The 922,746-nt window shown below is 58.3% G+C and carries 639 protein-coding genes, 5 tRNA genes, 2 rRNA genes, 4 pseudogenes and 2 riboswitches (2 of these 652 running past the window's edge); of the genes and pseudogenes, 324 read left to right on the forward strand and 326 right to left on the reverse strand.

Features of this window, described 5'->3' with window-relative positions; all coding sequences use genetic code 11:
* Positions 1–360 carry the 5' end (the start) of a PSD1 and planctomycete cytochrome C domain-containing protein gene (locus TBK1r_RS09800; RefSeq protein WP_145209512.1) on the reverse strand. The gene continues 2,679 nt to the left of window position 1, outside the view, so only the first 360 of its 3,039 coding nucleotides appear in the window; the start codon lies at positions 358–360; its stop codon lies beyond the left edge, outside the window.
* A gap of 208 nt (positions 361–568) precedes the next feature.
* Here TBK1r_RS09800 and TBK1r_RS09805 point away from each other — a divergent pair, with 208 nt between their 5' ends.
* The 4 genes from TBK1r_RS09805 to TBK1r_RS09820 all read left to right on the forward strand — a co-directional run bounded on the left by TBK1r_RS09805 (position 569) and on the right by TBK1r_RS09820 (position 5,436).
* A complete protein-coding gene (locus TBK1r_RS09805) occupies positions 569–1,672 on the forward strand; it encodes a D-TA family PLP-dependent enzyme (protein ID WP_145209515.1) in 1,104 nt (367 codons plus the stop codon).
* A gap of 73 nt (positions 1,673–1,745) precedes the next feature.
* Positions 1,746–3,107 carry an MFS transporter gene (locus TBK1r_RS09810; protein ID WP_419581178.1) on the forward strand — a complete coding sequence of 454 codons (1,362 nt, stop codon included), beginning with the start codon at positions 1,746–1,748 and terminating at the stop codon, positions 3,105–3,107.
* Between the two features lie 146 nt (positions 3,108–3,253).
* The gene (locus TBK1r_RS09815; RefSeq protein WP_145209521.1) at positions 3,254–4,336 is read left to right on the forward strand and encodes a dipeptidase; all 1,083 of its coding nucleotides are present in this window, start codon (positions 3,254–3,256) and stop codon (positions 4,334–4,336) included.
* A 245-nt stretch (positions 4,337–4,581) separates the two neighbouring features.
* Positions 4,582–5,436, forward strand: a complete 855-nt coding sequence (locus TBK1r_RS09820; RefSeq protein WP_145209524.1) for a hypothetical protein — start codon at positions 4,582–4,584, stop codon at positions 5,434–5,436.
* A gap of 145 nt (positions 5,437–5,581) precedes the next feature.
* Here the strand turns inward: TBK1r_RS09820 and TBK1r_RS38460 are convergent, their stop codons facing one another.
* Entirely contained in the window at positions 5,582–6,397 is an 816-nt protein-coding gene (locus TBK1r_RS38460; RefSeq protein WP_419581179.1) for a hypothetical protein, read from the reverse strand.
* Between the two features lie 764 nt (positions 6,398–7,161).
* Entirely contained in the window at positions 7,162–8,265 is a 1,104-nt protein-coding gene (locus TBK1r_RS09830) for a hypothetical protein (RefSeq protein ID WP_145209530.1), read from the reverse strand.
* 493 nt (positions 8,266–8,758) lie between these two features.
* Between TBK1r_RS09830 and TBK1r_RS09835 the strand changes: the two genes are divergently transcribed.
* A complete protein-coding gene (locus TBK1r_RS09835; protein ID WP_419581180.1) occupies positions 8,759–10,051 on the forward strand; it encodes a hypothetical protein in 1,293 nt (430 codons plus the stop codon).
* Positions 10,052–10,840: 789 nt separating this feature from the next.
* On the opposite strand, the gene TBK1r_RS09840 is transcribed toward TBK1r_RS09835, so the two are convergent.
* Positions 10,841–11,812 (reverse strand): threonine ammonia-lyase, encoded by a 972-nt coding sequence (locus TBK1r_RS09840; protein ID WP_145209533.1) that lies wholly within the window; start codon positions 11,810–11,812, stop codon positions 10,841–10,843.
* 81 nt (positions 11,813–11,893) lie between these two features.
* Positions 11,894–13,270 (reverse strand): Trx7/PDZ domain-containing (seleno)protein, encoded by a 1,377-nt coding sequence (locus TBK1r_RS09845; protein ID WP_145209536.1) that lies wholly within the window; start codon positions 13,268–13,270, stop codon positions 11,894–11,896.
* Positions 13,271–13,489: 219 nt separating this feature from the next.
* Between TBK1r_RS09845 and TBK1r_RS09850 the strand changes: the two genes are divergently transcribed.
* From TBK1r_RS09850 to TBK1r_RS09875, 6 genes are all read left to right on the forward strand, one after another.
* Complete coding sequence (locus TBK1r_RS09850; RefSeq protein WP_259633908.1) at positions 13,490–14,524, forward strand: AAA family ATPase; 1,035 nt, start codon at positions 13,490–13,492, stop codon at positions 14,522–14,524.
* Positions 14,525–14,617: 93 nt separating this feature from the next.
* Positions 14,618–15,577, forward strand: coding sequence for a DUF58 domain-containing protein (locus TBK1r_RS09855; protein WP_419581181.1), 960 nt, complete (start codon positions 14,618–14,620; stop codon positions 15,575–15,577).
* Between the two features lie 3 nt (positions 15,578–15,580).
* The gene (locus TBK1r_RS09860; RefSeq protein ID WP_145209539.1) at positions 15,581–17,590 is read left to right on the forward strand and encodes a vWA domain-containing protein; all 2,010 of its coding nucleotides are present in this window, start codon (positions 15,581–15,583) and stop codon (positions 17,588–17,590) included.
* A gap of 367 nt (positions 17,591–17,957) precedes the next feature.
* Positions 17,958–18,617 (forward strand): hypothetical protein, encoded by a 660-nt coding sequence (locus tag TBK1r_RS09865; protein WP_145209542.1) that lies wholly within the window; start codon positions 17,958–17,960, stop codon positions 18,615–18,617.
* A 152-nt stretch (positions 18,618–18,769) separates the two neighbouring features.
* The gene (locus tag TBK1r_RS09870; protein ID WP_145209545.1) at positions 18,770–20,119 is read left to right on the forward strand and encodes a polysaccharide biosynthesis/export family protein; all 1,350 of its coding nucleotides are present in this window, start codon (positions 18,770–18,772) and stop codon (positions 20,117–20,119) included.
* A 69-nt stretch (positions 20,120–20,188) separates the two neighbouring features.
* Positions 20,189–22,891, forward strand: a complete 2,703-nt coding sequence (locus TBK1r_RS09875) for a VWA domain-containing protein (RefSeq protein WP_419581182.1) — start codon at positions 20,189–20,191, stop codon at positions 22,889–22,891.
* A 64-nt stretch (positions 22,892–22,955) separates the two neighbouring features.
* Here TBK1r_RS09875 and TBK1r_RS09880 read toward each other — a convergent pair whose 3' ends face one another.
* The 3 genes from TBK1r_RS09880 to TBK1r_RS09890 all read right to left on the reverse strand — a co-directional run bounded on the left by TBK1r_RS09880 (position 22,956) and on the right by TBK1r_RS09890 (position 26,148).
* A complete protein-coding gene (locus TBK1r_RS09880; protein ID WP_419581183.1) occupies positions 22,956–23,819 on the reverse strand; it encodes a DUF2092 domain-containing protein in 864 nt (287 codons plus the stop codon).
* A 142-nt stretch (positions 23,820–23,961) separates the two neighbouring features.
* Positions 23,962–25,062 (reverse strand): tRNA dihydrouridine synthase DusB, encoded by a 1,101-nt coding sequence (dusB, locus tag TBK1r_RS09885; protein WP_145209554.1) that lies wholly within the window; start codon positions 25,060–25,062, stop codon positions 23,962–23,964.
* Between the two features lie 36 nt (positions 25,063–25,098).
* Positions 25,099–26,148: a transporter gene (locus TBK1r_RS09890; RefSeq protein ID WP_145209557.1), complete on the reverse strand. Its 1,050-nt coding sequence runs from the start codon at positions 26,146–26,148 to the stop codon at positions 25,099–25,101.
* A gap of 349 nt (positions 26,149–26,497) precedes the next feature.
* Between TBK1r_RS09890 and TBK1r_RS09895 the strand changes: the two genes are divergently transcribed.
* From TBK1r_RS09895 to TBK1r_RS09920, 6 genes are all read left to right on the forward strand, one after another.
* Entirely contained in the window at positions 26,498–29,893 is a 3,396-nt protein-coding gene (locus TBK1r_RS09895; RefSeq protein WP_145209560.1) for a hypothetical protein, read from the forward strand.
* Between the two features lie 156 nt (positions 29,894–30,049).
* A complete protein-coding gene (locus TBK1r_RS09900; protein WP_372897009.1) occupies positions 30,050–30,310 on the forward strand; it encodes an RNA-binding S4 domain-containing protein in 261 nt (86 codons plus the stop codon).
* Positions 30,311–30,590: 280 nt separating this feature from the next.
* Positions 30,591–31,121, forward strand: coding sequence for a translation initiation factor IF-3 (gene infC, locus TBK1r_RS09905; protein WP_145209563.1), 531 nt, complete (start codon positions 30,591–30,593; stop codon positions 31,119–31,121).
* A gap of 91 nt (positions 31,122–31,212) precedes the next feature.
* A complete protein-coding gene (locus TBK1r_RS09910; protein ID WP_145209565.1) occupies positions 31,213–32,010 on the forward strand; it encodes a Nif3-like dinuclear metal center hexameric protein in 798 nt (265 codons plus the stop codon).
* 733 nt (positions 32,011–32,743) lie between these two features.
* Entirely contained in the window at positions 32,744–33,511 is a 768-nt protein-coding gene (locus TBK1r_RS09915) for a glycosyltransferase family 2 protein (protein WP_145209568.1), read from the forward strand.
* A 2-nt stretch (positions 33,512–33,513) separates the two neighbouring features.
* Positions 33,514–35,103: a hypothetical protein gene (locus tag TBK1r_RS09920; RefSeq protein WP_145209571.1), complete on the forward strand. Its 1,590-nt coding sequence runs from the start codon at positions 33,514–33,516 to the stop codon at positions 35,101–35,103.
* Positions 35,104–35,410: 307 nt separating this feature from the next.
* Here the strand turns inward: TBK1r_RS09920 and TBK1r_RS09925 are convergent, their stop codons facing one another.
* The gene (locus TBK1r_RS09925; RefSeq protein ID WP_419581184.1) at positions 35,411–36,553 is read right to left on the reverse strand and encodes a leucine-rich repeat domain-containing protein; all 1,143 of its coding nucleotides are present in this window, start codon (positions 36,551–36,553) and stop codon (positions 35,411–35,413) included.
* 143 nt (positions 36,554–36,696) lie between these two features.
* Here TBK1r_RS09925 and TBK1r_RS09930 point away from each other — a divergent pair, with 143 nt between their 5' ends.
* From TBK1r_RS09930 to TBK1r_RS10010, 17 genes are all read left to right on the forward strand, one after another.
* Positions 36,697–38,013 carry a hypothetical protein gene (locus TBK1r_RS09930; RefSeq protein WP_145209574.1) on the forward strand — a complete coding sequence of 439 codons (1,317 nt, stop codon included), beginning with the start codon at positions 36,697–36,699 and terminating at the stop codon, positions 38,011–38,013.
* 121 nt (positions 38,014–38,134) lie between these two features.
* Positions 38,135–39,748, forward strand: coding sequence for an ABC transporter permease (locus tag TBK1r_RS09935; RefSeq protein ID WP_419581185.1), 1,614 nt, complete (start codon positions 38,135–38,137; stop codon positions 39,746–39,748).
* A 209-nt stretch (positions 39,749–39,957) separates the two neighbouring features.
* Positions 39,958–41,751 carry an arylsulfatase gene (locus tag TBK1r_RS09940; protein WP_145209577.1) on the forward strand — a complete coding sequence of 598 codons (1,794 nt, stop codon included), beginning with the start codon at positions 39,958–39,960 and terminating at the stop codon, positions 41,749–41,751.
* Between the two features lie 61 nt (positions 41,752–41,812).
* Positions 41,813–42,820: a 2-amino-4-hydroxy-6-hydroxymethyldihydropteridine diphosphokinase gene (folK, locus tag TBK1r_RS09945; protein WP_145209580.1), complete on the forward strand. Its 1,008-nt coding sequence runs from the start codon at positions 41,813–41,815 to the stop codon at positions 42,818–42,820.
* A gap of 187 nt (positions 42,821–43,007) precedes the next feature.
* The gene (locus TBK1r_RS09950) at positions 43,008–43,697 is read left to right on the forward strand and encodes a cytochrome c3 family protein (protein WP_145209583.1); all 690 of its coding nucleotides are present in this window, start codon (positions 43,008–43,010) and stop codon (positions 43,695–43,697) included.
* Positions 43,698–43,765: 68 nt separating this feature from the next.
* Positions 43,766–47,089: a TAT-variant-translocated molybdopterin oxidoreductase gene (locus tag TBK1r_RS09955; protein ID WP_145209586.1), complete on the forward strand. Its 3,324-nt coding sequence runs from the start codon at positions 43,766–43,768 to the stop codon at positions 47,087–47,089.
* A 122-nt stretch (positions 47,090–47,211) separates the two neighbouring features.
* Positions 47,212–48,642, forward strand: coding sequence for an NrfD/PsrC family molybdoenzyme membrane anchor subunit (gene nrfD, locus TBK1r_RS09960; RefSeq protein ID WP_095737555.1), 1,431 nt, complete (start codon positions 47,212–47,214; stop codon positions 48,640–48,642).
* Between the two features lie 44 nt (positions 48,643–48,686).
* Positions 48,687–50,138 (forward strand): quinol:electron acceptor oxidoreductase subunit ActD, encoded by a 1,452-nt coding sequence (locus TBK1r_RS09965; protein WP_419581186.1) that lies wholly within the window; start codon positions 48,687–48,689, stop codon positions 50,136–50,138.
* A gap of 106 nt (positions 50,139–50,244) precedes the next feature.
* Positions 50,245–51,522: a hypothetical protein gene (locus TBK1r_RS09970; protein ID WP_145209589.1), complete on the forward strand. Its 1,278-nt coding sequence runs from the start codon at positions 50,245–50,247 to the stop codon at positions 51,520–51,522.
* A gap of 83 nt (positions 51,523–51,605) precedes the next feature.
* On the forward strand, positions 51,606–51,935 hold the full coding sequence (locus TBK1r_RS09975) for a hypothetical protein (protein WP_145209592.1): 330 nt from the start codon (positions 51,606–51,608) through the stop codon (positions 51,933–51,935).
* Positions 51,910–52,893, forward strand: coding sequence for an SCO family protein (locus tag TBK1r_RS09980; protein WP_145209595.1), 984 nt, complete (start codon positions 51,910–51,912; stop codon positions 52,891–52,893). The genes TBK1r_RS09975 and TBK1r_RS09980 overlap by 26 nt, the downstream gene beginning before the upstream one ends.
* An 81-nt stretch (positions 52,894–52,974) precedes the next feature.
* Complete coding sequence (locus tag TBK1r_RS09985) at positions 52,975–54,111, forward strand: cytochrome c oxidase subunit II (RefSeq protein ID WP_419581187.1); 1,137 nt, start codon at positions 52,975–52,977, stop codon at positions 54,109–54,111.
* Positions 54,112–54,378: 267 nt separating this feature from the next.
* On the forward strand, positions 54,379–56,148 hold the full coding sequence (locus tag TBK1r_RS09990; protein WP_145209600.1) for a cytochrome c oxidase subunit I: 1,770 nt from the start codon (positions 54,379–54,381) through the stop codon (positions 56,146–56,148).
* Positions 56,149–56,249: 101 nt separating this feature from the next.
* On the forward strand, positions 56,250–57,512 hold the full coding sequence (locus TBK1r_RS09995; protein ID WP_145209603.1) for a cytochrome c oxidase subunit 3: 1,263 nt from the start codon (positions 56,250–56,252) through the stop codon (positions 57,510–57,512).
* A gap of 106 nt (positions 57,513–57,618) precedes the next feature.
* On the forward strand, positions 57,619–57,984 hold the full coding sequence (locus TBK1r_RS10000; RefSeq protein ID WP_095737547.1) for a cytochrome C oxidase subunit IV family protein: 366 nt from the start codon (positions 57,619–57,621) through the stop codon (positions 57,982–57,984).
* A 490-nt stretch (positions 57,985–58,474) separates the two neighbouring features.
* Positions 58,475–60,190 (forward strand): prenyltransferase/squalene oxidase repeat-containing protein, encoded by a 1,716-nt coding sequence (locus TBK1r_RS10005; RefSeq protein ID WP_145209605.1) that lies wholly within the window; start codon positions 58,475–58,477, stop codon positions 60,188–60,190.
* A gap of 111 nt (positions 60,191–60,301) precedes the next feature.
* Positions 60,302–61,705: a multiheme c-type cytochrome gene (locus tag TBK1r_RS10010; RefSeq protein WP_145209608.1), complete on the forward strand. Its 1,404-nt coding sequence runs from the start codon at positions 60,302–60,304 to the stop codon at positions 61,703–61,705.
* A gap of 103 nt (positions 61,706–61,808) precedes the next feature.
* Here TBK1r_RS10010 and TBK1r_RS10015 read toward each other — a convergent pair whose 3' ends face one another.
* Positions 61,809–62,525: a YqjF family protein gene (locus TBK1r_RS10015; protein WP_419581188.1), complete on the reverse strand. Its 717-nt coding sequence runs from the start codon at positions 62,523–62,525 to the stop codon at positions 61,809–61,811.
* Between the two features lie 359 nt (positions 62,526–62,884).
* Here TBK1r_RS10015 and TBK1r_RS10020 point away from each other — a divergent pair, with 359 nt between their 5' ends.
* Positions 62,885–63,340, forward strand: a complete 456-nt coding sequence (locus tag TBK1r_RS10020) for a DUF3859 domain-containing protein (RefSeq protein WP_145209614.1) — start codon at positions 62,885–62,887, stop codon at positions 63,338–63,340.
* 170 nt (positions 63,341–63,510) lie between these two features.
* On the opposite strand, the gene TBK1r_RS10025 is transcribed toward TBK1r_RS10020, so the two are convergent.
* From TBK1r_RS10025 to TBK1r_RS10045, 5 genes are all read right to left on the reverse strand, one after another.
* Positions 63,511–64,503 (reverse strand): ThuA domain-containing protein, encoded by a 993-nt coding sequence (locus TBK1r_RS10025; protein WP_145209617.1) that lies wholly within the window; start codon positions 64,501–64,503, stop codon positions 63,511–63,513.
* Between the two features lie 244 nt (positions 64,504–64,747).
* Complete coding sequence (locus TBK1r_RS10030) at positions 64,748–64,939, reverse strand: hypothetical protein (protein ID WP_145209620.1); 192 nt, start codon at positions 64,937–64,939, stop codon at positions 64,748–64,750.
* A 29-nt stretch (positions 64,940–64,968) separates the two neighbouring features.
* Positions 64,969–66,222, reverse strand: a complete 1,254-nt coding sequence (locus TBK1r_RS10035) for a DUF1559 domain-containing protein (RefSeq protein ID WP_145209622.1) — start codon at positions 66,220–66,222, stop codon at positions 64,969–64,971.
* A 395-nt stretch (positions 66,223–66,617) separates the two neighbouring features.
* Positions 66,618–67,397, reverse strand: a complete 780-nt coding sequence (locus TBK1r_RS10040; protein WP_095741852.1) for a metallophosphoesterase family protein — start codon at positions 67,395–67,397, stop codon at positions 66,618–66,620.
* Complete coding sequence (locus TBK1r_RS10045) at positions 67,398–68,165, reverse strand: metallophosphoesterase family protein (protein ID WP_145209625.1); 768 nt, start codon at positions 68,163–68,165, stop codon at positions 67,398–67,400.
* Positions 68,166–68,339: 174 nt separating this feature from the next.
* Between TBK1r_RS10045 and tsaB the strand changes: the two genes are divergently transcribed.
* Entirely contained in the window at positions 68,340–69,068 is a 729-nt protein-coding gene (gene tsaB, locus TBK1r_RS10050; RefSeq protein WP_145209627.1) for a tRNA (adenosine(37)-N6)-threonylcarbamoyltransferase complex dimerization subunit type 1 TsaB, read from the forward strand.
* A 397-nt stretch (positions 69,069–69,465) separates the two neighbouring features.
* On the opposite strand, the gene TBK1r_RS10060 is transcribed toward tsaB, so the two are convergent.
* Together TBK1r_RS10060 and TBK1r_RS10065 are read right to left on the reverse strand one after the other, a co-directional pair.
* Positions 69,466–70,107: a hypothetical protein gene (locus TBK1r_RS10060; protein ID WP_372898057.1), complete on the reverse strand. Its 642-nt coding sequence runs from the start codon at positions 70,105–70,107 to the stop codon at positions 69,466–69,468.
* Between the two features lie 57 nt (positions 70,108–70,164).
* Positions 70,165–71,328, reverse strand: a complete 1,164-nt coding sequence (locus tag TBK1r_RS10065) for a peptidylprolyl isomerase (protein WP_419581189.1) — start codon at positions 71,326–71,328, stop codon at positions 70,165–70,167.
* 1,315 nt (positions 71,329–72,643) lie between these two features.
* On the opposite strand from TBK1r_RS10065, the gene TBK1r_RS10070 reads away from it, so the two are divergent.
* Positions 72,644–74,791 carry a dockerin type I domain-containing protein gene (locus TBK1r_RS10070; RefSeq protein ID WP_145209633.1) on the forward strand — a complete coding sequence of 716 codons (2,148 nt, stop codon included), beginning with the start codon at positions 72,644–72,646 and terminating at the stop codon, positions 74,789–74,791.
* 43 nt (positions 74,792–74,834) lie between these two features.
* Here the strand turns inward: TBK1r_RS10070 and TBK1r_RS10075 are convergent, their stop codons facing one another.
* The 4 genes from TBK1r_RS10075 to TBK1r_RS10090 all read right to left on the reverse strand — a co-directional run bounded on the left by TBK1r_RS10075 (position 74,835) and on the right by TBK1r_RS10090 (position 78,297).
* Positions 74,835–76,340 (reverse strand): B12-binding domain-containing radical SAM protein, encoded by a 1,506-nt coding sequence (locus TBK1r_RS10075; RefSeq protein ID WP_145209636.1) that lies wholly within the window; start codon positions 76,338–76,340, stop codon positions 74,835–74,837.
* The gene (gene ispH, locus TBK1r_RS10080) at positions 76,337–77,206 is read right to left on the reverse strand and encodes a 4-hydroxy-3-methylbut-2-enyl diphosphate reductase (RefSeq protein ID WP_145209639.1); all 870 of its coding nucleotides are present in this window, start codon (positions 77,204–77,206) and stop codon (positions 76,337–76,339) included. Before ispH ends, TBK1r_RS10075 begins: the two co-directional genes overlap by 4 nt.
* A gap of 61 nt (positions 77,207–77,267) precedes the next feature.
* Entirely contained in the window at positions 77,268–77,696 is a 429-nt protein-coding gene (locus TBK1r_RS10085) for a transcriptional regulator (protein ID WP_145209642.1), read from the reverse strand.
* Entirely contained in the window at positions 77,686–78,297 is a 612-nt protein-coding gene (locus TBK1r_RS10090; protein WP_145209645.1) for a hypothetical protein, read from the reverse strand. The genes TBK1r_RS10085 and TBK1r_RS10090 overlap by 11 nt, the downstream gene beginning before the upstream one ends.
* A 264-nt stretch (positions 78,298–78,561) precedes the next feature.
* On the opposite strand from TBK1r_RS10090, the gene TBK1r_RS10095 reads away from it, so the two are divergent.
* Complete coding sequence (locus TBK1r_RS10095; protein ID WP_145209648.1) at positions 78,562–80,061, forward strand: type IV pilus twitching motility protein PilT; 1,500 nt, start codon at positions 78,562–78,564, stop codon at positions 80,059–80,061.
* A 65-nt stretch (positions 80,062–80,126) separates the two neighbouring features.
* The gene (locus TBK1r_RS10100) at positions 80,127–81,629 is read left to right on the forward strand and encodes a TAXI family TRAP transporter solute-binding subunit (protein WP_145209651.1); all 1,503 of its coding nucleotides are present in this window, start codon (positions 80,127–80,129) and stop codon (positions 81,627–81,629) included.
* Between the two features lie 167 nt (positions 81,630–81,796).
* On the opposite strand, the gene TBK1r_RS10105 is transcribed toward TBK1r_RS10100, so the two are convergent.
* Positions 81,797–82,030, reverse strand: coding sequence for a hypothetical protein (locus TBK1r_RS10105; RefSeq protein WP_145209655.1), 234 nt, complete (start codon positions 82,028–82,030; stop codon positions 81,797–81,799).
* A 439-nt stretch (positions 82,031–82,469) separates the two neighbouring features.
* Here TBK1r_RS10105 and TBK1r_RS10110 point away from each other — a divergent pair, with 439 nt between their 5' ends.
* The gene (locus tag TBK1r_RS10110) at positions 82,470–83,798 is read left to right on the forward strand and encodes an IS4 family transposase (protein ID WP_419580149.1); all 1,329 of its coding nucleotides are present in this window, start codon (positions 82,470–82,472) and stop codon (positions 83,796–83,798) included.
* Positions 83,799–84,255: 457 nt separating this feature from the next.
* Here the strand turns inward: TBK1r_RS10110 and TBK1r_RS10115 are convergent, their stop codons facing one another.
* Positions 84,256–85,611, reverse strand: coding sequence for a TlpA family protein disulfide reductase (locus tag TBK1r_RS10115; RefSeq protein ID WP_419581190.1), 1,356 nt, complete (start codon positions 85,609–85,611; stop codon positions 84,256–84,258).
* A 253-nt stretch (positions 85,612–85,864) separates the two neighbouring features.
* Entirely contained in the window at positions 85,865–86,458 is a 594-nt protein-coding gene (locus tag TBK1r_RS10120; protein WP_145209659.1) for a hypothetical protein, read from the reverse strand.
* 357 nt (positions 86,459–86,815) lie between these two features.
* Here TBK1r_RS10120 and TBK1r_RS10125 point away from each other — a divergent pair, with 357 nt between their 5' ends.
* Entirely contained in the window at positions 86,816–88,288 is a 1,473-nt protein-coding gene (locus TBK1r_RS10125; RefSeq protein ID WP_145209661.1) for an AAA family ATPase, read from the forward strand.
* On the opposite strand, the gene TBK1r_RS10130 is transcribed toward TBK1r_RS10125, so the two are convergent.
* Entirely contained in the window at positions 88,242–89,063 is an 822-nt protein-coding gene (locus TBK1r_RS10130) for a class I SAM-dependent methyltransferase (protein ID WP_145209664.1), read from the reverse strand. The genes TBK1r_RS10125 and TBK1r_RS10130 overlap by 47 nt on opposite strands.
* 541 nt (positions 89,064–89,604) lie before the next feature.
* Between TBK1r_RS10130 and TBK1r_RS10135 the strand changes: the two genes are divergently transcribed.
* From TBK1r_RS10135 to TBK1r_RS10155, 4 genes are all read left to right on the forward strand, one after another.
* The gene (locus TBK1r_RS10135) at positions 89,605–90,279 is read left to right on the forward strand and encodes a sigma-70 family RNA polymerase sigma factor (protein ID WP_145209667.1); all 675 of its coding nucleotides are present in this window, start codon (positions 89,605–89,607) and stop codon (positions 90,277–90,279) included.
* 87 nt (positions 90,280–90,366) lie between these two features.
* A complete protein-coding gene (locus TBK1r_RS10140) occupies positions 90,367–90,615 on the forward strand; it encodes a hypothetical protein (protein ID WP_145209670.1) in 249 nt (82 codons plus the stop codon).
* Between the two features lie 46 nt (positions 90,616–90,661).
* Positions 90,662–91,833 (forward strand): IS3 family transposase gene (locus TBK1r_RS10150; protein WP_145207523.1). Its coding sequence is split into 2 segments (ribosomal slippage): positions 90,662–90,911 and positions 90,911–91,833, totalling 1,173 coding nucleotides; the frame shifts between segments, so codons are not numbered across the junction.
* Positions 91,834–91,889: 56 nt separating this feature from the next.
* Positions 91,890–93,605 (forward strand): serine/threonine-protein kinase, encoded by a 1,716-nt coding sequence (locus TBK1r_RS10155; RefSeq protein WP_419581191.1) that lies wholly within the window; start codon positions 91,890–91,892, stop codon positions 93,603–93,605.
* Here TBK1r_RS10155 and TBK1r_RS10160 read toward each other — a convergent pair.
* The gene (locus TBK1r_RS10160; RefSeq protein ID WP_145207413.1) at positions 93,602–94,852 is read right to left on the reverse strand and encodes an IS256 family transposase; all 1,251 of its coding nucleotides are present in this window, start codon (positions 94,850–94,852) and stop codon (positions 93,602–93,604) included. The genes TBK1r_RS10155 and TBK1r_RS10160 overlap by 4 nt on opposite strands.
* Positions 94,853–94,899: 47 nt before the next feature.
* On the opposite strand from TBK1r_RS10160, the gene TBK1r_RS10165 reads away from it, so the two are divergent.
* From TBK1r_RS10165 to TBK1r_RS10180, 3 genes are all read left to right on the forward strand, one after another.
* Entirely contained in the window at positions 94,900–96,387 is a 1,488-nt protein-coding gene (locus TBK1r_RS10165; protein WP_419581192.1) for a WD40 repeat domain-containing protein, read from the forward strand.
* Positions 96,388–96,634: 247 nt separating this feature from the next.
* Positions 96,635–97,312 carry a discoidin domain-containing protein gene (locus TBK1r_RS10170; RefSeq protein WP_145209679.1) on the forward strand — a complete coding sequence of 226 codons (678 nt, stop codon included), beginning with the start codon at positions 96,635–96,637 and terminating at the stop codon, positions 97,310–97,312.
* An 810-nt stretch (positions 97,313–98,122) separates the two neighbouring features.
* Positions 98,123–99,940 carry a LamG domain-containing protein gene (locus TBK1r_RS10180; protein ID WP_145209682.1) on the forward strand — a complete coding sequence of 606 codons (1,818 nt, stop codon included), beginning with the start codon at positions 98,123–98,125 and terminating at the stop codon, positions 99,938–99,940.
* A 256-nt stretch (positions 99,941–100,196) separates the two neighbouring features.
* On the opposite strand, the gene TBK1r_RS10185 is transcribed toward TBK1r_RS10180, so the two are convergent.
* Positions 100,197–102,821 carry a PVC-type heme-binding CxxCH protein gene (locus TBK1r_RS10185; RefSeq protein ID WP_145209685.1) on the reverse strand — a complete coding sequence of 875 codons (2,625 nt, stop codon included), beginning with the start codon at positions 102,819–102,821 and terminating at the stop codon, positions 100,197–100,199.
* Between the two features lie 364 nt (positions 102,822–103,185).
* On the opposite strand from TBK1r_RS10185, the gene TBK1r_RS10190 reads away from it, so the two are divergent.
* On the forward strand, positions 103,186–103,650 hold the full coding sequence (locus tag TBK1r_RS10190) for a hypothetical protein (protein ID WP_145209688.1): 465 nt from the start codon (positions 103,186–103,188) through the stop codon (positions 103,648–103,650).
* A 156-nt stretch (positions 103,651–103,806) separates the two neighbouring features.
* Here the strand turns inward: TBK1r_RS10190 and TBK1r_RS10195 are convergent, their stop codons facing one another.
* Positions 103,807–104,445: a DsbA family oxidoreductase gene (locus tag TBK1r_RS10195; RefSeq protein ID WP_145209690.1), complete on the reverse strand. Its 639-nt coding sequence runs from the start codon at positions 104,443–104,445 to the stop codon at positions 103,807–103,809.
* A gap of 295 nt (positions 104,446–104,740) precedes the next feature.
* Between TBK1r_RS10195 and TBK1r_RS10200 the strand changes: the two genes are divergently transcribed.
* Positions 104,741–105,592, forward strand: coding sequence for an aldo/keto reductase family protein (locus TBK1r_RS10200; protein WP_145209693.1), 852 nt, complete (start codon positions 104,741–104,743; stop codon positions 105,590–105,592).
* A 698-nt stretch (positions 105,593–106,290) separates the two neighbouring features.
* Positions 106,291–106,794, forward strand: coding sequence for a hypothetical protein (locus tag TBK1r_RS10205; protein WP_419581193.1), 504 nt, complete (start codon positions 106,291–106,293; stop codon positions 106,792–106,794).
* 769 nt (positions 106,795–107,563) lie between these two features.
* Here TBK1r_RS10205 and TBK1r_RS10210 read toward each other — a convergent pair.
* The 6 genes and pseudogenes from TBK1r_RS10210 to TBK1r_RS38470 all read right to left on the reverse strand — a co-directional run.
* Positions 107,564–107,806 (reverse strand): 3-keto-disaccharide hydrolase, encoded by a 243-nt coding sequence (locus TBK1r_RS10210; protein WP_419581194.1) that lies wholly within the window; start codon positions 107,804–107,806, stop codon positions 107,564–107,566.
* A complete protein-coding gene (locus tag TBK1r_RS10215; RefSeq protein ID WP_145209699.1) occupies positions 107,803–108,321 on the reverse strand; it encodes a DUF1579 family protein in 519 nt (172 codons plus the stop codon). Before TBK1r_RS10215 ends, TBK1r_RS10210 begins: the two co-directional genes overlap by 4 nt.
* Positions 108,322–108,960: 639 nt before the next feature.
* Complete coding sequence (locus TBK1r_RS10220; RefSeq protein WP_145209702.1) at positions 108,961–109,251, reverse strand: hypothetical protein; 291 nt, start codon at positions 109,249–109,251, stop codon at positions 108,961–108,963.
* Positions 109,251–110,879, reverse strand: a complete 1,629-nt coding sequence (gene tnpC / locus TBK1r_RS10225; protein ID WP_145209704.1) for an IS66 family transposase — start codon at positions 110,877–110,879, stop codon at positions 109,251–109,253. The genes TBK1r_RS10220 and tnpC overlap by 1 nt, the downstream gene beginning before the upstream one ends.
* Positions 110,880–111,192: 313 nt before the next feature.
* Positions 111,193–112,725, reverse strand: coding sequence for a recombinase family protein (locus TBK1r_RS10230; RefSeq protein WP_419581551.1), 1,533 nt, complete (start codon positions 112,723–112,725; stop codon positions 111,193–111,195).
* Positions 112,726–112,818: 93 nt separating this feature from the next.
* Positions 112,819–113,196: pseudogene (locus tag TBK1r_RS38470) on the reverse strand (recombinase family protein); the annotation flags it as partial.
* Positions 113,197–113,316: 120 nt separating this feature from the next.
* On the opposite strand from TBK1r_RS38470, the gene tnpA (TBK1r_RS10235) reads away from it, so the two are divergent.
* The 3 genes from tnpA (TBK1r_RS10235) to TBK1r_RS10245 all read left to right on the forward strand — a co-directional run bounded on the left by tnpA (TBK1r_RS10235) (position 113,317) and on the right by TBK1r_RS10245 (position 115,914).
* Positions 113,317–113,673 (forward strand): IS66 family insertion sequence element accessory protein TnpA, encoded by a 357-nt coding sequence (gene tnpA / locus TBK1r_RS10235; RefSeq protein ID WP_145207197.1) that lies wholly within the window; start codon positions 113,317–113,319, stop codon positions 113,671–113,673.
* The gene (gene tnpB / locus TBK1r_RS10240; protein ID WP_145207196.1) at positions 113,670–114,020 is read left to right on the forward strand and encodes an IS66 family insertion sequence element accessory protein TnpB; all 351 of its coding nucleotides are present in this window, start codon (positions 113,670–113,672) and stop codon (positions 114,018–114,020) included. Before tnpA (TBK1r_RS10235) ends, tnpB (TBK1r_RS10240) begins: the two co-directional genes overlap by 4 nt.
* A gap of 112 nt (positions 114,021–114,132) precedes the next feature.
* Positions 114,133–115,914 (forward strand): IS66 family transposase, encoded by a 1,782-nt coding sequence (locus tag TBK1r_RS10245; protein ID WP_145209709.1) that lies wholly within the window; start codon positions 114,133–114,135, stop codon positions 115,912–115,914.
* Here TBK1r_RS10245 and TBK1r_RS10250 read toward each other — a convergent pair.
* The 5 genes from TBK1r_RS10250 to TBK1r_RS10270 all read right to left on the reverse strand — a co-directional run bounded on the left by TBK1r_RS10250 (position 115,815) and on the right by TBK1r_RS10270 (position 123,845).
* Positions 115,815–117,209, reverse strand: coding sequence for an IS4 family transposase (locus tag TBK1r_RS10250; protein ID WP_145207138.1), 1,395 nt, complete (start codon positions 117,207–117,209; stop codon positions 115,815–115,817). The two genes, TBK1r_RS10245 and TBK1r_RS10250, sit on opposite strands and share 100 nt — an antisense overlap.
* Before the next feature lie 563 nt (positions 117,210–117,772).
* Positions 117,773–118,186, reverse strand: coding sequence for an IS66 family insertion sequence element accessory protein TnpB (tnpB, locus tag TBK1r_RS10255; protein WP_145207907.1), 414 nt, complete (start codon positions 118,184–118,186; stop codon positions 117,773–117,775).
* Positions 118,183–118,548: an IS66 family insertion sequence element accessory protein TnpA gene (tnpA, locus tag TBK1r_RS10260; RefSeq protein ID WP_145209712.1), complete on the reverse strand. Its 366-nt coding sequence runs from the start codon at positions 118,546–118,548 to the stop codon at positions 118,183–118,185. Before tnpA (TBK1r_RS10260) ends, tnpB (TBK1r_RS10255) begins: the two co-directional genes overlap by 4 nt.
* A gap of 865 nt (positions 118,549–119,413) precedes the next feature.
* Positions 119,414–123,214 carry a dockerin type I domain-containing protein gene (locus TBK1r_RS10265; protein WP_145209715.1) on the reverse strand — a complete coding sequence of 1,267 codons (3,801 nt, stop codon included), beginning with the start codon at positions 123,212–123,214 and terminating at the stop codon, positions 119,414–119,416.
* Between the two features lie 557 nt (positions 123,215–123,771).
* A tRNA-Val gene (locus TBK1r_RS10270) sits at positions 123,772–123,845 on the reverse strand.
* A gap of 284 nt (positions 123,846–124,129) precedes the next feature.
* On the opposite strand from TBK1r_RS10270, the gene TBK1r_RS10275 reads away from it, so the two are divergent.
* From TBK1r_RS10275 to TBK1r_RS10285, 3 genes are all read left to right on the forward strand, one after another.
* Entirely contained in the window at positions 124,130–124,420 is a 291-nt protein-coding gene (locus TBK1r_RS10275; RefSeq protein ID WP_145209718.1) for a hypothetical protein, read from the forward strand.
* Positions 124,421–124,588: 168 nt separating this feature from the next.
* Positions 124,589–124,885, forward strand: a complete 297-nt coding sequence (locus tag TBK1r_RS10280) for a hypothetical protein (protein ID WP_095741834.1) — start codon at positions 124,589–124,591, stop codon at positions 124,883–124,885.
* A 384-nt stretch (positions 124,886–125,269) separates the two neighbouring features.
* Entirely contained in the window at positions 125,270–125,686 is a 417-nt protein-coding gene (locus tag TBK1r_RS10285; RefSeq protein WP_145209721.1) for an STAS domain-containing protein, read from the forward strand.
* 406 nt (positions 125,687–126,092) lie between these two features.
* Here the strand turns inward: TBK1r_RS10285 and TBK1r_RS10290 are convergent, their stop codons facing one another.
* Entirely contained in the window at positions 126,093–127,823 is a 1,731-nt protein-coding gene (locus tag TBK1r_RS10290; RefSeq protein ID WP_145209723.1) for an alpha/beta hydrolase, read from the reverse strand.
* A 334-nt stretch (positions 127,824–128,157) separates the two neighbouring features.
* On the opposite strand from TBK1r_RS10290, the gene TBK1r_RS10295 reads away from it, so the two are divergent.
* Positions 128,158–128,964, forward strand: coding sequence for a glycosyltransferase (locus TBK1r_RS10295; RefSeq protein WP_419581195.1), 807 nt, complete (start codon positions 128,158–128,160; stop codon positions 128,962–128,964).
* 116 nt (positions 128,965–129,080) lie between these two features.
* On the forward strand, positions 129,081–129,695 hold the full coding sequence (locus tag TBK1r_RS10300) for a GNAT family N-acetyltransferase (RefSeq protein WP_145209726.1): 615 nt from the start codon (positions 129,081–129,083) through the stop codon (positions 129,693–129,695).
* 253 nt (positions 129,696–129,948) lie between these two features.
* On the opposite strand, the gene TBK1r_RS10305 is transcribed toward TBK1r_RS10300, so the two are convergent.
* Positions 129,949–132,939, reverse strand: a complete 2,991-nt coding sequence (locus tag TBK1r_RS10305) for a zinc-dependent metalloprotease (RefSeq protein WP_145209729.1) — start codon at positions 132,937–132,939, stop codon at positions 129,949–129,951.
* Between the two features lie 552 nt (positions 132,940–133,491).
* Between TBK1r_RS10305 and TBK1r_RS10310 the strand changes: the two genes are divergently transcribed.
* Both TBK1r_RS10310 and TBK1r_RS10315 read left to right on the forward strand, forming a co-directional pair.
* On the forward strand, positions 133,492–134,754 hold the full coding sequence (locus TBK1r_RS10310) for a serine hydroxymethyltransferase (RefSeq protein ID WP_145209731.1): 1,263 nt from the start codon (positions 133,492–133,494) through the stop codon (positions 134,752–134,754).
* A gap of 74 nt (positions 134,755–134,828) precedes the next feature.
* Complete coding sequence (locus tag TBK1r_RS10315; protein ID WP_145209734.1) at positions 134,829–135,293, forward strand: response regulator; 465 nt, start codon at positions 134,829–134,831, stop codon at positions 135,291–135,293.
* Between the two features lie 49 nt (positions 135,294–135,342).
* Here the strand turns inward: TBK1r_RS10315 and cmoB are convergent, their stop codons facing one another.
* Genes cmoB through TBK1r_RS10330 form a run of 3 tightly spaced genes read right to left on the reverse strand, consistent with a single transcriptional unit; the run spans position 135,343 to position 138,058 of the window.
* Positions 135,343–136,344: a tRNA 5-methoxyuridine(34)/uridine 5-oxyacetic acid(34) synthase CmoB gene (gene cmoB, locus TBK1r_RS10320; RefSeq protein ID WP_145209737.1), complete on the reverse strand. Its 1,002-nt coding sequence runs from the start codon at positions 136,342–136,344 to the stop codon at positions 135,343–135,345.
* Between the two features lie 14 nt (positions 136,345–136,358).
* On the reverse strand, positions 136,359–137,108 hold the full coding sequence (gene cmoA / locus TBK1r_RS10325) for a carboxy-S-adenosyl-L-methionine synthase CmoA (protein WP_473772499.1): 750 nt from the start codon (positions 137,106–137,108) through the stop codon (positions 136,359–136,361).
* The gene (locus tag TBK1r_RS10330) at positions 137,108–138,058 is read right to left on the reverse strand and encodes a DNA integrity scanning protein DisA nucleotide-binding domain protein (RefSeq protein ID WP_145209743.1); all 951 of its coding nucleotides are present in this window, start codon (positions 138,056–138,058) and stop codon (positions 137,108–137,110) included. The genes cmoA and TBK1r_RS10330 overlap by 1 nt, the downstream gene beginning before the upstream one ends.
* A gap of 199 nt (positions 138,059–138,257) precedes the next feature.
* Here TBK1r_RS10330 and TBK1r_RS10335 point away from each other — a divergent pair, with 199 nt between their 5' ends.
* The 10 genes from TBK1r_RS10335 (at position 138,258) to TBK1r_RS10380 (ending at position 151,813) form a co-directional block, all read left to right on the forward strand.
* Positions 138,258–138,866 carry a Uma2 family endonuclease gene (locus tag TBK1r_RS10335; protein WP_145209746.1) on the forward strand — a complete coding sequence of 203 codons (609 nt, stop codon included), beginning with the start codon at positions 138,258–138,260 and terminating at the stop codon, positions 138,864–138,866.
* Positions 138,863–139,639 carry a leucine-rich repeat domain-containing protein gene (locus TBK1r_RS10340; RefSeq protein WP_145209749.1) on the forward strand — a complete coding sequence of 259 codons (777 nt, stop codon included), beginning with the start codon at positions 138,863–138,865 and terminating at the stop codon, positions 139,637–139,639. Before TBK1r_RS10335 ends, TBK1r_RS10340 begins: the two co-directional genes overlap by 4 nt.
* Positions 139,639–140,724 carry a M24 family metallopeptidase gene (locus TBK1r_RS10345; protein WP_145209752.1) on the forward strand — a complete coding sequence of 362 codons (1,086 nt, stop codon included), beginning with the start codon at positions 139,639–139,641 and terminating at the stop codon, positions 140,722–140,724. The genes TBK1r_RS10340 and TBK1r_RS10345 overlap by 1 nt, the downstream gene beginning before the upstream one ends.
* A 39-nt stretch (positions 140,725–140,763) precedes the next feature.
* Complete coding sequence (gene accB / locus TBK1r_RS10350) at positions 140,764–141,234, forward strand: acetyl-CoA carboxylase biotin carboxyl carrier protein (protein WP_145209755.1); 471 nt, start codon at positions 140,764–140,766, stop codon at positions 141,232–141,234.
* 135 nt (positions 141,235–141,369) lie between these two features.
* A complete protein-coding gene (accC, locus tag TBK1r_RS10355) occupies positions 141,370–142,716 on the forward strand; it encodes an acetyl-CoA carboxylase biotin carboxylase subunit (protein ID WP_145209758.1) in 1,347 nt (448 codons plus the stop codon).
* A 55-nt stretch (positions 142,717–142,771) separates the two neighbouring features.
* The gene (locus TBK1r_RS10360; RefSeq protein ID WP_145222396.1) at positions 142,772–143,851 is read left to right on the forward strand and encodes an MraY family glycosyltransferase; all 1,080 of its coding nucleotides are present in this window, start codon (positions 142,772–142,774) and stop codon (positions 143,849–143,851) included.
* Positions 143,827–146,460 carry an O-antigen ligase family protein gene (locus TBK1r_RS10365; protein WP_145209761.1) on the forward strand — a complete coding sequence of 878 codons (2,634 nt, stop codon included), beginning with the start codon at positions 143,827–143,829 and terminating at the stop codon, positions 146,458–146,460. Before TBK1r_RS10360 ends, TBK1r_RS10365 begins: the two co-directional genes overlap by 25 nt.
* 25 nt (positions 146,461–146,485) lie before the next feature.
* On the forward strand, positions 146,486–147,757 hold the full coding sequence (locus tag TBK1r_RS10370) for a DUF1573 domain-containing protein (protein ID WP_145209764.1): 1,272 nt from the start codon (positions 146,486–146,488) through the stop codon (positions 147,755–147,757).
* 42 nt (positions 147,758–147,799) lie between these two features.
* Positions 147,800–149,977, forward strand: a complete 2,178-nt coding sequence (locus TBK1r_RS10375) for a multiheme c-type cytochrome (RefSeq protein ID WP_145209768.1) — start codon at positions 147,800–147,802, stop codon at positions 149,975–149,977.
* Positions 149,978–150,283: 306 nt separating this feature from the next.
* Positions 150,284–151,813 (forward strand): sialate O-acetylesterase, encoded by a 1,530-nt coding sequence (locus TBK1r_RS10380; RefSeq protein ID WP_145209771.1) that lies wholly within the window; start codon positions 150,284–150,286, stop codon positions 151,811–151,813.
* A 78-nt stretch (positions 151,814–151,891) separates the two neighbouring features.
* Here TBK1r_RS10380 and TBK1r_RS10385 read toward each other — a convergent pair whose 3' ends face one another.
* Both TBK1r_RS10385 and bioB read right to left on the reverse strand, forming a co-directional pair.
* Positions 151,892–153,340 (reverse strand): IS4 family transposase, encoded by a 1,449-nt coding sequence (locus TBK1r_RS10385; protein ID WP_145208234.1) that lies wholly within the window; start codon positions 153,338–153,340, stop codon positions 151,892–151,894.
* A gap of 593 nt (positions 153,341–153,933) precedes the next feature.
* On the reverse strand, positions 153,934–154,968 hold the full coding sequence (bioB, locus tag TBK1r_RS10390; protein ID WP_145209774.1) for a biotin synthase BioB: 1,035 nt from the start codon (positions 154,966–154,968) through the stop codon (positions 153,934–153,936).
* 121 nt (positions 154,969–155,089) lie between these two features.
* On the opposite strand from bioB, the gene TBK1r_RS10395 reads away from it, so the two are divergent.
* A complete protein-coding gene (locus TBK1r_RS10395; RefSeq protein WP_145209777.1) occupies positions 155,090–155,644 on the forward strand; it encodes a hypothetical protein in 555 nt (184 codons plus the stop codon).
* A gap of 40 nt (positions 155,645–155,684) precedes the next feature.
* Here the strand turns inward: TBK1r_RS10395 and TBK1r_RS10400 are convergent, their stop codons facing one another.
* The 6 genes from TBK1r_RS10400 to purH all read right to left on the reverse strand — a co-directional run bounded on the left by TBK1r_RS10400 (position 155,685) and on the right by purH (position 162,655).
* A complete protein-coding gene (locus tag TBK1r_RS10400) occupies positions 155,685–156,410 on the reverse strand; it encodes a BamJ family beta-barrel-assembly machinery protein (protein WP_372898006.1) in 726 nt (241 codons plus the stop codon).
* A gap of 123 nt (positions 156,411–156,533) precedes the next feature.
* Positions 156,534–157,937 carry an NAD(P)/FAD-dependent oxidoreductase gene (locus TBK1r_RS10405; protein WP_419581196.1) on the reverse strand — a complete coding sequence of 468 codons (1,404 nt, stop codon included), beginning with the start codon at positions 157,935–157,937 and terminating at the stop codon, positions 156,534–156,536.
* Between the two features lie 2 nt (positions 157,938–157,939).
* Positions 157,940–158,782, reverse strand: coding sequence for a glycosyltransferase (locus tag TBK1r_RS10410; RefSeq protein WP_145209780.1), 843 nt, complete (start codon positions 158,780–158,782; stop codon positions 157,940–157,942).
* Positions 158,783–158,942: 160 nt separating this feature from the next.
* Positions 158,943–160,274, reverse strand: a complete 1,332-nt coding sequence (locus TBK1r_RS10415) for a glycosyltransferase 87 family protein (protein ID WP_145209783.1) — start codon at positions 160,272–160,274, stop codon at positions 158,943–158,945.
* Entirely contained in the window at positions 160,271–161,047 is a 777-nt protein-coding gene (trpC, locus tag TBK1r_RS10420) for an indole-3-glycerol phosphate synthase TrpC (RefSeq protein WP_145209786.1), read from the reverse strand. Before trpC ends, TBK1r_RS10415 begins: the two co-directional genes overlap by 4 nt.
* Before the next feature lie 39 nt (positions 161,048–161,086).
* On the reverse strand, positions 161,087–162,655 hold the full coding sequence (purH, locus tag TBK1r_RS10425; protein ID WP_145209789.1) for a bifunctional phosphoribosylaminoimidazolecarboxamide formyltransferase/IMP cyclohydrolase: 1,569 nt from the start codon (positions 162,653–162,655) through the stop codon (positions 161,087–161,089).
* A 213-nt stretch (positions 162,656–162,868) separates the two neighbouring features.
* On the opposite strand from purH, the gene hisF reads away from it, so the two are divergent.
* A complete protein-coding gene (gene hisF / locus TBK1r_RS10430; protein WP_145209792.1) occupies positions 162,869–163,636 on the forward strand; it encodes an imidazole glycerol phosphate synthase subunit HisF in 768 nt (255 codons plus the stop codon).
* A 789-nt stretch (positions 163,637–164,425) separates the two neighbouring features.
* On the opposite strand, the gene TBK1r_RS10435 is transcribed toward hisF, so the two are convergent.
* Both TBK1r_RS10435 and TBK1r_RS10440 read right to left on the reverse strand, forming a co-directional pair.
* On the reverse strand, positions 164,426–164,917 hold the full coding sequence (locus TBK1r_RS10435) for a DinB family protein (RefSeq protein ID WP_145209795.1): 492 nt from the start codon (positions 164,915–164,917) through the stop codon (positions 164,426–164,428).
* A gap of 86 nt (positions 164,918–165,003) precedes the next feature.
* Positions 165,004–166,047 carry a ThiF family adenylyltransferase gene (locus TBK1r_RS10440; RefSeq protein ID WP_419581197.1) on the reverse strand — a complete coding sequence of 348 codons (1,044 nt, stop codon included), beginning with the start codon at positions 166,045–166,047 and terminating at the stop codon, positions 165,004–165,006.
* A 57-nt stretch (positions 166,048–166,104) separates the two neighbouring features.
* On the opposite strand from TBK1r_RS10440, the gene epmA reads away from it, so the two are divergent.
* Positions 166,105–167,064, forward strand: a complete 960-nt coding sequence (gene epmA, locus TBK1r_RS10445; protein ID WP_419581198.1) for an EF-P lysine aminoacylase EpmA — start codon at positions 166,105–166,107, stop codon at positions 167,062–167,064.
* Between the two features lie 139 nt (positions 167,065–167,203).
* On the forward strand, positions 167,204–167,737 hold the full coding sequence (locus TBK1r_RS10450) for a hemerythrin domain-containing protein (protein ID WP_145209805.1): 534 nt from the start codon (positions 167,204–167,206) through the stop codon (positions 167,735–167,737).
* Positions 167,738–167,784: 47 nt separating this feature from the next.
* On the opposite strand, the gene TBK1r_RS10455 is transcribed toward TBK1r_RS10450, so the two are convergent.
* Both TBK1r_RS10455 and TBK1r_RS10460 read right to left on the reverse strand, forming a co-directional pair.
* Complete coding sequence (locus tag TBK1r_RS10455) at positions 167,785–168,771, reverse strand: GGDEF domain-containing protein (RefSeq protein ID WP_145209808.1); 987 nt, start codon at positions 168,769–168,771, stop codon at positions 167,785–167,787.
* Positions 168,772–168,974: 203 nt separating this feature from the next.
* Positions 168,975–171,962 carry a serine/threonine-protein kinase gene (locus tag TBK1r_RS10460; protein WP_145209810.1) on the reverse strand — a complete coding sequence of 996 codons (2,988 nt, stop codon included), beginning with the start codon at positions 171,960–171,962 and terminating at the stop codon, positions 168,975–168,977.
* A gap of 182 nt (positions 171,963–172,144) precedes the next feature.
* Between TBK1r_RS10460 and TBK1r_RS10465 the strand changes: the two genes are divergently transcribed.
* Positions 172,145–172,645, forward strand: coding sequence for a GNAT family N-acetyltransferase (locus TBK1r_RS10465; protein WP_145209812.1), 501 nt, complete (start codon positions 172,145–172,147; stop codon positions 172,643–172,645).
* A gap of 160 nt (positions 172,646–172,805) precedes the next feature.
* On the opposite strand, the gene hemB is transcribed toward TBK1r_RS10465, so the two are convergent.
* From hemB to pilM, 4 genes are all read right to left on the reverse strand, one after another.
* On the reverse strand, positions 172,806–173,810 hold the full coding sequence (gene hemB, locus TBK1r_RS10470; RefSeq protein ID WP_145209815.1) for a porphobilinogen synthase: 1,005 nt from the start codon (positions 173,808–173,810) through the stop codon (positions 172,806–172,808).
* Positions 173,811–173,829: 19 nt separating this feature from the next.
* Positions 173,830–175,950 carry a hypothetical protein gene (locus TBK1r_RS38475; protein WP_419581199.1) on the reverse strand — a complete coding sequence of 707 codons (2,121 nt, stop codon included), beginning with the start codon at positions 175,948–175,950 and terminating at the stop codon, positions 173,830–173,832.
* Positions 175,951–176,048: 98 nt separating this feature from the next.
* Positions 176,049–177,812, reverse strand: coding sequence for a hypothetical protein (locus tag TBK1r_RS38480; RefSeq protein ID WP_419581200.1), 1,764 nt, complete (start codon positions 177,810–177,812; stop codon positions 176,049–176,051).
* Positions 177,813–177,876: 64 nt separating this feature from the next.
* Positions 177,877–180,048, reverse strand: a complete 2,172-nt coding sequence (gene pilM, locus TBK1r_RS10485; RefSeq protein WP_145209818.1) for a type IV pilus assembly protein PilM — start codon at positions 180,046–180,048, stop codon at positions 177,877–177,879.
* An 823-nt stretch (positions 180,049–180,871) separates the two neighbouring features.
* On the opposite strand from pilM, the gene TBK1r_RS10490 reads away from it, so the two are divergent.
* A complete protein-coding gene (locus TBK1r_RS10490; RefSeq protein WP_145209820.1) occupies positions 180,872–183,814 on the forward strand; it encodes a hypothetical protein in 2,943 nt (980 codons plus the stop codon).
* Here TBK1r_RS10490 and TBK1r_RS10495 read toward each other — a convergent pair.
* The 7 genes from TBK1r_RS10495 to TBK1r_RS10525 all read right to left on the reverse strand — a co-directional run bounded on the left by TBK1r_RS10495 (position 183,811) and on the right by TBK1r_RS10525 (position 195,110).
* Positions 183,811–184,431, reverse strand: coding sequence for a response regulator transcription factor (locus TBK1r_RS10495; protein WP_145209823.1), 621 nt, complete (start codon positions 184,429–184,431; stop codon positions 183,811–183,813). The two genes, TBK1r_RS10490 and TBK1r_RS10495, sit on opposite strands and share 4 nt — an antisense overlap.
* A 193-nt stretch (positions 184,432–184,624) precedes the next feature.
* Positions 184,625–186,916, reverse strand: coding sequence for a glutamine amidotransferase (locus tag TBK1r_RS10500; RefSeq protein WP_145209826.1), 2,292 nt, complete (start codon positions 186,914–186,916; stop codon positions 184,625–184,627).
* 45 nt (positions 186,917–186,961) lie between these two features.
* The gene (locus tag TBK1r_RS10505; protein ID WP_145209828.1) at positions 186,962–190,138 is read right to left on the reverse strand and encodes a DUF4175 family protein; all 3,177 of its coding nucleotides are present in this window, start codon (positions 190,136–190,138) and stop codon (positions 186,962–186,964) included.
* A 68-nt stretch (positions 190,139–190,206) separates the two neighbouring features.
* On the reverse strand, positions 190,207–192,156 hold the full coding sequence (locus tag TBK1r_RS10510) for a vWA domain-containing protein (protein ID WP_145209831.1): 1,950 nt from the start codon (positions 192,154–192,156) through the stop codon (positions 190,207–190,209).
* A gap of 28 nt (positions 192,157–192,184) precedes the next feature.
* Positions 192,185–193,078: a DUF58 domain-containing protein gene (locus TBK1r_RS10515; protein WP_145209834.1), complete on the reverse strand. Its 894-nt coding sequence runs from the start codon at positions 193,076–193,078 to the stop codon at positions 192,185–192,187.
* Positions 193,075–194,160: an AAA family ATPase gene (locus tag TBK1r_RS10520; RefSeq protein ID WP_145209837.1), complete on the reverse strand. Its 1,086-nt coding sequence runs from the start codon at positions 194,158–194,160 to the stop codon at positions 193,075–193,077. The genes TBK1r_RS10515 and TBK1r_RS10520 overlap by 4 nt, the downstream gene beginning before the upstream one ends.
* The gene (locus TBK1r_RS10525; protein ID WP_419581201.1) at positions 194,157–195,110 is read right to left on the reverse strand and encodes a hypothetical protein; all 954 of its coding nucleotides are present in this window, start codon (positions 195,108–195,110) and stop codon (positions 194,157–194,159) included. The genes TBK1r_RS10520 and TBK1r_RS10525 overlap by 4 nt, the downstream gene beginning before the upstream one ends.
* 419 nt (positions 195,111–195,529) lie before the next feature.
* On the opposite strand from TBK1r_RS10525, the gene TBK1r_RS10530 reads away from it, so the two are divergent.
* Entirely contained in the window at positions 195,530–197,020 is a 1,491-nt protein-coding gene (locus TBK1r_RS10530) for a neutral/alkaline non-lysosomal ceramidase N-terminal domain-containing protein (protein WP_145209843.1), read from the forward strand.
* A gap of 159 nt (positions 197,021–197,179) precedes the next feature.
* Here TBK1r_RS10530 and TBK1r_RS10535 read toward each other — a convergent pair whose 3' ends face one another.
* The gene (locus TBK1r_RS10535) at positions 197,180–198,070 is read right to left on the reverse strand and encodes a WecB/TagA/CpsF family glycosyltransferase (RefSeq protein ID WP_145209846.1); all 891 of its coding nucleotides are present in this window, start codon (positions 198,068–198,070) and stop codon (positions 197,180–197,182) included.
* Between the two features lie 1,011 nt (positions 198,071–199,081).
* Here TBK1r_RS10535 and TBK1r_RS10540 point away from each other — a divergent pair.
* From TBK1r_RS10540 to TBK1r_RS10550, 3 genes are all read left to right on the forward strand, one after another.
* Complete coding sequence (locus TBK1r_RS10540) at positions 199,082–200,242, forward strand: alkaline phosphatase family protein (RefSeq protein ID WP_145209850.1); 1,161 nt, start codon at positions 199,082–199,084, stop codon at positions 200,240–200,242.
* 26 nt (positions 200,243–200,268) lie between these two features.
* Positions 200,269–201,330 carry a TIGR03032 family protein gene (locus TBK1r_RS10545; protein WP_145209853.1) on the forward strand — a complete coding sequence of 354 codons (1,062 nt, stop codon included), beginning with the start codon at positions 200,269–200,271 and terminating at the stop codon, positions 201,328–201,330.
* 197 nt (positions 201,331–201,527) lie between these two features.
* On the forward strand, positions 201,528–207,014 hold the full coding sequence (locus TBK1r_RS10550; RefSeq protein WP_419581202.1) for an FG-GAP-like repeat-containing protein: 5,487 nt from the start codon (positions 201,528–201,530) through the stop codon (positions 207,012–207,014).
* Between the two features lie 117 nt (positions 207,015–207,131).
* On the opposite strand, the gene TBK1r_RS10555 is transcribed toward TBK1r_RS10550, so the two are convergent.
* From TBK1r_RS10555 to panB, 7 genes are all read right to left on the reverse strand, one after another.
* Positions 207,132–207,908, reverse strand: coding sequence for a hypothetical protein (locus tag TBK1r_RS10555; RefSeq protein WP_145209859.1), 777 nt, complete (start codon positions 207,906–207,908; stop codon positions 207,132–207,134).
* Positions 207,909–207,922: 14 nt separating this feature from the next.
* The gene (locus TBK1r_RS10560; protein ID WP_145209862.1) at positions 207,923–211,384 is read right to left on the reverse strand and encodes a pyruvate carboxylase; all 3,462 of its coding nucleotides are present in this window, start codon (positions 211,382–211,384) and stop codon (positions 207,923–207,925) included.
* 560 nt (positions 211,385–211,944) lie between these two features.
* The gene (locus tag TBK1r_RS10565) at positions 211,945–212,910 is read right to left on the reverse strand and encodes a deoxyhypusine synthase family protein (RefSeq protein WP_145209865.1); all 966 of its coding nucleotides are present in this window, start codon (positions 212,908–212,910) and stop codon (positions 211,945–211,947) included.
* Between the two features lie 125 nt (positions 212,911–213,035).
* The gene (locus tag TBK1r_RS10570; protein WP_145209869.1) at positions 213,036–214,622 is read right to left on the reverse strand and encodes an MBL fold metallo-hydrolase; all 1,587 of its coding nucleotides are present in this window, start codon (positions 214,620–214,622) and stop codon (positions 213,036–213,038) included.
* Positions 214,623–214,680: 58 nt separating this feature from the next.
* Positions 214,681–215,337 (reverse strand): DNA-3-methyladenine glycosylase family protein, encoded by a 657-nt coding sequence (locus tag TBK1r_RS10575; RefSeq protein WP_419581203.1) that lies wholly within the window; start codon positions 215,335–215,337, stop codon positions 214,681–214,683.
* The gene (gene pepF, locus TBK1r_RS10580; RefSeq protein ID WP_145209876.1) at positions 215,334–217,154 is read right to left on the reverse strand and encodes an oligoendopeptidase F; all 1,821 of its coding nucleotides are present in this window, start codon (positions 217,152–217,154) and stop codon (positions 215,334–215,336) included. The genes TBK1r_RS10575 and pepF overlap by 4 nt, the downstream gene beginning before the upstream one ends.
* 105 nt (positions 217,155–217,259) lie before the next feature.
* Complete coding sequence (gene panB, locus TBK1r_RS10585) at positions 217,260–218,081, reverse strand: 3-methyl-2-oxobutanoate hydroxymethyltransferase (RefSeq protein WP_419581204.1); 822 nt, start codon at positions 218,079–218,081, stop codon at positions 217,260–217,262.
* Between panB and TBK1r_RS38485 the strand changes: the two genes are divergently transcribed.
* The 5 genes from TBK1r_RS38485 (at position 218,065) to TBK1r_RS10605 (ending at position 223,207) form a co-directional block, all read left to right on the forward strand.
* Complete coding sequence (locus tag TBK1r_RS38485; RefSeq protein WP_419581205.1) at positions 218,065–218,208, forward strand: hypothetical protein; 144 nt, start codon at positions 218,065–218,067, stop codon at positions 218,206–218,208. The two genes, panB and TBK1r_RS38485, sit on opposite strands and share 17 nt — an antisense overlap.
* 625 nt (positions 218,209–218,833) lie before the next feature.
* On the forward strand, positions 218,834–219,715 hold the full coding sequence (locus TBK1r_RS10590; RefSeq protein ID WP_145209879.1) for a hypothetical protein: 882 nt from the start codon (positions 218,834–218,836) through the stop codon (positions 219,713–219,715).
* On the forward strand, positions 219,712–221,394 hold the full coding sequence (locus TBK1r_RS10595; protein WP_145209882.1) for a formylmethanofuran dehydrogenase subunit A: 1,683 nt from the start codon (positions 219,712–219,714) through the stop codon (positions 221,392–221,394). Before TBK1r_RS10590 ends, TBK1r_RS10595 begins: the two co-directional genes overlap by 4 nt.
* On the forward strand, positions 221,391–222,347 hold the full coding sequence (fhcD, locus tag TBK1r_RS10600) for a formylmethanofuran--tetrahydromethanopterin N-formyltransferase (protein WP_419581206.1): 957 nt from the start codon (positions 221,391–221,393) through the stop codon (positions 222,345–222,347). Before TBK1r_RS10595 ends, fhcD begins: the two co-directional genes overlap by 4 nt.
* Positions 222,344–223,207, forward strand: a complete 864-nt coding sequence (locus TBK1r_RS10605) for a hypothetical protein (protein ID WP_145209884.1) — start codon at positions 222,344–222,346, stop codon at positions 223,205–223,207. Before fhcD ends, TBK1r_RS10605 begins: the two co-directional genes overlap by 4 nt.
* A gap of 64 nt (positions 223,208–223,271) precedes the next feature.
* Here TBK1r_RS10605 and TBK1r_RS10610 read toward each other — a convergent pair whose 3' ends face one another.
* Positions 223,272–223,610, reverse strand: coding sequence for a hypothetical protein (locus TBK1r_RS10610; protein ID WP_372896710.1), 339 nt, complete (start codon positions 223,608–223,610; stop codon positions 223,272–223,274).
* A 564-nt stretch (positions 223,611–224,174) separates the two neighbouring features.
* On the opposite strand from TBK1r_RS10610, the gene floA reads away from it, so the two are divergent.
* The 4 genes from floA (at position 224,175) to TBK1r_RS10630 (ending at position 227,503) form a co-directional block, all read left to right on the forward strand.
* A complete protein-coding gene (gene floA / locus TBK1r_RS10615; RefSeq protein ID WP_145222410.1) occupies positions 224,175–225,155 on the forward strand; it encodes a flotillin-like protein FloA in 981 nt (326 codons plus the stop codon).
* Positions 225,156–225,163: 8 nt separating this feature from the next.
* Positions 225,164–226,066 carry an alpha/beta hydrolase family protein gene (locus TBK1r_RS10620; protein WP_419581207.1) on the forward strand — a complete coding sequence of 301 codons (903 nt, stop codon included), beginning with the start codon at positions 225,164–225,166 and terminating at the stop codon, positions 226,064–226,066.
* Positions 226,067–226,546: 480 nt separating this feature from the next.
* Positions 226,547–227,017 carry a CBS domain-containing protein gene (locus TBK1r_RS10625; RefSeq protein ID WP_145209890.1) on the forward strand — a complete coding sequence of 157 codons (471 nt, stop codon included), beginning with the start codon at positions 226,547–226,549 and terminating at the stop codon, positions 227,015–227,017.
* A 3-nt stretch (positions 227,018–227,020) separates the two neighbouring features.
* The gene (locus tag TBK1r_RS10630) at positions 227,021–227,503 is read left to right on the forward strand and encodes a CBS domain-containing protein (protein WP_145209893.1); all 483 of its coding nucleotides are present in this window, start codon (positions 227,021–227,023) and stop codon (positions 227,501–227,503) included.
* 593 nt (positions 227,504–228,096) lie between these two features.
* Here the strand turns inward: TBK1r_RS10630 and TBK1r_RS38490 are convergent.
* On the reverse strand, positions 228,097–229,062 hold the full coding sequence (locus tag TBK1r_RS38490; RefSeq protein WP_419581516.1) for a transposase: 966 nt from the start codon (positions 229,060–229,062) through the stop codon (positions 228,097–228,099).
* Between the two features lie 54 nt (positions 229,063–229,116).
* Positions 229,117–229,662, reverse strand: a pseudogene (locus TBK1r_RS38495) (IS110 family transposase); the annotation flags it as partial.
* A gap of 681 nt (positions 229,663–230,343) precedes the next feature.
* On the opposite strand from TBK1r_RS38495, the gene TBK1r_RS10640 reads away from it, so the two are divergent.
* The 10 genes from TBK1r_RS10640 to TBK1r_RS10685 all read left to right on the forward strand — a co-directional run bounded on the left by TBK1r_RS10640 (position 230,344) and on the right by TBK1r_RS10685 (position 238,905).
* Positions 230,344–230,787: a type IV pilin protein gene (locus TBK1r_RS10640; protein WP_197455997.1), complete on the forward strand. Its 444-nt coding sequence runs from the start codon at positions 230,344–230,346 to the stop codon at positions 230,785–230,787.
* Positions 230,788–231,009: 222 nt separating this feature from the next.
* Positions 231,010–232,482, forward strand: coding sequence for a hypothetical protein (locus tag TBK1r_RS10645; RefSeq protein WP_145209896.1), 1,473 nt, complete (start codon positions 231,010–231,012; stop codon positions 232,480–232,482).
* Between the two features lie 22 nt (positions 232,483–232,504).
* Positions 232,505–233,056, forward strand: a complete 552-nt coding sequence (locus tag TBK1r_RS10650; protein WP_145209899.1) for a GspMb/PilO family protein — start codon at positions 232,505–232,507, stop codon at positions 233,054–233,056.
* Complete coding sequence (locus tag TBK1r_RS10655; RefSeq protein ID WP_145209902.1) at positions 233,053–233,742, forward strand: hypothetical protein; 690 nt, start codon at positions 233,053–233,055, stop codon at positions 233,740–233,742. Before TBK1r_RS10650 ends, TBK1r_RS10655 begins: the two co-directional genes overlap by 4 nt.
* Before the next feature lie 67 nt (positions 233,743–233,809).
* Positions 233,810–235,564 carry a GspE/PulE family protein gene (locus TBK1r_RS10660; protein ID WP_145209905.1) on the forward strand — a complete coding sequence of 585 codons (1,755 nt, stop codon included), beginning with the start codon at positions 233,810–233,812 and terminating at the stop codon, positions 235,562–235,564.
* 14 nt (positions 235,565–235,578) lie between these two features.
* Positions 235,579–236,673: a type II secretion system F family protein gene (locus tag TBK1r_RS10665; RefSeq protein WP_145209908.1), complete on the forward strand. Its 1,095-nt coding sequence runs from the start codon at positions 235,579–235,581 to the stop codon at positions 236,671–236,673.
* Entirely contained in the window at positions 236,670–237,149 is a 480-nt protein-coding gene (locus tag TBK1r_RS10670; RefSeq protein ID WP_145209911.1) for a type IV pilin protein, read from the forward strand. Before TBK1r_RS10665 ends, TBK1r_RS10670 begins: the two co-directional genes overlap by 4 nt.
* An 11-nt stretch (positions 237,150–237,160) precedes the next feature.
* The gene (locus TBK1r_RS10675; protein WP_145209914.1) at positions 237,161–237,988 is read left to right on the forward strand and encodes a carbohydrate-binding protein; all 828 of its coding nucleotides are present in this window, start codon (positions 237,161–237,163) and stop codon (positions 237,986–237,988) included.
* Positions 237,988–238,527 carry a hypothetical protein gene (locus TBK1r_RS10680; protein ID WP_145209917.1) on the forward strand — a complete coding sequence of 180 codons (540 nt, stop codon included), beginning with the start codon at positions 237,988–237,990 and terminating at the stop codon, positions 238,525–238,527. The genes TBK1r_RS10675 and TBK1r_RS10680 overlap by 1 nt, the downstream gene beginning before the upstream one ends.
* Positions 238,528–238,530: 3 nt before the next feature.
* Complete coding sequence (locus TBK1r_RS10685; protein WP_145209920.1) at positions 238,531–238,905, forward strand: hypothetical protein; 375 nt, start codon at positions 238,531–238,533, stop codon at positions 238,903–238,905.
* Between the two features lie 19 nt (positions 238,906–238,924).
* Here TBK1r_RS10685 and TBK1r_RS10690 read toward each other — a convergent pair whose 3' ends face one another.
* The 7 genes from TBK1r_RS10690 to pyrF form a co-directional block, all read right to left on the reverse strand.
* Positions 238,925–239,857, reverse strand: coding sequence for a CDP-alcohol phosphatidyltransferase family protein (locus TBK1r_RS10690; RefSeq protein ID WP_145209924.1), 933 nt, complete (start codon positions 239,855–239,857; stop codon positions 238,925–238,927).
* A gap of 942 nt (positions 239,858–240,799) precedes the next feature.
* Entirely contained in the window at positions 240,800–241,831 is a 1,032-nt protein-coding gene (locus TBK1r_RS10695; protein ID WP_419581208.1) for a DUF4272 domain-containing protein, read from the reverse strand.
* Position 241,832: 1 nt separating this feature from the next.
* On the reverse strand, positions 241,833–243,878 hold the full coding sequence (gene pheT / locus TBK1r_RS10700; RefSeq protein WP_145209931.1) for a phenylalanine--tRNA ligase subunit beta: 2,046 nt from the start codon (positions 243,876–243,878) through the stop codon (positions 241,833–241,835).
* A gap of 85 nt (positions 243,879–243,963) precedes the next feature.
* Positions 243,964–244,995 (reverse strand): phenylalanine--tRNA ligase subunit alpha, encoded by a 1,032-nt coding sequence (pheS, locus tag TBK1r_RS10705; protein ID WP_145209934.1) that lies wholly within the window; start codon positions 244,993–244,995, stop codon positions 243,964–243,966.
* 34 nt (positions 244,996–245,029) lie between these two features.
* Positions 245,030–245,386, reverse strand: coding sequence for a 50S ribosomal protein L20 (gene rplT, locus TBK1r_RS10710; RefSeq protein WP_145209939.1), 357 nt, complete (start codon positions 245,384–245,386; stop codon positions 245,030–245,032).
* 92 nt (positions 245,387–245,478) lie between these two features.
* Positions 245,479–245,685: a 50S ribosomal protein L35 gene (gene rpmI / locus TBK1r_RS10715; RefSeq protein WP_095742399.1), complete on the reverse strand. Its 207-nt coding sequence runs from the start codon at positions 245,683–245,685 to the stop codon at positions 245,479–245,481.
* 147 nt (positions 245,686–245,832) lie between these two features.
* The gene (pyrF, locus tag TBK1r_RS10720) at positions 245,833–246,732 is read right to left on the reverse strand and encodes an orotidine-5'-phosphate decarboxylase (protein ID WP_145209942.1); all 900 of its coding nucleotides are present in this window, start codon (positions 246,730–246,732) and stop codon (positions 245,833–245,835) included.
* Positions 246,733–247,304: 572 nt separating this feature from the next.
* On the opposite strand from pyrF, the gene TBK1r_RS10725 reads away from it, so the two are divergent.
* A tRNA-Pro gene (locus TBK1r_RS10725) sits at positions 247,305–247,379 on the forward strand.
* A 272-nt stretch (positions 247,380–247,651) separates the two neighbouring features.
* Here the strand turns inward: TBK1r_RS10725 and TBK1r_RS10730 are convergent.
* The 10 genes and pseudogenes from TBK1r_RS10730 to TBK1r_RS10770 all read right to left on the reverse strand — a co-directional run.
* Positions 247,652–248,881, reverse strand: a pseudogene (locus TBK1r_RS10730) (tyrosine-type recombinase/integrase); the annotation flags it as partial.
* Between the two features lie 119 nt (positions 248,882–249,000).
* Positions 249,001–249,342, reverse strand: a complete 342-nt coding sequence (locus tag TBK1r_RS38500; RefSeq protein WP_419581632.1) for a hypothetical protein — start codon at positions 249,340–249,342, stop codon at positions 249,001–249,003.
* 87 nt (positions 249,343–249,429) lie between these two features.
* Positions 249,430–249,786, reverse strand: a pseudogene (locus TBK1r_RS38505) (HIRAN domain-containing protein); the annotation flags it as partial.
* A 329-nt stretch (positions 249,787–250,115) separates the two neighbouring features.
* A complete protein-coding gene (locus TBK1r_RS10740; RefSeq protein ID WP_145209948.1) occupies positions 250,116–252,878 on the reverse strand; it encodes a primase-helicase zinc-binding domain-containing protein in 2,763 nt (920 codons plus the stop codon).
* On the reverse strand, positions 252,871–253,155 hold the full coding sequence (locus tag TBK1r_RS10745) for a hypothetical protein (RefSeq protein ID WP_145209951.1): 285 nt from the start codon (positions 253,153–253,155) through the stop codon (positions 252,871–252,873). The genes TBK1r_RS10740 and TBK1r_RS10745 overlap by 8 nt, the downstream gene beginning before the upstream one ends.
* Positions 253,152–253,403: a helix-turn-helix transcriptional regulator gene (locus TBK1r_RS10750; RefSeq protein WP_145209954.1), complete on the reverse strand. Its 252-nt coding sequence runs from the start codon at positions 253,401–253,403 to the stop codon at positions 253,152–253,154. The genes TBK1r_RS10745 and TBK1r_RS10750 overlap by 4 nt, the downstream gene beginning before the upstream one ends.
* 180 nt (positions 253,404–253,583) lie before the next feature.
* On the reverse strand, positions 253,584–254,486 hold the full coding sequence (locus TBK1r_RS10755) for a hypothetical protein (RefSeq protein ID WP_145209957.1): 903 nt from the start codon (positions 254,484–254,486) through the stop codon (positions 253,584–253,586).
* A gap of 348 nt (positions 254,487–254,834) precedes the next feature.
* A complete protein-coding gene (locus TBK1r_RS10760) occupies positions 254,835–255,227 on the reverse strand; it encodes a hypothetical protein (RefSeq protein WP_145209960.1) in 393 nt (130 codons plus the stop codon).
* A gap of 144 nt (positions 255,228–255,371) precedes the next feature.
* Positions 255,372–256,052: a hypothetical protein gene (locus tag TBK1r_RS10765; RefSeq protein ID WP_145209964.1), complete on the reverse strand. Its 681-nt coding sequence runs from the start codon at positions 256,050–256,052 to the stop codon at positions 255,372–255,374.
* Between the two features lie 612 nt (positions 256,053–256,664).
* Positions 256,665–258,164 carry a glycoside hydrolase family protein gene (locus TBK1r_RS10770; protein WP_145209967.1) on the reverse strand — a complete coding sequence of 500 codons (1,500 nt, stop codon included), beginning with the start codon at positions 258,162–258,164 and terminating at the stop codon, positions 256,665–256,667.
* A gap of 739 nt (positions 258,165–258,903) precedes the next feature.
* On the opposite strand from TBK1r_RS10770, the gene TBK1r_RS10775 reads away from it, so the two are divergent.
* From TBK1r_RS10775 to TBK1r_RS10795, 5 genes are all read left to right on the forward strand, one after another.
* Positions 258,904–260,352: an IS4 family transposase gene (locus TBK1r_RS10775; RefSeq protein WP_145209970.1), complete on the forward strand. Its 1,449-nt coding sequence runs from the start codon at positions 258,904–258,906 to the stop codon at positions 260,350–260,352.
* An 812-nt stretch (positions 260,353–261,164) separates the two neighbouring features.
* On the forward strand, positions 261,165–262,043 hold the full coding sequence (locus tag TBK1r_RS10780) for a TIGR01459 family HAD-type hydrolase (protein ID WP_145209973.1): 879 nt from the start codon (positions 261,165–261,167) through the stop codon (positions 262,041–262,043).
* Between the two features lie 149 nt (positions 262,044–262,192).
* Positions 262,193–263,506, forward strand: coding sequence for an FGGY-family carbohydrate kinase (locus tag TBK1r_RS10785; RefSeq protein ID WP_145209976.1), 1,314 nt, complete (start codon positions 262,193–262,195; stop codon positions 263,504–263,506).
* Between the two features lie 242 nt (positions 263,507–263,748).
* On the forward strand, positions 263,749–264,900 hold the full coding sequence (locus tag TBK1r_RS10790; RefSeq protein ID WP_419581209.1) for a hypothetical protein: 1,152 nt from the start codon (positions 263,749–263,751) through the stop codon (positions 264,898–264,900).
* Positions 264,901–265,559: 659 nt separating this feature from the next.
* Complete coding sequence (locus tag TBK1r_RS10795) at positions 265,560–266,117, forward strand: peroxidase-related enzyme (RefSeq protein WP_145209982.1); 558 nt, start codon at positions 265,560–265,562, stop codon at positions 266,115–266,117.
* Between the two features lie 15 nt (positions 266,118–266,132).
* Here the strand turns inward: TBK1r_RS10795 and TBK1r_RS10800 are convergent, their stop codons facing one another.
* The 4 genes from TBK1r_RS10800 to TBK1r_RS10815 all read right to left on the reverse strand — a co-directional run bounded on the left by TBK1r_RS10800 (position 266,133) and on the right by TBK1r_RS10815 (position 271,854).
* Positions 266,133–266,705: an FKBP-type peptidyl-prolyl cis-trans isomerase gene (locus TBK1r_RS10800; protein WP_145209985.1), complete on the reverse strand. Its 573-nt coding sequence runs from the start codon at positions 266,703–266,705 to the stop codon at positions 266,133–266,135.
* Between the two features lie 437 nt (positions 266,706–267,142).
* Positions 267,143–268,063 (reverse strand): RluA family pseudouridine synthase, encoded by a 921-nt coding sequence (locus tag TBK1r_RS10805; RefSeq protein ID WP_145209988.1) that lies wholly within the window; start codon positions 268,061–268,063, stop codon positions 267,143–267,145.
* A gap of 997 nt (positions 268,064–269,060) precedes the next feature.
* Complete coding sequence (locus TBK1r_RS10810) at positions 269,061–271,523, reverse strand: hypothetical protein (protein ID WP_145209991.1); 2,463 nt, start codon at positions 271,521–271,523, stop codon at positions 269,061–269,063.
* Positions 271,510–271,854 (reverse strand): hypothetical protein, encoded by a 345-nt coding sequence (locus TBK1r_RS10815; protein ID WP_145209994.1) that lies wholly within the window; start codon positions 271,852–271,854, stop codon positions 271,510–271,512. The genes TBK1r_RS10810 and TBK1r_RS10815 overlap by 14 nt, the downstream gene beginning before the upstream one ends.
* A 224-nt stretch (positions 271,855–272,078) precedes the next feature.
* Here TBK1r_RS10815 and TBK1r_RS10820 point away from each other — a divergent pair, with 224 nt between their 5' ends.
* Positions 272,079–273,464: an IS4 family transposase gene (locus tag TBK1r_RS10820; protein ID WP_145208338.1), complete on the forward strand. Its 1,386-nt coding sequence runs from the start codon at positions 272,079–272,081 to the stop codon at positions 273,462–273,464.
* On the opposite strand, the gene TBK1r_RS10825 is transcribed toward TBK1r_RS10820, so the two are convergent.
* Positions 273,412–274,605, reverse strand: a complete 1,194-nt coding sequence (locus tag TBK1r_RS10825; RefSeq protein ID WP_145209998.1) for a vWA domain-containing protein — start codon at positions 274,603–274,605, stop codon at positions 273,412–273,414. The genes TBK1r_RS10820 and TBK1r_RS10825 overlap by 53 nt on opposite strands.
* Before the next feature lie 726 nt (positions 274,606–275,331).
* Positions 275,332–275,405, reverse strand: a tRNA-Val gene (locus tag TBK1r_RS10835).
* A 393-nt stretch (positions 275,406–275,798) separates the two neighbouring features.
* Between TBK1r_RS10835 and TBK1r_RS10840 the strand changes: the two genes are divergently transcribed.
* A complete protein-coding gene (locus tag TBK1r_RS10840) occupies positions 275,799–276,251 on the forward strand; it encodes an imm11 family protein (RefSeq protein WP_419581210.1) in 453 nt (150 codons plus the stop codon).
* Between the two features lie 662 nt (positions 276,252–276,913).
* Here TBK1r_RS10840 and TBK1r_RS10845 read toward each other — a convergent pair.
* A complete protein-coding gene (locus TBK1r_RS10845) occupies positions 276,914–277,390 on the reverse strand; it encodes a carbohydrate-binding protein (RefSeq protein WP_145210007.1) in 477 nt (158 codons plus the stop codon).
* A gap of 691 nt (positions 277,391–278,081) precedes the next feature.
* On the opposite strand from TBK1r_RS10845, the gene TBK1r_RS10850 reads away from it, so the two are divergent.
* The 5 genes from TBK1r_RS10850 (at position 278,082) to TBK1r_RS10870 (ending at position 283,253) form a co-directional block, all read left to right on the forward strand.
* Positions 278,082–278,966: an ABC transporter permease gene (locus tag TBK1r_RS10850; protein ID WP_419581211.1), complete on the forward strand. Its 885-nt coding sequence runs from the start codon at positions 278,082–278,084 to the stop codon at positions 278,964–278,966.
* A gap of 4 nt (positions 278,967–278,970) precedes the next feature.
* Positions 278,971–279,732, forward strand: a complete 762-nt coding sequence (locus tag TBK1r_RS10855; protein ID WP_145210013.1) for an ATP-binding cassette domain-containing protein — start codon at positions 278,971–278,973, stop codon at positions 279,730–279,732.
* On the forward strand, positions 279,729–280,814 hold the full coding sequence (locus tag TBK1r_RS10860; RefSeq protein ID WP_145210016.1) for an MlaD family protein: 1,086 nt from the start codon (positions 279,729–279,731) through the stop codon (positions 280,812–280,814). Before TBK1r_RS10855 ends, TBK1r_RS10860 begins: the two co-directional genes overlap by 4 nt.
* Positions 280,815–280,828: 14 nt before the next feature.
* Positions 280,829–282,088, forward strand: a complete 1,260-nt coding sequence (locus tag TBK1r_RS10865) for a hypothetical protein (RefSeq protein WP_145210018.1) — start codon at positions 280,829–280,831, stop codon at positions 282,086–282,088.
* 592 nt (positions 282,089–282,680) lie between these two features.
* On the forward strand, positions 282,681–283,253 hold the full coding sequence (locus TBK1r_RS10870; protein ID WP_145210020.1) for a hypothetical protein: 573 nt from the start codon (positions 282,681–282,683) through the stop codon (positions 283,251–283,253).
* Here the strand turns inward: TBK1r_RS10870 and TBK1r_RS10875 are convergent.
* The 14 genes from TBK1r_RS10875 to TBK1r_RS10940 all read right to left on the reverse strand — a co-directional run bounded on the left by TBK1r_RS10875 (position 283,250) and on the right by TBK1r_RS10940 (position 298,748).
* Positions 283,250–284,257: a dihydroorotate dehydrogenase-like protein gene (locus TBK1r_RS10875; protein WP_145210023.1), complete on the reverse strand. Its 1,008-nt coding sequence runs from the start codon at positions 284,255–284,257 to the stop codon at positions 283,250–283,252. The two genes, TBK1r_RS10870 and TBK1r_RS10875, sit on opposite strands and share 4 nt — an antisense overlap.
* A gap of 164 nt (positions 284,258–284,421) precedes the next feature.
* Entirely contained in the window at positions 284,422–287,991 is a 3,570-nt protein-coding gene (gene nifJ / locus TBK1r_RS10880) for a pyruvate:ferredoxin (flavodoxin) oxidoreductase (RefSeq protein WP_145210025.1), read from the reverse strand.
* Between the two features lie 421 nt (positions 287,992–288,412).
* Positions 288,413–288,847 (reverse strand): CBS domain-containing protein, encoded by a 435-nt coding sequence (locus TBK1r_RS10885; RefSeq protein WP_145210028.1) that lies wholly within the window; start codon positions 288,845–288,847, stop codon positions 288,413–288,415.
* Between the two features lie 226 nt (positions 288,848–289,073).
* Positions 289,074–290,600: an RNA polymerase sigma factor RpoD/SigA gene (locus tag TBK1r_RS10890; protein WP_419581212.1), complete on the reverse strand. Its 1,527-nt coding sequence runs from the start codon at positions 290,598–290,600 to the stop codon at positions 289,074–289,076.
* Positions 290,601–290,839: 239 nt separating this feature from the next.
* Positions 290,840–291,775 carry a F0F1 ATP synthase subunit gamma gene (locus TBK1r_RS10895; protein WP_145210034.1) on the reverse strand — a complete coding sequence of 312 codons (936 nt, stop codon included), beginning with the start codon at positions 291,773–291,775 and terminating at the stop codon, positions 290,840–290,842.
* Complete coding sequence (locus TBK1r_RS10900) at positions 291,772–293,331, reverse strand: alternate F1F0 ATPase, F1 subunit alpha (RefSeq protein ID WP_473772500.1); 1,560 nt, start codon at positions 293,329–293,331, stop codon at positions 291,772–291,774. Before TBK1r_RS10900 ends, TBK1r_RS10895 begins: the two co-directional genes overlap by 4 nt.
* A gap of 247 nt (positions 293,332–293,578) precedes the next feature.
* On the reverse strand, positions 293,579–294,340 hold the full coding sequence (locus tag TBK1r_RS10905) for a F0F1 ATP synthase subunit B family protein (RefSeq protein ID WP_145210037.1): 762 nt from the start codon (positions 294,338–294,340) through the stop codon (positions 293,579–293,581).
* Positions 294,341–294,346: 6 nt separating this feature from the next.
* Positions 294,347–294,787 carry a F0F1 ATP synthase subunit C gene (locus tag TBK1r_RS39435; protein ID WP_473772501.1) on the reverse strand — a complete coding sequence of 147 codons (441 nt, stop codon included), beginning with the start codon at positions 294,785–294,787 and terminating at the stop codon, positions 294,347–294,349.
* Entirely contained in the window at positions 294,780–295,550 is a 771-nt protein-coding gene (locus tag TBK1r_RS10915) for a F0F1 ATP synthase subunit A (RefSeq protein ID WP_145210040.1), read from the reverse strand. Before TBK1r_RS10915 ends, TBK1r_RS39435 begins: the two co-directional genes overlap by 8 nt.
* Positions 295,547–295,891: an ATP synthase subunit I gene (locus TBK1r_RS10920; RefSeq protein ID WP_145210043.1), complete on the reverse strand. Its 345-nt coding sequence runs from the start codon at positions 295,889–295,891 to the stop codon at positions 295,547–295,549. The genes TBK1r_RS10915 and TBK1r_RS10920 overlap by 4 nt, the downstream gene beginning before the upstream one ends.
* A 12-nt stretch (positions 295,892–295,903) precedes the next feature.
* Positions 295,904–296,314: an AtpZ/AtpI family protein gene (locus TBK1r_RS10925; protein ID WP_145210046.1), complete on the reverse strand. Its 411-nt coding sequence runs from the start codon at positions 296,312–296,314 to the stop codon at positions 295,904–295,906.
* On the reverse strand, positions 296,311–296,706 hold the full coding sequence (locus tag TBK1r_RS10930) for a F0F1 ATP synthase subunit epsilon (RefSeq protein WP_419581213.1): 396 nt from the start codon (positions 296,704–296,706) through the stop codon (positions 296,311–296,313). Before TBK1r_RS10930 ends, TBK1r_RS10925 begins: the two co-directional genes overlap by 4 nt.
* Positions 296,703–298,118, reverse strand: a complete 1,416-nt coding sequence (gene atpD / locus TBK1r_RS10935) for a F0F1 ATP synthase subunit beta (RefSeq protein WP_145210049.1) — start codon at positions 298,116–298,118, stop codon at positions 296,703–296,705. Before atpD ends, TBK1r_RS10930 begins: the two co-directional genes overlap by 4 nt.
* 126 nt (positions 298,119–298,244) lie before the next feature.
* Complete coding sequence (locus TBK1r_RS10940) at positions 298,245–298,748, reverse strand: CBS domain-containing protein (protein WP_145210052.1); 504 nt, start codon at positions 298,746–298,748, stop codon at positions 298,245–298,247.
* Positions 298,749–299,533: 785 nt separating this feature from the next.
* Here TBK1r_RS10940 and TBK1r_RS10945 point away from each other — a divergent pair.
* Positions 299,534–300,463, forward strand: a complete 930-nt coding sequence (locus TBK1r_RS10945) for a PAC2 family protein (RefSeq protein WP_145210055.1) — start codon at positions 299,534–299,536, stop codon at positions 300,461–300,463.
* A gap of 278 nt (positions 300,464–300,741) precedes the next feature.
* Here TBK1r_RS10945 and TBK1r_RS10950 read toward each other — a convergent pair whose 3' ends face one another.
* Both TBK1r_RS10950 and tatA read right to left on the reverse strand, forming a co-directional pair.
* Positions 300,742–301,008, reverse strand: coding sequence for a Sec-independent protein translocase subunit TatA/TatB (locus tag TBK1r_RS10950; protein WP_145210059.1), 267 nt, complete (start codon positions 301,006–301,008; stop codon positions 300,742–300,744).
* A 2-nt stretch (positions 301,009–301,010) separates the two neighbouring features.
* On the reverse strand, positions 301,011–301,241 hold the full coding sequence (gene tatA, locus TBK1r_RS10955) for a twin-arginine translocase TatA/TatE family subunit (RefSeq protein ID WP_145210063.1): 231 nt from the start codon (positions 301,239–301,241) through the stop codon (positions 301,011–301,013).
* A gap of 433 nt (positions 301,242–301,674) precedes the next feature.
* On the opposite strand from tatA, the gene TBK1r_RS10960 reads away from it, so the two are divergent.
* The gene (locus TBK1r_RS10960) at positions 301,675–302,103 is read left to right on the forward strand and encodes a TIGR03067 domain-containing protein (RefSeq protein WP_145210066.1); all 429 of its coding nucleotides are present in this window, start codon (positions 301,675–301,677) and stop codon (positions 302,101–302,103) included.
* A 313-nt stretch (positions 302,104–302,416) separates the two neighbouring features.
* Here the strand turns inward: TBK1r_RS10960 and TBK1r_RS10965 are convergent, their stop codons facing one another.
* The 3 genes from TBK1r_RS10965 to TBK1r_RS10975 all read right to left on the reverse strand — a co-directional run bounded on the left by TBK1r_RS10965 (position 302,417) and on the right by TBK1r_RS10975 (position 308,595).
* On the reverse strand, positions 302,417–306,079 hold the full coding sequence (locus tag TBK1r_RS10965) for a serine/threonine protein kinase (RefSeq protein ID WP_419581214.1): 3,663 nt from the start codon (positions 306,077–306,079) through the stop codon (positions 302,417–302,419).
* Positions 306,080–306,336: 257 nt separating this feature from the next.
* Positions 306,337–306,945 (reverse strand): RNA polymerase sigma factor, encoded by a 609-nt coding sequence (locus TBK1r_RS10970; RefSeq protein WP_145210072.1) that lies wholly within the window; start codon positions 306,943–306,945, stop codon positions 306,337–306,339.
* 552 nt (positions 306,946–307,497) lie between these two features.
* Positions 307,498–308,595 carry a hypothetical protein gene (locus tag TBK1r_RS10975; RefSeq protein WP_145210075.1) on the reverse strand — a complete coding sequence of 366 codons (1,098 nt, stop codon included), beginning with the start codon at positions 308,593–308,595 and terminating at the stop codon, positions 307,498–307,500.
* A gap of 98 nt (positions 308,596–308,693) precedes the next feature.
* Here TBK1r_RS10975 and TBK1r_RS10980 point away from each other — a divergent pair, with 98 nt between their 5' ends.
* Entirely contained in the window at positions 308,694–309,743 is a 1,050-nt protein-coding gene (locus TBK1r_RS10980) for a sugar phosphate isomerase/epimerase family protein (protein ID WP_419581215.1), read from the forward strand.
* 317 nt (positions 309,744–310,060) lie between these two features.
* On the opposite strand, the gene TBK1r_RS10985 is transcribed toward TBK1r_RS10980, so the two are convergent.
* From TBK1r_RS10985 to TBK1r_RS11005, 5 genes are all read right to left on the reverse strand, one after another.
* On the reverse strand, positions 310,061–311,293 hold the full coding sequence (locus TBK1r_RS10985) for a DUF1501 domain-containing protein (protein ID WP_145210078.1): 1,233 nt from the start codon (positions 311,291–311,293) through the stop codon (positions 310,061–310,063).
* Positions 311,294–311,319: 26 nt separating this feature from the next.
* The gene (locus TBK1r_RS10990; protein ID WP_145210081.1) at positions 311,320–312,711 is read right to left on the reverse strand and encodes a DUF1549 domain-containing protein; all 1,392 of its coding nucleotides are present in this window, start codon (positions 312,709–312,711) and stop codon (positions 311,320–311,322) included.
* A gap of 133 nt (positions 312,712–312,844) precedes the next feature.
* The gene (locus TBK1r_RS10995) at positions 312,845–315,412 is read right to left on the reverse strand and encodes a M56 family metallopeptidase (protein WP_419581552.1); all 2,568 of its coding nucleotides are present in this window, start codon (positions 315,410–315,412) and stop codon (positions 312,845–312,847) included.
* Positions 315,412–315,840: a BlaI/MecI/CopY family transcriptional regulator gene (locus tag TBK1r_RS11000; protein ID WP_145210087.1), complete on the reverse strand. Its 429-nt coding sequence runs from the start codon at positions 315,838–315,840 to the stop codon at positions 315,412–315,414. Before TBK1r_RS11000 ends, TBK1r_RS10995 begins: the two co-directional genes overlap by 1 nt.
* Positions 315,841–316,321: 481 nt before the next feature.
* Positions 316,322–317,287, reverse strand: a complete 966-nt coding sequence (locus tag TBK1r_RS11005) for an SPFH domain-containing protein (RefSeq protein WP_145210090.1) — start codon at positions 317,285–317,287, stop codon at positions 316,322–316,324.
* Positions 317,288–317,513: 226 nt separating this feature from the next.
* Here TBK1r_RS11005 and TBK1r_RS11010 point away from each other — a divergent pair, with 226 nt between their 5' ends.
* Positions 317,514–317,891, forward strand: a complete 378-nt coding sequence (locus TBK1r_RS11010) for a hypothetical protein (RefSeq protein ID WP_145210093.1) — start codon at positions 317,514–317,516, stop codon at positions 317,889–317,891.
* A 44-nt stretch (positions 317,892–317,935) separates the two neighbouring features.
* Here TBK1r_RS11010 and TBK1r_RS11015 read toward each other — a convergent pair whose 3' ends face one another.
* The 3 genes from TBK1r_RS11015 to TBK1r_RS11025 form a co-directional block, all read right to left on the reverse strand.
* The gene (locus TBK1r_RS11015; RefSeq protein WP_145210096.1) at positions 317,936–318,901 is read right to left on the reverse strand and encodes a dihydrodipicolinate synthase family protein; all 966 of its coding nucleotides are present in this window, start codon (positions 318,899–318,901) and stop codon (positions 317,936–317,938) included.
* A 106-nt stretch (positions 318,902–319,007) separates the two neighbouring features.
* Positions 319,008–320,261: an NAD(P)/FAD-dependent oxidoreductase gene (locus tag TBK1r_RS11020; RefSeq protein WP_145210099.1), complete on the reverse strand. Its 1,254-nt coding sequence runs from the start codon at positions 320,259–320,261 to the stop codon at positions 319,008–319,010.
* Positions 320,258–321,241: a proline racemase family protein gene (locus TBK1r_RS11025; protein ID WP_419581216.1), complete on the reverse strand. Its 984-nt coding sequence runs from the start codon at positions 321,239–321,241 to the stop codon at positions 320,258–320,260. The genes TBK1r_RS11020 and TBK1r_RS11025 overlap by 4 nt, the downstream gene beginning before the upstream one ends.
* Positions 321,242–321,368: 127 nt before the next feature.
* On the opposite strand from TBK1r_RS11025, the gene TBK1r_RS11030 reads away from it, so the two are divergent.
* Both TBK1r_RS11030 and TBK1r_RS11035 read left to right on the forward strand, forming a co-directional pair.
* Complete coding sequence (locus TBK1r_RS11030; RefSeq protein WP_419581217.1) at positions 321,369–322,130, forward strand: AraC family transcriptional regulator; 762 nt, start codon at positions 321,369–321,371, stop codon at positions 322,128–322,130.
* Entirely contained in the window at positions 322,130–323,914 is a 1,785-nt protein-coding gene (locus tag TBK1r_RS11035; protein WP_145210102.1) for a DUF885 domain-containing protein, read from the forward strand. Before TBK1r_RS11030 ends, TBK1r_RS11035 begins: the two co-directional genes overlap by 1 nt.
* Positions 323,915–323,953: 39 nt before the next feature.
* Here TBK1r_RS11035 and TBK1r_RS11040 read toward each other — a convergent pair whose 3' ends face one another.
* The 5 genes from TBK1r_RS11040 to TBK1r_RS11060 form a co-directional block, all read right to left on the reverse strand.
* A complete protein-coding gene (locus tag TBK1r_RS11040) occupies positions 323,954–324,901 on the reverse strand; it encodes a DMT family transporter (protein WP_145210105.1) in 948 nt (315 codons plus the stop codon).
* Positions 324,902–325,044: 143 nt separating this feature from the next.
* Positions 325,045–326,367, reverse strand: a complete 1,323-nt coding sequence (locus TBK1r_RS11045) for a DUF1501 domain-containing protein (protein ID WP_372895566.1) — start codon at positions 326,365–326,367, stop codon at positions 325,045–325,047.
* A 65-nt stretch (positions 326,368–326,432) separates the two neighbouring features.
* The gene (locus TBK1r_RS11050) at positions 326,433–328,856 is read right to left on the reverse strand and encodes a PSD1 and planctomycete cytochrome C domain-containing protein (protein WP_145210108.1); all 2,424 of its coding nucleotides are present in this window, start codon (positions 328,854–328,856) and stop codon (positions 326,433–326,435) included.
* Positions 328,857–328,935: 79 nt separating this feature from the next.
* Entirely contained in the window at positions 328,936–330,444 is a 1,509-nt protein-coding gene (hemG, locus tag TBK1r_RS11055; protein ID WP_145210111.1) for a protoporphyrinogen oxidase, read from the reverse strand.
* Between the two features lie 150 nt (positions 330,445–330,594).
* A complete protein-coding gene (locus TBK1r_RS11060; RefSeq protein WP_419581218.1) occupies positions 330,595–331,947 on the reverse strand; it encodes a hypothetical protein in 1,353 nt (450 codons plus the stop codon).
* Positions 331,948–332,108: 161 nt separating this feature from the next.
* Here TBK1r_RS11060 and TBK1r_RS11065 point away from each other — a divergent pair, with 161 nt between their 5' ends.
* Both TBK1r_RS11065 and TBK1r_RS11070 read left to right on the forward strand, forming a co-directional pair.
* Complete coding sequence (locus TBK1r_RS11065; protein WP_419581219.1) at positions 332,109–333,068, forward strand: ferredoxin--NADP reductase; 960 nt, start codon at positions 332,109–332,111, stop codon at positions 333,066–333,068.
* A gap of 96 nt (positions 333,069–333,164) precedes the next feature.
* Complete coding sequence (locus TBK1r_RS11070) at positions 333,165–334,478, forward strand: glucose-1-phosphate adenylyltransferase (RefSeq protein ID WP_419581220.1); 1,314 nt, start codon at positions 333,165–333,167, stop codon at positions 334,476–334,478.
* A 68-nt stretch (positions 334,479–334,546) separates the two neighbouring features.
* Here the strand turns inward: TBK1r_RS11070 and TBK1r_RS11075 are convergent, their stop codons facing one another.
* The 15 genes from TBK1r_RS11075 to TBK1r_RS11145 form a co-directional block, all read right to left on the reverse strand.
* Entirely contained in the window at positions 334,547–335,989 is a 1,443-nt protein-coding gene (locus TBK1r_RS11075) for an NADH-quinone oxidoreductase subunit N (RefSeq protein WP_419581221.1), read from the reverse strand.
* A 31-nt stretch (positions 335,990–336,020) separates the two neighbouring features.
* On the reverse strand, positions 336,021–337,535 hold the full coding sequence (locus TBK1r_RS11080; RefSeq protein WP_145210120.1) for a complex I subunit 4 family protein: 1,515 nt from the start codon (positions 337,533–337,535) through the stop codon (positions 336,021–336,023).
* Positions 337,536–337,562: 27 nt separating this feature from the next.
* Positions 337,563–339,527 carry an NADH-quinone oxidoreductase subunit L gene (gene nuoL, locus TBK1r_RS11085; protein ID WP_419581222.1) on the reverse strand — a complete coding sequence of 655 codons (1,965 nt, stop codon included), beginning with the start codon at positions 339,525–339,527 and terminating at the stop codon, positions 337,563–337,565.
* Positions 339,524–339,859 carry an NADH-quinone oxidoreductase subunit NuoK gene (gene nuoK, locus TBK1r_RS11090; protein WP_145210123.1) on the reverse strand — a complete coding sequence of 112 codons (336 nt, stop codon included), beginning with the start codon at positions 339,857–339,859 and terminating at the stop codon, positions 339,524–339,526. Before nuoK ends, nuoL begins: the two co-directional genes overlap by 4 nt.
* Positions 339,860–339,901: 42 nt before the next feature.
* Positions 339,902–340,438 carry an NADH-quinone oxidoreductase subunit J family protein gene (locus TBK1r_RS11095; RefSeq protein WP_145210125.1) on the reverse strand — a complete coding sequence of 179 codons (537 nt, stop codon included), beginning with the start codon at positions 340,436–340,438 and terminating at the stop codon, positions 339,902–339,904.
* On the reverse strand, positions 340,431–341,129 hold the full coding sequence (locus tag TBK1r_RS11100; RefSeq protein WP_145210127.1) for a 4Fe-4S binding protein: 699 nt from the start codon (positions 341,127–341,129) through the stop codon (positions 340,431–340,433). Before TBK1r_RS11100 ends, TBK1r_RS11095 begins: the two co-directional genes overlap by 8 nt.
* A gap of 13 nt (positions 341,130–341,142) precedes the next feature.
* Positions 341,143–342,300, reverse strand: coding sequence for an NADH-quinone oxidoreductase subunit NuoH (gene nuoH / locus TBK1r_RS11105; RefSeq protein WP_419581223.1), 1,158 nt, complete (start codon positions 342,298–342,300; stop codon positions 341,143–341,145).
* Positions 342,301–342,316: 16 nt separating this feature from the next.
* Positions 342,317–343,477 (reverse strand): NADH-quinone oxidoreductase subunit D, encoded by a 1,161-nt coding sequence (locus TBK1r_RS11110; protein ID WP_145210130.1) that lies wholly within the window; start codon positions 343,475–343,477, stop codon positions 342,317–342,319.
* Complete coding sequence (locus tag TBK1r_RS11115) at positions 343,474–343,941, reverse strand: NADH-quinone oxidoreductase subunit C (RefSeq protein ID WP_145210133.1); 468 nt, start codon at positions 343,939–343,941, stop codon at positions 343,474–343,476. The genes TBK1r_RS11110 and TBK1r_RS11115 overlap by 4 nt, the downstream gene beginning before the upstream one ends.
* A complete protein-coding gene (locus TBK1r_RS11120; RefSeq protein ID WP_145210136.1) occupies positions 343,931–344,650 on the reverse strand; it encodes an NADH-quinone oxidoreductase subunit B in 720 nt (239 codons plus the stop codon). Before TBK1r_RS11120 ends, TBK1r_RS11115 begins: the two co-directional genes overlap by 11 nt.
* Positions 344,638–344,991: an NADH-quinone oxidoreductase subunit A gene (locus tag TBK1r_RS11125; protein ID WP_145210140.1), complete on the reverse strand. Its 354-nt coding sequence runs from the start codon at positions 344,989–344,991 to the stop codon at positions 344,638–344,640. The genes TBK1r_RS11120 and TBK1r_RS11125 overlap by 13 nt, the downstream gene beginning before the upstream one ends.
* A 179-nt stretch (positions 344,992–345,170) precedes the next feature.
* A complete protein-coding gene (gltA, locus tag TBK1r_RS11130) occupies positions 345,171–346,601 on the reverse strand; it encodes an NADPH-dependent glutamate synthase (protein ID WP_145210143.1) in 1,431 nt (476 codons plus the stop codon).
* A gap of 53 nt (positions 346,602–346,654) precedes the next feature.
* Positions 346,655–347,554, reverse strand: a complete 900-nt coding sequence (locus TBK1r_RS11135) for a sulfide/dihydroorotate dehydrogenase-like FAD/NAD-binding protein (RefSeq protein WP_145210146.1) — start codon at positions 347,552–347,554, stop codon at positions 346,655–346,657.
* Between the two features lie 378 nt (positions 347,555–347,932).
* Positions 347,933–348,340, reverse strand: coding sequence for a TadE/TadG family type IV pilus assembly protein (locus TBK1r_RS11140; protein WP_145210149.1), 408 nt, complete (start codon positions 348,338–348,340; stop codon positions 347,933–347,935).
* A gap of 11 nt (positions 348,341–348,351) precedes the next feature.
* On the reverse strand, positions 348,352–349,491 hold the full coding sequence (locus tag TBK1r_RS11145) for a TadG family pilus assembly protein (protein ID WP_419581224.1): 1,140 nt from the start codon (positions 349,489–349,491) through the stop codon (positions 348,352–348,354).
* Positions 349,492–349,525: 34 nt separating this feature from the next.
* Positions 349,526–349,606, reverse strand: a riboswitch (cyclic di-GMP riboswitch).
* A 281-nt stretch (positions 349,607–349,887) separates the two neighbouring features.
* Between TBK1r_RS11145 and TBK1r_RS11150 the strand changes: the two genes are divergently transcribed.
* Positions 349,888–350,220: a hypothetical protein gene (locus TBK1r_RS11150; protein WP_145210155.1), complete on the forward strand. Its 333-nt coding sequence runs from the start codon at positions 349,888–349,890 to the stop codon at positions 350,218–350,220.
* A 72-nt stretch (positions 350,221–350,292) separates the two neighbouring features.
* On the opposite strand, the gene TBK1r_RS11155 is transcribed toward TBK1r_RS11150, so the two are convergent.
* Together TBK1r_RS11155 and prfB are read right to left on the reverse strand one after the other, a co-directional pair.
* Positions 350,293–351,186, reverse strand: coding sequence for a hypothetical protein (locus TBK1r_RS11155; protein ID WP_145210158.1), 894 nt, complete (start codon positions 351,184–351,186; stop codon positions 350,293–350,295).
* 326 nt (positions 351,187–351,512) lie between these two features.
* On the reverse strand, positions 351,513–352,637 hold the full coding sequence (prfB, locus tag TBK1r_RS11160) for a peptide chain release factor 2 (RefSeq protein ID WP_372895154.1): 1,125 nt from the start codon (positions 352,635–352,637) through the stop codon (positions 351,513–351,515).
* Between the two features lie 78 nt (positions 352,638–352,715).
* On the opposite strand from prfB, the gene mnmA reads away from it, so the two are divergent.
* From mnmA to TBK1r_RS11190, 6 genes are all read left to right on the forward strand, one after another.
* On the forward strand, positions 352,716–353,894 hold the full coding sequence (mnmA, locus tag TBK1r_RS11165) for a tRNA 2-thiouridine(34) synthase MnmA (protein WP_145210163.1): 1,179 nt from the start codon (positions 352,716–352,718) through the stop codon (positions 353,892–353,894).
* 18 nt (positions 353,895–353,912) lie between these two features.
* Positions 353,913–354,404 (forward strand): exodeoxyribonuclease VII small subunit, encoded by a 492-nt coding sequence (xseB, locus tag TBK1r_RS11170; protein WP_419581225.1) that lies wholly within the window; start codon positions 353,913–353,915, stop codon positions 354,402–354,404.
* 45 nt (positions 354,405–354,449) lie between these two features.
* The gene (locus tag TBK1r_RS11175; RefSeq protein ID WP_473772502.1) at positions 354,450–355,487 is read left to right on the forward strand and encodes a polyprenyl synthetase family protein; all 1,038 of its coding nucleotides are present in this window, start codon (positions 354,450–354,452) and stop codon (positions 355,485–355,487) included.
* 71 nt (positions 355,488–355,558) lie between these two features.
* Positions 355,559–357,460, forward strand: a complete 1,902-nt coding sequence (gene dxs, locus TBK1r_RS11180) for a 1-deoxy-D-xylulose-5-phosphate synthase (protein WP_145210166.1) — start codon at positions 355,559–355,561, stop codon at positions 357,458–357,460.
* A gap of 105 nt (positions 357,461–357,565) precedes the next feature.
* Entirely contained in the window at positions 357,566–358,456 is an 891-nt protein-coding gene (locus tag TBK1r_RS11185; RefSeq protein ID WP_145210169.1) for an NAD(+)/NADH kinase, read from the forward strand.
* Positions 358,457–358,844: 388 nt separating this feature from the next.
* Positions 358,845–359,384 (forward strand): Uma2 family endonuclease, encoded by a 540-nt coding sequence (locus TBK1r_RS11190; protein ID WP_419581226.1) that lies wholly within the window; start codon positions 358,845–358,847, stop codon positions 359,382–359,384.
* A 408-nt stretch (positions 359,385–359,792) separates the two neighbouring features.
* On the opposite strand, the gene rrf is transcribed toward TBK1r_RS11190, so the two are convergent.
* From rrf to TBK1r_RS11205, 3 genes are all read right to left on the reverse strand, one after another.
* Positions 359,793–359,901, reverse strand: a 5S ribosomal RNA gene (gene rrf / locus TBK1r_RS11195).
* Positions 359,902–360,017: 116 nt separating this feature from the next.
* A 23S ribosomal RNA gene (locus TBK1r_RS11200) occupies positions 360,018–362,865 on the reverse strand.
* 672 nt (positions 362,866–363,537) lie between these two features.
* A complete protein-coding gene (locus tag TBK1r_RS11205) occupies positions 363,538–363,882 on the reverse strand; it encodes a hypothetical protein (RefSeq protein ID WP_145210175.1) in 345 nt (114 codons plus the stop codon).
* A 270-nt stretch (positions 363,883–364,152) separates the two neighbouring features.
* On the opposite strand from TBK1r_RS11205, the gene TBK1r_RS11210 reads away from it, so the two are divergent.
* The 5 genes from TBK1r_RS11210 (at position 364,153) to TBK1r_RS11230 (ending at position 367,052) form a co-directional block, all read left to right on the forward strand.
* The gene (locus TBK1r_RS11210; protein ID WP_145210178.1) at positions 364,153–364,587 is read left to right on the forward strand and encodes a YciI family protein; all 435 of its coding nucleotides are present in this window, start codon (positions 364,153–364,155) and stop codon (positions 364,585–364,587) included.
* Positions 364,588–364,626: 39 nt separating this feature from the next.
* On the forward strand, positions 364,627–365,034 hold the full coding sequence (locus TBK1r_RS11215; RefSeq protein ID WP_145210181.1) for a YciI family protein: 408 nt from the start codon (positions 364,627–364,629) through the stop codon (positions 365,032–365,034).
* Positions 365,035–365,055: 21 nt separating this feature from the next.
* The gene (locus TBK1r_RS11220) at positions 365,056–365,433 is read left to right on the forward strand and encodes a VOC family protein (RefSeq protein WP_145210184.1); all 378 of its coding nucleotides are present in this window, start codon (positions 365,056–365,058) and stop codon (positions 365,431–365,433) included.
* 9 nt (positions 365,434–365,442) lie between these two features.
* Entirely contained in the window at positions 365,443–365,922 is a 480-nt protein-coding gene (locus TBK1r_RS11225) for a VOC family protein (RefSeq protein WP_145210187.1), read from the forward strand.
* A gap of 80 nt (positions 365,923–366,002) precedes the next feature.
* Entirely contained in the window at positions 366,003–367,052 is a 1,050-nt protein-coding gene (locus TBK1r_RS11230) for an RNA polymerase sigma factor (protein WP_145222473.1), read from the forward strand.
* Positions 367,053–367,207: 155 nt separating this feature from the next.
* Here TBK1r_RS11230 and TBK1r_RS11235 read toward each other — a convergent pair whose 3' ends face one another.
* Complete coding sequence (locus TBK1r_RS11235; protein WP_145210190.1) at positions 367,208–375,367, reverse strand: DUF4347 domain-containing protein; 8,160 nt, start codon at positions 375,365–375,367, stop codon at positions 367,208–367,210.
* A 386-nt stretch (positions 375,368–375,753) separates the two neighbouring features.
* The gene (gdhA, locus tag TBK1r_RS11240; protein ID WP_473772503.1) at positions 375,754–377,148 is read right to left on the reverse strand and encodes an NADP-specific glutamate dehydrogenase; all 1,395 of its coding nucleotides are present in this window, start codon (positions 377,146–377,148) and stop codon (positions 375,754–375,756) included.
* A gap of 350 nt (positions 377,149–377,498) precedes the next feature.
* On the opposite strand from gdhA, the gene TBK1r_RS11245 reads away from it, so the two are divergent.
* Positions 377,499–377,969 carry a hypothetical protein gene (locus TBK1r_RS11245; protein WP_145210193.1) on the forward strand — a complete coding sequence of 157 codons (471 nt, stop codon included), beginning with the start codon at positions 377,499–377,501 and terminating at the stop codon, positions 377,967–377,969.
* A gap of 142 nt (positions 377,970–378,111) precedes the next feature.
* Positions 378,112–378,867, forward strand: coding sequence for a hypothetical protein (locus tag TBK1r_RS11250; protein WP_145210196.1), 756 nt, complete (start codon positions 378,112–378,114; stop codon positions 378,865–378,867).
* Between the two features lie 213 nt (positions 378,868–379,080).
* Here the strand turns inward: TBK1r_RS11250 and TBK1r_RS11255 are convergent, their stop codons facing one another.
* The 6 genes from TBK1r_RS11255 to TBK1r_RS11285 all read right to left on the reverse strand — a co-directional run bounded on the left by TBK1r_RS11255 (position 379,081) and on the right by TBK1r_RS11285 (position 390,840).
* Positions 379,081–383,523: a dockerin type I domain-containing protein gene (locus TBK1r_RS11255; RefSeq protein WP_145210199.1), complete on the reverse strand. Its 4,443-nt coding sequence runs from the start codon at positions 383,521–383,523 to the stop codon at positions 379,081–379,083.
* Positions 383,524–383,809: 286 nt separating this feature from the next.
* Complete coding sequence (locus TBK1r_RS11260) at positions 383,810–385,756, reverse strand: outer membrane protein assembly factor BamB family protein (protein WP_145210202.1); 1,947 nt, start codon at positions 385,754–385,756, stop codon at positions 383,810–383,812.
* A gap of 110 nt (positions 385,757–385,866) precedes the next feature.
* Positions 385,867–386,826 (reverse strand): hypothetical protein, encoded by a 960-nt coding sequence (locus TBK1r_RS38510; protein ID WP_419581227.1) that lies wholly within the window; start codon positions 386,824–386,826, stop codon positions 385,867–385,869.
* Between the two features lie 255 nt (positions 386,827–387,081).
* Entirely contained in the window at positions 387,082–389,364 is a 2,283-nt protein-coding gene (locus tag TBK1r_RS11275) for a serine/threonine-protein kinase (RefSeq protein WP_145210211.1), read from the reverse strand.
* Between the two features lie 131 nt (positions 389,365–389,495).
* On the reverse strand, positions 389,496–390,065 hold the full coding sequence (locus TBK1r_RS11280) for an ECF-type sigma factor (RefSeq protein WP_145210214.1): 570 nt from the start codon (positions 390,063–390,065) through the stop codon (positions 389,496–389,498).
* Between the two features lie 154 nt (positions 390,066–390,219).
* The gene (locus TBK1r_RS11285; protein WP_145210217.1) at positions 390,220–390,840 is read right to left on the reverse strand and encodes a class I SAM-dependent methyltransferase; all 621 of its coding nucleotides are present in this window, start codon (positions 390,838–390,840) and stop codon (positions 390,220–390,222) included.
* 272 nt (positions 390,841–391,112) lie between these two features.
* Here TBK1r_RS11285 and TBK1r_RS11290 point away from each other — a divergent pair, with 272 nt between their 5' ends.
* A complete protein-coding gene (locus TBK1r_RS11290) occupies positions 391,113–392,003 on the forward strand; it encodes a hypothetical protein (protein WP_419581228.1) in 891 nt (296 codons plus the stop codon).
* A 32-nt stretch (positions 392,004–392,035) separates the two neighbouring features.
* Positions 392,036–393,886: a hypothetical protein gene (locus tag TBK1r_RS11295; RefSeq protein ID WP_419581229.1), complete on the forward strand. Its 1,851-nt coding sequence runs from the start codon at positions 392,036–392,038 to the stop codon at positions 393,884–393,886.
* A 159-nt stretch (positions 393,887–394,045) separates the two neighbouring features.
* Here TBK1r_RS11295 and TBK1r_RS11300 read toward each other — a convergent pair whose 3' ends face one another.
* Positions 394,046–395,059 carry a hypothetical protein gene (locus TBK1r_RS11300; RefSeq protein ID WP_145210222.1) on the reverse strand — a complete coding sequence of 338 codons (1,014 nt, stop codon included), beginning with the start codon at positions 395,057–395,059 and terminating at the stop codon, positions 394,046–394,048.
* Positions 395,060–395,366: 307 nt separating this feature from the next.
* Between TBK1r_RS11300 and coxB the strand changes: the two genes are divergently transcribed.
* The 18 genes from coxB to TBK1r_RS11390 all read left to right on the forward strand — a co-directional run bounded on the left by coxB (position 395,367) and on the right by TBK1r_RS11390 (position 419,652).
* Positions 395,367–396,314 (forward strand): cytochrome c oxidase subunit II, encoded by a 948-nt coding sequence (gene coxB / locus TBK1r_RS11305; protein ID WP_145210225.1) that lies wholly within the window; start codon positions 395,367–395,369, stop codon positions 396,312–396,314.
* Positions 396,311–398,851 carry a cytochrome c oxidase subunit I gene (gene ctaD / locus TBK1r_RS11310; RefSeq protein ID WP_145210228.1) on the forward strand — a complete coding sequence of 847 codons (2,541 nt, stop codon included), beginning with the start codon at positions 396,311–396,313 and terminating at the stop codon, positions 398,849–398,851. Before coxB ends, ctaD begins: the two co-directional genes overlap by 4 nt.
* On the forward strand, positions 398,812–399,258 hold the full coding sequence (locus TBK1r_RS11315) for a transmembrane prediction (RefSeq protein ID WP_419581230.1): 447 nt from the start codon (positions 398,812–398,814) through the stop codon (positions 399,256–399,258). The genes ctaD and TBK1r_RS11315 overlap by 40 nt, the downstream gene beginning before the upstream one ends.
* Positions 399,258–399,932, forward strand: a complete 675-nt coding sequence (locus TBK1r_RS11320; protein WP_419581231.1) for a cytochrome c oxidase assembly protein — start codon at positions 399,258–399,260, stop codon at positions 399,930–399,932. Before TBK1r_RS11315 ends, TBK1r_RS11320 begins: the two co-directional genes overlap by 1 nt.
* Positions 399,929–400,999, forward strand: coding sequence for a c-type cytochrome (locus TBK1r_RS11325; protein ID WP_145210234.1), 1,071 nt, complete (start codon positions 399,929–399,931; stop codon positions 400,997–400,999). The genes TBK1r_RS11320 and TBK1r_RS11325 overlap by 4 nt, the downstream gene beginning before the upstream one ends.
* A gap of 135 nt (positions 401,000–401,134) precedes the next feature.
* Complete coding sequence (locus tag TBK1r_RS11330; RefSeq protein WP_145210237.1) at positions 401,135–401,440, forward strand: hypothetical protein; 306 nt, start codon at positions 401,135–401,137, stop codon at positions 401,438–401,440.
* Positions 401,441–401,807: 367 nt separating this feature from the next.
* Positions 401,808–403,565, forward strand: coding sequence for a sensor histidine kinase (locus tag TBK1r_RS11335; RefSeq protein ID WP_419581232.1), 1,758 nt, complete (start codon positions 401,808–401,810; stop codon positions 403,563–403,565).
* Positions 403,531–403,938 (forward strand): response regulator transcription factor, encoded by a 408-nt coding sequence (locus tag TBK1r_RS11340; protein WP_145210243.1) that lies wholly within the window; start codon positions 403,531–403,533, stop codon positions 403,936–403,938. The genes TBK1r_RS11335 and TBK1r_RS11340 overlap by 35 nt, the downstream gene beginning before the upstream one ends.
* 226 nt (positions 403,939–404,164) lie before the next feature.
* A complete protein-coding gene (locus tag TBK1r_RS11345; RefSeq protein ID WP_419581555.1) occupies positions 404,165–406,234 on the forward strand; it encodes a S9 family peptidase in 2,070 nt (689 codons plus the stop codon).
* A gap of 248 nt (positions 406,235–406,482) precedes the next feature.
* Complete coding sequence (locus TBK1r_RS11350) at positions 406,483–409,599, forward strand: hypothetical protein (protein ID WP_145210249.1); 3,117 nt, start codon at positions 406,483–406,485, stop codon at positions 409,597–409,599.
* The gene (locus tag TBK1r_RS11355) at positions 409,596–411,986 is read left to right on the forward strand and encodes a hypothetical protein (protein WP_145210252.1); all 2,391 of its coding nucleotides are present in this window, start codon (positions 409,596–409,598) and stop codon (positions 411,984–411,986) included. Before TBK1r_RS11350 ends, TBK1r_RS11355 begins: the two co-directional genes overlap by 4 nt.
* A 562-nt stretch (positions 411,987–412,548) precedes the next feature.
* Positions 412,549–413,802, forward strand: coding sequence for a DUF1559 domain-containing protein (locus TBK1r_RS11360; protein ID WP_145210255.1), 1,254 nt, complete (start codon positions 412,549–412,551; stop codon positions 413,800–413,802).
* A gap of 390 nt (positions 413,803–414,192) precedes the next feature.
* Positions 414,193–414,645: a VOC family protein gene (locus TBK1r_RS11365; protein WP_145210258.1), complete on the forward strand. Its 453-nt coding sequence runs from the start codon at positions 414,193–414,195 to the stop codon at positions 414,643–414,645.
* Positions 414,646–414,710: 65 nt separating this feature from the next.
* Positions 414,711–415,478: an RraA family protein gene (locus TBK1r_RS11370; protein WP_145210261.1), complete on the forward strand. Its 768-nt coding sequence runs from the start codon at positions 414,711–414,713 to the stop codon at positions 415,476–415,478.
* Positions 415,475–416,275 (forward strand): polysaccharide deacetylase family protein, encoded by an 801-nt coding sequence (locus TBK1r_RS11375; protein ID WP_419581233.1) that lies wholly within the window; start codon positions 415,475–415,477, stop codon positions 416,273–416,275. The genes TBK1r_RS11370 and TBK1r_RS11375 overlap by 4 nt, the downstream gene beginning before the upstream one ends.
* A 235-nt stretch (positions 416,276–416,510) precedes the next feature.
* Positions 416,511–417,263 carry an HpcH/HpaI aldolase family protein gene (locus TBK1r_RS11380; RefSeq protein WP_419581234.1) on the forward strand — a complete coding sequence of 251 codons (753 nt, stop codon included), beginning with the start codon at positions 416,511–416,513 and terminating at the stop codon, positions 417,261–417,263.
* Between the two features lie 154 nt (positions 417,264–417,417).
* Entirely contained in the window at positions 417,418–418,389 is a 972-nt protein-coding gene (locus TBK1r_RS11385) for an alpha/beta hydrolase (protein WP_145210269.1), read from the forward strand.
* A gap of 393 nt (positions 418,390–418,782) precedes the next feature.
* On the forward strand, positions 418,783–419,652 hold the full coding sequence (locus tag TBK1r_RS11390) for a LysM peptidoglycan-binding domain-containing protein (RefSeq protein ID WP_145210272.1): 870 nt from the start codon (positions 418,783–418,785) through the stop codon (positions 419,650–419,652).
* A 146-nt stretch (positions 419,653–419,798) separates the two neighbouring features.
* On the opposite strand, the gene TBK1r_RS11395 is transcribed toward TBK1r_RS11390, so the two are convergent.
* The 6 genes from TBK1r_RS11395 to TBK1r_RS11420 form a co-directional block, all read right to left on the reverse strand.
* Positions 419,799–438,137 (reverse strand): Calx-beta domain-containing protein, encoded by an 18,339-nt coding sequence (locus TBK1r_RS11395; RefSeq protein ID WP_145210275.1) that lies wholly within the window; start codon positions 438,135–438,137, stop codon positions 419,799–419,801.
* A 529-nt stretch (positions 438,138–438,666) separates the two neighbouring features.
* Complete coding sequence (locus tag TBK1r_RS11400; protein WP_419581235.1) at positions 438,667–443,268, reverse strand: serine/threonine-protein kinase; 4,602 nt, start codon at positions 443,266–443,268, stop codon at positions 438,667–438,669.
* 192 nt (positions 443,269–443,460) lie between these two features.
* A complete protein-coding gene (locus tag TBK1r_RS11405) occupies positions 443,461–444,096 on the reverse strand; it encodes an RNA polymerase sigma factor (protein ID WP_145210281.1) in 636 nt (211 codons plus the stop codon).
* Between the two features lie 196 nt (positions 444,097–444,292).
* Complete coding sequence (locus TBK1r_RS11410) at positions 444,293–445,129, reverse strand: hypothetical protein (protein ID WP_145210284.1); 837 nt, start codon at positions 445,127–445,129, stop codon at positions 444,293–444,295.
* Positions 445,130–445,305: 176 nt separating this feature from the next.
* Positions 445,306–445,857, reverse strand: a complete 552-nt coding sequence (locus TBK1r_RS11415; RefSeq protein ID WP_145210286.1) for a hypothetical protein — start codon at positions 445,855–445,857, stop codon at positions 445,306–445,308.
* Positions 445,847–446,401, reverse strand: a complete 555-nt coding sequence (locus TBK1r_RS11420; protein WP_145210289.1) for an RNA polymerase sigma factor — start codon at positions 446,399–446,401, stop codon at positions 445,847–445,849. Before TBK1r_RS11420 ends, TBK1r_RS11415 begins: the two co-directional genes overlap by 11 nt.
* A gap of 417 nt (positions 446,402–446,818) precedes the next feature.
* Here TBK1r_RS11420 and TBK1r_RS11425 point away from each other — a divergent pair, with 417 nt between their 5' ends.
* Both TBK1r_RS11425 and TBK1r_RS11430 read left to right on the forward strand, forming a co-directional pair.
* Positions 446,819–447,205, forward strand: coding sequence for a hypothetical protein (locus tag TBK1r_RS11425; protein ID WP_145210292.1), 387 nt, complete (start codon positions 446,819–446,821; stop codon positions 447,203–447,205).
* A 408-nt stretch (positions 447,206–447,613) separates the two neighbouring features.
* Positions 447,614–448,594: a universal stress protein gene (locus TBK1r_RS11430; RefSeq protein WP_145210295.1), complete on the forward strand. Its 981-nt coding sequence runs from the start codon at positions 447,614–447,616 to the stop codon at positions 448,592–448,594.
* Between the two features lie 283 nt (positions 448,595–448,877).
* On the opposite strand, the gene TBK1r_RS11435 is transcribed toward TBK1r_RS11430, so the two are convergent.
* Complete coding sequence (locus tag TBK1r_RS11435; RefSeq protein WP_419581236.1) at positions 448,878–449,351, reverse strand: CBS domain-containing protein; 474 nt, start codon at positions 449,349–449,351, stop codon at positions 448,878–448,880.
* Positions 449,352–449,581: 230 nt separating this feature from the next.
* Here TBK1r_RS11435 and TBK1r_RS11440 point away from each other — a divergent pair, with 230 nt between their 5' ends.
* Complete coding sequence (locus TBK1r_RS11440; protein ID WP_145210298.1) at positions 449,582–450,133, forward strand: FKBP-type peptidyl-prolyl cis-trans isomerase; 552 nt, start codon at positions 449,582–449,584, stop codon at positions 450,131–450,133.
* Positions 450,134–450,407: 274 nt separating this feature from the next.
* Here the strand turns inward: TBK1r_RS11440 and TBK1r_RS11445 are convergent, their stop codons facing one another.
* Positions 450,408–452,429 carry a dipeptidyl-peptidase 3 family protein gene (locus TBK1r_RS11445; RefSeq protein WP_145210301.1) on the reverse strand — a complete coding sequence of 674 codons (2,022 nt, stop codon included), beginning with the start codon at positions 452,427–452,429 and terminating at the stop codon, positions 450,408–450,410.
* Positions 452,430–453,067: 638 nt separating this feature from the next.
* Between TBK1r_RS11445 and TBK1r_RS11450 the strand changes: the two genes are divergently transcribed.
* On the forward strand, positions 453,068–457,177 hold the full coding sequence (locus TBK1r_RS11450; RefSeq protein ID WP_419581237.1) for a reprolysin-like metallopeptidase: 4,110 nt from the start codon (positions 453,068–453,070) through the stop codon (positions 457,175–457,177).
* Positions 457,178–457,227: 50 nt separating this feature from the next.
* Here the strand turns inward: TBK1r_RS11450 and TBK1r_RS11455 are convergent, their stop codons facing one another.
* Positions 457,228–457,692: a RidA family protein gene (locus tag TBK1r_RS11455; RefSeq protein WP_145210307.1), complete on the reverse strand. Its 465-nt coding sequence runs from the start codon at positions 457,690–457,692 to the stop codon at positions 457,228–457,230.
* A gap of 137 nt (positions 457,693–457,829) precedes the next feature.
* On the opposite strand from TBK1r_RS11455, the gene TBK1r_RS11460 reads away from it, so the two are divergent.
* Positions 457,830–458,615 (forward strand): SDR family NAD(P)-dependent oxidoreductase, encoded by a 786-nt coding sequence (locus TBK1r_RS11460; protein ID WP_145210309.1) that lies wholly within the window; start codon positions 457,830–457,832, stop codon positions 458,613–458,615.
* A 177-nt stretch (positions 458,616–458,792) separates the two neighbouring features.
* Positions 458,793–460,034 (forward strand): EAL and HDOD domain-containing protein, encoded by a 1,242-nt coding sequence (locus tag TBK1r_RS11465; RefSeq protein ID WP_145210312.1) that lies wholly within the window; start codon positions 458,793–458,795, stop codon positions 460,032–460,034.
* A 21-nt stretch (positions 460,035–460,055) separates the two neighbouring features.
* Here TBK1r_RS11465 and TBK1r_RS38515 read toward each other — a convergent pair whose 3' ends face one another.
* From TBK1r_RS38515 to TBK1r_RS11490, 6 genes are all read right to left on the reverse strand, one after another.
* Positions 460,056–460,196: a hypothetical protein gene (locus tag TBK1r_RS38515; RefSeq protein ID WP_419581238.1), complete on the reverse strand. Its 141-nt coding sequence runs from the start codon at positions 460,194–460,196 to the stop codon at positions 460,056–460,058.
* Between the two features lie 324 nt (positions 460,197–460,520).
* The gene (locus TBK1r_RS11470) at positions 460,521–461,222 is read right to left on the reverse strand and encodes a DNA alkylation repair protein (protein ID WP_145210315.1); all 702 of its coding nucleotides are present in this window, start codon (positions 461,220–461,222) and stop codon (positions 460,521–460,523) included.
* 4 nt (positions 461,223–461,226) lie between these two features.
* Positions 461,227–462,591, reverse strand: a complete 1,365-nt coding sequence (locus tag TBK1r_RS11475) for a GDSL-type esterase/lipase family protein (RefSeq protein WP_145210318.1) — start codon at positions 462,589–462,591, stop codon at positions 461,227–461,229.
* A gap of 53 nt (positions 462,592–462,644) precedes the next feature.
* Complete coding sequence (locus TBK1r_RS11480) at positions 462,645–463,379, reverse strand: SDR family oxidoreductase (protein WP_145210321.1); 735 nt, start codon at positions 463,377–463,379, stop codon at positions 462,645–462,647.
* A gap of 136 nt (positions 463,380–463,515) precedes the next feature.
* Positions 463,516–464,517: a hypothetical protein gene (locus tag TBK1r_RS11485; protein ID WP_145210324.1), complete on the reverse strand. Its 1,002-nt coding sequence runs from the start codon at positions 464,515–464,517 to the stop codon at positions 463,516–463,518.
* Complete coding sequence (locus tag TBK1r_RS11490; RefSeq protein ID WP_145210327.1) at positions 464,514–465,308, reverse strand: hypothetical protein; 795 nt, start codon at positions 465,306–465,308, stop codon at positions 464,514–464,516. Before TBK1r_RS11490 ends, TBK1r_RS11485 begins: the two co-directional genes overlap by 4 nt.
* A 319-nt stretch (positions 465,309–465,627) precedes the next feature.
* Here TBK1r_RS11490 and TBK1r_RS11495 point away from each other — a divergent pair.
* A tRNA-His gene (locus TBK1r_RS11495) sits at positions 465,628–465,701 on the forward strand.
* Between the two features lie 138 nt (positions 465,702–465,839).
* Here the strand turns inward: TBK1r_RS11495 and TBK1r_RS11500 are convergent.
* Both TBK1r_RS11500 and TBK1r_RS11505 read right to left on the reverse strand, forming a co-directional pair.
* A complete protein-coding gene (locus tag TBK1r_RS11500; protein ID WP_145210330.1) occupies positions 465,840–466,547 on the reverse strand; it encodes a hypothetical protein in 708 nt (235 codons plus the stop codon).
* A 346-nt stretch (positions 466,548–466,893) separates the two neighbouring features.
* Complete coding sequence (locus TBK1r_RS11505) at positions 466,894–468,438, reverse strand: sensor histidine kinase (protein ID WP_145210333.1); 1,545 nt, start codon at positions 468,436–468,438, stop codon at positions 466,894–466,896.
* A 303-nt stretch (positions 468,439–468,741) separates the two neighbouring features.
* On the opposite strand from TBK1r_RS11505, the gene TBK1r_RS11510 reads away from it, so the two are divergent.
* The 3 genes from TBK1r_RS11510 to TBK1r_RS11520 are packed head-to-tail and all read left to right on the forward strand — an operon-like array spanning position 468,742 to position 473,068.
* Positions 468,742–469,857, forward strand: coding sequence for a sugar-binding protein (locus TBK1r_RS11510; RefSeq protein WP_145210336.1), 1,116 nt, complete (start codon positions 468,742–468,744; stop codon positions 469,855–469,857).
* Positions 469,854–471,401, forward strand: coding sequence for a sugar ABC transporter ATP-binding protein (locus tag TBK1r_RS11515; RefSeq protein WP_419581239.1), 1,548 nt, complete (start codon positions 469,854–469,856; stop codon positions 471,399–471,401). The genes TBK1r_RS11510 and TBK1r_RS11515 overlap by 4 nt, the downstream gene beginning before the upstream one ends.
* Complete coding sequence (locus TBK1r_RS11520) at positions 471,398–473,068, forward strand: ABC transporter permease subunit (RefSeq protein ID WP_145210339.1); 1,671 nt, start codon at positions 471,398–471,400, stop codon at positions 473,066–473,068. The genes TBK1r_RS11515 and TBK1r_RS11520 overlap by 4 nt, the downstream gene beginning before the upstream one ends.
* A gap of 76 nt (positions 473,069–473,144) precedes the next feature.
* Here the strand turns inward: TBK1r_RS11520 and TBK1r_RS11525 are convergent, their stop codons facing one another.
* Positions 473,145–473,561 (reverse strand): acyl-CoA thioesterase, encoded by a 417-nt coding sequence (locus tag TBK1r_RS11525; RefSeq protein WP_419581240.1) that lies wholly within the window; start codon positions 473,559–473,561, stop codon positions 473,145–473,147.
* 88 nt (positions 473,562–473,649) lie between these two features.
* Between TBK1r_RS11525 and TBK1r_RS38525 the strand changes: the two genes are divergently transcribed.
* Positions 473,650–474,654 carry a peroxiredoxin-like family protein gene (locus TBK1r_RS38525; protein ID WP_419581241.1) on the forward strand — a complete coding sequence of 335 codons (1,005 nt, stop codon included), beginning with the start codon at positions 473,650–473,652 and terminating at the stop codon, positions 474,652–474,654.
* 529 nt (positions 474,655–475,183) lie between these two features.
* On the opposite strand, the gene rnpA is transcribed toward TBK1r_RS38525, so the two are convergent.
* Positions 475,184–475,579, reverse strand: a complete 396-nt coding sequence (gene rnpA / locus TBK1r_RS11535; RefSeq protein WP_145210342.1) for a ribonuclease P protein component — start codon at positions 475,577–475,579, stop codon at positions 475,184–475,186.
* Positions 475,580–475,588: 9 nt separating this feature from the next.
* On the reverse strand, positions 475,589–476,566 hold the full coding sequence (locus TBK1r_RS11540) for a DnaJ C-terminal domain-containing protein (RefSeq protein WP_145210346.1): 978 nt from the start codon (positions 476,564–476,566) through the stop codon (positions 475,589–475,591).
* A gap of 133 nt (positions 476,567–476,699) precedes the next feature.
* On the opposite strand from TBK1r_RS11540, the gene TBK1r_RS11545 reads away from it, so the two are divergent.
* Positions 476,700–478,247, forward strand: coding sequence for a CehA/McbA family metallohydrolase domain-containing protein (locus TBK1r_RS11545; protein ID WP_419581242.1), 1,548 nt, complete (start codon positions 476,700–476,702; stop codon positions 478,245–478,247).
* A gap of 253 nt (positions 478,248–478,500) precedes the next feature.
* Here TBK1r_RS11545 and TBK1r_RS11550 read toward each other — a convergent pair whose 3' ends face one another.
* Entirely contained in the window at positions 478,501–479,544 is a 1,044-nt protein-coding gene (locus TBK1r_RS11550) for a Gfo/Idh/MocA family protein (RefSeq protein ID WP_145210349.1), read from the reverse strand.
* 714 nt (positions 479,545–480,258) lie between these two features.
* Here TBK1r_RS11550 and mfd point away from each other — a divergent pair.
* Positions 480,259–483,576, forward strand: a complete 3,318-nt coding sequence (gene mfd, locus TBK1r_RS11555) for a transcription-repair coupling factor (RefSeq protein WP_419581243.1) — start codon at positions 480,259–480,261, stop codon at positions 483,574–483,576.
* Between the two features lie 122 nt (positions 483,577–483,698).
* On the opposite strand, the gene TBK1r_RS11560 is transcribed toward mfd, so the two are convergent.
* A complete protein-coding gene (locus TBK1r_RS11560) occupies positions 483,699–484,178 on the reverse strand; it encodes a hypothetical protein (RefSeq protein WP_145210352.1) in 480 nt (159 codons plus the stop codon).
* A gap of 299 nt (positions 484,179–484,477) precedes the next feature.
* On the opposite strand from TBK1r_RS11560, the gene TBK1r_RS11565 reads away from it, so the two are divergent.
* Together TBK1r_RS11565 and TBK1r_RS11570 are read left to right on the forward strand one after the other, a co-directional pair.
* Complete coding sequence (locus tag TBK1r_RS11565) at positions 484,478–484,963, forward strand: CBS domain-containing protein (RefSeq protein ID WP_145210355.1); 486 nt, start codon at positions 484,478–484,480, stop codon at positions 484,961–484,963.
* 474 nt (positions 484,964–485,437) lie between these two features.
* Positions 485,438–486,886 carry an IS4 family transposase gene (locus TBK1r_RS11570; RefSeq protein WP_145208234.1) on the forward strand — a complete coding sequence of 483 codons (1,449 nt, stop codon included), beginning with the start codon at positions 485,438–485,440 and terminating at the stop codon, positions 486,884–486,886.
* 47 nt (positions 486,887–486,933) lie between these two features.
* Here the strand turns inward: TBK1r_RS11570 and TBK1r_RS11575 are convergent, their stop codons facing one another.
* Positions 486,934–488,367 carry a hypothetical protein gene (locus tag TBK1r_RS11575; RefSeq protein ID WP_145210358.1) on the reverse strand — a complete coding sequence of 478 codons (1,434 nt, stop codon included), beginning with the start codon at positions 488,365–488,367 and terminating at the stop codon, positions 486,934–486,936.
* Positions 488,368–488,905: 538 nt separating this feature from the next.
* On the opposite strand from TBK1r_RS11575, the gene TBK1r_RS11580 reads away from it, so the two are divergent.
* Entirely contained in the window at positions 488,906–491,731 is a 2,826-nt protein-coding gene (locus tag TBK1r_RS11580) for a hypothetical protein (RefSeq protein ID WP_419581244.1), read from the forward strand.
* A 33-nt stretch (positions 491,732–491,764) separates the two neighbouring features.
* Here TBK1r_RS11580 and TBK1r_RS11585 read toward each other — a convergent pair whose 3' ends face one another.
* A complete protein-coding gene (locus TBK1r_RS11585) occupies positions 491,765–492,880 on the reverse strand; it encodes a cysteine desulfurase family protein (RefSeq protein ID WP_145210361.1) in 1,116 nt (371 codons plus the stop codon).
* A gap of 330 nt (positions 492,881–493,210) precedes the next feature.
* On the reverse strand, positions 493,211–494,605 hold the full coding sequence (locus TBK1r_RS11590; protein WP_145207138.1) for an IS4 family transposase: 1,395 nt from the start codon (positions 494,603–494,605) through the stop codon (positions 493,211–493,213).
* Positions 494,606–495,075: 470 nt separating this feature from the next.
* Between TBK1r_RS11590 and TBK1r_RS11595 the strand changes: the two genes are divergently transcribed.
* A complete protein-coding gene (locus tag TBK1r_RS11595) occupies positions 495,076–496,293 on the forward strand; it encodes a DUF1559 family PulG-like putative transporter (protein WP_145222493.1) in 1,218 nt (405 codons plus the stop codon).
* On the opposite strand, the gene TBK1r_RS11600 is transcribed toward TBK1r_RS11595, so the two are convergent.
* Complete coding sequence (locus TBK1r_RS11600) at positions 496,294–497,262, reverse strand: type I phosphomannose isomerase catalytic subunit (protein WP_145210364.1); 969 nt, start codon at positions 497,260–497,262, stop codon at positions 496,294–496,296. It abuts the gene before it with no gap.
* A 278-nt stretch (positions 497,263–497,540) separates the two neighbouring features.
* Between TBK1r_RS11600 and tatC the strand changes: the two genes are divergently transcribed.
* Positions 497,541–498,851, forward strand: a complete 1,311-nt coding sequence (gene tatC / locus TBK1r_RS11605) for a twin-arginine translocase subunit TatC (protein WP_419581245.1) — start codon at positions 497,541–497,543, stop codon at positions 498,849–498,851.
* Positions 498,852–498,913: 62 nt separating this feature from the next.
* Here tatC and TBK1r_RS11610 read toward each other — a convergent pair whose 3' ends face one another.
* The 3 genes from TBK1r_RS11610 to TBK1r_RS11620 all read right to left on the reverse strand — a co-directional run bounded on the left by TBK1r_RS11610 (position 498,914) and on the right by TBK1r_RS11620 (position 507,681).
* Positions 498,914–500,452, reverse strand: coding sequence for a hypothetical protein (locus tag TBK1r_RS11610; protein ID WP_145210367.1), 1,539 nt, complete (start codon positions 500,450–500,452; stop codon positions 498,914–498,916).
* Positions 500,453–501,113: 661 nt separating this feature from the next.
* Positions 501,114–502,583 carry a DUF1501 domain-containing protein gene (locus TBK1r_RS11615; RefSeq protein WP_145210370.1) on the reverse strand — a complete coding sequence of 490 codons (1,470 nt, stop codon included), beginning with the start codon at positions 502,581–502,583 and terminating at the stop codon, positions 501,114–501,116.
* 76 nt (positions 502,584–502,659) lie between these two features.
* The gene (locus TBK1r_RS11620) at positions 502,660–507,681 is read right to left on the reverse strand and encodes a DUF1549 domain-containing protein (RefSeq protein ID WP_419581246.1); all 5,022 of its coding nucleotides are present in this window, start codon (positions 507,679–507,681) and stop codon (positions 502,660–502,662) included.
* A gap of 33 nt (positions 507,682–507,714) precedes the next feature.
* On the opposite strand from TBK1r_RS11620, the gene TBK1r_RS38530 reads away from it, so the two are divergent.
* Positions 507,715–507,867 carry a hypothetical protein gene (locus TBK1r_RS38530; RefSeq protein ID WP_372898446.1) on the forward strand — a complete coding sequence of 51 codons (153 nt, stop codon included), beginning with the start codon at positions 507,715–507,717 and terminating at the stop codon, positions 507,865–507,867.
* A gap of 466 nt (positions 507,868–508,333) precedes the next feature.
* On the opposite strand, the gene TBK1r_RS11625 is transcribed toward TBK1r_RS38530, so the two are convergent.
* Together TBK1r_RS11625 and TBK1r_RS11630 are read right to left on the reverse strand one after the other, a co-directional pair.
* Positions 508,334–509,155: a phytanoyl-CoA dioxygenase family protein gene (locus TBK1r_RS11625; protein ID WP_145210376.1), complete on the reverse strand. Its 822-nt coding sequence runs from the start codon at positions 509,153–509,155 to the stop codon at positions 508,334–508,336.
* A 60-nt stretch (positions 509,156–509,215) separates the two neighbouring features.
* Positions 509,216–511,636 (reverse strand): ATP-binding protein, encoded by a 2,421-nt coding sequence (locus TBK1r_RS11630; protein ID WP_145210379.1) that lies wholly within the window; start codon positions 511,634–511,636, stop codon positions 509,216–509,218.
* Positions 511,637–511,643: 7 nt separating this feature from the next.
* On the opposite strand from TBK1r_RS11630, the gene TBK1r_RS38535 reads away from it, so the two are divergent.
* The 6 genes from TBK1r_RS38535 (at position 511,644) to TBK1r_RS11655 (ending at position 516,859) form a co-directional block, all read left to right on the forward strand.
* Positions 511,644–511,772, forward strand: coding sequence for a hypothetical protein (locus tag TBK1r_RS38535; RefSeq protein WP_419581247.1), 129 nt, complete (start codon positions 511,644–511,646; stop codon positions 511,770–511,772).
* An 18-nt stretch (positions 511,773–511,790) separates the two neighbouring features.
* Positions 511,791–512,630, forward strand: a complete 840-nt coding sequence (locus TBK1r_RS11635) for a purine-nucleoside phosphorylase (RefSeq protein ID WP_145210382.1) — start codon at positions 511,791–511,793, stop codon at positions 512,628–512,630.
* Positions 512,627–513,703, forward strand: a complete 1,077-nt coding sequence (locus TBK1r_RS11640) for a purine-nucleoside phosphorylase (protein WP_145210385.1) — start codon at positions 512,627–512,629, stop codon at positions 513,701–513,703. Before TBK1r_RS11635 ends, TBK1r_RS11640 begins: the two co-directional genes overlap by 4 nt.
* Before the next feature lie 11 nt (positions 513,704–513,714).
* A complete protein-coding gene (locus TBK1r_RS11645) occupies positions 513,715–514,719 on the forward strand; it encodes a tributyrin esterase (protein WP_419581248.1) in 1,005 nt (334 codons plus the stop codon).
* An 18-nt stretch (positions 514,720–514,737) separates the two neighbouring features.
* The gene (locus tag TBK1r_RS11650; protein ID WP_145210388.1) at positions 514,738–515,841 is read left to right on the forward strand and encodes a hypothetical protein; all 1,104 of its coding nucleotides are present in this window, start codon (positions 514,738–514,740) and stop codon (positions 515,839–515,841) included.
* A 181-nt stretch (positions 515,842–516,022) separates the two neighbouring features.
* A complete protein-coding gene (locus TBK1r_RS11655) occupies positions 516,023–516,859 on the forward strand; it encodes a hypothetical protein (RefSeq protein WP_145210391.1) in 837 nt (278 codons plus the stop codon).
* A gap of 80 nt (positions 516,860–516,939) precedes the next feature.
* Here TBK1r_RS11655 and TBK1r_RS11660 read toward each other — a convergent pair whose 3' ends face one another.
* Positions 516,940–518,892, reverse strand: coding sequence for an alpha/beta hydrolase family protein (locus tag TBK1r_RS11660; RefSeq protein WP_145210394.1), 1,953 nt, complete (start codon positions 518,890–518,892; stop codon positions 516,940–516,942).
* 175 nt (positions 518,893–519,067) lie between these two features.
* Between TBK1r_RS11660 and TBK1r_RS11665 the strand changes: the two genes are divergently transcribed.
* Positions 519,068–520,195 (forward strand): lactonase family protein, encoded by a 1,128-nt coding sequence (locus tag TBK1r_RS11665; protein ID WP_419581249.1) that lies wholly within the window; start codon positions 519,068–519,070, stop codon positions 520,193–520,195.
* A 90-nt stretch (positions 520,196–520,285) separates the two neighbouring features.
* Complete coding sequence (locus TBK1r_RS11670; protein ID WP_145210396.1) at positions 520,286–521,878, forward strand: hypothetical protein; 1,593 nt, start codon at positions 520,286–520,288, stop codon at positions 521,876–521,878.
* Positions 521,879–521,926: 48 nt separating this feature from the next.
* On the opposite strand, the gene TBK1r_RS11675 is transcribed toward TBK1r_RS11670, so the two are convergent.
* A complete protein-coding gene (locus tag TBK1r_RS11675; protein ID WP_419581250.1) occupies positions 521,927–524,974 on the reverse strand; it encodes a PVC-type heme-binding CxxCH protein in 3,048 nt (1,015 codons plus the stop codon).
* A gap of 550 nt (positions 524,975–525,524) precedes the next feature.
* Here TBK1r_RS11675 and TBK1r_RS11680 point away from each other — a divergent pair.
* Complete coding sequence (locus TBK1r_RS11680) at positions 525,525–527,738, forward strand: coiled-coil domain-containing protein (protein WP_145210397.1); 2,214 nt, start codon at positions 525,525–525,527, stop codon at positions 527,736–527,738.
* 278 nt (positions 527,739–528,016) lie between these two features.
* Here TBK1r_RS11680 and TBK1r_RS11685 read toward each other — a convergent pair whose 3' ends face one another.
* Together TBK1r_RS11685 and TBK1r_RS11690 are read right to left on the reverse strand one after the other, a co-directional pair.
* Positions 528,017–546,670, reverse strand: a complete 18,654-nt coding sequence (locus TBK1r_RS11685; RefSeq protein WP_145210398.1) for a tandem-95 repeat protein — start codon at positions 546,668–546,670, stop codon at positions 528,017–528,019.
* Positions 546,671–547,049: 379 nt separating this feature from the next.
* A complete protein-coding gene (locus TBK1r_RS11690) occupies positions 547,050–564,746 on the reverse strand; it encodes a tandem-95 repeat protein (protein ID WP_145210399.1) in 17,697 nt (5,898 codons plus the stop codon).
* Positions 564,747–565,522: 776 nt separating this feature from the next.
* Here TBK1r_RS11690 and TBK1r_RS11695 point away from each other — a divergent pair.
* Positions 565,523–567,076: a hypothetical protein gene (locus tag TBK1r_RS11695; protein WP_419581251.1), complete on the forward strand. Its 1,554-nt coding sequence runs from the start codon at positions 565,523–565,525 to the stop codon at positions 567,074–567,076.
* A gap of 269 nt (positions 567,077–567,345) precedes the next feature.
* Here the strand turns inward: TBK1r_RS11695 and TBK1r_RS11700 are convergent, their stop codons facing one another.
* Positions 567,346–568,188 (reverse strand): hypothetical protein, encoded by an 843-nt coding sequence (locus tag TBK1r_RS11700; protein WP_145210400.1) that lies wholly within the window; start codon positions 568,186–568,188, stop codon positions 567,346–567,348.
* Between the two features lie 28 nt (positions 568,189–568,216).
* Here TBK1r_RS11700 and TBK1r_RS11705 point away from each other — a divergent pair, with 28 nt between their 5' ends.
* On the forward strand, positions 568,217–568,858 hold the full coding sequence (locus TBK1r_RS11705) for a hypothetical protein (protein WP_145210402.1): 642 nt from the start codon (positions 568,217–568,219) through the stop codon (positions 568,856–568,858).
* A gap of 117 nt (positions 568,859–568,975) precedes the next feature.
* Here the strand turns inward: TBK1r_RS11705 and TBK1r_RS11710 are convergent, their stop codons facing one another.
* The 5 genes from TBK1r_RS11710 to TBK1r_RS11730 form a co-directional block, all read right to left on the reverse strand.
* Positions 568,976–570,130, reverse strand: a complete 1,155-nt coding sequence (locus TBK1r_RS11710; RefSeq protein ID WP_419581252.1) for a DUF4347 domain-containing protein — start codon at positions 570,128–570,130, stop codon at positions 568,976–568,978.
* A gap of 325 nt (positions 570,131–570,455) precedes the next feature.
* Positions 570,456–570,541: transfer RNA gene (locus tag TBK1r_RS11715), tRNA-Leu, on the reverse strand.
* Positions 570,542–570,646: 105 nt separating this feature from the next.
* Positions 570,647–573,184 (reverse strand): ATP-dependent helicase HrpB, encoded by a 2,538-nt coding sequence (gene hrpB / locus TBK1r_RS11720; protein WP_145210406.1) that lies wholly within the window; start codon positions 573,182–573,184, stop codon positions 570,647–570,649.
* 212 nt (positions 573,185–573,396) lie between these two features.
* Positions 573,397–574,512: a hypothetical protein gene (locus TBK1r_RS11725; protein WP_145210408.1), complete on the reverse strand. Its 1,116-nt coding sequence runs from the start codon at positions 574,510–574,512 to the stop codon at positions 573,397–573,399.
* A 221-nt stretch (positions 574,513–574,733) separates the two neighbouring features.
* Positions 574,734–575,711, reverse strand: a complete 978-nt coding sequence (locus tag TBK1r_RS11730) for a GDSL-type esterase/lipase family protein (RefSeq protein WP_419581253.1) — start codon at positions 575,709–575,711, stop codon at positions 574,734–574,736.
* Between the two features lie 123 nt (positions 575,712–575,834).
* Here TBK1r_RS11730 and TBK1r_RS11735 point away from each other — a divergent pair, with 123 nt between their 5' ends.
* Both TBK1r_RS11735 and TBK1r_RS11740 read left to right on the forward strand, forming a co-directional pair.
* Positions 575,835–578,867, forward strand: coding sequence for a DUF1553 domain-containing protein (locus TBK1r_RS11735; protein ID WP_145210412.1), 3,033 nt, complete (start codon positions 575,835–575,837; stop codon positions 578,865–578,867).
* Positions 578,868–578,874: 7 nt separating this feature from the next.
* The gene (locus TBK1r_RS11740; RefSeq protein ID WP_145210415.1) at positions 578,875–580,320 is read left to right on the forward strand and encodes a DUF1501 domain-containing protein; all 1,446 of its coding nucleotides are present in this window, start codon (positions 578,875–578,877) and stop codon (positions 580,318–580,320) included.
* Positions 580,321–580,469: 149 nt separating this feature from the next.
* Here TBK1r_RS11740 and TBK1r_RS11745 read toward each other — a convergent pair whose 3' ends face one another.
* Positions 580,470–580,964, reverse strand: a complete 495-nt coding sequence (locus TBK1r_RS11745; RefSeq protein ID WP_145210418.1) for a hypothetical protein — start codon at positions 580,962–580,964, stop codon at positions 580,470–580,472.
* 191 nt (positions 580,965–581,155) lie between these two features.
* On the opposite strand from TBK1r_RS11745, the gene TBK1r_RS11750 reads away from it, so the two are divergent.
* Positions 581,156–584,611, forward strand: coding sequence for a PVC-type heme-binding CxxCH protein (locus TBK1r_RS11750; protein WP_145210421.1), 3,456 nt, complete (start codon positions 581,156–581,158; stop codon positions 584,609–584,611).
* A 129-nt stretch (positions 584,612–584,740) separates the two neighbouring features.
* Here TBK1r_RS11750 and TBK1r_RS11755 read toward each other — a convergent pair whose 3' ends face one another.
* From TBK1r_RS11755 to TBK1r_RS11770, 4 genes are all read right to left on the reverse strand, one after another.
* Entirely contained in the window at positions 584,741–588,640 is a 3,900-nt protein-coding gene (locus TBK1r_RS11755; protein WP_145210424.1) for a WD40 repeat domain-containing serine/threonine protein kinase, read from the reverse strand.
* Positions 588,621–589,499, reverse strand: coding sequence for a sigma-70 family RNA polymerase sigma factor (locus TBK1r_RS11760; RefSeq protein ID WP_419581254.1), 879 nt, complete (start codon positions 589,497–589,499; stop codon positions 588,621–588,623). Before TBK1r_RS11760 ends, TBK1r_RS11755 begins: the two co-directional genes overlap by 20 nt.
* Positions 589,500–589,596: 97 nt before the next feature.
* On the reverse strand, positions 589,597–590,385 hold the full coding sequence (locus tag TBK1r_RS11765; RefSeq protein ID WP_145210430.1) for a 4'-phosphopantetheinyl transferase family protein: 789 nt from the start codon (positions 590,383–590,385) through the stop codon (positions 589,597–589,599).
* 5 nt (positions 590,386–590,390) lie between these two features.
* Positions 590,391–592,076, reverse strand: a complete 1,686-nt coding sequence (locus TBK1r_RS11770) for a bifunctional folylpolyglutamate synthase/dihydrofolate synthase (RefSeq protein ID WP_419581255.1) — start codon at positions 592,074–592,076, stop codon at positions 590,391–590,393.
* A gap of 411 nt (positions 592,077–592,487) precedes the next feature.
* Between TBK1r_RS11770 and TBK1r_RS11775 the strand changes: the two genes are divergently transcribed.
* From TBK1r_RS11775 to TBK1r_RS11785, 3 genes are read left to right on the forward strand one after another with little or no spacing between them, the layout of a single operon-like run.
* Positions 592,488–593,585, forward strand: a complete 1,098-nt coding sequence (locus TBK1r_RS11775) for an ABC transporter ATP-binding protein (RefSeq protein WP_145210436.1) — start codon at positions 592,488–592,490, stop codon at positions 593,583–593,585.
* Positions 593,582–595,477, forward strand: a complete 1,896-nt coding sequence (locus tag TBK1r_RS11780) for an ABC transporter permease (RefSeq protein WP_145210439.1) — start codon at positions 593,582–593,584, stop codon at positions 595,475–595,477. The genes TBK1r_RS11775 and TBK1r_RS11780 overlap by 4 nt, the downstream gene beginning before the upstream one ends.
* Positions 595,474–597,297, forward strand: a complete 1,824-nt coding sequence (locus tag TBK1r_RS11785; protein WP_145210442.1) for an IRE (iron responsive element) — start codon at positions 595,474–595,476, stop codon at positions 597,295–597,297. The genes TBK1r_RS11780 and TBK1r_RS11785 overlap by 4 nt, the downstream gene beginning before the upstream one ends.
* A 76-nt stretch (positions 597,298–597,373) precedes the next feature.
* Here the strand turns inward: TBK1r_RS11785 and TBK1r_RS11790 are convergent, their stop codons facing one another.
* Entirely contained in the window at positions 597,374–597,967 is a 594-nt protein-coding gene (locus tag TBK1r_RS11790; protein WP_145210445.1) for a histidine phosphatase family protein, read from the reverse strand.
* Positions 597,964–598,653 (reverse strand): ribulose-phosphate 3-epimerase, encoded by a 690-nt coding sequence (rpe, locus tag TBK1r_RS11795; RefSeq protein WP_145210448.1) that lies wholly within the window; start codon positions 598,651–598,653, stop codon positions 597,964–597,966. Before rpe ends, TBK1r_RS11790 begins: the two co-directional genes overlap by 4 nt.
* Positions 598,654–599,110: 457 nt before the next feature.
* On the opposite strand from rpe, the gene TBK1r_RS11800 reads away from it, so the two are divergent.
* From TBK1r_RS11800 to TBK1r_RS11810, 3 genes are read left to right on the forward strand one after another with little or no spacing between them, the layout of a single operon-like run.
* Positions 599,111–600,196, forward strand: coding sequence for an SDR family oxidoreductase (locus TBK1r_RS11800; protein WP_145210450.1), 1,086 nt, complete (start codon positions 599,111–599,113; stop codon positions 600,194–600,196).
* Between the two features lie 45 nt (positions 600,197–600,241).
* Entirely contained in the window at positions 600,242–603,310 is a 3,069-nt protein-coding gene (locus TBK1r_RS11805; RefSeq protein WP_145210453.1) for a hypothetical protein, read from the forward strand.
* A 15-nt stretch (positions 603,311–603,325) separates the two neighbouring features.
* Entirely contained in the window at positions 603,326–604,114 is a 789-nt protein-coding gene (locus TBK1r_RS11810) for a hypothetical protein (protein ID WP_145210456.1), read from the forward strand.
* Between the two features lie 81 nt (positions 604,115–604,195).
* Here the strand turns inward: TBK1r_RS11810 and TBK1r_RS11815 are convergent, their stop codons facing one another.
* Both TBK1r_RS11815 and TBK1r_RS11820 read right to left on the reverse strand, forming a co-directional pair.
* On the reverse strand, positions 604,196–604,786 hold the full coding sequence (locus TBK1r_RS11815; RefSeq protein WP_145210459.1) for a hypothetical protein: 591 nt from the start codon (positions 604,784–604,786) through the stop codon (positions 604,196–604,198).
* Positions 604,786–605,178, reverse strand: a complete 393-nt coding sequence (locus TBK1r_RS11820) for a DUF4112 domain-containing protein (RefSeq protein WP_419581256.1) — start codon at positions 605,176–605,178, stop codon at positions 604,786–604,788. Before TBK1r_RS11820 ends, TBK1r_RS11815 begins: the two co-directional genes overlap by 1 nt.
* A 111-nt stretch (positions 605,179–605,289) precedes the next feature.
* Here TBK1r_RS11820 and TBK1r_RS11825 point away from each other — a divergent pair, with 111 nt between their 5' ends.
* From TBK1r_RS11825 to TBK1r_RS11840, 4 genes are all read left to right on the forward strand, one after another.
* Positions 605,290–606,387, forward strand: a complete 1,098-nt coding sequence (locus tag TBK1r_RS11825) for an exonuclease/endonuclease/phosphatase family protein (RefSeq protein ID WP_145210462.1) — start codon at positions 605,290–605,292, stop codon at positions 606,385–606,387.
* A gap of 427 nt (positions 606,388–606,814) precedes the next feature.
* Positions 606,815–606,907: riboswitch (cyclic di-GMP riboswitch) on the forward strand.
* A 58-nt stretch (positions 606,908–606,965) separates the two neighbouring features.
* Entirely contained in the window at positions 606,966–607,610 is a 645-nt protein-coding gene (locus TBK1r_RS11830; protein WP_145210465.1) for a hypothetical protein, read from the forward strand.
* A 63-nt stretch (positions 607,611–607,673) separates the two neighbouring features.
* Positions 607,674–608,867, forward strand: coding sequence for a TadG family pilus assembly protein (locus TBK1r_RS11835; RefSeq protein ID WP_145210468.1), 1,194 nt, complete (start codon positions 607,674–607,676; stop codon positions 608,865–608,867).
* A 132-nt stretch (positions 608,868–608,999) separates the two neighbouring features.
* Positions 609,000–609,416, forward strand: coding sequence for a TadE/TadG family type IV pilus assembly protein (locus TBK1r_RS11840; RefSeq protein ID WP_419581257.1), 417 nt, complete (start codon positions 609,000–609,002; stop codon positions 609,414–609,416).
* 207 nt (positions 609,417–609,623) lie between these two features.
* Here the strand turns inward: TBK1r_RS11840 and TBK1r_RS11845 are convergent, their stop codons facing one another.
* Entirely contained in the window at positions 609,624–611,063 is a 1,440-nt protein-coding gene (locus TBK1r_RS11845) for a RecQ family ATP-dependent DNA helicase (RefSeq protein WP_145210474.1), read from the reverse strand.
* Positions 611,064–611,199: 136 nt separating this feature from the next.
* Between TBK1r_RS11845 and TBK1r_RS11850 the strand changes: the two genes are divergently transcribed.
* Positions 611,200–612,468 carry a GspE/PulE family protein gene (locus tag TBK1r_RS11850; protein WP_419581258.1) on the forward strand — a complete coding sequence of 423 codons (1,269 nt, stop codon included), beginning with the start codon at positions 611,200–611,202 and terminating at the stop codon, positions 612,466–612,468.
* Positions 612,469–612,687: 219 nt separating this feature from the next.
* On the opposite strand, the gene TBK1r_RS11855 is transcribed toward TBK1r_RS11850, so the two are convergent.
* The 3 genes from TBK1r_RS11855 to TBK1r_RS11865 all read right to left on the reverse strand — a co-directional run bounded on the left by TBK1r_RS11855 (position 612,688) and on the right by TBK1r_RS11865 (position 614,001).
* On the reverse strand, positions 612,688–613,350 hold the full coding sequence (locus tag TBK1r_RS11855; RefSeq protein ID WP_145210480.1) for a hypothetical protein: 663 nt from the start codon (positions 613,348–613,350) through the stop codon (positions 612,688–612,690).
* Between the two features lie 196 nt (positions 613,351–613,546).
* On the reverse strand, positions 613,547–613,723 hold the full coding sequence (locus tag TBK1r_RS11860) for a hypothetical protein (protein ID WP_419581259.1): 177 nt from the start codon (positions 613,721–613,723) through the stop codon (positions 613,547–613,549).
* A complete protein-coding gene (locus tag TBK1r_RS11865; protein WP_145210486.1) occupies positions 613,720–614,001 on the reverse strand; it encodes a hypothetical protein in 282 nt (93 codons plus the stop codon). Before TBK1r_RS11865 ends, TBK1r_RS11860 begins: the two co-directional genes overlap by 4 nt.
* Before the next feature lie 299 nt (positions 614,002–614,300).
* Here TBK1r_RS11865 and TBK1r_RS11870 point away from each other — a divergent pair, with 299 nt between their 5' ends.
* Positions 614,301–614,705 (forward strand): hypothetical protein, encoded by a 405-nt coding sequence (locus TBK1r_RS11870; protein WP_145210489.1) that lies wholly within the window; start codon positions 614,301–614,303, stop codon positions 614,703–614,705.
* Positions 614,706–614,795: 90 nt separating this feature from the next.
* Here TBK1r_RS11870 and TBK1r_RS11875 read toward each other — a convergent pair whose 3' ends face one another.
* Positions 614,796–615,416 carry a response regulator transcription factor gene (locus tag TBK1r_RS11875; protein ID WP_145210492.1) on the reverse strand — a complete coding sequence of 207 codons (621 nt, stop codon included), beginning with the start codon at positions 615,414–615,416 and terminating at the stop codon, positions 614,796–614,798.
* 598 nt (positions 615,417–616,014) lie between these two features.
* Between TBK1r_RS11875 and TBK1r_RS11880 the strand changes: the two genes are divergently transcribed.
* Positions 616,015–617,466, forward strand: coding sequence for a TonB-dependent receptor (locus TBK1r_RS11880; protein WP_145210494.1), 1,452 nt, complete (start codon positions 616,015–616,017; stop codon positions 617,464–617,466).
* A gap of 268 nt (positions 617,467–617,734) precedes the next feature.
* On the opposite strand, the gene TBK1r_RS11885 is transcribed toward TBK1r_RS11880, so the two are convergent.
* From TBK1r_RS11885 to TBK1r_RS38540, 9 genes are all read right to left on the reverse strand, one after another.
* Positions 617,735–618,511: a class I SAM-dependent methyltransferase gene (locus TBK1r_RS11885; RefSeq protein WP_419581260.1), complete on the reverse strand. Its 777-nt coding sequence runs from the start codon at positions 618,509–618,511 to the stop codon at positions 617,735–617,737.
* A gap of 37 nt (positions 618,512–618,548) precedes the next feature.
* Positions 618,549–619,850 carry a serine/threonine-protein kinase gene (locus TBK1r_RS11890; protein ID WP_145210497.1) on the reverse strand — a complete coding sequence of 434 codons (1,302 nt, stop codon included), beginning with the start codon at positions 619,848–619,850 and terminating at the stop codon, positions 618,549–618,551.
* Positions 619,850–620,428: a sigma-70 RNA polymerase sigma factor region 4 domain-containing protein gene (locus TBK1r_RS11895; RefSeq protein WP_145210500.1), complete on the reverse strand. Its 579-nt coding sequence runs from the start codon at positions 620,426–620,428 to the stop codon at positions 619,850–619,852. The genes TBK1r_RS11890 and TBK1r_RS11895 overlap by 1 nt, the downstream gene beginning before the upstream one ends.
* Before the next feature lie 129 nt (positions 620,429–620,557).
* Positions 620,558–621,076, reverse strand: a complete 519-nt coding sequence (locus tag TBK1r_RS11900) for a DMT family transporter (protein WP_145210506.1) — start codon at positions 621,074–621,076, stop codon at positions 620,558–620,560.
* On the reverse strand, positions 621,073–621,450 hold the full coding sequence (locus TBK1r_RS11905; protein ID WP_095739526.1) for a response regulator: 378 nt from the start codon (positions 621,448–621,450) through the stop codon (positions 621,073–621,075). Before TBK1r_RS11905 ends, TBK1r_RS11900 begins: the two co-directional genes overlap by 4 nt.
* Complete coding sequence (locus tag TBK1r_RS11910) at positions 621,447–623,804, reverse strand: outer membrane protein assembly factor BamB family protein (protein ID WP_145210509.1); 2,358 nt, start codon at positions 623,802–623,804, stop codon at positions 621,447–621,449. Before TBK1r_RS11910 ends, TBK1r_RS11905 begins: the two co-directional genes overlap by 4 nt.
* 121 nt (positions 623,805–623,925) lie before the next feature.
* Positions 623,926–626,190, reverse strand: coding sequence for an outer membrane protein assembly factor BamB family protein (locus tag TBK1r_RS11915; RefSeq protein ID WP_419581261.1), 2,265 nt, complete (start codon positions 626,188–626,190; stop codon positions 623,926–623,928).
* Between the two features lie 104 nt (positions 626,191–626,294).
* Positions 626,295–626,648, reverse strand: a complete 354-nt coding sequence (locus TBK1r_RS11920) for a cupin domain-containing protein (protein ID WP_145210513.1) — start codon at positions 626,646–626,648, stop codon at positions 626,295–626,297.
* Between the two features lie 809 nt (positions 626,649–627,457).
* Entirely contained in the window at positions 627,458–627,889 is a 432-nt protein-coding gene (locus tag TBK1r_RS38540) for a hypothetical protein (RefSeq protein WP_419581262.1), read from the reverse strand.
* Between the two features lie 575 nt (positions 627,890–628,464).
* Between TBK1r_RS38540 and TBK1r_RS11930 the strand changes: the two genes are divergently transcribed.
* Entirely contained in the window at positions 628,465–629,559 is a 1,095-nt protein-coding gene (locus tag TBK1r_RS11930) for an Mrp/NBP35 family ATP-binding protein (protein WP_145210519.1), read from the forward strand.
* 256 nt (positions 629,560–629,815) lie between these two features.
* On the opposite strand, the gene TBK1r_RS11935 is transcribed toward TBK1r_RS11930, so the two are convergent.
* Both TBK1r_RS11935 and TBK1r_RS11940 read right to left on the reverse strand, forming a co-directional pair.
* Positions 629,816–630,016: a hypothetical protein gene (locus tag TBK1r_RS11935; RefSeq protein WP_419581633.1), complete on the reverse strand. Its 201-nt coding sequence runs from the start codon at positions 630,014–630,016 to the stop codon at positions 629,816–629,818.
* Between the two features lie 695 nt (positions 630,017–630,711).
* Positions 630,712–631,497, reverse strand: coding sequence for a site-2 protease family protein (locus TBK1r_RS11940; protein WP_145210522.1), 786 nt, complete (start codon positions 631,495–631,497; stop codon positions 630,712–630,714).
* A gap of 312 nt (positions 631,498–631,809) precedes the next feature.
* Between TBK1r_RS11940 and TBK1r_RS11945 the strand changes: the two genes are divergently transcribed.
* The 4 genes from TBK1r_RS11945 (at position 631,810) to TBK1r_RS11960 (ending at position 638,839) form a co-directional block, all read left to right on the forward strand.
* Entirely contained in the window at positions 631,810–634,374 is a 2,565-nt protein-coding gene (locus TBK1r_RS11945; RefSeq protein ID WP_419581263.1) for a DUF1588 domain-containing protein, read from the forward strand.
* A gap of 4 nt (positions 634,375–634,378) precedes the next feature.
* Entirely contained in the window at positions 634,379–635,701 is a 1,323-nt protein-coding gene (locus TBK1r_RS11950) for a DUF1552 domain-containing protein (RefSeq protein WP_145210525.1), read from the forward strand.
* Between the two features lie 28 nt (positions 635,702–635,729).
* The gene (locus tag TBK1r_RS11955; protein WP_145210528.1) at positions 635,730–636,785 is read left to right on the forward strand and encodes an NAD-dependent epimerase/dehydratase family protein; all 1,056 of its coding nucleotides are present in this window, start codon (positions 635,730–635,732) and stop codon (positions 636,783–636,785) included.
* 344 nt (positions 636,786–637,129) lie between these two features.
* Positions 637,130–638,839 carry an IS1182 family transposase gene (locus TBK1r_RS11960; protein WP_419580133.1) on the forward strand — a complete coding sequence of 570 codons (1,710 nt, stop codon included), beginning with the start codon at positions 637,130–637,132 and terminating at the stop codon, positions 638,837–638,839.
* Positions 638,840–638,966: 127 nt separating this feature from the next.
* Here TBK1r_RS11960 and TBK1r_RS11965 read toward each other — a convergent pair whose 3' ends face one another.
* Positions 638,967–641,228: a heavy metal translocating P-type ATPase gene (locus tag TBK1r_RS11965; RefSeq protein WP_145210533.1), complete on the reverse strand. Its 2,262-nt coding sequence runs from the start codon at positions 641,226–641,228 to the stop codon at positions 638,967–638,969.
* Positions 641,229–641,907: 679 nt separating this feature from the next.
* Here TBK1r_RS11965 and TBK1r_RS11970 point away from each other — a divergent pair.
* Both TBK1r_RS11970 and TBK1r_RS11975 read left to right on the forward strand, forming a co-directional pair.
* The gene (locus tag TBK1r_RS11970) at positions 641,908–642,870 is read left to right on the forward strand and encodes an IS110 family RNA-guided transposase (protein WP_145210537.1); all 963 of its coding nucleotides are present in this window, start codon (positions 641,908–641,910) and stop codon (positions 642,868–642,870) included.
* Positions 642,871–643,519: 649 nt separating this feature from the next.
* Entirely contained in the window at positions 643,520–644,056 is a 537-nt protein-coding gene (locus TBK1r_RS11975; protein WP_145210540.1) for a hypothetical protein, read from the forward strand.
* Positions 644,057–644,413: 357 nt separating this feature from the next.
* Here the strand turns inward: TBK1r_RS11975 and TBK1r_RS11980 are convergent, their stop codons facing one another.
* The 9 genes from TBK1r_RS11980 to ccoN all read right to left on the reverse strand — a co-directional run bounded on the left by TBK1r_RS11980 (position 644,414) and on the right by ccoN (position 654,666).
* The gene (locus TBK1r_RS11980; protein WP_145210543.1) at positions 644,414–645,376 is read right to left on the reverse strand and encodes an IS110 family RNA-guided transposase; all 963 of its coding nucleotides are present in this window, start codon (positions 645,374–645,376) and stop codon (positions 644,414–644,416) included.
* Positions 645,377–645,636: 260 nt separating this feature from the next.
* Entirely contained in the window at positions 645,637–645,864 is a 228-nt protein-coding gene (gene ccoS / locus TBK1r_RS11985) for a cbb3-type cytochrome oxidase assembly protein CcoS (protein ID WP_145210546.1), read from the reverse strand.
* 187 nt (positions 645,865–646,051) lie between these two features.
* Positions 646,052–648,538 carry a heavy metal translocating P-type ATPase gene (locus TBK1r_RS11990; RefSeq protein ID WP_145210549.1) on the reverse strand — a complete coding sequence of 829 codons (2,487 nt, stop codon included), beginning with the start codon at positions 648,536–648,538 and terminating at the stop codon, positions 646,052–646,054.
* 153 nt (positions 648,539–648,691) lie between these two features.
* Positions 648,692–649,492 (reverse strand): sulfite exporter TauE/SafE family protein, encoded by an 801-nt coding sequence (locus TBK1r_RS11995; RefSeq protein WP_419581264.1) that lies wholly within the window; start codon positions 649,490–649,492, stop codon positions 648,692–648,694.
* Complete coding sequence (locus TBK1r_RS12000) at positions 649,492–650,016, reverse strand: FixH family protein (protein WP_145210552.1); 525 nt, start codon at positions 650,014–650,016, stop codon at positions 649,492–649,494. The genes TBK1r_RS11995 and TBK1r_RS12000 overlap by 1 nt, the downstream gene beginning before the upstream one ends.
* Complete coding sequence (ccoG, locus tag TBK1r_RS12005) at positions 650,016–651,419, reverse strand: cytochrome c oxidase accessory protein CcoG (protein WP_145210555.1); 1,404 nt, start codon at positions 651,417–651,419, stop codon at positions 650,016–650,018. The genes TBK1r_RS12000 and ccoG overlap by 1 nt, the downstream gene beginning before the upstream one ends.
* 22 nt (positions 651,420–651,441) lie before the next feature.
* On the reverse strand, positions 651,442–652,071 hold the full coding sequence (locus TBK1r_RS12010; protein ID WP_145210558.1) for a cbb3-type cytochrome c oxidase N-terminal domain-containing protein: 630 nt from the start codon (positions 652,069–652,071) through the stop codon (positions 651,442–651,444).
* Positions 652,064–652,243, reverse strand: a complete 180-nt coding sequence (locus TBK1r_RS12015) for a hypothetical protein (RefSeq protein WP_095739512.1) — start codon at positions 652,241–652,243, stop codon at positions 652,064–652,066. Before TBK1r_RS12015 ends, TBK1r_RS12010 begins: the two co-directional genes overlap by 8 nt.
* 23 nt (positions 652,244–652,266) lie before the next feature.
* Entirely contained in the window at positions 652,267–654,666 is a 2,400-nt protein-coding gene (gene ccoN / locus TBK1r_RS12020) for a cytochrome-c oxidase, cbb3-type subunit I (protein WP_145210561.1), read from the reverse strand.
* A gap of 430 nt (positions 654,667–655,096) precedes the next feature.
* Here ccoN and TBK1r_RS12025 point away from each other — a divergent pair, with 430 nt between their 5' ends.
* Both TBK1r_RS12025 and TBK1r_RS12030 read left to right on the forward strand, forming a co-directional pair.
* Positions 655,097–655,678: a hypothetical protein gene (locus TBK1r_RS12025; RefSeq protein ID WP_145210564.1), complete on the forward strand. Its 582-nt coding sequence runs from the start codon at positions 655,097–655,099 to the stop codon at positions 655,676–655,678.
* Between the two features lie 30 nt (positions 655,679–655,708).
* Positions 655,709–656,173, forward strand: coding sequence for a hypothetical protein (locus TBK1r_RS12030; protein ID WP_419581265.1), 465 nt, complete (start codon positions 655,709–655,711; stop codon positions 656,171–656,173).
* A gap of 283 nt (positions 656,174–656,456) precedes the next feature.
* Here the strand turns inward: TBK1r_RS12030 and TBK1r_RS12035 are convergent, their stop codons facing one another.
* The 3 genes from TBK1r_RS12035 to TBK1r_RS12045 all read right to left on the reverse strand — a co-directional run bounded on the left by TBK1r_RS12035 (position 656,457) and on the right by TBK1r_RS12045 (position 658,227).
* Positions 656,457–656,912: a CBS domain-containing protein gene (locus TBK1r_RS12035; protein ID WP_372897521.1), complete on the reverse strand. Its 456-nt coding sequence runs from the start codon at positions 656,910–656,912 to the stop codon at positions 656,457–656,459.
* 164 nt (positions 656,913–657,076) lie between these two features.
* Positions 657,077–657,535 carry a hemerythrin domain-containing protein gene (locus tag TBK1r_RS12040; RefSeq protein ID WP_145210570.1) on the reverse strand — a complete coding sequence of 153 codons (459 nt, stop codon included), beginning with the start codon at positions 657,533–657,535 and terminating at the stop codon, positions 657,077–657,079.
* A 206-nt stretch (positions 657,536–657,741) separates the two neighbouring features.
* The gene (locus tag TBK1r_RS12045) at positions 657,742–658,227 is read right to left on the reverse strand and encodes a hypothetical protein (protein ID WP_419581266.1); all 486 of its coding nucleotides are present in this window, start codon (positions 658,225–658,227) and stop codon (positions 657,742–657,744) included.
* A 319-nt stretch (positions 658,228–658,546) separates the two neighbouring features.
* Here TBK1r_RS12045 and TBK1r_RS12050 point away from each other — a divergent pair, with 319 nt between their 5' ends.
* The 8 genes from TBK1r_RS12050 (at position 658,547) to TBK1r_RS39440 (ending at position 672,123) form a co-directional block, all read left to right on the forward strand.
* Positions 658,547–661,594 (forward strand): AsmA-like C-terminal region-containing protein, encoded by a 3,048-nt coding sequence (locus TBK1r_RS12050; RefSeq protein WP_419581267.1) that lies wholly within the window; start codon positions 658,547–658,549, stop codon positions 661,592–661,594.
* Positions 661,595–661,846: 252 nt separating this feature from the next.
* Positions 661,847–662,866, forward strand: coding sequence for a polysaccharide biosynthesis/export family protein (locus TBK1r_RS12055; protein ID WP_145210576.1), 1,020 nt, complete (start codon positions 661,847–661,849; stop codon positions 662,864–662,866).
* Between the two features lie 655 nt (positions 662,867–663,521).
* Complete coding sequence (locus TBK1r_RS12060) at positions 663,522–664,016, forward strand: ATP-dependent zinc protease family protein (protein ID WP_236649452.1); 495 nt, start codon at positions 663,522–663,524, stop codon at positions 664,014–664,016.
* Between the two features lie 148 nt (positions 664,017–664,164).
* On the forward strand, positions 664,165–665,412 hold the full coding sequence (locus tag TBK1r_RS12065) for a RimK family alpha-L-glutamate ligase (RefSeq protein ID WP_145210579.1): 1,248 nt from the start codon (positions 664,165–664,167) through the stop codon (positions 665,410–665,412).
* 70 nt (positions 665,413–665,482) lie between these two features.
* Positions 665,483–667,330 (forward strand): cation:proton antiporter, encoded by a 1,848-nt coding sequence (locus TBK1r_RS12070; RefSeq protein WP_145210582.1) that lies wholly within the window; start codon positions 665,483–665,485, stop codon positions 667,328–667,330.
* Positions 667,331–667,532: 202 nt separating this feature from the next.
* The gene (locus TBK1r_RS12075) at positions 667,533–669,992 is read left to right on the forward strand and encodes a chemotaxis protein CheA (RefSeq protein ID WP_145210585.1); all 2,460 of its coding nucleotides are present in this window, start codon (positions 667,533–667,535) and stop codon (positions 669,990–669,992) included.
* A gap of 39 nt (positions 669,993–670,031) precedes the next feature.
* Positions 670,032–670,484 carry a chemotaxis protein CheW gene (locus TBK1r_RS12080; RefSeq protein ID WP_145210588.1) on the forward strand — a complete coding sequence of 151 codons (453 nt, stop codon included), beginning with the start codon at positions 670,032–670,034 and terminating at the stop codon, positions 670,482–670,484.
* A gap of 64 nt (positions 670,485–670,548) precedes the next feature.
* Positions 670,549–672,123, forward strand: coding sequence for a methyl-accepting chemotaxis protein (locus TBK1r_RS39440; RefSeq protein WP_473772504.1), 1,575 nt, complete (start codon positions 670,549–670,551; stop codon positions 672,121–672,123).
* A gap of 248 nt (positions 672,124–672,371) precedes the next feature.
* Here TBK1r_RS39440 and TBK1r_RS12090 read toward each other — a convergent pair whose 3' ends face one another.
* Positions 672,372–673,535, reverse strand: coding sequence for a transposase (locus TBK1r_RS12090; protein WP_145210591.1), 1,164 nt, complete (start codon positions 673,533–673,535; stop codon positions 672,372–672,374).
* A 228-nt stretch (positions 673,536–673,763) separates the two neighbouring features.
* On the opposite strand from TBK1r_RS12090, the gene TBK1r_RS12095 reads away from it, so the two are divergent.
* The 6 genes from TBK1r_RS12095 to TBK1r_RS12120 are packed head-to-tail and all read left to right on the forward strand — an operon-like array spanning position 673,764 to position 678,010.
* On the forward strand, positions 673,764–674,657 hold the full coding sequence (locus TBK1r_RS12095; RefSeq protein WP_419581268.1) for an HDOD domain-containing protein: 894 nt from the start codon (positions 673,764–673,766) through the stop codon (positions 674,655–674,657).
* A 19-nt stretch (positions 674,658–674,676) separates the two neighbouring features.
* Positions 674,677–675,777 (forward strand): protein-glutamate methylesterase/protein-glutamine glutaminase, encoded by a 1,101-nt coding sequence (locus TBK1r_RS12100; RefSeq protein WP_145210597.1) that lies wholly within the window; start codon positions 674,677–674,679, stop codon positions 675,775–675,777.
* Positions 675,778–675,806: 29 nt separating this feature from the next.
* Positions 675,807–676,631, forward strand: coding sequence for a CheR family methyltransferase (locus tag TBK1r_RS12105; protein WP_145210600.1), 825 nt, complete (start codon positions 675,807–675,809; stop codon positions 676,629–676,631).
* A complete protein-coding gene (locus TBK1r_RS12110; protein ID WP_145210603.1) occupies positions 676,597–677,073 on the forward strand; it encodes a chemotaxis protein CheX in 477 nt (158 codons plus the stop codon). The genes TBK1r_RS12105 and TBK1r_RS12110 overlap by 35 nt, the downstream gene beginning before the upstream one ends.
* Before the next feature lie 43 nt (positions 677,074–677,116).
* On the forward strand, positions 677,117–677,479 hold the full coding sequence (locus TBK1r_RS12115; RefSeq protein ID WP_145210606.1) for a response regulator: 363 nt from the start codon (positions 677,117–677,119) through the stop codon (positions 677,477–677,479).
* A 57-nt stretch (positions 677,480–677,536) separates the two neighbouring features.
* On the forward strand, positions 677,537–678,010 hold the full coding sequence (locus TBK1r_RS12120) for a hypothetical protein (RefSeq protein WP_145210609.1): 474 nt from the start codon (positions 677,537–677,539) through the stop codon (positions 678,008–678,010).
* Here the strand turns inward: TBK1r_RS12120 and TBK1r_RS12125 are convergent.
* The 4 genes from TBK1r_RS12125 to TBK1r_RS12140 form a co-directional block, all read right to left on the reverse strand.
* Entirely contained in the window at positions 677,994–679,388 is a 1,395-nt protein-coding gene (locus TBK1r_RS12125; protein WP_145210612.1) for a tetratricopeptide repeat protein, read from the reverse strand. The genes TBK1r_RS12120 and TBK1r_RS12125 overlap by 17 nt on opposite strands.
* Before the next feature lie 112 nt (positions 679,389–679,500).
* Positions 679,501–681,765, reverse strand: coding sequence for a hypothetical protein (locus TBK1r_RS12130; RefSeq protein WP_145210614.1), 2,265 nt, complete (start codon positions 681,763–681,765; stop codon positions 679,501–679,503).
* Between the two features lie 340 nt (positions 681,766–682,105).
* Positions 682,106–683,020: a polysaccharide deacetylase family protein gene (locus TBK1r_RS12135; RefSeq protein ID WP_372895632.1), complete on the reverse strand. Its 915-nt coding sequence runs from the start codon at positions 683,018–683,020 to the stop codon at positions 682,106–682,108.
* A gap of 73 nt (positions 683,021–683,093) precedes the next feature.
* The gene (locus tag TBK1r_RS12140) at positions 683,094–684,230 is read right to left on the reverse strand and encodes a GNAT family N-acetyltransferase (protein WP_419581269.1); all 1,137 of its coding nucleotides are present in this window, start codon (positions 684,228–684,230) and stop codon (positions 683,094–683,096) included.
* A 477-nt stretch (positions 684,231–684,707) separates the two neighbouring features.
* On the opposite strand from TBK1r_RS12140, the gene TBK1r_RS12145 reads away from it, so the two are divergent.
* From TBK1r_RS12145 to moeB, 5 genes are read left to right on the forward strand one after another with little or no spacing between them, the layout of a single operon-like run.
* Complete coding sequence (locus TBK1r_RS12145; protein ID WP_145210623.1) at positions 684,708–686,234, forward strand: lipopolysaccharide biosynthesis protein; 1,527 nt, start codon at positions 684,708–684,710, stop codon at positions 686,232–686,234.
* A complete protein-coding gene (locus TBK1r_RS12150; RefSeq protein ID WP_419581270.1) occupies positions 686,231–687,511 on the forward strand; it encodes a carboxylate--amine ligase in 1,281 nt (426 codons plus the stop codon). Before TBK1r_RS12145 ends, TBK1r_RS12150 begins: the two co-directional genes overlap by 4 nt.
* A gap of 47 nt (positions 687,512–687,558) precedes the next feature.
* Positions 687,559–688,338, forward strand: coding sequence for a TOMM precursor leader peptide-binding protein (locus TBK1r_RS12155; protein ID WP_145210630.1), 780 nt, complete (start codon positions 687,559–687,561; stop codon positions 688,336–688,338).
* Positions 688,335–688,604, forward strand: coding sequence for a MoaD/ThiS family protein (locus tag TBK1r_RS12160; RefSeq protein WP_145210633.1), 270 nt, complete (start codon positions 688,335–688,337; stop codon positions 688,602–688,604). The genes TBK1r_RS12155 and TBK1r_RS12160 overlap by 4 nt, the downstream gene beginning before the upstream one ends.
* Before the next feature lie 4 nt (positions 688,605–688,608).
* Positions 688,609–689,754 (forward strand): molybdopterin-synthase adenylyltransferase MoeB, encoded by a 1,146-nt coding sequence (gene moeB, locus TBK1r_RS12165; protein ID WP_145210636.1) that lies wholly within the window; start codon positions 688,609–688,611, stop codon positions 689,752–689,754.
* Between the two features lie 226 nt (positions 689,755–689,980).
* Here the strand turns inward: moeB and TBK1r_RS12170 are convergent, their stop codons facing one another.
* From TBK1r_RS12170 to TBK1r_RS12190, 5 genes are all read right to left on the reverse strand, one after another.
* Positions 689,981–690,619, reverse strand: coding sequence for an ABC transporter ATP-binding protein (locus TBK1r_RS12170; RefSeq protein ID WP_145210640.1), 639 nt, complete (start codon positions 690,617–690,619; stop codon positions 689,981–689,983).
* The gene (locus tag TBK1r_RS12175; RefSeq protein ID WP_473772505.1) at positions 690,616–691,449 is read right to left on the reverse strand and encodes an ABC transporter permease; all 834 of its coding nucleotides are present in this window, start codon (positions 691,447–691,449) and stop codon (positions 690,616–690,618) included. Before TBK1r_RS12175 ends, TBK1r_RS12170 begins: the two co-directional genes overlap by 4 nt.
* 4 nt (positions 691,450–691,453) lie before the next feature.
* On the reverse strand, positions 691,454–692,953 hold the full coding sequence (gene modA / locus TBK1r_RS12180) for a molybdate ABC transporter substrate-binding protein (RefSeq protein ID WP_145210645.1): 1,500 nt from the start codon (positions 692,951–692,953) through the stop codon (positions 691,454–691,456).
* 9 nt (positions 692,954–692,962) lie between these two features.
* Positions 692,963–693,997, reverse strand: a complete 1,035-nt coding sequence (locus TBK1r_RS12185; RefSeq protein WP_145210648.1) for a hypothetical protein — start codon at positions 693,995–693,997, stop codon at positions 692,963–692,965.
* A 79-nt stretch (positions 693,998–694,076) separates the two neighbouring features.
* Positions 694,077–697,994: an outer membrane protein assembly factor BamB family protein gene (locus TBK1r_RS12190; RefSeq protein WP_145210652.1), complete on the reverse strand. Its 3,918-nt coding sequence runs from the start codon at positions 697,992–697,994 to the stop codon at positions 694,077–694,079.
* A 415-nt stretch (positions 697,995–698,409) separates the two neighbouring features.
* Here TBK1r_RS12190 and TBK1r_RS12195 point away from each other — a divergent pair, with 415 nt between their 5' ends.
* From TBK1r_RS12195 to TBK1r_RS12215, 5 genes are all read left to right on the forward strand, one after another.
* On the forward strand, positions 698,410–699,831 hold the full coding sequence (locus tag TBK1r_RS12195; protein WP_145210655.1) for an efflux RND transporter periplasmic adaptor subunit: 1,422 nt from the start codon (positions 698,410–698,412) through the stop codon (positions 699,829–699,831).
* Between the two features lie 235 nt (positions 699,832–700,066).
* On the forward strand, positions 700,067–703,204 hold the full coding sequence (locus TBK1r_RS12200; RefSeq protein ID WP_145210657.1) for an efflux RND transporter permease subunit: 3,138 nt from the start codon (positions 700,067–700,069) through the stop codon (positions 703,202–703,204).
* A 141-nt stretch (positions 703,205–703,345) separates the two neighbouring features.
* Positions 703,346–704,503 carry a polyphosphate kinase 2 gene (gene ppk2, locus TBK1r_RS12205; RefSeq protein WP_145210660.1) on the forward strand — a complete coding sequence of 386 codons (1,158 nt, stop codon included), beginning with the start codon at positions 703,346–703,348 and terminating at the stop codon, positions 704,501–704,503.
* Positions 704,504–704,678: 175 nt separating this feature from the next.
* The gene (locus TBK1r_RS12210; RefSeq protein WP_145210663.1) at positions 704,679–705,026 is read left to right on the forward strand and encodes a hypothetical protein; all 348 of its coding nucleotides are present in this window, start codon (positions 704,679–704,681) and stop codon (positions 705,024–705,026) included.
* A gap of 834 nt (positions 705,027–705,860) precedes the next feature.
* Positions 705,861–707,285 (forward strand): sigma-54-dependent transcriptional regulator, encoded by a 1,425-nt coding sequence (locus TBK1r_RS12215; RefSeq protein ID WP_145210666.1) that lies wholly within the window; start codon positions 705,861–705,863, stop codon positions 707,283–707,285.
* 212 nt (positions 707,286–707,497) lie between these two features.
* Here the strand turns inward: TBK1r_RS12215 and TBK1r_RS12220 are convergent, their stop codons facing one another.
* Positions 707,498–707,881, reverse strand: coding sequence for a group I truncated hemoglobin (locus TBK1r_RS12220; RefSeq protein WP_095737295.1), 384 nt, complete (start codon positions 707,879–707,881; stop codon positions 707,498–707,500).
* A gap of 59 nt (positions 707,882–707,940) precedes the next feature.
* Positions 707,941–710,355 carry a phosphoenolpyruvate synthase gene (gene ppsA, locus TBK1r_RS12225; RefSeq protein ID WP_145210670.1) on the reverse strand — a complete coding sequence of 805 codons (2,415 nt, stop codon included), beginning with the start codon at positions 710,353–710,355 and terminating at the stop codon, positions 707,941–707,943.
* A 359-nt stretch (positions 710,356–710,714) separates the two neighbouring features.
* Between ppsA and TBK1r_RS12230 the strand changes: the two genes are divergently transcribed.
* From TBK1r_RS12230 to TBK1r_RS12250, 5 genes are all read left to right on the forward strand, one after another.
* Complete coding sequence (locus TBK1r_RS12230) at positions 710,715–711,689, forward strand: universal stress protein (RefSeq protein WP_145210673.1); 975 nt, start codon at positions 710,715–710,717, stop codon at positions 711,687–711,689.
* A gap of 77 nt (positions 711,690–711,766) precedes the next feature.
* Positions 711,767–713,323 carry a bifunctional aminoglycoside phosphotransferase/ATP-binding protein gene (locus TBK1r_RS12235; protein WP_145210676.1) on the forward strand — a complete coding sequence of 519 codons (1,557 nt, stop codon included), beginning with the start codon at positions 711,767–711,769 and terminating at the stop codon, positions 713,321–713,323.
* Between the two features lie 420 nt (positions 713,324–713,743).
* A complete protein-coding gene (gene trxC / locus TBK1r_RS12240) occupies positions 713,744–714,181 on the forward strand; it encodes a thioredoxin TrxC (RefSeq protein ID WP_145210679.1) in 438 nt (145 codons plus the stop codon).
* Positions 714,182–714,480: 299 nt separating this feature from the next.
* Entirely contained in the window at positions 714,481–715,320 is an 840-nt protein-coding gene (locus TBK1r_RS12245) for a phytanoyl-CoA dioxygenase family protein (protein WP_145210682.1), read from the forward strand.
* A 7-nt stretch (positions 715,321–715,327) separates the two neighbouring features.
* Positions 715,328–716,437, forward strand: a complete 1,110-nt coding sequence (locus tag TBK1r_RS12250; RefSeq protein ID WP_145210685.1) for a Gfo/Idh/MocA family protein — start codon at positions 715,328–715,330, stop codon at positions 716,435–716,437.
* Between the two features lie 150 nt (positions 716,438–716,587).
* On the opposite strand, the gene TBK1r_RS12255 is transcribed toward TBK1r_RS12250, so the two are convergent.
* Together TBK1r_RS12255 and TBK1r_RS12260 are read right to left on the reverse strand one after the other, a co-directional pair.
* Positions 716,588–717,754 (reverse strand): prenyltransferase/squalene oxidase repeat-containing protein, encoded by a 1,167-nt coding sequence (locus TBK1r_RS12255; protein WP_419581557.1) that lies wholly within the window; start codon positions 717,752–717,754, stop codon positions 716,588–716,590.
* A gap of 41 nt (positions 717,755–717,795) precedes the next feature.
* Entirely contained in the window at positions 717,796–719,088 is a 1,293-nt protein-coding gene (locus tag TBK1r_RS12260; RefSeq protein ID WP_419581271.1) for an HlyD family secretion protein, read from the reverse strand.
* Between the two features lie 187 nt (positions 719,089–719,275).
* On the opposite strand from TBK1r_RS12260, the gene TBK1r_RS12265 reads away from it, so the two are divergent.
* Positions 719,276–722,950, forward strand: coding sequence for a PAS domain-containing protein (locus TBK1r_RS12265; protein WP_145210691.1), 3,675 nt, complete (start codon positions 719,276–719,278; stop codon positions 722,948–722,950).
* A gap of 163 nt (positions 722,951–723,113) precedes the next feature.
* Here TBK1r_RS12265 and TBK1r_RS12270 read toward each other — a convergent pair whose 3' ends face one another.
* From TBK1r_RS12270 to TBK1r_RS12315, 11 genes are all read right to left on the reverse strand, one after another.
* A complete protein-coding gene (locus TBK1r_RS12270; protein WP_145210694.1) occupies positions 723,114–724,439 on the reverse strand; it encodes a TlpA family protein disulfide reductase in 1,326 nt (441 codons plus the stop codon).
* A 65-nt stretch (positions 724,440–724,504) separates the two neighbouring features.
* Positions 724,505–725,980, reverse strand: coding sequence for a sulfatase family protein (locus TBK1r_RS12275; protein WP_419581272.1), 1,476 nt, complete (start codon positions 725,978–725,980; stop codon positions 724,505–724,507).
* Between the two features lie 209 nt (positions 725,981–726,189).
* A complete protein-coding gene (locus TBK1r_RS12280; RefSeq protein WP_145210696.1) occupies positions 726,190–726,930 on the reverse strand; it encodes a cysteine hydrolase family protein in 741 nt (246 codons plus the stop codon).
* 86 nt (positions 726,931–727,016) lie between these two features.
* Positions 727,017–728,249 carry a Zn-dependent hydrolase gene (locus TBK1r_RS12285; protein ID WP_145222523.1) on the reverse strand — a complete coding sequence of 411 codons (1,233 nt, stop codon included), beginning with the start codon at positions 728,247–728,249 and terminating at the stop codon, positions 727,017–727,019.
* A gap of 19 nt (positions 728,250–728,268) precedes the next feature.
* On the reverse strand, positions 728,269–730,191 hold the full coding sequence (gene asnB, locus TBK1r_RS12290) for an asparagine synthase (glutamine-hydrolyzing) (protein WP_145210699.1): 1,923 nt from the start codon (positions 730,189–730,191) through the stop codon (positions 728,269–728,271).
* 35 nt (positions 730,192–730,226) lie between these two features.
* Positions 730,227–731,306, reverse strand: a complete 1,080-nt coding sequence (locus TBK1r_RS12295) for an aspartate/ornithine carbamoyltransferase family protein (protein ID WP_419581273.1) — start codon at positions 731,304–731,306, stop codon at positions 730,227–730,229.
* Between the two features lie 10 nt (positions 731,307–731,316).
* Complete coding sequence (locus tag TBK1r_RS38550) at positions 731,317–731,439, reverse strand: hypothetical protein (protein WP_261344177.1); 123 nt, start codon at positions 731,437–731,439, stop codon at positions 731,317–731,319.
* Positions 731,436–732,926 (reverse strand): sodium:solute symporter family protein, encoded by a 1,491-nt coding sequence (locus TBK1r_RS12300; protein WP_473772519.1) that lies wholly within the window; start codon positions 732,924–732,926, stop codon positions 731,436–731,438. Before TBK1r_RS12300 ends, TBK1r_RS38550 begins: the two co-directional genes overlap by 4 nt.
* A 98-nt stretch (positions 732,927–733,024) precedes the next feature.
* A complete protein-coding gene (locus tag TBK1r_RS12305; RefSeq protein WP_145210702.1) occupies positions 733,025–733,612 on the reverse strand; it encodes a hypothetical protein in 588 nt (195 codons plus the stop codon).
* Between the two features lie 35 nt (positions 733,613–733,647).
* Positions 733,648–733,872 carry a hypothetical protein gene (locus tag TBK1r_RS12310; RefSeq protein ID WP_145210705.1) on the reverse strand — a complete coding sequence of 75 codons (225 nt, stop codon included), beginning with the start codon at positions 733,870–733,872 and terminating at the stop codon, positions 733,648–733,650.
* A gap of 12 nt (positions 733,873–733,884) precedes the next feature.
* Entirely contained in the window at positions 733,885–734,259 is a 375-nt protein-coding gene (locus TBK1r_RS12315) for a BCCT family transporter (protein ID WP_419581274.1), read from the reverse strand.
* 720 nt (positions 734,260–734,979) lie between these two features.
* Here TBK1r_RS12315 and TBK1r_RS12320 point away from each other — a divergent pair.
* Positions 734,980–735,507: a MarR family winged helix-turn-helix transcriptional regulator gene (locus tag TBK1r_RS12320; protein ID WP_419581275.1), complete on the forward strand. Its 528-nt coding sequence runs from the start codon at positions 734,980–734,982 to the stop codon at positions 735,505–735,507.
* Here the strand turns inward: TBK1r_RS12320 and TBK1r_RS12325 are convergent.
* Positions 735,482–736,183 (reverse strand): transposase, encoded by a 702-nt coding sequence (locus TBK1r_RS12325; RefSeq protein WP_145210711.1) that lies wholly within the window; start codon positions 736,181–736,183, stop codon positions 735,482–735,484. The two genes, TBK1r_RS12320 and TBK1r_RS12325, sit on opposite strands and share 26 nt — an antisense overlap.
* Before the next feature lie 79 nt (positions 736,184–736,262).
* Positions 736,263–738,431: a sulfatase family protein gene (locus TBK1r_RS12330; RefSeq protein ID WP_145210714.1), complete on the reverse strand. Its 2,169-nt coding sequence runs from the start codon at positions 738,429–738,431 to the stop codon at positions 736,263–736,265.
* A 306-nt stretch (positions 738,432–738,737) separates the two neighbouring features.
* Here TBK1r_RS12330 and TBK1r_RS12335 point away from each other — a divergent pair, with 306 nt between their 5' ends.
* Positions 738,738–739,499: an HpcH/HpaI aldolase family protein gene (locus TBK1r_RS12335; RefSeq protein WP_145210717.1), complete on the forward strand. Its 762-nt coding sequence runs from the start codon at positions 738,738–738,740 to the stop codon at positions 739,497–739,499.
* Positions 739,500–739,841: 342 nt separating this feature from the next.
* Positions 739,842–741,818: an SdrD B-like domain-containing protein gene (locus TBK1r_RS12340; protein ID WP_145210720.1), complete on the forward strand. Its 1,977-nt coding sequence runs from the start codon at positions 739,842–739,844 to the stop codon at positions 741,816–741,818.
* A gap of 211 nt (positions 741,819–742,029) precedes the next feature.
* Here TBK1r_RS12340 and TBK1r_RS12345 read toward each other — a convergent pair whose 3' ends face one another.
* The 4 genes from TBK1r_RS12345 to TBK1r_RS12360 form a co-directional block, all read right to left on the reverse strand.
* A complete protein-coding gene (locus tag TBK1r_RS12345; RefSeq protein ID WP_145210722.1) occupies positions 742,030–742,755 on the reverse strand; it encodes an N-formylglutamate amidohydrolase in 726 nt (241 codons plus the stop codon).
* A 213-nt stretch (positions 742,756–742,968) separates the two neighbouring features.
* Positions 742,969–744,207: a carboxylate-amine ligase gene (locus TBK1r_RS12350; RefSeq protein WP_145210725.1), complete on the reverse strand. Its 1,239-nt coding sequence runs from the start codon at positions 744,205–744,207 to the stop codon at positions 742,969–742,971.
* A gap of 2 nt (positions 744,208–744,209) precedes the next feature.
* Entirely contained in the window at positions 744,210–745,676 is a 1,467-nt protein-coding gene (locus TBK1r_RS12355; protein ID WP_419581558.1) for a RimK family protein, read from the reverse strand.
* Positions 745,677–745,681: 5 nt separating this feature from the next.
* Complete coding sequence (locus TBK1r_RS12360) at positions 745,682–746,461, reverse strand: cysteine peptidase family C39 domain-containing protein (protein WP_145210731.1); 780 nt, start codon at positions 746,459–746,461, stop codon at positions 745,682–745,684.
* A gap of 709 nt (positions 746,462–747,170) precedes the next feature.
* On the opposite strand from TBK1r_RS12360, the gene TBK1r_RS12365 reads away from it, so the two are divergent.
* From TBK1r_RS12365 to TBK1r_RS12380, 4 genes are all read left to right on the forward strand, one after another.
* Positions 747,171–749,429, forward strand: a complete 2,259-nt coding sequence (locus TBK1r_RS12365) for a PQQ-like beta-propeller repeat protein (protein WP_145210733.1) — start codon at positions 747,171–747,173, stop codon at positions 749,427–749,429.
* Between the two features lie 125 nt (positions 749,430–749,554).
* Positions 749,555–749,794, forward strand: a complete 240-nt coding sequence (locus tag TBK1r_RS12370) for a DUF3311 domain-containing protein (protein WP_145210736.1) — start codon at positions 749,555–749,557, stop codon at positions 749,792–749,794.
* 8 nt (positions 749,795–749,802) lie between these two features.
* Positions 749,803–751,500 carry a sodium:solute symporter family protein gene (locus TBK1r_RS12375; protein WP_473772506.1) on the forward strand — a complete coding sequence of 566 codons (1,698 nt, stop codon included), beginning with the start codon at positions 749,803–749,805 and terminating at the stop codon, positions 751,498–751,500.
* Between the two features lie 108 nt (positions 751,501–751,608).
* Positions 751,609–752,106 carry a hypothetical protein gene (locus TBK1r_RS12380; protein WP_372895881.1) on the forward strand — a complete coding sequence of 166 codons (498 nt, stop codon included), beginning with the start codon at positions 751,609–751,611 and terminating at the stop codon, positions 752,104–752,106.
* 12 nt (positions 752,107–752,118) lie between these two features.
* Here the strand turns inward: TBK1r_RS12380 and thiD are convergent, their stop codons facing one another.
* Positions 752,119–753,000 (reverse strand): bifunctional hydroxymethylpyrimidine kinase/phosphomethylpyrimidine kinase, encoded by an 882-nt coding sequence (gene thiD, locus TBK1r_RS12385; RefSeq protein WP_145210741.1) that lies wholly within the window; start codon positions 752,998–753,000, stop codon positions 752,119–752,121.
* 672 nt (positions 753,001–753,672) lie between these two features.
* On the opposite strand from thiD, the gene TBK1r_RS12390 reads away from it, so the two are divergent.
* From TBK1r_RS12390 to TBK1r_RS12410, 5 genes are all read left to right on the forward strand, one after another.
* Positions 753,673–754,752: an efflux RND transporter periplasmic adaptor subunit gene (locus TBK1r_RS12390; RefSeq protein WP_145210744.1), complete on the forward strand. Its 1,080-nt coding sequence runs from the start codon at positions 753,673–753,675 to the stop codon at positions 754,750–754,752.
* Complete coding sequence (locus tag TBK1r_RS12395; protein WP_145210747.1) at positions 754,749–757,886, forward strand: efflux RND transporter permease subunit; 3,138 nt, start codon at positions 754,749–754,751, stop codon at positions 757,884–757,886. The genes TBK1r_RS12390 and TBK1r_RS12395 overlap by 4 nt, the downstream gene beginning before the upstream one ends.
* A gap of 163 nt (positions 757,887–758,049) precedes the next feature.
* Entirely contained in the window at positions 758,050–759,096 is a 1,047-nt protein-coding gene (locus TBK1r_RS12400; protein ID WP_145210750.1) for a dienelactone hydrolase family protein, read from the forward strand.
* 74 nt (positions 759,097–759,170) lie between these two features.
* Positions 759,171–759,695, forward strand: coding sequence for a carboxylesterase family protein (locus TBK1r_RS12405; RefSeq protein ID WP_145210753.1), 525 nt, complete (start codon positions 759,171–759,173; stop codon positions 759,693–759,695).
* Between the two features lie 292 nt (positions 759,696–759,987).
* Positions 759,988–760,335 carry a winged helix-turn-helix domain-containing protein gene (locus TBK1r_RS12410; RefSeq protein WP_145210756.1) on the forward strand — a complete coding sequence of 116 codons (348 nt, stop codon included), beginning with the start codon at positions 759,988–759,990 and terminating at the stop codon, positions 760,333–760,335.
* 122 nt (positions 760,336–760,457) lie between these two features.
* On the opposite strand, the gene TBK1r_RS12415 is transcribed toward TBK1r_RS12410, so the two are convergent.
* The 4 genes from TBK1r_RS12415 to TBK1r_RS12430 all read right to left on the reverse strand — a co-directional run bounded on the left by TBK1r_RS12415 (position 760,458) and on the right by TBK1r_RS12430 (position 767,525).
* Positions 760,458–762,050, reverse strand: coding sequence for a hypothetical protein (locus TBK1r_RS12415; protein WP_145210760.1), 1,593 nt, complete (start codon positions 762,048–762,050; stop codon positions 760,458–760,460).
* 63 nt (positions 762,051–762,113) lie between these two features.
* A complete protein-coding gene (locus TBK1r_RS12420) occupies positions 762,114–762,983 on the reverse strand; it encodes a CARDB domain-containing protein (RefSeq protein WP_145210763.1) in 870 nt (289 codons plus the stop codon).
* Positions 762,984–763,300: 317 nt separating this feature from the next.
* Positions 763,301–764,704: a DUF1552 domain-containing protein gene (locus tag TBK1r_RS12425; protein ID WP_145210766.1), complete on the reverse strand. Its 1,404-nt coding sequence runs from the start codon at positions 764,702–764,704 to the stop codon at positions 763,301–763,303.
* A 55-nt stretch (positions 764,705–764,759) separates the two neighbouring features.
* Positions 764,760–767,525 (reverse strand): DUF1592 domain-containing protein, encoded by a 2,766-nt coding sequence (locus tag TBK1r_RS12430; RefSeq protein WP_145210769.1) that lies wholly within the window; start codon positions 767,523–767,525, stop codon positions 764,760–764,762.
* 506 nt (positions 767,526–768,031) lie between these two features.
* Here TBK1r_RS12430 and TBK1r_RS12435 point away from each other — a divergent pair.
* Positions 768,032–769,489, forward strand: coding sequence for an IS1380 family transposase (locus TBK1r_RS12435; RefSeq protein ID WP_145208447.1), 1,458 nt, complete (start codon positions 768,032–768,034; stop codon positions 769,487–769,489).
* Positions 769,490–770,148: 659 nt separating this feature from the next.
* Here TBK1r_RS12435 and TBK1r_RS12440 read toward each other — a convergent pair.
* A complete protein-coding gene (locus TBK1r_RS12440) occupies positions 770,149–771,606 on the reverse strand; it encodes an IS1380 family transposase (RefSeq protein ID WP_145208447.1) in 1,458 nt (485 codons plus the stop codon).
* Positions 771,607–772,252: 646 nt separating this feature from the next.
* Here TBK1r_RS12440 and TBK1r_RS12445 point away from each other — a divergent pair.
* Positions 772,253–773,599 carry a dipeptidase gene (locus TBK1r_RS12445; protein WP_419581276.1) on the forward strand — a complete coding sequence of 449 codons (1,347 nt, stop codon included), beginning with the start codon at positions 772,253–772,255 and terminating at the stop codon, positions 773,597–773,599.
* An 86-nt stretch (positions 773,600–773,685) separates the two neighbouring features.
* Here the strand turns inward: TBK1r_RS12445 and TBK1r_RS12450 are convergent, their stop codons facing one another.
* The 5 genes from TBK1r_RS12450 to TBK1r_RS12470 all read right to left on the reverse strand — a co-directional run bounded on the left by TBK1r_RS12450 (position 773,686) and on the right by TBK1r_RS12470 (position 780,675).
* Positions 773,686–775,209 (reverse strand): tripartite tricarboxylate transporter permease, encoded by a 1,524-nt coding sequence (locus tag TBK1r_RS12450; protein WP_145210771.1) that lies wholly within the window; start codon positions 775,207–775,209, stop codon positions 773,686–773,688.
* Between the two features lies 1 nt (position 775,210).
* Complete coding sequence (locus tag TBK1r_RS12455) at positions 775,211–776,545, reverse strand: tripartite tricarboxylate transporter substrate-binding protein (protein ID WP_145210775.1); 1,335 nt, start codon at positions 776,543–776,545, stop codon at positions 775,211–775,213.
* Positions 776,542–777,666 carry a sialidase family protein gene (locus tag TBK1r_RS12460; protein ID WP_419581277.1) on the reverse strand — a complete coding sequence of 375 codons (1,125 nt, stop codon included), beginning with the start codon at positions 777,664–777,666 and terminating at the stop codon, positions 776,542–776,544. Before TBK1r_RS12460 ends, TBK1r_RS12455 begins: the two co-directional genes overlap by 4 nt.
* Positions 777,667–777,820: 154 nt before the next feature.
* Positions 777,821–778,099 (reverse strand): metal-sensitive transcriptional regulator, encoded by a 279-nt coding sequence (locus TBK1r_RS12465; protein ID WP_145210781.1) that lies wholly within the window; start codon positions 778,097–778,099, stop codon positions 777,821–777,823.
* A gap of 125 nt (positions 778,100–778,224) precedes the next feature.
* On the reverse strand, positions 778,225–780,675 hold the full coding sequence (locus TBK1r_RS12470) for a heavy metal translocating P-type ATPase (RefSeq protein WP_145210785.1): 2,451 nt from the start codon (positions 780,673–780,675) through the stop codon (positions 778,225–778,227).
* A gap of 338 nt (positions 780,676–781,013) precedes the next feature.
* Here TBK1r_RS12470 and TBK1r_RS12475 point away from each other — a divergent pair, with 338 nt between their 5' ends.
* Positions 781,014–781,865: an EF-hand domain-containing protein gene (locus TBK1r_RS12475; protein ID WP_419581278.1), complete on the forward strand. Its 852-nt coding sequence runs from the start codon at positions 781,014–781,016 to the stop codon at positions 781,863–781,865.
* A 429-nt stretch (positions 781,866–782,294) separates the two neighbouring features.
* On the opposite strand, the gene TBK1r_RS12480 is transcribed toward TBK1r_RS12475, so the two are convergent.
* A complete protein-coding gene (locus TBK1r_RS12480; RefSeq protein WP_145210790.1) occupies positions 782,295–783,257 on the reverse strand; it encodes an IS110 family RNA-guided transposase in 963 nt (320 codons plus the stop codon).
* Between the two features lie 432 nt (positions 783,258–783,689).
* On the opposite strand from TBK1r_RS12480, the gene TBK1r_RS12485 reads away from it, so the two are divergent.
* The 7 genes from TBK1r_RS12485 to TBK1r_RS12515 all read left to right on the forward strand — a co-directional run bounded on the left by TBK1r_RS12485 (position 783,690) and on the right by TBK1r_RS12515 (position 792,276).
* Positions 783,690–783,887, forward strand: coding sequence for a helix-turn-helix transcriptional regulator (locus tag TBK1r_RS12485; RefSeq protein ID WP_145210793.1), 198 nt, complete (start codon positions 783,690–783,692; stop codon positions 783,885–783,887).
* A gap of 379 nt (positions 783,888–784,266) precedes the next feature.
* Positions 784,267–785,508 carry a DUF1559 domain-containing protein gene (locus TBK1r_RS12490; RefSeq protein WP_145210796.1) on the forward strand — a complete coding sequence of 414 codons (1,242 nt, stop codon included), beginning with the start codon at positions 784,267–784,269 and terminating at the stop codon, positions 785,506–785,508.
* A gap of 200 nt (positions 785,509–785,708) precedes the next feature.
* A complete protein-coding gene (locus tag TBK1r_RS12495) occupies positions 785,709–785,888 on the forward strand; it encodes a hypothetical protein (RefSeq protein WP_145210799.1) in 180 nt (59 codons plus the stop codon).
* 349 nt (positions 785,889–786,237) lie between these two features.
* Positions 786,238–787,593: a sulfatase family protein gene (locus TBK1r_RS12500; protein ID WP_145210804.1), complete on the forward strand. Its 1,356-nt coding sequence runs from the start codon at positions 786,238–786,240 to the stop codon at positions 787,591–787,593.
* Complete coding sequence (locus tag TBK1r_RS12505; RefSeq protein WP_145210807.1) at positions 787,590–789,026, forward strand: sulfatase; 1,437 nt, start codon at positions 787,590–787,592, stop codon at positions 789,024–789,026. The genes TBK1r_RS12500 and TBK1r_RS12505 overlap by 4 nt, the downstream gene beginning before the upstream one ends.
* Positions 789,027–789,085: 59 nt before the next feature.
* Positions 789,086–790,573: a sulfatase family protein gene (locus TBK1r_RS12510; protein ID WP_145210810.1), complete on the forward strand. Its 1,488-nt coding sequence runs from the start codon at positions 789,086–789,088 to the stop codon at positions 790,571–790,573.
* Positions 790,574–790,710: 137 nt separating this feature from the next.
* Entirely contained in the window at positions 790,711–792,276 is a 1,566-nt protein-coding gene (locus TBK1r_RS12515) for a sulfatase (RefSeq protein WP_419581279.1), read from the forward strand.
* 298 nt (positions 792,277–792,574) lie between these two features.
* Here TBK1r_RS12515 and TBK1r_RS12520 read toward each other — a convergent pair whose 3' ends face one another.
* The 3 genes from TBK1r_RS12520 to TBK1r_RS12530 all read right to left on the reverse strand — a co-directional run bounded on the left by TBK1r_RS12520 (position 792,575) and on the right by TBK1r_RS12530 (position 796,194).
* The gene (locus tag TBK1r_RS12520) at positions 792,575–793,537 is read right to left on the reverse strand and encodes an IS110 family RNA-guided transposase (RefSeq protein ID WP_145210537.1); all 963 of its coding nucleotides are present in this window, start codon (positions 793,535–793,537) and stop codon (positions 792,575–792,577) included.
* 352 nt (positions 793,538–793,889) lie between these two features.
* Positions 793,890–794,141, reverse strand: a complete 252-nt coding sequence (locus tag TBK1r_RS12525) for a hypothetical protein (RefSeq protein ID WP_145210813.1) — start codon at positions 794,139–794,141, stop codon at positions 793,890–793,892.
* A 91-nt stretch (positions 794,142–794,232) separates the two neighbouring features.
* Positions 794,233–796,194: a hypothetical protein gene (locus TBK1r_RS12530; RefSeq protein WP_145210815.1), complete on the reverse strand. Its 1,962-nt coding sequence runs from the start codon at positions 796,192–796,194 to the stop codon at positions 794,233–794,235.
* A 788-nt stretch (positions 796,195–796,982) separates the two neighbouring features.
* Between TBK1r_RS12530 and TBK1r_RS12535 the strand changes: the two genes are divergently transcribed.
* The 4 genes from TBK1r_RS12535 (at position 796,983) to TBK1r_RS12550 (ending at position 804,749) form a co-directional block, all read left to right on the forward strand.
* A complete protein-coding gene (locus tag TBK1r_RS12535; protein WP_419580133.1) occupies positions 796,983–798,692 on the forward strand; it encodes an IS1182 family transposase in 1,710 nt (569 codons plus the stop codon).
* A gap of 357 nt (positions 798,693–799,049) precedes the next feature.
* Positions 799,050–799,880, forward strand: coding sequence for a hypothetical protein (locus tag TBK1r_RS12540; protein WP_145210821.1), 831 nt, complete (start codon positions 799,050–799,052; stop codon positions 799,878–799,880).
* Positions 799,881–800,092: 212 nt separating this feature from the next.
* Positions 800,093–802,480 carry a DUF3160 domain-containing protein gene (locus tag TBK1r_RS12545; RefSeq protein ID WP_145210824.1) on the forward strand — a complete coding sequence of 796 codons (2,388 nt, stop codon included), beginning with the start codon at positions 800,093–800,095 and terminating at the stop codon, positions 802,478–802,480.
* Between the two features lie 157 nt (positions 802,481–802,637).
* Complete coding sequence (locus TBK1r_RS12550; RefSeq protein WP_145210827.1) at positions 802,638–804,749, forward strand: FAD-dependent oxidoreductase; 2,112 nt, start codon at positions 802,638–802,640, stop codon at positions 804,747–804,749.
* A gap of 71 nt (positions 804,750–804,820) precedes the next feature.
* On the opposite strand, the gene TBK1r_RS12555 is transcribed toward TBK1r_RS12550, so the two are convergent.
* Complete coding sequence (locus TBK1r_RS12555; RefSeq protein WP_145210830.1) at positions 804,821–805,678, reverse strand: pirin family protein; 858 nt, start codon at positions 805,676–805,678, stop codon at positions 804,821–804,823.
* Positions 805,679–806,028: 350 nt separating this feature from the next.
* Entirely contained in the window at positions 806,029–806,469 is a 441-nt protein-coding gene (locus tag TBK1r_RS12560) for a RidA family protein (RefSeq protein WP_145210832.1), read from the reverse strand.
* 155 nt (positions 806,470–806,624) lie between these two features.
* Between TBK1r_RS12560 and TBK1r_RS12565 the strand changes: the two genes are divergently transcribed.
* From TBK1r_RS12565 to TBK1r_RS12585, 5 genes are read left to right on the forward strand one after another with little or no spacing between them, the layout of a single operon-like run.
* Positions 806,625–808,112, forward strand: a complete 1,488-nt coding sequence (locus TBK1r_RS12565) for a sodium:solute symporter family transporter (protein ID WP_145210835.1) — start codon at positions 806,625–806,627, stop codon at positions 808,110–808,112.
* A gap of 24 nt (positions 808,113–808,136) precedes the next feature.
* A complete protein-coding gene (locus tag TBK1r_RS12570) occupies positions 808,137–809,036 on the forward strand; it encodes a HEAT repeat domain-containing protein (protein WP_145210837.1) in 900 nt (299 codons plus the stop codon).
* A complete protein-coding gene (locus tag TBK1r_RS12575; protein WP_419581280.1) occupies positions 809,033–809,845 on the forward strand; it encodes an SDR family NAD(P)-dependent oxidoreductase in 813 nt (270 codons plus the stop codon). The genes TBK1r_RS12570 and TBK1r_RS12575 overlap by 4 nt, the downstream gene beginning before the upstream one ends.
* A gap of 2 nt (positions 809,846–809,847) precedes the next feature.
* Positions 809,848–810,804 carry a succinylglutamate desuccinylase/aspartoacylase family protein gene (locus TBK1r_RS12580; protein WP_419581281.1) on the forward strand — a complete coding sequence of 319 codons (957 nt, stop codon included), beginning with the start codon at positions 809,848–809,850 and terminating at the stop codon, positions 810,802–810,804.
* Complete coding sequence (locus TBK1r_RS12585) at positions 810,801–811,865, forward strand: pyridoxal-phosphate dependent enzyme (protein WP_419581282.1); 1,065 nt, start codon at positions 810,801–810,803, stop codon at positions 811,863–811,865. Before TBK1r_RS12580 ends, TBK1r_RS12585 begins: the two co-directional genes overlap by 4 nt.
* An 8-nt stretch (positions 811,866–811,873) precedes the next feature.
* Here the strand turns inward: TBK1r_RS12585 and TBK1r_RS12590 are convergent, their stop codons facing one another.
* Complete coding sequence (locus TBK1r_RS12590) at positions 811,874–812,719, reverse strand: amidohydrolase family protein (protein WP_145210843.1); 846 nt, start codon at positions 812,717–812,719, stop codon at positions 811,874–811,876.
* A gap of 109 nt (positions 812,720–812,828) precedes the next feature.
* Between TBK1r_RS12590 and TBK1r_RS12595 the strand changes: the two genes are divergently transcribed.
* From TBK1r_RS12595 to TBK1r_RS12615, 5 genes are all read left to right on the forward strand, one after another.
* Positions 812,829–813,827, forward strand: coding sequence for a Gfo/Idh/MocA family protein (locus TBK1r_RS12595; RefSeq protein ID WP_145210846.1), 999 nt, complete (start codon positions 812,829–812,831; stop codon positions 813,825–813,827).
* A gap of 410 nt (positions 813,828–814,237) precedes the next feature.
* A complete protein-coding gene (locus TBK1r_RS12600) occupies positions 814,238–814,537 on the forward strand; it encodes a transposase (protein ID WP_419580593.1) in 300 nt (99 codons plus the stop codon).
* A 29-nt stretch (positions 814,538–814,566) separates the two neighbouring features.
* Complete coding sequence (locus TBK1r_RS12605; protein WP_419581532.1) at positions 814,567–815,412, forward strand: IS3 family transposase; 846 nt, start codon at positions 814,567–814,569, stop codon at positions 815,410–815,412.
* A gap of 299 nt (positions 815,413–815,711) precedes the next feature.
* On the forward strand, positions 815,712–816,506 hold the full coding sequence (locus tag TBK1r_RS12610) for an SDR family oxidoreductase (protein WP_145210849.1): 795 nt from the start codon (positions 815,712–815,714) through the stop codon (positions 816,504–816,506).
* Between the two features lie 10 nt (positions 816,507–816,516).
* On the forward strand, positions 816,517–817,608 hold the full coding sequence (locus TBK1r_RS12615; protein ID WP_145210852.1) for a M24 family metallopeptidase: 1,092 nt from the start codon (positions 816,517–816,519) through the stop codon (positions 817,606–817,608).
* Positions 817,609–817,633: 25 nt separating this feature from the next.
* Here the strand turns inward: TBK1r_RS12615 and TBK1r_RS12620 are convergent, their stop codons facing one another.
* Entirely contained in the window at positions 817,634–818,299 is a 666-nt protein-coding gene (locus tag TBK1r_RS12620; RefSeq protein WP_145210855.1) for an RraA family protein, read from the reverse strand.
* A gap of 101 nt (positions 818,300–818,400) precedes the next feature.
* On the opposite strand from TBK1r_RS12620, the gene TBK1r_RS12625 reads away from it, so the two are divergent.
* Entirely contained in the window at positions 818,401–819,900 is a 1,500-nt protein-coding gene (locus tag TBK1r_RS12625) for a M81 family metallopeptidase (protein WP_145210858.1), read from the forward strand.
* 12 nt (positions 819,901–819,912) lie between these two features.
* Entirely contained in the window at positions 819,913–820,836 is a 924-nt protein-coding gene (locus TBK1r_RS12630; protein WP_145210860.1) for a dihydrodipicolinate synthase family protein, read from the forward strand.
* Positions 820,837–821,156: 320 nt separating this feature from the next.
* On the opposite strand, the gene TBK1r_RS12635 is transcribed toward TBK1r_RS12630, so the two are convergent.
* Positions 821,157–822,119 (reverse strand): IS110 family RNA-guided transposase, encoded by a 963-nt coding sequence (locus TBK1r_RS12635; protein WP_145210537.1) that lies wholly within the window; start codon positions 822,117–822,119, stop codon positions 821,157–821,159.
* A 579-nt stretch (positions 822,120–822,698) separates the two neighbouring features.
* Between TBK1r_RS12635 and TBK1r_RS38555 the strand changes: the two genes are divergently transcribed.
* From TBK1r_RS38555 to TBK1r_RS12655, 5 genes are all read left to right on the forward strand, one after another.
* A complete protein-coding gene (locus tag TBK1r_RS38555; protein WP_419581283.1) occupies positions 822,699–822,851 on the forward strand; it encodes a hypothetical protein in 153 nt (50 codons plus the stop codon).
* Between the two features lie 26 nt (positions 822,852–822,877).
* The gene (locus tag TBK1r_RS12640; protein WP_145210867.1) at positions 822,878–824,719 is read left to right on the forward strand and encodes a hypothetical protein; all 1,842 of its coding nucleotides are present in this window, start codon (positions 822,878–822,880) and stop codon (positions 824,717–824,719) included.
* Between the two features lie 420 nt (positions 824,720–825,139).
* Positions 825,140–825,949: an AraC family transcriptional regulator gene (locus TBK1r_RS12645; RefSeq protein WP_145210870.1), complete on the forward strand. Its 810-nt coding sequence runs from the start codon at positions 825,140–825,142 to the stop codon at positions 825,947–825,949.
* A 379-nt stretch (positions 825,950–826,328) separates the two neighbouring features.
* A complete protein-coding gene (locus tag TBK1r_RS12650) occupies positions 826,329–827,117 on the forward strand; it encodes an SDR family NAD(P)-dependent oxidoreductase (protein ID WP_145210873.1) in 789 nt (262 codons plus the stop codon).
* Positions 827,118–827,485: 368 nt separating this feature from the next.
* Positions 827,486–828,448 carry an IS110 family RNA-guided transposase gene (locus tag TBK1r_RS12655; protein ID WP_145207412.1) on the forward strand — a complete coding sequence of 321 codons (963 nt, stop codon included), beginning with the start codon at positions 827,486–827,488 and terminating at the stop codon, positions 828,446–828,448.
* Positions 828,449–828,800: 352 nt separating this feature from the next.
* Here TBK1r_RS12655 and TBK1r_RS12660 read toward each other — a convergent pair whose 3' ends face one another.
* From TBK1r_RS12660 to TBK1r_RS12685, 6 genes are all read right to left on the reverse strand, one after another.
* A complete protein-coding gene (locus TBK1r_RS12660; RefSeq protein ID WP_145210876.1) occupies positions 828,801–829,247 on the reverse strand; it encodes a hypothetical protein in 447 nt (148 codons plus the stop codon).
* Positions 829,248–829,537: 290 nt separating this feature from the next.
* Positions 829,538–830,650: a hypothetical protein gene (locus TBK1r_RS12665; protein WP_145210879.1), complete on the reverse strand. Its 1,113-nt coding sequence runs from the start codon at positions 830,648–830,650 to the stop codon at positions 829,538–829,540.
* Positions 830,650–831,078, reverse strand: coding sequence for a hypothetical protein (locus tag TBK1r_RS12670; protein WP_145210881.1), 429 nt, complete (start codon positions 831,076–831,078; stop codon positions 830,650–830,652). The genes TBK1r_RS12665 and TBK1r_RS12670 overlap by 1 nt, the downstream gene beginning before the upstream one ends.
* A gap of 25 nt (positions 831,079–831,103) precedes the next feature.
* Complete coding sequence (locus tag TBK1r_RS12675) at positions 831,104–833,482, reverse strand: argonaute/piwi family protein (protein ID WP_145210884.1); 2,379 nt, start codon at positions 833,480–833,482, stop codon at positions 831,104–831,106.
* Positions 833,457–834,479: a PD-(D/E)XK nuclease family protein gene (locus TBK1r_RS12680; protein ID WP_145210887.1), complete on the reverse strand. Its 1,023-nt coding sequence runs from the start codon at positions 834,477–834,479 to the stop codon at positions 833,457–833,459. Before TBK1r_RS12680 ends, TBK1r_RS12675 begins: the two co-directional genes overlap by 26 nt.
* Positions 834,476–834,835, reverse strand: coding sequence for a helix-turn-helix domain-containing protein (locus TBK1r_RS12685; RefSeq protein ID WP_145210890.1), 360 nt, complete (start codon positions 834,833–834,835; stop codon positions 834,476–834,478). Before TBK1r_RS12685 ends, TBK1r_RS12680 begins: the two co-directional genes overlap by 4 nt.
* Before the next feature lie 63 nt (positions 834,836–834,898).
* On the opposite strand from TBK1r_RS12685, the gene TBK1r_RS12690 reads away from it, so the two are divergent.
* The 10 genes from TBK1r_RS12690 to TBK1r_RS12740 all read left to right on the forward strand — a co-directional run bounded on the left by TBK1r_RS12690 (position 834,899) and on the right by TBK1r_RS12740 (position 848,445).
* A complete protein-coding gene (locus TBK1r_RS12690; protein ID WP_145210893.1) occupies positions 834,899–836,515 on the forward strand; it encodes a hypothetical protein in 1,617 nt (538 codons plus the stop codon).
* Entirely contained in the window at positions 836,505–837,788 is a 1,284-nt protein-coding gene (locus tag TBK1r_RS12695; protein ID WP_145210895.1) for a hypothetical protein, read from the forward strand. The genes TBK1r_RS12690 and TBK1r_RS12695 overlap by 11 nt, the downstream gene beginning before the upstream one ends.
* A gap of 7 nt (positions 837,789–837,795) precedes the next feature.
* Positions 837,796–838,848 (forward strand): GumC domain-containing protein, encoded by a 1,053-nt coding sequence (locus tag TBK1r_RS12700; protein WP_145210897.1) that lies wholly within the window; start codon positions 837,796–837,798, stop codon positions 838,846–838,848.
* A 19-nt stretch (positions 838,849–838,867) separates the two neighbouring features.
* Positions 838,868–841,762, forward strand: a complete 2,895-nt coding sequence (locus tag TBK1r_RS12705) for a tetratricopeptide repeat protein (RefSeq protein ID WP_145210900.1) — start codon at positions 838,868–838,870, stop codon at positions 841,760–841,762.
* 890 nt (positions 841,763–842,652) lie between these two features.
* Positions 842,653–843,672 (forward strand): DUF932 domain-containing protein, encoded by a 1,020-nt coding sequence (locus tag TBK1r_RS12715; RefSeq protein WP_145210903.1) that lies wholly within the window; start codon positions 842,653–842,655, stop codon positions 843,670–843,672.
* A 2-nt stretch (positions 843,673–843,674) separates the two neighbouring features.
* A complete protein-coding gene (locus TBK1r_RS12720) occupies positions 843,675–844,082 on the forward strand; it encodes a hypothetical protein (protein WP_145210906.1) in 408 nt (135 codons plus the stop codon).
* A gap of 136 nt (positions 844,083–844,218) precedes the next feature.
* A complete protein-coding gene (locus tag TBK1r_RS12725) occupies positions 844,219–844,458 on the forward strand; it encodes a hypothetical protein (RefSeq protein ID WP_419581284.1) in 240 nt (79 codons plus the stop codon).
* Positions 844,459–845,010: 552 nt separating this feature from the next.
* A complete protein-coding gene (locus tag TBK1r_RS12730; protein ID WP_145210912.1) occupies positions 845,011–845,907 on the forward strand; it encodes a hypothetical protein in 897 nt (298 codons plus the stop codon).
* Positions 845,908–845,939: 32 nt separating this feature from the next.
* Positions 845,940–847,154: a hypothetical protein gene (locus TBK1r_RS12735; RefSeq protein ID WP_145210915.1), complete on the forward strand. Its 1,215-nt coding sequence runs from the start codon at positions 845,940–845,942 to the stop codon at positions 847,152–847,154.
* Positions 847,155–847,431: 277 nt separating this feature from the next.
* Positions 847,432–848,445: a tyrosine-type recombinase/integrase gene (locus tag TBK1r_RS12740; protein ID WP_145210918.1), complete on the forward strand. Its 1,014-nt coding sequence runs from the start codon at positions 847,432–847,434 to the stop codon at positions 848,443–848,445.
* Between the two features lie 412 nt (positions 848,446–848,857).
* Here the strand turns inward: TBK1r_RS12740 and TBK1r_RS12745 are convergent, their stop codons facing one another.
* Positions 848,858–849,310: a hypothetical protein gene (locus tag TBK1r_RS12745; protein WP_145210922.1), complete on the reverse strand. Its 453-nt coding sequence runs from the start codon at positions 849,308–849,310 to the stop codon at positions 848,858–848,860.
* A 277-nt stretch (positions 849,311–849,587) separates the two neighbouring features.
* Here TBK1r_RS12745 and TBK1r_RS12750 point away from each other — a divergent pair, with 277 nt between their 5' ends.
* The 11 genes from TBK1r_RS12750 to TBK1r_RS12805 all read left to right on the forward strand — a co-directional run bounded on the left by TBK1r_RS12750 (position 849,588) and on the right by TBK1r_RS12805 (position 865,434).
* Positions 849,588–850,454 (forward strand): anti-sigma factor family protein, encoded by an 867-nt coding sequence (locus TBK1r_RS12750; protein ID WP_145210925.1) that lies wholly within the window; start codon positions 849,588–849,590, stop codon positions 850,452–850,454.
* Between the two features lie 127 nt (positions 850,455–850,581).
* Positions 850,582–852,945 (forward strand): heavy metal-binding domain-containing protein, encoded by a 2,364-nt coding sequence (locus TBK1r_RS12755; RefSeq protein WP_145210929.1) that lies wholly within the window; start codon positions 850,582–850,584, stop codon positions 852,943–852,945.
* A gap of 53 nt (positions 852,946–852,998) precedes the next feature.
* Positions 852,999–856,985, forward strand: coding sequence for an efflux RND transporter permease subunit (locus TBK1r_RS12760; protein ID WP_145210932.1), 3,987 nt, complete (start codon positions 852,999–853,001; stop codon positions 856,983–856,985).
* Between the two features lie 368 nt (positions 856,986–857,353).
* A complete protein-coding gene (locus TBK1r_RS12770) occupies positions 857,354–858,109 on the forward strand; it encodes an SLOG cluster 4 domain-containing protein (RefSeq protein ID WP_145210935.1) in 756 nt (251 codons plus the stop codon).
* Positions 858,106–859,428 (forward strand): V-type ATP synthase subunit B, encoded by a 1,323-nt coding sequence (locus TBK1r_RS12775; protein WP_145210939.1) that lies wholly within the window; start codon positions 858,106–858,108, stop codon positions 859,426–859,428. Before TBK1r_RS12770 ends, TBK1r_RS12775 begins: the two co-directional genes overlap by 4 nt.
* Before the next feature lie 3 nt (positions 859,429–859,431).
* Positions 859,432–860,046, forward strand: coding sequence for a V-type ATP synthase subunit D (locus TBK1r_RS12780; protein WP_145210942.1), 615 nt, complete (start codon positions 859,432–859,434; stop codon positions 860,044–860,046).
* Positions 860,047–861,843: a V-type ATP synthase subunit I gene (locus TBK1r_RS12785; RefSeq protein ID WP_145210945.1), complete on the forward strand. Its 1,797-nt coding sequence runs from the start codon at positions 860,047–860,049 to the stop codon at positions 861,841–861,843. It abuts the gene before it with no gap.
* A gap of 2 nt (positions 861,844–861,845) precedes the next feature.
* Positions 861,846–862,304 carry an ATP synthase subunit C gene (locus TBK1r_RS12790; protein ID WP_145210948.1) on the forward strand — a complete coding sequence of 153 codons (459 nt, stop codon included), beginning with the start codon at positions 861,846–861,848 and terminating at the stop codon, positions 862,302–862,304.
* Positions 862,305–862,364: 60 nt separating this feature from the next.
* A complete protein-coding gene (locus TBK1r_RS12795; protein WP_145210951.1) occupies positions 862,365–862,985 on the forward strand; it encodes a hypothetical protein in 621 nt (206 codons plus the stop codon).
* On the forward strand, positions 862,982–863,647 hold the full coding sequence (locus tag TBK1r_RS12800; RefSeq protein ID WP_419581285.1) for a DUF2764 family protein: 666 nt from the start codon (positions 862,982–862,984) through the stop codon (positions 863,645–863,647). The genes TBK1r_RS12795 and TBK1r_RS12800 overlap by 4 nt, the downstream gene beginning before the upstream one ends.
* A complete protein-coding gene (locus TBK1r_RS12805) occupies positions 863,644–865,434 on the forward strand; it encodes a V-type ATP synthase subunit A (RefSeq protein ID WP_145210954.1) in 1,791 nt (596 codons plus the stop codon). The genes TBK1r_RS12800 and TBK1r_RS12805 overlap by 4 nt, the downstream gene beginning before the upstream one ends.
* Positions 865,435–865,491: 57 nt before the next feature.
* Here TBK1r_RS12805 and TBK1r_RS12810 read toward each other — a convergent pair whose 3' ends face one another.
* Positions 865,492–866,277 carry an anti-sigma factor family protein gene (locus tag TBK1r_RS12810; protein WP_419581286.1) on the reverse strand — a complete coding sequence of 262 codons (786 nt, stop codon included), beginning with the start codon at positions 866,275–866,277 and terminating at the stop codon, positions 865,492–865,494.
* Between the two features lie 648 nt (positions 866,278–866,925).
* On the opposite strand from TBK1r_RS12810, the gene TBK1r_RS12815 reads away from it, so the two are divergent.
* The 7 genes from TBK1r_RS12815 (at position 866,926) to TBK1r_RS12845 (ending at position 874,120) form a co-directional block, all read left to right on the forward strand.
* Positions 866,926–867,327 (forward strand): BON domain-containing protein, encoded by a 402-nt coding sequence (locus tag TBK1r_RS12815; protein WP_145210959.1) that lies wholly within the window; start codon positions 866,926–866,928, stop codon positions 867,325–867,327.
* A gap of 27 nt (positions 867,328–867,354) precedes the next feature.
* Entirely contained in the window at positions 867,355–869,091 is a 1,737-nt protein-coding gene (glgP, locus tag TBK1r_RS12820) for an alpha-glucan family phosphorylase (RefSeq protein WP_145210962.1), read from the forward strand.
* A gap of 79 nt (positions 869,092–869,170) precedes the next feature.
* Positions 869,171–869,467: a glycogen-binding domain-containing protein gene (locus TBK1r_RS12825; RefSeq protein WP_145210967.1), complete on the forward strand. Its 297-nt coding sequence runs from the start codon at positions 869,171–869,173 to the stop codon at positions 869,465–869,467.
* Positions 869,468–869,481: 14 nt separating this feature from the next.
* Positions 869,482–870,381, forward strand: a complete 900-nt coding sequence (locus TBK1r_RS12830; RefSeq protein WP_145210970.1) for a universal stress protein — start codon at positions 869,482–869,484, stop codon at positions 870,379–870,381.
* 1 nt (position 870,382) lies between these two features.
* A complete protein-coding gene (locus TBK1r_RS12835) occupies positions 870,383–871,003 on the forward strand; it encodes a hypothetical protein (RefSeq protein WP_419581287.1) in 621 nt (206 codons plus the stop codon).
* Positions 871,004–871,017: 14 nt separating this feature from the next.
* Positions 871,018–873,177, forward strand: a complete 2,160-nt coding sequence (locus TBK1r_RS12840; RefSeq protein ID WP_145210973.1) for a glycogen debranching protein — start codon at positions 871,018–871,020, stop codon at positions 873,175–873,177.
* 22 nt (positions 873,178–873,199) lie between these two features.
* Positions 873,200–874,120 carry an SHD1 domain-containing protein gene (locus TBK1r_RS12845; RefSeq protein WP_419581288.1) on the forward strand — a complete coding sequence of 307 codons (921 nt, stop codon included), beginning with the start codon at positions 873,200–873,202 and terminating at the stop codon, positions 874,118–874,120.
* Between the two features lie 121 nt (positions 874,121–874,241).
* Here the strand turns inward: TBK1r_RS12845 and TBK1r_RS12850 are convergent, their stop codons facing one another.
* Complete coding sequence (locus TBK1r_RS12850) at positions 874,242–874,784, reverse strand: protein kinase family protein (protein WP_145210975.1); 543 nt, start codon at positions 874,782–874,784, stop codon at positions 874,242–874,244.
* A 150-nt stretch (positions 874,785–874,934) separates the two neighbouring features.
* Positions 874,935–875,279, reverse strand: a complete 345-nt coding sequence (locus tag TBK1r_RS12855) for a hypothetical protein (RefSeq protein WP_419581289.1) — start codon at positions 875,277–875,279, stop codon at positions 874,935–874,937.
* Positions 875,280–875,802: 523 nt separating this feature from the next.
* Between TBK1r_RS12855 and TBK1r_RS12865 the strand changes: the two genes are divergently transcribed.
* Complete coding sequence (locus tag TBK1r_RS12865; protein WP_419581290.1) at positions 875,803–876,972, forward strand: acyltransferase family protein; 1,170 nt, start codon at positions 875,803–875,805, stop codon at positions 876,970–876,972.
* Positions 876,973–877,155: 183 nt separating this feature from the next.
* Here TBK1r_RS12865 and TBK1r_RS12870 read toward each other — a convergent pair whose 3' ends face one another.
* The 3 genes from TBK1r_RS12870 to TBK1r_RS12880 form a co-directional block, all read right to left on the reverse strand.
* The gene (locus tag TBK1r_RS12870; RefSeq protein WP_145210984.1) at positions 877,156–877,401 is read right to left on the reverse strand and encodes a BBP7 family outer membrane beta-barrel protein; all 246 of its coding nucleotides are present in this window, start codon (positions 877,399–877,401) and stop codon (positions 877,156–877,158) included.
* A 239-nt stretch (positions 877,402–877,640) separates the two neighbouring features.
* Positions 877,641–878,372, reverse strand: coding sequence for a DNRLRE domain-containing protein (locus TBK1r_RS12875; RefSeq protein WP_145222541.1), 732 nt, complete (start codon positions 878,370–878,372; stop codon positions 877,641–877,643).
* Positions 878,373–878,860: 488 nt separating this feature from the next.
* The gene (locus TBK1r_RS12880; RefSeq protein WP_145210987.1) at positions 878,861–880,435 is read right to left on the reverse strand and encodes a BBP7 family outer membrane beta-barrel protein; all 1,575 of its coding nucleotides are present in this window, start codon (positions 880,433–880,435) and stop codon (positions 878,861–878,863) included.
* A gap of 373 nt (positions 880,436–880,808) precedes the next feature.
* Between TBK1r_RS12880 and TBK1r_RS12885 the strand changes: the two genes are divergently transcribed.
* Together TBK1r_RS12885 and TBK1r_RS12890 are read left to right on the forward strand one after the other, a co-directional pair.
* A complete protein-coding gene (locus tag TBK1r_RS12885) occupies positions 880,809–890,030 on the forward strand; it encodes an Ig-like domain-containing protein (protein ID WP_145210991.1) in 9,222 nt (3,073 codons plus the stop codon).
* A 191-nt stretch (positions 890,031–890,221) separates the two neighbouring features.
* Positions 890,222–891,259, forward strand: coding sequence for a methionyl-tRNA formyltransferase (locus TBK1r_RS12890; protein ID WP_145210994.1), 1,038 nt, complete (start codon positions 890,222–890,224; stop codon positions 891,257–891,259).
* Positions 891,260–891,279: 20 nt separating this feature from the next.
* Here the strand turns inward: TBK1r_RS12890 and TBK1r_RS12895 are convergent, their stop codons facing one another.
* Positions 891,280–893,064 (reverse strand): TonB-dependent receptor, encoded by a 1,785-nt coding sequence (locus TBK1r_RS12895; RefSeq protein ID WP_145210997.1) that lies wholly within the window; start codon positions 893,062–893,064, stop codon positions 891,280–891,282.
* 338 nt (positions 893,065–893,402) lie between these two features.
* Here TBK1r_RS12895 and TBK1r_RS12900 point away from each other — a divergent pair, with 338 nt between their 5' ends.
* A complete protein-coding gene (locus TBK1r_RS12900) occupies positions 893,403–893,765 on the forward strand; it encodes a hypothetical protein (protein WP_145211000.1) in 363 nt (120 codons plus the stop codon).
* A 249-nt stretch (positions 893,766–894,014) separates the two neighbouring features.
* Here TBK1r_RS12900 and TBK1r_RS12905 read toward each other — a convergent pair whose 3' ends face one another.
* Positions 894,015–894,545, reverse strand: a complete 531-nt coding sequence (locus TBK1r_RS12905; protein ID WP_145211003.1) for a hypothetical protein — start codon at positions 894,543–894,545, stop codon at positions 894,015–894,017.
* Positions 894,546–894,910: 365 nt separating this feature from the next.
* On the opposite strand from TBK1r_RS12905, the gene TBK1r_RS12910 reads away from it, so the two are divergent.
* Entirely contained in the window at positions 894,911–895,384 is a 474-nt protein-coding gene (locus TBK1r_RS12910; RefSeq protein ID WP_473772507.1) for a DUF305 domain-containing protein, read from the forward strand.
* 333 nt (positions 895,385–895,717) lie between these two features.
* Positions 895,718–896,041, forward strand: a complete 324-nt coding sequence (locus TBK1r_RS39445; protein WP_145211006.1) for a four-helix bundle copper-binding protein — start codon at positions 895,718–895,720, stop codon at positions 896,039–896,041.
* A 139-nt stretch (positions 896,042–896,180) separates the two neighbouring features.
* On the opposite strand, the gene TBK1r_RS12920 is transcribed toward TBK1r_RS39445, so the two are convergent.
* The 5 genes from TBK1r_RS12920 to TBK1r_RS12940 form a co-directional block, all read right to left on the reverse strand.
* Complete coding sequence (locus TBK1r_RS12920) at positions 896,181–896,672, reverse strand: hypothetical protein (protein WP_145211009.1); 492 nt, start codon at positions 896,670–896,672, stop codon at positions 896,181–896,183.
* A gap of 33 nt (positions 896,673–896,705) precedes the next feature.
* Complete coding sequence (locus TBK1r_RS12925) at positions 896,706–898,058, reverse strand: site-2 protease family protein (protein WP_145211011.1); 1,353 nt, start codon at positions 898,056–898,058, stop codon at positions 896,706–896,708.
* A gap of 59 nt (positions 898,059–898,117) precedes the next feature.
* Complete coding sequence (locus TBK1r_RS12930) at positions 898,118–899,455, reverse strand: APC family permease (RefSeq protein WP_473772508.1); 1,338 nt, start codon at positions 899,453–899,455, stop codon at positions 898,118–898,120.
* 174 nt (positions 899,456–899,629) lie between these two features.
* Positions 899,630–899,932, reverse strand: coding sequence for a DUF5676 family membrane protein (locus TBK1r_RS12935; protein WP_145211014.1), 303 nt, complete (start codon positions 899,930–899,932; stop codon positions 899,630–899,632).
* 416 nt (positions 899,933–900,348) lie between these two features.
* Positions 900,349–900,975 carry a hypothetical protein gene (locus tag TBK1r_RS12940; protein ID WP_419581291.1) on the reverse strand — a complete coding sequence of 209 codons (627 nt, stop codon included), beginning with the start codon at positions 900,973–900,975 and terminating at the stop codon, positions 900,349–900,351.
* Between the two features lie 1,029 nt (positions 900,976–902,004).
* Here TBK1r_RS12940 and TBK1r_RS12945 point away from each other — a divergent pair.
* Positions 902,005–903,189 (forward strand): acyltransferase family protein, encoded by a 1,185-nt coding sequence (locus tag TBK1r_RS12945; RefSeq protein ID WP_145211017.1) that lies wholly within the window; start codon positions 902,005–902,007, stop codon positions 903,187–903,189.
* 89 nt (positions 903,190–903,278) lie between these two features.
* Here TBK1r_RS12945 and TBK1r_RS12950 read toward each other — a convergent pair whose 3' ends face one another.
* From TBK1r_RS12950 to TBK1r_RS12980, 8 genes are all read right to left on the reverse strand, one after another.
* On the reverse strand, positions 903,279–904,307 hold the full coding sequence (locus TBK1r_RS12950) for an anti-sigma factor family protein (protein ID WP_145211020.1): 1,029 nt from the start codon (positions 904,305–904,307) through the stop codon (positions 903,279–903,281).
* Between the two features lie 335 nt (positions 904,308–904,642).
* Positions 904,643–904,771, reverse strand: coding sequence for a hypothetical protein (locus tag TBK1r_RS38570; protein WP_339943181.1), 129 nt, complete (start codon positions 904,769–904,771; stop codon positions 904,643–904,645).
* Between the two features lie 131 nt (positions 904,772–904,902).
* On the reverse strand, positions 904,903–905,352 hold the full coding sequence (locus TBK1r_RS12955; RefSeq protein WP_145211023.1) for a hypothetical protein: 450 nt from the start codon (positions 905,350–905,352) through the stop codon (positions 904,903–904,905).
* A 207-nt stretch (positions 905,353–905,559) separates the two neighbouring features.
* Positions 905,560–906,816, reverse strand: coding sequence for a cation:proton antiporter (locus TBK1r_RS12960; RefSeq protein ID WP_145211026.1), 1,257 nt, complete (start codon positions 906,814–906,816; stop codon positions 905,560–905,562).
* 125 nt (positions 906,817–906,941) lie between these two features.
* On the reverse strand, positions 906,942–908,417 hold the full coding sequence (locus TBK1r_RS12965) for a ferredoxin reductase family protein (protein WP_145211029.1): 1,476 nt from the start codon (positions 908,415–908,417) through the stop codon (positions 906,942–906,944).
* Between the two features lie 102 nt (positions 908,418–908,519).
* Positions 908,520–909,305: a cytochrome c3 family protein gene (locus tag TBK1r_RS12970; protein ID WP_145211032.1), complete on the reverse strand. Its 786-nt coding sequence runs from the start codon at positions 909,303–909,305 to the stop codon at positions 908,520–908,522.
* A 12-nt stretch (positions 909,306–909,317) separates the two neighbouring features.
* Positions 909,318–910,082, reverse strand: coding sequence for a hypothetical protein (locus TBK1r_RS12975; protein WP_145211035.1), 765 nt, complete (start codon positions 910,080–910,082; stop codon positions 909,318–909,320).
* 63 nt (positions 910,083–910,145) lie between these two features.
* Positions 910,146–912,194 carry a 2Fe-2S iron-sulfur cluster-binding protein gene (locus TBK1r_RS12980; protein WP_419581292.1) on the reverse strand — a complete coding sequence of 683 codons (2,049 nt, stop codon included), beginning with the start codon at positions 912,192–912,194 and terminating at the stop codon, positions 910,146–910,148.
* Positions 912,195–913,040: 846 nt separating this feature from the next.
* Here TBK1r_RS12980 and TBK1r_RS12985 point away from each other — a divergent pair.
* Positions 913,041–913,598: a response regulator gene (locus TBK1r_RS12985; RefSeq protein WP_145211039.1), complete on the forward strand. Its 558-nt coding sequence runs from the start codon at positions 913,041–913,043 to the stop codon at positions 913,596–913,598.
* Between the two features lie 52 nt (positions 913,599–913,650).
* The gene (locus TBK1r_RS12990; protein WP_145211042.1) at positions 913,651–913,869 is read left to right on the forward strand and encodes a carbon storage regulator; all 219 of its coding nucleotides are present in this window, start codon (positions 913,651–913,653) and stop codon (positions 913,867–913,869) included.
* Positions 913,870–913,982: 113 nt separating this feature from the next.
* On the opposite strand, the gene TBK1r_RS12995 is transcribed toward TBK1r_RS12990, so the two are convergent.
* The 4 genes from TBK1r_RS12995 to TBK1r_RS13010 all read right to left on the reverse strand — a co-directional run bounded on the left by TBK1r_RS12995 (position 913,983) and on the right by TBK1r_RS13010 (position 918,047).
* The gene (locus tag TBK1r_RS12995; protein WP_419581293.1) at positions 913,983–914,396 is read right to left on the reverse strand and encodes a hypothetical protein; all 414 of its coding nucleotides are present in this window, start codon (positions 914,394–914,396) and stop codon (positions 913,983–913,985) included.
* A gap of 387 nt (positions 914,397–914,783) precedes the next feature.
* Entirely contained in the window at positions 914,784–916,145 is a 1,362-nt protein-coding gene (locus TBK1r_RS13000) for a Glu/Leu/Phe/Val family dehydrogenase (protein ID WP_145211045.1), read from the reverse strand.
* 55 nt (positions 916,146–916,200) lie between these two features.
* Positions 916,201–917,163: a Spy/CpxP family protein refolding chaperone gene (locus tag TBK1r_RS13005; RefSeq protein ID WP_145211048.1), complete on the reverse strand. Its 963-nt coding sequence runs from the start codon at positions 917,161–917,163 to the stop codon at positions 916,201–916,203.
* A 314-nt stretch (positions 917,164–917,477) separates the two neighbouring features.
* Entirely contained in the window at positions 917,478–918,047 is a 570-nt protein-coding gene (locus TBK1r_RS13010) for a hypothetical protein (RefSeq protein ID WP_145211050.1), read from the reverse strand.
* A 149-nt stretch (positions 918,048–918,196) separates the two neighbouring features.
* Here TBK1r_RS13010 and TBK1r_RS13015 point away from each other — a divergent pair, with 149 nt between their 5' ends.
* Positions 918,197–918,778, forward strand: a complete 582-nt coding sequence (locus TBK1r_RS13015) for an RNA polymerase sigma factor (RefSeq protein WP_419581294.1) — start codon at positions 918,197–918,199, stop codon at positions 918,776–918,778.
* A gap of 6 nt (positions 918,779–918,784) precedes the next feature.
* Positions 918,785–919,366, forward strand: a complete 582-nt coding sequence (locus TBK1r_RS13020; protein WP_145211053.1) for a four helix bundle protein — start codon at positions 918,785–918,787, stop codon at positions 919,364–919,366.
* On the opposite strand, the gene TBK1r_RS13025 is transcribed toward TBK1r_RS13020, so the two are convergent.
* On the reverse strand, positions 919,291–920,754 hold the full coding sequence (locus TBK1r_RS13025) for a TolC family protein (protein WP_419581295.1): 1,464 nt from the start codon (positions 920,752–920,754) through the stop codon (positions 919,291–919,293). The two genes, TBK1r_RS13020 and TBK1r_RS13025, sit on opposite strands and share 76 nt — an antisense overlap.
* Positions 920,755–921,213: 459 nt before the next feature.
* On the opposite strand from TBK1r_RS13025, the gene TBK1r_RS13030 reads away from it, so the two are divergent.
* Both TBK1r_RS13030 and TBK1r_RS13035 read left to right on the forward strand, forming a co-directional pair.
* Entirely contained in the window at positions 921,214–921,753 is a 540-nt protein-coding gene (locus TBK1r_RS13030) for a membrane or secreted protein (protein ID WP_145222558.1), read from the forward strand.
* A gap of 300 nt (positions 921,754–922,053) precedes the next feature.
* A protein-coding gene (locus tag TBK1r_RS13035; RefSeq protein WP_419581296.1) for a heavy metal-binding domain-containing protein crosses the window boundary here: on the forward strand, positions 922,054–922,746 show its start. The gene runs 1,548 nt beyond the window's last position; 693 of the gene's 2,241 nt are visible here — the first part of the coding sequence; the start codon lies at positions 922,054–922,056; its stop codon lies beyond the right edge, outside the window.

Genomic DNA, 922,746 nt, shown 5'->3' on the forward strand with positions numbered 1-922,746 from the left:
GCCCGCGATCCAGCGACGCAGCGCATCGACCTGTGATGCGGACAACGGATCGCCGATCGCCGGCATGATTTCGTCGTGCCCGCGCGGCAAGACTACACGTCGCAGCAGTTCGCTCTCTTGGGGATTCCCCGGCTCCACCGAACCCGACTCGAGAAGATCATTGCGGCGATCCAAACGCAAACCGGCTTCCTGCTTTTCCGCTCCATGGCATTCAAAGCAAGACCGCTGCAAGATCGGGTAGACGTCCTTGGCAAATTCGACCGTGCGCGTCGACGCGGGCTCGGCAGCAACCAGCGATGCAAACGAAGTCGTGATCAAGAATCCGACCAGAACGACATGCAGGAGCTTGAGGAGACTCATGGCGGGGTGGGGAAGGGCGTGCTGTTTCAACGGGATCGGAAGCGGCGGGATGCATGGTGAGGGAGGATGATCCGCGGTCCATTGTAAATCATTACAACCCCCGACGCGTCGTCGTCGTTATACTCCGGGCTCCCGCCGCCAAAGTTCCACTTCACTGCGAATGACGGCCCCCCCACCCCACCCTCCGGTTATCCCTGAAAACGAATTGATGCCGTCCTGGTACGAACTCGACAACGCCGACGAAATCCCGTCCCCAACCCTGCTGATCTACCCCCATCGTGTGCGGGCCAACCTTCAACGCATGATCGCCTGGGCAGGCGTCGATCGTTTGCGACCACACGTCAAGACGCACAAGTTGCCGCAGATCATTCAGATGAAGCTGGAGGCCGGGATCGGTAAGTTCAAAACCTCCACGATCGCGGAGGCGGAGATGACAGCGGCGGCCGGCGGACGCGACGTGCTCCTCGCCTATCAGCCCGTCGGGCCCAACATCCGGCGGCTGGTGGAACTCGTCAGGGCGTTTCCCCAAACCCAGTTTTCGACGATCGTCGACGACACCCGAATCGCCCAGTCGCTCTCCGAGGCCGCCCAGCGCCGGCAAGTCAACGTGGACGTGTTGATCGATTTGAACATCGGGATGAATCGGACCGGCATTCGACCCAACGCCGATGCCGTTGCGTTGTACCGATTCCTTGCCGCCGCCAAGGGGCTTCGTCCGGCGGGGCTGCACGCCTACGACGGGCACATCCATGACACCGACGAGGCGTTGGTTCGGCGACAGGTTGCCGCCGCGTTTGAGCCGGTGTGGGACTTGCGACGGGAACTTGTGGCCGAAGGCTTGGCGGTCCCCAAAGTCGTCGGCTGCGGCACGGTCTCGTCCAGAATTTTAGCCGCCGAGCACGACATCGAAGTCAGCGCGGGAACGTCGGTGCTCTGGGACGCCGGTCAGCCGACCTTCACGCCACCGATGGAAGTCGATCAGGCCGCCGTGCTGCTGGCCCGCGTGATCAGCCGGCCCGCCCCAGGACTGCTTTGCATCGACCTGGGCTACAAAGCGGTCGCGTCGGAAATGCAGCCTCCGCGGGTTGCGTTTTTTGGACTCGACGACGCCGAAGCCGTGGGGCACAGCGAAGAACACTTGGTGCTGAAGACCGATCGTGCGGACGATTATCCCGTCGGCGCCGTGTTGTATGGCGTTCCCACCCACATCTGCCCGACGGTCGCCTTGCACGCGGAAGTCTGGTGCGTCGACAACGGACGCGCCGTCGAGCCCTGGCCCGTCGTGGCCAGGGCCAGACGGATCACCATTTGAACAACGCCCGTGGGAGAAGCGTCCAGCCGATCCCGCCAGCTTCCTCGCACGATGCTCTCTCAGGCAGAAACACATGGATTCCCCCCCCGATTCAACGCAAGTCGAGATTCAGCCCACGTCGGTGCGAAAACGGATCATCGCCGTCAGCGTGTTGATGGCGTTCATGCTGTATCTGGACCGTGTCTGCCTTGGCGAAATCGTCAAGAGCGATTCCTTCCTGAACGATTTCAAGGGAGCCTCACGAGAACAAATCGGCGAGGTGTTGGGCGCGTTCTTTTTTGCCTACGCGCTCTTTCAAGTGCCTTCGGGTTGGGCCAGCGATCGGTTCGGCGGACGGATCATGTTGACGTTTTACATCCTCGCGTGGTCGCTGTTGACCGGATGGTCGGGCATGGGAGCGACGCTGGGCGCCTTGCTGGTCGCACGACTGGCCTTCGGTGTCGCCCAAGCGGGCGCGTACGCGACCAGCAGTGGCGTGATCCGCAATTGGTTTCACTTTCGCGCCCGCGCCCAGGCCAGTTCCTTCGTCTCGATCGGCGGGCGACTCGGCGGAACGCTGGCACCATTCCTGACCACGTTTCTGGTTTATCAACTCAGCAGCTGGCGCTACGTGCTGTATCTGTATTGCGTCGTCGGGTTGATCGTCGCAGTCGCCTATTACGTGATCGTTCGAAACCGGCCGGAGGAGCATGCGGGGGTCAATGATGCGGAACTGGAACTGATCGGCCGCGCGGATCAAACGGCCGCCGAAACGGCCGCGGCGACAACAAACCTACGTGACATCGGACCGATGATGCTGGCGATCATCCGAAGTCGCTCGCTGTGGCTCAATTCGCTGGCCCAGTTCTGTTTGGTGTTCGGTTGGGCGTTCTTGATCACCTGGCTGCCGACGTTCTTGAAAGAAGAACGCGGCGTCGAAGCGTTGCTCGGTTCGCTGATGGTCACCGGGGTGCTGGCGATCGCCATTCCCGGCCAGTTGATCGGCGGTTGGCTGGGCAATCACGCCGTCGTGCGTTTGGGTCACCGTTGGGGCCGAATCGTACCGCTGGCGGTAACGTGTTGCCTGGCCGGATTTGCCTACCTCGGCTGTTTGAGCTACCAATCGGTCTGGTGGGTGGTGGCGTGCTGTGCGATGGTGTCGCTGATGACCGATATCGGCAACCCGACGGTCTGGGCGTTCATGCAAGATGTGGGCGGACGAAACACCGCCGCCGTGTTCGGCTGGGGGAACATGTGGGGCAACTTCGGCGCCGCGGCCAGTTCGATCGTGGTGCCGCGGTTGATGACACTCGGCGAAGCGTCCGGCAGCGGCGAAACCTACGTGTTCGTGACCTGCGCCGGCATGTACTTCCTGGCCGCGATCGCCGTGCTCGGGACCGATGCGACCCGGCAGGTCCGCCGATCGGATTCCGAAGCGACCCCATCGGAACCTTAGCCACAGCGGTTTTGTCACTCAGCGGTTTTGTCACTCAGCGGTTTTGTCACTCAGCGGTTTTGTCACTCAGCGGTTTTGTAATTTCCGCGTTGAACCTTCGAACCTCCCTTTCAGCTCTCCCCTCCCCTGCTCTGCCCGGACGAACGATGAACTTGATCTTTGACGCCCACCTCGATCTCAGCATGAACGCGATCGAATGGAATCGGGACCTGCGGCGACCGGTGTCTGAAATCCGAGACGCCGAACGGAACTTGCCGCCGCTGATGAAGGGGCAAGGGGCCGGCGTGGTTTCGCTCAGCGACATGCGCCGCGGCGGAATCGGACTCTGTGTCGCCACCCAGATCGCCGGCTGCATGAAACCTCGCTCGTTCGTCGCCAACTGGGAATCACCGTCGCAAGCTTGGGCGATGACTCAGGGGCAACTCGCCTGGTACCGGGAGATGGAAGAACAGAACGAGATGTTTCAAATCCGGGATCTTCAAGGTTTGGAAAGCCATCTCCGACGCTGGGCCGATCCGACCGCCGCGGCCAAAGCCAACGCCCCGATCGGGTACATCTTGTCCCTGGAAGGCGCCGATTCGATCGTCACACTGGATCATTTGGACCGTGCTTGGGAGTACGGTTTGCGGGCGCTGGGGCCATCGCACTACGGGATCGGCCGCTATTCGATGGGGCACGACGTCGAAGGAGGTCTGCCGCACGAGGGCCGCGAATTGATTCGCCGAATGGACCAGCTGGGCATCATCCTCGACGCCACGCACCTCAACGACGCCTGTTTTTGGGAAGCCCTGGATCTGTTCGGCGGGTCGATTTGGGCCAGCCATCAGATGTGCCGCGCCTTGGTCGACGATCCGCGGCAGTTCAGCGACGATCAAATCAAAGCGGTGATCGATCGCGGCGGCGTGCTGGGGGCAGCGTTTGACGTCTGGATGGTCGTGCCCGGATTCGTTCGGGGCCAATCTCATCCCAAGGACATGAACATCACACTCGAAGACATCGCCAACCACATCGACCACATTTGCCAATTGGCCGGCAACGCCAATCACTGTGGGTTGGGCAGTGACTTGGACGGGGGCTTTGGAAACGAACAATGCCCCCGCGATGTCGATACGATTGCCGACCTGCAGAAACTCGAAAGCCTGCTGGCCGGCCGAGGCTACAGCGAATCGGATCGTGCCGCGATCTTCCACGGCAACTTTGTCCGCGTGCTTCGCCAAGCCTGGGGCTAGGCACACCTGCACAGGCCGTTTCGGAAAGATGTTTTAGACGCACTGGAAAATCTTTTTCCAGAGCATTGCGAGGACCATGACTGATTGTCGGGTGTGTTCCGGCATTCGACTCCAAAAGATGCCTTTTCTTGCATTTTCTATCACGCCCCATCGAATTGGCCCAATGCTTGCGTTAGTGGAGAGAGCAATGAGCTGAGTTGTTCGAAGCTCAATCCCCTTCTCCCCTTCCCATGAGACGTTGAGCAATGAAGATGACCCTTGCGTTCGCTGCTTTGGTGGCTGGTTTTGGTGTTTTGGCAGGCAATTCCGGTGCCGACGAACCGGCTGTCAAGCAAGCCGATCGACCGACGATTCGAGACGAACGTCCCGAAAACTTGCGTGGCTGGGTGATCGTGTCCAACAGTGCCTACTGGCCGCTCTGCTACGAGGCATTGGAGAATCTGACGGAGGTGCGCAATCAAGCCGCTTCGACAGACAGCGCGGCGCTGGCCGAGTCGCTCGACAAGTGCTCCGCATGGCTCAATCTGGCCGCGTCCGCTGCCATGGTCCGTGAGGAATCGAGAATCATGACGATCGCCGACACGATCGACGAAGTGTCGGTCTGTCTGCAAGAAAACGAAACGCCGCCGACCCCGCGAGAGATTGAAGTGCTCGCAACGATGGGCGAACTGGCAGTCGCCAAGTCGCACCTGATTCGTGCCACCAGCGACCACGCACAGCGTAAAACGTCACAGTACCAGCCCAACAGGAAACCGGTTTCCGCCGAACTGGCCGCAGACGAAAAAGAGATTCGATCGGCCCGGGTCGAACGCGACCGTGACCAGTACCGCTACGACGTCGGACAATCACTCCGGCACCTGACCGTCGCCCAAGTCTACCTGCGTGCCGTCGCCGAACAAGGCGAAATCGAACTCGGTGAACTCGCATCCGAAACGGTGGCCCCGCTCCAAGGTCAGGAAACTGGCGGAGCGTTGGTGACCAAAGACATGGAGATCAACCTGCTGGCCGAGAAACTGATGAAAGCCATCGACGCCGCACAGACTCGCCTGGCAACGGAACTGAAATGGCAATCCAAGGCCGTCGCATCGAGCGAAAACTGAGCGGACGTCGTGAAGTAGTGCTCAACGAAAGGACTCCGTGGCAGTCTTGACTGCCTCGAACAAACGATCGGATTGCGTCGCGATTGATTTCCGACGCAATCCGATCGTGTTTTATTGATCGACCAACGGATTCGTTTCAAACGGCTTAGAATGGGGCGACGTCATCGTCGCGGTCACCGGCTGTTGGCACTCCGGCAAGTTGGGCCAGTTCTTCAAACATCTGACTCACCGCTTCGCTCGACGGCTCGTCGGCGGTGGCGATGAAGTAATCCGGTTGGATCCCGAGCTGCGTTTTGATGACCGTCGCGATTTCGGGATCGGCATCCATCAACGTCGCCGCCATCTCAAAGTCTCGGTCGTCCAACATCTGGTCGGCGAGACTTTCCAACAAGCTGAACCAGTGCTGCAGATCACCATCGCCGTCGGGGGTGTATCGCAAGTACGCTTCAATCTCCTCGGGTGTCAGCCCCTCCCGGAGACACTTTTCCTGGTAGGCCGCGGTGATCAGTTCCTGCCAACTCTGTTCGTCCTCCTCCCCTTCGTCACCGCCGTCATCGTATTCGTCGTACTCGTCGTCATCATCCTCCAAATCCAGCTCGTCCTCGTCGAGCGTGTACTCCATCTCCGACGCGTCCATCCGTTCCAGGTCGCGTTCGATTTCGAGATAGGAAAGGACGTTTCGATAGACGGCGTAGAACGATGCTTTTTCCAGCGCGCTCCATTTCTCGGGATCGCCGGATCCGTTCAAGGCACAGCGGGAAACCGAAAGCAATAAACTCAGTTGCTGTTGCCAATGCAATTCATCAAACAAGGTGACGCCGAAGGACCAGATCGACACGTAGTCCTCGCTCCCGTCAAACAGCGCCTCGCGGAAAACATCCAGCATCACTCCGAGCGACTCGCGGTACAACGCCGCATGCGTGCCGGTCAACTGATGCGATTCATTGGGGTCAAAGATCACCTTGTCTCTCCATGGGGAGGCGATGGGGACGCGACATGCACGCCACGTGAACGCAACGACGACGAACCATTCATTGCATCGTTTCGCGACCATTTCCCCCATTCAGTACACGCCTAATCTGGCGTTCACGCCAACGGCCGTCTACACGACACCCACCAATTTATCCCATTCTCCCCTCCTTGCCGCCCCACCACCCAGGGTCTGTCCCCATTCACCAGGGTCTGTCCCCATTCACCAGGGTCTGTCCCCATTCACCAGGGTCTGTCCCCATTCACCAGGGTCTGTCCCCATTCACCAGGGTCTGTCCCCATTCACCAGGGTCTGTCCCCATTCACCAGGGTCTGTCCCCATTCACCAGGGTCTGTCCCCATTCACCAGGGTCTGTCCCCATTCACCAGGGTCTGTCCCCGATGGTTGCTACCAGGGTCTGTCCCCGATGGTTGCTAGCGACGGCCGGAGAAAGCTAAAAGCTGGTGGTTGCTACCAGGGTCTGTCCCCGATGGTTGCTAGCGACGGCCGGAGAAAGCTAAAAGCTGGCGTCAGCGCTGAGATTGTAAGCGCTACGTGATCGCGACCGACTGAGACAGCACGGCAAACTGCGACGCAGGATGCAACGCGAAGTTGCTCAGCGACGGAAAAGAACAAGTCATTTGGTGACTCACCACATTCGCGTCGCCCTCCGCGGTCACCGTGTGCAAATCCCGAGCGACTCGCAGCAGCGTGGTTTCGATTCCCTGGAAGGGATCGTTGAGAGGAGGGGTTCCCTAAGCGGCTTGGCCGAATAGGTCGCGGGCTTGCTTGGGCACGTAGAAACGACGCCCTGTCTGCTTGGTCCGCTTGGTATCGAGATGATCCGGCCGACCCGCGATAGTGGAAAACAGGCTGCCGAAGTTTGCGACGAGCGACAACCAAAGCGTCGGCGATAAACCAAGACGCTCCAAGATTGGCGGATATCCTTTCGGGGTGCAGCCTCGTTTGCCCGCAGCCAAATGACGAGCGCTCCAGTCCAACACCTCCAAGTAGTTCTCTTCGCTCATTGTGAGGAAGCCTTTATCGCTACAACGCGCGTTCGTTTTGCTCGGCTGCGGTCCAACTGGAGCATTTGCCTCGTGAAGATTCACGGGTGACAGAAAGGCGTCCGCACGGCGAGCTTGCGGAACGGCGGTTGGTGTATTGTCAACAACCGACGCGTTCGATTCGTCCGGTGGAGCCTGCTGTGAAGCCTGGACCGATTCGACCCGCCGTTGTGCCGACGTATGGTCACTCAGCTCAATCGTCTCCGCGAGGCACGCTCGGATTAGATTCAGATCGACATAGACAGAACAGGCCAAAACAGCCTCTTCATCGACCAGCGGAACCGCCTTGAAGCGTCCTTCGAAAAAGTGCCCCCTCGTGTCGTCTTCCATGTGGGCGCGTTGAGCGATTCGCTGATTCAACAGACGCATCCACCAGGAAATGTTGCTCAGCCGCTCGCGGATCTCGGCAAGCTTCTTGGGGCATTTCCGAATGCGATCCAGTTCCGACGCTGATGGCGCCATCGGATTGCCCTGGTCGTCTCGTCGCTCGGGGCAAATCATCAGCCAGCGCCGGGCCACTTCGGTGTCGTCCCACGTCTTTACGATGTCAGCGCGGGATCGCAGCACGAGGTGGAAGTGGTTGGAAAGAATGGCAAAGGACAGTAAGTCGATCGCGAAGCACGCTGCAAAACGTTGGAGGTACTCTTCGATCCAGACTTTACGGTGGTCGTAGTTCTTGCCTGAGATCGCATCCTCGCCGAAGAGCCAGCAAGCACGCGTGGTTCGGCTGATGACGTGAAAGACTTGAACTTCGCTCGGATCCACCACTTCGCAACGATTGGATCTTGCCATCGCAGAGTCTCCCCAACTCGTTTCAGGAAACTGCTGCGGGATTGAGGATCTTTCTCAACCATTCGCAGCGAAACTAACGAGTAATCGTGATACTCTGCCTAACTACACCCATTCCACCCGAATGGTCCTTGGAAGTCAAGTAAAAAATTTTCGCCGAACTGTGGTTTCAGTAGTCCAACAACAGCACCAGCGCGAAGGAATTCAAACTGGGGTCTGTCCCCGGCCAGGCGATTTGGGGACAGTCCCCACCAAAAGAGCCGCCCCACCAAAGGGCTGTCGCGGCTGGGTCCGAACGGAGACGCGGAAGATCCACATTGTGCGGGGCAGCCGAACAAACTAGATTCTATACATCCCGGTGCATTTCTATTATAAAGGCGATCACGACCTCGTGACTCAATCGTCGGGGCAGCGATTGAGAGGGGGCCGGCGAGCTGACGACTGATTGTGGCGGGGTTGTCTCACCACCGATTCTCAACACTTTGATGGCATCCCCATGTCCAGCGGCGACTTTCGTTTGTGTCCTGCCCTTCGCTGGCTCTCCATGGCCGTATGCAGCATCGGTCTGTTCATCGCACCTGCCGGAGCCCAGATTAATCTGAGCATCGATATCGAAAAGTCACCGTTTGAATACTCCCAAACGGCCGCCGACAACCGGGTCAGCCGGCTAGTCGACAAGTTGAATGCGAAAACGATTCAGGTGGAATACTCACGCGAAACGGGCTATCTACGGTCTCTCCTGCGTGCACTTGAGATCCCCGAATCTTCGCAAACACTGGTGTTTTCCAAGACAAGCATGCAGGTGCGTTACATCTCACGCCGTAACCCGCGTGCGATTTATTTCAACGACGACACCTACGTGGGATGGGTCCGGGGCAGTTCCCTGATGGAGATCTCAACGGCGGATCCGAAACTGGGCACCGCGTTCTACACTGTTGACATGATGCCATGGCGCGCCAAGGTCGAGCAGGCCTACTACGACTGCCTGGCTTGCCATGCGACGTCAATGACACAGGGCGTGCCAGGACACACCGTTCGCAGCGTCTATCCGGAGGTCGACGGCAGCGTGGCTTCGCAGCGCGAGTCATTCATCACCGACCACTCCAGCCCATTCTCGCAGCGGTGGGGAGGATGGTATGTGACCGGGAGACACGGGGAGATGCGCCACATGGGCAACGCGTTTCTTCGTGGCGGACAATTAGACACGCGCGAAAATGGAAACCGTTTGAGCCTGTGGGATGACTTCGAGACACACGATTATCTATCTCCCTACAGTGACATCGTTGCGTTGATGGTGTTGGAACACCAGACGCAAATGCACAACGCGATCACGCAAGCAGATTTTTCGCTGCGTCAGCTGCTGTACCAAGGTGATGGAACCGTCGAACGTAGCAACGAGGCGGCGGAATGGGATGCCCAGCTTCGATTGATCGCCAAGCCGGTCGTCGATTATGCGTTGTTTTGTAACGAGGCGGTACTCACCGACCCGGTCAACGGTTCGATCATTTTTGCTGAGGAGTTTAGCAATCGCGGGCCGGTGGACAGTCGTGGCCGATCGCTCCGAGACTTTGATTTGAAGACCCGAATGTTCAAGTACCCCTGCAGCTACTTGATCTATTCGCCAACCTTCGATTCCATGCAGAAGCCTCTCAAAGACGAAGTCACGCGTCAGTTGCTGGCAGTCTTGACGGGCGAAAATCAAGACGAAGCGTACCGTCACCTGGATGCCCAAACACGGGCGGACACGCTGGCGATTCTGCGTGAAACGAAGCCGGATCTGTTTCGCTGAAACGCTGCCGATCCACCCGAAGATCGGTGTTCAGCCAAATCATTCCGCGTCGTTGAACTAAATCAAATTAATTTCCGCTGCGACGTTTGACGTGCGGGGTTGGCGGGTCGGGGTTGGCGGGTCGGGGTTCAGTCGGACACGCTACTGTACAGCTGGCGCGAGCGTCGTGAATCCACCGGCCTAAGGTCGTCAGCGTTTTCGTGCGATAGCTGGCTTGATCTCCCGTCGCCCCTGGATTGAACCACAGACGCATGACTCCCTCGCAACTCGCCTCGTGTGGTCCGAGGGTGTTTTTCTTTTGTCAAAATATGAATCCCTCGCTGCCCACGACGCGCAGACCCTCCGCTGTGTCCGAACAATCCTCGCCCCCTCCCCACCCAAGCGATGCACATACCCCAATAACTCCATTCACCCTATTTCCACACGGGACTGTCCCCATGAATTTGATTCGGGGTCTGTCCCCACTGGGTTCGGGGACTGTCCCTATGAATTTGATTCGGGGGTCAATTTAATTCGGGGCCTGCCCTCTCTGCGTAGAGGGCTTCGCGGCACCAATCCGGGGCCTGTCCCCGGTGGGTTGATGGGTCCCGGGGTCTGTCCCCAGTGGGTTCGGGGTCTGTCCCCAGTGAGTTCGGGGTCTGTCCCCGGTGGGTTCGGGGTCTGTCCCCGGTCGGTTGTCCGGGGTCTGTCCCCGGTCGGTTGTCTGTCCCCGGTCGGTTGTCCCCGGTCGGTTGTCCCCGGTGGGTTGGGGGCGTTGATGAGGTGCCTGTTTGTGGCAGGGCAAGGGGTTTAGTTGCGTCCCAGCTGGCAATCGCCGAAGTTCAGGTTGCCGCCGCTGATGATCACGGCCGTCGATCGACCGGCGAAACGATCGGCGTTGTCGATCAGCCCGGCGAACGCCACCGCGCCGGACGGTTCGGCGACCAAGTGGGCGTCCTCGGCGATCGTCCGCATCGCCGATAGAATGGATGCCTCCGAGACAAGGAACAGATCGTCGACCAAGCTCTCAATGATCGGAAACGTGTGGTCACCGATTTGCGTGCGCAGACCGTCGGCGACGGTGTCATAACGGGTCGGCGGTTGTGGCGACCCGGCCTTCAAACTTCGCGCGGTGTCGTCGGCGAGTGCCGGTTCCACGGCATAGACTTTCACCTCCGGCCGAATCGTTTTGACGGCGACCAGAACTCCCGCCAACAGGCCTCCGCCGCCGACTGGCACCAGGATGGCTTCGAGCCCGCTGACCTGCTCGAGCAATTCCAACCCGACCGTTCCCTGCCCCGCCATCACCGCCGGCGTTTCGAAGGGATGCACCAGGATCGCACCGGTCCGCTGTTGCAGCTCGGCGGCAGCCTGTTCACGCTGCTGCGTCGACGGACCGCATAAGACCGGCGAGACGCCATAGGATTCGACCGCCGCAATTTTCTTCGGCGACGCGTTTTCGGGCATCACGATGAATGCCGGAATGCCTCGCAAACCAGCCGCGCGGGCGATCGCGGCGGCATGATTGCCGGACGAATGAGTCACGACGCCGCGGCGGGCATCCTCCTCGCTCAGACTCATCACCGCATTGACGGCACCACGCGCCTTGAACGCACCGACATGCTGCAAGTTTTCCGCCTTGAAGGATACGCCGCAGCCGAGCCGCTTGGAGATCACTTCGCAGTTGATCACGGGTGTGCGGACGACGTAGTCGGCGATCCGTTGCTGGGCCGATCGAATGTCGTCGAGGGTGATCACGGGAGGTCCGGTGGGAGATGACATGCGCGGTCCTTTTGCGATGGAGACGATCCTGCCTGCAATCGATCGGTTCACCGTTGATGCGGGCTGGAAGCCTAGCCGATGTTACTTCTGAATCGGCAACTTATAGGACAGCTCTTTTCCATCGCGCAACACCGTAACGTCGACTTGATCACCGGGCTGCTTTGACGTGACCACGTACGTCAACAAGTCTTGTTCGCTGGACAGGTCGGTTCGCCCGTCGAACGACGTGATCACATCACCCTCCAGAAATCCGGTTCGCTTGGCGGTTCCGTGGGGCCCGTATTTCCCGACTCGCTTGACGTGCAACGCCATGGTTTCGTTTCCAACGCCGACCGGTGTGGCATCGGAACGGGTCGACGGTTCCAACACCATGCCACCGGCAGCGATGCGACGCAGTCCCCACGTCGTCACGCGCCAGGACAAGTCACTGGCGCGGCGCCAGTCCTTGGGGAATCGCACCTGAGCCGCAACCGCTGAACCGTCGCGATTGATTTCAACCGGCACCGCGCCACCATCGGGATCGACGTTGTGCAACACCCACTGAATGTCGGCGATCGAGAGCATCGGTTGGCCGTCGAGCGTTGCGATCACGTCGCCGCTGCGTAGCCCTGCTTGAGCCGCGACCGAATCCTCCTGGACTTCTTTGACCGTCGCCCGCTCATTGGGATCCATGATCAGTCCGACGGTCTTCGGATGCGGGTACGGCCACAGCACCTTGTCGGGAATCGGTTTTCTGTCGTGCCAGTAGTACTCGCGTTGGGCGTCGCCGATCTGGTGACAGTGAATGCAGCTTTTCACGACGTCGCCATCGTAATTCAGACTGTCGGTAAATTTGTCTTTCAACGACGGGTAGCGTTCCGGCGACGAGACTTCCATCGGCCGGCCGCGTTTGCCCGCCAACGCCTCTTTGACCTTCGCGTGATCGGCATGCAAGTCCAGCGCCCCTTGCAGCGCCTTGGCGAGCCCTTTCAACGAGACGTCCCCCATCCATTCGGTACGGTGCGAACGCGTGCCGAATCGTCCATAGATCGTCTTGTCGGCGGCCAGAAAGAAGACGGCGAAGGATTGATCGGTGTCGTACTGGAACAGGTCCAAATCCAAACCGTTGGTTGCGACCTGACGCACACAGACGAATTGTTCCAACAGCGGGCGGATCACCGGATCGGTATCGACCAGCTCGTCGTCCAGCTTGACGCACTCGTGACATGGCAAACACCGCAGCACGACGACGATCGGCTTGCCCGTCCTTTTGGCTTCCTCGAAAGCCCCCGGAATGTCGTTGTACATCCAGAAACCTTCCCGTTCGACTTTCTCTTTGTCGCTACGAACGATTTCGTCGCGGGTCTGGGCGGTCAACGCCGTGCCGAGGGCAAACAACAGTAAAATCAGTGACGAGAATGCTCGCATGGAAATCTGCCTGAGCGGTGAGTTGGCGATCGGTCGGAATACATCTGCCATCAGTGTACCGCAACTGCCACGCGCCAACTTCCACACGCCGGTTGTGACATTGCGTAGTGCTCGGAAACCCGGCCCCGCCGCGGCGAAGGTGCACCCTACTTTCCAGACAATCTGTCTACCGAAAATCACCAATTCCTTTGCATCTGGTGGCGGGAACGGTTATCACTAGGTACCGGGGTGATGGCGGAGTTGCCATCGGTCCGACGAATCGACGAATCAATGCGAGACGGAACAATCAAGATGCAGTTGTCCGAGGGTGAGTTTCGAGCCGAGCTCAGCAAATTCCGTGACGAGTTCGAACTGTTACGGACCGAAGTGGCCAAACGAATCGTCGGCCAGGAGCCGATCGTCGATGGCGTGTTGATCTCGATGATCGCCGGCGGGCATGTGTTGCTCGAGGGCGTCCCGGGATTGGGAAAAACGCTGCTGGTACGGACGCTCAGCGAAGTTCTGGAGGCACCGTTTAGCCGGATCCAATTCACGCCCGATTTGATGCCGGCCGATTTGATCGGGACCAACATTTTGGTCGAAGGCGACCACGGGAAAAAGGAGTTCCAATTTCAGCGTGGGCCCCTCTTCGCCAACGTGGTCTTGGCGGATGAAATCAACCGCGCGACGCCGAAGACCCAGTCCGCGTTGTTGGAAGCGATGCAGGAACACAGCGTGACGGTCGCGGGGACGTCGCACCAGCTCGAAGGCGTGTTCTTTGTGTTGGCGACCCAGAACCCGTTGGAGATGGAAGGCACGTATCCGCTACCGGAAGCCCAGCTGGACCGATTCCTGATGAAGCTGTTGGTTCCGTTTCCGACGACCGAGGAAATGGAAACAATCATGGATCGCACGACCGCCGGCGAGATCCCACCGCCGGGCAAAGTCGTTTCAGGAGAACGCGTGTTACAGCTTCGTGATTTGTCGCGACAGATTCCGATCGCCGATGAAGTGCGCCGTTATGCGATCTTGCTGGTGATGGGGACACACCCCGAACACGAAGCGGCGACGGCGATGGTGCGACAGTTTGTGCGTTACGGCAGCAGCCCGCGGGGTGCACAAGCATTGATCTTGTGCGCCAAAATCAAAGCCGTCCTGGATGGACGTTTCCATGTTTGCAAGGACGATTTGAAATCGGTGGCCCACGGCGTGTTGAGGCACCGGGTGATGCTGAATTTTGAAGGCCAGGCCGAAGGGATCGTCGTTGACAAGATCATCGATGATCTGCTGGAAAAAATCGGCCAGGAAGCGGCGTTGGCGGGATAACCGCCGCGCAAATTTCAACACCTTGCCAGGCGGCCGCAGCTGCAAACCGCCGACGATCAGGCGGAGCCTTGCGGACACCGAGTTCCCAGCCGGATGCCTGTCGAACGATCAGCAGAACACGCCAACGTCGCCGATTCAGCCGCCCGACCCACATTCATGTTCGACTCCGATTTTTTAAAGCAACTCGAATACCTGTCGCTGCTGAGCAAGCGGATGTTTCAGGGTCAACTGCTCGCGCAGCGGCGGACGATGCAGACCGGTGGTGGGATCGAGTTCTCCGATCACCGCGAGTACATGCACGGCGATGACCTGCGTTACTTGGATTGGAATGTTTACGCCCGTCACGGCGATCTGTTGTTGAAACGATTCCAAGAAGAAGAGGACTTGCACGTCTATTTGTTGCTCGACGTGTCACAGAGCATGGAAGTCGACGAGACGTTCGCGACGGCGGAAGCTGCCGACCCGCCGAAATTTAAACTCGCCCGACAGATCGCCGCCGCGCTGGCCTACATTGCGTTGGCCGATCTGGATCGTGTTTCGATCGTCGCCTATGCGGACGGGGTCAAGGTGGTGATGCCGCTGGTGCGAGGCAAGGACCAAATCTTGAGCGTGCTTCGATTTCTAGAAGGATTGAAATGTCACGGTGAGCGAACGGATCTGCGTCGAACGGTGGGCGAATTCGTCGGCCGCGCTCCACGCACCGGTCTGGCGATCATCATCAGTGACCTGTTCGACCAAGACGGGTTCCGCGAAGGCGTCGACCGGCTGCGATACGCGCAGTTCGAACCACACGTGATCCAAATCCATACACGCCAGGAGGCAGACCCCAAGTTGTTGGGCGATGTGCAACTGGTCGATTGCGAAACGGGGACGGAGAAAAAAGTGACGGTCACCGAACGAAAACTTCGCCACTACAAACAGCTGTTTGAAACGTTTGTGCAAGAGGTCGAAACGTATTGCCGAACCCACGGATTGGCCCACACCCGCACGACAACGGACGTTCCGTTCGATGCGGTGCTGTTGAAAATGATGCGTGCCGCGGCGGTGGGGTAAAGCATGTCATTCGCTTCACCGGACAAATTGATCTGGCTGTTGGCCGCGTTGCCGATCATCGCCTTCTACATCTTAAAAACCCGGCTCCGACGACGGCCGGTGTCGACGTTGCTGTTTTGGGACCAGGTCTTTGAACAGAAACGTCAACGTTCGCTCTGGCAAAACCTGCGGCACTGGATTTCACTGCTGCTGCAACTGGCTTTTGTCGGCCTGCTGGGGTTCGCCCTTGCCGATCCGCTTTGGAATTCTCAGGAAGACACGGGGCAGGACCTGATTTTGGTGGTCGACAATTCCGCCAGCATGCGGGCGGTCGATCCGGCCACGGGCAACACTCGATTACAGGAAGCGATCGAACAGGCGTCGGACGTCGCCGGAACCCTCCGCTCGGGCGACAACATTGCCTTGATCACCGCCGGCGGCAGCGTCCGCGTGGTGGTGGGGATGTCGGATTTCGCGCCGACGGTTCAAGAAGCGTTGTTGGAAATTCAGCCGACCGATGGTCCGACTCGGATCGGCGAAGCGATCACGGCGGCGAGACGACTGGCGGCCGACGACCTAAAACGCAGGATCGTGGTGTTCAGCGATGGCGGCGTTGCCAACCGTGACCTGCTGACCGACGCCCCGGCACAGCCCACACCCGAACCCAACGATGCGACCGCCGCAGCGGCGGCCGAGCAACGACGCTCACTGACCGGCGACGACGTTCGCTGGATGCAAGTCGGAACCTCGCAAGACAACCTCGCCATCACGACATTCCAGGTCAGGCGTTCGACCGTCGATCCGATCGGCTATTCGCTGTTGGTGGAAGTCCATAACTTTTCCTCCCAGCCGGCCGAAACTCGGTTGACGCTGAAACTGGATGACGCACTGGTGGATGTGATTCCGCTGGAAATCGAAGCCGAGGGTTCGTTTCGGAAACAGATCGACAGCACCTCCCGCGCCGGCGGCGTGCTGACCGGTGAATTGAAATCAGACGACGCGTTGCAGGTAGACAACGTCGCCCGCGCGATCCTGCCCAACCGCCCCGAAATCCCGGTCAAGCTGGTCGCCGGTGAAGACTCCGAGTCGTACTACTTGCGACGTGTTCTGGAATCGATTCCGTTGGTCAAGATCCTGGCGGCTGATGCGGTCGATTCGGAACCCGCGGCGCGGTTGACGGTGTTTGCCGGCGTGGTTCCCGAGACGATTCCGGAAGGGCCGGTGCTGTTGGTCGACATCCCGGAATCGGGCCCCGCTATCGGAACAGACGGGCAGCCCGCCTGGCGACTCGGTGAACAGGTCGACAATCCGATCATTGCCAAACAAGAAAAACAGTCCCCGTTGCTACGTCACGTTCAATTGCAAAACGTGATCCTCGCCGGCGGCCGCGACCTGGAGGTCAGCGAATCGCTGGGCACGCCAACGACGTTACTGGAAACTGCTGGCGGTGACCGTGTGTGTGTCTCGATCGAACGTAGCGAGGGGCGGATCTTGTTGCTCGCGTCGGATTTGGACACCAGCGATCTGCCGCTGCGGATTGCGTTTCCGGTGCTGATGACCAACGCGATGAATTGGTTCTTTCGCGAAACCGGTGAAATCCGTCCCGCGTTGGCGACGGGGCTGACCACGGATGTTCCCTGGGACGTGGCCGAGGATTCCGAAACAGGCACCGCCAACCTGATCGCCCCCTCCGGTGAACGCACGCTGGTCACGGTGCAACGAAACAAAGTCAAGTTGGGGCCGCTGCCGTCGGTCGGCGTGTACCGATTGACGACCGAAGACGTCTCCGAAACCGGCGATGTCGAAACCGGCGAGGGCGAAACCGATCCGACGGCCGCCACCGACGACGCGAATCTGGTCGCCGTCAATCTCTCCGACGCGAACGAAAGTGATCTGCGTTTACCGGAGTTGCCCGAAACAACGGCCGGCGAGTTGCCACCGGCCGGGCGTTCTCCCTGGTTTTATCTGATCCTTGCCGCCACCGGTTTGGTGATCACCGAGTGGGCACTGTTTCAACGCAGAGTCGTCGCGTAGTGGCGTGACCTGGAGAGCCAAGTGACGGATGTGACGATTCGGTAGAGGATTGCGGTCGTCTCGATTGAAGGCGTTGAAGAACGAGGCGCGAACGGATCCGGAGTCGGCTTGTATCGGCTGTCATGGTTAGTGTGGGCTGCAACGAAATCAGGTGGATCACCGACAGAATCGGCCGATCAAAAACCGTAGCTTTCCGCGCGCCGGCAAGCGTGCACATGCAGCGTCGCAATACCATGGCGATGAATGCAACGTGCCAAGCGGCGATGCGGCGAAGGCGATGGGATGAACAAGGAAGTGAGTCCCTGGACGTGGTGACGTGGGTCGGAGATCCCCGTCACAGTGAAGTGCGCGACAATGGAGTGACGCAATGCACGAGAAGCATCATCAGATTCCGGTCAGCCCGAAACGGTTCGGTTCGCGCTCTGTGGCGATCGCCTGTGGTGGCATGATCGCAATGGTCGCGATCCTGTGCAGCGCCGGTTGCGTGGCCGATGCGATTCGATCCACGTGGCAGCCCTACGGGGCGATGACCAAACGCACGACGATCAAATTGCGGGCGGGCAAACTCGCCCGTCAAGTCTGGGAACAGAGCTACCAAAGCCAATACGCGTCGTCTCCCTGTGTTGACGATGTCAAAGCGGGATACATCACGGCGTTTGTGGAAACAGCCATGGGGATGGCAGAGTGCCCGCCACCGATTCCCACTCGGCGGATGTTGAGCGGGGATGCGATTCATCAGACCTACCCGGCGGCCGTGCCTTGGTACCAGGGTTACAGTTTCGGTCACGCCGACGCGGTCGCGCGGGGTGTCGATCGCTGGCGACTTGCACCGTTGAATCCCGAATTGGTGATGGCGATGTGTCCGTGCACCCCTGCCGTCCACGACATCCCGTTCGAAGCTCTGGAGTCGAGTGAAGTGATTCCCCAGGGCGACGCCGAAACGGTTCCAGGATGGGCTGATGAACATGAGGTTCAGCCGCTTCCTGTACCGGAAGAACTCCCGTTGGAAAGCACGGAGTTCCAGTGACCGCGCGGCCGTCGAGTTTGGAGCGGAACGGATTCCATTTCCAGGCGAAACGACGGCGACAACGTTTGACAGCGACGCCACATCCGAGCGGATGTCGTGTCGTTCCCGACCCAGCATTTTTTCAGAATCCCGTTTCGGCAAGGATGCCAACAATGGACCGCAACATTCGTCAATCCGTGGCTCTTTGGTCGCTTTCCCTTTGCGCACTGCTGGCCATCATCAACACGGGGTGCACGTCGGTTCTGTCACCGGTCACCGGGATCCCCGTTTTTGATTTGCCCGATGAATTGTTGGGTGTGCCGAAGAGCGATCAGATACCGGTTCCGGTGGTCTTGCTCGCCCGTCCTCATGAAGAGCAATATTTGTTGGGAGAAGGCGACATTTTGAGCGTCTACATCGACGGCGTGCTTCCGTTTTCGGCCCCCAACAGCCCGCCGACGCCTCCGCCGGTCAACATGCCTTCGGACCAATCGTTCCTGAAACCTTCGATCGGGTACCCGATTCCGGTGCAGGAAGGTGGGCTGGTCACGTTGCCATTGCTGGCCCCGTTCAACGTCAGCGGCTTGACGCTCGAACAGGCACGTGACGAAATCTCACGTCGCTATCGGGAAGAAGAGATTTTGCCGCCGGGCGTGAACTATCCCGTCGTGTCGTTGATGCAGCGCCGGTCCCACACCGTGACCGTGATTCGTTTCAACGCACAGACCGCGGTCGGATCCGATGGCACGGCAGCCGGTTACACCCTTGATTTGCCCGAGCGACGCAATGACGTGCTCAATGCGCTGATGGGATCCGGCGGGTTGCCCGGGTTTAATGAACGCAACGAAGTCGTGATCTACAAGACGTCTCAAATTCCCGCCGATCGACGCAACGAACTGATGAGCCAACTGTTGGCACAACCTTGCGGCGCGGGAACGCATCACCAGGGACAGCACTTGGATCACGAAGTGTTTGCGACCGATGCAAACTGTATCGCGTACGACAACCAGCTACTGGAAACGCAATTCATCATCCGGATCCCGCTGCGTTATTACCCCGGACAGATGCCCCACATCCGGCCCTCGGACGTGACGCTGCAAACCGGCGATATCGTGATGGTCGAATCCAGAGAAACCGAATTGTTTTACACCGGCGGGTTGCTCGGCGGCGGCCAGTATCCGTTGCCGCGAGATTACGATCTGGACGTGCTAGGCGCGATGGCATTGTCCGGCCAGGGAATCGCGTCGTCCAATGCTCGCGGCGGTGGAGGTGGAGGAGGCGGGATGATCCAAGGCATGGGCGGCACCAGCCCGACACAGTTGTACATCATTCGCAAGCTGCCTTGCGGACGAACCTACAACATCTCCGTCGACTTACAAGTGGCGATGAACAATTCACGAGAGAACATTCTGGTCCAACCCGGCGACACCCTGATCCTGCGTTACAAACCCCAAGAAGAGCTAGCGAATTTCGGAATCGGAACTTTCTTTACCTTCGGGATTCGCGAGCTGTTCCGCGACTAACCCGGGGTCAGAAAACTGCTATAGTTGACACGGTCGCGACCTCCTCCTTCGCTCCGGGGAAACGTTTCCGTGCAGTGGTCTGATTTCACTTGGTTGTACCTGTTGATTCCGGCAGTGCCGTTTTTGATTTGGTATCACCTCCGCTCCTTGAGCGACTTTCCGATTTGGCAAAAGCGCGTCTCCTTGGCGTTGCGAATTGTCGTGCTGGGACTGTTGGCCGCGGCGCTGGCCGGGCCGGTGCTGATGCGGCAAACCGACCGGCAAATGGTCGTGTTTGCGATCGACCGCAGCGAGAGCATCGACGAGGCGGCTCGTGAGAAAACCGACACGTTTCTCGCCCAGGCGATCAAGGCCGCCGAGCAGGCCGATGTCGACGTTCGGTTCTTGGAATTTGATCGCGAACCAAAGAGTTTGCGAGACGAGTGGGCGGTCGGCGACGGGCAAACCGAGGACAGCGGGCAAACCGACAAAAACAAATCCACCGACCAAGTTGGCGACGAGTCCGATGACGTCTCTGTGACCGGAGATGACACCGCAAACACGGACGACTCGCCCGGCGAAGCTGCTTCAGCGGAACAAGACGCTGACGATTCTCCGAGCGACGATGCCGACCACGATCCGGCTCGCCGTGGGACCGACTTGGAGGCGGCCGTGCGCACCGCGATCGCCTCGATGCCGCCGTCTCGGGTTCGCCGCGTCGTGTTGCTGTCCGATGGAAACGCGACCGGTGGAGGCGACGTGATCGCCGCAGCGGCCGAGGGCGGCGTGCCCGTCTGGACCATCCCCTTGCCATCGCGCAGTGACCCCGAAGTCCAATTGACACGCGTCGACGCACCGACCCAAGTCCGCCAAGGGCAACCGTTTTTTGTCGAAGTGATCGTCAGCAGCAACCGTGACACCGAGGGCTACATCGATCTGTATCGCGGCGACATTCAGATCGGCGACGAAGAACCCAAGCCGGTGAAGATCAAGAAGGGCGAGAACACGTTTCGATTCCGACAAACCGTGCTGGGCAAGCGACAAGAATCCTTCGCCGCCCGACTGCGTGGATTTGACGACACGTTGCTGGACAACAACGCGGCCGAAACAGTCGTGTATGCCCAGGGTCGCCCGCGTGTCTTGTTGGTCGATCCCGATCTGGACCAAACCGATTCACTGCGCTGGGCGCTCGATGAACAATCGATCGACGTGGAAGTTCGACCGCCCGAGGGAATCCCCAGTGATCTGACAGAAATCCAAGGCTACGAATGTCTGGTGCTGTCCAACGTTCCCGCGACGGCGATGTCGATGCGGCAAATGGACTTGATCCGCATCTACGTGAAAGAACTTGGCGGCGGACTGGTCATGCTCGGCGGCGACCAATCGTTCGGCTTGGGAGGTTACTATCGAACGCAGGTCGAAGAGATTCTGCCGGTCCGCAGCAATTTCGAAAAGGAACGCGAAAAGCCATCGCTGGCGATGATGCTGGTGATCGATAAAAGCGGATCGATGGGCGGCCAGAAAATCGAACTCGCCAAAGATGCGGCGCGGGCGGCCGTCGAATTACTCGGGCCCCGCGATTCGATCGGCGTGATCGCGTTCGACGGATCAGCCTACACGGTTTCCGAACTCCGCTCGACCTCCGACAAGGGTCAAATCATCGACGCGATCAGCACCATCGAAGCGTCCGGCGGCACGAACATGTACCCCGGCATGGTCGATGCCCTCGACGCACTGCGTGGGGCGACGGCGAAATTGAAGCACGTGATCTTGATGACCGACGGAGTTTCTTCGCCGGGCGATTTCCAGGGCGCCGCCTCGGACATGTCCGCCAATCGAATCACGCTGTCCACCGTCGCACTCGGCCAAGGTGCCAGTGAAGATCTGTTGGAGGAACTCTCACAGATCGGGGGCGGGCGTTATTACTTTTGTGATTCGCCCGACGCGGTGCCGCAGGTGTTTGCCAAGGAAACCGTCGAGGCCAGCAAGTCGGCGATCAACGAGTTGCCCTTCACGGCTCAACTGGTCCGGCCGACCGCAGTGCTGGAGGGAATCGATCTGGAGTTGTCGCCGCTATTGCTCGGCTATGTCGTGACGCGCCCAAAACCGACCGCTGAATTTATCCTCGCCAGCGAGGCGGGCGATCCCTTGCTGGCGTGGTGGCGTTACGGATTGGGCATGTCGGTGGCGTTCACCAGCGATGCCAAGAACCGTTGGGCGGGCGAATGGTTGGCGTGGCCGGATTTCGGTCCGTTTTGGGCCCAAGTCATCCGCCATGCGATGCGCAAGGATGACAACCGCGGCGTATTTGTCGATGTCCGTCGCGAAGGCGAAACGACGTTCGTGTCACTCGATTCGGTGGACCAAAACGGCGCGTTCATTGAGAACGCGACGACGGAGTTGACGATGATCGATCCCGGTCTGGGGCGACAGAAGTTGGCGATGCGTCAAACCGCGCCGGGACGTTTCGAAGCCGAAATCAAGACCGACCGCCGTGGCGCGTATCATTTGGACCTGGCACAGACGCGGCAATCCGGTTCGACGCAACGGTCCTCGCGAGGCATCTCGGTCGGCTACAGCGATGAATTGAGGTTGTTGCCCACCGCGACGTCGACGCTGCAGCGGATTGCAACGGTCAGCGGCGGACGCTTTGACCCGCCGCCGGAATCGATTGCCGAACGGATCGACGCGACGGCCCGCGAACCGATGCCGTTGTGGCCTTGGTTGTTGATGGTCGCGATGTCCATTTTCGTAGCCGATGTCGCGCTGCGACGGATCGAATTGGCCAGGTAAGAATAGAACCATCGCCCCAGCACGTGGCGTCAGCCAGTGGCGCGTGCCCCATCCGCCACGCCGATCACTTGGCTTCATTGAAATACGCTTCGATCGATTCGTACTCCTTGGCGCCCTCGATCTTGTTGTAGCGAAACAGTGTTGCCGCATTGGGATGATCGATCCGCCAGACTTTAAAATCGAAACGCAACGCGTATTGATAGCCTTGCGGCAATTCCAATCCGCCGTTAGCGCGAAGCATCTCCGTCAGATCGACACGCAACCGCAACGGTTTGGGCCGCTCGTCTTGGGTGATCCAGAGATCCCAACGGACATTGTCCTCTTGGATGCCTTGGAAATGAATCGCCGGCGTTTGCCCGCGAAACTTGTTGCGATCGAGCAAGCGGACCGACTTCATGCCGGTCATCAACGACAGCGCGGGGTCGATGCCGGCCATGGTCAGGGCGAGAATGGGTTCCGGGTACGGCCCCATCGGCAACGGCAACTCGAAAACCGCTTGCTGCATCGCCAACGGTTTCTCCAGCACGGTGAATGCCTGTTCGGAAAGGGCGATCGTCGTCGTTTCACCGTCACAAAAGATTCGGGCTCGCTGCTGCTCGTCTTTCAAGTAGATGGTGAACTGATCGGGAATTTGGGACGCGATTTGGTAGACCGACGTTTGGGTGTTGACCACCGCTCCGTCGACGATCGTATCGGCGGACAATTCGACGGTCGCCCGAGTTGATTTGGCGCCGATGAGCTGATCGAACAGGGGCTGGAGCGCTGCGACCGCATCGGCATCCGCGACCGAATCGGTATCCTCCGCCGCGACTTTCGCCGGTTCCGCATCGGGCGTTTTCTGCTCCTGGGCCCCCGCCGGTCGGGCCGGCATCAGGAACACCATCAAACTGATAAACGCCAGGACACACAACCGTTTCGAGCGCGACATGATCGATCCGAGGAAATTAGGAAAAGAACAAGGGACGTGAAGTTGCCTTAGCATCCCACTCCGCCACTGTCGGCGACTGTCACGCAACCACTGCGTGACATGAACGTCAACAGCCCGTAGCGATTGCCGTTACTCGCCGCGGTCAACTGAGTTCGGCATTGAGCGTTTCTGCGGCTCGTGTTTCTGCGGCCTGTTCCGCTTCACGCTCGGCTCGGATTTCTTCTTTCGTCTTCATCGGGAAGTACTCTTCGACGATGCGATAAAACTCGTCGGCGCTGGACACGTTTGCGACGTGCGTGCGGAAATGCCGAGCGCCGTATTTACCTTGGGCGTAACAGCAAGCGTATTTCCGCATCAGGATCGTGCCTTTTTCTTCGCCGAAGCGTTCTTTGACCAGATCGTAGTGATGCATCATGCATTGACGTTGTTCTGGCAGACTGGGTTCCGGCGGGATCGGTTGGCCGCGGAGTGCGGCGGCGGCTTGCGAGAACAGCCACGGGCGGCCGAGGCAAGCGCGGGCGATCATGACGCCATCGACGTCATAGGTCTTGAAGGCGTGAACGACTTTTTCGGGCGAGTCCAGGTCACCGTTTCCGATCAGCGGAATGTTTCGAAGGTGGGCCTTGATTTCGCTGATGCGATCCCAGTCGGCATGTCCACGAAACATGTCTTTGGCGGTGCGGCCATGAACGGTCAGCGCCGCCGCACCGGCCTCTTCGACCACCCGAGCGACTTCGTTGCAATTGACCGAATCAGGGCTGCAGCCGAGTCTGATCTTTGCGGTCACGGGCGTCGGCGCGCACGCTTTAACCAGTTGCGAAATGATCTCGAACATCCGGCCCGGCGTTCGCAACAGGTAGCTGCCGCTGTGTGCTTTCTCGGTGACCTGGCGGACAGGGCAGCCGAAATTAATATCCACGACACTGACCTGGTACTCCTCGACCAACCGCCGTCCGACCTTGGCCATCGTTTCCGGATCGTTGTCCCAGATCTGGACCGCCAGTGGGCGAGGTTCTTCTGCCACACCCCACAAGCGTTCGGGATGTTCGGCTTCGTTTTCGTCCATCCAGACAAAGCCGCGGGCGTTGACCATTTCGGTCGCGATCAGTCCGGCGCCGCCATATTCGCGGACCATTTGACGGAAGGCGGCGTTGGTAAAGCCCGCCATCGGGGCTTGCAGGATCGGCGGATCGACGACCAGATCGCCGATCCGAAACGCGGGTGGGGGGAAGGGACGTGACATGGCTAAAGCTTTCGCGGGAGGTGATTCCCCGTCACTCTAAAACGCACGCGACCAACTGGCAATGATCGAATAGTCCGTCTCCAACTGGATTCCCCCCAGGTCTTGCGCCAACGTGGGCACAATTTCCAGGTTCAAATAATTTCCTTTCCAGTTCAACTGGCCACCGATCCCCAGGTTGTACCAGTATCCGCCGCGAAAGCTTTCGACGTTGGTGCTGATCCCCGCGTCGGGCGTCTGCGGATCGGCGCCATCAATGTTGTCACGCCAAACGTGTTCCCCGCGCAGTGACAGGGCGAACGCGTCGCAGACCAGGTATTGGGTCCACGTGTTGAGGCGGACTTCGGCACCGAGACGGTAATCGCGATAGTTCTTGCCCATCGGCAGATCGGACTGGACCTGCCCCCCCCAGCCCCATTGGTCGGCGAAATACCGCACGGTCATGCCGGGGCGTGCGTTAAAGGTCCCGCTGCCCAGTCGCATCGGGTAGGGCAGCGGTTGAGACATCATCCCGCCGGTCGGCGTCGACGTGGTCCGAAAGATGTCGCCGGTCGGAACAGACCCGCCCAGGTTCAAAATCCAATCGCAACGCTCGGTGCTGTACAGCCGGAGCAGCGCGCCCAGGGCCGTGTCACCGAAACCGCTGTTATGGGTCGTGAATTCGGTCCCCGCCCCGGCCGGGTTCATCGGGCCGCGGATGTGATCCATCGTCAGACTCGGCAACATGAACATCGTGTACAGCGTCACATTGTCGGTGGCACCGTACATCACGTGGGTCATGTGCATCTCCATCGTCATTTGCGTGGGAGCGGCCATGCGATTGGTCATCGGCGAGCTCGTCGCGCCGAAAGCGATCGCTTCGGAATCGCTGACGGTCCGATCGCCGATCCGATTGTCTTCCATGTACATGTTCATGTACTTGTACTCGACCATCCACTCGCCCTTTTCATGCACATGATCGCCCGCGATTCCGGCCGGGCCGTGTTTGTCGGCCAGCGATTTGCGTCCGGGATGGTCGGCGATCGAGGCGGACGTGGTCAAAAACAGCGACGCAACAGCGGCGAGAAGATGAAAGGGTTTCACCGTCATGAAAAAGCATCCGTGCTGGGAAATCCGTGCTGGGAAAATCGAGTGACGAAGGTCTTCGCTAGATCGACCTCCCGGACGGCAAGTTTCAGCTGCCGCCATTGGAGCGTTGACAACCGGCATGATCTGACCAAACCGACTGCCCGCCCGGGCGAACTTGAATCTTGCCAAACTCGGGTCGACTCGCCGGTCGCGCCTTTGCTATAGCCGCTAGGGTGGTGCCAAAATCAGGCACCGGGCTGCCACGGATTGGACAGCCAAACTTCGCAAAACACCGTATCTTTCCGAGTTTGTCGAAATTGAGACAGCCCGGTCGCAACGGTTGGCCATTGACGCAGGACGGATTCGACTGATGGTTGTGATCTTCGGTTTACCGGTTGTTTCGATTTTCATCTTCATCGTCGCAGGGCTGCTGATCGGGCATCTGCTCTGGTACCGAGACACCAGTGGCTTGGACGGTAGGATCCGCGAATTGGAAGACGAGCTTGCAACGGCGGGCGGCGACTCATCCAGCCAACACGGCGAGCTGCTTTCGCTCCAGCGGTCCTTCGACGAGCAACGCGACGATCTGGAACGCGCCCGCGAGGAAGCCGCGTCGTTGCGCCAGGAAAACGCGACACTGGAAGCATCGATCGAACTGACCCGCGACAACGCGGCCCTCGAAAACAGTGACTTGCAGCGCACCGAAGAGCAATTGCAAGCGTTGCAAGACGAATACGATGCCTTGAAAGCCGAGCACGAACAGACGCTCGCGGACAGGCATGCCGCGGAGCTGCGCATCACCGCCAATGAAACCGCGGCACTGGAAGCCGGCGATGAACTCGGGCGACAATCCGCGCTGATCGAATCGCTGTCCAAAACCAATGAAGCGCAGCTCGCCGAAATCCAGCACTTGAAAGAACAAGTCGAACGGCTGGGGGAAACCAGTGAGTCGGATGTCGCCGACCGCGAGGCCCTGATCACTCGACTGAAAAACGAGCTAGCCGAAAGCGAAATGTATCGCCAGGCGACCCAAGACAAATTGGACGCGGTGCAGGCCCAGATCGAAGAACACGAATCGTCCACCCAGCAGCGCGATGAAACGATCGAATCCCTGCAGCGTCAGCGCGACGAACTGCAACAGCAGCGGGACGAATCGTCGCACAAATACGCGTCGGTCGTGACCAGCATCGAGACGATGCAGCAACAGCTCGCCAGCGCCCTGGACCAGGCCGAACGGACCGCCGATCAAAACGAGCGTCTGGCCGACCTGATCGAAGAAAAACAAAACCGGATCGCCGAACTGGAATCCCGTGCCGCCGAGGCCGAGGCGGCTTGTGAAGGACTGGAAACCCTGCACGCCGAACTCTCCACCGCAACCGCGGCACTGACCAAGGTCGAATGCCAACTGGAAGACCGGACGGCTGAACTGCAGGACCGAGACCGCTTGGTGGAAACCCTTCGCGGCGAAATCGACCAATTGAAAGTCGCACGACAAGAGGGCGCCGACGCCCAAGAAGAAGTCCGTGAATTGCTCGACGAGTTGCACGAACTGAAACAGATCAAACTGAAACTGGAAGACAAGCTGGCGATGCAAGCCGGCCAACTCGAACAGATCGCGGAGCTGCAAGAACGCATCGAAGAGCAAGACGCGGAATTGGAGTTCATCGCTAGCGAGGTCGACGACGAACGCGGCATTCGCAGCGAATTGGAAAACAAACTGAGCGAAAAGACGAGCACCATCGCGGATCTGTCCCGGCGCTGCGAATTGATCCAGCCGCTGGAAAACGAAACCAAATCGCTGACTGCGAAAATCGCCACGGGCCGCGCAACCATCGAGCAACTGACTTCCAAGCTGAACGAAAACGAACACATCGTCACGCAGTTGCAAGACCGTCTGCAGGTGATCGACACCCTGGAAAGCGAACAACAGTCGCTGCGTCAAAGCTTGGATCAATCGGCCGCAACGATCGACCGGCTGACCGCCAAGCTGCAAGAGAGCGAGCGAACCGTTGCTCGTCAGACCGAACAATTGCAGGCAATGGAGGCGTTGCAGAACGAAAACCAGTCGCTCGCCGCCGAACTGATGTCGTCTCAGGCATCGGTCGAAGAGACTTCGGTACAGCTCCGCGAACACGAACGGATGGTCGCCGAACAATCGGCCCAGCTGGAAATCTTGGGAGATCTGGAAACCGAAAAGGGATCGCTCTCTGAAAAACTGCTCGCCTCGCTCGCGTCGATCGATCAGCTGACGGCCCAATTGCACGACAGCGATCAAACGCTGGCACAGCAATCCGAAAAGCTTCTGCAGATGGAGCAGCTCGAAAGCGAAAAACAGACACTCGCTGAACGATTGGAATCCTCGCTCGCGTCGATCGAACAACTGACCGCCCAACTGCACGAAAGTGAATCGAGCGTGGCCGATCACGCCAAACAGCTGGAGGTGCTGGAGAACGACAACCAATCGCTCGCCGGCAAGCTGCAATCAAACCTCGAGAAGCTCGACCACCTGGCGACGAACTTGCGTGACCGTGACACAGAAATTGTCGAGCTGACCGAGCAGTGCGAACGCCTCAGCGGCCTGGAAGATCAAATCGAAACGCTGGGCCAGGATCTACAGGCCAGTCGAGCGACGATCGATGACTTGACCGAACAACTGAGCGACCGCGATGCCCGAATCAACGAGCTGACCGAGCAGTGTCAGGCCCTCACGCCGCTTACCGAAGAAACGCAAACGCTGACCAAGCGGTTGGCCGAACTCGAGCGGACCGAGGCCGGGCTGAGGGAGAGCTTGAGCGATCAAGATCGCGAGATCGAAACCCTGCGTGACAAGGAACGTGAACTCAACACGCTGCAGGACCGCTTTGCCGAGACGCAATCGGTGCTTCAAGAAACCGACGCCCAACGGGCCGCGTTGGTCGAAACCACCGGCGAACAGCAATCCGAAATCGAATCGCTGCAGAAACAACTACAACAGATCAAAACGCTGCAAGGTGAGCTGGAAGTCAAAGACGAACAGCTTGCCAAGTCGGTCCGCGAAGTCGAGACGTTGGCGATGCAAATCAGTGAGCGTGAAGCGGTGATCGAGGACTTGAATCGACGCATCGGTTCGGTGGTCGATCTCGAAAAACAACTGCACATGCGAGAACGCGATGTCATCGAGTTGAAAGAGCAAAGCGATCTGCAAACGCGGGCCTTTTCCGAACAACGCGACGAGTTGCTTCGTCTGCGGCACGGCGTGGCCGATCTGGAAGCGACCAACAAACAGCTCGCGATCACGCGCGATCGACTGTCCAAGGCCGACCTGCAGTGCGACGAACTGGTCGCCGCCAATCAGGTACTGGAAAGCCACGTCACCAAGCTGGGCAAAGAATTGGAAATCCAAGCCGTCTCGGTCGAGGACTTGAATCGGCGGCTGGAGACGAAGTCGAATCAGCACGAAGCGGCGATCGCGGAACTGCGTCAGGCCTCAACCGATTTGAAGCAGCAAACCGCGGTGGTCAAGCAGTTGCAAACGCAGCTCGCCGAACTGGACGAATTGCGGGCGGCCAACAAAATGCTTGCCGCCAAGAGCGCGGATCTGATCAGCCATCTCAAACGCGTCAGCGCCGAACACGAGGACAGCTTGAAAGCCAACGAGCATGCTCAGACCACGATTCGCGAGCTGCAAAACGAGATCCACGCCCAGACGGCCACGATCCGCACGCTGCGTCGCGAGCGTGGTTCGATCGCAGACCTGGACGGCGACGACGGTCGCAAGGCAGCGTAGAATGCCGGACCAGCGTCATTCTCGCGGAGTGCATCTTGTGAAAAATCGTTCCGCTTGGGATCTTGAACAAGCCCCACGACGCCCGACTGGAAAACTAAATTGCCGGCCGATGAAGGTGAAGTGACCGTTCCCCGTCCTGGCAACGTTCCCAATCCGATGACTGACGCACCGCGTGACCCCGAAAAACAGCAACCGTCCCAAGAACCGGCGGCGCGTCCGATGATGCGGCTGGATGATGTGCTCAAACGGGCCGGCTGCGTGGGGACCGGCGGCCAGGCCAAAATCTGGATCCAAGACGGCCAGGTCACCGTGAACGGGGAAATCGAGACACGACGCCGCAAACAGCTGTTTTTGGGCGATGTGGTCGAAACCATGGGTCAAAGCATCACGCTGGACGAAACCTTTTTCGATTGTTAGCTGAAAAGTTCGGTGAAACCGGCAGTTTCACTGTTGACGGTCGCCGATCCGTCGCTGGATACTGCGCAACGCTGAGAAAGCTGGCGGCGGCGAATTTTCCGCCCTTCTCGGTGTAGACCACTTCGGTGACCTACTGTTGAGAACCCGTTTTCCCTGGACGTTTCAGGGATCCGTGGTTCAACCCCAAGACTGGCACTTCGGCTGATTCAACGCCGATCCGGTCTCGAGGCCATTTCCATTTGATGTCCGGAATGCCCACCGGCAGGAGCAGAAACTTTTAGTGGCGTTGGCACGACGAAACCCCCAACCAGAAAATCGCGACACCGTTCGCATCAATTCCAGTATCCGAATCAGTCCGATTCGAGTCGTCAGCGAGACTGGCGAACAGCTCGGAGTGATCTCGACCGAAGACGCCCTGGAGCGTGCACGCGATGTCGGACTGGACCTGGTTGAAGTCGCTCCCAATGAGCGACCCCCGGTTTGCCGAATCATGGATTACGGCAAATACAAATACGACAAGAACAAGAAAACGAACCGCAATCAAAGTCACACCAAGACGAAAGAAATTCGCTTGCGGCCGAAAACCGGCGACGAAGACATTCGTACGAAAATTCGACGCGCCGAAAAGTTCTTGAAGCACAAGGACAAGGTTCAAGTCAGTGTGCTGTTCCGTGGACGCGAGATGGCTCACATCGAAGAAGGCCGCAAGGTGATGGAGCAGGTCATCGAATTGCTCGACGAAGTCGGCAAGGTCGAAACCGCGCCCCAGCAACACGGCCGTCGGATGATCTGCATGATCGCCCCACGTTAAACAACGGGCCACTCGTCATCCTCGTCGCGACGCTTGCTTTGTAACCCTGGGCAAGCGTCGACGAGCCGTTCCACCACGTGATGCGAGAGCCATGTCCGCTGTCACTGTCGATGCCGTTTGCCAAACGCTCTCCCAATGGGCTCCGCTGGAATTGGCGGAGTCCTGGGACAACGTTGGCCTGTTGATCGGAGATCGCCACCGCGAGATCGGCAAGGTCATGACCTGCCTGACCGTGACCCCCGGCGTGGTCGCCGAAGCGATCGAGCAGCAGGCCGGCTTGATTGTCACCCATCACCCGATCCCCTTTCGCCCGCTGCCACGCATCACCAGTGATTCGATCACCGGCGAAATCCTGTGGCGACTGATCGGGGCCAAGATCGCCGTCTACAGCGCCCACACCGCCTTCGACTCCGCCGCCGAAGGCATCAACCAGAGTTGGGCACAATCGCTGGGCTTGTCCTCGATTGAACCGATCAACGATCCCACGACGGAGAACCCGCTGGGCAGCGGACGGCACGGGACGCTGCCGACCGAAACACCGACGCGCGATGTGATTCGGCGGTGTGCCGAATGGGTCGATTGCCGGCAAGCTCCCCGCGGTGTCGGCCCGCTCGATCGCCCGATCACGAGAGTCGGATTCGCGTGCGGCAGCGGAGGCTCGTTCGTCGCCCAAGCAGCCCGCTGCGGTTGCCAGCTGTTGATCACCGGCGAAGCCAGCTTTCACGATTGCCTGGAAGCCGAGTCACGAGGCATGGCACTGGGCCTGCTCGGGCACTATCACAGCGAACGCTTTGCGATGGAGCAGTTGGCCAAACGACTCGCCGGCACCTTCCCGACGCTGACCCTGTGGCCCAGCGCCGCCGAATCCGACCCGATCCAAACGGTTTGAGAGGAACGCGTCACGGCAGTTTTAGCGGCAGGGCGCAAGCCCTCCGGTCCGTCATCGTTCCCGAAACACCGGAGGGCTCGCGCCCTACCGCTAAAAAATGCTTCACAGCTTTGCCCGGAGGGTGTCGAAGCAAATGCCGCCCGAACCCTCAGACCCGGCGGGCCGCCCCGAGTGGAAAACGCCCCCATCAACTCGTTCGCAATGGCGGTCTGCGGCACAGCCGGCAGATCGATTCGCTACGACCCCGTCCGGGGTCGACGGGAGTCGGCAACGGGCCTCCCGGAGGTGGCGCTACACTGACCTCCGGCGACTCGCTGGCATCCCTCCGGGATACTCGGTTCGCTGACGCGAACCGTTGACCACAGATGCATCACGCGCCACTGGCTCACGCCACGTGCTGGGATTGCATGGCGGGGATTGCCTTGCGGGGATGATGTCAGCGAGCGCGTGGGGCTGGGACAACTCGCCCGACAGCCACAATGGGGGGCTCCGGCGGGCGGAGCTGCCAAAATGTCATTGAGTGCAGGCGGCATGGCGTTTGCGGAGTGGTGTGCGAGCCCACGAATTCATGAGAGAATAGCGCAGAGCGAGTTTCCTCCACGACGCTGATTCCCGTGCTCAGCTGTAAGACCCGGTCGCTCGAACGAGTATTCCCCTAGGGAGCCGGCAGCACCGCAGCCCGCCCAACGCTGGTCACACCACGAAGTTTTCCGACCTAGATGATGGAGTCGAAATGACGAGACAAGAGAAATGGCTTGCCGCCCTGCCGGTGTACAACGAAGTCGACTACGTGAACGAGATTTTGGACCAGGTCGTTCAATATGCGTCCAACGTGCTCGTCGTTGATGACGGTTCGACCGACGGGACCGACAAACTTCTCAGCCAGCGTGACGACGTGACCGTGATTCGTCATGAGCAAAATCGTGGCTATGGAGCGGCGTTGCAAACCGCGTTCGACTACACCCTGGCAAACGGCTTCGATGGCGTCGTCACACTCGACTGCGACGGCCAGCACCAGCCGAAACGGATCCCCGCCTTCATCGACATGGCCCGTTCGGCGGACATCGTTTCGGGCAGCCGCTACCTGCATCACTTCGATGGTGACGACGCGCCACCGGAGGAGCGGATGTTTATCAACCGCCGCATCACGGCCGATCTGAATCGGCGACTGGGGCTGCAGCTGACCGACGCGTTTTGCGGATTCAAAGCCTATCGTAGCGAAGCGCTGCGGCATTTTTCCATCACCGATACCGGCTACGCAATGCCGCTTCAACTGTGGGTCCAGGCAGCCGAAGCCGGATTGCGGATCGCCGAGATGGCGGTGCCGTTGATCTATCTGGATCTGGAGCGATCGTTCGGCGGTGCGCTCGACCACGCAGAAACACGGTTGAAACATTACAATCAGGTGATCGACGACGAGATCGCGCGGCTGTGTGCCAGCGGTCGTCATGTCACCCACGCGGCCAGCGGAGATTTGGTCTGCGTACACGAGGCCGGTTGAACGTGGAATCCGATTCGAATTTCGAGGCGTTCCACGCGCCGCGTGGTCACTGCGAAAGCTTGATCCATCCGCCGATCGATGGTGCTGCGGCGATGATGGTCGAGAACCAGTCGCGGGCTGCGGCGTACCCGGTTGAGATCTCTTCGCTGCGGCGATCGGCGCGCGAACAATTGTTGCGTGATGCCCGCCGCTACACTTCGGCCTATCGCGACATCGATTTCGCCGGCTCTGCCGAACAAACGATCGTGATGGCCGGTCACCAGCCGACACTGTTCCATCCCGGCGTCTGGTTCAAGAACTTCGCGCTCGATCGAGTCGGCAAAACCTCCGGCTCAGTCGCCGTCAATCTGGTCGTCGATAGCGACGTCGCGGGCCCGAGCAGTGTGCGAGTCCCGTACCTCTACGGCGACGCGGGCACGGTCGGATTCAAAGCCATCGCGTTCGACCGTCGCGGCGGCGGCGTTCCCTATGAACAATCGCTGGTCGAGGATCGCGAGCTGTTTGACGTGTTTGATCACAACGTGGCCGAGACGGTCGCCGGGATCGTCGAGAACCCGCTGATCCCAGCGCTGTGGCAGCATTCTCGCGACGCGATCAACCGCTGCGGCTACGCCGGGTGCGCACTGGCCCAAGGACGCCATCGGTTGGAAGCCGATCTTGGATTGCAGACCCTGGAGATTCCGCAAAGCGTCGTTTGTCGCGGCGATGCGTTTGCCTCGTTTGCGATGCAGATTCTCAGTGACTTGCCCCGCTTCCACGAGTGCTACAACGCAGCGACGGAGTACTATCGGGCCGCCCATGGCATTCGCAGCAAGGCCCACCCGGTGCCCAACTTGGGACGCGACGGTGAATGGCTGGAAGCCCCGTTTTGGGTCTACGGCAACCAATCGCCGAAACGACGGAGTGTCTGGGTGCGAATTTCCGCCGCCGGCTCGGTGATGGAGATCAGCGACCGCGACAAGCGACATCGAAAAATCGACGCCTCCAATCAGTCTGCAGCGGCGGACGCGTTTCTGGCGCTCGCGAGTCCCGAATTCAAGATTCGCAGCCGGGCGTTGATCACGACGATGTATGCACGCTTGGTACTCAGCGATCTGTTCCTGCACGGCATCGGCGGCGGCAAGTACGATCAGCTCGGTGACTTGATCAGTCGAGCGTTCTGGAACGTGGAACCGCCGCGTTTTATGGTGATGTCGTCGACGGTGCTGCTGCCGGGACATCAACGCTTTCCCAGCGCGGAAGTCGACGCGGAGATCCGCAAACGGAATCGGCAGCTCCGTGATTTAGACTTCCAGCCGGAACGTTACGCCGGGAGCGGCGAGATCGATCCGCAATGGATCGCCGCCAAACGGGAACTGCTGGCCGCGAGCCCCGCCAAGGGACGGCGGCGGAATTGGCACGAGCAGATTACATCGCTAAATCAGAAGATGGCGTCGCGGCTCGACCCGTTGCGAAAGACACTGGAAGCGGAAAAGGCCGAGCTGCAACAACGCCGACGCGAGGCGGCGATTTGGAACAGCCGCGAACATTCGTTCTGCATCTACCCGCTGGACTATCTGATGGAAGCCTACGAGCAGATGCTCAAACCGTAGGGCATGCTGTGCATGCCAATGGCCGCAAACCGTAGGGCATGCTGTGCATGCCAGTGGCCGCAAGCCGTAGGGCATGCTGTGCATACCAATGGTCGCAAAACGTAGGGCATGCTGTGCATGCCAATGGCCGCAAAACGTAGGGCATGCTGTGCATGCCAATGGTCGCAAACCGTAGGGCATGCTGTGCATGCCAATAGCCGCAAATCGTAGGGCATGCTGTGCATGCCAATGGCCCGAAACCAAAGGGCATGCACCGCATGCCCTTCGTCACGCTCAGCGTGACCTTCTGCGTGACCTACTGCGTGACCTACTGCTTGACCTTCACGCCGCAAGCCTGGAGGGCTTCGATGGCGGCGACTTTCTCTTTTTCGGGAATCTCGTTGCCGCCCAAGAACAATCGCAGATACGGCGCGAAGCGGTTCTCCCCAGCCTTGTCCGCTTCGCAGGCTTGGACCAACGGCGAGAGATCTTTGATCGGATTGTTGTTCAGCTGCAGAATATTGAGCGCCGGCAACTGGGCGATTGGCGCCAGGTCTTCGATGTAGTTGTTGCGCAAATCGAGTGAAGTGATCCACTTCAACCCGGCGACCGGCTCGACCGTTTTCAACTCATTGCCGGACGCATCGAGCGACCAGATTTTTGAAAGCGGCGCGATCGGATCCAACGACGCGACGCGGTTCTCGGCCAGATACAGCGTCCGCAGATTGGACATCTTTCCCAGCGGACTCAAGTCCTGGATCTCGTTCCGCGAGACATCCAAGTACTGCATCCCGGTCAGTTCCTTGATCGGATCGAGGGTCTTGATGCGGTTGCCGGCCAAGGTGACCGATTGCAGGCGTTTCAGATTGGCGATCGGGGTGAGATCCGAGATCTGGTTGTCCGCCAAGTCGATCAACATCAAGGCGTGGCAATGCTCCAGCCCCGACAGATCTTTGATCTGCTTGCCGACGCCGACGACGCGTGAGATGTTGGCGACGTCTTCTTTGGTGATCGGTTCGTCGTTGAACCGCTTGGCGAACACTTCGGCCCGCACCGCCTCTTCGAGCGCCTTGTCCTTGAAAGCGGACACGACGGGCTTGGGAGCCTCTTTCTTGGGCTCCGCCTTCTTTTCCTCTTTCTTCGCCTCAGGCTTTTTCTCGGCAGGCTTCTTTTCGTCAGCCTTCTTCTCTTCAGGCTTCTTTTCAGCCGGCTTCTTTTCTTCAGGCTTCTCTTCTGCGGGCTTTTCAGCCGGCTTCACGTCTTCAGGCTTGGCCTCGGCCGGTTTTTCCGCAGGTTTTTCGGCAGATTTTCCGGCTTCCGCGTCCTGTTTTTCGGCCTCCACTTTTTCCGCTTTCGCGGCCTCCGGCTTGTCGTCGGAGACGGCGGGCCGGACCGAAACGGCTAGAAACGCGGCGAACAGAACTGGTACAAGGAGACGCGAAGGGGCGACGAATTGTTGCATGGCAGACATCGGACGCACGTAGAATGGAATCGGAAGGGGGTAAGGTAGGAAGCCGCCATTCTAATTGGTTTGCCAAGCTTTGGTGAGTGCGGACGAAAAACGAACCACTCCCGCTTCCCGATTATTGTTTTTTCACCACGGAAACCCGCAATTTGAAACGGACGAACAAACGAATCGTCGGCTTGGGATTCTGGCTGATCACGCTGGTTTCGACAGGCGTCGCCGCGTCGCGCTGGATGCAGACGACCGAGCAAAACGACCAATCGCAACAGACGCTCGAATCGATCGCACGCTACGTCGCACGGCAGGAGACGCAGATCGTGGCCATCGATCCGACCGGGCGACTGCAGCCGGGCGATCCGGTTTTTCTGGCCGGCGAGCAGGGTGACTATCATCAGGTCGGTCGCGTTGCGTCGATCATCACCCCCGACAGCGAGCGGCCCGATGACCTTCCCGCAGAACCTCTCACCAGAGGCCGCCGCGTTTCGATCACGTGGTACAGCTGGGACGTCCCGGCCGACGAGTGCCAGCTGTTTCAGCACCACAGCACCGGGCGGTTGAGCGAGGTGGTGGAAACGCTCTTTCCGCCGGCGAAGCAGAAAGTCATTCGCGACCAGTTGTCCGCCGCGATGGCTCGTCACGGCGAGGATCTGTCACAAGCCTTCATTCCGCTGGTCGAAGACAGCTTTCGAAAATCGCTGCCGGTGATCGAAGACGAGTTCCGCCTGGCCGTCGCCCGGCACCGCGATGAACTGGACGCGGCTGCTCATCGCTGGCACGACGAGTTAGTCCAGGAGCGATTGATCCCGATGGCCCGCCGCGAAATCTTGCCGATCGTTAAGAAGCACGGGCAACCGCCGGCCGAAGAAATCGGTCGCGAGATGTGGGACCGCGCCTCCCTGTTCCGTTTCGGTTGGCGTGCGATCTACGACAAGACGCCGTTGCCGCAAAAAGACTTGGTGCGCGAAGAATGGCAGCGGTTTGTGGAAGAGGAAGCGGTTCCGGTATTGGAAAAACACATGGACGATGTCGTCGTCGCGATCCAACGCAGCGTCCGCGACATTTCGGCCAGCCCGGCGATCCGCAAGGAACTGGCCGGCGTGGCCGAGGAGATCGCGGAAGATCCCCAGAGCCGCCAATTGGTCCAAACCATCTTGAAAGAAACCTTTGTCGATAACGAACGCCTGCACAAAGTCTGGCGCGAGGTTTGGAGCAGCCCCGAAGCCGAAGCGGCCTTTGAAATCGCCGGCCAGCGTTTGGAACCGGTGATCCGCCAGATCGGTGACGAGATTTTTGGTTCCGAACAAGACGGCATCAATCCCGATTTTGCCCGCGTGCTCCGCAGCCAGATCCTGCGCAAGGACCGCCGCTGGATCGTCGCCTGGCACACCGGCGCCGGCAACGGCACCATCGAAGTCGCCCGGACCCGGATGCCCTACCCGATCGTTTATCTGGCGGCAGAACGGTAGTGCGGTGGCGACTTGCAAGCTGAGGGGCCACGGAGCGATGAAGTCGCCACTGAGCCCACCGACAGCCCGCTTGCCATCGGTGGGCATTCATTTCGACGGCTAGCCCGGTAAGATTGAGCCTATGCCCCCTGAACCCGAATCAACCGCCGACGCTGCACTGGAAGACATGCCGGTCAGTCCGCTGTGCCTGAAGGACTTGTGCGTCGTCGCGGGTGACCGTTGTTTGCTGGATCAGGTCGATGCGAGATTCCCCGAAGCCAAGATCACGGTCGTCGTCGGCGGCAGCGGCGCGGGGAAAAGCGTCTTGTTGCGGATCTTGGCGGGACTGTTGCCCCAACAGGGCGAATCGATCCGCTGGTCCGGGACGATCGGACGCAGCGAGACCGAATCGGAACGTCCCCGAGTCGGGATCGTGTTTCAACAATTCGCGCTCTTTGATGAGCTGTCCGCCACCGCGAACGTTCAATTCGCGATCGACCATCGCCCCAAACGCGGCGCCGGCAATCCGAAAAGCGAACCGGTCTCGTGGAACGCTCGACAGTGGCTGGAACATTTGGGGGTCCCGCTGAAGACCTCGGTGGCCGACCTGAGCGGCGGCCAGAAACAGCGCCTGGCGATCGCCCGCACACTTGCCGCTTCACCCGATGTCCTGCTGTATGACGAACCGACCAGCGGGCTCGATTCGGCCAGCGGACGGTTGGTCGCAGAATTGATTCGCGAAACCCAATCGACGTACCACCGAACCAGCATCGTGGTCACGCACGACTATGAGACCTTGCTGCCGATCGCTGACAAGGTGTTGTTGCTCGATCCACAACAAAAGGACCTGATCGAAATCGACCGCGATCAGTGGGGCGAAATTCCCGAACGCATGGTGCCGGTTTCCACTTTGGAAGCCGACGCGACGTCTGGCCCGGCGCAACGCAAGTCGATGATCGGGCGTGTCATCAACCCCGTGTTGGAAACGACCGGTGGCGCCGTATCGGCCGCGTTTTGGTTGCCGCTGGATCTGCTGCCGATCGTCCCACGCGTTCGTTGGGCCGTCCGATTCACGCTGCACTACTTGCGGTTGGTCGCCGGCCCATCGGCCTGGATCTATCTGATCATCGCCGGCCTGATCGTCGGATTCACGTCCACCTACTTCACGTTTCGGTTCCTGCCCTTTCGGTTGTACACCCAACCGTTGCTGATCGATGAGCTGTTGGCATCGATCGGATTCGCGCTGTACCGAGTGTTGGTACCGATCCTGGCAACCATCTTGGTCGCGGCACGCTGCGGTGCGGCGGTTTCGGCAGACGTCGGCGTCAAGCAATACGGCGGTCAAGTCGACGCGATGCGAACACTGGGCGTTGCCCCGCGCGCGTACTTGTTGCTGCCGATCGTGATTGCGTTTGTGATCGGCACTCCGATTCTGGAGTCGCTCGCGTTTTATGCCGCCCGCTTCATCAGTATGGTCGCGTTCACGGCATCTTATCCCGACGTCGGCCCTTATTTCTGGGAACAGCACTTCGGCCGTAACCTGGCCGGCGAATCCCCCTGGCTGCACGTCGGATGGAAATGGGTGCTCTTGAAGAACGTCGTCTGCGGGTTGGGAACCGCGACGATCGCCTATTATCAGGGACTAGCGCCGAAGCGTTCGGCGAGCGACGTCAGCCGATCAATCACATCGACCGTGCTATGGACAACGCTGTTCGTGCTGACCGTCCACTTTGCCGTTGCGCTGATGGAATTTTGATCGAGCTGATCGAGCAGGTGATTCGGTACAGTGTGCTCCCCGGAGGTGGCGCTGCGCCGACCTCCGGCTACTCGCTGAAATCCCTCCGGGATATTCGCTTCGCTGGCGCTCTCCGTTGACACCAAACGAATTGTTCTTGTTAGCGGTAGCCCGCGAGTGAGTTACACTGGAACTGGTCCCGATCCGCCCTCCCCAAGTCCCCGCACGCCATGCTTTGCCGCACACGTTTCCTCTCGCTTGTTGTCGCACTCCTTGCCGTCACCATCACGACTCGTGCGTGGTGTCAGTCGGCTCGCCCGAATGTGATTGTCGTGTTGGCCGATGACCAGGGCTGGGGCGATTTGAGTCTGCACGGCAACCCGAATCTGTCGACGCCACATATCGATTCGATCGCGAGGCAGGGCGCTCAGGTCGAAAACTTTTATGTCTGCGCGGTTTGCTCACCGACGCGCGCCGAATTTCTGACCGGTCGTTACCACACTCGCATGGGCGTCTACAGCACGTCCGCCGGCGGCGAACGATTTGACGCCGGCGAACAAACCATCGCCGAGGTCTTTCGCGACGCCGGTTACGCCACCGCGGCCTACGGAAAATGGCACAGTGGGATGCAGTGGCCGTACCATCCCAACGCGCGGGGCTTTGACGATTACTACGGATTCTGCAGCGGGCACTGGGGCAACTACTTCGACCCGATGCTGGAACACAACGGTCGGATCGTCCAAGGCAAAGGGTTCATCGTCGACGACTTGACCGATCACGCGATGGACTTCGTCAGCCGATCCGGCGACCAGCCTTTCTTTGTCTACTTGGCGCTCAACACGCCGCACTCGCCGATGCAAGTGCCACAGAAGTACTGGGACAAGTTCGCGGACAAGACCATGGTTCCTGATCCGGAACCGGAAAACAGCCGACGACAAAACATCCCGCACACGCGGGCGGCGATGGCGATGTGCGAAAACATCGATGACAACGTCGGCCGATTGCTGGAGCATCTTAAGACGACCGGGAAAGACCAGGACACGATCGTGGTTTACTTCAGCGACAACGGCCCCAACGGAGCACGGTTCAACGGAGGGTTGCGCGGACGCAAGGGATCCACCCACGAAGGCGGGCTGCGATCTCCCTGCGTGATCCGCTATCCCCAAAAGATCAAACCCGGAACGGTCGTCCGATCAATCAGCGGCGCGATCGATTTGCTGCCCACACTGGCGGATTTCGCCGGCATCGATTGGCAATCCAAACAACTCGATGAAAAACCACTCGACGGCGTTTCCATCGCCGGCGAACTCTCCGGTGCCGGCCCCGACCCGAGCCAACGCGACCGCGTGATCTTTAGCCGCTGGCGCAACGGCGCAACGGCCAGGACACAGCAGTACCGGATGCAGGACAACGGCGAATTGTATGACATCGTTGCCGACCGCCGCGAGAAAACGAATCTGGCCGGGCAACAGCCCGAGGTCGCCAAACGACTGGGCGCGGCGATCGAATCGTGGAAACAGAGCTATGCCGATGCGATGGTCGAAGGCACCCGGCCGTTCCCGCTGGGGCATCCCGAGGCCGAGTGGACGCAACTGCCCGCCCGCGATGCCACGTTCAGCGGAGCGATCCGCCGCAGCAATCGATTCCCCAATTGCACGTACCTGTTGAACTGGACGGACACCGAGAGTGAAATCCACTGGGACGTCGACGTGCTCGGCAGCGGGCGCTACGAGGTTCAGATGTATTACGCCTGCCCGCGGCAAGACGTGGGGGCGACGATCGAGCTGTCGCTCGGAGACGCGGCGCTGTCGGCCAAGATCGAGACGGCGGTGGAAAGCCCGCTGGTCGGTGCCGAGGAAGACCGGGTGCCGCGGCAGGAAGGTTACGTGCGGCGGTGGCAGCCGATGACGCTGGGGACGATCGAATTGAGTCCCGGTCGAAAAACGCTGCGTTTGAAAGCCAGCGAGATTCCCGGCGGGCAAGTCGCCGAGATGCGATTGCTGATGTTCCGCAAGCTCCAATAGCAGAATTCACCGCACCGACAGCGTACTGCTGATCTGCGACAAACGGGCTACAATCCGCGGCATGAATCAACCCGGTCACCCCCTGTCGCGCCCCTTGCCCGGTCAACGGGCCGCCAAACACCGACACATCTCTCAGTGCGTGATCAGCTTCGGCAGCAATCTTGGCGACCGTCGCGACTTGATCGCTTCGGCGGCACAACGGGTTGCGGCGTGCGATCTGATCCTTGACGGCGACGCGCTGCAGACGAGTCGGCTGTTCGAAACGCCGCCGATCGGAGGCCCGGGGGGACAGGAACCCTTTCTCAATGCGATCGGCGTGTTCCAAACCGAAGCCCCGGCGCGGGCGGTGCTGGGACTGCTGCAAGAACTCGAACAGGCACTCGGCCGTGAGCGGCGACAGCGCTGGGACGCGCGTTCGATCGACTTGGACGTCGTCCTGCATGGGAACCTGGTCGGCGGGACGACTGGCTTGGTCGTGCCCCATCCACGCTACACCGCGCGGCAATTTGTGCTGCAACCGGCCTGCGATGTGGCGGCCCATTTCCGCGATCCGCGATTCGGCTGGTCGTTGCAAGAGATCTCCGATCACTTATCCGCGGCAGCACCCTCGCTGGCGTTGGTGACCGGTCGCCAAGAAACGCGTGACTTGTTGTGCCGACGCTTGGCCGACGAGCATGGGGTGATGGTTTACACCAGTGAGACGGCCAAGCTTTCGGCGATCGACGACGACTCAAACAAAGACACCGCGAATGGCGACGAGGATTGTCGCTGGGTCTCCAGCTTTCTGCCCAAGTTGCCTAGTCGGAGTAAATTACTCGACGAGACCAGCCGATCCACGATGTCAGGAGAGGCGGCGCACGGGTTGCCACGTCTACTGGTTCGCATTCAAAAGACGAGCAGCGAGAACGGCTGGCCGGCGCCACACCAAATGTGGCCGGGCGGTTGGCAATGGCCTGAATACCGTCTTGAAATCGACGACTTAGACTGGGCGGTGTCGGAGCTCGCTTCGGCGCTCGATTCGATGCGCTGTTCGGCTCGACCGGTGACTGCGGACGGTCACTGGTGGTGAAAACAGGCGTCTGTGCGCCTGGTGCGACGATGCGCCTCACGCTGTTCGGCAAAAACTTCGCGGCACAATGTCGCTCGCTTGTCGGGTGGCCTTGCCAATTTGCTAGTGGCCGACCGATACTTCCGCTCCGAACTGTCTTCCGTTCTTTTCTGCACCAACGCGTCCGGATTTGACCCGGCCGATGATCATGCAACGTTTTTTGTTTCCACGCTGGTCCAACCCGTTTTTGCTGGTTTTAGGCGCTGCTTTGGGCGGCGGTGGTTTATTTGCCGCTGCTGTTGGAGGCTTGGTGACCGATCCGGTGACCTTGAACATTGGCTACGAACCGGAGCAGCCGGTTCCGTTTAGCCATGCAATTCACGCCGGCCAACTGAAATTGGACTGTCGCTATTGCCACAACACGGTTTTTGACGCCGCCCACGCCGCGGTCCCCCCGACGGCGACCTGCATCAACTGCCACAGCCCGGCCAACGACCAGGGTCAATCGGCATTGGCGGCCGTGCGAGCGGACAGCGTGAATCTGAAACCGATTCACGAGAGCTGGAAAACGGGCAAGAGCATGCAGTGGAAACGCGTCCACAACCTGCCCGAATACGTCTACTTCAATCACGCCGCACACGTGAACTCCGGCGTCAGTTGCGTCAGTTGCCACGGGCGGATCGATCAAATGGAAGTCGTCTACCAGCACGAGCAGCTTTCCATGGCGTGGTGCATCCAGTGCCACGAAAACCCGAACGAGCACCTGCGGCCGAAAGAGTTTGTCACCAAGCTTGACTGGGAACCGCCGGCGGACTGGGACCAGGAAGCGTTTGCCAAACAGCAGCGTGCCGAGCACAACATCCATCCCCAGCGTCACTGTGCCGTTTGTCACCGATAGTGCCGATCCTTTCCGCTTGACCGTCCGCGCCAGTAAACACCGTTTACGAACGATCCATCCGAACGAATATGACTCACAACGAATCCAACGCGAAAAGCAACGCCCCGACTTACTGGCGTAGTATTTCGGAACTGCACGGCAGCGAGGAATTCCAGAACAATTATCTGCATCGCGAGTTCCCGGTCGCCGCTTCGGAGTTCCCCGAAGGCGTCTCGCGGCGTCGCTGGATGCAATTGATGGGCGCCTCGCTGGCGATGGCCGGCGTTTCGGGATGCCGTTATCCCGAAGAAATCATCGCCCCGTTCGTGATCCGCCCCGAAGGCCGTGTGCCCGGCGAGTTTTACGAGCGTGCGACGAACTTTGAGCTTGCCGGATCGGTCCATAACTTGCTGGTCCGTTGCTTTGACGGTCGCCCGCAGCACATCGAACCGAACAAGAGCCACCCGTCGGCGGCCGGCACCAACGCCTACGTCCAGGCGTCGATCTTGTCGCTGTATGACCCCGATCGCTCGCGTGGCGACGACGGCCCGGTCTTGATGCGTGGCGGCGAGCGGAAGCAGGAATCGCAATGGGACGATTTCTTGCCGGTAGGACGCGCGGCGATTCAAAAAGCCGCCAGCAACGACAACGGAAAAGGCTTCGCCGTGCTGATGTCGCCGACCAGTTCGCCGACGACCGTGCGGATGCTCGGCAAACTGAAAGAAAAACTGCCGGCGGCGACGATCGCCCAATTCGACGGCGTCCATGACGGCGTCATGCGAAAAGCGACCAAGCAAATGCTTGGCACCGAATCCAACCAAGTGCTCGATCTGAGCGAAGCCAAGGTCATCTTCTCGCTCGGTGCCGATTTCCTCGGCAACGACCCCGGTTCGCTGGCCGCCGCCCGAACGTTTGCCGAGCGGCGTGACCCGATCGCCGGCGAAATGAGTCGCTTGTACATGGTCGAAGGCGGCTACACGACGACGGGAACCATGGCCGATACGCGTCTGGCGATTCGCCCGAGCCAAATGCCGGCATTCCTGGCCGCGTTGGATCGCATGGTCGAGGCGCTCAAGAACGGCGAGACGCACAATCACGACGGCAAAGAGCTGGCGTTCAATGATCCGGAAATCACCGCCGCGGAACGCCAATCGCGATTCCTGGATTGCCTGGCCCACGACATCGTCGAAGCCGGCGAAGATGCAGTCGTCGTTGTCGGCCCCTCGCTCGGGCCCGATCTGGTCGCGGCCGGAATCGCAATGAACCAGAAACTCGGCTCGCTGGGCAAAGCCCAATCCTTCACGCCCTGCGTGGACGAGAGCCTGGAGCGAAAATCACTGGCCGACCTGGTCGCTGCGGTCAACAAGGGCGACATCGAGTCGTTGCTGATTCTGGGCGACAACCCCGTCTTCACCTCGCCCAGTGACATCGACGTCGCGGGCATGATCGAAAAGGTGCGACAAGACGGGAAAGTGTTCTACCTGGGCGAATATGACGACGAAACCGCCGTCTTGTGCGATTGGTCACTGCCGCTGGCACATCCGCTGGAATCCTGGAGCGACTGCATCAACGACGACGGACTGTACGGCGTCTGCCAGCCACAGATTCTGCCGCTGATGGGCGGACGCACGGTCGCCGAAGTCCTGGCGCTGATGATGGAAGAGGACGTCGTCGACCCGATGCTGATCGTGCGTCAAACCGCTGACCAGATCGCTGGAGAAACGCTCAGCGAAGGAAAGTGGCGAAAGCTGCTCCATGACGGTTACGCCGACGACATCAAAACGGCCGCCCGCACCGCCGACGTGACCGGCACCGCACCGGAACTGCCGAGCAACGACCCCGAAGTCGCGTCGCCCAAGACCATCGACCAAGACAACATCGAAGTGGTCTTCACCCCCGCCGACGGCCTGTACGACGGGCGGTTCGCCAACAACGGCTGGCTGCAGGAACTGCCGCAGTCGATCACCAAGGTCACTTGGGGCAACGCCGCGATGATGAGCCCCGCGACCGCCAAGGCGCTGGGCTTGCACCACGGGCTGTACATCACCCTTCGCAAGGGCGGCAGCAAGATCGAATTGCCGGTCTTCGAAACACCTGGTGTGGCTCCCGGCGTCGTGATGACCTCGATCGGATACGGTCGCTCGCGAGTCGGCAAGGTCGGTGGCTTCATCGCCGAAGGCCTCGAGGCGGTCGGATTTGACGTCTCGCCGCTGCGGACCAGCGATCAAATGCTGGTCGCCTACCAAGTCGAAGGACGCCCGAACTACAACGAATTCGACTTCGCCACGACGCAGAATCACTGGGCGATCGATGACATCGGACGCAAAGAAACCGAGCGTCGCAGTTACAACCTGGTTCGCGAAGGCACCACCAAGTTGCTCGAAGACGTGCCCACGTTTGCCACCGAGCAACCCAAATCGCCGCACGTGCCCAAGGTCGGCAAGTACGGTTCGCTGGGCACCGAACCGATGCAAGAGATCCAAGCCGATCCGGCCAAGGATTATCTGCCGCAGTGGGGCATGTCGATCGATTTGACCAAGTGCACCGGGTGCAACGCCTGTGTCGTCGCTTGCCAAAGCGAAAACAACATCCCGATCGTCGGTGCCGAACAGGTCCGAAACAGCCGCGAAATGCACTGGCTGCGAATCGACCGCTATTTCCAAGGCAATGCCGAAGACGCCCAGATCGTTCACATGCCGGTCGCCTGTGTGCACTGCGAAACGGCTCCTTGCGAACAGGTTTGCCCGGTTGCCGCGACAGTGCACACCGACGAGGGCATCAACGCGATGGCCTACAACCGCTGTATCGGAACGCGGTACTGTGCCAACAACTGCCCGTTGAAAGTCCGTCGATTCAACTACTTCAATTACAACGAAGAGGTCGGTGTCGGCTATGGGGTCAAGGCGTTCCCCGGTGCGATCGAATCGGCCAACCGAAAACTGCAAGCCCTGGTGCTCAACCCCGACGTCACCGTGCGTGGCCGCGGTGTGATGGAAAAGTGCACCTACTGCGTCCAGCGCGTGGAAAAGGCCAAGATCGAAGCTCGCAAGGACGGCGGCCGCCAGATCCAAGACGGCGATGTCATCACCGCCTGCCAGGCCGCCTGCGGAACCAACGCCATTGAGTTCGGCAACATCGCCAACCCCGACTCGATCGTGGCCAAAAAACGCAAGGATGTGCGAGCCTACGGCGTGCTGGAGCAACTCAACATCAAACCGCGGACGGAGTACTTGGCCCGGGTGCGAAACCCCCACCCGCGGCTGATGACCACCCAGCAGCTGGAAGACCTGGCAACGATCACTTCGCATCACGGCCACGACGACCATGACGATCACGGTGATCATGAAGCCCACGGCGACGATCATGCCGGCGAACACAAAGAAGCCGAGCACAAAAAAGAAAAGGCTAACTGACGTCAGTTCGCTGACAGAGAGTTTGCTGAATTGATTCGGCGAACGACAAACTGCACGCGGTGCCGCAGGCCCGCATCGACCAAGCCAAACAAACCGATTCCACTTTCTAGCTAACACTGACCATGTCACTTGCCATTCCAAACGGATTGGATAACACCGTCGAACGTCCAGGTGAGCGAGCTCCGCTGGTCCTTGGCGAAACGACGTACCACGACATCACCGAAGCGGTTTGCAAAGTTGCCGAACGCCCACCGAGCAAGGGTTGGATCGGCGGCTTCCTGGTTGCGTTTGCGTTGCTGCAGATGCTCGGATTGCTGATCGTGTATCTGATCTACACCGGGGTCGGAGTTTGGGGCAACCGGGCACCGATTTTCTGGGGTTGGCCGATTGTGAACTTCGTGTTCTGGGTCGGGATCGGTCACGCGGGAACGCTGATTAGTGCGATTTTGTTTCTGTTCCGTCAGGAATGGCGGACCAGCATCAACCGTGCGGCCGAGGCGATGACGATTTTTGCGGTCGCCTGTGCGGGGACGTTCCCGGGGATTCACGTCGGCCGTGCCTGGTTGGCATTCTGGTTGGCACCCTACCCCAGTTTGAATCTTTGGATGTGGCCTCAATTCCGCAGCCCGCTGTTGTGGGACGTGTTCGCCGTTTCCACCTACGGCACGGTGTCGCTGTTGTTCTGGTACATGGGGATGGTTCCGGATTTGGCCACGTTCCGCGACCGATCCAAGAACAAGTACCGCCGGATGGCCTATGGGATTTTGTGCCTGGGCTGGAGCGGGTCGTCGCGTCACTGGATGCGTTATGAAAAGGCGTACGCGATCCTGGCCGCGCTGGCCGCACCGCTGGTTTTGTCGGTCCATACGATCGTTTCGTTCGACTTCGCGGTCTCGCAGGTGCCCGGTTGGCACACCACGATTTTCCCGCCGTACTTCGTCGCCGGGGCAATCTTCAGCGGGTTTGCGATGGTGCTGACGCTGATGGTGCCGGCGCGAAAGATGTTGAACCTGGAAAAACTGATCACGATCCGGCACTTGGAAAACATGTGCAAGATCATTTTGGCGACCGGCTCGATCGTCGGTCTGGCCTATGGAACGGAATTCTTCATCGCCTGGTATGGCCAAGTGCCCGCGGAACAATTTGCGTTCCTCAATCGAGCCTTCGGGCCGTACGCCTGGGCCTACTGGACGATGGTTTCGTGTAACGTCATCAGCCCGCAAATCTTCTGGTTCAAGAAAGCTCGCACGACGCCCTGGATCATCGTCGTCGTGTCGATCTTCGTGAACATCGGCATGTGGTTCGAACGGTTTGTGATTGTCATCAGCAGTTTGTCACGGGACTATCTGCCGAGTGCCTGGGCCTACTTCACGCCGACTTGGGTCGACTGGGGCATGCTGATCGGATCCTTCGGATTGTTCTTCACGTTGTTCTTGCTGTTCTGCCGCACCTTGCCGGTGATCAACATGGCAGAAGTCAAGGCGACGTTGGCCAAGCAGGAGCACATGGCTCACCTGCACGGCCATGGTGAAGAAGCTGCGGAAGGTCACTGAGAAACTGAATCATTCATTCTTTTAAGCATTTACGATCTGTTTCGATGGATCAGAAAACTATGTCGGAAACGAAAATAGAAACGACCGTTCACGGAATGATGGCCGAATTCACAACGGTCGATTCATTGCTGAGCGCCTGTCGCAGGATTCGCGATGCCGGTTACACCAAAACCGACGCCTACACGCCGTTCCCGGTTCACGGGATCGACAAGGCACTGGGCATCAAACCGACCGCGCTGCCGTGGATCTGTCTGATCGCCGGTGCAACGGGTACTTGCATCGCATTGGTGATGCAGATCTGGATGAACAGTATCGATTACAAATACATCATTTCCGGCAAGCCTTACATCTCGTTGCCCGCGTTCATCCCCGTGGCATTCGAGTTGACGATCTTGCTGGCGTCCTTCGGCGCGTTCTTCGGCATGTGGGCACTCAACGGTTTGCCGAAGTTCAGCAACCCGATGTTCACCGACCCGCGATTCGACCGCGCGACCGATGACCGTTTCTTCCTCTACGTCGATGCCAGCGACGAACGCTACGACGCCAACGGAGTGCGGAATCTACTGGCCGACACCGGCAGCGATTACATCAACGAGGTGGTCGAAGACGATTCACCCAAAGAAGTGCCCAAGCCGGTGTTCTTGATTTGGGGATTGGCCGTCGCCGCGTCGCTGGTGCCGTTGATCTGCATCTTGACCATGCGGGTGACCAACAGCTCCAAGCCGCGATTCCACGTCTTTTTTGATATGGATTTCTCGCCCGCCAAAGACGCTCAACAGGTGACCAGCCTGTTCGCCGACAACCGTTCGATGCGTTCGGATGTCCCCGGCACCGTCGCCCGCGGGCAGATGGAAGAGTCGCTCGACATGCTGACCGGAATCGATGTCGAAGCCTTGACGATGTCCGATCCGCCGCGAGTGCAGCGATTGGTCCGGGCCTACATGCTGGCCGACGACGAAGCCAAGGCGGAAGAAAAGGAAGCGGTCGAAGCAGCCGAAGCGGCACCGGCCAGCGTGATGGACACCACGCCCTGGGTGGAGAAAAACCCGCTGACCGTCGACGCCGAACTGCTGGCCCAAGGCCAACAACAGTTCGCGATCTACTGCAGCGTTTGTCACGGGATGGATGGCTATGGAAACGGCCTGGTCAACCAGCGTGCCCAATCGATCAATGCCCCAACCTGGGTCCCGCCGGCATCGATGCACCAGGAAACCCTGTACGCGGACAAGTATCCCGACGGCAAACTGTTTTCAACGATCAGCAACGGGATTCGCAAGATGCCCGGCTATGCGGGCCAGATCAAGCTGAAGGATCGCTGGGCGATCGTCGCTTACGTGCGAGCGTTGCAGAAGAGCCAGAACGCCTCGATGGACCTGGTGCCGGAATCCGAAAAGGCCGCCGTGGAAGCAGCGGTCGCAGACGCGAAAGCCGAATTGAAGCGTCAAGCCGAAGAAGCGGAGAAGGCTGCGGCCGCTCGCAAACAAACTCAATCCTAACGACTCGGCGTTGCGGCCGCTTGCGGTCACGCCGATCACGAAATTCCCATATCACTCGACCACGCGGTCACCACCGTCACCGCACTTTACGACAACCGATTTGACCATGTCAGAACACGCCGCTCCCGCTGTCAAACCGGCCGATGACCCGGCCTTCCAGCTGCCTGCATCACTTCGCGGCTTGCAGATGCCGCTGCTCGGCGGTGGCCTCGTCGCCCTGCTGATCGGCATGGGCATGGCATTCGCCGTCAGCGATGCTGACATGCCGCGGTTCGGGATGTCCGCCTACCTGACGGCGTTCCTGTACGTCCTGACGATCGTGCTGGGTTGCCTGTTCTTCGTCTTGATCCAACACCTGGTCCGAGCCGGCTGGAGTGTCGTCGTCCGCCGGGTCGCCGAGTGCATGATGATCATGATCGTGCCGATGGCGTTCCTGTTCTTGCCGATCCTGTTTTCGGTCTTCAGCGAAGGCGCCTTGTTCGTCTGGACCGATCCGGAGTTCGCCTCCAAGCTGCATCTGGACGACAAGATGTGGGAGAACAAGAAACTGTTTCTCAACGCTCCGTTCTTCGTGATCCGCGCCTTGATTTACTTCGGCATCTGGGGCGCCCTGGCGGTTTATTACTGGCGTGGCAGCGTGAACCAGGACGAAACGGGCGAGCGAGCAGCGACCGACCGCATGCAATACTGGTCCGGGCCCGCGGTGATGGCATTTTCGCTTTCACTGACGTTTGCCGCCTTCGATTGGGGCATGAGCCTGGCACCGATGTGGTTCTCGACCATGTTCGGCGTTTACATCTTCGCCGGCGGTATCTTGGCGGCACATTGCGTGATCACGCTGCTGACGTATCTGCTGCAACGTGCCGGGGCGTTGAAGGAAGAAGTCACGCCGGAGCATTACCATGACTTGGGCAAGTACATCTTCGGGTTCATCGTGTTTTGGACCTACATCTCGTTCAGCCAATACATGCTGATTTGGTACGGCAACATTCCCGAAGAGACCGAATGGTTCTACAGCCGTCAGGATGGCGGATTCGGATACCTGTCGATCGGATTGATCATTTTCCACTGGTTGATTCCGTTCTTCGGCACGATGAGTCGTCACGTGCGTCGTCGTCCCGGGATGATGGCGTTTTGGGCGGCCTACATCCTGGTCGTGCACTTCATCGATATCTACTGGATCGTGATGCCAGAAGCTCGCGTGGTCGAGACCCACACCGTGCCCGGATTCGGCGGCCCGCTGGGCATTTTGGCCAGTCTGCTGTGTGTCGTCGGCATGTCGACACTGGTGATCGGGTTGGTGCTCCGCGTGGCGGGGGGCAATCGTGTGGTTCCCGTTCGCGATCCACGGCTGCGTGAATCGATCATTTTCGAAAATATTTAGCGTTTCCGGGGGACACCACGTCGCACGTCCCTGTTTTTTAGCACTCCAGACTCCCTCCGCTCGATAAACTTCGAAGTAGAGCCATGGCAAAATACGACGATCTGAACACCAGACAGATTTTCATCATCGGAATTGCTTCCGTCGTTGTGACGGCGGTGACCATTTTAGCGGTTCAGTACGTGTACTTCCTGCTCGTCGATGCTCACAAAGAGACCCTCCAGGCTCAGAGCAGCTACAAGCGGCAGAACGCAGTTTTGAACGACCAAGTTGGCTCGATTTCCAAGTACGGGGCGGACCCGTTGACCGGAAACGTCACCATTCCGATTTCCAAAGCGATGGAATTGGTGGCACAGGAAAGCCAATCGGAATCCGACAACCACTCAGACAATGCTGAAACCAAAGACGCAACCTGAACCGCGGACACCATCGAGCAACGGGGGCATCGTGTGGCTTGCCGCAGTCGCTGCGCTGACGTTGTTCGCGGCACTTTTTCCACGGACCGAGTCTCTGGCTCAGGATGCGGTCCGACTCGGCGCGAAAGTCGACCTGAACGACAACCTGCCTCCCGAAGCACGGGGGATCACGGTCGTTCAAAATCTGGGTGATGTGATTCCGACCAACTTGCCGCTGACGGATTCCGAAGACAACGCGATCAAAACCGGATACATCTTCAACGGAAACCTGCCCACGATCGTCACGCTCAACTACAGCGATTGTCCGATGCTGTGCAGCGTTCAGTTGAACAAGCTGACCGAATCGCTGAACCAGTTGGACCTACAGCTGAACAAAGACTTCAAGATATTGACCGTCAGTATCGACCCCAACGAAACCAGTCGACGCGCGGCGGAAACGAAAGAAAAATACGTGTCGGTGTTGTCCAATCAACCCGGCGCGGAGCAGGGTTGGACGTTCGCGACGGCGAAGCAACCGATCATCACCAAGTTGGCCGAGACGCTGGGTTTCCAATACCGATACGACGCGGCCAACAAACAATACAACCACCCGGCAATGCTGGCATTTGTTTCGCCCACGGGAGTGATCACGCGGTATTCGCTGTCGATCGACTTTCCGCCGGAGCAATTGAAGTTGGCGTTGGTCGAGGCGGGCGAAGGAACCGTGGGCAACGCGGTCGACCAATTCATTTTGTGGTGTTACAGCTACGACCCGGATTCCAATTCCTACACCCCGCACGCCTGGCGAATCATGCGGTTGTGCGGACTGGGGTTCATCGGTGTCTTGCTGACGGCATTGGTTCCCTACTGGGTCGGTCGCAAGGGGAATCCCGCGGCGCGGCTCGAGGCTGATTTTGTGCCGACGTTCCCCGGCAATGAATCACCCAGCGATGGGCAAGCCCCGTCGCAGAACGAGTAACAAGATAGGCAGGGACTGCTCACCGGGCAGTCGTTTTTACGAATCGATTTTTCCAATTCAATGACACAAATAGCCCCCGCGATGATGTCTCTGTTAGGCGATTACACCAGCAGCAAGCTCTCGGTTTTCCCCAAATCCGCGTCGTCCTTTTCGGGCGAGTCCGATTGGGTGTTCCACTTCATCAGCATCGTCTGTGTCATTTTCTTCATCCCGATCGCTGTCGCCCTGTTCGGCTTTGCGTGGAAGTACCGCAAAGCCAAAGGGCAACCGGCGGACAGCCAAGTCGACCACAACACCACTTTGGAATTGGTCTGGTCCATCGGGCCGTCGTTTCTGCTGGTGGTGATGTTCTACTTCGGCGCCCGCGGCTTCCTCGACATGCGATCGATCCCCGAGGGGGCCTACAACGTCGGCGTGGACGCTTACAAATGGGGCTGGGGGATGAACTATGGAAACGGCGTGATTCACCCCGAACTGCACGTCGTCGCCGGTGAACCGACCAAGTTGACGATGACCAGCAAAGACGTCATCCACAGCCTGTACATCCCCTCGTTCCGAGTGAAAAAGGACATCGTGCCCGGCCGCTACAACTACATCTGGTTCAAGGCGATGGAGCCGAGCGAGAAGGTGATGACCGACGAGGAGTGCAAACAACTCGCCGACAAGGACAAAGAAGATAACCTGTCCTGGGATTACGACGCACGCCAGTGCACCCCCGACGGCTACAACTTCTACGACCTGTACTGTGCCGAATATTGCGGGACCAACCACTCGGAGATGCAAACCGTCGTGGTCGTCCATGAAACCCAAGAAGAGCTGGACGCCTGGATCAAAAAATACAGCTCCCGCGGCGATGAACCACCGGCGGCTTACGGTGCCAAATTGTACGAGCGTCGCGGATGCAAGAGCTGTCACTCGATCGACGGCTCGCGATTGGTCGGCCCGTCCTACAAGGGCAGCTATGGCACGATGCGAAACATTGTCGGTGGCGACCAGGTCAAGGTGGATGAAAACTACATCCGCGAATCGATTTTGAATCCGAAGGCGAAAGTGGCCATCGAGCAAGGCGTTGCCTACCAGCCGGTAATGCCCAGCTACAAGGGGCAACTGTCCGAGGACGACATTTACAGTTTGATCGAATTCATCAAGAGCTTGGGCGATCCGTCGGCGACGGAACCGGAAGCGCCGGCGGACGCCGAACCCGTGTCGGTCGAATGAGCAAACGGCGGTCACGCCAAGACAGAATCAAGAAGAAGCCGGAGTGATCTCCGCATTTTGACTCCCGAACCGTCGGGAATTTTGGGACAATCACAACGGTGATTGACCTTGAAACCAATACCAACCCATTTGTGAATAAACGAGATAACGTTCATTAACAGGCCGTGCCGTAAGGTCGGGCTTCGATCGGATCGCCGGGATCGCATCTCGCGGATGCCGAAGCCGGTCACCAGCTCTGGTCGAATGAAGTTTCCATCGAGGTGAGAGATGTCTGCAGGATCTGTGCCGTCGGGCTACGAAGTCAATGACCCTGGCTATCCGACTCCGCAAGAGAACTACCTGACCAACTCAAAAGGAATTTTGAGCTGGGCCTTCACGCTGGATCACAAACGCATCGGCATGATGTATTTGATCGGTGTTACCAGCGCGTTCCTGTTGGGCGGGCTGTTGGCACTGGGAATCCGGCTGCACCTGTTTGCCCCCGATGGCATCCTGTTCAACAACGCGTTGTTCCAGTGGCTCGCCCCGGACAAGGCCCCCAACGACATCTATAACCAGGTGTTCACGTTGCACGGGGCGATCATGGTGTTCCTGTTCATCATCCCGAGCGTCCCGGCCGCCCTGGGAAATTTCCTGGTGCCGGTGATGTTGGGTGCCAAGGACGTCGCGTTCCCACGATTGAACCTGAGTAGTTTTTATCTGTGGGTCGGCGGTGCGTTGTTCTTTGTCATGGCGCTGTTGGCCAGCGGGTTGGACACGGGCTGGACGTTTTACACCCCCTACAGTACCACGACCGACTCATCGGTGATCCTGGCGACCACCGGGGCATTCGTCCTGGGATTCAGTTCGATCTTCACCGGGTTGAACTTCATCGTCACGATCAACACGATGCGGCCGCCGGGAATGACCTGGTTCCGCATGCCGTTGTTCTTGTGGGCGACGTACTCGACCAGCATCATTCAGGTGCTCGCGACCCCGGTGTTGGGGATCACGTTGCTGTTGCTGATCGCCGAGCGAACGTTGCACATCGGGATTTTCGACCCGGAATACAACGGCGACCCGGTCACGTTTCAGCACTTTTTCTGGTTCTACAGCCACCCGGCCGTGTACATCATGATTTTGCCGGCCTTCGGCATCATCAGTGAACTGATCAGCGTGCACAGTCACAAACGGATCTTCGGTTACCGCTTCATCGCCTACTCGTCGATCGCGATCGCCCTGCTCAGCTTCATCGTTTGGGGACACCACATGTTCACCAGCGGAATGAGCCCGATCACGACGATCATTTTCAGTGCGTTGACCTTCACCGTGTCGGTGCCTTCGGCGATCAAGGTGTTCAACTGGGTTGCGACGATGTTCAAGGGGTCGATCAGTCTGACGACGCCGATGGTGTACGCGATCGCATTCATCTTCTTGTTCACCATCGGCGGTTTGACTGGGTTGCACCTCGGCACGCTGGCGACCGACATGCACTTGCACGACACGTACTTCGTTGTCGCACACTTCCACTATGTGATGGTCGGCGGCACGGTCGTCGCGTTCTTGGGCGGCGTGTTCCACTGGTGGCCTAAGATGGTCGGCAAGATGTACAGCGAAGCCGGCGGGTTGCTTTCGGCGGCATTGGTGTTCATCGGATTCAACTTGACCTTCCTGCCGCAATTCATCTTGGGCAGCCGAGGCATGCCGCGTCGCTATGCGACGTATGACCCGGAATTCGCACCGCTGCACCAGATGAGCACCTACGGAGCACTGATCCTGGGTGTCGGTTTGTTTGTGGCGTTGTTCGTGTTGCTGATGTCGCTGGTCAACGGCAAGAAAGCCCCGGCGAACCCGTGGGGCGGTGCAACGCTGGAGTGGAATTGCACGTCACCGCCGCCGTTTTACAATTTCGAGCGTCCGCCGGTGGTGGGTGATCCCTATGAGTTCGGCGACATCCGCTGGGACACCGAATTGGATCGCTATGTGAAGGTGGAACCGCAGCGTGAACGGGTGCCCTCGGAGACTCCTGCCGAGACGCCGGCTCACGCGAGTGAGTAGTGGTGCATCGGATCGTCGCATCCGGATGACGGGCGATCCGACCAGTTGATATTGTCAGAGTTATATTTGTTTTTCATTCCTTCGCTTGCTTGATTCAATCCATGGCTACTACCGACGCTGGGCTCGCGTCCGACGCGCATGAACAACCCGGTCACGGGCATTCCGACCACGGCCACGGTGATCACGATCACCCGTCGTACCTGGCGCACCACTTCGACACGCCCGAGCAGCAGTTTGACAGCGGCAAGCTGGGCATGTGGCTGTTCCTGGTGACGGAAGTCCTGTTCTTTAGCGGGATGTTTTGTGCCTATGCGATCTTTCGTGCTTGGCGGCCGGAAGTCTTCGAAGGTTGCAGCCAGTTTTTGAACACCAAGCTCGGTGCGATCAACACCGGCGTTCTGCTGTTCAGTTCCTTCACGATGGCCTGGGGCGTTCGCTGTGCCCAAAAGGAACAGCACAAGTTGCTGACCGTGATGCTGGCCACGACGCTGTCGTGTGCGACCGTCTTCTTGGGCGTCAAAGCGATCGAATACTCCCACAAATGGCACCTGGGACTGTTGCCCGCTGGCCTGTTCAGCTACGACCCCAGCAATCCGCACCCGGTCGGTGGCCCCAATTACCTGGCCTACATTTGTGCCCCGTTCGTGGCGATCACGATCGGCGTGGCCATCTGGTTGGTCGTCAGCTTCCTTCGCGGGGCAAAGTTTCAATTGGAATGTGCCAAGCCGTTGCTGGTCGTGTGCCTCTGCTTTTTCGTCGGCGTCGGTCTGGGAACGATCCTGGAAAGCGGTGGCGAGGAAGGGCATCATGAAGACGACCACGCGGTTGTGGCGTCCACCGATGGCACGGCGGCCGAGCACGGTAAAGAGCATGCCCACGCCGACGGTGACCAGCACGTCGATCACGAAGAACCAGCCGCCGCAGCGGTCGCCAGCTTGCCCGCCGCCGGCGCGATGAGCAACGACAGCGCCGATCTGGCCGTGCTGGAGCGTTTGGCGTCCGATGCGACCAACACCGGGTTGCAAGACGAACTGGCCGCTCGCAAAGCACAGTCGGAGCGATCCGGCGGTGGCATCCTTTACGACGTCAGCGACGACGCCTCGGCAACAGTGGCTTCCGCTCCCGAAAACGTGCTGCGTCCCAGTCGAGCCGGTGTGTTCTTCAGCATCTACTATTGCATGACCGGGATTCACGCCATCCACATTCTGGCCGGGATCGGTGTCTTGGTGTGGCTGCTGGTTCGTTCGATTCGCATGGATTTCAATCGCAACTACTTCGGTCCGGTCGATTACGTCGGGTTGTACTGGCACATCGTCGACATGATTTGGATCTACCTGTTCCCTTTGATGTATCTGATTCGATAACGTCGTTTCCGCGTAGGGTCGCCGACGATCGCCGGCGACCAATGACTATCCATGCCCGCCGACGGGCCCAACCATCAACGAAACACCCTCTGAAGATCCTTTTGTCATGTCTGCTCACGAAAACGCTCAGGAAGGATACGACTTTGCACACCCGCTTCCGCTCCCGCTGTTGGCCGGCACCTTCCTGGTGTTGACACTGCTGACGGTGCTCACGGTCGCTCAGGCAAGCTTCAATTTCGGCAGCCTTGACGTGTTGATCGTGATGGTGATCGCGACGATCAAAGCGGTGCTGGTCGGTGCGATCTTCATGCACTTGGCCTGGGACAAACCGTTCAACATCATCTGCTTCATCGGCTCATTCGTCTTCGTCGGACTGTTCATCATGGCGACGTTGTTCGACAGCCGCCAAACGGCCAAGGACGACATCCCCGTGACGGACGACGCGGTCGTGTCCGCTCCCGCCGAGCTGTAGCGGACTCCCGCCGGCACCAGCGGGCAACGCTGTGAAGCATCTTTTAGCGGTAGGGCGCGAGCCCTCCGGTATTTCGGGAACGATGAGGAACCGGAGGGCTTGCGCCCTGCCGCTAACACCTCGAAAAACGCAGGGAATAAATGCTTCACAGCGTTGCCCTCCGGGGTCGCGTCGTGCGGGTCGCCGGATATCCGGAGGTGACGCTGCGCTCACCTCCCGCTACGGGATTTGACACCCTTCGGGGTCATGCAAGTGATTTCCGAGGCCCGTAGGCTCGCGCCAAACGGCTAATAATCGTTTGACATCAGCCGGTTCGCGCTAGCGTCCGGGCAACACCACGGCAGCGCTTCATCGACACTCCGCAACTGGGTCGACCACGGCGAGGGGAGCTCGAACGGGGACTCACGGGCCTGTTTTAGCGGCGAGCTATAATGGAGCGCGGCCGCTGTTCGTTCCTTGCGGCCAACTCCATCAGCCAGTTCGGCCCGTCGTGACCCGCAAAACCGCTCTGACCGATCCCACTGCACGATGGCGTGATGCCCCGATTGCTCCGATCGGCGGCGAGCGGTCATCGGATCGGTGTGCTGCGCCTGCGGCTGAATCACCAGCGGCTGAATCACCAGCGGCTGAATCACCTGCGGCTGTACCACCGGCGACAGCGGCCCCTCCGCTCGAGTCGCTCCAAGAAACGGATACCGTCGGGCCGGCGATCGATCCGAATGCGCCCGGCGATGAGGGTCCCCGCGGAATCGTAGCGCGGCTGGCGACGGTTCGCAACTCGTCCTGGCTGGCCAGCGCGGCATTGCACTTGTTGTTCTTGATCGTTCTGGCCCTGTTGACGTACCGGCTTGGTGGTACCGAGCGTGGTCTGCTGATCGAAGGCGTCTGGTCTGGGCCCGATTCCGCGACGCCACTGGAAAGCATCACACTGGCCGAGGCGACCGCGGACCATCAGAGTGAACAACAAGATTTGCCGGTGGAAGTCGATCTGTCCATCGTCAGCAAGCACATCGCCGACGCGTCGATCATCGCGCCCCAGCAAGCGTCTGCGATAGAGGACAATGCGTTGGTGGGCCTGCAGACCGGAGGCGCCACCACGGCAGCCGAGCGAGTCGTCTTTTTGGGCGGGGGTGGGCTGTCGGCGCGAACGCCGGAGGGCAGGAAAAAGTACGGCGATCAATACGGCGCGACACGACAGAGCGAGATGGCCGTCGAGAACGCGTTGCGTTGGTTGGCGGAACATCAGCGTGATGACGGGTCGTGGTCCTTCGATCTGCGTCTGTCGCCGTGCGACGGGCGCTGTCGAAACGGCAAAAAAGCGAACGACGATACGCCGACACCGTCCACCGCCGCGACGGGCCTGGCACTGCTGGCATTCTTAGGCGCCGGGTACACCCCCGATGTCGGACCGTATCAGGAGGTGGTCCAGCGGGGTCTGTACTATTTGCGAAGCACCGCAGCGGAATCCGAGTTCGGATACGACTGGCAACAAGGTGGCAGCATGTATGGTCAGGGCATTGCGCTGATGGCCATTTCCGAGGCGCTCGGGATGACCAAACACGAGGACCGTTTCGATTCCGACTTGTATCACTACGCCGAGCGGGGCACCCGGTTTACCGTCATCGCACAACATGACAGCGGATCCTGGGGATACACCCCGGGAAGCCCTGGCGACACGACCCTCACCGGCTGGCAGATTCTGTCGCTGATCGGGGCCCGCAAGGCCGGCATTGAAACTCGCAGTGATACATTCACCCGCGCAAAAGAGTTTTTGATGAGTGTTCGCGAGGGGCCGGAGTTTCAATTCGGTTATCGCACGCCGAAAGCGGAGAAGACAACGACGGCGATTGCCTTGACTCTGTTGATCTATCTGGGACAAACGCCCGGACACACCCTGTTCGACGAAGCGATCGACAAGCTGGCCGAGCAGGGCCCGACGCTGACCAACGTTTACCACGACTACTACGCGACGCTGGCACTGCACCATTTTCGGCATCGCGATTGGGAATCTTGGAACAACCAATTGCGCGATCACCTGGTGCGTACCCAGGCGACCGAAGGACATGAAGCCGGCAGTTGGCACTTCCGCGATCAATGGGGAGACGTCGGGGGACGCGTCTACACGACCGCGATGTGTGCGTTGACACTGGAGGTCTACTACCGGTTCTTGCCTCTGTACGACGCGCCGCCGGACTTCCCGCTCTGACCGCCGGTGCCCACCGCCGTTTTGCGACGCGCAGTTGCGATCCGGCCGATACAATGGACAGACACATCGCCTGTCCCCGCCACGAATGATTCACCGGACGCCTCAATCAACATGCGAAAAAGCCTGCTGCTCGGATTGTCGCTTCTGCTGATCGGAGGGATCGTTTACGTCAATGTGCGGAACGACGCCGAACAAGACGCCGCGCGATTGTTGGACAAAATGGACCGGTCTGGCGGATGGGAAAACGAACCGATCCTGGATCCATCAACGGAAACCTCCCGAACTCAAAACAAGCCCCCTCCGGGAGACTTCATCGTCGACCTGGAACCGGGCGGCACGTGGTTTGTCGGAAAACGAGGCGCCGAAAGCGAATTGCTGCTGCCCTATCGACCGGTCCAGATTCCAAGCCCCAGCAACGACTTGGAACCGGTCAACGAGAACCCCGGTTTTCTGGGTGCCGATGCGTGCCAGTCCTGCCATCAAGACCGCCACGCCTCGTTTGTCCACACCGCGCACCACCGGACCAGCGCGGCGGCCAACCCGACCTCGATTGCCGGATCGTTTCAGCCGGGGCAAAACGTGTTGAAAACGAACAGCCAAGGATTGTGGTTCAGGATGGTGGAGCGTGATCAACGGTTGTTTCAACAGGTCTCGTTTTATGGTTGGAAGTGCGACGTCCCGTTCGACGTGGTGACCGGATCGTCAAAGCTCGGGCAGTCGTACCTGTATTGGCACGACGACGGCCTGTACCAAATGAATGTGTCGTACATCACCGGCACCGACGATTGGGTCAACAGCCCGGGGTATCCGGACGGTCAAGCGATCTACAACAGGCCGGTCACCAACCGCTGCTTGGAATGCCACACCACATGGGCGGACGTGCGCCGACCACCGAACCACTACACCCCCGATTCCCTGATCCTGGGAATCTCCTGTGAACGTTGCCACGGACCGGGCCGCGATCACGTCCAGTACCATCAATCCAATCCCGATCAGAAGACATCGCGCTTCATCACACACCCCGCGTCACTCTCGCGGCAGCAACAATTGGACATCTGCGGCCAATGCCATTTCGGCAACCCCAAACTCAAGGGCGCCCCGTATCAGTTTCGACCCGGTGACGATTTGATAGATCATTATCACCCTCCGCAAGCGAACCTTCCCGGGGGAGTCCACTCCAGCAACCAATTGGTTCGATTGTCGAAGAGTCCGTGCTTCAACGAAACCGAAATGACGTGCACCACGTGCCACAATCCCCATCAAAGTGAACGGGGAAACCGCAAACTGTTTTCGCAGCGTTGTCTCCAATGTCACCAGTCATCCGACTGCGGCATGGAACCCACGCTCGGGCAACAATTGAGTGACAATTGCATCGATTGTCATATGCCGGCCGGCGCGACCGAGAACATGTTCATGAACACCGCACAAGGCAAAGTCTTTCCGTCCCTACGAGACCACCACATCCGCGTGGACCGGGATTTGACGGCGGCGTACCTGAAATCGATCGGCAAGTAACAGGTGTCCGCCGCTTCGACGGAGCGCCCCCGGACGTCGTGCGTGTTCTCCGGGCGTTACCCACGCTCTGGCGAGTGTCGCGACTGCAAAGGGGCACCGAGCGTTAACGCATCACGCCGGTGTCCCGAATCGCGAAAACTTCCACGTCGACGCCGGGAGAGTAGTGCGCCAGTGCTGGGCGCTGACCAAGTTCTGGCAAACCGGCCGCGGTGATCAGCTGATCGGCCATCTCCGTGACCTCCGCGGTCCAGACGTCATAGGGTTCATGATGGACTTGACCACAAAACACACGTCCTTTCTTTTCGACAAACAATAGGTAGCGTTCGAACAAAAAGTGTTCCAGCGATTCGGGAGCGGAGGGCCCCAGCTGTTCTGCCACCCGAAACGACACCCGGTGCTCGGCCGCTCCACCACGCCGAACGCTCTGGTAGCGGGACGTGTCATCGGAGTCATCAACCGACATCCGAGCGTAATAGTAGGGCAGAGCCCAACCGATGCGTGCGGCGATCACCGCCAATCGGGAACTCGCATCGAGCGAAAAAAAGTAAACGCCCGGACGATCGTTGTGCGTCACATAAGTTCGGACGTTGGTCTCCAAAAAGTTAAACGCGAGCCGACGGGGCAGCCAGGATGGTCGGATGTCCCGCATCTTGAAGGGAACGATGCCGACATACGCTCGGCCCTGGAACGTGTCCAAGTCCATCGCTGCAGGGACATGCGGGCGAAGCGTTTCGGGGTCGATCTCCCAATGGCAAAACAACAGCGATTCCCAACGCTGCGTTCCCGCATTCGCTCCGCCAGGTCGTCTCGAAGGTGTCATTCGATCGATCATCATCCGCTCTTCGGTTGGCTCGGGAAACACACGGCGATCATTGTTTATTGGCGGTAGCGCGCGAGGCCAATACGGCTAAATCGAGATCAATGGGCGCCGCTCGCGCTGGCGCGAACCGGCTGATGTCAATCGATCATCAGCCGTTTGGCGCGAGCCTACGGGGCTGCCCTGGTCAAAACCTTGTCGATTCAGCGGTATTGGGCGCGAGCCCACCGGTGTTTCGGTGTCGATGCTGAACCGGGCCGCTCGCGGCCTACCGCTAATCTTAGCTTCACAGCGATGCCTACCGCCCCAATGTAGCGACGGCTGCTTGTTGAGCGTGAACCGTGATCGGCTAAGATGGTTCGATGGCCAAACAAAGACCCGAAGTCAGCGTCCGAACGCATGGACTGTATTCGAAATGGGATTCCGGATCGAAGGAGTTGCCCGCGTTTCTGGAATCCACCACACGCATCCCTGCCAAAGTCGACGTCGAATTTGGTTTGGTGATCAACGTGGTCGGTGGCAAGAATCTACAACTTCATTACTGTATCGATCACCCCGGCATTCGGGACGCCAAGGGCAAGCGACGTCCACCCTTCGAAGACGTGGTCTATGTGAAGACCAACGACTGGGATTTCTACTTGGGCGACACCATCTGGGAACCTATCGAGGACAAGCTGGGCACATGGCGGATGACGTTAACGCTGGAGGGCCAAATCGTGGCCGACCAACGTTTTGAAGTCTATCGCCCGGCGAACAAACGACGCGTCGCCAGGCCCTTGCGTCATCAATATCGCCTGGTCTGGATCCCCGGACTCTAGATTCGGTCGGACCCGCGACAAGAAAATGGCTGCTGAGAAAATGTCGGAACCCCACCGCCGCTTTCCAGGCGTTCCATTTTCTTGTCACCCATTTTCTTGTCGATCGAATCAGCGGCATCACAATCTTTCTGCCGCCTTCGCAAGCTGGAAGCTTACGCCACCGGGATCGCTCAAAACTCGCGGGCGCTGCTTTCGGTCGGTGAAGGAAAATCCTCTGGCACGTCGGTCAAGGTCACGTCGCCGGTCGCCGCCCATTCGCATCCGCGAACCAGGGTGGTGATGAATCCGACGCCGCTGAAGGACACCGCATCGTGGCCCATCGTCGTGTGAAAGATCCGTCCCTCGCCGTAATCGATCGTCATCAGCTTCGGTTCGTGACGACCGGTCCCTTTGTATTTGGGGTCGGCGTAGGCGGTCGCCAGGATCGTCATGTTGACGGCCGGTCCGCGAAGCTTTTGATAGAGTTCATCCTTGGTGTGCATCCAGGCGCTCGGCAAACCTTTGACGATGGGGTGGTCGGGGGTTCGCACGATCACTTGGTACTCGTGTGCCGGTCCGTGGTTGCCGCCCGGCCCGGCGCTGGTGTCACGAACGACTTCACCATCCAGATTGATGTACACATACGGGCCCGACTGTTCGTTTCGGCCTCCCCATCCACCGATGCCGATCATCTTGTTGAATTCATTCCACTCAGCGAACGAGTTGTCGGCGGCGTGAATCACGACCAAGCCGCCACCGCCGTCGACAAAGTTCTCCAGTGCCTTTTGAGTTTCTTGCGGCCACGGTGCGGCGTTCCAACCGAAGTTGCTGATCACGACGTCATAGTCGGAAAACGTTGGACTGAAGTCGGGATCCGTTTTCGGCTGGGGCAGATCCTGGTAGGTCTTGCCGTCCTTGAGCGGGAATTGTTCGAGCAGTTTGCCGCCTTTCCAGGTGAACTGCGTCCGCTCAATCTCGACGGTGAAGCGTCCCGAATCTTCCAAGTACTTCTTGGTCATCATCGTCGTCTGGGGCCAAGCGGTGTGATTGTTCTGGCCGTCGATGATCAGCGCCCGCAGTTTTGCATCGGCTGCGCCCGCCTGGCTGAGGAATCCCGGAAGGGCGGCGATGACAAAGACGGGCAACAGTGCAACGCTGATCGCGCGGCGAGTGACTCGATTCATGATGGTGATGGCGTACGTAAAAGGTTAGACGGTGAGAAAAAGAGTGGACGGATCAAACGTGAGAGGTGCGACGATCACCAGCGGATTCGCGCCGGCATCGATGATTGCCGCGCGACCATTGTAGCTTGGCGCGATCCCAGACGTTGCCGGCGAACGATGGCTCCGGCAAAGAAAAAAGCCCCTCGCGATCGCTCGCGAAGGGCTTTGCTGGTCAGCAACGGGTGCTGTCTCGGTCGACACCGATCTATTCGGCCGCATCCTCGTCCGGCTCGGCGTCGTTTTGAACGTTTGCGTCTTCGGCGATCATTCGTTCGTAATCCGCAAACGCTTGCTCGTCGGCGTTCTGCATCACATTGGACGGTTGTGGATCACCACATCCGGCCAACGGCAACGTCAAGCCGACGAAGCAAACGAGCCATGAAAACCGCTTTCTCATTGCAATCATCCTGTGGTTGATCGGGAACGTTACTGATTGAGTTGTTCTTCAATCGTTTCGTTGCTCGCCCGGGTTCCCAGTGCACCCCACAATCCGTAGGGGCTGATGTTGCCGGGCGATTGCCCACCGTTACCGTTTCGCCAAACCATTCCGGCGCGACTGTTTCCGGCTTCGACCGAATCGGTCATGAACACCACCGCTCCGTCTCCCATCAGGATGTGAGCCCCGCCCTGGTGGCGACTGCTCGGAGGCGCGAGGAACGTGCCCCCAGGATTCCGTTGGGCGCAGATTTCTGAGTTCGGCGGCAGAATGGTATGCATCGACGTCATCTCGACGCGGTGATCGGCCCAGCGGAATCCGCGCCCGTTGGTGCGGTTCATCATCCGCAGGTTGGGCTCCCAGAATCGTGGACGATCGGGATCGATGTAGCCCTGATCTTCGCACCATTTCGGATTGTCACGAATGAACGCCCAGGCTTGAGTCGGTTCGTGGTCGGCCAAGGTCCGTTTGTCCCGGTCGCCCAAATCGGTCGCGATTTCGCCCATCGCGATGGTGTTGGACAAGCCGTCGATCACGTCACGGAACTTGGCCCGTTTGTGTTGGACAAACATGCCGCGGTCGGCGGCCTGAGAGTGTCGCATCCAGCCACTGGTTTCGGGGTACGATCCGTCCTCGGGCCTGGGGAATTGTCGCCCACCGCGAATCGACCAATAGCAGGAATCACCAAGATTGACGGCATAGTTGGTCCGTCCCAACGCCGGCAAGCCGACGCCCGGGTCACTCGGGCAACGCAAGGTCGGAACCTCCGTCGACCAAGGGATGTACCTCGCCTGACTGGGCACGGGACCCATCGCCGGCCAAGGCGGATTGTAAACCACCGTCGAGTCGATGGCGTCTTTGTTGTTGGGATTGGAGATTTGGTCCCAGATCCCTTGTTGTTCCATGAAGGGCGTCAAACCGACCAGGGCACTCAACCGCCAGGAGTTGGAGTGGGAATAGTTTCGCCACCAGTCGTGGGTGGGACCGGACTGGCCGAACGATGGGGCAAAGGATGTCCCACCACTGGTCGTTCCCACGCCATGCATCGGCAATTCTTTGTAAGCCGCGTGGTAATTGTGCACGGCAATGCCGATTTGCCGAAAGTTGTTGCTGCAGCTCATTCGCCGAGCTGCTTCGCGGGCTGCTTGAACCGCTGGCAGCAGCAGTCCGACCAAAATGCCAATGATGGCGATAACCACCAAAAGCTCCACAAGTGTGAAGCCAGATCTCACATGCCGTTTCATGTGAACCTCCAAAAAGAACAAGGGAAAAGAGAACGGGTACGTCTCCAATCTATTCCTTTTAGGGGCGGTTCTACCGTCTAAAAGTCTGGGTTAATGCGAAAGAGTCCCGCGCTTATGGAAAATCGGTCATGATTTGGCAATAGTCCCGCGACAGGTTGCAGATCTCGTGAGCAACTGCCAAGCGGGGATTCCTGTGCGTTGAAATCCTTCAGCGACGGTGTGAAGCACTTTTTAGCGGTAGGGCGCGAGCCCTCCGGTGTTTCGGGAACGATGAGGGACCGGAGGGCTTGCGCCCTGCCGCGAACAACACGAAAAACGCAGGGAATAAATGCTTCACAGCATTGCCTGGCCGGGTGGGTCAAGGAGCGTCAGCGACGATGGCCCACCAAAAAAGCTTAGCGACCGTCGCGGAGTCGATAGCCGAGGAAATTGTCGAGTTCCGTTTCGGCTTCGATCTTGGCGATCGTGTCTTCGATGTCGTATTCGACCCGGTGGAAGAAGACTTGCTGCTGGTCGTAGATGACATAGCAGCTGCGCGGGTCCAGATCCCGTGGCTGGCCGACGCTGCCGACATTGATCATCAGCCGGGCCGACGGATCACTGACGTCGTAGCCTTCGGGCACCTCGCCCGGCCGAATGAAATTCAGGTCGGTGGTAAAAATCCCGGGGACGTGGGTGTGGCCTTGGAAGCACAAATGGGGGACCAGCGAAAACAGCTTTTCCATTTTCTTGCTGTTCTGGATGTCTTCGGGCATCACGTATTCGTTGGTCGGCCCGCGTGGTGACCCGTGCACGAACAGGACGTTTTCTTCGCGGATCGTTCGTGGCAGACCACACAAGAAATCCAGCCGACGTCGTGACGCGGAGGGCTGTTGATCGTCTCCTGCGGCAGCCCCGGCATGGTTTTCCAGTTTGCTGCGCGTCCAAAAGATGGCCTGTTCGGCCGCGGCATTGAAGCCTTCGGGATCGAACAGGGCGCTGCTGTCGTGGTTGCCGAGCACACAGAACCCGAACTCCATCACGACATCGAGGCACTCGCAGGGCTGGGGGCCGTAACCGACGACGTCGCCCAAGCACACGATGCGATCGACCTGTTGGGTTTGAACATGCGCCAACACGGCCTGGAGCGCAGTCAGGTTGCCGTGAATATCGCTTAGAATCGCGGTTCGGGTCACTTAACGTCCGTGTTTGATGCGGTCGCCGAGTTGATCAGACAAGTCGGCTTCGGCGTAGATCTTGTTGGCTGTCGTCTCAATGTCGTATTCGACTCTGCGGTAGGTCACTGTGGGGCCACCGGCGGCGTCTTTGTCCAAGATGACATAGCACGCCCGATTGTCTTCGTCCCGCGGTTGGCCGACGCTGCCGACGTTGATCATCGCTTTTTCGCTGGTCAGCTGATAATGGTAGTCGCATTCATCGGGCTGGATGAATTCGCAGTTCGTCGTGAAGATCCCCGGCAGATGGGTGTGTCCCATGAAGCAGTATTGCTTGACTTTGCCGAACAGGATTTCCATTTTTCGCTGATCGAAGATGTACTCCGGAAAAACGTACTCGTTGGTCGGGTCCCGTGGCGAGCCGTGGACGAACTTGAATTGATCGTCGTCGTGGTAGCGTGGCAATTCGCCGAGGAAGTCCCAGCGTCCGTTGACCTGGGCGGCGCTACCGGGGCCGTTATCCAATTGGTCACGTGTCCAGTAGATCGCCTGCAGCGCCATCGGGTTGAAGCCGTCGGGATCGAACAAGGCCGCCTGATCGTGGTTTCCCAGGATCGTGACCGTGCAGTTCTTCATCACCTGGTCCAAGCATTCGCAGGGATTGGGCCCATAGCCAATGATGTCCCCCAAGCAGTAAATTTCATCTACCGATTGGGAACGGATATCGGCCAGAACCGCGAGCAGCGCTTCAAGGTTGCCGTGAATGTCGCTGATCAGGGCTCGCTTCACTGTGTTGGTCCTGGCGGGGAAATAAGGGCTGACGTTTTAAAATGGCGTTCTACTAAACGAATCCATCGGGTCAGCGAATTGTAAAGGTAATCAAATTTTCGCGACAATCCCACGGCAGAGACGCGAATCGGAGCATCGGACGCCGCATTATTTCTAGTTTCGTTACGACCATTGATGATTCAGCTCGCCCTCGAAACCACCGGAACCAACGGATCGCTTGCGGTATTGGACGGCAAATCCGTGCTGTGGGATTGCCGATTCGGTGTCCTGCGACGGACCGCCGCAGACATCGCCTGCCAATTGGACACCTCGCTTCGCTGGTGCGAGGACCGCGGCTTGAGCCTGGACGCGATCTCGGTGGCGGTGGGCCCGGGATCGTTCACCGGCCTGCGAATCGCAATCACCACGGCCAAAACGCTCGCCTACGCGCTCGCTCTGCCCGTGATCCCGGTCGGATCGTTGGCGGCCATCGCTGCGGTGAACCTGCCGGACCGCCAACTGGGGGAAAGCAGCGCCGCGAACGTCCTGGTCGGACTCAACGCCTACCGTCGCCAAGTCTTCGCGGCCGAATTCTCCCGCGAGGAACTGTGCCGCGACAATTTGATCCACCACTGTCATGATCGCGCCGAGGTGGTTTCCAGGCAAGACTGGGACCTGCGGGTGGCCGACAAACTCGACCGTTCCGATTGGGCGATCGCGGGGGATCGCTCCATTGTTTCCGATCAGGTCGCCGAAACGTTGCACCCGGTCGAACCTTGCGACGCGGTTGGCGTCGGGTGGGTCGCGGCCGGTCTGGTCGCCGGATCGACTAGCCAGCCGCCGGCCTGCTACGCCGATCCGTTTTCTTTGGCCGCCCGCTATCTCAAGCTGAGTGCGGCTGAGGAGAAGGCAGCTTCACGCTGATCGATTCCTGACTGCGACGCACGCCGTCGGTGCCGTAATAGATCGTCGTTTTTTTGCGATGATCGTAAACGGCGGTCAATTTCACACTCCGCGGACCGTGCACGCAAAAATAAAGCCCACACGATTCTCCGCCCCGCAGCACTTGGCGACGGGTCATCGGGAACTGCCCCGGTTCCAATTGACCGATCCGGCACAAGTAAGCTTCGACGTGTCGGCAGAATCTGTCGAATGAGACGGTTTGCGAAGAGAACCCGATCATATAGGCAAAATCACTTGGAAGTGGACGGATGTGGGGCGACAAATGGCCCGGCCGCGAGCCAACGCTCGGTGTCGACTCGACCGCTTAGCAGCGTTGGTATCGGCGGCGGCGGTACGGAAAATTAGTTTCCAAGAAAAGCTATAGGTGGGCGCGTCGAGCGTCTTGTTCGGTCACCCGCTGGAAAATGTCCCGCAAAATCCGTTGTTCCAGTGAAGTGTCGCGGCCCAGCGAAATCCAACCCAATGTCTGAGGGGAATCACCCGCCCCGCCGACCTGCCGCACGATCGTGCCGTCGTGACGCCGCGTCGCCGTCGTTTCGGTTGCGTATTGCGTCCGATCGGTGTCTTCGAGATCTTTCTGCACGATCACTTCGACGCTGTAGCCCGCACCGCGCGGCCGGACGATGACGGTCGCCTTGCGACGGATCGATTGCAGCGTGCTCTGCAACGCTTCGAACCCTGCCGTGCTGTCCTTCCGCCACGGTTCCAACACCGACGCCCCGACGCGATACGATGTCTCCACTCGCCCGTCCAACAAAAAGTTGTTGGAGTTTTGAACGGGTTGCTCTCGCGAGATGCGAAAGTAGTCGTCCACCGTGTCGACCACCTGGGACCAAACAAATTGGTCGTCCAGCGGCGGCAACTCCAACGGGTTGGGAATGAATTGCTCCGGCGCGCGGCGATCCAATCGATAAGCCAACTGTCCGCATCCCTGGGACACCAGCAACACGCTCAACACCAACAGGACGGACGCTGTGTTCGGTAGTCGTGGGGTAAGCATCCTGCTTGCCATGGATGGAGTGGAGCGTAGCCAAAACCGCGAGCGGTTCGTCGATGGTTATCGAAAATCCGAATCGGATGCCGGCCGTGTCGCCGTGCTGGTCGGCCGCAACGGTTTCGCCCCGGGCACGTCGTCGGGATAGATCGACCAGACGGGAACCTTCTTGCGCATCTCTTGCATCATCTTGGTTTGGGACGCCGCGACCTTTTCTTTTTTGATCTGCTCGCGAATGTCTTCCTGCACCTCAGCCAGCGGTGTCACGCCCGCTTCCTTCCGCTCCTGCACGCGAATGATGTGCAGCCCCTGCTCGTCTTCGATGATTTCACTCATCCTGTTGAGCGGAATCGAAAACACCTGTTCTTCGATCGGCTTGGACGCCAACGAACCCTTGCTCGTCCAGTCATGTTGCCCGCCATCAGCGGCAAAGGGTTCTTCGCTCTTTTTTCGAGCGGTCTCTTTCCAGCCTTCATTGAAGTGGACTTCACGACCAATTTCGATGATCAATTTCCGCACTTCCTCGCGTGAGGAATGGTTGGCGAACAGCACCGAGAGTTGTTCCCAGCGTGCTTTGGCAGGGTGTCGATAGGTATCGATGTCTTGTTGGTAGGACGCATTGATTTCGGCGATCGTCACGGTGGGATCTTTTTCGATCTTGCTGCGCATGTACATGTGACCGAGCATCATGTCGGTGAATTCACGCTGACGTGCCCGCAAGGACGTTCCGGTTTCACGCAGCTTGGCATCGAGTTCCGTCAGGTCTTCGGTCCCGTATTTTTCTTTCAGTCCTTCCAGCTCGTTTTCGAAGAACATCTGCCGCGCCCGGCTGGTCATCATCTCGCTGACTTCGCGTCGTTTCGAAGCTGCTTGGGTGCCGACTTGTTCCAGCAAGAACGATTCGCTCATCATCTTGGTCTGGATCGCCTGGGTCAGCGCACCGCGGGCCAGATTCATTCTCGCCGGGGCAAGTTGCTCCGGGGGTAACTTCAGGTTTTGTTCCTTAAGCACTTGCTGGATTCGGCCGTCGACTTTCGGCTGGATGTCACCCCACAAGATCGGCGATTGGCCCACGACGGCCATGATGGTGGCCGGGTCATCGGGCAGCGGCGCGAGATCCGCCGGCGGCGGCGCGGGGATTTGACCGTGCACCGCGCAGGTCGATGGAATGGAAACGCAGGTCAACACGGCAACGGCCAACAGTCGCAGCGCTGACTGGGCGGTCACCGATCGTGGTGGCGAAGAGGGTTGGTTGGAAAGCATCATCCGCCCGCAGCGAAATGGTGGTGGTGAACGGGTTGAAGTGCCTTGTAAGCTGCACCAACGGCTGAAAACAAGGTCAGTCGCGGGTGCTGGTCCAGAGCCTGGGCACGCGTCGTCGGGAATGAAATCCAGATCGCCATTGACAGCACCACCGGTGGGCGACTATTTCGGCGTTCATGGCTTGGACCTGACGGCCGCCGACGCGACCGAACCAGGCCAAAACCCGATGAAAACACCAACACACAGGCGGATATTCGAACGTAGGCAAACGTTTTGCGGGAATCGTTTCCTGTCCTTTCATTTGAAAGGTCGGAGCGTTCAATGCGACTGACGACGGTTTCTGGGTCAACCGTCTTCGGTAGCTGCTCCACTTCGGACATCCGCCCGCATCGGGGCGCTGCACCGCAGCGCCCCGATGCTCGATACACCATCGTCTTGAATGGCAAGACTTCTGAAGCGACCTTGGTGCAGAGGTCCGCGACCCACGCCTCATCGAGCACCTTTGCAAACGCAAGAAGATCTCGTTCCTTCTGAACAATCGGCATGCCCCCCCCGCTTCGTCAGCTCGCGGTGATCGTGGCATTGCAACCGAAGCCGTTTGCCAACCAAAGTCTGCCCCCTCTCGTTTGTTCTGACGTTTCCAAGATTCCGTTTTCGTCGGGGCCGCATTGGCTTCGAAGAATGGTCAAAAAATGGGGTGGTCAAAACATGTTGGTCCCGGAAAGGTGGCTGCTGCTCATTGACTCCATTTTTTGACCAATCAATTTTTTGACCAATCAATCGTTTGACCAATCAATCGTTTGCCCCCAGCCCATCCGCCGGGCATAAAAGGTGCGACACACCCGTCGATTGGGTGGGCAGCCTAAAAAAATACCCTTCCCGGCTGAATTGACGGGCACCTCCAAGCACAATGGCGCGTCAAAACAGTCTCACCGAGCAGTTTGGAATGCCTGAAAATGACACTCTGGGCGGGGTTTTGGTGCACGTTACGCCTTCTGCAGTGGTCGTTTGGCTGCGTCCGAACCTGTTCCCCCTTGCGCGGTGAAGCATTAATTTCCCGTGTTTTTCGAGGTTTTAGCGGCAGGGCGCAAGCCCTCCGGTTCACCAGCGTTACCCGAACACCGGAGGGCTCCCGCCCTACCGCTAATAAATGCTTCATAGCGTTGCATCCCCTCCTCCCGCAGCAAGCTCCATGTGGCCCCGTAGCCTGACTGGCAAACGCAGACGACCGCTTAGAAATCGGTCCACGACGCCATCGATTCGGTCGCGACGTCACCGCGTGGAAACCTTGGAGGACCGTCGGTTGTTGGTCGCGACGATTTCGGTCACCGCCGAATCGCCGGTCGCGATCGCCGAAGACCCGCTCAAACGCATCGTCTATTCGATGACGCGTGATGAGACCGAGGACTTTCTGACGGTCAAGTTTGAACTCTCCGGTGACGCCCTCTACGACGTCGACTATACCGCTCGCGAGATCACGAACGACACGATTTTCTTCCCCGACGAACCTCCGGCGACCGGACCGGTGACCGCGACGGCGACGTTCTATCCGGGCGAGTCGACCGTCAAGCTGTCGGTCAAGCCGATCCGGGACAACCTGATCGAACGTGACGAAAACATCGTCGTGACGATCGTCGCGGCGGACGAGTTTGGACCGGTCTACGGCGCCGCCGCTCATTTCGTCACCCGACGGCAAACTGATTATTATGTCGTCGATGATGAAAATCGGTTGGCCACCGTGGACGTCGACACCGGTTGTGTGCACGTCCTCGGCACGATTGCCGCCCCCCAAACGATCACCGACATCGCGTTCACCGACGACGGTGACCTGATCGCGCTCACGGCGGATCGCTTGTACGAAGTGCACCCAGACCAAATCAACGCCGGCGTGATCGCATCGACCTTCATCAACTTCCACGGCATCCCCCGCGCCAATGCCCTGATCGACAGTCGCAACGGCGACTTCGGCAGCGAATCGGGTGACCTGTTTGCCGTCGGCGCCAACTTCCTCGATCTCAAACTTTTGGATCTGGAAAAGTCCGGCAATCTGCTCGTCCTTCACAACGTGACCACGGTCTTCGATATCGACGGTGCACTGGCGGCCCGTCTACTGGCAAGCGATTACAAATCCAGCGGTGATCTCGATTACCTTTCGGCGGGGCACTTGGTGCTTTCGGCACGACGCCCCAGTGAGAGCTTTGATTCCCTGATCGAAATCCAGACGCCGGGGACCGGTGGCACGATCGAGAATGCCCCTAAACCCGCGCAAGATCCGGGCGAGAACTTTATCGACGTTTACGGGCTCGCGTTGGACGGCAACGACAGCTTCGCGTTTGCCGGACACACGCTTCTGTCGGTCAACCAGTTCACCCGTGACGCGTCGCGTGAATTGGAAATGACCGGACGCCCCTACCTGGTCGGCACAATGGCGTCGGCGGTCGGAACCATCATCGGCGACCCGGCCGATCCCCCAGTCGTCAGGCTCAACACGCTTCGTAGCGACCCCGGCAACCTGCCGCATGGGACGCAACCCACATCTTGGATCCGGCAACGCAGTCAGTTGCGTGACATCGTGATCGAACTTGGAGCCAGCATCCCAAGCATTCCCTCCGGCGGGATGGTGTTGACCAATTTGGGAGTGACGGGGTTCGAAACGCCCGTCGAGATCACGCTGCGGAACGATCAAGTCACCTTTGTACCGGGTAGTACGACGATCACGATCCAGTTGGACCAGGGACAGCTACCCGATGGCCGCTACCGATTGGTGCTTTCACCGGCCGTCACCTCCGGCCCCCAATTCACATGGACCGGCGATCGGATCAACCGGTTCTTCGTCTTGAAGGGGGATTGGAACGGCAATGCCCGCGTCGACCTGTTGGACTTTGCGACGTTCGCCTACTGGTTCGGCAACTCGACCAGCGTGGCGCCACCGTACGTGGATTTGAATCATTCCGGCATCGTGGATGTCGGCGATTTTGCCCCCTTTGAAAACCAATATGCCGACCTAGTGGCACTGCCGGGTGCGCCCGATCCGGTGACTCCGGACCTGGTCAGCAAAGCGGAACTCGATCGGGCGCTCACCTCGGTGCTCAATCCGCTGAATGTCAACGGTCGCGATCAGGTTTCTCCGCTCGATGCCTTGAACGTGATCAATCGACTCGCATCGGGTTTTCCGACGGCGACCGATTGGCGTTTCGATGTCAACCGCGATGGGGACATCACGCCACGCGATGCGCTCCACGTCCTGAATTTCTTGGCCCTGCAACCGCCACCGCCAGCCGGGCAAGCGACGTCGCAGCCGCCGACACGTTCGTCGGTCGCTGTGCCGAGTCCATTGATTGATCCCGATGATGACGATGATCGTCTGCGACCGGAAAGGGTGGATCAATGGTTCGCTGCCTGGGACGGCATCGGATCGTTCCAGTGACATCTTGATCGCACACACCCGTCACGCCCAGCGTGAACTATTCCTACACCCCGGCCGAAACGACGGTGCTGCCGCGGCGGGACGTCTCGGGCTTGGCCTCCAAACGGCGACGAAATCTAACGTGTCGCCGCCGCGTCCATTCCACCAGCGGTCGCCAAACCGCCGCGGTCAATCGATACTTGATCAGCAGGTGCCACATCCAGTTGGAGCGTTTGTACAAATACGACATCGCCAAATAGGCGGGGACCGCACGCCAGTCTTTTGGACGCCGACGCCAAATCGACGTGTGGGAAAACAGCCGGTCGTAACAGAGTTCATAACCGGCCGCCAACTGTTCGGGACTCATGTGCTTGGGCCGAAACACGACGTTGGCCGTGTCATACTTGCTCCAATCGCGATGCAGCAACCGCCCCTCGGATTCCAACTGTCGAAAGAGCGGTGTTTCCGGATAGGGCGTCATGATGTGAAACGTCGCACACTCCAGACGGTTCTCTTCGACCCAGCGAATCGTGTTTTCAAAAACGTCTTCGCGGTCGTGGTCGAACCCCAACACAAAACTTCCGTTGACCTGAATGCCGTTGTCGTGCAACAGGGCGACGCGACGCGCGTAGTCTTCGGTGTTCGGGCTTTTCTTCTTCGCGTCGGTGATGTTGTCGTTTTGCAACGATTCAAACCCGATGAACACGCCGGTGCATCCCGCCAGCGCCATCTCACGCACCAAGCTGGGATCGTCGGTCACATCGATGCTGACCGCGGCACTCCAGATTTTCTCCAGTGGTCGCAGCGCGCGACACAGCTGTCTCAAATACTCGGGTTTTGATCCCAGGTTGTTATCGGTGAACACGGCATATGGTTGCCCGTCGCGTTGGAACTCTTCGGCGATCTGCTCGACATCCCGCATCAGGTAGGGCATGTGCAAGCCCTTGGTCGAGAGGTAGCAGAACCCGCAGCGATTGTGGCAGCCGCGAGTCGCGATCAGACTGGATGTCGTCAAGAAATTTTTGCGGGGCAACAGATCACGGCGGGGCGGCGGATCGTCTCGATAGGGTCGACGAAAGTCAGCGCGATAGATCGCTTGCAAACAGCCGTTTTCAACGTCACGCAGAATCTGCCCCCACAGGGCAACCCCGTCACCGATCGCCAGTGCGTCGGCGTGCGGTGCGGCCTCGTCGGGGCAAGAGATCACGTGCAACCCGCCCAGGATGACGACGGATCCGCGTTGGCGATACCAGCGGGCAAGTTCATAAGCACGCCGGGCAAACGTCAGATGGACCGTGATGCCGACGACCGCCGGCATCGGGTCGCTCGGCGGCGGACCCTGCAGCAGGTTCTCATCCCAATACCGGACATCCCAATCGGCCGGGGTGCTGGCGGCGACACTGGTCAGCGCCAGCGTCGGCGTCAACACATGTTTGCCAAAACTGGCGTGCGGATCCTTAGGATAGAACGGGTTGATCAACAACGCCTGACGTTCGCGGACCGGAGCAGTGGGCGTGTGCGGATCAAGTTCAGGAGCGATCCGCATCGCGCGGGGGACCCAACGTTTCATTTCATCCGTCCTGTTTCTTCGGGGCAATGTCCCAGCCGCAGCAGCGTGCGGTGCACCTGATCAATGGTTTCGTCCAGCGTTGACGTGCCGGCGGTTAATCCCACGTTTTCATAGGCATCAAACCATTCCGGCCGGAGGTCGTCGGCCGATTGGACATGAAAGGCCGGCTTGTCATGTTGCCGGCAAAGTTCGACCAGCCGCCGCGTGTTGTTGGAGTTTGCTCCGCCGACCACAACCACGGCGTCGACGCGATCGAGCAAGGTCAACATCGCCGCTTGCCGACGCTTGGTCGGGTGGCAAACCGTGTCGACGAAGCGAATGTCCGCGCCACGGTTCTGCTGATGAATCTCTCGGGTGACCGATTCGACCACGTCGCTCGGCATCGTCGTCTGGCTCAAAACGCCAAGCCGATTCGACGGGTAAACCCGAACGTCCTCGACGCCGGCGACCACGTCGTAGGCATCCAGATCGTCGACAATCCCCCGGACCTCGACATGCCCCTTCTTTCCGATCACGATGACGTGCCGACCCTCGGCCCGAAGTTCAGCTGCCGCGTCATGAACGCGTCGAACGAGCGGACAAGTGGTGTCGATCAATTGCTTGCCGGCGGACCGCAAACGTTCGCGTTCGGCATCGCTGACGCCGTGTGCCGTGATCAAGACCAACGGGGTTTCGGCGCGGCAGTCACGATGCTGTTCATCGGATTGCCGAAACCCCGCATCGGCGAGCCGCTCGTTGATGATCCGGTTATGCACCAGTTCACCGTGAATCGTCACCTCAGTCGGATCCTCGACTTCCGCGGCGATCTGCAACGCGTCGCGTACACCAAAACACATCCCCATCTCGTCGGCGCGAATCACGTTCATGGAAGGTCCTGCTGTCTTGGCTTTGCAATACAAAGTGAATAAGTAAAAAAAGAGACGTCGCTCAGGCCGAAGACCAGCCACGAGCATCCCGCTGGCGGCGACTGGAGGATTCGGCCCGCGGCGCGGCATCGAGTTGCGCGTCGGCGATCACGCGTTCCAGTTCGTTGATGTAGTCGGCAAAACGGGAGCGTCCCACGTCGGTCAGGCGATACATGGTTTGGGGCCGTGTCCCGCCGGTGCCCTTCCAGATTTCGACCAGCCCCGCGTCGCTCAAGACGCCCAGATGACGACTCAGGTTTCCGTCGGTGAGTGAGCAGAGTTGTTTGAGATCGTTGAACAGCAAACCACCGTCGTGCGCGGCCAGAGAGGCCAGGATGCCCAGTCGAGCCTTTTCATGCATGACGCGATCGAGTCCGCCGTAGGCGAATCGTCCCGATCCGGCAGGGGCAGGCTGCGAGCTTGTCGATTTCGAGTTTCGTTTAGCGGGCATCGGCTCGCTCCAGATACCAGTACAGAATCGCGGCGCTGAGCAGTTGGCCGCCGCCGAAGGTGATGAACATCAGCCACGGAGAAAATGCGTTCTCGCCCTGTCCCCATTGCAGGCACCCACAACCGCAGGCGATGTAATAGGCCCCGACCCAAAACACCTGACGTGGCATCAGACGATAGGAGGCAAACACGCCGAGGCCGAAGATCAATGCCCACAGCCCCGGCAACATCCAGCCGACCTGGGGGGCGTAACGATAAATCGACAGCGTCATCAACGCCCCGACGACGATACATGGCGCGAATTGTTCGACCGCCAGACGCGTCATCTGGCGCGATCGCCCCGCGCCGTTGATCTCGCTGCGCCAGATGAATTCGGCGGCCACCACGACCACGCTGACCGCGGCGACAGAAACCCAGCCGACCAAATAACGTCCCAAATCCGTCGCCGGTGTTGCGACCCATTGCGATTGAAACGCCGCGGCGATCATCCCGATCACTGCGGAAAAGCCAACGGTTGCCGATCGATAGCCGCGAAACATTTCGCTCCGCGCGACACACGCCCGTATTTCGGAAATCTGGCGAAGCGCCTCGCGAAGTTCCATCACAGTGGTCCGGATCGGAGAGAATCGACTTACTTTGCATTGCAAAGTATACGAGCCTGTGCCGGTCCGTCAACCACATTTTATCCGCCTGCGGCGGTCGACGACGCATCACGCGGCGACCGCGGTGACGCCATGTCGCCAGGGATCGAATTGTGGTTTCGCCATCGCCACAGCAGGCCTGACGATTGACCGGGGCGATCGTCAGGTCGAGAATCAGGGAGTCACGCAGACGGACAGGATGGCCAACCGAACAGGGGACAAGCCATGGCAGAGAAGATTATCGGCGTCGGACAGCAATCTGATTTGGCGGTGATTGCCGAGATCATCGAAGCCGAGATTCGCCGGACGTACGGTGGGGCGAAAAAGATCGTCGCACACGCCAGCGGGATCGAACTGCAAGCGCTGCGTAAGGGTTTCGATGGCCCCTTCGACTCCTACAAGATTCGCATCGGCGCCGATGCCGAGACGCTCATGGCACTCGGGGAATCCGCCCAATCATTTCCCCCCAACGCCGCGGTGACTGAAGAAGAAGGCGTTTTCTGTGTTGAGTTTCTCAAGGTGGCGCATCACAGCGCCGCTTCCATGGATGCGATCAAGGAGATCTCCGGAAAGCTGCTGTTGCCGGACGTTTGGCGTTTTCAAGGCGAGCGGTTTCGCCGCGAGACGCTTCGCCCGCATCGTTTGATGGAGGCGATGGTGAAGTTCCGCGCCAGCGATCTTCATCTGTACCCCGACGCCGATCCCGTGTTCCGCGTCGACAATGCGATTCGTCGATCCGACTTACGGCATCCCCTGACGGCCGAGCAGATCACGGCGTTGATCAAGGAGATCGCGCCGGAAAAGGACTGGAAAGAGTACCAGGAACATTCGCAATGCAGTTTTCGTTACCATCAGGTCGGTGTCGGATTCGCCAGGGTCTCGGCATTCATTCGTGGCGGAGTTCCCCATTGCACGTTACGTTTTTTGCCCGAGGCGATCCCGTCCTTTGATGATCTTCAGATTCCCAACGATGTGATGAAAAAGTTGGGCGGCCTGCACTTCGGGTTGGTCTTGGTCACCGGGATGACCGGCAGCGGGAAATCGACCACGGTCGCTTCGTTGATCGATTGGATCAACCAAAATCAAGCCCGGCACATTCTGACAATCGAAGATCCCGTCGAGTACGCTCAGGTGAACAAGAAGTCGATCATTTCTCAGCGTCAGGTGGGCGAAGACGTCGAATCGTTCAACGAAGCCGTCCGTGCGGCGCTGCGTCAGGACCCGGATGTCATCTTTGTCGGCGAGATGCGTGACAGCGATACCATCCGCTCGGCGATCAGTGCCGCGGCGACGGGACACCTGGTCATCAGCACGCTGCACGCCAACACGGCATCCGAGGTCGTCACTCGGATCGTCAGTTTCTTTGACCCGATCGAACGTGACCTGGTGCGGCTTCAACTCCGCGATTGCGTCAAATGCATCATTTGCCAGCGTCTGGTTGCCAAGGTCAAGGGCGGACGGATTCCCGCGTTGGAGTTTCTGTTCAACGACACCAAACAAATCGCCGACTGCATCATGTCCGGCGATGCCCAGGGAATTCGCGCCGGCATGCAGCAAGTGATGTCGGAATCGTTTATCGTTGAGAAGTATTTGGTCGATCTGGCGAAACAGGATGTGATCACTCATGATGAGGCGGTGGCGCATGCCGCCAACCATGACACGTTCGAACAGATGTGGCACGGCAATTACGCCCCACCGACCATCGATTCGATCAAGCAACACTGAACGCGCGCTGCTCGGTCGTCTCCGAATGGCCCAATGGACCAACGAAGTGATTCGGGAACGAGCATTTGACTGAGAACACGAACCATCACCGTGAAAGTTTGCTGACCGAGCACTTTCGCGAAACGCGGCGCCAATTGCGAGGCTTGCTGCTCAAAGTCTGGGGCGGTGGATTTTTGGTCGTCTTGTTCGGATTTGCCCTGGCCTGGTTTTTTATCCAACCGGCTCCGCCACGCACCATCGTCATGGCGACCGGGTCCGACGATGGGGCGTACCACCGATTCGCGATGCAATACCGCGACTACCTGGGACGCCAGGGCGTGACGCTGGAGCTGCGTCCGACGGCCGGTTCGATCGAAAATTATCGGCTGTTGGAATCCGATCCGGAAGTCAACTTGGCGATCGTTCAAGGCGGCACGGCGCCGAAATCATTCAGCGGCGTGGTCGAAATCGAAGCCTTGGCCAGCCTCTACTTCGAACCGCTCTGGGTGTTTTATCGCGGCGACGAAACGCTAGCCGATCTGCGCGACCTGAGAGGGAAGACGATCGCGATCGGCCGCAGCGACAGCGGAACCGAATCGATCGCGACGTTGTTGTTGGACGAAAATGGGATTGATGCCGACGCCGGCTCGACTCGGGTGCAAGTCGGAGGCCGCGCAGCGGCCGAGCGTCTGAAGAACGGTCAGGTCGATGTCGCCATGTTCGTCCTGTCGCCGCAATCGACGTTGGTCCGCGAGATGATCGCTTCGCCCGACATCCAGCTGCTGAGCTTTCAACGGGACGATGCATACGTCCGGCGTCACCCGTTTTTGACCGCCGTCACACTGCAACGCGGCGTGATTGATTTGGAACATGACTACCCCCACCAAGACGTTCAACTGATCGCGCCGGCGGCGAACTTGATCGCCACCCGATCGCTGCACGACGCGCTGATTCCCCTGCTGTTGCGGGCGGCGTCGCAAACCCATCGCGGGCGTGAGAGCTTGTTGCAACCGGGCCGCCTGCCATCGACCGAGTTCATCGAGTTTCCGCTGAACCAATCGGCCCGCGTGTACTTTGAAGATGGGCCTCCGTTCCTGCAAAAGTACCTGCCGTTTTGGGTCGCATCGGCTATCAGTCGGGGAAAGATCTTGCTGTTGCCGGCGTTGACGTTACTGCTGCCGTTGTTCCGCATGGCACCGCCGCTGTATCGCTGGCGGATCCGCTCGAGAATCTATCGATGGTACGAGATCTTGCGGGGGATCGAGTCCGAATTGCGCAACGAATCGGATCTCCAGCGGCTGCAGAAAAATGTCACGACGCTGGTTCAAATGCAAGGCGAACTGGATGACTTGAAATCCGTTCCACTTTCTTACATGGAAGAGTTCTACAATCTGCGTTTGCACGTCGAATTCGTTCAGCGGCGTGTCCAATATGCGATTGCCGAACTCGATCAAACCGCTGCGGCCGACGACGAGGCTCCTTCCGAACCGGCCGATCCATCTGCCCCGAATCATTTTGCCGCCGAAGATTCTGCCGCGGCCGCGCCGCCCCGCCCCGACCAAGCGCCCGACGGGATCGCAGACTCATAAGTGCGAAACACACCGACGTCGAGCGATCTCGTAGCGACAGCGTCGGTGCGAGTTGAGCCAGATGTCACGCATCGCGCGACCGGCGATTTTGACTCGCTCCCAGGTAGAACCTGGGAACGAGCATCGTCTCGGGGCAAGTTCCCCGGGCATGTTCCCCGGGCATCGCGCTAGACGGCTGCTCGGGAAATCAACCGTTTAAAGAACCCGCCGAGACCCTTGGGACGAACCGTTGCCGGGGCGGACTCGGCAGTGGCGGCCTGTGGCCCAAAGTGTTCACGCCAATCCTGTTCGGCGTGTTCCCAGCCGACGTCATAGCCGGCCTTTTCGCTTAAGAAATACTTGTGTTGCTCGATTTGAGCGATTTCACTTTCGGAGAGTGTCGACGGAGCGTGAGGCATCATTTGCTTCCTTGACTTGATCGGATGGAACGGATTCCCCGCTGGAGCGATGGCAACCAACAGTTGCGAACTGGTGACGACCACGACTCGACGGAAACGGACTTCCAGATTGTTCGCTTCCCACCCCGCCCGTCAATCTCATCTCGGCAAGGATCACCATCCACCCCGATAGCGGCATCCAGTTTCACCCTAAGGGGCGTGTAGGGCACCGCTGAAACGGGCGTACAGGTCTGCTATTTTCGCGTCTTCCGCTTACCGAGTTTTCCGCCGCTACGCGCTCTTCGGGTCGGAGGACGTGCGGTTGAAAAAGTCACCCTCCTGGCAGGAGGATCGAGCGAAGCGAGGGGCATACGCACCAAGTTAAGGAATTGAGGTAGAAAAAAAGCGGAAAAACCTTCATGAGGTAGTTATCACCACAACCTCGGAAGAAGGAGTTTCCGCCGTGAAGACCATAGATCGATTGGCCACTTTGTTACAGACCAGTTTCGGAGAACTTGCCGAGCAATCTGCCGCCGAATCCAAGGTCATCAAACGACGACGAAAGTTTGATGCCTCAACGCTCGCGAAGTCGTTCATTTTGGCCATGCTAGCCAAACCGACCGCCAACGAGGAGGACATTGCCAGCATGGCTGCTTCTGTGGGGCTGACGATTTCTCCCCAGGCCGTTGAGCAACGATATAGCGATCAATTGGTCGCCTTCTTTCGTTCGCTGTTTGCCAAGATGAGTATGCAGGTCATGCACTCCGAGTCGAAGCTCGCCCCGCTTTTGGAACGATTTACGTCGGTCAAGCTGATCGACAGTTCGGTGATCAGCTTGCCGCCGAGTTTGGCAGCAGAATTTGCAGGTTGTGGCGGTGTAGGGGAGCACAATACCGCTGCAGTGAAGCTTCAAACCGAACTTGACCTGGCCAATGGGGAGTTGCAGTGCATTCAACTCGAACCAGGGAAGTCGCCCGATCAGGCAACAAACCGTCAAGTCGTGCCACTCCAGAAAGGCTCACTTCGAATCGCTGACCTCGGCTATTTCTCATCCGCCGTCCTTTCGTGTTATGCAGCGTGGGGAGCCTTTTTCCTGACGCGATTGCTTTACAACGTGAAAATCAAGGTGGACGATCACTCCGAAGGGCTAGTTGCTTGGCTGAGCCGACAAAATGACTCACTGATCGACTGCGACGTCACAGTCGGCCAAGGCACTCCGCTGGACTGCCGATTGATCGCATGGCGAATCCCCAAGGCAATCGCCGCGAAACGTCGCAGGGAAGTTCGCAAACGGGCGAAAAAGAAGGGCCGTACACCGAGTCAGGACCGCTTGGCGGCTTGCGACTGGAACTTTTTAGCCACCAATCTTGCAGTAGAGCAATTGAGCGTCCAAGAGGCGATCGTTTTGTACCGCAGCCGCTGGCAAATTGAATTGCTCTTCAAGCGATGGAAAACGTACTGCCAGATCGATCTGATGGATGGGCGCACGGACACCATTTCGATGGCCCGGTTTTGGGTCCGCCTCTGTGGTGCACTTCTCCAGCAGTGGTTGGTCATACTGGCGGGCTGGTTCGAGAATTCATCGCTAAGCTTCGCAAAGATAGCTAAGCGGCTTGCAAATTGGATGGATGAATTGGCCAGTTGCCTCGTATCGCATTCAAGACTTTGCGAATATCTCGCAAAAATCCGAAACCGAGTCCTACCGATCTGCAAGCGAACAAAAAGGCGGAAAAAGCCGGGAACTGCGGAATTGCTCCGCGATCCCAACTTGCTCGAATATTCCTTAACTTGATGCCTATGGGATCGAGCGAAGCGAGGGGAGGTCGAACGGTCAATCGCGGTGTTCACTTCGCCGGTCAGGGTTGCGTCCCGAGCAGCAACAAAAACCCTCGCCACACTACGCTCGACTCTCCCAGGGGGCATTGGTATCTACACCAGACGCTTTTTGCCCAAAGGGCATGCATATCCATAGCCTGGGGCAAGCAAACCGAGCCTTTGCGAGGGTTGCGCCGCCCCAGGAACCTCTATGGATGTAAACGGCCGTTGGCCGAAGCCATCCACTCAGAACCGATCTGACATGCAAAAGAGGTGTCGATACCAATGCCCCCGGGGAGAGTGACGAAAACCCATTTTGATCAACGACCTAAAAACGGCACGACCTCATAGGGCGTGGGGGAGCTTTCGCAAGATCCACGCCCCAAAAGCAAAGCGCGCCTACGGCGAGACGGCTACGCCGACGTCATGCCCCTTTAGGCTTCGTCGGCTTCCGCTTCCTTCGCTTCCGCTTCCTTCGCTTCCGCTTCCTTCGCTTTTGCTTCCTTAGCTTCTGCTTCCTTAGCTTCTGCTTCCTTAGCTTCTGCTTCCTTCGCTTCCGCTTCCTCAGCCTTCATTTCCTCTGACTTTTCAGCCGAATCCGCCTTTTCGGCTTCGGCCTTTTCGTCCAGGTAACCCTTGAGCGTTGCTTCGATTTGCCGTTGTCCGTTGGCATGCTCGACAGCCATCCGCTGGTACTTGATGGCTTCATCGAGCTGTCCGAGCTCGTAGTAGCATCGCGCCAACGTATCGAGGATCGGCCCGTTTTCGTTTTGTTGCAACTCGGACGCCCGCTTGGCAGCTTTGAGCGCGAGTTCCAGATCCGAGGGGTCGCCATTGGTCGCGGTGGTCCAAGCGATTTGCCCCAGCAGCATCGCATCATCCCAGGCCAATTCGACCAACGCTTCACGAGCCACCGCCGCCTCGCCGGTTCGTCCGGCGATTTCCAGAACCCTCACGCGATAGTTGAGCAGCGTCTTGGACGATCCGAATTCCTTTTCGAATTGATTGAGTCGCTCCAACGCAGCATCCCAATCTTGGGCTCGCAGCAGTTTGCCGACTTCTGCGGACAGCTGCTGCAACTGTTCTTGCTGTTTGTATTCGGCGATCGCGGCTTCGCGGTCCCAGGTTCCGTCGACAATCTTCTTGAGCGGTTCATCAATGGTCCCGGGGTGCCCGATCCATTCGACGACTCCATCACGTCCGACGATGAAGGCGCACGGGATTCCGCCTTGGCCGGCGGCCTTCATGTACGCCAAGTTCATCCAGTCGTTCTCGTCGATCGCCAGTCGATAGCCGATGATGTCGTCCCAGGTTTTTTCGCCTGTTGCGTTGTCAGCAAGAAAGCCTTCGACCGTCGCTTCGTCTTCGCGAGTCACACCGATGAAGGTGACGTCGTCGGCGAACTCGGATTGCAGCTCGGTGATGTGCGGCATACCGGCACGACAGGGGCCGCACCAGGTCGCCCAGAATTCAACCACGTGGACACGATCACGAAGTGGTTCTTCGACCGGTTCGCCACGAACCCATTTCGCAATTGCCAGACCAGGACTCTTGTCCCCGACGGCCAGTTTCTCCGGCAGCGGCTTGCCCGGCAGATCCGATTCAGAATCATCCGAGGTGCTGGGGACCGTCGCCGGCGAGTCGTCGGAATCCGCGGCCATGGAATCGTGGACCACCGGCGGTTCCAAGCCATCGGTCGCCTCATCCCGACTCGATTCTTTGCAGCCGCCGGAGACGGCAAACAGCGTGAGCAACATGAAGGTCCAGACGGATGGCTTCGATTGAATCAATCGTCGACAGAAAGTAAGACTGCAAGATCCCATAACACCGTGACTCCCGTAAAGCATGTGGATCGGGAGAGCGACCCCCGGAAGAATCGATGCTATCGCGTCGGCACCCCAATGGCAACGGTTCGCCACCGCCATTGACCAAGTTCGCGGCCTTGGGAGAGCGTTGAGCTGGTTCGGGGCGGACCGGCCGGGTGGGTGGGTAGGAGCCTGCAGAACCGGGCAACGGCACAACGATACCGGCCACGCGATCACACTACTGAAAAAACGGATTCGCCTTCGTTCCCGGCACCGCACGGCGTTGAGACGGGGAATCGTGCCCCGAAACCGGTTGGACAGGCGGCAGTCCGACCGGATTGGCTGCCGTCGAGGCGTCGACCGGTTGCAACATCACCGGGGTCGCAGTTGCTGACGACGTGACGGGTTGCTCGGTCGTGACCACCAAGTATTGGAACACCACCGCGGCCCAAAAAATCAACACCGTCCCGAGACCCGAAAAGATCGAGTGCGCAAACAGAATAAAGATCGACTGCATCAGTCCACATTTGGCGGCACAAGACGTCCAGTACACCGCCAAAAAACAGGCGAACACCAGCAGCACTCGTCCGCCGGCGGGCCCCATCAGGGCTGAGAAGGCGAAGACCAAAATAAAATTGGAGACGGAGATGCCCAAGATCCACCCAAAGCAGGCGACATAGCCTGGCGTTGCGTCACCAAACCACAGGATACATCTCTGGTAAGAAGCAATCGTGACGAGCACCGCCCCGACGATCACGACGAGACCCAGCGTGGAGTTGAACGAGATCGATTGGCTAAACGCGGCGAACGGTTGTGCCGAAAAGTCGGTCATTGTGGTTCGATGGAGCAGAGTATGGATGCGGGTTTTCAGACATCGCTTAATGCATAGCTTGCCCTTTGCAACGGGTGGGCTAACGCTGATCCGCACCGGCCAAATCCCCCCTCCGCAGAACAACATCACCCGCAACAACGGCCTGACCGGTCTATCCCTCGATCCCTTAGCACTTTCCCCAGCTCGCGGGGCCCGCGATGAGCGCGCGTCGGATCATGCCCCAGGCGACCGGGTGGGCAGGACCGCGGGTGCAACAGAGACAGAAAACCCAGCGACGGCGAACCCAATACAATTGCCGATTGTCGTTTCCATCAACAATCAATCAAACGCTCGAGGCGGGGTGAATTTATCGTGGTCATGGCATACCTAGGTTGGCTATTTGCCGGCTTGCTGGTCGGCGCGCTGGTCGGAATCGGCTTGGCGTTCGCTTGGCGATCCAATTCGTTCACGATGATGGAGTCCTGCGAGGAGGACGACGAAGACTCGGCGCGATTGGTCGCACCGCTGTTGAAGGCGCATTTCAAGCCGACCGCGGTGTCGGCGATCACCATCACCGAGCGGCGGTTTCCGTTTCGGATGCGAGCCGATTTGCAACGCACGATCGATCGGGTCTTCGCCGGAGACATCACTATCAAGCATTTCTTCGGCGTCAGAAATGAGTATTCGCATTGCGCCCCGACGTTGACCGATTGCATTTTGGAAACGATGAACAACCCCGCGTATGCGATCCCGCCAGAGTACGAAGAACTCGATCTCGGTGAAGACCGTCCGCTTCAAGTACTCAAAAATGCGCTTTGGTTGCTGGAATCGGACGGCGTTCGCTTTGCCGTCATGCTCAGCCCCTGCGGGCAATACGGGCAGGTCACCGGGATGCAGTTTCAAGTCGGCATCCCCAACACTGCCGACGGCAACCAACTCGCTCAGTCGTTCTTCAAACAACTCGAAGATGCGGTGGCGCGTGGCGAATCCTATCGGGGAAAAATCCTTTCGCTCGAACAAGCCGAGCACTCGTTCACGGGTGAATCCAGTGGGATCACCGTCCACCAACTGCGAACGGTCGCCCGTGACGAAGTCATCTTGCCAGCGGAAACGTTGACGCTTCTGGAACGCAACGTCATCGATTTTGCTCGCAGCCGCGAGCGATTGTGTCAACTCGGTCTGTCCAAGAAAAAGGGGATCCTCTTTTACGGGCCGCCCGGAACGGGCAAGACGCACACCATCCACCACCTCGCCGGATCACTCCGCGGACATACCACCATTTTGATCTCGGCAGAACAGGTCGGGATGCTCGGCGAATACATGACGCTGGCACGGTTGCTTCAACCCAGCATCGTCGTGATGGAGGATGTCGACCTGATCGCCCGAGACCGAACCAGCATGGACAGCGTCTGCGAAGAAGTGTTGCTGAACAAACTGCTCAACGAGATGGACGGCTTGAAGGAGGACGCCGAAATCTTTTTCCTGCTGACGACCAACCGACCCGAAGCACTGGAAGCCGCTTTGGCCTCACGGCCGGGGCGAATTGATCAAGCGATCGAGTTTCCCCTGCCCGATGGCGAAGGGCGGCGAAAACTGGTGTCGCTCTATGCGCCGCGGCAATCGCTCGAACCGTCGTTGATCGACGAGATCGTGCGTCGCACTGATGGCGTCAGCGCAGCGTTCATCAAAGAGCTGATGCGCCGCGCGACCCAGTTCTGCGTCGAACGGTCGGATGCAACGTCCGACCTGATCCACGCCGACGTCGAAGCCGCCTTGGACGAGATGCTCTTCAAGGGTGGATCACTCAACCGCAAGTTGCTCGGCGCCGGGCACGAGTGTCTGGAATCCTGATCGCGCGGGTCGCGATGAAGGTATCGAGAAATCTTGAGAGTGGATCTTGGTCCGAGATGGGAAATCGGTCCTCGTAGAATCCTGTCAACAGGAAGCCCGCGGCGAGTTGCCCTCCGATCTGGTCCTCCAGGGTGTGCCCGAATTCGAGGGGCGCGCCCGATTCGATCGCGGATTGAATGTGGGGTTCGTGGCGGTGATCCAAGTCGGAATAGGGGATCGAGTAGCGGACTTCCAGATTCCCATTTTCTTTGCGTTCGTCGTCAAAGACATATCGTATCGGGTTGGTGAATCCGGCCATGAGAACTCCGCCGCGTCGCAGCACTCGATAGCATTCGTTCCAGACCGGAATCACATTGGCGACAAACAGGTTGGAGCAGGGATGAACGATCAAGTCGAAAGACTGGTCGGAGAACCTGGACAGGTCCGCCATCTCGCCCTGCACGAATTTCATCTCAAGTCCATCCCGCTCGGCGACATAGCGGTCTTGGTCCAACTGGCGTGGCGAGTTGTCCAATACAGTCACGTCGGCCCCGGCGGCGGCAAGGAGGGGAGCCTGCTGCCCGCCCGCCGCGGCGAGGCAGAGCGTTGCCGTCCCGCTCAACGGAGGAAACCATTCGGCGGGGACCGGTTTGGTGGGCGTCAAGACGATGGCGAATTCGCCGGCCCTTGCCTTTTCAATCGCTGACTCGCTGATCGGCCGCGTCCAGCGATCTCCCGAATCGACCAGCTTGTCCCAGGCCCGTCGGTTGTGTTCCAGAACATCAGCTTCATTCATGCCGAACCTCTCTTTGTTTTCCTATCAGATCGAACGCGGCACGTTTCCACCGCTCGGGCAGTTCGACCAGTCCAGGAATCCCTGATAGTCGTCGGTCTCCGACACCGACCGCAATTGGCGGACTCTATGACTGCAGGAGGTTAGTCCACCCGCCACGCCGGAGGGTGTCGCGATCGATAGGACCGATCGGACAGATGGGACCCATCTGTCCTATCTGTCCCGTTGCACGATCGTTGCCTTATCCTCGAACGAACGGCGAAACATTTGGGGGCAAAACAATCGGGGCAAAACAATTTCAGGCTGTGATCGTTTTGCCCCCATCGTCTTGCCCGATCGAGCAACACGCACTGAAAACCGAGCGTGCTGTCGTTTGCATCGACCGAACACGGCCGGCAAAAATGCTTCAGCGCACGTTCCTTGAAAGCCCGGACCAGATTCTCGGAAACGTCCACCGAAGCCTGTGATCCGCGTTTGGAAGCTGGATTAGGCCGCGTTGGCGAGATGCGATCGAACGACGGATGAGAAAAGGTATCAGGACCGGATGGCACCTTTTCTCGCGCAGCCAGAGAAATCCGCGACACGTATTCTTGAAAAATGCGTCTCTGGAAACAAAAATGCTAGCATGGCCGAGCAGAAAACATTGGGACAAAGCGCCGCATCGTTGGAAGCGAAGATCGAAAATCTTTCAAATTGGCAAGAGCTCGTGAGCAGCTGGATTGCCGAATCGTGTCGGCACTCTTTCTCGCGTTTTCCGCAACTTCGCCGGTGGGAAATGACTGGTGATGTTGCTCAGCAGGCGACTTTATCGTTGCTTGACGCCATCAATTCGAAGAAGGTGAACCCGACTTCTGAGGAGCATTTGCGCCGCATTGCGATTCTTCATGTGAAGTGGACTTTTCTGAGGCTGGCTCGGCAGCATCGGCGGTCTATTCGCACAGCTTACGCTACACCGATCGCTGAAAACGGAGGGCTCAGAGTGGAGGAGGTCCATGCGTCTGAATTCACTCCAATGAAGCGCAGAGTCGATTGGCTGCAGTTTCACTGCACGGTCGACAATCTACCTGAATTGCAACGGGAGATATTTCATAAGTGCTGGTACGACGAGATGAAGAAGTCGGAGATTGCTGAACAACTGGGTGTCAGTATCCGAACCGTCCAGCGAAACTACCGACTCGCTTGCGAGCGACTGATTTGTGCATTGGGTGATTTCAACTGATCGGCGATTTCATCCCGGCCTACGTTTTGTGGCCAAGAGGCAAATGGTGACTTGCAACGCGAATGGCGTTTGGGTTCAAATCTTTGCATGAATCAGCCCGACGAAAAGAATCCGGAAGAGCTTCTGAACCCGAAAGTGGGTGAATTGCTAGACGAGTTCTTAATTGCGGAAGACTTAGGTTCACCGGTATCGGCTGAAGAGCTTTGTAAGGAAAACAGTGGTTTACTGACGGCGCTCCAAGATGCGATCGCTCGTCAGCGTCGCTTCGAATCACTCAAGGAGGACTTGGATTCGCAACTTCCGTTAGTCTACGTGGAATTGCCCACGAAAAGTTGACAGTGGATTGGCAGATGTCAGACTTCTCTGACAGGAGAACCGATTCATGGACAAGCGTCGAAAATTCAGCCGAGAATTCAAACTGGCCGCCGTCAAGAAAGTGATGGAACAAGGACTGTCGTATACCGTTGTCGCCCGAGACCTTGGCGTTGGCGATAACCTGATCCGCAATTGGAAGAAGTCTTTCGAGGAAGATGGGACTCTCGCAGACGGGGTCGCTGGTAATCAGTCGGTTGAAGCTGAACTCAAACGACTGCGTGAAGAGAACCGGCAGCTCAAAATGGAGCGAGACATTTTAAAAAAAGCGACGGCGTTCTTTGCGAAAGAAAGCAACTGAGGCTGCAGTTTATCGGCGAACATCGCGATCGATGGCCGATCGCGGTCCTCTGTCGAGTCCTGGAAGTGACGCGTGCGGCATACTACCGGTTTGTCGCCCGTGATCCTAGCGAAACCAAAGTCAAAGAAATGCAGGTCACTCAGGCCATCCACGAAATCCGGTTGGGGAATCACTTCGATTCCTACGGAAGTCCGCGGATGCATCGTGAGGTCATTAAGCAAGGCATCCAGTGCTGCCGAAACACCGTAGCCAAATACATGCAGAAGGCCGGAATCCAGGCGAATCGGCGGACTAAGTTCCGAATATCGACAACCGATTCCAATCACGATCAGCCGATCGCCCCCAATCGACTCAACCAAGATTTCTCGACAGAAGACATCAATCAAGTCTGGCTTACCGACATCACCTACATCCCTACAAAAGAAGGATTCACCTACCTGTGCGCGTTTGTCGACCTGCATTCACGAAAGATCATCGGATGGAAAACCAGTCGTAAGATCGATTCCGAGCTGGTGATTGAATCGCTCGATCAAGCGATTGCGTTTCGTTCCCCAAGTGCGGGGTTGATCGTCCACAGCGATCGCGGTTCTCAGTATGCGAGCGCAGCGTTTCGACGCCGGTTGGCCGAACGTGAACTTGTTCAGAGCATGAGTCGCCGCGGGAACTGCTACGACAACGCACCGATGGAATCTTTCTTCAAGAGCTACAAGACCGAGGAAGTCCAAGAAGTCTACGGCACCCATGAACACGCCACACGCGGCGTGTCAGATTACATCGAACAATTTTACAACCCTCGCCGCTTGCACTCGTCACTGGACTACCGAAGTCCAATCGACTTTGAGCAAGCGATTACCAGAACGTCACTCGTTGGTGAAACCTGATCCATCAGGGCTCGCTATTTACCTTCCCGTTAAGATCGGTCCACTGTCAACTTTTCGTGGGCAATTCCAACGGTTCCTACGAAGTCGTTGAAGTTCTTGGCAAAGGAGGATGCGGCACAGTATTCAAGTGCAGGCACAAGCACCTTCAGCGTGAAGCAGCCGTGAAAGTGGTTGTGTTATCCGATGGCAATCCTTTCGCCGAAGCTCACTTCGTTCGCGAGATTGAGGTTGTGCGAGAGTTCGGTCACGACCGGATTGCCACCATCTTTGACAGTGGCGTTCTCAACCATGGGTCAAGCATTGTCGGCTGGTTGGCAATGGAATACCTGTCTGGCGGCCGCATTGACGATTTCGTGTCGAATACAAACGCATCAGAATTCGCGATCCTTTCACTAATCAGAAGCGTCGTGTCGACGTTGTCAGACGCTCATCAATCAGGAATCCTGCATCACGACATCAAACCCGGTAATATCCTGATGTCCGAACGTGGGGAACCGCACCTAACGGACTTTGGATTGGCAAGGATTGCGGGAAGCCATGACTTGGAAGGCCCCCACGGTCCGATCGGAACGCCCGGCTACATCGCCCCAGAACTCAAAGACAGGACCGGGCGCCCCGGCGTGACTTCCGAGATATACAGTTTGGGAGTCGTACTTAGAAAACTGTTGGGTCGAATGTCTGACGTTCCGGCAAGTGCGCCAGGCACGCGAACACCCAAACGACGCCACGATTTCGTGGGATGGCGATCACGCGATCTGGATGCCGTCTTGGCGCGGATGACAGCGGACAATCCAAAGGATCGGTATTCGTCGCTTCCGCTACTATCTGCGGACATCGACTGCCTCATTGAGGGAGATTTGGTTGCGGTTCGACCAGTTTCGCTGGTCGAAAAAGGCGCCCGATGGATACGCCGAAACCCTACGCTGGCGATTCTTTGGAGCGTCATCGCAGCGACATTGCTGATGGCTTTTGTTCTCCTGACAGTGAACGTCACTTCAAGATACAGGCATGCACGAAAAGTCGACCAGCAGAATCAAGAACTCCTCGCCAGAGAACAGCAACTGAGGAGGGCAACGGTAAGTTCGCGTCTTAGATCGATTCAGTCGCTCCTGGGACGCAATCGGATTGTGGCGAAGCAGCAGCTTGAAGATGAATCGCTCTTTCCACTTGGAGATCGCGGTTTCGCATGGAAGTTCCTACATTCGGAGGCGACCGACGTTGCGTATGACTTGTCCGAATTAGACGGTGGATTTGGTGGGATCTATCAGGTCAGGTTCTCGCCTGACAACAGAAAACTTGTCGTATGCAGCAAGCCAAGAAGTCTTTCGCTCGTCGACGTGGTTCATCGAACTAGGATTGTCGTGCCTTGTGATTTGCGGCTTGCCGGAACCCTGCTTTCTCACCCGGCGATGACATCTTTTTACTGCCAGGAGTCCAGTGGCAACTTGTTGGAAATCTCCTGGGAGTCCGGTGCGATCCTGCGCCGCATCGATCTGCCAGTGCCAACGCGAGCAAAGATGGCTTTAACATCACGAGGCCACCAAAGCTATGGGCTCACCAAAGAAGGGTCCCCATTTCGAATCGATTTGGCGTCGGAAACTGCTCTGACTGGGAGCAATCCAATTGACGCCGTCCCCGCCGGCTTGTGGCTCACTCCAGATGACCAGGTCCTGCATTGTGTGACCCGAAAAGGTATTTGGCATCGCTGGGATACGGGTACGCTTGAAGAGCGGGCCTGTCCAAAACTTTGTGTCACCGGTTCAGTTGTTTAGTATCGGTGGCTCGGCGGCAGGCGGTCCTCAAAGAGGATTGCAAAGTGGTTGAGTGCTTGCTTCCAATACTTGATCGGGCGGGTCCAGCGTTTGGATGCCTCCATGATCGCCATATAGATCAACTTGGTTGCTGAGTCCTGGCTCGGGTAGATCTTGCGGTTCTTAGTAAACTTGCGAATCGTGCTGTTGACCGACTCGATTGCGTTGGTCGTGTAGATCACCTTACGAATCTCGGGCGGGAAGTCAAACAGTGTGATGATGTCCGTCCACTTATTTCGCCACTGCCGCGAGATCGTCGGATACTTCTTGTCCCATTTCTCCGAGAACCGCTCCAGTTCGCTTTCAGCCTCTTCGGTTGTCGATGCGCGGTAGATTGATTTTAGATCACCTGCGACTGCCTTGCTGTCTTCATGCGAGACGTAGCGAAGGGCGGCGCGAACCAGGTGCACCAAGCAAAGCTGAATTCGAGCTTGTGGAAAGGCGGCTCGAATGGCTTCGGGGAACCCGGCAAGGCCGTCGACACAGCATACGAAGATGTCGGAAAGTCCGCGGTTTTTCAGGTCGGTTAAGCAGTTCAACCAGAATTTCGCCCCCTCGGTTTCAGCGATCCAGAGGCCCAAGAGCTCTTTCTTACCATCCAGATTGATTCCCAAAGCAACGTAAATCGTGTGGGGGCTGACCTTGGCCGATGCACCCCGAACGTTGACGACGATCCCATCGAAATAGACGATCGGACACACCGGATCGAGACGCCTCGACTGCCAAGTCTTTAGCTCGGCTTCCAGGTCCTCGGTGACGCTAGCGATCAGCGTTGGTGAAACATCCACGCCGTAGAGGTCTTTGACGATCTGCTGGATGTCGCGGGTGGTCAATCCTTTTGCGTAGAGGGCCAGGATTTTGTCATCGAATCCATCAATGCGACGCCGGTGCTTTTCAATGATCTTCGGCTCAAACGTCGAGTCTCGATCCCGAGGTGTTTCGATCTCCAGTTCCCCAAAGTCACCCTTGAGCTTCTTTGAAGAATGTCCGTTGCGACAGTTGTTTCGTTTTTCTTTGGAAGGCGTGCTGCCGGAGGCCGGTTCGGATTGTTCTTGATCGAGATGGTGATCGAGTTCGGAGTTGAGCATCGTTTCGATGCCCGACTTCATCATTGTTTTGACCAATGCATTCAATTCACCGATGCTCGAAGCATTGCGAGCAAATTCAGCAGCAAGTTGTTCGACTTGCTCTTTCGTCTTGGAATCCATGGGAAGGGGCTCCTGCAGGAGAAGGTGTTTGGGTCAGCTTACAGTTATTGCTGGCAAACACAAAATTCCTGACAGGCCCTGAAGAGCTGCAGCAAAGCAACATTTTTGATGCTCTCGATCCAGAGGCTATCCTTCTCGATTCAACCAAACGCACGCTGAGAGCAGCGGAAGCGAATTATGAAATGGATTTCGGCCTCTGTATCGTTCTCGGGCTCGACAATGGAATAGCAATAGTCGCTTGGCCCGGCTCGCCTCGAAGTTATTCTTTGATCGCTCGATCCTCGCCGCTGACAAGCCATTTCGCATTTAGGCCCAGGTCACAATGCGTCATACCGGACGGACGAGGCGGGCTCCTCTTCTCAGTATTCGATCCGGCAAATCAAGAAACGATCGGCGCAGTCACGGATAGCGTTCTTGCCGCAGCCGTTTCTTCTGATAACAGATGGACTGCTACCGGTGGGAGCAAGGGCAAGCTCTTCGTAAGGCGAATCCGAGATCCAAGTGAAAGGACTCGGCGATTGCAAACGTTTACTGGAGAAGATCGTGGGTACGGTCCCCCAGTGCGTACCGTCCAATTGACGGCATCCGGTGAAACGCTCGTTTGCCATCGAGAGGGCTGGTGCGCGGTGGTCGATGTGGAAACAGACCGAGTCCTCGAGGGCTTTCAAATCAACAACTCCCAATTTTCGACGATCGCCTATTCTCGAAAGAACCAATTGGCCGTGCTGGGCTTTCGAACTCCCGGGAGCAAGGTTGTCGCAATGCGGAGACGCGAGGATGGGGGCTTCTGCGATCAGGAACTGTCATCGGCGGGAATATCGGAATCCTCAGGCCCTTTTTGTCCACCTCCAAAGCCTGCTTTTGAAATCGAATGCGATGCAAATGTCACGTCGTTGTGCTTTTCACAGGATGAAGACGTACTACTCGTGGCGCTGCGAAACGGGGAGTTGTTCACGGCTGATGCTTTGACAGGAAAGATTCTTACGCACTGTAGCCTTCTCGAAGGGAAATCGGCTTGTCTTTCAATGTCAGCGGTAGCGGGTGGAATCTTGTGCGGTGGAGCGGATGGTAGAATCCACCTCGTCAACGTCGGAGATGGAACGATCGAGGCGTCGTGGCGAGCCGGCGAAAGTCGCATCTACTCATTGACGGTCAACAGCGACGAATCCCTGATCTACAGCGGGATGGCAACCGGTGTGATTCGGGTTTTCGACCCCGAGGGAAAGCTTCGCCGCCAAATGTCGGGACATCAAGGCCGAGTTCTATCGCTAGCGTTAAGCAACGATGGTGAAACATTGGCCAGCGGAAGTGCGGACCACAGGATCGTGCTCTGGGACACGCGCAGCGGAGAAATGCAACTGCTGCTGAATCGGCACACCGACTCCGTGACGGACCTGTGTTTTTCAAAGGACGATTCAGAGCTCTGGTCCACATCGGCTGAAGGGACCGTCTACAGATGGAACTCGCAGGACAGCGACGGCTCCATTTCAAGAACTCCCGATCATTCTGAAACTCCCAAGAGCCCCCCCGAGTGATGGACTCCTGGCGAAGTGCAATGCATTGAACGCAATGCGCTCGTTTTCGATCCGTATTCTTGTCGCTTGACCCGTTGCAGTTTCGTCCGAGGCGGGACGTCCAAATCGAGCATCTGGAACGTGAGTTCTCACGGCGATTCCTGTCTCTCGTCCGATTTTTCGAGATTTCCTGACGCTTCGCACGCAAATCGGTTCAGGGGTAGCCGTGGAGATCTCATTTCAACCAATCGGCAGGACTTCAAGCACCATGATTCGCGCTTTTCTATTTCTGGCATCATTCATTGCCCCAGCCACCTGCAGTGCAGGACTACACGCAGGGGCAATGAAGTGTGGCCTGGCCATACTGTTCTCAATTTCAATGCTCTCGATCGGCCAAGCAGGTCTTATGCTCCCTTCTGGAATCTCATCGCAGGGGAATTTCAGCAATTCTACAAAATTAATTTTCGACGGCGAAATTCCCGCCGAAGTTTCTTTCTGGTCAAGCCCGACAACCGTCTACTGGTCGCAGCAAACTGGTGCTAGCGGTGTTTCATTTACAATTGATTATGGCGAACTCTTCAATCTAGACGATCTTCTAATTTCCGTCGATAACAACGACTCTTATAAAATCGATTACTCAGCGAATGGCGTTGACTTCTTGTCATTGACAGAGATTCAGATTGGTGACGGCGACGTAGGTTTCGGCATGGATACGATGAGTACCGATTCGAGTAGTGGTGAATACGTCGCAAATATTGACTTCGCTCCAGTCAATGCACGACACATCAGGATCTATGCATCAGGAGGCGACGGAAGATATTCAATCGGAGAGTTGCAGGCCTTTGGAACCACACTCGGAAGCGTAAATGCTGTGCCAGAGCCTTCTAGTCTAGCTCTGTTCTCGCTCGTCGGTCTATGCGCAGTGGTCAGACGCAGACGGACTTAGCATTTGCCATTGCGGAAATCTCCACACGAGCGTTGACTTCGTTTGCGGCCTCTTTGTGCAAATTGCGCCGTCCGTGATGCCTGGCTGTGCAATTGCCAAATGTTGACGGGCCAGCAAAAAGTCAGCGATATTGGCCGGGTTTGATTTTGAACCTAGGGTCAACGTTCGGTAACTCGAAAGTCTTCCGGGCTGGGAACTGGGCACGACGATGGTTGATTGTGGGACAAAAGAACGGCGGACTAGCCCTCAACCACCGCTGCCTTGAAAACTTCTCGAGGATGGACAAGCGATACATCAAGAGCGCCAACCGTTACAACGACCGCGCATTGCACACGATGTTTGCATATTCTCCTCCATGTGTTCAGTTAGCCGACGCAAGCGTAAGCAGCCTACCGGCACAACTGGTAGTTTCTGAGCGATGCTTGTGGTTCCATTGGGAGAGTCGAAAGAAAAGGTGTCTTATCGGCCGAAGCAACCATCTACGGAAAGAATTCGCAGGACAGCGACGCTTCCATTTCAAGAACTCCCGAACGTTCTGAAATTCGCAAGAGTCCCCCGAGTGATGGACTTCTGGCGAAGTGCAATGCGCTGATCGCAATGCGCTCGTTTTCAATCCGTATTCTTGTCGCTTGACCCGTTGCAGTTTCGTCCGAGGCGGGACGCCTAAATCGAGCATCTGGAACGTGAGTTCTCACGGCGATTCTTGTCGTTCGTCCGATTTTTCGAGATTCCCTGACGCATCTCTCGCAAATCGGTTCAGGGGTAGCCGTGGAGATCTCATTTCAACTAATCGGCAGGATTTCAAGCACCATGATTCCCCAATTCTTCAGTTGTGCTCGAGCAATTTTGATGTTCGCAGCCTTTCTGCCTGCCGTCGCCATCGGACAAGTGCCCACGCTGGACGCACTGAAGCAGTTTCCGTCAGCGGAAAGTGCGTTTCAGGTTCGCATGAAACGCGCAGTCGCGGAACGCGATCGTTATCGCGAGGCAAACCGTGACGCTCACCTGATTGTTGGTCGGGTACAGCTCCAGGGAAACGATGATCCGGAATCGGTCAGATCGCAGATGATCATTGTTCAAGAAGGCTTCTTTGTGGATGTGATCCGCGATCTAAAAATGCCGATTGGTTTCCGGCACGCGGACTACAAACCTCTCGATTTCACGCTTCCGGAAGCTGCCGTGCCGGAGGAAAACGGCATCATCGATGTTGGCATCGTAAAAATGTCCAAGGCCTCGTTGGCCGACAAGGGGCGCATTACCGGAAAACTGATGCTGGAAGCAACGGACGATGCTGGCGCCGCCAGAGTGAGCGTCACACTCAGCACTCCTCGGGCGAATACGCCGTCCAATGGTACCGAAGGCGTCGGCCGCAAACATAGGAGTATGACACTGAAAGTCGGTCGGGACGGAACCGTACAGTCCGAGCCTGTGAGCGAAGGCGATTATTACATTGGTCTGAGTGCCGATGGCCATGTCAGTACAAGTCGGCGGGTGACGGTGAATGCCGGTGAAGACACCGATTTCGGACATGTCGGACTGGAGTTGCCCCGAAAAATCAAGATCACGTATCGGGTACTCGAGACAGGCGATAGCAACTTCGCCGAAAGCCCGGAAATGGTGAAGGCCTTTCCCGCTGGTCATCGCTGGAAAGCCACGCCGGACATCTACGGCTGGGATCTCGAATTCGAACAATCGGGAGGCAAAATTGCGTTTTCTTATTCCTATGGGCCGTGCCAAATCAAGGATCTTGGTCCCGGAACGCTGGACGATCACCTTGATGCCTTGCCGGAAGCAGCAACGGACTCCCCGCGAGGCATGGAAGTCACATCGGGCCACGTTTACTTGCTCAACCAAAAGCATTGGAAGCACGCCGTGCTGTTTCGTGCGGAGATCGACGGGAAGGTCGAACCGAGTGAGAAGATGTCGTCCGATGTTGGCATCACGGCGGGCAGCCCTCAGCTTCCAAACGTGATCGCTCATTACGAGTTCGAAGGCAACGCCAACGATCTAAACGGCACCGGATCCGCATTCGACCTGAGGAATACCCAGTTCAACAACGGATCGCTAGTGCTGAACGGGCAGTACGAGCATTCTGGCAGTGCTTTGGGGTACCGGGCCATTGCCAGTACGCCGGACCAAAGCTACGACTCGTTCACCGTGGCTGTTCGATTTAAGGCCCAATCGTTCGATGGTCGCAACAAAACGATTCTCTGTGGCGGCAGGTCTTACCGTTGGTTTCAAATTTGTGCCGGCCAAGGCAATGCCGTCAGCGTAACGCTCAATAATCAACGCATCAGTCACACGTTTGAGAACCTCAAGTTACGCCCGGGACGCTGGCATCAGATTGCCTGTGCCGTCGATATCCCCAAGGGAATTGTGGCGGTGGTTCTCGACCGCAATCGCGCGGAAGTGTTTCGGCTTCCGCCGGGCTTCAAGCTCGACGTGGTCGGCTCAAGTGGCGAAGAAAGCGATAAAAACTGGATGTTCACCAACTATTCTTTTGGCGACGCGTTTTACGGTCTGATTGATGAGTTGACAATCCTGAAGGGCACGATGTCAGCGGCTGCGTTCAGAGAGACGATTGCGAAGTTGAAGGAAAATACTTCCGCTTCGACAAGTAGCAACTGACCACTAGCGCTCAATCAATCGTTCCCCTGATTCAGATCCATTTTGAAAAACTCAAAAGCCCTTTGAGTATTGCCATTACAAGTTGAGGGGTATATGGCCGACGTGAAGCCAGGTGAAAGTGGTGTGAACGGACGTGCAAAAACGCAGCGGCCGGAGGAGACCGATCGGCGATTGGAAAACGTAGCGCCCAACCGATTTTGCGATACATAGCATTGATACATTTCGACGAGGCTTCGCCCAATGCCTTGCCACCGGATCAGGGATCAAGAATCTGAGTGGTCAGCCGTTCTTTGCGTTGCCCGGATGTATCCAAAAAGGCAATCAGATCACGGATTTCGCGATCGGTCATCGCGTCGATCAAGCCATCGGGCATCATGGAAGTGTGAAGCTCTTTCCGCTCGGCGATGTCCGACGTGTTAAAGCGTTGCTCGCGGCCGGCGCTGTCGCGATAAATCTCACGTCCGCCGCCGCCATCGCGTAATAGCAGGCCGGTGAAGACGTGACCGTCCTGTGTGATGAGCATGCGAGGAAAATACTGCGGATCAATCTCGCGGCTAGGCTCGAGCAAGGCTTGCAGCAAGCGATCGGGATTCCCGTCGTTGGAAACAGCGGACAGATCGGGACCGACGACATTCCCCCGTCCGTCATGACGATGACACTTCGAGCAGGCCCCGACTGTGGCATGATGAAAAATGCGTCGGCCTGCCGCCAAGTCGACGGGCCTGGCAATCGCACCAAGCCGCGATTGCCATGCCCCGGTGTCGGTCACGTCCGGCCGGCCCAACTTCAAGGTCGACGGTTCGATCGCCGCCTCAACGAGATCAGCCGATTCGGGAAAGCGGACGGCGACGCGTCGAAGTCTCTCCAGCGCATCCGAATCTAGCTGCCCGAACCGCAAACTACGCAGTGCTTCCTCTCGCAACGTTGCTTCGTTTGACTCGGCTAGGTCGATGAGCCAAATCGTGTTCGACTCGGACGTTCCCGCTATGCCGGCGATCGCATCCGATCTGATCGATGGGTCGAGTTGTTCGTTGTTGGCGATTTGCCGAAGAAACGAGATTGCTGATGGAGACCCGGTGGAAGCCAGCGCGCGAGTCAATTCCCCAATCAATGCGGGGTCACCGGTGTCGTAGAGCTCTTTCCACAAAGCCGGACCAAATACCTTCTCGTTGACATCCAACAAACGGAGCGAGAAGGCTCGGATTTTCGACGATGCCTTGGAATCGGTGACTCGGTTGATCGTCATCTTCTTATCGGTAATCCCATCGATTGCGTTGCCCGAAAGCACATTGTGAGTCGCCAACGCAGCCTCGAAGATTCGGTACGTCATTTCGGGTTGATTGAGCAATGCGTCCACATCCCCTTGGAACGCAACCAGCTGTTCATCGGCGATCCATCGAAGCGTTTCGAAGCGAATCTCGTCACCCGATTGATTCCAAAAATAGCGTACCCACGCCATGCTCTTCGGCTGCGATCGACGAAGGGCCAACAGCAACGTGATCTGATCCTTCGTGTCCAAGGCATTGACGTTCTTTTCAGTGAAAGCGTCAATTCGCTTCGAGATTGCAAAAATCGCCGCATGCCGCATGAAAGAATCGGACGATCTCGCCAACCTCAAGAGCTGAGTCTCAGAATACGAGTCGCCGCCGGCCATCAGGTCAGCAGCCTGTATCGCGTCTTCATTTGGCGGATCGAGTTTCAGGTCACCAAGCCAGATCGTGTTCGGTTCGACCTCAAGCTTCCAAACTCTGCCGCGCCCGTGCAGTTCGTATGATCCGTAGACCCAGTCGGTCAGATAAAAAACCGTTGGCGAAGCCTGCGTGATGCAGGTCGGTCGGAAATTTGGCCCGCCCCGAACCAGGGTCACGCGTTCGGTCTTGAAACTGGCGCCATCGGCTGACAACGGATAAAAGTCGATTCGATGTTCGGCCCATGAGGGGACGACCAGTCCATTTGCTAACGGCGCGATGCCACAAGGTGCTTCTCCAACGGCGTGCAGCATCGGCAACGTTCCTCGCAACTCACCGTTCCAGCAAACGAATGGGTGGTAGGGAGCACTACCATAAAGACGCTGGTATCCGTAATCGCCTCCTTCGACGATTTGCAACAGTCGACACGGCGGCATCGCGCCCGGATCGTTCTCGGCGGCGAACATCGCCCCATCCTCGCGGACACAGAGACCAAACGGATTCCAAAAACCGCGAGCAATTCGGCGCAGCTGTGATCCGTCTGGACGACAACGGAACACACCGCCTTCACCAGTTCCCGTGATGCTCCGCTTGTCCGTCGAAGTCAACGTCCAGTCCCGCCAATAGTTTTCGCCGAGTGCGAAAACAAGATCGCCATTTGGATCCCATGCTAGGCCACTCAGTCCGTTGTGTGGGTAGTCCGCCTCGGTCGTGAGCACGGCCAGATCCTCTTGTTGATCCGCGTGACCATCTCCATCGCTATCGCGCACCCTCAAGATTCGATCCCGCTCCGCCAAGTAGACCCATCCGTCGGGTCCAAGTTCTAAGTCCATTGTCGAGTCGGTTTCGTTGTAGAAGACCCGGCGACTGGCGGCCCGCCCCGAAGTTCCGCGGTCAATCACAATGACCTCGTCATGCGCAGGCCCTCGGTAATCTTTGGGTCTAAAATGAGTGTGGCTGGCAACGGCCCAAATCTTTCCGTCGTCATCCACATCGATGCCCGTCGGAGTGACGATCGCCGGATGCTCGGTCACCAATGACAAGGTGACGCCTGGCTGAACGAGTTCGATTTGCGGTTCGAGAGCATCCTCTTCTGGCGGCTGCCCCCAACTGGAGAGTGGGAACAGCAGACAACACAGAAATGCCAAGCTCACAAAGTGGGAAACGCGAACATTGAAGTGCAGATTGTTCAAGACACATTCGGGGGAAAGGGGAAATGCATAACGCAGCCTGACTCACGTCGTTTAAAGTTCACGCTTGAAGTACACGCAACAAAGTCCAAACGTAGATGTAACAGTGTATCCTGTGCCGCGGCTCGTCACCTCACCATCAGCGACTCATGGCATCCCACCCTATCGATTCCCTGACCGCCCCCAATCCGAAATCGAGCAGTCGCGAATCGTCAACTTGTCGAGCCCCGAGCATTTGATACCGTCATGGTTACCACGGGGACCAATATCGCTGATTTCAAGCAAATCGACAGAGACGCCAGTGACCGGTTGGTCGAAAATCGAGCTTCCTGTTGACGGGCTTTGACAACTTCACGGTAATCACGTCATGAATGGCAGCTACCGACAGACGCAGCGTGCGCCGCTCTGCCTGCTCGTTTACGCGACAGCCGCAATGTTCCTTGGATTGGGTTGGGTCCTGCGCAACGAGCCGGTGATTCAGTGGGTGTTCCCGGCCACCGGCCTGCTGATGATCATTCTTGCCACGTCGTTCCATCATCTCACGGTCGAAGACGAGGGAGATCGACTGTCGATCCGATTCGGGCCAATGCCCTTGTTTCATCGATCCATCAAGTACGAGGAGATTGTCAGCGCCGAAGTTGGACGGACGACGATCCTCGATGGTTGGGGCATCCACATGAGCCTTCGGGGAGGCTGGGTTTGGAATCTCTGGGGGCGGGATTGTGTCGTGCTGCGGCTGCGAAAGGGGATCCTCCGAGTCGGAACAGATGACGCCGAACAGCTTGTGGAGTTCCTGAATCGCCGCTTGTCGGAGCGAGTCCCCACTTCATGAGCAAAAAGAACAGGCGTTCCACGAAAGCTGCTGCTGACCGGTCTGCTTTGGCGGTGCGACACCTGCCAACTCGGCAGCCAGTTTTTGCAACGCGAAAGGAAAATCCAAATCCAGCATTTGTTAGGAAAGCTGCCGTGGCATGAATGAATCGTCCCGCTACGACTTACCGATCGTCTGCCTCAATGCCTCCACGAAAGCATCGGTCGGCTGCGCGCCGGACAAGGCGGACTGGTGGTCGATGATAAAAAAGGGTACTCCGTTGACCCCATAACGTTGAGACAACTCTTTGGCGTTTGCGATCGCGTCCATCCCATCATCACTGTCCAGCATGCCCTCAGCAGCTGGTCGTGCCAAGCCGGCTTCGACAACCACGTCGATCAACGTCTGACGATTACCGATGTCCAAGGCATCACTGAAATAGGCCCGGAACAGTGCCTCGACGACGGCATCCTGACAGCCATTTTGACCGGCCAGCCCAATCAGTCGGTGGGCATCAACCGTGTTCGGCGTTCGCTGAATCTGATCAAAGGCAAAACGAATTCCTTCGGATGCTCCGACAGCGATGACATTGGCGTCCAACTCAAGTGATCGTTCCCAACTGCCAAACTTGCGTGTCCGATACTCCTTACGGCTGATGCCTCCTTTCGGCATCGTCGGATTGAGCTGGAAGGGATGCCATCGGATCTGGACATCACACTGGCCGTCGAGGGCAGCGATAGCCTTCTCAAGCCGTCGCTTGCCAATGTAGCACCACGGGCAAATCACATCAGAGATCACATCAACGGGAATGCTCACGGCAACTCAATCTCGGGAAATCGGGGTTCCTGGGCTGTCAGACCAAAAGCTGACGCACCATTCGTCGTGGTATTTGCTGAGCGAAAACTCCGCGCCTTTCACCTGGTCCGTGTTCTGACGCCACGCGTTCCAGATCAGCGTCAATCATCAACAACGGCGCAGATGCTATATTGCCGCTACCGAGATTTCCCCGAGGTCGGTCGCGTGAGCGAACCACAGCATGTGTGCTCGACGTCTGGTTGCTTTAGTAGACAACACCGGCGTGTCTGATGCCTGACCGTAGATATAAAATTTGATGAATCAGCCAAGCTTGACAATCGATGGTGTTCACGTACCGCGATTCATTTACGGAACGGCCTGGAAGGAAGACGACACACAGCGTCTTGTCGAGCTTGCCATTGAACAGGGATTTCGTGGCATCGACACGGCCAATCAGCGGCGGCACTACCATGAGGCTGCGGTCGGAAAGGCGATTTCGGCGTCGATTGACAGGGAACGGGTGGGTCGCGACGAACTGTTCCTGCAGTCCAAATACACTTTCGAACGCGGACAGGACCATCGCCTGCCCTACGATCCAGAGGCGCCGATTCCGATTCAGGTCGAGCAATCGCTGGCCAGTTCGCTCGAGCATCTCAGCACGGACCATCTGGATTCCTTTCTGTTGCATGGGCCTCAACACTCCCAGGGGCTGACATCCGAAGATTGGGCCGCCTGGCGTGCGATGGAGGCGATCCATGACAGTGGCCGAGCACGAATCATCGGTGTCAGTAACGTGACGCTGGACCAACTCCGTTGTCTAGTCGAAGAATCTCGTATCCGGCCGCGGGTTGTTCAGAACCGCTGCTACGCGGTCCTGGGTTGGGATCGGCACGTTCGGGAATTCTGTGCGGCCAACGGGATCGTGTACCAGGCATTTTCACTGCTGACAGCCAACCGAAACACGCTGGCGTCTCCGGAATTAGCACAGATCGCCAAACACAAGGACCGAACGGCTTCGCAAATCGTGTTTCGATTCGCGATCGACATTGGCATGGTTCCATTGACCGGGACGACCAACACAGACCACATGCGGCAAGACCTTGACGTCTTCGATTTCAAATTGGGCGAAGAGGAAGTCGAACGGATCGAAGGACTTGAATTGTCTTGAAGCGAGCTGCTGACCAGGTCAGAACCAGAACACATTCGTACTTTGACGCAACGGGAGTTGGACCGCAACAACCGTCCCGACGACGAACAGGACCGCTCACGCAAATCCCGCCGGATCGCGTTTGCCCCGCCCCCGACACCCGGATTCGGTACTTCGATGTCGAGGACCGACGCGCAGCACCGATGCGTCCAATCCGCTGAGGTCGATGCATCCGCCGCGCGCCAGTGAGCGGATCCAAGAACTGCTAGCGGCCCACTGCTAGCGGCCCGTTGCCCACCCTTCCAAGAAGCGTTCCCTCTAACTCATGCGATTGGAAACAGCTCACGTTCGTGGGAGAACTCAGCCAAAACGACAACGCAGTGGCGTCGACGCCGCAATCGATAAAATGTTGTTACACTTGGTTTGCGATCCATCCTGGTGAGCTCACCGGGTTCGCGGATCAAAACACTTCAGTTTATCCGCATGGCGACGCCAACTTCGAGTCTTGACTAATGCATTTCATGACTGACCGAGCGAGAATCGTCCGACGGGATTTCGGAAAGCTCTGCACAGGGATCGCCGCGGAGCTGGAAGTCTGGGGGCTCCTAAGTCGCTCGGCGGACGCCGATGAACTATCGGTCCAGACGGGTAGTCCGCTAGGCGATTCCTACCTTTAGAAAGGGCTCAATGCGCTGGCGCGTGCCCACAACATGAGTTCCATGGCAGGGCATCTTGGGGCATCGCTCATTGCCGGATACTTCATCGGAAAGCAACGTCCCAATCTCGAACCCGAGGTCTTCAACGGGATCAAAGATGACCTGGGACGCGTCATTGGCGGCAAGTCAGTCTTTGGTAAGAAGATGTCGAAGCGATCGAAGCTTACCGACGCAGAGTTGTTCGATGCATTTCCAAAGCAGAAACCGGACGAATCTCTGATCGACGGTATCGCCGAGGGTCTCGAAAAAAGCATCGATCAACCTCGCCAATCTGGGCACAACGTGATCTTTGCATCCCTCGCGATCCGCGCGCTTAGGGAACAGCCCAAATTTGCCACGCCCGCCGTGGTCGATGGAATCTTGAAGTTAATGGCCCTATTCGAGAACCAGACACCAGGCAACGGTTACTACGGCAAGGAAAAGGGCCGTTGCAGGTTTCCAAGTTTACACCTCATACCGCCGACTATTGGACTTCCGGAAGCATTCCCTACGATCGTGCCCTCCTGACTCATCGCGTCAAGACCATGTTCGGTTTTGATGAATTGGCCGCTGCGGTTGACGAGGACGCAAAAGGGAACGCGGCTTATGACAAGTTGCGCTATATGATGTAGCCTCACAACTGGTTCGTTAACAAGACGAAACCATGGCGAGAGGCGACTTAACAGATTTTCTATGGCGCGGAAGCTGGACCAGCCAAAGTCACGAATCAAATCCGCTCCGCCGCATCGCTGCGACCAACGATGCGAGTTAGCCGTTTCATCGCAATTTCCCCGGATTCTGGTCCCAAATTATGAGAAGTGTGCGCCAAGGCGATTTCGCTAACTCCACGAAGCCGATGCAACCGCTGCTCCGGCGTGCTGATTCTGAATTCGGGCGTCGATTTGTCCGACGGAGTGAAAATCGAGAACGAGCAGGGGGCAAAACGATGCGGGGCAAGACGATTACTATCTGGAATTGTTTTGCCCCTATTGTTTTGCCACTCATTCCCGAATCGGCCGCTGGAAAAAGGCAAGAAGATTTCGGAGGTAAGAAAATGAATTCCGGCTGCGATCCTTGATCGTCGGCAATTTTCTTACCTCCCAAATTTTCCTACCCCCGCTTCTTCGGCGTCCGAAGCAACGAAACAACTCTCTCAAACTCGCAGAGATTGGACCAACCTCTGCATTTTTGGCGATCCTCAAATTGCAGAAGGTGCGTGACAGCGAAGCGAGTGACGGGTACCTGTCAAGAGCGTCTGGCGGCCGCGAACCGACAAACCACCACTCGCTCAGTACGATCAGTCGGTAAGCTTCGTGATCGGAGTCAGCTCCAGCTTCCGGAACTTGACGACCGAGCCTTCGGCTTGCAACGCGAGTTGACCTTTGGTTGCGGTGCAGCCGGTGCCATGGTTGACCAGGTCACCGTTGACCCACACTTTGACGGCATCGCCAACGCACTCGATGTCCATCGCATTCCACTGGCCCACCGGTTTTTCCGAGCCATCGGTCATCAAATGGTCGTTTGGTTCAGCAGTCGTCATTCGTCGTTCTTTCTGGTCAAACTGCGGCGCACCTTCGTGACCAGTTTTCCATCGGCGTCGAAGAGGTTGGCAGTCAACTCGATCGAATTCGCATCCAAAAAGATCCATTTCGATTCCGCGGTGCCTCCGTTCGCATCCTTCATGGTCCAGCGAATCTCTTTTCCATCTTCGCTCGCCGTGCCGATCCAATGGTCGGCTTGTCGATTGGAGGAAAAGAACCAGTGGTCGTAACGCCCTGAGCGAGGGTCGAAGGTGGCAAGCATTCTCGAATCAAAGGCGCGGCCCTGATTCGTCACTTCGATGAAGCGTCCACGGAGTTGGAGGCTGCCCGACTGAAGCGACGACAACTTCACGCCGTTCGGATGGGTGGCAGTGACCACTGTCATCACTTCGTCCCACGTACCGAGCCGGTTTGTCAGCAAGCCGAGATCGGGTTGGCTGACCGATTGGGCCGAACAAACGTCGCCCCCTGCGAAATAACATAGACACAACAACAAGAGTGAAAAACGCAGCACGATGTAGTCTCCGAAAGTGGAAAGGGTCTGGAAGATGGCAATCCGCCGGCTGGGGTCTCCGACATGGGGTCTGTCGGACTCCGGCGTGTAACCAATTGCGACTGATCCGGGTGTAGGATTCAGCGGGATAGATGATGGCAATGCGCACGTCGCTTGCGGGGTGACGACCTCACTGCACCTTGCGATTTCTTTCCTTGGCAGCGTAAGCGTTCTATCTGCCCAGGGTGAGGGTGGCCTTGCTGTCGGGGGAAGTTGCCGGCGGCCAATCGCCGGCACGTAAATTCCGTGACAGCCGCTTCCTACGTCTCTAGCACGCAGTTCATCGACGCTGCCGTTGATGCTGCGTTTTGATCTCACTGGGGTGTCTCTGAGCTCTACTTCCGCTCGACTCCCAAGGGGCGGCGCGAAGTGCGGTCAAGGGATTCGGTCTTTTGCTAAAGAAAGACCCACTGGATCACGCATCGCACGTCACGAGGGAGTCAGGCGTCTATCGATCCACCACGGGCCACGGAGATCAAAACGCTTTCGCGGTCTCATCGCTGGTAACCTACGGCCAGAAGACCCCAGAAGCTGGCGATAGCCTTATTCGCCATCACGCCTGATTTCGGGCGCGCCCTGACGGAAGCGACCTGATGCATTTCACCACATCATGTCCAGGTCCCCATCCCCGGTTTGCTGGGCGTATTCGAGGTGGTCGCACAGGTCAGCAACCGCTTCGACATCGGAACCCGCTTTGCCTTTGACGCACGAGTGACTCAGGTCGCCGATGAGCCACTGCAACTCTACCCGAGTCATTCCCACTCGGCGAATCGCTTGTTCTTTCGGCCAGCGTAGCAGCGACGTCTCTAAGCGGCCCGATACATAGCCGTACTTCAGGATCAAGTCACGATGTTCGCGCGTCAGTTGAATTCGCTCGGTCAGGTTCGCCATCACGCCACCCTCGCCTCGCGGCGACGCACTCGACGTTGCTGTGTGGTCAAGCGTCGCGCCTTCTGCTCGGCGTCGCGGTACGGACGGATCGACTCCGGGTGTTCCTTTCGCCACACGTCGGGAAGCAGGCGTTCGTAATCTGTGCTGCCACTTGCCAACTGACGGAGGCAATCGTCTACGTAGGCCCAAACATCCAAGTGATGCCGTGCCGCCGAAGACACCAGGCTATACATCGTCGCCGCCACTCGGCCTCCTCGGTTGGATCCAACGAACAACCAGTTCTTTCGACCGATCGTCAAGTGGCGAAGTTCGTTTTCAGTCGCGTTGTTGTCAATCGGGATCGCGCCGTCGCCGAGGAACACCGACAGCTCATCCCACTGGTTCAACGCATAACGCACTGCCTTGCCGATCGAGCTCTTCGGAAGGACTCGCTGATCACCGTTCATCTGCAGCAACCAGTCATGCAGATCGTTCATGATCGGCACTGACTCGTTCTGACGCAGTTCCAGACGCTCGGCCGCCGAAGCTTTTCGCACGCGGTCTTCAACCTTGTACAGGCCACGGTAAAACGCCAGTGCCCGCGCAGCGGCGACCGGGTCGTTCGGCTTGGCTTCGACGAACTTTCGACGTGCGTGCGCATTGCAGCACGCGGCAAAGATTTGATCCTGTGCTCCCAGATAGACTCCGTCGTTGACTCCATAAGCATCGACCACCGCGTGGCCGTGAAAATCACGAAGGAATTTTGCCGGACCGTCGCGCCCGCGGCTTTCCGTGAAGTCGAACACGTTATACGGATGATCTTCACGGCCTCGATACAGCCAGAATCGTGCAGTCCGCATCTTGCCCGGCAAGCTGGGGTCCTGCAGACGAACCGACGTATCATCCACACCCAGCACGTCGCCCGAAACGATTCGCGACTTCATCAGCTCCACCAACACACCGGCCAATGCCGCGATGTTCGCCAGCATCCCAAACTGTGTGTTGCGAGGGATCAGCATCCCGGCGCGGGCGAAGATGTCTTCTCCGCGATAGAGCGGTAGATGATCGGCAAACTTGTTGACGATCAGTTGTGTGTAAACGCCGAAGCCATAATCGCTGCCGGGGATCGGCGTTGTCAGGCCGCAGGGCTCCTCACCGGCGGGCACCCGAGCGATCGATTCTTTGCACTTGCAGCACGCTCGTTTGTGGCGATGGATCTCCCAAATGAAAAACTCTGCCGGGATGAAATCCAATCGATTGCTGATGTCGGTGCCCACAATCGGCATCTCTTCACCACAGCACGGACAGATTCGCTGTTCGGCCGGAACGTCTGCCTCAATGACTTTGCGTTTGAGATGGTCCGGTAGCTTCTCGGACTTCTTCTTGCGACGACGCCGACGTGGCTGGGCTTCCTCAACGTCTTCGGTGTCGTCGTCCTCGACCTGCTGCTCACCCCAGTCGAACAGATGCAACTGTGAGTCATCTTCGACGTGCCGCTCGGAAGATCTGCCAAACAATTTGCAGCGATAGAGATTCAGTTCTTCGCGGAGTTGTTCGTTGGCTTTCTGCAGTCGCTCAACCGTTTCGATCAGCTCAGCGTTGAGCCTCAACACGCTCTGCAAGTCGTCTTTGTTTTCCGAAGCAGCCATGCAGTTGTTATCGCCATCGAAACAAAAAACGCAAGGCTTCCTTGGGCCTTGCGTTGATGCTTTTCAAAAAGACTTGCTCGACTAACTCACGCCGCTTCGGGAAGGTCGATCGAGTAGCGTTTGCGTCGTTGCGAACCTTCGATCTGCACACCGCGGAGCATCATAACCAGGCCGGCCGAGTCGATCTCGAAGCTGCCATGCTCTTCGGAGACAATCTTTTCGAAGCTTCCACTTTCGAGTCGCTTGATTCAGACATCAGGATATCCCTGTTTTGGTTCCATAAAAGAAGTTGGCGAGAATGAATTCGAAGTGCTTATGAATCAGGATCGGACGGTCGGTCTTTCGGCGTGACCAAGACTGGATGATTTTTGGCGATGTACGACCCATGCAGCTTCTTGAGTTTCCGAAGTCTGCGCAGTTCTTCTCGATCGGCCCAGACAATCCAGTGCTTCCCTGTGGGCGTCCGCCGCGAGTGAACCCAGCCTTGCCTGGCCCAGTAGTGGACCTTCTGCTGAATGACGCCAAGCTTGTCAGCCAGATCTGGAATCCACCATTCATCTTTGCCGAGCATGCCATCGCGAAACAATTCTCCACGTAGGTTCAAACGCCGTATCAAGTCTCCCACATTTTGCGTCGTGAACTTCCCGCGCCTGCGAGCTGTGCGAAATCCTTCTTCATTAAGTTGAGCTGCAATCTCTCGATGGTGAAGCCCTTGCCGGTGAAGTTCCTCAATTCGTTTGCAGAGCTGTTCGTAGTCACTTAGTTGTGAGTATGATCCAACCGCTTTGCAGATCGCATGTTGACTCCGAAAACCACCTTGCCAGAGAATGGTTACATCAACATTTTCAGTGCCATCCTCGATCGTCAAGATGACTTGATCGACGAGACAGCGAATGATGATTTTGCGATGTTCGTTCGTTGTGCTTTCCGCCCTCCAGACTTCAGGGACAGATGATGACAGAGACTTGATCCGCAGTTTCTCTTGATCGCTGAGTTGAATTGGAGAAGTCGACTTGAACCGCTCGTAGTCATCCTCAATGTTTTGAAGGTCGATCAGTAGGGCCTCCCAGTCTGACTCCAAAGTCCGTGCGACAAGTCGATTCTCGGGTTCGACAGCTTCATATCGACGTCTTGCCCGATCGCATTCTTGCTGAGCGCGTTCGATCTTCAAGTTCCACTGTCGATGTAGATGTTGTCTCTCGATTTCGATTTCTTTCGTCGCTGCTTCGCTCAGTTCGATCGCTGCGGGCGCAACAGCTCGAAGCACTTGTGATGAAACAAGCTCGTCGATCCACTTCGCAGCGAGGCGACCACAGTATCCTTCAAGAGTCTGGTTTCGCACGAACTCATCGCAGCAATACGACGGCAATTTATCGGTCTTATAAGACGTGATCATTTGCCTGTGACAACGTCCGCATCTCACCAACCCAGCAAGCAACGCGTCCCCACGCCTCGGAATTCCCTTGCTTTTCCGCGTCGAACGATTTTCTTGAAGCTTCGCTTGGTTAGCGAGATATTGGTCCCACGTGATATACGCGGGCATTCTGTCTCTGAGGCAGACGCCCATGTCTTCCGGCGATAAGAACCAACCCTTCTCATTGAGATTGTCGACGTTCCGATGCATCTTGCAATTGCGTCGCATTGCGTAGCCATAGGCACCGGCATAGATGGGGTGCTTCAAAATGTTGAGCACGCGAGCTGATGTTGGCAAACGAAACTCAAGTTCGCCTCGACGGGGCCCCTTGTGGAGGCGAAATCCCATTTTTAATTGATTATCGGCAAGATATCGAAATACGCCGTAAGCCGAACCCGTTTCTTCAAACTTCTCGAAAACAAGTTCAACCATCGATCGAGCTTGTTCATCAGGGTCTTTCACAACTTCGCCACCAGACAATTTGACGTATCCGATTGGCACTGAAAGAATCAGTTCGCCGCGCGCAGCTTTATTCTGCACACCACGTGTCAGCCGGTTCTTGATAGTCACCAATTCGAACTCGCTCATCGCACCCTTCATTCCCAGGAGGAGCCGATCGTTTGAATCGAGAGGATCGTAAATACTGTCTTCATCTCCAAGCAGCGCACCAAACACCCCGCAGACTTCGATGAGATGATGCCAGTCTTTACAAGACCGCGATAGGCGACTGAGTTCCAGCCCCAACACGATTCCAACATGCTTGAGGGAAACTTCCGTCATCAGTCGTTGAAACCCAGGTCGATTATCCGCCGAGCTGCCACTGATCCCTTGGTCGTCGTCAATGACGAGGATTCTCTCTTGAGCCCACCCGAGTTGTTCGGCGCGATTAACTAGGCCGTATTGACGCTCACGCGATTCCCGGTTTTCGACAACTTGGCGCTGCGTAACCGTACTCCAGAACCGTTGTAGGCGCGGGGTTTACCGTGGTGGGTTTTGTTTCGTTTCACCAAACGGAGAAAACTCATGCCCCGATCCAAAACTGCCAAGGTTTGGCAGGAACGGTTGCGTCGATTTGATCGCTCGCGAATGACCGTCGCCCAGTTCTGTCGAAATGAAGGCGTCTCGCAGCCGTCCTTCTATCAATGGAAGAAAAAGCTGCGCCAGTCGCCAGCACTCCTCGAGCCAGAGCCAGGCGAGCCGAACGTCCAGTTCGTGCCGCTTCGCCTACCTGGCCTGCCCGGCGATCAGGCTGGCGAGCCTGATCGGGTCGTCGGCCCGGCGACTGCCTGCACCACCATCGAACTTCCCGGCGGCATTCGAATCCGCGTGGAGGTCCCGACGGATCGGCAACCAAGCCAACAGCCGGAGGCCCGGCCATGATCGGGTTGCCCTCCGGTGTGCCGATTTATCTTTGCACCGAACCGGTCGATTTTCGCAAAGGCTTCGACGGACTGACCGGCATCGTCACCACTGCGATGAATCACAGCGTGACCGATGGTTCGTTGTTCCTGTTCGTCAATCGCAGACGCGATCGCATCAAAGCCCTGTGGTGGGAAACCGGCGGACTGACGCTCTGGTATCGAAGGCTCGAACAAGGCACCGTCGAAATACCAAAGGCAGAGGACGGCAGCTCGCACATCGTGATCGATAACGTCGAACTGGCCATGTGGATCGCAGGAGTGTCACTGAAAGCGGCCAAGACCCGACGCAAACGAATGGCAGCTTAGCCCATCGCCAATCGACTCGAAACGAACCGGCTCCACGAAATTTGTTTCGCGGAGTCGGTTTTTTTGCGCCTTGCTTTGCGCGATTTGGAGTGAAATTTATAATGTCGCCATCATGAATTCGAAGCCTCTTCCAAACGACATCGACGCTTGCCATCAACTGATTGCAGAGCTGCAATCGCAGGTCGGCGAACATCAACAGATCATTGGCAAGCAGGCCACCGAGCTATCGCTCAAAGACAAGCTGATCGAGGAGCAAGCTCATAGCGTCCTGGAACTCAAAGCCGATCACGACAAGCTCGACGAGAAGGTCATCGAGCTAAACCTGAAGATCGAAAAACTGCTCAAACAACTCTACGGGCGCAAGAGTGAACGACGCGTCGATGGCGAAGGCCAGTTGTTTTTGGATCTCGGAGAAGAGCCCACGCCCGAGGTGGTCAGCGCGCTGGAAGAAGCCATTCGCGAGGCCGAACAGATTGTCGATGACGCCGAAGAGGCAAACAAGAAACGCAGAAAGAAACGTCCGGAACCAAGCGACCGCAAGTTCCCCGAACACTTGCCGCGATACGAAAAGATCGTCGACCTGCCCGAAGCCCAACGCAAAGGCCTCATCCTGATCGGCTATGACGAAGTCGAGACGCTCGAAAGCACCGCCGGTGAACTGAAAGTCCGGGTGACCAAGTATGCCAAGTACGCTCACCCGACCGACAAATCACAAGGAATCGTCACTCCCGAGCGTCCCACCGGTCTGGTCGAAGGCGATCGCTTTGACGCCTCGATTGGAGTCGAAGTTGTGGCCTGGAAATACTTCTATCACCTGCCGTTTTATCGTCAGCAAGATCTGTTCGCCGGCAGTGGCTGGACGCCCAGTCGCAGCACATTGGGGAACATCGAAACGGCCGTCGAGTTCGCGCTTCGTCCGCTTGCTGATTACTTGCGAAGCGTTTTGAAGCACGATCGCACGGTCGGCTGCGACGACACCGGTGTGTTGTTGATCACACCGAAGGCCATGCCTGACCTATCGGAACATCCCCGCGGCAAGCGGATCGGCGAAGTGCTTGGAAATGCGATCGAGTCCGGCAAGCCAAGCATCAACGCAAACATGTGGGGCTACTACGCCTCACGTCTTCCGGTGGTGGTGTTCGATTTTACGGTGAGTCGTCACCGCGATGGACCGGATGATGTACTGAGTGATTTTAAAGGCAACGTCCTAGGAGACTGCTGGTCGGGTTTTCAAAAGATCGATCTACGAAGTGACTCGCGAATCACGTTCGCGGCATGCTGGGCGCATGCGCGTCGCAAGATCGATGAGTGTCGCGGTGCGTTCCCTCTGCAAGTGGCGAAGTTGGAGTCGCTGATTCGGATGCTTTACGACGTAGAAGACCAGATCAAGGAGCTTGACGATGCAGCGCGTCTTGCGCGACGTCAAAGCTTATCGCGTCATGTTCTCGACCAGATCGCGGAGTACCTCGACAGCGAAGCGATGCAGTCACCGTCGGTTCTTCCCAAGAGCAATCTCGGTGTGGCGGCTGGCTATGTGCGACGTCACTGGGAAGCACTGTGCCGCTTCACCGAGGACGCGACGATTCCGCTGGACAATAACGATTGCGAGCAGTTGATGAAACGCGTCGCCACGGGAAGGAAGAACTGGCTCTTTAAGGGCTCGGTGGCTTCAGGAGAGCGAGCAGCAAACCTGCTAACGATCATCGGCAGCGCGATCCGCAACGACTTGGACGTGCGAGCGTACTTGGACGATGTCTTACGGAGGGCGCTCGCCCAATGCCACCTACTTTGTGGTCATTCGGGTGGTATATCATCGGGCTGCTGTTTTTTTCTTCGAAGTGACTTCTGGAATTTCGTTGTCTTTTGGCGCCGCGGGTGGGCTATGCGTGGGTAGCTGCGAGGCAATTTTCGATTGGGAAGTTTGCGGCCCGCTGCGCTCACCAAAGCGCCGTGATAAGCCAGCCTCCATTCCTCCAGGGTCGTAAGCTTTTCACGTAGCAGATGATGCTTGAACGTCGTCCAAACTCCCGTGAAGCTGAGCTCGCGAGGGTCAACTCGAATCAATTTCGCTGCTTGTTTGCGTAGCTGAGCGACAAGATTATAAGCGATGATCGATCCCATTAGCTCCTTCATCACCGTGTCGACACTCTTGGCGCGAATGTTTTCTGTGTCCATCGTCACTTTGACATCGCGGATATCGAACTCCACATCGTAGCGACGAACGTACAGGGCAGCGGCCGAGTGAGCGTCCGTCTCAAGGCTCGTCACGATCTCCAGCGTGTCTCCATTTTCAAGTTCAATTTGGTGGAGAAAGACTTCGATAGACGTGTCTTTACTAAGATCGAGATTGGTTCGGCGGTCCTTCGGTGTCGGCCGCCAAATCAAGTGAAACGTCTTGTACCCGTCCCCTTGGTCGACCAACGTAGCCGACTTGCGGTACGACCTGAATCGCTGTTTGGTCAGCCGCAGCACGAAGTCTTGATGATGTAATTGGCAGTGGTGGGCGACATTAAAAATCCCAAAACCGCTATCAGCCAGAACGATCGAGCGTTTCGGGAGTCGTTCAATAATCGGCTTGGCTTGCTCAAGTTCACTTTTGTTGTCCGCTCCGTACATCGGATCGACTTGCGGCAACAACGCGCACCCGGTCTGCATTTCATTTGCGACCAGCAATCTCGCAATAGGCCAAACCGTCTCTCCGTGTTGGTTGGACGCCGGCGGGAACGCTTTCTGAAGTGCTTCGGTCGGAGGAAGCGTGATCGTCGTCCCATCGATAATGAATACACGTCGATCGAGAAAGGCTTTGGGAGCGCGGGAAGCAAGGTGATCGCAGATTCGATGGGAAAACTCTTCCACGACAGCGAGCGGAATCCTTTTTCTGGCGGCGTTGTAGGCCGAATTGTTTTCGGAAAGGCGATTCTCTTGAACCCTTCGATTGTCAGGCAAAATATCCGTATGATTTTTGAGCAAATCTGCGACGGCATCGGTTAGTGAGATGCCTCCTTCGAGCCGTTGTAAAACGAGTAGCCAGAGGGTCGGGGCCTGCGTATAGACCATCCGCGCGTTGGCACAATCGTGATCTTCAAAGACCCGTTGTAGTTTGGGTAATTCAAGAAGCTCAGCCAGCAACGCTTTGGCTTTGCCAAAGCGAGACTCTTCATCGGCACCGAGTGTCGTCGGGTCGACCATGGCGATTCCCAGTCAGAAAGGCAGTAAGTGTAAACTTACCTGCCAGGCGCAAAAATCGTGCCAAAACCGGGTTTTTGGGACCGCGCCACCCGATAGGGTCCAGAATAGGTGGCATTGGGCGCTCGCCGGCGAGACAGACTGGTCCGTACTGACTCCCCACGCATGGAAAGCGGAGCACCCTGAATCGATTCGCGAGTACAGGCAGGACGAACGCCGCCAAGCCGCCGACCGCAAACGCACCCGCCGAGCCCGCCGCCGCCTCCTCAACAAGTCAACCAGACGTCGCTAACTGGTTCTGGTGTACGGTTACGGCGCTGCGTGGACTGTCGAACGTAGACAACTGCAAGTTTGCAGAGATGTCGATCTTGCACCTTTGAAGAAAACTTTCCAAGCAGCGACACACTCTGCTTGTCATCGTTGTAATCGCAAATTGCTGTGGTCTTAATCGCGTTCATGATCGGCCTCCTTTTCCGGTAGAGCCGCTAACGCGTTGTCCACGATTTGCACGAGTGCCCGTGCTGCCTTTCTCTTCTGTTCGTCTGGAAGAGCTTCCCAAAGCTCCGTCAGACGCAATGTTGTTTGCGGCCGCCGGGCTGCTGTGGTGGGCGCGCTGTCCCCCTTTTTTGTTTTGCTGGCATTTCGTTCCTCCGTGTTCTTCTGGAAAGGTCTTTTCGATCCATGTCGCAAGCTGAAGTAGCGAAAACGCTGAAACTATTGGTTCTTGCGACTTTTGTAAAGACTTTGAAACGGGGGTGTTCTGGCTCGTGGGCCTTAGACCAGAGAGCCAAGCCATCGCAGTCCCACATCAGAATCTTGACATAGTCGCGCCGGCGGTTGAAAAAGACGAACAGGTGGCCGGAGAACAAGTCGACCTGGAAATGCTCTTTGACGAGTCCGGACAAGCCATTGAAGCTCTTCCTCATATCGGTCGCCTCGGTGTAGACGAAGATCCGCGTGGTGGGGGCAAGTGCGATCACGATGCCACCTCGCTGAGTGCCTCGACGATGTTCTTGATCAGCCGGCGTTGCTGCTCCTCGGTGGCGTTCCCGTCGAGGCAAGCAACAGCCCCGCCAGGCAATTCGATCTTCAGGTCGTTCAGCTGCGACGCTTCCATCGCGTTGGGCTGAAGCTCAACCGCGACGAAGGACGCCGGCTGATCGCCGGGGCCCGTTGGACGATCGGGAACAGAGGATCGCAACTTCCGTCGCCACTGATAAAAGGAGGCGACCGAATAGCCTTCACGATCACAGAAATCTGCGACTGTCAGACCGGACTGGGCGAACCGTTCAATGCGGTCACGCCACTGCTGAGCGAGTTGTGGGTTGGGGAACTGCGGCATGGGTTTCTCCTGAAAGTGGAAGGAAACCCCTCACGCTAACCAGCCGGTCAACATGGGCAGATAGAACGCTTACGGCGATGTATTGCAGGCGATTGCTGAATCGACAGTGTGCAGGTCGCTCCAGATCGACGATGGAGAATAAAAATGGGGCAGGAGCAGTAAAGTGAGACTGGGCAAGGCAAGACACCCCAACCTGCCATTCGCTCCTGACCCTTTTTCATGACCTGAACCTTTTTCATGACCCAATGAATCTTTTGTAAACTGTCGTCATCGTTTGGTCCCTGGATAGTAGTGCGAGCTCACACTTGTCGGTGGCTCCCTCGACTGTTGGGGCTGAAAACGAATTCAATCGTGGACAGCGAGGTCGACCCGCCGTTTCCAAGACACTACCCAACAACCCGGCCGGCGATTAACGCGATGTGTGTTCGCTAGCCAATCAGTCGGTTCGTTCTAGACGCCCCGATGGGAGAGTGGCACGATGCGTCTTTGGCAGCGTGCGGCAGGGAACCGAGAGGAAAGTAAGAAAATGAGGGGTAGGAAAACTTCAAACGCGAGAACTGCCCCGTTTATCGCGACTCATTCACCGATGTCGACAAGACTGGCGGCCATCGGGGCCGAGATCAGCGAACATCCTGTCCGCCAGCTTTAACACTTCACTCTTCAAACTCCCAAACGCCATGGCCCACATTGGCGGCATCGTGCCGTAGACGGCGGGCTTCCTGCCGCCAACTGCACTTTCGCCATAGACGCCCCGTCTTAATGAGTCCTGACACCTTTTCTCTCGAGTCGCCCCGTCTTAATGAGTCCTGACACCTTTTCTCTCGAGTCGCACCGTTCGCTCACTGGACACGAGGATCAATGCGTCTCATTCGCTTGCAACTGACGATGGGTACGCAACGTCATAAAAGAATTGAAGATCGAAGTCGACTCCATTGCGACGCTTTCGATCCGGCGAAACGAATAGCCGTACGGGAGTTGACAGCGTTTGCTCACTGGTACTCTTGGTATGAGGCTGTGGAATCGGTTCTGCTTCGATGCCATTGACACGTATGGCCAAAGCATTGATCACCAGTAGCGCGTCCAACGGAGTCGCTTTTTGATCGGCATTGACATCGACAAACTGACTTCCGGGATAGACGACCTCAGGCAACCTTGCGTTCCCAGACCTTCCAATCCAATTGATCACGTTTAAAGCATCAAGAGGCGTCACATCACCGTCACGGTTAACGTCATGAACGAGATCCCAATTGTGAGACGGGTAGGGGTTGTGGACCACCGAGACCGTGACCGATAAGATAGGAATTCGTGTCATTGCATCGATCAACAGCAGATGCGAGTCCGGTTCCCCGCTGACGAGATGACTGAAATATCCCAAACGAAGCACCTGCTTGTCCATCTCGAAACGCGCATCCAATGAATGGATCAGTGGACGCGTCGTCCCAATCCATGGCGAGAGATCCGCAATTTCAAGCCATGCGACGTTTGAACGCACTGAAAAAACGACTTCCTCTACGTTCACTGATGCCGAGTAAGAGACGGATTGAACCAGTCGATGAACGGTGCCTTCGACGTCCGAAAACTCCAACTGAGCTTGAATCTGGTGGTCGCCGTCCGCAGCACGACCAAGCAATTGGAACAGCCACGTTTCACCGGGGTCGAGCAAACCATTGTGATTGACATCGCCGTCGAGCAATCCGTTTGCCGGGCGTGAGGTGCTCACCGCAACCAGTTTTCCCTCGCGGACGCCGTAGATCAATCCGTGCGAGTCATCCGGAACGATCTCCGTTTCTGTGCGGAAACGTTCGTCTTCAAAGAAGCGAGCCCAAACGCCAACGGTCGGTTCGTCAAGGAGTGTCGCTGTGTTGCCACCCACGATTGCTCCACGAACGTTACCGTATATGTATCGTTGATCATGGCTGACGAACGGAACCATTAACCGCGTCGACCGAGACGGGTGTGTCGCATTTGCGCCGACCAAGTGCCCGTCGCGAAGCCGCACCTTCGAACCTGTCAGCCAATCGTGTCCGACCCGCCCGGAGAAGTGGATAAACGCGACGCCATCGGCATCTTCGGTGAACACCAGTTCCCCGGAGTATCTCAACTCGGCAACTCCGGATCGAGCTCCTCGTTTTTCCCACAAAGGCACAATCGCGTCAGCAGAGATGTCAAACGCAAACGCCTCCCGGAAATACGACAAAAAGACGAGCGTGTCACCAAAAACACCAAGCGTGCCACCGGGCCATCCACTATCAACTCGGATCGATGCGACAACTTCCAGGGAGTTCCGGTCGAGTCTTTCAATCGAATCCTTCTTTAAAAGGTACACATCACTGGAGTGATCGAACCCGATTGCTCTCGCACCGTGCAACTCGTCTCCGGCCATTACATGAGTGACCGACCGTGAATCGAGATCAACGAAGATGACCGGTCCATAAGCAGTCACCGCAATCAGACGATGGTCATCGAGGGGATGTAACCGTTCGATACGGTTGCAACAGCCATCCTGATTCAAGCTAACATCGATTTCCCCGATCTTGGAACGATGGTCTAAGTCGTAAATGTCAATCGTTGGTGCATAGCCCGCGACATACAGGAGCGGTCGTACAGGATCTTTGGCGATGGCACGTACCTCACCCTCTGAATCGGAGCGACCGAAAATGTACTCTTCTCGCTCATCGTACTCACGCCAAGGGACATCGGTATGAAGTGAAGAAAACCCTCCAGCAACGATCGATAAATCATTCTCGATCGAACGATTGTCGGTGATCGAAATCGCGGGAATCGAGTAGTTGCTGTTGTTGGTGACACGGTAGTCCCATCGAATCGGCGCTCCCGCATCAAGCTCTTCGATATGGTTCGTCCGCTCTTCGGACAGGAAATTGGTTGTCGAATCGATAGCAAAATCAAAATCCAACGCTGTCACAGGAGTTTCCTTGCCCGTGTCCGAATGATTTTTGGTGATGACCAAGTTGTGAGTTCGTGAGGATGCGGTTGCGGTCACATCCATCGTTTGAACCCCGCGTGTGGCCGTGCTTTCGAAAACGAACGTCCAAGTTTTCCCTGGCGCAAACGATTCAAATGGGTCAAATCCACTATCGCCATCGCGCAATCGCTGTCCAACGAGCACTTCACCCGTACCATTGATCACCCCAGTGACGACAAGATCGGTCATTAGGACGCCTGAGTTGTTTTTCACATAGACTGTCCACGTGATGGTCTCCCCTTCGACAACAACCTGATAGTCGGAGTCCCGCAGTCCTTGGCTCGTGTGACCCACGCGTACAGCAAGTTTGTCGACAGGAGTCGATGCGTCATAAATCTCCGTACCGAGGGTGTGCGGATATTCTCCGTGCTGTGCCCCCTCCACTTCAACGAGCATTTTGGAACTTGCACGATTTTCCAGGTTCGATCTCGCTTGGTATGAATAATTAGCCGTGAACTGCCAAGTTTCCCCCGGATCGATGCTCTTGTTCCAACTGGCGTGCGCGATCGCTTCATCACCATAGCTGCGTCCCGTTGTGTAAACAGAGTACCCAGAGAGGGATTTCACATAGAGGTATTCATCACTGGGATCGACCACCATTTCATACGCGTCGACCGGCAGATCAAACGAGGTGACAAATCGCATCGATTCGACATGCCACAGGTGCACTTCGTTGCTGTACGCACCGTACAGAAAGCGACCGTCATTACTGAATGCCCAGGCCGAATCGCAGCCTCCTTGAAGAGGGAACTTGAATCCAGATTTCCAGCGAACGATGCCGCGGCTGCATCCACCCTCGGTCTGCTCGACCAGCATCCATTCGGAATCGTTCGGAAATTGAAAACGGGTCGGTACGACAGTTCCTGTGGTCGCGAAACTTGTTTCGATCAGCGTGATCACTGGCCCAGTCACATCGTACATCCTGATTTTCCCGTCTTCTCCAACGGCCACCATTTCATCGCCGCCGCTACGCAATGAGGCAGACGAAAAACCGTTCAGCTGCATTCCTAGGGTAGCACCCGTCACGGAATCGAATCGGTGGAGTCGATTGTCGCGGACGATCAAGAGATCGCCATGGGCGGTCGGCATCACATCCGTCGCAACGAAGGGCAATTCTAACGTTCGGTCGAGTAACCACGTCGTGGTATCAATGACACTCAAACGTTCTGCTGATGCTAAGACAACAAACAGTTCTTTGCCATCCGCGGAAAATGCCAGCCCGGACGGATCCGTTCCGACGGCAATTCTTGTCAATTCATTATAACCATCCGTCTCAACGACGACGACCGAGTCCTCATACTGCTTTACACCAACGAGAATCTTCCGCGTCGGATGCGGCAGCAAATTGCTCATGTCAGGTCTGCTAGCTATGTTCATGGCATAAGAAGGAAGTCCACGATGGACGACTTTCGCATACTTTGCTCCTTGGGTCACAGCAGCATTGTTGTCGTCGGGATAAGAGCTGTCGCTGAGCGTGATTTGCGTTAGTTGGCGGTCCGAAACGTTTGTAACGTCGTATGTCGTTTTGATTGCGCCGGCGCGGTCCCAGTAGTCAAGCCCATCGCTCGACGAAACGCGATCACCCAACAACTCTTCCGTGACACTGATTTCTACCATCGACGCAAGTGCGATGCGAGAATCCAGACGCTCCAGACTGAGAGGTCGTGTCTTTCGTCGTTTCAAGTCGATTTGTCGGTGGCTGGTGACTCGATTTCCCGCCTGCTAACACACGTGTGCGGATTGGGGGCCAGTCTAATTGCGGATTGCGCCGATAATAGTTCTTGCCCCGTTTGTCGCGACTCATTTCAGCGTCCGATTTTCTTACCCCTCATTTTCCTACCTTTCAAATTCCCCTCGGCTCATCAGACCACTTCGACACGCGGTCGTGGTGCCACCGGCGCGATGGTGCCACCCGAGATCGAGACACCGTGTTCGACATAGACATGATTTGTGAGTGGCACCATCTACACCTGTCAAGTCGAAGCTCGTTTTCACCGTCTGACGCAGTGGCTACTTGCCAACGAGTCAACACGCAGTGAACCTGCACGTGGCAAAACGATGGGGGCAGAACGATCGGTGGGGAGGTAATGGCGGAATGAGCGAGGGGGCTGGAGGTCACATCCGGTCTGCGCCGTTGGCAGTTGAGATGTCTCGCTCCCATCGTCGGATTCCGTCGTCGTCCACGCCAGGACCAAAAAAAAAACCCAGACAGACGGTGGGTCTGCCGGGGTTTATTCGAGTGGGCGATACAGAATTCGAATCTGTGACCTCTACGATGTCAACGTAGCGCTCTAACCAACTGAGCTAATCGCCCGCGTGTTTTTTCAGGCAGACGGCACGGTCGCCGAGGCGGGGTGTCGTGCGGCGGTCTGCTGCGGTACCGAGTGGGATCGGACGTCGGAAGCTGAAACTTCAGCTTTCTCCGTCGATCGGTCGGTTGCGTAGTCTGTAGCGATCGCGACGCGTCGTCAAGACGCCTTGGCGAAGGATCGAAAAAACTTCGGACTTGCCCCGGAAGTGGTGCAGGCCTAAAAATGGAACCGCGGAATTCGAGGGTTCCGCCTCCGACCCCGCTTTCGTCTTCCCCTGGCCGCCGAGATGTCTCGATTTTTTGCCGGAATGTTCTGCGGCGCGCTGCTGCTGTTCGTCGTCATGCACTATCACATCGTGCGTGGCAACAACGGCGTCGTCTTGGTGCCCAAGATCAGCAACAACCTGGCGGGAATCTACACCGACATCCGCGCCTTTGATCTGCAGGACTGGCAGAGCCACAAGGCCTTGGCGGCGGCGATCATGCGCAGCAATCAATCCGATCTGCTGGAAGATTCTGCCCACCGCAGTTTCGGCGATGCGATGCGTCGCGTCGTCGACGACGTCTTCGGCGGGTAACGGCAACGCCAAGCCGCGCGGTCGGCACGATTGGCACGTTCGCTCTGATCTTGGCGACCCGTCGTTGGGCGGCGTCATTGATGGCATGCCAGACGCAATGCCGATGGATCTATCACGGTTTGCCGCTTGCTGGACGACCCCCAAGGCGATTTACACAGAGCTCGATCCATGTCTTTCTATCGAAATCGATATTTCCTCAGTGGAATCCTGCTGATTCTGCTCGGGTTGCAGTTTCGTCGCGTCGAATCCTTCGTGCTCAACGAACGCTCCACCCGGTTCGTCGCGCGGATGACCAATACCCCATTGGTCGACAATTCCACGACGCTGGGTTCGATTTTCGAGCCCGTCACTCCGGTGCCACGAAAACGTGTCACCCCCCCGCGTTGGCTGGGGCTGTCCATGATCGCGTTCGGTTGCGTGATCACGTTTCACTCCTTCGTGATCCCCCGCCACCGCGAGGGCTAAGCAACCGGCAGCGGACGTGAAAACGACGTCTCGGCAAGAACGGGGCGACACCGCCGCCGGCTGACCGGGCGTCGCCCCCTGATCGAGACGTCTTGTGATCCTTGCTCACCCCGCCCCCGATAGGGGATGGGTGATGGACGCCCCTGTGAGGCGTTGCCGTTGCCCATCGACGCGTCCATCGCAGGCGTTGCGCGGCACGTGATTGTTTGCCCTGCGTGTCCTTTTTTGATATGCTTTCATGAAGTTGAGTGCAGAAAACACTGAGTTTTCGCAACAACGTCGTGTGGAATGAAGCAGTCGAAAATGGCTGTGGGTGCCAATGGCACCACAGTTCTGGCACTTGGTCCAGTTCCTTGCCCTAACACCTGAGAACGCATCGCACCGATGACTCAAGCAACGGCAGTTGAGATCCATTTCCACGACTGTTCCCTGGTCGTGTCGCCTTCGCTGAAGGTGATCAACCGTCGAAAATCGGCCCGAAAAATTTCCTCCAAGGTGAACGATGCGCTGGATCAACCGCGCGAGCACATGGTGACCGACGTGATCGTTGATCTCGGACAGGTGACCTGGATCAGTAGCGCGGGGCTGAACGAATTGATTCGGTTGCGGGCCCAATCGCGAGCCTCAGGCATTCACCTGCGTCTGCGTTCACTCAATGAAGCCGTTCGGGATGTCTTTCGCATCACACGACTGGAACGGATCTTTGAATACGAAGGGAATCCGGAGAACGAACCGGTGGCCGTGGCTGCCGCAATCGAATCCGATCTGGACCACTCGGTGCAGGCACCGATCTCTGTCTGACGTCGGCCCCACGCTGAACTCCTCTGCCGGGGGGGGGGATGGTCCCCGAGGGCACTGACGCCGTTCGCCGAAGGGCGCGCGAGCCGTCGTCGTAAGCCCAAGACCGCGAAGTAAAGCATTGCCTCCTTGTGCTGGGGCCCGTAGGCTCGCGCCAAACGGCTAATATTCGTTTGAGATCAGCCGGTTCGCGTCTGCGCGAGCGGCCTGTCCGTTTGTCTTCACTTAGCGGGAGCGGTTTCAAGCCATCACGCGTTAGCCAGAGCCCACCCGGCGCCCCTCGCTCACGTGTCGCGTCTGAGATGATCGACTGTAGGAAGACGATCAGCCGTTTGGCGGGGGTCCTGTGGACCTGCTCTGCTCCGAATCCGCGCTGACGGCTCAGTCACGGGACACCAACGCGATGTTGCTATTTGATCGAAGAGGGCTCGGCGGAGAAGCGTTGCTGCACGGTCGGTTGACCGATCAATTGCCAGTAGGTCAGCGCGCCGAGGGGCCGCGGAATGAGCTGGGGCCGCTGGGTCGCCGGCAGTCGGTTGCGGACGAGCTGGTACAAATCCTGCAGCATCGACGGCGCGTCGCCGTAGTAGCTGTGTCCGAGCAGGCTGAGGTCGATGCCACTGACATCGATGGTTTCAACGCCCGGGACCACCACGATGTCGTCACCACTCTCACCGGCGCGGGGGTACCCGTGGACTTGCTTGGATGCGATCAGTGCTTGATCGTCGGAGGAGGCATAAAGGGTGACGTGCTCCGCGATGGACGTCAGCGCGGGTGCCAAGTCGCGGCGGAACCGATCGGCGTCCACGTCGGGCGCGGCTAGCACGACGCGGTCAAACAGGGGAGACGGTTCGGTGTCGAATTGCTGCTGCCATCCGATTTCGACCAGCGCCCCGGCCGTCGGCCGATTCCCCATGCTGTGGGCGACGACGTTGATCGAACGCGCACCGCTTTGATGAGCCAGATCGAGCAGGAATTGTTTGAGATGCGTTTGAGTCCAGGCGGCATTGTTCTCATCGACGGTGTAGCCCAGCAGCGTGCCTTGGCTGGGCCAGCTGTAACACACCGGAACACCCTCGAAGGGAAGGTCGACTGCGATCTGGGCGGTCCGCCGGATCGCTGATTGGAAGTCAACGTTGTAGCCGTGAATGAAGACCAGCAAGTCTTGGCTGGGCGACAATGCGACGGTCTCGGCGAGCCGTCGCTCAAAATCAGAATCGGAAAGTTCGACCGCACTGGTCAGGACAATGTGTTCCTGCTGGTCTTCGCGAATTTCAAATCTCAGCAAGCTGGGTCGCTCGACCATGCCGCGTTGGTGCGTGTCCGGCACCGTCACTTCGGCGATCCCTTTGACCAGCGTTCCCCGGTCTGCGTTGTACGTCACCCCGTGTTTTTCGATGCTGGCGGTGCCGGAGAGCAAGACGGCCGATGCGGCCAAGGCGGAAACGACGCCGAATGTCGAGAACCCTAGGGCGGCTGGGGAACGGCGTCGCAGCGCGCTGAATCCGGCGAGGGCGAGAAAGACGATGGAAGAACCGCCCAACAACACCAGGGCGTCGCGGTTGCCGGTGACGTTGTAGGCGGACAAGGCAACCGAATCTCGCTGGCGATCGGTGGCATAGTAAACGGCCACGGTCGCGAACGCGCGGTCGGCGTCGTGGGTCGCGCCGGCGGGAAGCGTTGCAAAGGGGCCCGTCGGCGTTGACTCGGCAACCCGGGCGGCCATCGGCGGGGGCGGCGGAAGTGCAAGTGAGCGGGGTGCCATCTCGGACGAAAACGCCATCGACGGCTCGGGTTCTGACTCAAACGCCGAATCGGCGAACTGCGGATCTCCCTGTTCGATCGCGGGGGGCAGGACGCTGATTTCCGGTGTGGCTTCCGGGACGACTGCGACGTCGGGATCGACCTCCGGAGCCGGCTGAATCGCTTCGGCCTGGGCGTCCGGTTGCTCCATCGCCTGACCGCCCCGCTCGCCGGAGCAGCCGGCAAAGGTCAGCAATGCCAGCAAGACGACGCCCAACGGGAAGAATCGCTGTAACAGGAGGCCTTGCGAGACCACCTTTCGGGCGATGCGGTGGCTGGAATCAACCTTCAGTCGGGCGGAATCGGCTGGGGCAGGATCGATCGGGTCAGAGAGCATGATGGAGTGACCTTGGGGCAGGGATTGGTCATTTCACGGTTTGCCCGTAGGCTCGGGCAGAAGCAGCGCTCGGGCGCTTCGGGCGACATGCCTTCGATACTCTGCCGAAACGGTCCAGGTCGATGGCAATTGCGGCAGATCAATCTTTACCCGCTCGTAGGTCTTTCTGTTTACTACGCCAAACCGCCTTCTCAGCCCTGCCTAAGAGTGTCGACGAATGGATTCGCACCGTCTGCCAGCCAGCCTGCCAGCCAGCCTGCCAGCCAGCCTGCCAGCCAGTCTGCCCGCCAGCCTTCCAGCTCATCAGCCCGCTTCCGTTTCAGCGTCTGTGATCATGACAACGTTTCGGTCGCCCCATTATCTCCGCCAAGTGCTCCAGGGGTTTGCCAACCAGACCTGTCGAGACTTTGAGATTGTGGTCGGCGAAGATGGCCGGACGGAGGAGACGCGCGGGGTGATCGACGAGTTTGCCACCCGCACGGACTTTCGAGTTCGTTATGTTTCTCAGACCCATCAGGGATTTGGGAAAACGCGGATCCTGAATCGTGCCATCGACGCGGCCCAGGGCGACTACTTGATCTTCACCGACGGCGACTGTGTCCCGCGCCGCGACTTTGTCGCCGAGCACCTGCGGCTTGCCGCGCCGGGCCGATTCCTGTCTGGCGGCTGCTATCGGCTGAAACGTGCGTTGACCGATCGAATCCTGGCCGGCGACGTCGCGTACCACGATTTCACCGACCCCGTGTGGCTGAAACAGAACGGCGACGACGTTCCCGCCAAATGGCTGTGGATTCAAAACCGACCGGTTCTGGCCAAGGTGTTGGACCTCGCCACCACGACACGCCCGACTTTCAACGGCCATAACGCGTCAGCTTGGAAAGCGGATGTCGTCGCGGCCAACGGGTTCAACCATGAAATGCGGTATGGCGGCCTGGATCGTGAACTCGGGGAACGATTGGAGAATGCCGGTGTGTTGGGCATGCAAATCCGCCACCGTGCGGTCTGCTATCACCTGGACCATGACCGCGGCTATGTCAACGACGAAGACTGGCAGCGCAATCGAGACATCCGCCAACGCGTCCGGAAACTCGGCATCACGCGGGCACCGCAGGGGTTGGACCAGATCCAGGCGGCGGCTTGAGGGATCGAGTAACGGGAATCCAAGACGATGGCAGGCCAGATGACAGGGGCAAAACGATAGGGGCAAGACAATAGGGGCAGAACACTGATGGGATGGCAGAATGATGGGAAGGCAGAATGACGGGAGATAGGGCGACGGGGTGGTTGGATGCGGTAACGCTCAGCGGCGATGGGGTTCGACTCGAGTTACTCGATCCACGCCATCACGACGAGCTTGTTGAATCGGCGCGGGACGGTCGTCTGTGGGAACTTTGGTACACGAGCGTCCCTGAGCCCGACGCGATGGCTGGTGAGATCGAGCGTCGGCTTGATTTGTACGCGCGGCGGTCGATGTTGCCGTTTGCGATCGTTGATGAGGCATCGGGCCGGGCGGTCGGAATGACCACATACATGAACGCCGACGATGCGAATCGACGCTTGGAGATCGGGTCGACGTGGTATCGCCAATCTGTTTGGCGCAGCGGACTGAACACTCTGTGCAAGCGACTTCTGCTGACGCAGGCGTTCGAAACGATGAATTGCATCGCCGTCGAGTTTCGCACGCACTTCTTCAACCGCCGCAGCCGTGTCGCGATCGAACGCCTTGGCGCGAAGCTGGACGGGGTTTTACGCAACCACCAGATTTTGTCCGACGGGACGCTTCGAGACACGTGCGTCTATTCGATCCTCGCCAGCGAATGGCCGGCCGTCAAAACGCATTTGACGTTTCTGGTGCAGCAACGCGGCGAATAGTTGCCGCCACTGGATCAACCGAATTCGCGTTTTCGAGCGAATGCTGGGCAGGGCCCGTCGGCTCGCGCCAAACGGCTGATATTCGTTTGACATCAGCCGGTTCGCGCAAGCGTAGGCGCTGCGACTCCGTTTCTTCTGGCTTGTGGCCCGTCGGCTCGCGCCAAACGGCTGATGGTCGTTTGAGCTCGGTACAAACGAAACGACCTCTCCCGAAGGAGAGGTCGCGTGGTGATCAATCGGGGTCGGAAACCGCTTACTCTTGCTCTTGCGTTTCACCAAAAATCAGCATGCCCGAAAAGCTGGGCGCCTTGGCTGAGTTGTAGGTGTAACCGGCTTTGAGCGCTTGCTCGATCCGCATGGAGACTTCATGAAGATGGGCCCGTGAGTAGGCGTCCATTTTCTTTTCGCACTTCTTCAGTCGCATGTCGATCTTCTTCATCAGATCGACCAACTGCATGCGTGCCAGGTCACCGATCGGCTTGTAAGCCGCCGCGCCATCGTTCTTCTCCAGGATCAGATCGATCAACCGTTGGACATGCTCTTGCTGCAGGTTGCGGCGGAGCGAGCTGATCATCGGCTGGCGATTGCTGCGGTTTTCCGGGCAATCGGATTCGAGTTCCGTCCAAGCGGCATTGCTGATCGTGGTGAGCAACTCGGGCAGCGTCAGCGCATCGTCTTCGGCGGGCAGCCGAAGTTCGTTGTCATAGACGCGACGCAGCGTCGTGGGGCTCATCAACCAGGTCAGCGCGGAAGCTTGCAGGCCGAGCACACGGTCGTGGATCGGCCAGGTCGCTTCACCGGACGTCCCGAAGTGGGCACCGCCATCGAGCCATTGATCGGACGTCATTCGTTCGAGCAACTTGGGCGTCAAACCGAAGGCACTGTCGTTGAACGTCTGGTCGATCACAAACTGCATCGCTTCACGTTGCTGTTTTGCCGGGACGACGACGACCGGGGGTCGATCGTTCGGATCCCCTTTCTTGTCTCGGTTGACGAACGCTCCGCCGACCCAATTGGCCATCATGCTTGCCGCACGGGTTTGGATCGATAGCGTCAATTCGTAGCCGCGACGTGCCTTGGCCCAGCTGTCACCGTCTTTGACAAACTTGTCCAAGATCCGCTCGCGATAGAGCTTGACCAGTTTCATCTGCTCTTGAGCGTAGTCGAGCGGATTGGCGGAGAAGTCGTAGCGGCGGGCGAGCGGATCGGGACCGTTGGTGTCTTCGTCGGTTGCGTATTGCAACTCCGGTTCGACGCAACGTTTGAGGATCGTGGGCAACGCCTTTTCGTCAAAGGTGTAACCGTATTCGATCGCCCAATAGTCGTACGGCCCGATGTCGATCATGGTGTAATCGCCTTGGACGTCGCCGCTTTCATAGCGGAAGTTGATCGGGATGTAGTCCATCACCGAAGCGGTGAAGACTTCTTTGCCCTTGAGTTCTTCGCTATTGATTTTGTCGAGCGGGTGCAGCGCCGAGCCTTTGAAGTTGTGACGCAATCCGAGGGTGTGTCCGACTTCGTGAGCCACCAGGTCGGCCAACAGCGGTCCGACGAACCAATCCGGCATGCCGTCGAGCATGTCCACCGAATCGTCTTTCTTCTCGTCGTCCTTTTTCTCGTCGTCGTCTTTCTTCTCAGCGTCGTCGTCCTTCTTGTCGTCCTTGTCGTCGTCTTTTTTGTCGGCGTCGTCGTCCTTGTCGTCGGCGTCATCCGCGTCGTCCTTGTCCGACGCTTCGTCGTCCTTTTCTTTCTCGTCGTCCTTCTTGTCTTTCGCGTCGGCCTTGGGTTTGTCTTCCATCATGGCCAGTGCCCAATCCATTCGCGCGACCGCGAGGTCGAGGCTGCGGGCGTTAGCGGCCATGCACATGCCGTTCTTTTGGCTGAGGTGACCGATCAGCCCGTCAAACTCATCGTCGCCGATCAGTGACGAATCGGCGGCGGCCATCGAGAAACCCGCGTAGGGTTTCTGCGCGTCTTGGGCGATCTGTTGACGAACTTGCGCGACCTTTGAGGGGGAGGTCATTCGGACGCGTGGGTCCCAGGACGGGTGCTCGCTGAGCCAAGCCAACGTTTCCGGGCTGGCCCCTTCCATCGCCAACTTGGGCAGCAGGTCGTCGTAGTTGTAGTTGTAGTAGCGGATCCAGCCGTCGGTCAGAATGATATCGGCGTCGAGGATCTCACCGGTCATCGGGTGGACGCGGCTGGGGCCGATCGCGGTGCCGATGTCATTGTTCAGCCAACGGATGAAGTTGTAGCGAACGTCTTCGGGGTCCTTTTCCATGTGGGCGCCGCTTTGGGCGTCCTGGTAACGGACTTCGATCGCGTCGACGATGCCGACTTTTTCAAAGGCTTTGTTCCAGTAGTCGACACCGGCGCGGATGAACCGGCGATAGCGGACCGGGGCGGTGTGTTCGACGTAGAAAATGATCGGGTCTTTGGGCGGACTGAGCTTCAGTTTCGAATCGCGTTTTTCCAAGTTCCAGCGATTGATGTAGCGAATCCGCGTCTCATCGTCGGTGTACTTGCTGAGGTCGGAGTAGGTGGTGGTGAAGAACCCGACACGTTGGTCCGCCAAACGCGGCTTGAATCCGCTGGACGGATTGGGGACTTCGCTGAAGGAGTAGTGCAGGGTTTGAAAGCGGCCGGCGGCACCGACCGTCTCCAGGGCGACTTCCACGTTGGACGGGAAGACCTTGATCGACTCAATTTTTTTGATTCGCGAATTCGAGATACGGACACTTCGTCCGAAGAAGGTGCTGGCGTTGCCCAACAAGAGCGAGTCCAGATCAATGACCGGACCGCCCGCACTGCCCTTGGCGACGATCGGGATGTCGAGCAGGACTTTGTCGGTGAACAAGCGGGCGACCGATGCCTTGGACTCCGGATCGCCGGTGGCACGGATCGACAGGTTCGGCGCGATCAGGGCAAGCCGATCGTCATACTGCCGCCACTTGACGACCAGTTCCCCGGATTGCAATCCGGCATAGGTGTCACCGCTGCTGACCGTCAGGGCGATGAAGTAGCTTTTGGTCGCGAAATTTTTCGGCAGTTCGGCCAGCAGCTGAGCGTCTTTGGTCCGCTGCCAGACGTTGAAGAAACCCTTGCGATTCTCCTGGTCGGAGACTGGGACTTGTTCGTAGCCCTCGGAAACTTTGTCAAAAGTGGGCAATTCGGCCGCTGAAACGCGACGTTCAGCCGCAGATAGAGTCAGCAAAAAAACAAAACCGGCGACGGCGTATTTCATTCCAGGCACTCGAGCATCAGGTGAAAATGGAAACGAAGCAAGCGTAGGTCACGCTTTGGGCGGGGCTGGGGTCGGCGGGCGCCGGCAGGCCGTTATTCGGGCCAGGATTCACAAGCCAGGGCCATCAGGCACCTGCCGGGGCGCGATCGGGTAGCGGACCGTGAAAAACCCTCTCGGGTCGAACCGGCAAAAGCTGCCCAGACCAAACAATTGATTGTACCGTTTTGAACATGGAACGTGGGATAGTTTTTACGAATCTGCGGCCGAGATCGGTTCTGCCGAGGGCCCGCATTGCGGTCGCAGCCGGAGGGCGTCGTGATCGGTTGGGGGGCCGCTGTGGCTTCCAAACGCTTCGCTGTGGCCTCCAAACGCTTCGCTGTGGCTTCGACACGTCATGCCGGGCCGGCGCGAAAACCGCCCCACGGACCGCGGGTTCCTACCATGCCAAGGATTGACTGGTTTTGGTTCCCCATCAACAATCCTTGAGACGCTCCGGGACAACACGTGGTTCCCGAATTCCAATTACCAGGCATTTCTCACTGCAAGGCCACGATGAATCCGCTCCAACAACAAGACCCCCAAACTTGGGACGCCATCCAGGACGAAGCCCGCCGTCAGCGCGATGGGCTGGAAATGATTGCCAGTGAGAATTACACCAGTTTCGCGGTCATGCAGGCCGCCGGCAGCGTGTTGACCAACAAGTACGCCGAAGGCTACCCCGGTCGCCGCTACTATGGCGGTTGCGAGCACGTCGACGTGGTCGAATCGCTTGCGATCGAGCGGGCCAAGCAGCTGTTCGGTGCCGAGGTGGCCAACGTCCAGCCCCACAGCGGTTCCCAAGCCAACACGGCCGTCTACCTATCCTGCCTGAAACCCGGCGACAAGGTTTTGGGGCTCGATTTGGCCCAAGGCGGTCACTTGACGCACGGCATGAAGCTGAACATCAGCGGCCAGCTGTACGATTTCCACTCCTACGGCGTGACCCAGGACACGAATCGATTGGATTTTGACCAGATCGCCTCGCTGGCCCGCGAACACAAGCCGAAGCTGATCGTTGCCGGTGCGAGTGCCTATCCCCGCGAAATCCCCCACGACAAGTTCGCCGAGATCGCCGAGGAAGTCGGTGCGCGGCTGATGGTGGACATGGCCCACTACGCCGGATTGGTGGCCGCGAAGATTCACAACAGCCCGGTCGGGTTGGCCGACTATGTCACCACGACGACCCACAAGACGCTGCGTGGCCCCCGCGGCGGCTTGATCCTGTGCAAGGAAGAACACGCCAAACTGATCAATCGAAACGTCTTCCCCGGCACCCAGGGCGGTCCGCTGATGCACGTGATCGCGGGCAAGGCGGTGTGCTTCGGCGAAGCGTTGACCGATGAGTATCGGACGTACGCCCAGGCCGTGGTCGACAACGCCAAAGTCTTGGCCGAAACGCTGATCGCGGCCGGATTGCCGCTGGTCAGCGGCGGCACCGACAACCACCTGATGCTGGTCGATGTCACCTCGGTCGGCCTGGGCGGGAAAGTCGCCGAATCCGTCTTGGACAGCTGCGGGATCACGGTCAACATGAACATGATTCCGTTCGACAAACGCAAGCCAATGGATCCGTCTGGGATTCGAATCGGCACGCCCGCGTTGACCACACGGGGCATGGGCGCCAACGAAATGCGTCGCATCGGTGTCTGGATCCATAGCGCCCTGTCCAACGCCGAAGACACCGAGTTGCATGCCCGGATCCGCGGTGAAATTCGCGAAATGTGCGAAAGCTTTCCGGTTCCGGCGGATCAAGAGTCCCATGCGACGATCGCTTAAGCGGTCGTCGCAAGCCCGCCGCAGGGCGCCCCCACCCCGTCACTTCCATCGCCCCGACATCCCGCACGCTGACCATGACTGATCCGACCTTGCCGGAGGGAACTCATCGCATCCTGATCGCCGACGACAACGTCGCCAATCGCGAGTTGCTCGAAGCCTACCTGGCCGAGATTGATTGCGAAATCGAAACCTCCGTCGATGGTCAAGACACGCTCGACAAAATCGCGTCCTTCGAGCCCGACGTGGTGCTGTTGGATGTGATGATGCCCAAGCTGAGCGGTTTCGAGGTCTGTAAACAGATCAAAGACAACCCCGAAACGTCACGTGTCATGGTGCTGATGGTCACGGCGCTCAACGAGTTGGGTGACATCGAACGCGCCGTCGCCGCGGGGACCGATGATTTCATGAGCAAACCGGTGCAAAAGGTCGAGCTGCTCAAGCGTGTCGAGAACATGCTCAAGCTCAAGGGCATGAACGATGAACTGAAGCGATTGCAACAGTACATCCAGGCGATGGAAGACGCCCAGCGGGCTTCGTGAGCTTGGGTTGATTGGGCAAGTCGTTCCGCCCTCATCATTCTGCCCCGAATCATTCTGCCTTCTTTTTCGTCGCGACGACGGTCGCGCGAATTGGCCCCGGGTAGCCTTCGATCGTCTTGGATGCGTCTTCTGGGTCCAGAAAATCGGCGAGCGACTGAAAGGTCATCCAGTCCGTTGAACGTTGTTCATTCGTGTCGGTCGGGGTGATGTCAATCGTTTTGATGTCTTCGAAACCAGTCCGACGCAACCAGCGAAACAGCATCTCCGGCGACGGGATGAACCAGACGTTTCGCATCTGCGCGTAGCGGTCTTCCGGAACCAGCACGCTCGGCTGGTCGTCTTCAATGATCAGCGTCTCAAGCACCAGTTTGCCGCCGGGGACCAGGGCACCGGCCAGACTTCTCAAGTGATCGATCGGACTGGTCCGGTGATAGAGCACGCCGGCGGAAAACACGACGTCGAACGCGCCGAGTTTCTCGGGCAAATCGGTGTCGACCATCGGCAGCACGAAATTGCGACGTGGCCCGGTCTCGTATCGATCGAAGACTTCGAACTGCATCAAGAACCGCAGGATCGGGTCGAGCCCCATCACGATCGAAGCCCCCGCCTCCAGCATCCGCCAGCCGTAGTAGCCGTTGCCGCAGCCCACGTCGAGCACCGATTTCTGCTTCAGATCAACGGCCCGAGCGATGCGATTCCATTTCCAATCGGACCGCCATTCGGTGTCGATCGGCAACCCCAGAAACTCGAACGGGCCCTTGCGCCAGGGATGAAACCGCATCAGGGTTTCGCGTAGCGCGATGGGATCGACGTCCGGCCCGACCACCCGCACCCGAGAGTCGCTGTAGTCCAGGTGGCGACCTTGGGCAGGCGGCAATTCAGCCAGCGCGGCCACCCAACGTTTCAAATCCCCGTTGGTGGGTTGGTTTAATCGCCGCGCACAGATTTCGGCGACGGAATCTGCAAAGGCGTCGTGCCCGCGCTGTCGCAACCATTGGTCCAGAGGCCGGCGATCGAACCAGTCGGGGAGCGTGGGGGTGTCGCGGGGCATCGGGGACGCAAGCGTCAGGTTGAAGCGGTCGTCGATTTCACGGCCAGGATGGATGCAAAATTAAAACATTGGAACCAGGGCGCGACGACGTCGAAGCCGACGTCCTTCAGCCGATCCGTGTGCGTGGGGATCGATTCGGGGATCAGCGTGTTCTCCAGCGAGGTCCGTTTCTGGGCGATCTCCAGTTCGCTGTAACCGCAGGCCCGTTTGAAATCCAAGTGCAGATCGGTCAGCAGGGATTGTTGCCCGGGATCATCGAAGCACACTTTTTCACTGAGCAACAGCCCGCCGCCGGGCACCAGCGCATCGAAGCACGCTTGGAGCAATCGGTGTCGCTTTGTCGCGGGGACAAATTGCAGCGTGAAATTCAGCACGATCATTGAAGCGTCGGACAGGTCGATGCCACAAAGATCGGCCAGATGAAGCTCGACAGCGCAGGCATCCGGGCCGCCGGGTTCCTGGTCCAGCCGTTTCCGCAGTCGGTCGATCATGGCGGACGAGTTGTCGACCGCGTGAATCGTTGCGCTCGACGGGGCCTGGTTGCGAATCAGCAGCGTCGCCGCGCCGAGCGAGCAACCGAGGTCGTAGACGTTGGTATCGGGGCGAACGAATCGGCCAGCCAATTGTTCGATAACGGAAAGGATGGACGCGTATCCGGGGACCGATCGCGAGATCATGTCGGGAAAAACGTCGGCAACATCGGCGTCGAACTGAAACTGCCCGACACGGTCACGCGGCAAGGAGTAGAGATTGTCGCGAGACATCAGTCATCGCCACTGGCGCTCGGAGGCTTGAACGAGATTTCCTGCCATTTGATGCCCTTGTCCATCGGCTCAATCTGCATTTTCAGGAACCCGTTTTGATACAGCCGGACGGTGCCGGTGGACTGGCTGACGACGATCGCGACGGCTTTGGTGCGGCGTGTGATCGCGGCGGCGGCCCAGTGGCGTGACCCCAGACCCTTGGACATGTTCAGATCTTCGTGCAGCACTTCCAGCATTTGACGACTGCGTTCGATCGTGCCATCGGCATTGATCAGAAACGCACCGTCCAACTGGGAGAGTTCTTTGGCGTCTTCCTGAACCCTGGCGTCAAACAGATTGCGTGCTTTTTTGTTGTAGCCGCGGAACGGGTCGACGCCGCTATCGCTGGCATGTTTAAGCACGCTGCGGGTGTCGCCGACGACGAACAACGCCCCGACCGGTTTGCCTTCGCGGCCTTCCACACCGATCTGGACAGCCAGATCGACGACGACCTTCAACGTTTTCAGCGGGACGCTGCTTTCGAGTGATTGCAGGTCGCGTGTCGTCAGCCGACGCATCCGCTCGTCGAGTTTCAGATGGCTGATGGAGTCCAGGCGGCCGGAGGTGAATCCGCCATAAATCGCGACGATTTCGTCGTTGGGTTTGATGAACTCATCGGCAGCCGCTTCCAGCAGGGCGTGCTGCAACCGCTCCAACAGCGGTGCTTTTTCCTTGTTCAGCGCGACCGGTTTCAGTCCGGCTTCGGCGGCCCCGTCCAATTCTTCGATCGAGTCGACGGCGACGATCAGGGGTTTATCAAATCCATTCTTGGCCATCAGCTCGGCCAAACGCTGCCAATCGGTCGCCCCTTCGAGCAGCAAAACGATTGCGTCGACAGAAATCGCATTGACCAACGTCATCGCCGATGTGAGCATCGCCGTGTTGTGTTTGGTCAATCGGAGAGTTGCCATAGCGCCGGAGAGATCAGATGGGAGGGCAAGAAGCGTGGTCCCTAAACTGTAGCTCACCGTTAAAATCCCGCCCAGCCAGCGCGCGTGTTCCGCCCCGTTTTTTTCGGTTTGCCGTAACGTTCAAACACACCATGACGGCATCGGTTCCGGTCACAGAGATGGTTTGCGGCCGACGCACCGAGAGCCTAGACTCGACAGCATGAGTACGGTGCGAAAACACGATTTCATTTCGGTCCAAGACTACCTGGCCGGTGAGGAGCTTGCTGACCAGCGTCACGAATATGTCGCAGGGATCGTCTGCGCGCAGGCCGGCGAGACCAACCGCCACCATGCGATCGCGACGAACGCGACCGTCGCGCTCGCAAACCGACTTCGGGGAACCGCCTGCCGGGCGTTCAATTCGGACACCAAAGTACGAATCCGAAACGCGGCGGGCACACGGTTTTACTATCCCGATGCCATGGTCGTTTGCCGGACCAACCCCCCGGGTGAATCGTATCAAGACGAGCCCGTGCTGATCGTCGAGGTCATCTCGGAGACCACTCGCCGAATCGATGAGGGCGAAAAACGCGAGGCCTACCTGGAGATTCCGTCGTTAGCCGGTTATGTCTTGGTCGAGCAGTCGTCGCATTCAGCAGTCGTCTATCAGCGCGACGGGCAAGCGGGTGGCGATCAAGCGTTTCACCGATCGATCGTCAGCGGGCTTGATGCCGTGATCCGGATTGAGGAGATCCCACTGGAACTTCTGCTTGGGGAACTTTACGACGACGTGGTGCTGGGAGAAACGGACTCTCCGGGTCGATCATGAACGGGACGTTTTTCGCCTCCAGACGACTCGCCTCCAGACAACCGGAACGATGGGTCGTCCCCCTGGTCGCTGTCAGCCTGATCGCGTTGCCGGCGTCGATCGGCTGTCGTGATCAATCGGCAACCCCGGTTCCGGCGGAGCAGACGGGAGTCGCCGCGGCAGCCGAAGTCGACTTTGCCAGCCAACTCGCCCGCGGGCGTTCGGGGCATTCCGATCGAATCGCACTGTCGCATACGCCGATCGACAACAAGTTGCTGAACGCATTCACCAGCGGAGACGATTGGCTGGAGGTGCTGCAACTGGATGCCGGCGTGATCGGCGACGAGGGAATCGAATCGATCGCCGCGTTGCCCCAGCTGTGGCACTTGCGATTGCGAAATTCGCCGGTGACCGACCGGGGGCTGAAGACGATTGCCCGGTGCGCTTCGATTCAGATTCTGAACCTGCCCCACTGCGACGCGACGGCCAGTGGGGTCGCCGAGTTGGCGGCGTTGCCGGATCTACGCAACCTGCGTTTGGGTGGGGCGCGACTGGGATCCGACACGGCCGCCTCGGTCGCGGGGCTCAAAAGTCTGCGAAACGTGCACCTGATCGGTGTGCCGATCGACGACCAGGGATTGCGGCAGATCGCTTCGCTGCCCAAACTCCAGTCGCTCTATTTGGACGATAGCGCGGTGACGCAGTCGGGGTGGGATTGGTTATTCGAGACACACCCGCGGCTGCACGTTCACGTCAACCAACAACATCTCGACCGTGTGAATCAGAATCATTGATGAACGACAGAATCCGGAAACTCAGTGGCCAGCTTTCGACGTTGCAAGCCGACGCGATCTTGGTGACCAACGAGATCAACGTCACGTATTTGACCGGTTTTACCGGCGACAGTTCGTCACTGTTGGTAAAACCGACCGGCCAGACGATGCTCAGTGACGGTCGTTACAAAGAGCAGCTCGAAGAGGAGTGCCCGGGGTTGGCCGTTGAAATCAAATCGCCGGCGGAAAAGCCGATCGATTTCTTCACCCAAGTCGTGGCCGGATCCGGGGCGACTCGCATCGCGGTCGAGGCCGACCAGCTGACCGTTGCGCAGCTGAGTCAGTTCAAAAAGCACCTGCCCGATGTCGAGTGGATCGAGACTTCGGGTGTGATCGTCGGCCATCGCATGATCAAAGATGCCGAAGAGATCGAGATTCTGCGCAGCGCAGTGCGGATCAACGAGCGGGCGCTCGAATCGATTTTGGCCAAGCTGGGCCCAGACTGGACGGAACAGGAGATCGCCTACGAGCTGGAGTCGACGATTCGGCGGTTGGGCGCGACCGGGTTCAGTTTTGAACCGATCATCGGCGCCGGGCCTGGGGGTGCGAAACCGCACTACCGCAGCACCCAGACGGTGATCGGCGATTATTCGACGCTGCTGGTCGACTGGGGCACCAAGCTGGGGGGCTACGCGAGCGACATGACCCGCAGTTTCCATTTCGGAAAACCGCCGGCGCGTTTTTTATCCGCCTACGAAGCCGTCTTGGAATCTCAGCTTGCAGCGATTGATGCGATTGGTCCTGGCGTCGATGCGTCAAAAGTGGACGCGGCGGCACGAAATGTCCTGAAAAACGCGGGACTAGACGAATACTTTGTGCACGGACTCGGCCACGGGGTGGGACTAGAAATCCATGAAATGCCGCGACTTTCGGCGGTCAGCGAGGACGTTCTTGCCCCAGGCATGGTGATCACCGTCGAGCCGGGCGTGTATTTTGGTGGCGAATTCGGAATCCGCATCGAGGATGACGTTTTGGTGACAGAGACTGGGTACGAGGTTCTCAGTCAAATGCCAAAGGGACTCGATGATTGTGGGCTGATCCTGTAAAACCTCGCCCAATCTTTTTTTTTCGCGATCGAGATAGGCATGAGCAAAGGCAAACAACCGGGCGACAACGTCTTCGATTTGGAACGCATCCGTGACATCGTGAAGCTGATGGAAGAGCACGATTTGACGGAGGTGGATTTGCAACAGGGTGACGACCGGATCAAACTCGGTCGCGGTGGTCCGGCGGCGGTTGCCCCGGTGGCGGCTCCGGCACCGGCGGCCCCCGCGGCGGCGGCACCGGTTGCATCGGCAGCAGTCGACGACGGATCCATCACCATCAACGCGCCGATGGTCGGGACGTTTTATTCCAAGGCGAACCCCGAGTCAGAACCGTTCGTCCAAGTGGGACAGATGGTCAGCCCCGATACGATCGTCTGCATCGTCGAGGCGATGAAGGTGTTCAATGAGATCCCCGCCGAATGCAGCGGCAAGGTCCTCGAAGTCTTGGTGGCCGATCAACAAGCGGTCGATTTCGGAAAGCCGATGTTCCGGATTCAACCCAACCCCTAATCACCCCTCGGCCTTTCAGTCATCGCGTCGGCCCGTTGCCAGCGGGTCGCCGGGGTGCCAACCGTCGGATTCAACGCGACCGCGATTCCCCCACGTCGCCGCGCCGCACCACCTCCGGGTACGTCAGAGAAAGCTGTGTTTCAGAAAGTATTGATCGCCAACCGCGGCGAAATTGCGGTTCGAATCATCCGCGCCTGCCGCGAGATGGGTATTAAATCCGTCGCCGTGTATAGCACCGCCGACGCCGATTCGATGCACGTCCAGTTGGCCGACGAAGCGTATTGCGTGGGCGGACCGAAAAGCTCCGAAAGCTACCTCAAGATCGACCAGATCATTGCGGCGGCCGAGGTCAGCAACGTCGATGCGATTCACCCCGGTTATGGCTTTCTGGCCGAGAACGCGCATTTCAATGAAGTCTGCCGCGAGAGCGGATTCGAGTTCATCGGTCCGAGTCCGTCGGCGATGGAGAAGCTGGGCGACAAAAACACCGCCCGCTCGATGGCGATTGCCAGCGAGGTGCCCGTGGTGCCCGGCAGCGATGGACTGATCGAAGACGACAAGGCGGCGATCACGACGGCCAACCAGATCGGGTTTCCGGTGCTGATCAAGGCGACCGCCGGTGGCGGCGGCAAAGGGATGCGGGTCGCTGAAAACGCCGAAGCACTCGAGAAAGCGCTCTCCCAGGCCCGCACCGAAGCGCAAGCGGCGTTCGGCAATGGCGGCGTCTACCTGGAACGCTACATCGGATCCCCGCGTCACGTCGAAGTCCAAGTGATCGCCGACCAACACGGCCATGTTTGTCACTTGTTCGAACGGGATTGCAGTGTCCAGCGTCGTCACCAGAAACTGATCGAAGAAGCCCCCAGCCCGAATCTGCCCGACGAAAAGCGAAAGGCGATTTGTGACGCCGCCGTCCGCATGATTCGCGGCGCCAATTACAGCAACGCCGGGACGGTCGAGTTTATCGTCGACCAGAACGACGACTTCTTCTTCATCGAAGTCAACGCGCGAATCCAGGTCGAGCATCCGGTGACCGAAATGATCACGGGCGTCGATTTGATCAAAGAACAGATCCGCGTCGCCGCCGGTGAGGAACTGTCGTTTACCCAAGATCAGATCGTCGTGACCGGACACGCGCTGGAGTGCCGCATCAATGCGGAGAACCCCGACAAGAACTTCATGCCCAACCCCGGAAAGATCACCAAGTTCTATGCGCCCGGTGGCCTGGGCGTGCGATTCGATTCGCACGTCTATGGCGGCTACACCGTTCCGCCGCACTACGATTCGATGATCGGCAAACTGATCGTGCATCGCCCGACGCGTGAAGAAGCGATCGCGACGATGCGCCGCGCGTTGGCTGAAATCCAAACCGAGGGCATTTCGACGACGGCCAGCTTCCACGAAAAGGTACTTCAGCATCCCGAGTTCGTTTCGGGCAAGCACGACACCAAGTTCGTCGAACGCGAATTCACGGGCAAATAATCTCTTGGAAAACGCACTGATCGGATGGCTGATTGCTTTGGCGGTGATTCCACCGATGGCGATCAGTCTGGTCAGTCTGTATCCGGTGCGTCGTAACGCCGTGCGACTGGGCTTGGTCGCCGAACCGGTCGGCCATAGCACCCACACCCGCACAACGCCGCTGGGCGGCGGGATCGGCATCTGGCTGGGCATCATGATCCCGATGACGCTGGGCACCGCGTTGGTCTTGTTTTCCAATCGCATCCCGGCGGTCGCGGGCACGCTGCCCGAATCGATCGTGGGCTATTTCGACGGCATCTCGTCGCGTCTGGCGCAGCTCTGGTGGCTGCTCGGTTCGGCCACGGTGCTGTTTGCACTAGGGATTTGGGACGATCGACGCGGCGCCCCCGTGCTGTTGCGGTTGGGCGTGGAATTCGCGGTCGCGGCGTTCGTGGTGTATTACTTGGATTTCGGTTTCACGGCGTTCATCGGCGCGGCCTGGCTGACCAAGTTGTTGTCGGTGGTTTGGATCGTGGCGGTGATCAATTCGTTCAACATGCTGGACAACATGGATGCGCTCAGCGGAGGTGTGGCCGCGATCATTGCCACCGCGATGGCTGCGGTGATGCTGACCACGCCGAGCCCTGGTTCGACCGAACCGCAGCTGTTTGTCGCCGGATTGCTGTTGTCGGTTGCCGGATCGTTGTTGGGATTTTTGTGGCACAACCGCCCGCCGGCGAAGATTTTCATGGGCGATGGAGGCAGTTATCTGGTCGGTTTTTTGATCGCCGTTTCGATGTTGATGGCCACCTTTGCCAGCCCGCCGCGTCCGCACGCGGTGCTCGCGCCGCTGTGCGTGATGGCGATCCCGATGTACGACATGACCACCGTGCTTTGGATACGCATCCGCGAAGGCCGCAGTGTGTTCGTGGGAGACCGCAGCCATTTTTCACATCGGCTCGTTGACTTGGGGCTTTCCCGAACCCAAGCCGTTCTGACCATTCATCTGGTCACCGCGACCTGCGGATTGGCGGCGCTGTTGCTGGTGCACGTCAGTGTGCTGCAAGCGGTCGCGGTGCTGGGAATTGTTGCTTGCATGTTGTTGTTGGTCGTGATCTTGGAATCGACCGGATGGCAAAAACAAAGCAACGATTAAAACCGCGAAAACCGACGGCCGCCGGAGTGGTCGCGTCCTCGCCGCCGCCAGCCCCGCCGCCGCCGACGGCTGAGAGCCTGACCGGTGAGACTCCGATGTGGGCGATCTGGTGTCGACGGATTGCCGCCGCCGTGTTGGGCGGGCAAGTGATCTATGTCGCGTACTTTCCCAGCGATAGCGTGCTGGTTGAATCCGGTGATGCGCTGTGGTTTTGCGCGCTGTCGCTGATCGTGTGGACGCTGACGATGGCGACGCAGCCCTACATCAAAGCGTTGCGGCCGCCGGGCGCGGCGAAGGATCCACGTACGGTCTCGGCGCTATTGGGGAACGGATTGACGCTGGATGTTCTGGTCTGGACGTTGGCGGCTTGGATGATGATCGCGGCGCTGGCGTCGTGCCCGCCGGGGAATCTGCGCCAAGCGACCAATGAAGCTTGGGTCTGGATTGCCGCAGCCGCCGTGTTGACCGCGGCGCGACGCTTGTTGGTTGATCGTCCCAACCGGGCTGCCCTGTTTTCGCTGTGCTGTGCCGTCGCGACGGGCATGGCGGTGCATGCGTTGCATCAGCAATGGATCAGTTTGCCCCAGATCCGGGCCGAGTACCTGGCCGACCCCGATGCCGTGCTGCAGGCCGCAGGCGTCGACGCACCGGCCGGATCGGCACAGCGGATGGTGTTTGCCAACCGATTGCTCGACGGCGGCCCGACGGCCACGTTCGCGTTGGCCAATTCGTTGGCAGCAGTGTTGCTGGTCGTCGTGTTGGCTCCGCTGGCCATACTCCGCGGCGGTAGCGCTGTGAATCAATCGGGGGCGGACGTCCGCTCAGGTTGGTCTCGTGCGTTCCTGCTGCTCCTCTCGGTGCTCGGCGTTGCAGCGTTGTTTGCCACCCGCAGCCGCAGCGCGTTGGTCGCTTGCCTGTTGGCCGGCCTGTGGATCTGGATGCGGGGCGGGCGGTCCGGCGAAGTCAAACGCGTCAGGCTGATTGCTGGCGCGGCGCTGTTGGCCCTCTCGATCAGTGGCGTCGTCCTGGTTGCCCTGCTGCTGTGGGGCGACGACGAGTGGATGGCCGCGGCGCCGGCATCACTCGAATTTCGATTGCAGTATTGGAAAGCGACGGCGCGATTGCTGTGGGATCATCCCATCGTGGGAGCTGGCCCGGGCGGGTTCCAGGCGATGTATCTGCGCTATCGACTACCGATCGCCAACGAGTCGATCGCCGACCCGCACAACTTTTTGTTCGAGACGCTGGCAGCCGGCGGTTTCGTCGGCGGCTGGCTGTTGACATTGGCGTCGATCGCCTGCCTGATGACGTGTCGGCGCACCGCGACGGGTGCCGGGACTTCTAGGACAGACGCAAGCGATGATGTGATCGAAGACAGCTTGGCGGGCGAAACGCAGGTGGTTTCGCGCTGGATGATCGGCGGTGCCTGCTCGTCGCTGGGGTTGGTGTGGAGCTTCGCTTTGATTTCCGGTCAGCTGCCGGACCTGCAGGCCAGTGTGTTCGCCGTGCCGGTTGCCGTCGCGGCAGGGTGGCTGACGCATCGATCGTTGCGTGACGCGTCGACCGCGCAGCTGCGTTTGCTGGGCAGTTCGATCCTGTTGGCGATGATGACCCATCTGACCGTCTCCGGCGGCTGGACGGTTCCGGGCGTGGCGATGGTGATCTGGCTGGCCACCGGTTCGCTCTGCACCGTCGGCCGGCTTGGTGATCGTGGCAACCCGACAGGGCAACGCTGTAAAGCATTTTTTAGCGGTAGGGCGCGAGCCCTCCGGTGTTTCGGGAACGATGAGGGACCGGAGGGCTCGCGCCCTGCCGCTAACACCTCGTCAAGCGCAGGGAATAAATGCTTCACAGCGTTGCCGACAGGGGCTTCGACAGCCGTCGACAGCAAACGTCGTGGGAAATCGGCGCTGGTGGCTTGGAGTGTCGGCGCGGTTTTGTTGCTGTGCCTTCGATCTGAATCGATCATCCCCGTCCAGCAGTCACAGCTTGCCCTGTTGCGTGCCGAGGACGCGGCGCGGCGTGGGTTGCTTTCCCGGGTGGAATCGGAGAGTCGCCGTGCGGTGGAAGCCGACGACTGGGGATTTGAGGCCCCGCGTTGGCGTTCGGAATTCTTGCGTGGCCGGCTGGTGGAACTCGGCAACGATCCGGCAGTTCGAGCACAGTGGGTCGCCTCGCTGGAGACCTCCCTGGATCGGGCGGGTGTGAACCCGACGATGCTGCGGGCGGCCGGCGAGCAGTACCTGCACCTGTATCAATGTTTCGGTCAAACAGCCGATTTGGAATCCGCCGAGCGTCTGATTGCGCTGGCGTTGGAAAACAGCCCGACCGATTTGTCGTTGGTCGCCCAAGCCGCGATGATCGCCCACGAACGTTCCGACCTGACGCGGGCGCGTGAATTGGCCGAACAGGCACGGTGGTTGTCGGCGTTGGGCGGCAACGTCGTCCGCGATTTAGGACTGCAGCAGATTCTGGTGGTTGAAAAAATGGGTCTGGCCGCGCGGCGGCGTCCAATCTCGGCATCGATCAAGGATCGATTTCAGCAGCGACTTGGCGGCGGCGGCGAACCAGATTCACAGCCAAACCGTAACAACGAAACCTCGGAATAGAGAATCTCGTCGAATAGGTTTGATCGTGAATAAATTTTGGCTCTTGCTCGGTCTCGCGTTTGTCATCGGAACCACCGGTGCTTGGACGATGAACTACATGGAATACGGCCACCGCGAGGCGTATTTCGGTGAAATCACGATGGACGGCAGCGTGACGGCCGACAACGTGATGGCAAAGCTGAAGGAATATCACAGCGATTCGGCTGCTCGAGCCGAGTTGGCCGGAGAGCCGGTGCACGATTTCGGTGCGATGTCACCGAATTCCAAGGGGTCTCACCAATTCATCGTCAAGAATGTCGGCGATGGCGTGTTACGTTTGGAGCTCGGGGCGTCGACCTGCAAATGTACACTCGGGTCCTTGAAGAACAACGAACTGGCGCCCGGCGAATCCACACCGATCGAGCTGGAGTGGACCGTTTCGGGTGACAAAACGACATTTGAGCAATCGGCGGAGTTGCGGACCAACGACCCGCTGCAGCCCGCGATTCGTCTGGTGGTTCAGGGCTTGGTGATCAGCGACATCGAATTCGATCCGAAACAGATTGCCTTCGGTGAGGTGCCGGCGGCCGAACCGTTTGAATTCTCGACCAAGATGTACAACTATTACGCCACGGACATTGAGCCCCTGTCGGCGAAATTTGGCAGCGAGGAGCTGACGAATCTGTCCGAGGTCGAGTTTGAGCCCTTCGAAGTGACCGAAGCCGATGGCTCTCACCAAAACGCCCGTCAGGGATTTCGCGTCACCGTCCGCGTCCAACCCGGTCTGCGCCAGGGGCCGCTAGTCACCAATCTCCAGGTGAACTTCAAGAAACTCAGCGACGAATCGAGTGACGCCGCCACGGACAGTCAAACGGAACCCGAAGTTTCTGAAGACACCTATGTTGCGGTTGCCGAGTGCGCCGGTCGGGTGATGGGGGCGCTGACGATCATCGAGTCTTCCGCCATGAAGAGCACCGACGGCGGGGGGTACATTTGGAGCCTGGGCCGTTTGGATGCCAACGACGACCTTGAGAAAAAATGTCTTGTGGTTCTCAAGGGTAGCGAGAAAGACTCGACAAACCTTACGATTGGGGAGACTTACCCAAGCGACGTGATTGAGGCAAAGTTTGCCGCGCCCCTGGGCAAAGGCCAAATGAGGCTTTTCCCGCTCGTTCTGACGCTAAAACCCGGCGATCAGACAATCGACTTGCTGGGTAAAAACAAGGACGACTTCGGTTGGCTATGGATAGAGTCCGATAATCCGAAGGTGAGCCGCATGAAAGTGGCGATTAAAGTTTTGATCGAACCGAGACCCTAGCCTCCGTCGCAGCCTGGCTGCGGCAAATCTTCGGATGGTGTTGTGAAACCTATAGTCCACTTCCTGCCGACGTGTTTTCCGCTTCCCAGCCCACGCCGCGGCGTCACCGCATTGAAACGATTCGCTTTTCGTCAGGCCTTGGTTTTATCGGCCGGCGTCCTGACCGCTGGCATCCTCGCGACCAGTGGTTGCAGCGAACCAGATGTCTCGCCGGTGACGGTCTACCCGATCCAGGCGGAAGTCGAGGCCGCCCTGGCGGCTCGCACCCAGGGCACGGTTCGCCCCGATTTGCGAATCGACGCGCCGATCCAGTCACAGACGCCGTCGCGTCGTGTCGGCGGTCAGTCTCGGCTGGCGAGTTTTGCCAACCGCTCGCGCACACCGATCCAATGGGATTTTGGCGGTTTTGATTCGGCGCGAAACCGAAATCAAACCGCTGACCGGACCGCAGGTGGCATTCTGTTGGTCCAGGCCCCCGCCCTACCCGATGTTCCCGCCGGATTCGCCGATGGCGACGGCAGCGACGGAGCGGACAAGGCAGAGGCCGGCAAAAGCGCCTCCGATGCCGGTCCGGTGGAAGTGATCCCGACGCCCCCGGCACGCCCCGAGGTCAAAGCCGAACTGATTCCCACACCCCGAGGAATCCGCGAAGGCTCGGAACGCAGCGACGATCCAAAGTCGGCGCCGGTGGCCCGCATTGCCGCCGAAATCGAAGGCTCCCAGAACACTCAAACGCAGCCCCCCAACGCGGCGATGGAATCCGTCGCCGGGAAAGAGGAAATCGCCGCACGGCCCGCGCTGATCGACCCGGCGACGGAGATCGGGTTGGTCGGAGCAGCAGACGGCCCCGAGGATTTCCGCAAATGGCAGACGCCCGATGCGGTGCTGTTTGTCACCGGCGACCAACACGGCTACATCGAACCGTGTGGCTGCACGGGACTGGATCGCCAGAAAGGCGGCGTCGCCCGTCGCTTCACATTCATCAACCAGCTGCGTGAGATGGGTTGGCCGCTGGTGCCCATCGATGCCGGCAACCAGATCCGCCGGATCGGCCAACAAGCGGCGATCAAGTTCGAAAAATCGTCCAGCGCGTTGACTCAAATGAAGTACCAGGCGGTCGGGTTTGGTCCCGATGACCTGCGGCTGAGCCCGACAGACTTGATCGCGCATACCTATGCCGATTCACCCGAAAACGCGATGTACGTTTCGGCAAATTTAATTTTGCTGGATCCCGAATTGTTGCCCAGCCACAAGATCGTTCGTAGCGGCGAGTGGAACATCGGGCTGACGTCGATCCTGGATCCCGATGCGCTCGAAGCACCGCTGGGATCCGATGTGACGCTGAAGCCGATCAAGGCATCCGCCGAAGCGGTCCTCAAAGAGATGAATGCAGCGGGAGCGAATTTCCGCGTGCTGACATTTTTCGGCGACGAAGACGTCGCCAAACAGTTGATGGTCGACGTTCCAGGGTTCGACTTGATCGTCGCCTCGGGTGGTTATGGCGAGCCGACGTATCAACCGCAATCGATCGAAGGCAGCAAAGCCAAACTGATCGTGACGGGAAACAAGGGCATGTTCGTCGGGCTGGTCGGTTTGTATCAAAATCAACCGATGAAGTACGCCCGTGTTCCGCTGACCGATGAATACAAGGACGCGCCGGAGATGCGAAAGCTGATGGCGGACTATCAACAGCAACTCGAACAACTCGGTCTGTCCGGGCTCGGGATCTCGCCGATTCCACACCCGTCCGGCGGAAAATTTGTCGGATCCGAAGCTTGCGGAAAATGTCACACCACGGCGTTTGAAATCTGGGAAAGCTCGGGCCACGCCGAAGCGACCGCGCACATCGTGGAACCGACCGAAGGACGCGGCGACATCCCACGACACTTCGATCCCGAATGCCTCAGTTGTCACGTCACCGGCTGGAACCCGCAAAACTATTACCCCTATGAAAGCGGCTACCTGTCACTGGAAAAATCCGCCCACCTGACCGGCAACGGCTGTGAAAACTGCCATGGACCAGGTGCGGACCACGTTGCTGCCGAGGCAGAGAACTCGGGTGTCAGCGAAGAACGCAGGAAGAGTCTCCGTCTGGCGATGCAGTTGCCGCTGGAAAAGGCCAGAGAGCATTGCATGGAGTGCCACGACCTGGACAACAGCCCTGATTTCCACGACGACGGTGCATTCGAAGACGAGTACTGGCCCGAGATCGAACACTAGTATTCCGCAGTACCTTGGTTTTCGGGTCGGCGGTAGTGGACGAGGCGACGAGTCCGTGCCAATATGCTGACTACAGAGGACTCGTCGCCTCGTCTACAGAGGACTCGTCGCCTCGTCCACTACCCGCTAATTGAGCGGCGATAGAATACTAGGAGATGGACTGAGGTTCGACGTCACGACACTCGCGGGCATCTCATTGGGGTCGCATCACACGCGGCCCGGGCTTGGGCTATCATGCCGGGCAAGTTTTGAAGGACCAAACGATTCCTTCTCCAACTTCCCACCTTTGATTCCCGGAGCCCCTTGATGAGAAAGTTGTTGTTTGCCTGTTTGATGCTGGTCGCGGCGTCACCGGTCTGTTTGGCCGAAATTCGGACCAGCGCCGTGTTTGGCGATTCGATGGTGTTGCAGCGTGAGAAGCCGATTCACGTTTGGGGCTGGACCACGCCGGATCGTGGCGTCGAAGTCTCCCTGGCCGGAAATGCGGTGACGGTCAAAAGTGATGCCGACGGTCGGTTCGATGCGAAACTGCCTGCGCTCCAGGCCGGCGGTCCGCACACGATGAAAATCTCCAGCAACGGCGAGACGCTGACGTACGACGACGTCTTGATCGGTGAAGTCTGGGTGTGCAGCGGTCAATCCAACATGCAATGGGCGGTCGATCAGGCCAACGACGCCGACCTGGAATCCCTGTCGGCCAATTACCCCAACCTGCGTCTGATCTCCGTTCCGCGCGTCGGGACACAAGAACCCCAGCAGAGTTTTGAAGGCCGCTGGGAAAGCTGCACGCCCGAGACGGTCAAACAATTCTCCGCGGTCGGCTATTTCTTTGGCCGCCAGCTTCACCAGACCCTCGATGTGCCGATCGGATTGATCGACAACGCCTGGGGCGGTTCGGCGGCCGAAGCCTGGGTGAACCGCGACGTGCTCAAGTCATCAGGCAACTTTGACGAGTTGCTCGAACGATGGCGCGAGACCGAATCGACCTACGATTACGAGCAGGAGCTGGCCAAGTACAACAAACAACTGGCCGCGTGGAAGGAATCGGGCAAGGGCCGCAGGCCGTCGGCGCCGCGCAACCCGCTGGTCGGACAGCACCGACCGGCCAACCTGTACAACGGCGTGCTCTACCCGATCATCGGTTACACGATCCGCGGTGTCGTCTGGTACCAGGGCGAGAGCAACGCGGGACGCGCCTATCAGTATCGCGATCTGTTTCCGACCATGATTCAAAACTGGCGTGACGAATGGGGACAAGATGAGTTCTCGTTCTACTGGGTCCAGCTGGCCGATTACTTGAAAGAGCCGTCAGAGCCGGGCAACAGTGCCTGGGCGGAACTCCGCGAAGCTCAGACGATGACGATGTCCAAGTTGCCCAACACCGGCGAAGCGGTGATTTTGAACTTGGGTGAGGCCTCGGACATTCACCCCAAGAACAAACAAGACGTCGGCAAGCGCCTGGCGCGCTGGGCACTGGCCAAAGACTATGGCTATGAGATTCCCTATCGCAGCCCGACGTACAAATCCATGTCGATCAAGGACGGCAAGATTGTCTTGGAATTTGATCACGTCGGTGGCGGATTGGACACGTTCGACGTTCCCACGCCGCTCGGGTTCACGATCGCCGGTGCGGACCAAAAGTTCGTCGCCGCCGACGCCAAGATCACCGGCAAGACGACGATCGAAGTCAGCAGCGACGCCGTCTCCGATCCCGTCGCGGTCCGCTACGCCTGGGCCGACAACCCGGTCTGTAACGTGCAAAGCAAAGAGGGATTGCCGATGACGCCCTTCCGAACCGACGATTGGAAAGGCATCACGGCGGACGTCAAACGGTAATCAGCCGTTTGGCATGCTGTGATCGCTCGCACGACCCCGAATGGGGTCGAAGCCAGTAGCCGGAGGTGAGCGCAGCGCTTAGGTTTGACCACATCTTTTTACAATCTTCATTGCGTCAACGCCGCAGAGCATCGCTTGGAGGTCGTTCCAGCCTCGCCAAATCGTTTGCCATCCCGGTGGGTGATCGGATTTGCGGTTCTGATGACCGCCGAGTCTCGCCAGTGCATAGAAGAAATCGTGAATTGACCAGTCGGGTTTGATTTGGCCATGTCGCCAAGCGCTCAGCACACTCACGTAGTCGCTGCAGATAACTTCGGTCGCTTTGCGTTTCTTTGCGTCCCAACGACGACTGGCATCACGCATTTGCAGCAGAGTCAACGCCACCACTGAAATCAAAGCGATCGCTGGCTGCAGACGTTCTTCGCTAGTGAATTGCGGGCTCTCAATGCTACATCCTGTTTTCATCCCTTTGTGATACTCTTCAATGATCCAGCGACATTCGTACCAACCGACAACCTGATAGGCATCTTCAAAATCAAGTACGGGTTGGTTTGTAATCAAAAACCATTCCAGACGCTCTTCTCCGGCGGGCGGATCTTCTTCCCAGACTCGAACAACCCAGACGGCAAGCGGATCGTTGCCGTGTTCTCCTAGTTTCTTCGCGGGTGGTTTGATTTGAACCGGGGCAAATGAGACAGCCATCTTCGCCTCACGAGCCCGTCGATTGGCTGATTTCTTTTTGCCTTTGCGAACCCGTACTTTCTTGTCGACTTTGCTCGTTACCGATAACGTCCAGTGTCCTGCTGGCGGAAGGCTGGCAGCATAGTTGCGAAGGTAACAGGCTTGATCGCTACTGCCTTGATCGCCATGTCCAGGAATGATCGCCCGATTATGAGAGGCACGAATGACGAACCTACGGCCGCTGGCCAATTCATGTTCGAGGAACTCGAACGTGTCAGCTCCTCGATCACAAACATCAACGAGTTTCTCGCTGTTAGCCAGTGGATCGGCACCGCGCAACCACAATCGACTCTCTCGTGATTCACGCTTGCGTTTCTGAGCGGTCAGTTCGTCTTTGGGAGCATCCTCCCGATGGTGCAAAACCTGATTGTACAATCCAATTACTTGCCGTGTTTTCGGGTTCACGGCCAAGCTGTTTTGCGCGATGTACCCACGGCGATTGCCGTTGCCAATTTGGCCCATGTCATCGGAAAGTGACTTGTGATTGGTAAAATCCAGCTCGGTGGCATCATGAAGAATCAGGACTGGGCCTCTGATTTGCTTGATCTTGAGACAGGTTGCCTCACGATGAGATGCGAGAATTGCCTCATGCGTCACCTGGTCACGGTCCATCAACCGGTAGAAAGCCCTGAGGTCTTTGGGGCTATTGAATTTCTGTGGCAATGTTCCACTTGGTCGTCGAGCCATCGAGTCAGCGAGTTGTACGAGACGATTTGTTCTACGTTTGTCGCCGAGTTGAGCGTTGGCAAAGTTGACTTGTCCAAATGTCTGCAGGGGCAAAACCATGGGGGGCCTTCCGTGATACGAGTGCTGGTAGCCATTCCGTCACCAGCAACCATCTCAACCCGCCGTCGCGAATCAATCGCAGCGTGTGTTCCACGCCACGGTTCCCACAGGGAAAAAACTCCAGGCATCGCCAAATTACCAGATCAACCTTACCAAGCTTGACTCATTTACAAAGATCAACAATTGGTTTCACAGCCGCGCCAACTCGACACATCCGCCGGCAAACAAAAAGATGTGGTCAAACCTAAGGCGCAGCGTCACCTCCGGATATCCGGTCACCCGCCTGATGCGACCCCGGAGGGTGTCGAAGCAAATCACGTGGGAACCCTCGAAGCCCGTCTGCCTCACCGCCGGCGAATCGATTCGCTGCGACCCTGTCCGGGGTCGATGGGAATTTGGGACGTGCTTCCCGGAGGTGGCGCTGCGCTGACCTCCGGCTACTCGCTGGCATCCCCTCCGGGATGCTCGGCTCGCGGGCGCGATCCCGACGACGGGCTCCCCGGAGGAATCGCTCGCTTCCGGCTACGCGCTGGCATCCCTCCGGTTGGCTCGGCTCATCGCCTGAAGGCTAGACACCAACCTTCGAACGCCGGCTATTCGCCGACCGAGGTGGTCACTTCGAACCCGAGGTCCTTGATCATTTGGTAATCCTCGTCCGGCGCCTGGCCTTGGGTGGTCAGGTAGTCACCGACGAAGACGCTGTTGGCGACATACAGCCCGAGCGGTTGCAGCGTGCGGAGGTGGATTTCGCGACCGCCGGAAATCCGTAGTTCGCGACTCGGGTTGACGAACCGGAACATCGCCAGGGCGCGCAAACAATCTTGCGGACTCAAGTCCTTCTTGCCTTCCAATGGCGTTCCGTCGATCGAATTCAAGAAGTTCAGCGGAATCGATTGGACGCCCAACTCCTTCAGGTCAAACGCCATCGAAATGATATCGTCGTACGTTTCGCCCATGCCGATGATGCCGCCGCTGCACATCTCCATGCCAGCGTCGCGCACATGGCGAAGCGTTTGCACGCGGTCGGCGTAGGTGTGTGTGGTGCAGATCTCCGCGTAATACTCTTCACCGGTGTTCAGATTGTGGTTCACCCGGTCGACGCCGCAGGCTTTCAGTCGGTCCGCTTGCTCCTTGGACAGCAACCCCAGACAGGCACAGATATCCAAGCCGTATTGTTTCTTGATTTCGGGAACGATCTCTTCAACCGCTTTCAGTTCGCGTTCATTGGGTCCACGGGCCGAAATCACCAGGCAATAGGTTTTTGCCCCACGCTCGGCGGCGACCTTGGCCGCCTCCATCAATGCGTCTCGCTTGAGAATGTTGTACTTGGGGACCGGAGCCTCGGAGATCTTTGACTGGCTGCAGTAGTGGCAGTCTTCGGGGCACAGACCGCTCTTGGCGTTCATCAAGAAATACAGCTGGACGGTCTTGCCGAAGTATTTCTGGCGCAGTCGGAACCCGGCCGAGAGCAACCGCAGCAGGTCATCGTCGGAGGATTCAAGAATCTGTCGGGCTTCATCCCGTGAGAGTTCGCCGCCGTCGAGAATTCGATCCGCCCAGGCGTCGAACGCAGCGGGCGAAGATGTCGGTGGGGCACTCGTGCCGGGAGCGGTGAGGTCGGTCGCCATAGCGGTTCTGTCAATCGGGTGCGGTTTGCCAAGTAACGTCGAATCGGTCACTATATTCTTATGGATCCGGCTCGTCGGCAAGCCGGGACGATGGAATCACTCTCAATCCCTAGGGATCGCTTTGATCCACTACTTCGTTCGGATCGGTGTTTTAGGCGAAATTCGGCTCGCTTCGGCGTTGGCCCCGGTCCAGCGTGGACGCCGCGTGGTGGTCCGGTCGCCACGCGGAATCGAGGTCGCCGAGGTGATTTCCGAGCGCCGCAGTGACTCTGGACGGGACAGTGACTCCGACGCGAGTGTGGTCGATCCCCCCGGCTATCGAATCGTGCGGCCGACGACGGATTCCGACGAGCTGCTGGTGGCCCGATTGGAACGCTACAAGACCCAAGCCATCGAGGCCTGCCGGACGCGGCTGGACCGATCCGCCAGCGGCGCGATGCTGCTGGACGTGGACCAGCTGTTGGATGGGGGCACGCTGCGGATGCACTTTCTTGGGGACGTAGACACCGACGCCCAACGGATTGCCGACGAGATCGCCGAAGAATACGAGTCGGTGGTCCGCACCAACCACCTGTCTGAACTGCTGACCGACGGCTGTGGCCCCGAGTGTGGGACCACGGCCGGTTGCGGAAGCAGCGGCGGTTCCTGTGCCGGATGCAGCGGCTGCGGCGTGTAGAAGCGGACGGATCATCGATCCGTCCGAGCTGTGACGGCTGTTAGAGGATTTCCAACAGTTCGACTTCGAACACCAACACTTCGTTGGGTCCGATCGCGCCTGGGCTGCCACGATCGCCGTACGCCAATTCTGGCGGGATGTACAGCATCCACTTGTCGCCGACCTTCATCTTTTGCAGGGCCATTTGCCAGCCCTTGATGACGCCGCCAACCACAAACTCGGCCGGTTCGCCGCGTTTGACGCTGCTGTCAAAGACTTCGCCGTCGATCAACGTGCCGGTGTAGTGCACACGAACGGTGTCGCTCGGGCTGGGGCTTCCACCGTCCCCCGATTCGATCACCTTGTACTGCATGCCTCCGGCCAATTCCTTGATTCCTTCCTTTTTCAGGTTGGCCTGCAGCCACTCTGCCCCCTTGGCCTTGTTGGCTTCGGCTTTGGCTTGGATCGCCGCGGCCATTTCCTGGTGACGTTTGTTCAGCATGCCTTGAAGCTGCTGCTGAACGGCCATCAGCTCTTTTTCGGAGAGTTGAAGCTCGTTTTGTGCCAGAGCATCGGTCACCCCGACGGCAAACGCCTGGGGGTCAAAGTCTTCGGATTTCAAACCTTGTTGCCGCATCTGCTGACCCATCGAAAGTCCCAGGAAGTAGCCGATCGGATCCTTCTTGGCGATACCTTCTTTCGAAGCGTCAGGGGCGGTTTGGTCTTGTGCGTCGGTCATCAGCGTCATCATTGAGACGGCGGTGATCACCAGCAAGCAACGATACATTTGGAGTGTCCTTTGAGTGGAAGCAATCGCCGTTCATCACGAGGGAAGAAACGGAATCGGGCCTCAATGCGAAGCCCTTAACGGGAGAAATCATACCAGGAACCGCCGTTTAGGCGAGGTCCGCTATCGGGCGAATTCGGGGACGTCGCTTTTGCTGGAGACAGCCCCGCGAGCCAGGAAATCTGGCCAGACCTCGTCGCGGAGCTTTTGCTCGCCCAAGGCCAGCGTCTCGTTGACGTTCAGATTGCCTTCGAGAATGTGTGCGGAATTCAGCGCGTAGAACCCCGGCACGCTGGTGACGACCGGCGGCAAACGCGTGCTGTAGTCGATCGTCGACAGCGCCGCGACGTACTTCGCCCGCGCAACCTTGAACTCCAACACGTCGTCGCGAGAAAAGTGATCGTACATCCGCTCCAGCGTTTCCAGACAGCGCTGTTTGTAGTCTTCGTCCGGTTCGGCCAAGTCGGGATGATCGTCGGTCATGTACTTGGGCAAATAAACCAAGTGGTTCCCGCCCAACTGGGACTGCGAATCGACGATCGTCGACATCTCGATGATCCCCGTCAGCGGAACCCAGGTGTCGGTGATGTTGGTGACGTAATACGGGCTGATCGGTTTCTTCAACAACATCGACGCACAGACAACGCCCAAGTACTTGATCCCGCGTAGTTTCGATTTCTCCTCATCACGCAGCTGATCACATTGATCAGCGATCAAGGGCGAGGCAATTGTGGAAACCACATTGTCAAAGGTCTCGACACGCCCCTCACCGAAGTCGACTTCCAATCGGCCTGAAGCCGCATCATCGGTCTTGCGAACCGTTTTGACTCCGTGACCGCTCAACAGCCGAACGCCACGCTCGGCCAGGCTGCCCGTCCACACGTCCAGAATCCGCGCGTAACCGCCGGGGACGTAACCGAACATCTCTTTCTTCGCCCCGCTTCGCCGTGCCTTGTACATTCGCTGGGTGTGCGCCCAGATGAATGCGGCGGAGGTCTGGCGATAGGCGTCACCGAGTTTCGCCTTGAGCAGCGGCAGCCAAACTTTTTCAAACGCGCCCTTGCCCGACCAACGCCGCAACCAGGTTTCGACGGACTGTTGTTCCATCTTGCGGAAGTCGCGGATTTTGGACGCCAGAAAAATCGTGCCGCCCAATCGAACCCTTTGGAACAGGGACAGCGGTGGAAAACGCAGGAATTCCAGCGTGTTGCTCATCGACATCAGCTTGCCGCCGGCGAAGAACCCCGTCTTGGTTTCAACCCACCGAAGTTCCTGTTCCAGTCCCAGCGACTGCAGTTGTTTCCGCAGCACCGAATCACTGAGCAACGTGACGTGATAGAAGCGATCCCAAGTGACGTCGCCGAGTTGCCAGGCGCTGGTTAGCCCGCCGAAGCTGGGGGCGGCTTCGGCGATGGTCACGTCTTGGCCCTTGCCGGCTAGTTCGTCGGCGATCTTCAGTCCCATCACGCCGCCGCCGATGACCAACCACCGCTTTTTTGGCGACGCGTGTTCGTCGTTGTCAGGCACGACTACCGACCTCGCAAACGGTGGCGGGTGAGCAGCTTCAGCGTCAACCAGATGGTTTTAAAAACCTGCATCTTGCTCGCGCCGCCTTTGCGGTCATAACGCAGACGCAACGGTGCCTCGCCGAACAAGACGCCTTGTTTGCGCAGTTTCAACAAGATGTCCGCCATGCAAGAGAAGCCTTTTTCACCGACAAACGCATCGCCGTGATCGGCAAAACCCTGACGGATCACCGAAGCTCGATAGGCACGAAACCCGGAGGTGTAATCGCGGACGCCACGGGTGGGAAACAGAACCGTAAACAACAACCGCGCGCCGACGGACAAAAAATGTCGCTCGATCGGGACGCCGACGGCACAGCCGCCGGACTCAAATCGCGAGGCGATCACGACGTCGCAGCCTTCGTGGATCATCCGCACCATCCGATCGATCAAGCCCGGTGGGTGCGTGTTATCGGCGTCCATCGTGACGATGATGTCACGCTCGCCGGCGCGATCCACGGCCTCGCGAAGCGCGTCGCGAATCGTCGTCCCCAAGCCTTGGTTTTGCTGATGCTGGACCAGATGCAACGGCATCTGGAACGACAACTGTGAAACGATTTGTGCGGTATTGTCGGTGCTGCCGTCGTCGACCACGACGACTTCGTAGGACAGACCGGTGTCTGCAAACGATTCGCCGATTCGTTCCAGCAATTCCGGCAACGCTTCCTGTTCGTTGTACGCCGGAAGCGCGAGAAAGACTTTGGCGGGCCGGAATCGAGTGGCACGCGTGTCAACAACGTGAGAGCCCAACGGTCCCGACGACTCGGAAACCTGGGGCTCGGGTTCGGCGCGGAAGAGATCGTCCATCGGGCAATATCGAAGAAGGTTCCTGGTGCGGATTCATGCTGTCTGAGGCAGTCTAGACAGGCCCGTGGCGGCAACAAGCCAGTTGAGGCCATTTGGTCAGGCAAAGGAACGGGGCAATAGCGATTATACGTGCGGCGCCCCCCCTTTTCACGCAAAAGCGTCAGCGAGCGGGCCACCGTCCGATGGAGTAACGCGTAAACAGCACGCAAATCACCGCCCACGCGATCATCAACGCCACTCCGCTGAGGCTGGTGATCACCCCGAATCCGACCTCGCCCAAGTCCAAACGCGTCAGAAAGCTTCGCGTGGATAGGTAATTGAACGCTGGAAACACCATCAGGGCGCCGAGCACCCCGCGGGTCGAAGGCGAAACCGACCTCCAGAAATCGGTACACGCCAGCAGCAAGCCGACCGTCGGAGCAACGACGATCATCGCGTCATAGGATTGGTGGTACAGACTCGTCAGGAGCGTGACGAGCATCAAACAGCCAGTTCCTCCGGCGACACCGTCGTCCAGACCACGCCGCGATCGGTAAAACAGAATCAACATCGGCCACGCCAAAATCAGCATCATCACAGCCAGGTGAACGATTTGTCCGGGATCGCTGCCGGTCCATTTGCAAACCGTAGCCAAGGCGTCCAAACGCGTCCATGAATCGACTGGTGATTCATCCTGGGTTTGCATGTGGACCTGTTGCGCCGATCCGATGTCGTCGACGATCTTGTCAAATCCGGCGGCCATGTCGATCGAACCGGTCGCCCGAATGCCTTCGTGATAGGCCAGGTAGGTCATCGGCAGCCCCGCGCCGAGCAGGCTGATCGTGGCGCCCAACGCCAACGCTTTGTAGTTTCCGCGGGCCAGCATCAGAAAACCCAGCGGCAAGATGAATGTCGGTTTGGCCGACACCAGCGTGAGCGCGACGGCCGCGACCACCGGGCGGTCTTTCGCAAAGTGGATTGCGGCGATCGTCGCCAACGCCAACTCGATCGTGAAGTAACCGTTGTAAAGCGAAATGTGACCGCTGCGGGAAAACATGATCGCCGCGGAGATCGATGCAATCCATGTCAAACGCCCGCCTGCGCCGGCGGCCCCGCCCGTACGACTGCCCACGCCGGCGGCGTTGACGCACAACGTCGCCAACACGATCACAAGCACCACCGAGAGCGCAAAGAACAGAACGTCCGCGACCGGCAGCGGCAAAAACGTCAACGGCGCGTGCAGCACCAGAATGACGGGCGAGAAAAACGGGATCTGACGCGAGACCGGGTACTCGTCGGCATACTGCTGGCCATAGGGACTCTTGCCCGCCAACAGCGCGGTGGCGGGAAAGTACAGCCCGTTGTGAAAGTCGCACATCCCTTGTGTCGCGGGATTGGTAGAACCGGGCGTTTGATAACGCGTGACAGTCCGTACCGCCGCGAACGTCACGCCGATGGCAAACAACAGACAGGCGACCAGGGGCACCACAAAACGTCTGTTGCGAACGTTCATCCCAATAACTCTCGAACTGCAGCGGTGATGTCGTCCTTTCTCATCAGCGATTCGCCCACCAGCACAGCCTTGACGCCGCCGCTGGCCAACCGCAACAGGTCCGCGTGTTCCCGGATGCCGCTTTCCCCGACGATCAAGCGATCCGGTGGAATCGATGGGCAGAGATCCAAGGTGTGCTGCAGCGTCGTCTTGAACGTCCTGAGGTCACGATTGTTGACTCCGACCAACTTGGTCCCGGTGGCCAACACGGCGTCCAAATTCTCAGGGTCAAACAACTCGATCAAGGTCTGCATGCCGAGCTCGCTGGCGAACTCGTGCAGCTGTTTCAATTCATCCGGTGGCAAACATTCGGCGATCAACAACACGCAATCAGCACCGGCGTGACGCGCCTGAAGCAATTGGTAGCGATCGACGATAAAGTCCTTTCGCAAGATCGGAATGTCGACCGCCGCGCGAACGGCTCGCAGATAATCCAGCGACCCTTGAAAAAACGGTTCGTCGGTCAGCACGCTGATGCATGCGGCGCCACCCTCGACGTAACACTTGGCGATTTCAGCGGGGTCAAAGTCTTCACGGATCAGGCCCGCTGAGGGGCTCGCGCGTTTGACTTCCGCGATCAGATTGACGCGCTGGCCGGCCGCCAGGGCACCATGAAAGTCACGGCAGGGCGGCAAGCCATCCAGCTCGGACTCCAATCGATCCGACGAAACGGCGGCACGATCGCGCGCGATCGTCTGGCGGGTTTTGACCAGAATGTCATCAAGGATCGTCATGGTGAAAGCCTACCTGTCCGGCAATCGTTGGTGTCCAGCCTAGTGTTTGAAGTGTCGTCGTCCGGTCAACACCATCGGCAGGTCATATTGGTCACAGGCTTCCACGACTTCGTTATCGCGGCGTGAACCGCCCGGTTGGATGATCGCCACAATGCCGGCCTCGGCAGCCGCCTCGATCGAATCGGGGAAGGGGAAAAACGCATCGGAGGCCAGGATCGCACCCTTGGCGCGATCGCCCGCCTTTTCGATCGCGATTTCCACGCTATCGACGCGACTCATCTGACCGGCTCCGACACCGACCAGGGATGTGTCGTTGGCCAACACGATGGCGTTGCTTTTGACATGCCGGACCATTTCCCAGCCGAAAACCAAGTCATCCCAGAGTTCTTCATCGACCTTGGTTTGCGTGGGCGTCTCCCACTGCACCCGCGGGCTGGTCATGCGGTCGGCGTCTTGCACCAACATCCCGCCGCTGATGAAGCGACGTTGAATCGCCGGTGGCGGATCATCCAGAATGCCGACTTGCATCAGTCGCACGTTCTCGCGCCAACGCGGACGCGTGGTCAACAGTCCCACCGCACCGGCTTCGAAGTCCGGCGCGACGATCGCTTCGATGAACAATCCGGGTTCACAGAGCAATTCGGCCGTGGCCATGTCGACGGTTTTGTTGAAGCCCAACACCGAACCGAACGCGCTCAAGGGATCACCCGCGAGGGCTTTGCGACAGGCGTCGACGAGTTTGATGTCGCTGGCGGCGCCGCAAGGGTTGTTGTGCTTGATCACCGAAACGGCCGGATTGGATAAACCGCGAACGATCTCCAGTGCCGAATCGAGGTCCAGCAAGTTGTTGTAGGAGAGTTCTTTGCCGCTGATCTGACGGGCCGAAACCAGATTGGCACTGCGGATGGTCGGATCGGAATACAACGCCGCACGCTGGTGCGGGTTTTCGCCGTATCGCAATTGGCTCTTGCGGCGAAGTGCCAGGTGCATCGACGAGGGGAACTCGCCGGCGATCGAATCGCCACGCATGTAATCCGCGATCGCTCGGTCGTAGGCCGCGGTATGATCGAAGGCATCGGCGGCCAATTGTTTCCGCAGTTCCAGTGTCGTGCCGCCGGAATCGAGCTGCTCAAGCAACTCGCCATACTGTTCGGGGCTGGTGGCGACCGCGACATCGCGGTGGTTCTTGGCCGCGGCGCGGACCAAACTCGGCCCGCCGATGTCGATTTGCTCGACACACTCTTCAAACGTGACACCGGGCCGCGAGGCGGTGGCGGCAAAGGGATACAAATTGACGACGACCAGGTCGAACGGCACGATGTCGTGCTCTTCGATCGAATCGATGTGATCCTCCCGATCGCGGATCGCCAAAATGCCGCCAAACACTTTGGGATGCAGCGTTTTCACACGACCGTCGAGCATTTCGGGAAAACCGGTGTACTCGGCGACGTCCAGAACGTCGATGCCCGACTGTTCCAAGTGACGACGCGTTCCACCGGTGCTGTAGATCGTCACACCGTCTCGCTGCAATCCGGCCGCTAGATCGGCCAGGCCCAGCTTGTCGCTGACACTGATAAGCGCGTTTCGAACCGGGGTGACGTTTGACACGGGGGGGAAGCCTGAGAGAGGAAGGGGCGACGACGGGGAACGACGTGGTTTTGGATCCGATGCTCAAAACCGCTGTTGCAAATTAAATTCGCGATCCCTCAAGGTCAACCGGACGCACCGTTGCCACCCTTCGAGCCGACCGCTGATTGACCTATAACACGTCGATCACACCCCGTATTTTCTGATTCACCAAACAAAATCCGAACCCGATCGATGTTAGCTGCCCGAGTGATCCCGTGTCTGGACGTGCATGGCGGACGCGTTGTCAAAGGAACCAATTTTGTCAATTTGCGGGATGCGGGTGATCCGGTCCAGGTGGCCAGCCGTTACGAAGCCGAAGGGGCTGACGAACTGGTCTTTCTGGATATCACCGCCAGCCACGAAGAACGCGACATCATTTTGGATGTCGTTCGGCGGACCGCGGACTGCGTTTTCATGCCGCTGACGGTCGGCGGAGGCGTCCGATCGATCGAAGACGTCCGCGATCTGCTCAATGCCGGCTGCGACAAGGTGTCCATCAACTCCGCCGCCTGCAAAGACCCCGAGTTCGTCCGCAAGGCCGCCGACCGCTTCGGAAGCCAATGCATCGTCGTCAACATCGACCCCAAGCGGGTGCTCAAAGACGGCCAGGAGTTCTGGGAGGTCCACATCAATGGTGGACGAAAACCGACGGGGCTGGAGGCTGTCGCTTGGGCCAAAACCGTCCAAGAACTCGGCGCCGGCGAGATCGTGTTGACCAGCATGGACGCCGACGGAACCTGCGACGGTTACGATTTGCCCGTCACCGCCGCGGTCAGCGAGGCGGTGAACATCCCGGTCGTCGCCAGCGGAGGGGCCGGAAACCCGACCCACTTGGCCGAAGCCATCCTGAAAGGCAAAGCCAGCGCGGCACTGGCGGCGAGCATTTTTCACTTCGGCCAATACACCATCGCCGAAACCAAGCAGGTGATGCGCGACGCCGGCATCCCGGTGCGGCTGTAGGTTGCCCGGGGGTGAGACTGCGTTGACCTCCGGCGATTCGCCCGGATGCTGGATTCGCAGGCATGACCCCGAACGGGGTCAAAGCCAGTAGCCGGAGGTGAGCGCAGCGAAACCTCCGGACATCCGGCCCCTGCCGGACGCGACCCCGGAGGGTGTCGAAGCGAATGGCGCCCGCGCTCTCGAATCCGGCCTGCAGCAACGTTCAAGCCTCCCGATCAATCTCTTTCCGCTAGGCGAACTGCGGCACCACCGGCGGATTGATTCGCTGCGACCCCGCCGGGGTCGATGGGACTTTCAGGCGTGCCTCCCGGAGGTGGCCCTGCGCTAACCTCCGGCTACTTGCTGGCATCCCTCGCGACGTCGATTGTATTACTGAGCGACTCTTGGGCAGGCACCGCTCTGCGGTGCACACCGCAGAGCGGTGCCACAACAAAGCCCGGAGTCGCGAAGCGCACTCCGGGTGGGAGCGCAGAGGACAGGGGAACCCCAGCGGGGTTCAACAAACGGCGCCGCACAATCCGGGGTGCGCAAACGGCGGCGTGAATCAGACGAACCGTATTGCTCTGTTCAACCCCGTTGGGGTTGGAGGCCTGTTAGCGACAGGAACTTGGGGTGCGCGGGCGCGACCCCAAGCTTTGATGTGGCACGCCGCTGGCGTGTGGGCCGCAGGAGCGGTGGCCGCTCGCGAGTCGTTCCCACAACGCGGTACGGCGAGTAATTCGTCACTAATACAATCGACGTCCGCCGGGATGCTCGGCCCGCAATTGAATGGCCCCGCTTCGTCCGTGATTAAATCAACACCGGCTTGTCCAGTATTCGCCGCACCGGTACGAATTGGCCGGCGTGCATCATCGGGTGCGTCGCGATCAGAACAAACACGCCTCCCACGTTGGGACAGATCTGGCGCAGATGCTCGGGGGCTTCTTTGGCCAAGTCTTCGTCGGAGAGGGCATCCAACGCGTTGAAGGCCGCTTCTTGCAGCTTGGGGAAGTACGACAAATACTCTTCCTGGCTCGCGAAGTCCGCCGGATCGTCACTCGCCGTGTTTTCTTTGCTGTGTTTCTCGGCAAAGCCTTCGGGCAATTCGATGGCAGCCCCCGGCGCGATCGAATTGAGCAATCCGCACTCCGAGCTGATCAAGTGGCCGAGCTGCCAGGCCAAGTGGTTACAGCCTTTCGCCGGCCGGGTCAGTAGCTCGCTATCGGTCAGATCACTGACATAGGACGTGAGGACCATTCGGCTGAGTTGGTACGCGCTGCGAATCGCATCTTTTCCGTGCATGAGAAGCCTTTCGTGGGATCGAGGGATGGAAGTTGTCCGAAGCGATAAGATGCCTTTATACCGGTCCAGGCCGCCGAGGGGACGTCTCAGTTGCCGACAAACCGATCGAAAAGTGATCGGGCGCGCGCCAGATCATCGGTTCCTTGAACGACGACGCGGCCGTCACGGAACAACGTCAGCTGGGTCGTCTCATCGACCTGCAATCGTGTGAAGAAGCGAGTCGATTGGACCGGACCGATCGCTTCCCAACGTCGCGCTATGGCCTGCAAGTCGATCTGCACGTTGTCGCCCTGTGGATTGAGTTGCACGGCGTCGCGTCCGCACAACGCCCCTTCGCTGCTGCCAAGGGCATCGCCGCGGAGGAATTCAAAGTCGCGCCGTACACAGGCGGTGCACTCGGGCGCGATGGCCCGATCGAGTTTGACTTGGCGGACTCGGTTGTTCCACAGATCGATCGACAACACGTCTTCGGAAACGGCGTGTCGATTGCCCGAAATCCACTTGAGCGCTTCGGCCGCCTGCAAGCTGGCGATCGCGTGGGTCGCCGGTCCGATCACGCCGGCGGTATCGCAGGTGTCAACGACGCCTGCCGGCGGCAGGTTGGGGACCAGACAGCGAAAACACGGGCGGTCGGCTCCATCAAACAGGCGCACCTGTCCGCTCGCCCCGACGCAGCCGCCATGCACCCACGCGGTGCCGGTCGACAGGGCCCAGTCATTCAACAAAAACCGAATGCCGAAATTATCCGTCGCGTCGATCACCAACTCTGCACCGGCTAAAACGGATTCGATGTTACCGGCGTTGATGTCGGTCACGACCGCAGTGGTCTGCACCTGATCGTTGATCTGCCGCAGCCTGCGACACGCGGCTTCGGCCTTGCTGACCCCCAGACGGGCATCTTCGCTGTCAAAGAGTGATTGTCGTTGCAGATTCGTCCACTCGACAACATCACGATCAATGATTCGAATCTGGCCCACGCCGGCGCGACACATTAATTCCGCCGCCACCGTCCCGAGTGCGCCGCACCCCAGGATGGCGACCTGGGCGCGTCCGATCCGGTCTTGTCCCTGGACGCCGATCGGGGCGAATTGGCGTTGGCGTGCGTAACGATCTGGCGAAGAAGAATTCACAAAGGGTGTCGCGTGGAAAAGGACGAACGTGATGCCACGAAGAACATGAGTGTGGTCATGGCCAATGTAAACCATCTAGCGGCGCGTGCCGAGTTGCTTCGCCAGACGCGTCGCTTTTTCGACGAGCACGGCTTCCTGGAAACGCAACCACCATGCCTGTCACGCGATTGTGTGGTCGATGCCTATCTGGATCCGTTGGCCGTTGAAACGGAGTCGCTCGGGATTTCGGATCCGCGTCTTCCCCAGCGGTTTTACTTGCAGACGTCTCCCGAGTCAGCGATGAAACGCATGCTGGCCGGCGGAGCACCCTCGATCTACAGCATCGGTCCGGTGTTCCGTGGCGGCGAATGCGGTGCGTTGCACAACATCGAATTCACGATGCTGGAGTGGTACGAAGTCGGTGGCGATTTTGAATCAGCGATGCGACTGACCGGCCAATTCGTTTCCAAGATGCTGGCCGCCGACGGCTATGATTCGATCCGTTACCGCGATGCCTTTGTCGAACAACTCGGATTCGATCCGATCGATGTTTCCATGGGCGACTTATGCGATCACGTGGCGAAACTGGACGCGTCGCTGGCGGCAACGATCGCCAAGGATCGCGATCAGATGCTCGACTATCTGTTGTCGGCACGGATCGCGCCGAAGCTGGGGCAACAACGGCCGGCGCTGTTGACTGATTACCCACTGTCGCAAGCCGCGTTGGCAAAACCGTCGACGCACGACCCTGAATGTGCCGCCCGATTCGAACTGTATGTCCGCGGGGTTGAATTGGCTAACGGGTATGACGAACTGCTCGATGCCGACGTGCTGTTGGCGCGATACGCCGAAAACAACCGCAAGCGGACGGCATCGGGACGCAGTCGTCTCGCCGCCGAAACGACCCTGGTCGAAGCCATGCGTGCGGGATTCCCCCCATGTAGTGGCGTGGCGTTGGGGGTGGACCGTCTGCTGATGCTACAGGTCGGTGCCGATCGCATTGAAGACGTGATGCCGTTTTCCATCTGGAATGCATGACCAGCTTGGGCAATCGTGCTTACCCGTCGAGGGCGGGCCGCACAGACTGCCAAGATCGATCAAAAAGCATGCAAAAAACTTCGCGAGTTGGAATTGGTGGTTACAATGAAAGTAGCCTCAAAACAAAAGGATCATGCCGATGTCTGACGCGCTCGCGCCAAGTAACCAGCTCGCCGCTGGGAAATCATCTGGAGAAGGCTTAGCCAGCAAACCGGTCGGTCGTTTGACCGTCAACGCTGCTTTTCTGAGAGAGATCAAAGACGACAACCGTCAGTTGAAATCACTCTGGGATCGCCTGATTCCGATGTTTGCGCACCCCGAGACGGCAAAGAATCATTGGCCGGAATTGATCGCCGGACTCGCCGAATTGAGAGACCAATTGGCAATCCACTTCTCGCTCGAAGAGGCTTATGGTTACTTTGATGATGCCGTCGACATCGCGCCACATCTGAGCCTGACCGCCGAAACACTGCGGGCCCAACACTCGACCTTGTTTTCACAAATCCGTGATCTGGCCGATCTGATTTTGGAACTGAATTGCGAAGCCGTCGAACACATCAACAAGCTGACGCGTCGGTTCAAGGCGTTTAAAACGAGTTTCGAAAGCCACGAAGAATCAGAGTTGAAACTGATTCTGGCCAGCTTTGACGATGACCTGGGCGTCGGCGATTGAAAGGTACGCGGCGCGATCCAGCGCCGCGCGATCCAGAGCGACGTGTCTCAGGCGACGCCGTCGCCGCAAACACGGTTTCGCCCGCTGCGTTTGGCGTCGTATAGTTTCTCGTCGGCGCGGTGGATCAGCTCCAATCCCGTTTCACTGTGCTCTTGATTGAGCACCGCAAAACCGAAACTTGCGGTGATCTTGAGCGGTCCAGCAGCGGTCTCGAAGGGTTGGTCGCAGACGGCCTTGCGACACCGCTCGGCGACGTCGAAGGCTTCCTCGGCACCGGTCGCCGAGAGCAACAGACAGAACTCTTCGCCGCCATAACGGGCCAGCAGATCGTCTTCGCGACAGCCGGTGGAGACGCGCCGGCCGAATTCCCGCAGCACTTCGTCGCCGACCAAGTGTCCATAGGTGTCGTTGACGCTCTTGAAATGATCGATGTCTAACATCACCACGGTGACCGGCTGACGCTGGCGGACTGCGGCGGCGATCGAACGACTAAGTGTTTCCAGCAAGTAGCGTTTGTTCATCGTCCCGGTCAACGCATCGCGTGTCAGCGCCGAATAAACCGTTTCGTGATACTGCGATTCGACGCTTCCGGCCGAAAGGAACTTGAATAGAAAACTGCCGAAACGAATCGTGTCGCCGGAATTCAATCGAACACGAGTGACCGGACGGCCGCCGATGAACGTTCCGTTGGTGCTGCCCAAGTCTTCGAGTTCGAAGCCCGCTTCGGTGCGACGAATGACGGCGTGCTGACGCGAAACGCTGGTGTCGCTCAGCATCAAGTCCGAACCGGCTTCGCGGCCGATCGTCAATTCATCTTTCTCGATCAGCAACATCCCATCAACAACGTCGGCAGGATAAATCTGCACCAGACACGATTGATCGTTGCGAGAACCAAACGACTGATCTGGCGAACGCTGCAACGTGGCTTCCGGTTCCAGCTGCACCGGCTGACCACTCCGCGCGCCGGCGACACCCTGGGGGGAACCGAGCAAGCAATCGGGGTTTGTGTCGCCCTTGAGGGGATCTGGATTCATCGCAGCGGGCATCATGTCAATTCGTCAAGTTGGAAAGGCGCTTTGAAGTGTGTCGATGGGGCCCGTAAAGATGGGTCACAATCGGACAATCACCGCACCCGATCTTGCCGTGCATGGAATCTTCAGCCGCGAATCCACGATTCTCAAGATCAGTCATTGCGCTGGTAGTGATTGTATCATTCAACACCGCCACTCTGAACCGATCAACGCAACCTCGCCAATAACGATCGATACTTGCCGCGTTGTGGTCCGGAAAGCGCCTCCAAATCAATCTCTTCCAATAGTGTGCGGATGGTTTTGGGATCGACCGCCTCGGGATCGATCTGGCGTCGATCGACCAACGTGGTGGCCCAGTTGAGTCGGTCGGTGTCCACGAGCAGCTCTTGATCACGCAAGATCTCGTAGGCCAGGTTGGCGTGTTGCAGATGCTCAAGCTGCTTGCCGGCAGAGGTGCCTTCGCTGCCGTCGCTCGATGCATCGATCGCTTCGGCCATGGCGGTGTGGGTTTGTGCCAGCCGCCGCAGGATGTCCGGAGTCGCCGATTCGCTGAGCAGTTGTTGGTAGGTGGCGATCGATCGGGCAAACAATTGCTTCGCTTGTTGGCGTTGCTGGTCGTTCCCATTGACCCACAATCGCCCCAGGTTGTTCTCCGCGGTGGCCAGGTTAACGCGAAAGAACTCGTCGGCGTCGGCCAACAACCAAGTGCGTTCCAGATCCTCGATCGAACTGGCGTAGTCCTCCGCAGCCTCATCCTTGCGTCCCAGCTGGACGGCCACTTCGGCGCGCCGCAATTTGGCGTGGGCGAGTGATTGCATCCAATCGGATCGTTCGCCGGCGGACTGCAGACGCTCACTGAGATGATCGATCAATTGCGTCCACGCTTGGTGCGAGGCGGTGAAATCGCCGCGTCGGCATAAGCGTTGGGCGTGCTCGGTCGCGATCGTCTCGTACAGCTTCATGTCGCAGGGATCGCCCCGATGATCGGCCAGCCAGCGTGCCCAACCGACGGCGTTCTGATAGCGATCCGCAGAAAACACACGTCTTGCAGACGGGGATGTCGATGCCTGGGTGCGTTCAATCACCAATTCCAATCGGACCAAAGCTGAAATCGCACGGGCGACGAACGTGGAGGGCGCGGCGTCGGAAACCGGCGGCGGTTCAAAAGGCAACCAGTGTTGAAGCTGCTCGCGGGCTCCGATCGCATCGGCGAGAGTGGGTGACGACTCGGTCGCCAACGCCCTGCCGATCGTCGTGTTGATCTTTTCCAAGCAAACAAGTTCATGCAGCGAGGGCGCGTGGAGGAACCAACTGTCGCCAAGCGGCGAAGCGGCACCCGACCGGTGCATCGAGACCGGTGTGATGGTATCCACGGCATGCCCCAAGCCGGCCAGAATGGACTCCGCCTTGGCAAAGTGTTCGTACGATTGCTCGGCCTGCCCACGCATCCGATGCAGGTCGCCTAAACGCAAATGGCACTTGACGCGTTCCAACCAGACCAGGGTGTTGGTTTTAAAGGCATCGGCGTCAAGTTCGTTGCTGAATCGATCTGCGATCGGATCGATCGGCTGTTCGATCAACCGCTGGTATTGCTTCAGGGCTTGTCCGATCAGCTCGTTCCTCAGCGGCGTCATCGCCGGATGGAATTGCAAGGAACCGCTCAGATCGACCAGCCATGTGTCCGCGGTGTCGCGTGCATCGACGAGACGTTCAAGGGATTCGTGATGGGCTTCGCGGGCTTCGATTCTCGCTTGACGCTCTGCCTGGTGCGCCGAACGGATCACCAACGCGCTGATCACCGAGACGATCATCAACCCCACGATCGCCAAACCGATGGTGGATGCGAGTGCACGGTGTCGCCCACACCAACGGGAACATCGCTCGACCAGAGTTTCGTCATGGACCGACACTCGCAAACCCGTCATAAAACGTTGCACATCATCGGCCAGGCTTTCGACATCGCAATACCGTCGTTCCGCGGTAGGATCCATCGCAGTGTGGACGATCTCTTCCAACGGTTTCGGGACACAGGGCTGCATCTCTCGTAGCGGCGTGAATTCACCTTCGCGGGCGCGGCGGAGCACCGATTTGAGGTCCAGCCCCTTGTGCGGATGAGTCCCCGCGATGATTTCGTAAAGGATCACGCCGAGCGAATAGATGTCGCTGTGGCTGCCCATGGAGGCGAGTTCCCCCCGGGCCTGTTCGGGCGCCATGTACGTCGGCGTGCCGATCACGCTGCCCTCGGACTCCATCGGCGACGACGAACGATAGCTGCCCGATTGATCGTTTTGTTTTACAGGCCCCTGGACCGTTGTTTCACCGCCGTCGTCCTCGTCGTCGATGTAGCGTGCCAGCCCCCAATCCACGACGATCGTTTCACCGAAGGCACCGGCCATCACATTGGTGGGTTTCAGATCGCGGTGGATGATGCCGCGTCGATGGGCATAGGCCACCGCGTTGCACACATCGATGAATCGAAGCAACAGCGGAGTGATCGCTTCGAGCAATTCGTGCCGGAGCCACTTGCGTTCGGATTGCTTGGCATGTGCGGTGCGAATGTGATGACGCAACGTGTCGCCTTCGAGCAGCTTCATCACGTAGTAGGTGTCGCCCGATTCGTCGGCGACCAACTCGTGAACGGGGACCACGCCAGGGTGCTGAAGCCCGCTCGTGATCCGCGCCTCGTGCAGAAACTGTTCTCGTTCGCTCGGCTGGATCTTTCCCGGATTGCTGATGCGTTTGACAGCGACCTCGCGTTGTAGTTGGCGATCGAGGGCGCGCTGAACCACACCCCAGCCGCCGCGACCGAGCTCACCAAGTTCGACATAGCGATCACAATCACGGCGTTGATCGTCTTCGCCAGATTCCGCTGTTTCGCGGTGCCCGCCGGAAGCGGAACCGAGGGTGCATTCGGCCTCGGACAGGCCGGTTTCCCGCTGGCGAGGTGCGGCACCCGAGCGTCCGGAAGGCTCGCCCGTTGGCCGCTCGGGTTCGGACGACGCGCCCGCTCCCCAAACGGTTGCCAACGAATCAGCCTCCGCAGATTCGTCGGCGAACGGCGTTTGATGGTCGCTTCGATCCGGGTCGGCGTGGTGGGGCGGGTCTGCCGACGGGTCCGACCTGGGCGGGGTGACCGGCGAATGCTGGGGCCCTTCTGAATCGTCTGGCAAGAAGCGGCCGTTGATCGTTTCCATATTCGCTTTGGCTGTCGATCGATCCGGACGTATCGATCAATCGGTTTGGGGGACTTCACGGTTGACTGCGACTGCATCATCGGGATGCTTTACGTAAACGTAGGACGCCCCCAAACGTTTCGACTGACGTTTCTGGTAATCCCCCACCGCTGATTGATTCAACGAACCCGTTTTGTCCCACCATGCCTGAACCTGCCTGCGAAATCCGTGCGGCGCGTCCCAGCGACGTTCCAGAAATCTTCCAGATGCTTCGTGAACTGGCGATCTTTGAAAAGCTGGAGCATCAATTGACCGCCACTGAAGACGACATGCACGATGCGCTGTTCGTCCGCCGTTGCGCCGAAGCCTTGGTGGCCCAGACGGTTCACCAAGACGACTCCGAACGCCAGTTGGTCGGGTACGCGATTTACTTCCAAAACTTCTCGACGTTTCTCTGCAAACCCGGCATCTACTTGGAAGACATCTACGTCCGCCCCAAGTTTCGCCGGTTGGGAATCGGGAAGTCGTTGCTGCGAAAACTGGCCCGCATTGCCATCGAGAGGGATTGCGGGCGGATGGAATGGGCCGTCTTGGATTGGAACCAAAATGCGATCGATGTGTATCAGTCGATCGGCGGAGACGTGCTGCCCGACTGGCGAATTGTTCGCTTGGGGACCGAGACGATCAAAGAATTGGCCGACTGAACCATCGGGCATGCTGTGCATGCCAGTTCGGTAGGGCATGCTGTGCATGCCAGTCCCGTCACGCACAGCGTGACCTACCTCCATCCGTCACGCACGGCGTGACCTCCTCCATCCGTCACGCACGGCGTGACCTACGTCCGGCCGTCACGCACGGCGTGACTTACTCACTCAGCCACTGGGCGGCTTCGGGGGCGAAGTAGGTCAGGATGCCATCGGCACCGGCGCGTTTGAACCCCAACAGGCTTTCCATCGCGACGTCACGGCGGTTGAGCCAGCCGAGTTGTCCGGCTGCCGACAACATCGCGTATTCACCGCTGACCTGGTACACGAAGGTCGGCACGCCAAAGGTTTGTTTGACGTTGGTGACGATATCCAAATAAGGCATGCCGGGTTTGACCATCACCGAATCGGCGCCTTCGGCTAAATCCAGCGCCACTTCGTGCAAGGCTTCGTCGGCTTGCGCGGGGGATTGTTGATAGGTTTTCTTGCTGGCCCCACCCAAGTTGCCCTTGGATCCGACGGCTTCGCGAAACGGGCCGTAGAACGCGCTGGCGTATTTGGCCGCGTAAGACATGATTTGAACGTTGACGTGGCCGGCCGCTTCCAGCGCGTCGCGGATTGCACCGACGCGGCCATCCATCATGTCGCTGGGCGCGATGATGTCGCATCCGGCATCGGCCTGCACCACCGCTTGTTGGGCCAGAATGCTCACGGTTTCGTCGTTGACGACGTCTCCGTCGCGCACGATTCCATCGTGACCGTGGCTGCTGTACGGGTCGAGGGCGACGTCGCAAATGATTCCCAACGTGTCGCCGACCGCCGCTTTGATTTGGCGGACCGTTTGGCAGACCAAGTTCTCGGGGTTGGTCGCCTCGGCGGCGTCGGGGGTTTTCAGTTCCGCGGGCGTCGCCGGAAAAACCGCGATCGCCGGGATCCCCAAATCGCAGGCGCGCTTGGCGGCATCCACGATCTTGTCGGTTCCCAATCGCTCGACTCCCGGCAGGGACTCAATCGCTTGGGCCCCCGTTCCCGGATGGACAAAGATCGGCCAAATCAGGTCGCTCGGGGTGAGCGAGGATTCGGCAACCAGACGTCGGGACCATTCGTGACGGCGTTGCCGTCGCGGGCGTGTTCGCGGGAACGGCCCGCGTGCAAAATCGTACATCCTGTTTCTGTCTAATCCGTTACAGACCACGTTCTTCGGCGAAGGATTGGATCCGATAGACCCGCTGCTCTTCGGTCGCATCCCGGACTTGCAGCTTCCCATTGCTGTCGACCATCAAGAAGATTCCGGGTTCGATGATGGTTTCGTCATCAACGATTTCCAGCGGTGCACCGCCTTCGACGTCGATCACCGTTGCGGACGACTTGATGACCTTCGGCTCGCTGGTCTTCTTGACTTCCAGGGTGATCGGATCGACGACTTCGGCCGATTCGACTTCGGTGCTCAACACGGTGCCTTCGGTTGCCTCCATCCGGGCCGGCACGAAAACGCCGAGACGTGGATCGAAACTCGACGCCACGACTTCTGCCTTGGGCGGATCGGATTCGATCTCGATCCTTCGATTGCCGGCGTTCACGACACGCGGCTTGTAGGGTTTCACACTGCCAAAGGCGACGCGATCGACCGGCGGCAGCGACATCGGGGCACTCGGATCACTCCACTCGCTCCAACGTTTGTAGTTTCGTTTTTGAGTCTGTTCGGCTTCGGCCGACAGCGTCACGTAACGCTTGTAGGCTTCCGGATCCAGATTGCGACTCTTCGGTTGCAGTTCCGGCGACTTGGGGAAGTTGGGATCATTGACGGCGAAACGCACGCGATAAACGTACTGGCGATTCATCCGCGGTGCTCTCGGGTCCATCCCCACGACTTTGCCGCCCACCTTGTAGGTTTTGCCTTGGATGTAGGCAAAGTCATAGAAGCGGAGCAGTTTGTAGTCGACGGGGTTTTCTTCGGCGGGTTTGCCTTCATGGGCGGACCTGCCGGCGCCCCTGCCCCCGCCATATCCCATGTCCATATCCATGTCCATGTCCATGTCCATATCCATGTCCATCCCCATGTCCATATCGTAACCATCGTCCATGCCGCCACCGTAGGATCGCGTCTGGCCGCCGGAGATGTCGATTTCAAATCGTTCCATATCGACCGCTCCGGCATTTGCTTTTTTCTCTGCGGCTTCTTTTTCCATCTGCTCGGCCAGCAGCGCACGTTTGGTCTTCAACGGAATCAACGGATGGTTGGCAAAACTGGCGTAGGGATCCAGCAACACCGGGGGAATCCACATGGTGACGCCGGGAATTCGGTAATCATCGGGAACCAACTCGGGCGCAAAGCCGGACCAGTAACTCGCGGCATTCCGAATCGTGATGTCATTGCTATCGCGGAGGATCCAGTCCGCATCGGTCAATTGATCGACGGATTTGTTGGTGACATCGGCCCGTTGAACCTGGTAGGCGACGTAACGCGGCAGGTCACGTTTGACCGGATCGTATTCGGCCGCGTAGGAGAGTGCTTCTTGGTACGCATCGATCAACTGTTTGTGGGGAATCACCGCCGTCCCGGCAATGAACAGCCCGATGCCGGGGACGGGGGGCTGGTCCGCACCGGTTGTCAGGTGCTGAGTCTTCTTGGCCGTCGTGCCGAGGTTCTTGTCGGCGGCGAGTTTTCGGATCGGCCCCGATGCGCCGGCCGTTGACATTTCATCCATGCCCATCATATCCATGCCCATCATGTCCATTTCCATGTCCATCATGTCCATGTCGCCTTCGCTACCCATCATCATGTCCATGGGGTTCTGACGACGGCTTCGTCGGGAGCGTTTTGGTTTGACTTCCACCACTTCCACTTCGTCGGCGGGCTCAAGATCGACTAACGCATAGGTGCCGTCTTGCGATCGGTAGGCCAGCGACGCGATCACGCCGGTCGTTCGGACCGCTGCCGGTTTGGCAAGCACGGGATCCTTGCGGCGCACCTTTTCTTTGCTCGCCTTGGACAAATCCCATGGATCGGGTTGATAGAGGCTGGATTTGATCGGTTGCTGGAACTTGCTTTGTTCCAGCGCGATGTCGAATTTCGGCTCGCGGGGATTCTCCTCGTTTTTGACGATCGCATCGGTGTGGTCGTCATCGACCTGTCGTTTCACTTCGGTCGCACTCTGGGCCAAACGCTCCGGGTCGTGCTTCTCCGTGATGATCGGCTTGCCAAGTCCGCTGTAGACCAAGAAGGCGGACAGCAGCACCACAATCCCAACGATCAGCTTTTCGAAATTGTAGACGGCAAAGTCTTTCAGTTTATCGGCGTCCATGATGTTCCCCTGTCAGCAGGTACTTTGGTTCATCGGGTAATGGTCGAAAATCAGGCCCGCAATCGTTTCACGGGCCGGGGGAGGAGGGGGTTTTTACGCTAGGGTGACGCGACGGGAATCGCCATTGCGGTCGGCGGCGTCGCGGCCGGTGGCGTGGTCGCCGGCGGTGTTGCTGCCGGTGGCGTGGTCGCCGGTGGTGTTGCAGCCGGCGGTGTTGTTGCTGGCGGCGTTGTCGCTGGCGGTGTCGTCGCCGGCGGTGTGGCGGTCGGCGGTTCGGCCGTTGTCGCCGGCTCGGTGTCGGTCGGACCTGGTAACGCGTCGATCACTTCGGCAGATTCGTCGATCGTGACATCGTCTTTCACCTTATCGATACCGAGCGACTCTTCGCTGGGCGGATTATAGAAGTAGATCAGTCCATAGATCTCTACTTCCATGTCCATCGGGTATTCCTCGGGGGCTCCGACGGTCGCTCCACCGCCCATGCCTCCCATCCCACCCATGCCCATGCCTCCCATGCCCATGTCGCCCATCATTTCGTCTTCCATGCCCATCATGTCGCCACCGCCTCCACCTCCGCTGGCAGAGCCTCCTTTGGGCAGGACGCGGACTTGGCGGACATCGACCATCAGCGGTGCACTACCGCAGGCGGCCAGCAGTCTGGCGACGCTTTGTTGGTTCATTTGCAAGTGCAACATGACGGGAACGCGTTTGGCTACCGCGATCGCGACTTGTCCCGGGTCGTTGCTGCTGAAGGCACTCCGCAGCGATGCGGCATCGATGGGTTCGTTGGCCGTGTTGACATAACGGCTGTCGCCGGGGTCGGAGCCTTCGCTCTCGATGCCACCGCTGCCGTCAGGTCCCATGCTATCCATCTCATACATGTCCATGTCGCCGTAGCCTTCCATGTCATCCATCCCCATCCCGCCAAAGCCGGCGGTGACGCGTGACCCCGGATCGGAGATGTTGCCCTGGTTGAAGGTGACCGACTTTCCGATCGCGAGTTTTTTGATTTCTCGGATTTCGGCTTCGAACGATTGCTGCGCCCCTCCGTTGACGGCGGCGATGATTTGCAGCAACTGTCGCAGGATCCAAAGGTTTTCTTGCGAGTAGTACACATCAAGTTCCGACGGATACTCCTTGACCCCGCGCCAGGGGAACAGATCCTTGAGCACCGTCTCTTGGCTGGACGTACTCCAGATCACGACCGGTTCCTCGATGGCTCCGGTGATGCTGCGTTTGACCTGTCGGGTCGGTCCCGCCCCCATCATCATCATGTCGTCCATCCCGTAGCTTTCCGCCATTCCGCCGGCGCGTTTGGAAAAGTCGGCGGTCCATTTCGCGCCGGCAATTTCCGCGTAACTCGGCAGCGTCTCGCCGATGTACTGCTCGTAGCGACGCAGCAGCTCGGGGTTGACCTGGTCGGGGTCGGACGACGGCGGGAAAGGCTCGTATTTTTCGAACGGCAGTTTGAGTTTGTTGCGATCGACGATTCCGGTTTCGGGGTCTTTGACGTACTTGAATTCGATCAGAAAGTCATCTTTCAACTTGGTGGGCCACGTCAAAATATCCCGCTGTGCGTCGAACACATTTTGCCAGGCCTGAAGGACTTCTTCTTTGCGGATCTCGATTTTTTCGTTCATCCACTGATGAGACAGATCGTTCGGCTGGGTCGGCAGCTCGCTGCGATACTGCGACACTTTCTGAACGTCACCTTCGATCTTGCGGATCTGCGATTCCGTCTTTTCGTTCAGATCACTCGTCGACAGATACCAGACGGTCAAGGCCCCGATCAGGACAATCGAGCTGCCGATCCAGAATCCATGCTTGATAGCGACGGCCAGGTACTCTTTGACTTGGTCCATGATGATTGCGTGGGTTGCGAAAAGTGAAAAAAGTGATTGAACGGATGCGTGGTGTGACGCGGGACTACGGAGTGGCGGCGACGGTATCGTCGAGGGTTTCCTCGACGGGCGGCTCCTCGCCTTGCAACGCCGCCTCTTCCTCGGCCTTCAAACGTTTGGCTTCCATTCGCTGCGAATGGGTCGTCGGGGTCCAAAGGAATTGGAACGAAAAGTCCATCCGCCGGGCCTTGAAGAATTCCGGTTCGGCATCGGGATCGACCTCCGTCGTCGCGACGACCGTGCCGGCAACCGGGGGTTCATAGTCCGGGTTCGGGATCGACGTTTCGATCGCCTTTTCGATGTTCAGCATCAACGGGTAGCTGATGCCGAGTTCGGCGGGGGTGTATTCGATCGGTTCAGCGGAGGGATCGTTCGGATCGGGCAGGCGGATGACGCGGTTGGCGACATCGGGCGGCAATCGGCTGGGATCCAGGAACGCCGTCGTCAGGTACTTGCGGGTGTGGTTGTTACCGTGCAAGCCGACGCGATCGGGATTGTTGAAGTAGTGATAGCCTTGCAATTCGACGACCCAGAACGGCCCCGTCGGCGGTTCCGGTTCGGTGGCCATCGCGCCCGGCTCCTTGGGAATGTTCATCAGTTTCTCCCAGTCAGCCTTTTCGTCGGCGAATCGCTTCTTTCGCTTTTCGTACCAATCGGCGATGTCTTCGAAGTACTTGGTCTCGAAGGACGTGATTTGGAAATCGATCCGATCTTCGTAGGGCACCTGTTTGGGGCTCGGCATCTGACCGGGTTCGACGCCTTCGTAGACCCCGCGTGGGATGATCTGATTGACGCCGCGGATCAGTTCCATCCACAGGACACGGTTTTCCGCATCACCGGTGATCTCTTCGCCGACCGCGTTCAGGTAGGTCAGTTTCTTTTCCAGTTCGCTATCGGTGCCGCGGTGATCTTGGGCATAGCTCTCCATGTTGGTCACCGAGGCATTGGCTTGTTCCCAAAGGTCCTCGTGGCTTTCTTTCCAACTGTTCTGGGTGAAGTAGAAATTGGCCGACATCCCGAACATCAGCACGGCCAACCCGGCGACGGTCCAGGGTTTCTTGGCACGAATCATCCGCTGCGTGATGATTTCCTGCGGGACCAGGCTGGCGTGGATTTGCGAGATGCCCAACCCTTGCAGACACAATCCGTAACAGACGGCAAAGGTCGTCGCGTTGTCGCGGAACGTGGGGATGGCCAGCACGTCGTCGCCACCCAAGCGATTGAAGCGGTCCAGGGTGTGGACTTCGAAGCCCAGATTCTTGCCCAGATAGGCCGCCAGACCCGGCATCTTGACCGTGTTGCCGGTGATCAACAGCTCGGTGATGTCGGCTTTGCGATCGATGCTGCGGAAGAACCCGATCGAACGTTGGACTTCGGTGACCAGGTCGTTAAACACCGGCCGCATCGTTTGGAAAATCAGCTTCGGATCAACCGCCTCGCGGGCGTTGCGTTTGATGTGTTCGGCCTTGGCGAACGTCATCTTCAAGTCTTTGGTCAACTGGCGGGTGAAGTGATTCCCGCCGATCGGCATGCTGCGCTGCCAAATCCGGAACCCGTTGGTGACGATCAAGTCCGAGCTGTCGGTTCCGATCGACAGGATCACGCTGGACGGCGGCGGTTCGTCCGAGTTGAAGATTTCGCCGTCGAGCCGATCGCCCATGCGGTCATAGGCGACCATGTTGTACAACGCGATCGGAGCCAATTGGACGACGTCGACTTCCAAATTGGCGGTGTCGAACGGGGCCAACTGGCGATTGGCTTGTTCACGTTTCATCGCGAACAAACCGACTTCGCTGTCCAGTGCGTAACCGTCTTCGACCATGCTGCCGGGCATCATCTGGTAATCCCAGACCACGTCGGACAGTTCGAACGGGATTTGTTGACGGGCCTCATAGCGGACCAGGTCGGCGATCTTTTTGACTTCGACCGGCGGCGGTTTGAAAAACTTCGACAGACCGCTCTGGCCGGGGACGCTGATGCAGATCTTGTCAGTCATCCCCTCGTTGCGTTCGAGCAGCTGATTGATCGCGTCGGCAATCAATTCTTCGGGAACCGCTTCGGGCTGACTTAAGATTTTGGGGTATTCGATGTAGTCGAACGCGGTGGCGACAACTTCGTCATCCACGAGCGAACAACGCAACGCCTTGAGCGCTGATTGTCCGATTTCGATTCCCCAAACTGAAGAGCTCTTGGCCATGGTTGAACGCTAACGAAAAAGTGATGAGTGAAATCGGCGATTGACTGTGCAGCGGGAGCAGCTCATGCGACATCACGCTGTTGGCTGGTGGCCCGACTGGTGGCCCGTCTCGTGCCCCACCGGTCTCGCTGTCCAATGTGACGACCGCTCGAACCGCTCGCCGACAACCCGCTCTGGCGGGCGACCGGGTCGAACACGAACGTGCCAGCGGCACAATGGAATAAACGATGGATGACGGGAATCCTTGGGCGATCTTTGGCTGAATTGTGACAGATTTTTAGACTCGATTGCGAATCAACGTCGAAAAATGCAATGCATCCCGTCCCGGCAGGGTACTCCGACACTGCCGTCTTCTCCACGCTCGGCCGGGTACGTTGTCGAATTTACACCACCCTGCGCGTTCCGAATGTGCTGATTGCCCCAAAATTGCACCATGAATTTCTACGGCAAACTTTTCCAAGCTGCACCTTCGCGAGAGGGGATAGATCAGGAGATAAGAGAAAAGAATGATTTCAGGAACCCGAACCGTTGACGGCAGGTCGCGTTCCGGCGACCGCCGAGAATACATCGTCGCGGCAGAAAAAATCGCTCCGCCGCTGCCGATCCGGTTCCCGCCACGCTACTAGTCTATCCGTCGACCGTATCCGGCGTCAAATTATTTGTCCGCCGGACACGCCGCTTTTAGCCGCTTCGGCCAGCCCCTGACTGCCTTTCCCTACCGGTTCGGCGTGGCGGCTTTGATCCTACGGAAGTTTCCATCACACTCTGTGACGTCCCCCAACTCCACCGTCCCCTTCCCTTCCCTCATAGTTGCGACCGCGTTATGGCCCCGTTTGACGAGTGTTCCGTTCTGCTCCCTTCGGCCACCCTGGAAGATTTTCCCGTCGGGGGTCCCGATTCGGATGCGCGGAGCTTGTTGGCCGGTTGGACGATCTTGTGGCATCCGCTGTTGTTGGCCCAGACCGAGCAAATGCCGACGTGGTATCGCGCCGACACGCCCCCCAACCCCGACGGACCACGCGTGATCGTGGTCCCGGATCCCTCGTTGAAACAGATTCCCGCTGACTTTCGTCGCAAGTGCGATGCCAATCCCGAGTGCACCTGGGTGACCGGGGCCGACCGCGCGGAGATGCTCGTCGCGCTGGGGCTGGACCCGGCCGACCCCCGCTGCGCGGCGCTGCCCTCGGCCTCGCGATCGCTGGGAGTCGAAGATTTTTACGCCGCCGGATACCTGTCACTGCAGATCCAGATCATGACGCGGCGGTTGCGGTACACCAGCAATTTGGACGAGTTGCACCTACAGAACCGGAGCGTCGCGGCGGCCAAAGCGTTCCTCGATCGAGACGCCGTGGCGACGGCCGAAGCGCTGCACGATGTTTTCGATGCGCTTTCCGAAGAACGCGACCACTACTTCTCCAGCGACCCCCACCTGGTCGACCTGACTCTGCTGACCCCCGGTGTGCTGAAGTCCGCGACCGAGGCCGGCTGGCTGGACCGTTTCGAAGCGAGTGCGACCAAAGACGACGACGGCGATGGCGTGCTGGGAACGCCACGCAATGTCCTGGTCGACGGCACCGTGGCGGCTGAATTGGCTGCGGCCAACGACGCCTCCCAACACCACGAGTCGTTCGATCGCTTTCGCCAAGTGCTTTCCCTGGACACCGTCGGCTGGGCGGGCGGCGGCTGGGCGGGCGGCAGTTTCGCGGGTGATCCGAGCTGCCTCGATGCGATGACGATGGCATCGGCGCGTCACCTGTTTGAATCCGGCACGGCCTTGGCCTCCGCCGCGATCGGCCAAGCCCCGTCGGTTTACGCCCGGCTCTCCGGCATGACACCGGTCGACCTGGTCCCCGCCCTGGCGGCACTCGGATACCGGGGCGTGATCCCGATCGATTTCACCGCCGGCACAGGCTTCGGTGACGAGTCCAAGGTGATCGTCTCGGGCGGCCACAAGGAAGTCGAAGCATTGACGGCCAAGCCGATCGATGCCGCCAGCGATTCCGCCTTCCTGGCCCTGGGTGCCCACTTGGGCGAATCGATCGACACCGGCGAAGTCGCCACGGCACTGCTGGTGCATTGGCCCGATCGCGTCTGCGACAGTTTTCGAGACCTCTGCCGAGCGGCGACGTGGAGTGTCGCGATGGGCCGCTTCTGGACTCTCGAACGCTACTTCAGCGATGGCGAACGTCCCTACCACCAAGGAACGCTCGATGCGATTTCCAAACACGCCGCAGCCGAGATCGCACAGCAACTCATCGATCCAAAATCCGACACCTCGCTCAGCGCGCTGGCCGATGCCTTTTGTCGCACGGTCCGAACCGAAGCCCGCCGAACCCTGCGAGCGATTGCGACGTTGGCCAATCCGAAGTTGCTCGCCGACGAACAACCAGACGAGGAACATTCAGGATCTGCCAGCGAGCAACCGGATGCATACGGCCGCGCCGATGACCGCAAACTGATTGCTCGGGTGGTCGGCGTCGAGCCGTCAACCGATGACACGATCGCCAAGGACGTCTTGTGTTTCAACGCCCAGGGTGTCGCGACCCGACGGCACACGAAACTGCACGGCGGCAGCCCAGCGAACGAAAAATTCGTTTACGCGGCAACCGCTGCCGGCGGGGGCGGTTGTGACGTCACCTTCGACGTGCCCGCGATGGGATTCACGCGTCTGTCGGCCACTCAACCGGTCAAGAAACAGGGGCTGCTGAAACGATTGACCGGCGGCGAAAAGGGGATTGCCGAACAAGCGGTCTTAAAAAACGAATTCATGGCCGTCGCCTTGGACGAAACCGCCGGAAGCCTCTCGGGCGTGTTTAGCGCCTCACGCGGCAACCGGCTGTCGATGCGATTGGTCGCGGCCGCCGATCTGGCGGGCGAAAAAGATGGCGGGACGATGGTTTGCAAACGCATGGAAGTCACCCAGTCCAGCTTGGCGCTCGGCGAAATCACCGCCTCGGGCGAATTGCAGGACCACGCCGGCAACGCGATCGCCGAGTTTTCGATTCACTATCGGCTGCGACGGGGAAGCCGATTGCTGGAGGTCGAGGGGACGTTGCGCCCCAAGACGAACATTTCAATCGAATCCGAAACCGCGTTTTGGAAAAACTATTTTGCCGTACGGACGGCCGTCGCCGGCGAGGCAGCGATCTTGCGCCCCCTGGTCCGCGACAAGGTTCACAGCGTTTCGTCGAAGAAGTTCATCGCACCCCTTGGCGTCTTGATCGACGAAGCGGAAAAGCAAACTCTGGTCGCCGGTTACGGATTGCCGCTGCATCGCAAGGTCGCCGACCGATTCCTGGACACCGTGATCGGGATCCCCACCGGCGCCGATGCGATTCCGTTTCGTGTCACGTTCGCGTTTGATTGCCCGTCCCCGGTCGCGGTGGCACGGTCCTGCATCGCGCCGGCGGAAGTATTCGCGATCGATCCGAAACCCGCCGATCGCGGATCGGCCACGGGAGAAACGTCCCAGGCGTGGCTGGTCCACGTTTCCTCCGCTGACGTCTTGGTCACCGAAATGAAGACCACACGCCGCAGCGACGGGAAACTTGCCGCACGGATGCAGGTGGTTCAGACGCGGCCGAAAACGTCGAAGGTCAAGCTGCAATTCTGCGCCGCCGCCGAAGCCGCGTTCATCGCGGACACTTCGGGGGTTGAACGGTCGCTGGAAGATTTGCCCCAGGACGTCAGCTGCGAAGACGGCGTGGTCACGTTCTCGCTGGGCAATCACCAAGCGATCGACCTGGTCGTCGTGTTTGGCGGTTAATACTGACGGTACAGCTTCATCGCCAGTTCCGTCATGTTATCGACGTTCATTTTTTCGATCACGCGTTTGCGATGACGATCGATCGTTTGGTAGGAGACGTTGAGCTTGCCGGCGAGACGTCGCGATGGTATTCCCAACAGCAGTTGAGGCAGCACCTCGCGTTCTTTCGGGGTCAGTCGTCCAAACCCGCTGCGTAGATTGCACAGCGAATCCGGTCCGGCGGCGTCGGCTTGAAAAGCTTCTTGGACCGCTTCGATCAACAGCCGATTTTCGATCGGATGGGGAACCAAATCAACGAAACCGTGCTTCAGTGCCAGGTGCAGCGTCCGTCGCGAGCGGTCGGCCGTCAGTCCGACGATTGAAAACCGAATGCCTTGGTCGGCAAATTTCCGCACGCGTTTGAGCGTCTCGTCGCGAACGCTGTCAAAGTCGACGAGCAGGCATCCCGGTCGAAATGAGCTCAGCTTCTTGAAGACGGACTCCCAGTTGTCGACTTCCAAGGTTTGAAAGGGAAGCGCATCAGGGAGGGTTGCAATCGAGAGCCGTTCGCTTTGTAGAACGACCGTAAACGGACGGATTCCTGGCGACGGATTACCATCGTGACTAGCCTTGATCATTGTTGCCCCTTGATCGAAGTTAGGTTTCGGAAATGCTGGTTAGCTGCGGTGTGCTAAGGATAAATCCCGTTGGAATGGAAGGGTGGTTGCCAAGTGATGCGCCGTGTTTCAGCTGCCCCTGGCGACGACGTGGGAAGGTTACACAAGGGGGCTTTAGAAAATCTAGACCAATACATGGAAAAACTCAGGTGTGTTATACGCCGCGTCGACGGAGGATCCAGTCGATGGCCAATAAGGACAGCAACAGCGTCCACAACATCCAATGGTCCCAGAGGGGCAACTGATGAATCAGGACCTCTCCCGGCGCGATCTCGACCGACCGCAACAGGGCGTCCAAGTCGTCTTTGGACGAGACCATTCGCCCGCCCCCGGCCTCGACCACCGCTTGCAATCGATCGGGTTTCGCTTGCGGACGAAGCCATTCGTTGGACCGATGCAGCAACTGGATTTGCTGAGAACCGCGGGCGACTTTCTGATCGGCCGACCACGCCTCGACGACCAGATAAGCCGTCTGCATTGGACTGGATCGGTCGTCTGAGTCCCCCGGCAAGACGGCAGGGATCGTTGCGGTGTAGTGTTCCGCGGTCGGCTTGGCATCCAACGCGACCACCGTCGCATCAGAACCGGAAGATTGGTTCACGCCATCGGGCGACGAATCGTCATCGCCCAGGCTGGCGACCAACTGTGCCGTCACACGGTACTCCGTCGTCGGCTTGAACTCCTTGTCAAACGCTTCAACCACCAGCTGAATTGATTCGTCCGGCGAATAGATGACCTGGTCGACACGCAGTGTCAAACGTTTCTGCGAAGCCTGGGAATTCTCCGCCAGCCAACGCACGACGTTTCGCCAGAATTTTTGATAGTAGCGATTGTCGCCCTCGCCCCATTCACGTTCAAATCGACTCCCCCAGCCATAGGTCGTATCGGTCGACATGGCAAAGGTACGCCCGCGTCCAAAACTCTCGCAGGCGAAAACGGGCATGACGCCGACGCGGGACAATGGAGTACGCGTTTGCCCCAACATGGTCGCGGCCGGTTTCACACGCGAGATCAGATTGGTACCACCGAACGGGGGCATCGCAGCCAGCGCCGCACGATTGCGCGCCGGATCGTCCAGCAGATTCCAGATCGGATGCGATTGAGCTTGCTCGGGAACGACGACCTGAAACCCCTGATTCAAAAAGTCTCGGCGACCGGTCATGTCGAACGGGATCAGCCCTTCCCAAGGCGTGCGATCCCAGCCGCCGGCACCAAAGCTGGTGTAGCCACCGATCATCACAAAACCGCCGCCGCGCCGATCCACCAATTCGACGGTCCAATCGATTTGTTCAGGTGTGAACGCTTGGAATGAGATGTCGCTGCAGATCACGACGTCGTATTGAAACAGTTCCGCACGCGTCGTCGGAAAGCCTCGATACGGATCATCGATCCGTTGCAGACTCGGCCGCTGGGCGTATTGATTGTTGACCGTCATGGCGACGCACTTGATGTCCGAATCGACGTGCAATGCGTTTTGCAGCCATCGGCTCTCCTGCGCCGAGGTGCCTTCCATGTACAGCACATTCAGCGTGCGATCCTTCTCCGTCAACTGAAAGGGAACGCGGTTGTTCTTGGCGACCGCTTCGCCAGCATCGACGGGAACATCGATGGCCAATTCGCCCAGTGCCGGATCGGCGGTGACAACCAATTCACAGGACGTCGCCCCTTCGGTCAGCGTGATCGGCAGCGAAGCGAGTGGCTTTGATCGGGGACGATTGGCGGGGCGAATGGAGACGATCGCGCGTTCGTTGTCATACCCACGGCTTTCGATCACCGCCCGGATCGTCGCCTGGTCACCCTTGGCCACACGCGGGGGCACGGACAATTCGGTGATCGCGATGTCACCTCGCAAGTCCTGCTGTGGCGGAAGCATGGCGTGGACGGGAATGCCCAACTCGCGGTAGGCGGTGGCCAATTCAACCAATTGATCCGCCTTGTCGACGGCGCCATCAGAGAACAATACGACGGCCTGCGTTTGATGGTCGGCAACACGCGATGGCAGCTTTTGCAACGCATCGGACAGCAGGGAGGTATCGTCGGTGGCGGACAGTTCCGACAGTCCCGGGACCTTGGCCAGGCGGGCACCGAAACGAAACATCGGGAAACGAATGTCGCGTTCTTTCTGGATCCCCTGTGTCACCGCCCCGATCGTTCGCTTGACTTGATCGATGCGAGATTCCCCCTGACCGAGTCCCATGCTTTGAGAACAATCCACCAGCAGCGCGACAGCCGGCGGACGTGGCGGCAAAACGGTTTCACGGCGATCGATCGGATTCAATAACAGCGATACCAACCCCAGCAGCACGACGGCTCGCAACATCAATAGCAACGGGTTGCCGGTTTTGGGCGCAACCGCAATGCGACGGGCAAACCACAACAGCGCAGCAATCGCGACGACGATCACCGGATACACTACAATTGGATACAGCGGTTCCCAATGCGGCATGTCAGCGTGATCCCAACGTCACGGCGAAAATGCGTCTGGACACGGTCACTCGACGTCCTCGGAAAGCACACGGTAGTAATCGTCCACCATGTCGACATATTCCGGCGGAACGGGGCCGGTGGCTTGCTGAATCACGCCGCTCAAAACGGCTTCTTGAATCCTCCGCTGAAGCACTTCATCGATCGCCCGCAACCCATCGACGAGGGTGGTCGGCGCGGTTGCAAATTCGGGTAACGCGTCAATAGCCTCGGCCAGTTCCGCGTCGTTGGCGGCCAGCGGAGCAAGCGATTGGGCAAAGCGGCTCGTTTCCGCCGCAGCGATCGCTTGCTGTGCCTTGCCGTTCGCTCGTCGCAATTCTTTTAACAAGCTCGCGGCACGTTGTTCCGCTTGCTTGAGCGTTTCAAGCTGTGCCGGCCCCATCGCTTGCTGGACTCGATCGAGCCCCGCAGCGAGACGCTGCAACGACTCCGATGCCCGCAGGCCGTCGGAGGATGCGGCATCGAATTGACGGCGTCCGGCCGCGTCGGCCGCCGACTTCATCGTCGAAGCGGAACGCTGTGGCGGATTCTCGGCGAGCGTTTTGGCAAGCGTGTCCTGGACGTGCCACTCCTGATCGGTCGATTCGGCCAGCAACTGATCGGTCAAATCGGCGAGCTGCTCGGCGCGAGCGGCCAGCTTGTGTTGCTCCGCTTCGGCTGCCGAGGGAGTGCCGCTTTGGGACTGTCCATCGGCCAACGATTCAGTCCATTGTTTTTGGTCATCGGCGAGCCGTTCCGCATCGCGTTTCGCCGCGGCAAGTTTTTCATCAAAATTGGGCCCGTGTCGCTGGGCCAAATGACCAGAAAGCTGTCTCAATTGCTCGGCGGCCGATGCGGCTTGTTTGATCGCGTCGTCGTAGTTTTGTTCGTTCAGCTTTTCATCGGACAGGGACTCGGCGCTGGATTGAATCGACGCGGCGGCCTGGCCGACACGTTGCGGTGCAAGCTCGCCGAATCGGCCTGAGGAGAGCTGTTGCTGGATTTCGCGTGCCTTGGCGTGGTCCTGCTGTTGTTGCTTGGCGAGTTCGTCCGCTGAAGGCGGTGACTCGGTCGAATTCGCTGATGGGGCTGATTGGCCCGACGAGGCGGCTTGTTTGCATGCCCCAGCCGATTGGCAAAAGCTTTCTTGATTCTTGGCCAACTGTTCCAGTTGTTTGCGCACGTCGGCAAGCTGTTGTTCCTGTTTTTCCTTGCGATCCTGTGGCGGCTTGCGCACCTTGTCCTTGAGGTTTTGATCGACCTGGCGAACCATTTTGGATTGCGAACTCCCTTGCTTCAAAATGTTGCGGAGATTCCGTCGCGCCGCGATCAGGTTGGCCAACGCCTTTTCTTCGGCGTTCAGTCCGTACTCGAATGCCTCCGATTGCAGATCTTCGACCGCATCGGTCATCCAGTCGATCGCGGTGGTCAGCGTGGGCATTGGGCCAAGCTTTTGCTCCAATGCAACGGTTAACGTCTCGGTCTGCTCCAACAATGCAGCCTGTTGCGACGACAACTGTTCGGCGACACGACGCGAGTCTGCTGGCGGGCGATCCGAAGTCTGCGTCACGACAAAGGTTTGTCCCAGGATTTGACGCTGTTGCTTGATTAGCTTTTCCAGCGTCAGGCACTCGCCCTGACAATTGCACTGACTCTCGCTGAATTCGTAATCGCGAGAAAACGGTCGGATGTCGATGAAACGCAATTCGCTGGTGGTGCGTTGCGGTTGCGGCATGCGGTTGTCAACGGCGACGGCGTAATAGGTGATCGCCTGGGGGTAAGAAACATTCAGATCCTCCAGTGGCAACGTGACGCTGTGGGCCATTGCGGCAGCCGACTCCTCGACGGAACTCTTCCAGATCGTTTGTTCGGGACCATCGTCCACGCGGTAACGAAGCTCAACGGTTCCGACGGAGTAGTCGTCGAACGCTTCGAGGGTGAATCGTAATTCGCTCGTCGCAATTGCTTCGGCATCCGGTTCCGGACTGAGAAACTTGAGCACCGGGGCGCGGTCGCGGAGCACGTTCAGGTGCATCGACGCATCGTCGGAAACGCCATCGGTCGTTCGGGCATGGATAGCGACATCGATCGGAACCGCAGCGGCTTCGATCGCGAAATTGGCGGTCGAATGGTCGAGGGATGCGACAGGGGCGGACGCGTCGGTTGGGGTCAAGTCAACCTGGACGGACGCGGGCGGTCGGTTGTAGCGGGCGCTCAGCTCAACGCGGGAACCTTCTGGGATCCGCAGCCCATCGGCCGGCCCCTCCTCGACCGGCAACCCGGTGTACGCCGGCGGCGCGATCGAAGCGTTCCATTGTTCCACCGCCAGCGGAAGCCGGACCGCGATTTTCTGGATCTCTGATTCCAGCGGCCGCGCCAAAACCTGCAGTTCCAAATCATCTTGGCAATCCGGCACCACCGCGGTCAATTCACCGAGCAAGAGCGATTCAGTCTCCGGTGTCACCGGGACTTCGGTCCACTGACCGGCGTCGTCACTTCGATATCGAATGACGGCGGATTCGATCGGGCGTCCGGCGACGTGAAGCCGCACCACCAAATCGTCTCCCCGGTCCACATATTCCGGCAACGTTTCAAGTTCAACGTCGGAGTAGTGCAGCGGCAGAAACAGCAGGCGTCCGCTGGCAACGCGCCACGAGGGAGAAATCACAAACAGGGTTAGCCACAAGCATCCCGCGATCAGACAAAATCCGGCCAGCGCTCCGATCGGCCATGAGTTTCCCAGTGGCGCCAGCGGACGACGAAGGATCTGTTCCTGTGTCTGCGTTTCGAGCGCGCCGAGCAACTCGGGATCAGCGGCCGAGACCGAGTCGGGATGATGTTGGTAGTCGTGGCTGGTGCGGAGGCGTTGCCCCAGTTCCGGGCAAGCGTTCTCGGTCTGGCAAACCGCATCGATCGAATCAAAGCTCAGCCAGCCCCGAAACACGACGCATACGGTTGCGATCGCTACAAGGATGCAGCCCCAGAGCAGCAATCGCAGCGACGGGGCGAGTTCCAGGTAAAAGTCCGTCGTTGCGGTCAGGCCGATTAAGACCGCCAGAGACGACATCAACGCCAACACGCTGATGACGAATCGTCGTTGCCGTTCTTGGTTCTTTAGACGATCCAGCTGCTGATGGTGCGCCCCCGGCATCGGAACCGCGACCGGTCGACTGGGAGAGCGGGGGGCGGGTTCGGCAATGCTCATGATCGATCAAACTCGAAAAAGGACGCGATTCTCGGCCCGGCCATCAACAATGGCGTTGGCCCATTTCATCACTCATGCACTCGACTTGCAAGGATTAATTCTGAACTCAAGACACCGATCAGCATCCAAACCACCCAAGGCCACTTTTCATCGGCCCGGGCAACCCCTTCGGGCGTGTACGCTTGGCGGCGATCTGTTTCGGCGGTCGCGACTGAATGCTCCGGCAATCCGAGCGTTTCACGGAAGGCTTCGACGGCGAAACGATTGATCTGAGATTCAGCGGGATCGACGTGACGGACGACCACCGCATCGCCATCGATCTGTATTCCCGGAACCTGATCGGGGTGATCGATGTTTTTCGTTTGCACCGATTGCCGCAGGTCCAATTGGCCGGTCAACCATGCAGCCAACTGGCGAATCAGCGGGACGAACAAACGGTTTTGCGGCCAGTCATTCCAACTCCTGTCGGCCGACGTTGCGACAAACACGAATCGTCCGGCACCGGTCGGGTGGCTGATCACCAACGGCCAACGGCGGCTTCGAATCAGGACATCCGCATCGGGATCGGCAGATTGAATCGGCAACACGCGGCTGGCCGTCAACCGTCGCAGATCGCCATGCTGGGGATCGGCAAAGGGCCGAAGTGCAGGATGATCCACGTCAAATTCCTGCACGCGTGCGACGGTGTCGGTAACACGGCCAAACTTCGTCTTGCCCAGCAAGCCGGCGGCCGTCAACCGCTCGTGCACCGCGTCGGTGGAACGGTCGCCGGGAAACCACAGCACATTGCCGCCACCACGAACGAAGGCGTTTAATCGTCCGGCATCTCGGTCGGTAAAGCGACTGACATTGGCGATGACAATCAATCGAAAACCGGCCAGGTCAGGAAAACCCGCCCCACGATCCCAAACCAAACGTTCCACCTCAAACGTCCTGGCTGGTCCGTCCCCCACCGGCGTTCGCAGTCGCAGTGCGGTTTCGATGAAATAAGTCTCGTTTTCCCAAGCCTTGCTCCCCGCGTCTCCGTCAACCAGCAGCAGGCGGTCGGGATGCCGGGCTTCCAACGCGACCGCACGCTGGTTGTCCCAGGCCAACGGGTCGTCGAAATCCACCGATACCGAGCCGCGATACAGGCCCGCTGTTTCGATCGGTAACTCCAACCGCAAGGAATTCCGTTGCCCCGCGGCCAGCGAAACGGTGCGATCGATGACGATCGGGCTGCGCGGGCCGCTCAGTTCCATCCGCAACGGCGCACCGATCACCGGGAACGCGCCGTGGTTGACCAATTGGATCTCCACCGCAACGGGCACACCGGGACGAAGTTCGACTTGGGTTGCGAGGGCTGATTCGATGGCCAGGTTCTGCGCGATGGCCGGGGCGGGGTTTTCGATTCGCACCGACACCTCTGCTGGAAACGCGGACAGGTTGGCCGGCGAAGGTCCCAGTTGCTGCAAGTCGCTGAGTACCATCAGACTGCGATCGGCGCGCGTCGACGCCGCCAGCAGATCGGCCGCCCAATCAAACGCTTCGTCGTAACGGGTCGCCATAGAGGATGTCTTGGCCGCGTCGAGTTCGTTTAGGGAGAGAGGCTGAACCCCGGCGGCATCGAACAGTCCAAGATGAACGCGAGTTTCCGACCCCAGGGTAGCAAGGTAGGCTTTCGCCCGCTGGATCGCGTTTTGAATTGCCGCGGCGCCGTTTGCTTGCCGTGCACTCATGCTCGCCGAACGATCGATCAGAATCACGACCTCGCGCGTGCTTCCATCGGCGGGCGTTTCAGGAAAAAACGGTCGTGCAAACAGCAATCCCAGCAACAACACCGCCAGCGCCCGCAACGTCAGCAGGATCCAACGTTGAATCCGTTGTCGATTCTTCGTTCGGCGGACGACTTGTTTGACGAACCGTATCGATCCGATCTCCATCGACGTCGCTTTCTGACGCAGCAACAAATGGATCCACAACGGCAACGTCATTGCCGCGGCGCCGGCCGCCAGGAATCCGAGGTGCATCAAGTTCATGGAATGGGAAGATCGAGCGAGAAGGGCGTCAAAACAGTTCGCTGCGACGTTGAAAATACTCACGCAACGCGATCGGCAGCGGCGTTTCTGAATCGATCGCCAGGTAATCGATTTCGTGCATTTGACACAGCGTCTTCAATTCAGTCTGCCACTGTCTGACGGCGCTGACAAACTCGTCGCGAATTGCTTCGGCTTGCGTCACAATTTCTTCGCCGGTTTCCAGATCGCGAAATCGCACCGGCCCAGAGACGGGCATTGCGGTTTCCAACGGCGTCAGAACATGAAACACGATCATTTCGTGTCCATAGTGCCGAAAATGGGCAAAGGCGTCGGCAAGTTCGTCCTGCTGAAAATAGAAATCGCTGATCAACACCTTCAATCCGCGCCGCGGCGATAGCTCGGCCACCTCGTGCAAGACACGCGCGGTTTCACACGCCGGGTGATCTTGAGGCCGAGCGAGTGCATGCAACACCTCCAGCTGGTGATCCGCCGTGGAACGTGGCCGCAGGTGTGTCTGGATCTTGTCAGCGAACAGGGTCAATCCGATCGCGTCGCGCTGGCCAATGGCCAAGTGCCCCAACGCCGCGGCCAGCATCGCGGCACACGACCACTTTCCCGCGGCGATCATCGATCGACTGGCGTCGACGATCAAATGCACTTCGACGTTGGTCTCGGCGTCGTATTCCTTCACAAACAGTTTTTCGTGTCGTCCGAAAAGCCGCCAATTGATGTGCTTGAGATCATCGCCAGGCATGTATTCGCGATGCGACGCAAATTCCACCGAAAACCCGACAAAGGGGCTTTGGTGCAATCCATGCATGAAGCCTTCCACCACCCGTTGGGCGATCAACTCCAAATCATCGGTCGCCCCCAGCAGCTCCGAGGACGTCAATTGTGTCGGTGTTACAAACGCAGTGTTCATGACGGGGTGGGTACCGTTTGGACGAGTTGCCCGATGACGTGATCGACGGTGATGTTCTCCGTGCGGGCTTGAAAGTTCAGCGCCAAGCGATGTCGCATCACCGCAGTCGCGACGGCGCGAATGTCTTCAAAATCGACGTGATACCGCCCCAGCAGAACGGCCCGCGCCTTGCCGCCGAGAACCAAACACTGCGACGCCCGAGGGCTGGCTCCATAGCGGATGTATCGATGCAGCTCGGACGCCGCCGTGCGATTTTGCGCCGTGCCATTTGACACGGCGTCTTGTGACGTCGGGCGAGAGGCGTCGACCAGATCGACGGCGTACCGGATGACATGGTTGGCAACCGGCACACCACGCACCAAGGATTGCAATTGCAAGACTTCATCGAGCGACAGAATCGATTGCAGTTGCACGTCGGCATCCCCGGTGGTCGCCTTGACAATTTCGACTTCCTCCTGCTTGGATGGGTAGACGACCGGAACGTTGAACATGAATCGATCCAGCTGTGCCTCCGGCAGCGGATACGTTCCTTCCTGCTCAACCGGGTTTTGTGTCGCGACGACGAAGAACGGCGGCGGCAGGTGATACGTTTCTCGGCCGACCGAGATCTCACGTTCTTGCATCGCCTGCAACAGGGCGGCTTGCGTTTTCGGCGGTGCCCGATTGATTTCATCGGCGAGCAGAAAGTTGGTGAACAGCGGACCTCGGAAGAATTCGAGCTGGCGGCGGCCCGTTTCGGGGTCTTCTTCGATGATGTCCGATCCGGTGATGTCCGAAGGCATCAGATCGGGCGTGAACTGGATTCGGCTGTACTGCATGTCCAGCATTTTCGCCAGCGATCTGGCGATCAGCGTCTTACCCAGTCCGGGCACGCCGATCATCAACGCATGACCGCGGCACAGCATGGCGATCAACAAACTGTCGATCACTTTTTCCTGGCCGATCACGACGCGACCGATCTCTTGTTTCAATTGCGTGCGCGCCTGCTGCAGTCGCGCCACGATCTCGGGATGGTCACCGGCGGCCGGCTGGCCCGTTGGCTGGCCCGCCGAGTCATTCGTTTCTGGCGTCTGGTGATTCATGGTTGTTGCGTCGCCGCGGGGGCGGCCGAATCGTCGGGTGTCGGTGGAGGTTCAGGCGTCGTGATGATCGTGCGTGCCGCCAACAGTCCGTCGATGACGGCCTGGGCGGCGGTGTTGTGAATCGATTGCGAATCAATCTTGGCCAATTCAGCGACTTCGGTGCCCACGCCGTCACCGTTGTCGTCCAGCAGCGCATGTTCGGTCGGCAACAATTGGTCTTCGTCAAACGAGCGGCCGACTTGGTCCGCGGTGCGTCGAAACAGGTCCAGGACGCTGACGGGCGGATCCTTCGCCGGCGACGTGGGATCTGCGGTGGGTTCGGCTGTCGATTCGGCGTTCGTGCTCGCGGCGAGTTGCTGCGTCATGACGTCGGCGAGTTGGTGGGGAAACCGCGGTTCGTTGATTTCGCCGTCGTCGGTTGCGCTGATCACGATCCGCCCAGGCAGCGAAAAGGGTTTCAAAAAACTGCCCGATGCCGAATGGGTCATCCAAAACACCTGTTCGCCGGCTTTCAACTCGGCGAACATCGCAGCCCATTGTGCCGCGTTCATGTCGGGTCCGGGTAAATGAAACCAACCGTGTCGGCGGTCCTGGCTGCCGTGACCGAGCCAAAAGACCCACAGCGATTCGTCATCGCCAATTCGCTCGACGAGTTGCTCGGCCACCGATCGAATGCTTTCCTGAGTTGCGGGCAATCGGTCTTCGGTCGCGTCACGGCCATCAAGTACTAGGATGTCGGCGGAATCGACAGCTGCGATTTGCACCAACCAATTCCGCCAGATTTGGACAGTCGCGTCGAATCGCTCGCGATGGATTTGATCGCCCGGAAGCCCGACGATGATCAGCGCGTGACGACGATTGGGAAAGGCCGGGGCAACGTCAGCCGGCGCAGCCGCTTGCGATTCATCCGTGGGAACCGCTGATGCGATTTCTTGGGCGGGGACATGCATCGCCATCGCAACTGTGCAGCACAGCGCAAGAGTGAATCGAAATGGAGCGGTGTTGGCAATCAAGGATTCACCTGGACGCAGGCCGGAACACGCCGCGGTGAGACACCCGGACGATCGCGAGCGGTCCGATCTTGAACGCTCGTCTTTGTCACCCGTTCTCACTTGGCATCCCCTCGTTTGTTGCGAGTGGCATCCATCATAACGTCCCGCCAAACGGGCTGCCGTGGTGAAGCGTAAAATGTCGAGGTGGGCGGTCCGCCGGTTGGTAACGTCAGCGACGAAACACCGGACAGTCGTTCATTGTCTCATGGTCCCTTCATCGGCTTCATTAAAAACTGCCCTCGTTGATGAGCAACGCGCTGACCAGACCATTACAATGACCACCCTTCCTGACCGAATCTCCCCACAGGCACCCCATCATGCAATCGATCCTTGCGACTTTCCCCGCCTCCCGTCGTGATTGCTTCCACCAGTTGACTCGTCTTGCCTGCGCCGCGTCCGCCATCGCCGCCCTTTTCCTCACCGCCCTTCCAATCGCCGCGCAAGCTGACGGCAAGACGTTTCGCGCCGGAGCGGCAACGAGCAACATCACACCTCCGCTGGGCGAGATGATCGTCGGCGGCTGGGAACCGATGCCGGCACAACACATTCACGACGAATTGTACGCCCGCTGTCTGGTACTCGATGACGGCACGACGAAACTGGCGATCGTGATCTGCGACAACGTTGGCATTCCCCACGAAGTGTTTGACGCGGCGAAAACAGCGATTCACGAAGCGACCGAGATCCCGATCGCGAACCTGATGATGGCTTCGACACACACGCACTCGGCCACGACCGCGCGTGGGGAAAGCAAGGTCATTGAGCAGAGCGAATTGACCGAGTACCAGAAGTTTCTGGCCAGCCGGATCGCCGACGGTGTCCGCTGTGCGTTGAATCATTTGCAACCTGCGAAGATCGGTTGGGGAAGCGTCGACGAACCGTCTGAAGTCTTCAATCGACGTTGGTTTGTGACCGATCCCCAATTGGCGACCAATCCGTTCGGCGGCATCGATCAAGTCCGCATGAATCCGCCGCGAGGACACGCTGCACTCGATCGCCAAGCCGGCCCCGTGGACCCGGAAGTCAGTTTCGTTTCGGTACAAAGCCTAGACGGCAGCGCGATCGCACTGCTGGCAAACTATTCCCTGCACTACGTCGGCGGCGTCCCCCGCAATGAAGTCTCCGCGGATTATTTCGGCTACTTTGCCCGCGCCATCGAAAAACGATTGGGAGCGACCGAGACGACGCCCGCCTTTGTCGGCATGCTCTCCAACGGAACCAGCGGCGACGTCAACAACATCGACTTTCGCGACAAGACTCCGAAACGCTACGCCAGCTACGAAAAGATGCAGGAAGTCGCCAACAAGATCGCCGACCGAGTCTATGACGCGCACGGCGGAATCGATTTCCATGATTGGGTCAAACTGTCCGCCGCATCGACCCCGCTGACGTTGAAGGTTCGCAAGCCGACGCAAGAGATGCGCGACTACTTTGATGCCCTGGCCAAGAATTCCGAACAATCACCCCGGCATCGTCGTGAAGCCATCTACGCCAATCGGATCGCCAAACTGGACGAAGCACCCGACACCGTGGACATCCAATTGCAAACCTTCGGGATCGGGGACCTGGGCATTGCCGCGATCCCCTTCGAAACCTTCACCGAAACCGGCTTGGAACTGAAGGCCAAGGCGCCGACCAAGCAGATGTTTACGATCGAATTGGCAAACGGATCGTTCGGATACCTGCCGACACCCAGGCAGCACCGTTTCGGCGGCTATGAGACCTGGCTGGGAACGAACTATGTCCAGGAAGACGCTACGGAAAAGATCGTGGAAACGTTGTTGGGTTTGTTTGACACGATGAAGTAGGAAAATGGGGGGCAAGACAATGAAAGGCGGAATGCTCTACCGGTCCATTTTCTTGTCGCCGATTTTCTTGTCGCCCCTCCCCACTCCATTTTTCTGCTCCAACTCTTTCGCCATCCATCGCTCCAATCCGCGCCGCGATCCTGCCGCCACCCAAAACGTTCAGTCGTCCAATGACATGCCCCAGCGTTTGACCGTCTGCTTCCAATCGCCGACCAGAGCTTGCAGTAGAAACCAGGCGTTTCTGCCGTAGCGTGGGACCAGACGTTTCGGATCGCTGAGCATCCGATAGGTCCATTCGGCCCCCAGTTTCTGCCAGATCTTGGGAGCGCGTTTGGCTGTCCCGGCGATGAAATCGAACGAGGCGCCGAGTTGAATGCTGACGGGAACACCAAGGCGTTTGTAGTGCTCGTGGATCCAGCGTTCGCCCTTGGGTTGCCCGAAGGCGACCAGCAAGATTTCGGCGCCGGAGTCTCGAATGCGTTTGTCTTGTTGGGCTTGTTCGTCGGCCGACAGGGCACGAAACGGAGGCGATTCGATTCCAGCGATCCGCATGCCGGGATAATCGCGTGCCAGTCGCTTGGCGCATTTCTCGGCGACCCCCGGTTCTCCGCCCAGAAAGTAGATGCCCCAACGTTTCTGGCCGGCTCGACAAGCGAGTTTGTGAATCATTTCGCTGCCGGCGACGCGTTCGGGCAGTGCGTCGGATCCCAATTGGCTCCGCCATACGATCGGTTGTCCATCGGCCAGAATCAGATCCGCTGCTGCGGTGATTGGGGGAATGTCTGCTTGCCGGTGATGCAGCATCACATAGTTCAAGTTGGCGGTGATCACATAGCTGGGTTCGCCACGCTCGACGAGCTGCTCGATCCGGTCGACCGCCTCGGACATGGTGACGCGGTCAAATGGCACCTCCCAGACGTTGCACCGTTGCAGCGGTGGTAGGGCAGGCGGCTGCTGGCGGTCCGGGTTTGCCGTGTTGTTCGAGGCGGGCGGCAAGATGACCGGGGACACCGGAGCGATCGGATGGGTGGTCGAAAAGTGTGCAGACATCGTTGCAAGTCGCGATCGTGGAGAAGAAACAGAGCCGGCGGACGAGGACTCCTTCCATTCAACCGTAGGACGCCAAGTGAGGAACCCTGGCCTTTGATGCGGCTTGCCCAGCCAGAGCGAGACGGCTTGGTGGAGTTGTGCCGGAGATAGCGAGTCTGCCGACAGTTCGCTCGCGCCGTTCCGCGAACATCTGCTGTTGTTGTTGTTAGCGGCCGGGCGCCAGCCCTCCGGTCCTTCACGGTGTTTCCGCGCCGACACCGGACGGCTCGCGCCGTTCCGCTAACATCTGCTGCTGTTGTTAGCGGTTGGGCGCGAGCCCTCCGGTCTTTCGAGCACGCCCCCGACGGGGTCAACGACCTTCCCGGAGGCGACGCTGCGCTGACGTCCGGCGACTCGCTGAAATCCCTCCGGGATGTGAAAGGAATGACTGACTTGAAAAGCAGCGCGGAGCTCGCGTCTATTCGGTCTATGTCAATCGATTACCCTCGCCGAGAGATACATTTCACGCCAATGGCGCCACACCGCAGCGCGGTGCCACAACAAAGCCCGGGGTCGCGAAGCGCACCCCGGGTGGTGGCACAGAGGGAGAGGAACCCCAGCGGGGTTCAACAATCGACGCCGCGCGATCGGACGGCGCAAATGGCGAGGTGATTCGGGCGAACCGTGTTGTTCTGTTCAACCCCGTTGGGGTTGGCGGCCTGAATGTGACCGGATCTTGGGGTGCGCGGGCGCGACCCCAAGCTTTGATGTGGCACGCCGCTGGCGTGAAACTGCGATGTGGTTGGCGTCCGTGAGTGTTCCAATGGCGCCGTGGGGAGCGAAATGTATCCGCAAGACTTTTCACATCCTCCGGGATAACGGACGGCGCGCGCCGTTCCCCGAACACCTTCGTCGCCAGACTGCACGCTTGCGCGAGCCGGCTGATGTCACCCGCGGGATCCGCCGATTGGCGACGCTCCATGGAGTTGTTACGCTGGACCCGGTCCCTCCCATCGCCCTCGACAGAATCCTGTGCCCAAACTTTCTCTCCGATCACCGATCACTGTTGTCGTCACGCTGGAAGGGCTGGCGACTTCGCCGCTGGGCTGCTACGGATGCTCATGGAACCAGACGCCGGCGATCGATGCGTTGGCGGCGACTGGCGTGGTCTGGGACCGTTGGAGCTCGCCCGTCGACCGGCCCGGAAGCCTGATCACGCAGTGGCTGGACGATTCACGCCAATGGATCGCTCGCCAGGCAGACCACGGCGCGACGGTCTTTTTGACCGACGATCCGAAGCTGACGATTCCGGAAGATCAATTCGGCTTCAGCCAGGCAATCGCCTTACAACCGACGCTGAAACGCCTCCCCGCCGAAACGGTCGAAGCCACCGTTCTGGCGCAAGCCTTTGCGGCGAGCATCCAAGCCATCACGCCTGAGACGCGATTGATTTGGATCCACAGCGGCATGCTTCGCGACCACTGGGACGCGCCCGTCACGCACGACGATGACGAGGAAGAAAGCCAAGAACCGGTCGAGGACGAAACGCAAGACCACGCCGGCGCTGCGCCCGAACCGTTCTTCTTGCCCCCCACCACCGATCCGCCCGCGCAAAAACTCTCCAAGAACGACGATCCCGATTTGCTGTTCACGTGGATGCAGCGTTACGCGGCCCAGGTTCGGTTGCTGGACGAAATGATCGACTTGCTCGGTGAATCCGTGCGCCGACGACGCCCCCGAATCGTCTTGGCCGGGACCAGCGGGTTTTCGCTCGGAGAAAACGGCTGGCTGGGTCACCATGTGGGACCGCTGCGCAGCCAAGACGTTCGGTTGCCGATGCTGGTTTCCTGCGGCGGCCCACTGCGTGTTCCGTCCTTGCAATCCGCCGCGGCGTTGCCCGAGTTGTTGGAACGACTCCTGCATGACAAACCCTTGATCACTCCGGCCGAATGGTGCCGCAGCGACGATGCCCGGTCGCTGTCGGTCCGAACCGATTCGGACCGCGCCGTCCAAGCCGTGACGACACCGAATTGGTTTTACGTTCACGATGCCGACACCGTCGCCGGCGGCAAAGAACGCTTGTTTGTCAAACCCGATGACGTCAACGATGTCAATGACATCGCTCGCTTGCGACGCGAAGTGCTGAATCAATTTGCCGACGCCGCCGATTCCGACGGAACGGAATCGAGCTGAATGGACGGCATTCACCAGAGGTGACCATGTTAAACATCCTCGGATCCCGCAACTTGACCACGTGGTTGACCCAGCACCACATCAGTCTGGCGATCTCGACCTATCAGGCGGGGAAACTGTTGTTGGTCGGAACCAAACCTGACGGCGGTCTGGCCATCTTTGAACGTACCTTCAACCGATGCATGGGGCTTTGGGGAGACGCACAGACGATCTGGATGAGCACCCGGTATCAATTGTGGCGTTTGGAAAACATGCTGACAGGGCAACCGCCCGGCGGCGAGTTCGACCGACTGTTCGTGCCCCAGGTCGGATACACGACCGGCGATATCGACATTCACGATGTCGCAGTCGATGGCGACGGAAATCCGATCTTCATCAGCACGCTGTTCAACTGCATCGCAACGATCAGCCAACGACGCAGTTTCACTCCGCTCTGGCGGCCGAACTTCATATCAAAGCTCGCTGCGGAAGATCGCTGTCACCTCAACGGGATGGCGATGCAAGACGGACGGCCCCGCTATGTCACCGCCTGCAGCCGGTCGGATGTGATCGATGGCTGGCGCGACCGACGCCACCACGGTGGAGTCGTGATCGATGTTCGATCCGACCAGATCATCGCTGATGGCTTGTCGATGCCTCACTCACCCCGGCTGTATCAGAACCGATTGTGGCTGCTCGACTCGGGCAATGGCTTCCTGGGCTTTGTCGATGGCAAAACGGGAACGTTTGAACGCGTCGCGTTCTGCCCCGGATACGCACGCGGGCTCGCCCTGATCGGCGACTATGCCGTCGTCGGGTTGTCCAAGCCGAGAGACGATGAGCAATCGTTCCGAGGGCTGAATCTCGATCGAGCACTGGCCTCACGTGACGCGGCACCACGCTGCGGCGTTCAAGTGATTGACTTGCGCAGCGGCAACGTGGTGCATTGGATCCGGATGGAGGGCGACGTGATCGGCGAACTTTATGACGTGGTCGTCTTGCCCGATACGCGGCGGCCGAAGGCGTTGGGTTTCAAAACCGATGAGATTCAGCGGAATGTGTGGTTCGACGAGGGCGATGGGGTGCAGAGTTGGTCGGCCGGCGAATAAGGGGGGAATGTGGGGAGGCAGAATGATGGAAGGCAGAAAAGCATGGCAGGGGGGGGGCAGGCCATGCTCAATAGCGGGGCACGGATTGTGGGGTAAGGGCTTGATGGGCGATCGAGCGTGACGCGCGGCGAGCGAGTAGAATGTGCGGCTCCCACAAGTGCGATGACTCCCCCCTTCGGTCCCTCCTCTGCAGCTCGATGAAACAAACGATTCTGAGGTCGTGCAAGCGACGGCGAACAAGAACAGCGGACCGACGGGCAAGCGGTCGAATTCGCGGCGAACACTTGGAACAACGCATTCTGCTGGCCTCCGATCTCAATTTCCCTCCCTCGCCGCCGCCGCCCGGTGCGACCTTCGTCGAGCATGCGGTCATCGGGGACACGGTGGACGGGCCGCGGGGCGTTGCCAGCGGAGATATCGATGGCGACGGCGACAACGACATCGTGGTCGCGTCGTATCGAGACGATTCGATTCGCTGGTTCGACAACCAGGGCGGCGGTGTCTTTGCCGAAAAAACGATTTCCACGCTCGCCAACGGGGCACAAAGTGTGGCGATCGCGGATCTCGACGGTGATGGCGACACCGACGTGTTGAGCGCGTCGAAGTACGACCACAGGATTCGCTGGTACGAAAACGACGGCAATGAGCAATTCACCGAGCACGTGATCAGTTCCGTCGAAACCAACGCCAGCAGTGTCGCGGTGGCCGATGTCGATGGTGACGGTGATCTGGATGTGCTCAGCGCCGCCTTTTTCTCCGACACGATCGCCTGGTTCGAAAACGACGGAAACGAATCCTTCAGTCGCCGCGTGATCAGCTCCAGCGCCGATGGTGCCTACGATGTGACCACGGCCGATGTGGACGGCGATGGCGATCTCGATGTACTGAGCGCCTCGGGCAATGACGACACGATCGCGTGGTATGAAAACGACGGCAACGAGACGTTCACCGAGCACGCCATCAGCGTGACGGCGGACAAGGCGATCGCCGTGACCGCGTTCGACGCCGACGGCGATGGCGACGTCGATGTGGTCAGCGCGTCGTTTAGCGACGACACGATCGCCTGGTATGAAAACGACGGCAGCGAGAATTTCAGCGAACGCATTTTGACGACGTCCGCCGACCGAGCCTATGACGTCGCGACCGCGGATCTCGATGCCGACGGCGACATGGATATCTTGGCCTCGTCCCAAAACGATCAGATTCGCGTGTTCCTGGGCGATGGCGCCGGTGGCTTCACCGAGTACGTGATCAGCGATGATTCAGCCAACGGCGCCGACAGCCTGGCGATCGACGATTTCAACGGTGACGGCAAGCTGGATTTCGCCATCGGCGCACAGTACGGCGACAACGTGCTGTGGTTCGAAAACGGCTCGCCCGACTACGGCGACGCCCCCGCACCCTACCCCACACTGGCGGCATCCGGTGGAGCTTCACACCTCGCGGTTGGCCATTGGCTGGGGACAGCACGTGACGGCGAAGTCGACGGATTGCCGTCCGCCTTGGCCGATGGCGACGGAGCCGACGACGACGGCGTGACGTTTGGTCCGCTGCATGTCCGAGCCTTCGACGCCGAAGTCACCGTCAACGTACAAAGCAACTCCAACCAACCCAGTTGGGTCTTTCTGGATGCCTGGATCGACTTCAACCAGGACGGCGACTGGGACGACCCCAACGAACAAATCTTCGACTCCGCCGATGTTCGCATCTTCGACTACGTGCTGACCTTCCCGATCCCACGCGACGCACTCGTCGGCACCACCTATGCACGTTTCCGCCTCAGCAGCGTCGGCGGGCTGGCCCCGACCGGTGAAGCCCCCGATGGCGAGGTGGAAGACTATCAGGTGACGATCCAACCGCCGGCACCCATGTCACCGATGTTCGTCGGCAGCGACATCAGTTCGCCGGGCGCGTTGGGGGTTTCGGCGATCAAGTCGGTGGACCTGGATGGCGATGGAGACCAGGATGTGCTCAGCGCGTCGGCTGGTTCCAATCGGTTCGAGTGGTTTGAAAACGTCGGGAACGAAAACTTTGTTCGTCGTCTGATCAGTGACCAGGGTGACGATCCTGAGGAAATCGAAGTCGAGGACTTCGACAACGACGGAGACTTGGATGTCATCGCCGTTTCCTATTTCGGCCAAAACATTGTGTGGTACGAGAACGACGGCGACGAAAACTTCACGCCCCACATCGTGTCGCCCGACGATCGCGGCGTACTCAGCATCGCGATCGGTGATGTCGACGGAGACGGTGATCGCGATTTTTTGAGTGCCGGATTTAGCTACGAGATCTTGTGGTACGAAAACACGGGAGCCGAACCCTACACCGTCCATGTAATCGACCCTTCGGCGGGCGCGGCAAAGAGCATTGCGGTCAGCGACGTCGATGGCGATGGAGACCTGGATGTCTTCACCGCCCACACCCTCGATGATTCGATCAACTGGTATGAAAACAACGGATCCGGGGCGTTCACCAAACACGTGATCAGCACCAATGCCAATGGCGCGTTGGGGGTTGCGGTCGCGGACGTGGATTCCGACGGCGACATCGATGTGCTGAGCGCGTCTCAGTCGGACGACAAGATCGCCTGGTACGAAAATGACGGCAGCGAAAATTTTACCGAGCACGCGATCACGACGACGCTCGACTATCCGACCGCGATCTCGGTCGCGGATCTTGACCAAGACGGTGATCTGGATGTTCTCGCCACGTCGTATGGAGACGATCTGATCGTCTGGTACGAAAACGACGGTGACGAAAACTTCACCGAAGCCGTGATCGACGCCAACGCGGACGGTGCGATCGACGTCACCGTCGCGGATGTCGACGGCGATGGTGATTTGGATGTGCTCGGCGCGTCCAGCGGAAACGACCAGATCGCCTGGTACGAAAACGACGGCAACGAATCCTTCGTCGAAAACGAAATCGTCTCCTCGCCCTACTTGCCGTATGACGTCGCACTGGCCGATATCGACGGGGATGGCGATGTCGACGTGCTGGGCGCGACCCTCAATGATGACAAAATCACCTGGTATGAGAACGACGGCTCGCAGGCGTTTTTGCCGCGCATCATCACCACGTCTGCTGACGGAGCCACCAGCGTCGAAACCGCGGACATCGACGGCGACGGTGACTTGGACATCATCAGCGGTTCGTACTTCGATAACAAAGTCGCCTGGTACCGCAACGACGGCGGCGGCGCGTTCGTCGAACAGTTCGTTTCGAACGCCGCGGTCGGCGTCAACGATGTCCACGTCGCGGATGTCGACGGCGACGGCGATCCGGATCTGCTCTCGGCCAGTGGCTATGACGACAAACTGGCTTGGTATGACAACGACGGAAGCGGAAACTTTACCGCCAAAACGATCACGACGAATGCCAAGTTGGCCTACAGCGTTGCAACCGGCGACATCGACGGCGACGGTGACTTGGATGTGATCAGCGCCTCGTACAACGATAACAAGATCGCCTGGTACCAAAACGACGGCAGCCAGAACTTCGTCGAGAAAGTCATCACGACCACCGCGTACGGTGCGTCGTCCGTCCGAACGGCCGACATCGACGGTGACGGTGATCTGGACCTCGCCGTCGGCGCCTTCACCGACGACATTGTCTGGTATGAAAACGACGGGGCAGGCAATTTCACCGAGCGTCTGGTCCCGATGGAAGACTCCTACGCGTTTGACGTCACGCCGGGAGACATCGACCTGGATGGTGATGTCGACTTGCTGGTTGCCTCGCGAGACGAGTACGTGTTGTACGTCTTCTTGAACGACGGCAACGAAAAATTCCGGCAGCGTCCGATCGACTACTTCGTCGATGGACCGAGGCGGATTGAATTAGGGGACTTGGATCGGGACGGTGACCTCGACGTCGTCGGCGTTTCGAGTTTTGATTATCGATTCGTCTGGCTGGAAACGGTGCTCGCGGATCTCGGCGATGCCCCCGATTCCTACTCGACATTGCTCGTCAGCGACGGCGCAACGCACCTGGCGGTCGGTCCCCAACTAGGCGCCACGCGAGACAGCGAAACCGATGCGATTCCGTCGCCGGACGCCGACGGTGACGGTAGCGACGAAGACGGCGTGATGTTCGGGACCCTCAAGCTTGGGCAAACCACCGCAGGCGTGAACATCGACCTGCAAGGCGGCGAAACGGCCAAGGTCGATGCCTGGATCGATTTTAATGCTAACGGAACGTGGGACGCCGGCGAACAGATCCTTGACAGCGTGACCGTGGTCGCGGGACTTCAAACGCTCAACTACGCCGTGCCGACCACGATGACGCTCGGGCAAACGTACGCGCGGGTGCGACTGAGCACGGCGGGTGACTTGGAACCGAATGGACTGGCTGACGACGGAGAAGTGGAAGATTACGTGATCACGATCCGCGAGGACGTCACGTACAGTCTGCCCGCGACCTCCACCGACGTCACCGTCCGGCAAAACGGATCGAACGTCGAACTGATCGACAACGGCAATGGCGGTGCGGTCCTGCTCTCTAAACCCGTGTTGACGACGCAATCGCTGCGGATCGCCGGCACCTCCGCCGCCGACACCTTCAACGTCGACTTTACCAGCGGTGGCTACTTTGCCTTTCCCGACGGCATCGTGATCGATGGCGCCGACGATTCCGATTCGGTGGTCGTTCAAGGCACGGGATCCTCCACGGCGTCGATTCGATCGTCCGATGGCACCCTGGCCGGGGCAACCGTCGAAGTGACCCACGACGGATTGGTCACCGCAGTTCAACTCACCTCGGTCGGCCCGGTCAGCGTGCTGGCGATGCAATCGATCCAGATTCAAGGCGACTTGGACCTGGGTGGGGAAACATTGAGCTTGGCCGCGACCGACCCGATCGTGCTGGGCACGATGACTGAATCGGCCGGGGGACAGATCAATTCCGCCGGACCGATCTCCGTCGGCGGCGCAGTGAAATTCCGAGCCCCTGACGGCGTGACTCCCGTCGTCGGCAATTCGTTCGTGCTGATGAGTGGTTCGGCGATCACCGGAACCTTCACAAGCGGTGACTTTCCCACCCCGCCCCTGGGCAGCGACTGGGACCTGTCGGTCGGTCCGACCGAGGTGCGTTTGACATTGGTCGATCTGGGACAGGTCGGCCCGCTGGCGATCGGCGACGGATCCGCCAGCCCCCAACACTCTCGCATCACAAAGATTGATGTCGCATTTGACGGCTTGGTCGACATCGATCCCGGTGCGTTCGAAGTCCGTAAACGCGATCCCGAGGGCGGTGTGGTGGCGACATCGTTTGTCGTCAACACCGACCCGCAAGGCAATTCGGTGGCGACGTTGACATTCAGTGGCGCGCTGACCCGTGGACTGGATGCGGCGTTGGTCGACGGCAACTACCAGTTGACCATTGATCCATCGAAGGTGCGTCGCGCGGGAACGTCAGTGACGCTTGACGGAAACAACGACGGTCTGCAAGGCGGTGATTACAGCTACGGCACGTCGGCCGCGGATGATTTCTTCGCGCTCTACGGAGACAGCGACGGTGACCGCGACGTGGACGGCCAGGACTACGGACGCTTCGGATTGACGTTCCTAAAATCCAGCGGCGATCCCGGATTCAATCCCGCCATGGATAGCGACGGAGACGGTGACGTGGACGGCCAAGACTACGGCCGATTCGGTCAGCGGTTTCTGAAAACGCTGCCGTTCTGATCGCCGGTCTGGCTGGATCGTTCTGGCAAACGCGTGGGGAGGTGTGTGGAAAGGAGGCAGAATGATATGGGGCAGAATGATGTGGTGGGGAGGAAGTTGGTGGGGAGAAAACGCGGGTCAGGGAGCCAGCTGTCCGGGCGCCGTCTCAGCTGCTTCGTCCACCGGAACCAGTCGGACTTTGATTTGGGTGTGCGGGCCGCCGCGCCAAATGCGTTGCGTCACGGCGGGGCGGTAACCGTCGGCAGTCACTCGAAAACGCATCACGGAGAATCCGCTGGTCCGCGGCCAACGCAAGCGTCCGGCTGTCATTTCCCGTTTCAAATTGTCACGCCATCGCACCGTCGACCTGCCCGTCTCGTCCGTCGACAAGGAGCCCGGGGTGACGGTGAAATCGGAGATCGGTTGGGAGCTGACCGAGTCGACGACGACACCGTCAATCAGCCACATCGAACGAGTCGCCGCATCGACCGATTCCACGGGGGGAAGCTCCTCGGCAGTGACTCCGACCGCCCCGAGTGTGCTTAATACAGCGAGCAGCAGGCATCGAGCCCACAGCCCCGACGGGTAACGCGGTGAAGCACTTTTTAGCGGTAGGGCGCAAGCCCTCCGGTGTTTGGGGAACGATGAGGGACCGGAGGGCTTGCGACCTGCCGCTAACACCTCGCAAAACGCCGGGCATAAATGCTTCACAGCGTTGCCCGACGGGGTTCGCGTGCCTTGAGCACCGGCCACCGACCGACGCAAAAACGTTCGACTTTGACGCGTGTTCATTCGGGAAACTTCGACCGTTTCGATGCGTTGGATTCGTCGTCGGAAGCGTCGGATCTTGCGAGTCGGATAGGCTTCCAGGGTCGTCAATCCATTGTCGACAAGCTGGCAGCCTCTCCCACTCATGTTCCGTCGGTAGCCTACTCGATGATCGCCAACAAGTCGCCTGCTTCGACTTGGGTTCCGGGCGGCGCGTGGATGGTTTTGATGACACCCGATTTGGGCGCGTTGACGGTGGTCTCCATCTTCATCGCCTCCAGCACCATCAGCTTCTGCCCTTCCTTGACCTTGCTGCCCTCTTCGACGGCGACGGTGATCACCATCCCCGGCATGCTGGACGCCACCTGGTTTTCGTCGCGGGGATCGGCTTTGACCGCCGCTTTGGTTTCCGGTTCCAGGGACTTGTCGTAAACCGTGATTTCACGCGGCTGGCCGTTGAGTTCGAAAAAGACGGTGCGTGTCCCGTCGGGGTGGGGTTGGCCGACAGTCAGGAAACGGATGATCAACCGTTTTCCCTTTTCAATGTCGACGGCGATTTCTTCACCGGGTTGCTGACCGTACAAGAAGTTCGGCGTGGGCAACTTGGCGACATCACCGTAAGTCTGTTGGTGTGTGGCGAAGTCGGCAAAGACCTTGGGGTACAACAAATGGGTCACCGAGGACTGGTCGCAGGCCGGTTCACCGATCAGCCCGGCGGCTTCTTTTCTGGCGGCTTCGATGTCGGCGTCGGGCATGGATTCACCGGGCCGGTTGGTCACGGCCGGTTCGTCGCCCAGAATCTTTTTCATCACCGCTTCGGGGAATCCGCCCGGCGGTTGCCCCATCCGTCCGCCGATCAGATCGAGCACGCTGGCCGGATACGCCAGTGATTTATCGCTGGTCAGGACTTCCTCGGCCGACATTTCGTTGGCGACCAAGAACAGCGCCATGTCTCCGACGGCCTTGCTGGTCGGCGTCACTTTGACGATGTCCCCGAACAACGCGTTGACTTGGGCGTATGCCTTGCAGACTTCGGCCCATTGGTCGCTCAATCCCAAGGCCCGGGCTTGCTGGTACAGGTTGGTGTACTGCCCGCCGGGCATTTCGTGTTCATACAAATCACCGGTGGCCGGCAACACGGAACTTTCAAACGGCGTGTAGAACTCGCGTGCCGCCTGCCAGTAGGTCGCCAAATTGGTCAGCGCTTCGGTGCGCAAGGGGCTTTCACGCGGGGTGTCTCGCAAGGCTTCGACGAGCGAATTCAAGTTCACTTGGCTGGTGCCGCCGGACAACGGTGCCAGGGCGGCATCGGCGATTTGCAGTCCTTCATCGGCAGCGGCCAGAATGGTCGACGCTTGGATGCCGGCGGTATCGTGCGTGTGCAGGTGGATCGGGATTCCGATCTCCTCGCGCAACGCCCGGATCAGTTTGACAGCCGCTTTGGGTTTCAACAGCCCCGCCATGTCTTTGATGGCCAACAAGTGGGCGCCCATCTTTTCGAGCTGTTTGGCGAGATTGATGTAGTACGCCAAGTCGTACTTGGTGCGTCGGGGGTTTTGCAGATCGCCGGTGTAGCAAATCGACGCTTCGCAAATCCCACCCTCCTCGATCACCGCTTCCATCGCCACGCGCATGTTCTGTTCCCAGTTCAGCGCGTCGAAGACTCGAAAGACATCCATCCCAGCCTGGACAGCTTCACGCACGAACAATCGCACGACGTTGTCGGGATAGTTCGTATAGCCAACGGCGTTACTGGCCCGCAGCAACATCTGGGTCAGGATATTGGGAACCGCTTCGCGCAAGTCCGCCAGTCGTTGCCATGGCGATTCCTTCAAGAATCGCATGCTGGTGTCGAACGTCGCTCCGCCCCACATTTCCAAAGAGAACAGCTGGGACGCGTGGTGCGCATACGCCGGCGCGATGTGCACCATGTCATAGGTGCGGACACGGGTCGCCAGCAACGACTGGTGGGCGTCTCGCATGGTCGTGTCGGTCAGCAGCAGCCCCTTTTGCTCTCCGATCCACTTGACCAGGCCTTCGACACCGGACTCGCGGAAAATGTCTTTGGTCCCCTTGGGAGGATCCGCCAACGGCGGGACTTCGGGTACCGGCGCGGGTGTACGCCGGGTGGCAACCGGACGCCCGGCGACCAACTCATTGCCGTTGACGATTGTGTCCGCCAGGTAGTTCAACAGCTTGGTCGCCCGGTCGCGACGCTTGGGCAGCTCGAACAATTCGGGCGTCGTGTCGATTAATCGCGTCGTTGCTTCACCGGCGAGAAAGATCGGATGATTGATCAACTTGATCAGGAACGGGATGTTGGTTTTGACACCTCGAATCCGGAATTCCTGAAGACAACGATCCATCCGCGAACCGGCGGCGGCCAACGACGGAGCCCGCGCGGTGACCTTGACCAACATCGAGTCGTAAAACGGATTGACCACCGCGCCGCTGAATGCCGTCCCGGCGTCCAAACGGATTCCAAGTCCGGCCGCCGACCGATAGTGCGTGATCCGGCCGTAATCGGGCAGAAACTGATTGGCGGGGTCTTCGGTGGTCACCCGGCACTGCATCGCAAAGCCGGTGGTGCGGATGTTTTCCTGGGCACCAATCCCGACCACTTCATCGGTCAGCTTGTGCCCCTGCGCGATTAGAATCTGGCTGCGAACGATGTCGATTCCGGTGACTTCTTCGGTCACGGTATGCTCGACTTGAATCCGCGGATTGACTTCGATGAAGAAGAATTGGTTGGAATCCACATCCAACAGAAACTCGACCGTTCCGGCGTTCTCATAGCAAGAACCGTCCGCCCCGACCGCCTTTCCGATCTTCAACGCCGCTTCGCACAAACCGTCACGGACTTCCGACGGCAGATTGGGCGCCGGCGCCAATTCGACGACCTTTTGATGCCGGCGTTGGACGCTGCAATCGCGTTCGTACAGGTGCACCAGGTTGGTGCCGTCACCGATGATCTGGACTTCGATGTGTCGAGCGCGTTTGACGAAACGTTCCAAGAACACTTCATCGCTGCCGAAGGCGGTTTTCGACTCACGCATCGCCGCTTCCAACGCGGTCGGCAACTCGTCGGCCGATGCGACGACCCGCATCCCCCGTCCGCCGCCGCCGTGGGCCGCTTTCAGCATCACCGGGTAGCCCAACGTATCCGCAAGCGCGATCGCCGCATCGGGATCACGCAGCGGCTCATTCTTGCCCCCCAAGACCGGGACGCCGGCTTTCTCAGCCAGCTCGCGGGCCGACATTTTGTCACCGAGTTGATTGAGCGATCGGACGCTAGGACCGACAAACACGATCCCCGCTTTGCCGAGCGCCTCGGCGAATCCCGGTCGTTCGGACAAGAATCCGTAGCCCGGGTGCACCGCATCGATGTCATGTTTTTTGCACAGCGCGACGATCGCATCGATGTTCAAATACGATCGAATCGGCTCCCCCGGTTCACCGATCTGGTAGGCCTCGTCGGCTTTGAACCGGTGCAGCGCGTAGCGGTCTTCGTAGGAATAGATTGCGACGGTCCGAATCCCAAGCTCCGTGGCACTTCGGAAGACGCGCGTCGCGATTTCGCTGCGGTTGGCAACCAATAATTTTCGAAAGGGCCGAATCGTCATCAAAAAGCAATCCAACTGGAAGAACAGGTTCTAGTGATGGAACACGAGTGGCATCGGGGCATACGAGGACCGTCGCCGGACCCGCAATTTAACGAATTTGCCGGTGTACGACAGCACAGGCCCACAGGAGCGACGAAACACGAATCGAATCCCCGCCGCCGCCCCACTTCATCCACCCCGCTGCCATGGCCGTCGGTCTCTGCACATCCTGAACAACCCTCCTGGGCTGGGAGGATCGAGTGGAGCGTGGGGAGGGTCAAACGGTCAGGCTGTAACGCGCGGAACAATGAACCGATGATTGGGCCCACGGATGGCAGCGCGAACCCACGGATTTTTTGCACCCTATCATCCGTGGGTTCGCGCTGCCATCCGTGGGTATTGTTTTCGATCGTTCACGCGGTGAAATTGGTGGAGTGCCTCGTCACGATTGGATCTTAAGCTTGAAGCCGCTGCGGAAGCTGCCAAGGCTGTCGGCAGATCGCCATCGGAGCGGAAACGGTGGTGAGTTCCGCAGCCACAAGAATCACTGTAGCCAGAGCACGAGCAGCCGTGACACGACGCTACAGCCCCAGCACGTACGCAAAAATCAACGGTGCGACGATCGAGGCGTCGCTGTGGATCATGAATTTGGGTGTTTCGCGGCTGAGTTTTTCCCAGGTGATTTTTTCGTTCGGCACCGCACCGCTGTACCCGCCATAACTGGTCTCGGCATCGCTGATCTGGCAGAAATAACTCCACAGCGGCACGTCCTCTTTGAGGTCTTGCCGCATCATCGGGACCACACAGATCGAAAAATCACCGGCAATCCCGCCGCCGATTTGAAAGAAACCGATGGGGTGTTGCTGGGAACTTTCGCGATACCACGCGGCCAATTTTTCCAGCTGCGCGGTGCCCGGCTTCATCGCATGGTGTCCGGCGACAGTTCCGTCGATGACACGGGCGGTGAAGATATTGCCCAGCGTGCTGTCCTCGACGCCCGGAACAAAAACAGGGATGCCGGCGTCTTTGGCCGCCGCGACCCAACTGTTTTCGCGCGGGACTTGAAAGTGTTGTGGCAACTCTGGGTCGTCCAGCAATTCAAACATGAACTCCGCCGGCGTGCGGGGCTGGTTCGAATCGGCGGCATGCTGCCATAGCTTGGTCAACCGACCTTCGATGTGCCGCATCACGGTTTCAGGGATGCAGGTGTCGGTGACACGATTGAATCCCTCTTCCAACAGCGCCTCTTCATCGCTCTCGGACAACCCGCGCCAGTTTTCGATCACCCGGTACTCGTCATGTGCGACCAGATTGAAGATGTCTTCTTCTAAATTAGCGGCCGTCGATGTGATCGCGTGCACCTTGCCCTGGCGGATCATTTCGGCCAGCGACAATCCCAGCTCGCCCGTGCTCATCGCGCCGGCGAGCGTGACCATCATCCGGCCGCCACGCTGCTCGATCAGGTCCTTGTACGACCGTGCCGCGGCCAAGGTTTCGCGGGCATTGAAGTGACGGTAATGTCGTTCCAGGAAGTCGCTGACGTTCAAAACGGTTCTCGATGGGGGGGAAGGTTGGCCGATGGACGGTTCGCAGGCGTTTGGAGGCCGGTTTTTTAATTCATTTCGACGAGGACTGAAAGTCGTGACACGCCCTGCGGTCGTTCAACGCGTTTTCAAGCCTCGCCGAGTGTTTCTTTCAGCCGTTTGAGTAACTGATACCGTTGGTCTTCACTCGACTTTTCAATCGTTGTGGTCAATCCGAGCATGAACTCGGCGTAGTCGTTGTGCCAATCGTGGGCCACATGGGCGACGTCTAGACGCGGCTTGGGCGCCCCCTTGGAAAGCGGCTTGGTGCCGGCACTCAATTCGAACGATTCATCGAACTGCGGCATGTAGATCCGGTCGCCGTCCAAGCCTCGCTGTACCAGCAGATCGCGCAGCTCCTGGCGGGAATCGTCTTCGCCATGATTGAGGAACAAACCGCCGGTGATCGGACAACGCTTTTGGATCCAGTCCAACAACTCGCCTTGATCGGCGTGGGCCGAATAATTGCCCAGCTTGCGAATGTCCGCCCGCACCTTGTACGACTTGCCGTGGATCCGGACTTCCTTGGCACCGCTGGAAATGATTTGCCCCAGCGTTCCCGGTGATTGATAGCCGACAAACAAGACCGTGCACTCGGGGCGATAAATGTTGTTGATCAGGTGGTGCTTGATGCGACCGGCGGTGCACATGCCGCTGGCCGAGATGATGATCGCCCCGCCTTTGATCCCGTTGATGGCCTTACTCTCTTGCAGCGAATGCACCAGGTGGAACCGTTCGTGGCGAAACAATCTCGCTTCGTCCACCTCCACGTCCTGCAACGCCCCGGCGTGTTTGATGAACACCTCGGTCGCCTTCTTCGCCAACGGCGAATCCAGATACACGTCGGACTGGGGGATTTCACCGTGCGTCAGCAAATAACCGATGTCGTGCAGCAATTCCTGGCTGCGTTCGACGGCGAACGAAGGGATGACGACGTTGCCACCCCGCTTGAGCGCCTTGGTCAAGACATCGCGGAGTGCCTCGCGCCGATTCTCCAACGTGTAATCGTCACGGTCCCGATTGCCGTAGGTCGATTCGCACACGATGTAGTCGTAACCGACCGGCGCATCGGGCTCGGGATGAAACGCTTTTTCTTCCGGGCCGATGTCACCGGAAAACAACAACGAGAGTTCTTCCTGTGAATCGGGCTCGGTGATTTTTAATTCGACCGAAGCCGAACCGAGCAGGTGGCCCGCATTCCAGAATCGGACTCGGATTCCATCACGCGGCGAAAACCACTCTTCATACCCATGATTTTTCAATAGCCGCAGCGTCGCTTCCGCATCCGGCATCGTGTAGATCGGCTGGACCGCCGGCAAGCCGCGGCGACGCAAGTTCTTGTTGTGACGCTTGACGCCCGATTCCTGGATGTACGCCGAATCGGGAAGCATGAATTTCAACAGGTCACAGGTCGCTTCGGTCGCGTATATCTGGCCGTTGAATCCCTTCTTGACCAGCTTGGGTAGCAACCCCGAATGGTCGATGTGGGCGTGGGTCAGGATCAAAAAGTCGATCGACTCGGGATCAAACGGGAAATCCTGGTAGTTCAACTCCTGGGTCGTTTTGCTGCCTTGGAAAAGACCGCAATCAATCAGAAATCGATGCTTGCCGGTGTCCAACAACGAACACGATCCGGTGACGGTGCCGGCGGCCCCGCAAAAAGTCAATTTCGCCATGAACTTGATTCACAAAGAGTAGGCCAGGACCTGTCCTGGCAGGCATCAACAGGGAGCACTAAAAGATATCGCGTCCGCGTTGATGAACATACCATTGCCAGACCATTCGTGTGGCAATACTGCGAAGCGGCCGCCACGATTCGGCACGCTCGGCAATCTGCTGACTCGATTCGTATTGCGTCTGGTCGATTTCTTGAATGCCTTTGACGAGCGCCAAATCGCCCAGGGGCAGGATGTCGGGCCGCTGCAGTGCCATCATCAAAAACACATCGGCCGACCAATTTCCCAGTCCCAGTTGCGAGACAATTTGCGAGCGAACCGTTTCGTCGTCCCATCGCGTCAACGCGTCGATATCAAAGTCGCCGGCGAGACAGGCGTCGGCCAACGCAAGCGTGTAACGGGCCTTCTGGCGACTGAACCCCAAGTCGCGTAAACGCCGGTCGCCCAAATCACGGACCGCGCGGGGGCTCACTTCATTCTGGCAGCGACCGACCAGCCGGTCGAAGGTCGCCTTGGCCGATTCGACGGAGACCTGTTGTTCGAGAATGATGTGGACGAAGGTGGCGTACGTCGCCGGTCGCCGCAGCAACGGCGGCGGCCCAAACGTGCGATGGATCTTGCCCAGCACCGGATCCGCCTTGGCCAGCCGGACCGCCCCCTCCGCAAGCGTCGTTTTGGTCAGACGAATCGGCTTGCGCTGTGGGGGTCGGCTCAAAGAAGCTGATCCAATTCTTCGGTCAGGGTCTTGAAGCGTGCCAACGTGGTCTTCACCGGCTCGGGGCTGGCCATGTCGACTCCCGCATCACGCAGCAGGTCGAGCGGATCTTTGCTGCATCCCCCCGACAGAAACTTGAGGTAGTCGTCCAATTCGGCCTTGCCACCCTCGAGCACCCGTCGCGAAAGGGCGACCGCCGCACTCAATCCGGTCGCGTACTTGTAGACGTAAAACGCGCGGTAGAAGTGCGGGATCCGGAAACATTCCAGTTCCAGTTCTTTGTCGACGACGAAATCGGGGCCAAAATACGCATCCAACAACTCGCGATACGTGGCCCGAAACGAAGCGACCGTCAGCGGCTCACCGGCTTCGGCCATCTCATGCGTCTTCTTTTCGAACTCCGCGAACATCGTCTGACGCACGACCGTCGCCCGAATGCTGTCCAGTTCGTTGTTGATCAGGTACGCCCGTTCGCTGTCGCTGGCGGCATTCTTGAGCAAGTGCTCGGTCAACAATTGCTCATTGAACGTGCTCGCGACCTCGGCCACAAAAATCGTGTAGTCGTAGTACTGGTACGGCTGGTTCTTGGAGGAATAAAAGCTGTGCATGGAGTGGCCGGCTTCGTGCGTCAGCGTGAACACATCGTTCAAGACGTCGGTCTTGAAATTCATCAAGATGTAGGGTTCGCCATCGAACGACCCGCAGCTGAACGCGCCGCTCTGTTTCCCGCGGTTCGGGTAGCGGTCCGCCCAACGGTTTTTCAGTCCCGCGGCGAGCGTTTCGGTGTATTCGCTGCCCAGCGGAGCGAGTGATTCGACCACGACTTCCACCGCCTGGTCCCACGTGTGTTCCTTCTTCATGTCGCTGAGGATCGGCACATAGGTGTCATAGGCATGGATGTCCGGCAGATCCATCTTGCGGCGGCGGACGTCAAAGTATTGATGCACGCTGGGCAGCGAATCGCGGACCGCAGCGATCAAGTTGTCGTAGACGTCCACGGGGACGTTGTCGGGGAACAACGCGCCGGCGAGAGAGCTTTCATGGTTTCGGGCGCGGGCGTAATAAACGTCGCGATGAATGCTGCCGGCCAGTGTCGCCGCCAAGGTGTTTTCGTGTTCGCCGAACGCCTTGTAGTATTGATGGAATGCGTTGCGACGCACCTTCCTGGACGAGCTGTTGAGGAACTGAACGAACGTCGCATGCGAAAGCTCTTGCTCATTCCCCTCGGCGTCTTCCAGCGACCCGAAACGCAAGTCCACGTCGTTGAGTTGACGGAATGCATTGCCCGCCGCCGATGCCATTTCCCCCTGCATCGCCAACAAACGCTCCTCTTTGTCGCCGAGCGTGTGCGGCCGCTGGCGGAGCAACCGGGTGAGTTGCAATTGAAACGGCTGGAGCAAGGGATCGGCGACCAAGGCGTCCATTTTTTCCGGTTCGATCGCCAGCAATTCCGGGCTGACGTAGCTCGCCGCCTGATTGGCACGCACGGCCAGATTCTGGAACCGCGCCTTCATGCCCTGATAGTCGCTGTTGCCTTGATCTTCGGTCGTCTTCAAGAACGAATAGATCGCCACACGCTCGGCTTGGCGAGAAAAATCCGAATCGAATTGCAGGGCCTCCAGCAACGTCGCAGCTGATTCACCCAGGCGACCGCGATAGGTTTCATAGGTGTCAAGCTTGGATTCCAACTCGGCAAAGGCGGTTTCCCATTCGGCGTCGCTGGCGAACAAACTGGAAAGATCCCAGCAATCCTCCGCGGACACCTCAGAACGTTCCGGGAGCGACTTGGCGGCAGCAGACGTCGAGGTGGCATTCATAGCAATCGTCAAACGAGTGGTTTGTGGAGGAGAGAGCGTCGCGGAATTTGGACGGCGGTGTGGTTTCGGGCGTTTCGGGATCGGGTGCGTCGGGTTTTGGCCGGACTAATCAAACGTTTCCTCGGGTCCCGGGAAACTCCCGTCGCGGACGGCTTGATGAAACGACGACGCGGCGTCACGAATCGTTTGGCCGACCGAGGCGTAGGTTCTAACAAATTTGGGCGTGTAGCCGGATGTCAGTCCGATCAGATCATGGGTGACCAAGACCTGGCCGGTCGTCGCCCGCCCGGCGCCGATTCCGATCGTGGGAACCGTCACCGCCGCGTGGATCGCTTCGGCAACCGACTCGGGGACACATTCGATCAGCACGGCGAACGCGCCGGCTTGCTCGGCCGCGACGGCGTCTTTGACCAGGGCCGCTTCGTCGCGCTGGACCTGATAGCCACCTTGCACAAAGACATTCTGGGGTCGCAGACCGACGTGGGCCATCACGGGAATCCCGGCGGTGACCATCGCTTCGATTCGCGACGCCTGTTCGGCGCCGCCTTCGAGCTTGACCGCATGGCAACGTGTTTCTTTCAACACTCGGGCGCCACAACGGATGCTGCGTTCGATTTCCAGCTGACCATCGGGAAACGGCAAATCGACGATCACCATCGCACGCGAGGTGGCCCGCCCCACCATTTCGGCGTGATAGATCATTTGATCCATCGTCACCGGCAGGGTGGTCTCGTGCCCCTGAACGACCATCGCCAGCGAATCGCCGACCAACAGCACGTCGATGCCGGCTTGATCGAGCAGTTGTGCCGTCGGGAAATCGTACGCCGTCAGCATCGAAATGGAGCCGCCCGTGTCGCGACGCCGCTGCAGCGATCGGGTGGTCACGCGTTTGGGAGCTTTTTCTTCGACCATGAAAGGGTTTGCCATCGACCGGTTGAACGAAATCCGCCTGATTCAGCGGCAGATTAGCAGACGAGCAACCCGACGAAAACCGTGGCCCGAAGCGGTGCTGACTGGGGTGCTGACTGGGGTGCTGACAGTGGAGATCGATTGAATCGTCCCAACGCGCACGAACCCGTCACTCGGGGTAAACTGTGAGCGGAGAAAGCGTCCTGCACGAATGGCACGCAAGGGATTCAGCAACCGTTGGTGTCCAGCCTTCAGGCGTCTCCATTCGCTGCTCCGCAGCGAAACCGGGCGGCTAAAGCCTGCACACCAGCGCACGTTGGTGTCCAGCCTTCAGGCGTCTCCATTCGCTGCTCCGCAGCGAAACCGGGCGGCTAAAGCCTGCACACCGGCGCACGTTGGTGTCCAGCCTTCAGGCGTTTCCATTCGCTGCTCCGCAGCGAAACCAGGCGGCTGAAGCCTGCACACCGGCGCACGTTAGTGTCCAGCCTTGAGGCGTTCCCATTCGCTGCTCCGCAGCGAAACCGGGCGGCTAAAGCCTGCACACCGGCGCATGTTGGTGTCCAGCCTTTAGGCGTTTCCATTCGCTGCTCCGCAGCGAAACCGGGCGGCTGAAGCCTGCACACCAGCGCATGTTGGTGTCCAGCCTTGAGGCGCTTCCCGGTCGCTGCGACGCAGCGACAGTAGGCGGCTGAAGCCTGCACACCAACACGTATTCCCGTTCCTGCCCCTTTTCCGCGACCGTCCCCCCGTCTTTCGCGAGCGAATGCCCTATGCCCCGCCTTTGCCTCCCCCTGCTAGCCGTGGTGATCTTGGCCCCCAACATCCTGCCCTTCGGTGGTTCCGGCGATCACCTGGCCGCCCAGCCGCCCGGGACCGAGGCCGCCGGATTCGGACAGGGACCGTCCACGCTACCGGCCAACGAGATCACTAATTTCAAGGGCGCCCTCAAAGGCATGCGGCGAAACATTGTCGTGGTCGAAAAAGAGGACGGCAGCGAGGCGCTCGTCGCGTTGCCAGACACGATCTCGTCGTTCCAATTCGTCGCCAAAGCGACGCCGGCGTTTTTACAACGCGGCATGCTGGTCCGTTTCTCCGCGAACTTCGGCCCTGGAGGCGTCCCGCTGGCTCCGGTCGAAAAAATCACACTGTTCCAACCGGTCGATCCGCGATCACTGCACGGCCGGACCAAAGAACAATTCACTCCCGGCGTTTACTCCGACGCCAATCGCGGCAATCGAAATCAACCAATGGTCGGCAAGCTGTCGATCGTGGGACGATTGATCGGCTTGACCCCCAACGGTGTCCTGGCCGTCCAGGCGGGGAAAATCCCCGTCCAAGTCCCCGTGGACGCCAACACCACGTTGGAAGTCCGCTACAACAATCTGGCCTTGGCCCAAGAAGGCGATCCCGTCTCGGTCACCGGTTTTTACCAGCCCCCCAATGAAAACCAAGTCAAAGCCGATCGGATCACCATCACCACCGACCGGGTCTACGGAGAATACCAACCCGCCACCGAACGAAAATCCAGACGCAAACGCGGTGACAAGGCGGACGACAACGAATCTGACAAGGCCCTGGGAAGCGAGACGGAAAAAGGAGACAATCCGAAGCCGGACGACGCACAGCCAGAGACTGAGAAAGAGGATTCATGAAAACACTGATTCAAGGAGGACGCCTGATCGACCCGGCCGGCGACGTCGACCAGATCGCCGACCTGTGGCTGCATGACGACGCCATCATCAATGGAGACGCCCTGGCCGCCGAAGACGCCGATCGCGTGATTGACGCTCGGGGATGCGTCGTGATGGCCGGTGGAATTGACATCCACACGCACATCGGTGGCGGAAAACTGGCGATCGCCAGACTGCTGATGCAAGACCGGATCGACGACGACGCCCGCGCGACCGCCCGAAGCGCGGCCGAAAGTGACTACCTGCCCTCGGCCGCCGTCGCTGCCCAGCGGTATTTGGAAATGGGTTACACCGTCGCGCTCGAACCCGCCGTCATCCCCTGCAACGCCCGCGCCGCGCACGCCGAGATGGCGGACATGCCTGACTTGGCGACCGGCGGCTTCTGCTTGCTCGGCAACGACGACCTGTTGTTGACCCTGCTCTCACGCGACGCGCCCCAAGCCGAAATCAACGACTACGTCGCCTGGATGGTCCGCGCCACCCAAAGCATTGCCGTCAAAGCCGTTAACCCCGGCGGCATCTCGGCCTTCAAGTTCGGTCAGCGAGAACTGGACGTCGACACGCCCCATCCCCAATACGGCGTCACACCGGCGCAGATCATCCGCCGGCTCGCCAGGGCGGTCCATGAAATCGGTCTCGTGCACCCGCTGCACATTCACACCAGCAACCTGGGCGTACCGGGAAACATCCGCTCCACCATTGCGACGATGGAGGCGGCCGACGGGTTGCCGATCCATCTCACCCACGCCCAGTTTCATTGCTACGGTGACGAGAGTCAGTACGGGATGTCCTCGGCAGCCGAACAACTCGTCGCCGCGATGGCAAAACACCCTAACGTCACGATCGACGTCGGTCAGATCATGTTCGGACAAACGATGACGATCAGCGCCGATGAACCCCATCAATTTGACAACCGCCATCACGCCTCGCCGCGCAAATCCGCGATCGTCGATATCGAATGCGAAGCCGGTTGTGGTGTCGTGCCCTTTCGATACCGCCGCCGCCAATTCGTGCATTCGCTGCAATGGGCCATCGGGTTGGAACTGTTTCTGATGATCGACGACCCAAAACGCGTTTTCTTGACCACCGACCATCCCAACGGAGCCCCCTTCACCGCGTACCCGCACCTGTTGCGGTTGCTCGGCGATCGCTCCTTTCGCGAAACCGCATTGGCGGAAATTCATGCCGATGCCGCTGCGGCCAGTTCTCTCGGCGGGCTATCGCGACAGTACACGTTACCCGAAATCGCCACGATGACACGCAGCGCCCCGGCGTCGATCATGGGGTTGGCCCGACACGGCCGGCTGACTGCGGGGGCCAGCGCCGACGTCACCGTCTATGAAACAGACGATGACCTGGAGAAAATGTTTCGCTCGCCCCGGCACGTGTTTGCCCAGGGACGACACGTCATCGACCGCGGAACTTACACGCCCAAACAAACGAGACCCGAAACCCAAGTCGGGCACGAAACGCTGACCGCCGACGTCGAATTCGATCCGCAGTCGGTGCAGCGGTTCCGCAGCGAGTACAACGCGTCGTCGACGTTCGACTTGAATCGGCTATGGATCAGTGATGATGAAATGCACTCGGTGCTTCGTTCCCGCCCGGTCAAGCAATCGATGCGGGAGCGCGCCCGATGAGTGAACACGACAACGCCGGCCCGAATGCCGACGCCACCCGCCCGTTGGAACTCAACGGCGTCCGAATCGAAGCCACCTTCGCCGAAGCCTTCGACATGAAAGCGACGCGCGTGATCATCACCGCGCTGGACGAGATCTGGGCCGAGCACGCCGCGATGGCGATGAGCGGATTCGGGACCAGCGTGATCGACTGCAAACTGGAAATCGATATCGAACGTCGGTTGTCGGCGAAAGAGACTCCCGACGGCCGGCCCGGGATCGCCTTGCTGGCCTTCGGGATGTCGGGTGGCGAACTGGAAAAACAGATCACCCGCCGCGCCGGCCAATGCGTGCTCACCTGTCCGACCACCGCATTGTTCGCAGGAATCACCGACGACGTTCCCCGCGACAAACGAATCGCGTTGGGCAAGACGCTGCGATTCTTCGGCGATGGCAACCAGATCAGCAAGGTGATCGACGGAAAGCGATTCTGGCGGATCCCCGTGATGGATGGTGAATTCATCTGCCAGCATGACGCGCCGCGCACGTCGGGGATCGGCGGTGGAAATTTCCTGCTGGTTGCTCGCGACATCCATGCGGCCAGTCGCGCCGCCCGAGCCGCCATCGGTGCGATCGAATCGATGCCCGATGTGATCACGCCGTTCCCAGGTGGCGTCGCACGCAGCGGTTCCAAGATCGGCTCGAAATACAAGTCGCTGATCGCGTCGACCAACGATGCGTTTTGCCCCACGCTGCGCGGCATCACCGACTCGCAATTGGGCGAAGGAGACAATGCGGTGTTGGAAGTGGTGTTGGACGGATTGAGTTTCAATGCGATTGCCGACGCCATGCGGGCCGGTATTCAGGCCGCTTGCACCAGCTGTGGGGAACACGGCTTGGTCGCCGTCACGGCAGGAAACTACGGCGGCAAACTTGGACGCCACCACTTTCACCTGCACGAGATTCTGTCATGACACGCTGGCACCTCCGATACCGTGCCCATGCCGCTGGGGATGCCGCCGACGATGCCGCACCGCACGCGATCGACGCCTCGAACATTCGACGCAGCTCTCTGGCGGGCAAACAAGCGGCCCAGATCAACGAGTTGGCGATCTGCGTCGACGGGCGCCGGGTCCGATTGGCGGATTGGTTCGAGTTGACGATCGCGGAATCAGAAACCGATCAGGTGGTCGTCGAAGGCCCGCTGCAGAACGTTCATGGGCTGGCCGCCATGCACGACCGCGGTGAATTTCAAATCATCGGTTCCGTCGGCGACTACGCAGCGTGTGGCATGACCGGCGGCACGGTCTGTGTCCAAGGCGACGCCGGGGACTTCGTCGCGGCTCCCCACGGTGCCCGCCGATCGGGCATGTCCGGCGGCATGATCAAAATCCACGGATCCGTCGGCAACTACGCCGGCCATCGGATGAGACGCGGCACGTTGTTGATCAGCGGATCGACCGGAACGATGCTCGCCGCATCGATGATCGCGGGAACGATCTGCGTCGGCGGCGAAACAGGCGAGGGCTTGGCTGTGGGGATGAGACGCGGCAGCCTGATCCTGGGCAACGCGTCGGCCATGGTGCGGCACGCCGACCAGCTGGACGACGACGCAACGGGACGCTTTTCCAGCCCCACTCGGTTTGACCCCGCGTTCCTCAATCTTTATTCCGACCGCTTGTTTGGAGAGATCACCCAAACGTTGGAGCGATTGCCCGTGTTTCGGACACGCGCCGATCGGACCGTCGGTGGGCTGGGAGAAGTGATCTTTGCATCGACCGCCGAGATGGCGCTCGGTGAGATGGCGCTCGGTGAGTCCTCGGCCACCACTTGATTCCTGGTAGTGGCACTCGCCGCTGTTTGTCGATTGAGCGAGCCGGCGGCGCTAGCCGCTTCCGCTACGCTCCGACCGCGTTGCTGGGCGTCTGGTCACCGGCGTGCTGACGGCTGGCTTCTACCATCGCAAAACGCTCACGCCATAAGAATCGCTGCAGCAAACTCGGGCGGCGCAGGTTGGGGTCGTCGGCGTCGATCGTGTGGACCTTGCCCTTGGCCGTGACCAACCGCAGTTGACCGTCGGAAAGCACTTCATCGACGACCCAGAACTTGTCAACGACATAGCCGTAGGTTTCACCCTTGGGAGACGCGACGACTTGTGCCGCGCGACGCCCCGGATTGACGCCGCTCTTGCTCTTACGATAAACCGCCCAATCCCCCGCTTTCCAATTTGCCTGCATGACTTGTTCCTCGCTTCGCCTAAAAAATTGCCCGATCCGTTTCCCCTTCGACCAACGCTAGAAACGACCTCCGATCACTCTGAATCGGAAAGGTTCTCGCCGGCCCAACTCAGCCGACTTGCATCCCTTGCATCGCCTCTCTCCCGAAAATACTGCACTTTAAACAGTACGCACATTCTGCGTGGGTGGACAGTTGAAAACATGTTGAGAAGTCAAATTCTTCATCAGATTCACGTTTTTTTCCGGAGAATCACGACGATGGCGATCGATTGTGCCATGACGCGGTGACTTTGCCGTGACACGCAAACGATCGGCAGTCCTCAATTGTGGTGCCGCACAACCTTGCGAGCGGACTCCGCCAAGCTTTAAGATACGCAGTGATGAACCGTCACAATGATGACGTTCTGATTCCGGATGCTGCCCCTCATCCTCCGGAACCGTTCGCCCCGAGAACTTATCACGCTTCAAAGGAATTGCGTCATCATGTTGCTCGTCCCGTCTACCTTGATCGCCGCTGCCTCCGTCCCCGCGGCCACCGCTGCGATCCCACTGCCTCGGGCAGCGATGCTACTGGCAGCCAATGGGGCCTTTTACGCAGCCCTGATCGCCATCGGAACGCTCGTCTTCCTGGTATTCGCCGCCGTGATGGGCTTCTTCGCACTGCGTTACGGCAAGCTGTGGGTCCAGGCCTACATGTCGGTCGCTGATGTCAGCGCCCCCAGCCTGATCCGAATGCACTTCACCAAGGTCAATCCGAATGTGATCGTCCAGGCCAAGGTGATGTCGGCGCAAGCCGGATTGGACATCGGCCGTCAAGCCGGCATCAGCACGCGTCGTCTGGAGGCTCATTATCTGGCCGGCGGCAACGTGATGAACATCATCCACGCGATCATCGCCGCCGCACGGGCGGAAATCCCTCTCGATTTTGACCAGGCCGCCGCGATCGACTTGGCCGGGCGCGACGTGCTGGACGCGGTCCAAACGAGCGTTTACCCCAAAGTCATCGATTGCCCCGACCCGAGCCGCAGCGGCAAAACCACACTCAGTGCGATCACCAAAAACGGAATCGAATTGCGCGTCCGGGCTCGTGTGACCGTTCGCACCAACCTGGAACAACTGATCGGCGGTGCCACCGAAGACACCGTCATCGCCCGAGTCGGCGAGGCGATCATCAGCTCGATCGGCTCGGCCGAAACACACTTCAAGGTGCTCGAAAATCCGGACATGATCACCCGCGTTGTGCTCGATCGCGGCCTCGATGCCCAAACCGCGTTTGAAATCGTTTCGATCGACATCGCCGACATCGACGTCGGCGAAAACATCGGCGCACGACTGCAAAGCGACCAAGCCGAAGCCGACACACGTGTCGCCCAGGCCCAAGCGGAAAGCCGTCGCGCCGAAGCCGTCGCGCAAGAACAACAGATGAGCGCGATGGTCGCCAGCAACAAGGCTCACCTGGTTCTGGCCGAAGCCGAAGTGCCCAAAGCCATGGCCGAAGCGTTCCGCGCCGGCCGCATCGCCGCCCCCAACGGATCGGGCATCTAACGGCTCTCGTGAACGAATTCGAATCGACCTCCTACCGCGTCAGGTTTCCCAGCGGAACCGAACGCGTCAACTTGGCCGGCATCGTCGATCGGCCCAAGGTGTGGCATCCATGGAAGGACGCCGGGCGCACCCGGCTGCGGCCGGTCGTGGTCTATTCGCATTGCTTCACCTGCAACAAGGACTTCAAGGCAACCGTCAAGATCAGCCGCGCCTTGGCCCGTTACGGAATCGCGGTGCTGCGTTATGACATGACGGGACTGGGAGGCAGCGAAGGCGACTTTTCGACAACCAATTTCACCACCAATCTTCGCGATCTTGCCGCGGCGATCCGATTCGCCAACGAAGAACTGGGGCCGGTCACCGCCTTGGTCGGGCACAGTTTTGGCGGCATCGCCTCGTTGGTCACCGCCGCAAAGTCTTTCCAACCCGATCACGACGGCCTGCCCGATCACGACGGTCTGTTGGCCAACCTCCGCTTCGTCGCAACGCTCGCCGCGCCCAGTGACACCCACCACCTCGCCACGCTGCTGTCGCGGATGAACCCCGCGATCGAAACCGAGGGTCAAGGCAAGGTCACGATCGGCGGCATCGAATGGACCATCCGCCGCCAGATGCTGGAGGACTTTCGCCGTCACAACGTCACCGATTTGCTGCCCCAAGTCTCTTGCCCGGTGCTGCTGATGCACTCTCCGGTCGACCAAACCGTCGGGATCGATCACGCGCTGCGGATGATGTCGCTGATCCAAACCGACCGCTCGGCCGATGCATCCACGATCACCCCGGTCAGCCTGATGGCGCTGCCGGATGCGGATCACCTGTTGGCCAAACATCCCCAAGACCTGACCTTCGTGTCGCAAATCCTGGCCGCCTGGTGCCACCGTTTTCTCGCCGACGATCGCACGCCCGGCTGATACCGCGAAGTTGATGTCGATGGCGAGGCCCGGACGCTGGCGCGAGCCGGCTGATCTCGAACGATGATCAGCCGTTTGGCGCGAGCCTACGGGCCCTACTTCGAGGAAACGAGGCTTCACAAAGCGGTCTTGGGTCATCGCCCCGGTCGCGTCGAAGGGCGCCGGTCAGTAGAAGGCCCAACCTGTACGGCCCAATTTCGACAAATTGGCACTGCCTAGAATTGCATCGACTGCCCGCGCTCGATGCAGACGCTGCCCAGAAAAGCCTCAGCCCCGAACGAGCCGGTCAGCTTGCCGTTCTGGAAAGCGCAGTCACACCTCTTTCTGCGGCAGATCCAACGCCCTACGCATCGCACATCGGAGCACCGAATCCCCCTGGCCGTGATCTTCGGCAAACCGCTCGCTGCTCGCTGAAACAGCCACATTTGGCCTCTCGGGTGCAACGCTACCATGGTCCTTCTCTTTCTGGAGACCAAGACCATGAGCTTCAAAGAACAGCTATCGCGTGAGCAGATCCGCACACTTCCGCTGCGTGACGCGATCGCCCTTGATGAGCACACGGTTGCCCGCGCGGCAATCGCACTGATGCGGACCCATTCGTTGGGCTGTGCCGTGATCGTCGACCCGGGCTGCCGCCCGCAGGGAATCTTCAACGAACAGTCGATCATCCGGATGCTGATGGCGGGCGTTTCCTTAGACACGACCGCGATCTCGGCGTTCGCCGACCCCGACGTCGGCATCGTCCGAGCCGACGACCCGATTCTGTTCGCCTGGCAAGCAGTGGTTGACCAGGGGCACCGCTTCTTGTGCGTGACCGATGACGAGGGGTACCTGATCGGTTTGACCGGTCAGCGGGGCTTGGCGGAATACGTTTGTGATTGCTACGCGAAACAAATCGCCGTTCAGCGTCTCGGTAGTGCACCGTGGATGCTGCAGCGCGAAGGAGCTTGACCGATGAGTTCGTTTTTTAGAATGGATCCGGCTGAAACGTGTGACCCACTTTCCAACTTCGAGCCGGCCGAATACGACACCGAACTGGAGCGTGCATTGGCGGAAGACCCGATCGCGGAAATCGACGCCAAACCGTATCTGCAGATCAGTCCGCATGCGTCGGTCCTAGAGGCGGTCGAGATGCTGCACGATTCAGGCGCGGCCAGTTTGTTGGTCGTCGACGGCGAACACCTGGTCGGGATCTTTACCGAGCGCGACGTGCTTGAAAAAGTGGTGGAAAAGTACCCGCGGGTTTGCGGCCAACCGGTCGAGAATTTCATGACCACCAATCCGACGATCGTTTACCAATCCGATCCTTCGGCCGCTGCGGCTGCCGCGATCGCGGTCGCCGGTCATCGACACGTGCCCGTGTTGGACATGGACGAATGCGTTCAGGGCGTGATCAGCCCCAAACGCATGTTCGCGTTCATGCAGAAACACTTTTAAGTCGCAGATCCAAACCGCACGTTCGCCATGGTGTTGCCCAAGGAGGGGCGCCCTGGCTTGCATTCCAACGCCGGCTGCTTCGACAGCACGCAGTGTTCTTGGTTAGCGGAAGGGCGCGAGCCCTCCGGTCTACCAACCTGGTTTCACGCTGAAACCGGACGGCTCGCGGCCTGTCGTTTTAATTTCTGACGGATATGCCCCCCTTCTCCCCCACAAATCGTTAACAAGCTTGCTTGTCGATTTGTGGGGGAGAAGCACTGTCATGGCCGAACTTGATTTAGCTCGCATTGGCGAGGTGCGCGCGAACGCCTAGCGGCATTACCTTACGGTAACTTTTTTTAGTCTTAAAGTCCAATGGCTTGTCGGCTTGCTGAGCACGTCTCAGTCAGCATGAATGGTTCAGTCTCGCCACCCTGGTAGATATCCGAAGCTTAGGAGCCTCACACTGTCTTATCCGGCGTTTGAACCGCTGACAGAGCATCACACTTCTTCCACGGGCTTGTTGACTGCAGCTTCGAGAAGCCGCGTCTGCCCTCGGGCTGTAGACGATGTTATCAGTGTGCAAGTGAAAGCACGACAAGTCAACGCGGGCCCTAAGCTTCGGACGAGTTTGATTCTACCTTAGATGCCTGACGAACTCCAAGTCGAACCAGAAGAGGAATGAGCAGATCGCCGATCGATACGGCTCCGCGGCGTTTTTTATTTGCCAGCTTGGCGAAGGGTTTTGCTTCTTCGCTATAGACCGACTTGGGAAGCCACTTGAGAGCTTCATTCATATCAGCAACCGTTTGATCAAGCGGCGTGCCGTGTTCGATATAAAACTTCCATAGCTTTTTCAGCAGGCACTCCCGGTCGACGTGCTTACCTCGCCACACTTGGCGTCCGCTGACGATCTGGAAAACCATTCGGTTAGCTCGGTTAGCCATTCGACACTGGCGATCGAGCGTGCAGATATCTTTGCTCTTCCACAAAGCAGCCAAGCCACGGTAGTACGGATGGCATTTGATCAAGTTCTTTGCAACGAGAATGCAAGCGGAACGCAGTCGACGATTGCAGTTTTTGGCGACGGAACCGCTTCGGTCAATTTCATCACTTTGGTATCGAGCAGGGTAAAGCCCGGCGCGTCCGTTGATCGCAATGGCAGTTGCATAGTGCTCGATCGGTCCAGCTTCGCCCGCATACTCACCTGCGGAAACAACGTTGATCCCAGTGACAGAGAGAAGCAATATATATGGCGTTTTCACGAGAAAATGCGCCGTTTCTTGTTCAATCTGGCTGATCTGTTCGTTGAGCAATTCGCGTATCTCATTTAGCTGTTTCCATTGCTTGGTCAACAACGGGTACAACGGATCGGGTTGAACTGCCTGAGCACTCCACGCAAAGATCTTGTCGAGTGTTGTTTTTTGAACTCGAGTCTTGTTCTTGCGAAGGTACTTTGCCATGCCGGTTTGCTTCGCTTTTTTGATCGCCTCGTCAGACGGGAATTGTTTCGCGATGATCATCGCAATCGATCCGTTGAAGAGTTTGTCATCATCCCAAAGATCCGCGTAGCCAGGCATGGATTGATGCAATAACGCTCGCAACTGTACTTGCACCCGTGCGCGTTGCTTGACCAAATTGCGACGCTGCCGACAAAGACGTTGCAGTGACAGGTGGGTTTCATCAACGGGCAAGATCGCCAATCCGTATCCGTTGATGGCGGCGTGAAAAATCGCTTCGAGATCGTTAGGGTCAGTCTTATTGTTGGGGTGAAGCGTCTCTCGATAGTGCGAAGACGCGAAGGGGTGAACCGTCCTTGTGTCGTACCCCGCTTTGCGAAACGCTTGCTGCACGGGTTTGTGGTAGACACCGGTCATCTCGACGGCGACAATGGAGTCGAGGATCCCTTCGGCTTGACAAGCTGCATCAACGAGTTGGACCATTGCTGCGAGAGCGCCAGCACTGTGCTCGACCGAAGTTGGTTCGACAATGACACGACCAAAGAAGTCACAGAGCATCCAGATCGACCGTCGCTTGGCACAGTCCACCGAAACGATACCGAATTTCTGAGGGCCTGCCTGTTGGACTCGTTCCTGGATGACACCGGATGGCTTTCCGATGTAGCGTCGCTTGGTAGCCTTGCAGGCGGATTTTCGACTAGATTTTTTCGTAACGGCCATTTGAGTTCTCTACAAATTGGAAGTGTTGAAAAGTTCTTCCAATTGAGCACTCGAATGGTCTTTGTCTAGATTTTTCACGATCTAGGGGCATACCAGGGCTGGGGATGTGGGGGCTGGTATCGATTCTGTAGCCATCTCACCGGGCGCAGAACATACGGTTGGGCGGTTGTACTTGATACCATTGCGGCCCCTATGTGTTGCCCCTCACCCCCAGCCCCTCTCCCCAAAAAACGCTCGACGCTTCGCATCTTTGGCGTTTTTTGGGGAGAGGGGAGCCAGTGTATTCCATAGAGATCCGGCAGTAATCAAATCGACATCCCTCCGCGATCCGTGCGGGATGACCGACAATCCTACCGGTCGCCTCGACCACCATGTCTACCCGGGTCGCCCAAGCAGCGGCATCGCGATCTCGGAGTTGTCGTTTGCCCCGCCGAAAGTGGCGCATCGAGCCCGCCTGCGTCGTCTGATCGGAATGATCGCTACACGCGGCACCGCAACTTGGCTTGCACGACCGCCGGCACTGAATTTCTAACCGGTCAGCCGGCGTGCCCTTGCGCGTGTCCTATCAGTTTCTTTAGTCGCGATCCACACGGCGACAAACCCACCGATTCGGTCGGAGTCTCTCCAGGATCGATCAAACGTTTTAAAAAACAACTACCTGATTTAAGTTGGAGGCCCACCGTGGCTCACGCAATTGCCTTTCGTCCCAGTCGCGCCCGAAAGGGTTTTTCGCTCGTCGAGCTGTCGGTCGTCGTCATCATCATCGGCGTCCTGGCCGCGTTCGGCGTCCCGAGATTGCTGCAAAGTGTTGAACGAAGTAAAGCTTCGGAATCATTCAAGTACCTCGCCAGCGTCCGCGCAGCACAAGAACGCTATCAGGCCCGCCAAGGGACCTATGCGTCGGATTTGACTCAATTGGACATGGAGCAAGCTCCGCCGAAGTACTTTAGCGTTGGTGTTGCCGCCGCCGGCGGATCGGGAAGCCTGGAAGATTCCTGGACCCTGACGCTGACGCGATCCGGATCAAGCTCCGGTTACGGCGCCTACACCGTGACGTTCACCGAAGACGGTTACGACGCGATGAATAGCACCATCGACGCGGAAATTAATCCACAGAGCACCTAGGCTGACGACCTGACCGCTTTCTGGGGGGAAAGCGTGGCATGAACCGTCACCACGACGGCACGATGCCACCACCGATCCAATCAGCTGGGGCGGTCCGTAACCATTCACGGACCGCCCTTTTTTTGTGCCAGCTTGACTGGCGTATCGCATCCAGATGTGACAGCGGGTTCATCACCCTACGGTGAGCCCCGCTGACGCATCACCGGAGGGGACGTTTCCATCATGAACACCGCAAGCGATCGATCCCGCAGCCACGTTGTCGGGATTCTGTTCGGGCGACAACACTTACATGGATGTCACGCGTCGACAACCATGTTTGGCGCGGTGCGTTATGAGTACGCCTCGGTCGCCGTCCAAAGCGACGACCTCGGTCACTCGTTGGCTGAATTGTTTGACGCCTTGGGCGTCCAAGGCGACCCCGTCCCCGTTGCCGCGGCCATCCCGACCAGCGAATGCTACTTCGCCACCCGTCCGATCAACTCCGGCGGCGGCAATGCCAGCCCACGCACGCTGCTTCGCGAATCGCTGCGAAGTTCCACCGCGAAACTCGATCAACTCGCGATCGATGTCCTCAATTGGCAAGCCCATCGCCGACAATTGGTCTCCATCGTGGCCGCGCCACTGGATCGCATCGAATCAATTCGTGAAACTATCGGCAACACCAAACACTCGCTGCAGCGACTCGAACCGGCCGCCAACGCGCTGATCAGCGCGGCGGTTGAAAACGAACGCTCGGAACGACGCGATCGACTGGTCACACGCGTCTTCTTGGGCGACACCAGCTTGCTGGCCGTGATGACCAAGGGCACCCGGGCGATCCATTGGCAGAGCATGCCCTTGCCACAGGGCGACGAAGCAACGGGCATCGTTTCCATCGTCCGCTCGGTCGAAGCCGCCTATGCCGCATGCGGCCTGGAGACCTCCCCGGACGCGGTCAGCATCTACGGCCGACGTGAGTTGCAGTCGCTGATCGATCGCCAGTGGTTGAGCGACAATCTGCCCGACGACTTCCGTTGGCTGGACGCCCCCTCGATGAAACCAGACCACATCGCACGCGCCTGCGCCGATGGGTTTCTGGCCGACGAAGAGGACGAGTTTGATTTCCAGCGGGAATATCGCGAGCCGTTAAGACTCCACCGCGTCGTTCCGTACAAAGAAATCGCCCTCTATCTCGTGGCGGCGTGTGCCCTCGCCCTGGTGCTGTTGGACCGCATGAAAAAAACCGAATCCAACCACGTGGCACTCGTTTCGAGCGCCCCGTCAATGGCCACCGATGGCTCCAACCCACGCCCCGAACGCGATCGATTGAATGCCCGAGCCAGCGCCGTCAGCACCTTCATGGACAAACGCGTTCGCTGGAGCCCGATGCTGGGACAGATCACGTCGATCTTGCCCGACGGCACCCGGCTGACAGGTATCCGCGGCAGTGCGACGATGAGCCAAAAACGAAAACGGGCCGTCAAGACCGCCCCGACCACGTTGATCTTGAACGCCGAGTGCGTGCTCGACGAAGACGGCCAACTCCCCGCCTCGGTGAGCAAACTGACCGAGACCGTCGGCCAACTGGAAACCGTCGCCGAACACTTCCAACGCGTCGAACTGAGCGACCTGCGCCGCACCCTCTCCGCGGAAACCGGAGTCGCCGGTGCCGAGTTCTCCATCATTCTGACCACCAGCAGCAAGGCCAAGGGATAGTGCGTCCTCCGAGCCCGATACCATGAAACATCCTGAAGCGAAAAAAAACTGGAAGCAAGAACTGCAGCAGGTCGCCGAGCAACTCCGCGACCCGTTTCGCATGCGCGTTGCCGTCGCGCTGGTCATGGTCGCCATCATGTTCTTCGCGATCAGCGAGCCCCTGCACGGCAGAACCAAAAAGACACGCCGGGAACTGCAACAGTTACGTGAAAAGGTCAAGACGGCCGAAGAGGTCATGCTGCTGCAGGACGCGCTCGAACACGTTCGGCCGCGGATCCTGCAAGGCGAAGGCAACGATGCGGTGACCGGATTTTTCATCGACCTGTTCCGAGATTCCGGCGCCGACCTTTTGCAGATCAATGCCGAAGCCCCGCAACGCTTGGGGCCGATCTACAACGTCCGCGTCACCCTGGACCTGGCTGGCGATTTCTGCCAACTCAATGAAGCGCTGTTCCTGTTGGAATCACAACCCGAATTGATTCGCGTCGAAACGCTTCAGATCAATCCGGCCGAACGCAGTGCATCACAACCCACGATGCAGTTGTCCGTTCGCATGCTGAAGGAGAAGGAATGAACGTCAACCTCCAAAGGTACGCGCCTCCCTGTGCCGTCCTGTCCATCGCCCTGTATCTCGGCTGGCCCCCCGAGGCTCCGATGGACCTCGGCGAAGATGTCGTGCGGGCCAAATCCGTTCGCTGGAAAGTCGCCGATCTGGAAACACCACCGCTGCCTGCGGTGATCAGCAATGATCCTTTCGCAGCCGTGCTGGTCCAGCGCCCCACAGACGACGCGTCCGAGGGCGAAACATCGGATGCAACTCTCGAAGACCTCGGACCCACCGAGGAAGACCTGCGGAGCGGCTTACGGCTCGGAGGCATCGCCCAAACGGACCATCACCATTGGGCGATCCTTAACGGCAGCGTTTGCAAACTCGGTGACCAAGTCCCAGTCCTCGGGCTCGACGATGTCTCCGCCACGATCCGCGAGATCGCATCCGACCACGTCACCGTCGTCGCTGGCCCCTTGACGATCCGAATCAAACGAAAAGAGCGTCCCAAACGATCCGCCGACCCGTCCGTCCGACCCGCAACCCCCACGGCCGCAAAAGCAAGTGCGACCTCGCGGGCCCCGAACGAAGACGACGACGAAGAAGACGAAGACGAAGACGCTCAAGACACACCCCGCCCCACACCGAACGCGTCGGATCGTCCAGAGAATCAGCCCGATCCGCGCGGGAATATTTTCCAAGCCAACCTTTAACACCGCATTGAATGACGCCTCGCTCTCGATCGAGGCGGAAGACGTCTACCGCACGTGACATCAAACCATGACCAACGCTACCTCCGCTCTGACGGCACAGAATCACCCGCTGATCATTCGGCTGCTTGATTCGATCGACAACCTCGATCCGGAAAAACTCGAGGAACTCTGGCAATCGGTCGGTAAGGATGACGTCACGATCGAAGAGTCGATCATTCGTTGCGGTGTCGCCACGGAATCCCAAATCGCAAGGTCCTACGCGGACCACTACTTGGTGCCGCTGTTTGACCCACCGGCCGACGCGCCGCCGCCGATCGACACGTCGGTCGCTTCCGTGCTGCCCAACCGGCTCTGCCGCGACCACTTGATCGCGCCGCTGAGCGATGACGGCGGCGTGCTGGAAGTCGCCGTTTTCTCGCCCGATTCGTTGTTGCTGGCCGACGAAATCAAACTGCTGACCGGACGTCAAATGCGGCCGATGTTCGCACCGCTTTCGGTGATCGAACGCTTGCTGACCATGCTCTACGAAGAGGGCGGGTGGAACACGTCGATCCCGGTTTCCACCTCGACCAGTTTCCAGGAAGTCGACGACGCCGAAGACCTGGACCAAGAGGAAGCCGCCGAAGCGACCGAGGTGATTCACCTGGATCAATCGCCACCGCCGGGACGAGACGGACGCATCATTCGCTACGTCAACAGCATCTTCGAACAGGCCCTGACCACCGGCGCCAGCGACATTCACATCGAACCCTACGAAGAGGATTGTCGCGTCAGGTTGCGCGTCGATGGCGTCTTGTCCGAGGTTCAACCGCCACCGATGCCGCTGCTCAACTCGGTCATCAGCCGACTGAAAGTGCTCAGCAAAATGGACATCGCCGAACGACGGGTGCCGCAGGACGGCGCGATCGCCCTGCGAACCGGCGAGCACCGCGTGGACATGCGGGTCAACACCTGCCCCACCGTGTTCGGCGAAAAGATCGTGATGCGTGTGTTGGACAAAAACGCACTCCCGCACGACCTGTCGATGCTGGGCATGGACTCGCGGCAATTCAAAGATCTGACCGAATCGATCCGCAGCCCACACGGTTTGATGCTCGTCACCGGGCCGACCGGTAGCGGAAAGAGCACCACGCTGTACTCCTGCCTGAACGCACTCAACGACGAAAAAACGAACCTTTGCACGGTCGAAGACCCGGTCGAGTTCAAGTTCGGCGGCATCAACCAGGTCCAAACGCGCGTCAAAGTCGGGCTGACGTTCGCCAGCGCCTTGCGGGCGTTCCTGCGACAAGACCCCGACGTGATCATGGTCGGTGAGGTTCGCGACGACGAGACGGCGGAGATCTGCATGCGTGCCGCGTTGACCGGACACTTCGTGTTCTCCACGCTGCACACCAACGACGCGCTCAGCAGTATCACACGTTTGCAAGACATGGGCATCGAACCCTTCTTGTTGGCCAGCACCCTCCGCTTGCTCGTCGCCCAACGACTGGTGCGGCGGCTTTGCGACGAATGCAAGGTCCCCTACCAACTGGATCAAGAATCAAGCGAACGTTATGCGATCCCACGAGAGATCCCGGTGTTCCGCGCCGGCGGATGCGATCGCTGTCGCAACATCGGATACAAGGGTCGGCTGGCCGTGTTTGAGGTGATTCGCATCAACCAACAACTCAAGGACATGATCCAAGCCGGCGAGTCGGTCGGCGCCATGAAACGCGCCGCGGTGGAAGACGGCATGAAGCTGCTTTCGCAAAGTGCCGCGGCAAAGGTCGCCGAAGGCCTGACCAGTTTGGAAGAAGCCGTCAGCCTGTGTAACGATCACTAACCCCAGGACTTGCCATGTCTCTCGACGCCTGGTTCTTGTCTCGCGCACGAGTCTCTGCAAAGCAGCACGGACGCGCCAGCCTGGACGACAAGATGACGTTCTTCCAGCAACTCGGATCGCTGCTCGCCTCCGGGACCCCGCTGCTGCGCGCCTTGCACGTGTCCGCCGAACAAAACCAAAGCAAGACGCTGCAAGCGGTGATGGAAGAGGTCGCCGAACGGGTCGCGTCGGGAATGCCGCTTCATACGGCGATCGAAGCGACCACCGACATGTTCCCCATGCACTGGGTCGCGATGATCGCGACCGGTGAAGCGACGGGGAAACTCGATGAGGTCTTGGTGGATTTGAATCGCCAAATCCGCGAAGCCGCCGACACGCGCAGCAAATTCATCGGTTCGATGATCTATCCCTGCGTGTTGATCTTTGTCGCCGTCCTGGTCGTGTTCGCGATGCTCTGGTTCGTCGTCCCGACTTTCGGTGACATGTTCAAAGAGATGGGTGCGGAATTGCCCGGCATCACGGTCTTCGTGTTGGACATCAGCGATCAAGTCGCCGCGTATGGCTTGTACATCGTCGCGGGCTTCTGCGTCGGCGGCTACTTTTTCAAACGTTGGCTCAACACCGAAGCCGGCCGCCGGCGCTCGATCAGTGTCATGGTCGCGATCCCCGTCGTCGGCGATCTGGTCATCCAGTCGTCGATGTATCGGTTCGCGTCCAACCTGGCACTGTTGCTCAAAAGCGGCGTCCCGATGTTGGAAACCATGCAAACCGTGGCCGACGTGTTTGCCGCCCAACCGCCGTACCGCGAAGCCATCGAGTACGCCAAAAACCGGATGGCTGCCGGTCGAAGTCTCGCCGATGGCCTGGAAGAATCAGGGCTGTTCACGTCCATGATGGTCAACGCCGTGCGGGTCGGCGAAGAATCGGCACAACTGGGCCGGGTGATGGAAGAGATCGCGCCGTACTATCGCGAAAAGACACAAGCGTTCATGTCGCGGGTCACCAAGCTGGCCGAACCGGCGATCATCATGGTCATGGGGGCCGTGATCAGCGTCGTGATGCTGGCGATCTACATCCCGATGTTCGAAATGGCGGGGAACGTCAAATGACCCGCAACCGGAAACCCAAACGCCACGCGTTCTCGCTGATCGAAGTTATCGTCACGATGACGATCCTGGCAGTCTTGTTAACTTTCGCCGCCCCCAGCGTCGTCCAAACGATGGAACAGTCGCACGCGGATCTTGCCGGCGCGAGTCTCCGCTCGATCGCTTCGGCACAGCGATTCTATTGGCTAGAAAACCGCACCTACGCCACCACGCTGCAGGAGCTGATCGACGACGAACTGGTCGACAACGAATTGCTCAACGCATCGCCGCGCTATGAGTTTTCGATCACCGCCGCCGATGCCGCCGGATTCACCGCCCAGGCCCGGCGGCGAAGTTTTAACGGCGCCGGCAATCCCGTTTTCAACGGAGCCTGGAGCGGTGATTTTCAGATCGACGAAACCGGTCAGATCACCGGAGACGTCGAGGGCAGATTCAACCCCGTCCTCGGCGAAAGCCCCACCATCTCACCCGGGTTCTGAGGCAGGCAGCGATGAGTCAATTCGGACGCACCCGAGCCAGCCGACGCGGATCAACCTACTTGGAAGTCCAAGTGGCGATGGTGCTGCTGTCGATCGGCATCAGCGGACTGTACAGCCTGTCGGTGATCCAATCACGCCAGACGGCACGGCTGGGACAAATGCTTCCCGCTGACGAAATCGCCTCGATCAATCCCGTCACCGGCGGCAGCCCTTCGGAAGCGGCATGGATGAAAAAATTTGGCGTCTACGCCGACATCACAACCGATGCCGTCGCGGCGCCCGTTCCCAACTACCCGCTCAATGAAGGCTTTCTGGAAATCCGCGACAACGAGGACAGCAGCGGGTTCTACACCTACAGAGCCTCCGGAGGAGACGATTGGGAAGAATACGGCGGACACCCGGGCGATCATCAATCAACCGTCCATGAGATTCAAACCCCCACCTCCGTCGGATCGTACGCTCTGTTCTCCTTTTATGGCGTTCCCCCAGGCGACTACGAAGTGTTCACGTTCGTGCCGGAAAAGAAGAAATCGTACCCCGGACAGTTCGGATCCGCCGTCCCACACTATGTCTTCAATGGCGGGTGGGCGGCACCCGTGTACGTCGACCAACGAGCAATCGAACATGACTTCGACTACGCCGGAAAATGGTGGGAACGGTTGGGTGTCTACACATTTAGCAATAGCACCGTTCACGTACTGCTCTACGGCTGGCCCCGTTCGGGCGATTGGTTGATCGCCGATGCCGTGATGCTGCGATGTCGTCGGTCGGTCGAAGTCATCACGCCCGTCACGACGACGATCGGTGGCGGCGCCACAGTCACGGTGGAGCTGGATTGATGACAAGCAACTCCCCACCACGCTTTCAACGACGCCGCAACGGCATGAGCTTGTTGGAGGTCACGATCGGGTCCGTGATGGCCGCGATGATCGCCATGGTGGCGGCCGGTGTGACGATGGACATGACTCGCAACATGGCCGACAACATCGCCCGGACCAGGATCGCGGGCGAAGCGAGGTTGGCGATCGAAGCGTTCCGACGTGATTTCGGCGGCAATGATCCGGACAGCCCGACCGGCGACCGGAACCGCTGGCGCCTGGTCGACAGCATGATCCCTACCGCCGATGAACTGCGACTTTGTTTCGATTCGGATCTGGACGGATCGGCCGATTGGATTTCACCCGATCGCGTCATCCTCTACTTCGAAACCGACGGACAACTGATTCGCTCAGACTTGGAAAATGGACGGACCAACGTGGTCGCACAACTGGTCGACTCGGTCAATTTCGAAGTGATCGGTAACGAACTGCGAATCACACTTGCGTTCCAACTCGGCGCGATCACCGAAACCTACGTCTTCAACACCCCCAACATCTAGACCATGACGCATCGACGCCCTCCCAGTCGAAGACGCGGATATGCCATGTTGGTGGTGATGCTGCTGATTCTGACAACCACCGGCATGGCGGCGGTGCATGCGCGCCAACTCGCCGCGTCGCTGAGAATTGAACAAGCCAGATTACGCAGCGAAGCCCGGTCACGCGGGCCGACCACCGTGCTCGCAATCGCTTGCCAACGGATCGAAACCGGAAACCCGACCGACAGCAGCGTCTCGTATCAATACTCGCACCACGATGGATTCCAGACGGTGCTCTACCGAATCACCTACCAAGCCGTCGGGTCTGACAAATGGTCCGTCACCGCCGAGCCCGATCCGGCAGCGGGAACACTGCCACCCTTGCCCACGTCGTTTTGATCCGCGTGCCAGACCGCGTTCACTCGCTCGGGCTGACCGCACTCTTACGCGAACGGATCAACGATCGCAGCGGTGCGGCAAACGCGAAGTAACAAAACGCGATCGGCAGCGCCAGCCAGTGCAACAGAAAGACGCCGCCGACGGCAAACATCGCTTGTCCAATCTGGTGCGTCGTGCGACGGCCCTTCATCCACTGGGCAACGAGGTGGGGATACTGGAATCGAGATACCATCAGGTATGCCAAGACGCCGGCAAGCGCCGGGATGAAGTAGTGCGAAGCGACCAGCGCAGCGTTGGCAACGACTTGGATGTATTCGTGGTAGATCTTGTTGCTCGCCAGATCTTTTAAGTCCGGCATGGCGATCGCAAACGCGGCCAACGTTCCCGCAGCCGCCGGGCTGGGCAGCCCTTCGAACGTCTCATGCGAATCGTCTTCGCCCGTCTCCACGTTGAAACGGGCCAGGCGAATCAACACGCACAAGGTGAACAGCACCCCGGCGGCCCAGAGAAACCGCTGAGGCAACGCATCGGTGATCCGCCAGATGATCACCGCCGGAGCGGTTCCGAACGTGACCGCGTCGCACAAACTGTCCAGCTGAGCGCCGAACTCGGTCTCCTGACCCGTCATCCGCGCCGCCGATCCGTCGAGTGCGTCGAACAGCATCCCGCCAAAAATCAACATTCCCGACGCAAACAGTTTCTGTTCCAGCGGCCAATCCAACTCCGGGCCGCTGATAGCCACGGCGATCGCCCCCAAACCGCAGACGCCGTTGCCCAGCGTCAGCATGGTCGGCAAGACGGCCAACATCACCTTGCGGCGACGTTTTCGTTTTTGGCGTCGAAAATCTTTCCGAGAGAGCGGTTTGCCCGAGTCGGGATCCCCTTCCGCATCGATCCCTGCCAAATCGTCGAATTCCTCCGGCGGGTAAAGCTCGCGTTTTAATTCGCTCATGGACATCAAAAGGGGGTTGCTGAAATCGCCGTGCCGCCGGACTGGACCCAACTGGATCGATCATTGTATGGCAAGCCTCCCCAAGAAAGGAGAGCCCGACAAGATCCCAAATCGCAAATCTGCTGACTCGATCGGAATCGAGGTCGGCCCGTCGTCTTTCACGGCGAAACGCTGATTCACCCTCCTGCCGGGCCGTCGATTGTATTACGGCAGCTTTCCGCAACCAGTTTAGATTCTCTCCCTCCGGGAGAGACGGCGTTTGCGCAGCAAGCAAATGCCAGAGAGGGCCCACGCTGTAAAAGTCTGGGCGCCTCGCGCTATAGTCAAACCCGACACTTATACAATCGATGTCCCCTGGGAGGGTCGCGGAGGAGTTTGCGACGACGCGGGACGGGGGCTTCGGCACCGTTGTTGGCATCGGTGGGTGCGGGGCAGCGAAAACCCTCCCCTCCACACGGGCATAGGTATCTACACAAGTCGCTTTTTGCCCAAAGGGCATGCATATCCATAGCCTGGGGCAAGCAAACCGAGCATTTGCGAGGGTTGCGCCGCCCCAGGAACACCATCGCAATGAGGTTTAATTTGGCCAACGGCCATGCACAACCTTCGCGTTTGACGAGGCATTTGTGTATGGCCGTTGGCCAATCGCTCTCGTTCTCGTTTGCGGACCTTGGGCGATGCCCAAGGCTATGGATGTAAACGGCCGTTGGCCGAAGCCATCCACTCAGAACAGATCTGACATGCAAAAGATGTGTAGAGACCAGTGCCCAGGGGAAGAGTGACGAAAACCCTTTGTGATCAGCGACTTAAAAACGGCACGACCTCCACATGGGAGGGTGACACCGAATTCTGAACAACTTCCCAACGGGACGATGAACCGAATCGAAATTCAATCCACCAAAACCACTCGACCCAACAAATCATCAGCCAACAGCTAACCACCTACGAACTCGGAATATCGACCTCATCCCATTCCGCGTTCTCGAAAAACGTCAGCCAATTGAGGGCATGCTGCCGCTCTGCGATCACGCCACCCTCGATCCCGGCAGGCGGTTCGGTTTGTCGCGTCGCCGCGTCTCGGGCTGCCCACAACAAGCGAAAGTTCAGGTCCAAGGCATCGAGAATCTCGCCGGTCGGTCGCAACGTCGCCGATTCGATCATTTGACGCGCCGGCATCGCAATCATTTGACGGGCGACTTCTGGGACATCACAAATCGCATCGGGAAACGGAAGCGTCGGGCTCATCCCCAATGCCCACTGCAGCGTCGCCAGCGCTTCATACCGCCAACCGGCCGCGGAAACGTCGGATTCTGACGGCGATGCGTTTTCCAGAAACGCGGTTTCCCACGGCGACAACGCCTGGAACGCCAACGGTGACTTCTCCCGCAAGGCCGCGATCGGGATCGGTTTGCCGCTGGAGAGTGATTCGGCCCGGACCGCGACGACGAACAGCGCCAACATCCGCCAAACGACTTCATCGGCCGAACGCAGCGTGACTTCCCACTCGCTGATCACCGGCGGCAACGCCTCGGGCGTGTCGATCAATCGGTTTCTCAGCTCGATTTCCGATTGGGCTTTTCGTTGCCGTGCATCGGGCAAAAACGGCAGCTGAGCGTTCGGGTCGGGCTGTTCCGCCGTCGGATCGTGCAACACCGCGCCGTTGGGGTCACGTATCGTGCGATCGGGCAAAAACAAAATCGCATTGGACTGCCAGGCCCACGGCGCGATCGCTTCGACGTGTTCCCCGTCCACTTTGAATGCCACCAGCATGTTGGTTCGTTGCAAGTGCCGGCAGACGGCATACAACGTCTGGCTGATCTGTCCTTGACCGGATTCGAACAGGTCCTGTACCAGTTTCATCAGGTGTTCGACGAACCCCGGTGTCGATTCGTTGCGGACGAAGACCGGCTCGTGGGGAAACTCCGGCTCCGGCGGATCGCGGTGCGTGCAATACGCAAAGATTTCTATGGGCATCTCAACCCAACAACTCTGCGTCGAGTTTCTTCTTGCAAGCGCCGATGACGCTTTGAACCAACGCGTCGGCATCGTCGCCGCTCAGTGTCGTCTCGTCACTTTGCAACTGCACCGACAACAGCACCCGCTTGCGGTCCTTGCCGTCCTTTTCCGGATCCCGATAGGTCTCGCGGTAGGTGACCGATTTGAGTTGCTGGCCGACAGCCGACCGGACCACGTTCTCCAGTTCGTTCCAACGCACCGATTCGGACATCACAAAGTTCAAATCGCGTTCCACCGAAGGGAACATGCTGACGATCTGTTGCTGTGGCACCAATTCGGCGTCCGCAAGCAGCGCGGGGATCGACAGTTCAGCGACAATCACGGGGCCGGGCAACTTCCATTGCTTCAACGTCTTGGGGGCAACCACACCCAAATACCCCAGTGACGTTTCTCCGAGCGACAGGCGGACCAATTGGCCGGCGACAAAACCGGGTGAATCGACCGGCTGGACCGACAGGGTTTGTCGCGCGCCCAATCGTTCACACAACGACTCGATGACGCCTTTGGCAGAAAAGAAATCGCCGCCGCACACCATCGCGACCGCGTACAGTTCTTCCGGCAAGTCCTCGTCCGACTTCCCGGGCAGGTACAGGTGTGCGATTTCAAACAAGTCCGCTTCGATCGATGCCGACGCCCAGTTGTTGGCACGCGCTTCGATCAGACTCGGCAACAGCGTGCGACGGAGCCGTTTGGCGCCTTTCAGCATCGCCGTTTGGGTGCTCAAAGCCGGTCGCTCGGTCCACGGCGAAAGCGCCTTGTCCAGCTTTGACGTCACCACGCTGGGCGTCATGGCTTCGCTTAACCCCGCAGCGGTCAACACGCCGCGAATCTTTTCCGTCGCCGAATCGAACGTCCGTTTACTGCTCGGAGCGACCGGGATCGGACTGTCTTCAGGGATCTTGTCATACCCGTGAATCCGAGCGACCTCTTCGATCAAGTCGGCTTCGCGGGTCAAGTCATGACGCCAGGAAGGTGCGCGGAACGCTCCGGAACCGGTCGAGATTTTTGCATCACTCTGGCAGCCGAGTGCCGTCAGAATTCGCTCGACTTCGATGGAGTCGATGGTGATGCCGAGGATGCGTTCCAGTTGCGACAGACGCAACACGATCGGAGGCCGCTGTTCGATTTCCGGTGCGGTGTCGATAATCCCTTCGGCGACGGTGCCGCCGGCGGATTCGACGATCAACTGACAAACGCGCCGGCTGGCCCATTCCACGCCGACCGGATCGACGCGACGTTCGAAACGGAACGACGAAGGGCTGTGCAGTTTCAGTTTCCGCGCCGTCCGACGGACCGACAGCGGACTAAAAATCGCCGATTCGATCACCACGTCCTTGGTCGACTCGGTCACTTCCGAATCGGCGCCTCCCATCACCCCGGCAACCGCAGAGGCCGCTTGGGCATCGGCGATCACGCACATCGAAGGATCGAGTTCGTATTGTCGGTGATCGATCGCCGTGATGGATTCTTTCGCCCGCGCGGGCCGCACGACGATTTTCTTGTCGGCGATGTTGGCGTAGTCAAACGCATGCAGCGGCTGACCACATTCCATCAGCACGTAATTGGTCGCGTCGACGACGTTGTTGACCACTCCGATCCCGATGCTGGCCAGCGCGGCCTGCATCCAATCCGGGCTGGGGCCGACCTTGACCCCCTGAATCACACGCGCGGTGTATCGTGGACACGCTTCGGTGAATTCATTTTCAACACTCAGCAATGACCGGACGTCCGTCTTGGAAGTTTCGAGCGTCGGTGACGGAACACGCAGTTCGGTGTTGTAGAGCACCGAAATCTCACGCGCGACGCCGAGGTGCCCCAAACAATCACCACGGTTGCTGGTGACTTCCAAGTCGATGCAAACGTCATCGGGCGACAGCGCCGGATTCTCTGACGGCGTTTCGGTCCCCTCGTGATTCAATCCGCTCAGACTGAGCCGCGTTTCCAGCTGTTCACGATCGGCCGGTAGATCGACATAGCGGGAGAGCCATTTCCAGGAAACAAGCATGGTCTGGTTGGGGGTTCCAGGTTTCACGTTCCATGTCACTCAGGAATCGCAACTCGAAACCTGGAACCTGGAACTCGGAACTGAATTAAAACTGTGACAGAAATCGCATGTCGCCGCTGTACAGATCACGGATATCCTTGATCCCGTGACGACGCATGCACAATCGTTCGACGCCCAGGCCGAACGCGAATCCCGAGACCTCTTCGGGATCGTACCCGACGGCCCGAAAGACGTTGGGATCGACCATCCCGGCGCCACCGAATTCGATCCAGTTGCCGTCCCACAAAAAGTCGACTTCGACGCTGGGCTCGGTGAACGGAAAGAACGACGGCCGAAATCGAATCTCGACATCGCCGCCAAGGTAGTTGGTCGCGAAGACGCGCAACACGGTTTTCAAGTTGGCCATCGTCACGTTCGTGTCGACGAGCAACCCTTCCATCTGATGGAACATCGGAAAGTGAGTTGCGTCGGGATCGTCGGGACGGTAGACGCGGCCGAGCGAGATCACGCGAATCGGCGGCTTGCGGTTGGCCATCACGCGAATCTGAACCGTGCTGGTTTGGCTCCGCAGCAATCGTGTGCCTTCGACGTTCCGCTTCTCCGCCCCCGTGGCCGCGGTCGCCAGATAAAAATTATCCAGCGGATCACGTGCCGGGTGGTCTTCAGGAATATTGAGCGCGACGAAGTTATGGTGCGGGTCTTCGACCTCCGGCCCTTCGGCGGCTTCAAAACCCATCCGCCCCATGATCTCGGTCAGGTGGGTGATCGTTTGCGTGATCGGATGGACGTGCCCGATCGTCGGCCGCACTCCGGGCAACGTCGGATCAAACGTCGGGTCGGCCCCGCTCTCGCCGCCGCCGGAAATCCGTGACTGGGCTTCGGCGACCGCTTTTTCGATCGCCTGTTTGACCTCGTTGAGCCGCATGCCGGCCGACTTGCGGTCGTCGGCCGCGACGCTGCCCATTTGCTTTTGAATGTCTTTCAGTGCGCCTTTCTTTTGGCCCACGTACTTGACCCGCGCAGCCTCGAACGCCTCCGCATCGGAGGCAGCATCAAGGGTCGCGATCGCCTCGGATTGCAGAGAATCGAGGGCGGAGAGAAAGTTTTGCAGAGACATAGCTTGAACGCTTGGCGGAAACCGCGGCCGGAGCCTACGCTGCCAACGCTTCTTTGACCTTGTCGACGACGGCCTTGAAACCGGCTTCGTCGTGAATGGCCATTTCCGACAACGTCTTGCGATCCAACTCAATCCCGGCTTTCTTCAGCCCGTGGATGAACTCGCTGTAACGCAGCCCGTGCAGGCGGGTCGCGGCGTTGAGACGGGTGATCCAGAGTCGGCGGAAATCGCGTTTTCGCACGCGGCGATCGCGGAAAGCGTACGCGCCACTGCGGAGCAACGTTTCTTTGACCGAGCGGGTCAACGTTCCGCGTCCACCGACATAGCCTTTGGCGCGTTTGAAGAGACGTTTTTTCGATTGCCGACGGGCGGCACCTTTGGTCGCACGCATGGGTGCATTCCTTTCAGATTGTTTTGAATCAGGCCCCGACGTCAAAAAGTTGCGTCGATGTTTCGCCTATCCAAATGGGTGAAATTCGGTCGTTAGTTGCTGTAGCCGTTGAGCGAAGCCTGGATGGATTTTTCCATGCAGGTGTCCACCGCGGTGGTCCCGCGAAGGTTTCGTCGACGTTTCTTGGTCAAGCCGTTTGCCAAGTGGCTGGTACCACTTTGGCGGTGCATCGCCTTGCCCGTCGCGGACAAGCGAAAGCGTTTTTTGATACCCTTATGGGTCTTCATCTTGTTGCCCATGATTCCATCATTTGCTGGGGGTCATTTTGTTTTCACGCCACTGTTGCTCACGCTGTCAGTCGACGAAGAACCGCGAAAGGTAGCAACTGAGGCTCGGGTTCGGAAGAGGGTTCGAACCGCGAAAACACCAAAATCACCTGGATTTGGCTACTTCACCAGATCCAATTGGGCGTTCATCTGCTCCGTCGCCGCCGCGACAGCGTCATGCCAGCGTGCATCCCCGAACTTATCGGCATATTCAGGCCGGGCATGAGCGAAAATGATGTGCCGCGAGCTGTTGACCACCGCGCCCATCCCCCCCTCGTGAAAGCCGACCTTCACGTCGTCGGCTGCTCCGCCCTGGGCGCCGAAGCCCGGGATCAGAATCCAGCTGTGGGGCAGCGCCGCCCGCATTTCCGCCAGTTCTTGCGGATACGTCGCTCCAACCACGGCCCCCAACGGCCCATATCCCTCCGCGTTTTGGCGGCTCGCGTTCAACTCCGTCAACAACTCGGCGACGCATTGAAACACGGTCTGACCATCCGTTTGGCGGTTCTGCAGCAGCCCGCCGCCGGGATTGGACGTTTTCACGAGCACGAAAATCCCGGCGTCCCGCTGATCACATACGTCGACGAACGGCTCAATGCTATCACGCCCCAGATAGGGGCTGACCGTCAGCGAATCGCTGCCCCAAGGGCTCTCGGCCCCCAGGTAGGCATCGGCATAAGCGGTCGCGGTGCTGCCGATGTCGTTGCGTTTGCCGTCCAGGATGACCAGCAGGTTTTTCGAGCGGGCGTACGCGACGACCTCGCCCAGGGAGATCATTCCGGCCGGACCGAGCTGCTCGAAAAACGCCGCTTGCGGTTTCACGCAGGGCACGCGATCGCCGACGACATCGATGATTTCGCAGCAAAACTGGGTGTAGGCCGCCGCCCATTCCTCGGGCCGGTCGTTGGCAACGGCATCGCGAAGCGGGGCGGGCAGGGAGGCTTTGCGGGGATCCAGTCCGACGCAGGTGACGCTGCGTGTCCGCCGAACCGCGTCGGCCAATCGAGTCGCAAAAGACATGGTGCTGGGGTACTCCGTGGAAAGTGCGGGGGTCGGCCAAGAGTGTGCCCCAAACTCGGCCGAAGCGAAACCACCGCTGGCAGCCGACGCCACCGCCCACCCCAAACGCACCGTGTGAAAGCGTCACCCTCCCGTGTGCGGGAGGGTCGAGCGCAGCGAGAGGAGGGTTTCCGCTCATCACAGCGTGATGCCCCGCCACACCGAACCCTCCATCACCCGGCCCTGCGGCAGCGGAACTCACCAACGGTAGGATGATCCAATCAGCCGTTTGGCGCGAGCCTACGGGCCTCGGTGCGTTCTTGTAGCGAGCAGTGCCTGAGCCCCGCACTCGCTGCAAATTCCCCCGCGTGCCCCGACTCCAACGACACACCGCCAACAGCTTCGATTTCCGCGGCGAATGGCGGAAATCGCCAAACCGCAGCAACGTCTGCGACGCCTCCAACTCCAGCAACTGTCTTGGACGAACCAGCTGCACCGCAGCCCCATGCGACCGCACGAGAAAAAGTGCTCGCGCAGCAGTTCTTTCCGGACTAGAAAACAAAAACAGTCTTCGTTACCCTATCGCACCGAAGCGGGATGTGGCTCAGCCTGGTTAGAGCGCTGCACTGGGGGTGCAGAGGTCGCAAGTTCGAATCTTGTCATCCCGACTACCGACAAACCCCGTCAAACCTAGCGTTTTGCGGGGTTTTGTCGTTTCTTGACCGTCGGCTATCGAACCTGTCGAGCGGTCAGCAATGGACCCCGGTTTACCCTGGTTTCCTGTCTTAGGTGCAACCAGTGGTGCAACCGTTCGCGGCGGGTCTTTCGCGATTGGAAGCGACGGCAAGCGTTCGACCGCCTCAGCCGTGTCCAGCAATCGAGCGTCCGTGTAGGTGTTCATCGTCAGGTTAATGTTGCTGTGACGCATTGCCGCTTGGGCGACCCTGGGGGCAACCCCGGCTTTCGATAGGTGGGTCCCAAACGAATGACGCAATGCGTGAACGTGGACCACAAACCCGTCCGAATCTTTTTTGTCGATGCCGGCCGCTTTCAAATCGCGGTCCAGAATCCGCAGAATGCCTTTCGGGACCGCGAACACCCGGTCGCCCGGTTCGCGTCCCTTAATCCATTCTCGCAAATCAGCGGCCAAGTCCGACCGCAGGGGCACCGTCGAGCCTTTGCGGCTTTTCTCGTTGCTGTGACGCAAGGAGACGAACGGAACATCGCCGAACGAAAGGTCGCGACATTCCAGCGTCCGCAATTCGTTCGCCCGCAGACCGGTCAGGACCAGCGTTTTGTAAATCAGTGCCCTTTCACGCCCGAGTCGTTGCAATTTCGGGATTCGGTGTTCCGAGACTTTCGCGACCGGCAACCCTTTGTCGGGACCAGTGCGAATCGTCATTGCCTCGGTCAATGGTCGTTTGCGTGTCGCGTCCAACAACCGCGTCAATTCCGCCTCGGTCAGTGCCCGAGCCTGTCGCTTGCGGTCGGCTTGTTCGTCCTTCGTCCCGAATCCGTCGAACGGGTTTGACGCAAGCCGCTTTTCACCGGTCATCATCGGCCGGTTGCCGTCAAGCCGTTTGCCGCAAAGCCACCAGCCAAACGCGGTCCACAACTTCGAGTGCCAATTGTAGGTTGCCGCCGACATCGACTTGTCCGCGTTCAGGTGCTTTCGAAGTTTGGCCGCGTCCAAGTCCCGCAACATTTTGAAACGGCAACCCGCCGCGTCGGCGTTCAGGTAGGTTTCGCTTGTCTTGACGCGTTCGGCGTTTAGCTTGCGTTCCTTCAACGATTCGATGTAGTCCGTAATGTGGACAGACAGCGGGACCGCTTGCCAATCCGCAATTTCAACATCCGTCGGCGATAGGATCCCCGCCGCGACTTTATCGGCTTGCGTCGTCAGGTCTTTCAGTACAGCCGCCGCCGCCTGTTTGTCACGGCATCCTGTCGAGACTTCCCGCACCACGCCTTCACCGTCGCGATACTTTGCCGTCCACGTCGCCGCCTCGGTCTTGATCCGCAACGAACCGTCGCGACCCTCGGTCACTTCGGCCGTTCGTTTCTTGCCCGAGCGGTCTTTCCACTGGGCGACCCGCACGCCCTTGCGGGTCACAATCTTTGCGTCCGCCGGCATCGACCGGGTGACGACTTTACGAATCAAAGTTCCCATCGTGTTTCACCTTTTCACGTTCACCAATTGAATTGAAAGAGCGACGGCAACCGGTGGTGATGCCGGGTTTCGGGAGCTACCCTAGCCGCCGCATTCCGCATCATACCAGAGGTTGAAGATCAATCATCGCCCTGATTGCTCGCACTGATTCGAAAACTGCCACCTTCGATTGCCAGCAGACTTCCGGTTAGTGGTTCGTTCAACGCAATACGCCTTCGAATTGTTGGCGCCAAATCGGTCGGCACGTATCCGAGCAGGGAATCGCCATCAACACCGCCCTGCACATAGACATGAATCAGCCAGGGCTGTGATGGTCTTGCCCAAAAGTTGACTGAGGTCCCGACGTTCCGGAATTCGCTTGGCAAAGTACGATTCGGATCCATGACATAGAATTCGAATGGCCAACGCTTAACATAAAAGGGATCTTGAAACAGTAACTGATTTCCAACGTCGACAAACAAGGCACAGCCTCTCGCATCAAATTCAATGAGACATGGGCAATGAATGTCTATCCCGTCGTGCCCCCGCAGTCTCGCTACCTCGGTTATGTGTGCAGCGGTTTTCCGTTTCAAATAACCAATGTGCAGCCCGTGTATCTCGACTCGAATTGCGTTCCTGTCGTGGGCGTTGTGGGGTTCAGATACAAGTCTCGCAGTTTTTTTTGGTGAGTGTTCACGATCTTCACGCCGTTTCCCAACCACTCGACTCGTAATCCGAATGCCGCCTACGTCCGCTACCGTCGATGGGATCGTCCGAACAATTCGCGTTAGGTTGTCTCCGCGATATTCAACTCCCACGACTTCGATATCGAACGCTGTAAAACCCTGTTCGTTCCGATCCCATGGGTTCAGAAACGCACTGCTATCGGCGGGAACGGAAAACAATCTCAATAGTGCCTTGAACATTCTTTGCAACGATTACAGAAGTGTCTTGTCAGAAAACCGGCTGAATCAATTCACTTGGCGATACCCAACAAATCTACCGCAAACACGGCACGTTGAACGAATCCAGCCGGGCCGATTTGATGCGGGCTTGTCGATGTAGTTCGCTGGGTTGTTGTGCGGCCGGCAGTTCGGCCGTAGATATCCAGTCAATGCGGGCTTGTGGTCCCGAGCAAACGCGACCGCTTCGGCCGGCACGTCGCCGGTTTGTACGGTCAATCGGATCCGATCCGGCGGCACGCCGACCACTGAAACGCCCATTGCGGATAATTTCGCGACTATCGCGGCGGCGTTCATAATTCCACCGCCGATCCGGTCGCGGGAATGTCGCCCAAGCCGTCCCCGAAAAGGGCACCGGGTGGGTTTGGTTGGTTAGGTGGGTTTGTTTCCGGTCGCCCTGAATCGTGTTCGGTGTGTCGATCCGGTTTCCCACCATCCCCGGCGGTCGGTTTGTTCGGTGAACACTTCGCGTCCGAATCTTCGCGGGGTGGATTTGACCCTCCAAACCCACCAAACCCACCATCGGCACGCCGAACCCGCCATCGAGCAACCCCGCCACGGGCCGAATCGGCTTCAATAAACCGCCCCTGCCACACTCGCCCCGCGAATCCGCGAACACGCCGGCCAAACTTGCGACCGTTGAACCGTTCGCCGCAAATCTCGAATACCGCTTCGGCCAACGCTTCGTGGTCCGCGTCGTCGGCCTGGGTGCCAAACGTCTTTCGTTCGATTTCTTTCGTCGTCAAACCCACGCCCGAAAAATCGGCCGTTTCGATTCCTACAATCAGCTTACCGAGCAATGCGGCGGTGTCATCGCCCGCAAGAGCCGTAGCCCGCGTCGGTAGCGGATCAGCACCGCCAGCCCAAACAATCGAGCCACGGACCACCGCCGACCAGCGTTCAAACGATCCCCAATCCCCGCCGGCTTGCGACGGGCAGCCCGCAACGAAGTAGGCCCGCAGGATGGTCAAAGCCGCGACCGCCAATCGCGGCCGTTCCGTTTCGATCCACGAAAGCAAATCAGGATGCCGAAAGCCGCTTCGATCTTCCGGCGTTTCGAGTGGCGATTGCAACCGGATCGGAAGAACACGCCGGCCCACGTCCGAGCCGAAAGCCATGTTGTTTCCCGTCGCCGACCAAACCGTCCGCATCGGAAGGTCGCCCGTCATTCGAGATTGACCAAGCACCCTATCGGACCAAGTTGACGAAGTGATCGCAGCATCAAGAGCCGCCCCGCCTAGTTGTATGTCCAAGTTGTCGAATAGAACGCTTGGCATTGCTGCCAACGCAACCGCCGTGATGACTTTCCGCATTTCATCGTCATTACGGGTGAACGCCTTTCGGCCGGCACGATGCCCGTATGCGATCAACGTTGCCGCATCGACCAAAAGCGACTTGCCGGCCCCGCGAATGTTCGCCGTCACCGCGAACAACGGAACATAGCCGTCAATGCAAGATCGGCCAATCATCGAAAGGACCATTGCCAGCCATGCCGAGCGGTCGGCATCTTCAAAGATGGGGAAGTCTGCCAACACTTCCAGCAAATCCGCGATCGCCTTTGCCGCGTCATCCTTCGTCGGATTGTCCGGCACGTTCGGGAATGCGACCGATGGGCGAAAGATCAAACCCGTTTGCAGATCGTATCCCGGCGATTGCACAATCGAACCATCGACGCGAATCGTTGGGGATTGCACAACGCCCGCCAAAGGACGCACTGCACCGCCGTATGTTCCACGCCTGAAAACCGCATCAATCAACCAACCCGGCGGACGAACGGGAACGATGTCGATGTCATCTTCGGATTCCTTTTCAACCATCAACGAACACGCTTGCGTGATACGTTCGCGAATCAAGCACGGCGGCAAATCCCGAACGGTTAAACGCCCGTCCGCGTCGATGTCGTCGCTTTCCACGGCATGAACCAGCACGCCACCGCGAACGAACACCCGCACCCGGTCGCGGCGGTCTGCCTTGATCCACGGGCTATCCCAACCGAGCCGACCAAGCCAACGGACCACTTCGTCAGTCACAGCGGCTTCGTTCATCGTCACAATGACCTCGGGCCGTTCATCGGCTTCGTTGTCGTCCGGCTTTGGTTCCCACGTTGCCGCTTCGCGGATTGCATCGTGAACTAGCGTCTCGCCGTCCGGCTTCCGCAACACGTCGCGAACATCGTCGCCGTGTTTGTCCTTCACGATGCCGGGCAATCGAGCGACCGCGACCGTTGCCGCAATACCCGAGAGACCGCCGGCGGTATAGTCTGCACCGCGAACGCCCGCCAAATCCAAATCAGGAACAACCACAACATCAACGCCCGTAAACAGCCGAGCATACTTCGTCGCAAGTTTGTTCGTCGGCATTCCGGCGGCATTGTACCCGAGTCCAACCAACACGGCGGCATCCTTCACGCCTTCAACCAAAAGCCACGTTTCACCGTCGGCGGGCAAACGACCGGGAAAGAATATGCCGGCGTTGCCCTTGCCGTGTTTGCATTTCCCTTTGCCACCGGGCCATAGGTCGAAATAGGAATGAACCGAGCCGGCTTCGTTGTAAACATCGACCCGAGCCACGGGGTAGCGTTCACGTCCCCGTGTCGCTTCCTTCACGCCGAACAATTTGAACGCATCAATCGGCATTCGCTTGTCGCGGCAAACCGCCGTTATGATGTCCACGGTTTCGGCGGGCTTTGCGTTCCCATCCGCATCGCAAACCAACCCGAGCCGGTCGGCAAGCCATCGCACCGCTTCGCCATTGCCGGAATCCATCAACCAAGCCACGCTTGCGATACCGTCGCCGGGTTTGATCCGTGACGACTTGTTGAAGCAATGCCGGCAGAACACCGCCCCGGTATCGTTCACGTCGCTTGCGGCGTTGTAGCGATCTTCACCGCCACACTTCGGGCAAGGTCGCCCGCGACCGTTCAAACAATCAGCCGACATCCCGGCTGATTGAAGCAAATCGGACCACCGCCCACGGGCAGCGGCTTTCACGTCGCGGACCAATTCACGTCCGCTATACTCGGCTTGACGCTTTCGGGGTTGTTGGTGTTCAGGCATCGGCAGCCCCTTTTTTCTTGGCGGTTGCCAACACCCAAAGCCGCTTCACTCCGCAATGATGCCGAGCGTTCACGCTTTCGCGAAAGCCAGCCGGCACGATTTCACCGTCGCGGTGCATCGCGGCGGGAATCCACCCAAAGCCGCGACGGTCAAACCCGTCCGGCGTTTCAATCGGCCGGATCGCATCTTCAAACGCGACCGGTTTCCCCTTGCGAAGCATTCCTCGAAAGATTGCGAACGCCTGGGCATACCATCGTTGCTCTTCGTCGGCGCTCATCGTCGGCCCCCTTTCGCGACGTTGCGAACATTGGGGCAGCCATCAGCGATCCATTGTTCGATGACCGAACGCGGCCAACGGACCAGCGAGCCAAGTTTGATCGGCCTGGGCATCCGGCCGGCATCGGCGAGCCGGCGAACGTGTCGCGACGAACAACCGAGATAGTCTTTCGCGATGTCGTCAACTGACAACATTGCCCGCCCGCGACCGCCAGCGATCGCATCGGCGTTTGCGGTTTGTTGTGGCATTGTCTGTCCCTGTGGTCAGGTGTCAGGCAAACACCGTCACGCCTTGTGACTGTCAGCGTTCGCCATACCTAGACCACAAAACGGACCACCGGACCGCAGACCAGGATCGCGGAAACACCGTCTTTTGCGGAGCGAAGAAAAAACAAGAAACTTTCGAGGCAGTCCGATTTGGTCCGATTCCTACAAATCGGACCACCGAACAACCGAACCGCCGGCAGCCTTTGGACCGCTTTTCTTCAACCGGATACCGCAGTCATTCAAATACCGGCGGAACGTGTCGGCGTTCGGCGGCAGCATTTGCGCAGCTTCGCCATCGTTCAAAATTGCATCGAACAATTCGGGGGCGGTCATCGTGTTGGCATCGGGTATCCGTTTCATCGCGTAATGATAGGCGGATCTCGCTTTGAGACGAGATGGTTGATTCGCCCGCGTTGACCTCGGCAAATCATCGTCACTTGTGGGTGTCGAAACTTCGGTAGTCTGTTCGGCTTTGCGGTCGGCTAGTTCGAGCGATCCGTCATCGACACCTGTTTCATTGCTGGCCTCGATGATCCCATCACGTTGCGCGAATGCCGCTGTGTAAAATTGATCCGTCAGCCGCTTGATTGCCGCGTAGGTTTCTTGCTTCGCTACGTCGGCCAAGTGTTGCAACTCATCCACTGGCGCAGAAAGCAGCCAATCCGGTGTGCGGTTTTGCCACTTCGCCACCAGGGCTCGCGCTAACTCATCTTCATCGACAGGCAAAGGTTCACCTGCTTCGGCGTCGATTCCCGCCAGCACGGCCAATTGTTGCAGTAATGCGGAAGCACCCAAGCAGGCCGAATCTCGCTCTCCTTCCGCCGCCGGAATCGGCACATACACAGGATTCGTTCGCCCCAACCAGTGTTCTGCACGGTCCAAGCATTCATCCAGGTTCTTGCGTTGCACGACAGTGAGCTTGGCCAGGAACGCAGCAACAGATACCATGTCGCCACCTCGGGCCATCTTCGGAAGTACAGCCGTCGCCATGTAAGCCCGCTGGGCCGCGTGCCCCAAATCATTCAGCGCAGTTATTTGCTCATCCAGATGTGCACGCGGTTCCATTGCCATGTCTCACTTGCCTTTCGTATGGGCCGATCGTTGCCGGCCGTGGTAGGCAAGTGAAAACCAACTCGCCCGCATGAATCGTCTGCCGGGGATCAAACGGCTACCCGATCTTCTGTCCATAAAAACTCGCGTTTTCCATCGCCAAGTATCTGTGTGCTACGGATAGCAGCCGTCGCACTTCGGGCGACTAGATTTCGCCTTCCAACTCGCCTACGATCGCTCGCCGCAGCAATTCCAAATCGGAAGCCGTGATAGGGAGAAATCCGCCCCCAAGGGCTCTAAGGCTCTTGGCGGAAGCCTTGGTCTTTCGCAGTTCTCGGTTCCACTAGCGTCTGCTGGTAGTGGTCATTCTATCGCAGTTTGTTCCGCTCGGACCTCTTTTCCAGCAGCATCAGGCAGTCCTCTCCCATTGTCTGGCAAGTAGATGGCAACTTGGCTGGATAAAGTGTCAGGGGGTTCCTTGGCTCGCGAGTCATAGCCGCGATTCCTCCCTTGCGTGGAAAGGAAGAATTTAATCGCCCACGAGTCACCGGCGTTTACAGCCCCGATCAGCTGACTTTCCGCAGCATCAAGGCTTGATTGACGCTCATCTTCGATAGCATCAGCGACAACCTTGGACCGATCACGCCAACGACCGATTGTCGTTCGGTCACAGCCAAGGTTGGCGGCAATTGACCGCAAGATACCGCCGGTACCTTTGATCGCTGCCAAGACTTCGGATTCATCGAAGTGTCTCATTGGAATACCACTCGGGCGTGCAATTCGTGCAATTCCAAATCGCCTGCTGAGTAGCGAGGCCCCAGAAATCGCTAAACTCTCTTCTTCTTACCAACACGGAAATCTCTCATGTTCAGAACAATCGGTGGTAATATTGCCTCATCGCTAATCGGCTTTGATCCCAAAAAAATCGGCCATTTCTGGATCTATTCTTGGAGCTGGATTTGATACTGCTTTCGCAGTCATGGCTTCATCCACTTCAAATGATCGATTGATCGTTTCGCCTCCCGTTATTGAAACGCGAACAACATGATTGGGGCGTAGCCCACGGTAGCTTACATCGAACACTTCGAGCCAGCGGCAACAGGCTTTCACAGTTCTTGTCTCACCCGGTTCGATTCCGCCTGAAATATCGGCGTATACGATTGACGATTTGTGCGGGACTTCGCGACCAGGCTGGATTTGCTCAATCACGAAAAAACACTCTTTAATTGTTTCTCGTGAACGGTTCGACACATTTACCGTTACACAAATGAAGTCATGGTCGTATGTGTGAGCCTTATGCCAGGTGGCATTACTCATCGCAACTTGGATCGATGAACGTTGTGAGGCATACATCATGCCTAGAAAGACTACCGCCAATAGGGCCACCCCCGTCGATCGCAAGTTCCATTGCATCTGACGAGGTCGCTGTCTGCGAACGACATTTCGCCGACCACTGACGTCAATCACTGGCGTCAAGCGATTATCCATGACGGTCTGCGATTCGGAGATAACCGATGGGGGCTCAACTTCACCGCCGTCCCACTCTACGGGCGGCGGAACAATATTACGTTTTTCAGACATTGGAACGGCTCAACCGTCATCTCGTGTTCACATACTATCCCACGGAAATCGATTGTACGTAACGCGACATCCGTTCGAATACCTGTCTGAACACTTCGTCTGACAATGCCTCTTGCATGATATCAGCGACCAATTTGGACGCATTCCGTTTCTCGGAAATCACTATTTGGTGCAACGTGTGGTGCAACCGTTCGGCATCGTCGTGATTCGCCCCGCAATTTAGCGGATTTTTTCCGGTCGCTCGTTCACTGGGGGTGCAGAGGTCGCAAGTTCGAATCTTGTCATCCCGACTACCGACAAACCCCGTGAAACCTTGTGTTTTGCGGGGTTTTGTCGTTTCTTGACCGTCGGCTCTCGATCCTGTCGAGTGGTCAGCCGTTGGTACTTAGGCTTTCGGCGGCTCACTGAGCCAGCGCCCGCTGATGACAGAAAAACGGGCCGGGACTGTGGCAGGAACGGGCGACAGGAAAATGGGTGACAAGAAAATGTTACCCTCCGGTGATCCTCTCGCGTGCCCCGCATCACCTTCCCAAGGTGATTGAGAGAACTCGAATACTGCGTTCGAAACAGAATGGTACCAACGGCATAATCTGTTGACGGCCATTCACGCAGCTATTGCTGTCGCTGAAACTGAATCGAATACAGATCGCATTCCTGCAACTCGAAGTACAGTCGAACCGGCCGACTTGCGAGTGACTCGAGATCCGGATCCCCTTTCCATCTCACTGGACGATCAATTTCGTCGCCGTAGATCGGCAAGCAGTCATCGAGACGAAAGTTTGGTACCGGACTGCCGTCGACGGTTTGGATCTCAACTCGCACCTGGCCGCCTGCACTCGTGCTGAGATTGAGGTGCAGGCTGTCGCCGGAAAATCGGACCGGACGAGTCAAGAGACTGCCCGGCTGGGCTCCCGCATGAACTGACGCGAATCCATCGGTCCGCAGAACGTAGCGATCGCCACTGCGATGATAGATCGACATCGCCGTCGGCGAAGTCGGCACGACATTCAGCGCGACATAATTGGCACGGTTCAACCATGCGGTTGGATCAAGTCCCGGTCGAATGAATGCTTCCCCAAACATGCGATCGTAGCGGGTGGTGCCGGCTCGTGAAGTCATCAGCAGCACATCGGTCGCGTTGTTGTGATCCTTCGACGCGGCGGAGTCCCCTCTGCCAGGAACGTAACGTGTCGGCATCGCGACATAGATGTGAGGCGCGCGAAAGTAGGGATGCGTCTGATTGGTGTAGAGATGCTCGCCGGGGCGATTCGGGTTCATCTCGACGGGTGCGGTCCACGTCTTGAAGTCTGCCGATGTCGTGCGACTGATGCTGCGAAGCCCCTCGTCGGCAGTCCATGTCCGGAAGTAACAGACATATTGCTGCTCCGCTTCGGACCAGAACGAAACGTTTTGGGAATCGAAAGCGTGACGCCACTCATCGCGATACGGAATGACCTCGCCCTGCTTCGACCAGTGGATGCCGTCGCTTGAATAAAATGCGAACAGTCCGATCCCCGGCTTGGACTTGCCGCGTTTGTTGCCGGGTCCGGGATGACCGGCGAGGGCTTTGTAACGCTCGCTGCCGGGACAGTTGGGACGTGTGTCGAGAAAAGGACTGAAGTTGTGCAGCAGCGAAGGCATCTTGGCCAGGATCACATTGTTCTCACGAGTCCCGTTGACTTCATGAAGACCGGGCTTCGGAAACGCCCACTCGTGGCCGTCGCGGCTCTCGCCGTAGCAAACCAGCTCTCCACCGTCGCCTGATTCCCTTTCACCTTGGAACGCCGGATCGTATCCGCGCCAGTAGGCTCGAAAAAGAACGCCATGTTCGTCGCTGTCCCTAATGACCGTGGCGTAGGCTCCCTTTGGCAGCGGTGATTGGGGCCTCGGGGCTTTCACGGGACGCTGCAGTCTCAAGTCCACGCTGTCTGTGCGATCGATCAGCAAATCGTCCACGAACAGTTCTCTTCGCGAGCCGATGTCGATCGGCTCGTCCGCCACAGACAACGCGGCACCGCTCGACACCACAATCGTCACCGACACAATCAGCCGGTAAAGTAGCAATCGTACTGGATACTCAAGAAAAGAATGGTTCAGTTGTTCGCTGCGCATTTTTCGAGTCTTTCGAATGACAGAAACAAAAAGATTGTGGACCGCAAGGTTGCTTTCCTAACTGCTTGTTGAACGTTTACTACGCCATCGCCCAACCGCGGCGATCACCGAGCTAGCGGAACGAACATCGACCGAATCGGTTTCGTTTCTATTCTGCCCAAGTGAATCGAGACCGCCCGTTCCGCCACGCGGTTTGCTAGATGATACCAAAACACGCGCAATCGCAGGCAGCCCGTGAGCCACAATTGCCGAGGGCCAAAAGGGCGCAGGTCGACTCTAGCCCAATCCCGATCAACGAGCGTGATTCACCCAAGAGTGGAACCCGAACGCCCGCGCCAATGCCACCGACTTTGGCACCAAGCGGGTTGTCCTTTGGTCGCGACAGGGCGCAAGCCGAGCCACTGATATACGATTGACGTCCGCCGGGAACGCGGCAGCGAACGAAGGATCCCGGAGGGATGCCAGCGAGTAGCCGGAGGTCAGCGCAGCGCTTAGGTTTGACCACATCTTTTTGTTTGCCGGCGGATGTGTCGAGTTGGCGCGGCTGTGAAACCAATTGTTGATCTTTGTAAATGAGTCAAGCTTGGTAAGGTTGATCTGGTAATTTGGCGATGCCTGGAGTTTTTTCCCTGTGGGAACCGTGGCGTGGAACACACGCTGCGATTGATTCGCGACGGCGGGTTGAGATGGTTGCTGGTGACGGAATGGCTACCAGCACTCGTATCACGGAAGGCCCCCCATGGTTTTGCCCCTGCAGACATTTGGACAAGTCAACTTTGCCAACGCTCAACTCGGCGACAAACGTAGAACAAATCGTCTCGTACAACTCGCTGACTCGATGGCTCGACGACCAAGTGGAACATTGCCACAGAAATTCAATAGCCCCAAAGACCTCAGGGCTTTCTACCGGTTGATGGACCGTGACCAGGTGACGCATGAGGCAATTCTCGCATCTCATCGTGAGGCAACCTGTCTCAAGATCAAGCAAATCAGAGGCCCAGTCCTGATTCTTCATGATGCCACCGAGCTGGATTTTACCAATCACAAGTCACTTTCCGATGACATGGGCCAAATTGGCAACGGCAATCGCCGTGGGTACATCGCGCAAAACAGCTTGGCCGTGAACCCGAAAACACGGCAAGTAATTGGATTGTGCAATCAGGTTTTGCACCATCGGGAGGATGCTCCCAAAGACGAACTGACCGCTCAGAAACGCAAGCGTGAATCACGAGAGAGTCGATTGTGGTTGCGCGGTGCCGATCCACTGGCTAACAGCGAGAAACTCGTTGATGTTTGTGATCGAGGAGCTGACACGTTCGAGTTCCTCGAACATGAATTGGCCAGCGGCCGTAGGTTCGTCATTCGTGCCTCTCATAATCGGGCGATCATTCCTGGACATGGCGATCAAGGCAGTAGCGATCAAGCCTGTTACCTTCGCAACTATGCTGCCAGCCTTCCGCCAGCAGGACACTGGACGTTATCGGTAACGAGCAAAGTCGACAAGAAAGTACGGGTTCGCAAAGGCAAAAAGAAATCAGCCAATCGACGGGCTCGTGAGGCGAAGATGGCTGTCTCATTTGCCCCGGTTCAAATCAAACCACCCGCGAAGAAACTAGGAGAACACGGCAACGATCCGCTTGCCGTCTGGGTTGTTCGAGTCTGGGAAGAAGATCCGCCCGCCGGAGAAGAGCGTCTGGAATGGTTTTTGATTACAAACCAACCCGTACTTGATTTTGAAGATGCCTATCAGGTTGTCGGTTGGTACGAATGTCGCTGGATCATTGAAGAGTATCACAAAGGGATGAAAACAGGATGTAGCATTGAGAGCCCGCAATTCACTAGCGAAGAACGTTTGCAGCCAGCGATCGCTTTGATTTCAGTGGTGGCGTTGACTCTGCTGCAAATGCGTGATGCCAGTCGTCGTTGGGACGCAAAGAAACGCAAAGCGACCGAAGTTATCTGCAGCGACTACGTGAGTGTGCTGAGCGCTTGGCGACATGGCCAAATCAAACCCGACTGGTCAATTCACGATTTCTTCTATGCACTGGCGAGACTCGGCGGTCATCAGAACCGCAAGTCCGATCACCCACCGGGATGGCAAACGATTTGGCGAGGCTGGAACGACCTCCAAGCGATGCTCTGCGGCGTTGACGCAATGAAGATTGTAAAAAGATGTGGTCAAACCTAAGGCGCAGCGCCACCTCCGGGAAGCACGTCCCACAATCCCCTCGACCCTGGACGGGGTCGCAGCGAATCCATCCGCCGGCGGTGCCGACCACCGCCTTGCGGAAAGACTTGAACGGGTGGCACCGAAACGGAGTATTCTGACCGGGACTTCCGGCTGAATGATCGCCGCAGAAAGATGATTCATGACATGCTTGCACCACGCCGCATTCTCGGCACGAAGATGAATCAACCGAGCTTTACGAAAGAGCCAAACGAAAAGAGGCTCTCGCCGCAGACAGAGGGCGAGAGCCTCGAAGATCTTCGAGCACACCGCGATGTCCACAACCACAAATCACTCTGGTTTGTTCATACCATGCCTTTTCAGGCAGAACTCGCATCACCGCCGCTTCGGGAAGTCGAGCGGGATACAGAGTCACAAGAATGCAGAACGAAGCCGGAGTCGAAATGTTGCCTGGACACCACATGCCTCCTCACGAAATCGGAGGCAGGCGCACTCACAAATATGAATGGATGTTCTGCATTAGCTACCTCATCAGTCGAGGAAGAATCACAGGAAACGAGTACTCTGATGTTCAATTTACGCTGGAGCCCCGCACAGGTCAATTAAATTTTTAGAAACCGCTTTCTGGGTGACGACGAGCATTTGCACATTTGCTGTCACCGGCCATGTTGTCGACACGGTTTCAGGGTGCACTGCATGCTCCGCCCGTTGGTGGGCGGCACCAAATCAAAACCCGCCCTCCGCGGGGGCTTGTGCGCTCAGGCTGGTGAGTTGATCATTGCTCAGAATTCTCCACCTGATTGGCATCGCACATGACGCGATTCATTCGCTCACTCCAGGAAGTCTTGGCCGATTTTGATGTTGCCGTCCTCGATCAATGGGGCGTGCTGCATGATGGCACGACGCCTTATCCACGCACCGTCGAAGCGATCGGGATGCTGGCCGATCACGGCAAACAGATGATCGTCGTCTCCAATTCTGGAAAACGCGCTGAATTGAACCGTGCCCGCATGCGGCGAATCGGCTTGCCGATGAATCGCGTTGGCGAAGTCGCGACGTCCGGCGAAGCGTTGTGGGACGACATCCGACGTGGACGCCTGACCGTGCACGGCTCGGTCCCCAAGACGTGGTTTCCGATTTGCGCGACGTTCCAGGATGCGATCGATTGGAGTGCCGGATGCGACACGATTGAGTTGCGCGACACGTTGGATGACAGCGTCGACGCGATCTTGCTGATGGGGCTCTCCGAGGAAGCCCGAGAAGATGATTATGACGATGTGTTTGACAAAGCGATCGCGAACGGAATCCCCGTGGTCTGCTCCAACCCCGACAAGTCATCGCCGCGCGCCGGTGGATTGATCATTTCGCCCGGTCATCTGGCGGATCGATTCTGCGACAGGGGTGGAGAAGTCATCTGGTATGGGAAGCCATACGTCGCGATCTACAACGCAGTCCAACGGGCGTACCCAGACGTCCAACCCCATCGTTTTTTGATGGTCGGCGATAGCTTGGAACACGATATCGGTGGCGCCCAAAACATTGGATTTGCGTCGGCACTTGTTCGCAGCGGTGTTCACCGAAACGATTTTGGTGAAGCCAACGAAGACCATGAACTGCAGCGAGTCCTCGACCGACTCTCTGCTCGCGCGGGGGTCAACCCACCAACGTTTTGTCTTGAGTGCTTCGCTTGAAGCCCCCCTATCGGACTTCACAGCCTTGCGGCGCATTCTCACGGAGTCTGCATTCGAGCCAATTTGAAAAGACACCGACGCCGAGTCGTTAAACTGGGACGCGAGCAACCTATCGCCCGATGTTGGCGAAGCGACAGCAGGAGATGGCCATGCCAACCAATGATGATCTTTTTCTCGGTATCGACATCGGGACGTCCGGTGTTCGATCGACGGTGATCACCCAACGGGGTGAACCAGTCGCGACGGCGATCGCTGGCCTGCCAATGCCCATCGAAATCGATTCACGTCCCTGCCAGGATCCCGAGCTCTGGTGGAACGCAACCTGTGACTGCCTTTCCGATCTCGCGAAACAATTGAAACAGGGTGACAGAAACCTGGCAGACGTTCGCGCGATGAGCGTCGATGGGACCTCAGGCACCTTGTTGCTTGCTGACGAAAGCCTCACCCCCGTGTCTCCCGGATATCTCTACAACTCCGCCGGATTCAATCGGGAAGCGGAGATGATCGCCGCGCACGCTCCGCCGGACTCGATCGCCAATGGGCCAGGATCGGCGTTGGCACGGCTGATGTTTCTGCTGAAGCACACCACATTCCCGCCCGCCCGGTTCATCTTTCACCAAGCCGACTGGATAGCGGCGAAGTTCTTGGGCGGCAGTCAAGTTGAAGGTGGTGGGCTATCGGATGAAACGAACGTGTTGAAGATGGGTTACGACGTGGTCCGTCGCAGGTGGCCCGATTGGATCGTGGATTGCGGTATCCCCACCCGTTTACTCCCGCACGTCCATCCCGTCGGCGATTGTTTTGGCTCCGTTTCCGATGCGGTGTGCAAACAATTCGGATTTGCATACGACGTAAGCGTTGTCGCTGGCACGACCGACAGCAACGCGGCGTTTTTGGCATCCGGTGCCTCCAAGCGAGGTGAAGGTGTGACATCACTCGGCACGACGCTGGCCATCAAATTGTTGTCGGATCAACCGGTCTTCGATCCAAGTCGCGGCCTTTACAGCCATCGAATCAGGGACATGTGGTTACCGGGCGGCGCCTCCAATACCGGGGGCGGCGTGCTCTTGGACTTCTTCACGCCGGATCAGCTCAGTGAGCTTCAATCCAACCTTGATCCGTCGACGCCAACCGGCTTGGACTACTACCCGCTGTCGAAGCCTGGCGAACGCTTCCCGATCGCCGACCCCAATCTCGCTCCCCGGCTCACACCGCGCCCCCAAGACGATGCCGTCTTTTTGCAAGGAATGCTCGAAAGCATCGCCGAGATCGAGCGTGTCGGCTACGCCGCTTTGCAAGAACGGGGCGCACCGGCGGTGCACCAGGTTTTTACCGCCGGAGGCGGCGCCGCCAACGATGCCTGGACGCAGATCCGCGCGCGCGTCCTGGGTGTGCCCGTGTTAACTGCCGACTCGTCAGATGCCGCCGTGGGTGCGGCACGAATCGCGGCGGGATTGATTTAGTGCGTCGAGTGGATTCGTTGGCGAGCGAGACAGAATCGGCATGCAGAACCAGCGCCCGCAGATGGCAGAAACATGGGATGGGAGAGTGGGCGACAGGAACATGGGTGACAAGAAAATGTGGCGCGCCGGTGATCCTATCCCGCGTTCCGCGCCACCATTTCATTGCGATTGAAACATCTCAAATACTGAGTCAGCGGAGAGCGGTACCAACAGCACGAGGAGCCTCTTGATAGGATAGGGTGGTGGTTGACACCAACATGCCTGTTTTCGTCCGGGCACTTCCGGTTCCCACGGTTCTCTTCTTCGCGTTTTCCTTTCACAACACCGGCGATATGAACGCAGCGAACACGGGTGATCGGAACGTCAATCCTACCGATGACCAGCGTGCAACTGTGGAAATCTCAGATGCCGGTCTCCGCCAACGAGCCCACGGTCTGCCCCAACAAGAAATCTTGCTTGAGCCGAAAAGTCGCTCATGGTTCGAGTATCGGGCGATCGAATCCGACGGGCTGAGTTTGATCGCCGGGATCGTGGGGCTCTCCGCGATTACATTCTTGTTGGGGATCACGTTCCCATTGGAAATCCATCTGCTGAACAAATTCGACATCAGTAAACCGATCTACATCTGGATGATGATGATCATTCAGTCCATGCTACTTCCACCGGTGGTTGGTTTTTCGTTCGCCGCAACCACACCGATGTTTTGGTATGGATCAGTCTTCTTGCGGTTTGCGATGGCGATCGCAGCGGTTTTGCCCGGATGCATTGGATTCGCCATTGCCATGGTCATTGTCGAGGAAACTGCACCGGGTGGATTCTTTCATGCATTTTCCTTGGTGATGTTCACCTGCTTGATGGCGATCGCTTCAGTTGCATTAACAACACAGCTGTGGAGTCGGTGGACGTTGTCACACGCCCGATCCGACATGACCGCGTTGCCGCCAACCGGGATCCGTACGATGATCGAGTTGACGGGTGTCGCCGCGATCGGTTGCGCCGTCTTCATGTCAAATGGCTCGCTCGAGTATCTGGAGGGAATCTACTTGTTCGGCGGCATGGGTTTCATGGCAGCGATCGCGATCATCTGTACGCAGATTGCATTCTTGCGCGAGGGACCTCGCAGTCGCACCGCGACGCTCCCTTACTTCGGCTTGGCCGCGGCCTTCGCTGCGGCTTTTATCCTGAACGGTTTCTTCGGGGTGGTGGAGTACGGATGGGACGTGTTAGCAAGCGAGCTAATATTGATCAGCGCAGCGTCTCTCTACGGAGCGTTGGTGATCTACGGCGTGATGTGGATTTGTCTCAGCTGGCTCCGATTCTGCGGATGGCAATGCACCGACCGGAGGCATATGAGGCAAAGCAGGGTTCAGACGACCGTCGACGGCGAACAGTAAGAAACTGATAAATGCAGGTCGAAGCCGCCAGAGCTGCGAACACGAAGACCGGAAGCAAGCGGCCAATTCGTTTTTGCATCATGGTGCCAGATCCATGTTTTCTCTTTGTCATACGAGGCACCCTGGTTTAAAAATACATCTCCTTCTGGTTCTGCGGTCAGGGTGTTTTGCCAGACCTCCAGTTTTTAACAAAAATGCTGTTCCAATCGATCAAATGAACTGTCCACCGCTCATCCCCTGCTTACTGTCCGTCCTCTGGTTAGCCCCGAACTGATCGACGCGGCATTGAACCGTTGCGATTTTGAGACTCGTGTGCTGGGCAGTCCGGGACAATCGTGCCCCCCCGGCAAACTCTGCCCGACGGAGGTTCGGTGAGTCAGCCCCCATGCGACGCAGACGCAAAAGCACAGGCGACGCAGACGCAAAGGCGACGCAAAAGCACAGGCGACGCAAACGCACAGAGCGAACCACCGTGCTGTCGTCTTTCCGACTGTGGGGGGGACGAATAAAAAATCCTGAACTTGGCGCCCTCCCCCTGGGTCGGTGCAGGCTGTCTGGCTGGAGTGTGGGCGGTACAATGCAGAACCGCGGTTAAGTCCGGCACCTTAGTCGATTGTGAGCCTAAAAACCATTTCCTGTTCGAGCACGGAGAGAGAGCGATGCCACGCTTCCCGCTGATCCACGAGACCGACGCGCCGGACGAGGTGACGGAGATCTATCGCGACTTCCAGCGGGAGATGCGGTTTCCCGACGTCCCCAATTTCGTCCGCACACTGGGCGCGTCACACTCGACGCTGGCCGGCACTTGGGGCCTACTGAAGCACGTTCTTCTGCAGGGTCGCCTTCCGAGGTCCACGAAGGAACTGATTTTTGTGGCCATCGCTGTGAAGCGGGAGTGCGAGTATTGCAAGGAGGCACATGCCGCGTGTTGCCGAGTCTTGGGAGTTGAAGACAACACGATTCGGGCCGTGATGGAGGGGCTCAAGGATGATGCGCCCGAGATCCCCGATCACACGCGCGACATCCTTCGGTTCGCCATCAAATGTGGCGCCACGCCTGAGCAATTAAATAGCGAAGATTTCGCCAGCCTCGCGCAACACGGCCTCGACAACGAGCAGACTTTGGAAGTGATCGCCACCGCAGCGATGGCGGTCTACGCGACCATCATCGCCGACGCAACGATGCTGGACATTGACGCTATGTATGCAGAGATGTAGCAAACGGTGGGGTGCTTATTGGACGTGGATGAGTTCGACGACGAAATGAAGGTGCGAATGAGGAGGGATCGAGCCAGGGGAACCGCCTTTGCCGTAACCTAGCCTGGAAGGAATCCACAGCTCGATCATGCCTCCCTCGCCGACGAGTTGCAGTCCTTCGGTCCAGCCGGCGATAACATTTCGCAACGGAAAAGTCGTGGGTTCCCCTCGTTCGTAAGAGCTGTCGAAGACTTTGCCGCTACTGAGCCACCCGCGATAGTTGACCGTCACGGTGTCGTCAGCGGTGGGTTTCTTGCCGCCGGAATTTCTCAGCACCCGATACCTCAATCCGGAATCGGTCGCGGTGAACTCAGGCACGTCCCCGGCATCGATCGGCCCAGCATCGATCGGCCCTGTCCCCTCTTGGAACTCAGGCCGATGGAAAAACGTAAGGGTTTCCCATGGGGCTGCCGGTACATCGGACACGGAGACATCCGCGGTTGCGAGCTCTGAAGCGATGTCCGAACTGCGATTCGCGGTCGACCGACACCCCAACAGGAGCAACGCACAGCCTAACAAACACCACGACAACCGACTCTTTGTGGTCATACCGACACTCCTGGCTAGCATCCTGCAACGATTCGCTACGCCGCTCAAAGGCATTTCTTGCCTCGATTGGTTGAAACGCAGCCTAGCGAAAATCGGCATCGCCGGAAAGACTTTCTTGATGGAGCGGGGTCATTCGCGACGACGATCGGCCGTCGCTTCGGTCTGGACGCTGGCCGATCCCCGCCGCGCCTTCGGTCCAACTCGTAGAACTCTGTGCAAACTCGTCGACCGCCGATCGTATCGCTTGCAAAATGCCAGAGCTGTAATCGATGGGGTCGACCAGAAGGCCAGCTGTCGAATCGATGTTCCCTGACATGACCACTTTGTTGAAGTATTCCCCTTCCTGAAGGCGGATGGTCTATCCTCTGCGCGTCGGGCGATAGCGATGCGAAGTCTCTACACGGTGCTGCCGGTCAAGCCGTCACACAGTTACCCTCTCAACGGTTTCCTGCGAGAAATTTCAGCATGGCCGACGGCAGGGGTGATTCGAACGCCATCATTTCACCGGACACCGGATGCTCAAAAGCGAGTGATTTCGCATGCAACGCGATTCGGTCGCGAATCCAATGATGATGCGATGCCTGCTTTGTCTTGTAGCGTGGATCAGCGAGAACAGGATGACCGGCGTCCGCAAAGTGGATTCGAATCTGATTTCGTTTGCCAGTCTCCAATTTCACTTCGACATGCGTCGTGTTCGCCATTCGCCGCAGCACTTGATAGTGTGTGATTGCAAGCTCAGTCTGATGCGACGCCGGTGCAACGTATCGGTCGAGATTTTTTCCCGTCGCCAAATGCGAACGAAACGTCCCCTCATCGTCTGCCATCACCCCGGCCACAATCGCCGCATAGACCCGCTCAGGCTTTCGTTGCTTGAACTGTTCGATCAATTTTTTTGCGATGGATTCTTGCTTACCGAATACCAGCAACCCGCTCACCGCTCGGTCCAACCGATGAACGACGAATGCGTCCCGATTCCCACGCGAATGAGTCAGGTAAAGGGTCAAACGTTCGACGAGGGTGTTGCGTTCGTGATTGTCTGTCGGCACGGTCAAGGTTCCCGCAGCCTTATCGACGACGATCAAGTGCTTGTCCTCGTAGACGACCCTGAACGTACGATCGTCCCAGGGCTTCTTTTTCTCTTTATAGCGTTGATGTGGATCGAGACAAATCGAAACAACATCGCCGGCGGCAACCGTTTGCCCTGCGTCTCCACAGATCACTCCGTTGACCGAGACGCAGCCATGATCGACCATGCCGCGGACTTGGCTTCGCGAGGTATCACACAATTCTCGAGCAATCAGATCCACCCGCCCCGCGTGCTCTGGGGTCACGGTCATCGAAACTGTCGTCTGGACCATCGTTGAAAACACCTAATTAGAGATCGCCACGATTCGCGGCACGTCGTCCCGAACCGGTTCATGCCAGAATTCGGCCCACAGGAAAATCGCACGGCACATTGGTCGTTGAGGCTGACGACACACGTCGCGCGTCGAGCATTGATCTGTTGTGAATTGGTTCACGATGTCGTATCAACGCAGAGTCCACAATCCTCCGAGTGGAAGAACTCAGCTGACGCTACAGATTAAGGGGCCTGTAGCTCCCGTTACACCAGAAAAGCGGGGAGCGTGGTTGGCAAGGGTGCAAAGCGACACGCGGACAGGTGGACACGCCACGAGAACGCTGCAATCGCAAGAATCATCACGCGAAGCCGAGCCGGTGCGTCTCACCGATGGATGGATGAAAAGTGCCACCCACCAAAAAAGGGATGAAAAGTGCCACCCACCAAATGCAAATGTCAGCACCCACCTGCTGGCTTGCTAGCACGCGAGTTGCCTGTGCGGGCAGAATATTGGTGGGTGGCACGCAATCGGCAGCACGCAATCGGCAACATTGGCATGACGGCACAGTGGATCGCACAGCTGATCGATGCGGCGACACCAAGAAGGTCTCTCCATGAAGATTGGGCAACTTCGACCAGTGGCGTGTCGACCGTGACTGTCGATATTTCAAGATGGTTTTGTGGCATTTTTATGTTCGTGCAAAAGTTGGAAGCAAGCAGGCGGGACGATGAAATAGGAGCCCCACCGCGCGCCGCACATCCGATGAGGCTTGGTCGGACCGGCGTCCGGCAACACGATTGCGTGGCAGGGCGTGATCGATGTTTCGAGAGCTTTCGATCTTGCTTCACCGGGACTCGCGCACTGCACACTGAACGTGGCAGATGTTCAGCTCGGAATCGCAGATCAGTCAGCTTCTGTCGCGAGAGGAGGTCCACGGGGATGTGGAAAAGCGCCCCAAAGCGCAATCGAGCTTCCAGAAGAGAAGGCGACGAAACGCTCCGGAGTGTCGTGTTCGCTACGAACTGCGGAGGCGGATTTGGTGCAGACAGCGACCGTTGGTCGCGTCACCGCACCAACCGCCTCCGTTAATTCCAGTTCCTCGGCGGCCTTCGCAGAAGTGATCCCGCTTGTGAAGGTCCTCGGGGTAATCGGCCAGAACACCTGCAACGGAGTCAGGAATGCGAAATTTGTCGGCCTGTTGATAACGCATGAAGCAACCTGCATCGCCGCTGTGGTTTCCTCCTTGTACGGCGACCAGCACACGCTGTCCATCGACCTCATCCCAATAATCGCCTTCGCCATGGTGTTTGCATCCCATCACGTGACCGATTTCATGTGCGAGGGTCCGGCTGACATCTTCGTTCATCGAGTGTTGCCGTGCGAACCGTTCGGCGTCGTTACGGGCAGCACCGATGATCGCCGTATTGGCCTGCGGACAAATCCGCTCGCCAAGTGTTGCCTGGCCGCCGACGCGGCTCCAATCGGTTCCGGTATCGCTGCTGACCGAAGCCAACAACGGGTCAGTCGAATCCATGACGATGATGGCGTATTGGTCCCCGCGTTTGAATCGCGAATCCTGCCAATTGACGCGTTCGTCGCGTGTTTCAAAATCTTTTAACTGAATCAGCGACAGATTCTGTTTTTCGTACCACGACTTGACCGAATTCAGTTGAGACGCGAACCCAAGGGAGTAGTCGTGCACAAAGACCTCTCGATGATGCGGGTTCAACCGCGTTGAATAGAACATGCCCCTGGAAAAGACGCTGCGATATTCTTCAAAATTGGTCAGCCCGTCTCCTTGAACGGCCGATCGCAAGGACCCCTCATTGTCCGAGTCGTTGGCCAATCCGTCACCAGCCCATGAATCGCCGATACCATTTCCATTGGTGTCGATCGGAAGCATCAAATAATCGCCCGTTGAATTTGCCGATACACCCTCGGCAATCCCCGGAATCCAGACACCGTTGATCTTGGCTTCGACGGAAAGCTGAGCACTGGCGGCCCCATCAAGAATCCGTACATTGACTTCAAATTCGTTTCGATCAACGTTCTCGCAGATCAAGACGTGACCGATTTTATACTGCAGACCCGTTCCATCGATCGGGTCTTCCAGGTCCCAGTCTTTTTCGTTATCGCCTTCCAATCTGAAAAGCACATCGGGCAGTGTATCGATCGGACACCGGTCGTAGCCGTCATATTGCCGTGACAAGTGCTGGCCGGCGACTTCGCAGGAAACAGAATGGGGCGTCATGGACACGGGTTGCCCGCAATCACGGCAGGATCCCCGCTCGACACCTCGGACGTGGTTGCCTGCGTTGGTCGCGATCCCGACGTGACGCGAAACCTGTTTCAAACGGACACGAATGGCGTCCACATCGCTCGGCGCAATATCCTTCAACTCGACGGTGTACCGGCGTGGGAGATCCCATCCAGGGTCGGGCAGAAACTGCTCTTCATCTTGCTCTTTCGGACGAAGGATCACATCGCCCAGAGGGATGCCGATCCGATAATCCAGTCGAATGCTGTACGCCGAATCGCCATCAATGATCGTGTTCAGGTCGTTGTCCGTTTCCGCTGTAAGCGTTCGGACGCCTTGATACTTCAATTGATCGATGCCGTTAAAAGCGTCGGCTTGGATCGCGCGTCCGTCGACGATGCTCAAGTTGATGCCGTATCCGGTGGCTGTGATTCGGCTGAGCCGGGTTGTCGGGAGCGACAGGATCGACGAACCGCCTAGATTGACGCTGTAGCCGATCGGCAAGTCCTCGACCGTCGTCGATGTATAGACTCCGTCGTTGAAATGTTTGGAAATCCGCTCGTCGGCTCGCCAAAAAAGACTCTTCGGCGGCGGTGTATCGTCTCCGTGCATCGCCTTCGCAAGTAACGCGTTGCGTTTGGCCGTCGCAACCATCCAACGTGTGGACGTCGCATCAAAATGCAAAGTGGTGCCGCGCCCCACGCGACTTCGATCCGCGATCGTGATGCCTGGTCCGTGTCCCTGGTAGAGGGGCGCGACAACGGGCGTTCTTTTCGGCAGCACCGGTAATTGATAGGAATCGGATACCGAAAACTCATTCATCAGCTCCGAGAAGCTGTCTGCACCAGGCGTTCCGCCCTCATGAGAATGAACGCCATGCAGACGCCCATCGACCGACAACGTCGTGAACTTGGGAAACAGATACGTGTAGTCGGCAAGGTCATGGATCTCATCGCTGGAAAGTTGCGAATCCGGTTGCTCGGCCAGGGTCAAGACCGGCTGCGAAAACAGATAGAATCCCTCGAAACGATAGCGAATTTGAAAAGTTGATCCGGTGCGATTGCCCGTCCCGGTGACCAGTAGACTGCCCTCGGTATCTGGGACATCAATCATCTGAAACGGCTCGTGCGCGGGAAGTTGCTGTAAACAAACGAAGCAACTCGATCCCGCGAACGCCCAGGCGACCAACCGACAGAGGAACGCCATCTTAAAGTCCGGCATCGAAATTCAGCAGATCACCAGATTTGATCGCGATGGCCTCACCAACCGGCAATGGCTCGTCCATTCCCTTGATAAAAATGTTCAGGTCGTAGGTTCCCGGGGGCACGACATAGGGAGACCAAAGGCGGTCGTTGTTTCCGACAACCCCGCCATGTTTGACGTTGATCGCCGGGGCAGCTGCTGCGGCACCTTCGCCGTGTCCATCGGCCGCTGTCGTTTGAACGGGAATCAGCTCCCAACCCAAAACATCCGTTCCCGGTTGAAGTTGAAATCCGCTGTCGAGTGTGACGACAGTATCCTTGCCCGGCTGGACGACCACCGTGCGTGCCACGACGGTCGGCGCTGCACGTTTGTTGATACTGTAAAGGAATTGAATGTGAATGGCACGGGCATAAGTGGAATCAACTAGATGTGGTGCGATTGCGTTCGTGCTAGCACAACGGGCAGTGATATCAAATCGCAATCGCACTTTGCGTGCCGTAAATGAATTGAAAACACAGCGAGCCTCCGGTGCAATGGAGTTATCAAGCACATCACTTCACTGGAGGGCTCACCGTGAACGATCAGTCTACCGATGCAGGCTTCGAAGTTCAAAGCAAATTGCGAAAAGCCTCATCACTCGTTTTGGACCTCCTTCTGCCTCAGGTTGAGGTGGCAAGGGTTTGCGCTGAACTGAAGCACAAATACCGCGATTGCCCCTACAACCCGATGATCACCGTTTGGTTGTTCATTTCACAGGTCCTTTCGGCAGACCACAGTTGCCAACAGGCCGTCACCCGCTTCAATGTGTACCGCGTCGCGAAGGGGTTGCTTCGCGTCAGCAGCGAAACAACATCGTATTGCAAGGCACGCGGCAGGCTTCCTGAGCAACTCTTCGAAAGGCTGCTTGCATGGACCGCGAAACGTTGCGAAGAGGCGACCGACCAAGCTTGGCTGTTTCAAGACCGGATTGTCGAAATGGTTGATGGCTGGACCTTGACGATGGCTGACACCGACGAGAACCAAGAAGAATACCCCCAAATGAAAAGTCAAAAGCCTGGCTGCGGTTTTCCGATCGCCAGGATGATTGGCTTGTTTTCCCTTGCGACAGGTGCAATTCAACGCACGGCAGTGGGGCCGTACCGAGGTAAACAGACTGGTGAGACAGCGCTACTGCGGACGTTTTTGGACTGCATTTTACCGGGGCGAATCTTGCTGGCTGACCGCTACTACGCAAACTTCTGGTTGCTTGCCATGGGGCCGATGCGAGGTATCGACTTGGTGGCCAGGGCGCACCAACTTCGCAAAATCGATTTTCGCCGTGGGCTCAAACTTGGCTACCTGGATCAGTTAGTCGCCTACCGCAAACCGCCACGTCCCAAGTGGATGAGCAAGAAAGAATACGATCAGTATCCTTGTTTGGTCATTGTCCGTCACCTGAAGTACAAGGTTGAGCAGCGAGGTTTTCGAACCAGGGAAATTACCCTGGCCACGACGTTGGTGGATGCCGAAATCTATGCCGCGGAAGATTTGGCCGAACTGTTTCGCAAGAGATGGCAGGTGGAGCTTCACATCCGAAGCCTGAAAACTCAAATGCAGATGGAGCACTTGCGATGCAAGAGCCCGCAAATGGTTCGCAAGGAAATCCACTGCCACATGATTGGATTCAATCTAGTCCGCGCTGCGATCATGGCATCTGCGTTGAAGTTCGGGCGATGTCCGACAAGGCTGAGCTTTACCGGCGCGATGCAGGCGATTGAAGAGCTTGCAGCATTTCTCCGACTCCGCTGCGGAAGCCCGGGCGAACAATTCGACAACCTGCTCGAAACGATCTCCGAACTGGTTGTCGGCAATCGACCAGGTCGCCAAGAAAAACGGGAACTCAAACGCAGGCAGAAAAACTACAAGCTCATGAAAACGAGACGCAACCCGAACCGAAACCGTTACGCCACAGCAGCTTAGGCTTATGCCCGTGCCATTCGAATTGAATGTCATAGACGCCCGCGACCATCGGTTTGGGTTTGAAGTGATAGTAGGTATTGCCGTTCTTTCGAACGCGAGCGACGACGTGGTTGGTTCCGGCATCGGTGATCAAGACTTCTTCGACCGCGATCTTCTCTTCCAGCTCTTTCGCGATATTGAACGAAATCGAACCCAGGCTCAATCGGCGTGTTTCGCCTTTGGAAATCGTGACCTCTCCCAAACTCGACTCCGTTGGACGGCCATAACTGGGGGTCGCGAATCCGAGCGAAACGAAATACGTTCCCGACAGCAGCGGGTACGTGCCGTCTGACTTGGGGCCTTCGACGGTCCGCTTGACGTCGCCGGATTCAGGGTTGCCGATCTTTAAATTCTTCAGACTCACTTCAGAACCGATTGGCATCGTGACACGAAGCTTGCCGAGTCCTGAACGGGCTGCTTTCGCACTCACTTTGGCCGGGTCAACCTGCTGTACCTTCTGCAGAACTTCCGCGCTGACTTCCTGTAACGCCTTCAGCAGTTCAGCCGCGTCGGCGGCTGGAAAATATCGACCACGTCCCTGCTCCGCGAGACATTGCAATTGTTGTGCAGCGGACGCATCGACATCAAATCCGACGACATGCAATACGAACTTGACGCCCGTCGCGTTTAATTGTGCGACGACTTGGCAGGGATCGCCGCCACAGGTTTCGATGCCGTCGCTGACCAGAATGATCGTCGTTTCGGCATCCTTCATTTTCAACTGGTTCGCCACCGACAGGATGGCCGACGAGATCGGCGTTCTGCCCTTCGGTTGCAAATGGTCGATCTTGCTCAGAAGTTCCTGCCGGTCGTTGCTTCCCGCAGGTATCAATGTCTCGATGTCGGTGCAGTCGCCCGCCCTGCGATGTCCGTAGGCGGTCAATCCGACTCGAATGTTCTCGTCCAATTGGGGAACCACTTCGTGCATCACCTCTTTGGCGGCGACGATCTTCTGTTTCCCCGCGACGACCTCGGACATGCTCCCCGACGAATCCAGAATCAACATGATTTCGGGGTAAGAATCGGCCGCTGCGTTGGATGCCAAAAGCCCACTTAAAAGCCATCCAACGACCACTGACAGCTTGGAAAATCGTACGAACATTCTTTCACTCGTTTGCGAATCAGGATTCCCGGGTATAACCGCTAAGGGTTCTGTAGCTCCTGCTACACCAGAGGGGCGGCGAACGAGGTTGGCATGGGGGCAAAGCGACACGCGGACAGATGGACACGCCACCAGAACGCTGCAATCGCAAGAATCATCACGACCCAATTCGTCGAAGAATCAAATCGGATCCTGGACAAGCACGATTCCATTGTGCGTTGTCTCCATTGTGCGTTGTCGTCACCGTTGCCCCGGCGACTCAGACACCGGAACTGGCCACGTGCCGCCCTGACGCACTCGATCGAATCCGGCCGACACCTGCGTGAAGGGCAAACACTCATAACAACCGACCAACCTGCGAGCGAATCGGTAGTTCGACTCAATCGTCCCACACTTCGTGTGTGTAGCGTTCGCCGAACAGATGCCTAAAAACACTTGCGGGGCCAAAGGTGCTGTACTGATCAAACAGGTGAGATCCCTTGTAATCCCAGATCGCACAATCGTGTTCGTCGCAGCGGAAATCCCAACGGTCGATGACTTTCCCATCTGCGCTCGCCGCGCCATTCGGCGGAAACCCCAGAGTCTCCGTAATGGACTCCCAATCAGCAGCGATCGAGCCAGTGCGATGAGAGCCCCGGCACCAATCCAATTTCTCAATCTTGAACATGAGAGGAGTCCCCTTAAGGCCAAGTCAAGCGCAGAGAACAAGCTGCAAACGAAAAGCAGTGGGCGATACTGGATTCGAACCAGTGACCTCTGCCGTGTGAAAGCAGCGCTCTAACCAACTGAGCCAATCGCCCGGGCCGTCGTGGACGGTCTGGGGAGAACAATACCCTGCCAATTTGACACCTGCAAGGCCGGCGGGTTCGCAATTCGGCAAGATTTTTTGTCGGCTGTGGATCGAACCAGGCGCCGCTCGAAGAGGTCGTTCCCTGTCGCCCCGACTCGGTACCCGCGGTCGCGAAGTCGGATCGCAATCGGGCACTCGCAATCGTGTAGACTGCGGGGGACGCCGGCCCCGCTAGACGTGCGAGTACCGCGTCTCTTGAAGTGTTGTCGATCTTGCTCGCACGCTTCGTCGACTGTTCCCCAACTTCGCATCCGCTATGCACACGGCACCTTGGAATTCACAACGCACCGGATCGGACGGTGGCTTCACGCGGGAACCATCGAAACCGGACACGCGGATCGTGTTGCACTACGTTTCGGTCGGGAACGGGACTCGCGCCGAGGTCAGCTACTGCTATGAGCCGGACGAGTTGATCGTCCTTGTCGGTGGCACCGCCATTGCCGCACGATTTCTCGCCTCCGGAGACCGCATCTGCCTCGAAGACGGTGCAACGGCTGAGGATGCACTAGTCAAACAGACCAACGAGCAGATGGCAGTCCTCAATGTGCTCGACGAGTTCAATTGTATTGATCACCAGGCTTCAAACATGACCTACGTCGAGAAGGACGATAAATTTTCAAACCGGAAAGCCGGTGATCCCGAAACGGTCTTTTCTCTTCGGATCGATCCGAGCACAGTCCGCGATCAAATGATCTTCAGGATTTCCGGGTATCGGCAGGCACTCGTATTTCACGAGCAACTTGTTCACGCTCTGCGGGACGCGAGCCTTTCCGGCGTCGCGTTCGTCGAGGTCTGATTAGCGCTGTAAGGCCAGAATGAAAAGGTAGGAAGATTAGGGGTAGGAAGACTCACACCAGGATTCGATCCCCATCGTTAGTCACGGAAGAGTCAGCCGACTGTCGAAGCGCGAGCCCACGGCCCCAGCGTGTCGTCATCAGGCCTGAGCCCCGTACGCTCGCGCGAGAAGGCGAATCCCCTGTGGGATCGGATGCAATCAATCATCTGTTGGCGAGTTCGATCACCCTGAAATCGGGCGGACGGACCGTGCACAGAGGCTTCCACTCTCCGATTGAATCGGCACGAAGCACTCCAGCGATGTGGTCGGGCAAACCACGGAAAAGAATACCCACGGATGGCAGCGCGAACCCACGGATGACGGGGTGCCAAAAATCCGTGGGTTCGCGCTGCCATCGGTGGGCCCAGTCATCGTTTCATCGTTCCGCAAGTGACAGCCTGACCTTTTTCCGCCGCACCTACAAATGTTCGGGTAGTGGACGGGGCAACGAGTCCTCTGCAGTCGGCGTATTGGTTTGGACTCGTCGCCTCGTCCACTACCGACTACCTGAAGGGAAGGACTCGTCGCCTCGTCCACTACCTGCTACCTGAAGGGAAGGACTCGTCGCCTCGTCCACTACCTGCTACCTGAAGGGAAGGACTCGTCGCCTCGTCCACTACCGACTAGGCGAGACGCAAGCGAGCGAGCGTGGCTCGAGCTTCTCCACCGCTGACGTCGGGGGTGAGCTTCAGTTCCAGCGTGGTGACGTTGCTCAAGTCCACTCGGTAATCTTCCGTTTCCTGTGTCGCCCCTTGGGGGCTGAAGTTCCATTGTTGGCGGACCAGCTCGCGGTAGGACTGCCCGCCGTCGGAGGACCAGCTTAGGACAAATTGCTGGGTCCGCTCGGTCTGCGGTTCGACGAATTCCAATGCGATCCGCTCGATGCGCTGGGGGCTGGTGAAGACCAGGCGGATGGTCTGTTCGCCAGGTTCTGTGGCGTGCCAGAGCGAACCTTGTCCGGGCAGCAACGCGGACTCAATCGGGTGTGCGGGGTCTTCAGACGTGACTTCGACGTCGGCCAGTTTCGCTAAATCCAGCCAACCGTCCTCGGGAAGTTGAGCGGCTTGTTGCTCGGCGTCGGTGATGATCCGCTTCTTCATGGGACTGGTTCCGCCGTCGAGCACCGTTGCGTTGATTGCACTGCAATGTATTGGGAGGAAGGCAGCATACACCAACGGCATCGGGGCGGGTGGTGGGACGTTGGCACTTGGGCATCGCCCAAGGTCTGCAAACGGGAACGAGAGGGATTGGCCAACGGCCATACACAAATGCCTCGTCAAACGCGAAGGTTGTGCATGGCCGTTGGCCAAATTGAATCTCATTGCGATGAGGTTCCTGGGGCGGCGCAACCCTCGCAAACGCTCGGTTGCTTGCCCCAGGCTATGGATATGCATGCCCTTTGGGCAAAAAGCGACTTGTGTAGATACCAATGCCCTTTGGGAAGGTCGAGCGTAGCGAGGAGAGCGATTGTTGTTGCTGCTCGGGAGGCAACCCTGGCCGGCGAAGTGAACACCGCGATTGACCGTTCGACCTCCCCTCGCTGCGCTCGACCCTGCTGCCAGGAGGGCGACTTTGACGACTGGGCGACCTTTTCCGCTGGGGATCGTCGGTGCGTCGCCGGCTCGTGTGCGGCGCTGCGGAGTGGGACTGTGACGGTTGCGCCGGTTGGAGGGCGGTACGGGGGTGGGATGACAACCGTTGAAACGGTTCGCAGGGGAGTGGAGGTGCGGTTCGGCCGATTGTGAGAATGAATCCAATTTTGTCCGATACAGGGTCTCACCGTCATTCACCGTGTTTCGCTCCTCCGTCCAGACGCTCCATCTCGTTCGCTTGGCCGTGGCTCGCGCCACCGGTTGGGTGTGGCATTGGACCGGCAGCGTGGGCGAACTGTTTTTCGACCGCTTCGGCCGCCTGTCGGCAATCGCATCGGTGTTGTGGGCTTCTCTGGCACTGGCAAGTCATCCCCGATCGTGGACGTACGCGGTCCGCAATGTGTTTTCCAAGCAGGTGTTGTTCACGGCGGTCGACGCGATCCCCGCGGCGCTTCGATTTGGGGGCGCGGTGGGGGTGTTGTTGATCGTCCAGGCAGCGATGTGGATCGATGCCGCAGGCGTCTCCACCGACGTGATCGCACCGATCTTGTGGCGTTCGATTGTTCGCGAGATCGCACCGATGTTAGCGTGTTTGGTAGTGATCGGCCGCAGCGGCATCGCGATCAGCACGGAACTGGCGACGATGCGGGCCAACGGCGAGGTCGAAGTGATCGACTCGTTGGGAATCGACCCGATGACGTTCCTGGTGATGCCACGCGTCTTGGCGGTGATGATCAGTGTCTTTTGCCTGGCGATCATCACGGCGGTGACGATGGTCGTGACGGGCTATGCGGTGGGGTTCATGATGGATGCGATTCACACCAGTTGGAACGAGTTTTATGGCGAGATCGCCAGCAACTTTGAGCTTAGTGACCTGACGTTTTTCCTTTCCAAGACCATGGTCGCCGGAGGGTTCGCCGGAGCGATTTGTTGTTTGGAAGGCATCAATGCACGGGGATCGATGACGGATGTCCCCAGGATCGCCAGCCGCGCGGGGATCCGAGCGCTGACGGCCGTTTTTGCGGTTTCCGCGATTCTGTCGATCCTGTTCTACAATAAGATCCTCGTCTTTCAATTCGGATAGTCCCTTGACCGGCAACGCCCCCACGACCGAGACCCCGCCACCGCAATGGGAGCTGGCTGCGCCGATCCTGGAATTCCATCAGGTGAGTTTCAAGGGAACTGGCGAGACGTCGATTCGCATGAACAAATTCTCGGCGACGATTCGGACGGGCGAGCTGGTCGAAGTGGAACTGGAGCGGCAGCACAATCCCCGCGACCTGGTTTCGATGATGCTGGGATTGAATCCACCGGACGCGGGTGAGGTCTTGTACAGCCAGCAAGATTGGTTGGGGATCGACTACGCGCGACACTTTCAAATGCGAAGCGAAATCGGACGCGTGTTTGCGGGTTCGGCGTGGATCCAAAGTCTGACGCTGCGAGACAACATCCACTTGGCCATGCGGCATCATGGGGTCACCGAAACCGACGCGGAAGAAAAAGTGGAACATTGGATTCAAAGGCTGTCGGGCCATCAGCTCGCCAAGGTGAAATGGGCCTTGAAAAAGCGTCCCTCGGTCGTCGAGCCGTCGGTGCTGGCGTTGTGCCAGTTGATTCGCGCGATGGCCAACCATCCTCGACTATTGATTTTGGAACGCCCACTTCGCTTCATGTTGGAATCGTTGTACGACAACTTTGTCTCGGCGGTCGACGATCTGCGCGCCTCGGGAACCGCGGTCTTGTTCTTCGCCGGTGGCCGAGACGAATACCGACTGGAATTCCGCAGCCCGGTGATCAGCTGGCGGATCATCAACGGGACGATGAACACCAACGGGAGACGTCGGCCATGAACGAACCGTTTCGCCTCAGGTATGTCAATCAAATCGTCGGCGTGTTCTTGATCGTCGTCTTTCTGCTGTCGATCGTGATTTCGGTCCGCTTCACCAGCGATCTGGCGGTCAAAAAGGAGCTGTTCTTTATCCACGTCCCTGAAAACATGGCTGCTCAACTGCGGAACGGCACCGAAGTGATCATCTTGGGTGAAACGGTCGGCCAAGTCGACGGGTTGGAATACATCGTCGATGATGATTTGGTACGCGTGACGCTGGCGATCAATGCCAAATACAGTGATCTGATCACGACCGATAGCGCGGTGACGCTGGACCGCAAGTATGGCGTCGGACCAGCCGTGGTTCGCATTCGACGCAATCGCCCCGAAGGCCAAACGGATCCGCCCCAGCGACTGTTGCCCGGTCAAACGATCACCCGGATCCTAAAACAGGACGACCAGGTTGATCGGATGGCCAGCAATATCGAGGCGGCCGGCAACTCGGTCGACAGCGCCGCCAAGAAATTGCAACAGTCGCTGACCGAAAACATCGATCCGGCTTTTGGAAGCAGCGAGGAAACGTTCGAATCACTCAAGCTGACCAGCGACGCGATTCGTCCGGAAGCTGTCGAGACGTTCGCCCAACTCCGCGAGACGACGGAGAATCTTGAAGCCGAATTGACCCGGCTGGCGCAACGCGTCGATCAATTGGTCGACGGTGACATCCGCCAAACCGTCCTGCGGATCCAGGACTCGGCGACCGCCGCGTCGGACGCCGCTGAGAGCGTCAAAAAGCTGGCGGCCAACATCGATGTCAAAAGCGACCAAACCAACGATGACATTGCGACGACACTGGAGACGCTACGCGAGACGGCACTGCTGATTCAGCGGTTGACCACCGAAACGCGTGACGTGGTGAGAATCGTCCGCAGCGAAGCCGAAGCGTTGCCCGGCACGACCCAACGTGTCAACGACACCGTCGAGGACACACAGGATTTGGTCGGCGACATCCAAGACCACTGGCTGCTGAGACGTTATCGCGAAAACAAAGCGCCGACCAAACAGCTGTCTCCGTCCTCGGTTCGCGGCGGAGGCGTTCGCTGATGCGCGTTCCGGCGATGGTTCCCAGAATTTGGTTCACCCTGGCGTGGCTGTCGATGGCAGTGATCACGGCGGGCTGCGCCGGTGGCCCCCAAGAAATTGTCGGTAAGGATTCCAAACTGCATCGCTACGTCGATGACGGCCGGGAGGCATACAACGAAGGCGACCTGGACGAGGCGGAAAAGAAGTATCGCCAAGCATTGATGCGGGCCTGGGCGATCGATGATCCTTACGAATCAGGCACCGTGGCGTACAACCTGGCCGCTTGTTTGACCAGTCAGGCCGAGTACCTGGAAGCGTCGGACTGGCTGGTCGACGCGCGTGTGGAACTCTGTCGCGCCGGAGCATCGACCGGCAACACCTGGTTGCTGTCGGCGGAAATCGCGATCACGCAATCTCGATTCCAAGATGCCGATCGGTTCGTCAACTACGCCGCAATGACTTGCCCTCCCTGTGACATCGTCGACACATGTTGTCTGTGTGGGCCGGCGGGCGATTGTGCCGATGCCCCCTGCCGCGACTGTTGCGTGGTGCGGCTTCCCGTCGTCGGCGACAAACTGAACGAACGACAGCAAGAAGATCGCTGCCGCAGCGGCTATGAAGCACGCATCGAATTGGCCCGCGCCCGTCTGGCAGCCAAACAATTGGATTTGGGCGGGGCGAAATCGCATTTGGCACGGGCCTGCGCATTGTCGATCGAATCGTGTGACCTGTCGTTGCACGCCGATCGACATGACGTCGCGGCGCTGGTGCATGATTTGGAAGCCAATTTTTTACAGGCCGGGGCGCACCGGGACCGCGAAGTCCAACTGTTACGCTGCATCGGTCACTACCGCGAGATCCCGAATGTGCTCGATGCCGCGGCGCAATCCTATCGCTCGGCCGAACGGCTGGATTTGGCGGTCGACCGAATCATTCGCTCGGCGCGGATTCGTCTGGCCCGTGGCGACATCGAATCGGCTTGGCAGCGAATCCGTCACGCCGGCGAGCTGGCGACGATGTGCGGCTGTGAAGCCGTAGAAATTCGTCTCAGCCTGACCGCGAAACTGATTCGCGAGTTGCTCGCTGACAAGACCGAGTTGCTCGGGAAGGAGGCCGCGGGTGAAGAAACACCGCCTGAAGACGCTCCGGACGAAGAAACACCCGTCGATGAATCAGGAATTCTCCGCGACGGTTCGCCACTGAGCCTGGATCCGCCGCAGCAAGCGGCGAGCCGCCCACTTGATCAACTCAGTGATTGGATCCATGCGAGCGGCATAGGCGATTTGGTCGATTGAAGATCGAGCGTCGAGTTTAGGGAGAGGCGTGCGCTGTTCGGATTCGATCCGTGCGGGTGAGCCGTGCATTTCGCTGCGGAGCAGCGAGTGGGATGCGCCTGAAGGCTGGACACCAACCTGCGCTGGTGTGCAGGATTTATCCGTCCATTTCGCTGCGGAGCAGCGAGCGGGATGCGCCTGAAGGCTGGACACCAACCTGCGCTGGTGTGCAGGATTTATCCGTCCATTTCGCTGCGGAGCAGCGAGTGGGATGCGCCTGAAGTCTGGACACCAACCTGCGCTGGTGTGCAGGCTTTAGCCGTCCATTTCGCTGCGGAGCAGCGAGCGGGATGCGCCTGAAGGCTGGACACCAACGTGCGCTGGTGTGCAGGATTTATCCGTCCATTTCGCTGCGGAGCAGCGAGTGGGATGCGCCTGAAGGCTGGACACCAACCTGCTCCGCTCGCACACTTCGGCGTGCGGAATCGCACTGGTGAGCGTCGAAGAGACGTCTCCCCGCACCGACAGTCCGCCTGCCGCACGTTCGCCTGCCGGCACTACGTTTGCAGTGAATTGCATCGCAAGATGAAACGCCGCAACAGGGGAACAAGCGATGAGATCCCGCCACAGCCGAGAGGCGCCAACGAGACGACTTCAACAACGAAAGTTTTTCAACGATGTGGAGGATGCGATTGTCGATCGTCTTCATGCCGAAGCCCACAGCGAAGGAGCACGCGACGACTTGGCGCGTCAAACGGGAATTTCGGATGCGTCGCTGTTGAGCGAACTGACGGAACTGGGGTTCACCACGCGGACGTTGATCGCCTTGCGGTTGATCCCGCTTGTTCTGGTCGCTTGGGCCGATCACCGCGTCGACAGCGGTGAGCGACAAGCGGTGTTGGAAGCGGCCTCGACGCTCGGGATCCGACCGGAGAGCGAAGCCTACATGATACTGGATCATTGGTTGCGCGAGGTTCCGCCTCGTGAGAGCGTTGACGCGTGGAAACGCTACATGCGTGACGCGATGGGCCGATTGAGTCAACGCGCCCGAGCGAAATTAGCCACGTTCTTTCGAACACAGATGACGGCGATCGCCAAAGCATCCGGCGGTCAGTTCGGATTCGGAAAGGTGTCGGGCAAGGAACGCCAAGTGATTGACGGGTTCATGAACACGCTGTGTCACTAGACCTTCGTCGTGTAGGACGTCAGTGCCTTCATGTAGTTGGCGCGTTTGAGCCCCTCGGGGTTGGAACAATTGTCCATGCTCATGCTGCCCTTGAGTTGTTCGACCGAGAAGTAGCCGTTCTCGTCCATCCACTGAACCAACTCGTTGCGCATGACCGGTAGGTGGTCGATCCCATGCTTGAGCAAGGTCGAGGCGATCATCACGGCGTCGGCCCCGACTAGCAACGCCTTGGCGGCATCGAGTCCCGAGTGCACGCCGCCGGTGGCCGCGATCGACGCTTGGATCCGGTCTCTCAGGATCGCGATCCAACGCAGGGCCAAACGCAATTCTTCGGGCTGGCTAAGTTGTAGTGCCGGCACAAATTCAAGCGTCTCCAAATCGATCTCCGGCGAGAGGAATCGGTTGAACAGCACCAATCCCGCGGCACCGGATTCAACCAGGTCACTGCCAAACGTGGCCGGTGAGGAAAAGAACGGCCCCATTTTGACGGCCAGCGGGATTCGCAATTGTTCGCGGACCGACAGAACCAACTCGCGATAGTGTCGTTCGACATCGGAGGAGGAGACGCTGGGGTCGGTGGGCACCAAATAGATGTTCAATTCCAGCGCATCGGCGCCGGCCTGCTCCATCAATTCGCCGTAGTATTTCCAACCGCCGCTGCTGAATCCGTTCAAACTGGCGATCACGGGGATGCAAAGACTCTCCTTGGCGTCACGGATCAGTTGCAAGTATTCTTCCGGCCCGGTGTTGTAGCGTTCCAAATCAGGAAAGAAACTCAACGACTCAGCCATCGAATCCGATTGATAGGCATTCAACTGTTCGAACTGCTCTCGTTCGTGTTCGATTTGCTCTTCGAATAGTGACGGCAGCACGACCGCCGCGGCGCCGGCTCGCTCCAGATGCAACAGCGATTCGACGCTGCCGGTGAGCGGGCTGGCTGAGGCGATGAAGGGGTTCTTGAGATCAAGCCCCAGATAGCTGGTGGAAAGGTCGATGTTGGTCATGGAAAGAAATCCGTGCGTCGGGTCGGTCTTTGGTTGAGTTGGTTGGTCGTCAAACGGATGAGTCGTGTCGGGCATGCTGTGCATGCCATCAGTCGTCAGGCACCGCCTACGCCGCATCGGCGATGACAGGCTGGAAGCCTCTCCGACTTCAGCACCTCGGGGTTCTAAACATCGGTTTGTTGCAGGTCGGGATTGTCTCGCTCGACGCCGGCCAATTGTTGGTAATAGTGCCAGGTGTCGTCGATGTCTTTCTGAGCAAGTTCCATCAGTTCACGCGCTCGTTCCGGTTTGGATCGGGCGAGCATGGCGAACCGAGCTTCCTGCATCGCAACTTCCTTGAACGGCTTGGAAGGTTTGCGGCTGTCGAGGTGGAAGGGGTGCTCACCGGCATGGGCATCACGGGGGTCGTAGCGATACAACGGCCAGAACCCGCTGCGGACCAAGTCGCGTTGATGGGTCATGGCGGTGGACATGTCGATTCCGTGCGCGATGCAGTGGCTGTAGGCGAGCAGCAGCGACGGGCCGTCGTAGGATTCCGCTTCCTGGACCGCACGAAGCGTTTGGGCGGGGTTAGCCCCCATCGCGATCTGAGCGACATAGACGCTGCCATAGGCGACGGCCATCGCGCCCAAGTCTTTGCGATGCACGTTGCGGCCGTCGGCGGCAAACTTGGCCGTCGCGGCGCGCGGCGTCGCTTTGGACGCCTGCCCGCCGGTGTTGGAATAAACACCGGTATCGAGCACGATGATGTTGACGTTGCGTCCGGAGGCGAGCACATGGTCCAGCCCGCCATAGCCGATGTCGTACGCCCAACCATCACCACCGACGATCCACACACTTCGCTCGACCAGCGAATCGGCGATTGCGGCCAATTCCAACGCCGGTTGAGAACCGAGTGACGCCAATCGTTGTTTCAGTTGATCGATTCGATCGCGTTGATCCTGGATCTCCGCTTCACCGCGTTGCTTGGAATCGAGGATGGCGCCAGCCAGCGTCCCATCGACCTGGTCACGCAATTGGGTCAGCAAGGCGCGGGCGCGTTCACGTTTGCCGTCCAGCCCCAACCGCATCCCGAGTCCGAATTCGGCGTTGTCTTCGAACAGCGAATTGGACCACGCGGGGCCTCGCCCTTGCGCATTGGTCGACCAAGGCGTGGTGGGCAGGTTGCCGCCATAAATCGACGAGCAACCGGTCGCGTTGGCGACAACCATTCGGTCGCCGAACAGCTGCGACAACAATTTCAAGTATGGCGTCTCACCGCAGCCACCGCAGGCACCGGAGTACTCGAACAGGGGCAGCATCAGCTGAGCGTCCTTGACCTTGGTCGTATTCAACGTCGTCCGGTCGGGATCGGGGAGCTGGTCAAAGAACCCGAATCGCTCGCGTTCGCGCTCAAGATGCTCACTCTTGGGCAGCATGTCGATCGCCTTGTGCTTGACAACCTCCTTGCTCTTGGCCGGGCAGACGTCGACGCAGACACCACAACCGGTGCAGTCCTCGGGGGCAACCTGAATGGTCAGTGCCGCCAGTCCGTTGCCGCCGGCCGCGATCCGCACGGGAAACGCCTCCGGTGCCTGGTCGAGCAAGGCTTCGTCGAATCGTTTGGTGCGAATCGCCGCGTGCGGGCAAACCATCGCGCAGAGGCCGCATTCGATGCACAGGTCCGCGTCCCAAATCGGGATCTGGTCGGCAATGTTTCGCTTTTCGTACTGCGCCGTTCCGGTCGGGAAGGTTCCGTCGACGGGCAGGGCACTGACCGGCAACAGATCTCCCTTGCCGGCGATCATCATGCCGGTGACACGCTGGACGAAGTCGGGCGAATCGAGGGGCACCGGCGGCAGCAAGTGCACCGTGCTGGACGGCTTGTCGGGCACCGTGACTTTTTGGATCGATGCGGTCGAAGCGGCGATCGCGGCGAGGTTTCGCTCGACGACGACCGGCCCCCGTTTGCCGTACGTGTTGCGCACCGCTTCCTGCATGTGCTGCATCGCCTCGTCCATCGGCAGGACTCCCGACAAGGCAAAGAAGCACGTCTGCATGACGGTGTTGATTCGCCCGCCCAGTTCGTTTTCTCTGGCAATCGTGCCGGCATCGATGACGTAGAACTGCAGGTTCTTGTCGATGATTTGCCGTTGGATTTCCTCGGGCAGATGATCCCACACGGCTTCGGCATCGTAGGGACAATTCAACAGGAATGTCGCGCCGGGTGCCGCGATTTCCAACACGTCGCGTTGCTGCAAGAAATTGAATTGATGGCAGGCGACAAAGTTGGCTTGACGAATCAGGTACGTCGATTCGATCGGCTCGGGGCTGAAACGCAAATGCGAAACCGTCACCGCACCGGCCTTCTTGGAATCGTAGACGAAGTAGCCTTGCGTGTGCAGCGGAGTGTTTTCGCCGAGGATCTTGACCGTGTTTTTATTCGCCCCTACGGTGCCGTCGCTGCCGAGTCCGTAGAACACGGCGCGGGTGACGTGTTCGGGTTCGTCGTAGTCCGCTTCGTCCCACGCCAGACTTTGCAACGTCACGTCGTCATGGATTCCGATCGTAAAGTGTTGTTTCGGCGCCTCAGCGGCCAATTCTCTCACAACCGCCATCGCCATCGCGGGAGTGAACTCTTTGCTGGACAGTCCATAGCGTCCGCCGATGACTCGGGGGATCGGAACCGAACGACTCCACCAAGCCTGCGTGACCGCCGTGACGACATCTTGGTAGAGCGGTTCCCCGACGGCCCCCGGTTCCTTGGTGCGATCGAGCACCGCAATCTGCTTGACCGAATCGGGCAACGTGTCGATGAACCGATCCACATCGAAGGGACGGAATGCCCGGACCTTCAACAGACCGACTCGACCTCCGTCGCGGTTGAGTGCGTTGACGGCTTCTTCGGCCGCACCGCATCCCGAACCCATCATCACCAGAACGTGTTCGGCGTCGGCCGCACCGACGTAGTCGAACAACTTGTACTGTCGGCCGGTCAGTTCGGCAAAGCGATCCATTTCCTCCTGCAGGATATCCGGCATGGCGTCATAGAACGGATTGACCGCTTCGCGAGCCTGGAAGAAGACATCGGGGTTTTGCGCCGTTCCGCGCAGCACCGGTCGGTCGGGATCGAGGCTACGTTCCCGGTGCTGCAGCACCAAGTCGGTGTCGATCATTTGCTCGACCGTGGCCGGATCGATCAATCGGATCTTGTTGATTTCATGCGAGGTTCGAAAACCATCAAAGAAGTGCAGCAGCGGAACACGAGCGCGGAGGGTGGCCGCTTGGGCAACCAACGCCAAGTCGTGTGCTTCCTGGACCGACGATGAGGCCAACAATCCGTACCCGGTCGTGCGTGCGGCCATCACATCGCTATGGTCGCCGAAGATCGACAAGGCGTGGGTGGCGAGGCTGCGTGCGGCGACATGGATCACCGAGGGAGTCAATTCGCCGGCGATCTTGAACATGTTGGGCAGCATCAACAACAGACCTTGCGATGCCGTGAAGGTGGTCGTCAGCGCGCCGGCTTGGAGTGAACCGTGCAGCGCGCCGGCCGCGCCGCCCTCGCTTTGCATTTCAACGACTTGTGGGATCGTGGACCACGCATTGGGGAGACCGGCTGCCGACCAGCCGTCGGCGAATTCTCCCATCGGCGTCGCCGGCGTGATGGGATAGATGGCGATGACTTCGTTGGTTGCGTAGGCGACTCTTGCAACCGCTTCGTTACCGTCCAGGGTGGCGAACTTGTCTTGCACTTCAAAAGCTCCTGCTGATGCTTAAAATTGAACAGGAGTCCAAGGAGCAAATGCCGGACCGCGAGAAAGGCGCGCGGCTGGGCACACTTGTGACGGACCCGATCATTCATCCAACCGGAAGAACGGTGGGGTTCCCCCGCATCGACGCGACGCAAGGGTTTCCGAAGGAGTGGGCTTCGGTGGCACACATCAGGGCATGAGGGCACGGAACTCACGGCCAACCAACGCGCACGCTGGCGCGAACCGGCTGATGGCGAATGGCGAACAGCCGTTGCCAACAAACGGATTGTTTATTGTTAGCGGTCGGGCGCGAGCCCGCCGGTCTTTCAGGGTGGTACCACGCCGCGACCGGACGGCTCGCGCCGTTCCGCTAGCACCTGCCGTTGCCGACGTCGGGGGCGATGGGCTCGGCAATCTCGCTTCAGAGCGTCGAGGACGTGGGGGCTTCCTTGCGGACCAGTTCACCGATCTCTTCGAACTCCTCGCTGAGCAGACTGAGGACATCGTCCAGCGTGACCAAACCGACCAACTGGCCGGCGTCGTCGACGACGGGAAGCCGGCGGTGGGCGCCGCGGCGCATGATCGCGATCGCCGCCTCGATCGGCGTGTTCTCGGTCACGCTTTCGGGCAACTTGCTCATCACCACCTCCAACTCCGTCATGGTGGGATCGAGCCCCTTGGCAACGACGCAGAGCGCCAAGTCGCGATCGGTCACGATTCCGATCGGGCTTTGGTTTTGATCGAGAACGACCAGCGTTCCGACGTTCCGTGTTTTCATCCGGATCGCGGCGGCTTGTGCACTTTCATCCGGCGCGGCGACATCCACCGAGCGTGTGCAAATACGTCCCACTGACATAGCGATTCCCCTGTGTGTGGTGGCTTCAGCCGGATCAAACGCACAAACAACGTTTCGCTCGCCCTACCAGCCGAGCGATACCAGCACCGGATGGCCGAATGGACTCCGTGCCGGCATGCCCGGTGGGTGCAAGTTGGGGGCCAATCGCTGTGGGGGAAGAAGCCTGCTTGCCAAAGGGCAAAGGCCTGACGGGGGGAATCGCAAGCTGGAAGCTTACGCCACGGGGTCAGTCGACGAAGCCGATCAGTTCGGCGTTGGACTGGCCTTCGCTCAGTTTTTTCAGCGCACGACTTTCGATTTGACGCACGCGTTCTCGCGAGACGTTAAACACCTGAGAGACTTCGGTGAGCGTGTATTCGTGACCATCACCGAGACCGAACCGCATCTTCAAGATCTCTCGCTCGCGCCAACTGAGGCGTTCCTCAAGAATTCGATGCAGGCGTTGGTGCAGCATCCGCAGGTCCGTGTTCCGATCCGGCCGCTCCACGCTACTGGCTTCGACCAGATCACCGAGTTCACCGTTGTCATCCAGACCGATCGGTTGCTGCAGACTGGCCAGATTCTGACTGGCTCGCAGAATCACCTCGGCCTGCTCGGACGAGGTTTCGGCCGCGGCGGCAATTTCGTCCCCCGACGGCACACGCCCCAATTCATGACGCAAATCATTGTCGATCCGTTTCATGCGGGTGATTTCGGGATTCACATGGGCCGGAACCCGAATCGTTCGCCCCTGGTCACAGATCGCGCGGGTGATCGCCTGACGAATCCACCAAGTCGCGTAGGTACAAAACTTGAACCCTCGCTGGTGCTCAAATTTTTCGACCGCCCGGATCAGTCCCGCGTTGCCCTCTTGGATCAAATCCAAGAATGCCAGACCACGATTGCGATACTTTTTGGCGATCGAGACGACGAGCCGAAGATTCGATTCGCACAATTCGTTTTTAGCGGCATTGAATTGCGTCTGGGCGCTGCGAATCTTGGCCACCTGATGCGACAAGCCCTCAGGCGTCTGTTGGACACTTGCAAGGATCTCGGACAATTCCGCCCGCGACTGGGCATCACCACGATCGGCCAATTGCTTCACGCGACGCTCCAGGGCGAACAATTTCCCGGTCTGGCTGCTCAGGAATTCGATCCGCAACCCCAACTCTTCGACCAGTTGAATCGCGCGTCGACGACGGTTGCCGATCTTGGCCCACAACGCATCGCGGCGGCGGCGACTGGAGGTGCTGATCGCCTGTTTGTAGTCGTGCCGATTGAGTCGCATCAGGGCTTCCAGGGTGCGTAAATTGTGAGGCATTCGTCCCTCGATTTGATCTTTCTCCAGGTGATCGCTGACCGCGACCTGGACGAAACGATCGAAGCGAACCTCGCCCCGATGGACTTGGCCCAGCAGTTCGATCGCGTCGCGGAGCACAAAGTCCGCCTCGAGCAATTGGGCACGCAGCCGTTTGCGGTGGTGATCGATCCTGATCGCCACTTCAGCCTCCTGCTCCCTGGACAGCAATCCGACCCGCTGAATTCTCACCAGATAGGACTCGACAGCATCGTCCAACGATTTCGCCGAATCGTCGTCCTTTCCGGCGGCCTGTGACCGCGGGGTCGGTGCAGAGTTACCCCGACGAGTCGTCGCACCGGACTGAGATGGCGACGAATCTTGGCGAAAAACGGCGGTGGTTTGCGAACGTGCAAACGCATCAGAAGGCGTTTCGGAAAACGCACCGAACGTTGCACGACGGTTGTCAATAGACATCGTGCGGTTAGCTGCCGACGGGGAAATCGGTTGGGTGGGCATCACCGCAAAACGGTCGCATTGCGGCGATGGATCGGAAGAGAACCACAGGGGTCCCGAAGCGGGTTGTGGCCGAATGAATAGTAGCGCCCGAGGAGGCGGGGGCAAGTTAGCGTGTCGCGTTTTGTTCGCCACAGACCGTCGCTTGCCTGGCCAACAACGGCTGACACCTGGACATCAACGCTCGTGCTGCGTCTGGGTCAAAAGCCTTTGGCACTGGATAGGGCTTCAAAACCGCTGACGACGTCCAACAATTCTTCGGTGATCGCCGTCTGTCGAATCTGGTTGAACGCGCGTGTCAGATCGTCCAGCCGATCCTGGATACTTCGTTCGGCCACTTGCATGGCCGCGATGCGACTGGCATTTTCGCTGGAGAGGGATTCGGCACACGACCGGTAGAGCGAAACGAACAGATACTGGCGGATGATGCGGGAGAGCAAACGGCGGCGATCCATCGTAAAGGCCGGCAAAGAAGTTGATTGCCAACGCAGGTGACTCCAGCGGCGATACCGCTCGGCCCCGATCGGCAACAACACCAACCGGTTCGGCAGACTCGCGGCCCCCACCGTTCGACGGTTGTAGAACACCAGCAAACGAGAGATCTCCGATTGCTCGCGCCAATGCTGGACCGTCAACAGAAGCTCTTGGACCAGTGGCGTGATCTCGGAAACGGAGGCCGGCACGGTCAGCGTTTGGTCTGGAGCCAGCCCCATCTCCTTCAAATGGCCCTCCACCCTCGTGCCCAACGCCAACACTTTCCACGGTTGCGCAAAAGCCCGTCCGGAATCCGATCCGGTGCGTCTATCCTCGGCGGCGGATTGTCCGTGTTCGGCCAACACGGCCGTCGCGATGCGTTCGTTAAATTGACCACACATGCCCTGATCGGTTCCAAACACGATGGCGGCGGTACGAGTCGATCGGTGCGGATCGGCGGCGAACAGCAGATCGCCGTGTCCGGTGTCTCGCAAGACGATCTGAAAGCCCATTTCGACGGTCTGGTTGTACTGGGACAACGCGTCGGCGGCTCGTTCGTATTGGCGGATACTGACGGCCGCCAGCGTCTTCATCGTTTTGACCACCGACTGCATGTCGGTCGCCGTTTCGATCTTCGTCCGCAGATGTTCCAGCGTGTTCATGGGCCGACCTGCGCGGCTTCGGAGATCGCCCGGTGCACGAACTCCTTGAGCTGTTGAAAATCCTGATCGCCCAGTTTTTGTCCCGCAGATATCCGCTCGCACAGCCCCGGACATTCTTCCCGCAGCGTGCGATGGATCGTCCGTTCCGCTTGGCGGATGTGATCGACGGGCAACGAATCGAACGCACCGGAGGTCAGTGCCACCATCGATCCGATCTGCTGAGGCACCGACAGCAACTCATGCCGTGCTTGTTTGAGGACTTCGCGGACGCGCAAACCACGGTCCAGCGTGGCGCGGGTGTCTTCATCCAGTTGGCTGCTAAAACGGGCGAATTTCTCCAATTCTTCGAATTGTGAATACGCCAGTCGCAGGTCGCCGGCGACGCGACGATATGCCGGAAACTGCGTCTTGCCGCCGACCCGCGAGACCGACCGCCCCACGTCGACCGCGGGCAACACGCCGAGGTGAAACAGTTTCGGAGACAGATAGAGTTGTCCGTCAGTGATCGAAATCAGGTTGGTCGGGATGTAGCCGGACACGTTCTGCGCCTCGGTTTCGATGATCGGCAGCGCGGTCAACGATCCGCCGCCGAATGCTGCGCGCAGGTGTGTCGATCGTTCCAGCAGCCGCGAGTGCACAAAAAAGATGTCACCGGGAAACGCTTCACGCCCCGGGGGGCGACGCAGCAACAACGAAACGTGACGATAGGCCCTGGCGTGGGAGGTCAAATCATCGTAAACGATCAGCACATCGTGACCCTGGTGCATGAAGGATTCGCCGATCGTTGTGGCGGCATAGGGCGCGATGAATTGAACCCCCGGCGGCGCGTCATCGGCACCGATCACCACAATCGAATGCTGCATCGCATCATGGGAGCGGAGGGTCGCGATGACCCGCGCGACGTTCGTGCTTCGTTGTCCGATACTGCAGTAAACACAAATCACGCCGCTGTTTCGCTGATTGATGATCGTGTCCACTGCGATCGACGTCTTTCCCGTCTGACGGTCGCCCAAGACCAGCTGCCGTTGACCGCGACCGATCGGAATCAACCCGTCGATGACCTTCATGCCCGTCTGCAAGGGCACCGAGACGGCCGCGCGGTTCATGATCCCCGGAGCGGGTCGTTCACACGGCATCCGCTGGAGCCCGGTGAGTCGATGGCCGCCATCCAACGGTCGGCCGAGCGGATCGATCACCCGACCGAGCAACTCCTCGCCCACGGGCGTGTCCAGCACGCGGCCGGTGCGCTCGACCGTTGTCCCGGACTGCAACGATTCGCCTTCGTCCAATAACACACATCCGACACGATGACGGTCCAGATTGAATGCGAAACCGTATCGATTGCCGGCAAACCGTAGCAATTCGTCGGATTGAACATTCGGCAACCCGTCGACGGTCGCGATCCCGCGGCTGACTTCGACCACGGTACCCGATTCACGCGCGTCAACCCTGGCGTTGTGCTCGGACACCACGTGCTTGAACGACATCGCGGTCTCGCGAATCAGATCACGAAACGCGGTCGTCGAGGTGGCATCCGTCGAAGTGCTGTCGTTCATCGGTTCATCCGGTGTGGAAAGCCATCGGTCGTTTCGGCCGTGGGCCCGCAGGCTTGATCCAAATGCCACCCTGTTCGACACGAAACGAGGTGCTTTTTGTTAGCGGCAGGGCGCGAGCCCTCCGGTTCTTCGATGTCGTTCCCAGCGGAAACCGGACGGCTCGCGCCGTTCCGCTAACTCCTGAAGTGCCAAACGAACTGGCATCGAGCTTGCGCCAAACGGTCAACGCGCACAGCTGAATCCTCATTTACGTGTCCCTCCCCAAACGCGTGGCGAAATCCGCGTTGATCCCTCGCACGAAGTCGTCCACATTCCACTGGATGCTGTAGCCTCCCGCGTCGAGTTGAATGCCGCAAATCAACTCCGTCGATTGCTGATACGCGATGTCACCTTGATAACCGAGCGTCTCGCGGACGACTGCGCTGAGCCGATCGCGGACGTCGCCGGGCAATTCAAACGCGCTCCGAATGCGAACCTGGGTCGCCTCATCGGTAAGCAGCGTCCTGATTTCATCGCGGCGGGCACCATCGATCTGTTTGATCCGGTTGATGAACTTTTCGACCACGCGCGTTTCCAAATCTGCATCGGCCAATTCCATCAGCGTGTGGCGGGCGGAATGCATGGCCATCTCCCCGAACTGCTCGCGCACCTCATCGGCCGACTCGGCTTGCTCCCGTTTCAATCCATCCAACCACTGGTTGCGTTTCAGTTCAACGTCGTCACGGGCTTCCCTTGTCAAACGCTCTCGGTGTTCATCCGCTTCCCGCCGCGCGTCTTGAAGCATGGCGTCGCGTTGCTGCTGGAACTCGGTCTGTTGCTGCTGGTACAACGCGACGGTCTGTTCGGCTTCGGCGAGTTTGCCTTGCGCCTCGTTCCAGCGTTGGGAGATCTTCGCTTCGCGCTGATTCATCGCGGCGATGATCGGTCCGTACAACAGCCACCGCAACAACCCGACCAGAATCAGGAAGTTGATGATCTGTGCGATAAAGGTAAACCAATCGATGGACATGACCGGCTACTGGGTGAAATGGTTCCAAAACGGATTGGCGAACAACAGAATCATGGCGACGACAAAGCAATAGATCGCGGTGGATTCGATCATGGCCAAACCGACGAACAAGGTGCGGGTGATCGTGTTGGACGAATCCGGTTGCTGTGCGATCGCACTGAGGGCTTGGGAGACCGCGCGGCCTTCGCCGAGCGCCGGCCCGATCGAACCGATGGCGATCGTCAGTCCCGCGATGACAATTGACCCAAGTGCGATCAGCCCCAGGTTGTCGATGCCACCGTGGCCTGTGCCACCGGCAACCGATTCGGACGGTGACACGTCGCGATCGGCCAGTTCGATCGTTTGCTCGGCGTTCCCTTGCGCTTGGGCGGAGTGCTGGCAGAGTCCGGTGACAACGACGATCAGGACCGCCGCCAACAAGAAAACGGGAATGCGATGACTATTCATGGTGCTCTCCGGCGATTCGGTAGCCTTGGGAATTTTCGTTCGGTTCCGCGTCAGCCGCTTTCGAGGTCGGCTCACGCTGGTGATAAACGGTTGTGGCCGAAGCGATGTAAACCATCGCCAAGACCGCAAAGATGTACGCTTGGATCAATCCCGTCAGCAGCCCCAACACTTGCATCAAGATCGGGACGAACAGCGGAACGAAGCCGATCAAGATCGCCGCGATCACGGTGCCGCTCATCATGTTGCCGTACAGTCGAACGGCCAACGCGAGCGTGCGGGAAAACTCGCCGATGATGTTGAAGGGCAACATCAACAGGGTCGGGCGAAGGTAGTGTTGTAAGTACGCGCGGGGTCCCTGAACCGCGATCCCATAGATCGGAACCGCGATGAACACACACGTCGCCAGTGCCGCGGTCGTCGACAACGACGCCGTCGGCGGTTGATACCCCGGCACGATGCTGAGCAGATTGGCGACGCAGATAAACAGAAACAACGTGCCGACAAAGGCCAGGTACTGACCCGGATCGCGACCGCTGACCTCGCGAATTTGATCCCGCATCCCACCGACGATCACTTCCAACACGTTTTGAAATTTGGGGACCGTGGTGTCGGTGGACAATCGACGCGTCACCCACCACGATCCGATCGCCAACAGTGCCATCACACACCAGGTAAAAACGATCGTGGCGTTCAATTTGACCATCGGCCAAACGTCGGATTGCCACAGCACCCATTGGTCGACCGAAATCTGCACCCCGTTCATGGTCTGCTCCGTTGCACGGATGTCTGTGCGGACGTCTGCACGGTCGTCTGGACGGCCGTCGCCACGCTCGGTTCCCGCCCCAAAAATCGCAGCAGCGCGATCCGCGTGATCAGGAACCCCAACAAACACGCCGCGAACGTCTGCCAGACTCCGTAGACGGCGAAACCGGCGAACACCAGCAGCGCGATCACCATCCGGGTCGTCAAACTGGCGAAGTAAATCGCTAGCGGTCGCTGCGAGGCCGACAGACCGCGGAGCGTCCACCACAGGCCGCCGAAGTAAAAGACCGCCAAAATGGCCCCCAAGCCGGCAGCCAAGATGATTTCGATGGATTCAAACATGATTGCCTCTCTTCAATGCCTCACATCGTTTTGACTCTCGCGAGAAATCCAACGCCAAGCGTTCAAACACCCCAGCGCAACCCCCACCACCAATAACATCAAGGTCCATGAGAACCGGCTCGGAAACCTGTGATCGATCCAAATCCCGGTCGCGATTCCGGCCAGCGCGGGCAGCGTCACCGACCAGCCGACCAAGCCGAACGTTCCCAAGCCGAACCAAATCGTTCGATTCACTTCCGCACGCGCCTTCAGCTTTCGTTGTTCCCGGGTCGAGACGTCTCGTTCCAAGTCACTGCGAAATTCTTCCGGCGATGTCTGCTGCAACTCGGCCCCGCACGCAGCGTTGCTGGGCGTGTTGCTCGCAGGCTTGCTCGGCGTGTTGCTGGGCGTGTTGTTCGGCCGGTCGTGATCGGAACCGCTCATCGCACCTCTCCGCTCAGTTCCAAGAAGCCCCGCAAGAAGCTGGCTTCCAACTTGGCCACCGCCGCGTGTGTCGCCCGCTCGCGGTCGTCGATCGATTCGAACTGTTCGCGGACGGTGCGTTGCAGTTTCCCCAAGTCTCCGCCGCGGACCGCTTGGCGAACGGAAACCATCACGGCTTGACCTTTCTTGACCAACAATCCCTCGCCGACGGCGACAAAGTGCTCGTTCCCGTCGCTATCTTCGAAGGCGAGCAATCCGGGCACGAGCGCAGAGAGAAAATCGACATGGCTGGGCAGCAAACAAAAGCATCCGTTTTCCGCTTCGGCGATGACCTTCACCACGGACTGGTCCGTCAACACTTCGTTGGGCGTTTGGATTTTCAGCTGCATCATCGATCAGCGCCCCGGACTTGGTCGATCGTGCCGATCATGTAGAGCGAACGTTCGGGAACGTCGTGAAATTCGTCGTCCAAGATTCGGGTGCATCCTTCCAGGGTGTCCTGAATCGGCACCGTCTTGCCTTTGGCGCCGGTGAATTGCTCGGTGGTGATGAAGGGTTGAGTGAGAAACCGTTCGATCCGCCGGGCGCGATTGACGGTGCGGCGGTCGTCTCGCGAAAGTTCTTCCATGCCGAGCATCGCGATGATGTCTTTCAGTTCCTCGTAGTTGGCCAGCGTTCGGCGGACATCACTGGCGACCTGGTAGTGGTTTTCGCCGACGATTTGCGGCAGCAACATTTCCGAGGTCGATTGCAGCGGATCGATCGCCGGGTACAGTCCCTCGGAGGCGCGTTTACGGCTCAGCACGACCGTCGCGGACAAGTGCGAGAACGCGTGCACGGCCGAGGGATCGGTAAAATCATCGGCCGGCACGTACACCGCTTGCACCGATGTGATCGCCCCGGACGCGGTGGAACATATCCGTTCCTCCAACTCCGCCAGATCGGTCGCCAGCGAGGGTTGGTAGCCGACACGCGACGGCAGCTGCCCCATCAACCCGGAGACTTCCATGCCGGCTTGGATGAACCGGAAAATGTTGTCGATCAACAGCAGGACATCCTGCCGCGCATCGTCACGAAAGTATTCCGCCAGCGTCAGTGCGGCATGACCGACGCGGAACCGCGCCCCCGGTGGTTCGTTCATTTGACCGAACATCATGATCGTGTTGTCACGCACCCCGGCTGCGCCCATTTCCCGGTACAACTCCTCGGCTTCGCGACACCGTTCCCCGATGCCACAAAACAGACTGACGCCGGAGTGTTTGGAGACCACGTTGTGGATCAACTCGGTGATCAAGACGGTTTTGCCGACACCCGCACCACCGAACAAGCCCGCCTTGCCGCCGCGTTCGAGCGGCGAGAGCAGGTCGATCGCCTTGATCCCGGTTTCGAAGACTTCGGATTGCGTCGCGCGGCTGGCGATCGCCGGCGGCGTCTGGTGAATGCTTCGGCGCGGAAGCTCGTCCAGCGGTTCGTCGTCATCGATGGGCTGACCAAACACGTTGAGTGCCCGGCCGAGCAACCTCCTTCCCACCGGCACGTCGAGCGGTTTGCCGAGATCACGGATGGCGATGCCGCGCGACAGGCCCTGGGTGGAATTGAACGCGATGCCGCGGACGGTGTGCGGATCAAGTTGTGCCGCGACTTCCACCACGATTTCGCCCCCGGCACCCGTTCTCAGTTCGTGGTTGATCGCCGGCAGCACGTCGTCAAAGTGTGCGTCTATGACACTGCCTCGCACCGAAACGACACGGCCCAGGTTGACCGGACGGTTCCGTTTCGTCTCGTTAGATGCAGCCGTAAACATGATTCACCGCATGGGGGACAGCGCTGGCGGACGCGGCGTTTTCGGCGCCCCGTCACGACATCATGCTGGTGGCAAATGCTGTGCCGCGTTGAAGTACCAACGCAACCGCTGTGCGTCACCGCGCGATCAACCGGTGACGATGAACCTGTGGTTCATGATCTTGTGGACGTCGACGGGGAACCGCTCTCGGTCGCTGGAGCGATTCCATTGGTGGTAGAAATCGTCGAGGGCGCGAAGGATATCGCGGCGGCTGATGATCCCCAGCAGATGTTGATCTTCATCGACCACGGGCAGATGGCGGAATTGATGACTCATGAAAATCGACGTCAACGCGAACACGTCGGTATCGGGTCCGACGCACGTGGGATGTTTCTTCATGATCGTGGTGGCGGTCTGCGTCGGGCTGGGATTGCCATAGAACATCTCGTTGGCGAGAAATTCCAAACAGTCGCCTTCGGAGATGAAGCCCAGCAGATGCTTCACATTGCCGTCGTGCTTGACCACGGGGGCGTTGGAGATCTTGTGTTTCAATAAGAACGCCACAATGTCCCCCAACATCATCTCGGGCTGAACGCATTGGACATGCGTGTTCATGATATCGCGGGCCGTCGGAGTCGTTTCGGTATGCATCGGAGCTCTCACGGTTGATGAGTCGGTTGGGAACACAGTGAGACACTGAGGCAATTGGTGTGCCAATCGGCCTGCTGTGCGGTTCGAGCAGACCCCGGCAGGGGGCGAGAGACACCGGGTCTCGCGTCACGACATCACCGCCGAGAACAACCCGCTCCCGTTGGCGCGCTGTTTGCTAACGGTGTTTGGCAACGCCAAATTGGCATGCGCGTCCGGCAACGCCTGAAGGCTGGACACCAACGTGCGCTGGTGTGCAGGCTTTAGCCGCCCGGTGTCGCTGCGGAGCAGCGAGTGGAGACGCCTGAAGGCTGGACACCAACGTGTGCTGGTGTGCAGGCAGCCGCCGCCTGGGGTCGCTGCGGAGCAGCGAGCAGGATGCGCCTGAAGGCTGGACACCAACGTGTGCTGGTGTGCAGGCTTTAGCCGCCCGGGGTCGCTGCGGAGCAGCGAGTGGAGGCGCCTGAAGGCTGGACACCAACGTGTGCTGGTGTGCAGGCTTTAGCCGCCCGGGGTCGCTGCGGAGCAGCGAGTAGGATGCGCCTGAAGGCTGGACACCAACGTGCGCTGGTGTGCAGGCTTTAGCCGCCCGGGGTCGCTGCGGAGCAGCGAGTAGGATGCGCCTGAAGGCTGGACACCAACGTGTGCTGGTGTGCAGGCTTTAGCCGCCCGGGGTCGCTGCGGAGCAGCGAGCAGGATGCGCCTGAAGGCTGGACACCAACGTGCGCTGAATCCCTTGTGACTTGAACCTCGCCCCGACGTTGCATTTTCCCCACTGAGCAGAATTGATGCGCGAAGCAACGAAATCGAAACGTCCATGGTTGGTCGCCGTGTGGCCCGGGATGGGGCACGTGGCGATCAGCGCCGGATACTATCTGATGGCCAAATTGGGCATGCAGTATTTGGGCGAATTTGCGTCCAACGGTTTGTTTGATGTCGACTATGCGATCATCAAGTCGGGGATCGTGCAAAAAACGCAACGACCGCGAAGCCGTTTTTTCGTCTGGAAAGCCCCGGAAGGCAAGCGTGACATCATTGTCTTCATCGGCGAAGCCCAGCCGCCGCTCGGCAAATTTGAATTCTGCGAAAAGCTGATCGACTTTGCCCGCGACCAAGGTGTCGAACGCGTGTTTACCTTTGCCGCGATGGCAACCGATATGCATCCCGAACACGAATCACGCCTGTTCGGGGCCGCCACCGACCCACTAACGCTGAAGGAACTCGATCGTCCCGAAGTGCGTTATTTGGAAGAAGGCCACATCGGGGGACTCAACGGCGTGCTGCTTGCCGCCGCCGCCGACAAGGGAATGGAAGGCGTTTGTCTGCTCGGCGAAATGCCACACATGTTCGCCCAACTGCCGTTCCCCAAGGCGTCACTTGCGGTGCTGGAAGTGTTTGCCGAGATGGCAGAAGTCCCGCTGGATTTCACCGAGCTGAACGAACAAGCCCACGCCATCGAACAACAACTCGGTGAATTGCTGGCCAAGTTCAAGGAGAAGATGGAAGCCAACGAGTCCGGCGCGTCCGAATCATTCGAGCCCCCGCAAGACAGTGACGAAGAACTCGCCGAAGCGGACCAGGCGCGGATCGAAATGATGTTCAGCCAGGCTGCCGATGACCGCTCGAAGGCGTATGAATTGAAGAATGAACTCGATCGGCTGGGCGTGTTTGATCGGTTCGAAGATCGTTTTCTGGACCTGTTCAAGCGAACGGAATAGTGTTTGCATCTCAGCACGTGGCGTGAGCCAGTGGCGCGTGATGCAGCAGGCGGGACAACCACGCGCCGCTCGCTGACGGGCCTGTTGATTTAATCGCGATCGCACGTGGGATTAGCCGTTTCCCGCAAGCGTACGGGCATTCATTATGTCGATTACTCACCGGCGCCCGTAGGCTCGCGCCAAACGGCTGATTAAATCAACAGGCCGTGACGCGTCCCGCTGGGGCGTGGCCTCGCTGCGTGGGAACGGCTTCCCACGCAGGGACACGATCTCTCGGCTTAAGATGGCGGTGTGAACTTGGGCGCCGCCGGCTCGGAAGGTTCCTCGTCATCGTCGGGTTCGACCTTCGACGATTCGTAAGGATTGAGCGCCTTGGTCGCTTCGTACTCGGCGGCGCGGAACTCTCGCTGGACCTCATTGAGGCGACTGCGGAATTCACGATAGATGCCGCCCGCTTTGCGAGCCACGTCGGGTAGATTGCCGCCGAACAAGACGACTGCGATCACCCCGATCACCATCATTTCAAAGGGACTGAGCCCGAACATTTCTATTCGTCCGATTTTTTGTCGGACAATTCATCGTCGTCGGCCGACTCGTTCATGCCGCGCTTGAACTCGTTGGCACTCTTGCCCAGGTTTCGCATCAGCCCCGGCAGTTTGGCACCACCGAACAACAACAGCGCCAAGAACAACACGATCAGCATTTCCGGCATGCCGGGAAATCCGATCGCGTACAGTCCGATCGCGTACAGACCGCTTGCAAATCCACATACAGACATCGTTTCGCTCCAATAGAGGCTTGAGAATCAAAAACCCTCACGCACAAGTGCGGCGAAAGCGGGTCGGTCGGTTGGGCTTGTCCGGTTCGCAAAGCGAGCTTTGCCAGAATTCCGGGGCCATCAACCACCTCCAGGACCGTCGTGTCGGGGGCGGGCGTGGGATCCACGGGTCGAATCTCCACTGCCGCATTTTATTAAATCTCGGCCGCGAGTCAAAGCCCGGAAGGCCGGTCGTGGCATTTCCTGCTGGGATAGTGACGTCAGCTCCTGTGCAGAACGCGGACGATCGTTGGGACCGCACGCGTTGGGGGCGAGGCGTCGATGCCGGCACACCGCAATTTGCCGTCTGAAACTCCGCCGCTGCGATTGCGATGCCGCATGATCGGTACAATGCCCCCTGTCACTCCTACTCCCCTTCTCTCCGGTACCCCCCATGCGATTTCAACTCCCTTTGATCGTCCTGTTTCTCATCGCCACTGTGGTCTTCAGCCCTGACGCCCGCGCGGCGGACAAAAACCTGGAAAAACTGCAGGGCGATTGGACAGCCGAAATCGATACCGAAAACGGCAAGAAAAAGGCGACGCTTAGCGTCGACGGAAAGAAGATCCGGTTCGACGGCCCCGAAGGCAAAGAATGGTACGAGGGCACGTTTGAAATCGATGCCAACGCCAAACCGAAACGGATCTCGGTGCGGATCGAGGACTGCCCGATCGAGCAGCTGAAGAAGCAGATCGTCGAAGGCATCTACACGCTGGAGGATGACACCTGGACGATCTGCGCGACGGCCCCCGGCGCCCCCGAAGGCCCGTCCGGGTTCGACGACGAAAACGCGCGGACGATCGAATTCAAGAAGGGGAAATAGGCCCTTCATGTCCGCACGCGGAGTTCGTGAACGAAACCGTGGCGGATTTGGTCAAAAAATGGGTTGGTCAAAAAATAGAGCAGTCGAAGAATGAAAGTCTCTTCGTACGTGTGACCTTCGTTTTCCTCAGTAACGGTGCGTTAGCGACAGTCTCGAAGGCTACCGCCACGACTCGAATGCCCAATCGGGCCTCCCATTTTTTGACCAACTCATTTTTTGACCAACCCGACTTCCGACGGCCACCATCAACACAAACAGCATCGTGGGCCCCGAGACGCGCGTACGCGATTTCAACGTTTCTCTTGAGCGTCTCTCACCGGGTAATCTCCCGTGTTCGAATCGTCTCTTTGGCTTGATCGATCGCGGCGCGCAGTTTCTCCGGCACCTGGGCGGACTGCTCGGTGAGCATCTTGTCAAACTCTGCGATCGTCTCGGACGCTTCCTTGGTCGATTCAAACCGTTCGGCATAATACGGAATCGCCAACGCGAACCAATCCGTGCGTGTGATCCAGCCATCAGTCTGCAGGAGCGAACGGTGGATTTCGTTCAATAAAACGTCTGGCGCGGCTTCTTTGAAACGTTCAAATGCGATCCGTTCCCGCGACGACAATCTCCAGCGGGCCTCATCGTTTTGGGGAGACACGAGTTGCTTGACGAGGAATTCCCAGCACTCCGGCGTGCCGAACGCGTCGTCTTTTTCGGCAACCTCAATTGCAGCGACCAAGAGAACATCGGGCAGTGCGGTTTGAAAAGACGCCGCCATCGCACCTCCGGGTTGGTTGAGTGTTGCTTGGGTAGAATTGACCTGCTCAATGACGTAACGTTTGAGCGTCGGGTTGTCGGCGATCGATTCGCCCAAAGATACGGCTAAGACGAGTGCCGAGTCCTTGGCCAACTCCAACGCGTGGCGATGCACCATCACGTCACGACTCAATTCCCCGCCGTCCTCCGACTGCGCCTCAGAAACCGCAAGAAGCTTTGCTTGAAGTTGTTGCACTAAAGGTTTTAGCGCCTCCAGGCTAGGTGCCTTTGCGATCAACCAATCGTCAGCATTCGTTTCAGCCACCCCCGTCGACCAGTCGACCCCGCGTTGTTGGTTCAGAAAATTGTTGAACGCCCACAGCGAGGCCATTTGGCTGTTGGCGTTCCCGTCGGACAACTCCTGGATGACGACCGTCATGCCCGGATCGGGGAAATAACGCATGAACGTGTTCAGGAACAGGCTCATGAATCGGTGTGAGGGATTCGAATCGTGATCACCGCCGGCAACGATTCCTCCAAGACGCCGGGCCAGACGCATCGTTCGCTCGGCGGCGGCCAACCGCGTTTCGATATCCGCCTCTCGCGAGAGTGTTTCGACGGCCCGCATGGCTTCCCCGAGCGACGCGACATCGCGTTCACGCTCCAACGCCTCCATCCAACTGGCCAGGTCGCGGCCTTGAAACAGCGTCGCGGGCGCAGCGGCCGGAGCCTCATACTCGTCGGCATCGGTACTCGGTATCCCGACGTCTCCATATGCGTGGTCGGACTCATCGAAGCCGTTGGGATCGGTCGTGTTGCCAGGAACAAACTGCTTTTCCCAATCGCTGCGTTCCGTTTCTGGTACCGCCAGGATCACTCCGGTCAATTCATCCACGGCCTCCTGGGACAGTCCCACACCAAGGCTGCGTGGCAGTTGGATCACGACCTCACGTGTCATCCTCGCCGCGGTCTTCTGTTGATCGCCCGACAATTCGGACCAGGCGTCGGGTATCGCCAGGCTGAGGCAACACCGAATCAACTTGCGAGTGGTGAACTTGGAGATGGTTCCGCTGGGACCGTATCCGCCCATGCCGCCCATGCCACCCCCGTACATGCCACCCCCACCGGAAGAAATGACATGTCGGTGCAGGCAGGTGATCACGGCGGCGCGACTGTGCACGTTGCCTTCGACCAATTCTTGGACCGCGTTTTCATACCAAACATCGAGCGAGGGTTCTGCGAAGACTTCGGTCATACACCACATGAAGTGTTCCGAGGGTGTGATCGTTTGGTCCGTCATCCCGGGGAGTGGCGGCAGTTTTCGGCTCAGCCCGCCGAATTCACGAGCGCGTCGGAGCAACGCTTTGATCACGACGTCGCTCTCCGACGTGTTCGCGATGCCTCGACGCGACAAATCTTGCAATCCGCCGATGGACGCATAGATGGCTTCACCGAGCGGCTCGATCTCGGTTTCGGTTCGGACTTGCTCCAACCAGTACGACAGCGGTTTGCCGTCGAACGTCGCGAAATCCATCAACGAGGCGGACGTAATCGCTTCGAGGTCCTTGAGCGATCCACCATCGGAAACGTCGTGCGTGACAGAAGCGTTCGACACAACACCCGGTCCCGGGCCACCGATGCTCGATGACGCGAGACTCGACGTTGCACCCTCCGGGGCATTGTCTGCCGGTTGGGTTCGCTTGACGACGTCGATCGATTGCTGCGCCCCACGACCGATCGTGACGACCTCGTCGCTGAGCGCAAGCGCGTCGCCGCCGCCGATGATTTCAATGTCGTAGGTGCCCTTGTGCAAGGTGGTGCGGTTTTCTTTGTCCGATTCGATCGTCAGTTGATCGACAACGTCGTCTCCTTGCTTGACCAGAACCGTCAACCCGTCGTGCTCGGAATGGATGATCAGATCCCCGCGATCGGTCTGGATCTTGATCACGATCGCGGCGGCAATCAAACACAGCGCCGCGGCAGCCCCCATCAGCCAATGTTTGATTCTGCCACGATCTTTGGAACCGCCAGAATTGACATTCGCCGGTAGCAAGGTGCTGCGCGGCAGATCGTCGGCGGGGTGTTTTCGAATCGCGTCACGCAGCAGACGTTTCAAATGACTCGGTTTCGCCATCGATTCCAATTCCCGAGCCACCTCCGTCGCCGAAGCCGGTCGTTTGGACGGATCACGTGACAACATCCTGGCGACAAAGCTGACGACGTCACGATCGACGTCACTTCGGATGGTGTCGAGCGGCTTCGCATCGCTGCTGGTGATCGCCAGCACCTGCGCCGCCAACCCACGCTCCGAACGGTGTGGTGGGTGGCCGGCGATCAATCGGTACAGCGTCGCGCCGAGTGAATAGATGTCCGATTGCGGACGCACGTCCCGGCTATCGGCCAATTGCTCCGGCGCCATGTAAGGCATCGTTCCCATCACGTGACCGACGGTGGTCAGACGGTCGTCTTTGGAAAGCGGGTCATCTCCGTCGAGCACCAAACCGAGATCCAATAGTTTGATGGTTCCAGAGTGCGTTAACATTAAGTTAGACGGTTTGATATCGCGGTGGACCAATCCGTTGTCGTGGATGTGGGCCAACCCGAGGGCCGCTTGGCGGACGATTTCGCAGGCGTCGGCAACGTCCAGTTGGCCGATCCGTCCCGCCACGCGGCCGATGTCCAGCCCGTCGAGATACTCCATCACCAAATAGTGCCAGCCCGATTCGTGTCCGGCATCGGTGGCGCGCACGATGTGAGAGTGTTCCAGCGACGCGATCGTCGTCATCTCGCGATCAAAGCGGTCCAACCATCCCGCTTGGGTGACGCGTTCGGGCGGCAACAATTTGATCGCACAGCGCCGTTTGAGCCGTTGATGTTCGGCCAAGTAGACGGCCCCCATTCCGCCGCTGCCGATTAATTCCAACAGTCGATAGGGCCCGAGCATTTCAAACGGAGGCGGAGGGGCGACGGTCGCGGGAAGGAGCGCCGATGATTGCTGCAACAGTTGCTGTAGCGCGACCTGGCAGGCGGTTTCGTTCTGCACTCCCGCACGAGCCGCGTCCTCGGAGGACGTTGATTCGCCGATCGCTTGCAGCCCGCCGTCGAACTGCTCCACCGCCGTGCGACAGGTTTCACAGGTGTCCAGATGCGAAATCGCCGAATCAAATTGCTCCTGGGACAATTCCCCTTCAAGCACTTGTCGCAATTCGTCTGGTTCCAAGCAGTTACGTCTCATGGCGATCATCGATGGGCTCCCGATGGATGTGCAATTGTCGGCGAGAACCACCCGCCGCTACACCCTGACAACGGAGCGATTGGACAGTGTTTTGCGAAAAACGTTTTGTTGGTGGGGCGTGTGGGGAAAAGGGGGTCAAAAAATGAAGGCGACGTCGTTGGCATGCACAGCATGCCCTACGTCGCTAACGCTCCCATTTTTTGACCAGTCAATTTTTTGACCAAAATCTTCCCACCTCCAAAATCTTCCTACCCACCTTACTCCAACCCCTTCATCTCCAACTGCAGCCGCTGCAACACCCTCGCCCTAGCTTTATAAACCGCCCATTTCGAGACGCCCATCTCGTCGGCGACGTCCAGCGGCGGGCGTCCGATCACGGCGGTCTCCCAAAACATCTGCCACGTCCGCTGGTCGAAGCATTGCCGCAGCAACTCGATCATCCGGCGACGGGCATCGAGCGAATCGGCTAACGCGGTCGTCGGTGGATCATCCGCGTCGATCGCCTGAGCGTCGGCGATCTGCATCAAGGCCAGATTGGCGGCCGTGCCCCCAGCAGCTTTCTCCTCGGCGGCGATCCGCGCCCGGTCGCGGATCTTGTTGCGCGAGATGGTCCACAGCCAGCCGCGAAAGGTCGCTCCGTCGCGGCCGCCGTCAAACCGAGACAGCGCCTTGGCGACGGACGCAAACGTGTCTTGCATCACATCAGCGGCATCGGCCGCCTGGCAACCACATCGCCTGGCCCAACCATAGACGATCGGGCCATAGACCTGGGCCAATTGTTTCCAACTCTCCGCATCTCCTTCCCGCGCACGGGCCAACAGAGACGCAGAGGTCGACGGTTCATCGCGAAAGTGGGTCGAATGCATGTGCCCATTGTAGCTGCCTCGAATGGGCCGATGCGACGGATCGACGAACCGCTTCTTCACAGCAATGGCGTCGAAAAAGATAAGGAATCTCCCGCGTGGACATCGCGGAGTGTATGACGGAGACCTCCTGCCAGGCATTGGAATCTACACAAGTCGCTTTTTTGCCCAAAGGGCATGCATATCCATAGCCTGGGGCAAGCAAACCGAGCCTTTGCGAGGGTTGCGCCGCCCCAGGAACCTCATCGCAATAAGGTTCAGTTTGGCCAACGGCCATGCACAACCTTCGCGTTTGACGAGGCATTTGTTGATGGCCGTTGGCCAATCCGTCTCGTTCTCGTTTGCGGACCTTGGGCGATGCCCAAGGCTATGGATGTAAACGGCCGTTGGCCGAAACCATTCACTCAGAACAAATCTGACATGCAAAAGATGTGCAGATACCAATGCCTGCCAGGAGGGTGCCCTAAAAAAGCAACCCTCCCGGGTGCGGGAGGGTTACTTGGGATTTTGCACGACCTTCTCGTGGGAGAAGGTCGTTGAAACCGAGCGAACGGGCTACGGCAGCTCGATCGTTTGCAGTGCCAACGTGCCTTTGACGTCGACGATCGCAACGGCATGGCTGGCATCGAACTTGTCCATCTGCTTGACGCCGGAAAGCGACTCGATCGTTTCATACGGTTGGCCCGCAGTCCCGCCGCCCCGAACCGGTTCGGTCAGACCTTGATTTTCCCCGATGCCTTCGGTGCTGATCTTCATCATGCCGCGAGCGGAGTTGTTCATCAGGATCGAAGTCTTGCCGTTCTTTTCGTAGACGACCATGTCCAAGGGTTGGTTGCGATTGCCGAGTTCGGCGACGGTGGTGCCGCGAACCTTCTCCGAGCCGTCAAGTGCATTGACGGGAAAACGGACCAACGGCGTGCAGGTGAAACCGGCCAACAGACTCGGCTCCCCGTCCACGACCATCGGCAAGAAGGTTTGGATCGTGGCATCTTCGACACGACCATGGGCGGCATGGAAAATGTCGACGCTGGTCGTCACGGTGTTTTCCGCGAACGGGAAGGGGAATTCGATCACGCGTGAGGGGGAGTCGCCGGCCGACAGCCCCGTCACCATGACTTTTCCTTCGAAGAACGCGACGTCGGTGATCGATGAATCGCGGGCGTTCCGCGTGCGTCCGCGCCGCGTGACGTCTTTGTCTTCCGGCGGATTGGGCAACGCCTTGGATGCGTGATGGACCTTGTCCAAGTTGACTTTCGTGATCTCGCTTTGACCGTCAACCTTCACCAAGTGAACCTGACCTCCGGCGACGATGCTCAAGAACACGTTTCCCGTGTCCGGGTTCACCGCCAACTCGCCAATTTCGAGATCACCTTCCAATCCCAGTGACGACTTGATCGCGGCTTGCAGGTCCGCGATCGACGGGCCGCTGGTGCGGGCCCCGGCGTCTTCGGTGGCGATGGCGTAGACCGTCGCGGCCTTGGGATCACCGACCAACAACACACCGGAAGTCGCGAAAGTCATCGGGCCCACCGACTGAAGCTCGACGGGACCGAGTGTCATGCCGGTTGGAGCTGCAAAAACAGCGGACGTGGCCAACAAAACCGCGAAACAGCAAGCGGACAACGCTCGTCCGAATGGTAAAACGGTGGGCATGTTAGAATCCTTGTTGAAAAAAAGGGAGGGAGACGGCACCGGAAGCACCCTTACCATAACGGATCCACCAAGACGAATACACAAAGAGGAATGACCAGATGGCAAAGTCAGATCAAAATCGTTGCGTCCCCTTGGGACAGAACCGAACGGTCAGCCGCCGAGATGCCATCGCTGCGGGGCTGGCGACCACCGGAATGGCCTTCGCCGCGTCGACAAATGCACAGGATGCCACCAGTCCTCCGGCCGCGTCGGTCAAAGACGATCGTAAATCGTCACCCAAACGCTATCGGGCCAAAAAATCGATCAACCAGTGGGCGTTCCCCTATCCCGACCGGATGTCGCTTCGCGAATGCATGCAACTTGCCAAAGACGCCGGATTCGACGGGATCGAACTGAACTACGACCTCGACAATGACCTCTCCCCCAAAGCTTCGAACAAGGAACTGGTCGGCATTCGCAACCTGGCAAACGAAATCGGAATCGAAATCAGCGGCCTGTGTTCGTTCTTGTTCTGGCCCTATCCGCTCTCCAGCCTGGACGCGTCCAAGCGAAACCGTGGCATCGAACTGGCCGGGTTGATGGCCGACGCGGCGGCAACAATGAAGGTCGAGAACTTGCTGGTCGTCCCCGGCGCCGTTCACATCCCCTGGCGCGACGACCACACCCCCGTACCCAACGACAAATGCGAAGCGTTGGCGCGGGAGGCCGTCGGTTCACTGGTCAAGGGAGCTGAAAAGAAAGGTGTGTCGCTGAACATGGAGAACATTTTCTTCAACGGCTTTTTGATGACACCGATGGAAATGAACGACTTCGTCGACGGCTTCGGCAGCGAGAACGTGCAAGTCCATTACGACACCGGCAACATCTCCATGTTCCAACACGCCGAGCATTGGGTACCGATCTTGGGTCAGCGGACCAAGAACATCCATTTCAAAGAATTCACCAAGAAAGGAACCGACTACTCGTTGGAAACCTTCCGCCCGCTCTTAGACGGCACCACCAACTGGCCCGCGGTGATGGATGAGCTGGAGAAGATTGATTATGAAGGTTATGTGACGTTCGAGTACTTTCACCCCTACCCGCATTACCCTGAAGCGTTGATCTATCAAACGTCCGATTCACTCGATCGGATCCTGGGCAGAATCTAGGCGGGTATACGCATTCGATCCCAATTCGCTGCGGAGCAGCGAATCACGGCGGCTGAAGCCTGCACACCAGCGCACGTTGGTGTCCAGCCTTTAGGCGCATCCTCACGCGCTGCGAAGCAGCAAGACGGAGCGGCTGAAGCCTGCACACCAGCGCACGTTGGTGTCCAGCCTTTAGGCGCATCCCCACGCGCTGCGAAGCAGCAAGACGGAGCGGCTGAAGCCTGCACACCAGCGCACGTTGGTGTCTAGCCTTGAGGCGATTCCTCACGCGCTGCGAAGCAGCAAGACGGAGCGGCTGAAGCCTGCACACCAGCGCGCTACAAGATCATTTCCCCTCCGTCGGTCGCGGACGTCGGGCTTCCGAACGTGGTCGTGTACTCCCGATCGGCATCGACACCCAACACGTTCATCAGCGTGTACATCAGATCGGCCACGCTGCTGGGGTTCTCGCTGTGCTCCATTCCATCCTTTCCTGTCGATCCGATCACCCGTCCGCCGATGTCTCGCCCGGCCAGTGTCACCGGAATGGATCTCGGGTAGTGGTCCCGTCCGTTCTGCCCGTTGATGATCGGCGTACGTCCGAACTCGCCCATCCATAGGATCAGTGTGTCGTCCCAAAGCCCACTGGACTTCAAATCGTCGATCAGCGCGATCCAAGCCGGTTCGAGTTGTTGGCACAAACGCTTGACCGCGGGGATGTTGCCGACGTGTGTGTCCCACCCGGGCATTTGAACTTCGACGTATCGCACACCGGCTTCCAGCATGCGCCGCGCCGCCAAGACGTTGCGTCCGAAATCGCTTTCGCCGTATCGGCTGAGCGTCGCCGCGTCTTCCGCCGAAACATCGAGCGCATCGGCAAACGACGACTTCAACAACCGTCGCACCGAATCAATTTGCTCCGTCCGTTGCCGCAGCAAGACGCTCCCGCTGCTTTGGTCGGACCGCTGATTCAGTTCCGCGAGCAAATCGAGACGATCGCTACGGCGGTGAACACTGCGGATCGTCTCGATCGTTCGTCCCAAATCGTTCACGACAAAGGGCCCGTGACTGGTCCCCAGAAACGCGGGACCGTAGACCTGGCCACCCAGGGTGACGAAGGCGGGCACGTCCGTTGCCGGGCGACTCGATGAGACGTACGACCCCAGTGCCGGACGCGGGAACGAATCGATTCGCTCGTATCCGGTGTGCAACAGATGGGACGCTCGGTCGTGTTCCCCTTGCGTCGAACCGACCGACCGAATCACACACAAATCGTCGGCATATCGTGCAAGTCCCGAGAGCGTTTCACTGAGCTGCATCCCGGGAACACGTGTCGAAACCGCCCCCAACGGCCCGCCCGTCTCCGTTCCGGGTTTCGGGTCAAACGTTTCCATCTGACTCGGTCCGCCCTGCATCCAAAGTGTGATGCAGCGCTGAAACGGAGCGGGCTTTCCCGAATCCTGCGCCGCGCTGGCGGACCGTGCGACCAGATGGCCCAGCCATGTCGAAATCCCAGCGGCGGATCCGGCCCGCATCCATTGGCGACGATCAAAACGATTCGGAACAAACATGGCTCACCTTGCGATTGACAATCGACTCAATGACTAAAGACAAATTCGTTAGCGTGTAACAGCACATACAGCAGATCGCTGCCGGGCACGTCGGCAAAGCGTTGACGTTCCCAGGCATCCGGACGTCGCGACAGCGTCGAGCGAAAGATGGAATCGACGTCACCGCTCGGCGGCGAAGTCTCGGCGGCGAGTTCTTGCAGCAAGCCCTGGCTGGTACGTTGCAACGCCAGCGGATCGGTCGCTCCCGTTTCGGCTTCGGATCGTCCCATGAACTCCACCGCCATCGTGTTCAGGCGTTGGGGCGAGGGCAGGTCACGATTCATCACCGTCGCATACGACGCAATCAACTGTTCCGGCAACAGTGGCCGGGGCGCTCTGGCGGCAAACAACTCGATCACTTCAGCCGGATCCGTCGCGTCGGCTGTCGGCGCGGTGCGGGCATAGGCCTCACTGGCGGCGATGGTTCGAATCAGATCGCGCAAATCAAACCCGTTGCGGAGTAACTGGTCTGCCAACGCCTGATGAAGTTCGGGGACACTGGGCGGATGAGCCTGGCTGAGCCCATCGACCGGGTCCACCATGCCGCGGCCGATCAGCAATTGCCAAACCCGATTGCCCATCGCTCTGGCAAACGGCTGGCACCGGACGGTCATCAACGCCAGTTCCCGTCGCCACGCCGCGGTCCGCGGTCGCGATCCGGTCAGAAACCGAGGCCCATCCTCGCCAGCCCCCGACTTGGCTCCGGTGTCATCGACACGAATCCCACCAGAAACCTCTCGCACGGAGATGGTTTGAAAGAACCGCCGCATCGCGGTGTAGTCGTCTTGTGTCCAACGATCAAACGGATGGTCGTGGCAACGGGCACAATCCAATTGGACGCCCAAAAAGATCCGCGAAACCGGCGTCACGGGGTCCTCACGATTCCCCACCAAAAAGTTGACGTGACCATCCAGCGTCGTGACCCCTTCGGCGGAAATCAGATCAAACGCGATTTGGTCGAGCGGCTTTTCCTGTTCCAATTGCGTTTGCAACCAGCGCCGCAACGATTCGCGATCGACTTGCCGCGTCTCGCCACGTCCGATCAAAATCGTCGTCCACAGTTGCGACCAGTAGCGTGAGAACTCGTCCGATTGAAGCATGCGGTCGAGCGCCGCGGGGCGGTCGTTCGAAGCCTCCAATCGGGCCAGTTCGCCGACGGTCGGAAGGCGTCCGAGCAGATCCAGACTGATGCGTCGCAAGTAGGTGGCGTCGTCACAGGTTTTGGTCGGCGAGATCCCTGCCTGGCGGTGAGCCCTGGCCAAGATCGCATCGATCGGGGCCTCGGTCGTCGGCGACGTTGCCGTGGCTTGGCTGGCAAGCACCGTCGCAAGCCCGGCGAGGGCCAGCACCGCAATGTTGATGATTCGAGGGACTTTCATGAGGAGTTTCTATCGGCAGAGAATCAGTGGGAGACGACTGGCACCCTCGGCGTGTGACGCGAGCCATACTGGGGGCGCCGGCGGAGCCGGCGAGGAAGGCAAGCAGGATGCTTACCCCACTATGTCTTGTTCCCTAGAAGTCGTCTTTTTTCAGCTCTTGTTCCAACTGCTTCGCTCGCGCGGCCAACTGCCCGACCACTTCGACCCGCTCGGGATGCACGGTCAATTGATTCGTCGATTCATCGACCACGAAGAACTCTTTGGACAGTAGTTCCATCGCATCGAGTTGCGATTGCTCGGCCGAGCGACGGATCTCTGTCAGTAGCAGCATCCGCCCCGGCCCGTCGAGCGATTCGGCCAACTCTCGATCGGCCATCCTTTCGCGGACATCATCGATTCTGCGCAAGTAGCGTCTGATGGTGCGGCAGGCCGCCAGCAGCTCGCCGGCGCGCTGATTGACTTGATCGGCCGCATCGTCACGGACTCGCAAGCGGTCCGCACCGGCCGGCTCCATCACTTGCGAGATCATTCCTTCGACCTGTTTTCCCAGGTCAAATTCTGCGTACGGGACATCGACGGCGACTTGGTAGGCGATCACACCTGTTGCGATCTGCGTGGCGAAGCGTTGGGTCAACGGATCGGAGGTGTCCAGATCGGCGGCGATCCTGGCGAGACGATCTCGCACGGCGTCGATTCGTTTTCCGGCCCGGTCCGCCAACTCCAGCAGTTCCTGCAAACTCCCCCACGCCTCTTCATTGTCAATCACCAGCCCCTTGGCGGTGTCTCGCGAGACCGTTTCCAACTTCGCAAATAGTTCGTCCACCAATGCCGTCGGCGAGGACGTTGAGTCTTTGGTCAGGTGCAAGGCGACGACGGCGGCCATCGCGGAGTCGTTCAGCTTGGCGACGAAAACCTTGTGACGGTCGTCCGGCGTATCAAACTCGCCAGCCCAGTGGGGAAATTCCGTTTTCAGCTTTTCGAACACTTTGGTGGCCAATTCAAATCGTTCGATTTGCCGGCGTGCGTCACCCGAAAGCGTCGGAATGACCACCAACTTATCACCACGACGAACCAGAACCTTTTCGAGTGCTTTGCCAAGGAACAGTTCGATCGGATCGCTGCGTCCGTCAAATTCGTCCAACATGATCGCGTAGGCGACATGCTCGTCGGTCAGCATGCGGCGAGCCATCTGATTGACTTCCCCGGAATCCTCCAGACGATCGGCAACCCCCTTCATGCGCCCGTTCATCGACTCGAGCACGTCCCCCAACTGCTGCGAGCGTTGCACCCACGCATCCGCCGTCACTCGACTGCTCGTCCGCAGGGCCAGCGTTCCATCGGGAGCGACTTCAAAGTGTTTTTCGACAAAACGAGGAATCGCCTCGGCGCGAATCGACTCGCGATACTTGCCTTTCAACAAATCGATCACCCCGGCGAACGCGACTTGTCCGGATTCGCTGGCGAGCAATTGATTTAATTCCGACGACGCCTTGTCATCCGGATTCAAACGCTGTCGCAACGTTTGGATCAAGTCCTTGGAATCCGATGACAGCACTTGCAACGTCATCGACGTATCGGCCGAACCCGATTCGCCCTGACCATCGGCATCCGCCGCGACCAAACGGAATTGCACCGCAGAGAGGGTTAACAGGCCGGCGGCGAGCACCCCCAATACAAGACGTTTCATGACAGACTCTCTAGAGGACGAAGAAGAATTGAGAAGACGGGTGACGCGTTCAGTCAGCGGCGGAGCAGCCATCGACTGCACACCCAATCCGCGAGCGATCGGAGTCGGGTTCGAAGTGACGGTTTCAAGAAACTCGACCAGTTGCACCAAACTGGCGGCGAGCCCCCGGGCGGCAGCCGGATCGGTTCGCGTCAGTGACTCATCGCACGCCCATTCGGCGGATTCTTCATAACGACGCACGCACCACCACGCCGCCGGGTTCCACCAATGCAACACCACGGCAATCCGGGCAACCGCTTGCCGCCAAACGTCACGACGACACAAGTGAGCCAGTTCGTGCAACAGCACCCCACGCCGCTGGTCGGCGGAAAGCGAACGCCAATATTGTTCGGGGACCACCAAGGCGTATCCGCGAGGTCGACGCACCAGCATCGGTCCGGCCGAACCGGAGACGACCATTTGGGGTGCCTGATAGCCGCGACCTGAACAAAGCGTTTGCCACTCGGCTTGCCAAGGTTCCGGCGCTGGTTGCAGTTGATCGACCAATCGACACAGTTGGGCATAGCGGAACAGACTGCGGATCACGATGCAGACGATCCCGAGCATCCAAAACAGACACGCGACCGAAACGCCAAGCTCCGTCCACGAGGTCACCCGTGGGGCCTGATCCGTCTGCCCGGACGACAACACGGTCGATTGCAACGCAAACTCACCTTGCGATCGATCGCGCTGAGGCAACGGCGTGTTTCCGACCACGGCATCACTGCCCGACGGAGTGAATTCAGCAACGTCGTGGACGGCGAGCTGTGTCGCACCGATGGGCGTGCTTTCCAACCACGGCAGCTCGACGGGCACCCGAAACAGCATCAGCCCCTGCAGCAGCACGCAGAACAACAGGCATTGCCGCAAACGCGGCGTCACGACATCCAAGCGTCGCAGCAAGAAGGCTGCCAAACCGCACGCGATCGTTAACATGACCGATGCAGTCACCAGACAATGCAAGAGTGTGATCATCACCGTTTGCCTCCCGACTGGCCCTGGGAACTGCGTTTCGAGTCAGCCTTGCCGGAGCCAGGATTCTGTTCGGCGTCGCGAATCAGACGTTTGAGTTCCTGCAACTCGTCGCGGCTGATTTCACGGTCCTGCATCAACTGGGCGACCAGCGGAACGACACTGCCGCCGGAGAGTTTTGAGATCAGCTGATCCAGATGCCCCGCCTGGGCTTGCTCCCGCTCGATCGCGGCGGCGTACTCCGCCGGCCGCCCCGATTTGGACGCCAAGCCCTTGTCCACCAAACGGTTCAATCGCGTTTGCATGGTGGTGTAACCGACCGTCTCGGCGCCGAAACGCTCGTGGGCCTGGGCCAACGTCAGCGGCCCTTCACGCCACAACAGGTCCATCAAGTCCAGCTCACCGCTGGAAAGACGCGTGGTAGATTTCATCCGCAATACACCGAGCGAAAAGGAAACGTCAGAATCGCGTTTACGACAACGGTCGTATCTTTTACGACGGACGTCGTAAAGTCAAGCGAGAATTGCGAATTTCCCAAAGTGGGGCAAGCATCCTGCTTGCCTCCTCGCAGGCTTCCAGCTTGCCGCACAGCCCTGTAACCGCAAGCTTCCAGCTTGCACCCCGCTCAGGCAACGCTGTGAAGCATTTATTCCCAGCGTTTGACGAGGTGTTCGCGGCAGGGCGCAAGCCTGGACCGCTAAAACGTTGGTGTTGACACTCTGTTCGGTTTACGCGACTTCGCTTCCGTTTGATTTCGTCACCGCTCGGCCTCGCTTCAGCCGAGACAGGATGGGTCGTGAGGAACCTGGACGGACGGAAAATTGCAAATTGAAAAATGCAAAATGCAAATTTGCAATTGGAAGTTTTCATTTTGCAATTTTCAATCGCTTGCTCCGTGTCGTGCAACGCCGTTCAGGCCCCGGTTTGCACGACGGGCTGGGTGTGACGGTCGCTGCAGAGGACGACCAGCAAATTGGAAACGAGTGCCGCCCGCTGGGCGGCATCGAGTTCGACGATGTTGTCTCGCTTGAGATGCTCCAGCGCCATCTCCACCATCCCGACGGCACCATCGACGATTTTGGTACGGGCGGCGACGACGGCGCTTGCTTGTTGACGCTGTAACATCGCTGCGGCGATTTCGGGTGCGTAGGCCAAGTGACTGATGCGGGCTTCCAAGACCTGGACGCCGGCCTTCTCTAATCGATCCTGGATGTCGTCGCGCAACCGGTCACAGATTTCATCGGTGCTGCCTCGCAAGGACTGCTCGTCGTCTCGACTGTCATAGGGATAGCGTGTTGCCAAACTGCGGAGCGCGGCCTCGCTTTGGACTTCGACAAAGTTTTCGAAGTCGTCGACCTCGAACAAGGCTTCCGCCGTATCGACGACTTTCCAAACGACGACCGCGGAGATCTCGATCGGGTTCCCGTCGCGGTCGTTGACCTTGGACGGTTTCCCTGCTGACCGCGTCTTGGGCTGCGTCACGACGCCTTCTTTATTCTTGGTTTCCGGTTTGGTCGACGAACCGGTTTCGAAGTTCCGGATCCGCAAACTGACCTTTTTCTTTGTATAGAACGGGTTGACCCAAACGAAGCCGGATCGCTTGACGGTCCCTTTGTATTGGCCGAACAGCAGCAGCACGCGCGAGTTGTTCGGTGCGATCGCCATCAGCCCGAACATCGCGACAACGCCTGCGACGATCATCAATACGCCTGTTCCGATCAAGGTCGGCCCGTTGGGACCGGCGCTCGCTCCGGCGACGATGCAGAATGGAGCCGAGACGATCAAGAGAATGCTGATTCCCAGCGGCCCCCAGCCAGAAAACGCGTCGATGACCTTTTCATGGTGATGGACGCTGCCGGGCGACGTGGGTTGAGACATGGTCGACGCTCTTTTCTCGGGTAAATGGGTGATCGCACAAGGTCGTTATAGACCAGTACCGAGACGAACGGTTTTGGGGCGCACAGAAACCGCCGGCATGGCGTTTTCCGGCGGGGTTTCCATTCTCACCTCCACGACCGATCTGCACTATGATTGAGGGCGATCCCGGAGGCAGCATTCCGACCCGCTGCCCCGCCCAAGCCTTCTCCAAGAACGGAAAACCGGAATGAGCCAATCGGCCGACGAGACACCCGCCCCCGAAACACCGGCACCGGAAACCCCAGTCCCCGCGAGTCCTACCCGGCCCAACCGGGTGTCCTCCGGCGATCAGCGGAAAGACACGATCGCGCAGTTTGTCACGACCATTCGCAATCCCGAAGCACAAGTCGGCCAGCACATCATCCAGGCGTTACAGCACGATGACACGGTCGCCGTGCTGACCACCGTCGCGCTCGGCGCGGACGGCCAGCAACGCGTGATTTCGGTGGCCCTCGACCCCGATCGCATGGCACAGGTCCAAGAGATCCTGACCTCCGCCGAAGGTGAACGCGAAGACGAAGAACCCTGTGTCGGTTTCCATTGTTTGATCAAGCCGAAACGGTGACGCTCTGAAAGCCTATTCCCACTCAGTTTCGGCTCGTCGACAAGTCACCGCCCCGGCCAGTTTTCCCACCAAGCTTGAAACAGACGTAATTGATTAAGCGCGTACTGTTCTTGTGACGGACTCAACCGATCCGACGGAAGTGCCGGTCGGCGGTAGATCGGATCAATCGTCCCGGCGGCGATCAATCGATAGTAGAGCGTCAGGTCGGGGCCTTCATCGTATTTTGACAACACCGCCAAGGCTTCATCCAACTCCTTGGCGTACCGCCGGGCTTCGCAATCACCGCCCGCGGCGCGACGGCAGAGGTCGACCAGGTGAAGCACCTCGCTCGGCAAACAGTTTCCGATGCCGGTGATCGCGCCCTGTGCACCACACCGCAAAAATCCGAAATAGACTTGCGTGTCGACGCCGACCAACAGCAATCCTCCGTCATCGGACGACGTGATGTGTTCGGCCGCATAGCTGAGCGATTCGGCGCCACCAAACTCTTTGAATCCGACCAAATTCGGATGCGCCTTGCGAAGCTGCCCATAAAGTCCGGCTTTGGTTTGATAACCGTAATAGGGACTGTTGTAGATGACCGCCGGCAATTGGGGTGCGGCGGACAGGACACGGCCGAAATGGTCTTCCTGTGCGGCTTCGGAAATGCCGCGTGAAAGCAGGCGTGGGATCACCATCAAACCGGCCGCGCCGACTTCGGCGGCGTGTGCGGCATGCTCGGCTGCGATGATTGGACTCTGTGCGCCAGTCCCCACAACGACCTTCAATCCGGCGGCGACCAATCGGGCGACACCTTCACGACGTTGCTCGTCCGTCATCAGCGGCCAATCCCCCATCGATCCACAATACACGACCCCGGTCATGCCGGCGGCGACCAGATTGGAAGCGTGCAGGACCATGGCATCGAAGTCGGGCCGACCGTCGTCGCCGATGGGCGTCATGATTGCCGGCAGGCAACCGCGAAACACACTGTCGTCAATGGTGGTGGCCGCTTGAGTTTCTGTCGTCATCTGTTTGGTCTGTTCGTGGTTAGAGGTCGCGGATGGATGGGAACGGTTAAGAACGCGTCGGGGTCAAAAATGGAATTGAATCGGCCGTCTCAGCGGTCGGTTGATATTAGAAACGCTCCAGGCGATAGGGCGTCGGGTCAAGGTGCGGCTCGTTTCCGAGCACCAATTCGGCGGCCAACTGTCCCGTCGCGGGCCCGGACGCCATGCCGATCATACCGTTACCGGCGGCAACAAACGCGTTGGCCGCACGGGGCGAACGACCGATGCACGGCAATCCGTCGGGCATCATCGGTCGCCAGCCTGACCAAGGCGTCTCGGTTGCCCGCGGCAATTCAACCCGCAGGTGTTCTCTCGCCGAGCGTTTGAGCAACTCGATCCGGGACGGCGGAATCGAACGATCAAATCCGGTCAACTGCATTGTCGAACCGATCCGAAAGGAATCTCCCAGCGGGGTGACGGCGACGTGATCATCCTCGAAGATCAATGGCGTTTTGGGCATGCCGGTCGCGTCGTCAAAGGTCACCGAGTAGCCTTTGCCGGGAATCACGGGGATTCGACAACCGAGCGAGCGTCCCCACTTCGACGCTTCGGCGCCGGTCGCCAACACAAAGGCATCGGCCGACAACCGGTCTCCTTGCGTTGTCTGAACCGACGTCAACGCCGCGCCGTCGACGTGCAACGATTCGATTTCCGTCTGCTCGCGAAACACACCGCCGGATGCTTCAATCTCGTCGCGCAACTGATCCAACAAGGCACTCGGGCAAAGATGCGCGTCGTCGGGGAAATGCCAACCACCGGCCAGCGAATCACGCAGTGTCGGTTCCAGCTGCAAAATGGCGTCTCCGTCATAACGATCCAGACGCAATCCGAAATCGCGTCGCAACTGGGACGCCGATTCCTCGTAGGCTTCGAAATCACGGACCGATCGATACACCAACAACAAGCCGCGTTCTTGCCATTGCAATCGCGCTGCGTGGCGAGACGCGAACGATTGGTATTGCGCCCGGGACGATTTCAACAGCGCATGACGGGCGTTGGACGCGCTGCGAAAATCAGCGGCGTTGCAATGCTTGGCGAACCGTAGCAACCACCGCCACAGCGACGGATCCCAGCGCGGCGTGATCGACAACGCCCCACCGAACTTCGCCATCATCCGCAAACCATTCGTGACCGCACCGGGGGCACACAGCGGATGGACATGCCCGGGACAGATGTATCCGCAATTGCCCGACGACGCCCCGCTGCCGATCCGATCCCGTTCCAGCACCGTCACGGCGCAGCCCGCGCGTGCCAGATGCCAGGCCGTCCAGCATCCGATGACGCCTCCGCCGATAATGATCACGTCCGATCGAGCACTCATCGGCCTGGCCCCCCGATGCCCAGACGCAAGGCGTCCTCGGGATCAAAGATCTGACGTGTTTCCGCGATCACGTGAGCCCGCCCTCGAATGGTCACATGGACGCCGTCCGATTCGTTTTCATACGACGCGACGAACCGGCTTCCGGTGATCGACTCCTGAATCCATTCCACACCGGGCTGCAACAATCCGCGTGCCGCCAGACAAGCCAGTTTTGCAGACGTCCCCGTGCCACAGGGCGAACGATCGTAGTGCCCACCGGGGCACAAGACAAAGTTTCGACAACCGACGTCGTCCGCCGCTTGCGGGCCCTCGGCCGCGGTGGAAAGCGGGCAATAGAGTTCAACATGATCAATCACCGCGCCGTCTTCGCCGCGGACGCCGTGTTGGTCCAATGCGTCGCGAATCCGCTGACTGCGGTCCATCAACTCCGAGAGCGTCGCCGAGTGGACCGCTTCGTCATGCGTCAGAAAAAACCAATTCCCACCGTAGGCGATATCCCCCACCACGCGGTCCCCGTCCCGACACGTCAACGCGACGTCCTGGCGGTAACAGCGACTGGGGACGCCGATGAAACGGACGCATCGATTCTGCTCCAGCGTGGCTTGGACCGATCCCGCGGGCGTGGCAAACCGATACGTTCCCGGGCCAATCAAATCACGATAGCGGAGTGCTTCAACGACGCCGATCAATCCGTGCCCGCACATCCCCAGGTATCCGACGTTGTTAAAAAACACGATGCATCCGGGGCAAGCGGCATCCTCTCCCGGCGGCGTCACGACGGCGCCAACGGCGTACTCGGTTCCACGCGGCTCGCTGGTCAACGTTTTTCGGATCCAATCGAACGGTCCACGCAGTTGCTCCAGTTGTTGCGCCGCCGATTGCCCTAACAGCCCGATGTCGGCGGCGAACAGCACTCTGGTGATCTCACCGCCTGTGTGGGTGTCTAGAACGGGAAAGGAATCGGGCATAGGCTGAATCATTGCAGGACCGACGTGGCGGCCACGGGGTGGCAAAAGCCATCGTCTTTCACAGGGCCGTTTGGGTGGCAACCACTATAGTACGTCGCCGGACCGCTAGATTGACATCACCAGTCTGCGAGAATGAAAATTGCGCACACCTGACCTAACACCGTTCAACGATGTCCGGCTGGAACTGGCCGGCCAGCTCGCCGATCCGTTCTTGAGCGAGGCACTTTTCGACCATTTGACAGACATCGTTTACTTCGTGAAAGACCGTCGGGGGCGATATGTGGTCGTCAACGAGACCCTGGTGCAACGCAGTGGTGCCAAGCAAAAAAGCGACTTGATCGGAAAAACGTCCGAAGAAATTTTTCGCGATCCGATCGGCAACCGCTTCTTCGCGCAAGACCTGTCCGTCATCAAAACGGAGCAACCGTTAGTCGACGAACTGGAACGCCACGCCTATCCGTCGGGCAACACGGGCTGGTGTCTGACCACCAAATTGGCGCTCAAGGGAACCGACGGAACCGTTGTCGGATTGGTCGGAATCTCACGCGACCTGCAGTCACCCGGCGAGGACGCGAGTGACCTGAACCGGCTGGCTCGAATCGTGGGGCACATCAAGCAGCATCTGGGCACACCGTTGCGGAACTCGGAACTGGCCGAGCGGGAGAACATGTCGACCTACCAGCTCGATCGACGATGCCGCCAGGTCTACGGAATCCCACCGTCCCAGCTGATCTTGCAGTTGCGAATGGGCGCCGCAGCGACCAAGCTACGTCAGACGGAAGACCCGATCGTTGCCATCGCGCTGGCCGTCGGCTATTCCGACCAAAGCGCCTTCACCCGACAGTTCCGCCGCACCTTCGGTGTCTCGCCCGGCAAGTTTCGCGTCCAACAAGCAAACTGATGAAGTACTTAGTCATCGCCTTCACCGCCACGCTGCTGCTGGCATTTGATGTCCCATCCCACGACACACATGCCGACGACGCGGTTTCGCGTCCGTCAAATGAGACGCTTCGCGCGTTGATGGACCAGGTCTGGGAATTCGAACTCGACGAATACCCGCTGCTGGCCACCGATGTCGGTGACCCGCGCGGACAAGACCGACTGGCCAGCAACACCCCCGCCGACCTCCAACGCCGTCAGCTGGCCCGCGCCGGATTCCTCAAGTCCCTCGACGCCATCGATCTGTCGTCGCTCGACGCGGAAGACCAAGTCGACGTGGACTTGTTGCGTCGCAAGTTGGAAACCGAACAAACGGATTACCGGCTGGGTCTGCACTTGATGCCGATCAACAATCGCGAAGGTTTCCACATCGGCTTGCCCGAGTTGCCGCGACAAATGAATCCCGATTCGCGCCAGGACATGGAAAACTACATCGCGCGGCTCAATCAGTTTCCACGCTACGTTGCCGAACAAATCGCGCTGTTGCGTCAAGGCATCGATGCCGGTTTGACTCAACCGGCCATCATCATGCGAGACAGCGTCCGGCAGGCCCAGGCTCACGTGGTGGACGACCCCGAAGAGTCGCTGTTCCTGACCAACCTGGCCGAGGAATCGATCGCCAAGCTATCCGAGAAAGATTGGAACGAGCTGCGTCCCAAAGTTCTCGATGCGATCCGGCATAGTGTCATTCCCGCCTACCGTGACTTCGCCGAGTTCCTGAAAACGACCTACGTTCCGGCATGCCGAGGAAGCATCGCGGCTCGATCGCTGCCCGGCGGCCAAGCGTTGTACCAGGCACAAATCCGCAAGTTCACGACGCTGGAGATGACACCCGACGAGTTGCATCAGACCGGGATTCGTGAAAATGCCCGAATCCGATCGCAGATGGAAGCGATCAAAGACCGGGTCAAGTTTGACGGTGACCTGCAAGCGTTCTTAAAACACCTCCGCACCGATCCCAAGTTCTATCCCAAGACCAAGGAAGAACTGCTCAAGGAAGTCGCTTACATCTTGAAGCAAGCCGACGGGCGGCTTCCCAATCTGTTCGGCAAACTTCCCCGCACACCGTACGGGATTCGCGAAGTCCCCGACTATGTCGCGCCGCAAACCACGTCGGCGTATTATTGGCCGCCCGCGACCGACGGCACCCGTGGCGGGTTTTACTACGTCAACACGTACAACCTGTCGGCCCGCCCGCTTTATCAACTCGAGGCCCTCTCGTTTCACGAAGCGGTGCCCGGTCACCATTTACAATTGGCCCTTCAAGCGGAATTGGAGGGACTGCATCCGATCCGCAAGCAGAGCAATTTCACCGCGTTCATCGAAGGCTGGGCGCTGTACAGCGAAAAGCTGGGCAGTGAACTCGGATTCTATAAAGATCCCTACCAGGAGTTCGGCCGGCTGAGCATGGAAGCCTGGCGGGCGAGTCGATTGGTCGTCGATACCGGCATCCATGCTAAAGGCTGGACGCGGCAACAGGCGATCACGTACATGCAAGAGAATACGGCGTTGTCGGAGCACAACATCGTTGCCGAAGTCGATCGCTACATCGGCTGGCCGGGACAAGCGTTGGGATACAAGGTCGGCGAGCTGTTCATCACGGAACTACGAGAACGTGCTGAAACGCAGCTCGGCGATGCGTTTGACGTCCGGAAGTTTCACGACGCCGTGCTGAGCTCCGGTTCGATCCCCTTGCCGGTGCTGGAACGCAAGATCGAGCGGTTTATCGAGCAGGGTGCTCAATAACGCAGGGTGCTCAGTAACGCAGGGTGCTCAGTAACATCGTCACCTCTGGGTCACCAAACCGACCCCCACGATCGCAACGCCCATGCCGATGAAGTGCCCCATTGAGGACGGTTCGTGCAAGACACCGATCGCCAAGCACATCGTCAGGACCGGCCCTGCGCTGCCGATGACCGCCGTTCGCGTCGCACCGATTCGCATGATCGCCTCATTGATCATGAAACTGGGGATCAGCGTGCAGACGATTGCCAACACAAATCCATATCCCAAAACGACCGGCCGGGCGGATGTCAGTTGCGCGACGTCGCCTTCGGCCAAAAAATGGATTGCGACGAATACCGTCGATCCGATCATCGCAAGACTGGTGAATTGCCGACTCCCCATCGATTGCATGATGGGTTTAGCCAACAGAATATAGATCGCGTAACTGATCGCGGATCCGCTGACCAAAATCACGCCCCACGTGACGTGCGTGCCGTCGCTGAGCAATCGCTCCTGACTGTACATCATCGCGATACCGCCGTAACACAACAGAATCGACAGGATAATCCGTCGGTTCAGCACTTCGCCCAGAAACATCCAGGCCAGAATCGCGACGATTGCGGGATACACGAACAAGGTCAACCGTTCTAACTGGGCGGTGATGTATTGCAGCCCGCTCAGATCCAGATAGGAAGCAAGGTAGTAGCCGAGGAAGCCTAAGACGATCGCTCGTAAGAAAAGCTGGGGGCGGATCGGTTTGGCGCCGGATGACCTGCGAACCTGCCAGAACACGGCGAGATAAAACGGTAGCGCGAATGCGAGACGGAGCATCAGCAACATTGTCGGCTCCGCCCCCTCGGCGTACGCCAACTTGATAAAGATCGATTTCAACGCGAACAAAAACGTGCCGATGATCGCCAGTAGAATCCCCGTCGTAAATTGGCTCGGCCGGTCGACTGGAGAATCACTTTCGGATCCAACTGGATCGTCGTCATCAGAGGCGTTCAAGGCACAATTCGCATGGCGGGGGTGTTGAGCAAACAAGGTGGGACATCCATGGTCCGCTGGGATCGACAAGCCAGCGACGCCAAAGGTTCACCTCAACACCCGCGAATCGAAACCCGCACCGCTGGCCATCCACCCCACCTCAATCACGCGATCAGGTCCTTCACGATCCGACCGTGGACATCGGTCAAACGGAAATCACGGCCGGCATGACGGAAGGTCAGCTTTTCGTGGTTGATGCCCAACTGGTGCAACATCGTGGCGTGCAAATCGTGGACTTCGACGGGATCTTCGACCGTGTATTTTCCGATCTCGTCGGTCGCACCATGAACGTGACCGCCCTTGAACCCGCCGCCGGCCAGCCACACGCTAAAACAATCGCGATGGTGTCCGCGCCCATTTTTTCCTTCTTTCGTCGGAGTCCGCCCGAACTCGGTCGCCCACAACACGATCGTGTCCTTCAACATGCCCCGCTGACGCAGATCCGTAATCAACGCCGCGGTGGGCTGGTCGACGTTGCGGGCCAAATCCGCATGCTCCTTCATCTCGCCGTGTGAATCCCAATTGGGCCGCGATCCGGTGTCGATCAATTCGATGAAGCGAACACCGCGTTCGGCCAGACGACGGGCGACCAAACACTGCCACGCAAAATCCGCCCCCGGACCTTTGACTTTGCGGTCCAGTCCGTACAGCCGTCGAACGTGTTCCGGTTCCTGCTGGACATCGAACGCCTCGGGTGCCGCTTGCTGCATTTGAAACGCCGTCTCGAACGACTTGATTCGGGCCGCCAACGCGCTATCGTGTGGACGCTGACGGGCATGGCGCTCGTTGAATTGATCCACCAGGTCGAATTCCAAATCTTGCAACTGTCCCGTCTTACCGGGCGGGTTCAGGTTCGCGATCGGATTCTTCCCCGGCAACACGCGCGTGCCCTGATGGAACGCCGGAAGAAAATCACTCGCGTAAACCTGTGTACCGCCATAGGGTAAATGGGGCGCGATCACGATGAAACTGGGTAGGTTCTGATTGACCGTCCCCAGTCCGTAGCTGATCCATGACCCCATGCTCGGCCGGGCAAAGGTCGGCGATCCGGTGTGCATCCCCAGCGTGGCTTCGGAGTGATCAAAGTGCGACGCTTTCATTGACCGGATCAGACAGATTTCGTCCATCACGTCACGAACATGCGGAAAGATATCGCTGACCAGCGTGCCACATTTCTGATTCGGCTTGGCACCGAACAGATTGCCCATCAATCGATCTTTTCCGCTGCCGTCACGACCACCGCTGGTCGGTTTGGGATCGAACGTGTCGATGTGCGAAACGCCGCCGGTGGCATAAATGAAGATCACGTTCTTTGCGGTCGGGCGATGGTGCGTCGCCTTGGGACCGAGCGGATCGGACTGCTCGGCCAACAACTGCGACACGATTCCCGGCATCATCAACGAACCGCCGACCATCGATCGAATCATCGTTCGCCGATTCAGATTTGAATTCAACATCACTGGGGACCCGAGGCAAAGGAAGGTGTGAGACGTTAATCCAGGTACAAGAATTCGTTCAACCGGAACAAGCTGCGGACCAGACTGGCCCACACCTGGCGTTCTTGATCGTCGCCGTCACCGATGCGACCGGCGACCTTTTCCAAATGCGCCTGCAACAGCTGCGTTTCGTCGCTTGTCGGGGGACGAGACAAGACGGTGCGGAAGGCAAATTCGACTCGCGATTTCGTGTCGCCCGGCTGTTTCAGCACCCTGTCGGCAAACCGTGTCGATTGATCGTGCAAAAACTGGTCGTTGGCGAAATACAACGCCTGCAGCGCGGTGATCGACTGGTCACGCCGACTGGTACAGGCATTCGGATCGGGGCCGTCGAAGGTCTGAAAGTACGACCCGGCCGTCAAACGTTTGGTCATCAAATAGACGCTGCGTTTGTTGCTGGGGTAGTCGTCGTTGAAGGGGTGGTGTTGGGTGTATTTCCATTGATCGCGAGGCGGAAACGGGTAGGGCTCGGTTTGCGGCGTCAAATCGAGTGTCCCGGCGATCATCAGCACGGTATCACGAATCGATTCGGCGTCCAAACGCTGTCGATTGAACCGCCAGTGCAGTTGATTGTTGGGATCGTGCGCCAAGTTCTCCGGCACACTGGCACTGGACAGTGCGTAGGTGCGAGACGTCATGATGCGTCGCTGCAGATGCTTGAGCGACCAACCGTTGTTGATGAAATCGGTGGCCAGCCAATCGAGCAACTGGGGATGCGTCGGTGATTCACCACGCAGTCCGAAATCGCTGGTGCTGGGGACAATCCCCGTGCCGAAGTGTCGCTGCCAAACTCGATTGACGATCACACGTGCGGTCAACGGATTCTCCGGATGGGTGATCCACTGTGCCAACTGTTTGCGGCCGCTGGTGGATTGGGCCAGATCGGATTCAAGCTTCCAACCGCCAAGGATTTCAGGAAACCCTCGCGGGACTTCGGCGCCCGGACGTGTGGGCTCTCCCTTGATTTGAATCCGCGCGTCCACCGCATCGGCATCCGCGACGGCGTAGGCACTGGGAATGTCCGGCAACTGTCGCAGGTGTTCGGCAAGCGCTTCGCCGGCCTTGCGAGCCTTGATCAGCATGCCGTCCAACTCGTCGCGCATTTTTCGCTGCTGTTCCAGCGTGCTTTCTTTTTCACGCCGGGCGTTGTCTTCTGCTTTCGCTTCGCAACGATCCAGATGTTTTTGCAGTTCGGCGACCAGCTTGTCCGTTTCGGGTTGAAACTTGCCAAGCCTTGTTTGCGTTTCGGCTTGGTCAAGCAAACTGACAAAGTCGCGTTGTGTTTGAAACAGTTCGATTCCGGGGAACGGATACCGCGTGCTGGCAAAGATTCCATACAACGCGTAGTAGTCGCGGGTACTGACGGGATCGAATTTGTGATCGTGGCAACGGGCACACGCCAGGGTCAGCCCCATCATCGTGCGACCGACGTTGTCAATCGTGTCTTCGATTGTCAAATGCCAAGGATAGCGTTCGACCAAGGATCCGAATCGCCGGGCCATCGCCAAGTAACCGGTCGCAATCGTTTGGCGGTTACGTTCGGCAAGCGACGAGGCGGGTAACAGATCGCCGGCGATCTGCTCGGCGATAAACCGATCGTACGGCAGGTCATCGTTCAGCGAATCGATGATGTAATTGCGATACAGATACGCTTGCGGAATCGGAAAATCGGAATTGTCTCCGGCGGTATCGGCGTAGCGCACCCAATCCATCCAGTGCCTTCCCCATCGCTGACCGTAAGTCGGCCGACTGAGCAACTCGTCGACAAGTTCTGCCATCGCATCGGCTGTGCCGATGGCAGCGACGCGGTCGGCGAACGCATCGACTTCCTCGATCGTCGGCGGCAATCCCGTCAGCCCATACGTCGCCCTGCGGACCAACACGATCGGCGCGGCGTCATCGACGACCGCCAACCCCGCCGCTTCACGCCGTGCTTGGATCAATCGATCCAGATCGCCGCGCGGCCAGCTGGGGTCGGCGACGGGCGGCGGTGAGATTGAACGGATCGGCTGGAACGCCCAGTGGTCACTCTCCAGCGGCGGTTCGTCGGACGGTTCCGTGGCGTCCGTCCAAGCTGCCCCCGATTGAATCCAACGTTCCAGTTGATTGATTTCTGCATCGGACAATCGATCACCTTCGGGAGGCATTCGATCGTCTTCGTCGCTCGACTTCACCCGCGCCAACAGTCCACTTTCCTCTGGCTTTCCGGGAACGATCGCTGCCGTCCCCGAATCCGCTTCGGCAAACGCGTCGCTGGATCGATCCAGTCGCAGCCCGCCGTTTTGCTCCTCCGGCCCATGGCAATCGATGCAGTGCCGCTGAAATAGAGGTTGGATCTGACCCGAAAAATCAACGCCTGGGTCGGCAAATGCCGGTATCACGCTCAGGCCGATCATACCGGCAAGGAAAAGACGAATCATGGATTCACAATCGTCCCAAGAGGCGAGGCGGGGGGGAGGGATGCGGAAGCTCCATTAGTTTAACGCAATCCCGCCGAACTCAACTGGCTCCGCTGATTTTTCTCGCCAATGCTTTCCCCGCCGAGATTACCGGAGCGATCCCGACTCCGCCGAGCGCGTTGCTGACCAGGTGCAGGTTCGGGATCTGGTCCATCGCCCGCCGAATCGTCTCGACACGTTTGAGATGGCCGACATGATACTGGGGCATCGCGTTGTTCCAACGCACGACGCGGGCCAGCGTTTCTGTTCCCGTCATGCCGATCAGTTCGGCAAGCTCACCGCGCACCATTTCGACGATCTCGTCGTCGGATTGCTCCAGCAGTTCCGGCTGCAGTGCGCCGCCGACAAACACTCGAATGATGGTATGATCGCTGGGGCAGCGGATCGGATACTTGTGACTGGCGAAGCTGACCGCCAGGATCTTTCGCTGTTCGATTTTGGGAACCACGAAACCGAACTGATTGGGCAGTCGCGTGATTTGGGACTTCGGCACGCACAGGACGACGATCGCCGTCGACGCCGACTCGATCGATGACAACGCCTCGGCGGCGGTTTCGCTGGCCGCCTGGATGGCTTCCCCAGTCACGGTGCGAAGCAGCCGCGCCGACACGGCCGCGGGCGTGGCCAAGACGACTTCGTCAAAGGATTCGGCGCCCCGCTCGGAACGAATTTCCCAGGTGCCCGCTTGAGAGTGGCTGGTTTGATCGGCGTTCCAGTGCAAGGCGTGGATCGGCGTTTCGGTCTGAATCGACTTTTCACCGATCGCCACCGCAAGCGTGTCGATCAGCTGCTTCATCCCGTTGGGAAAGCCACGGAATTTTTCGTACCTCGCCCCGGCGCTGTTCCGTTCGGTCCGGTCCTTGTCTTCGCGCCGCCGCGCGAGTGTCGCCTGAGCCAATGAGCCGTGCTTTTGGACCATCGCGACCATCGGAGCCATCGTCGCCTTCATGCTCAATTTTTCGATGTCGGCGGTGTAGATCCCGGCGACCAGCGGCCCGACCAGCCGATCGAGCACCTCGGCGCCCATGCGATGGCGGACGAATTCCGCGACGCTGATGTCGTCGGTCGCATCGTCCATGCTCAGCTGACTGTTGACGAACCGTTCGGCCAGAAAACGCAGCTTCCCCGGGACCGACAACAAGGGCGTGGTGACCATTTGCCAAAGCTTGGTCGCCCGCATCAGAACAAAGCCATCGGGGATCGGTACCAGCTTGCCGCGGTGCACGATCATCGCACCGGCTCGCGTGGTGTCGGGAACGATCAACTGATCTTCCACGCCCAGATCCCGACACAGTTCGATGGCGGCCGGCGGCTCGGTAGCAAACATGTCGGCGCCGTGATCGATCACAAAGCAGCCGTGCTGGTCCGTTTCGATCCGCTCGGTGTCGATCACTCCGCCAAGCCGCGACGACGACTCGTACAGCGTGACGGTCGCGGCCGGCGAGAAACGTTTTAAATAATACGCGGTGGCGAGTCCGGACAGGCCACCGCCGATCACCGCAATCCGTTGAGCAGTCGAGCGTGACCTCGGCTCCGACTTATCGTCCATCACCGTCCTGTTCCATCATCAGTTGCGAAGCACACGAGCGAAGTTGCGGTGTCATGGCGTGAGCCGATTGCGTGCTAGTAATCGGGTTCCCACGGTCAGCCGCGGCTTACGCCGACCGCTCGATAGCCGGCCAACCCCTTGATGACGCGTCTAGAATTCGTCCATCTCCATTTCCATGTCCATCTCCATTTCCATCTCCATGTCCATCTCCATCTCCATCTCCATGTCGTAGTCGCTGCCGTACTCGTTGTAGCCGCCACCATAGGGATTCATCCCGCGACGATTTCCGATCCCGAAGGATTGCATCTGGGCGACCAGGGGAGCGGCCATGGCGAACCAGCCATCCATCGCCGAGTGAAACTCACGTGCCGACTGGGCCGCCAGGGCAGGTTGCAGGATCGGGTCCAACATCATCGGCACCATTTGTGCGGGACCGCCGGCCAGCAGCGAACCGTCGGCGGTCCCCGCCAACGCGTCTTCCCACGTCTTCATCGCTTCGGCCCATTTTTCGGCCTCCGAATCGGCCGGCAACCACATGCCATCGACGGTGATGAAGTTCACCGTCTGCTTGTTCTCACCATTGGTGATTTCCACCGTCGCTTTGCCGTCCTTTTCTTCTTTGACTTCATACGAAGACGGCTCGATTCCCAACGTCTGCATCTGTTCGTTCATCGCGGCGATGTGCGGAGCCAGCCGCGTATCCAATCCAACCAGCCAAGTCCGCAAGGGCGTGGTGGCGAGTTCATCGAGTTTCAATTGGTCGGGATCCAGGCCGTCGCGGATCAGCCCGCCGATCGACAGCAGCACCGATTTCAGTGTGTCCCGCGCATCGGCATCGATCGCCTGTAGTCGCGGGTGAGAAAAGAACCAGCGTTGGCGGGTGACCACCAGATCACCGACCGAGTGAACCGAACCGAGGATCTGACGCATGCCTTGCATGTCCAGTTTGGCGACGCTGGCACGCAACAGGCGTTCCAGGTCGTTCTGATAATTCAGCGGCAGGGAGTCGAACGCGGCGAGCAGCCCGTGGCCGTTTTTATTTTGTTGGTCCAACCATTCGAGTTGGGCGAGCAGGCCACCGGAGGAATTGAGTCGCTGGTAGGGCGGCGGGGTCGGGGGGGCGGGCAGCGGAGTCGGCGCCGGTGCGGCGGCCTCTTTCGCGTCGGCCAAAATTTGTTGTCGCATCTCGGCCCGACGACGGTTCTGCTCTTCCCCCAACCGCCGAGCCTGGATGCGGCTGTCGGCGATCAGGTTATCGACGCTGACGGTGACCCGCCTTGGACCGGGCAATTCCAACACGACGTTGTTGCCCCACAGCCCGATGAATTCCGCCTCAACCGTGCTGGAGCCGTCCAAGCTGGTCCAGCGTTCGGCTGCCATCGCGGGGCTGGTGGAGCCGATCAAACCGCTGGTGAAGGTGAAAAGGGCTGCGATTCCGGGCCAAACGATCGCGCGTCGGAGCGCAACCTTGGCGTGGCGGCGAAAATCGATGCTGAGTGGCATTTTGAAAAGTCTCACGACTTTGAGGAGGCGAAACAAGAACGCGGGGCGGTGGGCGACGCAGGGCCCAAGAGTTCAGTATATTGCGAGAGCGGTTTGAATACTGCGGCATTTTTTCAGGGTTTGCGATTTTGCAGCCCTGCATCGTACCCCCGGAGAAACACGTGCCGGACTCGGGAAACTCATCAGAAATGGACTTCGACGCGCTGCGACAGCGGCATTACAACGCGACCATCGTCGATCGAATCGATTGCCACGAGAATCTGACTCGATTTCGAATCCGCCCCGACGATGGCGTCCCGTCTTTCCAAGCCGGTCAATACGTCACGCTCGGGCTCGGCAACTGGGAACCGCGTCTGGAAGGCACCCAGCAGGAAAACCTGCCGGAAAAAAAACTCACCCGTGTGGTCAAACGCGCCTATTCGATCTCCTGCCCGCTGCTCGACGCGGACCATCAGCTGGCACCGATTCATGCGGTCGACTACATGGAATTCTACGTCGTCTTGGTCCGGGAGGCGGACGGCCCCGGCAAAGCCCCACCGGCGCTGACGCCACGACTTTTCTGTCTGGGCAAGGGGGATCGGATCGCGATCGGAAAAAAAATCGTCGGCACGTACACGCTCGGTCAGATTCGACCCGACGCCACCGTCCTGATGCTGTCGACAGGAACCGGAGAGGCCCCACACAACGCCATGACCGCGACGTTGCTCGACGCCGGACACCACGGCCGCATCATCAATGCCTGCTGTGTCCGCTACCGACGCGACTTGGCGTACCACGCTCAACACCGTTTACTGATGGAGCAATTTCCGAATTATCGCTACCTGCCCTGCACCACTCGCGAAGACATTAACCTGGATCCCAGTTTGCCCGGTTATGTCGGCAAGCAATACATCCAAGAATTTTTCACCAGCGGTCAACTTGCCGCGGCCGCCGACGACCCGCTTTCGCCAACCAACACGCATGTCTTTTTGTGTGGCAACCCGGACATGATCGGTTATGTTCCGCCGGGAGCCCCCGCACCCAAAAAGCCGGGCATGTTGCCGTTGCTCGAAGCGGCGGGTTTTCGTCACGAAATCCACGGCCAAGGTCCCGGCAGGATTCATTTCGAAAAATATTGGTAGCCGCTGGAACCTTTCCCGCGTCCCTCGCGTGCGTTAGAACGGTGGAACAATGATCTGCAGTCGAACCCCATCCCCCTTTCCTATTCCCCAATCGTCATGACTTCTCACTCCGACTACCCGATGGACCTGTCAAAAAATACGATCGCACTGATTCTTGGCGGCGGTCGCGGAACGCGACTCTTTCCGCTGACCAAGATTCGTGCCAAGCCCGCGGTCCCGCTGGCGGGCAAGTACCGGCTGATCGACATCCCGATTTCCAACTGCATCAACAGCGGCCTGCGTCGCGTTTTCGTGTTGACCCAATTCCTCTCGGTCAGCCTGCACCGCCACCTCCGTCAAACCTATCGCTTCGATCAATTCACCGGCGGTTTCGTCGAACTGTTGGCCGCACAGCAAACCGTCGATGCCGGAACCGACTGGTACCAGGGAACCGCCGACGCCGTTCGCAAAAATCTGCGTTACATCGACCAACCCGAAATTGAACACATCCTGATTCTGTCCGGTGACCAACTGTATCGGATGGATTTTCGCGACATGATGAAGTCGCACATCGATTCCGGAGCCGATGCGACCATCGCCGGAATCCCGGTCGACCGCAAAGACGCCGCCGCACTGGGAATCATGCAACTCGACGACGACGGCCGTGTGACCGGGTTCGTCGAGAAACCCCAAACGGAAGAAGAACTGGGCAAGGTTCGTATGGATCCCGCTTGGATCGACGCCCGCGGAATCCCCAGCAAGGGACGTGATTGCCTGGCCAGCATGGGCCTGTATATCTTCAAGAAAGAGGTCATGGTGGACCTGCTGCACGGCAACGATCACTCGGACTTCGGCAAAGAAGTCTTTCCCGCGGCGATCGACAAACGCAAAGTCCAAGTGCACCTGTTTGACGGTTACTGGGAAGACATCGGAACGATCCGCGCGTTTTACGAAGCCAACCTTTCGCTGGCCAGCAAGTCGCCGCCGTTCCAACTCGGCAGCGTCGACGCCCCGATCTACAGCCGCCCGCGTTTTCTGCCGCCCACGGTCGTCGGCGACAACGTCACCATCCGTGGCAGCCTGATCGCCGACGGTTGCCACATCGGACACAACGTCACCATCGAACACAGTGTGATCGGCCTTCGCACCAAAATCGGGGACAACGTCACGATCAAAAACAGCGTCGTCATGGGCGCCGATTACATCGAAGACCCTGACACCTTGACCCCGGGCCAAATCCCGGTCGGGATCGGCGACAACAGCGTCATCAGCGGCGCGATCCTGGACAAGAACTCGCGCGTCGGAACCGACGTTACCATCACCAATGCCGAAAACGTCGATTCACTCGGCGAGGACGAACCCTTGCAAGTCCGCGACGGAATCTCGATCGTCATCAAGAACGGATCCGTTCTCAACGGAACCAAGTTCTAGACCGATTGCCACACGTCGACGATTTTTCCCCCACGATGCGGCTTGCCGTGCAAGCGAGCCGCGACGCATCAATGCGAACTGGCAATCCAGTTGTGTGTCTGTTCGTAAATCGTCTCGTAGAAAAACGGCACGATCCCCAACACCACCATCAGCACGGTGGAGACGCCCAGTGCCGTGACGATCGACACCGACGCACGAAGGGGCGGATCGTTCTCAAAGCCCGGCTCGATATACATCTGCCGAACGATCCGCAGATAGTAGTACAGCGAAATGGTGGAATTGACCGCGGCCACGGCGACCAACCAATGAAACCCCGCCTTGGATGCCACGCTGAACAAGAAGAACTTGCCGACGAACCCCGACAGCGGCGGGATCCCCGCCAAGCTGAACAGCCCCAGCATCAGCACCAACGCGATCCATGGATTCGTTCGCGATAGCCCGCGATAATCCTCGATTTCCTCGCGGCCGGTTTCATTCAAATAGAAAACCAGCACGCCAAACACGACCATGTTGGTGACCACGTAGACCAACATGTAATACACCATGCTCGGGGCGCCGTCGGGGGCCAGAAACCCCATGATCAGATAACCCGCCTGCGAAATCGCACTGAACGCCATGAAGCGTTTGACGTTGGTTTGCACCACGGCCACCAGGTTGCCCAAGGTCATCGTCACCGCCGCCAACACCGCAACCGCCATCGAAACGTCCAACAGAACATTCCCCAGCACGCGGTAGAACAACTGGAACATGAACGCCAATCCGGCCGCCTTGGACGCCACCGACAAGTACGCCGCCACCGGAAGCGGCGCACCGCGATACACATCGGCCGCCCACATGTGAAACGGCACGAGCGTCAGCTTGAATCCGACACCGACCACCACCATCGCAATCGCCAGCTTCGTTGCCGGACCAAAACTCAAGTTGTCGCCCATGGTGAACAGGTCTACCGAGCCGGAAAGCCCGTACAGTAGACCGAGTCCGAACAGCACCACGGCAGACAACGTCGCGCCCAAAATGATGTACTTCAACCCCGCTTCGCACGACAACGGGTCATTGCGACGCCAAGCGACCAGCGCGAACAGCGGAATCGTTGCCAGTTCCAGACAGACATACAGATTGATCAGATTGGTCGCCGAAATCAGGAACATCGATCCGACCAGATTGAATAAGACCACCGTGTAAAACTCGCCCCGATGAATCAGCTCACGGTCTTGCCCCGCCACGATCTTGAACCGACCGTTGAGCAGATCGGCCGACAGCAAGACCGTCAACAGACCCGCCAACAAGAACGAGACCTTGAACCATCCGGCCACGCCATCAAAGAGAAACTGGCCGTCGAGGAAATTGCCATCGCCTTGAATCATCAGATAAACGACGGAGGCCAGCGCGGTGCTCAGCCCCAACAAGCACACCGGCGTCTCCAGGACTCGATGCCGCGGCGGCAGAAACATTTCCATGCCGAGCACCGCGAACGCTGTGACGACGACAATGATTTCCGGTTGGATATACATGGGATCAATTGGAGTGGTGTCGCCGGAGGTCCTAAAAACGATTCGCGATCGGAAGGATCGCATGCTCGATCAGATCGATCAGCACGGGCGGGTACATGCCCACGATCGCTAACGTCGCGACCAGAATGCCGGTGCACAGTTTTTCGGGGATCGTCGCATCCTGCATCTGGCTGAACTCTGGCTTGGTCATCGGCCCTTGAAACACACGGCTCAGGCCGCGCAACACATAAACGGCGGTGACGACGATCGAGGACGTGGCGAGCAACGTGCAGATCCGCATCGTTGTCGCATCGACCCAGCGGTTGCCAAAAAAGCCGCCTAGAAAAACGGTCGACTCGGCGACGAAACCGGACAACCCCGGCAGCCCCAGCGACGCCAACCCGGCGATGTAAAAACTGGTCGCCAACCAGGGGATCCGTTTGGAAAGCCCTCCCATCTGCGTCAAATCACGCGTCTTGGAACGGCCATACACCATTCCGATCAGCCCAAAGAACAGCCCCGTCATGATTCCGTGACTAAACATCTGGATCACGGCGCCTTTAAATCCCATCAAGTTCAACGAACACAGGCCGAACAAGACGAAGCCGCAATGGCTGACCGACGAATAGGCCGTGAAATACTTTAAATCGGTTTGCCGGATCGCCGCATACGCCCCGTACACGATGTTGATCGTCGTCAGCACCAGAAAGAAAAGCGCCCACTGTTTCGCCCCCTCGGGCATCAGGTACACGGCGACTCTCAACACGCCGTAACCGCCTAATTTCATCAGTACCCCGGCATGCAACATCGACACTGCCGTCGGCGCCGATGCGTGACCGTCCGGCGACCAGGTGTGAAACGGGAACAGCGCGCCCAGCACTCCGAACCCGACAAACACGCACGGAAACACCCACTGCTGTAAGTCACGCGAATAATCGACCATCGCCAACTTGTTCAAGTCAAACGTCTGCGATCCGGCCGCGTGGTACAGCGCCAGCATCCCAACCAAGACCAACGCCGAGCCGACCATCAGCATCAACGTCAGCTTCATCGCAGAATACTCCTTCCGCCCCGTCCCCCACACGCCGATCAACAGATACATCGGCAACACGGCGACTTCGTAGAACAGGAAGAACAGGAACAGATCGACGCTGATGAACACGCCAAAAACGCCCGTGACCAACACCAACAGAAACGCGTAGAACTCACGCGAGCGTTCCTTGACCTCCCAACTGGCCAGCACGCCGGTGAAAATGATGATCGCCGTCAGCACGATCATTGCCATCGCGATCCCGTCCACGCCGACGTGGTACTCGATCCCCATGCTCTTGAACCAAGGAATCGATTGCTCAAATTCCATTTGCGAAATCGTCAACACCGATGCATCGCCGCCGCGCTGCTGCACCACCTGCATGTACGACACGCTCATCACCAACGACAGCGCAAGGACCACTCCTGTGCCAAACAGCGCAACCCAACGCCGCAGGTACCATTTGGAATCGGGGGTCGCAACAACGGCCAGCGCCGTCGCAAACGGAATCAAGATCAGCAGACTTAACCAACTCATCCGAGCCTTTTTCCTTGCTCAACAGCGCTATCGTTGAACGAGCCACAAAAACAACAGGATCACAATCGTCCCGTTGATCATCCAAATCCCGTATGTCTGAACCTGCCCGGTTTGCAGAACGTTCAACCGAGCCCCGAACCAACGCACCACCGCCGCCGATAAATTCATCGCCGCATCGACCACATGGCGATCGAACCAAGCCGCCGGAGCCGCGATGAATCGAAAAATCATCTTCGTCACCAACAGATAGACTTCATCGATGTAGAACTTGTTCTGAACCAGACGATAAATGCCGCCCATCGAATCAGCCATCGACTGTGCCCGATTCGTCTGCCCCCCGTAAAGCCAAAATGCGGCCCCGATCCCGACCACCGCGGCTGCCACCGATAACCCCATCACCAACAGGTGAGCGTGGAGCTCGACACCGGGCAAAACAAACTGCGAGACGGCAATCCAGCCGCCGCACACGGACATCACCCCGAGCACCACCAACGGGATCGTCATGATCGGCGGGGACTCGTGAGCCTTCGCCGCACCGTCGGACTTGTGTGCCCCCAGAAACGTCAAAATGTAAACACGAAACATGTAAAAAGCGGTCAACGCAGCCACGAACAGCCCCACCCCAAAAATCAGATGGTGCTCCCCGTCCAACGCGGCGCCCAAAATCTCATCCTTTGAAAAGAACCCGGCCAGCGGCGGCACACCGGCAATCGCGATCGTGGCAATCAAGAACGTCGCATGCGTCAACGGCATCTTCTTTCGCAGCCCTCCCATGTCCGCCACGTCATTGCTGTGGACGGCGTGGATCACCGAACCGGCCCCCAGAAACAGCAGCGCCTTAAAGAACGCATGTGTGAACAAATGAAACATCGCAGCACCCAGCCCGGCTGGGTGCTCGGCCGACGCGACGCCCAGCGCCAGCATCATGTAGCCGATCTGGCTGAGCGTTGAGAACGCGAGCACCCGCTTGATGTCCCTCTGCGTGCACGCGATCAACGCGGCAAACAGGCACGTGAAGCAACCGACGGCGGCGACGACGTGGAGCGCGTCTCCCGAAGCCGCGAAACCGGGGAACAGCCTGGCCACCAGATAGACACCGGCGACCACCATCGTGGCCGCATGAATCAGTGCCGACACGGGCGTCGGCCCTGCCATCGCATCGGGCAACCAAACATGGAGCGGAAACATCGCGCTTTTCCCCGCCGCACCGATGAACACCAACAACATCGCAACGGTCAGCAGATCGAGCCCGAAAACCCCCGGCTGAGCTTTCAGATTGGCGAGCACCGGCTCCGAATTGATCGTCGCGAAATCCAATGCCTGCGTCGCGGTCGCCGATTGGAGCGCGGTGGCAGTGACGCCGCCCCATTCCGAATCGACGATCCACTGGTGGACGAAAAAACCGAGCACCAAAATCCCCGCCAAGAAGAACAGATCGGCAAACCGCGTGACGATGAACGCCTTCTTCGACGCCGCGATCGCTTCGGGCAACGTGTAATAAAACCCGATCAGCAGGAACGAACTCACACCGACCAGTTCCCAGAACACGTACATCTGCAACAGGTTCGGCGCCAGCACCAGTCCCAACATGCTGAACGTGAACAAACTGAGGAACACGAAGTACCGTGAATACCCTTCATCGCCCGCCATGTAGCCGATCGAATAAACGTGAACCAGCAAGCTGACGCTCGTCACGACGAACAGCAACAACAGCGAAATCGGATCGATCAGCGTCCCCAATGAAACGACCAAATGATCCTGGTACCGAAGCCATTCGATGCTCCACGTCACCGCGGACGCACCCGCTTCGGCTGAACTCAGGTACGAAAGGCCCAATCCGCACGTCAGCAGAAACGCGGTCCCGATCGCGACCGATCCGATGATCCCGGCGACACGTGCATTCGAGCCGGTGGCAAACAAACCGATCAACAGGATGGAGATCAACGGCAAGGCCGGAATCATCCAGGCATTTTCGAATAGGAATCCGGTCACGACGTGCTGTTCCCCTGATCGCAAATGTGGTTGGCCTGCGTCACATCCAGCGTATGCCGGTGTCGGTAAAAGGACACAAAGATCGCCAACGCGACCACCGCCTCGGCCGCCGCAGCGGCAATGATGAACAACACCAGCACCTGACCATCGACTTCGTCCGACGCGACAAAACGATTGAAAATCAGAATGTTGAGGATTGCCGAATTCAGAGTCATTTCGATCGACAACAAAACACCGACGGCATTACGTCGTGTGAAGATGCCGTACAGACCGATCGAAAACAGCAGCGCCGAAAGCGTCAGCCAATGCGTGATCGTAGGAGTTGGAAACATGTAAAAAGCCCGACGGCGGAGTGTTTTGAGCGGCAATCGTTGTTAGGTATCTTCTGGATCATGTTTGCGAGCGATCACGATGCCGCCGATCAGTGCGGCCAACAGCAACAACGAGATCACTTCGAACGGCACGATGTATCCGTCGCGTTCATTGCTCAATAACTTGCGGCCGATGGCGTGGACGTCTTCATGGGACACGGCCAGGCCTTCCGCGGTCGCGGGCGGAAAGTCCGTGTGCACATAGACCGACAGCGTGACGACAAAAAACGCCGTCGCCACGATTCCTCCCATCACACGGCGGGCAGCGCTGGGCCGTTGTTCAAACGTATGCCCTTCGCTGGTCATCATGATCGCGAACAGCAGCAACACGACGATGCCGCCGATAAAGACCAACACCTGAATCCCGGCGATAAACTCGAATCCCAGCACCAGGATCAGCCCGGCACTCGACCCCAGCACACCGATCAGGCAAACCGCCGATCGCAGCAGACGCCGTCCGAGTACGACACCCAGCGCCAACGCAATCGATGCGACCGCAAACAAGTAGAAGAAAAGGGTCGCGACTGTCCCGTCATGCATCGGTCGGTTTCTCTACGTCCAATTTGGGAATTCCGTCCATTTCGCCGCCGCACATCGGAACCGGGCCCTGATACTTATTCATCGGCTTCATTTGCGCCTTGGCCAGTTCGTCATCCTCGAGCTTGTCAAGTTGACCGGCTGTCGGACCGGCGTATTCGTTCAAGTTGAACACCAGCAGACGCCGGTCGAACACCGACGACTCGAAATCGCCGGTCATTTCCAGCGTGTCGAACGGGCAAACCAGAACACAAATATTACAGAACGTGCACGTGTCCTGGCGCCAGATGAATTGATCCAACGCCGGTTTACCGGTCGCCTCGTTCTTTTTGTCCTTGGTGATGATAATCGAAGCGTTCGGGCAAAGGCGTTCACAGATCTGGCACGCGGTGCATCCGTGTTCGCCTTCCTCGTTGTGAATCAATGACAGCCGGCCACGATACCGCTCGAACATCTCCAGTGTGTCGCGGTTTTCGGGATACTGTTGCGTGACCACCGTTGACGGACGCCGGAAATAACTGAGCGTCGTCAGCAAGCCCCGCACGATGCCCTTGAATGACAACCACAGAATCGAACGCAGGCCGCGTTTCTGCCCCATGATCGACGGGCGCGGCGCGACACAGTTTGATTTCAGTTCGCCGAAATCGATCGGCGGGCATTCGGTTTCCGTCGGGACCGGTGTGGTCGTCGCCATGGCTAGCCGTCATTCATGTCGCGGAAGGAAAAAAATACAATCCGCTCAGCACAACCGTCGCCGCCAAAATGAGATTGGCAAAGCCGATCGGCAACAGCACCTTCCACTCCAGTCGCATCAATTGATCCATCCGAAGTCGTGGAAAGGTCCAGCGGAACCACATCAAAATAAAAATCAGCGTCGCACATTTGCTGCCGAACCAAAAGATCGGGGAGATCACCGGCGGCAACAGGTCCATCACGCTGTTGAAACCTTCGTAGTTCCCGACATGGAACGGCAACCAACCGCCGAAGAAAAAGGTCACCGCCAGCGCCGAGAACACGAACAGGTTGGCGAATTCGGCGAGAAAGAAAAACGAAAATCGCAAGCCGCTGTATTCGGTGTGGTAGCCGCCGGTCAATTCGCTCTCACCCTCGGGTAAATCGAAGGGCGTCCGATTCAGTTCCGCAGTCGACGCGATCACGTACAGGCAAAACGCGACGATCGCGACACCATGCCCTCTCCAAATCCACCATCCTTGCTGTTGACTTTCAATGATCTCTGAAACCTTCAAGGTGCCCGAAAACAGGACCACCACCAACAGCGCGATGGTCAGCGAGACCTCGTAGGAAATCATCTGCGCGCCGGCTCGCATCGCCCCCAACAGCGACCACTTGTTGTTGCTGCTCCAGCCGCCCATCAGAATCCCCATCACGCCCAAACCGCTGACCGCCGCGATGTAGACCACCCCCACATTCATGTCGACGACCTGAATGCCCGGCGCCAGCGGGACGATCGCCAACAATAAAATCGTCGCGGTGATGCTGAAGATCGGTGCGCCGATGAAGATCACCTTGTCGCCGTCGCCGGGCTCGATCCCCTCCTTGAACAACAGCTTGATGCCGTCGGCCAGCGACTGAAGCACGCCGTGCGGACCGACCCGCATCGGCCCCAATCGACACTGAAAGTGACCGGCGACCTTGCGCTCGATGTAGCTCATCACCAATCCCAACACGGAAACCGCGGTGAGCACGGCGACCAAGCCGATCACGATGTACATCACCGCACCCCAGACGCCCGACTCCAACGCCCGACTGGCACGGTCGGCCAACGACATCGCCGGCGCGGCAAACGCCTCGCTCGTTTGAACGGACAGTGTCAGCGAAAGTGGATTCAACAAAGCATCTGCCACGGCAATGGGTTTCTCCTTATCGATCGATGTCTGGGATGACCAGATCCAGAGAGGACATGGCCCCGATCAACGAGGCGATGTAGTCGCCCTTGATCATGGGTTCCAGGCACCACAGGTTGTTGAAGTTCGGAGAGCGATAATGCAACCGATACGGCTCGTCCTTCTTGTCCGACGCGATGAACACGCCCAAGACCCCTCGCGCCGTTTCCAGTTGGCTGTAGTAGCGACCTTCCGGAATCTTGATCTTGGAATTCAGTTTCTTGACCAGGAAATCGCCCGGCGGGATGTTATCGAGCAGCTGCTCGACAATGTTCAGCGACTGACGCATCTCCTCCACCCGCACCCAATAGCGGTCCCAACTGTCACCGATCGTGCCGACGGGAACTTCAAAGTCCGCTTGATCGTAGACGCCGTACGGGTGGTCTTTCCGCAAATCGAACGCGACGCCCGACCCTCGCAGAACCGGCCCGGTGGCCCCGTATTGGACCGCCGTCTGCGGCGACAGAATGCCGACGTTGCGAAGACGTTCTTGGATGATGACGTTGTTGGTCAACAGGTCATCGTATTCGTCCAACTTGGGGCGGAAGTACTTGATGAATTCCTTGACGCGATGGACAAAATTCGGATGAATGTCCGCCATCAACCCGCCGGGCAGCACATAGTTCATCGTCAGCCGGGCACCGACGGTCTCTTCCATCACATCGTTGAGGACCTCGCGATCGCGGATCCCGTACAGGAACGGCGTGAACGCCCCCAAATCCATCCCCAACACGCCCCACCACAATTGATGGCTCTGAATCCGTTCCAGCTCGGCAAAGATCGTGCGAATGTATTGAATGCGTGAATTGACCTCGATCCCCGCCGCTTCTTCTACTGCCTTAGACACCGCCCAGTTGTTCATGATCGACGAAAGGTAATCCATCCGATCGGTCAGATGAACACAATTCATGTAGTTCATGTGCTCGGAGATCTTCTCGATGCTGCGGTGGATGTACCCGAGCACGGGGATACATCGAAGCACCCGTTCGCCGTCCAACTTCAACACCAGCCGTAACACGCCGTGGGTCGACGGGTGCTGGGGGCCCATGTTGACGAAATACTCTTGGGTGTCCGGCGAACGGTCGTCGCCGCTGGCCTGCTCCACGAGTTCCTTCAGTGACGAAACTTCTACGGTCATCTTGGCCTGTCGAGCATAAAGTCGTCTTGGTAGTCCTTCCGCAAGGGAAACCCGACCCAATCGTCTTCCAAGAACAGTCTCCTGAGATCCGGATGATCGTCGTACAACACGCCGAACAGGTCGTAGACTTCCCGTTCCTGCCACTCCGCGACCGGGTGCACACGACAGAGCGTCGGCACGCGAGGGTCGTCCCGCGGGACAAACACGCTGACGGAAAGAAAATGTTTGTGCTTGAAGGAGTAGAGTTGATAGATCAGCTCGAACTGTCCGCGATCGATCCAATCGACCGCCACGTGATCGAGCAATTGGGCAAACGCAAACTGGGGCTCGTCGCGGAGACGGCGAACGATCGCTGGCAGGGCACTCGCCTCGACAACAACTGCCGCTCGGTCGGCGTTGGCGTCCAAGGGGCTGACGGCCGCGTCGAGTTCACAAACGGCCGCTTGCAGGGCTTCACGTTCCATCACCCGCCCCGCTTTCGTTCGCCCCGCTCTTGCCGGAGCTTTGTTCGTTCAATCCGCTCGGCCACTTCAGCTTGTCGACGGCATGCTGGACGTCGACCACGTTCTCCTTGACGAGTAACTCCTTCATCTCCCCTTGGATGTCTTCCAACGTGATCCCCTCGGGCAGCGCGCTGATGACGGGTTTGCGGCGAACACCGGGCTCGCGAATCGTCTCGCCTTCCTTGATCATTTTTTGCAACGTCAACAAGCCATGGAACAACTGCTCGGGACGCGGGGGACAACCGGGAACGTAAACGTCGACGGGAATGATCTCGTCGGCCCCCCGCACGGTCGTGTAGGAATGATAGATGAATGGGCCGCCTGAAATCGTGCAGGCGCCCGTCGCGATCACGTACCTCGGCTCCGCCATCTGCTCGTACAACGTCCGCAACCGCGGAGCCATCCGTTTGACGATCGTGCCCGCCAGAATCAACAGGTCGGCCTGACGCGGCGACGGCCGCGCGACCTCGGCACCGAATCGTGCCAAATCGTGTCGCGGTCCTCCCGTGGCCATCAACATCTCGATCGCACAGCAACTGGTGCCGAACGTCAAGGGCCAAAGACTGCTGGCACGGGCCCAGTTGATGATCTCGTCAAACCGGGTCACCAAGACGTTGCCGCCGGGCACCTTTTCCAATGCACCGGGAAGCTTGTCCGTTACGATTCCCATTCCAGAACCCCCTTTTTCCAGGCATACGCCAGGCCGACGACCAGAACAAGTACAAACATCACGACCTCGACCAGCCCGATCATTCCGAGTTCGCGAAGCACCACGGCCCAGGGAAATAAAAACGCCGCTTCGACATCGAACACCAAAAACAGGATCGCAAACAAATAGTAGGCGACGTTGAAATTGATCGAAGACGATCCGATCGTTTCCTCACCACATTCATACGGTGACTGCTTCACCTTGGTCGGGTTTCGCGGTGCCAACAAGTAAGACGCAAGGATACCGCCAAGTACCATCGCGATCCCCAGCACGACGAACAGAAAGACAAATAGATAGTCCATGTCTGGCAATTGCACTCGGCAACCAAAGTGGAACGACAACAAGACCGACGATGTCCGCATCCAAGCCGTTGGACGGCTCTCAGTGAAGTGACGCCCGCCCTTATCTTACCCGTTCCCGCGTGGAGAATCTACAGACCGCCGAGATCGATCGACGGGACAATCACTCTACCACTGTCACTCTACCACTGTCCCGTTTCCAAAAACTCATGCATCGACCGCGCCGCCACCCGACCGGCGCCCATCGCCAAGATCACCGTGGCGGCACCGCTGACGATGTCGCCGCCGGCGAACACGCCGCGTTTGTTGGTCCGCAACGTCTCTTCATCGGCAACGATGTAGCCCCATTTGTTGGTCGCCATGTCCGGTGTGGTCGACTGCACCAACGGATTGGCACCGGTGCCAATGGCGACGACCGCCATGTCGATCGGCATCACAAATTCAGAGCCTTCGATCGGGACCGGACGCCGACGCCCCGATTCGTCCGCTTCACCGAGTTCCATCTTGACCAACTTGACTCCGGACAAATTGCCTTCTTCGTTGCCGACAAACTCCAGCGGGTTGTGCAGGTTCATGAACTGCACGCCTTCGTCCTTGGCATGATGCACCTCTTCACCCCGGGCCGGCATTTCTTCCTCGCTGCGGCGGTAGATGATGTAGGCGTTCTTGGCGCCCAATCGCAACGCCGACCGAACCGAATCCATCGCCGTATTTCCGCCGCCGACGATCGCCACGTTGCGGCCGCGGCAATCATAAATCGGTGAATCGTATTGATCGGGATCGTAGGCCTTCATCAGGTTCACTCGCGTCAGAAACTCGTTCGCCGAGTAGACGCCGGCCAGCTGCTCACCGGGAATGTTCATGAACTTCGGCAGCCCCGCCCCGGTGGCGATGAACACCGCATCGTAGCCTTCTTCATTGAACAGCTCGTCGATGGTGACCGTCTTGCCGATGACGACGTTGGTTTGAAAGTCGATGCCCATCGCCCGCATGTTCTCGACTTCTTGCCGAACGATTTCTTTGGGCAAACGAAACTCGGGGATGCCATAGATCAACACGCCGCCGATTTCGTGAAGCGCCTCAAACACGGTCACCTCGTGGCCTTTCAACGACAGGTCGCCGGCGCAGCTCAATCCCGCCGGTCCGCTGCCGACGATCGCAACTTTCTTGCCCGTCAGCGGTGCGCGTTCGGGTAGCCCCACCTGGCCCGTCTGGCGTTCGTAATCGGCCACAAATCGTTCGATGTGCCCGATCGCCAACGAATTAAAACGCCGGGCCAACACGCAGGCGCCCTCGCATTGGTTCTCCTGGGGACAAACACGCCCCGTGACCGCCGGCAACACGTTGTCTTCGCGCAGCTTGGCGGCTGCGGACAGGTACTCACCCTCGCGAACCAAATCGACGACTTCACGGATCTGCACACCCACCGGACAGCCGTGCGTGCACTTCGGATCGGCACAGGTCAAACAACGCTGCGACTCGCGCTGCGCGATCGCTTCGGTCAAGCCCAAGTTGACCTCGTCAAAGTTATGCGCCCGCTGGCATGCCTCCTGTTCGGGCATGACCTGGCGGGGAATTTTGGTGCGCTCTTTGGGAGGAAGTTTATCTACCATTGATCAGAATCTGTATGGTGCGTAGATGGCGTCTGACGTGTGACCCTTGACTTTCAAACCGTCCGTGGACCGACTTCCGGAAACTTCTGCTCCATGTGGCAATGGTGAGCTTCCTCCAGGTCGTCAGTCGGATCGACCTCGAATGCTTCCAACGATTCCTGTTCGCGATCACGGTACATCTTGTTGCGCTGGATCAGATTGGTGAAATCGACTTGATGCGCGTCAAACTCCGGTCCATCGACACAGGCGAATTTGCATTCCTTGCCGACGTACACTCGACATCCGCCGCACATGCCGGTGCCATCGACCATGATCGGATTCAAACTGACGATGGTCGGGATCTGATGCGGGCGTGTGACCTCGGCGACCGCCCGCATCATCGGGATCGGACCGATCGCCAACACGTGATCGATGGTTCGCCCCTGATCGATCAACGCTTGCAACTTCTGTGTGACGAAGCCGTGTTCGCCGCAGCTGCCGTCGTCGGTCATCAAATACAGTTCGTCGCTGGTCGCGCGAACCTCGTCTTCCAAAATCAACAACGACTGATTGCGGGCACCAACGATCGTGATCACGTGGTTGCCGGCTTGTTTCATCGCGACCGCGGTTGGGTAGGCGATGGCCGTTCCCACGCCGCCCCCGATGACGACGACCGTGCCGAACTTCTTGATCTCCGACGGCTCGCCCAAGGGGCCGACCACGTCCAAGATCGAATCGCCGGCTTCGAGTTGATTGAGCAGTCGCGTCGTCTTGCCGACACCCTGAACGATGATCGTGATCGTCCCCTCTTCGACGTCCGAGTCGGCAATCGTCAACGGGATTCGCTCGCCGTGCTCGTGGATGCGGACGATCACAAACTGCCCCGCCTGCCGCTTGCGGGCAATCCGAGGCGCTTCGACACGGAACAACTTGACATCGCCAGAGAGAAAGCGAGATTCTTTGATGGGAAACATGGCGGGCGTGGTGTGGAGTGCGACCCCGTACGCTGGGCGGATCGGCCGGCGGCACGTGAGTTGGAAACACCTGATCCGATGAACGGGCGGCCTTTCGTGCAAGCACGACTCGTGCTGCCTGCCGCTCAGCTGCCGCAAATACCATGCCTGCTGCTGACGTTCGTTTCCCGAAACGGTCACGCACGCGGTAAAAGGGACGCGACCGATGTGAAGAATGCCGACAGATCCGGCCAGTCGCCCCATTGTCACCCGCTGCAGAGAATGTGCCCCACCGAAGCGCAATTCAAGATCGCGTGCGCCATATCGCACACACCTGTCGGGCTGACTGCACGAACGAAGCCATGCGGGACCAATCCGACTGGCAACAATCCGGGTTGCTCAATCCAACCGCTCGGACCGCATCTTGGTCGTGGCGCTGAGTGTCACTCCGTTCAAAAACGAGCCGTTGATCCAGCCGATCTCGTTGTAGCCGACCTCCACTTTCACCGTGATCTGTTCATTGTCAAACGCGGCACTGGGGTCTGGATCCACCGTCACATCCGACGGCGAGACGCTGACGGATGCATCGGACAAAAATTCGACGACCTTCTGCTTGACCGAATCGGCGGTCGCATCCGGCAGGGCGGCCTCGCGAGCGCCCTCTCGCGATGCATTGGTCAGTAATTGTTGGACCATCATCCCTCGACCGAACTCGATGATCCCTAACACCAAGAGGATCAAGAATGGCGCTACCAACGCGAACTCCACCGCGGCGGCCCCCTTTCGTCTACGTCGAAGTGCGTTCATTCAATCAAACCTTATTGCACGATCACGGGCGGAGAGTAAATGCTCTGGCTGGTCCCACTGACGCCAGGGGCCGCTTGAACAACGCCTTTGAATGTGACGTTGGCTGGCTGGACGCTGACATATTTGTTTCCGCCGGTCAGATTGACGGCAACGATCCGGACACCGACAAACTTCACGATCACGAACTTCGCATTGTTGCCGTTGCCCGAGACGTCACGATAGATGGGAATGATGACCGGTTTTCCGGCAATGGACTCGAGATCATCCTTCACGCTGGCACTCAAGCCGGGATCACCGCCGAGGATCAATTCTCCGGTATCATCCAGCGCCAGTGAACCGCCGTGATAATCGAGGTCGGACTGTGAAAGTCCGTCACGAATTTGCCCGGCCAGATGCTTGGTGGAATTGGAGGACTGGCCGATATTGACCGTTCCAAAGTTTCCCGAGCTTGAAGTCCTCGTCGGGAACAACACGACTTCAGGAATACCGTCGGGAGTGGCGTCGACCGACTGGCTAATCGCGTCGTATCCCCAATCGTCGGCACCCCGACTTACTTGTTGCTCCCAATAGTCTTCGTCAACCGTGATTGGCAGAAACGGGACATTGGCACCGGACCCAGGGACCTTGAATCCGCCAACGTTCTTGATGATCGCTGCGGTGGCCTCGGCACGCAGCATCATGCTCGAATAGCCGAAGATATTTGCAAAGAATAGACCGACTTCCCCGTTCCGATCCGCCGTTTGGCTCACTTTGACACGCACCGCATTGTATTGTTCAGGCTCATCAAACGTCATCGGCCCGTGTGGATTACTGAAATCGATCCTGCCCACGACGATGTCACCGTCCGAATCGGCGTTGAAGGTATTCCTGTGGACGGTCACCTGTCGATCCAGCACCGGATTGTCTTCGACGTACTGCTTGGCAGTGCGTCGCGTGTCGGTGATGATTCGATACGCATTGCCGTCCTTGCGAAATTCTAAGACGGCTGCGTGCGCGGCCGCGTCGGCCGACCGCTGCAGATCCGATTGCGCCACCATCAGTACGCCTAGGTCAACGGCGCAGGCAACCATCCCCAGTACGACGACGAGCAACACCGCGACAAGCACGGCGACGGCACCACGCCGACGCCCGATTTGATTGGACTTTATCATTTGACACTCGGAGCACACTTGACGCCCCAGCATCACGGGTAGCTTGGCGGTCTCTTCGTTTCAGAGATCCATAGCTTTGCGTCCCGGCCTCACGACCGGTTTGCCTTTATCTGCGACTGGAATTGTGGCGAATTGGACTAGTAAACTGCTCGAACGCTATGTCATTGCCGGACAGACGCAAATTCAGAATTGCCTCTGGGACGCGAAGAGGCTGACTTTAGGGATCTCCCTCGCGCCGGAGCAGTCAGACGGCCGAGAAGCCAGAACCTCTGCTGGTCCGGAAACGCGATGTCGCCGGACGGACCGGAGGTGTCACCCGGCCGGCGATGAGATGTTTAGCCGAGGAAGACCGATTCCTCGGCCGATTTCCACCACCGCCGAACGGGAGACACCGCCATGACCAAGTATTTTGTCCAATCAGGAACGCTTCGCACCACCGTCCAAGCCGAATCGTCTCGCAAGGCGGCGCTGTGGGCGGTCCATCAAGCCATGCAGCAAGTCTTACCGGTCGACGACACCGATGGCAAAACGGCTCAATCGAAAATGGAGTCGGCGGCGACCGGCGGGATTCGCGTGATGGATGAGATCGTCCGCGTCAGTGAACTCGGTTTCGACCGCGAGGACGCGCCGGTGCTCTCCACGATGGACGTCGTCCGCCAATGGAATGAGATGTTTGCGGCGCTGGACCGCTTGCAACGGATGCTGCACGAAGGTGCCGTGGCGGCGTGACCGCACCCTCAGCCATGCGTTCGACGGACCGCCGGAGTCACGCCCGATGGAAGGTGTTAGCGGAACTACTGGTCAGCCGACGCGTTCGGCGATCACGCGCAATTGTGCCGCAGCGTCGGTGAGAGAAGCGTCTGGATAACTTCCTTCAAACGCATCCTCGTCGTCGTCGATCTCATCGACTTCAATGTAGACCTCTTCCTCGGCCGCCTCTTGAATCGGAGCCTTTTGCGGCGCGGGCGCCGGCCTGTCGACGCGCCGCACTTCGCGTCGTTGAGAGGAAGCCATCGGGACGTATTGCGACTCCAGCGCCGCGCAGGCCAAGGACTCGCGCGTCTGACGTCTCACACGATCCCGCCGTTCTTCCTGCGACGCGTCGGGAAACAAACCGCGGCACGGACGGTTCACCAGGGTCGCCACCAGCAACGTCAGTGCAGCCACGATCCCAAGCAACGGGATTTCATAGGTTGCCCCGACAACCACCGTGATCGACAACACGAACGCAAGCAGAGCTTTGAACAAATAGTCCGATGCCGACGCCGCCAGCGCAACCGTCCAGTGCGATGCCGTCGCACGAGACGCTTTGGTCTGCGATGACGCTGTCTGCGCCAATCGGCTGGCCGTGTCGATGAATAGATGAAGCACCTTTGCAACGAAGCGCAGCAAGGCAAACGCGATCACCAACATCGGAAGCGGAAACGTGGCAACACCCGAGTGATCCGGGAAATAGAGAAACAAGAACACCGCCGCGACACACAAGACAGCGATCGTCCCGCGAATGACAAGCCGCAACTGATGCGATGCTTCGAATGCCGCGACTGCAGCCGACACCGCGCGTGATTCGGACACCACCAGCGGTTTACCGTGGACCTCTGTCGATGCCTGTCCACTGATCACTTGGGGGCCGGCTTCAACGCCACGGGACCTGTCGAGGCCACTCGCCCGTTCGGTTTGACTAATCATGCCCATGATAGCCAAGCTCCAGTTGGTACTTGTAAGACTGGGCGGTGGATCCTCTCATCATCAAGCTCCTTGCCATGGCAACCTTCGGTCGCGAGCTGCTTCATGATGCACAAAAGAGTGAGAGGGATCATCCGCTCATTGATTCGATCTGTTCTCCCTGCCGACGATGTCTGCACCTCCGTTATAGCCAGCACGCACAGGCTGTCGAGGAAATTCAGCGGGGAACATCAATCAATTCACAGCCATTATCCGATACGCCATCAATCTGATGAACAGCACCACACCACCATGGTGGGGTCATGTAATGAAGCTGACGGCGCGCGGGCGATCACTCAATCTTCATCGGCGGTGACCGCGGTCTTTCCACCCGCCCGCCAACGCAAAAAGGCGTCCAGAAAACCTTGCAGTTCGCTGCCGTCGATGACACTGTTGAAATTGCCGACGTAGTGTCCGGTCCTGGCATCTTTGACGCGCTGGTCGGGGTGCAAGAAGTAGTTGCGAATCTGGCTGCCGAAACCGGTCCTGGCCTGGGTGCCATACTTCGCCGCCGTTTCCGCTTCGCGTCGCTCCTCTTCCAATCGGGCCATTTTGGCGCGAAGCATCTTCCACGCGTTGGCCTTGTTCTGGTGCTGGCTGCGTTCGCTTTGGCACTGCACCACCGTATTGGTGGGGATGTGAGTGAGACGAATGGCGCTGTCGGTTTTGTTGACGTGCTGGCCACCGGCACCACTGGCGCGAAACGTGTCGGTCCGAACGTCCTTCTCTTCGATTTCGACCTCAATGGAATCATCGATTTCAGGCGCGACGCTGACCGCAGCAAAACTGGTCTGCCGCTTGCCTTCACTGTTGAACGGGCTGATGCGAACCAAGCGGTGCATGCCCTCCTCGCCTTTCAGGTAGCCATAGGCCATCGGCCCACGGATGGCGATCGAGGCACTGTTGATGCCTGCTTCTTCGTTTTCGTGTCGGTCAAGCAATTGGATCTTGTAGTCTTGGTTGACCGCCCAAGCGGAGTACATCCGCAACATGATGTCGGCCCAGTCGTTGGCATCGGTCCCGCCGTCGCGGGCGTTGATGGTCAGAATCGCTCCGGCGCTGTCGTTGGGACCATCGAGCAGGGCTTTCAGCTCCAAATCATCCAGAATGTTTTCCAAGCGTGAAAGTTCCTGGCTGACCTCGGCGGCAACCGATTCGTCCTCGTCCGCCATCTCCATCAAGACACTTAAGTCCTCGACGCTGCTGGACAATTCGTTCATCGGGCCGACAATGGCTTTGAGAGCCTTGAGCTCGCCGACCGTTTTTTGAGCCGACTCGTTGTCGTCCCAAAAGTCCGGCTGGCCCATCTTGGCTTCGATTTTTTTGATCTGCCCCGCCTTGCCGCGATGGTCCAAGGACTCGGCGAGCAGTTTCAGGCGTTTTTCGATTTTTTCACTGCGCTGAACCAGTTCCGCGTCCATCAGTGATCACATCCTTTTCGCCGATCACGACGAATACTTGACATTGAGAAGACTTTCCAGAGAGGTTGAAAACTATACATGGCACGCGTGGTCCTGGCGATGAGTGGGGGAGTCGATTCGAGTGTGGCGGCACATCTGTTGCTCGAGGCCGGACACGAGGTGATCGGCGTGTTCATGCGCCACGGCGAGGAGTCCAGCGAAGTCTGCAAGGTGGATCGCGGTGCGGCCCCATCCGCCCCGGCAGGTCAGGCTTCAGCCCCGTCGCTGCCCGTCCTGGGGGGCCTGGCGAGCGGGCGTGCCGACCACAAACAGGGCTGCTGCACCGCCAGCGATGCCGCCGACGCCAAACGCGTCGCCGCTAAATTCGGCATCCCCTTCTACGCACTGGATCTGCAAGCCGATTTCCGACGCATCGTCGATTACTTTGTCGATGACTACTTGAATGGACGCACACCGAATCCTTGCGTGAAATGCAATCATTGGATCAAGTTCGGCCGCCTGTTCGACTACGCCGCCGGTGTCGAAGCTGACTTTCTCGCCACCGGGCACTACGCCAGGATGATCGACGGCCAGTTGCACCGCGGATTGGACGGCCACAAAGATCAGTCTTACGCGCTGTTCGGAATTGGCAAGAGCCGTTTGCCACGAATGTTGTTGCCGGTCGGCGACTACGAAAAAACCGAAATCCGCAAGATCGCCGAAAGCCTCCAGCTGGGCGTCGCGGGGAAACGCGATAGCCAGGAAATCTGTTTTGTCACCCAAGGCCACCACAGCGATTTCGTCAAAGCTCGCCGCCCCGAACTGGTCGGCACCACGGCCGGCGACTTCGTCACCACCGACGGCCGGGTCGTCGGCTCACACGATGGCTACGAAGCGTTCACCGTCGGCCAACGAAAGGGCCTCGGGATCGCCCTGGGCACGCCCCACTTCGTGATCCGGATCGACCCCGAAACCAATCAAGTGGTGCTCGGGGAGAAAGAATCGCTGGCGTGCGGGCAACTGACGGCCGGGGATGCAAACTGGTTGGTCTCGCCGGAATCGCTCAGCCGCCTGGCCTCGTCCGACGCCGGAACCGGCGGGCTGTCGGTCCAAATCCGCTACAACGGATCCCCCCAACCGGCCTCGGTCGAAGTCGACCCGGGATCGCCGGATCGATTCACCGTTCACTTCGACGCCCCCGTCGACGCCGTCGCGCCCGGCCAAGCCGCCGTCGTCTACCACGGCACCCAAGTCCTCGGAGGCGGCTGGATCGAGTGACGCCGCCGGAACGCTCCCGTGGGCTCTGAGACAACTCGACAAACGCCGCCACATCGCGAGAATTGGCGAATCAGGCGGCACTGCATCGCCCCCTTCAACGACATCAGCACGGCGATCGGCGGAATCATGGCAAAGAAGAAATCAAGTGAATCGGCTTCCTCCAACGGCGAACCGGGACCCCAAGTCGACTTCGAATCGGCGCTCGCGGAAGTCGAAACCGTCGTCGAAATGCTCGAAGGCGGGGAGCTCGGACTGTCCGAATCACTTGTCCAGTACGAACGCGGCATCGAAAAAATCAAGCTTTGCCACCAAGTTCTCCAGCAAGCGGAAAAACGTATCGCGGTGCTGACCAGTGTCGATGAGGACGGGACGGCGTCGGTCGAACCGGTGGACACCGGAGAGGGCAGCCGAACCCCCGCTAGCAGCGGCCGCTCCGCATCAGGCCGAAAGCCGGCCAGAAAGACGCGCGGGCCGGTCAGCGACGTGGACGAAAACGAGGGGCTTTTTTAAGCTGTACAGTGTGGGGATAATTACTGCTCACCCCTTTCCGCCCTAGTGTCAGCCTTGCCCGCCTCTCCGATCGAACAAACCAACCCGCAAGATACCGAGCCTGGAATCCATCAAGCACTCGGTGACCTGCTGCCCTCCATCGAACAATCGCTTCAGGCGGCGTGCCAATTCGGCAGCGGTTGCCCGGATCGGCTGGCCGACGCGATCCGCTATGCCGTGCTGGCTCCCGGCAAACGGCTCCGCCCGGCACTGGTCCTGATGGCCGCCGAGGCCTGTGGGGGGACGATCGACGAGGCGATGCCCGGTGCGGTCGCGGTGGAAATGATCCACGCCTACTCGCTGATCCACGACGATTTGCCCGCGATGGACGACGACGACCTCCGCCGCGGACGGCCGACTGTCCACATCGCCTTCGACGAAGCCACCGCGATTTTGGCCGGCGACGCGTTGCAGCCCCTGGCGATCGCGCACCTGTGCCGCAACGTGACGGATCTGCATCGACGTGCGCTGGCCGTCGAGCTGCTGGCTAGCGCCGCCGGCCCCGAACAGCTCGTCGGCGGCCAAGCCGATGACCTGGCCGCCGAGTCGGGCCAACTACCCGCCGAGGTCGCCGCCGAACTGGAATCGGCCGGCCACAAGCCAGCTGACGAGCAGCCCAATGAACCGAGCGGCAGCCCCCCCCGTAGTCCAGAGGGATGCCCCGGACTCGCGTTCCTGGAATCGATTCACCGCCGCAAAACGGGAGCCCTGTTCACCGCGTCGCTTCAACTGGGAGCCGTCTTGTGCGGCGCCAGCGATCGACAATCCCAGGCCCTGACCGACTTTGCGGCCGATCTCGGATTAGCATTTCAGGTGGTCGACGACTTGCTGGACCACACCGCTGACGAATCCAACCTCGGCAAACGCGTCGGAAAAGACAGCGATCGCGGAAAACTGACGTACCCCGGACTGCTGGGGCTCCCCAACGCACAAGCCTTCGCCAGCGACTTGATCCGATCCGCAAAATCGCACCTGACCGTTTTAGGTCCGCCCGCTTGGCGGTTAGAGTGTCTGGCGGATTATGTCCTCGCTCGCACCCACTGATTTCAAGCAATCACCTTGATGCGGTAACCACGGATTGACCCGCTCGACCGACATCTCAAAAGGAAGCCAAATTGAACGACCCAAAACATCCCCTGCTGGCAAGCTTGAAAGACGCGACAGGGCTGCGAGATTTTTCGCCCCAGCAATTGGAGTCGGCCGCTGACGAAATCCGTGACGTGCTGTGCAACCTGCTGGCAACCCGGACGGCGCACTTTGCGTCCAACCTGGGCGTCGTCGAACTCTGCCTGGCGCTGCATTGTGAGTTCGACTTCCGCACCGACCGCCTGATCTGGGACACCGGCCACCAAATCTACCCGCACAAACTGGTCACCGGCCGCTACCACAGCTTTCCCTCGATTCGCACACAGGGCGGCTTGATGGGATACCCGAACCCACAGGAAAGCGAGTACGACTTGTTCATGACCGGCCACGCCGGCTGCAGCGTCAGCACCGCAGTCGGACTGCGCAGCGGTGACTTGATGGTCGGCCAACCCGACCGCCGGACGGTCGCGGTGATCGGCGACGGGGCCTTCCCCAGCGGCATCGTGTTCGAAGCGCTCAACAACGCCGGCCACCTGGAAGACGATCTGACGATCGTGCTCAACGACAACAAGATGTCGATTTGCCATCGTGTCGGCGCCGTCGCCGGCTACCTGGACCGCCTGCGAAGCAATCCGTATTACACCGGCTTGAAAAGCGAAGTCGGCAAACTGCTGGAACAGATCCCGATGTTCGGCGATCCGGCCGAACGGTTTCTGGCCCAGTTGAAGGAAGGCGTCAAAGCCGGCTTGGTCGGCGGCATGCTGTTCGAAGAATTGAACATCCGCTACGTCGGGCCGATCGACGGGCACGACATCGCGCTGGTCCGCAAGTACTTGGCGATGGTCCGCGAAATGAAAGGCCCGGTCCTGCTGCACGTGGTCACCGAAAAAGGCCATGGATACAAACCCGCCGCCGCCGATCCAGTGTTCTTCCACACCCCGCCGGCGTTCGAAGACCGGGACGGCCAACCGGTGCCCCGGCACAGCGATGGCCTGCCCCCGTTCACCGTGCACGCCCGCGATGCGATCAGCGCCGCGATGGCCGCCGACGAAAAGGTCTCCGTGATCACCGCGGCCATGTGCCAAGGCAACAAACTGGAACCCGTACGCGAAAAATTCCCCAAACAGTTCTTCGATGTCGGCATCTGTGAATCGCACGCGGTCGCCTTCGCCGCCGGTCAATGCAAGGCCGGCGCACGGCCGATCGTCGATATCTACAGCACGTTCTTGCAACGCAGCTACGATCAGATTTTTCAAGAGGTCTCGCTACAAGATCTGCCGGTCGTGTTCATGCTCGATCGCGCCGGGTTGACCGGCCCGGACGGACCGACCCACCACGGCGTCTATGACGTCGGCTACATGCGTCTGTTCCCCAACATCGTCGTGATGGCCCCGGGATACGCCGAAGAACTGGGCATGATGCTTCGCTTCGCACTCGATCACGATCATCCCTGCAGCATTCGCTACCCCAAAGCTTCGGCACTTCAACGCGGACAAGCCGCTCCCGACGTTGAACTCGGCAAAAGCGAAATCATCCGCCACGGCGACGACGGAACGATCGTCGCCTTCGGTGCGATGCTGGAAAACGCACTCGCCGCCGCCGAGATGCTCGAAGGCGAACTGGATCTGTGCGTCGTCAACGCGCGGTTCGCCAAACCGATCGACGAAGAGATGGTCAAGCAAACGATCGAAACCGGAAAATTCGTCCTGACGGTGGAAGAAAACGCGGTGATGGGTGGCTTCGGATCGGCGTTCCTGGAATCCGCCGTCGCCCAACGACTGGACACCCGCGGCGTCCAGACCCTCGGGCTCCCCGATAGCTTTGTCGAGCACGGGGACCGCAACGAATTGCTGCACCAATGCGGACTCAGCCCCGAAGCGATCGCCGAGCGATGCCGACAAGCGGCGCCGGCAACGTCAACCTTCGCCTGAGCATGTCGGTCGGACATGGGACAGGCCTCCAGGTTGTCGGTTCCGAAGCGACAGACTGGAAACCGATCCCACGAAGTCTTCGTCCATTGCTATGCTAGGCAACCCATGACGCTCAACCCCGCAGAACCGCGCTCCAACAGTCGAACCTGGCCCAACGGCGACCGGAACGTGCCCCGCGTGGTGATCATCGGTGCCCCGGATCGCGAGCGTGTCCGCAGCGAAGCCATCCGCTTGCGGCCGCTGATTGCCCAGCACGCCGAGATCGTTGCCGAAGACTTTCACTTCGAATACGGCTTCGATGACCCCGACATCGACCTGGTCATCGTGCTCGGTGGCGACGGTTCGATCTTGCAAACCGCCCGGCAACTCGCCGGCAAGAAAATCCCCGTGCTGGGCATCAATTGCGGAAACCTCGGCTTCCTGGCTGCACTTTCGCCCGACGATTTTTTGGAGGTCTGGCCCCGCGTCTGCTGCGGTGCGTTCCAAGTCATCGACCACTTGATGCTGGAAGTCAGCCTGATTCGAGACGGCCAGACCATCTGCCAGCAACTTGTCTTGAACGAGGTCGCGGTGCTCGGCGGACCGCCGTACCAGATCCTGGGAATCGATCTGTTTGCCGATGGGAATCTGGCGACACGGTATCGCTGCGACGGCCTGATCCTGGCGACACCGGTTGGTTCGACCGCGCACAATCTATCCGCCGGCGGACCGATCCTGCGTCGCAACCTGCACGCCGTGGTGATTTCGCCGATCAGCCCCCACACGCTGACCTATCGGCCGCTGGTCGATTCGGCAGACACCGTGTTCGAGCTGACCGTCAGCGAGCCGAACGCATCGACCAGTGTCGTCGTGGACGGGCGAATCCTCAGCCAGCTCCTGCCGGGCGACCGCGTCCAGGTGCAGCGCTCCGACAGCACGTTTGAAATGCTCTCGGTCCCCGGCCAAAACGACTACCGCACCCTGCGTGAAAAACTCGGCTGGGGCGGCTCGCTGTAGCCGCCCCCCACCAACGCCCGCCGGGGACAGACCCCACGAGTCTTTCTCATTTTTTGACCAGCCCATTTTTTGACCAATCACTCCGCCACTGTTTCCCAAAAGACGTGAAGCGGAGCTGGGGCGTGACCGCAGAACGCTGCGCTTTGCTTGGGGGGATCAGGTCAAAATATTTGTTGGTCAAAAAATAGCAGAGAAAATCGGAGACAAGAGGCCATCAGGGACAGACCCCGAGAGGCATTCCACCGGGGACAGCCCCCGAGAGGCATTCCACCGGGGACAGCCCCCGGGGCGATCGGCTTTGTCGGTGAAATGGTGTGCGACGCTTGGTAACATGAACGCATCAGTTCGTTGGCGCCCCTTGGAATCAACCCGTTTTCGGCAACACAGAATGTCTGCAGCTCAACGTTTTTTGCCACATTACACCGTCGCTGACTACCAAGCCTGGCAGGGTGACTGGGAACTTTGGCAGGGCATCCCGGTGTCGATGACACCCAGCCCGTTCGGCCCTCACCAACGAATCGCCAAGAACTTGGTGTTCGAAATTGAGTCTCAAATCCGCAAGCAGCACTGCCGGGCAAACGTGCTTTACGAAATCGACTGGATCATTTGCGACGATACCGTGGTACGTCCCGACGTGGTTGTCGTCTGTGGCGACGTCCCCGAAAAACACATCGAAGGCCCGCCCGCGCTCATCGCCGAAATTCAATCGGGATCAACCGCGATCCGTGACCGCGAAGCAAAACGCGATCTCTACGAACAAAATGGCGTGCGAATTTATCTCCTGGTCGACCCCGATCAAAATACTGTTGAAGCCTACCAACGGACCCCGACCGGGCAATGGGCTCATGAAGCCATCAACGATCGGATCAACTTCTCAATCTGTGATCATTGCGAACTCCAGATTGAACGTGATTTGCTTTTCCGCTGAGCTTGATCGAAGGAAAGAACTGGACAGCCCCGAAGTCTTTCTCATTTTTTGACCTACAACTCCGCTGCTGTCGCCCAGAGACGTGACGCAGAACAGGGCGTCACCACCGAACGCTGCGCTCTCGTTGGGGTGATCAGGTCAAAAGATTTGTTGGTCAAAAAATCGAAGAGGCTATCGGGGACAGACCCCGGGCTATCGGGGACAGCTGGGGACAGGGGACCCATGCGACGTATGGGGCACATGGGTCCAATCTGTCCCATTGGTCCTATTTCCACTGCCGCCCCGCGACCGGCGACTGGCGCCCCGCGATCTGCGAGCGCCGTTGCCGGCATCGCCGGCATCGCCGGCCGGTTTGTTTGGGCGCATGAAAAAACCCTTCGATGGAAATCCATCGAAGGGTTTTTTAAAAAATGGCGAGACCTACTTTCACGCTGGTGGGCACTATCATCGGCTCGGAAAGCTTAACTGCTGTGTTCGGGATGGGAACAGGTGGGACCTTTCCGATATGGTCGCCAAAGGACCGTGTGAGGGATATTTCGCCCAGCACACGGCCAGTTGTTTGGTAATGGCAGTTCGTTCGGCTCAAGCGTTATCCGAAGCGACGCATGACAGAATCATGAGTGCGGGATATCGATGGCCAACCCTTCGTCCGTTAGTACCGGTTAGCTGAACACCTTACGGCGCTTACACATCCGGCCTATCAACCTGGTCGTCTTCCAGGGGACTTTCGACAGTTGTCTACGAAACCTAATCTTAGAGCGGGCTTCACGCTTAGATGCTTTCAGCGTTTATCCTTTCCGAAGTTAGCTATCCAGCCGTGCCGCTAGCGCGACAACTGGTACACCAGAGCTTCGTCCAACTAAATCCTCTCGTACTAAAGTTGAATCTCTTCAAGTTTCGAACGCCCACGGCAGATAGGGACCGACCTGTCTCACGACGGTCTGAACCCAGCTCACGTACCACTTTCATTGGCGAACAGCCAAACCCTTGGGAGCTTCTACACCCCCAGGATGTGATGAGCCGACATCGAGGTGCCAAACCGCATCGCCGCTGTGGACGCTCGGATGCGATAAGCCTGTTATCCCCGGAGTACCTTTTATCTGATGAGCGATAACCCTTCCATTCGGGATTACCGGATCACTAAGGCCAACTTTCGTTCCTGCTCGAGTGATGGCTCTCGCAGTCAAGCACACTTCTACCTTTACGCTCTACGCCTGATTGCCGACCAGGCTGAGTGTACCTTTGCACTCCTCCGTTACTCTTTGGGAGGAGACCGCCCCAGTCAAACTGCCCGACTGACATTGTCCTTTGCCTGGATTCACAGGATCAAAGTTAGAATTAAAATATGACCAGGCTGGTATTTCAACAACGGCTCCTTCGACACTGGCGTGCCGAGCTCAAAGCCTCCCAGCTATCCTACACAAGACATATCTCAACCCAATATCAGCCTACAGTAAAGGTTCACGGGGTCTTTCCGTCTAACCGCGGGTACGTGGCATCTTCACCACGACTACAATTTCACCGGGTCGGTGGTTGAGACAGTGCTGAAATCGTTACGCCTTTCATGCAGGTCGGAACTTACCCGACAAGGAACTTCGCTACCTTAGGACCCTCATAGTTAGGGCCGCCGTTTACTGGGGCTTCGGTCGCCTGCTTCGCTTACGCTAACAGTCTTCCTTAACCTACCAGCACCGGGCAGGCGTCAGTCTCTATACATCCACTTGCGTGTTAGCAGAGACCTGTGTTTTTGATAAACAGTCGTTACAGCCGATTTTCTGTGGCCTCCAACAGCGTGAACCATCGGAGGCGCCCCTTATCGCGAACTTACGGGGCCATTTTGCAGAGTTCCTTAACCACCGTTCTCCCGAGCGCCTTAGAATACTCATCTCGCCTACCTGTGTCAGTTTTAGTACGGTCAGTTGCTTAACCTAGCAGCTTTTCTTGGACGTCCTTCCAATGACTTCGAGAACTTAAGTGCTCTCGAGCTATGCCTTGTATTATGCGGGTCATTTAACCCCCGCCAACTCGGCCTTCGCTACGGACATTTCTATTCGTACCGCTCACTTTCTGGACGCCGTCCCTGCATCGAATACACAACCGGCGAAGGAATGTTGACCTTCTGTCCATCGTCTACGCCTTTCGGCCTCGACTAAGGTACCGGCTAACCCTGGGCGGAATTGCCTTCCCCAGGAAACCTTAGGCTTTCGGCGAACAGGATTCTCACCTGTTTTATCGTTACTCATTCCGGCATAATCACTCGATGACCCCGACACCACTCGTTACCGTATGGCTCGTATCTGATCATCGACGCTCTCCTACCGCTTGTGCTAAGCACAAGCCCGCTGCTTCGGTGTAATACTTACTCCCGTTCATTATCGGCGCAGAAATGCTCGACTGGTAAGCTGTTACGCACTTTTTAAATGGTGGCTGCTTCTAAGCCAACATCCCAGCTGTCACAGCACTTCAACTTCCTTAGTGACTAAGTATTACTTAGGGACCTTAGCAGGCGATCTGGGTTGTTTCCCTCTCGACCCTGGAGCTTATCCCCCAGGGACTGACTGCCGAGATAATTTTACCGGTATTCGGAGTTTGGTTCGGTGGGGTACCCCGGGAAGGGCCCCCATCCGATTCAGTCTCTCTACCCCCGGTAAATAGTGGCTCGACGCTATCCCTCAAGATATTTCGGAGAGAACGAGCTATCTGCTGGTTTGATTACACTTTCAGTCCTCCCCACAGGTCATCCCCTCAGTTTTCAACCTAAGTGGGTTCGGTCCTCCACGCAGTTTAACCCACGCTTCAACCTGCCCATGGGTAGATCACACAGCTTTCGCGTCTGCAGCATACGACAATTTCGCCCTATTCAGACTCGGTTTCCCTTGGGCTTCGTTCCGGAGGAACTTAACCAAGCCGCATACCACAACTCGCCGGATCATTATGCAAAAGGCACGCCGTCACCCGTTCAAATCGGGCTCCGACCGCTTGTAGGCACATGGTTTCAGGTTCACTTTCCTCCCCTTGCAGGGGTTCTTCTCACCATTCACTCACGCTACTGGTTAGCTATCGGTCATTAAGGAGTATTTAGCCTTGCGGGATGGTCCCCGCGGGTTCAGTCCAGGTTTCACGTGACTGGACCTACTCAGGTGCTCCTACGATGTGTGTTTATTTTCGTGTACGGGACTGTCACCCTCTGTGGCGGAACTTTCCTGAACCTTCCACTAACAACACACAATTCGATATTGGAGTCCTACAACCCCGGAAGGGAAACCCTTCCGGTTTGGGCTGTTCCGATTTCGCTCGCCGCTACTGACGGAATCGATTTTTCTTTCTCTTCCTCTGGTTACTTAGATGTTTCAGTTCACCAGGTTGGATTGGGTATCCCGGGATCATCGCTTGTTTGTCAACTCCCCCAGGCATTTCGCAGACTTCCACGCCCACACTCTTAATGCCAAGGCATCCCCCATGTGCCCTTGGTAGATTGGCCAACGAAATCCCGAACTCAACACTCGAGTCAACCCGGCCGAAGCCAAGCCAATTCAACGCCAAGAATCGCAATTCGTCGTTGATGCTAATCACCATAACGATATCACATGACTGGATTGATCGGTCACAACACTGCATCGCAATGCCACAACGTCTCAACTCAGTATTCGCACAGAATCCTGTCAGATTCGCTTCTATCTGCCAGCACCGATCACACCAGGCTTAAGGAACCCGATGGACGACACTGGCAACGCTTATTCCGAAGAACTTTGTAGTCGCCGATCAATTCAAGGAACTGACCGGCAGATTACTGATGCCAATTACCAAACAACCAAATTGTCAAAAATCAGTTCTCCGACTCCACCCCGAGAGGGTGCAATCGAAGGACGCTGCGTTAGCAGCCGCCCGCCGCAGAACTCTGCGGCGGGCGGTCACTCACGAGCGAGGCGGGAAGATAGAGCCGTCAGCCGTGGCCGTCAACCGTTCTTCACAAGAAAACTGACGAAACCTCCAAGAGCCCCGCCGGCGACCGCCGAGACCAGCGGAAAACCCGCAAAAAACGGCACATTTTACCGCCAAACCGGCCAATTGAGGGACCCGAGACGCTCCAAAAGGACAGCCGCAGCGAGCCTGTGTGCCGACACCTATCAGAAGTTTTCTGACGCCAGGCGATTCACCAAGCGCGGATCTCAGGAGGGTGCGGGGGATCATCGGGCGGTGGCTGAGGCGTGACCATGCCATCGACGACACCGTCCTCCGCATCGATCCGATTCATCACCTCCTGAAATTGCTCCGGCTCGACGAGGCGATTCTCACGCAAGACGGTCAGCAGGGTGCGGCAGAGTAATGCGAGTTCACCGACATGCTGCTCCAGCTGATCGATTCGCTTTGCTTGCTGATCGACTTGCTGAATGTCGTGAGAGCGTGCGGCGCTGCGTCGCCGGACCGAGCGTTTCAGCTTCTCAATGTCCGCACGCCGCTTGTAATCGCTATCGAACAGATGGTCCCAAAAATCCATGTCGTGCCTCCAACTCCGCTGATCAGGAAAAGGAGAGGGCGAGTCGCTGCCAAAACATCAGGGGCCTATTCTAGGCCGTCCGCTCGCCGGCCGGGGGCCATTCTGTTCTGGGCATACTGAATGACTCACCGATTTTTCCAATCCTCGCTCGGCCAGCGAGTGATCGCGGAGTCTTGAGTTTCAGAATTTTCATTTCCGGCTGTCGATTTCCGCATCAGCCATTCGACTCTCTTCCAAAGGCTGATCATCACAACAACATGGAGAAAAAAAATGCGAGTCATGGTCATTGTCAAAGCGACCCCCAGTTCGGAAGCAGGCGAATTGCCCAGCGAACAGCTGCTCACCGAAATGGGAAAATTCAATGAGGAACTGGTCAAAGCCGGCGTCATGCAAGCCGGTGAGGGATTGAAACCCAGCTCAGAAGCCAAACGCGTTCACTTTCGCGGCAGCGATCGCAGCGTGACCGACGGCCCGTTCGCAGAAACAAAGGAACTGATCGCTGGATACTGGCTGTGGGAAGTCGCTTCGATGGACGAAGCCGTCGAGTGGGTCAAACGCTGCCCCAACCCGATGCTGGAAGAATCCGACATCGACATCCGACCGCTGTACGAAATCGAAGACTTTGCCGAAAACGATCCGCAAGGCGAGATACGGGATCAGGAAGACGGATTGCGTCGCCAAACCGCCAAACCGCCAAACCGCTAACCGCTAACCGCTAACCGCTAACCGCTAACCGCTAAACCAATGAAATACATGCTGCTGATCTATGGCGACGAAACGTGCTGGACCGACGACGAACGTCGCGAGTGCATGCTGGAATCGATGGCGATCGCCGATGAACTTCAGCGCCAGGGCAAGCTGATTTCGGCCGACCCGCTGCATTCGGTGACGACCGCCACCAGCCTACGCATCCGCAACGGCCAAAAACAGATCACCGATGGGCCGTTCGCGGAAACGACTGAGCAACTCGGAGGCTATTATCTGATCGACGTCGACGATCTCGATGAAGCGATCGCGATCGCGATCGCTGCTCGGCTGCCGCCGGCGAAACGCGGAACGGTTGAGATCCGACCGCTGTTCCCCAAACCCGATGTCGCCGCGGACGCCAACGCCACAAACAAACGTTCCACAGAAACCTTTTCCCGTCCCTAAATCCAATGCTGGAGTCATCCAATGAGTCGAAATCCTGTCGGCTGGTTCGAAATCTATGTCGAAGACCTCGAACGAGCGAAAGCTTTCTATGAAGCGGTGCTCAACATTGAATTGACACGCCTCGACACGCCCACCCCTGAACTTCAGATGCTTGCGTTCCCCGCCGATCTGGAAGCCGCCGGCGCCGCGGGTGCGATCGTGAAAGCCGAAGGCTGCACGCCCAGTGGAAACGGAACGCTCGTCTACTTTTCATGCCAGGACTGTGCCGACGAAGCCTCCCGGGTCGAAGCGGCGGGCGGCAAAATTCACAAACCCAAATTTTCCATCGGCCCTTACGGCTTCATCGCGCTGGCGGTCGACACCGAAGGCAATGTGATCGGCCTGCATTCACTCAGTTAAAATCCAAACATGCAATTCAAGCAAAAACTCACTCCCTTTCTGTCGTACGTCGACCGCGCCGAAGAAGCGGCGTCGTTTTATGTTTCCCTGCTGCCAGACGGCCAGGTTCTGCGGACCGTCAAGAATCCCCAGAACGATGCCGTTCTGACGGTGGAGTTTGAGATGGCGGGGATGACGTTTGTGGCGCTCAACGCGGGCCAGGACTGGCAATTCAGTCCCGCGTTCTCGTTGGCGGTGGCCTGCGAGTCGCAGGAGGAGATCGATCGCTTGTGGGACGGATTGACGGCCGACGGTGGCAGTGAAGTTGCCTGCGGTTGGCTGCAAGACAAGTTCGGCATGTCGTGGCAAATCGTGCCGTCGCGGCTACAGGAATGGCTCGACAGTGGTGACGCTTCGGCAATCCAGCGGATGTTTCAGTCGCTCTGGCAGATGAAGAAGCTCGAGATAGAGACGCTTCAAAAAGCCTTCGACGGCAATTCTCTTCCATAGCGAACGGGAAATGAGTGAGAGAGGCTTCTATGACTTGACGAGCCTGGAAGCCTCTCCCACTTCGAAGAACCGTGACTGAAATGAACGCTGCCGAGATTGAATCGATTTATCGAACCGAATCACGCAGGGTGTTTGCGACTCTGGTTCGGCTACTTCGAGATTTCGACTCGGCCGAAGAAGCGATGCACGATGCCTTTGCCGCGGCGATGAAGCAGTGGCCCGACTGTCACCCCGCGATTGATCCCAAAGTGCAAGTGCCGCTGACGCTACGGGAAGTGTGCGGCATGACGACGGAAGAAATCGCTCGCGCGTTCCTGGTTCCCCCAGCGACGATGGCTCAGCGCATCGTTCGCGGCAAAGCGAAAATTCGCGATGCCGGAATCCCTTATGTGCTCCCCTCTCTTTCGGACATTCCCCAACGCTTGGAGTCCGTCCTGTCGGTGATCTACCTGGTGTTCAACGAAGGCTATTCCGCATCCAGCGGAGAAAGCCTGACACGGGCCGACCTTTGCGACGAAGCGATTCGTCTGGCCCGCTTGCTGATGGAATTGCTGCCGGATCCGGAAGTGATGGGATTGCTGGCACTGATGCTGCTTCACGAATCGCGTCGGGCCGCGCGATTGAGCGTCCGGGGGGACATCATCGTGCTTGAAGATCAGGATCGTCGCCGCTGGGATCGAGAGCTGATCGACGAGGGGGTCCGCTTGGTCGAACAATCGTTGCGATCGAAGCGTTTCGGCGCATACACGATCCAAGCCGCGATCTCCGCCGTCCACTCCGAAGCCGCGACGGCCGCTGCGACCGACTGGGCGCAGATCGTCGCCTTGTACGACGTCCTGATGCGAGCCGATCCATCGCCCGTGGTGGAACTCAATCGTGCCGTGGCGATCGCGATGCGCGACGACGTGGCGACCGGCCTGGCGATCATCGATGACATTTTAGAACGCGGAGACTTGCAAGCGTATTATCTGGCCCATTCAGCCCGCGGTGAGTTTCTGCGGCGACTGGGCAAACAACGGGAAGCGAGATGCGCCTTTGAGCAAGCGTTGGCACTGACAACCCACGATTCCGAACGACGATTCCTACGTGCAAAGCTGGACTCGCTCGGACAGGCAGCGAGCGGTCAATGACTGTCTAGTGCTGCGCCGTCGCCAGACGCCGGCCTCGGCGAGGCGGGGATGGCAGAATGATGGAGTGGCAGAATGATGGGATGGCAGCAGGGAATCCGATGACCTTGCTCCAATCTGCCTTGTCTCCTTGTCTCCTTGTCTCCCCAACTGATTAATCAGAGAGCCGAAGCTTCCAGCTCCGCTTCGTCCGACTCGACTTTTTCCCGTTCGCTTTCGCTTTTGTCGAGCATCTCTGCGAGCGAGTCGTCGTCGGCATCGTCGTCATCATCCAGCTCGTCGAGCACCAGCAGCGGATCGACGAAGCTCCATGCCGGCAGGTGCGCTAGTAAGCTGGTCGCCAACAGACCGCCGCGGACCGTCCACATGACATAACCGACCGAAAGCGCACTTGAGACGCCGGCGAAGGAACCGGCAAAGATGTAGGGTGTGTTAAAGCCGTCATTGATTTCGCCTTGCATGTCTTCCATGTCGCTCCACAGCAGTTTGCTGTCGAACCGCCCAATCCCAAGCACCGATCCGGTCGAACGGATCGAGTCCGAACGACGCAATCGACCTGAGTTGTCGTTTTGCGTCGGAGACGAACTACGGCTTTCGTCATTTCGCTGCTCAGATTCAGCCTGCTCCGCCAGCCGCTGCGGCACCACGCTGATCGTCAGAATTTCTTCGGCGTTGGTTTGGACCACGCCTCGCCCCAGGTCGACCGACGGCGTGTCCGGTTCTGGAGCAATCGCGGTCACTGGGGTGTACGTTTCATTCTCCGGCTCAGTTTCCTCCTCGCTTTCTTCTTCGGCCGGTGGGTCTTCGGGGACTTTCTCGGGCTCCGGTTCGGCGCTCGCACTGGCGATGTCGGCCGGACTGATCGGCAACAACACTTCGATCACCACCGTCGCGGGCGCGCTCGTCGCCGAGCCATCGGTGACGGCGTAAGAAAACGTGACGAATCCGGAGAACGAGGCAACCGGAGTGAATTGAAAGGATCCATCCGCCCCCAACGTCAACGTTCCAGACGAAGGCCCGCTGACGGGAACGACGCTGATCGCGTTGCCATCGACGTCAAAATCGTTCGCCAACAATCCGCCAGGCCCGACGGTCAACTTGCTGTCCGGATTCATCGTGAATTGATCTTTCACCGCAACCGGTGCATCGTTGACGCCCAGGATGTTGATGTTGACCGTCTCGGTGGTCGAAACGATCAAATCACTCGCGTTGAGTGAAAGCGTGTCGACGCCGTTGACATTCGGGTTGCCCAGGTACGTCAGCCCATTGGCGGCGGCCAGCGTTGTGTTCAATTGGGCCAGCGTCGCGGTGACGGTTACCGACGAACTGCCATTGCCGACGATGCCCGACGCGGTGACGCCACCGGCGACCATAGCGTTCAGGGTCAAGGTCCCGCGAGCGACATTCATCGAGAACTTCATCATCCCGGCACCGATGTCGGAATCGCTGACGCTGATTCCGTTGACCGACCAGGGTGTGTCTTCTGACGGCGTCTGCGTGCCCGGCGCATTGATCGTCGGGGCTGAATTGATCGAGGTGACGTTGATCGTTGCGGTGGCCAAGTTGCTGGCGGAAATGCCATCGTTGGCGACGATGTCGATGACGCGCGCCGTCGTGTTGGGTGCCACCGATGTATTGAGGTAGCGTATCGATCGCAACACTTGTTGATAATTCGCGACCGAATCGGTTCCCGACAGCGTCAGGGTTCCACCGGCGTAGGAGGCGGTGATACTGGTTCCGGACGTGTCGGCGGACAAGGATTCACTACTTCCGTCCAACGGATTCGTCAGGGTCGCCGTCAACGAAGTCAAACTCGCCGAGTCGACGTCGTTGAGATTGGCGTCAGAGAAATCGCTGATTCGAACGGCACCGCCGCCCTCGACGAAGGATGTCTGGAATCCGCCGCCGCCCTTGCCGCTTGAATCGTCGGCGTCCAGGTCCAACGTGGGGGCGTTGTTGGTCGTCGTGATCGACACGCTGGCCGTTGCGATGTTACTGTTGGCCGCGCCGTCATTGGCGACAAACTGAATCAACCGCGTCGTCGGGTTGGGGACCAACGAGACGTTGTCGTACCGCACCGTCCGCAACACCTGTTCATAGTTCGCAACCGAATCAACTCCCGACAACGTCAGCGTTCCGGCCAGGTAGGTCGCGGAGATCGAGGTCCCGCTCGTGTCGGCACTCAGCGATTCGGCGATACCACCGAGCAAGTTGGTGATGGTGATGGTCAGCGACGAAAGGCTGCCGCTGTCCACGTCGACCAGGTCCGCATCCACGCTGTCAGCGATCAGCACGGCGCCGCCACCTTCGATGAACGTCGCGTTATAGTCGGCCCCGGTCGATCCGCTTGAATCGTTGGCATCCAGATCCAGGACAGGGGCGGTGTTGACAGCACTGACGCCCACGATTGCAGTCCCGGTGTTGCTGTTGGCGGATCCATCGTTGGCGACGAACTGAATGACGCGCGTCGAGGGGTTGGGCGCTCCGGATGAATTGTGGTACCGAATGGTACGGAGGACTTGTTGGTAATTGGCGACGCTGTCGGAACCTGAAAGCGACAGGACGCCTCCGGAGTAGCTGGCCCCGATGCCGGTTCCCGACGTGTCGGCGGTCAATGTTTCGGCAACCCCATCGAGCAGGTTGGTGATCGTGACGACCAGCGACGTCAGATTGGCGGAGTCAACATCCGTCAGGGCAGCGTCGGCCGCGTCGGCGATCAAGACAGCTCCACCACCCTCGACGAAGGTTGCCCCATAGTCCGCCCCGCCTTGGCCGCTGGAATCATTCGCGTCCAGGTCCAACGCCGGAGCATCATTGGTTGCCGTCACGGTGACGTTGGAAACGATTCCAGTATTGGCCGTTCCGTCGCCAACCGAAATGCTCAGCACGCGAGTCGTCGTATTAGGAGTTTGTGACAGATTTTCGTAACGAATCGTTCGCAAGACCTGCTGGTAGTTGGCGACCGAGTCGGAGTTGGTCAGTGACAACACGCCGGCGGCATAACTGCCGATGATGCTGGTTCCGGTGGTGTCAAAGGTCAACACCTCGTTGGCACCGTCTTGGATGTTGGTGATGGTGACGGACAACGACGTCAGATTGGTGTTGTCGACATCATCGATGACGGCGTCAGCCAAGTCAGCGATCCGCACCGCCCCAGCCCCTTCGACGAACGCAGCGTTGTAGCCCGAACCGACGGCCCCGCTCGAATCATCGGCATCCAAATCGATGTCGGGTGCATCGTTTTGGGCCGTGACGTTCAGTTGAATCAGCCCATCGGCGGGCCCGGCTGCGACGGAATCTTCGATGTGAACGGCGATCTGCGAGTTGACGTCGTTGTCGTCGGCGGGGGTAAAGGCCACGGCGGCCAGGGCGGCGTTGACGTCGGTGACCGTTCCGCTGACCTGCCAGACGCCCGTTCCCGTGACATAGGTGCTGGTCGAAGCCCCGAACGTCCCCGTCGTGAGCGTCCCCGTGGCGGGCAAGTTCAGCGTCAACGTTGCCGTGATCGTTTCCCCGACGTCGGGATCGGTCACCACGATGTCAGCGATCGCGACGGTCGAATCGTCTTCGGTGTAGCCGATCGTTTGGCCCATGTTGGTCGCCAGCGGAGCCGTGTTGACTGCGAGTACGGTCACCTGATGCGCCGGCGAGAATTCCAGTGCACCAGGCGTCAACAGTCCACTGCTGGCCGGAATGTATTCATCGATAAAGTTCCCAGAGGTATCGTACCGCAGCACGTTGTTACTGGTCTTTCCAGTCACATAAAGAAAACCATCGGGACCAAATTCGATTCCTTGAGGATCATCCAAACCGCCGAGCCCGCTTGTCACGAAGACATCAATGAACGCGCCCGTGGTTCCGTTGTACCGCAAGATCTCGTCGGTAAAGGTCGACGCGAGATAGAAGTTGCCGTCTGGACCGAATCCAAAACCGGCCGCATCGGTCAGTCCACCAAGCCCCGTCGAGATGAATTGATCGATATAGGCGCCCGACGTTCCATTGTAGCGCAAGATGCTATTGGTTTTTTCACTGGCAACGTACAAGTTGCCGTCTTGCCCGAAATCAATGAAGAAAGGATGGTCCAATCCGCCGGACGCAGCCGTCACAAAGACATCGATGAAAGCGCCCGTGGTGCCGTTGTATCGATACACTTCATCGGTGCGGTGACTGGTGACATACAGATGCCCATCAGGGCCAAAGGCCAAACCGTCGGCTTGGTCGATGCCGCCGCTGCCCGCCACGACGAAATCGTCGACGTACGCCCCGGTGACTGGATTAAATCGTTGGACGTTGCTCGAATCGAACCCCGACACGTACAGCAACCCGTCGGCGCCATATCGGATCCCCCGGGCTTTGGTTAACGTCGCGCTGGTTCCAAGGCCATTCTGGAAAACACCCGTCAACGCATCGTATCGAGAGACGGGGGTGGTGTTGTTCGAGGCGACGAACAAGTCTGCGGTGAACCAGGTGCCGTCTTCATCGGTCGCAGAAACCAGCAGATTGTGCGTCAGTCCCGCGACGGAATAGGTATGGGTCACGCTACTGGGACTGCCGCCGTAGGTCACAATCGTGCCATCGCCCCAGTCGACACGCCAGCTGGTGATGGTGTCATTGCCCGGATCGGTTGCGGAAAGATTCAGCGTGTAGCTGCTGCCGGAAAGGGCATTTGCGGCACCGGTCGCCGAAATCACAGGCGCCGCGTTGGTGACCGTCACGGTGGTTGTCGCCGTCGTCACGCCGCCATTTCCATCGTCGACTTGCAGACCGATCGTGTAGGTCCCCTCGTCGTCGATCCCAAAGGCGGCCAGCGTTGCCCACGAAACGCCGGCCGTTTCCGTGGTCGGTTCGTCGGTTTCGCCAAAGTTTCCGTCGTTATCCAGATCCCATGCATAGCTCAACGTGTCGCCGTCTGCATCGCTCGACGCGGATCCGTCCAGTGACAACGTGCCCCCTTCGCTGATCGAATACGGGGCGCCGGCCGAAAGGTCAGCCGTCGGTGCGGTATTCGGCGTCACCACGTTGACCTGATGCGTCGGCGTGAACGCCAAGCCTTCGGCTTTAAAAAAGCCGTTGCCGAATTCGTCGACGAAGTTTCCGTTGAAATCGTATCGGAGTAGTTTTCCGGAACTGTGAGTGGTGACGTACAGCGAATCGTCCGGTCCGAATGCGAGTCCAAATGGATCGGCCAACCCGCCGACGCCCGAAGCGACAAAGATATCGATGAAGGCCCCGCTGGACCCGTTGTAGCGAAGGATCTGGTTGGTCAGAGACGAGGAAACATAGAAATTTCCATCACGCCCAAACGCAAAGGATTTTGGTCCGTCTAACCCGCCGGCACCGCTGGTGACGAAATCGTCAATGTAAGCACCAGTGCTGCCGTTGAACCGCAGAATGCTGTCGGTCAGTTCGCTGGCGACGTAAAGGTATCCGTCAGCTCCGAACAACAATTCCCGTGGTCCATCCAGTCCACCTGCATTCGCACTGACAAACACGTCGATGAACGATCCGGTCGTTCCGTCGTAGCGAAGGACCTGGTCGGTGCCATGACTGCCGACATACAGATTTCCGTCGGGTCCGAACGCAATCCCGGACGCCTTGTCCAATCCGCCACTGCCGCCAATCACAAAATCGCCATCCAGCACTCCGGTGACAGGGTCGAAGCGTTGCACATTGCTTGTCAAGAAAGCACTCGCGTAAAGCATCCCGTCCGGGCCGATCAAGAAGTCTTCGGCACGCTTGAGGTCATTAAAGTTTCCGGTGCCGATTTCAAAGGCGCCGGTCAACGCATCAAATCGTTCCACCGGACTAAAATTCGAACTGGCGACAAACAGATCGCCCGTGTACCACTTGCCGTCTTCGTCAGTGGCGGACACCAGGATGTTATGGGTCAGCCCAGCAACGCTGTAGGTGTGGGTGACCGATGTACTGGAGCCTGCATACAGGTTGATCGTTCCATCGCCCCAATCGACACGCCACTGAGCGAGCGTGTCGTCACCGGGGTCTGTGGCCGAGAGGTTCAAGGTGTACATTGTGCTCGCAACAGCACTCGCGCTACCCGTCGCCGACAAAACCGGCGCGGTGTTTTGCACGGTAACGGTTGTGGTCTGGGTCACGATTCCGCCGCGGCCGTCATCCACTCGCAGACCGATCGTGTGCGTGCCGTTGTCGTCGATTCCGAAACTGGCGAGCGTTGCCCAATTGACCACCGCGGTCGCGGTCAAGGGCTCGTTGGTCTCGCCGAAGATTCCGTCGTTGTCCAAATCCCAGGCATACGTCAACGTATCGCCGTCAGCGTCCGAGGAGTTGGATCCATCCAGTGTAAGCGAGTCGCCTTCGTTGATCGTGTACGGTGCACCGGCGGTCAAGTCAGCCACGGGAGCCACGTTGGCTCCGGTCGTCCCGTACTGGCGAAAAAAAATGCCGGAGCCGTCCTCGTGCCCGACTTGGTCACCTTTGCCACTCCAAGCCACCACGAAATTGTTGAGATCGTGCATCGCCACCGATGCGTTTTCCTGCGTCTGGCCACCCGTCACACTGGCCTGCAACTCGCCGGAGATCGAGACATTGGAGGAATCGTAGGTTCTGTAAAAAACCCCCACGCCATTCTGGTCCGCCGCCGTATAACTGATGATGTAATTTCCGGCCTCATCCATTGCGATCGAGGGCTCGACACTTTGAGTCGTCCAACTCACATCGTCGGGAGTCGACATGACGTCGTCGTCTTGAATCAGACGCTGCCAAATCCCTTCCTCGCCCGCCTTGTTTTCGCGATACGCGATGACGTAATTGTCACTGGGCATCACGGCGACGGTAACTTGGCTCCCGTCCGAGCCGGCAACATTCAGATCCAGTTTACTCGCGACTGCTGTCCCCGAACCGAATTCATACTTGCGACCGTAAAGGTCAGCGCCGTCCTTCCAAACAACTACGAATCGGCCGCCTGCGTTGATATCGATCGCAGCGTCCGTCGCGGTGGCAACCGTATCAACGGTCAGCAAGGTCGTTGCCAGTTGATCGCCGACCGGTGTGGATGTGAAATCAAAGTTCCGCGCATAGATGCCTTCCGATGCTCCGTCACTTTCCCACGAAATCACGATCTGATTCGAACTGTTACTCGCAATCGAGACGTTGGTTTGGTTCCCCGATTCCTGCCCCGCGTTGACCAAGATGTCCGCGCTGTCGATCGCCGTGCCGGATGCATCAAACCGCCGGACGTAAATGCCCGTCCCATCCGCGTCGGAGGAAACAAAGGCGATGGCAAAACGTCCGGTGTCGTCGGCCGTGACAACCGGAAGCGTCTGGTCACCGGGGGTATTGACGTTGACTTGAAACTCAACCCCCAGTTTTGAACCCGAGGGGTCAAATCGCTGTGCCATCACCGCCGTACCGCTTCCGTCATAAGCGGCATCGACCCAGGCGACGATCGTATTGCCGAGACCATCGACCGCAACGGCTTGGTGCGCGTTGTAAAGCGTTTGAACCCCCGTCGTTGTGGAGTTGACGAGCAATTCGCTGGTTGGTGAAATCTCCGGCGTCGTCAGTAATCCCATCCAACGGGATTCGGCGAAGTCACTCAGCAACACACTCGATTCGATGTTGCCTACACGAAATTCCAACTCCCAGTCTCCGCCCAGCGATGCATGTCCGGTGTCGTCAGTGGACGCTGCCACATCCGCGCCGGTCAATGCCGCAAGGGCTTCCAACATCGCCACGCCCGAGTCCGTTTCTGCCAACTCGCATCCGTACAGCAGCAAGTCCGCATCGTCGGTCAGCGACGCCTGCCAATGGGCAAAGTCGCCGGCGTACCCGGCCAGGTTTCCGCCGTCCAGCGTCGAGTTGCCCAGCCGCAGCTTGGCGTCATTTCCGTGAGACAACAGATGGATGGCGTCCACGTTCTGGTAGTCGCCCAAGATCTCGGTGATCTGCTCGACGCCGTCGCGCGACCCGTCGAGTAAGTAGATTTCCAGATCCGCAGTCTCATTGCTCGCCCGCAGGTCATCGATCAGCTGTTGGTGATCCTCGACTCCCGCGTCGACGAAGACCAACTGCAATCGAGATGTCCGTTGTCCGTCATTTGATTCAGACCCGCCGGATGTTGACGTCGAGGTCGATGTCGAGCTGGCGACGTCGACCACCAACGACTCGGCCAGTCCAGAGTCGACTTCCGTTTCGTCGACGACCGGGGGCGCGATCGGAGTCGCACTGAACAGCAGTCGTTTTTCAAGAACCGCAGCATCGAGCAGGTATTTTCCCGTCGCTATCGATGAAGGATCAGCCGACCAGGCGCAATGGAGCCAGTTTGGAATCGACCAGGGCATGGTTTTCGGCTCGACAAAAAGCGGAATTGCGGCGACGACGTTCTTGAAACGTAGGTCCGATTCGCTCTGTCGCTGCAAAATACAGGGGCCGTGGATTCGTCAATCACACCGGTCAGTCCGATTGTCTTGCTTTTGGTTCATTTACCAAGGGGCACCCCACCCGCCCAACGAGGGCGAGAGCCGAGAAGCAAACGAAAGAGGTTCAGGAGTAGATTTCGCGGGAGATGACAGAATGATTCGGGGCAGAATCATGAGAGTACTGACAAGGCCTGACTTTAGCCTCCTACGGGATGTTTCATCGTTTTGCCCCTCATCGTTTTGCCCCCCGCTCTCCCCGCCTTCATCATGCTGCCCCGTCTTAGTCTGCCCCCTTTTCCGCCATCCGCTCACACGACGCCGTAGGCCAACATCGCGTCGGCGACCTTTTTGAAACCGGCGAGATTGGCGCCGCGGACGTAGTTGGTGTAGCCGTCGGCATCTCCGTTGGAGACGCATTTGTCGTGGATTTCGCGCATGATCGTTTTCAGCCGACTATCGACTTCGTCCCGCCCCCACGACATCCGCACCGCGTTTTGGCTTTGTTCCAATCCGGAGACCGCGACGCCGCCGGCATTGGCAGCCTTGGCCGGGCCGAACAAGACGCGTGCATCGAGAAAGGCGTGGACACCGGCCAACTCGGTCGGCATGTTGGCACCTTCGGAAACGGCCTTCACACCGTTGCCGATCAGCGTTTTCGCTTCGTCGACATTCAATTCATTCTGCGTCGCGCAAGGGAACGCCACGTCACAGGGAACACCCCAGGGTCGTTGGCCGGCATAAAAGTTCGCTTCCTTGTACTTTTCCTCGTACTCGGCAATCCGGCCCCGGCGAACCTCTTTCAGGTCCTTGATAAACGCGAGTTTCTCGGCATCGATGCCTGCCGGATCGTGAATGAATCCTGCAGAGTCAGACAGCGTGATCACCTTTCCGCCCAACTCGTGCGCCTTTTCAGCGGCATAGATGGCGACGTTCCCCGAACCCGACACCGCGCACGTTTTCCCTTTGATGCTGTCGCCGGAATGGTTCAGCATGTTCTCGCAGAAATAGACACAGCCGTACCCGGTTGCTTCGGTGCGCACCAGACTTCCGCCGAATGCCAGCCCCTTGCCCGTCAGCACTCCGACGAACCGGTTTTGCAGCCGTTTGTATTGCCCGAACAAGTAGCTGATTTCCCGCGCACCGACACCGATGTCACCGGCAGGGATGTCGGTGTCTTCGCCGATATGCCGATGCAGTTCGATCATCAACGATTGACAGAACCGCATCACTTCGCGATCGCTCTTGCCTTTCGGGTTGAAATTCGCTCCGCCCTTGGCACCTCCCATCGGCAACCCCGTCAAACTGTTTTTGAAGGTCTGCTCGAAGCCCAGGAACTTCAATTCGCCCAAGTTAACGTTGGGATGGAAACGCAGGCCGCCCTTGTAAGGCCCGATGGAATTATTGAACTGAACACGCCAAGCGCGGTTGACGCGAACATTTCCGGCATCGTCTTCCCAAGTCACACGAAAGATAACGATCCGATCCGGTTCGGTCATGCGTTCGAGAATCTGGGCCTTCTGGTATTGCGGGTTCTGCTGCACGAAAGGCATCACCGATTCGATGAACTCACGCACCGCCTGATGAAACAGTTTTTGTCCCGTGTTGCGTTTTTTCAATCCGAGCATGAAGCACTCGGTATCCACGCACGCCTCCGTCCAAGTTGTCTTCCTGTTCTCGGCCGGATCAATGATTCCATCTGCCACGGTTTGACTCTCCCGGTACTTGGTTCACGGTTATATGCCCACCCGCCCAATCGCTCCACCATGGGATCGAGACGCCGAACAGGAATCAACATATCGCAAACGTCTCGCCGCCGTCTTTATCAAGACGAACGAAAAAGGGTCCACAAAGTGAAAAGAGTCAGAACCAGTTTTTGCGAGAGAAATGGCAGAATGATTCGGGGCAGAATAATGGGAGAACCGACCGTACTCGACTCAGCCTCCCATCAGACGTCCCATCGTTTTCCCCCGCATCGTCTTGCCCCCCGCCCCTCGTGCCTTCATCATTCTGCCACGTATTGAGCTGCCTCCACTCGCCCTGCCCCCGATTCATCATGAAACACATCACCCCACTCTGCCTGTTCGCCTGCGTCTGTGTCGGCGGGTCCACTTTCGCCGAAGTCCCTTCGAGTTCTCCCCAGAAAACCGAGACGCTGCAATCCTCTCCTGAAGACTTGGCCGAGGTTCAGGGAACGTGGGTTCGGACCGTGAAAACCGATGCAGGCACGTACACGATTACGAAGCAACATCGCGGCAACGAAACGACGCTGACGATCGCGGGCGCCGATGACCGAGTCGTCGAATCGAAGACCTCGGAGTTCCGCTTGGAGACCACCGGCAAGGTGCGGATCTTCACGTTCTTCAACAACCGGTTCACCGCCGGGGCGAACCGGGGCCGTACGGCGAACGCGCCGCAGTCCTACATCTATCGAGTGACCGGCGACACCTTCATCGAGGTTCGCGGCATGCTGATCGACGACGACAGCGAGCCGGCCGTCGTTACGTGGAAACGCGTGACAAAGTAAGCGTTCGAAGCGGGGCCTATTTTTTCACGTTGGGGGTTTTCCTAGCCCGTCGGCCAGCTTACTAAAGTGGCGAGCTAGGTTTCGGTGCCGAGCGCCGGTTTGGGTGCCCGGGTTCTTCCTCTGCTGCACCAACGCGACATCTATGAATCACCAAACGCCGACCGCCTCCAACCCGACTCCCTATGCCACCCCCATGGCAGTCGACGCGGCGTCCAAACCGCGACGCAATTGGATCCTGATCGCCTTGCTGGTCATCCTCTTGGGCCCCATCGCACTGATGGTCGGGATCGTGTTCTTGTTGGCGATCGTCGCGACTCTGGGCGGACAGGTGGACCATGAGCAAGCGTCGATCCCCGCCGAAGCCACTCTGGTGTCGTCTCGATCGACCGGTGTGGCAGCCAGCGGTCCCGGCCATTCGGACATCCTGCCGACCGCGTTTCAATTCCAAGGACAGACGTTTTCGCTGAAATCTTCCACCGAAAACGAATCAACGGGAACGCTGCATGAATATATCCCCGAAGGTGAAACGTTGGAGCGTTGGAGCAAGTTGATTTCCATCTGCGAACATCCGATCGACGCTGAACCGTCCGCCATGGCATATTCCACCGCAGATTCGCTGTTGCAGATGAACCCGAAGGCTCCGTACGCGATTTGGCACAGCGGGGATGGTTCGACGAGCGGAATCGACTTCGCGATCTGGCAAGGTGACATCGCCGAATTTAATGTCTTCATCTACACGCGATCGCAGAACGGTACCGGGATCGTCAGTCATCAGTACGCCGAGCGGGCGTATGCAGACCAGGTGCAACCCTTTCTGGAGGGCTTGCCCCAGCGTCGAGGCGGTTTGATCGAGCAAGCCACGTCCTTTCGTTTCCCGTCGTTGATCGGGAAACCATAAGTTTGCAGTAAACGTTGAGCCATGATTTCCGTCAGCTTGATCCGTCCGACCGATCGGTGAAGAACCGGCAAACGGATGAAGCCAAACAGAAATTGAAGGCGGAGCACTAGCCCTATCGGCTCAGTCGCCTGACGCGATGAATCGTCGCGTTCAGGTGGCGTCCTGAACCGAGGTGTCAGACGCGCTGAAGGATCGCTTCGTTCGCCGATTGGCTCAGCCGAACGTTTCGCTCAAATCACCGAACAAGTCTGCGATCACCGCATCAACATCGATCGGATTCTCCGCTTGTTCAAACTCCCGTACGTTTACACGACGTGCCGAAACCGTGTCTTGGGCGATGGCCGCGACATCATGTCCTCGGCCTCCCTTCAGATCAGCGACGTCGGCGACCAAGGTATTGAGAATCGAAACCTCGTCGTCGCCCTCGCCCATTCGCAGAATCAAGTCATCTCCGACGTGCACCGAGTCCATGGCCAGGTGGTCGCTTCCATCTCTGCTGTGGATGATCAAATCATCTCCGATCGAGACATTTTGAATCACGATCCAATCGTCGCCTTCGTTCGTCTTGATGATTGCGACATCGCGTATCATCGTCCCGCCATCCAAGACGACACGGTGGCCATAACCGCTGCTTTCATAGTGGAGATCATCGCCAACGGTCACGCCCATCAGCCGGACCGAATTGCCATGACCGTTGACAACCAGATTCAGATCGTCGGGAATGACCGCCCCTTCGAAAAGAAAGACGTTGTTGTTGCCGCTCGCTCTGATGTGCAGTGCATCACGGATCCCCACTTGGATGGTCTGTCCGGCAGCCGAAAACTCCAGAATGCCCGGTGCGACCGTCCTCACCGTCGCGATCAAATCATTGCCGGTGACTTCAATCCGTGGGCTGTTTCCACGATCGAGTTCAAAGCGGGAGAGTGTCCCCCCTGTGACTCCGCCGCCGGGGTCACCGGACCCGCTCGATCCCTCTGCGACGACGAAGAACGCACCGAGCGACGTCAGCAACTCGCCGCCAAGATTGACTGAAAGATCTCGGAATCCGCCGAGGGCGCCCTCCATCGCGGTGACCGTCACGTCAATGGTGGAAGCATCGACGATTAGCACATCGCCGACGGCGACGCCGTTTCCGGCGTCAACCAAGATATCTTCGCCGATCAAGTTGATGCCCGACGTTTTGATCGTCAGGATCGTCGGCGTGCCCACGACGACACTGGATGGGGAGACAGATGTGATCGCGGGACCGCTGGAGGCAGACGCGACAAAGATTCCGTTAGCCAACGTCTCCGTCACGCCGCCGGTCGTCGTGGTGATTGGATTGATACCGATCGAAGCATCCGAATCAATGGTGTAATGAACATTCAGCGTCGTCGGCGAGACAACCTCAACCGTATCAACGGTGATGCCTGATCCAAGCGACACGATCGTGGACGCATCCCAGTTTGTTAGAATTCCCTGCAGCTGAATCTGCCCGGTTGTGCCGGCGGTCAATTCGAAAGGCACCGCGCTGAGCAACGTGTTGGTGGTGGCTGCTCGCCCGACCGAGAGAACGTTTAAACCGCTAGCAAGCTCATCGAATGTCCCAACACTCGTTTCCGTTCCTGCGTTGCGACTACCGTGCGAGGCCGCCGCATCCACCGTGATGGAGGCTGTCAGACGGGTCGGTGAAGCCACGTTGACGTCGTTGACCGTGATCCCTTCACCAAGATCGAGTGTTGTGGAACCCGAAACAAAATTGGTTCGGCTGCCGATCAACTCGATCGTCACACTGCTGCCCGCCGGCACGGTCGCCGGATTGACCGTGACGATGGTCGGCTTCAGCGTACTGTTGAGCAAATTGAAGACCGATGCCTCGAAGTTTGCTGCGTCGCCCAGATTGATTTCATCGCGAAAGAAGAAGCCGCCGCCCGTTTCTCGCGCGATGGTCGAGAAGATCTCCGTCCCCGAGGTCAAACCGGCCAGAGGGCTGGTCGTGACCGAGAACTCATACGATCCAGGCGTGGTCCCGGAGAGGACCAAAGCGTAGGTCCCGTCGATTGCAGTCGGTAAATAGAAATCGTCGGCGCGATCGCCGAAAAATGCGCTGGTGATAGTGTCGCCCGACGGCGAACGAAACTCAAGCGTTACCGGGGCGTCAAATTCACCATTGAGCACGTATCGCCGATCTGCCAACAGGTCGAGCGTGAACCAGTCGGAATCACCATCGCTGTTGATTCGCCCATTGACAAATCCCGATCCCGAAAGTGAGACGGCCTCGGCAAGTGAATTGCCGTGGGCATCAAACTCGAGGATTGGATCCCCAATGATTTCAACACCGTGATCGGGTTCGGCCAGGCCATCGCCTGGTTTGCCGGTCAACGCGGTAACCGCCTCGGTCCGGTCCACCGATATTCCCCCAGAAACATACTCGGACACCGCCATAATGGCTTCCTCCGGCGAGTCGACACCGCGCTTCCCGGACGCCGATTGCAAGTCGTCCGGGTGGATGAATTCGCCCTCAAAACCCGATGGCGTACAGTCGCCGGTCAAGACAAAGCTGACTTGAATACTCTTCGCCTTGGCTTGCTTGAGAGCACGGCTGATGGAGACATCGCTTCTCGGCGCGGCATCTGTCGCGATCAGGATCGACCCGCCGTTGGCCACACTTTGGACTGCCTGCAATAATGCCTGGCCACTGGCTTCGGGACAATCGCCGCCCCCCGAGGCCCGCAGGCCGCCGATCGCGGTGGTGACCGCGGCCGCATCATCTGACACGATGACCTGACGCACCGAATCCTTGAAAGCCAACACCTGGAACACCGGTGACTCCGAACCGCTGGCCGCGCTGCTGGTCACAAATCGCTGCATCGCCGCGATCACACCATTGATTTCTTCGCTCATGCTTCCCGTGTCATCGATCAACAATCCGAATTTGATCGGATCCAGCGAAAGCGTGCCACTCCAGTAATACCCCAGCGCGCCGCCCGGCGTTGCCGGCGCGTCGGTGTCTTGACTTTCGACGACCCACTGGATCGTACCATTGTTTGCCCCCGATATCACCGTGTCCCAATCGCTCTGCATGGGCGTGTACGTGTTGGTCGTCAATTCGGGACTGTTGAACAGCTCCTTGGAAAAGTCGGAGTTGAAGAATTTGACACGAAATTTTTCCGGGTTCACCGTCGTGCCTGTTCCGCGATACTCCCAATCGAAGGTCGGCGGAGTCGAGGAGGTGAGATCGGAACCATCGACCGGCATCATCGGTGTGGTGGAGATCCGGTTCAAACCAAACACTTCGCCATAACGGGCTCGCGTCTGGGAATCGGCCGATGCGGCCAGGGCCTCCCAGAAATCGCCGACATCCAACGGCCCTCCGGAAAGGCCGCGTAACAGGCGATTGACCTGTAGATGTCCCAACGCCACGTTGTCTTGGGGTTCACCGGTGTTCCCCGCGTCGGCCAAATCCCACAGCGTTGCGGCCACGGACATCTCATTGTCCTCCCCGGAAAAACTGCCGGTCTGGTGCCAGGTTTCGATGTTATCGCTGATGGGCGGCGAGACATCGACCGTATCGTCATAGTTGAGATCGCCGGCCAACGGGACACTCAACGAGATCGACTGCTGGGAAGCCAACGAAAAGTACGTCGCGTAGCCTTCTGAAAACGAGATCGCCGTCCCGACGCTTTTCGTATTGGACGGAACATCCGCGTTGTTTGAATTGTGTGAGTGAGCCGCTCCAATGACATTGTTGGTGATCAAGCTCTTGTAAACCGCGTGCCCATACTCATGAATGATCACGTCCCAATCGGAGGCGTCGCCGGACACCAATTCGATGGTCGTGCCGAACTGGTGCGTTCCAAACGTGGCGCCGGGAAACGCCGATACGACCGTTGAGTCGGATGCAGTGTTTGGCGACAGTCGAACGGTTTGTTTGGGAGGATTCGCGCCATTGAGACTGCTGGAAAAGTCCCCGCCGACGACAATCGCATGATGCACACTAAAAGCACGTTCTGCCGCGGTTGTATTGCCAATCGTCAAGTTGACGGGGACCGACGCATTGGCGACCGTTGGGACCGCCGTGGCGGTGCTCGCGGTATAGGGCGCATCAGAGTTGGCGGGGTTGACGACCGTCGCATACACCGACTCCGCGACGACCCGGACGATCACGTTGGGAGCCGGATTGACATTGTCGAAAGAAAGATCCGCCTTGTAATTGCCACCATTGCCGGTCGTCGCGGTCGCGATCAAAGACAGATTTCCACCCGAATCCTGGGACAGAATCTCAACCCGAGCCCGCGGCAGCGCGTGGGTCCCCCCAGCTGTGTCGGTCCAGCGAATCGTGCCACCCACCGACGCAGTCACCACCTCGCCTTCGGCCAATACGTTGATCACGCCCAACGCATCGACCGGTGTGACCCGCGAGTCACCGTTGGTGTCTGGGTACAGGCGGCGAGCGCCGGCGTCTCGTGAGACGGATTCCGACTCGACTCCGGAGGCCATCCGCCCCAGATAGTTGACCACGACCAAGGCGTCGATCGGTGAAACCCGTTGATCGGCGTTGACGTCCATCGGGTTGTCCCAATTCGTCATGTCGGCCGCCAAGAGCTCTCGATCCAATAGACGCTCCAGCAATAGTCTTCGCCGTTTTGACATTCCAATCGCTCGTCGCAGTGCCATCTCATTCTCCTTCTCGTCGAAGTGAAACTACCTAACGCACCACGGCAGTAGACACGACCCCCTCCGAAGGGTCAAGCGAGAGTCCACCACCCTCCCGCGTAAATTTTTGCTCTGCGAAAATGAAACCAATCAGTCCGATCTCAAGAAATGTCCCCCCGAACGCATCGACTTTCTGCTCAGGTCCTGCAATCGAGCGGCCACGTCGCCCATCCTTCGTGGCGCGTCGTCGATCGGGTCAATGGTCCTCGAACTGACGAAGCGTCCTCCGCCTGACGCGATGAATCGACTACTTCGACGCGACGTCGTAGCAAAGCAACAGACCTTGGTCGCGGATGTAGAGCTTGCCATTGGCGACAACCGGATGCGCCCAGGCGGGGACGCTGCTGCGGTCGGGTTGGTCGAAGCGGCCGCGGACGATGAGTTCGTCTCGCGAAGGTTCAATCAGCAAGATCTCTCCCTCTTCGCCACGCAGGTACAGACGCCCATCGGCCAACAGCAACGATCCCTTCGGCCCCTCGCGGTCACGCCACAACGTGTCGCCGGTTTGGAAGTCCAGGCAGGTCATGATGCCGCCACCATTCCCTCCGTTGGCTCCATAGAGACAGCCATCGACGACAATCATCCCGCCGTGATGGTTCTGCATTCTGGTGGTGAAATAGACCTCCTCGGCCGTGATCTTGCCCTCGGAGTCCTTGGTCAACTTCACCGCACCTCCGCCGCTGCCGTAAGCGGACGCCGCGAACACCAAACCGTCTTGATAGATCGGTGTGGAACAGTTGATCCCCATCGCATTGGCCGGTGCATCGTATTGCCAAAGCAGCGTGCCGTCGTCGGCCGAGACACCGATGAGCGACTTGGCGGTCAGTTGAACGTATTGTCGTTGGCCTTCAAAATCGATGGCGATCACCGAGGAGTACGCCGCGCCCGAGCGGGCACCGCCCCTTCCACCGAAACCGCCCCTTCCACCGAAACCGCCTCTTCCACCGAAACCGCCGCGGCCTCCGAAGCCGCCCGGACGTCCGCCGGCAACATTGAAGGTTCCTGGATTGGTTTGGCCATCGGCGAACCCTTGATCGGCCAACCAAACCTGCCCCTTGGCATCGGTCCAAGGCGTTGACCGGCCGGCGTTGATGCGAATGGTCTCGCTCGCCTTCGCCCCGTCCCCTTGCGGAACGATTTCAATCGCTTTGATGGCCGGATTCTCGACCTTTCGCGTGAACGTGATGTTCAGCTCGCCATCGGTCACCTCGACCGGAACCGATTCGACATAGGCCTTTCGCGGTCCGCTAGCCTTCGCCCAAATGTCAAAGTCCTTGAACTCTCGGCCTTCGACGTTGAACGCAAACACCCGTTGACCGGCCTCGGTAATGCCGTTGTACGTCTCGGCAAAATAGAGCTTGGCGAGGTAGTTTCCGTTGGGAACCTTGTAGGCAAAACCGGTCATGCCCCAATGCTCACTCTGAAACAATTCTGCGTTCTCGGTGCCGCTGATTTCCGGTGCGGATCCGCCCGGTCCGCCACGCTGCGGTGCGTCGCGTTGGGGAGCTTGGTCGCGAGCCGGAGTCTCCTGACGCGGGGTTTCCTGACGAGTTGAACGATCCCCCTGTTCCTCAGCGGGTTGATCGGGCATTTGGCTTTTCCAAATCGTCTCTCCCGTCAACTTATCGAGCGCGACGATCATCGCATCGGAGGCCCCCGGTGTGCAGATGACTTGGTCGCCGTCGACGAGTGGTGATTCGCGGTAACTCCACATCGGCAACACACCGCCGAAATCATCGACGAGACTTCGTTGCCAAACGATGCGGCCATCCTCCGCATTCAGACAGGCGACGCGTCCGCTCATGCCGATCACATACAACCGCTCGCCGTCGACGGCGGGAGTACATCCGGGGCCTTCTTTCGACTGCGGCACGCGTTGGTCAACCGCATCACCCAATGACGTGAACCAAATTTCCTTGCCGTCGCTTTCAGAGCGTGCCCAGACGATTTCTTTGCCGTCCCGATTGCTCATCCCTAAAAGCTTGCCGTCGGCGACCGCCGGTGCGCTGTCACCGCCGCCCAGTCCGTCGACTCGCCAAGCCAACGGCGGACCGCCCTCGGGCCATTGCTGCAGCAGTGCTCCTTCTTTCGAGATTGCATTTCGTTCCGGTCCCTGCCACTGCGGCCAATCGGCGGCCAAACCGATGACACCGGAACAAAGGAAGAACAGACTGGCGAGGTACAACTTGAGCATGGATTCAATTTCCAGGGAAGAGAGAAAAAGAGGTCGGGGGAATGGTTCGCTCGGCCCCCCAGGGTTTATCCGAGCAGGGTTTATCCGAGCAGGGTTTATCCGAGCAGGGTTTATCCGAGCAGGGCAGAATCCAAGACGATCCAGCGAAACGTGACGAGCGTGCAAATCAAGCACCCCCACCACGATGCCAGTTGGGCGCCTTTGTATTGACGGAGAAAAAACAACAGCAACAGACTGGCCAGTACGCTGATCAGCTTGAACGCGGTCAGGGAGTCGCCGTTGAGCAAGATTTGATTTCCCAGCGGATTCATCTCATGAAAATGAGTCTCCGTCGATTTAATCGTCGTCCAAAACAAGTCGATCATCGAGAGCAGACTGATCAGCACCAGCGATTCAACGACCGAACGGGTCGCATCGGGCGACGCATCGATTTGAGTCCAGCGATGACGACGTGGCGGTGAAGTGGTCAGCAGATGCCCAAAGCTGAAGGCGGCGATCATCATCGCGGCAACGGTAAACACATAAGATGTCCACGCGGCCCGGTTGGTGGACGCGATCTCGGAGGCGGCACTGGCATCGGACTCGGCATTCTCGGCTAGAAAGGAATCCATCACTTCCTTCAATCGCCGAGTCGTTTGAGTGGACGGTGCGTCATCACTCCAGAGGGAATTTCGCAATTGCAGCCCGTCGAACTGACCGAGGGCAAAGGTTTCGAAACGTCCAATCTCAGAACGGCTCAGTTCTCCGTTGCCGTCTTCGTCGAGTCTCGGGAACAGAAATCGGTGGGTCTGTGGCAACTCCAGCTGCGTCAGCCCGAGGCTGTTGTCCGAGTCGCGATGAATGAACCAATGCATCAGTTCGCCGGCTGGCGGAGCCGATTGGTTTCGGCTCCATTCATCACGCCTCCAACCGAACCGGTCAGCGGAAAAGTCCCGGTCGCGGAGCCACTCGGGGCCGGCCGAATCGCTGGGCCTGATCGATGCGTCGCCGACCGAAATCGATAACGGATGCTGCGCCTGTGCGGTGATGCTGATGAAGGCGAACAGTAGAAACGATTTGCATAAGTTCATGGTCAATTCCCTTTCTAACGTCCCACGGCGTTTGGCGTCAGACGGCAGGACTGCCCACCGAGCATCACCGGCCGATGTGTCCCAAATGTGGCCGAAAACCCTGTGCCGATTTCCATTTCCGCTTTGCCGCGAAAATGGACCTCACATCAGGACTCAAGCCTCTACTTGGTTAATGCGTAAACCACACGAACTCGGGGCCAGGCAAAACGGTGCAGAAAAATCGAGCGTCAACCACTCAGCGGTCGGCGAAGCTGCTCAACCCGAAATGCGTTCATCGGCAAAGCGTTCCATCTGCTGCATTCGGGGGTCGTTGGCCGGTGTATGCCCCTTCACGACGATACTGGCCTCGCGGTGATGTAACAGGAATTCGATCCAGTCGATCCATGGGATCACCGGCGAGCCCTTGGACTGGCTGACGCTTTCATCGAGCAATCGATCCAGCAGTGCCTGTGATTGCTCGAACGAACCAACGGCATCCTCCGCGTTGCCCGTTCTGTGGTGAGCGATCGCGAGCAGCGGATGGGCGATACCGCGTCCGAACCAGCTCGCCTGATTCGATTCCTGGAGCCGCTGGAGCGCGCGTTGATGATTTCCGGCTCGCAAATGCGCCCAACCGGCGACGTAAAGGTTTACCCCGTAGAACATCTCGGCGTATTTCCGTCGTCTGCGATCCGATTCGTGGTTCGGCTCGGAGTCGTCCGGGTTGGGCATGGCAGCGAGCATCTGCTCGACACGATCGGCCAACTCTGCGGCGGCTGATTCGGTGACGTCACCGACCAATTGGCCTCGCATGGTCACGGCCATGGGATCGTCTTTTTCAACGCGTCGTAATTCGTTGCTCAATTTGTCGTAGGCGGCAGATTCTCCGGCAAAGAACAACAATTGTGGCACACCCGACAATTCAGCCTGTTCGATCGGGCAGCCGATTTCGACCGCTTTTGCGAAATCAGCCGCGGCCGCATCCCAGCGGCCGAGTTTTGCATTGAGCCCGCCTCGCTCCAGCCAGACCAAGAAGTATTTCGGCAACACGCCTGTCGCTTCGGTGTAGGCCTGATAAGCCTCTGACCAGCGTTGGGCGTCGGCATTGGCTCGCCCCGACGCCAGCAGAACGGTGGTCGAATTGAGCCGATCGTTGAAGCGTTCCAATTCGAGCCGAGCGGCGTTGGCAACTTGCTCGGCCGCACGTGCTTCTTCCAACGCGATCTCTTTCTCATCGCGTTCATTGATCGCCGTATGGGCTTGCCAGACACTGACTGCGGTTCCCAGAAGCAAGGCACAGGCGACAATCGAAGCGGTCGAGAGGCCGACCTTGTTTCGCCGGGCGAACTTGGAGAATCGGTACCATGTCGAAGGCGGACGTGCTTCGACCGGTTGGTCGTTCAGGAACCGCGAAACGTCCTCGGCCATCGCGCCGGCGGTCGAGTACCTTCGGTTTCGATCTTTGTCCATCGCCTTCATCACGATCCAATCCAGATCGCGTTTCATCGCCGAGGAGAGCGTGGCCGGGTCGAGCCGTCGATTGACGGCGACGGTGCTTGCCAGTTCGTTGTTCAGCGTGCTCAGACGAGTGCTCGGTCGCGGCGGATCCTCGTCGCGAATGATCCGTCGCAGCTCATCAAACCCCGCGCTTTGCAGCCGGTCCGGGGCAAACGGCGTCGAACCGGTCAGCACTTCATAGAGCAACACGCCGAGCGAATAAATGTCGCTCCGCGTGTCAACATCGTCGGTACTCATCGCCGCCTGTTCGGGACTCATGTAGGCCGGCGTGCCGACCATGGACGCGAACCGCGTGTAAATCGTTTTGACAGTCAAGCTCTGGCCGATCGCCTTTGCCACGCCGAAATCGATGACCTTTGCCAGCGGCTGACCATCCTGAAGTGTGACGAGAATATTGGACGGTTTCAGGTCGCGATGGATGATCCCTTTTTGGTGGGCGTGCTGGACGGCATGGCAGATCGTGACAAACAGCTTGAGCCGCTCGGACATGTTCAACTGATGGTGGTCGCAAAACTCATTGAGCGGGACGCCGCGCACCAGCTCCATGACGAAATACGGTTGCGCCGTCTCCGTGACACCGGCTTCAAACACCCGCGCGATGTTGGGATGGTCCATCAAGGCGATCGCCTGGCGTTCGGCCTCGAACCGAGCCAGCACTTCTCGGGACTCCATGCCCGGCTTGATGATTTTGAGCGCAACCCGCCGTCGGACCGGTGCCTGCTGTTGAGCCACAAAGACCAATCCAAATCCGCCTTCGCCGATTCGCTCCATCAACTTGTACGGTCCAACCATCGCCCCGGGGAAAAACCGAGTTGTGGCGACACCGACATCATCACTGACCAGATCCGTTGACATCCAGGCGGCCCCGACCGGACGGTCGACGGGGTTTTCCTCCCGATCGTTCTCACGAAGCAAGGCGCAAACGGCGGTCAATAGTTGCTCGTCGCCGTCACACGCACCCTCGATATACGCGGCCCGCTCGGCCGGCGATTCGATTTCGAGGGCGTGAAAGAAGATCGACTTTTCGGTGGCGACGGCCATGATGTTTGTACAAATCCAGGAAAGATCCGCGAACGCTATCGTGTGGACGCCGACTCGTTGCCTGCCCGGCGGCGAGGAATCGCCCCCACAGAATACAATGCGGATTCCAGCATTAGCCGGGGCCACCCATTTTAGTTCCCCTCGCCCAAATTCAGTTCACGGCCGAGCCATGCCCGGGCGAATGCCCAATTTCGTTTGACCGTTCGCGGGGACATGCCGAGCGTTTTGGCCGACTCCTCGACCGATAGCCCGGCGAAGTATCGCAATTGGACCAGCTTGGCCATTTCCGGTTCACACTCGGCGAGTTTGGTCAGGGCGGCATCCAGATCCAGCAATTCATCGACGTCGGCCGATTCGACGATCGCATCGACTTCCGCGATCTCCAGCCGCTCGCGGTCACCGCCACGTTTATAGCTCTGACGTCGGCGAGCGTTGTCGATCAGAATGCGGCGCATGGCCTCGGCCGCCGCTGCAAAGAAGTGGCCACGATTGTCCCATTGCCGGACATCCTCGTCACCCACCAGACGCACGTACGCTTCGTGAACCAGCGCGGTCGGTTGCAACGTCTGCCCCGCCGCTTCCTTGTCCATCTTGTGCCCCGCCAGTCGCCGCAGTTCGGCATACACCAGTGGCAACAATTCGCCGGCCGCCGCGGCATCGCCGGCTTCGATCTGATGGAGGATTCGGGTAACGTCTGACACAAGAATCGATTTGCAGGAGGCAAGGCGGTCGCACGTCAATCGTTGACGTCCGCGAAGTGTATCGGCAGTTGTTGATTCTAGCCCACTTCGATGTTGCTCGTTGCTGACGCATTGGCCCTCACCAGATCGCGTTGATTTCGGAACGTCGATTCCATCAACCGGCACTCCTGCGAATCACGCAGAACCAGGCCAGCGGTCCGCCCTCGCTGAACGGCGACTGGTGCGGATCACGGCGGGTTTCGAATCGGGCTTGCCGGATCGATTCCACCTGCCAGTCGTCTGCGAAGGCGGCGTGGATTTCGGCTTGTGAAATTCGCCGCGGTCCGTCACCCGGCGGTTCCAGATCGCTGAAACAGATCAGGAACAATCTGCCGCCCGGTTGAACGACCCGCGCCAGAGCGTTGACATAGTGTGCGCGGTCCTCGTCGGAAAAGACGTGGAACAAGCCGCAGTCGATCGCCGAATCGAAAACGTCGCCCAATTGGTCCAAGCGGAGCGCGTCCATCACCCTGAACGCCGCCGGCAGCCCACGCGCCGCTGCTTTTCGCTTTGCCTGGGCGATGGGGTGTTCAAGAAAGTCGATACCGGTGGTCGGGTGGCCCCGCTCGGCAAAGAAGAGCGAGTTCTCTCCGGTTCCGCAGCCGACATCGAGCAGTCTGCCGGTGATCTGTTCGGCAGCCTCGACGAAGACCGGTTGCGGTTTACCGATATCCCACGGAGCACTACCGTCATAGGCTTGCTGAAAGTGCTCTTTGCTGGGAACGTTCTGTGCCATCGACGCATCCTTTTCAGTACATGGTCCAACTCGATCGTATCGGCCGCCACACGGCCTGTCGAATCAAGCCCGCATGCGTCAGCAAGGGGCCACGAGGCGTCCCTTCGCTGACGCGTCGCGTCTAACATCATCGCGTTAACTTTAGAACATCGACTCAATCGACAGACCGTACAGCTGCCGTCCTGAGACATATTCTGGATCAGGGATTACAATCGTCTGCCATCAAGAATTGTAGCGTCACCCACAAGCACCGCGTCTCGCCCAGGTCGAATGTGAACGAATCGAATCCGCACCGATTGCCGATCGCCTGCCTCCGGCTGGGAGCCTTTCTTTGCTTTGCCGGTTGGACTTGGGTGCACTATTATTGGGAAGGTCCTTATGGTGTGCTGCTCTGGCAGGATGCCACGTACGACCTCGCCACACGACTGGGACTCTCCTGGGACGAATTTGTCGGCACGGGGGCCGATGACGGTTTTGTGCAGAAGTGGATCGCTCGGATCTGGTGGCTGTACCTGGCCTGCACGCTCTTGACGATCACGGTTCGCAAAACGTCCTGGGTGCAGATGTCCGGGCTGGTACTCGGTAGCGGGCTGCTGACCTTGCTCAGCTACGCCAGTTACGTCGCCGCACAACGTCAACTGCCGATGTTCATCGAACATGGGGGCCAGATGTTGATCCCGTTGATTCTGGTCATGGCGCTCGCCCTCGGTGCGGGGCATCGGGTCACGGTGACGACGGCGGTGATCGCCTTGATCATGACCTTTGCCGGTCACGGCTGTTATGCGATCGGATTTTGGCCGACGCCGGGAAACTTTTATGCCATGACGACGTTGATCCTGGGCGTCGAGTATTCCACAGCACAAGTTCTGCTGCGAACCGCCGGCGTGCTGGACCTTGCCGTCTGTGTCGGAATCTGCATTCCCTACTTGCGTCGCGCCAGCGCGTTGTACGCGACCGCGTGGGGATTCTTGACCGCCATCGCTCGCCCCGTCGCAGGCATGTCTTGGGGGCTCAACTATTGGGGGGCGGATCAATTCCTGCACGAAAGCGTCCTCCGGGCACCACATTTCGCCATTCCGCTCTTCTTGTTTTTATTGTGGCGAAAACCGGGCGAGAAGAAAGTCTCCCAAGGTCGGCAGGGGGCGTCTGCTGAGTTACACTAGTCCCGCACCACTCTGATACGACAGGCACACGAATGAATCTACAACCATACAAAACAGCCGGGCTCTGCTGCCTGGTGTTGCTCCTGGGTTTGACTCCGGCGATCGCTCAACAAAATGCCCAACGACGACCGCGCCGCGCCGTCCTGGAAATTCCCGAAGTCGAACGCAGCGAGGTGATTTGTTTTGCGCTCTACACGGTCCACGACAACACGCTCAAGTTGACCGCCCAACTCTATCCGCTTCAGTCCGGCGAGAGTCGAACCGTTCGGCTGGAAATCGAAACCGACGGCAACTGGGTGGAAGTCGCACGTACGAACGTCGTGGAACCCGGCTGGACGGCGCCGTTTCGAGTCGAGAATTGGGACGACACCCGAGCATCCAACTATCGGGTCGTGCATGGCGCCGAAGCGACGTACGAAGGCGTCATTCGCAAGAACCCCGTGGACAAGGACGAAATCGTCGTCGCAGGCTTTACCGGCAACTCGATTCAACCGGCCCATGGCGGCGACATCTCACGCCAGGACCTGATCGACAATGTTCGAAAAGTCGACGCCGACGTGCTGTTCTTCTCCGGCGATCAAGTCTACGACCACAACAAACACCTCGCCGCCTGGTTGAAATTCGGGCGCGATTTCGGCGACATCATCAAGGATCGCCCGACGCTTTGTCTGCCCGATGACCACGATGTCGGCCAGCCCAACTTGTGGGGCGAAAGCGGAAAGATTTCCACGCTCAGTGGCAACGCCGACGGCGGCTACCGCCAACCCGGAATCTATGTCCAGGAAGTCGAACGCGCCCAGACCAGCCATTTCCCCGATCCGGTCGACCCGGGAAAAATTGGTCAAGGCATTGGCGTCTACTTCACCAATTTGAATTGGGGCAACATCGACTTCGCCATTCTGGAAGACCGCAAGTTCAAAACCGGTCCGGCAGGCCGCGTGCCCAAGCAAGGACCGCGCCCCGACCACATTCGCAATCCCGATTACGATCCGGACAGCGTCGATGTCGATGGTGCGATCCTGTTGGGGCAGCGACAGTTGGATTTCCTGGACCGCTGGGCCCAGGACTGGCGTGACGCGAGCATGAAAGTTGCCCTGTCGCAAACCATCTTCTGCGGTGGTGCACACATCCACGGCAGCGCCAACGGTCGGTTGCATGCCGACATGGATTCCAACGGCTGGCCTCAAACCGGACGAAACCGTGCGTTGCAGACACTCCGCAAAGCTTTCGCGTTTCACTACGCCGGCGATCAACACTTGGCCACGATCTTTCATCATGGCATCGACGAACATCGCGACGCCATCTGGTCGTTTTGTGTTCCCTCCATCGCCAACCTGTATCTCCGCTGGTGGGAGCCGCTGGAACCGGGACAAAACCGCGAACCGGGCAGCCCGGAATACACGGGAGACCATCTCGACGGCTTTGCCAACAAGGTCACCAATTACGCCGCAGCCAACCCCGAAAAAATGCCGGCTGGCAACGTGCTGAACACACGATCGGCCGGATTCGGCATCGTCCGTCTGAACACCCAAACGCGTCAGATCACGATGGAATGTTGGCCGCGGAATGTTGACGTGACCGATCCGTCGGCAAAGCAGTATCCCGGCTGGCCGCGTACGATTTCGCAATTCGACAACTACAATCCGCCGTCGTGGGGAAAACTCGGTGAGTTGACCTTTGATGTCGATTCCCCCGTCGTACAGCTCGTCGACCGCGACAGCAACGAGATCCTTTACACGGTTCGCATTGCCGGAAAGACGTTTGTCCCGGCGGCTCCCAAGGACAAAACCTTCATCATCAAGGCTGGCAAAGACGCACCCGAAACGATCGTCGTCAAAGACGCCAAGGTGGGTGGTGCCGCGCAGTCGGTGAGCTTGAAGTAGACTTGCCCGGCCCGGTGGGACACTGCGTTGAACCGCTGATCCTCGTTTGAGATCAGCCGGTTCGCGCCGGCGTCCGGGCCTCACCATCATCTCAACCCCGCGGCGGCCCGTAGGCTCGCGCCAAACGGCTGATCGCACTCGTGCCGCCGTCGGACGGCTTCACTTCTCGCTCAGCGGCACGTCCCGAGAGTGCTGGTGACACGCCTTGCAATTGGCAGAGATTTTGGCCAAGAAGCGACGCGCCGTTGCCGGGGGTTGGGCGTCGACCGAGGCGGACTTCGATGCCCAGGTTCGTAACGCCGCTTCCAGACCTTCGGCGGCTTGCTCGGACTCACGCAAGTAGTGCCGAAACAGGTCCGATTCCTTCAACACGTCGTCGCTACGCAGCAGTTCGGTGAAGTGCTCGCGCATCAACAACGCCTGATGAGCGGGATGCAGGTCGGGATGGTTCGCTGGAGAACGCCATCCGGCCTCGGCGATCTGTTTTAAGTGTTCATGGGTGTGCTCCATCGCCACCATTGCTTCCGCCATCGGGGGCAGATCAACGGACTCGGGGAATTCCACCGTCAACTCGTCCAACAAGGCGGTTTCTATCGGTGTGACGACACGCGCCGATTCGTACAGTCCGCGATAGTGATGACTGGTTCCGGCCAGCTGCAGAATCGCAAGACTCTCGGACCGGGGAATCAATCCGGCCGCCACACAAGCGACACTCGCTGCCGCGGGGCTGCGATGCTTTCCGTGGTGGCAGTGAATGTAGATTTTTTCTTCGAACCCTCGAACGGCTTTCGCCAATTCCTTCACACGCTCGTCCGGAATGCCATCGTATCCGTGCGGCAGATGAATGTAGCGCAGTCCGTACTTTCTGGCGGTTTCCACGTCCGGCTTCATCCCATCGACGCTGATCACGGTCTTCACCCCGAGCGACTGCAACTCCTGAAAAGCGTTTTCATCGCCGGGCAACCCACCGGAGATCACGTTGGGATGCACCTGGATCGGATTCGGCAGGTGTTGGGCAGCGATTCGCCGCGGTGTCGTCAGCTGTTCACCATCACTCTGTGCGGTTGCTTCTCCACCGGAGTTGCCGGCGTGAAGCTGGACATTCGATTGCAGACAGCCCAACAGCGACACCAAACCCAATGTCCGGGCGATCCAAGCAGTGATCCTGTCCATCCACAATTCTCTCAAGCGAAAGCGACTCTCATCAAACAGTCTGGATTGTATCTGCACATCGGTCGGGTAGGGCGTGGTGGAGCCTATGAATGACTCCAAGCGACCAGATTCTCGAACCAGACCCCGCTCCTCGCAACCTGCGACTGCGGCGTGCCGACGACCGGGCACACGATTTGCGGTCCAGCCCGATTGAAGCAATCCGGCGAGCGTGTAGACCTCGATCTGCATGGCTCCTTTCCCGGTTCGTCTACGCCAGCGCCTTGGTGGCCGATTTCCTTGCAACTTGGTTCCTTTCCAGCCAGCCCTTATGAGCTTCTTGTTGATCGGCGACCTTTCACAATCGACGCTCGATCCGGCGGGACACGGGGCTGCGCAGATCGCGGATCTGTTCCTTTGGATGCTCGGCGGCGGCGTGTTGATTTGGTTGATCGTCGTCGGATTGGCCGTCTATTCGGTCGTCGTGCCTGGCGGCCACCGTCCACGGCTGACCAAGACATTGGTCATCGGGGGTGGCGCCGTGTTTCCGACGTTGGTGCTGACATCACTGCTGTGTTATGCGCTCGCGATGCTGCCTGAATTGCATCGGCCTCCGCCGGAAGCGAGTTTGACCATCGATGTCAGCGGGGTGCGTTGGTGGTGGCGCGTGGGATACCGAACCGGCGAAAACCAACGCGTCGAGACGGCCAACGAGATTCGTTTGCCGGTCGATCAACCGGTTGAATTTAAATTGACCAGTGAGGACGTGATTCATTCCTTCTGGATTCCGGCTCTGGGGGGAAAAGTTGACATGATCCCCGGCCGAGAGACCCGCTTGAAACTGCATCCGAATCGTGTCGGTACATTTCGTGGCGTGTGCGCCGAGTATTGCGGTACCGCTCATGCACAGATGGCCTTCGATGTGCTGGTGATGTCGCAAGCCGATTTCGAGCAATGGCTTCGCAGCCAAAAACGCGACGCGAGTGAACCGTCCGGCCGGGCCGCCACGGCGGGACGCGAGTTGTTCCACCGCAAGGGCTGCGGCGCCTGTCACACGATTCGGGGCACCGACGCGGGCGGACGAGTCGGCCCCGATTTAACCCACTTCGACAGCCGGCTCAGCTTGGGCGCGGCCATCAAGCCCAATGATGCGGACAACCTGCGGCGTTGGATCAGCCGTACCCACGATGTCAAACCAGGCGTGCAAATGCCCGCGTTCGAAAGGCTCAACCAAGACGAACTGGATTCGATTGTCGCTTACCTGGAGCAACTGAATTGAATACGGACGCACCCGGCGAAGCATCCGACGACGACCGACTCGATGTCCGACTCGATGACCGAGCGAAACGGTTGCTCGACGCATGGCGCACCCCGACAGGTTGGCGGTATTGGACGGCGGTCAACAACTCGGAAGTCGGCTTGTGGTACGTGGTCGCCTCGTTCACGTTCTTTCTGTTCGGCGGAATCCTGGCGCTGTTGATGCGCATCCAACTGGCGCTGCCGGACAATGATTTCTTGACTGCCGATCAGTACAACCAAGTGTTCACGATGCACGGCAGTGTGATGATGTTTCTGTTCGCGGTGCCGATTCTAGAAGCGATCTCCATCCTGCTGTTGCCCGAAATGCTCGGCGCACGCGATCTGCCTTTTCCCCGGCTGTCCGCATACGGGTTTTGGTGTTTTGTGATCGGCGGCGTCTTTGTTTGCGGATCGATCTTTTTCGGCGTCGCGCCGGAAGGCGGTTGGTTCATGTATCCGCCGATGACGACGGAATACCAGACCGGCGTGGGCGTCGACATCTGGCTGCTGGGACTCTCGTTCATCGAAGTGGCGTCGATCGCGGCGGCCGTCGAATTGATTGTGGGCGTGATGAAATGCCGCCCGCCGGGGATGCAGTTGAACCTGATTCCGCTGTACGCGTGGTACATCCTGGTCGTCGCCGTGATGATCCTATTTGCGTTTCCGCCGTTGATCGCTGGCGATTTGTTGATGGAACTTCAGCGGTCGCTCGATTGGCCCTTCTTTGACGCATCGCGTGGCGGCGATCCGCTGTTATGGCAACACCTGTTTTGGATCTTCGGTCACCCCGAAGTCTACATCGTGTTTCTGCCGTCGATCGCGTTGATCGCCATGATCGTCCCGACCTTCGCCCGCACGCCGATGGTCGGTTACGGATGGATCGTGTTGGCTGCGGTCGGGACGGGTTTCCTGAGCTTCGGTTTGTGGGTGCACCACATGTTCACGACGGGGCTGCCGGCGATTTCGATCGGTATTTTTTCGGCCGCTTCCCAGGCGGTGGCGATTCCGACCGGGATCCAGCTGTTCTGTTTCATCGCCACGTTGCTGATCGGACGCGTCACCAAATCGGTGTGTTTGCTGTTCACGTTGGGCGGGTTGGCAACGTTTATCATCGGTGGATTGACGGGCGTCATGGTCGCCGTCGCCCCGTTCGACTACCAAGCCCATGACACGTACTTTATTGTCGGACACCTGCACTACGTCCTGATCGGCGGCACCATCTTTCCGATCGTCGCCGGCGTCTACTACTACTATCCCGCCGTCACCGGAAAACAGCTTTCTGAAAAACTGGGGCGGTATGCGTTTTGGTTGATGTTGGTCGGATTCAACGTCAGCTTCTTCCCCATGCACCTGAGCGGTTTGCTGGGGATGCCACGCCGCGTCTACACCTACCCGGCGGAACTGGGGTTGGGGACGTTGAATCTGATTTCCACGGTGGGTGCGTTCGTGCTGGCGATCGGATTCATCGTCTTTCTCTATGACGTGCTGCGTTCCAAAAAGAACCAGCCCCTCGTACCGCGAAACCTCTGGAATGCTGGCACGCTGGAATGGTTGGGTGAAGTGCCCGATAAACCCTGGGGCGTGCGGAGCATTCCGATCGTCGAAAGTCGATACCCGCTGTGGGATCAGGAGGATTTTGTCGAAGACGTCGATGCCGGGCGGTTTTATCTACCCGATGCGGAAGAGGGGCTGCGGGAAACGTTGGTGACGTCGGTGGTCGATGCCAAGCCGATCCAATGCCTGCGGGTTCCGGGACCGACATTCCTGACACACTTTGCCGCGATCTTTACCGGCGGCGTTTTCATTCTGTCAACCTACCACTGGTACGTTGCCGCAACGATCAGCGGCGTGCTCGCGTTCATCACGATTCTGGTCTGGCTGTGGACGGGCACCGCTCCGATTCCGGAAAAACAGGAAAAGGACGTGGGACGCGGTTTGACGCTGCCGATTTACGTCTCGGGATCCAAAGCAGTCGGCTGGTGGGCGATGTTCATCACCATGCTCGGTGACATGACCGCCTTCATTTCGCTGGTCTTCGGGTACTTCTTTTACTGGACCGCCCACGACGACTTTCCGCCGAATGGATCGAGCGGCCCCGGGTGGATCTGGCCCTCCGTCGCCATGCTGACGATGCTGCTCGCCTACTTGGCGACGTTGGCCGCGCGACGGTGGAACCGACAGGATCACGCGGTGAGGTTCTATGGGGCGATCGTTTGCGGCGTCGTCCTGAGCATCGCCGGCGGCCTGGCTGTGCTCTACGGTCCGTGGACACATCAAATGGATCCGACCGCCCACGTCTATCCGGCAATCGTGTGGGTCTTGGCGATCTGGACGGCGCTGCATGTGGTGCTGGGGGTCGTGATGCACCTGTATTGTGCCGCGAGACGCGCCGCCGGCCGGATGACGGCACGCTGTGACGCCGACATTGTCAATGTGACGCTCTATTGGCATTTCCTGATGTTAACGACGGCGATTACATGCTTGGTGATCGCCGGATTCCCGATGGTGGCGAAGTGATGGCGATGACCGAAACGAGAAATCGCGATGAGATCTACAAAACGGATCATGTCACATCGATCTGGTGGATCGTTGCCGCGCCTGCGGTCTGGGCGGTCCATTTCTTGGCAAGCTATTTGACCGCGGCGATCTTCTGCGCCAAGTTCGCGGACTCCGATCGCTCGGCCGGTGAAGTTCAGTTGGCCGTGATGGCGTACACCGTGGTGGCGATAATGATCATCGCCGGCGTCGGCTGGTCTGGTCGTCGTCGGCATCGCGACGGCCATGATCGCAGCCCGCACGATGGAGCAACTGCCGCCGATCTTCGTCGCATGATCGGACTGTCGACCTTTCTGCTGTCGCTGCTGAGCGCGGTCGCGACGATCTTCACCGCCCTGGTGTTCTACTTCGTGGGGACCTGCCACTGATGCGTTTGTTGATCTGGAATCTCGGTTGGGTCATTTTGACCGCGGCATGGATGGGACCACTTCCCGACATGGCGCGGCACTCGTTTGCTGCGCACATGACATTGCACATGCTGATCGTCGCGATCGTCGCTCCGATGCTTTCGCTCGCGGCTGCCGGACGCCGCTATGACCCTGTTCGCTTTTGCCCCGCGTTCTTCGCGCCGGTCCCCGCATCGGTCGGAGAGCTGATCATCGTATGGGCCTGGCACGGGCCGGGACTTCACCATTGGGCCAGACACGAAACGGTCGGATTCGTCGTGGAACAGTCCATGTTCCTGGCCGCCGGCGTGTGGGTTTGGCTGTCGGCATTCGGAGGCGGGCAGCCACGAACCCGGCAACGCAGTGCCGCCGGAGTCGTCGGTTTGCTGCTCACGTCGATGCACATGACCTTGCTCGGTGCGTTGCTTTCCCTTTCGCCGCGATTGCTGTTTCACCACCCGCACGGGTTAAGCGGATTGTCGCCATTGGAAGACCAACATCTCGGCGGGGCAGTGATGTTGGTTGTCGGCGGCATCGTCTATCTGGCAGGCGGCATGGTGTTGACGGGCGATCTGTTGCGTGGTCGTTCGGCCGAACCGCCATCGATGCAAAATGATACCGCGACGCGTGCGTCGGCTTTGGAGGCATCCATATGAAAGACTTCTTAAAGAAACTTGTGTTGCTCGGCCTGGTCTTGGCGACGATTGGAGTGATCGTCTTGGTTTCCGGCATCGTGCCCGTCAAAGCCAGCAGCGGTCATTGGCCGATCACTCGTTGGATGCTTGGTTTTGCCAGCGATCGTTCGGTTGCGTTTCACAGCACGGGGACGGAGGTTCCATCGCTGGACGAACCCGGCATGTTGACGTTGGGCGTGGGCATTTACCAATCCAATTGCAAATGGTGCCACGGCTCACCAGGCTCACCGATGCCGCCGGTGCCAGCCGCGATGACACCCGCGCCGCCCTACCTGCCCGATGTGCTGCGTGACTTGGATTCCGCTGAGATGTTCTACATCGTCAAACACGGGATCAAGTTTACCGGAATGCCGGCCTGGCCGACCCGTCAGCGAGACGACGAGATCTGGCCGTTGGTCGCGTTTCTGCGGCAGTTCAGCCAAATGAGCGACTCCCAGTACCGGGACTTGGTCGACGTCGATGAAGGCACCGCTGCACCAGAAGTTGTGATCGAACAATGCGCGATTTGTCACGCGTCCGACGGGATGGGACGCGGCAGTGATCGTGTACCGATCCTTGCCGGCCAAAACGAAGTCTACTTGCGGGAATCGCTACAGGCCTTCGCCGAGGGCAAACGATACAGCGGTGTGATGGAACCGATCGCGGCGCGGCTAAGTAAGCGAGAGATGAGCGACGCGTCGAAGTGGTACGCAAGTCAAACCATGACGTCGCAGGGTCGGTTTGACTTAGACGACGAATCCGTTCAGACGGGACGAAGATTGATTTCGCAACACGACGACACGCTGAAAGTAGCCGCCTGTTCGAAGTGTCATGGTCAGGAAAACGATCCGTCCTATCCCGTTCTGGCAGGACAACCCGCCGAGTACTTGAATCGTCAGCTGGCGTTGTTCCGAAACCGATCACGATGCGGAGGCGGCAGCGGCAACCTGATGCACTCCATCGCCGACGCCCTCGACAAAGATCAGTCACAGCAAATCGCCAGCTACTTCGCTTCCCTTCGTCGCGAGCCGATCGAGTCCGACCCATGATCGTCACTCGACGTTGATTTTCGACTGCGCTACTGGCACGACAGTTGCGTAAGTGCCAATCAACTTGGAAACGCCGCGTAAAAGTCTCCGCGGCGGATTGTCGGATGACGTAAAACGCGTAGCAGAGGTGTTGCCGTGTACATAGATCGTGCTTCGATTATCGAGTTTCTCGGTGGCCCTTTGGATGGGCTACGTGCCGACGCTTGCCAAGACCAGCCCGCGATCGTGCTGGTCAAATCGCCGGTCCAAGCCGCTCAGCGTTCCACACTCTCGCACCTCGTGGGGATGTTCCTGCCTCAAAACCCTCCGCAACCGGAAATCACTGCGGTTTACGAGCTGGAACTGGGACAACGACCTGTCTATCGCTATTTGCGATCGATCGCGACGACGAAAGTCACGATCGGCGCGACGACGTATTTGGTCGAAAATCAACCGGAGTGATGGTTGCTGATCGGTCATGCCACGCCCAACGCGTCGATTTCAGCCCCTTGATTCAATCAGCCGGCCCGTGAGGGTGAGAACGACGCAATGCGAGGAGCGCAAGTGTCGTGACCACGCCATCTAGCACCGGGGCGGATGACCGAGGCCGGTACTTTCGTGGTACCGGCAAACCACCCTTGGCGATCGACAGGTCGCAGTCCATAATCGGACAGCGTTTCTCTGTGCCGCCTCAAGCGTTTCGAACTCTAGCGTCCCGCACAAGCGAGTCGCCGATCACGCGCCGAGACAGCCACCTTTTGCGAATCGAACGGCGGCCGGTCGAATGATCAACGAAGCATTAACAGCTCCCCGATCTGCGTATTCTCGATTGCTGATCATTTCCTTTGCGGGACTATTGCTGTTGGCGTCGACCTATTGCGTGCACTTGTTTTTGCGCGTCGACAGCGCGACTCGAACGAACAATCGCCGGGTCCCATCGGTCGGTCGATTGGTGGATCTTCGCAGCAGAACCCATGATGCCGTTCAAGAGTGTTTTGCGTACGTCATCTCCGGCGACGAGGCCGAGAAACGGGATTTCGAAAGTTGGACCGCGGACTATGAACAGATTTCCCAATCGTTCATTCATCAGTCGGCGTTGGATGAAGCTTCACGAATTCAATTCGATCGCGTCCTGAAGCATCAACGGCACATCGCCGAGAGCGGCAAACGCTCGATGGATGGGTACGACCAAACCGGCGCCGTTGATCCGATTGACTTCCACGCCTTGGAACATGACGTTGATCAATTCGGCCAGGCCATCTCGATGCTGCAAAACCAACTTGAGATCGATTTGGCGAAATCGCAATTGGACACCGCGCTGGTGTGGAACCGAACCCGGACGGAGAGCATCGTGCTGGGGGTTGTGTTTGCCGTTCTGTCGTCGACGCTGCTGGGGCTACTGCTCCGTCGCTTTCATGCCTACGATCAGCTGCGTGACGAGGCGATGACCAGCATTTTGGAAAGCAACCGTCGGTTCCGCTTGATTTTTGATTCCGAACCCCAGTGCGTCAAACTGGTCGATCGCGAGGGGCGTCTGGTGGATATCAACCCTGCCGGACTTGGGATGCTGGAAGCGGATCGTGAAGAGGTTTTGGGGAAATGCATCTTCGATGTGATTGTCGACGAAGATCGCGAACGCTTCGTCAAAGCGACGCAAGCGGTCCTGCGCGGCGAACCGAACAGTCTGGAATTTGAGATCGTCGGACTGAAGGGCCAGCATCGCTTCATGACGACTCGCCAGGTCCCCATTCGATACGGATCCGACGAATCCGTCCATGTGCTAAGCATCACCGAAGACATCACCGAGAAACGGCGCATCGAAAAACAGTTGAAGGACCATCGCGACAAGCTGGCTCACGCCAGCCGGGTGAATCTGCTGGGCGAATTGGTTTCCTCCATCGCCCACGAATTGAATCAGCCCCTGTCGGCGGCGACCAACTACGCGTTTGTCCTCGAAAAACTTGCCTCGGAAACCCCCGTCCAGACCGCAGCGATCCGTGAGCATGCCGGACAGGTTCGTGGCCAGGCGCAACGTGCCGCCGAGATCGTGCGCGGTGTCCGACGTCTGCTCAAACCCAGCCCAGGCGACAACCAGCCAACCGACATTCATCAGCTGATCGAAAGTTCATTGGGCATCATGGGTCCAGACCTTCGCGCCCATGGCATTGAGCTGCACACTCGCTTGCACGCCGACTCTCTGACCGTTTTTGGCCATCAAGTGCAGCTCCAACAAGTCCTCATGAATCTGTTGCAAAACGCGATTCAGGCGATGGATCAGGTGGAACACAACCGGCGGACACTGACCATTGCCACCGCGTCGACACCCGACCACATCGAGATCCGCGTGGAAGACACCGGAAACGGAATCGAGTCCGACGACACACAGGATGTTTTTCGCACCTTTTTCACGACGAAGCCGGAAGGCATGGGCATGGGCTTGGCCATTGCACGTTCTATTGTTGAAGCCCATCAGGGATCACTTGTCGTTGAACAATCCACCAGTCGCGGGACGGTCTTTCTCGTGGTGCTGCCACTAAGCGGAGAATCCGCCGATGAATGTTGCGAAAGCAAAAGTTTGCATTGTTGATGATGACCCCGCCGTCCAAGACTCCGTCCGGGCGCTGCTGGCAGCCTTCGGATTTGAAACCCATTGCGTCGCAAGTGCCGAAGAATTCTTGCTGGGGAACTTTAGCGGCACCATCGACGGCATGGTGCTGGATCTGCGACTGCCCAAAATGAGCGGAATTGATCTGCTGACCCAACTCACCGAAGAAGGAACCGCCGTCCCGACCGTTGTGATCAGCGGACATCGTGACGAAGACGTCCTGGCTCAGCTGGCGAGCTTCCAGGCGGTGATCTTCCTGATGAAACCTTTTGCACCGAACCGGCTGGTCGACTTCCTTAGCGAGCACTGCACGAGCAACGGAAACGGCCGATCGGATCATTCGAACCACGGCTAAGCCATCGCCTGGCCCCCCCGTCGATGACGATGTATGACGTCGCGATGTGCGCAAATCACCGATGGACGCGTGCGCACGAACAAGAAGACGCGCCGCCAAGCGACTACGATGTCGGGCGAAGGCAGCCGAGGGACGGGTGAAACGCATCAATCAACTCCGTTTCACTCGCTCGCCGAGGTCCTGCGTCCTATCAGCCATTGGCCCCAACTGCGAGCGATCTCCCATGATGCCGAGACAAGGATTCCCGGTCACGCTTTTCTCACTGATTGCAAGTGCTGCGATCGGACTCGGTCCACTGCCGGCACAAGCCGCCGACGATTCAGCCTGGGTCTCGGAAGCAGAACCACGGCTGAAAGCGATTTACGAGAAGGGGCAATTTCGGGCGAAAGACTTTGAGGGCAAATGGTTGCCCGACAGTTCGGGTTACACCGTTCATCAACAGGATCCGAATTCCGACCAATCGCGGTTGCTGCGGTATGACGTCCGGACGGGCGAACACGCGGAAGTCCAATCGCCGGCCACGTCGCAACCGTCCCGTCGGGGATTGACGTCACCCGATGGCAAGTACCGCCTGGAAATTCGAGATCAGGATCTGTTCGTCCGCGATCTGAAAACGGATCAGCGAACCCGATTGACGCAACGTTCGCCCGATCGAGACATTTCGATTGGAGATCCCCGATGGAGCCCCGACGGGACACGCGTGGTGTTCATCGAGTCAGACGCGACCGACGTCAGAATGCGCCCGATGCTGGTGCCAGACGATCCCTCCTATCCGAGTGTCCGACATCGGCGTTTTGCTCGCGTCGGTGAAAAAATCAACGCGCTCCGCGTCGGCGTTGTCGAAATCGATGGGGGCGAACTGAAATGGTTGCCGATCGAATCCAGCCCAGACGGCTTTTATCTCGGGCAAGTCGATTGGGCAGGAAACTCGGACGAAGTGCTGGTCGAAAAGAAGAGTCGTTTTCGCGACGAACGAGTCTTCTTGTTGGCAAGCGTCGATGGCCCGATGAAAGAGATCTTTCGCGAAACCAATTCCGCATGGGCGGTGGGCAGCCAGGGAAAGAACTCGGGTCTGACATGGGTTCGGGACGGCCAGGCGTTCGTCGTCATCAGCGAAAAAGACGGCTGGCGCCACGCGTTCCTCTATTCACGCGACGGCAAAGCGTTGGCCCTGCTCACACCCGGCGAGTACGACATCATTGATCGGACCGTCGTCGATGAACCGGGCGGTTGGTATTACTTCTACGCCGCACCGGACGATGGGCCGAGAAAGTACTTGTACCGAGTCCCCCTCGACGGCTCGGGAACGCTGGAGCGGATCACACCCGTCGATCAACCGGGGACGCACGACTACGAGTTTTCTCCCGATGCCAAATGGGCCTTTCACACCTATTCCACGATCGACCAACCGCCGGTCGTCGACTTGGTCGAATTGGAAGGACACAAGGTGATGCGCGTGCTGGAAGACAACCGTGAACTGCGCGATCGGGCCGAGACACTGATGACGCCTCCGACTGAATTCATCCGGCTGGAAATCGATGGCGGTGTCTCGATGGATGCCTGGATGATCAAGCCGAAGGACTTTGATGCATCGAAAAAGTACCCTGTCTTTATCTATGTTTACGGTGAGCCGTACGCGCAGACGGTACTGGACCAGTGGGGCGCCGCTCAAAATCACTTTCATCGAGTCGTCGCCGACCTCGGTTACCTCGTCGTCTCGATCGACAATCGCGGCACCCCTGCGCCCAAAGGCGCGGCATGGCGACGATCGATCTTCGGCAGTTTGGGACCACTTTCGACGGAAGACCAGGCGGCGGGGCTGAAAGAACTCGGCCGCACACGACCGTATGTCGATCTGTCGCGGGTCGGAATTTGGGGCTGGAGCGGCGGAGGGTCCAACACCTTGAACGCCATGTTTCGCAAGCCCGACGACTACCACGTCGGAATCGCCGTCGTCCCCAAGCCCCAACCACACTTGTACAACGCATGGTTCCAGGAAATTTACATGCGGACCCGCGAGGTCAACCCGGACGGCTACGAGCGGTCGGCTCCGCTCCATTTCGCCGAAGGCCTCAAGGGCGACCTGCTGATCGTCACGGGCTCCGGCGAAACGAACACGCACATTCAGATCATCGAAGGGCTGGTGGATCGGTTGATCGAACTCGGCAAACGCTTCGACTACATGGTCTATCCCAATCGTGACCACGGCCTTCGCGAAGGCAAGGGATCGGAATTGCATGTCCGAATGCTGATCGCCAGATACCTGGTCGAGCATCTTCCCCGCGGCCCGCGGTAGTGGCTGAACCGACGCATGGCGTGATGCCGGCACTCACCGTCTCAAGACGCCTTCGAACGAATGCTTCGCTTGCGAATGCGTGAGGCCGTTTGGCTGCTTCGTGCACCTGTCAGGCCGCTCGAAAACATCGGTTCACGATTTGAAGCAACCTCTGCAACGGCGACCGCCGAACCGTGTATACTCCGGGTGGATACACACTAACCATGTAGCGGCATGGAAAACGGCGGCAAGAGAAGCAGAGACTAGCAGTGACCGAGAAGACGAATTCTGCTCGTGGAGAGCAGACCAGCGGTGAGTCCGGCGGCGACGAACAGAGATCCGACAAACAGAGATCCGACAAACAAAGGACAACAGCGGCCCCCGCCACCGGCAAACCGAACGCTTTGAAACGCTTCTTTGCGGTGTTTTCCAAACGTTTACGGGCAGAACGCGAGCTTTCCGCGTCCCCGTCGTCCGCCGAACACCCGAGCGCTGACGCCCCACCGCCAGAGAAGGCTTCATCGCCTAGCGGCACACCCGGTCGGCAATCCCATGCCCGATGGATCGCATCGGCGGTCGTGATTTCGGTGCTGGTCGCGGCCAACTGGCCGTTTCAGTATTCCGTCAGTTATTCGACCCCGGCAAAGTGGTCCGAGTTGCCATTCGACTTCGGTTTTCGAACCGAAGACGGGCTGCAAGCCATCGACCCGGTCGAAGCGGGATGGCCGTTTCGCTACTACATTCGCCATCCCTTTGCAAACGGTCCCGATCAAGTCCGATGGTACGGCCGCGCGCTGGCCTGGAATCTGGCGATCGCGCTCGCGTGTTTGGCCATCCTATTGTTCTATTTGCGGCCATCGGTGAGGAAGTCCAATCGAGTTTCACTCGCCGATTTGTTGTTTGTCGTCACGCTGATCGCCTCGGCGATGGGCTATTGGCGATGGCTGGTCCGACAGTCCGAAGCCGACCAAGTCATTGCCGATCAACTGGCCACGAACGGGCAGGTCTTGCGGCAGTCGTACATGCCGGCGATTTTGACCGAATGGGTCCCCGCGTCGGCGCGAACGATCTGGCTGAGGACAACGGCTGTCGATCTCCAAGAGCCGACAAACGAACAACTGCAGTTGATGTGCACGTTGCCCTACCTGAGAGCGCTGCGGGTCGGTGGTGGCCAGTACGACCAGAAGCCGTTGAGCCGCCTGCCCTCGATGCGTTATCTGCAAGATCTTCGCATCGCCGGTACCGAATTGGATGCGGAAACCGTCTTGGCATTGACTGAATGTTCGCTGCTTCGGCAACTCAACATTTCGCATACCAATCTTGCGGGGGACGCGCTTCCGCGTTTCGCGAAACTTCCGCAACTCTCACGGCTGATGGCCATGGAAACGATGATCCCGTTCCAGGCTTGGCAGGATTGCGAACTGAAGAACCAACTGGAAGTGCTGGTCCTCTCTCGACCGAGAACGGGAACCGGTGGTGAAATCCAGCTCGAATCTTGGCCACAACTGCGGCGCCTCGCGTTTCAATCACTCGACGAACCACTCAACTCGAGCCTGTTGCAGATCTCGGTGCACGACATGCCCGAGCTGGAGTACTTCGGTTTCGATTCGTTTCAATTGGTCGACCTCGATCTACAACGTCTGCCAAAACTTGCAACCATCAAAGTGCAATACCACAACCTGCAAACCCGAATGGCTGACAATGACCAGATGCCGGTTGATGCGTGGGTTCGCAACTGTACGTTGAAAGAGATCCCTCAGATCGAGTCCTTCTCGTTTTACGTCAAAGACTTAGAAACCATCCAAATCGAAGGCTGCGACGCGATGGAGTCTCTGGCCGGAACCAGCATGATCGTCCCTGGAGTCGGGGACCCAGACTATGACCCGGCGATCAGCTCGGAGTGCAGCCAACGAGTGATCGACCAGTTCGGAACGTTAAACGGGCCGCCGCTGTTGACATTGCGAGGATGTGATCTTCGCAAGGTCGACCTTTCCCCACTGGAAGGAAACCCCGCGATCGCATCACTGGACTTTCAATACTGTGCGCTGACGAAACAGGCGGCCGACCAGATCGCAAAACTTTCGGCAACGAGCATCGACGTGCGGAACGCCGAGGTCGGTGTCGGGTTTGTCAACTCAATCTCCGCCCAAGTCGCAGACCTTAAATCGCTGCAGATCAATTCGAACATCAACGCGATCAGGGTTGAAAATCAACCCAAACTTGAAACGATCGTTTTTGATCAGCACAAGAAATCACAAATCACTGCATTGCGGTTGATCAACGTGCCGGAACTTCGGACTCCCCTGGTCCTCAGTCCGGTCGGAAATTACCTGCATGTGGAAGCCGCGTCTCAGCTTCCCGGTTTGGCGGTATTGAGCCCGCTTTCGAAAATCCGAATCAGTGGTGTCGCCGGATTGGAGTGGTTTATCGGAGGCGGCGAGGGGATGAATGACGAAAACGTCTCGGAGGTGTTGAAAGCTCAGGCGTTGACGAAGCTGACGGTCGCTTATCCATCCGCATCATCCAAAGCGTTCAACGACGTCCTTCAGCTTCGATCGCTCCAGCAGCTTGCCCTTCCGGGGGCGGCTCTGGACAACGACTTGCTTCAACAGTGGGACATCCCCGCGACCCTGACTGATTTGGATCTCAGAGATTGTGGACTTTCGGCCGCGACGACGTCTCGGATCATCAGTCGAGGCGGCTGGACACAATTGCTGCTCGGCGGAAACGAGATCGATGTGCGTTCATTGCCAGAATTCAAGAAGAGCCCGGGGCTCACTTCCGTCAGCCTCGGCGGCGTCACCATCAATCAATCGGTGATTGACGCCATGGGACCGCTCGACTATCTGAGCCGAGTGGAACTTGCCGGTGCAACGATTGAACCAGGCGGACTGACGGCGATCATTGACAAATCCGATTACTTGACCGAACTCGATCTCACCGGCGCGACCGCTGACTGGTCGGAAATCGTACCGGCGCTCCGATCCCACCCGTCGCTGATGTTTCGACTTTCGCCGGTCGACGCGACAGTGGCATTGATTACCAAACTGAGCGCCGAGAACCGGCTGAAAATGGAAAGTGATGCCTACGAAACCTGGTTCCAGCCGCAAGAGCGGAAACTGCTGGGCTACGACCCGCGGGGGTTTGCGGTCTACGCAGACCCAGATGACGAGGACGGACCAAGCGAATTCGAGCGTCCCGACTGGTCACCCGAGTTTTTCCGCCCCGCCCCCGGTATGAATTCCCCAGCCGGGACCGTCGCTGTTCCCAACTCGCCGGTCGGGCCGGGAGCCCGTTCTGTACTCGGTCAATTGCTCCGTTCGATCAACTCCGCGGTTGAATCCGTTGACGACAGCGACAATTTAGTAGAGGGGGAAGAACAATGAAGTGTCTATCGAAATGCTGCCTGTTGGCAATCGCCGTGATCTCATTGACAGGCTGTGAACCGGTGACAACGGAGCAACACTTTTCAGTTCCGGCGGGCGAAACGCTGGTCGCCGCGCCCGCTGTTGCGAACCAATACCGCTGGCCGGTGATCGAAGACGAATGGCAAGCCACCAAACCGACCGACTGTGGGTTCCTGCGTCAAATCAAGCCGGGAGCGATTGGCGAAATCGCCGATCAGATTCTCAAAGAAAATCAGAAGCGGATAGAAGACGCAAAGTCGAGCCAGCAACCGGCCCCTTGGATGGTCGCATCGAGTGGCCTGACCGGCAAAGCGTTGACATGGGCACGACTCGCCCTCGGTGAAGAGGACGGGCAACCGGTGCTCCGCGAGAGTGTTGCAATGCCGCCCGACGTTTCCAACCCAACGGTTTGGCTGGACAAGACGGGACGACACTTGGTCGTCGGTGGCGACAACGGACTTTGGATTTCAAGATTGCCGTGGCGACCGTGGTGGGCGTTGCCCGGCACGCCGCCGACGGAATTGGACGAACCCGGTGATGCGAGCAAGTTTCAACATCTTGCATTGCCAACGTCAGGTGCCGGCGCAGTCCACGTCGGTTTTTTCGGGCAGCAAGCGGACGGCTCGGACTCTCGAATGATCGTCGCCGCCGGTAAACAACTTCATCTGGTCGATTGCACGACCGCCTCCGTTGCCGCAACGAAAACGTTGAACGAGAGCATTCAACATCTCAGCGTGGCAGCCGAAACGGGTCATGCCGCGGTCGTTGACCAAGCGGGCAATCTGTACTTGACCGACCCGGAATTGGCCACCGCGGCGAAAATCGGCGAGGTCGACGTGAGCCTTCCGATGCCAGCCATCTCTCCCGAGGCGACCCGAATCGCGGCTTGGCATGACGAACAGACCGGCCGCGTGTTCAAGCTCGTGGGAGGGGCGTTGGACTACGATTTCGACGTCCCGCTCACCGATCCTGGCGAACCGTTGATGATGCGTTGTTCGCGCGGCTATGACTTGTGGATCGAGAAAAATGCGTGTCATCGCCGTCCCAACGACCCGAACACTCCCGGAAATGATCTCCAGACTTGGCCGGTATCGATCTACTGGGACATCGTGGACGTCATCGACCTTCATCAATCCCACTCACACCGCACACAACTCTGTTTCGCTGACCGCCCGCTGCCCGACGGAGGCACCGAGCGAGTGATGTATGACGCCATCCTTGGCGCACGCTCGTTTGGGCGGCCGACGCCGACGAAACGTTTCGGCGATCGAAAACCTGTGGTCGCCGCTTGCGGTAACGTCATCGCGTTCCATGACGGTCAGACCATTGACCTTTACGCCCGCATCGTGAACGCCCCTCAAGGTCTGTACTACCTTGGGGAACTCGTGCGCAATTGGGCACGGCAGAATCAGTTCGATCACTTGGAAGCGTTGCACGCCGTGATTCGAGCTCTCCCTGAACGGCGATTCAATCGGACCAAAGAGCAAATCTACAAGGTGCTCGTTGAGGAGATTGCCATGGCGTGGTTCTTCGCCGAACAGGCTCTTGAAAATGATCACGCCACCGAAGCAGACCTCGACGCGACTAAAAAACGTTTGGCGGGCTTCGCCGAGTGGGGCGATCGTCAGTCACCACTCGCACTGACCGCAAAGATGAGATATTGCACCACGAAAGCCTGGAATGCCAGGGGCAATGGCTGGTCCAGTTCCGTGTCGGAGAACGGCTGGCAAACGTTTGAATCGCAAAACAAGATGGCGATGGAAGCGTGGCACAAGTTGCAACCGATCGACGATGTTCCCGCCGTCGCTTACCAATACTTCGTCGACGCGGCTCGCGACTTGTCATTCAGCTACGACGATACCTATGACGAGATTCGTGACTACCTGGAACGATTCCCGCACGACGACATGCTGCATTTGCAAGTGATGATTTGGCGACTGGAACGCTGGGGTGGGACACGCGGATCCGGGTCCGCCTATGCTGCCGCGGTCGCCCAGGCAATCGGACCACCGATGGGGGATTTCATTTATTCCAGATGCATCCAAAAGATCGAGAACGTGTACGTGCGGGCTTTCTTTGGGTATGCGCAGGTCGATGGAAATCGCGTGCTTGCCGGTGTCCGGCAAGGCTTGGACATGGAATATTTTCAAGAGCAGAGCACCCCCGAAGCAATCATCTTGGTGGCGGGTTCACACAGCCGGTTGGACACGCCGGGGCCCAACTCGGCATACGCCAAGACCGCTCTGAGACTGTGTGAAGACTTGGCCGAGTACTATCGTTGGAGGTACCCGATGCTGACCACCGAGGTCGCGACCCTTACGGGAAAAGAGGAAATCGATCGAATGAAAGCTTATCTGCCGGAATGAACCGCTTGGCGTTGTGGATTCTGCCACTGCTGTGATTCCGTGGCCCCGGCCGGTGCATCCAAACGGAATCACCAAAGCCACCGGGCATCCAACACCGTGACCAAACGCCCGGCACCATCCCCCGAGCCGGACCGTCATCCTCCCCTGGCATCGACACGATGACGGGTCCGAACCCGGGTTCTCTGTGCGCAGTTCTTTGTGCGCAATTCATCGACCGACACGCGCACACGGACAAGAACCCACGTTGCGATCGGTCTAGGATGATCACCAAGGCGGCCGAGACGGGCATCTTGCAGTCTCGCGTGACATCTTCTGAAACTTTGGTCCCTTGACGACAGGGTCCGGCTCGAAACGATCGATCCTTCATGATGCCGATGTTCAAGCAATCACTTGTCCGCCCGGGAAGTACTCAGTGCACACCCAACAGACGCGGATCTTTGGTTCAGACATGGCGTTCATCGATTCAAGGGTTTGCTTCGACGCCGACGTTTGTTGACCAAGACAAAGGTTCGTTCTGTTCACACTCGAATTCACGTTCGCAATTCCAACTGAGATACTTTCTATGAAACGCCCCGCTCGGACGAACCACGGTTTTACACTGGTGGAACTATTGGTCGTCATCGCCATCATCGGCATCCTCGTCGGACTTTTACTGCCTGCGGTGCAAGCAGCACGAGAGGCTGCGCGCCGGATGAGCTGCAGCAATAACTTCAAACAGTTGGGGCTCGCGATCCACAACTACCATAGCGCCTATCGACAACTGCCGATTCACGGAGTCGGCACGGGGAGCCCGGACGGCGGAGCCGCACCGTACGGAGTCGTCTCGGCGACCACCGACTGGTGGACGAACTACGGCGACTCGAATGCCTGGCGGCTGAGTGCCCTGGTCGGCTTGACCCCGTTTATGGAGCAACAAGCACTGTGGGATGAGATCTCAAACCCGAGCTACGTTGACGCCACCAACCCCGACACGCCGCTCTCGGTGGCCTGGCCTCCGATGGGACCAACTGTCGAATTCATTCAGTACCGCCCTTGGGTCACCGAACTCCCGATGCTGCGATGCCCCAGCGATCCCGGCGTCGGCCTGCCGGGTCAAGGCCGGACCAACTACGCCGCCTGCCTGGGCGATTCGATCGATTGGTCGATCCGCGGCTCGAAACAGCACCACACGACCCGAGGTGAAATGGTCGCGACGACCGCTTGGGTTCAACGCTCACTTGCAGCCAACCGCGGAACGTTCGTGGCCCACAAATCCTCGAAGTTCCGTGACATCCTGGACGGACTTTCTAACACCATCGCGTTTGGGGAGATTCTGACCGACCTCAGCGATCGCGATACGCGCGGAATCCAAAGCCTGAACGGTAATCCTCCCGACGAGATCCGATTGAACCCGAGCTATTGCATCGACAACAACCAAATCGATCCGGATAATCCGGGATTCTGGGCTCCGACCACGCCGGTCGAAAACTCCACCAACGGCCGAGGTTTCAAATGGGCCGACTTTCGCCCAAACTTCAGCGGCTGCCACACCATCCTTCCCCCCAACGCGCCGATCGGCGGGGGAAGCAGCGTCGGCGAAACCGGGATGTTCCCGCCATCGAGTCGACACCAAGGCGGCGCTCATATCTTGATGGGCGATGGCGCGGTGGTCTTTATCACCGACTCGATCGAAGCCGGAGACTCGCACCACGAAATGGTTTGGCTGGCGCCTGCCGATATTACATCGTCACCGGGTTCAAAAAGTCCCTACGGACTTTGGGGCGCTCTCGGAACCCGAGCTGGACGCGAAACGATTCAGGAACAACTGAATCAATAGTCTGAAACCAATCCGTCGCCGATTCGGCGCAACGGACGATCAATCAAAACTCTCGGCCACGAAAACTGGCCGGGAGTTTTTTTGTGCAAGCTTGAAATGCAAACGATCGCCAGACGCGTTGCAGCAGCCCCACCTACAGTCTTGCCCCACCCATTCCTCGCCCCAAATCTTGATCATCCCATTTGTTGCCCCCATTTTTTGACCAACCCATTTTTTGACCAACCCATTTTTTGACCAACCCATTTTTTGACCAACCCATCTTTTGACCCATTCATTTTCTGACCACACAAGCAATCGAACCGGACGCGAAGCCCGTGATCGTTGACGCACCAACGTTGCGATGGGACAATGTCGCAGTGATGCCACCGTCTACCACTGCGAGCTTCCGAGATGACCGTTCAAAAGATTCCGCCCAATAGCGAAGGTTTCATCCCCTATCTGATCGTGCAGAACGCGGCGGAAGCGATCGACTTCTACGCTCGTGCGTTTGGCGGTCGCAAAGGCACCGTGCTGAAGATGCCCACGGGTGACGTTGGTCACGCCGAAGTCATCATCGGTAGGACTCGCATCATGCTGGCCGAAGAGAATCCCGATTGGGGTTTCCAAGGTGCAAAGTCACTCGGCGGCTGTCCACTGACACTGACTCTGTACGTGGAAGACGTCGATTCGATGGCCAAGCAGGCAATCGATGCCGGGATGACTGTCAAGCGAGAATTGGCCGATCAGTTTTACGGCGATCGCATGGTCACGCTGACGGATCCCTACGGATACGATTGGTGTTTGGGGACTCACATCGAAGACGTCGACGACGAAGAGATCCAGCGTCGCATGAGTCAGCACTGACCTGGCTGCATTGACTTGTCGCGTCCTCCCTGACTTCCTGATGCACAATCGCTGACACTCGCCCGATGAACGACACTCCTCCACCGCTGAGTCACGCGGATCTGCTGGAACTTAAACGCTGGAATACGCCCACCATTTACAACGGCTGGGAACAGATCACTGCGCGGGATGCCGGTCGGGAGTGTTTCAACCTTGAAGAAACCCACGACTTCATGCCACAGATGGGCCCCATGATCGGTTACGCCGTGACGGTCGTGATCGAACCGGGCAACCCCGATCACAAGACGGCAAACACCAATGCGTGGAGCGAATACCGACGCTACGTGGCGTCGATGCCGGGACCCAAGATCGTTGTCGTGCAGGATCTGGACAAACCGGCGACCTTCGGTGCCTTTTGGGGTGAAGTGAACAGCAACATCCATCGAGCCCTCGGCTGTGTCGGGGCGATCGTGGACGGTTCCATTCGTGACGTCGATGAAATGACCAATGCAGGCTTCAAAGCGTTGGCCCGCAGATTGAGCGTCGGGCATGCGTATAGCACCCCGGTTCGATGGGGCTGCGACGTCGAAGCGTTCGGCACGCCGATCACACCGGGAACGTTGATTCACGCGGACAAGCACGGGTTTCTTGCCGTGCCGATGGAGGACACGCCCAGGCTGTTGGACGCCGCCCGCAGCATGGATTCCTTCGAATGCCAGACCATGATCCCGACCGCCCGTAGCGCGGCCGGCCAATCAATGGAAGCACTCCTGACTGAAATCGATGACGCCTGCGCCCAATTTGGTGACTTGGTGAAAGCCAAGTTCTCCGGCAAACCGGGTGAATGGACATGAACCGAAAACATTTCGTGTTCGTTGTCGTCGCAGTGCTGGCTGCGACCTGCTCGTCACCTGATGCGTCTGGCGAAGAACCTCGATCATCGGTGTTTGACGTCGATCGTGGCGGCGTCGTGATGACCTTCGACGACCGAAACTTCGACGATTGGGTCAATGCGATTGAGTTGTTTGACCGGTTCGGTGTCAACGCGACGTTCTTTATCAGCGGCAAGATTGACGAACAGGCAGTCGAAGCCATCGGCCAGCTCAGAAGCCACGGTCACGCGATCGGTTCGCACAGTGTGCATCATCTGAAAGCCGTCGAGTACTGTCAGGATCATTCACCAGCCGTTTTTCTGCGGAATGAGATTCACCCGCAGTTGGAAGCGTTCCAAGCTGCGGGAGTCACTCCGACGTCGTTCGCCTATCCCATGAGCCGCAACGACGCCGTCACGGACGAGACATTGTTAACGGTGTTTCGACACCTGCGGACCGGCAAGAACGTGGCCGACGGGCAGCGCCTCTGCGATGTCGATGCGTTCTTTGTTCCAGCCAGCCGGATTCACCAGCAAGGTTGCCTGATCGCAAAGGGCATCGACTACGCTCCCACGCGTCCCGATCGCACCTTCGAGCAGATCGACGCAGCGTTGATCCGCGCGGCAGAGAACAACGAAATCATCGTATTCTACGCGCACCGCATCTGCGCGACGAAACCCGACGGAGGCCACTTCGTGACTCCCGAAGCACTGACTCAGATCTTTAGCAAAGCGAAGGAGCTGAACCTGCCGTTCTACACGTTCGATCAACTACCGTAGCCGACGCACACAAATCAATGGATCAGTTGGACGGCACCGTTGGAAACGTTGAAAGAGATGGCAGCGAGCGGTTGGTCAAAAAATGGGTTGGTCAAAAAATCAGCGTGTCCAAAGAACCATTTTGCAAGCACAAAGGAACACCATTTTTTGACCACTCCATTTTTCGACCATTTCATCTTTCGACCATTTCATTTTTTGACCATTTCATCTTTCGACCAGAAAAACCAGAATGCAAATGCAGTGGATCGACAAACAGCGATTGCGGCGTGAACCCCTTGCCGGCACCTTTCTCAACCTGGGCTCCGCGACGGCCGTTGAGATTGCCGCCGGCGTCGGTTTTGATTGGCTGCTGATTGATCTTGAACATGGATCCGGTTCGCTGGCCGATCTGCGCGGGATGCTGCTGGCCTGCCGCGCCGGCAACGCCGCGCCGGTCGTGCGTCTTCGTTCGGTCGACCCCGACACGGTCAAATTCGTGATGGACAGCGGGGCGGCCGGAATCATGTTCCCCTATGTCAGCTCGGCCGACGAAGCTCGAAACGCGGTGCGTTGCATGAAGTACCCACCGCTGGGTCGCCGCGGCGTCGCCGGGGTGATCCGCGCGACCGACTACGGCCGGAACTGGCAGCAGTACTTTCAGGAAGCGAACGACAAGAGCCTGGTCATCGTCCAAATCGAAACGCCCGAAGCGGTCGAGGCGGCCGAGGAGATCGCGGCGGTCGAGGGCGTCGACGTGTTGTTCGTCGGCCCGCTGGATCTTTCGGTCAACATGGGACACCCCGCCGACTTCGGGCACCCCGATGTCGCCAACGCCTTTCAACATGTCATCGACTGCTGTGATCGGCAGGGCAAATCGGCGGGAATTCTGACCAAAAACGGATTCATCCAGCAACACAAAGAACAAGGCTTCCGGCTGCTCGCCTTCGGCTCCGACTCGGGCGCCATCCTCAGCGGCATGCAGAATGACCTGGCGGAACTTCGTTCCTGATTTTCCGCCCATTGGGCGATTGAGGCGATGCTCTGATTTCAACGCGGTGGTGCGAGCCGCTACGCATGCAGGCTAAAATCGAAAAAACATGACGCGTTTCGGATCGCCGGTGGGCGGTCCCCTCTTCGAACATCTCAATCACCAGGAAGACTCCATGAGAACGTTGCCTATTTATTTGCTCGCCGTCCTTGTTGCCGGTTCGGCGACCTTGCTCGGTCAAGACGCGGCCCCATCGAAGAAAGCGGCGAAGCCACTTGGGCCGCAGTATGATGCCTCTGTCCCCAAACCGACGTTTTCGGAAGTGAAGTATGGTGATCATCCGCGGCACGTCATTGATTTCTGGAAGGCCGAATCGGACACCGCAACACCACTCGTCTTTGTGATCCACGGCGGGGGATGGCAGGGCGGATCGAAGGAACGTGTGCACCGATTTGCTGACGTGAACGCGCTGTTGAAGGCGGGGATCTCTGTTGCCGCGTGCAACTACCGTTACGTCAAGCAGGCGGTCCAGTCCGGAATCGAGCCGCCGGTGAAAGCGCCACTGCACGACGCCGCACGTGCGCTTCAGTTCGTCCGCAGCAAGTCCGAGGAGTGGAATCTCGACAAGCAGCGCATCGGCGCCGCAGGCGGATCAGCCGGCGCCTGTTCGAGTTTATGGATCGCCTTTCACGATGACCTCGCCGACCCCGATAGCGACGATCCCGTCAGCCGCGAATCCACGCGTCTCTGGTGCGCGGCGGTGACGGGCGCTCAAACGACACTCGATCCGAAGCAGATGAAGGAGTGGACACCTAACAGTCGTTACGGCGGTCACGCCTTTGGCTTCGGCAGCTTTGCGAAGTTCTTGGAGGGTCGCGAAACGATTCTACCGTGGATCGCCGAATATTCACCCTTCGCCCTAGTCGACAAAGACGATCCCGGCGTCTACCTGATCTACTCACGGCCCCCAGCCATCGGAGAAAACCAGCAAGACCCGACACACACCGCCAATTTCGGGGTCAAGCTGCAGGAGCACTGCAAAGCGAATGGCGTCGCCTGTGAGTTGGTCTATCCCGGCGCGCCCCACGTCGAGCACGAGACACCGACGGACTACCTGATCGAGACGCTGCAGCAAAAGCAGCGGTAACGCGACGTCTCGCTGGCGCGACTCGCCTTGCAATGCCCTCCATCGACAGTCGTTCCAACCGAAGGGGCCCGCTCGATGGGACTGAGAGGACTTATGGGACCTATCAGTCCGAAGTGTCCTAGTGGTCTCCTCGCAGAATCGTTGCCCCGGCGAGCAACGTGCAATCGAAACCGAACTCGCGGCGGTTACCTCGGGCGCCGCGTCGAACAAATTCGGCCAGACGAAAACTTTTCTGCAAGGCAGCGTTATTCTTGAAACAAAACCATTGACGGTTCGCTTGGAAAACTGAACGAGGTGTGTTTCGCCCGATTCTGCTGGCCGCGGTCACGCGACGGCCCAATCACGGGGCGGGTCCCCTCTGAACTCCACGCAAACCCAACGGACGAAACGACAATGGCAACGATTCAAGAACCGGCGAGAAAGGCGCCCTGGCCACCCGCTCCGACGACCGACCAACAACCGGTCCCTTATCAAGTAGGCCAGAAGGAAGGCGAAACCTTCGCCTCGATTGCCAAGGACCATGGACTCGACGCCAAAGAACTGATCCGGTTCAACTTTGGCACGCTGAAGTCAGCCGAGATCAACTGGTATCTGGTCAACTACGTCCAGTGCCCCCGGCCTTCGCGTGGACAAAAATACGTGCATTTTCGTGGGGCAACCTACGATGCGGCGAAGAAGTCCGGGATGATCTTTTTGCCCACCGGTGCTCCCCAGCCACAAGGAAACGGGTTCGGAAACAAGGTGGTCGAACTGTACAACGCCTTGAGCGATAGTGAAAAGTATCCCAACGGGTTGTGCTACCAAATCGCCTACAACCGGGTCAAAGCGGCTGCGATCCAGGTGGGCGTCGCCCTTCCATCGCTATCCAGTCGCACGTCCTTTGGCCGACTGTGGGGCTCGTTCATCAACACCAAGACGAATTCTTGGTTTAATCTTCCCGAAAAATATCGTGGCAAAGGTGCCGCCGGAGCGATGGCGTATGCCAAGCTTGGCACGCTCGTCGAGCAGCAGGGAATCTGGGCCGGCAACCTGAAGCCGGGTGCCGTGATCCAAACGTGGAGCACCAAGTCCAACTACGAACTTGTCCGCGACAACAAACGGCCTCGCGGGATCGGACACTCCTTCATCTTCCTCCGCTATTCGACCTCCGGGGGCAACATCGACGGCATGCACATCGCCGACCAGGGTTACCAGGGACGGCGCGTGTTGTCGCGAGGCCACTGGGGTTATTGGGTCGGAGCCAATCTGGTCAAAGGCGGTTGAAAACACGAGTCACTGGAGGGCCGCAGGTTAAGCGATGGTTGCACTTGCGGCGTGAGAAAGGCCTGGATGGAAAAAAGATGACGCGCCAGCTGGAGTTGGCAAAAAAATGGGAGGGGACGGCTGGGAGTGTTATCGATCGTTGGCGATCAGAACAAGCGAGTGCCAAAACGGGCTTTGAACTCAATATTGTCATCACGATCTTGAGTCTCGTCATCACTGTCGTAATCAAAGATCTCGTCGAAACGCAAATCTCGTCGGTACTTTACAAACTTACTGTTGTCCCGACCGAGGACGGTTCCGTCGCCGTCAATGTCGCCAAACAGGCGATGGAACTCATCGATGGAGGACACGCCGGGCGCATCGCCGTTGGCATCGATGCCGAATTCCGATCCGTCGACCATCAGGGTGTAGAGGCCGTCGACCAACATCGGAGAAAGCTCTGCCTGCGAGGCCGAGATGGCTTCGATCAAAGTCGTCCCTGCGAATCCAAGGACGACGACCTGTTTTCCATTGACCAGTTCGGAATTGAGCACCTCAAGCTGGACGCGCGATCCGGCTGATGACTCAACGACAAAACCGTCCCCTTGGACGGGACCTGGAGCGATGTTCACCGCCCCCGCAAATGTCACCTGAATTTTTCGAATGATCGAGCGTTGCCCCGTCGAATCGGGAGTGTAATCAAGTTCCGATTGGGCGTCTTCGTTGAAGTAAACAACGCTCTCAACGGGAACAGAGGCCAGTCCCAAGTCATCGTTCAAAATGGTACCGAGTCCGCTGCCGTCGCTTATCGTCACATCGCGGCCTGATGATTGAACATTGCTCAACAGGACGAGGAAGGTCTCATCCGGCTCAGCGAAGACATCCCCGACCACGCTGACGTTAAACGATTCTGTGATCGATGTGTTGCCATCGAACTGCAGCGAGCCACTGAGGTTCAGGTAGTCGTTGTCTGAAGTCGTCGCAGAACCGTCAGCCGTGGCGTAGTCGACAGAAACGGGGACATCTACCGAATGGTTCAGCGTCACGGTAAATCTCGTGATGACCTGCCCACTATTGCCTTCGAAAACCACCGAGTCATCGATTGAAAACGCGGCGGAGTCGTCGTTGAAAATCACGCCTGTCGCCGAGTTGGGGCTACCAACCAGGTATTGCCCACCTGGCGCCGGTGCGACTGAAAGGACAACGGTTTCATCTAACTCCACTATGTCGTCCTGATTCGGTGTGACAACAACAGTCACAGCCTCTACTCCAACTGGGAAGGAGATCGATCCGCTATGAGTCATCGAATAATCGACACCCGGTGTTGCAGAACCCGTCGTCGCAAAATCAACTGAAAGGGCAGGTGTTTCCGAAGAAACGTTATCCCGAGTCACTGTAAAAGTGACTGTTTCAGCACCGTCCTCCGTGACTGCGACTGCGACTGCGGGCCCCAGAATAGAAATCTGACTGATGTCATCGTTCAAGATCAAGGATGACGCGGATGACGTGGCAGGATCAAGGGAATAGGCGAAATTGGAAAGAATCGTGACCGTGATGTCCTCGTCTGGCTCGACAATTGAGTCAGCCGCCACAGTGTATTGGATGGACGCCGAAGGAGTCCCGGCGGCCAGGGTAATGCTACCTGTGGACAATCCGTTGTAGTCCGATCCTGCCGACGCAGAGCCGGCGACTTCGTAGTGGATCGTCACAGGAACCGTCAGATCACCGGTCCGCAAGAATGAAACTTCACGCGTCCCATACTGATCCTCTACGAATCCAGGAACCATTTCGACGCCCACCTTCGGTAGTGAATCGTCATTCACGATCGTCCCGACCAGCGAACTCGGCGCCCCAACGATGTAGGCAGCGTCGGGAAGAAGTGACAGGATGACCGTTTCGTCGGGCTCGATATCGGGATCCTGTTGCGGATCAATGGTGACCGACGCAGTGTTCTCACCGACGGCAAACGTGATCTCACCTACCGCGCTGGGGACATAGTCCACACCGGATTCCGCGGTTCCCGTGGTCGAAAACTTGACCGTCAGCTCGGGACTCGTCGAATCAACGCTGTCGCGAACAAAGACGAAATTCATTGTACCGGCATCATCTTCGTTGATTGCGTTTGGCCCAAGCGACATGCTAATCGTGCTGAAATCATCATCCGCAATGGTTCCGACAGCTGATCCATTCGTGCCGATGATGTAATCACCCTCGAGAATCGTCAATTGCACGGTTTCAGAGAATTCAACCAATTCATCGTCGACCGGCCAAACTTCAATCGTGGTTTGGAATTGTCCCGCGGCGAGTGAAAGTAAGCCATCGTGCGAACCAGAAAAATCTACACCAAGTGTTGCGGTACCCGATATGCCATAACCAATGGTCAGTGGCAGGCTCGCGTCATCACGGGAGAATGTATAGATCAGCGGCGAATCCCCGTTCTCCGCAACCTCATTCGGAGCGACGGCAACCGATACCGTAGGCCGATCGTCATTATTGATGGTTGCGATCCGCTGATTGTCTCTGATTAGAACGGTACGGTTCGAAGCAGAGAGATTGGCCAGTTCGACGACAAAGGTCTCATTTAACTCGACCTTGGTATCGCCGTTGATGGTGACGTTGATCGTTTGAGTTTCACCGGCGGTTCCGGTGAAGTTCAAGGTGCCGCTTGAGGCCACGTAGTCGCCATCGCCCGTCGTGGCGGTGCCGTCGGCGGTGGCGAAGTCGACCGACAAGCCCGTGTCGACCGCCGAGTCCAGTGTGACGGTGAACGTCAAGTCGGTGGTCCCCGAGTCGCCTTCGGTGATCGCGACGTCCCCGATCGACAAGGACGCGGAATCGTCATTACTGATCGTACCGGTTGCCTGCGCGTCGGAGACTGTCACGTTGCGACCCGAGGCCGCCAAGTTCGACAGATCGACGACGAAGGCTTCATTCAACTCGACCTTGGTATCGCCATTGATGGTGACGTTGATCGTTTGAGTTTCACCGGCGGTTCCGGTGAAGTTCAAGGTGCCGCTTGTGGCCACATAGTCGCCATCTCCCGTCGTGGCGGTGCCGTCGGCGGTGGCAAAGTCGACCGACAAGCCCGTGTCGACCGCCGAGTCCAGTGTGACGGTGAACGTCACGTCGGTGGTCCCCGAGTCGCCTTCGGTGATCGCGACATCCCCGATCGACAAGGACGCGGAATCGTCATTGTTGATCGTGCCGGTTGCCTGTGCGTCCGCCAGCGTTACGCCGACTCCGGTGACATTGGAAAGGGTGACCAGAAAGTTTTCATCGAGTTCAACGGTATTGTCGCCGCTGACTGCAACCGAGAAGGTCTGGGTCTCGCCGGCTGATCCCGAGAAGGCGAGTGTCGTGGACGAGGCAACGTAGTCCTCGCCAGAGGTTGCCGTTCCATCAGCCGTCGCGACGTCAACATTGAACACGGTGTCCACTTCTGAATCAAGCGTGACAATGAAGTCAAAGATGGTTGTCCCCTCCGCACCTTCGGATTGAGTGACATCGGCGATCGAGAGCGACGCGCCGTCGTCATTGTTGATCGTGCCGGTTGCCTGTGCGTCGGAGACTGTCACGTTGCGACCCGAGGCCGCCAAGTTCGACAGATCGACGACAAAGGCTTCATTCAACTCGACCTTGGTATCGCCATTGATGGTGACGTTGATCGATTGAGTTTCACCGGCGGTTCCGGTGAAGTTCAAGGTGCCGCTTGTGGCCACATAGTCGCCATCGCCCGTCGTGGCGGTGCCGTCGGCGGTGGCAAAGTCGACCGACAAGCCCGTGTCGACCGCCGAGTCCAGTGTGACGGTGAACGTCAAGTCGGTGGTCCCCGAGTCGCCTTCGGTGATCGCGACATCCCCAATCGACAAGGACGCGGAATCGTCATTGTTGATCGTGCCGGTTGCCTGCGCGTCGGTGACTGTCACGTTGCGACCCGAGGCCGCCAAGTTCGACAGATCGACGACGAAGGCTTCATTCAACTCGACCTTGGCATCGCCGTTGATGGTGACGTTGATCGTTTGAGTTTCACCGGCGGTTCCGGTGAAGTTCAAGGTGCCGCTTGTGGCCACGTAGTCGCCATCGCCCGTCGTGGCGGTGCCGTCGGCGGTGGTGAAGTCGACCGACAAGCCCGTGTCGACCGCCGAGTCCAGTGTGACGGTGAACGTCACGTCGGTGGTCCCCGAGTCGCCTTCGGTGATCGCGACGTCCCCGATCGACAAGGACGCGGAATCGTCATTACTGATCGTACCGGTTGCCTGCGCGTCGGAGACTGTCACGTTGCGACCCGAGGCCGCCAAGTTCGACAGATCGACGACGAAGGCTTCATTCAACTCGACCTTGGTATCGCCATTGATGGTGACGTTGATCGTTTGAGTTTCACCGGCGGTTCCGGTGAAGTTCAAGGTGCCGCTTGTGGCCACATAGTCGCCATCTCCCGTCGTGGCGGTGCCGTCGGCGGTGGCAAAGTCGACCGACAAGCCCGTGTCGACCGCCGAGTCCAGTGTGACGGTGAACGTCACGTCGGTGGTCCCCGAGTCGCCTTCGGTGATCGCGACATCCCCGATCGACAAGGACGCGGAATCGTCATTGTTGATCGTGCCGGTTGCCTGTGCGTCCGCCAGCGTTACGCCGACTCCGGTGACATTGGAAAGGGTGACCAGAAAGTTTTCATCGAGTTCAACGGTATTGTCGCCGCTGACTGCAACCGAGAAGGTCTGGGTCTCGCCGGCTGATCCCGAGAAGGCGAGTGTCGTGGACGAGGCAACGTAGTCCTCGCCAGAGGTTGCCGTTCCATCAGCCGTCGCGACGTCAACATTGAACACGGTGTCCACTTCTGAATCAAGCGTGACAATGAAGTCAAAGATGGTTGTCCCATCCGCACCTTCGGATTGAGTGACATCGGCGATCGAGAGCGACGCGCCGTCGTCATTGTTGATCGTGCCGGTTGCCTGTGCGTCGGAGACTGTCACGTTGCGACCCGAGGCCGCCAAGTTCGACAGATCGACGACAAAGGCTTCATTCAACTCGACCTTGGTATCGCCATTGATGGTGACGTTGATCGATTGAGTTTCACCGGCGGTTCCGGTGAAGTTCAAGGTGCCGCTTGTGGCCACATAGTCGCCATCGCCCGTCGTGGCGGTGCCGTCGGCGGTGGCAAAGTCGACCGACAAGCCCGTGTCGACCGCCGAGTCCAGTGTGACGGTGAACGTCACGTCGGCGGTCCCCGAGTCGCCTTCGGTGATCGCGACGTCCCCGATCGACAAGGACGCGGAATCGTCATTGTTGATCGTGCCGGTTGCCTGTGCGTCGGAGACTGTCACGTTGCGACCCGAGGCCGCCAAGTTCGACAGATCGACGACGAAGGCTTCATTCAACTCGACCTTGGTATCGCCGTTGATGGTGACGTTGATCGTTTGAGTTTCACCGGCGGTTCCGGTGAAGTTCAAGGTGCCGCTTGTGGCCACGTAGTCGCCATCGCCCGTCGTGGCGGTACCGTCGGCGGTGGCGAAGTCGACCGACAAGCCCGTGTCGACCGCCGAGTCCAGTGTGACGGTGAACGTCACGTCGGTGGTCCCCGAGTCGCCTTCGGTGATCGCGACATTCCCGATCGACAAGGACGCGGAATCGTCATTACTGATCGTGCCGGTTGCCTGTGCGTCGGAGACTGTTACGTTGCGCCCCGAGGCCGCCAAGTTCGACAGATCGACGACAAAGGCTTCATTCAACTCGACCTTGGTATCGCCATTGATGGAGACGTTGATCGTTTGAGTTTCACCGGCGGTTCCGGTGAAGTTCAAGGTGCCGCTTGTGGCCACGTAGTCGCCATCGCCCGTCGTGGCGGTGCCGTCGGCGGTGGTGAAGTCGACCGACAAGCCCATGTCGACCGCCGAGTCCAATGTGACGGTGAACGTCAAGTCGGTGGTCCCCGAGTCGCCTTCGGTGATCGCGACATCCCCGATCGACAAGGACGCGGAATCGTCATTACTGATCGTGCCGCTTGCCTGTGCGTCCGCCAGCGTTACGCCGACTCCGGTGACATTGGAAAGGGTGACCAGAAAGTTTTCATCGAGTTCAACGGTATTGTCGCCGCTGACTGCAACCGAGAAGGTCTGGGTCTCGCCGGCTGATCCCGAGAAGGCGAGTGTCGTGGACGAGGCAACGTAGTCCTCGCCAGAGGTTGCCGTTCCATCAGCCGTCGCGACGTCAACATTGAACACGGTGTCCACTTCTGAATCAAGCGTGACAATGAAGTCAAAAATGGTTGTCCCATCCGCACCTTCGGATTGAGTGACATCGGCGATCGAGAGCGACGCGCCGTCGTCATTGTTGATCGTGCCGGTTGCCTGCGCGTCGGAGACTGTCACGTTGCGACCCGAGGCCGCCAAGTTCGACAGATCGACGACGAAGGCTTCATTCAACTCGACCTTGGTATCGCCGTTGATGGTAACGTTGATCGTTTGAGTTTCACCGGCGGTTCCGGTGAAGTTCAAGGTGCCGCTTGTGGCCACGTAGTCGCCATCTCCCGTCGTGGCGGTGCCGTCGGCGGTGGCAAAGTCGACCGACAAGCCCGTGTCGACCGCCGAGTCCAGTGTGACGGTGAACGTCAAGTCGGTGGTCCCCGAGTCGCCTTCGGTGATCGCGACGTCCCCGATCGACAAGGACGCGGAATCGTCGTCAAGGATCAAGGCCGTTGCAGAAGAGCTGAGTGGAGAGACATCGTATGTCGCCAAGTCTTGCATCGTCAGAATGACCGATTCGTCGGGTTCGACAATCAGATCAGTCGTTGGGTTGATGCTGACCTGCGCGGTTCCTACTCCGGCTGCAAAGTCAACTGACAGTGGGGTAGCGGCGGGATAATCCGTCCCAAACGTCGCCGTTCCAGCCAGCTCAAACTCAACGGTCAGGGCGGGTGTTTCGGGCCCCGTGCCTGTTTTCCGAAACTGATAGATCAGCAGTCCGCTATCCTCGGTCGCATTGGCAATGGGGACGACGCTCACGACACTCATATCATCGTTGAGAATGATTCCGGTTTCAATCGCATCGGTGATGACGGCCGGACTCGTCGGATTGCTGAGAGTAACGGTAAACCCTTGATTTAACTCGACGAACGGGTCTCCGCTCACATTAATGGTAATCAGCTTGCTGGATTCACCATCGGCAAAACTGATCGTACCGCTGGGCAGGGTTCCCCCAAAGTCATCCGCATTGGCTGGCTGCAAGCCGGCTCCCGCGACTGCATAATCGACGCTGGTGGGGCCGTTCGTGTCTCCGCTGCGAGTCACAGTAAACGTAAATGGCGTTGTCCCATTGTTACCCTCGAGCCGAACGGCATTGGTTCTTTCGATTGACAGCAATGTGGGCAACTCAGCTTCGAAGGCACCGACATCAACATGGGTGCCAATCAACCGGGGAAACCCGGAACCACGCTGATCAAACGATTCGGCGGAACTGGTTGGTCCAGAGTCTCGAGCGGGGCTGGTTGGCAGCAACGCGTGGGTCATAGTCGGCCCGCCGTTGTCGGCGAGGGCATCTAGGCCGGGGGCGGTAACCCCTACTTGATCCGACGGTTGGTTAAACCCTGTGGTTGCGTTTCCGATGCCGATCAGATTGAAACCAAGGGTGTTAATCGTGGGGCCCGCTGGCCCGGTCGAAGTATTGATATCCGAACCAAAATTACCCGCAATGATCGATGCGAAAAAATTGTTATGACTCGGCGTTGCTGCAAATCCGATCCCACCGCCGAACCCTGAGTTGAGTGTGACGGTGGAATGGCGAAGATTGAGTATGCCACCTACGTTCGTAATCCCTCCGCCGATCGATGCGGCGCTGTTTCCTGAGAAGGTCGTATTGGTGACATCGGCAATGAAAGTGGTGCCGTCGAGATTCACCTCAAAAACCAGGCCGCCGCCATTCTGCGCCGAGTTGTTGTCGAACGTCGATGCCGTCAACGCCAGGTTGCCGTTGACGACACTCACTCCACCTCCATTTGCGTTTGACCCGATTGCCTGATTTTCGGTGATCGTGGTGGACGTGATGGACACGTCCGTATCAACAACTGCGATTCCACCACCATCCCTTCCGTTCCCGGAAACGGTATTGAGTCCGAAGAGCGAATTGAAAATGGTGAGCGAACCACCTCGCTGATAAAGACCGCCGCCTGATCCGTCGGTTGTGTTGTTGGCAACGAATTGCACGCCGTCCAGGAGCAGATCGCCTGTCGAGAAGATTCCCGCGCCGTTAGCATCAGCTCCCGAGGTGGCGCCCTGGATAATCGACATGTTGGACAGAGTCACGTCGGTTCCGCTGAACACTCGGAACACGCGTGAGAGGCCTGAGCCACTGACAACAGTCGACGTCTTTCCACGCCCGGTGATCGTCAGGTCTTCGGTAATGTCCAACTGGCCAAGGGTAAGGCTTGTCGTTCCGTTCAAACCGATCAGGTAGCCGATCTGATCAGGTCCCGGGTTCAGGTTGGCAAGTTCGACCGCCTCGCGAAGGGACAGGTCGCCCGATGAGTAATCTCCGTCGCTCTCGTCAATCAACGTCGACACGGTGAGAGGGCTGGCGACCACAGTCACCGCATGGTCCTCAACTTCTCCATCTCCGGCGAGCCCCGTCACCCCGAGGTTCCCAGACGTGCTGAGGCGGAATCGAGCGAAAGTGGTTCCCGTTCGAATGGCTCCACCAGATGCGCGAGGGATCGTGAAGTTTAGGTTCTGAAGTCCATCAGCCGTCCCGAGGTCGAAATCCGTGAAAATCTGTTCGCCGGGATCGGTCCAGTCACCGTCCTGATTGAAGTCGATCCAGGCATCCAGCCGATTTGATGTCGGGTCAGCATTTCGCAGATCAACACCCACTGTGCCGACACTCGTGCTGCTCCCCGACGCGAACAAAATCGATGAGAACGTCACTCCATCCTCATCATCCGAGGCACCGACAAGGTCATCCGAGTCTGCATCGGCCGAGTTCACCCCATCCAAGTCCGGATCGATGACGGTTCCGAGTGTCGGTCCACCATTGACGACGTGCCGTGCACCATCATCGGCGAGCGAAACGGGGTACGAACTGGTGAAGCCAGACTGGCCGGAATGGGGCGCGTCACCGAAGTCCACTCCCGGTTCCGCGGCGATCAAAACCCGATGGTCTTCGACCTCACCGTCGCTCGCAGGTCCTGTTGTCGCCAAGCCCCCCGAAGTGCTCAAGCGGAACCGAGCGAAGGTCGTCAGCGGGCCGCCATCGGTGGCAAACGAAGTCACCGGAGCGTCGGCGGGATAGGTAAAGGTGTCATTGCCGACGAAACCATTCGCGGTGAAAGAGATGGGATGAGACGGCAGAAAGACAGGAGGCACGTCGGCCGACGGATCGTCTGCGAGATCAAAGCTGGAACCCGGCAGCACGATGGAAGAGCTGATACGCTGAGTTGTGCCCGCCAGAGTCACATCGGCAGAGATTGAAAAGCTATCGTTACCCGAAAAGTCATCGGCGAGATTGAACGTTTCATTGGCCACGTTTGCTTCGACACCACCAATGATCATTGTGGTCGACAGGGGGACATACGAAGCGAGGTTGGAACCCGTTCCAGCCCCGGTTCGCAAGTCTGTGGCACGTTTGTCAATCACGACCTCAAATGTGTACGGTGTCCCATCGAATTCTCCGGAACGGAGAATTCCATCGCCATCGAGTCCCCAGGGATTGGCGCCATCGTCCTCCAAGAAACCGGTCCAGCGATAGGTGATTGTTCCCGATTCTGTGTCAACATTGACTCCCGTGTCTCGGGGGACGGTAAACGACAATGTTTGAACACCGTTGCTTGTGCCCAGATCAAAATTGGTAAACACTTGCTCGCCCGAGTCATCCCAATCGCCGTCGCGATTGAAGTCGATCCAAGCGTCCAGGCGATTCGAAGTCGGATCGGCATTTCGCAGTTCAACATCGACGAAACCCGTCGTCGTCGATGCAGTTGAAGCAATGAGCGCATTGGTGAATGCAACGCCATCCTCATCATCGACAACATCATCAGCATCGTCGGCGTCCGCGTTGCTGGAATGGACTCCGTCGAGTTCTGAATCACGGTTGATTCCCAAGGTCGGTCCGACCACTTCGTGGCGCGCACCGTCCTCGGCGAGTGTTACCGCATAGTTTCCCGCGAATCCGGACTGTGATGTGTTTGGCGCGTCGCCGAAATCGGGATCCGGTGTGGAATCATCGTCCAACGTCACGACGGAAACACTCTGTTCGACAAGCAAGTCAAATGCGTCGGAAGATAAGGCGGGATCGATTGCAAAGGTCACCGACGACGTTTGATCTCCGTCCACCAACGCGTCGTCAACTCCGGTGAGAGTGACGGTTTGCGCGACGTTCCAATTCGCGGTGGTGAACGTCAGCTGGTTTCGATCCGCGGAAACTTCTCCCGTGTCTCCCACGGTCACATCGATGACCACATCCGAAGTTGGCTGCGCTGTCAGGGCGACCGTCAAATCATCCGTGCTGCCCGATTCACTGACTTCGGTGTTGCCAGGCGCGCGTCCATCGATGTATTCGACATCAAACTGCAACTGTCCGAGATCAAGGCCACCCGTAAAGATCACACTGACAAAGAAACGCTCACCACCGGTGAGCCGCTTGTTCACCGGATCAGGCGAGGTAAACAAGACGCTGTTTGCCGTAACCTCTTTATTCCACAAGTCAGCCGAAGAGAATGGGGTCTTGTTCAAGACGGTATTTCCATGATTGCCATCGATCGTGACGCCGTCGGGCAAGCCTGAAAACGTCACGCGAAAACCGTCGTAGGACCCCGTGCCGACAAAGTTGATCGTGCCCGCTTGAAATCCAGGAACCCCCCAACTGGGCAAGGTCGTCGTGTTCGATGCGATCCATGGGTTGCCGAAGGGGTCGACACCAGAGGAACCGGCATCGGACCAGGTAAAGGCATCCCCACCGGTTTCGGCCACGACAAAGCCCGCAACCTCATCGTCGGTCACGTTCACTGTGTCGGACGAGCCGGCGTGCCCCGTGGCGGTCGCCGATATCGTTACCACCTGTGTGCCGTCCACCAAAGTGTCATCTTCGGCGGTCACCGGAACTGTGACAGAGGCCTGCCCCGCCGGGATCGTGACCGAGTTTTGAATCGTCGCTTCTGTAGTGTCGTCGCTGACCAAATTCACAAGCAGTGAACCGCTCGTATCGCTGCTTCTGGTGATGGTCACACTCGTCGCGGCCGCTCCGCTTGATTCAGAAATTCCGGTGTCAGCAATATTGACTGTCAGGACGGCAGCGTCGTCGTTTTGAATCGTCCCCAGCGCAAAACGACTCCCGATCGAGACGCCCGAACTCGGATTGGAGAGCAAGGTCCTGAATTGTTCATCGGCTTCGGCGACCAAATCGCCGCTGACGCCGACGGTGATGATTTTATCTGTTTCGCCGATCGCAAAATTCAATGTCCCGCTCGGAAACGCACCGCCGAAGTCGACAGCATCCGCAGGACTACCGCCCTCGCCGGTTACGGAAAAGTCGACAGTTGCGGCGAAGTCCGTTTCACCCAGCCGAGTGACGGTAAAAAAGAAATTTGTTGTTCCAGAATTGCCTTCGGTTTTGACCGCATCAACCGCGGCAATCAAAAAGGTTGACGCGAGACTCGCTTCGAAGGAACCGATGTCAACATTGCTTCCGACCAGTCGCGGGAATCCCGTGCCGCGCTGATCGAACGCTTCAGCGGAAAAAGTGTCACCTCCATCGATGGCCGGACTGCCCGCAAGCAACGCGTGCGTCGGAGTTGGCCCACCATTGTCAGCAAGAATGTCGAGGCCTGGGGCGACGACTCCATTGGTGTCCGACGACATGTTGAAGTTCGAGCTGACGTTTCCCGTACCGATCAGATTGAAGTTCTGACTGACGACCGACGCAGGAGATCCGTTGATCGAGTCGATGTCACTGTTGGTATTACCCGCGACGATGCTGCTATTGATGAAACTCCTTGCAATCCGCCCGGAGCTACGAGTGTCGTTGGCGATACCACTCCCAAACCCTGCGGGCGCAGTGTTCGCAGTGACCGTGCTGTGCGTCAGGTTGAGATTGCCTTCTCCGACCGAGATGCCGCCACCTTCGCCGTTGGTCGTGTTTCCAGAAATCGTCGAGTTGATGACGCTGAAGCTGCTCGACCCATTTCGATCGGCGTAGTCGATTCCGCCACCTTTGTTGACGGAAGTGTTGCCGGCGATGGTGCTGCCACGAACAAGCAAAGTTCCAGAATCGACGGCGATGCCGCCTCCTAAACCTCCTGACGTTGTCCCCTGAGCTTGGTTGTTCGCGATCGAGCTATCGACCACGTTGAGCGTGCCCAGGTATTGGTAAACCCCACCTCCGGACCGAATCACGGATGTGTTTCCATCGATGATCGTGTTGGTCAAAGTGGTGGTCGTGATGTACGAGTACATCCCACCGCCAACGGTGATGGCTTGGTTGTTCGTGATCGAAGTGTTGGAAATTTCGGTCGGCCCGGATGATGTGAGGCCGCCGCCAGAGCTATTCGATGTGTTTCCCTCGATGATCGTGTCGGCAATCACGAGCCTCTTTGATGATGCACTGTGGTTGATTCCGCCGCCGGCGCCCGACGTGTTGTTGCTGATCACCGAACTGCGAATTTCCAAATCTCCCTGGCTGAAGATGGCGCCGCCGGACCCGTTGGTGTGGCCGTCAACAAGCGTCAACCCATCGAGCAACACATCAGCGCTCGAGGTAAAGTTGAAGATTCTCGACTGGTTCCCGCCACTGACGGTCAGTAGCGAGGCTCCGGGTCCGGTCACGGTCAACGCTCCGGACGCTGACAGTTCGCCTCCAGTTAACGTGATCGTCCCTCCGCTCAATCCAGGAGCGAACACGATCTCGTCGGGCGCGGGATTCAATTCAGAAATCTCGACTGCTTCACGAAGCGATAAATCACCTGTGCTGAAATCCCCATCGCTTTCATCAACGAGCGTATCAACGATGATCGGGGCGACGTTAATAATCTCGATGGCATGGTCTTCCACTTCACCGTCGACGGCTTGGCCTGTCGGAGACAATCCGCCGACCGTGCTGATTCGAAACCGAGCGTAGGTTGTTCCACTGAGCACGTTCGCACCAAGGTCTTGTGGCACGGCAAAGTCAATTGTCTGGGGCCCGGCGACGACGCCCAGATCGAAATCCGTGAAAATCTGTTCGCCGACACTCCAAATCCCGTCCTGATTGAAATCGAGCCAAGCGTCCAACCGATTAGAAGTCGAGTGGGGATTTTGCAGGTTGATCTCTACCGAACCGGTCAGAGCGACGTTGGTCGATGCAAAAACAGCACCGCCAAAATCAACCCCGTCTTCGTCATCTTGATTGGCAAGATCGTCGGCGTTGGCTAACGCGGAATTGACTCCATCGGCTTCGCTATCACGATTCGGACCAAGATGGGGACCAACCGCGATGTGTCTTGCACCGTCATCGTCCAAGGTGACGGGAAACGGCGATGGAGCATCACCGAAATCTGGCAATGCATCGTCATTGATGATTGTGCCGTTGGCCGTCGCAATCGCGATCGTCGCGGCGCCACTCGGATTGCTTAGTGTGACACGGAAGGTTTCGTCGGGTTCGATGTCGAAGTCGCCCGTCACCGCAACAGCCAACGACTTTGAATCCTCACCTTCGGCAAAGGTCAGTGTGCCGGAAGGAAAGGCACCACCGAAATCTGTTGCACCGGCCGGATTGGTCCCGACGCCGGTCACCGCATAATCCACACTGAACTCGCCGACCAATTCGTCCGCTCGAGTCACCGTGAACGTCAAGTTTGTCGTGCCAGAGCTTCCTTCTTGTTTTTGAGCGTCATTAGCCGCGATGGAGAAAACAGGGTCAACACCTTCCACATGAACGATCTGATTCTCAGGAAGGTTATCGAGCGACAATTCCAAGATGAAAGCGCCGCTGGCCGATTCCGGCACTTCAAAGGAACCGACTCCGGGATCAAAATCGGTCGTCGCATTGAAATATCCGGTGGCAAGATGATTGCCCGCGTCGTCAATCATCAACTGATTGATAGACGTGGTTGAATCAGCGGCCTGATGGGCAACAAATCTGAAATCACCCGTATCTGACAATCCCCATATGGCACTATTGATCCCGACCGCCTCCACTTCATACACGTCGGCGGATGGATCAAAATCGACAGTCCGCCAAAATCTCATTGCGAGTGAGACATTTCCCTGTCTGTCGACCGCGATACGACTCGGAGTGTCAAAGTAGGTTCCACCGATGCCCCTCGCCCAAATGAACTGTCCGTCCTTATCAAATTTCGAGACGAACGCATCGCGTTCACCGTTACTCGTGATCAGGAAGGAACCCGGCCCGGGATCAAAATCAGTCGTTTGGCCCACCGAAGTTGAAAACGCATCTCCAAATCCGCCGCCCACCAAAATATTGTCATTGCTATCGATCGCCAGAGTCGAAGAGGATTCGATTGCAGCGCCGCCCCATGCCCTCGCCCAAACAAAGTCTCCCGCGGAAGATAGCTTCAATAGATAAGCGTCCGACTCCGAAGATCCCGGCGACACATAACTTGTCACTCCAGGCCCCGGATCGAAGTCGACTTCACCTCGGAAATCGCCCGCCGCATACACGTCACCGTTGGAATCTGCCGCGATCGCCCAAGAAAAGTCGCCGCGTCCGAGCGGATAGTTGACTTCATCGAGTGACTTGGCCCAAACGAAATTCAGATCGGAGTCGAGCTTCAAGAAAAAACTGTCGGCGTTCCCGCTGGATCCGGCATCGGGAAGATTGAACACTCCGGGGCCAGGATCAAAATCGACCGTGCGTCGATAACCACCTGACAACAGGAGGTTTCCATTGTTGTCGATCGAAAGGCCGCTTATATCGCCTCCGATCTGCCCCACGGTGACGAATTGACCGTCGCTGTCGAGCTTCAAGATGTAATTGTCGCGGGTATTGACGGGAGTCAAATTGACGATTCCAGGGCCCGGATCGAAATCGACCGCTTCCGCAAATTCACCAACGGCGTACACCTCACCCGAGCCGCTTACAACCATCCGCCACACAGTTTCCTTTCCGGCACTGCCGATCTGGTGCGCCCAACGCAAATTCCCACTTGGCGTGTAGCTGGCAATATAGCCATCCTCCGAAGTACTCGGCGTGGTCAAAAGAAACTCGCCAACGCCTGGATCGGCATCAATGGTCCCGGCGAACCTCCCGGCATGGTAGAGGTTGCCTGCCGAATCACGCCCGATTGCCTCGCCGATCGTAAAATTGTCGCCCGTAATCGGTAAAACAAAAGAGAACGCCAATTCTTGCGACGTTGGCTGGCTTTCGTTGCCATCTCCGTCGTTCAACGTGACAGTCACCAGCCGCGACAGAGTCGACGGAGAATCGGACGAGTTGATAAATTGGAGATTTCGTAGAATCGCCTGCGCCGCAGCCGGCGTCGAGTTGGCGTTGAACGAGACGATCAGCGGCGTCGCTGCCGTGCCACCGGCGAATGTTCCCACATCAACGCCTTCGAACGACACCGTGTTTCCAGTGACGCCGATTTGGCCAGCACCGGTCCCTTGGTTGCGAATCGATAGCTGGTCGTTCGCTGTGCTATTTCCGGCGATGGCGATCGTCAGGGTTCCGCCGTCAAAGTCGGGTGAATCCGCATCGGAAACCGTTGCGTTGGAATCGACCAGAATCGCAACGTCGCCTTCGACGTAGGTGACCGGGCCCGACGGCAGAGATAGCACCGGAGGCTGACTGGAAATCACATCGTCGTTGAGAATCAGACCGTTTGCCGTTGCGGTCGTGATCGTGGCGGCACCGACGGGGTTGGCCAGCGTCACGACGAAGTTCTCATCGGGCTCCACCAGAGTATCACCGCTGACGCTGACTCGGATCACTTTGCTGGATTCGCCATCGGCAAAGTTGATCGTGCCGCCGGCAAACGCACCCCCAAAATCATTGGCATCGGCGGGTTGGGGAAACGCGCCGCTGACGCTGTAGTCAATGCTCGTCGTTCCGGATGTGCTCCCCGACCGGGTCACCGTGAAAGAGAAATCGATCGAGCCCAAATCCCCTTCACTCTTCGAAGCATCCGTCGCGGCGATCGCAAAGCTTGGATCAAGCATCGAATTGAAGATCGGCTGCACCGCGAGTCCGGCGAGCGATACTCCTCGAGATCCCGCAGCAGGGGCGACGGTGATCGTGATGCTTCCACTTGCGTTGGCGGTAACCACCTGGGCATAGTCGTCCAAGCGATTCGAACTTGAGCCGACGGCGTCATTAATGACCAGTTGGCCGTTCACAAGTGTCTGAGTAAATGAAACCGTATCCGCACCGGTCACCGTCACATCATGACCATAGTCTTCGGGGCGGTTTTCGAAACCAAACAGATAGACCCCGTATTGCGCCCCCGCAGTCAATCCCGTCCACGTCGACGTGAAGGTATTTCCAAGTTCATTGTAGCTGTATCCGTCCAGGTCAACCAAGGACGGAAAGTGGCGTGGGATCGTCGAGGAAGCCGGACCTGAAGAACTGATCCATGTCGTCCCACTGATCGACGACGAAACGTCCACGGTCGTTGCCGCACCGTCATCACGATTCAGGTTTGAACCGTCCGCGTTGAACAAGACACTTGCGCCGCTCCAGTTCGACGGAACATTTCCAGCGGAGTCGAAATCAATTCCGATGACTGGTGGTAAATCAGCATCGATCACGTCGACCCGCAAAAATCCTAGAGCGGTTCCAACCGGATAACTTGTGGACGTGCTGGCGAAAACCGAATGAGCGATGGAGCTTTGGTGTGGCCCTTCTTCGATTCCGTCGCTGATCCCACGAACGTGAACCGTTTGTGCCGCCGCGGAGTCAAAGACCAGTTCCAGTGTCGAACTAAAATTGACACCATCGGAACTCACCAGAGTTTGAGAGTCCGCGGCAATCTCGATGGTGACCGAACCCGCAGGGTCACCATTGAGCGAGAGATCATAGCTGTCATCCAGACCGGGACCAGTCGCTTCGAAAGGTCGAGTGTCGCCTCCGCTTTGAGCGAACACAACTCCGGGCTGGCCACTGTCGCTGGTCACCGTCAGGTTGGCGTCGTTGACGTCAAAAAAGACATTTCCCAGGGCGCGAACACGCAAGCGAGCACTGGTAAGATTGACATTGGGGATCGTGACGGTTTGAGTTCCGTCATTGGCCGTCGCGGAGGCAAGGACGTACGGATACGTCAATCCGCCGTCGGCAGACATTTCAATCGCGACGTCACTGACATTGATGGCACCAGCATTGGTCCCTGCAACATCCCAAGTCACCGTTTCGAATGAACCGCCCGTGAGTATGGAACTGGTATTAAAACTGGTGATGGCAAATGGGCCCGATGTGCTATCAACCGTGATCACCATGTCATCGCTGGAGACACCGCCGTGACCGTCACGAACCGTCGCGCGAAAGTTCAAATCGCGGCTGATCGATGGCAGCACTTCACCGGTCGCAGCCGTGTCAACTCCGTTGAGCAAGTCATCGAGCCGAGGAAAGACTCTTGTCGGATCATTGGTTGGAGCAAAGGCGCGAAAGATCGGGCCGTTCCCCAGGTCCGTCAGCGGCAAACTTTGGGGCGTTCCCAAATCCAGCTGCTCCCATGAGTAGCTCAGCGGATCAGCGTCACTTCCGACCGCCGTCAAAGCAAACGGAGTCTCGGCGGGAATGGTGTAGTCGATCCCGGCGTTGACGGTCGGGACATCGTTGGCGAGCGGAGTCGTCGAACTGGGGTCCGCTCCGGTCTGAGTGGTGATGTAATCGCTGATGTCCTCGACGCTAGCGGAGTGGAACACCGGGTCTTCGGTCGATTGCAAATCGTTCGCACCACAGATTCCGGCATAGCTCATGATCGTCGATCCGCTCGCCGGTTCGTAAGCCGACGCGGGATCGTAGGTGGTTGAGTTGCAGTTGGTCCCCGCGACAGAGGCATTGAATGTGTGTCGAGCACTGAATTGGTGCCCCAACTCATGCGCGACCACTAGATTCCACCCCTCTGAACCGACCGAGCTGATATTGCCGACGACGGTCGCACCACCACCCTTCAGAGAGGAACTCCCGACCACGCCCAGGTAGGCGAGTCCGGATGTGCCTCCTCCACCGAATGTCCCCAAGATATGCCCGACATCGTAGCTGTCCGGCCCGATGATCGTGTCAAAGACCCCGGTGCCTTGATTGATCAATCGACTCAGATCGCCATTGTCCAGTCCGTCGTCCATCGGGTCACTTGTTTCAAAGATGGTGTTGGCGCCGGTGACCAAATCGAAGTGAATCGCAAGTTCGGACTCGTAGATTGCATTCAACTCCGATACCAAGGCATTTACACTCGCCAGTGCAGCGACTTCACCGCCGATCGCCGCCGTGAATTCTTCCGTTGTTGCAATGGCCAAACGGTAGTTGCGCAGTTCGTCGCCGTACGAGTAATTCGTGTCTCCCGCCAGCAAATAGCGTTGTTCCAGAATCTGCATCCGAAGCCGATTGCGCCTTGCATGGACTCGATCGCCTCGGTGGTTGCGAACCGGTCGCTCCCCCAGCGCCCTGCGCAAGTGGTTGATAAAACTCACAGATTCATTTCTGGACAAAATGGACGAGGAGGCAAAGGGCGGATGACCTGGGAAAGGACAGCTCTTGCCCCAAATAAGTGAATGCCTGGGCACTAATAGTGGCCGAAATCGTAGATTAGCGGGTGCCAGCACACCATCACGCAACCCGACAGGGGGGAACTGCTCTCCCTAAGGGAAAAAGGACTTGAGTACCATCGCGCTAAATTCAGGACAGCGGCGAAGTCCAGAAGCTGACGCAAACCGGCTAATCCCAAACGAGTGTCAGCCGATGGGCCCAAGCGGCCAGTCGATTCGGTCGATGTCCCGAAATCAACATGAACATGTCAGCCCGAGCTGTGAGCGAGAGCCGCGGCGTGGCCACTTGCGAACGCGTGCGGGCTTCAATCGGCAGGCCGAAACGCCTCCATGGATTCGCTCCGGGACGGTGGTCGAGCTAGATCGTCGCCAAGTCGAACAGCACACAGCAGGACCCTCCATCGCCCTGCCGGTGGCGTCGTCCGGTCGCAAGCAGATAGCGACCATCCTCGGAAGAGCAGAGTCGCCGAATCACTGCGCGTGGTAAGTGTCCAATCAACTTCTGCTCGCCGGAGAGTGACCATCCGATGACTTCGCCCCGGTCGTTTCCAGTGACAAGCAATTGATGAGTCTTCAAATACGTTAATGCTGTGATCGATCCCGAGGTTGTCGCAAGCGTCCTTGCCTGTTGTTGATTGTTGATGTCGATGATTCGAAGGTGACTGGAATCGGAGCGGCAACAGCAAATGGTGTTGCGATCGATCCACGCAAATTGACCGCCGTCGGGCAATTCGGTCACCGGAGCCAGTGCTTGAGAATAGATCGAAGTCTGATCGTTTCCCATGCCGATCGCGATTCGGGATCCGTCGGAATTAAACTCGATCTGTCGCGGAACGCCGAGGAGAAGCGTCGGCTGTTGCCAAATGGTATTCGTTGCCAGATTCCAGATCTCCACTCGCTTGGCCTGGAACGCGACGGCAAGCAAGTTGCCTCTTTCATAGAAGTCGAGCGAGTTCGGTTGGAATTTGACGTCCAGCGAGGTTGCTCGGCGCGTGGCGATCTCAATCACATCGATGCACTTGTTGGGTCGGCCGACAATCAAGGACTTCCCGTCGGCGGTGAATTCCAGACAACGGACTTCACCGCCGGCAGGAAAATTCACCAATCTGCCTTCGACAGTTTCCAATAAATACAAACTACCATCGCGTAAGGGGGCAAACGCGCAACGAGTTCCGGTTCGATCCATCGCCGAGGCGTTGATATTAAATAACGTGTCTGCCACTCCGCTGCGCGACAAATCGAACGCAATGTTGACGCCTGGACCTGAAATCGTCCGCGTCAATTCCGCTTCGACGATTCGACGAACGGGCTCCAGATTACCTGTTGAGATCAGCATCAACTCATAAACAGCCAGCCAGTTCTTCACGACGTTGGTGGGATTAAATTGTGTTTTGGCTTGCAGTTGAGCCAATCGCTTCATGCGTGCTGCTCGTTCTTCTTCGCTCTGCTTGCCCCGAAGATCCTCAAGCCAATCGATCCACCATAAGGTGCAATACTGTTCGAGCGAGATGTCGTCGACGGTCTGGATGAGGGACCGAAGTTGAGTCTCCGCTTGACCGATTTGTCCGGTTCGAAGTTTCCAGAGTGCGAAAACGTATTGGCAATACCAGTCGTCCGGCAAGTTTTTCGCGAGGGTTTTGACATCCTCGAAATAGGCCGAAAACACATGATCCTGGTGATTGCCCACCAGAAGGATGCGATAGACAAAGGCGGTGCTTGGATTTTGCAGATCGACACGTCGAAGTATCGTCGATTCATCACTGGTCATGCCGTGAATGAAGTGTTGCAACTGACCACGATCATTCGTAAACGCATCGACGTACGCCAGGATGGTTTGGAAGATCGGATCATCCGGTTTCAGCATCGCAGCGCGCTGGAAATCGGAGAATGCTTCCCGTTGTCGACGCATACGGCTGAAGGCAATCGCTCTCTGAAAATAGAGATCGGCTTCATCGGGCGACTCAATCAGGCGTTTGGAAATCTCATGAACCTGGTTGTCCAAATTCACAAAGGCCGGTGTTTGTCCGGCACTCCACATTTTCAAGTTCTCAAGTGGTCCGAGGCGATGCTGAAAAACTGGCATCATCCATCGCATCTCCAACACCGTCTCCAGGTCCTCTTTGGACGCCGTCGATTCGGAACCCAGCAGGGGTGTCAACCGCCGCTGGCTCATTTCCGAGGTCATCAGCGATCGGCGTGCCAAATCGAGTTGACCATTGCAGGCCAGCAACAGGGTCCACCAGTAGTTGTGGAGCCACTTTTGGAGGTCTGATTTCGTCTGTTGCCCTGCTGCCGCTTGGTGATCCAACGCGAGCGCAAGTCGCCCCTGATGAAAGCGGATGGCGGCAAGGCAATGGTGAAGGCTCCAGTCGCTCCAACGTTCGGCCTGGATCTGCTGGGCGATCCGATCGATCAACGGCTGGTCCCATTGTCTTTCCGGATTGAGCGCGAGTAGACGCAGGATTTCGATTCGAGCAGGCAGCGGCAGTTGGGGCGAGTTCCGCAGCGTCTGTTCCAGGTCATGCAAGTATCGGTCGGCTTTGGGACGCAGATTCGAATCGTCTCGGGCGGCGATCATCAGGCCGAGTGCGACGCGGCAGCGAAGTGGCCAATGCATTTCATATGTATGCTGCCCGGCGGCATATTCAGCCTCTGCATCAAGGTAGGCTTGTTTGATCAACAAGCCGTTGACACGGTCCACCCATTGATCCCGCGTTTCGTGTCGTGCGCCGCGGTCGGGACGTGTTTGCACCAGTTGGATAACGTCACCTTGGACCACTTTCGTTTTGACCGCCTGTGGATTCGATGCCTTTGCTGGAGCCGATGCAGCCTGATCTGTATGTGGCGTTGTCGGAACAGAGTGCTCGTTGGAATCTTCCTTCGTCGACGAGGATTGATCATCAAATTGACCAAGGATGACAACCAATTCGATGTAATCGAACCACATTTGGGGCATCGGGGTCCGAGCTTTTGCTTTGATTTCCTGCTGCAACTGCTGGGCTTTCTCAAATGCGCGACGTGCTTCGGTCGATCGTCCCAACCGATTCAAAATCAACGCCGACCAAGCTGTGTCGACGGCGCGATGCACGAGATTATTTGGCGAGACGCGTCGTGCATCAGAAAACGCGACAAGCGATTCTCGGTATCGCTCCAGGCGGAATAACAACATCATCTCAGAATGGGGATATCTCCAGTCTTTCGGGCGATCCTTCGCTTCGGCAACGACGGCGTCAAGCATGCGTGACAAGTCGGCCGGAGGATCCGGGTGCAAACAGCAGATTCGTGGAATCGTGTTGCTGCCCTCGCCTGTTTGCGCCCAGCGTTTGCCAAGCCACTGACGATGAGTTTCGTAGGTGGCACGTGATGTCGGCCCGTCGGTTTGGAGGTCATAGGCAGCGATCATCGTGGCCAAGGCGTGATTCCAACCGAGATGCGGCGCCTGCTGGATCAGTTTCTGGGCAAGCGATATGGCACGATTGATCTCGCCAGCTCGAATCGCGTCCACCACGTCTTCTTCTTTCACGGGGTCGTCGGCCGGCGACGGTATCACGGTGTCGTCTTTGACGGGCGAAGCTCCTTCGATCACGCTGACTCTGGACCGGTTGGACAATAGCGAGATCAGAGCGATCAACAACACAGCTGCCACGAGGCAAACAGACAGTTTCATCGGTACGATCGCCGATTTTTCCGGATTGGTCGGAACGACTCCCTGATTGGATTGAGATTCCGCAGGTAAGGCCGTGTCGCTGAACTGGGACAAATCGGCTGACAACATTCCGGGACTTTCCTTGCAAGTCTCGGCAAGCTGCAGCAGGTCTGATTGTTCTGCAAAACCGGCGAGCTGTAACGCGACGCTTGCGGCGCTGTGAGGGCGTTGCTCGCGAGACGGCGACAGTAAGAGCTTGATGTAGTGCTTTAGCTGCGGCGGCAGGTCCTGGCGGAGATCGTCAGTTTCAGCTGATCGCTCGCCGACATCCAGGTTTACACTCTCCGATCTTTTCTTTAGATGGCGTTGCCTGGGTGGGTGGCCGGTCAAGAGCTGGAACAGGGTGGCACCCAACGCATAGAGATCCGCGCGTTCATCGACGCTCGTCTCACCACGAAACTGCTCCGGTGCCATGTACTCCGGCGTTCCAACGAAGTGGTCTGCATTCGTAAGTCCGTCGCGTGTCGGCGTCGGTGATTCGGTTGATTCTTCGTTTTCCACCCAACCGGCCAATCCGAGGTCGAGCACCTTAACGTTTCCGTCATGGGTCAACATCAAGTTCGATGGTTTGATGTCTCGATGCAGCAGACCGTTGTCGTGAGCATGCTGTAAACCGAGGGCTGCTTGACGAACAATTTCGCATGCATCGGCAACGCCCAAAGGTCCACGTTGACGGACGATCCGTCCGAGATCGGCACCTTCGACAAGCTCCATGACCAAGAAGTGACGCCCATCGACGCTGCCTGCATCCGAAGCACTGATCAGGTTGGGGTGGTTCACTTTACCGGCCGCGAGCATCTCGCGGCGAAACCGTGCGACCGAACTTTCCGAACGCAGTTTTTCCTCCGGCAGGACCTTCACCGCGAACGCTTTTCTAAGATTCAAATGCACAGCCAGATAGACGCTTCCCATCCCTCCCTGCCCAATTTTTTTCAGCAATCGATAGTCGCGAAGTCGGGTCCCTGCCGCGATCGCGACTTCATCCTTGGTCTCGGTATTGCAGTCCGCTGACTGCGACGTCGAAATCGCCTTCTGCAACAGTTCGAATTCAGGTTCAGCAAGGTATCGCTGGCTGCTGCCCTCTTCTTGAAGTTCCTGCAGCAACTTGACGTGTTGCTGTTCGAGTGTTGACGTCAGCGATTCACAGTTCGAGCAAGTGTCCAGGTGACTACAAATCTCACGCGCCTGGTCGTCTTCGACCGCGCCGACGAGAAGGTCGTGGAGCGTTTTTCTGGATGGGCAAGGAATCTGCATCGCAGCGACTCCGGTGGTTGACGATGGGTCTAATTGATCGCTGGCAGGGTGCGACATCTGACGCACGGCGGAGTGACAAACGCCGGCGTGCCACACTGAACAACACCAACGCGCAACGCGGACCGGTCCATTCGCCGCCGGTTTTGACACCCCAAAAAGCCTTAAGTCATTTTGCTAAAGCGAGTTACGCCGTCAAAGAAAACGTCCAAGGTCCAGTCTCAACCGCCGCGTCACCCGGTACTTCGCCTGCCTCACGGCCGAAGATTTCATCCCAAATTGCGCCGCGACTTCGGCTGCAGTGTGCCCTTCGAGTGCAATCCGACAAAAACATTGCCAAGTCCGTTCGTCAAAATCCCGGCGGGCCGCGTCGAGAGCGGCCTGCACCGGTGCATGTGGATCCGATCGACCGTCGGCTGAACGTGTCGCCGCTGACAGGGATGCTTCATCGAGTGACTCGGGTTCCGCGAGCAGCCTTAACTGGATCGAACTGCCTCCTTGTGCACGCGGTCCCCGCAGGGTGCGTTCGAGATGATTGCGGACCGCATTCCTGGTGATCACGAACAACCAGCCTCGGAATCCGCCGCGACCCTCGGGACGCCGTGAAAACGTCGAGATCGATCGATGGACCGCGCCGAAAACTTGCTGAGACACATCCAAGGCATCTTCAGGTTGCAAATCACACTTTCGGCACCAAACGTAGATCAACGGCGAATAGCGTTCGACAAGCTGTTCCCATGCTTGATCGTCTTGTGCGCGAATCCCGTCCACCAGCCCGTCATCGGTTGATCCCGGAGTGGCAAACAGGCTGGGAGACGAAGTCGATGTCATGGCGTCGAATCCGTGAAGAGAAGCGTCAGTGCCGGTGTCGAAACGGCCTGTCGATTGAATCGACAGGCCGGAAATCGGCAGGTTCTATCTTCTATCCATCCTAGCAGGATTGACGAGGAACGGGGCGGTCGCGGGAGATGACAGAAAAACGGGACGTTGTGTAGCAGCCCGTCGATCGTCCGCGGACGGGGGCTCGTTACTTGAAGAGCTTTCCGATCGAGCGTTTCGCTTTCTTGCCGGTGCTCTTGACGCTCTTGACGCTTTTGCGTGTCGAGCCGCTGACCGTGCGAGCGGTTTTGCCGACGTCGTTTGACACGCTTCGTCGGGTCGAGTCGAGTCCCTTGGCGGCCTTAATCGGTTGCCGAACATCGACCGAGACGTCACCGCCAAATTTGCCGCCCACACCGATTGCCCCTCCGGCGCCGTAGTCAAACTTGATTCGACCGTTTTTGTACTTCGCGTCGGCTCCGGCTTCGACGCCCACTCCCGCCCATGCTTCTCCCGTCACCGCGGCATCGACCGGTCCGACCTCGGTTCCCGTCCGCGCTCCCACCCGAGCCCCCGCAAACGCATTTGCATTGACGCCCACTCCGTTGTTGCTCACCCCAGCTTGTGCGCCCGCTTCCACGCCGACGAATGCCTCGGCCTCGGCGTACGATCTGACCCGGGTGTTGCCGATCTGTCCGGTCTGAGCGACGCCCGTGTCCGCTGCGTAACCGGCTCGAACACCTCCGCGAACCCCCGCAAACCACTTTTCGTCCCGTTCCCGGCCGAATTTGGTCCCGTGTTGCTTGTCGTTACCAGAGGAAACGCCGATTTCGACGCCGGCTTCCTGGGTGAAGCCCGAGTTGAACCACGATTCGCTGACAGCGCCGTTGCGATGGGTCGTGGTGGAGCCGGCCCGCTGTTGATACTTCAGGTTGGAAGTCGTTTGCGGAATCGGCTGGGGCACCCAATCGCCCCAGGGATTTTGGGCCGATCCGACAGAGACGGCCAACAGAGCGACCAAGACGACACTTGTTGCTGTTTTCATAGTTCTTGACAGGGTGAGGAGCAGTGAATTCACCCTGCAAAGCGTGACACGTTTCAACGTGTTACAGCCAATTTCAGAAAAATGCGAACGCCGGCAAAAAGAGGCGAAAGAGGCATACGGGTGTCGGTGGATCAATGCCTGTGCGAGAGCCCCAGCCTTTCTGCACGTTGAAGACCTCAATCCGCCAGGGAATCGGATTGCGGGGCGGAGGACGGGTCTTGAAGTATTAGTTCGATCGAACGGACGCTGGCTGCGACTTGGCTGAGTGTGCTTCGTCGCGAGGTGATGATCAGCAATACACTCAGCAGTGCCGCGACCACGAACAAGACGATGGTGGCAGTAATCGACGTCTCCATGGCCAGGTGCTGATCGGAAAGGATCCGTCGTCGCTGGTTGTATTCTTTCCAGAGATCGGCAGGAACATCGCTGCTACTGAGTCTCCCGTTTTTGCCGAACTGGTCCATCAGTTCGTTGTGCAAGTTCTGATAGTCGGTCATCGGTCCGTGAAAGCCGTGGAACGCGACCTTGAGGCAGAGGTCCGTGGTCCAGACGGCCGTCGCGCCGGCGGCGATCCAGGTCAACGCAGTGATTGCAGCGAGCAATCCGGTCAACCGTTTCCCTCTCCTGGCGTTTCGCTGTGCCCGTTGGAGTGTCGGATCATGATGCTGACCCGCCGCGGGCTTTCCGTCTTTCTCGTCGATCAACCGCTCTGGCTCTTCAGACATCATCGTTTCCTCGGGTCAAATGGCTTCGTAAGGTTTTCTTGGCATAGTGCAAGCGAGATCGCACCGTACCGATCGGAATGCCCAGTGTCGTCGCGATTTGATCGTACGAGCGTCCCTGCCAAAATCGCATTTGCAAAAGCTCGGCGGATGCGTGATCGATCTGTTCTAAGGCGTCTTGCAACACCTCCCAGCTCGGCGGCTGCTCGCCGGGACGAAGCACGTCTTCGGGTTCGGCGATCGAATCCAATGGAACAGCAGCTCGTCGTCGGCGTCGGAGTATCAAGGCAAGTTCCGCGCGAATGATGCGGCCGATCCAGGCATCAAATGCCATCGGCTGCTTCATCGCGGGTAACGATCTAAGAACCGACAACCAGACTTGTTGACACACGTCGTCCACCACGCCTGGAACCCCGCCGGTCCATCGCCAAACCATGCCTCGGACACAGTCGCGTCGCTGAGAATACAGATCATCGAACGCGGAATCGTCGCCGGATTGGAACCGGACGATTAGCAAGGCGGTACGGATGCGTTCTTTCTCGATGCTCATGACAAGACGAAAGTTGCGCGAGCGGCTGTGAAGTTCAAAAAAAATAGACACTTCGACAACAATTCGTCAGTGCGCTCCCGGGAGCTCTTCGTTGTGATTGCCTCTTTTTAAGGGTTTGTTCCGCGAAAGATGGCAGAAAAATGGCGGGCAAAAAAAGGGGGCAGGTGTGAAGAAGCTCGAATCGTTCGCGGCAGAATGATGGGGAGCAACGGTCTCGGTTGCGGCGGCGAGGGCTAGACGTTCGCGGCGTGGTGTTCGTCGGCGTTAGAAACGGCACAAGCGGTCTGTCTCTTAGGATCGGACCGGCAGCAGGGGGCGATGCGGATGGTTCGAAATCGATTTCGAAATCGCCCGGACCAGCCAGACTGTGATCTAGATTCCTTTAGTGCTTGGTATCAATCGCGTGAGGAAAGACTTGTGGCCCACCTGAAACAACTGAAGTCCGAATTGCTGAGTGACGGCAAGATCAGCTCAAACGAAGTCGCGCGAATTCGCCGGTACGTCGAAGAAGACGGCGCATTGGACTTTGACGACGTCGCGTTTCTGGTCGAACTGATCGGCGAAGCGGATGACGTTTGTCCGGAATTCGACGAGCTGTTTCTACCCTTGATGCGTCACGTGTTGCTCAAGGACGGCAAGATCGATCTTGAAGAACAAACGATCCTCGTCGACATGCTGGTCGCCGGCGGGGCGATCCGTCAGTCGGAAATCAAACTGGTCCGCGACCTTCAAATCGAAGCGACCGAGACGACGCCCGGTTTCGACAAACTTTGCGAAGCCTTACTGGCGATCCCGACAAGCTGAGCCGTTGCCCGCATCCGAGGCTCCCCGTCGAGGCGCATCGATGCGCCATCGAGCGACTCCGTGCCCTCGAACCTCCGCGCAATCGGCTCCATCACCGACCACCAGCGCGACACAGAAACTCAAGGGCGCGACGATTCTTCGCTGCGATGGCTCGATGACGTCTTTCGCAACTGACGATTTGACACATTGTCACAGCCGGTCCAAATTGGCGCGCTGTCGCGATCCACGCCTGTGCTCATCCGCACGGATTGTCATTCCAGGTTGGTGATGAATTGGTACCGGCCAACCGCAGACGAGCAGGCTTTGGAGCGTCCCCGGTTGGATTCGTTCTCCGTCGCGTTGACGGTACATCGTTTGCATCGAAGCGGCCGATGAACGATCGATAACGATGATTTCGAGGGTCCTTTGATGGAACGATTCAAAAAGTTGCTGGTGTACACGGGAACGGAGGAACCCGAGGGCGCGATTGCGCGAGCGATCGTGCTGGCGATGGAAAACGGCGCCTCGTTGACGCTGATGGATGTGATCAAGCCCGTGCCTCGGATTCTGCGGTTGTTCAAAGGGGTCGCCAGTCCGGACGAGTTACAACGGTTGTTGATCGAAGATCATCGTGCCAAGCTGCAAGAACAGGTGAGCGAGTTCTACGACGCGTCCGTTCCCATCGACATCGTTGTCACCGTCGGTGATCCGGCGATGGAAGTGATCCGCGAAGTGCTCCGCAACGACCACGATTTGGTGATCAAGGCGGCCGACGGGTTTCGCGGCGCCGGACGCGTGGTCGGCAGCGTGGCCCGTGCACTGTTGCGGATGTGCCCGTGCGCGATGCTGCTACTGAAGCCCCAGGTACACGGCGATTTCGACCAGGTCTTGGCGGCGATCGACGTCGACCGACAGGACACCCCGCACAAAAAGTTGAACGAAGCGATCGCGGAACTGTCACTGGAGATTGCACGCAGCGACGAGGCGACGTTGCATTGGCTGAGTGCTTGGGAAATGCCTTTGGAAGTCCCGTTCGAACTGCCGATGGAGTCACCATTCCATCAATCGTTTGGCGAAGACCAGTTCGAGGACGTGTTTTCGATCCATGCGGAGAACATCCGCACCCATCTTGGCGAGCTCTATCGGGACACGGGGATGACCGAAGTGTCACCGGAATTCCATGTCCGACGTGGACCGGCAGCCGACGTGATCTCGGACATGGTGGAGGAGGTTCAAGCGGACCTGTTGGTCATGGGGACGGTCTGCCGTACCGGGATCGCAGGCTTTTTGATCGGCAATACCGCCGAATCCGTTCTGGCCGACGTGTCCTGCAGCGTGTTGGCTTTGAAGCCGCCGGGATTCGTCTGCCCCGTTGCCGGCGAAACCTTGGAGTCGAAGGTTGTCTCGTGAGTTAAAGATAGCGGGAGAGGCGGCCGCAGTCGCCACTACCAGCGGGAAGCGTGACGGCGTGTTGATTTAATCCGATCGCACGTGGGATTAGCCGCGAGCGCGCAAGCGTACGGACATTCATCTTGTCAATTACTCTCCGGCGCCCGTAGGCTCGCGCCAAACGGCTGATTAAATCAACAAGCCGGTGAGCGAGCGGCGCGAGCAGGATTTGAGATCACTGCTTTTGACATCACTGCGCGCCACTGGCTGACGCCACGTGCTGGGGTCGTGAGTGCCGTTGATGCTAAGTCGCGTCGGCAACGAGACGAACGAAATCCATCGAGGACAGGATCCCCAGCAGTTTCATGTCTTTGCCAACGACAGGAAGATGATGCAGTTGATGTTCGATCATCAACTTCGCGGCACTCTTGAGTGTGTCTTCCTGCTTGACCTTGAACATCACACCCGACATCACGCTGGCGACTTCGTCGGTGCCCAGGGTTTCGCGGATGATATCGGCGACCAGATAACTGGTGTCGTAGATCGCCAAGTCGCTTTCGAGCGTTCGTTCGGCATCTTGCACCAATCGGACGAGATCGTTGAGCGTGAGGATGCCTTTGAGATAGCGTCCATCGTCGACGACCGGCAGCGCCGAAACATGGTGCTCGGTCATCGCATCGACGGCGTCGTGGACGGTTTGGTAGTCGTGAATGGTCACAGGGTGCCGTTGCATGACGCTTTGCACCTTGGTTTCCAAATTCGCATTGATGGTCGTCATTGAGCTTTCCTCAGGCGTCAAGGAAGATTTACCGTTTTGGACACGTGCCCGATGGTCACAGCATCTGGTCACCGGAAACAAAATCGAATCAGGCCGCAAACCGTATGCCGATTCCCGCCGAGAGGCTGCTGCTCTCGACCGATCCGCGAATCGAGTACAATTTTGGCTGTCTGATCGATGCAATCATGGCCCCCATCTTCCCTCGCCCTTCCTGAATCAGGTTCACTTCGATGAAACAATCACTCGTGCTCGGAACTCCGTTTGTTGCAGTCTTGCTGTTGGCGGCGACGTCATGGGGTCAGGGCAGCGCGATCGGCGGCGTGCTCAACACCGCAGATAAACTGCAGCAAGACGTCCAAACCAGTCAGGGAGCGATCACGGCGGGCCCGGCCGACAAGCTGGAGAAGGTTGCGCCGGGTAAGATCGATCCCGATGCCCCGAAAAAATTCAGCAAGACCGATTCGGGACTGCAGTACCGCGTGCTCCGCAAGAGCGACAAACCCAAACCCAAGGCCACCGACAGCGTGGTGGCCCACTACAAGGGTTGGTTGGACTCCAAGAAGATCTTCGACAGCTCGTATCGTCGGGGAGAGCCGACTCCCTTTCCGCTCAAACGTGTGATCCCCGGTTGGACCGAAGGACTGCAATTGATCGGTGAGGGCGGCATGATCGAATTGGACATCCCCCATGAACTCGGCTACGGCGAGCGCGGCACCCCCGGCGGCCCGATCCCTCCACGGGCCCGACTGCACTTCATCGTCGAGCTTGTCGAGATCAATTGAGGGAGCTGGTGGCGGTAGGGCGCGAGCCCTCCGGTGTTTCGGGAACGTTGAGGGACCGGAGGGCTTGCGCCCTGCCGCTAACACCTCGTCAAACGCAGGGAATAAATGCTTCACAGCGACACCCTCCGAGGTCGCGTCCGACGGGAGACCGGATCTCCGGAGGTGTCGCTGCGCTCACCTCCGGCTACTCGCTGGCATCCCTCCGGGATGCTGGAATCGCTGGCGCTCTCCCGACGGATGTCAACGGATTATCAGCCGTCTGCCGCCGCACCGGCTAGTGGGCCATCGCCCCGGACCACTTCAGCATTTGGGTTTCCAGGTCTTGGGGGTAGGAGATCTGGACGTCGGTGATGTTGCCCTGGTCGTCCTTCACAGGGGTCAATTCGGGTTGGACGAAACCGGTGTAGGCGGGTTGGTCCAAATCGGCATAACGGCGCAACACTTCGTCGCGCAAAGCGACATTGATATTGATCGCGTAATCCTTCATCAACCGTTCGGCAGAGGCTCGGTCGCCTTCGGATTTGATTCGCTGCACTTCGGCCAACAACTGACCGACGCCGCGATGCCAGGCAGCAACATCGGCGACGCGAAAGTACGTTTTTCCGTCACGGACGTCGACTCGGATGGCGTCCGTGTTGGCGGCCAGCCAGCCGACAATCATCTGCCGATTCCGCATGTGGTCTTCTTCGATCGTCGTCCCTGACTTGATCCGACGCAGCTGGGTCATCGCGTTTCGCGTGTAGGCTTCATAGGCCGCCAGCTGCATCTCTTTCAGGTCCGTTTCGTTTTCGACCAACCCGAGTTCGATCAATTTCGGATTGCCGATGAAATACAGCGCGACCAGGTCGGCACGGCCTTCTTCGAGTGCGCTGTAGTATTCCTTGATCGAGACGGCAGGGTCGATACCTTCGTTGACTTGGCCGGAGGCATGCCCGATGACTTCGTGCATGTTCACTTCCAGTGCCAGCGCGGTGGATTTCCATTGGTCGGCTCGGGCGAATTCAGCATCGTCGTAACAGAACTCCGCCCGCGCCGACGGCGTGCTGGCCTTGTCGTAGGCTTCCATGACGTTGCTGAGCGAAACGGACTTGCTGCCGTATCGCTGGCGAATGGTCGCGTCGTTGGGCAAATTGATTCCGATCGGAGTGACGGGGCCGGAGTCACCGGTTTCCATCACGACTTGGATCGCTTTAGCCGAAATCCCCTTCACGTTGTCTTTGCGAAACGATTCGGCGTACGGCATGCGGTCTTCGAACCACTGGGCGTTGTCGGCGAACTTTCGAATCATGTCCATTTTGATCGGATCGTTGAAGTAGACCGCGGCCTCCCACGATCCCTTGATGCCCCGCGCGTCCATGTAGACTTCGATGAACCCGTTGATGGTGTCGACGGGGCTGTCTTTGTCGGCGACCCACGCGATGTTGTACCCGTAGAAATCGACGGCTTCGCCGGTGCGGTAATAATGGATCAGTGCGCCCAGGGCACGCGCCATCTCGGGCGTGGCAAAGGGAATCGCCGCTTCGAGATGAGCGACGATGTTGGCGATCGGCTGGGCGTACATGCCGGCGGGAACCAGGCTGTCTAATCCGCTGCGGTAAACGTTTTCGCGCAGTTTCCCGCTGTCCGTTTTGATCAGTTGTGAATTGAGCGGGTAGCGTTCTTGAAACCCGTCCAGGTCCGCGGCGGTGACGTTGTGGTAGAGGTTGTTGGCGCTGGCGGTCAGAATGTCGACGCCCTCAGGCGGTGATTTTTGGGTGACATGTGTCTCAAAGGTGGGGTCGAACAGGACCGGCTGAAGTTCCACCATCAGCGTGAACAACTCTTCGCCGGAAGCCGGCAGCTGGGCACCGTTTTTGACGGCTTGCTTGACCGCTTCGTCGAAGGCCTCGGCCGTGCACTCCAGCAAATTCTTTTGGGCGGTCAAGGCACTGTGAGGCCCATTGTTGACCCAAAACAGCTTCATGTATTTCCGGATCGCCGCCAGGGTTGTTTCGTCGATCCCTTGCGGATGGGTCAACACACCCTCCAGGACATCGCGAATGCGAAGCGAGTAGCGGTAGCGTTGGTCGATGTAGATATCGCGTCCGGCGATGGCGGCTTGGGAGAGATGATAGATCAGTGTTTTTTCTCGCAGCGACAACTGCTCGAACCCGTCGACGTAGAGCTGGACGATGGCGACGTCATCGACACGGTCGAGCAGGTACTTTCGTTGATCGGGAGTTGGGTCTTGGGCAATCAGACCGGTATTTCCCAAGAGCGTCGCAACGGTGAGCAGGCATGCGGAAAGGAGACGCATCAAAAAACCTTGAATGTCGTGATGGTGAATCTGGAACCTGGCTGACAGTCTACGCCTTTTCGTGGGGCGATTCTGGTGGGCAAGAACCGGTTTGGTGAAATCGATTTCGGTTTTCACGCCCAAGTCGGTGACGGGCGGATGATCCCCGTTCGGCCTCAGCCGGTTCGCGTCAGCGTCCGGGCCTCCGCCAACGCCCGACGCTCGGTGACCCGTCGGCTCGCGCTAAACGGCTGATGTTGGTGGGAGATCAGCCGGTTCGCGTCAGCGTCCGGGCCTCCGCCAACGCCCGACGCTCGGTGACCCGTCGGCTCGCGCCAAACGGCTCCATTCGGCCGTTATTTGTTAGCCGCCCCCCTTGAAACAGGCGATGGGCGGCAAAATTGTGCGGCCCTTCCCGGGAGGACTAAACTGGGGTTGGCTCATGAAACGGGAATAACCGGCATAAAGGATCTTATCACACCAAAGAAAAACGTTTCGCGATCGGATTCGGCAGGAAGGATGGAGGATGTTCCACATGTTTGTGTTGAGCGATGACCGCTGCATCTGGGGCCTTTCTTCTTCGTCGGCCGGTCCCGAACGGGCGGCCCCGTCTCGATGGATTTGTTGTCACGATCAGGCCAGACGAAAGAGCTCCTTACATGTCCGCAAACAGACGTCACGTTGATTCGAAACCACGTCGAAAACGAGGGTTGACCGCCACCGGACGTGGTGGTGTGACGCCCCGTCGGCCATCGCGCCGCCGCGTGTTCGAAGTTCTGGAACGGCGTCTGTTGCTGGCGATCGGTGTCGACAATCTGAGCGTCGGAGCAGGCGTGTCGACCTACAAACTTGCGTTGGCCACCACGGTCGAATTCACCGCGGAGGCCTGCACCGTCTCGACGACCTGCAATCCACAAACGGCGACGCAGACGGAGCAGCGGAATGTGGCGAGCGATGCCCTCGATCAAATCGTTGCCGAGGTGAACGCGATCTTTCAGCGCGAGTTGGCGATCAAGCTGGAGTTGATTCCCGACAATGATCTGCTGATTTCCACCGGCAGCACGTCCTTCGATGGATACAGCGACAGCGACACGAACTCCCTGCTGATTGAAAACGGCCCGGAGATTGAAGACCGTTTGACGATTTCCGGCAGCTCGACCACGGGAGTGGGTGCGCGCAACGAATACGATCTCGGCCACGTGTTGGCGGTCGGCGCCGGTGGCGGACTGGCAACGCTGGGGGCGGTCGGACAAAGCAACAAGGCGCAAGGCGTCTCCGGCGTCTCGTCGCCTCTGACCCTGGGGTCCAACAACGTCGTTACGGTATCCGATTCGATGCTCGGCATTCTGCTGCACGAACTCGGACATCAATTCGGCGCCGAACATTCGTTCAACGGCGCGTCGGGGAACTGTTCGCAACGCGCCGTCGAAAGTTCCTACGAACCCGGTAGCGGTTCGACGATCATGGCGTATCAAGGGATTTGCGGCAGCGACAATCTGCCGGTCGAACCTGGCGACGAACGTTACTTTCACGCGGGAAGCTTTGACGAAATCCAACGCTTCATCTCAACCACCATCCCCACCTTGCGACCGCCGGTGGCCAACGGCAATACGATTCCGACCATCGATGCCGGCCCCGATGTCACGATCCCCGCCGGCACGCCGTTTGTCCTGACCGCCGACGCCTCGGATCCCGACTCCGGTGACAGCCTCACGTACACCTGGGAACAGATCGATGTCGGTTCCCCCAGCAGCGGACAAACGGTGCCGATTCCCGACGCCGCTGATGCGGTCGGCCCACTGTTCCGCTCCTTTGCCCCGACAGCCGCCCCGGATCGCACCTTTCCACGGCTGTCGGACATCTTGGCCAACACCAGTCCGTTGACCAATCGCGGCGAACATTTGCCGACCCAAAGTCGCGTCATGAATTTCCGCGCGACGGCGCGCGACAATCACGATGTCAGCGGCGCGACGATCAGTGGCGTCCGCAGCGATGATGTCCGCGTGACCGTGGTCGATACCGGCGCCGCGTTCGAAATCACGTCGCCCAACACCTCGGTGACGTGGTCCGGCGGCAGCAGCGAGACGGTGACCTGGGCCGTCGCGGGAACCAATGCCAACGGGATCAACACGGCGACGATTCAATTGAGTCTGTCCCTGGACGGCGGCAACACGTTTCCGATTCTGCTCGGCAACTATCCCAACAACGGGTCCGCATCGATTGTGGTGCCCAATCTTGATGTCTCGACCAGCCAAGCTCGGATTCGTGCCAAGGGTGTTGGCAATGTGTTCTTTGACATCTCCGACCAGAATTTTTCAGTCTCCGCCAACGCTTCGGCCGCGGGCGTGACGATCGTGGAAACCGGTGCGGGCACAGCGCTTCGCGAAACGCCGGGCATTGTGACCGATTCCTATCAGATCGCGTTGGACTCTGCGCCCAGCGGCGGTGCCGACGTGACGATCACGGTAACGGCCGACGCGCAGAGCGAAATCAGTTTGACCAACGCGGCCGGATCGTTCGCCGGCAGCCAAACGCTGGTGTTCAATCACACGACGCCGCAGAATGTCTTTGTCCGTGCGATCGATGACTTGGCGGTCGAAGGGACGCACGCGAGTACGATTTCGCACGCGATCACCGCCACCGACGACGCGACGAATTATCCGCTGTCGCTGGCCATTGCCAGTGTGGCCGCGGACATCATCGACAACGACTCGGCGTTTCCGGCGTCCGGCAGCGGACAATTGGTGGGCATCGACTTTGACCCCATCGCGGGTTCGTCGCCGACGAATTGGACGCGGGTAGACGTCGGTTCGAATCCGCCGTCGTTTGTCTTGAATGACTTGATCGACGAAGCCGGAAACGCGACCACGATCGACTTGTTGTTTGATGACAACACCGGCAGCGGAACCTCGACGCCTTCCAGCGGCACGTTGCCCAGCCACACACCTTCGTTAGCGGGGATCGACGGGCTGCTCTACAGCGGTCCTTTCGGTGGCCCGCCGGCACCGATCGACGTCACCTGGGCCGGACTGACACCGGGGTTTGAATACGATCTGTATGTCTTTGCGCTCGAGAATTTCATAGACACATTTGACCAGCGCGTCACGATCACCGGTGACGGCACGCCGATCACGTTCAACCAAGTGACCAGCAACGGCGTGCTGATGATCAATGACGAAGCCGGCAGCAACGCACGGACGTTGGAGTCGTACGCCGAACGCGTCACCGCGACCGAGTTCGGGACGATCCGCGTGCGTGTCGAAGCCAACGCGGGAAGCGCCGGGATTGTGATCCCCGGGTTGGCGATCAGCGAAGTGATTCCTGCGACCACGATCGCATCGATCAATGCATCAAATTTGACACAGTCCGAAGGGGATTCCGGCACGACATCGTTTAGTTTCACGGTGACGCGGAGCGGTGATGTGTCATCGTCGGCGACCGTCAACTATGCCGTGACGCCTCGCGATGGGAATCCGGTCAACGCCGCCGACTTTGGCGGTTCGTTTCCGTCGGGGCAAGTTCAATTCCAGGCCGGGCAGACCACCTCGCAGGTGGTGACGTTCAACGTCAGCGGTGACAGCGTCGGGGAAGCCGACGAGCGATTCACAGTCACGTTGTCGGGGCCGTCCGACGGTGCACGTTTGGCCGTCACGTCGGCGATCGGCACCATTTCCAATGACGACGGCAGTTTGGGTTCGGGCAGCATCACGCTGGATACGATCGGACTGTACCAACCCGACGCTCCGCTGTTCCATCTCAGAAACGCGTTGTCCTCGGGTGGTTCAGACCAGTTCTTTGCCTTCGGTCCCGGCGGCAACGCCGGCTGGATTCCGTTGTCCGGCGATTGGAACGGCGACGGCATCGACACCATCGGGCTGTACCAACCGGATATCTCGTTGTTCCATCTCAAAGACAGCTTCACGCCGGGCGCATCAGACCAGTACTTTGCCTTTGGCCCCGGCGGCAATGCGGGCTGGATCCCGTTGGCCGGCGATTGGAACGGCGATGGCACCGACACGATCGGGCTGTACCAACCGGACATTTCCCTGTTCCATCTCAAAGACACGTTCACGTCGGGGGCTTCCGACCAATACTTTGCCTTTGGCCCGGGCGGCAATGCGGGCTGGATCCCGTTGGCCGGCGACTGGAATGGTGATGGCACCGACACGATCGGACTCTATCAACCCGACATCTCATTGTTCCATCTCAAAGACACGTTCACGTCGGGGGCTTCGGACCAGTATTTTGGATTCGGCCCCGGCGGCAATGCCGGTTGGCTCCCGATGGTGGGCGACTGGAACGGCGACGGCACCGACACGATCGGCTTGTATGAGCCGGCGGTCTCGCGGTTCCACTTGAAGGATTCGTTCACCGCCGGAGCGTCGGACTACTTCTTCATCTTCGGCCCCGGCGGCAATGCCGGTTGGACTCCGATCTCGGGCGATTGGAATGGGCCGTCCAGCCCGCCGCCGCCACCACCACCGCCGACATCCAACGGTTCGTCTTCTGGTTCGGGAGGGCAGGCGCAACGGGCGGAAGTCGCAGATGACGCTGAAACCCCAGAGGCATTCTTGGTCTCGTTGCTGGTCACTCGTTCTCCGCAGGCGAGATCGGCAACCCCGTCCGCCGGGATTGCCGTGATGGAAACGACGGACGAGTCGAAGCCACGTGACCGCTCCGTCGCCTTGATGACCGACACGATCGCCGACCACGCGATAGGCGGGAACGAGTCGTTGCGGTTGCTCGATGAGGCATTGAGCCGCTGGTGAGAACGGACGGGGCTCCGATCGCGTCAGGCCATACGTTCGGGATGAACTCGCTACGCGTCGACTTCGAAGATGGCTTCGATTTCGACGGCGATCTTTCCGGGCAGGCTGTTGGTGCCGATGGCGCTGCGAGCGCCGACGCCGTTTTCTTCGCCAAACACGTCTCGGAACAACTCGCTGCAACCGTTGATCACGGCGGGCGAATCGGGGAAGCCTTCGATGCACTGGACCAGGCCGAGCAACTTGATCACCCGTTTCACTTTGTCGAGCGAACCGAAGTGGTCTTGCAGCGTGGCCAGCATGGCCAGACCGGTTTGCCGAGCCGCCTCATACCCCGATTCGACATCCAAGTCCAATCCCAGACGACCGGTCGTCAGCGTCTTGTTCGGCTTTAACGGTCCATGCCCGGAAACATAGGCAAGACCGCCAACGACGACGACGGGCTTGTAAACGCCGGCCGGTGCAGGCGCAGGTGGTAGTTCGAGTCCGAGTTCTTCGATACGTTTTTGGTAAGACATGGTTTGGTGGGGTTGGAAGCGGTGAATGGGAAAGCCAAAGTGTGTCAGTATTTCAGTCGTCTTTCAAGCTGACGACGACAGGAACCGCTGCGTTCGTGTCGTTGGACCATCCCTTGCACCCTTGAGCGAAATTGATCATGAACGAACTGAGTGGCCGAAAGGCGTTGATCACCGGCGGGACCCAGGGCATCGGCGGGGCGATTGCGATCGCGGCGGCGAAAGCCGGTGCGGACGTGTTGCTGGTCGGATTACGACGCGACGCGGCGGCGGAACAGACGTTGGAACAATGTCGCCGACACGGAGTCCGCGCCGAACTGGTGCTGTGCGATTTATCGCGTGCCCCGGGTGAGTACCTGGATTCCTTGATGGCGGAAGTGGATGCGTTGATGCCAGGAATCGACCTGTTGGTCAACAACGCCGGGACGTACATCGACGTGCCGTTTTTGGAAATGGATTTTGACCGCTACCAAACCACCATGCATCTGAACGTTGCGGCGGGGTATTTCTTGACTCAGGCGATCGCGCGGCGTTGGGTGGATGCCGAGGTCCAGGGACGCGTCGTGTTCACCGGATCGATCAACGGGTTGCTCTCCGAACCCGATCACACCGCCTACGACACCAGCAAGGGGGCGGTCGCGGCGATGGTCCGTTCGCTTTGCGTGTCGCTGGCGCCCAAGGGGATTCGGGTCAACGCCATGGCGCCCGGTCTGGTGCGAACACCGTTGACCGATGGCGCGATCGGCGATGACAAGATGCGCCGTTGGATGGAATTGCACACACCCAACGGGCGCGTTCCGACCGGCGACGTGTGTGCCGGTACGGTGATCTTTTTATTGTCCGATGCGGCCGAGCACATTCACGGCCAGACGATTTACGTCGACGGAGGGATGAGTGCCTGGCAGCAACCCGACGTGCCCGCGTGAGGGACGACGGACATGACATTGGCGTGAACACGGCGTGACCATGCAAAAGATGACTTAGACTTCCAACAGTGGGGTCATGCGCCGTCATCGGCTTTCTTGCGACAGCAACATGCATTGGTCTCGCCAAGATAGGGATTCGCCCACCATCACTCCCGCTTCAACAGATTTCTATCCGTCATGTCGACCTGCCAAACCTCTCCCGGCGCAACGTCCTCCCCCGCCGAAAACGCCTTCGTGGGACGTCAACCGATCTTCACTCCTGAAGTGGAGGTTTTTGCCTACGAGTTGCTGTTCCGATCGGGGGAGCAGAACGCCGCGATGATCACCGATGGTGATCGGGCGACAGCCAACGTGCTGCTCAATACGTTCACCGATATCGGTCTGGACACGATCGTCGGTTCGAAAAAGGCGTTCATCAATTTGACACGCAACTTGCTGACCAGTCATAACTTGTCGTGCATGCCGCCCGACCGCGTCGTCCTGGAAATCCTCGAAGACATCGAACCGGACGAGGAGGTGCTCTCGGCGATCGAGAAACTGGTCGAAGAAGGCTACAAGATCGCGCTGGATGATTTCGTCTATCGCCCCGAGTTGGAAGCGTTGATCGGGACCGCGGACATCGTCAAGATCGAGTTTCCGCTGATCCCCAAAGAAGACTTGGCGGATCACATCAGCAAGCTGCGTGCGTTGGGCGTGCGCACCATCTTGGCCGAAAAGATTGAGACACAAGAGGATTTCGAGCTCTGTAAGAGCCTCGGTTGCGACCTCTTCCAAGGCTACTTTTTCTGTCGTCCCCAGGTCATCAGCCAACGCAAGACACAAGTCAATGTGGCCTCGATTGTGCGACTGATGTCCGAACTGCAAAACCCCGACATCACGGTCGGCGAAGTCGAAGGGATCATCCAAACCGACGCGAATCTTTCGTTCAAGTTGCTGCGGTTCGTCAATTCAGCCAACGCCGCGACGACACGCACGATCGATTCGTTGAAGCAAGCGACGACCTTGATGGGGATCTCGCGTTTGCGTTCTCTGGCCTCGATGATGCTGATGACCAGCATCGACGAAGGCAAGCCGCAAGAACTGATCAAGCTTGCCATGATTCGCGGTAAGATGTGCGAGTTGCTGGCGAGCGAATCACGCGCCACGCGACCGGACCGCTACTACACGCTTGGATTGCTTTCGGTCATGGACGCACTGTTGGACAAGCCGATGGACGAAGTCATCCCGCTGTTGCCACTGGCCGACGACATGAACGACGCCTTGCTCAATCGAGCTGGCGAACTGGGGCACATCCTGCAAAGCGTGATCAACTTCGAAGCGGGAGAGATCACGCCGCCGATCTCGTTGTCGGCCGAGCACCTGACATCAGCCTATCAGCAGGCGCTGCGTTGGATCGCCGACTGCAACATCGACGGTTAATACGCCTCCGACGCTCGCGGCCTATCGTTCGTCCCAGAAATAGGTCCGCTCCTCCGGCTTCGGCCGGTTGCGGTACAAATACGACGCGGCGAACGCCAGAATCGTGACCGGCAAGCCGATTCCTGTGATGACCGCGATGATGGAAAACCAAGTGAAGTTCATGGGGGCCTCCGGTTCGAACCGCGTCGGCGACCGCATCGGCGGTCGGACTCCAACTGCTGGGCCGCAAACGATCCCGAACAGGGCGGTCAATCCGGATCAGACGAAATCGGAAGGGCTCACGCCGGCGTTTACGCGATGGGGACGATGGTGTCGCCCATAGCCCCCCGCCAAACGACCGATCATCGTTTGAGATCAGCCGGTTCGCGCCAGCGTCCGGGCCTCCGTCCACGACCGATGCGAAGTCGCCCCTAGGCTCGCGTCAAACGGCTGATCGGATGAACGGAATGGGTAGCGTCCGAACGCCACCGCGATCTCCGATCCGGCTCACAGGTCCAGCTTCTTCTTCAAATGATCGCTGGTCAGATGTTTGACGACATCCAACGGTTCGCAGGCGTTGTCGTCTCCATAGTCGATGTCGACCGGGCCGATGGCTTTGGCGGCGCGGAGGGCGGCCTTGTTGAGTTTCTTGTTGCGTTTTCCGATTCCCATCAAGGCGGTGTTCATCGACTCTCGCACCCACATGTCTTCGCCCTTGATGTGGTTCTTGATGCGGTCGATCAGCACCAACAAAAATTCATCATCCATGCCCTTGGGGTTTTTCTTGGAAAGCTCATAGATCAAACCATAAGCACAGCGGCGGCGAACCGGATCGTCGCTCTCCATCCAGTCGCAGGCGAGATCGAACGCGAAGGGAGCCTTGGCGAGGGTCGCGTCACAGGAGGCGAACACATGGGCCAGGTACCCGCCTTGCAATTGCTCGACTTGCTGTTCGGCTTGGCCGCGGGTGACCTGTTTGGGATCGTCAATCAACAACCCGATGACCTTGGCGTCATAGACGTTTGATTTCCAGAGTTCCAAAGCCAGTCGATGGTCGCGTCCGATTTGTTTGGCGAGTTTGCGAAGCTGGGTCAAACCGATCCCAAAACTCTTGAGCCCACTGCCTTTGGCGCCGCACTTGCTCCAATTCTCAACGCCGCGCGGATTGGTGTGTTCCTTCAAGAGCTTGATGACTTCGGTTTTCTTCATCGGATCAATTCTCAAGTTTGCGAATTCGAATCCGCCGGTATTCGACTTGGCCGCGATCACCCTCCAGGCCGATCGGACCGGACTCGGGGACTTGGAACGCTTCTTCGATCACTTCGCCGTTGCACGTGCAATGCGCCGAAGTGCCCCTGACCGTGATAACCAGTTCATTCCAGTCACCCTGGCGATAGTTTGTCAGGGTCTTGTAGGGTCCGGCGAGCGCGTAATCACGACACTGCAACTGATTGCCACGCACGAAGACGCCGCTGTCGGCCATCGGAGTGGCGCGAAATTCAAGGATCAGCTGGAAGTCATCATCGAATTCTTTCGTCGTCCATAACTGTTGAATCTTTCTGCCTTCGGGCGGCGTGGTCACAACCAGACGGTCGGCGATCGCGCGGTAACGCCCGTCCGGCGTGGCTGTCAGTCCGTCAAACGCGACGTCCTCTTCGACGAGCGGCCAAACGACGGCGCCGTTCGTTTTGGGAATCCAACGGTCACGCGATTTCCGCATCTGGTCGGTAGACCTGCGGTAACCCCATCCGGTCAGGTCGGTGCCGCCAAACAGAGCGATCGCATCGGGTTCGATTTCGAAAGCGTCGGGTTCGGTTTCGATCAGTCCCAACGTCGCAAAAATCGGCCGCAGTGCGGCTTCCCATTTGGCGTACCCGAGCGCATTGGGATGCAGCAGATCGGGAAACTCAATCTTCTTTGCGTCACCGTTTTCATCGGCGAACAAGGTCCACGTGTCGATCACCGTGATTTGCTGATCGCCGCGTGCCAAGCCGCGATACAGCTCATTGATCTGCTTGATCTTCTCGGCGGGGCGAGCTTTGGAAGCGCTGCTGGGAAAGACTTCGCACAACACGATGGGCATCTTCGGATGGTGCGTTTTCAGCTTGTCCAAAATCAATTCGACGTTGGCGGCGATCTGTTCCGGTGACGCCTTTTCTTCCAAGTCGTTGGTGCCCATCAGCATCACGACCGCGGCCGGATTCAAGCTGATCACGTCTTCTTCCAACCGATACAACATCCCGCGGGTCGTATCACCACTGATCCCCCGATTCGCTTTGGGGACTCCGTTCAACGCGCCCGAGAAATCGTCACGCCAGCCCTGCGTGATCGAATCACCCAGAAAGACGACGGCGCCTTCGCTGGCAGCTCGATTGGATTCAAACGTGGTTCGACGACGGTTCCAAACATTTTTGAACCAGTCATGCCGGCGCATCGGCCCGGTGCCGGGTAACGCGTCGTCGGGCGGAATGGTGAACCGCAGCTCCGTCGCCGGCTGGCTGTCTTGTCCATAGCAGGGAACACAGACAGCGGGGACGGTGGGGACCAAGACCAGGCAAAGCAACAGGTGTCGAATCATGAGATGTCGTCGGTAGAGGGGTTGTGACCGTCCCGCAGTATACTTCAATCCCGCTAGACCCATTCCTGCTTGGTCGGCTTGATCACCACTTCGGGGACGTTGGCCCGCGGCGGCAGGGCACAGATGGTCGCCACGACCGACGCGATGTCTTCCGGCTGCAGAATCGAATCTTTGTGTTCCTGCGAAACCGGGCTGGGCCGATTGTCCAGGATCGGCGTGTTGACTTCGCCGGGGTAAACATTGGTGATGCGAACGCCTTCGTCACGGACTTCATTGCTGATCGCGGTCCCGAGCGCGGTCATCGCGAACTTGCTGGCACAATAAACGACTCCGCCGAGTGAAATGGCGCGTTTGCCGGCGACCGATGAGATGTTGACCACCAGCCCATCGCGTCGCGCTCGCATCGCCGGCAGAACGGCGTGAATACAGCGGTAGGCACCGGTGGCGTTGATTTGCATCACCCGATCCCAATCTTCGGGGACCATCTCGGCCATCGTCCGTTTCAGAATGTTGATGCCCGCACTGTTGACCAAGATGTCGGGGTCGCCGTAGTGCGATTTCACGTCCGCAAAGAACGCATCGACACTGCTCGGATCGGCGACGTCCAAGGGATGGCAATGGATCGGAGTCTCTGATTGGACCGAGTCCGCGATGACCTGAAGTTTTTCCAGCCGTCGGCCACCGATGGCGACGCGACAACCGGCTTCGGCGAGGATCGTGGCGATTCCGGCGCCAATCCCGGTGCCTCCGCCGGTGATGGCAACGATCTTTCCTTTCAAACTGCTCACGGATCAAACCCTACAAAATGGGGAACAATGAATAATGTTTCGAGTGTCCAAGCGGCCCGGTCGGGGCACGATGGTAACAGAAAGTAACAATCTGGCGGACTGGTGAGCACATTCACCGTTCCTGAGCGTCTAGCGATTAGTTATCCGTGCTTCCGTCGTTGAGCGTTTTTGCCCCAATCGCTCCGGCGGGGGTGCGGTAACTTTCTTTCGTGCCGATCGTGGTTGCCAAAATCGCCAGCGTCGCCGCATACAGAAGGTTGGCCGAGAGCAGCCCGACGATGCCACACCAGGCCACGACCATCGCGATGCCGAGCTTGCCGGTGGCGGGTTTCCAAGCCAAAAAGATTCCGACCGGCAGGACGCACACGATCAGGGCTGTTAACAGTTCGTAGATGATAGGCGTTTCAAAAAACGTTCCAGTGACGGTCAACAAGCGATCTTGCGCGGGCGCCACCAGCGCGTAAGCACCGGTGCCGTTCCACCAGACCGGGCTGGCAAACAAAGTCGCCGTCGTGACCAGAGCGATCAATGTCACTTGGACGGACAACAGACGATGGGCCAGCGTCGTTCTCCAGCTGACCGGTCGGGGACTTTCCCGGTCTGATCGAACACGGCCGACGGGGGCGATCGCGACCGCCGCCAGAGAGAGACTCAGCAGCGGCTCGACCGTTCCGGCCAGCAAGACGATCCGGTTGGCCCAGCCGACGAACCAAACCCATAGCAACACACTCGGCCAGTTGCTCTCGCCGATGGCGCTTAGCTTCGCCGGAACCTTCCAATCAGCCAGCCGATCGCCGACGGCCACGAACAACGCCAACGCCACTCCGACCAGCAGATACAGGCGATAAACGAGCGTGGATTCGCCGAGCGCGGAGTCACCCGCCAACGCGTCCCAAATGAACAGCGGCGAAATCATCCAGCGCGCGTCGCTGGTCAATTCGGCGGTGCGAAAGAACGTCGCCAAATTCGAGCTGGACGCCGGCGCGCCGCGGGCAAACCAGGTTTCGACGTCGGCCAGTGCCGAGACAAAATAGATCACCGCGAGGAAACAAAGTCCGCGGCGGACATTGCGGAGCGTGGCGACCGGTGACGGCGAGAACCAAAACTCCGTCCAACGTGTAACGCAATCTCTGATCATCGCCCCACCGCCTCCCCGCCGGACGTTTTGCCAGCGGCATCGGCGTCCTGCTCTCGGGAGTACGTCGACAATCGTTTCGCCCCGATGGAAACCAGTCGGACCTCGTCGGCGTCGCGAACGACGCGCGCCAGGTAGACCGGCGGCGCGGCGTCATCGGCGGCCGTCGTCAGTTGCGTGGGCAACCGCACAATGCGAACCGCTTCGATCGAAGGGTCCGCGGCGACCAACGGCATCAGCAGGGCCGCCGCCAGACTCGGCCGATCGGATTGGGCCAGCGTGGCCACCAGCCCCATCCAGCGGCCATAGCGATCCGACTCGGCCAGTCCCGCGATGCCGCTCGGCTCGATGGTGGTCCACTCGGTTTGCCGGTCGATGACCAGCGTGTCCCCGTCCGCGGCGGAGGCGAATTGCAATCGGTGGGGTTGCTCGTCAGGCGTCGCGTGCGCCAGATAAAACCGGCGACCGTCGGCGGCGAAATGCGTCGAGCGGAGGTACGGCGAAAGCAGGTCCAGCAAGCTCGAGTGGGTCGTGGAGGGTTCGATGATGGCGGTGTAAGACACAAACAGCGCGAACAGATGCACGAAAATCGCCGCGCTGATCAAACCGGTCCAAGTGGAACTGGGCAACGCCTGGGAATCGACCGCGGCCGCGTTCGGGGCTGGGCCGTCGTTGGCTGGGCTGGCGTTCGGTGCCGGATCCGCGGGAACGGCCGCCGGGGGCTCGATGCCGCCGTCAGGGCTGTCCGCGGTCGGACCGCGTGACGTCTTATTTGGGGGCTTGCGGCGGGCCATGCGGTTCTGCGAGCAAAAGAATCAGGGGTTCGAAGCGGTAAACCGATAGGGTAACTGCTGTCGGAGCATCCGAAAATGGATTGTGCGATCGCGGACGGATTGCCGCGGCAGCGGTCCAAATCCCCTCCTGCGTGGCAAGAGGGATCGGTTTTGGCGTAAAACTGAGCCGATTGATCCATTTTTTCCGCGACGAAAGAAGCCGGGTGCCCAGAGAAAAAAATCAGACCGTTGACCGAACTTTCTGCGGCGGATAAAGTCTTGATCTTGCTGGCGAATTCAGCGTCAAAACAAATGCTGAATTTGCCGCGACACCATCACGGTGGGTGTAGCTCAGTTGGTTAGAGCACCGGATTGTGGTTCCGGATGTCGCGGGTTCGACCCCCGTCACTCACCCTGTTTCTTCGTCGGCGTGATACGCCGACCGGCCCGGCGTTATCGCCGGTTGCTGTTTGGCGCCCGCTGGTCGCGAACGTCGTCAACAGGATTGACGCTTTCGTCGATGTTCTCCGATCCACGTCGACGCCCCGCGTTTTAACCGCGCAGGAAAGCCCGCGCTGCATCGGGGGAGACGAGCACCCAATCCCCGAGCATCAACGATGGCAGCAGGGGTCGCATCAGCACGCAGTGATAGGCTTCAAAGTCGCTCCCGTCCGGGGGCGTGACCACGATCACGGCATGGTGCGCCCGATCACGGATCGAAATGCTGATGCTTTGCGAGTAGTCGAGGAATGCCCCGATCGCGTTCATTCCTGCTCCCCGCCGCATTCCCGCGGCCGGCACGTGCCCTTCCGCTTCCGGCGTCGGCGGTGACGACGTGGTGCTGCGGCGAGCGGCACCGAAGCCTTCAAAGATCGCTCGGCCGAGTGCGGTTTGTTCGATCAGGTACGTGTGGAAATCCGGCGCTTCGAACAAATCTTGGGCAAAGGCGACCATGCCCTCCAACGGAGACGGCATGTGGGTGTGTTCCCGACGAACTCTCCGCCGGCCCGCGTCGGGCGACGCGTTATGCAGGTACCCACGATTGTCAGCGGGAATTCGGCGAAACGCGCGAATCAGATCGGCGTGGTTGTCGAAGGGCATCACCGTGCCGTTCTGAATCGGTTGATACGCCGGCAAAGCGGGTCGCCCGGACGATGAATCGCCGCCTTCGCCGGACTGTTCGATCCGACGGGCGTGTTCGAGCAAGCGGTGACGAGCCAAAGTGCTGTCCGCGAGAGCGGTTCTGGGAGGATCAGGCATCGTAGACTCCTCTTGTTAGCACGGCGTTATCTCACCCGGCTGAGGCTGGCATCCACGACGAGCCACCATCATTCATTCGGCGCACCGCCACGATTGATCGCGCGGTGCGGGGAACACCACCGGTCGGCAAGAATAGGGGGCAAACGACGTGCCGTGTGCGTCGCACCGCAGCACCGATGTTGCTTCATCAACGCCGTCAATCGCGATCGCGTCGCCGACAGACTCGTGAGATCTTTTTGCGGTCAATCGAGCTGGAAACCAATTGATCCGTGAACCCGCTGTGAAACGTTCGCATTGTCACACATCACCGTTCGATTTCGCGCGCCGCACGCAGCGACGGACGCCGTCACTCCATCGGCACGCCGTTGGGCAAACGACGTGATTCACGAAGCCAATGGACGTCTTGTTCCAGGCGAATCGTGGCCATCGGGGTCGATTGCCTCGGGCCTGTCCCCAACCGAACTTGATCGGCATCGCTGACCGCTTGCTGTGCGCCGGCCAAGGCCTGACGCACCATCAGGTCGCTCAGCCGACTTGCCAGCGAGTTTCTGAACTCCGGATGCGGCGTTGCCGAGACGAGAGACGACGCCCCCCAGGTCATTCGCATGGTGCCCAGTTCGTTTTGCACCAGCCGCTCGAGTTCGGACCGTTTCGCGATCCCGGTTTCGCCATCGGCGTCCCAAGCAATCACCCAACTTCGCCGGCCGGTGCGATAGGCCAATTCGGTGATTCGCATCGTGCGTTGCAGCAGGGCATCAAACGCATCGGTGCCCGCTGCAGGGATCGCCGCTCCGACCGAGACCGTGGTCAGGTAAACGTGGTCGGGGAAGGCCGGTTGCATCTCCCCGGCACCGAGTTCGATCAACTGGGAGGGAACGTCGATGCGGACACGTCGCGGCGGTGCCGGGGATTGGGAAGGCTGGGTTGAGCGGGACGGACGGACCTCGTGAACCCGCTGATCTTCGTTCATGATCTTGCGTTGCTCGATCATGATCAACTCCGACCGCCACTTGACCCACCGTGCGGCCACCGCGGCGGGGCCGCCCAAGATCGTTTGGAAACTGACGGCGGTCCCGGTGCCGACGCGCGATTCGATCCGCAACGTCGAAAAGTGCGCCGCGGCGAGTTGGCGGCTGATGATCAATCCCAACCCGCCGATGCTCTTGGCGGGCGCTTTGCCGGCGCCGATCAATTCCATGTCTGACGGCGAAATCCCGGCGCCTTGGTCAACGATCGCCCAGTTCATGATGCCCTGATCGCGATTGACCGTGGCACGAATCAGCACGGGACCGCCCTCACGCGTGACCCGAATCGCATTGCCGGCCACGTTGACGATCAGCCGTCTCAGCAAAGTGGCATCCGCATAGATCTGAATGCCTTCCTCAAACGGACCATCCCACAGCAAGTGGATCCCGCGCGGCAGAATCCACGACTGCAAGGTCGCTTCGACATTGCTTCGCAGTTCGTCGATGGAAGTCCACTGACGCATCACATTGGGGAACCCTGAATCGAACCGACGCGACTGGACCATCTCGTCGACCAGTTGGACGGCGCAGTTGCATTGGTTAATCGCGGCGGACAAGCATTCGCTTTGCGCCGAGGACACCTTGCCCAGATCGCCATCGCGGACCAACCGGATCGCTTCACGGATCGTTGACAGTGGGGCGCGGAGGTCGTGCGCCGTTTCACTGATCAGTCGTGAAATCGATTCCAGTGGAGCATCGTCCGCGGCGATCGGCAGGTGGCCCGGCGCAGCGATTTCTCGGCTACCAGGCGTTTGACCCGGCTTGCGTCGCGCTGCGACCGTGCCGCCGAAGGGTACACCACGATCATCCACGGGACGGCTCTCAAGCGTTGCGGTGCCGACTGTCGTTGGGAGGGTTGAAGTCATGGTGAAGGTTCTCCAAAAAACGGGGGGACAGGTGACGCCGATGACGCGAGGGAGGGGATCGCACCGGGAAGGGCCTCGACGTGACCTGTTAGGTTGTGCGTATCGGCTAGGTCGAGATTGCGGCAACACGTTCCGGCCCCGATCGGCACGTGGAAACTCCAACAGCACGTCAGACCTTGCCAGATGTTCCGATCGTGCCGAGGGAAAGCTTGCGACTGCAGGGTGGCGAACTTAAACTCACAGGCGTTCGATTCCCCCGATCGACTCCCTTCCGATCCCGCTCCTCCTTTGATCGCCGTCCCTATGCCTCATCATGCTCCCCTGAAGTTTCTGCCCCTGTGCGGCGCACTCTTGATCGCGATCGGCATCTCGCTGACCGGATGCAAGATCGAAAAGATCGACACCAACGCGACCGACAGCCAGACGACCGAGGGCGACTCGGGAACGGCGGTCAAGACGTCCGACGGAGAAAAGATACGTGTCGCCTACGTGACCAACGGGATCGCGTCGTTTTGGGACATCGCCGAAGAAGGATGCAAGGCAGCGGCCAAGGACTTCGATGTCGAATGCCTGGTGCGCATGCCGCCCGATGGAACCGCCGACCAGAAACGCATGTTGGAAGAATTGATCTCCGATTCGGTTGCCGGTGTCGCCGTCAGCCCCATCGATCCGGACAACCAAACCAGCATCTTGAACGACGTTGCCAAGGCGACAAACTTGATCACCCACGATTCGGACGCACCGAAGTCCAATCGTCTGGCCTACATCGGGATGAACAACTACGACGCCGGACGGATGTGCGGCCAACTGGTCAAAGAAGCGATGCCCGAGGGCGGCGAAGTGATGATCTTCGTCGGCCGATTGGGCCAACTCAATGCCGATCAGCGGCGGCAAGGCATCATCGACGAATTGCTGGACCGCTCGAATGATCCCGACCGACCGTTTGATCCCGCCGACGGCGTGCTCAAGGGCGACAAGTACACAATCCTGGATACACGCACCGACAACTTTGATTTTGCGATCGCCAAGAGCCGCGCCGAAGACGCGATCGTCAAGCATCCCAACATCGGCTGCATGATCGGCCTGTTCGCTTACAATCCGCCCAACATCCTGGAAGCGATTCGCGGCGCCGACAAAGTGGGCCAAATCAAAGTCGTCGCCTTCGACGAAGACGCCGATACGCTGAAGGCGATCCAAGACGGATCCTGCTACGGAACGATCGTCCAAAACCCGTATCAGTACGGTTACAAGTCGGTCGAGCTGCTGGCCAAATTGGCTCGGGGTGACGAATCGGCGATTCCCGAAGGCGGTTTCTTGGACATCCCCGCCCGCGCGATCCGCAAAGACAACGTCGATGAGTTTTGGGCGGAATTGAAGCAGTTGACCGGGAAAGACGAAGCGGGCGCGGGCGCCAAGTGAGCCAGACGCCTGGAAAGAATCCGCGTCCCTTGCTGGAAGTTCGTTCGCTGGGAAAACGTTTTCCCGGTGTCCGCGCGCTGCACCAGATCGATTTGACGTTGATGCCCGGCGAAGTGCTGGCGTTGGTCGGCGAGAATGGTGCCGGCAAGAGTACGTTGATGAAAATTCTGGCCGGGGTCCAGCCGCCTGATGAAGGGCAGATCCTGATCGACCAAAAGCCCGTCACCATCGGCAGTGTTGCCGAAGCGATGCGGTTGGGGATCACGTTGATTCACCAAGAATTGAACCTGTCGGACAACCTGTCGGTCGGGGCCAATATTTTTTTGGGGCGTGAGCCGACACGATTCGGGCTGATCGATCGCGAAACAATTGATCGCGAATCCAGACGGCATCTGGCGTCGGTGGGCTTGGACGTCGACCCGCAGACCTTGGTGCGTGAGCTGACGATCGGCCGGCAACAAATGGTCGAGATCGCCAAAGCGCTTTCGATCGACGCCCGCGTATTGATCATGGACGAACCGACCAGCAGCCTGTCTCAGCGTGAAGCCGAAGCATTGTTCAAAGTCGTGCAGGGCTTGCGGGAACACGGCGTCAGCGTCATCTACATCTCGCATCGCCTGGCCGAAGTCGAAACGCTTGCCGATCGCGTCGCCGTCATGCGGGACGGAGAGAACGCCGGCGAGTTGGTCGGCGACCAAATCAATCACGACGCGATGGTCAGCCGCATGGTGGGTCGTGACGTTTCGCGATTCTACGAGCGAACGGCACGCGTCGATGTGGCCGCCCTTGGATCGGAACAGCAACTCACCCCGGCGCTGGAGGTGAGCGATTTGATCGTTCCCGATCATCCCAAGCACAAGGTTTCGTTTCAGGTCATGCCGGGTGAAATCGTCGGCATCGCCGGGCTGGTCGGCGCCGGTCGAACGGAACTGTTGCGGTGTTTGTTCGGCGTCACGCAACCACTCGGCGGCAGCGTGCGAATCAACGGCCAAACCGTGCAGCTGAGAAATCCCAAGGACGCCATCGCCAGCGGAATGGGGTTGGTCCCCGAAGATCGCAAAGAGCAGGGGCTGGTGATCGATTTTTCCGTCCGGAGCAATGTTTCCTTGGCGAGTTTGTCCGACAAAGCCGGCGCCGGGATGTGGATCGATTCCGCCGCCGAATCCGAAGACACACACCAAAGCATCGATCGGCTGCGGATCAAGACGCCGACGGCCGACCAGGTCGTGCGTTATCTCTCCGGTGGCAATCAGCAAAAAGTGGTGCTGGGCAAATGGCTCGCCATGAATCCCAAGATTCTGCTGTTGGACGAACCGACGCGAGGGATCGATATCGGCGCCAAAGAAGAAATCTATCGACTGATGGAAACGTTAGCCGCCGAGGGACTGGCGATCTTGTTTGTGTCCAGCGAGATGGAAGAAGTGATCGCGATGAGCGACCGCACGCTGGTGATGCACGAAGGTGAAATGACGGGGCAGTTGGTCGGCGATGAAATCGGAGAAGAACAGATCATGAACTTGGCAACGGGTGTAGTCAGTCGATGAATAAAATCCTAGGCATCTTCGGCTTGTTGATTTTCGTCTGTCTGTTCACGACGGTCTTAAACGACAGCTTCGTCGGGCAATACAACTTGTACAACACGACGCGTTGGAGCGCGCTGTTCGGCATTCTGTCGATCGGCGTCGCCTTCGTGATCATCACCGGCGGGATCGATCTGTCGATCGGGTCCGTCGTGGGACTGGTCGCGTGTCTGTTGCCGATGCTGGTCGTCGAACAAGGGTACTCGCCGACCGCCGCCGTGCTGATCGTGATGCTGATCGCCGGCGCGATCGGGTTGCTGCACGGCTTGCTGATTACGCGTCTGGACCTGCAACCGTTCGTCGTCACGCTGTGCGGACTGTTGTTCTATCGTGGCTTTGCGCGCTGGTTGACCGATGACGGAACCCTGGGATTTGGTCAAGACTATGACGGGTTGCGGTTGTTGGCGATCGGCAAACCGTGCAGTTGGGCAACGATGTTATTCGGCGGCGGGATCTGTCTGTTTTTGTACGGGGTGTGGAACCTGGGCCGATTGCGCCCCCACGACGACCGGCACGCCGACGCCCCGCTTCAGCGCGAGCTGGACATCGAGCGAAAACTTTCGGCCTGGTCGATTCCGGCGATCGGCGTCCTGTTGGCCTTGGCCGGATCGTCGCGTTTCTGGTTGGGCTGGGAGTCGGGCCCGGGGACACCGCTGTTGGAGATCGCGGGTTATCAGATCCGCAGCCTGGGGATCGAAGTCTCCGAGAACGCCGCGTCGATGCCATCGACGGTGATGAAATACGCGGGCACGTTTTTATTCGTCCCGACACTGCTCGCGTTTCTGGTCTGGGCGTGGCAATCCGATGCCGGCCGGATGAAAAAGCCGTTGGCGTTGGTGATCGGCTCGCTGATCTTGCTGGCGCTGTGTGTCTGGCAACTCGTGCCGTTGTTCCGCAGTGCGGCAGCCGATGACCGCTGGCAAGTCGGCGCGATGGAAGTGTCCGGCGAGCTGTTGAAAACAGGTCTGATGATGATCGTTTTCGTGATCGTCGGCGGCGTGATCGGTTCAATCGGTTGGCTCATTTCGGCCTCCGGTACGGCATCGGGCAAGTCCAAAGCGTTGACGCCGGCGCTGGTTGCCACCGGGGTGATGGCGTTGCTGGGACACACCCAATTGGCCGCGACGATGGTGCCGATGCCGATGTTGATCATGATCGCACTGGCGATCGTCGCATCGATCTTCCTGAACCGGACGGTGTATGGCCGCTACCTGCTGGCACTGGGACGCAACGAAGAAGCGGCCCGATACAGCGGGATCAACACCAAACGCATGATCGTGGTCGCCTATGTGCTCTGCTCGTTGGCGGCGGGACTCGGCGGCATCCTGTTCGCGCTGGACGTCAATTCGGTACAGCCGTCGGGCTTCGGAAACTTTTACGAACTCTACGCGATCGCCGCCGCCGTGTTGGGCGGTTGCAGTTTGCGCGGCGGTGAGGGAAACATTTTGGGCGTGGTGATCGGTGCCGCGGTGATGCGAGTGCTTTACAACGCGATCAATATTCTGGGCATCAGCACGAAGCTGGAATTCGCGATCATCGGCATGGTGATTCTGGCCGGAGCGATCGTCGACGTCGTCGTCAAACGCATCGTCGCCAAACGAGCCGTGTTGGCGGCCGAGGAAGCGGGGTAGGCACCCTGCTTGCCAGGGGGCGCGGATCGCACGCTGGAAGCTTACGCCACGTTGACGGCTTACGCAACGTTGACGGCTACGCAACGGTTCCGTACCGATCCAACAGGCTTTGGGGGACGCGTTGGATGCGACCTTCGCGGTTGATCACGGCCAGGGTGACCGTGGCGGTGACCAGCGTTCTCGATTCGAGCGAGATTGTGTATTCATGAATGATCTTGCCGATGGTGACTTCCGCGATCCGCGTGTGAATGTCGATCAAATCGTCGTAACGGGCCGGCGATTTGTAACGACAATCGACGCGGGCGACCACGACCAGCAACCCTTCGTCTTCCATGTCTCGGTATCGACCACCGCTGGCACGCAACAACTCCGTGCGTCCCATTTCGAAGTACTGGAGGTAAACGCTGTGATGGACGAAGCCCATCGGGTCGCACTCGTCATAGCGAACGCGGTGTTGGATCGTGTTTTCTCGCATCGGCAATCCGCGGTTCATTTGTATGATGGTAAACGGCTTCGTCGCCGGATGACTTGACGACGACGCAACATTATGGGCAAACCGCCTTCGTTTGGTAACCGAGCTGATGAATCGATTCAATGCCATGACCGCCGCGTCGCATCCGCGTTGGATGACGTACGTTTTGCTCGCCGCGGCGATTTACAATCTGGCGTGGGGAGGCTGGGTGCTGCTGCGTCCGATGGATCTGTTCGACCTGACGGGCATCGATCGGCCGCATTATCCGGGTATTTGGCAGTGCGTCGGGATGATCGTCGGTGTCTACGGTGTGGGCTACGCGATCGCGGCACGCGATCCGTATCGGCATTGGCCGATCGTGTTGGTGGGGTTCTTGGGCAAAACGTTTGGCCCGATCGGGATGGCGTACCAGTGGCTGATTCTGCCCCCGGGCTCGCCAGGCCGATTGCCGATACAATGGGGCCTGGTGAACATCACCAACGACTTGATCTGGTGGCTGCCGTTTGCCGTGATTCTGTTCCAGGCGTTTAAAGCCGCGAGCGTGCCGCCGTCCTCTGTCGCCCCCGAAACCGCCAGCCGGCTGAACGAGCAATTTCGGTCACAGCATGGTGTGACCCTGGCAGAGTTGTCGCGGCAACACCCGGTGCTGGTCGTGTTCCTGCGTCACAGCGGTTGCACGTTCTGCCGCGAAGCCCTGCAAGACCTGCGCGAACAACGCGACCGAATTGAGGCGAAAGGGACCAGGATCGTGTTGGTGCACATGGGGGACGACGAATCGAGCCGGGCGTTCTTTGAGTCCTTCGATCTTGGCGATGTCGATCGCATCAGCGATCCAGAGTGTCGACTGTATCGGGCCTATGAGTTAGATCGCGGACGGATCGGACAACTGTTCGGCCTGTCGGTGTTTTGGCGAGGATTCAAGTGCGCGATCTTGAATCGTCACGGCGTCGGCAAACTGGGTGGAGACGGTTTTCAGATGCCGGGGGCATTCCTGGTTCGCGACAATGAAATCGTCAAAGCCTTTCGCCATCAAACGGCCGCGTCGCGACCGGATTATTGCAGCGTGGCCGAGCCGACGGTCCGCTCCGCCCCGGTCGAGTCGTCGGCATCCTGATCGGCCGATGAATCCGACGATGAATCTGGCCGCAGGTAGGGAGTGTTCGGCGGATCCTCGCTCCAAATCCAGGCGGCAAATCTGGCACCACAGCGCATGCAGCGCCAGCGAATCCGCAGGGTCAGCAAGAATGGCACCTGCTTGTACCAGCGGGACGGAAAGCATTCGTTCGGCCGGTTCTGACAGCGGGGGCACTTCACCATGGGATTCAAAAGGGCTGGATAGTAACGACGTTTGCACACCTGTCTGTTCGATTGTGACATCCCACCGAGAGGGGAAATCGTTCAACTATACAACCCGTCAAAGTTGAACGCGGCGAAAGAGGGAGCCGAATCCCGGTAGCGGGTCGAGCCGAGCCCGATCGCCGTTACAGCTAGACCAAGACGGACGACCCAACAGCCATCGGTGGGCTCAATGGTGACTGCATCGCTCCGCAGGTTGCACGGCCTGTCGATTGAGTCGAACTTCTCAATTCAACGGGATCACGCCAGGTGCGCTGCGTAAGTGAGGGGCGCCGTATGGCCCCTTGCTAACGCGTGCGGGATTGAATCGACCGGCCGTTCAGCCGACGGACCGCCTTGTGCGCCAGTTTTGGCAAGGACCGCTGAATCGTACTCCAACTGGCGACGGCGTCTTTTTTAGGGCGGACGACGAAATCAAATCCGACCGGAAACGCGGCTTGCTGGGTGCGAAACGACTCGCGGATCCAGCGTTTCCAGCGATTGCGAACGACAGCGTTTCCCGTTTTCTTGGGAATTGTCACGCCCAGACGACGCGGCTGAGAGGAACGATCATCACCGGGATCGCGGGGAAACGCGAACACCACCAAACAGCCGTCAGCCGCGCAGCCGCCCTTGCGAAGGGCCAGGGTGAACGAGCGACCGCTGACGACGCGTTTCGACTTGGGGAAGGCATTGGGTTTCATGATTGACCGTCAAAAGGCCAAGTCATCACGCAGCGACTGGGGGTTCTTGGCTGCGAACTGACGCAGCAGCTCTTTTGATTCCTCGTCGATCGATTCGGGAAGCTTGATTTGCAGCTGGACGATCAGATCGCCGCTGGGTCCCGATTTGGAGGGAATCCCCTGACCCTTGAGTCGCAGCTTGCGACCGCCGCTGCTGCCCGCGGGGATGTTCAACGTGACGACGCCCGACGGGGTGGGCACGTCGACGCTGGTCCCCAACCCCGCTTCGCTGATCGAGATCGGCAGCGTCAATTCCAGGTTCTGGCCGCGTCGTCGATAGTGTGGATGGGGCGAGGTTTTGATCACCAAGATCAAATCGCCGCGCTCGCCACCGTTGGGCGAGGGGGCGCCCTGTTGGCGGAGTCGCATTTTCGCGCCTTCGGCCACACCGGGCGGAATCGTGACGGCCAGCTTTTCGTCGCCGACATAAAACTCCGTCTCCCCGCCGCGAACGGCCAGTTCGAGCGGAAGCTCCAGTTCGTGCCGGATGTTTCCGCCCTTCTGTGGCGCGCGGGCCTGGGCCGTCCGCGTGCGTCCCCCGCCGGGCCGTCCCCCGGGCGCGCGTCCGCCGCCGCCGAGGATTTGCTCGAAAAAGTCGCCAAATCCGCCTTCAAAATTAAATCCCCCGGGTTGGCCACCGGCACCACCGCCGCCGCCGCCGAAGATCTGTTCCAGATCCAGCCCGTCGAATCCGCCCGGCGCCCCTCCCTGGTAGCCGCCCCCGCGGATCTTTTCAAAATCCTTGCCGTAGCGGTCGTACGCCGCCCGCTTTTCGTCGTCGCTTAAAACGTCGTATGCTTCCTGGATGCGTTTAAATTTTTCCTGCGCATCCTTTCCCGGATTTTTGTCAGGGTGAAACTTGAGCGCCAGCTTGCGATGCGCTTTCTTGATTTCGTCTTTCGAAGCGTTTCGGGCGACGCCGAGTGTTTGGTAAAGGTCTTCAGCCACGGCAAAAATGTTCTCTAACGGTCAGTCAGATGGGGTCGGGTTTATACTGGGTTGCGACAAACTTGGCACGGTCCGCGCCACCTGGCCAGAGGTAGCAAAGCTTGCGCCGCAATCGTATCGGAACGAATCTCGGATGAAATTACGGCAAAGATCCGCCCGTTGGGCGTTTACTGTAGGCGTTCTGTTGATGTCGGCCAGTCCCTGTCTGGCCGCAGGCGGTTCATTGACGCTGAAGTTGGAAGACGAATCGACAGGCGAGCCGGTCATTTCGCGCGTCGAGTTTTTTCGTGGTGCCAATCCGTCAGGGCCGCAGGAAAAGCAGATGCCCGTCCGTCAAACCGTCTCGGCGGGGATCGGCGTCGTCGTCGATCGCAGCGTCGTCTTGGAATTGCCCGACGGGCCGTATCGATTTCGCATCGTCCGCGGCCCCGAATACCGGGTGATCAACGGCACCTTCGAGCTCGAAAAAACGAGCCTGGATGAAAAAACGGTCGCGCTGCCGAGGATGGTCGACATGGCAGCCGAGGGATGGCTGGCCGGCGATTGCTGTGTCGTTCCCTCGTCCGAAAGCGTGCCGCTGAGGATGGCGTCGGAGGATCTGCACATTGCCGCGGTGCTGGGCAAACGCCCGGCCAAACCGATTCCGCGCCGGGATTCAGACGATCCGATCGAACACCAACCGACTTGGATTCGCACCGACCTGACGGCGGACCGCGGGTTGGTCTATTTCGGATTCGATTCCCAGCACACCTCGACGCTCGAGCCGACCGAGCATTCGCTGGCCCAGCTGGTCGCCGTCACGGGAGGCGAACACGCGACCGATGTCAAAATCGGAATCGAAAACCCCTTCGCCTGGGAGTTGCCGGTGTGGTTGGCCAGCGGAAAAGTCGACGGCATGTTCGTGCTGGGGGATTGGCTGCGACTGGACCGCCGCGTCACGTCGGTTCGCGAAGGCCGAACCCCATCGTCGTTCTCGCTTGCCGAGCCGACCCAAGTCGGCCGCTACGCCGAGCGGATCTATCGACACGCACTCGAAGCCGGAATTGAATTGGTCCCCTTGGCCGGCGGCGGCGATCGGTCGGCAAAAACACCGATCGGATACAACCGCTTGTACGTCACTGCCAAACCGTCCCAGGGCGGTGAGGGTGTGGAATCACCGACCGCGCCACAGACCGAACAGGCCTGGTGGGACGCCGCCTGGGCCGGCACCAGCGTGGCGACCAATGGACCGCTGATGCGTCCGCTAGTCGGCGGCAAGTTGCCCGGCCACGTGTTTCGAGGCCGCAGCGGTGAGGTGTTGCGGATCCAACCGGAATTGAATCTGGCGGTGCGTGACCCGGTCGAATACTTGGAAGTGATTCACAACAACCGAGTGCATTACAGTGCACGCTTGGACGAATTTGCAAAAGCCGGCGGTGAAATCCCGCCGATCATGGCCGCCGAAAGCGGCTGGGTGATCCTCCGTGTGATGACGCTGCACGGCGAACATTACCGCGCGGCGATGAGCGCCCCGTGGTGGATCGAGTTCGACGGCCGGCGGCGGGTCAGTCCGGAAAGCGTTCAGTTCTTTCGGGATTGGTTGTCCGAATACGAACAGCGGTTGACGCGATTGCCGCCGGATCAATTGGCCAGCTACGTGCCCTTCATTCGAGCGGCACGGCGGTTTTGGGACACTCGCTGAGCGAGCCTCAATGGGTATCGGACGGGGTCGCGCCCGGTGGGTAGGTCCGGGATCATACCAGCTACATCGGCACAGTAGGTGATAGCGGAACGGCGCGAGCCGTCCGGTGTCAGCGTTGAAAACACCTGGAAGGACCGGAGGGCTCGCGCCCTACCGCTAACAACAACACTCCGTTTGGTACAAAACTGGCGATGCTCGGGACTCGCTGCGATCCCACCGGGGATTTGACGGATACTTGTCAGCCGCTGGGGGCTCAGCCGAGCGTGACGATCTTGCCGGTCTTGGCGCTTTCGTAGATCGCACAAATCACTTCGACGCTGCGTCGGCCTTCGTGGCCATTGATCAGCGACGGGCGGCCTTCGTTGATGGCTTTGATGGATTCTTCAAAGATCTTCGTGTGGCCGTCGTGGCTGATCGCGGACGGGTCGGACGCACCGCCGCCGGTATCGGTCTTGCCGACCATTTCGGCGCGAATTTTTTCGTCGGTCGGGGTTTCGTTGGCAAACTCCCAAGCCTTGATGTCTTCTTCTTCCAGGATCGCGCTGCCTTCGCTGCCGCTGATTTCGATGCGTTTGAGGGCTCCCGGGTAGGCCGTCGTCGTGGCTTCGATGACCCCCAGCGCGCCGCTTTCGAATTGCAGCGTGGCGACGGCGACGTCTTCGACTTCGATGCGTTCGTGTGTCAGGGTCGACGTCATGGCGCTGATGCGTTTGACCGGCCCCATCAGCCACAGCAGCAAATCGACGCTGTGAATCGCCTGATTCATCAACGCCCCGCCGCCGTCCAGTTTCCAGGTCCCACGCCATTCGCCGCTGTCGTAGTACGCTTGGCTGCGGTACCACTTGACGTAGGCGTCTCCCATCGTGACTTTTCCGAAGCGTCCCGAATCGACGGCTTCCTTCATCAACCGACTCGACTCGTGGAATCGACTTTGGAAGGCCACGTTCAGTTGGACGCCGGCTTCCTCACAGGCCTGGATGATTTGATCGCAACGCTCGGTCGTGATCTCAAGGGGTTTTTCGACGATCACGTGCTTGCCGGCTTTCGCGGCGGCGACGGCGGGATCCAAGTGCAACCCGCTCGGCGTGCAGATCGACACGGCTTGGACCTCCGGGTCGGCCAGCATTTCCTCCAGCGAGGCGAATCCGCGGCAGTTGTGCTCGGCGGCAAACGGCTCGTACTCCTCCTTGCGGCGACTGCAGGCACCGACCAGGTGGGCACCTTCGGCATCGGCGATGGCCCGTGCGTGGAAATTTGCGATCATGCCGCAGCCGACGATTCCGATTCCGATACTCATTTAGCGTGCTCTCCCGGTGAATGGATTCAGGTTTTCAGCCCAGTCAGTTTGCAACCCCGATTGTCACTTCAAACGCGTGCCCTGTGAACCGCCCCGCGGAATGGCGGTCACGATCTTTTCCGCCGACGCCCCTGGTACTCCGTTTGGTGATCCGACGGTGCTCGCGCGATGCCACTCACTATGGCACTGAGGGAGGTAGCGGAACGGCGCGAGCCGTCCGGTTTCAGCTTGGAAACACCGTGAAAGACCGGAGGGCTCGCGCCCTACCGCTAACAAAAAACACCCCGTTTGACGCTAAAGTAAGTGGCATTGGGTGCTAGCGGGCAGTCACTTGCGGAGCGACGGAATTACCAGTGTGCCCACGGATGGCAGCGCGAACCCACGGATTTTTGGCGCCCTGTCATCCGTGGGTTCGCGCTGCCATCCGTGGTCATTCTTTCCGACTCGCTAGCCAGGTAAAATTGCCGGAGTGCTTCGTCCAGATTGAGTGTCAGGGTTGCTGACGCAGCAGAAGCCGCCGAGGCGTTCGGCGGTGATCCGACGGCGTCGAAACTCTTGGCGAGTTCCGCTCCAGGACCGGTGGGCTGGCCCGCATCGGCTGATAGAATCTGGCCTGTACCTTGGTCGGTACCTGGCTGTGGGATTGCCATCGGCGCGCGTCCCAATGGTTGCCCGACGGCACGAACGACCGCCCATCCTACTGAAACCCATCGATTGACCTTGTCCATCGCCAGCCCCCTCGGTACGCAGCGTCTGCACGAAATCGTCGACTTGCTGGACGAGCATGCGCGGATCAGCGAAGTCATCGCGGGGTGTTCGCCGGGGGACCAGCTGGCATTTTCGGGCGTCTGGGGGTCGCTGCGCGCGGTATTGGCCGCGGCGGCCGCACGGCGCTGCCCCAACGTGCTGATGCTGCTGCCCCAAGCGGCCGATGCGGATATCGTTGCCGGCGACGCGATCGCCTTCGGTCTCGCCGATTCGGTCGCCCTGCCGTTGAGCGTCGGGCGGTCGGGCAAACACGCCCTGGCCGACAGCGACTTGGCCGAACGGTTGCAAGTCTTACAGAAACTGCGTGGGCGTGACTGCGACGACACCAACCCGTTGCTGGTGACCGCCTACATCGGCGGCGCGATCCAGTTGGTTCCCACGCCGGCCCAACTGGAAGCCTCCACCCGCGGTCTGGCCGTGGGGGACGAAATCGAGATGGATGAAGTCGCCCGCTGGCTGGACCAGAGCGGGTTTGTCGCGACCACCGCCGTTCAATTACCGGGGGAGTATGCGACGCGCGGCGGGTTGATGGACATTTTTTCGGTCGACCAATCCAACCCGATTCGGGTCGAATGGTTCGGAGACGAAATCGAATCGATTCGCAAGTTCGATCTGGGTAGCCAACGAAGTGTCGAATCGATCAACGAGGTCGAGATCACGGCCGTCGGCGCGGACGATCAGACGTCCGAAGATTCCCTGCACGACATCGACCTGGGGCCGATCACCGATTACCTGCCCGACGACACGTTGGTGATTCTGGTCGACCCGCACGATAGCAAGCTGTCGGCCGAGACGCTGCTCAAGCGAACCGACGACCACAGCCATTTCACCGATTTCAATGCGTTGCTCGCATCGATGTCGCACCTGAAAGTGGTCACGGCGTCGCTGCTGAACGAAGGTGCCGAGACGACGATCAATTTGCAGTCGACCAGTGCCGACGGATTTGCCCTGGCGCTTGACGAAACGCAAACGCGGATCGACACCGTCGCCGCCGACCACGAAATCCTGCTGGTCGGTGACACGCCTTCGGATAGCCAGCGGCTGATGGAATTGTTGGCCGAAACCGAGGCCGCACGCAGCGGACACATTAAACCGGCCGTCGCACAGATCAGCGGCGGATTCCGATTGACCGCCGCAAAACGATTGGTGCTCACCGGCGCCGAGCTGTTCCATCGCAGTCCGGTTCGACGCGGCAAGACGCGTGCTCCGGGAAAACCGATCACCGCGTCGATGCAGTTGGAAGCGGGCGATCTGGTCGTTCACCTCTCGCACGGCATCGGGCTCTACCGGGGGCTGGACCACATCGAAAAGAACGGCCAGCACGTCGAACATCTGGTCATCGAATACGAGGGCGGTTCCAAAATCTATGTCCCCGCCTCGCGGATCGGTTTGATTCAACGCTACGTCGGCGGCACCAAGAACCGTCCCAAGCTGGCCAAGATCGGCGGGCAAGCGTGGGTTCGACAGAAGAAAGCGGCCGAGTCGGCGGTGACCGACATGGCCAGCGACTTGCTCGAGTTGCAAGCCAAACGAACCGGACGACAAGGCATCGCGTTTGACCCCGATCATATCTGGCAACAACAATTCGACGCCAGTTTTCCGTACCAGGAAACGCCCGATCAGGTCACCGCGATCGCCGACTGCAAAGACGACATGGAAATGGCCAAATCGATGGACCGCTTGATCTGCGGCGACGTCGGATTCGGCAAGACCGAAGTCGCCATGCGCGCGGCGTTCAAAGCGGTGACCAGCGGCTATCAGGTCGCCGTGTTGGTGCCGACGACCGTGTTGGCCGAACAGCACTTTCATAACTTTCGCAATCGGATGGCCGAATTCCCCGTCCGCATCGAAAAACTCAGCCGGTTCTGTACCGCCGCCGAGCAACGCCAAACGTTAAAAGATCTCAAGGCGGGAAAGGTGGACATCGTCGTCGGCACCCACCGCGTGGCCGGCAAAGACATCGCGTTCTCGAATCTGGGACTGGTCGTCATCGACGAAGAACAGCGGTTCGGCGTGGGCGTCAAGGAACGCTTGAAGAACAAACATTCCAACGTCGATGTCCTGACGCTGTCGGCAACTCCGATCCCGCGAACCTTGCACATGGCGTTGGTCGGTGTTCGCGATATCAGCAACTTGGAAACACCGCCGGCCGAACGCCGCAGTGTCGAAACGGTCGTGACCCGTTGGGATGACAAACTGATTCGAAGCGCGATCGTCCGCGAGCTGAACCGTGGCGGACAGATCTTTATGGTGCACAACCGAATCGGTGACATGGACGAGGTGGCCGAGAAGATTCGCAAGATTGTTCCCGAGATTCGGATCGTGATCGGACACGGTCAAATGCCCGAAGGCGAACTGGAACAAGTCATGGTCGACTTTATCGAACACAAGTACGACATGTTGTTGGCGACCACGATCATCGAAAGCGGATTGGACATCCCCAACGCCAACACGATTTTCATTGACGATGCGGATCACTACGGATTGAGCGATCTGCACCAGTTGCGTGGCCGCGTCGGACGGTACAAACACCAAGCGTTCTGCTACATGATGGTGGCGCCCCACAAACACCTGTCGCCCGAAGCGAGCAAACGTCTGCGGGCGATCGAAGAGTTCAGCCAGATGGGAGCCGGGTTCGCGATTTCGATGCGCGACCTGGAAATACGCGGCGCGGGAAACCTACTCGGCAGCCAACAGAGCGGGCACATCGCTGCGATCGGCTACGAGATGTATTGCCAACTGCTCGAAGACGCCGTCCGCCAGATGCAAAATCTGCCGCCTGCCCTGTCCGCAGACGTCGACATCGACCTGCCGATCGAAGCTTATCTGGCACCGGATTACGTGCCCGATTTGCGTCACAAGATCGATCTGTATCGGCGGATCGCTAAGATCGAGAACGCCGATGAGATCGGATTGATTCGCGAAGAGTTGTTGGACCGATTCGGCCCGCTGCCCGATGCGGCCGAGCGGATGCTGGAATTGGCCGAACTGCGTCTCGATGCCGCCGCTTGGCAGATCGCGTCGATCACCAGCGACGCGAGATTCATCGTGCTGCACTACACCCAGCGTCGCCGCGTGGAACTGCTGGCCAAACATTCGAAGTACCCGGTTCGAATCGTCGACGCCAAACGCGCCTACATTCCGCTGCGGCCCCAGAAGAAACCCGGATCGAAAAAACAGCCCCCCAAAAACTATCCCGAAATCGACATCGATGATCCGACCGGTGGCGGGTATCTGAAACTGGCCCGCGGCGTGTTGGGTTGATGCGTCCCCGTGGGGAGACGCTGGCGCGAACCGGCTGATGTCAAACGATGATCAGCCGTTTGGCGCGAGCCGACGGGCCCAAACTCCGGCCACCCGCTTTCATCGCCTCGGGTTTCTGAGCGCTACAAATACATCCCGACAAAGCCCTGGCCGAGTTCGTTTTCTTCGGCCAACTTTTGCATGCGGGCTTCGGTTTTGGACAGATCACCGGCCTCGATGTAACGATCGAATTCGACCAGCACCGCATGCTGAACCGACTCGGCGAAAAAATCCACGATCGGCTGTGACAGCCAGCCACACGTCTCGCGCAACAGTTTCACCGTCAGGTCGACCGATCGAGTTTTGCGATCTTCTTCGCCCGTCAGCGCGGTGCCTTCGAATGAAAACGCGATCTCGCCGCGATTGGTCGCGTTGGTCAGGTGGAACACGCACGTGCAACGGTGCAGGTAATACGTGTTGTGGGTGCCGTGTTTTTTCATCGCCGCCTTGACCCGCTGGACGAACTGCTCGTACGCCGGCGACGCGTCCAGGGGCACATCCAATCGCGACACGCTTCGCAGCGGCAGACAATCGAATTCGATTTCGACCCATTGGCCTTTCATTGGATTTTCTCCTGGGGTTGTGAAAAGAATCACATGGCATCACATGGCAGCTGTCCAGGTGGCTGGAAACATCGGCCTTGATGCAGAAAACCTAACGCCACAGCGACTTTTTTGCGAGCCTGGGAACTGTATTGCGAAACAATCGACGTCGAACCTTCCCGATGCGATGGATCGCCACGGCAAGGAAATTTTCTTGACACCGCCGTCGCTTCAGCAAAAAACGGGATCCCCGGGCAGTCGTTGAGCGGGTGCCTTGGGATCGTCCACCGTCCTCATCGAATTATCCCGGAGCAAGCCTTATGACGCCCAACACCTGTGCACGCGACATGATGGTATCGAACCTGACGACACTCTCGCCAGACATGGACGTCTTGGAAGCCCTCGATGTTCTGCTGCAACATCGAATTTCCGGTGCACCGGTGGTCGACCGGGACGATCGCTTTTTAGGGATCTTCTCGGAAAAGTCTTGTATCCGATTCGTCGTCAACGCGGCCTACGAACAGATGCCGTCGAACAACGTGATGGCGTTTGTCGACACCGATCCCCCGACCATTGAAGCGCGCACGGATTTGCTTTCGATCGCCCAGACGTTCTTGGATGCATCGTGCCGCAGGTTGCCGGTGTTGGATTCCAACCGGCGGTTGCTCGGTCAAATCTCACGTCGCGACGTCATGCGTGAAGTCCGCGATCACCTGAATAAACAAGAGCCGGTCGCGACGGGTGCGGGGCTGTACCTCAGTGCGGTGATCGACGGCGTCGACCGTCCGTTCCGGGCAGCACGCTAGGGCAGCGCGTTGGGAATCGAGCGCGACCGAAGCGCCGCGGAGGAGTTAGCGGAACGGCGTAAGCCGTGCGGTTTCAGCGTCGTCGAAAACGGGTTGAAAGACCGGAGGGCTCGCGCCCTGCCGCTAACAATAACCATTCGCTTGGTGCCAACGTCTACCGGGAGAGCGCCAGCGAACCGAGTATCCCGGAGGGATCACAGCGAGTAGCCGGAGGTCAGCGCAGCGCTTAGGTTTGACCACATCTTTTTGTTTGCCGGCGGATGTGTCGAGTTGGCGCGGCTGTGAAACCAATTGTTGATCTTTGTAAATGAGTCAAGCTTGGTAAGGTTGATCTGGTAATTTGGCGATGCCTGGAGTTTTTTCCCTGTGGGAACCGTGGCGTGGAACACACGCTGCGATTGATTCGCGACGGCGGGTTGAGATGGTTGCTGGTGACGGAATGGCTACCAGCACTCGTATCACGGAAGGCCCCCCATGGTTTTGCCCCTGCAGACATTTGGACAAGTCAACTTTGCCAACGCTCAACTCGGCGACAAACGTAGAACAAATCGTCTCGTACAACTCGCTGACTCGATGGCTCGACGACCAAGTGGAACATTGCCACAGAAATTCAATAGCCCCAAAGACCTCAGGGCTTTCTACCGGTTGATGGACCGTGACCAGGTGACGCATGAGGCAATTCTCGCATCTCATCGTGAGGCAACCTGTCTCAAGATCAAGCAAATCAGAGGCCCAGTCCTGATTCTTCATGATGCCACCGAGCTGGATTTTACCAATCACAAGTCACTTTCCGATGACATGGGCCAAATTGGCAACGGCAATCGCCGTGGGTACATCGCGCAAAACAGCTTGGCCGTGAACCCGAAAACACGGCAAGTAATTGGATTGTACAATCAGGTTTTGCACCATCGGGAGGATGCTCCCAAAGACGAACTGACCGCTCAGAAACGCAAGCGTGAATCACGAGAGAGTCGATTGTGGTTGCGCGGTGCCGATCCACTGGCTAACAGCGAGAAACTCGTTGATGTTTGTGATCGAGGAGCTGACACGTTCGAGTTCCTCGAACATGAATTGGCCAGCGGCCGTAGGTTCGTCATTCGTGCCTCTCATAATCGGGCGATCATTCCTGGACATGGCGATCAAGGCAGTAGCGATCAAGCCTGTTACCTTCGCAACTATGCTGCCAGCCTTCCGCCAGCAGGACACTGGACGTTATCGGTAACGAGCAAAGTCGACAAGAAAGTACGGGTTCGCAAAGGCAAAAAGAAATCAGCCAATCGACGGGCTCGTGAGGCGAAGATGGCTGTCTCATTTGCCCCGGTTCAAATCAAACCACCCGCGAAGAAACTAGGAGAACACGGCAACGATCCGCTTGCCGTCTGGGTTGTTCGAGTCTGGGAAGAAGATCCGCCCGCCGGAGAAGAGCGTCTGGAATGGTTTTTGATTACAAACCAACCCGTACTTGATTTTGAAGATGCCTATCAGGTTGTCGGTTGGTACGAATGTCGCTGGATCATTGAAGAGTATCACAAAGGGATGAAAACAGGATGTAGCATTGAGAGCCCGCAATTCACTAGCGAAGAACGTCTGCAGCCAGCGATCGCTTTGATTTCAGTGGTGGCGTTGACTCTGCTGCAAATGCGTGATGCCAGTCGTCGTTGGGACGCAAAGAAACGCAAAGCGACCGAAGTTATCTGCAGCGACTACGTGAGTGTGCTGAGCGCTTGGCGACATGGCCAAATCAAACCCGACTGGTCAATTCACGATTTCTTCTATGCACTGGCGAGACTCGGCGGTCATCAGAACCGCAAATCCGATCACCCACCGGGATGGCAAACGATTTGGCGAGGCTGGAACGACCTCCAAGCGATGCTCTGCGGCGTTGACGCAATGAAGATTGTAAAAAGATGTGGTCAAACCTAAGGCGCAGCGCCACCTCCGGGTCGCCGTTCGCGGTCATGCCACGCCGCTCACGTATCCGTCAGCGTGGCGGCGGCGGCGAGTTGTTGGATTTGGCGGAGTTTGACGAAGTTGTCGCGATAGAGCACCGACGTGGCTTCTTTCATTTGCCGCAAGTCCTCGCGGACCTCGTCAAAGAATTCTTTCAGCGCGACGTTTTCGACCTGGTGCTGGGCGAGATCCTGCTCGAGCTTCAGCTTTTCTTCCTGTCCTTTTTCCAGCATGCCCAGCGTGGCGGCGATCGCGGCGTCCAGAACTTGCTTTTCGTACTGCATTTCGGCGATGCGGACATCGAGTTCGCTGATTTGCAAACGAATCCGTCGCAAGACATAGCGATAGTCGTTCAGCGGTCGCAAGTAATACGTGTCGACCAGCGAGGCGACTTTTTCTTGGTCGATCAACAGTTTGGCGGCTTCCTCTTTGACGACCAATTCATCGCCGACGGCAAACGTGATCGAACCTCCATCGGCGCGTTGTAGACTGCTATCGACCGCTCGTCCGTTGTTGTCAAAGAAGCCGCCTTCGAGCGCACCACGCTGTTCGGGGCTGTCCACATCGATCGTGTACTTCTTGTCGAAGCGGACTTTGACCCAACGAGCCGCGGGGTCTTCCGGCGATCCGCGTTGTCCGTCACGGAGGTAATTGGCGATCGTTTCCTTGTTCGATTCCTCGCGATTGGCTCGCAGGATCATGTTGACCAATTCGTCGTCGACGCGTCCAAGAATGTTGTCTTCGTCGGCCTTGCTGCCTTCGGCGATGAACGGTTCGTGACCGTCCAGCGGCAACATCTCGTACAGCGACCAACTGACCGCGCGGCCGCTGTTGATGGCATCCAATTGGTTTTGTTCCAGCGGGAATGTCGGGGCGATGGTGACCACGTTGGGTTGGCTGGCGATCACTTTGAACTCGCCCAGGTAGACCATCGGGACGGGTTGTTCCAGATCGCGGAACTTGCCTTCGGCGAATCCGTAAACGACCAAGCCGACCGGGACCAAGGGGCCGGCGGCGGCATCCGCCGCCGGGGCCGGCTGGCCGGGCACGGCGGGGGCGGTGTTGGCTCGCAACGTGATTTGACCGGAGGGATCCGCTCCGCCGAACGCCAGACTTCGCCAGCGTCGACCGGCTTCGGTGCCGAGGTTAGACAGCTTCAGCGACAGCGCCTTCAAGCCTTCGCCACCGGTCGCGCCTCCGCCGTCGCCGTACTGCAGCAGGCGATTCTCGTCTTCGACGTTGGCTAGTCGCCCCTCCAAGTCTTCTTTGATCTTGTGCCACGCCTGGCGACTCTTCAGCACCCCTGCGGTCGGGAACAGCAAGATGATCGCCAACAACATCGCGATCACCGCGCTGGTGATGTGGTACCAACGCCACTGTTTGGCCGCTTTGACCACCATCACGACGAAGGCGATGAACATCGCCAACAAGACTGCCAGAATAATGAATTTCATGATGGTTGGGCGGCGACAGATCGTCGTCAGAGGAGGCGATTTTTAGGGACCCGCGCGGAGCAGCGCCGGCGTCTGAAGCCTTCGAACAGGCTCGAAAACGGGTTTGGTGCGGAAAAGGTGCAGGTTTCCAACCGTTGGATACTAAGTTGGGCAAGATAGAGCGTCAAGCATTTCTATGGTTTCGGAGCATCTTGCCTGGCCGATTCAGTCTTCCTAAGCCCCAAACGGCAAATTCGAGCCGGATTCGGACCCGTTTTGTCGGTGTGGGGCGGTCGCACGGATCCGTCGCCCAGGCCGAATCACCGTCACAGCCGGAACAACCGGCCCCCCTGCCGTGCCAAAACCGCCCACTCGACCGGCGAAACGGTGATGATTCCATTCCCTGTTGTCCGAATCGATGGTTGGGTTGTTCTGGCAATGCCAATTGAACGACTCAATTGACTCGCAGCGATTTGCCTTTTGGTAGCAATTCGCCGCATCGTAACCATTCGAACGGAATCGCGGATCAAACGTGGCTACAAAACAGACATTGCGTAGAGTGCGAACGAGCCGAAAAAAGACCTCGGGCAAACGAAATCACCTGGCCACCGCACTGCTGAGTGCCTCCTTGGCCGCCCTGACCGGGCTCAGCGCGATCGGATGCCACCGCCAGTACTACCGCAAGCAGGCCGACCAGGAAGTTGCGTGCCTGTTGCAAGAGAAAACCTCCCATCTGGCGCGGCGACCGAATGCCGACCTGGGGATCGATGTCGACCGTCGCAGCCGGATGTACAACCCGTTCGACCTGGATTTCCAGCCGATGCCGATGGATGATCCCGCGTCGCATCGCTACATGCAGTGCGTCGATGGGCGTCGCGGCTACCCGATGTGGGACGCGGCAGGATTCACCAATTCGGTCGAGAACCCGGACTGGTATCAGTTCTTGCCGCTGGACAAGGATGGCGTGCTGGTGCTCAACGCTGATACCGCCGTCCAGATCGCCTTGCTGCACTCGACGGAGTACCAGCAACAACTCGAGACGCTGTACTTATCGGCGCTCGATGTCAGCAGCGAACGATTCCAGTTCGACACCCAGTTCTTTGGCGGCAGCGGCGCGTTCTATGACATGACCGGTGGCGGCGACAGTTCTCAATTAGGCGTCGGCACCACGGGACTAAGCTTCAATCGCGCCTTTGCCCACGGCGGAAGCCTGGTGGCCGGTGTCGCCAACAACATCGTTTGGGAACTCAGCGGCAACAACACACAGAGTGCAACGTCGCTGATGAGCTTTGAGCTGTTTCAGCCCTTGCTGCGAGCAGCCGGGCGCGACAAGGTGATGACGCGTTTGACGTTGGCCGAGCGTTCTTTGTTGGCGAACATTCGTTCCTTCGAGCGATTTCGCCGCAGCTTTTATCTGAACGTCACGGTGGGTCGCGGCCTGGAAAGCCAGGTTCGAAGAAGCGGCGGTGTGTTCGGCGTCGGACTGTCAGGATTCACGGGACTGGGCAGCGGCTTGGTCGGCGGTGTTGGCGGCGGCGGCGGCGGTGGCTTCGGCGGCGTTCAAGACGCCGGCGGATTCATGGGGCTGCTGCAGGATCAACTGCAGATCCGCAACCTGGAAGAAAACATCGCGCGGTTGAGCGAGAACCAACTGGTGTTGGAAAACACGCTGATCGAATTGTTGACGACAATTCCGGATGACCCCCAGGAAATTGTTTCACAACGGTTGCAGGTCGCCCAACAGAAGAGCGCCTTGTTGAATTCGCAGAGCCAACTGGTGACGCGACAAGCGGCCTATCAAGCTTCGTTGGACCGGTTCCTCGGCACGCTGGGGCTGCCCCCGTACATCTGCGCACGCATCCAAGACCCGTTGTTGGAGCGATTTGAACTGATCGATCGCGACCTGCGTTCACGCCGTGAAGAACTGATTCGATTGCGCAGTGTCGTCGGCGAGCTGAACCTGGCGTTGCTGCAAGAAACCGAGTCGGGGACCGATCCCGATACCGGACTGCCGGTGTCGCGGCTGTCTTGGACGCCGGTCGTTGAAGAGACGGTCGGGCGATTGCGAACCGAACTGGAACCACTGGAGGCGTTCCTCGGCGAGCTACAGCAGGTGGACGCGCCGATCGTGGCCACCGACATCGCGAAACTGGCCGAAACGATTCCGCAACGAATCAAACAGAACGATCAATTGGTCGAACTCTATGAGGTCGAACGCGAGAACATCTGCACGTTGCTGCAGGTCGACAAGATTGACGACTCGGTGTTTGACGTCAGTGAACTGGCAACCCTGCAGTCCTACCTGGGCAATTCCTATGACGCCTTGATGGGCCGGTTGGAATCGTACCGGGCGAAAGTGGTGTCCATCAATGACTCGTTGGATCGATTCTTGGAAGAAGGTCCCCAGGGCGACACGCCGACCGAGTTGTCCCAGAAGATTCGTGAAGAGCTGATCTTGGCGACGCAAGACCTGTTGTCCGAACTGGGCGATGACATCCTGACGATGCAATTGATCCAGGCTCGCGCCCGCACCGAAAGTGCCTTGCTGCCGGAAGTCAACATTCAACCTGCCGAAGCCTTTGAGATCGCTCGGCGAAATCGTCGCGACTGGGCCAACGCCCGGGCGGCACTGGTCGACAGCTGGCGGGCGATCGAATTTATCGCCGATGACCTGGAAAGCTCGCTGGACATCCGCGTCAGCGGAGGTGTCGGAACGGCCGCGGGAGAAAACAATCCCTTCGCACTCCGCGGCAAATCGAGCACGTTGAGCGTCGGATTGGAGTGGGACGCCCCGATCACGCGGCTACAGGAACGCAATACCTATCGTCAATCGTTGATCGAGTTCGAACAGGCCAAACGCGGTTACTACGAATACGAAGACAGCATCTGGTTGCTGTTGCGGGCACAAGTCCGTCAGCTGCAAGTCAACCGCGTCAATTTTGAATACGGACGTCAGGCGGTTCGGATCGCGGCCTCGCAGATCGAATTGAACGGGGACATCCGCGAACTCCGCGACGCCCGCGGACTGAGCAGTGGTCCGACCGCGGCTCGGGATACGATTTCTGCACTCGGCGACTTGCTCGACGCACAGAACTCGCTGCTCAATATCTTCGTCAACTACGAAGTGATTCGACGCGGACTGGACTTGGATCTGGGAACGATGGAACTGACACCCGAAGGGCTGTGGATCGATCCCGGCCCGATCGAACCGGACTACTTGCTGACCTTGCCGGGAACGACCACCGAAGCGGTCCCCGGCGGAGACTGCAGCCGTTGCGGGATCCGGATCAAGAACCAGCCCCAGCCACCAGATTTCCGCGGCGTCTACATCAACGAACCCTCGCTGTTGGAAATCAACCAAGTCGGTTTCGAAGAAACGCCGTAGGCGACGGCCAACTTGAAACTTGAAACTTGAAACTTAACAATCAAACGCTTCGGCGATCAAACCCGCGGCGCGTTCGACTTGTTCGTTGCTGGTGGTCCAACCGAGCGAGACGCGGAGGGTGCGACCGATTTGCGAATCGTTGCGTCCGATCGCGCGGAGCGACCGTGTGAACTCGTCCGGCGGTGAATTCGCCTGGGCGGTCGCCAACGCCAACTCTCTGGCCGATTCGTGGATTCGCCGTGCGTCGCCAGGCAACTCCAATGCGACGGTGTTGGGCAACCGCGGCGATGGTTTGCACAGCACCAGCGGCGGACTCGACAGCTGCTCCGACAGATGATCCACAAAGTGGTCGCGGAGTTCGGCCAATTGATCGTTGGCTTCGACACAATAGCGTTCGGCCAGACTCGCCGCGGCGCCCAAGCCGATGCAGCCGGGAATGTTCTCCGCCCCCGGACGCAATCCCATCTCGCGCGGTTCACCAAAGGTGATCGGGTCGAGTTGCAAGCCGCGGCGGACGTAGATCGCGCCCGATCCCTTGGGGCCGTAAAACTTGTGACCGCTGATCGCAACGGTGTCGGCGCGCAAGTGTTTGACGTCGACGGGGACTTTGCCGAACATTTGGGTCGCGTCGCAGTGGACACAGATGCCCCGGTTGTGGCAGCGGTCGGCGACTTCACGTACCGGTTGAATGGTTCCGACGATCGCATTGGCGCCTTGCAGACAAACCAGGCGTGTGTCGGGCCGCAGCATCGCTTCGACGGTCAGCGGCGAGATGATTCCCGACGGTTGACAGGGAATCGTCTCGATCGTCCAGCGGGGATCTCGCGTCGGCAATCCCGACAGCGGGCCCAACACGGACTCGTGCTCCAACTGGCTGACCAGCACGTGTCCCGGTTCGGCGGCCCCGAGCAGTCCCAGGATCGCCAAGTTGTTCGCTTCGGTTCCGCCGCTGGTGAACACGATCTCAAACGACTCGCAACCGGCCATCGCCGCAATGCTTTCCCGCGCCCCCTCGAGCGCTTCGCCGACCGCGTGGGCGTGCGCATGTTCTTGGCCCGGCAACATGTAGTGCGTCGACCAATACGGCTGCATCGCCTCGAGAACCGAGGGTGCCAGGGGCGTGGTGCGATTGAAGTCGAGATAAATCACTGAAACGCGGGATCATCGACGCCGAACATCGAAACGGCGAAAGAAGAAAAGAACGGGACGGGGACGCAACACCATAATCAGCATCCCCGAGTTTTGCAGGTTCCCGTTTGGGTTCCTAGCGGTGCTCCCCCCATCGGTGAGACCCGTCGACCGGGGAAAGAGACGTGTTCTTGTTAGCGGCAGGGCGTGAGCCCTCCGGTCTTTCACACTGAAACCGGACGGCTCGCGGCCTGTCGATTTAGTGAGCCGACGGCGCTAGCCGCGGGCTTAGTGGTGAAGATGTTGCCCTTGGAGGCCAGTGGCTAGCGCCCAATGCCACCTACTTTGTGGTCATTCGGGTGGTATATCATCGGGCTGCTGTTTTTTTCTTCGAAGTGACTTCTGGAATTTCGTTGTCTTTTGGCGCCGCGGGTGGGCTATGCGTGGGTAGCTGCGAGGCAATTTTCGATTGGGAAGTTTGCGGCCCGCTGCGCTCACCAAAGCGCCGTGATAAGCCAGCCTCCATTCCTCCAGGGTCGTAAGCTTTTCACGTAGCAGATGATGCTTGAACGTCGTCCAAACTCCCGTGAAGCTGAGCTCGCGAGGGTCAACTCGAATCAATTTCGCTGCTTGTTTGCGTAGCTGAGCGACAAGATTATAAGCGATGATCGATCCCATTAGCTCCTTCATCACCGTGTCGACACTCTTGGCGCGAATGTTTTCTGTGTCCATCGTCACTTTGACATCGCGGATATCGAACTCCACATCGTAGCGACGAACGTACAGGGCAGCGGCCGAGTGAGCGTCCGTCTCAAGGCTCGTCACGATCTCCAGCGTGTCTCCATTTTCAAGTTCAATTTGGTGGAGAAAGACTTCGATAGACGTGTCTTTACTAAGATCGAGATTGGTTCGGCGGTCCTTCGGTGTCGGCCGCCAAATCAAGTGAAACGTCTTGTACCCGTCCCCTTGGTCGACCAACGTAGCCGACTTGCGGTACGACCTGAATCGCTGTTTGGTCAGCCGCAGCACGAAGTCTTGATGATGTAATTGGCAGTGGTGGGCGACATTAAAAATCCCAAAACCGCTATCAGCCAGAACGATCGAGCGTTTCGGGAGTCGTTCAATAATCGGCTTGGCTTGCTCAAGTTCACTTTTGTTGTCCGCTCCGTACATCGGATCGACTTGCGGCAACAACGCGCACCCGGTCTGCATTTCATTTGCGACCAGCAATCTCGCAATAGGCCAAACCGTCTCTCCGTGTTGGTTGGACGCCGGCGGGAACGCTTTCTGAAGTGCTTCGGTCGGAGGAAGCGTGATCGTCGTCCCATCGATAATGAATACACGTCGATCGAGAAAGGCTTTGGGAGCGCGGGAAGCAAGGTGATCGCAGATTCGATGGGAAAACTCTTCCACGACAGCGAGCGGAATCCTTTTTCTGGCGGCGTTGTAGGCCGAATTGTTTTCGGAAAGGCGATTCTCTTGAACCCTTCGATTGTCAGGCAAAATATCCGTATGATTTTTGAGCAAATCTGCGACGGCATCGGTTAGTGAGATGCCTCCTTCGAGCCGTTGTAAAACGAGTAGCCAGAGGGTCGGGGCCTGCGTATAGACCATCCGCGCGTTGGCACAATCGTGATCTTCAAAGACCCGTTGTAGTTTGGGTAATTCAAGAAGCTCAGCCAGCAACGCTTTGGCTTTGCCAAAGCGAGACTCTTCATCGGCACCGAGTGTCGTCGGGTCGACCATGGCGATTCCCAGTCAGAAAGGCAGTAAGTGTAAACTTACCTGCCAGGCGCAAAAATCGTGCCAAAACCGGGTTTTTGGGACCGCGCCACCCGATAGGGTCCAGAATAGGTGGCATTGGGCTAGCGCCATCGGCTCACCATTGTTTCGGTCCCGATTAACTCGATAGCCCGCTCGCGCCGTTCCGCTATCTCCTTCTGCCCCTCCGTCGAGGATGCCGATCGGGCTGCCTGGGCGACGGTCAGGATGACGTTTGCCATCGTTTTGATCAAACATCCCGCTGCCGACGGCGATTTTTCTAGCAATTCAAGGGCGATGCATTTGCACTCCCTCGGAAATACCGCGATAATGGGGTCTGATCCAATCGTGCGGGAACCGATTACAAACCAACGCCGGCCAGTTCGCATGCCGTGAAGATCCGACTGATTCGGATCACTGGTCTCTTCTTCTCTCTTCGTTCGGAACGCGAGCAAATGAAACGTCAATCTAAGGGTTTCACCCTGGTGGAGTTGCTGGTGGTGATCGCCATCATCGGAATCTTGGTCGGCTTGCTGCTGCCCGCGATCGGTGCCGTGCGCGAGCGGATGCGAAACGTCCAGTGTTTGAACAACCTCAAGCAGCTCGGATTGGCCACCACGACGTTCCACTCCAGCAAGGGACGGTTGCCGCATTACACGAATTTTTACGGCAGCTACGCCGGCGGCAGTGACCCCGCGGTTCCCGGTGGTCCCGTGATCGCACCACACTTGAAGATCGGTGGTTACGGCGTCGAGTTATTGCCGTATCTGGACAACCAGCCGCTGTACGAACGTTGGTCGACGAATAAATTTCCGGTGATTTCGGCAGACGACGGCGGTGGGGTTGCGGCCTGGAATCAGTTGTCGGGCGCGACGGTCGACGTGTTTCGATGCCCCAGCAGCACCGTGTCACGAGGCCAGTTTGGATACAACAGCTACGTCGGCAACAACGGCTCGGTCGACTCGGGGCTCAACAACGCCAACCCGAAGACATTTGTGCGAAATGTGATCAACAATCAAAGCGTCACGGGAGCCGCATTTGTTTTCAATCAATCGGAAAACAAGAAGAACGGGCTTTTCCGAAGCGGCTACATGGGTGATCCGATTGCTCCCGCGTTCTTCACGGTTTCGGGAGGAAAGATGACGCTGGAGGACATCACGGACGGCCAAACGAACACGGCCATGTTCAGCGAAAACCTTCAAGCACTGGCGTGGTTCCAGCCCGGATTCACCGCCGGCAATGACATGAAACAAATCAGCACCACGGGGCAACTGGACTGGGCACAAACGTCGACGACCACCGGTGCACCCACGATCATGGAAGCGTACTTGAAGGCAAAATTCACCACGGGCATGGTGTGGCATTTCGAAGACGATCGCAACGTCGGCGGATTCCCCACCGTTCAAGCAGTGCATCGCATCAACGGGACATTGGGGAGCTCGGGTGCCCAACGAAACGACATTCTGGAAATGGACCTCTCTAACTGCCGTGATCTTGCACGACCGACGTCCAACCACCCCGACCAAGTGAATATGGTGTTTGCCGACGGGGCCACCAAGTCGGTCTCCAACACGATCGACTATCACGTCTATCAGGCCATCCTGACCCCCAACGGGGCCAAGAGCGAAGTGCCGGCACCGGACTGGATCTTGACCGACGAGTTGACCCAGTAATCATTCCGCCCGCAACACCGTTGAATCGGCATGGACGGCGATCGAACATTCGGGCATCGCCGCGGGCAACAGCAGGGACTGTCCCCGCCGCAGTTCGATCGATGCGTCATCGGTCGTCAACGTCGCGGTTCCGATCGGGACGGTCAGAATGTGAAAACGCCCGTCACCGCCGACGACGTCGCTGCCGTTTTCCAGTGACGAGAGCACGAATTTGTCACAGGCGACCAATCGCTGCCAACCGCAGGCCGACGGGTCGCTCTTGAGTGCTTCGACGGGGCCGGACTCGTAATCGGTGACCGCCAACGATTGTTCGATGTGCAGCGGACGTGGGTTGCCGTCGGCACCGACCCGGTTCCAGTCGAACAATCGAAATGTCGTGTTGCTGGATTGTTGGATTTCCGCGATCACCAGACCGGCGCCCAACGCGTGGACGGTCCCTGCGGGAATGAACACGCAATCCCCGCGTGAAGGATGAAACGAGTGCAGCACGCGGTCGGTTTCGCCCGCGGCCATCGCTTCGGCCAAGGCGTCGCGATCGACACCCGATTTCAGCCCCGCATAGATCAGGCTGTCCGGTTCGGCATCGACCACGTACCAGGCTTCGGTCTTGCCGCGGTCGGGGACATCCATCGTCGCCCCGTAGGCGTCGTCGGGGTGGACTTGGACCGACAGGACACGATTGCAGTCCAGATATTTCAAGAGCAGCGGAAACTTCGCTTCCTCGGACGATTCTCCGAGTGTCCAGGCTGCGTCATTTTGAATCAGCCCAGAGAGGGTTTGGCCGGCCAGCGGCCCGTTTTCAACCACGCTCTGATCCTGGCCGTGATCGACGATTTCCCAGCTTTCGGCGTAGTTTTGCTCGTCACCGATGGGTTTTCCCAGCAACTGCCCCAACTTGGAGCCACCCCAGAGGGTTTGTTTGATCAGGGGGCGAAATTGCAGGGGATACGGAGATTCTTTCCCAAACATGGTCTTCCTAGAGGTGACAAATGGCGGCGCAATTGGTTCAAATATACGGATGATGAATCCGCGGTCACGAAGATCTGCTTGAAAGCGCCAAATGTAGCGGACATGGACAGTCCGACTTTCCGGACGCTTTTGCTAAACTGTTCGGCTATGGATTTCGGCCGAACCAAGGAATTCTCTCTGATGGAATTCTTTCTGGTGGTCCGATAGTCGTCACTTGCTGTGGACGGCTGCGTCGGTCTATCGCGCTCATTCAACTTTCCTGGAACAGTTAATCAATCGTGGACGCTACGGCTCAACGCAACGCTTCGGCCCGCTCTCCCCAAGCCACACGGCCGAAAGACGATCTTTTCGAAAACTCGACGATGACCTTCGGCGAGCACCTCGAAGAGCTCCGGCATTCTCTCGTCCGTGCCATCATCTGCCTAGGCATCGGACTGGCCGTCGGATTGACGGTCGCCAATCAAGTCGTCCGCTACGTCGCCGAACCGCTCAAAGCAGCGATCGTGGACTTCAATGCCAAGCGAAGTTTAGCGATGCTCGGCTATGAAGACTTGGACGATCCAGATGTTCAGGCATTGCTGCCGTTGATCACCGAACGCTCGCTGAAGTGGCAGGTGATTTACGAGATCCCCGACGAACTGCAAAACCTGACCCCCGAATCGATCGAGCTGATTCCGAAGTCCGGCTCGCCAACCGAACCGCCCGTCGTCAGCGAACCGCAGAAAGCGAAATCGAAAGCGAAACAGCCCGAGACGCAAACGCCTCAGCCGCAGAAGCCGGAATCACCGGCTGCGAATCCGCCGGCTGACGACGCTCCCGACGACGCTCCCGACGAGGTGGAGGTGGTCGAGTCCGCGCCCACCGTCTCGATCGCTGCTGCAGCCGGTCCGGTCGCAGCAACACCCGGGGCACGCGTCAAACCGCGTGAGATCGCGGACATCTTGCGTGCCCTTCCCGCAGCGTCGGATCTGCGACCCAAAGTCCAGTTCATCCGCGACACCAAGGGGCTCAGCACGTTCAAGGTCGAAGAGTCGTTCATGATTTGGGTCAAGGCGGGATTGATCGTCGGTGCGGTGCTGTCGTCGCCGGGAGTGTTTTATTTCCTTTGGCAATTCGTCGCCGCGGGACTACATCAACACGAACGCAAGTACGTCTACGTTTATCTGCCGGTCAGTGTGACGCTGTTTGTGTCCGGCGTCGTGCTGGCGTTCTTTCTGGTCCTGCACTACGTCTTGAACTTTCTGCTCGCGTTCAACGGCAGCATGGATGTCGAAGTCGAGCCTCGGCTGACGTACTACATCAATTTTGTTCTGTTGTTGCCGCTGGGTTTCGGATTGGCGTTTCAGTTGCCACTGGTGATGCTGTTTTTGCAACGCATTGGGCTGATCGAAACCGAGATGTACGTCGGCAGTTGGCGGGTGGCGATCCTGGTGATTTTCGTTTTGTCGATGTTGTTGACGCCCGCCGACGTCACCAGCATGGTTGCCCTGGCGGTTCCCCTGATGTTTCTTTACTTCCTGGGGATCGGGATGTGTCACTTCATCCCACGCGGTCCGGGTTTGGGAAGCGGTGCGTATGATCCGGCATAGGAGCATCCTTGCCCCAGGCCGAACGCAGTGCGAGCGCATCGAACGCTCGTTTAGAAATTGATTCAGGCCAAGCGACTGCTGAGCAGTTGCATCAACAGTTCTTCGCCCAGGGGCGAGTCACCGCCGAACACGGTGTCGTCGCCGCTTTCGCCGAAGATCCAGTCGTTGCCGGTACCGCCGAAGATGACATCGTTATCGGTTTCGTCACTGGCACCGGCGTCGCTGGCACTGTCTTCTGCGACGACGTCGGAGGATTCATCCGTTTCTTCAGCCACCGGATCGACGGTTTCCGCGTCGGTGGAATCGGTCCCTTCGGCGACGGGCTGCGGATCGATGATGTCCGACTGTGACTCGGGCGTCTCCGAGCTGTCACCGGTCACTTCACCGGAGACTTCGCCAGTCACTTCACCGGAGACTTCGCCAGTCACTTCACCGGAGACTTCGCCAGTCACTTCACCGGAGACTTCGCCAGTCACTTCACCGGAGACTTCGCCGGTCACTTCACCGGAGACTTCGCCAGTGGCATCGTCGCCAGTTACCTCGTCGGTCGGCTCCACGGCGACTTCACCAACGGGTTCGTCGGACACTTCGTCGGTCGGTTCAACAGTGACCTCATCGACGGGTTCGTCGGTGACTTCATCGGTCGGGGCAACGGTGACCTCACCAACAGGTTCACCGCTCACTTCGCCGGTCGGATCAACGGCAACTTCGTCGACGGGATCAACGCCAACCTCATCGACGGGATCAACGGCAACTTCATCGACGGGATCAACGGCAACTTCATCGACGGGATCAACGGCAACTTCATCGACGGGATCAACGGCAACCTCATCGACGGGGTCGACCGTGACTTCATCAACAGGTTCCCCGGTGACTTCGCCGGCAGGCTCGATAGCGTCGTCGCTGGAGTCTCCGTCTTCGGCATCGGGTTGACCGAGGATACCGACGGCTTCATCCGGATTCAGATCGGCGGTGGTGTCGGAATCGGCCTCCGCGGCCGGTTCCCCACCGCAGTCCTGTGATTCCGAGTCGTCGCTGGTCAACAGATCACCCAGCGGCGTGTCATCGACATCGGAGCTTTGGTCATCGGAGTCTTCGGCCAACGGCGCGTCGGTTGTCTCGTCGACGATCGTGTCCTCTTCCACGACCGTGTCGGTCGGTGCGTCGCCGGTCGAGTCGATGATCACGTTGTCACCGGGACCGCCCAAGATCACGTCGTCGCCGCCGCCGCCGAGCACAACATCGTCGCCCCCTCCGGCGACCAAGATGTCGCGACCGGAACCGCCCAGGACGACATCGTTTCCGCCACCGGCTCGCATGATGGAATCCAACGACGTGTCGTTGACCAGCAAGTCATCGCCGCCCAACGCTTCGAAGATGATGCCATCGATCAACTCCGCGTCAAAACTCTGCTCCATCGACGCGACTTGGCCGTCGGCGTCTTGGGTTTGCAGTTTGACGACGACAGAGTTTTCCACCGTGTAGACTTCCGCGATGTCATTGCCGCCGCTGCCTTCGATATACAGCGTCGTGTCCACAACGCCGATATCGGCAGCCAACAGCTTTCGGCTTTCCAGAGCCTGTACACTCAAACGTTTCATACCTTTTTATCCTTCGATCAAGGTGTGATGCATTGAAACCCGGCCTGCCCGTGCAGTGCGATCGCGTTTCAAAACGTGAGCCCGCCGGGAATCGTGATGGATTCAAATGCCGGCGGGCATTGACGCGACGAGGGATGCATCGACCGGACCAATCACGGCGTCGAAAAATGCGAAGGACCAGAAATCACCGTGAATTGCCGAGTGAAAATTCAATCGCAGTGATCAAACGGCAACCGGCAGAAACGCCGGACGCGTAGAACGATTTTCAAACCCGCCTGTAAAAACTTCCGTCGCGGGGAAAAAGTCGTGGTGGGAAATGGGTGACGTGTGAAGTTTCACGCGCGGGGAGCAGCTTGAGGCCGGAGGACCGTCAGCCGATGGCGTCGCGGCCTGTTGATCTAGCGAGCCGTGACGCGTGAGCGGCCGGGCCCAGCGCAGTGCCGGGGGCCTTACAATCGATTCCGGTGGATGTCGATTGAATCACTGAAGGATATCAAAAAACGACACTGGCCCCCTCATCCCCGGCCCTTCTCCCCCACAAATCGACAAGCAAGCTTGTGAACGATTTGTGGGGGAGAAGGGTGCCATCATCTTTAAGAAGTTGCATCGACGCCGTTGTGCAATGGACACAACCCCGTTCGGCGGTGAACCAGCCGACGCCCTAGCTCAACAGCGCCGTCAACGCCTGCGCCTTGACCAATTCCCTCGGCTGGTTGAGGTGGTTGTAGACGATCGTTTCGGGATGAATGCCGAAACTGTGATAGATCGTGGCCAATAACGCGGCCGGGTGGACGGGGTTTTCCAGCGGTGCCGAGGCGGTTTTGTCACTCTTGCCGTGCACGTACCCGCGTTTGGTTCCGGCACCCGCCATGACGGCGGTGTAACAGTACGGCCAGTGGTCGCGTCCGTCGTCGGAGTTGTTGTTGCCACTGGTGCTGACGCCGCGCTGTGGGCTGCGGCCGAATTCACCGACGGCAACGACCAGTGTGTCTTCCAACATACCGCGGTCATCCAGATCTTCAATCAGCGTCGACAATCCGGCGTCCAGCATCGGCGCCGATTGTTCTTTCATCCGCTTACTCAATCCGCTGTGATGGTCCCACGAGTGGTTGTCGCTGTTGGCGACCTTGGGCCAAATGACTTCGACGACACGGGTCCCGGCGTCGACCAGGCGTCGGGCGAGCAAACAGCTTTGGCCGAACGTGTTGCGGCCATACTTGTCGCGCAGATCATCCGGTTCACTGGCCAAGTCAAATGCCTCGCGCGCCCGGCCGGAAACGATCAGCGACAACGCTCGGTCGTAGTATTCATCCAACTCGAAACTCTCGACGGCCTTGTTGATCTCCGGCATTTGCGCGTTGAGCAAATTGCGCAATTGCGCCCGGCGTTTTAACCGCACGCTAAACACTTCCGGTCGCAATTTCAGGTCATCGATCTTGATGCGGTTCATCTTGCTCATGTCCAGATCATCGCCATCTGGATAGAGCGTGTAGGGGTCATAGGACTTGCCCAAGAAACCGGCCGTCCCGCCTTTGCCGACCACGTTGGATTCTTGCAGGGGCCGCGGCAACATGACGAACGGCAACATCGGTTCGTCGACCGGCTGCATCTTGACGATGTTGCTGCCGAAATTCGGGAAGTCTTTCGGCGAAGGCGGTTCCAGTTGTCCCGACGGGCTGACCTTGTCGGTCGTGTAGCCTGTCATCATCTGGTAAATCGCCGCGGTGTGGTTGAACAGGCCGTTGGGCGTGTACGACATCGACCGAATCATGGTGAATCGATCGTTCAGTTGACTCAACTGCGGCAGATTCTCGGTGAACTTGATCCCGGGGATCTTGGTGCTGATCGGTTGGAACTGGCTTTTGACGTTGTCGGGAACATTTTCCTTGGGATCCCACAGATCCAAGTGGCTGGGACCGCCTTGCAAATACACCATGATGATGCTCTTGGCTTTGCCCCAACCGGGACCGCCGCCGAGCACTTCACCGGCCGAGGCGTTTTCGAGTTGCATCAACGAGGGCAGCGACAACCCCAACATCCCGCAGCCGCCGACACGCAAGAACGTGCGGCGAGACGGAGCCAGATGGGGATCGCAAAGGTCTTTGGCGGCGAAGCCTTTGAACGAAAGCATGATGGGGTTCTCCGAAACGAGTGTGGAGTGGTCGGCGGTTTGGCACCGAACGTGTGTCGAAACAATCCGGGCCAGGTTAGTGGTTGAACAAAAAGGCGGGGCTGTTGATCAGTGCCCACGTCAGGTCTTCTGCCGCCGTCAAACGTAACCGTTCGACTTGCTGTTTACTTTGCGCGACGTCATCTCGCAGCCGAATGATTCGGGCATCATCGGGCGTTGCGACCGACAAGGCGTCGCGACGCTGTTCCAACCGAACCGTTTCGGCGTCGCGAGGGACTGCTTTCCGGGCCTCGGCCAACGCGGCTTCGGCCTTGGTTCGATCCGGGTCGGTCTTGCCGACGTAATCGATTAGCGTTTGTTTCGCCGTTTCGTCGCGATCGGCGTCCGGTGTCGCGACGATGGCACGAAACGTTTCGGGCAGGTCCAATGGAATCTCGCCGGTGTCGGTCGTCGCGCTAATGCGGAACTTGCCCAACTGGTGGTCGGCGGCGTTGTGGAACTGGTGGATCTGGAATTGCAGCACGCAGCCGTCGGGATGATTGATCGGTTGCTTTAGCTTGAACGTGGCCCAGTGGTCGACACCGGTCGCACCGGCCACCGCCCATCCGCCCTGCCCGCGTTTGTTGCCGTCAAAGGTCGCTTCGATTGTAAAGCTCGGTTGCAAGAAATCCGCCTTGCCGCTTTCGATCGACACATCTGCGAACGTTTTGGGATCGGACTTGGATGCGACCTTGATTTCGAATTCGGTGATCACAAAGTTTCCGTTGGGCGGCAAACCGGGACCGTTGCTTGGCAACGACGGATCCGAGAGGGCTTCCAAGCGGAATCCGGTGATGTTTTTCAGTGACGTCGGATACTCGATCGTGTAGACCGCCTTGCCGGTTTGACCGCTGGCGGTGATCGAGCGATCTTCCGCGGCGACCAACTTGGCTTTGTTGGTCGAGACCGCTTTGGAAGGTCGCAGCGGATGCCACTCGACCGCCGCGGCGTGTTCGGTTTCCCACTGCTTCACCTTTTCGGCCAACTGCTTGTTGACGTCTTCAAGCGCCTTGGTGGCCTTTTCGATTCGTGCCTCACGCTCTTTGGCCAGGCGTTCTTGTTCCGGTTTGGCGGCTTCGATCCGTGCGGCCAATTGGGTGTTGGTTTCGGCAAGTTTCGCCTCTCGGATCTGTTCCAATTCTTGCTTCCGCTCGGCCCACTCGATTTCTTTCGCAGCGAGTTCTTTCTCGAGCAGTTCGTGGTCGATCTTGATCTGTTGCTTGATTTGATCGAACGCCGCGAGTTCGGTTTCGCTGGGCGGTCGACCGATCGAGCGGAGGAAGATTTCCGTGGCCAGTTCGCGGTCGTCCGGATTCTCCTGGACGATGCGTTCCAGTTCGTTCTTGGGGTCGGCGATCGCGGTCGCCACGGTGGGACCACCGATCAAGGCCATGATCGGGCCGAGTTGCAGTTCGCTGGAGCGTTCGCATTCACAGGCGCTTTCGCGGACCGGGCGTCCCAGGTTCTGCAAGAAGCCGTCATTGAGTTTGACGCCCGAGTCGGTGACGGCAGCGGCGCGCGTGCCTTTGGGCATTCCGGGGATGTTGCTCTCGGCGCCGGTCAACGCGTGCACGGCGTCGTAAATGACTTCGGCCGGCAGACGCCGCGGCATCGCACGCGCGTAGTTCAACGTGTCGTCTTCGTTCATCGGGTGGGTCGCGACACTCAATTGATACGTGCGGCTGTTGCAGATTTGCCGCAACATGGCACGCACATCAAATCCCGACGCGACGAACTGGTCGGTCAGATGGTTCAGCAATTCGGGGTTGGTCGGCGGATTGCCGGCACGAATGTCATCGATCGGTTCGATCAATCCGACGCCCAGCAGATAGCCCCACAAACGATTGACGAAGCTGCGGGCAAAGTACGGGTTGTCGGCGTCGGTCATCCAGGCCGCCAGCTTTTCCCGGCGAGTGCCTTCATCGGGCATTTCGCAGGGCACGTCGTACGGGAAACTCGGCGGTGCGACGTCGCCGGTACGCGCGTGGATGACTTCGCCCTGACTCTTGTCGACCACCTTTTCATACAACGGCTTGGCGCCCTCGACGGCGGTTCCCCCGATCTTTTTGCCACCGGAGGCGGGGTCGTTTTCCAAGGCAACTTGACCGAAGAACGCGGCGAGTTCGTAGTATTGGTCTTGGGTCCAACGCTCGAACGGATGATCGTGGCATTTATTGCAATTGAATCGAATGCCCAAGAACAAGTGCGTGGTGTTTTCCATCGTGTTTTCAGGATCACGCAGCACTTTGAAGTAACTGGCCGCCGGGTTGTCTTTGTTGGAACCGGTGGCCGTCAAAATCTGTCGGGCGAACTCATCGTAGGGACGGTTCTCCACGACGGCGTTGCGTATCCAGTCGCGGAACGCCGTGCTGCCTTCGACGCCAAGAAACTTTCGATTCACCTGCAGCAGGTCGGCCCACTTGTTGGTCCAATAGTCGACATAGCCTTCGCTGCCGAGCAACTGATCGATCTTGCGGGATCGTTTCTCTTGTGTCGGCGTGTCATCGGCCAGGAAATCACGGACTTGTTCACTGGACGGCGGCAATCCGGTCAAATCCAAGGTCACGCGGCGCAGGAACGCGGCGTCGTCGCACAACTCACTGGGCTGGACTTTGACGCGTCGCCATTTTGCGGCTACCAGCTCGTCAATTTTGCCCCAGGTTTCGTAGTCTTGATCTTGGTAGTCATCGCGATTGCCCATCACCGTCAGCGTCGTCGCGGCGTACTTGCCTTCGTAACGTGCCAAGATGGCTGCTTCACCGCGCCGGACGGCTTTCAACAATCCGCCCTTGCCCGACGAGGCGACTTCGGTATTGCCGCTATCGATAAACGCTTCACGCGTCACATCACGTGTCTTGCCATCGGCAAAATGGGCGACCAAACGCACCTGTTGCTCGGTCCCGATCGCCTGGATCACGGGGTTCTGCGGATAGATCTCCAGCTTCGTCACCCGCGCGACGTCCAAGTTCAATTGGCTACCGTCGGCGATCCAACGTCGCAGGATCGCGTGATAGGGATCGCCGTGAGCCATCAACGCGCCGCCTTCGTGTGGGGTCAGCCCCAGTGGCTTGCGGAGCATCAGTGACTGCTCGGGAGCGGCCGCGTTGATTCGTCGGGCCGCCAGGTCATCGGTCAATGCCCGCAGATCAAAAATCGGGTCATAGCCGCGGAGCGAAAGTTTGAATCCGTTCTTTCCCTTTTGTGCCCCGTGACACGTTCCTTGATTGCACCCGAGTCGGCTAAGGAGCGGGTTGACGTCTTGGATGAAATCGACCGCGCCGATCGATTCGCTGGGGCCTTCGGTGATCTGTGTTGCCGAAACCGTCACGGTACTTTGATGGTCACCGAGCGAAACGACCACGTTGCCGTTTCCGTCCTGGGTCGGACAGAGCAATCCGGCGGAGTTGGAAGCGACAAACGCTGGGGTTTGGAAGTTGCACGCACGCGTGACGTCCAGTGTTTCTCCGCTGGTGGTCGTGGCGGTGACGACCAATTGGACGTAGGCGTAGGGTGAATTCAGTTCGGCGGTTTGGGGTGCGACCTCGATCGATTGAATCGATTTCGGGTCCACCTCGGCTTGCCCGGCGCTGTCGAGTTTGCCGATCCAGGCTTCGGCGTCGAACCGACCCGCGATCACGTCGGCTTCGCTAGCGGCCTGCCGTTCGGCGGCCCGGAACACTTCGAAGGTTTTGTCCGGCGTGCCGTCGGCGGCGATCCGCTGAAGTTGCCCGTTGCTGGCGGCGATGTACAGCGAGTTGTCCGGTGCGAACGCAATCGCGTAGGCCGCCGCACCGTCGATCGGGTGCAACGCCAATTGTTTGGTTTCCGACTGGCGATAAGCGTCTGCCTTTTTCTTCTCTTCGGCCGACCGATCGTTGACGCGTTTGGCGAGGATCTTTTTCAGTTCGTCGGTCAGATCACCGCTGAAGTCAAACGACCACACGCGGACTTCGGATTTGCCGTCCAGGGTTGCGACTGCGGCGATGCGGGTCGCGTCGTGGTTGATCGCGACGTTGAAGATCCGGCCCGGCATCGCGGGCAGCTTGCGAATCAAATTTGCATCGTCACCGATCTTGCGGGCGGTTTCGCGGAAGATGCGATAGACCTTGGCGACGCCGTCGGCACCGCCGATCAAAATCTCGTTTCGATCTGGATGCATCGCAACACTGCTCAATCCGCCCGACAGCGCCCCGGGCGTGATCGAAGTGATGTTGTCGATGAAGCGTTCCGTTTCCACCTCGGTCAATTTGCAGGACATGTCCCGTGCGACAGAAACCAGGTGCGTCCCGTCGGGCGTGAAGGCGACGTCGCGAATCCAATCGTCGTGGGCACCCTGGAAGAGCACTTGTTGACCGGTTTGGGCGTCGATCGCGCGGACCACATTGTCCGACGCACCAAAGGCGAGCTTGCTGTTGTCGGGCGACCAGCCTGCGCCGGACAGGGCGTCGTAGGTGAAGGGCACCGACAATTCCAACTCGCCGGTGTTGGGATTCCAGATTTGCACTTCACCGCGAACGCCCGGGGTGCCACCGATCGCCGCCAAGCGACTTCCGTCGGGACTGTAACGCACCGAATTGATCCGTGGACTGATTCCGATCAAGCGGCTTTGGATCGCGCCGTCCGCGGTATCGACCAGCAAGACTTCGTGGTAGCCCGCAACGGCGATCTGTTTTCCATCGGGTGAGACGTCGATCGAGGGAACCGAGGGGGCGTCGTTGTAGTGCGGTGGGTTTTCGCGACTGAACGACGGCGTGGTGTCACCCGGCGAGTCATTCGTCGCTCCCTCGGCGATCCAACGCCGCACCAATTCGACTTCGACGTCGCTGAGCGGCTGGGACGGCGGTTTGGGCATCTCGGCCACGCCATCGACCGGGGTGATCTGCGCGATCAGATAGCTTTCCTCGGGTTTGCCAGGAACGATCGCCGGCTCACCCGTCTCACCGCCGCTAACCAGGGACGCAAAGTCCGTCATCACGTACGCGCCGAGTTGCTTGGCGCCTTGATGACAACCGTAACAGTGCTGTCGGAAGATCGGATCGATTTGCTTCGAGAAACTCACCGGAGTTTCAGCGACATCCGAACCGACGAGCGCGTGAGAGAAACCAACGGACACCAGCACGAATGCGGCGGCGACCCGACCGAAGAAGAAGCGAGTTTTCACAGTGGATACCTGGGTAACAATCCCGTCGGATCCGCAGTGACCGCGCCGGTGACCCGTCGCGTGATCATTTCGAAAGGACAATGACCATTCGACGCGTCGGAAACGGAAAGTCCTGCGGAACATTCATTTCTGACGAAGGCCAGTCCGACACGAAAACACCCGAACGTGGTTTGGACGCTCCGTGTAGGTAGCCCAGGAAGGGGCAGGCGGGGGCGGAAACCCGTGCTTACGGCGAGCTTCCACTCCCTTGACTCTACTGGGAAACCCAACCATCGTCAACTTATTCGTTCAGCGATTCTGCCGGGGGGAGGGCGTTCACCTGAGCGTGTGAAAAACCAGTGCAAGCGGATGAGGGTGGAGGCCGCCTGGAAACAACGGTGGGCTCGCGGGCAATGCCACTTACTTTGGCGCCAAACGGGGGCTTTTGTTAGCGGCAGGGCGCGAGCCCTCCGGTCTTTCAAGGTCAAACCGGACGGCTCGCGCCGTTCCGCTAAAAAAAGCTTCACAGCGTTGCCCGACGGGGTCGCGTCGTTCCTGGTCGCCGAACGGCCTATTCCGGTCGGGGCTGGTTGCTCCAATGCCCGCTCGGGTCGGTGCCGCGGACCTGCACCCCTTTTTCGTTCCAACCGAGTGCCGCGTGCACGTCGGCGCTGCAGTAACGCAGCGTCAGCCCACAGCGTCGCCGGTTGGAATCATTGGCGTCGCTGCCGTGCAATAGCAAATCCGCGTGGATCGATGCCTGGCCGGCTTTCAGCGGATCGTAAACCAGTTCGCCGTACTGTTCCGGATCATCGATCGTTTGATTCAACACGTTGTGTTCGGTCGAGTCGCTGGGGCGGTAGGTCATGTGTCCCTTGGTATGAGACCCGGCGATAAATTTCATGCACGCGTTTTCTTGGTCGGCGTCATCGATCGCCAACCAGACGGTGACGGCCTTGCTGGGTGACAACGGCCAATAGCTGGCGTCCTGATGCCAGGCGACCGCCTTTCCATCGCCCGGCATTTTGCAGAAGAAGTGCGACCCCCAGCCGATCACGTTTTCGCCGAACAGATCGGCGACCGGGTCCACGATCCGTGGGTCTTTCAAAATGTCATACACGGGGCCGTACTTTAGGTGCGCCGAGCTGATCGAATAACTGTCGCCTCCACTGGCGGTGACCTTGCGGAGTAGATCGTCAAAGTAGTCACGGATCTCCGCGATCTCCGCGTCAGAAAAGAGATCCAGCGGGGCGATAAACCCACGCGCGTTGAAGTGGTCGATCTGCTGCCGCGTCAAGGTTTTGGGATCGGCGACGCCGGCCGGGTGAAAGCTGAGGTCGCGTTGGAGTGATTCCAGTTCGTCGTCGCTCGGGATGATCTTAAAGTCTTTCATGTCAGTCGATGGGTTGGGGTTGTGAAGTTCTCAATCAGCCAGCGTTCATCCATACAGCAGTCATTCATACAGCGGCGTGGCGATACCATTGGCGTCGACTTGCCAAGGCGTCCAGACCACGACGACCTCTTCGGTTTTCAGATCACTTTTTCGCGGCGGGATCTCGGTGGTTTCCAATTCAATCTTGTCGATGTCGCATCGCTTGGCAAGGTCTTGGATCTCTTCATCGAGTTCCTCTGCGAGCGCTTTGATGTCCGCGTGCAACTCCTTCAGTGCTGCTTCGGCGCGGCGCACGTCGTCGGCCTGCTGCGTCGCGCGTCCGACTCCCCGGGCCGCCGTCATCACCCCGCCTCGCCGACCGCCCATGAAGGCGCCCAGAATCGAGTTGCCCACCGACAGGATCGTCGACCACTTGGCCTGGCCGTATTGCGACTGTTCGCGTCCGACTCGGTCTTCGGCGGTGCGGATTTTCTTTTCGACCGACTGCACTTTGGCGGCATACTTGTCACGAAGCTTTTCTGTTTCCAGGTCGCGTTTTTCTCGCAGCAATTGCTGGAAATGTCGTCTGGCTTGCTCCCTGGTGTTTACGCCCGGCGCATACCCGGTCATTCCGGGGCACTTGTAGAGCGTGGCGGTCTCGTGACGGTACAAATAGTCTTTCAACTTTGACTTGAACGTGCGGTAGGAAGACTTGCCTCGCAAACCGTCCGGCAGATCGCTGAATTCGAAGGCGTCGTCCGGGTGGGTTAAGAATTCTGCATCCGGCGAAAGCGCTTTGCTGTGTTCCCAGAGGTCTTCGGGGACGCCACCGCCGCAGCACAGCAGCCGCACGGTGTCGACCCAATGATCCAAGTCGGCACTGGCGCGGATAAAATGCATCGACGCTTTGCCGACCAGCGCGGGCCGATAGACTTTCTTACAACCGCGGTTGGCTACCTGGGTTTGGCCGAGGAAGCATTCCTCCACGCCTGCCGGGATGACCGGACGCTGGGGTTTGGGGTGTTCTTCAACGATCGATTCGCTGTTTTCTTCGCGACGCGACTGGTCCGCCGCCTTTCGATGCTGCATCAGGTCGCTGATCTGCTTCCTGGCCAGCGGCCCGGCCAGAAACGACATCGCCCAACGTGTTTGAAACGTTACCGGATCGCCTTGGTGAACGTTGTTCATCAAAAAGACTCGGTTGCCCAGCCCCGCCAAGATCTGTTCCATCCGATTGCGATCGAATGGCTGGCCGGATTCACCGGCAGCCCCCTCCAAGCCTTCCAAGACCCTGGCCTTGTCGCGTTCGGTTTGCAGCCGTCCCAGGAACCAGGTGCCGATATTGGACAAGCCCTTGTAATCCAAGTCGACGGGGTTTTGCGTCGCCAGGGTGACGCCCAAGCCGAACGCGCGGGCTTGTTTGAGCAGCGTCAGCATCGGCGGCTTGCTGGGCGGATTGGCGACCGGCGGAAAGTAACCGGCGACTTCGTCCATGTAAAAGATCGCGCGGAGCGAGCCGGTACCGGTTTGTCGCCGCATCCACGCGACCAGCTCGTTCAACAATAACGTGACAAAGAACATCCGTTCGCTGTCACGGAGATGAGCGATGGACAATATCGACACACGCGGTTTGCCATCGGCAGTGTAAAGCAGTTTGTCGATCGACAGTGTTTCGCCTTCCAACCATGATGCGAACGCCGGCGACGCCAGCAAGTTGTTCAATCGCATCGCCAGTTTCGAACGCTCCGCAGCGGGCATGAAGGAGTCCAGGTCGACGACGCCGATCCGCGTGATCGGCGGGGATTGAATCAGACGGATCAGGTTGGCGATCGAGACGTTACGTCCCTCCCGCCACTGGTGCGTCAAGATCGACGACAGCAGAATGTGCTCCGGTGACGTCAACGGATCGGCATCGAGATCCATCAAGGTCAACAAGCCCGAGACCGCGCCGGTGACTTTCTCACCGATCGCTTCGGTATCGTCCAGTAATTCAGGCGGGGGGGCATCGAAGCTTTTGAGCACCGTCAGCGGAAGCCCAATGGTGCTGCCAGGGGTGTAGATGGCGATGTCGACTGCGTCCTTGTAAGTCTGAATCCGTTGGGGTGATTGTCCCCAGGACGCCAACCCCTCTCGCCACCGCGTTGCGGTTGTCTCGGCCAACTCGTCGACACTCATTCCCTTGCGCGTCGCGTCGCTTTGCTCCAACCAGGGTTTGAAATCACTCGGCGCGAGATCGGGGAACGCCAGCAACAGGTTGGCCAAGTCGCCTTTGGGGTCGACGCAAATGGCGGGGACGCCATCGATGGCGGCTTCTTCCAGCAAGGACAGGCACAGGCCTGTTTTGCCGCTGCCGGTCATCCCCACGCACATCGCGTGCGTGCACAGGTCTTTGCTGTCGTACATCAGCAGCTGGTCCAGCCGCCGGCCCGAGGAGAGATCGTATTGACGCCCGAGATAAAACGACGCCAGCTTTTCGAACTGGTCAGGATCGGGAATAGCCATAAAGCGAATGCGTGGAGACAAGGGAGAAGACGGAACGTCGCTGCTGAATGAAGAGTTTAACGAGGTTTTGGCCGCCGATGGCAGCCAAGTCGTCGCGCGTTATGATTCGTGCGTCGTGCTCTCGTTCACCCCGTGATTCATCCAAACAGTTGACATGCTTGATCTGTACGAAAAAATTGAAGAAGCCGCCGCGGTCATTCAAAATGCGTTTGCTCAGACGCCCAAAGTTGCCCTCGTCCTGGGAACCGGGCTGGGTGGTTTGGTCGATCAAATCGATGTCAAAGCGTCGATTGAATATGGCGAGATCCCCCATTTCCCGACCTCCACCGCGACCGGTCACCGCGGACGGCTCGTCTGTGGATTTCTGGAAGGCGTGCCCGTCGTCGCGATGGAAGGACGGTTTCACATGTACGAGGGCTATCCGCTGAAGCAGATCACGTTGCCGATCCGAGTGTTCAAACGCATGGGCGCCGAATTGTTGATCGTCAGCAACGCCTGCGGCGGTTTGAACCCGTACTACCAATCGGGCGAGATCATGGTGATCGATGATCAGATCAATTTGATGGGCGATAACCCGTTGATCGGCATCAACGATGATCGCTTGGGGCCTCGTTTTCCCGACATGTGTGAACCCTACGATCAGCAATGGATTGATCGCACGCTGGCATTGGCCCGCCGCGAAGACATTGGAATCCACCGCGGCGTCTTCGTTGCCGTCGCCGGTCCGAATCTTGAAACGCGGGCCGAATACCGGTTCCTACGCACGATCGGCGCCGATGTGGTCGGGATGAGTACAGTTCCCGAGACGATCGTGGCGGTGCACTGCGGGTTGAAGACAATCGGTTTGAGCGTGATCACGGACATGTGCCTGCCCGATTCGCTGCAGCCGGCCAATGTCGAAGAAATCATCGCGACGGCGAATCGCGCCGCACCCCAGTTGCTGAAAATCGTGTCCGGGATCGTGGCTGAAGCGGGGCAAACCCGGATCGCATGAGGGATCGCATGGAGGATCAAGCCGAATCGCCGGAAGCGGCGGTCGCGATGGCCGTGGCGATGTTGCGTGAGACCATTGGAACGGATTGGGACTATGGCAACGATATCGCCGGCCCGACTGTGACGGCGATCGTCCTGGGTAGCGGTCTGGGTTCGCTGGCCGACAAAATCGAATCCCCCGTCATCGTGCCGTTCGGTGACATCCCCGGGTTCGCCCATTCCACCGCCAGCGGTCACCGTGGGCAGTTGGTGTTCGGCACGCTCGGCGGCGAACCGGTGGTTGCCATGGCCGGCCGTTTGCATCGCTACGAAGGCTGGTCCGACGACCAGGTGACCTTTCCCATCCGGGTGATGCACGGGCTGGGGGCCAAACGTTTGATCGCCAGCAATGCGGCCGGTGGTGTCAATCCGAAGCTGGCGGTGGGCGACATCGTCGTCCTGTGCGACCAGATCAACTGGCTTCATCCGCGGCGGCAAATCGCGTTGCCGAAACGAACAGAGCAGAAAGAAACGGCGCCGAGCGCAACCGAGGCAGCCCCTGGCAGTCACGCTGTGAAGCATTTATCCCCTGCGTTTGACGAGGTGTCAGCGGCAGGGCGCAAGCCCTCCGGTTCCTCATCGTTACCGGAACACCGGAGGGCTCGCGTCCTACCGCAAAAAAATACTTCACCGCGTTACCCTGGCGGGTTGCCGATCGGTTTTCCCGCCGGACGGCGTGGTCAGATTTTTGATCCGCAACTCGTCTCACTCGCACTGGCCGCCGCCCGAGAAGGGGGCTTTGTCGCCGTCCCAGGTACCTATCTGGCGACCCTGGGGCCGACCTATGAAACCCGTGCCGAATACCGCATGATGCGGCGGATCGGAGCCGATGTGGTGGGAATGAGCACCGCAGGAGAGGTGTTAACGGCGGCGAATCTTGACATGTCCGTGCTCGCTTTGTCGATTGTCAGCAATGTGGCGGATCCCGACCGAGCGAAAGTCGCCGATCACGCGGAAGTGCTAGAGGCAGGGGACGCCGCGGCGGCTAAACTAGAGGGGATTGTTCGACGGATCCTTTCCGGCCACCGCGTTTGATTGTCGTTTCGATGCCGCACGTTCCCAAACCTCCTCAATCGGCGAAACCGCCAACGCCGCTGCGTTCCGCGCCGGCGGAGTCGGGTTCTCGCGAGACGTTGCCGAACAAGACGCTGCCTGCTGATGCACAGTCGGCTGAATCGCTGCCTGCTGATGCACTGCCCGTCGATGCACTGCCCGTCGATGCGCTGCCTGTCGATGCGCTGCCTGTCGGAGCGCTGTCCGATGCAGCGCCCCAGCTCGATTCGACCCACGATACGATGGTCGGGTTTGACCAGGAATCGGTCGACTCGACGAACCTGCCCGACATCGATCACGAATTCTCGATGCAGGAACTCTTTGATGCGGAACTTCGCGAGGCGATTCGCTCGGTGCCGCTGCCAGGGGATGAAGAAAAATTACCGAGGGTCGAGATCCTGGGGGCGGACGGGCAACACGCGGCGCTGATGCGGATCGATCACCCGGTGAAGTTGCGTGTCCGCGGTTCACTGGGCGACTACGCGTTTGCGTACAACTCTCAAACGGTCATCAAGGTGTTCGGAAATGTCGGTCACGGGGTTGCCGAAGGCATGTCCAGCGGATCGATCCGGGTTCGCGGTCACGCCGGCCACGGTGCGGGAACCGCGATGACCGGCGGCACCCTGGGCATTTATGGTTCGGCCGGGGATCGTACCGGGGGCGCGATGCGTGGCGGCGGACTGTTCGTTCGCGGCGACGTCGGCAACGATGTCGGACTCGGAGCCTTGGCGGGAACCATCGTGATCGGAGGCGACGCGGGCAACAACTTGGGCAATCCGCTCAGCAACGTTGCGGTGTTCATTCGGGGAAAGGCGGCGAGCTTGACTCCCGGCGTCACCGAGGCTCCGCTGCGAAAGAAGCAGGAGGTCCAACTGGGATTGCTGCTCATCAGCGCGGGGATCCGCGGCGACGCGACAGACTTTCGTCGCATCGTCCCGATCGCAAAACTGGCGGCGGAAAATGCAGCCCGCGGCGAAGTGGTTCCCAATTGGCGATAGTGCTTGAAAGGATTACCTGTGAATTCCGACCGACTCGCTTCGCTTCACCTCCTGCCTCCGCACTCGGCATCGGTCTGGGCGACCAGCCCGATGTATCCGGTAGCCCAAACGATCTCACGCCCCGACGGCAACTCGGTTCGATTGGAGTTGCCGTTGTTCTGGTACGAACCGCCGTGGATTCAATTGCCGCGCGAGGTTGCCGGACGACTCGCGGCGTCGGTGGCCAATCTCGATGTTGTGGTTTCGGCACTCCGCCGCGACATCGCGATCGACGAAGAACCCAGTGAGTTGTTTGCAGCGATTCCGGCCGACGAGAGTGCAGCAACCGATGCGGCGCAGCGGCAGTTCTTGCCGCGAATGACTCCCTATCGCGCCGAACGTTATGGATTCATGCCCGCCGATTTCGACGAGACACGCATCATCGATGTCCGCCTGGCAGCGACGCGGGATGATTCGGGACGATTCGCGTATTCGCCGGACCAGATGAGCCGTTGGGAAGGCGGTGCGGAAGGAACGACGATCGGCGGTGGCGGCCATGTTGCCACCGGCTCCTTTCCCACCGATGTCGTCTCGCTCAACCAAGCCCGCACGAAACTCGACCAACTGCGGCTGCTGGCACCTTCGGCCGCAGTGTTCGTGTCCATCGATTGTTACAGATTGGAAGAAGAGATCGCCGCGGCGCTTGTTTCCCGGCCCGATGGGTTGATCGTGCGAATGAATCAGCCGGAGATCGAGGGGATCCAGTTGGCGGCGTTGGTCACCAAGACGCGTCGATTGATGGATGAACACGAATTCGCAGGCAAACCCCTGTGGATCGTGCCGGGCGAAGTCAGCGCCCGAGACGTTGCCAAGCTGATCGCCTTGGGGGCATCCGCCGTTGCCATCGATGCGTGGTGCCTGCCACTGGTGCGATTCTTGTTGGAGTCCATGCCGACGTCACGGTACGATCGAACGGCATTCAATCAAATCCCCGCCGTCACCTCGCAACATCTGTGGGACGACATCGACCGCGTGATCGGACTTCTATCGGCAATCATGCCACACGGCAGCACGCCCCAACGACTGGGCACGTATCACTCGCGGTGGGCCAAAGCGTGTGGCGCCTCGTTGCTGGTTCCGTAACACGAACACCGCAGGGCACGCCGTCGGGTGGCTCCCCCCTCCGACCGTCAGATTGTGCCACCGTTCCGTCCCAAACCGGTTAAATTGGTGGGTCGGCGTTTCGTGATCGTCGGGACGACGAAGTCTCTGCGATGGCGATCACCGTCCCCTCCACCCCATTTCCCCCGTTGCAGGTCCCATCATGACCCTTACCGATCGATCGTTTTCAACGAAATTGCTCGCCGGGCTGGCGTTCTGCTTTGTCGCTCCCCTGTTCACGACGACGCCCTTGCGTGCCGATGAACGCGAAACCGAGGTCCGTGAGCGCGAGACTGCTGAGCAAGACCGCAGCCCACGCGATGAAGAGCGAGCCGGAAATCGCGAAGAAGCCGATGAACGTGAACTGCGCGAACGCGCGATGGAAAGACGTCAATCACGCCCGCATGAGCTCCGCGAACGCGAAATCGACGAACGCGAAATCGACGAACGCGAAATCGATGGACGCGAGTTACGTGAACGAGACATGCGTGAGCGAGACATGCGTGAGCGTCAGATGCGCGGGCAAGACATGCGTGAACGTGAAATGCATGAGCGAGAAATGAATGAGCGCGAGATGCATGAGCGTGAGATGCGCGAACGTGAGATGCATGAGCGCGAGCGGATGGAACGTCGCGAGCACGAGCAACGCGAGCGAGATCAACACCTGCAAGCGATGGAGCATGAAATGCGAGAGCTCGAGTTGCACCGCAATCGCTTGGAACTTCGCATCGCCGAAATGGAACTTGAAAATCGCTTGTCGCAATCGCTGTCCAAGGCCGATGAGGCGGCGCTGGAAGCGATCGAGATGGCATCCCGATTTATGGAACCCGAGGCGGCCGCCGAGTTTCTCACCGACACGCTCGGCCACGTCCATTCACCGATCGTGAAGCATCAGATGCGTTTGCAACTTGCTGAGTTGCACTTCCGATCTGAGCAACCCGATCAAGCGGTCGAGCACCTGCGTGCCCTGATCGCGCCCGTTCGGCAAGGCGGTCATTGACGTTCAGGGATGGAGTTGAAGAAGCGACCCTCCCGTGTGCGGGAGGGTCGAGCGCAGTCTCCCGGCATGCACAGCATGCCCTACTTTTCGACCAAGCGCGTGGCCGCCGCGTTCACGACGTCATTGAGTTCCACGAACCGGCTGACATTCAATAGATCCGGCGCGTCGCGATTTCGCTCGGGCAGGTTCTCAAGATTCAGTTGATCGATCCCGTCGACGAACAATGAGGCATAAAGGCCCCAAACAGCAGCGTCTCCCTCGGCCTCGATCGAGACCACTGACTTTTCTAATCCTGCCGTTTGCCGCAGCGTTTCCAGCCCCCGAATGACATCGTAGATCTGCATGCCCGCCAGGGTCTGACCGAGCAGCATGAAGCGTCGGCGGATGTGCGTCTGCGTTCGTTCGTCATCGGTCCAGCGTGTCGGTCCGACACCGCGGGGGACGATGAAAGCCGTGTTACGGTCCTCGGTCATCCGCTGCATTGCCGCCGCGACTTCCGGGTCGGGTTTCACGCCGGGCACATGACCGGGAAACAACACGGACAATCCCGCCGCCCATTTCTTCCAGCCATCCTGGTCCAGGATCAAGACGTCGAGTGGGGCGTTCGGGTCTCGGTCCGGTTGCAGCACATAGATCGGCAATCGGAACGGGGACTGACTGGTGAACTCGATCACATGGGCCTGCGAAGGTCCACCTTCGACTGCACTCGAGTGGACGTTTAGCGGTTCGGGCGAATCGGGCCAGCCGCGAAACGTTCGTTGCCTCAGTCGATCGATCAATGCCCGGACCGCTTCGGGAGAGTCCACGTCGAGATCGCCAGGTTCCGCTTTGGGCACAAAACTTTCGTGGATCGTCGTCACACGTTGTTGCTCCGGCAGCTCTTCAAAGACTCTCAAGTCACGTTTTTCAAACAGCGGCTCGGCGGCCATCTCGATCAACGAATGGTCCTCGCGCAGGAATCGATTCATCCATCGAAATGCGGCGACGCGCAGTTCTTGCGTGTCCTTGTGCGGACCCTCGGAAATTTGCAGTCCCAGTTTGTCGCGGGCGTCGTACAGGTCATAAATCTTTTGCACTTTTGTGTAGACGTCCACGACGCCGTCGAGCGGAAAGATGCGGTCTTTGTCGGAATTGGTAATCAATAGCGGACGTGGCGCCACCAACGCGGCGACCATTGGAAAATCCCAACGGTAGGTGTTGACCATGTACATGCAATCGCAATGCCCCTCGACACATCCGTCGACGACATGGTTCTTCAGGCTGGTGATCCCGGCCACCGGAACCGCCGCGGTGATGCGTTCGTCGATCGCCGCGATCCACCACGAATAAGCCCCGCCGCCGCTTCGCCCGGTGACCCCGATTCGATCCCCATCGACTTCGTCGCGCGACTGCAGATAGTCCAATGACCGAATGCAATTGAACGCCTCGACGCCCGCCGACGAATACCCGCGATTGTTCCACCACCACATCTTCTCACGATAGGTCCCGTGGTGGATGCCTTCGATCTCACCCAGTTGAACCGTGTCGATGGTCAGACAAACGTAGCCGTTTCGCGCAAACCAAGCTCCGTGGTGTTGATAATGTGTCTTGTTGCCCAGGCTCTTGCCGTCCTGCCGTTCGCCGCCGTGACCGCAGACATACAGGATCGCCGGCAGCTTTTCGTTTTGCACGCTCGGCCGATACAAATTGGCGGTCACGTACAGGCCCGGCATCGATTGAAAATGCAATCGCTCGACGATCACTCCCGATTCTTCCAACGTGCCCGTCACGACGGGTTCCAGCGGGGTCTTGGGTGGCATCGGATTCAGTCCCAGCATCTCCAACATTTGGCGACGGTACTCGGGTCGTTTGCCAGTCCAATCCTCCAGCGTCTCGATGTCGGCGAACGTTCGATCGGTCAGCTTCTGTGTCTCGGCGCGAAAATATTCCGCGATCTGCTGATCACTGTTTGTCGCGGCAGGTTCAGCCGATTGTGCGGCAGTCGACTTCGCGAGGACTACGGCAACAAGGATCACGATCGCAACGTTTCGCATTGAATTGGACTCGTCGTTCTCAAGGAGTTTCACTGAAAATACCGGTCGTCAGCGGCGTTGACCCGCGGAACACAACACGTCCCTTTGGACTCTCTGGTGGATGATTCGCATCCGCTGCTCGACCTTCGCCGGCGAGCTACAATGGCGACTCCATCTTTCATCCTGGAGAATCACTATGCGACTCGCGGTCCTATTGTATCTTCTGTCGGCAGGCACGATGTGTTCGGCCGAGACGCTTGTCTATTTCGGCACCTACACACGCGGAAACACATCCAGCGAAGGGATCTATGTTGCGACGCTGGACGAGGCCACCGGCGCACTCTCCCAACCGCGATTGGCAGCCAAAGCGGACAACCCGTCGTTCGTCGCGATTGCTCCTGACGGCAAAACGCTGTATGCCGTTTCGGAAACGCCATGGACCGACGAGAGTTCCATCGGCATCGTCGCGTATTCCATCGGCGACGACGGCACACTGAAACAACTCAACCAGCGGTCGACGCGTGGCGGGGCTGCCTGTCATGTGGCGGTGCACCCATCGGGTAAGTGTCTTGGCGTGGCAAACTATAGCGGTGGCAGCTGTGCGTCGTTCCCGATCAACGACGATGGTTCGCTGGGAGAAATCGCTTCCTTTCACCAGCATGTCGGCAGCAGCGTGAACCCGCGTCGCCAGCAGGAGGCGCACGCCCACTCGATCAATTTCAGCGCCGACGGAACCCAAGCGTTTGTCGCCGACCTCGGCATGGACCAGATCGTGATCTATGACGTTGTTGCAGAAACGGGAACGATGACGCCTTCGAAACAGCGGTCACTGAAGATGCCCGCCGGAGGAGGCCCCCGCCACTTCTGTTTCGCTCCCGCGGGAAACATCGCACTGGCCAACTTGGAACTTTCCTCCGAAGTTGCGTTGCTGCGTTACGAGGATGCGGCACGCAGGTTATCGATTCTGAAAGTCGTCTCGACGCTTCCAGGCGGTCAGGCCGTTCCGGGTAACAGCACGGCGGAATGTCTGGTTCACCCCAATGGCCAAGCGGCGTACGTTTCCAATCGGGGGCACAACTCGATCGCCGTCTTTCGGATCGACGCTTCCAACGGAGACATCGAGTGGATCGAAAACGAATCGATCCGGGGTGAAGTCCCGCGGGGGTTCGGGATCGATCCGAGCGGCAAGTTCGTGGTCGTCGCCAACCAGAATTCCGACAACGTGGTGTCGCTGAAGATCGACGGCGAATCGGGAGCCCTGTCACCGACCGGCAGCGAAATCACCGTCGGCACGCCCGTGAACGTACGGTTCCTCAAACGTTAGGCTCGCCTGCCCCTCCCATTCCCCCAAAAAGGTGTCGGACACCTTTTCCGGCGGTTTCCAGTCCCTTAGCCCTGATAAGTCGATAGCCCCATGCTTCCTCACCTCATTCGCACGCCGGCGTTCGCTCGATACTTGACCGCGGCGTTGCTCGGGATTCTCGTTTGCTCTACGGTTTCGGCTCAGGTTGCTTCGCCACCGCTGTTCAAGGTGCTGCTGAAGAATTCGTCCAAGCCCGTTATCGGAACGCTCATCAGCCAAGACACCGAGAATGTGACGATCCAAGACATTGACACCAATACCAATGTCCGATTCGAGCGAAGCAATGTCAAAGAGGTGATCACACCCTTCCCATTCGATGACGCGGTGGAGTCGATCGGACTGGCAGAAATGTTGAGTTGGAAGATCGGACAAGTTGCGGCACAGAGGAAATTGCCCGGCCGGATCGCCAAGGTGTCGTCGCAAGTCGTTTACCTCACACTTGGAACGAACAGCGGTATTCGTGAAGGCACAATCCTCTCCGTTTTCCGAAATGAAGGGGAAATCAAAGATCCGGTTAGCGGCGATGTGATCGCGGTCGAACGTCCGAAAATTGCTCAAGTTCAGGTCATCGAAGCCCAGGAAAAATATTGCAAAGCCAAATTGGTCGGGAATCTGGAACCCGAATTACGAGTAGGTGATGAAGTCGAACCCGATCTCGATCTGCGAGTCGCGGTTTGTCCCATCCGAGATCAGAATGGAGAATCCGTGGATGAAACACTTGTCATGGCTGAAGATATCACCACCAGACTCGTCAACCGAAAAGTTGCCGTCGTCGATCGTGGATCACTGGGACAAGTCCTCGGGGAGTTGCTCGTACAAAACACACCCCTGTTCGATCCCAAAACAGCTCAAAAGTTGGGCGACTTGACAGGGGCGACGCATGTCCTGGCTGGAAAAGTTGTCCCCAGTGGCCGCACTCGGGGCATCGCTTACGTCCGATTGATCGATGTGCAGACCGGAAGAATCATCGTCGCAACCTCCACTTCGATCAGTTTGACCCGTACGATCACGCAAGCGGCAGGCGACCACGCAGCGGGGCGTCCCAGGCTTGCCATGACGGACCGAAACGCCAAAGCCTTGGGCAGTTCGCGAGTCCTGCCGTCATTCCTCACGACTCGATCGCGTTATCAGAAAGGAGAATCCGGCGGTATTCGTATTCAGGGCTACAACGAGTTTACCTATCGAGAACAAGGCGTGATTTTCACCAAAGACATCGGTTGTGGTTCGAGTGATTTTACCTTCGAGGTGGTCGTCCAATTTGGACACGAAGACATGGTGGCGAACATTGGCATCGGATACGGCGTCGCGGATCGTAGCTACAACGGACTGAAAGATTCGGTGTATTTACGGCTGCATTCACCACACATGCGAATCGAACCCGGAAAAGTCAAACTCAATCGCTTCAAGCTGGGTGAAGAGGAAATCGGTGAATTACCGACTACGGGTCCTCATCTCGTGCGGATTACCAGGGTGGACAATACCGTGACGTTTCAAGTCGATTCGGGTAACGACGGTCCTTCCGACGACGATTTTGAAACGACGATCGCCGACTTCAAGGATTTCGCACCATTCCTTCATTCAAAGAACTCCCCGCTGTTCTTCGCAGGCGCAGGCGAATACGTGACAGCAACGCTCTCGAAATGAAGTGAGAGCACGGCGAAATTGATGACGTCTGAGTCTGGCGTGATGGGTTTACCTGCGTGTGCCCAACATCAGATACGCGAACAGGTCGATGATCTGTTGGTCGGTCATGTCTTTGAAAACCTGTTCGGGCATCAGCGACGTCTTGATCGCTTTGAATTCTTCCAGCTCGTCGCGCACCAGCACGACCGTCTGGTCATCGGCGGTGCGAAGCGTGACGGTCTTGGGATCCTGGGCGGCCATCATGCCGGTAACGACGCGGCCATCGAGTGTCAGCGCCATGTACGACTGAAAGCCTTCGCGGATTTCGAGACTCGGTTCGATGATCGCCGGCAACCAGAACTTCAAACTGCCTCGTTCGTAACCGTCCAATGGTGGACCGATCGTCTTTCCGTCGCCGAATAACTTGTGACACGTCCCGCACTTGGTCATGAAGTGTGTTTTGCCTGCGTCGGGATCGCCGGCGGAATGACTCAGCAAATCCGTCAGCCGCTCGATCTCGGCAATTTTCTCTGCCGAGGACACCGTCACGGCTTTGCCGAAGGCTTGTTCGACCCGGGCGATGAATGCCGGGTCCTGGTAAGTGCGCAATCGCTGGATGACGTCTTCGGGGACTTCAGGGACACGCACCCGCCACTGAATCACTTCTTCGAGCAATCGGTCGGCCCAGGCGGCACGGCTAGCCAGCGTTCGGCAGGCGGCGGCTCGCAGCCCATGTTCGCGTGAGATTTTTCCGTAGAACGCGCCGATCAACCCGGTTGCGATTCGGACATCGTCGAAATTGGCCAGCGTACTGATCGCGACACGTTGCAGCGCCGGTTCGCTGGTCTCACGCCCCGTCGCCAACCGCAACAGGGCATCCACACTCATGGGCTCGCGCAACTCGCCGAGTGCGTAGGCGAGTTCGATCCTCAGCCCGAGATCGGTCGTGGAGTCACGCAACAGTTTGATCGCGGCGTCCGCGGCGCCCTCGCGACCGCTGCGAAGTGCCAGCACCGCCCCGGATTCACCGCGAGATTCCTGATAGGCGGACAGCGCGCGGTCGAGACGTTTGGGCAGCTCCGGGATCGACCTGCCTTGGAACGCTTTGGTCAGCCCGACCAACAAGATGTCGCGGGTTGCGTCGTCCGGGGCCAGGGCAACCAGGTTGTCGCAGTGTTCCATGTCGGCGGCTGTTCCGGCGGCCGCATAGCGTTGGGCCAGACGGCCAAGAATGTGTTGGCGCACCAACGGGCGGCCCCATGACGCATCGTCAGAGAAGAATGCGTTGATCGCATCCCAATCATCTGCGTGGGCTTCGACCGCCCACCAATACAACAGCGGCAAGTGCGGGTCGTTTCCGTCTTCGTCGCGTCGCGTCAGGCGGTCGATGATTGCCAAACCCGTCTCACTGTCGATCCGCTTGGCCGTCGAGGCGAGTTGGCTGCGGACTTGTAGATCGGGTTCGTTCTCCGCCAGTGAAACCAGCTGGCGATGGCCTTCATGCCGATCCCCCAACAACCGAACGGTCCAACGTCGGATCTGGGGATCGTCGTGCCGCAACCAATCGGCGGCCCGCTCGGTCGACAGTTGCCCCATCAGATTCAGTGCCCAGAGCGATTCCAGCGACCCCGATTGGTCGACACGTTTGACAAGCGTCTCGGTCGCATCGCTGTCGTTGCGCCAACCGAGGACCAAAGCGGCGCGGCGGCGGAGCCATTTGTTGGGCGAGTCGAACAGGGCGATCAGGTCGTCGCTGGACAGGGCGGTGAGATCGCCGGAGCGGTAGACGGGCTTAGATCCCTTGGGGCGGATGCGATAGATCCGTCCGCTGTTCTTGTGCCAGTCGTCGACGGGATTGACGTGGGACAAACGGGTGTCGTACCAGTCCGCGATGTAGATCGCGCCGTCGGGCCCGGCGCCGGCGTACACCGGCCGAAACCAGCGATCGTCGGTTTCGATCAGGTTTTCGACGTCTTCGGTGCGATAGGTCGATCCATCCGGAATCAGACGACTGTTCCAAACCAGATTGTGCAACGAATTCGGTGCGACAATGGATCGGTCAAAGTCTTTTGAAAACAACCCGCCATCATAGATCATGAAGGCTTGAGCAAACCGTCGGGTGTCGCCTTTCATCGGCATGCCGGTGAAGTAGCCGAACGCATAGGGATTGGTCAGCGGACCGTGCTTGCCCCAGTTCTTGTCCGAATAGCTGCCTTGCGGATAGTGATACCCGCGTTTGCTACCGCCGTTGGTTCCCGAAAAAACTTGTCCGTACGAATCGATCTCCAGGCTGAACGTGTTCCCGCCGCCCTCGGCATAGATTTCGAAGACTTTCGATTCGGGGTGATATCGCCAAATACACTGGCCTTCGAAACGAACGCCCTTGGTCACTTGTGAGCTGACCGTTCCGGCCGTGGTGCTGCCGTTGGCACCGTACAGCCAACCATCCGGCCCCCACAACAGGCTGTTGGCCACCGAATGCGTGTCTTGCAGCCCGAATCCCGACAGATGCACTTCCGGATCGCCGTCGGGCACGTCATCGCCGTCGGCATCGGGATAATGCAGCAAATACGGCGGGTTCAACACCCAGATGCCTTTCGGACCGACTTGGACCGAGGTGGCGATGTTGAGTCCCGTGATGACGTCCTTGCTGGCGTCATACAGACCGTCGCCGTCGGTATCGCTGAACACCGTGATCTTGTCCGCACCCACGGCGCCGTGGGGCGGCGGTTCGGGCACCTTGTCGTAAACAGCCCGCAGGTATTGATCGAAACGCTCGACCTTCAGCCCGGCAGGGTACTGGTACTGGCGGTACTGCACCGCCCACATGCGACCGCGTGAATCCCAGGACAGAAACAACGGCTGCGAAAGCTCGGGTTCGTGGGCGATCAAATCGGCTTCGACGTCGCTGCGGAGCCGAAGCCGGTCGATCATCTGATCCGGCGGTGTCAGCTCGGACGCGTCACGTTGGGCGCCCTTGGCGGAGAACGTGCGAAAGATCTCCGCGACCTTTTCGTTGCCGGCGGGGCTGTCCGTTGAACTCGTTTGCGCGAGGGAGTGCCGGATCGAAAGCAAGCCGGTGGCCCAAACGACCATCATCAAAACAACGAATCGCATCAAATTCCCCACAGAAAAAGGTGACGGACGGCCGAACAGCCGGCCCTAATAAACCTTGCAAGATGATAGCCGACCGCCCCCCGCTTTGCTCGACTCTCGGACGCACCACGTTACACGGTGGGTTCGTCATTGAGGTGTGAAGCCACCCTCCCCTGGCAGCATTGGTATCTACACATCGTTTGTATGTCAGATCGGTTCTGAGTTTGTGCATGGCCGTTGGCCAAATCCAACCTCATTGCGATGAGGTTCCTGGGGCGGCGCAACCATCGCAAATGCTCCGTTTGCTTGCCCCAGGCTAAGGATATGCATGCCCTTTGGGCAAAAAGCGACTTGTGTAGATACCAACCTCCCCGGCAGGGAGGGTCGAGCGCAGCGAGCAGAGGGTCGTTGCTCCTCGCTGGTTGCTATCAATCGGTGCCGTGAAACTGACCTTCCACTGAGCAGACGGGCTGACGTATGTTTCACGCGCAATGAAACCGCGGGTGTGGACGTCGACACGGCTCTTTCGATCTCGCGGCGCGAAACACTTTCCCAGGGATGGGATCATTTGATGGACGATCGCCGGCGCACCCATTACACCACCGCTCCGCAGGCCTACCACACGCATTCGGTCGGCATGCCCCCCGACGTAATGCATGACACGGCAAGGCTTGGTTTGCCCCCTTGGCCGGCGGCCGATTTCCGTTTGTACCATGCCGAAATCGCGCGTCTGCGCCAGCTGCTCGAGTCCACTCATGCTGGCAACAACCGGCAAGCCGCTGAGATCCGCCGACGGGCCGAGCAAGCGCTGGCGCAACAAAAACAGTTCTTGGTGGGAAAAATCGAAACGCTGCAACAACAGCTCTCGGTGTTGCAGCATGAAACGCGGAGCGAACGGGACAACCACGAGCAAGAAATCGCGACCGTCAAACAACAACTTGCCGAAGCTCGTAGCGCAGCCCAAGCCGTCAACCGGCACGTTGCGACGTTGAAACATGAACTGAAGCACGTCGCGCAGGCCGCGTCGGCCGAACAAGAATCGCTCCAACGCGCCCACGATTCCTTCGTCAGCCGGCACCACGCAGCGATCGCGGACAAGCTCGCAACGATCAAAGCCCTGCAACAGCAGATGGATGACCAGGACGAGATCCTGGAACATTGGAAAACCGCTCAAGAACAAGCTGTCCAGCTGAGCGAATGGTATGAAAGCGAGCACGAGCGAGAACGTCTCCGGTACACGCAACTGGTCGACGAATTCGCCCGATTCCGATCCAAAACCTCCGAAGCGTTCGCGATCTGCGAAGACGAACTCGAAACGCTGGAGGCGACCGTCGGGATCTTGCAAACCGACCACGAAATGGTGGAGCTGATCAACGCCGACCTGGATCATCTGGCGGACAAGCGGGAATCGGAAATCCGGCAGTTGCAGACCGAGCTTGAGGCGGTGCTTGTCGAATCTTCCTGTGATCGGCAAGAATCCCAGCGTGCCATCGAGATGCTTCGCAATCAGCTTCACGACACCACCGCGCGACTGACGGCGGTCTCGGAAGAGAAAACGTCGCTGATCGAGACCGTCGCGAGTTTGAAGGCCAACTCGGATGACTTCGACGCGTCCTTGTTTGCCAAGGATCAAGAGATCGATGCGACCAAACGACTCGCCGCCGACGCACAACGACAGCTGGAACAAACGCGGCGCGAAAACAACGGACTGGTCAGCCAGAATGACCAGCTGAGGCATCGCGTCGGTGATCTGACGAAAGAGATCACAATCGTGCAGACCGAACTCGCCGATGCCAATCAGCGTGCCGACCAGGCGGAGTCGATGCTGTTGGAACGGGATCACCAGCTTCGCGAGATTCAATCCGCCGCCCGAGCAGCGGACGCCAACGCGCTGTTGCGGGCCAACGAATCCGAACAACAATACGCCGTGGAACTGCAGCGTCTGGAGGCGGAACTGGAGCGGCAAAAACAGGCACAACACAGCGAGTCACAGCTCAGCGCCAACGATCAGGCGAAAGTCGCCGAACTCGAACATGCCCTCGCGGCCAGTCAACGATCGGTAGCCGTCTCGTCGACCGAGAACGATCGTCTGCAGCAAACCATCGATCAGCTCCACTCGCGGCTGGCCGATGTCGAACGTGCTGCCGCGGCGAAAGCCGATCGAATCGAACTGCTCGAAGCCACGCTGAGCGAATTGCGTCAGGACGCATCGAGTCACCAACAAGAAAACGTGCAACTGCGAGCGGATCTGGCCGAGCGGCGGTCTCAACTGGCCGAGTCTGCCGATCGAATGGCCACCGCCCAACACACGATCGCGCAACTGACCGAGAAGCTGGACCAACAAGCGCAACAATTGGAACAGCTCGAGCAAACACGACAGCAACAGGTTTCCGAGCCCGTCCAGTCGGACCTTGAGGCCGAGTTGTCCGCTAAGTGGCAAGCTCAAGTGACCGAGTTGGAGCACAACCAAGTGACACTACGCGAGCGTCATCATCAAACTCAACTCGCCCAACAACAAACGATCGAGAGTCTGCAGCAGCAGCTTCTGGAACGAACCGCTCAATTTGAGTTGCTGGAACAACGAGCCGCGGCATCGAGCGAGGAGGTCCGTACGTTGCAGGCGCAGCTGGAGCACTGGTCGATGCAGGAGAGTCCGATCAATGAGGTGAAACGTCTGAGCAACGAATTGTCCCGCTGCATCAGCCAGCACGCACGTGAGCGGGAAGCCTTGCTATGGCGGATCGAACAACTGCAAACGGTACGTAGCCTGAGCCGCGCGGCTTAGCCACACGCGAAACGCAAGACCGCAACGTGGAGCGTCGTTTGCTCTCGCTTGGGCCCGAAGGCTCGCGCCAAACGGCTGATCATCCATTGACATCAGCCGGTTCGCGCCAGCTTCCGGGCCTCGCCACTTCGGTTCGCTTGGCGGTCTGGCGTCCTGGTGAGCGTCGCGATGGCACGTGGTCGTGCGCGTGGCGATCCTCGCCGTCTGGGAACGGCGGCGACAGAGCGGACGGTGATCGTCCGCTCGTGAGTATCTGGCATCGATCCGATGCGAGCCGATTAGATCAGATCACCGAAGGCGGCATCGAGGGCATCGATCCGGTCGTCCTCGTCGTCATCGTCATCAAATGCGATCAAGTCGATCACGTCACTGACGAGTGCGGCGGGCGCGTCCTCGGAATCGTCGATGAATCCGACTTGCTCGCCTTCGATCCCTTCACCTAGACCGCTAACGGCTTGGCGACGGGCCAATTCGTTGATCACCGCCAGGGCATCGAGCGGCGTGATCACTTTGTCGCCATTGACGTCAAAGTAGGGCGGTCCGAAATCGCTGTCCTCGACCGGGATTTGCGACGCGCCGGACCGGGCCAATCGGTTGATCACCAACAGGGCGTCGATCGGTGAAATATCACCATCGTCGTTCACGTCGGGGTTCAGGTTGGGGTTCTGCAATCGGCTTCCGATCACTTGCACCCGCACCGTACCGGGGCTGCTGACACGTCCGGTGGTATCGGCGATCGTGTAGGTGAAGCGATCGATCCCGAGGAATCCATCGGCGGGAATGTATCGAATGGTGCCGTCGCCGAGCGGCACGACATCGCCGCTGAACGGACTGTCAACGATTTGAATCGATGTCAGATCGAGTCCGCGGTTGGGTGCCCCGGTTGCAGCATCGGGATCTTGGTCATTGGCAGACACGTTGATCACGATCGTTTCATTGAGGAACGTTGCCACCTGGTCGGTGCGAGCGATCGGGGCGGCATTGGCCGAGATGGTCACCAACGCTTCGGCGCTGAACTGGCCGATATTGTCGGCCACGCGATAGCGGAACACATCTTCCAGAGCGAAGCTTGGCGACGCGGTGAAGGTGATGACACCGTCGTTGCTGATCGACAACGAACCGAATGCCGGTTGCAGAGTGATTTCGATCGAGGCGGGATTCAAGGTACCGTCCACATCCGAATCGTTGGCCAGCACGTTGATGACCGTCGGTCCAGTCGGGTTGAGCGTCGGGTTATCCGGCCGAGCAACCGGCGCGTCATTGACACCGTTGACCGTCACCGCCACGGAGACGATGTTGCTCAGCGCCCCCTGGGAATCGACCACGCGGTAGTTGAAGGCATCCACACCGGTGCTGCCCTGCGTCAAGGCTTGCAAGGCAATCGAGGTGGACGGATCGTAGGTGATGACCCCGGTCGCCTGATTGTATTGGACCCGGGCTCCGCTGAGTGAGAAGCTGTCGGTGGGCATGACGATCGTCAGCGTATCACTGGGATTGCCGATATCGGGATCGATGTCATTGCTCACCAATTGGTCCGCCGTCAGCGTCAGCACTGCGTCTTCGCTGGCCGTCACGCTGTCGGTGACCGCAACGGGCCGATCATTGACCGCCGTGATCACCAACCGCAGCAATTCTTGAGCGCTGGATCCACCCAGCGAATCGATCGCCCTGACGGCTAGGTCGACCGAACCGTTGGCGTTGGCCGCCGGAATGAATCGCAGGGTGCCGTCGTCGCTGATGGCTGGCAGTTGTTGGAACAAGCCTTCGGCGCCAACTGGCGTTGTGACTTCAAAGCGAACCGTTTGAGTCAACTCGTCGGCCGGTCCGGGGCTGATGTTGGAAGCCCACGGTTGGGAGTACGGGCCGCTGTCCTCGTCGACGGTGATCGGATTGGCGACGCGATCGAATGTCGGCGGATCGTTCACCGGATTGACCCTCAACGTGAAGGTCCGCGGTGCCGTCGACGCAGCCGGTGTGCCATCGGTCGGCACATCGGTCAAGACGACACGGAAACTGGCGATACCATTGGCGTCACCGGCGGGCTCGAACAACAACTGGGCGGTGTTCGTGTCGCCATCGACGACCGCGACCGGTGCCGAAGCAAACAGGTTGGGATCACCGGCAATCTGGGTAACGGTGAAGAACACGTCTTGGCTGCTGAGTTCGTCGAGCGCCGTTCGCGGACCAGGCAGAACATTGACCGCCCAGTCGTCGATCGTCACGGCACCGGCGTCCTCGTCGACGATCACGTTGACCGGACCGCTGTATTGCGGCGTGTTGTTGACCGGCATCACGTGGATCGAAACCGAGTTGGCTGCGATCTGGGGATTGAAGCGTTCGACGCCGCCGGTCCCGAAGTCCACCGTCGTCCCATCATCGGTCACGGTGTAGATAAAGGAATCGGTTCCGACGAAGTTCGGACGGGGCGTGTAACGCAGGCCGATCAAGGCGCCACCACCATCACGAATTTGAGTGATCGAGCCACCACGCGCGGTTTGAAGCGGCGTCGGCTCCTTTAACTGCAGCGTTTGATTGCCGCCGGGGGTCAAGTCTTGCCCTTCATTGGCCGGCCCCACGGCAAACACATCCAACAGACCTCGGTCATTGCCGACGCCGACACTGAAGATGTCCAGCGATCCGTCTTCATTGATCGAGAATTCCAGCGGATCGACATCGGTACGGACCACCGGAGGATCATTCTGCGGCAGGACATCGATGGTGATCGTGACCGGATTCGACTTGTTCAAATCGCCTCGTGCCAGATCGTCGGCCCCGTTATCGACCAACACGATCTCAAAGTCAAAGCTGCCGAAGACGTTCGGTGCCGGTTGGAACGACATCACGCCGGTCGGCGTGATTTGTGGGGGCGTCGAGAAATAGTCGCCCGCCACGCTTGAGTCGAAGGACAGCGGCGAGACGGTGAACTGAACGGTTTGACCGTTGATCACATCGACTTCGTCAAACGCGGTCGCCGGGGGAGCCGGTTCGATGTCGAAGGCGAAGTTGTCAAACGTGATCGGCGCGCTATCTTCGATGACTTCGATGCTCCGCAGCGGGCTGTTGGGGTCACCGAGCGTGACGGGCAACAGGTTGACCGCAAATTGCGGCCGGTCATTGACCGGATTGAGGACGAACTGCACAAAGTTGGCGGCCGTTCGCGGAGCGGAGCTGAAGCCTCCACCCTGATACGTCGTTCCGTCATCGATCACCGTGTAGGAGAACGAGTCGACCGGACCGATGTTGGCGTTGTAATTGACCGGTGGGTCGTAGAACACGCCGGGATTGCCGAACGAATCGACGCCCAGGGTCAACGTTCCGCCCAGATTGGTGCGCGTCGGGATCTGATCGAGCGACAGAGTTTGATTGCCGCCCTCGATGTTCGGATCGGCTTCGTTGTCGGGTCCGACCACAAAGACGTCCAGCAAGCCGACGCGGTTGTAGCCGCTGACGTTGGGATCCCGACGAAGTGGGATGAAGAACGGCGTGTCGACGTCACCGCCGGCCTGCGTGTTGTCCTCTTTCAACGTGTACGTGATCGTCCCGTCGATGATGCGATTCGTGTTCGGATCAATCACCTCGGCGACCGTGTATTGGTCGTCGGCGCCGGCGTTGTCAGAAGTACCGGTGACGTTCGGATCGAACTGCGGCGGGTCGTTGACCGGGCGGACGTTGACGGTCACCGTCGCGTCGGTCGATTTCGGATCCGTCGGATGGTCGTCGGTGAACGTGAACACATAGATCACTTCGCCGACGAGGTTCGCGTTGGGGAACACCGTCAATCCACCGCTGGCGGTGACGATCGGCAGATCGGCCATCACGCCTCGAGGATCGGTCACCTGGATACCGGTCAATCGATCGACCGTCGGACGTCCCTGGTCTTGCAATTCGTCTGCAGCGGTCAGTGGACCGGGCAGCACGGTGGTGAACACATTGTTGATCGTCGCCTCGGCCGGGGTCGGATCTTCCGGCACATCGATCGAATCGAGATTTTCGATCAATGGGAAATCGTTCGCCGGATCGACCGTGATCGTGACCGTCGCTTCCTGGATGCTCGTCTGCTCCGGCAAGCCGAGTACGGTCTGGGCGATCGGCAGCGTCGTTCGGCCGTCGTCGGCGATGCCGTAGGTGAACTGGTCAAACGGTTGGAACGGCTGCAATCGGTTGTAGTCGTCCGCCGGCTGGTACGTCCCGTCAGTGAAGGCTCCGTTGACGAAGTTCAACGTCAACAACCCGCCTTCGGGCGTCGCCAGCGTTTCGGTTCCGGTAAAGCCGCTGGCAACCGTCACGTTACCGGCCGGTGTGGTGAACGACACGATGCGAAGCGTTTGCTCGCTCTCGTCGTACGGTGTTCCCAAATTCACATCGAAATCGCCCGGCACGTTGGGCAATTCCGTCACGACGACCGAAGTCGTTCCGCTCAGCGTGACCGTCGGTCCCGCCGCGGCGCCTGTCATCCCGGCGTTGACCAGCAGGGTCGCGAGACGGGTGGCGAGATCATCGGCCAGTTCCGACACCGTGTAGGTCAACAGCAGATCGGTTCCGATCGAGGCGGTCGAGGAGGTGCTCAGTTCGACCACCGTCGGTTGACCGGTTGCGTCGGTGATCACCAGCGTTTGCCCGTCAACCAATGCACTTCCGTCGACCAGCGTGATCGAATCCACGGTGGTGGTGATCGGCGAGTTGGTAATCGGGCTGACACCGTCGAGCAAGTCGGCCGCGGTGAACGTCAGCAGGTTCGGCCCCGCCGGTTCGACCGCTTCGGTCATCCCGAGGGCGCGATCGTAGGCGACCGGAGCATCATTGACCGGTTCGATAAAGATCGTGCTGGTGATCGTGGCCGTTCGCGGGACCACGTTGCGGGTGCCGTCGAGTTCCTCGTCGACGCCCATGTCCTGAACTTCATACGTGAATTCGACCTGACCGTAGATGTCGTCGGCCGGCGTGAACAGGACATCCCCTGAAGCAGCGTCGATCGCCACCGTGCCGAATCGCGGGTCCATCGAAACCGAAATGATTTCCAGTGCTCCGTCGTTGCCGTTGACGCCGAGGACTTCATCGGCCGCGACGAAGGGGTCGAGGGGATTGGTCGTCACAGCCGGTCCGGGAACATCATTGCCCAGCAGGAACGCCGCGGGGATGATCAACTGGGTATCTTCGGTCGGGACCGGGAACTGCAGGTTCTGGTCCAGATAGAAGTTGCGGTAGGCGTCGTTGGCCGGCGAGATCAGCTCGGGCAACAACACCGGATCGCTGTTTCGCGGTGCGACCAGGATGTTCGCATCCGCGTCATCGGTCAACGGTGTCCCGGCAACGGGATTGCCATTGAGATCCAGCGATCGACCATCATCTTGGATGGTGAACGAGAACATATCCAAGATGCGGGGGTCGGCAGCGTCCCGCAGGTTGTCGCTGTTGAAGTAATCGGCACCTTGATAGTAGATCTTGGTGATGAAGGTCCGCTCGAACGTGGTCGGATCATTCGGATCGGCCGGTTCGGTCGCGAAATCTGCCCAGACCGTTCCGAACTGCGGGGTGGTTCCGATGGCGGACTGATTGTTCGCGTCGATCGTGACACCGCCGACGGTGATCGAGATCACCCGCAGCGAGGCGATTTGATTGGATTCATCCCACGGCGAAGTGGGGATCATGATGTCCATGTCTGCGATCGCACCGACCAGCAATTCCGAGGCAAGGAATTCCTGGGGCTGATCGGCAGGCGACTGACCGGGCTGGAACTCCAGCGCCACCAAGTTCGCATCGGCGGCCAGCGGGGCATCGTTGATCGGCGCGACGTCGATGTTGACGGTGGCGAACACCGCATTGGCGTCGGCTTCGGGGCCGTCGTTGCGTTGTTTGCTGATGCGATAGGTGAACGAGTCCGGTCCGTGATAATCTGAGTTCGGCGTGTAGGTGAACAGCCCCAATGAGGCGTCATCCAGGCGGACTTCGCCCCACGTCGTCAAGTAGGTGTCAGTCGTGCCTGCTTTCAGTGGCGCGTCGATAACGACCAGGCTGTTGACGAATTCGTCAGCCGGCAGACTGTCATTGGCCATCAACGAGGCTTGGCTGCCGGAGGTTCCGTCGACGACCAGAACTTCGTCTTCGTCGACCGTGTAGGTGTCGTGATCGGGCAGCGGTTCAGCGATATGGACGATATTGACCTGGTAATCCTCGACTTCACCACCGATCGCCAATCCGAACGGATCAAAGCTGCCGGCTGCGGAAATCCGCACTCGGGCGTAGGTCAGGCCCGTCTTGGCAGTGGCCGGCGTGAAGACGCGGACCTGGTTGACGCCATCGACGACGTCCAATCCGGAGATCAGTTTTTCGCCCTGGTCCAAGAAGTCGCCGTCGATGTTCAGGTCGACCCAGATGTCCAGTTTACCGCTGCCGGTCACAGTGATCGGCAGGACGGCACCGGCGCGATCATTGCGATCCAGGAACGCGATCACGTCGGCCGAATCGGACGTCGGTGAAACGGTGCCGTCGGCCAGGATCAGCCCGGCGGTCGTCGCCGTCCCTCGGAACGATCCGACGGTCAGACCATCGTCATCGCCACCGGTTCCGGTGAAGTCATCGCCCACGGCCCCGACCGACGGGTTGCCATCGTCGTCGCCGTCGATCAGGCCGCCAAGAATCGGGGTGCCAGTTTCGGCGATGACATGTCGTGGACCGTCACTGGCCAACAACGTGCGATAGGTGTCCGGGGCGTCACCGAAATCGATTTCCACGTCGGGAATGATGACGGTGAATCGGGTGTTACCGTTGCGTTGGTTCGATCGCAGCAGGTTGCCCGCCCGATCGGCGATCAGCGAGTTGTCCAAGTTGATGATGTAGACGCTGGACGGTTCCCAGAGAGTCGACAGCGGTGTCAGACGCAGAATGCCACTGAGTTCGTTGTAGCCGACGACGTAGTCAACGCCCTGGACCAACGGGACCCCATTCTGGGTGATCTCAATCGCTCGATCTGAGATCGTATCGTCGTTGGGATCGTCGACGGTCAATCCGTCCACCCCGGTGCCTTCGAACGGCGAATTCGGATCGCGACCGTCACCCAGGAAGATCGTAAAGTTTTCCAGCAGCGGATCGGTCACCCAAATCACCGTGTTGCTCGGATCGCGATCGTTGCCTTCGGAATCGTTGTCGACCGGGTTCAAAATCACCGCGTACGGTGCGTCGACGTCGGTTTCTTCCAACGCTCCACGATCACCCAACGCCGATGCATTCGGGTCGACGCGGAGTTGACCGAACGCATCACGCAGCGGTGCATTGATCGGAGACGCCGGAATGCCAAGCTCCGTTTTGAACGTCAGATAGTTCTGGCGATCTTGCTCGGTGTTCTGCGAACTGTCGACCGCCGCCGATGAACTGTCCAGGTAGTAATTGCCGTTGGCGGCATCCACGAACAGCGGTGCGGTCGCCGGTGCGGTCAGCGCGCCGGTGCCGGTGTTGCCATTGTTGGTGTTGTTCTGGAAGAAGTTCGAACGGATGACGGTTCCGGTGCCGCCATCGGTGATTCCTCGATTGAAATCCGTGATCAAGTTGTTCATCAACGTGGGACTGGCCAGCCCCACAATTTCGATTCCGGTACCCGTTCGTCCGGATCCGACCAGCGTGTTATTGAGCAGCCGCCCGAAGGGAACCGGTCGCTGTGGGATCGCGGTCGTCTCCCCGGCGAAACGGATCCCGGACGATCCGGAGATCACGTTATTTTGGATGACGACGCCGGGCACCAGTCGCTGGGAGTTCAACTGTGGGAAGTTGATCGTCGATCCCGGATGCGGAACGCTGCCGCCGGCTTCAGTCGTTCCCGGCTCGACGTTGATGCCAAGAATGGACGAGTTGCTGATGAAGTTCGAATCGAGAATCAGGTTGCCCTGAGCGCGTTCGCGGTTGCGATCAGCCAGCAACCCCGTACCGCCCTGCAGCAATTGGACATTATCGATGAACGCACGGTTGGCGCCCTGCGGCGGTGCGGTGTCAGTGAAGTCGTACACCCATGTGAAGGTCGGATTGCCCGAACCGAACGTGAATTCGGCCGTGACGTAACCGGTCACACCGGAGGCCAGTGTCGGATCGAGAATCGGCTCTTCGCCCGAGTCGCTGACCAATCGCTGCGGAACGCCATCGATCAAGAATCGTAAACCGTGTGTCTCGAGCGCCGAATTGACGTCGTAGGAGAAACGGATCACACCGGCGGTATCGGAAAGCGATCCCAATTCGGCTCGCGTGACCTCGAAAATCGAAACGCGATTGGTTCCCACCGGGCCGGATTGCAGACTATTGATGCCGGTGCTTGGATTCACGTTGGTGACCGACCATGGGGCGATTTCCGAAGCGGTGAATCCGCCCAGCACCGTCGTGTCTTGGGGCAACAAGCTGGGGACAAACGTGGCGGGTTCGAAGGACAGCAATGCCGTCTCGCTCGCTTCATCCACGTGCCGGTCGTTGGTGTCAAAAATTGCACCGACGACTGGACCGACCGGGGTCAGCGCCACGTGCTCGTCCGTCCGGCGAATCTCCAACTGATACGGTCCGTTGACGATGTCCGGGAACTGTTCCGGATCCAGGTCACGGGTGCGGCTTGTGCCGGCGAACAGGTTCGTCAGCCCCACGTCGCCGTTGGTACCGGTGACCATTTCACCGCGTTCGGCGTATCCGATGATAAAGTCGTCGACAAAGAACCCTTGATGTTGGTTGTCGAGCGATCGAATCGACCGCGCGTTGTTTGTCGTGCTGACGTATTCGCCGAACGGAGCGACGTCGGTCGCGGCGGCGGGATTGTATTCATTGTCGATGCGGCCGAGCGTGGAATCGTTGACCGAACCGGCCGAGCTGAAATCGAGCCGCAGTTTCAATCCGGTGAGACCGGCATACTGAGACAAATCCACGCGGGCTTGTCGCCACTGGCCGGTGTTGTCAAACAACTCTTGAACGATCTGCTGGCTCTGCGCTCGGGGCGTCGCGCTATTGAGCCCGGCGTCGGACAGGTGTGACAGGAATCCGGGAAGTTCAGCGGTTCCGCCGAAATCGGTCGGATCGGCGACACTGAGTTGCGAGTTGTTCGATGCGACCAGATCCCAGGTCGCACCACCATCGGCCGAGATGAAGACGCGGGCGCTGTCGCGGAACGGATCCTCGCCATCGGAATCGATGTCGGAACCGTCGTGTCCCTCGGTTTCCAAGAAGTAGCTGAAGTACAACGTTGGGCGATCAGCCCGAACCGACCCGTCCAAATCGAACTCGCCGGTTTCCAACGTTCCATAACCGCCTCCGGGCAGGTTGTACGACCCTTGGACGCCGTTCCCAAAGTCGCCCACGATGGCCGGGTTGCTGCTCAAGTCGGCATGGAACTCGGTCGTCAGAATGCCGTACTGGGCATTGACGCCCGGCAGGTATTGCAGGTAGTGCTCGGAGTCCGAGTTTTGATTCAGGACCCATTGTTCTAGACCAAACTGGTAGCTCACGCCGCCTTCGTCTTGGTCAAAGTTTCGGAAGCTTCCCGGCGTGCCGTAGACCTCGCTAATGTCACCGGGTACCCGAGTGTCATCTTCGGCTTCGTTGATCCCGTGTCCGGCGTCGGTGGCGCGGAGCGAGGTCGGGTGCCAGAGGTTGAAGTCCAGCGGCGAGAATGCCAATCCGATCGCGTTGGCGCCAAACCCATTGAGTCCGGAAACGTCCATGATGAAGCTACCGGCGACTCCGGATCCGACAGCGGCTTGCAAGCTGATGCTCGCAGCGGTCGAGGGCAAGTTCAACGAGTTGTCGATTTCCAGCAGTGAAACATCGACGCCCGCGTACTGTCCGACGAAGTTCAACAGCACGCCGTTTCCTGGCGGATTCAAGACGCCGGCGGACATGACGTCGGCCGGATTGAAGGTCGGCAGTCCGATCAACGCATCGCGGACGCTCAAGATGCCATCGGTTGCGGGAGCGATCGGCACGTCGACATTGAGCCCCGCACGGGTCTCGACGATCGACGGCGCCGGTGCGTTGGTCGTCTGGACCGTCGTCACGACGATCGTCGGCGATGTGCCACCGGTCAGTGCATTGTTGAAAATGAACTGGGCGATATCGGTGCTCGCCAGTGCCCCGGTGAACTCGATATTGATCGTGCCGCCGGGAAGCGCGCCCGTTCCGGTCACGATGATGTTGCCGTTGAGTGCGGGAATGCCTGCTTCCAACGCCGCCTGAACGGCGGCCACGGGGGCATCCCAGGCGATCGGATCCGAGACGCCCGTGACGGGACCGGAGGCGAGCTCCAGCGTGAAGTTACCGCCGTTGGGTCCGCCGGTGACGTTGAACTGCTGGATTTCGTTTTGCAACAGGTTTTCCGTTGCCGCGGGCACCGTGATCAGCGGCACATTGCTGTCCTGCAGATCACCGGTGAATCGGATGCTCAGGGGCCCGAACGCCAGGGTCGCTCCGGTGACGATCACGTTGCCGGGACCGATCGTTGGAAGGTTCTCGAGTGCAGTTTGGACGTCACTTGCCGACGCATTCCAAGCCACCGGCAAGGTCGTCGCGCCCAGGAAACGCATCGCAAAGTCGCCGTCGTTGACCCGCGGGTCGAGCGAGATTTGCTGAATCTCGTCGCCGACCAATCCGGTATCGTCCGCGGTCAGCAGTGGCAGGTCTTTGGCCGCCAGTGCGCCGATGAACTCGACACTGACCGGGTTCGAAACCGCCAGACCGTTCAACGGGCCGCCGGTGACATTTACGTTCCCCAGCCCACCGACGAAGGGCAGTGCGGCAATTGCCGCGCGAATCTGGGGATTCGATGCGTTGTAGGGAAGCGCCACCGAGGTGTCGACGCGTGCCACGCCGGCCCCGAACGCGTGACTGGCCGGCGACGTTCCGTTGGCTCCGCGAATCACCGAGAATTGGGCGCCGAAATCACCGGGGTTGGGAACCACACTGGTGACTCGCAAGTCTTCGCCGCCGATTCGAATGTTGAATCCACCGAACGATGGGAAGGGTGTTGCATCGAGAACGGACAGGGTATCCGAAACGTTCAGCACTTCGCTGAAGTTGCTGTGGTGTGCGGCCGCCGTGCCGTTGTCACCCCGCTGGTCCACCGTCAACTCGTTGGCGATCGTGTTGACAGTGTTGACGCGCATCTCTTCGTCTTGGATGCGGATCGTAAACGGTGCCGCGGGAAACGCACTCGCATTGAGGACCGGAATCGTCAACGTCGTGTCGTTGATCGCCGACGACAGGAAATCACCGCCCGGCAGCGACAGGGTGCTGGTGGTCAACGACGTCACTTTTTCGAACACCGTCGCGGTGTCGGCGTGCGCTGCCGCAAAGGTTCCGTTGATACCTCGGGTCACCGTCCATGCAGTGCCCACGGCCGAATCGACGCGGATCTCCTCGCTGCCGATTTGGATATTAAACGGGGCGGATGGGAATTCAGATGAGTCCTGGACTGTGATCAACGTCTGCGTCGCGTCGATATTAAAGGCGGGACTGGTGACGCCACCTTGGTCGACCACCATCGACAACGTGAAGGTCCCGCCGGATCCGGATCCGGTCGTGTTGATCGACTGCGTTTCGTTGACGCTCAGGTACGAGGGAGCGTCGGCCGCGATCGGATCGGTCGTTTGACGACCAAACAGGCCCGCGTCGGTCGTCAGGGTAAAGAAGCCGCCATCGGGACCGGCGCCGGTGCTGAGCAATTGCGCCGCACCGCCGGATTCGAAGGCCAGGAATCCGTTTCCGGAGGTGTCAAAGGCGACGAGTTGGCCATCGGTCGTGACGGCGAACAGGACGTTCTGGTAGACCCCGCCTTCGACGTTTTGCGGACCGAGGGAGAGACCTTGGAATTCCAGGTTGGGCACGCCGATCGCGTTGGTCGCATCGACACGATTGATCACGTCGCCGGTGGAGGGATTGATCTCCAAAAACTCGCCCGCGTCGGTCACACCGTACAGGTTGCCGGTGCCGAAGAAGTTGGCAAACGACAGACCGGTGACCCGTCCGACCAGCGGTCCGTTGGCGCCGTCACTGGCCGCGGTCGTCAACGCCGAGCTGGTCGTGATCGCCAGCGTTCCCGGCGAACCGTTTCCGCGATTGTCATCGTTGCCGCTGTAAATCACCGCGGTGATCAGTTGGCTGGCGACCGGGTCGTTGTTGATCTCATCGACGATGGCTTGAGCCGAGGGCGCGCCGGTGATCGGGGGCCCGCCGGTGCCGCCCAGCGTCAACGTGATGGTGTTGCCGGCGACGTTGACGACGGCGTTGGTGTTGTTGGGACGGAACGGGTTGATGACCAGATCAAACGCACCGGCCAGACCGGCGATCTTTGACTTGATCCGGATCGTCGTCTGGGGAGTCGGACCGTTGGCCGGAGGCGTGCCACGTACCGTCAGGTTGTAAGTCTGGTAGGCGACGTCGGACGGTTGAATGTCGCCCTTGACCCCGTACGTGTTGCGGGCATTGAACGTCAAGGTTGCGTCACCATCTTCGGTCGCAAGGTACAGCTTTGACGAGTTGTCCGATTCACGGACGGCATAATACACGTCGTAAATCGGCGTCGGCGCCGTGGCGGGGCCGGTGGTCCCGACACGTCGGAACGTCAGCGCGTCGACTTCGTCGGATGTCGTGAACTGGTCGGCGCGACGGACCCGCGAAATGTTGTCCTGGATCTGGTTGGAATACGACGACGTGTTCGGGGTGGGGGTCTGGCCGTTGATGTTGTCGTTGCCGACCAGCGTGATGTTGCCCGTTTCCGGATCGATGTTGACCAACGCACCGACGCTGGACGCGTTGTTGTTGAGTCGTTGATAGCCGTACATTCGGCCATCGGTTCGAATCACGACGTCTTGAACGTCATTGACACCGCCATTGAGCCCACCGCCGTCGGTGACACGCGTCAACCAACGCGAGCTTTGGAAGGGATCGACGGTGTAAAGGTGGTCGCTGTTGCGATTGCTGTTGTCGTTCTCCGGTTCATCCGTTGCGACGTACAACGCCACATCCTGAAGCGTGAACGGCCGCACGTTCATGCCGACGCCGGTCAACGTGTTGATGTCGAACAGGCCTTGCGGAGTCTCCGGTAGGATGTCGATTCCGCGTGACGAATAACCTTGGAATCCGAGGTGATCTTCGACGATTCGTGAAACCGAGTTGACCGGTTCGAGTCGGACCAGGCCGTTCCCCTGGTTGGCCGGATTGGCTTGGAAGACGCCGGTCAGCGCGGTCGGCAACAATCGATCGCTCATCACCGCGACAAAGAACTCGCCACCGGGTGTCAGGTGAATCGGACCGATGTAAGCGTCTTTGGTCCCCAAGGATCCACGGCTCAGATCGTCGATGCTGCCGTCGGCAGACGCATTGCGATCGTCTTCGACGTTGGATTCTCGTCCGATAAAGACCAGATCGCCGTCTTCGTTAAAGACCGCAACGGTGGTGTCCGCGCGGACCGCCTTGTCGGAATAATCCAGATCCAACACCACCGCAATCGTGCCGGCACTGTCGTTGACGCCGGGAATCACCTGGACGCCGGTTTGATCCAATCGGAAGCGATACCAATCCGCATCGGTTTCGCTGGAGAGATTTCCGGAGATGCCCAACGCCGCCAGGTCCGTTTCCAGCAGGTTGACCAGTTGTTGGGCCTGATCGAACGTCTGGTTGGCGTCATTGGTTTCGCCGGCTTCACCGATCAGCGGGCTGTGGGCGGGCAATCCGCGGACATCGATTCCCGTTTCGGCATTGCGAATGTCGGCGTAGCGGACCGTCGAACCGGGGAATTCCTGGACCTGGTCGAGCCGGATTTGCAACTGGTACTCGCCACGGCTTTCGCCGCGAAGCTGCGTGAGATCACCGAGCGCCGCGGGATTGCTGCGGACCCGAACGAAATAGGTGCCGGTCTGACCGGGCGTCCCGGGTAGGGTGTAACGGAAACCGGGATCACGGAAATTTTGGGTGTAGTGGTCGCCGCCGAGCAATGGGTTCTTGATCAGCGTGGCGGCGTTCAGGTTGCCCGGGTCGGCATCGCCGGAGCGGACCGATCGGGCCAGTACGGTACCGGAGGAGTTGATAATTTCGACGACCGCGTCCAAGTTGGTGTCGGTGCGATCGATGTCGATCCAGACTTCCGTCCCCGCGGTTCCGTTGAAGCTGTAGACATCGACGTCGTCCGGGCTGGTCGGGCTGATGTAGCCTTTGACCACGAAACCGAGCCGACGGTTTTCGTCACCGCTTTTCTGGTCCGGAGCGATCACGCCCAGGTTCTGTGCGACGACGACGTTGCGGTTGACATCTCTGCCATTGGTCAACGGGTTTTCCGCTTCGCGGACGATCGCCACGTTGCGGTCGTTGCTGAATTCATCGAACAGCAATCCACGCCATTGGCCGGCCGCCCCGGTCGTGGGATTGGCCGAGTTGTTGGTGTTGCTGCTGAGTGCACCGCTGGGTGTGAACCCGGCGCCGACCGAGTCGTCGGCGAGCGAGGTGAGCACCACCGGGTGTCCGGGGGTTCCCAACACATGGATGGTGCCGCCGATGCGATCGATGATCTCCTGCGGGCTTCCGGTGGCGGTGAAACCGGCCGAGCCGTTGGTCGCCTTGATGACCAGACTTTCCGAATTGCTGCTTTGCAGGGTCAATCCGCTGTAGGTGTGGTGATTGCCGACGATGACTTCGCCGGAGATCACGTGGACCATGTCGGTGTCTTCCCAGAAGGTCTCGGTCGTCAACAGCTCACCGCGGACCAGCATCCCGTTGATCGAGTTGCCGTCGAGTTCGTTGAGCCGCACCAACGGGCCTTTGTTGTCATCGAACTGGGAGTAGCGATCGATCGGCCCGGTCGTGCGTCCGGAGTCACGTTGGGTTTCCCAGCGCATCGCGTTGGCGTTGATGTTGATCGCCGGTCCGCTGTTGTCGATGATCGTGTTGTCCACGATGATCGGTTGGGCCCCGCGGACATAGATCGTGGCATCGCTGTGTCCGCCACGACCATTTCGCGATCCACCGCCACCGCCACCGGCGTTGGACTGCAGCGTGCTGTTGGCAATGCGGACTTCTGCTTGATGAATTTCGACCGCGTTGAAGGGGACGGCGCCGCCTTCGATCGGTGCCGAACCACCGCCGTAGGCGATCAATGCGTTGTCGATGCTGCCGGAGGTCGATTGGCCGAAGTACAAACCGCCCCAATCCCCGGGTGCAGGTGAGGGGCCGCTGGTCGGATCGGAGTTGAACGACCCGCTTCCGCCGTAACGATCATCGGCGATGGAGGTGAAGATCACGGGGCGATTCAACGTGCCTTCGGCGATCAACGCGCCGGCACCGCGTTCGGCCTCGATCCGTGATTGATCCAGTTTGACGACCACACCGGGATCGACGACCAGCCGACCGGCCGCACGCGCGACCAGTTGGCGCGCGGGGGTCAAGAATGGACCGCCGGCGGCACCGGAAATGATCAGGTTTTCGCTCAACACGTGTGTGATGTCGGTGTCGTCAAAACGCCCCGAAACGGTCAGTTTGTCGAGCGTGGAACCGAGCGACGTCTTGACCCGAATGAACAGACCATTGACCGCATTGTCGGCGAGGAAGTTGCCGCGGATGTCCGGTCCGATTCGGTCGTTCGAATCGTCGAACGCATCGGGGCTCGCCGAGATCGCCGGGCTCTTGGCATTGGTGATCCGGTTGAATGAAATCGTCGGTCGCGAGTCCGTGACGTAGATCGGCGCGAACGGCAACTCGTTGGCGTCGACAAAGACATTGCCACCGCCGTTGTCGATGTCGGCGTGGTTGACATAGTTCAGATAGATGCCATTGGCATCCAAATCGGCATCGGCGCGGAACACAATTCCGCCGAAGTCGCCGGGAGAGGTGCCCGGGCCGACGCCATCGGAATCGCCCCCGACCGAGTCATTGTGATAGGAACGGAATAGAACCGATTGTTCGGGAGTTCCCAGCACCTGAATCGACGCGTTGCTGCGGTCGAGGTTGCCCGACGACGTCCCGGCGTCCAGGTTCGCGCGACGCATTTTGAACAGAGCGCCGGCTTCGATCATCACGTTGACGCCCTGCGGCACCAGGAATTCCGCTCCATCATCGAGCGCGTTACCGGAGGTGTCCTGCCCGATCAGGTACGGGCGGTTGTCAAAGGCCGTCGCGATGTCGAGGTCGTCGCCGCCGTTGGCCAGAATCCGAATCGGATTGGGCGTGGCGATCAACGTGGGCGAACCCGCGATATTGAGGTTGTTGATACCCGAGAATTGGACGATCCGTGTCGACACACTGACGTTGACCGACGCGCTCAGACGCCCCGCCGTTTTCGCGTTGTTGATCGCCGTTTGGATGGCGGCAGCCACATCGGCCGCGGTGTTGGCAGCGCTGATGTCGACCGGATTGGATCCTAACGTGCCAAAGCGGAACGTGGCCACATTGATGCCGTCATCAATAACGAAACGCTCGCCGTCGTTGATCGAATCGGCGCCGTCAAGTGGGACGACGATGCGGTTGCCCGCCTGCCGCAGGGCGGCTTGGGCCGTGTCAAAGGGGCTGGACAATCGCCCGTCGCCTTCCGGTCCGGGCGTCGTGTCACTCTGCTTGCCCACATAGATCGTCGTGTCCGGGTCGTTGGATTGGAACCAGAACGAATACACGCCGCCGGGGGTGCCGTCGGCATCTCCGTCAAACGCGGTGCCGTCGGCGTCGAGCAACACGCCGTCCTGTTCGGCCTGGAAGGACAGTTGCAAATCATACGCACCGTCGGTGGTCCCGCCGTATCCGGAATCGGGAACGTTCGGGTCGTAGTCGGTGTTACCGGTGCTGGTGATGCCGATCGAGTAGTTGCCCGCTTCGAGATGCAATTCCAGGAACGAGTCGGCGCCAAAATATTGGTCGTTGCGGGCGATCAACTGCCACTGGCCGTCGACTTCCTGGTAGAGCGACATTGCGGTGTTGAGCAGGCTGGGTGTGGCCAATCGCTCGGCAATCGTCTCGGCCCGCAGCTGTCCCGGCTGGGCCAACGTGAAGCCATACATGTCGATGTCGGTCGAGTTCGGCGGCACGATCCGTTGCAGGTGCACGACATCATGATCGCCGGGCAAGACATCGTTGGGGACGCCGCTGCCCTGATTGGACGGAATGTCGTACGAGTGTCCCAGCCCCAGCGAGTGACCGATCTCGTGGAACATCACCGTGGTGAAACCATCGCCGAAGAACCGGTTGGCCTGGTCGTAGATGGCACCGTTTGCCAACGCAAAGCTGCCGCTGGCCAACCCGGCCACGCCGTCGTTGGGACCAAGTCCGGGGCTGACCGCACGGAAGTCGCCTTTACCGATCATCAACTGATCGCCGCCGGGGGTGGTGGCGGGGGACTCAATGAACTCATAACCCGATAGCTGCGCGTAGATCTCGAAGATCTCGCGGATGATCTGTTTTTCCTTTGCAGTGATCAGGTTGATGTAGGGATCACCGTTGGTGTCGGTGCCGAGCGTGTCGGGGAAGTAGTAGTTGACCGTGCGAATGGCCGCGGGCACCGTCGGCTGCGTGCCCCGGGCGCCGATGTGGGCTTCCCGTTGAATTTGGCGGTGCCCCGGTTCGTCTTCGCTGCCGGCCCGCGGCGGAATCGGGATCGGTTGCCGACTGATATTGGACGTGATGCGCAGATCGGCCGACCCGAGCGTGCCGAGATCGGTGGCGCTGTCAAACGTCGAGTTGTCGTCGTCGGTCACAATCGGGCTGGCGGTCACCGCGGCGTTGAGCAGGTACGACCCCGTCGAACCATCGGCGCTGGTGATTTCAACGAAGTAATTGCCGGAGACCGCGACCGGGAAACTCAACAGGTTGTCCAAGTCCGGACCGGCGGTGACGTTGTCGAGTTCGACTTCGGTTCCACCGGGGAACTGGAGCAAGCGCAGCCGGGTGTTCAGCCCCGCTGCCTGTGGCGAAACGTTGACCGTCAACGTGCTTCCGGCAGACAGTTGCAGACTGTACAGGTCGACGTCGGCCGCGTTGTCGCTGACACCGCCGGAGTCACCGAGGAATCCGTTTTGGGCAAACGCGTTGCTCGAATTCAGGCTCCCGACCTGGATGGCCGTCGAGGGGGTCGAGTTGTCGCCGCCGGACTGACCGATATCAAGCCGATAGTTGCCTTCGGGGATGGCTGACGCAAATTTCAACGTGACGCGATTGGCGTCCGAATCATAAGTGACCGTTTCGGCGAGCAGCGTCGCGTCATCGGCCGACGTCATCGAGCCCGACGTGTTGACCAGTCGATAATACGCGGGGTCGATGACCTGTGTCGGATCCAAGGGTTGGTCGTCGAAGTAGACGACGATCTCATCGGAAGCCTGGGACAGCGGGTTGTAGCTGATCGGTTGAGGAACGACCGCGACCACCTGGGCACCACGATCCAGGCGGAAGGTGGTGAATTCATCGACCCCGCCGTTGAATGCTTCACCGTTGAGGTTGGTGAGCACGTTGGCACCAGAGCCGAACACTTGGATTTGGTAGGTGTCGTCGGGTAACGCCGCGGCCGGATCAGTCGAGTTGAACGATGCCGAACTGGAGGGTCGGAAAACGATGCGTTGCAGGTTGGTCGGGTCCGTATCACCCGGGGTTTCCAGACTGACGTAGCCCATCGCGACGTCGACTTCGTTGCCATCGCCGAAGGTCCCATCGCCACCGCTGCGGACCAGCTTGACCGAATCGGTCGTGATCGTGCTTTCGTTGATATCCGCACCGGCGCGGAACTGCAGATTGAACTCGCTCGGGGCAACATTCAGCGTGTCGCCGTTGCGGAGCAGGGCCCCCGAATCGGGACGAATCGCAATCAGCTCCGGTCCGGCCAGCAGACGCCGGTCTTCCAATTGCTGGACGAGGTTCCGGCGCGTTTGAAAACGCTTTTGCGCGCGCTGCCGATCGTGGCGTCGCTCGGCGAGGTTCCTGACACGGTTACCAAGGCTTCGAAAGCTCATCGGGGAATCCCAAAAATCAAAAATGATAAAACAAGGTGGCTCGACGAGTGCTTCATCGAGTGGTGTCGGCGCCGGGCCGCCGACGAAAAATTCGGCTTAAATCCAGCAGGGAGTGTTCAGTCGCTCGGTAGGACCGAGCTCCAGTGTAGGGGCCTAGCGCGGCCGAAAGGGACACGCCGGTGGCGAATTGAATGGCGGTGTTGTCGCGTCGGGGAATGCAAGCGAGCCGTCACGAGCGAGACCTTGGGAGTGCAAACGTTTAGTATAATAAGGGTTCATTGACCGACAAACGGCCGGCGATTGCGTTGGCGAAAACCACTTTGGCGGTTTCCACCGACCGCCGGCGACCGGGGGGCCGGCCGCACGGCATTCAGGGTTGTCAAAGTTCGAACGCGTCATCCAGCTCCGTCAGCAAGTGGGCCATCGCGTGATCGATCGTTTCGTCGCTGGGCGTTTCGGCCAAGCTTTCGATCAGAATCGACCCTGCTTGCTGCGACGAAACCGGTTCGATGTTGATGCCGGCGGTCAGCAGGGCATCGGTCGAATCGGCGACCGTCGGCGTCTCTTGCTCTCGCTCGATCGACCGCTGGACGTTGGTCGTCGGCAGGAAGTCCGAGTTTGCCGTTGCAAAGGAAACGGTGCTGGATGCCGAAAGTTCTCGGCCAATCTGTTCGCCTTCGCCTTGACCTGCGTTTTGCCGCTGCGCGAGCGTGTTGATCACGAGCAAGGCATCGAAGGGGTTGACGAAACCGTTTCCGTCGACGTCGTAGAAGTCCGGCGGGCCAGAGCCGATGTCGGCGACCGCGACTTGACCGGAACTCGGTGCCCGCCGTGCCAGGAAGTTGATCACCCGCAGGGCATCGATCGGCGAGATGTTTCCATCGGCCGTGACGTCAGATTCCATTCCCCGGATCGGGTTCTGGTATCGCGACTGTGACAGCGTCAGCGTCACGGTACGGAATTCGCTGAACCGCGGCGATCCGCTCGAGGGGGCATCGACGACGCGGTAGGTGAACGAGTCGACCGAGCCGACGTCGCCGGCGTTGCTGGTGTAGGTGAACGTTCCGTCGGCGTTGAGATTCAACGTTCCCAGCCCCGGTCGTGTGAACGTGGCCATATCGACCGAGATCGGATCGCCATCGGCATCGCTGTCGTTTCGCAGCAACCCGTTTGCCGGATTGAGCACGTTCAAGCTGGATCCGATCGCAACGTTGTAGTTGTCGGCGACGGCAACCGGCGCGTCCGGGACCGGATTGATCGTCAGCGTAAAGCTATCGCTGACGCGGAACGATCCGTCACTCGCTTCGATTTCGATCGTGACTTCACCGAATTGATCCGCCTTCGGGGTGATGACGATTTGGTCTCCCTCGAAATCGATGGAGTTGATCAGCGGATGGGCAGCGATCTGAGCATCGGAGGGGCGAATGACCGAACCGAGCCTCGCGACGACGTAGGTCAACGTATCTCCATCGGGATCGCTGAAGACACTCGTCAGTTCGCGACGAGTAACTTCATCTTCGTCTCCTTCGAGCGGATCGAGTGATCCGATGACCAGGGGCGAATCATTTTCGTTGATGATCGAAACGGTCACCTCTTGCTCAGTCGTCACGTTGCCGTCGAAGGCCCGCACGGTCAATGCGACCGAGCCGAACGCGAAGGCCGGGCGAGTCAGCGTCAACGTGCTGCCCTGCAAATTCACCTGCACGATCGAAGGATTGCTGCTGGTGACCTGATAGGACAACGTGTCGTTTTCCGGATCCGTGAACCAGGTATCCAGGTCGTACACCGTGGACTGGGCATTCGGTTTGCTTTCGGCCAAGGAGATCGTTTCGACGGGTTCGTTTTGCGCGTCCTTTTGGCCGTCGACGCCTTGGAAAATCGGCGCGTCGTTTTCACCGCCCACATCGAGCGAGACCAAACCGGTCGATTCGGCACCCAGGTTATCGACAATGCGATAACGGAAGCCGTCCGGGCCGCTGTACAATCCCGGCGGGGTGTAGAGCAATTGTCCGTTGGGCTGCAACCGAACGATCCCACCGCGGTTTGTCGTCAGCGGGAACTGGTCCTCGGGCAGACTGATCGTTTGATTTTCCGGGGGATCGATCTCGTTCTGCGGACCGGGGCGGTCGTTGTCCAGAATGCCGACGATGGAACCGCCGCCATTGATCGCAATCACCAGATTCTGATCTTCAACAGCGTTGAAGAAATCGTCGCCGGCGATCGGCGGGTCGTTGACCGCATTGATCGTGATCGACACGGTGCCCGGCTTGTCCGCGGCTTGGGCGATCAAGTTGCCGCCGGGGACATCCGCGACGACAAAGTTGAACACATCCGGGATGTCGCCGTTGTAATCGGTCGGCGGTGTGTAGCGGACGCTGCGTCCGTCGGGCAGGATTTCCAGGATCCCCCCGAGCGCTGAGATCGAATCGCCCAAGTTCTGGCTGGAGACCGATTGGAAGATCAGCTGTTGGTTCAGCTCATTGTCCGGTCCGGCCGCGTAGAACGGATCGATCAGGTCTTCGGCGCGGAAGATCGTGATTTGGTCTTCGTCGATCGTCGCCGTGGTGATCACATCGGTTTCGGTCGCAAACGGCTTGTCGTTGACCGGCAACACGTCGATCGTCACGGTGATCGCCGTATCGTTGACCAGTTGTTCCTCCGGATTGGACTTGATATCCGTCACCCGAGCCTGGAACGAGATACTTCCGTTGAAGTTTTCTTCGGGTCGGAAGGTGAAGGTCCCGTTGGTGGCCAGATCCAACTCGCCGGCGAAGGTTCCGTCTTCGGTGAACAGGTCGCGGACCGTGGCGTCTTCGGGCAAGATCGACACGGGGTCGCCGTCACGATCAAACACGCCGACCAACAGTCCGTCATCCGATGGCACCGTCCCGGTCAAGTTGCCGTCGATATCCAGGGCTTGCAGGACCTGGCCTTCATCGACGGAGAAGCGTCGCGTGGTGGTGTTCGCATTGAGCTGCGGCGGCTCACCGTTGAGCAACAGCACCTGATAGTCTTCGACTTCACCGCTGAGTGACAGTCCGACCGGCGAGAGGTTTCCGGTTCGCGAGAATCGGAATCGCGCGGTGGTGTAGGTCGGGAACAGCGGTGCGGGCGACGAATCGGGAACGTACGTGTCAAAGGTGAACGATCGCGTTCCATCACCGGTCAGTGCGAGCGACGTCCGCGGCCGCGCGGTGTCCGGATCGGCACCGGGATCGAAGAAGGCGATCGCTTCACTTTCGCTCCAGTCGCCGTCGCCATCGTAGTCGATCCAACCTTGCAGGATGCCGCTGCCGGTGACCGTGAAGGTGATCGGCGTGACGACATTGGAGTTAAACACTCCGCTGGGGTTTTGATAACTGGAGAACGAAACGCCGTCTTCGTCATCACCGCTGATCACGATGCTGGTCGAGACGAAATCGATCGCCGCCGGCTCGACGGGACTCTCGGCGATCGCTGCGGCGATGGCTTGCAGGATCGAATCGACCGAATTCGGATCGGTCGGTTGGATCGCGTAGTGGTCTTCGTCGAAGCGTCCGTTCAGGTCAAATTCCAGCGTCGCGGTTCGGACACCGGTGTTGATCGTGATCGTATCGCCGTCACGTGTGGTCGGGTCCACGGTGGCGATGTTGACATTGACCGCCGTCGAGCCGTTGACCGTGGTCACCGAGAACAGGGTGCCGGTGGTCGAAACTCCCGTCAACGCGTCATCGCCGTCAGCTCCCACCGACGATTGTCCGTCGAGGTCGGCGTCGATGGTCGTCCCCAGGTACAACCCATCGGTCACCACGTGGCGAGCCCCGTCATTGACCAAGCGGGTCGGGTAGCGTCCGGGAATGTTGAGGACGGGGTCGGGTGCATCACCGTAATCCAGTCCGACCGTGGGCATCAAAATCGTGAACTGTGTCGTGTTGTCCGGCCGGTTGGCTTCCAACGCGTTGCCTTGGACGTCGCGAATCGCAGGCAGGAAGTAATTCGTCAGCGGCCCATCGATCAGCACGCTGTTTTCGACGAACAACGTCGCGCCGCCGCGGTCCTGTGCGGCCAGGGTCGTGACCACGCCGTCGGGGCCTTGGTTGACCGAGTTGATCGCCGAAAGGATCGCTTGCTTGATGTCGAACGGGGTATCGGCCGGCGAGATACTGATCGGGATCGCACCACCGGGGACGCCGGTCAAAATCAGCGACGGAGCGGCGGTGACGTCGACTACGGTGCCGGGCAGGTCGCGAAGGGCCACGCGGGGCACCGGCGGGCTGACCGTGTTGTCGAATTCCACCGCGGCACTCAGGTTCAATCCACGCGGATTGTTCGTGATCGCGGCAGCCAAGCTGTCCGAGACGGCTTGTTGGGTCGAACCGGGTTCAAACGGAACCGGCACGTTGCTGCCGATCACGCCGCCGCCGTTGTTGACCGATTCGAATTCATAGGTCACCGACAGGGCACCTTGGGTGATGGTGATTCGCTCGCCATCGCTGACGATCCCGCGGCGGCTGGTCAGTGACGTGTTGCTCACGTCCACGCGTGACGTGGGAATCAACCCCAGCGAGATCGTGCCGCCGCCCTGGTTGTTGGCCGTCAATCCAACGGTGGATCCGTTGATCGCATTGACGACCGAGGTGGCAACGGTGTCTTGATCATCAAACCGCGAGAACAGGATTCGAACCGCGTTCGGATTGTTCAAGATGTTGTTGGAATCGAACTCGAAATTGATCGGTACGCCGGCGTTGTCCAAGATGGTGAAGCTGTCACCGTCATTGGGCGCGGTGAACGGAACCGACATCAACAGCGGTCCAAAGATCTGCAACGTTGAGGGTCCGGTCACGTCCGGTGATCCGATGACTTCCAGGCTGGTGCCGGAGACCGACAACAGCAATCCGGGCTGTCCCCCGATCTTGAGGATGCCGCCATTGATCGGATTGACGTCGTTGGACGACAAGCCCGGAATCGAACGGGCCTGGATCTCGCCGGCCGCGATCGCCGCCAACTCGTTGCCGGTGGTCAACCGGCTGATGTTGATCGGAATGTGGTTCTGATCGGACACACCGTCGTTGACGATGTTGCCGTTTGTGTCTCGCTCGTCGGTGCGGTTGATCTCGAAGATGACCGGCGCACTGCCGTCGTTGGGCGTGAAGGTGATCAGATCGCCGTCGGCCGGTGTTCGGCTGACCCCGACCGGACGCAATTGCCCCGACGGAACCGTGGCCGAACCACTGGCGGGCAAGTCCAGATACACCGTGGTTCCGATGATCGTCGGCGTCAATTCCAAGGCCGAACTCAAAATCGCATTCTGAATGGCAGTGGCGACCGCGTTGGCACCGAGCGGCAGCGTCGGCGGTCCGGGCAGTGGATCGATGTTGATGCCGATGAAACCGGGTGCCGGCGTCGGACGGGTGGAATCGATGAACTGGAATCCCTGCACAAACGAGCCGTTGCTGATCTCAAACGTTTCACCCGCTTGCACGCCGCCGACATCGGCTCCCGCCGAGGGGACTTGCAATCCGAGCGTCCGCGGTGCGGTCACCAATCCGCTGGTCGCAGCGTCGATCCGGGTGTTCCGTTCCGAGCCGATGATGACCCGTGGTCCATCCACCCGCACATCGACGTTCAGATTTGCCGATTGGGTCGCAATCGCCGCGGCGATGTTTGTGGCGATGGCGTTTCGGAACACATCCAGTTCTGCCGAATCGGTGGGAGTCGGCGTGGTCGGCAGAGTGACCGGGATGCTGCTCGGCAACGACGTGCCGTCCAGGTCGAATTCGAAGACGACGACCGGGTTCACACCGTCGTTGATGGTGAAGACACCGCCATCGATCAGTCCGCCCTGATTGGTCCCTTCGATCGGCACCTCGACCGTCAAGGCCTCGGGCATCTGAATCACGAATCCGGATTCGAACTCGAACACCACCTTGCCGCCGTTGCTGTCGGTGATTTCGATCTGGTCACCGTCGTTGATCTGGTCGGCGGTCGGGGCGATCAGAACCGTGCGGTCCCGATTGTTCATCTCGATCCGGTACGCCCGTTGGTTGTTCCAGATCCCCGCCAGCGGCGTCAACGTGATGGTATTTTTCGTTTCGTCATAGTTGAAGGTGTAGTGAATGCCTTCGATCAACAGACGATCGTCTTCAAACAGCGTGACGTTCGCACCGCGGTCACGGATGCCCGGGATTTCGGCGACGACAATCGTGTTGTTGTCGATTCCCGAACCGGCAAACGGGTCGGAGGAATCGCCGGAGTCACGCAGTTGGATTCGGAATTGTTCGTAGACGCCGTCCTTCAAGTTGATGAAGCTGACGTTGGGGTCGGTGTCGATGCCTTCGGCGTCGTTGTCGCGAGGCGCTTCGGCGATCGCAATGGGTCCGACCAGGTCGGCCAGTTCGACCGAACCGCGGTCACCAAAGATTGACGAACCTTGACCGGTGTTGGGATACAGCGGGTTGTCGGCTCGTTTGACCCCGGTGACGTCGCGTCGGGGTGCCAGCACGTTGCTGATCGGCAATCCGATCGATTCACGCAAACTGGACAACGCACTTCGCTCACGCAGCGAATCGACGTTGCTGTCGATGACCGAGGAGAACGGTGCGGGCAGGAAGTTGTCGCCGCCCGGATTGACCAGGGTCACCGCATCGTCGACGTTCGTCAGATTGAAATCGTCCGTTCCGCCGTTGACGTTGCTGGGGCCTTTGTTGGCATCGGTGGTGTGCCCGACGATGACCAACGGTGCATTGGTAAAGACGGGGGCTGCCGGTTCGTCGTGTTGGAACACGCTGCCGACGACCACGACTTCCATCGGTTTGACCTGTTGGTCGCCCCCGACGGCACTGAATCCGGGGCTGTGTGTTTCTTCCACGACCACACTTTCGTGCAGGTTGAGCAGCACGTTGTTCAAGATCGCGGGGCTGGCACCGGCGGTCACCATGATCCCGGTTTCGTTGATCACCTGATCGATGTCGAATCCGGGTGCCGGATCGAGTCGCAAGCCGGCGGCGATCGCCTCGGGGCTGAGTTCGATCTTGGCGGCGTTCTCGACAAACACGTAGTTTTCCGTGGTTCCACTGCCGGCCGTCGTGCGGCGGTCGTGACCGTAACCGATCGTGTCTTGATCCAAGATGATCGTACTGTGGAAGTCGTGATCGACGGCATTGCCAATCCCATCGCGGTGGGTCATCAGCACGCCGTTTTCGAGCCCGCGGCGGGTCGTGTTGACGATGCCTTGGTTGTCGCTTTCGTAACCGCCCAATGCGGTCGCACGAACACGCGCGATCGGTCCCGGGACGGACGTGTGGTCATTGTTGGGCAACGGGTGCGCGTTGATGCCGTAGTTCACCCGCGCGTTGCCTACGCGTGGTTCGATCGCGTCGCTGATCGCCCGCATGATGTCCGGCAAAAAGTCTTCGGCCTGGTTCGCATCGCCGACTTCGATCGCAACATTCCCCGGTTGCGGGGCACCGCCCAGCGGAACAAACTCGAACGTCCGTGCGTTGGTGACTCCGCCGACGATGAAGTTCGCCGGCAAGTCAGCAACCTGGGTGATCACGAACGTGGTGCCGATCACGTCCGAACCGACCATTCCGGTCGCACGGCCCGTGTCGGCACTGATCACATGCGTACGCGGTGCGTACGTTTCCAGGTTGATCGTGTAGTCGCCCAGATCCGCCGTGGCACCGGTGCGACCGGAGATGGCGTTGGGATCGAAGTTCAGATTGCTGTCGGCGCTGATCGCGACGTAGTAAACGCCCTTCTTGGGTGCGAAGAAGTCGACGAAGGGGTCGCGTGAATTGACGACGTCTTGAACCAGCCCTCCGGCCAAACCGGTTGAGGCGGGATCCAGGTGGTCCGGCGCGGTCGCAGTCAGGCTGATCACCGACGCGTTGCCGCTTCCGCCATCGAAGGACTGGCGTTCACCCAGCTCATTAAAGATCTGAATCGCCGTGTTGGCACCGCCGGCGACGGTGTCGATGTCGACGACCAAACGATCGCCGAGGCCCAGGTTGACGCGATAGAAGTCGACGTCGCCGCCAGGTCCCAGGGGTCCGACGTTGTCGCCCAACGTCGCGGTGCTGGTGTAGACGTTGCGGTGACTCGGTCCGACCTTGGTGTCGATCGCATCGGCCATGATGTCGTTGGATTCATCATTGGCCTCCGGGAACAAACTCTCCAACCCGTCGGATCCGTAAATCGTGTTGTTGACGATTCGGGCAAAGGGTTGAACCGATTCGGCGACCGGAGCCTGCGTGGTGGTGAACGCGTTTTGGCTACCCCGGAAATAAACCTCGCTCGCACCCTGCAGGTAAACCGCCGCGCTGTCGAAGCTCATCGGCGTCTGCTGCAAGAACTCGAACGCCCGGTTTCGGCGGTACGGAGACGGCCCGATCGTCGGCGTGACCAGTTCAACCAATCCGTTGGTCACCAAGATACTGCCCTGGATCGACTGCATGATCGACGTGGCCAACTCGATCGACGAATACGAAACACGATCCACCGCGGCGGTTCGGTTGTAACCCGAGGCGGTGTCTTCGCGATAGTAGATCGGCACGTGGCCGTCGCGGACACCGTTACCGCCTTGGGTTCCCGAACCAACGGGTGCCCCGATGCCATCGATTTCCTCAAACTCGAACGTCACTCGGGTGCCGCCGGCGTCGATGGTCAGCAAGGCGCCTTCGAGAATCGTTCGGTTGCCCGCTCCGGCGATGTTCGGATCCAGCGCGGCCAATTCGATCATGTCGAAGACATCCAGCACAAACGGTGCGGATTCGCCATCGACTTTGACACCGGAGTAACCGGCTTGATCGATGGTGTTGTTGGACACCACGATCCCCGGCGCCAAACCGCCGAGCACCGAATCGTTCAAGATCGGCAGATTCCGTACGTAACCCGGATAGGCATTTCCTACCGGCGGGTATTGCAGGAACGGGTGGTTGCCGTCGATCAGCGGCAGGAAGGTCGGGGTACCGAAGGAGAAGTCGTTGTCGCGAACGTCTTCCGGATCGATGTCGCGGACGCCCGGTTCGGCCCAAACGCCGATCGCACGGACATCGCTAATCTTGTTCGAATCAATGATCACCTGGCCTTGAGTCCGGACATAGTTCGAGTCGCCGAACCCGTTGTGCAGGATCGCTGGCAACAGCAGATGTCCGTCCGTATCGCGTGCCAATGACGTGCCCAACGGCGGGGCATCGGCGACCGAGTCGATCGCCACGAAACTGCCGCGGGCGCTACCGGCCAGGGACAGACGGCCGTCGGTCATCGTCTCGTTGTCTTGTCCGGCGGCCGAGGAAGCCTCGATGTCGATCCCGGTTTGCTGGGTGATCGCGGTGCGGATCGCCTGGGCGACTTGTGCCGGTGAATCGCCTACCCCGTACAACACCGGCGTGTTGCCGAATTGAACGGTGCCCGGCGTGGTGGTGAATTCAAACGTCTGGATCGATGCACCATCACCGAGGACAAACGTGTCGCCATCGGAGATCTGGCTGCCGTCCGGAGCGACGATCGTGAACGATTGGTTGTGACGGTCATTGGTATCGAAGTCCTCGACCAGTCCGACCGTACCGAATCCGATCGAAGCCGCATACGGAGTGGCCGGACGTGTTTCGAGTTGGTACTCGCCGGCACCACCGTTTCCGAAACCGATGAATTCATCGGTGCCGCCCGGGGTGTTGAAGATCGTTTCACCGCGTTCGGCGAATCCGATAATGAAGTCATCCAAGAACAAGCCATCGTTCTCGAAACTTTGCCCCGAAACCGGCGTGTAGGTCACCTCGACGCGGATCCCCGTGTCGCCGGCGAAATCACCGATGTCTTCGCGGAATTGGAACCAGGTGTCGTCGGCCTGCAAGTTGACGTTGCTGGCGATGACCCGACCGATCTGGTTTTCGTTACTGAAAATCCGGATCTGGACGTCATCGGAGTTGAACGACGAATCGGTAAACGGATCGAAGCGATAGTTGAAGTAGAACGTCGGCAGGTCAAAGTCGACGTAGCCGCTCAAATCGAAGGGCTGACTGGTGATCGTCGCCGGGGCGGTCTTGCTCAGTCGGTCGTAATGCAGCGTTTGATTGCCGAACAACCCTTGCGGCAACAGGTGGTCTTCCACCGAAACGTGCAAGCGATAGTCGAGCGGGCCGAACAACGGATCGGTGGTGGCGGTCACAATCGCGCCGGTGTTGGCATCGACCGAAACCCCCACCTGGGATTGAGCGATCGCAACGACGTACGTCCCGGCCAACAGATTGGGCGTTCCGAACGCGGCGCTATCAAAGAACGGGTCCAGCACACTGTTACTGCCGCTTCGCCCGTCCAGGGTCGACGACAGGGTGTTGGAAAAGACCTGGATGTACCGGCCGGTCACCGGATCCTGGCGGAACAGATACATCGTCGTGTCCACGCTGGTCGCATCGGGGACGAAGACGATATTTTCCGAATCCGGGTCCAGATCGTTGACAAAGCTGTGCCCGTCATCGATGTCCAGGATCACGCGTGCGTTGTCCGTGTCCACCGTGAACTGGAACAGGTCCGAACGATCGCCGCCCAGTGAGCCGTTGATCGAAACGTGCGGGATCGAGGTGGACGTGTTGTCAGAATTGTTGAAGACAAAGTCACCGCCGATTTCGATGTTGTCATCGAGGGACCAGTTGAGTGCGTCGAGGTCGGCCGCACCAAATCCTCCGAACGCAAATCCGGGGGCATCACCGCCGGCGACAAAGAACTCGCTGAAGACCTGGCTGAAGTTCTGTGCCGGTCCGCTGGTGCCGTCAAAGTGTCCGGGTTTGCCGTGGCCGAACATCCCGTCGCCGGCCAATTCGAATTCGCTGGCGCCGATATCCACATTGGTAAAGAAGTCCGGAACGACCGGTCCACCCGCGGTGCTGGGGCCTTCGCCGGCATCAAAACGTTGTTCCACGATCCGCCGCACCGAGTTGATCGGCTCGCGACGGACAAACTGGGACGACGTCAGCGCGACCGGCTCGACGCCGGCACCGGTGACGGCAATGTAGTAGGTCCCTTCGGGCAACGTGACCGGACCGATCAACGGGTCGCCGGTCGAGATCGAACCGCGTGAGAGTTTTTCTGAACCGTCGTTTTCGCCGTTCGGGCTGGTCAGGTCGTCCAGCACGTTGCTGTTGGTGCCGAACAGGACCAAGCGCGGCTCGACGGCTTCGCTGAATTCTCCATCGGGATCGTAGAAGACGCTGATGTTGGTGTCAGGGCGATTGAATCCGGCGGCGTAGTCGATGTCAAAGATCATCGATCGAATCGCTGAGTCGATGTCGTCGTTGAGCAGGTCGATCTGGTAGAAGTCGACGTCTGCCGAAGACGACAGTTCACCGGCAACACTGATCACGTTGTTGCGGTTTGCGACGATGTTACCGAGATACTGAGCGCGTTGCGAGGGAATCTCGGTACTGTTGGTCGTTGTGTCGATCAACACCGGCGGGTTGATTTGACCATTGTCAGCGTTGAAGGGGTCTGCCACCTCGTTCTCGCTCGCTTCACCAAGCAGTGGCGAGGTTCCCATCAGGCCCTGGACATGAACGCCGTGGTTGGCGTAGCGGATGTCGGAATAACGCACGACGCTTCCGGGGAACTCCTGGTCTTCGCTCAATCGCACCTGGAATCGGTAACCACCGCGGGTCAGTCCGCCCGCCGCGTCGTCGGGATTGATCGAGGCACTTCGCACGCGGAAGAAATACGTGCTCCGCGAGTTCGGGTTGGTCGGGTTGCCGGTGAGGGTGAAGTGGATCCCGGCATCGCGCGGGTTGGTGGTGTCGAAATCTTCGTAGACACCGCCGACGCCGAACTGACTGAACTGTGGATCACGGGCCTGAAGCGAAGTCGTGACCCCGTCAAGACGCGGGTCGAAGACTTCGACGTTGGATCCGTTTGCGATTTCATCGCCGCTGTCGTTGCTGCGGGCCAGCACATTGCCGTTGGCATCGAGCAACTCGATCACCGAGTCGAGCGTGAAGCTGGTCTTGTCGATGTCCACCCAGATCTCTGTGCCCGGGCTGCCGGTGAAGCTGTAGGTGTCGACGTCGTTGGGATTGCTGAGGAACCCTTCGACTTCGAAACCCAATCGCAGCACTTCGTCACTGGCGGTCAGCGAGGTGGCGAGTTCACCGAGCACCTGCGCGTTCTGAACACTGCCGTTCAATCCGGGAGCGACTTCGGTGGCCAGTTCCAACTCGGGAATCACATCGACGTTGCGGTCATTGCTCCACTGGTCCAGCAAGATGCTCCGCCAATCGTTGGCTTCGGGGCGTGAATTCGACTTGTCACCGTTGTTGTCGGTGAACTGTGTGCCTTCCGGGGTCAACCCGGCACCGACCGTGTCGTCGCGGAAACTGGTCAAGACGACGGGGGAATCCGGCAGACCGAGAATCGAGATCGAGCCGCCGATTCGATCGATCGCGTCGTTCGGCGTTCCCGAAGCGGTCAACCCGGTGCCGATCGTCGCGCTGTTGGGCGTGCCTTGACCGCTACTCAGTTCGGTCAGCAGCGGGTTGTCCTGGTCACCGAGTTTGACGACCAGACTTTCGTCGGGCCGGCTGCGAAGTTTCAACCCGCCGCCGGAGTGAATGTTGTCCACGATGATCGAATCAAAGACCAAGTGAACGATATCGGTGTCGTCCCAAACGCTTTCGGTGGCCAAGGTGCCGCCACGGATTTCCATGCCGGTGATTTGGTCCAGTCCCGGCAGATCATTGTCGTCGTATCGGTTGAACCGAACCATCGGCCCGAAGTTGTCGTCCAACTCGCTGATGCGATTGATCAACCCGGTCTCGCGTCCGGTATCGATCACGCGGTCGCCGGTCAGCGAATCCACATCGATATCGATGATCGATCCGTCGTTGTCGATGAAGGTATTGCCGACGATGATCGGTTGGCTGCCGCGGATAAAGATCGTCGAGGGGGCAACGGCCAGTCGACCGAAGCGGCCCAGCGGTCCGGCACCATCCTGGCCACTGTCGTTGAACTCGAATCGGCTGTTGGTGATTCGTCCGTCGGCTTGTTGCAACTGCAGCGGGACAAAGCCGATCGTCTCACCGCCTTCGATCAAGCTGATGCCGCCGGCGTAAGAGATCACGCCGTTGTCGATGCTGATCGAGGAAGTCGGGCCGGCGTAAATCCCCGCCCAATCGCCGTGGCTGGGGGCTTGGAAGACAGGCGAGCCGTCATCGTTGTTGGTGTCGAACGTGCCGCCGGCGCCGAATCGGTCGTCGCGAATACTGGTCATCACAATCGGGTTGCTGCCGTCACCCTCGGCCAGCATCACGGCGCCGGGTTGCAGTTCAATCCGTGCACCACTGAGCTTCATCACGATGCCCGGATCCATCACCAACGAACCGTCCAAACGGCCACGCGTGCCGGTTCGGTTCAAATCCAAGGTGACAAAACCCTCGGTGCCGGCGTCCAGGGCCAGGTCATCGATAAACGATGCCGAGCTGGCGCCCAGATCCGCGACCAGGCGGAATTCCGGATTGGCCGACGCTTCGGCGCGGTACAGACGCCGCGACACATAATCGTTGCCGCGACTGATTAGCGGCAACGCCGTCAATTCCACGCTGCTGTCGTCGTCGCTGACGGTAAAACTGAATTGATCGGCGCTGGCCAGCGATTCGAATCCGTCATCGTCGACGAACGTCATCTTGTACAGGTAAGTGCCTGCCGCCAGCGATCCGCCGGGCAACTGACGGGCCGAGACGAGCGCGAGTGACGGTGCAAATCCGTCGGTGATCGATCCACCGGGCTTGCTGGCGATGACCAGATTTTCCGGCAACACGTGCACCACGTCGATGTCATCGAATCGTCCCGAAACGGTCATCTCGCGGGGTGTTTGCGTGGCGGTCGTCGGGACCCGCACGAACAAGCCGTTGACCGTGTTTTCCACCAACAGGTTGTCGTAGATCTCCGGCCCGATCCGGTCGTAATCGGCGGTGAACTCGCCGGCTTGTTGGAACCGTGGTGCCTGATAAGACGTTTCTTCGAAACTGTCCGGCGATGCACTGATGGCCGAATCGGCGCTGAAGGTGATTTCGTTGAACGTGATTGTCGGCCGCAGGTTGATCACCAGAATCGGGTTGACCAACTGTTGCACCGAATCGATCAACACATTGCTGCTGCCGCCATACCGGATCTCGGCGTGATTGACGCGCTGCAGGAAGATCCCTTCGTCTTCCAGATCGCGGCGGCCTTCGAACTGGTCCAAATCGCGACGGAAAATCAATCCGCCCCAGTCACCGGCTTTCGAGGTCGGGCTGTCCCCGGCGGCATCGGCATCGGCCATCCGATCTCGGATGCTGGTGAAGATCACGCTGCCGTCATCGTAGCCTTCCAGCCCCGCATCGACATCGCTGATCAATGTCGTCGAAACCGGATCGCCTTCCAAACTCAATCCGACCAACCGGGGTGCACCGAGCACTTGCAGTGCGCCGCCGCTGCGGTCGACCTGCAAGGTGCTGCTGCCGACGTTGATGTACGAGCCGCGGAGTTTCAAGATTGCCCCGGCGTCGATCATCGTCGTGACACCGCGGGGAACGTCCATCGTGCGGCCGTCCTCGAGCGATCGGCCGCCGACATCGGTCAGACCGATCTTGTAGCTGAAGTTATCGACTTCGGTTTCCACCAGACCGTCCAGACCGCCGTTGCCGACGATGCGAACGATGTCGCCTTCGATTGCCGAACCAAACGCGTTGGCGACGTCCGAATTGGCGATGTTATTGAACGGATTTTCCAAGCTGCCGTCGGCGTTCGGCCCGGCGGTCTTGTCGACGAAGATGTTGCGACCGATCGCGACTGCTGCGCGGAATCCGTTGGACAACGCGATCCGACGCTCGCCGGTGAATTCCAATCCGGTGCCCACCCGCACGACCGAAACGCCGGTTTCGTTTTGGCGGAAATTAATTGCCGAGGCCAACGCCGAAGCCAAGTTGCCACCGGGCGTCGGGAAGCCGCTGGTGCCGTCGCTGTAGAAGACCGGAACGTTGCCGGGAATCGGTTGACCGCCGCTGGGGACGAATTCGTAAGTCCGAACGATACCGGTACCGGACACGATCGTGATCGTTTGACGGGGGACAACCGCGTCGCCGTCATCGGTAAAGTTGAGGATTCGGTGCTCGGGCCGCGTTTGGAACCAGAAATTGTTCGCGCCGCCGGGTTTCCCGTCACCGTCACCGTCCAAGGGCGTCCCCGGAACTCCGACGCGGCTGCTGTCTCGGTCGCGGATCACGTCCACTTCGTCGACCAACGGCTCGAATTTCAAGTGCAGTTCGTACGCGCCCTGGGTGCGGCCGCCATAGCCGCTGCCGGGGATCGTCGGATCGTATTGATCGTTGCCGCTGGCGGAGACACCGACGTAGTAAACACCTTCGTCGAGCGACGCGATGATGCGAGAATCTTCGCTGAAGTAATCATCGTTCTGGGCGAGTTTGGTCAGACCACCACCTTGCAGCCGGACCGGCAAGGGAGCCGCGGCGCCGACGCTGATATCCGAAGCCGGATCACCCAGCGAGACCGACGCCCGCAGGATCGAGCTGGCGAAGGGGTCATTGTTGATCGCATCGACGACCTGTTGAGCCGTCACGGTGCTGATGAAGACGCCTTTGCGGGGCAGGTCCAGCAACACGGCGTTGGCGATCGGATTGCCCGAGTTGTCAAAGACGCGATTGACGCGGATTTCGTCGTCACCGAAGTTTCGGTCCGATCGAATGAATCGCACTTCCGTTCCGTTACCCGATCGCCCGGTGATCAAGGCTTCAAACGTCACGCCGAGCGAGGATCCGAAGCCGAGATCCGAAACCGCCGCTGCCCGCGTTTCTTCGAACAAGGACAGCGTGGTGTCCAACAGGCTGCTATCGGGCAAACGCTCGGCAAAGGATTCTGCCGTCAACGTCCCCACCTTGTCTTCGTCACCCAACTTGACTTCGAATCGATACAGGTCGATGTCGACGCTGTCGGGATTGTGCAGGTATTGCCCGTGCTGGACGTCATAGTTGCTGGGGAACACCGGCTCCAAATCGACCCCGGCAAGCGGCGTGTCAATGTTCTGGTTCAAGAACAGAAAATCGAGCGCCATCGTGGTTTGGGGTGGCAGCTCCGAAGCCTGCTCGAGCCCCAGCAGGAAGCCGACGCCCGCGGTCGCTTTGCGGGTGAAATCCTCGCCGAAGTCCAGATTCAAGTTCGCTTGATTGCTGAACACGATCGCCGACTCACCGAACGTCGGATCGATCCGCAGCGACGCATTGAGAACGGAACTGATGGCGCCGAATCGCACCAGCGTGGTGTTGGGGCGCGCTTGCAGATTGCCGGTATCACCGACGGCAAACGTGATGCCTTCGTTCAGTGTTTCGCGGAACTGGACGCCGAGTTCGGCCGCCCACAGGTTCAACACTTCACGAATTCGCGTCTTTTGCCGCGCGTTGATCTGGTTCAAGTAGTCCGTCGAACCCTGGCTGTCAAAAATCCCTTGAAAGTTGTAGGCGATCTCGGTGATGCCATCGAGCGCGTCGGGGCCGAAGTTCGAATTGATATGACCGCGCAGTCCATCGACGCCGAATTCAAGGTCGCGGTGTCCGGGATCATCATTTCCGCCGGCCAGTTCGATCAGGTACGGTTGCGGGTCGATCGATTCGGCGACCACCACACTGGTGATCGAGTTGTCTTGCCCGAAAATACCAACGTCCAGAGATGTCGACAGCGTGTCGCCGACGGCGGTCATCTTCAGCGCGGGCGCACCGATGACACTCCGCGGCAATTCCAATCCGCCACCGTCGTTGACGTCGCCATTTCGTTCCGAACGAACCGCCAGCACGGCGGCAACCGAAGGCGTGGCCGCAACGGCGGCTTTGAGTTCGTCGACCGTCGGCAGCGGATCCACGGCGGGATCGGCAAGCCCGAAATTGAACACGACGTTGTTGTTGGCGTCCAAAGAAACCGACAAGCCGCCCGAACCGGTGCTTTCGAATCGGACTTCGCGCCCGCTGGCCGCTTCACCGATCTGATTGAGGATGAATTCGACCCGCAACCCTTCGTGCTGGAAATCGGTCACAGCGGTGGGTTGCACCGACAACTGACGCGGCGGCAGAATCAGATCGACGCGGTCGTCCACGGCGGTGCCGATTCGCAACCGCCATGTTCCGCCTTCGTGCAACTCACCGGCGGCAATCGACGGTAAGGTGTTGATGTCACCACTGAAGAACAAACGCGCCGTGTGGGTCGCTTCGTCATAGACCACTTCGTCCGGGAAGAACAACTCGTCATCGGTCGTTCGAACCGTCTCTTGTGTGAACAGCAGCTGATAGAAGCGCGGGTTCTCCGCCGACCGCATCGTGGGATTGCCGTTGTCATCGTCTTCGACAAACAACGGATCCTCGTTGAAGTAGACGACGATCTCATTGCGGTTTTGCCGGAGCTGGCCATTGGCGTCGCGGATCACCGGTTGGGGAACCACCGACTCGACCAGTGCACCGAGACTGAGTTTGAAATCGATTCGCTCGCTGCGTAGCGCGGGATTGCTGGGGACAAACAATTCGCCCGCGGTGTTGCGAAGCCCGGTGATTCCCAGACCGATGTCATCGAATCCGTAGACTTCGATGCGGTAGTCGTCATCGGGCAACGATTCGGCAAACCGAACGACCACTTCGTTCTGGTTGGGGTCGCCGAGGGTGACCAGGCCGCGTTCGATCGCCACGTCGTCGGCCGTTCCCAATCGCCCGTCCTCTCCGGCGCGACTGATCTGGATGCCATCAAACGTTGTCGAGTCCAGGACCTGATCTTCATCGAAACCGAACGTCAGCACGCGCGGCGACGAATCACGGACGGTTCCGTCGGTGATCAGGGCGCCCTCATTGGGCTGAATCCCGATCAGCTGCGGACCGGCCAGCAACTGTCGTGGCTCGAGCGATTCGAGCAATCGACGTCGCCGCAACTCACGCGGCTTGGACGAGCGTCGTTTCTTGTTTCGCCCTGAAACAGCGGATGCGGCAGAACGTGACTCAATGATGTTCGACTCGATGACGTCCTGGGGAGCAATGTTGGACGTTGAGTTCTTTCGCTCACGCGAAGTCATAGACCAGACCTTCATGGGGGCTTCGCTGCATACGTTTAGCTTTCGCTATCCGTGGCAAACCGGCCGGTGGGGTGGACAATCGTGTTGTGGGTCGGGCGATCTCGGGTTCAACAAACCGCCCAATAAAACAAGGCAAAATGACAAGCCGTCCCTCGACCTGGAGGACGGTCGAGAAACGAGTGCCGAGTATAGTTCGACCGAAAAAACCCGCAAATAAATGCGTGCTCCGACGGTCAATGCAGTCACTTTTCGGTGGTCGACCCTGCCGATCGTGACGATCTGAACGCCGAAATGAGACAACCAGCACCGGCCCATCCGGGTGGCTGAGGTGCGAAAAACCCCGGGGAATTGGCTTTCCCGGCACATTCCAACGTCGACGTTGGACGACGAATCGCTGTCAAAGTTCCTCAGATTCATGCAGCTCGGGGCGAGTGACTGTTTTGGCCCACCTGATTGGGGCGTTTAGGCGTGAGGGTTTCACGTCAATCGACATTTATTCAGCTCTAAGCGTTGCACCATCCCATCGATTGGCACACCACGACAGCTTCTCATCGCCGCAGAATCCGACCCGGGCCGCCCGGTCGGACGGATTTCGAAAGCTGAACCGGTTGCATCACCCGTGCCGCCGCCCCAGCGGGCTGCCGGCGGCCGGCTTCGCTGCCAGCGGCGGGCTTGAAACCCGTGGGCATTTTGTCGCTTTCGATGCTTGACCCCGTGGGTGGGACTCCCTTACCCTAGACAGCGAGTCTTTTTCGCCCGACCGCCCATTTGAGTTGATTCTCGAGGCCGACATGAGCAACGATTCGCAAAGTTCTCGTCACAGCGACTCGCCGACGACGAGCCCCATTGAGTCCCTGACCCATTCGGTACGCAAGCGACTCTGGCTGGCTTCGGTCACCCAAGGCGTGACATCGGGCTTGCTGATCGGCACCGCCGCCGCACTCGTGTTTGCACTCACACGCGCTATATTAGCGCCCGCCACGCACTGGGGATGGGCGTTGGCCATTTCCCTGTTGGGCGGTTTGATCGGATTGCTGATCGGTGCCACGCGGATCCGCAGCGCCCAAGCGGCCGCGCGACTGATCGACGAACACTTCGATCTGAAAGACCGATCGATCACGACGCTGGAATTCCTCTCCGCCGCCGGCGAAACGTCTGATACCCATTCGACCGCCAAACGGCTTCAAATCGAAGAAGCCAACACGCACCTCCATCGCGTCGATGCGACTCAGTGCGTTTCGATCCAGCCCTGGAACCAGCCGCTCCGTTGGGCCGCAGGCTTGGCCGCCGTGATGTTCGTCGTCCTCGCGCTGACCAGCGGCGGGCTCAATGAGGTCGACGCCAACCCCGTGCTCGCACTGGCGACCGAACAATCGATGGCACTTCGCGAAACGATGTTGCCCGAACTTGAAGAACTCGCCAAAGAACACGAAGACCCCGAGATTGAGAAGTTGCTCGAGGAACTGCGTGAGAAAGTCGACGAGATGGAATCCGAATCGATCGACGAAAACGACCTGATGGCGTCGCTGTCGGAAATGGAGCAAGCACTCGCCGAAGCACGCGAAGCGATGCAATTAGAAATGACCGATGCCACCATGCAAGCGCTCGCCGCCGCCATCAAACCCTCCGATCAACTGCAACAAGCCGCCAAGGCCTTGGAGTCTGAAGACTACGAAAAGGCCAGTGAAGAACTGGAATCAGTCGACCCGTCCAAAATCGGTGATAAACAACGCCGCGCCGTCGCCGACAACCTGAAGAAAATGGTGGCCAAACTCAGCCAAGGAAAGAACGGCCAACTCAGTGAGTCGATCTCGCAACTCGCCGAAGGCCTGAGCAACAAGAACATGAAAGAATGCAAGGCCTGCCTGTCCAAGTTGGCCAGCGAGTGCAAAAAACAGGGCCAGTGCAAAAAGATCGGCCAGTGCATGTCCTGCCAACTCAATCGCCTCTCCGAATGCAAAGGGCAGTGCCGCGGCCAATGCCAATCCAACATCGCCAAAAAGTCGAATAGCCCCAGCACCAAAGCCGGCATCGCCTCCAGCGGCCAGCCGCTCGGTGACAAGGCGACCAATCTCAACAGCACCCGCAACGAAGAGCAGCTGACCGGCGTTCAAGGCGAAGGTCCCAGCGAAACCGAAATCACGCAGGCCCCCGAGGGCGAACAAGACGCGGTACGCGCCTACGCCGGCAAGTACAACGACTTCCGCCGCCAAGCCGAAGCCGTGCTCGACTCCGAACCGCTGCCCATGGGCGTTCGTGAAACCGTGCGAACCTACTTCGAAGCGATTCGCCCCAGCAGCGAAGAAGCCGCCGCAACGGCCGAACCGGCTGATGTCAATCGATGATCAGCCGTTTGGCGCGAGCCGACGGCCACGTATTTAGGCGTCAAACGGGGTGTTTTTTGTTAGCGGTAGGGCGCGAGCCCTCCGGTCTTTCACGGTGTTTCCAAGCTGAAACCGGACGGCTCGCGCCGTTCCGCTACCTCCCACAGTGCCAAAGTAAGTGGCATTGGGCGCGAGCCGACGGGCCCCATCCCAAACAGACGACGCTTCGCGTTGGGGTATTGAACGGAAGCCCGCCTGCGTTAGCAGGGGCCACACACCAACGTTGTTCGCTACGGACGCTTGCGTGGCATCCCCACGCGGATCGTCCTGCCGAACTCGCTCACCGATAACAACTGGCCAAAGTCGACGAGCTCAGCCAGCTCGCCCGGGCTGCGTGTGTCCTGAATGACCCACTCGGTCATCATCGGGCCTTTCGCTTGAGACTCGTGGTCAGGGTTGCCGGCCTTTGCCAGGAACGTCTCCCGCACCTTCCCGAGATCGGGGTTCGGCCCGTGCATCACGATGACTCGAATCTCAGACGCATTCGGTTGACCGGCGTTTCCTTGACGCATCCTCCTGGATCCCGGGTGATTGAATCCCGGGTTTTCAAATCCCGCAGTCGCCCAATCCGGGCGTTGCATCTTGGCCATCGTATCTTTATGCCGGCGCGCCATCTCCGCGTCTCGACGGGAGTTGACCGCTCCGCCGATCATCAACAGCAACAGCAGGGTGGACATTTCCAACAGATAGCCGGCCGCAATCACGCGAACGATGCCGATCAGTTTCCACAAGTAGATGACCAGGGCGATGACACCGACCGCGACGGCCAGCGCTCCGGCCATGGCACCCAAACTAGACGGATCGAAGCCCGAAAAGTCTAAGTTCTCATTTCGGCTACTTCGCCGCGCGATCCGTAATCCGGCTTTCGCACCAACCACCAGGATCAACAACAAGACTCCACCAGCCCCAAGACCGGCCATTTGACCGCCGACCGCTTTGGACACGCGTTCGACAAGATGCAATCGCGGCAGAAACATTGCTCCGACGATCACCAATCCCACAGGCAATTGGACGGCGCAAACCAACAACAGCGGCGGATAGAGGATCGATGAGGCCAAAGCGACAACGTTCAAGAGAATGATCGCCGTTACCAGCTGATGATTGCCAATCCACGCCAACAGCTTCGTTGCGGAGTTCGCCCCCGATGTCGTCCTGGGCGAGTGGGACGCAAAGCTTCCGCCGCTCGGTGTCGCGGACGGCGGCAAGTCCAGTTGCCCCAAATCGAACGGGTCGGGGGCGACGGGCGTTGGGGGAAGCGACGAAACGGCCGGCGCGGCACTCGGCTGCGGCGCGGGCATCCGAACCGGCGACGGACTTGGTGACCGGGCGGGCAGCCGCACCTGCGTCCTGCACTGGGGACAGGCCGTCACCGCAGGCTTAGCCAGCAGCTTGACAGACATCTTCGTCCGGCAATGGGGGCACGACACGATCGTTGATTCGGAAGCCGCAGCACTGGACGCCGCTGGACTGGGAGCTGTCGGCTTCGTGGACCGTGATGGCGTGGGCCGTGGTGGCGCGGATCGTGGTGGCGCAGCGGTGCGAGTTCCCGCCGCGGGCCTGGTCGATGCGGGGACGACCGACCGTGCCTGGCACTTGGGGCATTGCACCTGTTTTCCAGCCGCTGAGGAATCAACGGCCAGCGTTTGCGCGCACGTGCCGCACGGAAAATTGATTCGACCAGCCACTTCCGACCCCGCAACGAGAAACAAAACGACCAACGAACGTTTTGAGAAGACACAGTAAAGACTCTATCGCCTTGGACAGTCGTCGGCCCAACAAGTTCCGTCAAATCGGCGGGACGAGCGTCTCGTGTGCCGTCCACTATTTAAATGCTCCAGATCTCTCGCCTGTCGATCAGGATCAACCGGTCACCAACGCCCACCCCACACCGAAGGCACCGGAGTCGTTCGGGCTACCGTGCCAAATTGATCGCTGCGCTGACGCCGAGGCGCCGACCAGTTGCGTGTCGCTCCGATTGTCGCCGATGGCGGAGGCAATTTCGCTGGCGGCGGTCAAGACCTTTTCGACTGCGGGAGACAGGTTGCCGCCGTAGATCGCAAACCCATCGACCCGGATGCCACGTGGGTGAAACACGTCGAAATGGGGCGAAAAGCCTGCGCACCAGGGTGAGCAGGAGCTGGTTTCGAGCACGACGTTGATATCAAACGCACCGCGATCGAATCCGGCTTGCCCCGGTGACCCGGTCGGCTCCTGATCGCTCGGCTCCTGATCGGTCGACTGCGGGGGCGGCATGATCGCCGCGTCCGTGAAAGTCGCGAGCCCCTCGGTACCCGCCGCCGTGACACAGATGCAATGCTGCCCGACCGACTCGCTACGCAGCAGCTCCAATTCCCAGTTTTCATCCAGTGATGCATTTCCGAGCGATGCATCCAGCGCCGCGACTTCCACCCCGGTCAAGCGAGACAAGGCATCGATCAGATTCAGGCCGGCGGTGGAACCGACCAGACCACATCCGTAAAGCAGGAAGTCACCATCGGCGGCCAGCGAGGCGCCGATGGCCCGCAGCGACGAGGCATGGTCGAGTGCCAGATCGGCGCGATCAATCGCTTGATCCCCGAGTTGCAAGAGCCCGTCCCAGCCATCGGAAATGAGGTACACGACATCCAAGTTGGCTTCGCCGGTGAGCGTTTCGGCCATCTGCTGGATCCCGTTTCGTTTCGGGTCCAGGTAGATGATTTCCAATGGCTGCCCGTTGCGGACCAGGTCCTGGACCCGCGACTCGTGCTGTTGGACCGTTACGTCGACGAACGCGTACTGACGCGGATGCAGCCCCGGCACTTCACTCGAACCGCTGTCCATGCGGCCATACCAGGACACCGTGCGAGGTTTCCGTTTTGGCCCTTGGCCCGATGGCGGCGCGCTGGCATCGTGGGGATCATGGGCTCCATCCATGGCGATGAAGTCCGACACATCGGCATCAATCAAGACTCGTTCTTCGAGCGGTTCTGAATAGCGACGGCGATGGGGAACAGACGTGCGTTGGGTGGGATTCATAGTGATAGCCGGCTCCGCTACCGAAGACGCGCCGGGCGTCCACGGAAGTTGAAGATTGGGGGAGGGTGAATCGCAAGTCACGTTGCACCACAGACGCGCACCAGACGCACGACACGTGACCTTCGTCATCACAGATAACGGCTGAGGGCAAACCCGCTCCGAAGTGAAACACGAGGGTTTTCCCTCGGTCGTTGCCAATCACTGCCGATCAGGCGAACGCTAACACCTGTATCGCGCGTAGCGATTGAAGAACCGCGACGGGATGGCAGAAAAATGGCGGGCAGAAAAATCGCCGTGCCGGCAGCGAGCGGCGACAAAAGAAAAGTACCCGGGACCGGACTCGAACCGGTATAGCCTTAAGCGGCCGGGGGATTTTAAATCCCCTGTGTCTGCCAATTCCACCACCCGGGCGGCAGCGTGGCGGAAAGTTTAACCGCCGGCCGACGGGTTTGACCAGGGATGACCGTGGAATCACGCCATTTGTTTCCACTGGCGGTTTCCATCGTCGACGGCGATTCATCCTCTCGGCTTCAGACCATTGGGTGTGGCCACGGCCGTGGCGGGGTCGTCGGGCCAATGGTGCTTGGCGTAGCGGCGTTTGAGTTCTTTGCGGACTTCGATGTACGTCGTCTTCCAAAAGCTTTCTAAATCGTCGGTGATCTGCTGGGGACGGTGATTGGGGCCGAGCAGATGCAATTGCAACGGGACCGACCCGCCGGCGATCCGCGGCGTCTTTTCCCAGCCATAGATCTCTTGAATGCGAACGGCCAGCGTCGGCGGTTTGCCCGGCGGATAATCCAGCCGGATTCGATTGCCGCTGGGAACCAACATCGACTCCGGGGCTTGCTGCTGAAACCATCGCGATTGCTCGTAACTGAGCAGTCCCTTGAGATGATCCAGCCAGGGGGCGCGCGACAGTTCGCTGAACGAGATTCGGCTGCGACAAAGTTCCTTCAGTACCGTATCAAGCGCTTGATCAACCGTCATCGGCAACGGAGATTCATCACATTGCTCACTCAAAAATCGCCACCGCGCCAGAAAACTTTGCAGCGTCTTGTCTTTGCCCGGCAGAATCGAATCGAGCTGCGGCTTCGCATGACGATACAGCAACTCGGTCGTCTGTTCGTCGCTCTTGCACTGCGCGGTCGATTCGCTGATCAGCAGATCTAAAAAGTACCTGCGGTCCCGCGCGACCACCGCTTTCAAACTGGGGTGGAAAAAACATTCTCGTTTGGATTCCATCAGCTCTTCGGGCAACCAAGCTTCCTCCGTCGCCGACGCGAGTCGCACCAGTGATTCTTCGCCCTTTCCATCCACGCTGACGCAGACAAACAATTCAGCACTGCGAACCGAAGACGATCGGTCGAGCTTGACGCCGCGGCCGCCGACCATCACTCCGGAAGCCGATCCCGGTGCACGACGCTTGGCCAGCCGATCGGGAAAGGCCGCCAACAGCGACCGAGTGATCGCTTCCTCGGTCGCCACGGAATCGTCCGCGTCGCTTTGATGCGGTGACTCGCGAAGCGTCTTGACCAGCGTCTGTGCGACGCGTCGAATCTGTTTCGCCCCCGAGGGATGGATGCCTGAATCGGGTGTGCCGCCGACGTGACGCCGTAGCCGCTTCAACCGCTGGATCAGATCGCTTTGAATACCTTCGTGGTGCGTCTCCGATCCCGACGATCGGTCAAACGGGTCACGCTCGGACAACAGGGCTGCGGCCATCGCAGCGTCTTCCACGCAGCCAAATTGTTTCGCCGCCAGCATCAGACGTGACAGACGCGGGTGCACCGGCAATCGATTCATTTCATTGCCCAGCGACGTGACCGCGAGCGACGCATCGAGCGCGCCCAACTGAACGAGCAGCTTGAACGCTGCGTCGACGGCATGTTCGGTCGGCGGTGTGACCCACGGAAAATCGAACACGTCGCGTTCGCCCCATGAGGCCAACATCAGCAGCGCCGATGAGAGGTCAGCTTGTGAGACCTCCGCAGCCGTGTGATCGGGGCGGCTGCGATGCAACGCCAGCGGCCACAACCGAAAGCACACGCCGGGTGCGGTGCGGCCGGCACGGCCGGCGCGCTGGTCGGCGGACGCTTTGGAAATCGGCTGCAGTCGCAAACTGGGGATGCCGACCGACGTGTCGTATTGCATCACACGAGCCAGCCCGGTGTCGATGACGCACGTGATGTCCGGAATCGTGATCGATGTTTCCGCGACGTTGGTCGCCAGCACAATCTTGCGTCGTTCCGATGGCGCCAGCACGGCATCCTGATCGCTCGGTGACAGATCACCGTACAGTTTGCAAACCTGGATCGATTCCGTTCGCGCGATGCCTTGAATCAATTCGGCCGCCCGATGGATCTCGCCGACGCCTGGCAAAAAGGCCAACACATCGCCTTCGCTACTTCGCAGCGCAGCGGGAACCCGATCGGCAACGGCCTGGGCGATCGCGTCGCGAGTAGTGGACCGGCGTGAAAGTGATTCGTCATAGCGGATGTCGACCTCAAAGGCACGCCCATGACTTTCCACCACCACCGCGTCGGGCATCAGCCGTTCGACGGGCTGGGTTTCCAGCGTGGCGCTCATCACCACCAGCCGCAGTTCCGGTCGCAGCGTCGTGCGAACGCGATGCAGCATGCCGAGGGCCAAATCGAGTTCTAGCGAGCGCTCGTGGAACTCGTCCAGGATGACGCAGCCGACGTCCTCCAACAGCGGATCATTAGTCAAACGTCGCAGCAGTATGCCGGTCGTCATCGCGACGACTTTGGTTTGCGACGAGACGTTGCGATCAAAACGAACGTGATAGCCATAGGTGCCGCCGACGGATTCGCCCGCCAGACGGCTGAGCCGGTGGGCGGCGGCGCGGGCGGCGATCCGGCGCGGTTGCAACAGGATCACTTGCCCGTCGGGCATCCCCTTGCCGGTGATCAAGGCGGGGGGAACGCCGGTCGTTTTTCCGGCACCGGGCGGGGCACGCAGGATAACGGGGCGTTCGGCAGCGAGCGCCGCAATGACCTCTGCGAGACAATCCTGAATGGGTAAACGGGCTGGCATCACTTTTCCAGGGAGAACAAAACGTACCCGGGGATGATAAGTGATGCGGAGCGTGTGGCTAAGTGCACGTCGCAGTGGGCGTGGAAAAGAGAAGTGGGTCAAAAGATGGGTTGGTCAAAAAATGAAATCCTACCGAACGGAGACTCCACCTTTCTCCATTTTCTCGACCACCCCATTTTTTGACCAACCCATTTTTTGACCAACCCATCCATTCACTTCTTGCCGCTGGCTTTGCGTTGTTCCAACAGCATTTGCTCGAGAGACGAGACAGGTCGCAACGGCGCGTCGTCTTGATCGTCCAGCAACGGCGCGACCGTGCCCTGGTTGCCGGCGCTGAGGGCGATTCGGACGACATCCAAGGTCCCTCCGGTGAATTGATCGCCGGGAGGGATTTCGAATCGGCCCAAGCCACGGCCTTGAAAGTTGGAATCTTCGATCACGTTAGGGCTTTTGCCGGTGCGATCGATCGCCACCGATTGAAGCCTCCATTCATGCACCGTCATTTCGTAGCGTGGCACCGGTGCAATCGGCGTGGAGACTTCGCGAGTGATCTGCGATCCGTCGGGGGCATAGGTCAGGACGTGACGGACGAGGTCCGCGCCGGCATCGCGTTGAATGACCACCGGCTGACTGGTCCCCGGTGCGATGGGTATCTGTTTGGATTGATCCGGTGCGACGCGGTCGGTCACCGTCACCCGGACTTCGCGCTGGGCGGTGTTGAGCAGCTTGGCCGTCACCGGCGGGAGCGGTTGTCGCGGAACAACGTTCGACTCGATGACGATCGATTGCAGCGGGGGGCGGAAAAAACGACCGGGCCCAACGGCACCTCCTAATCCCCAAGTCCCAAAACTCCCCCAGGGGCCAACGCTGAGCGTGGTGCCGAAATTCTGCCATCCGTAACCGAACGTCGGATAGCCGTAAGGGTTCAAGAAATACGGAGGAATAAACGCAGGTCCGTGGTGGTGATGATGGTGCCCCGGGTGACGTCCGACCGGTCGCACGCTACGCCGCGAGAACACGTAGCGAGGAAAGACGTCGTCCAAGTCGGAAACCAGCAACCGTCCCCGGCCCGAACGGGGAAACCTGACCACACGGTTGACCGGCGGCAACCAATAACCTGCGTACTGACCGTCAAAGGAATCGAAGGATCGGTCGCGTTGAAACAGGTACTGCCGCCCGTCGGCATCATGGACCACCATCTGTCCGGGACGCATGTAAACGTCCCCCGTGATCACGCCCGAGGGTTCGACGAGGTGGTAATCCTGTGCGTGGCAATGATGCCCAGCCCAACAGGCAGTGATGCATAGAATGGAGAGAAGCAATCGCATGACGGGCCTCCGTAGGATGAGTCTCCTTCAGTCTAGCGACTTTTGTGAATCGGGGATAAGGATCGCGACGCAAGGAGGTTTCCGTCTTCGCTGCAAAGCAGCAAACCGGGGCGGCTAAAGCCTGCACACCAGCGCATGTTGGTGTCCAGCCTTCAGGCGCATCCCACTCGCTGCAAAGCAGCGAATGAGGGCGGCTGAAGCCTGCACACCAGCGACTTGCATCACTTCTTGAGAATTTGGTCGCCGTAGAGATCGACGAGGGCGTCGCTGACAAACTCGGCGATCGCCCCGCTGCCTCGGGGATTGCTATGAATCCCGTCGTCGCTCAGCTGCGCGTCTTTGAACCACATCCCCGGCGGCGCCGCCGGACTCATCAAGACGACGTGCCGCAGCCAGCGATCGTCGATCAACTGCAGGTCGAATTCGTAAGCCAGCTCACGCTCCAGGCTGGCGTAGGGATCGATCATGAACCCGCGCGGGATTTCCATCAGGACGGGTTCACAATCGTTGGCACGGCAAAGCTGGATCATTTTCATCAAATTGGCCTTCGTGCTCGCTCGAGAGTGCCATCTCAGGAAATCGTGACCGCCGAGTTCAATGATGACGGCTTGTGGGTGATGCACCATCGATCGTTCCAAGATTCCGATCGCCGGGCCGGTCGCGATCCCGGACGCGCCTAAATTGATCACCGGGACGCGTATCCGTTGTTCCAACTGGCCGGGATAGCCGCGATCGGGAATCATCCCCTGAGTCAAACTGTCGCCGATGCAGACGATCGGGCGTCCGGGGTGGAATGCCAATTCATGATCACAGGTTGCACTGCGTCGGTATTCCACCCACATCCATGCCCACATCAACACCAACAGCGCGACAGGACTGGTCTGAAGCAGTCCCCTGGCAGGCGTCGACTGTGACCGCAGCCGGAATCGCCAAATGCCCAGCATCACCATCGAGAGTGCCAACAGCAGCATCGCCGGAGTACGCGGGACGAGACGAATGGCGAGGATCAGCGTGCAGGCGAACAGGGGCCAATACCCGGGCGATCCCCTGTAGACCACGACGGCGTGCCAAAGGATCCAACAGGCGATCATCCAGGGCAGCCAGTGCGGAAAACAGAGCAAACTGGCAGCAATCGCCAAGCAAATCCCGATTGTTCGAAAGATTCGGTGAAAGATGCCGGTTGTTGCCTGTGATGTCACTTCGTCGGGCATAAAATGGTGGTTCCCGCCATGGGATGTGTCGCAGCGTCCCGAGTATTGTAACCTTCCGATCGATCTCGCCTCGCCTCCCAAGACCTTCGGCTGTTTGGCCGAACTCGCCCCATGCATCGTTTTCAGATCGCCGCCCTTCGCGTTCTTGCTGCCAGTGTCTTCGCCGCCCTTGGCTTCGTGTCAGCCACGGTTTCCCGCGCCGCGGACCGCCCGATTCGGTTCAATCGCGACGTCCGCTCGATCCTGAGTGACAAGTGTTTTGCCTGTCACGGCCCGGATGCTCAAACGGTCGAGGGAGGATTGCGACTCGATCTGCCCGACGAAGCCACCGATGCATCGACCGGAGCGATCGTTCCGGGGTCGCCGGATGAGAGCGAAGTGATTCGGCGAATTTTTTCGACCGATGACGACGAGGTGATGCCGCCACCGTCATCGCACAAGAGTCTGACCGATGCCGAGCGTGACGTGCTGGTCCGCTGGATCGCCGAGGGTGCGCCCTACGAAGCCCATTGGGCTTATGAACCGATGCACCGGATCGAATCGGAGGGACAGGTTGCGCCGAGCAATGCGACTCAGTTGATCGATCACAAGATTGCGGCACGACTGGCCGACGAAGGCGTCGAGCCGACCGGGCAAGCCGACCGGGTCACGTTGATCCGTCGCCTGTCGTTCGATTTGACGGGCATGCCGCCGACGGCTGAAGAAGTCCAGGCGTTCGTCAACGATGAATCAACCGATGCCTATGCGGATCTGGTCGACCGGCTGTTGAATTCACCTCGCTTCGGCGAACGGATGGCGATCTATTGGTTGGATCTGGTGCGTTACGCCGACACCGTCGGATACCACGGCGACCAAAATGTGTCGCAATCGCCTTATCGTGATTACGTGATCAACGCCTTCAACGACAACATGCCGTATGACCGTTTCGTCCGCGAACAACTCGCCGGTGACCTGCTTCCCGAGGCGACACTCGATCAACAAGTGGCTTCGGGATACAACCGGCTGAACCAAACGACCGAAGAAGGTGGATCGCAGGCGAAAGAGTATTTGGCGATCTACTTTGCCGACCGCGTTCGAAACGTTTCGCAAGTCTTCATGGGCGCGACGATGGGCTGTGCCCAATGCCACGACCACAAGTACGACCCCTACACGACACGCGACTTCTACTCGCTGGGAGCATTTTTCGCCGACCTGGACGAACGCGGCGTCTATGGGGCGCGGAGCCGACCACCGATGATCCGCGTCCCCGGTGAAAGGCTGCAGACAGAACTGGCGGAGATGGATCGCCAAATCGGTGCACTCCGAGCAGAAATCGAACCGCTGCGGCAATCGCTGATCGCGGCCCAGGACCAATGGGAAGCCGACGTGATCGACCGGATCGATGACCAGCAAGAAATTGAAACGATTTGGATCGACGATGCGCTTTCAATGGAGGCCAATCAGAGCGGCGAATGGCGTTTTGTGGCCCAGGATGACGCGCCGGTTCATCGCGGTGCGACGTCGCGAAAACAGCAGAGTGAGGGTCTGACGCAACACCTGTTCGACGACGCCAAGCAGCCCTTTGGCGTCACAAAAGACGCTCGATTTTTCTGTTGGGTCTATCTGGATCCCAAAGACCCGCCGGCGGCGATCATGTTGCAGTTCAACGACGGCGATTGGACGCACCGCAAAGTCTGGGGCAGCGATGACATCACGTATGGTCGACAGAAGGAGAGCTATGCGGGCTATCGGCGTGGCGGAGTGCTTCCCGCGACCGGCCAATGGGTGCGGCTGGAAGCGACCGCCGAGGAAGTCGGACTGGCTGCAGGGGCCAAGGTCAAAGGGATGGCGTTCACCCAATTCGGCGGGCTGGTTCACTGGGACGATTGCGGCGTGATCACCGCCGGCGGTATCCCGAGCGACGTCGCCGAAGCGTTACGCGTGGACCAAGACAAGCGGTCGGATCAACAGCGTCGGGCGATCACCGATTACTACGTGGCGGAGTCCGAGGCGATGGTGTCGCTGCAAAACCAGATTCGGGAACTGGAAACCCGTCGCAAGACAAAGTACGAAACGGCTCCCGAAACCGTCGTCTCGCGGAGCGTTACCCCGCGAACGATCCGCGTCTTGCCGCGCGGCAACTGGATGGACGATTCCGGCGACGTCGTCAGCCCGGCGATCCCGGCGTTTTTGGGAACATTGGACACTGGCGATGCGCGACCGACGCGGCTTGATTTGGCCAACTGGCTGTGCCGCGAGGACAACCCACTGACCGCCCGAACGATGGTCAACCGCTTGTGGAGCCTGTTGTTTGGACGGGGGATCTGTGCCAGCGTCGATGACTTTGGCGGCCAAGGGACCTATCCGTCGTATCCGGATCTGTTGGATGCCTTGGCGATCGATTTCATCCAGTCGGGCTGGGACGTCAAACATGTGATGCGTTCGATCGCGATGAGCCAAGCGTATCGGCGTTCCTCAACGCCGACGACGGAACTTGCACAACGCGATCCCTACAACGATCTGTTTGCCCGTCAGGGGCGTTTCACCGTGGACGCGGAAGTGGTCCGTGACGGGGCGCTCACGATCAGCGGCCTGTTGGTCGAAACCATCGGCGGGCCGAGCGTCCGACCGTACCAACCGGCCGGCTATTACGCACAACTGAACTTTCCACGCCGCACGTACGTCGCCGACGAAGGCTCGAACCAATACCGTCGCGGACTGTACACGCACTGGCAACGCACGTTCCTGCACCCGATGCTCAAAGCCTTTGACGCGCCCAGTCGGGAAGAGTGCACGGCCAAGCGGGCACGGTCCAACACGCCGCTGCAGGCATTGGTATTGCTCAACGACCCGACCTTCGTCGAAGCGGCGCGCGTGTATGCCGAACGCATCATGCGTGAAGGCGGCCAAGACGTCGACCAACGACTGCAATGGGCCTACCAGAATGCCGTCTCACGCCCCGTGTCTGCACAGATCGCTGATCCGTTGCGCGCCGTGTTCCAAAATCACCTGGAACATTACCAGTCCAACCTCGACGAAGCGGGGAAATTGATCGCCCACGGCGAAGCACCGGTGCCCAGCGATCTGGATGTGGCTGAATTGGCCGCCTGGACGAGTGTTGCCCGCGTGATCTTGAATCTTCACGAAACCATTACGCGCTACTGAGACCGCGATGAATCCTGAATTCCATTCTCTCCACCAGCGACTCGCACGGCGGACGTTTCTGCGCCGCACCGGAATCGGTTCGGTCGCGTTGGCATCGTTGCTGAAATCCGATTTGGCGGGTGCGGTTTCGTCGTCTGCGGCGCCGTCCGGAGTGAGCGCATTCGAAGGCGTTCTGGCCCGCCCGCACCACGCGCCGCGGATCAAACGCGTGATCCATCTGTGCATGGCCGGCGGGCCCAGCCATTTGGAAACGTTCGACTACAAACCGGTGCTGGCGGAGATGGACGGCAAACCGATGCCGGAGTCGATCACTGCGGGCCAGCCGATCGCGCAGCTACAGGGCAAAGAACTGAAGGTGATGGGCCCGCAGCACAAGTTCATCGCCCGCGGCGAAAGCGGGCTGATGATTTCTGACGTGTTCAAACACATCAGCGGCTTGGCCGACGAGATGTGCGTCGTCAAATCGATGCACACCGAACAGATCAACCACGATCCGGCGCACACGTTTTTTAATACCGGGACAGCGATCAGTGGGCGCCCCTCGATGGGGTCGTGGGTGCTGTACGGACTGGGGAGCGAAACGGAGGATCTGCCGGGGTTCATCGTGCTGACCAGTGAAGGCGGAGGGCAGAGTCAGCCGATCAGTTCACGGCAGTGGCACTCGGGTTTTTTGCCCAGTCGTTACCAAGGTGTCCAGATGCACGCCAGCGGAAACCCGGTCCACTACGTCGGCAATCCGGAGGGCGTCGGCCGCGACCAACAGCGGGACATTGTCGACGCGGTTTCGCGGATCAATCAGATTCGAAACCAGGAGCTCAACGACCCCGAAATCGCGACGCGCTTGGCCGGTTATGAAATGGCGTTCCGGATGCAGGCGTCGGTGCCCGAGTTGACCGACATGTCCGGCGAGACGCAGCAAGTCATCGACCAATACGGCTGCACACCGGGTGACGGCTCGTTCGCCAGCAATTGTTTGCTCGCCCGCCGATTGGCCGAGCGCGGGGTGCGATTCATTCAGCTTTATCATCGCGGCTGGGACCACCACGGAGGCGTCAAGGCGGGGGTGGCCAAGACGGCGGAGCTGGTGGACCAAGGCACCGCGGCGCTCGTTCGGGATCTGAAACAGCGCGGCATGTTGGACGAGACGTTGATCGTGTGGGGCGGTGAATTCGGCCGCACCCCGATGGCCCAAGGCAGCGGACGCGACCACCACATCAAAGGGTTTTCGATGTGGCTGGCCGGCGGCGGCATTCGCGCCGGAACCAGCTACGGGGCGACCGATGAATTCGGCTACAACGCGGTGGAAGACAAAGTCCACGTGCGTGATTTCCACGCCACGATGTTGCATTTATTGGGCATCGATCACAAGCGGTTGACCTTCAAGTTCCAAGGCCTGGATTTTCGCCTGACCGGCGTGGAAGAAGCCCACGTGGTGCGAGAGTTGTTGGCGTAAGCTCAATGCCGCTGATTTTTGCACTGAAGGTGTTAGCGGAACGACGCGAGCCGTCCGGTATCAAACAACACTCCGTTTGGTGTCAAAGCAGCGTGCCCGTGGCGTACGCTTCCAGCTTGCGAATCACCCAAGCCGGATGCTTACCCACTTCACACCAACGACCGCGCGTAGCTCAAGACGAACAGCACCATGTGCAGGGGCAACGTGCCGATGGCGGCATAGCGAAAGCGGCGTCGGGAGAACAGGCCGATGATCGACAAGACCGTCCCGAGCACGGCGACCAACGCACCTCCGGCGGGAAACCACCACGTCCCCAGCGCCGCAAACACCAGCACGACGACCGCGGCGGACGAGGCACCCATGGCGGTGTAGAGGAACGGACCGTACTCTCCGTAGGCGGCCTCGCCCGAAAGTGCCAGCTGCTTCACCGGTTCGGACGGCGTTTCCAGATCCGTCGGATCGACACGGAACGGCGATCCGGTGCGGACCGCCGTCTCCGCAGCAAGGCTTGCCGCAGCCCCATCGACCGCTGCCGGCTCGACGAGCTTAGCGACAAAGGGGGCGTCCCCGGTTGCCGACGGATCGGTGTTTTCGGTTGGTCCGGGCTGGTCGTTCAAAGGTGAAACGTCGTCGGTTCGATTCATGGACGATGATACTGGGGTGTCGGCGTTGGAGTTTCCCGAACCGATCTCGCTCGTTGACACAGGAAAGCAACTATTCTAATGGATCTTCCCGGCGGGCAGATAGCCATTGAGTTGACGTATTGAATGATGTGTCGATATTAGGTTTGTCGTGCCCCTCCGCAACCGTTTCGTTTCTACCCGATCTAGATTTCATGACATTCCAGCTTTGCAGTTCCTTGTGGTGCCGCCAGACGGTTCGAAACGGGCTTGGCGGAATCCATTCGTTCCGATCACGTTTGGGCGTGATCGCGGTGCTGGCCGGAGTGGTCTGGCTGATCGGAATGGGCTCACCAACCGGGCTGGGAATCAGGACTGTTGGGGCGGCGGACGTTGAAACGGCCCGGCCGTTGCCACCGGAGATTGCCAAGGCGTCGCAAGAGCCGGTCGAAGCGATGTCCGCCATCCGGATCCCCGAGGGCTGGACGATCAGCGTCTGGGCGGCCGAACCCGATGTCGCCAACGTCGTGGCGTTTGACATCGATCGACAGGGACACCTCTATGCGTGCGAGACCTTTCGACAGAATCGTGGCGTGACCGACAATCGCGGCCACGACCAGCAATGGCTGATGGCCGATCTGGCGTCCAAGACGGTCCAAGATCGCATCGATTATCACAAGCGACTGCTGGGGGAGGCCGCGGTGACCTACACCCAGCACGACGACCGGATTCGACGGTTGTCCGATACCGACGGTGACGGCGTGGCCGACAAGAGCGTGGTGCTGGCCAGCGGATTTCATCAATTGGAAGAAGGCACCGGTGCCGGCGTGCTGGCCGTCGACGGCGCTGTCTACTACACCTGCATCCCCAAGCTTTGGAAATTGGTCGACCAGGACGGTGACGGCAAGGCCGATGAACGCGTCGTGCTGTCGGACGGGTATGGAGTCCGGGTCGCGTTTCGCGGCCACGACCTGCATGGACTCGTTCGCGGCTACGACGGACGGCTGTACTTCACGATCGGAGACCGCGGCTACCATCTGCGGACGGCCGAGGGCGAGGTCTTGTCCGACCCGGCCAGCGGCGCCGTGTTTCGCTGCGAGTTGGACGGCACCGGACTGGAAGTGTTCGCCCGTGGGTTGCGAAACCCGCAGGAACTCGCGTTCAACGATCGCGGCGATTGGTTTACCGTCGACAACAACAGCGACAGCGGCGACCAAGCCCGCATCGTGCACGTCTTGCAAGACGGTGACACCGGCTGGCGGATGTATTACCAGTACCTCAGCGACCGCGGTCCCTTCAATCGCGAGAAAATCTGGGAACCGGCCAACCCCGACCAACCCGCGTCGATCATCCCCCCGGTGGCCAATTTCACCGACGGACCGAGCGGTCTGGCGTACTACCCCGGCACCGGATTCGGCGACCACCTCGACGACACGTTCCTGATCTGCGATTTCCGTGGCGGCCCGAGCAACAGCGGCATTCGTTCCTTCAACGTCGAACCGGCCGGCGCGACGTACAAACTGGTCGCCGATGATCAGCCGATTTGGACGTGCCTGGCCACCGACGTCGCGTTCGGCCCCGATGGGGCGCTGTACGTCAGCGACTGGGTCGACGGGTGGGACGGTCTGGGCAAAGCTCGCATCTATCGCATCAGTGACCCCGAACACGCTGACGATCCCGTTGTCGCGGAAGTGAAGCAGCGACTTGCCGGCGACTGGACCGCCTTGTCACCGCAAACCCTGGCCGATTGGATCGGACATGCCGATCGACGGATTCGGCTGGAAAGCCAATGGGAACTTGCCTCCCGCGGCGAGACCGACACGCTGGCCGCGATCGCCGCTGATCCAGATGCAACCTCCAAGGCACGTTTACACGCGGCGTGGGGGCTGGGCCAAATCGCGCGTCAAAGCGGGTCGGGTGACGAACCCGATGCGATCGCCAAGCGAACCTTGATCGAATTGATCGCGGGCGCCGACGCAGACCTGTGTGTCGCAGCGTTGGCGATCGTCGGCGAACAGGGTTGGACCGATGCTTCCCAACCCGCTCAAACGGCGCTCAAAAGCGAGCACCCACGGGTGCGGTACGCGGCAATCGACGCGCTCAGTCGGCTGAAGGACGCTACGGCGATCGAAGCGGTCCTGGCCAAGGCGGCAACCACCGACGCCAACGATCCGGCGATCCGCCACGCCGCGTCGATGTATTTGGTGCGGGCCGTCAAAGCGGACCGGATTGCCGCCCTGGCCAAGCACCCCAATGCCAAGGTACGGCTGTTGGGGGCGATCGCACTAGGAAGATTGTCTAGCGGTTCGGTCGCAAAATTCCTGCACGATGAGGATCCCCGCGTGGTGCTGGAGGCCGCACGAGCGATCCATGACAAACCGATCGAATTTGCAACCGCCGCGCTGGCGGATTTGATCCAACAGCCACTGGATTCCGAAGCGTTGGCGAGACGCGTGCTGAACGCGAACTACCGAATCGGCAGCGCCGAAGCGGCCAACGCGATCGCAACCTACGCGACCCATTCCGAAGCGAGTGAAGCGATGCGGATCGAAGCGATCGAGATGCTGGGCAATTGGAGCGCGCCGGGGCCGCTGGACCGAGTCCTGGGTGACTACCGCCCGTTGGATCAACGCGACGCCGCCTTGGCCGTCGCCGCCCTGGAACCGCAAATCGATCTGTTGATGGTCGCACCAGAAAACGTGCGACTGCGAACGATCGAAGTGGCCGCGTCACTGGGAATTAAAAAAATCGCAGGCGCGCTGGTCGAGCAAGTCGCCGAATCCAGTCGCAGTTCCGACGCGCGTGCACGGGCACTGCTGGCACTGGCGCGTCTGGACGCGACCAGCGCCGTTCGGCTGGCCGAATCGATTCCCGTCGATAACGCGCGTGGCCCGTTGGGTCTGGCCAATCTGTCCGTGTTGGCCGATCACGCGGCCGAAAAATCGATCGATCGATTCGTCGCGTCCACTGCCAATGCCGACACCCGAATGCGGCAAAAGGCATGGGATATCCTGGCCGAACTAAAGCATCCCAAGGCGGACGCTGCGATCCGCCAGGCCGTCGACCAATACCTCGACGGCAGCCTGGATGCCCGCGTGCAATTGAACGTGATCGAAGCGGCAAAGGGCCGACTGGATGATGCACAACAAAAGCGGTTGGACGAGTACCGAACGGAATTGGCCCAAACGCAACCGCTCGGCAAATGGCTGGATTCTCTTTCCGGAGGCGATCCCGAGCAGGGCGCCACACTGTTCTTTGGAAAAACCGAACTCTCCTGTGTCCGCTGTCACAAAGTCGATCGCGCCGGCGGTGAGGTAGGCCCCAATCTAACCGTGATCGGGAAAGAGCGTGACGCCCGTTACCTGCTCGAATCGATCTGTCTGCCCGATGCGAAGATCGCCAAGGGATTCGAAACGGCGGTCATCGTGGATATTGACGGTCGTGTCCACAGCGGCATTGTGAAATCCGAAACCGACGAGGTCGTCGAACTGATCCTTGCCGACGGCAGCCAACAACGGATCTTGCAAGATGACATCGAAGTGCGGCGGAAAGGCAACTCATCGATGCCCGCCGACCTGACCAAACACATGACACCGAGAGAATTGCGTGACCTGGTCGCGTACTTGGCCAGCTTGCAAGTCGATCCGAGAGCGGCCACGGACGTGGAGTGAAACGTCGCCGGTGATGTGTCACCACCAACGGTCCATGAGCGAGATGATTTGCTTCAGCACAACACTGCGAAGCGAAGACAAGCCGAGATGCCCGGACGCTGGCGCGAACCGGCTGATGTCAATTGATAATCAGCCGTTTGGCGCGAGCCTACGGGCCTCAACCTCTTCCTTCGTCGATTCGTCGACTAGACGAATGACTTCGATCCGAGAGTTGGCTTCGGCGATCATCAGGTAACGATCGTCGGGGCTGAACTCGACTCCCACGACACGCTCTTTCCGTGGTTGCAAGGCGATCAATTCCAATCCGCTGTGCGTGTCCCAAATCCGGATGACTCGATCGGATCCGACCGTCACGATCCGGTCCCCCGTGATCGACGCCGTCACGCGAGTCACGGGACTGCTGCTGACCAGCAAACGCTGACCCAGCTGGGGTGGTTGCGAGTCCGCGACGGCGTCTGGAAACGGAGTGTCCAATGGATGTGCGAGGTGGCCGGCCGTCGCCGGAGAGGTCAAATCGTCTTCCGGCATCTCACCGGGATTCCAGATCGCACAACTGCCGTCGTCACCGACGGTCGCCACCTGGTTTCGATCGGCGAGCCAAACCAGGTCATTGACCGAACTGGGATGCGCCTTCCAGACTTGCACCGGTGTGTCCGCCCACTGCCATTGGCCGTCATCCGATCGCAAGACCGTCGCATAGAAAACACGTCCAGCCCGGGTGCATCCGAAGATTCGATCGCCCGACGGAGCCACCTTCAGTCGAGAAATGCCACCCAGCCGTGGCAACATCAACTTCTGCGGGGGCGCGTCGGTGGTCAAGTCAAACAACAACAGGCCCTCTTCGCGGATGGTTGCATTGCCGTTCGGATTCGCTTTAGCCTCTTCTTTCGAAAGCTTGACGTCCTGAGCAAAGGACGCGACGAGATGTTGTGAATCGATCAGGCTGACGGCGGTCAACTGGGCGCGTCGCTGCACATCGATCGATCGTTGGGTGACCAAGTCGGTTTTCCCGGATTCAAACACTGAGATTGCGCTTCGCGTATGGACGACGAATCGGGGTGGCCCCCACCCTGTCCGCCGAACATCGCCATGAAGCTGCATGCTGCCGATTCCGCGTGCCGCCCAGACACGTCGCAGTTCAACGTCCAACGCGTGTTTGCTCAGCGAGAAGGACTTATAGAACAGGCTCCGGTGACGTCTTGCCCCGGCGATCGCGACGGCAATTTGTCGTGGCGAAACCCAAGCGGCATCCACCAAGATGCGGTCGGAAACATTCAGCGTTTCGATCGCGTCGTGGCCGTCGTTGGACCACAACAGCACCTTGCCATCTTCGCTGGCGGTGACAAGAAACGGTTGACAAAAACGAAACGGCGGCTCGCCCGATTTCGGTTTGGCAAGCTTGCGACAGGGGGCAAGGTAAAGCACATCCCCGACCGTGTTCTCGTGCCCGCGGTAATCACGGATCAGTCGAATCGCGAACGATTCGGTGGGCAGCGAATGGGGATCGTCGGCGGACTTCTCTTCGGGCGGCGACGCCTCGTCAGCCGTACCCGTCTTCTTGGGCGGCGCCGACTCAGTTGCCGACTCAGTTGCCGACTCAGTCGCTGGCGTGGACGCCTTGGCGGGTTGCGGGGGCGACTCGGCGACGGAAATCCCCGTCAGCGACCAACGCGAAACATTGCCATCACGACCGCTGACGATCAATTCGTCTCCGTCGGGAGAGAAGCGAACTTGCGAGGCCGCGCGCTGACTGGCCTGGAACTGACTGGGCGGGTGCCTCAGCGGCATTCGCAAATCCTTGACATAAGTCATTCCGATGTCGTCGCACCAGGCGATCCGATGCGTTTGGGGGTGAAAGTCCAATCCACGCATGCCCAGCCCACGCCAGATCAACCCTTCGTGGCCGAACGCATCGGGGGTGACCCGCCAATGTTCCACAAACCCCATCGATCCCATCGGCGCCTCAAAACGTCCGCGGGTCGTAATAAACCTGGTGTCATCGGTGAATTGCAAGGCGGTGATCGCGGGCCGGTCGGCCCATTGGCGTTCAAGTGTGAGAGTGAACTCGCCCGCATCATTTCGCTGCAACAAGACCAACCAGCTGTGCTCATCGATGGCGCGCGTTCCACTGGCGTTAGACCCGCCGCCGACCAGCAGTCGTTTCGAATCGGGGGAAAAGGCGATCGCATGACCGCGTCGCAACTTGGGCACGGCGATCCGCTGGTCCTGTTCGTTTTCCTGCAGATCCCAAACCGTCACGGCGCCGTCTCGATCGATCCAGCACAACCATTTTTCGTCCGGGCTGACGGCCAACGCGTGGACCGAGCCCTGTGATCGCACGAGAATCTGTGCGGGACCGAGCCCGCGTCGTTGATCCTCGTCGGCGTTGAAGAACTCTCGATCGGACGGCAGCTTCCATTTTAAAATCGTCCCATCGCTGCAGGCGGCAAACATCCATTGGTGTTGACGCGAAACGGCCAACGCGTTGATCGCCACTGTCGAGGAGACGCCCGGGACGTCGGCGTTGAGCACGGTCGAGGGTGAGTGGGAAATGAGATCGAGCAGTCGCCATTCCCAATTCCGCATCGAATCGGGAATGTTGCGCAAAAGTTCCAGCCCACGGGTGCGGTCGCCTTCGGCCAACTCATGCGACGCCCGGGACAGTTCGACCATGTGGCGGTGGACCAGCAACGCCTCGCGTTCGGCTTCGCTTTGTTCATTTTGACGGACCAACCGATTGGCACGATCGCTCAGTTGGATGTGCCGCACCTGGGCGACCAGGATTCCCATCAGCAGTATGAGAACCACCGGAATTCCCATCACCAACAACGCATAGGCGGGATGAAGTCGCCCCCAAACCCAGATGTTTTCCAACAGCGACACCTTGCGTGCCAGGATCGGCTCGCGTCTGCGAAACCGTTGCAAATCATCGCGCAGATCGGCTGCCGATCGGTAGCGTGCGGTGGGTGATTTCGCCAAGCACCGCAGCGTGATGGTTTCCAGATCACGAGGGATCGCCGCGCGCCGGCTGCGGGGAGGCGTCGGAATTGCGGTCTTGTTCGCTTGCAACACCTCGCGTGCTTTGCCGACAAACGGCGGCGTTCCGACCAGCATCTCATACAGGATGGTGCCCAGTGCATAGATATCCGTCGCCGGCTGGTTGGCGTTTTCGGCGCCTTCGGCCTGCTCGGGACTCATGTAAGCCGGCGTCCCCAGGACCGTACCCTCGGTGGTCAATCCGGACGAAAACTGGGGGTAGCTGGCCAAGCCGAAATCGAGAACCATGGGACGGTTCTTGTTGAGCATCACGTTGGCGGGCTTGAGGTCGCGGTGCACGATGCCATGGTCGTGGGCACAGGCGACGGCGTCGGCCATTTGCGACATCCAGTCCGCCGCCTGATCGAAATCCAGAGGACCGTGATCTTTCAGGTACCGGGCCAGCGACGGTCCATCGATCCACTGTTGGATCAAGATCGGCAAACCGTCCTCGATCAAGACTTCGTGGACTTGGACCACGTTGGGATGCGTGATGGCAGCCGCGGCACGAGCCTCGGTTTGAAAACGTGCCGCACTGGTTTCACTGGTCACCCGCGAAGCATGCGGGACCTTTAGCGCCACCCAACGCGCCAGCCGAGCGTCTCGCGCACACCACACGCTGCCGGTCGCCCCGGTGCCGAGCCGTTTGCGGATTTCAAACCGTCCCAGCCAAACCTTGTCACGATCCAGCGTGGCCAACTCCGCCAAGCGGCTCGACGTCGGCAAGCGACGACTGTTCAGATCGCTGGCGGGAACCTTGACCGTCTGATCGCGGGTCTCTTCGGCGTCGCGGTACGCTGCGTCGATGGCGTCCAGTTCCTGCGTCAACTGAGTCCGCCAGTCTTTGGGCACCCCGGCCAGAAACGGAGCCCGCTCGACCTCGCCTTCTTGAAGCGACGCTTCGTAGGCATCGCACAACCGATCGATCGTGATCCACTTCTCGCGTGAATCTTCTGCCGACCCCCCGTGCGAATCAGGTTTGCCGGTGTTCATCGGAGTTCTCCAAGATCGGACTCCACAATCGACGGATCAAATTCAGTTTTCGCTCCACCGTCCGCGTGGCGCAGCCGAGTTGCTCGGCGATCTCCTCGTTGGTAAACCCATGCAACTTCAACGACACGATTCCGCGCAACGTCGCTTCGGAAAGCTGTTCCAAAAACTGCTCGATCGCTTCGTTGGACGCCGCCTGTTCAGCACCGGAGCGTTGGTTCCTGTCGCGAACCGCGTCGAGCGGATAATCCTCATGCTTTCGCCCCACACGTCGCGAAGCGAATTCAATTCGCGAGGAACTCGGGTTGGCCCCGTCGCCGAGCGATAACCCGTCGCCGAGCGATAACCCGTCGCCGAGCGATAACCCGTCGCCGAGCGCTAATCGGTTGCGTCCGCCCGCCAGCGGGCCCGACCGGGACACACCGGGGTTTGACGAACCCGTTTGGGGCTCCAGGCGATCCAACCGGTTTGACTTGAGCGAGGCGCCGTTTGCCGACTCGCCGGCCTGGGGTTCTGCGGGACGACGTCCGCCTTCACCGCCGCGGCACAACGCGTTGTCGTAGCGGACCGAGTCGATCGCTTTGTTTCGTGTCAGTCGCGCCAAGATCGCCCAAGCCTGTCCGCCGGTGACGAGCGCGTCCAACTGGCCCGTTTCGATCCGGTCGAAAAAACTACGGAAGGCGCTTTGGGCAACATCTTCCTCATCGGCCAAACCGCCGCCGGTGGTCAGCCGAGTTCGCGCGACACGCTCGACCTGGCCACGGTAACAACGATACAGCTTTGCCGCGGCGGCCTGGCGTTCTTCATCGGTTCCCGCCTGACGAAGCTGATTCAAGATCAGGGTGATTGAGCTTTCAGACATAAGCATTGAGGCGGGGAGGGGGTGAAAAGCAACGTCTCAAAACGTCGAGCCGCCTATCTCCATCTGCTCACAGTCTGACATATCTTGGACTGTTTTGTCAAAGTTGTTCTCCGACATTTGAGCGATTACTCGCCCCCCCAACGAGATCCTCGAAGGGCTGCCAGTTGACCGTCGCCTGCGAAGCCTCGCCCGTCACGGCGACCGCAGCGGAGGCGATGTACCCTTCTCTTGGTGAAGAGCATACAAAACTCCACTGCTTTTCCATGTCCAATCCCGGTGTCAGGAAACGAATCACAGGTCGCTCCGATTCGATTTGATCAAACGCGAAATCGGCCAGGGGCGTGTGCAACCCCGTCCCGATGGCTTTGATGAAGGCTTCTTTGAGAGTCCAGATCCGCAGAAAGAAGTATTGCTGCAACTCGCTCGGCTGGCGACGCAAGAACTGCACTTCCGGCTCGGCAAAGTACCGTTCGGCCAGTTCGGTCGAAGTGCGACGGTGAATCGATTCCACATCCACGCCGACCAAATCGACCTGCGGATCGGCGACGCCGCATAAAACCAACCCGTCGGTGTGCGCGATATTGAACGGCTGAATCGCTTCATCGGGCATCACGACTTGCGGTTTGCCGTGTTGGCCCATGCCGAAACGAATCTCCTGGGGCGCCACGTTGCGGGCTGCCAGCAGACGGCGCGCCATGGCGCGACCGACGACATGTTGATTGCGAGTGGTGGTGCGTTGGAAACGATCGGCGTGGATCAGTTCATCCTGGGCCAGCCAACGTTCACAGCGGCGTTCAAATTCGCCCCGCTGGTCGGTCGACGTCGCCGCATGCCAAACACGCAGGTGGCAGGGTCGCGACTGTGCCTCAGAGGTCTCGGGGTGCATGGTGATCACGACGCCTGGTCGGTGGGATCCGCCGCCACGCAGCGATTGTCGCTTCGCCGCAGATCGGACAGCGATAACAGTCGCGGACGCAGTTCGCCGGCCAGAAAAAAGGACCCGCAGATGATCAACGTTCCGCCACCTGCCGACCCGATGCCCACATCGAGTGCGAGCTGTGGATCCTCGACACAGCGAATCTTCACGTCTCGGTCCCGTCCGCTTTGCAGCGTGTCGCCGAGTGGGGCGAACGCGTCGACCAACTGATCGGCCGACACCGCGCGTGGATTGGTCGTGTAGCGGGTGCAGATGATTTCGTCGGCAATCTTGCCGAGTTCCGCGGCCATCAACGAGACGTCCTTGTCTCGACTGGTTGCGAAGATCACGACGAGGGGGCGGCTGTACTGCCCGGTTGAATTCAAATCGCAGTGACCAAGAGGCGGCTCGATCATGCGGCGGTTGATCGTTTGGCACAAGGCCAGGATCGAATCGTGATTGTGTGCGGTGTCCAGCACCACTTGGATGGGGGCCGATTCGAGGGGCGATTGCGGCTGCAACCAAAACCGCTCCAATCGCCCCATGCAGCGGACGCTTTGCAGCCCCGCGGCGATCTGTTGGTCGCTGACGGACAATCTCTTGGCGACGTGCGGGCCCTTGGCGACGTGAGGGCCCTTTGCGACGTGGTGGCTGTTCAACAGCCGGATGATCGAGATGGCGATGGCCGCGTTGTGAACCTGGTGTGCCCCATCGAGCGCGAGGAACAGCGGCAAACCGTCGGTCGATTCCCCCGCGGCCAGATCCCGAGAGGCCAGATCACGAGAGGCCAGATCGGCGGCGGAGGCGTGGTAGACGAATTGACTGCCGACGGCCAGTTGCGGGCCGATGCGAACGTCAAAGTCCAGGCCTTTTTCAAACAGCACGCTGCCGCCGCGCCGGGCGGCCCGGCGGATCGCCGCCTGCGCCTCCGGTTGAACCGCCCCGGAGACGACCGGCACGCCGCCTTTGATGATCCCGGCTTTCTCGGCCGCAATTTCCCCGATCGAGTCTCCCAGGACGCGTTGATGGTCCAGGCCGATCGAGGTGATCGCCGCAACGGTGCTGGCACAGACATTGGTGCTATCGAGGCGGCCGCCGAGGCCGACTTCTAAGACAATCACGTCGCAATCGTTGTGGTCGAAGTGCAGCACCGCCATCGCCGTGGTCAATTCGAAAAACGACACCGGGTTGCCCGATGCATCGAGCGGATCGACCACGGGGGCAACCCGTTGGACCAACTCGATCAGGTCCTGGTGGCTGCAAGGCACCCCATCGATGCGAAAACGTTCTTCCAGATCGGTCAGGTGGGGCGACGTGTACAGGCCGACGCGATAGCCGGCGGCGGTCAGAATCTGGCTGACCATGGTCGCGGTGGACCCTTTGCCCTTGGTGCCGGCCAAATGAATCAGGGGGACTTTGGGGCCGCGATCGCCTTGCCGGCCGGACGGCTGGTGATCTCCGCCTTCGCCGCGGGGTCGGCGGTGGAGGTAGCCGCCGAGTCCGAGCTGTTGAAACAGTTCTTCGGTGCGTTCGAGCCGAAAAAGATGGTCATTTCGGCTGCCAGCGGTTCGTTCGTAATCGATCCGGTCATAGAGGTACGCGACGGCCTGCTGGTAGTCCGATCGGCGACTTGGCGGTTCGACGTTGCGCGGATCAAGCACGAAGTGGTCTGGAGCAAGGGGAATTTGGCGTTGGGGCGCGGGCGCTGGCGGCCTGTCGGTTTCAGCCCGCAGGCGGAAGCCAAGGGTCTGCGCCGCGCCCTCGGTTACACGTCGGGCCAGCGCTACCGCGTTGAATTCGGAATATCGACACAATCGACAGGCTGCTTGCCGAGCCGCCTCTCGCTTCGCCCGCGGGCGCCGCGGTATTGTGCCAAGGCCGGTACCGCCTTGGCAACGACGCATCGTGGCGAAGACTTATAAAAAGAGTCTGGCGGAAAAAGTCCGAACCGCCGGTAGCAATCTCGCGTAGCGTAACCAACCCTCAATATTCCGGCTGGATTTTTAGACAGGGCCGACTGTTTCTGCCTTATCAGCCCACCCTTTTGCCCTTTTCTACGGAAGCCTTTGTTCGTGGATACCGATTCAACCGCCGTCGCGGACTCCGCCGACGAAAACACCCCCGCCGGCGCCGCTCCGGTCGCCGCCCGCTCCACTGCGACGGGCAGTGATGTCGTCATCGAAACCCGCAACCTGAGCAAGATTTACAAGGATTTCTGGGGCCGAAAGAAAGTCCACGCATTGAAATCCTTGGACATCGAAGTCCGCAAGGGCGAGATCTTCGGTCTGCTCGGCCCCAACGGCTCGGGCAAGTCGACCACGATCAAATTGATCTTGGGCTTGCTGTTCCCCACCAGCGGACGTGTTCTGGTGTTTGACAAAGACGCCACCGAAACCAAAAAGAACGAGCAGATCGGCTACCTTCCCGAAGAATCCTATCTGTATCAGTTCCTCAACGCCGAAGAGACCCTGGACTTTTACGGACGCCTGTTCGACATGTCCGGGCGACAGCGAAAACAACGCGTCGAGGAACTGCTGACGCTGGTCGGGTTGCAAGGCGCCCGCCACCGCCAACTGCGTGAATACAGTAAAGGGATGCGGCGCCGCGTCGGCTTGGCCCAGGCGCTGATCAACGACCCCGACCTGATCCTGTTGGACGAGCCCACCACCGGCTTGGACCCGATCGGGATCCGCGAGATGAAGGACCTGATCTTGGCCCTTCGCGATCAAGGAAAAACCATTCTGCTGTGCAGCCACCAACTCGGTGACGTGCAGGACGTCTGTGATCGTGTCGCCATCTTGCACCAGGGCGAACTGAAAGAACTCGGACGCGTGACCGACCTGCTGAAGGTCCAAGACGTGACCGAAGTCCACGCCAGTGGGCTCAGCGAAGAGGCCAAGAACGAAATTCGCGAGGTCATCGCGCGGCACGGTGCGGACCTGAAATCGATGGACAACCCGACCGCGACGATGGAGGACTTGTTCCTCAACATCGTCCGCGAAAGCGAAGCCCGACCCGGCGCTCGTCGCGTCTCGGCCACCGCCAGCGACGAACCGGCCGCCGATGAGCCGGCCGCCGATGAGCCGGCCGCCGATGAGCCGGCCGCCGATGAGCCGGCCGCCGACGCCTCCGCCGCCGATGGATCGCAAGCGGGGAGTGACAAATCATGAATTTGCAACCAGATGATTTCTGGACCTTTTCCGAATGGCTGTTCCGGCCCGGAGCGTTTCTCGAAAGCGCCTTCCTGCAAGGCGTCGTGCTGATCGTCCTGGCGATCGTGCTGGGATTGCTGGTCGGCTATGTGATCTCCGCCGCCCGCTACGGCCCCGGTGAGGGATTCTACGCCGTCGCCCGTGCGATCCGCGACCTGCTCCGCACCGATCTGCCGGGCACCAGCCCCAGCCGGATCGTGGCGTTGGCACGGTTGGCGTTCAAAGAAGCCATTCGTCGCCGTGTGTTGTTCGTCGTCGGCTTGTTCGTCGTTATCCTGCTGCTGGCCGGTTGGTTCCTGAACCCCGAAAGCGACGACCCGGCGCGACTGTATATCAGTTTTGTGCTCACCGCGACCAACTACCTGGTGTTAGCCCTGGCGTTGTTCATCAGCGCGTTTTCGCTGCCGCAAGACATCGAGAACCGTACGATCTACACGATCGTGACCAAACCCGTTCGCGCGACCGAAATCGTGCTCGGACGGATGCTGGGCTTTGTCGCCGTCGGAACCGTGATGCTGATCCCGATGGGATTGGCCAGTTATATCTTCGTCGATCGCGGGCTCGACCACACCCACTACGGAGTCGTCGAGGCGAATGAAATCGACGGCCGGATCGTCGGGAAGACCGACCGCGTCCGCAAACACCAGCACACCTTCACGATCGAGGCCGGTGAAACTCAGGGGCTAACCAATTTCGTCCGTGGACACCGCCACGTTGTCACCCGCCTCGACGATGGGTCGTTCACCATCGGCCCGCCGACCGGTCAGTTGCGAGCCCGTATTCCGTCCTATGGGGAAATCCAGTTCTACGACCGCAACGGTGATCCCAAAGACTCCGGCATCGACGTCGGAGCCGAACGGCTCGCCGGCGGCTACGGCTCGGCCGGCATCTCGCGGCTGATCGGTGTCGCCAAAGGAAACCGCAAACTGGAACACTCCTACGTCGAAGGCGGAACGCTGGGGATGGCCGAGTTCACGTTCGACAACGTGACGCGGCAACGCTTCCCCGACAAGATCCCGTTCGACCTGTCGATCCGCGCCTACCGATCGTTCAAAGGCGACATCGAGTCGGGCATTCGCGGATCGTTGACGTTCAAGAATCCCGACACCGGCTTTTCATTGACTCCCAAGCAGTTCACCGTGGAGGAGTACCAGATCGATGAGCGTGAGCTGCCGCTGACGTTCGAATGGCTGAACAAGGAAACCGGCGAAGTGGAAACGCGAAACGTGTTTGACTACGTCGTGACCGAAGACGGCCGCATGCAGATCCTGCTGAAATGCTTGGACAGCAGCCAGTACCTCGGGGTGACCAAGAGCGGTCTGTATCTCCGCCCGGCGGAATCCAGCTTTGCTTGGAATCTGACCAAGGCGTACGGTTCGATCTGGTTGCAGATGACGATGATCATTGCGTTCGGCGTGATGTTCAGTACGTTCCTGAGCGGACCGGTCGCGATGGTAGCCACCGCGGTCTGCGTGCTGCTCGGATTTTCCGCCGAGAGCATCTATGACACCCGTCACTTTATCGATTCGAACATCGAACGCGGCGGCGGCCCGATCGAGTCCTTGGTGCGTCTGGTCAAACAAGACGCGATGACCACCCAGCTGGACGTTGAAGGTGTTGCCAACACCTTGATCAAGTCGGCTGATGCGGTGATCGTCTACACCATGGACGCCGTGGCTACGGCATTGCCGAACCTGCCGCGGATGGTTTCGACGGCCGAATACGCCGCCAGCGGAATCGATATTTTCAACGCCGTGTTGGCGCGTCACAGCGTCGCGACACTCGGCTATTGCCTGTTGGCATTTTTGATCAGTTACTTCTTTTTGAAAGCTCGTGAGATCGCGGCATGAATCAGTCGACTGCGTTTCGTCGCAAAATCATTTACCTGGTGATTCTTGTGGCGACCTTGGTCCCGCTTTATCTGTTGGGCCAGCCCTCCGATGGCACCGCCGATTCAGGCGGTCAACTGGCCACGATGCGCCAAGAATTTGGGATCGCCGAAAGCGACCTCGGTGAAATCAGCCCGGCCAGCGAAACGATGAAACTCGCGTCGCTCGGGCTGCGTGGTGTCGCCGCAACGCTGTTGTGGGAAAAGGCGCACAAGTACCGGGTGCTGCACGAATGGGATCGCCTGAAGGCAGCCCTGAACAACATCGCCCTGTTGCAGCCGCACTACGACAAGGTTTGGGAACACCAGGCTCACAACCTGGCCTACAACGTTTCGGTCGAGTTCGATGACTATCGTCAGCGTTACGAAATGGTCCGCGAAGGCACCGAGTTTCTAACCCGTGGCGTGCGTCAAAACCGCAAAGCCCCGCGGCTGATCTGGTACACCGGTTGGTTCTACGGCCAGAAGATCGGCATGTCGGACGAGAAACGTCAATTCCGACGTCTGTTTGCCGACGACACCGTGCTGCACGATTCGCTGGCCAACGAAGGCATCGCCGTCGACAGCAGCGAAGCGCTCGGCCCGTTTCAGAAACCGGACAATTGGTTGGTCGGACGGTTGTGGCTCAATCACGGCTACGATGTCGTCGACGCCGGCGTCGAGATCCGTCGTCAGACCCCGATCAATTTCTTTGAAACCGGTCCGAAGTGGTCGATCAAACACGCCGAAGCCATCGAAAGCGAAGGCGTGCTGGATCAACGCGCCATTAGCGCCTGGACCAAGGCGTCGGAAAACTGGGACCGATTCGGCAAACGAAGCATCCCGACCCTGGCCCGATTCACCGTCAAACTGGGATCACTGGCGGACCTGCTGAACGAACGCGGCGAATTGGCAGAAAAGTTCCGCAAACTTGCCGGACAAGTCTATCTGGACATGAGGCAAGAAAAGGTCGACCAGCTGCCGATCGACATGCGCAACGTTTACGAAAAGGACCCGGACCAACGCACCGAGGCCGGCAAGGAAGCGATGCCAAATATCCTGGCAGCGATCGAACCGAATTTCCAGGAGGTCGCACAGCGCCTGCCGACCGAAAAACAATTGCCCGCCCTGCAGATCCTGGACGAAATCGACGACCTGGACCAACGAATCCAGAAAACCGATGGCCTGCGTAAACAGATCAACTACGTCTACTGGGAAAGCCTTTCCATGGCCGAACAGGAAGACCGAACGGTGAAAGCCCGAAAGCTGATCTACGACGCCGAAAAGGCCAACCGAGAAGCCGAAGTCGACTTGGCGATCAAACTGTACCTGGAAGCCTTCCAGATCTGGTACGAGATCTTTGAAGACTATCCGGTGTTGACCATCGATGACTCGGCCGAAGATCTGTACGCGTCGATCCGCCGCTACATGATCATGATCGACTCCGAAGAACTCTCCGAAGATTTCCCCCTCAGCGGCTTCGCCGAGATGATGGAGCAGGGCTTGGGACGGACCAGTCCGGAAAGCTACGAACGGTTCCGCAAGGAACAAGAGGAACTGGCCGCCAAACGACAGAAAGAGCTTGAGGAAGAGGAGCGACGCCGAGAGGCCGAAGCCGCCAAGGAAATGAAGGCGGAAGCCGCAAAGGACGAAACTCCAAAGGACGAAACTCCAAAGGACGAAACTCCGAAGGACGAAACGACCGAGAGCGATGAGGCGTCCACGGACGAATCGCCCGCCGAGGAAACGACCGAGGAAGAAGGTGACGTCGAGGCAGAGGAAGCTGAGTCACCGGCCAACTAGGTAGGTCACGCTGTGCGTGACACCTAGCATGCACAGCATGCCCTACGTCTCGGACACTTGGCATGCACAGCCCGCCTTACATTTCGGTTTCGATCATCGACCAGGATGCCGAGTCGGTTTCGCTCTTCCAGACGCTGGCCAGGTCTTCACCGCTGAGCTGACACTGGACGACCGACGCCAGCGGTTCGGGGATCACCATGGCGACGACGTGGTCGCGTCCTTTTTTCAGGCACTTTCGCAGCGCCTTTTCGACACGTGCCTTGGCCCCGGCGACGGGCTCACCGCCGGGCGGACAAAACTCGTCCGGCCGCTCGACCCCTTGGCGATAGACCTTGGGATGATTGCGACGCACTTCGTCGATCAGCTTTCCGTGCCACAGGCCATGATCGAGGTTCTTGAAGGCATCGATAATCTTGACTTTGACTTCACGCCCGGCCGCCCGCTGTTCGTCTGCGAGCCGTTTGGCGGTCTCGCGTGCCGATTCACAGGGAGACGAATAAATCGTCTTCACGCTGACGCTGGCGAGCTCCTTGGCCAACGACGCGGCTTGTTCGGCACCACGGCTGCTCAATGGCATGTCCAGACAACCCTTCATGCGGCCCTGGTCATCGAAATCGGTCGCGCCGGGGCGAATCAACAACACTCGGGTCAACGTTGCGGAACGAATCATGAGACCCCTCCCGCGATTTCGGCATCCAACGCCGCGATCGCCGCGGCGTAGTCGTCTTGCTTGAAGATCGCCGATCCGACGACGAACAGATCGCAACCGGCCGCTCGGGCTGCCCCGATCGTCTCTAAATTGATGCCGCCATCGATTTCCAGCAACAGATCCGGATGGGATTGTTTCAACGCGGCCAGCTTTTCCAGGGCGACCGGATTAAACGCTTGTCCGCCAAAGCCTGCGTTGACACTCATCACCAAGACCATGTCGACATCATCCAGGCATCCATCCAACGCCGACAGATCGGTGTCGGGGTTCAAGGCCACCCCCACGGCCGCTCCCATCGAGCGAATTTCGCGGGCCACCTCGCCTGCATCCTCGACCGCTTCGACATGAAACGTCAGCAGGTCCGCACCGGCGTCGACCATCGGCTGGGCATACCGCAACGGATCGCTGATCATCAGATGGACGTCCATCGGAAGATCGCTGTGTCGACGAATGCCTTCGACGATCGGCATGCCGTACGTCAAATTGGGCACGAAATGGCCGTCCATCACGTCCAAGTGCAACACCTGCGTCCCGGCATCTTCCAGTCGCGCCAGTTCGGTTTTTAAATCGCCGAAGTCGCACAGCAGTAGACTCGGCAAGACACTCGGTCCGGCGTTGCGTATTAACTCAAGCTTGTCTTGCGACATGCAGTTCTCTCATCAGATTCGGAAGAGCAGACCCAGCGTCGATTCGAGACTCGAATCTGTCGCAACAGGTTGCCCTAGAAACGACACCAGGGAAGTCATATCTATCGTTGCACCGAGACTCCAAAGCGTGGCTCCAAAGAGTGACACCGGGGTCTCGCGATCGATCTGCTCCAAATTGGTGATCGACAGGGTGGTCAAAACACAGGTCAGTTGTCAATTCACCTGCTTGGAAAGGTTTCGTTGGATTTAGCCCCTCTTACCTCATTTTTGCCGATTTTCAGCGATGCGAGCAAATCCAAGGGGCCTTTAAGGGAACCTAAATTCACATTAAAAAACATTTCTCTGGCAGCCCCAGAACCCGGAATATCCTCCCGTCGCCGACGGCGGCCAAAAGTCGCCGCCGCGGCGGCTCCCCAACCGACCATTGAACCGCAAACCCCAGCCACTCAATCACACCATGCGAGTCTTCGTCACCGGAGGGACCGGACTACTGGGAAACACCGTGATCCGCCAACTCAGCGAGCGCGGCGATGCCGTCCTGGCGTTGGTCCGCAGTGAACCGGACGCCGAAGTCTTTGCAGGCTTGGACGTCGAACTGGTCCACAGTCCACTGGTGCCGCCGACGAGCCAATCCGACGGCCGACCCGAGGGCGAAACCATTGGCGAATCCGCTGGCGCCTCAACTGCCGATCCGACGAACGACCCGGTCGATCAAGCCATCGCCGAGTGCGATGCGGTCGTCCACGCCGCCGCGATGATTCATTTGGGTTGGCACCAGATGGACCAATCGATGCAGGTCAACCGCGAAGGCACGCGCCGTATCGTCCAGTCCTGTGTCCGGCACGCCAAGAGACTCGCAGCCATCGGAACCGTCAACGCGATCGCGCTCGGATCACCCCACACGATCGCCGACGAAACGACGCCCTTGGAACACGCCGGAGGACAGATCCCATGTGCCTATGTCCAAAGCAAACGCGCGTCGGTCGATGTGGTTCGTCAGGCGATCCCCGAGGGACTGGAAACCGTGATCCTGCATCCGGGATTCATGCTCGGGCCGTGGGACTGGAAACCCAGTAGCGGGCGGATGATGTTGGAAGTCGGATCGGGCTGGAAGCCGATCGCTCCCTCGGGTGGCTGCAGCTTGTGTGATTCCCGCGATGTCGCCGCCGGGGTGATCGCGGCGCTCGACGCCGATTGCCCCAACGGTCGCGAATATATTCTCGCCGGGCACAATTGGAGCTATGAAAAACTGTGGACCGAAATGGCCAAGCGGATGGGGACACGCCCCCCGATCCGGTCGGCCGGCCCCGGAATCGAGTACCTGGCCGGGCTGGCCGGCGACTTCTGGGGACGTGTGACGGGCCGGGAACCCGACTTCAACAGCGCCGGGGTGAGAATGAGCAGTCAATACCATTGGTATTCCAGCCGCCGCGCCGAGACCGAGTTGGGGTATCGGATTCGCGACGCCCAGGAGACGCTCGACGCGGCCGCTGAGTGGATTCGTGACCGATTCGTCTTGCCGAGCAAGGCCGTTGCGAGCTAGTCTCCGACCAGTCTTGCTCCTCCACTCTCGCGACTTTCACCTGTCATGATCGGACACGGATGTCCTCCCGCATTCCGCAATGCGCACCGCTCTGCTGCGTTCGCCTTCGCGGCGAGCGTCACACTGGCGGTCGTGTGGACGGCGCTGGCGACGGAGTGTATCGCGCAAACGCCGACAGAGGCGTTCAAGGAAACCTCGATCGAGACATCGACGGTTGGAGCCACTGATTCAAGCCCAGCGTCAAGCACCTCTGCGGCAAACACGCCCAGTGACGTGTCGGCGAATGATCCGCCCAACCGCCCGCGGCCGGATCTGGCGACTGGTCCATTCGCGTTTCATTCGACCAACCCCGCTTGGCCGTTGGTCGATGCCGACGACGAACATCAACTTTCGGTCAAGATCCGATCGTTACCACAATACGCCGATCGCGAGCTGACACTCCATTACAAGCTGATCCGTGTCGAAGACGGTGCGGTGGTCGGCCGCGAACAGACCGATCTTCGGCTCAGCCCCTCGGGTGACTCCGAGGCAATCGCGATCGCGGCTTCCTCGCCCGACCGACCAGGTGTCTACGAAATCCGTTGCCGGCTGAGCGAAAAATCCGACCGCATCTGGTCGCGTTTGACACGTTCGCCGAACCAACTCGCGTCGGTGCAGACGCCCTGGATGGTTTTTCAAGACCCGACCGATCAGGACGTCGAATCCATCACCTGGCGACGAATCGGCCCCATCGAGCCGATGGATCCGTCCGATTGGCAGCGACCGGCCTGGATGCCCAACGGGGCGACCAAATTGGTCCCGAACGTTAAACGCGTCAGCGAATCACTGACCCTCTCGCCGCGGCGCAACGCCTCGCGCGACCCGTCGCATGAACTCGCCCCCGGCCAGTCCATGGTCGGATTTCTGGGCGAACGGCAACCGCATCAACCGTATCAACTGTCCATCACGTTGACCGAATCGACACTCGACGCGGCCCCCAAAACCGCTCGCATCGAATTCGCGAGCACGCCCGAATTCCATTCCGTCACGCGCACCTTGACGCTGCCCTTCGGTCGTCCCATGGATGTGTCCTCGGACGGACTTCCCGCCGTCGTCACCCATCAACTCTTGCACTTCGCGCACGACGGCCATGAGTTCGTCCGGATCACCAACCCATCCGGCGACCAACCGATTTCCATCGAATCGCTGGTTCTGGACGAACCCGTTTTTGACGAATCCGTTTTGGACGAACACACGACGTCACGCCACGTCACCCTGCGGGTTGATTCGCCCGATTGGATGACCGACCTGAACACGGATTACATGGCCCAAGTCGCGCAAGGTGATTACGCCGAATCCACCGCACTGATGTTCTACTTGTGGAAAGCCACCTCGCGGCTGAGCACCCACGCCGCTTGGTGTGGCTACGATGAAGTCTCCGTTGCGATCGATCCACGAGCATGGATTGCCACCCCAACATCAGCACAGGCCAACGCGGCTCCAGGTCCGCTGTGGCTCGGCGACTACATCGAAGCGGCGATCACGGCTTGGTCCGCGTCCGGTTCGGTACGGGTGACCCCACGTCGGCCAGGCCGGCCAAACTTGGACGAAGCGGCACACCCGGGGCGGCTGTTGCATCTGGAAACCGGAGCGATCGACGGACAAGCCTCGATGAAGACATCGTTGCGATTCCTGGATTCGTGTGTCCAGAGTCCCGCTCAAGGCGTTTCGATTCCGGCCAGGGAATTGCCGCTCGCACTGGAGCGGTCGTTTCGCGAAACGATTCATCACTACCGGCAAACGCCGCTCGATGCCACACCGGTGTCTTCATCAGCTGATCTCGATTCGGACTACGTGCATGTGTTGGTGCCCCAAACCTCCCCTGCTCCAACGCCCGACCAAGCCCCAACGTCTGACCAAGCCACAACGGCCGATCAACCATCACCGATCCGACTCACCGTGATCAACACGGCGCCGTGGACCAGTCAGGTCAAACTGCAATTTTCCACGCAGCAGATCGCCGATTGCAGCCTGCTCCGCGCCGACGACACCAACGCGATTGTCCAGCCGACCGGCGTCGCCGACACACGTTTGCTGACCGTCGCTCCGACATCCATCGTCCGGCTACAAGTCCGCGGCGAAACCGATCCGATTCGATTGGTCGCTTGGCAGGGCAACATGGTCGGCGGAGCGGAAACACTGAAGCGGCTCAAAGCGCACGTCGGTGAAGTCGTCGGCAAAATCGGCACCCTCGCGTTGCCCGACGATTACATCGAATTGACCAACGGCGGATTCGAGATCGAAGGCCAAGTCGGCATCGTCGGCTGGATGCACACGCAGTTCCCCGCCGACGCCGTCACGCTCGATTCCAGCGAATCCATCGAGGGATCCCATTCGATCCGCATGACAGCCGACACCGCGTCGGCTGGCCGCATCTGGTTGGTCAGCGAACCCATTCCGGTGCCGCGCTCGGGCCGGCTGGCCGTCTCGTTTGCCATCCGTGCAAATAAAAAGACTGCCGAAGCGGATCCCAACGCATCGCCGATCTTGAAAACCAGTGCAGCGACGGCTCCGCACAAAGAAATACCTCGACACCGCGTTCGCGTTTCACTGGAGGGGAATCGATTGGGGAAACCCGTTCGCATCTCAACCGAATTCCAGGTTCCCTGTGACGGACACTGGCAACCGCGGCATGTCGTCTTGGAAGCCGAACAAATCCACCGCGAAGAAATGGAATCCGTTCGATTGACGATCGACAGCCTCTCGCCGGGAAGAATTTGGATCGATGATGTCCATCTGCACGACCGGTTTCCGACCGGGGCCGAGCGAACCGCGTTACAGGACAAAGCCTTCCTGGCCATCCAAGGTCTGCAACGCGGAAACTTGAAACCAGCTGCCGGACTGCTAAATAATGGGTGGTCGCGATACCTGATGGCTCGATCCCATCAGCGGGGCACCCCTCCATCGGACTCTGCGACGGGGAACTCTTCGCCGGCGGCCGGCGTCGTCCATCATTCCGGAACGGTTCCGCCCCCCACCGCGGGTCACGCCGATACCATGGCGGAACCCCACCCGAAACGCGAAAGCGTCGCCGATCGACTGCGTGACTGGTTACCGAAGCCGATTCGATTCTAAAGAGGGAGACTGTTTATGTGGATGCGACTGATCAAACGAATGCTGTTGGTCGGCGCATTACTCGTCGCCTCACTCGGTGCCACTGCGTTTTGGGCTCACCGCGAAACCAAAAAGGTGCCCGAATTTTACGAGCGTGCCATCGCCGCCCCGCCACCGCAAGACGTCGCCGAGTCGGTCGAACAAATCGAATCCGACGTGCAGAAACTGCAAGACGATGTTGCCCAACCCGGCCTGTGGCAAGCCCAGTTTGCCGCCGAACAAATCAACGCCTGGCTGATCGATCAACTTCCCAAGCGATTCCCCACACTGGAAGCCAAAGGGCTGCAAGAGCCTCGTGTGATGATTCAAGACGGACTGTTGATGGCCGCCGCTCGATTCAAGGACCAGCGTCTCGACGCCGTTCTGTCATGCGAGCTAAGTGTCCAATTGACCGACCAACCCAACCGTCTGGCCGTCTCGATCAAGCAAATCCGCGCCGGGGCGTTGCCGCTGCCACTGTCTCAATTCAAAGATCGCATCAAGTTGATCGCATCAAAGACAAACCTGAACTTGCAATGGGACACTCAGGACGGTGAATCGATCGCACTGATCGACGTCCCCGACCAGTATCCGGGGCACATGGACGGATCGGTGATCATCGAATCGATCGAACTCGCCGACCAATACCTCACCGTCACCGGACAAACCGGTGACGTGCAATCGTCAACGTTCACGCCCCAAGGGGAGATCTACAAGCTCGCTCAGCTGGACGACGAACCGGAATCCGAGACTCTCTCTGACACCAGTTCATCTCGCGGCTTGTAAGCCGGCATCGACGATGCTGTCGAGGTTCGGTCCGGCATCGACGAGCACCCTCAGCCCCTCCCTGTGATCGCTCTCTCTTCGCTAAGTGTCCCGCTCGCAGAACAGGGTCGCCGTCCACGCGTGACACGACTCTGACGCCTCTCCATCCGCCCGCGAGAATCGAGCCACGACCCGGGCGTCGACGCCTGGGTCGTGGCGCCAATCGACCGGAGAACCTCCAGCCGGCGGACTCGTCCATTGCAGCCGAGCTTCGAAGCAGGACGCCGTCTGGCGAATCAGTTCGTATCGTCCCCTGGCAAGTTGCCGGACCGATCCGCGGCCAGCCCCGATGTCACCTTCGAAATCCAAATAGCGCTCGCGATGATCGGCCAACCGCAGCGCCGGCGTGATGATGCGATCCATCCAACTCGCTGGCGGCTTGTCCAACTCGGGCAAGGGGTCGGTCGCCCACGTCCATAACGTTGCAGCCGACTTCGATGGGTGTTCGAGATGGTCCGCGCATGCATCACCCGCCCGCCCGCTCGATCGATCACCCGGTGGCTGGAACAACCAATCCCAATGCACCGGTCCCGCCGCGACGCGGCTCCCATCGGAGAGTTGCTGCCTGGCGAAACCGTGGCCGACCGCGTGAATCAGAATCGTGAACCGCGGCAAGGTGTCGATCGATTGCATCAGGGATCGGCCACTCGCTTCTGGAGATGTTTTTCCAATAGAACGGCGTTGCGCCGATTGGATTTCCAATACCAATCAAACAGGTCACCGGCGATCGGCACGGCCCCAAGTGTCGCGTCGATCAAGACGTTGCCGCACATGCGGATCAACACGCCCGTCGACGCCTTCATGCGAAACGCTTCGCCGATCAACCAGAGCCCGACCACCGCGGTGGCCGCATCGCCCACCCCCGGCAGAAGTCCCACCAACGTGTCCAACCCAAATCGGATGCGGGTTCCGGGCAATGCAAATTTGTCATCCATCAATCCGGCGAACGTGCGGACCCGCGCCAGACGCCGCTCCACGTCTTTCCATTGCGACATCTCACGCACTCCCGGTTGTCGTATTGCCATTGCCCAAGACACCCAAGTTTACCTATAGCCACCTAAAACAATCGAGAGGGTGATCAACGTCAGCCCCGGCCACCACGGTTGGGCCCAGCAACGTTCGGCAAGGAGGCCGAGGTGGGGATCTTTTCCAAACGTCGAAGAAAAAGCTCCTTCAGTAGCACAAGTTCGCTGCTCCGCTGGTTCGGTCCGGGCGCGACCACACTCGGATTGCTTTACGCGCTCTACATGATGCTGACCGGCGGGCTGAGTTTTTCATCACTTGACGGATTGCTCGGACCGGATCCGGAGACGGCCTTTCGCGGCGAAACCATTTCGCTGGGCGACCGAACCGAACGTCCGCCCGATCGCATTCGCATCGCGACCTTCAATATTGAACACTTCGCGGACAAAAAATCCAGCATCCGAACAAACGAAGACGGCGTCGATGTGTTGGGAACGATCGCCAAGATCGTCAGCACGTTCGATGTCGTGGCGATCCAAGAACTACAGGGAGCCGACGGCATCGCCCTGCAACGACTGGTCGGACTGTTGAACGAATCGGGAGGCAACTTCGCCGCGACGATGAGCGACCCGATCGGCGAAGCCTACCTGGAATCGTACGCCTTTGTTTGGGATCGGTCACGGATCAACCTGGTGCCCGGATCCGCCTATGTGGTGCAGGATCCCGGCAAACGCATGTATCGCGAACCGATGGTGGCGACATTCGAAACCGTGGTCCCCAAAGAGAGCCCCCAGCGGCCGTTTCGATTCACGATGATCAACGTCCACACCAAACCCGACCGCGTCGATCCCGCCGATCAGGAGAGCGAAATCAACGTGCTGGCCGACGTCTTTCAACGCGTCCGCGAATATGAGTTTCAACAGTACTCCGAAGACGACTTCATCTTGCTGGGCGATCTCAACGTCAGTGAAAAGAACCTCGGACAGCTGAAATTGATCCCCGGCGTGCTCTCCCTGGCGGCCGACATTCAAACCAACATCAATCGCACCAAAACCAACGATCACATCCTGATCGACAGCAGCGTGACCGCCGAATACTCGGGGCGACTCGGCGTGATCGATTTGAAGGCCGACCTGGGCCTGACCGAAAAACAGGCCAATGCGATCAGCGATCACATTCCTTTGTGGGCCGAGTTCAATCTCTACGAACAGCCCCCCGCCACTCGAGCGACCGCCACGGCCAGTGGCCCCGGAACGCGATTGATTCAGTAGTGCTCCGTCAACTCTTAGATTTGGGGGTGCCGCGGAAAAGGGGTCCGGTACGAATGGCACGGGCATACGTGTTGGTGTGCAGGCTTTAGCCGCCCACTGTCGCTGCGTCGCAGCGACCGGAAATCGCCCAAAGGCTAAACACCAACGGTTACCCAATCCGTTGTTCCTTGAGTTCGTGCCATTCGGGTCAGGTACCAAGAATGCAGAGCACCACAACCCTGGGTCACTACCACCCGAGAACCGGGTTGGCCATCCACAAAATTGAGGGCATTCCCTCAGCGTGGCCCGACAATCGCCACGACCCTCATGACGTGCAGGGGGGAATGCCTCATCACGGCCCATACATATGGGGAAACTCAAGTTTTCGGGCGCGAATCGACATAGCGTTTCAATGCCAAATCAGCTCGAACGGTTCCCCCTTTCAAAGCCCTCGAAACGGCAAACCACGTGTAAGCGTGGGACGCAAAGTCATGGGTCCGGCCTGCTTCACTCGAAGCGTTCGGATCGCCAGACCACCGAAGGGGATTGCCAAGCTCGGCTGCGGCATCTTTTCTGCCTCGTCAATTTAGGGAACCAAAATGTCACACGCATTGAACCGATTCGGCGCCGTTCGCGCCACTTTGATTGCGGGGGGATTGTGTTTGTTCGCGTCGCTGCCCGGCATCGCGACGGCAATCGAACCCGTCCTGTTCATGGTCGAAGAGGATTGGGAACTGACGATCAACGAACCCGACGTCAAAATCAACTCACCCCAGGTCGCGTTCTTTCTCTATCCCGACGCGGACCACGCCGATTGCTATTTCCAGCTGCAGATGAACTACGCCGCCGATGACGGCTACTCCAGTGGCGGTTTCCACGTCGGAGCCTTCTGTAACGAAACGCTCGTCGACGAAGAGCGAAGTCAGATTCAAGAGACGCTGTACTGCGACAACGATCGGATCGAATGGACCAGTGCGATGGCTGTCTTCAATGGCCAATTAATGTTCGCGGTCAAAGATGGACACAGCATGCAGTGGGGCCATTTCGGCGGTCCAGAATACCTGGTGCAAATGAATGACCAGGACCTCCACAGTCTCGATCATTACACGCCTGAAAAGAGCCTCGAGTCCGTGGACATCGGATTTGGGAAAAATCGAGTCGCCTCGATTCGACTCAAGACCGTCCGTTTGATCTACCTCAATGGTCACACCCAGACGATCCAGGTCAATCAATTCGCCCTGTAGCAGCGCCACGATGTGCACAAAACGTCGTGGATTGTCGATCTCATCATCTTCTCAGGTCATCTCATGTCTCAAATTTCACTCCAGCGCGACCGCGCTCACCAACCCGTGACTCGTTCAACCCTTCCGCCGCGCAAACGCCGATCGGCAAAACGTCGCAAAGGCTCGGCGCTCGTCTTCAGTGTGTTTTTGGTTGCCGGACTGTTAGTGGTCTCCGCGATTGCGATCGACTTTGGACACATCAACGTTTCCCGTTCGGAAGTCAAACGGACCGCCGACGCCGCCGCCATGTCCGCGTGTTGGGAACTGTTCGACGGTGTCACCCAGGGCCAGGATGCAACCACCGTCCAGTGCCAGATCAACGACGCCGCCGCAACGATCGCCTCCAAAAACATTGTCAGTTCACGGGCGCCGACGCTGAACCCCAATGCCGACATCGAAATCGGCTACTACAATCGCGATGAACCGGGGACCCTGGACACGTCCGACTCCTCGCGTTTCAATGCCGTCCGCGTTCACGTCCGACAGACCGAAGCGAACAACTCCGCCATCCCCTTGTTCTTTGGATCGGTCACCGGCCGCGCCGAACAGTCGTTACAGGCGCAGTCCACCGCTGCTTTGTTCAAGACCATTTCCGGGTTCCACACGCCCAGCGATGCGGGCGAGACGCTGGACATTCTGCCGATCGCCTTGGATCTGGAGACCTGGGAGCAGGTCGTCGCCAAGCAGACCGAGGATGTTTACTCGTACGCCAATGGACAGGTCACCAGCGGCAGCGACGGCTTTTATGAATGCTCGCTCTATCCGACCGGAACCGGATCGCCAGGCAACCGTGGCACCGTCGATATCGGAGGTAGCAACAACAGCACAAGCGACCTCAGCCGGCAAATTCTGCACGGCATCTCGACTCAAGATATGGCCGACCTCGGTCACTCGCTAGAATTCGATTCCAACGGCGAATTGGAACTCAACGGAGACACCGGAATCAGCGCGGGGATCAAAGACGAACTGGCAGCGATCATCGGCCAGCCCCGGATCATCCCCATCTTCACCAGCGTTCATGGCAACGGCAATAACGCGATGTACACGATCGTCCGTTTCGAAGGCATCCGCATCTTGAGCGTCAAGCTGACCGGTCCGATGAAGAAGAAACACCTGACGATTCAACCGGCTCCGATGGTGGCCCGATACTCGGTCTTCAAAGAAGCCCCCATCGAAGAGAGCGATTTCTTATTCACTCCCGTCATGCTTGTCGATTAAACAGCTCCCCCCGAGAGTGTTTCGGCGAATCCCGTTGCAGCCAGACGCGTTCGCAACGGGTTTTGATCTCGCCGACGCCCGATCGAGTACACAACTATGAAACGAAAGCATCATCCAACGCCAGTGATTCCAGTGAACCATCCTAACCGTCGAAGAAAGTCTCGTCGCGGTGCCGCGACCGTCGAATTTGCCCTGATCGTCCCCGTCATGCTGACCTTCACGTTCGGACTGATCGAGATGGGACGAATCAGCATGATCAAAGAAGCGGTCGTCCAAGCATCTCGCGAAGGGGCACGCGTCGGGATCCGCCCCACCGCGTCGATCGAAGACGTGCAGACGCGGGTCAACGAAGAGTTGGCGATCATGAATCTGACCAGTGCGAACGTGGTCATCACCCCCTCGTTCCTGGAAGAAGCGGAACCGGGAGACGACATCACCGTCCGGATCACGATCCCGATCAGTGAGGTCAGCTACGTCCCAGGATTCTTCGCCTTCGACGGTCTGGACATCGTTGCCGAAACCGTGATGCGGCGCGAAAGCACCGGCTGATCCCAGCGGGACGCGTCACGGCCTGTCGATTTAGTGAGCCGACGGCGCTAGCCGCGGGCCTAGTGGTGACGACGTTGCCGTTGGAGGCCCGTGGCTAGCGCCATCGGCTCACCATTGTTTCGATCGCGATTAAGTCGACAGGCCGGTCAGCGACCGGCGCGTCTGGAACGCACCACACGCGACACCGGCCGGCGCCGCGTGCCGACCTCACCCGGACGCCTCCGGATCGGCAAAGTAACGATTCAAGAACTGTTTGCGATCACCTTGTTCGGCCGCGAATTGAACCATCGCGTACAACCGCTGTTGATCGCGTCGCTTCTTTTCGGCCAATTGATCGTCGTCTTGGAACCGCGCCGGTAGCGGAGCACACACCTCAAAACACTGCGGCGGCCGCGGACCGGCGACCACCCCGTGGCGATCCAAGATGGAGATCGCCGTCGCAATCCGGTGGTCGTGTTTGCTGCGACGCTGCAACTGGGCATTCATCCATTCCAGCCCAAACGCCCTGCACTGCTCGCCGTGCTCGGCCATCAATTGATACAACCGCGTGTAGAAGGCGGCATCGGGATTGGACCATTCGATGAATTGCATCTGGGTCATCAAGTCCTCTTGCGCGTACAACCACACGCACCGACTCGGCTGCCCGTCGCGACCGGCACGTCCGATCTCTTGATAATAGGACTCGATCGAACCGGGGGTCTCCGCATGCACGACCATGCGGATGTCTTCCTTATCGATGCCCATGCCGAACGCGTTGGTCGCCAACACCAGATCGGCATCGCCGGACATGAATTCGTCCTGGACACGCCGGCGCTGGTTGCGTGGCAAATCGCCGTGGTAACAGACGTGATCAATTCCTTCGGACAGCAAGTGATCGCTGAAACGCTCCAGTGTTTTGATCAACGAAAAGTAAACGATGGCGCTGCCGGAGCGGTACTCGGGATCGCGAAGGATGTCGCGGAGCTGATTCAGTTTTTCTTCTTCGTCATAGACCGGGATCACATCCAAATGCAGGTTCGGGCGATCGATGCCTTGGTGAAACAGTTTGACTTGTGACGCATCGATGCCGATCTGGCGGTAAATGTCTCGGCGGCACTCGGCCGTCGCCGTCGCGGTCAACGCAAGCGTGGTGGGCTCACCGATCGACGCGCGGATTTCGGCCACCCGCGTGTAGTCGGGGCGAAAATCGTGTCCCCACTGGCTGACACAATGCGCTTCATCAATCGCCAACAGACGGACCGTCCGGCGTGACAGGGCCTCGCAGAAATCGTCTTTGCGAAAACGCTCCGGAGTGACAAACAGAATCTTGTACTGTCCTTGGGCCAAGGCTTCATAACGCGCCAACCGCGTTTCGCGATCCAACGATGAATTGATGAAACCGGCATCGATTCCCCGTCTCTGCAGCGAATCGACCTGGTCCTGCATCAACGCGATCAAGGGGGAAAGCACCAACACGATCGAGCGGTCATCGTCGACACTTGACAGTGCCGGAATCTGGTAACAGAGCGATTTTCCCATGCCGGTCGGCATCACGACCATGGCGTGCCCCCCCGCTAAAACGTGTTCGATGATCTCTGCCTGTCCGGGGCGAAAGTCATCGTAGCCGTAGAATCGGCGGAGGAGTTCCTTGGGGGGTGGCGCATTCATGCCACTATTTTTTCCCGCCCGAGCCGACTTGGGAACGGGGCAGGCGACCCTTTTTTGCGTTGCGCGCCGTTATCGTTCATATTATCCAACCGCTACTCATGACCGACTTCTCCGATTCTCCTGGAAGACCCGCAACGTGAACGATGATTCAGCGATCGATTTCGAAAATCTAGAAAAGCTGGAGGGTGAGACGGAGCTTGCACCACCTGAACTCTTCGCCGCCAACCTGATTGAATGGTCACTGGAGCGACACGCCAGCGATCTGTTTGTTTCGGACATCGATGGTGCCGTGCTGATTTCCGTCCGGCGACTGGGCCGGATCGAACCGGTTCGTAAACTCGCCCGCACCTACGGCCATCGGCTTCAAGGACACCTGCGTGTTTTGGCAGGCGCCGATGCGGGTGAATCCGTCCGCCCGGTCGAAGGCCGCGGCAACATCACCACGCCGGACGGATCCAAGGCACATCTTCGGCTCAGCAGCATCCCCACCCTGTACGGCCAAGACGTGGCGATTCGATTGTTCGATCCCGTGCGTGGCGCCCGACCGCTTGACCAACTGGGCATGGATTCCATCGACGTGGAATCGATCGAACATCTGATCGGGCAACGAAGCGGATTGATTCTTGTCACCGGTCCGGTCGCGAGCGGTAAAAGCAGCACACTTTACGCCATCATGAATGAGCTCAATGACGGATCAAGAAAAATCCACACCATTGAAGACCCCGTCGAGCATGCGCTCTCGGGCGTGATGCAATCACAAACCAATGCGCGACTCGGACTCGGGTTTGCCGAACTTTTGACGGTCGTGCTTCGGCACAGCCCCGATGTGATCATGATCGGCGAGATTCGTGATCGCCAAACGGCGGAAACCGCGATCCGAGCCGGGGCCAGCGGACAACTGGTGTTGGCAACGGTGCATTCGACGAGTACCGCCGAAGCGGTCGACATGATGCTGCAATACGATAGTGACCATGTCTTTCTAGCCAGCGCCCTGTCGGGCGTTATCAATCAACGTTTGGTCCGCCGACTCTGTCCGGTCTGCCGCAAACCGGCCGAAGGGTCCCATCCGACCGACGTCCCCGAGCGGATTCGAAGTCGCATGCAGGGGGCCGAAGCGTCGGTGTTCGTTCCGTTCGGTTGCCACCTCTGCTTCGAAGGCGGCTATGACCAACTGGTCGCCTTGCCGGAGATCATGGTGGTCGACACCGTGATCGAAGAAGCCATCGCCAAACGGGCCAGCGCCAGTGACCTGGAGGCGATCACGACCGATGACGGGATGCTGCGTCTGGCCGAAGTCGCCCACAGTTACGTCCTGCGTGGGCTGACGTCGCTCGACGAAATCAATCGCGCCGTGACCGACCCGCACCTGACCAGCCTGCAGCGTCGCTCGGAAAAGGCCGGCTGAACCCTGCCTGAGCCGAACAGGGTTCAGGCTGTAACTTGCCGAGCGAGGAAAGGATCAGCGATGAAAGGATCACTGAGCCCACCGGTAGCAGCGCGAGCCGACCGATGACAGCGTGCAATCAATCCGTGGGTTCGCGCTGCCATCGGTGAGTCTTATTTTCGAGCGTTCGCCCGGCAAGCCGCCAAAACTTTCGGCGGATTGTCAAAGGTGGCCGGAGCTCTATTCCGTGGACTCGCTCTCCAGTTCCGGGCGCGCCGGCGAGTCGCTTTCAGCCGGCTCCGCCGCAGGTGCCTCCTCGGCGTCCGGACCTTCTGCTTCGGGACGCTGCGGTGCGTCACGCTCACCATCGGGGCCGCCCGCTCCGGGGCCACCGCCTCCGCCACCACCGGACATCTCCGCTTCGTCATACGACGCCGGCGGTTCGTCGTCGTCGACCGGAACCAGCGGACGATCGGGATTGACGACACCCGATGCCTCGTACACGAACTTCGCGTGGCGATTGAACATCCAAGCGCCGCCATTTGGCATGTAGACCGTATACAGCTTGTGTGGCTTGACGATCAACCCGCCTCGCCACTGATAAACTTCCACTTGATAGCGGCCGTCTTCGAAGGTCTGCACCGGTTCCCTTCCCAGCAGCTCACGAACGTCCGTGTTGGACAAGAATCCGACGCCCTTGCGGTTGGCTTCCATGCTGGCTTCGGTGACTTGATCGTAGGCCGCGTTGACTGCCGGTCGGGCCACGAGATAGTCGTACCCTAACGCGACGACCATCAACCCCAACAAGACATAAAGCACCGTCTTGCGAGTTCCGCCGCCGGAGTCTTTGCTGGGCCATTGTTCGTCCCGCGCGTCAGCGGAATCCTGGGTCGTTTCTGACATGGGAGGGTGCCTTCAAAATGATCGAGAGGAATGGGGCATAATGTACCACCCTCCGTTGTACTAAAGCTCTTCAGCCCACGGGATCCGCGAAGGACGAACGGCGCGATTAATTGCAGAAAAACAGAACGGACCGGTGCGGTTGGGCAACGCGATCGACAGCACGGGCCGGATCGACTGCCCCGGTTCGATTGCCGCGCTATCGACGAAAGCAGAGCTTCGCGTCGGACGCGGATCTTGAAATCATCGAAAACGGCGGTTCGGAGGTCACAATGCTCCAGCGTGCCGTCAGGTATCGCAGGTACGCCGCTTGATCGGCGCTGACACGGTCCTGTGATTGGAACAATTCGACCAAACAATTGATCAAGAACTTCAACTTGATCTTCGGCAGATGCGATAGTTTCTCCACGGATGCGGCGAGTAGTTCTCGGGCAATCCGTCGTCGATCGCCAGCAGCATCTGTGCGACAGACGAATCCTGCGATTGGCATGCCGTCGATAACGCGAGTTCGGTCAACGCAAACCGCTGCGACGCGTCAACCTCACTGATGCATTGCCACCACGTTTCGACCGACTCCAGCGTCGATGGGTTGGGCAGTGTTTTGACCAGGGACCGCAGTGCGGGGTCGAACAGCAACAACGACGGAATCGTCACCAACGCGGCCTTGCGATCTCGATCTCAACGCCACTGTTGCGATGTCGAGATCGGCCAAATCATCATGCCGAACAACAGCAGCAAACTGCCCCACTGGATCGTCGCCATCGCGGAGCGGTGATTGGACGAACCGCCAAAGAAGATTGGGGCGGTTGTAGCAGTCGAAAGAAATTCACCGATCAAACAAAAAAAGGCAGCACTCGTCGGTGAAACGCAAAGCTCGACGTGAGCCCAAGTTCTTGCCCCGAACCTGTTGCCTGCGATCACCGACAAAGACGCTGCCTCGCCCCGTGAATTCGATGATTCGCCAGCCGTTCCCATTGACGGTCACTCGTCCGATCCGTCGGAAGGGTTGTGTCGTCAACACCTGCGCCTGCCTCACGCGCATCGTGCTTCGTTACGCTTTTCCGCAGCAGGATGTGGCGGCTCAGAGAAATGTTCCGGCGTTGCCGCCGGAACATTCTCCAAGAGCCCCATGTGTTCTGCGGATTCCTTCCAAGATTGAAGCCCGAGTCTCCCCACCAAGATTCGTCCGGTTGAATCATCGTTCCATCGTGGTCATCGATCCCTCGATTGTTGTTGATCCCTCATCAACCATCGTTCCATCGATGAAGCACAGTATTGCGAATCGCACCCGATCCGATGAAGAGCAGAAACCGAAAAGCGATGTGGTAACCCGCAACCCGCCGGAGGTGCCCTTGTGAGGCAACGACGGCAAAGATTGCGGTCGGCTTTAGCGTCGCGACGTCAACGTGACGCTCGTGCGCCGGCTACTGTTCGATGTGGCCGGCGCACTAGGTATCCAGCATGTCCGCTTCGATCACCATCCTGACCAGATCAACCACCGATTCGGCCTGCAACTTGGTGTAGATCTCGCTGCGACGGTTCTCCACCGTTCGCACGCTGACGTCAAGACGATTCGCGATCACCTTGTTCGGCTTGCCGGCCACCACATAAGACAACACCGTGCGTTCAGACGGCGTCAGCTCGTTGATCCGCTCCCGAATCGCTTGGCGGTGCGCTTCTTCCACACGCTTGCTCGCATCGAGTGCCAGCGCTTTGCGGATCGCGTTCCAGAGATCGTCTTCCAGATACGGCTTGTCCAGCAACGTGATCGCGCCGCGCTGAATCGCCTGGACCGTGACCGGTGTGGTCGCAAACGCTGTCAGAACGATGACCGGCAACAGCGATCCCATGTCATTCAATTCCGCTTGCAACTCCAGTCCGCTCATGCCCAGCATCCGGATATCCGTCACCAAGCATCCCGGCTTGTCCTTGGTGTAGAACTCCAAAAAGTCCTCCGCCGACGCAAACGCTTTGGACTCCAATCCCATCGAGCTGACCAGCGCACAGACGGATTCCCGGGCACGCTCATCGTCATCAACGACGAAAATGACTTGTTGTTGCCAAGACATCGAATGCGGTCACCCCGGAACGACGAGTGTGGTTGAAGTGATGGTGACGTGAGACGGTCCCCAGCCCACCTGTCGGGGTTCGCTGCACCACCTTGGGCGAACAGGACAAGACATCAGTGTCGAGGTTTTGGGCGGAGTTTTCAATCTGCCAGCGTCAGAGAAGAGAGGTGCGGTCGGAAATCATCCGGGAGCGGTGTTCAGATGAGTAGGTGTGCCAAAGTCGCCTCAGACATCAGGTTCGCAGTCAAGCACGATCCCAATCACTGCCCGTCCGACTTGACCGAAGCGATCACCGCGTGCGGCTCAGTTGCACAGCATACTACACTTTCCATGCGAAGGGCAATCAGCCCCCTCTAAGTGAGTGTGCGGTTGTGGGTCCTCGTTAGCGGCGAAGACACAGCGACAGACGACGCCGGAGCCAAACGGACGGTCGCGCCTGGCCGTTCCGTTTCAGACGTCTCGATCATGACCGTTTGGCGTCATTCTGCCCGAACCACCACCCCGGGCGAGCATCCCCCGGGATCGTCTCGAAACTGCAAGCCATGTTCTCATTGCAAGCATTTTTTCATCACGCGACTCAACCCGGCGAACCCACCAGATGATTCGAACCCACCAATCCAACCAGCACTCCGAGCCCCTCGACACGCACCAAAAAGCCTTGGAGGTCAACCTGGATCCCCGCCGCTACGGGACGTTTGCCGAGATCGGCGCGGGACAAGAGGTCGTTCGCTGGTTCTTTCGCGTCGGGGGTGGCGCCGGCACGATCGCCAAAAGCATGTCGGCCTATGACATGAAGGTCAGTGACGCGATCTACGGACGGGCCTCACGCTACGTCTGTCGGGAACGTCTGCAGGCCATGCTCGACTATGAACACACGTTGAATCTGGACCGGTTGCGAGAGGTCCGCGGTGAAACGACTGCGTTCTTCACCTTTGCCGATACCGTTTCGGCAAGAAACTATCACGGCACCAATGCCTGCCACGGCTGGATGGGGATCAAATTCCAGGCCCATCCCCAAGACGAAGACAGCCAGATCATCATCCACGTCCGCATGCTCGATGACGAAGCGGCCCTGCAACAGGAAGCCCTCGGCATCGTCGGCGTCAATCTGGTCCACGGCGCCTTTGCCCTCCACCATGAGCCCGAACTGTTGGTCGCCGCGCTGCTGGACGGCCTGTCGACATCGCGGATCGAAATCGACATGATCGAGTTCTCCGGCATCGCGTTCCGCCACGTCGACAACCGCTTGATGAGTCTGAAACTGGTCGAGCTCGGTTTGAGCGGTGCGGCCATGTTCGCTGCCAGCGGAGAAGTCTTGCAGCCGTCGGAGTTTTTTTACCGCAAAGCGATCCTGGTCGAACGCGGAAGCTTTCGTCCCGTTTGCAACGTCAATTTGGACATGCTGGAGAGCGCCCGAGAGCAGTTTTCCAAACATCCCAACGTGGTCGGCAAGGAAATCGTCTCCGTCATGGAACTGACGATGAACAATCTGAAGGCCGCGGGCGAAATCAATTTGTCGGACTTCCTGGCCCGCGCCGATGTGATGGCGACTTGCGGAATGCCGGTCCTGATTTCCGATTACTTCCAGTACTATCGGCTGGCCGCCTACCTGTCACGCTACACCAAAGAAAAGATCGCGATCACAATGGGGGCTGGCAGTTTGCGGGAACTGTTTGACGAACAGTACTACACCGGGCTCCAAGGCGGCATCCTGGAATCCTTCGGACGGATGTTCAAAAACGGCCTGCAGGTCTACTGCTATCCCATGCTGGATTCCGAGAGCGGCGAACTGACAACCTGTGAGAATTTGAACATCGATCCCCAGTTGAGACAACTGTTCGGCTACCTGTGTGACCGTGGCGGCATCATCGACGTGCAAAACTATGACCCCGCCTGCTTGCAAGTGCGATCACGCGACGTGCTGCAAAAAATCAAATCGGGCGACCCGGAATGGGAGTTGATGGTGCCCGAGTCGGTCGCGGAAGTCATCAAACGCAAGTGCTACTTCGACTACCAACCGGCCGACGATTTCGAACACGCAGTGCGATAACCCCGGCGTCGTTCCACGCTTGCTGAGCGGGACAACCGACGAGTCGGACAGAAATGCGTTGGTCAAAAGATGGGCCGCTGCGGCTCACGGATTAAAATTTTGGAAAGGGGCAACGGCACGGGCATGAGTGTTGGTGTTTAGCCTTTAGGCGATTCCCGGTCGCTGCGACGCAGCGACAGTGGGCGGCTGAAGCCTGCACACCAACACTCATGCCAGTGCCATTCACACTCCCGCCCCGCGTGGGGCGCCGCTTCGTTTTTCAATGCGATCAAGCTTTCACGATCGCGTCGCCTTCTTCACCGTCCTGGGTGGTAACAGCGCGCGATGAATTGGGTTTCTCGCCAACCAGGCCCGTCGCGCAGCCCCAGAAATACGACCTTAAATTCGTGTTCAATCCGGCGTCTTGAAACGCCGTGATCGCGGAACGGCAGTCACCGAATGCGATCGTGTAAACGCCCAACATGCGATAGTTGTCCGGATTGCCCATCAGAAGCTTGCCGATCAGCGGGATCACGTTGTTCAAATAAAGCAAGTACGGAATTCTCAGCCATCGTGACGGCGGGACCGAGATCTCGATGAAGGAAAACGTCCCGCCGGGCTTCAGGATGCGATGAATCTCGCGGGCCAATCGGATCGTCTGGTCTCTGGAAAACGTCTTCAGACCAAATGACGAAACGACAACATCGGCGGAGTCATCGGGGATTTGGCTGCAGAGCGCGTCTTCTTCGCGAATCTCCAGTTCGCACACGAGTCGACCCACGTGGTTGTCTTGAGCCTTGCGGCACATGACGGGTGAATTGTCCACGGCAACGATCTTCCCGCCAGGACCGATCGATCTGCCGACAGCGGGACACAGTTCCCCCATCCCGGTCATCAAGTCGATCACGGTGATCGACTCGGGAATCGACAGTTGCCCAAGGCATTGCCGCCGCCATCGACGACAAAACCCGAAGGACGAAATCAGATTGACCGTCCCATAGGTCGCTGACATTTCGTTGAACAGCTGCCGGACAAACAGCGTTTCGTAGATGTGTTCTGACTGCAAGGGATTCGATTCGTGCAAAGGAGGAACGGTGGTACCGTCAAGGACGCATCACTCTTTGCCACCACGAGCGTTCAACGGGCTTCCGATCCAAGCAGGACTGCAATGCCTCGCCGATGCTCGCACAGGCATCATTGCGACTGAAGTCGATTCCGTCGGTGAGTTGCGGAATCCAGGTCGATGCGATTCGATCGGGTGACTCGAGGCATTCCAGCGCGATCATTGCGACCAATCCGATCGTATCGCGGCGAATCCGGTCGGGCAGTGATTTCGACAGCTCGTGCGCCCACGTCGCATGGGGTTCCGCCCAACACGCGACCCCCGATGCCGTGTCGATCAGGTTGACGCGGGACTGGTGATCGATGATCGCATTCTCACGCTTCACACTGCCATGCGTCGCACCGATGCGGTGTGCCGCGGCAAGCGCAAACGCGACACGCACGAGCATCTCCAATCGCTGAACCTGATTCGCACCAGGCGGGCGTGACGCGAAGGATTCACCGAAGATCCAGGGCCGCACGACCGCAAGGTGCTCGTTGTTGATCGCCGCAATCCGCGGTGCCACCCAGGACGGATGCGCGACGCTGCTGGTGCGTTCGCAGAGATCCAGGATGCGGGTCCGCTCGGTTCGCCCCAGCCTCGCGGGCAGCGGAATGATCTTCATCGCCACGGTGTCGTTCCGCTCGGTGTCACGTCCCTTGACCAGCCAACACCGCCCACGCTGCAGTTGCACGGTCGCAATGCACCGGGCGCCGACGATCCACTCGGGCGGTTTGATCGGGATCGGAACGTCGATCGAATCATCCGAACGCGTTTCCGAAACCGGTTGCCCGCCCGAAGGCTGCCCCGCCGCCACGGTCATCTCTCGCTGGACAACGGATTGATCCCATTCCAAGCTGTCACCGGCGTGGATTTCTCGCGGTCCGGGTTCCAGATGTATCAATTGCTCGATCGAATCGGCGAGTTCGGGAAACCGATCACGAAAACGGGACGCGTCACAATCCTCACCTCGTTCCCGTCGGACACAAAGCTCGGCATCAATCAGGTCCAACACATCGCTCTCGGACTCGGCCAGCTGTGGGAACTGCTTCAAGTAGTCTTCCACGACAACCTGCTGTCCCCTGCGACGTTGCCCGATCAAATCGACGGCCGCCAATTCCACCAGGCCGCTCGTTGACAGCGATGCCTGATCGATCAGCTCCGCCAGTGGTGACGTCGGATGACTTTCGCGGCGCCGCTGCAACCAACCGATCAGATCATCGATCCCGGCAACGTGTGGCGACGTGCTTGCGGTCGCATCGGCGGGACGGCTTGAATCGTGCGGGGACGGACGCTCGGCCATCACGACGACTCCGACAATCCGATCTCTTCGCGCGCCCGGTCGAGTGCGCGGCGGACCCGCATGCGAGCGGTGTCCGGTTTGATCCCCAGCCGCTGGCCGATTTCGTTCCAGTCGTGATTCTGCAACATCATGTCGAGCGCCAACGCGTCCGAATCGCCCAAGATCGAACGCACGCGATCAGCCACTTCCTTGCGGAGCGCGATCTGGCTGGGCGAGGTCTGGGCACCGTGAAGTTTGATCTCCTCCACCGGCGTCGCCTCGTTGCGACGAAAATCGCGGCAATGACGCGCCAGCGTTCGAAAGGTGTCGACCACTTCGTTGTCGATCGCACGCAGGATGTAGGAAAGGATATCGTCTGCCGTCAACGAATCCGCGTCGGTTCGCTTGGCCAAATCCACCATCACTTCGTTGCAGATGTCCATCGATTCGGTCTGACCGGTCAGACCATACTGCCGCAAGCGCGTCCGCGCGCGGCGCCGCAGCTGACTGCCAAAGCTCTGCCAGACCTCGTCCAGTGAGGCAGCCTGGGAGGGCGTCTCGGGCGAATCGGCATCATCGAGAGGAGGTTCGTTGGACATGCGATCGTCGCCTACAGTGGGGTAAGCATCCTGCTTGCCAGCAGCCAGGTAAGCATCCTGCTTGCCAACAGTCAGGGAAGCATCCTGCTTGCCATTCCCTGCCTTACGCAAGCTGCAAGCTTACGAAACTTAGTCTTCGGTCTCGACGACTTCCACCGCCGCGTCCTGGGTCGTCTCCAGACGCCGCGCCCCGACGATCGCCAAGATTCCCAGCACCAACAATAGCGTTCCACAGACTCGCAGGGCAGAAACCGGTGTCTTCGGATTGCCCAGCAACCCGTAATGATCCAGCAGCAGCGCCGCCAGTGTTTGCCCCGTCATGACGGCGGCAAACCAGGGCAGCGAGCCGATCCGCGGCACAATGAACAGCGACGTCGAAACCATCACCACACCGATCGCACCCCCGAACCAGATCCACCAAGGCAATTGACGCGGCGACACGGCGAACACGGGGGGGAATTCCCCGACCACCATCGTCAGCACCAACAGAATCAGCGTCCCGCTGCCGAAGGAGATCAACGAGGCTTGCAACGGGTGAGCGACGCTCTTGCCCAGTGATCCGTTGATGCTCGGTTGAGCACCGAGCAGACCGCCGGCCAACAAGCCGACGAAAATCGCGATCAAAAAAAAGGTGGTGGAGTGGTTCAATTTGAACCCAGGTACGGCTGAAGCAGTTCGACGGTCCTCGAGTCTCGCAAGGCAAGCTTTCCGAAACCCCGCACGCAACCGGCCTCCATCGCCGCCTGCTGGTGTTCCTCGTAATTGGTCACCAACATCACCGGCACGTCGGCGAGATCCTCTTCGGCTTTGATCGCGTTGACGACTTCCATCCCATCAGAGTAGTCCCGATCAAGTTTCCGATTGACGGTCACCAGCGCGACGTCACGCTGGCGGAGCAACTTGAGCGTTTCTTCCGCGTCGTGCGATTGCACGACGACGGCATCAAAGTTGGAAGTCACAAACTGACGGATCGAGTGAAAATCGGGGCCACAATTGCCACAGTCCACGACGGTCTTCGTCATTGCGATTGCTTCTCGATTGCGAACAACTTGTCTTTGGTGCTGATGTAGATCCGACCATTGGCCGCGATCGGCGTGCTGTAGACGCTGCTGCCCATGTTGATTTCTTCGATCGGCTCGTTGTACTGCGGACCGAATTGGAAAATCGCCACGTCGCCGTCTTCGTCGCCCACGTAGACGTGGCCGTCACTGATCAGCGGGCTGCCCCAGCTTTGTGCGAACATGTCATAGGTAAAGTGGACCTTGGCCTCGCCGTTCTCGCCACGGGCATCCAGGCAGTGCAGCAATCCCGAAAAGTCGGCGACGTAGATCACGTCGTCTTTGATCGCACAGGTGCCGATCGTTCGGTGCATTTCCTCTTCGAAGTCGATTTCGCCGTCATCGTTGTTGTCGGACAACGAGTAGTGCCAAACCACGGCCGAATTCGGGTTGTCGACCGCGATTTCACCCTTTTCGGGTTCAACGGCTTGGATCCGTTTGTGGGGGATCTCGGTGCGGCTGTCGCCTTCGACCTTCATCGCCAGTTGCGGTGAAACGTTGCCCCGCTTGGTGGGATCGATGCACCAGAAGTGGCCTTCGCCCTCACCGTGCTCGGGGTCCTGTCCGACCGCGATGTAAACCAGATCGTTGTAGACGACGGGCGTCGCGATCAGATTGTTTCGAGTGCCTTCGCCGCCGATGACCCACTTGGATTCCTTCGGGTTGCAGTCGAATCTCCACAGCAGCTCCGGCTTGCCATCGACGCCGCCATCCGCTTTGAAGCTGTACAACCATCCGTCTCCGCCGCAAAACAAGACCTGCGGCACGCCGCCGAGCACGGCGACCGTGGGACTGGACCATTGGCCGTGAAGAATGTTGGATCCCGGCGAGCTGTCCTGCCACAGCAATTCACCGGTGTTCTTGTTCATGCACAGGAACGTCGGTGCATCGGGAGCGGGCAGGTTCAAGTGCGATTCGTCCAGTCCGTTGCTGGTGTTGACGAACAAGTAATCGCCATAGCTGGTCACGCTGCACGAGCACATGTTGTGCTGGCTGGTCCCCAGTTCCTCCATCATGTTGTAGATCCAGATGGTGTCGGCGTCGCGTTTGTCATGAATGCCCAAGCTCTTGAACACGCTCAACCGCGGGCCGGCCTTCTTGAGTTCAAAGGTGCGATCGACGCCGCCGAAGTTCCCGCTGGCAACCCAGCCGGCGCCTTCGTTGACACTTTCAATTTTGACATCACCACTGACCTCTTCGCCGGCCGTTTTGAGCGCTTCGACCAGACCGTCGGACAGTTTGCCTTCGCCGAGTGCCGCCACCGCCGCCTTGCCGGCGTCGCTGGCGAGCATCAGTTCCGCGACAAACGCCGTTTCCTCTGTCACCGGACCGTCGTCTTCGCCGTCATAAAACCCTTCGACGTCGAGACAGCGGACTTCACCACGGCTGGTCACAAACCATAACCGGTTGCCTTCGACCAGCGGTGCACAGCAGATCCCCTGCAACGGCCAGTCGTGGACGCGACCGGTGATCAGCTTTTCGCTGCTGTGCTGCCACAAGAATTCTCCATCGGCTTCGTTGAAGGCCAACAAGCATCCCAAGTCGACTTGGGAAGGATAACGTTTCAGGTGTCCGGCACCGTTGTTGGTTCCGACGAACACCCGACCGCCGGCGACGACGGGATTCCCGTACGTCTGGCTGCCCAGATTGGCGTACCACACGATGTTTTCGGCGTTGCTGTTGTCCCACTCTCCCGTCCGCCGATCAAACTTGCCGATGTTCCAACTTCGCGGCAATCCGGTCACACCCGGCGTGTTGTTTCGCAATCGCGTTCCGCCCCATTGCGGCCAGTCCTTTCCGCTCGCCATCACTTCGTTGGGGTCCGAAACTTCGGAAACCAACGTGGGCGGCGATGTCTGGTTTTCCACCTTGGCATCGCTGGTCGGTTTGGCGGCGACCTTGGCAACGGGTTCACTGGCTTTCGGCTCGCTGGCAACCGGCTCGCTGGCAACCGGCTCGCTGGCAACCGGCTCGCTGGCAACCGGTTCGCTGGCTTTGGGTTCGCTGGGAACCGGTTCGCTGGCGATCGGCTCGGCCGCTGCCGGCTGGACCACTTCGACGGCGGGTTTGACCGGCATCGGCACTTCGGCAACCGGGGTTTCAGCCGCGACGGTGGTGTTGGCCGTCGTGTTGGACGCCCAGCGGGCCGACGTGGTCGTGTTGCTGCCGGTTGTATTACTGCCCGACGTGTTGCTGGTTTCCGCGGCACGCGGCACGGCGGTCGGTGGCTTGCAACCACTGAACGCGACGGTGGTCAGCGTGCCGAGGCAGAAAGCAGCCAAAATCATCGAGAACGCCGAGAGTTCTTGTTTTCGCATTGCGATGGGGTCAGTTGACCTGGTGTGGGGTGGGAAAGGGCAATGGGGGAGGGAAACTCATTCTAGGCAACACGACCGATGAATCAAATGATCGGCCGTAATGCGGAATGAAGCCCCCCTGCTATGGTTCGTTGCTGTTTTCAACGACTTCGATATTGTCCAAGTAAATTTCCGCGACCTTTGCGTTGCCGTAAAGGCCTGGGCTGGCAGCCAAATTGGGCGATTCGTCTCGTACCGTGAGTGTCCATTCTTCGGGCTCCTCCTGATCGCGGGGCCAGACCTTGCCGCGGACGACAGCCACCTGAGCGGGGGCTTCGCTCTCCAAATCGACCCGCAGCTTCATCCGGTACCACTGGTCCTCTGACCACGGAAACGCCGCAACATCCGAGGCGCGTTCTTCGGAGGACGCCCACGTCCGGATTTGAACCTGTTGGGCTTCGCCCATTAAGTCGAGCACATAACCGTGGGCCGTCAACCCGATGTCCGGTAGGGCGCCCAACGCCCGCTGACCGCGGACGTCGGCGGAAATGGTGTATTCCGACAGATCGCTCGGTCCCATCCAGGCACGGCTTCGAGCCCCCTTGGGGATCGTGCTGATCTTGGTCAACGCCGCCGAACCGTCGATCTCGCGAATCACGTGACGGTATCGGGCACCGACCCACGACAGGGGCGGATCGGACAGGCCGTCAAAGGTAAATTTCCAGGGCAACGGGGGCACGATCCGCACGCGGGCCGTCCCGGTGGCCTCGCCCAACTGGGCGACGACCTGGACCCCGGTGTGAGCCGCGTCCGTCGCGGCGGTCAACTTGTTGCCGTCGATCGACGCCGCGCCGCCTTCGACTCGGAATGTCACGCCGCTGGGTGTTTCCAATTTTTGTCCGATCGCGTTGAACACGTTGACCTTGTACTCGATCGACTCGCCGGGCTGGATCAAGGCTTCGACCGGAACGATCTGGACCTGAGCGATCTGCGTGTCCTCGGCAACAGGGCGTTCTTCCCCATAGGCGTCGCTCATCGATTGGTCGGACTGCTTGGCCGCCTCATTGCTGATGCAATACAGGTTCCGCGTGCTTTGGAAGTACAAGCGTCCGTCGGCGACGATCGGCGAGGCGACAAAGGATTCGCTGCGCAGTCGTCCGTCATTGATCACTTCGAACCCGTCGGCGATCGGCTTGACGATCGACCAACGACCATTTTCGGTCGTCACATAGATTTTACCGTCGGCGTACAACAGTGCCGATTTCTGGCGGCTGTCGGCAAACCGTTCTTGTTCGACAATCGGTTCTCCCGTTTCGGCATCGAAGACCCACATCTTGCAGCGGTCATCGACCAGGTACAAACGCCCGTCGACGAGCACGGGTTCACTGAATCCCGCGACGACTTCGTACTGCTTCCACAGCTCACTGGCTTGGGTTTGATCGCCGGTGCCGGAAATTTTGACCGCCGCGACGGCGCCCATCACGTTGGCCCATTCGCCGACGTTCTCTTCATTGTGGCTGCAGAACACCTTGTCACCGACAACCAGGGGAGCGGCAAACAGGCCGCGGCGCGACAATTCGTAGTTCCAGAGTTGCTTTCCGGTTCGCGGCTGAATGCCCCAGACCTGGCCGTCGCCAAAACCCATGATCAACTGTCGTTGACCGTCGATGGTTGTGATCGTCGGCGCAGAGTAAGACGTATCGTAGGGCAGATCACGCGTTCCGCTGAACCAAACGAATTCGCCCGTCAGCTTGTCCAGTGCCAGGATCCGGTGGTTGGGTTTGGCGTAGTCGCCCCAGTTGATGATGATCCCGCTAATGATCACCAAATCTTCGTGAACGATGGGAAAATTCGTCCGGCCGCCGTAGGTGCTGAGCATTCCGAATTGCTCGTGCAACGGGACCTGCCAAAGCGTCTCGCCCGTTTCCCCGTCCATGCACTGAAAGACGTCACAAGCGCCCAGAACATACACGTTGCCCGATTCGGGATCGGCGACGACGCTGGTCCACCCGATCCGTTCTGCGGGGACATCGGACAGCCAGACGTTGTAGCTGTTTTCCCAAATCGTCTCGCCGGTCTTGGCATCGAGACAAACGACTTTCTCACCCTCACGCTCGGTGTCGGGTAGATGCCGCTGGATCGTGTAAAGCCGTCCCCCCATCACCACCGGGGTACAGAAACTGCCAATGTCTTCGCGTTTCCAAAGCAGATTGCTGCCGTCGCCTCCCTTGGAATCCCAGTCGTCGGGCAAACCGCTGACGTCGGCGGTCCCGTCCATGTTGGGGCCGCGCCAATAGGGCCAATCGGCCGCCGATGCGGCCACCCCGAGCCACAACATCGGGAGCATCAACAGGAAGGGGAACGCCGCATGGAGTCGACGTTGGAAGTCAAAAGTTGGTCGCGTCATGGGAAGGCAAACAGGCAGGAAGGAAGATTGGGCAACGGACGAAGTGGGCATGGTCGCTATCTTAACTGGACTGGCCGAGGTTCATGAGCCCTGTTCATGAGCCCTCAGTCGAAGTGTTCGTCGGCAGGGTCAAAATTGGGTAAGCAAACGATCACCACCTGCATGCATCCGACCGCACGGTGTCGAGTGCCGGGGGGGATCAAAACCGAAGTCTTAGGACGTACAGGGTGCAATCGGCCGTCCAGCTCGATCGCGGCGTCATCGTCACACTCCAATACGACGTAAACCTCGGTGTGTTCGGTATGGTAGTGCGTCCGGGCGGATCGATCGATATTCGTCAAATGTACCGTACCGGGGAACTCGTCCCGGTCGTGAAACGCTCGACGCGCGATGCCACAGGGGCACTCGACCCCTGGCAGGGCGGTCAGATCGACAACGGCGGGGCCTCGATCAGGCATCTGGACAGGTCTCCAACGCTCGAGAGTGGCAAATCTGTACGGATCCCTCCGCAAACGTCTGCCAATCCACGGCACACAGTACTGCAATGCACGGAACACGACGTGCCCCGTCAGTACAGCCGTTGCCATGCCCGCGATGCGGGCCGGCCCCCTGGTGGGCGACCCTGAAACGCCTCACGTGATCCGTGTCGCGATAGTTTATACCGTCCAGTCCGTTTGTTCCACGTGACCAACCCGGGTATCAGTTACCCCCCCCACATCGAGAGGAAATTACCTAGCCGTCAAAGCTTCGCAAGCTGGTGAAAATAGAGTGGAACAGTAATCTCTGACCGTAACCGGTCCGATACGGTTAGTGATCCCAGCTGACAAATCGCCCCGACCGGGACGAGCCGTCAGCGAACGATCGACCCAGAATTCCTCGTTGCACAGGACGCAACGGGGGATTTGAAAAGCGATTTTGCGTGCGGATTCGAATTGTCGATCAATTGGCAAGACGTTGTTCCACCACGACGAATTGCCATCGAGCTGAACGAAGTCGGCGGGCTGTGTAACCCACACCGCGGTCCGTCCGTGCTCGAAGGGTGTATCAATCGGATGCGATCGCCGGCAACTTCGTCCAGCGAACGCACCCGAGTGGCAGTCGAATTCGACCAACATGACCCGCTTTTCAAATCGACCCGCGTAACAAACTAAGGGAGACGTGGCTCCGATGATACGGACACTGATGATGATGGCCCTCGTTCTTGGCACCACGACGTGTTGCCAGACACAAGGGATGGACTTGCTCCAAAAATTGATGAAGGGCTGCTCTAGCTCTTCTTGTTGTGACACCGGCTGTGCCGCTGCACCGTGTGGCTGTGAAGCACAACCCGCTTGTGGCTGCGAAGCCCCTTGTGGATGTGCCGAACCCGCTTGCGGTTGCGAAGCACCCGCGTGTGGCTGTGCCGCTGAACCGGCTTGTGGCTGCGAAGTCGCTGGCCCGGCTTGTGGCTGCGAAGTCGCTGGCCCGGCTTGCTGCGAAACCGCTCCGGCTTGTGGCTGCGAAGTCGCTGCTCCTTGCTGTGACACCGCCCCGGCGTGTGGCTGCAGCAAGAAAAAGGGCGGACTGCTGGCCCACCTGTTCGCTTGCAAGAAAAGCTCGTGCTGTGAACCGGCTTGTGGTTGCGAAACCGCTTGCTGCGAAACCGCTCCGGCTTGCGGCTGCGAAGTCGCTGCTCCTTGCTGCGAAACCGCTCCGGCATGTGGCTGCGAAGTCGCTGCCCCCTGCGGTTGCGACAGCGGCTGCGACTCGGCTTGCGGCTGCGGCTCCAAGAGCGGAGGCCTGTTGAAGAAACTCTTCGGCAACCTTCGCAAAAGCTCCTGCGGATGTGACAGCTGCTGCGACGCCCCGGCGTGCGACAGCGGTTGCGGATGCGGAGCAACCTACAGCGCCCCGATGGCTCCCGCACCGGCTCCGGCCGCTGCTCCCGCCACCGACGCAGCTCCCATGCCTCCCGCTCCGATCGTTGATCCGAGTGCGAGCATCTCACAAAAGCGTCGCGTCATTCAAGCCAGTGCCCGCTACGTCCGCTGATAAAGCGAAACGTAGCAACCGGGTGATAAACCCGGCTGCTGGACTCTAGACGTGAACCGCGAAAGCGGCTCGGCAGTTCGCTGCCGAGCCGCTTTTTTTTCGTTTCAGGTTTCAGGTTTCAGGTTTCAGATTTTCTTAGCTGGGTCCCACTTCTTTGACAAATCGTTACCCTGTACCCGACTGACCATCCAACTTGGCGTTGCCAACTTGGAACCTGGAACCCGGAACCTGGAACTCGATAACATGTCCGAACTCTCCGAATCCTCCGTCCGCCAGCTTCTCGATGGGCACCCCGACCCCGAAACCGGACGCCCGATGGGCTCGATGGGACAAGTCGTCTCGGTCAGTCTGGACGGCCAGCATGCCAACATCCAACTCGGCCTCACCTCACACTCGCGTCCGATCCAAGACGATGTTCGCGACGCCGTGGAGGCAAAATTAGCCGCTGCCTTTCCCGGCATCCAAGTCGACCTGGAGTTCAAGACGCACGCCCGACCGGCCACCCGTGTCGGCCAAACGGCACTCCGCGCCAAAAGCGTGATCGCGGTCGGCAGCGGCAAGGGCGGCGTCGGCAAAAGCACCGTGGCGGCCTCAATCGCGCTGACGCTGCGGCGACTGGGCAGCCGAGTCGGTTTGATGGACGCCGATGTCTACGGCCCCAGCATTCCACACTTGCTCGGACTCTCCGGCCGCCCCGGTTTCAGCGAATCCAAGCGGATCGATCCGATCATGCTCGACGACAGCCCCGACCTGTCTCCGATGCCCGTGATGTCGATGGGATTTCTGGTGGACCCCAAAGAAGCCGTGATCTGGCGCGGCCCCATGCTGCACGGCTCGATCAACCAGTTCTTGGGCATGACCGAATGGGGTGAACTGGATTACCTGATCATCGACATGCCACCGGGAACCGGCGACGTCGCCTTGACGCTCTCGCAAGCCATTCCGCTGGCCGGTAGCGTCGTCGTTTGCACACCCCAAGAGGTCGCGCTGCTCGATGCCGTCAAAGCGATCGCAATGTTCCGAAAGGTCAACATTCCGATCCTGGGTATGGTCGAAAACATGAGCGGCTTCCTGTGCCCCGATTGCGGCAAGACCTACGACATCTTTGGAGCCGGTGGAGCACGTGAGAAGGCCGAAGAGATGGACGTCCCCTTCCTCGGCGGCCTTCCGCTGGACATCAAACTGCGTGTCGCCGGGGACGAAGGCCGGCTGGCTGCGGTCCTCGCCGACGACGAAGCCGCTCGAGCCCCGCTGGAACGCGTCAGCCAAGCGATGGTCCGCACCCTGGCCGCCCGCAATGCCGCCGCACCGCCCAAACCGACCCTGCCGACACTCTGAACGAGTGCAACAGACGGTGAAAACATCGCCGAACGCGGGAAATCAGTGCTTCACAGCGATCCCCCGCAGGGTGGGCCTCGATTCGCCCGCCGCAACTCCGTTTTCGGGTCGCAACCAACACGCTTGACCGCCTGTCAATTGAATCCACCATTTGGCATCCGCCGGTTGGCACCGGCCATAAAAAAACCGCTCAGGGGTGACCCGAGCGGTTTGGTGGATGGATGGGGCCGATTGAGAATCGGCGAAGAGAAGCAGCTTACTTGCGCTTCTTGGCAGCCTTCTTCTTGGTTGCCTTCTTCTTGGTCGCCTTTTTCTTGGTTGCCTTCTTCTTGGCAGCCTTCTTCTTCACGGCCTTCTTCTTCACGGCCTTCTTCTTAGCAGCCTTCTTTTTGGTTGCCTTCTTCTTGGTTGCCTTCTTCTTGGCAGCCTTCTTCTTGGTTGCTTTCTTTTTAGCCACGTTTTTCCTCCGCGGAATTGGAAACGATGGCGAGTCATTGTGACTTGCGTGGGAACGTTCCCCGACAAGCCACCGGCCACGGCTCACCATGCGTTAGTAAGTGACAGACAAACATTGAAGCCAGTTATCCAACGGACCAATCAATGCTGTCTGACGTAAACCTGCGGTATTTGTACGCGCTGCGTCAAATTCCGCAACATGTTTTCGGAAAAATTATGCTTGCAAGACACTTCGTTCCTGCTACCCCAACGCTGTTCATTGCGACCGAAGCAACGCTCGCAACGATCACGTTGAACCTTCGATGACAAGCGACGTGTCGGCGCATCGTTGCACCGATCGCGCCACGACCTCGTTGTGAGCGCGTTGACGCAAATATTGATACAGCAATGCGTTGTGCGCATTCGATGGAAACGCGAACGGACACAACAACGATGCGCTTCGTTGTCTTGATGTCGCGCGCAGCACTTGACATTCGATGACTTCATGCATGCTCGACAACACCATGCGCAGTGGTTGGAAGCGACATCAAACGCATGCAAAAGTTTTTGAGAAAAATTTTGCAACGAACCACTTGATCGAACTGTCTTAGCGCACTTTGTTGTCCATCTCGCGCGACTTTGTTGCACTGATGCGCGTGATCGTTGGTTGCATCGCGCTACGTTTGATTGCACCGCGCTGCCGTTCGTTGCACCGCGTTAGCGCCATCCGTTGTTCATCGGATTCAACATCTGGTAACTGCTGAAACCGAACATCAAGAAGAAGATGCCCATCATCGGTTGGCCATGGTTGAACGCATAGAACGCCAACAAGCCACTGCAGATCACACTGACCCATAGCGATTGCGCGACTGTGCCACCATTGATCACAATCAGACTGCGCGCGATGCGTCCTCCATCGAGTGGCCAGACCGGAACAAGGTTCAACAACGCCCACAAGACACTCGGCAAGATGTAAAACGTCACCAGCGCCAGCATGCCTCGGCTGTCCATCACCGGGCCTTCGGTGACCCACGGAAGCGTCGCCAGAAACGATGGCATCCAACGGAACGCCGACACTTCGAAACCTGCCAACTTGACCGCCAGGATCACAACCAGTGCGGATAACAACTGAAACGCCGGCCCGGCTGCCGAAATGATCAACTGTTCCTTCTCGCCGATCCGCGCAATCGATCGACCCGGCGTGTACGTGCTCGTCGGAATCGCCAGTCCGCCGAAGTGATACAGCACGATCGAGGACTGAATGCCGTAATGACGGAACGCCAAGGCATGCCCCAGCTCGTGAATCAAGATCGAAACGAGCAAACACAGCGCCCAAGCGATCATCAATGGCCCGACGCCGAGCGCTTCACTGGAAAAAGAACGGCACAGCGCGTAACCAAACACGACCGCACCCAACCAAAACGTCACCGCGATCCGGACCGGGAACCCCAGTAACGTGAAGCGGATGTCGTAAGCGGTCTCGGGGGGCTCGGATAACAGCATCGGGTATGCCTGTATGGACAATTTCTAGAGACGGTGCGGACAAATTCGAAAGACATTCGGCGTGGTCTGATTCGTCGGGCGGACCACAACCTTGCCCAGAATACCGCGTTGCGTCCCTTCTTCACAGTTCAGCAGCGGTCGATCCAAGCCTTCGCACTCCAAAACGCATCGTGAACCCCTGGCCTCGCAGCTATAATAGGAACTGCGGCGGTAACGACCCCTCCCGCCTTTCACACGGGTCGTGACACCTGCGATTCGCTGGATCGCCGCCCCCCGCCGCGCTCGATCCCACCTCCAATGACTCACCGAGTGATGAATCAAGCCTTCATGCCCTTCCATCACAGGCGTCGATGCCGCGCAAGCCACCTGCGCAGCACGTTCACAACCACATGGACCGCCGCGCGACATCATGCGTTGCCGATGATCGTGCTGTTTGCCGTGCTCACGACGACACTGCTGCTGCAACCATCCGCTGCAGCCGCCGAAGCGACCGACTCCAACGACACGCAACAACTCAATCACCGCAAGGACGACGTGATGTCGTTCTTGCAGCAGAATTGTCTCGACTGCCACGACGGCAGTGAAGGTGAAGGCGGATTTGATTTGAACCGTCTAAAGTGGGCCGATCTGGCACACTCCGGTGAACCCCAGAATAGCGAATCCCCAAACAGCGAACCCCAAAACATCGCCACTTGGGTCCGCGTCTTTGACCGCGTTGCAGACGGCGAAATGCCGCCGGAGGAATACGGCGAAGTCGAAGCGGAGCCCAAAGCACGTTTTCTCAACTCGGCCGCTGAGTCGATCGACCAAGCCATCACGTCGCGTCATCAATCACTCGGCCGCGTGCTCTCCAGACGACTGACCAACCATCAACTGGAACGAACGCTCGGTGACTTGTTTGCGATCGCCGCCCCGCTTTCGAAATTAATGCCCGATGAACAACGCACCGATGGGTTTCGCAACATCGCCGATGCCCAGTCGATGTCCCACTATCATCTCGAAGACCACCTGCGCGTCGTCGATGCGGCCTTGGACCTGGCCTTTGATCGACTTCGCCCCAACCAGTCCGACGTCGTCATCGACCTGCCCGCCTCACGAATCGCGAACAAGCGCAAGGGGCAACGCAATCGCGATCCCGAGTTGCGCGACGGCGCGGCGGTGATCTGGTCCTGCGGGCTCTCGTTCTACGGACGGATCTCCCGCACCGAAGTGGACCATTCCGGTTGGTATCGCATCACACTGGATGCTTCTTCATTGAAGATGCCCGACGATCGCGGCCTGTGGTGTTCGGTCCGAAGTGGCAAATGTGTTTCCAGCGCGCCACTGATGCATTGGGTCGGCGCATTCGAAGCGACTGAGACTCCGCACACGTTTACCTTCACCACATGGATCGAAGCCGATCACATGCTTGAGATCCGCCCGGCCGACAGCACGCTCAAGAAAGCTCGCTTCAACGGCGGGCAAGTCGGATTCGGCGAAGGGGAACCGCAAGACGTTCCCGGTGTCGCGATGCACTCGCTCAAGATCGAACGAATTTATCCCGGCGGAGACCAGGCGGCCGTCCGGCAAGCTTTGTTCGGCAATCTGGACGTGCGTTACGATGCGAAATCGAAACGGTTCCAATTGCACAGCGATTCACCGGCAGAAGACCTGAAAAAGCGGTTGCATGACTTTGCCACCGCAGCCTTCCGCGGCCCGGTCACGACGGAGATGCTGGAACCGTACGCCCGCCTGATCGAACAACGCGTCGCGGACGACAACGATCCGATCGAAGTGCTTCGTCAAACGTATCGAGCCTTGCTGTGTTCGCCTCGCTTCATCTATTTCACCGAAACACCCGGACGTCTGGACGACCGCGCCGTCGCCAATCGACTCAGCTACATGCTGACCGGCAGAGCGCCCGACTCCAAACTGCGTGCGGCCGCCGACGCGGGGCGGTTGTCCGAACCGGCGGAGATCGTTGCGCAGACGCGTCGCCTGCTTCAAGGCGAAACGCTGCAGCACTTCGTCAACGATTTCTCCGACCAATGGCTGGACCTCACCGACATCGACTTCACCGAACCGGATCGTCGAATGCACAAGGATTTCGACTTGGTGGTCCAAAATGCGATGCTCGGTGAGACCCGTCGCTATCTGCAGACATTGATTGTCGAAAACCAACCGGCGCGGATGCTGGTTGAATCCGATTTCACGTGGTTGAACAATCGTCTGGCCCGCTACTATGACATCGAAGCCGACATCGCCCCCTCGCAATGGAAACGCGTCTCGATCGCGGACCATCCGTTTCGCGGCGGGTTGATGACGCACGGATCGATCCTGAAGGTGACGGCCAATGGATCCAACACCTCGCCGGTCGTCCGCGGCGTTTGGATCTGCGATCGATTACTCGGCGTTCCCATCCCCGATCCGCCGGCCAATGTGCCCGCCATCGAACCTGACGTCCGCGGTGCCACGACGGTTCGCCAGATCCTTGAAAAACACCGTTCGCAAACCGAGTGTGCATCGTGCCATGCGAAAATCGATCCTCCCGGATTCGCGCTGGAACACTTTGACGCCGCCGGCAAGTGGCGTGATCATTACCTCACGCGTCGCGGCGGCTCCTATAAAAAAGGTCCCAAAGTCGACTCGGCGTACCGGCTTGCCGACGGTCGAGAATTCGATTCCTTCGTCGCCTTCCGAGAACTCGCCGCCAGCGATGACCATCTCGTCGCCCGAAACTTTGCCGCTCAACTGCTCGTCTATGCGACCGGACACGAAATCACGTTCGCCGACCGCAAGACCCTGGACAACATCGTCGCTCAAACCAAACCCGATGGCTATCGATTGCGATCGCTGATCGAAGCCGTCGTGACCAGCAATACCTTTCTCACCAAGTGAACCGATGACGAACAAACAAAATCACGCCGGGCGTAACGCCCCCGTCCGTTTTCATTCGCCGAAGAGTCGCCTGGCCCGCCGTACCCTGCTCCGCGGCAGCGGCGTCGCGATGTCACTGCCTTGGCTCTCAGCGATGGAAGCCTCCGCCGGCGCAAAATCCGATCCCCCCGCCCATCGCTTCGTCTCGGTCACGATCGGCTTGGGCTTGCTCGGCGAAAACCTGTTCCCCGAACAAGCCGGTCGCACGTATGCGCCGTCCCGCTATCTGAACCCACTGGCTGACATCCGTGATCAATTCACGGTCGTCTCCGGCAGCAGCCATCCGGGCGTTTCCAACGGACACCGCGCCGAAGCGAGCATCTTGACCGCCACGCCGATCGGCAACAGTGGCAGCGCCAAGAACACCATCTCGGTAGACCAATACCTGGCCAAACATCTCGGCGGCGCCACGCGTTATCCGTCGTTGGTCCTCAGCACCAGCGGCACCCAGAGCCCTTCGTACACCGACACCGGGGCGATGATCCCTTCGCTGAGTTCGCCGGCGGAACTGTTTGCGACGCTGTTCATCGACCAGTCGCAACAAGAACGATTGCGGCAAGCCGATCGGATTCGCAGCGGACGCAGCATCATGGACGTGGTCAACGAAGATGCGAAACGATTGCAACGTGATCTGGGGGCCGGCGACCGCAACCGATTGGATTCCTACTTCTCCAGCGTACGCGAGTTGGAACAACGGATGGCCGCCAACGAACGATGGGCGAAGATGCCCAAGCCGGTCGTCGATGCCAAGCCGCCGACCCCACCGGACGCCAACGATTTGGTCGGCTGCCAGGCGATGATGCTGAGCTTGATGAAACTGGCCCTGCAAACCGACTCGACACGATTCATCACGTTGAATCTTCCCGGTGGCAACGCCAAGCTGCCGATCGAAGGCGTCGACGAAGGCTATCACACGCTCAGCCATCACGGTCGCGACGCGGACAAGCTGGCCCAATTGGCGTTGATCGAAGAACAGATCGTCGGCGCCTATGGCGACTTTCTTCGCAGCTTGGCGAGCTTTGAAGAAACCGATGGCAACTTGCTCGACCAGACCTCCGTCCTGATGACCAGCAATCTCGGCAACGCGTCCAGTCACGACAACCGAAACCTGCCGGTTCTGGTTGGGGGTGGCGGCTTCCGCCACGGACAACATCTCGCCTTTGACCGCGCCAGCAACTATCCTCTAGCGAACCTGTTCGTTTCGGTACTGCAACAAAGCGGACTGCCGACGGACGAATTTGCCAGCGGGAAATCGACGATGAAGGGGCTTGAACCGACACGGGCTTAGCCCACACCGCGAAGTTAGCGTGAGAGTCATGGCCAACGTTTTAGTCACCGGGGCCACCGGTTTCATCGGAACTCAGTTGGTCCGACAGCTGACGCAACGAGGCGACCAGGTGACGTGTCTGGTTCGATCGAGTTCCGATCTTAGGCCACTGCAGCCTTTGAACCCACGCTTCATCGTCGGCGACTTCTCCGACCCACGATCCCTTGAGAACGCCGTCTGCGATTGCGAGATCGTTTTCAATCTGGCCGGCACGACGAAAGCGCTTCGCAAGCCAGACTTCGAGCAAGCCAACGTGTTGGGCCCCAAGCACCTGGCCGCTTGTTGTGCCGCCCTCGATGCTCCCCCGACCTTCGTCCACGTTTCCTCGTTGGCCGCCGCCGGCCCCTGTTCTGGATCGACGCCACGCACCGAAGCTGACCCGCCGGCACCGGTCTCCGACTACGGCAAAAGCAAACTCGGCGGCGAATCCGCCGTGCGTGAGTTCGCCGAGTCACTGCCGATTTCCATTGTCCGCCCGCCGATCGTCCTCGGCCCCGGAGACCGCGACGGATTTGAGATGTTCAACGGCATCGCGAAATGGAACCTGCATCTGGTCCCCAGCTTCGCCGACCATGTCTTCTCCGTCGTCCACGTCGATGACCTCTGCCATGCGCTGATGAATGTCGCCGTCCGCGGCAAACGACTTTGTGGCGACGCGGGCTGTCACCAAGGCATCTACTTCGCCGCCGCCGATGAGACGCCCACCTATGCCGAACTGGGACGGCTGATCGGTCGATCATTGGGAAAGAAACACGTTTACATCGTGCGTGGTCCGTCGGCAGCGATTTGGGTCATCGCCGCCGTCAACGAACTCGTCTCGCGGCTACGCGGTCGGCCGCACATCCTCAGCATCGACAAGGCCAGGGAGGCGACGGCGGGATCGTGGGCCTGTAACGCCGATCGGCTGCGCCGCGAGACCGGTTTTCGCCCCGCCAAGACGCTTCAAGAGAGGATCGACGACACCACACGGTGGTACATCGACAACGGTTGGATCAAGCCACGGTCGGCACCCGACAAGGTGACTCCCAAGGGGCACGTCGATTGACGCGGTCCGCCGTCGCGCAGGTCATGCCGGCACGCTACTCATTGCCATTGCGGAAAAGGGGTAAGAAGATTTTGGAGGTAAGAAAATGATGAGAAGCGCCCGTAAATCGATTTAGCCAAAATCTTCCTACCTCCAAAATCTTCCTACCCCTTCACTCATCCACCTTCACCCGTCTCAGCCGCAACGCATTACTCACGATCACCAAATCCGAACCGACCATGCGGCCTGTCGGTTTAGTGTATCCACAAAACGAGGGGAGGTGGCTTAGTAGGCATCGTCACGATGTTTGCTATTCTTGGCGGATCGTCGTCGCGATTCACTTCTCACGCAGGGAGGCTTGCCCAGTGAGCCAGAGACAACCCAAGACCAGCTATTGGCAGGAAGCTCCTACACCACGCGGGCAACTGGTCCTCATTCCCACCGCCCTGGAGGAACTCATCCCTCAGGATCATCCCGTTCGCTTGGTCGACGAGATTCTCGATCAGATGGACTGGACTGATTGGGAGGCGGCCTACAACGGCGGATTCGGTCAGCCGCCGATCCATCCCAGCGTAATGGCAAAGATCCTGCTGTTTGCCATGATTCGGCGAATCCGATCCAGCCGGAACATTGAATACGAACTCAAGCATTCGATCGATTTTATCTGGCTTAGCAGCGGTCGCCGCATCGATCACAGCACGATCAGCGACTTCCGCCGAAACAATAGTGATGCAGTCAAAGGCATCTTCAAACAAATGGTCAAGCTGGCGATCAACCTGGGGATCGCCAATCTCTCGGAACTGTGCATCGACGGCACACGCATCCTGGCTGACGCCAACAAATACAAGACTTGGACGGCCAAACGATTAGCCAAAGCACTCGAAGAACTTGACGCGCAAATTGATGAGGCCCTGGAAACCTTCGAAGTCAACGACGCATGCGACGAAGATCTCATCGGCCAGGACGTTTCGGCGGACCGCCTCCCCGCCGCCGTCGCCAACTTGAAGTCACGCCGCTCACAACTGGCCGCTCATCTGGAGACGGTCAATGCGATGGACGAAGTCCGCAGGAAAAATGGGACGAAGGGCCCCGCCCAGTTACCCAAGACTGACACGGACAGTCGCATTCTTCCCAATAAGGAGGGTGGTTACGCAGCCAACTTTACTCCGATGGCGACGACCGAAACGCAGAGCGGCCTGATCGTTGCGGCGGACGTCTTGATCGGCAACGTCGAACACCACGAATTTGCCACCATCGTCGACTGTGTGGCCAACGACTTTGGAATTGACATTAAGCGAGTCATGGCTGACTCGGCTTACACGACGGGCAAAAACCTCACTGCGGCTGAGGAAAAACAGATCGAACTGATTGGCCCGCTTGCCGAAACCAATCGCGAGAACAACCCTGCCGAGCGTTCGGATTTGACTGAGCCCGTTGCCGCCGATCAGATTGATCAGTTGCCGGTTAATCCACAAACCAAACGATTTGACAAAGCAGCGTTTGTGTACGACGAAGCGAACGACTGCTATTACTGCCCGGCAGGCAAAGTGCTTTCACATCGGACGACCGAGAACACGACGCATGGCGACGGCTCTCCGGTGCAGCGAAAGGTTTACACCTGTTTTGAATGCGAGGGCTGCACGCTGGCTGGGCGTTGTCGCAAGAACGTGAAGCCAAAAGACGAGGCAAGCAGCAGCGAGGCATCGTCCCAGGAGTCCAGCGAAGCGACCTCGTCGGACAAGCGAGCGGGCAAGCGACGTGGTCGCAAGCCTGGCCCGCCACGTGGTCGCGAGACGATGCATGATGAGCATGAAGGAGCGCGACGTCGGCAGCGTGCGCGAATGGAAACGCCTGCAGCCAAAGAGGCTTACTCTCGTCGTCAGCATTTCGGTGAAACGCCTTTCGCCGTGATCAAGAGCACGCTTGATATGCGGCGATTCCTGCTTCGAGGTATCGCAGGTGTGAATCAAGAATGGCGCTGGGCGGCGACCGGATTCAATCTGAAGAAAATCATGAGTTACTTGGCGAAGCTGCGCGCCGCCGCGGCGACACAATCGCTCGGAACAGCAAACTAGGGGAGATAGGGGGCATTTCGAACGAAATCCGCCACAAGCGAACGCCACGATCCCGTCAACACGCTTACCAACGACTCTGGATGCCCCGCATAGCACCATAAAAGCCTCGTCCGGAACCAAAATCGAATCAACCGTCCCCAGGAACTAAATCGACAGGCCGCATGGCGAGTGCCGCAGTGATCGGATGCAACTCTCTGAGCCACATCGGCGCCGACTCAACCCCGGCCAGCACCCCCGCGGCGATTGGAATCAGCGCCACGTTGTAGGCGAACGCCCAGAACAGGTTTTGTTTGATGTTGCGCATCGTCAGCACCGACAACTTGACCGCCCGCGCGACGCCTTTTAATTCCCCGCCCAACAACGTGACGTCCGCCGCTTCGATTGCGACGTCCGTGCCGGTGCCGATCGCGATCCCTACATCCGCCTGCGCCAGCGCCGGGGCATCGTTGATTCCGTCGCCCACCATCGCGGTGAATTCGCCCCGCGACTGCAACTCGCGAATCCGCTCTGTTTTCTCACCCGGCAACACCTCTGCCATCACGTCGTCGATCCCGACCTGGCGGGCGACCGCGGCGGCGGTATGTTGATTGTCACCGGTCAGCATGGAAACCACGATGCCTTGATCATGCAGCCGCGCAATCGCTTCCGCCGACTCCGGTTTGATCGTGTCCGCCACGGCAATCAAACCGACCACTTCGTCTTCGCAAGCGATCCACATCACCGTTTTGGCTTGGCGTTGCAATTCCGCCGCGCGAGTCTGCAAGGCGGGATCGATGGACGAATCCTGTTCGATGAAACGCTGATTGCCGACCCGCACGCGTTGACCCTTCCTAACGGCCGTCACACCCTGTCCAGAGCTGGACTGCACATCGTCGGGAATCGTGGTGTCCACGCCCAAGCGATCGGCTTCGGCCAAGATCGCGGTGGCGATCGGGTGCTGGCTGCCGCGTTCGACACTGCCGGCCATCGCGATCAATCGTTCGTCACTGAGTCCGCCGACGGCGATCGTGTCGGTGACCACTTGCTCGCCCCGGGTGATCGTTCCTGTTTTGTCGAGTACCACGTGCTTGATCGCACCGACCCGCTGGATCGCTTCGCTGGACTTGAACAGGATGCCGTTCTCCGCCCCGCGTCCCATGCCCACCGTCACCGCCAGCGGTGTCGCCAGCCCCATCGCACAGGGACAGGAAATGATCAACACCGAAATCATTCGCAAGATCGCCCCGACGGTGTCGCCGATGACGAAGAACCAGACGCAAAACGTGACCATCGCGACCGCGATCACGATCGGAACAAAAATCCCGGAAATCTGATCAGCCAGCTTCTGGATCGGCGCCTTGGTCGCCTGAGCCTCGGCCACCTGTTTGACGATTCGCGCCAGCGCCGATTCCGCGCCCAAGTGCCGCGCCTCGATCGTCAACATACCATCACCGTTGATCGTCGCGCCGATCACACCGCTGCCGATCGGTTTGTGGACCGGCATGCTCTCACCGGTGATCATGCTCTCATCAACCACGCTCTCGCCTGCGATCACCGCGCCGTCGACGGGAATCTGTTCGCCCGGCCGCACGATCACATGATCTCCCACAATCACGTCCTGGATCGGCAAGTCGACTTCCGCGCCGTCGCGGAGGACACGCGCGTTTTTCGCTTGCAGATTCAATAACGACGTGATCGCACCATTGGTCCGCGTCTTGGCACGACTCTCGATCCAGTGGCCGACCATCACCAGAGAAATGATCGTGGCGGAGGTTTCGAAATAGACATGTTGCCCCAGTATCTCGCTACCGGCAGACAACAACAGCATCACCGCCACACTGAAGAAGTAGGCGACCGAGGTGCTCATCGTCACCAACACGTCCATGTTGGCGAATCGGCTGCGCAGCGATCGATAGGCCCCCAAATAGAACTCGCGGCCGACGAAAAACTGGACCGGCGTGGCCAGGGCGAACATCAAGTAGTTCACCCAACCGGCATGCGCCCACGGCCCCCAGAGGCCAAAATCACGGCCCATGCTGAGCACGAACAACGGCAGCGTCAATGCGACACCGATCCACATGACCAGCGTGTCGTGCTGCTCTTGCCGACGGTCTTCTTCGGCGGTGTCGCGGTCGCCCGTTTCCACCTGAAAACCGGTCTGACGAATCACCTCGGCCAATTGCGACTCGTCGGTCCGCGCCGGATCGTAGCTAACGACGACGTTCCCCCCGGCGAAATTAACCACCGCCGAAACCACGTCCGGTTGCCGCAACAACGACCGCTCGATCGATTGGGCGCACCCGGCGCAGGTCATGCCCGACACATTGAATTCGGCCCGTCGGGCCGGCTCGGCAGTTTCCAGACCGGCCACCGACTCAGATTCAATTTCAGTTTCCCCCAGTCTATCCATCACTTTTTCCAAAACATCCGGTTTAGCAATCCCACCAAGAGGATCGGCGTAACGCTGTCAACGCTAGACGTAGTATTCGGGGCGATCAAGAGTCGTCACAGTCGCCGTCGCGACATTCTAGCACGGTACCGTGCCCAGAATCTGATGGGAATCGGCCCCAACGGCGAAGTGGACGGGGGCCACTTGACCGCCCTCCTCGGCACCCCCTGTTACTGAATGGTGTCACCCACCGAACGTCTACGCTCGCTTGCTAGAACGCACGCTCCGACCGGAAGCACCGGCAGGTGAAATGAACCCACCGATGGCAGCGCGAACCCACGGATCGTCCTGCCGATTGCCATCCGTGGGTTCGCGCTGCCATCCGTGGGCAACTTTTCCGATTGCTGCATTCAGACAATGAGATGAATCGCCCAGAGTCGGTGGGTAGTGTCTTGGAAACGGCGGCTCGACTTCGCTGTCCACGATTGAATTCGTTTTCAAGCTGGGCTTACGCGTGAGCCATGATTCGAAAAGTGCCTGCCGGTTAGCTGCCGGCAGGCACGCGGACTCGGTAGATCGTTGTGGGTAGACACCCGATGTCGTGTGCCATCTAGATCGCCGGTCCGTTTCGTTCTCAGCCCGAACAGCCGAGGGAGCCACCGACAAGTGTGAGCTCGCACTACTATCCAGGGACCAAACGATGACGACAGTTTACAAAAGATTCATTGGGGTTGACGTCGCAAGCCGCAAACTTGATCTCTTCGATTCGGTGGCAAAAGTACATCAAACGATCGATAACACACCGGAAGCAATCAACGCATGGATCAAACTTCTCCGCCGCAAGCGTGCCAAGACAATCGTGGTGATGGAAGCCACCGGAGGCTACGAAAGCAATCTGGTGGACGCTTTGCACGAAGCCGATACGGATTGTTGCGTGTGCAACCCCGCGCAGGTGCGATCGTTCGCCAAAGGGATCGGACTGATCGAAAAGAACGATCCGATCGACGCCAGAATGATCGCCCGGTTTGGTGAGGTCGTCACGCCAAAGTTGCGTGAGAAACCTTCTCCCGAAGAACGCAAGCTCAAGGCGCTGGTGCATCGACGTGATCAAATTCTCTCGCAACAGTCGGCCGAACGGAACCGCCTTGCCCAAGCCCGCGACGAGGAAGTGCGTGAAGTCATCCAGGAAGCGTTGGACTTCTATAAACGGCAAATCGTGGGGATTGAGAAGAAAATTGCCGCGCTGATCGATGCCAGCCAACCCCTGTCAGAGCGAGCAGCGCTACTCGCTTCGTGCCCCGGTGTCGGCACCGCAACGGTCGCGATGTTTCTGGCCGAGCTCCCCGAACTAGGCTCGCTCAACCGCGGCCAAATTGCCAAGCTCGTTGGCGTCGCGCCGATCGTCCGTGATAGCGGCCAAAAGGAAGGCAAACGCAGCACGTTTGCCGGTCGCTCCCTGGTCCGCAAAGTGCTTTACATGGCCGCTTTGGTTGCCACGCGACACAATTCGATCATGAAAGCGTTCTACCAACGCCTGCTGGCCAAAGGCAAGCCGCCGAAGGTGGCGATCGTGGCGGTGATGCGAAAGCTCTTGGTAACGCTGAATGTCATGGTGCGCGAAGGAACGCCTTGGCGTGAATCCACTCTCGCGCCTGCGGGGTAGGCCTCTGGGGCAACACTGGCATCGGTCCGACATGGCAAAGTCCCACATGCATACGTGTCGCATCGGAAGTCACTCACCCCCTTCATACAACAAGACGTTTGGTGAGCCCCTTTCGCGTCGCCGTCACATTGGCCTGCGCAAGCAGATGAGGCCGATGTGACGGCGATGCGGAATGGGGCGGCCCATTTCGTTGAGTCCCGAACGAGCGTCAGCCCCCCTCAGTACCACCCTGAGCTGAATCTCACCAACCAGAGCCAAAGATGCAAAACCAAGAAAACTTCCGGGCGAGCCATCACTCGCCATTGACAGAAACTAAGACAGCCGATGGCACTAAATCACGCTCTAAGAGTCGGTGGGTGGCACTAATTCACGCTAGATCACGCCTCAGGACCGAAGCCATTGTGCGGCTGAAAGAACGGAGCACCTCAGAATCGTTATCATCATTCGGTATTGGACGCACAGCCGATGCTGTCGTCACCGACCCACAAACAGTGCGTCTGTCCACAAAGGCCGTCGAATCTGGTCAGGAGGCAATCCTTTGCGATATAAAATCCGAACCCTCCTCGTCATCACCGCCTGCTTCGCGGTGCTTGCGTTGTGGGCCAGGAATCACTTCACCAGTCCCTACGGGGACAAGGCTCCGGCGTCATTGCTTTCGCCGATTCGAACAAAAATCACGGTTCATCCAAACGGAATCGTTCAAACGAGACGAATCACCTATTCGCTATTTGATTACGGCATTTCTGAATTTGGCAACATTCGCCTAGCCGTTGCGAACAAGCCATTTTCCGGTAAGTCATCAGGCACGTTGTTGCTTTCATCAAACCCGGCGCTCGCAAATTCGATCACCAGTGATTCCTACAGCGCAACCGGCGTGGGCAACCGCCGATTCGAGCACGAAATCACCGCCGATGGTTCTTCGTGTCGATTTGGCGGCCTATCGTTCGAGATCGTGGATTGTGAATTGCGTTTGCTAAATGACACCTTTCCTGTCGATGAATCGCCCACACTGATCGTTGTCAACGCGAAGGGCGAGATCGAAGCTGTAGTTGAGATCCCAGTGCAAGCCGCCACAGGCGTTGGATCTGAAATGGTCGGTTCTGAGCCGTTCGCGGACCCATCGAGCAATAGAAAAGAAAAATCCAGTGACGCCGACGATCCATTTGCCGCCAGCCCGTTTGACTAGCCGCAAACCAACTCGGGCGATGGATGGTGCCATCGGCTGTCTTAGTTTCTGTCAATGGCGAGTGATGGCTCGCCCGGAAGTTTTCTTGGTTTTGCATCTTTGGCTCTGGTTGGTGAGATTCAGCTCAGGGTGGTACTGAGGGGGGCTGACGCTCGTTCGGGACTCAACGAAATGGGCCGCCCCATTCCGCATCGCCGTCACATCGGCCTCATCTGCTTGCGCAGGCCAATGTGACGGCGACGCGAAAGGGGCTTACCAAACGTCTTGTTGTATGAAGGGGGGGGGTGACTTCCGATGCGACACGTATGCATGTGGGACTTTGCCATGTCGGACCGATGCCAGTGTTGCCCCAGAGGCCTACCCCGCAGGCGCGAGAGTGGATTCACGCCAAGGCGTTCCTTCGCGCACCATGACATTCAGCGTTACCAAGAGCTTTCGCATCACCGCCACGATCGCCACCTTCGGCGGCTTGCCTTTGGCCAGCAGGCGTTGGTAGAACGCTTTCATGATCGAATTGTGTCGCGTGGCAACCAAAGCGGCCATGTAAAGCACTTTGCGGACCAGGGAGCGACCGGCAAACGTGCTGCGTTTGCCTTCCTTTTGGCCGCTATCACGGACGATCGGCGCGACGCCAACGAGCTTGGCAATTTGGCCGCGGTTGAGCGAGCCTAGTTCGGGGAGCTCGGCCAGAAACATCGCGACCGTTGCGGTGCCGACACCGGGGCACGAAGCGAGTAGCGCTGCTCGCTCTGACAGGGGTTGGCTGGCATCGATCAACGCGGCAATTTTCTTCTCAATCCCCGCGATTTGCCGTTTATAGAAGTCCAACGCTTCCTGGATGACTTCACGCACTTCCTCGTCGCGGGCTTGGGCAAGGCGGTTCCGTTCGGCCGACTGTTGCGAGAGAATTTGATCACGTCGATGCACCAGCGCCTTGAGCTTGCGTTCTTCGGGAGAAGGTTTCTCACGCAACTTTGGCGTGACGACCTCACCAAACCGGGCGATCATTCTGGCGTCGATCGGATCGTTCTTTTCGATCAGTCCGATCCCTTTGGCGAACGATCGCACCTGCGCGGGGTTGCACACGCAACAATCCGTATCGGCTTCGTGCAAAGCGTCCACCAGATTGCTTTCGTAGCCTCCGGTGGCTTCCATCACCACGATTGTCTTGGCACGCTTGCGGCGGAGAAGTTTGATCCATGCGTTGATTGCTTCCGGTGTGTTATCGATCGTTTGATGTACTTTTGCAACCGAATCGAAGAGATCAAGTTTGCGGCTTGCGACGTCAACCCCAATGAATCTTTTGTAAACTGTCGTCATCGTTTGGTCCCTGGATAGTAGTGCGAGCTCACACTTGTCGGTGGCTCCCTCGGCTGTTCGGGCTGAGAACGAAACGGACCGGCGATCTAGATGGCACACGACATCGGGTGTCTACCCACAACGATCTACCGAGTCCGCGTGCCTGCCGGCAGCTAACCGGCAGGCACTTTTCGAATCATGGCTCACGCGTAAGCCCAGCTTGAAAACGAATTCAATCGTGGACAGCGAAGTCGAGCCGCCGTTTCCAAGACACTACCCAATCACGAATTCTCGGTCTTTGGCATTGTCCCTGCGCTGGCTTCGCCGAGCGTTCTTGGCGGATTCGGCTCTTGGACGTCTTCATCCACCCGATGCTCATCCACCAGGATTCGCACCGACGGCGAATCTAAATCGTCGTACTGACCGTCCCGGATGCAATACAGGCACGCGAGCAGTCCGCCGCCACCTAGCAGTAGCGCGATCGGCAAAGCGATGTACAACACACTCATCTAGCGAAACACCCGAATAGCAGGGACAGAAGCAGCAAGGAATTCAGCAACCATTGGTGTTTAGCCTTTAGGCGATTCCCGGTCGCTGCTACGCAGCGACAGTGGGCGGCTAAAGCCTGCACACCAACACGTCTGCACACCAACACGTCTGCACGCGCCACGCCGACACACCGCTCTTACCACACACTCACGATGCATCGTCAGCAAACGTCGGCCAGGCGAGCGTCAGTGACAACACGGATACCGAACTGATCGGCATCAACACCGCCGCGACCAGCGGACTGATGAATCCGAAAATGGCCAACACGACGGCGATCACATTGTAGGCCAATGAAACCGCGAACGTCGTCCGAATCAAATGGTTGGTGCGACGGGACGCATCGATCAAGTCCGCCACACTTTCCAGCGTGCCCGACGCGACGAACACCGGTGCGGCCTGCAGACTCACTTCGGCCCCGCCGCGGACCGCGATTCCGACGTCCGCCGCCGCCAACGCCGCCGCGTCGTTGGCGCCATCACCGATCATCACCACCGGGCCCGCGCCCGCCTCCGTCACGCGTTTCAATTTGTCTTCGGGCGATAGTCCCCCAAACGCGTTCTGCGGATCGATCCCGACTCGGCGCGACACTTTGTCGACCAGCTCACAATGGTCACCCGACAGAATCCCGACGTCCCAGCCGGCCCGCCGAATTCGGTCGATCGTGGACTTGGCGTCTTGCTTGACCGGATCGGCAATCGCCAGCACCGCAACCGCACAGCCATCGACCGCGACGATCACCGGCGTGGTCTGGTTCTGCAAACAGCGCTCGATGTGCTCGGTGACTTCGCTCGAAAGCAGCACGCCCTGCCGGCGCAAAAACGACTCATTGCCGACAGCGACCCGTTGTCCCTGACAGCAGCCTGATAAACCGCCGGCGCCCAACTGAACCTCCTCCACGCCAGTCGCCGGAATCAGATCCAGCCGATCCGACTCGCGCAAGATCGCATCGGCAATCGGGTGACAGCACTCGCGTTCGATCGCCGCAGCCATCCGCAAACCGTCGGTCGCCCCATAAACCAGTTCCGCGCGGGGACGTCCTTCGGTCAAGGTCCCCGTTTTGTCGAACCAGACCCTCCCGCGACTGCTGAGCTGTTGCAACACATCGCCGTCGCGAATCAGGATCTTTCGTTTTGCCGCCCGACCAAGGGACACCGCGATCGCCAGCGGTGTCGCTAGCGCCAGCGCACACGGGCAGGCCACAATCAACAACGACGTCGCGTTGGCCGTCGCGACATCGATCCCGTGAGAAATCCAAGCAACAAAAGCAACCGCCGCCAGTAGCGTCACGACGACCACAAACACGCCGCCGATTCGATCGGCCAATTGAACGATCGGCGTCCGCTGGGCCATCGCCGCTTCCACCGACTCCATCACCCGCCCGATGCGACTGTCCGCCCCGATGGCTTCGACGCGAACGGTGATCGGTCGCGAAAGATTGACGGTGCCCGCGGTCACACCGTCACCATTCTTGGCTTCGACCGGAACACTTTCGCCGGTCAACAACGATCGGTCCAGCATCGATTCGCCGGCGATGATGCGACCATCCACCGGAAGACTTTCCGAAACGTTGACCCGGATCACCTGCCCCGCCTTGAGCGAATTGACCATCACCCACCGGTCCGGACCGTCGGACGAATCTTCATCGACCAGGCGGGCATGTTGCGGCGTGATGCGAAGCAACAGATCGACGGCGCTGGCCGCACGATGCTGCTGCCGAAACTGAATCCAGCGGCCGATCAACAACAAGAACACCAGCATCGCCAGCGAATCAAAATACACATGACCGCTGCCGCTGACCGCGTTGACCAGCCCGACGATCGTGCCGACGGCCAGCCCGAGCGCGACGGGAAGATCCATGTGCGGCGTCCAATTCCGCAGCGCCGCCAACGCGCTGACGAAAAACGTTCGCCCGGGAAACGCCACCGTGGCGATCCCCAGCGCCGCCGCCGCCAACCGCAAAAACAAACGGTGCTCGCCGGCCACGCCCGATGCGTCTCCGGCATACAACGCGATCGCGATCCACATCGCGTTGGCCGCACAGAATCCGGCCACGGCGATCTGCATCAACAGCCGACGGTTCTCCTGACGAAATCGGTCCACCGGCTCGGTCGTCAGCGGCGACAGGGTGTACCCCAACTTGCCGATCAGGTGTGCGATCTCGCTGAGCTTGATTTGTTGCGGCTCAAACATAATTTGAACCGTATGCCGATTCAGCCTGACCCGCGCCAATGTCCAGCCACGCGTCCGCCCGGCCACGTTCTCTATCAGCCACGCGCACGCCGCACAGTGCAACCCGCTGACCGACAACTCAGTCGACATGCTGCCATCGGCCGCTCGACGTGGAGCCGACGCGCCCAGATACTGGTCGTCGTCAAATGCATCATAGCGCGACGCGTCAGCCTTGGAAAACACGCCGGTCGATCCGCCCGTTCGATCCCGAATCGCGTAGTAGTCATCCAATCCCCAGCCATGGATCAGCTCGTATGCCTGTCGACAACCGCCGCAACAGAACACCCGAGTCGGATCGTCGACGGTGCTGCAAACAGTCGGCAACCCACAATGCACACAGGGAATCTCACAGCGCTGTGGCTGGGAATCGGATGCGGGCTGCGGTGTTGCTGCAGTCGATGACATGGCTAGTGCTTCGTCCAAACTCGGTATTGGGGTAGGACTGCGAAAGGGGATTCAGCAATCGTTGGTGCCTAGCCTTTAGGCGATTCCCGGTCGCTGCGTCGCAGCGACCGGACGCGGCTAAAGCCTATACACCAACGCTAATGCTCGTGCCATTCAATCCTGCCCAGGCTGTGAGTCCTTCACCTGGCAGCACGGCAGCACTTTCTCGCCCGCTTGATCGACCTGATCAATCGTCGTCCCGGACGATTTGAGTTCCTGCAACGATTCCAACCCGCTGAATCCGCGTCCCGATGCCGTGAAGCAACCCGCAAAGATCAGCATCAGCGCGGCCAATGCGGGGATCAGGCGGGCAAAGCGAAGCGACAACACCCGCAACCCGGCGACCAACGCGACCAGCGCCGGGACACTGCCGAGCCAAAAGGCGGCCATCACGATCGCGCCACGCACCGGGCTGCCCGTCCCCGCCGCGATCAACGCAAACAGATACAACCAGCCGCACGGCAGCAACGTCGTTAACAACCCCGTCGCAAATCCCCGCCCGGCAACCGGCAAGCGAAAAATGTACGGGCGCAGCTTGACGAGCACCTTGCCCACCGCCGACGGAGCCACCGCAGTGTTCTTGGATCGGCCCGCCCACAGACTCCACAGCTTCCACAGCCCCATCGAAATCATTATCGCGCCGACCACCCTGGCCGCCGCGACTTGAATGCCCAACGTGGCACCGCCAATGTCGATCACACTGCCGATCAATCCGGCAACGCATCCGGCCAACGTGTACGTCGCCAAACGTCCCAGATGGTACAGCGTCGTCGATGCCACCAATGTGCCGCGACTGACCTGGTCACCGCCACCGCTGGCCCAGATCGCCAGCGGGCCGCACATGCCGACGCAGTGCATGCTGCCCAACACACTGGCGGTCACCACCGCCGTCACAAGAACGAAAATCGTGTCCATCACTCGCCTTTGATGTGGAACGTCAAGGATTGTGCAGCCGGTTCCGAACCGCCATCAATCTTGATTTCCAATTGCCAAATGCCGGCCTCCGCCGCCGGCGCTAACGCCAAGTACTTCCCCTCGCCGACGGACTGAAGCGAGATTGGGCGGACGTCGCCGGCTCTGGCATGGTGGTACAACTGGCCGCTGACCACCAAACCGTCCAGCGGCTGCCCGTCACGATCGACGAGCTTCAACTCCAGTGCCCGCATGCCGCGGCCGTCGGCCACATCGGAGGCTTCAAAGCTGACCTGCCAACCCAGTCGATCGGCGGCCTCTAACGTTCGCCGCGTCGCGTCCCAGTTCAACGCGCGGTTGTGGTAATCGGGCACCACGGCAGCCGAAGGATCGCCGATGGCCAGATGCATCACCAACCCCATGATCGTGCTCTGGATGACAAACAGAAACACCACCAAGGCGATCCAAAACCGCTTGGCGCGGCGTTCCGCCGATTCGTTCGATTCGATTGCCGTCGCCGTTGCCATTATCGGGGTCCCAACAGTGAAAATTCTACTTCGCGAACGTTGTCGCTCTGATCCGAGATCGTCGCCGCCACCACCTTGCGGCCGCTGCCACGCGTCATCGAACCCTTAAAGGTAACGTGAACCGGAACCAACACCGATTCGCCAGGCTCCAGGCTCATCTTTGCTTCGTCCAACACTTCGATCGTCACGTTTTGTTCCGCGTCGGCGATCAACGAGTAATCCTGGGGCTCGGACGTGCGATTGACCAAGCGAATCCGAAACTCGTTGGACGCGGTGCCGTCGGCGTAAACCGTAAACGGGGCGCCGCCGGGACGAATGATCCGCACGTCGAATCCCGACTTGGTGGAAATCGCGAACACCAGCCCACTCATCAACAGCAACAGAATCACCGGATAGACGATCGTTCGGGCGCGAAACATCTTCTTCGCCTTGCCCGCGATCGAATCTTGAGAACCGTAGCGGATCAGCCCTTTCGGTGACCCGACCTTTTCCATCACGTCGTCACAAGCATCGATGCACTGGGTGCAATTGACGCACTCCATTTGCAACCCGTCGCGGATATCAATGCCCGTCGGACAGACCACGACGCACTGATTGCAATCCACACAATCCCCCGCGCCGTCGCCGGGCAGGTGCTTGCCCCGTTTGCGGGGCTCGCCGCGGACGGGATCGTAGGCGACGATCAACGATTGCTCGTCCAACATGACCGACTGGAATCGGCCATAGGGGCATGCGATCAGACAGAGTTGTTCGCGGAAGAACATAAAATCAAACAGCATCAGGCCCAGCGTCGCCGCCATGACCGCAAACGCGATCGGGTGTTGGATCGGTGAACTCGTCACCCACTCGGTGAGCTGATCGGTGCGGACGAAGTAGGCCAAGAACGTGTGGGCGAGAAAACCGCACAACAACACGTACACGCCGAATCGGGCGATCTGCAACGCAGCGCCGACAGACCGTTTCGCCTTGCCGCCCTTGCCGACGGTCCCTTCAAACAACCGATCAATCGGGCGGAACAGGAACTCCATGTAAACCGTCTGGGGACAGGCCCAGCCACACCAGGCGCGGCCGGCGACCGCCGTGACCAAGACGATGGAGACGAACACCGTCAGCATCAACAACGCCAACAACAGCGTGTCGGTCGGCAAAAACGTCCGCCCCAGGATCGTGAACTCGCGAGCGGCGATGTCCAGCAAGATGACGGGATTGCCGCCGATTCGCAGGTGCGGGACCACGACGAACACCACCATCAACAAATACGCAACCACGCGGCGACGCTGCCACCACGACCCGGTCGACAATCGCGGACGGAGCCAGCGCCGACTTCCATCTCGCTCCATCGTGCTGAGCACGTGTTGGGGAGACTCCAGGAGTGCGTCGTTGTCCGGTCCGGTCTTGGTCATTTCTGTTCTGTTCGAAATCCTCCTAAGACTTCGCCTCTTCGTCAGCGGCCGGTTCTTCGTCGCCGGCCGGTTCTTCGTCGACCGCGGGTTCCGGCCATGGCGGGATCTCGCGTCCTTCGGCCGGCCGACCGCCTTCCACGTTTTGCCCCCGCAGTGTGGCGACGTACGCCGACACCAACACGATTTCATTGATGTGCAATCGATTGGACCACTTCGGCATCGCACCGTTGCCTGCACCGTTGTTGATGACTTTGCCGATGTCCGCCAACACCGCGACGTTCTTGTACGCCTCGTCCGTCAAGTTCGGGCCGACTTTGCCTTCACCCTCGCGGCCGTGACAGGACACGCAGTTGGCACGAAACACCGACTCGCCGACCTTGACCCAGCTGTCTTTGGCCATGAATTTCGCGATCGTCGGACCATCCAACTTCAAGTCACCGATCTCGGCAAATTGCAACCGCGTGTTCTCCGCCAATGCGACTCCGTATTGATCTTCGATCGATCGGCCTTTGGCGCCGTTGTGGTAATACACCCAATAGAACGGGCTGAAAACGATCGACGCGATAAACAACCACTTCCACCAACCCGGCAACGGATTGTCATACTCTTCGATGCCGTCGTAGGCGTGGTCAGTCTTTGGTGCTTCACTCACTGCGCGGGTCCTCGATTCGATCGCTTAATGGAATGGCGGCAAACTTTTCCGTGGCGTTCTTGCTGAGCCGAAACGCACCGAAAAAGATCAGGAAAAAGGTGCCTACAAAAAGTGCCAACGCAACCTCGGCACAGGCGGAATAGTCGATGAAGGAAACTAAGTCTTTGATCATGGTTCAATCACACGAAAGGTCGTTCACTCGGTCTCGGGGGCTGGGTCGGACTCGGCTTCCGCCGCAGCCGCTTCGGCAGCCGGCTCGGTCGCCGCTTCGGCAGTTTCCGTCGATTCAACTGCTGCCGCGGCCGCCGCGTCAGCGGCAGCTTCCTCCGCGGTGGGTTCTGGGGTCGCGAACAAATCGACCCCGACCCGTTGCAGATAAGCGATCAACGCAACCGCCTGTTTGTCCATCGTCATCGGCGGTCCGCCCTGGGCGACGATGTCCGCGGCGACCTTCTCGGCCTGCTTGTAAGCGATCTCGGCCGTGTTGCTGAGTTCTTCGTCCGAATACGGGGCGCCCAATTGCCACGCCGCTTTGACGTGCGGTGCGATGGCGTCGTAATTCATTTCGTCGGTCAACAGATGCTCGTAGCTGGGCATCACCGAACCGGGCGAGACGTATTCCGGATTCTCGAAGTGCCGCCAGTGCCAGAAACTACTTTGACGACCGCCCTCACGCGCCAGATCGGGACCGATTCGTCGGCTGCCCCACTGGAACGGACGGTCATAGATGAATTCGCCGGGCTTGCTGTATTCGCCATAACGTTTGGTTTCGGCAACGATCGGACGAATCATCTGAGAGTGACAGTTGTAACAGCCCTCGGACACAAAGATGTGACGCCCGGCCAGTTCCAGCGGCGTGTACGGTTTGACCGTCGCGATCGTCGGAACGTTCGATCGAATCAAGAACGTCGGGACCAATTCGAACAAGGTCGCAATCACCACGGCCAACGTCGTCAGAATCGTGAACTTGACCGGCAACCGCTCCCAACGGCGGTGCCAACCCATCTTGGCCCAAACACTCAACGCCTTCGCCGAGTCCAACATCGGAACGTCATCCATGTCGCCCTTCGGCTTCGGGTCGTCTTGATAGTCGTCCGTCAACCGAGGTGCCGAGTAGACCGGCACGTCATAGCTGTCCGGCCGACCGAACCAGGTGAACAACGCGTTGATGCACAGCATCACCACGCCAGCGACATACAACGCTCCGCCGAGCACCCGCACCCACCACAGTGGAACGATCGACTGAACCGTTTCGATGAAGTCGGGGTACTGCAGGTTGCCGGTTTCATCCATCGCACGCCACATCAGGCCTTGCATCAGCCCGGCGGCATAAATCGGAACGATGTACAGCAGAATCCCCAGCGTGCCGGTCCAGAAGTGCAGACTGACCAGCTTGTCACTCCAGATCTTGGTCTGGAAAATCCGCGGCAACAGCCAGTACAGCATGCCGAAGGCCATGAAGCCGTTCCAGCCGAGTGCTCCGGAGTGAACGTGTGCGATCGTCCAATCGGTGTAGTGGCTGAGCGAGTTGACCGACTTGATCGACAACATCGGGCCTTCGAAGGTCGACATGCCGTAAAAGGTCACGCCGACGACAAAGAATTTCAACACCGGATCGGCGGCGACCTTGTGCCAGGCCCCGCGAAGCGTCAACAAACCGTTGATCATCCCGCCCCAACTGGGCATCCACAGCATCAAACTGAACAACATCCCCAGCGTGCTGGCCCACTCCGGCAATGCCGTGTAGTGCAGGTGGTGGGGACCGGCCCAGATGTAGATGAACACCAGCGACCAGAAGTGAATGATGCTCAAGCGGTAACTGAAAACCGGTCGATCGGCCGCCTTGGGCAGAAAGTAATACATCAGTCCCAAAAACGGCGTCGTCAGAAAGAACGCCACCGCATTGTGGCCATACCACCACTGCATGAACGCGTCCTGAACACCGGCGTAAACGCTGTAGCCCTTGAACAGCCCGGCCGGCACCACCAAGTTGTTGAACACGTGCAACACCGCGACGGTGACGATCGTCGCAATGTAAAACCACAACGCGACATACATGTGACGCTCGCGGCGGTTGATCAGCGTCATCATGAAGTTGCCGCCAAAGATCAACAGCCAAACCACGGCGATCAGGATGTCGATCGGCCACTCCAATTCGGCGTATTCCTTGGACTGCGTGATCCCCAACGGCAGCGTCACCGCGGCCGCCACGATGATCAATTGCCAACCCCAAAAGTGCAGTCGGCTCAGCGTGTCGCTCCACATCCGAGCCTTGCACAACCGCTGGGTGCTGTAATAGACGGCCGCGAAGATCGCGTTCCCGGCAAATGCGAAGATCGCCGCGTTGGTGTGCAATGGCCGCAATCGCCCAAAGGAAAACCAGGGAAGCCCGCCGGTCAACGTCGGCATCACCAACAATAAGGCGACGACCAAGCCGACCAACGTGGCGACCAGCGCCCAAACGATGGTGGCCGTCGCAAACAGCCGCACAATTCCGTCGTCATAGCTAAATGACTCCAGTACTGTCGTGCGTTGTGTCGTGGTCCCATCTGTTGCATCGGGTTGCTCCGATTGATTCGCGACATGCGTGTCCATCAGCGGCGTTCATTCTTGGTCTGTAAGTTCCGGGCGATCAAAACGGCTATGACCGCGACAAGCCCGCTGTTTAACAAATTTGGTGCCGAAGGCGGAGTGTTAAATCCAAATCTGGACCCTACAGCGGCGAAACGCCGCGAAACGCACACCAGGCGTGACGGTTTGCCGCATCCAAAAATCCGTTTTTCGTGCCCAGTCGCACAGCTGGGTGATCGAGCGCGCCCGATCGCACAGGCGAAGCCCGCCATTCCCTCCGCCCCCGGACGGTCGATTGCCCCGGTCGCCACGCCGGCCATGCAATTCGGGTCTTTCCCACCACGTCCTTCCCAAATCGGCGCCCGATCACACCGCGATCGGCACCGCGTTTGCATTACAGCTGATTCGAGATCGAGGCCGAACTTGTAAGCCCCGCAACCGAAGGGAAAGGAAAATGATCGAACGGGACAATCTTCACCGACGTGGACAGGCTCTGGAAGACCAATACTTTCAGCGCGTCGACCAAGAACTTCTAAAGAAACTGCGTGAAAAGAGCGAACGCGCCGAACGTTTGGCGGAACTAACCAAGGCCACCGGGGTGCGTGACGAACAAGTGGCCAACCACCTGATCGAAGCCGGCTTCGACGCCTCCAACATCGCCGCGATGACGCTGACACCGATCGTGTTCGTCGCCTGGGCGAGCGGATCGGTCACGCCGGAAGAACGCAAAGGCGTGATGAGCGCCGCGTTGCGACGCGGCGTCAGCTCCAATCCGCTCGCCTTCCGACTGCTCGAACAGTGGCTGCAACGACGGCCACCGCGCGAAATGTGGCATCTGTGGAAGGAATACGCCGCAGCGGTGCATCAAGACTTGCCGGCCGAAACCGCGAACAAACTTCGCGCCCGGTTGCTCGAGCAAGCCAAGGAAGTCGCCATGGCCTCCGGTGGCGTCCTGGGCGTCGAGAAGATCTGCCCCGCCGAACAACGGGTGCTGGACGAGATCGAATCGACCCTGCCCGTTCGCGATGAAGACTGAAATTGACCGACCTCGATTCACTCCCGACTGATGGATACACCGATGCGCCGCGCCACCTTCCTCATGTTCGCTCTCATCGCCGCCGTTGCGATGCCGTCGTTTCACTCCCCTACCGCCGTCGCCCAAGATCCCGCCGGAGGCGACCGCTTGGGCCCGGACAACGTCGCCCCGCTGATGCGGCGTAAACTCGATCGCGCCAAAAACATCCTGGAAGGGCTGACGCTGGAACAATTCGACAAAATCGCCAGCAACGCCCGCTCCCTTCGTCTGTTGAGCATGGAGGCCGGATGGAACGTGGTTCAAACCGAAGAATACCGCAAGCAGAGTGACGACTTTCGCCGAGCCTGCACGGCGATCGAAAAAGCAGCCGACGCCAAAGACATCCATCGCGCCGCACTGGCCTATGTCTCCCTGACGGTCCGCTGCGTCGATTGCCACAGCTACATGCGCGAAAACAAAATCAAACTCGCCGGATTCGATCTGCGAAATCACTGATCCCGATCCGCCCTCCGCCGCACCTTGGTTTTCGGGTAGGCGGTCGTAAACGAGGCGACGAGTCCTCCGTAGTCGGCATATTGGCAGAGGACTCGTCGCCTCGTCCACTACCCGAAAATTGAGCTGCGATAGACCATTAGGGAGTCGAACGGTGATCGGCCGTTTGATATCAGCCGGTTCGCGCCAGCGTCTGGGCCTCTTCGTTTGTCTTGACTCAGCGATATAAGGCCTAAACCCAGAGAAACGACGCTTCACGGCAAGCAGGATGCTCACCCCACGCTGGTTAACAGAACGCCGCGGCGACATCCCAGGACGAAAGGAACCCGACCAGTTTACCGTCCTCTTCCACGACCAGATGATGACGCGAACAGCTCGATAATCGCTTGGCCGCGTCGCACAGCGGCGTGTCCGGCGCAACCTTCTCCACTGACACGCTCATGATCTCCCGAATCGGTTGCTGATCCAGCTTCCGATGCGCCAGATCCACCGCCCACAAACAATCTTCATAGTGCGGATAGCCACTCCGCAGCGCCGCGTTGGTCTCGCGAATCAGCCGCACCAAGTCGGTCGCCGTGACAATTCCCACACACTGGTCCTGGTCGACGATCGGCAAGGCGTGAACATGATTGTCTTCCATGATCTCCAGCACTTTGCCGATCGGGGTCTCTGACGCCACCGACTTCACGCTGCCCGACATCACGTCGGCCACGCGCAACTCGTGTGTGGATTTTGAAATCATCGTCTGGCTCTCCCAACACTCGAATTGACGTTTAATAATGACACGTGGCAGAAAATCACGCGGCAAGCTTCGGACCGATGGGCAATCCGTCCTCATCTTGCCAAGACTCGAATCGGTCTTCGAAAACGAGACCGTTGCGTCTGCCGATCATACCATCCCCTGCGTCACGCTCCCCCGGGGATCAACATGCTGACACGATCGGCTTCGCTGCGTTCGTGCTGGTCCATCGTTTCGAAAAAGACATCGACTTCATCCATCGCGTCGGTCCATGTCTTGAACGGAGGGTCCAATTGCTTGAGTCGGACATGCAATTCGTCCAACCGGCCCAGTAACAGCCGATGATCCGCAGCCGTCTGTCGTTTGAACGCGCTGACTTCGGGGGATGCGGCCGGATACAGCTCTTCCAACTTCGCCAACATTTCGTCTTCGCGGTCAAAATGCTGCAACAAACACTCACGCAAGGGCTGCAACCGCGACGCGGTCTCACCGAAATGGGGAACCCCCAGTTGATTGACTTCCGACATCCAATCGCGGATTTCATCCACACACTCGGCCAGCTTGCGGTCTTCCGCCTTCCAGTCCTCGAAGAGCTGGCAGAGTTCTGACGTCCTCTTGGTGCCCATTGGAATCTCCCACGTTGTTGGGTGCTCGCACGCTCGGAATGAAACCCGAGAAAGCACGTCAGGAGGGCTGCAAAATCGGTGCCGAACTCCGCGATGTGGCGTCCAAGTGCGGGTGAATTTACGTCGCCAGATCGAGTGTGCGAATGCGTCACACTCGGCAACGCCCCTTTCAATCGATCCGCGTCCAAATCGCCGTTTTCCAAATTCTACTCGTCCAAATCGCCGATGTTGGGCGTTTCGGTGTCCTCCGAGTCACCGTTTCGCAGCGACTGGTGGCATTCGACACAGCTGACGGTCAATTGGTTGAACGCCAGCGTCGCCCCTTCGATGTTTTTCCTTTCGGCCTGACGCTCAATTTCCGCACTGACCCGGCTGAACGTATTGACATGCACGCGGTAACTGGGATGCCGACGACGGACAAATCCCTCGACACGATTGAGCAATTTCAAGCGACCGGCGTTGTATTTCACATCCTCAAAGTCTCCCATCGCCAACCCTCGCAGGATCGCCTGGGAATGCTTCAGCTTCTTCTCCATCCAGACACTCATCGTCGTCGACTCGGTCTCTGTCTCGGCATCGCCCTGCTCAACTGCCGCTCCGTCCCCCGGCGTCTTCGCTGGATCCTGGGGTCCGGCCCCCCAACTGAACGACGGTATCAATGCGAACAGGAGTACAATGGTCAATCGTGTCATCGTCAAATCCCTTTGGCTCAAGTTTTACACAGGGTTCGAATGCCAGCGCCGACGAACCGTTTTCCCATGATTTCATGCGAGCAATCTCCGTGCCGTCAGCAACGGTCGGCGCCGAGTCGATGGGGGCCGCCCCGTCGATTCGCTGGGCTTTCCCGTTGGGCTTTCGCAATTTCGAAATGCCCCGAGGTTGCGATGTCGAACGGTTGTCACCCTGCAATAGTAGCGGTGGCGCTGCGACAATGCGTCTCGGGTGTGCGTCCACGCACAAGTGTCCGATTGGATTGGCCTAGCCAACAGGATGGCGATTGAGTATCCCGAAATGATGATCCGCAACGCAACCCTCATGCCTCCACTTCTGTTCGCTGCGCTTCTGGTCGGCGCGTTGCTGATCGGTGCGACCACCGCGTCGCCTCTTCAGGCCCAGCAGACGCTGCAGCCCCAGCAAACCGCTCCGGCACCAGCCCAGCCGGCTCCCATTCAACCTGCTCCCGTTCAGCCCGCGCCTGCCAAACCGGCGGCCGTCCAACCCGCTGCGGCCCAACCGGTTGAAAGCCCCTATCGTTATTGGACCACCAACTGGTCGCTCAAGGACATCGCCGTCGGTGACTTGGCCAACAAGCTGCGCACGATCGGCCTGGGGCTGCCGATCAAAGTCGACGGTCTGGCGACGGTGGAGTTCGAAGTCGGCGTTCCGCTCAATGCACTCCGCACCGGCAAGGCCTATCGTTTGGAAGGATCGCTTTCGATCCGCGATCTGGTCGCCGACCAGATCCGTTTCGAAGTGTTTCGCGCCGAGGTGACGTATGCCGACGGCCGTTTGGATCTGGACACGCTACGTGCCGTCGAGCAACTCGATGCCAGCGGAAATGCGCTGCCCACCGCCGGTTCGATTGCCGGCTCCGCTTCGGCTGAACTGTTGCCGCGGGGCAGCTTTAGCGCCGATGTCAAAACCACCAACCTCCGCATCGGCCCGATCGCGACGTTGATCTCGCGGTTGGGGTTCGCCGAGACCGACGGGGTCCCCCAAGGCTCGGTCACCGCAAACGTTTCGGTGCGGGGACAAGTCGACCAGCTCAATCAACCGGAAACGTTGAGCGTCAGTGGCGACCTGTCTGCTGAGAACCTGCGACGTGATTCCTCGATCCGATTTAGCTTGTCAGCCAAGCAATTCAGTTGGCAGAACGGACAGCTGGATCTGCCCAGCCTGCGGATCGAATCGAGCGATCGCCCCGAACTGTTCCTCGATGCCGACGCCAAGCTGCGGTTCGAGCGTTCCACGCATTTCGAATCGAATCTGACCGCCAACGACCTTCCCATGGAAGACTTGTTTGGACTGTTCATCTCGGATGCGGAATCGATCGTGCAGGGCAAACTCGATGCCCGAGGCCGTCTGGTCGGCACGATCGGCCCGGCCACAACGATCGATGAGCTGGATGTTGAATTGGCCCTCGCGTCGCCCTCGGTATCACTCGGCGGCGTGCAACTCGGCATCTTGGAACATGACATCCGTCTCACACGCAATCACATCAACCTCGCTCCCCGAACCCTGCCCGACTCTGCAACCGATGATCCAAGCCTTCGCCCCAATTTGATCATCCGGTCGCTTGATGCGGACTTCGAAACCACGCCCGAGTTTGCCCGCTTCAGTCGGCTCAACGGAAGTCTGTTCGGAGGCACGATCTCCGGGGAGGGACAAATTGCCCGAAACGATCAACTCGATCACTCCTTGGACCTACGCTGGGAAAACATCAATCCCGAAATCGCGATTCCGATCAAGGCACTGGCACGGCGTCCCAAACTCTCCCTGGAGACCTCAGGACAAGTGCAGTGGAGTGTCCCGGCCGCAAAGGTTCTGCAACCGAGTGAACACCAGGGAACGATGGCGATCAACATCGCCGCATTGAAGCTTGGCGAAGAAACACTCGGCTCCGCGGACGTGCGTCTGTCGGTCCAACGCGATACGCTCGATTTAAACGTCGAAGGGACGCTGTTGGGCGGAACGATTAATGTTCGCAGTGATGCACCCTTGGACGCCACAACCCGTTGGAACCAAATCCCGTCAAAATTGCGGTTCACTGATTTCAAAGTCGAAAAACTCTCGCTGCGAAACCTTCTGTTACTGACCACGTTGCAGCGTCCTCGATTTGACGGACGTGTCGATGCGACGGTGACGCCGACGTCTCTTGTCGGTGACCCCGCGGCGAATCTCCTGATCCACTTGGATGGCGTGACCGCCGACGGCGTCCTGATCGCCCGCTCGCTGCGACTTAATCTCACAGTCACCAACGATTCCATCGTCATTCGGTCGGCCCGCGGCACCTACGGAGGTGGCCAGTTGGATGCGAAAGGCGAATGGGCGATCGGTCCGGGCGTGAAGTTGATCACTGCGAGACTGACTCGGGCAAGGGGCAACAGAATTTTGTTGCCCATTCACCCCCAGGGCGACCAATGGGTCGGTGGAATCGTGTCCGGACGCGCAACGGTGACGGGCAACGGCGACAATTTCATTGACTCGGTGCGTCTGTCCGGTTCGGTGCAGGTCGAAAAAGGATTGACATTCGGTATTCCGGTCGGCGACGCGCATAGCCCGATGGTGGTGACGTTTGACACGGGCCTGGGAAACTGGCAAGCAAAATTTCCGCTCGTGCAATCCACCTTGGCCAGGGGACGGCTCACCGGAGGTTTGTCGCTCCGTTCGGCCGGAGCGGGGCAGAAGGGCACCCACCTGGACAGCGACTGGCGGATCAACCATGTCGACTTTGAATCGTTGCTGCGTACCTACGTCGGAACACGAACGATCGGCCGGGGTGACGTCACCGGCACGTTGCACTTGGACGGCAACTACATTCGAGACGCTCGGGATTTGAATGGTCAGTTTCGTTTGCAACTCGGTGGGACCGATGCCACCGCCGTGCCTGGATTGGCGTCGGCGGGGTCCCTGCTGGGAGCCACGTCGTTGATCGGGACTCGGTTCGAGCAAGGCGAGGCCGTGGGCCGCATCCGAAAAGGGATCATCCTGCTGGAATCCGTTCTGATGACATCCGATCGCGTCCATGTGGCCGCCCAGGGAAGTGCCGGCTTGCTCGATCGTCGACTTCACGTCAACACGATCATTTCGACCGGCAACTTTCAAGCACAAAACCTACTGTTGTCGCGAATCAACACCCCCACCTTTACCGACTTTCTGCCACTCCGATCGGTGAATCGACTCTTGAGCGATCGAACGTTTGTCCTCGAAATCTCCGGCCCGACCCGAGATCCCATCATTCGGCTGATGTCGGGGGAAACACTCCGCGCAAACGTCCAAAGGTTTGCCCGCCAGCAAGCCTTCAGCATCATTGCCGCCGACGCACTCTTGACTGACTAGTGGTCCGTCCAGCTCAATTTTCGGGTAGTGGACGAGGCGACGAGTCCTCCGTAATCGGCATATCGGCAAGGACTCGTCGCCTCGTCCACGACCGCCGACCCGAAAACCAAGGTGCAGTCAGAGCACTCGTGCTTCGCTACCGTTGAGCAACGGTGGCAAACGAAGCCGTGGAAACCGTAACGATTGGGTAAAGCGAATCGGTCGGCACACATCTTCAATCAAAGTGGGGCCGATCATGCCGATCATGACGGTATGACTACGCCACACCACAAATCGCTTGTTGGGATTCATCTGATTCTGCTCCCGCTGCTGGCCGGCTGCAGCGCGTTGGGGTTCGCGCCCTATCCGGTCGCGCACGTCATGACCGATGATACCCAGGCCGTTTTGGCCCAGACCCCCAGCAATCTGGATGTCCCGCGTGAGCTCTCCAAGGAAGTCCAGGTCGCCCACTATCTGCAGCCCGGCGATGAATTATTGATCGAGACGACGGACGGGGATTCGACAGTCCGACTGCCTGCCGACCAACGGATCCTCGCCGACGGCAGCGTCGACTTGGGGGCATACGGCCGCGTCGTGGTGGCAAGCAAGACGCTCGAGCAAGCCGAAGCCTTGATCCAACGTGCCATATTTGACCTCAGCGGGGAATCCACAGCCGTCAACGTTCGATTGATCGCGCCCATCCACCGCTACTACGTGATCGGGGAGGTCAATTCTCCAGGGGCGTACTCATTGACCGGCCACGAAACCGTTTTGGATGCCATCATGGAAGCCGGTGGATTGACCGCACGCGCGTCCGCCTGCGATTTGCTGCTGGCGCGGCCGACCGAACCATCCGCCTGCCGGGTCACGCTCCCGGTCTGTTATCGTTCGATCACACAGCTGGGCGATTCGACCACGAACTACCATTTGAAGCCCGGCGATCGGATCTTCGTGTCCCGGCAATCCCTGTGCGAGGAACTCACCGGACCACTCCTGGGCAGTAGGACCTGCGATCGCTGTTGCAAGCGACAAGTGGCCTGTTGTGACCCCCGTGTCGCCCCGATCGACTTGCCCAATTTCATCACGTCGATGTTTGAAACGATCGTTCCTGTGGATCCGCCCGATGCTGACTCCAATGGCTCCAACGCGACAGACTCCAACGCACCCGACACGTACACACCAGAGCTGACGCCGCAAAATCCTGCACCGCCCCCGCAACGCCCTGCAGACGGTCCGCGGCCCACACCGGGCCGACTCGATGGCGAACTCGATTTCGGCATGCAACTGCGTTGATGACTCAACCGCGCCGTTTTTCAATCACGTTGGCAGATTGCTGACGGCCCCGGGCTTCGATCAACCGTCGGTCGACTCCAGCCGAAGAATCCGCCACCGGGCAGCCATCCCCAACGGTGATGGCTTTCCGCGATGCCTCTGATTCTGACGAGCTTGCCGATTCTCGGTGCCGTCAAACGACTATCGAGTTTCACGCACGCTGCGGCCGCTCGACGCTGCTGCGGAACTCGGCAATTCGTTCGAAACTCGCCCATTATTTAGACTATTTAACAGCTCAACGGGGACCGTAAACAGCAACCCGTGAACCGTCGAGATGACGATCTGGGGAGATGGCTGGCCGTTAGACGCCGCTTGTGGGATGATCGTGCTCATTTGTGATCTCGCTTCCGATTGAGAGTAGAATCCGATAATGGCTTATCGGCAATCGCCACGCAACATTCATTCCATTCTTGAGATCAACTGCGGAAATCCCCAAAACAGGCTCCGACGCGGCCGGCCGGGTGAATCAATGCGGGCGCCGACACAGCGGGAATCCCCCCAGCTTCTCTTGCACTGAACGGACGATCCCGATGAAATGTGCGAATGTGTCAATGCTCCGTTCCCCTGCGACCACCTGCACAGTGTCAAACGCTGCGCCAACCCCAGCACAGCGCCGATGCCCACACCCATTCCTCTCGATGCAACGTTGATGACCGACAAAACCAGCCTGCCGATCATTGGTTGGCGTGAATGGATTGCTCTGCCCGATTTGGGCATCAAGTTTATCAAAGCCAAAATCGATACCGGGGCACGCTCCTCGTCGCTGCACGCGTTCGACATCGAAGTGTTTGAAAAAGACGACGAGCAATGGGCGCGATTCAAAGTGAACCCGGTGCAGCGAAACGAAACCTGGGAGATCGAATCGACCGCCCCGGTGATCGACATGCGTGCGATCCGCAGTTCGAGCGGCCAATCCGAAGTCCGCCCGGTGGTGAAAACGACGGTGCGGTTGATGGGCCAACAATTCGACATCGAGTTGACGTTGGCCGATCGTAACCAGATGGGGTTTCGCATGCTGCTCGGCCGCGAAGCCTTTCGTCGACGCTTTTTGATCGACCCGGGAAAGTCCTACCGCGGAGGCATCCCGAAAAAGCGAAAACGCCAACCCTGATTGACCGCCTGGTACTTTCACTCAGCCTCTTTTAACACAGCCTCTTTCAATACAGCGTCCCGTCACTCGGCAAGCTCTCCGATTTTCATGCCGCCCGGCTAGACCTGTCGTCGGCCCCTCAAACACTCACTCCACCCGCACTGGTTTCATGAAACTCGGAATCCTTTCCTGCAGTCCGCGAGCTTACAGCACGCGTCGGTTACGCGAGGCGGCGGATCAACGTGGCCACCAGGTCAAGGTGCTCGATACATTGAAATTCGCGATCGACTTGGAACGCGGCGCACCAGATCTGTATTTTCGCCGCAAACACCTCAGCGATTATGATGCAATCCTGCCCCGAATCGGAGCGTCGATCACCTACTACGGGACCGCGGTCGTTCGACAGTTCGAACAGATGAACGTGTTTTCGGCCAACAGTTCCTCCGGCATCGCCAATTCGCGCGACAAGCTCCGCAGTCTGCAGATCCTCAGCCGGCACCAAATTGGAATTCCCCGCACCACCTTTGTGCGCGACAAACGCGACGTATTCCCGGCCATCGAGCGGGTCGGGGGCGCGCCGGTGATCATCAAGTTGCTCGAGGGAACGCAAGGGATCGGCGTGTTGCTGGCCGAGACGATTCAATCGGCCGAAACCATCGTCGAGCTATTGCAGAGCCAAAACCAAAACGTGCTGATTCAAAAGTTTGTCGCCGAAAGCAAGGGCCGCGACATTCGGGCGTTTGTCGTCGGCGATCAAGTGATTGCGGCGATGCGGCGGGTCGCCCAGGGACACGAATTTCGCAGCAACGTTCATCGCGGCGGCATGACCGAAGCGATTGAATTGGACGAGGAGTATCGCAACACGGCGTTGCGGGCCACCCAAATCATGGGGCTGCGCGTCGCCGGAGTCGACATGTTGGAAGGCCGCGACGGTCCCCAGATCATGGAAATCAATTCTTCGCCGGGACTCGAGGGCATCGAACGCTGCACCCAATTGGACATCGCCGGCGCGATCGTCGACCACATCGCGTCGCACGTCGATTTCCCCGAAATCGATCTGCGGCAACGGTTGACGGTCAGCCGCGGGTACGGCGTGACCGAAATCAGTATCCCCGAGGGGGCTGACATGATCGGTTCGACGATCGCCAGCAGCGGGTTGATGGACAATCATGTCAACGTGCTGACGCTGTATCGCGATGCCGCGGTGATCCCCAACCCCCGCGGCGATCGTGAACTGCAAGCCGGCGATCGTCTGCTCTGTTTCGGTAAACTTGAAACCCTTCGTCATCTGGTGCCCAAGAAGACCCGTCGACGCCGCTGCCCGACGGTGAAAGAATTGCCGGAATTGCCGGTCGCCAACCAGGTTCACGACCACCACGACGATGCCGTCGTCGAAACGATGCGGGAAGCGATCTGAATGATCCAACCGAGCCATTGATCCGGCGCCCCACACACGACCCCACTGACTGCTGATGGAATGATGGCCGATGGATTTCCTGTTCTACCTCGCGTTGATTCCTGCCCTGGCGGTCGCCGCCCAGTGGCTCGCCTGGCGCACCAACCTGCCCGGCATCCTGCTGCTGTTGTTGATCGGGGTCGCCGTCGGCGGGTTGTCCCGCCCGGATGATTTGTTGGCCGATTTGGTCGACGGTGATCCAACCATTACCGGACCGCGAATCCTCTTTCCGCTGGTCTCGCTGGCCGTCGCCGTGATCATGCTCGAAGGCGGTTTGTCGCTCAAACTCAGCGAACTCCGCGAGGCGGGGTCACCCGCATTTCGCCTTTGCACGCTCGGTGCCGCGGTGACCGCGATCGCCGCCACGATCGCAGCCCATTTCTGTTTCGACTTCACCTGGCGGCTGAGCGCCCTTCTCGGTGCGATCCTGGTCGTCACCGGCCCGACGGTGATCGGACCACTGCTGCACCAAGTCAAACCGAGCCGTCGTGTCGCCAACACGCTGAAATGGGAAGGCATCGTGATCGACCCGATCGGAGCCGTGTTGGCCGTTCTGGTGTTCGAAATCTTACTGCTTCACCCGGGCAAAGCCGACTTGGGGCACGGCGTGATGCTGTTGGGATGGACCGTCCTGGTCGGAGCCGTGTTGGGCGCACTGGGCGGCTGGGTGCTCACCCATGGCATTCGCCGCTACCTGATTCCCGATCACCTTCACGGCGTCGTGTCGCTGACGACCGCCCTGTTGCTGTTCGCCGTCAGCGACCACTTCGCTCATGAGTCCGGACTGATCACCGTCACCGTGCTGGGAATCTGGTTGACCAATCAGCATGAGTTTGACATCGAACACATCATCGAATTCCAAGAGAACCTGCGGACGTTGCTGATCGGTTGTTTGTTCATCGTGCTCGGTTCGCGGGTCGACATCAGCGCGGTCGGACAGGTCGGCTGGGCGGGCTTGCTTTTCGTCGCCCTGCTGATCGTTCTGGTCCGTCCGCTGAGTGTCTTTGTGTCCTTGCTCGGCAGTGGTCTCAATTTTCGCGAGCAGACGTTTATCGCGATGCTCGCCCCGCGGGGGATCGTTGCCGCCGCGGTCAGCAGCATCTTTGCACTGCGGATCGAGCAAACGGCCGAAATCAGTTTGTCCGGCGCCGATCAACTGGCGACCATCACGTTCCTGGTCATCATCAGCACCGTGGCCTTCTATGGCCTGTTGGCGTCACCCATCGCCCAGGCGCTCGGGCTGTCCGACCCCAACCGGAACGGCGTGCTGATTGCGGGCGCCGATGACTGGGTGATTCGGTTTGCATTGGAATTGAAAAAAGCGGGTTGTCCCGTCGTCATGATCGATACCAACTATCGCAAAGTCACCAAGGCCAAGCTGGAGGGGCTGGAAGCGATCTGTGCCAACATCATGAACGAACACGCCCGTGACGAGCTTTCGCTTTCCGGGATCGGACACATGATGGCCATGACGCCCAACGACGAAGTCAACAGCCTGGCCGTCCGCGAGTGCCGATCGATTTTCGGACGGGCCAAGACGTACCAGCTGACATTCAAATCAGACAACCGACGCGGCATGACGCGGCACCTGATGGGACGCGAACTCTTCGACGCCACCCTCACCCACTCCAAAATCAGCCAACTGGTCGCGCAAGGATTCGAATTCAAGACCACGGCAATCAGCGACGAATTCACCTTCCAGGACTTTCAGAACCTGTATGCTGAGCAACACGTCCTGGCAATCATCACCGACAAGACGCCGCAGAACAACGAGAGAATGTCGCTGACGCTGGTCACCGCCGATGAAGCCGCCGAGCCCAAACCGGGAGACGCCGTGCTCGCATTGGTCAATCCGCTGCAATCAGACCCGGCGTCCTGATCGTCGCCATGATCCCAAACGCGAAAGCCGATACCGTCGACACCGCTTCTCATTCGCTCGGAAAGAATTGCCAATCAGTCGGCAAGTGTTTCGCCCGCCCCTCGATGACAACCATTGAATCGGGGGCGATGACGTAAAAAAAACGCGGGACGCAAAGTTCTCCGATGTTGCCCCTTGATGGGTCAAACCCGGAGATTTTTTTGTGGACGGTTTCGAAGACATCATCAAGGAATTCCTCGTCGAGAGTTACGAGAATCTCGACAAGCTTGACGATGATCTGCTCGCCCTGGAAGACGCGCCGGACGATCAGCAACGGCTGGCCAGCGTGTTCCGCACCGTTCACACCATCAAGGGAACCTGCGGATTCCTCGCACTGCCCAAGTTGGAACGCGTCACCCACGTCGGTGAAAATCTGTTGGTCCCGCTCCGCGACGGCGAACTGACGCTCACCCGCCCGATCGCCGACACCCTGCTGGAAATGGTTGACGCGATTCGCGCGATGCTGCGGCAAGTCGAATCCGGCCAAGGCGAGGGCGATGACGATTACGAGCCACTCGTCGCCCGCCTGGAAGCCGCGCGGACGCAACCGACAGCGACGACGGTCGATCCGCCGACGGCGCCCCTTGAGGGTGGACCGACAGCGACGGGTGCAGGGCCGACAGCGGCGTATGCGCCCCAGTCGGCCGCACCGATCGTCAGCGAACCGATCGTGTCGATCGCGGATCAACCCCCATCCGAAAACTCGGCGACGACCTCACAAGCCAGTGACACGGTTGCGGCAGACGCTGCGTCCGGAACAGACTGCGACAACGCCGCCGAATCCCCCCTCCATCACCCGGCAGCACCCGAACCGGCAACACCCAAACCGGCAGCACCTCGCGACGCGGCGCCCGAACAAGCGAACTCCGAGCGCGCCCGTTCCGACTGGAAAGACGCTTCCGGCGTGACGAAAACCGAAGCGTCACTGGTCGATGCCTCGGTACGTTTGGATGTCGAACTGTTGGACAAATTGGTCAATCTGGTCGGTGAACTGGTGCTCGCCCGAAATCAGATCGTTCAATTCAGTCGGTCCACCGACGACGCTCCCATGCACGCCGCGGCCCAGCGGCTCAACCAGATCACCAGCGAACTGCAAGAAGGCGTCATGAAGACGCGGATGCAGCCGATCCGCAACGCATGGGGAAAACTGCCTCGCTTGGTTCGCGACCTCGCCGCTTCCCACGGCAAGCAGATTGATATCCGCATGGAAGGCGAAGAGACGGAGGTCGACAAGACGGTTTTGGAAGCGATCAAGGATCCGTTGACCCATATCGTTCGCAACGTGGTCGATCACGGCATCGAACTGCCCGAGCGCCGCATCGCCTGCGGAAAACCACCGCGGGGCGTCTTACATCTCAATGCCTTTCATGAAGGCGGCCAGATGATCATCGAGATCAGCGATGATGGGGGCGGCATCGATACCAACATCGTTCGCGCCAAAGCCATCGAACGGGGAATGATTTCAAGTCGGCGGGCGTCCACGCTCAGCGAAAGTGACATCACCCATTTGATTTTTTTGCCGGGGTTCTCCACCGCCGCTTCGGTCACGAACGTTTCCGGCCGCGGAGTCGGGATGGATGTCGTCAAGACAAACATCGAATGCATCGGCGGAAGCTTGGAGATTCAAAGCACGCTCGGCTTGGGAACGACGTTGCGAATCAAGATCCCGCTGACGTTGGCCATCATCCCCGTGCTGCTGGTCACGACCGAGGGAGATCGTTACGCGATTCCGCAAGCCAGTCTGCTCGAATTGGTTCACATCGACAGCCTGCGCGCGCACCAGGAAATTGAATTCATCCACGATACTCCCTTGTTCCGGCTTCGCGAACAACTGTTGCCGTTGATCTACTTGGATGAACAACTGGGGCTTCACCCGCCGCGGCGGCGGGGCGATCCGCCGTCCGACCTAAATATCGTCGTGCTCTATGCCGATGGTCACCAATTTGGTTTGGTCGTCGATGAGATCACCGACACTCAGGAGATCGTCATCAAGCCGCTCGGCTCGCATTTCAAAGAGATTCCCGTCTATGCCGGGGCAACCATCATGGGTGATGGAAAAATCTGTTTGATCTTGGATCTGATCGGCTTGGCCCAGAACGGCGGCATCACCGGAGGACAGGCCGAACGCAACACGCCGATTGCACAGCCTCCATGGCACTCGAATGAATCGTCCAGCGAATCGCTGTTGATCGTCGATTTGGGGGACGAATCACGCGTCGCGATCCCGTTGTCGTCGGTCGCACGCCTGGAGAAATTCGTGTCATCGGACATTGAACGACTGGGCGACTTCCATGTCGTTCAATACCGCGGTCAAACCATTCCGCTGTTCTCCATCGACGGGTCGCTGGAGTGTCAACTCGTTGATTTTTCATCCCAGCACCTGGGCTTAGAGGCTCCGTTGCACACGGTTGTCTTCCGTGACGGCGACCGTGTCGCGGGGATCGTCGTGAAAAAAATCTTGGACATCCTGCACGACCAACCGGTCCACGCCGAACCCGAAGGCGGTCAGGCAGGCGCCGCGAGGCATCTGGTGATCCAGCAACGCGTCACCCGCATCATTGACTTGGAGACGTTTCTGCGATCGTCCTTGCGGCGTTGGGCCGACGCCTGGTCCGCCGCCTAGCACAACAAACACCTTCGATCACGCCATTTGAAAAACATCATGTACACCACCACGCTCACCCGGCCGGAATCCTATTGCACCTTTTTGGTCGATGGGCTGTTGTATGGCATCGAAGTCCAGAAGGTCCAGGAAGTCATACGAGCTCAGCCGACCACACGCGTCCCGTTGGCCCCTCAAGTCGTGCGTGGCCTGATGAATCTGCGCGGCCACATTGTCAGCATGTTGAGCCTACGCAAGGCACTGGGATTGCCGGCCCGTTCCAGCGACAGCCATGAGATGAGTGTCATCATTCGTTCCAGCGAAGGCCCGGTCGGTTTACTGGTTGATGAAATCGGTGACGTGATGCGGGTTGATCAGGCGGACTGCGAATCGGTGCCCGGCACGCTGCACCGCCGGCAGCGTCCGTTCTTGCGATGTGCCTACAAACTGGAACAACGATTGTTGCTGATCCTCGATGCCGATCGCGTCGCCACCGCCACCGCCACTGATTGACGTTGACGTCATCACCACCTGCCCAAGCTACCGTTCAATCTTCACGCCGGAAAGGAATAGTTTCGTGTCCTTCAATCGCCTCACCGTTCGCTCCAAAATCTTCATCCTTGTCGGTGCCTGTGCACTCTCCTTTGTCGGTTACGGATTGTGGTCTTGGAATACGTTGTCGGTGGCCAAAGTCCATGGCCCCTATTACAACAGAATCATTCAGGGGAAGGATTTGATTTCGGACACGGTTCCGCCTTCCAACAACCTCATCGAATCCTATCTGCTGTCGCTCGAAATGGCCCACGAGGTGGAAGAGGGTGTCGGTGCGGAACAGATTCAGCAACTGGTTCAACGCGGCATCGAATTGAAGCAGAAATTCGAAACCAGTCATCGTTTCTGGGAACAGGAACTCGCCGAAGGACCGATGAAGAAGCTGAAAACGGTGGAGTGCTACGAAACGGCCAAGCAATTCTTTCGGGTCCGGGATCAGGACTTCGTGCCGGCTTGTTTGCGGGGGGATGTCAAATCGGCCAAATTGCTTTCTCGAGGCCCGATGCGGAAGCAGTACGAACAACATCGCGACGCGGTCAATGCGGTCGCTTCGATGGCGACCCGTCGCAATGCGGCCGACGAAGCGGCTGTCCAAGCCCTAGTCGATGCGCGAATGCTGTGGTCGCTCGCCGGCGCCGCAGGCATTCTGTTGGGGATCGCCGGTTTTGGCATTTATGTCGCCCGCGAAACCATCCTGCCGCTGCGTCGCTCAGCGACCAACCTTCGTTACCTTTCAACCCACGACCTGACCGATGTCAGCCGGCGGCTGCGGCGGGATGCAGAGAACACCAGCGATCAAGCCACCATGGCCAGCGGGGCGGCCGAAGAGGTCAGCGCTAATGCGCATGCCTTGGCGACCGCCGTCGAGCAGTTCGAAGAAAGCATCAAAGAAATCGCCGCCAACGCGGCCAATGCCGCCTCGGTCGCCCGCAATGCCGTTTGCGCCACCGAACAAACCAACCAGACCATCACCCGTCTGGGCGAAAGCAGTGCGGAAATTGGCAACGTCATCAAGGTCATCAACTCGATCGCCCAACAAACCAACCTGTTGGCCCTCAATGCGACCATCGAAGCGGCCCGGGCCGGTGAGGCCGGCAAAGGCTTTGCCGTCGTCGCCAACGAAGTCAAGGAGCTTGCCAAAGAAACTAGTCGGGCGACCAAACACATCATCGGACGCATCGAAGCGATCCAAGCCGACACGCAAGAAGCGGTTAATGCGATCGGGTTGGTCAGCGAGATCATTCGCGAGATCGATGAAAGCCAGAACGTGATCGCCGGCGCCGTCGAAGAGCAAACGGCGATGACCTCGGAAATCTCGCGCAACATATCCGACGTCGCAACCGGCAGCTATGAAATCGTCAAAAGCATCACGATGGTCGCCGAGACGGCGCAAAGCACAACCTCCGGCAGTGATGAAACCCTCGTGACCGCCGCCAGCATCGAACGGTTGGCCGCCGATTTGATGCTGCTGGTCGGGCAATCCGGTGAAGCGTCCGGACGCGAAACCTCAGAGCAAGACAGCGCATCAAACCGAGGCGCCTCCGGTGGCAAGTATCGCTTGCCGGCCGCCAAAGAAGACGCGTTCCTGGAATCGCTCTAATTCAGCCCCCCTCCCACAGCCCAAACAACCAACAGCCGCCCCCTCCCAACTGGTGCCATCCACCTCCTGTGACCGCGACGACTGCAACAGCGATCGTAACAGTCCTTCAGTGCTATTGGAAAGCGAATCGCAGCGGGTCTTTACTGTAGTGTCGCTGGATGTCGATGCTAATTGCAACGAGGCCACGATACGATCGTGGACTATTGAATGCGCAATTGCAGACCGAAGGAACTCGGATCAGGCTTTGGTTATGCAGCGAAGCACTCGGCGACTTGCCGGTGCCCTTTGGCCCATTTGCGACCGCTCGACTCGGCGAACTGTGTCATGCCGCTCGGTGATCCCGCACAGCAGCTATTGCCGAAGTAACGTTGAAAGTTCCAGACCAGATCACGCCACATCGACAAGTCGATCCCTAACCGAGAAACCAGTCCCTGCAGACTCGGGGGGACCTTGCGTCCCGCTCCCTCTTCGCTTTGCTTCGCCGTCCAACGGAGCAGTTTGGTGTAGTCTGTCAGGCTGATCCCCAAGAACCCTTTGTCGCTCGCCCGCACACCCTCGCGGTTCAACTCCGCATCGCTCGAAAGTGTCGAACGATTCAGGGTCAACGGCGCCAGCCAACCGTCGCGACGAATGCGTTTGCCGGTCGGGTTCCTGCGTTTCGCTCGCTTCTTGTTACGCAGTTCATCGACCGGCGTGTTGCGACGCTCTTCGCCAGCCTGTTTTGTGGTGATCGGAACCAGGTCAAAGGCGGCTGAGTCGATCTGCTGGCCTTGCTCTGCCTTGATCCGATCGTAGCCCGACGTGTGCACCGACTGGTCGGGCGATTCCGCCAGCGCGGCACGAACCGGATTGAGGTCCACGTACATTGCACACGCCAACAATCCCGCCTCGTCGGTAATGCGTTGCAGCTTGAATCGGCCTTCCCAGAATCGACCGGTGCACTCGTCTTGCCGGTTAGCCATCCGCGCAATCGGCTCACTCAGGGAACGCATGAACCAGGAGATATCCGACAACCGACGCCGTACTTCGGCAAGACGCTCCCGATCGGAGACCAGCATTTGTACATCGTTTTCGGTCGGCTCGCCCAAGTGCTCTTCGATTCGACGTCCGGGGAAGACTTTCAGCCACCGGATGGCGACCTCTTGATCGGTCCAAGCGGCGACGACGTCGGGCCGATTGCGGAGGATCAGATGCAGGTGATTGGACATCACCGCATAGGAGAGCACATCGACACCGAACACGGACGCCAGGGCTTCCATCCGCCGCCGAATCCACTCGCGTCTGAAGCCATAATCCTTCCCCGTCGCCCGGTCGACGCCCGCCAAGAACGCGCGCCGGACACACCGCTGAACGGCATGGACAATCGACACTTCATCACCCGCAACCTGCTCTGAACGCAACGGACGTCCCATGGCACCTTCCTCCCCAAAAGCAATGGTGGCCCGATTCTACCCCGGTGGAGAAATAGAGTCAAATAAATGGTGGGTGGCACCATTTGGGTGAGGGGTGGGGCGACGGCGGCGGTCCGATGTCCGTGTTCCCCTACGTTCGAGAAAATTAACAGTTCCTGCCGACCCCGTCGCGCAACGGCACCGACAATTGCCCGACTCCCCTACGTAATCATTACAGTGGTATCTCTGATGACCGTCCAAACCTGCTCACCACCCGAAAAGCTCAAACAAGCCCTTCTCAAGCGTTCGGACGAATTGGCCATGCTGCCGGCGGTCGCCACCGAAGCCTTGGAGTTGGCACAAGACCCCGACTGCGTGACCGCCGAATTCGCCGGAGTCATCGAGCGTGATGTCAAACTGGCCACCGAAATCCTGTCGCTGTCCAACAGCGTGTATTTCGCTGCCAGTTCCCCCGTCGTCAGTCTTCGCCAGGCGGTCGTTCGACTCGGATTGCGGCAATGCCGGAACCTGATCCTGACCTCCAGCGCGGCGAGCTTGATGAAAAGCATGCCGCTTGAACAGGAGTGGGTCCGCGAAGTCATTTGGCAACACAGTTTTCGCACCGCTAAGGTGGCCACCCACATCAATAAACAGCTGCGGCTCGGTTTCGAGGGTGAAGAGTTCACCGCGGGCCTGCTGCACGATTTCGGCCGCCTGCTGTTGGCGGTCGCCGCCCCCGAGTCCTTTGCCAAAGCCGACCCGTTGGCGTTTGTCGAAGACGGGCAGTGCTTGACGGCCGAAAACGAAATCCTGGGGATCGACCACTGCGCGTTCGGCGCCTGGTTCGCCACGCACAACGGGCTCCCCCGCGCCCTGGTGGCCTCCATCGAACTACATCACCTGCCAGAAACCCATCACCCCGACGGCAAGCTGATTTCGCTGGTCGCCGCGGCCGACCACATCGCCAATCACTTCCAACGGTACGAAGAAGCCACCGACTATGACGTCGGACTCAACCGCGGGGCTCATGTGATCGCCAAGAACGGGCATCCGCAGCTCTTGAACAACGACAACGGGATCGTCGAAACGATTTTCGGCGAAGTCCTGCAAGACAACCAGCGCGATCCCAGCGATCTTTCCTAACGTCGAAGGAAGCTTGACTATGAACAATGAGATTCGCGTCATGGTGTGTGACGATTCAGCGATCATGCGCCGGTTGATCCGAACCGCGCTGGAGCTGGAACCGTCGATGACAGTGGTTTGCGAAGCCAAGCACGGACGCGACGCCATCGATCAGCTCGACCAGACCCGTCCCGACATTGTGGTGATGGACATCGAAATGCCGGTCATGGACGGCGTCGAGGCGGTTCGAGAGATTCGTAAACTGGGCCGCACACTGCCGGTCATCATGTTCAGTTCGCTGACCAGCCGTGGCGCCGAAGCGTCGCTGGATGCCATCGCCGCCGGGGCAACCGATTTCGCCACCAAACCGACCGGTGCCGGACACATTCAAAAAGCCTTGGATTCGCTGCGGCGAGACCTGATCCCCAAGCTGATGCAATGGACCGCCGGCAAGCGGGCCGATTCGATGGCGGCGACCTCTGCTGCCGAACCGACCGCGACCTTCCCGACCAGGGATGCCGAGGGATCGAATCGCAGCGTCGCCGCGATCGCCATCGGCGTTTCCACCGGTGGCCCCCAGGCCTTGTCCAAACTGTTGTCGGGACTTCCCCACGACTTCCCCACACCGATTCTGATCGTCCAGCACATGCCACCGGTGTTTACCGGACTGCTCGCCGAACGGCTCTCCTCACAAACCGGCCACTGTGTTCGCGAAGCAGCCGACGGCGATCGGCTCACGCCGGGAACCGTCCTGATCGCCCCGGGCGACCATCACATGGTCGCATCACGTGAGCGTGACGGGGTCCACGTGCGATTGAATCAGGAGCCCCCGGAAAACGCCTGCCGTCCTTCGGTCAATCCGCTGTTCTGTTCGCTGGCCAACTGTTTCGGTGATCAGTCCTTGGGAATTGTCTTGACCGGCATGGGACAGGACGGAACGCGGGGCGCCAAATCACTCAAAGCCTGCGGAGCCCGCGTTTACGTCCAAGACCAGGAAAGCAGTATCGTGTGGGGCATGCCCGGCCAAGTGGCCAATGCCGGACTTGCCGATCGCGTTTTGCCGCTTGATCAAATCGCCTCACAAATCCTTCGCGTCGTCGGCTCCGGCATGCGCGAACCCCTGACCGCCTCTACCAGTTGATCACCGCAACGCAGCCGGTCTCCTTTGCAATGACACTCGCAACCGCCGACTTCGCCTTCCTTCGCACGCTGGTCGCCGACCATTCGGGCCAACGGTTGGCGCCGCGACACGTCGGCATGCTCGAACAACGGCTCGCGCCGATTGCCGGCACTGCCGGTCTGAAGGACGTCTCGTCCTTGGTCCGACATCTGCGTCGCAGTGACGATTCGGCGCTCTCCTCCCAGGTGGTCGAAGCGGTCGCCGTTAACGAAACCAGCTTCTTTCGTGACGCCTCGGTGTTTGAATCACTCGCCAAAGGAGTGCTACCGCAAATCGTCGCCAACAACCGCAATCGAAAGCAACTGCGAATCTGGTGCGCCGCGTGTTCCAGCGGACAAGAACCGTATTCCATCGCAATGTTGCTGGAGGACCACTTTCGCCACTTGCACGACTGGGACATTCGCATCACTGCATCGGACTTGTGCGAGAAAATGATCAAACGCGCGCGGCTGGGAACGTTCAGCGCCCTGGAAATTGCCCGTGGATTACCGACCGCCCAACTCCTCCGCCACTTCGATCGTCGCGGTGCAGCCTGGCAGGCTAAGCCTGAGCTGCGCGAGAGGATCGAATTCCATCGCATCAATCTGGCGCGGCCCTGGCCCTACCTCGGGCAATTCGACATCGTTCTGGCCCGCAACGTGTTGCTTTACTTCGATCAGCCGACCAAGCAAAACATTCTGAAACGACTTCGCGGTGCCATGCGTCCCGATGGATACCTTGTCATCGGAGCCGCTGAGACTCTGATCGGACTGTGCGTTCCCTATCAAAGGAAAGAAATTGATGACATCGTTTATTATCGCCCCGCGGCCATCTGAGCCCAGCGGTCGCGACAGGATCAGTCACCAGAGTCTCGCGCAGATGGTCCAGGACGTCTTGACGACCATGCTCGAACTGCCGCACCAATCCTTCGACGGTTCGCCCGAACCCATCGCCCCCAATCAGCTCATGGCTGCGGTTCGAATTTCTGGCTCCTGGCAAGCAACTCTGCAGATTTACGCCTGCGAGAAACTGGCCCGCCGCATCGCCTGTGCTATGTTTGCTCAAGCCGCCGACGTCCTGGACGATGAAGACGTTTTGGATGCGTTCGGCGAAGTCGTCAATGTTATCGGTGGGAACGTGAAAGGAATGATCGACCAGGATTGCACCCTCTCGCTGCCCTGTGTCGGAACCGCCCAACCGGATCCGACACCCACCAGTCTGACGATCATGTACGACGTTTGTGGAAACCTGCTCACCGTCGAACTGATCCAAGCATGAGCTCCTCTCCCGCTACTGGCCAATCGTTTCAAGGAGAACGAAAATGAAAATCCTGATCGTTGACGACAGCAGAGCAATGCGAATGATTGTCTGCCGCACACTGAAACAAACCGACTTCAGTGGATTCACCGTGATCGAGGCGGAAAACGGAATCGACGCGCTGAACAAGATCGCCACTGAATCGCCCGATCTGGTGCTGTCCGACTGGAACATGCCTGAGATGAAAGGCATCGATCTGCTCAAACGCGTGCGTGATTCGGGCAACCACGTCCGCTTCGGTTTTATCACTTCCGAAAGCAGTCTGGAAACCAAAGAACTGGCCCACGAGGCGGGTGCCGATTTCCTCGTCACCAAACCCTTCACACCGGGTTCGATGCAAGCGGCGCTCGATCCGATCCTCACCTAGCGTGTCCATGCGGTCCAAACTCACGATGCTCCCGACTTACCGTTAGTGCCCCATTTTATGTCTATCGCCAGCCCTGCCATCCCTGCCGACGAAATCGGCAAATTCATGAACCACCTGTTCGGGTTGAAGGTATCGGCTACCACGATCAAACCGGAAGACCACGTTCATTCGCCGGCTGCTGTCGCGATTTATACCGACGGAGACGGCTCGGTTCGCGGTCAGATCGCCTGTGACCTCCGCTGCGTCGCCATCCTGGGCGCCGCCTTGACCCAAATCCCGATGGGAGCCGTGGCCGACAGCCTGGAAAGCGGCGAACTGTCGGCCAACCTGAGAGCCAATGCCTACGAAGTCTTCAACATCTCGGTGAACCTCTTCTCCTATCGGCCCAGTCGCCGCGTCGTGCTGAGCGAAGTTCGCTTCGAACAGAACGCCGCCCTGGCCGAGTCGCAATCCTCCTGGAAACGTGACGCCTTTCAAATCCACATCGAGCGTTACGGCGGCGGACATCTGCAGCTTATCCACCGCGCCTGACACTCGATCCGCTCTTTCGCGCGACCCAGCACAGGCCGCTCACCTCTTTGCCGGCCTCTTTGCGCAACACGGACTCCTTGACGCTGATCTCTGAAAACCCGCATCGCTCCAAGGTTTCCCGAACGTAATCGACTCGATGCGAATAGCGTCCCGATGGATTGAGATGGTACCCCACCGAACCGCCCGATGCGTCCCATTTCTCGAGCGTAAAGACCAGCGGGGCGCCCTCACCACGCAGCGACTGATGAGCCGCCAGACAAACGGCCGCCAGATCACCAAAGTAGATCAAGGTGTCCATCGACGCGATCAATTCAAACTCGTCGGGATGCTCGTTCAAATAGGCCACCAGCTCCGAACACTCCAGCGAGTCGTAGCCGCGATCGCCGGCCCGCTGGAGCATCCCCGCAGATAGATCCACGCCCACCAGTCGTGAAGCAAACGGCCGCAACAGGTCGCCCATCAAACCGGTGCCGCAACCGGCATCCAAGATCGACAAGCTGCCGTCGGCGGACAACCCGAGTTCCGCAATCATTGACCGAAGCAATCGCGGTGCGGCGTAATCGAGCGACTTTAACTGTTCGTCAAACGTTTCGGCAAACTGATCAAACACCTCCCGGACGTAATCGTCCGAGGCCCGCGCCGGCAACGCTTCGACTTCAAGGGACTCGGATTCCTGTGCAGACAACAGGTGACGGACGATCGAGTTATCGGGATCCCGCTGCAACCAATCGCGAAGTGCCGCGGCGACGCCCGCCTGGTCATCGAGCCTCCGGTACGCCGTCACCAACTTTCGCCGAGCCGACTGATGATCAGGGTCCAGCTTCAATACAATCGACAACGCGTCGACGGCTTCGTGCCACGATTCAACTGCCATTTGCAAGTCGCCCAACTGAAACGCCAGGTGCACGTCGTCGGGCCATCGCTTGACCGCCGCCTGGCACTCGGTCAACGCGGCATCGAGTTGTCCAGATTCCTCCAGCACCAGAATCAGGTTTCGCGCAAACGTCACTTCATCAGGGTTCTGATCTCGCAGCCGCGTCAGAACCTCGATGGCTTCCCCGTATCGCTTGGCTGCATAAAACGACTTGGACAAATCGTTTTGAATCGCCGTCGCTTGGGCCGCGTTTTTCTCAGCATCGCATCGCTTGGCCGCCGCCCGCAGCGTGTCGATCGCGGAATCGAACCGCTCCAACTGCGTCAACGCCACTCCATCGACATGCATCGCCAGCACCGACAGCGGACCGTGTCGCCGATGTTTTTCACAGGCCGCTACGACCTCGCTGAACTGACCTTGCTGGGCAAGTGCGATCAGTTCTTGTTCGAATTGGGCGGCATTGGGGCGTCGCTTTCGCCGACGCGCCGGTCGTCGAGTCGCCATCGAAAGATAATCCTCTCAACATCATCATGCGCCAGACCACCCTTTCACTCTACGTGAAGGATTGCCGCAGCGTAACCTACCGGCGGTCGGCGGTGACCTTGGAAACTGAAGATTAACGCCACTGGGCCATCGATTCATCCAGCAACTCAAGCGGCGTTGAATCCAGCCCCGTGTGTATCGATCCCGAATCGCCCGCTTCGGCAGTCCGCTCAGCCGTCGGTCGGCGGGATGAATCGACCACCGAGTCCGTCGCCCCGACCGAACCGAGCCTCGTGACTTCGACCTTGGCCGCAAGCCCCCAACCGGAGCCTTGCAAAACCGGGTCGGCATGAACCTGATCGAGCGACGCGTGCACAGGATTAGAAAACAACGATCCGGCTGAGGCGAGCGGTGCCGGCGGGGGCGGAGGCATGGTCCGTCCATTCCAGTCACCCGACAGCGGCACCCAGCCCGCATTGCCGCCGGGGCCAAACGCAAACGAGTGATCGGCAGCACCGGGCGTGAACGAATCCTTCAACTGAAAGAACGAGGTGTCGCCCCGGTACAGCCCGATCGTATCGACGCCGTCGCCGTCCCAGTCGCCGACCAACGGAATCCGACCGCCGCCGCCGGGACCGAATTGCACGTAGTGATCCGAAGCTCCCGGAGTGAACGAATCCTTCAAGTGGAAGAGGGAGATATCGGGTTGGTACAAGCCGACCGTGTCGATTCCGTCACCGTTCCAATCTCCCGCCAGTGGCGTCCAACCGGCGTTTCCACCAGGCCCAAACGCGAAGTAATGATCCGACGCCCCCGGTGTAAACGAATCCTTCAAGTGGAACAGCGAAATATCCGGCTGGTACAGGCCGATGGTGTCGACGCCGTCCCCGTCCCAGTCGCCCGCCAACGGAATCCAACCGGCGTTGCCGCCCGGGCCGAACGCGAAGTACTGATCCGAGGCCCCGCCCGTGAACGTATCTTTCAGATGGAACAGCGAGATATCGCCTTGGTAAAAACCGACCGTGTCGATGCCATCACCATTCCAATCCCCGCTCAATGGATTCCAGCCCAAGTTGCCACTCGGGCCAAACCCGAAATAAATATCCGATGGCCCCGACGTGAACGATTCCTTCAAGTGGAACAACGAAATGTCGCCTTGATACAGCCCGATGGTGTTTTGCGTGACCTGGTCGCCGAGAATCCTGCCCCTGGCAACCGCCGGCGTCCCGATCAGGTAAGGCCGGCCGGTCATTTCCAGTTCCCTGGACGTGTCTCGGCTGAACTGACCGACCGATAGCATCGTGTGTCCGGAGAACGCAAAGCTGTCGTTCCCGTCAAAGGCGTAACCGAACACGTTGTCAAAGTCTTCGTTGGAGTCCTGGGCCGGTTCCGGCCAGTTTTCGATCACACCACCGGTACCGGGCGTCTTGATTTCGATCAACGAATCATACGGGTCAAACGCTCCGAATTGATCGTACCCCGATGCCGACAAGGCCAATTGCCCTCCGGACAGGTAATCCAAGTCACCGCTGGCCACAAAACGAAACGGCATCAGTTGAGACTGAAGCGTGCCATCGATATCAAACACGGTGGTGACATTCATCATCACCACTTCGTCGTTGACCAGTTCCAAATCGATCCGCTGCAAATCCAAGAAAGCGTCTCCGACGGCAAACAGGTCCCCCGTTTCACTTCCAAAATCACCGTCCCGCGCGTCGATAAGCGTATTGGCACCACTGATGCCGTGCTGCCCGAGCGACGTGACCGGAATCAGTCCCGCGCTCGCATCGGCCAAACGGACTTCGTAAAGACGCTCGAACGAGATTGCGAACAGTCGGCCGTCTTCGGTGAACGCGATGTCCGTGATTGTGTCGGCGGTGTTGATGCTGCCGAGCACCTCAACGACCCCCGTTTCGATATCGACCGTCCCCAGTCGATTCTCATCATCTGCGATAAAGTACTCGGTGTCTTGATGACTCGCCAACAACGCCGCCCCACTGTAGACCGGGCCGAACTCGTCCGCTTCGACCAGAGTCACCACCACGCTTTCGTGGGGTTCGCTGATCGAGTCGGTTCGCGCGGTGATGATCAGATCGACCGTTGACTCACCCGGAAAAAACGTGGCAGTGCCGACGACGTCACCGCTGACGGGAGCATCGTCGGGCAGCCAAATCGTATCGCGGTCCCGTTCCCGCGCCGTGTAGTCCACGTCGTACGTTGCGTCTCCGGACAGTTCAAACGGGACCGCCAAGAATCCAGCGGTCTCGTCCCGATTGAACGTGTAAACGATCCGCTGCAGCGGTGCCTCGGGAACGGCGACCGGCGTCTGGACCGTCACCGAAACCGTCGCCACCAGCAACCGTCGCTGCTCCAGCGATTCATGGCGCAAGCGTCGCACTGGGCCGCTCGTCTTTGGCCGACCATCACTGCATCCGGCCGATCTCCGCCCACCTCGTAACCACATGATCTTTCTTTCCACGAATCGATTGATGGCCGCGGGACTCCGCGTCGCTTTTCAACGCGTCATTTTACTCACAATCCCGCCCTTCGGGTGGACCACGTTTGAATAGCAGTCAACGATCCCGAGGTTGTTCCAATGCAATCGGCGGGTTGCCTTCGATTTCGGCCGGCCCAGCGCAGCGCCGAACGATTCGGCGGCGCCGACGACGACCTCACCGCGTGGACTTAGATGCAGAAGGTCAGAGAAAGTTTCCCGCCGTCGGACGCTTTATCCAGAATCAGGCTTCTGAACCCAGGCTGGCAACGGCGAGCGGAGCAGCGTCGTGGCTGGACCGTCCCGCAACGTCGGCCACCTTGACGCCCGTTTCGGCAAACTCGTAGCCGCGTCCGAAACCGACTTTGCGACGATCGATCGTGACCCAGTTCTTCAATCGAATGAACTCGGGATCGGCATGAAACCGTTGGATGTGAAACGGATCGCTGCCCGGGAAATTGTACGCGCCATAGGCCGAACAGACGCCCGACAAGCCCTGGTCTTTGGCCAGATGGACGGCCGCCGCGCTCAAATTAGATTTCTGACCGTAGGGAAACGCGAAGTAGCGAATCGGCTGCTCCACCAACTCGCCAAGCTCCGCCGTGGCGGTCACGATTTCATCGACCATCGTCTCGGGATCCTCGATCGCCCCGACGTCACAATGATTGCGGGTGTGCGCCCCGATTTCGATCCCCGACGCCGCCATCTGGCGAAGCTGCTCGGGCGTATTGACCTGCAACGGCTGACCTTCGGCAACATCGTGCGGAAACGGGCGATCGTGAAGCACAAAATCCAATGCGACGAAATACGTCATCGGAATCTCGTGCTCGATCAAAAATGGAATCGCCTGCTGGCAATTTTCCGCGTACCCGTCGTCAAACGTCACCGCGACAGCCACCCGATCGTTGCGACCGGATCGCATCCGTGTTTGAATTTCCTCCAGCGAGACCACGTCGACATGTTGCTTCAACCAAAGCATCTGACGCTGGAATTCACGATTGCCGATCGACCAACCATTCGGATGCGTGTCGGCGACGCGATGATAGAACAGCACGCACAACGGTGCTTGCCCTTCCGCTTCGAGTCGGTTGCGATAACGCATCCGCATCGGCAAGCTGCTGTAATAATAGGCGTGCAGTGCGAGTTCACGAATCTTCATCGTCACGGACATCGTGGTGCTTGGACTCTCTATGCGTGTTAAGGGTGGATCAAGGAACCTCGTGCCGAAGACACTAGGACTGCGGTTGACCGATCCCGAGTCCCGACTTGACCAGGTTCTTAAAGGTCACGCCGACCTTGACGACTTGTTGACGCAATTGAGCCGATCGCCTGGGGCTGCAGACTCGAATCTCCTGAGCCGGCATCAACTCAGCCCGCCAACGCAATTTGTACGGTTCATCTCCACGCATCATGTCAAACGTCGTTCGCCCCGTCTCAATCGATTGACGGATCGCGTGGCAAAACATGCTCAACCCCGGACGTAACGCTTCGGCGTCCGGGTCCATGCCTGATTGGTAAAAGTACCAACGGTCGTTGTCTACGATCGCGAAATGGGCCGCCACCGGAACACCATCATTGGTCGCAATGATCAATTCCAGTAACCCGGCATCGAGTAGTTGGGATGCCGCATCACGCAGGAACACGTCAAAGGGCGGATGGTCGAAACAGCCCGTCGTACCGGACGCGTGCCGACGTCGTTGATGAAGCGCGACGAAGTGATCCCACACCGCTTCGAGCTGTTGCTGGTTCTCCACCCGATCCACGCGAACCGTTCCCGTATCGATATTCTTCAGCGACTGGCGAACCTCGCGACGGCCGCTCTTGGATCGCATGCGGACGTATTCGTCCCAGGTGGCGGGCAGATCGATCGCGTAGCACCCCAACCCGTCGGCAAGTTCAACATCTAGTTTTTCCCGTTGCATCGCCTCGACCAACGTGTTCATCGTCCGATCCGATCGATCGACTCCGATCAACTCGATCGCATCCCAGAGCAGACATTGTTCGCCGGCATTCTCGGTCGGATCCGCCGAGTGGGCCAACCAACGAGCGACCGCGGAACAGGCGTCGTCGATGTCACCATCGGCGACCAGCAGCGACAAGTGATCGGTACACGCTTTTCCAGAGCCCAGAAACTGGATCGTCTTACCGGTTCCGACGCGACTCTGCAAACACCATGGCGCAAAGGCGATGATTTCGTCTTGCCGTTTGATTTTCAATACACACAAACGGTAATCGCCTTGGTAGGCACGCCACCAACTGCCCAACCACTCCCATCGTTGTAGCGGGTTGCGGGCGAGCTCGTTCCAGCGAGCCAAGTCGTCCGCGGAAAGTTGTTCGACGTTTGTGATCAATTCAACCGATGACATCATGCTTCGTTCCGGCCAGGGATTCGGGTGTTTCCGAAAGCGTACGTGGATCGGTCCACGCAAAGAACTGTGGGTTGAAGCATCGGCAAGGCAAACCGATGGAGGCAACTTGCCGAGGGAACTCGAATCACATCCGCCGGTTGCACCGTCTGTGTCGGCGGCCATTAGGGTCGACCCGCGTGTGAACTCCATCGGCCGACGGACACGAACCCACGGGCAGTCGCGCTGCCGCCCCTGCGGCCCCACCCTGAAACCAGTTCGCGAATCGATCAATCCGCGCAACCGACCCCATCGAAACAAACCGAACGTGCCATTGCGCCAAAAACAGCTCGCGGTCCGGATCACCGCAAGCCGCTTTGTTGGCAACGTAAGGTTAGCCAACGGTGGTCGTTCGTCGCGGGATTCGCGGTTCGGGACACAAGGACGGCTGTCACCAACCCACGATCGCAACGACATTCGACGTTTACGCTTTTGCCGTCCATGAGCCAAGCCACCTTTTCTCAACCGCGTCCGAAGTCGGCCAAGAAGATCGTCGCCGATTCGTTCTCCCAAAGTGTTGTCCTGATCAGCCTGCTGATGATCGTGCAGCGCGGCATCGGCTTTGTCCGCAGCTTTTATGTTTGCGGCACGCTGTCGGCAGCCGAAGTCGGCCGTTGGGATTTGGCGTTCAGCTTTTTGATGCTGGTCGCTCCGCTGGCGGTGTTCGGTATCCCCGGCTCCTTCGGACGCTATGTCGCCCGGTTCGAAAACAAGGGCCAGCAATCGCGTTTCCTTCGCCAGACCCTGTTGGCCTGTCTCGCGCTGACGCTGTTGGCGTCCGTCTCGATCTGGTGGTTCCGAGAAACCGTCGCGCGATACTTTTTCGGCAGCGCCGACGATGCACCGTTGGTCTCGCTGTTGGCGATCGGGCTACCCGTCGTCGTGTTCTTTAATTTCGCCACCAGTTGGTTCTCAGGGAAACGTCTCAATCGATTCGTCTTTCGCATCCAGTTCGCACAAACCCTGTTCTTCGCCCTGCTGTGCGTCGTCCTGTTTCAACTGACTTCGGTCAGTGCGTTTTCGGTCATCGTCGCCTACCTGGTTTCCTGTTTCGTCGGCACCACACTTGCCGCCAGCTACACCTTGATCGACGGACGATCCGATTCGGAGCACGGGGACGATCACGAAACGACCGACCCAGCCGATCCGATTTGGCGAAAGATCCTTCCCTTTGCCGTCTGGGTTTGGATCAGCAATGCGTTAATCAATCTGTTTTCGGTCTGTGACCGATTGCTGTTGGTCAACTTTTATCCCGATCAACAGGTCGACATTCAATTCCTGGTCGGCCAGTACCACACCGCATGTATCTTTCCCTTGTTGCTGATGACCATCGGCGCGATGGCGGGATCGACCGGGATGCCCTATTTGAGCAAGGACTGGGAATCGGGTGACCGACAAGCGGTCGCCGATCGGATGAATCTGATGCTCAAAGCGATCGGTTTGTTCTGCGTCACCGCATCGGTCGGCATTCTGCTGCTCGCCCCGCTGTTGTTCGGTCAAATTTGGAAAGACAAATTTGCGATGGGCGAGTCGTTGTTGCCGATGACGCTTTGTTATTGTTCATTGGCGGCGATGACGATGGTTGCCCAAAAGTACTTCTGGTGCCTGGAAAAGACCTGGATCAGCAGTTGCTTTTTGCTGCTCGGGTTGGTCTGCAATTTCCTGGTCGGTCTGGCACTGATCGGCGAATTCGGCATCGACGGTGTCGTCGCCTCCACGTTGATTTCGCACGCGATCGTCTTGGCCGGTGTGCTGCTGATCAGCAAGTATCACAAGCTCCGAATCGATTTCGGCGTGTTTGTGGTTTCCATCGCATTGTTTGCGCTCTGCTTCGGCAAATGGATCGCCCTGCTGTGCCTGATCCCCTTGCTGCTGAGCGTTTGGTTCACCCCTCTTCTCTTCAGCGATGCGTTTCGTCGCAACGCGATCGCGAAACTTCGCTCCACTCTTGCTGGGAATACTCCATGAGTTTGGCAGAATTAATCGACCAACCAGAGTTTGGCCATCACGAAGCCCTCCGACATCAGACGCGCCGCGTGTTGCTGCTGGGCAATGACGACCGCGTCCTGCTGGCCGTCGCGCGGGGATTGGGACGCAACGGCATCTCGGTCGACGTCGCCTGGAGCGATCCGGATTCACCGGCACTGAAATCCCAATATGTTCACGCGTTTCACTCCGTCGTCCCCTACTCGCCCCACGACGATCAATGGCTCGATGGCTTGCATCGATTGGTCAAGCAATATGACTACGATCTGGTCATCCCTTGCAACGATTATGCTGTTGTGCCGCTGCAGCTTGAACGCGAGAAACTGGATCCCGACACCCATTGGTACCTGATCAACGACGACGCCTTTCAGGTCGCATTTGACAAAGCCAAAACAAGCCGCGTCGCATCGGAACTGGGAATCAACGTGCCGCGTGAATGTGAAATCACCGACGCCGACGTTCAAACCGGTTTCTCGAACCGGGAATTCAGCCTGCACGACCGTCGCTCGCTGCGATTTCCGGTTTACGTCAAACCACGCTCCTCGATCACCGCATCGGACGTGACAAACAAACGTGCCGCGCAGCGGGTCGATTCGCCCGACGCGTTGGCTGAATACCTGATTCATGAGTTCCCCGACGACGGCGTGCTCATCCAGGAAAGTTTTTCGGGAGTCGGAATCGGCGTCGAAATCCTGGCCCACCAAGGGCAGGTTCTGATGCAAATCCAGCATCAACGGCTACGCGAAACGATCGACGGAGGCAGCACGTACCGAGAAACGATCGACGAAATACCCGAGTTGACCGAAGCGACACGAAAACTGGTCCAGCATCTGAACTACACCGGGGTCGGGATGTTCGAATTTCGCTACAACCGCGAAACCGGTGACTGGGTGTTCCTGGAAATCAACGCGCGGTTCTGGGGCTCGTTGCCGCTGGCGATCGCGGCCAAAGCGAATTTCCCGTTTGCCTTGTATGAATTGTTGGTCAAAGGCCAAACAGACTTTCACACCAACCACACGATTGGCGTCCGTTGCCGAAATCTGATCAACGATCTGCGTGCCTTCCGGCATCAGAAGGCAGAGGAATTTGAGCTGGAAAACTTGTTGTTCGGTAAGGACTATCTCGATTTCTATGCCCCCGATGATTGGCGTCCCCAGCTCGCCACGCTCGTGAATTTCGCCCGATCGGTACTGGGAAAATTCACGCGGCACTTCAAAGCTTCGATCGGTAGGAATCAACGCGTTAACGCGATAAACTAGGCCGGCCCGACCGATCGATTCCGCCCTGTTCCAGCGTGCTGAGCCTGATGCCGACCCCCAAACCACTCACCGACGAAGAACGCGCCACCTACCAATGGCAGATGTGGGTCCCCGACTTCGGCGAATCGGGGCAGGAAAAACTGAAGGACGCATCGGTGATGATCTCGCGGGTCGGCGGCGTTGGCAGTGTGGTAGCGTACGAGCTTGCCGCGGCGGGAGTCGGAAAAATGGTGCTCGCGCACGCCGGCAACGTGAAGCCGAGCGACCTGAATCGCCAACTGTTGATGACACACGATTGGATCGGCAAGCCGCGGATCGAGTCCATTCGACGCCGGTTGTTGGACTTGAATCCTCGGCTGGAAATCGTGGCCGTGGGAGAAAACGTCAGCCAGTCCAACGCCGCCGAATTGGTCGCCCAATGCGACATCGTCGTCGACTGTGCGCCGCTGTTTCCCGAACGATTCGCGATGAACGAACAAGCGGTGTTGCAAAACAAACCGATGGTCGAATGTGCGATGTACGAACTGGAAGCACATCTGACCACGCTGATCCCGGGCCGGTCGCCCTGTCTACGCTGCCTGTTCCCCCAAGAGCCGCCGACCTGGACCCGCCAATTCCCCGTCTTCGGCGCCGTCTCCGGCACCGTCGCCTGCATGGCAGCGATGGAAACGATCAAAACAATCGCCGGAATCGGCGACCCGCTCGCCGGCCGTTTGCTTAAAATGGATTTACGGGACATGAGCTTCCACCGGCTCAACGTGACTCGTCGTCCCGATTGCCCCACCTGTGGCCACCTGCCACCGGATCCCTCCACGGATGCCGCATGAAAGTCATCATACCTACCGCGCTGCGAAAACATACCGACGGGCAGAATCATCTCTCCGTCACCGCCACGACGGTCGAAGACGCCTTGAAGCAAGTCGTCACGGCGCACCCGGAGCTGCGCAGCAGTCTGTTCGATGATCGCGACCAATTGGTTTCGTTCGTCAACGTCTTTGTCAACGATCGCAACATCCGTGACTTGGAAAACGAAGCGACGCCGCTGACCGAATCGGACGAAATTCTGTTGGTACCGGCGATCGCCGGAGGTTAAACGCATGGCGGAGAAATCACTTCTGGCGCGAGAAGAGACGGCTCGCTACGCGCGGCATCTGACATTGCCGGAAGTCGGCACCGATGGCCAGGTCAAACTGAAATCCGCCTCGGTCTTGATCGTCGGAACCGGGGGACTGGGATCACCGGTCAGCCTGTATCTGGCCGCCGCCGGCGTCGGCCGGCTTGGGATCGTCGACTTTGACCGCGTCGAGTATTCGAATCTGCAGCGTCAAATCATCCATGGCTCCGACGACGTCGGCCGACCCAAAGTCCAGTCGGCTGCCGAATCCATCCGACGCGTCAATCCTTTGATCCAAGTCGACCAGCACGACAAAGCGTTCACCAGCGCCAATGCGATGCGGATCGGCGCCGAGTATGACATCATCATCGATGGCACCGATAACTTCGCCACACGGTATCTAGTCAACGACGTCTGCGTGCTGCTCGGCAAACCAAATTGCTACGGCAGTATCTTTCGATTCGAAGGTCAGGCGTCCGTGTTCGGACTTCCCGGCGGCCCCTGCTATCGATGCCTGTACCCGAAACCGCCCGATCCCGGAATGATCCCCAACTGCGCCGAAGGCGGGGTGCTGGGGATCTTGCCAGGCATCGTCGGAACGATCCAAGCGACCGAAGCGATCAAGTTGATCCTGGGGATCGGCGCGTCCCTTTCCGGCAGACTGCTGTTGCTCGATGCCCTGGAGATGAAGTTTCGCGAATTAAAAGTCAGCCGAGATCCGAGATGCCCGGTGTGTGGCGACCAGCCGACAATCACCGCGCCGATCGACTACGACCAGTTCTGCGGGACGCCCAAACAGGACGCCGCGCAGAGCCCCTGGGACATTGAGCCGACCGAATTGAAACAGCGGATGGACGCCGCCGAGCCGATGACGATCTTGGACGTCCGGCAGCAACATGAATATGAGATCTGCAATCTCGGCGGGACCCTGATTCCGCTCGATGAATTGCCGACACGAACCGACGAATTGGATCGTTCGTTGCCGATCGTCGTCCACTGCAAGATGGGCTTGCGAAGTGCCAAAGCCGTCCAGTTGTTACGCGACGCGGGATTCACCGACGTCAGTAATTTGAACGGCGGGATCAATCGCTGGTCCAAACAGATTGATTCCTCCGTACCGACGTATTAGTGCTGCAACCGCTTGATGACAGCGGGACGAAATCGGGGCAACGGAGAGACTGGTCAAAAAATGGGGAATGGGTGCGTGGCGGTCTCACCTGGTAGCGGACACGTGATCGAGGGTTTGACGGAGCCCATCCGCCTACGCTAGGCGTCCATCGCGGCCACCAAATTTTTTGACCACCAAATTTTTTGACCATTCAATTTTCTGACTAACCCATTTTTTGACCAACCCGTCAGCCCTCCGTCAACACTCCGTCGTTAAGTTCAAAACGCTGATCAGCCAGCACTTCGGCTTCTTCGTTGCTGTGCGTGACGTGCAGCGTCGTGACTCCGGTGGTCGTTTTGACCCGTTTGAGCAACTCGTGCATTTCCGCCCGGGTCGATTCGTCGAGCGCACTAAGCGGTTCATCGAGCAACAAGACGGCGGGGCGAAATGACAGTGCCCGCCCGAGTGCGACGCGTTGTGATTCACCACCACTGAGCGCGTCCACCTTGCGTCCCAACAACGGCATGATCCCGAGCACTTCGGCGAGTTGAGAAATTCTGTCGTCGATTTCGCTCTGCGGACGTTTCCGCAACCGCAGCGCGAACGCCAAATGTTGTGCGACCGTCAGCGTGGGAAACAGCGCCAGGTCTTGGGGGACATATCCGATCTGGCGATCGCCCGGCAACCAAGTCGTCACGTCCACGCCATCGATCAGAATCCGCCCCGACGTGATCTTGCGCAACCCGCAAATCGATTCCAGGATCGTGGTCTTGCCGCGACCGGTCCGCCCCATCAGCACCGCGTATTTCCCGCGGGGCACTTGCATGCAGATGCCCGAGAGCGAGAACTCGCCGGCATGAATGGAAACATCGTCCAGCTCGATCACGCGTTCAACCCCGTTCCCAGCACGCGGAGAATCAACAACACGACGACCGCCATCGCGACCATCAACAGCGAGACGGCGACGGCGGCGTTCAACTGACCGATGCTCAATTCCAAAAAGACCGTCGTCGAAAGCACCTCGGTCCGCATCCGTGTCGCACCGGCAAACACCAGGATCGGTCCGAACTCGCCGAGCGCCCGAGCCCAGGCAATCGTCGTCGCGGCGATCATCCCGCGCCACGCCTGCGGCAGCGCGATTTGCATGAACGCCTGACCCCGCGTGCAACCCAGCGTCCGCGCCACGTCTTCGGCACGCGGATCGATTTGGTCAAACGTCACCCGCATCGTTCGCACTGCAAACGCACACGCGACCGAGAACTGGGCGAGCACAACGGCGGGCCATTGATACGTGACCGGAAAACCGACGCTGTCACGCAACCAGGCTTCCAATTCCCAACCGAAAATCGGCAGGTGAAACAGAATCAACAGACTCAGTCCCAGCACCAACGGTGGCAACACGATCGGAATATCGACCAGGGTGTCAACCAGCCAACGGCCGGGGAATCGATAGCGCGACAACAGGTACCCCAGCGGCGTCGCGACCCACAACGACAACACCGCCGCCGCCGAACAACTCAAGATCGTCAACCGAAACGCAGCCTGAATCTCCGGCTTTCGAAGTGCATCGATAAAGTCGCTCGGGGAAGTGAACACGACATCGGCGGCCAACAGCAGCACAATCAAGATGATGAAGCAGGCCGAGATCCCGCCCATCACCAAGAAGAACGGCGTGTCGCTGCGACGCCGAAACGTCGGCGACGAAGTAGCTTTCACCGGCTCACTCATCAGTCACATCGTTGCCGAGATTCTGCCAACGAAATCCTTCGGCGGCGAAGATGTCTTGCGACTCGGTGGAGCAGATTTGTTGGAACAATCGCGATGCCAGGTTCGGATACGGCGACTCTTTGGCGACCGCCCAGGGCTGGGTGGCAACGCTACATTCGATGCCTTGAATGCGGATCGCGTCCAAGAATTCTGACGCACCAGCCGCGTTGCTCAAGTACGCCACCGCGGCGTCTAGCGAACCGGTCTGCAATTGGTTGACCAGCATGTCGCCGGTCGGCGTTTGAACGGTCACGTTGGGCATGATCTCTTGCTGCACCCCGCCTTCGCGAAACGTGTTCTGAGTGATCCAACCCATCGCGCATTGCTTTTCGTGGCCGATCCCCACACGCAAACCTACTTTGGCCAAGTCACGCAGCGAAGCGATCCCCTTGGGATTTCCTTTCTGCACCAAGATCACCAATTCATTCTGCGAAACGGGAACGGGTTCGGGAAACAGGTCGTGGACTTGGTTCATGAATTCACTGTCACAAGCGAAGTACGCGTCCGGATGCTGGCCGGCTTTCATCTGCGCCACCAAGATGCCGCACCCGTTGTAGACGCGATTGACCTTCACCCCTTCGCGTTTTTCAAACGCCGCGATCGTGTCTTCGATCGCCGGACGCAGCATCGATCCGGCGAACACGGACAATTCGGGTTGGTCGGCCCAGTTGTCACCGCCAGAGACGCGGAAGCCGTGATCGGCGTAATGCTGCAAGCCTCGATCAGCGGATGAAATGTAGCGGGCGAAATGCAACGCATCGGCGGAATGCTGGGTCGACGCGATCACCCCGACGGAAATCTGTGACGCCGTCGCGGCCAATTCGGGGATTTCGACAAAGGTCAAATCGGGATAGGTGTGCAACACCGCGTCGTACACGATCCCGGCGTCGGCGGCACCAATCTTGATGTCGTTGGCCACTTCATTGACGGTCCCACGATACGCCTTGGTGGCTTTGTCCAAGCTGTCCCAGCGACCGACCTCACTTAACGATTCACGAACGACCTTGCCGATCGCCGCCGAATCCGGACTTGCCAAGACCACGCGGACATCCTCACGCAACAAGTCGTCCAAGCTTTGGATCGATTTGGGATTCCCCTTGGGCACCGCGATCACGGCTTGCATTTTCGCGATCGGGATCTCTTCGGCGATCAGCCCCTTTTCCTTGCCCAATTTCAGGTAGCTGTCATCGGCCGGCAGATACAGGTCCCCCTGTTTGGCCACTTCGATCGACGACAGCAGCGTTTGCGACGGCCCGTATTGAATGTCGACGCTGCGTTCGAACTCCTGCTCGTATTCCTCTCGGATCGATTCCATCACCGCCCGGTTGCTGGCGGCGCAGTACAGCATCACTGCCCGTCCGCTCGTGGAGGGTTTGTCTCGGTCACCGAGCAACAGGACGATGCCGATCAACGCGACCAGCGAGCCGGCCATCAAAATGTAGGTGCGATTCATGGTTTTAGTTTACTTGCGGCCCTGCGGGATCGGAACCAGGACAGGATTGCGATTGCGTCCTTCTTCCGCACTACGGTCGGGCGGACGATTGTCGATGTCACCAAAAAGCTGACCGTCCCAATCGGCGTCGATCAGCAAATCAAAACCGGGGTTCTGCTCTTTGACCTGACAGGAACACGCCCCACTGAGAAAGACCGTCAGTTCTTCCATCAATCGGGCCGACAGGTCACGTGCCGGGATGACTTCCAAAGCCCGACCACGTCCAAACACCGGAACCAGCAACGGCTCGCCTGCTTCGAAAGCCGGCAACCGCAACCCCGACAGCAGACCGATCAAAAAGGACTCTTTCGGGTCCTCCGGATCGATCTCCAGCAGGCTGAATTTGACGACCAGCGGCAAGTCGGCGTACAACTCGGACCCCGGCAGCCCGATCCCCTCTGGCAACGTCACCTTCGATGACAGCGTTTCAAATGTCTGTTGGACAAGCTGCTTGGCGTTCTCGTTCTTTTCCTGGTCGGCCGATCGAACCAGCAACCAAACGACACTGTGCCCGGCCAACAGTCGATCCCGGAGTTCGGTTCGAATCGGCGAGTGAAAGATTCCCAACCGATCGGCGTCGGCAAGCGTTCCGTGCCAATGGTTGACGAAACGTCCCCGCCCCAGCTTCGTTCGAACCAAGACATGGGGCAACGTCGTCTTCTCCGCGTTGGCGTCGATTTCTTTCCACAACGCGACACGCTCGCCACTGGCGTCACCGCTGACATCGACCGCCATGACTTTGGCATTGGCATGCCCGCCGTGATTGTCGGTTGACGCATTCAATCGATTCATCAAGGTGGTGTCGGCGGGCGAGAGCGGTCCATCGTGAAAAACAATCACTTCGCAATCATCCGGCGTCCAACGCTCCAGTGCGTAGCGAAAGACCGGAATGTTGCACGCACCGGCGTAAGAACTCCAGCCCAAAAGGATGAAGGTCAGGAGAAGTCCGTGCGAAGGACCAAGCAGTCCGTCGAGAGTTGAACGGTATTCCAAGTGTTCAGCCACGCTTAACAAATTGAATCTCTTGTACGTTGAAACGGAGCCCCAACCGATCCCGGGCTGCAATTTTCCGAAACACATCACGCTACTTTCCAAAACACATCACGCTGCCGTCGAGTGTCGACAGGAATAGGCTTCCGTTGGCGCCGGCCAGCCCGTCCCAGGCGGGCAGCGTGTCCAGCTTGATCTCGTTTTCGATCTCGCCGGTGTCAATGTTCACGGCCAGCAACGACGAGCCGTCTTTGCCCATCAATGCCGCATCTTGGTCATCGAGCAATGCTTGCACTTCCGGATCGCTCTCGCTGAGTTTCTGGAACGTATCTTCTTCGTTGATGGTGTCCGGCGGACCGACGATGAACAGCTTGTTTCCGGCCAACACCATGCCGCGCACATAGACCGGCACGTCCTTGGCCCACTTCGGTTTGACCAGCGAGTCGCCGGGTTTGACGGTGCTGTTGTTTCCGCCTTTTTTGGCGGGGCCTTGATTGCGGCTGGTGAACTGAACGGCTTTGCCGAACTTGCCGTCGACGAGTTTGCCGCCTTCCAGGGTTCCATTATTGCGATGCAGACTGTGATCGCGGGCGGTGCCGTCGTCAAAGCTGACCGCCAACACAGCGTCAGAAGAGATCTCTGATCCGTCGGCGTAGCGCCGGGCAATCTGCTCGGCGCTGGCGGGTTGGAAATACAATCGCACTTCGTCGATCGCACCGGCAAACGGCAACGGAGACGTGTAATTGCCGACGGCGGTCTGCCCGTCCGCACCGATATCCATGCCCTGTGCGGGGTCAATGTGAATCAATCCGCCCGCCTTGCCGGTGGCGGCCAGTTTCCCATCGACATACAGCGACATCGATTTGTCTTCGCCCAAGACCCCGACGACATGATGCCAACCGCCGACGATCCGTTTGGGTCCTTCGACGGTGGCGAGTCCCTGTTCGCCGCGAACCAAGAACTGTGGTTTGCCGGCTTTCAGCGTCAGGGCAAATCCGGCGGACGGCCCGCCGCGGGCGATGATCACACCCTGGGGCTTCGTCGACGTGATCCAGGCCTCGACGGTGATCGGTTTGCCTTGCGGATTCAAGCTCGGCGATTTCGGGAACGAGGCCGAAGGAGCCGACGGGCCGCCGCCGCCACGCTTCTTCCCAAACCCCTCCGGGATCTCCGGCGGGTTCTGCTCGGCGGAGAACAATTGATGTTCCAACACCGTGGTCCAACGCAGGTACTGGGGCTTGCGGCCGTAACCGTAAACGTAGCCGTCGCCCTTGACCAAGATTCGGCCCGAAGGCGCAAACTTGCCGGCTTGATAGTAACCGCCGTGACCACCGGCAAAGCTTTGCCCCAGCACCCAATACGATCGATGGAACCAGGTGTCATCCAGGAATCCCATCGGTGCAAAGATGTGTGCGTCCTCGCCGCGTTGCTTGGACGCCTGGGTGGCGAAGTCGCCGGAATTCGGTCCGATCTCCAGCCGGTTGCCTTCGAAGTCAAATTTCTGAGACTTCATGTAAATGTGCCGCCCGTCGGTGGACAAGATGTCGGGAAGCCCAACCGGCATTTGCAGGATCTGAATTTTTTCCTGCAGGTTGTTGCCGCTGTCGGGATTGGTTTCATCCATGATCGTTTCGGAAAGTTTTTTGCCGGTGGCTAAATCCAGACGCAGCAGACGCAGCCCGCCGTCCAGGAAATTGGATCGTCCGGCGACGGTGTACACCGTGTCGTCGTGAATCAGAACGCTGCCGTGGACCGGCCACAAGGATTCCAGTTGTTCGTACGCCATCGCGCGACGATCCAGCGGCGCGGCACGGTAGCGCCAGACCAATTGCCCGTCGGTGGTCAAGCAATACACCCATCCGTCGGCACCGCCGAAGACGACTCGGCCGCGATGAATCGTCGGCGGCGAATCGATCCGTGCACCGGCGGTGAAGGTCCATTTTGATTCACCCGACTTTTCATCCAAGGCGTGCAGGGTGTGCTGGTCGATCTGAGCCACGTAAACGTTTCCACCGGCGATGACCGGCGAGGTCAGACGGCCACCGAGGTTGACCGTCCACTTGGAATCGACGTCCTCGGAAATCGGGCCGCTGGTCGTGCCGCTGCGGCCCGCGTCGTGACGATACGTCGGCCAGTCATCCGCCGGCGTCGAACCGGTCGGTTCGGCCGCGGCCAATTCCGCTCCAAACGCCGGGCCTTTCTCACGCCGTCCCGCTTCCAGAACCTTGGTCGGGATCGGTCGCGTGGGGGCCAGCGGAGCCAGGGCGTTGAACCCGAACAGCTTGGCTTCCGGATAACAAGCACAATTGTGTGGCGGTGCGTAGGTCAATCCGTTGCACGGCATCACGCCATACAAACACCCACCGCGGACCCAGTGATGGATGTCCCAGTGCTCCTTGTCCGGATCGACAAACTCGATCCCGGTCCGTGACGGCATCAAAAAGTTATCGGTCGCTTTGGCGATGTAGCAGCGGTGGTGAAACCAATACGTGTCCACATCGGGCGCGAACGACTTGACGACTTCACCGGTTCTCGGATTGCGTCCGGTGTAAACGCCGCTGTCCTTGCCCGACGTCAACGGCGCCAACCACACCAGGTCGTTGACGACCATCAAGTCTTGCGGTGATTGATAGCCGCTATTGGGAAAACTCGCTTCCCACAACTTGTCGCCACTCTTGGCGTCGCTGCTGATCATTTTGCCGTCGCCGCCGGCATACAACACCACGTCGTTGTAGACGACCAGACGCGGACCGAAATTAAACGTGAACGCATCGCGGCGGGTCACCGATTCACTTTCCCAAACGACGTCTCCCGAGCGTCCGTCCAGGCTGACGATCTTCTCGCCGTCGTGAAAGTAAAGTTGAGAATCTTTGGCGGCCAAGGTCAGCGGAGAAACCTTGGTCTTCTTGGCCCACAGCTGCTTTCCGGTGCTGGCCTGGAACGCCATCAACACACGCGGTTCTTCGTTCCAGAAAAAGCTGCGCGAGCGTGCCTGGTCGCCGACCGTGCCGTGCAGCGGGGCGTAGTCTTCCAGTTCCGCCTTGCCTTTTCGCACGACCAGGAACAACAGGTCACCGGTCGAGATGATTTCTTCGGTCGCGTTGCTGCCTTCATAGGTCCGTAGCAGCTCACCGGTGGCGGCATCGAGTGCCGAAAGCGGCGCGTTGAATCCCAGCGTGACGAACACTTCCGAGTCCGTCGAAACCAATCGCCGCGACAATTGTGTCGGCCCACTTTTGAGCGGCCAGAGGTGCGGCTGCCAATTGTCGATGTCTTTTTTCCACAACACGCTGCCGTTGAAGGCGTCGCGGGCGATCAATTTCCATTTCGGTGGCAATTGGATCGAGATTCGGCTGCCCTCGTCCATGATGTAAAACATCCGTCCGCCGGTCGAGACCAGCGCGCTCATGCTGGCCATTCGGTCGTGGTGCCGTGACCAGCGCGGGCTGCCCACCCATTGCAAGTGACGCGGCGGCGCGACGACGTCGTCGTGGGCGACCGAGTTGCCCGTGGCATCGTGCAGGTAATGCGACCACTCGTCGATGTTGTCCGGACGCGGCTTGCGAAACTTCGTCCACTGACCGTCTTTCTTGATCAGGGCGACGCCGTTGGGAACCAGCACCCGCGTCACCTCGTCCATTGCCACGTCGCCCAGCGATTCGGCGACCAACAGATTCACCATGTTGTCGACGTAGGGAAGCTGGTGCCCCTCGATGCGGTCGAACGCGACATCCCCGTAACCGCCCTCAGCCAGCACTCGATCGCGAATCGTTGTCAAGCGGTCCGCATCGGTGACCAGACCGTGCACCTGAGTCGAATCGTTTTGTCGCAGCGCCGCGGTGAGCTGACCATCCCCCGCGCCCAGATGCACAAAAAATCCGGCTTTGATGCCCGCTTGATCGATCAGCTTGGCTGCATCGTCCTGCACGTCCGCATGGCAGATGTCGGGAAATCCAGTCACGCCAAGCAACAGCAGGGCACAAACGACGGCTCGAATCGGAAATCGCAACATGAATCAGCTCCGGACGAAGCGGACGGCGGGGGAAAACAGCAAGGCGTTGATTGTAACCGTCAGCGCCGGTCTGCGTCGCCTTCCCAACCCGACTTCCCCATTCGCGGCCAGAAACTCGCGTTTCGCAGGGTCAGAATCCGCCAAGTCATGGTCGGTCCCCCCAAGTCAACTCGCTCTGAGTGACCGACGTCCCCTTCCGGTCGGGATGCGGAATGGTTCAGTGCAGACAGGGGGCTGCTGATTGTGAATCTCGATTCGATTTCAAATTTTGCGGCCCTCGGCGAGGCTGGAGTGCGCATTGCGTTACCGGAAGTGGTCTCGTCGGGCGAAAACGGTGTGTGCATCGTCTTTCCGACCGTGGTTGGGCTGCAGAACCTGGAACGATTGAGCGACTGTCGATGGAGAGAAGGACGACATGAATTTAGCCCTGGCCTGGGGAATGTGGGGTAAGCGATTACTGATCCTCCCACCGATTATTCTGGCGATCGTGGCCTACGTTTGGCTGGTCCAGCATTCCCCTCCGCTATCGATGCAACCGCAAGATGAAGCGTCGCGGTTGCTGGAGACGATCACCGTGCCACGCATGGAGGTTCGTCCGATGGTCAGTGGATTCGGGACAGCCAAGTACGCTCGTTCTTGGCGAGCGGTCACCCAGGTGGAAGGTCGAATCGAACAAATCCATCCGTCGCTTCGACCCGGTTCAAGAATTCGCGCCGATGAAATCTTGCTAAAAATCGACGATTCGGATTATCTGTCCCGCGTCGAGGAATTGGATGCGGCGATTGACCAACAGAACGCAGAGATCGAGCAGCTCGAACAGTCGATTCAAAACGATCGTGAATCACTGGCTCTGGAAGAAGAAGTGCTCCAGGTCCTGCAGCGTGAATTTGATCGCGAGCAAACCCTACTAACACGGCAAGCCGGGTCGGGGGCATCGATCGATGCCAAACGGCGTGAGTTGTTGGCCCAAATAAAAGCGGTTCAAGACCTAAAAAACAGCACGGCCCTGATCACGCCGCAGATCGAAGCGTTGAAAGCGGCGGTGCGTCAATCAGAAGCCCAGAAGCAACAGGCGCTGCGTGACATCGAACGCACGACGATCATCGCACCGTTTGACATGCGTGTGGGCGAGGTGCAGCTCGAGATCGGCCAGTTCGTCGGTGTGGCCGAAGAACTGTTCATCGGCTACAGCGGCGCCGAAATGGAAGTTGAGGTGCAGTTGCCGCTGCAGGACATCCATCGCTTGTTCGTCTCTGAAATCGGCGACGCGGTACCGCAAGAGAAACTGACACCGGAAACGTTGCGAGCGATGTTTCAATTCGAAGCGTTGGTCAACGTTGCGGGCACTGAATCCACCGAATCGTATCGTGGGCGTTTTCTGCGAGTCCGCGAGATTGTTGATGCACAGACCAAGATGGTCGGATTCGTCGTCGGTGTCGAAAACGTCGTGCCCTCGCAACAAAAACGCCCCCAGCCGCCGCTGCTCGAAGGGGCGTTTTGTGACGTCGATATTTTTGGAACACCGCTTCCCGACCGGGTCGTCATTCCGCGTCGAGCCATCCGCAATGGCACGGTGTTTTTGATAGACGAAGAAAATCGCTTGTCAAAGCGCGCCATCGAGGTGACGTTCACCCAGGATGACTATGCAGTGATCGCATCGGGGCTGGAAGGTTCCGAGACGCTGGTCGTCGCCAATCCCTCGCCTGCGATCATCGGCATGTTGGTCGACCCGATCGAGGCCGACGGGGAAGTTGACCAATTGATCGAGTCGGTCAACGCCGGCGGCGACGCATTGCGATTCCACTCGAAAACGCATTCGGCGCCAAACAGGCCTTGATGAAAGTAAGACGCACACGTTCCCGCCTGGGCCGCTGGGCCGAACGTCATTTGACCCTTCAAAACCGGACCTGCGTGCTTGGCTCCCTGGGCACGGGCTCCTTTTACTCGGCCGCCGGCATGGCTCCTGCTTGAGCCATTGAAACGCGGGACTGATCGCCGGATCGGATGCCGCCGACCGGCTCCACTTTATTGCAGTCCATCGGACGCCCCATCACCGACTCGGATCGTTACCAGTGTTAGAAAAACTCGTCAATCACCGAACGTTAGCCAACGTGTTGATGCTGTCGTTCATCGGATTGGGGCTGTACGCCCTGCCTCGATTGCAAAAAGAGACGTTCCCCAGATTTGATAGTTCCGAAATCCAGATCGCGATGACCTATCGCGGCGCATCGGCCGAGGACGTGGAGCAGGGAATCTGCTTGCCGATCGAGGACGCGTTGGACGGGATCCAAAACATCAAGAAGGTCACCTGCACGGCCCAGGAAGGCGCCGCGTCGATCGTCGTCGAAATTCAAGAGGGGGCCGATGTCGCGGCGGCGCTGAATGATATTGAAACGGAAGTCGAAGCGATCTCGGACTTGCCCGAAGGGGCGGAGGACCTGATCGTTACCGAACTCAATCGCACCGATTCGGTGATGACCATCGCGGTCAGCGGCCCCATGGATGAAGATTCGCTGAAAGACTACTGCGAACAGTTCAAGCAGCAACTCAAACGCCTGCCCGGTGTCTCGCTGGTGGAGATCCAAGGTTTTTCCGATCGCCAACTCCGGATCGAGTTGGACACCGATGCGCTGCGCCGCCTGGGGCTGTCCGCCGCAACCGTCTCTCAGGCGGTGCGGAATCAAAACCTGGACATTCCGCTCGGGACCATCGAGTCGGAAGAGGAGGACCTGTTGTTGCGATTGGTCGAACAGAAACAAACCCCGCAAGACATCGAAGAGATCGTCGTCCACGGGGTGCCGGGACGGTCCGAGGTCCGCATCGGTGACATCGGCCGTGTCGTCGATCGCTTTGCCGACGCCGAACAAATGGCATGGATCGATGGCGAGCGTGCCGGCATCATTCAGGTCAACAAAACACGATCCCAGGACACCAGTAGGATTGCCGAGGTGGTGCGTCAGTTCGTTCAGGAAGAACGGCAACGGCAGCCCCTGTTGCAGATCGCGATCACCAGCGATGGGTCCGAACTGATTCTCGAGCGGTTGACGTTGCTGGGAAAGAATGCCTGGCAGGGTGTCGTGTTGGTGTTCCTGGTGCTGTGGTTGTTTTTCAACCTGCGACTCTCCTTTTGGGTCGTGATGAGTTTGCCGGTCTCGTTCATGGGGGCATTTTTTGTGCTGCCGCTGATCGGTCAAAGTCTGAACATGATGTCGTCGGTTGCGATCCTGATGGCGACCGGAATTCTGATGGACGATGGGATCGTGATCGCCGAGAACATCGCCCGCCATATCGCGTCGGGCAAGCCGACGATGCGGGCTGCAGTCGATGGCGTCAAGGAAGTCTCCGGAGGCGTGATTTCCTCGTTTCTGACCACCTGTTGTGTGCTCTGCCCGTTGTTCGTCCTGGAAGGTCACATCGGCAAGGTGCTGCGGCTGATTCCCATGGTGTTGTTGACGACGTTGTTGGTCAGTCTGTTCGAAGCGTTCCTGATTCTCCCGGCGCACTTGGGCCATTCATTAAAGCCTTCCGGTGCGGATGCACCCGGCGGGCTGCGACGAACCATCGACGGTGCGGTCGACTGGGTTCGCGAAAGCGTGTTCGGTCGGCTGGTCGATTGGACGATTCGCTGGCGGTATCTCTCGGTCGGATTGTCGCTCGGCACGTTCATCATGTCGCTGGCGATGGTCGCCGGCGGGTTGGTGAACTTTTCCCCATTTCCGAACCTGGAAGGCGACACCGTCGAAGCTCGAATTCTGATGCCACAGGGCACACCGCTGGCCAAGACCGCCGAGATTGTCGAACTGATCAATGACGCGGCAGCACGGGCCAACGCACGCTTTCCCGATCAACCCGATAACGCCGACTTGGTGCAGTCGGTGATGAGCAAGTTCAACGAGAACAGCGATGCGGGCGAGTCCGGGCCGCACGTCGCGACCGTCTCGATTCGGATGCTGCAGCCCGATCAACGAACGACGTCGACGGCGGATTTCATTCGCGTGATGCGAGAAGAGGTGGGAACCATCCCCAACGCGATCTCCGTCGCGGTTGCCGAAGCGACCTTGGGGCCGGCCGGCCGAGCCGTCGAAGTGCTGTTCAAAAGCGACGATCTTCAGGTGGCCCAAGCGGCAGCGATCGAGACGCAGCAATGGATGGCTCAATTCGCCGGCGTCTATAACTTCAACATGGACCTGAGGCCGGGCAAACAAGAGGTGCGGTTGCACTTGAAACCCGATGCCGTGGCGTTGGGGTTGAATGTCCAAGCGATGGCGAGCCAATTGAGCACGGCGTTCCAAGGGGCAAAGATCAACGATATCCAGGTCGGCGTGGAACAGTACGAAATCAACGTCCAATTGGCACCGGAAAGCCGCGACACACTCGAGTCTTTCCTGGACTTTCGATTCATTCTCGCCGATGGGGCTCAGGTCCCCTTGCAATCCGTTGCCGAGCTGGAGATGACGTATGGCTGGTCGAAAATCACGCGGGTGAACCAGTGGCGGACCGTGACGCTGATCGCCGACACCGATACCGACACGGTCAACACGACCAACTTGATGCGTGAGTTTCAAACTCGCCTGCTGCCGGAACTGGAATCCAAGTACAGCGATCTCAAAATCACGCTCGGCGGCGAAGCCGAACGCTCCAGCGAAACCGGCTCGTCGATGGCTTGGCTGTTCTTGATGGGATTGTTCGGCGTCTACGCGGTGTTGAGCTTCCAATTCGAAAGTTGGCTGGAACCGTTTGTCGTGATGGCGGCCATCCCCATGTCCTTGATCGGCATGATCTTCGGCCACCTGTTGATGGGAATGGACATCAGCATGCCCAGCCTGATCGGGTTCGTGTCGTTGGCCGGGATCGTTGTCAACGATTCCATCCTGCTGGTCTTGTTCTTGAAACAGGAACGATCCGAAGGCAAGCCGATCTACGATTCGGCGCGCAGCGCCAGCCGGCTCCGCTTTCGCGCGATCATGTTGACCAGTTTGACCACCATGGCCGGATTGCTGCCGCTAATGCTCGAACGAAGCACGCAAGCACAGGTGCTGATCCCCACGGCAATCTCGATCGTCTTCGGATTGCTCAGCTCCACCGTCCTGGTGCTCGTCGTCGTCCCGTGTCTGTACGTCGTGTTGTGCGATTGGGGACTGATCACGTCCGACGATCGCGGGGCTGACGAGCACGGAGCTGACCAACGCGGGGCGAGTGGGACACGTTGAGCACCCTCGCGACCCTGACAGGCCTCCGCACCCGCCGGCCGATCGCCGAGATCCTCCGTTTGGCACGTGCTATGCTACAGAAGCCGACTCCCCGCCGTGCCTTTCGCCCGCCTGTCCGCCCCTTGCACCTCCCAATCGGAAATGTCGCCAAAACCCGCCAAACCGTCGAAAAACGGCAGCAGTCGCACGAAGACCAAATCAAAGAAGCAATCCAAACGTCGTAATCGCCTGGTCGCGGAGGGGGACACCTCACCGTCGCTGACCCCCGACGAGCTGGAGGCCTTCGAGGTCGACCAATCGGTCGCCGCGGCCCAGCAGAGCAAGATCACCGCGGTCCGCGACATCATCGAGACGACGCCGCCGCATGACGTGCACACGCTGGCCAAGACGTTGGAAGTGATCATCGATGGCGCCTCACCCGAAGACGCCACCGTGCTGCGCAATGCCTTGCTCAAAAAAGCACGCCCCGGCTCGGCCGGGCGACGCAGCAGCCCCGACGACCAACTCGCCAGCGGCTGGCGTGACGGTGCCTTCCCCTATCGCAACTTGATGTCGCGAAAAAGCTACGAAAAACAAAAGTACCAACTGCAGGTCGAACTGCTCAAACTGCAAGCCTGGGTCAAGGAATCGAAAGAGAAAGTCGTCCTCCTATTTGAAGGCCGCGATGCCGCAGGAAAAGGTGGAACCATCAAACGCTTCATGGAACACCTCAACCCCCGTGGTGCGCGCGTCGTCGCGCTGGAGAAACCGAGCGAAACCGAACGCGGACAATGGTACTTCCAACGCTATATCCAACATCTCCCCACCGCCGGCGAAATCACAATGTTCGACCGATCGTGGTACAACCGCGCCGGAGTCGAACGCGTGATGGGATTCTGTAGCGATGATGAATATGCAGAATTCATGCGGCAAGTCCCCGACTTTGAACGAAACCTGGTCCGCAGCGGCACCTGGTTGATCAAGTTCTGGTTCTCGGTCAGCCAAGACGAACAGCGGAGACGCTTCAAGGAGCGTGAAGCCCATCCGCTGAAACAATGGAAACTCTCGCCGGTCGACCTCGCGTCGCTGGACAAATGGGACGACTACACTCGCGCCAAAGAAGCGATGTTCTTCTATTCAGACACGTACGACGCCCCGTGGACGGTCGTCAAATCGGATTGCAAAAAACGCGCACGACTCAATGCGATGCGATTCGTCTTGAACACCATCCCCTACGCCAATCGAGACCAGGATCGAATCGGCACGGTCGATCCGCTGCTGGTCGGTCGAGCGAATTTGGTCTCCCAGAACCGCGACTAAACCGCAGCCGGGGCGCAACGGCTTGTCGATTCGGACGCGGCACAACCCCACTGCCCCGCCACGGAGCGATCCATAAACCGTCAGCCACCACCCACCCGCATGGATCCAATACGCTACGTTGGTAACGCGTTCTCTTTCTCTCTACCAACCGACCGCTTTGGTCAAGGATTCTAACATGTCAACCGGCAATCCCTACGAAACTCCCAACGTCGCTCAATCGGTCACCTCAACGCGTCGAACCGTCACGGTGAAACGGCTGGACGTGATGTCTTGTGGAATCATGCTGGGCGTGCTGTACGCCCTCATCGGCTTGCTCGTGGGCGGGTTGTTCAGCCTGATGGCACTGGGCGGTGTAGCGGCACAGGGAGGCGACGCGATGGCGGGACTGATCGGCGGCATCGGAGCGATCATCCTGATGCCGTTGTTTTATGGCGTCGGCGGATTCATCGGCGGTGTCATCGGCGCGCTGCTCTACAACCTGTGCGCCACCTTCGTCGGCGGCATCAAGTTCGACCTGGAGTGACCGGCGGCGCTGCAGCGCCATCATCCTTGGCACCCTGGACGACAACGCGGTGAAGCATTTCTTCCCTGCGTTTGACGAGGTGTTTGCGGTATTGGGCGCACGGCATGACCCCGACGGGGTCCAAGCCAGTAGCCGGAGGTGAGCGAAGTTCTTCCCGGAGGTGGCGCTGCCCTGACCTCCGGCTACTCGCTGAAATCCCTCCGGGATACTCGGTTCGCTGCCGCTCTCCTTTGACACCTAACGGAGTGATGCATGTTAGCGGCAGGGCGCAAGCCCTCCGGTCCCTCATCGTTCCCCAAACACCGGAGGGCTCGCGCCCTACCGCTAAAAAATGCTTCACAGCGTTACCCGGTCGGACCGGTTCAGACGGCCTCGCCCCGGCTCCATCCCACCCGGTTCCAACCCACTTGGTCCGCTGTTTGCATCACAGCCTTGTGTCGACCGGGAGCCTAGCTCCCCTGCGTGGAACGCGTCGAGGAGACACTGGAAAAGTGGAACGGCCCATCAAAATCAACGATCGCTTCGGTTTGCTCTGCGAATCCGTCTGGATCACACCGAATTCGATTGTGGCCAACCATCGCCCTGTGTTTCGTCGCCACCCGGCTCCAGCGCGGCAAGACGCCAGGCGGGACTCCCGAGTCGACTGCCGTCGAGACGAAAAAACGCGCCCTGACCGTGCGTTCCTGTCACGAGTGTGCGAGAATGCACGCTCGTTGATCGATGGTATCCAGCCGATCGGACCGATCAACCGGAATGCCAAGGGTTTGGCATGATTGATCGTATCCCCTGATTACCCACCCGCATAAACCTTGCCAACGAGTTCAGCAAGCCACCATGTCCAATTCACCGATCAAGCTCCTGCTGGTTGAAGACGAAGATGATTTCCGCGAAACCTCCGCCCGTTGGATGGAGCGGAAGGGTCATGACGTCAGCGCCGCGGCGAGCGGTGCCGAAGCATTGGAGCTGTGCGCGCAAGACAGCTTTGACGTTGCCGTGTTCGACATGAACATGCCGGGGATGTCCGGGATGGAATTGTTACAGCGTGTGCAGCAGGACAAGATCGAGATGGAAGTGATCATCTTGACCGGCCAAGGGACGATCGAGTCGGCGGTTTCGGCGATGAAGCTGGGCGCCTGCGATTTTTTGACCAAGCCCTGTTCGCTGGGCGACTTGGAACACCACTGCATGTTGGCCCGGGATCGTGGCCGTTTGCGTCGCGAGAACAAACAACTCAAAGCGATCATCTCGCGCAGCCGGCCCGCCCTGGAGCTTGTCGGCGAATCACCGTCGATGCGACAGGTCGTCAAGATGGTGCAAAAGGTAGCCCCCACCGACAAGCCGGTGCTGATCCAGGGTGAGAGCGGGACCGGCAAAGAAGTGGTGGCCCGGGCGATCCAACAAAACAGCAAGCTCGCTGACAAGCCCTTTGTCACGATCAACTGCGCCGCGCTACCCGAGCAGTTGGTCGAAAGCGAATTGTTCGGCCACCAGAAAGGCTCGTTCACCGGGGCAACCTCAGACAAACCCGGCCTGTTCGAGATCGCCGACGGGGGCACGCTGTTCATCGACGAAATCGGCGAGTTGCCGCTTTCGTTGCAACCCAAATTGCTGCGTGTCTTGGAAGACGGTTCGATGCGACGCATCGGATCGCACAAGGAACGTTTTGTCCGCGTCCGAATCATTGCGGCGACCAACCGGGATCTGACCAAAGAAGTCGAATCGGGGAATTTCCGCGAGGACTTGTTCTATCGGGTCAATGTCCTTTCACTGGAACTGCCGCCGTTGCGCGAGCGTGAAGGCGACGTGGACCGGTTGGTCGATCACTACTTGCCGGTCCCCTGGCACGTCGACCAAGCCGCCCGGGATGCGCTCAATCGCTACGCCTGGCCTGGAAACGTGCGTCAGCTGATCAACGTGATCCAACGCGCCACGATCCTGGCCGATGGCCACGACGTGACCCTCGATGATCTCCCCTCGGAAATCGCCGATTGCGTCGACGGTGATGTCGAGCGTCACACCACCGACCGGGCCAGTGCCCCCGAGGCGGCGGAAACCAGCGATGCCGAATCCGCCTTCAAACCCGACTCGCTCAAACTCGACGACATCGCCAAGGCGCACGTCATGTATGTGTTGGCCAAAGAAAACGGCAACAAGGCCAAGGCGGCACGCGTGTTAGGCATTCACCGCCGAAAACTCTACCGCCTGCTGGAACGGTTCAGCTGCAACGAAGCCGAAGCTCCCTTGAGCGTGGTCGAGTGACCCGTCATCGGCTTGAACTCTAAGATTCAATCTTGGCAGAGCACTCGTATTCTATGTCAGCTCAATCTTCAGGTAGTGGACGAGGCGACGAGTCCTCTGCTCAATTTTCGGGTAGTGGACGAGGCGACGAGTCCTCTACCAATCAGCCCACTGCAGAGGACTCGTCGCCTCGTCCACTACCGCCTACCCGAAACGCAAGGTGACACGGAGCACTAGCCATCGACGTTGGCGTCGCCGGTGATTTTGTCTTTGTAGAGCGCCAGTCGCCCCAAGGCGTCATCGACGTCGCGTTTGGAGGCACCGTGGTCTTCCATGGCATCGGCAAAGTGTCCACAGAATTTGGCGAAGTGCACCGCCGTGATGCCGCGACCGGCGTGAATCCGGGTCAAGTCGGCCCCTGAGTACTCGGCCGGCCCGTCAAAGGCGGATGCCAGAAAGTGAAACTGCATCGTCTGCAACCGGTCCATCGAGGCGTTCTCGAAAAACGGTGCCAATTCCGGGTCGTCGAGGACCCGAGCGTACATCTCCTGAACAATCGCTGCGACGGCGGCGGTGCCACCGAGTCGGTCAAACAGGGCTCGTGAATCGTCGGTCATGGAAATCTCACAGAAGGGGTTCAGCAACGCTCCTGTTGTAACCTCCGCCACGCATTCTGTCAGGAACCAGACCCTTCGACTTTTAGAATGTGAACGGTCGTTTTCAGAATCGAATCCGGGGTCAACGACATGCTATCGATCCCTTCGCGGACCAGAAATTCGGCGAACTCGGGGTAATCACTGGGTGCTTGGCCACAGATGCCGATTTTTCGACCGCAACGCTTCGCCTCGGTGATCACGCTGGAAATCATCCGTTTGACCGCTTCGTTTTGCTCGTCGAAGACATGTGCCACGATCGCCGAATCGCGATCCACGCCCAGCGTCAACTGAGTCAGATCGTTCGAGCCGATGGAAAAACCGTCAAAGATCTCGGCGAATTGGTCGGCCAGAATCACGTTGCTGGGGATCTCGCACATCACATAGATCTCCAACCCGTCTTCGCCCCGCACCAAGCCATTCTTTTTCATTTCCGCTTGCACCTTTTTGCCTTCTTCGATGGTGCGGCAGAACGGGATCATCAACTTGACATTGCTCAACCCCATGTCGCGACGGACCCGCAGCGCGGCTTGGCATTCGAGTGCGAACGCGGCTTGAAAACGTTCGTGGTAATAACGCGAGGCGCCGCGAAATCCGATCATCGGATTCTCTTCTTTCGGCTCATACCGGCGGCCCCCGATCAAGTTCGCGTACTCGTTCGTCTTAAAATCGCTCATCCGAACGATCACGTCTTTGGGATAAAACGACGCGGCGATCATCGCAATGCCCTCGGACAGGCGATCGATAAAGAACTGCGGCTTGTCGTCGTAGCCCTGGGTGGCCTGATCGACTGCGGCCCGCGTCGTGGGATCCAGTTGGTCGTAATCCAGCAACGCTTGGGGATGCACCTTGACGTAGTTGGAAATGATGAATTCCTCCCGCGCCAATCCCACGCCGTCGTTGGGGATCGCCGAGAGCGCAAACGCTTCGTCGGGCGTCGCGACATTCATCATGATCTTGGTCTGCGGTCGCCCGATCGCTCCCAGGTCGATCGTTTCGATTTCAAATGGCAACTCGCCTTCGTAAACCACGCCGGTGTCTCCGCTGGCGCAGCTGATCGTGACGACTTGGCCGTTGCGAAGTCGATCCGTGGCGTCGCCGGTGCCGACGATCGCCGGCAATCCCAGCTCGCGGCTGACGATCGCCGCGTGGCAGGTCCGGCCGCCGCGATTGGTGATGATCGCCGCGGCGCGTTTCATCACCGGTTCCCAATCCGGATCGGTCTTGTCGGTGACCAGAATCTCGCCGTCAAGGAACTGCGACAACTCATGGACATCACGGATCAGACGAACGGGTCCCGAGGCGATCTTCTCTCCGACCGAACGTCCTTCCAACAGCTTCACACCTTCCGCTTTCAGGTGATAACGCTGCAGGGCGTTGGCCGATCGCCGCGACTGGACCGTTTCGGGGCGGGCCTGCACGATAAACAATTCGCCGGTGACGCCGTCTTTGGCCCATTCCATGTCCATCGGGCAAAACGACCCGCGAACGCCGCTGTAGTGGTCTTCGATTTCGCACGCCCATCGCGCCAGTTGCAAGATGTCATCGTCCGACAACGCGAATCGTTTCGCCATGTCGTCCGACACCGGAACGTTCTTGACCATCTTGCTGCCACCCAAGTCGTACACCATCTTGATGGCTTTCGATCCCAGCGTTCGCTTCAAGATCGGACGGTGACCGGTCCGCAACGTCGGTTTGAAGACATAGTACTCGTCCGGATTGACGCTTCCCTGGACGACATTTTCTCCCAACCCGTAGGCGGCATTGATCAGCACGGCATCTCGAAAACCGGTCTCCGTGTCGATCGAAAACATCACCCCCGACGTCGCCAGATCCGATCGCACCATTTCCTGGATGCCGATCGACAACGCGACCTGCATGTGGTCGAAACCTTGGTCGGTGCGATACGAAATGGCGCGGTCAGTGAACAACGACGCCAGACAACGACGGCACGCATCCAACAGCGATGCCTGACCGCGAACATTCAAATAGGTCTCTTGCTGGCCGGCGAAACTGGCGTCCGGTAAATCCTCCGCCGTCGCGCTGCTGCGGACCGCCACGTCGGACAATTCGCCACGACCGCTGGACAACACGTGATAGGCCCTGACGATCGCGTGGGACAGATCGTCCGACAGCGGCGTGTCCAAGATCATGTGACGGATGATCCTGCCGTGATGTTGCAACGACCCCACGTCCCGGTAGTTGATCCCGCTCAAGAGCTGCCGGATCTTGTCATCCAACCCGCTTTCAGACAAATGATGCCGGTAGGCCGCTGCCGTGGTGGCGAACCCGTTGGGAATCCGCACGCCGTGGGATGTCAATTCGCGATACATCTCGCCCAGCGACGCGTTCTTGCCGCCCACCACGGCGACATCACCCATGCCGACTTGGTCGAACCAGCGAATCAGGTCCGTGGCGGATTCTGCTGCCGTACTCATCGTGCATACCGGAGATTAAAGTTCGATGGATGACCGCAGACACGGCGTGCAATGTGCATACCATCATGCCGGCGATCGAGTGCGGCCGTGGCTGGCCGTCGCCTGAGGGTGTTCAAACCGGCCGGCAATCTTGCGCCTGCCACGGTGCTGCAGCCCGCAACTTCGGGTTCACGGTCGCCCAGCACGCCCGTGCTAGGCGAAGTAGGTCGTAGAATTCGGCCACAAACCGCCGTGCCCATTCCGCACAGGCGCGACAATAAGCGCGCCTCCCCACAACAAACCCTAGGCAATCGTCGCGGATTGATTTTGGCACAAATCATGCAAACCCAGAGAGTGAGAACCACTCTTAGGAATCTGCGATGCAACGATTTAAGAATATCTTGGTCTACGCGGGAACGAACGATCCCGAAGCGGCAATCCAACGGGCTTTTGAGATCGCCAAGGAGAACAAGGCGGTGGTCACGCTGATGGATGTGGTCAAGCCGCTGCCTGGTGCGATCGGCTTGGTGGCGCATGGTGCCAGTCACGAGGAACTCGAACATCTGATGATCGAGGACCGCGGGCAAAAATTGGTCGAACTGGCGAATCAATTTTGCCGCGAAAGTCTCACCGTGGAGATCCTTGTTCGTTGTGGCGATCCGGCACAGGAAATCACCAAACGCGTGCTCACCGGCGGACACGACTTGGTCATCAAGACGGCCGACGGGTTATCGACCACGGGGCGTTTGTTCGGCAGCATTGCTCGATCGCTGCTGCGTGTTTGCCCCTGTCCCGTCTGGATCCTCAAACCGCTGATCCACCCCGAGTTCAAACAGGTGCTCGCGGCGATCGATCTGGATGCCGATGATGAAACCCATTTGAATTTGAACAACACCATCCTCGAATTGGCGTACGCGATCGCGCTACGTGACCGCGCAAAACTGCACGTCGTCAGCGTCTGGGACATGTGGATGGAACACGCCCTGCGGCGACGCGCCGGCGACGCGGAAGTCAATGCCGCGTTGGCCAAACGCGAGGCCAAGGTTCGCAAACGGCTCGATCGACTGTTGCATGAACCGTTTGCCGACGCCGACGACATCCAGGTCCATCTGCATCGCGGTCCCGCGGCCCCCAACATCCTCGCCGTCGCCGAAGACATCGAAGCCGACTTGGTGGTCATGGGGACCGTCTGTCGGACCGGCGTGGCCGGATTCCTGATCGGCAACACGGCCGAAAACCTGCTCTGTCAGTTGAACAGTTCCGTACTCGCCCTGAAACCCGAAGGCTTTGAATCCCCGATCCACATCAGCGAAGACGATCAGTCGATCGACACGCTCTTGTTGCCGATGACTTGACCAAACGGATCCGTCGATTGGACGAGGTTGCTTGAGACAATCGCGGTCCGTGCCACGCGACCCAAACAGGTAGGACAATGAGTCACGCCGACGCCACCGCGACCGCAAACGGCCCATCCAGCGAAGAATTGATCAACGGTCTTCGCAGCCCCGAGGCCTATCCGGAGGTCCAAGCGGATGACGTGGAGTTGCACGAGACCCACATTTCGTGGGTCTTTCTGGTCGGCGATTTTGCGTACAAGATCAAAAAGCCGATTCGCACCGCGTTCCTGGATTACTCAACACTCGAAAAACGCAAACAGTTTTGCGAACAGGAACTCCGCCTGGATCGACGGTTCGCCGCAGAACTCTACCTGGACGTCGTCCCGTTGACGTGGCGGGACGGAAAACCGGTGGTCGAAGGCACGGGGCCGGCAGTGGAATACGCCGTCAAAATGCATCGCTTTTCCGCCGGCTCGCTGCTCAGCGAACGACTGGACGCCGGCAAACTGACGACCGACGAAGTGTTCGATTTGGCCCAGTGTATTGCCGAGTTTCACCGTTCGGCCGATCGACTGCCCAGTGATGCCGAGGGCAAACGGCTCGGATCGATCGACTTGATCTACCAAAACGCCACCGACAACCTGGCCGCACTGAAGGATGCCGTCACGGGTCCGTCGGCCAAGATCCTACGCGTGCTCGGCGATTGGACCGGCACCTTCTTTGAAGAACACCGGCGCGTGTTTGTGCAACGAGTCGCCAACGGTTTCATTCGCGAATGCCATGGCGACATGCACCTGGCCAATATCGTTCACTGGAACGACCGCTTGATCCCCTTTGACGGGATCGAGTTCAACGAGCAGTTTCGCTGGATCGATGTGCTCAGCGACGCGGCGTTCGCCGCGATGGACTTCGCCGCCCGTGATCGGATGGATCTGTCGCGCAGTTTCATCAATGCCTATCTGGAACACACCGGCGACCATGCGTCACTCGTCGTACTGAGATGGTACCTGGTCTATCGCGCGCTGATTCGTGCCAAGGTGGCGGTGATGCGGGCGTCGCAAGCCGGTCTGTCCGACTCCGAGCGAGCCACCGCGATGCACGATTGCGAGCACCACATCGAACTGGCCTATCGGTTTTCCTTGCGTGATCGCCCCGCATTGTGGATCACCCACGGCGTCAGCGGCAGCGGAAAAACCACCGCCAGCGAATGGGTCGTCCAGCGGCACGGTGCGATCCGACTCCGCAGCGACATCGAACGCAAGCGGCATTTCGGAATGCAGCCGACCGACCGTCCCAACCAACGGCAACAACGCGATCTGTATGGTGAAACCGCCAATCACGCGACCTACGAGCGGTTGCGTCGGATGGCGCGTTGCATCCTCCGTTCCGGCCACTCGGTCGTCATCGATGCGACGTTTCTGCGACGCGACGACCGCCAGATGTTCGAAACTCTGGCGACGCGCGAATCGGCGACGTTTGCCATCCTCAACTGCCACGCCGAGGAGCAAACGCTGCGGCAACGCATCAGCGACCGGATCGCCCGCGACGACGACGCTTCGGATGCCGATCTGGACGTGCTGGATGGCCAACTGTCCAGCATCGAACCGCTGTCTGAAAGCGAACAAGCGAGCGTGATCGAAATGACGATCTAGTGCACGTTCGTCGAGTTGGCTGATGTCCCTTTGCACTCAAGCTGTTAGCGGAACGGCGCGAGCCGTCCGGTTTCAGCTTGGAAGCACCGTGAAAGACCGGAGGGCTCGCGCCCTGCCGCTAACAATGAACACCCTGTTTGGTGTTAAAGTTAGTGGAATTGGGCTCGCGTCCTACCGCTAACCAATGCTTCACAGCGTCGCCCTCCGTGGCCTCAAAGACTCGCCAGCGGTCACGCCGGCAACCCTACCTGGCTTTTTACCGCCACCCGCTTGGCTTTGGTCACTTCGCCTTTGGGCAAGTGAATCGTGGTCGATCACAGGTTTCACACGACCGCCCCGCGGCGCGTAAAAATGCACAGGTGGTGACGCCACGTACCACACACCACGCCATCTTCCACTCCATTGCGATTCCCCAGTGCTATGACTGAACCGCCACTGAGTCTTGTTTGTTCCGACTGCCTCGCTGTCAATCGTGTTCCCAACGATCGGATCGACGACCGACCGATCTGTGGCAAATGCCAAACCCCATTGTTGCCCGCCACCCCGATTGAGTTGACCGATCGAACGTTCGGCAAATTGGTGTCGCGGTCCGATGTTCCCGTCCTGGTCGATTTCTGGGCGTCTTGGTGTGGCCCTTGTCGAATGATGGCCCCTTCGTTCGCCGAAGCCGCCGCGGAGTTGTCACCGGGGTTCCTCCTCGCCAAGCTGGACACCGACGCCGCCACGCAAACCGCGGCCCAGTTTTCGCTCTCGGGAATCCCCACGATCATCCTGTTCCGCCGCGGATCCGAAATCGCCCGCCAAACCGGCGCGCTGAACACCCCGCAAATCCTTCAATTTGCCCGCTCCAACGCCTAGTATTCCGTGTCACCTTGCGTTTCGGGTAGGCGGTAGTGGACGAGGCGACGAGTCCTCTGCCAATACGCCCACTGCGGAGGACTACCGGAAAGTTGAGCTGACATAGAATACTAGTGCTGCGCCAACTTTCAGATTGAGGTTGCGTTTGTGGAAGCGGAACGATGAAACGATGGTGGTTGAGTCGCGCCGATCGGCTGATATTCGATTCACCAAACGCAATGGGATGCCCCGAGTTTGTTATCCTACACGGTGCTCTCCTTGTCTCCCCGTCTCCTTGTCTCCCTCTCTCCCCGTCTCCCATGTCCACTCCGATCTCCCAGCTCGATCGTGAACAGTACCAGCGCGACGGCTTTCTGCTTCGCAAATCATTGTTCGATGCCCAAGAGATCGACCTGTTGCATCGGTCGGCGCGGGAAGACAAGCAGCTTGACGATCACGCGTTCGGCCGCGCCGATGGTGAAGGCGGGACGGTTCGCCTATCGCTTTGGAATCATCCCGGCCAAGGGATCTACGGTGCCTTCGCCCGCTGTCATCGAATGGTCGATACCGCCGAACAACTGCTCGACGACGAACCGTATCATTACCATTCCAAAATGATCATGAAGGATGCCCGCGTCGGCGGTGCCTGGGCGTGGCACCAGGACTATGGGTATTGGTACGCCAACGGCGTGTTAACACCGAACCTGGTCAGCGCCTTCATCGCCGTTGATCCGGCCACGCGGGAGAACGGTTGTTTGCAAGTCATCCGGGGCTCACATCACTGTGGCAGGATCCATCATCAATTGACCGGCGATCAAGCCGGTGCGGACGTCGAGCGTGTCGCAGAAATCCTGAAACGCATGGAATTGATCTATGTCGAAATGGATCCCGGCGACGTGCTCTTCTTCCATTCCAATCTGTTGCATCGCAGCGACCAAAATAAGTCCGCCCATTCTCGCTGGTCGATGATCTGTTGCTACAACGCCAAATCCAACGACCCCTACAAGGACTCGCACCACCCCCGCTACACGCCGATCGATCGCCTGGACGACTCGGCGATCAAACAGATCGGCGTCAAACGATTCGACACGGACACCGCGGAAGCGGCATTCCTGGATCCCAACCACGACGCCAGCGCCAAGTCGCTCCGGGACGAGTAATCCATCGATGCCGCAACACCCCGCCTCCGAAACGCCCGCCTCCGAAACGCTTGACTACCTGCCCACGCTTCCCGACCGCCTGGACGTCGGCATCGGCTGCATCGGCGCGGGCTTCATCATGGCCGATTGCCATCTGGTCGCCTATCGCGCCGCCGGCTTGCGACCGGTCGCCATCTGCTCGCGAACGATCGAAAATGCCCAACAGGTTGCCCAGCGGCATTCGATCGAATCGGTGTATTCAACCTACCAAGAACTGCTGCAAGACCCACGCGTCGAAGTCGTCGACATCGCCGTCCCTCCCGATTGCCTGCTGGACGTCGTCCGCGAAGTCGTTCGGCACAAACAGATCCGCGGCATCCTGGCACAAAAGCCGCTCGGCGTTTGTCTCGATCAAGCCAAAGAGATCGTTCGATTGTGCCGCAACGCCGGCATGACGTTGTGCGTCAACCAAAACATGCGCTATGACCAATCCGTGCGAGCCTGCCGCCACCTGATCGCGCGGGGCGTTTTAGGTGATCCGGTCCTGGCAACGATCGACACCCGTGCCATCCCGCACTGGATGCCCTGGCAAGAACGACAGGGCTGGGTCACGTGCCGAATCTTGTCGATCCACCATTTGGACACGATGCTTTTTTGGTTCGGCGATCCGCAGCGAGTTTATGCCAGCTTTCGTACCGATCCACGCACCAAGTTCAAACATACCGATGGGATCGGGCTGTACATCTTGGAATACGCATCGGGCTTGCGTTGCATGATCTGTGACGACGTCTGGGCCGGACCGGTCCGCGAGGGGGCCGCCGAGGCCATCGGCATTACGTATCGCGTCGAAGGCACCCAAGGCTTGGCGCTCGGCGAGATCGGTTGGCCCAAGTATCCCAAGCGGACGCCCAGCACACTTCAGTACAGCACGACATCGACGGGCACCTGGCAACGTCCGCACTGGGACCAGGTCTGGTTCCCCGATGCGTTCTTGGGACCGATGGCCGAATTGTTGGTGGCGTTGGAAAACGGAGTCGATCCGGCGCTCAGCGGCGAAGACAATCTGGCCACGATGGCGCTAGTCGATGCCTGTTATCAATCCGCCGCCCAGCATTGCGCCGTTGAATTGGATCTTTAGCGATCGTTGCCGGGATGGCAGAAAAATGGCAGGGTGAAATCAGACAAGAAAATGGGTGACAGGAAAATAGGGTAATCGTGATAGGCGAGCGATGGATCGGTTGGGGGACATTTTCTTGTCACCCATTTTCCTGTCTCTCCACTTCCCCCTCTATTTTTCTGCTCTCTCCCCACCTTTCGTCTTACACCGATGCAGCGTCATCAGCGCGAACCCGGTGCCGTAGGGGCGGTGGTAATCGTACAGCGGGTAATCCCACCACGACCCGTTTTTTTCTTGACGGTCCAAGATCAATTTCGCCAACATCGCTTGATAGGGCGATCGTTGTTCGGCGGGCAATTGGTCCAGGCACACAGCGCCGTAGTAGTGTCCGAAGTAGTAAAAATACCCGGCCACTTGCATCCATGACTCGTGGGGGATCGGTCGTTTGCGTCCGATGTCCAGCCAACCATTGCGGACGTACAAGCGATACAGCCACGTCTTGATCACGTCATCGGTCACCGTTTCATCACCCCAGGCCCGGAGCGCGGCGTTGCAGCACTGTGTCCGTCCCAAACTGCCGCCCGGGCGATTGATTTCTCGTGCCGGCCGATCCTTAAGATACTCACCGTACAGGTAACTGAAATCCGACTTCTTTTGACGATTGGTTGCGGCAATGGCTCGATCGACCATTCGCTTCGGGGGCTCCACCCCGATCTCTCTCGCTTCGGCCAAAGCGATGAGCACGGCGCCGTTGACGAAACTGATCGAACTGGAGGTGGGCTGATTGGACTGGTACCGGAAATCGTAGTACCCCCAGCCGCCGTCCACCGATTCGTAGCGTTGCAGCATGTCGAATTGATCGCGGATCAGTGCGACAATCTTTTCCTGAGCCTCAGTCTCGCCGGCATGTCGCCCGTGCAGCCGGACGAGTGCCTGGATCGAATAGGCATGGCCCCAAACGTTGTAAATCGCGTCACCACTGGCTCGGCGGAGTGATCCGAGGTGCTCGTACAACCAAGCCTCGGCTCGATCGATCGTCGACTGGGTCTTGGGGTCATCGGGGGCGACTTCCAGCAAACCCGAAAGTGCCAACGAGGTCGTTCCGGCGCGAAACGCGTGGTGCGCACCGGGAACGGGCGCGTAGATATTCAACCCCTTGGTCTTCGTCGGCGAGCCCCAGGATCCATTGGGGTTCTGGTCGTCGATCAAGAATTGCACGCCACGTTCAATCGCAGCCTGCAGCTCCTTCGGCTCGGTCGGCTCGACCACCGGCAACGGTCGAACTTCGTCCCCGATCCGAACCGTCTCCTGGGTTTGACCTTCCGTCTGCCACAGCATCAGAACTGCTACGGCACCGAGCCAACGTTGCGACAAGAATCTCATTTCGATGCTTTGTCCTTTTTCTCTGCGCCGTCGGCAGCCTTTTGGTTTGCCTGCGCAAACTGCAACTCACAGGTCATCGCCGGCAGCACGTCGGCCAAAGCTTTGCCACGCAGGGAAACGATGCAGTCGTATTTCCCGGCGGTCAGCGGCACGATCCCGATCGACTTGACGACGCCATTGAGTTCCGTGTCGGCGACTCCTTTGGGAACGACCTTGCAGCGGTCTCCGACGTGAATCGCTTTCAATTGCGATTCGGGCAGTTCGACACGCACCTGCAATTTGGCGGGGTCGAGGACCGTGCCGATCACTTGTTTACCACTAACACTTGTCCCCTTTTTCAGTTCGACCGGTTTGGCCGGAAGCTTGGCCCGCGTGACGCTGCCGTAAACGAAGATCCCGTCCAGTTCTGACTTCAGGACGACCTTTTTCCGTTCCGCTCGCATCTCGTCAAACTTTTCTGCCTGCTGTTCCAGCTTGATGCGTTTGCGTTCCAATTCGAGCTCGCGTTTCTGTTTGTCGATGCCCATCGCGTGGAGGGATTTTTCATACTCGATGACGGCGCGTGCCAAGGCTTCTTCTTGATTGGCGTCATCGCGGGGGATCGACTGCTTGATGGTTCGATCGTGCTGAATCTGGGCGCGATCGAGTGAGAATTGGGCCGACTCCATCGCCCGCTTGGCCCGTCGCAACACGATCTCCTCCGACTCTTCGGTCAAGTCGTCTTCTTTGTACATCTGTTCGAGTTGCCGATACTCTTCGGTGGCACTCTCGAGCGAAAACTGCGACGACTCGAGCGAGAACTTCGCCTGCTTGATGGCCCGTTCGCGGTCCACCCGTTGATAGTTGTCGTAATTCTGTTGCGCCTCATCCCGAGTCCGCCGTACCTTGGCTTTGTCGAGCGCTTGTTGTTTCAGAAACTGCTCGTGGGCAAACTCGTCGGATTTCAAATCCAGCCGGGCGATGGCGAGATCCGATTCAGCGCTGCGAATCTTGTCGTTAAGTGGTTCGGTTTCGAACCAGACAAGCGTCTGCCCTTGGGTAACGTTCGTCCCGGAGGGAACGATTCGCTCGATCACCAATTCCGTCAAATGCTTGTTGTCCGCGGTGACTTCGAATTGCCGGATGGCTTCGAAGGTGCCGTCCAATTTGACCGTCGCGTCGGCGGAGTCACCCGACGATGCGGCCTTGTCTTCCTTGTCCTCTGCATGGCCGGCAGGGACAGACACGGTCAGTAGCAAGACAAACAGGAACATCGGCCGGCACGCGGCGGGCCTCCAAGATCGCATCATCGCTGTGTGGCTCTTCGTTGCAGAATCGGTACTTTGGCAAGAGGCACCATGATTACTCATCATCCGGTCCAGGTCCAGCTTTTCTTGGGCACCTCGATCGATCGGTCCGTATTTGCCCGCCATCTGAGGCTGAAGCGGCTATGATGGAGGTAAATCGAGTCGTCCCCCACATTGCTGGTCTGACGCCATGGCAAATGCAGAAATCGGAAGTGCTTCAAACAACGCTGAACTCGATTCGGGCACGCTACCTGCCATCCCGGAGCGTTTGTTGCAACGGTCCAGCGAGTGCCGATGGACCGCGTCGTTGGACGAGCCGCGGTTTCAGTGGATCGATCCGGCCTCGGTGAATGTCTTTCGCAAATCCGCCGATGAACTGCTCGCCAACCCCAACGCCCGGCTCGATCTGATCCACCCGGACGACCGAGCCGTCGTCGCCGGGATCTGGAGGGATTTGGAAAAAACGGAACAAGCGGAATACGACTATCGGCTGGCGGTCACCGAAGGCCCCGCGATCTGGATCCGTGAAACGGTCCTGTTGGATCCTGACGCATCTCAGGAACCGCTGCTCTGCGGTGCCAGTCACGACATTTCTGAACAACGACATCTCAGCCGATCGCTGGGTGACGCCGAAGCGGTGTACCATTCGTTGGTCGAGAGTCTTCCGCTGTGCGTGCTCCGCAAAGACCTGCGCGGCCGATTGCAATACGCCAACGAGCTGGCCTGTGAAGTGATGGGCGTCTCGGCCCCCGCCATCGTTGGCAAGACCGACTTCGATCTGTTCCCCGCGGACCTCGCCAAGAAATACTTGGCCGACGATCGGCACGTGATCGAAACCGGCAAACTGCACCACAACGTCGAACGCCACCAGGATTCCGGCGGCAATCTGAAACACGTCGAAGTCTGGAAGGCCCCCGTTCACGACGTCAGCGGCGAGGTGGTCGGAATCCAGGTGATGTTTTGGGACATCACCGATCAAAAGAACGCCGAGCACCAGGTCGAGTACGAAAAATTCTTGCTCTCCATCCTGCTCGATACCGTTCCCGACGCCGTGTATTTCAAGGATCGCGACAGCCGCTTCATTCGACTCAGCCGCAGCTGCGCCAAGAAACTCGGCGTGGATGATCCGCGCCAGGCAATCGGCAAATCCGATGCAGACTTCTTCGGCCGCGAACATGCACGCGAAGCGCTCGCCGATGAACGTCGCATCATGGAGACCGGCGAAACCATTTTGGCCAAGATCGAACGTGAAACCTACACCGATCGCGAGGACACCTGGTGCAGCACCACCAAGGTTCCGCTAAGAGACCTGCACGGTGAGATCGTCGGCACCTTCGGGATCTCCCGCGACGTTTCCGAACAAAAGAAAGCCGAACAGGAACTCTCTCGCGAACGAGACCTGCTGAAAACGATCATCAACAACGTCCCCGATCTGATCTACGTCAAAGACCGAGCGGGCCGATTCATCACCGCCAACGCCTCACTCGTCAAGTTGCTGGGACTCGAATCCGCCGATGATCTGATCGGCAAAACCGATTACGACTACTCACCTCCGGAAATGGCGTGTAACTATGTGACGGACGATCAAAACGTTATGCGGACCGGCGAACCGTTGCTGGATCGTGAAGAGTCCCATCACGGAGACCACGGCGAAGAACTCTGGCTGTTGACGACCAAGGTACCGCTCCGCAGTCCCGAAGGCGATGTCATCGGAGTGGTCGGAATCGGACACGACATCACCGAACGAAAGAAGTTCGAAAAAGAACTGATGCAGGCCAAGGAAGTGGCGGACAAGGCCAATCGGGCCAAGAGCGATTTCCTGGCCAACATGAGCCATGAAATCCGCACGCCGATGAACGCCATCATCGGCATGACCGATCTGGTCCTGGACACGCGTCTGGATGCAACTCAGCGCAACTTCCTGTCGATGGTCCAAGAATCAGGCGAGGCGCTGCTGGCGGTCATCAACGACATCCTGGACTTCTCCAAGATCGAAGCCGGCAAGCTTGAGATCGAATCGCAGACCTTCGATCTGCGTGAAAGTCTCGGCGATACGATGAAGACGCTGGGGCTGAAGGCTCACGCGAAAGGCCTGGAACTTGCCTTCCGCGTCGATCCTGCGATCCCTCGCTACCTCTGTGGCGACCCCGGACGCCTGCGACAAATCATTGTCAATCTGGTCGGCAACGCCATCAAGTTCACCGAACAGGGCGAAGTGTATGTCGAAGTCGAGCTTGTCGCGCAATCCGACGAAGAACTGGAATTGCAACTCTGCGTGCGTGATACCGGAGTCGGGATTCCGGAAGACCGGTGTGGTGCGATCTTCGAAGAATTCGAACAGGCCGACACCTCGGTCACACGCCGCTTCGGCGGCACCGGACTGGGACTTGCGATCTCGTCTCGTCTGGTCGGCTTGATGGGCGGAGCGATTTCGGTCGATAGCGAAGTCGGCGAAGGCAGCCAATTCACCTTCAATGTCCATCTGCGCCAGGCCCCCAACGGCACCGAAGCCCACGCGACGACCGGACTGGTGTACGTCGGCGGCTCCAAGGTCCTGGTCGTCGATGACAACATGACCAACCGAAGGATTCTGCAGGAAATGCTCGGCAATTGGGGCATGGTCCCCGTCCTCGCCGACTCGGGGGAATCCGCGCTCGAACTGCTGCGCGAAGCCGACCAACACGACGAACCTTGCAAATTGGTCATCAGCGATGTGCACATGCCCGAAATGAGCGGGTATGACTTTATCGAACAGGTGCGGCGAGACCCAAATGTTTGCGACACTCCGATCATCGTTTTAACCAGTGGCGGCCGCGAAGGCGAAGACGCACTGCGCGATCGACTGGATATCTCCGAACGACTGATGAAACCCGTCAAGCAATCCGAACTGTTCGATGCAATCGTGCGAACGTTGGGCGTGACGGCCCCCGAAGACACGCCCGAATACGATTTCAGTGAGCCCATTCACGAATCGATCGATCATCTCAAAGTCTTGTTGACCGAAGACAACGCGATCAATCAAAAACTGGCGATCGGTGTCCTCACACGATTCGGTCATCAAGTGACCGTGGCCAACAATGGCGCCGAGGCGGTCGAAGCATTCCAAAATGATCAATTCGACGTCGTGCTGATGGACGTCCAAATGCCCGTCATGGATGGATTTGCCGCCACCGAGGCGATCCGTGAAATCGAATCGAAATCCGGAGGCCACATTCCCATCATTGCGATGACCGCACACGCCATGAAGGGCGACCGAGAAAAATGCCTCGAAGTCGGCATGGACGAGTACGTCGCCAAACCGATTCGCATCGGCGTCCTCAAAGAAAAGCTCCTCAAAGTCCTCCAGGTGCCAGCCGCCGGTGACGTTCCGAACGACGACACCGCCGGCGTCGATTCGGTAAGCGATGATTCGGTCAATGAGGCGTCCGCTGACGCCGCGTCATCGGACACGCAGCCCGACGCGGCTGAAACCGAAGCGGCACAAACCGAACCAGACGCCGACTGCCCCGCCGACGCAGCGTGCGGATATGACTTGGAACCCGTCCGCACCATGGTCGCCGGCAACGACGAACTCTTGCGTGAATTGTTGGGCATGTATCTCGACGAAAGCGAAATGCTGTTGTCGCAGATCGAATCCGCAATCTTGGCGGGCGACGGCGAAGCAGTGCGGCGTGCCGGACACACGCTCTGCGGAGCCTCTCGCAGCGTCGGCGCAGCCGAAACGTCTGAAATCGCGGAGGAATTGCGGTCGGTCCAAGACGAGGGCCCCTTCGATGATGCCGCCGAATGCGTGACCAAACTACGGACGTCCGTGGCCGCCGTCGCCAAAGTCATGAAGGCCTACCTGGACACCGATCCGTGTTAACGGCCCCTTCAACGATGACGGGATTCAGCGCACGTTGGTGTCTAGCCTTCAGGCGACTCCCACTCGCTGCTCCGCAGCGAAACCGGGCGGCTAAAGCCTGCACACCAGCGCACGTTGGTGTCTAGCCTTCAGGCGACTCCCACTCGCTGCTCCGCAGCGACCTTCATTCTTCACCGACCAACTCACGAACCCGATCCTCAAGTTCCTCGCCGGAATCGAATCCCACTTTGTAGTCGACCACCGTGCCTTCGCGATCAACGAAAAAGGTCGTCGGATAGGCGCCAACCAAGTAGACTTTCGACGCGACCTCTCCGCCGCCTAACACGATCGGATGATCCAGTTTGTTCTGCGTCGCGAACTCGGCAACCACGTCGGACGCCTCGTCATATCCGTTGACCGCGACGATCGCGAATCTGTCGCTGTACTTTTGATGCAATCGGGTGAGGTGTGGGGCTTCTTGGCAACAAGGTCCGCAAGCAACGCCCCAGAATGTCACCAAACCTGGCCGTCCATCAAGAAAGCGATTCAGCTCCAAACGATCGCCGCTGACCCGATCCAACTCGAAATGGGGAACCGGACGCCCAATCAGTTTCTCCGGCGCCCCACCCCCGGGCGAATGGACGTAGCTGATTGTTTCGAATCCCAATTCACGCGCCAGCTTCATCGCTGGCGAAGGTTGATATTGCTTTCGCTGAGACTGTAGGAAATCAAACAGCGGACCGTCTGTGATGTCCTCTGGGATCATCGGCGGACGACGGGCATCAAAGATCTGCTCCACCAGCTCTCGCCCGGCGGCCGTACTATTCACTCGAAATAGGAGCTTCTCCTTCTTCATTCTTGGTCCAACCGATTCAATCGCACGACGAATCGTCGACTGAAGTTCTGGTGACAAATCAGTCTGCCGACCATCGATAGAGGGTTTGATCTCGACCACACAGTCGGCGTCACCAATGGCGATCCGAGACAACTTCGTGCCAAGCGGGTACACGTTGACCAGTCGATTTGTGATTACCGACTCGTTCACCGACTCGGTCTCGGTCCAATCTTTCAAGGGCTCGTAGAAGTCGTCCCAACTGGCCGATGTATCCATCTCGACGGCGTTGACCGATTTGAAGCCGGCTGATTCGCAAAGCCGCTTGAGATGGTTCTTGATCTCCGTTCGCGTCGACCTTTTGATTTCGACGCCGAGGTGGAATCGCACGACAAGTTTCAGCGGGTCAGCATCCGCAGCGGCAAGCGAACGCAATTCCGACATCAGCGAAGTAGTGTCAAAGGCGTTTGGGTCAAATTGAGCGTCCACCACAAACGCGTTGCAGTTGACCACCGCATACGCACTGGCGCTTCCCGAAATCTCTCGGCGCTGCACCTCGGTTTCGATCGGCGCCACAAAGTACTGAGGCGTGTTAGCTTGCTCCGCTTCAGCCTCCGCCTTCACAACACAAGCCAAACCCAGACAACAAACCGCCGTTACAATCGCAAGCTGTTTCATGTTCAATTCTCACCAATGAAGACGATGGGCAAACGCCGCTCGCTCCAATCGACCTATTGCGCGTTCTATTGCGAGTTGCGTTTCTTGCCCTTGGCCCGTTTCCCTTCCGCTTGTTTTGCCTTTTCTTCCCGTTGGCGATAGGCTTCATACGCTTCTTCGCGGGACATTCCCTTGTACCTGCCTTGATGCAGGATCGCGTCGTGCTCGGTTTGGATTCCCTCGTCACCTTGCGATTTCATCCACTCGGTCAGCTCGCCCTTCAATCGCGAGACGACTTTGGCGTACCTTGGATCATCGACGATGTTATTCATTTCCAAGGGATCGGTTTCACAATCGAACAGTTCGAACTCGGGACGGTAGTGATACTTTTTGACCAGTTCCGCCGCTTGGGCATCACCGGCTTGAGCGGCTTGGATCATGGATTGAAAGTAGTCGGCCTTGGTGCAGGCGTTGGTAAATTTCGTTTCGTGGCTCAGGTTCCAAACCAGCCGATAACGCCACCCCCGCACCGTGCGGATCGCGAACGCATCGCTGCCATTGATGATGCCTCGCGTTGTCATGATGCCGTACGCGAAATTCTTGTGCGTGTCGGCTTGGCCCGTCAGCACCGGCACAAAGCTCTTGCCGTCCAAAACGTCCGCGGGTGTCCCTCCCGCGGCTTCGACGAACGTCGGCGCCACATCGACGTATTCCACCATCGCATCGGTCACCGAGCCGGCTTTCACGTGTCCCGGCCAGCGAACGATCATCGCCGACTGTAGCCCATTGCCGTAGCACGTCCACTTGGCGAACGGGAACGCGTTGCCTTGTTCGGAAACCACGACCACAAGCGTGTTGTCACGCATCTTGTGCTTGTCGATCAATTGCAAGATCTGTCCGACTTGACTGTCGTAGTACGTGATCTCGGCCAGGTAGCGGCTGAAATTCTCCCGCATCACAGGCGTGTCTGCCAGATACGGTGGCAACTTCACTCGCTCCGGCGGATAACGCGAGGCGTCGCCTTTGTTCCAGGGCGAATGCGGTTCATTGGAGCAGGCGAACAAACAAAACGGAGTGGAAGACTCACCGCACTGGGAAAGCAATTGATCGACCGCTTCCATGTCGGGGTTGTTGCGTTTGCCGCTGTATTCGAATGGGAAAACGTCTTTGGGGCCGATGTGCGTCTTACCCGACAACGCGACGCGATACCCCAAGGGTTTTAGATAGTGGACGATGCTCTTCGTCCCCTGCTCGGCAAACGTGTGGTTGGGGTAGGCTCCTGATTTGACCGGGTACAGACCCGTGTAAATGTTGTGTCGGGTCGGCGAGCACATCGGCGCGGCCTGAAAACAACGCGTGAACTTCATTCCCTGTTCGGCCAAGCCATCGATGTGGGGCGTGTGCGCCTGGCCGCCATAACATCCGATGTCCCGAAAGGTGCAGTCGTCGGCGATGATGAAGACCAGATTCGGGCGTGCCGTGGCCGCGTCAATCCGCGTCGTTTGCATCAATGCGATGGCGATAAACGCAGCGATCGCGATCGGTTTGGTGGGGAAATGCATGATTCGGTCGCGAATGGGGAATTGCGAAATCGAAGGGCATCGTATGCCTGACAGGCCCGATTGTAATCGATCGTTCAGACCGTCGAGTGTGTCGTGACGGAACCACGCTTGCCAGGCTGCGGACGGCCCCCGTCGGGGCGACAACGGCTCCGTTTGATCAGCAATTCACCGCGTTTTTTGCTGCACCGGGTTCGATCCAGTGGTGCGGGTCACGCATCCACCGGCGTTTCCGATGGCAGTGCCGTGCGGATCGTTTTCAACACGTCCGACAGACGCGCCACGCGGGCGTAGCGGTCACACAATGTCGCCAAAGACGCTTCATGCAACTCGGGCGTCACCGTCGCGCAGCAGTCCTCGACGACGGTCACCAAGTATCCCAGGTCACAGGCGTCGCGGACGGTCGTTTCCACGCACTCGTTCGTGTACACACCGACGACCATCAGCGACTCGATCCCCATGTTATTCAGGACATAATGCAGATTGGTCGAGGAGAACACTCCGCTGGCCGTCTTGTTGATCACAATCTCGTCCCGCGCTTCGTCCGGCGCCACCATCTCCAAAAAGTCCGCGTCACGCGATCCCGGTGCGGCCAGCAAGCCCAACCGCCGATGCCCCTTGCTGCGGTCGCGGCCGTCGCGTGTCAGTGCCTGAATGCGCGTGTGAATCACTTCCAATTGGTGAGCCCGGAATGCATCCTGCAACCGTCTCACATTGGGCAGCACCAAACGCTCCAGCCGGTCGAAGTAGTACTCTTGGGCCTCCAACGGAACGCCACTATTTTCGGCATCGCGAAACACTCCATGCCCGCGCGCCGCGTCGAGATACTGGATATCGATGCACAACAACGCCGTGTGCCCCTCGACCAACAATTCCTGTCGCTCGGGATTATCGACGATCGCGTCGTGATAAACGTCTTTGAGCGGATCGACATGGGAGGGATCATGGTTCATGCGTCGTGTTTCCTATTTTTTCAGTACCGAGAAAGCGTGTTGGATGAAGCAAACTCATTTCCAGGCTCACGCCCGGCGACATGGCCTCATCCGTTTGCCAGATCCATCAGGGAATGCAGCATCAGGTTGGCCCCGGCTTCGATGTCTGTCCAGGAGGTCCATTCGGCCGGCGAGTGACTTTGTCCATTCTTGCTGGGGACAAAAATCATGCCAACCGGAACCATGCTACCCATGATTTGCGCGTCGTGGGCCGCCCCGCTATGCATTTGCAGATGCGTCAGTTCCAACCGCTCGGCTTGGCGGAGCAACCGTTTGACGATCGCGGGGTCGGCGGCGACCGGCGGCAAGTAACTCTTTTGCTGGAATTCGAACATCAAATTCCGGCGACGGGCGATGGCCGAAAGCGCCTTGCGAAAGGCGTTGCCCAGATCGGCCAGCGTTTCCGGGCTGGTGTCCCGCACGTCTAGCGAAAACTCGACGATCCCTGGAACCGTGTTCGCCGCACCCGGCAAGATCTGCGCCTTGCCGATCGTCGCACGGCTTCGCGCACTGCCGTTTTCGTCCAAGATCCGGGGGATGGCAGAGGCAAAGTCGGCAAGGCCCATGAAAGCGTCGTGCCGCATCTCCATCGGAGTCGTTCCGGCGTGATTCGCTTCGCCCTTCAGATTGACCGACCAGGTAAACAGCCCGGTGATCTCGTCGACAATGCCCACCGATTTCTGACCGCGATCCAGCACCGGGCCCTGCTCGATGTGCAACTCCAAATAGCTCGCAATCGTCTCGGGGTCGCGAGCCGCGTCGAGCGCACCGAGGGGATCGAATCCATGCCGCCGCAGCTCGTCGCCCAGTAGAACGCCGTCCAAGTCAGAAAGCGTAGCCAACACGTCCGGGTTCAATTGGCCGCACACCGCCTGAGACCCGAACATCCCGCCGAAGCGTCCTTCTTCGTCGCTGAACGCAATCAATTCGATCGTCCGCTCGGGCACGACGCCCTGTTCGCGAAGACAACGCAGGCATTCCAAGGCGACAATGACGCCCAGTGTCCCGTCCAGAGCTCCGGCGCACGGCACCGTGTCAATGTGCGACCCGACCAAGATTCTCGCCTGGTCGGTCGCCCCCGACAACTCGGCCGAAACATTCACGGCGCCGTCAGTCCGAGGCTCCAACCCGGCGTGTTCGATCCGATCCTTGAGCCAGCGTTTCCCCTCCATGTCCGCATCGGTGAACGCCATCCGGTAAATGCCACGATCGTCGCGACAGCGACCGATCTGGGCAAGTTCGTGGATGTCGTTTTTGATTCGTTCTAGGTTGACGCTCAAGTCCATGGAGTTCTCATCGTTAATCGACCGTCGGCAGCGGCATGCCTTCGACGTACTGTCCCTGCAGCATGTGCAGCTGCAACGCGTGGTTCATCAGAATGTCATTTCGACGCGCAATCGTGCCGTCGGTTTCGCGCCATGCCTGGGTAATAAACTGATCAACACGTTCGTGGTTCAAAATCCCCAACTCGTTCATACGTGTTGGCGTTAACCAGTGATCGATCATCTCCTGCACGGCGTTTCGTTTGACCGGATCGGTGTGCGCCGGCGGCGCCATGAACGCGAACTTCTTTCGTTCGTAAAGTTCCCTGGGCAACACGTTGACCATCGCTTCGCGCAACACCCATTTCTCGACGCCGTCACGAATGCGGATGTCCGGCGGAATCGTCACCGCATACTCGGCCAGATGATGGTCCAGGAACGCCGGTCGGGCTTCCATGCTGTTGGCCATGTCCATTCGGTCACCGCCCCAGGTCAGGATCTGGCCTTCGAGCATCGTCTTGCTCCAAGTGTATTGCGAGATATCCAAACGGTGTCTGCCGCGCACTTGAGCGGGGTCAATCGCCGCGGCGACTTCGGCGACCGGGTCGTAGGTCTCCAACAAATCGATCAACTCGTCCGAGAGCAGCGAACGTGCCGCGCGCAGCGTCAGCATCCAGGGTTGAATCCACGACGGCGTAAAACCGCACAGGTCTTGCCAGGCCGGATGCAACTGGTCCTCTTCGGCCAAGATGGCGCCGGCAAAAATACCCCCTTCCCCTTTTTCGCGTCCCAGCCAATCACGTTTGAAGAACGGATAACCGCCGAACAATTCATCGGAGCCTTCGCCCGTGATGACCGCTTTGTAGTTGCAGGCCCGGACGCGTCGGCTCATGTGCCACTTCGCCACCGCCAGGGTGTTGTAGAACGTCCGCTCGGCGTGCCACGTCGCCCGCTCGAACGCCGGCCCGTAGAGTTCCTTTTCCGTCAACCGCAACAGCTCTTGTTCGGCACCGGTGCGTTCGGCCATTAACTTGGCGATGTTCGATTCGTCATATTCATCGCTGTCAAAGGCGATCGTGAACGCCTTGACCGGCGATTGCTGCAGGGTTGTCGCCAAACCCAAAATCGAACAACTGTCGATACCGCCGGACAGGTAACACCCCACCGGCACGTCGGCTTCTAATCGGGTCGCGACCGCATCGATCAAGCGGTCCTGGACGCCCTGGACATACTCTTGCGGATCCGCACCGGATTCGTGTGACGTGGGAAATTCTAGATCCCACCAACGCTTCGATTCGGTCACCAATCGATCGCCCACCCGTTGGACGATCAGCATGTGACCCGGCTGAAGCGCTTGCACACCTTCGAATGCCGTCGTTCCCGGAACCATGACCTGCATCATCTGGTGGATCGCAGCCTTGGGGCACAGTCGCGGAACGACGCTGGGGTGCTTCAAGATCGACTTGACCTCCGATCCCCACACAATCCCATCGTCCTTGACGGCGTAGTACAGCGGTTTGATGCCGAATCGATCTCGGATCAGAATCAATCGTTTCTCGCGATGGTCGTACAAGACGATCGCAAATTCCCCACGCAACCGTTCCACGAAGGACAATCCGTGCCGCAGATACAACGGCAGCGTGATCGCGCTGTCGCTCTTTCCGTCGCTGGCGAGTGACTGACACGCCAACCGAGTTCGCTCGCGTTTGTAACCATACAATTCCCCGTTGACCGTGACCGCGTAGTCACCGTCGCGGGTCTCGATCGGTTGGTGCCCGTGATCCAAGCCGATGATCGACAGGCGGGTGTGCCCCAGGGCGAGACCTTGATCGAGAAAAAACTTGCTGCCCCGTTCGTCGGGGCCGCGATGGTCCAAAACGTCCAACATCTGGTCTAGCGTGAAACGCAGCTCGCGCTCGTTCGTCCGCGCGGGATTCCAAAATCCAGTGATTCCGCACATGTGTGCCTTCCGTATTAATCTCTATCGTGGTGTCGTTAGCAAAGTTCCGAAATCCGGTCCAGCCGATTCAAGACGGCGGCCAACACGGCTTGACGGACGAACACGGCGCCCGCGGCTTGGGCGAAATAAAGGTTGTGTTCCGATTCGTCCAAATCCTCGGACAGTTCCTCGTTGCGGGCGAGCGGATGCATGATCACCGCCCCCGGTTGCAAATTGCTCGACGCATCCAACGCGTACCGGCTGTCCAGATTCCGGTAGCTGTCACCGAGAAATGCGATCGAGTTGACATAGACGACATCCAGTGTCGGCAAGACCTGCTGGACATCATTGGTGATCTCAATCGGAATCGGCGACTCTTCAATCGGCTCGGTCAAATCCAACCCAACCGGGTCGGCCATTTCGGAAACCAACGTGATTTTGGAAACCGCGTTAACGAACATCAGCGACAGACGCAGAAAACTCTTGACCGCACGCATCGATCCCGGCGTGCCGACAATTCCCAAATGGATTTTCTTGTCGTCTGGACACGACTGGTCGCTCAGCTCCGGCCGCCACTTCAGCAACGTGTACCAGTCCAACAGCGCCTGCGTCGGGTGATGACCGCTGCCATTGCCGGCGTTGATCAGCGGACGCTCGAGATTCTTTTGAATCTCCTCGACACTTTCGGTTTCGGGATGCCGCATGATAACGACATCTCCGTAGGTATTGAACATCTCGCCGATGTCGGCCAACGACTCGCCCTTGGCGATGCCGGTGACTTGTCCGTCGGGGACCGACAGGACCTTTCCGTCCAATCGAAGCACCGCGCTTTCGAACGACAATCGCGTCCGCGTGCTCGCTTCGAAAAACGCCGTGATCGCGATTTTCCCGTCCAGCGGCTTCTTCATCTCCACATTCCGCGTTTCCAACAACGCGGCCAACTGGGCGATCGCCACCACGGTCTCGCGATCGAACTGCCGCGGATTGACGATCGACGTGCCCGCAAGCTTGTGCAGCGTCTCCCAGTCGACTTGCATGTCGGTGTGTGCGAGCAGATCCTTGGGATCCAATTTGCGGCCTTTCGAATTGGTCGCGAACTCCGTCAACGCACGGCGCTTTTGTGTCGTGTTCATCATCAGTACGGGTCTACCAGATTCTTTTTTCTTTAAAGTCGAGGATCCAAAACACGATGAGTGCCGCCGCACCCACGCCACACAGCGTGAGTCCACCCACCACAATCAACTCCAGAAACCAGAGGGGAAACATCATCGCGTTTCACCTCCCTTAGGGATATCTCCAACCATAACACCTCGTCCATTGGGGTCGATGGGGCCGCCGTCGTCGCCACGGCCTGCTTGCGGCGTTCCTGGCGAATCAGACAACAATCGGAAATCAAAGTCATCGGGGTACAAATACATCCCTATCAAAAACACCACACCGGAAGTCGCCGCCCCGATCAATGAAGCGACAAACCATCCGATCGCAAAATACGCCACCAACCCGAGTGACGTGCCGACCACCATCGACGCACAAGCCGCGATCGGACTGGAACGACGAAAATACAGACCGCCGATGATTGGCCAAATACAACTTCCGACCATCGGTCCGGCAAAAAAAAGAACCGTCGCCAGGGTGCCCACGTTGGGATAAGCGGCGCACCAGGTGACCACCCCCAACCCGATGATCGCGAACAACGACCAACGCCGCTTGATCGCGTCGCTGGCGCGGCTGCCCGTGATCCGTTTCGCCAGCGGCTCGGCGATGTCGTTGACGACCAAATCACTTGTCGCAGCCAACAAGCTGTCGATGCTCGATGCCAGCGAGCAAAACACCACCACGAACACTAACAACGCGCCGCCGGTGCCCAACAACGTCGCGGCGACCAACGGCCCGACCGTGTCGGGTTGGCTGACTCCGATCCCCAGCGCCGGCGCGGCCAAGCCCAAAAAACCGGCGACGATCGGAACGGGCAACCACAGCAACCCGCCCAGCAAATACGCCTTGGGCCCGACCCCCTCACGCATCGCAAACGCGCGGCTCCACCACACGTTGCTGTGAAAAATTTCTCCAAAACCAAACAACATATTATTAAACAGTGCCATCAACGCCGCCGGAAACAGAACCGACAACAGCATCGGTCGATCGTCTTGCAACTGATGATGAACGTCCGCAATGTCGACATGCAGCAGCACCGCGATCGCGACGACCACCAAACCGATCAGGATGATGATGCTTTGCACAAAGTCCGTGCCGATGACGGCGTACATGCCGCCAAAAAGCGTGTACAGCACACAGACCGCTAACACGACCGTCATCCCGACCTCATACGGAATGCCCGAGAGTGCGTTAAGTAATTTGCCGCCCGCCATCGCCATCGAGATCAACCACGTCATCGCGTAGAACAGCGAGATGATCAGAAACGGGACCGAGCCCAAACGCCCATAACGACGCCGAACAAATTCGACCGCCGTGTAGCCGTGCGGCATCAAGCGACGAATCCTGCCGCTCAGCGGAGCAAACGCGAACAATCCGAAACTGGCCGTCGAATACGCCAATGCACCCCAAATGCCCAATTGCAGCGCGAACTGCGGCGCCAACATCGTCGTGTTGGATGTCACCCAAGTCGCCACCGCCGTCGCCGTGCCGAGGGCCAATCCGACGTTGCGGCCCGCGACGGCAAAACCGTCGTAGGACGTCGCCCGGCGGCCCCACCAAATGCCCAGACCGATCCACGCCAATCCGAACAACAGCAGCATCCCGTAGCCGGCCTCTTGACTGAGAATGCGACCGGCGTCGACTGATTCGGAATAGATCAACACGGTCGAGATCCCTTCGGTTCCCATCTCTGCGATCGTCATGACTGGTCCCCCGATTCGATCGAGGTTGGTATCGACGACACGCCAGCGTCGACTCCGGCGATCTGTTTTTCGATCCAACGGCCGCGCAGGATGACGAAAACGATTCCGGAAACAACGACCGCCCCAATCGCAAACAAACCCAGCGACGGAAACAGGCCCCAGTGCTTGACCGTCGCCACCGCCGGTTCAGAGGTCGCGAGGACTTGTCCGTCATCGCCGATCGCTTCGACACGATACCGGTAGACCCCGTCGCTCAACCCGGACTGAAACGATTTTGTCGCGACGCCCTGATACACGATCTCGTCGGCACGGTCGCGGACGCGGTACGACACCGCCCCGTCCACCGCCGACCACTCGAGCGTGAAGTAACCCTCACGCAAGACGCCCAACTGGGGTTCGACAAACGCCAGCGCAGGCGGCGACTCCGGGTCAGGCGGCAACTCCGATTCGGGCTCGGCTGCCATCGCAACCGAGCACCACGTCGCCAGCGGACTTCCAAGCAGCAACAGCGCGGCCGCAGCCATGCCAGCAAGCATCGGGCAACCCAGTGCCCGTGCGCCGCGGCGATTTCGGCGAGTGTTCATTTGACCTAACATCCCCATGAAAGCGGGCTTCTCGCCTAGCGGCGTCGGACGCGTTTGAGCCAATAGTCGACACCCATCTCGTTGATCGGCGCGCCGTCCAAACAGACGGTGATCTTCTCAGTCCCGTCGGCCAGGTTTTCCAGTTGCTTGGCGGCAGCTTCGCCGCTTTTGGCATCCACCGGAAACGACTCCAACACGGTGCCGTCGCCATCGATCTGTTTGACTTCGTAAGTTTTGTGTAGTGAATCCGACCATTCCATCGTCATGTCTCCTTAGGAGGAAAGTGGTGTGGAAGAGATTTGTGAATCTCTGTGAAGCGACGTCACCAACCCGTAACAGGCCAGTAACAAGACAAACGTCAAGGGATGTGCGGCCGCAATCGATGCGGCCTGCAATGCGTCCAGGCCTCCGCCATCGAGCAAGGCAGTGGCGACCGGCCCTTCACTGATCGCCTTGCAAACGGCAACAAACGCATCCTGCAACTCGTTGGCCGGCCACACGAAACACAGCAACGCGACCGCCAACACGATCGCAGCACTCCTAAGCAAAACGACCGGGTGCATCTCACAGTGCGGACCGATCACCACGCGCGGCAGCTGCTCGGCACGGGATGTGGTGGGGCGTTGAGTAGTAGTCGTATGGCTCAAGAATCAATCGAGAAAGGAAATGGAACGTGCCTGAAAACGTGCCGGGCTTATCAGTCTGCTGATTTCGGAACACCGACTCAATCAGTATGCCTTGATGGCTTGCCGAACAGAAACACACACCAGCTCAGGTGCCCTTTCCGGCCTCCATCGACCCAGTGCTGAAGCCCCGATTTCAGTCGCTCCAACTACTCGTCGGAAATCTTGCCGCTCTAATGCGGCTGGCAATCTCCAGTCACGCTCAACACGCGGGAGCATTGATTGACGAGCTGAGGCAAAATCCCCTTCCGACTGCCACCGTTGCTGCCAGTCGATCAACTCATCCCGAACCTCCACGACACCCCCAACCCCCGAACATACCCGCCAGCACAGGTATCTTCTGACCTCACCTCGGTGGGGCCAACCGCGTCGTCTTGGGAGTTGCATTCGTGCAGGGATTCGTCGGGTGCCATCTGGTTTTGCCTAAGGGAAACGATCGTCGACTTGCGGTCTAGCCACTCTGGACGAGTCGCGTAGGTTAACAGAAATTGGTTTGAGCTGAAAGCAGTTTTGTGTTCGGCGAGAGTCTATGGACGGCTCCCGGGCGGCGTCAACCTCGCGTTTTCCCACCGAACTGAACGCCTGAACCGGCCTGAAATTTCCCCCCGGCACCGATTGAGCTAAATTGAGTGGTGACGGTGGAAGACGCGTCTCATTTCATTCACTTTGGGATCGAAGCATTTGTTGACTCATGAGGACCAGATCGTTGCGGCGATCAGGCAGATCATTCGGGCGGTCGATCTGCATTCACGCAAATTGGTCAACGGCCACGGGTTCACAGGCCCCCAACTGGCCGTGTTGCAAGAAGCCCAGCGTCTCGGCAGCGCCTCCCCCAAAGCGATCGCCCGCGCGGTGCATCTCAGTCAAGCGACGGTGTCGGGCATTTTGCAGCGACTGGAGCGACGGGAGCTGATCCTGCGAAAGCCGAGCGCCAACGACAAACGCTCCGTCATGATCGAGATTTCACTGAAAGGCGAACAGGTCCTGCAGGATTCACCCTCACTGCTTCAAGACCGCTTTCGCGACGCGCTCTCGTCGCTGGAAGAGTGGGAGCGGCTACAAATCCTTTCGACCCTGCAACGCGTCGCCGGCCTGATGGACGCCGAGCACCTCGAAGCCTCGCCCCACCTAACCCCAGGCGAAATCCCCGGCGACGAAGAAGAACTCCCCCACCTCAACAAAGGGGTCAGGCCTCTTTTCCGTCCTTCGTAGACGGGAATCGGACCCTCGGTCGCCCTCGCGGCCGCATGGTTGACTCCAGGTTCAGACGGCGGGCGATCGATTCAACCCAGCCTTCATCACCCAGTGGCGCGCCACGCTGGGCACAGCGCCGAACCGCCTCGAGCTCCTTCTCCGACAGAGCTTCGTTGACGCGATCGACCCACCGAGGGGATCGAGAGATCGGCCACGGCGATAGCAGGGGCGGATTTGAGTCTCGCTTGAAATGCCAACGCCAGAGTGAACCCCAGCGCCACTGCTCTGCCCGGCCGACCAGGCCAGCGCGAAGCGCGTTGCGTTCAACATATCGGCAAACGACCAGAAGGTGATCGTCGTCCTGAATCGGAAAACTCTTGTAACGCTGCTGGTAAACGTGCCCCATTCCCCCGGTTTGGTAATGGGCGTGATAACGCATCGTGTGCGTTCCGCCGACCCAGCCCATGAACCGACTCATTTCACCGTCGACCAACGGTCTGACCACAAGGTGGTAGTGATTGGGCATTAGTTGGTACGCGAACAGTTCGACTTGGTGAATCGCCAACGCTTCACCGAGAATCTTTTCGAACGCGGCATAGTCGGCGTCCTTGTGGAAGATCTCCGCGCGAAGGTTGCCGCGATTGAGAGCATGGTACAAGCCGCCCGCTTCATCCGCCCGAGGCGCTCGTGGCATGATTTGATCCTCCAGATTCGAATTAGCCCGACCCTTAACCAGGCCCGACCCTAAACAAAGAGGCCTGACCCCTTTTCCGCTAGTGTTCGATCAATCGAACGGTGAGGTGTTGCAGACTCCAGCTGCCGGCGGCTTCGACGCCGTAGTGCGGGCTGCTGTCCAATCGCAACGACGCCCCGGCCTGCAGCACCCCGATGTCGCTGAGCAAACCACTTTGGTCTTTGGCGTCCAGATCGGCATCGACGCAGTAGATCGCCAACGGTGCCCCCTCACCGACTCGGTAAAACCCGCCGCAGACACCGTCTTGCCCGGCCACGATCGCGGCGGATTCTACGATCACGTCACGATCGAATTTGAGCACGATGGCTTCGTGCTGATCAACTTTGCCCGGACGGCCGCCGTGGATCCCTAAGCCGACTGCAGCGGCGCGGAATGCCGGCTCCGCGGACGCTCGTTCGCCCGCCACGGCTTCCATCACCATCGTCAACGGCGTGCCACCGACGTCGACCACCGTTTCAGCGACCGACTTGCCGTCGATCTGCCTGGCGACCGCCCCGTCGGCATGCAAGTCAATCGTCGCTCGCTTCGTGGCCGCGATCGGCACCATGCGATGGCCGCCGGCGTTGCGATGCAAGAACGCTTGCTCTGTCATGGAATGAATCAGTGGCTGAAGCGTTGGATCATCAATCCGATCATTGGTTTCCCACTGGTCGACCGCCAAGTCGTACAGTTCGTACGGGTGCGCTTGTCCGGCGCGCAACAGACGGGCATCAAAAAACAGCTTCCACTGCCCGTCATAGGTTGTGCCGTCGATCGTGGGCGAATCAAGACGCATGGCGACCGCAGCCGGATCCCCCTTGGCTTCCTTGTGATCGTTGAAGAACAACGGCGGGCGGGCGGCGATTGAATCTCCACGGAGTGCCGCCAGGACGCTGAAACTGTCTTCGGCGCCTTTTTCACCGCGGCTTAAATCTGGCAGGTCGGTACCGACGATTTCCGCGACGGTTGCATACAGATCCTGGAGCCCGATGGGTTGGTGGACGGTTTGGCCGGGCGTCGTCACATCACCGTCACCGATGCCTCCCGCCGCCCACGCGGCGATGAAGGGGACACGGTGGCCGCCTTCATAGATCGATCCTTTGTGCGAACGAAACGGTCCGGTCGCAATGTCACTGTTCTTTTCCGCGCCATTGTCGCTGATAAAGATCACCAGGGTGGTCGCGATCATCTTGCGGCCGGCGTGCCGGGGATCGTCCGTCTTTTCCAACCAGTCGAGCAACCGCCCCAGCGCGACATCATTCTCGTAAATAAAATCGTGCCGCGCGTCCATCGGATCGCCCGACTTCGTGCGGGCAGCGCCTGCGACCGGCTTGCCATCAATCGCATGGTCCGGGGTGTACGGCCCGTGATTGGAATTGGACGGGTAATACAAAAAGAACGGCTTGCTTGAGCCACGGCCGGGTCGCGTCTGTTGCTCCAGAAACTCGATGGCGTGATCGGAGTGACGGCTGCCCAACTCGCTCAACACATACGCGGCCGGGCCGTCGGCGGCAAGCTGTTTTCCATTGGCCGTCGCAGCGATCGCGGTCCGACCGTGAATGTGCCCCGGCCCGACGCTTTGCCGGGGGCCGTTTCGCTTCTTCGCATTTCTTGTACCCGCATCCGGACCCGACGTTCCATGAGACCGCGAGGTGAATCGGGCGAAATCAAAACCGTGGTCCAGTGGAGTGGTGAACAAGGGCTGGCGCAGATCGGCGTCGCTCCATTCGGCCGCCGGTGAACCGTCGCTGCGGCGATAGCGCAGCCCCACGTGCCACTTACCGACCAGCCCGGTCGCGTATCCATGGTCGCGTAACATCGATGCGATCGTCGGTCGATCCGCTTCGATCATCGGGTCGCCTTGGGCGCCAAACAACACCCAATACTTCAACCGATTGCGCCACGGATATCGCCCTGTCAGTAACCCGTAACGCGTCGGCGAACACCGTGAAGAAGGCGTGTGGGCATCGGTCATCCGCACACCCATTCTGGCCAGCCGTTCCATGTGTGGTGTGTGGACCTGGACGTCATCCCCGTTGCCGGTGAAATCCTGATACGCACTCGTGTCACCCATCCCCATGTCGTCGGCCATCATCAACACAATGTTCGGCCGACGCGTGATGTCATCAGCCCGCAGCCCCCTCGGCCGCAAGGCCTGATGAAGTGACAAACCGATAACCAAGACGAGAATAAACGGTGTGACTTTCATGATCCATCCGCGATCGACAAGTTTGAAAGCGTCCTAGTGTACCCGCTGCCTCCGCGACCTTTGAGCGTTCTGAAATAATTTTGACGAACCCACCCATGCCAGCGTGATCGCGAGTGTTCTCCCTCCACTGCCAACGGTCATGCTTCTCGCCGACGCCACCACCCCACGTCCTATTGGAGCTGATGAAAAAACTGACGCCGGTCCCGGCCAGCCCCATTGTTGATCGCACCGTTGCAAGACGAAAATGCGGACGCCGACATTCGTGCGGCTTTCGGTTTGATCCTTCCTGCCCGGTAACCCACCCTGATGAGAAAAAGCAAAACACTGGCACGCATCCGCAATGGAGAAGCCATCCGAACCTGCGTGCTGGGGCACTATATCCCCGCCTATGTCTGTCATGCCGCGCGTGCCGGGTACGATTGCCTTTGGCTGGATTTGGAACACCGTGCGTTGTCGATCCACGAAACCCAGGCGTTGCTGGCGTTCTCGCACTTGTACGACATCGACGTCATGTTGCGGCCGCCAACGCTGGAGAAAACGGGGCTCTATCGGTACCTGGAAGACGGCGCGACGGGCTTGCTGATCCCACATGTCTCGACGGCCGAGAAAGCCAGGATGTTGGTCGACGCGGTCAAGTTCCCGCCGCTGGGCGACCGCGGGATCGACAACGCCGGACTGGACGCCGACTTTCATGTTCACGACCCCGACCACTACGCCCAATGGGCCAACCGCGAAACCTTTCTTTGTGTTCAAATCGAAACGCCCGAGGGTGTTCACAATGTCGAGTCGATTGCGGCGGTCGAGGGCGTCGAGATGATCTTTGTCGGTCCAGGTGATCTGGGACTGCGGTTGCGTCAATCCGGCGAAATGACGATCGACCAAGCTTGGGATGCGGTCGCCGCGGCCTGCAAAAAACATGGCGTCGCGTTTGGCGGTCCGACGATGGGGCTTGAAGAGATGCAAAAGCGGCGCGACCTCGGTGCCCAGTTGCTGGTCAACAGCAGCGAGTTCGGGCACTTTTCCAAAGGCCTTCGAGAAGACATCCAGCAATACGACGCACTCAGCTGAGCGGCTGATGCTGCCAGGACATCCAACTCTCGCCGCCGGAGTCATTGGTGAGCTCGGCTGCGACGGGACGAGCGTGGAATCCGATGCGTTCAGCGGCAGACCATCAGGCGATTCGATGGAAGAACCGTCGTCGAACAAATTGGCTGTTTTTTTTCCGGTCGCTCGCATCGAGTGCGCGGCGTGAGTATAACCATGCATTCGCGTCACTCTGTTTCTGATGGGGCATAAGGCGACTGGTTCGGATGCGATTTCAGTGGTTGCCCGATCGTCTCGTCTGCCATCTCATTGGCATACCTGCCGATCGGGGATTTTGATCTCAATGCAGAACAACGAGGTTTCCCCATGCGTCGTCGCAATCGGTTTGAGCGTTTAGAGGCCCGCACACTGTTGGCTGCCGGCCTGATACCCGTCGACACGACCTTCAGCGTTGACACCAATGAAAATGGACTTCAGCTTTCCGGCAACGCCGTGTTGAGGTTCGACGCGGTGGTACTCGATCCCGCACTCGACGGTCCCGAAGACATCAGTCTGACGAACGTCGAAGTGACAAGCTCCGGCCAGGCGAGTGGACAGGTCGATGGATTCAACGTCGTCGCCACGTTCCAGACGACCAACTCGACGCCTCCGTTGGCGATCGTCGCCGGCGTCAGTCCCAATACGTTGCAGGTCGACAGTGTCGGCCCCGATCACCTTCCCGGCACGGTGACCGGAACCGTCGCCGGTCAACCGATCCAAAACGGTGAGTTCACTGCGACGTTGGTTACGGACATCGATTTCCCCACACGCGGCTTGTCTGGCACACTGGGGATCTCAATCACCGGCACCGTGTTCGGGGTCCCGTTTTCCGAATTTGCCCAGGCCGCGATTTCGCAAATCAATGTCATTCCATCCGGAACCGAATTCCCAGATCCGAGCTTGAGAAGTGTTTCCGGACGCGTCTTCTCAGATGCCGATGGAGACGGTCTGCGCGAGGCAGGCGATCAGCCCGTCGAGAATATCACCGCCGTGTTGCTGCAAGATTCCGTCGCCATCGATTCGATGCAAGTCGATAGCAACGGTTTTTATTCGTTCTACAATTTGCCCTCAGGCAATTACCAGGTTCGTTTCGACAACGTGCCCAGCGGCCAAGAATTCACGTTGCTGCAAGTCGGCTCCGACACCACCATCGATAGCGATGTCGATCCGGCGACCGGGGCCACCGCCCTGCTTGATTTTGGCGGCGGCCAAACGCTGCTCAACGTCGACGCCGGCATCCGCACGGAGACGACGAATGAATTCAAGCTCGATACGATTGGACTTTACCAAGGCGACATTTCACTGTTCCATCTCAAGGAATCCTTCACCCCCGGCCCGTCGGACCAGTACTTTGCGTTTGGACCGGGTGGCAACGCGGGCTGGGTCCCGGTGGTCGGTGACTGGAACGGCGACGGCGTCGACACCATCGGGCTGTATCAACCCGATATCTCGCTGTTCCACTTGAAGGATTCGTTCACGCCGGGCGCATCGGATCACTACTTCAGCTTTGGCCCCGGCGGCAACGCGGGCTGGATTCCGTTGGCCGGTGACTGGAACGGGGATGGCATCGACACGATCGGTCTGTATCAACCCGACATTTCGCTGTTCCACCTCAAAGATTCCTTCACCCCCGGGGCGTCGGATTACTATTTCGCATTTGGCCCGGGCGGCAATGCGGGCTGGATCCCGGTGGTCGGTGACTGGAACGGCGACGGCGTCGACACCATCGGGCTGTATCAACCCGATATCTCGCTGTTCCACTTGAAGGATTCGTTCACGCCCGGTGCCTCGGATCATTACTTCGCGTTCGGCCCCGGTGGAAACGCCGGTTGGACACCCTTGGCGGGCGACTGGAACGGTGACGCTACCGACACGATCGGTCTGTATCAGCCCGACATCTCGCTGTTCCATCTGAAGGACACCTTCACCCCCGGCGCCTCCGACCAATATTTCGCATTCGGCCCCGGCGGAAACGCGGGATGGACTCCACTGGCCGGTGATTGGAACGGCCCCGAAAGTCCCGTCTTGTTAGCAGCCAGTCCTGCGCTTGCCGCGTCCTCGGACGTGCTGCGGACAGGTGCCAAATCGGTTGCCGAGCCGGAAAACGACTCGGCCCCCTTGTCGTTATTGACAAGTTCGAATGCCCAAACGCAAGGAATCCGATGGAGTGCCGAAGCGGTCCGTTCATCGGACAGTGGTTCGGCAACCACGCCATCCGAATCAAGTGGAGAAAACGGTGAAGAGACCTCATCGGACGCTTCTCCCCTGCAGTTGCTCGACGACGCCTTCGCAGCCTGGCAGTGACCAAGCACCCGCCGTCCACTCCAACGCGACGCGTTAGCGACCGGCACGTGAACGTTCCGCCCTCTGGCGACGCCAGCAGATGTAGGTCAGGCTGTGCCTGACGGACCGATGGCATGCACAGTTTGCCCCTACGCGGCCGCCATCCCTGTCTCATCACGGCTGTCTGGCGAAGTCAGCGACGAAGCAGGAAACAATGATGGACCACTGGTCGCTAAGCGTTCGGCGCGTCATCCCAACCGGCGGCGATCAATTCCTCGACGACTCTCCGTTGGTGTTCGGGCGATCGTTTGAAGAATCGATGGTTGATTTCGATCTCAATGCCAAAGTATCGCCGCGAATCGTAACGTTGCCGCATCGCCGTCGTCAGCCCGTCGGCGGTTCCGGCATACGGCTGGTTCATCAGGACCCGCCGTTTCGGAAAACGCTGCACCAACCGCTGTCGCCAGCGGCGACAATACTCCGCTTCGCCGCCGGCATCGGGGTCAAACAACAATCCGATATCAATCGGTCGCCAAGCGCCAGCGATCCGAGGCGTAAAGGTGTGGACGGAAAAGTGGATGGCCGTCTGGCCCTGATCGACGATCGAATCAATCACATTTCCTACTGCATTTCGATAGGGGTGATAATAGCGATCCAAGATCAACCGCTTCCGCTCGTCGGCCAGGTCGCGAGTGAATTTGGAAAACAGCATCTGGTGATCGAGAGATCGATTCAAATCAACCAACAAACGCGTGGTGGTCGATGAAATCAGATCGACGTTCAAGTGTTCTGCCAACTGCATCGCGGCCGTCAACGATCCTGGGTCGTGACCGCGATGACTGGCCAGCCAGGCCATCGCATCGCCGCGGCGAAACGCATCGGCAAACTCGCTCGGAACCTGGTTGCCACCATGTTCGCACGTCACGACGTAACTCTGATCGCAGTTTGCAGAGGGCATCGAATTCATTGACGTTCGTTGGCGATCAACCGGTTTGCCGTTGAATGATCTAGTAATCTTTCGCAGCTCAATTTCCGGGTAGTGGACGAGGCGACGAGTCCTCTGCAGTCGGCATCTTGGCAGAGGACTCGTCGCCTCGTCCACTACCGCCTACCCGAAAACCAAGGTGCGGCGGAATACTTGGCGTCGGGTTCCCTGCGGCACACTTTCGTGTCACGGTTGGAAGGGTTCCCAATGATCCAACGAATCGGCGACTTCGTCATAAACGTCTTTCAAGTCGTCCAACGTAAATTTCTTGCCCAGTGCGGCACAAATCCGCGTCGCCAGCGTTCCTTGGTCGGTGATCACCTGCAGCGGTGCGAACAGACTATCGAGCACTTCATCGTTTCGCTTCATCCGGTCAAGCAGGAACGCCCACAAGTCACCGGCGCGGCAACTGGATCCAGGATAACCGAACAGCTTCAGATAGTCGGGCGATTCGATCTTGGCGTTTTCAGCCTGCTCGCTCACGTGGTTGAGGATACCGCGGAGCAATGAAGTCGGGACGTTTTTTTGCTGGTCCAGTGACGTCCAGGATTCCGAGACGAGTTCTTTCACCAACGCGATGACCGCGGCGCAGACCGCCACGTCGGCACCGGGATACTCCTGCACGTCCATCACCCGCAACTCGATCGATCCACGGTCGAATCGGGCGATCGCCCCCCGCGCATTGAGGAACTCTCCATGTAACACTCCGTCGGCATCGTGATGACGAATGTCAGCGAACAGACGATCCATGATTTCCGCCTGGTAAGTGGCCTGATCATAGATCGGTTCGGGAATCACGTCGCCGACCAACGAGGGCACTTTGCTGCAGTGTTCGGCATAAAACTTCATCCGCGAATCGAGCTGCCCCGAATAGTTGCCACCGACCACCGGTGAACTGGCCGTCAGCGCCGGCAGCAGCGGCAGCACCAATCGCACGGCGGCGTGCAGCCGGCCGAATTCCTGGTCATCGTCAAACGGCAGGTTCAGGTGAACGCTTTGCACGTTCGCCCAGCCATGGCTGTGACAATCAAAGATCTTGTCGTAGACACTGTAGATCTCGTGATACTGATGCGGCCACAACGCGGTCTCGGCGACGGGATCCATCCAGGGATGCATCCCCGTCGGCATCAATCGCACGTTCAGCGCGTCCAAGGCAGGCCCCAGATCGCGGATCGCCTTTTCAAACCGCGACGGCAAAGGGCGAATCTTCGTCGCCGGTTCGGTCGTCTTGAGCTCGATGACGTGCAAGGCCAATTCGTTCGACCAGGTGATCGGTCCGGATTCATATTCCGACGTCAATTCACCGCCGGCCAGTGACGCCAACAGCACATCAGCGACCGGACGCACGCCGAGCGTGTCGCGGTCGACCAACATGTATTCCAGTTCAATGCCATAGGCATCGAACAACTTCAAACGGTCTGACATGATTATCTCGAGTTGGCTAATTGCTTTTGGACTTCGATGCGTCGAGTGAACGACTCCATGATGCGTCGATACAGTTCATCGCGGAGCACGGCGTCTTCAATTCCGGAATCGAGGTTGGGATTGTCGTTGACTTCGATGACATAGAACTGACCGTCGGATTCTTTGACGTCGACGCCATACAGTCCGTTACCGATCAAGTTGGCGGCTTTTAGCGCCACCGAAACGGCCTTTCGTGGGGCGGTTTCGACGGGCAAGGTCTCACATTTGCCGAATTTCGGCTTGGTGCCCTTGGAACCGTGGTTGGCGATCTGCCAGTGCCCTCGCGCCATGTGGTACTTGCAGGCGAACACGGCGCGTTGATCGAGGATCCCGATCCGCCAATCGAAGTCGGTGCGCATGTACTCTTGGGCGATCAGCAGTTCCGAATCGGAAAAGAATTCGTCCAGACGGCGTTTCAGGTCGTCGGCATTTTCGGCTTTGACGACGCCTTGCGAAAACGCGCTGTCGGGGCGTTTCAACACACACGGAAAACTGAGTTGCCCGGCGACTTCATCGGCGTTGCCGCGATGGGCCACGATGGTTCGCGGCGTTGGCACTTTGGCTCGATTGAGCAATTCGGCCAGATAGACCTTGTTGGAACAGCGCAAGATCGAGAGCGGATCGTCGATCACGACCATCCCCGCCGCTTGCGCACGCCTGGCCGTGCGGTAGGTGTGATGGTTGACCGCGGTCGTTTCGCGAATGAACAACGCGTCGAACTCCAGCAATCGCCCGGTGTCTTCGCGCGTGATCAATTCCGCCGCAATGCCTTCTTTCGCTGCGGCCTTGACCATCTTCTTCAACGCGGCTTCGTCCGACGGTGCCAATTCGCCTTCCTTCGGGTCATGCAAGATCGCCATGTCGTAGCGCGTCACCTGACGCTTCGTGCGAACGGTGCTCCGGCGAGTGAAGTGCCGCTGTGCGGCATCGGCAACGAATTGACGGTGGTGCTTGGGCACATCGTTCAATGCGATCGCCGACGCGCCACGCAGCCGCCACTTGCTGCCTCGGGTGAACTTGAATCGCAACAGCGGAGCTTGAAACAACGCGTACAACTCTTTGGCCAGCCGGCTATGCTTTTTGGCGACGTTTTCACCGAAGTACACGCTCAGCACAAAGCTGTCGGTCGTCAACGATTGCAACGACTTTTGAATCAGCTCCTCCAGATGTTGCGGGATCAGCCGGATCGCGGCGGTCCCCCGCAAGTCTTGGATCGTGACGACATCGGGCACCGCACGTTGCCCACGCGCCTCGGCCAACAACGACACGTAATAACCGAGGCTTTGGTAGGCGTACGATCGACACAGGTTGTAAACCCTGGCCCCACGTGGAGTGCTTCCATTGGGACTGGACAAGAATTCGCCTGGGTCAATGGTTTGAACGCCCTCAAACCGCCCGAGCCAATCGTCGGCGGTTTCGGCAACAAGCACGATGTTCAATCCAAAATCCTTTCTGATGACGCAGCGGGTTCCAAAGTCAATAAATTGGCATCGTACGTGACGATACCCAGCAAGATGGCCGACGTGACTTGCGACAACGGCGCCAAGTAATTGTTCGTCGGTGCGAACGGATTGGGGTGCAACGGATCGGCAATCAAAACATTGCCCGAAACACGGTCGTATCCATGCAGCACCACAAAATGCCCGACCGGATCGCCGCCAATGTCGTCTGCAACACTGCTGCGTCCGTCCGCATCAAGCGGTTGGGGGCGCTCCCGTGATTCCTGATACAGGTAGGTTGCACTCAAGCCACACAGAATTGGCACGCCTGCGGTCAACGTTTTCGTGATCAAATGATCGTCCAGTCGCTGCATCCGCACGCGCCCGCCCAGCCGGAGGTACTGTAGGTAGTATCCCGTCGCAACTTCGAAACGCTTCACATCGATGTCCTTGCGGCAACGTTTAGCCTCCAGCTGCTGACGCAGCTTGTGGGACAATCGATCGGCCTCGGCGGTGCCGCTGGTCGGATCAAACCACGACGGATCGAATAGATGCAGATTATACGTCGTGATCTCGGTGTCGTAGCCTCGCTGGAGCGCATGGCACCCCAGTTGAACCGCCAACGTCCCCGAGCCGTTGCCGCCACCCGTTTCACCGATCAGCTGGCCAATGTCGACGGGGTCATTCCAGTAGGCATAGACGGCCGCTAAGCATGTCGGACCACAACTTGAATCGTTGGGCTGGGGTTGTATTTCGAGGTGCAGCGCATGTTTCATGGAGCGACAGTGGCAAGACAACAGAACTCATCCGCTCCATCCAATGGGGTCGTAATGATGATCGCCAGTTGCAAGGCACATCGCGTACCAATGTCAATTGCTGCAGCGGCGGCGCGTCCGATTCTGATCTGGGCCGATCGACACCGCAATGGTTTTTCCATCATCCAGTCTGCCTGGGCGGATTGAACCGTCGCGACAAACCGTCACGACGGTCCAACAGCATCGCAATCCGGCAAAGAAACTGCCATCGCCGGAAAAATATTTTCCAGTCCGAATCGCCAGCGATGGTGTTCCGGCGGTAGGCAACGCTGCGAAGCATTGATTGGCGGTAGGTGGGAGCCTTCCGGTGTTTGGGTAGCAATGAAAAACCGGAGGGCTCGCGGCCTGTCGCTAACAAAAAACACCTGAAGATGGTAGCGGAACGGCGCGAGCCGTCCGGTGCCAGCTTGGAAACACCGTCAAACACGCGGAGAGACGTACTTCACGGCGTCACGCTACCGGGTGACGCATGACATTTCGAGCTTCCGTCACGCACAGCGTGACCTACAGCTAATGCAGCGACAGCCCGACTTGGCACGATTCGTGCATTCGACCGGCAACGTCACGACAAACCGTCCGCGGGTGGTGTTCTCGGCGTGCAGCCCTGCATCGCGACTTCCTCGGCGTTTGTCTCTCACGCGTGTTCCCCAGCCCGCCACCAAGCACCTCCATGCCACTCAAACGCTACCCGACCGTTCTCAGCTGCTGCCTTTGCGTTTCATTCTTTTTGCCAATTGCCGCTGCGAACGACTCGGCCAACTGGACACAGTGGCGTGGCCCGAATCAAAACGGAATCGCACAGGCGTCGGGACTGGTCGACGACGTCAAGTGGTCCGGCGGATCGGGAAGCAACATTCGATGGAAGAACCCGCAAGCCGGCGGGATCTCCACCCCCGTCATCTTCAACGAACGACTCTACACCATCGTTCGTGATCAACCGGGCACCCCCAAAGACGCCGAAAAGGTCATCTGCCTGGATGCGAACACGGGAGAGCAACTTTGGGAAAACGTTTACAACGTGTTCTTGTCAGACGTGCCCGCCGAGCGAATCGGTTGGTCCAACGTGGCTTGCGATCCGTACACCGGCAATGTCTACGCGCTCGGTGCCTGTTGCCTGCTGCAATCGATGAACGGACAAACCGGCCAGACGCTGTGGTCCCGGTCATTGAGCGAAGAATTCGGAATGCTCAGCACCTACGGCGGCCGCACCAACACGCCGGTGGTGTTCGAGGACCTGGTGATCATCAGTGGCGTCACGACGGGCTGGGACGAAACCGCCAGACCCGCGCACCGCTTCCTTGCCTTTGACAAAGCGACGGGAGTGCTCGCTTGGATCACCAGCACCCGACCGCTGCCCGAAGACACCACCTACAGCACGCCCATCATCACAACCATCAACGGGCAAGACGTGATGATTGCCGGCGCGGGCGACGGATTCCTGTATGGCATGCAACCGCGAACCGGCAAGGTCCTCTGGAGTCAGCCGATTTCACGACGCGGTATCAACACGTCGGCCGTCGTCGATGACAACGGCCAAGTTTACACCGCCCACGGCGAAGAAAACCCGACCGGCACCGCGATGGGCGCCGTGGTCCGGATCGATGCCACACGAGCGAGCCTGGATTCGGCGTCGGCCGAAGTCTGGCGGACACCCGAGTTGACGGTCGGCAAAAGTTCGCCCTTGTTGGTCGACGGTCGGCTCTACGTGGTCGAGGATTCCTCGCACCTGCACGTGCTCGACGCGGAAACCGGCAACGAGATCGGCGACGGACTGAAACTCGGCACTTCGATGCGTGGCAGTCTGATCTACGCCGACGGAAAGATCTATGCCTGCACCGCGACCGGCTACTTCTACATTCTCAAGCCGACCGAGGACGGGATCGAATCGGTTTACAAGTCGCGTTTGCCGCGCGGTCATGAAGTCGGCGGTTCCTTGGCTGTTTCCAAAGGCCGGCTGTACCTGCCCACCACCGAAGGCCTGTACTGTTTGGCCAGCGAGCAGGCCGAGGACACCGCATCTGGCGAAAACGCAATCGCGTCGACGCTCGACGCCCAGCCTCGACCGGCCGTCACCGACACCACGATCAACCACTTGCAATTGATCCCCGCCGAAGCCATCGCAGTCCCGGGCGCGGCGCTGCCCCTGCGGTTGGTGGCGTACAACGCGATCGGGCAGCGTTTGGAAACTCCGGCAAACGCGACGTTTGAAGTGTCTGGCGATGGGCGAGTCGATGCCGACCAGAATTTCCTCGCGTCCAGCGAAGTCGTTGGCCACACCGCCGCCGTTGTGACCGCGCGCATCGGCGACCGCGTCGCGACATCCCGATTGCGCGTCGTCCCTCCGTTGCCCTGGCAATTCGACTTCAGCGACAACGAAGTTCCGATGACTTGGATCGGCGCCCGCTATCGTCACGAACCTCGCAAAATCGATGGCGACCCGGCGTTGGTCAAAATCACCACCATTCCCAAAGGCACACGCAGCCAGTCTTGGATGGGACCGACTGACATGCACGACTACACCGTGACCGCGGACGTCAAAGCAGCGGTGGCGTCCAAGTTGCCCGACATCGGTCTGATCGCCCAACGCTACACGCTGGATTTGATGGGCACCAACCAGCAGCTACAAATTCGCACCTGGCCGGCGCAGAACCGGATGGCGCGCAGTGTTTCGTTCGCTTGGAAAGCCGACACGTGGTATTCGATCAAATTTCAAGCCACCAACGAAGAGGGACAGCTCGTCTTGCGTGGCAAGGTTTGGCCGCGGGGAACGGAAGAACCTGATACCTGGACCTTGACCGCGACCGACCCCGCGCCCAACACCCAGGGCAGTCCCGGATTGTTCGGCAACGCCACCAACGCAGAGATCTTTATCGACAACGTCACCGTCGCGGCATTCCGGCCGGCGGCAAGTGAGCGAGACGACCGTTAACATTTTGCACTGCCACCACCTTTGACGCTGTGAAGTACTCAATGGGTCTCGGGCCCTTCCGCTAAAATGTGCTTCACAGCGTTGCCCCACCTTAACGAACCCTTCTACCTTCCAAATCACACTTCATGAAATATCTTGTTTGGGGACTTGTTGTCCTTCTGGTCGTCTTGCACCAGGATCTCTGGAACTGGGATAACGACCGGTTGGTGTTCGGATTCATGCCGGTCACGTTGGCGTATCACGCCGGGATCTCTATCGCGGCGAGCGTGGTTTGGTTTCTGGCGACGAAGTTCGCCTGGCCCAGCGATTTGGAAGGCGTCACAAAATCGGCATCCGAAACCGAGCATTCGGAGGCCGTGTCATGAGCCCCGGAGTGATCAAAGTTTTAATCATCGGCGTCTATCTGGCGGCGCTCGTCAGTTTGGGGCTGTTTTCCTCGCGGCTGTTTCGCGGCACGTCAAAAGACTACCTGCTGGCCAGCCATTCGATCGGCCCGTTTCTGTTGTTGATGTCACTCTTCGGCACGACAATGACGGGGTTCGCATTGGTCGGATCGACCGGTGAAGCGTTTGCCGAAGGGGTGGGCGTCTACGCGATGCTCGCGTCCTCGTCGGGCATCATTCACTCGCTCTGTTTTTTCGTGCTGGGCATCAAGCTTTGGTCGTGGGGAAAGAAATACGGCTACACGACACAAATCGCATTTTTTCGCGATCGACTCGGCAGCGACAAGATCGGCTTGCTGCTGTTCCCGATTCTCGTTGGGCTGGTCATCCCCTATCTGTTGGTCGGAATCATCTCGGCCGGCAAGGCGATCGAAGGCGCGACGCGTGGCGATTTCCTGATGCTGACCGAATCGGGCAGCATTCCGCCGTGGTTGACCGAATTGGTGATCTGCGCCGTCGTGCTGGTGTATGTTTTCTTCGGTGGGATGCGGGGCACCGCTTGGGCCAACACATTCCAGACGATTGTCTTCATGGTCCTGGGTGTCGTTGCGTTTTATTTGATCGCGACGGGCTTGGCCGCCAAATCGGTTGAAAGCGGACGTGCCCATGAGATCCGCGACGGCCAGCGCGTCGTGCGTACCGAGCCACCGTCGGGGCTGATGGATTCACTGCACATCGTCTCCCAAGAAATCCCCAAGGCGCGGCGGGTGCGCGCCGAAGTCACCCTTTCGGACCAACTCGCCACCGTCGAAGCGCCCGAAAAATTTCGCACGCGGGAACGAATGGATCCCTGGTTGTTCTTGACGTACATGTTGATTCCGTTTTCGGTCGGCATGTTTCCGCACCTGTTTCAGCACTGGTTGACCGCCCGGGACGCCAACGCATTCAAGTTGTCTGTCGTCGCACACCCGGTGTTCATCTTGATCGTCTGGATTCCTTGCGTGTTGATCGGCGTTTGGGCGACGACGGGCTTGATCGACATCCCACCTCCGATCGCCAGCGATCCCAACAAGGTGCTCGGATTCATGGTCAAGTCGCTTTCGGGCGATGTCCTGGGCGGGTTCCTGTTGGCCGGCATCTTGGCCGCGATCATGTCCAGCCTGGACAGCCAGTTCCTGTGTATCGGAACCATGTTCACCAAAGACATTGTGGTCCACTACAGTCGCGAAGACCGCTTCAGCGATCGTCAGATCATCCTGATCTCGCGTGGGTTCATCATCGCCGTCGTCTTGGCAACGTTTCTGCTCAGCTTGACCACGATCGCCCAGACCCGCGTGTTCCAACTGGGGATTTGGTGCTTCAGCGGATTCAGCAGCTTGTTCCCGCTGGCGTTCTTGGCCATCTACTGGCGTGGGTTGACCAAGTGGGGCGCCTACGCGGGCGTGTTGACCGCGGCCTCGGTGTGGTTCTGGCTGTTTTCGGCCAGCCAATTCGGCGCGATCGAAAACTGGTCGGTCGATTTCACGCTGGGCGGCAGCACGATCCACACGATGCCGGTCGCGACGATCTTCATCGCATCGACGCTTGCGACCGTGATCGTGTCGCTGGTCACCCCCAAGCCCGACGCGACGACACTGGAGAAGTTCTTTCCCGCCGCCGATGGAGGCCGCGTCGATGATGCGATGTGAGGCTCGCGTCGATCGTCTTCCGTCATGTCCAGTGCGTCGTTAAAGTGGTCTCCTTTGGTGCGGTTACCGTAGCTCTCCGCAGACACTCCACCCGTCCAAAGCGATCCCATGGAAATTCTCGACATCCTCTCACGCATCGTTCACGTCGGCACGGCGATCACTCTGGTCGGCGGAAGCGTGTTCACCGCGTTCGTGTTGATGCCGTCGGCCAAAGAGCTGGGCGACGAACCGCACCGCCAATTGGCCACGGCGATCACGTCGCGGTGGAAGCGGTTCGTCCACATCGGCGTGCTGCTGTTTCTCGTCAGCGGACTGTACAACTACTACCGGGCCATTCCTGCACACCAGGGCGACGGACTCTACCACGCCCTGGTGGGCACGAAGATGTTGCTGGCGCTGGCCGTCTTTTTCATCGCCGCGGCCCTGGTCGGACGAAGTGCCAAACTGCAACCGATCCGCGACAAGAAAGCCACCTGGATCAAGATCCTGGTGCTGCTGGCGGCGATCATCGTCGCCATCTCCGGATACGTCAAAGTCCGCGGCGCCGCGAAAGCCTTGCCGCCAATCGGCGACGCGACGGTGTTGACTGAAACAGAAGTGGGTTAAACGTCCAGCCTGTCATTGAGCCCTGCCGGCATTCTTTCCCGCGTGCAAAACACGATGCTCGACAGGGCGGCAGCCTTGGCCCAGCGGCGGCGATAGCTCCAGCGACGTGTGAACGGCGGAGATCGCACCTTGCACCGCGGAATTCACCCGAAGGGCATGCGGGTGCTTGGGACTGGTCAACGTCAAACGTGCCGCGATGGTCGCCGACAAACTGCAGCCCGCACCGTGACCATGGTTTCCCGGCACGTCTGCGACGCCGATGCAAGTCACGTGTTCATCGTCGGCGAGGATGTGCTGCCGATCCCCGTCGATCACCCCGGCTTTGATCAACACATACTTTGGTCCCAACTGATGCAGGTCATCGGCGGCCTGGCAAAAGGAATCCAGATCGGTCAGTTTCCGCCCCAGGATCGCTTCGACTTCATAGCGATTCGGCGTGATCAGGGTGGCGATTGGAAACAGGTGCTCGCGGTACGCAGCGGTCATGCTGCCGTCGCCCAACAGATCACCGTGCTTGCTGATCAAGACCGGGTCGACGATCAAATCGCCTGAATACGTTTCCAAGCGTTCCGCAATCGCGCGGACGATTGCCGGACTGCCGAGCGCGCCCGTTTTGATCGCCAGCGGTGGGATGTCTTCCAAGACGCATTCGAGTTGTTCCGCCACCAAATCGACCGGCATGACTTCGACACGTTTGACTCCGACGGTGTTCTGAACGGTCAGCAAGGTCACCACGCTCATCCCGTAGACGCCGTTTTGCTGAAACGCCTTCAAGTCGGCTTGCAGCCCCGCACCGCCGCTCGGATCGGATCCGGCAATGGTCAAAGCAACCGATTTGCGGGCAATGGAAAAGGAACGGGAGGCAGCCTTGCCGGCGGGCTTTTTCGGTTTCATGAACGTGGGAGCATTTGTAAAAAAAGCGGTCCGGTGCGGACAAGTCGACGTTTTTTCGCGAACTTACCCTCCCATGATTGCCTCTCCCTCGATTGGTCGCAATGTGCCGTCGGCACACGGCCTCGACGCCATGGGGCGACTGGACGGCCTGTCGGCCTGTCGGCTGAAGCCCGCACGCGTGAGCAAGGGGCCACGCGGCGCCCCTCGCTAACGCGCCGGGCTGGCATCATTGCGTTGATTTCGGAACATCGATTAAGTCGACAGGCCGTAGAACGACGCGTTCAATCGCGTTGTCTCGATTGAACGCCAGGAATCGACGTTCTGGCGAAACTAGCTACGTTTCACCGGTTGTTGAATCCTCAGCAACGGCCCCTCTTGTGGTTCGCCACTGCAGCCAGAGGATGCGGTCCGATTGATCAGGTCCTATGACACAGCAGACATCCAAGCAGTACATTGTCTTGCCAAGGGTTTTCCCGTCGTCCCAACCTCCAATTTTCCTGCCCGACATTTTTCGGCCACCCGTCTTTCGTTTCTCCAGGCTTGGCTTCGGCACACCGTCCAGACATCGCCAGGGCATTGATTTCCAGATTCTTGCTCCACCGGATGAACGCTCTCTGGTCAATGAAGTAGTCTCCGTTAGAACGTCGTCAGCTTCCCTTTACTGATTCTCCGATGAAACGCCTGATCGCCGGTTCCGTCTTCGTCCTCCTTCTTGTGGTGGGGGCACTCGGCGCGGTCGGCTACGCCAAGTACCGCCAAATCCAGGCCGCCGGTGCGATGCCCCCGCCGCCGGAAATGCCCGTCGCCGTCGCCACGATGACCGCAACGGACCTACCCTACCGCCGCAACAGCGTGGTGATCGGTACCGTGCTGGCGCCCCAGTCGGTGATGCTACGCAATGAGTTGACGGGGGTTCTCACCGAAGTCGCTGTCAAACCGGGAGACTCGGTACATCGGGGCGACGTCTTGTTCAAGTTCGACACGGATCTCGAATCCGCCGACTTGAAGAGCGCGGTGGCGACCCGGCAACTGGCTGAAGACGCATTGGCGAGAAACCAACGATTGAAACAATCCGGTGCCGGCAGCGAGCAACTGCTGGAGGAAGCGACCGCGAACCTGGCCCGATCGGTCGCCGAAAACGAACGGTTGGAAGCGTTGATCAAAAAGAAGACGCTGACCGCGCCCTTCGATGCCCGCGTGGGCCTGTTCGACCTCCATCCCGGACAGTACCTGGCCGCCGGCAGCGAAATCACGGAACTGTCCGGCGTGGCCGACTATCTGAACATTGACTTTGCGATGCCCCAATCGGTCGCGGCCACCGTCGGCGTCGGTGACGCGATCGAGTTGTTGCTGCCGCCAGCCCCACAGCCACTCCAGTCCAACATCGTCGCTGTGGATGCGTCCGCGAATCTGCAGTCACGGTCGCTGATGGCTCGGGCGCGGCTGGACAATCCGCCGACGACCCTGCATCCCGGTGACTCGGTCAAGGTTCGTATTCCTTACGGCCCCAACGTCCCCGCGGTCACGGTGGCGTCGACGGCGGTTCGTCGGGGACCGACCGGCACCAGTGTGTTTGTCGCGGTCGAAACCAACGGCCAGCTGCGTGCCGAGTCGCGTTCGGCGGTGGTGCTGGGCAGCGACGGTTCACGGACTTGGATCGCAGAAGGGATTGCGGCCGGGGACACCGTGATCACCGACGGTTCGTTCAAGGTCAGCGAAGGACGATTGCTGGCCCCGGGAGACACCCCATGAGGCAACACGAAACCACCGCCGCGCCACGCCGCGCGATCACCGACCTGTTCATTCGCCATCCGGTGCTGGCCGTCGTCGCCAATTTGATATTGGTGATCATCGGAATTCGCTGCGCCGCTTCGTTGCCCGTTCAACAGTTCCCGAAACTGGAAAGCAGTTCGATCACGGTCACGACGCTGTACTACGGTGCCAGCGCCGAAACCGTCCGCGGCTTCCTGACGACACCGATTGAACAAGCGGTATCGTCGATCGCGGGCGTCGACACGATCGAATCGACGAGTATCGCCGGCATCAGCACGATCACGATCAAGCTGCAACTGAACCACGATTCGACGCGGGCGCTGGCGGAAGTCAACGCGCGGCTGAGCCAAATTCGTTCGCAACTTCCCGACCAGGCCGAACCGCCGACGGTCGATCTGGCCCGCGCCGACAAGCCCTACGCGACGTTCTACATCAGTTTCACGTCGGATCACTTCGACATCCCCGCGCTGACCGATTTCTTGGCCCGCAACGTCCAGCCACGACTGGCGACCGTCCGCGGCGTCCAGCGCGTCGGCGTCGAAGCCGGCCAGACACCGGCGATGCGGATCTGGATTTCACCGCAGCGGCTGGCGGAGTTGAATCTGACACCGGGCGATGTCTACCAGGCGCTGCAACGAAATAATTTTCTCGCCGCCATCGGCCAAATCAAAAGCGACTCGGTCCAGATCGACTTACTGACCAACACCGATCTGCGAAGCGTCGAAGAGTTTGGTGACTTGATCGTTTCGCAAACCGATGATTCGATCGTGCGATTGCAAGATGTCGCCGACGTCGAACTGGGATCGGAAGAGCCGACGGCGACGGCGATGTACCGCGGCCGCAAAGCCGTCTACTTGAGCGTGTGGCCGCTACCGGCAAGCAATGAAATCGAAGTCTCCAACGCCGTCGCGGTCGCGATGGCCGAGCTGCAACCCCGATTGCCTTCGCACGTCGACATGCAGATGGCCTACGACGGCACCAAGTTCATGCGCAAGGCGCTGTCGGAGATCTTCACGACGCTGTTGGAAACGGTCGCCATTGTCGCCTTGGTGGTGTTTCTGTTCATGGGGTCGCTGCGTTCGGCACTCGTTCCTCTGGTCGCGATGCCCGTCTCGCTGATCGGTGCCGCCGTCGTGATGTTTTTACTGGGTTTCTCACTCAACCTGCTGACGTTGCTGGCCATCGTGCTGTCAGTCGGATTGGTCGTCGACGACGCCATCGTGGTGGTCGAAAATGTCCAGCGACACCTCCGCGAAGGCCTCTCCAAAACCGGCGCGGCGCTGGTCGGCGCCCGTGAACTGGTCGGTCCGATCATCGCGATGACGATCACGCTGGCAACCGTCTACGCTCCGATCGGGTTCCAATCGGGACTGACCGGCATGCTGTTTCGCGAGTTCGCGTTTACGCTGGCCGCCGCCGTGATCGTTTCCGGAATCGTGGCGGTGACGTTGTCGCCGATCATGAGCGGGTTGCTGTTACAAACCGAAGAACGCGAGGGGCGGCTGACTCGATTGACCGCGCGGCTGTTCGATCGATTGCAAGCGATCTATGCTCGGCTGCTGGTTTGGGTGCTGGATCTGCGTTGGTCGATCGCCGTGGCAACCTTGATCACCGCCCTGGCTGCCGTTCCGCTATACATGTTGTCGGGCAAGGAACTGGCACCGATCGAAGACGAGGGAGCGATCTCGTTGGTCGTCAGCGCCGCACCCGATTCAACACTGACGGCGTCGACGCACTGGGCCGGCGAGTTGGCCCAACGCTTGCAAGCGATCCCCGAAACCGAGTACATGTGGTCGCTGGTCACCGCCGGTGGAGGCTTCGGGGGCGTGATCACCAAAGACTGGGACGATCGAGAGCGTGATACCCAATCGATGCTTCCCGAAGTCTTCGCAATCGCATCACAGAGCGTCGGACTGGAAGCGTTTCCCGTGCTGGTTCCACCGCTTCCCGGCGCGGGCCAATTCGATGTCGAATTGGTGATCAAAAGCGACACGCCGACGCGACAGCGGCTGGAATGGTCACAACAGATCATGCAGCGCGCCAGTGAAACGGGCATGTTCATGTTCGTCGATTCCGATTTGAAATTCGACCTGCCCCAGGCACGTGTGATGGTCGACCGCGAGGTGTTGGCCGACCTGGGACTCGACCAAGCCGCGGTGGGCCGTGAGTTGGGCGTGTTGCTCGGCGGCGGTGAAGTCAATCGATTTAATTTCTTTGACCGTTCGTATCGCGTCATTCCACAACTCGATGCCCGCCAGCGTGAAGACATCGGGTCGTTGATGGATTTAAAAATCCGCAATCCGGCCGGCGAGTTGATTCCCGTGTCGGCATTCGCATCGATCCAGCCGGTGACCGCACCGCGCAGTCTGCATCGATTCGGACAACAAGACTCGCTCAAAATCTCCGCCGCCGTCTTGCCCGGTGTCACCAAAGCGACGGGGTTGGACGTGATCGAGCAGATCGCGCGCGACGTCACCGGTGGTGTCGCGGAAATTGATTACGCCGGCGAATCACGGCAGATCCGCAATGAGGGTTCCAAGCTGGCCGGAACGCTCGGGTTTGCCTTGGTGCTGATCTATCTGGTGCTCGCGGCGCAGTTCCATTCGTTTCGCGATCCGCTCGTTGTGCTGCTCGGTTCCGTCCCGCCGGCGATCACGGGCGTGCTGGTGCTGACCTGCTTGAATCTGACGACCATCAACATCTATTCCCAAGTCGGATTGATCACCTTGGTCGGACTGGTCGCCAAGAACGGAATCTTGATCGTCGAGTTCGCCAACATGCTGCGTCGCGACGGCTGGGAGAAACGGGCCGCGATCATGCATGCGGCAAAGACTCGCCTGCGCCCGGTGTTGATGACGTCGGCGGCAACGATCCTGGGTCACTTTCCGCTGGTTCTGGTCACGGGCGCCGGGGCGGAAGCTCGCAACAGCATCGGCATCATCCTGGTGGCCGGTATGGCGTTGGGGACCCTGTTGACCCTGGCCGTGGTTCCCGCGCTGTACCTGATCATCAGCACCAACCGACGATTGGATCCGCACCCTGGAGAGCGGCTGCCCGAGGTGGAAAACCGGCCGCAAGAACGCCCCTCTGTCGGCGAACTGGAACTCGTCTGATCGCCGACGTTACAATGGAATCAGCGGATGATGCCCGGCGCGGCGCCCCATATTCCTGTGGCCCACGATCCCAACGCCCCGTTTTCCTGGCCAACGTTTTCCTGGCCACCATTGTTGTGCCATTTCATTCCCCGCGTTTCCTGTCCGACAAACGAGCCCCACGATGCATCGACTCCGAATGGTCTGGTTCGCCGCCATCGGCTGTGGCCTGTTCGGCTGCCTGATCGGCGATGGCTTGATCTGCTGCGGCGACGAAGCGGTCAACATCGTTCCGTTGGAATGGATCGGAAAGTCGTTCCAGGCCTCCGATTCGATCAACGTCGGCGATGAACCAGCCGAGGACGCACGCGCCTGTCTGAGCGGATTGATCTGGCAAGCCACCGAGTTCACGACCCACTGCACCACTGCGGATGAACTCCGGGGCGACGTCACGGTACGATTTCCGTCACCCATCAACACGGGCCATCCCGCGAACGACTCGGTCGCGATGGAATGGTACGTGGCACGGGATGAACAACAGCGTCCCAAACGAGCCAAGGCGGTCGTGGTGGTTCACGAATCGGGCAGCAAGATGCCGGTGGGACGCATGTTTGCCCATGGATTTCATCACTGTGGTTTCCATGCCTTTCTGATTCATCTGCCCCACTACGGCAAACGTCGCGAAAACGGTAAGAAGCCCGACGACGTCGTTTTCTTTAACGCCATGCGGCAGGGGATCGCTGATGTCCGCCGCGCCCGAGACGCCGTCGCGTGCCTCCCGTACGTCGATGATTCCAGCATTTCATTACAAGGCACCAGTTTGGGCGGATTCGTTTCGGCAACCGCGGCGTCGATCGACGACGGCTACGACCACATCTTCATCACCCTGGCCGGCGGAAACCTGTTGAGCGTGATTGAAAACGGAACGAAAGACGCCGCCAAGGTACGCCAGCGTTTGCAAGAAGCAGGCATCACCGGCGAACAACTTCGATCGCTCGTCAATCAGATCGAACCGACGCGTGTCGCACACCGCCTTCCCCCCGACCGCACCTGGCTCTACTCCGGAACCTTCGACACTGTGGTTCCGATGTCCAGCGCCAACGCCTTGGCGACGTCCGCCAAGCTGGATCCATCGCATCACATCAGGCTGCTAGCCAATCACTACTCGGGCATCATCTACCTGCCCGCGATCATCGATCACATGCGAAACCAGATCGAATCGGTCAAGTAGTAAGTACAATCCAACGGTGTCGCCATGCTGCGGCGATTCACCCCGCACCACTCACCCCACAACATGACCCACCGATGGAAAACCCGACGCTTCGCTGGACGAACCAACACCTCGCGATGCACGTGCTGGTTGCATTCGGTGCTCTGCTGTCCACGATGGCGGGAGCGAACGACGGTCTTGGCCCCGTCTATCGCGACGCGACCTACGACGTAACGGTGACCAAAGGTGAACCCTATGCGCAAGGCATGATCTACCATCCGTCCGATCCGACTCGAAGCTTCCCTCGCAATCTGACGCTTGATGTCTATCAGCCGAATGACAACCACCATCAGAAGCGGCCTGTGGTGGTATTGATTCACGGCGGCGGTTTTTGGACCGGAGACTCGTTGATGTGGTCCATGGTGACCGGTGCCGAGTACTTCGCCCAACGAGGCTGGGTGTGCTTCTCGATCAATTATCGTCTGCAGGGTGATCGCGGGATCGCACCGAAAGGCTGGCCGGATACCCGTCCCCGGTTTGCTGCACCAAGTCGTCTGCCGGCGTCTTCTGCCGACGTCTTCTGCCGACTCCTGCGCTTCGGCCGGCCCCAACCGCGATGACCTGCGGAATTCCCCACGAAGACGACAGGGAAACGGGTGGTGATGAAGATGGAACGCCATTTTTTGAGAAGGAAATTTTGGATCGTCGTTGTGGAAAACTGACCGCCTATCCGACCGAACAGGGGAGGCCCCAACGGCCCTGTCCAAAGAAATCAACGTTTCACTGCCGCGTCACGCGGGCCCGATCGCATGGCGAGCCGGACGAAGTGGTTGTGTGATCGTTTGAGCCGTTGCAAAATGGGGCTGTGCGCGTTCCCCCAAGAAATCTCACAACCTGAACAGGGGAGTATCGATGGCTAAGAAGAAAGCGGACAAAACGTCAAAGACGAAGACAGTGCCGAAGCCGGAACTGGAGTCAGCCAAAGTGCAGACCAACGGTGCTTCCAAGAAACCGAGTTCCAACGGCGCTGCCAAGAAAACGTCGGCACCTCGGCGGATCTTCGACAACTCCGAAATCGGCCTGGTCGCCGGAGAGGTTTGGCAGACGCTCGAAGATGGCGGTGAGCAAACCCTGACCAGCGTCAAAAAGAGCGTGGAAGCACCGGGTGATTTGGTCACCGCCGCGGTCGGCTGGCTGGCCCGCGAAAACAAACTCCGCTTCGTCCAATCCGGTCGGACCACCAAAGTGACGCTCCAGTAGTCACGCCCGATCGCCGTGCCAACACTCGTCCGGAACGCAGGTGGCATTGTATCAATACCACCTGCTCTGAAACCAAACGGCATGTTCACGCACGGCGTCGAACCGGTGCGACGGGCAGAGACTCACATGGGGCTCCACACCCGCGAGAGCTTCAGCTTCAGATCGATCTGGCCGTCCTTGCCTCCGGAATGGATCGTGATGTCGTTGTGGTTGATTTCTTTGACCCAGTACGGATCTTTAAACGGATGCCAAGCGGACCACAGCTGAACATTGCCGGAGACGATGTCGGACTGGTCGTCCTTGAACAGCTCTTGGACCGCGCCGAAGATCTTGTCGGCGACGAACTCGACCGCCGCCGAAAACAGTTCGGTCAACAGCGGCGCGAGCGCGGGCACCTTGAGCGCCTCGGCGAGCGAAACACCGGCTTTCTTCGCTCCCTCGTCTAGCTTTTGCCGAAGCTTCTCCTCGATCGTCTTGACAAGGTATTCGGCGATCTTGTGGTCGTCCTTTTCGATCACTTTGATGAAGTAACCGAAAGCTCCAGGGATCACCGCCGCGTTCCCCAACAAATTCGCTTCGCCGATCACCGCATGCGGTTCACTGACCTGACCGGAGTATAAAAACGACTGATGTGACTTGCCGTGCACGCGGACGTCTCCTTGCGTGGTGTAGCAATCGATCTGCAAGTCGCTGAAGCCGTTGAGGTCGTCGCCGGTCGAGCTGTCCACGGTGATCCGGTTAAGAATCAACTGAAAGCCTGTTAGCAATTCGCCCCGCCACGTTCCATTCTTGAAGATCATCCGCCCGAAGAACGTCTCCACGGCCGGGTCCTTGGCCGTCGGGATGTAAACGCCGCCGGAGTAGTAACCCGAATCATGACGTCCCTTCCGCAGCGGAGCACCCAGCGGACCTTCGGCGTCACCCAACGACTTGAAGGTGGTCCAGACGTTTCCCACCAGCGCGACGGCCTGGCCACCGTTGATGTGTGGCCCCATGTAGTACGTCGCCGAGTTTTGGCTTCCCTTTCGCCATCGTTGTCGGGTCAGCAGTCGGCCGTGGCGATCCCTGACCTTTTCAAGTGACTTGTACTTGTTTCCCAAGTCATACTTTCGTCCCGCGTTTTCATGCGGGTTGCTCGTGGTGGCAAGGTCCAGGCTGACGCCACCGGCCATGCCCGATGCGGGCTTCGCATTGGAACTCATTGTGACGAGTCGCGGCGGTGTCTGCCCGGCCCTGCGGCCGACTCTGCTTCCGACTTTGCGCCCAACTCTCCGCGCGACGTGGCCGATTGGTCGCGGTGCGTGAAAGTCGAGCGTGGGGGGCTGGCGAATCTCGTTCGCCAACGTGTCCACGGCGGATCGCACACTTGTTTGGCGGGCCAGACGTGAGGGTCGGCGAAGCGATTGCGAGAGCCGAGCTTTGCGAGCCGACGGCAAGTCGTCGTAACGCGTTTTGATCATGCGATCGAGCGGGTTCCGAGTCACACGGCCGCTCAGACTGCGGCCAACTTCCGCCTTGACTTCGTCGACGACTTCATCCATCCACCGAAGATGGTTACGGTCGAAACGCGCTGTAGCAACGGCATCTGCCGCCAGGGCGCTGCCAGACAAGACGTCAAAGAGTGCTCCGCTGGAGATCGCTGCGAAGGCTGCCGCACCGTCGGACAGAAACTGGCGGCGGTCGGGATCAACTGGGTTCAGATGGGAATCGGACATCGTAGGGTTCCTGGAAATCATGATGAATCGTTGGGGGGGGAAAAAGCGTGGCGTGGCGGCGCGTTACGGTTTGTGGTAAGCGTCGTTGTTTTGCTCGTTCGACTCATCGACATGCTTGGACGCATCGACGGTCAGCCGAAAGTGCGTGTCAGACAACGCGACGCCGCCGGGCAGAATCGAAGCGGTATCGACCATCACCACCGCCGCCTGCATGCTGTTTAGCTTGGGCACGGCGAACATCTTCTTGCGATTCACCTTGGTGCCCTCGATCTCACCGATCGTTAGCAGCAGACGACAGGGTGACGACGAAGCAGAGCCGATGTTGGCGACCTTCACTTCCGTCACTGTCGAGGGGCCCGCGGCGGGAAAGAGAAATCCGACGACCCGCAGGTCGGGTTGAGAGGCACCGGTGTGAACAAAGACGTTGTTCTTTTCGTTGGATTCCGAGATCGTCTCTTGGGAGTCGACCATCAGCTTGAACGTCGTCTCGGCCGCGCGAACCGACTGGGGCAGAAGCCCGTCCAAGTGAATGATCAAGATCCCGTTCGAATTCGGTGCCAGCGACTGGACCTTGAAACCTTTTTGCCGGGCGACATTGGACTCGCCGATTTTCTTGACGACGCAAATCAGCCGGCAGGGCTCTGATGCCTTGCTCCCTTGATTGAGCAAGGTGATGCGGACCGTTTTCGGTTTCTGGGGGTGGAATTTGACGCCGCCGATCGCAAGGTCTGGCGCGACGATGCCGGGTCTTCGACCGATTGCCTCAGCAAGCGGCGTGCGCCCCTTGGGGAACTGCAATCGCTGGCCGACCGCAGTCCTCGCACGTTCGAGTTTCTGGGCAACGACAACCGGCGGGCTTGTGGCCAGGAAGCCGACTGCGGCAACCATAACAAGGACGAATCGACGGGGTAACCGAAATGGACGGGCGGGCATGCTTGCTCTCCTCAGAGTTGAAGGGTCGGCCGGAAAGCCGGCCGGCTTGATGGTTCAACTCAGTTACGGAGGGCATTACAGAATCACAGAAAATTCTGTCTCCCGTTGCCAGCCCCCCGAGGGAGAAGCTGTGTTTATTCCCTGCGTTTTACGAGGTGTTAGCGGCAGGGCGCATGCCCTCCGGTACCTCATCGCGACCGAAACACCGGAGGGCTCGCGCCCTACCGCTAAATCGACAAGGTCCTGCCCCTCATCGTTTTGCCCCTCATCTATCTTCCATTGATGACCAGCAAGCACGTGCATCTGCCCACAGCGGATCAGATACTTTCAACCACTCCCGTGCTGTCGGCGAACGAATCGGTTTGGACGCCCAATCGTTGCAGCATCGTCACGTAGAGGTTCGACAACGGCAGGTCTTCCCCTTTCGCTTCGTCTTGCCACGGCTCACGTTCGCCCAACCATGGGCCGCCTTGGAAATTCTCACCCGCGTGATTGAAGTATTGCCCGTGCTTGAATCCCATCTGTTTGCCGCCGGCCAGAATCAACGGGTAATTGCGTGACAAATGGAATGCACTCGATGCCGATCCCAACAGCAGCAGTGTGTTGTCCAGCATGCTGCCGCTGCCGGCCGGTTCAGGTGTCGCCTTGAGCTTGCCGATGAACCGTCCGTATTCCTCGTTAAGGAAACGGCAATAGGTGCCAAAGTTCTTCCAGCCGTCGGGATTCTTCGTCTCGTGCGACAATTGATGGGCCAGATTGAATCCGACCGCTCGCGCCAGGTGATCGCTGCGGCCGACTCCGTTTTCCCGTCCGATCTGGTACGTCGCCACCCTCGTCGAGTCGGTCTTGAATGCAAGGAAGATCAGGTCGAACATCGTCTGCAGATACTCGCGAGGCTCTTCGGTGGTCAGTTCCAGATTCAATTGATCGCCATCGACACTGGGCAGCGGCGCCCCCAGCCAACGCTTGGCCTTTTCGACCTTGACCTCGGCTTGTCGAACCGAGTCCAGGTATTCATCCAGACTGCGTCGGTCATCGGTCGACAGCGATTGTCGCAGACGCCGGGCATCCTCCAGCATTTCGTCCAGTGCGCTGCGACTGAGCAGCAGCCGGCGAGCCGAATCGGCGTCGTTTTTCACAAACAGTCGATCGAAAATCTGTTTGGGGCGATGCTCGGCAGGAATCGGCCGCCCGTTGCGATCAAACGAAATGGTGTGCGTTCCGCGCGCGGTGCCCGTTCCCCCATCGGTCGACATCACCAACGATGCAAAACGAGTCTGGTCCCCGACGTATTTCGCGTATTCCTGGTCTAACGAAATCGTGTTCTCGTACTCTTTGTCACCGCCGCCGGTGGCCGCTGCGGTCAGAAACTGATCTGCGTTGTTGTGACCGTGAACGTTGCGGGACTTCGGATGCGAAAAACCAGACAGCACCGTCAAGTCGTCTTTGAGCGACTCGAACGGTTCCATGCACTTGGAGAACGTGAACTCGTTGCCGCCACCATGGGGAAACCAGGACCAGTCTTTGTAAGCCGGGTCTTCCGGCAGCGGCATCGGCACACCGTCGGGAAAGTAGAAGCAGCCGAGGCGTTTCGGGTTCTCTCGCGTCTCCGCGCCGCGAGCCATCGGCCCCCACACCGATCCGAACATCGGCAATGCCAACGCCCACCCGCTGCCTCTCAGGAATCGACGACGATCAATCATATTCATGTTCCATGCCATGGGCGGCTTCCCGTGTGAATGCTAACGTTGACGTGTAACGGTTTGGGTTGGGTGTTTACATGGATCGAAACAGTTCGCTTTGAACGATCGCTTCAACGGTCGTCCTCAGTCCATCGCCGTTGCGGCGAACGCGAGCGGTGATCGCGTCAATTTCCGCTCGATCGGAGAACGCCAACGGGCGGCCCAACGCGTACGTGGCCAGCTTGGACACCATTGCTCGGACAAATTGATCCTGCCGGTTCTGCAACAGGAATCGTTTCAAGCCATCCATGCCATCGAGCGTTTGGTGATTGAACAGCTCACTGGACGCGTCGACCGGTTTGCCACGAACTTCATCACGCCACTTCCCGAGCGCATCGTAGTTTTCGAAAGCGATCCCCCAAGGGTCAATCTTGCTGTGACACGACATGCACGCGGCGTGATTGCGGTGGTCTTCGATGCGTTCCTTCAACGTCATCTTCGCGATTTCCGGATCGGCCAGATCGATCTGCGGCACGGCGGGCGGCGGCGGGGGAGGCGGATCGCTGAGGACGCTTTCAAGCAACCAAATCGCTCGTTTGAGCGGGTGAGAATCAGGCCAATCGGAATTCATCGACAGCAGCCCGGCCTGCGTCAGCAAACCTCCGCGGCGAAACCCTCCGTCCAACGAAACGCGGCGGAAATGGTTGCCGTAAACACCCGACAAGCCATAGTGTCGGGCCAGTCGCTCGTTGACCATGGCGTAGTCGCAGTGGATGAAGTCCAACACGCTCGCGTCGTCTCGCAGCATCTGCTCGAACAAGGCGACCGGCTCGTACTGCATGGCTTCTTTCAATAGCGGATCGAAGCTGGGCAGATGTTGTTTGAAGTTCAGGAAATCAAGCAGCTGCATGTCCAGCCACTGATGCACGAAGTGTTTGGAGAAACGTTCGCTGCGTGGATCGTCAAGCATCCGCCGGACCTGCGATGCCAGGATGTCGCGGTCGGTCAGCCGCCCGGACTGCGCCAGTGTCAACAATTCCTGGTCGGGAATGCTGCACCACAGGAACAACGACAGTCGATTGGCCAATGCATGTGCATCGATCGGCGAACGCTCACCGGATTCGCCGGTCGTTGGCGCGTTGGTCGTGTTCCAGACGTATAAGAACTGTGGCGACGAGAGCACCGTTGCCAGGACCTCGACAACGGCTTCTTCAAAGCTGTCGCATTGCGGACGCATGGCGGCAAAGAGTTTTAGCTTGCGATCGATCTCCGCGTCGCTGATCGGTCGCCGCCACGCTCGGTTCATGAACGCTGCGATGGTCCTTCGCGCATCAGCCAATTCGTTGGAGTCTTCACTCGCGGTAAAGATGCGGCGATGCGACTGAGACGGCCAATGATCATACACCGGTGCAGCGACGTGCACGAAATCGATCTGGATCTCCGACGAAGACGCCGAGCTGTTGACCAAGCGGATGTATTCCGACGGGCTGGGCGTCACGCCCATCGGCGACGTTTTCCTGACCGAGTTGCGGGGATAGATTTCACCCAGCGGCACGTCCCACTGGATGATCTGTGGTTGGTCCGGGCCGGCCGTGACCGGTGTGTCTTCTTTGCTGACTCGTATCAATGCGCGGCCTTCGTTGCTGGCTTGCCAGCCGAACAGCAATTGCAGACTGGGAAAGCCATCGCCCTCGGTCTCCACTCGCGACGCTCGAACGGTCACCCGCATCGTGCCTTCATCAGGCAACTGATTGCCCAGCTCGACGATCAGCCGCGTGCCCAATCCGTTCGGCAGAATCGCGACGCAGTCGTCTGGGTCGGGAAACGCGACGGGCTGCTCCGTGGGCGCAAATGCATACTGCGCGCCGTGGTACCGCCACTCGGCCTTTGCCGTCCGACCACTGGACAGGTCTTTGTAATAAGCCCCACGCGGCGGTTGCCGAAACGTTTCCCGTAGTTTCTCCAGTTCAATTGCCAGCTTCTCTGGGTCGTCATTGAATTCCTGTTGCAGCTCACTGATCTGTTTGTCTTGTTTGGACCACTCGCGCTGGGCGGCATCCTTCATCGCGATGCCCCAGTACCGCGTCGTCGGCTTGGCGCCCGTCGCCGTGACGCGATCGAGCGTGTTGCGGGCGATTCGGTGATAGGTCTCGAAGTGCGTGACCGACAAATGCAACACATCGGAACTGTTCTCGAAGCCTTCTTCGGAGTGGGGTTCCGGCGGCAGGTCCCTGGCAAAGTCCCAGGGAACACCGAACAGGTCTTGCAACGCGTAGTTGTATTCGTACCGTGTCATGCGCCGAAACGCGGAATGACCGCCGGACCGACGCCGCACGATGGAAGCAGTTTGCAGTTCACTCGACAGCCAATCGACAAGCAGCCGCCGCTCGTCGTCACTGAACTCGCCAGCATCAGGCGGAGGCATTTCGCCCTTGGTGATGGCGGCGAAGATCTCGGACCACCAATCGGTATCGGCACCGGTCAACAGATTCGGATCAAGCGTGTCGATTCGGACGTTGCCTTCGACGGTATCGGGGCCATGACAATCGAGACAGTTTTGCTCCAAGAGTGGCTTGATCGTTGATTCGAACTGAGCCAAATTCGCTTGACGTGCTGCGCCGTCTCTGGTGCCCTCGCCTGGCTGATCCTTTCCGGAGGCGAAGTCATTGAACCGGGATCGCTCTCGCCCGATCGCCTTTAAATCGGCGAGGGTCGGTCGGTCGTTTGTAATCCCTAACGAGTGGGCGGCAGCGTTTGCGTTTGCTCGGAGCTGCTCGTCGGGTGTCTGGGCGCGGATCGATGTGGCGACAACGGCGAGCACGGCTGTCAGCAGCAACAATCGACTGGCTGTTCGTAGCATGAAAAACATTCGCGGGGGGGACCTATGGTGGCAGGTCGTCGTTCTGGCGGGCGGGATCCAAACGGCGAACTCGCCAAGCACCGAACCGGTTTCGATCAATCTTCGGCGGGAGCACGCGTCGGGACGCATCCATGATAGCAGGTGATCGCGATTTGTCTCCGCAGACCGACAGGGTTTTGGCATCGTTTGCCGCGTCGCAGAAATGACTCAAAGCCTCTGTGGAGTCCAGAAACGCCATGATCCGCACCATTGTTTTGCCGGTGTTGGCAGATAACTCGCCGGCAGGAACATGGGAGAGCAAGCAGAAGGAGCGACAAAAAAAGAACGGGCACGTGCGCTGGTGCCCAGGCTTTAGCCGCCCATTTCGCTGCTCCGCAGCGAGTAGATTGCGCCTAACCCGGATATTGCATCCGCTTATTCGACTGCCCCTATAGCGCGAAAGCCTTAGTTCGTGTATCTATTGGAGTTACGACACTTCATAGACCACAAAACCAAGGCTTTCGGCAATGACAAAGCGTAAACGAAATCGTCCCGCATTGAAACGCCTCAGAAGGCAGGCCGTTGAGGTAGATTTCGACGGCGGATCGCTCACTTCCGATGGGGGCCTCGTCCTGCTTCGCGAAGTCGACAAAAAGCTCAATTTGATCAAGCGGATCGACCAAGCGATTCACGACCCGCGTGATCCGATTCACACCGTTCATTCTCAAGCGGAAATCCTTATCAGTCGAATCTTTGCGATCGCGGCCGGATACGAAGACGCAAACGATCAACAGCAGCTTCGCGATGATGCCGCCTTTCAAGTCGCCGCCGGACGGCCCCCTCGAATCAATGACAGGTCGGATGACGATTGGGATCCCACTCTGGCGAGCCCCTCGACTCATTCCCGATTTGAAAACCGAATCACCAAAAAAGAACTCTTCGAACTCAGCAAGATCCTCGTCGACATTTTTCTTGACAGCTTCGACACCCCGCCTGATGAAATCACACTCGATCTAGACGCAACGGACGACAAGGTACACGGCGATCAAGATAAAAAGGCTTTCAATGCCTACTACGACAGCTATTGCTTCCAACCTCTGTACGTGTTTTGCGGCGACCAACTTCTCGTCTCGTATCTTCGTCCAGCCAACCTCGGTGATGGCCATCACGCACGCGGAATCACAAAATTGCTTGTTGCAAGGATCCGCCAACGATGGCCTCGGGTCAAAATCACCCTTCGTGGTGACGGAGGTTTTGCTATCGAACGCCTCATGCGCTGGTGCGACAAAAACGATGTCCACTACGTCTTTGGTTTGCCCAAGAATAAGGTTTTGGTCAAGCAAATTGCCTGCGAAATGACTCGCGCAAGAGTCGAGAGATTCCACCGTGGTGGCAAACAAGCCTTTTACAAGTGGTTTCGCTATCGCACCGGCAGGACGTGGGACCGCCATCGCTGGGTGGTCGGCAAAGCAGAGTATACCGCCAAAGGCCCCAATCCTCGCTTCGTCGTAACAAACTGTTTCTCAAGTGACGACATTGTCGACACGACCTACCATCGACCGATGGTCGATGGCAAAAGGCAGCCGCTACAAGTTAAGACTCCAGGGACATGGTGCTCTGTCGCTTATGACCCGGAGAAGTTTTATCGAGAGCACTACTGCATGCGTGGCGAGATGGAGAATCGGATCAAAGAGCAACAGCTTTGTCTGTTCGCTGATCGCACCAGTTGCACCCGTTTTATTGCCAATCAGTTCCGCGTGATGCTTTCATCATTTGCTTACGTTCTACTCGATGGGTTGCGTCGCCTGGGCCTGAGTGGAACGAAACAGAGTCGTCTACGTGTGGACACGATTCGATTGCGACTGTTGAAAATAGCAGCCCGAGTTCGAGTGACTTGTCGTCGGGTGGTATTTCATCTTTGCAGCCATTGCCCCTGGGAACCGCTGTTCAATCAGGTGCTGGCACGTCTGTGCCGTAGCGATTAGCCACTCCCATCGCATCGTGTGGCACCGCGCAGCGACTTCCGGTCGTCTGGGGGTAGGGGGCCCTCTGCCCGCAGCGAATCGATTGCAGCAAAAACCGGCTATCGTGGACAGCCTCGCCGTAACTCAGTCTAAAATCAGAGTCAACCAGTCAGCGGATGCAATATCCGGGCTAAAGGCTGGACACCAACATGCGCTGGTGTCCAGGCTTCAGCCGCCCATTTCGCTGCTCCGCAGCGAGTAGATTGCGCCTAAAGGCTGGACACCAACGTGCGCTGGTGTGCAGGCTTCAGCCGCCCATTTCGCTGCTCCGCAGCGAGTAGATTGCGCCTAAAGGCTGGACACCAACGTGCGCTGGTGTGCAGGCTTTAGCCGCCCATTTCGCTGCTCCGCAGCGAGTAGATTGCACCTAAAGGCTGGACACCAACATGCGCTGGTGTGCAGGCTTCAGCCGCCCATTTCGCTGCTCCGCAGCGAGCGGGGATGCGCCTAACCCGGATATTGCATCCGCTGACTGGTTGACTCTGATTTTAGACTGAGTTACGGCGAGGCTGTCCACGATAGCCGGTTTTTGCTGCAATCGATTCGCTGCGGGCAGAGGGCCCCCTACCCCCAGACGACCGGAAGTCGCTGCGCGGTGCCACACGATGCGATGGGAGTGGCTAATCGCTACGGCACAGACGTGCCAGCACCTGATTGAACAGCGGTTCCCAGGGGCAATGGCTGCAAAGATGAAATACCACCCGACGACAAGTCACTCGAACTCGGGCTGCTATTTTCAACAGTCGCAATCGAATCGTGTCCACACGTAGACGACTCTGTTTCGTTCCACTCAGGCCCAGGCGACGCAACCCATCGAGTAGAACGTAAGCAAATGATGAAAGCATCACGCGGAACTGATTGGCAATAAAACGGGTGCAACTGGTGCGATCAGCGAACAGACAAAGCTGTTGCTCTTTGATCCGATTCTCCATCTCGCCACGCATGCAGTAGTGCTCTCGATAAAACTTCTCCGGGTCATAAGCGACAGAGCACCATGTCCCTGGAGTCTTAACTTGTAGCGGCTGCCTTTTGCCATCGACCATCGGTCGATGGTAGGTCGTGTCGACAATGTCGTCACTTGAGAAACAGTTTGTTACGACGAAGCGAGGATTGGGGCCTTTGGCGGTATACTCTGCTTTGCCGACCACCCAGCGATGGCGGTCCCACGTCCTGCCGGTGCGATAGCGAAACCACTTGTAAAAGGCTTGTTTGCCACCACGGTGGAATCTCTCGACTCTTGCGCGAGTCATTTCGCAGGCAATTTGCTTGACCAAAACCTTATTCTTGGGCAAACCAAAGACGTAGTGGACATCGTTTTTGTCGCACCAGCGCATGAGGCGTTCGATCGCAAAACCTCCGTCACCACGAAGGGTGATTTTGACCCGAGGCCATCGTTGGCGGATCCTTGCAACAAGCAATTTTGTGATTCCGCGTGCGTGATGGCCATCACCGAGGTTGGCTGGACGAAGATACGAGACGAGAAGTTGGTCGCCGCAAAACACGTACAGAGGTTGGAAGCAATAGCTGTCGTAGTAGGCATTGAAAGCCTTTTTATCTTGATCGCCGTGTACCTTGTCGTCCGTTGCGTCTAGATCGAGTGTGATTTCATCAGGCGGGGTGTCGAAGCTGTCAAGAAAAATGTCGACGAGGATCTTGCTGAGTTCGAAGAGTTCTTTTTTGGTGATTCGGTTTTCAAATCGGGAATGAGTCGAGGGGCTCGCCAGAGTGGGATCCCAATCGTCATCCGACCTGTCATTGATTCGAGGGGGCCGTCCGGCGGCGACTTGAAAGGCGGCATCATCGCGAAGCTGCTGTTGATCGTTTGCGTCTTCGTATCCGGCCGCGATCGCAAAGATTCGACTGATAAGGATTTCCGCTTGAGAATGAACGGTGTGAATCGGATCACGCGGGTCGTGAATCGCTTGGTCGATCCGCTTGATCAAATTGAGCTTTTTGTCGACTTCGCGAAGCAGGACGAGGCCCCCATCGGAAGTGAGCGATCCGCCGTCGAAATCTACCTCAACGGCCTGCCTTCTGAGGCGTTTCAATGCGGGACGATTTCGTTTACGCTTTGTCATTGCCGAAAGCCTTGGTTTTGTGGTCTATGAAGTGTCGTAACTCCAATAGATACACGAACTAAGGCTTTCGCGCTATAGGGGCAGTCGAATAAGCGGATGCAATATCCGGGCTAAAGGCTGGACACCAACGTGCGCTGGTGTCCAGGCTTCAGCCGCCCATTTCGCTGCTCCGCAGCGAGTAGATTGCGCCTAAAGGCTGGACACCAACGTGCGCTGGTGCGCAGGCTTCAGCCGCCCATTTCGCTGCTCCGCAGCGAGTAGATTGCGCCTAAAGGCTGGACACCAACATGCGCTGGTGTGCAGGCTTCAGCCGCCCGTTTCGCTGCTCCGCAGCGAGCCGGGATGCGCCTCAAGGCTGGACACCAACGTGCGCTGGTGTGCAGGCTTCAGCCGCCCGTTTCGCTGCTCCGCAGCGAGTAGATTGCGCCTAAAGGCTGGACACCAACATGCGCTGGTGTGCAGGCTTCAGCCGCCCGTTTCGCTGCTCCGCAGCGAGTAGATTGCGCCTAAAGGCTGGACACCAACGTGCGCTGGTGTCCAGGCTTCAGCCGCCCAATGTCGCTGCGTAGCAGTGACCGGGAATCCCCTATAGTGTTAGCCCCCTTCCCCTGTTCCCGTATCAGCCTCCCCCAGAACGTTGTCCGCTATGTCAACCTACCTTCGCAACACCATCGCTCGCCGGCAATTCCTTGGCACGCTTGCCGGAGCGTCCGCATTGGCCATGTCTCGTCAAACGATCCGTGCTCAAGACTCTCTCACGCGTGATCCGATTACCGAATTGACCGAGCGACTCAACCCAAAAATCCACCAGTCGCGTGAGGTTGCCCTTGGGATCCTGAAACCCTCCAAGGCGGAAATCGATCGGGGCATGAAACTGCACGCCGAGTCGATCGTGTTCGATGCCTATGGGTTTGGACCACGAGCTGCAATCGACGGCGACGCACTTGCCGCCGCGATCGAAGCGGGGGCTTCAGCAATCGAGATCAAGGACATGCGAGAAGAGATGTCGATGACGCGATTTGTCTCCGACCCGGTCCAAGAACAAGAGTTTCGCGATGCCTGGCGAGCCTCCGGTGTGACCTGTGTGTTCAACAACGCCGGTGAAGAGGGACAAGACCCGATGCGGCTGATCAAGCGATTGGCCAGGCACACGTACACAACCGATTTGATGAGAGGGTTCGTGTTCAAGGCTGCCGTTCCCGATGACATTCGGACGGCTAAGAAACAGCGCCGCCACTGTTACTACTTGACCGGGAACGGCGTCCCCCTCGTCCAGCAATGGGTGTCGGTCGAAGACGAACTGCGGTACGTCCGCGTTTTCTCTCAGCTGGGAATTCGGATGATGCATTTGACGTATCAGCGACGCAATATGATCGGTGACGGTTGCGGTGAAAAAAGCGACGCCGGCTTGAGCGATTTCGGTCGCAAGGCGATTGCCGAAATGAACCGCGTCGGTGTGATTCCGGACTGCGCCCACAGCGGGTGGCAAACCAGCCTGGAAGCAGCGCAAGTTTCTTCGCGTCCCGTCGTGGCCAGCCATTCAACGTGCGGCGCGATTTACCCGCACTTCCGCAGCAAGCCCGACAACGTGATCAAGGCGATCGTCGACTCGGGCGGCTACATCGGCATTTGCTGTATTCCACGGTACCTGCGTGGGGCGGGCGACATCAGCGCGCTGCTCGATCACATCGACTATGGGATCAAAACGTTCGGCCCCGATGCGGTCGCGATCGGCACGGACGTCTCCTACACCTCGCAAGATTCCGCCATGGAAAACGCCAAGGTTCCCAAGCAACCGCGACGCCGCGAAGAATTCCGCATGCTTTGGCCGGACGATGACTTCAAAACAACCTCGCAGATGAACCAAAGTCTCTCCTGGACCAACTGGCCGCTCTTCACCGTTGGCCTTGTTCAACGCGGTCACAGCGACGAGGTGATCCGCAAGGTCATCGGCGGGAACGTGATGCGAGTCATCGACGCGTCTCTGTCGTAGCCACCCGCATCGGCGGGATGATCGCTCACGATCGCCACGTCAACTCGCATGCGCTAAGCCGAGGGCAAGGGCGGGCACACGAACCGTCAAGCAGACTCGCGCCGACGCAGCTCCTGAATCGATCGCCGTAGGATGCTTGCGATGATGAAGGCTGTGACGATCGCCAACACGACGGCGATGGGGCGATTGAGCAAACCCAATGGGTTTCCGCCAGACGCGGTCAGCGATTGAATCAAACGTTCCTCCAGTGGTCCGCCGAGCACCAATCCCAGGACCACCGGGCCGAGCGGAAATCCCCGCCGATTCAAAACGAACCCGACCAGTCCCATCGCCAACATGATTCCGACGTCGAACAGGCTGGCGTTGAGTGCATAAGAGCCGGTGACGCAAAACAACACGATGATCGGAAGCAGAATCTGCTTGGGAATCCGGACGAGACGAAGTCCCAAGCGGATGGCCAGAAAGCCGACCGGCAACATCACGAGATTCGCAATCAGAAACACGAGGTAAATGCCGTACACCAGCGACGGTTGACTCTCAAAGATTGCTGGCCCCGGTGTGACGTTCTTCATCAACAACACCCCAATCACGATCGCTGTGATGGAATCACCGGGAATGCCAAACACCAACGTCGGTATCCAGCCTCCGGCCAAGGCAGCACTGTTGGCCGTCGTGGCGTCTCCGATCGCATCGATCGATTCCCGATCCGCCTTCGAATCACGACCACGTTTGGCCGCGGCGAATGTGACCCACGATGCGATATCGGCGCCGGCGCCAGGCAGCATCCCGATCAAGACTCCCATCAAGCTCGACCGGACCGTGCCCGATCGGCGTTTGACTAACCGAGTCACCAATGCCGACCGTGAAGCCCCGATGATCGTGCCGAATGATACCGCCGGTGCAACGGCACACGCCCCGCTGTCACCTCGCTTGGCCTGTGAAAGATTCGCAAACACTTCCGACAACCCGAACAGACCGATCATCGCCGGGATGAACGAGATCCCTTGGTACAGCGCCACGGAATGAAAGGTGAATCGCGGTTCAAGATGCACCGCGCTCAGGCCGACCGTGGATAACAAGATCCCAAGGATCAGACTCAACATCGCTTTCCACCGAGCCCCCGCTGGTACCACCAACACACAGCAGCTGAGTCCGATCAAGTACAACCAAAAGTACTCGGTGACAGAAAACCAGCTCGCGACCGCTGCGAGTTGGCTGCCCAGCACCATCAAGAGGATCGCCCCGATGATGCCGCCGATCACGCTGCACGTCAGCGAGACCGACAAGACTTGCTGTGCCAGCCCCTTTTCCGACAACCGATACGCTTCATCGGCATAGGCGGCCGACGCCGGCGTGCCCGGGATTCGCAACAGAACCGTCGGAATGTCTCCCGCAAAGATCGCACAGGCGACCATGGTCACGATCGCACCGATCGCAGCCACCGGATCCAACCAATACGCCACGGGGACAAACAAGGCCACGGCCATCGTGGCCGTCAATCCCGGGATGGCACCGACAAAGATCCCATAGAACGCCGCGGCGACGATGATCAGCCAAACATCAGCGCGGCCGAAAACATCACCGGCTGCTTGTAACAGTGCAGGATCCATGTCACCAACCCAACCAGCCCCAGGGAAGGGGAACGCCGAGTACGACCGCGAAAACGTGATACAAGCTCGGAATGGTCACCACGGTCACAGCCACGGCGAGGCGCCATCCGACTCGCAACATCAGCAACATCGCAAGCAGCATCGCGCCTGCGGAGATCACGTAGCCGAGCGATTCACAAAGCACAATGAACAGACCAACGGCCGCAGCGAATCGCAACAACGCGTGATAATCAATCGCCAAGTTTTCGGCCGCTGCTGTGTTTGCCTCCTCGTTCAGCGTCGACCTGGAGACGCCCCATCCAAACGCACCGATGACGATTCCCAGCGCGGCAAGGATCGATGGAAGAAAGTAAGGGCCGATCGCTGACGACTGTGTTTGCTTCATATGTGGCTGATTCAAAATCTCGCCAAAGTCCGCATCGGTCTGCGTCAGAAACGCTTCAAACTGATCCCCGTCGGCGACCGCGACCTGGAATCCAGACGCCGCCATGAACTGACGAAACTCGTTGCTATTGGCGACGTTCAAAACCGCCTCCCGCATCTTCGTGACGCGATCCTCCGGAACACCTTTGGGAAACAGCAGCCCCCGCCAGGCCCCGATCGACCAATCAATGCCCTGCTCGGCAAAGGTCGCGACCTCGGGCGCCGCGGGGCTTCGCTCCCTGCTCATCACCCCCAAGCATCGAATCTCTCCGGCATCGATCAATCCGCGCGCTTCGGGGATGGAGCAGCACACGATCTCCAACCCACCGGCCATCATCTCCTGGAGCGAAGGTGCCGCTCCGTTGATCGAAACCCAGGTCACCGATTCGCTCGGTAGATCGCTGCGGTCCAACCAACCCAACAATGCGAGGTGCCAAATCCCGCCGGCTGCAGTTCCCGACGCCCGCAAGGATTCCGTTGATTGACGCAGCTTGGCATCCAGATCCCGCAGTGAATGCCAAGGAGAATCTGCGGACACGAAGATCGCTGCCGAATCTTGGTTGATCATCGCCAACGGCTCAAAGCGATCGGGCGTGATCGGGCACAGGCTGCGCCAGTGCAACATGTTTAGCTCCACCGTGGCCATGGTCACGGTGTATCCGTCGGCAGAAGCGGTGGCACCGCGTGTGTGTCCCGTCACGCCCCCGCCGCCCGTGGCGTTGACCACATTGACTGGCACACCGAGCTCGCTCTCAAGCTGCACCGCAACTTGCCGCGACACCCGATCCGTACCTCCCCCGGCCGACCACGGACAAATCAACGTGACCGGTCGGAAGGGCCATTCTTCACGGCGGTTGCACCCGACGGCCGCAAGGCATGCGACCAGCCAAACGATTGGGCAGATGAATTTCATTCCGTTTCCAGCGGGCCCGATGCGTCACTGACGATCTGGCGCAGCTTGGCCGAATCGCTGACCAACTCTCCCGCCGCGACATCCTCTTCACGGAACGTCGCCATCAGAATGTGGCGTTCACCGGTTCGACTGAAGTCATAGATGATGCGGATGGTCCCGTCGGCGGCTTGCTGTCCATCGGGATACGAGACCTGATTGCGTTCGTCCAGCAACAGACCGCCGCTCCAGGTCTGACCATCGTCGTCGGACAGGAACGCGGTCAGGTGGGATCGCCCGATCCGCTTGTCGACGGGCCCGTGTTTGACCAACAGCAGCTTGCCAGAATTCAATCGACGGATGAAAAACCTGGCGCTGGGGTGGGCGATGTTGGAAGGAGCCAATTCTGGCCAGGTGCGTCCGCCGTCGGTGGAAACACTTTCGCCGATCCCGTACCGCGTCCGCGCCAACATCCACAGCGATCCGTCGCGTCGCTCAATCAACATGTGTTCGTCAAAGGCACGGTCTTTTTCTGGGACGTTGCAACCGCCCCGCAAGGTCCACGTCGCCCCTTCGTCATCGGACACGATCACTCGAGCGCTGTGATCGGTCTTCCGCCACGTCGACGCCGGTAGCACCCATTCGCCCGACGACAAGACGAGCGGTTTGCACATCATGACTCCATCGGTGACCCGTTCGGGCGCCTCGTATTGCGGCCGAGCGTCATTCGGATTCGTGATCGTCAGAAACCAGACCCCGGCGATGGTACCTTCGTGCCCGATGGCCTGAGCCCATGCCAGACGCAGTTTACCGTCCGGGGCCATCCACAGTTCCGGGTCGTAAGCTCGAACCGGACCGGCTTCGTCAGGATCCACCACCAGCACTTCGGTCCACGTTTCGCCATCGTCGTCGCTCGTGCTCAGCACGACGTAGTTATTCTGGTCTTCGCCGGGCGTGACACCGGCGTACCAGGTTGCCCACAATCGACCACCGGGAGCAATCGCCAGACTCGGAATCCCTTGAAACGCGCGGTTGTTCGGGGAATAAATTGGCTTGTCCGGTCGCACCACGGCCGGAGGTTTCAAAAACAAATCGCCATCATCGGCGACCGCCGAGATCGTCGGCAAACAGAATAGACAACTCATCGCGGCAAGGCGAATCAAACGGCTGAGCATCAGGCATCCCGTAGTAAGTCAATGAAGTCTTCGTCATAGCGTGCCAAACCCTAGGCACGATTTCGCAGACGCAACAGTGTAGCAAGAACGAATGGAAGCGACCGAGCCGTCTAAGTCGCGTGCCCTACTCACCATACTTCCGAAAAACCTTCATCAGCTCTTCGATTTTTTCGTCACGGTCCTTAGCCCTGCCGCACTTGATGGCATCGCTGACGCAGCTCCGAATGTGCTCTTCCAAGACGATTTGGCCAACTTTATTGAGTGCTCCCATCGCGGCAGACAGCTGCATCAGGACATCGACGCAGTATTCCTCATCCTCGATCATACGACCAACCGCTTCGACTTGTCCGATGACACGCCGAAGTCGATTGTTGAGTTTCTTTTTCTCGTCGTCTAAGAACATGGGGGGAGACTTTTGGAACGGTTCGTTTCGCCGAGGCCGCAATTTTACCCTCTAAGCGTTTCTGCAGTCAGCTGTTCATCACCAACTCATAAAAGTCGTTCGGTAGGACATCTCCATGCCCATCATCACGACGTGAGCGTGGCCGCACGCAATCTCAACGCGTTTGCAATCACCGACACGCTGCTAAAACTCATCGCTGCCGCCGCAATCATGGGACTGAGCAATACGCCGAAGAACGGATAGAGCAATCCTGCCGCGACGGGGATTCCCAGTGCGTTGTAAATGAACGCGAAGAACAGGTTCTGACGAATGTTGCTCATCGTTTTGCGGCTCAAATTTGCCGCCGCAGCAACCCCGCGGAGATCACCACCGACGAGCGTGACACCCGCAGATTCAATCGCAACGCCTGTCCCGGTCCCCATCGCGATGCCCACGTTTGCTTCGGCCAGTGCCGGAGCGTCGTTGATCCCGTCGCCACACATCGCAACGGTCTTGCCTTCCTGCTTCAATTTGCGAACGAAGTCGTGCTTTTCCTGGGGCGAAACACCGGCGTGAAACTCGTCGATGCCCAGCTTCGATGCGACGGCGTTCGCAGTCGGTTCGGCGTCGCCGGTCAACATCACGACCTTCAACCCCAGATCATGCAACGTCGTCAACGCTGCTGGCGTGCTTTTCTTGATCGGGTCGGTGATCGCAAGAATTGCCGCCAGTGTGTTGCCGATCGCCACGAACACAACCGTCGCCCCCTCGCTCTGATGCGATCCCGCAGCCTGCCGCCCCGCATCCACGCCCTCGATGCCTTGTTCGTCCAACAAGTCAGCCTTGCCGATCAACACTTCATGATCATCAACGCGAGCCCAAACTCCTCCTCCGGTGATACTGTCGAATTCACTTGCCTCGACCACCTGTAATTCATCCGCCTTCGCTCGGCGAACGATCGCTTGAGCCAACGGATGTTCGCTCTGTGCTTCGACCGCCGCAGCCAACGTCAACACATCAGTCTCGTTCCAGTCGTTAAACGTCTCGACGCCCGTCACTTCCGGTCGTCCCTGGGTCAACGTGCCGGTCTTGTCGACGACGATCGTGTCCACCTTCTCCATGACTTCCAAGACTTCTGCATTCTTGATCAACACGCCTTCCTTCGCACCGCGGCCGACACCCACCATCACAGACATCGGCGTGGCCAGTCCCAAGGCACAGGGACAAGCAATGATCAGCACCGCCACAGCCGCGACAAACGCATGAGCCAGCTGCGGCTCCGGGCCAAAGACCGCCCATCCGATAAATGCGACAATCGAACAGACGATGACCGCTGGCACAAAGTACCGTGCGACCACGTCGACCAGTTTCTGAATCGGGGCGCGACTCCGCTGAGCTTCCGCAACCATTTGCACGATGCGGCTGAGAACCGTATCACCGCCAACCCCGACCGCCTCCATCACCAGCGCGCCGGTCTGGTTCAACGTCCCGCCGGTGATTTCATCGCCTTCCACCTTCTTCACCGGCATCGGCTCGCCGGTCAACATCGACTCATCGACACTGCTTGAACCGCTGAGCACTTTCCCATCGACCGGAACCTTTTCACCAGGACGAACCCTCAGCCGATCGCCCATGTGCACTGAATCCAGCGGAATGTCTTCTTCGCCATCACCCGTGATTCGGTGTGCCGTCTCGGGCGCCAGCTTCATCAGTTCGCGAATCGCACCACCGGTTTGATGGCGTGCCCGCAGTTCCAGCACTTGTCCGAGCAACACCAACGTGATGATCACCGCCGCGGCTTCAAAATACAGTGGCGGAACACCGTTCTCGAAGAAAGCCTCCGGGATCACGCCTGGGACCAGCACGACGACCAAGCTGAACAGGTAGGCTGCCAATGTCCCCACGGCGATCAGTGAGAACATGTTTAAATTCATCGAACGGAACGACTTGGCTCCGCGGACTAATAACGGCCATCCGCACCAGAACACCACGGGCGTCGCGAGAACCAACTGCAGCCAGCCAAACACCGACTGGCTCATCCAGTCCGCAATCCGCAATCCCACCATCGGTCCCATTGCGATCACAAGCAGCGGCACCGACAACACAACGCCAACCCAAAACCGACGTTTCATGTCGGTGTACTGCTTGTCTTCACCCTCGTCCGCCAACGCGACGACCTTGGGTTCCAAGTCCATCCCACAAATTGGACAATCGCCAGGCCCGACTTGTTCGATTTCCGGGTGCATGGGACAGGTATAGATCGCCGTCGGGTCTGCCGGCGAACCGCTCATCTTGGTTGCTGAGTGACCACCGCAACACGAAGACGCTGCCGCGGTTTCCTCGATCCGAGTCGCAGTGTCTCCACCGCAACAGGACGAGCCGCTCGAGGCCTCCTTCTGCGATCGTTTGGCCAGCACTCCGGCCGGATCCGCACGGAACGTTTTTAAACATCCATCGCTGCAAAAAACGAAATGCTTGCCCTCGAAATCTGCCGAACGGGCAGCGTCTGCAGGCACCTTCATGCCACAAACCGGATCAAGTTGCATTGACGGACCGGCGACCGGCAATGACGTCTCATCTTTGTTAGCGTGGTCCATCGTTTCTCCAGACTGTCAAAAGGTCACCGTTTCAATATACCCCATGGTGGTATGCAAGTCGCGTGCCGACCAGACAGCGACAGCGGTGGCAAAACGACAAATCTTCGCCGGGAAGGACGGATCTCCGGTCCGGCGATCGCCTACCCGAAGGCGGCGAGCTCGCAAGGCAATCCCATGTCAATCGGATGCGCGACTGCGACATCTAGCGTGCAGTCGGCTCGATGATCGCGCAAGGTGGACTCAGGGGCTCCCGATCTCCGGCCCAGCGCGATCACCGGATCGCACAGAATGACTGGGAGGGGGCGCCCCCCCTCCTTCGCGTTTCATTCAGGTGCCTCATGGTTAAGACTCTTCTTGTCGTCGGTCTGTCGATCGTCATCGTGACCGATACCGCCTCGGCGCAGGTCCTCTCCGGCGACAAGCCGGACCTATACGCGTTAGTCATCGCTCCCATCGATTTGACCGACGCGACGCGATCGATGACCGTCTACGACACCGACGAAGACGGCTCGATTGACAAAGAGGAACAGAAACGGATCGACTGGAAAGACGAAATCGAACAGTTCGATCTCAACCGAGATGGCAAACTGACACACCTGGAACTCTGCGTCCGCTTCGCAAAACTGCGAGGCGATTCCGGCGTCACACAGCAAGTCGTCAACAACGCGAACATCTACCTGAGGCGAAACGACCGCAACGGCAACGGCCAGCTCGATCCCGACGAGATTGCCACCATGCTGGCCAAGCATCGCCGAGACTCGGGAATGAGCAAGTCGGACCTCGCAAAGGTGCGTTCGGTGTTTGAACGCTATGACCGGAACTCCGATGGCACCATCGACACCGATGAATTCGTCGCTGCCGAAGGCCCGTTTTCAAACGGCTCCGGCACAAACCCACTCAGCGAATTGGACAAGAATGGGGACGGCGAATTGACGCAAATGGAAGTCCAGCAAGTCATCACGCAAACGCGAAAGACACTCGGTTTCGACGACGGACACCTGGCCGAAGCGAGGAAGTTGCTCACCCGTCACGACAAGAACCGAAGCACCTTCATCGATGAATCGGAGTTATTTGAAACGCCGGTCAGCGGCCAACTTGCCAAAACCATTTTGAAGCAGGCCGACCAGGACGACGACAAACGCGTTTCACTGATCGAACTGGCAACGTATCTCGCCAAGCAAACGAAATAACGATCATTCAGCGTCCATCTCATATCGCGCGTTGTTTGTCATGCTGCTATTTTCCTACCCCAAAAATCTTCCTACCCCAAAATCTTCCCATTGTTACGGTGCCATCGGCTGTCTTAGTTTCTGTCAATGGCGAGTGATGGCTCGCCCGGAAGTTTTCTTGGTTTTGCATCTTTGGCTCTGGTTGGTGAGATTCAGCTCAGGGTGGTACTGAGGGGGGCTGACGCTCGTTCGGGACTCAACGAAATGGGCCGCCCCATTCCGCATCGCCGTCACATCGGCCTCATCTGCTTGCGCAGGCCAATGTGACGGCGACGCGAAAGGGGCTCACCAAACGTCTTGTTGTATGAAGGGGGTGAGTGACTTCCGATGCGACACGTATGCATGTGGGACTTTGCCATGTCGGACCGATGCCAGTGTTGCCCCAGAGGCCTACCCCGCAGGCGCGAGAGTGGATTCACGCCAAGGCGTTCCTTCGCGCACCATGACATTCAGCGTTACCAAGAGCTTTCGCATCACTGCCACGATCGCCACCTTCGGCGGCTTGCCTTTGGCCAGCAGGCGTTGGTAGAACGCTTTCATGATCGAATTGTATCGCGTGGCAACCAAAGCGGCCATGTAAAGCACTTTGCGGACCAGGGAGCGACCGGCAAACGTGCTGCGTTTGCCTTCCTTTTGGCCGCTATCACGGACGATCGGCGCGACGCCAACGAGCTTGGCAATTTGGCCGCGGTTGAGCGAGCCTAGTTCGGGGAGCTCGGCCAGAAACATCGCGACCGTTGCGGTGCCGACACCGGGGCACGAAGCGAGTAGCGCTGCTCGCTCAGACAGGGGTTGGCTGGCATCGATCAGCGCGGCAATTTTCTTCTCAATCCCCGCGATTTGCCGTTTATAGAAGTCCAACGCTTCCTGGATGACTTCACGCACTTCCTCGTCGCGGGCTTGGGCAAGGCGGTTCCGTTCGGCCGACTGTTGCGAGAGAATTTGATCACGTCGATGCACCAGCGCCTTGAGCTTGCGTTCTTCGGGAGAAGGTTTCTCACGCAACTTTGGCGTGACGACCTCACCAAACCGGGCGATCATTCTGGCGTCGATCGGATCGTTCTTTTCGATCAGTCCGATCCCTTTGGCGAACGATCGCACCTGCGCGGGGTTGCACACGCAACAATCCGTATCGGCTTCGTGCAAAGCGTCCACCAGATTGCTTTCGTAGCCTCCGGTGGCTTCCATCACCACGATTGTCTTGGCACGCTTGCGGCGGAGAAGTTTGATCCATGCGTTGATTGCTTCCGGTGTGTTATCGATCGTTTGATGTACTTTTGCAACCGAATCGAAGAGATCAAGTTTGCGGCTTGCGACGTCAACCCCAATGAATCTTTTGTAAACTGTCGTCATCGTTTGGTCCCTGGATAGTAGTGCGAGCTCACACTTGTCGGTGGCTCCCTCGGCTGTTCGGGCTGAGAACGAAACGGACCGGCGATCTAGATGGCACACGACATCGGGTGTCTACCCACAACGATCTACCGAGTCCGCGTGCCTGCCGGCAGCTAACCGGCAGGCACTTTTCGAATCATGGCTCACGCGTAAGCCCAGCTTGAAAACGAATTCAATCGTGGACAGCGAAGTCGAGCCGCCGTTTCCAAGACACTACCCACCAAATCTGGCCGGCAATGACGAGCAATGTCCCTGCTCGAGAGTCCGCAGACGGGTCGGGCCATCATTCCCATCTGCGTCAGCAAGCAACGCTTGATCGGTCGCGTCAGTCGAAGACTGAAAATGAGCACAGAACGATAGCCTCACCCACCGGCACAAGCATGCCGCAACGAAGTGACATCGATCGACCTGACGCCCACGCAATTGATCGCCAAAATCTGCATCGCAGCAGCATCACGACTGTTACGCGAAACAACAAAGCCGGTCATTGAAATCGCGTTCGCCTGCGGCTTTTTCGATCACAGCGTCTTCACCCATGCCTTCCGCCGCACGACCGGCGTCACGCCTTCGGTGTGTCGAAAACAACGCTGACTGCGGCCCCCATTCGATACAAAGATGTCTATCCGCTCTGGCATCTTTCCTCTGTGGCGTGCTGGTTTCCCTTTCTGATGCTTTGCGGCAGCCGACAATCCGTTGGACTTTCGGTCGTCCAAATTTGCCGTGACGACATGCCGTTTGATGGTCGTGCGTCTCATGCCGAAGGCTGCTCTTCCACGCCCGCAGTGTGCGCAGAAACTTCGCTGAATGACGATCGATGCATATCCTTGAAAGAGGGGAGCGCTAACATTCCTATTCAGTGACTGCATTCTCATCCGCTTGAGGTCCGAAACTCGTCGAGGGTCTCGGGGCCTGATAGCCGGGGTTGCAATTTCTTGTTTCAGGTTTGATCTATTGATTAGGAAATCATGCTATGCGTAGCTGTAATCGACGAAGAGGATTCACACTGGTTGAACTCCTTGTCGTCATCGCAATCATCGGAATCTTGGTGGGGTTGCTTCTACCTGCCGTTCAAGCAGCTCGAGAAGCGGCTCGCCGCATGAGCTGCAGCAATAATTTCAAGCAGGTCGGTTTGGCGATTCACAATTACCATTCGGCCTATCAGCGCTTACCCGCCCAGGGCGGCGGAACCTACTCGACCACCCGCCGAGAATTCGCCCCTGGAAGCAACAGTCTGGAACTATCCGCATTAGTCGGGCTCACTGCGTTCATCGAACAGCAGGCCCTTTGGGACCAAATCTCCAATCCTTACAAAGTTCCCGACGGGGAAATTGGTGCCGGGAACATCTATGCCCCGATGGGCCCCTATCCAGGCCGTGTGTTCAGTCGTCTCGTCAATTCAGCTGCTGGACCCTACGATCCATTCGAATCAGATATCCCAACTTTCCGTTGCCCCAGCGATCCAGGTGTCGGGCTTCCCGCCATGGGACGGACCAACTACGGCGCGTGCATGGGGGACTCGGTCCACCGGACGAATTACGGGGCCGCGTACACGATACAAGGGGCGTTGAAGTCGGCGGATATCATCCAATCAGCGAGGATCAGCAACCGAGGCTTTTTCAATTGTCAATTTAAAACCGCCTTTCGAGACGTGCTCGATGGCTTGTCCAACACCATCGCAATGGGTGAGTTTATCACCGACCTTGGTGATGATGACAAACGCTCAAGGCATGTGAACGGCACGACCGGGGCAACCGGGCCGATCAAGTCGCCCGGCGGTGCAATCGCTTGTGAGTCGTTTGTCGATCCCGATCGACCTCTATTCTGGGGCCCGACTGCTCCGTTTGTCAGCAATCCCCACATCGACAATCGCCGCGGTTTTCGCTGGGCCTGGGGTCTGCATATCCACTCCGGGGTCTACACGATCTTGCCTCCCAACCGAGAGTTGTGTTTCGACCAAAACTGGTACCAGTCCGAAGGCGTGTGCCCACCGAGCAGCCGACACCCAGGCGGGGCGCATATCTTGATGGGCGATGGTGCCGTCAGATTTGTCACCGACTCCATCGAGGCTGGAAACCCATCGTCGCGAGCCATGGTGTCCAACGCGAGCGTGAACACGGACCCGTTGTCGGTACCCGGTTCACAAAGCCCCTTCGGTTTGTGGGGAGCACTTGGCACGCGTGCATCCAATGAAGTGCTCGACGGAGAGTTTTGATTTCGCGCTGACATTGCAACAGTCGTCGCAATAACCGTCGTGCACGATCCCGGGGTCACGATCCCCGCGCACGATCCCCGGGCACGATGGCTCACTGGTGACTGCTTTATCTGTTTTCGCGTGTTTGAAAAACGTTGAAGCGACGCGTGTCGCTCTGCAATGTATTGTATTCATTCTATTTCTGGGAGTCTGCGTTCGTTATGAAGTTCTTTACCCATGCGTTTGTTTTGTTATTGGTGATAGGCTCCGCAGGTTGTGCCGAAGAGGAACCCGAGAGAACCTACAACGCTTCCGACATCGAACAACTGTTGATGGAACACCCGGAGTTGAATGATGCACCTCCTCCGGAATTTCGAGAAAAAAGCGAGGTCTACGAATGAGTTCACGCGGTTTCTGACGCAACGACCGCTCGTGATTCAACATCGCTCCGGTCGAGGCGTCGATCGTTTAAAATTGCATTCAGCAACCTATTTCGCTGCGACAGGCTGTATCGCTGGTCGCGCGAAAGCAATCAAAGCGGATGAATGGTTGATCTGACGGTATCCCGATGAGCAAGGAGCAACGCATCGCGATATCGTCGGACGCATCGGGCGTTCACTGGCGCTCGAAGCGAAATGTCGAAAGCCTCCTGCAGTGAATCTCTGACTGACTATCAATGCAGAGCGTTTGCCGGGAGGCTTTCCCCCATTCCGATCAAGCCAAATCACTCAATCAACTTCGACGTAGAACATGAACCGCATTCTTCGCCTGCTCCCATTTCTTTGCATGGTCGCAACCGCGACAGTTGCGACCTCCAAACCGCCGAACATCGTCTTGATCCTCTCCGATGACCAAGGCTACACCGACTACGGTTTCATGGGGCATGCAGACATCGAAACGCCCAACCTGGACAAGCTTGCCAGGGAGAGCGCGTTGTTTCGACGTGGCTATGTTCCGACCGCACTGTGCCGCCCCTCATTAATGACGCTGATCACAGGACTCTATTCGCATCAGAACATGACGACGGGAAACGACCCCGCCGGCACACCAGCCAACAGGGCTCACGCTGAAAAAGCGGGCAGAGACATTCGCGAATTGCTGATCTCACACATTGACCGCACCGGCGCCCTGCCTCAGTGGCTGGCCACAAAAGGTTACGTCAGTCACCAGAGCGGAAAATGGTGGGAAGGCTCTTTCCAACGTGGTGGTTTCACCGAAGGCATGACCAATGGGTTCCCCAATCGGGGCGGGCGACATGGTGATGCGGGGCTGACGATCGGGCGCGATGGCATCAAGCCTGTTACGGACTTTATCGATCGCAGCGTCGAAGCGGGGAAGCCATTTTTTGTTTGGTACGCACCGATCATGCCCCATACACCACACAATCCGCCGACTCGACTTCTTGAAAAGTACCTCAACAAGAAAGTCCAGGAACGAATCGCGAAGTACTATGCGATGTGCGAATGGTTCGATGAAACCTGCGGTTCTCTGTTGGACCACATCGACAACTCGGGCATTGCGGAAGACACGCTTGTCATTTACGTCACGGACAACGGCTGGATCCAGACGGGAACAGGCGGCTACGGACCGCGATCCAAACGCAGTCCCTATGAGCTCGGGACACGAACGCCGATCATGTTCCGTTGGCCAGGCAAAATCACGCCGGCGGATCGCCCCGAACTTTGTTCGTCAATTGATTTTGTTCCGACCGTTCTGGCAGCCGCCGACGTGAAGGGCCCACACGACTTTCCCGGACTCAATCTGCTGCCCCAACTAACGTCAGGCGATCCCATCGAGCGCGACACGCTGTTCGGCGAATCCTTTGCCCACGACATCGCCGATATCGAGAATCCGCAGGCATCGCTTTTGTATCGCTGGGTGATCCACGGCCACGACAAGCTCCTGCTGACGTACGACGGGGCGCCGGGAAAAATGAAGTACCCGCCTCTCAGTGACGCACCGCAGCTCTACAATCTGAAAGACGATCCCGGTGAACACGTGAATGTTGCCGTGACGAATCCGAAAAAGGTCAAGGCGCTCCGTGCACTTTTGGACGGGTGGTATGTCCCCACCGAACGCCAAGCCGATTTGAGACACAAAGAATGATGATCAAAAAGATAGGCTGTGATTGTTGCTTGGCTTCGCTGATTGCCCTCAGTGCCTTGTCGACGATTGCGTTTGGCCAGGACACGGCAAACCAAGAACAATCGCCAAACATTGTTTTGATCATGGCGGATGACCTGGGGTGGAAGGACCTTCATTGTTACGGCAACGAGAAACTTGACACGCCCCACCTCGATCGGCTGGCAAAGCAAGGTTTGCTTTTCACTGATGCCTACTCCGCTGCGCCTGTTTGTACGCCCACACGCGCAGCTCTGATGACGGGAGAGTCACCGGCTCGTCTCAACATTACCAATCACGCCGGAGGACACCCGCCAAATTTCCAAAAACCCGGTACGGATCTGATCACACCGATTTGGCTGCGACACCTACCGCTGGAACGGGTCACCCTGGCCGAGCAACTCAAACAGGCAGGGTATGCGACAGGCTTTGTGGGAAAGTGGCACCTCTCCCATCGCAGCCGATCCGACTCCAACTCCGACACGGATCTGCCGACGGAACCGGAGTTGCGTCCTGAACACCAGGGCTTCGACATCAATATCGGAGGCTGTCGTTTCGGAGGGCCACCAAGCTATTTCAGTCCGTACAGGATTCCCAATCTGCAAGGAAAATTCGACGGCGAGTACTTGCCGGACAGATGTGCCGACGAATGCATCAGCTTCATCAAGTCCGCCAAAGCGGATGGGAATCGCCCGTTCTTTCTGTGCTGGTGGAATTACTCGGTTCACTACCCATTCCAAGCTCCCGCCGACTTGATCGCCAAATACGAACGCAGAAAAGGACCGGGCGTCGAGAATCCGACATACGCTGCAATGATTGAGGGCATGGACCGATCGATCGGCAAACTGATCAAAGCGATTGACGAACAGGGGCTGGGCGAAGACACCCTGGTGATCTTTACCTCGGATAACGGACCATTCCAGGCAAACGTTCAACCACTGCGGGCGGAGAAAGGGTTCCTGTACGAAGGTGGAATTCGAGTCCCGATGATTGTTCGCTGGCCCGGTCGCGTCAGGCCTGCCACGCAAACTTCAACACCGGCGATCACCATGGACATCCATGCAACGATTCTTGACGCAGCGAATCTGAAGGCCGATCCCTCCAATACTCCCGATGGAATGTCTCTGTTACCGCTGTTTAAAAACGAATCCGAGTTGAATCGCGAGTCGATCTACTTCCACTATCCCAATTACGCCTTTCACAAAGCCAATCGACTAGGAAGCGCCATTCGCTCTGGGGACTATAAATTGATTAAGTTTTATGATGATGACTCAATTGAACTTTATAACCTAAAGATCGACATCAGCGAGTCGCGGAACCTCGCCGGCGAGTTGCCGAAAAAAGCCGAACAGCTTCGATCTGAATTGGAGGCGTGGCTGAAAATGACTAACGCCAGTCAGCCAAAGCGTGCGACGTGATCCCCGCTGCAAACGTTGACGCCTTGCGACTGATCTCTGGGATTGCGTGGAAAATTGAAATGAAGACGTTCCTCCGCTTGCTGGTTCTGTTGCTCATCGCCGGCTCCTTCGCACAGGCGTCCCACCGACCGCCCAACGTGATCATCTTTCTTGCCGACGACCTCGGCTACGGTGACCTCGCTTGTTACGGCAACCCGATCGTCCAGACGCCCCACCTTGACCAATTCGCTTCCGAAGGCGTGCGTCTGACCGACTGCCATTCCGGCGGAACGGTTTGTTCACCGTCGCGGGCCGCGCTGTTGACCGGGCGTAATCCCTACCGCAGTGGTTTCTTCTACATCCACAACAGAAACACGTACCTGAGAGACGAGGAGGTCACCCTTGCCGAAGTGCTGAAGCAAGAAGGCTATGAGACCGCTTTCTGGGGCAAGTGGCATCTTTCCACCCTCGAGAAAACTCGCTACGTCCACCCCGGGCCCGGCGAGCAGGGCTTCGATTACTGGATGGGCACGACCCTCAATGCATTCGACAAGCTTGGTGGACCGCGCAGCCCCAAGGCGTTTATCAAGAACGGCGAGCCCTTGGGCGCGATCGATGGTTGGTACTGCGACGTGATCGTTGACGACGCACGCGACTGGCTGGCAAATCAACGCCACAAACAGAAACCGTTCTTCATGTATGTCTGCTCGCACGAGCCGCATACCCCGATTGATCCGCCCCAGGAATACAGCTCCCGATACGACAACGCCGAAGTGGAGCGATTGGAGAAACAAATCCGATACGGTCGGGTCAATCGTCCGCAAAGAGATCTCTCCGGGTACAAGAAGGACTACTACGGAACCGTGAACCAGCTCGATGACGCCTTCGGACGATTGATGAAGACGCTCGAGGAACAGGGCCTCAAGGAGAACACGTTGGTGCTGTTCACCAGCGACAACGGGCCGGAAACTCCGGTAACGTTGGAAGAGTCGCGGGGCCAGTGGGAGGATCCCATCCGTGATAAGTGCTTCGGCAGTCCCGGTGTGTTGCGCGGCATGAAGCGTTATCCGTACGAAGGTGGTCACCGCGTCCCCGGGCTTGTCCGATTTCCCGGCGTCATTCCCGCGGGCACCAACAGCGACGTGCTCTTCAATGGAACCGACATCCTTCCCACTGTCTGCGGGCTGGTCGGAGCCAAGGTGCCTGCCAATCGGAACGTGGATGGCGTCGATGCCTCTTCTGCATTTCTGGGGCAACAGGTTCGACGCAACGATTCCTCCATCTGGTTCTTCCCACACCACGGCGACACATGGTTTCGCATGCCACAGATTTCGATGCGCCGAGGCCACTTCACGTTGGTCGCTTGGCTGCCCAAACGGTCAGACGGCGTTTTACTCGACGAGTGGCTCGCGACATCCGATCCCGACCGAGTGGAACTGTATGATGTTTCGGTCGATCCCGCGCAGAGCAACGACATCGCAAGTGAATTTCCCGAAATCGTCAGCTCCATGAAGCAGGAAATGACCTCGCTCTGGCGCGAAATGCGCGACGAAGGCCTATCGAACTAGCAGATCGACGAGTGCCAGGCCGACGCCACCGGCAAACGTTCAATCATCCCTCCGGGGCTAAACCACCTCGCCTACTATCGTGATGGCGAATGACGAAACACCGAATGTTGTACAACGCATTGATGAAAGGCAAGCTCGTGAAAAACAGACTCCAACTGATGGTGACTTGCCTATTGGTATGGCCCGCGATTGCGTCAACGTATGGGCAGGAGCAGCGTCCCAACGTGCTCTTTGTTTCAGTGGATGACTTGAACGATTGGATTGAACCGCTCGGAGGGCATCCCCAGGCGGTGACACCCAATTTCACTCGTTTCATGAAGCGGTCGGTCTGTTTCACGAACGCAAACTGCCCGAGCCCCGGCTGCAACCCATCACGCACGGCGATCATGACTGGGTTGGCACCTTATACGTCCGGCGTTTATTCCAACTACCAGGATTGGCGCGAAGCGATTCCGAATCGCCGAACGATCGGAGCCTATTTTCGACAGCACGGTTACTTCAGTTGCGGCGCGGGAAAGATTTTCCACTACCACATGGTCGATCCCCAGTGTTGGGATGCGTACTGGCCGTCGCAGCAGCAAAACATGCCTGACGAAGCCTTTCCAGATTTCAGCAAATCCAGGCTCTCGGCGGCGGATCAGCCGACGCCAAAGACGATGAACATGCCGGCGTTCCATCAGATGTATGGGATGTTCGATTGGTCGGCGCTGGATGTCCCTGATGAACAGATGGGAGACTTCAAGAGTGTCGATTATGTGCTGCAACAGCTCAACAAGCCACGCGACAAACCGCTTTTTCTGGCCTGTGGCATTTATCGTCCACACCTGCCGTGGTATGTGCCTCGCAAATACTTCGACCTGTTTCCCCTCGATGACATCGTCCTGCCCATGCGGCTGGAAAACGATCTTGACGATGTTGGACCACGAGCAAGAGACATCGCTTTTCGTGGCGGAGGCTACCATCAGCACGTCATCAATGCGGGGCAGTGGAAACAAGCCGTCCAGGGGTACCTCGCGTCGATTGCGTTTGCAGATGCCATGTTCGGACGTTTGCTCGATGGCCTGGACGAAAGTGGCAAAGGTGAAAACACGGTCGTGGTGTTGTGGTCCGACCACGGATGGCAGCTTGGCGAGAAACAGCACTGGCGCAAGTTCGCGCTTTGGGACAATGTCGTGCGTTCGGTGTTGATGATCCATGTCCCCGAGGATGCCCCCGGACTGCTTGACGGGTCTGCGGATGGGCAATTGTGCCATCGACCCGTTTCGTTGCAAGACATCTATCCAACACTGGTAGACGTCTGCGGACTGCCCGCCAATGACGGGATCGATGGACGCAGCCTGAAACCTTTACTGGAGAAGCCTGATGCAGAGTGGGATCACGTCGCGTTGACGACTTACGACTTTGGAGAGTTCTCCGTACGCAGCCAGCGGTATCGGTACACGCGTTACATCGATGGCAGCGAAGAACTCTATGATCACCACGCCGATGCCGAGGAATGGCACAACCTTGCGGAGGATCCGAAGTTTGCTCAGATCAAGAGCGAGTTGGCCGCCAAGATTCCGGTCTCGCCAGCCCCTTTAGTGAAAACATCCGAGAAACTGCAGCCACACCACATCCCCCCATTTCGCTCTCGAGCGGAATACGACGACTGGTTACGGCACGGCAAAGACAATCAATACTTACTGAAAAAGCACTGGCAATAACAAGCCGCTTGGCGACACAGAGCAACTCCCCCCTCCCAATGGGTGCCATCGGCTGTCTTAGTTTCTGTCAATGGCGAGTGATGGCTCGCCCGGAAGTTTTCTTGGTTTTGCATCTTTGGCTCTGGTTGGTGAGATTCAGCTCAGGGGGGTATTGAGGGGGGCTGACGCTCGTTCGGGACTCAACGAAACGGGCTCACCAAACGTCTTGTTGTATGAAGGGGGGGAGTGACTTCCGATGCGACACGTATGCATGTGGGACTTTGCCATGTCGGACCGATGCCAGTGTTGCCCCAGAGGCCTACCCCGCAGGCGCGAGAGTGGATTCACGCCAAGGCGTTCCTTCGCGCACCATGACATTCAGCGTTACCAAGAGCTTTCGCATCACTGCCACGATCGCCACCTTCGGCGGCTTGCCTTTGGCCAGCAGGCGTTGGTAGAACGCTTTCATGATCGAATTGTGTCGCGTGGCAACCAAAGCGGCCATGTAAAGCACTTTGCGGACCAGGGAGCGACCGGCAAACGTGCTGCGTTTGCCTTCCTTTTGGCCGCTATCACGGACGATCGGCGCGACGCCAACGAGCTTGGCAATTTGGCCGCGGTTGAGCGAGCCTAGTTCGGGGAGCTCGGCCAGAAACATCGCGACCGTTGCGGTGCCGACACCGGGGCACGAAGCGAGTAGCGCTGCTCGCTCTGACAGGGGTTGGCTGGCATCGATCAGCGCGGCAATTTTCTTCTCAATCCCCACGATTTGCCGTTTATAGAAGTCCAACGCTTCCTGGATGACTTCACGCACTTCCTCGTCGCGGGCTTGGGCAAGGCGGTTCCGTTCGGCCGACTGTTGCGAGAGAATTTGATCACGTCGATGCACCAGCGCCTTGAGCTTGCGTTCTTCGGGAGAAGGTTTCTCACGCAACTTTGGCGTGACGACCTCACCAAACCGGGCGATCATTCTGGCGTCGATCGGATCGTTCTTTTCGATCAGTCCGATCCCTTTGGCGAACGATCGCACCTGCGCGGGGTTGCACACGCAACAATCCGTGTCGGCTTCGTGCAAAGCGTCCACCAGATTACTTTCGTAGCCTCCGGTGGCTTCCATCACCACGATTGTCTTGGCACGCTTGCGGCGGAGAAGTTTGATCCATGCGTTGATTGCTTCCGGTGTGTTATCGATCGTTTGATGTACTTTTGCCACCGAATCGAAGAGATCAAGTTTGCGGCTTGCGACGTCAACCCCAATGAATCTTTTGTAAACTGTCGTCATCGTTTGGTCCCTGGATAGTAGTGCGAGCTCACACTTGTCGGTGGCTCCCTCGGCTGTTCGGGCTGAGAACGAAACGGACCGGCGATCTAGATGGCACACGACATCGGGTGTCTACCCACAACGATCTACCGAGTCCGCGTGCCTGCCGGCAGCTAACCGGCAGGCACTTTTCGAATCATGGCTCACGCGTAAGCCCAGCTTGAAAACGAATTCAATCGTGGACAGCGAAGTCGAGCCGCCGTTTCCAAGACACTACCCACCACCTGTGATCTGTAGGGCCCGACTGCTGATTTGCTAGCAGGAGTGTTGTCTTGGTCGGTGGGTGGCACCAATTAGTGAAGTAGCGATCTGGCTACAACACGATCACGCAGTCAGGTAACTGTGCCCGTAACTGCTCGGCGAATTCCTCGTCGAGTCCACCCACATAGGCCGGATCTGCTTCGTCGTAGGTCAAGATCTGGAGTGTCTCGTTCAGCGGAGACATCTCCCAGTCGGCGTCTTTGAGCGATTCACAGCCCGTCAACGCCAGCGTGCGAAGCGCACTGGCATATTGGGGCAACTCCGTGAATAAACGCGTAACGTCGAATTCGTAGCAGTCGGTCATTGAAAAATGCTGCAGCTCCGCGAACGTTGAATAGTCGAGGTCGGAGCATTGCAATTTCGGGCAATGCGAGACGTTCAGGGTGACCAGAGATTCAGGCAGCCTGCCGCCCAGAGATCGCAACGAATCGCAATCCGCCAACCGCCAACCGCAATTCGACCAACTTGCTGAGCCGGTCGAGCTGCCATCGTCCGCCGCTCAAGTTTTCGCACTTTTCCATTCGCAACAACTCAATCGACACGGGCAGTTGATTGACGGTGCCGTTGGTCAGGTTTGGCAACTTGCGCAGATCCAAACTGCGAAGCGTCGGCAAACGGTCCAGCCGCCAGTCCGTGCCTGTAAGATTGCGTTGCTCGGCCAACTTCAGTGACTCCAGTCCGGTTAACTGCGTCGCGACCTGAGAGATCAATTCGTCTTTCAGATAGAAGCACTTGCTGAGGTCAAGCGTTCGCAGTCGGTCGCCACAAGCGAAATCCCAACCGTCACCGGTGACCACGCCTGGGTCGCTTTCGTATCCACGTCCTCCATTGACCCAAGTCAGGCTGAGCGTTTCCAGGCGATCGAGCCGTGACAACAGCGTCGCCAGGGTGCTGTTGCTAACGGTGCAATGATGAAAGGAAAGTGATTCAATGCTGTCCGGCAACGATTCAAACAACGCTTCTTCCAATGAACCGCTGGAGAACGAAAAGGACTCTAAGGCCTTCAGATGTGAAAAGGTCGCTTCCGAGTTCGCTGTGTCGGATTTGCTTTTCGAGAAGCCTGATAGCTGAAGCGATTTTAGAGAAGGGGGCAGTTCGGTAAGCACATTCTCGGTTGCACCGAAACTGGAGAGGTCGAGACTCCGCAAGTTGCTGAGGTGTGATAAATCAATGCCATCGAGCGCATTCGGTGGCAGTCCACGTAGTGATAACGATTCCAACTTTCGCAACAAAGGCAGCTCCTTAAGCGAGAGATGAGTTTTCTCGCGGGGGCCGATGATCGACAATTCTCGCAAGTTGTTGGCCTGCGACAGATCAAAATTCAGGTCGAACGGTTCGTACCATCCACTCAACCGAAACGACTCGAGTTGTGGAGCTGACTGGAAGATGCCGTCAAACCTCTCCATCGCGATCCCCTCACAACTGTAGAGTTCTAACTGGCGAATCGCCGAAAGTTTGTTCGGCAACCAGGCTTCGCCGGTAAATTGATCGCCGTACAAGCTCAATGATTCGAGTTTGGGTACGTCGCTCAGTATTCTGTCAACCAGTGGATCGTGGAGGTAGTCTCCCAGAGACACGCTTCGCAGCTTTGCAAGTGACCCCAGAGGCCAGTCTTTACCGGCGAGGGAGCCTTCCTTTCGAAAGCTCCCCGTCACACTCAACTCTTCGAGGTTGGGCGTCCAGGCAAGCAACTGCGCCCATTGTTCGTCGATCGTTTCGACCCAACCGACATTGATTTCGCCGGCGTCCGTCACGTTCTCCCGCCCGCCTAGACAACTCGTCACGCTTAGTTTTCGCAGGTTGGAGGAGGCTGCGTTCACTTCTTCCACAGGCCCGTCGACGACGATACACGAGATCACGGACAGCTCTTGCAGATTCTCGGATTGTGTTGCCACTGCGAGGTCGCTCAGTCGGAGCGTCCAGCTATTCAGAGTGAGTGCTTCAATTTGGGGGCAGCCGCGTAGGATTTTCGGTAGCACCGAAAGCTGGTCGCTGATCGAGAGTTTCCCGGTTACAGCAGACCCCGAATACGGTTTCAGTTTGAGTTTGCGAACATCACGTTCGTTGACTTCTGCGATGAACGCCTCCAATTTGCTTGAGGACAACATGGGGCAACCGAAGAAACCGTCCTCCAGCGGAGTGAGTAGCGCACGCGTCGTGGGCTGAGCCGTCTCCTTGTCCGGAGGCCTTTGCCCGGCCGCAGTCGCGTGCGGGCTCAGCACCTTTGTGTCGCGTTGACAACCGACGACGAACAGCAGGCTGGCAGCAAGGAGGCTGCCAACGATCCCCAATCCACCGGCAGTCGTTGGGGGCTGAGCGGAATGCCCGACTTTCTGAAGTCGGATGTGCCAATGCATGATGGTCCTCCCTAAAGACCCGTTGTTCCGTCACTCGGAACTCGCGTCGACTCGACGTACCTCAGCATTTTAGACGATCGCCGAACAGCATGAGGTGCAGGAGACCGAACTGATGGATGATGCCCCGCCAGGTGTTATCGGTGCTTCCGGCCTGCTGATTTGCTGGTTGGAGTTTGGTCTGCGTTGCCACCGTCGTTTGGTGGGTGATGCGAAATCATCATCCAAGCCTATGCTTGGCTATTGAGTTCTGTTGACTCTAACGTCTTCTATGTTTGTTCGCGATGAAGCCCGGAGGGCTGGCACAGTGTTTGCCGGTGGCGTCAGCCACCGGAATGGAATGACCTCGAAGACGGAGGCCTGAAAGGCCGGCACAATCGGTCTCATGAACCGCGGGTATTGCTGAAGGTTGGGGAATTGTGTCGGCCCGCTGGGCCTCTGAGATTCCTTGAAATCATCTCCGGTGGCTCACGCCACCGGCATCCACTCTGCCGGCCCTCCGGGCCTGAAGGACTTCGCCTATCCGGCAAAATCCGACACATGGAAAACGGTAGTGTCAGGAATTCTGAACTCTTTCTGGCGGCAAGGACCCGTCTGCAAATAGGTTTCCTGATTGACTTGTAGCGGTAGGGCGCGAGTCGTCCGGTTTTGCGATACCGGACGACTCGCGGCCTGTCGGTTTAGTGTATCCACAAAACGAGGGGAGGTGGCTTAGTAGGCATCGTCACGATGTTTGCTATTCTTGGCGGATCGTCGTCGCGATTCACTTCTCACGCAGGGAGGCTTGCCCAGTGAGCCAGAGACAACCCAAGACCAGCTATTGGCAGGAAGCTCCTACACCACGCGGGCAACTGGTCCTCATTCCCACCGCCCTGGAGGAACTCATCCCTCAGGATCATCCCGTTCGCTTGGTCGACGAGATTCTCGATCAGATGGACTGGACTGATTGGGAGGCGGCCTACAACGGCGGATTCGGTCAGCCGCCGATCCATCCCAGCGTAATGGCAAAGATCCTGCTGTTTGCCATGATTCGGCGAATCCGATCCAGCCGGAACATTGAATACGAACTCAAGCATTCGATCGATTTTATCTGGCTTAGCAGCGGTCGCCGCATCGATCACAGCACGATCAGCGACTTCCGCCGAAACAATAGTGATGCAGTCAAAGGCATCTTCAAACAAATGGTCAAGCTGGCGATCAACCTGGGGATCGCCAATCTCTCGGAACTGTGCATCGACGGCACACGCATCCTGGCTGACGCCAACAAATACAAGACTTGGACGGCCAAACGATTAGCCAAAGCACTCGAAGAACTTGACGCGCAAATTGATGAGGCCCTGGAAACCTTCGAAGTCAACGACGCATGCGACGAAGATCTCATCGGCCAGGACGTTTCGGCGGACCGCCTCCCCGCCGCCGTCGCCAACTTGAAGTCACGCCGCTCACAACTGGCCGCTCATCTGGAGACGGTCAATGCGATGGACGAAGTCCGCAGGAAAAATGGGACGAAGGGCCCCGCCCAGTTACCCAAGACTGACACGGACAGTCGCATTCTTCCCAATAAGGAGGGTGGTTACGCAGCCAACTTTACTCCGATGGCGACGACCGAAACGCAGAGCGGCCTGATCGTTGCGGCGGACGTCTTGATCGGCAACGTCGAACACCACGAATTTGCCACCATCGTCGACTGTGTGGCCAACGACTTTGGAATTGACATTAAGCGAGTCATGGCTGACTCGGCTTACACGACGGGCAAAAACCTCACTGCGGCTGAGGAAAAACAGATCGAACTGATTGGCCCGCTTGCCGAAACCAATCGCGAGAACAACCCTGCCGAGCGTTCGGATTTGACTGAGCCCGTTGCCGCCGATCAGATTGATCAGTTGCCGGTTAATCCACAAACCAAACGATTTGACAAAGCAGCGTTTGTGTACGACGAAGCGAACGACTGCTATTACTGCCCGGCAGGCAAAGTGCTTTCACATCGGACGACCGAGAACACGACGCATGGCGACGGCTCTCCGGTGCAGCGAAAGGTTTACACCTGTTTTGAATGCGAGGGCTGCACGCTGGCTGGGCGTTGTCGCAAGAACGTGAAGCCAAAAGACGAGGCAAGCAGCAGCGAGGCATCGTCCCAGGAGTCCAGCGAAGCGACCTCGTCGGACAAGCGAGCGGGCAAGCGACGTGGTCGCAAGCCTGGCCCGCCACGTGGTCGCGAGACGATGCATGATGAGCATGAAGGAGCGCGACGTCGGCAGCGTGCGCGAATGGAAACGCCTGCAGCCAAAGAGGCTTACTCTCGTCGTCAGCATTTCGGTGAAACGCCTTTCGCCGTGATCAAGAGCACGCTTGATATGCGGCGATTCCTGCTTCGAGGTATCGCAGGTGTGAATCAAGAATGGCGCTGGGCGGCGACCGGATTCAATCTGAAGAAAATCATGAGTTACTTGGCGAAGCTGCGCGCCGCCGCGGCGACACAATCGCTCGGAACAGCAAACTAGGGGAGATAGGGGGCATTTCGAACGAAATCCGCCACAAGCGAACGCCACGATCCCGTCAACACGCTTACCAACGACTCTGGATGCCCCGCATAGCACCATAAAAGCCTCGTCCGGAACCAAAATCGAATCAACCGTCCCCAGGAACTAAATCGACAGGCCGCTCGCGCCGTTCCGGTAAAACGGTAACTTGTTTTGAGGACGGACGCTAAGCCATTCTGTTCCCTGCGAAACGCCCCGACGTCGCGTGATGAAAAAACACGGATTGGGAAGATTTAGTTGACAACAATCCTCTCGCGGAGACTCGCGTTCTGATAAAATACGACGCCATGTCTACTTTGTGTCTGAAGAGGAGTTGAAATGATTGGTTTTCGTCGCGTGTGTTGGAGCGTCGTTTGGGTCGCGTTGATTCCCCTGTCGGTTGACGCTGACGACGCATTGGAAAAAGAACAGATTGACAAATGGTCGGCCTATTACCTGCAACAAGCGAAGAGCTATGAGTTGCGACTGACGGATCCGGATGACGAAAGCTTGGCGTTGGTGCCCACTCCGGTGTTGCGCTGGCAAAACCCGCTGCGATCGACAACCCACGGAGAGTGTTTTGTGTGGACGCGCGATGGCAGGGTTTTAGCAATCGCGTCCATTTTTTCTTATCCCGTCGATAACAATCAACGGAGGGTCGCGCACGCGTTCAATTCCTTTGCCCTGACACCCTTGGTGGCCGAACTCAACCAACAGCCGTTTTGGAACGCCCCGCCGGTGGCGAACGAGGAGTGGCAGATGGTTCCCAATTCACCAACTGTTGCGAGTTCGCCAACACGACGTCTGTCTCAAATGCGTTCCCTTGCTCGGCAGTTTACCTCGGAGCTTGGAGGCACCGATGGGGAGGAGAAGCGAATGCTGCGATTGATGACGGCGCCGCTCTATCGTTATTCGTCGCATGACGACGTAGAAAAGGATGGAGCTCTGTTTGCGTTTGTGATGGGGACCGATCCGGAAGTTATCCTGCTGCTCGAAAGCCGCAAAACCGACTCCGGGCTGAAGTGGTTTTTTCTGGCCGGACGTCATAGCTACACCACACTCGTTCTTCAACACCAAGATCGTGAGGTTTGGCGGTACACGCGAGGTGAGCATAGTCCGCGTTACCTTTCGCAGCATGGCATCGATCTGCAGCCAGCCGTTCTTGAGTGACCGCTGCCGAAAACGGTGCCGAAAACGGGTCCGCATGCCGACACCGGCTACAATCGAGACTTCCGAGCACTCTGGTGAAGACAGCGATCTGGACGCAAAACTCGAGTGGTCGAGCGGAACAGCTCTGGAGCGACATGTTGCCGTTCGGGGTCTGCTGAATCATCAGATCATGGGTTGGGTTTCTAGAATCGAGAAGCGAAGGGGGCTTGGTAATGAGTGAACGTTCTGGCCGGCAGTCCAGCAACGAGCGGCGCTGGCTGCTGATCGGCACCGCCGGCATGCTCGCCGTCGTCGGGATGCTCTATTTGCTCTATGTTGTTGGTGTCTTCAGTCCGCATCCGCGTCAGTTGCGAGACCGCTGGGAGGCTGGGCATTTCGATCTTTCAGAGGATGAACGAAGGCGTCTGCGAGGAGTTTCTGTCGAGTTCGATTCCTCCTACGCCCGATACGCCGACCTTCCGTTCGAGCAAACGAAACTGCCCTCTTCGCGCGTCATCGAGATGGACAACGCGGTGAAGCGTCGCGATCCACTTGCCGTCTTTGAGCGAGATCCGACGCGTAAAGTTGCTGTGACGTCGGAACAATTCCGGCACTTCTATCAAGCGTACGCCAATCAGAAACATCCGGTGTTCATCACGACGGACTCGATCTTGAATGCCTTTCATCGGATTCTGGAGGACTCGATTCTGAAGTTGGAGTTTCGTCAAGTCGAAAGACTGCAACAATTGTTGCCTGCGTTTGACGATCGGCTGGCTGCGGCGAGTCGGCCCACGGATTCCGACATTGTTCGATCCGCCCGCCGACGCGCGCAAATCGTCATCGGCGTCGCTCGGCAGTTGATCGATGCAAACTATGAGCCCGATTCGGAGATCCGCAGCATCGTACGAGCAGAGACGCAGCGGGTGGAAAACGCCACGGGACGCTCAATGCCCGATTGGTTCGGAGAACCGAGACCGTCGTTTCTTGCCATTGACTATTCGCGTTTCACGCCCCAGGGGCTCCACACTCGCGGCGATGTGCTTCGCCGTCACTACCGCGCCGTCCGCTGGTTGCAAACCATCCCGTTTTTCCTCCACGATGACGAACATCTGATTTCGCTGGGGCTGATTGGTGGGGCGGTAAAAGACACCAACTGGACTTCGTTCGTCGAGACGTATCGCGAGTTCTTCGGTGGTGCCGACGATTGGGATTTGCTGACTCTCAATTCGCTGCACACAGACTCCGGTGATTTCCTGAATTCGATCGAACCCGTTCGAACCAAGCTCTTGCAGCGAATCGACGACGAGACACCGAGCAGAATCAACGATCTGGTCGCCACGGAGTTTGCCCCCGGAGACCCTCAGGCCTTATCCTTGCGTGTACTCTCCGCGTCTCTGACTCCCGAGGCTATTCTGTTCCAGTCGGCCGCCGAGTCGATGAAGCCGTCAGGTTCCGTCGGACTGCTCTTGTGCACGGCCCTTGGTTCGAAATTGGCAGCCGAGCTTCTTGCCGAAACGAACGAATCGGATTCGATTGACAATGCCGATCGCTGGGACGGGTTGCTCGATGACGACTCGGTTTACGGTGCATATCTACAGTGTCTCGAGACGCTGCTGCAGCCGATTGATTCGTCGCCGGAATTCATGTCGACTCGACGTTGGCAATTGAAAAGCTGTCAGACCGTTTTGGGCGGGTGGACGCAGATGCGCCATACGTTTGCACTGCAGGCAAAACAGGACGCTTTGATTCTGAACGAATCGTGGCATGTCGGGGCGGGATTCGTGGAGCCAAACCCCGAGTTTTTTCATCGCCTCGGTCGATTGGCGTCCAGGATTGAAACGTTGCTCAGTGAATTAGATGCCTTTGAAATCAATTATCAACACTTGCACTTTCGATTGAATGAATTTGCTCGTTTCTTCACACTGATTCGCGAGTTGGAGAACGAGGGGATTCGGGTGCACGAATTGAACGAAAAACTGGCGAGGGAAGATCGAGAGTTTATCAACGATGTGTACGACAGAATGGGGGCATCGAATCCTCAAGGGTGGCTGGGGCCCCACCAACTCGATGGCAGCACTTCTGAACTGGTATTGGCCGCCCTTGTTCAAGTTTCAGACCATGTCAAACGGGCGGAACTGCCAAGCGATCCGGCCGCGCGTGGCGCGATTCTCAGCGGCGAAAGTAGTTCGGATCGGTCCCGTTGGCTGCGTTTGACGGAAGTGTGTGAGCGGCTTGGTGACCTGGCCAGCAGGCAACTTGACAATCAGACACTGACGGCCCTGGACCAGCAATTCATCACCAACTACGGCGAAACGCTTGCCGCTCTACTCAATTACGAATCTTATTCCGCTGCGCATCCGCTGGACGATGCGATGCGTTGCGTCAGCGTGTTGACTCAGGGCAATGGAAATCACGTTCACATCGCGGTGAGTCGTCCCCAAGCCATCTTTGTGTTGTATCCTCATCAAGGTCAAGAGTTGCTTTGCCGTGGAGCCGTGTTCCCGTATTTCGAATTCAGTGACGAGCAGGTTGTCGACGATGCGTCCTGGAAGACTCGTATCGATCGAGGGACAATACCGGCACGTCCGGACTGGCTGGAGCCGCTGTTTTCAGACGACTAAAGCCGCTCGGCCAACCGAATGTTGCACGTACCGGCGCGGGCGAATCGAACGGCGAGAACGTGAGTCTTCCGCGTCGGCCACCGGTGCGTGGCATCGACGGGTGGAATTGGGGGAGGTAGCCTCGGCGAGTATCAAACCAAGAAATGAACACCGAATCATGAAGAAGTGCTATCTCGTTGTTATTGTCCTCGCAAGCTTTTTGACGGGGCCGTTGCACGGTCAGGAATCGACAAATTCCAAGACAGTGTTGTCCAACGCGGAGGTCACGTCGGCAGATGTCGTTGTCTATGGTTCGACGCCGGGCGGGTTTTGTGCTGCGATCGCGGCGGCGCGAGAAAACGCTGCGGTGATCCTGCTGGAACCGACCGGCCATGTGGGGGCGATGACCACCGGTGGGTTGAGCCACTGCGACTCCAACCAGATGGTCCGCAGCACCCTGATGGGACTCTTCGACGAGTGGCATAGGCGAGTCGTCAAGGACTATACCGATCGCGGCTTGAAGGCTCCCTACAACCCGGCGGTGAAAGATCAATCGCGGTGGACGTTCGAGCCACATGTCGCGACGCGCGTCACGATGCAAATGCTCGCCGAATCCGGAGTCACCGTCCTGACCGAACGCTCTCTCCGATCGGTCATAAAAGAAGCAGCGCAGATCAAGGCACTGGTCACGAGCAACGGGACGTTCGCGGCCAAAGTCTTCGTCGACGGTACTTACGAAGGCGATCTGATGGCTGCCGCCGGAGTCGACTGGACGGTCGGCCGCGAAGCCCGCGACGAGTATGGCGAATCGCTGGCGGGCAAACAGTACCCGAAGCAGAAGATGGACATCGACGGCTTTGATGATGACGGCAAACTGTTGCCGCTGGTCACCACCGACGATGCCGGGCCGGAAGAGGCTGGCGATAGGAACATCATGACGTACAGTTTTCGGCTGTGTCTGACAACCGATCCCGTCGACCACGTGCCGATGCCGGAGCCGGAACACTACGACCCGGCCCGTTTCGAAGTGGTTCGGCGTGCCTTGAAGGCGGGAGAGAGACGCGTCGGCTTTGACCTTTATCCGCTACCGGGAAATAAGTTTGATGGCAACAATTCGATCGGCGGACAGTTTTCGATCGGCTTGGTCGGCGGGGGCAATCATTGGCACTCGGCGGACGAAGCGGGGCGCAAGAAGATTTGGGAAGCGCACAAACAGTATACGCTCGAATTCATTCACTTCTTGAAAACCGATCCGGCTGTTCCTGCTTCGATGCGCGATCGGTATGCGAGTCTGGGCCTTTGCAAAGACGAATTCGCGAACTACGGGCACTTCTCTCCAGCCCTCTACGTCCGTGAGTCGCGTCGGATGAAAGGCCTGTACGTCATCAGCCAAAAGGACATTCTCGACGAGCCCAGCAAGGATGATCCCATTGCGATCTCGTCATTCCCCATCGACTCACACGACGTCCAACGCGTGGCACTGAAAGACGGCGGCGTGATCAATGAGGGAACGATCTTTCCGGTCAGGCGAATTCCGGGCCAGGGTTACGCCTACCAAGTGCCCTACCGTGCGATCCTGCCGAAGCCCGACCAGTGCGGCAATCTGCTTGTGCCGGTCGCGTTGTCTTGCACCCATGTCGGCGTCTCCTCGCTGAGGATCGAAGGCGCCTGGATGGTCATCGGTCAGGCAGCTGGTGTCGCGGCCGCCCTGGCGGCGAAAGACGACGTGGTAGTGCAGGAGTTGGATTACGCAAAACTGCGTAGCCGGCTGCTGGCCCAGAAACAGGTTTTGGATCTACCGGACGAATCAGACCTGCCGACGGCAGACGGCTCCATTGATGCCGAATCGCTTCCGGGAATCGTACTCGACGACACGCAAGCGAAACTGACGGGCAACTGGTCCCGATCAACCAATTTCAAGCCGTACATTGAAAGAGGCTACGTTTTCAGCGGAGAAAAGGATTCGGAATCGAAGGGCGAGGGGAGCGCGACGGCGACGTTCCAATTCACGGTGCCAAGATCCGGTCGCTATCAACTGCTGATGGCGTATTCGGCTCACGAATCTCGGGCGCAGCAAGTCCCCGTGACGGTTTCCTCAGGCGTTCATCGCAAAAAATTTATGGTCGACCAAACCAAGCCCCTTCCCGGCGGCAAACCGTTTCGCCCGATCGGCACCGTCGATCTGGACGCGAACGCGGAAACGGTGATTCGAGTCTCGAACCTCGACACGGCCGGGTTTGTGATCTTGGATGCGCTGCAACTGATACCTGCCCAGCCGGATCCGCGATGAATTCGGGCATCGACCGAGAGACACCTCGCCGGCTGTGTTTTCGGCGTCTCGTCTCTCGTCGGGCATCGTGCTCAACCGAGCTGGCCCATCTTTCCCGCTTGGTAATCCCTGATCGCGTCGTGGATTTCTTCGCGAGAGTTCATCACAAATGGGCCTTGGCCGACAACGGGTTCGCCGAGCGGCTGGCCGGTTAAGACCAGCACTCGCGAATCTGTTTCGGACTCGATCGTGATCGAGTCGCCTTCGCGTTCGAACAGGGCGAGTTCGACGGCTTTCATCGGCGTTTCGTTTACCGACAAGCTGCCCGATTGAGCTGTCAGGATCGTCGTGTGTCCGGCCGGAACGTTCAGCGTGGCGTGTTTGCCAGCTTTCAGTTGCAGGTCCCAAACGTTGATTGGCGAAAACGTACTGGCTGGTCCGTCAGTCTCGCCGAATCGTCCCGCAATCACACGAGCCGTTCCCGCACCGTCGCCAATTTCCACTCTTGGGAACTGGTCGTCTCGCAGATCCTGGTACTTGGGTGGTGTTGATTTGTCAGTGCTGCGCAGATTGACCCAAAGCTGAACCATTTCCAACGTACCGCCGTTCCGCGTGAACGCTTCGCTGTGATACTCTTCGTGAACGATACCGTTTCCGGCCGTCATCCATTGAACGTCGCCGGGGCCGAGATGCCCGCTTCCGCCACTGGAATCCCGGTGAGCCAGTTCGCCCCGATACAGGATCGTGACCGTTTCGAATCCCTTGTGAGGATGCACGTCGACTCCACGTTTGCGGTCTGACGGGGAAAACTCATGTGGTCCTGCGTAGTCGAGCAACAGGAACGGATCGTACTCGTTGTCCCCGCCGTAAGAAAACAGGCTTCGGACGGGGAAGCCGTCGCCAACCCAATGTTGAGGAATGTCGCGTACGATTCGTTTGATTTTCTTCATTGTCATTCTCTGTCGCTCTCTCGAAAAATCAGCAGGTTCTTCTCCCATTGTGGCCCGGCAGCTTCACCCGTTGGGAAATTGCCCGACCTCCTTGAGCCGATGGTCCGTTTTCGGAGATCAAGCTGAGTTGGCTGCCCATGCCAACGTCGTCAGCGAGAGTGTCGACCATCAGCTCGATGAGCAACATGGCTACATCGTCCGGGGCGGTCATTCCATTTGTTCAGGCCATTTCAGTCTCATTTGCAATTGTGAGGCGAAAGAAACGCAAGCGGCGTTGACGGGTAATGCGACAACGCGACGGTTTAGAGCCGGCCTTCATTGATTCGAAAGCCCGGCGCAGAATCGCCAGATCATTCCTTGATTTCGAAGATCGCTTCAACCTCGACCGCGACGCCTGTCGGTAAAGCGGCAAAACCGACGGCGCTGCGTGCGTGATACCCGTCCGTGTCCTTTCCGTAGATTTCATGGACGAGGTCCGATGCGCCGTTGATGACGAGGTGCTGGTCGGTGAAATCTGGCGCCGAGTAGACCATTCCGAGTAGCTTGATGACGCGGAGATTGTCGAGTGTGCCGTGTGCGGCATGGACGCTGCGCAGGATTTTCTTCATGCAGTCCTTCGCCGCTTCGTAGCCTTGTTCGACCGTCAAGTCTTTCCCAAGCACGCCTTTCATGTCGCTGACGTGACCCGACGTGATCAGCTGATTGCCCGATCGAATACAGAGATTCAGATAGCCAGGCTCTTGGGGTTCCAAGGATACTCCCAGTTTGACGGCCTTTTCTTGTGCGCTCATCGTTGATTCAGTTCCAATGGTTGGTGAAGTGAAAAAGAGAAGTTTAGCCGCGTCTGAATCGCGTGAAAGGTCACAGACGCTTTGCGAACTGCCTATGATGTGCTTTCCCGCCAAGCTCCCACCGCGCGCAATTCTACGCACCAGCTCTTTCCACCATGACCCCGATCGACTGGATAATTCTGTTTCTGTACGCCGTTTCCACGATCGGATTGGGATGGTACTTCAGCAGAAATCAGCAGGACACGAGCGAGTACTTTGTCGGATCGGGGAAGATGAATCCGGTTCTGATCGGCGTGTCGTTGTTTGCGACGTTGTTGAGCACGATCAGCTACCTTGCGATTCCCGGTGAGGTCCTCGGCAAGGGGCCGATCTTCCTGAGCAACTACATCGCGTACCCGTTTGTTTATCTCGTGTTGGGATTCGTCATCTTGCCGGTTTACATGCGGCAACGCGTCACCAGCGCGTATGCGTTGCTGGAAGATCGGCTTGGGCTGAGCGTCCGACTACTCGGTGGAATCCTGTTTCTGACGTTGCGACTGGTTTGGATGTCGCTGCTGGTGTTTCTGACGGCCAAGGCGATCGCGGTCATGATCGGCGTTGGCGATGAAATGGTGCCTTGGATTGTTCTGGTGACGGGCATCTTTGCGGTCACGTACACCTCTTTGGGAGGACTGCGTGCGGTCGTGATCACGGACCTGATGCAGACCGTTTTGCTTTACGGGGGAGCGTTGCTCGTGATCGGAACGGTTAGTTGGCAGATGGGCGGTTTCAGCTGGTTTCCAACCCAATGGCCAACGGACATTTGGGATGAACAACCGATCTTTAGTTTTGATCCGGCGACTCGGGTAACGGTGGTCGGATCGATCGTCTCGGTCTTCCTCTGGATGGTCTGCACTTCGATGGGAGACCAGGTTTCTGTGCAGCGTTTCATGGCGACAGAGGACGCAAGATCCGCTCGCTTTGCAATGGGAATGCAGTTGATCGTCTCCGTTGTCGTCGGGGCGACGCTGGGGCTCGTCGGCATCGCGTTGCTCGGTTTCTTTCAGGCCAACACGGGGATGCTGCCAGGCGAAGGCACGTTGAAGGCGCAGGCGGACACTGTTTTTCCGCATTTCATTGCCGCTCACCTTCCGCCAGTCGTCACCGGTCTGGTCGTGTCAGGACTTTTTGCGGCTGCGATGTCGAGTATCGACTCGGGTGTAAACTCCATCACGGCAGTGGTGATGACCGATTTTCTAGAGCGTTTTGATCGCAAACCTGAGACGCACGCAAAACAACTGAAAATGGCTCGCCTGTTGGCGATCGTCATCGGTGGCGTAGTCGTCTCGCTCAGTTCGTTCATTGGTTACATCCCCGGCAATTTTATGGCGGTGACAAACAAGACCGTGAACTTGCTGACCGTGCCGATTGCGTTGTTGTTTTTCTTTGCCTTGTTCGTTCCTTTTGCCAACGCAAAAGGGGTTTGGATCGCGACCATCGCAAGCGTCACCGTGGCAGTTTTGATTGCGTTTTCGGGTGTGATTTTCGGAAAGGTTTCGGACGCTGCCCCGGACCCCGTCAGTTTTCAATGGATTTCGCCCGCCGCATTGATCGTGGGTGTGACGGTCGGGCTTGTCGCCTGTAAGTTGTTCGCAAAGAAGTAAGTTGTTCACAAAGAAGACGACCGCATGAATCGAAGAAAACTTGTCGCCATCCTTCTGGCTGTCGCTTCATCGGTGACCGCACGAGCCGATCAGGGATGGGAATTGACTCCGACGTTACGGCAAAAGTGCGTTGCGGTGCTTCGCCAAGGTTTGACCGGCGATGAGTTTTGGCCTGCGATGCATGCAGCCGAATCGCTGACGTTTGCCGGACAAACGCAGGAGGTTCGCAAGCACCTCTTGCCAAAACTTGACACCGAAACGGACGATCAACGGCGATGTGGATTGGCGAGGGAATTGGCCCGCGCGGGAGACCAAAAGAAAAGCACGCTGCTCTTGGATATCCTGCGAAAGAACAGTCCCCACGGTCACGTGCACGCTGCCGAAAGTCTGTATAAAGTCGGCTGGCCGGGCGATGGCACTGACTTGCAAAAGGCGTTTGCCAACAGCAGTGACATCCGGGTACGAATCATGGCCGCGGCTGCTCTGGCCAAGTACGATCAAGGGCCTAATCGCGATGAGTCGTTTGAGTTTCTGCGGCAAACACTTCGCGACGAGAAGGACCCAGCCCTCTTTCGACTCGCCGCGTGGATTCTGGGCAGGATCGGCGAACCGAAAGACTGCGGTCTGATTCGCTCCCGCCTTGAAGATGCGAATGACGACGCTTTGGCCCAAGCCTTTCTGCAGCACGCGCTGGCTGCACTGGGGGATCCACAAGGTCGGGAAGTCCTGATGCGAAACCTACAGTCAACCGATTCATCGATTCGAACCTATGCAGCCGTCTTCGCGGGTGAGTCGGGGATGGCAGACGCCGCTCCATTTCTGATCCGCCAACTTGATGACGAAAACCTCGATGCGCGGATTCGTGCAGCGGGTGCCCTCCTTGCACTTGACCGTCAACCCCAGACCAGTTCGGAACGACGATGAGCTTGTTTGATCTTATTCGCCTGGACGGAAAACGCGCGCTCGTCACCGGGGCAGGCTGCGGTATTGGAAAAGGCTGCGCCGTAGAGCTGGCTCACGCCGGTGCCGACCTGATTCTCAATGACCGACCTGGCAGCGACGAACTCGCCAAGACCGCCGAAGAGATTCGTGCGTTGGGAAGAAAATGTTGGACGGTTGAAGCCGATGTTTTTTCCGCAGCCGGTTGTGAATTGCTGGTTCGTCAGGCGATCGAACTTGCCGGCACAATCGACATCTTGGTCAGCAACCCGGCCTACGGAAAGCGATGCGGCTTTCTGGAGTTTCCCGCTGACGAATTCGACAAGGTGATCGACGCGACGTTCAAATCGGGGTTTCGTATCAGCCAAGCGGTCGCACGCCACATGGTTGAACGTGAGATCTCGGGAAAGATCCTGTTTGTCAGCAGCGTCGTTGGCGAGATGCCGTTTGAACGCAATGGCCCCTACGGATCGGCCAAGGCTGCTCTGAATCAGCTGACCCGGAGTATCGCGGTGGAACTGTTCCCGCATCGCATCAACGTCAACGCGATTGCGCCCGGCTGGATCGACACACCTACCGAACGAAAGACATTTACCAAGGAAGTCATCGAAGCACGAGGCCCCACCTTGCCTTGGGGACGCATCGGAACGCCGTCGGACATCGGTCGCGCCGCTGCGTTTTTGGTTTCCGAAGCCGCCGACTACATCACCGGAGTCGTGCTTCCGGTCGACGGCGGATTCCGGTTCAAGGACATGCGAGCCGACGATGAGCCACAGGAAGCTGATCCGTTGTGAGCATGAACGAAGCGATCCAGCTGGAGTTTTGTCGCTTTGGCGGAAATCATGTCGGGCCGAATCTGTTGATCACCGCGGGGGTTCACGGTGATGAGTATTTGCCGATGCTTGCCGTGGGCGAACTGATTCGCAGGTTCGATTCGGATGACAGACTTAGGCGAGAGCTGCGCGGCACGTTGACATTAATCCCGGTTGTCAATCGTTCGGCGTACCACGCCGGACGCCGCGTCGGCGATGACGGTCGGGACCTTGCACGCACTTGTCCGGGACGGCAAGACGGAACTGTGACCGAGCGAGTCGCCTATGCGTTGAGTCGTCAGATCGCCGAAGCGGATTTCTACATCGATTTGCATTCGGGAGGAACGGAGTTGTGCGTCTTGCCGTTGGCCGGTTACATGCTCCACGCAAATTCAGCGATTCTACAGCGGCAGCGTAAGGTGGCGTGCGTTTTTGGGCTGCCATTCGTCTGGGGCACGTCGGCGGAGTTGCAAGGGCGGTCCCTTTCGGTGGCGCGTGATGCCGGCGTTCCTGCCATCTACATCGAGTATCTCGGTGCGCATCGTGAGCTTTCGGAACTGTCAGGCGGTGCGTTTGCTTCAGCGGGAATCAATCACCCGCTTCTCACTGGATGTCTGAACGTGATGCGGCACTTTGAGATGCTGCCGGGAGCGATCCAGAGGTGCGACGACCAGCAAGTGGCCGAAGACTGGCGCGTCGGTTCGGGGCACATGCAAGTCAGCCATCCGGCGCCCACCGGAGGGTTCTTGACTCTTAAGGTAAAGCTCGGCCAAAGAGTCTCATGCGGCGAGTTGCTTGCCGAGATCGAATCGCTGTTCGGAGGTGAGAAGCATGCGGTGGTCGCTGAACAGGACGGGACCGTTGTCATGTTGCGCGAGTATCCGAGAATCAATGAAGGCGACTCCGTAGCCGTCATCGTGGAAACTGGAGAGCAGTCATGAGTGTGTGGCAATGGATGGATCGGTATGCCCCATCGATTCCCGAGGAGAACTGTCTCTCGCTCGGTGAGGGGCAGACGCCTTGCATTCGTTCGAGGAGTATCGGCGCTGAATTTGGGATTCGTAATCTCTTTTTTAAACTTGAGACGGTGAATCCCAGCGGGTCTTACAAAGACCGATTTGCCGCCCTGGCTGTCAGCCACATGTTGGCGAATGGTCAACACACATGTTTGGCCACGTCGAGTGGAAACACTGGCGCGGCTCTGGCAGCGTACTGCGCCGCGGCGAAGATTCGATGTCGAATCGCAGTGGTCGAATCGGCACCATCGGCCAAGCTGCAACAGATGTTGGCTTACGGAGCGGAAATCCAGCGGGTTCGAGAGTTTGGCACCGATGCGAGTGTGACAGGATGTGTTTTCGAACAACTCGAAGCGAAATCTCGGCAACCAGGTTTCGCCCTACAGATCAGCGCGTTTCGCTACAGTCCGCTCGGAATGCAGGGAGTGGAGAGCATCGCATTTGAATTGCAGGGTCAGGTGCCTAGCCAAACTGGAAGCGTTTTTTGCCCGGCGGGCGGCGGTGGGCTCACACTTGCAGTGGCTCGCGGGTTTGCCAAAGCGAGCGGACTTGCATCGGTCCACTGCGTGCAACCCGAAGGAAACGACACGATCGCCGGCGCACTTCGCGAAGGCAGCGACGAGGCGCGCAGCGTTCGCTGCAGCACGAAGGTCAGCGGGCTGCAAGTCGCCAACGTGATTGATGGCAACGAGGTCATTGCCGCTTGCCGAGAATCCGGCGGCACGGGGCACACCGTTTCGGATCAAGAGATTTTCGATGCCCAAAAGCTCCTCGCGCGTGCCGAAGGGATCTTTAGTGAACCGGCCGGTGCGGTGGCGCTCGCGGGGGCACTCAAAGCAGCCAGACGGGGCGAGCTGGATCTTGATTTGCCCGTGGTCTGCCTGGTCACCGGAAGCGGTTTCAAAGACTCGTCATCGATCGACGCAATGAATGCCGATGCGGAGTGTCCGGTCGTTAACGCGGACGCGATGTTCGCCGAGGATTGAGAGTCGAATTAGGAAATCCCAAGGATTTCGAACCCATCACGGAAAATCAACTTCTCGATTTCCTGTTCATTCAATGTGGGCAGATTCGTTCCCGCCACCATCTCGTTTAGTTTTCTCAATCCCGAGATCGATTCGTTGACCGTCGTGAACGGGTAGTCGGAGCCAAACAACAGCTTGTTCCAAACGCCGTACTCCTGGACCAGCATCAGGCTGTTGTAAAGTTGCCACGGTCGATAGTGCAGCGCACTGATGTCGGCAAACACATTGGGGTGCTTTCGAATGGTCGCCACGCACTCACCCTCGTACGGATGACTGAGGTGCGCCAGAACGAACTGAATCTCGGGGTGTCGCGTCGCAACGGGGTCGATCAATCGAGGCAACGTGTATTTCAACGGTGCTTGGCGGACAAAGGTGGTTCCGGTGTGCAGCAATACCGGCAGCCGCTTTTCTTCGACGTATTTCCAGAGCGGTTCCAGCCGATCGTCGTCGACGCCGAAGCCCGCGTACATCGGCAGAAGCTTGACACCACAAAGCCCCAGTTGCTCGTGTCCGTGCCGCATTTCGTCTTCCCATCCCGCTTGGGTTGGGTCGATGGAAAGGTATCCGGTAAGACGCTCCGGATCTTGTGCGACGTAGTCCGCGATATACTTATCATCAACCCACAAACCACTCAATCGCGCTTTCCCACCAAAGACAACGGTACGCGTCCCTGGGGGCGCGGCATCGCGGTAGTCATCCAAACGAATCGTCAGGTCGACGGTTTCCCCGGCCTTCGCCGCGGACGCTTGGCGAATGAAGTCTTCGCTGAACGCATCAGGAAATGGCCATGCGTGGCTGTGAATGTCTGTGATCATGTGAGGTCTTGACGCAGGTGTGGTGGGATTATCGTACACTATAGAGAAAGGCGCCCACGCGGTGGTTCTTGCCTAGCGTGAAGGACAGAAAGGATACACATCTGCAGTCATGACCGACCAACCTCGTATTCTGATCATCGGCGTCGGATCCATCGGCGAGCGACACCTGCGTTGCTTCCAGTCAACCGGGCGCTGCCACGTGGGGTTTTGCGAGCCGTTAAGCGATCGACGCAACGAAGTGGCTGAGCGATACGCTGTCAACGGGTACGAGTCTTGGGAGCAGGCGTTGGCGGACGAGCGTTTCTCCGCCGCCGTCATCGCTTCTCCGGCACCCTGGCACATCCCGACAGCCCAAGCCCTCACCGATCGCGGAGTTCACCTGCTGATCGAGAAACCCTTGAGCCTGAATACCGATGGCGTCTCTCAGTTGTCGGATTCCATCAAGCATCATGGAACTCGCGTCTCGATCGGGTTCGTTTATCGCTCTCTTCCGGCGCTGCAGCAGATGCGTGCGGTGATCCGGTCTGGAAAGCTGGGACGGATCGTACAAGTCCAAGTTCAATCCGGACAACACTTTCCGTTTTATCGTCCAGCCTATCGCAAGATCTATTACGCCGACGCTGCGCAAGGTGGCGGACTGATCCAGGACATGCTGCCGCATTTTTTGAACGCGGTGGAGTGGATTGCCGGACCGGCTACAAAGGTCGTCGTCGATGCAGCGCACCAGGTTCTTCCCGGGGTAGAAGTAGAAGACACCGTCAATGTTCTTTCCCGGCACGGAGACGTCTTGGCGAGTTTGACGACGAATCAACATCAGCCTGTGAACGAATCCGTCATGACCGTCTTGTGCCAGCGCGGCGCCGCTCGATGGGAACTCAATGGACATCGATGGTTCTTGGCCGATGAAATCGGAGGCGATTGGACGTTGCAGCAAGCGTTCGACCATCAACGCGATGATTTTTATATTCTTCAGGCGAATGCGTTTATGGATCTTCTTGAGGGAAAGGCAGAACCGTTATGCTGCTTCGATGAAGGAGTCGCCACGCTGCGTTCAACGCTGGCGATTCTGAAATCGAGACAGACAGACGCCTGGGAGACTGTATCCTAATGCTTTCTCACACACAGCAACCGTTGGTGTTTAGCCTTTAGGCGATTCCGGGTCGCTGCTCCGCAGCGAGAGTGGGCGGCTAAAGCCTGGACACCAACACGTATGCCCGTGGCGTTGGTGTTTAGCCTTTAGGCGATTCCGGGTCGCTGCGACGCAGCAACAGTGGGCGGCTGAAGCTTGGACACCAACACGTATGCCCGTACCGTTGGTGTTTAGCCTTTAGGCGATTCCGGGTCGCTGCTATGCAGCGAGAGTGGGCGGCTAAAGCCTGGACACCAACACGTATGCCCGTGGCGTTGGTGTTTAGCCTTTAGGCGATTCCGGGTCGCTGCTCCGCAGCGACAGTGAGGTGGTGACCTGATTCCGGGCGCGCTTGGGGCTTAGAATGGCCGACCAAGGAGATCCCCAGAATGAGCAAGAAGCCTCTTAAAGACAACAGCAAATCACGACGTCAGTATTCCGATCCATTTAAGCGGGACGCGGTACAGATGCTGCTCGACGGGCACACGGCGACCTCGATAGTCGACCGGCTCGGTTTATCAGGCACCAATTTGCTATACCGTTGGAAACGAGAGCAGCTTCGGCAAAGCGGCCCAGTTGCCTCGTCGCTTGACAATCGGGTGAAGGAATTGGAGGTCGAGCTGCGGCGAGTTGAGCGAGAGCGTGACATCTTAAAAAAAGCATTGTCTATTTTCAGCCGAAGCGACTGATTGATCGGTTTGTCGCCGCAGCAGAAGTCATTGACTCGACGAACGTATCGGCCAGCGAGGTTTGTAACGCTCTATCACTTTCGCGAAGTTCGTTCTACGGATTTCAACAGGTGAGTCGACGTGACGAGCCGACTCGGACCGAGGAGCTTTCACCCATGATTATCGACATTTTCTGGAAGCATCGGCGACGTTACGGCGCTCGGCGAATCGTCAGTGAATTGGCCGATCGCGGCATCGTCGTCTGCCGAAGGACGGTGGCGGAAGCGATGAAATTACAGGGATTGAGGGCAATTCAGCCCAAATCCTTCAAACCAAAAACAACCGAAAGTCGACATCGATTGGGATACAGTCCGAATTTGCTGTTGGATCCATTCGAACTCAACACCATCAACAGGCTTTGGGTCGCAGACATCACCTATATCCCCATCGCGGGTCGAAGGTTTGCCTACCTGTCGATGGTGATGGACCGATTCTCACGACGAATCATCGGGTGGAAATTGGATGTGACGATGACTGAACAACTTGTCATTGATGGCTTGAAGGATGCGATCAGGAGTCGGCAACCTGGTCGAGACCTAATCCATCACAGCGATCGCGGCGGCCAGTACGCTGGCAATCGGTTTCGTCAGATATTGAAGCGTTCTTCGATCCGACAGAGCATGAGCCGTGCCGGCGACTGTTACGACAACGCATTCATGGAAAGTTGTTTCGGAACGATCAAGACCGAGCTGGAGATAACCGAATACGAGACTGTGACTGAAGGAGAACGTAAGTTGGGAGGTTACTTCGGCTACTACAACCGAGATCGAAAGCACTCGAGTCTTGGCTACCAGACACCTACACAATTTGAATCCACTCACCCAGGTCAAAAATAAGACTTCGGCGCGCCCGGAATCAGGTCACCACCTCACAGTGGGCGGCTGAAGCCTGGACACCAACACGTATGCCCGTGGCGTTGGTGTTTAGCCTTTAGGCGATTCCGAGTCGCTGCGACGCAGCAACAGTGGGCGGCTGAAGCTTGGACACCAACACGTATGCCCGTACCGTTGGTGTTTAGCCTTTAGGCGATTCCGAGTCGCTGAAACGCAGCGACAGTGGGCGGCTGAAGCCTGGACACCAACACGTATGCCCGTAGCACCCGTTAAAGCACTCGAACGATCACCGGAATAATCGTATGAATGATACAACGATACAACAGCTGTTCGATCTGACCGGTCGGGTGGCTCTCATCACGGGAGCTTCTGGTTGGCTCGGAAACGCGATGGCTGCGGCGCTGGCGGAAGCGGGGGCCAACGTGGTGGTCGCCAGTCGAGACCAGAGTAAGGCGGACGAGGCACGGGGCACGCTTCCAACGCACAAAGGGAGCCAACACCATGCTGTTGTACTCGATCAACTCGACGAAGCGTCCGTCTGTCGTGGCTTCGAGGATGCCGTTACGAAAGCGGGCGGGGTCGACATCTTGATCAACAACGGTCACGCTGCGGACGGTCATGATTTGACCGATGTGAGCGCCGACCAGTTTCAACAGGTCCTCGCGAACGCAACCGGTTGGTTTCTACTGTCGCGGCAGTTCCACGGCCATGTCGTCAATCGCAATGCGTCGGGCTGCATCGTAAACATTGGGTCGATGTACGGTCAGGTCGGTTCCTATCCCGATGCCTACGAGGGCATTTGCGCGGCGAGTCCGGTTTCGTATCACACGCTCAAAGGCGGGATCATCCACATGACCCGCCACCTCGCCGTCTATTGGGCAAAAGACAATGTTCGCGTCAACTGCTTGAGCCCAGGCCCGTTTCCAGGACCCGGTGTCGCACAGGAACTGGTGGAGCGACTGAAAGCCAAATCGCCGATGGGGCGAATGGGGTTGCCGCACGAACTCAAGGGCGCCCTGCTGCTGTTGGCCAGTGATGCGGGAAGCTACATTACTGGCCAGAATTTAACCGTCGATGGCGGTTGGACCGCGTGGTGAGGAATCCGTGATGCAAGAATTGCCGCAATTGTCGATCGAATCCTGTCGTGTTCGCCAACACAGACTTTGCGAAGCGCTCGCCGACCTAAAAGCGGATCGTGCGATTCTTGTCGCTCCCGAGAATGTCCAATGGCTGACCGGTTTTCGCCCCCACCCGTTGATGCGGGCGATCGCGGTGCTCGATGTTGATGATGGCTGCACGCTGATTGCACCCGGCGAAGAGCCACCGCATCATGCGGCAGACGAGATTCGAATTTTTGAGGCGCAATGGCGATGCACGTTGCGGCAAGATCAATTGAAAACTGCGATGCAACGGGTGAAGAAATCAAACAAGCGAACGGCGTTGGAATTCTCGTCTTGCGGGGAGCACGTCAGGCAGAGTCTGGACTCCGAGCCGATCGATTTAGATTCGGCATTTTGGAACCTGCGACGCAAAAAGGAACCCGATGAGCTTGGGATGATGCTGCACGCGATCGATTGCACGGACGCAATGTATCAAAAGGCTCGCGAGATCATTCGGCCGGGTATCACCGAGCTGGAAGTCTTTTGTCAGCTTCACCGCGTCGGCGTGCAAACCGCCGGCGAACCGTTGACAGCCCTTGGCAACGATTACCAAAGCAATTCACCGGGTGGGCCGCCTCGCACGCGTCCCGCACAAGCAGGCGAGTTGATGATTTTGGATCTGGGGCCGGCATACCGAGGTTACCACGCCGACAACTGCCGCACCTTTGCCGTCAACGGACAGCCAACCGAGGAACAACTCAGGGCGAGAGACGTCATCATGACCGTGTTTGATTTGGTCAAAGCGTTTGTGAAACCGGGGCAGTCCTGTCAAGAATTGTTCGTTCAAGCGAAAGCGTTGCTGGACGAATACGAACCCGACGCGTTCTTTCATCATTTGGGTCATGGCGTCGGTTTGTACCCGCACGAAGCCCCGCACTTGAATCCGAGTTGGGACGATCGATTTTCCGAAGGCGATGTGTTCACCGTCGAGCCGGGGCTCTACAACGCATCGTTGCGGGCGGGGATTCGGATCGAAGAAAACTACGTCGTCACCTCAAACGGTGTTCGGCAATTGACCAAGACGTCGACGCAGTTGTGATCAAAGGCGGTCACTTTCGCTTTCTTTACAGCACGCCGTACTTGTGAAAGGCATCGGTTGCCTTCATGCCGCCCGCGATCGCGGCTCTGACTTTGTTCTCATCGTGCACTTTATTCCAAGCGAGGGACAGCACTTCTGCTTCGACTTTCTGCGGCACGACGACAATCCCATCTTCATCAGAAATTACCAAGTCCCCCGGAGAAAACACGACGGAGTCAATTTCCACAGGAACATCCACATCAACCACGCGTTGCCGATTCTTACTGTCGTACAAGCACGTGCCACGAGCGACGACGGGAAAGCCCAGCTGTCGGATTTTTCCGACGTCACGAATCGCGCCATCAACGATGGCACCAACACAGCCGCCATGGAGTACCGCGGTGGTTAGCAGCTCGCCCCAGATTCCTGATCTCATCGATCCTCCGGCCGCAGCAATCAACACATCATCGATCCCACAACTGTCAACGGCTTTCAGTTCCAATTCGTAAGGGGCAGGATCCTCATGGAACATGTCTGCCCAAAGGGTGGTGCGGCATCGGCCCACGATCATTTCGCCGGATGTAAGTTGACGCAGTGGCGTGCGTGGCGACTGATTGGTGTACCCTATCGAGTCCAACGCATCACAAATGACGGCAGAATACATTTGCTGGCGAACGTCCGTGAGCGAGATTTCATTGGGTGCTGGGGCCATTCTTGCGTTTTTTTATGGGCAACGAGCAGGGAAGAATCGGACGATGGTAACGTAACCAACGACCCGAGACGACCTTTGAGCTGCCTGATCAATGATTTCCGATGCGAATTGGTATTATCGCGCTACTGCACGAATCGAACACGTTTTCGTTTCAACCAACCACCTTAAAATCGTTTCACCAGAACCTGTTATTAACAGGCGAATCGATTCGCACGGCCCTTGCGGATGCCCATCACGAGGTTGGTGGTTTCTTTGCCGGTCTCGACGAGAGTATTGACGCCAGTGTCAATGCGGGGAAAGCGGAAGCCGTTCCGCTGTTTGCCGCGCGAGCGTTACCATCGGGAACGATCCGCGCTGAGGCATTTGACTCGCTGGTCAGCCAACTGCTCGATTGTGTCCGCGAAAGCGAACCGCTCGATGGAATCCTTGTGGCTCCCCACGGCGCAACGGTTAGCGAAAACTACCCGGACGCCGACGGCCATTGGCTCAGTGAGTTGCGTCAACTGGTCGGCCCAGAGATGCCGATCATCGGAACGCTGGACGCGCATGCAAATTTGTCGCCGCTGATGGTGGAGAGCTGCACCGCATTGATCGCCTACCGCACCAATCCTCATCTGGACCAACGTGAACGAGGTTTGGAAGCCGCCAACATGATCCTGCGAACGCTGCGCGGTGAGATAACGCCAGTCATGTCGGCTTGCTTTCCACCGATGGCGATCAGCATTGAAAAGCAATGCACCGAAGAACCGCCGCTGGATGCTCTGTATCGTGCCGCGAACGAGCAATTGAAAATGGAGGGCGTACTCTCGAACAGTATTTTGCTTGGCTTTCCCTACGCCGACGTGGAAGAAATGGGGGCTGCCACGATTGCCGTGACCGACGGACGCAGACGACTCGCCAGTCAGCTGGCGGACGAACTGGCTTCGTCGCTTTGGCAGTTGAGAACGCAATTTTGTAGCGAATTCACATCGGTCGACGAAGCGATCCGTCAATGCGAACAAACAGAACGCAGGATTTGTCTGCTGGACATGGGGGACAACGTTGGCGGAGGATCAGCGGCGGATGGGACGGAATTGCTGGGGGCGATTCATGCTCAGAAAATCGGACCGTCATTTGGTTGTCTGTATGATCCGGAGTCAGTCGCTTGCTGTGATCGAGCAGGTGTCGGATCGATCATTCGGCTCCGTGTTGGCGGGAAAACGGACGCTCAACACGGCGATCCGATCGACGTGACCGTCAAAGTGATCTCGCTCTGTGACGGCAAGTTTTGCGAATCAAAGCCTCGGCACGGTGGCATCACGGATTTTGATCAGGGGCGAACGGCAGTTTGTGAAACCGATCATGGATTGACGCTCATGCTCACTTCCCGGCGGATGGTCCCGTTCAGCCTACAGCAGCTCAAGGGCTGTGGAGTCGATCCGATGCGGTTTCGAATTCTTGTCGCCAAGGGCGTCAATGCACCGATTGCAGCCTATCGCGAGGTGTGTTCGTCCTTCATTCGAGTCAACACGCGGGGCGCCACTTGCGCGGACCTAAGCCGATTGACCTACAAGCATCGTCGCCGTCCGATGTTTCCCATGGATCCTGAATCAACGCAATGACCGGAGCGAATCATGACGTCCTCAGCGACTAGCCAGCCCTTGCACGGAGTTCTTCCCGTTCTGCACACGCCATTGACCGAACAAGGCGAGATGGATCACGAATCGCTTCAGCGCGAAATCGACTGGGCGTTTGAGACAGGCGCCGATGGAGTCGTTGTTGCGATGGTCAGCGAGATCCTCCGGCTCGGCGACCGCGGACGGCGTGAGCTTGTTGAACAAGTGTGCGAAAGGGTGAGTGGTCGTGGAGACATCGTCATCAGCGTCGGAGCCGAGAGCACGGCCGGAGCGGTTGATTTCGCCCGACATGCGGAGGATTGGGGCGCTTCTGCCGTGATGGCAATCCCACCGGTTGCAACGACACTGGGAGCCACGGCCACATGCGAGTATTTTTCTGCGATTGCCAGCAGTGTTTCAATTCCGCTGGTGGTTCAGGACGCATCGGGATACGTGGGTGCTGCAATCGACTTGGGCGTGTATCTCGAATTGCTCAATCGATTTGGCAGTCAGCGGATCTTTTTCAAACCCGAAGCCAGCCCGCTCGGTCCCAATCTCTCGAAACTTCGCGACGCAACCGATGGTCAAGCCAGGATCTTTGAGGGTTCCGGCGGGATCAACCTTGTCGATTGTCATCGCCGCGGCATTGTTGGGACCATGCCGGGTACCGATTTGCTAGACGGAATCGTCGCGCTTTGGGACGCACTTCAAGCAGGTGACGAGAAACGCACGTACGCATTGTCTCTGCCCATCGTGGCGATCGTTGCGTTGCAGATCCAAGCCGGCCTGGACGGTTTCTTGGCAATCGAAAAGTATTTGATGCAAAAACGAGGGCTGTTCCGCAATGCGCACCAAATTCAACCTGTCGCGTGGACCCTTGACGAAGAAACCCGAGCCGAAGTCGATCGTCTATTCGCGCTCCTGCAGGCCGCGATCGAATGACGTCTCCCATCACGCCGATTCGCCCTCTATCCCAGGCCTGGCCGAACCTGCCCTCACCCAATTGGTGCCATCGGCTGTCTTAGTTTCTGTCAATGGCGAGTGATGGCTCGCCCGGAAGTTTTCTTGGTTTTGCATCTTTGGCTCTGGTTGGTGAGATTCAGCTCAGGGTGGTATTGAGGGGGGCTGACGCTCGTTCGGGACTCAACGAAACGGGCTCACCAAACGTCTTGTTGTATGAAGGGGGTGAGTGACTTCCGATGCGACACGTATGCATGTGGGACTTTGCCATGTCGGACATATGCCAGTGTTGCCCCAGAGGCCTATCCCGCAGGCGCGAGAGTGGATTCACGCCAAGGCGTTCCTTCGCGCACCATGACATTCAGCGTTACCAAGAGCTTTCGCATCACCGCCACGATCGCCACCTTCGGCGGCTTGCCTTTGGCCAGCAGGCGTTGGTAGAACGCTTTCATGATCGAATTGTGTCGCGTGGCAACCAAAGCGGCCATGTAAAGCACTTTGCGGACCAGGGAGCGACCGGCAAACGTGCTGCGTTTGCCTTCCTTTTGGCCGCTATCACGGACGATCGGCGCGACGCCAACGAGCTTGGCAATTTGGCCGCGGTTGAGCGAGCCTAGTTCGGGGAGCTCGGCCAGAAACATCGCGACCGTTGCGGTGCCGACACCGGGGCACGAAGCGAGCAGCGCTGCTCGCTCTGACAGGGGTTGGCTGGCATCGATCAGCGCGGCAATTTTCTTCTCAATCCCCACGATTTGCCGTTTATAGAAGTCCAACGCTTCCTGGATGACTTCACGCACTTCCTCGTCGCGGGCTTGGGCAAGGCGGTTCCGTTCGGCCGACTGTTGCGAGAGAATTTGATCACGTCGATGCACCAGCGCCTTGAGCTTGCGTTCTTCGGGAGAAGGTTTCTCACGCAACTTTGGCGTGACGACCTCACCAAACCGGGCGATCATTCTGGCGTCGATCGGATCGTTCTTTTCGATCAGTCCGATCCCTTTGGCGAACGATCGCACCTGCGCGGGGTTGCACACGCAACAATCCGTGTCGGCTTCGTGCAAAGCGTCCACCAGATTGCTTTCGTAGCCTCCGGTGGCTTCCATCACCACGATTGTCTTGGCACGCTTGCGGCGGAGAAGTTTGATCCACGCGTTGATTGCTTCCGGTGTGTTATCGATCGTTTGATGTACTTTTGCCACCGAATCGAAGAGATCAAGTTTGCGGCTTGCGACGTCAACCCCAATGAATCTTTTGTAAACTGTCGTCATCGTTTGGTCCCTGGATAGTAGTGCGAGCTCACACTTGCCGGTGGCACCCTTCATCCACCAGGGCATGTCGACCGGACAGCCCCGCATCCAAACCGTCGGCTTTGCAAATCCACTGGCCGCAGTTCATCAGCGTTGTGCTGGCAACGGCGTCTTGATCTCATTGGTACACTTCAAACATCCGTGGGCGCTCGACTCCCAAGGAACGGAGCGTCGTGCGTTTGATCGGGTTCGTCTTTCAATAAAAGAAAAACACCTTCGACCACACGACGCGAGTGACGGGAAAGTCATGCGCCTGTGGATCACTCAATGGGCCGCGAGAGATCAAAACGTCGATCGAACCAAAACGCTGACGACCTGCGGCCGGAGGATTCGCGAAGCGGGCGCCAGCCTTCCGGGCTGGAGTCACGCGTTTGCCCCACCCATCGACGCCGCACGTCAACCGTCGAAGCGGAAAGCAAATCGATTAAGTTCAACGCAGCGTCTATTCGTCTGCCGCGTCTGTGCTAAAGACTGCGTGGCTGTGCGTTGGTGCCGTCCGGAGGCGGCAACCCGCACGCCGAGCTCAATGCAAAAGAGGGCATGATTTGGTGCCCCCCACCAAACCTTGACGCCATTGAAGCTCAAAACGTCAACACTTCAACCGATCCGGGCATTCAAACCCAAACCACCAACACCGTCGAAGCCACCGGTTTGCTGAACAACAGCGGAAGCGAGAGTATAATCACGTTCTAACGCTCTTTGAATCGGGGAAAAGCTCTATGGACCGAATGACCCTCGCAGCGTTGGCTGTCTTTTCGCTGTTCGGCGCCATTGCTGCCGCTGACGAATTTCACCCCCGGCCAGACGAAGCGACTTTGAAAGATACTGAACGACTCTATCGGCGCGTTGGCGTAGAGAAGGACTGGCATTCAATTCATGTTGTTGGCAATCACGGCTATCGAATTGAGGGCAACACCGTTATCGAAGTTGCCGTTTCCGACAAGCCGAAACAGCGTAAGGCGAGTGTGCCGGCAGACTATCGCCTCCGCTGGCTGGACGCTGCCGAAGGGATCGCCTTCATCGTCGCTGACCGTGACGTTGCGAAACTCGATCCAGACGATCCTAAATCGAATCGCGTATTCCACCGACTTGATCTCGATTCGATGGAGTGGCTTGATCCGTTCAAATTGCCAGAACCCTCGATCAAATCAACACACCAGCAGAGAATTTTTCTGGGCCAGCACGCGAACGAAAAGCCACAAACTCTGGTGCTCGCAGATCATTTGCTCGTCACACCCAAGGGTGTCGTGGTGCTTTCTTCGGAAAGCGACGTGTATCGTGACGAATCGTTTCCAGACTTCCCGCAGCGTGAATTGATCGGCTACCACGTTAGTTGCTTTTCGGCCAGAGAAACCGAAGCAAAGTGGGACGCCATCATCCGCAACGGCAATCCGGCAAATCGCAGTGTCGGTTTTGCGATGTCGTCCTACGGCGATTCGATAGATCGACTCACATATGTCTCTTCTCCCCACGACAATGACCTGATCCTTGTACTCCCCAGCGAATGCGATCCGCTCATTTGCGTGACTGCTGCTGACGGAAAAGTACGCTGGCGAATTCCGGCGATTTGGGAGTACGAGCGGGGCTTCTTCGGTCCCAGCGTCTTCGAGCACTACATTGAGCGATTCGGGCTGGACTCTATGACCGTCCAATCGGCAAAGAGTTCGGTGCTGCCCGGCAACGAGAAGGTCGACAGGAAGGAACTCCGCATGAGAATCCAATCGAAGGTGCAAGGACGCCGCAAGCTGACCGCCGCTCGCAAGGCTTTTTACGCCCGATACCAAGGTCGGATCACTGGCGGGCCTTTCGTCGCGTCTCACGCTGACCGCTTTGGAAGCCCTAGGATTTACATGGCGGCAGCACGTTCGCTCAAGCCCGAACCGGGCTGTATGGAGCAACCGGAGCACGCACTTATCTACGAGATCGAACCCAGCGGTGACGGAGCAGAGATAACTGGCATGACCCGACTGCCGCGCGCCGTGATTAGTCAGCCCTATCGAAAAGTCCCCGGCGGCGTCGTGCTGTCGTGCGAGAAGGGCTGCATGGTCCGGTTGCGGACATACGAACCGGTATTCGGTGGGATAATGGGTCCAGGGAGAGCGGCCGACGACCTAGTGCTCCAAGTTGACTGGTATCGAGAATACCTGATGCACAGCCCCTCTGCGTGGCTCTATGCCGATCCGCGTACCGACGTTGCCGGCTTTTCAAAGGCGAGGCTTTTTCGCCCGAGCAGAGCGTACGTCCGCAAGAAGGAAGACGAGGTTTACCAATTGCAAATCAACGCGGTCGATTTGCGAACCGGCTTGGACGGCGACCTGACACTTTCTGTCCCGTTCAAAGGAAGTCTCCCTCTTCCCGAAGCGGGTCTTAGCTCATTCAATCGAGGTACGGCCACAGAGCGGTTCTACGCCCACGGCCCGCACGCCATTTGGATCGACCGCCTCAGTGTCGAAGGCGAAAGGTTGAAAGTCGTGGTAGCTCACGACAACTCCTACACAGAACTGTCCTTCGACCTGTCAGCAATGCTTGCCGACGAAGTGAGCGTCAAAAGGGACAAATGATCCCATTTGCCGGCCTGTGATCGTGCGCCTGCCAAATAGCGTCAGCATTGGCCCAAGCTCAAAAGCCCTTTGTTTCCACGGTTCATTGCCCAGAAAAGAATGATGACATGATTTGGTCCCACCCACCAAACCAGGACGGCAACGAAGACGAACGCTCCCACTAGCAACTCAGCAGGAGGGACGCACAGATCACACGTGGTGGGTGGCACCATTCATCGCGATGCTATTCGAATGTCGCGATGGTGTTATCTCTCGATGTCGGGTGTTAGCGGCTTAGTGGCGTTTTCCGTGTAGAACAGGAAGCCCCCGACAGGCCACTCTTCGTCCTGCTTGCTCGCACTTATCCCGCGACGTAAACTCTCTGTTGCCTTTCACGTTGTTTGAATCGCCACCGAGGACAATATGGCTTCCGGATTAAGAGTGAAGCATTTCAAAGTTCGCGGTTCTTCCGATGACGGGATTACGGTGCATCAATGGGAGTCGGTCGAACACACTTGGCCGAATCACTCACACCCTGAATACAAACTGGGCGTTTCCGAAGGCGGAACGGGAACGTTTTTTTATCGTGGCCAGCGATACTTCACCGGACCGGGGAAGCTGCTTGTCATTCACCCCAACGAAGTGCATTCGTGCACGGCTACCGGAGCGTGGCGTTATCTCTATGCTGCCCCAAACGTCATCGCCAGTATCGTCAAGACGTTTGACCGCAACGGTGATATCGAACCATTGCTGCTGCCCCCGGTCATCGACGACACGCAACTTGTGGAGCTCGTTTTGCAGGCTCACCGGGCGATGGACGACGGAGATCCGCAGTTGGATCAGGAATCAGCCTTTTATGAAGCCATCTGTGAGCTTTTAGTGCGGCACGCGTCAATGCCGGACATTCCGAAAAAGCGGGGACGTGCGAACATTCGCAGAGTCAAGGAGAGCTTGGAAGCGAAATTCCGCGAGAATGTCTCGCTTCACGAACTCGCCCAATTGGCTGGGACCTCCGCCCCGTATCTAAGCCGCGTCTTCTCCAAAGAGGTCGGCATTCCCATCCAGGCCTATCTCTCTCAAATCCGAGTGCGTCGTGCGCAGCAGATGTTGATGGCTGGTGAGACGCTAGCTAATGTCGCCTACGATGCCGGTTTCGCGGACCAGTCGCACTTCACGCGGCATTTCAAACGATTCATCGGGGTCGCGCCGGGAGCGTATTCCAAGGCGGTGAATCCATCGAGCAACTCCTGACGCGCCGTCGCAACCCCAAAGCCGTCCGGTGTCAGGCGCAATCGATCGCGAAAAATCGGATGGCTCGCGCCCTTCCGCTAAGAAATCCACCGTTTTGATGCCAAAGTGGACGGGCGCTGGGGACGATCCTCAGGTCCTGAGCCCGCGCCAATCCTTGCGGTCCATTCGTTTGACGGCGCGCAAAATCGTTCAAGAAGCTTCCCGGGCACTTCCCTAAACTCATGACGTTGAAGGGCTACCAGTCAGCCCCGTCTGTTGAAGTATTCGCTTCGACACCCATCCGTGAACGCCAGGGAATCAATCCAGTCGCAAGTCGCTGATTGGACCTGGACAACAAACACAACACACTTTTCTACAACACCAATAGGATAAGAATTCGATGAATCTTGAACTCAACCATAAAACAGCACTGGTCACCGCATCAACAGGCGGAATCGGTCTGGCGATCGCGACTCGCCTGGCTGCCGAAGGGGCAACAACAATCGTCAATGGTCGCAGCGAAGCGAGCGTCGACAAGGCGATTGGAAAAATTCGCGAGAACCAACCGAAGGCCGACCTGATCGGGCTGGTTTCCGACAATGGGACGGCCGAAGGCGTCGCACGAACGATCGCCGAACATCCGCAGATCGATATCCTGGTCAATAATCTGGGCATTTTCGAAGCGGTTGATTTTTTCGACCTGACGGACGAAGCGTGGCAGCACATCTTTGACATCAACGTGATGAGCGGTGTGCGTCTTGCACGGCACTATCTGAAGGAAATGCTGGAGCGAAACACCGGACGCATTATCTTTATCAGCAGCGAATCCGGCGTCGTGCCGGCTCCGGAAATGCCTCACTACGCGATGACGAAGACAGCACAACTTGCCGTCTCGCGCAGTCTGGCTCAATTGACCAAGGGAAGCTCCGTTACGGTGAACACCGTCATGCCTGGATCGACGTTAACGCCAGGTGTGAAGGAATTCGTCAGCAACCTTTTCCCCGACGAGCCCTACGATTCAGCTGAGAAACGATTCATGGCAGACAATCGGCCGACCTCGTTGATTCAAAGATTGATAGAACCGGAAGAGATTGCCAACATGGTTGCGTTTGTTGCCAGCCCACTCGCATCGGCGATCAACGGAGCACCCATACGAGTCGACGGAGGACTCATTCCAACGATTGCTTAACGGTGTCAGAAAGGAAACATGATTTGATGCCACCCACCAAACCGGGACGCAACGAAGACCAACGCTCCCGCTAGCAACTCAGCTGGCGGGACGCACGGATCACACGTGGTGGGTAGTGTCTTGGAAACGGCGGCTCGACCTCGCTGTCCACGATTGAATTCGTTTTCAAGCTGGGCTTACGCGTGAGCCATGATTCGAAAAGTGCCTGCCGGTTAGCTGCCGGCAGGCACGCGGACTCGGTAGATCGTTGTGGGTAGACACCCGATGTCGTGTGCCATCTAGATCGCCGGTCCGTTTCGTTCTCAGCCCGAACAGCCGAGGGAGCCACCGACAAGTGTGAGCTCGCACTACTATCCAGGGACCAAACGATGACGACAGTTTACAAAAGATTCATTGGGGTTGACGTCGCAAGCCGCAAACTTGATCTCTTCGATTCGGTGGCAAAAGTACATCAAACGATCGATAACACACCGGAAGCAATCAACGCGTGGATCAAACTTCTCCGCCGCAAGCGTGCCAAGACAATCGTGGTGATGGAAGCCACCGGAGGCTACGAAAGCAATCTGGTGGACGCTTTGCACGAAGCCGACACGGATTGTTGCGTGTGCAACCCCGCGCAGGTGCGATCGTTCGCCAAAGGGATCGGACTGATCGAAAAGAACGATCCGATCGACGCCAGAATGATCGCCCGGTTTGGTGAGGTCGTCACGCCAAAGTTGCGTGAGAAACCTTCTCCCGAACAACGCAAGCTCAAGGCGCTGGTGCATCGACGTGATCAAATTCTCTCGCAACAGTCGGCCGAACGGAACCGCCTTGCCCAAGCCCGCGACGAGGAAGTGCGTGAAGTCATCCAGGAAGCGTTGGACTTCTATAAACGGCAAATCGCGGGGATTGAGAAGAAAATTGCCGCGCTGATCGATGCCAGCCAACCCCTGTCTGAGCGAGCAGCGCTACTCGCTTCGTGCCCCGGTGTCGGCACCGCAACGGTCGCGATGTTTCTGGCCGAGCTCCCCGAACTAGGCTCGCTCAACCGCGGCCAAATTGCCAAGCTCGTTGGCGTCGCGCCGATCGTCCGTGATAGCGGCCAAAAGGAAGGCAAACGCAGCACGTTTGCCGGTCGCTCCCTGGTCCGCAAAGTGCTTTACATGGCCGCTTTGGTTGCCACGCGACACAATTCGATCATGAAAGCGTTCTACCAACGCCTGCTGGCCAAAGGCAAGCCGCCGAAGGTGGCGATCGTGGCGGTGATGCGAAAGCTCTTGGTAACGCTGAATGTCATGGTGCGCGAAGGAACGCCTTGGCGTGAATCCACTCTCGCGCCTGCGGGGTAGGCCTCTGGGGCAACACTGGCATCGGTCCGACATGGCAAAGTCCCACATGCATACGTGTCGCATCGGAAGTCACTCATCCCCTTCATACAACAAGACGTTTGGTGAGCCCCTTTCGCGTCGCCGTCACATTGGCCTGCGCAAGCAGATGAGGCCGATGTGACGGCGATGCGGAATGGGGCGGCCCATTTCGTTGAGTCCCGAACGAGCGTCACCCCCCCTCAATACCACCCTGAGCTGAATCTCACCAACCAGAGCCAAAGATGCAAAACCAAAAAAAATTCCCGACGAGCCATCACTCGCCATTGACAGAAACTAAGACAGCCGATGGCACCATTCATCCGGGTGGCACCAATTATCCCTTCGCGGCGTTGGCGACGAAACGGGTGGCGTAGTCCAGGTAGTCGGTGTCGCCGCGGCGGCATTTGCTGCGGGTGGTGACCGATCGGTAGATCACCCGCAACCCAGCGTGCCAGGTTTCTTCGTCACATGAGAACTGCAGTTGGCTGGGGTTAAGCGATTCGGCCAGCTGCTGTGCGGCGCCGCGGACCGTCGGTTTCCGCTCCAAGATCGCGCGGATGGCGGTATCGACGTCGGCGTCATCGGCACCGACTTCGGTCCCCACCGCAACGAGCGTCTGCTCGATCTTAAGCAGGATTCGGGGGTGCTGCTGGGTCATCCGATTCTGCTCACCAGTGGTCGCTCTGAGCTTGACCTGCGGAGCCGAGACGACTTTGCCCTCACGTTCACGCCGCGCACGCCGTTTTTTCGCCTGAGCAATCTTATCGTGCAATTTTGTCATCGAATGCGGAGCCTCTCTGCAGTGCGTGTTGATGCCGCTGTCAATCCTGCAATCACCATTCCCACGCTGCCAAAAAAAAAGCCCATCGCCGATTACGACGATAGGCGTTTGATGTTTCGACAGTCGGGGCGACAAGACCGCTATAGAACTTTTTCGCTCCAATTCTCTCGTAGAACCGAAGGCGTTATCCATGATGTGTAAAGCACTTACGTCATCGACTGAGTAAACGGAGGTTCGGAAGCCTCGTCCACTTCCGGACCCTGACTTGGGTGGGGGTAAGGCCGCTTTGTCTACGCGCGGATTGTGCTGACAACCTCTTCCAACTGGCTACGCTCAAACTTCACATAGCTCTCAGGATCGGTTCTGAATTGCGTCCAACAATCGTGAACCATGTTGGCAACTGGCCTGCCATCCGCACCAGTCTCGAATCGAGACAGCCCGATGTTCTCGCACTCCTGCCGGAAAAACTGAGTCAGTTCTCGGAGCAATTCATTGGGGTACGCCAGGTCGTAACGCGACGGCGGTGTTTCCATCGCAAGACTGACCAATTCACTCCATCGCTTCTGAATGCTCTGTCTTGTCTCGTCGAACCCGATTTCGGTCAACATCATGCCGATTGCAGTTGCCCGTGCATCATCTGCCGGGTGTGAATCCGTTCCCAAAAACAACTCGCCGCCGAGGTTCGTTGCCACTCGTATGTTGCACCAGCCAAATGACGGACCGATCAGATAGGTGGCAATCAGGTCCGACGCGAATTCCAGAAGCCAAGCCCCTCTCCAACTGTGATGGTACTGCTCCACCAACTCCAGCGATGCGTCCGCCCAATTCAGCCTCTTTCCATTTTCGACCATTTTCTCGTAGTGTCGGTCAACGATGAGTTGTGCAGGCTGGACAAGCCGCTTCTCATCGCGAAACAGCAGAAAGTGGCCAAGTTCGTGGTAAATATCTGGAAGACTCAGGACGTGGTCTGGTTCCAAACAAGGCATGAATACCAAATCCATATCCGGAATCGTCCAGAAGTATTGAGAGCTTATCGCTGAACAAAGCGGTGCCGGATACGGATAGCCGGACTCCCGGCAAATAGCTGATACCAAATCAGTCGCCCGCTGATCAGACTCATTGAATCGCTTCAAAACGAGCAGAGAAAAATACTCAATCTCTCTCAACAGCCGAGTGATGTGGCAGTAGTCTCGGAAGTAGTTTCCTGCGTAATTCGGATCGTCGATGTCGGGATCGCGGAGCAGTCGTGCAATGAAGTCTCGGGCCTGCGTCGCCAAACGTTTCATCTTGTCACGATACGCTTCGACTTCCGCACCGCTCGTCGTGATCGCTTCCAGTGAATTGACAATGTCGTCCGCACGCTGAGTTGCATCGTGCAGAAGTTCATTCAACAACGTAGCCACTAGCGCCTCCAAAGTTTGCGAAATGTCGCCGAAGCGGAGGCGTCCGCAACCTCGCAAACCGTGTCCAGAAGCTCGATGTCAGAAGACCTCAGCTCGCTGCGTTTGGACAATGACTCCTCCAGCTTCGTGAGGTCATCCAAGAAATACTCCATGTTCCCGCGTTGCTTCTCTTCCAAGCGAGCAAGGACATCCTCGGGAATGGCGACCATATCCTGCGACTGACTTGGTTCGACTGCCGCTCCCAATCTTTGCAGCAGGCGACGGACCATTCCGTGAATCAGCACGGAAGCATCAGCAAGGTCTTTCGCATCAACACTCTTCCCGCCGCCGATGTGCTGCTTCTTCAAGACCAACACTGCTTGATTGACGTGATGTGAAAAATCTGTCGTTGACGCGTACTCATGCGACAGGCTGGACATATCGCTCATGATATTGTTCTCCCGTTATTTTGGCTCATGCGCTCCAACCGACGGCCTGTTTCTGTTCTCCCCACTCTTCCTCACTGTCTCCAAACTGCCCCTCGTCTTCATCCGCAAACGATGCGATTGAACGAAGGTGATCGTCGCAAAGTTTCAGGTCAATGCTCAGCCTCATGCAGCGGTCGGGTGCAGACCAGCACAATTGAGACATACCGAATGTGTCTTCCAACACGTCTGGCAATTCAAGCGGCCCTTCCACAACACGAACGCACAGGGGCTTCGCCGTCCCCGGAAACTTAAACGGGAATCCAGTTGTGCAAATGATCCCTTCCCGGTCATCTATTTCGGTCCAAGCACCAGCAGTCGGATTGCGGTATTTGCCGTCTCGCGTCTCATCGACGAGTCGATACCCTTCAGCAGACGATTTGTGAACTTCGACAACACCAAACGTTGTATCGTCACCGAGGTGACCTTCTTTGATAAGCCGCTGGATCGCCTCGCGAAACCCCCTTCGCTCGGTGCCGAATGAACGCCCATCGCGTCGCAGGACGATAGAACGCGGTGTGGACGAACCTGATTGAAGCAAACTCAGCAGTTGCTTGTAGATAACCGAACGGACTTGATTTCTGAGTAGCTTTTCTCGTTGCGTGGAGTCGACGGATTGCATGAAGCACTGACGCCCACCATCGGAAAAAAACGTGAACGCCGCAGTCGAATGAAGTACATCCAAACCGATGTACATGTCGTAATGAGTGTCTTCAGCGAGCACCCACGGCCACTGTCGATTGACCATCAGCACGCCCATGGCCGCATACCGAAGATAGCTTTGGTAACGACCATTCATGCCGTCTCTGACCCGATACTGCTTGCCTTTGTCAGAGACTTTCCAACTGTAAAAGTTATCGACTTTGTTCGCATCCAAACACTGGAACTGAATCCGATCACGCAGCTTCTTCTTGAGGAAATTGTGGAGGTCAGGCTCCGCCGTTGCGGGCAACACAAGAACGCCTCGGCCACTCTTCACTTTGGCCTTGTCTATTGCAGTGACGATTGCATCCACTTGTTCCTTCAATTTGCCGGACTTGGGGTCTCGATAGACCACTCGGTCAAACCGAAAACCTCGCTGAAGCAATTTTCGCATCGTCTTCTCGAACCGCGACTGCAAATCTTCTGTTGCTTCGCGGGCCAACGACGAAGGCACGATGAAATACTGAGCGTCCAGAGGATTGCTGACAGCAACGCCTGCTTCCGGGTCAAGCAACGTTGCAAGCCGCTGACGCCCCAGATCGCGAAAGTGGTTCTCACCTGAAGAAGCGTCACGCCCGACGTGGATCGTCTGCCCCTGCCCAAACTCCTGCGGCGGAACTGGAAAGACCTTCCGACGGCAACGTTGTGGCTTCGTTGAAACATTCAACCGAATTCCGTTGAAATCAACTTTGCTCAAGTGCTCTTTGATGATCTTTGAACACTCGGGAAGCAGAATGTCGGGGCCAACGATTGACTTGCGATGCAACCGCGAAACGCGGGGATCATTGGTTGCCTTCATCAGCTTGCAAAGAGCGGCAGCGCCAAACCTTTTCTTCTGATTGCCCGGGTACTGATACTTGATTGCCGGAGAATCTGGATCGAGTGAGTCGATCCAAGCCGGTGCTTTGGGGCCACCCACGGCACGCACCGTCCAGTCGTAGACACTGATTGGCTCCGTTTCTCCTTCGGGAACGAACCGTTGTTCGGAGATTGACTTCCCGCTCGGGCCAAGTAGCTGGATGGGAAACCATTTGTGCCCGTAGTGATATAGAGCGTGCTTCATTCGTAGCTTCTGTTGCATCGCATGTGTGTCGTAGGCATCAGGCAGCCAATCGGATTCCACATACTTGTGCGTGAGTTTGAGCCAAATGCAGGGCCGACCATCGACAATGCGTAAACGCAGGCCAAAGCCACGGAAGATGTCCACGTCGCGATTGTCATGACGATAGTTCATCGGTCGACGAAAGAAGTTGATCCATGGATTAGAATTCCAGAGCCGTCGGTCGCGCCGCAAATGACCTCGAAGGTGCCATCCCAAAAACGCGAGTCCGATTCTCTCCGATTCCCCACACAGGTTTGAAAAGTCGAGCGTCTGCTCATCGACTTGCGGGGCTAGCGTTGCCACTTCCGGCGACAGATTGAATTCGCTGGTTCTCAGCGAATACTCCGACGGAATCGCCAGCACCGGATGTTCGCCACCACTGACGATTGCAACCGGTATGTGCTCAGCGAAGGCAATTTTCTTGACGAGTTGCTGTAGGTTAGATTCCGCAAGCTCCCCGTCACCAAGGTTCGCGTCGAACGGACCGTCAACGTCGACAAGGCGATACGACGCAGACAGCTTGTCCGCATTCAATATGTCAAAACAATTCAAGACATGACTCATGACTCTTCTCCTTGGCTTTCTTCTTTCGTTCCTTCACGGGAGCGGCCGGCAACTCGCCTTCCCGCTGCTGCTGGGCTATCTGCTGGCAGAGCACCTGCTGAGAACAAAACGCACAGTTGTTGGCATTCGCGGCAAACTCATAGTCCTCGATATCCGCGATGTTGAACTTGCGTCCCTGCCGCAAAGACTGAATCGAGTCCAGACTCCGATAGATTCGATTCTCAATACGATCAAACGTCTTCTCGTCGGTGCGATGACGAATCACATCATTCGACAGAAGCTGAACTTCAACCAATTCACAATCTGATGCCTCTTCGACTCGCCATTTCGGATGCTGGCACATCGCCCAAGCGTAAAGACCTGTTTGCAGATCAGCATCACTACCGCCCATCGACTCCGATACCTTCCAGTCGATAATGGTCGGCTGGCCGAAGCTGCAAAAAAACATCAGGTCCAAGTGGACTTCCAAACGGCCAGCATCGTACTGAAGGTAGAGAGGAAGCTCGCACCAAATTTGATCAGCTTGTCCTATCTCATTCAGCAGTTCCGTCATTGACGACAGGTTCCGCAGGCAGGTTTCGATGGTCGTCAAGACCGTCCCAAATTCCTCCTCGCTGACACCTGCTTCGGACTCGTGACCCACCAGCGCACAGTATTCATCACCTGCTTTCGTCTTCGTCATCCCTTCTTCTCGATAACGATGCGCAGCCGAGAAGGCGAGTTGCTGCCGGGCGAGTTGCTGAGTCTGTTCAATCGCTGAATCCCAATCGACCGCCAGACGCTGCTGCCATGCAGGCGCGACATATTTTTCGATTCCCGTGTGAACCAAAGATCCACGCCACAGTTCAAGCGTCTTCACTTGTTTGCACAGAAAAGCTTCACGTCGAATCGGATCTTTGGCACTGTGGTAGGCAGCTATCTGCATCAAGAAATACTGCCGCTGACATCGCCGAAAGCAGCGGTCTGATGAAAATGACCACTTGATCGTGTCGCTCACTCCTTCTTCCTCCGTTCGCGGTCCTTCTGTCGTTCATCCAACATATCGAGCAATGCCTCCCAATCATCCGGTGAAGCCACTTCACGCGCCCGTTTGAGGAAACGCCGAGCATGAGTGTCTGAGGCAATTCCTTCCATTTCGGGCGGCACCTTGTCCGCCAATTGCAGCAGCTCCAGCGGATCAGCATCGAGTTCCGACGCCAGCGAGCGAATCGTATCGGCTCCTGGCATGTAACCTGCTTTGCCGTTCTCAATCTTCGACAGGTAGGTGAAATCAACTCCGACAGCCTCCGCCAATCCACGCAGGGTCATTCCATGCCCCTTCCGAAGTTCTCGCAGACGCTGTCCGAATTCCATGTGAATCACCTCCCGTTGGCTGACTTCTTCTCGATGTCGACTTAAACATACCTGCTTGTTGAGTTGAAGTCAACATCAACGTTCCTTTCCCGCTTTTTCCCCACAAAAACAAGGGTTTACGACGCCGTCACTCCCTCCCAAAATACTCCCAAGTGGTACTTTGAATCACGAAACGGTATCATGCTGGGTCGCACCTTTTCTTACGTTTTCGCACGTGGAGGCACTCTCATGGTCCAGATCGCTGACAAACAGGCTTCAACGTCGGTCAATCGGGTTGCCTCAGCAGTCGCGAACCGCAACCGTGTCCGCTCCCATTTTGATGATCTGCTCACCTCGCCCGAGGAACCGTCTAAAAACCGTCTGGCAAACGAACTGGCATCGGAGCTTTGGAAACGATTGCCAATATCCCGAGCTGCCGACCAGTCGGGCGAGCGAGACATCGAACACACGCTCCGAATTGCCACCTCCAGCACTTCTCAGGTGCAATCATGGTATGGGGAGCTACGCGACTTCATTCCTGCCATTGCCAAGGCCGCGACAGAACTTCGCGGAGAAGTCTTGAGCGAAGCACTCCAAGACGAATTGTGTGCGGACATGGAGCGACAGATGCTGGAGCAGATCCGGTATCCACTACCGAGCCGTTCGTTCGTGGATTTCAAATTCGCTGACCTGTCACCCGCCGAGGCATGGACTCAGGCACAGCATCGTCTTGAACAAGAATGCCTGAAATTCGCCAATCATGTGTTTGCACTCTTCGATACCCTTCAGCAGAAGAATGTGATCGGTCAGATTCAGGAGACGACATCAACATGTCGTTTTACATTCTTTCGTCGAGTCGCGATCGCCGCGCCGCCGAAGAACAGGAACGAAAAACGCACCAGACGTGATCCCGACTTTCAGATTCCGGGCCACACTGTTTTTCTGGAAGAGACCTTTCAGGTTTCCGACTATGACATCCAGCACAGACACGCTCAGTGTGTCCATCATGTGCGCAACCCGGTTTTGAATCGACCGGAGGCGACGGTCAATCCGCTCCCAGAAAAGTACAGTCGACTGATCGATGCCTGCCCGAACTGGCTGGCTGGTTCGGTTCGTGTTTTGGAGGGCGAGTTATTTCGTGAAGAGCGAATCGAGTGGGATCTCCACACCGACACGCGAACAGAGGAAAGAGTGATTGAACGAGTTCGGCGTTGTCCTGCCGTTTTGTTCGGCCCCTACATTCTTGCTGGTTGGGGTGAACTGGCGATCAAAGCCGAGGAGAACAAGAAACGAGAGGTGGAAGATGCAACATTCAGACAGGCGATTGCCAAGAAAGCCCGCGTCAATCAATGCCTCTCCTTCGCCATCGCGGCGGCAGCAGTCGGCGCGATCCTGTTCACAGGGACGGCGACTGCGTTCACGACATCGCTGGCCATCCTCGTGGGCTTAGCGGCGATGGCACTGGCCGGTTATGCGGCACATCAGACGATGGTTTCGCGGGGGCAACTTTTTGCAGGCCGCGTGCTTCTGCACAGCACGCTCATTGGTGCCACGATCTTCACTCTCCAAGCCTTGCTCTTCAGCATCATGCACTGGTCGCTATCGGCGTTTGGATTGGCCGTGCTCGCGGCCGTAGCCGCAGTCGTAGCGTTCAGTGTGAAGAAAGCTGACACAGAGTTGGGCGGGTCCCGTGTCGGTTGATACAACCGCCAATGATGATGGCGGTTCAACCACTCCCACGATGGTCGCGGCGCGCAGACGATCGGCGAAGCGAAAGTGGCTGTTTTCTACGATCCTCGTTCCTGTCGCGTTCGCCGTTTTGGCACTCTCGGTGCTGGGATTTGGCTTATTTCTGCAAAACCATACGGCGGACAAGCCTGAACCCAAACCCAATCCAGATCCTACAATCGGGAAGAGCATCAGCGAGAAGGAGAAACATCCCAGCAACTCAGCGAGCATTGCAAAAGTCGAGTTAGCGGTGCAGCGTGCGCAGTTTCAGATTGAGCTTGCGGCCGCTGTGCAGCTTCAACGTGAGGTTCGATTCGCGCAGACGGAGTTGGGCAATTTGCGCGAGAGCACCGAGAGTGATTACGTCGGGAAGCGAATCGCCGGGAACAAGGAGCTGCTTCTTCGTTTTCGTGCATTCAAACAATCCCTTAAGAATGCGCCATCCATATCAGCTACGTCTCTTTCCGCAATAGAAAACGCTGCGCAGAATGCGATAGGCAACCATAAACAATTGGATGCTTCATTAAAAGAAGAAACGAAACGCCTTGCTCAGTCGATGCGTTTCTACGAGCAGCATCTCAGCTGCCTCCACAAAATGCGGGAATCCGCTGCTTCCCTTCCTCAATCGGAGCACACTCTTGACTCTGCGATTCAACTCTATGAATCGTCGCTCGCGATGCATGCGGAAGCAGTCGCGAATGACGCTGCAAGAGAATTGAAGAACACGTTGGATGGTGAACGTGCGTCGGCGATTGGCCAGCAAAGTAAAGCCGCTCAGTTGGTAGAAGAGCTTGAGACACAACTTGAGCAGATCAGAAGCGGAAAACCGTTTACTTCCGAGACGAATGACGCAGTCTTGCCGCCACAGGCTTCACGGGACGATTACGAACGAGACCTGGAGAAGATCCGCACACACCTTATTGCCTTCACAACTCCCGGTTACGTCCAACCGGAATCGGCCGATAAGCTTGTTTTCCGCAGTGTGAAGCAGCCAATGTCTTACTCTGCTTTGCGGCGAATCGGAGCGTTGGATGTCACGAACGAAGGTCGTGCTACTCTGCTTCGTGTCGGTGGCTCCAAGTCAGCAACACAAAGGAATGACAGGCCACTTGGTAGCTTTCCACGCATGAATTCAATTGAGCAGCTACGCGATGACAAGAACCTCAAAGCCCGAGTCGATGAGGCTCAGCAACTTCTGAGACGGTATGGTCCCTTGATGGTCGAAGATGGCCTCCTTTTACCTTGATTGATCCATGTCGCACGTTTCGCCCCATTCGCGTTCAGAAAGTGAACGTACCCAAAACCAAAACGCAGCCGCTATTTTTACTGCTGTCACGTTCGCGATTCTATTCGGCGTGTTGTGGCTCGCAAATCCAAGCATGCTCGCATGGTCAATACGCGGGAAGGGTAGAGGTGGCGGCACTGAGAATACTGACGTAACGGTCACTGACAATCACGATTCTGAATCTGCCAACCGTGTCGATTGGGAAGCTGAAATTAGAGCGGTCGAGCAACAATTACCTGATGTCGATCCCGGCGAGCGGAGAAAGTACCTTGAACCCGTCTTAAGGCTCTTAGAAAACGAGACACTCTCTGAGCAAGAACAGGTAATCGCCAAGCTCCTGCTGAATCAATTAAGGGAAGAGGTCACGCGGCTCAACGAGCAGTCCAACCAATCGTCGGAGCCGTCTGCGATTGATGACCATCTAGAATCGATTGCGCAATCGATCCGATTTGATGATGAAAAAGCACGTCGGACGGCCATTGAGAATGCGGAGCAAAGAGTTCGTGCGGAACATGCGAAGAAGGAACCTTCTACGAGGGACATCCGCCTGAGTGCGAACGACAATCAGGACAGGGCTGCTGCCCTCCGTCGCCAGATCGCTCAAACGCAACAGGAGCAAAAGGACTTTCAGGCGAAGGCTGCTCGCTTGGCGGCATTGGAGCGTGATATGGCCGACGTGGAACGATATCTTCAACCGTTTACCGCTCCGGGCTACCTGCAGCCAAGAAGCGACCGCAATGCGTGGGACACCGAGCGCACGGTCGAAAAGAAACCAGTCTCATTCTCCCGTCTTAAACGTCTCGGAGCACTCGACGACACGATGGAGGGGCTTGAGCGGCTCTACATTTTCGGCGGCGGCAAAAATCCAGTGCTCAACAATTCGCGGCCACTCGGTTCGTTTCCACAATACTGGGCTCAACACCTAAGTAAACCGGAGGTGAGACGCGTTGTCAGTCGTGCCCAACAACTCCTTCGTGAACACGGTCAGGCACTTGTCGAGGAGCAACGACTATCGCCTTAGCGATTGTTAATATTGCATCATGACGAATTCTTGGGACTGGGTCGAACAACACAACAAGCGAGAGCGGCAGCGCAAACGCTTCCGAATCTTCGGCATCATCATGATGCTCTTCTTCCTGCTGTTTGTGATTGGCATTCCCCCGATCTTCAAGTTCGATGATGAACCTCAACCACCCGCCAACGATCCTAATGAGCAACTGGCGGAATCCGATGCTGATTCGGAACAGAATCGCCCCCTTTATTCTGAATCAGATCGCAGTACCGCATCGGACATTGCTAATCCGGAACGACAATCGAACGAGAATTCCGCAATGGAGCCCCCGGAAGACATGGCCCCGCCGCCGGTCGAAGTGACTCCGCCTGCGATTACAAGTTCCATTCCCGCCCCAGAAGAACCGCCACACGACGCTGAACAACAGAGAGCCGCAGAGAGGGCGATCGCCCGACTCAAGAGCAAGATTGAACAGATTGACGGTAACGATGGCCGTCTGGAAAGGTATGGTGGAGAACCTTGGAAGTCGGTGCAGGTTCTTGTCGAAACTGCGAACAGCACCGAAGACCCAGCTATCGCCATTGAGGCGGCAACGAAAGCCACTACGCAGCTTGAAGCACTTATTCCTGAGCTAGATTACTCAAAGTTTCGCGAGAGCATCCGGGGACAGGATGCTCGCACTGTCTTGGTAGCACGTGTCGAGTTTCGCAATTCACATCCGAATCATCCTCGGTTGACCGAACTGGAACAGTCATTGAAAGACCTGCCACGACAAAAGTGGCTGGAACTGGCAGCCGAAGAGTTGACAGCCTCTTCCCCCGCCGACGCTGGGTTTTCCGAAGGTTGGTTGCCAATCGCTTCAGCGTGGCAGTTAGTTGGCAACGATGCTGAAGCTCGCGAAGCTGTGCGACAGGCCATCGAGGCTCTGCCTCGCATGACGTTGCCGGAACGTGTCATTGACTCGACAATCGAGATTTGCCAGCACGAATCTTTCGACAAATCATCATCGAGCCAACTGATAGAAGACGCGGCGAAAATGTGCGAGCAGATCGCTGCAAAATGGACTCGCGGGACGTACTTTGCCAACCTCTCAGGACTCGCATCCCAACTTGGTCATCGAACGCTTGCGACAAAATTGCTTGAGCAGGCACTTTCGCCGGACAATATGACGGTTGAATTTGGCGTCACGGAAAAGCTGGTCTTAACGCAGCAAGCCCGTGCTGCGTCTTGGACTGCGAAGCCTGAAACCATCTTCGCGATCTGTGCCAAGCTGGAAAAGCTCAATTATCCCAAGCCGGTCTACAATGCGAATGCTTTCGGTCATGCTGCCATCGCGGCCGCAAGAAACAATGACAGCACGCAGTTCTTTCGAGCGATGCTCTTGACAGAAAATGCGTTGGCTCCGGTTCGCGTCTACGACTATCCCAACTATCTCTACGCTGTCCGCCTTGCGGAAGCGAACATGCTGCAACGAAGATGGCGGGCGGCAGTGATCGTCGCGAACAATATCCCCGATCCCTATGTTCGTGCATCTTTGCTGTTTCGCATTATGAAAGACGCACCGCAGGAGATTCGTGCTCGCAATCTCCCCGAGCTATTCGAGCGATTTGCGGATCAGCGATACGCTTCACCGGCATGTGCCGGACACGCGGAACACCGCATTCGTTCCGGCGAGAGTCTGCTTTCCGTTGCGGCGTGGACTCACTCACTTCCGCTGGCATCACAGCGGGCTGCCGCGTTTGTCGGGATCGCTCGTTCCACCGGCACGACAACTGTTGCAGATGATCGCCCTGAACATGAACTGCACAATTCCGTTGATTTTGATGATCCCGCCTCACTGATGAATTCAGCCGAGCGAGTTGCTCATCTAATTCAGGAACCGATTGATGCCGCATTCGTCTGGGTACAAATCGCAAGAACTTGGAACCTGTTGGGAAAGACACAACGGTATCGACAAGCAATCGCTAACTTGGATGACCGCCTCTTCGATGCGTGGACCGGAGTCTGGGAAAATCGTCCACCTGTAAAGCGTTCTTACAACGGCGGGTATATCGACGCTGATGACCGCCATCGCGACGACGAGAAGTACACAGTCGGAATGATTGTCGCGTGCCACCGGCACCTCGCAGAAATGCAGACGGACTTGGGCGATACACGCGGAGCGATGGACTCATGTCTCAACTTGGCGAATGCCGCTGGACTATTAGACGCAACTGCCACATACAACAACTCGAACTTTCTTCACCTAAAAGCATTGCTCAACCGCCTTCAGGGAGCCACGAGTGTAGGGCCGGATGCCGTACCGCTCAAGAAGCATCGTTCCTATCGCTACACCCGTGCTCTGATGGCAGCATGGGCCAAGGATATTCCCGGTCTTGAAGCAGCAATGCCTGAGCTTGTCGATAACTCACATCGAAAACTAGGCTCCGCTTCCGAGAAAGCACAGCCAGCACGAGCCTACGCTGAGCTTGCGATTCTTCATGCCGAACGCGGAAACACCGAATCCTATAGAAACGCGCGACGTTCGGCCCAAAGCCTGATCTCGCAAGGCCGAGCCGGTTCGGAAATGAAACTCATACTGGCAACCGCAGATGCTCTGGCTGGCGAGTTCGCACTCGCAGAATCGAATCTCGTTCGCGGCACCCTCGGTTGGTACGGAGACGCGAATCGCCCACGCCGCCAACTGGCTATTTCTCTTGCAGCGGATGGGCAGTGGGAAAAAGCATTGGATCATGCCCGTAAGATATCAGAGACTCAACCACTGTATCGAGCTGATGCATGGGTAGCTGTTGCCGAGGGCCGCAGGAAACGCAATTCGGAAACGGACACGGAACTTCTCCAATGGATCGACTCATTGGAGTCACAGGTCGACCGGGCGGCAGTCTATTGCGGACTGACCCTCGCCGTGGCAGCCGGAGAATAGCAGTCGGCGATGAACCCAGCTTCTGACGCTCTCCAACGAAAGCAGCGTGAGGCCAAAGGCGTGTGGGCTGTGACGCGATAGCTGCTTTCATCTGCGCCAATCATCGTTGGGGGGCGGGGCCGGGTGAACCCAACGATGATCGGCTCCGACGAAAGCAGCCACGAAACCGGGCATTTCGTTTCCGGAAAAATAATTCCGGTTGTGATTGTGACAGAGGGTTGGGGACGCTGGTCGAAGTCGCTTGCTGCGTTGCGACTCGACTAAGCGGGCAGACAGTCCAAAAGCAACGTATGAAAGGTTTGCTTCTGAGTTCGGAAACGTGGTACCTATGGAAGATGAATGATTCATGGATTGCCATCGTTGACCGACGCGGACTCAGGCTACTGGTACTTGAAACTAGCCATGCCCTTCCGTTCTTACTACGACGTGCGTCGCGACAGAATGCTGAATGTTTTTGGGCAGTTCTCGAACCTCGGCACGCTGTGTTCATTGAGCACCTCAGACGCACCGGCAGCCCGAATTCAGCACTCCGGTGGCTGGAGTATCTGGCTACGGATCTCGGGCGTGTCGCGCCTTGTGACTCGTCCGATCCGCCGTGGATTTCCGAAGACGTGACAATTCCCCACGACCGTGATAGGGAATGGAACTACTGACTTCAGTCGTTCCTTGATTTCACAACATTGGTAGTTCGTGTACCACCTCTCCCTTGACGGCAGCAGACGCCGTTTGCGCCGTCGAGAGAGGTCGGTGGTCTTAAAGGTTTTTGACAAGTTTACTGCGACTCGTTTCGTAAACAGCCAGCCGGGCGATCGTTTGTCTTTTCGAGGCATACGGTCGCTCGGCTGTGTTGGTTGAGTGATCTACTTTTTACTTACGAGAGGAGTTGCAGAATGGCCACATTGAAAAAGGCTCATGACGAACTGTTTCGACGAACCCCCGATGAAGCCTACCAGTCGTTCGACGAAATGTACGAACACTGCTCGAAGCAGAGACTGCAATCTGAGGACATTTGGGAACGCCCGCAGGACTTGACGCTCACTCACGACATGACTGTATGTGCCGGTGACGGGGACGAACTGTACTTGAATGACTGGTCGTTCTCGCAAATGTGCCGTATGGCTGGTGTGAGCAAGGAAACTGTCAATCGGCTTTCGCATCGAACCGCCAGCAAGGTGTTTAAAGAAACTCTGCCACGAGCCGACAAGCCGTTGCAGGTTCTGACGACCGGCACCGATATCCGCAGCATTCACGGCGTCGCCTACACGCGTCTATGGAATGCGGACTTGCTGGATGTCGTCAAGGAATTCGCTTCTGATTTCACTCCGCCGCAAACTGCGATGGATGACACCAGCACCGGACTCTACTGCGGCGAACAGGATTTATTCGCGTTCATGATCGACCCGACTGGCTGGGCTGAGATTGACGGGCAAGCCTTCGCACCCGGTTTCTTCGTCTGGAACAGCGAGGTCGGCAAACGTTCGTTGGGAATCCAGACGTTCTGGTTTCAGAAGGTTTGCCAGAATCACATTGTCTGGGATGCAACGGAAGTCGTGGACTTCAGCCGCAAACACACGGCTAATGTTCGCGACGGTCTGGATGAGATTCGATCTATCCTTGAACGACTCGTCGCCCGGCGCGATGAACGACGCGATTCATTTGCAACGGTCATGAAGAAGGCAATGACCGAACGACTCGGCGACGACGCGGATGAAGTGACGAAAGTTCTGTCTGCCGAAAAGATTCCTCGCGGTCTGATCAAGGACGCGATGGAGATTGCTCGCACTCAGGGCGGGTTCACGATCTTTGCGTTGGTCGATGCACTGACGAAGCTGAGTCAAAAGGTCAACTACGCCGGTGACAGAACGGAACTCGATTCCCGCATCGGCCAACTGCTTGCACTGGCGGCCTGATCATGGACCCACAAGCAACATGGAACAGCCTGCTCGAAGAATGGGCGGAACGAAACTGGCTTGACGTTTCTGAGTTGGCGGAAGCTCTCTTGGAGTGGTTGAGCAAGGGCGGCTTCCCACCGGACACGATGGGAAATCGCAATTTGGGAGCGGACTGGAATCGCGAGTTGGCTCAGACGATGTGCAAGTTCGCACTGAAACGAGCCAACGACGTGCTGGACAGTCCGAATCAGATTCCCAGCCAAGTACCGTTCACGTTGACTTGTGCGACGTGCAACAACGAAGGTCCTGACACCTACGTTGAAGCAATCGACGAAGGCTGGGCGCGAATCGAGTACTTCCCGGCTGGTGACTCTGAAAACTTTCTTGGTGAGTGCCGCGTCTGTCGTGAAAGCGACGACGAAGCCTGACCTGTCTGGCGATGTTCGTCGGCAAACTGTGTTTCTGTTTCTTTTCAATTTGGAGAATGCTGTTATGGCAACTGCAACCGCTACGAAGAAGAATTCCTCGAATGGCTCCGCTGCCCGACCCGTGCAGGAAATCCGCATGGGCCGCATCCGGGCTGCCATCTGGGAGAACGAAACGACGAACGGCACGCGATACAACGTGACCGTCAGTCGCATCTACAAGGATGGTGATACGTGGAAAGATTCCAATTCCTTCGGACGTGATGACCTGTTGATCGTCGCCAAAGTGCTCGACCGCTGCCACACATGGATCTATGCCGAGAACGGCAGTGCAGTGGTCAGTAGTGGTGAGGAAGGTGGCGACGACGCTCCGTTCTGATCGACGGACTCAAGGCAGCAAATGCTGTCCGCCTGGCTGAATATGTGTCTCAGTGAGAAACACTGACGACACAGGTGGCCCCGGTTCAACACGCGTTAAAAGACCGCCGGCCACCGCAACTAATGTTCCTTCTCTTCATCGGATTGTACCGAAAGTCAGTCGCCTCGATCTGAGTTGAAACTCAGTTGGAAGCGATGCGAGCAACTTGGTTTTTCAAGAGCGATCCCAATCCATCGCACGAACCTGACCGCCTGCCATGCAAATGCAGACGAGATGGCCCGTGCGATCGACGGGGAATAGTGGGCCTACTGACATTCCTGACAGTGTGAGCCGATTCACCCACTGAAATCTAACGAACGGGTTGAAACTTGTCGTCCGGTCGCGAAGTGTCTTCAAAGACCTCGTGCAGCGACAAGCACCAAGGGTTATGAAAGCTGCCTCGCTTCCGGTCATGCACTCTGTGATCGTACCGGTATCTATCATCTATCCAAGTGGGCCTCTCTCCGGATCACGCTGCTTGCCTGAAAAGCGAATCTGTCGTACCGTCAGGCTATGTCTAAGTCAAAGAGTATTGCGGGAGTCAAATGGCGGCAGGTAGCGGGTGCTTTTGCTGTTGGTAGCGTCGCGTTTTTAGTGGTCGCTCTCCTACGAGTCGATTGGCTGCTTGCGGCGCTGTTTGGCGGGATGACCAGTGCCCTGATTGCTCTTGTTTTTCAGTTGTTTCGGACCAGAAACAGCGTCGAACCAGGCTTGCTCGAAACGCCGCTCTATCTCGCTCACGACGCAGAGTTGTTCGACCGCTACCGTAAGATCGCTCAACAATTGCTTCGCATTTCCGGCCGTGTTGACCCCAACTTCCGCAAATGTGCTCTGCAATCACTTGATGAATCGATTCAACAGATTACCAATATCGGAGACGGGAAGCTCATCTTCAAGGACACCGAGGCATGGCGGATCGTTTACGAGCGTTTGCTCCGAGATCCCAGTGTGATGAACTACCGCTCCGTCGCGCTCGTTCGCGACCCAGCTTACTGGCAGGATGGAGCTGGCATGCAAAGCATGCAGTTGAATTTTGAGTTGATTTCAAAGTCGATACTGACAATCGAACGAACTGTCATCATTGCCGATAACCACTGGCCATCAGATTCAGATATGCCAGTCGAGTCACTACGACAGTGGATTCACGAACAGTCTGTGAAAGGCATCTATATTCGGATCGTCCGGGAGTCTGCCCTCGAGTCTGAAGCGGAGCTTGTCCGCGACTTGGGGATCTACGGCATGAGTGCCGTTGGCTATCAACAAATGAATCACGACAACCTGCGTACAGCCGAGTTCATGCTTGATTTTGACTTCTCAGCGGTTCGTGCCGCAGAGGGTTGCTGGACCAAGCTAAATGTTTACGCAGTTCCGTACGAAGAACTACTGGATCAATTTCGATTGGGCGAATAAGATCACCGATCTAACAAACATGGGTGGTCGTTTTGTCATTGATTTACCTCGATACTGCGAGGCTGGGTCAGGCCTGCCCACAAGCATCCCAAGCCCAGCTTGATTTTTGTCGGCTCTCTGCCGAAGACCCCTCCATGTACTGCGAGCAGTTCTTTCGCGATGGAACTGTGGATTGGTCCGAAGACAAGCGATTAGTTTTTCCGTCCCTAGCTCATTGGCACGGGCTGCGGACATTCAAAACGCAGATTGCCAGACGTTTCGGTGTCTCCTCACCGGAATTCGTGCTTTTGGCGAATCGCTCTGCACAGCTTGTTCGACTCGCAGCACGGCTGATGTTCCGCAAATGTCGAAACGTACTTACGACCGACTTAAACTGGCCATCGTGGCAGAACATCGTTTGCGATGAAGCAGTTCGATGTGGTCAGCGACTCACGAACAGCCAAATTACTCCGTTAGTGTTTTCTGATCAGGCTAGTGCCGATGACGTCAACGAACGACTTGCTCAGGCGTTCACTGAAAATGGATGCGACGGTGTCTTTCTGCCTGCGGTTACCAATCTCGGTGTTCGGCTGGATACTTCGTCCCTACTAGCCAAGCTCAAAGCGAATGGCGGTTTGCGGTTTGCCATGATTGATTCGGCCCAGAGTTTTTGTCATATCGCAAGCCCGGCCCCTTTGCCGTTTGCAGACTTCACGATTGCTGGTTGTCACAAGTGGTTGCGAGGATCGCTGCCACTGGGACTTGGAATTTGCGGACGCTCCATCGTTGCTGAGCAATTTCGCGATATGCTTGCATCTACGCCGTCTTTGTTTGGGATCGATGATCCTCTCCTACGGTTCTCTGAGCAAATCGAACATCAAGCGGTAGATCGGTATTCAGAGACAGTTAACGTGACACCACTGTTTTCCGGCAACGCGGCCATCGTAGCGACGGACTCTGGTGAAGCCATTGTTGCCAAACAGGCATGCAAGCGAACAGCAAATGCAGAACTGATCCGTAAGTCAGTCCCCACCCGGCTGTGGCAACCGGTGGAAACCGATACCTCGATGAATTCCGGCATCGTCCTACTTCAATCAAAAAGCCATAACATAGTTCGCAGCGAACCGAACGTCGTGCGTTCAAAGTTCCTTGAGAAGAGAGTCGCAATCAGCGCTTACAAAGGTGGTCTCGTCAGGCTGTCGGCACCTGAGTCGATCGACTGCCAGATGATTGAATCACTTCAAGATGCACTGGTAAGCGTTGCATGATGGCGTCCACGAAGCTGGCTTTTGCTCCAGTTCTCGAAGAGTTGGCCAGCAACGTGGCAACTTCATGTCCATTCAACCGAACACTTGATGGGACTAGCAAATAATCGGTGTCGCATGCCGATCAAAACGCTTCGACCTGTTGAAAAAATAGTGCATGACAAAGGACGTTATTGTGCGCTATTGTGGAAGCTGGTCAAAACTCACCGGAGCGTAATAGATGATCAGCCAAGTGTGTGAATTGGCTGCTGGGAATGGCAAACAAGCATTCGGATAGGCATTGAAGCAAGCAGTTAACAAAACAAATGCTCGCTACGGCGAACAAACGCAGTTCGCGAATCTGGCACCAGCGACTGTCACGAAATGTGATAGCCCTCTCCCCGTTCTTATCGAGAATTCCGGTTCAGCCGCACAGTTCGCGTGGGAGGAATTCATTTACGGCAAGATTCGCAATCCTCACACGCGAGCAGCCTACGAGAGAGCGATTCGACAGTTCTTGAGTCACTGTCATGCTTTGGACAAACAGCTTCCCACAGTTTCACCACGAGACGTCGGTAGCTATCTGGATCAGCGGGACTATGCACCGGCAACCAAGAAACTGCACCTGTCGGCTATTCGTCACTTCTTCGATACGCTTGTCACACGGCACGTCGTCGTGTTGAATCCCGCCCACTCAGTGCGCAGTGAACGGCTTCAGGTTGTTGAAGGAAAAACGCCGGAGATTACCGTTCCACAGGCTCGCAGGCTCATGTGGTCACTTAACAAGACACACGTAGTCGAGCTACGGGATCGCGCAATAATCGCCATCATGATTTACACTGCGGCTCGCGTCGGAGCCGTTGCGTCGCTTCGACGCGGCGACTTTTACGACCTTGGCGACCAGTATTGCCTGAGGTTCGCCGAGAAAGGTGGCAAGTCACAAGAGATTCCGGTTCGCCACGACTTGCAGAAATTCATCTTCGACTACCTCACGGAAGGTGGAATGGAATACGCTGACAAGTCCAAGCCTTTGTTTCGTACGACAATCCGAAAGACCAAGAAGCTCACACAGAACGCCATGACCGCAGGCGACATGGCTCGGATGGTGAAGCGGAGGCTTCGTAAAGCGTCCCTCCCCGCTAGACTCTCGCCACATTCGTTCCGAGTTGCAACCATTACTGACTTGCTCAGCCAGGGCGTCCCGCTCGAAGTTGTTCAAAACCTCGCGGGGCACGCCGATCCTCGAACAACGAGACTGTACGATCGGCGGCAACACAAAGTGACTCGCAACATCGTTGAACGCATCTCAATTTGAGGGAGATCCTGTCTTCTTGGTTGGTCTTCAGCCCGATTCTCGTTGTAACCATCGGGTGATCCCTGGTCCAATTTCAACTGCCGATTCCATATTCTCTCGCCTTAGGTTTTTGTGGCCGCCAAAGCGAGCGCTCGGTCGTCGTCGCATAAGGTATTGCAGACCAGAACAATTTTGCCTTGGCCTTCATGAATGACTTTTCCTGCCTCAGGCCCTAAGCCACGAAGTCCTTGTTCAATACGTTTTTCGATTGACTGCCGAAATGATTTCAAGAGGTCGTCCCAATAGTAACAAGGGCGGCGCGCCCACCAAACAAGTCTGCGAAGTTCAGACGTAACCTGATGTAGAACGCCGCCCTTGAGGGGTCACGGCTGCGTCTTGTTTTATGGGGGAGTCACGGAGCTTGCTGCGTCGCCTACTTGTTCAACTTGGCAAGGTACTTCTCAGGATCAGCGAGCAATTTGTCTTTGCATCCATCGCAGCAAATCCACACCGACTGGCCGTTGACATCGACCTTCTCCGGGGCTCCCATGACGCCGAGCATTTCGCCGCTGACCGGACAAAAGTGTTGCTTCATCGCGGATTTGCGATCCTCTTCAGGCAGGTTGGCGAGTGCATCCATCATCTTGTCCATGTCGGACTTGGCCGCAGGGATTTCCTCGGCACCCTGCGGTGCGCTGTGGGCTAAGTGATCATGACCATCCATGTCGTGTCCGTCGTGATCCATATTGTTGTGATCCATCTCGGCCGCCGCCGGGGCCGTCGCTTCACCGTCCGTTTCAGTTACGTCGGAGGGATTGCAACCAACCAAGCCGAAGAAGAGAATCGCCATCGCGGCGGTCGGAAGGGTCCATTTGACAAAAGGCATTGTGTCAGGCTCCAGGCATGGAAATGAATGATTCGGATTTCTCGATCGGTTGCTTGGATGCTCGCAACCACTGCGTTCTTCACGAGATTTGCTGAAATTTTGAAAACAGCCTGAGCCATCAAGACGTTTCTCGCAAAATCGAGGTAAATCGCGAAGAAACCGGCACGACATCGCATCAAAGATTTGTCAGATAACCCGTGCCCGAGCGTTTTGCACCGCGTTGGGCCTGCGCCCCATTTTTTTGGCGCTGGATGTGCGCAGCCCAAGGCAAGTGATAATGAACTGCACCGAAATCCGAGAACTGCTCTCGCCCTACTACGACGGCGAACTGCCGAGCGACACACTCGTGACCGTTGCTAAGCACGCAAGAGGATGTGCTTCCTGCGCCGAAGCGTTGGCTGGATACGGGAGATTGAGTAAGTCGTTCTCGGCAGCTCCGGTCGGGGCTGTTTCCGAGAATGTCTGGGCGAAGATCGTCGACGAGTTGGATCGGCCCAGTGAGATACGAGAGAAGTCGAAAGTCCTGGCGCCTTCCGCTACTGCGGAGACTGGGCGGTTTCGGCTGAGTCGGGCGACCTTTCAGCGGCTGGCCATTGCAGCCTCGATGCTAATCGTTTTCGGATTGAGCGTCTGGCTTCGCCGTCAGGATTCCATGACCGACATGCACGATGGCCATGCAGCAGAATTCGTAGCGACGATGGATCACTACCTGGAGATTCTGCCAGAGAATCCAGACCAAGCGGAGCAGTTCTTGCTGGATAAGTACGACGGTAAGGTGGTTGCGCTAGAGCAGGCCATTCGCTTGGTGGGCTATCGTCCGAAGGTCGCCGATGGACTCCCCGAGGGATATACATTGGCGTCGACCAGCGTGTTGAAGATGCCTTGCTGCACATGTGTGAAAGCGGTTTGTAAGCGAACAGACGGGTCAACGCTCGTTCTGTTTGAGCATGAGGACAAGAAAGCAGATTGGTTTGGTACTCGTCCCACAAGCATGGCGATGTGCGGCGATGAAAATTGCTGTCTCGTTGATTTAGGTTCAAGTATCGCGGCAACTTGGCAAGCGGGTACTCGAAGCGTGACGGCTGTGGGAGCGCGAGATCAAACCGAGGTCGCGTCATTGGTAAATTGGTTCAAGAAAACTTAGTGGAGGAGTGAGGAGTTGGGAGTGACGTAGATAGTCCTGTCTCCCAACTCCCCACTCCCCACCACTCCCAGCTCCCAGCTCCCAACTCCCAACTCCCAACTCCCAACTCCAACTGGGAAACAACGGTATGAAAGACTTTTTCAAACGACTCTTCACACAAGCTTGGTTTCTACAAGCGATTGCGTTTCTGGCAATTGGCTTTACAGCGGCTTGGTGGCTGCGTGGACCAAGTGGGGCTCCGCAATCGTTGCCAGCGACCGATGTGTCGAGCACCGATGCCGACAAAGCGACGATATGGACGTGCAGCATGCACCCGCAGATCAGGCGTGATGGTCCCGGTGATTGTCCGATCTGTGGTATGGATTTGGTGCCGGTCAAAAAATCCTCCGGAGGTATCCGCACCGTTTCGATCAGCGCGAATGTTCAGAAGCTAATGAACGTGCAAACGGTGCCCGTCGGAAGGAAATATGTGACTGCAGATGTCCGCATGGTCGGGAAGATTGACTATGACGAAACGCGTCTCGCGTATATCACCGCATGGGTATCAGGTCGTCTGGATCGTCTCTACGTCGACTTTACCGGGGTCGAGGTCAAGAAGGGCGACCACATGGTCTACATCTATAGCGAGGAGCTTTATACCGCACAGCAGGAACTGATCGCGGCACTTGAATCCAATGCCAGTCGCCCGTCCTCGCGGTTCGTCAAGCCGATCGACCTAGCAGAGTCGGCGAGAGAGAAATTGCGTTTATTGGGGATCACCGAAGAACAGATTCAGGAAATCGAACAGCGTGGCAAGCCCAATGAGCACATCACGATCTATTCTCCGGTCGGCGGCATTGTCATCGAAAAACTGCGGCAGGAAGGCGACCGCGTTCGCACAGGCGATCGCATCTATACCGTTGCTGACCTAAGCCAATTATGGGTGCAGATGGATGCCTATGAATCAGACCTCGCTTGGCTCCGATACGGCCAAGAAGTCGAATTCACGACGGAAGCCTACCCCGGTGAGGTTTTCAAAGGACGTGTGGCGTTCATTGACCCAGTTCTGAACAAAGACACGCGGACCGTGAAAGTGCGTGTGAACGTCTCGAACGAAGATGGTCGTCTAAAACCAGAGATGTTTGTTCGTGCAGTGGTTCGGTCGAAGATCGCATCGGGCGGGCGTGTTTTAGACGCTTCGTTGGCCGGGAAATGGATCAGTCCAATGCACCCCGAGATTGTCAAAAATGAGCCGGGCGATTGTGACGTTTGCGGAATGCCATTAGTTCGTGCGGAATCGCTTGGCTACGTCACAGCGGAACCAAGCGATGCGGCGAAGCCGTTAGTGATTCCCGTATCCGCCGCGTTGCTGACGGGAACGAGAGCCATCGTTTACGTACAAATCCCCAATGCCGAAGTGCCGACTTACGAAGGACGTGAAATTGTGCTCGGCCCGCGAGCTGGTGACTACTACCTCGTCAAAACGGGGCTCGAAGAAGGCGAATTGGTTGTGACTAACGGCAACTTCAAACTCGACAGCGCACTGCAAATATCGGCCAAGCCATCGATGATGACGCCCGATGGCGGAGGTGGGGGAGGAGCTCACAATCACGGTGGTGATGCGATGCCGAAGGGGAAGGACGCTGAAATGACGGACCATTCAGCAATGTCACTTCCGCCGCAGGTGAAAGCACAAATGGTGGCTCTTCTTGATTCGGTGCAAGCAATCGAGAAGGCGATTGAAGAAGCTGAACCGCAAAAGATTCGCGAGGCGTTCGCGTCGCTGGGACAGCAGGTTGCGGCGGTCAACGGAATAGCGTTGATGGGGGACATGGCGGCGCAGTGGGAAGAGTTTGCGATGTTGCTACGAAATGACTCGGTTGAAGGCGAGAGCATCAAGTCGTTGCGGGATGCCGACCGTGTGTACCTGGTCACAAAAGATCACGCGAAGCGATTCCAGACGATGTTTGGGGTTCCTCATCCAAAGCATGAAATGCCAGTCGAAACGCTCGACGTGCCGGTGGCGTTCCGCCAGCAACTTGATCGACTCTTATCGCCCTACTTGGCGATCGGCGAAGGGCTCGCGTCGGATGACTTGGGTGCTGCCACGACTGGCGTCGATCAGTTGCATCGAGCAATGAACTCGATCGACAGTAGGAGCATTGACGCCGCAGTCGGTAAGCGATGGCAGGCGGAGCAGAAGAGCTTGTCCTCAATCACGGGGCGACTATCGAGAGCCAATGATTTGACTTCCATGCGTTCGGCGTTTGCATTGCTTTCTGACGAAATGCTGACGATCCAGCGGACGTTCAGTTTCCAGAGTGCAAATCAATTGTTCGAGTTGCACTGTCCAATGGCGTTCGATGGACGCGGGGCGACATGGCTTCAAACCAGTGACGCCGTGCGCAATCCTTACTATGGCGGGTCGATGCTCAAGTGTGCTGATCGAGTAGAAAAGTTGGTAGTGGAGGAGGTGGGAGGTGGGGGTAGAGCGGAACCTCATCAGCACTAACCGTTCCCAACTTTTCAACTCCCAACTCCTCCACTCCAAGCTCCCAACTAAAAATGCCAGCTAACGACGACATCGCCGACGACATCAAACAAGGTCGTAAAACGATCCTTGGTGGAATCATCTGGTTCTGCATTCACAACAAGCTCGTCGTCGCCTTGCTCGTGCTGGCCATCGTCGGTTGGGGAGTGATGACCGCTCCATTTGACTGGAAGGTCGGCGACCTGCCACGAAACCCCGTTCCAGTCGATGCGATTCCGGACATTGGCGAGAATCAGCAAATTGTCTTCACCGAGTGGATGGGGCGAAGTCCGCAAGATATCGAAGATCAGATCGGGTATCCGCTGACTGTTGCGTTGTTGGGGCTGCCTGAAGTCAAAACGATTCGCAGCTATTCGATTTTTGGCTTCTCGACGATCTATATCATCTTCAACGAAGAAGCAGAGTTCTATTGGTCGCGGTCGCGGGTGCTGGAAAAGCTAAACAGTCTTCCCGCGGGAACTCTGCCCGAAGGTGTGCAACCGGCACTCGGGCCAGACGCGACGGCTCTCGGCCAAATCATGTGGTACACGCTTGAGGGCCTCGATCCCGATGGCAATCCGACTGGCGGATGGGACCCCCACGAATTGCGCACTTACCAGGACTGGTATGTGCGCTACGCGATCACCGCCGCTGAGGGTGTCAGCGAAGTTGCTTCGATCGGCGGATTCGTCCAGGAATATCAGATCGACGTTGATCCGGATGCGATGCGAGCTGCTGGCGTCAGTCTGACAGACGTCTACATGGCCGCGAGGATGTCCAATGTGGATGTTGGGGCGCGCACGATTGAGCTGAACAAGGCCGAATATATTGTTCGTGGGCTTGGCTTCATCGAGGGCGTGGAAGATATCGAGAAGGCGGTCGTCAAAGTTTCCGACAACGTTCCGATCACAGTGAAAGACATTGGCAGTGTGCGTTTGGGGCCTGCGCTGCGCCGTGGGGCCTTGGACAAGGCGGGATCAGAGGCCGTCGGAGCGGTGGTGACCGTTCGCTACGGGTACAACCCGCTGCAGGCAATCAAAAACGTCAAGAAGAAGATCGCGGAGGTTTCGGTTGGTCTGCCAACCAAAGTCGTGATCGACTATTCGCAAACCACTGCCGAGCAGGTAGAAGCATACGCCGCCGCGAATGAACTTCCAGCCATCGAAGGTATCGAACCTGTTCACGATCCTTGGGTCGCACACCTCAAGAACATGCCACGCGAGCAGTGGCCAAGCTGGATCACCACCAGCCAAATCGGCATCGTCCCCTTCTACGATCGCACAGGGGTCATTTACGAAACTCTCGGTACCCTCAACACAGCACTCACCGAAGAAATCCTGGTCACGATCATTGTGATCATCGTGATGGTCTTGCACCTTCGCAGCTCCATTCTGATCAGTGCGTTGTTGCCGATCGCGGTTTTGATGTGCTTCATTGCGATGAAGACGTTTGGTGTTGACGCAAATATCGTTGCGCTCTCAGGCATCGCAATTGCCATCGGAACGATGGTCGATATGGGGATCATCTTGTGTGAAAATATATTAAAACACCTGGATGAGGCCGACCCCAATGAGGATCGTGCCAACGTCATCTTCCGAGCCGCCAACGAAGTCGCGAGCGCGGTGCTGACGGCGGTATCAACGACCGTCATCAGTTTCTTGCCGGTGTTTACTATGGTTGCAGCTGAAGGAAAGCTCTTCCGCCCCCTGGCGTTCACAAAAACGTTCGCTCTCGCTGCATCTGTGATCGTTGCCTTGACGATCATTCCACCTGCCGCACATGTGCTGATGGGTGGGCGTGTCAACTCGGGCGTTCTGCGACGTTTCATGAACATCGCATTGATCGGCGCGGGTGTCTTGATCGCGGTTCTCATTTCGTGGTGGGCCGGAGCGATTATCGCTGGTCTCGGGCTATACAAACTTCTTGAAGATCGAATTCCGTCGAAGTTCCAAAAGTCCGGTCCCATGATCGCCAACGCCTTGGCTGTCATCGTCGTCACCTACATTTTGGCCGAACATTGGCTGCCTCTTGGTCCCGAAAAGGGATTGATCCGCAATCTGCTATTTGTTGGGATTCTGATTGGTGGACTGCTTGGCTTCTTTACCCTGTTCCAACGCTACCTCTATGAGCCAATCCTTCGTTGGTGCTTGGGGCACAAATTGCTTTTCCTCTCGATGCCGTTAACGGTCCTGATAATCGGTGCCTGTTCGTGGTTGGGATTTGATAAAGTCTTCTCGTTCATTCCAAAGGCGACCTCTATTGTCGGTGTTTCCGAATCGACCGTGCGGGAATCAAAACCTTGGGTCGCCGCCAGTTCCGCTTTCCCAGGACTGGGCAAGGAGTTCATGCCGCCGTTGGACGAAGGTTCCTTCCTGTACATGCCGACAACGATGCCGCACGCGTCGATTGGCGAAGCAATGGATGTGTTGCAGTTGCAGAACAAGTTCCTGATCTCAATTCCTGAAGTGGAGTCGGTTGTCGGGAAAATCGGTCGTGCCGAAAGCCCACTCGATCCAGCTCCCATTTCGATGATCGAAACCTTTATCACGTACAAGTCAGAGTATAAAACCGATCAAAACGGAAACCGACTGAAGTTCCGCTACGACGAGGAGGCGGACGACTTCGCACGGGATGAAGACGGAGAATTGATTCCTGAGCCGCACGGGAGACCCTTTCGGCAATGGCGAGAAGAAATCAAATCGCCCAATGACATTTGGGAAAAGATCACCGAAGCCGCCGATATTCCCGGGACCACGTCCGCGCCGAAGCTGCAACCGATTGCTGCCAGAATCGTGATGTTGCAAAGCGGCATGCGTGCTCCGATGGGGATGAAGATCAAAGGCCCCGATTTGGAAACGATTGAAAAGGTCGCCCTTCAGATCGAGGGCTATTTGAAACAGGTTCCCACGGTGGAGGCCCCGGCAGTCATTGCCGACCGAATCGTCGGGAAACCCTATCTGGAGATCGACATTGATCGGGATGCCATCAAGCGATACGGCTTGCAGATTCGCGATGTGCAAGACGTCGTCGAAGTAGCGATCGGCGGAAAGCGAATCACAACGACCGTCGAGGGCCGTGAACGCTATCCAGTTCGCGTTCGCTATTTTCGCGAGCTTCGCGATGAGGCTGAATCACTCGGTCGAATTCTTGTTCCAACTCCGATGGGGCCGCAGATTCCCATCGAGCAACTTGCGGAGATAAAGTACATTCGCGGGCCGCAGGTCATTAAGAGTGAGGACACATTCCTGGTTGGGTACGTGCTATTCGACATGAAGCCTGGCAACGCAGAGGTCGATGTGGTCGAAGATGCACAGGCATTTTTGCAGGAGAAGATTGACAGTGGCGAGCTAGTGTTGCCCGCCGGGGTCAGCTACACGTTCGCGGGCAACTACGAAAATCAAATCCGGTCGCAGAAGACGCTGATGATTGTCCTTCCCCTGGCCCTAGGTTTGATTTTCTTGATTCTGTACATGCAGTTCAAATCGGTCATCACAACTTCGCTAGTCTTCAGTGGGATCATGATCGCGTGGGCGGGTGGATTCTTGATGTTGTGGCTCTATGGAACCGATTGGTTTCTCGATTTCAGTTTCCTCGGTACGAACATGCGAGAGTTATTTCAGGTTCATACGATCAACTTGAGCGTGGCAGTGTGGGTTGGCTTCCTCGCACTGTTTGGAATCGCAACCGATGACGGGGTGGTGATTGCAACTTATCTGGACGAAAGCTTCCGAAAAGACAAAATCACCGACGCCCAGCACGCTCGCGAAGCCACCGTGACGGCTGGCATGCGGCGTTGCCGCCCCTGCTTAATGACGACTGCAACGACACTACTGGCGTTGATCCCAGTGTTGACGTCCACAGGTCGCGGCAGCGACATCATGGTCCCCATGGCAATCCCCAGCTTCGGCGGCATGACGATCGCGATCATGACAATGCTAGTCGTACCGGTGCTCTATTGTGCCGTCATGGAATGGAAACTGAAGCTTGGCATCAAGGACGAGAAGTTCGCTGAAGATGCTTAGCCGAAATCTGATGTGGAAAGCGAAAGCGAGCACAGTGTGCCACCCTTCTTGCTTTCGGTCGCCCGCTTTACCTCTCCTGTTGATTGACTCGCTCTGGAAGTCTACCGGCACGTCATAGCGTGGTTGGCATGGAAGGGCACGATCATGTTTTCGACTGGTTTCAGCGCATCAAAGAAAAATAGGTCCATCCTTCGTTTTCGTGTCTTTCTTGACTATTCAGTGAAGGCATCGCCGATGCATTGCATCCAATACATAGGACGGTGATTTGGGATGCAGGGACTCTCAACATTCGTCGTAGTTCTGTGCTCGTCAGCACTTTGCAAGCCTAACATGGGAGGACGATGCCGATGGGAGATACGTTCACAAGAATGAAACTCAAGATTGGGGTGATGGGCGGGGCCGGTGATGGAATTCTTGATGCTGACCTGGAGCGGGCCGGACAACTCGGCGAAGCGATCGCCGACGCTAAATGCATCGTGATCACCGGTGCTTGTCCCGGACTGCCGCTTGCTGCTGCGAAAGGTGCTTGTCGCCGCGGCGGCACCGTGATCGGCATTTCGCCTGCCCTTAGCCTAGATGAACATGCGTACCACTACGGTTCGCCAACGCTGGCGCATGACGTGCTGATTTTCACCGGTAGTGGGCTAATGGGAAGAGAGGTCGTCAATATTCGCAGTAGTGACATGATCGTGATCGTGGGTGGCAGCAGTGGGACGCTTGGCGAGTTGGCGATTGCCTATGACGAAGGCAAGTTGATCGGAGTGCTAACTGGCAGCGGTGGCATCAGCGATATGGTCGAAACGATCTTGGAAACATGCAACAAAGAGACCGGTGCACGGGTTCTATACAACGACGATCCTGTGCAGCTCGTCAACAATTTGCTCGATGTCTATCGAAAGGAGCACTTCCGCCACCCTTCTGTTTTCTGTCGGGGAAACGACGATGAGCCAATGCTGAACGAGGTAGAGGGCAAGCGCGATATTGTCTGCGGTATGACCGTTCCGGCTGGCAAAGCAGCAGCAAGACGAAAACGGAAATCTGCTGAGTTCGTGTTTTGTTCGTTGCGTTGTGCCGAGAAGTTTGACGAGCAGCCGTCGCATTATCTGGAGTCTACCACGACATGATTCCTGATCTTGTCAGACATACTGAAGTGCTGGGAATTGTCGGCGATATTTTGAAGGTGCGCGCTTCGGGGGTTGGCTTCGGTGACTTGGCCGTCGTTGAAAACTGGGATCAACGCCGATCGTTGGGACAGGTCATCGAGTTGGAACGCGATGTGGTTTCATTGCAGGTGTTTTCCGGAGGCAAGGGACTTTCGACAAGGGCGAAGGTCCGGTTCTTGGGCCATCCAACCCAGGTCACCTACTCGCCAAACATTCTGGGCCGCGTCTTTCGTGGTTCGGGAGTTCCGTTGGATAGCGGGCCTGACTTGTCCAATGACCCCTCGATTCCAATCGGAGGTCCGTCGGTCAATCCCAAAATGCGAATCGTGCCGCAAAACATGATTCACACGATGGTTCCCATGATTGATGTTTTCAACTGTCTCGTTGAGAGCCAGAAGCTTCCGATCTTCTCGGTCGCAGGCGAACCGTACAACCAACTGCTGGCTCGGATCGGAATTCAAGCGGATGCGGACATCGTTGTGTTTGGCGGATTGGGATTGATCTTTGACGACTATCACTTCTTTCACTCGACGTTCGAGAATGAAGGAATACTCGGTCGCACCGTCATGTTTGTGAATCAGGCATCGGACCCGATTGTGGAACGGTTATTGGTGCCCGACATGGCGTTGAAAGTCGCTGAACGGTTTGCTGTCGAAGAGGGCAAACGCGTCTTGGTGCTGCTGACCGACATGACAGCCTATGCCGACGCATTGAAGGAGATTGGTATCGCGATGGAGCGAGTCCCATCGAATCGCGGTTACATGGGTGACCTTTACACACAACTCGCTCAGCGCTACGAGCGAGCTTGCGACTACAAGGGCGCTGGCTCCGTCACCATCCTGACCGTCACGACGATGCCAGGTAACGATGTCACGCATCCGGTACCCGACAACACGGGCTACATCACTGAGGGCCAATTATATCTGCACAACGGCGTCATCGACCCGTTCGGCTCACTCTCGCGGCTGAAACAACAAGTCATTGGAAAGGTCACTCGCGAAGACCATTCGCAAATCATGAACACGATGATTCGCTTTTACGCCGGGGCGAAGGAAGCGGCAAAAAAGCAAGCGATGGCGTTCGACTTGTCGGCGTTTGATGAAAAGCTGCTGAAGTTCGGCAACCTGTTTGCGCAGCGGTTCATGGATATTCACGTCGCGATGCCGCTGAACGACGCGCTTGACTTGAGTTGGCAGACGCTGGCCGAATGCTTCGAGGCTGAAGAGTTGCTGATGAAGGAAGCGTTGGTCCAAAAGTATTTCCACAAATCGGAGGTGTGAGCGATGTCCCTTGCCCTGAACAAGACGTCGCTCAAACAGCAACGCGATCAACTCGCGATGTATCAGCGATTCTTGCCGTCATTGGACTTGAAACGGCAACAATTGCTCGCCGATCTACAACATTCCAAGAACAAGCTCAAAAGCACAGAGCGGGAGATTTCCGACTTACTCGATTCACAAGCGGGATTGTTTTCGCTGTTGGGAGCCAGCGATCAGAATCTAACCGATCTTGTTCGTATCGAAGCAATGGTCGTCGATGAAGAGAACGTTCTTGGTGTGCGGCTACCGATGTTGGGTGAAATACAGTTCTGCGTCAAAGAGTATTCGATGCTGGCCAAGCCTTTTTGGGTCGATTTCGTCGTTGAGTTATTGCAAAACGTGGCGACTCTTCACGCTCGCCGTGACATCGAACGGAAACGTATGTCTCGGCTCAGCAACGCAGTGCGTCGAATCACGCAGCGAGTCAACCTTTTCGAGAAAGTGCTGATTCCACAGGCAGAGAATGACATTCAACGCATCAAGATTCATCTCGCCGATACCGAGCGAGCCGCCGTCGTTCGTTCCAAAATCGCCAAGGCGAAACAGAGTCGCGACAAACCCATGATGAGGGCGATGTAGATGGCAATCGTCCCCGTCGCCAAAGTAACTCTGTATGGCACCGCTGACCAGAAACACACCGTGCTCGATGGCCTACAAGCGTTGGGTTGTCTTCATCTGCTTGATTTGAACGACAGCCACAACGACCAGCCGCAACGGCAACCGTCTTCCTCGGACGCCGCGCAAGCTTTGAAGTACCTGCGAGCTTGCCCTATCCACCGTCGTGTGATGAAGGACGACACGGCTTTCCAGTTGGATGACGTGGTCGGTCGCGTCTTGTCCGTCCGGCAGCAGCGAGAGCAATTGCAAACTGAACGAGATGAGTTGAAGCACGCGATAGTGTCACTGGTTCCTTGGGGTGATTTTGAGCTTCCACCCGAAGGCGAGCTTGGCGGACTACGCCTGTGGTTCTACGTGATCCCGCACTATCGGTTGGGTGCGTTGGCAACGTTGAGTGCCACATGGCACGTCGTCAGCAAAGATCAACGTTTCGCGTACGTTATTGTCTTAGGCGAAGAGGAGCCGAGCGAAATGCCGGTGCCACGTTCGCACTTGGATGATCGACCGCTGGGCCAGTTGAAGGATCGTCTGGAAGCGGTTGAATTCGAGCTGGAGGAACTGCATTGGGAGCGGGTTCGACTGACTCGGTGGATACACCTGCTATCGCGATCATTGACACTTGCTGACGATCGAGTCGCACGCGAGCAAGCTGCCGGGCGAGCCTTCGATGATCCCTCACTATTCGCCATTCAAGGCTGGGCTCCTCAGTCTCAACGCGAACAAATTGCAGCCTTCGCGAAAGCCCACTCGCTAGGACTGACCGTTGAACTTCCAACATCGGATGATTCACCGCCCACGTTGTTGTCAAATCGTGGGCTTGCCGCAGGCGGTGAAAGCGCGGTCACGTTCTACACCACGCCCGCCTACGGTGCGTATGACCCGTCGGGCATTGTTTTTCTCTCGTTCAGCGTTTTCTTCGCGATGATCATGGCCGACGCTGGGTACGCGCTGGTGTTAGCAGTCGGTCTGCTGCTGTTCTGGCGACGCTTGGGCAGGTCGGAAAACATGCGGCGGATGCGAACATTGTTCGTCGCCACTGCGATTGCGTCCGTTGCTTATGGCATCGTAATTGGCAGCTACTTTGGCTTTTCACCGCCCGCCAGCTCGTTGCTCGGCAGACTGCATGTCATCGACGCCACGAACGCGACCTTGATGATGCAGATTTCGATCGCGATTGGTGTCGCCCATCTAGTGATCGCCAATCTTGCTCTGGCTTGGACTCGTCGATGGTCGTCAACGATGCTGGCGTCACTGGGTTGGGTCGCGGGGTTGCTCGGAGGCTTCGCATTGGGGTTGGGCAATAGCGGAACGCAACCTGTGCAATTGCTGATTCACTTTGGAAGCTGGGGCCTCGGGGCGGGACTTGTTTGCGTGCTGTTGTTTAGCAGCGAACGACCATGGATGACGTTCAGTCTCAAAGAACACGCAAAGCGATTGATTGACGGTGTTGTCTCGCTCACGGGCTTCACTCGCGCTTTCGGTGACGTGCTGAGTTACCTGCGGCTGTTCGCGCTCGGATTGGCCAGTGCGCAACTGGCGGGGACGTTCAACGATCTTACATACAAGGCGAGCTGTTGCGTCGGCATTGGAAGTCTGTTGGCGGTGGTCGCTGTTGTTTTCGGGCATGGACTGAACTTCGTCTTGGCAATCATGAGCGGCGTCGTCCATGGATTGCGTCTGAACTGCATCGAGTTCTTCGGCTGGAGTCTTCCGGGTGAGGGATACGCATTTGAACCATTCAACAAGAAGGCAATATAGACATGGAGAGTTTCATTCTTTTACTGGGTTGGGCCGGAGTCTTTTTGCCTACCGCCTTTGGAGCAATCGGCAGCATCATCGGCTGCGGACGCGCCGGGCAGGCAGCCTCGGGAGCGTTGCTGGATGTCGAAAGCGGCTATGGGCGGCTGGTTGGTTCCTCCGCCTTACCCTCGTCGCAGACCATTTATGGGATCGTTGTGACAATGCAGTTCAACCGCGCTGTTTCCTTGGACTCCGCGCCGGGATTGTTCTCCATCGGCCTGCTAGTCGGGCTGGCCCTGCTGTTCAGTGCCATCGTTCAGGGTTCCTGTTGCGCAGCGGCGATCAATACGACGAAGTCGAAGCCCGAAGTCTTTGGACTCGCGATCGCACCGGCTGCGATCGTGGAGGGATTCGCGGTCTTTGCGTTCATCTTCGCTCTGATCGTCGGCGGAAGCATTCCCGGTGGCACGGCAGGCTAAGGAGATAGCGACATGACAAAGCCAAAGGAATCATCCGGAGTCGAAGAACTGATCGGTCGTTTGCGCGAGCAGGGTGTCGAAGAAGGCAAGGCTCAGGCTGATGCGCTCATGGAGCAAACTCGCCTCAAGGCGGAGCGGCACCTTGACGAGGCAAAACGAGAAGCAGATGGGCTGCTACAAAGGGCACGCGAAAACGCCGAAAAATCGAAGCGAGCTGGCGAGGAAGCCGTGCAGTTGGCGGTGCGGGATGCGATCCTCAGCCTCAAGTCGGAAATGGTGGACCAGTTTTCCGATCGAGTTCGACGTCTGGCGAGCCGAGAGTTGAATGATGGAGTTTTTTTGAAGCAGCTAATCTTGGAAATCGGCGGGAGGTCAGCTCCAACTCGCGATCAATCCGCCAAGCTGCTCCTCCCGAAGGATGCCATCGGACTGGAGCAACTGCGCAGCGATCCAGAAGAAGTCAAAGAAGGCAACCTCAGCCACTTCGTCGCCTCGATCACAAAGGAAATGCTTCGTGACGGCTTGGAACTCGGAACCCGAGAAGACACGTCCGCTGGCATCCGTATCCAATTGCTCGACGAAAATGTCGAGATTGAATTGACCGATGAGGCTATTGCGGAATTGCTGCTACGGCACTTAGTCCCACGATTTCGCGCGATCATGGAGGGAATTATCCAGTGACCGCAGCCACCAATTACCACTGGTTCATTTCCAGCCTGCCGCATATGCCCCGCTCGTTTGATGTTGAGCATGTGCCGATTTCCGGGATTCGTCTGCAAGAGAGACTGAGGATGTTGGGCGACGACGACAAGGTCATTGTCGAACAAGTTCAACGCTTTCTGTTGTGGGATCGACAGCAGCCGGAACGCACAGACGAAGATGTGCAAATGGAATACGACCGTCTGATGTCTTCCGTTTCCAATCCGCTTGTCCGCGATATCATCACTTATCGCATGGATGTGCGCACGATTACGTCCGCATTGCGTAGACGGCGTCTTGGGCTTGAGCCACCAACCGCTGTTGGCCAGTATGTGGACCATATTCGAGAGCACTGGATTCATTCCGATTTCCGTTTGCAGCGAGAGCATCCCTGGATTTCCGGCGTCCGTGAGGCGTTGGACGCAAGCAAGCCGTTGTCGGTAGAACGCCAACTATTGAATGCGACGTGGGATCGCTGGGTGAAACTTTCAGACGGATTTTATTTCTCGTTCGAGACGATTCTGTTGTATCTAGCTCGCTGGGAGATTGTCGATCGTTGGACCCGGCTGGATGAATCGGCTGGGCGACAGAAGTTTGAAAATCTGTTGGCTCAAACAATGGCTTCGGGCGGAGGCATCAAATGACGTCGGAGTTGAAAACAGGTGCTAGCGTAACGGCCGTCAACGGCAATATCGTTTCGATCGAAGTGCCCGATGGGCACATCGTCAAGAACGAAGTCGCCTATGTTTGTCTCGGCGACAAACGCTTAAAATCCGAAGTACTCAGAGTCTACGGAAACGAAGCGGATTTGCAGGTGTTCGAGGACACCGAAGGCGTGAAGGTTGGTGATGCCGTCGAGTTGACGCACCAATTGCTATCCGCATCGCTCGGGCCAGGTTTGCTGGGCTGCGTTTTTGACGGCTTGCAGAATCCGTTGGAAACACTTGCCAATCGGCACGGATTCTTCCTACAACGTGGCCACTACGCCGACTCGCTCGACCGTTCACACAAATGGTCCTTTGTGCCGCTGCGCCGCACCGGTGAGCGACTTCGCGCTGGTGACAACTTAGGCACCGTTCAGGAACGCGGCGTCGCACACAAGATCATGGTACCCTTTAACTTGAGCGGTCAAGCGGAACTGACGTGGATTCAGGGAGGAAGCTTCACCATTGACGAACCCATTGCCCGCGTTCGTGACGCGCAGGGTGAGCGTCCGTTGACGATGCGCCAAGAGTGGCCGGTCCGCATTCCATTGCCAGCAGACCTCTTGCAGCTGAAATTGGTCCAGCGAATGTACCCGTCCGAACCGCTGGTCACCACCATTCGGACCATTGACACTTTCTACCCCATCGCTCGTGGGGGAACGGCTTGCATTCCGGGTCCGTTCGGAGCGGGCAAAACCGTGTTGCAAACCTTGATTGCACGCTATTCCGCTGTTGACGTTGTGATCGTTGTCGCGTGCGGCGAACGGGCGGGTGAAGTCGTCGATACGATCAACGAGTTCTCACAGGCACAAGACCCACGAGGTGGCGGTTCGCTGATGGATCGAACCGTCATTATTTGCAATACATCCTCGATGCCCGTTGCAGCGCGTGAAGCCTCGATCTACACCGGTATCACGCTTGGTGAATACTACCGACAAATGGGCCTCGACGTGCTGCTGTTGGCCGATTCCACATCGCGTTGGGCGCAGGCGATGCGAGAGACGTCTGGACGCTTGGAAGAAATCCCCGGCGAAGAAGCCTTCCCGGCCTATCTCGACTCAGCCATCAAAGGTGTCTACGAACGAGCGGGAGTAATCACCGCGCGAGACGGGTCGCTCGGTAGTCTCACAATGATCGGCACAGTCTCTCCCGCCGGTGGAAACTTTGAGGAACCTGTCACACAATCCACCCTTGGTACTGTGAAAACATTTCTGGGCCTTTCCTATGATCGAGCCTACAAGCGCTTCTATCCTGCGATCGACCCACTGTTGTCTTGGTCGAGGTACCGGGAACAGCTCCAGGAGCACTTGGACCGCGCGCTCGACGCTGACTGGACTGCCGGCACCGAGAGATTGCTCGAACTACTTCGCCAAGCCGACGCAATTTATCAGATGATGCAAGTGACGGGTGAAGAAGGCATTTCGCTCCAAGACTTTGTAACTCTACAAAAAGCAAATTTCCTCGACACCGTCTATCTTCAACAAGATGCCTTCGACCCTGTCGATGTGGCGACCCCGATGGATCGGCAACAGACGATGCTAGGCCTGGTGAAGGACGTTACGCAACGAGAGTTTTTGTTCAGCGACAAGGACGAAGCTCGCGATTTCTTCGTGCGAATCACGAACGCTTTTCTCAACTTGAACTACTCGGCGACCGGATCATCCGACTACGAGAAGTTCTTGTCTAGCATTCAGTCAATGCTGTCGGATCGCGCAAGCGACGCATGACAGACAGTTACGCTCGTTTGCTTGTGGGTTGCGCTTTATGAACGTAAATGAGGTCATTTACGAAAGTGCTGCGACGAGCTTTGCCAGTTCATTGGTATTCCTTACGCCAACCACGGTCATCACGCGGGAGCCTACCTGCCATGAGGCGGCGAGTTGACTCTCAACCTGAGTGATCCGACACCTTGTGCCCTCGCATTCAATATGAATGCTCGGCTTGCCAGCAAACCACTCGTCCATCTGCGATTTGTGCTCGAACACCGCAAGATGCGAGCCATCCTCGCGATGCCAAACGGCTTGGACGCATTTGCAGCAGGGCATGGCCAGGACCACCAGCTTGTCACAAGTGAATTCAGCGGGTGGCGGTTCAACGTTACGTGGCCGATAGCCGACCAATTGCACCGCTTCGTCTGGCGAAACGACCCGACCGGAATACTGCTCAGCTAAGTGTTCCTGGGCAATCTCGGGGCTTGTTCCAAGAAGGTCCACGTACGATTGAAGCGGCTCATGATGCCTTTCCGGAGTGAGCACCACCCAAGACAGTCCAAACGCAATCAGTACCAGTACCGCAGTTGCAAGGATGCCCCATCGAAATCGGTGCTTCAGGTCAGGGTGACCGTTCGACAGCGTGGGGTGGGTAGGATTCTCAGACGCTCCGTCCAGCTCCGCCGTAATTCGTTTCCTCAGCATCTCGCGCGGAATCTCGGGTGCCGACAACTTTCGGATGGCCTCCGAAAGCTCCGCAAAGAACGCGAGGTACTGCAAGCAATCCGCACAGTCTTTGATGTGACTTTCGACCTCGATTCGCTGATCAGCGGGAAGTTCTCCATCGAAGTAGTGGGACAACAGATTGTTCGTTTGTTGGCAATCCATGTGACTGCTCCGCGAAGGATTCGATTGAAGAGTCCAATTGCTTGGTTTATCTGTTTGGATGGTTTTTGCGGTTGAAACCTTCACACGAACGACGAGTTTTGAGCGAAACGAATGATCCGAGAATTCGTCGGAATTCCGTGAAGAACTCCGCCTGTGGGAGCATCCAAATTTGCGAAAGACGGATGACGGCGGAAACGTTCCGCCGAGACGTCTTGGTTCCCAATCCCTGACGACTAGAGGTGGAAGTCATGTTTTTGAAATCAGTAGCAGCCGGTGTTTTGGCTCTTGGACTTTTTGGTACCGCCGCGTTGAGTGTGCCTGCATCCGATTCGGCACCCGGTGCCATGGTGCAAGCCAATTCGATCGAACCGATCGAGTTGGTTGGAAACACGTGCTGTGCAAAGCGTGCGTACTGCTGCACGGTCAAGCGTAGTTGCTGCGGTAGTTCGGCAATGGCCCAAAGCGACGATCAGTAGCAGCGATGAACTTTGTCAAATCGCCAGAAGAAACCTGGACGCTTCTGGCGAATTTCCGCTTCCGATAACACCTTGACTCTCGCGGTTTTCTATCGTCACTGAGTTACCCGCAAATTCAGCTTCCCTCGATGCCCCGGAGGTTCGCATGAACGTTGTTTCTACAAAGCAGCGATGCTCATCCCCAACGGGTCGCTCGGTGGAACAAGTTGATCGAACGGTCGGCGTGGAAAAATGCGACGACACGGATGCAGGACTGCCATTCGACGACGCTGAAGAGCGATCGCCGACCAGGCTAACAGTGCTTCCGGTCATTCAACCCTGCGGATGTCGTGTTGTCGCGGGCGTGCAGAGCCGATGGGCGAGAAGCGGGTACGCCGCGCTGCGAGACATTTCTTGCCGATGTGATGATGGTGTTTTGGTCATCGACGGCAGCGTGCCAAGCTTCTTTGTCAAGCAGATGGCGCAAGAGCTAGCACGGACGGTCGACGGAGTTCAGCGAGTACAGAATCGACTGATCGTGAAAGACGTTGGAAGTGAAAAACAGTAGTCTACGGAATGACGGACGACAAAGCCGATGATCAGTAACGAAACGAATCCGCCAGTGCCAACCGTCGCCTATTTCTCAATGGAGGTTGCACTCGATCCGGAAATGCCGACCTATAGTGGCGGATTGGGGGTTCTTGCTGGGGACACGTTGCGGGCGGCAGCCGATATGAGCGTGCCAATGATTGCGGTTACGTTGCTGCATCGACAGGGCTACTTGTCGCAAACACTTGACGCCGAAGGCTGGCAGCACGAACAACCGGTTGATTGGAATATCGAAGAGCATTGTCGGGAACTGCCCCAGCGGGCAGAGGTAGAAATCGAGGGACGAACGGTCCACGTCCGAGCTTGGCAGTATGACGTGGTCGGGTGCGAAGGGAACCGTCTTCCGGTTTTGCTTTTGGACACCGACTTAGATGAAAACGCTGACACTGATCGAGCATTGACGCAGCAACTCTACGGCGGCGATAGTCGACATCGCTTGAGCCAGGAAGTCGTGCTGGGAATTGGTGGAGTTCGTATTCTGCGATCGCTTCGCGTTGACTCGCTCATTCAATTCCATATGAATGAGGGCCATGCCGGACTTCTCGGGCTCGAGTTACTTGATGAGCGAGCGAAGTCTCTGGGTCGCGAGATGTTCAATTCCGAAGATGTGCAGGCCGTTCGGAAGCAGTGTGTCTTCACAACACACACACCCGTGCCCGCCGGTCATGATCGTTTTGGTTTCGATCTCGTCGAACAAGTGCTGGGCCGATCCGATCTATTCGACATGCACGAAGTGTTCTGCTGTGCGGGCGAGCTGAACATGACGTACTTGGCCTTGAACCTGAGTCACTACGTCAACGGAGTGGCAAAGAAGCACGGGGAAGTGTCGCGTCACATGCTAGTGCCCAAAGACACGAACCATCATTACGCCATCGACCACATCACCAACGGCGTTCACGTTGCGACGTGGGCGTCCCCCTCCTTCTCCGAATTGTTTGATCGTTTTCTCCCAGGATGGCGTGAGGACAATGCCAGTTTGCGCGGCGCGCTGGCGATACCGCCCAACGAAGTCTGGCAGGCTCACCGAGCCGCAAAGCTGCGGTTGATCGACGAGATCAACTCGACTGAAAACGTCTTGTTTGATCCGCTGACGTTTACGATTGGATTCGCAAGACGCGCGACGGCCTATAAGCGAGCGAACCTTTTGATCAGTGATCCAGGGCGACTCCAACGCATCGCTGAAAAGCATGGGCCAATCCAGATCGTCTTCGCTGGCAAGGCGCACCCGCACGATGTCGAGGGAAAGCGTCTGATTCAACAGATCGTGCGAGCCAAGAGTCACCTGCACCCCGCAGTCAAACTCGTCTATTTGGAAAACTACGACTGGGAACTTGCTCGACTGATCGTTGCTGGCGTTGACGTCTGGCTGAACACTCCACAGCCGCCGCTGGAGGCATCGGGTACCAGCGGGATGAAAGCGGCGATCAACGGAGTGCCAAGCCTGAGCATTTTGGATGGATGGTGGATTGAAGGTTGTGTCGAAGGCACCACTGGCTGGGCGTTCGGAAATGCCACGTCAACGAATCCTGCGGATGTCGACCGCTTCAAGGAGGACGCAGATGCCCTGTACGACAAATTGGAACAAGTGATCGTCCCCCTGTATTACACAAAGCCCGACCAATGGCTGCGAATCATGTCGCACGCAATTGCACTGAACGGGTCCTATTTCAACACTCAGCGGATGGTGCAGCAGTACGTGGTGAAGGCTTACTATGAAACCTAAATGACGAATGAAGGAATTCGGAGGGATGTGCATCTAAAAGGCAATCAATCACCTTCACTTAGTATTTCAGGAGTTACTGATGTCGAAAGCCAAAAGAGACAGCAGCGAAACCGAGTTTACCTGCCACGCTCCCGATGCCAAAGCAGTATTCCTGGCGGGCACTTTCAATGATTGGAAAGCCGATGCAACGCCAATGGCTAAAGCCGACGCCGGAAAATGGACGGCGAAGCTGGACCTTCCGGCTGGCCGATACGAATTCAAATTTGTGGTTGATGGCGATTGGGTCTGTGAAGCGAATTATCACGCCGAAGGCGAATGCCCGCAGTGTGTCCCAAACGACATGGGCACGATGAATCGCGTCTGCGAAGTGCAATAATTTTGGAGCCAGTCATGAGTCAAGAAACAACCGTCACTGAGGTTTTGCCGCGCGTAGAATCGTTTCAACGGATTTTCCACCCCACCGATTTCTCGGGCGGGGCGGAGCCGGCGTTCATTCATGCTCTGAAGCTGGCCGTCAACGCCAACGCATTGCTTGAGATTCTTCATGTGGACCGACATCCTGAATCGGTCGATTGGGAAGACTTCCCCCAAGTACGCCAAACTTTAGCGCAATGGGGATTGCTTCCGGATTGGGCATTGCCCGAAGACGTAGGGCGTCTGGGGATCGGCGTTCACAAACATCTCGTGGGCGGCAACGCTCCCGTGGACGCAATCCTGGACCACATGGATCGGTACGAACCGGATCTGGTGGTGCTGGCGACGCATCACCGTGATGGCCTTGATCGCTGGTTGCATCAAGACATCGCGAAACGCGTCGCCCGAATTTCGCACCGAGCTTGCCTGTTCGTTCCGCATGAAATTCCGGGCTTTGTGCGGCGGCAAGATGGCGAAGTCGCTTTGAAAAAAGTCATGATTCCGGTTGCCAAACAGCCTGACGCCCAGTCGGCAATATCCTGGGCTTGGGAGCTGACGCGAATTCTAAAGTGCGAATCCGTTGAAGCGACTTTGGTTCATGTGGGAAACGACAATGCTGTTTTTGACTCGTTGTCGTTTCCGAATTTGGAGGATTGGACGTGGGAGGTCGTGGTGGCGACCGGCGACCCCAGCGCCGAGATTCTCAAAATTGCTGAGCGACATAACACCGACTTGATCGTCATGACGACAGGAGGGCGTCACGGCTTTCTTGACGTGCTTCGAGGAAGTACGTCCGAGCAAGTCACTCGCCATGCGGCTTGCCCGATTCTTTCCGTCCCCACTGGTCAATCACCCTATTCCACATTGGAGTTCTAAAATGTGTCGAAAATGCGAATCACACACTCCGTCACAACCGACGCGTGTGAAGACCTGGATGTTGGCGGTCTTGGTCTTTGGAGTTATTGCTGTCTTTGCAGTTTCGGCTGCGATATCTCAGGAAAACTCACAGAACGAACAATCGCACAATGAACACGTGGCCAGCGATGTCGACGTTCGCTACTTCCAGAAAAAGCTAGAACTGGCAAAACACGATCTGCAAACCGCGTTGGCGGCCAATCGGCGAATTCCCAACGTGAACTCAAAGCTGTCGCTGCTGCGGCTAGAAAACCAAGTTGCCTACGCGACGAAGTTGGTTGAGCAGGCTGGGAAACGTACGGATCATGACCTGCACAAGAGTCATCTGCAATCGGTCAAGAATGACGTGATTCTCGCGGAGGAGCAACTTGCATGGGCGAAGAAGGCATCTGGTTATCTTCGTGAAGACCAGATAAAGCGAATGGAGCTGGCCGCCCAGCTCGCACGATTGGCTCTGGAGCGAGCCGAGCAGCCAGAAATCACCGCCGATCCGACGCGACACCTGCAGTGGCAGATCGACCGGTTGCGTTCGGAACTGCTGAGCCTGCAGGTCGAGTTTGAACGCACGCGATCAGGGCACTAGAACCGGGTAGCTCAATGATTCAAGAGACGATTCAATCCCACTGTCGTCACTGCGGCACCGATGTGAGTTCAGTGACGCAGCATCGGCCAACGCTCGGGCCAAACTGGGAGCGGGCCGACGGCACGCCGCGACCGCTCGGCGTCACTTGGCTGGAACACGAACAGTCCTACAACTTCGCGCTCCACGCAGGAAATGCTCGCAGCGTCACGTTGCTGATGTACCTCAAAGATGAACTGCGAGTTCCGTGGCACTCCGTGGCGCTTGATCCACTGAGAAACAAGTCGGGACCGATTTGGCATTGTCGAGTTCCCATCGCCGAAGCCGGTGACGCGGAGTACTACGCTTACCAAGTCGACGGTCCGGTTGAGGGTGCCGCTTTGCCGTGGCACGCTTTCGACCCTGAGAAAGTCTTGCTCGATCCGTATTCGCGAAGCATCTATTTTCCCGATTGCTTCAATCGCGAGGCAGCACGCTCGCCCGGCTCCAACGCGGGCCGCGCTCCGCTGGGGCGTTTGGACGTTTGCCGATGTCCGTTTGACTGGGGCGATGAACAGCGAATCCGCCATGGTTCCGATTTGGTCATCTACGAAATGCACGTTCGTGGCTTCACGCGGCATCCCTCTTCAAATGTCGAGGCTAGCAATCGGGGAACATTCGCTGGTGTCGTGGAGAAAATCCCGTACCTGAAGGAGCTCGGCGTTACCGCAGTTGAATTGATGCCCGTCTTCCAATTCGACCCGGAAGACAATAACTACTGGGGCTACATGCCGTTGAATTTCTTCTCGCCCCACCACGCCTACTCTGCCCATCAGTCGTCTTGCGCCCAACACAGCCAGTTTCGCGAGATGGTTCGTGAGCTGCATGCCGCTGGCATCGAAGTCATTTTGGATGTCGTCTACAACCACACGTGCGAAGGCGATCAACAAGGACCGACCTATTGCTACCGAGGAATCGACAACGACGTCTATTACGTTGCGTCCGATGATCCAGCTTCGCCCTACGCGAACTTCAGCGGAACCGGAAACACGCTCGACACCTCGCATCCAACAGTGCGTTCACTGATTGTCGATAGCTTGCGGTACTGGGCGAAAGAGATGCACGTTGACGGATTCCGGTTTGATCTCGCGTCGGTTTTCTCTCGCGATTCCGAGGGGAACGTCAATCTGCAACAACCCCCGCTGTTTGACCAAATCGCTAGTGATCCCGACTTAGCCAACGTCCGACTGATCGCCGAACCATGGGACGCCGCGGGACTCTACCAACTTGGTAGTTCGTTTCCGGGGCAGACTTGGATGCAGTGGAACGGCCGCTATCGCGATACGCTGCAACGCTTCGTTCGTGGCGACGTTGGAATGGTGCCGGACCTGATGACACGACTGTACGGAAGCAGCGACCTGTTTCCCGATCATCCATCGCAGTCATTCCGGCCTTTTCAAAGCATCAATTTCATTGCGTCCCATGATGGCTCCACAATCTACGATCTCATTTCGTACAACGAAAAGCATAATGAGGCCAATGGTGAAGACAATCGAGACGGCCCGACGGAGTTCCGTTGCAACAACGGCTGGGAAGGCGATACAGAAGCACCGCAAGAAGTGCTCGACCTACGCAAACGCCAAGTCAAGAACTTCTGCTGTCTGTTAATGCTTTCCGCCGGAACGCCGATGTTCCGTATGGGTGACGAATTCATGCAAACCCAGGGCGGCAACAACAATCCGTACAACCAAGACAACGAAATAAGTTGGCTCGATTGGAGTCGACTCGAAGCAAACCAAGAAGTGTTTCGCTTCTTCAAGAACATGATCGCGTTTCGCAAGGCGCATCCAACGATTGGACGCTCAACATTCTGGCGTGACGACATTCGCTGGTTCGGTGCCGAATCGCCTGAAGTAGACATGTCATTCGAGTCTCAGATTCTGGCCTATCACCTGTTCGGCAGTTCAGCGAGCGAAGCTGATATCTACGTGATGATTAACGCATCGACTCGTCAACTCGTTTTTGGCATTCACGCCGACGGTCCAAACATCTGGATGCGGGCAATCGACACTTCGCTTTCCAGTCCGCTCGATATTGCTGGTCGGGAATCGCAAGTCGCGATCGAAAACAGCCGCTACCACGTAAACCCTCGTAGCGTCGCCGTGCTGACACGCAGCAGCGGTACATCCACCTCCTAAGTTTTCTCCGAAGGAATGACTTATGAACACCATACGATCCATTGCCTTCCTTTTGACACTGACCACAACGACGAGCGTTTTCGCTCGCGAATGGTCCGACAAAACAGGGCAATACCAAGTTAACGCCGACCTGATCGGTTACAGCGACACGACCGTTGTCCTGAAACGGAAGCCCGATGACTTGGTCGCCGTTCCGATCGAGCAATTGTCAGACTCGGACCGCAAGTACCTCGAAACCCAAACGAAGGACACGATCGCCGGTGGTGGCAGCGGCATTCAAGTCTGGGAATTGAAGTCCGGCCTGAAACTCCCCGGGCGAATCATCGGCTTTGACAAGCACGGCGTCACCATTCAGCGTAGGCTAGGGAAGGTCTACGTCAACAACCAACGCTTCGATAAGATGCCTGGCGTCTACCGCGCCATCATCCCGAAGCTGGTCGAGCAATTCACTTCCGAAGAAATTGACGGCGAAAAGGGACTCGAGGACTGGGCGCGCGAACAGCGAGGCAAACCACGCACGTTTGAGTGTGCCGGAGTGATGATCGAACTAGAGGACAGCAATCTGTACTGCGTCCCGTTCTTCCTCTTCACCGACGAAGTCTTCACGATGCTCAAGCCGGGCTGGGAACGCTGGCTGGCCGCCAAGGAAGACTATGACGAAAAGGAGAAAGAGTCGTTCCTTCTCCAAGCACAATCACGTGCTTACGAGCAACAGCAAATGCGAGCGAGGCAGATTCAGCAATTGCAGTTAAATCTACAAGCCTACGACGCCGGTCTCTTCGATCTGTGGGAGGTCACGATGTATCCGCAAGCGGGCGGATACGGAATTCCACTGAGCGTCGTAGTCCCAGCAACCGACAGCCAGCAAGCCGCCGCAGTCGCCCATCAGCAAAACCCCTCGTACGTCGTCGGCCCCATGCGAATCGTCAGACGTCGAAACTGAAGTCAAAGCTTCTCTGTGCCCTTGCGATCAAAGTAGATTCAACCCGACTTCGAGGTCACGATCCTAATCACCAGTCAATCCTTTGTGAGCTTCACGATGCCAAGAACTGTCATTCCCGGTTTCAGCTTCCGCTCAGGCTGCCAGAGATCGACCCCCACTGTGGTCGTGCGTGAATCGTAATCACATGGTCATGAACGACTGCGGCGGCCGAATGCGCCTCGCGAATGAAACGCTGCCGCGCCGTACCGTTTGAAGCCAACATTGGCGAGAGGATCTTCACTGCGACGACGCGGCCGAGCGTCGTATCGACCGCCTTGAAATCCGTGCCCATGCCGCCGCGGCAAATGATCCCCATCACGTCATAAGTACCTAATCGTCCCAACGCCTTCGGGTTATCAGATGGCGAGAACATCGTCAATGAGCTGTCGTCGCTGGCCAATTCGCAATGTGTATCCATCGCCTCACCTTCATCTTCATGCAGCCGTTGCATCGCTATCTTGAGGGCTTGATCGCGGGTTTCCATCTGCAAGTCGGTGCCACTCACCCGCAGCGGCCACAATTCCTCGCGTGCCGGAGCAAGACTCTCCACCGCTCGCTGGCACTCTTCGCAATGGTCGACGTGACCGGCAACTTTCGGCTCTTCCGCATCGGCAAGCTTGCCCATGATCAGGTTTCGTATCTGTAGTTTGCTGGGACAGATTTATTGGTTAACCATGTTTGGCTCCCACGACCGGCAATTCGATTTCTGTCGTTGCGATCTTTGCTTTGATTCGCATGAGGATGCGGCTCTTGGCGACATAGATGGAACCAGCGATCATACCGAGCTGCCGTGATCGTTGACGGCGGTCTGCCAGAACGCCTGCCAAGTATGTTCCTTAAATTCGCTGCGGACTTCGTCACACGCCCAGGCGAACAATCGTTTCTGATATTCATTCTCCCATTCTTCCTGCTCGTCCGGCACCGCCACTTGCTCAAGTCGATCTCGAACGTGTGAATCGTCGCTACCGATCGGCTGTCGCTTTCCGCCGCGCAAATGTTTGTGCACTGCGTTTCGAGTCACCGTGAACATCCGAGCCCGAAAGCGAAGAGTGACCACGTCTCGAACGATTGAGACATCAGCTTGAAGTGCCACCGCACCCCACTCGCGAATCAGTGACATTGAAGCAGCTCTCGACTGCCCATCTTGTCACTCCAGCGACGATACGCACCAAAGCCTGCTCGCGTCCGACTGTGCTCAGTGCCATGCAACCGACCGTTGGACGATAGCCGATTGCAGGCATCCGTCGGCCAGGTCGAATGATTGCAACCAATGTCATCAGGCTCCGCCCAGCCACTACATAATGCACTTCAAGATGATTTCAGCACGCGTAGCCGGCTGGCCCCACGCTCGCGTCGACCAGTGAAACCAATGCAACCAGACAACATCTTGGAACGACATCAAACGGGTCGGCATGTACAAACATCATTGAAGAAGATGAGATCTGAGATGAACGTCTAGCCGGGCGAGAATCCTGTAGGATCGTGGCAATCAGCATAATCGGACGTGATCATTCGTGCGGATCGCTGTTGTCAACCGGCTTGAGGCAATGGAAGACCTATATTCTTCTGTCAGCAAACGTCGCCCATCCACGCGTACAGATGGATTGGGTTTGTCAAAATGCACATCATTCCAAAAGCCGCAGATGCACACCAAAGAAGGCGGATCAGAACCGCGAAAAAAGTTTATCCCCGAGTTCGAAGGCCTGCGGGGACTACTGGCGGCATGGGTTGTCTTCGGGCACATACTTCTGTTCTGCGGATTCACATACCAGGACGGTTGGTTTGGAATCTTGTTTTCACCCATCCTGGGCGTATACGCTTTCATGATGCTAAGCGGGTTTGTGATCACCGCTGCGCTCGATCAGCGCCCAACGACATGGCTAACCTTCATGTCCCGACGGTTCTGGCGTTTGTTCCCGGTGTATGTGTTCTGCATGACGCTGGCCATTGTCGCGTTCAACGTGTCCGTGAACATATCTAGCTCATCCACACTTGCGACGTTTGGGCAAACAAACATGAGCCGGCTTACCGACGTCGATCAACATTTCGGTCTTTACCTGGTCGCCGATGCCACGCTGCTTCAATGTTTGTTGCCTCGGTACTTGTTTCCATACGCAGGCGAATCGTTTCTGCCGCCGACTTGGAGTCTGACGATCGAATGGCTTTTCTACATGGTGGCGCCGTTGTTATTGCTCTTGATCAAGCGCAGCCGACCGTTGGCGACTTTCGTCACGGGGAGTTTTATCTTGGGAGTCTACTCCCTTGGCCCCTGGATGACGGAGTATATCAACCAGTCTTTTCACGTGGAGAACGTTTTCCATTTTCTGACGGGAATCGGCAGCTATTTCATTTGGAAGCACATGCCTGAACGGAAGGGCTGCTTGGTATCCACCGTATTGTTTTGGACTGCCGTCGTGGGTGGCATGGTTTTGTTGAATCTGCCGTACAAGATTTGGCTAGCAACAATGGCGATCGTACTCTACGACCGAGTCCATCAGCGACAGCTGTTTTTTATCGAACGGCCGCGGCATCTATTGACCTCGAAGCTGGTTCAATTCCTTGGTCGCATCAGTTATGTCACCTATCTATTGCATTGGATCGTTATTGAAGTCATCTTGTTTTGGGTCATACAATTCGCACCCCAGCTGACCGATCGATTCGTGTTAGCATTTCTATGCACGGCCATCGGTTTTCCGTTGACGTACGCTTTCTCGTATGTAGTTCACCGCTGCGTCGAGAATCCAATGATGCAGCTTCCAAAACGCTGGGCCGAGCGGCATCAGTCTAAACAACAACTTGTGATATCCGCTTGATCGCCGGGTCTCGTGAAGCGGATACGCAGGTGTTCCCAAGACGCCTGCCATGATACATCGCACGATGATCTCGGCGAATGTTGCGGACAAGTCACACGCCCGAGTCAAGCAATATCACCAATGCCATCAAACCACGATTTGGAACGAATTCAACGAGCTGGTTGGGACAAACATCACTGACCTTCAATTCACCAGCAAGCGAACATGTCTGTCGACCCGTGTTTTCGTTGCGGTAGGCTGATTCATCCTAGCGACAACTCCAGCCCAAAGCGTAACCCCCTGTGGCCAGAAATCAGTGCAGCGGAAGGCAAGCGCTGGCCTCGCGGCACCCACCACGCCCGGAGGAATCTGGCTGGTGTTGACGCTTAAGTCAATTTGGTCATCCGCGCGGGCGATGTCGTTCAAATACAAAATCGAGTAACCGAACATAGGTTGCGACCATGAGCGTGGTATCCCGGATGTCTTTTTTTAGAATTCGTGAAGAAAACTGGAGCACACACCATCTGACTTTATGGTTGTGTTAACGCGATTGCTTCACGACAGATCGCGACGAGATTACCGCGGTTGCCCCTCGTTCAACAACGAGTTCGTGAACTCCTGTCATGCAGTGTATAAAGCCACTCACATTGAGTGCCTTTTTCCATTCACTCGTCTTCTTCAATTTCCATCTAACGTCGTCTTCGAACGAGCAGCCCCAGCCCCAAGGCGCCCAGCAGGCATGCCGAACTTGGTTCTGGAACAGCAGTAAACTCGACGGTTAAGGCTGGGTTGTTAGAGCCGTTTGAACGACTGTTGAATCGTTTTGCAGAACTTGCAACTGCTTCGTTGCCGATAGCTATCCAGCCGAAATTGGCAACACTGCCATCCACCCAACCTTGAATCTCACTAACCATGCTAGGACTCGACCAAGTATAGGCTCCGGTCGTGCTGACAGTTGTGGTTGCACTGGCATCGGCGACAAAATCTCCGCCAGGGGTCGTCCAGAACTGGTCGTTAAAGAAAGTATTCGTCCAAGTTGCATCACCAGTCGCCGCAGCGATGCCAGCGCCTTCGCCGCCATTCGCATCAGAAGTCGATTCCCCCCATGCTGATTCCAATCGATAAAGGCTGACGTCATACGCAGTCGACGATGCGACTTGCGAAGCAAACAAACTGAGAGACGCTCCCGTGATTACTGCATCGGTTGGAATCGCCGTTAGATCGAACTGAATCAAAGCTCGCCTTGGTGATGGGCTAGCATTTTGTCCGGCAAAGAAAAAGTCCCCCGACCCATTACTATTCCCCGGTGAATTTTCGTAAATCGAGTTGTCTTGGCTGGGGTTCAAAACAACAACCGTAGCCGCATTTACCAAGGCCGATGATGCGAAAAATGCCACGACAAAAAACAAGACAATTCGCATAGAATGTTCCGGGTATCTGAAGAATGAAGGCCGATACCTGTTCGAGCGTAATTGAAGCAGCTCGTCCAGCAACCTATTTTATGTGGTGATGCGGACAAATCACCATTCGCGAAAGCAGTCGACGCAACCAGTGGCCAATGATCGCAAAACCTTTCTCCCCTTCGATCCATTTCGTCGGCCACTCATCACAGCTCCAATGACTGATCGGGGGGCTGACTGCTTCGGATCTGCACACGTTTTGGCGGCCAATTCGGCTTGTTGAGCCGCCGTCATCCCTTGAGGCCTTTCACAACGCCTGATATCACAAAGCAATTTGATGATCGCTTTCTTCAACGCGGGGATGATACCGTCGTTGCACTCGATACCGATCAGCCGGGGCCAATTGTCTCGATCGCTTTGCCTGACATGTTCCCCTCCGTGGAATTGGGCAAAGCAGCGATTTTCCGCTGTTAACGCATTTCACGTCAGATCAAATCGTTCCGGCGACACTAGAACTGTAGCTCCAAACCGAACCGCAGCCCCTGCGCCCAGAAATCAGTGGAGCGGAATGCAAACGCTGGCCTCGCGGCACCCACCAGCACGCCCGGAGGAATCTGGCTGGTGTTGACGTTTAAGTCAATTTGGTCACCCGCGCGAGCAACGTCGTTCCAATAAAGAAACGTGTAGCCGAAGTTCGCAGTGAGGCTGCGACTGAAGTGGCGATTGAGTGTGACACCGAACTCGGTGATGGTGGTGAAATTATCCGAACTGTACGATCCGATGTTGGACCCCTGAGTTAACAGGCCCGCCGGGTTTTCAATGTTGCCGACAGCGGAAACGAGCGTGCGGCCCGTCACATCCGCTTGACGCTGTGTCGCTCCCAAAGCCAACTTGCCGATTAGGTCGATCGACCAGCAGCGATTGGGTTGCCACTGACAGGCAATCCCGAACTGCCCGCCGTGGAACGTGTTTTTTGAATCGAACTGATCCAGCAGATCGAATGACGTTCCGGCGGTAGGACCGGCTAGCGAAAGCGTTGATTCGGCGATCGTGATTCCATCGTCAAGTTCGGCAAACCGATATCCGAGCAGATACTCCATCCGACCACACTTGGACCTTTGTGCCGTCCAACGGTACAAGGCTTCGGCTGACTGAAATTTGGACGTCATGTCGATGTTCAAACTGCCATCGACCACACCGGGGAAGGCGATCAAACGAGCGTCTTGCGCATTCGTCGTCTCGTTGAAAAACGGTCGTGCCAAGATCCCGGTATTTGCATTCGAGGCTGAGAACGAGGTCGTTTCGTTGCCGAGGTGCAGGTAGCTGAATTCCCAGCCGCGACTTTGACAATCATCGTCCCAAAGTCCGATGGTGTATCGACCGCCCGGGCGGCTGCCGTCGTTGTATTCGTTATCGCCGAAGAGCACACTTGTACCAAGCTGACCGAGTACACCGGCTTGATCCTGTCCCGTTCCCACGGGGCTTGTGGTGGCCAATGGAGGTGTGTCGAGCCCCGAAGTCCACCAAAGTAGGTATTCCGCCCGGCCCACCAGTCGGCTAAAGGACGTTCTTGAGTTTCGTCGGTCGCAACTTGTGCATTGAGCGTTCCCACATCCGCTAGAAGGCATGAGGCTGTCGCAGTAAGGGCCCATGTCGTCACATGCGCTGGGCTCGAACGACCGGGGGGGCGGAGCGTAGACCACGGAATCGTCAGCGAACGCTTCGGTGTGATATTCAGCCTGCGCGACCGCCACGTTGAGTGGTTCGGTAGGTTTCCCAGTGTCGGCGTCGGGTCTGCGGTGCGGGCGTGAGGTTGGTCGTGCATTTGTACTGGCTTGATGGCGAGGCGTCTTTTGAGCACCCTTCGGCACGACTCGCCAACGCATGATCTCAGGTTTTTGACTGGCGGTTCGACGTCCATTGCGTTCCGCTGGGCCCTGGCCGAAGGCGTCTGCTCCGGCCAGTGAAGCAGTAACCACGACGGTTAGCAAACAGAACAGCGTTCTCAGTAGATTCAATCTGCTGGAATGAATGCGTTGAGATGGCATGTTGGAAGCTCCCGCTGGCCGAATAAGGACGTACATCCGGTGTAATCGGCACAACCCAGCTAATCGCCCCAGTTTTTTCCCTGAAAAACACTGCTCTTCCCGGAAATTTTGCGTAGATTGCCCAGGTTTCCCTGCGGCGTGTGAAGCGCGTGCCTACGGAGTGAAACTTGTCCGGATCAGGGGAATATCGGGGATTTGTCGAATAATAGCTGTCTGTCAGGCTTTAATTTGACGATTCGTGTCAATGTGTCACAATATACCGGCACGGGGTATGGGATAGCCACACCGGATCGGAACTTCTGATTGCCTCAAAACGTCCAAACCCTTGCGATTTAGCGGGGGATTTCGGTGACGCTCCTCAGCCTTCCCTCCTGCGGCTGTCCAATCAACTGCTACTTCACAGAAAACTATGAAACGAGATCGCCGCTCCGCTCGAAATCTGCTGCGTTGGATTCTCGGTCAACCCGAGCGAGATCGTCGGACGAGGCCCAAGAATAGACCTCGGCTGGAGGCACTTGAATCGCGGCGATTACTGAACGCCGACAACGGGCCGCATCCGAACGACCCGACCTACGACCTCAACAGTTTTGAGATTTCAGCCAACCTGTCGATCTACGTCGATTCGCAGCAGGTAACGATTCCAGCTAGCTCGGGTGACCCGTCAACCGGCGAGGCCGATATTCATGTCCATGACAATTCCGGCGCTGTCCATATTCATCCGCAGACGCCGCTGACCGATTTCGTTCAGTTAGGCGACTTCTTTGATTCTTGGGATGCGAACCCGGCACCCGGAAGTCCGTCAACCATCGAACTGTCTAACACACAGCTTTTTGGCAATTTCGTCGATAGCAGCAATCGGCTACAGATGTTCGTCAACGGCATTGAGGTTGAGGGCGAGTTTGCGGAGTACCAGATTCATGACAACGACAACATCGTCCTGGTCTACGGTTCCAATCCGGTGGTCAGCTTCGACACGAATGCCGGCAGCATTCCGCTGGAACTGTTGGCGGACGAAGCCCCCATCGCCGTGGATAACTTTCTTGATTACGTCAATGGTGGCGCTGACGGGCGTGGATACGACGGCACAATTCTTCACCGCTCGGTCCCGGACCTTGCGATCTTGGGGGGCGGCTTTCGCCCCACCAGCTTGACGACGACAGAGTTGCTGAACATCCGGGGGCCGCTTCGATTTGGCCCAAACAATTTCAGTCGCTTCATTCCCGAGCTTGATGGTATCACGAGCGAACGCGGTCCCGGCGACCGGTCGAATACCTACGGCACGCTTTCCGGGGTCGCCAGCCGCAACGGCTTGACCAGTGGGTTCCTATTCAACACCGCAGACAATGCGCATCTCGACGATCGAGGCTTCACTGTCTTCGCCGTCGCGCTGGGCACAGCGACTCCAGATGGCCAACCGGTTGCCAACTCCACGCTCAACGAGATCGTCGGCTTCACAACCGTGGACGTCGATCGCAGCAACGACAACGGTGGCGACACCCTTTTTCCAGACTTTGACGAAGTGCCGTACACGCCAGCGGGTGAGTTGGTGGCAATCCAAGCGGTCTCTGGTAATGGGACGGTGCGGGGGCAGGTTTTCGCGGACCAGAACCAAGACGGCGTGTTGAACAATGGCGAAGCCGGTCTGGCGGGCAGGACGATCTACAGCGATACCAACGACAACGGCGTATTGGATGCAGACGAAGCTTCAGTCGTCACGGACTCCAACGGTGCCTATGCGCTGTATCTCGAACCGGGGCCCCACACGATCCGCCAACAGACCGTGCCTTGGGAAAATCAAACAACGCCGGTTGGTCCTGAAACGTTTACTTTGGACGTCGAGATCGGTCGGGAAATCAGTGATATCGTGTTCGGCAATTTTGAAGTCAGCAGTCCTACGCCTACGGCACTGGATGACGTGTTCATCGATCTCGCTAGAGACAGCGCCGACAACTTGTTGAATGTGCTATTAAACGACCAATTCATCGGTAACGCCGGCGAGACGCTTCGCATCACGGCCGTTAGCCAACCAAACCAAGGCGGCACGGTAACGATCAGCAGTGGCGACGATAATCTAATTTACACACCGGCTGCAAACTTCAGCGGCACGGAGACATTTACCTACACAGTGACCGACCGTAGCGGTGTCATTGGTTCGACCAGCCAAGCGACCGTTACTGTGACCGTCGACGCGGTCGATGACCCGACGACGAACGACCGGCCAACTCCGATCGCTGATACATTCACCGTTCGACAAAACACATCCAACACGACGCTTGACGTGCTCGCCAACGACTCGGACCTTCAGGGCGACACATTGACGGTTGCTGCCATCGACACCAGTGGAGCCAGAGGAACCGTCACGATTCCGACGAACCGCATGAGCTTGCTGTACACGCCGCCCGCCAATTTCAGCGGAACCGATACGTTTACTTACACGTTAAGCGATGGAACGAACGAGGCGGCACCGGTAACAGTGACCGTTAACGTCGTCGACGAATCCACGAACGGGAGTAACGGAAGTCTTGCTGGTCTCGTCTATCTCGACGCCAATGACAACAATGTTCGCGAGTCGGTCGAGGGCGGCATCCCTGGCGTCGTTATCACGTTGACCGGCACAACCGATTTGGGAGCAGCGGTCGAGCAGTCCAGGCTTACCGATGCCGATGGTGCGTACTCGTTCGATGGCCTGGAGCCGGGAACCTACCAGGTATCCAAGCGGCAATCGACTGCTCTCGTTGATGGTCAGGACTCCTACAACGGGACGAGTTCTACGCATAGCGTGATGGACAACCTCGTGCTGGCCGGCGGTCAGCAGTTGGCGGGGATCAACTTTGGCGAGACCGGCTTGCAGTTGGAGTACATCAGCATCGCTTGGTTCTTTGCCTCGTCTGAGTCAAACATCGAGATGTTGCGGGAAACGCTGGCGATCGCCGAAGAGAACACTGGCGATTCGGATCTCGCGGAGAGCATCCGCGCCGGCCGCGGCGACGTTCCGACCGATGTTAACGACGCGCCCTTGGCAAGCAACGACAATTTCGAGTTGCAGCAGGGCGGTACGCTCACCGTGACTGCAGCCAGTGGTGTCCTGGTGAACGACACCGATGCGGATAATGATTCACTAACAGCAACTGTCGTTGGTCAACCGCGCAACGGCAACCTAACGCTGAATCCTGACGGCTCTTTCACATACATTCCGAACGCAAGTTTCAGCGGGACCGATTCGTTTTCATATACGGCAAGCGATGGGCGTCTGACATCGAACATCGCTACGGTCACCGTGACTGTGACGGAGATCGACGATCCCGATCCACCCAATACGCCGTTTGGTCCGGTAACGCCAGGTTCGTTTGAAGACGCTGGCGTGCTCGGCATCCGCACGGACCTGCAGCCTGGCGCACCCTCGCTGACGGCAGATCACGTCTCGACGCCCGTCGACTACACCGGCTACAGCAACCCGCCGACTTACGGTCCGCATCATGCATTCCTGCGTGATGGACAAGGAAATGTGGTCACGCCGCGCCCGACGGGTGTGTATCAAACCGAACAGCCGGATGAAGACCTCCTACACAATCTCGAACACGGACATGTCTGGATCAGTTACAACCCGACGCGTCTGAGTAGTGAGGACATCAGTAAACTGGAGCAGTTCGTCATCGACGGCGGCACGGACACGGGTGTAATTCTTACGCCACGGGTCGCTAATGACACAGCCATCGCAGCGGCTTCCTGGGCACGGTTACAGACATTCGATTCGTACGATCCGGTCGCACTCCGCAACTTTGTCGAGGCGAACCGTGGCAAGTCGCCCGAAGGATTCATTCCCGGGGGGCAGAAGGCGGGCAATTCGGCCAGCGAAAACCTTGATGATGGGCTTGACCACGGCATGGCACCTCCGAATCCCAATATCGCACCGAACGCGAACGATGATTCGTTCATGACAGATCGCGGGAGCACGCTGAGCATTTCCGTTGCGCAGGGCGTTTTGGCCAATGACACCGATCCAGAGAGCGACAGTCTAGCGGCCTCCGTCGTATCGAATCCGGGCAACGGGACTTTGTCGCTGAGTTCTGACGGCACGTTCACCTATTCACCAAACGCTGGCTTTACCGGAGTTGATTCGTTTACTTACCGGGCCAGCGACGGAGTGCTGTCGTCAAATGTTGCTACGGTGTCGATCACGGTTTCGGACCCGGGCGGCACGACAAACTCCGCACCAACGGCTGCCAGCGACGTCTATTCCGTTGCCGCGGGCCAGACGCTTTCGGTCGGAGCGGCTGACGGCGTATTGAATAATGATTCCGACCCAGAGAACGACAATTTATCCGCAACAGTCGCACAGAATGTAAACAATGGCCAGTTGACACTCAACGCCGACGGTTCGTTCTCGTACTCTCCCAACGCCGGCTTCACGGGCACCGACACATTCACCTACTCGGCGAGCGATGGCAGCCTGACTTCAAACGGGATCGTTCAGATCTCTGTGAACCCGGAGAACAACACCGAGTCCTTCTCCGTCTCGGCGCTGCCCAGCCAGGACGCCACGCTGGTCGAGAACCCGACCGGAGCGGTCGCCAATGGTGCCGGTCCCGGAATATTCGTCGGAACGACGAATCGCAACGCCAACGCCATTCGACGCGGCCTGATCGCCTTCGACCTGATCGACGCCGGGGTGCCCCAAGGAGCCACGATCACCAACGTCGAGTTGACATTGAACATGTCGAGGACACTTTTTGGTGATAGCGACGTGGCGCTCCATCGAGTTTCAACCGCATGGAGTGAAGGTCCGTCAGATGGCGGCGGGTTTGGGGTCCAGGCGGAAACCGACGATGCAACGTGGATCCACACCGCGTTCCCGTCATCGAATTGGAGCAATCCTGGTGGCGACTTCGTCGCCAGCGCGAGCGCCACAACCGCGGTGGGTGGAGTCGGCTCCTACAGTTGGACATCTTCGCAATTGATTGCCGATGTGCAGTCATGGATCGACAATCCGTCGAACAACTTCGGCTGGATATTACTCGGTGATGAGACTCAACCTTCTTCTAAGAGATTTGATAGCCGAGAGGCTCCCAACGCCGGGGACAGGCCCAGCCTGAGCGTAACGTATACGGTCGCCGCCAATGATACCAACACGGCACCGACGGCAAACAATGACTCATTCAGCTCCGGCGCGGGCAGCACGCTTGACGTCCCCGTGACGCAAGGCTTGTTAGCAAATGATTCCGATCCGGAGAACGACAACCTGACCGCCACGGTCGTATCGAATCCAAGCGGCGGTCGTCTCGAGTTGAGTCTGGATGGCTCGTTCTCTTTCACACCCAACAGTGGTTTTACTGGCACCGATTCGTTTACCTATCGAGTACACGATGGGAAGCTGTTCTCCAGCACCGCAACCGTGTCGATCACCATTGATTCGACAAACGCCGCGCCTTCGGCCACGAATGACACTTATTCTGTCAATGAAGGACAAACGCTGACGGTAAATTCGGCGACGGGCGTGTTGAGCAACGATTCCGATGCGGACAACGATAGTTTGACTGCCACCGTCGTGTCGCAACCGAGCAATGGGACGTTGACGCTGAGTTCCGAAGGTTCGTTTACCTACGTCCCGAACGCCAACTTCTCGGGAAGCGATACGTTTACCTATCGAGCCAACGACGGTGACCTATCGTCAAACGTTGCCACCGTCTCGATCACGGTCGACGCAACGAACAGTGCGCCATCAGGCTCGAGTGACAACTATTCGGTTGACGAAGGTCGAACTCTTGTGGTGAATGCCGCTACGGGTGTCTTGACCAACGATTCCGATCCGGAGAACGACAGCCTCACAGCCGCGCTCGTGTCCAATCCAAGTAGCGGCACGTTAACACTCAACGCCGACGGTTCGTTCACTTATGCACCCACCGCCGACTTTACGGGCAATGACTCGTTTACCTATCGGGCCAGCGACGGGTCGTTGACGTCCGACATCACAACCGTCTCGATCACCGTCAACTCGACCAACTCCGCGCCTTCCTCGTTGAATGACTCTTATTCAACCGGCACAGACCAGACGCTGACGGTCAGCGCGACAAACGGAGTCTTGGCGAATGATTCCGATCCAGAGAACGACAGTTTGACGGCCACAGTTGTCTCAAACCCGTTGGGAGGCACGCTGACGCTCAATGCAGATGGCTCGTTCACCTATGCACCCAATGCCAACTTTACCGGGGCTGACAGGTTTACCTATCGGGCCGGCGATGGTTCGCTCTCATCCAATCCCTCAACTGTAACGGTCACGGTTGGCCAAGCCCAGACTGCAACACTGACGCCGTTCAAGGATACGACGCTGTACGAAGATCCCAACGGAGGCAACGCCAACGGTTCCGGCCAGTACTTCTTCGCCGGACGGACGGCCGAGCCGGGGAATTCGTTGCGACGCGGCCTGGTCGCCTTCGACGCGGCCTCCAATATCCCCGCAGGTGCAACGATCACCGATGTCACCCTACAGCTCTTCATGTCGCGCACGATTGTCCAGCCATACGACGTTAGCCTTCATCGGGTCACCTCAGACTGGAACGAAGGAAGTACCGATCAAACCGGCGAGGAAGGCGGCGCGCACGTGACAGCGCCGGCACCGGGCGATGCCACCTGGATTCACAGCGAGTTTCCGTCCGCGTTCTGGAACACTCCGGGCGGCGACTTCGACCCGACACGGCTCGCGACGACATCGGTGGGCGATACGCGAGAATACTTCTATTGGAATTCCGCGGAACTGGCGGCTAGCGTCCAGGATTGGGTGGACAACCCCTCGCAGAACTTCGGCTGGATGCTGATCGGCGATGAAACGGTGATTTCGGCCAAGCGGTTCGACAGCAGCGAGAGCCCTGATCCTGCAACTCGGCCCACCTTGCTCGTCACCTACATCATGCCGGCGGCGGGCAACAACGCTCCTGTCGCTCGAAATGATTCCTATGAAGTCGATGAAGGAAATACGCTCAGTGTTTCGGCCCCACAAGGCGTTTTGGCCAACGACACCGATCCCGAGAATGACAATCTGACCGCCACGGTGGTCTCGAATCCGTCCAGTGGCACGTTGACGCTCAGCTCCGACGGCTCGTTTACCTACGCACCCAACGCGGGATTCACTGGCACGGATACGTTCACTTATCGAGCGAACGACAACCAATCGTTTGGGGAAGCAACCGTCACCATCACAGTTAACGCGGCCAACTCCCCGCCTTCGGCTGCCGACGATGTTTACTCGACTGACGAAGACCAGACGCTCACGATCGACGCGTCGGGCGGCGTGCTGGCCAACGACACCGATCCCGAGAATGACAACCTGACGGCCACGGTAGTATCGAATCCGTCCAGTGGCACATTGACACTCAACTCCGACGGCTCATTTACCTACGCACCCAACGCTGATTTTAGCGGAACGGACACGTTCACCTATACCGCCGGCGACGGTCAACTTTCGTCGGGCGTTGCAACCGCCACCATCACAGTCAACGCGGTCAACTCCCCGCCTTCGGCTGCCGACGACGTTTACTCGACTGACGAAGATCAGACGCTCACGATCGATGCGGCGGGCGGCGTGTTGGCCAATGACACCGATCCCGAGAATGATAACCTGACGGCCACGGTGGTCTCGAATCCGTCCAGTGGCACGTTGACACTCAACGCTGACGGCTCATTCACCTACGCACCCAATACCGGCTTCTCCGGTACCGATACGTTTACCTACACCGCTGGCGACGGCCAGCTATCGTCTAGCGTTGCAACTGTCTCCATCTCGGTAAGTTCGGTCAACTCCGCGCCCTCCGCCTCCGACGACGTTTACTCGACGAACGAAGGCCAGACGCTCACGATCGACGTGGCAGGCGGCGTGCTAGCCAACGACACCGATCCCGATAACGACAACCTGACAGCCACGGTGGTAGCGAATCCGTCCAGTGGCACGGTGACGCTAGGCTCTGACGGCGCATTCACCTACGTACCCAACGCCGGTTTCTCCGGAACGGATACGTTTACCTATACCGCTGGCGATGGTCAGCTATCGTCGCCCACAGCCACGGTCACGGTGACCGTGGTTGCCGCGCAGGTCGAGACGGCGACCTTATCCGCCAACAAAGACGCGACGCTCTACGAACGGGCCGACGGTTCGGTTGCCAATGGTGCCGGGCAGTACTTCTTTGCCGGCAAGACCCTTGAATCGTCCAATACACTGCGACGCGGACTGATCGCGTTTGACGTCGCGGCGGGAATTCCCAGCGGTGCGACGATCACGGATGTGACACTGGAACTGAACATGTCGCGCACGATTGTCGATGAGTTTGATGTCAATCTGCACCGTGTGACGACCCAGTGGAATCAAGGCACGTCAGATCAGATCGGTGAGGAAGGCGGCTTGAATCCGGTGCCGCCGACCGCTGGCGACGCCACTTGGATTCACAGCGAATTTGACACGGCGTTGTGGAACACGCCGGGCGGCGATTTTGAAGCGACGCCAGCCGCGACGACGCCGGTCAACCGCCGTGGCACGTACCAATGGAATTCACAGCAGATGGTGGCCAATGTCCAGGATTGGCTCGACAACCCTTCCCAGAATTTTGGCTGGGCGGTGCTGACTGATGAAGTCAACGTTTCCGCCAAACGTTTTGACAGCAGCGAGAACCCCAACGCCGACAATCAGCCCCGATTGATCGTGACCTACACGGTGCCTGCGGGCACTGGAAACACCGCGCCGGTCGCGGCTGACGATAGCTATTCCGTTGACGAAGACGAGACGCTCAACATCAGCGCGTCAGCCGGTGTCCTCGCAAACGATTCCGATGCCGACAATGACCCATTGACGGTAACCGTTGTCGACGACGTCGATAACGGGCAACTGACCCTCAATAGCGACGGCTCGTTGACGTACACGCCGAACCCGGATTACAACGGCGCGGATTCGTTCACATATACCGCTAGCGATGGACAGTCGTCAGCCGTTGGCACGGTGGTCATCACGGTGAACCCCGTTGATGAGCCGCAAGCATCCTCCGTGACGATTGTCTCTCGTCAAGATACGACGTTGATAGAATCGACCGACGGCGAAAGGGGTAACGGCGCGGGGACCGGTTTCTTCGTTGGACGGACCAACGGGAATGGCGGCGGGTTGCCCGTTCGCCGCGGGCTCGTTGAATTCGACCTGGCCGGCGCGAGCATCCCCGCCGGTGCGACGATCACCAATGTCGAATTGACATTGAACATGTCGCAAACGACCACCGGTGAGGCCGACGTTGCTCTGCATCGGGTCACCAGCGATTGGGGCGAGGGCGCATCGTCAGGCGGCGGCTCGGGCGCTCAAGCCCAGACCAACGACGCCACTTGGTTGCACACGTTTTACGCCGGAGCAACTTGGAACACGCCGGGCGGTGACTTCGAGTCGTCTGCCAGCGCCAGCACGCCGGTCGACGGTGTTGGCTCCTATTCCTGGTCTTCGCCTCAATTAGTGGCGGACGTTCAGTCCTGGCTTGCCGACCCGTCCAGCAATTTTGGATGGATCATGATCGGTGATGAAACGGCGCCGTCCACGAAACGATTCGACAGTCGCGAGCATGCAAACGCCGACAATCGGCCTCAACTGAAAATCGATTTCGAGGTGTAAGCCGCCCTGCTTGCGGAGGCTGAGTGCACAAGAGTCTCCGTTGAGTTGAGGGTTATCATCATACGGATGCTAAACTCAATTGAGCACCAGTGACACGACCGATCTCGTTGTAGGGAGGCTCGTTTTCATTAGTTCTCAGATCTTTGCAAAGACGAGAGAATCACGCATCTCAGAAACAGTTGGGGCATTTTATGAAGACGGCAGGCGACTCGGATTCCTCGAATCAGGTTCGGGTGCTTTTTGCGGGATTTGGCCGATTGGGTTTGAGCATCATGCGAAATCTGCTCGCCTCTTCGGGCGAAGTAATCGTGTTAGGGATGATGCCTGCGAGCAACTTGAGTCGCTATCGATTTCTAGTAGATCATCCGTCAGAAATTGAACTACTACAGTTGGCCCATGACAACCATGTTCGGATTCTGACAGCGCCAAGTATCAACTCGGACGAATTCCGGTCTGAATTGCTCAATCTCTCACCCGACGTCCTGCTAATTGGCAGCTGGGCTGAAATCATCAAGCAGCCAGTTCTGTCGATAGCAAAGGAACGCGTGATCAACTGCCACGGTTCTCTGTTGCCGAAGTACCGAGGTGCATGCCCACAAATCGCTACCATTTTTAATGGCGACAAAAGTGCGGGGATCACTTTTCATCTAATTGATGAAGGAATTGATACGGGGCACATTCTACGGCAGCAAGACGTTGAAGTTAGGCCGCGAGATACTGCGATCCAACTCGACGAACGCATCGCGAATCGATTCGGTGAGTCAGTCGTGGAGCTACTTTGCGATTTCAAGAACGGGGCAATTGTTCCCCAAAAGCAAACAGGTGGAGCTTCCTACGTGCCGAAAGAACACCCAGAGTGGGCTTGGATTCCGTGGGAGGAAGATCCGGAAGTGATCGATCGACGAATCCGCGCTCTTCACGGAATTTTGCCATTAATCACATCGGATGGCCAACTCGCATTTGGATTTGATGAAGGTGAGGTTGTCAAATCGAACACCACCCGGATTAATGGGCGCGCCTTTAATCTCTTCCAAATTCGTAGTCAACTTCGCCCGGGAACAGTGCTGGCAGTGGATTCTGAAAACGTAGTGGTTTGCACGCGAAACCCTGACTTCGTCGTTCAACTGAAGCTGCCCCTCATTGTTCAAGATGGGCAGACGCCCCCTGTGATCCGACCAGGAGAGCGTTTTTTCAGTATTGCAGTCCAGAACATTTTGAAGTCGGCTTGATTAACATTTGGTTGGCCGAGCTAGAACGTTGCCGTCCAGCGGACGCCGATCACGTCGATGTCACTATTGTCGGGCAGAATCCAGTGCTCGTGGTTCAACAACAGCAGACTGCCGCCGGGCGTCGCTACATTGAACCCCCAGGTAACACGGTCGATCTCCTCATCGCCGCCCGTAGACCTTCGCTCCAAATTGTCGAGCCGCGCCACAAACGAAAGCGGCTCCCAAAGCCTGTATTCGGTTTCGGCGACGTAACCAGATGTAAATTCATCAAGGTCCGATGCGGTCAACGCAAAATTCCGGCGTTGTGCATACTCGAAATAGAAACGCAGCTTTTCGTTTGGCCTGGCGATCGCATCCCAGCCAATCATCTGATACCGCGCGGGATCATCAAACGGGTCGTCCGAAATCGCTCCCGCCATGGCTGAAAAACCCAGCCTCATCCGGTTGTTGCCCAGGGTCATGCGGCCTCCGTAATCCGGCCGACGATTGTTATCGTAGTACCGCCTGCTGGTGTTGAAGTTGATTCCGGATGCATTGCCCTGAAGTCCGTTGACCGCAAACAGGTCAATCGTTGCCACCCAGTCGTTCGATGCGGCAAGGGCAAACTGCAAGTCAACGCCTTCGTCAGAGAACGGCAACATTAGTACCGGCCGGATGCTGCGGTCCACTCGCCGCCCCATATCAAACATCAGCGGGTTGGTCACCGTGCGTAAACTTCCCGGATGAACCATCGAGGAGAAAGCGCCAAAAGGAACGATGAATCGCCCCACCTTCAGCTCGGCTTTGAACGGACACTCGTCGGCAAACCGAGGGCTTTGTTTTGACTTCTGCGGTTTTTGTTTGTTTAAAAACGACAACAAATCCAATGTCGCGCTCGCTTCAACCAGTTCCAGGGTGAAGCCGCCACTGGTGTTGCGATCGGAATGGCAACTCGTACATGCGGTGACTTTCGCTTTCAGTGGCCCCTCGGATTGCCAGTCAGCCGTTGCCCAGGCATCAATAAAGAATCCGGGGGTTTCGATCGTATCGCTGCTTCCACGCCACACGGTTGAGGCCGTCGTCGAAAAACTCCACGGACTGACGCTTTCTTCGGCAGCCGCGGATTCACCGTCACCGCCTGATTCGTTTTGCGAACCTTCATTTTGCGAGCGAAGGTACGTAGCGATCGCGCGAAAGCTCGAACTGGGAACTTGCGCGCCGTCCATCGCTGCCATCCGCCGGATCGTCTGCATCCAACCGGCAAAGCTCTTCCGCTTGCTCAATGATCGTTGAGCGTCGTGACACTGGATGCAAGATGAGTTGAACGCAATCCTTCCCTGTTCGATCAGTGCCCTGTCCGGCCCGTCATCTTCAGATGCATCGCCTCCAGTTGCATCCTCTTCGTTTTCGGAATCTTCATCGTCCGACTCGGTGTCGGCTTCATCGTCGGAACTTTCGGCTGCCCCGGCTTCGGCTGTCAAGAATACCGCAATCGGTTCAAAGTCGGCCGATGGAATGTCGGCATCATCCATCGCCGCCATACGGCGAATTGTTCGCATCCATCCATCGAAACTCTTTTGCTTGCTTAGCGACCGCTCCGCATCATGGCATTCGACACAGGATCGGTTAAAGGCGATCTTCCCACGCTCTAACAACGTTACCGCTGACGATTCGGTTTCCCCCGCCTCGGTTTTTTCGCCGTTCTCCTCATCTTCCTCTGCGTCGGCTTCGTTGGTGCCCACTTCGTCGTTGGTAGTGTAGAGGTGACCTCGTGGATCACGCAGCACCTGCGCGGACGCCGATCCCGCGCATCGCAATACGATCACGCCAAGAATCATTAGTATCAAAGGGCGTCCAATCCCATCCACCGCACATCGTCCCCATCCTTGGGTGTCAGCTATCTAGGTTACATCTCGGCGGAAAGTAGCAAAACTTGCGAATTGGAGTCAAGATTCGCTTGTTAGCAATTTCGTTCGGACCGTCCAAGGGCGAGGTGTAGTCAAACCGACTCTTCAGTGACGTCTTGTTGACACCAATTTCGCTCGATTGTTTTTCGCAAAAGGTCCTAAACGCGTCGTTTTCAGCGATTTGCCGCTTTGGCACATGGAATGCGTCGCTTTGCCATCAGTAAAACGTTCTACCCCTCCCAATTCAGGACAAAACAATGAAACGCCTATTGATGGTCGCAATGACGGCCGGAATTCTCAGTGTAGGGATCGGCACTGCAAGAACTGAAGCTGCCGATTTCATCTATCGGGACTATCACCACGGTCCGGCCTACGGGCATCGAATCGTAGGAGGTCACAGATCATCGGGCGTCCACCATATCGATCGCGGAATTGGCGTTTACGGTGGTCACGGCTTGGTTGGCCACGGCACGCATTACCCCCACTACGGATCGGGCTATCGCGGCTACATTTCGGGGCATCACGTGCCAGCGTATCGTTCCTATCGTCCTATCCACCGTAGCCAAGGCGGGGTCCACCTGGATGTGGGACCGTTGCATTTTGGCATCGGCGGACATTAACGCGGTAGCTTCGGCGGTTCCTGGTGACGCGCCCTGAGCGCCCGACGCGCCGGCGCCATGTCGATTGTCGACCAGTCCCGGCGCGCGAAACGTTCGGCTCAGCGCATTCCGGTTCCACCAAACACGTCGATGTCACTTGGGCGAGCAATTTGAATGCGTCGGCCGGTGAATGCTTCAAGTCTCTGATGCAACGTGCCGATGCGTTGCCTCATACCTGACAGCATCTGTTCGCGATTCTCACCCTTTGGTTTACTTGCCTGCCAGTCGTCGTCGGCCAGCCATTGCTCTGCTGCGCGATGTGCTGACTGAAGCGTCTGCCGGCTCTCTGCATCGAGCTTTTTCGTCCTTCCACATGGTGGCTTGTTCCAGGTGTATCGTTGCCGCGTTGAGTTCTCTACAAACGCAAGTCACATCGCCTACTTGATCCCCTTTTTCTAGTTGGCAACAGCAATGCGAGCTTTGAACGCAGTGATGCGACGAGAGTGCAAGGTGCGCGGCGACGAAAGCCTTTTGCATGACGCTGTATGATTGAATTTGTTCTTTCTCCACCGCCGACGCCAGGCGTTCAAGCTCTCCGATCGAATTCTCGATTGTGATACGGGATGCGGCGTCAGCACGAACAGACTCGAGACGCATAAAAGCGGATGCTGTCCTCAGATGATCGGCAGATTTTTGATGATTCCCAGCCAGGAATGCGCTTCGAGCGGATTGAAAATTTTCGCAGGGTTTGTTCACAAACGCAGATAAAATCGTTGCGTCAATCACGACCTTGCTGTGCATTTCATGAACCGTATGCTCATGACCGCCACCGAAGTGGCAAGGATCCACTCGTCAGCGACGATCGAAACGTCCACATCCAGCGTAGTTGGGAACGCGTCAGCCTTGGCATCGATCCTTCGATTCGCAATTCCTATGCGATGACTCGCTCGCTTCTGCTTGAGCGAAGATCGAACAGGCTGGCCGCGGAGCCGTCAATCTAGCCAGTTGAATTTGCGATGACTGCGAACTCTCCGGTGATCGCGCCCATCGGATTTGAACAAATCGATGTTGGCACGCCATCTGCGTAGTGCGTCAGTCGGGATGGCGATTTGCCGAAATATGCCACCATCGCCTCTAACAATTTTACAGCCAAAGGAATTAGTACCGTGTCCAAATATCGCCTTTTTGGAGCCATGATCGCAACGTCCACCGCAGTCATGCTCTTGTTGATGTACCTGAACACTTACGCCATCGATCACGTCTATTGGAGCGAGACTCGCTTCTATATGGCGTTGGTGATGGGTTCGACCATGGCAATGATCATGCTGTCGTTCATGCTAGGGATGTACAAAGACACCAAGACCAATATCGCGATTCTCGTCACCAGCATCGTGGTATTCACTGGATCTTTGTACCTCGTCCGGAGCCAAGAAACGGTTCAAGACGTCGCTTGGATGAAGGCTATGATCCCTCACCACTCAATCGCGATCCTGACCAGTGAAAGGGCTGAGATCAGTGATCCACGGGTCCGTGAATTAGCCGATGAGATCATTAAGGCGCAAAGAAAAGAAATTGCTGAGATGAAGGCGTTGATCGCGGATTTGGAGAATGAGTCTGAAGGCCCGATCGCGTCACGGTAGAACGGCTTGACGAATTGGGTAGGTTGCGAAAGTTGCCGAGCGGAAAAAGGCAGGACATAAGCGCGATCACGGCGAGCATGTCAACTCCGGGAACTGCGCGAGACCGCAGTGACGAAGGCCTTTGGCTCTTAAGACTGTTGCACGCCGTCCGGATGCTGTGGAACTCAATCGGCCGACGTGACGGCTCATCCACCGGTTTGAGCTACAAGCTATCGAGAACGCGCCGTTTTCCCTGTTTTGCTTCACTTTGGAACAGCACTTGCTAAACGTAATCGCAGTTAAAGCGGTCGAGTGATCGCATATGAGAAAATCAATTAATCACGGGAGTAGACGATGAGCCAATTCAAAAGTTGTATCGACGCGTGTCAGCAGTGTGTGGTTGCTTGCACCGAATGCCTCGAAGCCATGGGCGGAAAGAAGAGTGACAACGATTGCCCAAGCTGCTGTGCTCAGTGCATCGACATTTGCGAAGCCTGCGTGAAGGCGATGGCGCGAGATAGCAAGTACGCCAGCCAGTTCTGCCAGTTGTGTGCCGAAATTTGCAAGTGGTGTGCCGATCAATGTGGGCAGCACGACCACGATCATTGCAAGCGTTGTGCGGAAGCTTGTCGAAAATGTGTCAAAGAATGCGAAAGCATGGCAGCAAGTGCTGCTTAAAATTATTGTGCAGTAATGAGTAAAGATCGCCTCCCGTATAGCCTATGCGTGTTACGGGAGGCGATGACGCTCGCTAGGAGTCGAGCGCCTCGATCCAACCGTTTCACTCATTGGCACAGTTTCGCCTAACCAGCATACTCTACCAGGGTATAAGGCCTGTGATGCGTCGATCCTCATTAGCAACGATGATCTCACGAGTACGATGGCGATCCCGGTTCGATGTCGTTCCCGTCATCTCAGCGCAGCGAACATCCCGGAAATAGGTTTGTTGCAGTTCTTGGCGTGCGACCGTGATTCGCTGCACTGCGAAATCAGCGTCAATCAATTCTTGAGCCATGACGTGCGGGTTGTGGCGGCTGTCGGCGTGATGTCGAAGAATGATCGTGCCACCCAGCACGATCACGCGAACCATCTCGAAGACAGCAGCGCGACGCAAGGGTGCTCGTTCCATGAGGATTTGCTGAACGCTGCGATTGGGCAACGGAATGCGCTCAGCCCGTCCGAAGATGTGATGTGGGAAGGCAACGCCCTTGTCAGGCCCGAGCGTTTTCAATGACCGAGGATTGAGGTTCCAAGCATTCTCGTGGCGTCCTTCCCCGCCAATGTCGAGTAGTTCGATTTTGGTTCGCATTCTCTTGGTTGCCCTGCGGCTTCTAGTTCTTTGCTACAAATACGGGCAGTAAATTTCTGCCGCCTGCCAGAACTTGTGGGGCAGCGGAATCAGGATGAGCGCCAGGATCACGAAGGTTGCGTAACCGATCCAGCGGCGACCAGGACTGATGGGTGTGATGTCGTTGAGCGGCGGTGTTCCTCGTCCGGCGATGAAGTAGATGAACAGTGCGAAGAACAATAGTCCGGGCCAAACGAAGATGGCTAGCAGGAACAGCGACCACATGGCGACGCTGCTGATCGTTTCGCCGACTCGCCGTCCGAACATCGCTCGGGCCATGTGACCGCCGTCGAGTTGACCGATCGGCATTAGGTTCAGGGCTGTGACCAACAAACCTAGCCATCCGGCGAACGCGAGCGGGCTGAGTTGTAGCAAGTAGCCGTCTTGAAGCTGGTCTCCCAGTGCGATTTTGGAAATCAACGCAAAAAGCAACGACGATCCGGCGGATGTGCCGTGCCCCATCATCCCGGACGCTGGTTCCGCATCCGGTGGCAGCACTTCGGTCGTTTGCAATCCGATCAGGAGCGCTGGTATCGCAATGACGAGTCCCGCCAGCGGGCCTGCCACCGCGACGTCGAACAATGCTCGTCGATTCCTGGTGGGTGACTTCATCTGAATAAACGCACCGAATGTTCCCAAGGCAAACGGAACTGGGATGAAGAACGGCGGCGAGACATTCAATCCGTGGTGCCGGGCCATGAAGTAGTGGCCCAATTCATGCACGCCGAGGATCAACATCAGGCCAACGGAATACCAAAGGCCGACCGCGATTTCGCTGGGTTGCTCGAGCAGATTGACGCCTTGGTGCAGTGCTCCCGCCCAGGTCGTGGTTAAGAACGTGAGTCCGAACAGGAGCCAGTGCAGCCAAGGTCGGGTCGGGCGTTCCAACATCGCCTCCCCCGTTGGACGGTTCATCACGACGATTGCTGTTCCGAGTTCGTCGTCCTGCTGGATCATCGGAACTGCGTTCTCACCAAAGGCCGATTGCAGTCGAACGAGCGCTTCGTCGGCGGGGGTGGTCAGGCGTCCGCGAAAAATCCCGGCGCCGTTTTGCTGCATCGCGACTCGCACATCCATCACCGCGCGAATGGCATCCGGCTGCTCGCCGTCCGGAATCATGCGAACCCCATCGTCGACCGTGTGGTCGGCTTGCTCCTGTTGCTCACCGCGAGCCGCCGCCGCCATGCTGGCGATCATCCAAAAGCACAGCAACAGAACAATCGGCATCCACAGGAAGCCGCCCATCATCGTTCCGCCGGGTATCATCAACAGTACGAGAACCGGCAAGAAGAGGCAGAGAACAAAGAGTAGGTTGAGCCAGCCAATTGGTGTTGTGTCTTTTTCCATGAGGTCATCCAGTTTGGGTTGTGCGAATGTTCGTTTCGTTTGCTTTTGCCGATTCACTGCTACATGGCATGAGCGTCCGAATGATCTGATTCGTCGTCCTCATCCTTCCAGGACAAAAACAATTTTTCACCGGCGAAGATGAAGACAATGCCAACGAGCGCGACCCAGATGACCAGCATGTCGCTGTTGGCTTTCATCCATAGAAACGCTGCGAGAATGACGACATCAAACAACAATGCGATTGACGGAATCCACCGGTTTGCATTCACCTTGTCGCGTACATGACGCAAGACGCCCCAGTGCACGGCCATGTCCATCACGAGATAAAAAATCGCTCCCAGTGACGCGATTCGTGACAGATCGAACAGGATCGTCAGTGTGATCGCGAAAACCACTGTGTAGACAAGTGTGTGCTTCTGGATATCGCCAGGCATTCCGAAGTGCTTGTGCGGCACGAGCTTCATTTCACTGAGCATGGCCAACATTCGTGAAACGGCAAACGTGCTCGCGATCAGTCCGGAAATCGTCGCGACGATCGCAAGGCCCACGGTGAAATACGTCCCCCACTGACCAAACGCTGGGCGAGCGGCTTCAGCCAATGCGTAGTCACGGTGTTTGATGATCTCGGCAACTGAAAGATTGCCCGCGACGGAAAAGGCGATGAGCAGATAAACCCCCAAGCAAATGGAAAGCGAGATGATGATCGAGCGACCGATGTTCTTTTTCGGCTCCTTGATCTCCGATCCGCTATTGGTGATTGTTGTGAAACCTTTGTATGCCAGCAGCGCCAGGGCCGTCGCCGACAAGAAACTGCCAGCGGACGTTCGCTCGGTAACGCCAACGCTTTCAAACGTCAGTCCAGATACCCATAAACCCGAAGCAGCAAAGATCAAAACACCTGCAATTTTGATGACGGCGGTCACTGTCGAGAAAGTGCCAATGAATTTGTTGCCGAGAATATTGATGACGAATGCAGCGACAAGCAGACCGACGGCAAGAGTTGGCACAAGGAACTGGTTCTCTTTGGCGTCGAACAATTGCAACGTGTAGGTGCCGAACGTTCGAGCGACGAGACTTTCGTTGATGACCATGGAGAAGTACATCAGTAGGGCCATGCCAGCGGTCACTGTTCCCTTGCCGTAGGCTTTCATCAAGAACATGGCGATGCCGCCAGCGGACGGGTACTGCTCGGCCATCTTCACGTAGCTGTAAGCACTGAATCCGGCAACGACGGCGGCGGCCAAGAACGCCAGCGGAAACAGACCGCCCGCCTGTTCGGCAACTTGTCCGGTGAGTGCAAAGATTCCGGCACCGATCATGACGCCAGTGCCCATCGCGACGGAGCCGGTTAGCGAGAGGCTGTTTTCTTCGTACTGCTTATTGTCGTCGTCCGGCAAAGTTTTTCCTTAGTGAGGAGTGAGGAGTTGGGAGTTGGGAGTACCGTGCCAGGGCATAAGGTTGAGCAGGTGACCGTAGCGGAAGCGGCCATGGCTTTCGGATCGCAACGGATTTTCGTGAGGCCGAAATGCTAGGCGCATTCCGCTACGAATGGTCGATCGAAATCAACTCCTTCACTCCCGACTCCCAACTCCCCCACTCTTCTTCTCTCTTCCGCAGCAGTTGTAGCAGCAAGCAATCAGTGCGCCGAACAACCATCCCAAAACGAAAATTCCAACGGCGCCCAACACCGTCTCGCCAATCGGCATGTCCCAACGCATGATTGTGGTGACGTCAACGCCGTGCATGAGGCTATTGAAGAACCGGATTGCGACATCCTTGGGGACGGTCATCATTACGAAAACACATCCGAGGTACGACACGATCGAGGCACTGGCGATCGCGAAGCCGAAACGTTTGATACTAAGAGTTTGCATGACCTTGGTCCTTGTGTTGGTGGTCGTGATCAAGGTGGCCCGAGTGGTGACTGGGCACCATGAGCAAGTGGCAACCGAGCATCAGAACGAGGAAGACGGCTAGGGTCACGCCTTCGCTGACTCCGAGCAGAGGCAAAACAAAAATCATCGCTATCGGGATCATGCAACCCAATAGCATTCGCCAGAAGTGACTCATGGTTTCTTTCCATTTTCTCGTGGATCAGCGGCTTGGTCGTTTGCTTCTTTAGATGCAGTTCAACGCTGTTTTCTTCATCATTCGCTCGAGAAACGATGTCCAGAAACGAAAATAGGCCGCGGCAGTGGGGATGCTGCCGCGGCCTATTGAGTGGCGGAGTTTGGAGTCAAAAAGGGTGAGCTAAATTGGGAACTCCTCACCCCTCACTCCCAGCTCAAACTCAGTGTTTTTGCTCACCGTGACCATGTGTAGCGTGATCGTGACCTTCAAGCGTTCCGGCCTTGATCAGCTTTTGAGCCTTCGCAAGGGTCCCTGCTGGATCAGCTTGTGCTTTCTTGGTGCATCCGCCGCAGCAGAGGTAAACCGGCTTGCCATCAATCTCAAGCTTCAGCGGTGCGCCCATGGAGCCGAGGAAGCTGGTGTTGGCAACGGCACAGTACTTCTGTGCTTCCACTGCCATTCGTTCGTTCATGGGCAGCTTGGCGAGTGTGGCGGTTGAATCACGTAACTTCATGACGGTTTTGACCGTCTTCGCTCCGCCCTTCTTCGCATCCTCGACGCAAGCCTTGCAACATAGGAAGACTGGCTTGCCTTCGATCATGACCTTGAGCGGCGTGCCCATCGAACCGAGACGGTCGTAGGTCATGATGGGGCAGAATCGTTGTTCCTTCGCGAGCTTCTGGTCAGCAGCCGGAAGTGTGGAAAGGGCGCCCTCGATCTTCTTCTCGGCCTTCTTCATCGCTTCGTGATCGTGGCCTTCGTGGGCAAGAGCGTTCACAGAAACGAGGCTGCTAGCAATCAGTCCGAGGGCCAGCGAGAACAACAGGGGTGATCGTTTGATCGACATTCGGAGAATCCTTCGATTCAGGGTTGGGAAACCAATTCTTTCGCTTTGCAGTTCGTCAGGCGATTCTCTCACCAGCAACCGCAACGCGAAAACGTTGTACGTTGCCCGCTTAGATGCTCGTGGCTTCCTAATCCTTCACGAAGATTCGGAATCTTTTGGACAATCGAGAAAGTCTGCCAAATCCCAGTTTTTCGCTGACTTTGGCACAGCGAATCGATGCCTGAAAGCCTCAGCGAGCTGACTTACTCTGGTTTTTCGTGAAGGATGCGATGGTTCGCGGCATCCAAGCGGCCATGTGAGTTCACGATTCCCAAAACCCACCAGAGAGATTTTGATGATGAAAACGTTCATTGCAGCAACCGCGTTGGCCGGATTGATCGGTGTTCCTGCTCAAGCCCAAGCCGGTTGCGGCTGCTCGGGCAACGCTCAGGGGGGGATTGCTGCTGCGCCGATCACCGCCATACCGGGTTCTCCGTATGGCGTTGGGGCGTCGTACTACGCTGGCGGCTACCAAACCGCGGCACCGAGCTACCAACCAGCGATGAGTTATCAGCCAGCTCCAGTCTATTCCAACAGGCCGACTCATCTTGCCGCTCCGTATTCGGCAGCCCCCATCCGAACACAGATGGCTTTCCCGGCCCAAACTTCGTCGCCTCAACCTTTCGCAAGTGTGCCCATTGCCGGAAACGGATCGAGTTGTTGTGCCAATGGCGGATCAAACTGCTGTCAAACCCAGGCTGGCGTTGCACCGGTATCCGCACCGTCGTCAATCCCCACGACGCTTCGGCTAAGCACGTCGGGCGATTCCGCCTTGCAAACGCAGAGTGCCACACCTTCGAGCAACCATGTATCCCCGAGCAGCCAGGCACCACCGATGCCAATGCCGAATGCCGCCCCGGCAACCCAATCGGCACCTGCTGTGGCTGATCCACACGCCGGTCATCAGCACTGATGGTCAACCGGTGTCGAGCGGAGTTCACAACGCTGAGCGGAACGGCAAAGCAATGAACTTCGTTTGGCATCAATCGCATGAACGAATCTGCAAGCTCGAAATCAATCGTCGCCTCGAATCACATCCCGGAATTGGATGGGGTTCGGGGTTTGGCGATTCTGGCCGTGACGCTCTACCGTTTCAGTCGCGACACCCCGACCGACACACGACTGGGGGCGGTTCTGCATGATGCGTTGACGTTAGGCAGTCGGGGCGTCGAACTGTTCTTTGTTCTATCCGGATTCCTGATTACCGGCGTGTTGCTGGACGCGAAGTCCAGCCCCCACCGGTATCGGAACTTCTTTGCCAGGCGAAGTCTACGGATTTTCCCGCTTTACTTCACGGCTCTCGCCCTCTTCGTCGTGATCCTGCCCTGGGTTCTAGGAAGCCGTGCCCCGTTCACGCAAGCGACCGAGCAACAGTTCTACCTGTGGACCTACCTCAGCAACATTCGCATGAGTTGGATGGGGGAGTGGAACTTTGGACGACTCGATCATTTTTGGTCGCTCGCCGTAGAGGAGCATTTCTATCTGATTTGGCCGTGGATCATTTTCACAGTCCCTGATCGTTGGTTATTGCGTGTCACGGGAATTGGATTCGTGGCTTGTGCTGCCAGTCGAATCGTCTTTGCGGCGTGGAGCGATAACGATGTCGCGCCGGACGTTTTCAGCTTCTTTCGATTTGACGCCATGTTGATCGGTGCGATGTTGGTGATTTACCGGCGGTCGCAGCCGACCACTCGATCGCCGGTGCAAAGCATTCGTGTTTTGCGAACCCTACTAATTTTGAGTTTTGTTGCCACGTTGGCGGTTGCTCTTTTCAATCGACGTCTACTGACGGTCGCTGAAACCGCATTTCCGGTCTCGTTTGCGTTGTTGATCGCCGTTGTTCTGCGGCCAGAAAGCCAAAACAATCTTGCTCGCGTGTTTCGCTGGAGTTGGCTGCGATCGCTGGGGAAATACAGCTACGCGATGTATGTGTTTCAAAGCCCGCTGATTCCGCTGGTTGCGCTGCCGCCGTTCTCGGCCAGCGCCTTCGATCGACTTGGTGGCGACGATTCCATAGTCGCGCATCTGATCTACATTGCGTTCATGTTCGTGCTGACGTATTGCGTCGCGGTTGCGAGTTGGCATCTACTCGAAAAGCACTGCTTGCGATGGAAGCGATACTTTCATTCGGAAAGCGAAAGCCGTCAACGCATTCAACGCCACAACCACAGGTAGGTAGCGGAAGCCGCCAAGGCCTTCGGGTCCGTTCGGAATCTCGCCAGGTGTCCGAAACTCTTGGCGAGTTCCGCGACGAGCGGGAGCGCCTAATTCATCGCCAGCATCTGATCGAGTTCTTCCAGGTCTTGCAAGCCAAAGGCGGTGAGCCGACCGCCTGCCGCCTGCCAACTGACGGCGAGTGCGTCGCCGTTCTTGCCGACCTTTAGCTCGTGCTTGCCGCGTTGGACAATCTGAGTGGGTGCGTCGCCGAATTTGACATCCTGTCCTCGACATTGCTCGACCACCAAGAACGTTGAACCGTCGGCCCGTCGGCATACCGCGGCAACGCAGTTGCATCTGCCCGGTCCACAAGTGCATTCGCCTTCGCTGCAATTGCACTGCGGCATTTCGAGAAGTTTTGTGGACACGAGCTTGACTGATGGTGGCAACATCGACTCGATCGATGGCCTTCGTCCGAAGCTGGCGACTACCTCGTCCATAGACGCCTCCTTACCGTTGTATCGGCTTGCCAGCGTCAGCATCGCCGCATCGGTGCCGACGGCGTGTTGATTTAGTGTGTCGAGCAGATCGACCACGGCTGCAACTTCCCCACCGTGTGCCGCATACTGATGGCCCCCTGCATGTTGATGTTCGGCAAGGCCGTGGCTTGCGGCAGCACCGTCAGAAGATGGTTTCGTCGTGTCTGATGCTGTGTTCTGCATCGAAGAAGTATCGTGGCTTGCAACTTGGATCGGAACGTCGTTTCGCCCGACGGTCCAAGCCAAAATCAAGACCGATGCGGCTAGCGAGCCGGCGATCACCATCGCGTCTCTGATCCACTTGGATCGACGATTGGTTCCTTCGGCTGCCGGTCGAGCGAGTTGCACCGTTGCGGCAGGCGACACAGGCTCGTCGGTTAATAGCTTCTCCTGGACCGCAGACCACGGCGGTGCTTCGCCGTGAACCGGAGTCCCAATCGCCATACTGACGGCCTCGAACCCGTCCAGTTCCGCTTGACAAGTCGCACAGGTTTGGACGTGCTGACGCACCTGCATCGCGGCCGGCTCAGAAAGCTCGCCGTCGAAGTAGCTTGAAAGTTGTTGTTGGACGCTGTTGCAATTCATGTTCTTTGCCATGCTTGGATCCCATCACTCTCTAAACTGCCCCGATTTAGATGTCGCGTTGAGACGGATTCTTCACGAATTCACGTGATTATTCGAGAAATCGTGTCCAATGTCGAGCTTGCCATCCACTAGTCATGCCGTTACACCAGATTCTGGCTCCAGGTGCCACACATGCGCCTCAACATGCTTATCATCGCTGTTGCGCCGATCCCAGCGACAAGCAGAACGAAGCGAACGGCTGACGGGTTTCACGCAGGGGGGACATAAAATCGGCCAACCGTCGTCGCTTCAATCGGGTAATAACGGTGTGTGTCAGTCAATCCAGACTGGCGAACCGTCAATTGACCTCAGTGGCTATGACCATAGTGCCCATCCGAACCGCCATAGCCACCGCCACCGGAGGCGGCACAGCCGATTGCGGTGACGGCCATCACCAATGCCAAGACCAGGAAACCGGCGCGTAGTACGTTTTTCATCTCATTCATCCTTGATCGAGAAAGTTTTCAAAGTTCAGACTGACGAGCCCCAGCAACGTTAGTGATCGCTGGCAACCGCAAACTTTTGGATGCTTGACTGGCAAGCTTTCTTCACGAGATTCGAGAAATATTCACTCGTTGCGAGCGATCGCGAAATATTTGGCAGGGTCGGCTTTTACCTTCTTCACGCAGCCGCGACAGCAAACATACAGAGTTTCCCCGCCAACGGTCACCGGAACGGGATTACCCATCGAACCCAGCGGCTCGCCCATCACCGGGCAAAGTTTGTGATTGATGACACCACCGGAGGCAGCCATTGGCTGCTGCACGGATGTCGAAGCCATCGCTTGGTGCGACATGTTTTGCTGGGGCATCGCCGCACCGCCAGGGGAACGGTAATCTGCCACGGCGGCATAACCTGCAGGACTAGGCGAGCTACCGCAGCCACCGCAGCCTCCTCCACCACAGCCCCCGCCGCCGGGCATTCCCACGAGGGCGGTGCGATCTTTGGCACAGCCGGAAAAGACAAAGACCAGCGAAAGAGCGACTGGCCAGACCAACGGCTTCATTGCGTTTTTCATGATTTCCTCGAATCCTTGAGGAGGTAGTGGTTAGTAGACTGCTCGGTTAGATGCCGCTGCTCGCCGAATCCTTCACGAAAAAAGAAGAAAGTGAGGAATAGGGAGTAAGGAGTTTGGTTCGCCAACTTCCCAACTCCTCACCCCCAACTCCTCCCATCGCCCGCTTCAACGCTGGCGGCGTGATCAACGTGGTCACGAGTAAGGCAATTAGCGAAAGGGCATTTCAACGATGGGCTCGTGTTCCGCTGCTGGGCTGATTTCCTTCGCCCGTTCGGCTCGGACGGCGTACCATTTCGCGACCGGATATGCGGTCAATCCATGGCAAAAGACACTCAGTGCGACCGTCGCCATTGCGATCGCAAAGATGTCTTGCCGGGCGGGAACCTCAATTTCCTGGAGCAGCACCAAGGCGAACACGATTGATGCGACACCACGGGGACCGAACCATCCGACAAACAAACGTGTTTCCCCACGCAATCGAGTACCGACAAGACTGATCGCCACCGGCAACATCCGTAACACTGTCAGCGCCAGAATTGCGAAGAGCATCCCGGTGAATGTGAGATTCGTGTAGGCCAGCGGCAATAGGACAGCACCAAAGACAAAGAAGATTAACAGAGTGAGCAACTGCCCTTCCGCCTCCGCAAACTCATGGATGGCGAGGCAAATTGATCGAGAGACGTTCCCGACAGTCAGTCCCGCACAGAAGGCCGCGATAAAGCCGTTCCCGCCGACTGACTCCGCCGTTCCGTAGGCAACCAATGCCAGAGCGATGGTTGTCAGTTCGAGAAAAGAATGGCTTACCCACTCGCGAATCGCCGAACGTTCAATCAGTTTTCCGCCGATGTAGCCAACTCCGATACCGACCAGTGGTCCAAGTCCGATTTGCATCGCGGCGAACTGTACCCAATAGGCCGTCGTTTCCAAATGCTCAGCGACACGTGCACCACACAAGAAGATCAAGAACAACGGCAGACACAACCCATCGTTCAACCCACTTTCGACGCTGATTGCTTGACGAATGCGCGTCGGAACCAGTTTGTTCGTCACGACAGAATGTGCCAATGCTGCATCGGTTGGAGCAACAATCGCGGCCAATACTGCGGCTTGCCAAAACCCAAACTCAGGGAACAACCACCAAGCAGCGATCGTTCCAACCAACATGCAAAGCGGTAGACCAATCGTCAACAATCGAATAGGCAAATCGTGTTCACGGCGAAGTAGCTTTAAGTCAATGCGAGATGCATCCGTGAACAGCACTACGATCAAAGTCAATTCCGCCAGGAGATGGATGGCGTCATGTTCCAACCGGAATTCGAGTACGCCAAATCCGGCATCGCCAACCAGCAGTCCGAATGAAACGAAAACGATCGGAGCCGTGATGACGCTCTGCCGTAATCGCGCCGACACAAGGCTGTAAAGAATGATTGCCAGCGAGACAATTGTGACGGAAGTTGTATCCATGAAAAATGATTTTTCTCGCAAACCAACAAATCACAAATCAGCTCTCGTGAGGAGCAACCAAGCTAACTTGCCAATACGTTAGTCCGTAGCCACCTATATCGAGTAGTAGTTCTAATTCAATTGACTCAGTGGCTGTGATGACTGTGAGAATGTTCGTGTCCGTCGCCAGAGGCTTCGCTGCCTCCGGCACGTATGCCAGCCACCGTAACCGTAACAACGACTGCGATGACGATTGCCAGTGCCGTCACCCATTTCCGAAAGATGCTTCTGGCACTCGTCGGTGCCGTGTCTTCCGTCAAGGAAAACGACTCGGTATGGATGTTGTGGCGTGGCACCTTGTGTTGCCGCAGGGCAGTGACGACCTTACTGGTCATCGCCGCAGGGCCGCACAAATAGAAGCCGGTTTTCATTAGCTCGCCGCCGAGCAAGCGGTTGAGCAACTTTCCATCAATGTGTCCGTGCTCTCCCGGCCACGGTTCTTTGGGTGTGGACAGGACATGTACGACCTGCAATGACGGTTGTTGTGTCGATTGCATCTCATCTAACTCGCTGCGAAACACGATGTCCGCTTCGGTCTTGTTGCCATAGATCAGTGTGACAGGACGCTCATCACCGATGTCTCGCATGTGACGAAGCATGCTCATCAGCGGCGTGATGCCGATGCCGCCAGCGATGAACACGAGTTCGGATTCGTTCCGGTTCAAGGTGTAGGAAAAGCGACCAAAGTTGCCCTGCACAATCGCTGTTTCGCCACTTTGAATCTTGCCGACTTGACTGGTGAAATCTCCCGAAGCTTTGATCGTGGATTCGACAAACCCGGTCAGTGTCGGGCTGGAGGAAATCGTGAAGTGGTGTTCCTCCGCAGGAACAACAGCGGAGTTTGGAAACGTCAAGAAGTGAAACTGACCCGGCAAATGGTTAGCTGTTTCACCCTCGGGCAACGCGAATCGCAACGTGCAAACATCAGGTGATTCCTGTCGAACGTCGTCAACGCGATATGGCTTGGACGCCAAGCGTCGCGGTCGGATGAGTCGATGCCAAACAAACGCGGCGATCGCTGCGCCGCCAAGCAGCACCCACAAAATCTGCATCGGCAATGCGGATAGATCACCGCCCGCGTACCAACTGTGGAGCAGCGCCAACGCGATGATCGCTATGGCCAGCGAATCATGAAAAACTCGCCACCGCTCAAAGCTGAGCCTCAACGATCGACGGAACACGGAGATCAATATGTGAACGAGCAAGAGCAACAACGTCGTCTTACCAGCCCAGATGTACCAGGTCTGATCGAGACCGTAGAGCAGCTTCCAGTTCCCTTCGCCAAACGCTAGCAAGACGGGATGCACGAGCAATAGGGCGAGTGCGAACATGCCCATCGAGCGGTGAAAGATCATCACGCTATCGAGGCCAAAGTAGCGATTCGTTACTGGCAGCCGCGAGGCCAGGACAAACTGCATCAGCAGAACGCCGATTCCGATCAGGCCACTATTCTTCGCCACCTCGCTCCAAAGCGAATGGTCCGTTTGCGGGACCGCTAGCAAGGCGATCCAAACCGGTGCGGTCACGGTGAGCAAGTAGAGTGCGATGAGAGCGGTTTTCATTTTTAGTGGGGAGTGGGGAGTGAGGAGTGAGGAGTGAGGAGTTGGGAGTTGGGAGTTGGGGAATCAAACTCTTAACTCCCAACTCGTCACTCCCCCACTCTACTAGTGATGCTTGTACCAGCCGGCTCGTTTGATGTCGTTCCAGCTCGTCGTTTGATGACACTGGTGACATTGTTCGACGCGGGCGTGCGGTTTACCGGCGACCTTCGCCGAGATCATCTTGAAGTGCATCATGTAGTGGCTTGGTGGTGCCTGATGGCATTGGTTGCAGTCGGTCGAACTGGTTGACGGGTGTTTGAATTCGGGGATCGTCCAGCGATTGGTTGCATGGCACTGGGCACAATCGCCGCCGAATAAGCTCTGGTGTTGGTCATCGTTGGAATGACACGAAGCACAGTCGAGCACCGATTCTTGCAAACTGATCCGTTCGTGCGGTGGAGACGCCAGTCGAAGTTTATCGACGAGCATGTTATAGGCCGACGCTTCTTCAGTTCCCGCTTCCGCGTTTTGCATAGCCTTCATCCCGATCGAGGTCAGTAGCGAGTGGTCCATTTCCGACAAGTTCGCATCCAATCCTTGATGTTCGAGATGGCATTGCTTGCAGGTGCCGACGCTGGCGTGAAAGGCTGTCGGTTGACGTTGCAGAATCGACTCGTTATTGGCGTGACACAAGATGCACTTCGCGGTGTCAACACCCATCACCGGCGTGTGGCAGGCTTGGCAATTGTCACCAAGGTTGGCGTGTGCAGCCGACAGCGGGCCGGGATTGACCGAGCGGTGCAACGTGTGTGACACGGCATTCGTCGCCGATTTCGGCAAAACACCCATGGCGTAGGCGGTCGACAGGATTGCCGCGAGCGTGACGAAGATAAGTAGGTTGCGTTTCATGGAGATCGAGTCTTATTCAAACCACCGCAAGCCGAAGTAGACGGCGTAGTAAACATGCACGAACATCAGGGCGTAGAGAACAAACGAAATCACGATGTGAAACTTCAACCACTTGCCGAACCATTGTTTGAAGTCCTCGTGCGTCGCGATTGCGTATTCGACATCCGCAATGGATTCGGCAAGGCGAATGAGTGCGATCGTGCTTTGCCCCGGCGAATTCACTGTGTCGCTCGCTTCCGGCAAAAGGAAACCAGCAGTCAGACGGCTGAAAAACCCCGAGAATGGCCGCAAGCTTTCAGCGGTAGCCGGATGTGAGCCAACCTCAATGACGGCTTGGTCGTAGGCGGTTTGCAATTCGGACAGCATCGCTTTTTGGGCTTTGATCTCCTTTGCGAATCCCGACATCAGGTATCGCCCGATGAAGCCGCTGACAACGACCAGCAATGTCATCGCCGTTAGCATGATTCCCAGCGGACTGTTGTACTTGTGGCCGCTGTGCAGGATGACCAGGATCGGGCCCAGCACACCGGCATAGATATGCCATGCGAGCAGCGTTCGCATCGAAACGTGTTTGGTGACGGCCTGCTTCAGTTTCTTGTTGCGTTTGACGACCAGGTACGCCAGCGGCACCAGCATCAGCAGCGCCCCGGTCACACCAAAAACGCCGCCCCAGAAACTGCCCGCAAAGCGATGCGAGTGATGCAGAGGAAAGCCCAGCCATGCGAGCAGCATGAGGACGACGAGGCCAGTGACAACGATCTTTTCTCGCTCTTTCATAAGTTTCCTCCAAGTACGAGAGGTAGGAGTCGAGAAAACAAACTCCTCACTCCCGACTCTTCACTAAGCCTCCACGCTAACGTCTTCTTTCGCCTTCGCCTGGCAAGCCAAAATCATCCCCGCTTCCTTCTCATCCGGTTCTAGCCCATCGTCCACTTCCATCGACACGTTGCCCGAAAGCAGCTTCACGCGGCATTCACCGCAGGTTCCGACACGGCATGAGTAATCAATGTCGACGCCGATCCGTTCGGACGCTTCGAGGATCGTTTCGTCGGGAGGCAACGAGGTCGACTTGTCGGATGTCGCGAACCTGATTTTTGCACCTGTCGCTTTCTCTTCGTGAGCCTCTTGTTTCTTGACAACTTTCGCCTTCGGCTTTTGTGTGGAGCCAAAGTTCTCGGTATGAATGCTCTCGGCAGGTACTTCTAGTTCCGCGAGCATCGCTTTGGTGGCCTCCATCATGGCCGGAGCACCACAGATGTGAATGCGTTTTGACGCGATGTCCGGCACCCACTCGGCCAGCAATTCTTTATTCAGGCGACCGCTCGTATAGCCGTTGACGTCTTTCTTGATCCGGCTCATCGCGACGTGGACGTGCAGGTTGTCAAACTGCTCTTGAAGTCGTTTGAGTTCCGATTCAAAGATGAAGTGCTCGGGATCGCGGCACGCGGCGACGAAATGAATCTCGCCGGGCCATGCCATGTCCGTGAGCGCCCTGGCGATGCTCATCATCGGTGTGATTCCGACGCCACCGGAGATCAATACGATGTCGTCCGATTCCTTCCCCGAGAAGACGAACTTGCCACTCGGGGCTTTGACTTCCAACGTGTCGCCGACTTTCACTTGGTCATGCAGGTAACGAGACCCCGCGCCTTTATCTTCACGTTTGACAGTGACCTCGCAGAAGTAGCCCTGAGTGGGTGAAGACGAAATTGTGTAACTGCGTTTGATCGGTTTCTCGGCAACCGGCAACGTAAACGTCAGGAACTGACCCGGCAGGTAGCTGAACGGAATGCCGCCACCGTGGCACGCAACCAAGCGAAACGTCTTCACGTCTTCTGTTTCTTGAATGATCTTGGCAACTCGCAGCTTACAGAGCTTCTTTTTGCCAACGGCGAGCAGCCCGTCGTGATTGATGCCTTCGGCCTTTTGTTCGGTCACACAACCATCATCGGTGTCGCAGCAATCTGAGTTAGGAGTGATGAGTGAGGAGTTAGGAGTTGGGAGTGACGAGTTAGGAGGAATCAGTTGGGGGTCGTTCGTGCTTTCCCCCTCACTCCTCCGCTCCTCACTCCTCACTCCTCCACTCCCACCTCCTCCACTTACTGCTAGCTGCCCGAGCAGCGAAGCGGCGCGGCGCATTTTGAAGAAGTACATCCAGATCATGGTGGCCGCGAACAGCACCAAGATCACCATCACGATCGTGTGGAACGGTGTCATGCCCCATAGCCAAGCGTTCGACGCTGCCACCGGGGAACCGTCAGTCAAGTTCATCTCGCTTTTGAACCACTGAAGGGCGACACTGCGTGGTGCTTTGCCTTCCCGAAGGGCGCGATGGGCTGCCAGGCCACTTTCAAAATCACCGAGTCCTTCGCGAATCTTGGCGGTCGCCGCCTGCATTGCCGCGAAGTCGTCGCTGCCCGCTGACGAGGAAAGCTCATCAAAGCCTTCGCTCAGCACTCGGGTTCCCGCGATCATTCGCTGGTGCGCCTCTTGCTCCAACTCGCCACGTCGCTCCATTGGTAAATCGGGCAATTCCATCAACGATGGATACAGGTCTTTGGGTTTGGGCGCCCCCATCTTCTCCATCATGCCACCCATTCCGCCGCCACCCATCATCCCGCCGCCGCCTTTGCCACCTCCCATCATTCCTCCCATGCCCCCGCCTTTACCGCCCATCATTCCCGGCCCAGCTCCTTCGGGCGGGCCGCCCATTCCCTTACCGCCCATGCCACCCATTCCTGACTCGCCGGACGTTTTGGCAGCTTCTTCGGGATGGTGACTCGCGTGTTCTTCTGGCGAAATCTGGGCGTACGCAATTCCGGACGCGGCTAACCCGATCACCATCACGGTGGCTACAGGCAAATGAAAAACGGCAATACGGCGTTGCATCGAGCGAACTTTCCCATTTCGTGTGATGTTATTACCCCTTTGGATGCGGAAATCCTTCCGTTTCTTCACGGACAAACCTGAACGGCTGCAAATCACTTCCGAATTTGTTTAGAAAATTTTTGATTTGCCGCGAAGGATTCCATCCTCTTGTGCATCAAACCTCGCGACACTGGCCCAGAACAGGGCGTTGAATGAGTCGCGATCACGGACGATCCCATGAACCCAATGCTTTTTGGCCTAATGAAACTTGCTGCCCTCATCGCCGTCGTCGTGTTCTCGGCCGGGGCGCCGCAGTCTTCCACTTGCAAATGCGAGCATTGCCCGTCGAAAATCGTTTCGTCCCTGACTTCAGCAGATTCCACACCGGACTGTTGCTGCGGAACTGATTCTTCGGCGCCTTGCCAGTCATGCCCTTGTAGATGCCAGCAATCATCACCTGATCAGGGTCTTGAGCCACAATCCGAAGTTCCATCGCTGAACTTCGCGAGCGAGCGAGTCTTTGCTTCGCACTGGACAGGCAGTTCACTTTCCCGCGCGGTCACGCAGGCTTCCCCCGCCGTGCTGGCGGGTGCGCCGCTTTGCGTTGCCCTATGTCGTTTTCGTTTGTAGCGCACGTCATTTTCGACGTTCGCCCCACTGCAACAAACCAAACGACATTCTCAAACGGAAAGTGATTTCAAAATGATCATGCAAGAACGATATGCTCCCATCGCAACAGAAAGCTATCAACGCGGAGCCACCGAGCCACTCCTAATTGGCTGCCCGGTATGCGGACGCCCCGCGAAGGTTCGCCCGCACCTCATTGGCGAAGAAGTTGCGTGCGGGCACTGCCACGGCACCTTTGTCGTGACGGAACAAATGAATGGCGAGAAGATCGCGAGATCAATAACCGCCGCTCGAGAGACCTCGAAACAAGAATCGCCCGTTCGCTCGACACCAATACGGCCATCTCGTAAACAGGACAAACTTCCCAAACCGCATCAAAGTCGCCAGTCAACGCCCCGTCCCATCGCATTCATCGTCGAACCACGCGACGAGGTTTATGCTCGATTGGCCGGTGATTTGATCGAAGCTGGCTATCGCGTCGTCAGAGCCTTGTCGGCTACGGATGCACTGAAGGCGTGCGGAAAGTATCGCCCTAAACTCGTCCTGGCGCAGCTTGCCCTTCCAAGCCAAAAGGCATGGCAGTTAGCTCCGAAGCTGGCGATGCTCGATTGCGATACGCGAGTCGTTTTGTACGGTGCTGAGGTCGCAGTCCACGACTATGCCATGGCCGACTTCTTGGGAATCGAAGAATTGGTCGAGTACGGCGGTGACTTGTTTCGACTTTCTGCACGGATTCGTCAAGTGCTTGGTAGCGAGTCGCCTGTGCAAACTGAATCGAAATACCGAAGCGTTGCCTAAAACGGCGTCGCCCAAACAACACAAACAAGCCAATCATCGAAGGACCGATTTCATGCTAATTCTGTCACGCAAAATAGGCGAGTCGATGTGCTTGCCCGGAACGAACACCACGATCACGATACACCGGACTTCCGGCGGTCGAGTCATCTTGGCGATCGACGCACCACGCGAGGTCGCCATCGTGCGCGGCGAGCTGATGCCGATTGAACCAAGCTCGTCAATGACAACGGATGTTTCTCAAACACCTCCAGTGGCAACGAAACCGCGTTAAGGCCCCCATCGGATAAGCATCAACCGCGAGCAAATTTCGCCGCGCTGAAGATCGCTCGACGGCGCGGAAGATATTCGTCGCTTTCCCAACTCGGCTACCTCATCAATCACGGATCAATACCCGCAACCCGAACGGACGCGACGATGCAGTACTCGACGAGGGGCAACGTAGCTCGCTCGGTAGCTGGAATACGTCGGGACGTAACTGGAGTAATAGCTGGGATAGTAGCTGCCGTAGCCGAAGCCCCCGTAGCCAATGCCGCTGTAACCCACGCCATAGCCAAGCCCGATACCGTAGTAGCTGGCTCCATGACCGTAGCCATAACCGTGACCGTATCCACCGTGACCATATCCACCATACCCATGCCCATAGCTACCCCCATGGCCGTATCCCCCGTGTCCGTATCCCCCGTGTCCGTAACCACCATGGCCGTAACTCCCATGGCCTCCGAAGCCATGACCGCCGCCGACGTGTCCGCCACCATGACCACCTCCATGACCGCCATTGGCCATCACGGGTGAAGACAACGAAATCGCGGCAGCTACAACAACCAAGCCAGCAAAAATTTTGAGTTTTGATGCGTTCTTCATCGGAAATCGCCTTTTGAAAGGAATGTGAAGGCCCGTTTAGGCCAGTGCGGGAACAAGCGGGGCGATCTGCAATCCAGATGCCAAGCTTCCACTGATTTAGATGCGAGTTTCACATGGTTTCTTCACGCCAAAGATCACGGGTTCGTGAAAACATGGCGCGAGCATGCTGGTCATGCCGATTGATTGGCCGTCTCGTTAGACCAATCTGGATCAAACGCTTAGTGTTTTCATGCGTTCATGATCCAGGGAGCGGTCAACATGACCACTTGAAAACTTGGCTGCTTGCCGCGTCCCGGGCTGTATCGCAAGTGAGTACGCAGGCCGTTAACGGCCTTGCACCGCATGCTCAGACGAAAAGAAGCGCTCCGTGCCTTGCGCTTCAATCGCATTGCCGATGCGATTGAGCGCGTGCGCGTACGCCGAAGTTCGCATGTCGATTTGATTCGTTGTCATCAAATCATAAATGGTGTTGAACTCACGCGTCATGATCTGGTGCAGACGCTCGTGAACCTCATCAACGGTCCAGTAGTAACCGGCTCGGTTCTGTGTCCATTCAAAATAGCTGACCGTCACGCCACCCGCGTTTGCCAGGATGTCCGGCACCACCAGTGTCTGCTTGTCGTTCAGAATCACATCGGCATCCGTCGTTGTCGGCCCGTTGGCAACCTCGACGATCACCGGTGCAATCACCCTTTCCGCGTTATCAGCAGTGATTTGGTTTTCGAGTGCCGCTGGAATAAGGATATCGACATCCAGTTCCAGCAATTCTTCATTGGTAATGACTTTCCCACTTCCAGGGTCGCTTTGCTGGCAGTGGCATTCGACGCAGCCGCACTTGGGGCAATCGCAAACACTGCGACTGGCGTAGACCTCGGACAGAGATTCACGCTTCTGTTTCAGCTCGATCGCTCGGGGAATGTCCAAGCCTTCTTCACGGACGATACCGCCACGCGAATCGCTGATCGCGACGATACGGTAACCATCAGCGTGCAAAAGACTTGCAACGTGTTGGCCTGCGTTACCGAATCCTTGTACGGCGACACGGATGTCTTGCGGTCGCCAAGCCTTGATCCGTTCAAGCTCTTTGATGCAGTAGTAAGCGCCGCGTCCGGTTGCGTCATCACGGCCAAGGCTACCGCCAATCGCGATTGGCTTGCCAGTGATCACAGCAGGCGTTCGGCATCGCTTGATCTTGGAATACTCATCCATCATCCACCCCATAATCATCGCATTGGTATAAACATCCGGTGCGGGCACGTCGGTTTCGGGACCGATGAAGTCTGCGATTCGTTCGATAAAGGCTCGACTGAGTCGTTCCAACTCCATCCGAGACAGCTCTTTCGGATTGACGATGATGCCACCCTTACCGCCGCCGAACGGAATTCCAGCGACAGCGCATTTACACGTCATCCAGAAAGCGAGTGCTTTGACCTCGCCCAAATGAACATCCGGATGGAACCGAATGCCACCCTTGGTTGGGCCGCGTGTGTCATCGTGTCGAACGCGGTAACCTTCAAACACTCGTAGTGATCCGTCGTCCATCCGGATGGGAGTGGAAACTTGCAGGATCGACTTGGGGTGTCGCAACCGTTCAAGAGACTCGCTCTCGATGTTTGCGAACTCCGCCGCGTGATCGAGTCGAAGGAGAGATTGCTCAAAGATGTCATCGGACGGTTTGATAGCCATGGAGTATCTCGAGTGAAAGCCGCGTAGAGTTAGGATTGCACATTGTCAGTTGCCGCTAGTTGTTGTCCGTCGCAGTCCCGACAAGTGCTTGGCGTTGATCCTCGGTCAGAATCTCGGCAGCGTTTCCGACGGCACGGATGAACTCGATGCGGTTGTTGACGGTCAGGCTGGCGATTTCCTTTGCCTTGGCTTCGATCTTGCTGATGTCTGGCTGGTCAGCGGCGGTCAGCACCCACAGTTCCTGTTCGGCTTCTGCGATTTTGCGTTCCGAGGTGGAAGTCGCCAGCAACGAAGACTCCTTGATCGTGTTCAGCTTCTTTTGCTGCTGGTCGGTCAGCGTGATGTGTTCGGGATGATCGAGGAAGAAACCGGTCTGGCCGATGTGATAAAGATGCGATGCCCCTGGAAATCCAGGCAAGGCGGACGGCATCTCCATCCCGGCCATCGAATCCGATTGCATGGCGGGGTTCATTCCCATCATTCCCATGCCCATCATTCCTTTCTTGCCTTTCATCATGGACATCATCCCCATGCCGCCCATGCCTTTGCTCATCATGCCCATTCCCATGCCGGACGATTGGCTGCCGGAATCCTGAGACATGTTTTTCATGCCGCCCATCTTCCCCATTCCCATGCCGCCAGAGCCCATCGACATGCCGCCGGACTCGCTCGAATCATTGGCGTCCTGGGACATGCTTTTCATACTGCCCATGCCCTTCATTCCACCCATCGACTTGTCGCCCATCGCTTTGTTACTCGACATGCTCGGCATGGAACCGCCGGTTGCGTAACGGGCTTGGTGCTGTGCCTTGAGAGCCGCTTCCAGTTGCCCCACCTTCAATCGCAGGGCTTGCAATTCCGACGCGAGACCACCGGCTTCTGCTTTGGCTGGTGGCGTATCGGAGTGATTGGCGTGCGTGTCGCCAGTGGTTTGTGCGACGGAAGAGACGCTTATCAACAGCGTGATCAGTGCCACGCAAGTGAATGAGACAAGTGACGGTGTACGTTGAGTGAACATTTGTAGGACCTCGGAGCCTGGTTGGCTGATTTTTGGGGGGACGTGACGGCAGGAACCTGCCCTTGATACCCAGTGCGGGTATATCTAAACTGTGACCATCATAGGGACTGGGACGTTACGCGAGGCAACAGGGTTGGTAAGTTACGCAAAGCAACCGCTTCCACTACTTCACGAATGCAAACCCAGTCCAAGCGATGTTCTCGGTCGCGTGAACTGGGTTTTTACGATCATGGCGGTCAATTCCTTTGAATCTCGATCAAATCAAGCGAGCACGGATGCAACGAAGGTGCATGAACGCCATGCCTGCTGCGAAATCACTCGCTAGCATCGGGTGCCGCGTGTCCTTCGTGCTTGTCGTCGCCGGTCATCTTCATCAACTTGGCGTGGTCCTTGCTGATCTCGTCCAGCGCGGTCGTCAACTTCGTGGCCATTTCGCCGCAAACCTTGCCGTCGGGCGTTTCCTTGCAGCATTCCGCGTGCAGCATCTTTTGAGTTTCCGAGGCCGCCGCCAGCTTGTCGTCGATGACTTTGACCTGCTGGACGACTTGTGGATTGTCGACGTATGCCTGGCGGACGATGCCCATGTCGCGCTGAATGCCTTGGACTTGCATGCCCAACATTTGCGATTCAGCGTGCGTGATCGCTGGGTTGATCACCGGGGACTGGGTTGTGTAGCTGCCGATGCTTCGCGAGTAATCACGGGCGTGTTGGATGTTTCGCGATGTACGCTGATTAGCCCAGAATCCTTTGCCGGGACTTTGCCGTCGCTCGACGGTCGAGCGAATCTTGCTGCCTTGCGCCGACGCGGGCTGGGGAGCCAGCGATCCAAAGGTGAACATGGCGGCCAGGGCCAGCGCAGCGATTCCGAACGGTTTTGTACTCATTTGCGGGGTTCCTTTGTTGGAAAACCAGGGGATGTTTTGGTGAGGTCTCTTTCTCACACGTTGTTTTGGATGCTGGGCGATGTTGCGTCCTTCACGAAAAAGCTCAGTTTTCCTCACCTTGCTGCTGTGCATGCCGGAGACACGACTTGTTGAGCAATCCACACAAGACGAACGAGCAAGCGTCGGCGGAGGCAACGGTTGATTCCGTGGCAACCGCCGCATTGATCCGCGAATGTATCGATGGGGACCATGACGCGATGGGTCGGCTGTACGAGCGTTGCAGCGGCCGTGTTTATGCGCTGATGGTTCGCATGGTGGGGCGCCAAGACGCAGATGATGCGATGCAGTTGGCATTCATGCAGATATTTCGCAAACTTGATCGCTTCAGTGGCGGGTCAAGTTTGGAAACGTGGATTTACCGTGTGGCGACGAACGAGGCATTGCAATTTTTGCGACGTCGTAAGCGAGACAATGTCGACACTCTTAGCCTGGAGCCGGAATCCAAAGTGACTCAAAGCGGGCTACGACTAGAGGATGCAGAGATGTTAGAAGCGGGACTGGCCAAGCTTGAACCTGAACTGCGTGCGGTGCTGACGCTGAAAGAAGTTCAGGAGCTGTCCTACGCCGAGATCGCTGAGATTATGGACATTCCTGAGGGCACAGTCGGATCAAGACTGAACCGTGCGCGTCGAGAGCTCCGGGACGAGCTTGAGAGGCTTGGGTGGGTGTGAGGAGTTATGGGATTTGTTAAAGGGCATCGTGATTTGATTGTTTATCAACGTTCGTTTGCCGCTGGGAAACGAGTGTTCGAGTTGTCGAAGGCTTTTCCGAGAGAGGAAATGTATTCGCTGACGGATCAGGTTCGCCGATCGTCGCGAAGCGTCAGTGCGAACACTGCTGAGGCATGGCGGAAACGTCGATTCGAGAAGCACTTCCGCAGCACCTTGAATATCGCTGAAGACGAAGCGGCTGAAACCCAAGTCTGGATTGAATACGCTGCGGCACATGGATACTTGGACGCTTCGACGGCGAGGCAGGCAGATGAGTACTACGAAGAGATCATCAAGATGCTGGTAGCAATGATTCTAAAATCCGATCAATGGTGCAGTGTCAGTTCAAACTCCAAATCCTCGCCCACCGTCAAAGAGTCCTCGGCAACCTACGAATCCGAAGCAGCCAGATTGACCAAGCCCAACTCCTCAACCTCTAAACCGCTCCCAACTCCCCGCTCCCAACTCCCCACTCAAAACGGACATCCAACTGTTCGATCAATCTGCGCGATCGTGCCCGCAAGCGTAGCATTGATGCGTGCAAGCTGAATCTCGAACATGAGCAGTTCGCGGTAGGTTTCGATCAGCGTGAAGAAGTCAGTGCGTTCGCCACGGTAGTCAGCGATCGCAAGTTTCAGTGTGTCTTCCGCTCGTGGGATGATGCGGTCTTCATAGATGTCGGTTTGCTCGACAAGCGAATCGGCTTGAGCGAGCAGCCGACGCAAGCGACCATAAATTTCATCGCGTTCGGCTTCGAGTCGCTGGGTCGTGCTGCTCGTGCGACGATTGGCCTCGCGAACGCCAGCGTTGATTTTCTCTCGCCAGATCGGAAGCGTCGTTCCGAACGTAATGCTGAGGTTGTCGTTTCCGTTGGCAACCGGACTGATCACGTCATGACCGTCACTAACAATGCCCCAGTTGAGGCCAACCATGAAGTCCGGGTATTGCTGCAAGCAGGCAAGTCGTTGCTTCTGTCGATCTCTCTGAATTTCGGCGGCGAGCCCGCGGAGGCTGGGATTGCATTGTTCAGCCTGTGCAATCAACGCGTCTAGCTGCAATGGTGCATCATTAACGCCGAGTTCTTCGGTCGCTTCGGCGAGAAGTGAAGTGGGCTGCTGCAGCAAGGCAGCAAGGTCGGCCTGAGAAACTTCTTTCTGCTTCTGTAGCTGAATCAACTGATCGTCCAGTCGATCGGTTTCGAGCTGAGCGCGAAGTACGTCTTGCTGCGTCCCGCCAGAACGATAACGCGCCTCGGCGACTTTGGTGAGATCATCGACCAGATCACGCGTCTCTTCGATGATTTGAATTGCACGAGTTGCATACCAGACTTCGTAGTAAGCAAGGCGAACGGATTCAGTGATCTGCCGCTCGATCCGTTCGACTTCTGCCTGGGCCATTTGGGCTTCGCGGCTAACAATCGCTCCCTTTGTGCGGAGCTTATCCGGAAATGGAACACCCTGCTGTAGGGACATTTGGTTCGCGATGCGTCCCCCCGCGGTTTGAAGCGCATTGTCGTGAAGCGGCCAGAACGTGTTATTAAATTGAGGGTCGGGCAGAGCGGTGACTTGAGGGATGCGGTCGAGTTCTGCGGCTACACGCTGGCGGGCGGCGCGAATGCTGGGGTGCGCCGCAAGGGCTTGCTGCACGAAATATTCGACAGGCTGGCCGGTGGCGAGCTGGGAGTTGGGAGTGGGGAGTGGGGAGTTAGGAGCGGACTCCGAACCGGCTTCCGCTTCGTTTTCATCGTTACTATCTGTATCGCTGTCGGATTCATCCGCTTTGTCGTCTTCCGACCTCTCCTCTCTCCGCTCGTTACTCCTCACTCCCAACTCCTCATCTTCCAAGTCTTCAACTTCCTTGAGCAATTTGCCGAATGGGTTTTCGTCCACCCCTTCGTCCGGCTCTTCCGCGGTAAGCATAACGGGGGCAGCAAACACCAGTCCGTGACTGTCGCGGTTGCTTGTCAAGGGGAAGTCGTTGTAGCCGACCGGCGCAACGCCGGGATCGCCGCCGCTAGCTGGTGATTTCGGCGTGTCCGCGACGACTTGGGAAACTGCACTAGCAGCGACCGTGGGCGTAGACGTGTGCCTCACCAGGCTCGTTCGAGCCGGTCCTGAGGCACACCCACCAGCGGAGCATGCGATGAGCGATAGGGCCAGAAATTGACGCTTTCGCGAGCGAGATAGGGTGCGATCTTGGTGCATTCGCATGACAAACTGGCTCCATCCAGCTATTCTTCAATGAAAAGTTCGGCGACAAGTCCAGATTCGTCTTGAACTTTCAAGCCTGATTTCCGATATACTCCGTATACGGGGTCTAGGTATCTGTTTCGGAAGTTCCAAGTGTTTCGCTGTCGTATTATTCGTTCCGTCGTTAATCTTTCACTGATCGTCGCAATGATGATTCAGCCGGGGATGGCGTTGGCATTTACGAATGATTGCGGGGCGAATTGTGCTTCCGACTTCATGTGTGAAGGCTGTGGATGCTGCGAAGTCTCGTCCCCAGAAGAGAAATGTTGCTGTTGCGGTGGCGGCGACAATGCCGAGGGCGGGAAGAGTTGCTGCATGGGCGGAACTGAGTCAGAAGACTCCTGGGACAGCCCTGAAGTGACTCAACCCGAAGAAACATTGGAACTGCAGGTCATCGTCCTCAGTACAACCGAAGCCGCAGCTGATTCCGATGACGCTATTGGTGATGCAGCGGAGGAAGTCGAAGTCACATCTACCTGTGGTTGTGGTGTCGAAAGCCCGCCGCTAGGCGAGTCCGCACCTGCTCGGCCCACGATCCCGACCCGCGAATCCGTTGCAATCCGTTATTCGGATTTAGCCGATCTCTTCGGTGGCTCAGTACTTCCCCGATGCCCATTGAGCGTTCGTGGCGAGAGTATTAAGCAGCCTCGCTTCTCGCAAATCCAGCTCTGTATTTGGCGGCTGTGAATTCGCCTGCGTAGGCCGATTCGTGCGCGTTCCACAAGGTGCGTTCACGCCGTAACGGCAGTCGTCAAGACTTTCGGGCCTACATCTTAGCGAAGCTCAGTAAGAGCTTGCGATCGCTGAAAGTCTCCGTGGCTTTCGCTACCGCAACCTTCCGTCTCAGAAACCGCACCCCGATTGCGCGCGTTTGGTCGGCGATGAATATCCTCCGATTCTTCGTCGAGCTCTCATGCCGTCACCTGGTTTGTTGCTGCGTTCTTCGAGCATTTCAAAATCAAATCCAATATCAAGGAGGTACCAACTATGAATCAAGAAAATCCAAACAAAGACAGCGAGTCTGAAGTAGCGACGACGTTGCCATCAACACCGGAATCAAGCAATAAAGAGCAGAATGCTGAGGCAAGCGACCTCGCTCCAGCGACCAGTTCCAGTGAAGAAGTGCCCGGCGATTCGGTAGAAACCAAACCAGAATCAAACGAGGCACCTGCGCCATCCACGCCGGTCTCGGAAACGAAAGTAGGTGGATTTGGTTGGCTGTTACGCGTCGGCGTGAATGCGGGCGTTGTAGCCGGGGTCGCTGCACTGATCCTGGTCATGATCGGTATCGCTCAGCGAACGGAATGGATCACCGCCAACGGCTTTTCTGGTGGCGGTGACGGCGAAGCGGTAGCTGATGCCGGTGGCGGCGAAGACAAACGCTACATCTGTCCCATGATGTGTACCCCACCTTCGACAGAGCCAGGTCGTTGCCCGGTCTGTGCGATGGAATTGGTTGAAGCGACCGGTGGCGGGGGCGGCGACGGGATCTCAGTTACGATCGAATCGTCGGCACGTCGTTTGGTTGGAATCCAAACCGCGACTAGCAAAATGGGAGAAGTGAATCGAACGATTCGCACGATCGGCTCGATCGACTTCGACGAAAGCCGACTATCGACAATTTCAGCTTACATCGACGGCCGCTTGGAAGAACTATATGCCGATTATGTGGGCGTCGAA

Origin of the sequence: Stieleria magnilauensis (assembly GCA_007753675.1) — a bacterium.
GTDB lineage: Bacteria > Planctomycetota > Planctomycetia > Pirellulales > Pirellulaceae > Stieleria > Stieleria magnilauensis.

Excerpts from the sequence above, each read along its gene's own strand:
- fhcD (WP_419581206.1), top strand. The coding sequence starts at position 221,391 with ATGAGTGAACACGACAACGCCGGCCCGAATGCCGACGCCACCCGCCCG.
- TBK1r_RS11500 (WP_145210330.1), bottom strand. The coding sequence starts at position 466,547 with ATGCCTGATCCTCCCAGAACCGCTCTCGCGGACAGCACTTTGGCTCGT.
- TBK1r_RS12300 (WP_473772519.1), bottom strand. The coding sequence starts at position 732,926 with ATGCTGCTGTTGTTCGGATTGGCGTGGATCGGTCTGGGCATTTGGTGG.
- TBK1r_RS10915 (WP_145210040.1), bottom strand. The coding sequence starts at position 295,550 with ATGAACGGGGTGCAGATTTCGGTCGACCAATGGGTGCTGTGGCAATCC.
- TBK1r_RS11355 (WP_145210252.1), top strand. The coding sequence starts at position 409,596 with ATGAAGTGTCTATCGAAATGCTGCCTGTTGGCAATCGCCGTGATCTCA.
- TBK1r_RS11965 (WP_145210533.1), bottom strand. The coding sequence starts at position 641,228 with ATGGATAGACTGGGGGAAACTGAAATTGAATCTGAGTCGGTGGCCGGT.
- TBK1r_RS12510 (WP_145210810.1), top strand. The coding sequence starts at position 789,086 with ATGAAGACGTTCCTCCGCTTGCTGGTTCTGTTGCTCATCGCCGGCTCC.
- TBK1r_RS12080 (WP_145210588.1), top strand. The coding sequence starts at position 670,032 with ATGTACACCACCACGCTCACCCGGCCGGAATCCTATTGCACCTTTTTG.
- tsaB (WP_145209627.1), top strand. The coding sequence starts at position 68,340 with ATGATTCAGCTCGCCCTCGAAACCACCGGAACCAACGGATCGCTTGCG.
- TBK1r_RS11710 (WP_419581252.1), bottom strand. The coding sequence starts at position 570,130 with ATGAATCCCACCCAACGCACGTCTGTTCCCCATCGCCGTCGCTATTCA.
- TBK1r_RS12450 (WP_145210771.1), bottom strand. The coding sequence starts at position 775,209 with ATGGATCCTGCACTGTTACAAGCAGCCGGTGATGTTTTCGGCCGCGCT.
- TBK1r_RS12040 (WP_145210570.1), bottom strand. The coding sequence starts at position 657,535 with ATGGGCACCAAGAGGACGTCAGAACTCTGCCAGCTCTTCGAGGACTGG.
- asnB (WP_145210699.1), bottom strand. The coding sequence starts at position 730,191 with ATGTGCGGAATCACTGGATTTTGGAATCCCGCGCGGACGAACGAGCGC.
- TBK1r_RS10925 (WP_145210046.1), bottom strand. The coding sequence starts at position 296,314 with ATGAGCGGTTCCGATCACGACCGGCCGAACAACACGCCCAGCAACACG.
- TBK1r_RS12460 (WP_419581277.1), bottom strand. The coding sequence starts at position 777,666 with ATGAGTTGTCTATTCTGTTTGCCGACGATCTCGGCGGTCGCCGATGAT.
- TBK1r_RS13010 (WP_145211050.1), bottom strand. The coding sequence starts at position 918,047 with ATGAGTACAAAACCGTTCGGAATCGCTGCGCTGGCCCTGGCCGCCATG.
- TBK1r_RS11525 (WP_419581240.1), bottom strand. The coding sequence starts at position 473,561 with ATGAACCGCGGATTGCCGATGCGAGAAAACACGATCCAACACCGCGTT.
- TBK1r_RS12770 (WP_145210935.1), top strand. The coding sequence starts at position 857,354 with ATGAAACTCAAGATTGGGGTGATGGGCGGGGCCGGTGATGGAATTCTT.
- TBK1r_RS10870 (WP_145210020.1), top strand. The coding sequence starts at position 282,681 with ATGAGATCCCGCCACAGCCGAGAGGCGCCAACGAGACGACTTCAACAA.
- TBK1r_RS11575 (WP_145210358.1), bottom strand. The coding sequence starts at position 488,367 with ATGAAATTCATTATTCTGGCAGTCTTGTTGGCGATGTTCATCGCCTTC.
- TBK1r_RS11075 (WP_419581221.1), bottom strand. The coding sequence starts at position 335,989 with ATGTATATCCAACCGGAAATCATTGTCGTCGTCACAGCGTTCGCGGTG.
- TBK1r_RS12570 (WP_145210837.1), top strand. The coding sequence starts at position 808,137 with ATGAATCGAAGAAAACTTGTCGCCATCCTTCTGGCTGTCGCTTCATCG.
- TBK1r_RS10995 (WP_419581552.1), bottom strand. The coding sequence starts at position 315,412 with ATGATCACACTCTTGCATTGTCTGGTGACTGCATCGGTCATGTTAACG.
- TBK1r_RS10890 (WP_419581212.1), bottom strand. The coding sequence starts at position 290,600 with ATGTCTATTGACAACCGTCGTGCAACGTTCGGTGCGTTTTCCGAAACG.
- TBK1r_RS11855 (WP_145210480.1), bottom strand. The coding sequence starts at position 613,350 with ATGTCAGAAACGACCCAGGATTCCGCTGACGCGCGGGACGAACAATGG.
- TBK1r_RS11235 (WP_145210190.1), bottom strand. The coding sequence starts at position 375,367 with ATGCCCTGGTCGATTCCAAACTGGCTCCATTGCGCCTGGTCGGCTGAT.
- TBK1r_RS11120 (WP_145210136.1), bottom strand. The coding sequence starts at position 344,650 with ATGGGAATCGTAACGGACAAGCTTCCCGGTGCATTGGAAAAGGTGCCC.
- TBK1r_RS11670 (WP_145210396.1), top strand. The coding sequence starts at position 520,286 with ATGCTTCCTCACCTCATTCGCACGCCGGCGTTCGCTCGATACTTGACC.
- TBK1r_RS12365 (WP_145210733.1), top strand. The coding sequence starts at position 747,171 with ATGCCACTCAAACGCTACCCGACCGTTCTCAGCTGCTGCCTTTGCGTT.
- TBK1r_RS10780 (WP_145209973.1), top strand. The coding sequence starts at position 261,165 with ATGACGCGATTCATTCGCTCACTCCAGGAAGTCTTGGCCGATTTTGAT.
- TBK1r_RS12670 (WP_145210881.1), bottom strand. The coding sequence starts at position 831,078 with ATGAGCGATATGTCCAGCCTGTCGCATGAGTACGCGTCAACGACAGAT.
- TBK1r_RS10135 (WP_145209667.1), top strand. The coding sequence starts at position 89,605 with ATGGCACCTTTTCTCGCGCAGCCAGAGAAATCCGCGACACGTATTCTT.
- TBK1r_RS10000 (WP_095737547.1), top strand. The coding sequence starts at position 57,619 with ATGTCTGCTCACGAAAACGCTCAGGAAGGATACGACTTTGCACACCCG.
- TBK1r_RS12475 (WP_419581278.1), top strand. The coding sequence starts at position 781,014 with ATGGTTAAGACTCTTCTTGTCGTCGGTCTGTCGATCGTCATCGTGACC.
- TBK1r_RS10250 (WP_145207138.1), bottom strand. The coding sequence starts at position 117,209 with ATGGTCGACCCGACGACACTCGGTGCCGATGAAGAGTCTCGCTTTGGC.
- TBK1r_RS11545 (WP_419581242.1), top strand. The coding sequence starts at position 476,700 with ATGAAATTACGGCAAAGATCCGCCCGTTGGGCGTTTACTGTAGGCGTT.
- TBK1r_RS11595 (WP_145222493.1), top strand. The coding sequence starts at position 495,076 with ATGAAACGTCAATCTAAGGGTTTCACCCTGGTGGAGTTGCTGGTGGTG.
- TBK1r_RS11415 (WP_145210286.1), bottom strand. The coding sequence starts at position 445,857 with ATGATGTCTGAAGAGCCAGAGCGGTTGATCGACGAGAAAGACGGAAAG.
- TBK1r_RS11185 (WP_145210169.1), top strand. The coding sequence starts at position 357,566 with ATGACGCTCAACCCCGCAGAACCGCGCTCCAACAGTCGAACCTGGCCC.
- TBK1r_RS11655 (WP_145210391.1), top strand. The coding sequence starts at position 516,023 with ATGACCCTTACCGATCGATCGTTTTCAACGAAATTGCTCGCCGGGCTG.
- thiD (WP_145210741.1), bottom strand. The coding sequence starts at position 753,000 with ATGAAACCGAAAAAGCCCGCCGGCAAGGCTGCCTCCCGTTCCTTTTCC.
- TBK1r_RS12255 (WP_419581557.1), bottom strand. The coding sequence starts at position 717,754 with ATGCTGTGGCAGACGGAAGGTCAAACCCAGGAGACGGTTCGGATCGGG.
- TBK1r_RS10945 (WP_145210055.1), top strand. The coding sequence starts at position 299,534 with ATGCGCGAAGCAACGAAATCGAAACGTCCATGGTTGGTCGCCGTGTGG.
- TBK1r_RS10795 (WP_145209982.1), top strand. The coding sequence starts at position 265,560 with ATGCCACGCTTCCCGCTGATCCACGAGACCGACGCGCCGGACGAGGTG.
- TBK1r_RS12905 (WP_145211003.1), bottom strand. The coding sequence starts at position 894,545 with ATGCACAGCAAGGTCGTGATTGACGCAACGATTTTATCTGCGTTTGTG.
- mnmA (WP_145210163.1), top strand. The coding sequence starts at position 352,716 with ATGGCACGCGTGGTCCTGGCGATGAGTGGGGGAGTCGATTCGAGTGTG.
- TBK1r_RS10805 (WP_145209988.1), bottom strand. The coding sequence starts at position 268,063 with ATGGTCCAGACGACAGTTTCGATGACCGTGACCCCAGAGCACGCGGGG.
- TBK1r_RS11145 (WP_419581224.1), bottom strand. The coding sequence starts at position 349,491 with ATGATAAAGTCCAATCAAATCGGGCGTCGGCGTGGTGCCGTCGCCGTG.
- TBK1r_RS11980 (WP_145210543.1), bottom strand. The coding sequence starts at position 645,376 with ATGACGACAGTTTACAAAAGATTCATTGGGGTTGACGTCGCAAGCCGC.
- TBK1r_RS10210 (WP_419581194.1), bottom strand. The coding sequence starts at position 107,806 with ATGACGACTGCTGAACCAAACGACCATTTGATGACCGATGGCTCGGAA.
- TBK1r_RS12845 (WP_419581288.1), top strand. The coding sequence starts at position 873,200 with ATGAACACCATACGATCCATTGCCTTCCTTTTGACACTGACCACAACG.
- TBK1r_RS12760 (WP_145210932.1), top strand. The coding sequence starts at position 852,999 with ATGCCAGCTAACGACGACATCGCCGACGACATCAAACAAGGTCGTAAA.
- TBK1r_RS09870 (WP_145209545.1), top strand. The coding sequence starts at position 18,770 with ATGGACCGCAACATTCGTCAATCCGTGGCTCTTTGGTCGCTTTCCCTT.
- TBK1r_RS10450 (WP_145209805.1), top strand. The coding sequence starts at position 167,204 with ATGTCTGACGCGCTCGCGCCAAGTAACCAGCTCGCCGCTGGGAAATCA.
- TBK1r_RS12105 (WP_145210600.1), top strand. The coding sequence starts at position 675,807 with ATGACACTCGCAACCGCCGACTTCGCCTTCCTTCGCACGCTGGTCGCC.
- TBK1r_RS11135 (WP_145210146.1), bottom strand. The coding sequence starts at position 347,554 with ATGTTTCCCATCAAAGAATCTCGCTTTCTCTCTGGCGATGTCAAGTTG.
- TBK1r_RS10525 (WP_419581201.1), bottom strand. The coding sequence starts at position 195,110 with ATGCATGTCCCCGCCCAAGAAATCGCATCAGCGGTTCCCACGGATGAA.
- TBK1r_RS10505 (WP_145209828.1), bottom strand. The coding sequence starts at position 190,138 with ATGAGCATTGCCGAACCCGCCCCCCGCTCTCCCAGTCGACCGGTCGCG.
- TBK1r_RS10740 (WP_145209948.1), bottom strand. The coding sequence starts at position 252,878 with ATGCCTGAACACCAACAACCCCGAAAGCGTCAAGCCGAGTATAGCGGA.
- TBK1r_RS10595 (WP_145209882.1), top strand. The coding sequence starts at position 219,712 with ATGAAAACACTGATTCAAGGAGGACGCCTGATCGACCCGGCCGGCGAC.
- TBK1r_RS11995 (WP_419581264.1), bottom strand. The coding sequence starts at position 649,492 with ATGGACACGATTTTCGTTCTTGTGACGGCGGTGGTGACCGCCAGTGTG.
- TBK1r_RS12455 (WP_145210775.1), bottom strand. The coding sequence starts at position 776,545 with ATGAAATTCATCTGCCCAATCGTTTGGCTGGTCGCATGCCTTGCGGCC.
- TBK1r_RS11880 (WP_145210494.1), top strand. The coding sequence starts at position 616,015 with ATGATTCGAACCCACCAATCCAACCAGCACTCCGAGCCCCTCGACACG.
- modA (WP_145210645.1), bottom strand. The coding sequence starts at position 692,953 with ATGAATCGCACCTACATTTTGATGGCCGGCTCGCTGGTCGCGTTGATC.
- TBK1r_RS12835 (WP_419581287.1), top strand. The coding sequence starts at position 870,383 with ATGTGTCGAAAATGCGAATCACACACTCCGTCACAACCGACGCGTGTG.
- TBK1r_RS11140 (WP_145210149.1), bottom strand. The coding sequence starts at position 348,340 with ATGAACGCACTTCGACGTAGACGAAAGGGGGCCGCCGCGGTGGAGTTC.
- TBK1r_RS11510 (WP_145210336.1), top strand. The coding sequence starts at position 468,742 with ATGCCTCATCATGCTCCCCTGAAGTTTCTGCCCCTGTGCGGCGCACTC.
- TBK1r_RS11110 (WP_145210130.1), bottom strand. The coding sequence starts at position 343,477 with ATGACCGTAGAAGTTTCGTCACTGAAGGAACTCGTGGAGCAGGCCAGC.
- TBK1r_RS11190 (WP_419581226.1), top strand. The coding sequence starts at position 358,845 with ATGTCTGCAGCTCAACGTTTTTTGCCACATTACACCGTCGCTGACTAC.
- TBK1r_RS10160 (WP_145207413.1), bottom strand. The coding sequence starts at position 94,852 with ATGGATTCCAAGACGAAAGAGCAAGTCGAACAACTTGCTGCTGAATTT.
- TBK1r_RS11320 (WP_419581231.1), top strand. The coding sequence starts at position 399,258 with ATGCGTTTGTTGATCTGGAATCTCGGTTGGGTCATTTTGACCGCGGCA.
- rpe (WP_145210448.1), bottom strand. The coding sequence starts at position 598,653 with ATGTCGCAAGACAAGCTTGAGTTAATACGCAACGCCGGACCGAGTGTC.
- TBK1r_RS12340 (WP_145210720.1), top strand. The coding sequence starts at position 739,842 with ATGCGTCGTCGCAATCGGTTTGAGCGTTTAGAGGCCCGCACACTGTTG.
- TBK1r_RS10665 (WP_145209908.1), top strand. The coding sequence starts at position 235,579 with ATGTCTCTCGACGCCTGGTTCTTGTCTCGCGCACGAGTCTCTGCAAAG.
- TBK1r_RS12235 (WP_145210676.1), top strand. The coding sequence starts at position 711,767 with ATGAGTCACGCCGACGCCACCGCGACCGCAAACGGCCCATCCAGCGAA.
- TBK1r_RS12700 (WP_145210897.1), top strand. The coding sequence starts at position 837,796 with ATGTCGCACGTTTCGCCCCATTCGCGTTCAGAAAGTGAACGTACCCAA.
- TBK1r_RS10810 (WP_145209991.1), bottom strand. The coding sequence starts at position 271,523 with ATGCCGGACTTTAAGATGGCGTTCCTCTGTCGGTTGGTCGCCTGGGCG.
- TBK1r_RS13030 (WP_145222558.1), top strand. The coding sequence starts at position 921,214 with ATGATGATTCAGCCGGGGATGGCGTTGGCATTTACGAATGATTGCGGG.
- TBK1r_RS12100 (WP_145210597.1), top strand. The coding sequence starts at position 674,677 with ATGAACAATGAGATTCGCGTCATGGTGTGTGACGATTCAGCGATCATG.
- TBK1r_RS09975 (WP_145209592.1), top strand. The coding sequence starts at position 51,606 with ATGGCAAAATACGACGATCTGAACACCAGACAGATTTTCATCATCGGA.
- TBK1r_RS10105 (WP_145209655.1), bottom strand. The coding sequence starts at position 82,030 with ATGATGCCTCACGCTCCGTCGACACTCTCCGAAAGTGAAATCGCTCAA.
- TBK1r_RS11660 (WP_145210394.1), bottom strand. The coding sequence starts at position 518,892 with ATGCGAAACGTTGCGATCGTGATCCTTGTTGCCGTAGTCCTCGCGAAG.
- TBK1r_RS12540 (WP_145210821.1), top strand. The coding sequence starts at position 799,050 with ATGATTGGTTTTCGTCGCGTGTGTTGGAGCGTCGTTTGGGTCGCGTTG.
- pheT (WP_145209931.1), bottom strand. The coding sequence starts at position 243,878 with ATGCTTGTTTCCTGGAAATGGCTCTCCCGCTATGTCGATCTACCGGCC.
- TBK1r_RS12935 (WP_145211014.1), bottom strand. The coding sequence starts at position 899,932 with ATGCAAACTCTTAGTATCAAACGTTTCGGCTTCGCGATCGCCAGTGCC.
- TBK1r_RS12000 (WP_145210552.1), bottom strand. The coding sequence starts at position 650,016 with ATGGCAACGGCGACGGCAATCGAATCGAACGAATCGGCGGAACGCCGC.
- TBK1r_RS10230 (WP_419581551.1), bottom strand. The coding sequence starts at position 112,725 with ATGGTTGAACTTGTTTTCGAGAAGTTTGAAGAAACGGGTTCGGCTTAC.
- TBK1r_RS11640 (WP_145210385.1), top strand. The coding sequence starts at position 512,627 with ATGAGGGATCGCATGGAGGATCAAGCCGAATCGCCGGAAGCGGCGGTC.
- TBK1r_RS10745 (WP_145209951.1), bottom strand. The coding sequence starts at position 253,155 with ATGAGCGCCGACGAAGAGCAACGATGGTATGCCCAGGCGTTCGCAATC.
- TBK1r_RS10515 (WP_145209834.1), bottom strand. The coding sequence starts at position 193,078 with ATGAACACTGCGTTTGTAACACCGACACAATTGACGTCCTCGGAGCTG.
- TBK1r_RS12630 (WP_145210860.1), top strand. The coding sequence starts at position 819,913 with ATGACGTCCTCAGCGACTAGCCAGCCCTTGCACGGAGTTCTTCCCGTT.
- TBK1r_RS11690 (WP_145210399.1), bottom strand. The coding sequence starts at position 564,746 with ATGAAGGTCTGGTCTATGACTTCGCGTGAGCGAAAGAACTCAACGTCC.
- prfB (WP_372895154.1), bottom strand. The coding sequence starts at position 352,637 with ATGGACGCGGAACTGGTTCAGCGCAGTGAAAAAATCGAAAAACGCCTG.
- TBK1r_RS38485 (WP_419581205.1), top strand. The coding sequence starts at position 218,065 with ATGAAAGGGTTTGCCATCGACCGGTTGAACGAAATCCGCCTGATTCAG.
- TBK1r_RS10305 (WP_145209729.1), bottom strand. The coding sequence starts at position 132,939 with ATGAAATACGCCGTCGCCGGTTTTGTTTTTTTGCTGACTCTATCTGCG.
- TBK1r_RS10865 (WP_145210018.1), top strand. The coding sequence starts at position 280,829 with ATGGTTCCCAGAATTTGGTTCACCCTGGCGTGGCTGTCGATGGCAGTG.
- TBK1r_RS12625 (WP_145210858.1), top strand. The coding sequence starts at position 818,401 with ATGCGAATTGGTATTATCGCGCTACTGCACGAATCGAACACGTTTTCG.
- TBK1r_RS12140 (WP_419581269.1), bottom strand. The coding sequence starts at position 684,230 with ATGATGTCATCGGTTGAATTGATCACAAACGTCGAACAACTTTCCGCG.
- TBK1r_RS12505 (WP_145210807.1), top strand. The coding sequence starts at position 787,590 with ATGATGATCAAAAAGATAGGCTGTGATTGTTGCTTGGCTTCGCTGATT.
- TBK1r_RS11675 (WP_419581250.1), bottom strand. The coding sequence starts at position 524,974 with ATGCGATTCGTTGTTTTGATGATGGTCGTTTGGGCCACCGGCTTGCTT.
- TBK1r_RS11630 (WP_145210379.1), bottom strand. The coding sequence starts at position 511,636 with ATGGCTATTCCCGATCCTGACCAGTTCGAAAAGCTGGCGTCGTTTTAT.
- TBK1r_RS10990 (WP_145210081.1), bottom strand. The coding sequence starts at position 312,711 with ATGAAAGTCCCTCGAATCATCAACATTGCGGTGCTGGCCCTCGCCGGG.
- TBK1r_RS09915 (WP_145209568.1), top strand. The coding sequence starts at position 32,744 with ATGACGAGACAAGAGAAATGGCTTGCCGCCCTGCCGGTGTACAACGAA.
- TBK1r_RS11685 (WP_145210398.1), bottom strand. The coding sequence starts at position 546,670 with ATGAGCTTTCGAAGCCTTGGTAACCGTGTCAGGAACCTCGCCGAGCGA.
- TBK1r_RS12360 (WP_145210731.1), bottom strand. The coding sequence starts at position 746,461 with ATGAAACATGCGCTGCACCTCGAAATACAACCCCAGCCCAACGATTCA.
- TBK1r_RS12550 (WP_145210827.1), top strand. The coding sequence starts at position 802,638 with ATGAAGAAGTGCTATCTCGTTGTTATTGTCCTCGCAAGCTTTTTGACG.
- TBK1r_RS09810 (WP_419581178.1), top strand. The coding sequence starts at position 1,746 with ATGGATTCCCCCCCCGATTCAACGCAAGTCGAGATTCAGCCCACGTCG.
- TBK1r_RS12045 (WP_419581266.1), bottom strand. The coding sequence starts at position 658,227 with ATGACACGATTGACCATTGTACTCCTGTTCGCATTGATACCGTCGTTC.
- TBK1r_RS39435 (WP_473772501.1), bottom strand. The coding sequence starts at position 294,787 with ATGAATAGTCATCGCATTCCCGTTTTCTTGTTGGCGGCGGTCCTGATC.
- TBK1r_RS12855 (WP_419581289.1), bottom strand. The coding sequence starts at position 875,279 with ATGTCACTGATTCGCGAGTGGGGTGCGGTGGCACTTCAAGCTGATGTC.
- TBK1r_RS09935 (WP_419581185.1), top strand. The coding sequence starts at position 38,135 with ATGCCCCCTGAACCCGAATCAACCGCCGACGCTGCACTGGAAGACATG.
- TBK1r_RS10920 (WP_145210043.1), bottom strand. The coding sequence starts at position 295,891 with ATGTTTGAATCCATCGAAATCATCTTGGCTGCCGGCTTGGGGGCCATT.
- TBK1r_RS10655 (WP_145209902.1), top strand. The coding sequence starts at position 233,053 with ATGAACGTCAACCTCCAAAGGTACGCGCCTCCCTGTGCCGTCCTGTCC.
- TBK1r_RS12785 (WP_145210945.1), top strand. The coding sequence starts at position 860,047 with ATGGCAATCGTCCCCGTCGCCAAAGTAACTCTGTATGGCACCGCTGAC.
- TBK1r_RS12195 (WP_145210655.1), top strand. The coding sequence starts at position 698,410 with ATGAATTTAGCCCTGGCCTGGGGAATGTGGGGTAAGCGATTACTGATC.
- TBK1r_RS10465 (WP_145209812.1), top strand. The coding sequence starts at position 172,145 with ATGCCTGAACCTGCCTGCGAAATCCGTGCGGCGCGTCCCAGCGACGTT.
- TBK1r_RS10970 (WP_145210072.1), bottom strand. The coding sequence starts at position 306,945 with ATGCATTCGACCCACTTTCGCGATGAACCGTCGACCTCTGCGTCTCTG.
- TBK1r_RS12970 (WP_145211032.1), bottom strand. The coding sequence starts at position 909,305 with ATGAAACGCAACCTACTTATCTTCGTCACGCTCGCGGCAATCCTGTCG.
- accB (WP_145209755.1), top strand. The coding sequence starts at position 140,764 with ATGAGCAAAGGCAAACAACCGGGCGACAACGTCTTCGATTTGGAACGC.
- TBK1r_RS10035 (WP_145209622.1), bottom strand. The coding sequence starts at position 66,222 with ATGAAACGGCATGTGAGATCTGGCTTCACACTTGTGGAGCTTTTGGTG.
- TBK1r_RS11230 (WP_145222473.1), top strand. The coding sequence starts at position 366,003 with ATGAACGCTGCCGAGATTGAATCGATTTATCGAACCGAATCACGCAGG.
- TBK1r_RS11490 (WP_145210327.1), bottom strand. The coding sequence starts at position 465,308 with ATGGCCCGCCGCAAGCCCCCAAATAAGACGTCACGCGGTCCGACCGCG.
- TBK1r_RS12610 (WP_145210849.1), top strand. The coding sequence starts at position 815,712 with ATGAATGATACAACGATACAACAGCTGTTCGATCTGACCGGTCGGGTG.
- TBK1r_RS11990 (WP_145210549.1), bottom strand. The coding sequence starts at position 648,538 with ATGTCATCGACTGCAGCAACACCGCAGCCCGCATCCGATTCCCAGCCA.
- TBK1r_RS10975 (WP_145210075.1), bottom strand. The coding sequence starts at position 308,595 with ATGCCCACCGTTTTACCATTCGGACGAGCGTTGTCCGCTTGCTGTTTC.
- TBK1r_RS12565 (WP_145210835.1), top strand. The coding sequence starts at position 806,625 with ATGACCCCGATCGACTGGATAATTCTGTTTCTGTACGCCGTTTCCACG.
- TBK1r_RS12715 (WP_145210903.1), top strand. The coding sequence starts at position 842,653 with ATGGCCACATTGAAAAAGGCTCATGACGAACTGTTTCGACGAACCCCC.
- TBK1r_RS12655 (WP_145207412.1), top strand. The coding sequence starts at position 827,486 with ATGACGACAGTTTACAAAAGATTCATTGGGGTTGACGTCGCAAGCCGC.
- TBK1r_RS12875 (WP_145222541.1), bottom strand. The coding sequence starts at position 878,372 with ATGCGAATTGTCTTGTTTTTTGTCGTGGCATTTTTCGCATCATCGGCC.
- ispH (WP_145209639.1), bottom strand. The coding sequence starts at position 77,206 with ATGAACGTGATTCGCGCCGACGAGATGGGGATGTGTTTTGGTGTACGC.
- TBK1r_RS11380 (WP_419581234.1), top strand. The coding sequence starts at position 416,511 with ATGCAGTGGATCGACAAACAGCGATTGCGGCGTGAACCCCTTGCCGGC.
- ppsA (WP_145210670.1), bottom strand. The coding sequence starts at position 710,355 with ATGAGTACGGCAGCAGAATCCGCCACGGACCTGATTCGCTGGTTCGAC.
- TBK1r_RS11520 (WP_145210339.1), top strand. The coding sequence starts at position 471,398 with ATGAATAAAATCCTAGGCATCTTCGGCTTGTTGATTTTCGTCTGTCTG.
- TBK1r_RS12150 (WP_419581270.1), top strand. The coding sequence starts at position 686,231 with ATGAGTTTGGCAGAATTAATCGACCAACCAGAGTTTGGCCATCACGAA.
- TBK1r_RS11920 (WP_145210513.1), bottom strand. The coding sequence starts at position 626,648 with ATGCCTGATCGAGGCCCCGCCGTTGTCGATCTGACCGCCCTGCCAGGG.
- TBK1r_RS11590 (WP_145207138.1), bottom strand. The coding sequence starts at position 494,605 with ATGGTCGACCCGACGACACTCGGTGCCGATGAAGAGTCTCGCTTTGGC.
- TBK1r_RS12960 (WP_145211026.1), bottom strand. The coding sequence starts at position 906,816 with ATGGATACAACTTCCGTCACAATTGTCTCGCTGGCAATCATTCTTTAC.
- TBK1r_RS11370 (WP_145210261.1), top strand. The coding sequence starts at position 414,711 with ATGAACGACACTCCTCCACCGCTGAGTCACGCGGATCTGCTGGAACTT.
- TBK1r_RS11955 (WP_145210528.1), top strand. The coding sequence starts at position 635,730 with ATGGCCAACGTTTTAGTCACCGGGGCCACCGGTTTCATCGGAACTCAG.
- TBK1r_RS10610 (WP_372896710.1), bottom strand. The coding sequence starts at position 223,610 with ATGCAGGCAAATTGGAAAGCGGGGGATTGGGCGGTTTATCGTAAGAGC.
- TBK1r_RS11255 (WP_145210199.1), bottom strand. The coding sequence starts at position 383,523 with ATGGCACTGCGACGAGCGATTGGAATGTCAAAACGGCGAAGACTATTG.
- TBK1r_RS10950 (WP_145210059.1), bottom strand. The coding sequence starts at position 301,008 with ATGTTCGGGCTCAGTCCCTTTGAAATGATGGTGATCGGGGTGATCGCA.
- TBK1r_RS12050 (WP_419581267.1), top strand. The coding sequence starts at position 658,547 with ATGATGATCCGCAACGCAACCCTCATGCCTCCACTTCTGTTCGCTGCG.
- TBK1r_RS13000 (WP_145211045.1), bottom strand. The coding sequence starts at position 916,145 with ATGGCTATCAAACCGTCCGATGACATCTTTGAGCAATCTCTCCTTCGA.
- TBK1r_RS10760 (WP_145209960.1), bottom strand. The coding sequence starts at position 255,227 with ATGAGACACTTCGATGAATCCGAAGTCTTGGCAGCGATCAAAGGTACC.
- TBK1r_RS11835 (WP_145210468.1), top strand. The coding sequence starts at position 607,674 with ATGTCTCAAATTTCACTCCAGCGCGACCGCGCTCACCAACCCGTGACT.
- TBK1r_RS11820 (WP_419581256.1), bottom strand. The coding sequence starts at position 605,178 with ATGGCAATACGACAACCGGGAGTGCGTGAGATGTCGCAATGGAAAGAC.
- TBK1r_RS12990 (WP_145211042.1), top strand. The coding sequence starts at position 913,651 with ATGCTAATTCTGTCACGCAAAATAGGCGAGTCGATGTGCTTGCCCGGA.
- TBK1r_RS10895 (WP_145210034.1), bottom strand. The coding sequence starts at position 291,775 with ATGAACACGCTGGAACATCTGCGGACGAAGATCGAAACGGCGACCGAC.
- TBK1r_RS09985 (WP_419581187.1), top strand. The coding sequence starts at position 52,975 with ATGATGTCTCTGTTAGGCGATTACACCAGCAGCAAGCTCTCGGTTTTC.
- TBK1r_RS11315 (WP_419581230.1), top strand. The coding sequence starts at position 398,812 with ATGCTTGGTGATCGCCGGATTCCCGATGGTGGCGAAGTGATGGCGATG.
- TBK1r_RS11805 (WP_145210453.1), top strand. The coding sequence starts at position 600,242 with ATGATCGGACACGGATGTCCTCCCGCATTCCGCAATGCGCACCGCTCT.
- TBK1r_RS12975 (WP_145211035.1), bottom strand. The coding sequence starts at position 910,082 with ATGAAAGAGCGAGAAAAGATCGTTGTCACTGGCCTCGTCGTCCTCATG.
- TBK1r_RS11475 (WP_145210318.1), bottom strand. The coding sequence starts at position 462,591 with ATGATTCGACACCTGTTGCTTTGCCTGGTCTTGGTCCCCACCGTCCCC.
- TBK1r_RS11780 (WP_145210439.1), top strand. The coding sequence starts at position 593,582 with ATGAATTTGCAACCAGATGATTTCTGGACCTTTTCCGAATGGCTGTTC.
- TBK1r_RS12370 (WP_145210736.1), top strand. The coding sequence starts at position 749,555 with ATGAAATATCTTGTTTGGGGACTTGTTGTCCTTCTGGTCGTCTTGCAC.
- TBK1r_RS10660 (WP_145209905.1), top strand. The coding sequence starts at position 233,810 with ATGACCAACGCTACCTCCGCTCTGACGGCACAGAATCACCCGCTGATC.
- TBK1r_RS12335 (WP_145210717.1), top strand. The coding sequence starts at position 738,738 with ATGAGAAAAAGCAAAACACTGGCACGCATCCGCAATGGAGAAGCCATC.
- TBK1r_RS12305 (WP_145210702.1), bottom strand. The coding sequence starts at position 733,612 with ATGAACACTCGCCGAAATCGCCGCGGCGCACGGGCACTGGGTTGCCCG.
- TBK1r_RS12585 (WP_419581282.1), top strand. The coding sequence starts at position 810,801 with ATGAGTGTGTGGCAATGGATGGATCGGTATGCCCCATCGATTCCCGAG.
- TBK1r_RS10090 (WP_145209645.1), bottom strand. The coding sequence starts at position 78,297 with ATGGAACTTCGCGAGGCGCTTCGCCAGATTTCCGAAATACGGGCGTGT.
- TBK1r_RS12030 (WP_419581265.1), top strand. The coding sequence starts at position 655,709 with ATGGATACACCGATGCGCCGCGCCACCTTCCTCATGTTCGCTCTCATC.
- TBK1r_RS11460 (WP_145210309.1), top strand. The coding sequence starts at position 457,830 with ATGAACGAACTGAGTGGCCGAAAGGCGTTGATCACCGGCGGGACCCAG.
- TBK1r_RS09940 (WP_145209577.1), top strand. The coding sequence starts at position 39,958 with ATGCTTTGCCGCACACGTTTCCTCTCGCTTGTTGTCGCACTCCTTGCC.
- TBK1r_RS11295 (WP_419581229.1), top strand. The coding sequence starts at position 392,036 with ATGAATCTACAACCATACAAAACAGCCGGGCTCTGCTGCCTGGTGTTG.
- TBK1r_RS11440 (WP_145210298.1), top strand. The coding sequence starts at position 449,582 with ATGAAACAATCACTCGTGCTCGGAACTCCGTTTGTTGCAGTCTTGCTG.
- TBK1r_RS12135 (WP_372895632.1), bottom strand. The coding sequence starts at position 683,020 with ATGAAGATTCGTGAACTCGCACTGCACGCCTATTATTACAGCAGCTTG.
- TBK1r_RS11750 (WP_145210421.1), top strand. The coding sequence starts at position 581,156 with ATGACATTCCAGCTTTGCAGTTCCTTGTGGTGCCGCCAGACGGTTCGA.
- TBK1r_RS12380 (WP_372895881.1), top strand. The coding sequence starts at position 751,609 with ATGGAAATTCTCGACATCCTCTCACGCATCGTTCACGTCGGCACGGCG.
- TBK1r_RS10530 (WP_145209843.1), top strand. The coding sequence starts at position 195,530 with ATGCAATCGATCCTTGCGACTTTCCCCGCCTCCCGTCGTGATTGCTTC.
- TBK1r_RS11070 (WP_419581220.1), top strand. The coding sequence starts at position 333,165 with ATGACTTCTCACTCCGACTACCCGATGGACCTGTCAAAAAATACGATC.
- TBK1r_RS10550 (WP_419581202.1), top strand. The coding sequence starts at position 201,528 with ATGAAACAAACGATTCTGAGGTCGTGCAAGCGACGGCGAACAAGAACA.
- TBK1r_RS12145 (WP_145210623.1), top strand. The coding sequence starts at position 684,708 with ATGAGCCAAGCCACCTTTTCTCAACCGCGTCCGAAGTCGGCCAAGAAG.
- TBK1r_RS11385 (WP_145210269.1), top strand. The coding sequence starts at position 417,418 with ATGAGAACGTTGCCTATTTATTTGCTCGCCGTCCTTGTTGCCGGTTCG.
- TBK1r_RS11220 (WP_145210184.1), top strand. The coding sequence starts at position 365,056 with ATGAGTCGAAATCCTGTCGGCTGGTTCGAAATCTATGTCGAAGACCTC.
- TBK1r_RS10605 (WP_145209884.1), top strand. The coding sequence starts at position 222,344 with ATGACACGCTGGCACCTCCGATACCGTGCCCATGCCGCTGGGGATGCC.
- TBK1r_RS12415 (WP_145210760.1), bottom strand. The coding sequence starts at position 762,050 with ATGTCCGATTCCCATCTGAACCCAGTTGATCCCGACCGCCGCCAGTTT.
- TBK1r_RS11155 (WP_145210158.1), bottom strand. The coding sequence starts at position 351,186 with ATGGGCATGATTAGTCAAACCGAACGGGCGAGTGGCCTCGACAGGTCC.
- TBK1r_RS11400 (WP_419581235.1), bottom strand. The coding sequence starts at position 443,268 with ATGCAGATTCCTTGCCCATCCAGAAAAACGCTCCACGACCTTCTCGTC.
- moeB (WP_145210636.1), top strand. The coding sequence starts at position 688,609 with ATGGCGGAGAAATCACTTCTGGCGCGAGAAGAGACGGCTCGCTACGCG.
- TBK1r_RS11830 (WP_145210465.1), top strand. The coding sequence starts at position 606,966 with ATGTCACACGCATTGAACCGATTCGGCGCCGTTCGCGCCACTTTGATT.
- TBK1r_RS12940 (WP_419581291.1), bottom strand. The coding sequence starts at position 900,975 with ATGTCGATCAAACGATCACCCCTGTTGTTCTCGCTGGCCCTCGGACTG.
- TBK1r_RS12095 (WP_419581268.1), top strand. The coding sequence starts at position 673,764 with ATGACCGTCCAAACCTGCTCACCACCCGAAAAGCTCAAACAAGCCCTT.
- TBK1r_RS11005 (WP_145210090.1), bottom strand. The coding sequence starts at position 317,287 with ATGTCTCAACCCACGTCGCCCGGCAGCGTCCATCACCATGAAAAGGTC.
- TBK1r_RS10645 (WP_145209896.1), top strand. The coding sequence starts at position 231,010 with ATGAACACCGCAAGCGATCGATCCCGCAGCCACGTTGTCGGGATTCTG.
- TBK1r_RS09845 (WP_145209536.1), bottom strand. The coding sequence starts at position 13,270 with ATGGCAGATGTATTCCGACCGATCGCCAACTCACCGCTCAGGCAGATT.
- TBK1r_RS12330 (WP_145210714.1), bottom strand. The coding sequence starts at position 738,431 with ATGAAAGTCACACCGTTTATTCTCGTCTTGGTTATCGGTTTGTCACTT.
- tnpA (WP_145207197.1), top strand. The coding sequence starts at position 113,317 with ATGCCCCGATCCAAAACTGCCAAGGTTTGGCAGGAACGGTTGCGTCGA.
- TBK1r_RS11915 (WP_419581261.1), bottom strand. The coding sequence starts at position 626,190 with ATGACGCGACCAACTTTTGACTTCCAACGTCGACTCCATGCGGCGTTC.
- TBK1r_RS12500 (WP_145210804.1), top strand. The coding sequence starts at position 786,238 with ATGAACCGCATTCTTCGCCTGCTCCCATTTCTTTGCATGGTCGCAACC.
- rnpA (WP_145210342.1), bottom strand. The coding sequence starts at position 475,579 with ATGAAACCCAATGCCTTCCCCAAGTCGAAACGCGTCGTCAGCGGTCGC.
- TBK1r_RS12430 (WP_145210769.1), bottom strand. The coding sequence starts at position 767,525 with ATGCTACGAACAGCCAGTCGATTGTTGCTGCTGACAGCCGTGCTCGCC.
- TBK1r_RS12730 (WP_145210912.1), top strand. The coding sequence starts at position 845,011 with ATGTCTAAGTCAAAGAGTATTGCGGGAGTCAAATGGCGGCAGGTAGCG.
- TBK1r_RS11725 (WP_145210408.1), bottom strand. The coding sequence starts at position 574,512 with ATGCGATTGCTTCTCTCCATTCTATGCATCACTGCCTGTTGGGCTGGG.
- TBK1r_RS12675 (WP_145210884.1), bottom strand. The coding sequence starts at position 833,482 with ATGAGTCATGTCTTGAATTGTTTTGACATATTGAATGCGGACAAGCTG.
- TBK1r_RS11215 (WP_145210181.1), top strand. The coding sequence starts at position 364,627 with ATGAAATACATGCTGCTGATCTATGGCGACGAAACGTGCTGGACCGAC.
- TBK1r_RS10930 (WP_419581213.1), bottom strand. The coding sequence starts at position 296,706 with ATGATGCAGCTGAAAATCCAAACGCCCAACGAAGTGTTGACGGACCAG.
- hemB (WP_145209815.1), bottom strand. The coding sequence starts at position 173,810 with ATGTACGATTTTGCACGCGGGCCGTTCCCGCGAACACGCCCGCGACGG.
- nuoK (WP_145210123.1), bottom strand. The coding sequence starts at position 339,859 with ATGTTTCCAACTCCTACGATCACGCATTGGCTGACGCTTTCGGCGCTG.
- TBK1r_RS12155 (WP_145210630.1), top strand. The coding sequence starts at position 687,559 with ATGCCGACCCCCAAACCACTCACCGACGAAGAACGCGCCACCTACCAA.
- TBK1r_RS12310 (WP_145210705.1), bottom strand. The coding sequence starts at position 733,872 with ATGGAATGGTCGGATTCACTACACAAAACTTACGAAGTCAAACAGATC.
- TBK1r_RS10015 (WP_419581188.1), bottom strand. The coding sequence starts at position 62,525 with ATGACACCTTCGAGACGACCTGGCGGAGCGAATGCGGGAACGCAGCGT.
- TBK1r_RS10680 (WP_145209917.1), top strand. The coding sequence starts at position 237,988 with ATGACAAGCAACTCCCCACCACGCTTTCAACGACGCCGCAACGGCATG.
- TBK1r_RS12035 (WP_372897521.1), bottom strand. The coding sequence starts at position 656,912 with ATGATTTCAAAATCCACACACGAGTTGCGCGTGGCCGACGTGATGTCG.
- TBK1r_RS12615 (WP_145210852.1), top strand. The coding sequence starts at position 816,517 with ATGCAAGAATTGCCGCAATTGTCGATCGAATCCTGTCGTGTTCGCCAA.
- TBK1r_RS12885 (WP_145210991.1), top strand. The coding sequence starts at position 880,809 with ATGAAACGAGATCGCCGCTCCGCTCGAAATCTGCTGCGTTGGATTCTC.
- TBK1r_RS10295 (WP_419581195.1), top strand. The coding sequence starts at position 128,158 with ATGACAACGTTTCGGTCGCCCCATTATCTCCGCCAAGTGCTCCAGGGG.
- TBK1r_RS10690 (WP_145209924.1), bottom strand. The coding sequence starts at position 239,857 with ATGAGCGAATTAAAACGCGAGCTTTACCCGCCGGAGGAATTCGACGAT.
- TBK1r_RS11275 (WP_145210211.1), bottom strand. The coding sequence starts at position 389,364 with ATGGCCGTCGCCACCGAAAAGTCGATCTTCTTTCACGCCCTCGAAATC.
- TBK1r_RS09855 (WP_419581181.1), top strand. The coding sequence starts at position 14,618 with ATGCCTGTCGAACGATCAGCAGAACACGCCAACGTCGCCGATTCAGCC.
- bioB (WP_145209774.1), bottom strand. The coding sequence starts at position 154,968 with ATGGCGACCGACCTCACCGCTCCCGGCACGAGTGCCCCACCGACATCT.
- TBK1r_RS10030 (WP_145209620.1), bottom strand. The coding sequence starts at position 64,939 with ATGAGAAAGCGGTTTTCATGGCTCGTTTGCTTCGTCGGCTTGACGTTG.
- TBK1r_RS09990 (WP_145209600.1), top strand. The coding sequence starts at position 54,379 with ATGTCTGCAGGATCTGTGCCGTCGGGCTACGAAGTCAATGACCCTGGC.
- TBK1r_RS11470 (WP_145210315.1), bottom strand. The coding sequence starts at position 461,222 with ATGAAGAAAACCGAAGTCATCAAGCTCTTGAAGGAACACACCAATCCG.
- TBK1r_RS12490 (WP_145210796.1), top strand. The coding sequence starts at position 784,267 with ATGCGTAGCTGTAATCGACGAAGAGGATTCACACTGGTTGAACTCCTT.
- TBK1r_RS10025 (WP_145209617.1), bottom strand. The coding sequence starts at position 64,503 with ATGAATCGAGTCACTCGCCGCGCGATCAGCGTTGCACTGTTGCCCGTC.
- TBK1r_RS11455 (WP_145210307.1), bottom strand. The coding sequence starts at position 457,692 with ATGTCTTACCAAAAACGTATCGAAGAACTCGGACTCGAACTACCACCT.
- TBK1r_RS11045 (WP_372895566.1), bottom strand. The coding sequence starts at position 326,367 with ATGATTCGATCGATGGTCGGCGGTTCGTTGATGATGCCGGGAATCGTG.
- TBK1r_RS10180 (WP_145209682.1), top strand. The coding sequence starts at position 98,123 with ATGATTCCCCAATTCTTCAGTTGTGCTCGAGCAATTTTGATGTTCGCA.
- tnpC (WP_145209704.1), bottom strand. The coding sequence starts at position 110,879 with ATGGCTGCTTCGGAAAACAAAGACGACTTGCAGAGCGTGTTGAGGCTC.
- TBK1r_RS10380 (WP_145209771.1), top strand. The coding sequence starts at position 150,284 with ATGAGAAAGTTGTTGTTTGCCTGTTTGATGCTGGTCGCGGCGTCACCG.
- TBK1r_RS12635 (WP_145210537.1), bottom strand. The coding sequence starts at position 822,119 with ATGACGACAGTTTACAAAAGATTCATTGGGGTTGACGTCGCAAGCCGC.
- TBK1r_RS10590 (WP_145209879.1), top strand. The coding sequence starts at position 218,834 with ATGCCCCGCCTTTGCCTCCCCCTGCTAGCCGTGGTGATCTTGGCCCCC.
- TBK1r_RS11050 (WP_145210108.1), bottom strand. The coding sequence starts at position 328,856 with ATGATTCGTCTTTTCCTTGCCGGTATGATCGGCCTGAGCGTGATACCG.
- TBK1r_RS12090 (WP_145210591.1), bottom strand. The coding sequence starts at position 673,535 with ATGGGACGTCCGTTGCGTTCAGAGCAGGTTGCGGGTGATGAAGTGTCG.
- TBK1r_RS38515 (WP_419581238.1), bottom strand. The coding sequence starts at position 460,196 with ATGAACTTCACTTGGTTTTCCATCATCGCGGTCATCACAGGAATCGGC.
- TBK1r_RS11465 (WP_145210312.1), top strand. The coding sequence starts at position 458,793 with ATGTCGACCTGCCAAACCTCTCCCGGCGCAACGTCCTCCCCCGCCGAA.
- TBK1r_RS11800 (WP_145210450.1), top strand. The coding sequence starts at position 599,111 with ATGCGAGTCTTCGTCACCGGAGGGACCGGACTACTGGGAAACACCGTG.
- TBK1r_RS10385 (WP_145208234.1), bottom strand. The coding sequence starts at position 153,340 with ATGGTTTTGCCCCTGCAGACATTTGGACAAGTCAACTTTGCCAACGCT.
- TBK1r_RS10280 (WP_095741834.1), top strand. The coding sequence starts at position 124,589 with ATGTCTTTCTATCGAAATCGATATTTCCTCAGTGGAATCCTGCTGATT.
- TBK1r_RS09895 (WP_145209560.1), top strand. The coding sequence starts at position 26,498 with ATGGTTGTGATCTTCGGTTTACCGGTTGTTTCGATTTTCATCTTCATC.
- TBK1r_RS38550 (WP_261344177.1), bottom strand. The coding sequence starts at position 731,439 with ATGATGTTTCCCCTCTGGTTTCTGGAGTTGATTGTGGTGGGTGGACTC.
- TBK1r_RS10495 (WP_145209823.1), bottom strand. The coding sequence starts at position 184,431 with ATGATCAAGGCTAGTCACGATGGTAATCCGTCGCCAGGAATCCGTCCG.
- atpD (WP_145210049.1), bottom strand. The coding sequence starts at position 298,118 with ATGTTTACGGCTGCATCTAACGAGACGAAACGGAACCGTCCGGTCAAC.
- TBK1r_RS12245 (WP_145210682.1), top strand. The coding sequence starts at position 714,481 with ATGTCCACTCCGATCTCCCAGCTCGATCGTGAACAGTACCAGCGCGAC.
- TBK1r_RS12890 (WP_145210994.1), top strand. The coding sequence starts at position 890,222 with ATGAAGACGGCAGGCGACTCGGATTCCTCGAATCAGGTTCGGGTGCTT.
- TBK1r_RS10965 (WP_419581214.1), bottom strand. The coding sequence starts at position 306,079 with ATGAGACGTAACTGCTTGGAACCAGACGAATTGCGACAAGTGCTTGAA.
- TBK1r_RS12405 (WP_145210753.1), top strand. The coding sequence starts at position 759,171 with ATGGAAAACCCGACGCTTCGCTGGACGAACCAACACCTCGCGATGCAC.
- TBK1r_RS11435 (WP_419581236.1), bottom strand. The coding sequence starts at position 449,351 with ATGACGACCATCAATGCGAATTTGGAAACCAAGGTGCAAAGCGTCATG.
- TBK1r_RS10885 (WP_145210028.1), bottom strand. The coding sequence starts at position 288,847 with ATGTCAGTGGGACGTATTTGCACACGCTCGGTGGATGTCGCCGCGCCG.
- TBK1r_RS12750 (WP_145210925.1), top strand. The coding sequence starts at position 849,588 with ATGAACTGCACCGAAATCCGAGAACTGCTCTCGCCCTACTACGACGGC.
- TBK1r_RS11695 (WP_419581251.1), top strand. The coding sequence starts at position 565,523 with ATGAGCAACGATTCGCAAAGTTCTCGTCACAGCGACTCGCCGACGACG.
- TBK1r_RS12440 (WP_145208447.1), bottom strand. The coding sequence starts at position 771,606 with ATGACAAAGCGTAAACGAAATCGTCCCGCATTGAAACGCCTCAGAAGG.
- TBK1r_RS12465 (WP_145210781.1), bottom strand. The coding sequence starts at position 778,099 with ATGTTCTTAGACGACGAGAAAAAGAAACTCAACAATCGACTTCGGCGT.
- TBK1r_RS12685 (WP_145210890.1), bottom strand. The coding sequence starts at position 834,835 with ATGGAATTCGGACAGCGTCTGCGAGAACTTCGGAAGGGGCATGGAATG.
- TBK1r_RS11015 (WP_145210096.1), bottom strand. The coding sequence starts at position 318,901 with ATGACGACAGAAACTCAAGCGGCCACCACCATTGACGACAGTGTGTTT.
- TBK1r_RS10875 (WP_145210023.1), bottom strand. The coding sequence starts at position 284,257 with ATGACCAACATCGACCTTTCCACCAGCTATCTGGGGCTTGATCTCAAG.
- TBK1r_RS38510 (WP_419581227.1), bottom strand. The coding sequence starts at position 386,826 with ATGAACTTATGCAAATCGTTTCTACTGTTCGCCTTCATCAGCATCACC.
- TBK1r_RS09865 (WP_145209542.1), top strand. The coding sequence starts at position 17,958 with ATGCACGAGAAGCATCATCAGATTCCGGTCAGCCCGAAACGGTTCGGT.
- TBK1r_RS12120 (WP_145210609.1), top strand. The coding sequence starts at position 677,537 with ATGTCTATCGCCAGCCCTGCCATCCCTGCCGACGAAATCGGCAAATTC.
- TBK1r_RS10020 (WP_145209614.1), top strand. The coding sequence starts at position 62,885 with ATGGCCAAACAAAGACCCGAAGTCAGCGTCCGAACGCATGGACTGTAT.
- TBK1r_RS12745 (WP_145210922.1), bottom strand. The coding sequence starts at position 849,310 with ATGCCTTTTGTCAAATGGACCCTTCCGACCGCCGCGATGGCGATTCTC.
- TBK1r_RS10075 (WP_145209636.1), bottom strand. The coding sequence starts at position 76,340 with ATGAAACGTTGGGTCCCCCGCGCGATGCGGATCGCTCCTGAACTTGAT.
- TBK1r_RS11565 (WP_145210355.1), top strand. The coding sequence starts at position 484,478 with ATGACGCCCAACACCTGTGCACGCGACATGATGGTATCGAACCTGACG.
- TBK1r_RS10345 (WP_145209752.1), top strand. The coding sequence starts at position 139,639 with ATGAACGACAGAATCCGGAAACTCAGTGGCCAGCTTTCGACGTTGCAA.
- TBK1r_RS09955 (WP_145209586.1), top strand. The coding sequence starts at position 43,766 with ATGACTCACAACGAATCCAACGCGAAAAGCAACGCCCCGACTTACTGG.
- TBK1r_RS38475 (WP_419581199.1), bottom strand. The coding sequence starts at position 175,950 with ATGGACGCCGATAAACTGAAAGACTTTGCCGTCTACAATTTCGAAAAG.
- rpmI (WP_095742399.1), bottom strand. The coding sequence starts at position 245,685 with ATGGGCAACAAGATGAAGACCCATAAGGGTATCAAAAAACGCTTTCGC.
- hisF (WP_145209792.1), top strand. The coding sequence starts at position 162,869 with ATGTTAGCTGCCCGAGTGATCCCGTGTCTGGACGTGCATGGCGGACGC.
- TBK1r_RS12965 (WP_145211029.1), bottom strand. The coding sequence starts at position 908,417 with ATGAAAACCGCTCTCATCGCACTCTACTTGCTCACCGTGACCGCACCG.
- cmoA (WP_473772499.1), bottom strand. The coding sequence starts at position 137,108 with ATGTCTCGCGACAATCTCTACTCCTTGCCGCGTGACCGTGTCGGGCAG.
- TBK1r_RS10940 (WP_145210052.1), bottom strand. The coding sequence starts at position 298,748 with ATGCATACCGAAACGACTCCGACGGCCCGCGATATCATGAACACGCAT.
- TBK1r_RS12250 (WP_145210685.1), top strand. The coding sequence starts at position 715,328 with ATGCCGCAACACCCCGCCTCCGAAACGCCCGCCTCCGAAACGCTTGAC.
- pyrF (WP_145209942.1), bottom strand. The coding sequence starts at position 246,732 with ATGTCTTTTGCGACTCGATTGGCCGACGCGGTTCGGCGGACACGCAGC.
- cmoB (WP_145209737.1), bottom strand. The coding sequence starts at position 136,344 with ATGCCCCGCGACACCCCCACGCTCCCCGACTGGTTCGATCGCCGGCCT.
- tnpB (WP_145207196.1), top strand. The coding sequence starts at position 113,670 with ATGATCGGGTTGCCCTCCGGTGTGCCGATTTATCTTTGCACCGAACCG.
- TBK1r_RS12425 (WP_145210766.1), bottom strand. The coding sequence starts at position 764,704 with ATGGCATGGAACATGAATATGATTGATCGTCGTCGATTCCTGAGAGGC.
- TBK1r_RS12110 (WP_145210603.1), top strand. The coding sequence starts at position 676,597 with ATGACATCGTTTATTATCGCCCCGCGGCCATCTGAGCCCAGCGGTCGC.
- pheS (WP_145209934.1), bottom strand. The coding sequence starts at position 244,995 with ATGTCTCTGCAAAACTTTCTCTCCGCCCTCGATTCTCTGCAATCCGAG.
- TBK1r_RS11600 (WP_145210364.1), bottom strand. The coding sequence starts at position 497,262 with ATGTTTGGGAAAGAATCTCCGTATCCCCTGCAATTTCGCCCCCTGATC.
- TBK1r_RS12070 (WP_145210582.1), top strand. The coding sequence starts at position 665,483 with ATGGATTTCCTGTTCTACCTCGCGTTGATTCCTGCCCTGGCGGTCGCC.
- TBK1r_RS10750 (WP_145209954.1), bottom strand. The coding sequence starts at position 253,403 with ATGCCACAACAAACCGCAAACGCCGATGCGATCGCTGGCGGTCGCGGG.
- ccoS (WP_145210546.1), bottom strand. The coding sequence starts at position 645,864 with ATGAGTGTGTTGTACATCGCTTTGCCGATCGCGCTACTGCTAGGTGGC.
- TBK1r_RS38480 (WP_419581200.1), bottom strand. The coding sequence starts at position 177,812 with ATGGACCAAGTCAAAGAGTACCTGGCCGTCGCTATCAAGCATGGATTC.
- TBK1r_RS12640 (WP_145210867.1), top strand. The coding sequence starts at position 822,878 with ATGGACCGAATGACCCTCGCAGCGTTGGCTGTCTTTTCGCTGTTCGGC.
- TBK1r_RS12840 (WP_145210973.1), top strand. The coding sequence starts at position 871,018 with ATGATTCAAGAGACGATTCAATCCCACTGTCGTCACTGCGGCACCGAT.
- TBK1r_RS11505 (WP_145210333.1), bottom strand. The coding sequence starts at position 468,438 with ATGACTTCAACCCTCCCAACGACAGTCGGCACCGCAACGCTTGAGAGC.
- TBK1r_RS10630 (WP_145209893.1), top strand. The coding sequence starts at position 227,021 with ATGAGTTCGTTTTTTAGAATGGATCCGGCTGAAACGTGTGACCCACTT.
- TBK1r_RS11615 (WP_145210370.1), bottom strand. The coding sequence starts at position 502,583 with ATGCTTTCGTTCAAAGGCTTCGCCGCCAAAGACCTTTGCGATCCCCAT.
- TBK1r_RS11060 (WP_419581218.1), bottom strand. The coding sequence starts at position 331,947 with ATGCCACTCAGCATCGATTTTCGCCGCCACGCCAAGGTTGCGCTCCGA.
- TBK1r_RS12920 (WP_145211009.1), bottom strand. The coding sequence starts at position 896,672 with ATGCGAACCAAAATCGAACTACTCGACATTGGCGGGGAAGGACGCCAC.
- TBK1r_RS10785 (WP_145209976.1), top strand. The coding sequence starts at position 262,193 with ATGCCAACCAATGATGATCTTTTTCTCGGTATCGACATCGGGACGTCC.
- TBK1r_RS12060 (WP_236649452.1), top strand. The coding sequence starts at position 663,522 with ATGCCCACACCCATTCCTCTCGATGCAACGTTGATGACCGACAAAACC.
- TBK1r_RS11340 (WP_145210243.1), top strand. The coding sequence starts at position 403,531 with ATGAATGTTGCGAAAGCAAAAGTTTGCATTGTTGATGATGACCCCGCC.
- TBK1r_RS11890 (WP_145210497.1), bottom strand. The coding sequence starts at position 619,850 with ATGGCCGAGCGTCCGTCCCCGCACGATTCAAGCCGTCCCGCCGATGCG.
- TBK1r_RS11645 (WP_419581248.1), top strand. The coding sequence starts at position 513,715 with ATGCCGCACGTTCCCAAACCTCCTCAATCGGCGAAACCGCCAACGCCG.
- TBK1r_RS10095 (WP_145209648.1), top strand. The coding sequence starts at position 78,562 with ATGGCAGAGAAGATTATCGGCGTCGGACAGCAATCTGATTTGGCGGTG.
- TBK1r_RS10560 (WP_145209862.1), bottom strand. The coding sequence starts at position 211,384 with ATGACGATTCGGCCCTTTCGAAAATTATTGGTTGCCAACCGCAGCGAA.
- TBK1r_RS11285 (WP_145210217.1), bottom strand. The coding sequence starts at position 390,840 with ATGGCACAGAACGTTCCCAGCAAAGAGCACTTTCAGCAAGCCTATGAC.
- TBK1r_RS11010 (WP_145210093.1), top strand. The coding sequence starts at position 317,514 with ATGAGCCAATCGGCCGACGAGACACCCGCCCCCGAAACACCGGCACCG.
- TBK1r_RS11095 (WP_145210125.1), bottom strand. The coding sequence starts at position 340,438 with ATGCATGACGGGACAGTCGCGACCCTTTTCTTCTACTTGTTTGCGGTC.
- TBK1r_RS11785 (WP_145210442.1), top strand. The coding sequence starts at position 595,474 with ATGAATCAGTCGACTGCGTTTCGTCGCAAAATCATTTACCTGGTGATT.
- TBK1r_RS10985 (WP_145210078.1), bottom strand. The coding sequence starts at position 311,293 with ATGTTTGTTCCGAATCGTTTTGATCGTCGCCAATGGATGCGGGCCGGA.
- TBK1r_RS11550 (WP_145210349.1), bottom strand. The coding sequence starts at position 479,544 with ATGAGTATCGGAATCGGAATCGTCGGCTGCGGCATGATCGCAAATTTC.
- TBK1r_RS10825 (WP_145209998.1), bottom strand. The coding sequence starts at position 274,605 with ATGTTCGTACGATTTTCCAAGCTGTCAGTGGTCGTTGGATGGCTTTTA.
- TBK1r_RS12025 (WP_145210564.1), top strand. The coding sequence starts at position 655,097 with ATGATCGAACGGGACAATCTTCACCGACGTGGACAGGCTCTGGAAGAC.
- TBK1r_RS10060 (WP_372898057.1), bottom strand. The coding sequence starts at position 70,107 with ATGCTTACCCCACGACTACCGAACACAGCGTCCGTCCTGTTGGTGTTG.
- TBK1r_RS12725 (WP_419581284.1), top strand. The coding sequence starts at position 844,219 with ATGGGCCGCATCCGGGCTGCCATCTGGGAGAACGAAACGACGAACGGC.
- TBK1r_RS11080 (WP_145210120.1), bottom strand. The coding sequence starts at position 337,535 with ATGAGTTGGTTAAGTCTGCTGATCTTGATTCCGTTTGCGACGGCGCTG.
- TBK1r_RS12900 (WP_145211000.1), top strand. The coding sequence starts at position 893,403 with ATGAAACGCCTATTGATGGTCGCAATGACGGCCGGAATTCTCAGTGTA.
- TBK1r_RS12825 (WP_145210967.1), top strand. The coding sequence starts at position 869,171 with ATGTCGAAAGCCAAAAGAGACAGCAGCGAAACCGAGTTTACCTGCCAC.
- TBK1r_RS11895 (WP_145210500.1), bottom strand. The coding sequence starts at position 620,428 with ATGTCCAACGAACCTCCTCTCGATGATGCCGATTCGCCCGAGACGCCC.
- tatA (WP_145210063.1), bottom strand. The coding sequence starts at position 301,241 with ATGTCTGTATGTGGATTTGCAAGCGGTCTGTACGCGATCGGACTGTAC.
- TBK1r_RS10685 (WP_145209920.1), top strand. The coding sequence starts at position 238,531 with ATGACGCATCGACGCCCTCCCAGTCGAAGACGCGGATATGCCATGTTG.
- TBK1r_RS11250 (WP_145210196.1), top strand. The coding sequence starts at position 378,112 with ATGAATCACCAAACGCCGACCGCCTCCAACCCGACTCCCTATGCCACC.
- TBK1r_RS11450 (WP_419581237.1), top strand. The coding sequence starts at position 453,068 with ATGTCCGCAAACAGACGTCACGTTGATTCGAAACCACGTCGAAAACGA.
- panB (WP_419581204.1), bottom strand. The coding sequence starts at position 218,081 with ATGGCAAACCCTTTCATGGTCGAAGAAAAAGCTCCCAAACGCGTGACC.
- TBK1r_RS10435 (WP_145209795.1), bottom strand. The coding sequence starts at position 164,917 with ATGCACGGAAAAGATGCGATTCGCAGCGCGTACCAACTCAGCCGAATG.
- TBK1r_RS12525 (WP_145210813.1), bottom strand. The coding sequence starts at position 794,141 with ATGACCGACTGCTACGAATTCGACGTTACGCGTTTATTCACGGAGTTG.
- TBK1r_RS12215 (WP_145210666.1), top strand. The coding sequence starts at position 705,861 with ATGTCCAATTCACCGATCAAGCTCCTGCTGGTTGAAGACGAAGATGAT.
- TBK1r_RS38535 (WP_419581247.1), top strand. The coding sequence starts at position 511,644 with ATGCGTGGAGACAAGGGAGAAGACGGAACGTCGCTGCTGAATGAAGAG.
- TBK1r_RS12055 (WP_145210576.1), top strand. The coding sequence starts at position 661,847 with ATGACTACGCCACACCACAAATCGCTTGTTGGGATTCATCTGATTCTG.
- TBK1r_RS09965 (WP_419581186.1), top strand. The coding sequence starts at position 48,687 with ATGGATCAGAAAACTATGTCGGAAACGAAAATAGAAACGACCGTTCAC.
- TBK1r_RS11395 (WP_145210275.1), bottom strand. The coding sequence starts at position 438,137 with ATGCAGATTCTGGAACAACGCTATTTGCTGGCGGGAGACACGAATTAC.
- TBK1r_RS12590 (WP_145210843.1), bottom strand. The coding sequence starts at position 812,719 with ATGATCACAGACATTCACAGCCACGCATGGCCATTTCCTGATGCGTTC.
- TBK1r_RS12275 (WP_419581272.1), bottom strand. The coding sequence starts at position 725,980 with ATGCATTTCCCCACCAAACCGATCGCGATCGCTGCGTTTATCGCCATC.
- TBK1r_RS12805 (WP_145210954.1), top strand. The coding sequence starts at position 863,644 with ATGACGTCGGAGTTGAAAACAGGTGCTAGCGTAACGGCCGTCAACGGC.
- TBK1r_RS12345 (WP_145210722.1), bottom strand. The coding sequence starts at position 742,755 with ATGCCCTCTGCAAACTGCGATCAGAGTTACGTCGTGACGTGCGAACAT.
- TBK1r_RS11125 (WP_145210140.1), bottom strand. The coding sequence starts at position 344,991 with ATGGACTATCTATTTGTCTTTCTGTTCGTCGTGCTGGGGATCGCGATG.
- TBK1r_RS11845 (WP_145210474.1), bottom strand. The coding sequence starts at position 611,063 with ATGAATGCGCCACCCCCCAAGGAACTCCTCCGCCGATTCTACGGCTAC.
- TBK1r_RS11560 (WP_145210352.1), bottom strand. The coding sequence starts at position 484,178 with ATGAAAGGCCAATGGGTCGAAATCGAATTCGATTGTCTGCCGCTGCGA.
- TBK1r_RS10545 (WP_145209853.1), top strand. The coding sequence starts at position 200,269 with ATGTTAAACATCCTCGGATCCCGCAACTTGACCACGTGGTTGACCCAG.
- hemG (WP_145210111.1), bottom strand. The coding sequence starts at position 330,444 with ATGGACGATAAGTCGGAGCCGAGGTCACGCTCGACTGCTCAACGGATT.
- TBK1r_RS10755 (WP_145209957.1), bottom strand. The coding sequence starts at position 254,486 with ATGGAACCGCGTGCACATCTGGATGAGCAAATAACTGCGCTGAATGAT.
- TBK1r_RS10510 (WP_145209831.1), bottom strand. The coding sequence starts at position 192,156 with ATGAACTTGATGCACCTCGGATTCCTGGCGGCCGGCGCCGCGGCAATG.
- TBK1r_RS10570 (WP_145209869.1), bottom strand. The coding sequence starts at position 214,622 with ATGGCGAAATTGACTTTTTGCGGGGCCGCCGGCACCGTCACCGGATCG.
- TBK1r_RS12395 (WP_145210747.1), top strand. The coding sequence starts at position 754,749 with ATGAGGCAACACGAAACCACCGCCGCGCCACGCCGCGCGATCACCGAC.
- TBK1r_RS12830 (WP_145210970.1), top strand. The coding sequence starts at position 869,482 with ATGAGTCAAGAAACAACCGTCACTGAGGTTTTGCCGCGCGTAGAATCG.
- TBK1r_RS11815 (WP_145210459.1), bottom strand. The coding sequence starts at position 604,786 with ATGCAATCGATCGACACCTTGCCGCGGTTCACGATTCTGATTCACGCG.
- TBK1r_RS11680 (WP_145210397.1), top strand. The coding sequence starts at position 525,525 with ATGGACGATCGCCGGCGCACCCATTACACCACCGCTCCGCAGGCCTAC.
- TBK1r_RS10800 (WP_145209985.1), bottom strand. The coding sequence starts at position 266,705 with ATGACCACAAAGAGTCGGTTGTCGTGGTGTTTGTTAGGCTGTGCGTTG.
- TBK1r_RS11115 (WP_145210133.1), bottom strand. The coding sequence starts at position 343,941 with ATGGAACGTGAAGCCCTGCAAGCGGCCGTTTGTGAACTCGACGCGGCC.
- TBK1r_RS09840 (WP_145209533.1), bottom strand. The coding sequence starts at position 11,812 with ATGTCATCTCCCACCGGACCTCCCGTGATCACCCTCGACGACATTCGA.
- TBK1r_RS11100 (WP_145210127.1), bottom strand. The coding sequence starts at position 341,129 with ATGGCGACGACCACACCGGTCCCGACGGAAACCGAATGCCCGCCGATC.
- TBK1r_RS11430 (WP_145210295.1), top strand. The coding sequence starts at position 447,614 with ATGGAACGATTCAAAAAGTTGCTGGTGTACACGGGAACGGAGGAACCC.
- TBK1r_RS10140 (WP_145209670.1), top strand. The coding sequence starts at position 90,367 with ATGAATCAGCCCGACGAAAAGAATCCGGAAGAGCTTCTGAACCCGAAA.
- TBK1r_RS12650 (WP_145210873.1), top strand. The coding sequence starts at position 826,329 with ATGAATCTTGAACTCAACCATAAAACAGCACTGGTCACCGCATCAACA.
- TBK1r_RS13005 (WP_145211048.1), bottom strand. The coding sequence starts at position 917,163 with ATGTTCACTCAACGTACACCGTCACTTGTCTCATTCACTTGCGTGGCA.
- TBK1r_RS10650 (WP_145209899.1), top strand. The coding sequence starts at position 232,505 with ATGAAACATCCTGAAGCGAAAAAAAACTGGAAGCAAGAACTGCAGCAG.
- TBK1r_RS11765 (WP_145210430.1), bottom strand. The coding sequence starts at position 590,385 with ATGCACCCCGAGACCTCTGAGGCACAGTCGCGACCCTGCCACCTGCGT.
- TBK1r_RS10900 (WP_473772500.1), bottom strand. The coding sequence starts at position 293,331 with ATGAACGACAGCACTTCGACGGATGCCACCTCGACGACCGCGTTTCGT.
- hrpB (WP_145210406.1), bottom strand. The coding sequence starts at position 573,184 with ATGCCAGCCCGTTTACCCATTCAGGATTGTCTCGCAGAGGTCATTGCG.
- TBK1r_RS11740 (WP_145210415.1), top strand. The coding sequence starts at position 578,875 with ATGAATCCTGAATTCCATTCTCTCCACCAGCGACTCGCACGGCGGACG.
- TBK1r_RS12270 (WP_145210694.1), bottom strand. The coding sequence starts at position 724,439 with ATGAAACAGCTTGCGATTGTAACGGCGGTTTGTTGTCTGGGTTTGGCT.
- TBK1r_RS10555 (WP_145209859.1), bottom strand. The coding sequence starts at position 207,908 with ATGAGTGGGAGAGGCTGCCAGCTTGTCGACAATGGATTGACGACCCTG.
- TBK1r_RS12865 (WP_419581290.1), top strand. The coding sequence starts at position 875,803 with ATGCACACCAAAGAAGGCGGATCAGAACCGCGAAAAAAGTTTATCCCC.
- TBK1r_RS10360 (WP_145222396.1), top strand. The coding sequence starts at position 142,772 with ATGGCGATCAGTCTGGTCAGTCTGTATCCGGTGCGTCGTAACGCCGTG.
- TBK1r_RS09850 (WP_259633908.1), top strand. The coding sequence starts at position 13,490 with ATGCGAGACGGAACAATCAAGATGCAGTTGTCCGAGGGTGAGTTTCGA.
- TBK1r_RS12595 (WP_145210846.1), top strand. The coding sequence starts at position 812,829 with ATGACCGACCAACCTCGTATTCTGATCATCGGCGTCGGATCCATCGGC.
- TBK1r_RS10845 (WP_145210007.1), bottom strand. The coding sequence starts at position 277,390 with ATGAAGAAGCGGATCATCACCGACGCCGAGCAACAAGCCGCTCAACTT.
- TBK1r_RS12220 (WP_095737295.1), bottom strand. The coding sequence starts at position 707,881 with ATGACCGACGATTCACGAGCCCTGTTTGACCGACTCGGTGGCACCGCC.
- TBK1r_RS11410 (WP_145210284.1), bottom strand. The coding sequence starts at position 445,129 with ATGAAAACAGCAACAAGTGTCGTCTTGGTCGCTCTGTTGGCCGTCTCT.
- TBK1r_RS11570 (WP_145208234.1), top strand. The coding sequence starts at position 485,438 with ATGGTTTTGCCCCTGCAGACATTTGGACAAGTCAACTTTGCCAACGCT.
- TBK1r_RS10400 (WP_372898006.1), bottom strand. The coding sequence starts at position 156,410 with ATGTATCGTTGCTTGCTGGTGATCACCGCCGTCTCAATGATGACGCTG.
- TBK1r_RS10670 (WP_145209911.1), top strand. The coding sequence starts at position 236,670 with ATGACCCGCAACCGGAAACCCAAACGCCACGCGTTCTCGCTGATCGAA.
- TBK1r_RS10960 (WP_145210066.1), top strand. The coding sequence starts at position 301,675 with ATGCGATTTCAACTCCCTTTGATCGTCCTGTTTCTCATCGCCACTGTG.
- TBK1r_RS12815 (WP_145210959.1), top strand. The coding sequence starts at position 866,926 with ATGAACGTTGTTTCTACAAAGCAGCGATGCTCATCCCCAACGGGTCGC.
- TBK1r_RS12790 (WP_145210948.1), top strand. The coding sequence starts at position 861,846 with ATGGAGAGTTTCATTCTTTTACTGGGTTGGGCCGGAGTCTTTTTGCCT.
- TBK1r_RS12065 (WP_145210579.1), top strand. The coding sequence starts at position 664,165 with ATGAAACTCGGAATCCTTTCCTGCAGTCCGCGAGCTTACAGCACGCGT.
- TBK1r_RS12555 (WP_145210830.1), bottom strand. The coding sequence starts at position 805,678 with ATGAAGAAAATCAAACGAATCGTACGCGACATTCCTCAACATTGGGTT.
- TBK1r_RS12265 (WP_145210691.1), top strand. The coding sequence starts at position 719,276 with ATGGCAAATGCAGAAATCGGAAGTGCTTCAAACAACGCTGAACTCGAT.
- TBK1r_RS11745 (WP_145210418.1), bottom strand. The coding sequence starts at position 580,964 with ATGAATCGAACCGACGACGTTTCACCTTTGAACGACCAGCCCGGACCA.
- TBK1r_RS10130 (WP_145209664.1), bottom strand. The coding sequence starts at position 89,063 with ATGAATGAAGCTGATGTTCTGGAACACAACCGACGGGCCTGGGACAAG.
- TBK1r_RS12530 (WP_145210815.1), bottom strand. The coding sequence starts at position 796,194 with ATGCATTGGCACATCCGACTTCAGAAAGTCGGGCATTCCGCTCAGCCC.
- TBK1r_RS10535 (WP_145209846.1), bottom strand. The coding sequence starts at position 198,070 with ATGTCTGCACACTTTTCGACCACCCATCCGATCGCTCCGGTGTCCCCG.
- TBK1r_RS09835 (WP_419581180.1), top strand. The coding sequence starts at position 8,759 with ATGTCCAGCGGCGACTTTCGTTTGTGTCCTGCCCTTCGCTGGCTCTCC.
- TBK1r_RS10500 (WP_145209826.1), bottom strand. The coding sequence starts at position 186,916 with ATGCCGCATTGGGAACCGCTGTATCCAATTGTAGTGTATCCGGTGATC.
- TBK1r_RS12480 (WP_145210790.1), bottom strand. The coding sequence starts at position 783,257 with ATGACGACAGTTTACAAAAGATTCATTGGGGTTGACGTCGCAAGCCGC.
- TBK1r_RS12190 (WP_145210652.1), bottom strand. The coding sequence starts at position 697,994 with ATGTTGCGATTTCCGATTCGAGCCGTCGTTTGTGCCCTGCTGTTGCTT.
- TBK1r_RS10520 (WP_145209837.1), bottom strand. The coding sequence starts at position 194,160 with ATGAATCACCAGACGCCAGAAACGAATGACTCGGCGGGCCAGCCAACG.
- TBK1r_RS10410 (WP_145209780.1), bottom strand. The coding sequence starts at position 158,782 with ATGGACGATCTCTTCCGCGCCGAACCCGAGCCCCAGGTTTCCGAGTCG.
- TBK1r_RS39445 (WP_145211006.1), top strand. The coding sequence starts at position 895,718 with ATGAGCCAATTCAAAAGTTGTATCGACGCGTGTCAGCAGTGTGTGGTT.
- TBK1r_RS11810 (WP_145210456.1), top strand. The coding sequence starts at position 603,326 with ATGTGGATGCGACTGATCAAACGAATGCTGTTGGTCGGCGCATTACTC.
- TBK1r_RS11365 (WP_145210258.1), top strand. The coding sequence starts at position 414,193 with ATGACCGTTCAAAAGATTCCGCCCAATAGCGAAGGTTTCATCCCCTAT.
- TBK1r_RS12660 (WP_145210876.1), bottom strand. The coding sequence starts at position 829,247 with ATGACAAAATTGCACGATAAGATTGCTCAGGCGAAAAAACGGCGTGCG.
- TBK1r_RS12575 (WP_419581280.1), top strand. The coding sequence starts at position 809,033 with ATGAGCTTGTTTGATCTTATTCGCCTGGACGGAAAACGCGCGCTCGTC.
- TBK1r_RS12520 (WP_145210537.1), bottom strand. The coding sequence starts at position 793,537 with ATGACGACAGTTTACAAAAGATTCATTGGGGTTGACGTCGCAAGCCGC.
- TBK1r_RS10625 (WP_145209890.1), top strand. The coding sequence starts at position 226,547 with ATGAGCTTCAAAGAACAGCTATCGCGTGAGCAGATCCGCACACTTCCG.
- TBK1r_RS11735 (WP_145210412.1), top strand. The coding sequence starts at position 575,835 with ATGCATCGTTTTCAGATCGCCGCCCTTCGCGTTCTTGCTGCCAGTGTC.
- TBK1r_RS11755 (WP_145210424.1), bottom strand. The coding sequence starts at position 588,640 with ATGAACACCGGCAAACCTGATTCGCACGGGGGGTCGGCAGAAGATTCA.
- TBK1r_RS11245 (WP_145210193.1), top strand. The coding sequence starts at position 377,499 with ATGAAACACATCACCCCACTCTGCCTGTTCGCCTGCGTCTGTGTCGGC.
- TBK1r_RS11360 (WP_145210255.1), top strand. The coding sequence starts at position 412,549 with ATGAAACGCCCCGCTCGGACGAACCACGGTTTTACACTGGTGGAACTA.
- TBK1r_RS10275 (WP_145209718.1), top strand. The coding sequence starts at position 124,130 with ATGTCTCGATTTTTTGCCGGAATGTTCTGCGGCGCGCTGCTGCTGTTC.
- TBK1r_RS12470 (WP_145210785.1), bottom strand. The coding sequence starts at position 780,675 with ATGGACCACGCTAACAAAGATGAGACGTCATTGCCGGTCGCCGGTCCG.
- TBK1r_RS09925 (WP_419581184.1), bottom strand. The coding sequence starts at position 36,553 with ATGTCTGCCATGCAACAATTCGTCGCCCCTTCGCGTCTCCTTGTACCA.
- TBK1r_RS11150 (WP_145210155.1), top strand. The coding sequence starts at position 349,888 with ATGACCAAGTATTTTGTCCAATCAGGAACGCTTCGCACCACCGTCCAA.
- TBK1r_RS09830 (WP_145209530.1), bottom strand. The coding sequence starts at position 8,265 with ATGGCAAGATCCAATCGTTGCGAAGTGGTGGATCCGAGCGAAGTTCAA.
- TBK1r_RS10775 (WP_145209970.1), top strand. The coding sequence starts at position 258,904 with ATGGTTTTGCCCCTGCAGACATTTGGACAAGTCAACTTTGCCAACGCT.
- TBK1r_RS11300 (WP_145210222.1), bottom strand. The coding sequence starts at position 395,059 with ATGGACAGGATCACTGCTTGGATCGCCCGGACATTGGGTTTGGTGTCG.
- TBK1r_RS11945 (WP_419581263.1), top strand. The coding sequence starts at position 631,810 with ATGAATCAAGCCTTCATGCCCTTCCATCACAGGCGTCGATGCCGCGCA.
- TBK1r_RS10205 (WP_419581193.1), top strand. The coding sequence starts at position 106,291 with ATGGCAGGGCATCTTGGGGCATCGCTCATTGCCGGATACTTCATCGGA.
- TBK1r_RS11405 (WP_145210281.1), bottom strand. The coding sequence starts at position 444,096 with ATGACATCGACTTCGTCTCCCAGCCTGTTTGCCACTCCGGGATCAACC.
- ppk2 (WP_145210660.1), top strand. The coding sequence starts at position 703,346 with ATGTCGCCAAAACCCGCCAAACCGTCGAAAAACGGCAGCAGTCGCACG.
- TBK1r_RS10860 (WP_145210016.1), top strand. The coding sequence starts at position 279,729 with ATGAACGAACCGTTTCGCCTCAGGTATGTCAATCAAATCGTCGGCGTG.
- TBK1r_RS11610 (WP_145210367.1), bottom strand. The coding sequence starts at position 500,452 with ATGAAACGTTTGAGTGTACAGGCTCTGGAAAGCCGAAAGCTGTTGGCT.
- TBK1r_RS10245 (WP_145209709.1), top strand. The coding sequence starts at position 114,133 with ATGAATTCGAAGCCTCTTCCAAACGACATCGACGCTTGCCATCAACTG.
- TBK1r_RS12925 (WP_145211011.1), bottom strand. The coding sequence starts at position 898,058 with ATGGAAAAAGACACAACACCAATTGGCTGGCTCAACCTACTCTTTGTT.
- TBK1r_RS12230 (WP_145210673.1), top strand. The coding sequence starts at position 710,715 with ATGCAACGATTTAAGAATATCTTGGTCTACGCGGGAACGAACGATCCC.
- TBK1r_RS12350 (WP_145210725.1), bottom strand. The coding sequence starts at position 744,207 with ATGTCAGACCGTTTGAAGTTGTTCGATGCCTATGGCATTGAACTGGAA.
- TBK1r_RS09970 (WP_145209589.1), top strand. The coding sequence starts at position 50,245 with ATGTCAGAACACGCCGCTCCCGCTGTCAAACCGGCCGATGACCCGGCC.
- ccoN (WP_145210561.1), bottom strand. The coding sequence starts at position 654,666 with ATGGACACGCATGTCGCGAATCAATCGGAGCAACCCGATGCAACAGAT.
- TBK1r_RS12390 (WP_145210744.1), top strand. The coding sequence starts at position 753,673 with ATGAAACGCCTGATCGCCGGTTCCGTCTTCGTCCTCCTTCTTGTGGTG.
- trxC (WP_145210679.1), top strand. The coding sequence starts at position 713,744 with ATGACTGAACCGCCACTGAGTCTTGTTTGTTCCGACTGCCTCGCTGTC.
- TBK1r_RS10455 (WP_145209808.1), bottom strand. The coding sequence starts at position 168,771 with ATGAATCCAGATCCCCTCAAGGGCGACACAAACCCCGATTGCTTGCTC.
- TBK1r_RS12160 (WP_145210633.1), top strand. The coding sequence starts at position 688,335 with ATGAAAGTCATCATACCTACCGCGCTGCGAAAACATACCGACGGGCAG.
- floA (WP_145222410.1), top strand. The coding sequence starts at position 224,175 with ATGCTACTGGCAGCCAATGGGGCCTTTTACGCAGCCCTGATCGCCATC.
- TBK1r_RS12260 (WP_419581271.1), bottom strand. The coding sequence starts at position 719,088 with ATGATGCGATCTTGGAGGCCCGCCGCGTGCCGGCCGATGTTCCTGTTT.
- TBK1r_RS38570 (WP_339943181.1), bottom strand. The coding sequence starts at position 904,771 with ATGAAAAACGTACTACGCGCCGGTTTCCTGGTCTTGGCATTGGTGATG.
- pepF (WP_145209876.1), bottom strand. The coding sequence starts at position 217,154 with ATGAATGCCACCTCGACGTCTGCTGCCGCCAAGTCGCTCCCGGAACGT.
- dusB (WP_145209554.1), bottom strand. The coding sequence starts at position 25,062 with ATGTCACGTCCCTTCCCCCCACCCGCGTTTCGGATCGGCGATCTGGTC.
- TBK1r_RS11790 (WP_145210445.1), bottom strand. The coding sequence starts at position 597,967 with ATGATTCGTTCCGCAACGTTGACCCGAGTGTTGTTGATTCGCCCCGGC.
- TBK1r_RS10905 (WP_145210037.1), bottom strand. The coding sequence starts at position 294,340 with ATGTCCATCGATTGGTTTACCTTTATCGCACAGATCATCAACTTCCTG.
- TBK1r_RS12580 (WP_419581281.1), top strand. The coding sequence starts at position 809,848 with ATGAACGAAGCGATCCAGCTGGAGTTTTGTCGCTTTGGCGGAAATCAT.
- TBK1r_RS12950 (WP_145211020.1), bottom strand. The coding sequence starts at position 904,307 with ATGGCAAAGAACATGAATTGCAACAGCGTCCAACAACAACTTTCAAGC.
- TBK1r_RS11020 (WP_145210099.1), bottom strand. The coding sequence starts at position 320,261 with ATGAGTGCTCGATCGGACGTGATCATTATCGGCGGAGGCGTCATCGGA.
- folK (WP_145209580.1), top strand. The coding sequence starts at position 41,813 with ATGAATCAACCCGGTCACCCCCTGTCGCGCCCCTTGCCCGGTCAACGG.
- TBK1r_RS11970 (WP_145210537.1), top strand. The coding sequence starts at position 641,908 with ATGACGACAGTTTACAAAAGATTCATTGGGGTTGACGTCGCAAGCCGC.
- TBK1r_RS11000 (WP_145210087.1), bottom strand. The coding sequence starts at position 315,840 with ATGAAATCTACCACGCGTCTTTCCAGCGGTGAGCTGGACTTGATGGAC.
- pilM (WP_145209818.1), bottom strand. The coding sequence starts at position 180,048 with ATGGCCAAGAGCTCTTCAGTTTGGGGAATCGAAATCGGACAATCAGCG.
- TBK1r_RS12280 (WP_145210696.1), bottom strand. The coding sequence starts at position 726,930 with ATGAACCATGATCCCTCCCATGTCGATCCGCTCAAAGACGTTTATCAC.
- TBK1r_RS09995 (WP_145209603.1), top strand. The coding sequence starts at position 56,250 with ATGGCTACTACCGACGCTGGGCTCGCGTCCGACGCGCATGAACAACCC.
- glgP (WP_145210962.1), top strand. The coding sequence starts at position 867,355 with ATGATCAGTAACGAAACGAATCCGCCAGTGCCAACCGTCGCCTATTTC.
- TBK1r_RS12705 (WP_145210900.1), top strand. The coding sequence starts at position 838,868 with ATGACGAATTCTTGGGACTGGGTCGAACAACACAACAAGCGAGAGCGG.
- TBK1r_RS10125 (WP_145209661.1), top strand. The coding sequence starts at position 86,816 with ATGGCATACCTAGGTTGGCTATTTGCCGGCTTGCTGGTCGGCGCGCTG.
- TBK1r_RS11260 (WP_145210202.1), bottom strand. The coding sequence starts at position 385,756 with ATGCTCAAGTTGTACCTCGCCAGTCTGTTCTTCCTTTGTTCCGGTGTC.
- TBK1r_RS11325 (WP_145210234.1), top strand. The coding sequence starts at position 399,929 with ATGAAAGACTTCTTAAAGAAACTTGTGTTGCTCGGCCTGGTCTTGGCG.
- gltA (WP_145210143.1), bottom strand. The coding sequence starts at position 346,601 with ATGGTAGATAAACTTCCTCCCAAAGAGCGCACCAAAATTCCCCGCCAG.
- TBK1r_RS09900 (WP_372897009.1), top strand. The coding sequence starts at position 30,050 with ATGACTGACGCACCGCGTGACCCCGAAAAACAGCAACCGTCCCAAGAA.
- TBK1r_RS09860 (WP_145209539.1), top strand. The coding sequence starts at position 15,581 with ATGTCATTCGCTTCACCGGACAAATTGATCTGGCTGTTGGCCGCGTTG.
- TBK1r_RS38525 (WP_419581241.1), top strand. The coding sequence starts at position 473,650 with ATGAATCGATTCAATGCCATGACCGCCGCGTCGCATCCGCGTTGGATG.
- TBK1r_RS13020 (WP_145211053.1), top strand. The coding sequence starts at position 918,785 with ATGGGATTTGTTAAAGGGCATCGTGATTTGATTGTTTATCAACGTTCG.
- TBK1r_RS12545 (WP_145210824.1), top strand. The coding sequence starts at position 800,093 with ATGAGTGAACGTTCTGGCCGGCAGTCCAGCAACGAGCGGCGCTGGCTG.
- TBK1r_RS12400 (WP_145210750.1), top strand. The coding sequence starts at position 758,050 with ATGCATCGACTCCGAATGGTCTGGTTCGCCGCCATCGGCTGTGGCCTG.
- TBK1r_RS11635 (WP_145210382.1), top strand. The coding sequence starts at position 511,791 with ATGCTTGATCTGTACGAAAAAATTGAAGAAGCCGCCGCGGTCATTCAA.
- TBK1r_RS12720 (WP_145210906.1), top strand. The coding sequence starts at position 843,675 with ATGGACCCACAAGCAACATGGAACAGCCTGCTCGAAGAATGGGCGGAA.
- TBK1r_RS10415 (WP_145209783.1), bottom strand. The coding sequence starts at position 160,274 with ATGAACGTTCGCAACAGACGTTTTGTGGTGCCCCTGGTCGCCTGTCTG.
- TBK1r_RS11035 (WP_145210102.1), top strand. The coding sequence starts at position 322,130 with ATGAAGTACTTAGTCATCGCCTTCACCGCCACGCTGCTGCTGGCATTT.
- TBK1r_RS12620 (WP_145210855.1), bottom strand. The coding sequence starts at position 818,299 with ATGGCCCCAGCACCCAATGAAATCTCGCTCACGGACGTTCGCCAGCAA.
- TBK1r_RS10675 (WP_145209914.1), top strand. The coding sequence starts at position 237,161 with ATGAGTCAATTCGGACGCACCCGAGCCAGCCGACGCGGATCAACCTAC.
- TBK1r_RS10310 (WP_145209731.1), top strand. The coding sequence starts at position 133,492 with ATGAATCCGCTCCAACAACAAGACCCCCAAACTTGGGACGCCATCCAG.
- TBK1r_RS38490 (WP_419581516.1), bottom strand. The coding sequence starts at position 229,062 with ATGCCTGGCTACGCGGATCTTTGGGATGATGACAAACTCTTCAACGGA.
- TBK1r_RS11625 (WP_145210376.1), bottom strand. The coding sequence starts at position 509,155 with ATGAAAGACTTTAAGATCATCCCGAGCGACGACGAACTGGAATCACTC.
- TBK1r_RS10285 (WP_145209721.1), top strand. The coding sequence starts at position 125,270 with ATGACTCAAGCAACGGCAGTTGAGATCCATTTCCACGACTGTTCCCTG.
- TBK1r_RS11025 (WP_419581216.1), bottom strand. The coding sequence starts at position 321,241 with ATGATTCAGCCTATGCCCGATTCCTTTCCCGTTCTAGACACCCACACA.
- TBK1r_RS12015 (WP_095739512.1), bottom strand. The coding sequence starts at position 652,243 with ATGATCAAAGACTTAGTTTCCTTCATCGACTATTCCGCCTGTGCCGAG.
- TBK1r_RS09880 (WP_419581183.1), bottom strand. The coding sequence starts at position 23,819 with ATGTCGCGCTCGAAACGGTTGTGTGTCCTGGCGTTTATCAGTTTGATG.
- TBK1r_RS10460 (WP_145209810.1), bottom strand. The coding sequence starts at position 171,962 with ATGGAAACGATCAACGGCCGCTTCTTGCCAGACGATTCAGAAGGGCCC.
- TBK1r_RS11870 (WP_145210489.1), top strand. The coding sequence starts at position 614,301 with ATGATTCGCCAGCCGTTCCCATTGACGGTCACTCGTCCGATCCGTCGG.
- TBK1r_RS10120 (WP_145209659.1), bottom strand. The coding sequence starts at position 86,458 with ATGACCGACTTTTCGGCACAACCGTTCGCCGCGTTTAGCCAATCGATC.
- TBK1r_RS12125 (WP_145210612.1), bottom strand. The coding sequence starts at position 679,388 with ATGGCGACTCGACGACCGGCGCGTCGGCGAAAGCGACGCCCCAATGCC.
- TBK1r_RS10290 (WP_145209723.1), bottom strand. The coding sequence starts at position 127,823 with ATGCTCTCTGACCCGATCGATCCTGCCCCAGCCGATTCCGCCCGACTG.
- TBK1r_RS12850 (WP_145210975.1), bottom strand. The coding sequence starts at position 874,784 with ATGGGCAAGCTTGCCGATGCGGAAGAGCCGAAAGTTGCCGGTCACGTC.
- TBK1r_RS12870 (WP_145210984.1), bottom strand. The coding sequence starts at position 877,401 with ATGTTCGGTTACTCGATTTTGTATTTGAACGACATCGCCCGCGCGGAT.
- TBK1r_RS10335 (WP_145209746.1), top strand. The coding sequence starts at position 138,258 with ATGAGTACGGTGCGAAAACACGATTTCATTTCGGTCCAAGACTACCTG.
- TBK1r_RS12560 (WP_145210832.1), bottom strand. The coding sequence starts at position 806,469 with ATGAGCGCACAAGAAAAGGCCGTCAAACTGGGAGTATCCTTGGAACCC.
- TBK1r_RS38540 (WP_419581262.1), bottom strand. The coding sequence starts at position 627,889 with ATGCCGGAGCGGTTTCGCAGCAAGGAGCAGCGACTTCGCAGCCGCAAG.
- TBK1r_RS10770 (WP_145209967.1), bottom strand. The coding sequence starts at position 258,164 with ATGCGCAGCGAACAACTGAACCATTCTTTTCTTGAGTATCCAGTACGA.
- TBK1r_RS12980 (WP_419581292.1), bottom strand. The coding sequence starts at position 912,194 with ATGCAACGCCGTATTGCCGTTTTTCATTTGCCTGTAGCCACCGTGATG.
- TBK1r_RS11940 (WP_145210522.1), bottom strand. The coding sequence starts at position 631,497 with ATGCTGTTATCCGAGCCCCCCGAGACCGCTTACGACATCCGCTTCACG.
- nrfD (WP_095737555.1), top strand. The coding sequence starts at position 47,212 with ATGTCACTTGCCATTCCAAACGGATTGGATAACACCGTCGAACGTCCA.
- TBK1r_RS11445 (WP_145210301.1), bottom strand. The coding sequence starts at position 452,429 with ATGCGTCTCCTTTCCGCATGCCTGCTCACCGTTGCGACGCTCTTGGGA.
- TBK1r_RS12945 (WP_145211017.1), top strand. The coding sequence starts at position 902,005 with ATGAACGAATCTGCAAGCTCGAAATCAATCGTCGCCTCGAATCACATC.
- TBK1r_RS12600 (WP_419580593.1), top strand. The coding sequence starts at position 814,238 with ATGAGCAAGAAGCCTCTTAAAGACAACAGCAAATCACGACGTCAGTAT.
- epmA (WP_419581198.1), top strand. The coding sequence starts at position 166,105 with ATGGCCAATGTAAACCATCTAGCGGCGCGTGCCGAGTTGCTTCGCCAG.
- TBK1r_RS10315 (WP_145209734.1), top strand. The coding sequence starts at position 134,829 with ATGACTGATCCGACCTTGCCGGAGGGAACTCATCGCATCCTGATCGCC.
- TBK1r_RS10330 (WP_145209743.1), bottom strand. The coding sequence starts at position 138,058 with ATGGCAACTCTCCGATTGACCAAACACAACACGGCGATGCTCACATCG.
- TBK1r_RS09950 (WP_145209583.1), top strand. The coding sequence starts at position 43,008 with ATGCAACGTTTTTTGTTTCCACGCTGGTCCAACCCGTTTTTGCTGGTT.
- TBK1r_RS10085 (WP_145209642.1), bottom strand. The coding sequence starts at position 77,696 with ATGCCCGCTAAACGAAACTCGAAATCGACAAGCTCGCAGCCTGCCCCT.
- TBK1r_RS11760 (WP_419581254.1), bottom strand. The coding sequence starts at position 589,499 with ATGTCTGAAAGCTCAATCACCCTGATCTTGAATCAGCTTCGTCAGGCG.
- TBK1r_RS09815 (WP_145209521.1), top strand. The coding sequence starts at position 3,254 with ATGAACTTGATCTTTGACGCCCACCTCGATCTCAGCATGAACGCGATC.
- TBK1r_RS11950 (WP_145210525.1), top strand. The coding sequence starts at position 634,379 with ATGACGAACAAACAAAATCACGCCGGGCGTAACGCCCCCGTCCGTTTT.
- TBK1r_RS12880 (WP_145210987.1), bottom strand. The coding sequence starts at position 880,435 with ATGTACGTCCTTATTCGGCCAGCGGGAGCTTCCAACATGCCATCTCAA.
- rplT (WP_145209939.1), bottom strand. The coding sequence starts at position 245,386 with ATGCGTGCGACCAAAGGTGCCGCCCGTCGGCAATCGAAAAAACGTCTC.
- TBK1r_RS10170 (WP_145209679.1), top strand. The coding sequence starts at position 96,635 with ATGATTCGCGCTTTTCTATTTCTGGCATCATTCATTGCCCCAGCCACC.
- TBK1r_RS10765 (WP_145209964.1), bottom strand. The coding sequence starts at position 256,052 with ATGTCTGAAAAACGTAATATTGTTCCGCCGCCCGTAGAGTGGGACGGC.
- TBK1r_RS10695 (WP_419581208.1), bottom strand. The coding sequence starts at position 241,831 with ATGCCCATAGAAATCTTTGCGTATTGCACGCACCGCGATCCGCCGGAG.
- TBK1r_RS38555 (WP_419581283.1), top strand. The coding sequence starts at position 822,699 with ATGATTTGGTGCCCCCCACCAAACCTTGACGCCATTGAAGCTCAAAAC.
- TBK1r_RS12420 (WP_145210763.1), bottom strand. The coding sequence starts at position 762,983 with ATGCCCGCCCGTCCATTTCGGTTACCCCGTCGATTCGTCCTTGTTATG.
- TBK1r_RS10190 (WP_145209688.1), top strand. The coding sequence starts at position 103,186 with ATGAATGGCAGCTACCGACAGACGCAGCGTGCGCCGCTCTGCCTGCTC.
- TBK1r_RS11485 (WP_145210324.1), bottom strand. The coding sequence starts at position 464,517 with ATGATCAGAGATTGCGTTACACGTTGGACGGAGTTTTGGTTCTCGCCG.
- TBK1r_RS11420 (WP_145210289.1), bottom strand. The coding sequence starts at position 446,401 with ATGAGCATCGAGAAAGAACGCATCCGTACCGCCTTGCTAATCGTCCGG.
- TBK1r_RS10300 (WP_145209726.1), top strand. The coding sequence starts at position 129,081 with ATGACGGGAGATAGGGCGACGGGGTGGTTGGATGCGGTAACGCTCAGC.
- TBK1r_RS12775 (WP_145210939.1), top strand. The coding sequence starts at position 858,106 with ATGATTCCTGATCTTGTCAGACATACTGAAGTGCTGGGAATTGTCGGC.
- TBK1r_RS12435 (WP_145208447.1), top strand. The coding sequence starts at position 768,032 with ATGACAAAGCGTAAACGAAATCGTCCCGCATTGAAACGCCTCAGAAGG.
- TBK1r_RS09980 (WP_145209595.1), top strand. The coding sequence starts at position 51,910 with ATGCTGAAACCAAAGACGCAACCTGAACCGCGGACACCATCGAGCAAC.
- TBK1r_RS09805 (WP_145209515.1), top strand. The coding sequence starts at position 569 with ATGCCGTCCTGGTACGAACTCGACAACGCCGACGAAATCCCGTCCCCA.
- TBK1r_RS10340 (WP_145209749.1), top strand. The coding sequence starts at position 138,863 with ATGAACGGGACGTTTTTCGCCTCCAGACGACTCGCCTCCAGACAACCG.
- TBK1r_RS11225 (WP_145210187.1), top strand. The coding sequence starts at position 365,443 with ATGCAATTCAAGCAAAAACTCACTCCCTTTCTGTCGTACGTCGACCGC.
- TBK1r_RS12495 (WP_145210799.1), top strand. The coding sequence starts at position 785,709 with ATGAAGTTCTTTACCCATGCGTTTGTTTTGTTATTGGTGATAGGCTCC.
- TBK1r_RS12210 (WP_145210663.1), top strand. The coding sequence starts at position 704,679 with ATGTCAACCGGCAATCCCTACGAAACTCCCAACGTCGCTCAATCGGTC.
- TBK1r_RS10200 (WP_145209693.1), top strand. The coding sequence starts at position 104,741 with ATGAATCAGCCAAGCTTGACAATCGATGGTGTTCACGTACCGCGATTC.
- TBK1r_RS11910 (WP_145210509.1), bottom strand. The coding sequence starts at position 623,804 with ATGCGAAAACAAGAACTCTCGGCGTTCTCGATGATTTTGGCTGCTTTC.
- TBK1r_RS11930 (WP_145210519.1), top strand. The coding sequence starts at position 628,465 with ATGTCCGAACTCTCCGAATCCTCCGTCCGCCAGCTTCTCGATGGGCAC.
- TBK1r_RS12295 (WP_419581273.1), bottom strand. The coding sequence starts at position 731,306 with ATGATGAACACGACACAAAAGCGCCGTGCGTTGACGGAGTTCGCGACC.
- TBK1r_RS09820 (WP_145209524.1), top strand. The coding sequence starts at position 4,582 with ATGAAGATGACCCTTGCGTTCGCTGCTTTGGTGGCTGGTTTTGGTGTT.
- TBK1r_RS09910 (WP_145209565.1), top strand. The coding sequence starts at position 31,213 with ATGTCCGCTGTCACTGTCGATGCCGTTTGCCAAACGCTCTCCCAATGG.
- TBK1r_RS10980 (WP_419581215.1), top strand. The coding sequence starts at position 308,694 with ATGGCAAAGTCAGATCAAAATCGTTGCGTCCCCTTGGGACAGAACCGA.
- TBK1r_RS10490 (WP_145209820.1), top strand. The coding sequence starts at position 180,872 with ATGGCCCCGTTTGACGAGTGTTCCGTTCTGCTCCCTTCGGCCACCCTG.
- tnpA (WP_145209712.1), bottom strand. The coding sequence starts at position 118,548 with ATGCCGCAGTTCCCCAACCCACAACTCGCTCAGCAGTGGCGTGACCGC.
- TBK1r_RS11210 (WP_145210178.1), top strand. The coding sequence starts at position 364,153 with ATGCGAGTCATGGTCATTGTCAAAGCGACCCCCAGTTCGGAAGCAGGC.
- TBK1r_RS12115 (WP_145210606.1), top strand. The coding sequence starts at position 677,117 with ATGAAAATCCTGATCGTTGACGACAGCAGAGCAATGCGAATGATTGTC.
- TBK1r_RS10365 (WP_145209761.1), top strand. The coding sequence starts at position 143,827 with ATGGCAAAAACAAAGCAACGATTAAAACCGCGAAAACCGACGGCCGCC.
- trpC (WP_145209786.1), bottom strand. The coding sequence starts at position 161,047 with ATGACGATCCTTGATGACATTCTGGTCAAAACCCGCCAGACGATCGCG.
- ccoG (WP_145210555.1), bottom strand. The coding sequence starts at position 651,419 with ATGACCAAGACCGGACCGGACAACGACGCACTCCTGGAGTCTCCCCAA.
- TBK1r_RS09890 (WP_145209557.1), bottom strand. The coding sequence starts at position 26,148 with ATGACGGTGAAACCCTTTCATCTTCTCGCCGCTGTTGCGTCGCTGTTT.
- TBK1r_RS11345 (WP_419581555.1), top strand. The coding sequence starts at position 404,165 with ATGCCGAGACAAGGATTCCCGGTCACGCTTTTCTCACTGATTGCAAGT.
- TBK1r_RS11875 (WP_145210492.1), bottom strand. The coding sequence starts at position 615,416 with ATGTCTTGGCAACAACAAGTCATTTTCGTCGTTGATGACGATGAGCGT.
- TBK1r_RS11375 (WP_419581233.1), top strand. The coding sequence starts at position 415,475 with ATGAACCGAAAACATTTCGTGTTCGTTGTCGTCGCAGTGCTGGCTGCG.
- TBK1r_RS10220 (WP_145209702.1), bottom strand. The coding sequence starts at position 109,251 with ATGGCGAACCTGACCGAGCGAATTCAACTGACGCGCGAACATCGTGAC.
- TBK1r_RS12445 (WP_419581276.1), top strand. The coding sequence starts at position 772,253 with ATGTCAACCTACCTTCGCAACACCATCGCTCGCCGGCAATTCCTTGGC.
- TBK1r_RS10010 (WP_145209608.1), top strand. The coding sequence starts at position 60,302 with ATGCGAAAAAGCCTGCTGCTCGGATTGTCGCTTCTGCTGATCGGAGGG.
- TBK1r_RS11205 (WP_145210175.1), bottom strand. The coding sequence starts at position 363,882 with ATGGATTTTTGGGACCATCTGTTCGATAGCGATTACAAGCGGCGTGCG.
- TBK1r_RS12755 (WP_145210929.1), top strand. The coding sequence starts at position 850,582 with ATGAAAGACTTTTTCAAACGACTCTTCACACAAGCTTGGTTTCTACAA.
- TBK1r_RS11665 (WP_419581249.1), top strand. The coding sequence starts at position 519,068 with ATGCGACTCGCGGTCCTATTGTATCTTCTGTCGGCAGGCACGATGTGT.
- coxB (WP_145210225.1), top strand. The coding sequence starts at position 395,367 with ATGAGCTTCTTGTTGATCGGCGACCTTTCACAATCGACGCTCGATCCG.
- TBK1r_RS12325 (WP_145210711.1), bottom strand. The coding sequence starts at position 736,183 with ATGCCACGAGCGCCTCGGGCGGATGAAGCGGGCGGCTTGTACCATGCT.
- TBK1r_RS11905 (WP_095739526.1), bottom strand. The coding sequence starts at position 621,450 with ATGACGAAGACCGTCGTGGACTGTGGCAATTGTGGCCCCGATTTTCAC.
- TBK1r_RS12780 (WP_145210942.1), top strand. The coding sequence starts at position 859,432 with ATGTCCCTTGCCCTGAACAAGACGTCGCTCAAACAGCAACGCGATCAA.
- TBK1r_RS11390 (WP_145210272.1), top strand. The coding sequence starts at position 418,783 with ATGGCAACGATTCAAGAACCGGCGAGAAAGGCGCCCTGGCCACCCGCT.
- TBK1r_RS12410 (WP_145210756.1), top strand. The coding sequence starts at position 759,988 with ATGGCTAAGAAGAAAGCGGACAAAACGTCAAAGACGAAGACAGTGCCG.
- TBK1r_RS12955 (WP_145211023.1), bottom strand. The coding sequence starts at position 905,352 with ATGAAAAACGCAATGAAGCCGTTGGTCTGGCCAGTCGCTCTTTCGCTG.